Here is a 922,746-nt window from a genome sequence, read left to right on the forward strand (position 1 = left end):
TTTTCCCAATCTCCAGATACAAGAGGTGGAGTACCACTTTCGCTGCCATCTTCCTCATCATCACCTAAATCATTATAAAGGGAAGGTCTAAGTTTAATTTCTTGATCAACTACACGTTCCTTAGCAGAATCAATGGTCCCAGTTGAAATAATTTTGACTTTAAAGTCTGCACTTGTCGGTTGTAGCTCAATAGATGCTACCTTACCTGTAGAGATAGTAAAAGATGTGTCAGAAAAGTATCCCTTATCAATTGCTTTATCAAATTCTTCTTTTAGAACAACCTCAACATAATGCTTCCTCGCCATTTGCTTTGTTAACTTTGGTAAGTTATTAGCTTTACGGTAAATATTTTGATCAATAATCCATTTCGTAATCTCTTGGATTGCGTCATCTTCTATTTTTCTTAATTTTAATTTTACTTCTTCTTTAGCTAAATTAATTCCCGCCTCAGCAATATAAAACACCGCCTGGTCTTTTCGCTCATAGTCTACTTGTTTTAGACTGTTAGAAGAGACACTTATTAAAGATATACCAAGGATTGAGATGAACACAACTAAAAATAACGCAAGTGCAAGCGCTGAACCTCGTTGATTTTTAATTTGTTTACTCATTATTTTCCTCTCCTTTGAGTAATATCTGTTGTAGCTCTTTGACCATCTTCACTGATAATTTCAATAGCGCCTCCGCTGATTGTAAATTTGGAAATTTTATAGGCAAGGATTTCGTCACTACCGTTTGAATTTCGAATAATTTGATTATTTTCTAACCTATAAGTTGATACAATTTCATCCCCTAACAATAATGTGTGTAATTCTGTCGGAGGGTCTGTTGTATCATCAGAATCTGTTGTAAGGTTATCACTCTTCCGAAAATCCTTCGTGATTACTTTTAATGCAAAGGATAAATCCTTAATATCGCGATTATGTGCACTCTGCTCGATTTGTTGCTTTGTAGCAGATGTTACAATACTAATACTCAGCATTGATACGATGGCAAGAATAACAACGACTGCAAGCACTTCAAATAATGTAAGACCTTTGCTATTTCGTAGCCATTTCATATTTATTTTGCCCTCCCTAGTATATACACATTTTCCATTGTAGCTTTGCTATTTGTACTGTTTTCAACAACTTCCAGATGCACATAAACCGCATTTTTATAAGTGTTATCTGCAGGAAATGTTTCTAATGTTAAATAGTAAGTAAAACGATCCTCTTCATGTGGTAAATATTTATACACTTGGTTAGTTGGTAGAGAAGTCAAGGTCGAACTGGGATTCTCTTCATCCAATGTATAGCCACCTGCTAAATCTTCATAAGAAACTGCCCCACCAGACGCATTGTAAATCTCCTCCATCTTTACTTGTGCTGCATAAGTAGCATCCAAAATATCATTTGACTTGTGCGTTGTTTTATTTGACTGAATGAGCAAGCCAAAAAATGAAATTAACACAATTCCAATTATTAAAAGGGCGGCGACAACTTCAATCAAAGACATGCCTTGATTATTTTTAAGATATTTTATCAAATCAATTCCCTCCCTATTTAACTATTGATATATCAATAGTTTGCTCCATTTTGAGTGTTAGAAAAATATTTATTTACAACTATATATTAATTTATTTAACAATCTCTTTGAACGCTCCGCAGAAGGATAACCTATTTTCTGTAAACTCTAGACTCATAATTTGGTGTTTGTTTAACATAGATTTCTTTGAGCATAAGGTATGTAAAACTTCCTAAATGTCATAATTATTTTTTAATATTGAATTTATTCAAGCTGCCATAAATTGAACATTTCTACCTACACCGGTACGTAAATAGAGGTGATGACTTAAAAATTATTAATTAAAGGTATTATAACGAAATTCTGGAACTATATCTAATGGAATTTATTCTATTTTTAATTCTATAGAACTATTTTTTGAATATTTTTTGAATTTTTTCAGGAGTTTTAAAAATTAAATCGGAAAAAAGTTGCATTTTTAGGGGTGTCAAACTACTATAGTTGTAGTATCATTTTGTATATAAATAGAAATTCCATTAGTGAATGGAAGGATGAGATGGATGAAAACATACATAAAAATAATTAGCGTCATTTTAGCGATTGTTCTAATTGTAGGATTTTTTGTTCCATCACTTGTGCTAAATGGCACAGTCTTTGCGAAAGAAAGTCCTAAAGATTCAACAATTGGTGGTATTGCTGTTGAAGGGCTGAATAAAGAAGAAATCCTCCAAATTCTTCGTGATGCTGTGGAGAAATGGCAGGAAACACCTCTTATTATTAGTGGTGGTGGTACGGAGCAAGAACTGGATGCACATGATGTACAGTTTGATATAGAGCAGGTAGTGTCACAATTTGAGGAGCTGTCAAAAAAGCCATGGTTTGCCTTTTGGGAAAGTAAAAGAACTGTTCAGCTCCCGATCCCTGTAATAGCTGGTGTCAATACAAAGAAAGCTGTGAAAAATAAATCGCAATGGAAAACAGAGGAAACGATTGCGAGGATTCTGAATCAGGCTGGGAATTTAGGCAGCCATCAGATTAATGCAGAATTAGTCGATGTTAGCTCATTAGAGAATGAACGAATTGCTTTTCAAATTAGTGATATTCCGAAGAATGTTGACAATTTAGAGGGATTACTCGATACGCTGAATAATCAATTAATCGCACCGAACCAAAAGATGTCATTGCTACAATTGCTTGGAGAGCAGGCGAATACGGTGCATGCAGAAACCCTTAATTTTATAGCTTCGATGGTCTATAGCACGATACTACAAACAGATTATGTCATTGTAGAACGTCATGCTCAAGCCGTTCCACCTTCTTACCTACAGCAAGGATTGGAAGCGGAGGTGAATGTGGTGCTTGCCAAGGATTTGCAATTTGTGAATACCTCAGCTCAGCTTAGTAAGCTAAAAGCTACGATTGAAGGAAATCAGTTGAAAATTGAAATATGGTCTGCGGAAAAAGACAAGGAAGTGACCGTTCGTGTGACGAAGGATAAGATTGTCAGACCGAGGATTATAGCTCGCTATTCAGATGAACTCGCTGCTGGTCAGGAAAAAATTGAGCAGGAGGGGCAGGAGGGCGTTCGTATAGAAATTTATCGCTCCATCCGTGTCAATGACGGCTCTACGGAGGAACAGCTTGTTAGTCGAGACTATTATGCTCCTGTCAACCGTATTGTTGTACGATCATCTCGTAAGCTTGAAGCCTCAGAAAGTGTCGTAACAGATCAGCAAAAGACAGCAACAGATTCTGATTTACAGATGGATTTAGATGGTAATGGTTTACCTGATGCAAATACATCTGCAACAGAGCAGAAGCAGGATGGACCAGAGATTATCTATGGCTACTATGATAAGGGCGGAAATTTTGTACAAACGAGTCCTTAAAAGAGAGGTGTACTTTTCATGGCAGCAAAAGCTGGACGGAAACGACTGGGTGATTTACTCGTAGAATCAGGTGTTATTACACCACAGCAATTAGAGTATGCATTAACTGAAAAGTCAAAAGAAGAAAAGCTTGGGGACTTTTTAATTAAAAAGAATTACTTAACAGAACAACAGCTTATTGAAGTCCTCGAGTTTCAGCTTGGGATTCCTCATATTAATTTAAACCAATATACGATTAGCCCTGATCTACTTCAGTTGATACCTGCTGAATTAGCAAAACGCGCGAACATTATGCCTGTGCGCAAGGAAAGAAATAAGCTCTTTATTGCCATGGCAGACCCGATGGATTACTTTGCTATTGAGGAAGTGCGTATGGCTACAGGCTGTCAAATTGAAACAAGTATTGCGGCGAAGGACGATTTGTATCGAACAATTACCAAATATTATGACCTACAGGAATCAATGGATGCAGCCCTGTCCGATATGGCAACATCCACCATCGATATGCAAACAGATATTGAGCGTGAGGATTCACCAATTGTTCGTCTTGTTAATCAAATTATTGCAAATGGTGTAGCACAACGAGCTAGTGATATTCACTTTGACCCTCAGGAAACCGAGCTACGTGTACGATATCGTGTTGATGGTGTCCTCAGAACAGAGCGTTCATTGCCGAAAAATATGCAAAGTGTTGTCTTAGCCCGAATAAAAATTATGGGAAATCTTAATATTACAGAAAATCGAATTCCTCAAGATGGACGTATTAAATCAACGATTAATTTCCGACCGATTGATATTCGACTCTCCACCCTACCAACCGTTTATGGAGAAAAGGTCGTAATGCGTATTTTAGATTTAGCAAACGCTGTAAATGGTATTGAGCAGCTTGACTTTTCTAATCAAAATGAAGCTTTATTTCGCTCCATGATTGCACATCCCAATGGTATTGTCCTCATAACAGGACCAACTGGATCGGGGAAATCCTCAACACTGTATGCAGCATTAAATGAATTAAACGACGATGGTGTCAATATTATTACCGTTGAAGATCCTGTTGAGTATCAATTGTCAGGTGTCAATCAGATTCAGGTAAAGGAAGAGGTTGGGCTCACATTTGCAACAGGGCTGCGTTCTATTTTGCGTCAAGACCCAGATATTGTCATGATTGGGGAAATTAGAGATTTAGAAACAGCGCAAATTGCGACGCGAGCTTCATTAACAGGGCATTTAGTGTTAAGTACCCTGCATACAAATAGTGCGGTCGATTCTATATCACGTTTGCAGGATATGGGCATTGAACCATTTTTATTATCGTCTTCATTAGTCGGTATTATGGCACAGCGTCTTGTTAGACGAAATTGTAGAGATTGCTCTGAAATTTATACATTTACTGAATATGAGTTAGCTATTTTCAAAGATAATGGCATTCCCGATGTGACGCAGGGACGTAAGGGACGTGGCTGTGCGGCATGTAATTTTACTGGTTATCGAGGGAGGATGGCTATTCATGAAATCCTACCAGTTGATCGTCATGTGAAGGAATTAATTATCCATGAGGTAGGCGATCAGAAAATCAGAGAATATATGAAGCAGCAACACTTTAAAACATTGCTAATGGATGGTTTACAAAAGGTTGCAGCAGGACAGACAACAATATCTGAAATCTTACGTGTTGCAAGTAAAGAGTAGGAGGTGAGCCCAATGACAACATATTCAATTATTGAGTTATTACATCGTTCCTTTGAAGTGAAGGCATCTGATTTACATTTAACAAAAGGGGTGCCACCTGTTTATCGAATTCACGGTCAGCTTGAGCACTATGGCACGGAGCCATTAGAAAGTGCCGATTTATTAGAGATGGTGAAAACGATTTTACCCGTTCATAAGCAGCAGGAATTCGAGGAGAAGGGGGAGACCGATTTTAACTATTCTCTACCTAGTAAATGTCGTTTTCGTGTCAATGCTTATCATCAGCGCAATGAGGTGTCAGTGGCGGCTCGTTTAATCGAGGCAAAAATACCCTCCATTGAAACGCTAAATATGCCACAGGTGCTCTATCAGCTTGCCGAAAAGCCACAGGGATTACTTTTAGTAACTGGTCCAACTGGCTCTGGAAAATCCACAACTTTAGCTGCCATGATAGACTACATCAATGAAACGAGAGCGAAGCATATTATTACACTGGAGGACCCGATCGAATACTTACACGCTCATAAAAAATCCATTATTAATCAGCGTGAGGTCGGTGTCGATACAAAAAGCTTTGCCAATGGCTTACGGGCTTCGCTACGTCAGGACCCTGACATTATTTTAGTTGGTGAGATGCGTGATTATGAAACAATCTCTACAGCAATCACTGCCGCAGAGACGGGTCACTTAGTGATGGCGACACTACATACTAGTAGTGCACCAACGACAATTGATCGTATTATCGATGTTTTTCCACCTCATCAGCAGGCACAAATACGTGTACAGCTAGCCAATGTGCTACAGGGTATTATTTCACAAAGATTATTTGTTCGCAAGGATGTAAAGGGACGTATTGCAGCAACAGAAATTCTTGTGCAGGCACCGTCTATTTCGAATTTAATTCGCAATGAAAAGGTACATCAAATTCCGAGTGTAATGCAAACAAGTAAGGCACTAGGGATGCATACGCTTCAATCATCGATCCAGCAGTTAATTACAACAGGGAAAATCTCACTTGAGGATGCTAGACCGTATATGAATGCGGGGGAATATAGTTGACCGTATTTCGCTATAATGGGCGCACAAAAGCAGGCGTACAGAAAAAGGGCGTTATTGAAGCATTAAATAAACAGGCTGCGATTGATAAGCTACGAAAGCAAGGCATTAATGCGCGTGAGGTACAGGAATCGACTAGTATTTTACATAAGGAGCTTTCAATTGCAAGAAAGGTAAAGCATCAGGACTTTGTTGTCTATTGCCGCCAGTATGCCACATTAATACGTGCTGGTATTTCGGTTGTAGAGGCTACTCAAATTTTAGCCGCACAAACCAAAAATAAAACGTTAAAAAAGGCCTTGCTGGAGGTAGAGGAGGATATTCGGAGCGGTACAGCCTTTTCAGATGCCGCAGCCAAGCATCCAAAGGTATTTCCCATTTTATTTGTTAATATGATGCGTGCCGGTGAGGCTACAGGAAGCATTGACGATACATTGGATCGACTAGCCAATACGTTAGAAAAGCAGTATAGCATTAAAAGGAAAATAACATCGGCGCTTACATACCCTGCGATTTTATCTATTTTAACAATTGGTGTTGGATTGTTTTTAATGGTCTTTATTGTACCAACTTTTATGGCTACCTTTAAGGATATGGATTTGGAGATGCCATTGCTGACAGTAATTGTTGTTGGGATCAGTGATTGGCTTATCGCAAACTGGTATTTTGTGATTCTATCCTTGGTTATTATCGTTGTTGTCTTTAACCTTTTATATAAAAAAAATAAAGACTTTCATTATTCAATCAATATGACGATTTTGCGTATGCCAATATTTGGTCCATTAATGCAAAAAAGCGTTATTGCTCGCATGACGCGAACATTAGCTACGCTGTTTAGCAGCTCTGTGCCAATCCTAAATGCCTTAACCATCGTTGAAAAGGTAGCAGGAAATCCTGTTATTGCCAAGGTAGTTGTAGAGGCACGTGATAATTTAGAAAAGGGTGGAACCTTATCCGAGCCGCTTGAAAAAAGCTGGCTGTTCCCACCACTTGTCTCACAAATGGCTGCTATCGGTGAACGAACAGGCTCACTTGATTATATGCTAGAAAAGGTAGCGGACTTTTATGAGGAGGAAGTGGATCGGTCAGTCGATACTTTAAAATCACTTGTTGAGCCATTAATGATTTTAGTGCTTGCTGTGGTAGTAGGCATTATTATTGCTGCGATTTTTCTACCAATGTTCCAGTTATATGAGAATATGTAAACGCAAAATTATTAATTCTATTTGCTAAATTGTGGCCTTAACTAGAAAATTTTATTAAGTGTAGTAATTGAAATGCTTATCTAGGTAGGAAGTACGTGTCGACACACTTCATATAGAAAAAATTTTAAGGAGGAATTGAGTATGTTCAAAAAATTATTGAACAAAAAGCTTTTGAAAAATCAGAAGGGTTTAACGATTGTTGAGTTGCTAGCTGTTATCGTGATTTTAGCGATTATTGCAGCCATTGCTATCCCTGCAATTGGCAATATTATCGAAAACTCTCGTTATAATGCAGTAAAGGCGGATGCGATTAATGTTTTAAATGCAGCACAATTATATTATACGGATAATCCAAATGGAGAGTCTGATGTATCAGGGACAGATACAAAAGTCACAGTAGCACAAATGGTAACAGCAAAATACTTAGAGTCTGCTGGTAAAATTCCTCCGGAAGCTTCTGTATCTATTGATAATCCAAAAAAATTAAATACATCAGATATTAATTTTAGTGGAAGTAAAAGTGTATCATTTAAAAATGCAACAATTAAAATCATAAATGATGATAGTCAAAAAGGTAGTAAAATTGACTCAACACATACAGTGCAACCTGGAAAATAGTCCTCCCAACTCACCCAGAAATGCGCACTACCTGCATTTCTGGGTGGGAAATGGATGACTAATTAATTCACCTATGAAGTAGCTTGAAAGGGGGTCTTTGCACATGTTCAAGAGAAAGAAAAAATCGTATGTGTCCCTCGAATTGAAGGATTATGTTCTTCGTGCCATTGTGGCGGAAGGGCCTGATCCTTCACGTTGGCGGCATTATGAGCTGCCATTAGCACATGGGATTGTTGAAAATGGCATTATCCATGATGAGGTCGCTTTATTTGAATCGATGAATCAAGAGGTCACGAAATGGGTTGGCAAAAAACAATTGGCTCGAATGTTTGTGCCCGATATGTCTGTTCTTTTGAAAAGCTTTGATGTCCCTCATGACTTGAAGCCAGAGGAGCTTAGAGGCTATGCGGAAATGGAGATTGGGCACTCGATTCATCTCCCATTTCAGGAGCCCCTTATTGATGTTTATGATGCTGATCCACTGGATGGTAAGGCACAATTATATGCCGCGCCCTCAGAGGAAGTGAATAAAATTGTGGCAATGCTCCTCGATATTGCACTGGAGCCAGAGGCAGCGGATATCCGTGCTCTTTGTAATATTCGTTTATTGCACCATTTGCAGCTATTGGAGATGGATAAAACCTATTTAATTGCAGAATGGTCTATTAATGAACTATCTATTAGCATATTTTCACAGGGTAATGTGGAATTTTTACGCTATCAATCAATTGATACCAATATGGAGCAATGGGAAAGCAAGGCACAGGGCGAATATAGCTATAACTTTCAATTTAATGGAGAGCTTGAGGATTACCGGTTGATTGTTATGGATCAGGTGCTGGAAATTGATCGTATGATGAACTTCTTTCGCTTTTCTTTACATAAGGGTGAAAAATCTGTTGATGAGATTATTATTTTAGGGGACAACCCTTTATTACCTACCATTAGTGAGTTTCTACGTGCCAATTTAGGTGTTCCATTAACCGAGTTAAATGATCAGATGCTGCAGAAGAAGTTTCCACAGTTTTCAAGAGCGTTTTCCTCCTTGCTTGGACTAGCCTTGAAGGAGGTTCACGGATGATTCCAGAAATTAACCTCTTACCGAAATTAGAGAAGCGGAAAACCTCGCCATTGTTGATTTATATGATTCTAGCAATTATTCTTATTATTTTAGCGTTTATGACCTATCTATTTTTTGATGCTAGGACAGCATTAAAGGATTTATCAGCAGAAGAGAGACGATTAGTGGAAAGACAGGAGCAGCTACGAAATGATATTGCCACAAAGCAAAGTCAAAATACAGGCTCATTAAAGCAATCTGTTCAATATGTACAAAGTGTTGCTTATCCCGTAACGCCCTTAATTGATGAAACAAATGCATTGCTACCAAGTCCAAGCTATTTACGTAGCTATTCATTTGGCACAAACCAAGTAACAATTGAGGCAGATTTTGAAACAATGACAGCTATTTCTAAATATGTCGAGCGTTTATTAGCTAGTCCTTATTTTACAGATGCCCAAATTGGCTCTATCACTAATTTTGACATTGAGCTAGGAGAGCAGGACAAGGACTTACCTGCTGAGGAAAAATTTAAGCAGATGCCTCGTTACTCTGTGTCTATTACAGCTACAATTGACTTTATGTATCTGGTAGGGGGACGAAGCACATGATGAGATTACTAAATAGTAAGAAATCAGGCATACTATTGCTTGTCCTGTTGATAGCCTCTTTATTGTTTGCCCTCTATTATTATGTTATTTTGCCAAAGAAAGATGAGGTACAAGCGAAGGAAGCTAATATTCAAAGTCTGCAAACTGAGATTAAAAGCTTAGAGCAATCCCTTGCCTCCTTTGATGAGCAGCTCGAGGTTCCCATGCAGGAAACTTTAGAGATGCAAAAAAAAGTGCCTAGTGTAAGAGCGGTTGAGCAGGTATTGAGGGATATGGTGGAAATTGAAGAGGTGACAGGTACGCGCATGGAGTCGCTGATCTTTAATAATTATGATGAGCCTGTGGCAGATGCCAACGTGGGTCAAACGAATACAGTTGCTGAGGCAGAAGCAAAGGTTAATGAGGAAAATCAAGAGAATTCGGAAACTCCGCCTATTTCTACAATTGCTCAGGAAAACATTCCACCAGAGCTAAAGCTAGTAACCTTTACCTTTGATATTGGGGCCTTAACATTTGACTCAATGGTTACTTTTTTAAAGGAAGTGGAAATGCTTGAGCGAGTGATGAAAATTGATACGATTAAAATGTCTCTTCCTGGTGAGAAAGAAAAGCTGGACAAAGAGGCGGATACTATCATTAAGGCTACTGTACAGATTACGACGTTCTATTACGAGGGACAAGAATAAAGATAGGCGCGCATACTTTATATGTATGGGCGCCTCTTAGTTTAGGAGGACATAAAAATGGAAATGGCTTATACCGTGACAGTATTTATTTTTGGGCTTGTTTTTGGTTCTTTTTTTAATGTGGTGGGCTTACGTGTACCTATCAAGGAGTCCATTGTGCGACCACCCTCACATTGCACAAATTGTCAAAGGCAGCTAACAGCCCTTGATTTAGTACCTGTATTGTCCTATGTATGGCTAGGAGGAAAATGCCGTAGCTGTGGACAGATAATTTCTTGGATTTATCCTTTAATGGAGCTGATTACAGGGGTTTTATTTGCATTTGCCTATTGGAAACTAAGCTTTACCATAGAATTTTTTGTAGCTATATTGCTAATATCATTACTCGTCATTATCGTAGTATCAGATTTTGCCTATATGCTTATTCCTGATAAAGTCCTGCTCTTTTTCCTACCATTGCTCTTCATAGGACGTGTACTTTCACCGTTAACCCCATGGTGGGATAGTGCGCTGGGTGCAATTGTTGGCTTTGGCATATTATATAGTATAGCTGTCCTGTCAAAAGGTGGTATGGGTGGGGGAGATATTAAATTATTCTTTTTACTAGGGCTTGTATTGGGCACATTAAATACACTCTTAACGTTGTTTATAGCCGCTGTTATAGGAATGGTTGTTGGCATTATAGTGTTAAAGGCAAGACAGCAGGACAGAAAGACACCCATTCCATTTGGCCCATCCATTGCTATTGCGGCTATAGTTGTCTATTTTTATGGAGATGCCCTGATGAATTGGTATCTTGGGTTATGGTAGGGGATAACTTGAAATTATGGAGGGGATAAAGTGAAGCCAGTAATTGGCATAACGGCCTTTTTGGAGGATGATTTGTCAGCAAGATTAAATGCTGCCTACAGCAATAGTATTATCGAAGCTGGGGGCATTCCGCTCATTATTCCACCTGGTATAGAGGAGGATGTTGCACAAACTTTGTCTTTAACGGACGGATTATTGCTATCGGGAGGCTGTGATGTCCATCCATTTCTCTTTGATGCAGAGCCTACACCCAAATTAGGGAAGGTACACCCTGAAAGAGATTCTGTAGAGCTTGCTTTAATTGAGGCAGCATTTATTCGTAATATGCCGATTTTTGGTATATGTCGTGGCATTCAAATATTAAATGTTGCCCTTGGAGGCAATGTCTATCAGGATATGGAGAGCGAATATCATAGTAAAAAATTATTAAAGCATATGCAGCAGGCAGCTCGGGGTGTTGCTACCCACTATGTTACGGTTACACCTGATTCATTACTAAACAGAATCACCGAGAAAGAGAAAATAGCTGTAAATTCCTTTCATCATCAGGCTGTCAACGTATTAGCTGAGAAATTAAAGGTTGCTGCCAAATCCAGTGATGGAATTGTAGAAGCTGTCGTACATGAAGATCACCCGTTTTGTCTGGCGGTACAGTGGCACCCAGAAGAGCAGGCGATGGCAGGAGATGAAGTGTCAAAGAAAATATTTACTGCTTTTATAAAGGCAAGCCTAACATTCAAATTAGAGGCATAGAATCCATTGTGAAGTGGATTCTTTTTTTGATAAAGGAAGATGGTGAAAAATTTTGTTCGACATCTTCTTAGAGGTATTTAATACTGCCAATTACGGATAAATGCAGGGAGTAGGGGGTGATTTGGATTACAGCGCTTTGCTGACGTTAGCTCCAATATTTCATCCTCGTCATCATCAGTCACCGAAATAAAAACAAAAATGCTTTCGTTAATAATGCCCTCCTGTTTCAATTCATACATCGTATCACTCATTGCTTGATGAAGCATCTCTTTATGTTTAACAAATTCCTCGTCTTCGATATGCAATATTGTATCTAATAATTCACGACTAATCTTTTCGAGCATATCCGTCTCATCATAATGTAAATATTCATCCTTTAAAAAGCGATAGTTTTCGGGGTCGTCCTCATAGTTCTGACCAATTTCAATTAGTGATTTTTCTGTTCCGATTGTTAAATAAAGGCTACCACAATCACCATCTGTCACTAAAACAGCCGCATAAATTTGTTCATCGTTTAAGGAGCTATACATTGTCGTATAAGCCTCTTGTACAGCTTGCTTAATTTTTTGTTTCAAATAGATGCACTCCCTATGTAGATCGTATTTTGTTCTATGTCTCAAATTAAGAAAAAGAGGTATATGCTCATCGGGGAACATATCAGCCTCTTAAAATCATCCAAAAATTTTATATTTTTTAGTGCACACGACGATAAAGGCCTACAACTTGTCCTAAAATTGAAACTTGATCGACAATAATTGGCTCCATTGTGGAGTTTTCAGGCTGTAAACGGAAATGATTTTTTTCCTTAAAGAAACGCTTAACCGTTGCTTCATCCTCTTCTGTCATTGCCACGACAATATCCCCATTATCAGCCGTTGATTTTTGCTTTACGATAACTAAATCTCCATCAAGTATACCAGCTTCAATCATGGATTCACCCATAATCTCTAGCATAAATAATTGATCCTCACTTGTCCCATAAGTATCTGGCAGCGGGAAATACTCTTCGATATTTTCAATAGCTGTAATTGGAGAACCTGCTGTTACCTTACCCACAAGAGGGACATGAATAACACTTTGCTTTTGGATCGAATCTTCTGGCTCCAATATTTCAATGGCACGTGGCTTTGTTGGGTCACGGCGGATAAAGCCCTTTTGTTCTAAACGAGCTAAATGTCCATGAACTGTTGAGCTTGAAGCAAGTCCAACTGCTTCGCCAATTTCACGTACAGATGGTGGATACCCCTTTGCGCGTACTTCTTCTTTAATAAAGGCTAAAATGTCTTCTTGTCTTTTCGAAACTTTTTTCATGATTGCTCACCTCTTTTTTCTTTTATTTCTACTTATTAGATAGTATAGCAGAATGCGAACACTTATGCAAACATAGGTTCGAAAAGTGTTTGACAAAAACATTTGTTCGCACTATTATAAGAACATACATTCCGAACAAACATTCTAGAAAAGAGGTTATAATGATGAATTGGTTAAAGAAAAATCCGCATATCTCCATTTTATTAGGGGCTTGCTTACTGTTTACAGGATACCTTTACATAACAGATCCTGGTGAGGTGACTTACAAGGAAATACAGGTCGAGCATGGCGATAGCCTATGGTCGTTAGCAGAGCAATACCGTGGTAAAATGAGTAAGGAAGACTGGATTAAATTAGTAAAGACAGAAAATGAATTACCAGATGTTCAAATTATTGCAGGTAAATCATTAGTCATTCCAGTGGTGGGAAACCAAGCCAATCCCATAAACTCTATTGAAATTGCGAGAAATGAACCATGATAAATAAACAACAATCGGCTGTAATCTATTGCCGTGTGAGTACAGAAAAAGAGACACAAAGTTCCTCGCTCGAGCGTCAGCAGGAAGAATTAACGCGCTATGCCAAGGAGCAGGGCTACAATATAAAGGGCATTTTTTTAGATCAGCATAGTGGCTATGATGTGGAGCGAGATGGCTTACTCGAAATGCTTGATTTCATTAAAGAAGAGAAAATTCATGCATTATTTGTGCAGGATGAAACTCGCTTAGGACGTGGGAATGCCAGAATGGCTGTGCTGCATTTATTGCAAAAAACAGAAACAGATGTTTTCTCCATGCGGGATGCAGGACCTGTACAATTAAATGAAATGGATACGATGCTGCTAGAAATATTAGCGATCGTAGAGGAATATCAGCGTAGAATCCATAATGCTAAAATACGGCGTGGTATGCGTCGAGCTGTGGAAAAGGGTTATAGACCTGAAAATAATTTATCGAATCGTGGAAATCCGAATGGGCAGGAGCGAAAGGAAGTCCCGATAGAGGAAATTATTAAGCTTCGAAACAAAGGCTTTACATTCGAGGAAATTGCCATGACGCTTCGAGGCTTAGGCTTTGATGTCAGCAAGGCAACAGTACATCGAAGGTATCGGGAGCATCAGGAAAAGGTAATAGGTGAATAGTGGAAGGTCAGTGGGAGTTTTGTCATCCCACTGATGAAAGAGAAGAGCATGATTAATACAAGCTCTCAATTATCACATTATCGGGTGGTTTAAATGGATTTTCTTGAAATGCTTTGTATAGTTAATTATACAGACATTGATTGGAACCGCATAATGACACAAAAAAGCACCCATTCAACTAAATAGGTGCTTTTTTCATAAATGTTAAATTGGTATCATGTGATTTTATAGATGTTTCTTTACTTTCTAAAAAGTGGTGTACTCTACTTCCAAACTCGACATAGGAATTATTTACTTGTGAAACATTTTGGTTTTGAAATGTTTGGTTGCTGTTACCAGTTATAAATATTGGCACAATACATAATGTACAACTCCCATCATCTTCAATCATAGAGCCACATAGCGAGCAATACTTGTCTTCAAGCTCACCTGTTTGATTAACTTTGTCCTCCAAAAGCTGTAATTCCAATGAAGACTTCAAATCGTTAGGATTAGTTATTGCTAATGATTTTTTTTCCAAAAAATCATTAAATACTGTTGCAAATAAAGAGGTCTTTATTGGAACAGTAACTACATCATTATTCATTTTACTATTTGTAAAAATATTAAATGTATTGAAATTATTAATGTTTATAAAATCCACCTCATATTCCGCACCAATGAAGAAAATTTCATGTATTTTTATTCCATGGTATCATTTTTGGTAAAAAACTTGTTTTTCTGAAAACATCAATCCAATAACTTACATTCTCATCTACTCGTAATGAGAGTCTGTTAAGGACATATATAATCCTAGCTTCTTTTGTTTTTTAAGGAATTGTACAAAACCTTAGTTATATAATAATACATTGCGTTAGACAAATAAATGGTAAATTAGTTATTTATTTGTTAATTAATCATATGATTTCACTTTTATACATTTTTATAGGTAAATTTTTGCCCTCATATTGTTCAGTGAATAGCTCTAATAATTGACGATAATATTCTATAGAAGAAGATATGAATATCTCGAGAAATGAAACAATGAACGAATTAAACAAAAACTGGCTGGCATGAGTCCAGTAAAATACCGAACGTATGCCAGCCAATTAACTGCATAATAAAAACTCTAACTTTAAGGGGTCCCAAAAGACTTCTAGGCATTTAGTATATTAAATTTGTGTACAACTCCACTATTATCTTTATTGGCAAATTGTTAGAAGTCACTATAATATTCACTTTGCTTGATTGTAACAGCAATATTTGCTATACCCACTCCTCACCTAAAACAGCATAATAGTATTCATCCCACCATTCATCACCATTCGGGATACATTTTTTAAAATATCCTTCACGTCTCATGCCGATTTTCTCCATTACTCGATAGGAGGCAATATTCTCTGGCTGGCACGTTGCGATGATTCGATGAAGATTCATTTCCTTGAACCCGTAGTGTAGTACAGCTTTTGCTGCCTCAGAAGCATAGCCTTTGTTGTAGTATTTCGGATTAAAGACCCAGCCAATTTCATATGTATGGTCGCCAAAATATTGATGAAAAACAATATGACCAATGATCAAATTCTCTTCTATTAAAGTAACTGGAAAGTATTTTGCCTGCTCGCCACTATTGTCTGATACAAATTTCTTAGCCATGTCCTCGTTAAAAACACCTTCAGGAATATACTTCATCACATGGCTATCGGATGTATAGTCATAAACTGCCTGCCAATCGTCCTCCTTAAAATTTCGAATAAGTAATCTATTTGTTTCTATTTTCATGTATTTTCCTCCATGCAAGTAAATTTTTAAAGTCTCTACTATAGTTATACACATCTATTTCCTGAAAGTCATGTAATCTGTGGTATTTTTTACTAAAGTGAAAGGGTTGGTATAACTGCATTTTAAGGGAATACATGCTATACTTTGCATACCAAATACATTAAGATATGTACTGGAAAGGTGTGTAACTATGTTATCAAAGGAAAAAATTAAGCGAATCAATGAACTTTCTGCCAAAGCAAAGAATGGAAAATTATCGGAGGCAGAAGCGAAGGAGCAAACAGCACTTCGTAAAGAGTATTTAGATACATTTAGAGCAACTATGCGTGATACCATTGAAAATGTAAAAGTGGTAGATATAGAAGGAAATGATGTAACACCTGAAAAGGTAAAACAAGCGAAAAAAAATAAATTTCTAAATTAATGTGACACATTTCTTTAAAGTATGTTACAAATGCTAAATAGTATAACAAAAGCATTGTTTTCTTTGACAATGTTGACTAAACTGTAGAAGAACAATATATAGGACGAGAAAGGATGTCACAACAAAATGACTCAACATGCGGATCAACTAGCGATTAATGCTATCCGAACATTGTCAATCGATGCAATTGAAAAAGCAAATTCAGGTCACCCAGGTTTACCGATGGGGGCGGCGCCAATGGCTTATACGCTTTGGACAAAACAACTTCACCATAATCCAGCTAATCCGAAATGGTTTAATCGTGATCGTTTTGTACTTTCTGCAGGTCATGGCTCGATGCTACTGTACAGTTTACTTCATCTAGGTGGCTATGGCTTACCAATGGAGGAAATTCAAAACTTCCGTCAATGGGATTCATTAACTCCAGGACATCCTGAATATGGTCATACAGTTGGGGTAGAGGCTACAACAGGTCCTCTAGGTCAAGGTATTGCTATGACAGTAGGTATGGCAATGGCTGAGCGTCATTTAGCAGCTACTTACAATAAACCAGGTCATGACATTGTTGATCACTATACATTCGCACTTTGTGGTGATGGTGACTTAATGGAAGGTGTAGCAGCAGAAGCTATTTCTTTAGCAGGTCACTTAAAACTTGAAAAATTAATCGTACTTTACGATTCTAATGATATTTCTCTTGATGGTGATTTAGAAAAATCATTCTCAGAAAATGTTCAAAAACGTTTCGAATCATATGGCTGGAACTATTTAAAAGTAGCAGATGGCACAGATGTTGAAGCAATTAACATAGCTATCGAGGAAGCTAAAAAATCAACTGGCAAACCAACACTGATTGAAGTGAAAACGGTGATTGGTTTCGGTTCTCCAAATAAATCAGGTAAAGCAGATTCGCATGGTGCTCCACTTGGTACAGATGAAGTTGTATTAACGAAAGCAGCCTATGAATGGGCACATGAACCATTCCAAATTCCTGCTGAAGTATACGATACATTTAATGCTGCCGCTGAAGTGCAAGGCGCACAGTCTGAAGAAGCTTGGAATGCTAAATTTGCAGCCTATAAACAAGAATTCCCAGAGCTAGCTGCTCAATTTGAAAAAGCAATGAATGGCGAATTACCAGAGGACTTTGCTTCTGAGTTACCAGTTTATGAAGCAGGTAAATCTGTAGCAACACGTTCTTCTTCAGGTGATGCGATTAATGCCATTGCGAAGAAAACACCATCATTCTTTGGTGGTTCTGCTGACCTTGCAGGCTCCAATAAAACAACGATGAAGGGTGCAGGCGATTTCTCTGCAGATGATTATGCTGGCCGTAACATCTGGTTTGGTGTACGTGAATTTGCAATGGGTGCCGCTATGAACGGTATGGCTCTTCACGGTGGTTTAAATGTATTTGGTGGTACGTTCTTCGTATTCTCTGATTACGTTCGTCCAGCAGTTCGTCTTTCTGCATTAATGGGTCTTCCTGTAACGTATGTATTTACTCATGACTCGATTGCAGTAGGGGAAGATGGGCCAACACATGAACCAATCGAACACCTTGCTTCATTACGTGCAATGCCAAATCTATCTGTTATTCGCCCTGCAGATGCAAATGAATCAGCAGTTGCTTGGGAGCTTGCCGTAGCATCAGAAAAAACACCAACTGTTTTAGTGCTATCTCGTCAAAACTTGCCTGTACTGAATGCATCTATTGATACGGTACGTGAAGGAGTTGCGAAGGGTGCTTATACAGTATCTCCAGCTTCAAAAGACGTGGCAGATGCAATTTTAATTGCAACTGGCTCTGAGGTTTCACTTGCTGTGGAAGCACAAAAAGCATTAAAAGCAGAAGGTATGGATGTAGCAGTTGTATCAATGCCATCTATGGATCGCTTTGAAAAGCAAGATGCAGCTTACAAAGAATCTGTTCTACCAAAAGCTGTGACAAAACGTCTTGCCATTGAAATGGGTGCGTCATTCGGCTGGCATAAATATACTGGCTTTGAAGGTGACGTTCTTGCTATCGACAAGTTCGGCGCATCAGCACCAGGTGAATTAGTGATGGAGAAGTATGGATTTACAGTAGAGAATGTTGTAGAGAAGGTAAAAGCTCTCTAATATCTTGAGGTACCGCAATACTCAGTAGGGTTAAAAACCCTCTGAGTGCTGCGGTATTTTTTCATCTTTGGAAGATTTTATGAGGGAAATCCAAATAGCTGCGCCATGAATACATAGAGTGGCAATAAATATGAAGAAGCTCTTTGCACTCCCTCCGATATTGAGCTCATCGGCTATAATACCACTAAACCAAAGCAGTTGACCTGAAATGAGGATAGAAAGTCCTGCAAACAGAAGACAAAACCAGGTTGGTACATTTTTAATAAAGACAATCAATAGCAATATAATAGCGAACAGCAATATGACCTCAAAAATAGGATCGAGTAGAGAAAACGAATGATTTGTAACAAATTGTTTATAAGTAAAATGTGTTTCCATACAATTCCTCCTTATACTAAGTAATAACGATAATAGAATGAGAAGGTTCAATTTTCCTTAAAATTTATATTACCATTATTTCCTTATCTGTGTACAAGAAGTGGGGTAGAGATATGAAGAACTATAGAGTAATATTATTTGATTTAGACGGCACCTTGTCTGATCCTAAAATCGGTATAACAAAATCGGTTCAATATGCTTTAGAAAAGATGGAGATTATGGAGGAGGATTTGGATAGGCTTGAGGCATTTATCGGTCCACCGTTGCAAGTATCTCTTGCTGAACAATATGAGATGGATGAGGCACAAATCCATCAAGCAATTGCCTATTATCGTGAACGATTTTCGAAAAAAGGCATGTATGAAAATAAACTCTATCCACAAATAACCTCCTTATTAGCAAATTTAAAGGAACAAGGCTATCAATTAGCAGTGGCTACGTCTAAGCCAACCATTTTTGCGGAACAAATTTTAAGCTATTTTAACCTTGAGCAGTTCTTTGACCTTGTGGTGGGAAGTCATTTAGATGGCACACGATCTGCAAAAGGTGAGATCATCGCGTTTGTTCTAGAAAGCTTTAGCGAGGTTCCCCGTCAGCATTTTATTATGATAGGAGATCGAAAATACGATATTGCTGGCGCACAAGAAAATCAAATTGATGCTATTGGAGTAACATACAGCTTCGGATCATTGGAAGAACTACAGCATGCCCAAGCAACGTATATTGTGAGTAGTGTCCAAGAGCTTCAGGAGATTTTTAATAAATAAAAAACTGCATTTAAATGCAGTTTCATAGTGTTGAAAAACTAAATAGTCAAGGGACTCTATGTGAATATTTAGCCAAAATAAAGGTGATTTCCATTCCAGGCTACTCGCTTTCCAGTGGGCGAGCGACGAGCCGCTTCCTGCGCTGACGCTCCGTGCAGGGTCTCGTCTGTCTCGCTTCCCACGGGAGTCGAGTAGCCTTGCACTCCAATCTGCAATAGTGTAGAACTTTAAATATTTTCTTCCTTCAAAAGTAAAGTAAAAGCATATTACTCACCATCATTAAATGGATAGAATAGTAGTAAAATTCTATAGCTGTCAACCTACATTTTGTCCATAAAACTACTTTATAACTAAACATAGAGCCACTTATTACTGTCGCTCTGCTTTCGAATAGAAAAATGTAACAGCTTCTTTTTTGCGAAAAATAGTGATGGTTAAGACTTCAATTTATCACTATACATTTATGTGAAATGCCAATGAAAAAACTATGAGCAATGGTTGATTGGAGTGTAGAATGAGTGACTCCTTGGGGATCACAGCGTCACAGATGAGACCCTGGAGCGAGCAACGCGAGTGAAGCGGCTCATCGGACGCCCCCAGGAAAGCACTCAGTCGGAACGGAGATCAACCCCTCGTTTTGAAAAAGGGCTATACTTTTTGATTTGTCATCTTGATTTCCTTGACATAATAGTATTTCAACAACATGAAACTGCATTTAAATGCAGTTTCGTTTCTTTACAGTGAAAAGGGTTGATTGAACAGTGTTATTTTGCCAGCCCGTTTTGAAAGGCATAGACAACTGCCTGTGTGCGATCTTGGACATCAAGCTTTGCCAAAATATTGCTGACATGTGTTTTCACGGTTTTTAAGGCAATATATAAGTCATCCGCAATTTCTTGATTCGCCTTACCTTGAGCCATTAACAGCAGCACCTCCATCTCACGATCTGTTAATTGCTCATAAAGGGGTGTGCTGTTGCCATGACGCATACGGTGCATCATTTTAGATGTCACTTCAGGCTCTAACACCGTTTCGCCCCCCATTGTTTTACGAATAGCGTCTGCAATCTGCTTTGCATTGGATGTTTTTAAAATATAGCTGACTGCTCCTGCCTCTAGTGCAGGATAGACCTTGTCGTCATCTAAAAAGCTTGTGACCATCATTATTTTTGCCTCTGGCCATGCCGTTAAAATTTCAGCCGTTGCCTCTGCCCCTGTCATAATTGGCATAACGTTGTCCATTAAAATAATATCGGGGCGAAGGGCGAGGGCACGCTCGACCGCCACCTTGCCATTCTCAGCTTCACCAACAACCGTGATATCTGGCTGTGCTGACAAGTAGGCAGAGACACCGATTCGGACCATTTCGTGATCATCCACTATTAACACTTGAATCATTTACTTCGACCTCCTTCTGTAGTGGAATCTTTACCTCTACAATTGTACCTTCCCCAGGCACTGATACAATTTTATACATACAGCCAATCTCCACAGCTCGTTCGGCAATATTTTGCAAGCCATAGGAAGTAGATTTATCCGCTTCAACATCAAAGCCAAGACCATTGTCCTGAATGCGTAAAATGGCTAAATCATCTCGGGCAACAAGCATTAATTCGACCTCGCTCGCCTTTGCATGACGTAACGTATTGGATAATGCCTCCTGTGCAATACGGAATAAATGATCCTCTTCTGCTTTCGATAAAGACATTTCCTCCAGCTCATATTCAATATGAAAAAATACTTTTTGCTGAAGCTCGATAATGAGCTCCTCTAGACCTTGTGCAAGTGTTTTATTATGCAATGCAACAGGGCGTAAATGTAATAATAACGCTCGCATTTCTAGCTGTGCCTGTTGAACAATTTTTTCAACCTGCTTTAAGCTAGTGGCATTTTCATCGTTCTCCGTTAAAGCGGACAATAGCATGGAGGCTGCAAATAATTGCTGTGAAACAGAATCATGTAGTTCTCTGGCAAGGCGCTGACGTTCAGCAATAATGCGCTCTTGTATGATTTTATCATTGGCTTCTGCACGTTCATTCGATAATCGCTGCAAGCTTTTTCGTTGGGTATCGATTAATTCGCTTGTTTGCACGATCGCTTTTTTCAGCGGCTTTGGCAATGGCTGCTTTTTGGGTAAGACAAAATCTGGTTCAATTAATTGTTTGACAATGCGCGTTGCCTGCGCCTCTCTAGCACGAGCCGTCATACTAATCCAGCCCGCTATTAGTAGACTGATACCAAAGATGCTGAGAACAATAATTCCACCTAATGGCATATTGCCGTATTGTTGCTGCCAGAGAGGTTCCCAGGTTTTCTCCTTTGGTTCACCCCAAACAGCTACGAGGAGACCGAAAGCCGCACTTGTTATAATGAAAAATAGCGTAAAGATTCTTGAGATAAAGGCAATCATTTACGTAGCACCTCCAAGTCTCCAAGCCATGTTGCAACATGTATAACAAGTGTACGCTTTGCATCTTCAGGATTGCCATCTGAGAAGCATACACTTTCATTCAGTAGGCGTTGTGGCCCAATATTTAAGCAAGTTATATCGCCAAATAGTGTTGTGTAGTGTAAACGGAATGGAACTTCATAAGGTATATAAATTTGCACTTTACCAATGCCTTGACGAATCGTAATAAGACTTGTGCCTGCAGGTAAAATGGTTTGTGTTGTATCAATTGTAATATCACCAGCAAGTCTTTGAATTTGGACATCTTGCCATTTATAGGCATCTATAGGTGCAGGCAGCGTACCGAATATTTCATTTTTTGTAGCAGGAAGTTTATCAAATAGCTCTGAGCCGACCACCTTTGCTTCATTTTCTCTTTGTAAATATTGATAAAGCATGTAGAGCAGTATGATAACTATAAACAGGCGCAGGCTCCACATCGTAAAGAGGGCAATGGCAATAAAGAAAATTCCTGTCCATTTAAAGAAACGAATTTTTTTCGAGAAACTTAAATAAAGAAGTCCAGCTCCAATCAATAGACTAAAGGCGCCGCCATTATTAAAAATTGTAAGCTCTACAAAGACGAGTAAAAAGAAGCATAGTACCCAAAATGTAAGCTTATTGGTTGTGAAATTTTGCAAGAGGGTCACCCTTCTTTCTAGATATTGATGAGAGAAGCCGAACTTCCCTAAAAGATCAAAGTTTTATTTTTCAAGCATGTTTTTTATCGTGTCATTTATGATTGATGCATCGCGCTGATTTGGATAATGGGCAGAGTTCTCCAATGTGATAAATACCTTACCATTTGGTGCATCTAAAAACTCGTAATATTGTTTTGCCAATTCATAATTTGCTTGTTTATCATATTTACCATGAATAATGTAAACGGGAACATCTATACTTTTGACCGTGTCAAAAAAAGTTGTATGGATAATTTCTTCTTTTAATGTCTTGCTTTTAACAAGGCTAAACTGAGGCCCAGAGATAAATGCCTTATAAAGATCCTGTAAAGAGTAATCGGGTGAAGTAAAAGCCCCTTTTATTAAACCAAAAAGATTAACCTTTTCTATCGTCTCATCAAAATAATTCATTCCTTTATATCGATTAATTAGGTCACTAAATTGATCCTCATCCTCTGCTAGATAAGGCCCCTTTCCTAAATCCTCTAAAATGCGCAGTGTTTTCTCATCATCATTTGCTCGGGCCTCATTTTTTAACCAGCTATAACCGAGTTCCTGCCCTTTAATAATATCAGTTATTTGAGCTATACCTAAATAGGCGTGGAATTTCTCGGGATATTTAGCCACTAATTGAGTACCAATTATCGTACCAAAGGATTGACCAATGATAAAGATTTTTTCCTGCTGATAATGCTCTCTAATATAATCAACGATATGATTAGCGTCTTCTGTAAATTGAGATAGATTCATGGTAGTAACAGATAGTTCCTTATTATAGCTTTTACCTGAACCTCTTTGATCGTAATAGACGGCGACACAATTCTCAGTTATTTCTGGATACAATGTTCGAGCACTTACACCATAAGGAAACGGAGAACCTGGCCCGCCATGAAGGAATAAACAAAAGGGCTTCTCCTTATCTTGCCCTTCCACTAAGATAAACTGCTTATCTCCATTGACCGCTATTTCTTTGAGCTCACTAATACCGCCATTTTCGATAATTTCAGCACTTTTTTGATGAATACGCTGTTGGGCAATAAAACGATAACCGAATAATATAAGTGCAAATAATAGAAGTATAATAAAAGCAAAAAGACATATTTTAATCATATGACTAAACCACTTTCTGTTTTTTATCATGAAAATTCCTTTATTCAGTCATTAAGGGGTTATGAATCAACAACCTCTGACTGGAGTATATTTAGTTTTTCTTAGTAGTTTTTCTTCAAAGAAATGGGATGCTTCCTAATAGAGGCATCCCTTATTTCTTTATATTATAACATGTTATTTATTTTCGATTAGTAGTGGTGCGTTTTCTTCTGCTGCTTTTTTTTCTAACTGAGCAAGACGTGCCTCAAAAGTAGTGACTTCATGGTCTTTATCGATTTGGTAAGCAAGCTTATCGATATAGGCTTCTAAATCCTCAAAGTTCGTTTTATTGTTTTTAGCAAGCATACCATCCATTTGATGGTGGGCACGTGTTACGTTTTCCTTGCCCATCAGCTGTAATTGACGCACTTTCATATCTTTAATTTTGTGCTTCATCGTTTCAAATTTACGCTCAAGCTCGAAGTACTCACGTGTACTTGCTTCAATACTACCTTGTAATGTATTGTTTCGTGCCGTGTAAGCAGCAACCTCATCAGTAGCAAAGTCGATTAAATCCTGTTCACCGCTAGTAGTAGCCAATTTTAGTTGCGCTTCACGCTTAGTAAGTAGCTCAGCGTTTTGTTTCAGCTCCTGCTCCAATTTTTCCTTTAGCTGGCCTTGACGCGCTAATAATGTTCCAGTTTGCTCAGTTTGTTTTTCCGCCTCGCGAATATATTGATTTAGCATGGCAATTGGATTTTTTTGTTCCTTTTTATCAAATGCCTGATGTAAGTCAGCCTCTATTGTATATTTAAAGCGTTGAAATAAGTTCATGTCATTTCTCTCCTTTTATTTTGTTAAGTTTGACCATTCTTTTTCAAAGTTTGTAAACGGATCTTCTTCTTTTGCTTCAATTGTTGGAATTTTAACATCTTCGTTATTCCATTTTTTATAGATCACGTAGATGATAGCGATTGCCGCTAATCCAATCATTGCAGGGATATTAGATACGGCTGAAAGAACACCAATCAGACCCACTGTGAACCAAATGATTTTGCCAAATGTTGATTTGCTTGCAATGTAGAAGTGCATACCAAGTGCTACTAATAACCCCGAAAATAGTAACCCTGCTAGTGGTCCGATTAAGGCAAGTGCTACACATGCTGCAATGATGCCTCCTGTTAATAGAAGAAATTTTTTCATAAGTTTTAGCTCCTTTCGTTTGTACCTTTATAGTACCTTTCCTAAAGCTCTTCTAAAACGGACTGGAAATTGATTTTACTCTAGGTCTTGAGGCTGAGGACAATCTAAGCTCCTGCTATAAAGGCTTTTATAATCAATAATGGAGGAAAAATGAGCTAGTTTCACAGTTATATGGCAACTTATTCATGCTAAAAATGGCTTTACACTGTGTTCTGTCATAATGTCATTGATAGATCCGAAACTAGAAGGTTTTCGACAAAAATAGAAGATGAATACCTCCTTCGTTTGACAAATTAAGGAGGTTGCTTGAGCTATACTTATGAAAAAGAAACTTGAACGAAGGAGGATTTCTGGTGAGAACCTATTCCATATATAAAATAAAAGAAGAGCATTTAACATTTATTTTCGGTAGAGAACGAAAGTTATTAGAGATGATGCAGGGCTGCGAAGATGCTAACGAGAAATCCTTAAAAGAGCTTGCCTATATATGTGAATCTGTTCGCTTCGATGAAATTGCTGCGATGCTAGAGGTGCAACTAGATTCCAAATATGCACATTTAGAAAGAGCTCGTAATGCCTTATTTTTAGAACATCCTATAAAGGGGAAAATGGCTATCTATTTGGTGGAACGTAAAATTTGTGTCTACTGTGAAGGATCCAGAATGCTCGATTTAGATCTTTTCCAGATGCTTGCGAAGATGAGTGAGCGTTTTATTGCCTTCAATAAACAGGATAATGAGTGTGGATGGCTAAAGCCTATGAAGTATACAATGCACTAGCAAAATTCGCTACAATATATAGTAACCCGCTATCATTTGGTGTATAATGGAGCGTGGAGAGTTTTTTCTCGGTATATTGTAGTGGAGGAGGTTGGTTGTATGCCTACATGGGGCTGGATTATTATCGTAATTATCGCATTAGCAGCGGGAGCGGCACTTGGTTTCTATTTCGCTCGTCAAGCTATGATGAAATATTTAAAAGAAAACCCACCTATTAATGAGCAAATGATTCGTATGATGATGGCGCAGATGGGTCGTACGCCGTCTGAAAAGCAAGTACGTCAAATGATGGCACAAATGAATAAGTTCCAAAAATAAGTAGCATTTTATAAAGAGCAACTAGTCCAAGCCTGGCTAGTTGTTTTTTCATTTTTTAAGCGAGAGTTCTTATTGCCAAATATTTTATATAATTCGTAAAAATCATACAATTCTATCGGAAAACTAGTTATAATGGATTTAATCTATTTAAAGGAGTTGTGTGCATTGCAGAAAGAAAAAACAAATGTTGAGAGTTTTGATTTAGATCATACGAAGGTAAAAGCACCGTATGTTCGTTTAGCTGGTGTTAAATCAGGAAAAAATGGCGATGAAGTGTTTAAATACGATATTCGCTTTAAGCAGCCTAATAAAGAGCATATGGAAATGCCTGCATTACATTCCTTAGAGCATTTATCGGCTGACATTATTCGTAATTATTCAGATCAAATTGTTGATTTTAGCCCAATGGGTTGTCAAACAGGCTTTTATGTATCATTGATTAATCATAATGATTACGAGGATTTATTAGATATATTAGAAAAGACATTTACAGATGTAACAAAGGCAACTGCGGTTCCTGCATGTAATGAGGTGCAATGTGGCTGGGCAGCAAGCCATAGCTTGGAAGGAGCACAAGCATTAGCTAAAGAATTTTTAGCAAAACGTGATGAATGGCATATCGTTTTTGCTGAATAAAAAATAAACCTTGCGTGAAATTTATCACGCAAGGTTTCACAGTGTTGAAAAACTAAATGGTCAAGGGACTCTTTGCGAAGACTACTAAGTCAAAAGAAGGTGATTTCCGTTCCAGGCTACTCGCTTTCCAGTGGGCGAGCGACGAGCCGCTTCCTGCGCTGACGCTCCGTGCAGGGTCTCGTCTGTCTCGCTATCCCACGGGAGTCGAGTAGCCTTGCACTCCAATCAATAATAGTGTAGAACTTTTAATATTCACTTCCATCAAAAGTAAAGTAAAAGTATATTACCCACCATCATTAAATGGATATAATAGCACAATTCTATAGTTGTTGTCCTACACTTTATGTATAGAATCACTTTGTTGCTTTACATAAAGCCACTTTTTGCTGTCACTCTGTTTTTGCATAGAAAAATGTTATCAAAGCTCCACTATTGCGCAAAATAGTGATGGTTAAGACTTCAAATTATCACTACATATTTATGTGAAATGCCGATAGAAAATACTATGAGCAATGGTTGATTGGAGTGTAGACTGAGTGACTCCTCGGGGATTCAGCGTCACAGATGAGACCCTGGAGCGAGCAACGCGAGTGAAGCGGCTCATCGGACGCCCCCAGGAAATCACTCAGTCGGAACAGAGATCAACCCCTCGTTTTGAAAAAAGGCTATACTTTTTAATTTGTCACCTTGATGTCATTGACATAATAGTATTTCAACAACATGAAACCTTGCGTGAAATTTTTAAGCGCAAGGTTTTCCATTTTTAAAAGTGAAATGGAATAACATTTGAGGAGGAAGATTCACGATTCATTTTCTGATAAATGAAGCTTTCTAAAAAATCATGAATTAAATCCTCATATTCAGCCATATTTTCATTAAAGGATTGAGCATGGGCTCCTGTATCAAATAGCTTTAATTTCTTAGGACCAGTCTTTTTATTGTATAAGTCCAGTGACATAGAAGGAGGAATAAATGTATCAGGAATACTATGGATAAAGAGTATGGGCTTTTTAATATTTGTGACTGCTTCAGCTGGTGTCACACTTTTAAAGGAATAGCCGTCACGCAATCGAATAAAAAAATCTGCAAAACGAATGGGAATAATAGAGCCGTACTTAAATTCTGTTTTGGCAATTTGTCGAAGGAGCATGGAAAAATCAGAAAAGGCACAATCCGAAATATAGAAATCTGCACCATCCTCTATTGTTCCTGCATAAAGGAGCATTGTTGCAGCACCCATTGATTCCCCATGAATACCAAGAATCGCATTTTCTCCAATCATCGCCTTGACCGTTTTCACTACGGCATCCAAGTCATTTTTCTCATAATAGCCATAGCTAGTTGTTTTACCTCCAGACTCCCCATGGCGACGATGATCAAAAATGACAGAATTGTATCCGAGTCGTTCAAAAAGTCGAGCATATTTGACAGAGTTGATTTTATTTTCTGTTACGCCATGGCAAATAATGATGGTGTTATCGGTTTCTAATGGCTGAAACATAATACCTCGAATTGTATAGCCATTAGGTGAATCAATATTTAATTCACATTTTAAATTTTTATTGTACCAAGCTTCGTCAAAGCGTTTAGCTGTAGTTTCCCGTTCACGTACAAACTCGGGGTCCTTTTGTTGAATGTACATCAATTTATTTGAAAGCGCAAAGCCGAACAGTCCTGTTGCTGCAGCGGCAAGCGTCGTTGTAATACCTGACAATAATAGCATTTTCTTCTTCATGATTAGCACCTCCACGTCCTGTTTCTATTTGTAATGTTCCCAACTAAGATTGTTTAAAACACGTCAACATTTTACAATAACTTCGGCAAAACTGCGATTATTTCTATTATCGAAAATCGTCAAAACATTTGTTAAAATATACATATCTGCTAGTAGCATATGCAGCAGTATTGATTTTTGAACGGGGAAAAGGGGAGAATGGATATGGCAAACGAGGTAGTAATCGTAAGTGCTGTACGTACAGCAATTGGCTCTTTTCAAGGAGCATTAAAAGACGTACCAGCGACAACTTTAGGCAGTATTGTCATTAAAGAAGCATTGGCACGTGCTGGCGTAGCAGGCGAACAAGTTGACGAGGTCATAATGGGGAATGTTTTATCGGCAGGACTTGGGCAGAATCCAGCCCGTCAAGCAGCCATTGCAGCAGGCTTACCACATGAAGTATCAGCCTTAACGATTAATAAGGTGTGTGGCTCAGGCTTAAAAGCAGTGCATTTAGCGACACAGGCCATTTTAGCAGGAGACGCAGATATTATCGTGGCAGGTGGCTTTGAAAATATGAGTCAAGCACCATATGTCTTAAAAAATGCTCGTGAAGGCTTCCGTATGGGAGATCAGAAGGTTGTCGATACAATGATTCATGATGGTCTATGGTGTGCATTTAATGATTACCATATGGGCATTACCGCAGAAAATTTATGTGATGCCTATGAGATTTCTCGAGAAGAGCAAGATGCTTTTGCGGCACGTTCACAACAGCGTGCAGAAGCAGCTATTGAGGCAGGGAAATTTAATGATGAAATCGTCGCTGTGGAAATACCTCAGCGTAAGGGAGAGTCAATTGTTTTTGATAAAGATGAATTCCCTCGTAAAGGTGTGACAGCAGAGTCTCTATCTAAATTACGTCCTGCCTTTAAGAAGGATGGATCAGTAACAGCAGCCAATGCATCTGGCATTAATGATGGCGCAGCAGCAGTTGTTGTTATGTCAAAAGAAAAAGCAGAAGCGTTAGGAATTCAACCGATGGCATTAATTGCCGCAAATGCAAGTGCAGGTGTTGACCCAGCCATTATGGGAACTGGACCTGTCACAGCCGTAAAGAAAGCATTGGCAAATGCTGATGTTTCTTTAGAAGCAATTGATTTAATTGAAGCGAATGAAGCATTTGCAGCACAATCCATAGCTGTCGATCGCGAATTAGGCTTTAATCATGATAAACTAAATGTCAATGGGGGAGCAATTGCCCTTGGTCACCCAATTGGTGCAAGTGGTGCACGTATTTTAGTAACACTTTTACATGAGATGGAAAAGACTAATGCCAAAACAGGTCTTGCTACACTCTGTATCGGTGGGGGTCAAGGTGTAGCAACAATTGTTAAACGCCCTTGATGACAGTAAGAAGGTGAAAGTAATGGGTAAAAAACGAAAACAGCAACAGCAACGTATGGATAGTAGTTTGACAGCTACTTTACCAAAGCAGGAGGCCATGACCTTAGCGGATCAGCTCGGTGGAGATGTGCTTGCTAAGTTAAAGGCAGCTAAACAGGATTTAGCAGCGAAGGAGCAGGCGGCTGAAGAAGAGCGCCAAGCCAATCTAGCCTTTGAGCGCAAGCAGCGTGAAAAGAACAAATCGTTTGAAGAACTTCTAAACGAATACGGCGATAAAGGCTCAAAATTTTAAAAGAAAACAGTGAATCCACATGCGGGTTCACTGTTTTTTTTATAAAAGAGCTTTTGAGTTTTATAGCAACATTTGTTTCAATTGTTTAGATAAATTCAATAGTATTTAAAAATAGGTTTTCTAGAAGTTCTGTATCGGTAACAGATTGAATCATAGCTTTTAAATAAGTATCTTAATCTATATCTGTAAAATTCCAGTCAACACCTTTAGATAATGCTTGTAAAAAAATACGAATGGTACGCCCATTTCCCTCTCTGAAAGGATGTAGCATATTCAATTCGGATTTAAGCCAATCTATTTGCAGCTTGATTAATGGAACTCCAAGTTGGTTCATTATTTTTTTGTAGAAACAATTCACTTGCATAGGAGTTAATAAATTGATATTGGCAAAATCGGGTAGAACCTTTCATTAATTGAACATCTCTAAAGTGTCCAGCGAACGAATAAATATCTTGAAATAGATGTGCGTGTAAACGTTGGAAGTCACGAAGATAGAATGAGTTGATTTTGTTTGTTCCTTGTTCAATTTGTGTAGCTCTGAGTGAAAACACAAAAGCTTCTGCTAATACAAGATTTTTATAATCAGAAATACCTAGAAGGTTTGTTTATTAGAAGGAAACCATCATTAAATTTCTCATTATACTTTCCCATTTTTTAAAGCTTCCTTAATAATAGTTGGCGAAATTTGCTCACCAGAATTAACGATTTCAAGCACTTTTTTTTGTAGTGTGGGAGTTAGTGATAAATTTTCAAATTGTAAATTTTTCAGTACACGATTAAATTCAGGTGAGTTTAATTGTATTTTTTTCATTCAAATTGCTCCCTCTAATATAAAACCTTTTACAAACCATCATTTTTTCGTTACTTTTTTGGAATAGCAGAGTTACATTAAATAAAATGCTCTACTTTCTTAATTTCTTAACAAACACAACAATACCCACAAAAACAATGGCGCCAGCTGTATCGACAAGGACATCCTGCCCACTCATCATTCGTCCTGGTGTAAAGCTTTGACGAAACTCATCAAGTATGGCAATGATAGCTGTTCCTACAATTGCGACTAATGCCGGAAATCGACGTTTGCCCCATGCAAAGTAAATTCCAAGTGCAATGCAACCGAATCCCACAAAATGCGTTAGTTTTCGAATTAAAAACTCTACAAATTTAAAATAACCACGCTCTTCCACAGAAACGACCGTATCCCAATAGGGAATGTGTAATAAAGATAATTGTTTCTCAAAAGGTTTATTTACTAAGATATCCTCTAATTCTGGTAGTATGCTTTGCTGCTCATAGGTCATGCTAGATGAAATAATAAGCACCAACAAAAATACTACTAAGACAAGCCATTTCTTCATCGGTGTTCTAGATAGAGTTCCGCTTTTGTTAGCTCGTTGACTACTGTAAAGTTCGTTATGGAATCTATTTTTTCATAGGCAGCTAGAGTTTGCGCTAGCTGTTCCTGAGAGCTTGCACCAATCACAGTTGAGGCAATAGCAGATTCCTTTAGATTAAAGGCAATGGCTAGTGCATGTAAATCATTATGATGTGAGGCTAAGTTTGTTAGTGCTGTTGTTAATTCCTCAGCTGTGTATGTGTTAAAGCCGCTACCGTGCTGCAAACGCTCTTGCCAGCTATTCGTTAGTAAACCCTTTGCAACAGTGCCACGAGTTACAACAGAAGCACCTTCTTTAGCGATAAAATCGAGCCATTCCTCTGGACGACGATCCAAGGCACTATATTGCATCATCACACTTTTCGCTGAGCTTGCTGGTAAAAAACGTTTAAGTACATTTGGTCGAATAGATGAAATACCATATTCTCTGATTAGACCATCCGTTTTTAAATCTTCAAAAGTCTCTATGATTCCATCCCAATCATCCTCAAAGGTACCACCATGTAGCTGATAAACATCTATATAATCAGTACCAAGTCGTTTCAAGCTAGCGCACACAGCTTCCTTTATATAGGAAGGTGATGCATCCCAATGCCATCCTTCATAGCCTTCCGTCCATCGATTACCTACCTTCGTAGCTACGATAACATCCTGACGACGTTTCCCTAAAATTGTGCCAATCATTTCCTCATTTGCCCCAAAATCATATAAATCGGCTGTATCGATATAATTAATGCCGGCATCCAGTGCCATATCGATAATACCAGTAGCCTTTTTCTTATCTGTCGAAAGAGACATACCTCCTAAACTGATTTCAGAAATAAATAATTCACTAGAACCAAGCTGTCTTTTTTTCATGTGAATGACCTCCTTCGATTTCTCTATCTGTAATGGTACAATGAACATATCTGAAGAACAAGTGAGGTAATCGTCAATGAAAAAGTTTGAGGAAAAAACAATAAAGACTACAGCTATTTATGACGGAAAAATTGTGAAGCTACAAATTGATGATGTCACATTACCAAATGGACAGGTGGCGAAACGTGAAATTATTAAGCATCCAGGAGCCGTAGCGGTGATTGCTGTTACTGCTGAGGGTAAATTAGTGTTAGTAGAGCAGTATCGTAAAGCTCTTGAACGGTCAATTATTGAAATTCCAGCTGGGAAGCTTGAACCTGGTGAGGAGCCAATAGTGACAGCACGTCGAGAGTTAGAGGAGGAAACGGGCTATGGTGCTCAAAGCTTTACCTTTTTACAAGCATTCGCAACTTCTCCAGGCTTTGCAGATGAGGTGATTCATCTTTTTATCGCAAAAGATTTATATAAAATTGACAATAAAGCAGATTTAGATGAAGATGAGTTTGTCGAATTATTAGAAGTTTCGTTGGAAGAAGCCCAACAGATGATTGTAGATGGGCGTATATATGATGCTAAAACAGCGTTTGCAGTACTTTGGCTTGCGACACAATAAGAAAATAATCTTTAGCATAATAGAGACGGACGAGCATAAGCTGTACAAACCTTGATAGAAAAGGAGCATGTTTATGTCTCGTACGGTGTCTATATTTTATCACTCTTCCATTATAGCTGTGAGCTTTGTTTGTGGCGTTATCTTCTTTCATATTATCGGTGGACCGAATGCGGAGCCTTTTATATTATTTATAGAACCTCGTTTAGCAGATGGGGACAGGCATTCTATATTTCGATTAGTACTACCAGTTGCCGTTTCAGTAGCTCTTGTATTATTGCTGGCTACCCATAGTGTCTTAAAGGTGTTAGTGCGTGTAACAGTGGCGATACGTGCAACCTTTTTTGGCTTTAGTTCTGTTTTTTTATTACAAAAACTTGAAGCTTTTTGGGTTTATACGATTTGGTGGTTTCCATTTCAGCTCATCTATTGTATATTGTTGCTAATCCTATGCAATTTACTTGTACCTGCTTGGTCAAAGCGAAAAATCGGGAAAATGGTACCTGGTCGGACAATTTTGTTGAATTTTGTTGCGTTTTTCATCATAATAGTGGCTGAGTTTATTGTTATTTCATATGTATTAAAATAATAGGTTCACATTCACAAAGTTAGCATGATGTAAAAACTTGCAAAAGCATATTTGAAATCTATTCACTATCTTGTAATAGGATTTACTCCTTTGGTATAATGGAAAGAGTTTAGGGGGGCGTCACATGGAGAGCCGAATTGACCGAATAAAAAAACAGTTGCATAGTGCAAGTTATAAGCTGACGCCGCAGCGAGAAGCAACAGTTGCTGTACTGCTTGAGCACGAAGAAGACCACTTAAGTGCAGAAGATGTGTATCTTTTAGTAAAAGAAAAGGCACCTGAGATTGGTCTAGCCACTGTCTATAGAACGTTAGAGTTACTAACTGAGCTCAAAATTGTCGACAAAATCAACTTTGGCGATGGCGTATCACGCTATGATTTACGCCAAGAAGGTGCTGCGCATTTCCACCATCATCTGGTTTGTATCGAATGTGGTGCGGTAGATGAAATTCAAGAAGATTTACTTGAAGATGTGGAAGCTGTTGTTGAAAAACGTTGGAACTTTATCATTAAGGATCACCGACTAACTTTCCACGGCATTTGCTGGCGCTGTCATGATAAAAACGACGAATCGAATGAAGAAAAATAACGAGAAACTGTCTGTTTTAATCTTAAGTTCTAGATTGAATCGGGCAGTTTTTTGTTTTTTGCCTACATAGCCACTCCATGAGAGATGGATGAATGGTTCAGGTGGGCATTTAAGCACAATTTTTGGATGCGTGCTAAAATAGAGAATAATTGACAGTTAGAGGGGGCGTTGTGATGAATGAATTTCAATATGCAATAGAGGATTACATCCATTTTATCCAAGTTGAACGGCAGTTATCTGACAATACTTTAGCATCCTATCGCCGAGATTTAGAAACGTATGTGAGTTTTTTGCAGGAAGTAGAGGCAATGTCAGATTTCCGCAAGGTGGAGAGAACAATCATTTTACGTCATTTGGAGCAATTACGGATGCAGGGGAAGACAAGTCGTACCGTTGCCCGCCATATCTCCTCTATCCGTAGCTTCCACCAATTTTTACTGCGAGAAAAGCGTGCTGAAACAGACCCAACAGTGCATTTAGAAATGCCAACAATTGAGCAAAAGCTACCAAATATCCTTTCTATTGAAGAAATTGAAGCATTATTAATGGCACCTAATCGCAGCAAGCCTCAGGGTGTGCGTGATGTGGCTATGCTGGAATTGTTATATGGCTCAGGGATGCGAATTAGTGAGCTAATTGCATTGGACATATCAGATATTCATCTAACAATGGGCTTTGTCCGCGTTTTCGGTAAGGGAGGAAAGGAGCGTATTATCCCCCTTGGAAAAAGCGCTCTTTCTGCATTAAATCATTATTTAAATAGTGCTCGTGGTCAATTACAAGGAAAATACCCAAAAACCGATGCTTTTTTTATCAATCAACGAGGGAAACGTTTAACAAGACAGGGTTGTTGGAAATTAATGAAGGAGCATGCTTTAAAGGCAGGCATTCAACATGAATTAACACCACACACATTGCGTCATTCATTTGCAACGCATTTAGTAGAAAACGGTGCGGATTTACGAGCCGTGCAGGAGATGCTTGGTCATGCGGATATTTCCACAACACAAATCTATACACATATTAGTAAAACAAGACTATCAGAAGTTTATAAGCAGTTTCATCCACGAGCTTAAGAATGTAAATTGTATGTTAGTCGGATGTCTGACCTTTATTTTTCGCTTTTTTTTGGTAAAATAGAGTCATGAGATTAGGAGGCAACAATTATGAATAAACCATTTAATAAAATTCATGTAGTAGTTTTGGACTCAGTGGGAATTGGTGAAGCTCCAGACGCAGCAAACTTTGGCGATGTTGGTGCACATACACTTGGTCATATCGCTGAAAAAATGAATGGGCTTACAATGCCACATATGGAGGCTTTGGGCTTAGCGAATATTGAACCACTACAAGGTATGCAGGCAGCAGTAGAACCAAAAGCATACTATGGAAAAATGCAGGAAGCATCAGTTGGTAAAGATACAATGACTGGACATTGGGAAATCATGGGGCTAAATATTGATAAACCCTTTAAAGTGTATCCGGAAGGGTTCCCTGCAGAATTAATTGCGGAGCTCGAAAAACGCACAGGCCGTAAAGTACTGTGTAACAAACCTGCAAGTGGTACACAAGTCATCGAGGACTTTGGTAAGGAGCATATGGAGACAGGTGCCATTATTGTTTATACCTCAGCTGACCCAGTTCTGCAAATTGCTGCACATGAAGAAATTATTCCTGTGGAGGAGCTCTATAAAATTTGTGAAATTGCACGTGAGCTAACGCTTCAACCAGAATATTTAGTTGGTCGTGTTATAGCCCGTCCATTTATCGGTACGCCTGGGAACTTCACACGTACATCTAATCGTCATGACTACGCGTTAAAGCCTTTTGGTCGTACAACGATGAATGTATTAAAGGATGCAGGCTTTGATGTAATCGCTATCGGCAAAATCTCTGATATTTTCAACGGTGAAGGTGTCACAGATGCAGTTCGTACGAAAAATAATATGGATGGTATGGATAAATTTGCGGAGGTTGTGCGCCGTAATTTCCACGGGATTAGCTTCTTAAACTTAGTAGACTTTGATGCCAATTTCGGACATCGCCGTGATCCATTAGGCTATGGAAATGCATTACAGGAATTCGATGCTCGATTACCAGAAATTACTGAGGCTATGACAGAGGATGATTTGCTAATTATTACAGCCGACCACGGAAATGATCCAACATTCCATGGTACAGATCATACACGCGAATTTGTACCATTAATTATCTATTCACCACGTTTTAATGGTGGACATGAGCTTGCTCTGCGCGAAACGTTTGCAGATATTGCAGCAACAATTGCTGAAAATTTCAACGTTGAAGCACCAGCATTCGGTAAAAGTTTCTTAAATGAACTGAAATAGGGGGTTTTCGTATGAATATGGCACAGCTGTTTGAAAAGAAAAAACAAGGCAAGGAGCTATCACAGGCTGAAATTCAGTATTTTGTAGAAGGCTATACTACTGGTTCAATCCCTGACTATCAAGCAAGCTCTTTACTAATGGCAATTCGATTATTGGGTATGACAGATGATGAAACATTTTATTTAACAAAGGCAATGATAGAATCCGGTGATGTAATTGATTTAACATCTATTGAAGGCTTTAAAATAGACAAACACTCAACTGGTGGAGTAGGTGATAAAGTTACACTTATTGTCACACCAATAATTGCTGCATTAGGTATTCCGGTAGCAAAATTTAGTGGTAAGGGTCTGGGGATCACTGGGGGAACGATCGATAAATTAGAATCTATTCGAGGGCTTAAGACGGAGCTTTCCTCACAGGAATTTATCGACAATGTCAATAAACATAAAATTGCGGTGGCTGGTCAGACAGGTAATCTTGTCCCTGCTGACAAAAAGCTGTATGCGTTGCGAGATGTGACAGGTACTGTCGATTCCATTCCGCTAATTGCAGCATCAATTATGAGTAAGAAAATTGCAAGTGGTGCTGACGGCATTGTATTAGATGTTAAATGCGGTTCAGGAGCATTTATGAAGACGGAACAGGAAGCTCAAGTTTTAGCTGACACGATGACTGCAATTGGTGAAAAGCTAGGACGAAAAGTTGTTGCTCATATAAGCGATATGGATAATCCGTTAGGTAAAATGATTGGAAATAAGCTAGAAGTAGTTGAGGCTTATGCGTTACTTAAAGGTCATATGGATGAGACACATGAGGATCTTCTTGAGGAATGTACAATTATCTCCTCATTAATGTACCAGGTTGCAGCTGGTGTAAATGAACCAGAGGCAACAGCAGCCGTGAAGCGTGTGTTAGAGGACGGTTCAGCAGCAGCAAAATTTGAAGAATTTATTGTGGCACAGGGCGGCGATTTAGACGATATTGTGCAGAAAGATACAATGAATAAAGTAGCTGTCAAAGCGCCTGCTGAAGGCACTATAGCAACAGTTAATGCCCTGTTAATCGGTGAAGCTAGTGTTTCACTTGGTGCGGGTCGATTAACGAAGGAATCGGAGCTTGATTACGACGCTGGTATCCAATTGCTTGCCAAAAAAGGTGATCATGTAAGTAAGGGCGAGGCGATTGCTTATTTATATTCAAATCGCGAAATTGATGAGGAAGCAATGGATAAAGTACAGAAAGCTTTTACAATTGCATAAATAATTTGAAGCGAGAACTCTCTTTAGGGAAGGAGGGTTCTCGCTTTTTATCTTCATGCAGCAAAAGACAGGGCCAAAGTGGCGGATAGACTCAATGAATCAATAGATAGATTAAATAAACAGATGGATAGAAGAGCCAAAATGACGGATAGATTCACTTACTCAAGAATTAAACGTCTCTTGCGTTTAAAAATTGTTGATTTATCCCATACTGCACTTAACCTAAAAAGCTATCAGTATGTCGATTTGACACTATTTCGGAAGACTTTGCACTAGTTCTGTCAGCCGCAAGGAATCACCACATCAAATGTGGAATTGCACGAGGAGGAGGCGATGTTCATGCATTTTCAATTAGAAATGGTAACAAGAGAGACTGTGGTAATACGGTTATTTGGGGAGCTCGATCATCATGCGGTAGAGCAAATTCGAGCAAAAATTTCTACAGCCATTTTTCAAGGAGCTGTATCGACAATTATTTGGAACCTAGAGGGACTTTCCTTTATGGATAGCTCAGGTGTAGGTTTAGTACTTGGTCGGATGCGTGAGTTAGAGGCAGTGGCTGGTCGAACAATTTTATTAAATCCATCGCCGACAATGCGAAAAGTATTTCAATTTTCAGGTCTAGGGCCATGGATGATGGATGCAACAGAAGAAGAAGCGATTGAACGAGTTAGGGGGATTGTAAATGGATAATGAAATGACATTAACTTTTTTAGCAATTAGTGAAAATGAAGCTTTGGCACGTGTAGCTGTAACGGGCTTTATCGCACAATTAGATCCAACAATTGATGAGCTATCTGAATTTAAAACGGTTGTTTCAGAGGCTGTTTCCAATGCTATTATTCATGGCTATGAAGAGGATGGCAAAGGCGTTGTTACAGTTCATGCAAAGCGTGAGGATGATATTGTTACTGTGTCTGTTATGGATAAAGGTACTGGTATAGAAGATGTGAGCCGTGCAATGGAGCCGTTATTTACCACGAAAAGCGCATTAGAGCGTTCAGGCATGGGCTTCACAATTATGGATAGTTTTTCTGATCAATTAACAGTCATGTCTAAATGGCAAGAGGGCACAACGGTTACATTTACCAAGAAATTTTACTCGGTTCGCACACCGGTAATGTGAGGTAAGGATTGTGAAGCCGTTAGAACAGTCGTCCGATAAGCTATTGTCACAGGAAGAAATGCGTGATTTAATTGCGCGTGCGCAGCAGGGCGATCATGAGGCTCGTAAACGTATGATAGAAGGAAATACGAGACTTGTGTGGTCCATCGTACAACGCTTTACGACTAGAGGCGTGGAGCTTGAGGATTTATTCCAAATCGGCTGTATAGGTCTTATGAAATCCGTGGATAAATTCGATTTAACGTATGATGTGAAATTTTCGACTTATGCAGTACCGATGATTATCGGAGAAATTCAACGCTTTCTAAGGGATGATGGGATGGTGAAGGTGAGCCGCTCAATTCGGGAATTAAATTTTAAAATTCGTCACGCAACTGATGAGTTCATTAAAAATAATGAGCACCCACCTACCATTCATGAATTAGCACAGGTACTTGGTGTCACGGCTGAGGAGATTGTTACAGCGTCAGATGCTCTGAGAGATCCTGCTTCTTTACATGAACAATTGTATGAAAGTGAAGGAGATTCCATTACATTAATGGATCAAATGAAGGATGAAAAATCTGAACAGCCTTTTGATTATATTCCGCTTAAAGAGGTATTAACGAGGCTTGATCCACGAGAGCAATCGATCATCTATTTGCGCTATTTCTCGGATTGTACCCAAACAGAGATTGCCAATAGGTTGGGTATATCACAAGTACAGGTATCACGTTTAGAGAAAAAAATTCTTGCCCAATTAAAAACCTGGATGGCCACAAGTGCCACTATAGAAGAGGAAGAACTAAAAAAAGACAACTAAGAAAATGGTGACAGCATGACAGATAAAGATAAACTTTTTAACAGCTTAGAAGAAGCCGTAAATTTTCTTAATGAGCAATTTGGTGACGGCGAATCATTTGACGTTTCACTCAAGCATCTATTTGTCAAAGATTTGCCGGTTCTTTGTGCATATATAAGTGGACTCGTGGATGGGATAGTGTTAACGCAATTACTCTCTAATATGTTACCTGAAGAGGATGTTGACATTGAGGATGAAAAGGAATATTTTGAAGCCTATTTCAATTACCAAGGCCGTTCAGAGGAAACAAAACGTGAAGCTATTTTATTAGCCATATTAAGTGGACAAGTAGTCTTTATAACTAAAAGTGGTTACGGCTATGTTGCAGAGATTCGAAGCTATCCAGGACGTACACCTGAGGAGCCTGACAATGAAAAAGTTATTCGGGGTTCTAGGGATGGTTTTATTGAAGGTATTTCTCAAAATGCTGCTTTGATTCGTCGGCGAATTCGCAATAGCAATTTACGTTTCGAGCTACATAAAATATCCGAAATCGGTCAAACCGATGTCGCACTAGCGTTTATAAAGGGTATTGCAAATGATGAAACGCTCGATAAATTGCGACAGCGCATAGGACAAATTCATCATGATGGCTTGACTATGACTGATAAATCACTAGAAGAATGGTTGTTTAAACAAAAGTTTCATCCTGTTCCTTTTGTACGTTATACGGAACGACCAGATATTACTGCAGCGCATTTACTTGAGGGCCATATTGCCATTATTGTCGATACGTCTCCTTCTGTAATTATTGTGCCTGCAACAGTTTTTCATTTACTACAGCATGCAGAAGAGTATCGACAAGCTCCATTAGTAGGAACGTTTGTTCGTTTTATGAGATATTTTGGGGCAATAATGGGTTTACTATTATTACCTTTATGGTATGTATTTGCAACAAATCCATCTTTATTACCTGATGCATTATCCTTTTTAGGTGAAAAGGATAAATCCCATATTCCACTTTTACTGCAAGTATTTGTTGGAGATGTAGGGATAGAATTTTTGAGGATGGCCGCCATTCATACCCCATCACCATTATCCACTGCGATGGGGTTAGTTGCAGGTGTAATTATTGGTCAGATTGCAATTGATGTTGGGCTATTCTCGTCAGAAGTAGTGTTATATACAGCCGTTTCAGCTATTCTAACCTTTATTATTCCATCATATGAGCTAGGTATCTCCATTAAAATCTTTAGACTAATGTTGTTAATAATGACTGGAATCTGGGGTGTGAATGGGTTATTTATAGGTATTTTTCTATTATTTACGTATTTATGTTCAATACGTCCGATGCAAGCGCCATATCTATGGCCGCTTATTCCGTTCTTTCCAAAGGCAATGCTTCGTGTGCTTATCCGTTTTCCAATGACAGAAGATGCCTTAAGACCTTATGTAGTCGATTCCAAGCAGCGAAAAAGATCATAGGAGCCGTTGCACTCGTTTTTTTCATGTGATAAAGTTCACATATAGTATTTTGTGATTTTTGCAAAAATTATCTTCATACAACAAATGGTTTATCTTCATTCAGTAAATGTTTTTTGTATCGAAAGCAAAGCGGCAAATGTTTTATGCGCATAAGCGTAGCGGCAGAAATAGAAGACTCTCACCTCTACTGGTAGAGAGATGATGCAATTTGGGTCCTTTTCAATGGATGTCCAAACACCACTGAATGAAGATAAAGCCTCCGGCGGATGTCACGGATTTTCAAAGGAATGAATTGTACAGGTACAATTCAAAATCCAGACGCAATTACGCCAAGGCGAAATTGATTTATTCAATACGAATTTGTGAACGGAGATAAACATGAAGGATTGTTTGAAAGCTTTAAAAGTATTGAAGCATTCAAACAAACGAAATAAAATTATACTCAAGTATAATTTTAAAATATTCATGTGATGTATCACAGGATGGAACGATGTGAAAAGGGAGAGATGCACATGCATTTATATGGGACACAAGCAATTTCTGAAAAAGGTCATTTAACAATAGGACAGGTAGATACACTAGAGCTTGCAAAAGAATATGGCACACCTTTATTTGTGTACGATACTGCGCTTATTCGTAAGCGTGCACGCGGCTTTATTGATACATTTAAAAAACTAGGCGTTAAAGCAGAAGTAGCTTATGCTTCAAAGGCCTTTGCATGTGTAGCTGTCTATCAATTAGCGGCTGAGGAAAATTTATCGTTAGATGTAGTTTCAGGAGGGGAATTATTTACTGCGTTAAAAGCTGGATTCCCTGTTGAGCGTATTCATTTCCATGGAAATAATAAAAGCATGGCTGAGTTAGAGCTAGCCTTTGATGCCAAAATTGGTTGTATTGTCGTAGATAATTTCTATGAAATTCAGTTATTAAAAGAAATTTCAGAGCGCCGCCAACAAAAAATGCGTATTTTACTGCGTGTCACTCCAGGTGTCGAGGCACATACGCATGATTTTATTACGACTGGTCAAGCGGATTCTAAATTTGGCTTCGATTTAAATAATGGTCAAGCAGATGAAGCTTTCCAACAAACTTTTAACCATCAATATTTAGAACTTCTAGGTTTACACTGCCATATTGGCTCACAAATTTTTGACACAGCAGGCTTTGGCCTAGCAGGGGAAAAATTAATCGATAAAATTTCGGATTGGCACAAGGTTCACGATTTTACATGTACTGTGTTAAACTTAGGAGGAGGCTTCGGAATTCGTTATACAGAAGAAGATGCACCTCTTGAGCCACAAGTATATGTTGAAGATATGATTACAGTCGTCAAAAATAAAGCGACTGTACTTGGACTTAAAATGCCAGAAATTTGGATTGAACCAGGTCGCTCACTTGTAGGTGATGCAGGTACATCTCTTTATACAATTGGTTCACAAAAAACAGTGCCAGATGTTCGTAAATATATTGCTGTAGATGGAGGTATGAGTGATAATATCCGTCCAGCACTATATGAAGCGAAATATGAGGCTGTTATTGCAAGTAAAGCAAGTGAACCAAAAAGTGAAACTTATACAGTGGCTGGGAAGCTTTGCGAATCCGGTGATAAATTAATTATCGATGCAAAACTTCAGGAGGCAGCTTCTGAAGATGTATTAGCAATCTTCTGTACTGGCGCGTATGGATATTCTATGGCAAGTAACTACAATCGTGTTCCACGTCCAGCTGTAGTGTTCGTAGAAGATGGTAAACATCAATTAGCAATTCGACGTGAAAGTTATGAAGATATTGTACAAAACGATCTCCCGCTTACGTTAAAAAAGGGTGAGTAAATTTGAGGAAAAATAAATGGGTTTTACTAGCGTCCATTTCAATTTTTATCTTATTGTGGGGCGTGCTTTATTGGGTGTTGGCGTCTAAAGGAATACTTGGACCTGGTTCGTAAGACAGAAATTGGCTTGCGGTAAAAGTACAAATCGTGTAGGATAGTCAAAGATTATGTACAGCTAGAAAAAGAGGGAATAGACAAATATGTTAATTCGATATAAAAAAGCTTTCGAGAAAATAGCAATGGGGCTACTCTCGTTTATGCCTAACGAAAAAGACATAAAAAAGCTCACAGAGACAATCCACTCCTATGAAAATAATGATAACTGGGTATTATATTTATGGAAAAAGAACGATGAGTATGTTGGCATTGTCGGACTTGTAACAGACGATAATAATATTGCTACGATTCAACATGTATCCGTAGTCCCTTCTTACAGAGGAGAGGGCGTCGCGAAGGAAATGCTACAGGAAGTGGCTGAACTTGGTCAGTTCGAAAGTGTGCGCGCAACGGATGAAACACGTAAATTTGTTCGAAAATGTATAAATTGTATGGATGAAGAAGCAGACGAAAATTAACGTCTGCTTTTTCTATGTTTGCTTTCTTGTCTCTCTGCAAGAATATGTGAGCGATCTCGAAGCATATGTTTATGAAGAAGATAGTTAGCGTTACTAGTTGGTAAAAGTTGTATGCGAGCGGTTGTTAAATCTTCCAATGCAGGAGAAAGGGGCAACTGAATGGCATGGAAGGGTCTACCTGTGTGAATAGCAGAAAGTACCTCGGTAAGTTGTAACATGAGTTTATCGTAGTTAATTTCTGTTAAAAAGATATTGTTCCTATTAAATTGAAAATTATGGATTGCTTTCTCAAGGATACGTGCTGCACCAGCATAATTGTGACGTCGCCAATGATAGAGGCCTGTTGCAAGCTGTACGTATCCTACGAGCGGATGTTTTTTATCACCTGGAGCAATATCCTTCCAGTATTCCTCAAGAACTTCATGACATTCAAAAAAATCTTGATTGCCATTGAAATATGCGCAGTAGTCGATAAATAAAGTATGATGCTGTGGATGCATTTTGGACTCCTTTCCACTATACTAAAAGAACATAGAAACACAGGGTGGTAAAACAATGTCTTATGAAGTAAAATTAGATGCCTTTTCAGGGCCTCTTGATTTATTATTGCATTTAATTCACAGACTGGAAATTGATATCTATGATATCCCAATGGCTGAAATTACTCAACAATATATTGACCATATACATGCTATGCAAGTACTGGAGTTAAATGAGGCTAGTGAATATTTAGTGATGGCTGCAACATTACTGGCCATTAAAAGCCGTATGCTTTTACCAATTCATGAAGGTGAGCTGGAGGATGCAGAATTGGAAGTGGATGGACCAGACCCACGTGAGGAACTTGTACAACGTTTAATTGAGTACAAGAAATATAAGGAAGCAGCTAGTAATCTGCAAGAGCTTGAAACAGACCGAGCACAGGTATTTACACGACCACCAGCAGATTTATCAGGGCTGGCCTCAGATGAACAAATGGCGTTATTTGATATGAATATCAACATCTATGATATGCTTGGTGCCTTTCAAAAGCTGATGCGTCGGAAGAAATTAAAAAAACCATTAAAGACAACTGTTGCGAGACAGGAGCGTTCAGTGAGTGACCAAATGCGGTCAGTTGTTGATTCATTACGTTCCACAGGTGGACGTGCATCATTTTTCGAGCTTTTTCCCTATGAAGATAAGCCAACGCTTATTCTGACGTTTTTATCACTACTTGAGCTGATGAAACGTCAGGTCGTCATCGTAGAGCAAGACGGTAACTTTGAAGAATTAACGGTTACCTTACAGAAGGAGGATTGGGATGATGACGAAAACAATGATGCTACAGAGTAGAATTGAAGCTTTATTATTTGTTGTCGGAGATGATGGCTTAACCATTAAACAATTATCACAGCTACTAGGCGAGGCCGAAGAACTGGTTGTACAGGCTATGCAGGCATTACGTGCAAACTATGAAGAGGATTTAGCGAGGGGCATAACTGTCAAAGAGATGGCAGGCGTTTATCAGCTAATAACAAAATCCGAACTAGCAGAGTCTATTCAAAGATTAGTAGAAAACCCTACTGTTCAATCATTATCTCAAGCGTCACTTGAGGTACTTGCGATTGTGGCCTATAAGCAGCCGATTACACGTGTAGCCATAGAAGATTTACGCGGTGTGAAGTGTGAAAGACCTATACAAACGCTTGTTTCTAGAGGATTAATTAAAGAGGTTGGCCGTTCAGAAGGGACAGGTCGTGCAATTCTTTATGGTACCACAAAAGAATTTTTAAACTACTTTGGTTTAAATAGTATTGAAGAAATGCCACCTCTACCTGAAGAGGATAACGTGGAAACAGAGCAGGAAACAGACTTATTTATGACGAAATTTCAAGAAACTTTTAATGGAGTAAAGTAATATTTAAGGCATATCAAACATTACTTTCAACATAAATATGTATCTAACAAAACATCTAGTAAAATCCTTTTAAATGGAAGCTAAGATCGTTTTTTTAGAGGTTCCATTAGTTGAGCTATCAAATGGTTGGAAAAAACCTACCATTAGATCGGATTTCATATTATTTATATTTTCCTATTACTTTTAATAAGGAGTGGCTCGTTGCTTCGGTTAGTACGTGTACTATTGTTTATGTTAGTCGGGTTAATACTTATGCTTCCGCAAACCAGCCTAGCAAGAGGAGGGAGCGGATATGCTGTCCTAGATGGGGATACGGGCCGTGTTTTATTAGAATCAAATAGTGATGCACGGCTACCCATTGCAAGTCTAACAAAAATTTGGACAGCGCTTGTTGCTATTGAAAATAGCAATCTACAGGATGAAGTGGTTATTTCACCAAGGGCTGCAATGGCAGAAGGCTCATCAATTTACTTGCAAGCAGGTGAAAAGGTGACGGTTGAAACGTTATTATATGGTTTAATGCTACGCTCAGGAAATGATGCAGCCACGGCTTTAGCAGAGCATGCTGGAGGGTCAGTAGAGGGATTTGTCAAATTAATGAATGAGCGAGCTGTTATATCCGGTCTCACAAATACCGTTTTTATGAACCCTTCTGGCTTACACCATGATGAGCATCTATCATCAGCGAGGGATACTGCAGAAATGCTAAGAATTGCCCTTCAAAATAAAACATTCAAGAAAATCGCCTCAACTGTTTTATATCGAGCTAATACAGAAAATGGAATGCTTTGGGAAAATAAACATCGTTTATTGAGAGAGGGAGCAGGGACCGCTGCTGACTTAGATAGCAACAGCAAACTGCCAGTGAGTTCCTTAAAAACTGCAATGGGTTCAGCCTTTGCTGGAAAAACAGGTTTTACAAAGATCGCTGGTCGCACACTTGCTACCGCCTTTCAAAAAGATGGGCAAACCTGTATCGTTGTTACGCTGAATGAACCCGATGATTGGAATGTACATCGTGGGTTAGCTAATAAAGTGTGGGAAGAGTATCACCTTGAGACAGTGGTGAAAAAAGGGAAATATAATGTAAACAAGAAGGTAGCCATTCGTTTAGAGCAACCAATTCGTTTACAGCTAACTAAAGAGGAAAAAGATAATGTAAGGCAAGTGTTACATGTTTCAAGGAAACGTCAGGAGGCTGTTCTATCGATTTTTATTGGTGAGGAACGAATATATGCAAAGGCAGTAACTGTTGAATCAGCGGATCGTTAAAAGCGAGACGCTGATTTTTTTTGACATTCGAACATCCCTTTGAGAAAAAAATTTTAGAAACACAGTCGATTTGTCATTTAAAGAAACGAGCATACTAAACCTGAATAAAAAGGATCTAAAGTAAATTTTAGGTGTTAAAAATTATAGAAATTAGCTAATGAAAAATTATTTCAAATACTCTAATTACTCATTGATAATTAGTTTTTCTTTAATAATACACAAAAGTATGACATAATTTTCACAGATTAGCGGGAAAATTAACCTGATTCTATAAGGTTTATAAATTGGCATGAATGCCAGTGTGAATGAAAACTAGAGGTGAAAGTATGGAGAGATTACAAAAGGTCATTGCGTATGCAGGTGTTGCATCAAGGCGGAAGGCCGAGCAATTGATTTTAGAAGGTAAAGTAAAGGTAAACGGCGTTGTAGTGCGTGAGCTAGGTACAAAGGTGTCCAACTCAGATACGATTGAAGTTGAGGGCGTAAAACTTGAAAAAGAGGATAAGGTTTATTACCTATTATATAAACCTCGTGGAACCATTTCAGCTGTCACAGATGATAAAGGACGCAAAACTGTCACAGATTTATTTAAGCATATTCCGCAACGTATTTTTCCAGTTGGGCGTCTTGATTATGATACATCTGGCCTATTGTTGCTAACAAATGATGGGGAATTTTCCTATATGTTGACACACCCGAAATTTAAAATCGACAAAACTTATATTGCGCGTGTTAAAGGTGTTCCGACGATTGAAGGTTTAAAAAAGCTGCAACGAGGAATTAAGCTAGAGGATGGTAAAACGGCACCAGCGATAGTAAGTATGACCTCCTTTGACGAGAAAGCAGGTAAGGCAATTTGTGAAATTACCATTCACGAAGGGCGAAACCGTCAAGTGCGTCGAATGTTTGAGGCAATTGGTACACCTGTTGTCAAATTAAAACGTGAGCGCTTTGCCTTTTTAGATTTATATGGCCTGGCACCTGGAGAGTATCGTGAATTGACAAAGCATGAAGTAAAGCAATTAAGAGTGTTAGCAGAGACAGGGAAAATCGGTTAATTGAACATAAACCAGTAGAAAGTGAGCATACCACTATCCGTATGGTAATGTTTTCACTTTCTTAGTGGTGTAATCGTTCATAAATCATTCATAATTATTAGCTAAGCGTTTTTGAATCATTTTGCTATAATAGGTGAGAACAGTACACCTACATTAAGTTTAGAAGTATTCACTTCTGACTGGTAGCTTAGGCGTAGAAGCAATTGCATTGTATAGAATTCGACAAACATAAAAGCTTTTAATAAGGAATCTATACATATTTTATAAAAGCTTAGCGTCAAAAAATGTTACTCTAAGCCGTATAGGGGGTTTATTAACTTGGAGAAAAAGAAAAAACGTCTCGTCATCCGTACCATTATTTTAGCAGTTTTGGTCTTTGCAATTGGGTACACTGTATATGGAACAGCGACAAAGGAGAAGGTAGAGTTAGTAGCAATAGGCTCTGAAGCACCAGACTTCACGTTAGTAGATTTAAACGGTGAGAAACATAAACTGTCTGATTATAAAGGGCAGGGGGTATTTTTGAACTTCTGGGGAACTTGGTGTAAGCCATGTGAAAAGGAAATGCCTGCAATGGACCGTCAGTATAAAGGTTTTAAAGATCAAGGTGTACAAACATTGGCTGTCAATATTGCACAAACAGATTTTGAAGTACAGAATTTTGTCGATAGATACGACTTAACATTCCCAGTAGTTATTGACAAAACGAAAAGTGTTATGACTGCCTACAATGTTGGACAATTACCAGCAACGGTTCTTATTGATCCAGATGGTAAGGTAGCAAAAATTATTACGGGTGAAATGACGGAGGCAAATATCGCTTCGTACATGGAATTAGTGAAGCCGAATAAGGAGTAAATGACTATGGAAAATATCATTTGTGCTTGTGGTCATAGTAACCCATATGGCACGAAGCTCTGTGAAAAATGTGGTCGCCCTTTAACTGAGGAAGGTAAGCAAACAAAAGTTGTTGATATGCGTTATGATGGATCAGCAATTCGATCAAAAACATACAACAAAACATTTATCGATAAAATTTGGAATTTTTTCTCAAGTGTAAAAGTAGGAATCGCCCTTATTATTATCACTTTGGTCGCAGCATCCATCGGAACTATTCTACCGCAAGAGATATATGTAAATGCTCCGGATGCAGGGAAGGCCGAATATTATGAGAAAGTCTACGGCTGGTTTGGAAAACTTTATAATTATTTAGGATTATCTGATTTGTATAGCACTTGGTGGTTCCAAATCTTGGTTGGGATGCTAGCTATATCGATCATTGTTGCAAGCTTAGACCGTGGGATACCATTGCATAAGTCTTTGAAAAATCAACGTGTTAAACGGCATGAAAGTTTCTTGAAACGTCAACGCATTATAGCAGAAGGACAAGTTTCAAATCCTGAGGAAACACTCGAAAAAGTTCAGCAAAAAATGACTGACTTAAAATATAATGTTCGACGTGATGGAAGCGCACTTTTAGCAGAACGCGGCCGTTTTTCTAGGTATGGCCCATACATAAACCATGTCGGCCTTATTATTTTTTTAGCAGGTGTCATGATACGTTTAGTACCTGGCTTTTACGTAGATGAGTCGATTTGGATTCGTGAAGGTGAGACAAGAGCTATACCAGGGATGGAAGGCTATTTTATTAAAAATAATAAATTTATTTTAGAAACTCATAACAACAAGCCACAGGGTGAGCAAGTGGCACAAGGTGTCAATGTAGTAGCGAAAAACTTCCAAACTGATGTCACATTGTACAAACAACCTGAAGGCTCCCTTCCTGGTGACTTAGATAATCTTGAAAAGGTGAGAGATTACTCAGTTCGCGTGAACCATCCTTTAAAAGAAGAGGGTTTTGCTTTATATCAAATGAATTACCGACTGAATGAATTGAAGCAGATGAATTTTGATTTGGTGAATAAAGAAACTGGCGAATCACTTGGTAAGGCTGAAATTGATCTAACAAATCCTAAAAAGGAATATGACTTAGGAAATGGTTCCTCCGTACAGATTCTAGTTTATACACCAGATTTTTCTGGTTTTGAGAATGGGGAACCACAAACGAAAACTTCTATCCCTAATAATCCAGCATTTTTATTTAAAATGAAAACACCTGAAACACCAGAGGGAGAGGTAAGTTTTGTTGAAATTATGAAGCCGCCCCTTGAACCGCTTGGAGAAAATAAATATCGAATGAAATTTGCTAGTGCTGACACACGAAATACAGCAAACTTTACCATACGTAAAGATAGTACAATACCTATTTTATTTGTAGGGGGTATTATTTTCATGATTGGTGTAGCAATTGGTTCGTATTGGAATCACCGACGTTTATGGTTACAGGTAGACCCAGATGGAAAAGTGATCATGGCAGCTCATGTCAATAAAAATATGTTCAGCATGAAGAAAGATTTAGATGCTGTTTCATCCTTCGCTGATTTACCGCCGTATATAGATCAGCTTGAAAAATCAGAAGATGTCGAGAAGTCGACAAAACCAGCCATTACTAAAAAGGAAGGTGACAACACCTTATGAGTTTGATTGATATAAGCGGAAATCTATTGTATGTAGCATTTATAGCTTATCTTGTGGCAACATTATTCTTTGGTGGCTCGATTAAGCAAGCAAATGCTACAGGCAAAAATACAGATAAATGGGGCAAGCTTGCTATTGCTATAACTATCATTGGTTTCCTTTCGCAGCTCGGGTATTTTATTACTCGTTGGATTCATACAGGGCATGCACCTGTTAGTAACATGTTTGAATTTACAACAGCCTTTGGTATGTTCATCGTTGCTGCATTTATTTTGATTTACTTTATTTATCGCATGACAGCATTAGGATTAGTGGCATTACCTGTGGCACTTTTAATTATTGCCTATGCAGCGATGTTCCCGAACGAAGTAAGTCCATTAGTACCATCTTTGCAAAGTCATTGGCTAACAATTCATGTTATTACAGCGGCTTTGGGTCAATCTATTTTGGCAATAAGTGCAGTAGCTGGGCTTATTTATTTATTAAAAGTAGTAGATGTTACGAAGCCTACTAAAGAACGTTTTTGGTTAGAAACTGTGATGTTTTGCTTAGTAGTAGTAGTTGGCTTTGTCATTGCTACGTCTACATTTAATGCAATGGATTATGAATCTAAGTATTCTTATGTGGATAAAGAAGGTACGGAGCGTCAAATTACTTATAATATGCCACCAATATTTGGGATGAATGAATTTAAAGCGATTGAAGAACATGGTATGTCGCCAATTGTAGAAATGCCTTCACTTATTAATGCGAAGAAATTAACAACGGTTGTTTGGTCATTATTAGTAGGATCCATTTTATACTTATTAATTCGTTTAATTGCACGACGACGTATTAGCGCAATATTCCAACCATTTGTTAAACGTGTCAATTTACAATTAGTAGATGAAATCGGTTACCGTTCCGTATTAATTGGTTTCCCAGTATTTACATTAGGAGCTTTAATCTTTGCGATGATTTGGGCACAAATTGCCTGGAGCCGTTTCTGGGGATGGGATCCTAAAGAGGTATGGGCGCTTATCACATGGCTATTTTATGCAGCATTCTTACATTTACGCCTTTCAAAAGGCTGGGAAGGTAAAAAGTCTGCTTGGTTGGCATTAATTGGCTTCGGTATTATCTTATTTAACCTAATTGCTGTTAACTTAATTCTTGCAGGCTTACACTCATACGCGTCAAACTAAAGCGAAACCAGTACTTAGGGTAGAGGAATTTAAGCTTATACCTATATCTACTATGAAAACGCTTGTATAATAACGTCCTGTCTACATTAAGAGTTTGCAGGATGAGCTAGTATGGAAGCACATATGAGATTTTCAACGTCGCTAGTATTAGAAAGATAAGCCTTCTTGCTTGTGGCAAGAGGGCTTTCTTTTCTTTTCAATATGTGTCGAACCATGTACAATAGAATGTAGAGAAAGATTGGAAGAGAGGGATCGTGAAAGTGTCAGAAAATATTTCAGTGTTAGTAGTAGATGACGAGGATCGAATTCGACGCTTATTAAAAATGTATTTGGAGCGTGAAGGGTACCTTGTAGACGAAGCAGAAAATGGTGAACAAGCGATCGAAAAATCTTTAGAAAAAGAGTATCACTGTATTTTACTAGATATCATGATGCCTGAAAAAGACGGACTTGAAGTATGTGCAGAAATCCGTGAACGTGCAGCAACACCAATTATCTTATTAACTGCTAAGGGCGAAGAAGCAAACCGTGTACAGGGCTTTGAGCTTGGGGCAGATGATTATATTGTAAAACCATTTAGTCCACGTGAGGTAGTATTACGTGTGAAGGCTATTTTACGCCGTTCACAGGCATTCTCACCTTCGACAAATGCATCCTCCTCTAAAGATTTGGTTGTATTCCAGCATTTAATGATTGATCATGATGCCCATCGTGTAACAGCAGAGGGAATTGAGGTAAATTTAACACCGAAGGAGTATGAATTGCTTTATTTCCTAGCGAAATCACCAGATAAAGTATTTGACCGTGAACAATTACTTAAAGAAGTGTGGCATTATGATTTCTTTGGAGATTTACGTACCGTGGATACCCATGTTAAGCGCTTACGTGAAAAGCTTAATCGAGTATCTGAAAACGCTGCAAAGATGATTGTCACTGTTTGGGGCGTTGGCTACAAATTTGAGGTTGTCAATGAATAGAATATGGAATAGTGTTGTCGGGAAGCTATGGGTAACCATATTGCTTCTCGTTTCATTTGTATTATTTGTTTTCACGGTTTTGATGCTCGAATTTCTACAAAATTACCATATGCAGCAAGCAGAGATTTCGTTACGTCAAACTGCTGCAACAGTAGCAAGTATAGTAGATGATAATGAAACAGCAGAGTCAACGTCGGAATTATTAAAAGATATTTTACCCGAAAGCACGAATGCCCTTATTGCTACTGGTGATAACGAAGTATCGTTTGCTTTACAGGAGGGTGTTAATAAAAAAGAAATACAGGATACAATATTAGCGAATAAATCCTTCCATAAAATTTTCCAATCAGATGAACCAATTACGAAAGAAATGATGATGCCATCATCTACAGAAAAGGAAAAAATAGAATCGTATGTTGTCCTTGGCTTCCCATTAAATGTAGAGAATGCGGTGCATGGTGCTGTCTTTATATATCAAAGTCCGGATGCACTTCATAAAACATCGAAAGAAACAACTAAAATTGTCTTTTTATCTGCCTTTATAGCCTTTGTGCTGACGACATTCTTTGCCTTTTTCCTATCCTCACGTATTACCTCGCCATTGCGTAAAATGCGTGAATTAGCGTTTGAAATTTCAAAAGGGAATTTTGAAGCAAAAATGCCAACTACACAAAATGATGAAATTGGTCAGCTTGCCGTTGCCTTTAATCAAATGGGGCGACAATTAAAGCATAATCTAGAAGTAATCAATCAGGAAAATGAACAACTTTCGAATATTTTGACATCGATGACAGATGCAGTCATTACATTTAATCGGGATCGTACAATATTATTAAGTAACCCACCAGCAGAGCGTTTAATGCAAAAATGGTTTGTTAATAAAGGCTCTCAAAGTGCGAAGCCAATTCCACCAGAGCTATACCATATGCTGGATCATGTTCTGATGTTTGAGGATAAATTGGAAGAAGAAATTGAGATGGATGGAAATTATTATACGTTTACGATTAGTCCTCTTTATAGTGGGGAATTGATACGTGGAGCAGTTGCTGTTATTCGTGATATGACAGAGCAGCATCGCTTAGAAAAGCTGCGTTCAGATTTCATAGCTAATGTATCCCATGAGCTTAGAACGCCAATTTCAATGCTTCAGGGCTATTCTGAGGCCTTAATGGATGATGATTTTATTCAGGATCAGGAAGAACGTAACGAGATAACAAAAATTATCTATGATGAATCGAAGCGTATGGGACGTCTAGTAACAGATTTATTGGATCTAGCTCGTATGGAATCGGGGCATATGACACTTTATAAGGATGAGCTCCCAATTAATTCTACATTTGAACGGATAACACAAAAATTTGCTCAAGTCGCTAAAGAGAAGCATGTTCGTCTACTATTTGATAGTGAATTTAATGATGACGCTAGGATAAGTATTGACGAGGATCGGATTGAACAAGTATTAACCAATTTAGTTGACAACGCACTCCGTCATACCGATGAAGGGTCAGTTACTGTCAAAATTGAGCAGGAGCCAACATTTGCAAAAATATCTGTTCAGGATACAGGACATGGCATTCCACATGATGACTTACCTTATGTTTTTGAACGATTTTATAAAGCCGACAAAGCCCGAACGCGTTCTAAAGGCGGAACTGGCCTAGGTTTAGCTATTGCTAGAAATATTGTAAAGGCACATTCAGGAACTATTATGGTAGACAGTGTGCTGAAAGAGGGTACGACCTTTACGTTTTATTTACCTTTCGAGTAATTCATATTATTGCCTTTTAGTGGTATTAATTGGCTGTAACTTCTGTAAACATAAAGACGACAAATATTATAGAACGGGGGTGGAGTGCATTGAATGACTCCGTGTTCCATCGACTATACGATGCATACCATCAAGACGTGTTCCAGTTTCTTATTTATTTAGTAAAAAACCGTACACTTGCTGAAGATTTAGCGCACGAGGTTTATGTACGAGTGTTGCGCTCATACGATCAATTTGCAGGAAATAGCAGTGAAAAGACATGGCTATTTGCCATTGCTAAAAATGTTGCAATTGATCACTTTCGGAAGCAGGCAGTACGCCAGAAGCATTCACTTGATTTTTTTGACTGGGAAACGGAACAGCTCCATTCAAACACACCATCACCGGAAGATATGTTGGAAGCCAGTGATGAATTTATGCAGGTAGAGTCTGCACTTGAAAACTGTACAGGAGACCAAAAAATGGTTATCATTATGCGCTACTTTCAAGATTTATCGATTGCAGAAACAGCACAAATACTAGATTGGACAGAAGCGAAGGTAAAAACGACGCAGCATCGTGCCATCAAATTTTTGAGGCAACAGCTACAACAGGTTAGAGAACAGGAGGCGAAACGGCAATGACACATAACCAGTTTGATGATGACCAGCTAGAACATGTATTGAACAATGCCCCTAAGCTTTCTGACCGCCGTTCTAAAGAAGAAATATTAAATCGATTATTGGCAGATGCCCGCTTGCAGGATAATGTTCATCTACAAGAAGCCATCCAGCAGCCAATAGAAGAAATGTCAGCCCAAGAACAACAGCAAAGTACAGAAACAACAAAGCCCAAAAACCGTAAATGGCCAATCTTTATGAGTGTTGCCGCTGTTTTCGCATTAACAGTAGGTGTAGGCTCTATGTTTATGAATAATAATCATTCTAAGCTAGATCAGGCGACGGCACCTGACATTGCACCATATTCTACTATGGAAGATGCGCCAGCTGCCAAAAGTGCTGAAAATCATGATAATTTTTTGGATTCGAGCATTGTTGCAGAACATGCTAAAATTATGTCTTTACGTACCTCGGTGTATGAGGAAGACTTAACGGATGCCGTTGTCTTCCGCATTGGTTTAGCAAGCAGAGATGTAGAAAGTGTACCAATGACATATGTTATTCCCAATGAGCGAGTTGAAGAAGATTTTGGGAAAGAAAAACCTTCTACATTACAAATGTATAAAAAGTATGCACCACAAATTGAAGAGGAAGCAAAAGGCTTTACTAACTATCATCCATATCAAGGTGAATTGAAGGAAAAGGATGATAAGTTGATTCATGTTTTACCTGAGAAAAATGATTATGATGTAGCTTCTGCACCTGTGAATGAGTACAAGGGAACCTTGCAGGATACATTTTCAGACTCTGAATATACAGAGGTTGAGTTTGAAAACGCAGATGGTACGCCATACGAGTTCTCTCAAGAAGGAGAGCCGAGTAAGGCCATGTCGTTAACAGGTCCGAGTCATTTTAATTATTACTTATATAAGGACCATGATAATGGGGCTGAATATTTATCACCTGATTTTCGTCAAACTTTTTCCTCGGTAACAGAAGCGATTACGGTTATGCGCAATAAAAATGATGATGTTTATGTTCCTGTCGTTCCAGAAAATGTGACTTATACTGTGCAAGAGGTTGCTGAGGGTGTAATTGTAACCTTTAAAGATCCTCTTGATTTAACATCAATGGACCCAGTTCGAGCAACACAATTAATCGAAGCAATGATGCTAACGGCTGCAAGCTTTGATAAACAATTACGCCTAGATAATGTAGTTCAGGAAAGCTGGGAAGGCTTTGATTTTAAAAATTTCCTACCCAAGCCAGTTGGCCCAAACAAGCAATATATGGAGACACCATAGAACTTTATGGTGAAGTTTAAGGAGTATTCTCATACATCGACAGTGGGACGAGAATACTCCTTATTGATTTTGATAAATCATCTAACTGTCCATAAAACATACAAATCTAATAGGATTTTTTAAGCAGAACTATTTACTTTTTCTAAATAATTCATTATAGTAAAGCTGTAGAACAAAAATAATATATTGATTCATCTTCGGGGCAGGGTGAAAATCCCGACCGGCGGTAATAGAGTTGTAAATCGCTAATGTGAAAAACATTGGCTCGAATGATTTACCAAAGACTCTTCAGCCCGCGACCTGTGCAAAGTTTTTTGCATGGCTGACTTGGTGTAATTCCAAGGCCGACAGTTAGAGTCTGGATGGGAGAAGATGGAGGTACGATCGTCATTTGTTATTTTACATTGGCTATGAACGAGCGTTTTTTCAATATGGCTTTAAAGTCCGCTCAAAAATAGCTAATTAATGGCGTTTATTAATCATGCCTATTCTCCCTTATGCGAAAAATGCATAAGGGTTTTTTCGTGAATAACATATGATTAGGTCGTAGCCTTTCTTCTTGCGAGATTGAATCAGCAAAGAGGAGAGAGTTTTCAATGAAGAAAAATGTTAAACTTCAATCGTTTATTACGATTGGCATGCTGAGCAGTATTTCGTTTTTATTAATGCTATTTAATTTTCCAATTCCACCATTCCCAGCGTTTTTGGAAGTGGATTTCAGTGATATGCCTGCATTATTAGCAGCCATCACTATGGGACCTGTAGCGGGAATTCTAGTAGAGTTATTTAAAAATGTATTGGATTGGATTTTCTCAGGCACGCCAACGGGAGTACCAGTAGGACATATCGCTAACTTCACAACAGGTATTTTATTTATTTTACCAGTATCCTTTATTTTTAAGCGTTTTAAAAACATTGGGGGTCTTATTGGGGGCTTGGCAGCAGGAACAATCGTTATGGCGGTTGGTATGAGTGTTCTTAACTATGCTGTATTTTTACCGATGTACACGTACTTTTTAGGGATGGAGCCTGTTGTAGGGGATTCATTATATACAATGATTGTGGCTGGAATCTTGCCATTTAATATTGTCAAAGGTATTTTATTAACTGTTATCATGGCTTTATTATTTACAACTATGCGCAAATGGATTGATCGACAGCGTCATATGTATTTAACAAAATAAGATTATATATAACCTCGAGTGATTTCATAGGCTCGAGGTTTTTTTATGGATAGAAATGCGAAAGTGAGGGATAGAACGCTTGAAGTAATGGATAGAAATGCGAAAGTGAAGGATAGAATCTTTGAAATAATGGATAGATTCATCAAATGAACTTAATCTAGTCGAGCCCAGTAATTTCATGTAGAATTAAGAAAGAGTTTAGAAATGCTAGAGGAGTTTGAAGAGATGAGTGAGAAAAAGGGACAATGGTCTAGTAAACTAGGCTTTATTTTGGCATCAGCAGGTGCAGCAATCGGATTAGGGGCAATTTGGAAGCTTCCATATGTTACTGGTCAAAGTGGTGGGGGAGCATTTTTCCTAGTCTTTGTTCTATTTACGTTGTTAATTGGTTTACCGATGCTATTATCAGAATATGTGTTAGGTCGTGGCACCCAATCTGAGGCGGTCACTGCCTATAAAAAAGTGGCACCAACGAAGCCAGGCTGGGCATGGATTGGCCGCATGGGTGTACTGGGTTGTTTTTTATTATTAACTTTTTATAGTGTTGTGGGTGGTTGGATTTTTATTTATAGTGGTCTTGGTGTGGCTGGAACAGTTATTGATCCCGCTAATAACCCTAGTGAACTATTTGGAAAGATTATAGGTACGCCTTGGATTACATTACTTGGTTTAGGGTTATTTACGCTAGCTAATGTACTAGTGATATCTCTTGGTGTACAAAATGGTATAGAAAAGGCCAATAAGTTTATGATGCCACTATTGTTTATTATGTTTATTGTACTTGTTGTCCGAGCAGTAACATTAGACGGGGCAATGGAGGGTGTGAAATTTTTCTTATGGCCAGACTTCTCTAATATTACGGGAAAGGCTATTTTAGAAGCGTTAGGACAATCCTTCTTTGGCTTAGCAGTAGGATTTTCCTGTCTTGTGACCTACAGCTCCTATTTAAAGAAGGATGTAAGCTTACCTAACTCGGCGGGCTCAGTTGTTCTTTTAACGGTACTTGTATCGTTTTTAGCAGGATTAGCGATTTTCCCGGTGGTATTTGCCTTTGATTTAGAGCCAGCTTCTGGACCAGGCTTACTGTTTATGGTGCTACCGACAGCATTTAGCCAAATGCCATTTGGTGAAGTATTCTTAGCGTTGTTTTTATTACTATTTTTATTTGCAACGTTAACATCTTCCTTCAGTTTATATGAAATTATCGTGGCAGCATTTATAGAAAAGGGGCGAATGTCTCGCTCAGCATTAACACTATTATTAGGTATGGTAGTCTTTATTGCTGCAATTCCAGCAGCACTGTCATCTAGTACCTTAGCTGATGTATCATTCTTCGGGAAAACAATTTTTGATACGACAGATTTTCTAGTATCGAATTTAATGCTTCCATTAGGAAATTTATTAATAGCTTTCTTTATTGCACATATAGCCGATAAAGAATTTGTGAAGAAGGAATTACTGATGGGAAGTCAGATGGGGCAGGGGTACTATTCTACATATCGATTATTAATGTTAATTGTAGTACCGATAGTTATTCTTGTTGTTTTACTAAATATGCTTTTACAATATTAAAAAAGCAGGGGTGTATTCCATTCTCAGGAATACACCCTATTGTAATAATGGGGGCAACGATAGGGTTAATATTCGTTAAGTGATAATTCTCCTAACCAGTCTTCTTTAATCATCTTTCTTGCTTGCTCTTCGCTGTTTGTAATAGGAAAAACTTTATCAACCTGTGAAATAGCGAATAAGTTGCGGATGAAATCATCGACGACAATAATGGCGATTTTCTTTTCTTTTAAAGATACTTTTTTGGCAAAGTTGACAATCATTCCAAAGCCAGTACTATCAATATTAGTTACTTTTTGCATATCGATAATATAGCCATGCTTTGTTTCTAAATTAAGCGATTGAAGATCTTTTTTTATATCCTCAATCAGCCCGTATTCTAAATCGCCAGTAAATGCAATTAAGATATAATCAGCCTTTGTGCCAACATCCATCGCAATTTTCTTCTGATTCATACTATAGCGCCTCCACTTTCCTTTTCATGTTTATCGAATAATTTATATTTGGCATTGTGGGAGTCGTGAATGTCCGTATAAGCAAATTGTTTTAATAAACTCCCACTGATTCTAACACACATAGTATCATGTTAAGCCTTAATTAAAACTTAAATTTATTGACTTCGTTTTGTAATTTATCAGCAATTGTTGCTAATTCATCTGAGTTTTGTGTTATCTCAGCTACGGTTGCATATTGCTCCTCGGAGGTAGCGGCGATTTCCTCTGTTGCAGCCGCAGCGTCTTCAATGATGCGAGAAATGTCATGAATAGCTTGTTGAACACCTAAGGAGTTATCATTGACATGCGAAAATGCAGACTTCATTTGTTCAACACCTTTTTCCGTTTCTACAACCTTCTCCACTATCTCTTTTAAGGCAGTTCCTCCCTTGTTGATAATTGTTACTTGCTCCTCTACCGCAAGTAGATTACTTTCCATTGTACGAACTGTTACTGATGTTTCGGCTTGAATATCATTTATAAGATTTGTAATTTGTCCGGATGCCAGGCTTGATTGCTCGGCTAACTGACGTACCTCAGAGGCAACAACCGCAAAGCCTTTTCCTTGATCTCCTGCGCGTGCAGCTTCAATGGCTGCGTTAAGGGCAAGTAAATTTGTTTGCTCTGCAATACCTGTAATCACGGTGATAATACCACCAATTTCTTCAGAGCGTTTACCTAGTTTTTGAATAGAGTCTGTTGCATAAGAGACTGTTTGCGTTACAGCACTTAAATGCTTAATTGCTTCATTAATCGCTTCTTCTCCTTTACGTGCAATTTTCGATGATTCTATGGCACTAGTCAAGGTCATTTCAGCTTTTTGTAAACTACTCGATGCTTCTTCGATTGTTTTTTGCATCATTGTTACAATTTGCTCAGCTTGATCGGATTGTGTTGTTGTTCCAACTGCAATTTCATTCATCGTTAATGCAATTTGATTAGAAGCCTCGCTTGTTTGGTGTGATGATTCAGCCAATGAGTGGGAAGAGTTAGCGATCTGATTAGCGCTGCCAGCCACAATTGTTATCGTTTTTGTTAAACGGTCTTTCATATTACTAAATGCTTGTGCTAAATCTGCTATCTCATCTTTGCCTTTAGGATTTAATAATTTTACATTCAAATTTAAATCTGCAAGCTCTTGGGCATTGGAACTTAGGATATTAATTGGATTAATGATTTGTCGTTGTAAAAACCAACTAATACCAACAATTAATAGAATGGCAATCCCTAAGGAAACGGCTATATTTTCAAGGGCAGATTTTGTTGCAATGCTTATATAAGGAGCTGTTGGAACGGCTGTTGCCCATACGCCTATTACATCTCCTTTGCTATCTAAAATAGGGTCATAGGCTCCCTGGTGCATGCTTCCTAAAACACTGGCTGAACCAATAAAACGTTTTTTTTCTCCTAATACTACAGTGGCAACTTCGTCAGATACTTTCGTATTTAAGGCACGCTGTCCGTTTTCAACTATATTAGTACTAATTCGTGTATCTTTTTGGAAGATTGATACAGCATTACCGTTTGTTAGCTCTCCGACTTTATCAGCGATTTCAAAATTCTCAACCATATTGACATCGCCTTTATATAATTGATTATTTTTGATGGACCAATCTCCAGGGAATTTTGCATTTAAATATTCATAGCTTACCTGAATATCTGATAGTAGCTTAGTATTAGCGCTTTCTAAAAGATTTTTTTTCGCAACATAATAATTTATTCCTGCTAAAAGTGAGGTAAGTAGTAATATACAACTAAAGATTAGCAGGCTTATTTTTTTTCGGATTGACACTCTCATTAAAACTCCTCCCAATTATACGTTTATAGGGTGTGATGTTGAATCTTATTCCAGAGTTGAGTAATGTTTAAAGATTCATCAAAGCCCTTCATTTATATATATTTTTTTTGAGATACCAACTAAAAATTTTGTTTCCGAAATATGCTCAAACCAAATATCGTCAACCATATTTTTAACAAAAAATAAACCACGCCCACGATCTGAATAATCAAGTTCATTTAAATCGTATTGAAGAACCTTATCCCAATCATTTTCAGCTATCCCTTTTGCCTCATCTGTAACAGTTACTTTTATTTCTTCATTGGATTGGTATACATGTATTTGAATTTCCTTTTCTGAGCATGCATCAATTTTCCCCATTGCTTCAACAGCATTTATAACTAATTCATGTACAACAAAGCGTAATTCTTTTTTATAAGGTAGATTATAAACATTTGCATAATTGTCCATAACTTGGTCTACGAATGCTATAGCTTGTGTATCAGGATTTACATTGAGCGTGAATTTCATCACCAATCACCTACCCTGTAATGTAATTGTTATTGAAACTACTGTTATATCATCGCTGTGATCATTGTCGAATAAATTGTATTTTTGAGAAAATTTTTGTAAGGCATAGCTATTTTCTTGTGAGGCATAGGAATGGAAAAAATCCATATCGATATTGTGTTGTTTATTTAATGTCAATAATCCATCCGTATAAAGTATAATGCGATGCCAGCCAGATAAAGGAATTGTTTTTTTTATGATAGGAATTGTAGGAAATAGACCAAGAATGGGTGTGTTCGCTTGGAGAAATACTGTCTCTCCGTACTTTCCAAATAAAAAACCAGCTGGATGGGCTGCATTCACATAGTGTAATGTTCCATTTTTTGTATCAATTAGTATGTAGATAGCCGTCATTAAAAAACGGTCCATATCTTCATCAGAAAAAAGCTCGTAAATTTGACGATTCAGCTCCCGAATAACTGTTACAGGATCGATTAATTTTGTAATCATGCCTTTTAACAGAGATCGAACGGACATGGTAACAAGTGATGCGGCGATGCCATGCCCCATAGCATCATATAAAAGAATAGCCGTCAAATGTTCATTAATCTTGAACCAACAGTACATGTCACCTCCTAATGTATTGGATGTAACATAAAGCCCATCAATCTGGATGTACTCGAGATTTAATGGTGGTGATAAAGCGTTTTTTTGAAACTTTTTTGCGACGATTAAGTCTTTTTGAATCATGCTTTCTTGCTGCCTTCGAAGTTTTGCTTCATTTTGATATTTTGTGGCTACTTGAATTCGAGTTTTAAATTGTGTGAAATCAAATGGCTTTAAAATAAAATCAAATATTCCGGCCTCAAAAACTCTATCAATCGTAATTGTTTTTTCATAAGTAGTAGCAAGAAGGATTGGGACATCAATCCAGTTTATTAAACGATTAATTTGCTGACATATTTCTTCGCAATTTTTAAGTGTTAATTTTGCATCGAGAATAATTAATTCCAGCTCTTCTTTCAAAGAATCTATTAAATAATTCATTGCTGCATCAGGGGAGGTAAAGCAATGAATATCTTTGATGTCTATACGATGAAAATATTTTTGTAGACGCAATACATCATTATTTACGCCGCCAATAATTAGTACTGACATACTTCTTACATTCACCGCCTTATGTATCTTTTATAGAAGATTTTTAGGAATTTTAAGTTTCATTATAACTATATTATATACGCCTTATTTACTTGGCTGATGAACAATATAGAAATTCTAATTTGCTATAAATTTACCAATAAATATGGCATTATACAAGACTATTGTGATATAAAATACGGAAATATTATTTCTTATTTAAATTCTATAAAACAGATTATGAAAATCTTTGTTGTAAAGCTTTCGTTCATATGTAAAAGGAATCTTAAATGAGGGCTCTTTATATCTATAAAAAAGATAAATATCTTCGAAAAAAACAATGTAATAAAAGTTTACATGTGTATTGCTTTTTTTTCTTTTATAATGTAATTTAAAAGCAGTTATTAATAATGAATGTTAATTAAAATTACATTGGAGTGGTGGGAAATGAAACATTATACGAAAGAAGATATTATACGCCAAGTGGAAGTAGAAAATGTGAAATTTATTCGCCTACAATTTACAGATATATTAGGAACAATTAAAAATGTTGAAATTCCTGTAAGTCAATTAGAAAAAGCATTGGACAATAAAGTGATGTTCGATGGTTCATCCATTGAGGGCTTTGTACGTATCGAAGAATCAGATATGTATTTACGTCCAGATTTTAATACCTTTGTCATTTTTCCTTGGACAGCTGAAAAGGGCAGGGTAGCGCGCTTTATTTGTGATATCACAAGACCTGATGGTACACCGTTTGAAGGTGATCCACGTTCTAACCTAAAGAGAGTATTAAAAGAGATGGAGGAGCTTGGTTTTACTTCATTTAATTTAGGACCAGAGCCTGAGTTTTTCTTATTTAAGCTTGATGAAAAAGGGCATCCAACACTCGAATTAAATGATAGTGGCGGCTATTTTGACTTAGCACCAACAGATCTAGGTGAAAATTGTCGTCGTGATATTGTATTAGAGCTAGAAGGAATGGGCTTCGAGATTGAAGCATCACATCATGAGGTGGCGCCTGGACAGCATGAAATTGACTTTAAGTATGCTAATGCAATTGAAGCATGTGATAATATTCAAACATTTAAACTTGTTGTAAAAACTATTGCAGCACAGCATGGTTTACACGCAACCTTTATGCCAAAGCCATTATATGGTGTTAACGGCTCTGGAATGCATTTCAATCTATCTTTATTTGAGGGAAGTAAAAATGCCTTTTATGACGAAAATGCAGAACTGCAATTAAGCCAAACAGCACGTAGCTTTATGGCTGGCATTATTAAGCACGTCCATGGCTTTACTGCAGTCACAAATCCGCTAGTTAATTCCTACAAACGTTTAGTGCCTGGTTATGAGGCTCCTTGTTATATAGCATGGTCTGCTCAAAATCGTTCACCACTCATTCGCATTCCGGCTGCAAGAGGCCTCTCGACACGCATTGAGCTTCGTTCTGTTGATCCTGCAGCAAACCCATATTTAGCGATGGCCGTTATTTTAGCATCGGGGCTCGATGGGATTCGCAATAATTTAACACCTCCAGACGCTGTTGATCAAAATATTTATAAAATGTCTCGAAATGAACGTGAATTAAATGGTATTGATAGTTTACCATCATCATTGGAATTTGCTCTAATTGAATTAGAAATGGATCATATTGTACGTGAGGCACTTGGAGACCATATTTTAGAAAAATTCACAACTGCTAAAGAACTAGAATGGAATAAATATCGTACACGTGTCCATAACTGGGAACATGAAGAATATTTAAGAATGTACTAAAAGGAAGTGTTAGAGCTTTTTCGCTCTAGCACTTCCTTCCGTTTGATTAGTTTTATTATTTTTGTGACAAATCTTTCCTTTTAATTTAATATAAATAGAGGGGGAGGAAAATATATGGTGCAAGCGACTCAAGTAGTAACAATCCAAAATAATGATATTGTACGTTTTGAAAATGATATTAATAACGCACTTTTAGATTTAAGTGAATATCTGATAATCGATATTAAATATAATACTTTATACATTGGAGAGCAGACTGTTATACATTCAGCTCTAATTATTTATAAATAATACGTTTCTTAACTAATTGAAAGGAGAATGTCTTTTGTCAAAAATTTTTATGCTATCAGTTACTAAAAGAATAGATGAACTTGAAGAAGTACAAAGTGTAATGGAAAAAATATTTCCCAGGAAATCGGCCTTAAAGGAATTTTTAGAAAAGGAAGGCTATTGCAAAGCAGCGAAAAATCAATATATAAAAATCAAAAATGAATCGATATATGAAGCAGCCATTGAAAAAATAAAGCTTTGAAGCAATGCATAACTAGAAACGAATATTAATAATACCAAAAAACTATAAAGAAATATTAAGTCATGTTCATAAGAGCGTGACTTTTTGTTACGATTATTTTACATACTGATACTCATAATTTATTGTTTAGAAATGCTATTAGGAATCCCCAAATTAAGTGATAACTATTTGTTGATATAGTCTTAAGAATGATCATACCTTATCCTCCAATAACTGGATATCAATAAGAATTTATTTAGTAAACATTTCTTTAAAGAGTATGAATGAATCTGTCCAAAGAAAGCATAAAAAAACAGGATTAAATACTGTCGTTTCGTTAATCTATATACAAGGAGTGAGAGCAATGAGTTGGATTGAGTCGATTCAAAAAGCAATCAATTATATCGAAGTGCATTTATTAGAGGATATTACTATGGAGCAAATTGCACAAGAGGTTCATTCTTCAGTCTTTCATTTTCAACGGACTTTCTCAATTTTAACGGATATGTCCATTGCAGAGTATATAAGACGTAGAAGATTAACATTGGCTGCGCAAGAGTTACTGAATACTGATGAAAAAATAATCGATCTCGCCTACAAATATGGCTATGACTCTCCTGAAGCTTTCACAAAGGCATTTCGCAAGCAACATCATGTAACGCCTAGTGAAGCTAGAAAGAAGCAAGGTCCATTACAATCATACAATCGCCTGGTCATCCAGGTAAGCCTGAAAGGAGCAGAACCAATGAAGTATAGAATTGAAGAAAAAGAAGCATTTCAAGTAGTAGGGGTAAAAAGAACTTATAATTGTCAAAGTGGTGAAAATACGAGAGAGATTCCTCAATTTTGGAATGAAATGAACAGTAAAGACTTTGATAAGCAGTTAATTCAATTAAATAATGGAGAAATTAAGGGTGTACTTGGCGTTTGTGTTCCTGATTCAAACTATGCACAGAATAGCCTGATCGATTATTGGATTGCCGCTGATCATATAGGAGATGTACCAGATAATTTACTGGCAATGGACATACCAGCATCTAAATGGGTTGTCTTTGAAGTGCATGGTCCAATGCCAGATGCCATGCAGAATACTTGGAAACAAATATATTCTGAATGGTTCCCATCTAATCCTTACGAACCGATAGCATCTGCAGAACTTGAAGTGTATTCTGAACAGGATCCATTTAGTCCTGATTGTTATTCTGAAATTTGGATACCGATTAAGTAAGAAAAAAAGGCCAAGAATGGTGATTCTTGGCCTTACGAATTTATTGTATTAAAGCATAAAGACTAGTATCATCCGATGTTTCAGCTTCGGACGATGTTCCTACATAACTGAAATTTAACTTCTCTAATACTTTTATAGAATTCTTATTTGCAGACTCAACTTTTGCTTCAATTTTTTTTATGTTCAAAGTCGTAAAGGCATAATGAATTAAAGCTGTAATACTTTCCTGCGCAAAACCCTTTCCCCAATAAGCTTTCGCAAGCTCATAGCCAATTTCTGCGGTATTGTTCTCCTTATTAAATGAATTAAATCCACAAGAGCCTATAATCTTAAGGGATGTTTTTTCAATAATTGAAAAACGAATGGCTTTTTGTTCTTTCGCTAATTCATCAAGTAGGGTAATCATCTCTTGTGCCTGTTTAACATCCGTTAAATTAATAATATTCATATATTTTGTTACGTCTGGATCTGACCAAATTTGAAATAAATTATTGGCATCCTCTAATTTCATTTTTCTTAAAAACAGTCTTTTTGTGACAATTTGTTCTATCAATACTTTTACCTCCAAGTTTTTCATTTTGTTTGGATGAAAAATATTGCTATCTGCGCATAATTCAGTCCCTTCAAATGTTTTATACTAGACGCATTTTCAGTAGTAAACAACAGTTCTACTATTTACAATATACATTATAATAATAAGATTGGGGCAAAGGAAATGATAAAGGTAAAAGTAGATGATTTTTGGGTGATAAGAGAGACTATTAAAGTGGCACCGACATTCGTCTACAGTGTACTTGAACAGATAATAGAAGGTAACATTTATTCTGACAATGCAAACTATCATTCAATACTAATTCAGACATAATCGGGAAATGGCGATTCCTCTGATCAATTGTAAGTAAAATTGTACCGCTGCTACAAGAATCGCATGAACACAACAAACGCTTCACATTAATTTTGCTTTGATAAGAATGTTTATAATGTGAGGGAGAAACGTCATTCAATAGATTTTGAATGCTCTAAGATTAATCAGCAATATATTGATCATAGTATAGAATTTACTAATCAATACTATCAAGAAAATTAGGATATAACTTGTAATTTTCTTGAAAATGGTTTTGGCTTTTGTCTTCAGCATGAAGGTAAAATGATTAGTGAAGCGGTTTCCGTTTTTAAATCAATGCGATATGCAGAGGTGGATATATTGTAACTGACCCGAATTATCGAGGAGAAGGGTTAGCAAACTTGATTGAATATGAAGCCTTGCTGGAATGGTGATATTGATAACCATACCCGTATCATTTAGTCACTAAGCTGGCATTACAAATCCAAGAAAATACACAGTTTATACTAAATTATAACTGGTTGAAAAAGCTCACAGTGTAGAAATACAATGTGAGCTCATAGTGTTGAAAAACTAAATGGACAAGGGACTCTTTATGAATATTTAGCCAAAATGAAGGTGATTTCCGTTCCAGGCTACTCGCTTTGTTGCTGACGCTTCGCTTTCGCACAGAGCAAAGCTTCCTGTGGGCGAGCGACGAGCCGCTTCCTGCGCTGACGCTCCGTGCAGGGTCTCGTCTGTCTCGCTATCCCACGGGAGTCGAGTAGCCTTGCACTCCAATCAACAATAGTGGAGAACTTTAAATATTCTCTTCCTTCAAAAATCATTAAATGGATAGAATAGTGATAAATTCTATAGCTGTCAACCTACATTTTGTGCATAAAACTACTTTGTAACGATACATAAAGCCACTTATTGCTAACACTGCTTTTGTATAGGGAAATGTTACCTAAACTCCATTTTTAGCAATATAGTGATGGCTAAGATTTCAATTTATCACTTTACATTTGTGTAAAATACCAGAAGAAAATACGATCAACCCCCTCGTTTTGAAAAAGGGCTATTACTTTTTAATTTGTCACCTTGATTTCATTGACATAATAGTATTTCAACAACATGAGCTCACAGTGTAGAAATACAATGTGAGCTTTTTCATGTTAAAAGAAGCGATTACGTACCTCGAAAATATTGTAAAATAATTTAGCATCTCTAGCCATTTTATCATTTGTCTGCATATAAGGCCGTAAGCAGTTTTGAAACAATTCGTCACAATGTTTTGTACGACCGTATCGAGCATAGCATTCATCATGTTGCTTACAACATGCATCTACAGCATTCGTTGGTGCACCTGGTCCTGAACAACCTGGTCCACAATATTTATAGCCTGGGTAACAAAAATCGAGCTTGCGCTGTCTGTTCATCGTCAAACCCCTTTCTAAAAGAAATAGTTATTATAAAATATGAAATTTTGAATTGAAAAAGGGGATTTAAAACTAGTAAAGGTGAAAAAATGAAGGTAATACCGAAAAATAATTTGTAAGGTTACTGTAAGCTTTAAAAAAAATAGATGTAAGGATGGAAAGCTATGATAGCAATAGCACAATAAGATTAAGGGGTACAAGCAAATCCTGCTGTCGATTCAATTCGGCTCTAAAAAAGTTTGAAAGATAAGGAGTTTTACTGTATGAATTCATCTGTTACACAAAAAGAAAGAATAGTTTCCTTAGATATTATTCGAGGATTAGCACTGTTTGGTATTTTATTTATTAATGTGGCTGCCTATCAGTTAATTATAGAGGGAGGACCGATGCCTGACTATAGTGGAATAAATGGTCTAATCGATAGACTAATCGATATGTTTATTGAGAAGAAATTCTTTTCAATTTTTTCCTTCCTGTTTGGTGTAGGCTTTTATATTTTTGCTTCTCGTGCAGAAGCTCGAGGTGATAAACCAAAATGGCGTTTTGCAAGACGTTTATTAGCCTTGCTTTTAATAGGCATTATTCATATTTTTATTTTCTGGGGTTCGATTCTTGCCATTTATGCCGTAATAGGTTTCTTTTTATTACCTTTTTATAATGCAAAGGTTGCAACGATTGGTAAATGGCTCTTTGCGTTTATAACTATTCATGTGCTTGGTATTCTGGGACAAATTTTTATGCCGAATAACGGTGCTCTATCAACAGCATTTAGTCTAGTTGGAAATGATGCAGTGACTATTTTTATTATGTTTTTAACTGGTTTTTTAGTAGCAAAAGCAGGGTGGATTAATCATGTAAGTGACTATTCCAAACAAATAAAATGGGTACAATTTATAACATTCCCTTTCTTTATAGGAATCTCGATATGTATTTGGTTTGCATCTCAAGGGGATAATGAAAATCTATCATTACTAATAGGCTTAGGTGTCATTCCAACCACTTATTTTTATTTAGCTTGTTTGTTTACTATTTTAGAGAACAAAAAAATTGCTAAATTTCTTCAACCCATTGGCAGAGTTGGACAAATGGCGTTTACCAATTATTTAGCTCAAAGCTTTATTGGACTAGCGATTATATCTTTAATGGGATTAGAGGTTGTTTCACCCTCGGATATCGTGCTAATAGCGAGCCTAGTCTTTGTGATTCAAATAATCTTTAGCGTTATTTGGTTTAAATTCTTTAAAATGGGTCCGTTTGAAAAGTTATGGCGCTTTATGACATACGGAAGAAAGGGCACTACAAATAATAAATAAAGCATGTAAAAAATCCCTAACAGCTAGTTTTTGAGACTGTTAGGGATTTTAATAATTAAGAGTTTCTTCTATTATATATGCGTTATTCTCTGTAGTTAATTAAAGCATTTCTGAAGTTGTTTTCGCTTGCATATGAAGCTGTAGGTAGTCTGGGCCACCAGCTTTTGAGTCTGTACCTGACATGTTGAAGCCGCCGAATGGTTGGTAGCCAACGATGGCACCTGTACAGCCACGGTTGAAGTAAAGATTTCCGACATGGAATTCTTGACGAGCTTTTTCTAGGTTCATACGGTTTTTCGTGATGACTGCACCTGTTAAGCCGTATTCTGTATCGTTTGCGATGTCAATGGCTTGGTCGAAATCATTCGCTTTTGCAATCGCTACCACTGGTCCGAAGATTTCCTCTTTCATAATACGTGCAGATGGATCTACGTCTGCAAATACAGTTGGTTGTACGAAGTATCCAACTGAATCGTCTGCTGTACCACCCGCAACTAGACGGCCTTCGCCTTTACCAATTTCGATGTACTCTGTAATTTTATTGAAGGCTGCATGGTCAATCACAGTCGCCATAAAGTTGCTGAAGTCTGTTGGGTCACCAACTGTTAAAGCGTTTGTTAATTCAACAACGCGCTCTACTACTTGGTCATACACATCTTCTACGATCACCGCGCGTGAACATGCTGAACATTTTTGACCTGAGAAGCCAAATGCTGATTTCACAATCGATTGTGCAGCTAGCTCTAAATCAGCTTCTTTATCAACAACGATTGTATCCTTACCGCCCATTTCAGCGATGACACGTTTGATCCAAATTTGCCCTTCGTTTAACACAGATGCACGTTGGTTAATACGTAAGCCAACATCACGTGAACCAGTGAAGCTGATAAAGCGTGTTTTTGGATGGTCTACTAAGTAGTCACCTACTTCAGCACCAGAACCTGGTACGAAGTTCACTGCACCTGCTGGAAGACCTGCTTCTTCTAATACTTCGATAAATTTATACGCCACAACTGGTGTTGTTGAAGCTGGTTTTAATAACACTGTGTTACCTGTTACTAAAGCAGCCACTGTTGTACCCGCCATGATTGCGAATGGGAAGTTCCAAGGAGAAATAACAATACCGATCCCTAATGGAATATAGTCATAACGGTTGTATTCACCTGGACGGCTTTCTACTGGTTGGCCATCTTTTATGTGTAGCATTTGACGACCATAGTATTCCATGAAGTCAATTGCTTCTGCTGTGTCTGCATCTGCCTCTGCCCATGGTTTCCCAGCTTCTTTTGTTAAAAGTGCAGAGAATTCATGTTTACGACGACGAATAATCGCTGCTGCTTTGAAAAGTACATCTGCACGAATAGCTGGATCTACTTTTTTCCAAGTTTTAAATGTTTCATCTGCTGCTTGCATCGCTTTTTCAGCTAAGTCTTTGCTCGCTTTTGATACGCGACCAATCACTTCTGTTTTCTTAGCAGGGTTATACGAAACGATTTTATCTTCTGTAGTAATACGTTCGCCACCAATAATAAGTGGATAGTCTTGACCTAAATAACTTTCAACTTTATTTAAAGCCTCTACATAAGCGTTGTAGTTTGCCTCTTGTGAAAAATCTGTGAACGGTTCGTGTTTGTATGGAATCATGTTATTTTCCTCCCGTGGATATAAGGTGCCAAATGATTATGCACCTTATAAGATTGTGATAATTATATAATGCAATATTATTTGGCATTAATCAACTCAAATATTAAAACTTTTTTAATTATTGCATCTGTTTTTCGTATTGGTGTTAGAATAGGCTTAAGGGAATACAGGAGGGCAAGATGGATAATAATGTACTACAAAGTATTTATAAATACGTTATTGAAAAAGGTGATATGGGAATTTGCGTTGTCGATACGGAAGGCAAGCTACTCATATACAATAAAAAGATGAGAGAATTAGAGGGCGTGAACGAAGATGAGTTCGAGGAGAGGCGAGCCTTAGAGATTATTGATTTCGAAATCGAAAAAAGTGATATTTATAAGGTCTTAAATTCAGAAACGCCTGTGCTGAATGTGAAAAAAACGTATTGGAATAAAAAAAACCAAGAAGTGACCTACATAAGCAATATTTATCCGTTGCACTATGAGGGTATTTTAGTGGGAGCTGTGGAATTCGCCCGAGATATTACACAGCTTGAATACATGATGTACCAGCCATTAAGAAGGTATGGCGCACCATTAACATTTGATATTATTACGGCTGTATCGGCAGTCATGAAGGATGTCATAGAAAAAGCAAAGATTGTTGCACTAAGCAGAATGCCAGTTGTGTTGATCGGAGAATCAGGTACTGGTATCGATATGGTGGCTGAAGGAATTCATCATGATCTAAAGGTGCAAAATGATATGTTTATTGCTCTAATTTGCCGTCGAGATGAGAAAACAGTGTTAAAGCAATTTGAAAAATATATTGTTGAAAAGGAAAGAATTACCTTTTTTGCTGAGCGAATTGAATACCTATCACTAGAAGCTCAAGAAAAGATTGTTGAGCTTTTCAATAATCATCCAAATCATCAGCATGTTTTAATTGCTAGCGTTGGTAAAGATCCAATTGATTTAATTCAAAAGCAGGAGCTATCCAAAAAGCTTTACCGACTATTTTCGGGTATCACAATTTATGTGCCACCTTTACGAGATCGAAAAGAAGATATTATGCCATTTATTGATGATTATTTCAAAAGGCATCGTGACAGCTTTGGTTCATCTATCCAGGGACTTTCAGATGAGGTGCGAGAGACCTTTTTAAAATATGACTGGCCAGGTAATTTAAAGGAATTAGAAGTGCTATTGGATGAAATCACCTCACTCATTACGAATGAAACCATCGTTGAACCACATATGTTGCCTGTCCATTTTAAGTGGAAAATTCAAAGTGCATGTGAAGAAATCGAAAAAGAAGCTTCTACGAGTGATTTATTTGTTATCAAAAATCAGCAGGACATAAGACCACTAGACGTCTACATGAAAGAGGTAGAGGAATACTATATTTCGAAGGCATTAGACTTTCATCAAGGTAATATTTCCAAAACGGCTGCTGCGTTGGGGATACGTCGACAAAGCTTACAATACCGTGTGAAAAACTATAAGCTCAATAAGAAAAGCGAAAACATTGATTAACGATGTTTTCGCTTTTTTGATAGGTATAGAAGTATCAATCTGACTGGTGGGCTCCTCAAAGTGGGATAAAACTACCAGATTGATGGATAGCTTGCTTGAATTAGTGTTATTTTCGTTTTTTAGAAAGGCGTCCGAGTGCAAATGCTGCTGCTCCAATGCCGATAGCCAAGTTTGTATTTTTATTAAACACTTGTTTTGTAACAAGCGCTACATTCTGAGGGCGTTCTGCTAAACGGCGCATAAAGTATCCATACCAATCGTTACCAAATGGTAGATATGTACAGAAATTATAGCCTTCGCGTGCAAGGTCTAGTTGCATTTCTTTACGGAAGCCGTAGAGCATTTGGAATTCAAACTTGTCGTTTGGAATATTATGTTGTTTAACAAATTGTTTCACATGATTAATTACATTATGATCATGTGTAGCGATAGATGTAAACTTACCATGCAATAAATGATATTCAATTAGCTTTAGGTAGTTACGATCAATATCACCTTTTGATTGATAAGCTACATTTTCAGGTTCTTTGTAGGCACCTTTTACAATACGTAAACGGAAGTTTTTATATTTTTCAATATTTTCCTCTGACTCAAAGAAGTAAGCTTGAATAACTGTACCTACGTTATCAAATTCCTTATGTAACTCCTCAAGCAATTCAAATGAGCTGTGTAAACGCTCGTAGTTTTCCATATCGAAATTCACGAAAATATTATATTGATAGGCAAGTTCCACGATTTCTTTTAAGTTTTCGTAGCAAAATGCATAATCAATATCTAAACCTAATTGTGAAGGCTTGAGTGAAATATGTGCGTCCAGCTGTTCATCATGGATAGCCTGAACTACAGCTAAAATATTATTTTTTGCAGCCGTTGCCTCTGACTTTTCGTATACGAATTCGCCAAGATTATCAACTGTACAAGAAATATTAGCTTTATTTAATTCTTTGATAGATTGCACTACTTCAGAAAGGCTTGTGCCAGCAACAACGCTTTGGGCCCCCATTTTTAGTCCATATTTTTGCGCAGCGCTATTTAATAATTTGTTCTCTGATAAGTAAATAAAAAAGTCACGTAATACCATAAAGTAACCTCCAAAGTTGAAAAATTTTAAATTCTTGGCGATTATAACACTTTTTTTAAAAAGTAAAACTATTAGATTTTTTGTGAAAAATTATTTTATGGGTAGTGAGATGTTGTGCGTACTGACTTTTTTTAGATATGCAAAAGGAAAAAATATTTTTTTCAGAAAAAAAGGGCTTTTCAAAAGGAATTTTTTCTTTTATTTTGGATTATAACTATGCTTTTTTTAAGAGGCATTAGATGAGAAGGAGATTATAAATGTTTTGTATTATATTGAAATAATATTTGGTTGCAAAAAAAAACGATGAAACGACCTTAATGTTTCACCGATTAGTAAAATTATATTATTCATTCCAGCCTTTGCAAACATCTATCCATTCTTGATAAGGAGTGTAGGCTTCTAATTCAGAAATCGTAAGCTCAATGGCAGAATTACTACTACCACATGCAGGGAATACTGTTGTAAAACGTTTAAGAGATTCATCTAAATAAACAGCGACACCATCATTCACACCAAAAGGACAAACACCTCCTACTTCATGTCCAATTTTTTCAAGAACCTCATCTTTTGCTAGCATTTTTGCCTTTGTTCCAAAGATAGTTTTGAATTTAGCGTTGTCAATTTTTGCATCCCCAGCGGCAACGATTAATACCGCTCCATCGTTCACTAGAAACGATAAAGACTTGGCAATACGTTCAGGCTCACAACCAAGTGCCTGTGCCGCCAATTCCACAGTAGCAGAGCTTTCTTCTAGCTCCAGTATTTTGTGTTCCACATTCCATTGTGCTAAATGCTTTTTTACCTTTTCAATAGCCATATGTACTTACCTCCTTGATGTATTTAAGTTTTATTTTAACATAATTTTCAGAATAAATAGTTGTCTATCTATCGCAAATAACCTATTATAAATATATATAGTGTAAAATTACACTTTTGGAGGTGGGAAAATGCTTTTGAAATTACTGCAAACGTTTTTTGTGTTATTAGGATTATTATTTTTTACGGGGATAGTTGGACTATATGTATTGTTAATGGGCGGAATACATTTTAGAGGGTTACTAGTTGTCGTTCCACTAAGTTTATTTGTTCTTTTTATTTGTATAATTTTTAATTGGTTGTCAACAAAGAAGCGTAAGATTTGGCTAGCTGGAGTAATGGGAATTTTACTATGCCTTGCCTTAGTTGAGCCTCTTCAACATTACTATAAAATGGGTATCCCAACAGTTGATGCTGAAATCGATGTATCAGCCTATCAACCATTTACGGAATCTAATCAGGTTATGAAGCTAGACACAAAAGCTTCATTACAGCTCGTTGAACCTTTGCCACGCTTAGATGGGGCAACGGCAATGTATCCACTCTATGCTGCCTTTGTAGAAGCTACATATCCAAAGGGTGATTATCCTTATTACGATAGTAGAGTAATGGTAAGCCGTACACCTGAAGCGTATCAAAATTTAATCTCAGGAGATGTGGATCTAATTTTTGTAGCAGCACCGTCAGAATCCCAAAAAAGACAGGCTGAGATGCAAGGTCTTACTTTTCATATGATTCCCATTGGACGAGAGGCGTTTGTCTTTTTTGTTAATCATAAGAACACTGTTGAAAACTTAACACTGGGGCAAGTTCAGCAAATATATGCTGGAAAAATTACGAATTGGCAGGAAGTTGGTGGTAAAAATGATGCGATTCGTGCCTTTCAACGTCCAGCTGATAGCGGAAGTCAAACAGCATTAGAAAAACTTATGGGGGATACACCAATTATGGAAGCACCTGCTGAAAATGTTGCAACAGGCATGGGGGGCATTATCCATGAGGTATCTCAATATCGTAATTATAAAAATGCTATTGGCTACACGTTTCGATTTTATTCCACGGAAATGGTCAATAACAAGGATATTAAATTATTGTCCATTGATGGAATTGCGCCTACAAGGGAAAATATTCGTAACGGTACATATCCCCTTGTATCTGAATTTTATGCGGTTACAGCAGGAACAGATAATTCGAATGTAAAGAAATTTATCGACTGGATTGTTTCAGAGGAGGGACAAGCACTAGTCGAAAAAGTTGGCTATGTTTCAGTGGAAAGTAACTAAATAGTTTGATATACTAGTGGCATAATAATATATGATAGTTTTCTAGGGTTCCGTAGCTTAGCTAGTCTGGTCCGAGAGAAAACCACAAATTGTTTTGTGACACGGAAGGATAAAAGCCTGGGAGATACTGTTTACGACAGTGTTCCTCAGGCTTTTTTTGTTTGGCTTAAAATAAGGTTATGCTAGTAATGCTGGGAATTTGGATGTGTGCTAAATTGAGCGAATCTACTTAAGTATGAGAAGGATGCTCGGCTCATGGAGAAAAAGGCTCAGGTAGTGGGGAAAGGCGCTCGGGTGACCGAGAAAAGCGCTCGGCTCGAGAAGAAAAGCGCTCGGCTCGAGAAGAAAAGCGCTCGGCTCGAGAAGAAAAACGCTCGGCTCGAGGAGAAAAGCGCTCGGCTTGAGGAGAAAAGCGCTCGGCTCGAGAAGAAAAGCGCTCGGCTCCTAAATAAAAACGCTCCACCCAGAGAAAAAAACACCTTTATGTAAATTTCTTTTAACAAAAATAAAGCTAAAACCTTTGGGCTAGCCTTTGGTCCGTGTCTAGCAATAATATGGAGGAATTCATTATGAATAAACAATGGGCAAGTGTTATCATTGCTGCTTTTTTTGAGGTCGGTTGGGTCATAGGCCTAAAGCATGCGGGAAATAGTATTGAATGGATAGGTACAGCCATTGCTATTTTTGTGAGCTTTTATTTATTAATTAAAGCTGGGGAAAGTTTACCTGTCGGAACGGTTTATGCCGTATTTGTAGGCTTAGGTACGGCGGGAACAGTGTGTGCGGATAGCTTGCTATTTGGAGAGCCGTGGAAAATAGCTAAAATTGTATGTATTGTCGTATTACTTTCAGGGGTGGTGGGCTTAAAGCTTGTGACTGGAGAGCCAAAAGATAAAGAGGTGAGTGAATAATGGCATGGATGGCATTGGTGATTGCAGGGCTCTGTGAGATGATGGGTGTTTATATGATTAGCAAATATAACGATACTAAGAGCATTAAAAATTTAGCACTGCTGATTTTTGCATTTACCCTAAGTTTTGCGGGTCTTGCATATGCTATGGAAACTTTACCGATGGGCACAGCCTACGCTATTTGGACAGGAATCGGAGCGGCGGGAGGAGCATTGCTAGGTATGCTATTCTTTAATGAATCAAAGGATTGGAGACGTATTTTCTGTATTGCGTTGGTTCTAGGAGCAGCAATTTTTTTAAAATTATTATCATAAATAAAAGCACTTCCACTTTAAACGGAAGTGCTTTTTGAAAATATTATTTTTTTACATCCTTTGTCCATTCAGCTACTTTATCAGCGTTTTTCTCTATCCAGTCTTTAGCAGCGTCTTTTGGATCTTTGCCATCCATAACTTCAAGCATTACACTTTCTAAATCTTCTGATGTCCAATGGAAATTATCTAGGACAGAATAGACATCTGGTTGATCCTCTTTTAAGCCTTTGCGAACGAAGGTATTAATTGTTTCTTCCCCACCGAAAACACCCTTTGGATCCTCTAAATATTTTAGATCATATTTTGCGAATTTCCAGTGAGGAGACCAGCCTGTCACGATAATTTCGTCTTTATTTTTAATGGCCTTTGCCAGGGAAGTTGTCATGGCGCCAGATGAAGAGGTTACTAGATTCCAATCTGATAAGTTATCGTATTCTTCTAACGCCTTTTCTGTAGCAGCCGTGATCCCAGCGCCAGGCTCTATACCTGTTATAGTGTGGTCAGCTTCATTTGCTAAATCCTCGATTGAATTTATATTCATATAACTTGGTACTACTAAACCAATTTTTGCACCAGCCAGGTTTTCACCTAACTCATCTAAATCAGCCTTATATTTTTCGTATTGAGAGGCATGTGTATGAGGTAGCCAAGCAGCAACCATTCCATCTGCCTCACCTTTTGAAACAGCCTCCCACATAATAGCATTATCAAGTGGTGTTAATGTTACATTGTATCCTAAGTCCTCAAGCACCTGACCTACGACATTTGTGGAAGCAATTTCTGTATCCCATTCCACATAGGCAAGGTTGACATCCTTTGAGTCTCCACTGCTCTTGTTAGAATCATCGCCACTACATGCGGCAAGCATAAAGCCAAGACCTAAAGCCATTCCTAATTTAGATAAAGTTTTCAATTTCATCGAATCTTCCTTTCTTATTTATAAAATTAAAAAACGCATCATTGTTGCTATGGTTTTTCTAGGCTGCCTTCTTTTTATTAAAGCTTTGTGTTAAACGGTCAATAATAATCGCGAAGATTACTAGACTCAAACCTGCTACAAATCCATTACCAACTTGTGTACGTTGTAGTGCAGTCAATACTTCACGACCAAGTCCAGGTGCGCCAATCATTGAGGCAACGACCACCATTGATAGTGAAAGCATAACGGTTTGGTTAATACCTGCCATGATTGTTGATTTTGCGAGTGGAATCTCCACTTTAAATAATTTTTGGCTAGCTGTACTACCGTAGGAATCTGCAGCTTCCACTAACTCTTTTGGAACCTGGCGAATACCAAGATTTGTCATACGTACTGTTGGAGGTAATGCAAAAATAACAGATGCAAAGACACCAGGTACAATTCCGATGCCAAAGAAGGCAACTGCTGGAATTAAATATACGAAGCCGGGCATTGTTTGCATAAAATCAAGTATGGGCTTAATAATATTTTCTGCTACATTCGATTTGGACATAAGGATGCCAAGTGGAATACCAATAATAATTGAAATAATACTTGAGAAAAGTACAAGTGTAGTTGTTTCCATAAGATGTGACCATAAGCCTTGGTTATAAATAAATAGCAGGCCTATGAATGAAAAAGCAGCAAGTCCAAATTTCTTGCCCGTGATAAAAAAGGCAAAGATGACGACAAGTACTATAAGAATAATGGCAGGAATGTTTATTAATAAATCAGTGACCTGATTCATGAGTAGTTTTCCAGATTTTTGAATAGCGTTAAATAACACTGAAAAATTACTCGTCAACCAGTCCATAGCTGATTCTACCCATGGAGCAAGTGGGATTGTTGGAATATTGTCTAAAAAATTATTCATGTGTAACAGCCTCCTCATCGCTAGTTGATAATGCTTCGATGACAACACCACGAATGAGGACTCCAAGTAAGCGCTCATCTTTTACAACTGCAATAGGAGTAGGAGAATTATGAATCAAACCCAAAATGTCCTGTAATAGCATATCTGGTGGAACGGTTAATACCTCTGATTGAACAATGGCATGCACGGTTTGTTCATGCTTTTTTGCAGCTGCTAGGGCGTCATCAGCCGTAATATAGCCTTTTAAATGACGATTTTTGTCAACCGCCATTAGCAAACTAACAGCCTCTTGGCGCATTCTCTTAAGAGCTACAGCAGGACCATCTAAGTCAACATTGACATATACAGGCCGAACCATAACATTTTCAGCAGTTAATACTTTAGAACGATCTACATCTTCCACGAAGGTTTTGACATAATCATTTGCTGGATTAGTTAAAATTTCTTCCCCTGTGCCAATTTGAATAATGGAGCCATCCTTCATAATGGCAATACGATCTCCAATACGCAATGCCTCATTTAAATCATGGGTGATAAATAAAATGGTTTTCTTCAATGTTCGTTGTAAATCGAGTAATTCATCTTGCATTTCTTTCCGAATTAATGGATCAAGTGCTGAAAAGGCTTCATCCATTAGTAAGATTTCAGGATCATTGGCAAGTGCGCGTGCTAAACCAACACGTTGTTGCATACCACCTGATAATTGATTCGGATATTGGTCTTTATACGCGAGTAAGCCAGCATTTGCGAGTGCCTGTTCCGCTTTTGCTTGACGTTCTTCTTTTGAGATGCCTCTGATTTCAAGGCCATATTCGGTATTTTGAAGAAGTGTACGATGGGGGAATAAACCGAAGTTTTGAAAAACCATACTCATTTTGTTCCTTCTGACATTTCGTAAATTTTCTTTACCCATTGACGAAATATTTTCTCCATCGATATAAATGTTTCCACTGGTTGGTTCGATCAGTCGGTTTAAAAGCCGAATAAGTGTTGATTTCCCACTTCCTGATAATCCCATGATGACGAAAATTTCACCTTCATTTACTGTAAAGCTTGCATCATAGACACCAACAGTTGCACCTGTTTCTTTTAAGATATCAGTCTTGCTTTTTTGTTGTTTGACGAGTTCTAATACTTGAGGAATATGCTTCCCAAAAACTTTTGAAACATGCTCCACTTTTATTTTTTCCATAGAACCACTCCTTTCGATGAATAATTTAGCCTTGGCGTAAATGTGCTGTTACATAAATAAATATTTTGTCCGGTTTTGAATAGTGTCTGCATCATTCTTTTTTCTCAAATTCCGTGACATTTGCCAGAGACTATATCTTCATATCTGCATCTCATCACCTTTAGAGGTGGGAGTATTCTATAGCCGATATTTTACTTTCGCTACAAACATTTGCTGCATGAAGATAAATACTATTTGAGGATAATGATACCCAAAAATAAACAAGTAACAACTTAAGACTAACAAAGAGTTGTTACTTTTGTCAAATCGACAAACAAGAAAAAATCCGCTTGAACGCTGTGATATCAGCGCTTAGGCGGATTTTAATTTGGATATAAAAAGCTCTGAACACGAGCGAAACTTTCATCATTGCCAATAAAGTAAATAATATCACCTTCCTCAAACGAAACATATGGTCCAGGTGATAGTAATAATTCATTTCCTCGACGGATACCAACAATCGTACTAGATGTATTTTGCCAAAAATTCAAAGCTTGTACTGTTTGATGGATACAAGGACTTTCGGCAGTCATTTCTAATTGATAGGGGATAAACGGATTGACGGATCGGAAATGTTCTGTTCGACTAATCAGCTGTTTCGTTTTATCCTGTAGGTTCAATAATTCTTGATGCTGCTTTTGAATACTAATCATCAGCTCACTTTGTAGCTCATGGACAGATTGTACATCCTGAAATTGTCGGACAAAATGTGCTGCCTTTTCGTATGATTTAATAATGACACCACTGCCTTTAGAAGCCTCTACAATTTCTAAGTCTTGTAAAACTGCGATAGCTCTTCTGGCTGTTTCTGCAGATACATTGTATTGACTTGCAAGTGAGGATCTAGCATAAATTTTATCGCCAATACTATATTTTCTTTCTACAATTTTTGAAGCAAGATCGACCGCAATTTGCTGATATTTTGGCTGCTTCACCTGAACATTCTTTTCTAAGTTCATTCTAAACTTCCTTTCCATTACAATTACCTCAGCTTATTATAGACTAGCCTGCACAGAAAAAATAGCATCTCCATAAGCTATTAGTATATCATTAAAATGTCTTATAGCAGTTTTCGTTCCTATATATATTTAGCTATAGAATAGGATCAGTTATTTGACAGTTTTTAGTTATTATTATAAACTAAGTTACGTTATGTAAGTAATGTGAAAATACACGTGCTCAGTTAGTGAAATGAACTAGCTGTTAACAATAGAAGGTTGGAGAAAAAATGACAATTACAACAAAAGTTATGGATATAGTGAAAGATAAAATGATCATTGTACAACACTCTAAAACAGAAAATATTTGCTTAGTTGGACCAGTCAAGTTACCGGTGAAACAAGGTGATTTTTCAGCCATTTTCCAATGGTATAACTGGCTAAAATTGGATACAAGTTTATCGAAAGAAGAAATCATTGACGGTTTAGCTTCTGCTAATTTAGCTTTCTCACAACAATCATCGGTTCTTGTTTATGGTGATTTTACCCATACAGACGATGCTTTAATCCGGATGCATAGTATATGTCATACAGGTGACATCTTTGGCAGTCAGCGCTGTGACTGTGGCTATCAATTACATGAATCGATGAAAATGATTGTGGAGCATGGCTGTGGAGCTATTTTTTATTTAGCGGATCATGAGGGGCGTGGCATTGGTTTATTCTCCAAATCTCTTGCCTATTTATTACAAGAAGAGGGATTGGATACAGTTGAGGCTAATCATGCACTAGGCTTCTCAGACGATACTCGTTCCTATGAAGAAGCAATTACAGTATTAGGTGCCCTACGTTCAAAGCCAGTTACGCTTATTACGAATAATCCGAAAAAGCTTGCAGCATTACAGGCTCATGGCTTAGCAGCAGAAGGACATGTCCCATTATGGGGAGGTCTGACAGAAACAAACAGTTTTTATTTAAATACAAAAGTTGAAAAATCTGGACATATACGAGAAGAGAAGTGAGGTTGGCTGCGATGACGACAGATGAGAAATATATGCAATTAGCACTGGATTTAGCCGCTAATGCAAGAGGCAATACGAATCCTAATCCACTTGTTGGGGCAGTAATCGTAAAAGACGGCATAATAGTAGGCACAGGCTTACACAGAAAAGCGGGTGAACCACATGCGGAGGTTCATGCTTTTCGTATGGCTGGAGAACATGCGAAAGGTGCCACACTTTATGTAACACTTGAGCCATGTTCACATTATGGAAAAACACCTCCTTGCGCGAATTTAGTGAAGGAGTCTGAAGTTAAGCGCGTTGTTGTTGCCATGCAAGATCCCAATCCAGCTGTTGCTGGACGTGGAATTCAGCTGCTACGTAATGCAGGGATTGAGGTAGCTGTGGGCGTATTAGAGGAACAGGCTCAACGCTTAAATGAACGTTTTATTCATAATATGTTAACAAAACGACCATTTATCATTTCAAAGTACGCGATGACATTAGATGGAAAAATCGCGACTCATACAGGACATTCTAAGTGGGTAACAGGTGAGGCGGCTCGTCAGGATGTTCATCATATTCGACATCAAGTTGATGGGATTTTAGTTGGTGTTGGCACGGTGATAGCTGACAATCCTTCTTTGACAACAAGGTTACAAGAGGGATACGGGAAAAATCCGGTACGTATCATTATGGATAGCACACTCCGCATTCCAGCACATGCTCATGTCCTAGATGTGAAAGAAGCTGACACGATTATTGTTTGTGATGAGGATGCAAGTTTAGAGAGAATAACAGCCTTACAAGAACAAGGTATAACTGTTATGAAAGTGCGCCGTAATCAACAGGGCCTTATGATTGATGATATGCTTGAAAAGCTCTATCAATATGGTATTACTGATATTTTAGTGGAGGGTGGCAGCACTGTAAATGCCTCCTTTTTACAGCAGGGTGCCATTGATAAATATGTCATTTATATAGCACCAAAAGTTCTTGGAGGAAAATTATCCTTAACACCATTTGCTGGTCCAAATCCTTCAATTATGGATGCATCATGGGATGTTGAAGTTGCATCCTTTGATAAGATTGGGCAGGATTTACGTATTATTGCTTATCCGAAAAAGGGTGAGGGCAAGTGAATTATCAAGCCGATGTTTGTATCGTAGGCGCAGGGCCAGGTGGTGCATTACTGTCCTATTTATTAGCCAAGAAAGGTCTCTCTGTCATATTATTAGAGCAAAATGCAGCACTTGGTCAGGCATTTCGTGGCGAGCATTTAAATGAGGAGGGGGAGGCTGTTTTGAAAAGTCATCAGCTTTTTGAAGCAGTCGAAGCACTCGGCATATTACGTATGGAGAAGCTTGAATATTATGCAGAAGGGAAAGCTTTTAAAACAATCTTTCCTGATGAAGCTGTTGGACATTTAGGGATTCATGTACCTCAAGCAAATTTATTACAGGGAATTTTACAAAAGGCACGGCAATTTCCTCATTTTTCATGCTCCCTACATACTAAAGTAACGCAGCTTCTAAAGGATTCTTCAGGTAGGTATATAGGCGTCGTAGCAAGAAAAGATGGGGAGACTATTGAAATTGGTAGTCAATTGATTATTGGGGCTGACGGTCGTTATTCTACTATTCGTAAGCATGCACAAATTGATATTCAAAAGCGTAAGCATGGCTTTGATTTACTTTGGGCAAAAATTCTGGCCCCACATGGCTGGGAGCCGTCTATAAAAATGGCCTTAATTGGAGATAAGCAGCTATCACTGTTTACACAGGTTGGTGGCTTTATTCAGATAGGGTGGAATATTGAGCAGGGAAGTTTTGCACAATTAAAAAAACAGGACTTTACTCCGTTTATCCATCAGCTTCCAGAGGCATTTCCGGAATTAGCAGACTCAGTAAGAACACAGATCACCTCTTGGCATGACTTTGTCTTGCTTGATGTTTTCAGTAGCCTTTGTGAAAGCTGGGGAACAAAAGGTATTGCTTTGCTAGGGGATGCTGTTCACACGATGACACCAACAGGGGCATTTGGTCTTAACAGTGCGTTAAAGGATGCAGATTGTTTAGCGTCGCTGTTAAAGAAAGAATCACTTACTCAATTCGATGTGAAAAAATTCCAGGGACTGCGCACGCTAGCTATTGAGGAAGTTTTGGCAAAACAACTAGAGAAAGAGCAGACATTCGCGGCAAACTTTATCAACAAGGCGTCCTGAAAGGAAGAAAATAAACATGAAATTTGGCTTTGATATTGATGACACACTCATTAATTTACGTGCTCACGCCTTTTCACTCTATAATCAAAAATTAGGTAAAAATATTCCGCAAGAAGTTTTTCAAGCATTGCAAAGGGTGGAGATTCATGAACCGTTTGGGTTAACAGAAACAGAGGGGTCGACAATGTGGAATCACTCCATGGAGGAAATCTATTTTACAGACTGTCCTTCCTTTGAGGGAGCCCTTGAGACACTTCAATTGTTAGCACAGCAGGGACATGAAATTTATTACATTACATCTCGTCCAAAGCAGTACTGTGCACGCACAAGAGCATGGATGGTAGCACAGGGCTTCCCAATCAAAGATAATCACTTTTTCTGTGGTATGCAGGATACAGAAAAAGTAGAGATTATTCAGAAGCTTGCCTTAGATGTCTATGTGGATGATAAACCAGCAGTGTTAGAAACACTTGGCAATGTAGCAACAAAAGTAATCTTAAAAAATCAATCCTATAATCAGCAAGTAGATTTGCCAAGATTGAATCATTGGAATGATTTCCTTAAAATAATCCGTGTAAATAAATAAAAAAATCCCGAATGAGCCCATTCGGGATTTTTTTAAAATAATTGTTTTTCAATTTCTAAACCAACGCTTTGAATAGTGTGGATTAGGTAATCTTCATCATAGTCATTGTATCGCACTTCAGGTATGACCAATGACACAGAGGCAATAATTTGCTCGGAAGCATTTAAAATCGGAGCGGACAGCGAACATGCACCTCGTACACGTTCACTCCTGCTTTTTGCAAATCGTTGTTTACGAATTTGCAGTAATTCCTCCCAAAGCTGCTCTTTCGAAAGAATGGTTTCATCGGAAATTAGTTCAAGCTCAATACTCCCGATATAGTCCTCCGCATTTGACATAAAAGCGAGCAATGCTTTAGAAGAAGCTCCCGCATAAAGGGGAGAAGTGTCCCCAACGAACATCTTTGTTGAAAGCGGGTAGGTTGAATCATAGTTTAATATACAGCGTCTTTCCAATCCATCAATTATATTCATGGAAACACTCTCGCCAATTTCTTCATTTAATTTTTTTAAAATGGGCTCTGCAACAATAATTAGACTTGATTCTTCTTTAACTAAATTTCCTAAGTATAAAAGTGAATGCCCCAATTGATAGCGCTTTGTACGTTCATCTTTATGTAGAAAACCTTCATACACAAAGGTAGAAACGAAGCGCTGTAAACTAGAGATGCTTATCCCTGTTTTTTTACTTAACTCGGTAAGAGAAAGGCTAGGTTCATCTTTTGTGAAAGCTTTTAATACTTTAATAGCTTTGTGCAGCGATGACATTGTATAGTTTTTTTCGAAAATCTCTTGATCCATCTCAACACCTACTAAAATCATATTTACAGGATATCAGAAAATCTGCCCCTTTTGCTGAAGCTTTTATCTTAATAAGATAAAAATTACTTCTATTATAGCGTAAATTGATTAGAGGAGAGAGGATTTTTGGAATTCGTTTGTGTGTTCTCCAAGTAACGGTGGTGCTAATTTGTATTGAATATTTAAATTGGAAAATTTCAATGGGCTTTTTATAAACTTGATGGTCCCATATTGTTCGTGTTCTAGTTCACCAATCATATCACGTGCGATCAACTGAGGTTGTGCGAATGCCTCAGCAATCGTATTCACACGACCACCAGGAATTTTATACCGCTGCAATAATGTGATCCACTCATCCCGAGTTTTCGTAATTGTGACATTAGCTATCATTTGTACAAGCTCAGCCTCATGCTGCTTACGAAGAGTATTTGATAAAAAGCGCGGATCCTTTGCCCATTCCTCATGTTTCAGCATCGTGCAAAACTTTTGAAATTGTCCATCTGTCCCAACACAAATCATTAAGGGACCATCTGCACATTGAAATACTTGATATGGGGCAACATTATTATGGCGATTCCCAAGACGCTGTGAGGAAAAGCCTGTATTTAAATAAGCACTTGCCACATTTGCTAAGCTACTCATTTGGACATCTAGTAAAGCTAAGTCAATAAATTGACCTTGATCAGTTAGGTCTCGTTGTCGTAAGGCAGCTAAAATACTAATCACAACATAATTAGACGTTAAAATATCTGCAATAGGTACACCCACCTTTGTTCCTTCACCCTCAGGGGAGCCGGTGACATGCATTAATCCACTCATTGCCTGAATAACTGGGTCAAAGCCAGGTTCATGTGCAAGAGGACCAGTTTGCCCAAACCCTGTGACTGCACAATAAATAAGACGTGGGTTAACTTTTTTCAGCTCCTCATAGCTTAGACCCATTCGTGCCATATCCCCAGTTTTAAAATTTTCAAGTACGATATCTGCATCTTTGACAAGATCTTTAAATCTTTCTCTACCCTCTGTTGTTTTTAAGTCTAGTAGGATCGATTTTTTATTTCGGTTAGCACAGAGATAGTACGTACTTTGTTCTTGAACAAACGGTCCCCAATCTCGCATACTATCGGAGCCATTTGGATGTTCAATGCGAATTACTTCTGCTCCTAAATCTGCCAACATCATGGAGCCTGCAGGGGCAGCATAAACGCGTGATAAGTCCAGTACTCGAATATTTTCAAGAGGTTGCATCTTTTCTCCTCCTACACACATCATTTATAAACAGGCTTACGTTTTTCTACAACCGCGCTAACACCCTCTTTAAAATCATCCAACTCTGTGACAATTGCCATTTGTGATGAAATATAATCAAGAGCAGTACGTAAATCCATGCGTTGACTTTGATAAACAGCACGCTTAATGAATTGTAGTGTTGTAGTTGGACGTCTTGCTAAGTCCCTAGCATAATTCATTGTGTATTCGTCTAGCTCATGGTCATCCACAACAAATGTTACAACACCTTTGTCCTTTGCCTCATCTGCAGTTAGTACACGAGCAGTCCAGAACATATCTAATGCTTGATCAATACCAATTAATTTTGGTAAATAATAAGCTCCACCATCACCAGGCACGATAGCAACGTTAATATAGCTTTCTGAAATCTTTGTAGATTTAGCGGCAATCCGAATATCACACATTAAGGCCATATCAAGCCCAGCGCCCATTGCAAAGCCATGCAACTGTGCAATAACAGGTTTATCAATTTCTTCAAGGAGAAGGGGAATACGCTGAATTTTTTTCCAAAGTGAATTTTTTCGTGCTAAACCTGTAGAAGAGATATCTTCTTCGCTTTGGAAAAAGCCCTCACCAGCCTGCATTGCTTTAATATCGCCACCCGCACAAAAAGACTTTCCATTACCCTTCACAATGACAACTCGAATATCGTTAGAATCGCGAACAATTTCAAGCGCTTTTATCCACTCAGTAATCATTTCTTCACTGAAAGCATTGTACGCCTCTGGTCTATTTAAAGTAATGGTTGCAATATGATCTCGCACTTCAAAAAGTAAATCAGTCATTGAAAAACACTCCCTTTAGGTTATTGGTTTGAATGTACTTACTGCAAAATTCATCCTTCTACTTTGAGTAATGGGGAACTACTATTAGAAGTAGTCAAATACGCCCAAAGACTATCCTCGCTATTTTCCATTAGCTGTAATGCTACAATATTAGTCCAATAAGAGGAATTTACTCCTTCGTCGCGCCATGCCCAAAGTCTACGTGTAAATTGATGCAAACTATGCTCGTGGGTTGTACCGATGGCTGCATGGACTTGGTGGGAGATGGTTGTCACTGCTTGAATGATTTCTTCAAAACGAATGCGGGCGTATGCAACCTCACTATTTTCATTGTTTGTAAGAAGGGCTTCGGTTACATTATTAAATGCCGCTAAAGCAAGAGCCGTTTCACCTGCTAAGTGAACAATATGCTGCTGAACAAGCTGGAACCGATGAATCGGTCGACCGAATTGCTCACGCTCCTTCGTAAATTGAATTGTTAAGTCATTTATTTTATCAATAGCACCAGTCATCAGGGCTAATTGAAAGGCAGTACAGAGTGTTGTTAATTTGTGTATTTCGTCAGGAGATAACACAGAAGACGTTTGTGAAACTAGTGCATGTTGGAATGTCACAGTATCACGCGGTTCGCCTGCTAAATTTGTGCCTTGTTTAATGTCAGCCTGACTTAAATCTATTTCTACTAGATGTGTACCCTCTGAACTATAAGCAAGTGTTACTAGGTGCTTCACGTGACGTGCCCAAGGTATATGATGAGCCTCACCTGTTAATGTCCCGTTCTCTAACGTAAAGACTTGGTTCGTAGATAACCTATATGTTGCTAAACCTTCTAGTATCTGTAAGTTTAAATACTCCAGTAAATAGTTCGCAAAGGTTGTTTCAATAAATGGGATCGGAGCAGCGTATTTTCCAGTTAATCGAACAATATTCAATAAATCTTCAATATCGCCCCCTGCACCGCCATTTTCTTCGGTAACGGCTACAACCGTCATACCATTTTCCTCAAATAATTCCCATAAAGCAGGTGCCCAATCACCTTGTTCTACAGTATCGACTAAATCCTTATCGACATTTTCCTTTAACATACGCTCAACAACTTCCGTAATCATGTCTTTCATCTCACTCATTGTGCTACAACTCCTTTCGCTACAACGCCATACAATACCTCTGAAGTTCCACCTCTAATGGTAAAGCCGGGTGCATGTAAAATAGACTGGGCCATAAAGCGATCAATTTTACGATCGGCATCAAGTGAAGGATAAGTCTGTATGATTAGACGTGTGATTTCAGGAATACTTTGCTCAAATTTCGTCCCAAGTGCTTTCACAAGTGCTGCTGGAATAGAGACGTCTTCACTATTACCAGATTCTAAAAGCTGAGCCACACCAATTGATAGATTTCTTAGACTCCAAAGACGAGCAACAATTTTGGATGCTTGCGTTAATCCTTGTGAATTATTTTGGCGCTTTAGCTCTTGAATAAGCTCATCAATTAATGGGAATGTGCTCAATATTCGCTCTGGGCCACTACGCTCAAAGGCAAGTTCTGCTAATCCTTGAGCCCAGCCATTACCGATTTCCCCAACTACCATATTGTCTGGTACAAAAACATTATCAAAGAACACCTCATTGTAATGGTGCTCACCAGTTAAATATTTTATGGGAACAATGGTTACACCTTGTGCTTGTAAATCGATGATGAGCTGACTTAGGCCAGCATGCTTATTTTTCCCATCAAACGGACTTGTTCGTACTAAAGTGACCATATAATGACAAAGGTGAGCGTTACTCGTCCATATTTTTTGCCCATTTACAATCCAGCCACCTTCTACTTTTTCAGCACGTGTAGTGACTGAAGCTAGGTCAGAGCCACTATTAGGTTCACTTAACCCTATGCCAAAGTAGCATTCGCCTTTCACAATCTGTGGTAAGAAAAATTCACGCTGTTCTTCTGACCCATAACGTAAAAGAAGAGGACCTGTCTGGCGGTCGGCAAACCAATGTGCTGCAACAGGGGCGCCAACGGCTAAAAATTCTTCTGTTAAAATATACCGATCAATAGTACTTCGCTCTTGACCACCGTATTTTTTTGGCCAAGTTAAGCCAATCCAACCTTGTTGACCAATCAATCTAGAAAACTCAGGATCGTCCCCACTTAACCAAGAATCACATTTCGGTGTGAAGGTTCCTTTTGCTAATTCATCCTGTAGAAAAGCTCTAACCTCTACACGAAATTGTTCCTGTTCTTCTGTAAATTGCACCGTTGGTAAATGAAGCATTTCATCATTCCTCCTATTTTACCGCAATGTGGTAACTATTATTTTATATGTGTATTTTATGACTTCCTATGAATGGAGTCAATCTATTTTTTTGAATTATTAAAAATTTCTTCGCAGAGGAATAAGTAATGAAGAGAAAATAATATTTTTAATTAAAAAATGGTAAAATGCAGAATAAACGTGTTACTATGTAGAAAATTTTGTTAAGGAGGTAAGGGCGTGCAAATAGCTATAAAAACTTCACAAAAGGTTATGCAAGTTTTATCAGCGCAGCTTGTACAGCATTTAGAAATACTGCAATACTCTACAAATGAGTTAGAACAGTTTATTTATGACAAAGCCAATGAAAATCCTCTATTAGTTGTTACTGACGCAGCGGTAAAAAGACAATATGAGGAAATTTCCCAATTAGCAAGCTATTCCGTTAAGAGTTTTTCCTCGCGCTATTATGAGCCAAAACGTAATTCGTTTAATTTCGTTGAGATGGGGCTAGCTGCAAAAGAAAGCTATGAACGATTTTTATTGGAACAGGTGCCTTTGCATAAAAATCTTTCTTCAATGGATTTAAAAATCTTGACGTTTTTAATTCAATCCTTAGACGATCGTTTATTTTTAGATGTGGATGTTGAATTGGTCGCCGATAAATTTAAAACAAGTATTTTGCATGTAGAGGCATTATTGGACTTACTTCAAACATTTGAACCAGTAGGAGTAGGGGCACGGAATACAAAAGAATATTTACTTATTCAGGTAGATAGAGATGAACTTGCACCCAATTTGACCTACCAATTTATCCAAGATGATTTAGAGTTAGTAGCTGCACAGGCCATCAAACAATTAAGTAAAAAATACAAAACACCCATACACGAAGTAAAAAATACTGTGGACTATATAAAAAATTTACGACCAGTGCTATTAGGAGATAAATTGGAAGCGATTCCATATATCATTCCCGAAATTGAAGTTGAAAAATTCGATGAGGAATGGTTGATTAAATTGAATCGTGGATATGTACCAGCCATTACAATTGATCAACATTATGTAGAAATATTAAAGAATGATCCAAACTGTAAAACATATTTCCAAGACACAATGAAAGATGCTCTGTTATTAATACAAGGAATTGAGCAACGTGATAAAACACTTTACGAAATAACTAGATTACTAGTGAAATTACAAGAGGATTTTTTCCATCAAGGAATTGAGGCTATAAAGCCCTTGCGTTTAAAAGATGTTGCGGACATATTAGGGTTACATGTGTCAACGATTAGTCGTGCTGTTCGTGGAAAATATATAAAAACCACCCACGGCGTATATGCTTTACAAACGTTATTTACAAAGGGTGTGATGAATAGTTCTGGAAAAATGGATTCGATTATGTATATTAAAAAGCGACTTAAACAGTTGATTGAAGGTGAAGATAAACAAAAACCTTTAACGGATCAGCTAATTACCAAAATATTAAGTGGCGAAGGTATTCAAATTTCTAGACGAACAGTAGCGAAGTACAGAGAAGAAATGAACATTATGAGCTCATTCAATCGAGCATATGGATAGATGATGTAAATGAAGTACCAATGATGTACATTTGCATCAAAAATTCGAAATCGCATATATGAACCAACCATTTTAAATGACAACAATAAAAGATATGGGTAGATAATTATTTGAAATTTTTAACCTCTTTCAGCAAATGTTTTTTTGTATCGAAAGTATAGAGGCAGCGGCAAATACAGAAGTCTCCTGACTCTATAGGTGGGGGGAGATGAATGAGAATTTAAGCTACTATTCAGAGGGCGTCCAAACACCTGTTGAAATAGAGGAACTCAGTCTAAGAATGCCACGTCCTTTGGTAACGACTGAGTGACCAACATCATGTTGCTGCCGCTACGTTAACACTACGCTTTCGCACAAAAAACATCATGTTGCTGCCGCTACGTTAGCACTACGCTTTCGTACAAAAAACATTTGTTGGCCCAAAGCCTCTGGCGGATGTCACGGAATCGAAAAGGAGTTAATAAAGGATGTTAGCCAAAATCATCGCATTCATGCGATAACGGCTAACTGACCTGCATCGGTAAAAAACGCCACGTCCTGTGGCTTTACCGAAATGACCGACATCGTGTCGGCCCTCACGCAGGCCTAAGCACAAAGCCGATTCCGGACGCAATTATGCCGAGGCATAATTGATTAATTGAATAGAGTTGGCATCCAATTTGCTCATTAAACAGTAGACATTGAATTAGAGGAAAGGGGCTAGTAAATGTCTACATAAAACACTAAAGGGGTGCTTTAATGGGAGCTTTGCAAAAATCACTGAAAACACGGCATATTACAATGATTTCCATTGGAGGGGTAATTGGTACAGGGCTATTCGTTGGTACAGGGAAAAACATTTTAAGCACTGGTCCAGCGGCAGTCGTTTCATATGCAATTGCATGCTTACTGATCGTTTTAATCATGCAAATGGTTGGAGAAATGGCGGCAGGAGAAATTGTGCTTGGGGAAAAGGCTAATGGTTCTGCAGAGTTAGGTTCATTTGCTTCATATGCAGGGAAGTATATTGGTCCATGGGCAGGCTTTACTGTGGGCTGGCTATATTGGGCAAGTTGGGTATTTATTGTGGGGCTAGAAGCGGCACTTATTGGGGGAATGCTGCATAATTGGTTCCCGTTTATACCAATTTGGGTTGGAAGTATCGGCATCACATTGTTAATGACCATCATCAATATTTACTCTGTAAAATCATTTGGAGAATTCGAATATTGGCTTTCCTTCGTTAAAGTTTCAGCCATTCTCGTATTTTTAGTAGTTGGTCTAGCTATGATCCTAGGCATTTGGCCAAATTATGAGGCAAAGGGATTAGGAATCTTAACAGAATTCGGTGGATTCGCACCAAATGGTATTGTCCCAATTTTTACTGCCATTGTTTTTGTCATTTTCTCTATTTGCGGTGCAGAGGTAGCGGCTATTGCAGCAGCAGAGTCTGAAAATCCAGCGAAAAATATTGTTCGTGCCATTCGCAATGTTGTGTTTCGATTAGGGCTATTTTTCGTAGGCTCAGTAGCTATTATGGTTTTAATTTTACCTTGGAATGATACAAAAATGTTGGCAGCACCATATGCAAATATTTTAACGCTAGCAGGGCTTCCTATTGCTGCTCAAATTATACAAATCGTCATTTTTATTTCATTAATCTCAGTTTTAAATTCTGCACTGTATACAAGCTCACGTATGTTACTTGAAATGTCACGTCAGGGTGATGCGCCGAAAGTATTTTCGCAAATTAAAAATCGGCGAGGAGCACCGGTACCTGCCATTATCGGAAGCACAGTGGTGGCGTATATCTGTGCGATGCTATATTTCATTTCACCTGAAGTTATCTTCTATTTTTTAGGTAATTGTGTTGGTGGATTGATGATTGCGGTTTATATTTTTATTGCTATTTCCCAAATTCGTTTCCGACGTTATTATGACAAGGTTTCAAATGAGCCATTATCGATTAGAATGTGGTTATTCCCATATCTTTCTTATGTCACAATTGGAATTTTAACCGTTGTTTATTTATGTCAAGCGCTCATAGAATCATTACGCTCTCAGTTTTATTTAAGTACATTAGTTTTAATACTCTCAGTTGTACTGTTTATGATTATGCGAAAGCTGTCGACAAGACCAGAAGAAAAAATAGAGGAAAAGCTAGCCTCAGAGTAGAATAATATGGTGATGTTTCTAATCGTAGTGATTTAACTTCTTTCAGCAAATATCTTTAGTACCGAAAGCGTAGCGGCAGATGTTTTATGCGCGTAAGCGTAGCGGCAGCGGCAGGTACAGAAGTCTCCCACCTCTATAAATGGTGAGATGAATGCGAATTTAAGCTACTTTTCAGAGGGTATCCAAACTCCCGCTGAAATAGAGGAACTCAGTCTAAGAACCCCCACTTCCTGTGGCAATTTATCTGTGCGAAAGCGAAGCGACAGCAACACGGTTTTATCTGTGCGAAAGCGAAGCGACAGCAACAACAACAACAACAGCAACAACACACGTCTGAGTGACCGACATCATGTTGCTGCCGCTGCGTTAGCACTCGCTTTCGCACAGAAACATCATGTTGCTGCCGCTGCGTTAGCGCTCGCTTTCGCACAGAAACATCATGTTGCTGCCGCTGCGTTAGCACTCGCTTTCGCACAGAAACATCATGTTGCTGCCGCTGCGTTAGCACTTTGCTTTCGCACCGAAACATCATGTTGCTGCCGCTGCGTTAGCACTTCGCTTTCGCACAAAAAACATCTGTTGGCCCAAAGCCTCTGGTGGATGTCACGGAAAGGGGTTCTTTGTGTAATCACAAAGCCGTTTCCGGACGCAATTATGCCGAGGCATAATTGATATTAGCATATAAAAAATTCGCGACCATTCTGCGAGATAGCAAGCCAAGTAACAAAGCAAAGGTCATAAGCACCTTTAGGCTTGCAAATTACTCGTAGAAAGAGAGCGAATTTTTTGTATGAAGTTATTTTATCTTCACTCAGCAGAACCCCCACCTCTACAGATGGTGAGATGAATGTGGTTTTGGTTTTTTACAGTGGGTGTCCAAACACCTACTGAAATAGAGGAACTCCGGCTAAGATCTTCACATCCTGTGAAAACGCCTGAGTGACCAACATCGTGTCGGCCTAAAGCCTCTGGCGGATGTCACGAATTTTCAAAGAAATGAATTGTTTATCTGTAGCGAAAGCAAAGCGGCAGATATTTTTTGCGCGAAAGCGTAGCGGCAGCTACAATTACGCCAAGGCGAAATTGATTTTCTAGTTTGAGAGGAAGTGGTCTATATGTCGATAACAGAACTTCATAAAGATGAACATTTTTTTCTTGTCAAAAATGAGGAAGTAATTGTAAAAAGTGATATCCAAATAGAGCTGCTTGAAAAAATGATAAAAAAGTATAGTAAAGGGACAGAAACATATGAGGTAGAAGGCTATTTTATTCATGTATTAGAGACTTCACAGGGTAGCTTATTTAATATTAGACCATTAACGCAGTTTAGCCATTTTGATTTTATGAATCCTTTATCAAACAAAGTATTAAATTCCATATCAGATGGCATTACCATATGTGATAGCGATGGGAAAATATTATTTCAAAATGATATTGATATCGAAATTGTCGGTATTAATTTAATGGGAAGATATGCAAAAGACGCTATAGCTGAAGGATTAATGAGTGATTCTATATCCATGAAAGTCATCGAATCGAAAGAAAAAGTAACCATACTGCAAACGTTCATTAATGGAAAATGCTTTTTAGTGACGGGCAAGCCAATATTTGATGAAAAGGGTGAGTTGCAATACGTAGTAGCCATTACACGTGATATGACCCAGTTAAAATTACTAGAGACAGAAGTGAAAAAATTAGAGGTTCAAAACGAAAATTTTAAAAATAAGCTACAAGCATTACATAATAAAGAGGCGACAACAAGTAGTTTAATCGCTGTATCTCCTGCAATGATGGATGTTGTAAATCGCGTGATGAGGATTGCGGAGGTAGATTCTACTGTATTAATTGGTGGTGAATCGGGCGTTGGTAAAGAAGAAATTACAAAGCTAATTCATGCAAATAGTAGACGTAGCCATAAGCAAATATTAACGATTAACTGTAGTGCAATACCTGAAAATCTATTAGAAACCGAGCTTTTTGGCTATGAGGGAGGAGCATTTACAGGAGCGTCTAGAGGTGGGAAGGCTGGGTTATTTGAAATTGCGTCAGGTGGTACAGTATTTTTAGATGAAATTGGAGAGATGCCTTTGCTACTACAGGCAAAATTATTACGTGTGCTCCAAGAGTCAGAGGTTCAACGTATTGGTAGTGGGAGGCCTATTTCTATTGATGTCCGCATCATTGCAGCAACGAATCGCAATTTGGCAGAAATGGTGAGACAAGGTAGTTTCCGTGAGGATTTATATTATCGTTTAAATATTATCCCCATTGAAATTCCACCATTAAGACAACGTCGTCAGGATATTATTCCACTAGTCCATCATTTTTTAGCTGTCATTGGAGAGAAATACGGGATTCATCGAACAATTGAGTCATCGGCCATGAAAATATTAGTGTCCTATGATTGGCCAGGAAATATACGTCAGCTTAAAAATATGGTGGAACGAATTTGCTTATTAGCTACACAACCAGAAATAACAGTATATACAGTACAACAAGAATTAGATTGTAATACAACGAATATTCGTGATATCGAAAATGCGGAGCAACTACCTAAGTTACAGGAATCAGCTGTTACAACCATGTTTAGTGGCACATTAAAGGAGCAAGTAGCTGCTTTTGAAAAGCAAATTATTAAGCAGGCATTGTCTAAATATCCAAGTATTAGGCAGGCAGCCAAATCACTTGGCTGTGATCAGTCAACATTAGTACGTAAAATTCAAAAATTCCAATTAACAAGGCATATTTCTTATAAGGAGTAGTGATGTATTTTTACATCAAATTTTCTTTTTTGCATAGTAAATGGTGATAACGCAACGGTGTTTAGTAACGTAATGCAACAAAAATGATGAACCGCATCATTAAAGTTAATCATTAAATAAGAGATGAAAAGAGGCATTTTCGAATAAGAGAATGTCTTTTTTTATTTTTTGTGCTGAAAGCAAATTTTTATAAACAGTTGGCATGAGAGTTGCTATTAAAAAAGTGTATGAAATTTTAAACGAAAAGAGGTTGGTATTGATGGCAATTCAATTAAAGGAAGAGCTAAAAACATTAGATCAAAAGCATTTTTTACATCCAACATCGTCAATTGAGCAACAGCAAACACAAGGACCAGCAGTTATTTTTACAGAAGGAACTGGCATTTATTTAAAAGATATTGAAGGAAATGTCTATATTGATGGGATGTCTTCTTTATGGAATGTAAATATTGGGCATGGCCGTCAAGAAATTGCAGATGTCGCGAAAGAGCAAATGTCCACATTAGCATTTAGCTCCTGCTTTGCAACATTTAGCAATGAACCGGCTATTCGTTTAGCAGCGAAAATTGCTTCTTTAGCTCCGGGAGATTTAAACACAGTATTTTTCACTTCAGGCGGCTCAGAGGCGAATGATACAGCCATTAAACTAGCACGTCATTACTGGTTATTAAAAGGACAGCCAAAGCGCCAAAAAATTATTTCACGTACACACTCCTACCACGGTGTAGCAATGGGCGCTACAAATGCAACAGGCTTACAAGCATTTCGTGATTTTACAAATTCACATGCTCCAGATTTCCACTATGTCTATAGCGAATCGGTACGTAATTTACGTGAAACGATTGAAGCGTTAGGTCCTGAGAATGTGGCTGCATTTATTTCTGAGCCTGTGCAAGGAGCAGGTGGAGTAAATATTCCACAAAAGGACTACTTTAGAGAAGTGCGAAAAATTTGTGATGAGTACGGTATTTTATTGATTGCGGATGAAGTCATTACAGGATTTGGACGTACAGGTAAATTTTTTGGGATGGAGCATTATGGTGTAGTACCAGATATGATGAGCTTCGCAAAAGGCGTTTCGAGTGGCTATGCCCAACTTGGAGGCGTGGTGATATCAGAAAAACTTCATCAGGATTTTTGTGAGCTTTCCAAGGGTACATTAATGCATGGGTACACATACAGCGGTCATGCACTTGCTTGTCAAGTTGGCTTGAAAAATATTGAAATCGTTGAGCGTGAAAATCTCGTTGAAAATGCAGCGGTCCTGGGTGATGCAATGTTAAAGGGATTCCAAGCGCTGCAGGAAAAGTATAGCTTTATTGGACGTGTGCGCACACTTGGATTGCTTGGGGCAATTGAATTAGTCAAAAGCCGTGAGACAGGTGAATTGTTTGAGTCTCCTCTTAGCCCAATTTTTGTACAGGAAACGATGAAGCGAGGGTTAATTCTTCGAACGGTTACGTATGATCAAGATACAGTTGTTTTTGCTCCGCCTCTTATTCTATCAAAAGTAGAATTGGACGAAATGCTACGTATATTAGACGAAACGTTTGAATATATACGTAAAACTATCGTTGAAATATAAATTCAATAACTTTATAAAGGAGGAGTAATATGACAACAGTTGTTAGAGAGGTACGAGAACAATTTAATCCAGCGAGACCAACCCAATGTATTGGCACTGTAGAACTTTTAACACTAAATGAAACGAAAGCAGTTGTTACTGCTGCTCATAATGCATTTGAAGGCTGGAAAAATACATCGTCTATAGCACGTGGAGAGGTTTTACGACTAACAGCGGATCTGCTTGAAAAAAATATAGATCAAGTAGCTGAAATAGCTTCATGTGAAATGGGCAAAACGAAAAGTGAAATGCTCGGAGAAGTGAAACGAGGGGCTTCCATTTTGCGTTATTTTGCCCAAGAAGGGATGCGTGCTGTAGGTGAGGTGTTACCTTCTGCCAATGAATCAAAGATATTATACACAATGCGTGTGCCACTCGGTGTAGTTGCGGCGATCACTCCTTGGAATTTTCCTGTTGCCATTCCACTGTGGAAGATTGCTCCGGCATTAGTATATGGCAATACAGTTGTTTGGAAGCCATCTATTGAAGCAGCTTTAACCGGAAAATTAATAGGAGAATTATTTCAACGGGCAGGTTTACCAGAAAACGTGTTACATGTAGTCCAAGGTCGTGGCTCAAAGGTTGGGCAGGTTTTATTGGAGGCACCTGAAGTAAAGGCGATTACATTTACTGGTTCAAATAATGTCGGGCAAAGTATTTTAGATACTGCTGGATCAACGAATAAAAAAATTCAACTGGAGCTTGGAGGCAAAAATGCAGCCATCATTTTAGCGGATGCGAATATCAAACAAGCTGCAAAACTAACGATAGAAGGTGCTATGAAGCAAACAGGACAGCGTTGTACAGCGACTAGTCGAGTGTATATTGAGGAAGCGATTTATGAAGAAGTGCTCCAGCAGTTAATAGAAGAGGCTAAAAAAATAGAGGTTGGCGTAACAATGGGTCCTGTATCCTCAAAGGGGCAATATGAATCTATTTTAGCTGCTATTGAAAAAGCACAACTAGATGGAGCTGAGCTTATATTTGGTGGTGGTCCAACTCAAGGTATGAAAGAGGGGTATTACATCGATCCAACCATTTTTACAAATGTAACACATGATATGGCGATTGCCCGTGAAGAAATATTTGGCCCCGTACTAGCTGTTATAAAGGTTAAGGATTATGAAGAGGCGATTCGCTTATCGAATGATTCCGATTTTGGATTAAGTGCTTCGATCTATACTACTAATATTCCAAAAGCTTTTGATTTTATTAATCGCAGTGAAGTGGGACTTGTACAGGTGAACGATGAAACAGGAGGAGCCGAGCCCCAAGCGCCATTTGGAGGAATGAAAAACTCAAGTACCGGTGCCCGTGAGCAGGGGCAGGCGGCGAAGGAATTTTTTACAACCTTCAAAACAATTACAATTGGTACAAAAGTTGAATAAAAACCTAACTCATCTTGAAATTTAATAGCATGGCAGCCAAACAAAAACACATTCTATATGCCTCAGTGTAATGATCTAGGATTTTTCTCATAGTGATTGCTATTTTTTGAGGAAATCTAGCGGCATTCACTTGAGGCATTATCTTCATCAAAGAGGATTTATTATGAAGAATTTTTGTGTATTTCATCAAACCAAGTAAACGAAAGAAGGTATAACTATGGCACAAAGTCGTTTAGCAATTGATGTTGGTGGAACGTTTACGGATGTATTTGTTTTTAATGAAGAGACGGGAGACGTTTTTGTAACAAAAACATCTTCAACACCTTCAAATCCAGAGCAAGGAATTTTACATGGTGTTGAAAAAGCAGGGTTAGATGGGAAGAATATTAAAATTTTTTCTCATGGTACAACCGTTGGAACGAATGCCTTAATTGAACGAAAGCTTCCGAAAACAGCCCTGATAACGACAAAGGGTTTTAGGGATGTTATCGAAATACGCCGTGGGACGAAGGAAGATATTTGGGATACGTACAAGGACACTGCTAGGCCCTATATTCAGCGGAGAGATCGGTTTGAAGTAGGAGAACGCATAGATTATGAAGGGAACATTATTCAAGCTATTGATGAAGAGGAGGTTCGGATTTTAGCCAAGAAATTAAAGCGTAGAGGTACACAGTCTATTGCTGTTTGCTTCCTCAATGCCTACGTCAACGGAGAGAATGAGCTGAAAGTCAAAAAAATTTTAAAAGAGGAACTACCGGATGTCTATGTTTGTATTTCAAGCGAGGTACTTCCTGAAATTTTCGAGCATGAGCGGATGAGCACTACGATTATCAACGCAGTTCTCGGACCAATTATGAGTAAATACATCAGTAAGTTAAGCAATGAAATGCAGAAAAAGGGCTATGAGGAAGAAATTTTGGTGTTACATTCTGGTGGTGGTGTCATGACTTCAAGTACGGTTCCACGTTATGCGGCTAGGCTAGCAAGCTCAGGGATAGCAGCTGGTGCCATTGCCAGTAAGCATATCGCAAAGCTGTGTGGATTTGACAATGCAATCGGCTTAGATATGGGTGGTACAAGTACAGATATTTCACTTATGTATAAGGGTGATATTCGCATTACAAAGGAATGGTCAATAGAATATGGTTATCCAATTGGTTTTCCAAGTATTGAAATACTAACAATAGGAGCAGGGGGTGGTAGCCTTGCATGGAAGGATGAGGGGGGCTCTTTACGTAATGGACCTCAAAGTGCAGGTGCAGCTCCAGGTCCAGCCTGCTATGGACGAGGGGGAACAGAACCAACGAACTCAGATGCAAATTTAGTATTAGGGCGTCTTGGCGTGGATTTATTGGATGGTACGATGCAATTAAACAAAGAAGCGGCAAGAGAAGCTGTGAAAAAAATAGCAAGCGCTTTCAATCAAACGATAGAGGAAGCAGCAAGCGCAATTATAGAAGTTGCAAATGCCAATATGAGCGATGCTGTAAGATTAATATCTGTTCGTAGAGGCTATGATCCACGAGATTTTGCACTTGTTGCTTTTGGTGGTGCAGGGCCATTACATGGTGCCTATTTGGCAAAGGATTTAAACATTCCGAAAGTTATTATTCCTACTCATCCAGGTGTAGCTGCTGCAATGGGCTGCCTACTTGTAGATGTTCGACATGATATTTCTAAAACGTATGTGAAGAAACTTGAGGAGGTAACTGCAGAAGAGCTGACAAAGCAATTTGGTGCATTACGTAAAGAAGCAGCAACATTATTAGAAGAGGAAGGGATAGCAGAAAGTACCTCATCCTTGACGAATTATATAGATCTCCGTTATAAGGGGCAATGGCGATCTCTTGCTGTACTTGTAGCAGATGAAATAACTTCTCTAGATGTTATACTAGAAGCCTTTCATCAAGAGCATGAACGAGAATTTGCATTTTCCGATAAGGAGCAAGCTGTTGAAATTTTTGGTCTACGTGTTACGGCGATTGGAACAGTACCAAAGCCTGATTTTCCACAATATGTACCTGAGGGCTCCTTAGAAGATGCATTCAAGGAAACTCGCTCTGTTTTTTTTGAGGGTAAATATTTTGAAACAAACGTATACTATCGCGATAAAATACCAGTTTACACACAATTTGCTGGTCCAGCCATCATCGATCAACTCGACACAACGACTGTTATTCCACCTGGTTTTACAGCAGAGGTTGATGCATATAGAAATATCATTATTACGGTGAACTAATATTCGATAGGGAGGAATTGAGTGATGAGTACAACGAATTTAGAGACACCTCATAGGGTTCAAAATTTAGACCCAGTAACATTTGAAGTGTTAAAAAACGGTTTTGTAAACTTAGTTGATCAAATGGCTGAACAAATGCTGCGTACATGCTATTCGTTTGTTATCTATAATCGAGACTTCAGCTGTGCATTATGTGATGCACAGGGAAATACAGTAATGCAGGGAACCCAAGATATTTCAGTACATGTCGGGACATTACATTTAACCGCAAAAGCTGTCTTAGAGGATTTCGCTGATGATATTCATCCTGGCGATGTATTTCTAGTGAATGATCCTTATCGTGGTGGCACACATTTTAGCGATGTTCGTGTCATTTTACCAGTATTTCATGATGAAAAATTAATTGCCCTTATGCAAACGAATGGACACTGGGCAGATGTCGGTGGCTCTAATCCAGGTTCCTTTGATATTACTGCAAAGGAGCATTACGGAGAAGGATTGCGGATTCCACCTGTACGCATATATAGTAAAGGTCAATATTTATCAGATGTTGTGAAAATCATTGTCATGAATATGCGGATACCAGAAGAGCGGATAGGAGATTTACGTTCTCAGGTGGAAGCAGCAAAAGTTGGGGAGAAGCAGCTCAAGGAAATGATTGAAAAGTACGGCATAGATACAGTACTAGTGGCCTTTGAAGAGGTGCAAAATTATGTTGAACGATTAATGAAAGCGAAAATAAAAGCTTTACCCAAAGGCCAATGGGAAACAGTGGACTATATCGACATGGATCCACAAGTAGGAGATGGCCTTATCCCAATCCATGTAAAAATGACCATTACTGAGAGTGAAATAGCGTATGATTTAAGTAACTCTCATCCTTATATAAGCTGCTTTTTAAATGCGGGATTTGGCTCAGCCCTTTCTGGTACTTATGCAGGCACTAAAACATTCTTCCCGGATATCCCCCTAAATTCAGGATTCTATAGAGTTGTGAAAATTTATCTTCCTGAAAACTCTGTCGTTAACGCTCCTAGCCCAGTTGCCGTCTCTGGCTATTGTTCTGGAGCGTTTGAGAAAATTATGAATGCTTGCTTCGAATTATGGTCAAACATTATGCCTGAACGCGCTATCGCATGTTCATTTAATTTAGAGTATTTATTAATAGGTGGGTATGATCAGCGTCAGGATAGTAGTGAATATTTTATGTGGTATGACTGGATGGCTGGCGGGCATGGGGGGCGTATTGATCGTGATGGTGCTAATACAACCTCACCAGTGTTTGGAGTAGGGCTAAGTGTACAGCCATGTGAGGGACAAGAGCGATTGTCACCAGTTATTACAACAAAGCACAAAATTATAATAGATTCTGCAGGCCCAGGTAAGTACCGTGGTGGTTGTGGTGTCGAGAAGGGAGGCATTTTAACAAATGTTAACCAAACCGTGATGTCCTATTGCTGTGATCGCTCACGCTCTATTACATGGGGAATTATGGGCGGCTTACCCTCTATCGCACAGGGAGCTATTTTAAACCCAGGTAAAAAGGATGAAACATTTTTAGGTACAATTTTCTCCAATATCGAACTGAAAAAAGGAGACTCCTTTACTCGTCCTTCGGCTGGTGGAGGGGGCTTAGGGGACCCGTTAGCACGAGATATAAATGCTGTATTAGAGGATGTTATTGATGAATATGTTTCAATTGAGCGTGCGAAGCTTGATTATGGTGTTGTGATCCATGAAATTGATCGTGATATCGATGCGTTTGAAGTAGATATAGCTGCCACATTAAAAGAACGCGACTATATTCGCCAAAATCGTCATAGATGGCTAGAGACAAATCCTCTTCTAGTGGAGCAGATGTATAATAATGGAGAAATTAATCAAATGGATGTTATCCGAAGATATGGCGTTGTGATGGATTATCAAACAAATAAAGCATTACCAATTTCAACAGAGCAATACAGAGAGTCAATGAAGAAACGCTCTTTAGCCTTTTGGTAAACAACTATAGAGAGTAGTTTAGGCTACTCTCTAGTGCATTTCGTATGAATATATAAATAAGTTTATTTATTAAAACGATTTATCTTAAAAAGGGATAAATCCTGCTTGCTTTGTCCATTTAGTGTTAACTCTGTGAGTACTTCACCAACTGCACTGCTGAATTTAAAGCCATGCCCAGAAAAGCCCGCTGCTACGATAATGTTTTGATGCTCAGGTAAAAAGTCGATAATAAAGTCTTCATCTGGTGTCATAGAATACTTGCATGTTTTTCCATAATTTAACGCCCCGTGCTGTGGCATAAATTGCTGAATAAAGTTAAGTAAGTCAATGGAATCCTGTTCGTCAAACGGACGAAGCGGATCATTTGGATTGATTGCCTCGCCACCATCATGGCGACCAAGCTTTAGTCCAACACCATCAATACTTGGAAATCCATAGTATGTGGAATCTTCCAATTCAAAACAATAGGCTGGAAATACATTTTCACCATAGAGCTGTTCATCTGCTTCAAACCAAGCAAAGGTTTTTCTAGTAGGTGTAACAGGGATAGGAATGCCCATTGTTTGTAATAGCTCCGTGATCCAAGCACCAGCAGTGACAATCAACTGCTTCGACTCGTAAATATTATTTTCGGTTTGTACCTTTACAATGCTTCCCGCTTGAATAGACTGTACTTTTTCATTCGTATGTAATGCTGCTCCTGCCTCCATTGCTAATTTTTTATAGGCATGAATGCAGGCCTCTACACGAAGAACACCAGCAGTTGGCTCAAAGCAAGCAACAAAGTTTTCGGGGACAAATAATCCTGGCCATTTTTTCATAGCTGTATCGGCAGAATATTGTTCTAGTGCTAAGTCATAAAGCTCGGCACTAGCTTTTACATTTTTAATAAAAGAATGACTTGGCTCTCCTACATTCACAACCCCTGTTTGTAGAAATAGGGATTCATTTGATAAAGCTTCTAATTCCCTCCATAATTCACCTGCTCTTTTGACAAAAGGTACATAACTAGCCCCCTCACCATAGGCAAAGCGAATAATTCTTGTTTCTCCATGATGGCTGCCTTCTTCATGTGGAGGATTAAGGGCATCAATCATCAGAACATTTTTTCCTGCCTTTGCTAAATAATAGCCCGTTGCCATACCCATCGAGCCAGCCCCAATGATTATCACATCATATATCATATAATCCCTACTTTTTTGCTCTAGTATAACAAAATAATAGATAGGAAGACAGAAATTTTTGAAAATTTTATAGAAAAAAAGCACAACTCTTCAAGAAGAATTGTGCTTCGTTTATTATTTCACTGTAGGTAATAATTTATTTAATAAAATGGCTACGATAGCTGCTATTGCAATCGGTGAACCCAGTAGATATTGTACAGTTGTTGGTAAAGAATAAAGGAAATCATCTGGTAGTAACGTTAATGCTAATGTTAAAATGACAGGAACAGCAATTACATACATTTCCTTTTCACCAATTCTTTCATTTTTCATTACCTGTAAACCACTAATTGCGATAATACCACAGACGATTACAAAGATACCGCCAATTACTGCTGAAGGAATTGCAGAAATTAGAGCAGCTAATTTACCAGAGAAACCAAATAAGATAAACCAAGCACCAGCAGCAATAAATACTCGACGACTTGCTATACCTGTGATGGAAATAACACCTGCATTTGTTGAGTATCCAGTAACAGGAGTTGAACCAAGCAATGAAGCCACGAAACATCCAATTCCTTCCCCAATAACTCCTCGATTAATTTGTTTATCTGTCAATGGTTTATCGATAACATTACTCACGGCAAACCAAGTACCTGTTGTCTCTGCCATTAAGACGATATAAATAATCACCATTGTTATAATGGCTGAAAAATTAAACGTGAAGCCGAAATCTGCAAAAGGAATTTGTGGCATACTAAACCATTTAGCTTGTGATACGGCTGATAAATCTAAGACACCCATTACATTGGCTGCAATACAACCCACAATTAAAGCAATGATAACTGAGGCGATACGAAAGATTCGTCCTTTTTTATTGAAAATTGAGCCTAGCATTACACATATGATTAAGACTGTAGCTGAGATAAGCGCTAAATTGATATTTTGGTTAATCGACGCACCTGCACCATTAAAGATATTATCACTTAAACCAACAGGCATTAAAGAAAGACCAACAACAAAGATAATCGTTCCTCCAACAATTGGAGGGATAAAGGTTTTGACGATTTTATTGAAAATCCCAGTATAGCCTAAAATAATAACGAAAATGGCACCGATTAAGCTAGCTCCTAGGATAGTGTTCCAGCCAAGCTGTCCGCTGCCACTTGCTGCATAAATCCCAACGATGGCCCCAAGAGGAACGTAGGATGGACCTTGTGCAATAGGTAGCTTCATACAAAAATGAGTTTGGATAATTGTAGCAATCCCTGCTGCGATAAAGGTAGATTGAATTAATGCACTTGCTTGTCCTGACTGTAACCCAATTAACATCGCAATTAGAAAGGGAACTACATAGACATCCATAGCCATGACGTGCTGTAAACCTAGTAAGGCTGATTGACTGTATGACACTTTTTCATCAGGTAAAACAGTTAATTGTGTTTTTCTTTTTTCATTTAATTGATTATGTTGCGTTTCCACTAAGATGTCCACCTCTAAATATAAATTTATACTGTTAAATGACAGAGTCGCGAGTTATGCTCTTGTGTGAACTTTATTTCCTTGTACCCACACTTCACGGATATTTTCGGGACGTACAAGATACATGATTTTTTGGAAGATATCCTGTAAATCTTCGTTGTTTTCAAAAATAGGTAGCTTGGCAGATGGTACTTTTGTATCGATGATTTGTACATCCCATGTATAGTTCTCCTGTAGTCGACCGACTGGTAAGCTTAAGCTTTCGCCACCACCAGCAGTAGCTAAATAAAATGCTTCATTTATCGTAATACGTGAATTTGCTACGCCTCGTTTTTCGGCAGGAAGTGAAGTATCAACGCCGTCTTCTAGCATTCTAGATGACATAACAGCTTGTCTTGCATTATCAAACAAACTTGGAGAAAAACCGCCTGAAAGATCTGAACCTAACCCTATATCCACACCCATTGAATGGAAGCGAGCAATAGGAATAACACTATTTGCAAAATAAGCATTGGAGATAGGACAATGACCAATTGCAGTGCCAGTTTCAGCAAATAGCTGTGCGTCATCATTGCTTAAAAAATTACAATGTGCCATCACAGATTTATCGCCTAATAAACCAAAATCATGTAAGGCAAAGGCGTCATTTTTCTTAAATCGTTCCTTCACATAGCCATGCTCCCAATCACTTTCACTACAGTGTGATTGAATATGCGTATCATATTTAGCAGCTAATTCACCCAAGCCCTTTAAGGCATCGTCCGTACAGCTTGGAATAAAACGTGGTGTAACGACTGGATAAACACCCTGTTTTGTCGTTTTTGCTAGATCTTTCACAGCTAAAATAAACTCTTCTGTATCCTTTAATGCTGTTTTGGAATCAAAATCACGGTAGTAGTCTGGATTTTGCTCGGGATCATCCATAACAACTTTTCCAACTAAGCCTCGTTGCCCTTTTTCCGCACAAATTTTTGCTAATAGTAAGCTTGCTTCCTTATGGACAGTAGCAAAATAGAGAGAGGTAGTTGTACCATTTGCAAGTAACGTGCTAACTAAATCTTCATAGACCTCTTGTGCAAATGCTAAATCAGAAAATTTGGATTCGATAGGAAAGGTGTATGTGTTTAGCCAATCATAAAGTGGAATATCTAATGCAGTACCAGCCTGAGCCCATTGTGGGGCATGTACATGCAAATCGACAAAGCCAGGTAAGAAGTATTGACCTTCCTCTAAGGAATGGAAATTTTCTTTGCCTTGATATGTAGTAAGGAGATTTTGATAGTCGACATGATCGGGAGCGACAGTTTTTTCAATCATACCTTCTGCGTTTATAAAGAATAGATAATCTTTTAAAATGTGTACTTCACTAGAAGACTTACTTGAAAAAGCTGTCCCTTTGAAAATTTGCGTATAATTTGACATAAAAACCACCTTAATGTTCGTGTATTGATAATTACTTGGACTATTATAGGTCATTTAAACTGTTTAGTCTATAAAAAACGAATATTGAATATTATTACTATAATGACTACAGCTATTTTTTTACAGCTTTGATAGGCATTAGGGTAAAATTAGAGAACTAGTCATAATTCAATGGTATACAATCAAATGATGTAAGATTTGCTTTTAAATAGGAAAACAAGGCTTATGTGAATGTTTGTCGAATAATATTTATAGAAGAGACAGCTTAAGGAGGAGGATTTATATGTTGGTGAAAGGGCATAATTTTAAATTATCACTATTTTATTGGCTTTTGTTCATTCCGATTTTTTTAGGAATAAGTTATAAGGCATTATTTTTTGACTGGCAAATACAAAAGTATTATTTTAGTGAGCTTGAAGATTTTGCTCGTTATATCTTTGTGTTAGCAATTAGTTTTATAGAAGCATTTATCTATGTATTAATTATTCGATTCATTGTTTTTTTGTTTCAGAAACAACTTCATCTTAATAAATGAATCGTATTTGAGAATAAAATCTCAAATACGATTAATAGAGTCATTAATAATATCTATAAACGAATGAAAGGCCGCAGAGATATTTTGTTCGTTTTTTCGTGTACAAAGATAGATGGGTCTTTGAATATCAATATCTTTTATAAAGACTCTGGCTACTTGTTGCCTTTGAATAAAGCTTGAAGCAGCTATGGACGGTGCTAGCATTGTACCGTAACCAGCTGCAATGGCATGGATCGATTCATTAATGCCATCGAGTTGTAGACCTACTCTTGGTGGCGGAATTTTATGAACCTTACACAGTGCATTTAAAAATTCCTTTGTTGAGCTACCGTCTTCTCTAGAAACAAAGGGCTGCTGCATTAATTCTACTAATGTCACAGTTTGATCTGCCATTGGGTGTCCATAAGGCACGATAAACCAATAATCCAAATTAATCAAAAATTGATAATTAATATCTGGATGATGACCATCCTCTTTTACGATAAAGGCTAAATCCGCTTTATAATGAAGCAATTCTTCAATAACCTGCTGGGAGTTCGCGGTTTTTATATGGATATAAGAATTCGGAAAAGCTTGCTTATAGTTAGCTAACCATTTCGGTAATAAAAAATGGGATGGCACATGGGTAGAAGCAATTTGTAATTCCTCATTCCCCGTATTTTTTAATTGCTCTAACTTATTTTCAATATCCAATTCTAAATCAAATAACCGCTGTGCCTGTTTAAATAAAAATTCCCCATTTTGTGTTAACGTGATTCCCCTTCCCTTAGATTCCAACAAGGTTAATTCTAAATCTTTTTCTAAATTCCGAATTTGTATAGTAACAGCAGGCTGGCTAATCATTAGTGCTTGTGCTGCCTTCGATACACTTTTAAGCTCGGCTACTTTTGTGAAGAGTCTAAGAGCATGTAAATTCATGAAATTTCTCCTTATATAAAAATTATTTATCCTTTTATATAAATTATATATTAGATTTATTAATTTTCACTCTGTATCCTTTTAATTACTATAAAGTTTTAGGGGAGGGGACGAGATGAACCGACAGCACATCGGAATTTTATTTGGAGGGGTACTATTGCTCGTAGTGGCAATGGGCATTAGCCGATTTGCCTTTACACCAATTTTGCCATTTATGCGGCATGATGTCGGATTTTCTTTTGAAGTAGCAGGATTTCTGGCATCAAGTAATTATATTGGCTATTTCATTGGTGCATTATGGGCAGGATTTATCCATCGTAATAGGAAGAATTTTTTATTGTTAAGTGTTGTCTTAAATGTCCTTTCTGTTGTTCTAATGGGCATTATTGGATTATATAGTGTTTGGCTTGTGCTTCGATTGATTGCAGGCATTACAGGCGGACTTATTTTTGTTTTAACATCGAGCATTATTATGGATTACCTAGCAAAGCGCTCACTTTCTCGTTGGTCAGGCTATTTATTCAGTGGGATAGGCTTAGGGATTGCTATCTCAGGCTTATTCGTACCAGTTCTTGAGGGACATTTTGCATGGCAAGGTACATGGATAGGCTTAGGGATTTTATCAGCGCTGTTTTTAGGCATTACGTACATTCTTTGGAGAGGATTAGATGTACAAGATAGCAAGAAGGCTGCTAAATCCTCCGATACAAAAATGACAAAGGGCTTTATGCCGTGGTTAATCGTGTCATATGGCCTAGAGGGCTTAGGCTATATCATCACAGGGACATTTTTAGTCGATATTATTCATAATATTCCTTCACTCCAAGCGTATTCCTCCTATAGCTGGGTTATCGTTGGGGTAGCAGCCATACCCTCAGCACCAGTTTGGACTGTGTTGTTAGAAAAATTTTCTGCAATAAAAATCCTATTTGTGGCATACATATTACAAGTGTTAGGCATCCTGCTACCAGTATTTTCACAAACTGTATGGAGCGTTTTATTGTCTTCATTTTTATTTGGCTTAACATTTGTAGGGATTGTGACGTTGACAACTTCCTATGCACGTCAGCTTTTCCCAACTCAAAGCGGGCCAGTCGTGTCATTGTTAACAACGTTTTATGCATTTGGGCAAATTATTGGACCGATCATCGCGGGTCAGCTTGTAGAAGTTTATAGCAGCTATAAAGCAGCTCTTGTATTTGCTGGTGGTATAGTATTTCTTGCCTTACTTGTCATGCTGTGTGGACGGTGGTTAACGATGAAGCAGCAGGCCACATTAGAAAATGTATTGGCCATTAAAACACAATCGAATTCCTAAAAAAAGCCTGAAATTCCAAGTGGATTTCAGGCTTAAATTTTGACATTAGCATAAGAAGCGCCACGTTACGATTTTATATAGAAATGAGGAAAACGCATGGAAAGAACTATAATGACAGAGCAAGCAGTGGTTTTATAAAAATATTGACCCTTTAAAATTAAGTTCGATTATTTTTAAAAAAAGTTTGTTCATTCATAATAAGCTTAATTAAAATTCTATGTGTTGGTACGCAGGATTTTTCTTGTTCAACAATCGGGTAGGTTAATGTATAGCAAAGAATAAGAAAATTATTTAATTGAAATAAGACAGTATATTGACTAATTTTAAAAATATGCTACGCTTATTTTAGACAATATATTGTCTAAATGGAGGGCGATTATGGATATTTACAGAGAACTATTTTTAATGCAGCAAGCTTATGGTACCTTATTTTCTTTAGCAAATAAGATTCAAGTAAAAGGTGACAGATTCCTTGAACTTTTAACTTCTAGACAGTATATGGCAATGGTGGCAATTGCACATTTACCAGAAGATGAAACGACTTTGAATAATATAGCTAGAAAATTAGGTACCACAAAACAGAGCGTAAAACAGTTAATCACCATTATGGCAAACAAGGGATATGTTAACGTTGTTCCTAGTAGGAAAGATAAACGTGCGATTAACGTAAAAATAACAAAAACAGGAAAAGAAGTTTTGCTTGCCGTTGCAGAAAAAGGAATCTTTTTTTTGGAAGATCTTTTTAAAAAGTTATCAACTGATGAATTAGAAACAATGTGGGCCCTTTTAAAGAAACTTTATAGTTTTGACGGTGAAGAACACGATGGATTCGAAGAAGTGGGTAATTTACAAATGGATGAAGATAACATGGAATTACAAATGAGAATCTTGAAGGAGTTTGAGAAACGAAGAATGCAAGCAATTAATAAGGGTAATAAAATGTGAAAAATAATCGTAGAGGCTGATTTATTTTTGAAGAATATATCAATTTTTGATAAGGGAGGTTAATTATGTTTGAAATCAGTAATGAAACATTACGATTAATTAAAAGGGCCTACAGAGGAAAAGAGCATTTAAAATTAACTGTTGGCTATTTAAGAGACAATCATTCTGTAATTAAAATTTTTAATGAAAACGGAGAACTTCATTCACCAGAAAAATATCAATATGAAATTGGATCTATAACAAAGACTTTTACTGCATCTTTGCTATCAAAATATGTATTTGAAAAAAAGATGTCAATAAATGATTCAATACAAAAGTATATTGAAGGGGTTAAGGGAGAAGATTATTATCCTACACTGCTCCGCCTTGCTACTCACTCTTCTGGATATTCAGCAAGTCTGCCATTAAATAAACGGGAATATTCTGGCCTATTTTTAGATTTGATTATTGGTGGGGGTAATTTGAATAAGAATAATCCGTTACATATGGATTTTAACAATATGAAAATGCTAATTGAAAAAAATAAATTGAAAGAAATGGATTATTCATGGAAATATTCAAATTTCGGTATATCACTTATTGGGTATGGATTGGGGATTGTATCAGGCAGTGGATATTGGGACACTATGAATGATTTTCTTCATAATGAGCTTGGACTAAGCGATACTTATTTAGGCACATCAAATAATAATTTACATGGTTATGACAGAAAAAATAATGATTGCGGCAATTGGAAATGGAACAAAGAAAATCTTATATCACCGGCGGGTGCAATAAGTTCAACTGCTGATGATTTACTTAAATATGCAAAAATAAATATTTACGAAGATAAACCGTATTTGTCTCTTTGTCATAAAAAACATGGAAATGGAACAAAGAAGTATGATATGGGTCTTGGATGGTGGCTTTTAAAGAACAACAATAATGTTATTTTGCATGGCGGTGGAACAGGTTGCTTTAGCTCATTTTTAGGGATTGATAAAGAGAAGAAAGTTGCCTCCGTAGTGTTGGCCAATTATAGATTAGGTAGAAATGATGATGAAAAAATAGGAATCTCTTTATTAGAAAGTCTACAGAAATCAGTTATTTCTAAATAGCAAATGATTAAGCTTTTTTACAAAACAAGCTATATTTACTTTCAAAGTTACTAGTATTAAATTGACTAAACATTATTTTAAAGCAACACAAGTCATTAGATATTGGAATCGATGTGCAGCAAGATTTCAGAAAATAAGGTAAGTATATGAGAATATTTCATGTCAGTGACGAAAGTGAGATTCTTGTCTTTCATCCTCGATTACCTGAACGAACAGATTTAGATGCAACTACAGGGCTCGTATGGGCTATAAACGAAAAATGTCTCCCTAATTTTTTAACCCCTAGAAATTGTCCAAGAGTTTGCTATCGTATAGGTACAGAAACAACAGAACAGGATATACAGACTTATTTCACCTCAGGAACTGCTTCACATGTAATTGTGATTGAAAGCAAGTGGTTTGAAACAATGAAAAATACGACACTCTATCTATATGAATTTGATATCCATGGATTTACGCTACAGGATCAGGTAGCAGGCTATTATACGAGTGAAACAACTCAGCTACCTATTGCTAAATTTGAAGTCGAAAATTTATTTGAGGAATTATTTAAGCGTCATGTAGAATTACGGGTAGTCGATAACCTGTGGGATATTTATGATGATATTCAAAAAACAACATTAAATTGGTCGATGTGCAGAATGCGATTTACGCAGCCAAGAAAATAATTAGCCAAGTCTCGTAAACGCTACTATCACGTTTACGAGATCTTTTCGTATTTAGACAGTAAATGCTTGAACTAATGGAGTACTTGTCATATCAATTAATTTACTATCTTTATAGGTAAAAATATATTCGTAGTTGATTGATTCATCAAGCATCTTCGGTAAATAATATTTTAAATCTGCTATTCCTACATTTTGAGGGTGCAAAATCCAAGATAGGTCTTTCCAATCAAGAATACCTTCTGCCACCTTAATGGGTGTCACATACGGGTAGGATTCTGGTAGTTCTGCCATAAATGCATACATGCAACCAAAGTTAATGTTTCCATCAGTCCATGTTATTTTTCCTTTGTATGTAATGTCTTGCAAGGCAATGCCGGTTTCTTCCTTGATTTCACGTAATGCACTGACCAATGGCGTTTCACCTTGCTCAATTTTTCCACCGACACCATTCCAAGCGCCCATCCATTGTGGCTTATCTCTATTCAGTAATAATATTTTGTCTCCCTGCTTCAGAAAACAAATTGTATATTCAACCAAGTTCTTTCCTCCTTTAAATCAAAAAAATGCGCCATAGTGGTCTTAAGTCTACTATAGCAGTTGTATCAATTGGAAGTTATAATAAATGTGTCTTACTATCCGTATAGGGGATAAAAATATTGTAACAAAGAATCTTTTAACGTGACATTTAAAAGATGCCGTATAGATACTGAGGAAAAGAGGAAACGTTGTGATATTAATAAGTGCTTGCTTAGCAGGATTAAAGGTACGTTATAATGAGACAGATTGTTTAGATGAAAGAATACAACAGCTTGTATTAGAAAATAAGGCTATAACTGTGTGCCCTGAATTGATGGGTGGCTTTACTACTCCTCGTGAGCCTGCTGAAATAGTTGGCGGAGATGGGGAAGACGTTCTTGATGGAACAGCGATTGTAGTGGAAAAATCGGGCCGCGATGTAACGGAGCTGTATCTAAAGGGTGCCTATGCAACTTTACATAAAGCGCTTGAACTTGGTGCGACGAAGGTTATCTTAAAAGAGTATAGTCCATCCTGTGGCAGTGCAATGATTTATAATGGTCATTTCAATGCTACAAAGAGAATCGGTGTAGGTGTTACAACCGCATTACTAAGAAGAAATAATATAGTGGTTTTTTCAGAAGAAGAATTTTTTACAGAATAATAAAGTGAATTCCTTGCGTATAAAGGAATTCTTTTTTTTTTTGAGAGAAAATGCTTGATATGTTCGTTGTATAGGATGAAGAGGCCTATACAAGAAGTTGAGAGGAATTGGTGCCATGAAATCGAATGAGAAAAATTTCATCAAGCGATTGAAACGACAGAAAGAGGATGCTATTGAATATGTCGTGGATCAGTACTTATCGCTTGTGAAAGGTGTTATTTATAAGGTGCTTGCACCATTGCAACAGGATTATATAGTTGATGAATGTATCAATGATGTATTTTTAAGTATTTGGGATAATATCGAGCAATTTAAAGGAGGTACTGATGATTTTCGCAAGTGGCTTTGTGTCATCGCTAAGTTTAAAGCATTCGATTATTACCGAAGAGCAGTAAAGAAGAGAGAAATATCCTCTGAGCATCCAGACTTACTAATCGACCCTTCAGTAGAGGAAGTGGTCATTCAGCTAGAAAATCAAGAAGAATTAGTAAAATTAATCAACACACTCGATGCTATAGATCGAAAAATATTTATAATGAGATTTTTTATTGGTATGAATACAAAGGATATTGCAATGCAAGTTGGTTTGACAGGTGCAGCTGTTGATAATCGCATATATCGAGGCAAGAAGAAATTACAACAGCAAGCAATTGAATTAAAGCTTGGGGGTAATCCGACATGAAGGGAATTTATAAATTTTTCAATGACGTGCAGTTAGATAAGAAGGAATTTATCGAACTTGATGTTAGTGATTTTGAAAAAGCGCAGGTAAAAAAGCGATTAAAGCAAAGCCTAAAGAAAAAGAAAAAAAGAGTGAAACGATGGCGGCAAATAGCAGTGGCAGTGCTTTTTATGGGATTGTCAGGAGCGATAATAGGATATACCTTTCCAGCACATGCAGGAAGTATTCCCATTGTGAAAAACATCTTCCAATTTATAGATGGAGATAGATCTTTTCTTTATGAAAATTATAAAGAATTTTCAACAGCTATAGAATTATCTGAGATGAGCAAGGGTGTGGAGATTACCATTAATGATGCCCTTTACGATGGTGAAACAATTTTTATAACCTATTCGCTCAAGAGTAAAAAGAAATTAGGTGACCAACTAAGAATTCATGATACTTCTTCATCTTTAAAGGATGCAGATGGCATGGCATGGGGCTCGGAAATAAAAAGAGTAGACGATTACAACTATGTCGGTTTGTTAACAGTTGGGAATTTCGGAACAAATGTTGGGGATACAGCATACTTAGTATGGAATATTGATAAAATATTGATGGAAAAATCAAATACAATTATTAATGGTCACTGGCGTTTTGCCTTTTCTGTAGAGGCAACCTCAAAGTATACGCAAATAGTAAATAAATCTTCGTCTCTTGATGGTATCAACGTGACAATTAGACAAATCACCCATACACCGATGTCAACCATTGTATATGTAAGGCAACAATTAGATCAGCATATTTTAGATTATTGGGATAATATCGACCTAGACTTTACAATGACAGATGATATGGGGAATAACTATGATGGCTTGAATCATGGGGGTCGTGGTTATCCAAATGATATTCGTACAGGTAAGACGTTTGGAAAAGTTGACGAAAGGGCAACAACACTGAAGATTATGCCACATGTCCGGCTCATGAAGTCATCTGTAAATGATGATGAACCAATAGAGGAAAAGAATGCTTTTGGCGAAACTGTTGTGAGGAATAGAGCTGTAGAGGTAGAAGATTTTAAAGAAATAAATCTTGAACCAATCGTTATTGAATTGAAAGAATAGGTAAGATATGAAAGGATGAAACTGCCCTCGCTCTTTTATAGAGTAAGGGCAGTTTTTTAGTCAACGAGTAGAATTTGAGGTGATGTTTTGGCAATGATTTTTGTGGATACCCAGCAACCAAGACAGGCTGCCACAACACTTAAGAAGGATAATCCGATGGTTATTGGCCAATTTATCACAAGAGGTAATTCTAGTAAGCCATATTCTAAAACAATACTTTGTAAAGCTACGGGAATTACTTTTACACCGATAAAAATTCCAAACATAGCCCCTAGTGATGAAAGTAATAGAATTCCAGATGTAATCGACCATCGAATAGTATTTGAGGTCATACCAATAGATTTAAAAATTCCATAAGTTCCGCTTTCTTTTCTTACGTTTATTCTAGAAACACTAAAAATAATGATGAATGTTACAGCAATAAATAAAATTCCGATAACAGATAATGGGATGATTAAAACAGCAATCACTACTTTAAACACATCTTCTAATAATGTTTGTTGTGTGTCGACTTTGACAGAGCTTTTAAAGTTATTGTTTAAATCATCAACGATTTGAGCTGATAATGTCTCATCTACTAAATTGATCATACTAATTTCTGAAGCAGAATAGGCAGCATTATAAACTTTGATCACATCAGCGGTAATTCTCGCTGAATTAGACATATTGGCGATTGATTGATAAATACCAGCTACAATCAAATGATGCTGCTTGCCTTCGATATAGACTTCTACAATATCTCCTACATTTTTGTGTAAAGCCTTCGCGACATTAAGGCCAATGGCGATTTCATTTTTATTTACAGGATTACGGCCAGAAATTGTCTCGTATCCAGCAACATCAAAACTACCTTCAATAGTATTGACATTAATATTAAGCGGTTGATTTGGTTCATTAGGGAAAACCCCTGTAAATTGATCGAGCCAAGCGTGATTTTTAATGCGTTCATCTGAGCGTAAAAATTGTTCAAACTGTTGTTTTGAAAATGTTGCCTCATTAAAAACCGTTACTACAACATGTGATGAATCGTAGCCCAATGCTGGTGTGTTTTGTTTGATGCTGGAAATAAAGCTATTATGAATGACTGCACTAAACACTAAAATTGCAGAAGTAATGGCTGTAAGAACAATAATAAGAATGGAACTTTTCATATTTTTAGTGATGTTTTTAATGCTAATTTGAAGTAGAATCGGCAAATGAACTAAATTAGAAAGACGATTAGAGTTGTTTAAACGCCGATTCAATTTACTGTTTGCAAATTCTGACATACCGTACTTAATTGCTTGTACGGGTTCAACGTGACGTGCTTTGTTAGAGTATATGAACGCAGTAAGGATAACAATGACAAGGATTATGACAGCAAGTAGCATAGTGATTCTAAAATCTTGAATAATCGTTAAATGCTTTCCGGCCTTTAAATAAGATAAAGAGCTTTCTATGATCACTCTGGAAAGGACTGTACTGGCAATAAGACCTGGAATAATTGAAACCATGGATAATAAACCAAATTGTAAAACATAGGTCACACTAATTTTTCGAGAAGTAAGCCCGAGAGATTTAATGACACCAATCGTTTTATAGTTCGTTAAAATGGCATCTGAAATACTAAAACCAATAATATACAGCGAAATGAATAACATTGCTACACCAAAAGCGATCATGATAAAGCCGATAATTTTATTAATAATAAAATTAAACGAATAGAGATCCACGTATTCCATTTTTGATTCAAGGTAGGGGCCGTTTAAAAATTTTTCGAATTCTATCCAATAGTTTGCACTTTGCTGATAATCATCAAAGCGAAGAGCCATCATATATTCTTCAGACCCTATCATTGTATCAAATTGTTTATGATAGTCAGAGTCGTTCATCCAAATACGAGCATTCGTTGTAAAGGGTCCGCCGTATGGCAAATCTACAACAATACCCGAAACATTTAATGTAAAAGCTTTTTCGCCAGTGTTAAATTCAATAGTATCTCCAAGTGAAATACTCATGGTAGTAGCCATCGATGTGGGAATCCAAATTGTTCCTTCAGTAGGGTAGTCCTGATTTTCACCCTCTGAAAATAGTAATCGATCAACAACAAAGGGCGTTTTAGGTGTATTCATCATGAATAAGTAGAGATTTGTCGTTTCTACACCATTCGCTGTGAAGCCAGATAAATTTCTATAAGGAATGAGATTCGAGGCAGAAACCCCTTGTTGCTCTTGCCACCAATTGTTGACAGTGTTTGGATTATGAATATCCTTGCCCATCGTTAAAATTTGGTGCGCCCCATTTGAATCATGATGTGTTTTTTCAAAAATATTGCTTGTATTCATCAAAATCGTTACAGAGGTAGCTAATAAAAGGGTGGATAGCATAATTATAATTGCTAATAGTACATTTTGGATTTTCCTTTTCTTAATATGTGCAAAGCAAAGAGTAAGTATTGCGTGCATGTTTTACTCCTTTCCCGTGACATAAGAAAAGATAATATGTTCACGCTCTTGTATGCTAGCATCATCGTATTGATCGAAGTCTAAAATACCTCCAATTTTTCCATCCTGAATGATAATAAGACGATTTGCACGACAGGCCGCTTTTATATCATGCGTAATCATTACGACAGACTGACCTTTTTTGTTTAAATCCGTTAAAATATCTAAGATAGCTACACCATGATCGTAATTTAAACTACCAGTTGGTTCATCTGCAAATAGAATCTCTGGGTCATTGACTAATGCTCTAGCAATAGCAGCTCTTTGTTGCTGTCCACCAGAGGTTTGCGAAGGTAAACGATTCCATTGCTCCTCAAGTCCCATTTTATTTAATAGCATCTCCGCTTTTTTTATCACATCTTTTTTAGGGTATTTTGCAATATATCCTGGGAGGGTGATATTTTCTAGCAATGTCATATCCGGGACGAGATTACTACTTTGATAGACATATCCTATCTTTTTAGAGCGAAATGTAGCTATCTGCTGTTCGGTAAATGTATCCAGCCTTTCTCCATGAAAATAAACTTCACCAGTCGTAATAGAATCAAGACCACTTAAAAGATAAAGCAGTGTTGATTTACCCGAACCAGAGTTGCCCATAATGACTGTAAAATCTCCTTTATATATTTCGATATTAATATTTTTTATTGCATGAAATTGCTCACTCCCTGTGGAATATGTCTTACATAGATTTTGAGCACGAATAAGTACCTCTTTTTCCACGAGAATACCTCCTCCATTTGATTTTATTTCTTTTAGTGTAAGGGGGATTTATTATAAGGTCCTTATTAAAATATTAATAAATTATTACAAGAACTAGAAGATTTGAAAATCGTTCTTTGTGAAAGCACAAAGCCGATTCCGGACGCATTGTTTATCTGTGCGAAAGCGAAGCGACAGCAACAATTATGTAGAGGCATAATTGATTATAAAGACAAAAATAAGCTTTGGATAGAAGATGATGTCCAAAGCTCTTTCATAAAATTATAATGTTTTCACTTGCTCAATTTTTAATCCGAAAATTTGAGGCGGTTCAATGTTGTTCATTTGTAAATATGCTGAGATTTGTCCACGATGATGGATTTCATGTTCGGGAATCGACATAAGTATTCTCCAAGCACTTACCTCATGACCATGAAGGGTTAAAACCTTTTTTGACAACACATCGTTACCAATTTTCAATAGCCCCTCAGTTAATTTAGTTTGACTTGACTCTAAATAATTAGAAATTTCCTCTAGGGAAGCCCCATTACTAGTATCATGACCTGTGTACGTCCACGAGCCATGTTCAAATATTCCAAGAAACATTAATCGAGCTGATGCAATATGCCGCAATAAATCACCTATAGAAAATTTATCTTCAGAGGGCTTCCACTCTAAAAGTTCATCAGGTATTGCCTTCATATATTACATCGTTCGTTTATGACTACCATCTAAATATTTTACATATTCCTTTATGTCATGAATCATGTCTTCACTCTCCAATTTTTTTCTGACTTTCATTATTTATATTTTTAATTTTTCGAAATTACCCTCTTGGAAATTTAAATAATAGGCAGGGTTAATGTAAATGTTGTTCCTCTATTTTGTTTACTTTTAAATGAAATAGAACCATTATGCGCTTCCATAATATGCTTACAAATAGACAACCCGAGTCCAGCTCCTTCATTTTTCACAGCAGTTTCACCAGTTGCTTGAATACCTCTGAAGTAGCGTTCAAAAATAAAAGGCATATCCTCAGGTAGCATTCCATTACCATTATCTATGACATTTATGTATAGTAATTGATTTTCAATATCGATAGAAACGGCTATGGAATCGCCTTTAGAAGTATGCTTTAGTGCGTTCGTAATAAGGTTTGAAAGCACCTGCTCTAGTCGATGCTCATCTGCTCGAATAAGGACATTAGGAATATACTCTGGCTCGATAAAATGAATGCCGGTCGTTTGGACGTAATGATGAATGGGATGCAAAATATTCGTAAAAACATCTTTGCTATATTGCTCTGTTAAGTTAACTGGGATATGTCCAAGCTCCTTCAACGTGTGAATAAATAAATCATCAATGAGTCTAGACATTTTTTCAGTATTTGTTTGCATGATTTGAATATATGACATAAGTGAATCCATGTCAGGACAAATTCCCTCTGAAATAGCATCTAAATAAGCTTTTATGGTTGTTAGAGGTGTTCTTACTTCATGCGAAATACTAGATATAAGCTTTTTTTGGTTTTGCTCCTGTTCATCTCGTTGGAGTGTAAGATTTTTTATTTCTAAGCGCATTTGATCAAATACCGCATACAAATCTCCAATTTCATCTACTCTCGGATACACCGTTTTCTGTTCATAATTACCTTTGACAATTTCCTCTGTACTTTTCTTCAAATTATGTAAAGGCAGTAAGATTTCCTTATTAGCCTTCCGTATCATGTACAAGGCAAGCCCAATAATAAACAAGCATAGGAAACCACTTATAACGATTATCATAAAATGATTAGAGCGCTTTACAGGTAAGAGAACATTTTGATCAATGGTGAAAATAGCGTTACCAATTTGTTCTTGCTTGTCATTAATTATGGGAAAAGCAATTTTAACTTTTCCAGCCAGTTGTTGTGACGTAAATAAATCATAATGTAAATCGTCTTTTAAGCTGATAAACTGTGAAGGGTCTTCTTCTATGGAATTATAAATAATCCTCCCATCTAATTGAACGACTGTGATATCTATATCTTGGCTATTGCTCATTTCTTGAAGGGAATTGCGTAAATCTAAATTTTGTTCGAGACTTGTAAAATGGTCTTCTATGTACAATAAAACATTATTTACCTGTAGGCGAATTTGATTGATAACGTATTCATTTGAAGGTTCCTTATTTTGTTTAACAGTAGTAAGCAGTAATAGAAGGAAACAAGTAAATAATAGAAAAACACAAATTAGTATAGACCATAGCCATTTCTTCATCCAAATTTTTAAATACATTAGGTTCTCCTACGAATAATTTTGAGTACTAAATTTATAACCAACACCCCAAACAGTTTGAAGGTAGACTGGACAAGATGGATTGACTTCAATTTTTTCACGTAGACGTCTAATATAAACGGTTATTGTATTTTCATCACCGTATGTGTCATAGCCCCAAACTACATCAAGCAGCTGCGCTTTGGAGAATACCTGATTTCTATTTTTCATTAGAAAATAAAGCATTTCAAATTCTTTTGCCGATAGAGGAATATGCTTTTGATTAAGGGAAAAGGTATACTCGTTTTTATTGATAATCATATGATCGATTTGAATCAGATCCACCTTTTCAGTATTATCTAGCAGCCATCGATCTTGTTTCCGTAAATGCGCTTTTATTCTTGCTACAAGCTCACTTAACGAGAAGGGCTTCGTCATATAATCATCTGCACCGAATCCCAGACCTAAAACCTTATCAGTATCACTGCTACGAGCGCTTAAAATTAATAGAGCAACATTGCTATCCTCACGAATTTGACGACATAATTCGATGCCATCATAATCAGGAAGAGATAGGTCAAGAATAATAAAATCAGGAGGGCTATTTTTTATAGTTTGAATAGCCTCTTGCCCAGTTTGAACAATATAGGGCTCAAAGTGATTGACACTTAAATAGTCTCTAATGATAGTAGCAATATCATCTTCATCTTCTATAATTAGGACTTTTGCTTTTTTTAACATAGACATTTATCTCCTCAGTAGTTTTCGATTAGCTAGGAGGAAGAATAACATAATGACTAGGCACGCATAAATAAAGATCCAAGCAAACTGCCAATAAAAAATGCTTGGTATGGCTTTTATGGAATCTTCTGAATCCATCATTTCTAACGAAAGACGGACAGGTGGAAGCAGCCAAGAAAGACCTTTCACTTGCGAAATTGTGTCGTGTAACGTAGCACCTACAATAGAGATGAGTAAGATGCCTAGCACACCCCACCAAGTATTGTGCTTATTTTTTATAAGCTCTCTTGTAAAGATAGCTGAAAGTGCAATGGCTAGTATAGCTAAACTAAAGTGAGAGAGGAAGCCAAGTAAAAGATGTATTAATCTTGGTGTTTCTCCAAAGGCACCAATTAAAATAGGGTAAAGTACTGATATCAAGCTTAAGCCTAACGCAAGCAGTCCACAAATACTAAAAATGGCTAAATTGTATTGTGTTCGACCTTTAGCATGTAGCGTTGTGATTACTTTTTGCTCCTCATCCTCCGCATGAAACAGTGTGACCGTAAACCATCCCATTAGAAAAAAGAGCATAATAGCTGTGAATGAATAGCTATCTAATATAGGATTCGGAACAAAGGTATAATTGACGACAAGACATAACACAAAAATTGAAAAAGGTGGGACATATTGAAAAGTCCTTAAATAATTGATAAATTGATAGCGTAATAAACTGAGCATTCTAGTATCTATTCCTCCTCGTTAAAATTGGCGATAGAAATGTTCCTCCTGATAGTTGATTGGCATTAATTGTTTAATGGAGGCATGTTTGCGTAGAAGGTCCTCTAAAATTTGGTTGGTATCCTCTAATTTGATGACAGTAACAATCTCAAAATGGTTAGAATTTACCTGATTTTGCTGTTGAATATCAAGGAAAGGTAGAAGGTTTTCCAATAGTGCTGGATCGGCAATCTCAAAAATTAATCTATTGCGCTGTGTATGATTGGAAGAGAATGAATCTGTCTGGATAATTTTATTATTCTGAATAACAAAAACGGTGTCAACAAGATGCTGAAGCAATTTCGTTTCATGGCAGGTGAGAACGATGCTCAAACCGTTGTCTTTTAAAATAGAAAGGGTTTCTTCTAGATCACTCTGTGCCTTTGAATCAAGACCAGATAATGGCTCATCCAAAATTAGTAAATCTGTATGTTCAAGCATTGCCTGCATAATCATTACCTTTTGCTTCATACCTTTTGAAAAATGAATGATTCGACTATTCCTTGATTCCTGTAAATGAAACATTTCTAGTAAATCATCAATTTTTTGCTGTAATTGTTTTGGGGCCATTCCTCGAATACGGCCCATATGAAAAAGATATTCTTCTGGCGTAAATAAAATATGTGAAGGTGTCACCTCTGGCACATACCCAATCTTTAAAGATTGCCGGTGTTTAATAACTGCACCACTGTCTGCATCTATTAATCCAGCAATGATCTTTAAAAGAGTGCTCTTCCCAGAACCGTTCTTACCTACAAGAGCTATAATTTGGTGGGCATAAATTGATAAGCAAGCATTCTCTAAAATCTTTTTGCCTTTGTATTGTTTAGAGATGTCCTGTATTTCCATCATCATCTTCATTTTTATACCCCTTTATTTTTATTGATATTTAGGTAAAACACCTATGTATGATGGCACTAATTGTAAAACTAGTATAGATGAATATCTGCTCTTTTACTATGAAAATGATGGGGTATTTTTGGTTATTCTGTAAAAAAGAGCTCTACCGGGGATATGGTAGAACTCTTCTAAATGCATTATAAGGATCGATATTTTTTTAGGCTAATAATATTTAGAATAATGAATACAAGGGCGAAGCAAGCAAGTACCACTAAATCCACAACAATGTCACGAAAAGCATAGCCTTTATACATGACACCATTTAATGCATCAGCCGCGTAGTAAAGTGGCATAATACGCCCGATGTTTTGCAGCCATTCTACCATATTATCCAGTGGGAAAATGCCTGAAAAAAATATTTGAGGAACAATAACAAGCGGAATAAACTGCATCATTTGAAATTCAGACGTTGCAAAGCTTGATAGCAACGCCCCTAACGATAATGAAACAAGTGCTACAACAATATTGATTAGCAAAACAAGCCAAATGGAGCCAACATGAACAATATCTAATATATAAATGCCAAACACAACGATAATAATGGTTTGAAGGAAGGCAAAAAAACCATAGCCAATCATATAGCCTGCGACAATTTCTGAACGTTTAATCGGTGTTGCTAGCAAACGTTCCAGTGTCCCAGAAGTGCGTTCCTTTAATAACGCTATCCCTGTAATTAAAAAGACGAAAAAGAAAACAAAGAAGCCAGTAAGCATTGGACTAAAAATATCAAAGATAGCAGTATTTTCATCCCCATATACATACTCAGTCTTTAGATTAATCCTAGAAGCTTGTTCAGGCTGTAAGGCTTGTGAAAGCTTCATAATAACAGCTTTAGTACTAGAAGGGTCATCATTTAATAATGTGAGATTTATATTATTTTGCTTAATTGCTAACCATCCATCATATTGTTCTTTCTTTAAGAGAGCTGAGGAATAATCATTGTTTTCCACTACTTTAACATCCACAGCTTTAAGCTTTTCGATAAATGGTGCTGGGCCATTCGTTACAACAAGCGTCATCTTAGGCTCATTACTATTAAAAATAAAATACATTAAGGAAAGAATGATTAATGGTGCAATAAATAATAAAGCAAGTGTCCGTTTATCGCGTCTCATCTGCTGCATAATTCTTGTTACAATCGCACTAATCCTCATCGCACGTCACCTCCAGCCTTTATAAATACCTCATCAAAATCCTGTGCTTGATAACGGTCTTTCAATTCATGCGGAGTACCATAAGCAATAATCTGTCCATTTCTTAGCATCGCTAATAGATCACATTGTTCCGCCTCGTCCATGGCATGTGTTGTGACAAGAATTGTTTTCTGTTCCTCGTCTTTTAATCGAATAAGCTCCTGCCATATTTCCTTTTTTAAGACAGGGTCAATGCCGACTGTTGGTTCATCAAGAATTAAAAGCTGTGGATTTTGAAGTAGGGCAATGGCAAGAGATAATCTTCTTTTCATGCCCCCAGAGTAATTCATGACCTTATTATTTAAATCATCTGTCAAACGAACGAGATCCGCCGCATAGGCTACTCGTTCAGCACGTTCTTTTTTGGATAATCGAAAAAGCTTTGCAAAAAAATGAAGATTTTCTTTCCCTGTTAAATCCAAATAAAGTGCATCAGATTGAGCCATATAGCCGATATCCATCAGCAACTGCTTATTCGGAACATTAAAGTTCAATACTTGAATACTACCGTTATCAGGTTTTATCATGCCCATAATCAATTTGATTAACGTTGTTTTCCCACAGCCTGAGGGACCAAGTAATCCGATAAGCTGGCCCTTTGGAATTTCTAAGGAAAGGGGTGCAATCACTTGTTTTTGATGAAATCTTTTTTCAATGGAATTTAATAATATCGCATTATTTCCCATTTCTCCATCTCCTTTACTGAACACAGTGTTGATACCTGAAATTTTAAAATAGTGTATAGGGAATTACAATCAACAGATAAAGAAAATGTGTTTAGTGATTTTATGGGAAATGTACAAAAGATAAAAAGAGACTATATTGATACTAGGGGAATTTTTCGCTAGCATATATAGGATTGAAGAAAAGAATCAAGCAGCAGGAGGTTAACGATGTCTATACATGAAAAGATGAATTTTGAAACAAAGCAGGCAATCAAAAAGACTTTAATCCAACAAATCGAGGAAGTAGGCTTTGAACGAGTAACCGTAAAAAATCTAGCTTTAGCTGCAAACATCAATAGAGGCACTTTTTATTTACATTATACGGATAAGTTTGAAGTAATGGAGGATTTACAGCAGGAGCTATTAAATGAATTAGAGGGCTATGTTAAAAATGTTCAGCCTGTAGAAGCTTTCCACACCGTAAAAAAAGGACAGCTTTATCAACCATTTGTTGAGATATTTCAATGCATTAAAAGGCATGCAAGGGTTTTTCGCGTTTTTTTAGGGGAACAGGGGAGTCCAATTTTTATTAATAAAATGAAGAAGGTTTTTAGTAATCAACTTTTAAATAGCCTATCTCTTATTCAAGAGGAAACGTTAGATCCAGAATTTCGACAATATTTACAGGCTTTTTTAAGTTCTGCGATATTAGGAGTAATTCAGGAGTGGCTCGATAGTGGCAATGAGGATGTTGGCGTAGAGGAAATGGCCATCATCCATTTTCGCTTAATACGCTTTTTCGGGAACTTAGCTACATTACAAGTTAACATAAAAGATTTATAATACAGAATTTCCTATTTTTTATTGAATTGACAAATGTGTAAATGAACAATAGAATAATATTGACTGACTAGTCAATCAAAAGGAGTGGATAGGAATGCCAAGGAAATCAGAGCTGAATCAAGAATTAAGAGATGCGCGAAAAGAACAAATATTAAAAGCTGCCTTGATTGTTTTTGCAAGGAGGGGTATGGTCGCAACAAAAATAAGTGATATTGCTAAAGAGGCTGGATTAAGTCATGGTCTTGTCTATCATTATTTTAATTCGAAAGAAGAGATTTTTTCATTGCTTGTAAAAAAAGCAGCGAATAGTTCCTTAGAGATTATTCAACAGGCAAATGAATTTAAGGGTACACCACTGGAGAAATTAAGATGGATGACTGAGCAGATATTAAATAGCTTTGTAGATTCAGAGCATACATTGCTTTTTTTAGTCATGATACAGGCAAGTACCTCGGATGCTATTCCAGCTGAAGTCAAAGAGCTGCTAACAGATCAATCGTTATCACCAGTTATGTGTACATTGCCTATTATTACAGCAGGGCAAGAAAAGGGAGAAATTATTTCGGCAAATCCAGTAACTTTAGCTGTTACCTATTACGCCTTTATACAAGGCTTAGCTATTAATAAAATTCAATGGCCTGAATGCCCCATCCCTGACGCCAATTTATTGTTGAAAATTTTTATAAATGAAAAAGGAAGTAGTTATCATAATGAGTAGCCAAAAGAATATATCACTCTTACTATCACCATTCATAATTATTGGCATAGGATTTTTAACCGCAATTTTTTTTAGTCGGTTCATAGATGGCTGGGCTTGGATTCCCTTGGCAGTAGTTTATTGGAGTTCTATGGGTATCTGTATTGTCCTATTTAAAGGAGATAGACCAATTAAAAGCTGGCTGAGGAAGTCGAATACATCAAAATTATGGATTACTATTTCTTTAATAGTGGGGATGTTTCCGTTAAGTATTCTACTAATGAACTACCAATTATTTGATTCCGCTTTATTACTAATACTATGGTTAATATTTGCTTTTATTAATCCTTGGTTTGAGGAACTTTATTGGCGCGGAGTATTACTAGATGGGCTAAAAAAAGATTGGTCAAAATGGTTTAGTGTAGTATATTCCACGTTATTTTTTGTGTTAAGCCATCCATTCATGTGGGGTGTATTTTCAATTGCAAGTAAATCCTATCATCTATATATTTATCTAAGCCTAGCTGGTATTGTTTGGGCTATTACATATTTTAAAACAAAGAGCTTAAGGTGGGTTATTTTTTCACATTTTATAGTAGATATTGGTAATTTAACCGTGCTAACATTTCTCAATATTTATTTACCGCCAACCATGTAACATATATGAAGGAAGGCTTGGTTTAAACCTCAAACCAAGCTTTATAGATTGGCATGTATTTTATAAGTACAAATCACGTTTCACAAAAATGCGAACAGCTAGTGTATAGCATAGTAGCCCAATTAAAAATAATGTTCCAAGCATCCAGATAGACGAGCTATCCTGAGCCATTAATTTTTCTGGAGCAAATAATGAATAGATTGTAAAGTACTGAAGTTTTTCTAACGAGCCTCCCATATTGCTTAGCGCCTCTATTAAATAAAAAATAATTGGTAAGCCCGTACTATAAGCATAGGAGGTTTTTAAATCCTTACTGCTACAGGAAACAAGAAAACAGTAGCCACTGATGGCAAAGTGTAAGAAAAATAGACCTAGATTTAATGTAAGAAAAGCAGGGATGTCTAATTCGCTAGGAAATAGGAACTCTGAAAAGATTATGGCAACTAAAGTTGTCACAGCGAGCAGTATAAAGATGCTAGCAATTAAGAAAGATGCTTGTGTAAATACAATTTTTAAGCGTCTATTCGGCGTTGCAATGAGATAGGCCATTGAACCATTATCTATATAGCCCATTATAAGTTTATTCGCTAACATGATAATGAACACTAATGGGAGAATTAATAATAAAAATCCATAGAGATAGGTGGATAAAAATTCAATTAATGTATCACCAATAGAACCCATCCCAAATGCGGCCATCATTTCTGGCATAGTAGCCGTAAGCTGTTTTAGGGTGTTGCTCATTTCTGGATTATACATATAAACAATACTGATAATATAGAGCATTAATACTGCGAGTATAATACAAAATAATTTAACAGTGGCTAGCATCTCATGTTTTAGCAAAGGAAAGTTCATGATTCCTGTCCCCCTACATCGTAGTAATGCATAAAAATATCTTCGAGTGATTGTGAAATAACATCGAGATCCATCATTTGATAGTGTGCTAATGTTGAAAGTAATGTTTGGACATTCCCCTGAACCTTGATAATCACCTGTGTTGGACTGATTTGCTCAGTCTTAAATGGTTCCTCTAGGAAGCGGGAAAGCTCCTGCTCACTTTGAAATTCAATTAAGAATTTTTTTGATTTGCGTTTTTTTAGATCAGCAATGGCTTCTATGGCGACAATCTTACCAGCATTAATAATGGCTACTCGGTCACAGGTCTTCTCAATTTCCTCAATCATATGAGAGGACATGAAGATAGTCGTTCCTTTTTCCTTTTCTCCTATTATCAATTCAATAAATTTTGTTTGCATAAGAGGATCTAATCCACTTGTCGGCTCATCTAAAATGACTATTTCAGGGCTATGCATAAAAGCACAGACTAAACCAACTTTTTGCTTCATGCCCTTCGACATTTTCTTTATTAGACCTGTAGCATTTAATTCAAAGTATTGCATCAGCTCATGGGCTCTTGTTAGATCATGTAATCCTCGCATTTTGGCAATAAATTGAATAAATTGCTGTCCTGTCATTTTATCAATAAATGCTATTTCACCTGGTAAATACCCTACAAATTTTTGTATTTCAGCTGTAGCTTTTCGGCAATCTAACCCTTTTATTGTACAAATGCCTTTAGTTGGCTGTAAAAAGCCCATTAAATGTCTAATTGTTGTAGATTTACCAGCACCATTTGGACCTAAAAATCCAAATACCTCACCCTGTGCAATCTGTAAGTTCACATTTTGAATGCTATAAAAATCCCCAAACTTTTTAGTTAACTGATTAATCTCAATTAATGTCATCCTATTCACCCCTTTGTGTTTCGGTATAATAATTGTTTTAAAAATTCAAAATAATGAGTTGCCTCTTCCATGCATTGCTCTAGTAGTTGATGAAAGGCTTCACTGTTATCCAAGTTGCTTTTTAATTGCTTTTCATATCGATCACTGATTCCATTCGTAACCCATTTAATTGTATCTAATGCCTTAGTCCTATCTATATTTTCATGGAATAAATTATAATCAATTCCAGCGAACACACGAGTATAGGAAGAATCTTGCAGCTTACTATTATATTGATCAAGTTCATTTCTTACTTCTAAGCTTGTTTCAGCATATGTCTTTTTTAAGAAATCAAAAAGTGTATGGTATTGCTGAATTAATGCCAATTTCATCATCATGATTTGTTTATAGCGTTTAAATATATCTGGTTCTTCCAAATCTAAGCTGTTATTAATGGCATCAGTGAAAATTGTTGTTACATAGTCATATAAGTAAAGATATAAATTTTTTTTACTACCAAAATAGTGAAATAAAATTCCTTTTGATATTTTTGCATCCTTCACTATTTTATTAGTTGAAGCGGTTTCGTAGTTATGAATTGAGAATTCTCGTAGTGCAGCATTTATAATTTTATAACGTTTTTCATCATCTAAATTTTGAAATGCTTGAAACAATTTTTTTCTCCTTATTGTATATTTTAAGCCGATTATATACACATTGACCGGGTTGGTCAATAAAATTGATGGATAATTTTTCCAGAGATATAGATAGGGAAGAACAAAAGAGGATTGTTAAAAAATGAAGAACAAACTTGTGGAACTCCACAGGGTGGGGGACGAAGGCAGAAATTATTATTTCCATGTGGACAAAACCTTCGTGGGATTACCCTGAGGAGTTAAAACTTTTTTGCAAACGTCTAATCTACTTTCCATAATAATTATTCAATGTTGCTTCTAAGCGTTCTTCTAAATTCTTTGAAATATAGCTCAATGTGAATTGCTCTTTTTCTAGCTCAATTTGAGAGGAACGAAACATTTTTGCGAAAAAACCTACTTTTCTTTCCTGAGAGAATTGCTGTAGGGCTTCTGTGCGCAATTTGGAAACAATTTCATTCTCAATATGACGCTCCCGTATTTTTTGGACGATGGTCTTCACGTTTCCTTCCTGCAGCTCTTGAATTTGTTTTTGTAAATTTTCGTTTTCTTGTTTCAGTTCAGCTGTTTCTTTTTGTATGTCTTCAAAAGAACTTGACTCAGCGGATAGTAATTGAACTTTTTGTGTAAGAAATTCTTGATTAATGGCTACCTGTAAGGCTCCCTGCTCTTCATTTGGCTGCATGGTAAAGAGTCCTGTTTGGATTATCTGCTGTAGAACATTACCGAGAACATCAACTTTATTGGCTAAATCATCATTCGTCATCGTTGTTGCGGTTATTTGATGATTGGGAAGTTGACCATTATCATCCATCCCTAATAAAAGCTTTAGACCTTTGACACGGTGCTTGTCCTTTAATAATAAAATCATCCGAAGTCTTAAAATGGCAGAAAGATTTAAACGAATATTGGTGTTTGGGCTAATTGTAGCATCATTAAAAATGTACTGTTCAAATGGCTTAATATAGTACCGAAGCATCGCATCAGTGATGTCAAACCAACCAGCTACTTCTGAAATAGAATAATAACTTGATTCTTTAATATGTGCTAAATAAGCATCATTATAAAGAGTTTCTTCTAAATGCGTATCTTGTTGTAAGACAACAAATAATGGGTCATGTTGTACAATTCCGAGTACCATTTCTTTTGTATCATATAGTTTCAGCATCCTTTCACACCCCACTTTAATTTTCGTCAAAAATGACCTCTATAGGTTTCTATTCTGCTGGAAGCATTTGTATGCCTATTTTATGTAGGAAAAAATCAATAGCATCAATTATGTGAAAGCTTCCCCTTTTAACTCTTAAGAAAAATTTAAGAAATCTCCTCTTAAATCTTTAAGAAATGCTCGTTATAGTTAAGACATTCACATTTCATCAGATTGGGGAGAACATGAATGCAATTTATAAGGTTTTTTACTGAATTTATAAAACATCCAAAAAATATCGGTGCTGTTTCACCTAGTTCTAAAAAATTAGCTAAAAAAATAGTTGAAGCTATTTGCTTTAAAAAGGCACAATGTATTGTTGAGCTTGGTCCTGGCACAGGCTCCTTTACGAAAGAATTAATGAAAAGAAAAGCGCATACTACTAAGCTAATACTCATTGAAAATAATACCGTTTTTTATAATAAGCTACGTCAACAATATGAGCATGAGCCAAATGTTATCATAATCTACGGCTCTGCTGAGAATTTAGGGTTGTATATGAAGAATTTAAATATCGAAACAATCGACTATATTGTATCGGGTTTGCCTTTTACATCCTTAAATCCAGTCGTTGCTTCACGAATATTACAAAATGTGAAAGAGTGTTTAGAGGAAGGGGAATTTATTACATTCCAATATTCACTAGTTAAGAAATCATTTATCCATCAATTTTTTGATACTATTACGCATGAAAAAGTGTGGATTAATCTTCCACCAGCCTATGTACTAAACTGTAGACAGGGAACGAAGAGGGTTAGTTAGATGGGATTGAATGAGTTATTATCCTTTATAGAGCAATACGGTTATTGGGCATTGTTTTTCAGTCTCTGGCTAGGCATAGTGGGGATGCCGCTTCCAGATGAGATGATTGTAATGAGTGGTGGATTTTTAGGTTCCATGGAAAAAATGTCGGTCTTGAAAGCCTTTATCCTAACGTATCTAGGTGTAGTATCTGGATTGTCTTTAGGGTATTTCCTAGGGAAAGGATTTGGCCATAAAATAGTAGATAAATTGCTGAAAAAGAAAAAGGCTAAGTATTTAGTAAAGTCCAAGGAGCTAATAGATAAATACGGACATTTTGCTTTAGTTATCAGCTATTTTATACCAATAGTTAGACATATTATTCCTTACTTAGTTGGCATGAATAAGATGCCCTTTCTAAAATATGCGATGTATTCCTACACAACAGGTTTTATTTGGACATTGCTGTATTTTACACTTGGGTTATTCTTTGGCAAGCATATTGAGTATATATCTGATCTAGCAACACGTTATGGTATTTATTTTGGGATATTTGTTGCTATAGTAGGTTGTTTGTATTATTGGTATATACGAAAATTTAAAAGATAGTTAGAATTAGGAATCATAATGATTGAAATTGGTGGGATTGGATGACGAAAGAAACAATACTGATTGTAGATGATGAGAAGGAAATTAGAAATCTTATCGCTATTTATTTAAAAAATGAAGGCTACCATGTACTAGAGGCTGGTGATGGAGAACAAGGCTTAACTTTGTTAAGAAAGCATAAGGTACATCTCATAGTTTTAGATATTATGATGCCGAAGATAGATGGAATTGAGATGTGTATGAAAGTTAGAGAAATAGAAGAAATGCCCATTATCATGCTATCAGCGAAGTCACAGGATATGGATAAAATCGTTGGGTTAACGTTAGGGGCAGATGATTATGTAACAAAGCCCTTCAACCCCTTAGAGCTTATGGCACGCATTAAATCCCAGCTTCGCAGATACATAAAAATGAATCGACACGATACAATGAACGAAAATGAGATAGAGATTGGAGATATGCGCATAAATACTGCTACTCATGAGGTGATTGTCAATAATGAAAAAGTAAAGCTTACCCCAAGGGAGTTTTCCATTCTTGAATTACTTGCGAGAAATCAAGGTATGGTGATGAGCGCTGAGCAAATTTATGAAAAGGTTTGGAAGGAAGAGGCAATCCAATCTGAAAATACAGTAATGGTACATATCCGAAAAATACGAGAAAGGGTTGAGACCAATCCTAGAAATCCTCAATATATTAAAACTGTATGGGGAGTAGGTTATAAAATTGAAAAGGATCAGTAAGCTTGCTTTCTACTTATTCACAAAAATCAAAATGCTCATTATAAAAGCCATCACAAAGGTGCGTCAAAGCCTTAGAATTCAGTTATTAACCACCTTTATTTTCTGTGCCTTTCTAGGGCTAATTGTTGCAAGAGCTTCACTTCCTCTCTTTGGAAATATGAATGAGAGAACTACTATTGACTATAACCCAGGCATGCAGCAAATTCATTATCAGGTACAGCATGTAGTAGACAGAGCCATCAACGACAATAGTATTGAAGCCTTAAGACAATTGATTGAGGATGAAAATGTCATGCTTGAAATGAAGCAGAGTGCATTAAAAGTATTAGTGACAGATGAGAGCGGAAAGGTGCTGTATAAGACAAAGCAAGCTGAGGAGGAACAAATTAATTTACATAATAAGATAGGGCGTGTAATGGAATTTGCTATTATTCAGCCACTCAATGCACAGACGATTGAGCAATCACGACAAGAATATATTACCTTTTACCCAATAACGATTGAGGATAAAAATTTATATTTATTTGTTAGTGGTATTCCACAAGGGGTATTGTATACAAGTACAACGGAGGGGGGGCCGATTCCTTACTTTATTGCGATTGCTGTTTTTACTTTATCTTTCTTTTATTTAACAAAACGAAAAATGAAACAAATTGAGGCACTGGCAAAGGGGGTTATGGAAATCGCTAAAGGAAACCTTGGCTATCGAGTAAAGAAAAAAGGTATCGATGAAATCGCATTATTAACAGAGAACGTCAATCATATGGCTGAAGCAATCATGACCAATATCGAAATGGAACGAAGGATTGAACAACAAAAAAATGAATTAATTACAAATGTATCACACGACTTACGGACACCGCTAACCTCGATAATGGGCTACTTACGATTGTTAAGAGAGGGGAGATATGAAACAAAGGAGCAATATGATGAATATCTAAAAATCGCATTTTCAAAATCCGAGCAGTTGAAAAATTTGATTGATGATTTATTTGAATATACGAAGCTAACGAATGAAAATATCGTTATGGGGAAACAAGAGGTTTGCATCAATGAGCTACTCGATCAATTAATAGAGGAGCTGATTCCACAAGCAGAGGAAAACAATCGGTCATTCGCCAAACATTTTTCGGAGGAACGGATCTTTGCTTCTATTGATACGGAAAAAATGGTCAGAGTTTTTGATAATTTACTTATGAATGCCATTAAATATTGCTCAGGTAGCGGTCAAATTTTGGTTTCCCTTGCGCAAAAAGAAGGGCATGTAATAATTGCTATCGCGAATGAGAGTGATGAATTTACATCAGAAGAGCTGGTAAATTTATTTGAGCGATTTTATAAAAAAGACCAATCAAGAACAAATGTCGCAGAAGGCTCAGGACTTGGCCTTGCCATTGCTAAAAGTATTGTCGAACTACATGATGGCAACATTCATGCAAAGTATTCAGATAAGATGTTACATTTTATCATCACATTGCCTGCTAAAGCTGCTGAATAGTAATCGTGTGTTGGTGAGGTACATTATAAGTTAGCAATTCATTTATTTTTGTTAAGATATGTGCATCTTTGATCAAAATTTGAAGCTCTGTCTGTTTATATTGTCGCTGAAACTCAAAAATGTAGTCAATGATAATTTGTAAGTTAAGGCTGTTTTTAATTTCGATTTCCACAAAAAACGGTAGTGTCATTTGAGGATGTATAGAGCAACCGCCTCGACGAATCCAAATGGCTTTATCGACATAGTAACGAATCGGTAGCTGGCGATTACTTGCGATTAATATATCCATGTACTACTCCTTTATATGGCGTATTAATAAAAGCGTAATGGAAATGAGGTAAATCGTCAAAAGATAACGATTTGGATAGGAAAAAAGAAACCATATTCATGCGAGAGCTTAAATTTTGTCGAATACAATAGGAAATCTTAGTTTTGAGGGTGGTCTTGCCTAATTGAGGAGAAAATATGCATGGTTGACCAGTATTCATGCTGGATAGAAGGCTACTTGTACTTAATAGAAAATGGTTTAAAAGCAATCTGAGCTGTTCCCATGTCGAACAGCTCCTTTTTGAAATGAGATTTTACATCGATGGGTAGTCATATGCATCGATTGCTTCAAGGAAATCTTTTAGAACAGGTGATTGTACTTCATCATTGCGATAGATAAACCAAGTGGGCACTTGAGCTTGCTTTGTTGTTAGTATGTGCAGGGATAAAGATTGTGTTTTCATATATTTTTGAGCAATTGCCCTTGGTAATAAGGTTACACCTAGTCCCGCAGCAACACAGCCAATGATTCCATCAAGTGTGCCAAACTCCATACGATTTTGTGGACGCACTCCATCCTCATGCAACCAGTGCTCTAAAATGGCTCGATAGGAGCAACCATTGCGAAAAGTAATCAAGGTACTTTTTTCTAAATCTCGTAAGCTTTCAATCTGCCTATACTTGCTGGATGAAACGACTACTAGCTCCTCGCATACAAATTCCTTTGCAAGAATATTTTCCTTATAAATTGGCCCTGTTACAAAGGCTCCATCTAATTCATAGTTTTCTAATCGTTCTATATTTTGCTGCGTTGGATTTGTTAGTATTGTAATATCTACCTGTTCATGGGCTTTATGAAAAGAGGTTAAAAGTCCGGGTAAGTGAAGTGCTGCAGTTGTTTCCATAGAACCTATACGTAGTAGACCCCTTTGCTCATGTGGGTTTTGTAGGATTTCAAAGGATTTCTCATAGAGATGTAGCATTTTTAATACCATCTCATAAAATTGTTCTCCCTTGGGTGTTAAGCGGATACCTCGATGTCCACGATAAAAAAATATTGTCTGATACATGGTCTCAAGATTTTGTATTTTCATAGAGATATTGGATTGTGTGTAATTAAGTGCTTCAGCAGCTTTCGAAAAGCTACCAGTTTGCACGACTGTCCGAAAAATAGAGAGATCATTCATATTCATATATTCCACCAGCCATCAATTTATTTGATATCTATTATAATAAATTTATTCTATTTGTGATACCTTAATTTTCGTTATAGTGAGGATGAGGGGAGGGGAATTATGAATAAGCAAACATTTGAATATTTAATTGGAGGCATATTCGCATTAGTGATTGCTATGGGGATTGGACGATTCTCTTATACAGTGATATTGCCATATATGCAAGAAACCTTTGCCTTTAGTCGAGCAACAGCAGGTTTCTTAGCCACTAGTAATTATCTAGGTTACTTAGTAGGGGCATTGGTAGCTGGTCGTTTACAACTAGCAGATAAGCGTATTCCTTTTTTACAAATAGCACTTGTCATGAGTATTTTGACAACAGCTTTCATGGGCTTTACAGATACCATTATGGTCTGGTATGTACTCCGGTTTCTTTCAGGCGTAATGAGCGCGTTTATCTTTGTAGTTGCTGCTAGCCTAGTGCTTGATCAATTAGCAAGAAAGGGCAAAGCACATTTATCTGGTCTTTTTTATAGTGGTGTAGGGATAGGTATTGCCTTAAGTGCGATTATTGTATCTCCCATTCATGCTATTTTTAATTGGAATGGAACATGGATTGCCTTAGCACTATTTTGTATCATATTGTTTATTTTCATTATAATTTTTATAAAACCTGTTACACCCAGTGCTCAACAAAAGGGGAGTACAGCCAAAGCTTCACCGAAGGCACCTCCTGCAATATGGATGAAATGGCTGATTATTGCCTATAGCTTAGAGGGGCTAGGCTATATTGTTACAGGGACATTCATCGTATCCATTGCAGAAGAGTCTACAAGTTTTCATGGTGACGCTGCATTTGTATGGTTTGTTGTTGGAGTTGCAGCAATTCCATCGTGCATTGTTTGGTCAAAACTGGCACAGCGCTATGGTTATGTTAGAACATTATTGATTTCCATGCTATTTCAAGGGCTTGGCATTGTATTACCAGCCTTTGCAACAAATACAATAACACTTTATATAAGTGCCTTTATTTTTGGGGCAACCTTTATGGGCATTACCACAGTTGCAACAACATTAGCGAGACAAATATCACCAGTAAATAGCCATCAAATATTAGGATATTTAACTGCTGGGTATGCCCTGGGACAAATGATTGGTCCTTCACTAGCAGGAGCATTAGCCAATTATACAAACAGCTACCAATATGCATTGTTTGGCGCAACAGCCGTTATCGTAGTTGGGGCCTTATGCCTTATTAGCGGATTAAAATATGAAAAAATTAGTTCTCTGGAAACACTTTGAAATCTTGCTATTTCATTTACCTTTTTATAAAATACTCATCTTTTATAGTATGATAAAAAAATAAATGATTGGAGAATATGGATGCATCAACAAATAAGAGAACAACTTATAAATTTAGCTGACCAGGATTATCAAAAGTTTTCGTCCTCACTTATCCCAAATTGCCAAAATATTTTAGGTGTTCGGTTACCAGAGCTTCGAAAAATAGCTAAAAACATAGCCAAGGAAGATTGGCAGAACTATTTAACAGCCGCGAGTGATGAATTTTTTGAAGAAGTGATGCTACAAGGAATGGTCATTGGTTATGTAAAGACAAATAGTGAGGAGCGTCTTTCCTATGTGGCTTCATTTGTTCCGAAAATTGATAATTGGTCAGTATGTGATAGTTTTTGTACAGGCTTAAAATTTACAAAGGAAAATCAAGAGCAAGTATGGGTATTTTTACAGCCTTATTTTTCTTCCAATAAAGAATATGAGGTACGTTTTGGAGTAGTCATGCTATTAAATTATTTTATCGATCATCAATATATACAATGCGTTTTAAACATAATCAATGCTATAAAGCATGAAGGGTATTATGTTAAAATGGCTGTTGCATGGGCTATTTCAATTTGTTATGTTAAAAATCCTCTTGTAACAATGAACTATTTAAGAAACAATTCACTGGATGATTTTACTTATCACAAAGCATTACAAAAAATTACAGAATCTAACCGAGTGGAAAAAGAGGGTAAAAATTTAATCCGACAAATGAAGCGGAAAATATAGTCTATTTAAATTAAGTAAAGCCATTGTAGGGATAGCCTCTACAATGGCATTTTTGTTATGGCTCAAATCCAGATTGACTAATATAAATCTGATTTTTAGGAAAAACCTCTAAAAAGCGCGTATATACTTTTTGATAGGCTTGCGGTGTGTACCATTCTTCCAAGCCTAGCTCATTATACTTTTCCTTTATACCTATTTTTTCAGTTCTTTTCCCTGCATTACCATCACCCATAAAATAATCATCTATACAAATTCTATTGACAATATGCTGTAATTTATATGGAAAGCATTCGCTACTCGGTAATACAGGGGCAATTGCTACTTGAGTGGGTATTCCGGCAGCTACTAGCTTTTCTACTGCTTGTAATCGTGCTTGGATTGGTGGTGCCTGTGGAGTAAACTGTTTCCGAATAGTCTCTATATCAGTTTCAATTGTCATACTAACCCTGACGTGATTGTTTAACCGCTGTAATAAATCAATATCTCTACAAATAAGAGGGCTCCGCGTTTGGACAAGTAAAAAATCAGGAGGGTCTTCAACCATGACTTCTAATAATGATCTAGTTATTTTTTCTCTATACTCGATGGGTTGATAGGGATCTGTACTAGATGACATAAAAATTGTGACTTTTCCTTTTGTTTTTGCTTTATGAAGCTCTTTAGCAAGTAATGATGCAGCATTTTTCTTGATATCTACCCAATCACCCCATTCTTCATGGCGAAAAAGCGAGACGGGCATCTGGCGTACATAGCAATAAGAGCAGCCAAAGGAACAGCCTGTATATGGATTTAAGGAATGTGTATAGCCTGAAAGAAACCCTGTACCTTTATTAAGGAGGGTCTTTGAGTCTTTATAGCTTACATTTTGTTTCATTCGATTAACTCTCCTTTACGTAAAATCACCATTTACAATTGGGCATTCAATTTCTCCAGCTCCAACAGCTTTTTCTTCATTTCAAGCCCTCCACGATAGCCTGTTAATGTGCCATTTTTTCCTACTATGCGATGGCAAGGAACAGCTAGTAAAATTGGATTTGCACCAATAGCTGCACCAACGGCACGAACTGCTGCTGGCTTATTAATATAGTGGGCAATATCTGAATAGGTCTTTGTTTGTCCATAGGGAATTTCATTTAATGCTCTCCATACTAAAAGCTGAAACGGTGTACCCTTGTAATCAATAGGAAAAGTAAATGCTGTCCGTTTACCTTCAAGATATTCAATGATTTCATCACAATAAGAAGCGAGTAGGGCTGAATTTTCAACTAGCGTAGCTTTAGGATATTTTTTCTTACCCCAATCACTTACTGCTGTAAAAGGTTGGTTTTGTGATCCAACGTATAAAAGATGCTTGGGCGTTGCTGCGATATAGAAATGCCAATCCTTATGTTGAAGTAGAGACCAATAAATGCTGTTCATTTTTCATTTCTCCTTTTTCTCGCACAATTGATAGAGTTTTCGATATTGTACTGGTGTGAAACCAAATTTATTTTTAAATAGGGTAATAAAGTAAGTTGAATTAGGGATACCTACACATATCGAAATATCTGCAATAGATTTATTTGTTTGAATCAAGTAGTTTTTAGCAGCGTCTAATCGGACATGTAGGATATATGCAGCAGGAGTAACCCCTTTAATCTTTTTAAATGTTCGATGTAAATGAAAGGGGCTTCCATGAGCAATCAATCCTAATAACTCAAGATTTAACTTTTCGGCGAAATTTTTGTCAATGTATTCAGTTACCTGAGCAACCCATTCACAATCAGGCAAGTTTTCATTTGTAGGCTTACAGCGTTTACAAGGACGAAAGTTTTCATTGAGGGCTTGCTCTGCTGTTCGAAAAATTCGTACATTTTCTTTTTTAGGTACACGAGATTTACATGAAGGCTTACAAAAAATTTTTGTCGTTTCGACAGCATAGAAAAATTTTTGATTGTATGTTGCGTCATTATGAATAATTGCTTGCCATCTTTCGTCTGTCATCATTTCTACATGATGTTTATTGCTAGTTCTATCCTGTGGTACTTCCTTGCTTTTTTTATCCTTCATTGTGTTTTCACCCTTTTCTAATAAAAACAGTTCATATGCTTTCCTCCATGTTTTTGTACAACAAAGTATAACTGCATGTGAACGAAAACATAAGTCCTTTCTAACGTAATAGCAAGATATTGAAGTTTTTTAAGTCAATAAAAAACCCTCTTTCGCTATAATGCAAAAGGGGGTCTTGATTTAGTGGATATCCCGCTTTTTAAAGTTCCCGCCTCGGACCTCTGACACATCAGAAATAACTACGAAGGCACCTTCATCAATATCTTTGATAATCGACACAAGTTTATTTTCTTCCATGCGGTTAATAACACAGTTTAAAATATCCGTGGGTTCATTGGAAAATCCGCCGCGACCTTTAGTATATGTAACACCACGTCCTAAACGAGCTTGAATCGCATCCCCAATCTCTTCAGATTTGGCACTGACTACTCGAACATCTTTGGATTTTTCTAAACCAACTTGAATGATATCAATAACATTTTTGGCAATATAGTATGTTAAAGCGGAGTATAATGCGCTCTCTAAGCCAAAAATAAAGCTTGCCCCTAAGAAAATAAAGGCATTAATAAATAATATAATATCCCCGACTGAAAACGGAATCTTACGTGATAGTAACACGGCTAAAACCTCAGAGCCATCCAAAGCGCCACCGTTACGTAAGACAATCCCAATCCCAACACCTAGTAGCATACCACCAGATAAAACAATTAATAACGGATCATTTGGACCTAAAATGGTTTTAACATCATGCATAAGCACTGTTGAAATAGATAGAGCTGCAATCCCAGCGCTACTCATCAATGCAAAAGTTTTCCCTACTTGTTTGTAGCCTATCCAAATAAAAGGAATGTTTAATACAAAGAGCAGTACGCCTAATGGAATACCAAAGAGGTGTGCGCCCATAATACTAATACCAGTCACGCCACCATCAATGACATCGTTCGGAATTAATACCGCTTCAAGTCCATATGCTGCGATGATGGCGCCTATTATAATCATGATAAATTTTCGTGTGTTTTCAACTGACTTTCTTCTTTTCATAAATCTTCTCCATTTCTTTGCGTAAAAATCATACTTCAGGTTTTGGAATAATATTTATAGCAATTGTTTTTGTCTCAGTCTTAGTTTCTTTACTTGAGTCGGTCATATTATAGTATTTATTTATTAAATTGTTTAATTCATTTTCAAAGTTCTTGAATTGATCAGTCGTTAATGTTAAATCAATAAATGAAAACGTTGCTAAATCTTCAAGTCTTTCTTCTTCATCAAGTGAATGTAAATAGTTTTGATATTGAGATAGCAAAGCTAATTGATAGTAGGAAACGTAATTTAATTTTTGTTTGATTGTTAGTTGTGTCCAATCCTCCTTACTAAGTTTTGCTGCTCCTTCATTTACTGCATAGAATTTTTCTGTAACAGAACGTACTTTTCGCTCTTTCACAATTTTTATGATATTTTCATCCACTAAAATTTGGATGTGGCGATACAAAGTAGCTTGAGGTACATCCTTTATGATTGAAATCATCTCCAAAGTGCTTAAGCCTTCTTCTTTATCGTGCATGAGAGCTTGTAAAATTTTCATTCTCACAGGGTGCATTAAAACTTCTGCTTTATTCCGCATAAAACAATCCTCCTATCAGATGGAATCAAGGGAAGCAATCAAATGTTATCAATATGAGAACATTCTCAAAAAATATACTATAGTTTTTTTAAAAAGATGTACAGTAAAAAGGTAATGAAATTTTTTACATCTTATGTTATCATTATCGATAATGATAATGAATGGAGGTTTTAAGAATGAAATTACACTATGGTTTTGATGAGTTAAGCCAACTGGATTGGGCAAGCATACTTCCAATCATTTTGCCATTGATATTCGTAGGATTAGTTCTAATTATTGTTGCTTTATTCGATTTATATCGGCACCGAGATACGCGGGAAAACATACTGATGTGGACAATTATTATTTTGTTCTTTAACTCAATTGGTTCTGTTCTATACTTCATTATTGGTAGGAAGGATGTCAATAAACATGCGCTTAGAGATTAAAAATATTACGAAAAAGTTTAAACAAAAAACAGCCGTGAAAGATTTTTCAATGGTCATTGAAGCGAATGAGTGTGTTGGGTTAATTGGGCCAAATGGTGCGGGGAAATCTACGTTAATCCAAATCATTGCTGATATTTTATATGCAGAGGAAGGAGAAATTCTGCTGGATGGTCAAAAAATTGCATGGATGAAAAATAAAATCGGATATTTACCTCAGTATCCTAATTTTTTCTCATGGATGACAGCATTTGAAACATTGTCCTTTATGGGAACACTTTCGGGCCTATCAAAAAATGAATTACAGCAAGAGATACCATTACTTTTAGAAAAAGTGGGCTTAGGAAAAGAAGCACATACGCATGTGGGGACTTTTTCAGGTGGAATGAAGCAGCGTCTGGGCATTGCACAGGCTTTATTGCATAAGCCTGCCTTCATGATTATGGATGAACCAGTATCAGCGCTAGATCCAATAGGTAGAAGAGAAGTGTTAAATCTATTAAAAGAAATAAAAAAAGAAACAACGATTCTGCTATCTACGCATATTTTGAGCGATGCGGAGGAAATTTGTGAGCGCTTTGTTGTCATTAAAAATGGTCACAAAATAGAGGATGCGACAAAATTAGAGCTGCTTGAGTACCATCAAGAATCGGCTATCTTTGTGACGTTACGTGAACAAGATTGTAAGTGGTTAACAATGATTGAACATTTACCGTATGTGAAGAAAATCGAAAGCTATGGAAATGGCTTCAAAATCCATGTTGAAGATTTGGAAAAAGATGCTAATCGACTAATACAGCACGGACTGGATTCAAAAGTGATGTTTACTAAATTTGAAGTGGGTATTCAAGACAATCTAGAAGAAATATTTTTAGAATTGGTGGTGTAAGAGAATGAGTGCTTTTATTGCATTAAGCAAAAAAGAAGTACAGCAAATGGCAAGGGAGTTTAAAATATTGTGGCTCCCAATCGTATTTATTTTACTAGGGCTAACTCAGCCAATTATGATGTATTATTTACCTGTTATTTTACAATCAGCGGGTGGTATTGAAGGTATAATAATTGATCCTACGATGGCAAAGCCGGAGGGACAGGAGGTACTTGCCTCAACATTAAATTCACAGTTTGATCAACTAGGCATTATTATTCTGGTCGTTGCCACTATGAGTATTATCCAAGGAGAGAAAGCAAATGGCATGATGGCATTTATCCTAACAAGACCAGTATCGATATTTTCATATTTAAATAGTAAAATCATCATCCATTATATTTTAGCTGTTATATGTATAGCTCTTGGCTATGCAGTATCCTACGGCTATGCAACGTATTTATTTACTACTGTTCCTATGACACAAGCTTTGTGGGCTTTTGCATTTTATTGTGTTTGGCTGTTATTCATCATAACGTTTGTTGCGATGATAAGTACATTTTTTAATAGTCCTGCATTTATTGCATTAATAAGTATCGTTGTCCTATTAGTTTGCCGCTTTATCGCGGGATTACATCCTTTCATAGATGCTGTAAACCCTGCAAGTAATAGTTTGTCTGCGGCAAATATACTGATGACTGGTAATTTGGAAGCAAGGTACGGCATTCATATTATCGTAACATTATTATTGGTGCTATTAATGTTTACTACCATGCACAGTTTCATAGCGAAGAAGAAATTTTAAATAGGACGTGGTGAAGACATGTTATTAATAGAAGATTTACAGAAATCGTTTGGACAGCATGAAGTATTAAAGGGCGTAGCATTAAAGATAGAAAAGGGAGAGATATTGGGGTTTGTAGGTGGAAATGGAGCAGGTAAAACTACAACATTAAATTGTATTACTGGCTTAGTAGAGCAGGATTGTGGAAAAGTGATGATTAATAATGTGCCAAAATCGCAGTTACTTGCCTATAAAAAGCAATTTTATTTTATCCCTGATACTATTCATGTTTTTCCAAATATAGCCGCCTATGATTGGATACATTTTGTTTTGAGCCTATATGAAAAGACGGATGATGCAAAACTACAAAGCTTCATCCATATCTTTGGTATGGAAAAAAGTATAAATAAGCCAATGGGAACGTTTTCTTATGGAATGCTCCATAAGATGGCATTGATTACTGCCTTTACGATTAGTCCACCTATTCTTATTATGGATGAGCCGCTAAATGGATTGGATCCACTTGCTGTCGTTGCTTTTAAAAATTGTCTAAAGGAATATGTTGAGAATGGTGGAACCGTTCTATTTTCCACTCATTTGCTGGATGTTGCCGAGAAAATTTGCCGATCCATTTGTTTTTTAAAAGACGGCAAGATTGTTTTACATGAATCTTTAGAAAATTTGCTTGTCGATGGAAGCCTAGAGACTATTTTTATGGAGAAACAAGCTAATGAAGGATAATTTGCCATTATTTAAATTTTTCTTAACATCCGTTTATACAAAACCAAAGCAATCAATCGTGCAAGTGCTTTTAATACTAGCCTTTATTTATATAGCCTTACAGTATTGTGTATTTACCTTTATAATCTATTTCGTGGCTACCTCTGAGGTGTTTTTATTTTACAGCTTTATACTATCGAATAGTATCACGTATATATTGATTTCCTATTTTGCGATTTCAGTAGTGTTTAGTCAAAGTGATTTTTCTATCTTTGCTCATTTGCCGATTTCAGCGAAGCGGATTGTAATGGCGAAAATAGTAAGTAGTGTAGCTTTACCAATATCGGTCGTAGGAATACTCTCCATACCAACATTTTTTATTCTCTTAATCGAGTTTAATATAGGGTTTGCTATAAAATCTATTGTATTTTTACTGATGGTAAACATCTTTATCACTTTATCCCTACTATGTGTTTTATCTATTTTGAATCATTTTCGTACAATTTTTATGAATATAGCCATGTATTTAATGTTTAGAATGACGCTAATTTTAGGGATTGGCATTTGCCCAATAGTTTATTTTTGGATAAATAATGTCGAGACTATTAAGCTTGTTTTAGCGAAAATAGATACATCAACCATCGCATCCTTAAGTGCCTCCATATCAGATATTCTCGACATAGGTTATCGTTTCGCAATGCAGCAGCAATGGCTTGAGGGAATATTGCCACTGACGGCTGCTCAAAGTGTTCTTTATTTCTCGATAGTATTCTTACTGTGCTTTTTATTGTTTAACATAACTATAACAATCATAGCGTCTAAGTATTATGAATATGGCTCGGCTGTAAACAGGATTGAAAAAACAGCTAAAGTTTGGGGAAAAAATACCAGTTGGAGCAATTACTTACAACGAGAATACTGGATTATTCAATCAGAACCTTATTTTAAATTGCAAGCGATGCTAGGTGTCATTATGGCACCAATCGGCACAGTAATTTACCTAATGGTGATCCAAATGAATATGCTAAAGGCTGAATGGATTGTTGACAATAAAGCTTACCTTTTTGTCTATATGATTTTATTTATGAGCTGTATGAACAATATTAGTGGAACACCTTATTCTAGAGAGGGGAAATATTATGCTTCAAGCAAAACATTGCCCTTGGAGCCACACAAAATATTTATGGCAAAAGTAGTGATTTCTTCAAGCATCAGTGCACTATCAGTCATCATAAGCTATATCTTTTATATGCTATTTGAAAAAAATGACATGATAATGATGCTGTATTTATTGATAACATTATTATTAGTATTTTCTTATAATTTATTATCTCCGCTTTACGATAAAAGGCATCCATTACTTGACTGGACAAATCCATCAGAGGCGATTAAGTCCAACCCTACAGTATTAATAAGCTTACTTTATGGATTACCTTTATTAATAATTATTGCACTTCTCCATTTCGGCTTGCTTACGTTCCATGTTTCTCCAAGGATTACAGCAGTCATTATATTAATCATTGTAACTATAAGTACAATCACCATATTTTATAAAAATAGGAAGGGATACGTAAACAATTGAATGTAAAAATAGATATAACTAGTAATACCCCATTTTATCAGCAGCTAACGCAGCAGCTCCTTTTAGCAATAGCGACAGGAAATTTGCAATATGGTGACCAGTTGCCCTCAATTCGTGATCTAGCTGGGCAAACAAACCTCAATCTTCACACCGTTCATAAAAGCTATAAGGAGCTGCAAAAAAAGGGGGTTATCACAATAAAACCTCGTTCAAAAGCATTTCTTATTAATGAAAATGCTACTAAAACCCAGAATGCCAACCTTTTGCAAATTGCTATGAAATTGGAACAAATTATCATCGAGGCTTATGTTTTAGGGATTGGCGAACAGCAGCTCAAGCAGTTGTTTCAGGAGGGTTTAAGAAAATATTATACCGAGCGTTAGAAATCAGAGAAAGAAATGGTTTCTGTAAGAACCATCTCTTTTTTTTATTTGATGATTTGTCAAATTAAGTGCAACAATTGCTCATTAAAAGCCTCGTTTGCAGTTTTCCAACCAAGACATTTTCTTGGTCGGTTGTTGATATAGTTTAATGATTCTGTTAGTTCTTCTGGTGATACTTTTTCGAAATTTGTTTGCTTAGGGAAGAACTCGCGAAGTAATCCATTTCCATTTTCGTTACTTCCGCGTTGCCAAGAAGAATAGGCATCCGCAAAATAAACATCAATTTTCAAGTCTTTTTCTAATACTTTATAACAGCTAAATTCTTTACCTCGGTCTGTTGTGGCTGTTTTTATAGCGCCTTTTGGTAATTTAGAATGAAGTAGACGTACTGCTCCTTCCATTGATTGAGCTGAGCGATCCGGTATCAAAAAGCCAACATACCACCGTGTCATTCGTTCAATAAATGTTGCTACACAACCTTTTGCTTTCCCACGTCCAGATACAACTGTATCTAACTCCCAATGTCCAAAGGTTTCACGTTTACGTACTTCTTTTGGGCGTTTAGAAATTGGTGTACCAATGTTAAATCTTCCTCTTGTTTCCCGGGGCTTTTGGCGCTTTCCTTTTTGACGGAGAACGGTTATAGGCACTTCTAAAAAACCCTCGTAAATCCAGCGATAGATGGTTTTAAAACTTAGCTGTCCTTGATACAAGCGGCCGACAATTTGTTCAGGCGACCAAGTATCCCACAACTTTTCTTGAACAGCTTCTTTTACTTCGGGTGTACATTTTGACTTGGCACCACAGTTGGATTTATTTTGGTGGTAACGTACCTGCGCTTCGTCAGCCGTACTACCGGCGTGGCGTTTTATTTCTCTGGAAATCGTAGAAGGTTGACGATTTAAGAGTTTCGCTATTTTACGAATCGGATAATCAAGTTCTAGGTATGTTTCTATTTTTACACGTTCTGATATGGTAAGATGGGTATAGCTCATAACGATTCCTCCGTTTGAATGTTTGTGTGGTAACTACATTCTACACGAGGTCGTTATGGGCTTCCTTTATATTGACTTCTGGGTGTTGCACTTAATATTACAATCCGTCATTTATAATTAATGCTAAGGCATAATTAAATAGATTTCGTCATAGACAAATCATATTTCTTAATCGTTTTAATACCCTTAGAAACAGGCCTCATCTGCAACCTATATTGTTTTAATTTGTTCAAGTACTGTAATATTATTTCAGGTAAATTTTTTGAGGATTTAGATAATTGTACTACCGTTTATTAGCAAATATGAATTTATTTTAATAAGGTGGTATTATTATTTATAACTAGAATTCCTTAATATAACAAAAGGATGTGATATTTAATGATGTACAAAAATGAGAAACAACTTTTAGATAAAGCCCGTGAAGCAATAGGAAAAACATTTAATGAAATTGACCTTCATGACCGTTTAAGTAAAGGGCAGAAAGGAGGATTTGGTCATATTATAGAAGAAAGTCATTTTGGTTATGAAATTAATAGTAATGCTGAACCGGATTTTAAAGATTTAGGAATTGAGTTGAAAGTAACGCCATTTAAGAAAAATAAAAATGGTACATTATCAGCAAAAGAGCGCCTAGTATTAAACATTATTAATTATATGGAAGAGGTACATACAGAATTTGAAACATCGAGTTTTTGGAAGAAAAATCGTAAATTACTTTTAATGTTTTATGAGTGGAAATCAGAAATAGAGCGCAAAAATTTCAAAATCATTGAAACTACTTTATATGATTATCCAGAAGAAGATTTAATTATTATTAAAAAGGACTGGGAATATATTGTTAGTAAAATTCATGCAGGGGAGGCTCATTTATTATCTGAAGGTGATACTCAATATTTAGGTGCATGTACAAAAGGCGCGAATAAAAGCTCGGTTCGTCAGCAGCCATGTTCTGAAATTATGGCACCACAACGAGCATATTCCTTAAAACAATCATATATGACATCCATTGTTCGAGAAGTAATTACTGATGAAAAACTAACTTACTTTGCATCTGCAAATGAGCTTCGCGAAAAAACGATTAATGAGCTGTTACATGAACGCTTTGCACCATATTTAGGAATGACGCAAAGACAAATGGCAGAGCAACTTGATGTCCCATTTAATCCTGGTAATAAGGCATTTATTGCAAAATTGATTAGTTCTCTGTTAGGCGTAAAGGGAACAAGGTTAGACAATATTGCCGAATTTGCAAAGGCAAACATTCAATTTAAAACTATTCGATTAAAAGAAAACGGTATTCCAAAAGAGCACATGTCATTTGTGAATATCGATTTCAAAGAGATAGTTAAAGAGGATTGGGAAGAGAGCTATATCCGAAATTATTTTTTAGAAACACAGTTATTATTTGTTGTATTTCAATTTAAGGAAGAAGAGCTTATTTTTAAAGGGATTAAGCTTTGGCATATGCCAATGGACACAATTGAAACGAAATTATATGAGTATTGGAATGCTATCCGTAGTGTTGTTAATGAAGGTGTGCAATTTCAGAAAACAAAACGTGGTTTGAAAAATAACTTACCTGACTCAAAATTTAACGGAGTTCTCCATGTTCGTCCAAAAGGAAGAAATGCAGCAGATAGAACAGAGTTACCTGATGGGCAATGGATTACGAAACAATGTTATTGGTTAAATGATATTTATATAAGTCAGATTTTAAAAGAAATGGGGTAAGTGTTTGGCTGGTTATATTTTTACATTAGATAGTTTTGATTCTTTAAATGAAATAATAAAAAACGGTGTATATAGTACCAATATAAATGTCCCTAAAAAAAATAATTGGCTGACACCGCATGAAGGTACATTTACAGATTATTTATCAATGAAGGAAGGAGATAATGTATACTTTTTTATTGATAGAAAAATATATGGGATTGGAAAGTTAAAAAATGTTGTAGAGGATTGCAAACTTTTAAATTTCCCAAATGCTGATATCCCAATCGTAAACGATTATACCGAATTAAAAGAAGAAATGATTTTAAATAAAACATTATTTAACTTAAAAAACCGTTTTATTTGCACTTTTGAAAATAATCCATATTTTTTTACAACTGGTGTAGATATGGATGATGTGTTAGCTTCTAATCCAAGTGCCTTTAAAATGCTGAGAGTTTTATGGAAGCTTTCATTTATCAAAATTGATGATATTGAAAATAAAGCATTATTTGATTTTATTTTAAAAACAAACGAGTATGAATTAGCAAATCCTTATAATATCTTTTATACTGAGGATTTACTTCACAAGCGCATAAAATCATTATATAACAATAGTTTTAGAGTTACTTCAAAAAATATATTAGATTTAGCAGCAGATGAAGACTATATACGCCATGAAATGGCTATTGAAGCTGCAATTGTTGACAATATTAGTAATAATTCTAGTTCTAGTATATTCGGGGAATGGGATTATGTTTCACATCAAGTAGTTGCTTCTCCATTTAAACCTGTAGATTACATGGATAAGATGGATGTTTTTGGGTATAGATACATAGCTGGTTTTTCAACAATTTCTAAATACTTAACTATTGAAATTAAAAAAGATAGAGCGACTGAAGATGTTGTGCATCAAATTATGAAATACGTAGATTGGATTAACCAAGAATACAGTAATGATTATGGCATGATTGAGGCATTTGTTGTAGCTAAACATTTTCCAAAAGAAGTTATTAATTTGAAAAATAAAATAGGTCGAAGAGTTTATACAAAAGGAAGGAGACCTGCTATGACACTTGAATGGAGTAACTTAAGATTTATAAAATACCGTTATTGCCAAAGTTCTAAAAATATTATATTCGAAGAAGAAATGATTCAAACTTAAAAGTTGATCCCTTTGCAGAAATCATTTATAATAAGTTATAATTAATTTTTGCAGAAAGGATGTTTGCTAATGAAAGACACTCTAAATGTAGTAGAATTGTTTGCGGGTGTGGGTGGATTTCGATTAGGTTTAGAAAACGCAGATGCGAACCTTTTTAATACCATTTGGGCAAACCAATGGGAACCATCACGTAAGTCACAGGATGCATTCGATTGCTATAAAAGAAACTTTGGTGGAGAGCCCAGTAATCAAGATATTGCATTGGTACCTGATAAAGTATTTCAGGAATTAGATATAGATTTATTAGTAGGTGGTTTTCCTTGTCAAGACTATTCAGTAGCTCGTTCGTTATCAGGTGAGAAGGGACTCGAAGGGAAAAAAGGTGTATTGTTTTGGGAAATTAAGCGTGTTATTGAAAATTCCCACCCAAAATATGTACTTCTTGAAAACGTCGATAGGTTATTAAAATCGCCATCTAAACAGCGAGGACGCGATTTTGCAGTTATGCTAGCGACGTTCCGTGACTTGGGGTATATTGTGGAATGGCGAGTTGTAAATGCTGCAGAATATGGAGCTGCTCAAAAACGCCGTCGTATTTTTATATTTGCTTATAAAAATACTTTAAACTTTGCAACAAAACAGCGTAAATTCAGCCCATATGAAATTGTATTTAATGAAGGGTTCTTTGCAAATACATTTCCAGTTAAGCAAGAGCCTTATAAAAATCGAATTGCAACTTGTGAATTACCTGATGATATCATAGCAATTTCTGATGAGTTTGCATTCGGGTTTCATACAGCTGGAATTATGTTAGAGGGAGAAATTTTCACTGCACATACAGAAGTGGACTTTCCGAAATTTAGACCACTTAAACATATTTTAATTGACGAATCCATGGTGCCTGAATCGTTTTATTTAACAGATTTACAAGCTGAAAAATTTAATTATTTACGTGGTCCAAAGAAAATAGAACGTACATCAGCAGAGGGGCATAAATACATTTTTTCTGAAGGTGGTATGTCTCAAACGGATGAATTAGATGGGCCAGGTCGTACTATGTTGACAAGCGAGGGTTCTATTAACAGAAGTACACATATCGTAGAAGTAAATGGTAAAAAACGATTCCTAACACCTATAGAATGTGAACGATTAAATGGTTTTCCTGATAATTGGACAGCTGGTATGCCAAACCGTATGCGTTATTTTTGTATGGGCAATGCCCTTGTTGTGAATCTAATTACAAAAATGGGGAAAACTATTTTAGATATAGAAGTAAATGAACACAATAAATCAGAGCAAATAGAAATGTTTATATGATAGATATAATTAAAGTTTAACTTTAGCAGGTGAACAAATTTTTTTCTCTTCACCTGCTTTTTTACTTTTGGAATCGAATTCATTAGTTAAGAGATTTCTAATGAGATTAAAATCAAATGGTTAAATCAAAAACACCGCCACAATCGTCGTAATAACAAGACCAATCACTACAGGCAATAAATTACGCCTTGCGAGTTCAAATGGACTTACATTACATATAGCAGCCGCAGGAATTAACGCCCAAGGAATTAATGTACCTCCACCAATAAAAGACATATTATTTAGCTGCAACAATTATGATTTCTCTTGCTTGCTTACTGCTTATAAAATCATCCTTTGTATCAATTACAATTTGCTCAAATACGGTCGTCATTAATTGCTTACGTTCATAATCATCAGCATTTAACCAAAGAGTATCGATGTTGCGAATAATGGATCTGATTTCCTTATGATGCCGAGTGTCCTGCTGCTGAATATTCTTTAACTCACGTTTAATTTCTTTTTCTTTGCCCCGTAGCTTTTCGGTTTCGCGAATTAATTCATCAATATCAATAATATCATTTTCGAACATGGTTTTTTTCTTGAGTAAAAGCTTTTGTATAGAGGCTAGTTCCTGCTGCAATGAAGAGAACTGTGCTTTAGGAAAATTGGACTCGCCTTCATTACTTTTAAAATGACTACCCACTAAGTCATCCCACTGAGCAAATACCGTTTGTACTAAATTGCTTTCTAAAATCATATGACTAGTACAGGTTTTTCCTGCTTTCTTTCCTGAACACCGGTAGTTCTTTTTCTTTCCTACTTTATGCCCTGACATTGAGTGCCCACATCTGGCACATTTTAAAATCGAAGAGAAATAGTAATTACTTGTCTCACGTTTTCCGCCAAAGGTTCTGCGTTTATCCAACAAATCCTGTAGCTCCCAGAATTCATCACGATCTATAATGCGTTCGTGATTTCCCTCAAATAGCTCCCGTTTGCGAGGGGGCTTTTTGATGTCTTTAGGATTAGAGCTGAACATTAAATAACCAGCGTATGTAGGATTATTAGCAATATCTCGCACACTGTCTACATGCCATCCTCCGCCTCTTCTTGTAGGTATTCCTTTACTAGTTAGTTGACGAGCTAGTGTGTAAAAGCCTATGGATCTAGCTAGCTTAAATATTTCCTTTACAATTTGAGCCTCTTCTTCATCTTTCACTAATTCACCATCAATGACCTTATAGCCGAAGGGAGGGGTGCCACCTTTCCAGCGTCCCAATTTCACTTTCTTTTCTAATCCAAAGCGCACTCGTTCTGCCGTATTTTCTCGCTCCCATTGCGCAATAGCTGCCACTAGTGTGATAAACAAACGTCCTATAGCATTAGTAGTATCATAGACTTCTGTAGCAGACTTAAATTTACATTCATATTGATCCAATTTTGCTAAGATAGTATGCAGGTCAGGCACAGAACGAGTTAATCGATCCAGTTTATACACTAGTAAGACATCTATGCCCCCTTGCTTAATTCGATTGAGCATATTTTGGAAATGAGGTCTGTTTAAATCCTTAGCAGAATAACCATCATCGATATAGGGCTTCTCAACAATTTCCCATCCTTGTGAAACACAATAAGCTTCTAATTTCTCAATCTGGGCAGCTATTGAAAACCCATGCTTGGCCTGTTCATCTGTACTCACCCGAACATAGATGACGCATTTCATCAATATTCACTCCTAATAATAAGAAAAGAGCGATACAAAGGAGCTTACTCTTTTTAATTTATATATAGCACTAAAATTGCATATCATTCCTATAATTTTTGCTTTACTATTTCTTCCATTCGGAAGCCGATAATGTTCCTACCTTTTGCTCAGCCTCTAATTTTTGACGATAGCTGTCCAATTCAGCATCGATTTTATATTCGACTGTGGCCGTTATTTCGGAGCGGTTTTTAAATAATTATTCCTCATGGCTAAGCAATGTTTCTCGCACATCTCGATCAAGATCCATATAGCCCTTCATGATAGCAATCTCTAATACTCTGAGGTTGCTTTTTTTGCGTATTCATCCAGTGAAAAAGTTTCGGGTTGAACAAACATTTCACCCTCACCTGTACAAAGCCAGTACTCGCTAATTCGATGCGTTATCTGAAGGCGAGGCATGTTCAATTTGTTATGAAAAACCAGGTACTCTTTGGTGTGATGAAAGGACATATATATGGGAAGATTGCGCCCAAATAATGAACGATGTCGGAAATAAACAAGATTAATATTTCACGTATGAAAGTGACAAGCCCAATCGACATATTCTGATAAAAAAGGAGTGTGAGTGATGAGAGCAGTAAAAATGACAGAAGAAAAGGTTCGAAAACTGTTACCGATTGTAGAAAGTATTCTGTCAAGGGAATACGGAAGAAAGGTGACTTTAAAGGATCTAACGGTAGGGGGCATTACAGTTTATAAAAAAGATTGCGCCAAATAGCGCAGTCATGTCCCATTTTGTACAAGCATTCGTATCCATGTAAAGGAATGAACTTTGAACATCCTAGTAAAGCTTTGGTTCAACATGACGCCAAATGAACTCTAATAATATTTCCAATAAAGCAGTAATTCTTGCTGAAGACAAGCTTTATCAAAAGCGAAAAGATATTGTTAAAACGATTGAAGAAATCTATTCACAGTTAGACCATGATTTAAAAACTATTATGGACATGCGGTATTGGGATAACGAAAGAAATTGTTATTAATAGTAAAATATTATATATAAATTGTAATAAGGTGCTACGTAAATGCAATGCATTAATTGATGAAACAGCCAAGCGTTTAGCATGGGCTTAATGTATAAAGAATATATTAATGTAATGTAAAGGATAGAAAAGGGGCTGGGGGTTATTGGATTATTAGATATTATTATGAACGCTTTCGGGATTACCATGATAACATTGTTGATTTTTCTTTGGTCAATTGATGAAGACAAATGGAATTTAAGGGGTATATCTTCTTATGCAGTTCCTACAGCATTCGTTTATTTTGTTTTTTTTATGTTTGTGTAAAAGATAGATATTTCTCTTTTCATTATAGTGACCTTCCTAACACTAGCAAAGTTCATTAAAAAACATAGCAAATAGATATTATCCATTTTTACCAAAAGCGTACGGAACGTCTTACAATAATGAGCACTTTCGCTTGTACTTGTATATCTCAAATAAGAAATTAAAACTACTAAATTGGCAGTCTCTTTTTATAATGACAATACGCTCCATTTACCTTATGATGTTGGTAGATAGGGGTAAATTAAAATGGCAGAAGTAAAAACTAAAATTCTTGAATTCAATGATTTATATGATAAACAAGACAAAGTAAATACATACTTAGATTATTTACGAGAAGGAACATTCATCGAGTTTCTACAGCTATATATGGTAACAACACGAAAGCATAAACAGCACTTATTGTTTATAAAACTAATTAAGGTCACAACTAACAAGGTGTGGCTTTGTCAGTATATTACTAGCAGTGACATATCGTTCCATACGAATTATGATTGATATTGAAGGTGGTGAAATAAATGAATGTGAAAAACAAAGTAATATATTCAAATCTGGTTACAATAATATCTATGTTAGTATCAACTATCTTTTTTATAAAGATTGTCCTAAGTAAAGGAATAGAACAAGTACATTATTTAACATCAATATTATATGTAGTAGCTATCGTAGTGTCGATTATAAGCTTTGTAGTACATTGGAAGACTAAACAGGTCATTAAGAGAAATGAAGGTCATGCCTAACTAGGTGTGGCTTTTTATAATGCTTCCTATTTTTATTGATTACTTCAATCCCATTTGTCCCATGATATAGGTAGATGGGGGGTGTTGATTAATGGATTATGAATATAAAGTAAAGTTTTACTTTGACGAAAATCGCGAAGAAGAATATAAAATCAAGACTAATATTGGACAAGAAACATTCGCGGAAGAAATTTCTAATGGCTTCAATGAGAATTCATGGTATTCATTTATTGAAACAGAAAATTATAAAACGATATTAATAAATACTAAAGATGTTTATAAGGTATCGGTAGTACAAAATATTGTAGAATTTGATTAATCCAATATATTAAGTCACACTCTAAATGAGTTGTGGCTTTTATTATGCCTTGAGAGGTTCAGTGCAAAATTGAAAAAGAAAAAATATTAAAAGGGTCACTTGGGATAGAGTGACCCTCAGGTAACGAAATTCGGAGGTGTAAGACTAAATTAGCTTACACTACTATTAATATGACGTGATAGCAAAGTTTGTATAGTTCATAGCCTGAACAATAGATAAAAAAAAGCCGCAGCGTGGTCACATGCTACAGCAAACTAATGAATAATCTAAGGACTTAAGAAAGGAAATATGAAATGGGTCACGCGGAGGATAGTGACCCTTACTAAGATTTGAAGGTGTAAAGTATAAGTTTCAAATAGTTATGAGCTTAGAGGCGGTGGTATTGCATATTAATAACTGATGAAACTAACGCCGACAATAATTAGAAGAATGAATAGAACGACAATTAGAGCAAATGATGAACCATAACCACTACCACTACCACAATATTGAGACATAATTTTTCCCTCCTTTCTATGACTATAATATGCATAGTTGTAGAAAGGAATTGCGATATTTATCTTAGGATGGTCTTAGAAAAAAGATTAAAAGTAAAGATACACTATCAAGAGCGTAACGGTAGAGTGTTTGGCTTCCAGTGAATTTATTAAAGGCAGTTGGAGATAAGGGATTGATTAGGCATTATATTAAGCCCTCTTGTTGACATGCGGATACGATCTTTATCGATGTCTTGGTCTTAGCTGATTAAGCGATAAAAGACCACACCTCGATGGGTGGCAATAAATAGGCATTATTATTATTCTCACCGTTTTTTGTGGAACCAGGTTCGCCAGCCATGAAATTTGAAATAGAGAATTTTATTGTACAACGGCATTATTCCGGAAACGCATTTGGATTTGCAGAAAGGTACAATGACCACTGATCCGTTTAAATTGGGTTACATATTACGATTCAATAGCGAAGAAATAATAAAAAGTATTCAAAATCAGTATGGTACATTTGTTAAGAAGTTGTATAGGTTGAAGTGTTAATTTATAAATGTTGATTCTCTTAAAAAATCCCAGTTACTCAACTTTTTGAGCCTGGGATTTTTTATATTTAAATTATTAATGTATTTAATAATTCAATGTATAATGGTAAATATTAGGAGTTATGGAAGCGTGGTTAAACTTTGAATTGTCCCAACTGTGCTGCAGTATTTAACCTAAAACAAAATAATTGTGAATACTGTGGTAGTTACATCATTACGTTAGAAGCAAAACAGATTATATATGATTTAAAAGATTTCAAACCAACCTATAAAAAAATCTTTTTTCCATGAGAAATGAGTGTAAATGAATTACCAATACGTTCAGGTATGGCAGAATAAGGGAGCTATTTTTAATTATTCGTAATCTAAAATAATCAAATTTTATTTTACAGTAACAATAAAACAAAATTATTGACCGTTAGGTACAAAAAGGAGTATTCTATTAATGTTATCTATAAAATAAGAGGAGGATACGATTGAATAAACGCGGCAGACCCCGAGAGTTTGATTATTCCTCAATTGTAGATGTTGCAATGAAAACATTTTGGTTAAGAGGATATGAGGGGTGTTCTACACAAGATTTATGCAGTGATACAGGACTTGGAAAAGGAAGTTTATACAATACTTTCGGTAGTAAACATGAACTGTATAAACAAGTATTAGAACGCTACCATGAAATTGGGATTAGGGAACAAAAGAAATTGTTAGAGACTCCAATTCCAGTTAAAGAACGATTAAGTAATTTTTTTGAATGGGCATTGAAAGAAGACTTTGAGAATATTGATCAAAAAGGATGTTTATTGATTAATGCCAGTGTAGAACGTGCTAAAAACGATTTAATGGTACAAGAAATTTTCTCGAAGCATGTTGAACTTCTTAAACAAGCTATTGAAACAGTGATGGAGGAAGGATTGCAAACAGGTGAAATTTCAAAGAAGCAATCAGCTGAGGAATTAGCTAGTCTGCTTTTAAGCAGTTATTACGGATTCCGTGTTCTTAATGTATCGATGCAAAATCAGATGTTAGCTGAACAAGTTATCAAAGGAACAATGGAGTCTATTTTTGGCGCTTAGTGCGCTCTTTTTTCGCACTATTTTTGTACCGATTATTACAATAATGAATAAGGAGTTTTTTTATGCCATCGATTATTTATTTATTAGCTTTAGCAATCTTTTGTATGACTACATCAGAATTTATGGTTGCAGGTATGATGAATGAACTTGCTCTTGCATTCCAGGTTTCTGTATCATCTATTGGGTATTTAATTTCAGCTTATGCAGGAGCAATGGTAATAGGAGGCCCCATTTTAACTGCAATCCTCTTACGAATGCGCAGCAAACAAGCATTATTGTTTTTAATGTTCGTATTTTTAATTGGTCAATCGCTCGGAGCTATTGCTTGGAACTATGATATTATGATGATTTCACGTATTATAACTGGTATTGCTTCAGCTTCAGCTTTTGGAGTTGCGATTTCTTTTTCTGCGACATTGGTTCACTCTGATTCAAGAGGAAAAGCTGCATCAATTGTACTTGCAGGTTTAATGTTCGCAACTGTATTAGGTTTACCTATAACAACCGTTATTTCTCAATATTTTGGCTGGCGTATTAGTTTTGGGGCTGTTTCTGTTCTTGTGCTAGTATCAGGGATTATGATTCAACGGTTGTTACCATCATCTTCAAATAAAGAGCAATTAAATTGGAAAGACGAACTTCTGCGATTTAAGAATATTCATCTTTGGGCAGCGTACGTAACAAGTATGTTCATTATTGGTGGTACGTTTGCAGCATTTAGTTATTTCACTCCTATCTTTACAAATGTCACAGGCTTTTCAAGTGCAAGTATTCCATATTTACTTGTTCTCTATGGTAGTGCGACGGTAATTGGGAATATAATAATTGGCAAGTTCGCTGATAAATTTACAATGAAAATACTTATGGGTGGATTAATTATATTAATCATAGCGTTGTCTTTATTTGCTTTAAGTGCAGAGAATAAATACATTGCAGTTATTTCTACGATTTTTATTGGTTTAACTGGTGTAGCATTGAATCCAGCTATGGTTGCGAGGGTAATGAAAACAGCTAGTAATGGAATAATGATAAATACCGTTCATAGTTCTTTTATTACGCTAGGTATTGTTATTGGTTCGTCACTAGGTGGTCTTGGGATCAGTAAAGGATATGGTTTTGTATCTCCGCTATGGATTGGAGCTTGTTTAGCTATCCTTGGGGTAATTTCATTATTCCCATATTTACATAAAGGAAAGGCAGATTAAGATGTTTAAAATTTCTTTATATGGGGTCACCATATATGCCCATCAACTTAAAAAATTGGTAGTTCCCCAAAACGAAGAAATTTTCGTTCTGGGGTATTATACTATCTTAACTTGATGGGTATGGGGTAGCAACAGAAAAATGAGGATTTACAACGTTGAGTGAAAAGTCTTCCAAAATACGCTTTGGGGACATTTTTCCTTCATCTAATGGCGCAGGATTGTTGAAAGGGGTAACCATTTTAAGATAATTAAGAGGAGTGTAGGGAATGACAAATGAAATTATTAATGTTGTTTTACCAATGAAAACATATGATACAACTAAAATGGACTCGTGGACTAAAGAACAGTGGCAGGAATGGGGTGGAGAAGAAAAGGATCATGTTGGCATACAAATATTGCTGTTGAATGATAACGATTTTTATTTAAAAATAATGGGCATTTACTTTGACGAAGCAACAGAAGAAATGTTTTTTAGTTTTGATACACAGAATAAACTTAACCGAAATATAAATATTCAATTCGGGCAATGGAAAATTGATGATAATTTTTCCTTATTTGGTTTACTCTTCACTTAGCATAAAATCGTGAATAGACCAGAGCAATTTTCAATATAAGCACAGTGTCTTTTGTTTCGTGATGAACATTAAATAATTTTATCAAATTGCTATGGACCACAAATTGAAAAACAAGTATGTTCTTCGAAATTTTTTTGTACCCAATCATCTATTTTGTTAAAAAACCGGATGAAATCGATGTCCATTGAATTATTTAAAGTACACGCAATGAAAGCAATTTGATTCCATTGTTCAAGGTTAACTGAATTTGGGCCAAAGTAATTAAAATTCGGTAAAACTTCATATATATGTAGATGTAAAAAGGCAAATGCTTCTTCTGTTAAAAAAATTGAAGATTCATGCCAATGTTCATTTTTAAAATCACCCCGCATGAATTCAAAAACATCACGTTGTTGTAAGTTTTTTAATGTATGTATTTTAATCATTTAATCCTCCTAATAAGTCACGCATTTGTGTGACTAATGGTTAATTTAAACCTATTTGAGTTTTATTTATTAATTTACCGCCTTGAACATTAACGATGCATTGGCACCTAAAGCTGTGAACTTAAACCTATTTGAGTTTTATTGATTATTTTATTATCTTGAAATGTCATATTAGCAGTTGAGAAAGCTCCAGCTGTTTCAAATTCATATATAACGGTATGATTCGAATCACCATCTGTTCCAGTTTCAGAAATTACTTTTCCTTCTAATCCGACAATATTAAATACTTCTTCAAGCGTCATGCCTTCTTTAATTTGTTTAAACTTTTCTTCAGTTAATTTACCATCTTCTTTAGAAATTTATGCTGACGTTTCTTGTTTTGTGGCATCCTCTTTTGATATCTCAGTAACTGATTTTTTTCTTTTCTCCTGATTCTTCTTTTTGCTTTTTCTTCTCCACAACCTGCCTTCCACAATCAATAGTACATAGTGAACCATCTTTAGATAATTGCTTGGAGTGGGAGAGAAGTAAAATTATGTTATGGGAAAACACGCTACTTTTGTTGGATTTTTAACATTCGTTGGTAGAGTATTAGATTACTAGTATATAATATTAAAATGTTAGTTTTCTAAAATAAAACTGCGTAGGGGGAGAATAATGAAAAAATTATTTAGTGTGTTACTAGCAGCATTTTTATTTGCAGTAGTAAATCCAACAAAATCAGAAGCAAAAGTGATGTATGATGGAGCAGAAGTTGTAAAAGGTCAAACCGGAAAAATGACCTTTAAAAAAGACATTAAGGTATACAAGAAAAATCCAGATGGTACATTTGATTCGTTGATGGTTAAGCGAAATAACTTCTTTAAAACGTATGATATTGAGAAATATGATGGCAAAACATTTTATCAAATGGGGCAATATCGGGTATAAGCAACGGATTTGGTAGTTTTCAAAGAAGTACCAATAAAAATTCGCTCATCTTTCTACAACAATCCAACTTATATTGTTATCAATCGTGATGGTATTTATAATATGGGATATTACGGGAAATACTTCCAAGATGGTGGTATTGGTGGTATTTCTTTCTTGGATACAAATAATGGACAACTGCTGAAGTTTTCCGAGAGCTATGGGGGTGAAGGGTTATGGTATGATAAATATCCTGGTACAGATCTTAAAATCGCTGAGACAATATCGAGAGAAAGCAATGTACGTTTTGAATTAACAAAAGATGCAGGTGGGAAAAGCACTCCCTTAAATGAAGCGAAACCTTTAACAATGTATGCAAAGGGAAGCATTGTTATCTCACTAGATACTGAAATTAATGGTTATCTATATGTACGCAACGGCTTGGAAGGAAATGAAGAACAATTTATTTGGCTTCCAGTAGATTTATTAAAGCCAGTTGGAGATAAGTGATAGATTATGAATTATATATAGCTCTCTTATTTATAAGGGGGCTATTTTTTATGGTTTGTTGACATGCGGATAGGATGTTTATCGATGTCACGGGCTTTAAGCGGCATAAATTAAAAAGACCACTCCGTGATGGGGGGGCATAATTGATGTGTCTTATATAGGTGGAAGAGTCCCGCCTCCAACCCAAATTGCTGTAATTTGCCCAAGAGCTGTTAAGGTTGCTGTACTGCCCCCAATTGCATTGCCAAACAAACTGCCCACAGAGCCGGCTAAGGAAATGCCTGAGAAGCCAGAGCCATCTAACCCAGTAATGGCACCGACGACTGCTAAAGTGATGACTGCGATTTCCTTTGTTAACGGAACTACTGCAGCAAGACCAACACCGAGATCATTGACAATGCCATGTGAGGTAGCGGGTAAATGGTCTCCAATAATTTGTGTGAAGCCGGCATCTCCAAGATAGAAGAAAGCGGCAATTGGAATAACGGGCCCAAAAACCTTAAAGCCGAATTGGAATCCTTGAATCAAATAGCTTGTAGTCTTTTCTAGCCCTTCTTTTTTATGTGCAACAACACTAAGCAGAAGTAAGATGAAAACAGAGGTCCCACCGATTAAGGCTGTAGCATCCCCACCTTGTAGCTTGAAAACCGACATAGCGATAACATCTACTATAAAGGCGATTGGAATAAGCAAGGCAAAGAAACGTTTTTGCCCAACAGACAGTAAATTTTTCACCGTTGCTTGTTCCGTATTTTCAGCTGTGTCATTGGCAGTGTTTAGTAGCAAAGTCCCTCGTCTCATATCTCGTCTTAAAAAAATATAAGCAGTAATTGTCGTTACTACGCCCATGGTGATAACGAGAGGGATACTAGCTGAAACAACTTCACCGACTGGAATCCCCGCTGCATCAGCAGTAAGCTTTGGAGCCCCTTGTATAACAAAATCGCTTGATAGTGCAATTCCATGTCCAAATAAATTCATAGCCATCGCAACTCCTAGTGCTGGTAAGCCAGCTCGAATCGCAACAGGCAACAGAACCGCCCCTAACAGAGCTACTGCAGGTGATGGCCAGAAAAACCAGGAGATTAACATCATTAAAAGACCAATCGTCCAATAGGCTAGAGTAGGAGTTTTAATGAATTTTGTAAAAGGAGCAATCATGACCTCATTAATGCCAGCAGTCATCATCACCCGGCTCATGGCAACAATAATAGAAATAATGAGAATGGTTGATAACAGCTCTGTAATGGCATAAATAAAGCTATTAAAAACACCACTAATGGATAAAGTTAAATCGCCAGTAGCAACAATCGCAAGCATGAAGATGCCTAGTACACAAATGAGGGTGGTATCGTGACGTTTAACCATAAATCCAATGATAAGCACAATAAAAACAACGTAAATCCAATGGAGAGCTGTGAATTCAATCCCCATATGTTTCCCCCTCAATATTCGATCTGATTCTATAGAATATGAAGAGAAAAAAAGTTGGTGATGATTTTGAAAAATTTTGTTTAAGTAGAAAGGTAGTATAAATGGATAATTGAAAAAGTATCAATAATGTAAATGAAAGTTATTTCTGAAGGGTTTGGTGCAAAAAAACATAACCAAATGCTGACATTTGTATTTTTTACCTATTAGTACATTTGGAAGAAGTATGAATTTTTACTTTTACTCTTCTGTAGTCATTTGTTTATAGTAATTCTAAACCTATTATACGAAAAACCTATCATCAATTACCTTTCAGATAAAACAATAGCCGTGTCCAACGGGGATTGAATAAAGGAGAAGCTATGAAATGCACTAGCTCAAGGAGAATACCTATTTAATAGGAAAGAATCACACTTTTAGAATCTCTTCGACCACTACAAACAACTTAACAGTAAAAAGTCGATTATCCCTTAACGTACAGGAGATTGGCCTTTTATATGTAAAAAATCGCTTAGCGTATGAAATTCACATTTTGTTGAAGCTATCCCTATATAGAATTCAGATGGTTTTGAACTTTACTTAGTTATGCAAGTTCATCCTTTCTGGTTTGTCAGTTCGAGATTTTGCGTCCGACTTCCTTCAGATTTCATGTCACTATGGACACCCTTGTCTTTCGCTAACAGTTCCTACTGCGTAGTCTGTAGTGGATTTTCACCACCTAGTTGTTGCGCATGCCAAGGACACATTAAAAGGGCACGTTTTGAAATAATTTCAGAACATGCCCAATACTATTTTTTATGCGGCTACTATAGTAGGAAATCTAATCTTTCAATGGTAAATAACTATTCAGCTTTTACCAAAATTTTAATATGATTTCTTTCTTTTAATAGTCCTTCGAAACCTTCTTCTATTACTTGATCGAGTTTAATGCGTTTCGTCACTAATTTATCAGCAGCGAAGTATCCTTGTGCCATTAAATTAATAACAGCTGGGAAAACATCACGGTATCCAATAATACCAGTAAGATTACGCTCTCTTAGCACAAGATCTTGTGGATGAATTGGTGCTTCTTTTTCGAAGATACTAACAACCATAGTTTCACCGTTAAATTTTGTAGAGTGGATGGCCTGTTTTAATACTGGCGGAACACCAGTAACTTCAAATGCAACATCAACGCCACCATTTGTAAGTTTTTGAATTTGCTCTACCGCATCACCAGTAGCGGGATCAATTGCAATTGCACCAAATTCTGCCGCTTTTTCTCTACGTTGCTCAGATAATTCCACAGCATAGATTTCAGATGCACCAGCAGCTTTTAATGCTTCAATTACTAGTAGACCGATTGGACCTGTACCAAATACAGCTGCTTTATCGCCTACTTTTAATTTACTTTGTTTTACTGCGTGAAGTGCTACCGCAGATGGTTCAACAAGTGCCCCTTGTTCATATGAAACACCTTCTGGTAATTTGTGTAGCATGTGCTCTGGAACAGAAGTGAATTCAGAGAAACCACCGCCGCCTCCAGCAAGACCATAGAAGCCCATTTTTTCGCAAAGATTGTATAACCCTTGTTTACAAGGCTCACATTCACCGCAATTATAGATTGGCTCTACTGCAACACGATCACCAACTTGTACTGTCGTTACACCTTCGCCAACTTCTACAACTTGTCCTGAGAATTCATGTCCCATAACAATTGGTGCTTTATCGCCAGTTAAAGGATGTGGTTGATCTGCTGGTATAAAGATAGGACCTGCTGTATATTCGTGTAAATCACTACCACAAATACCGCACCATTCAACTTTAAGTTTTACTTCGCCTTTTTTTGCAGAAGGCTCTTCAATATTTTCTAATCGTAAATCTTTAGCGTTGTGCCATCTTAATGCTTTCATTATATTGCATCTCCTAACGATAAAATCTATTACAAATCTATTATAGTACTATAATACAAATAGGGGAACTATAATATCTTATTCGAAATTATTAGATTCTTTAATCATTCTGAATAGTGTTTTCTTTCTACTACTCAAAATAATTATTTATAAAACTTTACACGACCTTCCAGTGGTTGGAACTCTTTTTCACCTGGTTGTGCGATTGGATTACCAAACGGCATTTGCGCAATTAATTTCCAGTCTTCAGAAATATTCCATTCCTTTTTCACTTCATCATCAATTAACGGATTATAGTGTTGTACAGAGACTCCTAGTCCTTCTGCCTCTAAACCAGCCCATACTACTAACTGATGCATCCCTGATGCTTGGTTAGACCAGATTGGGAAGTTATCAGCATAAGAAGGGAATTGCCCTTGAAGAGATTTAATGATTGACTCATCTTCGAAGAATAATACTGTCCCGTATCCTGATTTAAATGAATCCATTCTTTGTTGAGTTCCTGTGAAATCTCCCTCTCCAACTACATTACGTAAAATGTCAGTTGTAATATTCCATAATTTATCATGAGCTTCACCTGTTAATACTACTAAACGAGCAGTTTGCGAGTTGAAAGCTGAAGGTGTATGCTGAACAGCAAATTCAACAATTTCCTTAATTCTCTCATCAGATACTTGTACATCTTTATTAATTCCATAGTAAGAGCGTCTTTCTTTTAATGCAGAATAAAATTCAATTGCCATAATGTTTGTTCCTCCTAGTAATTCCTAAAATGTTGAGGTTTCAATATATCTTAATATGATGCTACTAATTGTAATCAGTCATTCTGTCAAAATGATAGACAGTACAAGTGAACAGTCAATTAAATATCTCTATTCAATATATCTCGATCTCGAGGTAATTTTATTACAAATATATTTTCAAAGTCAAAGCCTATGCTCACTAATATTTCAAAAGCTCCAAACTATTTACAAGTACTTAAGATAATCTTGAAAAAACAATGTCAAAATCCCCATGAAAATGAAATAATAAAATCATAATAAGAAAACAATTTTATAATTTGTTTTTAGTATTTAAAAGCTTCTGTCAGATTTATATGCGAATAACAATTTGCTGTAGGTGTTGAACTAGATGAGTTGCTACAATAATAGAATCTTTCGTTTCCTGTGGTTAAGCACACCATGTCAAAAATTTTTATTGTAAACGCGCAAAAACTGAAGGAGCAATTTAAACCATAATTGCTCCCATCTATTGGAATAAAAAATATGCTCATAACCCTAAATGCAAACTTTTTAAACTAATCTCTCGTTAACTCAATATAGAAAAACTGCTCAAGAAACGAGCTTTAATTGATAACTTCTACCCATTTAGTTTTGACTTATTGCTAGGTGCAAACCATCCGATTAAGGCAATCCCTACTAAAACTCCATAGAAAATCATAGTCCAGAGGGTACTGTGAGGGAAGTGATGATCTAAAATGCCTATATCCTTGTGGGCAAGAGTTATAATAGCTAGTTTGACACCAACCCATGCAACTATTGCATATGCTGTTGTTTCTAATGCTGGACGTTTTTCAAGTAGTTGTACAAACCAAGTTGCTGCGAATTTGATTAGGACTAGTCCAGCAATTCCTCCAAGAACAACAACAATAAATTGCCCTCCATCCATGCCTCCAAAATCATCTAGGGGAGAATCGGGAAGACCAAGAGCTAGAGCAACTGCAGCAAGTATTGAATCGATTGCAAAAGCAAGGTCCGCTAAAGCAATCTTGCCAACAGTTGGACCGAAACCTTTACCAGCAACTTTTTTTTCATCGTCCTTATGAATATTCTTATTTCCTTTCCCAAACAGTGCCTTAATGACATGTTTTAATCCGAGATAAAGAAGATAGGCTGCTCCTATTGCTTGGATCTGCCATATATTCGCAATAAAGGAAATTGCAAAAAGTGCAGCAAATCGGAAAACGAAAGCCAAAATGATTCCGTAATTTATAGCTCTTTTTTTCTGTTCTTCGGGTAAATGCTTGGCAATAACTGCAAGTACTAGAGCATTGTCTGCCGATAATAATCCTTCTAATCCTATTAGAATTAATAATGCCCAGGCATACTCTAACCATATTGAATCCATCTAATAATAATCCCCAATCTTTTTTTAATATAATTACAGGTAAAATATTCCTAAAAATAAAAAAACCCCAATTAGCCAGTTGGGTATTATTGGAAATATTGCTAAAGAACCAAATGCTTTCATAGTTGAAGAGTATACTTTTATTATGACCATTTTTACGTTATCCTAAGCGTTCAATTTAATAGGACTACTTTATGTTCCTTTTATAATAAATGCAGAGCTTGTTCTGGAATTTCGTCCTTTATATGAATATGATTTCAATCTTCGAATTCACAATTTATTCGAATAACAAAATCTTCTAATTTAAATGTCTTTCATTGTCCCAATTCAAAAATACAATTAAATTAGTATAAAAACTTAGAATATGACATTAAGCACAATTTATGATATAAAAATCGTTTATTTATTCATAAATGTGAAAGGGGATAAACAAATTCTTTTGGGATTATGTATTTACTTTATCTTTGTAACAAAGATAAAGTAAAAAGCTAATGTCGGAGTCTGCTATGGTATATATGCAAATTAGAGGTAACTGCTATTGAATTAAGATGGAGTCTATTGTTTGAACATTGTGAGTATTATCTAATAAAATATTGGTTTGAAAATTTAGAGAAATAGAAATAACCAGGGTACTCAATCATGAAAGAGAACTCTGGTTATTTCTAAGGTAGAAAATGCACCAATTCCAAAAGAGAAGCATAGGGGCAAAACGCTTGAAGATATTCTTGAGGATTTGGATATGAGAGATTTATTAAACTAAAAATTAAAAAAGAGAAGTCTAACTTGGTAGTGACCCCTTAAAGTTAGAGTTTTATTTATGCAGCTAATTGGCTGGCATGAGTTCGGTATTTTACCGGGCTCATGCCGGCTAATTTTTGTTTAATTCGATCGTTATTATAGTAATCGATATACTTCTCTATTTTCTTCTTTAATGCTTCATAGGAGATTAATTCTTCTCCGTAATAAATTTCTTGTTTGAGTAAGCCAAAAAAGTTCTCCATGGTCGCATTGTCTGCACAGGTTGCTTTACGAGACATGCTTTGGAAAATCTTGTTTCGCTTTAATGTTATCACCCATAGATGATGTTGATAATGTCAGCCCTGATCTGAGTGAATCGTTGTACGGTATTGGGCATGTTCTTGAATAATTGGGAGTGCTTGTTTAGTCTATTACGAAATCAAGTGTAGGGCGTTTAGACATACTAAAGCCCAGTATTTCAACGTTATATAAATCCATAATCGGACTTAAATAGAGTTTTTCGTTGTTTGTACATTTGAATTCTGTTACGTCTGTCACGAGTTTTTGTAAGAAGTACGTTGTATGGAAACGGCGGTTTAATCGATTCCTCCAAGACCTCTTGATTCCTGAGATACAATAAATAACTCAATACTTCCTTGGGACTTCTTTTCCTTGCATCATGTCATTTTTTATCTTTAATTAATCCATGAATATTAAACGCCTCATTAATTAATTGCTTTATGTGTTCATAATCTTTTCTCTCAAGACTTCTATATTTTACTGTACACAAGATTTTCTTCTTTACTTTATAAGAAAAATATGTAAATATATAAATAAACCGTCGGTCGGTTTATTTATAGGAGGTATATGATGGCAAGAACAAAAAAGAACTTTGAACATAAAAAAAGCGATTTATTAATTCAAATATGGGAGGTTCTTATGCAATATGGTTATGAGAAAATGACACTACCCATTATTATCAAGGAATTGGGCATATCAAGAGGGGCTTTTTATCATTATTTTCAGTCAAAAGAAGAATGTGTAGACGAAGCTGTTAAATTGTTTGTTGAAAATGCGGTAGTGGAATTAAAGGCTAAGGATAACAAGACATTATCCGCAGATGTAAGGCTTAAAATGGCAGTTCAAAATAGTATTAATCTCTTTCATCAAAATCAAGAGCAAAATAGGACTATTAATCAACCAGAAAATGCTATATTCCATCAAAAACTAATGATAGGTCTAACTAAATATCTTTCCCCATATTTTGCAGAGATCATTGAACAGGGAGTGGAGGAAAAATTTTTTCACACGTACTATCCCTTAGAAATGGCCGAAATGTTCTTGACATTATCAAATTTTTATTTAGACAAAGATTTATTTCATTGGGATACAGAAACCATTCCACATAAAATAACAGCCTATGAAGAATTGTTAAATAAAGGATTAGGAACAACAAAATACATTGGCTTTTTTACTGAATAAAAAGGAGATGGATAAATGGAAACTGTTTTAAAAATACAAGGTGTAAGCAAAAATTTTAATGATTTTGATACAGTTTTACATGAAATTAACCTTTCATTTTTCGCCCAAACTTTTAATGTAATACTCGGACAAAGTGGTTGTGGAAAATCAACGCTCATCAATATCATGTCAGGACTAATGAAGCCAACAAGAGGAAATGTTTATTATAAGGATTTAGATATTTCCCATGCAGAACAGAAGGAGATAATTGAATTAAGACGCTATAAATTCAGTAATATTTTTCAAGATTATTTACTATTATCGGAATTAACTGTAAGGGAAAATATTGAATTAGGAAAAACAGGGAGAGCTCATGATTTAGAATACAGCGAACTTACTGAAAGGCTAGGAATAGAAACATTAGCAGAGCGATTTCCAAATGAGTTATCTGGTGGACAACAACAACGAGTCTCTATTGCACGAGCAATGATTAAAAATCCAGAAATCTTGTTTTGTGATGAAGCAACAGGAGCTTTGGACGAAACTAACAGCAAACTTGTTGTGGATTATTTAAAGGAATTAAATAAAACTTATGGTACTATTATTATTTTTTCTACACACAATCTTAAAATTTCCACAGTTGCTGACCGTATTATCACAATGAAGGATGGTCTTATTGAGGACGATTATCAAAATCCTTTTCCTCAGCCCACTTTTAGAAATGATATTAGGAGATTTCCATAATGAGTAGCGTATATAAACAAATATATAAGAGTTTACTTTATGAAAAAGCAACTGTATCTGTGTTATTTTTTTTGAGCTGTTTAGGCTCTTTTATGTACTTTTTTGTTCAAGTATCTATAGATGGAAATCTAACACATCTGACTTATAAAAAAGCAATGGCACTAACAATTAATAGTTCAGAAAAAGAGTTTTTGATTGCATTACATTCTAATCAAATTTTAGCAACTACTTTTTTAATAATTCTTTCATTGATTGCAGCATTTGCATTTTACATGTTTTATAAAAAATATTACCGAAATCATATAAAAGAAATTGGTTGTTATAAGGCATTCGGGTATTCAAATAAACAGATAATTGTAGTTGTATTTTTTATTACTAGTAGCCTTTCTTTTATTGCCTTAATAGTTGGTTTTGTATTGGGGTGGATTTTTTCTGATGTATTATTGCAGTTATATCGTTCATCTTTCGACATAGAATTACTTCATAAGGGGATTTTTCCTTCAAATATAGGAATAGGCTTCCTATTTATTGTAGTATTATCTGGGATAATGGCGATAGTGCCGTATTACAAATTTTTGAAATTGGAACCTTCTTCATTATTACGTAATTTTCCTGAAGAACATCAAAATAAATGGGAAGTCTTCATTAACCATAAACTATCACATGTAGCTCCAGTCAAATATCGGAGTTCCCTCCGTATGATTTTACGTAAGCCATTTACAGTTGCATTGATATTCCTGTCAGTTGGTTTTTTTACGGTTTTATGGATTATAAGTATTTCACTTAACTTCAGCAGTCAATATATTTTTGAAACCCAGACCCTTGGTAGGTCCTACAAATATGATATCCAATTGGATGACTATCAGCCATACCATCCTTTAAAAGGAGATAGTACTTTCTATTTAAGTAGTGAAGTTGGTATTTCGTGGAAAGAAAATGTGATTAATCAACAAGCAATTGGATTTCATAAAAAACCGAATTTGTTTCAATTGTATACATTAGATAACAAGGAGCTTTTCTTACCAAAAGATAAAGAAGTGTATATTAATGAGGCTTTATCTGAGCTCTATGGAATACGACAAAATGATTTTATCGATATACTGGTAAATAATAAAAACTATACAGTAAAAGTTGCTGCTATTGTGAAAAATGCAGAGATTAATACTATTTATCTTTCTGAAACCCAACTAGCAAGGATCTTATCCCTAAATGAGCCAATCTATAACGGTGTACTATCAAATACTATTCCAAAAGAATACCAGAATGAATTAATAATAACTGAAAAGGAACGTTTAGCTTTATTACAAAAGAATAATGTTTCTAATAGAATAAGTGCAGTTATCAATCAACTATTAGGTTGTGTTACTGGCTGTTTGCTTCTTTATCTTGTCATACTGCTAAATTTTCAAGAATGCACAAGAAATATTCTTATTTTAAATATGCTAGGGTATACTGCAAAATCTATTAACAAAATGCTAATCAGTATTTATAAACCTCTAATGAATGTTGCATTTGTAATCATGCTACCATTAAGTATTATTGTTTGTCAGTTCATACAAAAAAAACTTTCGATAGAAACAGGTGATTACATTCCGTTTCAAACTAATTTGATTATAATTGGAGGTATTTGGTTGTTGCTAAATCTACTTTATCATCTTATCCAACTTAGGTTTAACAACAAAGTTGCCAATATTCAAACTACAGAACAGACTAAAAAATATATCATGTAACACAGCAATCTTTCTGTAAGTAAAATGATGTGAAATTAGCAGGAAAGCGAAAGGAAGCAAAGAATGAAAAAAATAATGTAATATTACTTTGTAATCATCGCGTCCATTCAATAACTTCTAACTGACCTGCATCGTGCAGGCCTAAGGACAATTCAAAATCCGGACACATTGTTTATCTGTGCGAAAGCGAAGCGGCTGCTACAATTACAACCAAGGCGTAATTGATTATCACCAAGAATGATTTGTAAATATTTATTTATAGGAATGATGGTCTACACACCGAAGATAGGGGAATAAAATATGAAAGCAATAAAAGATCAAAGGAAATGGCATTGGTTGGACTATTTTTTATTTCTTATGCGTACGATATGGTTTACATTTAATGGCTATGCGATATTCATTAGTACGATTGGTTCAGAAAAGTGGATTTTACTTTTATGGGCTAGTTGTTCTTATATAATACCCCATCTATTTTACCGACCTGGGCTTATAAAGTTCCAATATTATATAATGACCGAGGTGTTGTTAACTGGTTCTTTGTTTATTTACTTATCAAGTCAGCATGAAATAGCAGTGACTTATAGTTTTCTACTCGTGCCTATCCTAACTGTTGCCTATGCTTGTCAAGTTAAGCCATTAATTTGGTTAGGTCCTTTTTTAGTAGTTGGTACCTGGGCCGGCAGTCTTTTCATTAATAAGGATTTCTTTGCACTTTTAATAGACACAATTATTTTTTATGGGATTGGGTTTTGCCTAGGAAGAATGACTATTGTCAATAACGCTAATAAAGAGTTAATTGCCTCTATTGAGGAAAAAAATAAGCATCTGGAATACTATTCAAAAAGGATTGAGGAACTGACGATTAGGGAGGAACGAAATCGAGTTTCACAAGATTTGCATGATACCGTCGGCCATATTTTTACATCAGTCATAACCAGTTTAGATGCCCTTCCTTTTCTATATCAGGCAGATAAAAAAGAAGCAGAAAAAAGTATAAAAGAGATTTCGGATTTAGCACGAAATGGATTGAATGATGTGAGAAAAACAATTCATCATATGTCGCCAATGAATCATCAAACACTTGTTGAATCGGTGCAAGAATTGATTGCTGATTTTATGAAACATACAGCAACAGATATTAAGCTGAATGTTGAAGGGAAAGCTATCAAAGTTAGTGAAAGAGTAAAGTTTGTAATTATTCGTTGTATACAAGAAGGGCTTACAAATGCGAAAAGACATGGTCAGTCAACTTTTATTAAGGTAAATATTTCGTTTAAACAAGAAGAATTAATTGTTCTTATTGAAGATAATGGGAATGGTTGTGATGAATTGAATTTAGGATTTGGATTACGCTCAATGAAAGATCGAATATCGGCATTAGCAGGAACAGTTAATTTTCATTCTAAATCCAATAATGGCATGAGAATAACGTGCAACATACCAATAGCAAAGGAAGTTTAATGATGGTGATTAAAGCGGCAATAGTTGAAGATCAAGAGATTTTAAGAAAAAGCTTAAAAATTGTGATTGAAAGTATGTCTGACATTGAGATTGTTGGTACTGCGGAAAATGGAGAAAAAGCAATTGATTTATGCGAAATGGAAAGCCTTGATATTCTATTAATGGATATTCAAATGCCAGTGATGGATGGTGTAAAGGCAACAGATGAAATAAAAAAACGTTGGCCGCATATAAAAGTGATAATACTGACTACTTTCCAGGACGTTACTCACGTTTTGGATGCTTTAAACGCCGGTGCAGATGGTTATATATTAAAGGCTGTTGATCCAGAATTTTTAATTCAGGGAATTAAAATGGTGTATCATGGAGGTTCCCTCATTCCTCAACAATTAGCAAAAGAGGTGTTTGGTCAGATACAAATAAAGAAAAACGAGCATCCAGAACAACTTGACGATAACCTTATAAATCATCCATATGATTTAAATAATCAAGAGTTAAGGGTTTTAAAATATTTAACCCAAGGACTATCCAATAAAGACATTTCAGAAATGATGTATCTTTCAATTGGAACTGTAAAAAATTATATTTCTATCATTTATTCGAAATTAAACGTTAGAAATAGATCTTCAGCTATTATTAAAGCAATGGAAGAGAGTCTTATAGCAGATAAGAAACATTGAAGTAAAAGAGTGTAGATAAAGTTCAACTGACTTTGTCTACGCTCTTTTTTATATTATCAGATTTAAATTCATGGCAAAAGCCACTTATTTTTAAAGAAGTAATATGTATTAGCCAAAGGTCAAAAAATGTCGTTTTTTTATTGACTTTTTATTGACTTGCTGGCACTACAGCATATTACCTTTCATTTGTAGAGTAATAAATAAGGAGGTAAAAATACACAAGCTTAAATCCATTTCAATTAATACTAATTTTATATCCCAAAAATAGGTTTAGTGCAATAAGGATTTCTAAAAAATAGCCTCACAATCATTTAAAAGCATGTATTGGATCATAAATTAAATTTACATTAGCAGAAAGGAATTAATAGAATTAGATGAAAAATATAAAGAGAATATTAAAATATATTGGAGTAATTATTATATTAATACTGTTATTAGTACTTTTTCGCCCTACATGGACTTCGAATATAAAAGGGGATAACAGTATTAGCGTTTTAGAACAAGTTAAGATTAATGGTACAAAACAGCAAATCATGATTAGGGGTCGTGATCAAAATAACCCGGTCATTATATATGTACACGGGGGACCGAGTGTGTCCGAAATTCCTTATGCCAAGTACGAAGACTTATTAGAAAAGGATTTCACTGTTGTTAATTACGATCAAAGAGGAAGCGGCAAATCGTATCATTTTAATGAGGATTATTCTAACTTAACGGCAGATGTACTTGTAGATGATTTATTAGAACTTACGGATTATATTTCAAAACGATTTGGTAAAGAGAAAGTGATCTTAATAGGTCATTCTTACGGCACATATTTAGGAACAATGGCTGCTTATAAGGCTCCAGAAAAATATGAAGCCTATATTGGAATTGGTCAGGTGAGTAATATGCAAGAAAGTGAAATAGATAATTTGAATTATACAATAAGTGAAGCGAAAAAAGTCGGAAATACAGAAGATGTGAAGTACTTAGAGGGAATCGCTGAAAAAATACATGCTGGAGAGTCAGTGGCTCCAAGAGGTTATGTAGGGAAGTACGGCGGCGCTACAAGACTTATTAATATGTCAGATGGCGATATACTATTAAGTCGTGAATATAATTTGTTGGATTTTATTCGCTATAACAATGGAGTAGCTAAGACACAAGCACAACTTGTTAAAGAGATTTTTGATAAGCCACTACCTATGATAGTTACCAAACTTGAGTTACCCTTTTATTTTGTAATGGGTAAATACGACGCTATGACTTCATATAATGCAGCAAAAAATTATTTTGATGTAATGGAAGCGGATAAAAAAGAATTTATTTCTTTTGAGCAATCAGCTCATTATCCACTGTTTGAAGAGAAGGAAAAATTTTATAGATGGATGTGTGACACATTTAAATAGGGCAGCTTAAATACATGCCTAAAATCTGGAATGAAAATACTTTTCCTAACAAATAGAATTTACTACAAATGGAAAAATGATAATTTAAAGAGTAAAGAGGCTAATAGTTTCTTTTGTAGTTCGAAAAATGGTAAAGTGAAGGAAGTCTATGATAGAGAACATAAAATGCTCCGGACGCCTGAATTTAATAAGGAACTATCTTTATTTATTGGCTAGAATAATATGTAAGGTTTTATTAACAATCAAAAGTTTAACAGTCTATTATTCTTCGGAATAAGGACTGTTTTTATGTAAAGAATTATTGTATTAGCTTGTGCCTATATTTTTGATGTTATATTCCAAAAAAGTATATACATAATTACTTCTTGCAAAGAAAGGCAGGAAAATGACTTTAACCTTTAACATTAGTTGATTAAGGAAATACATAGTGTTACTACTTTCATAAAAATAATTCTTTATCAGGAAATAGGGAGGCGTTCGTTTTATGGCGTTAATAACTATTTATCCTCTTGCTTAATATCATTTTGCGGAAAATATCGAATAATCTTACTATTAAGAAGTCTCTAATCTAGATTTACTTTTATTTTGAAGGATGGTACACTTAGTTCTATCGGAAAACAATATATTGTGTTTGTTTTATTAAGGTACTACTATATGTAGTTTAATAGGGAAGTTCGGTGCAATACCGACGCTGTCCCCGCAACTGTAAAGCTGACGATGATTTAAGCCACTGTGCTTTCGCATGGGAAGGAAATCAGAGAATGAAGCAAAGCCAGGAGACCTGCCTATATAAAACACAACAATCATTTCTTCGGGGATTAAGGAGTGGGGACGTAGCTATTTTTATGTGTTTTTAACGTTTCCATTTTAGGCTATCTCTCTTTGAAGAGATAGCTTTTTATTTTATGAAAAGAGGGATTTATATGAAACTTTATACAAAAACAATTTGTCCTAAATGTCTTTGGGTAAAATCTGAATTACATCGAGTAGGAATTGAAGCGGAAATTGTAAATATTGATCATGATGAAAAAGCAAAGCAAACTATTATAGATGCAGGCTTTTTAAGCGTGCCAGTACTTGAATATAATGAGACATTTATAGGAGATGCTAAGGAAATTGTTTCTCAAATCGAGCTGATTTCACTATGATTATTTATGCTAGTCGTACAGGTAATGTCCGAAATGTTGTCTCAAAATTAAAGGGGAAATCAATGGAGCTGTCTGAGGAATTACTGTTGAGTGAGCCCTACCTTTTAATAACATACACAGACGGATTAGGTGATATCCCTGCAAAGGTAGCTCGTTTTTTAGAACAAAACGGGAATTACTGTAAGGGAGTAGTTGTAAGCGGCAACAGTAATTTCGGACATACAGTATTTGGCGCTGCTGGCGAGAAAATTGCAGCAAAGTATCATGTGCCTCTAGTGCGTAAATTAGATTTACGAGGAAATCAAACTGATTATGATGCAATACAAACGTTTTATGAAATGAGGGTCATCGCGTGAAAACATATTTAAAGCTTAATAATGATGTACTGAATCGTTATAGTACAACAGGTCAATTAGAGTTAGAAAAGGATCGAGAAGCAACACGCCGCTACTTTTTAGAATATGTAAACGTGCGTCTACGTTACTTTATTGATATTGAAGAAAAAATCCGTTATTTAGTCGATGAGGGTTATTATGAAAAAGCATTTATCGATATGTATGAGATGGAATTTATTAAAAAGCTATACAAAAAGGCATATGATTATCATTTCCGTTTCCCATCCTTTATGAGTGCAAGTAAATTTTACGATAGTTATGCCATGAAGAGTCGTGATGGGGAAGAAATTTTAGAAAAATATGAGGACCGTATTGTTATTATTGCTTTGTACTTAGCACAAGGCGACACAATATTAGCAGAACGCTCTGTTGAAGCGATGATGGAAGCGTATCAGCCGGCAACTCCAACGGCATTAAATAGTGGAAAGAAAGCACGTGGAGAACTAGTAAGCTGCTTTAAATTATCAATGGATGACTCTATGAATAGTATTGCTGAAAATATAGGGTATTGTTTGGAGCTATCACGCCTTGGTGGTGGAGTTGGAGTAAACTTAACAGATTTACGTCCTTTAGGAGATCCAATTAAAGAAATTCTAAATCGTGCAAGTGGTGTAATCCCAGTAGCAAAACTATTAGAAAATTCTTTCAGTTATTCCAATCAGCTTGGACAACGAAATGGCTCGGGCGTAGTCTATCTAAATATTTTTCATGCTGATATAGAAAATTTTATTTCATCCAAAAAACCAAATGCTGATGATAAAATTCGTCTCGCAACTCTATCAACAGGCATTATAATACCAAGTATTTTCTTTGAACTTATGAAACGTGATAAAGATATTGTATTGTTTAGTCCTTATGATATTTTTAAAGAATATGGTAAACGTATGTCTGAAATTTCAATTACAGAAATGTATTACGAGTTGCTAGATAATCAGAAAATTCGTAAAATTAAGCGCTTGAATGCACGTAAGCTTTATACAGAGGTAAAAAAAGCGCAATTTGAATCGGGCTATCCATTTGAAATTTTTGATGATAATGTCAATAACGTGCATCCGCTTAAAAATATTGGTCGTGTGAAAATGTCAAATTTATGTACAGAAATCTTGCAAGTTCAAGAAACAAGTATTATTACTGACCAAGATGTGCCGAATGAATATGGGCTAGATGTATCCTGTAACTTAGGTTCAATTGATATCCATGCAGCAAGCAAAGTAAATAATTTTGAAACATTAATCGATACAGCTATGCATCTATTAACAAATGTGTCACAAATGACGAATATCAAGAATGTACCACCTGTTGCAAAAGCAAATAAATTAATGCATTCAGTAGGGCTTGGTTGTATGAATCTCCACGGTCATCTTGTTACTGAGGGAATCATGTATGGCTCTAAGGATTCCGTTGATTTTATGGACTATTTTATGGAGGCGATGAATTATTATTCACTCAAATCTTCAATGGTGATGGCAAAAGAAAGAGGCGAAACATTCTACCGATTTGAGGAAAGTGATTATGCTTCAGGTATTTACTTTAATCAATATATAAATAAAACAGAGGATGAGCTGTCACCTGCTGTCCTAAAAGCGCTTGGAAATATTCCGATCATAACAGCAAAAATGTGGGAGAATTTAAAGCAGGATGTTATGCAATATGGATTATTTCATTCATATCGTTTGGCCATTGCACCTACTGGAAGTATTTCTTACATCCGTAGCTGTACGGCTTCTATTGCTCCTTGTACAGAGCGCGTAGAGGTACGTGATTATGCGGATAGCCGAACAATTTATCCAATGCCACATTTAACAAATGAAAACAGTCATTTATATGTAGAAGCATACGATATTGATCCATATGACTTAATCGATTTATATGCAGCCTCTCAAAAACATGTTGACCAAGGCATTTCGATGACGCTTTATGTAACTGACAATTGGACTACAGAACAATTAGCGAAAGTATACATTTATGCATGGACAAAGGGAATTAAGTCCGTTTACTATGTTCGCCAACGTTTACAAAGCTTAGAGGAGTGTGTAGCATGTCAAATATAATATATGAGGCAGTCAATTGGAATAAGGCAACTAGTGAACTTGCACAAATATTTTGGGACCAGCAATGGAAGCAAATTTGGTTTCCTGAAGAAATTGCGGTCAGCAAAGATATTAAACAGTGGAAAAGCTTTGAGCATCAAGACACGTATAAAAAAGTGTTCGCAGGATTAACGTTACTGGATACCGTCCAAACAAATATAGGGATGAATCGTGTGGCCGCTTATACAGACGATTTACAGGAGAAGGCGGTCCTAACTGTTTTTGATGCATTTGAGGCCATCCATGCTAAATCCTATTCTTATATTTTCACAACGCTTTGTACAAACGAAGAAATAGATGAGCTATTTGAATGGGTTAAGAAAAATGAGTTTCTGCAATATAAGGCCAATAAAATTGCAGACATTTATAATAGTATTGAAGAAAACAATCCAGAAAGCTTATGGAAAGCGATGTTCTCTTCCGTTATGCTTGAATCTTTCCTTTTCTATTCTGGCTTTTTCTACCCGCTATACTTAGGAGGACAAGGCTTCCTACGAAACAGTGCTGAAATTATTTCGCTTATTTTACGCGACGAATCCATCCATGGTGTCGCAGTTGGATTTTTTGCTCAAAATCTATTCAAGAAATTTTCAAAAGAAAAACAAGAAGAGCTACATTTATGGGGCTATGAATTATTACTAGATTTATATCAAAATGAAATGAAATATACGGATGATATTTATGCGGAAACAGGATTATCTCCTGAAGTCAAAGCCTATGTACGCTATAATGCTAATAAAGCGTTAATGAATGTCGGCTTTGAATCAATGTTCCCAGAAGAAGAAGTCAATCCGATTGTTATGAATGGTATTCGTAATGAAGGCTCCACATATGACTTCTTTTCACAAAAGGGCTCGACTTATGCAAAGGCAAAAGTAGCACCGATTACAGACGACACATTTAATTTTAATCGTTAAGGATGAAAAATAATGAACTTAGACGTAAAAATCAAAAGAATACATGCTGATGCAATGCTTCCGATGCAGGCCAATCCAGGTGATGCTGGAATGGATCTTTATTCAATTGAGGCAGCAGAGATACCAGCAGGACAAGCTAAACTAATTAAAACAGGCTTACAAATTGAATTACCAAAAGGAACGGAAGCTCAAATTCGTCCAAGAAGCGGACTAGCATTAAAACATAGTATAACAGTTCTAAATAGTCCTGGTACAATTGATGAAGGCTACAGAGGCGAAATAGGCGTTATCTTAATCAATCATGGTAAAGAAGCATTTATAGTAGAAAAGTCAATGCGTATCGCGCAAATGGTCATTCAGCTTGTGCCAACAATTCAACTACTAGAAGTAAATGAATTATCGCCTACTGTTCGTGGAACGTCTGGGTTTGGGGCGAGTGGTGTAAAATAAGGTTATTTAAATTTTGAAAGAAATTCTATAACTGAAAAGGAATTAGGTTCGGTATAAATACTGAACTTAATTCTTTTTTCATTGACATCATAAACAATGCAACCATCTAGCATCGATAAAATATAAATAGCAGATGGTTACATCGTACTATAGGCTACTGAACGTCACATGTGATTTAGAAGAACAACATAAATTTTATAAGGATACCTGTTTTCATAGTTTGTTGAAATTATTAAAATAGCAGAAGTGAGTTTATCACCCGATAGTTAGATAAGAAATCTAACTATCGGGTTTTTTATGACGTATGTAAGTATTACCACCAATGAAGAAAAGAAAAGACGTTTTTCGCATATTTTAGTTCCAAGATGCAGCCTAATTAATTTGTTGATTATCAATAAAAATATATTGATTTTTGATAAAATATTTTATATTCTTCTAACAAGAGTTTGAAGTTAGTCTTATTGAGGTGAATGAATTTGAAGTGTTTTTTTAAAGATATAGCTTACTTTATTTATCATCAATCATTATCTTGTATTTTCCCTGTTGTTATATTTATGACACTTGCACTTTCAAACGCAATCCAAATACCTGGCGTATCAAGATACGACTTTATATTAATCATTTGTCTTTTTGCACAATATCTTATGTATAAATTTAAATTGGAATCAAAAGATGAATTGAAAGTTATTTTTCTATTACATATGATTGGGCTTGTACTAGAAATATATAAAGTGAATTTTAACTCTTGGTCATATCCAGAAGAAACGTGGACAAAAATTTGGGGTGTGCCTTTATATAGTGGTTTTATGTATGCCAGTGTGGCAAGCTATATTTGTCAAGCCTGGCGCAGGTTTGATTTAGCAATCGTTAACTGGCCAAAGAGTTATTTTGCAATCCCACTTGGAGCCATGATCTACTTAAATTTTTTTACCCATCATTTTATTTATGATTTTCGATGGCTTTTAATGGCTGCTCTTTTTATTGTATTCTACCGTACAATTGTCAAATTTACAGTGCGCAAAAAAATTTATAAAATGCCGATCGTTATATCATTCTTTTTAATTGGATTTTTCATTTGGGTAGCCGAAAATATTGCAACGTTCTTTGGGGCATGGTCTTATCCCAATCAAGAAATTTCATGGGAAATCGTCCATTTTGGTAAAATAAGCTCTTGGTTTTTACTTGTTGTGATAAGCATCATGATTGTTGCGCAGCTTAAATTATTCTATCGAAATAATTATCTATTGAAAATCTTATGCTTTTCATGTTGTCGAAAAATTATTAGGTCAATGACATGAAGAGATGGCTGTCAGCTTTCGCACAATTATCTTGCACCCTTAGAGAAGGCTGGTAATCATTGCATACCACATTTTATTAGAAGAGGCACTTATCTGTTCAACTTGCAAAGACAAAATCAAAATCCACTTCATTCAGCAAATATGCTAAGTACAGTGGATTATGATTGTTATGGAGACTTTAATAACGTTTGAATTAACCATTTACTCTTTTCTGAAATGGACAATCCTGTTTTTTCAAGTCCCTCTACCATAAGGTGAATAAAAGCTTTCGCAGCAAAATTAATAAATTTATCTTTTCTATAAAGAAGTACAATTTCTCTTGTTAATGGAGGATTGCATATAGGGCGCTCACAAATTGCAGTCGATGGATGTAAATTACAAAGTGTTTTGGAAATAATTGTTGCCCCAACATTTTGTTCTACTAATTTAAAAATAGCGTCTATACTTGCTGTCTCTATCTTAGGCTTGACATGAAGCTTTTCTTTATGAGCTGCACGATCAATTACTTTTCTACATTGGTGAATTGTTGGAAATAATATAAGTGGGAGCTCTAAAATATCCTGAAAAGGTATTGTATTAGAAGCTGCTAATGGATGATTGCTATGAGCAACAAACCGTAGTTCCTCTGTAAATAAGGGAATGATTTTAAGCTGCTCCTCCTCATAATCGAAATACTCTTGTTTATAGGAAATAGCAAAATCAATTTTATTGTCTTTAAATTGTTTTAGCACATCATCCGAGCTATTTATGCAGACTTGCACATCTGGATATTCCAGATGATAGTCTAACAAATAATCCGACACTAAATTTGTTAATTCACCAGGTAAAGTTCCAATAACTAATTTCCCTGCTTTTACCTCCTTAAGCTCAATAATTTGGTTTGTTGTATTGTCAATGGCTCGAAATATATGGGTACATTGCTCATACAAAATTTTACCAGCATCTGTAATAGCTATTTTTTTCCCTAGACGATCGAAAAGTGGGATGCCAAGTTCATTTTCTAATACTTTAATTTGATGGCTTAACGTAGGCTGAGAAATATTCAATTTTTCGGCAGCCTTTGTAAAATGAAGCTCCCTACACAGTATTAAAAAATACTCAAGCTGTCGTATTTCCATATACGTACCTTCTTTTATCTTTATTCAGCAGAATACTTCCACCTCTAAAGGTGGTGAGATGAATGTGGTTTTTTCCTATTCAGTGGCGTGCAAACGTCCTCTGAAATAGCAGAACTCAGTCTAAGAGCGCCACGTCCTGTGGCAACGACTGAGTGACCAACATCATGCTGGCCCAAAGCCCCTGGTGGATGTCACGGATTTTGAAGAGGAGCTTTTCGAGCTAGCTCAAAAAAATCCGGACGCAATTACGCTGGGACGTAATTGATTAAATAAATTTCTTCTATTATAGCACTATTCATTTAGAGAAATGTATTAAAGTATGGAGGAACTTACGTTATCTAATCATTAGGATCATTTGGTAATGTACTAGCGTAACTAAAAATGTGTTCGAAAGCTTTCTTAGTAACTGGCATAAAATAATTTAGTAATAGTCCTCCAAAACAAACGGTTAATAAAGTTCCAATGCCGATTGGTCCATGTAAAATCATTGCCATTATTAAGAATACAAGGTAAATAAATGTCCTTGCCAAAAATATATTGGTTCTAGTTAATTTTTGGATGATGAATGTTAATCGGTCTACGGGGATTGGAGCAAAATTTGTTTGCAAATAAGTTGCCGTTCCCAAACTGATAACTACTAAGCCGATACTAAAATAGACAATTTTGCTGTACCATAACTCGGGTGTTACAAAATTGTGCAATAAGAGCAGCCACATATCAATTCCTATACCCGTGATCAATGCTGTTAGCAACCCCAAAACTTCTGGCCTTTGTTTTTGTAAAAGTGAATTACAACCTACTATTATTAAAGCGATTATTACCTCCCAGCTACCCACCGTAAGTCCTACACTTTTGGACAGCCCTACTAATAGGGCATCAAAAGGTGAGGTCCCTAAATCTGATTGTATTGTCAAAGAAATACCCAAGGTTAATAGTAATATTCCTACTACATAAAAGATATATTTCATTGCTCTTTACCTCTTTATCCTTACTCTTTTTGTTGTAAATACAACAAAAATCGGTTATATTAAATATATCCCTTTTTTATTGTATTTACAACAAAAAATGTGAGGAGATAGTGATGAAAGAAATCCTACGAGAGATTGGAATGATTGCTAGGGCATTAGATTCTATAAGTAATATAGAATTTAAAGAATTAGACCTTACAAAAGGACAATATTTGTACCTTGTTCGAATATGTGAAAACCCGGGAATCATTCAAGAAAAGTTAGCTGAGATGATTAAAGTAGATCGAACAACCGCAGCCCGTGCAATAAAACAGCTGGAGGTTCATGGTTTTGTTGAAAAAAAAGATGATGAACACAACAAAAAAATAAAAAAACTCTTTCCAACAGATAAGGGAAAACAGGTATTTCCATTTATAAAAAGGGAAAATGATCATTCAAATCGTGTCGCATTAGCGGGACTTTCAGAAAGTGAAGGAGAAGTCCTTTTTCAACTTCTCCAAAAAGTTAGAAAAAATATAGAAATTGATTGGGAATTTGTAAAAAAGGGGAACAAGAGAAATTATTAATTTTATCTTCATTCAGCAAATGTTCTTTGTAGCGGAAACATAGTGGTAAAAACACACCTACTGAATTGAATAAAGATAAAGCCTATACCGCGGATATCACGGATTTTCAAAGGAATGAATTGTGTGCACAATTCAAAATCTGGACGCATTGTTTATCTGTAGCGAAAGCAAAGCGGCAGCTACAATTACGCCAAGGTAAAATTGAACTATAGGGGTTGATCGTAAATGACTATAAAAATAAATAAGTGCAATCAACAAAATCTACAATTACTTCAAGAAATAAGTATTGAAACGTTCAATGATACATTTAAAGATCAGAATTCAGCCGCAAATATGAAGGCTTATTTGGAAAGAGCCTTTAGCCTTAAACAATTGGAAAAAGAATTGTCTTCGATTTCTTCGAATTTCTTTTTCATCTATTATAATGAAGAGCCTGCTGGATATTTAAAGATAAATATAAATGATGCCCAATCCGAAAAAATGGGTGATGAGTCACTTGAAATTGAAAGGATTTATATTAGAAATAAATTTCAAGGTAAAGGGCTTGGAAAATATCTAATCAATAAAGCGATAGAACTGGCTATTGAACAAAACAAAAAGATGATTTGGCTAGGAGTTTGGGAAAGGAATGATAATGCCATTGGTTTTTATAAAAAGTTGGGTTTTGTCCAAACTGGCGCACATTCTTTTTATATGGGGGATGAGGAGCAGATTGATATTATCATGTCCAAAACACTGAAATAGCTTTAATACGTAAATTTTAATAAAATGGTTTGTTGTCCCGTTGCTTAATAGCTGGCGACAATTCAGAACTTCAAATAGAAGCATGCTTTCATTTAGGCATGCTTTTCTTTATTGTTTCATTAAGTGCAAGCTTATCAAACAATGAAGTCAAATAGGAGGTTTAGGTAATTAATAAATTTCGTAATGCTAGGGAGGCCATTTAATAAAAAGATGGTGTTTCCTCACTTATAACCTTCAACAATTATTTTTCTTAAATGGTGAAAATAATAATGAATTTTTAGAGATGTTAAATGCCTTTTTTAAGCTTATTATTTGATTGCTGTTTTTTTGAACTATTTTAAGTATTTGCAAAATAATAGGATTTTGTATGTTGACGACAATATAAATATGTAGTAATGTATATAATATAACAATTCAATACATATTATGGTAATTAATATATTTATTTGTAAAATAAGAATAATTTATGGTAATCCCACGATTTGTACGAAATAGAAATGAAGTTAATTTGAAGTAATTGGAGAATCAATCATCCTGTAAAATCGAATAATTGTTTTTTAGAAAATAGTGCAGAAAAATTCAGTTATAGGAAGCATTGAATAGAAATTTTTAGTAACTATTTCGAATAAAAATTTAGTTGAAGGACTTGTCTAGGTAAAAGAGCTTAAATAAAAGAAAAATTTTTGGAAGCTATATATTGGTCTAGTAGCTTATTAATAGGAAATAAAACGGAGGGTTCTCTCACCCTAACTGTTCCTAGTGAAGAGTAAGTAAATTTCATTATTGGTACACCTTTCACAAAAAGTTAAGTATTAATGGACAATCTGATTTTTAAAATTTGTGCTATTCATTTGTATCAATTAAATATTAATCATTGTATTAATATAAAAATAATAAAAAAGGAGAATCGTATTATGAAAAAATTAGCTTCATTTTTCTCAATTTTCGCATTGTTTTTAGTGTTGATTATGCCACAAAGTGCAGCCGCAGCTACTACTTATAACGCTGGCGCAAGTTCACCATCTACTATTTATGCTTATAGCCTCAATCAATGGTCTGAAGATGGTTTTTGGGATTTAAGAAATATAAACTCTATACCTGATACAGCCGTTGTGACAGCAGCTAAATTAAATTGGAGTATTTGCACAAGCTGTGGGATGAATTATAATACGACTTCTGTAGGTCTGTTTGTTCAAAATGGTTCTGGTGATTGGATGGACTCAGGTTTTTACAACTATAACTTTGGTGGTCAACCTGTAAAACAAATATGGTTTACTAGCTTTAAATCAACGAAATTTAATAGTTTTGGATATATTCAACCTAATTTAACTATATTATGGGAAGATTCTGCAAGTGCGAAATCTGGTTCATTTATGTTAAATGAATCACCTAATGGAATTCTTGCTGATAAAGATAACCTTGTTGAAAAACAAGAAGTAACGTTGGTTAATTTAGAGGAGGAATAACCGATGACAGTTATTGTGAATTCAATAGGGAATCTAGGATGGGTTGCTAATTTTCAAACCAATCAAAGCTTTCATCCTTTCCAAATAGATGAAGGTGAAATAGATCCTAAAAAAGCTGAGATTGAAAACTCACGTAAAGAATATGCAGAATTCCTACAATCTAGCAATGCTATTTATCAAGGGGCAATTCCAACTCAACTTGTCGACAAAGAAACAAATGCTATTAATATTGTAACGGGTGTTTACTATAATTTAGGAATAATAAATGCCAAACCTTTGAATGTTACGCCTTTAGCAAGTGGAGGGGTCAACTCGAATTTCAGCCCAAAAATATGGAAAATACCAGGTTCTTCTATTGTAACACCAGAGCAAGAAGCAGCGCTTAAAATGCGACAATCCTACTCACTACCTGAACGACAAGAAGCCAATGAACTTGTGGCTGTCTTTATGAGCCTCTCTCGGTTAGCGGAAGGAAAAAAATCTGTGGCTAGTATGAATGATGATGCTATGTTTATGCAACATTTCCCAAAATTTGCAAAAGGGATAGGGCTTGATTTAAGTAAACCGTTTACCATCAATGGTAAATCGTTTACTTATTCACATGGAACATTGCAAACGACAGCTACAGAAGAATTAATGGAGGAGTAATTTATGGAAATAAAATCCTTTATGCTCAAAAACCTGGGAACAATTTCTAGTTTTCAAGTAAACCAAAATCAAAAGCCTTCAAAAATAACAGAAGTCGATGAAACTGATTTTAAACAAGAAAAAATCAAAGCATCGCGTGAAAAATATGCAGAATTTGTACAATCTTGTAATGCCATTTATCAAGAAGCGACGCCTATGCAGCTTGTTGATAAACAAACAAATGCCATCAATATTACTAACGGTGTGTACTATCATTTAGGCTCAGTTAATGGAAAACCTCTTAATGGCACGGCTTTGACTGGTGGTGGCTTTAATTCTAATTTTAGTCCTATGTTTAAAGAGTCAGCGCCTGGGACAAGGCTAACACCTGAACAGGCAGCCTCACTTAAAAGGCATCGGTCTTATTCACAAGCTGAGCATCAAGGGGCAAATGAATTTGTGGCTGTCTTTATGAGCCTCTCTCGGTTAGCGGAAGGAAAAAAATCTGTCGATAGTATGAATGATGATGCTATGTTTGCGCAACATTTCCCAAAATTCGCAAAAGGGATAGGGCTTGATTTAAGTCAACCGTTTACCATCAATGGTAAATCGTTTACTTATTCACAAGGAACATTGCAAATGACAGCTACAGAAGATTAACCGATAAATCTGTTTTTACATGGTTATCAGGTGGTTTCAGGTTTTTACAATTCTAATTTTGCGGTATTATGGGAAGATTCTGCAAGCGCAACATCTGATACTCTAATGTTAAGTGATTCTGCTAATGCTGGTCTAATTGTGAAAGATAATGTTGCTGAAAACGAAGAAATTATATATGAACTAATGGAGGAGTAATTGATGAAAGTTACTTTTAATCCAATTAATAATTTAGGAACAGTTTCTACATTTCAAACAAAGCAAACAAACTTTTAAGATTGCAGTTGGTGAAACTGATTCTAAACAAGAAAAAATCAAAGCATCGCGTGAAAAATATGCAGAATTTATACAATCTTGTAATGCTATTTATCAAGAAGTGACGCCTAAGCAACTTGTTGATAAACAAACAAATTCCATCAATATTACTAACGGTGTGTACTATCATTTAGGTTCAGTAAATGGCAACCCTCTTAATGGCACAGCTTTAACTGGTGGTGGCTTTAATTCTAATTTTAGTCCAATGATACAATGGACAGGAGTTGGTACAAAGGTTACACCTGAACAAGAAGCAGCTTTTAGAATACATCAGTCCTATTCACAAGTTGAACGTCAAGGAGCCAATGAACTTGTGGCTGTCTTTATGAGCCTCTCACGGTTAGCCGAAGGAAAAAAATCTGTGGCTAGTATGAATGATGATGCTATGTTTATGCAACATTTCCCAAAATTCGCAAAAGGGATAGGGCTTGATTTAAGTCAACCGTTTACCATCAATGGTAAATCGTTTACTTATTCACAAGGAACATTGCAAACGATAGATACAGAAGATTAACAAAAATTATCGGTAGGTATTCCATTGAAATTAGTGGTAGATGTGTATTATATGGAAATACGGCAATAGGTTTCAGCTTTACGCTAGGATAATAATAGTTTACAAGAGCTTTGCTACGTTCGTGTAGCAGGGCTTTTTTCTTTTCACACGTAGAACAGTTACAGCTAATGCCGCTTATATTTATTGCATTCTATGAAAAGAATCTATAAGATGGTAATGATAATCATTTTCAATTAAAAAGGAGAGTTAATGATGACTAAAAGACATCTTGTAATTGGCATGCACCTAGCTGTACATGGTGAGCAAGGTAAGACAGGTACTTTAATTGATGAACATATAGCATTTGCCAAGCGAGCAGAGGCGGCAAAATTAGATTTTATTTTTAAGGCTGATTACTTAATAGCCCATCCAGAGTTAATTGCCAAAATGAAAGGGACTGTAGGGTTAGATCCTAGCTTTTTATTGGCAATGGTGGCAAGAGAAACGAAACAAATTGGTTTAGTAACAACCATATCAACATCTTTCATACCACCTTATTTGATTGCACGTCAATTACAATCCTTGAATTGGATAAGTGAGGGGCGTGTAGGGTGGAATCTTGTCACATCCATTGATGGGGCGTATAATTTCAGCAATGATTTGATGCCTTCCTCAGAGGAGCGATATGCAAAGGCAGCGGAATGTAAGGAAGTTGTAGAACAGCTGTGGCACAGTAATCCTTATGAAGCATTAGAAGCTGATGGTGATTTTGAGAAAATTAAGGAGCTTGTAAAGCCAATCGATTATGAGGGAGCGTTTTTCCAGATTAAAGGACCATTAAATATACCGATGCATCCAGCAGGAGATATTCCGTTATTCCAAGCTGGTGCATCTGAGTCAGGACGTCAATTTGCTGCATCAGTATCAAATGCAATATTTGCTGCTACGCCAGTAATGGAAGTGGGTATTGAACTGCGTAAAGATTTACGCAAGCGTGCTGTTGAGGTAGGACGTTCAGCAGATGACATTCGATTATTGCCAGGGCTCTATTTCTTTATTGGTGATACATATGAAGAGGCACTAGAAATGCACCGTCAAGCGCACGCTTATTTAACACTTGACCGTCGTCATAGTGCTTTAGAATCTGTTATTGGTATAAATATTCGTCATTTAACGTTACAGGATTATGTAACAGCAGAGATGCTACCGCCAGAGGATCAAAAGGTACGTAGTAAAACACATGCTCAGCTTGTACGCCGTTATATTATTGAAAATAAACCGACAGTAGCCGAATTATTAGCACGTCCAGAGGTAATTGGTTCAGCACATCTTGTAGCAATTGGTACACCGCAGGATATTGTAGAGCAAATTGTCACATTTTATGAGAAAGGAGCATTAGATGGTTTTATTGCTGTGCCAGGTGGTCCTGCAAAATCTTTAGATTTATTCTTTAGCGATGTTATACCAGCGCTGGTGAAGCAGGGGTTATTCCGAGCTGAGTATGAAGGAAATACTTTGCGCTCTCACTTAGGTTTAGATACTAGCTCCTAACAATCACCTTACAAGTCGATAAACATCAGGCCAGGCTGAACAACTTTACAATCCATAACTCAGGTTTCTTCAGAGCCGATTATAGGGCAGAATTAAATGACCTTAGCTTTTTATTGAAACAATTAATTACAGTTTAAGTTTTATAATTGCCATTATCAGCTTATTTCAAAAAAACGCTAGTTGAGCGATTAGGTGAAGCAGAAGAAGTTAACATATAGCTGTTCCCTCAAGTGTTGTCATGGATGGAACAGTTTTTTTAATGCTGGAGTGCTGAAAAATTCTAATATGTGCCATTTTTTCTAGTGCTAAAACGGGGATAGTGTGAAAGAGATTGTGATGTAATTTTATAAGTATTCACTATCAAATTAGAAATCCCGAATTTCATCTTCAAAGTGAATTCGGGATTTCTTGTTTGCTTAACCTTCTAAATCGCACCAAATAATTTTAAGACATTAATGGTAATAATCCTTACAATGTCGAAATCAGAATCACCAAAAGTTGTTCCTCCATAACTGATATCAGTCTATGTCAAAGTACGCTATATTTTTAACTGTTTGGCTAAATCGTAAATGGACGATTTGACAAATGAATCTATTTTGCTATCTAAGCGAGATTTAGGATGAATTAGTTGAATTTTCCGATTTAGTGTATCATCTTCTAAATCTCTCTTCATTAATAGACCTGATCTTAATTCATCCTCAATGAGTGCAACTGACAGAAACGCAATTGTTTTTCCGAAAGTAAGCATTTTCTTTATGGTGCTAACAGAATCCAACTCGATTGTATGAATGGATGGGTGGATTGGGTCCATCCATTTTTCGATAAAATGATTCGTTGAACTAGAGGAAGTGTGCAACAATATTTTATTTTTGAGGACATCCGATTTGGTGATGTCCTTTTTTGCTGCAAGTTCGTGACAAGGGCTTAATGCTAAAACAAGTGAATCTTCTCCAATTGTTTCATAAACAAGTGCCGCGTTTTCCTGCTTTGTTTCCATTATCAAACCAAAGTCTAACTCTTGAAGAGCTACCATTTTTTCAATGTCTGGGGCTGTTTTTACTTCAAGTGATATTCGAATTTCTGGATAAGCTGTCGAAATCTGATGAATAAGTTCTGGCATAAAAATATGGGCAGGTAGTCCGCTAGCACCAAGACGAATGGAGCCGATATGACCTGCCAAAAGATTATCGACAAAGCGATTCATATCCTTCTGAAGCTGAACAATTTGGCGGGCATAATGATAGAGTCCTTCGCCAGCTTCTGTTAAACGATATCCCCCTGCATTTGTGCGAAATAAATGAATCCCGTATTCCTCCTCAATCGAGCGGATATGAAAGGAAACTGTTGGCGCAGTAATGCCAAGCACTTGGGCAACGGGGGCTAATTTTTTTAATTCTACGAGTAGGCAAAATGCCTGTAATTTTAGATTATTCATTTTATCCTCCTAAAGTAAATTAGAAAAAATCTTGCATTTGCTTAAGTTTATTAGAATTTTTTTAACGAGTTATTAATAGAACATTAATATTTTCTAAATATCTAGGATTTATAGTTGTATTAGCGAGGAGGATATGATGAAAATCTCACTAACAAATATCGAGAAGAAATTTGGACATGCTCAGGTGCTATGGCCAATTAATCTGGAATTAGAAAGTAAATTTATTACGATTCTAGGACAATCAGGCTGCGGGAAGACTACATTATTAAAAATATTAGCCGGACTTGAACAACCAACAGGTGGAGAAATTCGATTTGATGAAACGATGATTTATTCATCTAATCTTCATCAAAATATCAAACCAAATAAACGTAATATTGCAATGGTTTTTCAAGATTTTGCGCTCTGGCCCCATATGACAATTTTTCAAAATATTGCGTTTGGCTTGAAGGGAATTGTTCCAAAGGAAGGTATTCCTCAACGAGTGCAGTATGTGATGAACTTAGTGAAAATGAAGGGGTATGAGAAACGTAAACCTGGGGAGCTTTCAGGAGGGCAGCAGCAACGGGTAGCACTTGCGAGAGCGCTTGCGACAAATCCCAAGCTTATTTTATTTGATGAGCCCTTATCAGCCCTTGATGCAGTACTTAGAGAACAGATGCAGGCTGAAATTATGCAAATTATTGATGAACTAGATTGTCAGGCAATTTTTGTCACTCATGACCAAACAGAGGCGATGACAATGTCTGATCAAATTATTGTGATGGAGGCAGGCAGAATCGCACAAATAGGAACACCTGAGGAAATATATCTTGCGCCAGCAACTCCATATGTGGCTGATTTTATTGGTAAAGTGAATTGGTTTGAAAAAGGTAACTATATTGTGCGACCTGAGGGGGTTTCCAGAATACAACGCCCAGGAACAATTGCAAAGTTTGCAACAATCATAAAAAGCACCTTTGTTGGGGATCGTTATTTAGTGCAGGCAGAGGTAGAAGGTAAGCAATGGAGCTTTTATGAGGCACAGCCCATAGAGCATGGTATAAAACTTGAAGTGTTTATTGACAAAAAACAAATATATCAATTGGAGGGTTCACATTGAAGAGAAGAGGTTTAAAGCTTTTTGCGACTGCTGGTATTCTATTGACATTGGCATTAGCTGGGTGTGGTAACAAAGAAGTAGAGAAAACAGAGAAAGTAAGTGCACAGCCAAAAGAAGAGCAAATATTAACAGTATATTCAGCAGGTCCAGATGGATTAGCAGCAAATATTCAACAAGCATTTGAAGAAAAAACAGGTATAAAAGTAGAGATGTTTCAAGGGACAACAGGTAAAATTTTGTCACGATTAGAGGCAGAAAAAAATAATCCTGTAGCTGATGTTGTTGTACTGGCATCTGTCGCATCTATGGATGGCTTAAAGGAAACGTCACAGCTACAAAGCTATCAAGATGCTAAACAGGCAGAAAAAATCAATTCTGACTGGTCAGATGCTGAGGGCTATTATTATGGATACAGTGCTTCTGCATTAGGTATAGCTTATAACACAAAAAATACGCAAGAAGTACCGACAGATTGGTCAGATTTAGCAAAGGAACAATGGCAAAATAAAATCAATATACCCGATCCAAGCTTGTCAGGCTCTGCTGTAGATTTTCTATATGGCTATGCGCTGGCGGAAAAAAATGCTTGGAAAACGATGGGGCTATGGAAGAACAATGGCTTACAAGTAAATGGTGCGAATAAGGAAGCTTTAGATGCCGTCATAACAGGTGATAAAAATGCTACAATTGCAGGCGTAGATTATATGGCTTATAAGGCAAAAGCAGACGGCGAGCCAGTGGAAATTATGTATCCGAAAAGTGGAACAGTTGTTAGCCCAAGAGCAGTTGGTATTTTAAAGGATGCAAAGCATATTGAGGCTGCAAAAGAATACGTAGATTTTTTACTATCTGATGAGGGACAAAAGCTTGTAACAGATGCTTACTTACTGCCTGGCAACAAAGAAATACCTGTAAAAAATCGTGCTGCATTAGATGAGGTTCCACAGTTAACTGTGAATTGGAAAGGTGCAGAAGCAGACCAGCTTGAGATATTAACGAAATTTAATGATATGTTTCGTTAAGAAATAGGAGGAGGTTTTGCGCCTCCTTCAAGTTTTTGCATGGAAGGATGGAAACATCAATGATTATGGAAGGCAGACTCACTTTTGGTTTTTTACTGACAATAGTTGTCACATTTGCTATTGCTCCATTAATAGCTATTTTAGGTTACACCTTTTTGAAGGATGGGCAATTTGACATCTCACAAATCAATCGAATGCTGGAAGCTGAAAGAGTGTGGAGGACGCTTGGGAACTCCATGCTATTAGGGGTACTTGTAATAGTTGGAACAACCATTATTGCATTTCCAATGGCACTTATCAGAACGAAAACAAGTTTATATCGTTATGATTGGCTTGATATTATTTTAACCATTCCATTTATGACTCCTCCGTATATTGGTTCAATGGGATGGATTTTGTTTATGCAGCATAATGGCTTTCTTCAACAGCTATTTCCAAGCTCAGCCTGGTTAACGAAAACCTTCTTTTCTTTATTCGGTATGGTGATGATTATGAGCTTACATCTCTTTCCTTTTTTGTGTTTAATGTTGAAAAATACGCTCCTTCGTATTAATGGTTCCTTTTTAGATGCAGCACTCATTTTTGGACGAAGCCCCTGGAGAAATTGGACGAAAATCGTTTTACCTTTAGTGGTATCAAGCTATGTCTTAGGAAGTCTGCTAATTTTTATAAAAACACTTGCGGAATTTGGAACACCTGCCACTTTTGGAAGTCGAATTGGATTTCAAGTATTTACAACAGAAATTCATACTTACTTATCAAGATGGCCAGTAGACATTAGCATGGCGACATCCCTGTCTTTATTTTTACTCTCGGTTTGTCTTGTCATCTGGTATATTCAAAATCTTATTGGACGCAAACATACATATGGCGTTCTATCTGGTAAAACACCAGCAATGCGTGAGGTTAGGGATAAATGGTATATCAAATTAGGCTCATGGATGTTTGTGGGAGTTGTTCTTTTATTGTCAATCGGTATTCCTTACTTTTCCATTGTCGTAACATCTTTGCAAAAAGTAAGAGGAAATGGTTTGCAAGCAGGAAATTTTAGCTTTGCATCCTATCAAGAGATGTTTACAGGGGGAAGCGCTGGATTATCGGCATTTTTAAATAGTGTGATGTTTTCTGTTATAACGGCTGTTGTGACGGCTATTATTGGATTGTGTATCGCACTATATATTAAAAAGGGTGAAACGAAAAAGCAGCAAGTATTAGATTTCTTTAGTTTAATGCCTACTATTGTACCTGGAATTGTCTTTGTAGTTGGGTTAATCATGTTTTGGAATGCGCCATGGTTACCGGCAACTATATATAACACAAAGACAATGGTTGTTGTCACGTATTGTATTCTTTTCTTACCGTATTCTGTGCAATACACAAAATCCTCATTATCCCAAATAGATTCGTCAATCTTTCAATCAGCAGCTATTTTTGGACGAAGTAAATGGGATGTTTATCGACAGATTATAATTCCTTTATTAATGCAAGGAATTCTCGCTGGTATGATGATGACATTTATTATTTCCATGCGTGAGCTTGTAGCTGGATTATTAATTTTGCCTCCATCAGTGGAGACTGGGGCAACATTTATTTACAGTCAGTTCGAGCAAGGAAATGTTGGGGTGGGAATGGCTGTTGCAGTTATTACTGTGGTCATGACCGTTATTTTCATGTTTCTACTCGGGTGGCTGCAAAAGCGGGGAGGGCATGAGAATGCTTAATATCGAGATTTTAGGTGGAGTCGGTGAATATGGCCGTAATTGTTTTTATATTGAAAAAGAGAGGCGGGCTATTTTACTGGATTGTGGCGTGATGAACAATCCTCAAAAAACCTTGCCAAACTTAACAGAGGCCCACGTAGCAAAGCTTGAGGCAGTATTCATTTCCCATTCCCATATTGATCATGTAGGTGCTATTCCGTTACTCGAAAAGTGGGGATATAATGGGCCAATTATAATGAGTGATATGACGGCACAGCAACTAAAAATGACCTTTTCAAATATTAGTATTTTTCATCCAGAATCAATTGGAGAATGGATATTTGTGAATAAGGATGTAGCCTATCAGTGGGGGTATAGTGGACATCTTATTGGAAGCGTTTGGTATAAGATTCGTTTTTGGGGGAAGATGCTCTTTTACTCTGGCGATTATGTCACGGATTCTTATTTATTGAAGGCTACGCTGCCAGTAGCGGATGGGACGATTTATGATGTTGCATTTATCGACAGCGGTCATGTTGAAAAACAAATCAATAATTTTCAAACATTGCAGCAAATAATGGAATATATAAGCGTTCATCCAGAACAACCATTTATTTTTCCATCTTCATTTTCAGGAAAAACTGTCGATATTGCAGCCTACCTCCATCAACATACACAGCGAACCCTGCATATCGATCAGGATTTAATATCGCTATTTGAACAGTATGAGAAGGCATCTGAAAATTTATTGCCTACTAAAGGCATTTTGCCATCTTTTAAACAACAATGTCAGACAAAGAGTGCTGATATTTATTTTGTGCCTGATCGTAATGCGTCAGAGCTATTGGAGCTACTACAAAAAATACCGAAAGCAATCGTTATTTTTACAGGCTATTGGCAAAAAGATAACTATAAAATGATGTTATCAAAAACGGAATACAAGGAATTTTTTTATAAAACACATCCTGATTATCATGATATTTTAACACTTTCTAAAACAATACATGCTCAAACGACCATTTATTTTCATAGTTCATTTACGAACAGAGAAACTACACTTTTGCAATTACTTAAAAACAAGAAGGCACTAACATGATGTCCTACATTATGAATATTAATGACATGTATGTAATACCATGCTTCCGATTTCCAGTTAACTTTCAAAACAATTGCTAAAATTCATTTGAAGACAGTGAACAGGCTTTGTACTTTTGATTTGTACAAGGCTTGTTGCTGTTTTTTTGCAATTACTTTGAATTTTGTATGGAATTAGCTAAAAGGCAAATAAAAACACTGAAAAATTTGTTCTAACTTTTTTAATTTCGCTTACACTTACTATAGGACGAACTCTTAGCTTTAACACAAGGGAGGAAATGACATAGCGAAAAAAATGGGAATTGTCGCGCTACTATTATTCGGTGTTTATTTGCTGTGTATGTATTGGTATATATTCCATAGCGGTGGTGGTACAGTACCAAGAGCATTCCAGGGAACCGTTGCAGATCCAGTTATGTTTATGTCTGAAAAAGAGCTGTTTCTAAGTGGTGAATATTCAAAAATAAGAAACTTCCTTTTCTTTGTTGCAACTCCATTGGAATGGTTAGTGTACGCTTTCATTTTGCTAACAGGCATTTCACGTTATTTCGAAAAAGTGGCGACAGCACAAACGAAGTGGAAGTTATTACGGAACGCAGGCTATTTATTCTTATTATCATTGCTACTGTATCTTGTGCTATTCCCTCTAGACTATTATCGTTACTATTTAAGCAAAAGCTACGGTATAAGCACACAAGCATTCTCGTCATGGATGCGAGATGGCATTATTGATTTTTGGGTTAATTTCGGCACGAGCCTCATCGTAGTATCAGTCATATATTGGCTTATTAAAAAGAGTGAAAAAAAATGGTGGCTATATACTTGGCTTTTAACGATTCCATTTACAATATTTGTGATGTTTATCCAGCCAGTTGTCATTGATCCCTTATATAATGATTTTTATCCATTAAAAAATAAGGAACTAGAAGCGAAAATTCTCTCTATCGCTGACCAGGCTCATATTCCAGCAGAGCATGTTTATGAAGTGAATATGGCAGAGAAAACAAATGCCTTAAATGCATATGTCACAGGCATAGGAAGTAATTCAAGGATTGTTTTATGGGATACAACCTTAAATCGTCTCACAGACAATGAAATATTATTTATCATGGCACATGAAATGGGACATTACGTTGAAAAACATATTTATTTTGGTATAGCTGGGTACCTAGTGTTAACTTTAGGAGGATTGTGGTTAACCTCCAGATGTATGCGATGGGTGATTAGAAGATATGGACAGGTATTAAAAATAAAAAAAATGGGTGATATAGCCTCTTATCCGTTATTTTTACTTATTACCTCCATATTGCTGTTTGCTTCTAACCCTTTGACAAATTATGTGTCAAGGTATCAGGAAACAAGAGCCGATCAATACGCTATTTCACTTACGGGTGATCGAGAGTCTGCCGTTACTGCATTCCAAAAGCTAACGATATCTGGTTTAAGTGAGGTAAATCCACAGCTTCTTGTAAAATGGTTTCGCTATACACACCCACCAATGCTGGATCGAATTGATAGGGTAGCGGAAAAAGAGGGGCAAAAAAAGGAGGCTCCTGTTAAAGAGGAGCAGAAAAAAGAACAACAAAAGCAATAAATAGGCAGGGTTTCTTGGACGTAAAAGTTGGGTATCCTAGTAGAAGGATTGAAAACTTGTTTGTTCTTATGATAGGGGAATCGTTATGCGTAATATTATCATCATTACACTTTCATCGATTTTAGTGGCCTTTGCTTATAATTTTTTGTTAATTCCCCATGAAATATTAAGTGGTGGATTGAGTGGAATAGCTATTATGCTTGGTATTGTAACACCCTTAAATACAGGGGTCTTAAATTTACTATTGAATTTACCGCTTCTTATTATAGGCGTTATGAAGCTTGGGAAGCGGTTTATTGGATATACGATACTATCAGTGGCTGTCTTGTCAATTAGCCTGTATATTATTCCTATTTATAAGGCTACTCAAGAACCCATCCTTGCCTCCTTATTTGGTGGTGTTATTGTCGGAATCGGCACGGGTATGATTTTTCGTGCGTCTGGCTCCTCTGGTGGCTTTGACATTATAGCCATGCTGTTAAGCCGAAAACGCGATTTCCCATTAGGTGCATTAATTTCTGGAATGAATGGAATAGTAGTAGCTATCTCAGGCTTCGTTTTTAGCTGGGATGCTGCCTTACTCACTCTTGTATCGATTTATGCTACGGGCAAGATTGTCGATACGATTCATACTAGCCATATAAAATTGACGCTGATGATTATTACAGGTGAGGGTGAGGAAGTAAAGCAGCAACTTTTATCAAAGCTTCATCGTGGTGTAACGATAATGGATGCGAAGGGTGCTTACTCTGGGGAAGGGCGTAAGGTTTTAATTACAGTAATTACACGTTATCAGCTTGCCGAAGTTAAAAATATGATTAAGGAAACAGATGCAAAGGCATTTGTTAATATTTTACAAACGACAGAGGTAATTGGTGTTTTTGATAGGGGCTCAAAGTAAATTAAAGTGAATATTTCTTGTACACACGTTATCGGTTATAATAAATATAATCGAACGTGTGTTTTTATTATGGGATAGATAGGGAGAGATTCAAAATGGACAAAGAATCAATTCATGCGTATTGTTTAAAGCTTCGAGGAACAACACATGATTATAAACAGGAGTGGGAGGCTGACCGCTACCAAGTTAGTGGAAAAATGTATGCAATGATAGGGGGGAATGCTACCGGAAAGCCAGTTCTTACGCTGAAATGCGAGCCCCAGCGTGCAGAAGAATTAAGGGAAGCTTACGAAAGTATCATACCTGGCTATTATATGAATAAAACTCATTGGAACTCCATTTACATGGATTCAGATGATGTACCCCTTGATTTGGTAGAAAAGCTTATCGAACATTCCTATGACCTAGTTTTCGGAAAGCTAACAAAAAAAGCACAGCAGGAAGTCCTTTTACTTGAAGAGACAATGTGACATTATAGTGTAAGATGGAAGGTTAAAAAACTACCCTTTTTCTAAGATATATTGAGAAAATGGGTAGTTTTTTTAGCCAAAGACATGCTCATGCCCGAGAGAAAAATGCTTGGGCAAGACAAAGCAACGCTCAAGTTTAAGAGAAAAGCGCTCGGGTGAGTCGAAGCAACGCTCAGACCCAAGAGAAAAGCGCTCGGGTAGGTCGAAGTAACGCTCAGGTCAGAGAAAAAAGCGCTCGGGTGAGATGAAGCAACGCTCAGGTCCAAGAGAAAAGTGCTCGGGTAGGTCGAAGTAACGCTCAGGTCAGAGAAAAAAGCGCTCGGGTGAGACGAAGCAACGCTCAGGTTCAAGAGAAAAGTTCTCGGTTAGGTCGAAGCAACGCTCAGATCCAAGAGGAAATTGCTCAGGTAGGTCGAAGCAACGCTCAGGCCCAAGAGAAAAGCGCTCGGGTAGGTCGAAGTAACGCTCAGGTCAGAGAAAAGCGCTCGGTAAGGTCGAAGTAACGCTCAGGTCAGAGAAAAAAGCGCTCAGGTATAAGTAGGAATCGCTAGGTACACCAACAAATGCTCAGGCAAAGAAAAAGTCGCTTATTGCAATCGAAGCAATGCCCTGGCTTGCTTAAAAAGTCTACAATCGGACAAAAAAACCCCAAGCCCATTGAAACGGCTCGGGTTCAACAAAAAACGTTCTTCAAATCACAGTAAAGAAGAAATCAATTTATGCATTATAGCCACGGTCACCAAAAGGCTGTAGTGTATCGAGCCATTTTTGCTCAAGTTTTTCTAGCTCTCTTTTGGCATCAAAATAGCCCTCTTCTTTTTTCTTTAAGTATTCAACGATTTCAAGGTCAAAAGCATCTTGACCAAAAGTGTTGAAATCTGCTTGTAGTTTTTTATTGGTATATGAATTAGTTTTAAGCGAAAATTGAAATCCGTTTAGGCGCTTTAAATTATTGAAGCTACCAACAAACACCTTTCCATTTTGTTTATTGGTCATTGTAAAAACGCCCGCTTCAATTTTCATTTCTTTATACATTTCCTTTAATTCTTTTTTATGGTCCATTGAAAACCCTTCTTTCTTATTTTTATCCTGCATTAACAAGCAGTCGTTTATAATAACTAATCCTCTCTGATTCAGCTTCACTTTATCCAATAGGCACTGCCATCATCTGTACGGTCCATAAAACCATATTCAATTAAATAACGGCGGATTTGTACATAATCCTCATACATTGGCTGGATTGCCTCATTTAATTCTTTTTCTGTGTACTGTTTGGTCTTATCGAAAAGCTTTGTGATTGCTCGTAGGATGATAATTTTATGCTTTTCTCGTTTTGGAAACCGGGTAAGCTCTTGACCAATTCCCTTTGGAAAATACTTTTCGAGTAACTCTTGTTCCTCAGATAGCGTAATATTATAGCGATCATCCACCATTGTTGCGGTTTTATGAATTGGAATAAAATGATCTTCCTTTTGATCCTTTTCTTTTAATAGTTCCATCATGGCAAGAAATGTTTTTGCTTGTCGCTCTTTTTCCTTGAGTGTAAAACGGTGATGACGAATCGTTGTTGCGCTACCTATATCAAGCCTCTCTTTTATTTCTTGATCCGTATGTCCCTCATAGAATAAACGCATGATATGACTTTGATGGTCTGTTAGCCCTGTCATTTTTTTATTTAATCCATTTAAATAATGAAAAACGGAATGATGTGCAGAAGTAATATGATGCTGCATAAATTTTTCTGCCTCATAAAGTACGCCTTCATAGGGATAGATAATACCTTTTTCAATTCGTTCGCCGCAAAGCAAGCAAGTAAAATATGCTGTTTCCTCTACGTAACCCTTTTTAATGTCCTCAATCGATGCTTGCCAAAACAGTTCATTAACATCCATTAAAAGTCCTCCCTGAAATAAACAAAATATTATTTCGTTTGCTTATCTATATTAAAAATAACAAATTGTTTGTTTTAAATCAATAAAAAACACATCGCTTGATCAACGATGTGTTAAAATCTATTTATTTTTCTTTTTGAAAAGGATAATAGATAGGATGGCTAGTATAAGAGTAGTAGCTAGAATAATAATGACACTTGTAGAGGTACTGAGAATATTTCCATGTAGATCATAGACAATACCATACATTTCTTTATATTCTTCCACGTTTGAAGCAGGTATACCCTCGAAAACTTTGGTGATGGAGCTTCCCATAAATGCATTGCGTAATAGTAAGGTTGTATGACTGATAGGGAAATACATAATCAAATTTTGTGCAAAGCTAGGTAATGCACCAATAGGGACATAGACGCCACATAAGAAGCCAAGTGCAGTTCCCACAATGGTACTTAATGTTGAAAAGGAGTTTTGAGTCGTCGCAAATAATACTAGAAAAAGATTAAAAACACTGGCAAGTAATACTGATAAAAATAATAGGCCTACTACATGAACGAAATCTCCAATGCTGAGAAGCTCACCGCCAGTGGATACAATAAAGATTTCACAGCCAAGGAGGGCAATAAAGGAAAAGATACAGCCAATAATAAAGGCATTGAACACATAGCTAAATTGAATAGTGGCTCTTGAAATAGGGGCGGTTAAAAAATCAGCCTGTGCTTTAGATTCCAAATCCTTTACGGCAATTCCGTAGGCTGCGAGTGTTGTAGTTACAGCGATCATGGATAATAGCCCCGCTACAAGCCATTCATTCACCATTGTAATTAGTTCAGGTGTAGCCTCTGTCATTTGCTCAATAGCATCCACCTGCATTTTTTGTAGAAATACGGCATATAGCACAATTACGATAATGACAGAAAGCAGTGAATAGAAAACTTGTGTTTTATCTCTACGGAAAACCTTATTATTTCGTTGTACTAGGCTAATAAATGCTTCCATTATGCAGCACCTTCCTCCGCCATAATATGAAGAAAGACATCATCCATTGTCCCTTTTATTACTTCAAAGGAGGCGATGAACGGCTCTGCCTTTTTTAATAAGTCCAAAGCATGAAGCGTTGAGTCAACTCGAATAGTGTAAATACCGAGCTTTTCTGTGTAAGAAATGGCATTGTCCTTGAGCCACTTACTGCCTTCAGCACTATTATGAAAAACAAGTGCCATCGAATCATAGGCATACTTAGTCTTCAAAGCATCCGGTGTTCCTTCAGCAACAATTTCTCCTTGCTTTAAAACAATGACATGATGTGCAACAGCCGCTTCCTCCATGTAATGTGTAGTTAAAAACACAGTCATATTTGTTTCAAGTTGCAGTTGTTTAATTGCCTGCCAAACAAATTGACGTGTTTGTGGATCTAATCCGGTTGTTGGCTCATCTAAAAATAAAATTTTCGGTCGATGAATAAGCGCTCGTGCTATATCAGCGCGTCTTTTTTGACCGCCGGATAATGTTCCATATTTACGTTTTTCTATATCCTCTAAATGTAAATAGGTAGAAACAAATTGATAGTTTTCAGCCAGCTGTGCTCTTGATAAGCCATATGTTTTGCCGCGATGCAGTATATTTTCACGAACGGTTAATCGCTCATCAAGTAGGCTTTGCTGAAAAACCACGCCAATTGATTTCCGTATTTCAGCATTGTCATTGCTTGCATCAAGGGTGTGACCGTTAATTTTCACAGTACCACTTGTTTTTTCTAATAAGGTACAAAGTATTTCAATGGTTGTTGATTTACCTGCACCATTTGCCCCCAAAAATGCAAAGAGGGTGCCTTCTTCTACAGTAAATGAAATCCCTTTAACAGCCCGATGCTCACCATATTGCTTACGCAGTTTGTCAACTTGTATAGCAAATTTCATAATAGATTATTCCTTTCTTTTTTGTATTTCATGATTGATTTCTTTAATATCGTTTAATTGAAGCACGTAGGTAATACCCCATACGATAACGTAAATAACGATTTCCGCTATCAGTATATACACAAGACTAGAATGATCAAACCAGTGGCCAAAATAACCTGCGATGATTACACATAAAGTTACGGCGATTATGTGTAAGGGCAGTTGTATTAAAAAAGGTAAACGCTCAATATCATAAATTAAGGACAATAAGCCTATGACAACACCTAGAATGGCAGCGATTATGACTTGCTCAAGTAATGCTGATCCTACTATCACTTCATTATTAGACAGCATACTTAAGGTCACAAGGACGTAGGAGGAACTCAGTGAAATAAGTAGACCAATAATCATCATGCGCAATATTTTCATATTATGAATCCCTCCCGATACCTAAATGGCGTTTTAACTCTTTTAAATATTTTCGGCTGACATGCACGGTAACATCATTTTCAAGCATTAGTTCAGTCGTTCCCAGTTTCCCCATTTGAATAGAGGCAATTTTATGAATGTTGACGAGTGTTGATTTACTCACTCGTGCAAAATCTTTTGCAAACTGCGCTTCTAGTTCATATAATTTGCGTTTTGATTCAAATTCCTGTTCTTCTGTCTGCAAAAATACCTTCGCATCCTCTGCATAAATCGAGAAAATTTCAGAAATCTTTAGCATATGAATTTCCTGCTGTATATAGCCATCTATCATCGTTGTTTGTGAAGCTTGGAGCTGCTTCATCAGTCGCTCAATTTGTTCGTTATATTCTTTTGCATGTATATGAATCTCATTTTCTTCTAGTGCGCTATTAATTGTTAAATGAATCTTCATTAGAGGCCTCCTTTACCTATCCCCATTACCGGGATAACACTGAATCAGGTAATAATAATGTAGCATAGAAAAAATTGGCTGGGACAATTTCTTCGATAAGAGGTCACAATTTAATGATGACAGGTTTATTATTCACAATATAGATCTTGTAAAAAGCGGCGAAGTAGAAAAAGAGGGGAGTTAGCGGCATAATGGACTTATTCAGTCATGAGGGGTTGCTTCTATTATGTTTGTTTTTGATCGACACATGTTTATTACATTATGTATTGGGCTAGCAGGTGCGTTTATCTTTCAGGCTGTCCATATTCCGATGCCCTGGTTACTAGGTGCCATAGCGGCAGTGCTGATTGTTCAGTTATCAACAAAAGTTCAACTGAAATGGCATCCGTATTTTCGAAATTTTGGTTTAATCGTAGCAGGATATTCCATTGGGTTTGCTTTTACACCAGAAGCTGTGCAGGATATTAAACAATTTTTAGGGAGCATGATTGTCCTTAATCTTCTATTTATTGCTCTGTTCTTTGCTGTAAGTTATATTGTGGCAAAGCGTACTGATTTAGATTTTGCGACCTCCTTAACTTGCTGTGTACCTGGAGGAATGTCACAGGTTGTGGCCTTTGCTGAGGAGCAAGGGGATATGGATATGGTCGTCATAACATTTTTTCAAATACTGAGGGTACTGCTAATCGTTGGCTTTGTACCTTTAATGGTAGCAGGTTCTAGTGGAGGTGGTAACACTATAGATGGGGCATATACATGGAGCCTTATAGGGGTCCTTGTTTTATGTAGCGCTGTGGGATGGCTTGCGCAAAAAATAAAAATCCCAACAGGCTATATGCTCGGTCCTGTATTTTTGTTAATGGGAATCAATATAGCAGGGGTAGAGGTCCCGCAAATGCCAATATCCTTACTTCATATTGCTCAGCTAATGCTTGGTATTTATATTGGGCTTTTACTAAAAAAAGAGGATTTACATTTATCCAAGAAGCATGTGTTTTATGCATTTGTATCAGCTGGTATTTTTATTGGGGGTGCCTATGGTTTAACATTTGTTATGCAGAGCTTGTACAATCTTGAATTTAGGACAGGCTTTTTAAGTATTGTACCAGGTGGACTTGATCAAATGGGTATAATCGCTGCTTCTGTTCATGCCAATGTCACGATTGTCACAGCCTTTCAGCTTTTCCGTGTATTGGTCGTATCGATCTTCCTTGTTCCGTTTGTCAAAATGTTTGTGAAAAAGGTGAGAGTATAGCAGGTAACGAGACGAGCAGGATGGCAACAGGTAAATGAACCGTGTTAAGCATACTCACAGATTGCGAATGTACCTGCCAGTAGCATTATCACAACAAATCAGCTCCAAGTATAAAAAAGATTGTCCATTGGCATTTACCCAATGAACAATCTTTACCGTCTTTAATATTTAAATTGATGAATTAAATCCTGTAGTGTCTCTGCATTTTTTGTAAGCTGTAAGGCTGCTTTATTAATATCCCCCATGGATTCAAGATTTGCTTCTGCAATTTGTGTTACGACCTTCGACTGCTCCCGTGCTTCAACGGCAATTTCAGCCATTATATGTGTAGATGCATTGGCCTGCTCTATTCGCGCGTAGAGCTCTTCAGCAATCCCTGAAACCTCTTGAATTTTATTGGTTACGAGAGAGACCTTAGCTGTTATCTCTTCAAATGCAACACTTGTTGTCTGCACAACTTTGGCACTTGAAGCAGCTTCTTGTTCACTCTCTTGCATATGCTCCCGTGCTTCCTTCGCTAGCTGTTGCATGGTATGAATCGTCTTGGTAATTTCTGCTGCAGATGTTTTTGATTGCTCCGCTAATTTACGAACCTCTTCGGCTACCACCGCAAAGCCCTTCCCGTGTTCTCCAGCCCGTGCCGCTTCAATAGAGGCATTTAACGCCAGTAAATTCGTTTGATCTGCAATGGCATGAATCACTTCAACAATTTCGTCAATCTTATTAGCATGTGTATCAAGTGCAGCGATTGAGTTGGCACTCTCTTGCACGGTTACTGCCATAGCCTGCATTTGCATTTGCATCTCCTGTGCTGTCTGTTCTCCATGCTTAGCTGTATCAAAGGCATCAGAAGCATAGGATGAAACCTCACTATTTGTTTCAGTGACTAGTTGAATACCTCCAGCAATATCCTGCATGGCCTCAGCATTTTCATTGGCACTATGCTTTTGCGTGCTCGCACCGCTTGCTAGTTCCTGCATATTGGCTGTTAAATTCTCCGTCGTGTCTGTCGTAGAGCCAGCAGTTGCAGAAAGCTCAGCAGATGATGCAGATACCTGATTAGCTGTTTCATCTACTCGTTGCATCATTTTACGTAATGTTGCAAGCATTGCGTTGAAGGAATTTGCCAGCTCACCAATTTCATCCTTAGACTTAACAATAAGCTGCTGTGTTAAATCGCCCTTTCCAGCAGAGATGGTTTCTAGTTGAGCATTTAAATGCTTTAAAGGTTTAACAATCCCTCGTACAAATAAAATACCTGCAATTACGGCGATTATCGCTGTAATAATTGCAAAAATACCCATTTTAAAGAGCATTTTTTGGGCTACTGCATTGATATCAGAGGAAGGCACGCCTGCAAAAATCATCCCTATTATTTCTCCATCCGCGTTACGTAGCGGTTCATACTTTGTAAAATAGGGTTCACCCACAACCTCTGCTGTGCCTGTATATATTTTTCCCTGTGATAGCACAGCTTTTGCTACTTTTGGATCTGCAGTTGTTCCAATTGCTCGCTGTCCATCGACCATAACATTTGTATTAATACGTGTATCATTGGCGAAAATTGTAATTGCCGCTTGTGATAATTCTCCTAATTTATCGATGATGACAGTCTCATCCGCTACCTTCGCATCACCCTTATAGAGCTCTCCATTTTTTAGCTGCCAATCTCCTGGCAAGGTTTGATGGAGATTATGTACACTTAAATCTAAAATCTGATTCAGACGTATATTGTATTCATCTTGTAAAGCTGTTTTCATTTCGCTTGTATTCACTAGACCAATCACAATTAGAACAAAGGCTATAATCGCAACAATCAACAAACTCATTTTGTTTTGTATACTTCGTTTTTTCATCAATGCCCCTCCATATTTTGCCACATAAAATAGACAGTAAGCTACTGCTGAGAAAGCTTACTGTCAAATTACTAAATATTGAAATAATTCAGGAAAACATTCCTATTTTTAATTAGTATATAGCTAGATAGAACATTTGTATATTTACAAAAAAGTGACAACTGAAATTTTTTCTTTTCTAAATTCTTGAATTATGGTATTATAAATTTAATTACTATGAACGGAGGTGAAAAGGAATGAAACAAAACGCTACGAAAACATGTGTAAAAGTGGATACAGCTATGTATTTTGCACGTGTTATTACTTTCGATTTTGCGAACAACGGGAGAGGTCTGTCCATTTTTAAGCAAAATCAAATAATAACAAACGTAGCGGATTAACCATTCTTTTTCACAAATAAATGAGGAAAAGACTGCTTGTTAATGGAGCAGTCTTTTTTTGTGTCTATAGATGTTTTCGCACGTTTCATTGGAGGAAAAAACGATGCAAATTAAAGCTGAACAAATACAAAAAATTATTGGTGGGAACGTATTATTTGAAGAACTTCAATTAGAAGTGAACACTGGAGAGCATGTTGCTATTGTTGGCGTGAACGGAAGCGGGAAAACGACTTTATTACAGCTATTATCTGGTTTAGATACACAAGATAAGGGACGGATTATAAAAAGTAAGGAAGCGACCATTGGCTATCTTCATCAAATTCCGCAATATCCTATGCTATCTGTAAAGCAAGTGCTAGAGGAGGCATTTACTGAAATTTATGCATTGAAGGCAAAGATGACAAAGCTAGAGCAGGAAATGCAGGAAGCTGTATCTGATAAGGTTCTTGAGCAATATGGTCATGTGCAGGAACTATTTATGCTGCAGGGAGGCTACGAGATTGATGCGCAATTGGCGATGATTGCTAATGGCCTTGGAATTACACCATTACTTGAGCAACCTTTTACTAGCCTAAGCGGTGGAGAGAAAACAAAGGTGATGCTAGGGCAAATCCTTTTAAGTAATCCTTCTATTTTGCTATTAGATGAACCAACCAACCATTTAGATATGCAGGCAATTGAATGGCTGGAAAATTATGTGCGAAACTTCGCAGGGATAGTGATTGTTGTGTCCCATGATCGCCATTTTATGAATCAAATGGCTCAAAAGATTATAGAAATTGAAGATGGTGAAGCATTTACTTATATTGGCAATTACGATGCATTTGTTAAACAAAAAGAAGCGAAGGTTGAACAGCAATTTGCTGAATTTGAGGAACAGCAAAAGAAAATAAAAAAAATGCAGGAAACCATCAAGCGTTTAAAGCAATGGGCAAATGAAGCGAATCCACCGAACGCCTCCATGCATCGACGTGCTAAAAGTATGGAAAAAGCATTAGCTCGAATCGATCGGGTCAAGAAGCCGTCAACGAAGAAGAAAATGAATTTAGCCCTGACAATGGCTGAGCGTAGTGGTAAAGAGGTTGTGCAAATGAAGGCAATTAGCCATGCATTTGATAAGCCGCTATTAAAGGAATGCGATTTGTCTGTCTACTTCGGAGAACGACTGGCGATTGTAGGTGGTAATGGCAGTGGTAAGTCAACATTATTAAAAATGATACTTGGTGAGGTCATACCAAACGAAGGCATTTGTCGTGTTGGTAGCAGTGTAAAAATTGGCTACCTTTCGCAGCAGTTTGAGCATGAGCATCCATCGATTCGTTTAATTGATGCCTTTCGAGAAAGTGTCTCAGTATCAGAGGCGGAGGCACGTCATTTACTGGCTCAATTTTTATTTTATGGCTATGACGTTTTTAAGAAGGTGAAGGATCTAAGTGGTGGCGAAAAGATGCGCTTACGTCTAGCTCAGTTAATGCATGAGGATATTAACTTATTGATACTGGATGAGCCGACCAACCATTTAGATATTGAGGCGAGAGAGGTATTGGAGGATACATTGGAATCCTTTGAGGGAACTATTATTGGCGTGTCTCATGACCGCTATTTCCTTCAAAAGATTTTTACAAAAGTCGCATGGATCAGACATGAAACCATTCAAGTGTTTGAGGGTGACTATGAGTGGGCAAGGAAAAAACATGCTGAACTAGTAGAAGTGCCTGTTATCAAAGAAATAACAGAAAAGACCATGAGTGCTAAGAAAGAGCTGCCTATTGAGCAACAAATTGAAAAGCTTGAACTAAAATTAAAGGAACCAACACTTGCTAAGGAGCAACGTCAAAAGCTTGAACAGCAGTTAGAGGTTTTATTTGAAAGATGGATTGAGGAAGGAGCAGAGCATGCATAGTTTAGAACATATTATAGAGCTAGATCTTCATTATCTTAAAGGTTTTAGCAAGATGGAGACATGTGAGGATGGCGTATTATTTTACAATGAGGATAACCCAACATATTACGATGCAAATCATGCACATATTTGGCATAAAATAAATAATCCGAATGTGCTATTGAGCAAAATAAAGAAATTCTATCAATCGAAATCACTTATCCCAAGATTATATCTATACAACCTAGAGGAAAATCAGCCTTGTATAAACGCTTTAGAAATGCATGGCTTTCAATATGAAAGCTTTACAGATGATATACAATGTTGGAATGGTGAGCCCTTATTACTACCACATAATCCAGCTATAGGCATCGAACGTGTAACAGATACAAATATTGAGGAAGCAATGGCAGTTGAAATGAGTATTTCAACATTTGGGGAACCTTCATTAATAAAGACGGCTTTTCTGCAAACATACCGCTCCCCATACTTTACGTATTATGTATTAAAACTAGACGGAAAGGCATGCTGTACTGCTAAGCTTTTTGTCTCAGGAAACCAAGGGAGGATTGAAAGTGTAGCAACACTCGAAAGCTATCGAGGGCAAGGGCTAATTGGTTATATCCTTCAGCATATTCAACAGCAGTCAATCCAGCTAGGTTTAGAAAATCTTTGGATTATGCCAATAAATGCGCAGGTGGCAAAGGTCTATGACAAGGCAAACTTTAAATCAGTAGGCAAAATAACATCCATTCATGCATTTACAGAAGGAAAAAGCATTCATCAAATACGACAAAATTCTTAATTTGAGAGTATTAAAATTCGCCATATTCCCAAAGAATATGGCGAATTTATTTTATAAAGGTTCGTTAAAATGTTACCCGCCAATTATGATTACATGTGGCTTGAATGATAGGATGCCTTAGAAGATAATCAGCAATCAGCTCTGTCATATCTATTTGTATCTCCTTCACAACAGGTCGATTTCTAAAAAATTCAAAATTACCTGCTCCTGTTGCACGATAGCTGCTCATCACCACTTCAAATTTTTCCTCCATTTTTATAGGCTCACCTTGAATGGTTAGCATAGTGACGCGCTCTCCAATAGGCTTTGAAATATCTAGGATATACTCAATACCCTCCCACATATCATAATTATAAGGTTGTGCCTTTGGATATAGAAATGATTTAGCGACTTTTAGCTCGTCTGCCTCAACTGTAAAATAGGTCCCTGATTGTTCAAGGGCCAGGAGGATGTCCAGCCCAGATAGGCGCAGCACCTTTAAGGTATTTGCGTAAATATAATTCGTGACTATATCTCGCATTGTTACCGCTTGCTTTAAACCACCATGCTCATCGTGAAAGAGTGCTGTAGAAGAAATTGCAGCTCCTGATGCTTCCATTTGAATACGGTTTATAAATTCTATATAGGGATGCTCTTGAATACGGGCAAGAAACGCATCCTCTACTAGCATATTTCCTTGGATAGTTCCAATTGTCTCATCCAGCCATGCATCAGTTTTTTGAAAAGTAGGGGAGATCATCTCATAAACAGTTGCTTCACATACTGTATCTTCCTTCACATACAGTAGGGATGGTGTATGAGCTATAGAATGAATCCTCTGCTCGTTATCCAGTGTAATAGCTAATTCAATAGTAGCTAAGCAATTGCCCTTAGTGCCAGGCTGAACAACTGATTTTCCGTTGATGTTTGAACATATTTCACGATGCTGGTGTCCAGAAATGATGATATCTACTTCTTCAATTTCTGTGCACATACGGTACCCTTGATTTTCTCCATTTTCATCTTCCAATAATTCTCCTGTCTCTAGGTCTCGCTCAAATCCGCCATGATAGCAAAGGATGAGAACATCTATTTGTTCATTCGCACGCATCCATTTTGCCCAATAGCTTGCACTTGAAAAGGCGTCTTCAAAATGAAGTCCAGAAATATGCTGTGGCTCCTCCCAGTGTGTCACAAAATGGGTTGTCACTCCTAACACTCCTATACGAATACCTTCTATTTCCTTAATGATATAAGGCTTTGTCAAAGGCCTGCCGTCTTCCGTTAAAATATTTGCACCTAGCCATGGAAAATCCGATTGGTTGATGATGGATTGTAACGTAGGTAGTCCGTAATTAAATTCATGATTACCAAATACCATGGCATCGTATTGAAGAACATTAGCCACCTGAATAAATGGGTTTGGTATGTCCGCTTGAAATCTTTGATGATAAAAGGTCATGGGACTTCCCTGTATAAAATCACCATTATCAAGTAAAAGAGTCGGTCCTGCAAGTCGTTTCTCTTGAATAATGGATGCTAGCTTGGCTAATCCTAGTGCCTCATTCTGCTCATTGCGAAAGGTAGTAGGCATGATATAACCATGAATATCACTAGTAGCCAATATTTGTATAGTTTTGACAGTCATAGAGAGCCCTCCATTAGTTAGTATAAGTACAGTATATAAGGTTTTTATTATTCATTTCATGTCTTTACGATATCAAAATATTGATTTACGAAATAGAAACATATATTTACGTCCTATTCATACTAGGGAAATATTTACTGTTTATACTGAGGAAGCATTTCAAACATGAGGAGGACAAGAATTTGAAGAAATTACTATTTTTCGGAATAACATTCATGCTTGCCATATTGCTGATGGCATGTGGAAATGAGATCTCTAAAACATCTGATGACAAAGAAACCGTAGATGTTTCTTCAGATGCAGGTGGGAATGAGTCCATAAAAAAATTAACAATTGGCTTTGTACCTTCACGAGATCCTGATGAAATTATTACAGCTACGGAACCTTTAAAGGGCTTACTAAAGGACGAGCTAGCAGGATTAGGCTTTGATGTAGGTGAAATAGATATTAGTGTAGGAACAAATTTTGAAGCGGTTGGTGAAGCATTGTCCGCAGGGACTACGGATATTGGTTTAATTCCAGGAGGGACATATGTACTTTATGATGATGGCGCTGAAGTAATTTTAACAGCGACACGTGCAGGCTTAAGCAATGATGCAGATAATCCTATTGATTGGAATAAAAATGAGCCTACTGCACCAACAACAGCACAAACGACATCTTATCGAGCAATTTTAGTTGCAGGTCCATCTGAGAAAGGAAAGGCTTTAGCAGCGAAAGTAAATAATGGTGAGGAATTAACATTTGAGGACTTAAATAATGTTACCTAGAATGTGATGTCAAGCTCATCCCCGGCAGGCTATATTTATCCAACATTATGGCTACATGAGAAATTTAATAAAACAATTCCTGATTTAGCACAGGTTGTACAGGCTGATTCCTATGGTAATGCTTTTGCACGGTTAGCTGCTGGCAAACAGATGTCCTTGTAACGTACGCTGATGCACGTCGCGATTATGAAGAAAGCTGGCAAGGAGAATTTAATCGCGACGCTTCTATTTGGGAGGAAACCGATTTAATTGGTGTTATGCCTGCAATCTATAATGACACAATTAGTGTGAGTAAAAACTCAAAAGTCATGAGCGATGAATTAAAGAAGGCTATTCAGCAAGCATTTATTAATATTGGGTATTCAGAGAAAGGGAAGGAAGTAATCGCTATTTACAGCCATGAGGGCTATCAGGCAGCAAAAGACAGTGACTATGACAATGAACGTAAGGCACAGGAGCTAGTTCAAAATCTTGGTTCCAAGTAAATAGCATGAAAAAGGACTAACCATCAAAAAAAATATACGAAATCTGCGAGGCTTGTAGCTTATCCGTAGAAAGCCTCGCAGATTCTTAATTTTTAATTCTGATGCAGTTCTTTATCAGGAATGGAGCGTTACTATGATTGAGTTTAAAGAGGTAGAAAAAAGATACCCTAATGGCTTTCTTGCATTGAATCACATTAACCTTAACATTGAGCAGGGGGAGTTCGTTGCGATTATCGGTTTATCCGGTGCAGGAAAATCAACCCTATTGCGCTGTATTAATAAAATGCATGATATTTCAGGGGGAACTTTGCGGGTAAATACTATAAATGTGGGTCAGTTAAAGGGTAGGGAGGTACGAAATCTTCGTCGAAATATTGGTATGATATTTCAATCCTTTAATTTGGTAACACGTGTATCCGTTTTGAAAAATGTCCTAGTTTCCATTGTTCCTAATATGCCCTTTTGGCGAAAAATCTTTGGTGTTTTTACAAGAAAAGAGAAGCTTCAGGCATTAATGGCACTGGATCAGGTAGGCATTTTAGAGAAGGCCTATGTACGAGTCGATCAGTTATCAGGTGGTCAGCAACAGCGTGTAGCCTTGGCACGTACACTTGCTCAAAACCCCCAAATTATACTAGCAGACGAGCCAGTCGCATCATTGGACCCTGTAACAGCTAAGCAAGTGATGGAAGATTTTAAACGCATTAATCAAGAATTAAACATGACAATTTTAATGAATATACATCACGTTGATTTGGCATTAGCTTATGCAACACGTGTTATTGGTGTAAGGAATGGGGAAATCGTTTTTGATGGAAAGGTGAATGAAATCAACGAGGAAACGCTTGCGTTTATTTATAATGATACAAAAGAGGGGAGAGGTGTCAACCATCATGCAATGCAAGCTACTATTGCCGAAAAAAATAGTATTGCCTAATGGGAAGGAAGTGCTGGAAAAACGCTCCGTCATGCCTCTACTATGGCTTATCCTCTTTGTTTTAACATTACTTTCTATTCGTATCACAGGCTTTAGTCTAGAAGTCTTGAGGGATCGAATTGATCAGTTTTTCGTAATTATCCAGCAGATGGTACCACCTAATTGGGGCTATGTAGCGAAGCTATGGCAGCCATTATTCGATACCATTAAGATGTCATTGCTTGGCTCTGTAGTAGGTGCTTTATGTGCCTTGCCTATCGCCATGTTTGCTGCAGCCAATATTACCAAAAATAAATGGATTGCGATGTTGAGTAAATTTATGCTGAGCTTACTTCGAACATTACCAACACTAATCATTGCGCTAATTGCAACATTTATATTTGGGCTTGGAACAATGGCAGGAACCATTGCCATCTTTTTATTCACCATTGCTTATGTGGGAAAGCTTTTATATGAACAAATTGAAAATGTCGATATGGGGGGATTTGAGGCTATGCAGGCAATGGGATTGCCAACCATTCAGGCATTTCGCTATGCCATTTTGCCGCAGATTCTCCCAAATTACATATCGACATCATTATTTTGCTTTGAAGGAAATGTTCGTTATGCATCCATTCTAGGGTATGTCGGTGCTGGTGGAATTGGTTTGCTTCTTAATGAAAGCATCGGGTGGAGAAGCTATGCTAATGTAGGTATGATTTTACTAATGCTTGCTTGTACTGTTTTTATCATTGAATCAACTAGTGAATATTTTCGTAAGAGATTAATGTAGGGGTGAAGCTATGAATGCCATCGAAAAGCAATTACAATTACAACCGAATCGACGTATGTCATACTTTCTAACCCTTTTAATTTTAGGTCTGCTATTTATATGGTCCCTATGGACGTTACATGTTGACTCAATATCTAACAATGGGACAAAAATAGCAAAAAATATAGTAGAAGGACTGCTGCAGCCAGATTGGACATTACTATTTAATGCTACTACAGGTGGGATTCCTTATTTATTAATTGAAACAATGGCCATTGCCTTTCTTGGTACGATTGTAGGAGCATTTCTAGCTATTCCACTAGCCTTCTTATCAGCCTCCAATATTGTACCGAAACCTATCGCATTTGTGGTACGTTTGCTATTAATCGTTATACGTACCATTCCTGCGATTGTTTATGGTCTTATGTTTATTCGAGTTACAGGTCAAGGGCCATTTGCTGGTGTGCTTACGATGTCGTTAACATCCATAGGCATGCTGTCCAAGCTATATGTTGATGTGATAGAGGATTTGGATAAGAGTATATTAGAATCGATGGAGGCTCTCGGCTGTACGCTGATGGAGAAGATTCGTTATGGTATATGGCCACAATTGACGGCGTTATTTTTATCGATTGTCATCTATCGTTTCGATATGAATTTGCGAGATGCAACCGTACTTGGTTTAGTAGGAGCCGGAGGAATAGGTGCACCCCTTATTTTTGCGATGAATGCATATAAATGGTCTGAGGTAGGTGCTATTTTAATAGGATTAATTTTCCTTATTTTAATTGTGGAATATGTGTCAAACCGTGTGAGAACAAAGCTTGTCAAAGGATAAACCAAGCAAGCTCTTAATATTTAAAATCCTGAATAGTATCAACTATTCGGGTTTTTTAGCATTGTTCAAAAGAAGATTTTCAAATATTAAAAGTTTTTTACTTGAAAAATTGCCGTATTCGATTTATTGTCTTTAGAGATACTTGTTAATTGGACTTGGAGGATATGGAATGCACGGAATTTATATACGCTATAATGTCTCAGAAGAAACCCCAGCAGCAAAATGGCCCAAAAAAATGGATGCATTTGCGTATGTTCAACGAGGAAAACCACAACAAGACAATGACAACTTGCTGTCGATGGAAGAGCTAAAGAGCCACGCCATCCGCTATATTAAAAGCTTAAAGGACAATGCAAGTGTACATTTAGTAGAGCAACGCAATGGCGAAATTGAGCACTTTGATCGACGCTATATGGAATCATTAAAGCTTAAGGAAAGCATCGATTCACAGCTAATCAATCTTGAAGAAATCCGTTTACTATTGCAATTGATGAATGTCCTTAATCTATCACATGGTTTCGGCGAAAATGCAGGGAAGCTACTACGTCAAATTACCCCATATGCAAAAGAGGTAGAGCACCCAACATTCCAAACCACTCGTGTCGAGCGACATTTTTACTCAGAATTAATTGAGCAAATTGAAGCGATCTATGCACGAATTATGCGTCAGCACAACCCATCCACGACTGAAATGCAGCAGTCTGAAAAGCTTTGGTCCGCTGTTTGTGAGCAAGCGATTGAAAAGGTGGAGGCACGAATTGAACGTCTTTCCTCTATCAAGCTTAAGCATGAAAAAAATTTGCTAGAGTTTAGTCAATTAAAGCAGCAAAACATCGAGGCAAAGGAACGCCTTGATCTGGCAGTCAATGAACTTGATGTTATTTTAAACGTACTAGAATCATAATGGCTTAAAGCGGTTTGAATGGGGTTTAGCGATGAGCTAGCCCCACTCTCTGTACACAAAAAAAGCATCGCTCCATGAGAGTAGATGCTTTTTTGTGTGGTTGTATGACCAAGACTGTATTCAAGGAAACTTTGATAGGTAGTATGAACATGCTACAATAAGTACGCAGCATCAAGCTGACTCCTTTTTCGAAAGGAGGTGCACTACATGCCTAAGTTATCACGACAAGAAAAGAGTAAGGCTAAAAGGGAGAAACAGCGTAAAGATAGACTAGCCATCTTTCGATACGCAACAGATCTATTTCGCGTGTTAGATACCATTTACCGTTTCTTTCGTATGATGCTGTAAAAAAAGGAAGCGTCATTCAGTATTTTTACTGGGTGACGTTTTCCTTTGGGGAAAATAAAAAACGCCCAAGAGCCACTTGGACGTTTGCACTACATGCGATTCTCACGACAAGAATCTTACTAACATTATAGTAACCCCAACAGGCAAAACCGTCAAGGCTTTAATAGTATACGTAATGTTGGAAGGTGTTATTCTTAAAAAAGCACTTATTCAATATTATGAACGGGTTCTATTACTTTTTGATTTTTCTACCATTTTTCTGAATTTTATATCTTACGCATGAGCGATTTTTTCATCATAATTTCTGTATAATGTGGTTCCATGTGGGGTTAGTAAATTGACTAGCTCTATTTTCAATAATAGACACTACAGCCCACCCTACTTCTAATATTAATTAGCATCTCGAGGGTTCGAAATCAAAATAGCCATCGCCATCTTAAAAAAATCAATCACAATAAAGAACTATTATAGCTAATCTAACATTCCGAAGAAGAAATCTTAAGGCTTTTCAAGATAGATTTTCTCTATAAATAGATTAGTTCAAAGGATGGACTTTTATTTCTTGGTAATCGCTAGTTTTGCAAAGACATGCTGGTTTATCATCAAAAGTAGTGGTTCAGTCTTTAAAAAAACCGCAAAAAAGATCAAAAATTATTTATAGTGATTCATTATGATGATGAATAGAGGAGGTGAAATGCTTTGAAATATGAATGGGTAATTCAAAAAACAATACATTGGATTGAATCTCATTTACATGAGCAAATTTCTGTCAATGATATTGATCATATTACAGGCTTTTCAAAATATCATTTTCATAGAATCTTTCAAAATTCAGTAGGAATGTCTGTCTCAGAATATATTCGAATGCGACGACTTGCAAACGCGGCAAGTACGCTTCTTTATACGAACGAGAGAATAATTGATATAGCTGTCTATTATCAATTTGAATCACAAGAATCTTTTACACGAGCATTCAAAAAACAATATAAATTACCACCAGGTCGATATAGAAGTGTTATGAAAAATATAAGTGAAAACAAGGAGGAGAAAATAATGGGGGAAAAAGTGAAGGGCTGGATTTTAAGTGGAAGTCATCCTTTTAATTATGAAATAGGAACAGATCGAAGAAATATACATCAAGGGAAAGCATCAGGTTATTTAAAGTCAAAAACTGTACAAGAACCAGGAGAATTTGCAACCATGATGCAGGAATTTAAGGCTGATAAATTCAGGGGGGAAAGGATTATGCTCTCAGGATTTATTCAAACTAAAAATGTCCAACAATTTACAGGTCTATGGATGCGAATAGATAGTGCCTCAGACGAGATTCTTCAATTTGATAATATGAATAATAGACCCATAATTGGTACTAATAATTGGAATCGCTATTCTATAGTTCTAGATGTACCAGAAAACAGCGCAATCATCTCGTTCGGAATTTTATTAACAGGGAAAGGAGAAGTTTGGTTAGATGGACTTAGTTTTGAGGTAGTCGATAAAAATACGCCGACAACAAATTTTAGTGTTGAAACCATTCTTTTGGATGAACCCACAAATCTATCCTTTGAAGAATAATGAAGTGGTTGTTTATTTGATTTAAAAAAAGCATGTCCACCGAATAAAGTAGATCGGTGACATGCTTAGTGATGGATAGAAACGCCAAAGTGAAGGATAGAAAGATTGAAACGATGGATAGAACAGTTCAATTGATGGATAGAATCATCAAAGTGATGGTTAACGCTTCAAATTCTGCTATTATTGCTTTTGTTCCAACTTAGATTGGCGATATATTCGAAGTAAATCCAGCCCTAGTAATAGTACGATGATATAAAATATAGGGCTGTCGAAGGATAGGCCAAATTGAGATTTGCCACCAAGCAATGTTAAAACAATCCATAGTCCTACGGTATACAGTGTTACGCTAACATATGCTTTTTTAGACAGCTTTTTATATTGCCCCTTATCCATTGTGATTTGTACAATGACCAAAATTACTAAAATAAGCAGGATTATTTTTTTGCTTAGTACTGCAGCTAATGTAGTATCAGGGAAAAAATCATTGACGAAAAGTAGGGTAAAAAATACAAGAATACAAAAGTTTAAAATAGTAGAAAGCCTCATGCAAAATCTCCTTAGTTGCCAGTATTCCTCTCATTGTATCATGGTTTTACTGGCGGAGAGAAATTATAAGTTGGACTCATGATAGCGTTTGAGCATTGTTGCAAATTGCTCACGAGTTACGAAATTTTGAGGGTTCGATCCGTCCGTAATACCTTGACATTGCAGCCAATCCCACGCAGCTTTATGCGTTTCAGTGGCTTTACGCGTTGGAATAATAGTTTGTTTTGTTTGCAAAGCGTTTTCCAGTTCTTTTATTTTGTTTAGCAATTCATTGTATTGTGACATTGTTAGCTCTCCTTTAGCTTCATTCGTTAATGTTATGTATTTCATAGGATCAACGGCATTTGGTTGTCCCGTTTGCCATAGACCATTATGTATTTCGAAGTGTAAATGAACACCAAATGCACGTCCTGTATTTCCCATAATTCCGATTTGCTGTCCCTGCTTCACCTTTTGTCCTACCTGAACGCAGGAAGAATCCAAATGAGCATAATTTGTTTCATATGTTTTGCCATGGATTGTATGCCTAATCATCACAACATTTCCATAGCTGCTTAATGCCTGTGCTCGCGTAACAATACCAGCCGCACTGGCGAAAATTGGAACCTTTCCTATTGATGCTAAATCGATGCCTTGATGCCATTCTTTCCCAAAGCCGATATTTCGCCAACCAAATTTACTAGTTAATCGAGCATTCTTCACAGGACTCATAAAATCAACCATTATCATTCATCTCGTTTCGGTTTATTATAGGTTAATGCTCTTGAAGAATCACTTAGGCTAGCTGTTGTCGGATCCAGAATGGCATTATATGTACTAACGGCTATCAAAGCTAACACATATGGATTAGAGACTGCATCCAAAATTAAAGTCCACACACTCTGCCAAGTAGTTAAATCCGCTCCGGTAATGCCATAATAGGCAAAGAGGGGAGTGATTACGGATAATCCTACCGTCATCCAAAATTGAGGATTGCGAATGCGAACTTTCCAATTAATTTTCATCGGGCATCATTCCTTTCTTATAAGCCAAATAATTTTAAAATAAAAGCACCAATTATAATTGTAGGAAGAAGTATCCACCAATGCAGATATTGTTTAATGATGTCACCAATAGAGATATAATCCTTCTCAGATTCCTCCTTTAGATCTTCCTCAATACTATCCACACGTTGACCAATACCTTTAACATCCTCCTGTAATTCAACCTGGGTCATATTTAATTTTGTAAGATTGATATTAATATTATTAAAGGTTTTATCCATTCGATGTAATTGGATTTGCTGATGCTTATTCATCTCCTGCTGCTGTTCGGATACTAATGTTAAACGATATAATAATTCATGATTACCTTCTAATTTTGAAATTCGGTTCTCTTGATTCTTAATTTCAACCTCAGCACTGGCTAATCGTTCACCTAGTTTTTCATTAATCAATTTTTAATCACCGACTTTATCAAAATAGTAAAAGAGTAGGGGAGGGATAGCTCGCACCTACTCTAGTAAAATGTTGAATATTAATATATATAACTGATTTAAACGATTTTATTAGGGTTTTATGTATTAATATTTTTAAATAATATGTACCTTTTTCGAATGTACTCGCTAGTGCCACTGAAATTGTCTCATCCGATTTTAATTCATCAATTAATTTATCAATACGCATGTAGAGTTATTTCATATAAGTAGCCCCATCTTCTACATTTTCATGGTATTGATTCTTAGAGAATGATTTTGTGAATGGTAATTCTTTAGGGAGATACTTGAATGAATCACCAATATTTAATAATACTTCTTCACGTTCAGTAGGAGTTGGTACTTCATTAAAAATTTAATGGTTCTGATTGGTTTCCTAACTCAACAAAAATCATATTATCTCCCTTTCTTATTCTGTTGTGAAATAATTTACATTTCTAACTTGATTTACACTATTTTATTGTTAAATAACACGGTTCTATAATTATGATTCTCTCCTTTTTATTTTATTTAAATGCCTCCCAATAATAACTTCCTAATAAATTAGGTGCAGTTGCAGTTGCTATAAATCCATTGGGTAGTAACTGTACATTTGTACCTCCGTAATTATGCCATCTATAGTTGTTTGTATCGAAAGCAAAAGTGTCTGCAATATGACTGACCATAGGATTGTATATTATTCTTGCTCCGCCATTGGATGAATAGATGTTTATAACTCTAGGCTCGAATGACAGTCCAGACACACTGAAAATTGTAGAAGAGTCAGACATATATGAAGTTCCATTCCCTTTTGCTCCTCCGATTGTTTGTATAGCATTAATATTATTAGCCATTGTTGCAAATGTAGCATCCGAAGCAGTTTGAACTCCTTTACCAGTAATGGCAGATGCTACTTGTGCTTTACCATTACTTACAGATGTGAAAAGTTGCTGTATAGACGGTGACCACTTAGACCACCCTTCATTAGGATGATAATGTCTAACTTTCATATCGGGGTTGTTTATATTGTTATAAGACCTAGCAAACTGTGAGCGCGCGTTAGTTACTTTATTGTCGCCATAGAATACTTGTTCTATATACCAAAAAGCATTAGGCTGACCTTCACTAATAGCATTGGCATGATTAGTTATAAACGTTGTATCCAAGAAAGTATTAGGGTCAGGATAACCGCCATCTGTTGACTTATCTACTGCTATTGAATCTGATTTTCTATCCCATCTATAAATAGCGTCATAAGTTGGTATTTGGCTTGCTTGCGGTGTCCAAGGGTATCCAGTCCAAGATGTACCTAAGTCCTCATAAACTATTGTTGCATTTTTTAACATATCAAAAGGTTCATATATACATAACAATTCAACCTTAACACTCAATATATTCAGTGCCTGTGGTTTACGCACAATAGGAATGGTAAAAACATGTTCATTTCGATTAAAGTCAGGGAAATAATATTGAGTAGCTATACCGCTATCTGCTTTATATATAGTTCTATTGTAAGTATGTACAGTATTATCTGTTTTAAGATAAGATGTTTCATACTCAAAAGCACCTGAACCATCCGATGACATGTAAGAACCTGTCACACTGACTTTAACTGTCCCACCAAAGGTAGTTGCCGGAATTACAATAGACACCATTTCAATATTACTAGCAGGAGCTTTCCAATCGTATATATGGAATACTCTAGATACACTTGTTTGTCCAATATTGGTAATATCTGTATCATTATAAACACCTTTTTGCCATGAGTTCTCAACTTTGGAAGTGAGAGTCTGCAATTGACTCTCTGCTCCTTCTGCTTTATCTATTTTTGTTTTTAGATTATCATTAAGATTCCCATAATCAATCTGATTACCTTTGTATGTCATCAGCATCTAACTCCCATCCATAAACTTCTACTAATTCTCGAATAATATAGGAACGATAAATCTCATTAGTAATGTCGTCCAAAATATATGTCCGTCCTGTTTTCGGATTAAGTCCTTTGTTCACAATACGTTCTACTGCAATACTCACTATAATATGATTGGCCATTATAATAGCTCTCCATTCACTAAATCGGCTTGCAATAGTAAAGCGTCTTCAAGTTCTCTGATATGTTTTGCTTGTGGTTCTTCAATATCTTTAAGAATTACCTCTTTAGATACAGGGTCGACACCAATAATCATTTGTTTACTGTAATCTATTGACCCATATTCTAAATCTATGAATTTAATAATATCGTCGGGGTTTCTTGGACTGTTGGCATCGTCAATTTCTCCAGCAGTACCTATTATTGTACCAACCCCTTCAACATAATACACTCGGTTTCCAACTTTCATAATATTACCTCCTTATTTACTAACAAACCAATCAAACATTGCTCCACTATTAACAGTAGGGTGCGCAACCCTAACCTCAAACCCTCCGTAAAATACAGAAAATACGTTACCATGACTTGCTCCGTTTGCTGTGACTTGGAATTCAGAAGTTGTAAAATCAGCGTTATATGTTCCCCAGAATCTATCTGTAGTTGCTCTTGTTCTAAACGTTATAACCCTCGGTGTAAAGTCTAACCCAGTAATCCTAAATACGGTCTGGTAACTTTCAAAATAATAAGTACCTACTCCCTTTTTGGCGGTACTAAGGAGTCTGATGTTATTGGCAGTAGTCGCAAAAGTTGCATCAGGCGCAGTATAAACACCCATGTCAGTAACCGCCTGATTTACTACTGCTTTACCATTACTGACAGATTGAAAAAGTTTTATTATGTCTACGTCTTTATTTTGAATACATACCCACGCTGACCATGTAGTCGCATCAATCTGATACCTTTTAAAAATAACGTCAGAAGTTTCAAACCTTTGCTTTAAGCCACCGCCACTTTCATCTGTCCAAGGCTTAATGGTAGTTAAGATACCGTACATATCCATTAAGTTGGTAAGACCTAAGCTTTGCGATTGAGCAAAGCACTTAAATGTCCCCATTCTATTTACCAAATAACTATCTAAAACATTTCTAAATTGCTCTGGTGTAAAATTAGCTACATTATGAGTACCGCCTGCAAATTTAAAAGTCCTGCCGTCAATAATATCATTCCACATAGTAGTATCCCACTTATTCCATACAGCAAGTGTAGGTATTCTACTAACTTGTGGCTTCCAAGGATACCCGCTATCGGTTGGACTACCTTTATCATAGACAAAGAAATCTGTTTCATCCATTACTTGAAATGCGCTTCTACCACTAAAGTTGTAACCCTGAATCTCAATTTTTACTATAAAAGGGTTAGTAGCAGAAGGTGCTTTTTGCACTATTAAAGTTGCAGTACCACCTTCATGTATATAAGGAAGGTGTATATAATAGTCTTTAGCAAATGCAGGTGTTATAGTTTCTAGTACATAATCATTTAATCTTTCACTAATATCTTGATTAATATAGTTGCCTATCCTATACAATACCGTAGCACCACCATGAGAATCAGAATTCCCCCAAGTGGATGTGTAGGTAACTTTTATCAAACCAGTAAAAGAACCACCAAATGGAATATTTATATCTAATTGCTCTACGTTTCCTGTGTCCTTCCAGTCTGACTGTTTTATATATAAAACTTTTTCTGCTGTAAAGTGACCTAGATTAGTAATATCTGTGTCATTGTAAACACCTTTTTGCCACTTTTTATCCAGTTCTTTTTTAATAACCACACCTTGAGAAGCCGCTAGAGCCTTAGTAGCATCATCTGTAGTTAGATTATCTACTAGTTCAATTTTACCTCCAGCATTATTAATAGCGTACTGCACGTCTTGACCTAACTTTGAAAATGCAATAGAACCGTCAATAATATTGTTACCGTCAAATTCTACTTTCATATTAGGCATATTACGGAATACTATTAGCACAACATTATTTTTAGCAATCTCAGTATGCGGATTATCAGGAATAGAAAGTCGATTATTTGTAATAGTATAAGATACAGATTCAAGGAAAACTGTATTATGGAATACCATTACTGAGTCAGTAACTTGATTATATGCACCTGTAGGTAAATCCCATATAGTTTGACTTTCAAGATCAGTAACTAATGGATAAGAATTAACACTTACATTTCCACCGCCACCAGTACCTGAGCCACCTCCGCCTTCAATCCATCCTGAATCATGGATTAATGAGCTTGTATTATCGTATGTGTAAGAACGCATATAGGAAATAGCAGTAGTGGGGTTAATTATGTTAAATATCTTAACAACATTTCCGTTATCAGGATTTTCATAAACTAGTAAAGTAGCTGCATGGTCTGTTTCTGTAGGCAAGAAATCAAGGGCATCATTTTTAACCCAAAACATACCGTTATAATCTGCATCTATATAATCTTGTTCTGAAATAACGATTACCTTATCACCGATACCTTTATCAGTGAAGTATTCTTTTATTGCTGTGTCTTTATCATCAATCTGTTGTTGTGTATAAGTTCCAATTTCATCTGCTGTTAGCTCTACATTACCTGTACCATCAGGACTTTTACTATTAACAGTTGAGACAGCACCAGTACCATCTACACCACGTAATGCTAATAGAATCCAATTTGTATTCGTTTCAGAAGGAATAGAATTAAGGTTGTTATCTCCCTTAGATTGCCATGTACTACCGTTATAAGTTACAACGTTATTTTTAGAATAAGTAGTAGTGCTATTCCATACAGTAGCCTGACCCCAACCTTTAATAGAATCTGCTGCTTGATTGGCTTTATCAGTAGCTTTCTTGGTATCTGTTATAGCTTCCTCAGCTTCATTAATTTTATTATCAAATTCATTCTGACGATTTTGTTCATTTTGAATTCTGGTAGCTTCATTGGATTCACGTATACTTTCAGCATTTTTTCTATCTAACTCATTTTGTTGACGAATACTTTCATTAGAATTTCTAGTATTTTCTGATGTGATACGATTTTGTTCATTTGTGTTTCTTATTTGTTCTGCATTATTTGCCTCATTGAGTACGTCGTTTAATTTGTCTTTTAAATTATTTGCTTCAGATAGGGTACTTTTCACTTCTTCATTAAGTAATTGAACCTCGGCGATCAAATCTTGAAGAATACCGATATAGCTTAGATCTTTATCTTTTAGGTGATCAAATATGAAAATAGAGAATGGTTGAATTGATACCATTGAAGTACCAGAATATATAGAAAGAATGGTTGTTAGCTTTCCGGCTTCATTCATCTCTACACCAACGAAATTATAAACAATCATTTGAGTGTTAACGTCTATGTATGGTTCACCGACAATTGTTTGACCTGAAGGCAACTTAAAGGTAATTTCAGCCCTTGTAAAAGCAGCTAAATCGAACTTTTTGCCATCATCAAATATTTTAAATTTTAATGTTGCAGAATCTCCTTGCTTAAAGGTAGGAACAACACTCGTCATTCTTCTTTTGATATCTACGTTTAATGTATATTCATTTTTAAATGACATCTATAAACTCCTTTCTCTAATTAATTTTTTCATTATTTAATTTATAGAAGTTGTAAACATGTTCAAATTGACTACAAACTATATCATAGGTTTCTGCTAATTCTCCTGATACAGTTATTAATTCCTCATCTAAAAATAAATGGGCAATCATAAGTAACATTTCTTTATTAGATTCATTCAAATCAATGTGTAAATATTCATCCAATAATATATCCATTTCATTTAAATACTCTGCAGTAACCCTAAAATTACCTTTTTCATCAATAATAATTTCGTTGTTTTCATCTTTAATGGCATATTGATTTTTTAACTCATTTTCTTCAGGCTGAATAATATTATTGTAATGTTCTTGTAATATGCGGTTAAATCTTGAACGTAATCTCGATGTTTTACCTTCAAGTTCTAAATCAAAAAGTATCTTGTATGTATTTGATACATGTTTATTTTTAATTTGCATTTACTGATTCTCCTTAAAACTAAATTTAAAAAAGGACTACTCACTTAAGGCTAGTCCACAGCATAATTTGTATTTAATTTTTGGAATTTCTATATAACCTTCATTATTTTTATTAGCAATGTTATATACAAATAAATAACGAATACCATCTTCGATTAATTTTCCGTTAGTTTTTTATATTTATTACGTTAAGTAAAAAATATTTACTCCTCAATTTAACAGATGGAAATTTAATCAATCTTATTCTTTTTCCAATTTAAGATAACCAATTTCACCATTCGAACCACGTACATACAGCCGACCTCCACCTGTACCACCTTGTGACCCATTCCATACTAGGCGCATATCATTGTAATTACTAACCACTGCTGATTCATTTCCAATCCATAATGAACCCTCAGGTATCTTAACACCTGACATGGCTGAAATGGTAATCATATCTCTAAAGTATGAAATTTGACTAGCTCCTGCAACACCACCAAATTTAATTCCTTTTGCATTTGGGTCATTAAATCTAGTACCTAAGTTCAACCAGTTTCCAATTGTAGCCTCTTCTGATATATTGATATCTGCTGAAGTAATTTTAGTTCCACTAATTGTAGTACCATTAATAGTTGACCCACTTATTGTGCCACCTGTAATTGTAGTACCTGTAATAGATCCTCCGTTAATTGTGTTACCAGTAATAGTATTTCCTGAAATAGTACCTCCAGTAATTGTACCACCATTAATAGCAGTTCCATTTACAGTACCACCATTAATTGTCGTTCCATAAATATTTGAAGCTGTGATAGTTCCACTAAAAGTTGCATTCCCATAAATATCAATTTCAAAGGTTTTTGTACCATTCGTATTGTATCCACGAATACCATAGTCATCCATTTTTACCCCACGATTTGGAGAAGTAGAAGTCTGAATAAGAAAGTTTTCCTGAGATGTCATTCTGCCTGAATTAGCGTTTAGCTCAAAAGTTATACCACCAGAAGCGTTATAACCTGTAATTCCTGAAGAAGTAATCACTACACCTCGATAAGAGGAAGGGGAGGACTTTATAGTTAAATCACCGATAATTTCAACTTGACCTGTTGTTGCATCGACATTAAAGGTACGTACACCGTTGTTATTAAAAGCTCTAAAGCCGCTTCCATCTAATTGAGTGCCTCGATAGGCATTGGAGGATGATCGAATATCAATTGCACCATCATATACTCGTAACCCATATTTATATTGGGAAGGGGAGTCTGGATGAGGGTATCTGCCGAGATGCACTTTAATTTTTCCATTTGTATCATAAACTGATTGAAGTCCGTTATAAATCGTGACTATGCCTAATTCATCTTCGATATGTAGTTTATTCCCCAACAGTAGTCGTCCTGCTAGAACCTCTGCGTGTACACCACGCTTAGAAATCGCCACAGCTATAGAGTTGCCACCGTCAGGAGTTATGGCCATTAAGGCGTTATTAATTACAAGGTAGGTTTTGTCATCTTGTAAATCCTTGGAGTATAGTCCTCGTTCATTGATTGTAGTAGAATTTGCATAACCTCCGAGGAGGATATTTTTAGCTGTATCAAATTCACTATTAAGAATTTGTGTGACACCATCCATTGCATCTTTGCCTTGATTCCATTTGTACTTATCCATATTGACTGTGGTAGATGTATTGGAGATGTCATAAATGACTTTCTTTAATTTCCCATTCTCATCCACAACATCTTTGCCATTAGCAATTGTTAAATTGACAGAGTCATTATTAAAATCAAATAGCATTTCTATAATTTTTAATGTTAGCCTGACACGAAGTTCATCATTTTGAACTCGGATAATGTCACCAATTGCAATTTGTTTCATTGACATGGTTTCATGAAGATTGCTTAAATAACCTTCTAATCCGACATTGACATGAATAGGTGGTTCGTTTAGCGTTTTAAATATTTCTTTAGCCTCTTCCAATAAATCCTTTTCATCCGTAATAGAATCGTTGTGGTGTTCTTTGACAATGATGTATTTATTTAATTCTGTGATTTCTTCAGGGGAAAAGTTATGTTCCATTTTTAATTGAAGGCCTAAATCCGACATCTGCTGCTCAATATTCATTAATTGTATGTTCAAAGTTGCGATCTGCGAATTTTTATTATTAATTTCATTTTGTTTAGCATTGATGCGGGAAATGACATTTGACCAATCAGCTCTACCAGGTGCTTGATCTTGATAGGTATAGTTGATAACATCCCGTTCATTTAAATAGGTTTTTAATTGAGTTTCTAAATTAGATAATTCTTGTTCTTCTTGCTGAATGTCATCTTGTTTTGTTTTCTTCTGTGCTACTAATGAATCGAATTGACCCTGGAATGATAGTAATTTTCTTTTGTATTTTGTCAGGGCTATACATAATTGATTGGACATATAATCCGATTGTTTAATTACGTTGTAGTTAGTGTCACATTCAAAAGGATACATAAAGTAACTAAAATCTTCTAAGTAGTTTGAACCAGTAGGGGAGAGCGTTCGAAATTCTAAGCCGTCCTGACCATAAGCTTTTAAGCGTGTAACCATATCTTCGGCCTTAGTTGCTACTGAAAGGGAATCAAGTAATATACCCTCTTTTAACCTAACACCGCGATTCATTCCTATATGATTAGGCTGATGAAGATTAACCTTACGATTCGTTGTATCCCAGACAATTAATGCATTAAACCTTTCCGCAATATCAAATAAGCATTGTAAAACAGTAGCAGAACTTACATCAAATGAGCGATATTTCAAATTAAATGCAGCATCCACATAGTCTAACTTCCATTCCGTTTCTGCTAAGAAAAAATTTACATATTCAGATAGAGTTTTAGAGGTTTCTTCATAGTCACGAATGTTTTTGTCTGCTAATTCAATACCACAACTATAGGCTGTATAAGAAATTGAATTTCCATCGTTGCCTACTTGCTTATTTTTATCTAAAAAAAGGAAGTATTCTACTTGATTGTTGTAGGTCATTTTTAAATAATAGCGATCTTTGATTAGATCAATTAAAGGATTGTCTATTAAAATATGCTGTCGTTCAATTTTTGTAGGAATTGTAAAACTGATTTCGTTAATAGCTCCTAGTCGAATAGTCAAACTTAATCCATATATTTCTTTTAAGGGTGAGATAACAGTACGGTCAGGTTTACAAAGTTTTAATAGTGGATACGTATGATCACTTACCGTATTTGTATAGCTTATAGCTCCCATGTTAATTCACCTCCTTCCTGTAGGTATTTGTATTCAACACTAAATTCAATTTTATAATTCCCTTGGAACTGTATCTCATAATTAGAATTACATTCTCTCGCTTCCTCCCCCTGAAAATCTAACCAATAGTCATTATGAAAATCATATAAATAACGAGAATTATATTCTTGAGAGGACACAATCATTTCATTTTCACAGTCAACTGTAACGATTTCATTAGCTAAAACGTTTGTAATGATAAATTCCTTATTGTCTGTGATGTTTCGAATAATAATCGGAATCTTATCTCCAATTTGTGTTATTTTTAAAAAAGGTCGAATGGTTGCATCGCCTTCATTGAAAAAATTCCAAGTTTCTTCACCAGCCACATGAAAATCATATGTTTTCTTAGGGGAGTAGCGGTAGGCATCTTTACATCTAAAGGTTAATTCAATAAAACCTTCCCTCAATCCGTTATGAATAAGCTTGGGTTCGCCTGTCAACATTGCATAATAGATTTTCTCAGGTTCATTATTAAACCAAAGGGGGCAATAGAAATCCGTCCATAACCATCTTGCAATAGCTCGAATATTATTTCTATCTCTCCAGTCTTTAATCCAAATAGCCATAGAAAAAGAGAGTGGCTCAATCTCCACTCCCTTAAAGTAACGCTTTTTTCCTTTAAAAACAGACGTTTCAATTATATTCCTTGAAGGAAGGAATGTCTCTTCGTAAAGTCCACTGCTTGGATTAATCATCATTACTCCCATATCCTCAGAGGATATCCCATTGAAAGTAAAGCTAGTGTTTTCGAGCATTATTTCACTCCTTTCTTAACTCTTAAATCATTCCAAATATCTTTTGCAAAATTATTAGCCGTTGTTTTATTGGCGATCATTTCACCAATATCAAAATTGAATTCATATGTATCACCCCCCATACTAGCTACATTACTAATTAAGCTTGTAGGATTACTAATGGTATGTATCATTGGTGTGAAGAAGTTTGCGGCTCGTTCCATTATATTTGCCATATCTAATAGGCGTTTTGTATCAATAGGGGAGTTGATTAATTCATTAGGATGAACAATTACTTCTTTGCCTCCTTTACCATCAATACCATTCCCACTCCATTTTGTCATCCCGCCATGTAAAGCAGAGGCTTTATTTCCTAATAGTAATTTTGCCCAATTTTTTAATTCATTTTGCATTTCTGTACTATCAAAAATAGTATAATTTTTCATAACAAAGTTACTTAAACGTACTAAATCTTCATTACTTAATTTACTTATCTCAGCATTGTAACTAGAATTTGTTTCAATAGAAGAGCCTTCTCTACGTCCTGCTTTTGCTATCGTATGAGCTTTTTCACGAATATTAGCAGCTCTGACAGGAGTTGCATTGCTAGCTAATACATCTGTCATATATTTCCCCATAATTACTTTAAAGTCAGCATCAGATAAATGTCTAATTTGTGAAGTTGAATTTGTATTTTGAGGAAGTTCATCTGGTGAATAATTCATCCCAGCTAAATAGTATTGTTTTGCTAAATCTTTAATCTTTTCTTGATATTCGGGTGTCATAACAACAGTAGCATTGCTTTCTAAAAATTTACTGAATGCTGTTAAATCGGACTTAGATAAGCTATTAATTATACTATCAAAGGAATCTGTAGCTTTAATTTCAGAACCATTTTCACGACCTTGTGAGGCTAGTATATGAGCTTTTTCACGAATATTAGCAGCTCTTATAGGATTATCAACTTGCAGTGCTAATTTATCAGTTAGATATTTCCCTAGTAAAACCTGCATATCTCCAAGAGTGAGTTTACTATTTTGACTAGAATTTTGATACGAAGAATCGTTGTCAGCAGAAGAACCATAAATACCTGTAGGAATAGAAGAATTCTGTACGAGCGTCATGAGGTTCATAGCTTCTTTTAGTGTATCAATAATGTTTTGGCGGATAGTTAGACCAACTGCTTTCATAGTTCCATCTAAAGTGTTTCCTAATTCAGGCATCGTCGTCTCTAGCCAGTCTATGAAACCACCGAATTCCAAACGGAGATTTTCGAAGTTACCACTAACAATATCTTCTCGTATTTGTGCAAACTTTCGTTCATCGTTTAATAAATCATTGTAATGTTGTTCCCAATAACTCTTTAGGTCATCTATACGTTTCAATTCTTGATTATGATAGTCATCCTCAGCTTTAGATTTACCATCAATCTCTTTGTCTTTCATTTCAAGAAGATCATTTAGACTTTGCTTCTGTAGTTCTATATCTCGATCATGACGTTTTTCTTGAATGTCCTCTTCAATGTTGAAGAGTTGCTCTTCAAGTTTTTTACGTTTAGACTTTGCCTCATGACTATCATCAAGAGAGAGGAGCGCAATTTGACGTTGAATATCATTTTTCTCTTTCTCTAATTTGTCAATATCCATGGAGTAATCCCGTTCAGCTTCTTGTCGATCAATTAATCGAAGTCGTTCTTCTATAGCTTCTCGAAATTTATTTCTCTCATCGTCGATATTTTTCATGATATTTTCATGTCGCTTATTTTCTGCTTCAGTTTCTAATTCATATTGGCGAATAACGGCATCTTTTTGTTCCTGAATGTAATCTTTATAGACCTTGATGAGTGTTTCTGCCAAGTCTTTTTTTTGTTTAATAATTTTAGATTCTATTTGTGTTTCTGTTTTAAGTATTTCCGATTTCTTATTTTTTAGTTCTAAATTATAATTTTGAAGATCTTCTTTTAAAGCTTTAATATCATCAGGATTCAACTCTACACTTCTTAATTGATTTTGAGTAATTATTATTTGGTTATTAATGTCTTCTCTTAATCCATTCAATAAAGAAACCTGGGAGTTTAGCTCCTTTAGTACATCACCAGAGCGCTCTAATTCTTTAACTTTTGCTTCGTTTTCAGTCATTGAATCGCTCACAGTTTCATACATGGACTGAATGATTTTGCTTTGTTGCAGTTTGAACTCTTTTTCCTTAATTTTTTCATCGAATCTTGTTTGAAGATTAATGATAATCTCATAATTCCTATGACGTAATTCAACTGATAAATCTTGAATTTGAACAGTTAATGCAGCATATTTGTCTTTTAATTGCTCTAAAATTTCTCCTGAATATTTACTAGATTTTATTTGAGCTTCTAAATACTTTAATTCATTTTTATTAATAGCCTGCTTCTTCTCCATATGAGAAGTAATCGATTGAAGAGTTTGAATGTAAGCATTGGAATTAGAATCTAGTTCTTTCAGCTTGGAGCTTTCAAGTTCGATTTTGGAGTCCTCGGTTTTGCGCTGAGCTTCGTATACATCTAAATAAGCCAGAGACATCTCACCTAATGCTGAATTAACAGAATGCATTTCAGTTTTGAGTTCTAGCATTCGATTTGAATATTCTTCTACAGTTTGACTATTTAAACCTTTTGTAGTAGTTATCTTTTCTAAAAATTCTAGCTCCTGCTGATTGACTGCTTGTTTTTGCTCCAAATACTTTGTTTGCAAATCCAATGTTTTAGTGTATCTGTCAGATGATTTATCTACTAATTTTATCTTTTCTTCTTCATGAGATAGATTAGCATCGATAACAGAACGTTTACGATCAAATTTGTCTAAACTTGTATCAAGATCTCTTTTTTCTAAATCTGTAATGGTTAATTTCTGTTGAAGAATATTATTTGATAGGGAATTTAATTCAGAAGTAGCTTGATCAATAGCCTGCTGTGATGTGTCAATAGCAGTATAATTTGTAGACCTTACAGTGCTTGATTTTGCATTATTTAAGTAATCCATAGGGTTGATGGCTTTGTCATTTTTTCTAACCTCATAATGCAAATGAGAACCGTCACCACCACCTTTTGTAAAAAAACCAGAATTCCCAATAGTTCCAATTTGTGTGCCAGCTGTAACATTGTCTCCAATTTTAACGAGCGTTTTTTCCATATGTGCAAATAGATGTTTTATACCCGAGTCATCCTTAATCATAACAATATTGCCATATGTAGAATCCTCTTTGTTATTGCCTGCGTAACCACTCTTTATTACTGTCCCACTAACAGGAGCATCTAATCGTTGTCCTTTAGTGCCATCAATATCTACACCTAAATGAAAATCCTTCTTTCCATTTAAAATACGGTTGCCAAAATTGCTGGTAATTTTACCACTCCAACCATTTAGTTTAGTAGAAGAAGTAGTAGTGGATGTATTACCTGAAACAGTGCCTGTCTTATTGATTTTTCCGGAAGAAATTTGAGATTTAAGAGATTTTTCTTGGTTTTCAAGTAAATTTAATTTATCCCTTTCAAGCTTAAGCTGAGCCTGCAGTGAATTTCGATATTCATCAGAATGCTTTGGGAAAGTAGATTGAATTTTTACTTGCTTTTCAATTTCGGAATTGAGGTTTTCTAAAGATTTTTTAAATGTGTCTGTTATATAGATCGAATCTTTCGTAGCTGTATTAGAAGATTTTGAGGCTTTTTTTGAAGACTCTATGGAAGTAGTAAAGCCATCAATCTCCGCAATATTAGAATCGAAATCCATAGTTAAACCATTTAATTCTTTTTTATAGTTTCTAATATTATTTTCTACCACTAATTGTTGTGCCACTAGACCTATTCCAAGTAGTCCATTCATTTGACCAATTATTTTTGATGTAATTTCATTAGCTTTAACATAATATTCTAACATCATAATTTGTCTTTTGATATTTTGAATTTTTAATTTAGTAACTTGGGTAGAGGATAGCAACATTTCTTGATCAGCAGTTAATTTTCCATCACGAGCTAATTTATATCCATTTAACAGTGTTTCATTTGCCTTGTTCTCAGCTTCAATTGCTTTTATCTTTTCCTCATTTAGCTTAATAGCTTTACCGTCATTATCAAGTAAAGTGGGATAATTTGAATTTAAGCTGTTTATTACTCCGTTCCTAGTGTGCATTACGTTTACAAGACGCTGCTCTTCAGCTGTTAAATTCCCTTTTCGACTAAGGTTTCGAATCTCTTCTTCTGAATAATCCTTCAATTGATTAGTTAACATCTGATATTGGAATAATAAATCCGAAGTGTCATTTACTTTTTTCTGAGATACACCTGCTAGTTGTTCATAAATTGTTGTAAATTTTTCTGCTTCTTTGTTGTAACCAAACATTTTTTCTTTTGCTTCAGCTAATGTTAAATTATTGGTTTTCATTTCCACAGACAGTTTCTTTTGAGTTGCAATCGTGTCGTCGTAATGTAAATTAAGTGATTTCATGATACTACTTACGACTTCTTCACTAAAGCCTAGTCCAGTTAATTCAGCTCTAACATTAGACAGCTTATCTTTAGCACTGCTAGCCATGGAGTCAAATGTTTCAGTAGTTGCATTCTCCATATTTTGAAAAGAACCTATAACATCATTTATTAATGTAGAGGCGTTCTCGTTTGAAAATAAGGCTGTTAAAGAATTTTGTAATGTATCTAAATCCTTTACATCTGTAACATCAATTAACTGTGCTGCAAAACCCTCAGCGGTGTTCTTTAAACTATCTGTTAATTTATCATTTTCATTAATAATATAAGCAAGATTGGAAATATAGTCAGATTTTTGAGCTGAAATTTTTTGATTTAGTTTAGCTTCATTATCAGCTATTTCCTCCATAAAGTGATTAACATCGTTGCTTAGTTGCTGATAGTAGTTAACTAAGTCATTATCGCCGCTTTTTTCAGCAATGGATTGTAGCTTTTTTATTTCGTTTAATTTTTTTTCAAAATCTGCTGCCGTTTTAAGTAATGGTTTACCATTATCATCCGAAAATTTTTCATTATTTAGGATGTTAGAAGCCATATTGGAGTCTAAGATTATAGCTGCATTTTGGGCTATAGTTTTTTGCTTGTCTTTAAGATCAGAAATAGCTCCTTTACGTGTATCAATATTTTCATCACGTTTTTCTTTTGCTTCTTGTTCAGCCATTTGTGCTTCTAAAGCCTGTTGCTCTTTCAAAAGTTCGATTTTTACTTTTAGAGCTTCAGAAGAACCAATTATTTTATTACCATATTCATCTTCATGGGCAACAATATTAGGTAAGAGTTCACCAAGTTGATTAGAAATATCCTGATATTCGGCAAGGACAGTAGGATCAGCATTTCCTAACGCCATAGATTTCTCTAATTGTGCATATTTATTTACTATGCCATCGATTTCTTTTGCGTTTGATGTATAGGCGTTCAATATTTCATGTTCTTCAGTCTTTAATTCCTCAAGCTTTTGTTTTGCTTTTTCTTTATGTTTCGAAAATTCACCTATTGCAAACTCACTAAAACCTAAGACAATTCCAGCTATATTAAATCCTCTAATTGCCTTTTTGGGTAATTCTATACCTGCAATATCCTCTGCAAATGTTTTAAAGGTGGATGCTTGACCCATCCAACTCGTTATAGTAGATATTGAAAAAGTAGCACTTTGAGCTGCAGCGGCTGTATTTTTTCCAAAGGCCTCGATACCTTGGTTAATCTTTTCTAGTTGTTGTGGGATGTCTGATAATCCTGCTATGTTTAAGCCTTCACCAAGCTGAATATTGGATAGCTGGGTGTTTAAATCTGTTATCTGGGAAGTTAGTTGCTCGAAATCGGCTGTATCTGCATAGGCCTTATTTAATTCATAAATCGTATATAAATTGGATTCTAAAGATTGTAGATTTGCAAGTGTTTCTTGAATGCCTCCGAATTGAATATGATTAAAGCTGATAGTTTCTACTTCAGTTTTTAGTTTAGATACAATATTTTCTAATGTTCGTAGGTCACCAGCCGGGGTTTTTGCTAGCTGCTTGTAAAATTTGCTGACATTGATGTTGGCATCACCAAATGCTTGAGATAGTGTGTTAATTGATTTCACAGAGTGGGTGATCTGCTTCTTCAATTCGTCGAAAAATGAGAGGGAAGGGGTTGAGCCACTTCCGATTTCTTGATATTTTTGGTTAACGCTCTGTAGTTGTTGCTCCAAGGCTTGTAATTGTTTTTCAAACTCTATTAATATTTGAGTGTTGGGTCCTTTGACATCTAAGCTCATTTTAATAGCAGGTATGTTTTTTAATCTTTTGATGTAGGTCTGTATATTTTTTCTTGAAATATCGTCATTGATACCTAGAGCAGCTAATAGCTCTATTGGTTTTGTTTGTCCACCACCAGTACTCAATCGATTTTCCCTCCTAATTTTAGATAATCGATCAATACAAGGCAGTGATCGATTCATCTTTCTTTATTGTTGTATAAAACAGTAAATATCCTAAAATATTCAAATACCCACCCAAAGAAGGTAGGGGAGTAGTTCAAAATTTTAACTATTTATGGGCAGAGGCTAAAAATCATCAGAAGTTCCTTCGGTGTCCTTAGCAGCAGTTGCTTGTAAAATATTGAAGTACTCTTTTTCCATTTCTAAAAATTTAATACTTAAGTGCAATCGTTTATTAATTTCCTCTAATGCATTGGAGATTTCCTGCATGGTGAACATTTTTGTTAAAAATATGTCGTACCAGCCAATATCCACGAGATAATTCATTGTGGCAAAATGCGTTTCAATGGGTTTATCCTTTAATTCACTTTGTAAATCTGTAAAATGCTTAATGATTAAAAAGAAGATATAATTATTTAACTCATAATCATTTTCAAAGTATTCCAGCTTGTGTTGCTGAGCATATTCCAGCGAATTCGCTAAATCATTGATCAATATCGTGATTTTACGTTTACTAAACTTTGGATAGTAATAGATGAACTTTCCTTGTTCTTTATCGATATAAAACTTTTGCTTCTTATTTATGGCATCAGCACTTTTTTGAATATCCGCTAACGTTAATTTTGTTTCACGTTTTGTCATTTTTAAGCTCCTTTTATGTTCAATAGAAAGGGTAGAGAATTTAATCTCTACCCGTTTTAAATTAATTTATTTAAATAACATCTACAGCAATAGTTTCAACGAAAGTTCCATCGGTTACTTCGATCATTGTTTGATCATTTGCTTTTGCGGAGGCACCTAACGTTACGACACCATCTGCATTAACACTTGCAATTGCTGGGGCTTTTGATGTCCACGTTAAATCACTATTTTGTAAAAGTACATTGCTATAGCCTGCACCACGAATACCTAATACTGAAATACGTTGAGAATCACCGACAACAGTAGAATCTAGAACTAGACGTGATGGATTTGCAGCTAGAGCAGTAAATTGTACTTTTTCCTCAGATAAATTTCGAAGCTTAATATATGCATAGTTTCCTTTTTTATCTGCTAGTGAGCTACCTGCTAGAGAAGAAGATGCTACACCCTCATGTGTCATTGAAATTTCAACGGCACCATTCGGCTTGAAGTTTGGCACTTCAATAATAACTTCACCTGTTTTACCATTATTCGAACGGATATCTACATTTAATTCCATACGTACAGCCTTAGGGAAGGAATCAGCAGAGATTTCAATTGTATCCATCATCTCCTGAACAGCATAGACCACCTGTACTTCCTTACCTGCTAGTGTAGGAACCGTAATCTCTTTGCCAGCAGGCGCATATTGTGTGAATGTGCCGTTAAGCTGCTCAACATGAACCTGACCAATAGGTGTTTCGGCAAGCGTTCCTTTACCATTGGCATCAAGTAAAATAATTTCGTCAGTGTAGTACTCAGCTAGTTGATGGTTGATTTCTGTACCGTTTTGTAAGGCGATATATGCTGTATCGAAAGCAGCATCTTCAATAGAGAATGTTAGTTCCTTTTGATAGTTCAGTTCATATACCTTTTTAGAGCCTTTTCCAGCATGGATGGCCTGAGTTTGAATAGCCTGTGTCATGGATGAATTTAGTAATGTTTTACCATTTAAAATTAATTCATCTGTTAAGCGATCGAATAAACGAACATTTGCTACTGAAGTTAAAAATTGATTTTGTTGTGTCATAAAAGATTACCGTCCTTTTTGTAATTGTTTTTTATTTTAACTAGAGGCAAGCCCCAGTTTTTTCATTTGTTGATCAAATGCTGATTTTGTGATAATAACATCCTCATTTTTCTTTGGCTCCTCGATATGACTTAGCCAATGAGGAAGCTCATGCTCATTTTTAAATTCAACCATGCCCGAGTATCGAGCGTTGAGAATGGCATCACTGCTTACCATATAGTCCATTCGAATTAATCCTTTATGGAACTGGTAAAGCGTTAATTGTTCAATTTCATGGTAGGGAAGTCCAGATTTACAATGGTAAGCTATTATTTGCTGCTCTAAGTCGGCCTGCTTTGTTTTTCTTTTTGCCATAAATGCCCGTGCTTCTTGAATGGCCTTTTTTGTATCTGGATCGATAAATTCATCCTCTAAATCAATTAGATTTTGTTCACTAATTAAAGTTTTAATCTTATCAAAATCACGTTCATGCAATGAAATGCCATTGACTGTTATCAAGACCATACCTTTTTCATTGATTGAAATTTGTATGTCCTCAGTTTTAAAGACTAGACGATATAAGGCAATTAATTTTTCAAGTAAGATATAGCCATCCTCGTTCTGCGCCATCGTAAGCAAAAACAATAAGTAAGACATTCTTACAATTTCTGGCTGCTGAAAGTCGTTTTTAGGTAAAAGTAAGCACTGTACAGCCTCATAAAATTCATCTGCATCCTTCATTTTTACAGGGTAGATGGATAACCCTTTATATGTAATTGGTTTGCCAAACGCCTTTTTTGTGACCATATTCATGATTTAAATCCCATAGGCTGTTGGCCAGAAGGCATGATGTAGGTCCAACGATAACCAACAAAACCATTTGGAACAGTTGTTATTGGGAGTCCGCTATGGAATCTTAAATCCCCAAATTCCTCAATGTCCTCCTGAAACAATACCTCATTTAGTACTTCACCAAGCCAATCTAGTCGAAAATCAATATTGTTGGCAGAAGCAGGGGTATAAATATCAAAGATATATTGCTGGGTGCTTGAATATGGATTATCCGTAAATTGATTGATGCTTTTCAGATAATTTTTTTGAGGTATACGTGAACCTGTGTAGAAACAAATTCTACAAGTATTGGTTTCCAACGCTAAATCATTTGTTTTATCACCGATAACTAGTACATTTTGAAGAATATGATCTTTCTCAGGTAACTGTGAGACATTCATTTTTAAAGGATCGAGAGGATCATCCTCTGTATCTTTGGGCATGTAGTATAGTAAACGGAGGAGCTTCTCATCATTTACTAATAAGTGATAAAATTCATTTATTGTTTTTACAATTTTCATTCTCCTTTATCCTCCTAAAGAAGAGTGCTATTTTCGAAGGTTTCAATATAGAAAATAACAATAGAATATGTTTTTTTTTACATTAATTTAAACATACAATCGGCATCACCTTCTTTCATGTATTAATAGAAGTTAGTCAAATGAGATCTACTTCTTATTGATCCTCTATATTATATGAAACCTTCATTATAGGGCTGTAAACTATACAGCCCGATTAGAAAATTTCATATTTTGTATTAATTCATTTATTAGATAAAATCCTCTTCCACATCTTCAATCCCAAAGCTAATTGCTTCAAAATAGGAGATACCTGAAAATGTGTTATGTCTGCTAGAGCCTTTTGCCATCTCTTTCAGCTTGTGATGAGAAAGCACGTAATTATCCTGTAAACGATGTGGCGTATTATGATTTCTTAATAGTTGCATAATTTGCCTGCTTCTTTTATGACGCTTTTTTGCTTCTTTTATATACGCTAAATTTTCTTGTTCTAGTAAAAGTTCATCCCTAGTAAAATATCCTTTTGTTATGTAATAGGCAAGCATGTCTAAAATAATAGTAGTATGATAGGTTTGAGCAGTTATGCTGAAATAGTCATCTAATGTGATCTCTTTGCCTCGGTAAACGACTTTTTCTTTTTCTAAAAGCGTTTGTATGTATTGAACTCTGTCTTCAATAGGAAGCTCCATGCGCAATTCAATGATTAAACTAGGTAATTGTAATTTCATATTATTTCTCCTTCTACCTATTAGGTTGGCTAGTGCAGGGTAAAATCCACCTTTTTCGCCCAGGTCTATTTTTTACATTTTTTGCATTGTGAATGGAGAAGATCTTTACTGCTGCTATTGACACTAAAAAATTCATCTGTCGCAGGGAGGATATCTTTACATTTACTACAGCTTTTTGTTTTTAAATGCAACTTGTTGATATAGGTAGCTTTGCGCCATTGTCGATCGTTTTCTTGTTTTATTCGTAAACAAATCGTGTTAAATTTACTTCCTACTGTTTTAACAGGTATTCCTAAAATTTTACCTATAGTATAGTAGGAATAGTCTTTAGCAATATAATGAAGTAATTTAATTTGTTCTTTATTTAAGCATTTTTTAATTAATTCATCTAAATCGGCAAATAGGCTAATAACTTCTGTGTTTAATTTCAATGAATTGGTCGCACATGCCCCTTGATTTAAGCTGGTATCATCAATAGAGCCTCTAAAAGTTAATAGTTCTTTAATAACGATTACATCTGATAACACAAGTTGTCTATACTTTGTATCCTTATAAGTTTGATACGTCATTACTACATCCCCCTTTATTTTTATACTTTAGCCTATTATAATTCAATTTAAAAATAAATCAATATTTTAAATTAATTTATCTATTAAATTTTGAGAATTAATTTAAATGAAATAATTTAAAAATTTACAAATTAAAATTGATTATGCTACTATTGACTATAGTCAAAAATAAGGGAGCGTGTAGAGGTGAGAGTTGGCAAAACGAAAGAATTATTAGTTGAACAAATAAAAGCTAGAATTCCTCTGTTAGTGCAGCATAATGGGATTTTAGATGAGATTGCCATACAGCTTAATAAATATAACATAAGCTTAGGCAATATTATTGAACTGATAAATGATCACAATAAACTAATAGAGGCACAGCTACAGGAATTATTATTGCTTGGTGAACAGCTTCATTTAAAGTTTGCAGATAGTGACCAAGACTGGATCAAAGAATGGCTCAATCCTTCAGAAATTAAAGAGCTGAGATTGTACATAAAAGAATCACCTTACGAAGAAATTATCACTTTACCTTATACTTTCGAGAACGTTATAAAAACAGGGCACAATGAATATGCAGCAATCGTCCCTAATTCAATCATCGGTAAGCTGTGGATGAGTGGGATTACCATGTATAATCCTAATATTCAGCGACAGGCAAAAAAGAAGAGAGTTAAAAACGAAATAATAGAGGTTATGAATTTAAATCCTAAATCTTTGCGCGAAATTGAAAAGCAAACCTTAGATGGTGATTTAATAACTTCTACACTACGCTATAATGCCAAAGTTGGTACCGGGGAAGATGGAGTTGAATTAATTTATGATGAAAGAGAAAAATCGCTCACATTATTAGAGGGCACACAAATAGATGTTTTAGATGGTGCGCATCGAACATTCTCTATCTATAATGCCTATATGAAGAAGGTTGATTTAGAAGGGAATATGATCGTAATTTTTTCGAATATGACGGAGGCACAATGTAAAAGAGTTCAGGTCGATATGGCAAAAGCCAATCCAATACCTAAACCGAGATTACGGGAGCTAGCAAAAGATAAACTAGCTGATGAGGTTGTGATTGAATTAAAAGCGGATGGTGAATTAAAGGGAAGAATTACCTCCAATTCAAATGTTAAATATTCATATGGAGAAGTTGTTACTTTCTCGGAATTGTCGGATGCCATCGATCATAGCTTCCAACTAGAGAATCGTCTAGAAGTCATCGAGGTTGCGAAGGTGATAAATGATTATATGATGTATCTTTTCGCCTATTATAAATCAAATTTATCAGATAAAAACTCTTTAATGTTTAAAAGTAGAATGTTTATAGGTCATATTGAATTAGCGGCAAGAATGTTTGAGCATACAATTCCGTTTGATAATTTACGTCAATACCTCAATAAAATCGACTTTTCAACAGATAATCCATTATGGGAGGAAATTGGAATTCTTAAATATGGCAGCATGAGTGCGCGTAGCAGAACTAAAATTCAAACAGTATTTCAACATTTACTAAAAGAATGAGGTGTAAAAAATGATCCTTAAAGATAATGTTTTTAATAAAGATATTAAAGAATGGTATTTAACTTCATTAGATATCCAAGAAAATAGTTTAACTACTTATTTATCATTATTTAATAAAGCAACCGTACTCGAAAATCAAAAAAATAAAGATATATTTGATATGAATAAGGTAGAACTTGAAGAGTTATTTTACAGCTTGAAATCGCCTAATCCACAATCTTTAAGTGCATCAATTGGTTTTATCATCAGATATATAGAATGGGCAATTGCCAATGGCTATACGAATAATCGTTCACAACGGCTTCCTACCAGCATTACTATGGAATATTGCAGTACATTTGTCTATAAAGCAGCCATTATTCGCTATACTAGAGAGCAATTGTTTAGCTATATGAACCTGTTTGATGACCAAAGACATGCTGTATTTCTTCTCTGTTTATTTGAGGGAATTAAGGGGGAAGGCTATAGCGAAATCTTAAATTTAAAAATGGCTGATTTAGAAAATAGCAATGGGGTATACTTGGCAAAGCTGACGAATAATAAGGGCTATAGAAGGGTTATTGAAATTTCCGATGAGCTCTATTGGAGGCTAGAAAAATTAGATAAGATTTCCTCTACAAGTAAGAAGCCAAAACAGGGACAAAAATATTTTTCCGATAGTACCTACATTTTTAAGAAGGCAAATGCAAAGAGTGAGGATATCCAATTAAGGGCATCCTTTGGCAATAGAGCATTGGATTTAGCGAAAGTAATTTTTGATAATCATAATTTAATTGCAAGTACAATTCAGGCATCAGGGATGATGTGGTATATTTGGGAATTGGTCCGCCAGAATGAGGTGAAAGTTGTCAATAAAGAAATATTAGAGAAGGTTGCAAGTAAATATGATACTGGGTATGTGGATAAAAATAACCAGTATGTTAGTTTTTCTATACTTCGGCAAAAAATAGACCTAGATTTTATAAATACAAATTATGGACAGATAATAATGGACGTTTAGAACTGGTTAATACCAGTTTTTTTTATTTTCATAGAATATCCATTCTAAATAATTGTAAATATTCTCTAAAAATAAACTTGAAAACGAACAGGTGTTCGTGATAGAATGAAAACAAGCTAATTTTGTATGGAGTCGGTCCGCACAATTTTAAAGGGGGATGTAAATGAATGTAAGAGAAACAACGGCAGTAATAGAATTAGTGCTTTACAATGATCGAGATATCTCCGAAGAGCTAATGAGAGATTTCTACGGCGGTATAACGAATGTGATTTTAAATGATGAAGGAGGACATGCTCTCGAATGCCAATGTATGGATAGTTCAGTAACTAGTTTAATACTTATGGATAAACAGACGGAGGAGGAGGATCAAATAATAAAGGAGATAGGGGATAGAAAATTTATTTATAAAAAGTCACCCAATTGGGAAATCCAGTTTGACAGCTTAGTACAATTAGATGCAGATCAGGAAAATATTTATTATGTTGTCGAATTTCAAAATATTATTTATTTATACAATGGAATACAACGAAAATCTATTATTGATAAAACGATCACATCTTTGAGAAGTCTTAAAGAATATTTAGATAATCACTACCCTGCCTATAAAATTCTCGAAAGGTTATAGAGTGAAACTTTGGGAGAAATCTAAAAAATGAGGTGTTACGCTTGGACAAGTATTTAATGAAAGAATTAGCATCTGAGATTGTCGAGCAATCGAGGGGAAGAATTAGCATGTTAGAGGCAGAAGCACTTGCAATTGTTTCCATCAGTAAGATGAAAAATTGTACATCGACAAACTATAAGGAAAAAGTCATTCAAAAAATAATTCATAACTACGCATAGAGCCTTTTGCTAAAACTATTTAGATAAATTAATTAAAAAATACAAAGGAGAGATAAATATGGAGAAAATAATTTTAACGGAGATGAAACAGGTAATGAAAGATTTTGGGGAAGTTTTTAGTATGATCAATCAAGGAAAAGTATTCGAAAATGAAACAAATGTAAAGGAATGTATCAATAAGTGTAAAAAGCTTCAATTGGAATTGATGGATTCTATTAGATTAATTGAATTAACATTTATGGAATTACAATCGAAGCGTGATCAAGTACTATTAGCTACTGAGTCAGATAGTGAATCAAAGCTAAGGCAGCTAGATGACCTTTTGTTAGCAATCAATAAAAAAACAACATAGTTTATCATACTATGCATCATTTAATGAAGGGAATGAGTTAAATGAGTACTGTAAAGAATGAACATACAAAGGGTTTCAAGGTTGATTGTCTTGCGATGGCATTAGCTTATAAGGAGATGGGGGATTTGAATTTAACGATTGCAAAGGAAATGGATTATCTGGAGTGGGAAGCGATAAGAATTATTGAGTCATTTTTAGAGAAAATGAATGCACTAGAGATTTGAGGAATTATACATACTTAGTAAATATGAAAAATACATATTCAATAATTAAAAATATAGTTGGAGTTAACTTATGAATGAATATAAAGTTGTTTTGATAGTATTCTTTAGCTTACTCCTATCATTTTTTTTGTTAGAACGAACGGGAGAAGATATCGTTTATCTTCATTCAGAAGAAGATTCCCACCTTGGTGGTGAGATGAATGCTGTTTTGGTTCCTTTTCAGTGGGTGTCCAAACGCCTACTGAATGAAGATAAAGCCTTCGGCGGATGTCACGGATTTTCAAAGGAAGGAATTGTGCAAGCACAATTCAAAATCCGGACGCAATTATGCCAAGGCGAAATTAATAAGAAATTAGATTTGGAAACGATTCTTCAAAATATACCAAAAAGCAATCATGGGCATGCATTTAAAATGATTCAAAGGGAAGCTGAAAGGATCAGACAGGAAAATCATCAAAGGCAACTAGAGCAAAATCGAATAATGCAGGAACAGGAATTTCGAAAAGAGCGGCTAAAGCCAAAAAATAGTAGTTTACAAGAGCATAAATGGTTAAAATTTCACGCTACTTATTATGGTAGAGATTGTAGGGGATGTAGCGGCATTACTGCTACAGGGATTAATGTACAGAGGACCATCTATTTTAAGGAGCTACGAATTGTCGCTGTGGACCCTACCATTATCCCATTAGGAACGATTGTTGAAATTAAAACACCTAATGAAAACTTTAAGGCCATTGCTGCTGATAAAGGTGGTGCAATCAAAGGGCATCGACTTGATATACTCGTGGAATCTGAAGAGATTTCTGTTCAATATGGCAGACATGACGTGCAATTACGCATAATAAACTAATAGAACATACATTTAATACATATCATGAGGAGCATAATATTTTTATGCTCCTTTTCTTTTATTAGAAAAATGAGAAAAATTATGAAACTTTTGAAAGCGTGCATCCGTATAGTAGGTAATACAATGAAAAGGGGTGAACAACTTGACGCTATTTGGCTATTCACTCGAGCAAATTTTTTTAGTGGTATTAATCTTCGCAGGCCTTGCAACGCTATTATTTATGTTTTTTGGTGATGCTGTTGAGGGCATCGGTGAGGGTCTACCCATTTTTAATCCAAGTGTCATTCTATCTTTCATTACGTTGATGTCAGCAGCAGGATTTATTTTAGAAAAGTTAGCCTTTTTCCCTAGCGTTTGGAATATTTTTGCGGCTGCTATCATCGGAGCTATTTTAAGTGCACTATTTTATTTATTCGTTCTAGTTCCGCTCAGATCAGCGGATGTTTCGTTAGCCTATACAGAAGAATCGCTTGGTGGTCAGCTTGGGAAGGTTATTGTCCCAATTCCAAGCGACGGCTTTGGTGAGGTTGTCATTGAAACAGCAAGTGGCATGATTTCTAAGCGAGCAACTGGCTATGACAATGAAGCAATTGACTATGATACAACGGTACTTGTTGTAGAGGTCAAGGAAGGCACACTTTTTGTGAGATCCTATGAGAAGAAATTTGTCTAAAGGAGAGATATTTTTATGTCCATGGAAATTTTAATTGTGATAGGTATTGTAGCTTTTATTTTAATTGCACTTGTGGCACTGTATGTGACAAAGTATCGAACAGCGGGTCCTGATGAAGCACTGATTGTAACAGGTAGCTATCTTGGCTCAAAAAATGTACATAAGGATGAGTCAGGAAATCGTATTAAAATAATTCGTGGTGGCGGTACATTTGTATTTCCGATTTTCCAGCAAGCACAGCCATTAAGCTTATTATCTAGTAAGCTAGATGTAACTACACCTGAAGTATATACGGAACAGGGAGTCCCCGTGATGGCTGATGGAACTGCCATTATTAAAATCGGTGGGTCCATTTCTGAAATTGCAACTGCAGCAGAGCAATTTTTAGGAAAGCAAAAAGATGAGCGTGAAAATGAAGCACGTGAGGTATTAGAAGGGCATTTACGCTCCATTTTAGGTTCAATGACCGTGGAGGAGATTTATAAAAATCGTGATAAATTTTCTCAGGAGGTACAACGTGTTGCATCCCAAGACTTAGCAAAGATGGGTCTGACAATCGTCTCCTTTACGATTAAGGATGTACGTGATAAAAATGGTTATTTGGAATCGCTTGGTAAGCCTCGTATTGCCCAGGTTAAGCGTGATGCAGATATTGCGACTGCAGATGCAGAAAAAGAGACACGTATTAAGCGTGCCGAGGCATCGAAAGAAGCACAAAAGGCAGAGCTTGAGCGTGCCACAGAAATTGCTGAAGCGGAAAAAGAAAATCAATTAAAAGTAGCTGAGTTCCGTCGTGAGCAGGATATCGCAAAAGCCCGCGCGGACCAAGCGTACGAGCTAGAGACGGCACGTGCAAAGCAGGAAGTAACAGAGCAGGAAATGCAAATTCGCATTATTGAACGACAAAAGCAAATTGAATTAGAGGAAAAAGAGATTTTACGTCGTGAAAAGCAATACGATTCAGAAGTGAAGAAAAAGGCTGATGCGGATCGTTATGCTGTTGAGCAAAACGCAGCTGCCGAAAAAATGCGTGAGCTTGCACAGGCTGATGCAGAGAAATACCGAATAGAATCATTAGCGCAAGCCGAGGCGGAGAAAATACGTCTGGACGGTCTTGCAAAAGCGGATGCAGAGCGTGCAAAAGGGGAAACGGATGCGGAAATTATTCGTCTGCGTGGTCTTGCAGAAGCTGAGGCAAAACGCAAAATTGCTGAGGCCTTTGAATACTATGGTCAAGCGGCAGTCTTAGATATGATTGTACGCATGATGCCAGAATATGCGAAGGAACTTGCAAGTCCTCTTGGCAATATTGATAAGATTACGGTTGTCGATACTGGTGGTGGAGAAGGCGGCGGTGGCGCTAACAAAGTAACTGCCTATGCAACAAACCTTATGTCCACATTACAAGAATCCTTAAAGGAAACATCAGGGATTGACGTTAAGGAGCTTATTGAAAGCTATGCAGGTAAGCATACATTACGTCCAGAGCTAGAGCAAATTGCAGCTGGCTTAGAGAAAAAACAGGCACCTATTATACCTGAGCAAGAAGAAGAGAAGGAAACCGTCGAGCAATAATGAGAAATTGAGACCTGATGACTATAGTCACCAGGTCTTTATTGTAAAGTGATAAAGTAGGTTTAAAAAAGTAAGTCATTTACGCAAGAAATCTGGGTTAAAAATTGTAACATATATGGTAAAATATACGAATTATATTTAGGAGCATTCCTGTTAGAAGGATTTTCAGGGGCTTGAAAAAGAAAAAGCCCTCTTGTATGATGCATGAGTGTCAACGGGAAATTGACTCATCATCACATAGGAGGACTCCAATTATGAATTCTAATACGAACCAAAAGATTAATCAAGTCTCTGAAAAAACACTCGTCATCGGTATCGATATTGCCAAGCGTACACATTATGCATGCGCGGTTGATGAAAGAGGACGCGTGCTCCAAAAATCGTTCCCTTTCTCGCAAACAAGAGAAGGTTTCGATACTTTTTATGAAAGAATAATGGCTTTACGTGCTACGCATGAAAAAAGCGATGTGTTAGTTGGTTTTGAACCTACCGGTCATTACTGGATGAATCTAGCTGCCTATCTTTGTGCCCATGGAATTCCGTTTATCATGGTGAATCCTCATCATGTCAATCGTTCCAAAGAGCTGGATGACAATCTTCAAACAAAGAATGACCAAAAGGATGCGCTCGTCATTGCACGTTTAATGCGAGATGGACGGTTTAGTTATCCACGTATTCTAGAAGGCGTGGAAGCTGAATTGCGTAATGGTACAACCTTGCGTGCCAAAATCCAAGAAGATGTAAATGCCCTTCAAAATCGAATGATTCGTTGGTTAGATCGCTTTTTTCCTGAGTTTACACAGGTATTTAAAAACTTCGGGAAAATGGCATATGCGGCGCTTGAAAAGACACCACTGCCGATGGACATTCAAGGGAAAACGCCAGAAGAATTATTATTTTTATACCGCCAAGTAGATGGAATGAAAAGTCCACAGCTACCAAAGGCAAAACAATTAGTCGAGGTGGCACAAAGCTCGATTGGACTGACAGAAGGCTTAGTGATGGCACGCATTGAAATCGCTACACTACTTTCCCAGTATCAATTGATGCAAGCTCAGCTTGATGAATTAACAGCCCAGCTGATAGAACTGGCAAAACAAATGACGGACTATGCGTATTTAGCATCAGTACCTGGTATCGGAGACGTAACGATTGTTGAGTTGCTTTCAGAAGTCGGTTCTCTCACACAATATGAGCATCCACGCCAATTAATGAAGCTAGCGGGACTCACATTACGTGAAAACTCTTCTGGACAGCATAAAGGACAAAAACGGATTTCTAAGCGTGGTAGAAGAAAACTTCGAGCTCTTTTATTCCGTGTCATGATACCGTTAATTCGTCATAATGAGGCCTTTAAGCAATTACATGATTATTACACTACACGCACCATCAATCCACTTCGAAAGAAACAATCGATTGTCGTGCTCTGTGGAAAGTTACTGAAGATTTTACACACCTTGTGCAAGAAGAAAGTACATTTTGATGTGAGCCAAATGATGAAGGACCTTTATTGTCTCGGAGAGGCAGCCTAAGCAATCGGAACTCGACCTCTAACAGAAGGATGACACAGAGAAGCCGGCATTATTTTCACCATAAGACTACGAGTCCCTTGAGGAGCATCGCCAGCCTCTGCCTTATGAATAGACCGAACGAAGGAATGTATGCGCTAGACGCCAAGAGACATGGGAGGGTAAGTCGTCATAAGCATCGCAGAGATCCATTAGTGCATCACATAGTGGAATTGAAAGTTAATTTTATCCAATTAGCTTTAGCGAAGCATACTCACCAAATTACAATGAATTGAAAAACTAGAAAAAACTATATGTACTATGTGGTGAAAAAATATTTTCACCACATTAAAAATGGGTCAAACCGTTGATATATCAACATTTATAGAGGGAGGGATTTATATGAAGTGGAATAAAGATAATTGGGTATATTTAGAGAGGGAAAGCGTATCAATAACCCTATAAACTACGTCTACCCTCATTAATGGAGGGTAAAATGTGAATACATCTCATTCACAGATAAATTTGCATCATAAACAAATTTTATTATGGCTCTGTGTTCTTTCTTTTTTCAGTGTTTTAAATGAAATGGTTTTGAATGTTTCATTACCGGATATTGCTAGAGATTTTCATAAGGAACCAGCAAGTATTAACTGGATAAATACAGCGTTTATATTGACTTTTTCCATAGGTACAGCGGTATATGGAAAACTATCGGATCAGCTTGGCCTTAAAAAGCTACTACTATTTGGGATTATAGTAAACTGTATTGGATCAGTTATCGGGTTTGTCGGACATTCTCTATTTCCGGTACTTATTTTGGCTAGGCTAATACAAGGAACCGGTGCTGCTGCATTTCCAGCACTTGTAATGGTTGTTGTTGCCCGCTATATTCCAAAGGGAAATAGGGGAAAGGCATTTGGTCTTATTGGGTCCATTGTAGCTATGGGAGAAGGTGTAGGGCCATTTATTGGTGGAGCAATTGCTGAATATATCCATTGGTCTTATATACTGCTTTTGCCAATTGTGACAATTATCTCTGCCCCATTCCTTGCACAATTATTAAAACAGGAAGAGGTAATAAAAGCCTCTTTGGATAATGTAGGCATACTATTTATGTCCTTGGGGATTGTATTTTTTATGATGTTTACGACATTTTATAAAATTTCCTTTTTAATCGTTAGCTTAATCTTTTTCCTACTATTTGTTCAAAATATTAGGAGAGTTTCTAATCCTTTTGTTGATCCTGCGCTAGGGAGAAATATCTCATTTATGATTGGAATTGTTTGTGGAGGACTTATATTTGGAACTGTAGCAGGGTTTATTTCAATGGTTCCTTATATGATGAAAGACGTGTATCATTTAAGTACTGTTGCAATTGGAAGTGGAATTATTTTTCCAGGGGCAATGAGTGTAATTGTTTTCGGTTATTTAGGGGGAGTGCTTGTAGATAAAAGTGGTTCTTTATTTGTGTTAACTACCGGAAGTGCATTTCTTGCTATCAGCTTTATAGTAGCTGCCCTTTATATAGAAACGACACCACTGCTTATAACAATCATAGTTATTTTTGTTTTTGGGGGGCTTTCTTTTACGAAAACAGTTATATCAACCATTGTTGCAAGCAGTTTGGAACAAAAGGAAGTTGGCGCTGGTATGAGTTTGCTTAATTTCACAAGCTTTTTATCAGAAGGAATAGGCATTGCAATTGTAGGTGGATTATTATCGGTACGATTGCTAAATCAGAAATTATTACCTATAAATGCTGAGCCACCTGCCTATTTGTATAGTAATATACTATTGCTGTTTGCAGGGATTATCGTTGTTAGCTATTTTGTTACTATGAATATGTATAAACGTTCCAGAATAAATATATAAAAGAGTCAAACTATAATTTTTAAATAACTGTATTTTTAACCCCGTCCTAAATGTAGAACGGGGTTATGCTTGTTTGAGTTTTTTAGATTAATTACCCTGGTAGAATAAGCTCAAGGATAGTGGCTACTTTTTCTCCTGCCATTCACTTGCGAGCATTCCATAAACAACATGGTTTACATAATGATCGTAAAGCCATTCTGCAGCACGAATCGTACCTTCCATAGTAAAGCCTAGTCGTTCAGGAATAGCGCGGCTTTTCGCATTGCCCTCAGCAGCACGAATTTCAACTTTATTGAGCTGTAAAACAACAAATGCATATTGTAGTAAAGCCTTAACGGTATTCGTCATAATTCCATGTCCTTGCGCCCCTTCACTGAGCCAATAGCCGATTGCCGCAATTTTATTACTAGGATTGATGGTATTAAAGCCTGCAATTCCAACAATTTCATCCTGAAAAACAATAACAAACGAAAGGCTGGTCTGTGCTTCCTGCCCCTTTATACATCCTTCAATATAGGCTGATGTATCAGCGACTTCTTTGGTGAAATCCAGCCATGGTAACCATTCACGTAAATAGGAGCGGGAATTGTCCGTTAATTCGAAAACGACATTTGCATCTTCTAGGGTAATAGTACGTAAGTATAAATCTGGTTTGATTTTGATAATCAATAACTTTCACCTCATTGTTATTTTAAGGCATCATGCATAAAGTTCTTCATTTCATGACTAAGAACAGATAGCTCTTCAATAATTTCACTGAAATCCTGAACAAGCTGGGCCTGCTCATTGGTAGCATCATTGATTTGCCCCATATTTTGTTTCAGATTTTCGAGATTCCGATTAATATTTCTTAACGATGCTTCTATGTTTTCAGTGGCGCTAGAGGTTTCGAAGGAAAGCTTTCTAACTTCCTGAGCCACAATGTTAAAGCCAGCGCCATGCTGACCAGCACGAGCAGCCTCAATGGATGCATTTAAGCCAAGTAAATTCGTTTGGCGTGAGATGCTCTTTATTAAATCAGTGACTTCATTTGTTTTTTCAGAATCCTCAAGGGCATGCTGTGCTTGTTTGTTAATTTCTTCGCTTGTAGCAGCTAACTCTTCAGAATGTGAGGCAATTGTATGTACTTTGTCCTGTAAACTGTTCACGATAGTATCCATTGTGCTCATATAATCTTCGAGTTTAAGTTCATTGTCGATTGGCAGTCCAAATGCAAGAGCACCTACGACTTTACCATTTTCACGAATTGGGAATGAAAAAGCATTGATGGCAACGCCGTACACATCCTCTGGTATCACAACATCCGCATTTTGCCCATTAAAAGCAATGAAAACATTTTGGTCGTTTGTATTTACTTTTTGACCATCTTTATAGCCTGAATCTACTCGCTTGCCTGCTAAATATTTCACAACTATTTGACTTTCTTTTTCAACAACAGCTACAATTGCTTCTTCTTTTAATGCAAGGTGGATATACGGTACTGAAAGGGATAGTGCTTCAATAATTTTCATAAAAATTCCTCCAAGTCTGTGCAACGAAAATAGTCTAGTCATCGGCTCACTTTGACAATGATTGCTAGATGATTACTTTCACTGTAGCACAATAATTGCCAACTCAAAATAGTAAATCTAAATTTTTTATTAAGAAAAATAGAGAAATTATTTATAGTGAAAATGTCAAATAAAATATAACAATAAAAATAAAATTAGAAATGATTTTGTCGATTTTTTGACAGTCTATCGTGTGTTTTAATGAAAATTGTATTAGAATAAATAGTATTATTGGTTTGTATGTTAAGGAGCGAGACACATGGACTTTATTCAAAAGGGGACAAGGGCGTTTCATAAAGCAAATTGGGCTTTATTTTTAGCAGGCTTTATTACCTTTGCCAACCTCTATATAACGCAGCCTTTACTGCCAACGTTTGCAGCGGAGTTTCATGTATCACCAGCCGTTGCGAGCTTATCGCTATCAGTGACTACCTTTGCACTATCTATCAGCATGATTATTGTTGGCTCATTGTCTGAGGCTTGGGGAAGAAAATCATTAATGACTATTTCGATTTTTGCTGCATCGATCCTTACCCTAGCGCTTGCCTTTTCACCAAATTTTGAAATGATTTTAGTGCTCCGAGTACTACAAGGAGTAGTTTTTGCGGGTTTGCCTGCTATTGCCATGGCATATTTAGGAGAGGAAATCGACCCATCTAGTTTAGGTGTGGCCATGGGCTTGTACATAAGTGGAAACTCAGTTGGGGGACTTAGTGGACGGGTTATTATCGGAACATTAACGGATCTTTATAATTGGCAGGTGGGCATGATTGTACTTGGTATAATTAGTCTACTCATTAGCCTGATATTTGTCTGGATGCTGCCGAATTCCAAGCATTTTACGGCTCGATCTTTGCAAATAAAAGCATTAACGACCTCACTTATACAACATTTAAAGGACCCATCAATGCTTTGTTTGTTCGGCATTAGCTTTGTTTTAATGGGAAGCTTTGTTACGCTGTATAACTATATAGGCTTTAAATTAATGGCATCGCCCTATAATTTAAGTGCTACAATTGTTGGGTGGATATTTATTATTTACTTGGTCGGTACATTCAGTTCTGCTTGGTTCGGCGGTTTAGCTGATCGATATGGACGTCAAAAAATGCTGCTATTGTCAATTGCTATTATGCTGATAGGGGCCATCCTTACATTACACGGCTTTCTGAGTTTGAAGATTATTGGCATTACCGTTTTTACATTTGGCTTCTTTGCGGCACACTCGATTGCTAGCGGATGGGTTAGTAAAAGAGCCACTCATGATAAAGCACAAGCCTCCTCACTTTATTTATTTTTCTATTATTTTGGCTCTAGTGTTGGAGGAACAGTGGGAGGCATATTTTGGATGCATTTCGGCTGGATAGGTGTTATTACGATGATTGCTGTATTTTTAGCCGTTGCCTGCTTCCTATCTTTTTTATTAAAGGGCTTTATTAAAAAACAACATATAGCAGTGGGTCACTAGGAATTATTGATTGTGAGGTGCTATTTTGTTCGAACTTATTATCTTTTTTTTAATTATCTTGTTTGCCTCGATTTTACAAACAAGCTCAGGTTTTGGCTTTTCTATCATCGCCACGCCATTATTATTGGTGCTATTTTCGCCACAGGAAGCCATACAAATCAATATCCTTTTATCTTTAGTTATTTCATTTACATTAATATGGAAGATCAGACAGGATGTTGATTTTAGTTTATTAAAGAAAATTGTAATGGGTAGTTTAATTGGTGCACCATTTGGTAGTGTGATATTTTCGTTTGTCAACATCATCACTTTTAAATTAATTATTGCTATCACATTAATAGGATTAACAATTCTACTTATTAAAAATTTGTCTTTTCAACCAACGACAAAAAGAGATTATGGAGTAGGCTTTTTATCAGGATTGTTAACTACAAGTATTGGGATGGCTGGACCCCCATTATTACTTTATTTTGCAGGTACAATGAAAAGTAAGGAAATGATTAGAGCTACAACTTTAGCCTACTATATTTTTATTTACCTAATTAGTTTACTCTTCCAATTAACAATGACAGGTACAAATAAAACAGTTTGGGTTAATAGTTTGTATGCATTGCCAATTTTACTAATAGGTTTAGTTGTAGGGCAAATTTTCTTTAATAGGCTCGACCAAAAGCTTTTTTCAAGGTTGATTAATATAATGCTATTTGCTGCAGGTGTTATTCTATTAATTCAAACTATATTTGCTATGTTTTAAGAGTTACTATTTGTTATAAGCGAACGAATCGGTATAATAAATAGACGAGCTAAAAAGAGGAGAGGAAATACTATGTTTACGCGTTATAAAGGAATTTATCTTGTCTTTGCGTTGCTTACAGTGACTTTTATTGTGACAGGTTGCGGAGCAGCTAAAGAACAAGGACAACCTGAGGGTAAGAAGGCACAGGAATCGGAAGAAAAAGTAGATTATTCTTCTGAAGTGAAGGAAAATCCAATTGTGACAATTACGATGGAAAATGGCGAAAAAATCGTCATCGAATTAGAGCCTTCTACAGCACCGAACACAGTAGCTAATTTTATTTCTTTAGTTAACAAAGGCTTTTATGATGGTCTTATTTTCCATCGCGTTATTCCTGGTTTTATGATTCAAGGGGGAGATCCTTCAGGTAATGGTACGGGTGGACCAGACTATTCGATAGAAGGTGAGTTTTCTTCTAATGGCTTTAAAAACGATTTGAAGCATGAACGTGGCGTTATTTCAATGGCACGTTCGGGGGACCCGAATTCCGCGGGATCACAATTTTTCATTATGGTAGATACAGCATCACATCTTGATGGTCAATATGCTGCTTTTGGGAAAGTGATTGAGGGCATGGAAACAGTGGATGCGATTGTTGCTGTTGAACGAGATGGTGAAAAGCCACTGGAAGATCAGCGAATGAAAAAGGTGGAAGTGGATACAAAGGGCTTTGATTACCCAGCTCCAAAGGTTTTAAAATAGAAGTCTGCCCAATTAGTTTTTGCACTAAATGATTGTGAACTTAATTGGTTTTTTAAGTTCTTTACATCGAAATAAGCCAAATAAAATCATCCTCAACAATCATTTGAATGTCTAGGCCGAGTCTAATCAATTGCTCGGCTTTTAATTGTTTTGTACTGAACCCTCGATGGTTCTTTCCAAGAATAACGAAATCTGTCTCCTTTGTAACAGCACCTTGTACTATCCCTCCACAAGCCCTCACTTTTTTCGCAGCTTCTGCACGTATCATCGTGGAAAGAGCCCCTGTAAAGACAATTTGTTTATTATAAAATGGATGCATGAAGCATTCAGATGGATCAGAAAGATAAATGATTTCAGTGTTGTTGTTATTTTTGTCCATGTTGATTCTCCTTATGTGAATGCTAAAGGTTTTCACTCTCGATCGTGCAAATTAAGAAAAGGAAGCATGAAAAATCAATGACGATTTTCCATGCTTCTTTGTATTTATCCCATAATATTATAGCCAGCGTCGATGTAAATTGTTTCGCCTGTAACGCCTCGAGATAGGTGAGAAAGCATCACAATTGTCATATCTGCTACTTCGTCTTGCTGAACATTACGCTTTAATGGAGCTGTTTCTTCGATTTTGTGTAAAATTGTGTTGAAGGAAGGAACGCCTTTTGCTGCAAGTGTACGAATCGCTCCAGCTGAAATTGCATTGACACGAATATTATCCTTCCCGATATCTGCAGCAAGGTAGCGCATAGAAGCCTCTAATGCTGCTTTCGCTACGCCCATTACATTGTAGCCGTCAAGCACACGCTCTGCGCCTAAATAGCTCATAGTTACTATTGAACCGCCTTCAGTCATATAAGGATGTGCCGCTTTTGCTGCTGAGATAAGGGAATACGCACTAGTATCTTGTGCAAATGCATAGCCATCGCGAGTTGTCTCTAAGAAACGGTTGTGTAAATCTTCTGCATTGGCAAACGCTACAGAGTGTACAATACCATGAATAATGCCTACTTTTGAACCGATTTCATCAAAGGCTGCCTTTGTGCTGTCATCGCTGTTCACGTCACATTGCACAATCAATGAATTAGATTGTCCAATATTTTCTAATTGCTTTTGTAATTTTTTTAATGAACGTTCTTGGCGATAGGTGAAAATAACATTTGCGCCGACATCAAATAAACGTTTTGCGATGCCCCAAGCAATACTACGATCATTTGCCACACCCATTACCACAATATTTTTATCTTTTAATTGTAATAAATTATCCATCATTTATAAGAACCCCTTTATGAAATAATATCTGTTATTAGTACCAACTACTAAAATCTTATCATACATAAAAAATGGTTGCAATAACAAGATGACAGGGGGACACAATTTTAAAAAAGCGGTACAAAAAAATCATCTCTAGTTTATGTAGAGACGAATCCAATTGCATGTATTATGAAGATTTTTATATAAATCTAAGGCATTTTAAAATAAGAAGGCACCCAGCTTTGGATGCCTTCAACGTTTGATCTATTCGAATTTTAATGCGTCACCTTCGAATGTTTCATCTGCAACTTTAATAGAGTCAGTTGGACACCCTTCGAAAGCATCTTGCATGTCTTCTAATAGATCTTCTGGAACTTCAGCAGTTCCCATGTTATCATCTAAAATAACGAAGGCAATACCTTCATCATCATAATCATAAATGTCTGGTGCTGCGGCTCCGCATGCGCCACAAGCGATGCATGTATCTTTATCAACGATTGTGAATTTAGCCATTATTATTCTCTCCTTTTACAATGTTCCTACAAAGCTTCATTCTCATTTTAAAGATGTTTATCTGACATTTCAACATAAATACTATGAAATTGGAGGAATTTGCGTCTATGTTTCATCAAATTCTATTGCAAATCTTTCAAAAGCTCAATAACGAGAGAACAATTTCTGCTGCTTACCATATATTAAGAGGAAAGCGTTCAGGTCAGACGATACAAGACATTGGGCTATTTCAGCTACATCCTTACTTTGGATTATTAACAAAGCTACCGAGACCAACATTTGATAATGCTGTAAAGTTATTTTCGCAATATAGTTGGTTAGATATACAGGAATCTGGTCACTATTCCCTGAAAAAGCTCGGTTTACAGCGAGCAGAGCAAACGCCTGCTTTTTTATTTGATGGATGGCATTATCGAGGAAATGAACATATTTTTTTTGCAAGATTGTCTTTGATTGTACAAAGCCTCTCTTATCAAAATGCTGGAGTACGTTCTTTTTCTCCAATCAGTAGAGATGTAACGATTCAGTCATGGGTTCGCTCATTTTTACTAAAGCATAATTATCAGGATCGGCATTTACAGGAACAATTATTAGTAGAATGCGAAAGAGCGCTTGCAGAATTGCCCCAAGCAGATACCAATAAACAGCTTGTCCTTTATCGATTAAGCGGTCAGAATTTACCAGGATGGACGTGGCAGCAGCTTGCTAGTGAGCGTAAGGAAGTCGTTTTAGATAGTCAATTGGCATTTATTGAACTTCTACATACATTATTAAATGAAGTACATCAAAAGGGGTATCCTTTGCTTAGTGAAATTGCAGAGGGATTAAGGGTAAAGGCATTAATCACCGATTCTGCACAACAAACAGCATATTTATATGAGCAGGGCTATTCAATTGAGCAAATTGTGCAAATAAGAAAGCTTAAACAAAGTACCATTGAGGATCATTTAGTAGAATTAGCCATGTATGAACCGAACTTTTCGATTGGTTCTTTCGTCTCTTATGAGGAAGCAGAAAAGGTTTGGCAAGCCTCGAAACAATATCAAACGAAGAAGTTAAAAACATTGCATGAAGTAGTTGAAGGCATGAGTTATTTCCAATTAAAACTTATCCTTGCGAAAGGAGAAGTGTAGATGGAGCTTGAACAAGCATTAGCGAAATATTTTGGGTATACAACATTCCGTCCCGGACAAAAGGAGGTCATTGAAGCGATTCTGCAAGAAAAAGATGTAATCGCTTTGTTGCCAACTGGAATGGGGAAGTCATTATGCTATCAATTATCGGGCTATATTTTGCAAAAACCAGTACTTATTGTTTCTCCCTTGCTTTCGTTAATGCAAGATCAGGTTGAGGAGCTAAAACGTTTTGGTGAAAAGAGAGTTGTTGCCCTAAACTCTTTTTTAACCATCACTGAAAAACGGTATGCCCTGCATTTTTTAGAGCAATATCGTTTTATTTTTACTTCACCAGAAATGCTGCTTCAGCCGCAAGTGCAGGAAAAGCTTTCGCAAATAAAGCTAGGTCTTATTGTTGTAGACGAAGCACATTGTATTTCGCAATGGGGATTTGATTTTCGACCGGATTATTTACGGATTGGTCAATGGTTTTCTCAGGTAAATCGTCCCCCAGTTTTAGCCCTGTCGGCAACTGCAACTGAAAAGGTCGTTAAGGATATATCTAAAACATTGTCGTTAATTAACCCGTTTGAATTTATGTACGATGTAGATCGCCCCAATATTCATTTAGGGCGTGTTACCTTTGAAGATAAAGCGGATAAAGCGCAGTGGATATTGCAGCATATTAAAAAAACAGCAGGACCAGGTATCTTATATCTGTCCTCAAGGAAGCGTGCAGAACAATACTGTGAGGTGCTGATTCAAGCAGGTATTCGCACAGCAGCTTATCATGCTGGCTACGGTGCAGAGGATCGTCAGTTTATCCAGCAACAATTTATTGATGGTGAACTTGATTGGATTGTGGCGACAAATGCCTTTGGGATGGGGATTAATAAACCAGATATTCGACAGATTATTCATGAAACGATGCCTGCGAATGTAGAGAATTATATGCAGGAAATAGGTCGTGCAGGCCGCGATGGTCAGCCAGCGATTGCCATTTTACTGTATAGTGAAGGTGACGAGGAGCTTGCGAAATTTGTTGTAACAGGAGATTTACCGACTTCTGGTCATGTCGAACGCTATCAAGAATTACTAAATCAACGTTTACAACCATCCCAAATGCTGAAAAATGGGGAGCTAAGTGAAACGGCCTTTCGTGTGCTAAATTTTTGGTTACAACAAGAAAGTGTGGAACAGGTAAAGGCACGATTAAATCAATTGGCAGTAGAAAAATACAGGGCTGTCGATGAAATGAAAAAAATTACTCAGACAAAAGACTGTATTCGCGCACAACTAGTCGGGTATTTTGGGCAAAAATTGCAGAAAAAACCGGAAAACTGTTGTGAAAATTGTGGAATCCATTATGATGAAATCAATAAAGTACGCTTGGAGGAAGAAAGAAAAATAGAAATGATTCCATGGGAAAGCCGTTTAAAGCAACTCTTAATGGGTAATTAGGCTACAATTGACGGTCATTTACTTTTTTCGCAAAATTCGTCATAATAGAATGATAGAAAGCGTAGTAAGGTTGGGGGAAAGTCGAATGAGTAAAGAAGATTACCGCGATAAAATTGAAGAGCATCGACAATCATTTGAAGATGAGCAAAAGGATCAGCAAAATTTATCAAGAGTTTCAAGAATGAATAAAAATGGAAGTCCTAATAAAAAGCCAAAAAAGACAAAACATAAAATGCCTTTAATGACGATTCTCTTTGTAATCTTTATCTTAATTCCATTTTCAATTTTAATCTATTTTTTAAAATTTTACGAACCAGGTAAATCGATTGAAGAGGCTGAAAAAAATACCTCTGAACAAGTTTTAGAAATTGATAAATCGGGAAATAAAACGGATGCCGCTGGGGCGACTGGCAATAAAAAAGAAGATGATAAAGCGAAAAAGGAAGCGGAGAATCAATCTAAAAAAGACGCTGAAAAATTAGCGGCTGAACAAAAGGCTACTCAAGAAGCTAAAAAGGCTGAGGAAGCTAGAAAGGCTGAAGAAACTAGAAAAGCCGAGGAAGCTAAAAAAGCTGAGCAAGCTAAACTAGCACAACAGCAAGCAGAGGCAGCAAGAAAAGCGGAGGAGGCAAAAAAGGCGGAACAAGCACGTAAGGCTGAAGAGGCAAAGAATGCTGCAAAAGCAAGTACCCATACAGTGAAGGAAAATGAAAATTTATATCGTATTGCCTTGAATCATTACGGTGATGGAAGTGAAGCTACGCTTGCAAAAATTCGTGCAGCAAATGGCATGTCTTCGAATACAGTAATGGTTGGGCAAGTAATTAAATTACCATAAGAAAAATGGGTGTCATTCTTTGGCAATGAAGTTTTTCTAGTATAAAATAATGGACAAACGTTAACAACAAAAAGGTTGATGCGTTCGTCTGATTTAGTAAAAAGGCGATTCCTCATATAAACGAATCGTCTTTTTGCTTTCGTAAGGAGATGTGAGAGAATGATTTATATTGGATTATTGATTTTAATAGTCATCGTGTTCCTGCTCTATATGTGGAAGGTAGCACATGAAAACAATGTCTTACATCATCAATTGCCATTAAAGGGTAAACAGGAAAAAATTCGACTATTTTTTATTTCAGATACACATTTACGCAAAATTAATCGCCGTATGATTGAACAATTAGATGACCAGTTTGATGCGGTTATAATTGGTGGAGATTTTGCTGATGGACGTACACCGATTAAACGTATTCATGATAATCTAAAATTACTAACCCCTTTAGGACCGACTTATTTTGTCTGGGGAAATAATGATAGAGAAGTAGGTGAGCAACGGCTACGTGATATATTACAGGAGCATGGTGTTCAAATTATTGCGAATGATGCTGTTCTTTTACCGAAAAAGAATCGTTTTTGGTTAAGTGCAATTGAAGACACATCTACAAAAAAATATAGCTTTGATAAAGCATTTGAGAAAGTTGATGAGAATGATTTAGTCGTATTTATTTCTCATAATCCTGGTGTTTTTGCGAGAGTACGAGCAAAATTTAGAGCGGATTTAATGATTGGGGGGCATTTACATGGTGGGCAAATTAGAATTGGCCCTTATGGTGCCCATCCAAATGGCTCTTATCGGGAGCGAGAAGGTGTCATGACGTTAGTGAGTAATGGCTATGGGACAACATTATTACCCTTAAGACTTGGTGCAAAACCGCAGTGTCATATTATTGACATTGAAATTTCGGGTAAATAAACAACCAAATTCTGATAGAAGGCGTATAATGAGAATGGATCTAATTTTTATGTAAAAGAGAGGATTAGCACCTTTCGCTAATCGAATTTGATAGGAGTGTCAAGAAATGCAGCAAGCAGATGCCATAATTGTTGGAGGCGGACCATGTGGTTTAGCAGCAGCAATAGCTTTGCAAAATATTGGACTACAGCCAATAGTGATTGAAAAGGGGAATATTGTAAATTCGATTTACAATTATCCTACACATCAAACCTTTTTTAGTACAAGTGAACGTCTAGCTATCGGAGATGTACCTTTTATTATTGAAGGACGCAAGCCAAAACGAAATCAAGCACTTGTGTATTATCGAGAAGTTGTGCGTTTGAAAAATATTCAGGTAAATCGCTTTGAAAAAGTAAATAGCGTGAAGAAAAAAGATGCTTTATTTACAGTAACAACAGATAAAGAAGTATATGAAACGCCCTATGTCGTGATAGCAACTGGCTATTATGACCATCCCAATTATTTAAAGATAAAGGGAGAACAATTACCGAAAGTCTTCCATTATTTTAAAGAAGGACATGAATTTTTTGATACAGATGTATTAGTGATAGGTGGAAAAAATTCAGCGGTGGATGCAGCGCTTGAGCTAAATAAAGCTGGTGCTCGGGTGACGGTAGTTTATCGTGGCAATGAGTATTCACCTAGCATCAAACCATGGGTATTACCAGAATTTGATGGAGTAGTAAGAAATGGAGAAGTGAAGATGCACTTCAATACAAATGTGCTAGAAATTCTTGAGCATGAGGTTGTTTTAGAGATAGATGGTCAAGAAGAAGTTTTACAAAATGATTTTGTATTTGCAATGACTGGCTATCATCCAGATCATTCGTTTATTCGTGCTATGGGTGTAACTATTGATGATGAAACGGGGCGTCCGTTTATTACACCAGAGACGATGGAGACGAATATAGAGGGATTGTTTATTGCTGGTGTGATTGCAGCAGGAAATAATGCCAATGAGATCTTTATCGAGAATGGCCGCTTCCATGGCGATTGTATTGCACAAACTATTGCTAAAAGAACAAAATAAATGAAAGCTGTATAGGCATGTGGCTTATACAGCTTTTTTTAAGTAAATGAAGGTGAAAGCAACGTGAAAAATGATTGGAGGGTGTGCATTTGAGTGGGGTGTACTGGCTCTTAAGTTATATAATAGGAAACTTTATGACGGCTTTTTTCGTTGGAAAAGCATATGGGATTAACCTTCAAGAAGAAAGAAGTAAAAACTTAGGAGCCCGTAATGCAGGGAGTGTAATTGGCAAAGCTGCATTCGTATGGACATTTTTTGGCGACTCGCTGAAGGGTGTAGCAGTCGTTCTTTTGGGACGTTTATGGCACCTTGAAGAGTGGGTAATAAATGTGGGAGCGACCTGTGTTATTTTTGGTCATTTATTCCCTGTTTGGTTGAAATTTAACGGTGGAAAAGGCGTAGCTACTTTTATTGGAGTTGGTCTTGCCCTTTCAACAGGTCTATTTTTTTGGATGATTTTAGGAAGCGCACTTGTGTTTGGTCTTACTAGAAGTCTTACTCTTGGTATGGTTGGGGGCTTTGTTTTATATAGTATGGCTATTGTCCAAACGGGAAATTTTCAACTATACATACCGATATTCATAGCGATGCTTTGTATGCTAATCAAGCATATGCCAAATATCAAGGAATCATTAGAAAAAGGGAAGTGACAAGATGTACTGGTGCAAAATAGCGCAAACTGAAAAAGAGTTTGAAGCGATTGCTCGTTTGAATTATGAAACCTTTGTGGAGGAAATTCCACAGCATGAGCCTAATCCTGCAAAAAAGAAGGTCGATCGCTTTCATCAGGAAAATACATATCTCGTTGTCTATAAAGGAATTGAATTAATTGGAATGATAGCCTTTCGAGATCAGCGACCATTTTCCATTGATGAAAAGATTGGAAAGGTGGAACAATATTTATCACAAGAACAATGTGCCAAGCTTTGCGAAATTCGTTTACTTGCTGTAAAGAAGGCTTATCGAACAGGGCGAGTTCTTTTAAGATTATCACAAGCATTGAATGCCTTTGCCTATGAAAAGGGGTATACGGCAGCTGTCATTTCTGGCACAACTCGTGAAGAGAAGCTTTATAAGCAAATAGGATTCAAGCAATTTGCACCTGCTATCGGTACGAAGGATGCTATGTTTTTGCCAATGTTATTAACTAGACAGCAATTTGAACAGTCCTTCCAGCATAGACTTGTAACAGGAGGTCATACATTTTATCCAGGTCCAGTAAAGCAGAAGGTGTCGATAGAATATACAGATTTATCCCATCGTACTGCTACATTTGGATCTCTTTATGGACGTGTGACTTCTAAGCTACTGCAACTATCGGAGGCTCACCATGTTGCCCTTGTTGTTGGGACTGGTACGTTAGCGAATGAAGTAATGCTTGGGCAAATAAAGGCACAGCAATTAGGACGAGGAATTATTTTAACGAATGGAGAATTTGGGGAACGTTTACGCAAGCAGGCAGAGCGTTGGGCATTGGATTTTGATGTTGTAGAGCAGAGATGGGGGCAAGCTTTTGATTTTGTGAGTATAGATACAATGCTACAAAAGGGAAGTTATCAGTGGTTACTTGCTGTGCATGGTGAAACCTCAACAGGCACTTGTAATAACTTAGAGCAGCTTGTGCAGCTCACAAAACGCTACAATATGAAGCTCTGCATTGATTGTATTAGCACTTTTGGCGCATTGCCATTCTCTTTAAAGGATTGTTATCTAGCAACAGCTGTGAGTGGTAAGGCAATAGGTGCATTAAGCGGTCTAGCATTTGTCTTTTCACAAAAGCTTGCGAAACCATCAACTTCAATACCAGCCTATATGGATTTAGCGAACTATCAGCAAGGAGCCATTCCATTCACATTACCTGCAAGCCTGGTTAGAAATGTTGAGGTGGCACTTCAGGCATATCCAGCACGCTATGAACTGCTACAGCAGCGCTTTGATACTCTACTGCAGCTACCGTTCATGCATTATAAACTATTAACAACCAATTATCCAATGCTCATTACGTTAAAATGTCCAAAGGCTCTGTCTCAATTACATACGGATTTAACATTAAATCAACTATTTGTCCATGGAGACAGCCGTTATTTACGTGAAAATAATTTCATTCAGCTATCAGTAATACAACCAGATTTTGAACAAGCTATTATTCGTCTCCAAGAGATTTTGTGCTATTATCAACAGGTTGTTGAAGCATAAGATGCTAGGAGAAGGGAATACATTGTTTTACATGAAAAAATCCTTTAAATGAAGTGGAGTGCCTGATTTATTGAGCCCTATTAATAATTTTAATCGTGCCTTTTGGCCATTAATACCAGTGGCAAATATTGCGCCTAGGTCTTCCAGCATTTTGCCGCCGCCTACATAGCCATAGACACCTTCTGCAATACCGTTAAAACAACGGGAAACGAGTACAACAGGAATACCACGTTCTATTAAACTCTCAATTCCTTTTACAACGGTTGGGGGTACATTGCCCTGTCCAAGTCCTTCTAATACTACGCCATCATATTTACATGCGAGGACAACATCAAGTAAATCGACTTCCATGCCTGCATAGACTTTCAGCATGGCCACTCGTTTTGATAATCCTTTTATGTCAACATATTGCCGGCGGATAGGAGCGTGATGAAATAATATTCTTGATTTTGTAATAAGTCCGATGGGTCCATACTGAGGAGATTGGAAGGTGTTGACTGAACTAGTGCTTGTCTTTGTTGTATTGACAGCAAGATGGACCTCGTCATTCATGACAACAAGCACTCCTTTTTCACGCGCTTCTTCATCTACCGCAACACGAACTGCCTCCATTAAATTATATATACCATCTGCTCCAAGTTCATTAGAGGAGCGCATTGCACCCGTTAAAACAATAGGAATTGATAAATCCGTTGTTAGCTCTAAAAAATAAGCTGTTTCCTCTAATGTATCTGTTCCATGTGTAATAACAACGCCATCAATTTTTTCCTCTGAAACTTTATCAATTATTAGATTGCGTAACATTAGCATTTCTTTTGGTGTGATATGTGGTGATGGAAGGTTAAAGGCTTCCATTTCAATAATAGATGCTAATGAGTCGAGCTTGCTACTTTCTTGCATAAGAGGATTTTCCTTATTTGGCATAACAGCACCTTCGTCACTCATAGCCATAGAAATTGTGCCACCTGTATGAATTAATAAAATTGTTTTTTTCATAAAAATAATAGCTCCTTTTAAAAAATTCTGTCATTACATGGTATAATAATAGCAGTTTAACTTTAGTTAAAAGCTATTTTTTTGTCGAAAATGAAAGGTTAATGTCGTAGGTATTTTTCATCTGAGATTTACAAATATATTTTCTCAATAAAAGGTATTTACAGACATATAAAGATTAACATCCTGTATCAGGGCTATGTGCTGTCCCAAAGCCTTAAAAGGATGTCATGCTTTATTAAATTATGCTAACATAATTTTAAAACTGAACACAATTATGTCAATGCGAAATTGATGTTGAAAGGAGCCGGCAACATGATCATTTTATTATCAGCTGCCATTGCTCCCGGTCTAGCGCTTTTTAGTTATTTCTATTTGCGCAATCAGATGGCAACGGAGCCAAGAAAAACCTTACTTCAAACGTTTTTGTATGGTGCATTTTTAACATTTCCTATCTTGTTTTTACAATATGTCTTAACAGAGGAAGGGGTTTTTCAATATCTTTATCTACAGGATGTTATATTTTCTAGTGTAGTTGAAGAATTTTTTAAATGGTTTGTGCTTTTAATTGCAATCTATAATCATGTTGAATTTGATGATCCCTATGATGGCATACTGTATGGTGCAAGTGTATCTCTTGGCTTTGCCACGGTTGAAAATATATTATATTTATTTTCATTCGGTTTAGATACAGCATTTATGCGAGCTTTATTACCTGTATCAAGTCATGCCTTGTTTGGTGTTGTAATGGGCTATTATTATGGACGTGCCAAGTTTTCGAAGCTTGCAAAGACGAATGAAATGATTGCTATGGCGCTTTGTGCACCGGTAGTATTACACATTTTATATAATACAATTTTATCATTTAAAGGCTACTGGGTATATTTAATGATACCGTTTATGCTATTTTTATGGTGGTTTGGACTAAGAAAAGTAAAACTCGCTCACTATCACCTTGTGCAACACTTGCATATGCATAAAAAAATATAAAGCGTAGAAATCAATAAAAGATTTCTGCGCTTTTCTATTTTTTAAATGTATAAATTGAGTCGTTTGTTTCAAGCTATGAAAAAAAGGAGTGATAATCATGCGTTTAATAAGCATAGTTTTTGCCTTGGTACTAGCGATCAGTATATTTACGATTCCGCAAAATGACGCGATAGCATTTACTGAGCAGCAGATTACCCGTGGTGCTTATGGAGATGACGTCATTGAGTTGCAAGCAAGGCTACAATACTTAGGATTTTATAAAAGTAAAATTGATGGAAAATTTGGTTATAACACATATTGGGCTTTGCGAAATTTTCAAGAAAAATATGGCTTACCAGTGGATGGAATAGCTGGCGCTAAAACGAAAAAAACATTGTCTGGATATTCTGATTACGACGAAGGATGGGTAAAAGCCCAATTAAATGCAGGAAATCAATTTACCTATTATGGCGGCATACCACTGGAACAGCAGGTTAAGAATACTACTGGCAGCAGTGGCGGTAAAAGCAGTGGTAGCAGTAATAATAATGGGACTAAAACACAAGTTCCTCCAAAGTATACAGAGAGAGATTTACAGCTAATTGCGAATGCCGTTTATGGTGAAGCAAGGGGAGAGCCTTATGAGGGACAGGTAGCAGTAGCGGCCGTTATTTTAAATCGTTTGGAGAGTCCTGATTTTCCAAATACAATTTCTGGTATTATATTCCAACCTTTAGCATTTACAGCAGTGGCGGATGGACAAATTTGGCTTGAGCCAAACCAGCGAGCAAAAGAGGCAGTCATTGATGCTATGAATGGCTGGGACCCTTCAGAAAATGCACTTTATTATTTTAACCCGAAAACAGCTACAAGTAAGTGGATTTGGTCACGACCTCAAATTAAACAAATTGGAGAACATATTTTCTGTTCATAGAAAGGAGGAAAATAAATGAGAACCATGCTTGCTATACTTACAGCAGCCGTTATTGGCTTAGGTGCTTACAGCATACATTTACATGGTGAAAAGGCAAGCTTACAACGTACCGTGCTTGCCCAGTATACAGATAAATTAACGGATGCTTCTGAGAAATTATCGCATTTACAACGAGCGGTTTCACAATCATTACTGTTTCAGAATGACCAAGCTATTCACAATGAATTAGATTCCGTTTGGCGATTAAGCTCCGATGTTCGATCGTCCATATCAAATATTCCAATCGGACAGGAACTTTCTAATCAATGGCTAAGTTACCTAGGGCGTCTAGGAGATGAAGCAAAGAAAACAGCTAAAACGGGAGATTACCAAGCGTGGCGTGAAAAAATGCCACAAATCTCTACAAATTTACAATCACTCTCGGATGAATGGTCAGCGGCAACAGTCGATTTTTATAAAAATAACGGTAAAATGGATGTCTGGCTGAGACAAGTAGATCAAAAAAATCCAAATACAACATTTGATAATGTTCAAAAGACTCTGAAGGACTACAGTGAAAAGGATTTCCCACTGACATTAAGTGAATCCGATTGGCAGAAAAAAATCGAGCTAAAAGCATTACAGGATTCGGTTATTACGGAAAAAGAGGCATTAGAAAAAGTGAAGAATATGTTCCCTATCATTAAGGATGCCACATTTACAGTGACGAGAAGCAGTGATACAGCACCATATCCGTTTTATCATATCCAATTCCACCAAGGTATTCGTCTAGGTTATGTGGATCTTACCGAAAAGGGTGGACATTTATTATCCTATTTAGTTGAGCGACCTGTAGATGAAGCAAGGCTTTCACAAGAAGAGATAATGAAAAAGGCTGAGGAACATTTAAAACGACTTGGTATAAATGATGTGGCATTTGTAGAATCTCGTGAAAACCATCAAGCATGGCATGTCACATTTGCACGTGTGCACCCTGGCGATAAAGCAATCATTTATGCAGATGGTATTCAGTTAAAGCTAGCGAAGGATACTGGAGAATTGCTTGGCGCAAATGCAATGGAATATATACAGGAAGAGACAATTAAACAACAAACTGCAAAACCAATTGACTGGAAAACTTTCTTTGACAAGGATGTTAAAGTGGAGGAAGTAAAAAATATTTATACAGATAACGGCCAATATGAACAGCGTCTTTGTTATGAAGTGATTGCGGTAAGAGATGGTCAATCACCTGAAACCTTTAGGATTGTCATTGATGCTGAAAATCACAATGTTTTAAAGGTGGAATATTTAACTTAATCCAAGAAAAAACTACCAGTTCATATAGCCAAAATGAGCATCTCATGCGATAATGAAATTATATTTTTGTTCGGGGAGATGCTCATGGAAATAAAAATTGGTACACTTTTACAACTTGAACCTACTTATACAGAGCGTGTTGAAAAATTCCGCTGTAAAGTTGTAGAACAAAAAGATAATATTCTTTATATTGATTATCCAATAAATATTGCAACAAAGAAAACAGCATTTTTAATAGATGGCTCTGAATTTAGAGCAACTTTTCGCACCGAAGACAAACAATCCTTTGCTTTTAATACAGAAGTGATTGGGCGTAAAGCTGGCAACATACCAATGATTATGTTGCATTGTCCAAAGGCAGAAGAATTTATCAAAATTCAACGTCGTGAGTATGTACGTGTGGAAACGTCTGTAGATGTGGCAATACAGTTTAAGGATTATAAATATCAGCTTGTAACAACAGACATTAGTGCTGGTGGTTTAGCAGTTATGTTAAAAGGTGAAGTGGCTTTCAAAGATGATGATGAGGTGAAGCTCACAATCGTATTACCATACGCCAATGGGGATGTAAAATACGTCATTACCGAAGCAACTATTGTGCGAATTTTTGAAAAAGATGACAAAACCATTGCAACAATTCGCTTAATTGATACAGATGATGTCGATCAGCAGCATATTGTACGTTTCTGTTTTGAACGTCAACTGGTCAATCGACGTAAAGAATTAAACCCCTTTGACCTTTGAAATGTTGAGTGACAAACGTTGTGAAATTTTAGTGGCATATTAATTGTCACGATTAAGAAAAGCCCTCTGCGAGTTAGAGGGTTTTTTTATCTTTATATGTTACAATATGGTGTGATAGAAAGTAGGGGAAATGATGAAAAACATTCAAATTGCGATTGATGGCCCTGCTGGTGCAGGAAAAAGTACAATCGCTAAAATAGTTGCAGAAACTCTTGGATTTACTTATATCGATACAGGTGCTATGTATCGTGCAGTTACGTATAAAGCCATGCAACAGAACATACATTTAGATGATGAAACAAAATTAGCAGAAATGCTGGCAGCAAGCACAATCGAATTAAAGCCATCTCCGCAAGGGCAGCTGGTCTTTTTGGATGGTAATAATGTTTCAGCGGAAATCCGATCAAATGAGGTAACTTCCTCTGTGTCACAAGTAGCCGCTCATGCAAAGGTTCGAGAACTGCTAGTAGCACAGCAGCAAAAGCTTGCGGCTAATGGTGGCGTTGTAATGGATGGGCGTGATATTGCGACACATGTGTTAAAAAATGCCGAATTAAAAATCTTTATGTCTGCTACAGTAGAGGAGCGAGCAAGACGCCGTTTAATTGACAATCAAAAACGAGGAATAGAGTCTTCCATTGAAAAGCTTCAGGAAGAAATTGCTCTGCGCGACAAAATGGATAGTGAACGGGAAGCATCTCCACTTATTCAAGCAGAGGATGCTATATTTTTAGATACGACTTCATTGTCCATTGATGATGCAGCACAAGCTATTTTAAGATTAGCGCAAGAAAAAATGGTATAAATCCTAAAATTTCAGACATTTTTTGAATTTAAAGGATTTATTTTTGTCTTTGTCTTCAATATCGAATAAAATAGTAAGGGAAGATGCGAAGGAGGGTTACATATGTCTGAAGAAATGAACTATGCAGAACAAACGTTTAACGAAGGTGATATCGTCAAAGGTATTGCTGAGCAGGTTGATGAAAAAGCGGTAACTGTTTCAATTCCAGGAGCACCGTTTGATGGTATCGTACCAATCAGTGAATTATCAAGCTTACACATTGAAAAAGCGTCTGATGTTATCTCTGCTGGAGATGAATTAGAGTTGATGATCACAAAGGTTGAAGAAGAGAACTATGTCTTATCAAAACGTAAAGTAGATGCTTTAAAAGCATGGGATACACTTGAGCAACAATTCGCCGCTGAAGAAGTATTCGAAGCGGAAGTTAAAGATATTGTTAAAGGTGGCCTTGTCGTAGATTTAGGTGTACGTGGCTTCGTACCAGCTTCACTTGTAGAAGACTACTTTGTCGACGATTTTGAAGGCTATAAAGGCAAGTTACTAAGCTTTAAAATTGTCGAGCTGGATAAGGAAAAAAATCGTTTAATTTTATCACACCGTGCTGTAGTGGAAGCAGAAAAAGCTTCGCAAAAGAAACAAGTCATTAACGAAATTCAAGCAGGCGATGTATTAAACGGAAAAGTTCAACGAATTGCATCATTTGGAGCATTCATTGACCTTGGAGGTATTGATGGCCTTGTGCATATTTCACAAGTATCGCATGAGCATGTAAGTGATGTGAGTGAGGTTTTATCAGAGGGACAAGAAGTAACGGTAAAGGTTCTTTCTGTTGATCCGGAAAATGAGCGTATTTCGCTATCCATTAAGGAAACGCTGCCTGGACCTTGGTCGAATATCGAGGAGCGTGCAGCTAAAGGAACAGTATTAGATGGTAAAGTAAAACGCCTAACATCATTTGGTGCGTTTGTGGAGGTTTTCCCAGGCGTAGAAGGGTTAGTGCATATTTCGCAAATCGCCCATAAGCATATTAATACACCACATGAAGCCTTAAAGGAAGGACAAGAGGTACAAGTAAAAGTGCTTGACGTCAATGGTGAGGAAGGTCGCCTAGCTCTAAGCATTAAAGATTTACTTGAAAATCCTGAGGCAGAAGAAGTAATCGACTATGAATTACCAGAAGAAAACACAGGCTTCTCATTTGGTGATGTCATTGGTGATAAATTAAAGAACTTTAAATAAACGAGTCGAGCGAGGATGCATGTTGTGTCCTCGCTTTTATTATGGGATGACCGATAGAAAAGTTTCTAAGCGGTGGATAGAACGCTGAAAGTAGCGGTTAGAAGCTTCAAAGTGAAGGATAGCATTCTAAAAGTAGTGGATAGAACCCTCGAAGCGAAGGATAGAACTCCTAAAGTGCAGGATAGAACCTTCGAAACGATGGATAGAATTCACAAAATATAGGATGGGATCTGCAAATTGACTAAGCTACCCCATGTAAAATAAATTGAACGAGACGTTATAGCGATACATAGCGCTCTATTTAATGGATATGATATGATATAATGGCATTTTTCGTGTATAATAGCGAAAGACAAGAAGTTTGGAAGGATGAAGTACAGATGACGAAACCAGTAGTAGCCATCGTAGGTCGTCCGAACGTAGGTAAGTCGACGATTTTTAATCGTATCGTTGGGGAACGTGTTTCGATTGTGGAGGATATCCCAGGGGTTACACGTGACCGTATTTATAGTTCGGCAGAGTGGTTAACACATGACTTTAATATTATTGATACAGGTGGTATCGAGATAGGAGACGAGCCGTTTTTAGAGCAAATTCGTCAACAGGCTGAAATTGCGATTGACGAAGCTGATGTTATTATTTTTATGACAAACGGTCGTGAGGGTGTAACAGCTGCAGACGAACAAGTGGCTAAAATTTTATACAAAACAAAGAAACCAGTCGTTTTAGCAGTGAATAAAATCGATAATCCGGATATGCGCGAGATGATCTATGATTTCTATGCACTCGGCTTTGGTGAGCCTTGGCCGATTTCAGGCTCTCATGGCTTAGGCTTAGGGGATTTATTAGATGAATGTGCCAAACATTTCCCAAAAGAGGATGAAGAGCAATATGGGGATGATGTTATTAAATTCTCGCTTATTGGTCGTCCCAATGTAGGGAAATCCTCGTTAGTGAATGCATTTTTAGGACAGGAACGTGTCATTGTTAGTAATATTGCTGGTACGACGCGCGATGCAATTGATACTCCATATGAGTACGATGGACAAGAATATGTCATTATTGATACAGCAGGTATGCGTAAAAAGGGGAAGGTCTATGAAACGACTGAGAAATATTCAGTGTTGCGTGCCTTACGTGCCATTGAACGCTCCGATGTTGTGCTAGTTGTGCTAAACGCTGAAGAGGGTATTCAAGAGCAGGACAAAAAAATTGCTGGCTATGCACATGAGGCAGGGAAAGCTGTTGTCATTGTTGTGAATAAATGGGATGCAGTTGAAAAAGATGAGAAAACAATGAACGTCTTTACACAACAAATTCGAGAGCACTTCTTATTCTTAGACTACGCTCCGATTATTTTTGTATCAGCAAATACCAAACAACGGGTACATCAAATTTTACCGATTATCCAGCGTGTAAGTGAAAATCATTCAATGCGCATTCAATCATCCATTTTAAACGAAGTAATTGAAGATGCTGTGGCACGTAATCCAGCGCCGACTGATAAAGGTCGTCGATTACGTATTTACTATGCAACACAGGTTGCGATACAGCCACCAACGTTTGTGATTTTTGTAAATGAACCTGAATTGATGCATTTCTCTTATGAACGGTTTTTAGAAAATCGTATTCGAGAAACATTTGATTTTGAAGGGACGCCAATACGTTTAATTACTCGTGCTCGTGCCTAGGAAAATGATACACAGACAGTACGCCTATCCGACGTTTTTTGTTGGATGGCGTCTTTTTACAAAAAAGGTCAAGCATCATTGAAAACCTATTACAGGCGCTATGAAAGGGAGGATTTTGAATGGAAAAAGTTTGTGTGTTAGGTGCAGGCTCATGGGGAACTGCATTAGCAATGGTACTTGCAGAGAATGGACATGATACACTTGTCTGGACTCATCGAGCTGATCAAGCTGAAGAAATAAACAGCCTGCATACGAATAAAAAGTATTTACCAGAAACAATATTACCAATAAATTTGCATGCTACAAGTGATATTGCTCAGGCAGTTGCTCATTCAGAAATAATTATTGTTGCTGTACCAACAAAGGCCATTCGAGAAGTGTGTGAAAAAATGGTAGGATCTCTCGATAAAAAAATCCTATTTGTTCATGTTTCAAAGGGAATAGAGCCAGATTCACTAAAAAGAATTTCAGAAATTCTAGCAGAGAGTCTTCCAGCCGAATTTATAGAGGAAATTGTTGTGCTTTCTGGTCCGAGCCATGCAGAGGAGGTTGTTTTACATCACCCCACTACTGTGACAGCGGCCTGCGCTAATATTGAGGCTGCTGAAAAAGTACAGGACCTATTTATGAATCAATTTTTCCGTGTTTACACAAATGAAGATGTTATCGGGGTAGAAATTGGTGGCGCACTAAAAAATGTTATTGCATTAGCTGCTGGAATTACAGATGGCTTAAATTATGGTGATAATGCTAAAGCAGCTTTGATTACTCGAGGATTAGCTGAAATTACACGTCTTGGTGTTAAAATGGGAGGGAATCCCTTTACATTCGCAGGACTAACAGGTATGGGTGATTTGATTGTAACATGTACAAGTGTACATTCTCGTAATTGGCGTGCAGGTCATCTGCTTGGAAAAGGGATGAAGCTACCAGAGGTCCTTGATCAAATGGGAATGGTGGTAGAAGGTGTGCGTACAACGAAGGCAGCCTTTCAATTAGCAGAAAAATATAATGTTGCTATGCCAATATCAACAGAGCTTTATAGTGTGCTCTTTAATGATGTAGAACCGAAAATAGCTGTTGATGCATTAATGATGCGTATGAAAAAGCGAGAAATTGATGAGATTTCATAGATTCGATCGTTGATTAGTTTTGTCATAATATGGACATAAATAAGGTGTTCTAGCGGTAATGCTGGGACACTTTTATTGTATACCTATCAAAAGGTTGTCCATTTGTTATGATAGTTACTGGACATCTATTTCTTTTTAGCGAAAGCACATAGTATAATAAACTTTGATTGTTTTGTGACATTGAAGAAAGGTGGTTGTCTTAAATGGGTCCGTTAGCACATATGCCTGCTCTAGACATAATGTGGGTATCGTTTTATTGTATCGGCTTTATGATTATCTCAGTCGGTTTAATTTATTTAGCGCGAAATAAGATTTCAAATGTTTTTTTACGTACAATCGTAAATTTATCAGCATACATATTGTTTGGGCTTGGTACCTTCTTAATGGTACTGATTGTTGCCACATGGCCAGCATAAAAATTAATGAGGTGGAAGTGACATGAAGAAATTAAGTGCTATTATAATGGTACTTGCAACCGCGATACTTCTAGTAGGTTGTGTAACTCCTGAAGATGAGAAGAGGGCTAAAGTAGTCCCTGATGTAGACCAATTAGCAGCGGTTCAGCGTGCGGTGGATGAATATCGTGAAGCCACTGGTGGACTAGTTCCCATTAAAAATAGTGAGCTAGATACTGATATTTATATAAAATATTTAATTGATTTTGAGAAGCTTATGCCGAAATATCTTGCCCAAATACCTGGGAATGCCTATGAAAAAGGTGGTATTTTCCAATATATTATTTGGGACCCTGAGAATAAGGCACAAGTAAAATTAGTTGATTTAAATGCAGCGGAGCGTATCCGTGAAATTAATATTCGTAAATTGTCAACCCAATATTTACCGATAAAAGGAAACACTGCAGATAATGTGTTCCAAATTGACTTTGAGAAATTAGGCTATAAAAAAGATGTTACTGTCAAAAGTCCTTATTCTGGTGCCGAATTACCATTATTTATGACAGGTGATGGTGAAATGCATGTCGACTACTCAATTGATTTAGGCCAACTATTAAAAGAAGACAATCCTGATGTGAAACCAGGAGAAGATATTCGTCAGCTACTTATTGATAAATATCCAGTAGTACCAGCATATTCTGTGCCATATACAGTCGATGAAAATGGCGAACCAACCTATTTTATGGAAGCCTATGATAGTGATGCAAAAAAAGCTAGAGAAAAAGCGATAGAAAAGGCTAAGAAAGAGGCCGAATCTCAAACGAATAAAAAATAGTGCTCATAAGCTCCTTACATTTGTAGGGGGCTTTTTCATATTTGTCTGAGGGCTTGCATATAGTGAAAAAGCGTAGATAAAGGAGGCAGAAACCTTGAGTGAAGCAGTATTTAAAGAAATTGCAGAGCGCACAAATGGCGATGTTTATATTGGTGTTGTCGGTCCAGTACGGGTAGGTAAATCTACATTTGTAAAAAAGGTTATGGAAGCAGTTGTGTTACCAAATATTGTGGATGAAACAGAACGAATGCGAGCACAAGATGAATTGCCGCAAAGCTCACCGGGGCCAGTCATTATGACTGCTGAGCCGAAGTTTGTGCCTGCCCAAGCAACACGTATTGCGGTCGGTGAAGATGAAATGACATTCCAAATTCGTTTAGCAGATTGCGTTGGCTATATTATTGATGGGACAAAGGGATATGAGGACGAAAATGGACCAAAATATGTGCATACACCTTGGCACACAGAGCCCATTCCTTTCCAAGAAGCGGCAAAAATAGGGACAGATAAAGTAATTCGAGACCATGCCAATATCGGAATTGTTGTGACAACGGATGGTACAGTGAATGGTATTAGCCGTCGTGCAGCAGAGAAGGCAGAAGAAGAGATTGTAGAACAGCTTACTGAAATTGGAAAACCCTTTGTTATTGTGTTAAATTGTCAAATGCCAGCAAGAGAGGAGACGGTTCAGCTCAGAAATGAATTATTTGAGCGTTACAATGTCCCTGTCATTGCAATTTCAATTGATCAAATGCGCGCAACGGATGTTCAATATATCCTACAAGAAGCGTTATTTGAATTCCCAATCCGTACAATTGAGGTGGAAAAGCCGGATTGGTTAGATGTTTTAGATGCATCACATCCATTGAATGTGGCACTTATTGATTCGATGGAAGAAGTATTATCTTCAGTTATGCGAATTCGGGATGTACAGCAGGCGTCAGATGCCTTTAAAGCCATCGATTATATTGACCAAAGTGAAGTGGTACATGTAGACTCTGGGGCTGGAACCGCAGTTATACGAGTATCATTACAAGGAGAGCTATATAAATCAGTGTGTAATGAATGGCTAGAAGAACCAATTGAAACAAAGAAAGATTGGCTACTCTTTATTAAAGAAGCAGCTGAGGCAAAGGAAGCACAAAAACGTTTTAAATCAGCTATTAACGATGCTGATTCTACTGGCTATGGTGTGACACTGCCGATGATGCAGGAATTTGAGCCAACAGCACCTGAGCTCATTAAACAAAATAATTTCTTTGGAGTCCGTATGAAAGCAAAGGCACCATCTTATCATATTATTCGAGTAGACATGGAATCTGAATTTGCTCCGTTAATTGGCTCTGAGTTCCATAGTCAACAGTTACTTAAGGATTTAAATCATGCTTATTTACATGATCGTGAGGCATTATGGAATACACAGCTTTTCGGAACACCATTGCATGAAGTGTTAAAAGAAGGAATTCGCTATAAAATGGATGCTGTTCCATCTACAGCCAAAAAACGTATGCGTCAAACAATTGAACGAATGGTAAACGAGGGTGACAGAGGATTAGTTACGTTTATTTTGTAGGAACAAAAAGAAAAATAAAGAGCAAAAAATTAGTACAGGGCTTTTCGTTTTTATGCGAAAAGTCCTGTTATTTTTGTTTTTTGGGTGAAAAACTGACTTTTTGGTTATAATCATGAATGAATACAGTTGCGTCGCGGTTTTCTATGTGTTACTCTTTTTACAGAATTGGTTCATGACCCTTTGAGAGGAGGTGAATGGTGTGAATAAAACAGAATTAGTAAACTCTGTTGCTGAAGCTGCAGGTCTTTCTAAAAAAGACGCTTCTAAAGCAGTTGAAGCTGTATTTGATACAATTCAAGATGCTCTTGCAAAGGGTGACAAAGTACAATTAATTGGTTTTGGTAACTTTGAAGTACGTGAACGTGCGGCTCGTAAAGGTCGTAACCCACAAACTGGTAAAGAAATCGAAATCGCTGCTAGCAAGGTACCTGCTTTCAAACCAGGTAAACAGCTCAAAGACGCTGTAAAATAATACACGTCTAGTAGTTACATAGAGCAGTCTTCATGTAATCGAACATGGAGGCTGCTCTTTTTAACTCTTATTGAGGGCTTACAATATTTATGCAAGATAATTATTATACATAGTGGAATTGAAAAGGGATGTTTTATTGTTAATGAAGCATTCTAATATAGTATATGCATAATTCGAAAATATGCTCTTTTTTGGAAATTCAGAATGGCTTCATTTGCTCGTAAAGCATTAAAATTTTTTCAATCAAGTAAGTCGTTTTGCGCTAACCTTTTGGATATGCTACGATGCATAGGGAAATGTGTAATGTTTTGATATGCAGGAGGTTTTTTACGAATGTCAAATGTTGATTTATTGAAAATAGAAGAAGCAGTAAAAATGATACTAGAAGCTGTAGGAGAAGATGTAAATCGTGAAGGTTTACTAGACACACCAAAACGAGTTGCTAAAATGTATGCTGAAATGTTTAGTGGCTTACATGAGGATGCAAGAGATTATTTTAAAACAGTTTTCCACGAAGATCATGAGGAATTAGTGCTTGTGAAGGATATTCCATTTTATTCAATGTGTGAGCATCACTTGGTTCCTTTTTACGGAAAAGCTCATGTGGCATACATACCTAACGATGGAATAGTTGCTGGCTTAAGTAAATTAGGGCGTGCAGTAGAAACAATTGCCCGTCGCCCACAATTACAGGAGCGTATTACCTCCTCTGTAGCTGATACGATTATGGAAATGCTTTCTCCTAAAGGAGTTTATGTAGTGATTGAAGCGGAACATATGTGTATGACGATGCGTGGATTAAAGAAGCCTGGCTCGAAAACGGTGACATCGGTTGCACGTGGCATTTATGAGGAAGATGAAGTAAAACGAAGAGAAGTATTATCATTTATTCAAATGTCTTAAATTGCATGTCTAATTATGTTATGATGGACTAAGAATTTGTCGGATTTAAGGAGTGTACAAATAATGTCACAAGATTATATTGTTATTCAAGCAGAGGAAGATGGCGTGCATGTAATCGGTTTAACACGTGGGACAGATACAAAATTCCACCATTCTGAAAAATTAGATGCGGGCGAAGTGATGATTGCTCAATTCACTGAACATACATCTGCTATGAAAATTCGTGGAAAAGCACAAATTCATACAGCTCATGGTGTAATTCATAGTGAGGCTAAAAAATAAAAGCTGTAATGTCCATTACAATGGTACATAAACTTGCTTAGATGTGTAAAACTTAGTATTGTTTTAATTCGATTTTAAAGGCAGTTGGATTTCAGCCATTTTGATGGTGAAAAATCTACTGCCTATCATGTTGATAGAAGCGAAATTTTTTTATGACAAATCGTCACGTATGCTATAATAATTCAGTAAGCAAACGTTAGGAGATAAAAGCAACTAACGTATTTGAAAGTGAAATGGAGTAAGGTCTATGAATGCAACATACATTCAAAATTCAATTGCACAGTTAAAAAAAGAGATTTTCATGGATGTTCGTCATAGAACTTTGCAAAAATACACAGGGACACCTGTGATTGATGAAAATCAATTGTTTTACTTGTTAGTTCCTTTTTTGAATGGTGAGGAGTGGCAACAAGAGCAAAGAGAAGCTGCAATTACAGTTGGTATTGTGTACGCAGCTCTTTCAGCGCACGATCATATAAAAGAATTAGACGCCACATCTAAAGAGCAACAGCTAACCGTTTTAGCTGGAGACTTTTATAGTGGGCGCTATTATGAGATTTTAGCGATGTCTGGAAATGTTGCTTTGATTCGAAAATTGTCACAAGGCATTGTGGCACGCTGTGAACACCAAATAAAGGTGTATGAGGCGACAAAAAGATCGATTGAGCAGTGGATTGCCTCAATGAGCACTATAGAATCAGGGTTAATCGCCAAATTTTTTGAGCTTTATTCATTCGAAAAGTATATTCCAATAGTGGAAAAAAGCTTAATTATTTTACGTTTAGAAAGAGAATGGGTGGCTTATCATCGTGGACAAGTGTCTTTAATGAGCAAGGCGCTTGAAGAGAGTGCAAGGTACGATGGCACAACCTATTACAGTGTCATCCAGGATAAAATTGTGCAATTAAAAAAAGAGCTATTACAGGAGATTACTGAGGCATCGTTTTTACAAGGTGATGTGAAACAAGCTCTACAAGCACGTGTAGAGGCATCTATTGCTTCTACTAATGGATAAGAGAGGTTTTTCAAAATGGCTAAAACGAAAGAAGAGCACGTTCACGAAGTATTTGAAAGTATTTCGGAAAACTACGACAAAATGAATGGCGTTATTAGTTTTCAGATGCATGTTGGTTGGCGTAATGATACGATGAAGCACATGGCTGTAAAACCTGGATCAAAGGCATTGGATGTTTGTTGTGGGACAGCAGATTGGACGATTGCCTTGGCACATGCAGTGGGTGAAAATGGAGAGGTAAAGGGGCTTGATTTTAGCCAAAACATGCTGAAGGTTGGGGAGCAGAAGGTAAAGCCGTATCCTCAAATTGAGCTTATTCATGGAAATGCCATGGAATTACCTTTTCCCGACAATACATTTGATTATGTAACGATTGGTTTTGGTCTTCGTAATGTTCCAGATTATTTACAAGTGCTAAAAGAAATGAATCGTGTTGTAAAACCAGGAGGAATGGTTGTTTGTTTAGAAACATCACAATCAGAAATTCCGGGCTATCGACAATTATTCCGTTTTTATTTTAAATATATAATGCCGATATTTGGTAAAATATTTGCGAAAAGCTATAAAGAATATTCTTGGCTTCAGGAATCTGCAAATGATTTCCCAGGTATGAAAAAGTTAGCGGCAATGTTTCAGCAAGCAGGTTTAGAAAAAGTAACGTACAAAGCATACAGTGGCGGTGCTGCGGCAATGCATATGGGCTTTAAAAAGATACGTTAATGGGGGAAGGTTTTCACGCGTGGAAAAGATGAAGTTAAAACTACTCTATTCCGATTTGAAATCAGATATCGATATCATTGAACAAGAACTAGAAAAAGCAGTAAACTCTTCTTCCTATTTGATCAATGATGCTTCTCTCCATTTATTACAAGCTGGTGGCAAACGGATACGGCCTATTTTTGTGTTATTAGGTGCAAAATTTGGCGAATATGATATTGAGAAGATGAAGGATGTAGCGGTGCCTTTAGAGCTTATTCATATGGCATCACTTGTGCATGATGATGTTATTGATGATTCCGATATGCGAAGAGGACGCCCGACTGTCAAATCCCAATGGAATAATAGAGTAGCAATGTACACGGGCGATTTTATTTTTGCGCGTGCGCTAGAATATATTACAAAGCTTGAAGACCCACTTGTTCATCAAATTTTAGCACGTACCATGGTAGAGATTGTTAACGGTGAGGTCATTCAAATCGAAGATAAATTTAGATTAGATCAGGGTTTAAAGGATTATTTTAGACGAATTAAACGCAAAACTGCATTGCTGATTTCTTCAAGTTGTGAGCTCGGTGCAGTGGCATCAGGTGTTGATACCAAAACAGTAAGACATTTGAAACGCTTCGGCTATTTTGTAGGCATGAGCTTCCAAATTATAGACGATGTTTTAGATATTATGGCAACGGATAAAGAATTAGGGAAGCCAGCAGGTAGTGACTTACTACAAGGCAATATTACATTACCGATTTTATTATTAAAAGATGATCCACAGATGCAGCCTTATCTAGTAAAAGTATTTGCGGGTACATTAACCGAGACAGAACGGCAAAATATGTTACAGTATGTGCGTAAATCTCATGCAATTGAGCAAGCTAATCGTATGAGTGATAAATATTTGAAAAAAGCCTTACAAGAAATTGATGCTTTACCAAAACATCCGGTTAAGAAAAAACTACGTGATGTTGCTTTATTTATGGGGAAGCGCAAATTCTAGCTTTTTGTTGTACAAAGCCTCATTTTTTGTTAATATTTATCGGTAGGTGTAAAACCTGTTAGACGAATTTAAGGAGTGTTTTAAACATGGCAATTGAACAAACTTTTTTAATGGTTAAGCCAGATGGCGTTGAGCGTCAAGTAGTTGGAGACATCGTTGATCGTTTCGAACGTCGCGGTTTTGTAATGAAAGGTGCTAAATTAATGGTAATTCCAAAAGAATTAGCTGAAAAGCACTATGCTGAACATGCTGAGCGTCCATTCTTTGGAGAACTAGTTGATTTCATCACTTCTGGTCCAGTATTCGCTATGGTATGGGAAGGCGAGAACGTAATCAAGCTTGCTCGTACAATGATGGGTGCAACAAAACCTGAAGAATCTAACCCAGGTACAATCCGTGGTGACTACGCAACAACTGTTTCTCACAACATCATCCACGGTTCTGACTCTCTTGCTTCTGCAGAGCGCGAAATCGGCTTATTCTTCGGTGAAGATTTAGTTTAATTTCGAATAGACCAAGCGTATCGAAAATAACTACGAATTGAACTCAATAAAAAATCATCTATTTTTCCGATGTGACTTTTACCTTCTAACAAAAAATGTTAGGGGGTTTTTTGTTTGTCAAGATTATTTAATAAAGTTAACGCAAACATTGATTTAAGCTTATTGACTATTAAAACCAAAATGGTGAACATGAAATTTACAAAATTTATCAATAATTTTCAAGCTTCGAAAATATGAAGAGCACTTCCCTATAATAGTTGTTTAAAAATAAAAGCGTTTAAGACAGGAGAAGAAGTGCCCCAACTTCAGAGATAAAACCTCTTTTACAATAGTAATTGAAGTTTATATACATATATGGTTATTAATGTAGTAAACTATTTCGTAGATTACATCATTCATTTGGGGGGAATCACAATTGCAAAAAAAACTATACAATAACTAATAAAATTATTATTGGAAAGGGGATAAATCGGATGAATATACTCAAAAAAATGTCTGTCGTAGTTTTTTTACTTGTCATGCTATTTAGCATTCAACAACAAGTAGCAGAGGCAACTAATTATCGAATAGTAAAGGTTGTAAATGACTCTAGTTTACTTGTGAGGGATTCGCCAAGTGATGTGGCTAAATCTATTGGTAATCTAACTAAAGGGGAATTTGTAACAGAGTTTTCTTCCTCGAAAGATTGGTCTCATATTCAGGTAGGTGATATAAAAGGATATGTCATTTCTTCTTCTTTAAGTATTCCACAATCAACGATTAAAATTGCAAATTCTAAAAGTGGTTTAGTTGTAAAATCAAAACCATCTACTTCAGCATCGACATTAGCTACATTAAAATTTAACATGATTGTTGAAGACTTTGGCTCAGTAGAAAATGGTTGGTCATTTGTGCAATATGGTAATGTGGTCGGTTATGTAAAATCAGATTTTATTGGAAATGCTAAAACAACAACAAAATACGTTAATACACGAAGTGGCGTCATCGTCCGAAATATTGCCAGTCCATCGGGAGTTTCGGTAGGTTCATTAAGTAATGGTACACAAGTAACGGTACATGCTACATTAGTAGGCTGGTCTTATGTTACTGCTAATAATGTAAGGGGTTATGTTGAAGCAGCTTATTTAGGGACTAAAAAACCAACTGAATCAACTTCCACTTCACAAAAATCAACTTATAACACATTTTCAGAAGAAGAGCTTGAATATGCTTTATTAGAACTTGAATATAAAAAGAGGATGTACCCTACGCATGCTAACGAGTATCGTGATGCACTTGAAGAGCAGCTCAAAATTGAGAAAGAGAAACTGAACCGACTCCTACAAAAGGAAAAAGAGTTACGAAAAAAAATCGGAATATAATATGTTTAACTAACTGAAATTAAAGATAGAGCGAACAGCTCTATCTTTTTTATAGAAAATAACTGAGGGATAGAAGTCACGAACTGACGGATAGAATCATAAAAGTGCAGGATAGGTATCCAAAACTAACGGATGGAACGATCAAAATATTGGATAGTATCCTCAATTTGAATAAGAATTGTTAAAAACTTCTTCCTCATGTACAATAAATGCTATAATATTCTGATAATTAAGGTTTTTAATAGTTTAGTAATCGAGAATATATTTCATAATTTCCAAATACACTTTAGGGTGATGGATAATGTAAAGGGGTTTTTCGTGATGAGAGAAGTGGTGATTGTAGCGGCTGTTCGTACAGCAGTTGGTAGAAGAAAAGGGGCATTAAGCAATGTACGAGCGGATGATTTAGCCGCAGATATTTTACAAGAGGTGGTACAACGTGCAGGCATCGAGAAGCATCAGGTTGAGGATGTTATTTTAGGCTGTGTGACACAAACAGCTGAGCAAGGGGCTAACATTGCTCGAACAGCCTTATTAATGGCAGGCTTTCCTGAGACTGTTCCAGGTGTAACGATTGATCGACAATGTGGTTCAAGTCAGCAGGCCGTGCATTTTGCAGCACAAGCTATTTTAGCGGGTGATATGGACATCGCTATTGCTGGTGGGGTTGAGAGTATGACAAGAGTGTCAATGGGTGCTAATATGCAAAATGCTCATGAGGGTAAACGCTTACAGGATAACTATGCCATTATTCACCAAGGTTTATCAGCAGAAAAAATGGCAGAAAAATGGAGCTTTTCAAAGGAGCAGCTAAATAACTATGCCTATAATAGTCATAGGCGAGCATTAGCCGCGGTGGAGGCTGGCTATTTTACAGATGAAATATTACCGATTCAAGTTACACAAGAGGATGGCTCTGTTTCATCTTTTTCCATTGATGAGGGTCCACGAGCTGAGACATCAGTTGATAAATTAAATGGTTTGAAAACAGTTTTTCAGGAGGATGGCGTAATTACGGCTGGTAATGCGAGTCAAATGAGTGACGGTGCATCGGCAGTGGTCATTATGTCCTTAGAGAAGGCACAGGAACTTGGATTACAGCCTCTTGCTAAAATTACCACACGAGTAGTTGTTGGCTCAGATCCGACCCTTATGTTAACTGGTCCTATAGAGGCAACCAGAAGAGCATTAGAACGTTCGGGTCTAAAGATTGAAGATATTGATACGTATGAAGTGAACGAAGCTTTTGCGCCTGTGCCACTTGCTTGGCTGCATGAAATTGGAGCAGATCCTGAGAAGCTCAATCCAGATGGCGGAGCAATTGCTTTAGGTCATCCATTAGGAGCAACGGGTACAAAGCTACTAACTACGATGCTCTACCGAATGAAGCGGGAAAATTTACGCTATGGATTACTTACTATCTGTGAAGGTATGGGCATGGCAAATGCCACTATTATTGAAAAAATGTAAAAGGGGTTGTAGTGGATGAAGTGTCATGAGGTAATAGCTATTGTAACAGGGGGCGCGTCTGGATTAGGAGAAGCCACGGTCCGAAAAATCGTTGAAGAGGGTGGTAGGGCAGTTATTTTTGATGTCAATGATGAGCGAGGATATGCTCTATCAGAAGAGTTAGGGGACAATGTTGGATATACACGAGTTGATGTTACAAAAGAAGCAGATGTAATCGCAGGGCTAGAGCAAGCATTAGCCATGTTCGGTTCCATTAACGTAACTGTTAACTGTGCGGGTATTGCTGATGCAAGTAAAGTAATTTCAAAGCGTGGTGTGCATGCGCTTGCTTTATTTGAAAAGGTCATTGCTGTCAATTTAATCGGTACCTTTAATGTTATTCGTCTTGCAGCTGAGAAAATGCAGCATAATGAGCCGGATAAGGATGGCCAACGTGGCGTTATTATCAATACTGCATCGGTAGCGGCATTTGATGGGCAAATAGGACAAGCAGCCTACAGTGCATCAAAGGGCGGTGTAGCAGCGATGACATTGCCAATTGCTCGAGAACTAGCAGAGATAGGTGTACGTGTGATGACTATTGCACCAGGGTTGATTGAGACACCTATGTTTGCATCATTGCCAGAGCCAGCACGGGAGGCACTAGCAAAAATGACGCCATTTCCTAAACGTCTTGGGAAACCATCTGAATATGCACTATTGGTGGAAAGTATTATCCAAAATGGTTTATTAAATGGTGAGGTAATACGCTTAGACGGCGCTATTCGTATGCAGCCGAAGTAAGGCATATCATGAAAAAGCTAGTATTGTGCTTGTAGCAGTTGCCTTGGATGTTTCAAAAATTTTGTGAACAAAGGGGAGAGTATGGTTATGCATATGATGGATACACCTTTAGTATTAACAAGTTTTTTGAATCGAGCAGAACGATTTTTCCATGCAAAAAAAATATATTCCCGGACAAGCCCTACTACTATTCATGAGTTTACCTATAAAGACTATGTAAAAAGAACTCGTCAATTAGCTGATGCCCTTACAAAACTTGGGATGGAACGTGGTACAAAGGTGGGGACCTTTGCTTGGAACCACCATCGACATTTAGAAGCCTATTTTGCAGTTCCATGTGCAGGAGCTGTGTTGCATATGATTAATATTCGTTTAGCCCCTGAACATCTTGTCTATGTTATCAATCATGCGGAAGATGAAATATTACTCATTGACGATAACTTGGTGCCGCTTATTGCACCAATTGTCTCACAGTTGAAAACCGTGAAGCATTTTATCGTAATGGGGGATGCAGGCATACTGGAAACCATCCCCTTACCAAATGCGCTTTCCTACGAAGCATTGCTGAAAGAAGCAAATGATTGTTTTACATTTCCTGAGGACTTAGATGAAAATACACCCGCCGGCATGTGCTACACAAGTGCAACTACAGGAATGCCAAAGGGTGTCGTTTATACGCATCGCAGTATAGTTCTTCATAGTATTGCTGCTGGACTCTCTGATAGTATTGCAATTGGTGAAGCAGATGTTGTATTACCTGTTGTTCCAATGTTTCATGCAAATGCATGGGGATTCCCATTCGCTAGCGTTTTATTTGGTGCCACGCAGGTGCTACCTGGACCTATGTTTACCCCGCAGTTACTTTTGGATTTATTTGAAACATATAAGGTTACGCTCACTGCTGGTGTACCAACAATTTGGCTTGGTGTATTACAGGAGCAACGAAAAAATTCACGTGATTTATCCTCATTACGTCTAATTGTTTGTGGAGGGTCTGCATCACCTCAAGGGCTCGTTCGGGGTTTTGAGCAGGAGCTTAAAATTCCTTACATTACGGGCTATGGCATGACAGAGACATCTCCGTTAGTTAGCTTATCAACATATTTAACACATATGCAGGACTATACGTTGGATGAAAAAATGGATGTACGAATTACTCAGGGCATAACAGTGCCACTTATTGAAACACGTGTTGTTAATGAAAATGGTGAAGTGCCTTGGGACAGCAAAACAATGGGAGAACTGACAATAAGAGGTCCATGGGTTGCTGGAGAGTACTACAATGATGAACGCACATCAGAAGCCTTTAAAGATGGGTGGCTTTATACAGGGGATATTGCGGTCATGACGACTGATGGTTATATAAAAATTACAGACCGAACTAAGGATTTAATTAAAAGTGGTGGGGAATGGATTTCGTCAGTGGAGCTTGAAAATGCCTTAATGTCACATCCTAAAGTATTTGAGGCAGCAGTAATCGCAATTCCTCATGAAAAATGGATTGAACGACCTTTAGCATGTGTTGTACCGAGGCCGGAATATAAAGACACTATTACGAAGGCAGAGCTACTAACTGATTTAGAAAATCAATTCCATAAAACATGGATTCCAGATGATGTTGTATTTTTAGATGAAGTACCGAAGACCTCTGTCGGTAAATTCTTAAAAGCAAAGTTACGAGAAGACTTGAAGGATTATCGAGTAGAGGTATAATAGACTAAGACTTTGAAGGTGGTGGTCAACTACCTTCATTTTTTATGGAAATTTTTCAGCCCGAAAAAATATTCATAAATTGATGGAAGAATGAACAGAAAAAATGAAACTATTTTTTCCATTTTGCCGTATAATCATTATTAATGAAAGGATGTGGACGTATTGTCAATTGCAATTGTTGCGATAATTGGAGGAGTCATAATTTCTTTAGCCGGCATTTTTACGGACGCCCGCACAAGACAGCAAAAAATTAAACTGAAGTCTATCGATAAGGAGCTGGAGTTAGAAAAGCTCAGATTAGAGACATATACGATGGAGACAGAAAAAATGCGTCTAGAACTAGAACAGTCGAAAGTGTTATTACTAGAGGAAAAACAAAATTCAAACAAGTAACTTGGATTACAGCTGAAAGACTATTTCAGGATTGGCACTTTTCCGCTATAATGGAAATACGACGCTAGAGGGGAAGATAACCGTATGTCTGATTATGAACAATTTATAGAAGGTATCAAGCGCAAAACAGGAATAGATTTAGCGTTATATAAAGAAGCGCAAATGAAAAGACGATTAACCTCTCTCTATGAGAAAAAAGGATATCGTAATTTTGTAGACTTTCTAAGGGCACTTGAACAAGATCGTGATTTAATGAATGAGTTTTTAGATCGCATGACGATCAATGTTTCTGAATTTTATAGAAATGGTAAACGCTGGGAAGTGTTGCAGAAGAAAATATTTCCAAAATTATTGCAATCTAATAAGCGTTTGAAAATTTGGAGTGCTGCTTGTTCAACAGGTGAAGAACCGTATTCACTTGTGATGGTATTATCCCAATTAGTACCCTTATCTCAAATCCAAATTATTGCCACAGATTTAGATGAGAATGTCATTCAAAAGGCAAAGTTAGGTGTATATCCAGAGCGTTCTTTAGCAGAGGTGCCAAACGATATTAAAGCCAAGTATTTTGAACAAGAAGGCTCCTTCTTTAGAGTCAAGGATGAAATTAAACGTTGTGTGACTTTTAAAAAGCATAACCTTCTGAATGATTCCTACGACTCAAATTATGATTTAATTGTGTGTCGCAATGTGATGATTTACTTTACAGAAGATGCTAAGGATCAGATTTATGGGAATTTTAGTAAAGCATTGCGGAAGGATGGAGTATTGTTTGTTGGTTCAACAGAGCAAATCTTTAATCCATCACGCTATGAATTTGATGTAGAGGATACATTCTTCTATAGACGAAAATAATTAATAATATGAGAAAAGCACTGGTACAATAGACAACATGAATGTCATGTACATATTTGAAGGCATAGATATAGATAAATCGTACGCTTTTCGCTTGTCATAAGCAAAGGGCGTATTTTTTATTTTAATAGATGAGCGAATGAAAAATCACAAGAATAGCTTCGAGAATAATTATTATATAGATGAAGTTTAATTGTGATGTATGTTAATCGTTCAGAATATTCGCATTTAAAATAGTATTTTTCGGTCTGGGTATAATTGATTTACATTCAAATGTTGATAGGATAATTTGAAATTTGTAAACAATGAACGAGAGACCGAAAGACATTTGCAAAAGGACTGTTTTTTTAGAGAATATATGTTATAGTGAAAAATACATACTTTAGCGAGTTGAAGGGAGAAAGCGTTTATGCGTTACTTAACAGCGGGAGAGTCACACGGCCCCCAATTAACAACAATTATTGAGGGATTACCATCACTCTTGCCCATTACAGCAGAAAAAATTAACCATGATTTAAAGCGTCGCCAAGGAGGACATGGTCGCGGTCGACGTATGCAAATTGAAACAGATACAGTGGAAATAGTTGCTGGTGTTCGTCACGGACAAACACTTGGTTCTCCCGTAGCACTCGTAGTCACAAATGATGACTGGAAGCATTGGACTAAAATTATGGGAGCAGAGCCATTAGCAGAAGATGTGAACCCGGAAGACATCAAACGTCAAATTTCACGCCCACGCCCAGGACATGCTGACTTAGTAGGAGGCATGAAATATGGACATCGTGATTTAAGGAATGTGCTAGAACGTTCCTCTGCACGTGAGACAACTGTTCGTGTAGCTGTAGGTTCAGTGGCTAAAGCTTTATTAAATGAATTAGGCATCTCTATTGTGTCTCATGTAACGGAAATTATTGGTATTAAGGCAGATACTTCATTAGTAGAGGGGAAATCTGCTGATGAAATTCGTGCAATTGTTGAAGCAGACCCATGCTACTGTGTAGATCCGAAGGCTTCTGCCAAAATGGTAGAGGCGATTGATGAAGCGAAAAAAGCTGGTGATTCAATTGGTGGTATTGTAGAGGTCATCGTTGAAGGAATGCCAGCAGGTGTTGGATCCTATGTGCATTATGATCGTAAGCTTGATGCCAAGTTAGCAGCCGCAATGCTGTCTATTAATGCATTTAAAGGCGTTGAATTTGGAATTGGCTTTGAAATGGCACGTCGCAAAGGTTCTGAAGTACATGATGAGATTATTTGGTCTGAAGAACAAGGCTATAGTCGTGCTACGAATCGCCTTGGTGGCTTAGAAGGCGGCATGTCTACTGGCATGCCAATTGTAGTACGTGGTGTTATGAAGCCAATTCCTACATTATATAAACCTTTGCAAAGCGTTGATATTGAAACAAAAGAGCCGTTTAAAGCAAGTGTAGAGCGCTCAGATAGCTGTGCAGTACCAGCAGCATCGGTTGTAGCAGAGCACGTTATTGCCTGGGAAATTGCCAATGCAATTTTGGAGCAATTCCATGGTGATCAATTACCACAACTAAAAGCTCAAATCGAAGAACAACGTCGTTATACAAAGGGGTTCTGATGTATGCGAGTACCAGTAGCAACGAAATCACATCAATATGAGGTTGTTCTTGGCCATAATTTTTTAGCGAATGCAGTAAAATCATTTGAGGATAAGCTTCAAAAAGCTGATAAACTCATTGTTTTTACAGATGTCAATGTATGGGCAGCTCAAGGAGATTATTTCAAGGCAAATTTTCCATATGAGTTTGAGGTATTTATCTTACCAAGTGGTGAGGCATGCAAAACCTTTGAACAATACAATGCAGCACAGACGTTTTTATTACAAAAAAAATGCTCTCGCAAATCCTTTGTTTTTGCATTTGGTGGAGGTGCAGTGGGAGATTTAACTGGCTTTGTTGCTGCTACATTTATGCGTGGAGTACCATTTATTCAAATTCCAACAACGATTTTGGCACATGACTCAGCAGTAGGTGGTAAAACAGCTATCAATCATCCTCTAGGAAAGAATATGATTGGTGCATTTTATCAACCTGAGGGAGTTATTTACGATACTGTATTTATTGAGAGTTTACCTGAACGTGAGGTACGTTCGGGGACTGCAGAAGTGATAAAGCATGCCATGATTTCGAATGCAGCATGGTTAGAGGAGTTAATGGCAGCAGATACCGTCATTCATTTTAGTACAGAAGAATTAGCAATACAGCTACGAAAGGGTATTGAAGTGAAGGCGCAAATTGTTGCAGAAGATGAAACAGAACAATCTGTACGAAAGTTTTTAAACTTAGGTCATACGTATGGACATGCCATTGAAGCAGCAGCGGGTTATGGGAAAGTTGCGCATGGTGAAGCAGTTATGATTGGGCTTGTCTATTGCTTATTATTAAGTGAGCGATATGGTGAGCTGGATCGTCAATTTACGAAATCATTTTTACATTTTGCAGTGAAGAATGGCTATCCATTTGAAGCTGTCAATAATTATACTTTTGAACAATTAACAGAGTATTTAATGAAAGATAAAAAAGCAGAGTATGGAATATTGCAATTTGTTTTATTGGATAAAATTGGTAAACCATTTATACAGCCGATTGATCTAGTAGAGTGCAAAGAGGTAGATGCAGAATTTCGACAGCTATTAGCGGAGGTGCTTGTATGATTCGTGGACTTAGAGGAGCAATTACAATTGAATCTGACAAGCCGGAGCTTGTATGGGATGAGACAGCAAGATTAGTGCGAGAGGTAGTAGCAGCAAATCATGTAGAGGTGGATGATATCGCTTCAATTCTTATTTCCACAACACCTGATATTACGTCTGCATTTCCAGCTCGTGCTGTACGATTAATGGATGGGTGGCAATATGTCCCTGTTATGTGCACACATGAAATGGATGTACCAAATGCATTACCATTATGTATTCGTGTATTAATTCATGCAGAGGTAGAAGTAGCACAAAAAGATGTGAAGCACCTGTATCTGAATGATGCAGTGAAATTAAGACCAGATTTAACCCAAGCTAAATAAGTAGAGGAGATGTTTGAGATGAAATGGAAACAACAATTGGACGGTATGCAAGCATATAAGCCAGGGAAACCAATTGAAGAAGTACAACGGGAATATGGCTTAAAGGAAGTCATTAAATTAGCATCGAATGAAAATCCGTTTGGATGCTCACCTAAGGTGACAGCTTATTTACAAAATAATGCAGTGAATCATGCACTCTATCCAGATGGCTATGCACAAAATTTACGTACGGCTGTTGCGAATTTTCTAGGTGTGAAAGAAACACAGCTTCTTTTTGGTAACGGCTCTGACGATATCATTGCTATTATTACACGTGCTTTGTTGTATCCAGGGGTAAATTCAGTTATGGCTGACCCATCCTTCTCTCAATACTGGCATAATGCTGAAATAGAAGGTGCAGAAGTACGAAAAATTCCATGTATGGAAGGTGCACATGATTTAGATGCAATGGCAGCGGCAATTGATGAGCAAACATCGATTGTTTGGGTGTGTAGTCCAAATAATCCAACAGGTGTTGTTATTCCGGATACAGACTTACGTGCTTTTCTTGCAAAGGTACCAAATGATGTCCTTGTCGTATTAGATGAAGCTTATATCGAATATGTGACACATCCTGGACACAAAGATACGCTACCATTAATTAATGAGTATCCAAATGTACTATTATTGCGCACATTCTCAAAAGCATATGGTCTAGCTTCATTTCGGGTTGGCTATGCGATTGGACAACCAGATGTCATTGCTAAGCTTGACCCGGTAAGAGCGCCATTTAACAATACTATTTTAAGCCAAGCGGTGGCGGCAATCGCTTTAAGTGATCAAGACTATATCCAGGCATGCCGTGATGCAAATGAAAAAGGTAAAAAACAATATATTGATTTCTGTGAAAAACATAATTTAAAATACTTCCCTACTGATACAAACTTTATTTTCTTTAATATCAATGCTGATAGTGATGTTGTATTCCAAGAGCTAATGAAACGAGGCTTTATTGTCCGAAGTGGAAAGGCTTTAGGCTTACCTGGATTTATCCGTGTAACAATTGGAACAGAGTCTCAAAATGAAGCGTTACTCAATCACCTTGAGAGTGTACTTAAAGAGCAAGGGGTTTTTGCATGACACGCAAAGTACTCGTTATTGGGCTTGGCCTAATTGGAGGCTCAATTGCTTTGGCATTACAGAAGGCACCGGAAACAAAAATTATTGGCTATGATATGGATGCTAAAACACGTGAGCATGCTCAAACGTTAAATATCGTTCATGATATTGTAGTAGATCCCAAATCAGTAGCTGCCGACATAGATGTCATTATTTTTGGCACACCCGTTAATGCAACGCTAGAGTGGATGGAACAATTAAAAACATGGCCATTAAAGAAAAAAGTTATTGTAACAGATACAGGAAGTACAAAAAAAATGATTATGCAAAAGGCTGGGGAATTACGGGAGCTAGGCATTACCTTTATTGGAGGTCATCCGATGGCAGGCTCTCATAAAAGTGGCGTATTAGCTGCGAAAGCTCATCTTTTTGAAAATGCTTATTATATGCTTACACCGCTAGCTGGTGAAGAAATTATCAATATGGCACAACTTGAAAGTTTATTAAAATTCACACATGCAAAAGTAGTCAGTGTTTCAGCGCGTGAGCATGATCATATGACAGCTGTTGTTAGTCACTTTCCACATGTAGTAGCTGCTTCTCTTGTGCATCAATTAGGCGGTGAAAATGGGGAATATCCGATGACACGTTCACTTGCAGCAGGGGGCTTCCGTGATGTAACACGTATTGCCTCATCCAATCCGATTTTATGGCGAGATATTACATTACAAAACCGTGATGAACTCATTGCACAGCTAGAGGGCTGGGAAAAGGAAATGGGGCGTGTGAAGGAGCTCCTCTTACACGGAAGTTCGAAGGATATTGAAAGCTATTTTGCAGTAGCGAAAGAGCTTAGAGACGAATTACCGATAAGTGCAGGCGCAATGTTTACATCATTTGACTTATATGTTGATGTTCCTGACTATCCAGGAGTCATTTCTGAAGTCACAGGCCTGCTTGCAGAGGAAGCGATTAGTATTACGAATTTACGTATCGTAGAGTCACGGGAGGATGTTTTCGGGATTCTTGTGATAAGTTTACAAAATGAAAGTGACCGGGAACGTGCTGCAGCATGCATCCAAAAACGTGCAAAATTTGAAACATATATTTCATAGGCGTTTCTTAGTAAGGGAAATGCATGTTTACAAGAAAGCGTCGAATTACGGCGCTTTCTATCTTCATATTGGAGGAAAAAACAATGAGTGAAAAAGTATTACAATATAATAAACCTACCTTGCAAGGAACTTTAACGATCCCTGGTGACAAATCTGTTTCTCACCGTTCTGTTATGTTTGGAGCAATTGCTACAGGTAAAACGACAGTAGATGGCTTTTTATTAGGAGAGGATTGTTTAAGTACAATTGATTGCTTCCGAAAACTCGGTGTAAAAATAGATGTGGAAGGCACTTCTGTCTCCATAGACAGTCCAGGAATCGATGGATGGCAAGAGCCTACAGAGATTTTATATACAGGTAACTCAGGGACAACGACACGCCTAATGTTAGGAATCCTAGCTGGTTCCAATGTCCATTCAGTGATGACAGGGGATGCGTCAATCGGCAAGAGACCAATGCGCCGTGTTATCGATCCTTTACGTCAAATGGGCGCACGCATTACAGGAAGAGCCAATGGTCAATACACCCCATTAGCTATCCAGGGGACATCATTACAGGCGATTGATTATCATATGCCTGTTGCTAGTGCACAAGTGAAATCTGCTGTTTTACTGGCAGGCTTACGTGCAGCAGGTACTACGATCGTACGAGAAACGGAAATTTCCCGAGATCATACTGAACGTATGCTCCGTCAATTTGGAGCAGAAATTGATGTAATGGATGGTGTCATATCATTTGAAGGAGATCAAACACTGACGGGAACACATGTGTCTGTACCCGGTGATATTTCGTCAGCAGCCTTTTTCTTAGTGGCTGGTGCTATCTGTCATAATAGTAAGATTACGCTTGAAAATGTTGGAATTAATCCGACACGCGACGGTATCATTGAAGTTCTTCAAAATATGGGTGCATCAATGACAGTGATTCCAAATGAAGATAGTCAGTCAGAGCCGACTGCAACCATTACAATAGAAACCTCATCATTAAAAGCCACTACAATTGAGGGGGAGATTATTCCTCGACTTATCGATGAAATTCCGATTCTTGCTTTATTAGCCACTCAGGCAGATGGCAAAACTGTCATTAAGGATGCTGAGGAGCTAAAAGTCAAGGAAACAGACCGAATAGCGGCTGTTGTAGATGAATTGAGAAAACTTGGTGCAAAAATTGAAGCTACAGAAGATGGTATGATAATTGAAGGACCAACACCATTACAAGGTGCTAGCCTTCAAACATATGGGGATCATCGTATCGGTATGATGGGCGCTATAGCAGCACTTATAACAAATGGAGCAGTTACATTAGACGACGCTGATTGTATCGCAGTGTCTTATCCAACATTTTTTGAACATATTGAGTCTGTAAAGTAAAAAATGATGAAAGACTTCCCAAGTAATTGGGGAGTTTTTTCTTGTTTCGAAAGAAAATGTTTTGTAGCATAAAGATATCAATGAAAGAATAGGTGAATGACTGTGAACAATGCGATGACTGAAATGATGCAAGCACTTGAACAAGGGGACTTAGCATTAATTGATCAGCTACTGGAATCTTTTTTAATGAAGGAGCTACCCGAGGAAATTTATGCACTAGCTGAGGTTTTTATGCAGTACGGGTATATGAAAGAAGCTGACCGTGTACTGGAGCATTTGCAATTTTTATTCCCAGATGAGGCACAGTTAAAAATCGATCGTGCAAATGTCTTAATGGAGCTTGGTGATGAGGATGATGCATTAGATTTATTATTAGAAATTGAGGAGACCTCACCAGAATATCCGCAAGCTTTAGTAGTTTTAGCGGATTATTACCAAATGCAAGGACTGTTTGAGGTGGCGGAAAAGCGTATCAATGAGGCGTTAGCTATTTTACCAGATGAGCCTTTATTGCATTTTGCTAAAGCAGAATTATTATTTGAAACAGGCCGTTTTTTAGAGGCTGCCAGACTATATGAAGAGTTAAATGAACAACAAGGCGAATTTGCAGGTGTAAATCTTCTTGAACGCCTTGCTGAGGTATATCGAGCTGGAGCTGCCTATGAAACAGCTTTAGATTATTATTTAGCAGCTCTTGAGGATGAAGTAAAGCCAGATATTTTATTTGGTGCAGCCTATTCTGCATTCCAATCACAAAAATATGAAATGGCGATTAAACAATTGGAAGAGTTAAAAGAATTAGATCCGGATTATTTCTCTGCCTATTTATTACTTGCCGAGAGCTATGCCATGACAGAGGATAATAAAAAAGCGTATAGCGCCATTCTTGAAGGTTTAAAGCGTGACGAATATGATAAAACTTTATATTTATTTGCAGGCAAAATGGCACTAAAAAATGGACTACCAGCTGAGGCAGAACAGTATTTACGTGAGGCAATTGCATTAGATCCTGAATACATGGAGGCAGTATTAGCCTTAATCTCTATTTTGGCACATCAAGAACGTTTCGAAGATGTCATCGAATTATTTGAAACATTGCAGCAAAATGATTTTGAATGGAGCGCTTTATATCCGTTTGCTGCAGAGGCATATGAAAATTTAGAATTGTACGACCGTGCATACGAATTTTACAGTTTGGCATATAATGATTTTAAGGAAGACGCAGCATTTTTAGAAAAATATGTTTATTTCTTATTAGAGGAAGGAAAGCGTTCAGAAGCGAAGGAAGTACTCGGTCAGTTAATAGCTATTCAACCAGGTGAAACAGAGTGGCAAGAGAAGTTAGAATCCTTAGAATTTGAGTAAAGGAGGGAGTGGGTATGACTGCTTCTGTATCAGTTGTCGATAAAAAAGCATTTGTTCGATGGTTTTTAAAAAATTATCAATTGAAACGTCGTGAGTGTGTATGGATTTTAAATTACCTTTTAAGTAATGATGAACTTTTAAAGCGAATCCGATTTGTTGAAGAAGCACATTATTGCCCAAGAGCAATGGTGATGTCGACTGTTGACTCAACGGGTGTGCCATTTCGTTTTTATAAAGGCAATGTAATGACAGCAGATGCTGAGAAATCCTTTCATGATTTACGCTTACATGAACATGAAGATATGTATATACAATTGAATTTTCCGAATACACCACCAAGTGCACAATACTTAGCAGTTCTTGAAGAAAACCCTTATATGCCAGAAACACTGATTGTTAGTGAAAAAGACCGTTTACTGGCAGAAGAGCTGCTTTCCAACAGCTTACTCGTATTCCAAGAAGAAAAATTACTCGCACAAATTGATGAAGCCCTCGATCAGGGAGATGAAGAGCGCTTTTATGAATTGTCAAATTTGTTACAAGCTTTAAAGGAAACGGCTAATTTACAATAGTAATAGTTAAAAATTGAATGTCCTTTATCCACCTTGATATGGTAACATAATTAGTGAATGATTGTTTTCACTTTTTATTGGCTATCCTATTTAAAGAGTGGAAAAGGGCATTTTTATCTTCATTCAGCAAATGTTTTTTGTATCGAAAGCATAGCGGCAGATGTTTTATGTGTGAAAGCGTAGCGGCAGCGGCAGATACAGAAGATTCCCGCCTCTATAGGTGGTGAGAGAATGCGGTTTTGGTTTCTTTTCAGTGGGTGTCCAACCACCTGCTGAATGAAGGTAAAGCCTCCGGCGGATGTCACGGATTTTCAAAGGAATGAATTATGCAGGCATAATTCAAAATCCGGACGCAATTACGCCAAGACGAAATTGATGTTGGTAAGATAAGGAGGTTTAAATGAATGTATTTTAATGCGAACGATGTGACATCGTTTATGGCGCAGAAGGAATTTATCGATACAGCAATTGTCCCACTCGTATCCATCGATTTAACTTCTGAAAAAATAAAACAGAGTGGAGCAGAAGCAGATTTTTTGTTATCGCTGACGTCTTTTGTTGAGCAACAATTTAAAGGTCGTTTATTATTGTTGCCACCATTTTCGTACAGTACAATTTTGAAAAACGAAGAAATGCCTCAGCAATTAGAATCACAATTACATAATGCTGGTTTTAAGCATGTGTTCTTCATTACTTGTGACCATTTTTGGACAAATATTGGAGATGTAGTAAATGTTATTTGGCTACCAGCGATTCCATTAGAAAGCATGGATAAAGGTGTGAAAAACTCTATTCTCGAGGATCAACTACGACAAGTGATTCCGACTCTTTCGACCAAATGGGCACAGATTTAACAATTTGTTTCAATAAATGTTCACATTCTCCAGCTTTCCACAGAATGCTATATTGACCAAGCTATGGACTTGATATATCATAGATATGTCCTAGTATTACTATTTGTAAAAGTATGTCCGTTGGACTGACCTTTAAGTTAGAGGGGGGAAAAAAATGAGTAATAATCGAGTTTCACGTCGTCAATTCCTAAGCTATACACTAACTGGTGTAGGTGGCTTTATGGCGGCGGGTATGCTGATGCCGATGGTTCGCTTTGCGATTGACCCAGTGCTACAAAATCATGGTGGTGGGAATTTCATAAAAACGGAGCATAAAATCGCTGATATTACTGAAGAACCTGTTAAAGTTGATTTGAAATTCGAACAAGTTGATGCATGGTACAAATCAGAAGTGACAAATATGGCATGGGTTTACAAAGAGGGCGACCAAATTATAGCCTTATCTCCTGTTTGTAAACATTTAGGATGTATGGTGAACTGGGCACAAGATTCAGCACACCCAGATCAATTCTTCTGTCCTTGTCATGCTGGACGTTACGAGAAAAATGGTAAAAACGTTCCAGGAACACCACCTACAGGTCCGTTGGATGAATATGAAGTATCAGAAAAAGATGGTTACTTAATGCTTGGTCCAACTAAAGCAAACACTCTAGTTAAGTAAGGGGGTACAAAACAGTGCTAAATAAAATTTATGATTGGGTCGATGAACGCTTAGATATTACACCGATTTGGCGTGATATTGCCGACCACGAAGTGCCTGAGCACGTAAACCCTGCACATCATTTTTCAGCATTCGTTTACTGTTTTGGTGGATTAACGTTCTTCATTACAGTTATACAAATTCTATCTGGTATGTTTTTAACAATGTACTATGTACCAGACGTAGTGAATGCATGGAAGTCAGTTTATTATTTACAAAACGAAGTAGCATTTGGTGAAATCGTACGCGGTATGCACCACTGGGGAGCTTCATTAGTAATCGTAATGATGTTCTTACATACGCTTCGTGTATTCTTTACAGGTTCTTATAAGAAACCTCGTGAATTAAACTGGATGGTTGGTGTAGGTATTTTTGGTGTAATGATGGGTCTTGGCTTTACAGGATACTTATTACCTTGGGATATGAAAGCATTATTCGCTACAAAAGTAGGTATCGAAATTGCTGCATCTGTACCGTTTATCGGGGGAATGATTAAAGTCTTATTAGCGGGTGACTCAACGATTCTTGGAGCTCAAACGTTAACACGATTCTTTGCGATTCATGTATTCTTCTTACCTGCAGTATTGTTTGGGTTACTTGCAGCACACTTTATCATGATTCGTCGTCAAGGAATTTCAGGGCCGTTGTAATAGTTCTTGACGGTTCGATGATTTTTTAAAGGAGGGGAAACAATGCATCGCGGAAAAGGAATGAAATTTGTTGGTGATTCTCGTATTAAAGCGAATCATAGAATGCCGAACGTTCCAAAGGATTATTCCGAATATCCAGGTAAGACGGAAGCCTTCTGGCCAAACTTCTTACTAAAAGAATGGATGGTTGGTGCTGTATTCTTAATTGCTTACTTATTATTAACAGTTGCTCATCCATCGCCACTTGAAGGGCCGGCTGATCCAACTAGAGCATATACACCACTACCAGACTGGTACTTCTTATCTATGTATCAACTTTTAAAATACTCATTTGCTTCTGGTCCATACCAAATCATTGGGACTCTTGTAATTCCAGGTCTTGCATTTGGAGCGCTATTATTAATGCCATTTTTAGATAAAGGCCCAGAACGTCGTCCATCTAAACGTCCGTTACCGACTGCGTTTATGTTATTAACTTTGGCTGCTATGTTCTACTTAACTTGGGAGTCAGTTGTGAACCACGACTGGGAAGCTCAAAAAGCTATGGGTGCCATTGTAGAAGAGGTTAAAGTTGATATTGATGAATCTCTACCAGGTTTTGCAATTTGGAATGGTGACACTGGTGAACAAGCTAAATCTTGTATTGGTTGTCATGCTGCTGACTTAAAAGGTGGTCCAGCTGCTCCAAAATTAGTTGGTAATACTCTAACGGCTGAAGAAATTGAAGATATTATTCACAATGGTCGTGGTGATATGCCACCTGGTGCATTTGCTGGTACAGATGAAGAAGCGAAGCAATTAGCTGAATTTATTGCAAGCTTAAAAGCTAAAGAATAAGCTTAGTTTAAAAGAGTCAGGAAACTGGCTCTTTTTTCTCGCTTTATATAAGACTGTTTCAGCTATAATAAAGTTCCTGTGAAATATATTTTATTACAATAATATTTTATCCATTTAGCTTTGTACTGAATCCCATGTTATAGCTCCCAAAATTTGTCTTCTGTATCAATGAATTTGGAAGCTTGACAGTGTGTGAGCTAGTTTGTACCGTTTTGTTAGAATTAATACGGTCTCCTCAATACAAAAGCGTGCGATTAAGACGATTGGATACATAATTACAGTTAAAAAAGGCATCTTAGTAAAGACGCAAGATAAAGGAGTGTGAAACATGCAAATTACACGTGCAAATATCTGGTATCTCCTTACACATAAATCATTTTTAGTTGTATTACTCATTATTAATCTACTTGGAACAATCTACGGCTATTATTGGTATGGCTGGCAGCTAGCAATAACAAAGCCCATTTTTTATATTTTTGTGCCAGATAGCCCAACTGCCAGCCTATTCTTTTGCTTTGTCCTGATAGTCTGGATTATGGGAAAAAGTTGGCCATTGATGGAAGTGCTTGCTCTAGTTACGTTAGTGAAATATGGGATATGGGCTGACGTTATGAATATTTGGACACTGATTGAAACAGGTTCGATTGGCTGGCAAGGATGGATGCTCGTAGGCTCCCATTTTGCAATGGCTGTTCAAGCAATTCTTTATATTGGGAAATATGTTTTTACATATTGGCATATCGCTGTAGCAGCGGTTTGGACATTGCATAATGATGTTATTGATTATGTTTTTGGACAGATGCCCATGTACCGTGACTTAGCAGATTATACTAGCTATATTGGCTATTTTACGTTTTGGTTATCAATTGCATGTATATTTTTAGCTATTTTCTCAATAAGGTGGCGCAAATATTTGCCGAATTAGGGTAATGATTATAGAATTATAGTATCGAGGTAGAAAGGGGTTAGTAAATTGTCAACAGGCATGTATATTGTTTATTTTGCGATTATATTGTTACTGCCGCTATATGCTCAAATGAAGGTCAAGGGCACGTACAATAAGTTTGCGAAAGAACGTACAATGAAGGGACAAACAGGTGCAGAGGTAGCGCGTGCGATTTTAGATGCGAACGGTTTATATGATGTACGAGTTGTTCCAACGCAAGGGGTTTTGTCGGACCATTATAATCCAGCAACAAAAACGGTTGCTTTATCAGAAAGTAACTTTTATGAAGCGAGTGTTGCAGGTGCTGCTGTTGCTGCCCATGAGGTAGGCCACGCCATCCAACATAAAGAAGCTTATTCCATGCTAACTTTACGTAGTAAGCTTGTTCCAGTAGCAAATATTTCATCCAATGCATCTTGGATATTTGTAATGATTGGTATTTTTGCTTCTAATCCGAAATTCTTGTTGTTAGGTATCGTCCTACTAGCTGCAGGCGTAGTTTTCCAATTAGTAACCTTACCCGTTGAATTTGATGCATCTAAGCGCGCGTTAGTGCAAATGAATTCATTAGGTATTATTACAAATGAGGAAGAGCGACCAGCACGAAAAGTGTTAAGTGCAGCGGCATTAACATATGTTGCAGCCGCAGCCGTAGCTGTCTTAGAATTATTACGTTTAGTGTTAATCTTTACAAATATGCGTAGTGATGATTAATGTAAAGGCTTGTTGTAGTGGTGAAATCGCCACTATGGCAAGTTTTTTATCTATCAAAGAAAAAAACTGCTCGCCAGATAGCTAGCAGTTTGAATTCTTTGAAGGGGGACTTTGTGTTAATGAAAAGTCCATGCTCGTTTAATGTAAGGGCTGTTTTTGATCATCAAGAGTAAAGCCCTCTCCTGCAACATCACGCACTTCTATTATTGATACAAAGGCATGTGGATCTACATCATGAATAATCGATTTCAACCGTACTACCTCATTTCGGCCAATCACACAATATATGACTTCCTTTTGCTGCTTTGTAAAATGACCATGACCCTCCAGAATCGTGATACCGCGTTCCATTCGTAGTGCAATCATTTCAGCAATCGTACTTGATTTCTCAGAGATAATAAGTGCTCCACGCGCAGCATAAGCTCCTTCTTGAACAAAATCAATGACACGAGCTCCAACAAACACCGCAACTAGCGTATACATCATAGAGCGTGCATCTAAAAAAGTTAGCCATGATAGAATAATAACGATGGCATCAAAGATGAACATTGTTTTACCCATGCTCCAGCCGAAGTATTTATGACCTAGTCGTGCTAAAATATCCACACCACCAGTCGTACCACCAAAACGAAAGACAATGCCAAGTCCTAGGCCGACAAATACACCTGCAAAAAGAGCAACAAGCAGCATATCGTCCTCTAAATGAATTGTGAATTGATATTTTTGGAAAATTTTAAGGAATACGGATACCGATAAAGTTCCCACAAGTGTATAAATAAATGACTTTTTTCCAAGTAAACGATAGCCTATGATAAACATAGGAATATTCAATAGTAAATTCATTAAGGCAGGGTCCCAGCCTAGTGTAAAATAAAGTATAAGAGTGATACCACTTAAACCACCTTCGCCAAGCTGATTTTGCATGTTAAAGTGGACGAAGCCGAAGCTAAAAATAGCAGCTCCGAGCATAATTGCGATGATATTGCGAATTTTAATCTGTTTTAGCATGTGTCCTCCTGTAGTTCCAACAAATGAAGTAGTGCTATCTATTATCTGACATTTTATTGTTTTTGACAACAATGGTGTAAATTTTATACGATGGTATGTAGGAGTGTGATTATAATGACTGAACAAGTGACAATGCAAGCTTTACAGCAGCGTGTTGATGATTATATAGGACAATTTAAGGAAGGTTATTTCCCACCCTTTGAATTATTGGCACGATTAACAGAGGAGCTTGGTGAATTATCACGAGAGGTACAAGATGTTTACGGACAAAAAAAGAAAAAGAGTACAGAGGGAACAAATAGCATTGAAGAAGAGTTAGGGGACTTTTTCTTTGTGTTAGTTTGCTTTGCCAATGCACAAGGCATTAAATTAGATGAAGCACTTTTACGCGTCATACATAAATTTGAAACGAGAGATAAGGATCGCTGGACTAGAAAGGATGAGGAATAATGTCGATTCGTGTAGCAATTGCAGGACCAAGGGGAAAAATGGGGGCTGAAGCTGTACATACAGTCATGAAACATGACAAAATGGAATTAGTAGCTGTACTAGATTATAAGGAAGTAGGAAAAACATTAGCTGATTTAGACATGTTTCCAGCGAGCTATACAGTACCTGTATTTACAGAAATGCATGATCTTGTAGAAGCAACAGCACCAGACGTGTTAGTGGATTTAACAAACCCTCATGCCGTCTATAAGCATACAAAAGAAGCATTACATTTAAATGTACGACCTGTCATAGGAACAACAGGTTTTACAGATAGACAGCTAGAAGAATTATCCGCAATTGCAAAAGAAAAAGAGCTAGGCTGTATTATTGCCCCGAACTTTGCAATCGGTGCTATTTTGATGATGAAATTCGCGAAGGAAGCGGCAAAATACTTACCGGATGTAGAAATTATGGAAATGCACCACGATCAAAAGCTAGATGCACCATCTGGGACGGCTGTTAAAACGGCACAATTGATTCAAGAGGTTCGAGCACCAAAAGGGCAAGGACATCCTGAAGAAAAAGAAACGATTGCTGGTGCTAGAGGGGGAGAGTTTGATGGGATGCGCATACATTCCGTCCGATTACCAGGGCTAGTAGCACACCAGCAAGTTTTATTTGGTGGGGATGGGCAGTTATTAACGATTCGCCATGATTCTTTAAATCGTAATTCTTTTATGTCAGGGATAGCCTTTTGCGTAGAAGAGGTCATGAAAATGGATCAACTTGTATATGGTTTAGAAAACATCATCTAAAGATGGGGATGGACGCTTTATGAAAATCGCACTAATCGCACATGATCGTAAAAAAGATAATTTAGTACAGTTTGCTATTGCTTACAAAGATATTTTAAATGAGCACCATTTGTATGCTACTGGTACAACAGGGCAGCGCGTAATTGAGGCTACAGGTTTAGAGGTTACCCGTTTTCGTTCAGGTCCACTTGGTGGAGACCAACAAATTGGCGCAATGATTGCCAATAATGATATGGATATGGTTATTTTTTTCCGCGATCCTTTAACAGCACAACCACATGAGCCAGATGTTTCTGCGCTTATCCGTCTCTGTGATGTTTACCAGGTACCACTGGCAACAAATATGGGAACTGCAGAAATATTACTTAAAGGCCTACAAGAGGGCTTTGTAGATTGGAGATTGATTCAAGAAAGAAGAAATTAAAAAAAGACGCGATTTAGAAAGGATGATCATCGAATGAGAAAGCTAAAAATAGGCATTACCTGTTATCCAACTGTTGGAGGCTCTGGTGTCATTGCGACAGAATTAGGAAAAATGCTTGCAGAGAGAGGACACGAAATTCATTTCATCACCTCAAGCGTACCATTTCGATTGAATAAAATTTATCCAACCGTCTTTTTCCATGAAGTAGAAGTGAATAACTATTCGGTATTTCAATATTCTCCATACGATATTGCTTTAGCAAGTAAGATGGCTGATGTCATTAAGGATGAAGAGCTGGACGTATTGCATGTGCATTATGCTATTCCACATGCAGTATGTGCGGTATTAGCACGTGAAATGAGCGGGCGGGACATTGGCATTGTCACAACCTTACATGGCACTGATATATCGGTGCTAGGGCAGGATTCCACCCTGTCACAGGCGATAAAGTATGGCATTGATAAATCTGATATTGTCACTACAGTATCCCAAGCTTTAAAGGAACAAACTTATGAACTAATAGATACGGTAAAGCCTATTGAAACGATTTACAACTTTGTAGATGAGCGTGAATACTTCCCTCGTAATTCAGGCAATTTAAAGGAACAATTCGGTATTCAAGATGATGAAAAAGTCATTATTCACGTCTCTAACTTCCGTAAAATTAAGAATCTTCCGCATATTGTGGATGCATTTATGAAAATACGTGCGAATATGAAGGCAAAATTATTATTAGTAGGGGATGGACCAGAAAAGCATCGTGTAATGGACCAAGTAAAGGAAAGTCCTTATGTAAAAGATGTTTTGTTTTTAGGGAAACAGGAAAACTTGGCTGAATTGTATGCCATTAGTGATCTAAAATTATTACTTTCACAGCAGGAATCTTTCGGTTTGGTATTATTGGAAGCAATGGCGTGTGGCGTGCCTTGTATTGGCTCAAATGTTGGTGGAATCCCTGAGGTAATCGAACATGATGTGGATGGTTATATAGTGGAATTAGGGGATACAGATGCTGTAGCAGAGTACGCTGTAAATTTATTACAGGATGAAGGTAAATTACAACGTTTCCGTGAAGCTGCTATCCGTGCTGTCGATGAAAAATTCCACTCAGCTAAAATTGTAGAGCAATATGAAAAATTGTACGAAAAGGTTGCGGAAAGAAATCATGCAAAACAATAAAGAATGGCAAGCAGCCTATTCAGTTATAGAACAATTAGAAAACGCAGGCTTTGAAGCAGTAATCGTTGGTGGCGCGGTGCGAGATACAATACTCGGTCGCCCTGCCCATGATGTAGATGTGGCGACAAATGCCATGCCAGAAGAAGTAAAGTCCGTCTTTAATCATACGGCGGATATAGGTATTCAGCATGGGACGGTGCTTGTTATCGTGCCTGCCGGTTCTGTAGAGGTAACGACATTTCGTACCGACGGACAATATACGGATCACCGTAGACCTGAGGAAGTGCAGTTTGTGCGTTCACTCCAGGATGATTTACAGCGTCGAGATTTTACGATGAATGCCATTGCGATGTGCCGCGATGGCTCTTTCGTTGATTTTTACGGCGGACGTCAGGATATTGAGGCTGGTATTATACGCGCTGTAGGTAATCCTCAGATTCGATTTACTGAGGATGCATTACGCATGCTTCGAGCGGTACGATTTTCAGCCCAGCTTGGTTTTGAAATTGAGTCTGCAACATTGAAGGCAATTCAGAATAAGGCCGCTGATATTTCCTGGATTGCAAATGAACGTATAAAGGCAGAGCTTGATAAGATATGGACAGGGAAAGATGTTTTTAAGGGTATTTTAATGCTTGAGCAAAGTAGTTTAGCCAATTATTTGCAAGGTTCTTTTGAGGCTAAACAGTGGTGTGATTTTAAGGCTCATCATAGGCTAATAGGCTGGGCATATTTTGCGGTGTTACAGGGTGAATGCTGGCAAGACGTATTGCGTAGCTATCGATTATCGAATAAGGAAATCGGTTTTGTCAAGGCCGTGATAGCCGCTTTAGATGCCTTAAAAAGAGGTTGGTCCAATATGGATTACTTGATGTTTACGCAGCAAGAACTTGAAACAGCTCGCTATGTTGCAGAGCTTAGAGAACTTAGCGTTCACATACCACAGCAAAGTATACCTGAATTACAGGCTCAGCTTCCTATAAAACATCAGAAGGAATTAGTAGTAAACGGTTCTGACTTATTAACATGGTCTGGAAAAAAGGGTGGGCCATGGGTAAAGGAAGCATTACAAAAGATGCTAGAAGCAGTCGTGAATGGCGAACTACAAAATGACCGACAACAGATAAAGGAATGGATAGAGCATGAGTATTTCCATGAAGGATGAAATTTTAAAAAGAATATTAGCAGCTGACGGTGAAGCGGTTTCTGGTCAGGAGCTGGCAGATTCTCTTGGTGTATCGCGTACAGCCATTTGGAAGCATATGCAGACACTGCAGGAGGAAGGCTACACATTTGAAACAATTAAGAAAAAAGGTTATGTGCTGACAGGAGTACCTAATAGTTTAAGTCCAACCCAAATTGAGCTTTTTTTAAATACAAAACAGTTTGGACGGGAAATTCATTATTTTGATGTAGTAGATTCAACACAAACAATTGCTCATAAGCTTGCACAGGAGGGAGCACCACAAGGCACAGTTATAATTGGGGAAGAGCAAACTGCTGGCCGTGGTCGTATGGCTCGTATGTGGGAGTCTGCAAATGGCACTGGCATTTGGATGACTATTATTGTGAGGCCAGATGTTACACCCCAGCAAGCTTCTTCCTATACGCTTGTCGTGGCAGTTGCCGTGACAATGGCAATTAAGACATTATATAAACAGATTGAACCGGCTATTAAATGGCCAAATGATCTTCTGATTAACGGGAAAAAATGTACTGGTATTTTAACGGAGATGCAGGCAGAGGCGGATATGGTACAAGCTCTACTTGTAGGTATCGGCATTAATGCAAATCAGGTGGCATCAGATTTTTCACCAGATATAGCTAATATTGCAACATCTCTACGCTTAGAAGCGGGTGAGGAGATCAACCGTGCTGCACTTGTTGCAACAATCTTACAGTACTTAGAGCAATTTACAGAGTTATATGTCAAAGAGGGCTTTATAAGTATAAAAGCGCTGTGGGAGCAAATGTCCTGCACAATTGGTCAACACATTGAGGTTACGACGATACGTGAACGTTTTGAAGGCATTGCTAGTGGAATTACAGAAGATGGAGTACTACAGCTTACCCAAGACGATGGAACTATCCGTACAATCTATGCAGGCGATATAAAAATCATATAAAAATAAGCTGCAAGTTCATTACTTGCAGCTTATTTTAATTTCATTTTTTTAAAGACACATCTAAGTCACCGTGCGACAAGGAAACATTCAACTGATGATCACCCTTGTTTAATTGAGTCACTGTTCCGCTTTGCTCTTCGTCATTGATGGATACATCACCAAAGCTTGTTTTTAATGCATAACCAATATCACTTTGTTTATTTTGTAAGTGAAGCGTTGCATCGCCAAAGCTAGAGGTAATAGTGGTTTGACCATTTAAAGTTCCATCAATATTTATATCTCCGTGCTTGCTTTCAATGTTGATGCCGTTACTAGAATATTGTTGGAGCGTTAAATCACCAAAGTCCTGGGCAATCTCTGTTTTCTCGCCTGTCGTATTCGTAAATGTAATATCACCGTAATCTTGAATAAGATTAAGCTGTTGATAATGTAGTCCTTGTAGTGCTGTATCTCCGAATTTACTGTCTATCACAATCATATCTAGTTTTTTATCTGCTGGGAGATAGAGTTTGATAGAAGGTGAAGAAAAGCTAGCAAAGCCAAATTGCATGCGATTCTTTTTCTTCGCTTTTGCTTCAATCGTTAAAGTTCCATTTTCAATATGATATGTTACATCTTGTTGCTCAAGTACATTTGCTTCTAGCTTATAGTTGCTATCATTTGCAATAATGCTAATATCGCCATAGTCATTCACTATATTTATACTCGTAAATGCATCCAAATCATGTGATTGACTAACTAATGTATTATTGCTTGGTACATGTAGGCCATCCTCATCTTTGATAAGTAACCATCGACCGCCTGAAAAATAGCCAACTACTGCTAATAAAATGCCAAAAGCAATCATTGTCATTGCTAAAAGAGTATTTTTGGAAGTCATTTTAAAAACCTCCTTTTTGTTTTCTCATTATTTTGTGGAATAATCTCCCCAATGTTTCAACTGAAATAAGGACGATTTTCTTGATAAAACGAGCGACGATCGGAAAGAGTAAAACGCCCAAACCTGTTACGATAAAGCCAACACCCATAAAGAGTAAAGCAGTGGGCCAATCCTCTGTTAAAATAAAGAAGCCTGAAATAAGTGCAGCAAATCCACCGAAAAAAATACTGATGATGCCAGCCCCAATTGCAAAGATAAAACTGATAATCACTGCACCAAATGAAAAAATCAGTGCAATAGCCGCTGCCAGTAATGGTAGAGAAAGTGGTGCAGACAATATAGCTAGAATAATGAGCCAAATAGCTGTCATATTCTTTTTAGCTGATTTTTCTGAAGAAGCCTCTAAATCTTTCAGTGCAAAATCAGCTAATATTTGAGAGGCAACTTGTGAAGGGGAGCCGAGTTCTACAATAACCTTTTGTTCATTCTCCTCTCCAGCCTCTTCAAAGTATTCTTCATAATAGGCAAGTGCAGCATCTAATTCATGCGCAGGAAGCCGACGTAATTTTCCTCGAAGCTTTTTTAAATAGCTTACTCTATCCATTTACATTACCTCCTAATAGTACACAATCAACCTTTTCCTTATAGAGTTTCCATTCTTTTAAAAGCTCTAGTAATCGTATTCGACCTTGTTCAGTAATTTGGTAATACCGTCTATTTCTACCTTGATACGGCTGATCGTAGGTTGTTAGGTAGTTTGCTTTTTGTAATCGACGTAGCACCGGATATAACGTTGATTCCGAAATATCCATCACAGACTGGACTTGCTGTGTCAATAAATAGCCATATGCATCCTCTTTATCGACAATAGCAAGCACACAAGCATCAAGCAAAGCTGAACCAAGCTGAAATGTCATTTTTTTTCACCTCTCAATGGGTTACTTATACAAGGGTTTATATTATATATCATATAGTATAGGGATATTATATGATGTATAGCATTAAATTGTCAAATTCTATAAAAAATTAATGACACTATTGTCATTAATTTCTTGACTTCGAATAGTTGCTAAAGTATTCTGAAAATGATACTAGTGTCATTTTTGAAAAAGGAGGACAATTAGGTGCCAAAAGTAAGCAAAGAATATGTACAGGAAAAGAAAAAGAAGATATTAGATTCTGCCTTAACTGTTTGTAAAATGAAACCACTCTACGATATTACGATGAGAGATATTATTAAAGCTTCAGGAGTAAGCCAAGGGGGGATCTACCGTTATTATTCAGATTTGGATGAAATACTTGTTGATGTCATTAACCAAGCTAATGCTAACGCAGATTATAAACATCTTATTGATGAAATAATGGATACCAGTGATTCCCCCACAACATCAATAATTCAATTATTTACTTTTCTCGGGCAGTATATAAAGGAAAACCTATTGACGGTGGGAAAATTCCAATTTGAACTCACTATTTTATTTGCCAACAATCCAAAAAGACAAGAGAAAATTTTATCAAACATTACTGAGAATGAAAGTGGCCAATATTTAATGCAGAATCTTATTATTGCCATACGTAAGGGAATATCTACAGGCTGCTTTCAACCAGCAATTTCGATTGAGGACCTATCTATTTTTATGGTTACCTCAATTGATGGTATTGTTAGAGATGTTTTATTGCAAAAATGTTATGGCGTTTTACCGATTGATCAAATGCAGTTTGATGAAATTAAATTGATGAATACACTGTGTAAATCTGTGTTATTACTACTAGGCTCTAAGGAAGGGGAGACAAAGAATTGAGCGTAGAGATAAGAAGATTTTTAGTCCTAACCTTTGCAACTTCATGGTTCATCTGGGGTGGCTTAGCCCTTTTAACACAGCTAAATCTTCTGAAATTTGGCAGTGCGGTTTCAATGATATTATTTATTCTGGGCGGTGTCACGCCAGCTTTTTGTGAGATTTGGTTGAAAAAGAAATATTCAACGAAAGAAGAGTTTCATTCTTTTGTCCATAATATAAAAAATGCTAAACACCCTTTATCATGGTACATATTTGTTATAGGCTTGGCATTTATCGCTTGCTTTTTACCAACTCTCTGGGGCGGAGCAGTAATGGAAGAACCACTATACCTAGCATTTATTGAACTTCCAATTATGATCATTGGAGGGGGTTTAGAGGAAATCGGCTGGCGTGGTTTTTTACAGCCAACTTTGCAAAAAAGATGGTCTCCATTACTCAGCACATTTATGGTAGGTGCTATTTGGACTATTTGGCATTTGCCATTATGGTTTGTCGTGGGCTCTAATCAAATGAATATGAACTTCCTTTGGTTTACTTTAACAGCCTTGGCATTGTCCTTTTTATTAACCGTTATTTATCTTTTCACTAATAGTATTTTTCTCTGTATTATTTTCCATGCTTTCATTAATTCACTTTGGGATGTTTTTATTCCAGTTACAAATGTGGCATCTGGCTTATGGACCTTTTTATTGGCATTCCTTCTATTTGCCATTTTTGAAGCCTATCGAAAGAATTTTCCCATAGTAAGCTCAAAGTAAATGTAATTATAAGAAAATAATAATTGAAGATTAGTAGGAAAATCTGTTATAGTATGTGCTGAAGGGCAGTATCCTTTGTGAACGGCACCTTCAAAAAGTAAGACCTATTTCTAATCAATATCTGCCTTGATCTTTTGGAGACAGGGACGGAAGAAAACGAACGTTCAAAAATGTAACCTGATTCAGAATACGGGCTATTAAATGTTCAATATGCCTATAAATCAATCAAGTTACGGCCTCTTATGGATATTGCAATCTAGGAGGTAATTTTGACTATGAACGAAACACTACCCTTCTGTCCATTTAGGAACGGAAGGGTTTTTTTCTGTTTTCTTCCCTTAAAAAAGGAGGACTACATGATGAAAACTACTTCAGATTTTTTAAAGATGAAGGGAGCAGGTGAAAAAATTGTTATGCTAACTGCATATGATTATCCTGCTGCAAGATTCGCGGAGGAAGCGGATGTTGATATGATTCTAGTGGGCGATTCACTAGGAATGGTGGTGCTGGGCTATAACTCCACAATGCCAGTCACTGTAGCAGATATGGTTCATCATGCAAAAGCAGTGCGCCGTGGTGCCAAGGATACGTTTGTCGTTGTGGATATGCCGTTTGGTTCCTATCATGGTGATGTAAACGAGACGTTGAAAACGGCTGTATTTATGATGCAGGAAACGGGTGCGGATGCACTAAAGTTAGAAGGGGCTGATGAGGTTATACCAGCAATACGTAAATTAACATCAGCTGGTATTCCAGTAGTAGCACATTTAGGGTTGCTGCCACAATCAGCAGGAGTACTTGGTGGCTATAAGGTTCAGGGTAAAACCGCAGAGCAGGCAACGAAGTTATTAGAAGATGCAAAAAAATGCCAAGAGGCTGGAGCTTGTGCAGTTGTTGTCGAATGTATTCCACATCAGCTTACAGAGTTGCTAGCTGCTAATCTAATCATCCCAACGATTGGTATTGGTGCAGGAGTAGAGGCTGATGGGCAAGTATTGGTTTATCATGATATGCTCGGCTACGGCTCCCATCATGTACCAAAATTTGTAGAGCGTTTTGGTGATATGGGGAACGAGGCAAGTCGTGGAATTGCAGATTATGTAACTGCAGTGAAGGCTGGAACATTCCCAGCGCCAAAGCATTTCTTCACGATGAAAGAGGAAGCACTGGATCAGCTATATGGGGGCGTAAAGTAATGAAAGTAGTCACAACGATTCAAGCACTAACTGCTGAAATCCAAGCAAGGAAACGAGATCAACAATCAATTGGCCTAGTTCCAACGATGGGTTACTTACATGAGGGACATTTAACTCTTGCAAAGACAGCTCGTGCTGAAAATGATGTAGTTGTAATGAGTATTTTTGTCAATCCAACGCAATTTGGACCAAACGAAGACTTTGAAAGCTATCCACGAGACCTGCCGCGAGATACGGAATTGGCAGCTTCAGCAGGCGTAGATATCGTTTTCGCACCAAGTGTTGAGGAGATGTATCCCTATGATGGTGGCATTCGTATTCATGCGGGTGAACAAGCAACCATTCTATGTGGCGCGAGTCGTCCTGGGCATTTTGATGGCGTTTTACAGATCGTATCAAAATTATTTCACCTAGTACAACCAACAAAAGCATATTTCGGTCAGAAGGATGCACAGCAAGTTGCTCTAATTGCTACAATGGTTCGTAATTTTAACTATCCGTTAGAAATGAGAGTCGTTCCAATTGTACGTGAGGAGGATGGCTTAGCAAAATCCTCTCGAAATGTCTATTTAAATGAAGCAGAGCGTTTGGAGGCACCTGCCATTTATGAAGCACTACAGCTAGCCCGTGATAGCTTCTTAACAAATGGAGACGCAGAGACCGCTCTTATGAAAGCGAAAGCACATATTGCTGCAAAGACTCATGGCAAGATAGATTACATGGAGCTGTTAGCGTATCCAGATTTAACACCAGTCACTGCTAACACTGAGCAAGTATTATTAGCTACGGCTGTCTATATTGGTAGCACTCGTTTAATTGATAATTGTATCTTTAATGTGAAAGAGGGATTATAAAATGTTAAGAATGATGATGAACAGTAAAATCCACCGTGCAACAGTGACACAAGCAGATTTAAACTATGTTGGATCTATTACAATTGATGAGGATATTTTAGATGCAGTAGGTATGCTTCCAAATGAAAAAGTGCATGTTGTGAATAATAACAATGGGGCACGCTTTGAAACTTATATTATTGCAGGAGAGCGTGGATCGGGCGTTATTTGTGTTAATGGAGCAGCAGCACGTCTAGTACAGCGTGGAGATATTGTCATTATTATTTCTTATGTGTATGTAGATAATAAAGAGGCCAAAGAGCATAAGCCAACAGTGGCAATTATGGGTGAGGGCAATTCGATTAAAGAAATGATTACCCATGAGCCAGAGGCAACCGTGATGTAGCATAAAAGGGAGCATGTACAAATTGTGCATGCTTCTTTTTTATGCCTATTCTTAAAAGGCAAAGGGATGCTGCTAAACTAAATATATGATAAAATTCATCTATCTAATGTGAACTGTGAGTTGAGATGTATGATGGAAAGTCAAAAATATGCAATTGTTGATTTGGAGACAACTGGTCATTCTCCAGCAAATGGGGATCGAATGATTCAAATCGCCATTGTAATTATGAAAGATTGGCAAATTGAGCGTACCTTTACAAAGTTTATTAATCCTGGTAAAGCCATTCCGCCTTTTATTCAGGATTTAACGCATATTACGGATAAGGATGTAAAGGATGCATTGCCGTTTGAGGCACATGCCGACTACATATATGAACTGCTTGCTGAGTGTGTATTTGTCGCGCATAATGCAGATTTTGACTTATCCTTTTTACAAGCAGAGTTTAAGCGTGCTGGCTTACCAAAATGGCAGGGGAAAAAGATGGATACGGTTGAGCTTGCCAAAATCTTGTTCCCAATGTCACTAAGCTTTAAGCTAGGTGATTTAGCAGCAGATCTAAATATACCATTAGCAAATGCACACCGTGCTGATGATGATGCCTTGGCAACGGCTGAACTTTTTATATGCTGCTGGAAGGAGCTACTCGCGCTTCCACAGCTAACGCTAGAGCAAATGCATAAACGATCATTTAGATTAAAATCAAATGTATCCCAACTGTTTTTTGAGGCTCTTCAAATTAAACGTCAGCATGTAACGGGGAATGAAAATGTTTCCTACTACCGGAATTTAGCAATATGTGATGGACGAAAACAGCATACTAGTCAGGCAGAAATTGTAACTTATCCACAGACAGCAGCTGAAAAAACAGTGTTAATGGCAAAGGCTATGCCAAATTTTGAAGAAAGACCTGCACAATTTGAAATGATGGATACGATTTGGCAAGCCTTGAATGCACAAACAGAATGTGTCATTGAAGCCTCCACAGGTATTGGTAAAACAGTGGGCTATTTATTACCTGCGATTTTATATGCTCAAGCTGTGAATAAAAAAATTGCCATAAGCACATATACGTCACACCTACAGGAGCAGCTTGTAGAGGAGGAGCTACCAAAGATTGAAAAAATTCTTGGTACAAAAGTCAATATTGCTGTTTTAAAGGGGATGCAACATTATATTGATATTGCACGCTTTGAGCAATGTATGGCCTACGCAGATGAATCCTATGATGATACTTTTACAATTTTACAGATTTTAGTTTGGCTTACAAAAACAGAAACTGGCGTCCTGAGTGAGCTCAATGTTTCTGGTGGAGGGCAATTATTTATCGAGAAAATCCGTAAAATGCCTGACGAGAAAACAAGGGGCTTTGATTTCTATGAGCAAGCATTAAAAAATAGTGAGACAGCTGATTGCATTGTGACCAATCATTCTATGGTGCTCAGTGATTTAGTACGGCAAACACCAATTTTTACTCAAATAGATGGCTGGATTATTGATGAGGCCCATCAATTTATACAAGCTACAATGCAGCAGGATGAAGTTGTCTTCTCTTATACACAATGGAAGTATATTTTTGGTCAAATAGGTATAATGGAAGAAACTGCTTTATTTCAGCAGTTTAGTCAAGCCGCTAAGAAAAGGCAGCGAGTCCCTATGCAAAGCTTGCAGCGATTAGATACGCAATTTATACGCCTGCAACGTACATTTGATGAAACTGTTCAGCGCGCTGTTCTACAAATGCAGCAACAAATCAAAAGTAAACAGGCAAGTAGCAAATACACCCTATTTTTAGAGGATGTGCCTTTAGCTAAAGAACCACTATTAAAGGTGAGTAAGCTTACACAGCAGTGGCTTGATTTAGCAGCAGAAGTAGGGCAGATATTTGAGAATAATATTGAGCAATTGGATAATAATGAGCTTTATCTATTATCGGAGTGGCATTATTGGATTCGTGAAATGAAGCTGAAAATTGCTGAATGGGAAGAAATTTTCTTGTCCCCTCAGACTGAAAATTCTGTTTGGCTAGAATTTGATGTGCGAAGTGTTCCAGGCAGTCTTCATGCCTTTAAAAAGCCAGCAAATGTTACGCCAATTATTGAAAAAGTGCTTGCACCATTGCGTAAGCAGGCAAGTATTATTTGGACTTCAGGAACGTTAACGGTGCCAGGTAATGAGCGATTTGTGACTCGGCAGCTTGGTATTGCTGATCGTGTTAAAATAACAAAGCTACAAGCACCCCCGGCTTATTATGCTGGCGCAAAAGCCTTTATTGTCACAGATATGCCAGATATTCAACATGTATCACAGGATGAATACATTGAAGCGGTCGCCCACGCGATTACCCGAACAGTGCGTATGACAGAGGGACGATGCTTTGTCCTTTTTACTGCACAAGAAATGCTTCGTAAAACAGTAGAGTTGATTCAGGATAGCGAACTTCTTGATGATTATATGCTCTTTGCACAAGGCGTATCTGGAGGCAGTCGCATGCGAATCCTAAAGTCATTCCAAAAGTTTAGCCATGCTGTCCTCTTTGGCACCAACAGCTTTTGGGAGGGCGTGGATGTGCCAGGAGACGCGCTTGCATCAGTTATTGTGGTACGTTTGCCATTCTCCTCTCCGGAAGAGCCTGTATTTAAGGCACGGGCAAAACATATTACCGCACAGGGTCACAATTCCTTCAATGAGTTATCATTACCTGAAGCCATCATGCGCTTTAAACAGGGCTTTGGCCGTCTAATTCGCTCGTCCCAAGATAAAGGAGCCTTTATTGTACTGGATCGTCGCATTACGACTAAATCGTACGGTAAGGAATTTATCAAAGCTTTACCACCAATTGATGTAAAGAAATTGCAGCTACCAGAGCTGTTAAAAGAGTTGAATCATTGGCAAAAATAAATAGTAAAATCCCTTTTAGTCCATTGCTAAAAGGGGTTTTTTTATGGAAGTTTTTGTTTAGAAAGTAGGGGAAGCTGATCAAAAACCTGGGAGAGCCGATCAAAAAGCGGGTATAGCCGTTGAAAAATCGAAGGAACTCTATACTCTCTGGGCATTAATAACAATATTCTTGCCCTCACAGACACCGATGAGGGCAAGAATATTGTATTGTTGTTGGTAGGGAGGGTTTTTGACCTTTACTGAGAGGAGACCTGGGGATCATCCATTAAAAATTCTACACAGTTTCGACCATGTTCCTTAGCTTGATATAATGCTTTATCACATCTTGATAATAAAGTGTGAAGGGAATCGCCCTTGACATAGCTTGTTACCCCAAAGCTACCAGTTTTTCGTTTTACGATAGAGAATTGATAATTTTCCAAGTGTTGACGAAGTTTTTCAGATAGTTGTACGGCCTGTTTAAGTGTTGTATTGGGGCAAATGACCAAAAATTCCTCGCCTCCCCATCTTCCAATGGTATCTTGTTCGCGAATGCTGGCTTGGAGAAGACCAGCAGCTTCTTTTAATACTATGTCTCCTACTTGATGGCCAAATTCATCATTTACTGCTTTAAAATAATCAATATCTAGGAGAATAATGGATAACGGTATGTCTTGCTGTTGCGCATGTTCAAATGCTTCTTCTAAAACACAATCTAACCGTACCCGATTTGGAATTTGTGTAAGTCGGTCTGTATTTGCCAAGTGTTCAAGCTCCAACTTTGCCTTTTCGAGTTCTTGCGTTCGTTCTTGCACCTTATGTTCCAGGGTTTCATTCAGTATCTGCTGCATTTCTTGATGCTCTTTTTTGATAATGTTGATTTTATCGCCTAAAGCTAATGATAAAAATATGGATTCAAACATGGCACCAATGGCGGGAATATCCTCAAAAATACGTGGATGAAATGGAATCATATTTAAAAAGGCTAATGCCTGAACAATGACGGAGCCGAGCAAAACAGTCCAGCCGATCATATAAAATCTAGCCATTTTTTGACCTTTTATCAATACAAACAATCCACATAACCAAAGAAATACAAAGACCACTACTGCAAAAGTAGTTGTAAAATTATTAGCAATCGAAACATCAGGAATGATAAACACAGCCATTAAGGAAAGACAAGTTATTCCTAAAAGGAGCTTTCCTACCATATGAAACTTTGGTAAATATTTTTTTAATTCAAGAAATTCTAAGCAAAATAGCAGCATAAACAAAAATAATAGATTACCGCTAATGACTAAGGATTTGAATAAAATCCAGGAAGGTACTAATTGCCCTACTAATTCAATATCTAAAGAATTCAATGTTGCTTGATAAAGAATAAAGCTAAACATATATAATACATAGTATAAATAGGCCCTTTCCTTTAAAGAAAAGTATAAAAAAAGATTATAGATTAGGAGTGCAGATAGAAAGCCATAAAAGATTCCTGTTAAATGTTTATAGCCAATTACACTATTAATAAAGCTATCCGTTGTATACAGATAAGAGATTACACTTATTGGCATAATCCCATCTAATTTTAGATAAATTTCTTTTACAGATGGATCATTAATATGAAATATAGTAGAGCGATACTGAATGTTTCGTTCATCAATATTCGATATTCCCCTCTTTTGTACATGATAGGAACCATCTTCTTTCACTAGATATAGCTCAATATTATCCAGCTTATCAGTTATCTCAATCCAGTAATCCTGCTTATTCGTTATTAACTCTTTGGTTGGTAATTTTAGCCAAATTGTATCCTTTGTATGCCAAAAAAATAAATAGTCTTGATGGCTCGCAACAAAGGATTTGTCATATGTACCACTTATTAAATCTTCTATGGTAGCTTTATTCGCAGTATCACGAAAAATATCATAATGCTGTCCTAAAATAATACGGTCTGTTTTCTCCGCTGCATGACCTGTCGAAATCGGCAAAAATAGTAGTGAGATTAAAAAATAAAATATCAAGCTATTTTTCATCATTCAGCTTTTCTCCTGTCATTTTGATAGCTAGAAGGTTTGCAAATAATTTAACTTCTTACAGCAGAAGTCTCCCACCTCTATGGAGGGTGAGATAATGCGAATTTAAGCTCATTTTCAGAGATGTCCAAACATCCGCAAAAAGAAGTTAAAGCCTCCAGACGTAATTATGCTAAGGCATAATTGATTACTATCAATCCAGTTTTTTATGTAAATATATTATATGTTAGTAACGACAATAAAAGAAAACATAAAGATGAACAGACCATAAGAGCAAGATTGAGGTCGAGTTGAATGTATATTTCCTGATAATATGATGGCTAATATAATATTAGGAGGCTACAAAATGTCAAAAATTCAGGAATTCCATCGACTACATACAGGCAGAGAGCTTTTATTACTAGGAAATGCTTGGGATTTATTATCTGCATTATTATTAGAAGAAGCTGGGTTCAAAGCAATTGGTACAACAAGTTGGGGCATTGCCAACTCATTAGGATATGCAGATGGTCAGTTAATTGATTTTGATCACCACTTGTCAATTATTAAAGCCATAACAGACAATGTAAAAATACCTGTATCCGCAGATATTGAGGCAGGTTATGGAAGTGATCAGAGAACCATTTTAGAAAATGTCTTAAGAACAGCAGATATCGGTGTTGCTGGTATCAATATCGAGGATTCATTAAAAAGGCAAAAAGGCTTACGAAGTGTAAAGGAGCACTGTCACCTACTAGAAGCAATGAGAATGATGTTAGATAATCGAGGTTATCATGATTTTTATATTAATGCTAGAATAGATACTTATTTTCAGATGCTGGAACCATTCAATGAAACAATCGAAAGAGCTAAGTTCTATGTAGAGAGCGGAGCGAGTGGTATATTTATTCCTGGATTGGTTGATATAGAGGAAATTAAGGGAATAATTTCCGATATAGATGCCCCTATTAATCTACTTTCTTTACCAGGACTAACGGATTGTCATAAACTAAATGAAATAGGGGTTAAACGATTTAGCTTCGGCAATGCATTATCAGATAAAATAATCGCCTATTTAAAAATGAATGCTTCCCAAATACTGAAGGAGCAAAATACAGCTTGCTTATTTGAAAAATAACATAAAGGGGGGAAGGATGTAGTGGGCACGAAAATTAACCTTTCATTTGATGAAAAGTGGGAAAAAATTATTGGGTGTGATCAAACGTATGACGGCCTCTTTTATACGGCTGTAAAAACCACTAAAATTTACTGTCGCCCCTCGTGTAAATCGAGAAAGCCCAAAAAAATAAATGTAGAATTTTATGATGATAGACAAAAGGTTGAAAACGCTGGTTTTCGAGCATGTAAAAGGTGCAAGCCTGAGATTGAGCATTCCCCCCCATGCACAGCTCATTAAAGATGTACTAGCCTACTTAATCAATGGGTATAAACAAAGACTAACCTTGCAGGATATTGCGAATCATATCGGGATCAGTCCATTTCATCTAGAACGCCTATTTAAGCAAGAAACTGGGGAAACACCTCGTAGTTATTTAGCAAAGATCCGAATAGATAAGGCTGCCTGCCTTTTAAAAAGCTCATGCTATTCTAATCTTGAAATTTGCTATGAGGCGGGCTTTCAAAGTCCCTCAAACTTTTATAAAGTGTTTCGAAATGTGAAGCAATGCTCTCCTAGTGAGTTTCGTGAAAAGGAGCGAAGAGGATGAATTGGATCAGCCAAAAAGAATTTATAGAGATTTATCCACCAAAAGAATTCAATACAGAAGAGTGTTTAATTTTCTTAAAAAGGTCTAATCAGGAAGTGCTGCATCGGATAAAGGATGGATATTTATTTAAATTGCTGAAAATAAATGGACTACCGATTTTATGTCAAATTAAATTACAATCAAACTCAATCAAAGTCGAGTTTCCTATGCATGTTCCATCTGAAGGAAGTCACGAAGAAATTGCTCGGTATATTTGGGCATGGTTTGATTTAGAAAAGGATTTGAGCAGTTTTTATGAAATGGCTAAAGAGGATAGTATATTGAAGCCTCTTGTACAAAACTATTATGGACTACGTATAATTGGCATGCCGGATTTATTTGAGGCACTCGTTTGGGCAATTAGTGGACAACAAATTAACTTAACATTTGCATACTCATTAAAGAGAAGATTTGTGGAGCAATTTGGGGAAAGTGTGATGTTTAAGGGAGAAACCTACTGGCTATTCCCATTGCCCGAAAGAATTTCGACAATCCAGGTGGATGATTTACGTCAATTACAGTTTACCCATAGAAAATCAGAGTATATTATCGATATCGCTAAGATGATGGCCATTGGACAATTATCGAAAGAAAAATTGCTTATAAAAGCAACCTATGATGAAATGAAAAAATGTTTAGTATCGATTAGGGGAGTCGGTGCCTGGACAGCTGACTATGTGCTCATGAAATGCTTACTGCAACCAGAGTCATTTCCCATAGCAGATGTGGGACTTCATAATGCTTTAAAAAGGCAATTAGCACTAAATCAGAAGCCAACAATTGAAGAAATCACTAGTTACGCCATGCATTGGACAGGCTGGCAGGCATATGCCACCTTCTATTTATGGAGGTCTTTATATGATGAAACGCTATAAATTAGATTATCAATCGCCTATTGGCATACTTGAAATAGAGGGAACAGCCACACATATAGTTTCTATTATGTTTTCAGAGCAGGGGCAGCTTATAAATGTCCCTCATAAAGATACACCGCAGATCTTGGTTGAATGCCATCATCAATTACATGAGTATTTTATGGGTGAGCGTCAAGAATTTAACTTTCCCTATGATTTTGAGGGAACCGTCTTTCAAAAAAATGTATGGAATGTCTTAACAAATATTGTTTATGGTGAAACAGCAAGCTATAAAGACATTGCTGTTTCAATTGGCAATGAAAAAGCGGTAAGAGCTGTGGGTAGTGCAAATGGCAAAAATAAATTGAGTATCGTTGTCCCTTGTCATCGCATAATAGGCTCAAATGGAACATTAACAGGCTATGAAGGTGGGCTGTGGAGAAAAGAGTGGCTACTTCAGCACGAAAACTCACATCTGAATCCAAAATAACTTCTAAATTCTAGGAAATTCTTTAAACGAAAAAACTTTATACCTATCTTTGTTGTAAGAACTAATGCCCTTTGTATAAAACAGCGGTTATTGCAAAAAATAAGACCGTCAAAATAAGCGATTTGATTACAATCAGTATTTGTAGTTTTATCTCTGTTATGACAGTTTTTCTGGACTTTTTTGTCTAGAAGCAATCCGGGCTTCTTATTACAAATGAAGGAGGTGTAGAGGTGAGCGTAGTTTATAGAATTGCCTTAGTGTTAGTCATTATTGGTGCCATCAACTGGGGACTCATAGGATTCTTTAGGTTCGATTTAGTAGCTTATTTGTTCGGTGGGCAAACGGCAGTATTATCAAGATGGATTTATGCATTAGTCGGGATAGCCGGAATCATAACCATACCGATTCTTATGAAGCGTTTTGAGGAGGATGAAGACTTTGATCCGCATACTCGTATAGACAGAAATCCAAGTTACGGTATGGAGGCTGGCGAAGAAGCGGATTTCACTGAAGTAGAAACAACTGAAGTGAAGAAAGTAGAAAAAAAAGAGCCTACCAATAAGTCTAAAAACAAAAAGTAATCGCGATTTAAAAACTGGTGACCAATTTGGTTCGTCAGTTTTTTGCGCTAGACAGGGCGTAAGCAGAAGAGCAGCTTACGCCTTGCTTTAATGATTATTTTGGAAAGGCGAAAGATGAAGCAGATTCATTGTCTTGTTCAAGCCATTTTTCGGAAAGCTTATTAGCCGTCTCCTCACCCACAGGCATCGCCATAAGCGTTGAGAGGCAACTCCATAGGTAGCACCTAAAAATGCATTTGCAGCCTGTTCTAAATCTGCGTCTGGCAAGACAACCATATTATTACCGCTGCCTAAAGCTGTAACCTTGTCGTATAAATGATATCAGCAACAGGTGTTGAACAAATAAGGGTCTTTCCGCTTTCTTTACATATCATGTTCATTAAGGCATCCATACGATCAGTTAGTAATTGTTGGAATTTGAGAATAATTTCAGCACGTTTTCCAGTATATAGGGTGAGCCATGCTGGGAAAGCCTTTTGAGCAGCGTACATTGCCTCTTTTACTACCCCCTTAGTGGCTAGCGGAACCTTTGCAATAACAATACCTGAACTGGGATTGTATACATCTGAAAAGCGACCACTTTTACCTACAACAACCTTACCATTAATAAAGTGACCTAATTCCTTTACTTCGGTATTTCTTACCATTCAAAACCTCCAGAAATTTGTTTAAGAAAGTAGCGTCTTTAAGGAAGCGGTATATTTCCCCCCGATAAAAAGCCTATCCCGTTAGAGCGTGCAACTAAATTCATCTTTTCCTTAAATTAGATGGTTTTTATAAACAACGCTACATACTGCTCATTCTTGACATAGCAATTTCGACTTGTTACATTGGGACGCTAACTTACTCCTTTCAAGCATGCATTTATAGGAGGCAACAACATACATAGTCCACCCATTTGTACTTTATATGAATACATAGAATGATTTAGAAGGGGTCTATTGATTGAAAATCCAATGTTATTGGTGTGCTAGTACATCCTCAATTAAAAATGCGATATAGAGATTTGTTTTTGTAAATGGATTGCTTAAATCCATATCTAATAGTGTTTCTATTTTTTTTATTTTGTACAGAACTGTATTTCTGTGGATAAATTGACGTTCACTAATCTTACTAGTACTACCATTCTCCTCAAGAAAAATACGTAAAAATTGTACATAATCCGTGTCATGCAAGTCGTCGTAGCGATAGAGCTGACCTAAGATGTCTTCGTTAAACGATTTAATTAACGTTTGATTTTGTACAGCCATGATAATTTGATAGGCACCAATTTCCTTATATTTGTATAAGAAACGATTGTTATGAAGTTTGGCTAATTGAGTCACCGTTAAGGCTTCTTCGTAACTTTTGTAGACATTATCAAGCTCTTTATAGTAGTTTCCTTTACCAATAAAAAGATCTAAGTAACCATTTTTTAGTGTGATTTTTTCGTAGATTTCTTCCACTATTTTTGAGAAGGGTGTATTTGATGTATGAATTTGTGCTTTATCGATAAGAAAGATGAGGTGATTTTTATGCTTTAGTTTTAGAAAGCGTTGATATTTATTTTGAAATGCAAATTGAAGGATGACCTCATAGCGATCAATACTAGCCTGTCCTCCAATGGTTGTACAAGAGATAATAGCTAGCTCTCTACCCTGTGGAAATCCTAACTGTAATAATTGATCCTTCAGCCTGTTGTCGTTGTCCTTGTAGTGAAAAAGTAAGTTGTAAAGGACCTTTTCTTCCATTGAAAGTTCTTGCTGTTGATTGGCAATAAATTGAAAGGTTGTTTTGAGTAAATCGGCAATCCGATAACTCCATGACATTTGAAAAATAGGGAAATCATGTTCATTGGCAAAAGTGATGACTGATTCTGGTATATTTGGAATGTAAGGACCAAGGTTTATGATAAAACCTGCTACTTTTTTAGAGAATGCTAGTTGAACAAGCTGTTCTAAGGATTCTCCCTGTAAAGATAAATTAATACCTGTAGTGACAACTAATTCATTAGGTCTGCAAAACATAATTAAATCGCTACTCTCTACGACGTTAATCCCAGTCACTCTTCGATACGTTCCGCTATGGCCAGCTACTAATGTGAGCATTGGGAATTGAACTCCCTCTACAATTTTGCGAATCGTCCCCATATTTTCCCCCCTTAATTATGAACATAACTTACCATATATCATGTGCAGATGCACAGATTTTTTTAGTTTTCTATCTATATCTCTCAATTTTTATCTATTTTAGAATGTTTATTAACTACTGTGAAAGAGAGGACTTGCATATGTATAAGTGTAATAGTAGAAGATTGCAAGAGTTAATTGAACAATTTAGTCAATTTGGAGCTACTGAAAATGGTGGCGTAACCCGTTTGTCTCTTTCAAATGAAGATGTTTTAGCACGAAACTATTTTTGTGAATGTTGTGAAGAATTAGGGATGGAAATAAAGATAGATGATATGGGAAATATTTATGGGGTTCTACCAGGAAAAAAGGATGTTCCACCAATTGTGTTGGGATCACATTTAGATTCAGTAGAAAAAGGGGGGAAATTTGATGGTGTGTTAGGGGTATTAACAGCTATTGAGGCCATTCGAACAATTAAGGAAAACGATATTGAGCTAGACATTCCACTTATGATTGTTAATTTTACAAATGAGGAAGGCGCTCGTTTCGATCCTGCGATGATGAGCTCTGGTGTCATTACATCAAAATTTGAGAAAGAAAAGATGCTACAATCCACTGATAAAAATGGAATTCGCTTTGAGGAAGCATTACGAGCAAGTGGCTATGAGGGAGAGCAAGAAAATCGTCTGAATGAAGCGCTTGTCTATTTAGAGTTGCATATAGAGCAAGGGCCTGTATTGGAGGCAATGAAGCATGAAATTGGTGTTGTTGAGGGAGTACTTGGAATGGTTTGCTATGAAATTACCGTTACCGGGCAATCCAACCATGCTGGTACTACCCCGATGTCCATGCGGCAAGATCCAATGCTTGTTGCATCCACAATTATAACAGAGTTACATGACCAGTTAGGAAAAATTGATGAACAACTCGTTTATACCTTTGGCCGCATGAATGTCTCACCAAATATTCATACAGTAATTCCAAATACAGTGACATTTACCATTGATTCACGCCATCAAAAGGCAGAGGTAATGCAGCGGGTTGAAGATATCCTTAAAACTCTTCCGACAACGGTAGAGGGCTGTAGCATTCGACCGGTTAAGCTTTGGGGTAGGGATACGGTATATTTTGATGCAGCAATTTGTAACGAGGTAGAAAGTGCCTGTCAGAGCTTTGGTTATTCTGCTCATCGTATGTTTAGTGGAGCAGGACATGATGCCCAGTATATGGCTAGTATGACCCCTTCCGCAATGATTTTTGTTCCAAGTATTCAAGGGAGAAGTCATTGTGAGGAGGAAAGAACGAGCTTTGAGGATTGTGCTAAGGGAGCTGATATTTTACTAGAAACAGTTCTAACGCTACAAACAAAATTTAGTATGGATGAAACCTATACATTGCATTAAAAAATCAAGCAATCTCCATTTTGTAAGAAGGGTGAGGAGCACTGTGAAAAAAATTATTAAAGGTGGGCGAGTGGTTACTGCCGCGGATGTATTTGAGGCTGATATTTTAATTGACAACGGAAAAATTATTCAAATTGGACAACATTTAGCCGATGATGGCGCTGAAATTATTGATGCCACTGGTAAAATCGTGTTACCTGGTGGCATTGATCCGCATACGCATTTAGATATGCCATTCAATAATACGGTGACAGATGATGATTGGAAATCAGGTACGATTGCGGCGGCCTTTGGTGGGACAACCACTATTTTAGATTTTTGTTTAACAGCAGGTGAGGAAAAATTATCAGCAGCCGTGGAAAAATGGCATGACAAGGCCAAAGGAAAGTCAGCGATTGACTATGGGTTCCATCTGATGATTGGTGATTTAACACCTGAAACCGAAGCCGAATTACCACAATTATTGGAGCAGGAGGGCATAACCTCTGTAAAAGTCTTTATGGCCTATGCAAAAGAATTTCAAGCGACAGATCGTACACTATTTAAAGCCTTTAAAATTGCCAAAGATCTTGGCGCAGTGGTCATGGTGCATTGTGAGAATGGCTCTGTCATTGATGAGCTTGTCGAGGAAGCAAGACGTGCGGGACATAAAGAACCGATTTATCATGCACTGACTCGACCAGCCGAATTAGAGGGTGAGGCGACAAAGCGTGCCATCGAATTAGCACATATAGCTGGAGCGAAGCTATATGTGGTACATGTAACATGCAAAGAAGCGGTAGATGAAATTATTGCTGCTCGTGAAAAAGGGTATGACGTCTATGGTGAAACATGTCCACCATATTTAACACTCGATCAATCAGCTTTAGCGCAGCCAGGCTTTGAGGGAGCAAAATATGTTTGGTCACCACCTCTTCGTCCGAAATACCATCAAGAACATTTATGGAATGCATTAAAGGCCAAGCAGCTACAGACAATTGGCTCTGACCAATGCTCTTTTAGCTTTAAGGGTAAAAAACAGCTAGGCTTAAATGATTTCTCAAAAATTCCAAACGGTGGGCCATTCATTGAGGATCGCTTTAGTATTTTATATTCGGAAGGTGTCGCAAAAGGTAGAATTACAATCCATGAATTTGTTGATATGATTTCTACAAGTGCAGCTAAAATATTTGGGTTATTCCCGCAAAAAGGAACGATTGCTATCGGTTCTGATGCGGATATTGTCATTTTTGACCCTGAGGCAAAACGCCAAATTTCTGCTAAAACACATCACATGAATGTGGACTATAACCCATATGAAGGCTGGGACGTTACAGGTGAGCCAGTTAGCGTACTAGTACGTGGGGAATATGTCATTAAAAATAAAGAATTTGTCGGGGTACTAGGTAGCGGCCAATATATTAAACGTCCATTAAAAACAGTAGCTGCGGAAGCACTTAACATGTAGCTTCCTTCAGTATAGGACCGATTGCTTTGGGTGGAGAGCAAAGCAATCGGTCTAGTAATTGGTGTACGGAAAAAATGCTCTCATGAGGGGGATGTGGAAATGGTTCCGAATCAAGAAAATGCAATGACCATGCAGCTTAGACGTAATTTTATGGAATTAAAAAGCAAAATGACAAAGAATGAGGCTATTGAGGAAGCCAACCGTTGTCTGTATTGCTACGATGCACCATGTATTAAAGCTTGTCCAACAAGCATTCAAATCCCAAATTTCATAAAAAAAATTGCATCTGGTAATATGAAGGGTTCTGCTACGACTATATTAGAAGCAAATCCTATTGGTGCAAGCTGTGCAAGGGTTTGTCCAACGGAGGAATTATGTGAAGGGGCGTGTGTCTTAAATTCTTCTACAAAGCCAATTAAAATTGGAGAGTTACAGCGTTATGCAACAGATTGGGCGATGGAAACCAATACACAGCTATTTAAGTCAGGGCAAAATAACGGACAGAAAGTAGCCATCATTGGGGCGGGTCCTGCTGGTTTATCGGCAGCACGTGAGCTTGGTCGCTTAGGCTACCAGGTAACAATCTATGAGGCAGAAGCAAAGGCTGGTGGTCTGGGAAGCTATGGTATTGTTGCATTCCGTTTGCCTAATGAAGTGGTGGATTGGGAAGTGGAGCAAATTGAACAGCTTGGTGTGAATATTCAAACGAATACAGCTGTTGGTGTGGATATTTCTGCAGATGAAATTTTGGCACAATATGACAGTGTCATTTTAGCTGTCGGTATGGGGGCTGTACCGAATCTGGGCATTGAAGGGGAAGATTTAGAAGGTGTGCATGATGCGATTGAGTTTGTTCGAAAAACAAAAATGGGACCGCTTACAAATGACATCGTTGGGAAAAAAGTAGCTGTTATTGGTGCTGGAAATACAGCGATTGATGGTGCTACAAGTGCGGTGCGATTAGGAGCAGAAAATGTACAAATTCTTTATCGCAGAACACAAAAAGAAATGACTGCCTACAAATTTGAATATGAATTTGCCAAGCAGGATGGTGTGGAATTTAAATGGTTGACGGCACCAAAGAAAATTATTGGCAATGAAGCAGGCCATGTGATAGGCATTGAATGTGTGAAAATGAAGCTTGGTGAGGCAGGGCCTGATGGTCGTCAAAGACCAGAGGAAGTGAAGAATTCTAATTTTATCATTGAAGTAGATGCTGTCATTAAAGCCATTGGGCAAACTCGTTTTGTTTCATTAATTGAAGCATTCGGTTTAGCGAATACAAATGGGGTCGTCGATATAGATGAGACGACAATGCAAACGTCCAATGACAAAGTATTTGCCTGTGGAGATGTTGTCTTTGGCAATGGACAGGGTGAAGCGATGGTGGTGACCGCTGTGCAGCAAGGGAAAGATGCAGCATACAAGATTCATGAACGTTTAAGAAAACCAAGTGAGATTGCATAAAGGGGGAACTTACATGGCAGACTTACAAATTAATTTAGCGGGCATCCAATCGCCGAATCCATTTTGGCTAGCATCCGCACCACCGACAAATTCGGGTTATCAAGTACAGCGTGCATTTGAAGCAGGCTGGGGCGGTGCTGTTTGGAAGACGTTAGGAGAACCGATTTTAAATGTGTCATCCCGTTTTGCCGCTGTCAGTTTTAATGGTCAACGTGTGGCAGGCTTTAATAATATCGAATTAATTACGGATCGACCATTAGAAGTAAATTTACAAGAAATCTATGACACGAAAAAGAAATTTCCTAATCACGCAATTATTGCCTCCTTAATGGTGGAGCCAAAGCAGGAGAAGTGGCATGAAATTGTGAAGCGTGTAGAAGATGTGGGGGTTGATGGTCTTGAGCTTAACTTTGGTTGTCCACATGGGATGGCAGAACGAGGCATGGGTTCTGCCTCTGGTCAAGTCCCTGAATTGGTGGAAAAGCAAACGTACTGGGTAAAGGAAGCGGCACGTACACCTGTGATTGTTAAGCTAACGCCAAACATTACGGATATTACTGTAACGGCGGAGGCGGCGACAAGAGGTGGAGCAGATGCAGTCAGTATGATTAATACGATTAACAGTTTAGCAGGTGTTGATTTAGATTCTTGGAATACAGTACCTCATGTAGCAGGTAAGGGTGCACATGGTGGTTATTGTGGACCTGCAGTTAAACCAATTGCACTTAATATGGTTGCAGAGTGTGCGCGCAATCCTTTAGTCAATGTTCCGATTTCAGGTATTGGTGGAATCTCTAATTGGCAGGATGCAGCTGAATTTATTTTAATGGGTGCGACAGGGGTACAGGTTTGTACAGCAGCAATGCACCATGGATTTAGTATTGTTGAGGATATGATTGATGGTCTAAATAATTATTTAGATGATAAAGGTCTAGCTTCAGTGATGGATTTAGTTGGTCGCTCCGTTCTAAGATATTCTAACTGGGGTGATTTAGACTTAAATTATAAAATTGTCGCCGAAATTAATAATGATGTGTGTATTAATTGCAATAAGTGTCATATTGCTTGTGAGGATACATCACATCAATGTATTGACCTCTATACAGAGGATGGTCGCCCAATGTTAAAAGTTCGAGAGGAGGATTGTGTAGGCTGTAATTTATGCTCTATTGTTTGCCCAGTAGAAAGTGCTATTACAATGGTGGAACGAAAATCAACCATTCCGCCAATGACATGGAATCAACGTCAAACGCTGATTAGTAGTCTTGCGAAATAATCCTAAAGGTTTTTAGTAAGGGCATTTACTACACATTTATGCGGGATAAACTAAATTCCACCTTCCTGCAACCCTATAGTTGAAGGAAGGATTAACCTCATGTAAGTTGTCACGGAAATTAGAGAAAAAAGGAGAGAAACAGAATGGAACGTGAAGGGAATTATTTAAAATCCCCAGATTTACTTCCAGTGACACATCAACAAAGAAATATTGGAACATTTGGTTTTGCGGTAATTTGGATCGGAATGGCCATTGTATTAGCGGCTTTTGCAATTGGTGGATCAGCAATTATTAACTTACCATTGCCAATGGTAATTTTAGCAACATTGATAGGCTCTTGTTTAATCGGTGTCTTTATGACGTTAATAGGTGATATTGGTATAGAACATGGGCTTTCCTTTCCTGTCTATATGCGCGCACCATTCGGTACATTTGGCACCCATGTACCTTCCCTCGTTCGTGGCGTTACAGCTGCCTGTTGGTTTGGACTTAATACGTATTTTGGGGCATTAGCAATTAACGGTATTTTAAATTTACTTTTTGGTTTTGATAATTGGTTTATCTGTTTCCTAGTGTTTGCAGCACTTCAGCTTTTTAATACATCTCTGGGCATTAAATCCATTGAGCGCTTTGCTGATTTAGCAGCCCCTGTCATTATTTTAATTTCCTGTTGGATGTATTACACATTGGCAGATAATGCAACATCTCAAGGGAAAAATATTTGGACGTGGGTAGAAGCCCCAACAACAGGCTTTGCCGCCTTTACTGCCTTTATGGTGGTTGTGATGGCAAATATGGGCTTTTGGGCAACACTGGCGGCTGATATGCCCTCATTATCAAGATACTTTAAAGCACCTAAAAATGAGCGTAACTGGTTCAAACGGAATAAAACACAGCTTGTTGGTTCACTAATTGTTATGCCGATTACAAACACATTTATTGTCACAATAGGAGCAGTATGCTATATGGCTGTTGCCTCGGCTGATCCCATCAATGCTTTACAGCAAAGTGCAAGTGGATTTATATTAGGCATCTTATTATTAATGATTGTGTTAGCACAATGGTCGACAAATACCTCTGCTAATGTAGTGCCTGCAGCCACTATTTTTTCCAATATTGGCGGACCAAAAGTACCGTTCTGGGTAGGGGTTGTTATCGCTGGAATCATCGGTATTCTCGCACAACCATGGAGCTTATTTGATGTGATGGTAAATGTCCTATTAATTATAGGTGGTATTTTAACTGCAATAGTTGGTATTTTATTTGCTGATTATTATTTAATCCGTAAACGTCGTGTGGATGTGAAGGCACTTTATGAGTTAGAGGGGCAGTTTAAATATTTCAATGGATTTAATATGGCTGGTTTGATTGCCTGGGTAATTGGTGGTGCAGTAGCAAATATCTTCTCAACCTATTCGTCATTAGTTGGTTTTTTTGTAGGTGCTTTCGTTTATTATGTGTTAGCAAAGTATTGGTGGTTTAAAAAATATCCTCAAGCAGAAATAGAGGATCCAAATGATGCAAAATATTTAGGGATAACAGTTGGGCGTAATTTGGATGAGCCTTTCACCCAGCCTCAAATGCCTACACCAACAGTTGAATCTAGTGAGGATGATATTGTGGAAACAACGGATCCGCTATTAGAAATAAAAGGTTCTGAATAAATAAGACAACAGAGAGGACGAGGTGATGGCATGTCAGAACATTTACAAAGCACTGATGAGATTGAAAAAATAGATGATTTTTTAGATAGCGGCTACAAAATTAAATATGTGTATGAAAATTTAAGTGGAATGTTTGTAGAGTTTGCACGTCAGGAGGAAGTTGTGTTGCTACAAATTCTAACAGCGGATGCCCGTAAATACTTTTCAGCCAAACTTCAAGAGCAAACATTGTTACAATAAATAAAAAAATGTTAGTGTATTAGTTGTTTCTATTATTTTTAGGAAATAATATAATTATATTATTTTTTGACCCAAATAGAAAATCTTTATAAAGTTTCCCCTTAATAGTTAAGCATGATTTCGGTATTGAATCGGATTCATGCTTTTTTAATTTTAGACTTATATATGTTTTTCCTAAAAATACAATTGTATTTTTAGGATGTATTTATTATTATAGAAAAAGTATTCAACTTAGAAAAACATCAAAGAAAGAGGCGTTATTCGAGTGGTAAACAAAGAATTAAAGAGAGGGTTAGAGGCACGCCATATCCAAATGATTGCGCTAGGCGGTACAATTGGCGTTGGTCTATTCATGGGTTCAGCTAGTGCTATTCAGTGGACAGGTCCCTCTGTGCTTCTTGCCTATGCTATAGCAGGTATCTTTATCTTTTTTATTATGCGGGCTATGGGAGAGATGCTTTATAAGGAGCCAAGCACAGGCTCTTTCGCAACATTTGGCTATAAATACATTCATCCGTTAGCAGGTTATTTAACAGCATGGAGTAACTGGTTTCAGTGGATTATTGTTGGTATGTCGGAAATCATTGCAGTAGGTACTTATATGCAATACTGGTATCCAAATTTGCCAGCATGGATTCCAGGATTTATTGCAATGATAATTTTAGGTGTCGCTAACTTTATTTCAGTAAAATCGTTTGGTGAGTTTGAATTTTGGTTTGCGATGATAAAAATTGTTACAATTATTTTAATGATTATCGCAGGAATCGGGCTAATTTTCTTTGGTCTAGGTAATGATGGCATTGCTATTGGGCTATCTAATCTATGGGATCATGGAGGTTTCTTTACAGGTGGCTGGACAGGCTTTTTCTTCGCCTTATCATTAGTGGTTGCTGCCTATCAAGGAGTCGAGTTAATTGGTATAACAGCTGGAGAGGCGAAAAATCCTCAAAAAACGATTACAAATGCGATTCAAAGTATTATTTGGCGTATTTTAATCTTCTATATTGGTGCCATTTTTGTTATTGTGACTGTCTATCCATGGAATGAGTTGGGGACAATTGGTAGCCCATTTGTGGCTACGTTTGCTAAGGTAGGTATCACAGCAGCGGCTGGAATTATTAATTTTGTCGTCATTACAGCAGCAATGTCGGGCTGTAATAGTGGGATATACAGTGCAGGTCGAATGTTGTATACATTGGCTATGAATGGACAAGCTCCGAAGTTTTTTGCCAAGCTTTCTCATAATGGGGTACCATTATTCGGGACGGCAGGTGTTTTAGTAGGTCTAGTGATTGGTGTAATCTTAAGCTATTTGGCGCCAGAAAATTTATTTGTCTATGTTTATAGCGCAAGTGTTTTACCAGGAATGGTACCTTGGTTTATTATTTTAATCAGTCAGATAGGATTCAGAAAAACACATGGTACAAAGCTATCTAAGCACCCGTTCAAAATGCCATTTGCTCCGATTACAAACTATTTAACAATTGCTTTTTTAGTAATGGTACTAATTGGAATGTGGTTTAATGATGATACACGTGTTTCATTAATCGTAGGAATTATGTTCTTAACTTTAGTGACGATAAGCTATTATGTATTTGGCATTGGCAAAAACCGTCATGAGCAGTGAGAAGAGGGTGTCTTATAGGAGCTCCCCTAGATATTATTTGAAAAATGATCTTATTATAAATAGAGTAGGGACAATCAATTGTGGATTGTCCCTTTTAATTATTGTTCTTTTCGCATAATAAAGCTTAAATGTCTGCCGGCTTGTTTGTCTTCGCGATAGGAAAAACCATTTGGGCTAAGATATGTGCAGGTTGCATCAATGTCAATCTGCTTAGAAGGAATACCCGCAAGCTCACATTGTTTTTTGACGGTTTGTTGATTATCAATATGATATTTATTGGTTTGAGCATTAAAATACATAAAATCTTCAGCGTATCCTAAATTATGGAATTTATCATAGACATCTGTATCAACTTCAAATTTTTGTTGACTCAGCGCCATACCGATTTGTACATAAAAATCTTGTGGCTGACAATGCTCCTGCTCGATTAAATGCTGGAAAAGCTTCAATGTCACTTCCTTGACGGTCCCTTGCCAGCCTGAATGCACGACACCAATCAGCCCATTGACTTCATTATAAAAAATAACTGGTACACAATCGGCAGTAAAGCTACATAAAAGTAGATTTGGCTCACGTGTGTAAAGTGCATCAGTATTCGCAATGGCGGTATCCAATTGTTCAGCTCCTAGTCCTTTATCGGAGGCTGTAACACAATAAAAATTAGCACTATGCGTTTGCTGCATGCAGACAAAATGATTGAGGTCACATTGCAACGAAGCTGCTAAATTTTTGCGATTTTCAAGCACATCCGCTATATTCACACAAGTATGCAATGCCGTATTATTTTGTTCTAGCTCGTGCCAATCTTTTAAGGTAATACCAGCAATAAAAGGGGCATTATCAACATAAATTTTTGTTTTCATATCATCACCTCGTCTTACTATATAGAATTGAGTTGTGAATGTATAGGCACTTAATACTCATACCCTTCTATTGTATTTTTAGACATAAAAAATAGATTTCTTCACATATAGTATCGAAGAATAAAATATAGAGGGAGTGTTAAATTAATGGCTCAAGAAAAGTTTTTATTAATTTGTCAATTAGGCATGGGTCTATTTTGGATTATTACATATATACTCATTATCAAACAGGGATTCCAGGATAAGAAGTATGGTATGCCAATGGCCGCCATTTGTGCCAATATTTCATGGGAATTTATCTTTGCCTTTATGTACCCACAAAATGATCTCCAAAGAATGATTACCTTCCTTTGGTTTTTATTAGACATCATTATAGTGATGCAATATTTAAAATATGGTCATAAAGAATATCAAAAATTAATTCCTGGTAAAATATTCTATGCATCATTTTTTATAACGCTCGGTGCATGTTTTTTCATTATTTTAGCAATGATGCATGAATTCAATGATATAGCGGGAAAATATGCTGCATTTTCACAAAATCTGATGATGTCAGGGCTGTTTATTGCCTTATTACTACAACGAGGAAATCTCAATGGTCAATCGATGGGCATAGCAGTTTGTAAAATGATTGGTACTATATTTGCAGCAGTAGGCTTTTATATGTACTTTCGAACTCCCTTGATTACCATTATTTCACTTGCGACTCTTTTTTATGATTGGCTTTATATTGTGTTAATTTATCGGCTCTATCAAAAAAGAGTTATGTAAAATACGAATAATCGTTTTTATTTAAATAAATATTAGTCATTTTGCTAATTACAATCATATAGCAACGATGTTACAAAGCAAAATAGTAAGCGATGTTGTGAAAGCATGGATGAATAGTGCTGGTCATAGAGCTAAATTCTCAATAAAAGTTACGCAAATAGGCGTAGGACATATGAAGGATGGCAACTACTGAACACAAATGTTTACCATTCTCTGCTATCTGAAGCAGGAGCGGTTCATTTATGAAAATAAATAAAAATGTACAAAAAGCAACACACTATCATTGTCAAACGAATAAGATGTTTCTGTACTATAACGTTAGAGGTAGGTGCTTGCTATTGAAAAAACAGTGGATGGTCGCACTGTTTATGTTATGCACAATTGGATTATTCGGCTGTCAAGGAAAATCGGAGAATGAGAAACAACAAGAGCAAGAAGTGCAAGATTTAGAGCAGGAACAAAAGGAAAACAAACAGGCTGTTACTTATGAGCAAAAGCAACAATTGGAGACTGTTGTGGAAATTGTTGATCCCTCCACAAATGCGGTTATACAAACAATTTCTCCAAATGAAATGGGTTATGAAAGCGATGTACCATCTTATACAAAGGAAATTGAACAATTGGCAAAAGTGCTGGCAAGAGGAAATGGAGATACAGTTGGCTATGATCAGCGCATGATACTTGATAGGATGGATGATAACGGAAAAATAATAAAGGGTAGTCCTTTGATAGTTTTAAAAGAAAAAGAATTGGTAGATAGAATATTAGAGGCTTCAGCATCTGGTGGTAAAGTCATGATGCCACTTTATATAACAGAAAGCGGTTATTATCTGGAAGATATTCCTTATTTGGCGGAAACCGTTGTTGCATCCTATACCACTTATTTTAATAATGCTGATGGAGGAAGAAATAAAAACATCGAATTATCTGCAAAAGCGATTCACAATGTCATTGTTGGAAGCGGGGATTATTTTTCATTTAACACCGTTGTTGGACCAAGGGATGAGGAGAATGGTTATCAGCCTGCACCAGAAATTATAAATAAGAAGCTGGTGATGGGCATTGGTGGTGGTGTTTGCCAAACCTCATCAACTTTATTTAATGCAGTAGATCAGTTACCAATAAAATTTGTGGAACGTCATCATCATTCATTAGATGTTGGCTATGTTCCAAAGGGAAGGGATGCTACGGTATCCTATGGAGGCTTAGATTTTAGGTTTCATAATACAAGTGATGTCCCGTTTTTAATCCAATCTATTTATGGAAAAAATTTTTTAACTGTTGAGATAAGGACAGCGGAAAAATATGTAGAATTATTGAAAAAAACATAATTAATGCTAAAGACACCTCTGCTCAGTGGTGTCTTTTTAAAGGTGTCATGCTATAGTTAAACTGAGGTATTTCAGTATAATAATGGTTCCATCCAGCACGATAAAGAGGGAGAATATTTTATTGATATGACTCTTTCAATTACCTTATATGATGGATGTACCTTAATCGTGTGAATGGGGAAGGGGAAAAGACAATGCATGCAAAGCTGCAGGCAATCATAGACTCAATCGATTTTTACCAGGTAACCTATCCAGAAGATGCTTGTATAATTGTAGCAGATACAGAGAAAGTCATTGCCTATAAGCCAGGAAAACAAGTGGATTTAAAGGTTTGTGTTGGTGATTCTGTAGATAAATATAGTGGAACAACAACTGAAAAGGCACTTAGCTCAGGGAGATTTATCCGAGAAGAGCGAAGTGCTGAGGATTTTGGCATGGCCTATATTGCATCTGCACAGCCTATTTTTGAAGGTGGACAAGTAATTGGTGTTATTAGTTCAATCCTTTCAAATGAAAAAATGGATCACATGCGATTACTAGCAACAGAGCTGTCGAGCTCAGTGGAGGAAATGACTGCGACGAATGAAGAATTAGCAAAGGCAAGTGTAGATGTTTCCGATCGATTAGAGGAACTATCTAGGTTCTCAGAGTCTATGACTGGTGATATTCAACAAATTAATACTATTGTAGATTTAGTCAAAGATTTAGCGATGAAATCGAAAATTCTTGGACTAAATGCATCCATTGAAGCAGCTCGTTCTGGTGAGCATGGACGTGGCTTTGCCGTAGTTGCCACTGAGATTCAAAAAATGTCTCAAAGCAGTACCGAAAGTGCGAATAGCATTACAAACCAATTAGAGAGTATTAAACAAGCCATCGACCAAGTAAATGAATCAGCAAACCAAATTGCCGCATTTACTCAACAGTTTTCGGCTAGCATGTATAAATTAACAGATGCCTATAAAGGTGTTAATAGCACAGCAGAAAAATTAATGCATATTAGTGAAGTGAAAAATTAAAAAGAAGGGTATAGCCAATCCATTTTATGGCCATACCCCCTCTTAGATTAAATAATATCTAAAATTTCCTTTGGAGCATTTACTTTATATTCAGGCTCTTCCTGTTGAATCACCTCAATAGAATCATATCCCCAAGAAACCCAAATAATTGGTACCCCGACTTTTTTACATGCTACAATATCTCTTTGTTCATCCCCTATATATAAAACGTCTGATGCCGTGCTGCTGGAATCCTTTAAAAATTTCTTCAACACTTTATCCTTCCCAAAAATACGATTTGAGCAAAGTACATTTGAAACACATTGAATACCATTCATTTTTAGAAATTCTAAAATATTTTCCTGGGAATTGGACGATATGATAAGGATTTTATAGCCTTTCTTATCAATTTCCGTGAGTACATCCTTGATCCCTTCATAAAGATGAACCTCGTTTAAGGACTGCCGATATAAACGATAAAATTGAGGTAAAATCATAGGTAATTTATACATTGGAAAATCAAATAATTTACTACGCTCTGCCATGGATAATTTTTTTAAGGATTCGATTTCCTTAAACTCTATTCCTTTAAATTTATATTTTTGTGCAAGTGTATTCCAAGCTGACGCAAATACAGCCGTAGAATCAGCCAATGTGCCATCAAAATCAAAGATGATATATTTCATTGAAAATGTTCTCCTTTATGTTCTACTTTTATAGACGCTTCTTCCTTGAAAATGTTACGTATCAAAGAAATCCGATTTAAAGTATTATGACATGATTCTATAGCATATGAAGCAGGTGGTGGTAAATGACTCTGGGTGAGTATTTTTTTCAATATGTTAAATACAAAATGGATATCGCTATGGTAAATATTGTATCGGAAAATGATGCCATTGAATATGAAAAGCATTGACGAATTACAAACAATATTAATGATATAGCAATGCAAGATAGTACAGTTTGTAGGTCTTTTTCTAGCGTTTGCAACATATATCTAATCATGTCGAATTATGTAGTTTGAATGTAATATTGGAAGGAGGTCACGATATGATTCCGAAATATCCTTATATTGGATATGAAACGAAGTGTAAGCAAGTTCCCATCACATTCCCTCCGCAGCATCAAGATATACAGCCAGGGCTAGAATATGTTATGCAACCAATTCCTATTTCTGACAATCCGGCATACAAAGGAAGTGGAAAATTACAGGGGAAAATCGCCATAATTACTGGGGGAGAAAGTGGAATTGGTCGTGCTGTTGCTATTGGGTTTGCAAAGGAAGGAGCTCATATGACTATTACCTATATGCCACATGAACGATCTGATGCAGAAGCAACGAAGCAAATGGTGGAGGCATGGGCAGTCCATTCTATTGATTGAAGGGGACTTACGTCATCCTGAGTTTTCTAAGGAAGTAGTAAGAAAAACGATGGACTGTTTTGGTAAGCTAGATATACTGATTTTAAATCAAGGTGTCCAATTTCCGCAGCAAAGCATTTTGGATATCTCAAATGAACAATTGTATGATACGTTTGAAACCAATATTTTTCCGCATTTTCATATGACAAAGGCAGGATTACCTTATATGAAGCAGGGTGGGGAAATTATTTCCACTGCTTCCGTGACAGCTTACGCTGGGGCTCCGTTACTTGTCGATTATTCCTCCACGAAAGGAGCGATTGTCTCTTTCACTAGGTCTTTATCCTTACAATTAGCGAGAAAGGGAATACGAGTGAATGCAGTTGCCCCTGGCCCAATTTGGACACCACTAATTGTCTCTAGCTATTCAGCAGAATATGTCAAAACATTTGGCTTAGAAACACCGATGAAGCGAGCAGGTCAGCCATTTGAGCTTGCACCTACTTATATTTATTTAGCTTCTGATGATTCTTCTTTTGTTACTGGTCAGGTTTTGCACGTCAATGGTGGCATCATGACGGAAACATAAGTATCTATTTGCTATTATAAATAGCAGATATATTGCTAAGGGAGAAATGATATGGAAAATACTCGACCTATTGATAAACTATTAGATTTTGCTAAAAAGGATGAACGCATTCGAGTAGTAGGAATGGAGGGTTCAAGAACAAATCACAATGTGCCAAGGGATGATTTTCAGGATTATGATATTTCCTTTGTTGTAACTGATATGGCAGCTTTTCTTGAAAATAATAAATGGATTGATTTCTTAGGCGAGCGATTAATAACACAAACCCCAGAGGATATGGAATTATTTCCACCAGAACTAGGCAATTGGTTTTCCTATTTAATGTTATTTATCGATCATTCAAAAATTGATTTGACTCTAGTCCCTATTGAAGAATTGGAGCTTTATCTTGAAAATGATGGACTTTTAGAAATCATTCTGGATAAAGACCAGCGCTGTTTAAATGTTCCTGAAGCAACAGATGTTACGTATCATGTACAAAAGCCAAGTGCACGTTCATTTGACGATTGTTGCAATGAATTTTGGATGGTTTCAACTTATGTAGTAAAAGGCATTTGTCGCAATGAGCTTCTTTTTGCCAATTACCATTTTGAACATATTTTACGGGAAGAATTACTTCGAATGCTATCTTGGCGAGTTGGCTTTGAAACAGAATTTAGCTTAAGTGTTGGCAAACGTTATAAGTATATATCTCAGTATTTACATGCAGAGGAAGTTTCACAATTGATGGGGACCTTTGAGTTATCCTCTAAAAAAGCTATATGGCAAGCATTATTACTAGCCTTTGATTTATTCGCAAAGGCATCACAGCAAGTGGCTACAAGGCTTGAAGTAGAATATCCTGTTTATGAAAAGAATATAAGAGTGTATGTGGATGAAGTTTATCAGAAATTTTTAGTAAACAATTTTGTGGATAATATTATAAAATAGTGTTATCGTATGATTAAGCTAAATAAAAATCCTTCGGGGTAGGGTGAAATTCCCAATCGGCGGTGATGAAGCAATTCAAAGTCCGTGAGCGAAAGCTGATTTGGTGCAAATCCAAAACCGACAGTGACAGTCTGGATGGGAGAAGGGTAAAAGTGCAATCTTTTTAAATTCGAATGAATTTATAAGGATTATTTGATTATGCTTTTATGTTAACTACTTCCCATCGTTTAGATTGGGAGGTTTTTTTATTTAGTGAAAAAATTAAATAGCTGCATGTTCTTCGGGGTAGGGTGAAATTCCCAATCGGCGGTGATGAAGCAGTTCAAAGTCCGTGAGCGAAAGCTGATTTGGTGCAAATCCAAAACCGACAGTGATAGTCTGGATGGGAGAAGAACGATGAGATGGCGGCCTATGAAAAATATGGGATTTCATAAGGTTTATTTGCTGACGTCTTATTTATATAAACTCCCAAACCCCTTTCAAGCGAAGGGGGTTTTTTCTTTGATGGGATAGAACGCTTAAAGTGATTGATAGCATTAGAAAAGCGAAGGATTGACCTCAAAAACTTGATGGATAGAATCCCAAAACCGATGGATAGAGCCTTTAACGCGTAGAAAGAAAGTAGGTGGAAAAATGTTTACAGGGATTATTGAGGATATTGGCACAGTGAAAACCTTGCAAACAGATCAGCAAAGTATGAAAATAACGATTCTTTCAGCAAAAATGATAGAGGATGTAAAGCTCGGAGACAGTATAGCTGTCAATGGCGTTTGTTTAACAGTGACAAATTTTACGGATCAAGAGCTAACGATGGATGTCATGCCAGAAACGGTGAAGGCAACAAATTTGCAGCAGCTTGCTGTAGGAGACCCAGTTAACTTAGAGCGTGCCATGCCTGCAAATGGAAGATTTGGTGGCCATTTTGTAGCAGGGCATGTGGATGGAGTAGGGAAAATAGTACGTAAACGACCATTAGCAAACGCAGTTTATATCGATATTGAGCTATCCGAGGATTTAACAAACTATTGTATTCCAAAAGGCTCCATTACGATTGATGGTACGAGCTTAACGCTTTTTCACGTTGAGCAAAAAAGTGTCACAGTATCACTGATACCACACACGTATAAAGAAACTATTTTAGGTATGAAGAAAATTGGCGCTCCAGTGAATATTGAAACGGATTTAGTTGGAAAATACATTTTGCACCAGCTAAAGCATAGTCAGGAAGCACCAACTATTACGAGAGACTTTTTAGCACAAAACGGATTTTAACAAAAAGTGAGGAGGTGCCAATATTGCTGCATACAATTGAAGAAGCAATAGAGGATTTAAAACAGGGCAAGATGATTATTGTAGTAGACGATGAGGATCGAGAAAATGAAGGAGATTTATTGGCTTTAGCAGAGTATATGACACCTGATACGATAAACTTTATGGCGACATATGGAAGAGGACTTATTTGCACACCAATTACACAGCAGCTCGCACAAAAATTAGCCTTACAACCGATGGTAAGTAATAATACAGACAATCATCAAACAGCATTTACCGTTAGTATCGACTATATGGATACAACGACAGGAATAAGCGCCTTTGAACGCGCAATGACAATTAAAAAAATGATTGAACCACAAGCGAAGGCAAATGATTTTCGTAGACCAGGCCATGTATTTCCGCTAATCGCAAAGGAGAATGGTGTGTTAGAGCGTAGGGGTCACACTGAAGCAACCATTGATTTAGCTAAGCTTTGCCACAGTATCCCCGCAGGCATTATTTGTGAAATTATGGGGGACGATGGAAAAATGCTACGCTTCAATGAACTAGTCAACTATGCAGCGCATCATCAGCTAAAAATAATTTCAATTGAAGAATTGGCGTTATATCGCCAGCAAAATCTCAAAATGACAATTTAAAAAAGGAGAATTTAGAAATGGGTAAAACATTTGAAGCACAATTAATTGGTACAGACTTAAAAATTGCTATCGTAGTAGGTCGATTCAATGAATTTATAACAAGTAAGTTATTAGACGGAGCCCTCGATGGTTTAAAGCGTCACGGTGTAGATGAGGACTTTATTGATGTAGCATGGGTTCCTGGTGCATTTGAGGTTCCATTTATTGCAAAACAGCTTGCAGAAACAAAGAAATACGATGCTATCATTGGTTTAGGAACAGTGATCCGTGGCTCGACAACACATTATGACTATGTATGCAATGAATCGGCAAAAGGAATCGCCAACGTATCATTAACAACAGATGTACCTGTCATTTTTGGCATTGTGACAACTGAAAATATTGAGCAAGCTATTGAGCGTGCAGGTACAAAATCAGGCAATAAAGGCTATGATTCCGCAATGTCTGCTATCGAAATGGCGAATTTAAAGAGAATGATTGGCTAAAACAAAGTTTGAATTTATCTAAAGTATCTTATCTGTAAAACCTGAATATTTTAAACAAGCATGGGGAAAATATTGTGTAAGTATATGGATGCATGTACGAATCTGGAGCTGACTCAGTAGGAGATGATGAGTATTCAAATGGAACAAATCATAAATTTGCAAACTTTGAAGGCACTATTTCAACGCTCTGCTGATGTGATTTTTCAAAGGTATATAATGCAGCAACATGCGGTACATGTTATTTATTGTGATGCGATGATTAATGAACAATTACTACAAACCGTTATTGTTCAAGAGCTCCAATCGATGCTAAAAAAAATTTCAGGTGATTTATTAGAGGAAGATATTTTAAATCATCTACACATTCCTCATTTAAAAAATATCTCTGAAAAAGAGGACATCATTACAAAAGTTTATAAAGGATATGTGCTGCTGTATTTTGAAGATGAACAATTAATATTTACAAGTTATATTCCTAAAAAGCCAAATCGAGAGCCTAGAGAAACAGCTCTCGAATTAGTTATAAAGGGTCCAAGAGACGATTTTATTGAGGATATCGATATTAATATTGCTTTATTACGAAAACGATTACCTACAAATTCGTTAAGTGTTGAAACATATGAAATCGGCAAACGTTCTAAAACAACTGTAGCAATTCTTTATATGGATGATATTGTTAATAAAAAAATGCTAGAGGACATCAAAGTACATCTTAAAAAAGTAGATACGGATATTGTATTTAGTGGAGATATTTTAATGGAGAGAATCGAGCAAAGTGCAAAAATTCTTCCGAGACATGATTATACAGGTCGTCCTGATTTTGCTTTACAGGCCTTAATTAACGGTAGAATTGTGATAATGGTGGATGGGGTCACTTATGCCATTATTACGCCAGCTAACGTGCTGCTAGTATTTAAATCAGGCGAGGATTATTATTTTCCGATTATTGTTAGTTCAATGGAAAGACTACTACGAATTGTTGGCATATTAATTAGTGTGCTTTTACCAGGCTTTTGGCTAGCACTTACGACTTATCATCAAAATCAATTACCGTTGATTCTTTTAGCAACAGTTGTACAATCAAGGACAGGGCTTCCATTTCCTACGATTCTAGAAATACTACTAATGGTATTTATGTTTGAAATGTTCCGTGAGGCCAATATGCGTCTTCCTAGTATCATTAGTGGATCCATGAGTGTCGTTGGAGGTCTAATCATTGGAGATGCAGCGATTAAAGCTGGTATTACAAGTCCTCCAATGATAGTTGTGATTGCTATTTCGAGTATCGCAGCCTATACACTTGTCAATCAATCCTTTGTCACGGCAATGAGTATATTTCGCATTATCATTATATTAGCATCAGCATTTTTCGGCTTGTATGGCTTCTTTATAGCAATTTTTTTCATTCTTCTATATACAGCAAATTTGCGAGTCCTTGGCATTCCATACTTAAATTTAGGAGCAGATTTAAATTGGCAGGATATGAAAAAATCTTTATTGAGATTATCTCCTAAAGGCTATGGTAAACGTCCAGCATTTTTAAATGTGCAGGATAAAACAAGAACATCCCATAAAAGAAAAAAATAGGACTAGGTATAAGCTGGCTGTACCTAGTTCTTTTCTTTGTTTCCATAAACCATTTCCTTGACCTTCTATTTACTTGAAGCTTTATAATTTTGAAAAATGAGTTGATAAGGGAGAGAAAATGAACATGACAGGTTATGAAGAGCTAGTCGTTAAAGTTGAAGATGTGAAAGGTAGCTACTACCAAATTGGTTTACAGCAAAGCAAAGGGCTATTATCTTTATTGCAAATGCAAAAAGATGCTTTATTGCACTTAACCAGGTCTACTAATACTCAAATAGCGAAACAACTTTTACAGAAACATTGTCCACAGCTTATCAATGAAATGGAGGGCTTGAGTGCTGGTACAGCTCTATCGTTAGACACTGTGCTCAGATTGTACAGTGGCTACACTATTACTTTTCCGGAGATGGGCTGTACAGCATTTATGCGTGATGGGATGTATGTCCGTAATTATGATTTCAGTCCAGCTTTGTATGATGCTAGGCTTGTTTTCTCTAATCCAGAGAATGGTTATGCAAGTATCGGGTTCAGTCAGCAAATTATTGGTAGACTGGATGGGATGAATGAATACGGGTTAGTAGTTGGGCTGCATTTTGTTAATCATGAGCACTCCGAAGAAGGCTTTATCGCCTCTACAATTATTCGTATACTATTAGAGCAATGTAAAACAATTGAAGAGGCGTGTATGCTAATAAAGGAAATTCCACATGGTTACTGCTATAATTATTCTATGACAGATTGTAGTGGGAGAGCCATTGTAGTCGAAGCCTCTCCACAGAAGCAAGTAATCAAGCGGGAAAATTCTTTCATTTGTACAAATCATTTTGAATCTAAACAATTAATTGAAAAAAATAAGAAAATGATAGAAGGCTCTATTCATAGAAAGCAATTTTTAACGAAACTACTGAAGGAAGAACTAACGACAACAGCCCTCTATCAACATTTTAACACTGAAAATTCACCATTATTTTATCATAATTATCAAGAATACTTTGGCACATTACATACGATTATTTATCAACCGAAAACATTAGAGATTCTTGTTGGGATAGGTGGAAATGCGCAACCAACAGCATTTTCATTTAAAGAATACTTGGAGGGAGCACTAATGCTTCCAAAAGAGATAAAGGGCATCATCTATACAAATTAAAAAAGTTGAGCTGTGTGTAAAAATCATACATGCTTTCGAAAAAGGAGGTAGCTTCCATGCTACTCTCTTTTTTTACTTTGCTCTGCACTAAAAATAAAAATTGCTTTTATGATTTTGATAAAGTAGGATAAACAAGACTATATTACTCTAAAGAAAAAAACAACAAACAATAAGAAGAAGTTTATTATAGTATAATGATTACGACTATTTACATATTTGTTTCTGTTGACATTAGCCACTATCAAAAAACTTGCTCCAGCTACATCATGTCATTATTCATTTCTAGAGATGAGGAAGTACCACTTAGTATGAAAAACCGAAAATTAAAACTAATCCTAATCCTATCAACTATTTTATTACTACTGTTTACAAGTTTAAATATCTTTACATCTTATATTAAGATGAAAAAAACGGTGGAAGAATCTATTGCGAACCAAAGCCTTGAAGCTGCTATTTCGATTGCATCCTCTATTGACGTGGATGCGTACCAACAATTTATAAATAATCCAGAAAAGAACGATTATTATTGGGAATTACGAAGCTATTTAAATGATGCGAGAATTAAACTTGGAGCATTATTTGTTTATACCTTAAAGGTAGATAATCCTAAGGTATCACATGCCATGATTATGGGGATGCCTAGCGAAATAACAGAAGGCTTTGATATTGGTGAAGTCTGTACGGTTCCTGAACGGCAAGTACAACGGGCTTATAAGGGAGAAACATTTGTAACAGAGGTAATACCAGATTCTGTACATGGTTCTTACCTTTCAGTTGGAGCACCAATTAGAGATAAAACTGGTACTATCATCGCCTATCTTGGCATTGATATAAGTGCAGATACACTGAATGGTATTAAAGGAAAAGTAATTGAGGACAATCTCTTTATCTTTATTTTTAATGGCGTATTAATTTTAATCGTCATTGGTTCATTTTTATTTTTACAAAGATGGTATCAAAAAGAGGTTGCCAAAGAGGTTGGAGCTACTGAGGATACCTATCAAGCTGAAATAAAGACCTTAATTACCTCTGTCTCCTCTCTAAGACACGATTTTACCAATCATATACAAGTATTGCATGGACTACTTCAGCTAGATAAACCTGAGCAGGCTAAACAATATTTATCCTCATTGTCGAAAGAGGTGCAGGCGATTAAGTCACTGAAGTTAAATATTAATCATCCTGGCTTATCAATTTTATTGCAAACGAAAAAATTAACAGCGCAAAATCATAATATTGATATGGATTTCACCATTTCACAGAATGATTTTCATAAAATAAAGACCACGGATTTAATTAAAATTTTATCAAACTTAATTGATAATGCCATTGATGCGGCAACCGAATTACCAGAGGGGCAACGGAGAATAACCATTTGTTGTAATGCAGATGATTTGTACTATGAATTTAAAGTTACCAATACCGGACCAAATATTTTAGATGCTTGTCAAATATTTAAGCAAGGATTTTCCACTAAAAAACAAGAAAATGGGAAAATAAGAGGGCAGGGCTTATTTATTGTTAATGAAATTGTCCATAAATATAATGGGCAAATTTCGATTGATTCATCCAAACATTTAGAGACAACCGCCATTGTAAATATTCCAATAAAATAAACACCTAAGCTTCCTATATAAATTGTAGGAAGCTTTTTTGGCTATGTAGTAATCGTTTCTGACAGCTAATTCATATATTACTATGAAGCTAAATGGTATTATTAGGAGGAAAGAAAATTGAATATATCAGATCTTGATTTATGGAGAAAGGGTGGATTCATTTTATATGCACGGCATGGAGAAGCAACGGTCGGTATAGATCAGCAAAATCTATGTTTTCAAGATTGTATGAGTCAGAGAAATTTATCTGAGGAAGGACGGAGGGAGGCCATATATTTTGGACAACTACTGAGGCATTGGCAAATCCCAGTTGCACCACCGATTATCGCAAGTCCTTTTTGCCGTACAATTGAGACGGCACAGCTTGCATTTCCAACAACATATATACAAATTGACCCTTTTTGGTTTGATATCTACTCTTTAGGTGGAAAAATCCCTCCAAATGAACAGACGAGAATACTGTCAAACTTACAGGCTGTATTAGAAAAGAAGCCTCCATTTCGAATGAATCAAGTGATTATTGCCCATAGCTTTCCAGAAGGTATAGGGTTAGGCCATATTTCAAATATGGGGATGGTTGTTGTGAAGCCACTTGGTGCTGGAAATGGCTATGAAATTGTCAAAAAACTGACTTTGAAGAATTTAGCTCAACTTAATTACCAGTAATTTTACTTTGAAATGAGGGAAAATATGAATATTAAAACACTTTCACAATGTACATTAGAACAAGGACTACATGCTTGGAATAAAGGCTTTGAAGGGTATTTTGTCGAGATTGATATGAGCGAAGAGATGTTTTTAACTCGACTTGTGGGAGAAGGACTATCGTCAAAGCTGTCGATTGTTGCATTTGCAAATGGTGAACCAGTTGGCATTGTGATGAATGGTTTTAGACAAATTGATGGCAAGAAAACTTCTTGGAATGGAGGAACAGGTGTTTCTCCGAATTATCGTGGAAAGGGTGTCTCTCGAACTTTAATGGAAGAAACTATAGCCATCTATGAAAGAGAGCAAGTTGAAATAGCAACACTTGAGGCTATTAAAGTGAATGAAGTAGCCATTGCTCTATATAAGAAATTTGGTTATGTCATTACAAATAACCTTCTCTTTTTAAGAGGAGATTTTGAGGCGAAAGTTGACAAGCAAAGGTCATTTCAGGCCAACACGATAAGACCAGAGCAGCTTGCGCATTTACCCGTTTATAAGGAAGATGTTCCATGGCAATGTAGCTGGCAAAGCAATAAACAAGGGGAAGCGAAAGTTTTTTATAATGACGACCAGGAAGCTATAGGTTATCTATTATATAGAACGGTATGGAATCAGGAGGGAGCAATTGACACAATTATTCTATACCAGTTAGAGCTATTAGAAAATGGTAAGGTGGAGGATATACCGTACTTCCTATCGACCATAACGGATGAAAAGGTAAAAATCACAGCAGTGAATTTTTTAGCAAGCAACCCAGCAACGGATTTTTTCATTAAAAATGGACTTGAAGTGACAACAGAGCAGGTACAGATGAAGAAGTATTGGAGTTAAGAATGCATTGCATAAAAACGTCTTAATTTAAAGGCGTTTTTTTGTTTTGAATTGCATATATATTAATGCATTTGTATTAATATTCAGTTTTAGTTATAATTATGCTAAAAGGAGAATAAGATTTATGAGGCTAATTCCTGAAGCTACTGATTTTAAAGAATATTTACAAGAATTGGATGTTGTGGATTATAATCATCCAATTATTTATCAAAAAATTGGTGAGATTTTTGAGAACCAATCTTCAGAAATAGAAAAGGTGAAGGCAGCTTTTTTATTTGTTAGAGATAAAATATCTCACTCGTGGGACATTCAAAGTACAAATATTACTTGTAAAGCTTCAGAGGTTCTAACATATGGTGAGGGAATCTGTTACGCAAAGGCTAATTTATTAGCTGGGCTATTAAGGGGGGCAGGAATTCCAACTGGTTTTTGTTATCAACGATTAATGCTCTTTCATACCCCAGAGGAAGGTTATTGTCTCCATGCTTTAAATGGGGTTTATCTCAGGTCTTTAAATCGTTGGATTCGTTTAGATGCTCGTGGCAATAAACCAGGCGTTCAGGCTGAATTCTCTGTAAATGAGGAAATACTAGCCTTTTCAATAAACGAGAAGCTAGGAGAAAAAGATTATCCTATTATCTACACAGCACCCAATAAAAACACAATAGCTACTTTAAATGCACATACAAATGCATTAGATATGTATATGCATCGATTACCTGATGTCTTATAAAGATATTTAGCAGCACGTTATTCTGTTGTCAAGATTTGAGAATTCCAGTATACTAGTTCGATAAAGAATGTTGAAAAAGGATGAATGGCATGACGTTTGAAGAAATATTACCACGCTTAAAAGCAGGAGAAAAAGTAATCCGTAAGGGCTGGGGCGGTGCAGAATTGTATGTAAAGCTAGTTGGCAAAGAAGAGCATGAAGGCGAGACTTTAAATCCTTATTTTTTAATTAATGTACGGGGTGAAGGCTATACAATGTTTACACCGACAGTTTGTGATTTATTAGCTGAAGATTGGATCATTGTTGATTAAATAAAGGAGTCCATCTCAACAGAGGTGGCTTCTTTTGTTTTGAGGAGAGATGTTATGAAATTTGAAGAGTATCAGGGAAAGACAGTTTTTATTACGGGTGCTGCTTCAGGAATTGGTCAGGCACAGGCCATTGCTTTTTTAGAAAATGGCGCAAATGTATTTGGGTTTGACTTGGACGAGGCTGGTTTAATCTATTTACAGCAGCAATTTCCTGGGCAATTTTCTTATTGTTTAGGCAGTGTAAGTAATAAAAAGGATGTTGAACAGTCGTTTTTTAATGTAATATCACTATTTAAGCAAATCGATATTTTATGTAATACGGCAGGTATTTTAGATGGCTTTGCCAAAACACTGGATACAGATGAAGCGCTTTGGGATGCTGTGATGGATACCAATCTAAAGGGAACTTATTTCGTGACGAATACAATTCTTCCCCATATGGTAGAAAGGAAGTCTGGTGTTATTATTAATATGGCCTCGATTGCTGGACTAGTTGCAGGTGGTGGAGGTGCAGCTTATACAGCTTCTAAGCATGCCATTGTTGGCTATACCAAGCAGTTAGACTTAGATTATTGCCGTGAAGGTATTCGTGCCAATGCTATAGCGCCAGGTGCCATTCAAACACCCATGACTAAGGCAGATTTTGAAGGGGATGGGGAAATGGCTAAATGGGTAGCCGATGAAACACCTGCTGGTCGCTGGGCACAACCATACGAAGTAGCAAATTTAACACTCTTCTTGGCAAGTTCTGCGGCTGATTATATTCATGGAACTATTATGCCAATTGATGGTGGTTGGCTGACAAAATAGCATTGTTCAATAAGATATTCTTCTGCTATAATACGCAGGTAAGCAAAAATGGCTTGCACTACGGCACTTCAGATAGGGCGAAAAGCTCTCTTCCTTTGGTCGTAGTTATTACTAAAATAGCAAAGATGCTATTTTACAAAGGAGAATAAAATTGAATACATCTATTGTAAAAGAGTCGAGCCACCGTATTTCAGTAAGTGAGCTTACAAAGACGGCCCTTGTTGCAGCTTTATATGTGGCTGTAACTGTTTTATTGTCAGTCATTAGCTTTGGCGCTGTCCAGCTACGTTTGTCAGAGATGTTTAATTATCTGGCATTGTACAATAAGCGCTATGTTGTAGCAGTGACGATAGGCGTAATACTTGCTAATTTCATGTCACCAACATGGATATTAGATGTACCGATTGGTGGAATTGCAACTTTTCTAGTGCTAATACTTTGTAGAAGCATCACAAAACATATGACAAATGACATTGTAAAAATGGTGGTAACCGCATTGATTTTTGCTTTATCAATGTTTACGGTTGCAGGACAATTATCAATCCTTTATGATCTTCCTTTTTGGGCTACATGGTTTACAGTGGGCGTAGGGGAATTATTGTCTATGACTGTAGGCGGTCTGACTATTTATTTACTTCATAAAAAAATTGATCTATCAAAATAACCTTTAAAAAGCGGGCGACAATAGATGCCCGTTTTTTGCGTTTTTCAGAAGCTAAAATTTTGAAAAGAATTTTTTTAGATAAACATAATTTTCATATATTTTCACCAAACTAATGGAAAGATGGAGGAAGGTGAAGAGATGCAGCAACAATTCAATGTCGGTGATATCGTTTACATTTTTTATCGTAATCCTCATATTCAGGATGTAGCGAATATACAGGAAGCTGCGGTGGTTTATCATCCAGAACAACCAGAGCAGCTAGCCCTTTTTTTATTTGAAACATATTATCCAATAACAAATGACCTATTGATTTTTTCAAGCGAGATGGCGGCTGAGCAAGCCTATCATCAATATTTTCATTGAGGGGGGACCACCATGATTAAGCCATTTATCCCTCAGCTTGTTTATTTTGAGCCAGATGCACTCCAGTATCCACTAGGTCAGGAGCTAAAAGAAAAGTTTGAGCAGATGGGTATCGAAATTCGTTATACAACCTCACACAATCAAGTGAGAAATCTTCCAGGTGACAACGACTTTCAAAAGTATCGAGTAGCGAAATCTACATTAGTTGTAGGGATTCGGAAAACGTTAAAATTTGATACATCAAAGCCATCAGCAGAATATGCGATTCCATTAGCAACAGGCTGTATGGGTCATTGTCATTATTGCTATTTACAAACAACTATGGGTAGTAAGCCTTATATTCGTACCTATGTGAATGTCGATGAAATTTTGAAACAGGCTGATCATTATATGACAGAACGAGCCCCTGACATCACAAGATTTGAAGCATCCTGCACATCCGATATTGTAGGAATTGATCATCTTACCCATTCATTGAAGCGAGCCATTGAGCATTTTGGTCAAAGTGAGTTAGGTCAATTACGATTTGTGACGAAATTCCATTACGTGGATCATCTATTGGACGCTAAGCATAATGGTAAAACGAGGTTCCGGTTTAGCGTAAATGCCGATTATGTCATTAAGCATTTTGAGCCAGGCACGTCTTCATTAGTGAAGCGGATTGAGGCAGCTGGTAAAGTGGCAAGGGCCGGATACCCGCTTGGCTTTATCGTTGCTCCCATTTATCTTCATGATGGATGGCAGGAGGGTTACTACCATATGTTTGAGCGATTGGATGCAGAATTGCCAAAAGATGTACGAGAGGATATAACGTGTGAGTTTATTCAGCATCGCTTTACAAAGCCAGCCAAACGCGTGATTGAAAAAAGTTATCCCATGACGAAGCTAGAATTAGACGAAACGGTAAGAAGGTATAAATGGGGTAAGTACGGTATAGGCAAATACATTTATCAAAAAGAAGAAGAGGAAGATATAAAGGAACATTTGTATGGTTATATGCAAAAATTTTTTCCTCAAGCCAAATTAGAGTATTTTACGTAGCATTAGCATAGAGAGAGAACTGGGTAGTTTTCTCTCTAAAGTATTTGTGATATATATGTCTCAATAAACTTCCGATTTGAAAATGTTAAGCTATCTGGTAAATCTATTAATGAGAAGTATTGCATTGTCTCTGATTCATGATAATTAATCACTAAATCACCTTTTACATTTCTTGTATAATAGACGGCTGTAACGGCGTAAAATTCATCCCCGTTAGACATTTTAACATAATAATCTTGACCAGAAAAAATACCTAGGAACTGTAGATTTGCATGGTCAACCCTGTTTCTTCAAACACTTCTCTTTTGGCCGTATCTTCTAAGCTTTCTCCTAATTCCATTAAACCACCTGGAAGTCCCCACCCGCCTTCGTATCTTTTTTGCAATAATACTTCATTTGCGTTATTTAGAATAATGACAGCTGAACCAGGTAAAATAATAGGCTGATGTCCTACATATTGTCTTAAAAATTTATCTTCATTCAGCAAATGTTTTTTGTATCGAAAGCATAGTGCAGAAACAAAAGACTCCCACCTCCACAGGTGGTGAGATGAATGCGGTTTTGGTTCCTTTTCAATGGTTGTCCAAACACCTACTGAATGAAGATAAAGCCTCCGGCGGGTGTCACGGATTTTCAAGGGAATAAATTGTGCGCGCACAATTTAAAATCCGGACGCAATTTCGCCAAGGCGAAATTGATAGTATTCCACGGTAACACTCATTTCTATAATTATTTAGATCTTTGTATTAATTATCTAAATAATATAGAAATCCTTCTTTTCGTTGTATTTGTATAATCTGAATCACGATGGTAACGCTAACAGAAATCGTTATGAAGAAGGGGAGAATAGGATGGACTCATTTCAGGTGAATTGTTGGTCGGAGCATGAGGAACTGAAGGTTGTTATGCTTTGTGAACCTTCTATTTTTGATGTAACAGATTTAAAAATAGCGGAGAACATAGGCTGGAGTGCAACTGTTAGCCATAAAAAAGCAACGGAGAATTTTATGGAACTGAAGGCAGCATTTGAGCATGTAGGTGTAAAGGTTATAGATTATGCCAAAGAACTTGGCAATGAACAACAATTGTTAAGTAAGCAGCTTATTAATCGTTATTTTGTGCGTGATCTGGCCTGTGTTATTGGTAATAAAATGTTACCGGGAAATGCAGGTAGCTCGTTAAGACGTCCAGAGTATCCACTTGCTCATTCACTTTTAGCAAAGTGGTTTCCAGAACATTTTATGAGCAAGCTGCAACCTGCCCAATCACTGGAATGTGGAGATGTGATGCTATTAAATAAGGATGCTGTGCTCATTAATCTTGGCATGAGAACAACATTAGAGGCTATCGAAAGCATGAAAACTTATATTTTTCAACAAGGATTTTCTGAAATTGCTGTAATTGATCTGCCAAAAGGAAATGATACGCTTCATTTAGATATGAATTGTAATGTTGCGAACGTTAACTTAGTGATTGCTAAAAGCTTTGTACGTTATTTTCCTGTACAGGTGTTCACAGCCCAAACCAGTCATTTTGATATGGTGGAACAATTTTTACAACGACATGGCTTTGAAGTATATTGGCTTGAAAAATATAAGACTATTCCAGATATTAACTTTGTGAATATTGATCCAGAAACATTATTAATTAGTAAGCAAGCAACGAAACAGCAATTGATGAAGCATCCACTACTACAAAAAAAGAAGTTGCTTGAAGTCGAAGTTTCAGAACTTGAAAAAGGCGGTGGAGGCATTCGTTGCATGACATTGCCATTAGTAAGAAAGTAAGCACAAAGGATGATTAAAATGACAGCTAAAACAAGTAAAGGAAGATTGTCTTGGTGGCAGCTTTCGCTTCTCGGGATAGGTTGTACACTAGGAACAGGTTTTTTTCTTGGGACTAGTATGGCCATTCATAAAAGTGGACCTGCTGTGTTAATTCCTTTTTTAGTAGCAGCAGTTTGTACTTACATTGTGTATGATGGACTTGTCAAAATGTCTGTGGCGAACCCTGATAAAGGCTCGTTTCGTACCTATGCTAAGCAAGCATTTGGTAGATGGGCAGGATTTAGTAATGGCTGGGTTTATTTGATATCTGAGATCCTTATAATGGGGAGCCAATTGATGGCACTGGGTATTTTTACGAAGTTTTGGTTCCCAGCATTGCCATTATGGGTGGCTGGGTCTCTTTATGCAGCACTAGGGTTAGTCGTTATCCTCACTGGTATGAAGGGCTTTGAAAACTTTCAAAATATCTTTGGGGTATTAAAGGCCGCAGCAATTATGATGTTTATTATCGTAGCTGTGATGATCATCCTAAAAGGTACACAATCAGCAACACTTGATTCTTTACAATCGAATTATGAAGAGTTTTTCTCGCAAGGTATAAAAGGAATTTGGCTTGGACTACTGTATGCCTTTTACGCCTATGGAGGTATTGAAGTAATGGGGTTAATGGTCATTGATTTAAAAAATCCTAAAGAGGCACCAAAAGCAGGTAGAGTTATGCTCATTGTCATTACAATCATTTTTATAATGGCCATCGCACTTGCGTTTGCCCTAGTCTCCTGGAAAGATTTCAATGTTGAGGAAAGCCCCTTTATTACAGCGCTTCATGACTATCATATCCCCTATGTGGCAGATATTTTTAATGGCGTTTTAATTATTGCAGGTTTTTCAACAATGGTAGCTTCACTCTATGCTGTTATTACGATTCTCGTTACACTTGCCGAAGATCATGATGCCCCAAAAATATTAGCAAAGAAAGGGAAAATGAAAGTACCATTTCCTGCATTTTTATTTTTAGCGGGTGGATTAATGATAACAAATGTAATTGGTTTTCTTATGCCAGAAAAGATCTTTGAATATTTGGTTACAGCAGCGGGTTTAATGTTGATCTATAACTGGCTCTTTATTTTAGTGACGTATATGAAGCTCATGAAGTTATCCAAATGGGAGCAGGTGAAAAATTCTTTAGGGATGCTGCTTATTGCTGTAACGGTATCTGGCACATTAGGGGAAAAAACAAGCAGACTCGGTTTTTTCGTGAGCCTGCTCTTTATAATCCTAATAGGTATTGCGACCTGGATTGTTGTGAAAAGGCAAAGAAAAGAAGCTTAATGTACATTATTCTGTTATTCGTGAAAAAGGACATTTAGATGGACTACGATTGTCATCACTTAAAAAATATTGCTTCCATTCATAACTATCCTCTTGCCCGTACCATTTTAAATCAGGATGTCCTGGAAGCGCATCATAATCAGCAATACGTTGGCGAATTAGTTTTTTTAATTTTTGACCAAATACAGTAGTATCATTAATTTCCTCGAATATCCAGCGAGGTTGAATCGCCATTAACAACGTAGAAAAATGTCGACTCCTACGCAATTTGTGGGCTGGTGTTGCGCACGAGATGAAATACGGGTCACCGTTAAAACAAAATTCCCATTCAGTGTGAGTTGGGTCAGTTGGAATTTCTTTTGGCCAATCGATATCATCAATTTTAGTTAAATTGTTTAAAATGGTCCAAAATAAATGTTGATAATCTGATACTTTAAAACTGTTAAGCATATCGTTTGGGGTTTGAAAGAAAACAGCGAGGGTTGTATATTTCCCATATGTTTGCGAGGATTTTGCGTAATCCTTTAAGCATTGAGCTAACGTCTTGATCGATTGTTCCTGACGTGGATCCTCAACAAAACTATAGCGTAGATGGTTCGATAAAAAACCCATCCTTGCTGGTACACATGGAAAGGTATTTGCTTCATCAGCAATCGTGGCTGCAAAATCCCTATAGGCGGATTGTTGCCAAAATGGAAGTGTCTCAAGATGTTCCTCCATCCACTTCCTGTCAAATACTACTACTTCCACTTGAGTCTCCTCCTTCTATACACCTTTATACTATTAAAGAAAAAGCGAATGGGTTACGAAACCATGATGAATATATCGATATTTTTTAAGCGGTTTTTTTTATACACACTATTCGTTTTCTACGTTATGAAGGGAAAAAAATTGCGGAAAATGGAAAAAAACACATGCTGCTAGATAGACAGGGGAAACCTGCTCTTCATATTGAAACTTATCTTTAACTTATACGCCTATCAATTGAAGTTTCTGGAAGGGAGTAAGATAGATTAATGAGTAATCGTTTTCCACCACTAATAGAACATTTAGAGTAAAACAATCACCACTGCTTCAAAGGCTCAGGAAAAAACTATTGAAGCAGCATATTGTTAATCTTTTTGTTGAAAAATCTTTTGTTCAAGGACGTTTAGGGCATGTTGAATATCTTTTAAATCGTTCTGTGTCGCATGTTGAATAAGCTGTAAAAAGCGTTCTTCGATACATGCGAAGGCTTCTCCCATCATTTTATCTCCTTCATCGGACAAGCGAATATACTGCTTTCTTCGGTCCTCTGTGTCGTTAAATTTTTCAATTAGGTTTTGTTCTTGTAATTTTCGTAATTCACGACTTGTGTTGGATAGGGACATATGCTGACATTCGCTTATTTCAGTCGGAGTGACAGGATGGCTTACTTTAATATATTCGAGAATTTTATATTGAAGCGGTGTAATATTGGCTACTGTCACATTTTGAGTGAGGTCGTGTGTCACTTGATGGACAGTGGCTGTAAACGTCACGAATTGATGAAATAAACTGCTTTTATCCAATTGGATCACCTCTTACTGTCAAGATAACAAATAACTTGTCTTAAAACAATTATCATTTGACAACAAAAATAAAATGGATTATTATTTTGTTATCAAATGATAAGTATTTGGAGGCGTAGGATGAAAACGTTAATTGTCTATACATACCCAAACCATAAAAGTTTAAATTATGCTTTTTTACAGGAGGTGATAAAAGGGTGTCGAGAGAACCCTGCGATAGAAGAATTACAGATAGTAGATTTATATGAAGAACAATTCGATCCGCGTTTAGTTTTTCATGAGCATAAACGACGGCGTGATATGTATCGTGATCCGCAATTGGAAAAGTACCGCCAACAGCTTACATGGGCAGATCAAATTGTTTTTGTCTATCCAATTTGGTGGGGGAGACCTCCAGCAATGCTACTAGGGTATATTGATCAATTATTTGCTTCTAATTTTGCTTATCGGGATACGAAGGGATTATTTCCTATAGGGCTCTTAAAAGGAAAGTCAGTTGTCTGTGTGTCCACGATGAAGGGGCCAACGAATTATCCATTCTTATGGTTGAATAATGCCCATAAAATTTTGATGAAAAGAGCATTATTTAAATTTGTAGGGATGAAGAAAGTGAAATTTTTTGAATTTGGTAATATGGAAAGTAAAAAGGGGAAGCAACAGCAAAAGCTTGACAAAGTGTATCGATATTTTAAAAAGGTTGCTTACTAATGAAATTATCTCGTGCAGACGTGCTTAATCGTTTGCACGAGTTTGTGTACTGTCGATAGGTAATGTTATGATAAAGGTTGTAAATTCAGCAGGCTTGCTCTTTACAGCAATGGTACCATGGTGCATTTCAATAATTTTTTTAACAATAGCCAACCCTAGGCCGCTGCCGCCATTTGTAGCTGTTCGCGATTGATCGGCCTTATAAAATCGCTCAAAAATATGGATTAGCTGTTCTTCGGATAAACCGATGCCTGTATCCTGAACAATAACTGTAATTGTATCCAACTGCTGTGTCATCGATAAAGTGATTGTACCGCAGTCAGGCGTAAATTTAATGCTATTCGTTAGCAAATTCATCCATACTTGATTTAACAAATCCTCGTCTGCCGTAATGCTTATGTTATCAAGTTGAAGATCAAAGTCGAGTTGTTTCATTATCCAATTAGGCTCAAGTGCCAATACAACATTGCGTAATTGTTTATCAAGTCGATAATTTTTCGCCTCAAATGGATGATGCTGTGATTCTAGAGAAGTAAGCTTAAGCAAATTATCACTTATTTTTGATAAGCGATTACTTTCTAATTCAATGATTTCTAGGTAGTGTCGACGCTTTTCTTCAGGCAGATTAATATTTTTAAGTGCCTTTGCAAAGCCATTAATAGATGTTAAAGGTGACTGTATTTCATGGGAAACGTTTGAAATGAACTCTTGACGCATTCTTTCAAGTTCGCCTAATTCCACAGCCATATGATTGATGCCATGAATTAATTGCCCAAATTGATCTTCTTCATCTGCTTTTAAATCTAATTGGACATCAAAATCACCTTTTGCCATGCGACTTAATGCATCCACAATTGTATCCCAATAGTTTCGTTTTCGATTTAATCCGATTAAAAAGATAATAGCGGCTGAACAGGCAAAGAGCACAAATACACCTATCACTGTTCCTAACTGGAGCCAAAATCCTTGAGGTTCTGCACCTAATCGACCATAAAGCCATGTGGTTGCATGATAGGCAAGAAAAGCAAATACAGTATTTGCAATGAGGAACAAGCAAAGGACCATGATCAACTTGAAAAGGAATCTGCGTTTTCTCATGTGGTTAGTTCCAAGCGATAGCCAAGACCACGAATGGTGCGAATGATAAAGCCACTCATTTCTTGTGGAAACCGTTCGCGTATTCTTTTAATATGGACATCGACTGTCCGTTCATCTCCCTCATAGTCATAGCCCCAAATTTCTTCAATTAATTGTTCGCGTGAAAAGGTTTTACCCGCATAGCTCGCTAGCGTAAATAATAGCTCGAACTCCTTTAATCGAAGTATTATAATTTCCCCGTTCAAATCGACTTCATGTGTCTGACGATTGAGTTTGACATTGCCAGCTTCTACAATCTGTGAGACCGAAATACGATATCTTTTTAATATCGACTTTACACGGACAATTAGCTCGGCAGGCTCAAAAGGCTTTACGAGATAATCATCTGTCCCCAAATGAAAGCCCTTGACCTTTTGAGACGTTTCTCCTTTAGCTGTGAGCATGAGGATAGGGAGATCTGTATCGAATGAACGTATTTCCTCACATAGTGTCCAGCCATCCATGTTTGGCATCATAATATCCATCACGACCATATCCACTTTTTCAGCGGCTAACTTGGACAGTGCATCAACACCGTCCGTAGCTTCTATAACCTCTAACCCTTCATTTTGTAAAAATACTTTTACTAATTCTCGAATATATGCATCATCATCCACCACTAATAGTTTTGTCATCAAAACATATCCCTTCGTCATTCCTCTTTAATTCGTAATTGCTGCTTCGCAAACTCACGATACATTGCATGTGTTTCAAAGAGCGTTTCATGTGTACCACAGCCTGTAATATATCCTTTTTCTATAAATAATATTTGATCGGCATCTACCACTGTTGATAGACGGTGAGCTATAACTAATGTTGTGCGACCTTGCATTAAATTGTCTAACGCCTTCTGTACATAAATCTCCGACTTGCTATCTAAACTCGAGGTTGCTTCATCTAGCATTAAAATTTGAGGGTTCCGTAACAGGGCTCTTGCAATGGAAATACGCTGACGTTGCCCACCTGAAAGCTTAATTCCTCGTTCTCCAACCTCTGTGTTAAACTTATCTGGCAGATCATTTATAAAGTGATCAGCATAGGCCATTTTAGCCACTTTTTCTAGCTCATCATCCCGCACCTCACGGTCAACACCGTAGCAAATATTGTCACGAATCGTTCCTGACAGTAGGGCACTTTCCTGCGCCACATAGCCAATTTGACTGCGCCAAGAGTGGAGTGAGAAAGTTTCAATTGGTGTATCTCCTAGTGTAATACTGCCACTAGTTGGCTGATAATATCGCTCTAAGAGAGAAAATGTTGTTGTTTTTCCGCCACCACTTGGTCCAACGATGGCCGTTACTTTGCCTGGCTCAATGGTAAAGTTAATATTGGACAAAATTGGTTCCTCATCATAAGAGAAGTCCACATTTTTGACATAAATCGGTTGATCTACTTTTTCTACTGTTAAGCCGTCCTCAATATGTTCTTCTTCATGTTCAAGTAACTCGCTAATTCGTTCCGTAGCTCCCATAGCCTTTTGAAGTTGCGTAAAGAACATAGTTAATTGGGTCATAGGCATAATGATTTGGATTAAATATAAAATAAATGCCACCATATCGCCAGCAGTTAGTTCCCCAGAGGATACACGAACACCACCGTATCCAATAATAGCGACAAGTACTGACATCAGAACAAATGAAATTAATGGCGAAATAAGTGCATGAATTTTTGCTTCTTTTAAGCCAAAGGTAAAGAGATTTGTAATGCCCTTTTTTCCACGCTCATATTCAATTTGCTCTGCATTCGATGCCTTAACTAAGCGTGTTTCAGGTAAAACTTGGTTCAGCACGGATGTAAACTTCGCTGTCTCATCTTGCATACCCTTTGAAATCACAAACATGCGTTTACCAAGCAACATTAAAATAACCATCGCCAGTGGAACAGCGATTAGCATTACCAGCGTCATTTTCCAATCTAAGAATAAGAGAATGATGATAGAGCCGATGATGGAAATAACACCAGATAAGCAGTTTGCTAGATGCTCCGTAATAAGCTCCTTCACGACCGCTGTGTCATTGGTAACACGGCTTAATGTTTCACCAGTATCATGTTCATCATAATAGGGGATTGGTAAATGAAGCAGCTTGCGCCAAAGTTGATCTCGTAATTTTGCCACAACATGCTGTCCAACTCGATTTAAATAATAGATGGATAATCCACTAGCAATAGCCTGTGCGATAAAGGCAATACCCAGTAAAATGATTTGCCAATAATTAAGCGCTTCTAATGAAAAGCCATCCACTAACTGTTTTGTAAATAAGGGGACGATAAAGCCTACACCCGTTGTAGCTAAACTCATAATTAAGGCAATAACTAGTAGCCAAACAGGTGGTTCAGCTCGTTTTACTAATTGTATAAAACGTCGCCAATCTTGTTTTTTAGTAGTACCTTTTGATGTTTCTTGCAAAGAAATAAGCCTCCTTCAGTGTTCTATGGCTTTTACTATAGCATCTGTTTATGAACTGAATATGAAATGAATTGTAATGAAGCTACAATAAGTGTACAAAATTACCACTTCTTAATTATTACAATAAAGAAAAAATAAATAAAGAGGTTCCTTTTTTTGGAGAGATACCATATAATATTCATAAACCGACAGTCGGTCTATAAAATTCACCGAAATTCGAAATATGATTGATGGCTGAATGATTTAACATCCATTAAGCACAGGAAAGGGGTTATTCAAATGGAATCTCAGATAACAAGAAAAGGCTTTTCAAAAGATTTTAACCTAATGGTGGTTGGGCAAATTATTTCAATTTTAGGATCTGCTCTTTTAAGGTTTGCTCTTTCACTTTATGTATTAGATATTACAGGTCGTGCAGATCTTTTTGCTGTACTATTTGCGATTTCAAGTATCCCGATTTTACTTGCACCACTTGGAGGAGCTATTGCTGACAGATTCAATCGACGTAATTTAATGGTACTATTTGATTTTGTCAGTAGTGTAATCGTGTTTATTTTTTTATTTTGGCTTATAAGTGATAATAGTTCTATCGTCTTTATCGGTATCGTCATGGTGTTACTTTCACTTGTTAGTGCCATGTACACCCCAGCAGTTATGGCTAGTATCCCTGTTCTTGTAGAAGAAGAGAAGCTTGAGCAAGCAAATGGCATTGTCAATGGGATTCAAGCATTGTCGGGTGTAGCGGCTCCTGTGTTAGGAGGAATATTATACGGCATGATTGGCTTAAAAGTGCTTGTCGTCATCAGTGGGGTGCTCTTTTTTCTATCAGCCTTATTAGAGATGTTTATTACCATTCCATTTAATCAACGAGAACAGGACGGACATATTATTCCAACACTTATCAATGATTTGAAAGAGGGCTTTAGCTATGTATTAAAGCAATCTTTTATATTCAAATGCATGATTTTAGCAGCATTATTAAATTTATTATTAACCCCATTGTTTGTTGTAGGTGTACCAATAATTCTCCGCGTCACAATGCAAAGTAGTGATACGTTATATGGAATAGCAATGGGATTGATCGATTTTGCTACTATTTTAGGGGCTTTATCGATGGGATACTTTGCAAAAAAAATGGGTATCAGTAATTTGTATATTTGGATTTTCGTCACAGCCTTATTGATTGTTCCAATGGCCATTTCAGTTATGCCTATTATGCTTACGATTGGCTATTATCCTTCTTATATTGTTTTTGTTATCAGCACCCTTTTGATAGCTATGATTATTACAGTTATTTCTATTTATGTTATTACAATTGTCCAAAAAGAAACACCAAATGAAAATTTAGGGAAGGTTATGGCGATTATTATTGCCGTTTCACAATGTATGGCACCAATTGGGCAAATATTGTATGGCTTACTATTTGAGGTATTTAGTAGTGAAATCTATGTTCCAATTTTAATAATTGGTGTATTCATGGTGATCCTGGCTTTAGCAACCAACAGAATATTACGATTTGAAGAGAGAAATAATTAACTTAGTACTTATGAGTCCCTTATATAGAAGGGACTTTTTTATTACTCCAACGACATGAAAAACAAATCTTGGAGAAAAGCTTGACCTTCAAGTTGGTTGAAGGTTTACCATTGGAAATGAGAGGTGTGATGTTATGAAAAAATATATGACCATTCAAGAGTTCTCTGAAAGAACAGGTATAGCCAAAAGCACTCTACGCTTTTATGAAACCAAAAATTTATTACTGCCAGAGGAAAGGAGCTTAAATGGCTATCGTGTGTATGCAGACAGCCAGATTGCAACTGTAAAATTAATATCCACTTTGCGTTTGGCGGATGTTCCTATTAATGAAATTCAACATTATTTACAGGAGCAGAATGAAGCGGTTCGTCAAGAGATGATGCAAAAATGGATTCAACATATTAAGAGAAAAAGAGATTTATTGGATATTAGCCTGCGTTATTTAGAAAGTGATTCTATTCGAGAGGATATTTATTTAATTGATAAAAATGATGAAAAGATTATTTGGTATACAGCCAAATCGACGACAGGGAAATTTGGAGAAAGCTTTGCACAAAGAGCAAATGAATTAAAACAATTAAATATCCGTATTAAAAGCTACTATTTAAATTATTTATCAGGGCAAGACGAAATTAAAGCTCAAATTGGCTTTGGAGTTCCAGTAGACACAAATTTAAATATGCATATAGATTGTGATTTTATTGAACACATGCCTGCTTGTATATGTTTGGCACTACCCTTTAAAGAGCATATGTCAACGATTAAGGATGGCTATATTAAATTACTACAATATGCTCTTCAACATAAATGGGTCCCTACCCGTTCCATTTTAGAGTGGTATCGAGGTGATGATTATACACAATTAGATTTATTGTTACCTGTTATTCAAATGGAGTAGTAAGACTTTACATAATTAGGAAGGTGTAATATGAAACGATTTATCCGTTTTACTATGAAAAATGCTTTAACAATGATATTAATCATACCTCTTTTTATTGCAGGAGGGATTTATTCATTAAAAACTTTACATATGGAGAAGTACCCAAACGTCGATATTCCATATTTGACAGTAATTATTCCTTTTCAGGGAGCCTCTCCAGAACAAGCTATGAATGATATTGGAAAGCAAATGGAAAGAGCGTTCCTCAAGCTTGAAGGAAGAAAAAATGTTTACACGAACGGTGTTACGAATGCTGTCTATTCAACGATCGAATTTGATATGACAATGGATATGAAGGAAGCAGAGCGGCTTGTAAGGAGAAGTGTGGATAGTTTACAACTGCCTAAATTAGCAGGTGAACCTCAATATGAATTAACGAGACCTGGTGGAAATCCAATGAGTTTCACAATGGGTATATATGGGCCAGAAAAAATCGACGAAGTTCAAAAGTTTGTAAAGGACACAATACTCCCACGATTGACTGTTATAGAGGGTATAAGTGACTTAGAATGGAGTGGAATAACAGAAAGGTCTGTATTTATACGACTTTTACCGCAAAAATTAATAACAAATGGTTTTACATTCAATGATGTACGAGAAGCAATTGTAGCAAGTAATCTTTCTGTGCCAACTGGAGATATTACTATTTCAAATGAAATTTTACCAGTAAGAATAAATAGTACACTTACATCTATTGAGGACATTAAAAATGTAAAGCTTTTTTCGAAAGAAGGAGAATATACTGCAAAGACTTTAGGTGAAGTAGCTGAAGTAACAGATGAAAGTAAATATACAAATAATATAACACGCATTAATGGCAAGGAGGGTGTTAGTTTCAGTATTATTCCTGAGGGTGGTGCCGATGTAGTAGGAATTATTGATCAAGTTAAGAAGGAAATGGATTCTTTAGCTATTCCAGAAGATTATAAAGTGGAGATTTTGCACGATCAATCTATTGAAATTAATCAATCCGTTCATTCAATGCTCCGTGAAGTCTTTTTAGGTGCATTCATGACGGTTCTCATCACATTATTATTTTTAAAAAATATTCGTTCGACTTTTATTGCCGTCATCTCAATCCCAGTTTCAATTTTTGCATCTTTTCTTTGGCTGAAAGCAATGGGATATACATTAAATATTATGACACTTGCTGGGATTGCTGTGGCAGTTGGACGAGTTGTAGATGATTCTATCGTCGTTATTGAAAATATATTTAGGAGAGTAAGGGCATCAAAGGAAAGAGACGAAGAATTAATAGAACAAGCAACAAGTGAAGTTGCAACTGCGATAACTTCCTCAACCATAACAACCATTGCTGTTTTTCTTCCACTTGCTTTTGTACCAGGAATTGTAGGTGGTTTTTTCAAGCCACTAGCATGGACCATTGTCATTTCATTGTTAATTTCTTTAATGGTTGCCGTCACTATTGTACCAATATTGTCAAAGGTCTTTTTATTAAAGACTACGCCTAAACTCTCACATGAGAATGTCCTTCAAAAGTGGTATCGTAAAAGTTTAACTTGGACTTTGCATCACCGTCTGATTACTTTATTTGCTGCACTTGTAATTTTAATAGGCACTACTGTTAGCATTGCACCCAAGCTAGGGACAACCTTTCTACCACAGGAGAAAGTGAACAATTTCAAGGTTGAATTGACCATGGAAAATGGAACTTCCTTAGAAAAAGCAACTGATGTGGCTAGTAAAGTAGAAAATATATTATTAAATCAAAAGGAAATCAATCTTATACATACAGTTATTAATCCGCAATCAAAAAATGCAACGATTTCTTTTGTAGTCAATGATTCTGTTAAGGAATTGTATGAATATGTTAGTAATTTGCAACTACAGTTAACAACAATAAGTGAACCTAAGGAAATGAAGGTATCAGGTATTGGAGGAATTATTGGAGGGGCAGAAAACAAATATACGTTAGTAGTAAATGGTACTAATTTAGAAGAAATAAAAAGAGCGAGTGAGCAGATAACAGCCGCTTTAAAGAAAGTGCAAGGTATGGAGAATGTGACAACATCTTTAGAGGCGGAAGTGCCTGAAATCATTGTTGATTTGGATGATACGAAACTTGCCGAGAAAAGAATGATGCCAGCAATGGTTGCACAAAATCTTCGAGCACTCATTAATGGCGATGTAGTCACAACTTTGCAAGCTGCTGATGAAATCAAAGAAGTGAATCTAGGATTAAAAATGGATGAGATGACTTCGCTTAAAGATTTAGGAAAGGTTCAAATCAGTAATGTAATGGGAATTCCCGTCAAGCTGAATGAAATAGGAGAACTAAAAAGAGTTCATAATATCACTTCAATTTCTCATTTAAATGGTGAAGAATATATTATGGTGTATGGAACCATTACTGATGAAAAAATAGGAGATGTAACTGCTCAGGCAGATAAGATGATTAATAAACTACAGCTTCCTGAGAATATTAGCTATTATAAAGAAGGTGTGTCAGCTTCAATGGATGATGGTTTCAGGGATTTATCAATTGCCATAGGAATTAGTATATTTTTAGTATATTTGGTACTGGTATTCACCTTTAAGGAAGGAAAAGCCCCATTTGTTATCTTGTTTGCTATTCCGTTCTCAGTTATAGGTGCAGTAATAGGTCTTTATATTGTAAAGGAACCGATTGGAATGCCTGCAATGATTGGTTTACTAATGTTAAATGGGATTGTTGTAACGAATGCAATCGTACTAATTGATAAGGTGAAGCAATTCGAAAGAAGTGGCATGACCAAACAATCAGCTTTAGTGGAAGCAGGCGTTATACGTATTCGTCCTATTTTAATGACAGCTATTGCTACAATGGGAGCATTAGTACCCATGGCAATTTCGAATGAAACTGGCATGGTATCAAAATCACTTTCTGTTGTAGTGATAGGTGGGCTATTTACTTCTACTTTTTTAACACTGTTTATTGTACCTATACTTTATAGCCTATTTCAAAAGAATAAAAAATCACTAAGCCATATTTAAAAATTTTACGACAGAAAAGCGCAAGAAATCAACGTTTCTAAAATGATTTCTTACGCTTTTTAGTTTTGACCAGTTTGATCCAGACCTTTTAAAAATAATGTTTTCGCTAGTACCATTTTCTCCTAGGCCTAGTTGACTTTCTTTCCTGGGGTTGAACCTCAGCAGATGGGAAAATCGGTTGAGGGATTTTACGTATATCTGTTTCCTGATGAACAATTGTCTGTTTATCTTCATCCTCCAGACGAACGCTACGTTCCTCATTTGCTTGACTAAGACCTGAATCATTACTTAAGAGAGGTGTTGTTTGCTGATTGCTGTTTTCAATAGTAGCAACAGTTTCATGATGCTCAGATGGAGAATGTTCTATTTCAGCTTCGGTATGAGGCTGCTGCACAGGATGAACATCCTTTATCACAAGGATTGGTCGCATCATATCATGGTCTTCGTGCTCAAGAAAATGACAATGCCACATATAATGACCGATATGATCTTTCCAGTGCATAATAATTTTCGTCACTTTTCCTGCATCTGCTTTGACGGTATCCTTCCAGCCTTGTTCGTAGTCACGAGGTTCTTCAGGAGGTCCTGTAAATTCCAGCCTTCCTTCATTTTGATATAGCTCCAAATCAAATGGACGTCTTTCCACTATTTTGAATTGTATTAAATGCAAATGAATAGGATGGATGAACGGTGTGGCATTAATAAAATTCCACATCTCTATGCTATCAAGTGCAGGTTTTTCTGTGGCAGGATCATGGTACATCCGATTATTTAATAAAAGCATCGGTCGACCAAATTCATCCGTTGTAGCGGTTAAAGGTAGTTGTCTCTCGATATGTGCATGGTGAGGGTGCAAATCCATTGAAACGGCAAGCATTTCTGGGATTTCACTAATATCTTCACATTTTAAAGGAAGAGTAACTTTGAATTGCATAATAACGTTTGTATGCTCATCGATGAAATCCTCATCAGAATTGACTAATAGTATTTCCTGCCCGTCACAATTAGAGAAATCAATAATGACATCTGTACGTTCAGCTGGTAGTAATTCCACAGATTGTATTTCTCGAGGTGCTGTTAAAAAACCGCCATCTGTCCCAATTTGAATCATTGGTTCTCCATTTGAAAGGCTGATGACATATCCTCTTCTATTGGAGCCATTTAGAAAACGAAATCTATATTTACGAGGTTCGACATTTAAAAAAGGCCATACCTTACCGTTTACAACGATTGTATTCCCCACAAATCCAGGCGTAATTGATGGATGGACGGGAACTGGAAATGGTGGCTCATCAGGATAGAATAGTGAACCATCTTCATTAAACGATTTATCTTGAATTAAAATTGGATATTCGTAGTCACCACAGGGCAAATTAGAACGCTCCTCAAGGGCATCCCGCAAGAGATAAAAGCCCGCTAACCCTGCATAAACATTTAAGCGTGTTAGTGCCATTGCATGGTCATGGTACCACATTGTTTTACCAGGTTGATGATTTGTATATTCATGTACTTCTTTATTGAATTTTGGTCCCGTATGCATATAGTCTCTTGTGTACCATGCTTCTGGGTGACCATCGCTTTCCCAATCTACATTTGCGCCATGTAAATGAGTGACTGTTCTTACCTCTTGGGAATCATTGGCAGCATGAAGCGTAAAATCAACTGGTAGAAAATGCTTTGTAGGTAATCGATTTTTATATCTGACGTAAATTGTTTTGTCTTTTTTAGCTTCAATCGTCGGACCAGGATAAAGCCCGTTATAGCCCCAAATGATGGATTTTGGGAAATCCTTATGAAAACAGTGCTCTGCCTGTATCATTTGTAACTCATAATAATCTTTTCGTTGTTGACCTCTATAATATTTTGGTTTAGCAGTGCTTGGTTTCGGTAGCTCATCAACAAATTTTGGAATAGTAGCTGGATCAGCAGGATTAATATTCATGGTCAAAACATCACATCCCTTTTTTTGAGTACTTTAGATAGCTAATTACTTCATCATATGGGTGAAAACAATAGGCAACTAGGACAATAATGGAGAAAATTTGTGCAAATATGAAAAAATTTTGATGCAAGATTGTAGGAATATTTTCTACTATTCTATAAATTATCAATCGGTAAAATTTGGTAAATGTTGAAAAGTACGGACGACAGGATACAGTTGTTTTATAATGGATATATTAGTTAATCTGGGGTTAGGAGAAGTGGTGATACGTTGGAATTAACATTAGAACAATTAAATAAAACAATAATGGAAATGCGAACAAAGGGTCTTTTAACGGAAGCATTAGCCCTTGCTGAACAAGGTCTATTAGTAGCAATAGAGAATCAAAATTTTCAACATGGACTGGATTTATATTCTCAAAAGATATTAATACACTTCGCGCTAGGAAATACATTAAGTATGGTGAGCCTTATTCCTGAATATGAAGCGTCTTGCCAAAAATATGGTACTGCAAAAGACTTCATGCATTATTACCTTGTAATGTCTTTATTATATGATGCAGTTGGTTTTAGAGAAAAAACAATCGAAATGACAAAAAGGTCGATTGACTATGCACAAGAACTTAACGATTTAATTATGCTTGTTCGAGGTCATAATAATTTATGTTACCTAGAGGTTGAGAAAGGCTGCAACGATGAAGCACTACAAGCTGGTTTACTGGCTAGAAAATACAATCAGCAAATATTGAGGAAGCTACCTGAATTAGCGAGGTTACATGATATTCGTATTAATAATAATTTAGCTGATGTTTATATTTTTGAGGGAGATTTTGACACAGCACAGACTTTATTAGACAATACGTTGAATTCACCGATTATTCAGCACCATAATCGTGAAAGGGTGGCTGCTTTGTTTGGATATGGGTTTTTATATGAAAAACAAGATAATTTAAAAGAGGCAGTGAACTATTACAAACAGTCAATAGCGCTGGCACAATCGTATGGGGATAATGCTATAACCAAGAAAGTAATGCGTTTGCTTTTAAATGTACTGTACCAGTTGAATTGGCGAGATGAAATTTTTGAAGTACAGCGTGCATATATTGAGCTTTCTGAAAAAATGAGCGCAGATAATTTGCTACAGCAGGTGATGAACTTAGAATTTAATCGTCATAAGGAAAAGCTTGAAAAAAAAGCACTCTATGATCCTTTAACGGGTGTCTTAAATCGGCATTTCCTTGATGTTGAGATTAATGAAAGGCTATATGAGGCAAAAATCAACAGGAAATTTGTTGGTCTGGCTGTTTTAGATCTTGATTATTTTAAATCGTATAACGATACGTATGGACACTTATTTGGTGATCGTGTGTTACAAATTCTTGCGACTGGCCTATGTAATTTTTTACAGAAAGAAGATGCGGAGATTATTCGTTTTGGTGGTGATGAATTTGTCATTTGTATTCGTCATAAGCAGAAAGAATATGTAAATAAACTGTTCAAAGCTATGCATACCTATTTACTTACATTAACACTGGATCAACATACTGAAAGTGAAACACTAAAGGTTAGCATGGGCGCATGTATTAATAATCAGAAAAATTATGACTTTAAAACTTTATTTGAGCATGCGGATCAATGTTTATACCGAGCTAAAAAAAATGGACGGACTACCTGTATTATTAAAGGATTGCAATAAATATTTTTAATTCCTATTTGATTAGTGAATAGGAATTTTTTACGTTGAAAAGGCTGTCACTTTTTATCAAAAATCGAAAAATAAAAATAACTATTCGAATCATTTGAAAACCTTATTCTAGCAACGTACAATATATGAAATTAAGAAACACGACATGACAAAATTGTTGTATAATGTTGTGGTATGAGGAAAGAAAGCAGGTTGACAAAATGGAGAGCAAAATGAAAGGTTACGTAGCTTTTAACATGCTAAATCAGGCAATCGAGTTAAAGCATAAGCTAGATGTGAAATATAAGGTGAATAAATGAAAAACTGGTTGATTTTCATTTCTGTCTTTATGGTTTCATTGTCACTTGTCATAGGTATTTTAGTATTATGGAAAGCCGAGGCTCCGTTCCGTTCAATTGAAGAGAAGGCTGAACAGTTGGCACTTGATGCCAAAGCCCTTGCAGTCGTTTCGGAGTCCTACACATATAATGGCAAACATTCGTATGTTACTGTATTTGGAGTAGACGAATATGGTGATAAAAAAGCTGTCTTTGTTCCTACGAATCTAGATGCTGATTCAATTCAGGAAGTATTTTTGAAAGATGGTATTAACGAAAAGCAAGCATTATCGGTTTTTAAAAAAGAAGGAAATGTACAGAAGGTACTCAATATGAAATTAGGCTATGAGGAGCCCGGTGCTGTTTGGGAAATTTCGTACCTAAACGATCACGATAAGCTCAACTATGTCTATATTATGTTTGAGGACGGCGATTGGTGGAAGCGCATTACGAATTTATAAGAGGAGTAGATTCCAAATGAAAAATTTATTAGCAAACCGTGTAAAAACTTTAACACCATCTTCAACTTTAGCCATTACTGCAAAAGCTAAAGCATTAAAAGAGCAAGGGATTGATGTCATTGGTCTAGGGGCTGGTGAACCAGACTTTAACACGCCGCAAAATATTTTAAATGCTGCCATTGACTCAATGGAGAAAGGTTTTACAAAATATACACCAGCTGGCGGACTTCCAGTACTTAAGCAGGCGATTATTGATAAATTACAACGCGACAACAACCTTACATATAAGGCTAATGAAATCATTGTTGGTGTTGGTGCAAAGCATATTCTCTACACATTATTCCAAGTTATTTTAAACGAGGGTGATGAAGTCATCATTCCAATCCCTTATTGGGTATCCTATCCTGAGCAAGTAAAGCTAGCTGGTGGAGTTCCTGTTTACGTTGAAGGTACAAGAGAGCAGGGCTATAAAATTACAGCGGATCAATTAAGAGCTGCTGTAACAGATAAAACAAAAGCAGTGATTATAAACTCTCCTAGCAATCCATCAGGTATGATTTATTCTCGTGAAGAGCTAGCAGAACTTGCTGCTGTTGCAGAAGAAAAAGATATTTTAATCGTGTCAGATGAAATTTATGAGAAGCTTGTATACAATGGTATAGAGCATTTTTCAATTGCACAACTTTCTGCTGCAGTGAAAGCACGTACAATCGTTGTAAACGGTGTAGCAAAATCTCACTCTATGACAGGCTGGCGTATCGGGTATGCGGCAGGTAATGCAGACATTATTAAACCAATGACTGATCTTGCATCACACTCTACATCAAACGCAACAACAACTGCACAATATGCAACAGTGGAGGCATATAATGGACCACAGGACACAGTAGAAGAAATGCGCCAAGCTTTCGAATCTCGTCTTGAAAAAATCTATCCACAGGTAAGTGCAATTCCTGGCTTCCATGTTTTAAAACCACAGGGTGCATTCTACTTATTACCAGACGTAGCAGAGGCTATGGCTCATACTGGGTACGATTCAGTGGATGCATTTGCTGCGGCTATTTTAACAGAAGCAAACGTAGCAGTGATTCCAGGCTCTGGCTTTGGTGCACCAACTACAATGCGATTATCTTATGCTACATCTTTAGAACTATTAGAAGAGGCAGTCCGCCGTATTGATGCATTTGTCAAATCAAAATGGCAAGACTAATCCTTCTAACCAACTTTGGAGGATTTCTATGAAAAAAATTATGATTCAAGATATGCCAAAACATATCGGTGAAACAGTCAAGCTAGGTGCTTGGTTATCAAACAAACGTTCAAGTGGGAAAATTGCCTTCTTACAATTACGTGATGGCTCTGGCTTTGTACAGGGCGTTGTTGTGAAAGAAGAAGTAGGCGAAGAAATTTTTGCTGTTGCAAAAGGTATGACACAAGAAACATCGATGTATATTACGGGAGAGGTTAAAGCAGATGAGCGTTCAAGCTTTGGCTGCGAGCTAGCTGTTACAGGTATTGAAGTGCTACATGCCGCAACAGATTTTCCAATTACACCAAAAGAACACGGACCCGAGTTCTTAATGGATAATCGTCATCTATGGCTGCGCTCTCGTAAGCAGCACGCAATTATGAAGATCCGTAACGAAATTATTCGTGCAACTTACGAGTTTTTCAACAACAACGGATTTACAAAAATGGATCCGCCAATTTTGACTGGATCAGCTCCTGAAGGTACTTCTGAGCTATTCCATACGAAATATTTTGATGAGGATGCGTATCTTTCTCAATCTGGTCAGCTCTATATGGAAGCGGCTGCGATGGCATTAGGAAAGGTCTTCTCATTCGGTCCTACGTTCCGTGCTGAAAAGTCAAAAACACGCCGTCATTTAATCGAATTTTGGATGATTGAGCCGGAAATGGCCTTTGTAGAATTTGAGGAAAATCTTGAAGTGCAAGAACAATATGTGGAACATATCGTGCAATCTGTACTAGCAAACTGCAAATTAGATCTAGAGCGTCTTGGTCGTGATACCTCAACTCTAGAAAACATAAAAGCACCATTCCCACGTATCTCTTATGACGATGCGATTAAATTGTTACATGAGCAAGGATTTAACGATATTGAGTGGGGCGATGATTTCGGTGCGCCACATGAAACAGCTATTGCCAATTCATTTGACAAACCTGTATTCATTACTTGTTATCCAGTAGGTATTAAGCCATTCTATATGCAACCACATCCTGATCGTGATGATGTTGTATTATGTGCAGATCTAATTGCACCAGAGGGATATGGGGAAATCATTGGTGGTTCTGAGCGTATTCATGATTATGATTTATTAAAATCACGACTTGAAGAACACAATTTATCATTGGATGCTTATGCTTGGTATTTAGAACTACGTAAACAGGGCTCCGTACCGCACTCTGGTTTCGGTCTAGGCTTAGAGAGAACAGTGGCATGGATTTCAGGAACTGAGCATATCCGTGAAACTATTCCATTCCCACGTTTATTAAACCGTTTATATCCATAAGCGGCAATTAATATGGTTTGTATTTGACGCTTTAGGTACAGATAATTACTGCCCGTTAAAGCGGGGCCAATTGAAAAGTCGCGTAGGGTAAATCTACGCGGCTTTTCTACTTACTATTGAAGAAGGAGTCAAATAAGGTATGAGCATAAATAATAGTCGACTCCGCATATGGACTGAACAGCGAATGATTCAAATTCCCCAGCTCTTTTTTCAGTTTTATAAGGAGTTAAATATGAAGGATGAAGAGGCGCTAATCGTTTTCCATTTACTAGCGTTCCATATTGAGGGCAATGACTTTCCAACACCTGATGATTTAATGAACCGCCTCACAATGCCCGACAATGATATTACCTCTGGTTTACAGCGGTTAATGCAAAAAGGCTTCCTTGAAATTACCCGTGATGTTGATGCAAACGGCAAGCTATATGAAAAATATTCGATTTTTCCACTTTGGGAGCGTATAATGCAGCTGATTGAAATGAAAGAACAGCAAAAAACTGCTACTGCACTCAGACATGAAGAGGGCGAGATATTTCGGTTATTTGAAGAGGAAATGGGGCGTCTTTTATCTCCTTTAGAGCTAGAAAAAATCGGTTCTTGGCTAGATGAGGATAAGCATAGTCCAGCCCTCATTAAAGAAGCGCTAAAGGAGGCAGTGTTTGCAGGGAAGCTAAGTATTCGTTATATTGATCGTATTTTGCTGGAGTGGAAAAAGAAAAATATTACGACACCTCAGGCTGCACAAAAACAAAGTGAGCAATTCCGTGAAAAACAAACAATTCACAGGCCATCAGTCCGCTCACCACAGCAAGGGATACAATCGACAAATAAAGTACCATTTTATAATTGGTTAGAAGAGAGAGAATAGGAGGACCAGTATGCTAACAAAAAAACAATGGGAGCATTGTCTAGCCGAAATGGATCGTATGTTTCCTGAGGCACATTGTGAGCTTGTGCATGAGAATCCGTTTGAGCTAACGATAGCCACATTGTTATCTGCACAATGTACTGATGTTCTTGTCAATAAGGTTACGAAAACGTTGTTCCAAAAATATAAGAAACCTGAAGATTATTTAGCAGTATCCTTAGAGGAATTACAGCAGGATATTCGTTCCATCGGCTTGTATCGAAATAAGGCAAAGAATATTCAAGCTTTATGTCAGCGTTTGTTAGATGAATATGAGGGTGAGATACCAGCCAGTCGAGAAGCTTTAGTGACATTGCCTGGTGTTGGTCGTAAAACGGCTAATGTCGTATTATCGGTAGCATTCGATATCCCTGCACTTGCAGTGGATACACATGTAGAGCGGGTGTCCAAGCGATTAGGGCTTTGCCGCTGGAAGGATTCGGTGCTTGAGGTGGAAGAAACGATTATGAAGAAAACACCAATGGACAAGTGGTCGAAAACACATCATCAGCTCATTTTCTTTGGCCGGTATCATTGTAAGGCTCAAAATCCAGGCTGTCAGTCTTGCCCGTTACTCGGAGAATGTCGAGAAGGACAAAAGCGTTTGAAAAAAGGACTGGTGAAAGATGCGTGAATATAGAGGCAATTACAAAGGAAAAAATTGATGCTTGGTTTACAGAGTGGCAAGAGCTAGAAGGCAAAATTCACATAGCCCATGATACAAGAAATGGTGAGGCTAAGGGCTTGATGGAAGCGGCAATTGTTTTGTTTGACCATCTAGTAGAAGAGGGTGGAGATGAGATTTTGCCGATAAATGGGGTTGAACGATTGGCCTTTATTAAAGCAAAGCCTGGTCAATATGCCTGTTATCGTCAGCTGGGTGAATTATTTAAGGAGACAAAAAAACGGACTGCTCGCTTACGACTCCAAGCTACCAAAAATAATTCAAATCGGTAAAGATAGTTGGTTAAATAAAGGAAAAGCAGAGGAGACATCAATAAAGATGCTCCTCTGCTTTTTTTATTCTGTGCTGTCGTTTTCTTCATTTGGAACGACAGGGTCAGTCGGTAGTGTAGGTGGTTGACCACCGTTATTTGTGCCATTATTGGTGTTGTTACCACCATTATTGCCACCACTGCCATTATTACCGTTAGGATTGCCATTGTTACTATTATTTCCACTACCATTATGGTTGCCATTATTTCCATTGTTGTTGTGATTGCCATTATTATCATTGCCATTTCCTTGATCCGGAGACGTTGGCTGTTCTAAATCAGGTTCATCTGGAGTATCCGGGTCTTGGTTTTCGTCTGGCATACTTGTCACTTGGAAGGAGGCTGTACCAGGTTCGCTTCGTGTACCATCCACAATAGCGACGACAGAGATTGTATAATTACCATCCTCTAAATTGTTTGCAACTGTTAGGCCTTTGCTTTCTGTTGTTCCAAGAGAAATTGTTTCTCCGCCTTCACGTGTAGCAGAGACCTCAAAGGTAGTTGGCAATGGTTCGTTAGTTTCAGGATCCAGAATAGCATCATGTTCCCAAGAAATGCTAATTGATTGAGCACCTAAATCTAAATTTGCCGAAACATTATAAGGTGTTGAAAGCTCAGGTGCCTCATATTCATTTGATACTTCCGTAGGCTCCGTGCCACGAACAAATAACTCAGTTTGACGTTTTTCACTTGGTGTGTAATCACTTGCTAATTTCAGTGGTTTTGAACCTACCTCGATTGTCATCTCTACAACAGAACTTGGTTTTTTGAAACGAGGTGTTTCAACATCCGCTGAAATGTCTTTCATAATTTGTTTAAATAGTTGTTGTGGTAAACGACGTTCATCCCAAGTTGTGATAGGATCAAAGTGTTTCTCATAACCACTCCATATTGCGATTGAATAGTTAGTTGTGTAACCTGCAAACCATGAGTCTGGCACACTTGTGCTAGGTAAGTTGTATTTATCAAAATCAGCTTTTGAATAGTTAGTTGTACCCGTTTTACCTGCAATATCTAAGCCAGAGACATTGGCAGCAGTACCTGATGCATCGGGCTTATTGCCAACAACATCACGTAGCATGTCTGTTACCATGTAAGCTGTGTAATCACTCATCGCAACATTAGGTTTTGGTGTGTAGTCCTTTGTTGTTTTACCATCACGATAAACAATTTTTGAAATTGCATGAGGATCATTGTAAACACCATCATTACCGAATGCTGCATAGGAAGCTGCCATTTGGATAGGAGATATGGCAATATCCCCCCCACCAATCGCATCAGATTCATACACATTTTTTGCCTTAATACCTAAACGACCAATGAATTCCTTTGCCTTGTCAGTTCCAACCTCTTTTAAAGCTTTTACAGCTGGAACGTTTCGGGAAGCATATAGTGCCTTACGTGCTGTCATGGCCCCCATGTATTTACCATCCCAGTTTGTAATAGTTTGCTGAGTTCCAGTGTATTTCATTGGTTCATCTACAAGCGTTTGACCTGTTGACCATTTTAAATATTCAATGGCTGGACCATAATCCAATAATGGCTTCATAGTAGAGCCTGGCTGATTTTGTGTTAAATCGTCTGCATAGTTCCAACCACGATTGCCATAATTGCGTCCACCACCAACTGCTTGAATTTGACCCGTTTTTGTATCAACAACAGCTACACCAGATTGAATTTTTTCTGTTGGGAAATTACTATCATCATTCATAACATTTTCAACAATTTGTTGAGCTTTTGGATCAAGTGTTGTGTAGACCTTAATGCCTTCTGCCATTGCAGAACCATCACCGTTTTTCTCAAGTTCGTTTAGAACGACATCAAGGAAAGCATCATATTTAGAGCCAGCAAATTTTTGACGTGTTGTATCATCAGCTAAACCTGCTTGAACGTCTACTTTTTTTGCTTCTTCCATTTCAGCTTTTGTAATTTTACCATGTTGATACATTAATCCTAAGACTGTATTACGACGCTTTTCCGCAAGCTCAGGATTTTTTAATGGGTCGTATGCATTTGGACGCTGTACTAAACCTGCAAGTAATGCTTCTTCATCTAACGTTAAATCTTTTAACTCCTTACCATAGAAATATTGAGCGGCTGTACCAAAGCCATATACACGACCTGACATAAGCATTTTGTTAAAGTACATTTCAAAGATTTCTTCTTTTGAGTATTTACGTTCTAATTGGAAAGCAAGCCAAGCCTCTTGTGCTTTACGTTTTAATTTTTTCTCATTTTGTAAAAAAGAGTTCTTCACAACTTGTTGTGTTAAAGTTGAAGCCCCCTGTGATCCAAAGCCATCGCGGAAGTTGGCAATAATTGCACCACCAAGACGATAAAAATCCATACCATGATGCTCAAAAAAGCGTACGTCTTCCGTAGCAAGGATAGCATTGATCATGTCCTCAGGTATATCTTCATATTTTATATATTTACGGTTTTCTGCACCAATTGTTGCAAATAAATCACCATTTTTATCAAAGAACTCAGAAGAAACAGGGTCTTTTAGTAATTCTTCCTTAAGCTCAGGCGCGCTACTAGCATAAAAAGCGAACATCCCAGCTCCTCCAATAAAACATGCAACTCCTATTGCCACCAGCGTTAAGAAAATGCGCTTAAACCATAGCTTTCCAGATGATTTGGGCACTTTCTTTTTATTTTTTTGAGCGAGAGCTTTTTGACGCTCACCGCGTGTTTGACGACGTTCAGTCATTCTACAATCTCCTCACTTTCAGAACCATGGCTTTTTGCTTCAATGAGCTGCTGGACAATCGGTAAATAGTCGATACGTGGATAATAGCTTGTAGGAATTTCGAAAGCTTCTCTTTCAATCGTTGAAAAAGGTATCGATTTACGCTCACCATTCTCCATTGCTTGCCAGGCCTTTTGTAAAACTTCGTATGGCACAATAAAATATCGTTCAAAAGCTGAAAAACGAACGATAATAAAAGCCACACCATTTTGTTCCGACACCTGCTGCATATGAGTCATTTGATGTAAGTGTATATTTTTTAAGGGAAAACTCGTTTTGGAAGCTGTCTCCTTTGCATCAAAATCAATATACTGCCCTTTCCAAACACCATTATAATCTGTTGTGGAAGGAGTTCGGAAGTAAGCTTCGCGAATTACTGCAGCACTTCGTGATGGGTACTCTACTTTGACGATTTGTACGGGAACAGGTTTCTTATGAATGATAGCAAGTCGTCTTTTTATATAATAGTCGTTTGCTTCATTTATTTCATCTTCTAGTGTTTTCCCTCGATTACTAAAAGAGATTTCTTTGTTATCATCCTTTTTTTCCACATTTTGTACAGTTGGATTTGGGGTATACAATTTCCCATTTGGATAACGAATTGTCATTTAGCTCATCCTCTATAATACTGCTATTATATACAATAGTTTACCATGATTCAGTAGCAGTTCTCCACTTCTGGCTCGCTCAAAACATAACAGAAATCATACGACAAGAATCAATCAATATAGTACACTTTCCGTCTTCTGAAGTCGAAAAGTTGTCAAAAAAAGGCTGTGCTTTCTACTCAAAATGCCAAAAAAACAGATAAAGTTTTCATCCAATTCAGTAGTCAATTTGTCCTCTCTATTTGCCCCAATCTAGCTAGAAGATTATTCGGACAACAGCGCCTTAAGTTTGTTTTAATAAAAAAATATCGAAATTCTTCTTCTTTCAGCTAACTTACGCTTATTTTGTCACGCATGAAGGTAATTTTATACATGCGAGGAATACATAAGTAAAGCAAAGGAGGCGTTGTATTGAATAAGTTGGAACAATTAGTTGCGCAGTTGGATCTGGTCAATCAATTACTTATAACAAGAGTGTCTTTGGAAAACAATGCACATAGCATGCATTTTTTTATGCAACTCAAAGCTGTTAGCCAGAAAGTAAGCTTAGCAGAAAAGAACTGGCAAGTAAAGAATGCGTGTTCGCCTATAAGTAGTGAAAAATGATAGACTTTGGTACACTTATCTCATATGCAAAATAACTCACTCAATATGTGTATTTTAAATACAATATTTACCATTATAAGAGGTGAGAGACATGCTATTATAAAAAAACTTCATATACAACTTGCTTGTCATGTATTGTGTTGAGATTTTCGCTAACAGTACTACTATACATGCTGAAGAAGTGATTTTAAGTTCGTATTTGTTGGAATGAATGAGATGAGGTGCGAAATTGTTATTAATACAGCAAACTTCCATATTAATAGATGAATGTGAAAAAAGTGTTGCACGCTTTTGGCAAATGCGTGAAGAGGATCGTACACCTGATTTTTTTAAAGAGGTTAAGCCACATGCCGATGCTATACATCATCACTTAAAGGAGTGGCAACAGGGGGCCAATTTGTGGATTCAAAACAATAATCCAAAGTATATGCATATCCAACAAATTGCTGCTGTGGTGGAATCCATGGAGCAATTTGTTGTGCAATCTTTTTTTAAAGAAACAAGTAAAAAACGCTTTTTAGATGCTATTCATTCTACCTCCTTTACATTGAAAAATTTTGAGCGAATCGTGAAGGAGGGAACAAAAGATGTTATCCAAAAAGAGAACCATCAATGAATTATTAAACGAGTGGAGATATGATGAGGAATTAAAAGAGCGAATTATACACTGGCAGACACTGGAAGGACGGGAAGCAAAATATGCTCCTTTCCCTAGAAATTTACATCCTTCTCTAGTAAAGGCACTACAGGCAAGAGGGATCGAGCAGCTTTATACACATCAGCGAGAAGCTTTCGATTTAGCGCAGAGTGGTACATCCTTTACTGCGGTTACGCCAACAGCATCAGGTAAATCATATTGCTATCATCTGCCAGTTCTTCAAACAATATTAGAGGATAAAAATGCCAGGGCTATTTATTTATTTCCGACAAAGGCTTTAGCACAGGATCAGAAAAATGATTTAAATGAATTAATTGAACAAAGTGGAGAAGAGATATTAAGCTACACATATGATGGAGATACCGCACCTGGAATTCGCCAAAAGGTACGTAAGGCAGGGCATATTGTCATGACAAACCCCGATATGCTCCATTCAGGAATATTACCACACCATACGAAATGGGTATCCCTTTTTGAAAATTTACAGTATATCGTTATTGATGAATTACATACATATAAAGGTGTATTTGGTTCACATGTTGCCCATGTTATACGCAGACTCAAGCGGATATGTGCATTTTATGGCAGTAAGCCGGTGTTTATTTGTACTTCGGCAACTATAAAAAATCCAAAGGAATTAGCAGAGATTCTAACAAATGAAACTCATGCATTAATTGCTGATTCGGGAGCACCAGTTGGTAAAAAAACATTTCTTTTTTACAATCCGCCTATTGTTCATAAAACGTTTGGTGTGCGTCGTAGTGCGGTTTTAGAGGTAAGTGACCTAGCTAAAAGATTATATATAGCAGGTATTCAAACCATTATCTTTGCTAAAAGCCGTGTAAGAGTAGAAATGATAGTGACTTATTTAAAGGAGCTGACAAGAAACAAGCTACTTGATGAATCGGTGCGAGGCTATCGTGGTGGCTATTTGCCTTCTGAGCGAAGAGTAATTGAACGTGGTCTTCGAGATGGTACTATTCAAACAGTTGTTAGTACAAATGCATTGGAATTAGGAGTCGATATTGGACAGCTTCAAGCATGCATTATGACAGGTTACCCAGGAAATATTGCAAGTGCCTGGCAGCAAGCTGGTCGCGCTGGTCGTCGACAGGACGAGGCATTAATTATTTATGTAGCCCAATCGTCTGCACTGGATCAGTATGTGGTCAATTATCCACTCTTTTTACTCGGTGGTGCTCCTGAGGAAGCACGTATTTACCCTGAAAATATGTTAATTTTAATGGACCACTTAAAATGTGCAGCATTCGAGTTACCTTTTTCCACAAATGATGCATATGGAGAATATGAAGTTCAGGAATTATTAGATTATCTAGCAGAGGAAGGCGTTGTTTTTAAAACAAGTGATAAGTGGCACTGGATGAGTGATCGTTTTCCTGCACATGATATTAGTCTGCGCTCTGCTTCTCAGGAAAACGTTGTAATCATTGATATGACAGTTCCTGCACAAACAAAGGTCATCGGTGAAATGGATCGTCACAGCGCAATGACATTATTACATGAAGAGGCAATCTATTTACATCAGGGCATTCAGTTTCAAGTAGAAAAGCTTGATTGGGAAGAAAAGAAAGCCTTTGTCCGTGAAGTAGATGTCGATTACTACACAGATGCTAATCTAGCAGTTGAAATGAAAGTACTAGAAGAGGATCGTAATCGGGATTATAAGGGGGGCACAATTAGCTTTGGTGATGTTGGGTTAGTTGCTCAGGCCACACTATTTAAAAAAATACGCTTTGGCACTCATGATAATATCGGATCAGGTCCAATCCATTTACCACCAGATGAGATGCATACAAGTGCCACCTGGCTATCACTTCATTTATCAGAGCAGTGGTCAGAGGCAGAATTGACCGAGGTAATGATTGGAATAGCCTACGCAATGAATGCCTTTATACCTTTGTTTATTCAATGTGATAGCAGTGATGTAGCAGTCGTGCCACAAGTTAAAGCATCCCATAATAAGCTGCCAACATTTTTTGTTTATGATAAGTATCCTGGAGGAATCGGATTAAGTGAAAAGGTCTATGATTTATGGGAGGACTTATTAACAAAAACGCAGCACCATGTTATAAACTGTCCTTGTGAAGCTGGCTGCCCATCTTGTATTGGTCCACAAGACACTACGATGAATGTAAAAAGTAAAGTCGTCAAGCTACTTCAACTATTAAATTATAAGTAGTTAAGTATAGAGAGGGAGAGGATTTAGTTTAAATCTTCAAACCCAAATTGATCTTGTTACTGTCTAGTTTGAAGGTCCTTATGGGCCAATCGCTGTTTATTAGTTACAAAATTTTAAAAATTATTTACTGTAGCTTGCACGGATCATAATAGCTACTCTAATTGAAGTTGCTGTCTGTTTTTTACAGGCAGCAGCTTTTTCAAATACTATTGCTCACAGAAATAATTAAAGTATGTCATAACGAGAAATTAGTGATCTTAATATATTCTGACGTTTTACAAGGAGTAATCTGAAAAAGGGTTACAAAACCAAAATAGCATAACATTGACAGTCACCCGACCGTATAGTATCATTTTCATTCTTACTTGTTGCGAGAAAGGTGGATTGACTTTGTTAATTGAAAGTGTAATAGACCACATATCGAGCCTTAAAGGGTATTCATCTATAAAAAAAGTGGAGAAAGGATACTCACCAGATGAAAAATACATAGTTACCGTCGGCCAGAATCAATACTTTATACGATTATTTGACATACAATATCACGGAAAACGAACCATCGAATTTTCATTGCTTCAAGCATTAGAAAAACAAGGTGTACAAACACATAAAGCCATAGAATGTAATTTATTGATTGAGGCTAATCTTTCTGTCATGGTATTAAGCTATATTGAAGGATACCCTGCAGATGAATTCATTTTGAATCTTTCTGATGTGGCGCAATTTAATATAGGTCTTGCTGCTGGGAAAGAATTAAGAAAAATTCATCAGCTACATGCCCATGCCCCGCAAACGATGCACTGGGAAGAAGCTCAAAGAAAGAAATTCAGTTTTTATTTAAATGAATATAAAAAAGGAAGCTATCAACTGCCAAAAGAGCATAAAATACTAAACTTTATTGAAAACAATTTCCACCTTCTTAAAGATCGACCTATCACATTACTCCATGATGATTTTCATCTTGGCCATATCATCGTTCAAAATAACTTGTATAATGCCGTAATTGATTTTAATGGCTATGATTTTGGTGACCCCTATCATGATTTTTATAATCTTTCTTTGTTTAGTAGAAGACATAGTATCCCATTTTGTATTGGACAAATAAATGGTTATTTTACAGAATCTCCAGACGATACGTTTTGGCGAATATATGCCCTTTATGCAGCGATGAATATCATCTCTACGATTGTGTGGACGAAAAAATATGATGACCAATCATTTGATGATGCATTGGAAAGAATCCATCTCATTTTAGAAGATCATGACTATTTTAATTTGGATCAACCATTATGGTATAAGTCCAAATCTGTTGATAATGTTACAGGTTTATAAACGGTGATATGTTTGCTATTGTGTATTTTTAAACTGAACTAATATTTATTAAATTTAGTTCAGTTTTTATTTATGAGCAAATCTATTTTTAAATTATTGACCTAACGGTGTAGGTTAGTAGATTAAGAAATTATTATACAAATTAGAGAAATATTATGTATTAGGATGATTAGGAGGTATTTATGACGACAAATATTTTAAATATACAAGAGGAAGCCAAAAAAATTGTAGAAAAAGTTGCTTATATTTATCAATATCATACAAGAGAGGATTTTATAGGTTTAATTGTTCATGGTTCCGTAGTAAAAGGTGGCATTATTCCAGGTTCAAGCGATATTGATTTTCATCTTTATTTGAAGGAAACGGCTTTTGAAAAACAAGGTATATTACCATTGGAGTTATATCTAAAAATTCATCGAGATTTAAGCAAAATTGATACGAAACCATTTAGCTATATTCAATGTGAAGCATTAACAGATAAATTACCAAAGGGATTTATTGGTCCAGTTCCTGGTGCTTATCAAATTGTGGCTGGAAGGTTGCCAGTAGAGGAAGCATCAAATGAACAATTGAAGGAAACGGCATTAAAATCATTAAATGATTTAACTGTTGTTCCCAAGTATTTTTCTACACTATTAGACCACGGAAAAGAGAGATTAACGAGAGTTGTACGTTTACTTAATACACAAGTTTCTCCAACAATATATCACGTCCTATCTTTAGTACATCAAGATGCCATTGAAATATGGCAGATGCCAAAAAATAAGGCAATACACTTATTACCCGAAGAAATGAAAAAATTTGCAATTCAATTTTATGAATGTGCTAAAAGGTATTACCCTGATGAAATTTCGGTTAATGATGCTTTAGGTATGATTGAAAATGGTGCAAAGTTCTTCGAAAGTGTAAATCTCTGGTTCAAATTGAGAAAAACTAACGGATGCGTTAATTATAGATCGTTGAGGTACATTGGCAACAACTAACGGTGCAATTTAGTTGAACAAGCGTAAATAATTCTACAGACCTTATTTAGATAGAAATAACATTAATTAGGAGGAAAGAATGAGTAATTTTAGAGGGATAATCTTAGAGGGCTACTCGAATGCTGGAAAAACATCAGTCTTAAAAGCGTTGAAACAACTTCAAGCAAGTGATGATGCCGAACGTAGTGTCATAGTTCTCAGTGAGCATTATTCGCAAGTATTACACAAAGTAAATGGTGAATTAAAGTCGTTAAGTCGAGATGAACACTTACAAGTCTTAAGAGAAAGAGTCACGATGCTGAAAATGTTAAATAATTGGTCAAGAGAAATTGGACAAACCCAACGTTCAAAAGGTTTATTCTTTATATTGGAAAGGTTTCATTTAAATCATCGAGTAGCATTTTCTCATTCAATATCAGATGAAATCAAGGAATTAGAAGCCCAGTTATTTGAAATGGGAGCAAGATGTACTTTGTTAACTGTATCACCAGAAAATTTAGAGCAAAGAATAAGTAGTAGAAACCCTAATGAAAGGGAAGGGAAAACCATGGAAGAAATGAAATTAGCGTGTGAATTATTATTAAAACAACAACAAGAGTATAGGAGCCAAGCTGAAAATTCTATCATTCCTACAATTGAAATAAATACTGATAATAAAGATTGGGATTCCTACGCAAAACAAATTTACTTATTAAACTCCCATGAAAGAACGTAACATCTTTCATTTTCTGTGGTGTAGCGCTGGTTTTTGCGCTACATGGATGGCTAACTGGGGCAATTGTTCAATAGAGCAGTCGCTTTTCAATAACGTTGAGGTCAGTTCAATATATATAAGTGAAAAAATAATTAATGGAGGGGGTAATGTGACACATTCTTATATCTACACCTTGGGATGGAGAAGGGACGCAATGGATGGAGCACTACCTTTATGTTTGTAACAAAAATAGTGAAGAACTTGTAAAGTATTTAGCATTCAGAGATTATTTGCGAAATAACCCACAAGTCGTAATTGAATATGAAATTGAGAGGAGATAAGCAATGAGGGCGCCTTATCAAGTTTTGGTATTTCCTTATATAATCACTGACAATTCTATTGAATATGCAATTTTTAAGAGAAGTGATTATGGGTATTGGCAGGGATTAGCAGGTGGTGGGGAAGAGGATGAGACTCCTATTGAATCAGCTAAACGAGAAGCATTTGAAGAGGCTGGTATTACAAAAGATTATCCATATATTGAATTAGATTCTATGTCTTCACTACCGGTAGAAGATGTAGTTGGGAACTTCCTTTGGGGAGAAGACATTTATGTATTAAAAGAATTTTCTTTTGGTGTTAAAGTTCCTACAAAAGATATAACTTTATCAAAAGAGCACCTCAACTACAAATGGTTATGTTTTGAAGAGGCAGTAACGCTTTTGAAATGGGATAGCAATAAAACGGCGTTATGGGAATTGAACAAAAGGTTATTAAATCGGACTAACACCAAGCAAAAGTTTGCGAAAGAAAATACTTAATCTATCGGTGCTAATTGAAGAAGATAGCAAAACCAGAAGCAACAATCTTTGAGAAAATAGCCTATTGAATTAGTGGAGCAGTTTCAAATCTAGTAGCCGGTCTATTTTTTCGTGAATTGTTTGTTCTTGTTTTGTTAGCCGTTTAATTTCTAACTGTAATTTTTGTAATTCATCTTCATCAAAATCTGAATCAATGTATTTATGTGCCATTTCTTTATTTGTTAAAATATCTTTGACTGCTTTAGTAATGTTTTGTCTAATTCTTTTATCATTTATATATGGTTTAACTGGACAATTATCATGTGTATTTTCAGCAGCATGTGTAATAACAAAGAGAGGGTAACATTGATCTTCATTTTTGCCATATGCCATTTGTTTTTTCACACTAAGAGCTTTGCTGCAATCATGTATCTGTACCATGTATGTCTTTAAAAAAACAGAGGAATAGAGAAATTGTCGGTAGCACCAGGAAAATGTTCAGGAGCTGCCTTAAAGGCACGAATGTTGTTACAGGGGCTATACAACATTCAGGCGCAATTGTGGAACAACAACAGATAGAAAACAATCAAACTATTATTGCATAGCTCTTCAAAAGAAAGAATCCGTTTTAATCAATCTTTTTTTAAAACGGATTCTTTTAATTTAACGTAAAATACGTGTTTGCAGGGTGTTTTTGATCAATCTTTATTCCAAAGCTATATCAAGTTAACGTTTTATATGTCCCCAAAAGTGAAAAAATCTGAGCTGTATTCAGCAAAGAAACTAAAATTTCTATTTTGGGGTATTTAGTATTCTTAGATTGATGATTATGGGGTCCTACCAGGGTTCCGCCAACATTTTAATGAAAATATACGCTAAGCCAATATTCAATACAATAAAGCCAATAATTCATTCTCTAAGGGGACTATCGGCTTATAGACGCTTGCTCACGTTTCGAATTTTATGGTGGATTATTCATTTCGGCTGCCGTCGCTGGCGTGCCCCACAGCTTCGCCAAGTGGAGAGAGATTTGTTTCGAAATATTGCGGTTTTATTCGAAGATGCATACACCCGAGTTCTGCGAGTGTATAATCTGAATCAGCAATGGAATTTTACAAGATGAAGGGAGATGCATTTTCCACATGATGAAGCATAATTCAATTCTTAATCTTAATACGGATGAACGCATGGACATTGGAACCTATCTTTTGGAGCAAATCAATGACTATATGACGCACATACGCGGGGTTCGTGTCTCACCTGAACTCAGCGTGGATGCGGTTGCAGAATACGCACGTAGATTATCTTTTGAGCATCCCGTCAGCGCACGCGAGGCGATTTATCATATCCTGGAGGGATTAAGGCAATACCAAGTACATACGCCACACCCGCGATATTTCGGCCTGTATAATCCGCGGCCCAACTTCATGGGAATAATGGCGGATATGATTACTGCAGCATTCAATCCGCAGCTTGCAGCCTGGAGCCATGCGCCTGTAGCGGTCGAAATGGAGAACTATGTATTGAAAGAGATAGCTTCAAAATTCGGTTATTCAGCAGAGGCAGCAGATGGGACATTTACAACTGGGGGAGCGGAAGCAAATTTGACAGCCGTACTGACCGCACTAGTGCATCGTTTTCCATCTTATGCTAAAGAGGGGCTGAGGTCGCTCCCCACGCAACCCGTCATGTACGCCTCTGCTGAGAGCCACCATTCTCTGGTAAAGGCAGCTCGTTCCTGCGGACTGGGTACAGATTCCCTTCGTATTATTACGACAGATTCTCAACTGCATATAGATGTTCATGCGCTTCATCATCAAATTCAAGTGGATCGCGCTGCTGGATACACTCCTTTTCTCATCATTGCGACGGGTGGAACGACCGGCGCCGGAGCGATTGATCCCATTAACGAAATGGCAAACTTGGCTGAACGTGAGCAACTGTGGCTGCATGTGGATGCTGCGTACGGAGGAGCCTCCGTGTTTGCACCAGAACTGCTTGATCTACTTCATGGTATTAACCGAGCTGACTCCATTACCTTCGATGCGCACAAGTGGATGTCTGTCCCAATGGGGGCGGGAATTTATATTACACGGCATAAGGACATCTTACATAGAACATTCAGCATCACGGCAGATTATATGCCGAAAGAAGGGGGTGATCTGGATGTTATTGAACCGTTCACCCATTCGATTCAATGGTCGCGAAGGTTTATCGGTTTGAAAGTGTACTTATCTCTTGTAACTGCTGGTTGGGAAGGCTATCGCAGCATGGTGCAGCACCAGACAGAGATGGGCAATCGGTTACGCCGGGACCTTGCATGCTCTAACTGGAAGGTTGTCAATGATACCGTATTGCCTGTAGTATGCTTTACTGATTCCAATATACAATCAAAGATCCAATCGAATTTCGCATCATTTATATGTCAAGAGATATTACGTTCAGGGCAGGCATGGATTTCAGTATACGAAATAAACAAGGCTCCAGTACTGCGAGCTTGCATTACGAACTACGATTCAACTGAGGAAGATATTATGGTATTGATGGAGTTGCTGAATAGAGCAAGAGCAAAATATTTGGAGAGACATCCGAACGGTTTGAGCTGAATTTAGCCAAGGAAGACATTATACCATCAATGGGCTGTTCCAATAGTCATGTCACGACATAGAATAGTCCGGGGTCCCACCACATCGCCATCAAGCTAAGGTTAATTTGTATCATCATAACGAAAAAAACGCTATTCTTTTTGTAGAAATATACAGGAAGGATTGCGTTTTCTATGAGTTTTTCTGTTTCAGCGAAATGAATCTCTTTGCTCAATAACTTCAAAAATACTTATCTCCATCTTCTCTACAACAATTAGCTAAAGAAGTTGGTTTTGTTCAACGTACAAGTAAATATCAAGCACAAGAATTAATTGCTTTATGTGTATGGCTTAGTCAACAGGTCGCGAGTACACCACTCACACAATTGTGTAGCCGTCTCGAAGTATCTACAGGTGTCCTCATGAGCCCCGAAGGGCTTAATCAACGATTCAATGGTTCAGCCGTACAGTTTCTTCAACAAGTTCTAGCTAATCTTCTAACTCAAAGAATTCATTCAACACAAGAAATACTTCATCCATACTCCACGACTTTTAAACGTATTCGATCCTAGATCCTACAACATTTCAACTTCCAGATAAGTTTACTTCACATTATCAAGATTCTGGCGGAATAGCCATACCGCGGGTGTTAAAATCCAACTTGAATATGACTTATTGAGTGGGAAGTTCCTCCACGTTTATGTAGGAGAAGGGAGAGAAAATGATAAAACCTTCGGTTCCACAAGTCTACTAACCATTCAACAGAAAGACTTATACATAAGGAATTTAGGGTATTTCGACTTACACGACTTACAGAAAATGAATGATGAAGGTGCTTACTATGTCTCACGTTTGAAGTTGAATACTCGCATATATCGTAAGAATGATGAACCGGAGTTTTTTCGGAATGGGACTGTGAAGAAAGGTATTCTCTTTATTCAGTTAGACACAGAAGAGCTTATGAATCAATTACAACCTGGTCAAACACTTGAAATTTCAGAAGCATACATTGGGCTGTATCAAAAACTACCCGCCCGAGTGATTATTCATCGACTAACTGAGGTACAAACAGAGAAAAGATTGAAAGAACAAGCAAAAAAAGAAAAGAAGAAGGGCATTACCTATAGAGACCGAAGCAAACGATTAAGTGGAATGAACGTATATATTACAAATCTTTCTTTAGAAGCCGTTCCAACGGAACATATTCATGAACTGTATTCGTTACTTGGCAGATTGAAATTCTATATAAAACATGGAAATCTTTTTTTTCAAACTGACAAGTGCAAAGAGATTAAGAGGGAACGCTAAGAGTGTCTTCGCTTGTTATACGAGATCGTAATGTCCCAACCAGCCTAATCATGCGTTAACAAGTAGAGGGCGAACAGTTTAGTTGTCGGGATCAAGTTCCACGGGTGCTTCCGTTCTACCCCAGCTACTATCAATCTATAAATTGAATAAAAAATAGTCAACCAGATTTCTCCGGTTGACCTTATAATACGAACGAAGCAGATTATTGAAAGAAGAAATTTGTTACAAACTACGAAAAGCCCAGAGAATAGGTGATCCTTTTCCCTTTCAACCGTTCAGAAATGGACGGTTATTTTTATACTTAAAATGATTACTAGGTATGATTTACTAACCTGTTTTCTGTTTAAAAAATTTTAAAAAAATAGTTGGTGAAAAGAATTTCTTATCGATTTAACCTTTGGGTAAGGAGATAATCATATTTACTAAGAAAAGACAATTGAGCTAAAAAGTCAATATATGATATGGAGAAAGTTATATGAATCAAGAAAAAGTGATAGAGTTAGAACAGAAAATAAACAATGATTATAGTAATATTGCAGGCATGGTTGTACTAAAAGATGGTAAAACACTTTATGAAAATTATTTCAATGAATGCACTTCTTCTAGCCGAATCCATGTTTATTCAGTATCAAAAAGTATTATTTCCATATTGTTTGGGATTGCCTTAGACAAGGGGTACATCAAGAGTATCAATCAGAAAGTATTGGATTTTTTTCCAGATTACAAGACAAAAAGAGGAGAGAAAACTATACAAAATATTACAATTAAGGATATGCTGACAATGACAGCTCCGTATAAATATAAAGTTGCACCATACACTTACATTAAGTATTTTATGAGTGATGACTGGGTAAAATTTACACTTAATTTATTGGGAGGTAAAGGGCAAATCGGGAAATTTAGGTATACTCCTCTCGTAGGTCCAGATATTTTGTCAGGCATTCTTGTAAAAGTAACGGGAAAATCTGTGTTTGATTTCGCAACAGAAAGTGTATTCTCGCCATTAGGAATTACTCTTGAGAGTAATGTGATTTTTCATAGTGTAAAGGAACAACGCGAATTCAATAAATCTAAAAGTATCAGTGGCTGGGTTGCTGATCCAAATGGAGTAAATACAGCAGGGTGGGGTCTTACTCTTTCTCCTAGGGATATGGCGAAAATAGGTCAATTATACTTAGACGGAGGAATCTGGAATGGAAAACAAATTGTGTCGTCTCAATGGATAGACGAGAGTACAAAGGAACATAGTCGATGGGAAAAACTCAATCTATCATATGGATATTTATGGTGGATTATTGACGATAAAGAACAAGCCTATGCAGCTATGGGTGATGGAGGTAATGTGATTTATATTAATAAAAAGAGAAATATGGTCGTTTCTATTACTTCTCATTTTAAGTCAAATGCCAAGGATAGAATAGAACTTATTAAGGAATATATAGAAAGAATATTTTGAAAATACAGAATAATTGATTAATAAATCGTTCTGGATTGATTGAAAAATTATTAATACAAAGTGGCTATTGTGTCCATTAGAAAACGATATATTGCTAAATGAATAAATTGTGAATAATTATACTTAAACAAACGGGTGCGTTAATTGAAGATTCGGATCCAGAAATAATCAATCTTTATTATAAAAACCAAACTAGATAAATAAAAGAAACCAACTGTTTTGATCAAACTTTGTTTCAAAACAGTTGGTTTCTTTCTGTATAAAATCAGCGTTTGCAACTTACCTTTAATCGAACTATATTCAAAAGCTACAGAAATCAAGTTTATAGTAAATTTTAAAAGTAAATATTGAAAATTTCACATCAGAAAAGCGTGAGAATCAACCTAAAATTGATTTTCTTGCGCTTTTGAGGTTTTAACCAGTTTTATGTCCAGACTCATTTTACTTTCAAATAAGTTGAGTTTTTTTGTTTTTCTTATAGTTAGTATCTTATGAAAAGTCTTTAATCTCGTTCCACATACTTTCCGTCATTTTGAAGGTAATTTTCATTATAGGATACATATGCTTGAATGACTTTATCATTTTCAATTTTATATACATAAAGTACTGTTGGTTCTTCAGCAAATTTAACTTTTATTTGGTATCCAAATGCTGTAGTTAATAATTCTTCTTTATCAAAACTAGTTTCCCAAGACGCATTAGGGTATTTCTTTTCTAAATGTTCTTCTACCATTTGAGTATATTTGTCATATTTAGCGTCCTGTATATTAGGACGAACAGTTAGGAATACTGCATAGCTTATAAGGATAATAATAATAAAGCTATACAAAATTTTTTTACCTTTTTTTCTTAAAAAAATGAAATCACAAAAAGAAAAAAATAGATTCCTATCACAAAAAATAATTCTATCGTTTTTATACCCATATAAACACCTCCTAATTAATTCTATTTTAATGAGATTCTTCTATTTTTATTATAGCTAATGTAGATCGATAACCTATATAACCATTAAGTATTGGTTCAAACATAAATTGTGAAAATATCGCTATTTTGAATATTTATTTAATTGCTCTTGGCTACCAACTCTTTTTCTCTTCACTTAACGGAGTCAGGGATAGCTGAATAGCCCCAGTGATTAATTAAGGGTCCGCATTAAAAACTGGCTTAACTTCTATTGTCCTGTATTAAACCTTTGTGTAAGCTTTTTTAAATTTTCAGCCTGTGCACATAAGTCTTGGGACACTACTGTGTTGACAGCTTGCATGGAGGCACTTTGTTCATTTACTGATTGTAAAACGACCTCTGTATAATTAGATAAACTATCCATTCCGTTGGCGATTGTCGATACTAATTTTGTTACTTCACTAGCGCTACCTGAAAGCTGTTCAGCAGTTGCGGAAATATCCTCTAGCTGATCCGTCATTTTGCTAACATGCTGAGAGATTGTACCGAATGACTTTGTAGCCTCGTCAATGACATAAACACCTTTTTGAACATTTTTCGAATCCTCTCCGACAGCACTAACTACTTGTTTCGTATCGCTTTCGATGTCCACTACCAACTCAACAATTTGAGCAGCCGAGTACTTAGATTGCTCTGCCAATTTTCGAACTTCCTCCGCAACTACTGCAAAGCCTTTACCATGCTCGCTAGCACGTGCTGCTTCAATCGCAGCATTTAAAGCCAACAAATTCGTTTGATCAGTAAAAGCCGTAATCATTTCTGTCATCGCTTTGATATCCGTCATTTTGCTAGATAATTGTTGCATCAATTCATTTGTTTTTTTAGTAGAAGTTGAAATAAATGCCATTTGGTTTTTAGCTACGTGTAAAATTTCCGCACCATTACCTGCAATGTCATTTGCTTCTTTCGCATGATCAAAAACACCTTGTGTTGCCGTGGTAATACGTTTTATGCCATTGGCAGTTTCCTTCATAGAAATAGCACTTTCATTAGCAGACTGTGCTGCTTGTTTAAGACCCTCAGTTGTTTTCTCCATTTGTTAGTCAACTTCGTCAACTGCAATCGTAATTTCATTTGTACTTGCAGATAGCTCCTCAATGCTCACTGATAAATCTGTAGAACTACTCACAATTTTTTGTGTCATAGTATGTAATTGTTCTTTCATTTCTATAAAAGCTTTAGCTAACTCTGAAATTTCATCATTGGAATTCACATTAATGGAAACAGTATGCAAATTTCCTTCAGTTATGGCTTTCGCAGATGCTGCTAATTGGTTAATTGGCTTAATAACTTTAGATTCTACATAGAAAATATAGGATATTGTCACAATAATTCCTACTATCGTTAAAAAAGTAGGTAGCCATTCAAATGATGTTATATTTGCTAGGTCTATGATTAAAATAGCAATCATGTGAGCATTTAAAATAGTAAAGCCAATGATATTTCTTTTCCGTAAAGTCATAATAAGTACCCTCCAAATATGGTAATTAAGGTAGTTTTGTTTATTTGCAAAAACCTTAATAGAGTATCCCAAGGAAAAAATTATGGTCTCTTTTCCTTGGGACTTTGTATATGGTGATGAATAATCTATGCTGATATAATATTGTATTTAGCAACAGCGTAAGAAGATTATTAATAAATAATGCTGGGGAGGCAATTATCAATTACGCCAAGACGAAATTGATAAACTTAAATCAACTTTTTCAAAACTGAGTATAAAAACTCCGCATCTTTTCCTACCCCACAAATAAGGGCCGACCCTCTTTGGTGTTGCCATGGTAGTCCAATATAATATAACCCTGGTATTGGACTTACCCCTCTTTTATGAAGAGGAAAACCTTTTGCATCTAAAACTCCCTCTATGTCTATCCATTTATAGTCAGGAACAAATCCTGTTGACCAAATAATATTTTGCACGTTTTTTTTACTATGATCATTAAAAATTATTTCTCTTCCTTGTGTTTTTATGACTCTTGGTTTTATATTAATTTTCTCTTCCCGAATCAGATGCTTTAATTCAAGGCCGAAAATAGGATCCCTTTGTTTTTGAAACCATGATCCGCGCCTTGTATTCGTTCCTGCATATTAGAGACCAATCTTTTCTAACCAGTAAAAAATGCTTTTCCCCAAAAGATTAACTGGTAAAAATTTAAATGGATGGCTATTAGCTATAGTTACTTCACGATTTTCTGCAAGTTCAGTAGCAATTTGTGTACCAGAATTCCCTCCTCCAATCACAACAACAGGACCACCTGGGATCATCTCAGGTGATAGATATTGGGAAGAATGAATTTGAAACACCTCTTTTGAAAGATTTTGGGATATTGAGGGAATGAACGGTTTCTGAAAAGCCCCAGATGCAATGATTACATGTTTAGAATGAAATATCCCCTTATCAGTAAAGACTTTAAATGTATTTTTTATTTTTTGGACTTTATGTACAGTTGTCTCCATTTTCACCGGTAATAAAAAACGTTTCGCATATGCTGCAAGATAATCCGCGATTTCATCCTTTGTAGGCAATGCGTTGTTATCTCCTTCGAATCTCATTCCAGGCAGTGAGCTATAGGATTTAGGTGTAAATAGGATCAAAGAATCATACCTATTTCTCCATGTATCTCCAATTCTTTTTTCTCCATCGAGTATGACAAAATTATAGCCTCCTTGTTGCAAATAATACCCCATACTAATCCAGCTTGACCAGCACCAATCACAATCATATCTAACATTTTTTTATCTCGCTTTCTATTATTAAATTAATATATGAGCATTTAATCATATATTCATATATAATCGTCATTATAACAATTCCTTCTAATACGTCAAGTAATTTTCCTCAATGATGATTAGAGATTAATCCGAAAAAGAAGCAAGATAGACTATAATGCTAAAACTTAATATTGCAAATTAAATTCCAACGAATTTAAAAATAGAGTTTTTCATAATTTTAGGGAATTATGAGTTTACCAGTCGTATTGAAACAATAAAGTGTTAAATCAGACTAAGAGGAAGCGTAACTTTTAGTTTGCGTAGTTATTTAGATCGAACAATAAGCCAAGTAAAGATTGAGAAGATCCAAGAATAAATTGAGAAGTTTGAAATTGAACGAGAATATCGGGAGAAAAAAGTATTGATTGGGGGATTATTACGGAAAAAGAATTACCAACGAAATTCGCTTAGAAGGATTTACAGATATAGTCTAATAATATATATTGATATTTTGGTTTTTTTGGAAATCCTGGGCTAAAATTATGTTGTTAGAGGATGTTTATTAGGAGGAATCAAATAATGACTAAATTTGATAAAATAAAGGAAAAAATTATTGTATTGATTAAGTGAGAGTAGGCAAGAGTATTTGGAATGCCTCTATCAAAAAATATAGGTTGTTTTTGAGGGTTCGTCATTATTGAAATAAAGCTTTCTATTGATTTGTCTAACATTAAATCACGATATTTTTTTACATTTTTCCAGCGATTTCACATAATAAAAGAATCGCCAGTTTTTCCTCTTAAAAGACGTTGCGCGGTGCCCCACGTGAACTAAACTATGGTGCGATGATTCAATCACTGATTATTCGCATTGTCGAACGCATTCCTACAATCAAGGATTTAATAAACGTTTGGTCCATGATCCTTTATTCCGCTTAGATTGTGGTTTTCTTGTTTCGGATGTTGTGCCTTCTGAAGCGTCTTATTCGCGTATGATTGATGTCATTAGTCAATCTGATGTACTTGATGTGATGCAAGATACATTAATACAAATAGCTTTTAGAGAAGGATTTCTTGATGATGAGCATCTCGCGATTGATGCCACACATTTCGAATCACGCGATGCGGTGAAACCTACTGAGAAAAAAGAGCCTGCACCACCCAAAAAACGTGGACGAAAATCAAAAGAAGAACGGGAGGATTGGCTTGCGAAACAAGTAGAAATCGAAGCCAATCAGTCGACTTATGAAAAAGAAATCAAGGACCAACTCGATACGCCAATGGTGACATTGTGGCAAGATGCACCCATCGAACCGAATTGGGGCATCAAAAAGAACAGTGACGGCAAAACTACATTTTGGTTTGGCTTTAAAGGGCATCTCGCTGTGACAACCAAGAGTCAATATATCATTGGACGCCTCATGACATCTGCCAATTTGTCAGATAGTAAAGCCGCAATTCCTCTTTTAAAAAAAGTAGAAGACCAATTTCCAAAGCATTTCACAACCGCTATATTGGATGCAGGGTATGATTTTGAGCCCATCTACTGTCAATTACACGCGTATCAAATGCGTGCAGTGATTCCCTATAATATCCGCAATGAAGGCGAGTATCTTGGATTTGATGAGCATTTTAGACCGACATGTGTACGTGAACACAGCTACTGTTACGACAGCTTTGATGAAAAATATCAAACACTAAAGTTTACAAGACCAAAGGAATGTGCAAGTTGTCCGTTACGTGATGATTCTCTCTGTCAGAGGTTTTCAAAATAAAATGCGACATGGATTTACGAAAATTCACCTATCCAGCACGTGGCTCTGAACGTTGGAAACAACTTTATAAGGAACGCACCGCTGTAGAGCGTGTAAATGCCTATTTAAAACAATATTTTCAGTTAAACAATGTCCGTCAAAGAACAGGAAGAAAAGCGAAACTTCATTTCAACCTAGTGACGTTTATTTATAATGCCTGCAAGTTGGCAGTAGATCGTAAATGCGTTATTACAGACACAAATTCAAGCAGCATAATTTTAAAAAACGTAAGTTTTCTTAATAGGAACAGTCTGAGCTCTTGGAAAATATGATTTATGAAATTGATTCAAGTATCAGAAATGAAATTAAATTTTCTATCTTCAACTGCTGGTGCTTTACTTCAAGAAAGATAAATATATCTGATATAAAACTAATAGAAAGAATTTAATAAGAACCTAACTTTTTTTATGGAATGAATCACTAATGAGCAGGAATATTGAGGAAGAAGAGGGGGAGTTTCTGATAGAATTAAAATTATATTAAAAGTTTTGAAATTTAGAGAGGGATGTTACTTGAAAAGAAGCGTATTATATATTGAAGATAATGAGAAAATAGGCAGTTGGGTAAAAGAAGAATTGGAACAGCGAGGGTTTTCAGTTCAATGGCTGCTTTCAGGTGAAGGAGCCGAAAGAGAAGTAAATCAGCATGAATTAGTTATTTTGGATATCATGCTACCCGGGTTAGACGGATTTACTGTGGGAAAACGATTAAAGAAGGCAGCTCCTGCCGTTCCTATATTGCTGTTATCTGCTCGAACATCGATAGAAGATAAAGTAGATGGTTTAAAATTTGCTGATGACTATTTAACGAAACCCTTCCATACTGATGAATTAGTTGCAAGATTAGAAGTATTAATCCGTCGAAGTGGTGGAACACATTCCGAGCGCATTTCATTAGGAAATGATATTGAAGTAGATCCAGAAGTTCAAATGGTATACGACAAACGCACAGGTGAAGAAATTATATTAACAGGGAAACAACATCAAATATTAATGTACTTCTTACGCCATCCTAATCAGGTTTTACCCAAAGAACAAATCTATGAAGCCATTTGGCAAGAAGCTTATATTACTGGGGATAAAACAATAATGGTGCATATCCATCGATTGCGTCAAAAGTTGGAACGTCATCCAGATTCCCCAGGAATTATTGAAACGTTGAAGGGAATAGGCTATCGGGTGAAACTATGAAACAGAATAGATCATTATTTAGTCGTTTTCTAAAAGTGCATTTTCTATTTATCTTTTTTCCTCTTCTTGTGCTTATTTTCTTCACTGCGTTCGTTCCTGATAGCAATGAAAAAGAAATGAATATGTTAAATCTGTTTTACTTTACCGTACTTTTGTTTGGTTTTATTATTGTCGCATTTGTTGTAATATCTTGGCTGTTCTTCATGAGACTTCGTAAACGTCTCACCGGCTTACAGGAAGTCATGTCATTTTCAGCTAATAATAATTCATTTCCTGAACCAATATCTGTTCAAACGGATCGTATGGATGAAATAGACCAGTTAGGAAGTTCTTTTAATTGGATGATTCAGCAGCTTGAAGGCAGTCGCAAGCGAGAATATGAAGAGGAATTATTACGCCATCGACTCATTGCGAATTTATCTCACGACTTACGAACGCCACTTACCATTTTGAGAGGACTTATCACCAGATTAAATAAAGAATCCATGAGTTTTGAAGGGCAAGACTCATTAGCAGAGATGAACCATACGATTACAAGAGTCGGAGATCTAATGGATGATTTACTTTCCTATACATTGCTTTCATCAGGGAAACATCCTTTTCATCCCACTTCAACAGATATTGTACGATTAGTAAGAGCATCTGTCGCTGAGTGGTATCCTGCATTTGAAGACAAAGAAATTCAGTTAGATGTTGATTTACCGACAGAGAATACTTTTTATTGGGAAGCAGATCCTAAATGGATGACACGGGTTCTGGATAATTTATTTCAGAATATTCTTCGCCATGCAGCAGAGGGAAAATATACAAACATTGTGGTTGATCTAGAAAAAGAACTGATCATTGTTGCAGACAGAGGTCCAGGTATGGATAACTCTTCCTATGAGGGTGGGGCGGGGATTGGTTTATCGGCTTCAAATTATATGTTGAAAAAAATGAAGCTGAAAGCTGACTTTACATCAAATGAAAATGGCACAAGAGTAGCTATTGGTAGAGCTTAACCTAAAGTTAACCCAGAAGTAAACAGCAAGATAACCGAGATTTAACTTTGCTTTTTTATAATTAGAACCATAACGGAAAGGGAGTGTTGTGGTTGCTTACGATTAATAACTTAGTCAAACATCGCGGAACTCAAGAAATCTTATCAGGTATCAGCTTTAAAGCTAGACCAGGTAGAGTAACCGGTTTTTTAGGTCCGAATGGGGCAGGTAAAAGTTCTACACTTCGCATCCTGCTTGGATTAGATCGTGCCACCTCAGGGAGTGCACTAATTAATGGAAAGCCATTCGCAGAATTACATAATCCTCTAGTAACAGTAGGTGCCGCACTTGATGGATTTGGAGCTCATCGTATGCGAACAGGACGAGCACATCTGCGTTGGATTGCTCGTGCCTCAGGATTATCTCGCTCACGTGTCGAGGAAGTTCTGGAAATAGTAGGTCTTACGAATGTAGCTGGTAAAAGAATTGGAAATTATTCCTTAGGTATGGGAAGAAGACTTGGAATGGCAGCTGCACTACTTGGTGATCCAAAAATATTGGTTTTAGATGAACCTGTAAACGGGCTCGACCCAGAAGGAATTCGTTGGATTCGGACATTTTTACGTGAACGCGCTGAGTCTGGAAACACGGTGTTACTATCCAGTCATCTAATGGGAGAGCTTGAAGAGACTGTTGATGATGTGGTGATTATTAATCATGGAAAAATCGTTGCAAATGGAACATTGAAAGAAGTAATAGGTAATCATTCCACGCTGGAGGAAGCTTTTTTTGCCCTGACATCTAAAAATGCAGGTGATGTTGTATGAGAGCATTTAACGCGGAACTATCTAAATTGTTCTCCCTGCCGGGTATTTGGCTTGCCTTTCTTATTGGAGCATTTGCCCCAGCGGTCATTGCTGCCTTGGACAGTACAGCACAAAAAGAGAAGATTATAGCTGGAGTTAGCACACGTCTATCGGAAGTTGGCTATATTGGTTTAGGTCTTGGTGTACAAGGTGTCATTATTCTTGGTGTGCTTGCTGTCAGCAGTGAGTATTTGACAGAGAGCAGTGAATCTGGTGGAGGGAATCAGATTACAACGAGTTTAACTGTTGTATCATCCCGTTTCCACTTTTTGCTGGCAAAAGCAAGTGCAGTGACAGTGATCAGCATACTGCTTTCCATTGTTGCTATTCTAACAACTGTGTCAGCGACAAATCTTATTCTTGGTGAATACGCCCCTGCATTTGAAGCATCTAGACTGATCGGCGCGGTTTGTTACTGGATATTTACTGCTCTTTTAGCATTTGGGATTACGGTTCTAACTAAGAATGGCATTATCCCGCTTTCTGTGCTCATGATAAACTCATCAGTTGTGACAGTCTCTTACCTCCTTGCTAAGGTTACAAAATTAGCGTTTTACTTACCAGATAAGGCTGGCGTTGATATGTTTATGTTTACGAGCGACAGTTTTCACACCCCATTCACAGGTGGTTTAATCATGTTTGCTTGGGTAGCTGTTCTTTTCATTGTCGCAGCCATTGTATTCCATAGGAGGGACGTTACATCATGAGTGTCTCTTCTAGTAGAAAGATAACACTTATCCTCGGTGCTGAACTGGAAAAATTAGTTACATTACCATTGGTATGGCTCACTCTTATGGGGACATTCATTCTAAATTTAGTTTTAGCAGCAGCTTTTACTTCTGCTGGTCTACAAGGGGCAGCAGGAACGCAAAGTATACTGAAAATAGGACTTGCTTCTATGGGATATCTGCAAGCAGGGTTCATTATTCTAGGTATCTTAGCTACTTGTTCAGAGTATACGGGTGGACAGATTCGAACTACTTTAACTACGATCCCTTGGCGAGGGTTTCAACTATCCACGAAGCTATTATCTTTGGCAATTGTAACCATTCCTATGGCGTTTTTTATTGCTGCATCAGGTGTACTTTATGCTTTTATTATGATGAGAGACACAGCATTAGTGATTGAAATAGACGCTATGATAAAAACTTTAGTAGGTGCAACCGGCTATCTAACATTAACCACCCTTCTCAGTGCAGCTATAGGCGTTCTACTCAGACGAACCACCCCTGCTTTAGTGGTACTGCTTGGTCATTATTTCATTGTCAGTCCATTATTGATAGATTTTTCACCCAGTATTAAAAATTATTTTCCGGATACGGCAGGATATTATATGTATATGCCGCCTTCCTCTGATGAAATAAATGTCCTTACACCAATGCAAGGGACAGGTGTTTCAATGTTATGGACACTGATCTTTATTACAGTAGCTATTGTATTTTACCGTAAGCGAGATGCCTAAGTTTAGGTTTCACCATTTATACAAAATAAGGAAATTGATTTATAGAGATGGAGAAAGAATCATTCCTTCATTACCTGTTGTTGAGTAATAATATAGTTCTTTAATTATAAATATAGTTGTTTAAAAACTTTAATTTACTTGTTCAATTAAAGTGTCTCTGTTCTTGGATCTAAGTCAAGATTACGGACACACAAAAGTTAAGTTTTTGTTTTGTGGCAACCACCATTTATGGAGTGTTCCACATCCCGTGTAGCCAGTCAAAGTGAAAAGAGCCTTTGACAGACTACACGGGATGTAGAGCGAGAAATCCATGGAGGTTGCGCCCAAAAATATGAAGGGAAAGATTGCTTGAACCCCAAAGTTTTACGCTACAGCTCGACACATATTTTCGCATTCATCAGGCGTTAAAAAGCCTATAGCACCGTGAATTCGTTTGCGATTGTACCAACCTTCAATGTATTGAAATAGTGCAATTCTAGCTGTTTCATAATTTTCATAGCGCGTTCGATAGACTTCTTCTTTTTTCAATGTTGCATGAAAAGATTCGATACAAGCGTTATCGTATGGGCAACCCTTACGGCTGAACGACGGAATCATTTCGTGCTTTTTTAGTTTTTCTTGGAATGTTTCACTCGTATATTGCGTACCTAAATCGGTATGGATGATCAATCCTGAGGCTGGATTTTGTGCTTGTACAGCGTGATCCAATGCCTCAACAACCAGATCTACGGTCATTTTTCGACCGAATTTATACCCTACAATTTTCTTCGAATGTAAATCAAGAACCGACGCCAAGTAGCACCATCCATCACGAATCGTATGGATATACGTAATATCAGCTACCCATTTTTCATTAATCGTCGTTGTTTGAAAATCTTGTTCGAGTACGTTTTCACGTTCTTCCACGGGCTTTTGTGTTGGCGTCGGACGGTACTTTTTTGTGATGTTCGAGCGAATGCCAGCTTTTTTCATGAGTCGTTGTACGCGTTTGATACTAACTTTCACGCCTTCTTTGAGTAATTGTGCATGTATTTTCGGCGCACCGTATCGACCATCACTATTTTTGTGAATGGCACAAATACGCTCCGTAATTTTTTTGTTTTCAACTTCATAGACACTAGGTTTCTTGTGGAAAGACTGATAATACGTACTTTTGGGTACCTTTAAAACGCGACACATTAATTGAATAGGATAATGTTCGCTTTCGTTTTCAATATGGTCAATGAGTTCTTGTTCTGTTACTTTTTCGCGAATATGGTCATAGCCTTTTTTAAAATTTCAATCTCCTGATTTAACCGAAGATTTTCTTTTTGAATCGAAGAAACTTCCGCTGCAGTTAATTCTTCTGCACCTTCGATAGGAGAATGTAACTTAATCCATTTATAAATAGTTACTTCAGAAACACCATATTCGCTAGACAGTTGACTGACCGATGTACCAGAGTGATAAAGATCTACTACAGTTTGTTTAAATTCTTGATTGTATCGTTTTTGACTCATAAAACAGACACGTCCTCTCTTGGTTATAATAATACTTACTTAACCAGGATGTGTCCATGACTCCATTCTACATTCATCTTATTAAGCTAATGGAGGCTTTAGTTCAATAAGAATTAAACAACTTTATTAACGCTATACATCAGAAAAATGTAGATTTACAACGTTAAGCACTTAATGTTACCAAACGAAGCTTTGGGAACTTTTTTAGAAATTATTTGACTGATATAGAAACAAAAAAGGAATAATGTTACAATCTGTAGGATTATATTAATATATGAGGTGTTTCTTATGAAATTATTACTTTACTTTTTTTACACTATTGCAGTTCTTGCTATTATCACTTTTACTTATGATTTAGTTAAGTTAGGCACTTTTGATTGGTCTTCTCTTGCAATAACATTTTGTATGATTGGGGTAGCAACGGGATTAAAAAAGAACACTAAAAACATTCAATCTAAAGTTGGATAAAATAAACAATCAATGCTTTAAAAGAAGAAGCACAACAGCGAGTAAAACCTACATCGAGTTCGATTGATACGTTTATTTAAGCTATACAATCACATAAAAATAACGTCCCAAACAAAAGTTTGGAAACACACCAAAAAGGCACGAGTGTTGTTAAATCAACGTTCGTGCCTTTTTACGAGGACTATTGTTTATACAGCTTTTTATGCAAAGCTATATAAACATAGCTACGATATAGGACTTTTCGAGATTTTTCAGAGTGTGTTATCTGAATAAAAACCTGAATATAGAGCAATTTATTAAGCTGTATAACTGCATTTTTTTACCGTTCCTATACTTCATTACAGGAGCTATAGTTGAAAAACAATCTTCCTTAATCGGGCGCTTTTCTTTCTTCATCTAAAGGACCATTTAGTTGTATAAGAGCATTTGACATATATTGTGAAGCCTGTGCATACTGACTTGGTTGAGATATTCGAGTCCCATTCCATCATGGTGCTATGATGGAATGGCTTTGGTAATTAATGTTTGATTTGATCGATAATGTCGAATAAAGCTTCGTTGAATAGCTCCTTCTGATCAAGCATCGTCACATGTCCAGCATTTGGTATGGAGTAAAATTGTTTCATTGGCGCCTTGAGTTGATCAAAGTATGTGCGAGCGAGAGAATAAGGAGTTTGCCAGTCATCCTCGCCATGGATATAGAATACTGGAACTTGATAGTCTGAAGTTACCATGTTCAGATCATAGGATTTAAACAAAAATTCCAAAATAGCACGCTGTTTTATTTCTAGTACATCGCTCATAAACATGTATTTAATATCTTTGAACGAATAAAATGGAGAAGATAGTACGCTAATAACTAGTTGAAGTGATGGTTGCATCGCAAGCTTATACTTACCTTGCAACTTACGAAGTTTCATAAGCTTCTTGACCATGGCATCACTAAAATGGTGCTCGGGATAAGGACTTAAAGCCTGTAAGGTGCTAATATCTTTCTGATTTTTTACTTGTCTGCTGCATTCCAATGCTTTCTCGTAGCCAATTCGTTCGTTTTCAAACATATTTACAACTTGTTCAACTCCAATATAGGCTTGAACCATCTGCGGATATTGCATGGTGAATAGACTACCTATGATAGAACCCCATGAATGACCAAGCAGAAGGATTCGCTCTTTGTTATATTTCTTTTGTAAATAGCTTACAACTTCATATGTATCCAGTAACGCTTGTTCAATCGTTGTTGTTGGCGTGACTTTCTGTGGATCATTCGCTAAGAAGGTTTTACCGCTGTTTCGTTGTTCCCAGTGGACAACGGTTACTTTATCTTCCCAAGGAAACTGAAAATCTTGGGCAAAAGGAAGCATCGGACTGCCAGGCCCCAATGCAGGAATAAGAGGACGGGGTGATCCTTATTTTCACCACGATGATATAAAAACTGCTGTATTCCACTGATCGTCACATACTCGCCCTTATCTATTCCGTTTGGTGTATGGATATGACAAGCTCTTGCACGCTTCTTTGTATAGAGAAACCAATAAATCGCCATACTGATGCTGGCAATAGCCGCTATGAAAATAATCAAAGAGTGATTCATATGAATGCCTCCTCTAGTTATTTTTGGTTGAATTTTGCTTGCACTTGTTTAGATATTCTGCAATTGCTTCTACAAGAATGCTTAATGCTTGTGTCCTTCCTTGTTCACCGTATTGGTTTTGATTTGAGGCGATAAAATGTAAGCCATCCATTAAATTCGCAAGTACGCTATAATCACATTGAGCATCCTCTATTCCCAAGCCATTCATTGTACTCTGAAAATTAGTTTTGGATTTATCCTGTTCCTTTTTGTTAAGAGGATCTGGAAGCTTGCGCAGCAAATATTCTAGGTCCGATGGCTGAACATAGAGTGCAAGACTATCTGGCGCCAAGTAAATTTCACGAAGTGCATGCGTAATCTTGTCCTTAAAATGTCCCGAGCTAGCTCCGATTTCAAGAACTCGGTCAAGTAAAGCTTGCTCATTTTGCTTTATAATGTGGTAGAGAAATTCTTCCTTGGAAGGATAATAGGTATAGAAGGAACCCTTGGCTATTTGCACAGCTGCTGTAATATCGTCAACCGTAACTCGCTTCATGCCTTTCTTACGAATGAGCTCTATCCCTTTGATATACATTGCATTTTTGATATGCTCCTTCTCCTGCTCACTTATGATCTTAGGCATACGTTCTTCTCCTTTGATGACTATTTATAATAAATTTAGTCAATATAAATGTAATAAGACTAGACGCTGGTAAGAGTCATGGTTATAGCATAAAAATAGTTGAATTAAAACTCGGAATATTTTATCCAAATTAGATACGCTGCACTATATGAGCACTTAAAGGAGATTAATTTCTTTGTTAAGGATGAGAAGGATAATGTGTAATAAAAGAGGGGGTTCTTCTTCAATTAACGGGCGCTTTAATGGAGCAACGAAAAAAGCCAAATTTCTCAATTTTAATACTGAGAAATTTGCTTTTTAATATTGGAATTTCCTTAACGTTGTAAATATACGGTTCCTGACACCAATGCTAGGAGCTGAAAAAAGCATTAACAAGAAAGGATAAATCCTTATCGTTAATGCCTTTTATTTTCACTTAGCTTAAATGAATCTTTTATAAGCATTCATTGTCGAAGTATATTGGAATACTTTAGGGTTGACTAGTCCCTCACGTAAATCCATCAGGTTTATTAGCTTCTACAATATTTGCAGCAACTTCACCAAGCGATTTTAAAGTAGCATTTGTGCCTTGTACTACAACTTTACCTTCTAGCACTTGAATGAATAACGTGTTTAGTGATTTACCTTTGTTACTCTCGATATTGATATATATTCGATGAATTTCAGTGTTTTTTTTCTATTCTTTGAACGTTACGACAACACGCTTCATTATCTGTGATGAAGTGCTGATTTTTGCGTTTCAAGGATGGCTAACAGGTAGTTAAGTTTTTAATATGAACATTCAAAAATTGGAACTTATAGGAACAATAATCGTATTAATTTGAAAGGAATAAATAAAAACTAGTGATTTAAGGGGTGGAGTAATGAACTACATACAAACAATTCGTAAGTTAATTGGAAATGAAATGCTAATGACTATTGGTTGTGGAATTATTATTGAACAAGAGAATCAAATTTTACTTCAACATCGAAAAGATCGGGATGTTTGGGGTATCCCAGGCGGTGTTATGGAGCCTGGAGAAACTTTTCTTGAAACTGCTGTGCGCGAAACATTTGAAGAGACAGGATTGATAGTTGAACAATTAAAGTTGTTTGGCCTTTATTCAGGAGAAGAAGGATTTGCAGAATATCCGAATGGAGATAAGGTTTTCAGCATCCAGATCATTTTCCATTCAAGTTGTTTTTCAGGAGAATTAATTCATGAAACAGAAGAAAGTCACGAACATAGATTCTTTACTCGCAATGACCTACCTCATTTGAACACACATCAAAAGCGATTCATTCAGGATTGGGTAAACCAAGTGACTTTGCCCATAATAAAGTAATCTGACGGAGTGAGAACATCAAAAAGGGTAGAGATAACAATCTTTTTCATAAACAACTAACAGGTCCTTTAATTGAGGAAAATGAGTTACATATGAAGCTCTTTTTTCTCAACTGTCTAGCGAATATGGCGTTTCTGAAGTAACTATTTATAAATGAATTAAGTTACATTCTCCAATCGAAGGTACAGAAGAATTAACTGCAGCGGAAGTTTCTTCGATCCAAAAAGAAAATCTTTGGTTAAAGCAGGAGATTGAAATCTTAAAAAAGGCTATGACCATATTCGCGAAAAAGTAACAGAACAAGAACTGATTGACCATATTGAAAATGAAAGCAATACGCTTCGGCACTCATGATAATATCGGATCATCAGGTCCAATCCATTTACCACCAGATGAGATGCATATAAGTGCCACCTGGCTATCACTTCATTTATCAGAGCAGTGGTCAGAGGCAGAATTGACCGAGGTAATGATTGGAATAGCCTACGCAATGAATGCCTATATACCTCTGTCTATTCAATGTGATAGCAGTGATGTAGCAGTCGTGCCACAAGTTAAAGCATCCCATAATAAGCTACCAACATTTTTTGTTTATGATAAGTATCCTGGAGGAATCGGATTAAGTGAAAAGGTCTATGAATTATAGGAGGACTTATTAACAAAAACGCAGCACCATGTTATAAACTGTCCTTGTGAAGCTGGTTGCCCGTCTTGTATTGCCCCAAAAGGCAGTAAAATCAATTAAAGTATAGCTTTTTTTGACAATTTTTTTATTAAACTAACAAAAATACTTGCAACATCTATTGTAGTACTGTATAGTACTAATCATGACAAAGGTAAAATTAATGAATCAAAAACGTGTGATTGAAGTAGCTGCAACATTATTTTTAGAAAAAGGGTTTGCTTATACAAGCATGGATGAATTAGTTCGTGTAAGCAAAGTTTCAAAGTCTAATGTGTATTATCACTTCTCTAATAAAGAAGAATTGTTGGAAGGGGTCGTTGATTATTGGATTGAAATGTATCAATCTGCAATAGATGACTTACTATCTCAAAATCAATTATTAGTTGAAGATCGTATCCAACTGTTTTTAAAGCAAATATCACAAGGAGTTCAGACGAGAGAATATAAGGGGAGCTGTCCATTTATTACGCTTTATATTCAAAGTCCTACAAATGCCACTAAAGTAAAAGAAAAAATAGGTCTTTTTTTTAAAGGCTTACAAACGAAAGTTTCTCTATTCCTTAAACAAGGGGTAGAGAATGGTGAATTTAGAAAGACAATAAATATTGACGAGGTTGCATCTCTTTTTATTACAAATCTTGAGGGAGCGCTATTTATTTCAGAAACACTGGAGGATGCAACTGTAATCATGAAAACAGCAGATCATTTGTTTAACTTGCTTCGATAAAAGAAGCATTTTTTTTACATCAAATTAGTACTGCATAGTACTACTAGGAGGATTTTTATGAGAACAGTATTTTTAACGGGTGGAACAGGTTTTATTGGAAAGCAATTAGTGAATGAATTAGCCAAAGAGGATGTGAACATTCTTCTTTTAGTGAGGTCGAAAAGTAAAGCAACACACATTTTTCAGGAAAGAGGCATCTTAAAAGAGGAAAATATGCACTTTATTGAAGGTGATTTAACGAAAATAGACTTAGGTCTAAGTGCTGAAGATAAGGAGTTGGTATTGAAAACGGATGTGATTATTCACGCAGGAGGCTCCATGGATATTCAAGCGACAAACAAAGAGGCAACTTCTGTATTTTTGAATGGCGCCAAACATATTAATGAATTCGCTAAAAGTATTCATCAATTGAAGGGCTTGCAGCAATTTATTCATGTTGTAGGCTATATGAGTCCCTTTGATGATAATAATAGCAAGGTTGCGATAGATGTATTTAAAGAAGGAAACAAATTTTTAAAAATAAAAAATCCATATGAGAAAACAAAATTTTTAGCAGATCTTTATATCCGTCAACAGGCATCAGCAGTAGGTTATCCGCTGTCTGTCATTAATCCGCCAACTGTGGTCGGTAGTAGTAAAACAGGGAGTACAGAGCAGATAGCAGGATTAGGTTTGCTTGTGACAAGTATGCGAAGAGGGCTCATGCCAGTGATTCCTGGAGGTAAGGGATATAGGTTGCCACTGATTTCAAACGATGAGTTTGCGAAGTTTATTGTGCAGGTTTTCAAATTGGAGCAGCCGGCTATTCAAACATATACACTTGTTGATGACAAAGAGAACGATCCGAACATTGCTGAATTATTAAGTGTTATGTCGGAAAGTATGAATATGAGGGCACCAAAAATCTCTGTTCCAATGCCGCTTATGAAAACAATAATGAAAAGTGGAGTAAGTAAAGTAACAAACATTCCTTCTGATGGACTGAATTTTATAACAAAACGAACATTTTCAAATGGTTCGGTGAAAAACATGAGGGGGGGAGATTGGTTTAAGAAGATGAGTGTCATGAACTTTTTCCCTGCCGTAGTAGCTGATCTGGATTATCGATTGATGTATCAAAATGGTGAGCATCATCATTTATTTGAGCGAACATTATGCGACAACAATACCCTTTACCAATTACAAGGAGAGGGGAAACCGTTTATTTTATTACATGGTTTATTGAGTGATGGAGAGGATTTATTTCCTTTAGCGCAAGAGCTTCATGAAAAAACGGGTCAACCTGTATGGATTTTGGATCTTCCAGGTTTGGGACGTTCTCCTTTTAAACGAGAGAAAAATCTTTTAAATATCTATTTGAATGTATTGAAAAAGTTATTGGAGAAAGCTACTAATGGAGCCCATCTAATTGGCCATTCATTTGGTGCGTATATTCTATTGGAAGCATTAGTACAGAGGTACATAGATAAGAAGTATACAATTACTTTACTTCAGCCACCTATTGCTAAAAAAAATGCTAAATCCATAAATGTTCCTCAATTTATGAACAAATGGACATTGAAATTGGCAACTACTAATCTGATAGAGCGATATTTATTAAGTAATGGTTTATTTGAAAGTATAGAGAGCATCCCTGAACATTATATTGAAAAAATAAGTAAAAGTTTTACTTCTCCTAGAATTTTAAATACTACCGTTCAGCTTAACAGTTTACTATCGAAAAACGTTCAAGGTGATTTCAATGAAGTAACAAAGTATAATCTTCACATTATTTGGGGGGATTATGACAGAGGCTATTCTGCTCCTTCGCATCTGGGTAAGGTTGATTTTGTTCCATATGGTCATCATTTTCCTCTTAACCATCCGAGTGAAACGGCTAATTTGGTAATAAAAAATAGTAGTACTAGCAGATGAGATTGTGGGATAAATAAAAACCGTGTAGTAAAAGTATCCTGAAATAGTAAAATGCGAATTGAACAAAGTATTGCTCTTTACGCATGGCATGTAATCACCTTGTGAAGAAAGATACTTAAACTCCCATGAACAGGATATGGGATATTATAGATAAATTTAGCTGTAATTGTTCTTCTTTTGAATTTCCGCTTAATGTTCGTACGTCCATTTTAAACTGTGTTGTGTAAGTTGTATAGGATTTTTCAAAAGCAGATAAGCCATGGTATTCAAATTGTTTAATCCAGTTAGAAACAACAGAACAATAGGTACCTATAGATTTTGCGATTTCTCCTATACTCTCAGAACTATTTTGATATCTCGTAATGGTCTCAAGTTTTTGGTCATTTGTAAATTTTGTCATGAAAAAATTGCACCCCAATTGTTAGATGTGTCTAACAATTGGGGTGCAGTTCATAAATCCTTTTTCCAAAAACGCTTTTTTATTTGGTTCCATATGATAGCAGTGATGTAGAGTCGTGTCACAAGTTAAAGCATCCCATAATAAGCTGCCAACGTTTTTTGTTTATGATAAGTATCCTGGAGGAATCGGATTAAGTGAAAAGGTCTATGATTTATGGGAGGATTTATTAACAAAAACGCAGCACCATGTTATAAACTGTCCTTATGAAGCTGGCTGCCCATCTTGTATTGGTCCACAAGACTCTACGATGAATGTAAAAGTAAAGTCGTCAAGTTACTTCAACTAATTAAATTATCATTATTAATTAAGTTAGAGGGTGAGAGGATATAGACTAAATCCTCATGAATGTATCATCTTATTATTGAAGAAATATCCTGAATGAACGTGATAGGCAAATTATTAATGGTACACTGGTAATAGAAATACATCAAATTTTTCAATGAAGTAGTTTGGATGTTAAATTTAACTGTACTTTCTTGAAAAAGTAAAAAACTTGTAAAATGATGCTAATGATTTGACATCAACCGGTTGAAACATTAGTACAAGAATATCGATATAAAGAACTTGGAGTGGTTATGTTTAGTTACCAAAGTAGTTTACATTAACGAACGCCTGAAGTAGAAATCCTAAACAGACCAGTACTACCAGAGTTAGATGGAGTAGAGGTAGATAAAATGAACATTAATCAAGTGACAAAAGAAAAGCTCGAAAAAACAATTGAACGCATGCAAAAGGCACTAGAATACAATGACCCAGAATATATGAGTGAATTGGTTCACGACCTTACCGAATTTGCGTATTTCTCAGGTTATAAAGAAGCGAAGAGTAGTCAACTCAACCAACCTACTAAGAAACCAGATTTAAATAAGTACACAGAAATTTCTCCTAAGATTATTGATGCAAAAATCTCAAATCTCGTTTTTAATATGGGTGTCCCTTCGCACATAAAAGGTCATAAATATCTAATTGATGCTGTTGCACTAACGTATGAGAATCCTACGCTTATTGCTAAAGAAAAGAAAGATTTGTATCCCTATATTGCTAAAAGGTACAATACCACCGCTAGTAGAGTCGAGCGAGCTATTCGTCATGCAATTGAAATTAGTTGGAGTAGAGGAAGCCTTGAATCAATTCTTGAATATCCGGAAACTAAGACAACAATTAAACCTACAAATAGCGAGTATATTAATTACCTAGCTAATATTATTCGTATCAATAACGAATAACCTACATCAAACAATTCAACTGAACACCTAGATGGAATTTTAGATAGTAACTAACAAGCAGTATTTGGGTTATTTTTAAGTGACTATTCTTAGTATGAATTTTATTAGGTAGGGAAAGTTTCTGGTATGATAAAAACAAACTCTTTAATAGCTGGAATAGGAGTGACCATTTTATTGGCAATATATGTTAAGGTGAAAAATTTTGATTTTGTTGGATCTTTTACATATTTATAAGACTAAGAATTTATGTTTTAAAAATGGGAATAAAGCAGAGGAGATACTAATGGAAAAAGAAAAATTACCAAAAGTCGGGGTTGGAGCAGTTATATTAGATGAGAATAACCAGATTTTACTTGTATTACGCAAGAAATCGCCTGAAGCTGGTCATTGGAGTTTACCTGGTGGCAAAGTTGATTATATGGAAACAATAGAAAACGCCGTAATACGTGAGATTAAGGAAGAGCTCGGGATTGACATCAAAATTGAACGATTACTATGTGTGACAAATCATATTGTTCAGTCGGAAGATGTTCATTATGTTGCTCCTACTTTCATTGCGCATATTATTAAAGGTAAAGTACAAAATAAAGAGCCTCATGCTTTAGAAAAAGTACAATGGTTCCCGATAAAGGATGTACCAGAAAACATTACGATTACAACAGACTATGCTCTTAAACAGTTGTAATGAAAAAGGAATTGCTAGGGAGGAATTATGGATACTATATTATTTGATTTAGACGGTACACTGCATGATAGCGAGAAATTGTATATTCAAGCATGCTGTAACTGTTTAGAGGCGATGAGAAAGAGCCAACTTACTGATGAAGAAAAAAATTATTTAATAGGAAAACCGATTACTAGAATTATAGATGAGTGGTTTAGTGGGCAAAAAATAGAGGTACTCGAATCATTCTTCAGACACTACGAAATGGTAAATAATCAAGTTCGAGAATATAATGGTATTTACGAGGTGTTAACTGAATTAAAAGGTAGAGGGACTACATTGGGAATCGTCTCATCAAAGTATAAAAAATATGTTGTCCAGGAACTACACAAAACAAAGCTCTATCCTTTTTTTAATGTTATTGTAGGACTAGATGATTGTAAAGAGCATAAACCACATCCTGAACCGTTGTTAAAAGCAGTTAGAGAGCTACAAGTTGACCTAAAGAATTGTATTTATATTGGAGATCAACCGACAGATATTTTGGCTGCAAAAGCAGCTGGTATTAAAGGTTTTGGAGCACTATGGGGGGAAGGAGAAAAAGAAAAGTTAGAAAGTGCTTTGCCAACTGGTTTATTACAAAAACCAAAAGATATATTAGTCATTAATCGTATTAACAGTGTTTGTTAAAAAATATGACTACAATACTCCTGAGTTATATTACTCAAACAAATAGTGGTAAAAATAAACGTCAGGCACTGATTAAATGTAAGTGCCTGTTTTTTTGTTTCTGTCACAAGTAGTAGATTTTCAGCACTTCAAATTTGAGGAGTGAAATTGACCTAGTTCGAAATTGCGTTCAATAGTTCATGGTGAACCCTCGTTAGAAATTTGCTTCAATCATATTAAAGGCACTTCTCAGTTTATAAGTTTTTATAAAGTGTGTATTACATTTGAGAAATATTCAATGTGTTTCACATTATTTAGAAACAAAAATAATCTCAAATTCCTTATTTTGGTTTTATAATATATACCATACGTAATTCTTGAGCATACGTTATAGCATTCAGCTTAAATTGAACATTTTTTATTATCCTCATGCAAAGAAATAAAACATTAAAATAGCATATCAGAGACAACTTGAATAATTAGTAATAGAAAAATAGCTGGAAGCAAAATTTGTACCCATCTTCCTTTGATATAAGGGACAATTTTTAATCCAATGTGTGAACCAATTATAGAGCCAACAGTAATCGGAATGGCAATACCCCAATTAACAATTCCATAAAAAAAATAAAATATAAACGCACTTATACAACTTGAAAATGTCACAAAGCGGGTCATTTCAGCAGCCTTTACATAATTAAATTGCCTCTTTAAAAAGTATGTGATGTTTAAAAGTGCTGATCCTGGCCCAAACCCACCATCGTATGTTCCTATAAAAAATGGGACGAATAAAGTAGTTAGCTTTTTATTGCCTTCTTGCATAGAAACTAGTTGCTCAGTGTCTGATTGTTCATTTACTAACCCAGTTTTTTTGCTTTTTAAAACAACAAAAAACATAGCAATTAACACAATGCAAGCAATTATATTCATCGTTTGTTCCAATAATCTTGTTGTGAAAAAAGCACCGAATATTCCGCCTAATCCAGCAAATAACATGAGTGGCAGCATTTCTTTGAGTTTAACTTTTCTTTTTAAAACAAGTACCAAAATTGTCGAAAATGAAGATATTCCTGTTGCAAATTTATTAATTGCAACTGTCGCGTGAATAGGTATCCCAACTAATAAAAGGGCAGGTAGTAATACAAATCCTGCTGCTCCAAACATGACACCGATAATAGCAGCAAGTATGCCAATTCCACATAATAAAAGATCATCTGTGGATAACCATTCCAATAATAAGTTTTCCAAACAAAACCCCCCTAACTTCTACATTTAAATTACTGCTATACTAGTAGTAAGACAAATACATTAAAATTGTTTATTCATAAAATAAGGTTATGAATGGGTGGAAATATGAATTTACATACATTACGTATTTTTACAAAAGTCGCAGAGCAAGGGAGCATTACAAATGCAGCAAGCTCACTACATATTAGTCAACCTGCTGTCACTGCTCAGATTCGTAAACTAGAACGGGAAATAGGAGCTAAATTAATTACAGGTAAGGGGAGAGGAATTCAGCTAACCTCTGAAGGGAAATTTCTTTATGAGCAAGGATTACGTTTGTTTCAATTGGAAAACCAAATTGATAATAAATTTAAAACATTTTTAGAGAAAAAGGAGAAAGTACAAATTGCTTCTTCCTATATTTCAACAAATTATATTTTACCGCCAATAATTGCTAGTTATAAACTCGAAAATCCAAATATTGATGTGTATGTATCATTAGGAAATGTACAATCTGTTGAGCAACGTGTGCTTAATTATGAAGTTGATTTTGGCTTTGTTGTTCAAAGTAACATCAATCATGAAGATTTAAGCTTTGAGAAAATTCTCGATATCCCATTCTGGTTCGTTGTTCATCCAATGCATCCTTTAGCAAATAAAGATGTATCGATATTTGAGTTAAGTGAACATGATTTTATTTACAGGGAAAGAGGTAGTTCAACTCTTGATTTGTTAGAGGCTATTTTTTATACCCATAATTGCCCATTACCAAAATTCGGTTTACAAATGCAAGGCTTACTTGAATCGATAAAGGTAGTTGAGGCGGGGTATGGAATGGCACTTGTACCAGCCTGTAGCGTAACGGAAACATTGGCATGTGGAAGGCTTGCTCGGGTCTTTGTGCAGCAAGGCGAAATTAATCAAAGTTTATATATTTGTACAAGAAGAATGGATGAGAGAGAACATCCATTCATTCACTATTTAAAAAATTTTTTAATGAAGTCAGATTCTTAACTTCTGGCTTAGTTTTTTTATTTCTGGAAATTATGCAACGAAGGGATTGAAGGGGGTTACAAGGGTATATAGTGTTTGCTGCCGTTTCTGAGTTTCTTAAGCACTTGCGATAATATTTTTTGAGCGTATGTATATAATTTAAGTGTTTATAATATATACCTAATATACATGTACTATTTATGAGAGAAAATGGTTATGCCTGTTTGAAAATTAATCTTATCTGACAGAGAGATCTTCAATAACGAAGCAGCAGTGACAGGAACACTTGTAACCTTTGTAGATAGACAAACTTCTTTACACAATTATATATTATAGTTTTTTTCTATCATTATCATAGAAATCATGTGATAGACGAATGAATGAGTTCTTTTTACAATGAAGACAAGAAACTCATGCAAAAACAATGAAAAGTGAGTTTTGATTAGTAATAGTGTCAAGAATTTTTCGACTCCAAAAATTTACAAAGTAAAAAAGTAACACAAAACAATGACGAGGTGATTATTTATGCAAAAAGATTTAAGTCAATTCATTAGAAGTACAGCATTTTTGGACAAGGTTGTTTCAGCAGAGGAGGCAGCTTCCTGGATTGAAGATGGAATGAACCTTGGAATGAGTGGATTTACATTATTCGGTGAGCCAAAGGAATTTCCACTTGCACTTTCAAAGCGGGGAAAGAATGAAAACTTCAAAGTCAACTTATATACTGGTGCTTCATTAGGGCCAACTGCTGACCAATCTATGGCAGAGGCAGAGATCATTAACTTACGTGTTCCCTACCAAGGAAACTCTGTCATGCGTGGGAAAATCAACAAAGGTGAGATATACTACATTGACCAGCATTTATCACATACTGCAGAGGAAGTAAGAAAAGGAACATTAGGAAAAATTGACTATGCCATTATCGAAGCAGCTGGAATTACTGAAGAAGGTTATATTATTCCAACTGGATCTGTAGGAAATTCACCAATTTTTATAGAAAAAGCTGAAAACGTTATTATTGAAATTAATACTACGGCACCTAAAGCATACGAAGGTCTTCATGATATCTTTGTACAGAAAGAGCAAGGTGAGCGTAGAGAAATTCCAATTTATAAAGTTTCAGATCGAATTGGAGAAATTGGCATCAAAGTCGATCCAGAAAAAGTAAAAGGTATCGTTTTATCAGAGCAGCCTGATGTTCCTTCACCATTATTTGAACCAAACGAAGAAACACAGCAAATTGCCAATCACTTATTAGACTTCTTAGCCGGTGAAGTAGCAGCAGGAAAATTACCAGAGTCATTAGCTCCGTTGCAATCAGGCGTAGGATCTGTTGCGAATGCTGTTTTAAATGGTATGAAAAATTCTCAATTTAAAGATCTTGAAGTGTTTTCTGAGGTACTACAGGATGGTGTCTTTGATTTAATTGATGCTGGTATCGTTAAATTTGCAGCTGGGACTGCATTTTCCCTTTCGAAAAAGCGTGTTGATTCATTAGCAGAAGATTTAGAGAAATATAAAGATAAAATTATGTTTAGGCCTCAAGAAATTTCGAATAATCCAGAAGTTATTCGTCGTTTAGGCGTGATTTCTTTTAACACGGCAATAGAAGTAGATATTTACGGAAACGTCAATTCAACTCACATTAACGGAACAAAAATTATGAATGGTATTGGTGGATCTGGGGACTTTGCTCGAAACGCTAGAATTACCATCTTTGTAACGTCTTCGCTAGCAAAAGATGGAGCGATTTCAACGATTGTGCCTTTCGTATCGCATATTGACCATACAGAGCATGATGTAGATATAATTGTGACAGAGCAAGGATATGCCGATCTTCGTGGACTTCCACCTGTAAAGAGAGCGGAAAAGCTTATCGAAATCGCACATCCTAAGTATAGACCACAATTACGTGCTTACTTTGAAGAAGCGAAAGAGAAGGTCGGCGGACAAACACCACATATTCTAAAAAAAGCTTTCTCTTTCCATACAAATCTAATAGAAAAAGGAACAATGTTAATGGAAGAGAAAGAAGTAACAAATTAATATTCGGGGTTACATCTATTATTATCAGTGAAATGAATATCCAAAAGAATAATGACTATCAAGTTAAATAGGGAGAAGGGGACTAAAAATGGATGTAAGATACCCAATTGGCAAGCTACAGGTTCCTGAAAAAGTAACATTGTTAAATATACAAGAATGGCTAAAGAAAATTGACACTTATACTACTCGACTTAGAGAAACAGTAGGGGCATTAAATGAAGAGGAATTAAGCAGAACTTATCGTGATGGTGGCTGGACAGTTCGTCAACTTGTTCATCACATTGCAGATTCACAGTTGAACATGTATCAACGTTTGAAGCTAGCTTTAACAGATGAGAATCCAATAGTACCAGCTTTTGATGAAGAAAAGTGGGCGATTCAACCAGATACAATGCTTCCTGTAGAAACCTCAATTAAAATGCTAGAAGGAATAAATGAGCGTATCGTATTTTTAGGAAATAATTTAACTGAAGTTCAATTAGATCGAATTTTTAACCACCAGACAAACGGTAAAATAACAGTTGCAACGAAGATGGCAAAGTTAGCTTGGCACGAAGAGCATCACCTAGCCCACATACAAATCGCATTAACACAGTAATCCAATTTGTATGGGAGTGGCTTAGGTTCAATAAGTAGTATTCGCCTATGTTATTGGTTATTTGATTTTATTGTTTGTGAAGTATCTACCTTTAAAAATTTTACAACCATATTGATAACCCCGTCCTAGATTTGGAGCGGGGTTATACTTTTTCTAATTTGGATATAATTGAGAACGCTTTTATTGTTAATACTGGGGTTTAATATTGTTTTAAATCTCCATCCTCATTTTGTGTTTGTATGGGGAATTCCATAATAACTTCTAAACCTCTTTGATTTTCTTCTTTTGATAGAATAAGCTGGCCATAATGCGCTTGTAAAATCCGTTCCACCATTGGAAGCCCAAGTCCACGACCTTGCTGAACATTCTTCTTTCTTCTTGATGAATAAGGCAATTCGGTTATCTCTTTCAATTGCTCTTGAGGAATTCCTCGTCCATTATCTCTGACAATAAAGTAATATTTAGAAGAATCTTCAGATAGAAAGGTTTCCAGAATGATTCTGCAGCCTTGAGGATTATGATGCACACTATTATTGACAAGATTACTGATTGCCCGAAGTAGTAATTTCTCATCTCCATTGACTTTAATAGCTTCATCAGCTAATTTTAGTTCAATGTCATATCGCACATCCAATCCGTTATTCAAAAAATCTGCTACAACTTGTCTTGCTAAAACTGATAATCTTATATCCTTCAAATGCAACGGTTGCATTTCATATTCTAGCATCGAGACCAAATTCAAGTCGCTTACAAGTGAGCGTAACTTTTCACCCTGCCGCCTAATAATACCAGATTGATGCCTTTGCTCCTTTGGCAAGTCTGAGTTATCCTCCATTTCACTTGCATAGCCCAAGATCATAGAAAGTGGTGTCCTAATATCATGAGAAATCCCGGATATCCAATTGGAGCGTGCTTCATCTCTTGCCTTCAAGGCAATCGTCTTTTTTTGAAGCTTATCTGATGCGGAATTGATGCTTTTTGCCAAATCACCAAATAAGCCTTTAGAATCCAATTGTACTTTTTCCTCTCTAGCAAGATTGTGGACACCCTCTACAAGAGGTTGTATTCTTCTAATCAGACGTGTGCCAATTACAACAGAAATCAATAGAGCAAGTGCCACATTAAAGAATAGCAATAGTACAAGTTTTAGTGGCAAAGAACTTACCCAGTTAGAAAGAAAATCAAATTGATACTTCCAATGGCTTTCCTTAGGATATCCCAGCACAACTAAGCCATCATCGTGCTCCCAAATATAGACAGGATATTTCATAAGATAATAGCGAGAAAACTTTGCTACATCAACAAGATTGTATTGTCGAGGCACATCATTAGGTAGATGATAATCCCATTTCACATGACCATCCTCACCAAGCAACATAACCCATGACTGATTATATTCCAGAAGTTTTACTGCATCCTCATTTAAACTATAGCTGTCGTTTTGCTTGTCCAATCCTAGTGCTACTTGCTTAAGCACACCTTCTGGAGAAGGTTGCTGGTTAATTTCTTTGAACACCAATGTCCCTAGCAGAATGAAATTAAAAATAAGCAAAAATATTGAAATAAAGATGGTTGCGGTGACGAATCGACGTAGTATACGAAATATCCCTTCCACCTAATTTGTCTCCTTCAGTAGTAATTTATATCCTAAGCCCCTAACTGTGAGAAGATGGGTTGGTTTAGAGGGATCTTGCTCAATTTTTTCACGAATCCGTCTCATATGAACCATTAATGTATTTTCGTAACCGTAGCTGTCGTCTCCCCAGACAGCCTGGCATAAGGCATCACTAGTGACAATTTTCCCGTTATTATTGTACAACTTTTGAAGGATTGCATGTTCCTTTGCTGTCAAAGGTATTTCTTCTTGATTTCTTTGTACAACAGCGCTATCTAAATCAATGATTAGATCCTCCAATCGAAAGACAGCTGAATCTTCTGTTACTGGAGAGGAATAGACTCTTTTTAGAATTGCTGTCAGTCGTAAAACCAATTCACGGGGCAGGAAGGGCTTTACAATATAATCATCTGCCCCTAAACCCAGTCCTAGTAATCGGTCTTCATCCTCACCTCGAGCAGAAAGAAAAAGCACTGGTATCTCAGAGAACTGCCTAATAGAGGTTAGAAGTGAGAATCCATCACCATCAGGTAGCATAACATCGAGAATCGCAATATCAGGCTTAACTGTTCGGCAAATCGACAAAGCTGAGGCAAAATCGGCAGCAGTATATATACGAAAAAAGCCCTCTTTTCGTAAAAATTTCTCAATCATTATTATCATTTCCAATTCATCATCTACAATTAATATCTTTTTTTCTTTTAAATTCTCCAATGTGCATCACCTAATTTTAATTATACATATTTAAGGAAATGATTAACTCTTTTTTAATTTCTATTTTAGATGGTATTTTTATATTGAAGTATAAAATTCTTTTATTTTGTATATAGCTGCTGTACCGTCTTAGGTAGTTCCTCGAAAGTAACCTCTTCCCAATGTGTAACGCCACGAAGCTTCGTATAATATAGTTGGAGATATGCTTCTTCTCTCAATTGTTTCCCCGCCGAAAACTCAAGCTTTTTTTCTTTTCCTTTCTTATTGTAGGCAGTTAGCTTATAATCGTAACGTTTATCTTCGTTTAGAACCCCGAAATCAATAACCTTTGTATAATAGACTGTTTTTCCAGCGGGGCTATCAGGTATTAGCTTATCTGGAGTCATGAGGAACATTAACAAGCATCCAGAAATTATAATCATGAGTCCCAGTACTAATAATATTTTTTTCATCACAAATTCCTCCTTGGCATTAGGATGATTTAATATCTTTATTTTTCAATTGATTAATTGACATAGACGCAAAAATTACAATAAAAGTCATATTCATCACCCAAAACAGAATGTTCTGTATACCCGTCATCTCCACTTGATTCAATACACTCATACCAAAAGTGAGTAACGAGTAAGGGAAAAATAAACCTAACTTTGCTATATACAAACCCAGTCCAATAAAGACTGCACATAGACTAATTCCAATTGGTATAGCAAAGCTACGGATTCGTAAAGACAATGCCAATTGCAAAGATATAATAGATAGAGAAGCAAACCATCCTCTTATCGTCATGGATATCGTCTCTACTGGGAAAGGCTCTGATATGGTGAACAAGATTCCGGCCAGCAAATAGAGGCCTATAAATAGCATTTGTACAAACAAGATTAGAATGCTCACAACCACCAATTTTGCGATAAACACACTAGAAACAGATACAGGAGAGGTCATTAGCATATTCCAATTTCGATTTAAATGCTCAAGTCTGCATACATAGGCACAACAAATAGCAATCAAGATAGGAAGGAAAAACTCACCGTAAAACAAGCTGACTTGAGTCCATAAGCTGTACCAGCCATTTGTTAGAGCACCCTGGTTAAAATAAAAATTTAAACATCCAATCAGCATACTTATGAGAGGAAGTACAACAAGTACAAAACCAATCCGGGAATGCCGTAATTTCAGAAATTCAGCATAAATACTTCTTTTCATTAGCTCTCCTCCTTAGATTTCTTGCCTGGAAACATGAATGCGTCCAGCAATGTAGAATAGGGTGGTCATAATAACTGCTATTCCGATAATCACGAAATCAACAGGCTGTTTCATATAGGTACTAGAAGACGCCGAGAATAGATAAGTAATCGGACTAAGATCCAAATAATAAGACCAGATAAAAATATGTCTGGCAGTAGCAGGGAACAGTCCAGCCGTCATTCCTATAAAGCCCCCAAGCATTCCCAAACACAATGCAAAAGCTTGGTTTTTGATAACTAAAGAAATCCATTGCTGAAGTGCTGTGACAGCGAGAGTTGTCAGTAAAGTACCCAAAATAAATCTAGTGAAAAAATCAATAGGTGGTGATCCAGGAAATTCCTTTATCAACCCAAACATAATCATGAGTAAGGTTTGTGCTAAGATGCCTAATAAGAGAAGACTGTTGGCGCATAAATATTTCGCTACATATAGATGACCACGGCTCACATTGGTAGCAACAAGCATTTTCCATGTCTCTCCTTTGTGCTCCATATCACAAATCCGAGAGACGACAATGGCTGAAATAATCGGCATAAAAAGCCCATTCATGGAGGATATATTAAATATCACAGATTCCCAGATTGCATGTTCGGGATTACTCGCAATAGAACGACTAATAGACATGAAAGCCCATAGGATTTCTACAGTTAGAAATAATAGAATCATCATCCCTATTTTTTTGCGACGAATTTTGAAATATTCTAGCTTCAATGTTGTTATCACAAACTTCGCTCCTTCCCTGTAATTTCTAAGAAAATATTCTCTAAACTTTTTTTATGCTCCTCAATTCGGGTGACAGGAATATTATGATCGACTAGAAATTTGTTCATTTCTGCCACCTTCGTATCTATAAGATTCTCAAACACCAGCCAGCTGTCACTCTCAACCGGACAAAAGCCTTGGGTAAGTAGCAAATGTTCAGCCTTGGTATTGTCCCCGGTTTTAAGAAAAATGGAGCTTTTACTTTTTTTTCTTAAGGTTTCCATTTTACCCTGGAATAGTAGATTCCCCTCACTAATAATACCAACTGAGGTAGCTATTTGATCAATCTCCGAAAGCAGATGACTTGAGAGCAATACAGTTATGCCATAACTCGTAGGTAGGGATTTAATAAGTTCTCGAATTTCACCTATTCCTGCAGGATCAAGACCATTCGTTGGCTCATCGAGGATTAGCAGTTTTGGGAAAGCGAGAAGGGCCATTGCAATCCCTAGTCGTTGCTTCATTCCGAGCGAATATTGTTCGGCCTTTTTATTTTTATGATTTTCAAGTCGTACGATTCGAAGCGCCTCATCTACATTCTTATCGGGCACGTTTCGCAGCCGTTGCATAACCTTCATATTCTCAAGCCCCGTAAGATGACCATAATAGGAAGGTGACTCAATAAGCGACCCAGTTCGATGTAGAATGGAAGGACGATTTTTATTTAGGCTCTCTCCGAAAATTTTAATGGTCCCTTCAGAAGGTTTAACGAGTCCAAGTAGCATTTTCAGCGTGGTTGTTTTTCCAGCCCCGTTTGGTCCAAGAAACCCGTATATTTCTCCTTCTTGAACTTGAAGATCAACCCTATTTACTGAATTAAAAGACCCATATTTTTTGGATAAATTTTGCGTTTGCACAATAGCCGATGCAGTCATGTAAAAACCAGCTCCATTCAAATTTTTATTTTTTTCAGTTTCAACTTTAATGAAATCACCTTTCCACAGTCTAAAGGCAATCTTACAGCAACCTTAAATAACTAATTCCCTTAAATTAGAGGGCAATCTTTAATTTAAAAAAGAGAAAAGCTGATGATCTTCACAGGAATCATCAGCTTTCATATATTTTTATGGCCATGAGGAGCACTCCAAATATTTTAACAAGATTTATTTAATAATAGCTTCACTTGCTTTTTTAGATATATTTGGTCTGAAGTAGAGTAGGTTTTAATAACCAAATAAAGTGATAACTTATTTTATGTTGCAAATACAACAAAATGAGTATATATTAAGCAAATACGAATAAGGGTTTTTTTGACCTCTTAGTTATAGATCTATTACGCCATATTAATTAAATTTAAATCGTTAAGGAGAATCAAAGAAGATAATGAATTGGCAGATAAAAGAATTTAATCAATTAACTACAAAAGAATTATATGAAATTTTAAAAGTAAGAGCAGAAGTATTTGTAGTCGAGCAGCAATGTATATTCCAAGATTTAGATTCAAAAGATGAAGTTTCCTATCATCTGTTCTTGGAAGATCATTCTGAAATAGTCGCTTATTTAAGAATCCTACCTCCAAATATTTCATATTCTGAAGTTGCAATTGGCAGAGTTCTCACTAAAGCAGAACATCGAAAGAAAGGCATTTCTAAGAAATTGGTTCAAAATGCTATAAATTTTGTGACAGATTTTTTGGGAGAACAGGCAATTAGGATTTCTGCACAGGCCTATTTGTTGAAGTTTTACAATGATTTAGGATTTGAGCCAGTGTCGGAAGTTTACTTGGAAGATGGTATAGAGCACATTGAAATGTTGTATAGGAAATAAATTTTAATCTAGATATTCACTGTATAAATTAAATTACTCGCTAAAAAATTGATAATTAAACCATCTATTCATTTATCGCATTTTCTAGTTTAAAAATAGTATGTTTAAAGATTTGCAATTATTAATCAGTTCATCAAGACGACATCCGTATGGGAAAGAAGGCTTGACTAAGGAACGACTATCATTATCACTTTTCCAATGATAACTACAAAGTATTTAAATTCATGCTATACATTTGAATTTTTAAACATTTTCGTATTCCCAATGTTACGGCTCATTTGCGCTTTCTTGCATATAACGACGTAACATTTTTTATTTGTTCATATTCCGTTCATATTGTCGTCATAGAGAATATATCTTCGTCCAATAAGCTATCCTTAATGCTCATATAGGATAGCTAAGAAAAGGAGAAGGTACGAGTGAAACTAAAAGAAGAGATAATGAAAAGGAGGATGGGTAAACCGCTCATTCTTATGCTTAAAGCAATCGGAGTTATAGTTATTGCAATAGCGCTTTTTCTGGTCATTGTTTTTATTGTTAATATTGTCTGTAATAAATTCGAGCAAGGAAAAATAGATATTTATGGTCAGCCTGTAGCTGTAGACGGGAAGGATATGAATGTCTTCATTCAAGGAGAAGGCAAAGAAACCATCGTGCTCTTACCTGGTTATGGAACAGCAGCACCAGCACTTGATTTTAAACCACTAATAGATGAACTATCTCCATTTTACAAAGTTGTTGTAATTGAGCCTTTTGGTTATGGATTAAGTGATTTAACCGAGAAGGAACGGAGTACAGAGAATATAGTCAGTGAAATACATGAAGCTCTACAGCAACTTCATATTGAGCGGTATATGCTAATGGGCCACTCCATTTCGGGTCTTTACGGACTAGATTATGTGAACAAATATCCAGATGAAGTGAGTGCATTTGTTGGGCTCGATAGCAGTGTTCCAACGATAAGCGAGAAAAAGATTGATTCTTCAATCATTAGAACTATTAAACTACTAAAAAATTCGGGTTTAGGTAGATTGCAAGTGAAGCTAAGTGATGATCCATATGCCGAACTACCATATGATGAAAAAACAAAAGAACAACTGAAAATTCTTAAGCACAAAAACATGTACAATCCTAGCCAGTTAAATGAAGCTGAAATGATGTATGAAAATTTTAAAGCAGCTAAAAATTTATCATTCCCAAAAAATCTTCCTGTTATTTTCTTTATACAAAAGAATCATCCAGTCACTGACAGATGGGTGCCAGAGCATCAAAAACAAATAAAGGATTCTGTACATGGGAAAGTGATGACATTTGAAGGGGATCATTATTTATATCGTACCAAAGCACAAGAAATTGTAGAACATTTCAGGGCGTATATGGATCAAATAAAATAAGCGTAGTAATCGTTTTGTTTCAATTAAATTGTCTAGCCAGTATTATCATGCAACGCTGTATTTGCAACTTTGTTAATAGAAGATAAACTAGGTTTAAACATATATTATAAGTAATACAAATAGAACGAGGAGGGAATGCAATGTCTAAAAATCAAAAGGTAATAATTGTTGGGGCAGGGATTGTTGGTGCATCTATTGCTTATAATCTATCAAAAGTAAATAAGGATATCACGTTAGTTGAGAGCCATTCAAAAGCTAGCTGTGGTGTAACATCAAATTCCTTTGCCTGGATTAATCCTTCAGGGCGTGTACCAGAAAACTTCCAACATTTGTATGGCGGATCATTAGCAGAATATCACGTATTGGAAAAAGAGATTCCAGAATTAAAGGTCGATTGGAACGGCTCCCTTTCATGGGGAATTCCTGTAAACATCAATAAATCTTATGTAGAAAAAATAACTGGCCAGCAAGTATCGGACTTAGAACCTCATTTAAAAGAATATCCAAAGGAAGCTCTATATGCTTTTAAAGAAGGTGCGGTAGATCCTAATATTCTAACGAATCTTTTACTCAAGAAAGCCCAAGAAAATGGGGTAAATATATTGTTCGACACAAAAGTAACACAAGTTAAAAAGGAGGATGCTAAAGTTGTTGGCATACATACTTCAAAAGGTTTTATAGAATCAGACGTAATCGTTTTGGCAAACGGCACAGCGTTACCTGAGCTTTGTAAGCCTCTTGGTATTGAGGTACCTGTTGAGTCATCACCTTCTATTATTATTCGAATGAAATCTTCAAAAAAGCTTATTCACACATTAATTTCTAATTCAAGATTTGAAGCAAGACAGCTATCTGATACTACGTTAATTGCTGCTGAAGATTATTTGGATGACTATGGAGAAAATGGACCAGAAGAGGTTGGAAAAAGAGCTTTAGAAATCCTACGCTACGATTTGGTAGATGGGGAACATTTAGAGTTAGAAAGTATCAAAGTAGGAATGAGGCCAATGCCAAAAGACGGTTACCCCATTGTCGGTTTTCACGATCAGGTAAAAGGACTTTATTTAGCAGTTATGCATTCTGCAATTACGTTATCTCCAGTTATTAGTCGATTGATTGCGAAGGAAATCGTAGATAATGTGCAGTTGGAAGAATTAGAAGGTTGTAGACTATCTCGATTTTACAAAGTAAATGAAATATGAGTAATTAAATAACAAGTTTTAATCATTCGAGAAAAGGCAAAAGCAATTCGACATAAGCATCTAAGTGTAGAATGTGTTACTACGATTGACAAACATGGACTATGCCCACTCATTAATCTTAAAAGCCAGTATTGAAACTAGAAAGGGAGAGGGGGAAGGGTAGTCAAGTGAAGATACTTAAAGAGCATGTTATGGTTGATTTTGATATTTATTTCATAATACGCTCTTTTCTATGTTCTATTAAAAACACTTATGTCTGTATATTATTTATTTTTCTAAAGCATACTTCAAATCAACTAGTTTGGATTTCAAAATTCTGAATGATTTAAGAGAGGGGGATGTTAGGTCGTTGGCATTGCATATAGTAAGTCATAACTATTAGCAGATTCCATTTCAATTTCTAAAATGATTAAGTGCTAGTAATGTTGCCGAATTATATTCAGTAGGCAAATCGTCCTCAAAATAAATTGCCTCTACTGGACAAACTAATTCGCATGCCCCACAATCAATACAAATATCAGGATTAATCACATATTGGGTATCCGTCAAAACAATACAATTTACAGGACAGACATCCAAACAGACAGCTGCTTTTTCATCCCTACATAATTCTGTAATTACAAAAGTCATTATAAATCCCCCTAAATAGATAGTTGTTGTCTTAATTCTTCAGGTGACTGTTTCCAGTACTCCTCATTAAATCCAGATAAAAACTGATAAAGTAATTTTTTTGAATTAATATCTACATGATTCAGGATAAATTGCCCTTTAAGTGCCTTATCCAAGTAATTTACTTGTTCTGGCAACGATTTATAGCCAAGTTTAATTCGGCGTTCTTCTTTTGATACGCGTACTTCACTTGCTGTACATCCCGCATAAAAAGGTCCGTTTTGAGCAATTTGAGTAGCTACCCAAACAATCCAATAACGATTATAATTGTCACTAGCATGAGCTAAATCTGGAGAAAATCGAACTTTTTTTTCAATTATACTTCGCCCATGTAAAGCTTCTAAGTCTATAAATACGTGTTCATTTTCACAATCTATTATAATAGGCGTTACATTATTTAAATCAAGGGTACCTACTCCGTAACCTCCATCTCCATCTGTTGAATCATTACTTAAAATAGTAAAATGCATTTTTTGTTTCATAGAAATCACCTTTATACGATTTTGAATTTCTAGATTAACTTCCGGATTTTGTTTATTTCGAATAACCCTAAACTCAGAATCTCCTAATAATTTTATAAATAAAATATACAACTTATTCTCATTTCTTGTCTTCAGGCTTACGTCTGAATTGTTTGAAATGGTAAAGTTGTAATCTGATCTTTTGTGTTGAAGTTCGCTAATATACAAAATTACATTTATATTATTCATAAATGGCACTTCTCATTGCTAAATAAATATAAGTTTAGTTCTTGTCTTTGATTTAGAATCAAAAAATTCTGCAATGGATTTTATTAAATTAAAAAATCTTTGTTCAGATTTTGTTCAGGGAGGTTATATTAAAGTATATTATGTCAAAAAGATAATAGTAAGCTAGGGTTACTTAGCATTTTTTCAGATTCAAAAAATAATGAGGATTTGAACAGACACTTTAATACTTAAAGTGTCATAGTGTTGAAAAACTAAATAGCCAAGGCACCCTTTGTGAATATTTAGTCAAAATGAAGGTGATTTCCGTTCCAGGCTACTCGCTTTCCTGTGGGCGAGCGACGAGCCGCTTCCTGCGCTGACGCTCCGTGCAGGGTCTCGTCTGTCTCGCTATCCCACGGGAGTCGAGTAGCCTTCCACTCCAATCAGCAATAGTGTAGAACTTTAAATATTTTCTTCCCTTAAAAGTAAAGTAAAAGCATATTACTTACTATCATTAAATAGATAGAATAGTGGTACAATTCTATAGTTGTCAACCTACATTTTATTTTTATGCATAAAACTAATTTCTAACTTTATATAAAGCCACTTATTGATGTCGCATAGAAAAATATTATCAAAGCTCCACTTTTGCACAAAATAGTGATGGTTAATACTTCAATTTATCACTACACATTTATGTGAAATGCAAATAGAAAATACTATGAGCAATAGTTGATTGGAGTGTAGACTGAGTGACTCCTCCGGGATTCACAGCGTCACAGATGAGACCCTGGAGCGAGCAGATTAGGGGAACGAAGGCTAAAATCGTCACGTCCTGTGACAACGCCTTCGTGACCAACCTCCTGTTGCCCCAAGCGGCTCATCGGACGCCCCCAGGAAAGCACTCAGTCGGAACGGAGATCAACCCCTCGTTTTGAAAAAGGGCTATACTTTTTAATTTGTCACCTTGATTTCATTGACATAATAGTATTTCAACAACATGACACTTTAATACTTAAAGTGTGTTAATTAAAAAAAGTGTAAGCAATATGCTGTAATTATACATATGAATTTACTGAACTATGGAGGCATGATAATGAAAAAGAATATCCTAATCATTGTGAGTATTATCATGCTGTTTGTTATTGTCTTTTCCCTTGGCAATTGGCATTATTTCTCCAATACCCATCCAAAAATTGTATACGAAGGATTGGTAAAGATAGATGCTGAGCAATTACAAAAGCCAGTAAAACTAGAAGGGGATTGGGCTTTTTATCCAAACCTCTTAATTCCTCCAAAGGACAGGCTTGAAAACTACAAAAATAAAAAGGAGACATTACATGTACCCTTTAATTGGGAGACGTATGTAGAGAGAAATAAAGAGGGACTTGCTGTTGGTACCTATCATGTCAAAATAGATGTGCCGACAGAAGGATTTTATGGCTTATATATTAGATCTATCCGACAAGCTAGTCGAGTTTTTATTAATGGTGTAGAGGTTGGGTCTAAAGGAAATGCAAGCACAGTCTTAAGTGAATATGAATCTGAAAATGATGATAAATATACAGTATTTGCGCACAGTAATAATAAGGTATTAGACATTGTCATCCATGTAGCGAACTACAATTATTCGCAGCCTGGTATCGTTTATCCTATTGAATTTGGCACGAAGAAGGTCATTCAACAGCATTACAATTGGAAAGTGTTTATAGATGCATTAGTAAGTATTGGGCATATAGTTATTGGGGTCGTTTATATTCTTACATATATACAAAATCGCAAACGCAAAGAAGAGCTGTTCTTTGGTTTTTTTACAATTTCTTTAGGGTTTTATATGGCATTTATTAATCAAAAAGTATTTTTTCTATTAGTTTCAGACATACTACCTGTCGATCAATTGCGTCTACAGCTCGGTATCATTCCAATAGCATTACTAGCTTTGACACTATTTATCTATTCGATGTATCCGCATCTACAAAAAAGAAAAATAATATATTGTCTTATCATTTTACTTGGTGTGGTATTTGTTTTTTACGGTATATACAATCCAATTACAAAAAATCAAAGAGCCTCTTCAGATTTTGAGGTGTTCTGGAGAAAAATAGCTTATATCAGTGTTACTGCACCGGTTGTATTTTATAATCTATGGATTCTAATTAGGGTTATGCTACATCGACTAGAAGGTGTTCGTTATGTTCTAATCGTGATTTCAGCTATTTGTTGTTATTCAATTTTACTCACTTTAAATTTCTTAATGGGCATTCCTATAGATTATACAGAATTTGTGTTATTTTTACTGATTTTGTTCGGGTTTGCATCATTATTAAATTTTCGTGCGAATCAAGCCTTTATGAAAATCCAAGCATTATCAGAAGAATTGCTGGCACATAACCAAATGAAGGATGAATTTCTACTGAAAACTTCACATGAATTACGTACACCACTTAACGGTATTTTGAATTTATCAAAATCCTTAATGGAAGGGGCTCAGGGACCTTTAAAACGAGCGCAACAGGAGCAAGTCATTTTAATTCATAATGTCACACAGCGTTTAGGACATTTAGTAGAGGATTTGTTGTTTTCTTCAAATCAAATGACGGGAGAAGTAAGGGTTACCCCACGTAGTATCCCACCATCCGTTATTAATGAAGTAGTAGTAGAAATTCGTAGTATGATGTCAAAGAATAGCCAAGTTAGTGTTAATGCTGAAGTGGATTTAGAATTACCTCATATATTCACGGATGAGTTACGCTTTAAGCAAGTTCTATATAATTTGTTGCAAAACGCTATGAAATATACAGAAGTTGGAGAAATCAAAGTGACAGCCTTTGTCCATCAACAGCAGATGGTCATCCAAGTAAGTGATACAGGCTGTGGTATTCCAGCACAAGATTTAGATCGTATCTTTAATGCCTTCTATCTAGGAAATAATCATCAAAATAGGGAAGGGCTCGGTTTGGGCTTAAGTATTACTAAAAATATTGTTGAAAAATTAAATGGCGATATTCATGTTTCAAGTATGATAGGGCAAGGTACTACATTTACATTTACAATGCCACTTGCCACTGGCGAACATCTGAGCATAGAGCAATCGGCTACAATTGCCTCTGATACTATTACTGAAATACAGTTACAATTACCACTTATCTATAAAGGGAATAGTAAAAAAATACTTGTAGTGGATGATAACCATGTCAATATAAAAGCTTTAGCTGATGCTTTACCACTTAAAGGATATACAGTTATTGCAGTCGATAATGGGTTTGATGCGATAGATTATATTAAAACTAATCATGTAGATTGTATGTTAATCGATCTAATGATGAATGGGATGTCAGGATATGAGCTATGTAAACGAGTACGTAAACAATTTGATATGCTGGAGCTACCTATTATTACCTTAACAGCGATTATGAAGCATTCTGATTTATTGGTAACCTTAAAAGTCGGTGCAAATGATTATTTACAGAAGCCTATTTCGATGGATGAACTTTTTATTCGCATCGAATCTTTATTAGCTGTTCGACAATCTTCAATAGATGCAATAGAGGTAGAAATGAATTATTTATATTCTCAGATTACTCCACATTTTGTTTATAATACGCTTAATACTATTATCGGTTTAAGCTATACAGATATGGACAACACTCGTGAAGCACTATATTGTTTAACAACCTATTTCCGTGCAAAGCTTAATGTCCATTATCGAAATAGCTTTGTCTCTGTTGAAGAAGAGATGGAGCTTGTAAAAGCATATTTATATATTGAAAAGATGCGTTTTGGTGATCGATTAAGTATCAAATATGATATTGATGAATCCATTCAATTAATGATTCCTGCTTTATCCATTCAGCCATTAGTGGAAAATGCTGTTTTCCATGGTATTTCTAAAAAACAAGAGGGAGGAACCATTGAGGTAAGTGTCCAAAGGGAGGGACAATTAGTCCGAATCAAAATCTATGATAACGGAGTAGGTATGCCTGAGGAAAAACTACAGCAGCTGATAAACGAAGAAAGCACACGGATTGGATTTATGAATCCTTTAAAAAAATTCAAATTAATAAAAAATGCTAGTTTACGTTTATACAGTGAGGAAGGAAAGGGGACAACGATTGTTGTTTTATTACCTGAGGGCGGTGGAGCATGAACAAACTAAGCAAATGATTAGATGACCGTCTCAATTTCAAATTACAAAAGGAAATGAAAAAGTACCACAATTTTCGGATTGTGGTACTTTTAAAGCTTTGTGGAATATTTCTGTAATATAGCATATATTAATTTTTTTCTTTTAATAATCCTTCTACTACAAATTCAATAATCTTATCTTTCACAATAGGGAAAATATCGTCACCTATTTCACTTTTGTGTAAACGTAATGTCATAACGGCCTGCATAATTCCTACAATCACTCTAGGGTCATTTTTTGGCAATGTCCCTTGCTCCATTAGGAAATTAACCGCCTCAATACCTCTCATTGCATTCATTTGATTAAACTCTGACATTTGGGCTGGTAATTTACGCAACAGTCGATCATGTTCATCATTTTGAAAAACTTGTTGTAGAAAAGGATTTTTTTCGACTGAATCAAAAGAAAAATGAAAGAATGAATGTAACAATTCTTTTGATGTAAGGTTTTTTCGAAACAGTTCATTAAGAACTTCCTCTCGAATTTCTACTTCATTTATTAATATTTCATAATAAAGCTCTTCTTTAGAATTGAAAAATTTATAAAAAGTTCCTTTGGCAATACCACATTCTCTAATGATTTCATCAATACTCGTCTTTGCGAGACCGTATTTAATAAAAATATTACGACCTTTTGTCAAAAGATCTTGTTTAATGTGCTCCTTTTCGTTATCAGTAAATTTTGGCATTGAGTATCTCCTTTAATTTTATATGACTTTTTGTGGATTTATAGTCACGTCTAATTTATACTATACCATATATAGTCAAAATAAAAATGATGTTATCTTTATTATTTTTATGACTATATAGACTTTTAAAGTCATAAAAATTTAGAATTGAAAAATTAAGGAGAAGAATATGATTGCTATTGGAGAAAATCTGGTTAAATTTGATGGACTTTATAATTTCCGAGACATTGGGGGTTTTATAACAAATGATGGAAGGGTAATGAAAAAGGGTATCCTTTTTCGTTCTGATGAGTTATCAAGGCTTTCTGTAAAAGATATAGATATATTTAATGATTTTAAAATTAAACTAATCTGTGATTTAAGAACAGACCAAGAAAGAAAATCAAAGCCTAGTAAAATCTTATCAGAACAAGCTATAAAGGTGATGAACATTTCTATTCAAGATAGAAGTCAAGAATTCACACGTTTTGAATTCTTCAAATTTCTAGTAAGTAAATCAAACTCAATAAATTTTGAAATAATGATGAAAGAAATGTACTACAATATGGCCTTTATTAACAATTCAAAAATTAATGAAGTGATTACATCGCTTTCTAATCAAAATCATTTGCCTGCCTTAATTCATTGTACTGGGGGGAAAGATCGAACTGGTTTCATTTCTGCGCTAATACAATTGCTGGTTGGAGTTCCATATCATAAAGTAATGGAAGAATATTTGTACTCTAATCATCTAATTGAACCTAAAATGAAAAAAGTGGAGAAAATGATTAAATGGATGAGCCTTTTCCAAGTATCTTCAGAGAAAATAAAACCAATGCTAGAAGTTCGAAAAGAATATTTAGAAGATGTTTATCGTGAAATCATTAAACAATATGGTGATATAGAAAATTATTTATATGAGGGTTGTGGTATAAAGAAAGAGTGTTTATCAAAATTAAAAAATATGCTACTTGAATAAATACACTGTTTAAAACAGTTTTTTATTTAATTTTTATATGACTAATAGAACGTTAAAAGTCATATGTTCTTCATAAAATATTTGAAATGAGTGAGAATATGTTTAAGAATTACTTCCAAACAAAGGATATTCGTTTATTTTATGTGAGAACTAAATTAGAGGGAAAACCGATATTACTACTCCATGGTGGCATTTCAAGTTGGGAAGCCTTTGTGACAATTATTCCTGAATTAGAGAAATACGGATGTATTTATGCCCTTGATTTAAGAGGACATGGTAACTCGGATAAGAATGTTGAAAAGTATAGCCTGAAAGATTATGTGACTGATGTTGTCCAATTTATTAAAGAAACAATTTCTGAGCCCCCGATTATTTTTGGTCATTCTCTTGGCGGTATGATTGGCATTCAAATAGCGGCATATTATCCTGAACTAGTGAAAGGGTTAATAATTGGAGAATCGCCTTTAAATTTAGAAGTATTAAGGGAAAGTTCTAAAAGCCTAGAAAAGTGGCAGGCATTTAAAGAAAATTTTAAAGAGCATAAAGGAGAATTGAGAGTAGGAAAAAATAAAATACAACAAGATAAAAAAGATTCTGCATTAATGGAATTTATGATAAAAAGTGTTTTGTTAACAGATTCCAACGTAATAATTGCTATGGTCGATGAATTTGAAGATACATTTAAGTCATATGATATTCATTATTTACTACCGATGATTAAATGTCCCGTATTAATATTACAAGGTAATCCAGAACTTAAAGCTATTATAAGGGATGAAGATGTAGAAACAGCTTTAAGACTTTTACCTCATGCGAAGCATATTAAACTATTGCATGCAGGGCATACATTGCATATAGAGGATAAAAATGCGGTATTACAAGCGATTCTTCCATTCATAGAGAAATTTAATGGCATATAAATCATAAGAAATTTGAAACAGCCAGATTTACATTTGGCTGTTTTACTGTAGAAAAATATTTAATATAGCATTGACAAAGTATAAATTTTTAGCTAAAGTACGTTTGTACTTAAGTTCAAAAAAAAATACCTGTGTTTATTTATGGTTGGAATCTCTTTTTTGATTGGGAAAAAGACATTAGTTAATAAATAAGGGGAGGTTATTTTGAGGATATTAGAAGCTATCACCATCAATGGCTTTTTAATAAAAAAATACAAATTTATATTATTATTTTTGCTTTTATTTTCGCAGTAATTGCACTGTGGTTTGTTCCAGAGAAAATACCGATTCACTTTAATGCTTTGCAACATGTAGATATTTCTATAACTAAATATATGGGTGTCTTTATTTTTCCTACTCTTATGATATTCTCATATTTAATAAGGCAATTGCATTGGCAAACATATTTTTTATTTTATTTCTTTTTTATTCTCCATCTACCGTTAATTGGGCTGGCAATATAAAGATTGTCAACAAAGTCTTTTATATGACTTTGTTGACAATTTAAGAAATTAATTTATTTATTGTTTTGTTTATGAATAATATTAAAAACTTTATTCAAAAGCTGTTCAGTTCCTGGAAGAGAGGGGGATAGTATTTTTAATTGTCGAATGGCTCCTTCGCAAACACCCCATCTTATATATGAGCTTTGAATTTCCTCCAAAATAAAATTAATTATTTCTTGAGCTTCCCGTGAAAATTCATAATCATTTGATGTTAATAATTTTTGTATATTACTAATGGCGGTTTCTTGATCTTCACATGCACTTGATGATTTAAACGGGAATAGAATTTGAGTGGTTTGCTTTGTTATTTCAATATTTTTTTCTAAACGTAAAATATTATAATCTAAAATATCTGAACTATTGAGCTTTAGCTTCATTTGATCAGAATATCTAAATTGATAGCCTAATCCTCCAATAAAGTGGGTAGATAAATCCATAGCACTATCTTCTATTTCATTACCATAAACCTCAATTAAACGATTCGCTAGCCAGTTCAGCTCCTTATAATGGCTATTGGCCATATATTTTTGTAGCTCCTCATCATTTTCCCCTAAAGAAATATTATATAACTCCGCAATTTTTTCAGTTCCATAAATCGAATGTTTTACTCGAAGCTGAGAATAAAAAATGTGCTTATCATTAGGTTGACCTTCAATCAACAACATGTTTTGTTGTTCTTCGACTTTCTCATCAACCTTTTGAATAATATAAAGAATTAATTGGGATTTTGTAGAGAAATAATTATAAAATGTCCCTTTTGATACTTTAGATTGCTCCAAGATATCTTGGATTGCAGTATCGTGATAGCCTTTTGTCCGAAATAGCTGTTTTGCTACTTCAATGATTTTTTCTTTTTTACTCATATTTTTAACTCCTCAAAAAATTATTGACATTATTATTATACCATATTATCATAAAAATGAACTCGAGTACAAAATAATATACAAAGGTTTATTTGTAGTGAGAGGAAGTAAACGATATGAAAAAAAATAACATGCAATCAATTGATATAAATGGAAATGAGTTCAAGCGAGCTGGATTTGTACTTGTTTTACTGGCAGGGACCTTTTTAACGATTATAAACCAAACCTTGTTGGTGACTGCTTTACCAAAGATAATGGGAGATCTAGATATCAATGCTATAGATGCACAATGGCTCATCACATCATTTATGCTAATCAGTGGCATAATGATTCCTACTTCTGCATTTTTGTTAAATACTATAACTAATAGAACTTTATTTTTTATAGCAATGGGTAGCTTTGCAATAGGAACGGTTATTTGTGGACTTAGTACAACATTTACTACCTTGCTTTTAGGGCGGATTGTGCAAGCTATTGGATCAGGTTTAATGATCCCTTTAATGCAGACGCTTATGTTTATGGTTTATCCAGCAGAACGGAGAGGAGAAGCAATGGGATTAGTAGGAATTGTTATAGCATTTTCTCCTGCAATCGCTCCAACAGTATCTGGTTGGATTGTTGATTATTATGAATGGCGCTACTTATTTTATATACTTCTTCCAATTGTAGGGGTTAACATTTTGCTAGCATTCTTTTTTATGAAAAATATTATTAAATTAACAAAACCTAAGCTTGATGTTTTCTCTTTATTACTTAGTAGTTTAGGTTTAGGCTCACTTTTGTATGGGATAAGTATTGCAGGAAATGTTGGATGGCAAAATAAGATTTCTTGGGTAGCTTGCATAATTGGAATTGTCATCATCATACTTTTCTCCCGTCGCCAATTTAAATTAGCACAACCGTTTTTAGAGTTAAACGTATTTAAAAGCAGAACTTTTACGCTGTCTACAATCATTGTTGCCATTATTTTCATGACAATGATTGGTTCAGAAATTCTATTACCTATTTATACACAATCGGTAAAAGAATTTTCAGCCCTTCAATCGGGTCTAATCTTACTTCCAGGTGCTCTTGTTTTAGGTGTCATTTCACCAATTGCTGGGAAACTGTTTGATAAGTACGGTATAAGAAAAATAGCGATGATAGGTATGTTTATTTTAACTATTGCATCACTTCCTTTTTTATTTCTTACTAAGGAGACAGCTACTTGGTGGATTGTTTGTCTATATTCATTAAGGATGCTAGGAATGGGATTAGTAGCTATGCCATTAGCTACAGCAGGGATAAATGCACTACCAAATAAATTAATAACCCACGGATCGGCCATTAATAATACTGTGCGCCAAGTGTTTGCTTCATTAGGTTCTGCCATAATGGTAGGGATTATGTCAGCTACAGTAAATAATTATGAGGGCATCTCTGCTTTGTTGAAAGGACTTAATAATGGCTTTATGTCTGCTTTCTTTCTAATAGTAGCAGCATTTATTTTATGCTTTTTTATAAAATCAAAAGAAACAACAGATGAAAATTAATTTTATGTAAAAATCAAAATATAGGAGTGATTTTAAATGACACAAATAATTCAACCGTTTTTAACAGTCGCCAACTATCATTTACTTGAACAGCAAATGAATAAAATTTTGCAAACACTTGCAACAACAAAGGATAAAAATGTCATACTTGCTGTACGTGGTATTGTTGATAGTGAAATTACAGCTAAATTAGTGCTATCTGTTGAGGAAGCTAAGCATATCGAACAACTTTTTAATGTTACAGATCGAGTGCAGGGTGAAGCGTATTTAGAACAATTAAAACCCTATGTCATACCATTTAAAGCAGTCACACCAAGTATATTGAAAAGCCTATTTAAAAAGGAAAAAAAGCTAAAGTTACCAAACCTTGAAGAAATCGATTTGCAGCAAATTTGTTATTTCACTTGGGATGATTACGGTACACATCGAAAATATGTCGTGATTGAGAAGGATAAACAGTTTAAAGCGATTAAAGGCACAATCTCTAATGAAACAATTAAAGGAATATGTTCTATTTGTAACCGTCATGCTGATGTTCACTTGTTTACTACTTCAGTTAAAGGACGAGAGATTGGAACATTTACAAACCACAGTAATTATATTTGCGTAGATAGTCAACAATGTAATCAGCATATAACTGATTTAGAAAAAACAAAAGCGTTTTTTGAACGTATTACTCAATAGGAACAGTCTAAAAATGGATTTGGAAAATCTTTAATTCCAAATCCATTTCATGTTGTTGAAATACTATTATATCAATGAAATCAAGGTGACAAATTAAAAAGTATAGCCCTTTTTCAAAACGAGTGGTTGATTTCCGTTCCGACTGAGTGCTTTGTAGCTGTCGCTTTGCTTTCGCTACAGAAAACATATTTGCCGCTGACGCTTCGCTTTCGCGCAGGCAGAGCTTCCTGGGGGCGTCTGATGAGCCACTTCACTCGCATGCTCGCTCCAAGGTCTCATCTGTGACGCTGAATCCCAGAGGAATCACTCAGTCTACACTTCAATCAACCATTTCTCATAGTATTTTCATGGGCATTTCACATAAATGTATAGTGATAAATTGAAGTCTTAACCATCACTATTTTTCGCAAAAATGAAGCTGATAACATTTTTCTATGCGAAAGCAGTATGTCAGCAATAAGTGACTTTATGTTTATTTATAAAGTAGTTTTATGCACAAAATGTAGGTTGACAGCTATAGAATTGTACCACTATTCTATCCATTTAATAATGGTGAGTAATATGCTTTACTTTACTTTTGAGGTAAGTAAATATTTAAAGTTCTACACTATTGCTGATTGGAGTGCAAGGCTACTCGACTCCCGTGGGATAGCGAGACAGACGAGACCCTGCACGGAGCGTCAGCGCAGGAAGCGGCTCGTTGCTCGCCCACAGGAAAGCGAGTAGCCTGGAACGGAAATCACCTTCATTTTGACTAAATATTCACAAAGAGTCGACCATTTAGTTTTTCAACACTATGAAGTGGATGTGGAACTTTAATTCCAAATCCATTTTTGAGTGATGTGGTAATCTACATGGATCGAATTAGGAATTTGTATGAAAATGATATTTTCTATGAGGAGCTTTTAATTGAAATAGCTATGTCCTAATTTTCATCTTTTATTTTCCAGTCGTTGTGTATGATGTCTTGAAGAACATTTTTTAATTGTATAAATTGCTGCTCTGAGATTTTTGATTGTTTCATTACTTGACGAGATACTTCAGGGAGCTTATGACGAACATTCCTTCCTTCCTTTGTTAAATATATTTGCATTTGCCTTTCGTCATTTTTGGAACGCTCACGACAAATGTAACCCTTTGCCTCTAATTTTTTTAGTAACGGTGTTAATGTACCTGAATCTAAAAATAAACGTTGACCTAATTCTTTCACGGTTATTTGTTCGTTTTCCTCCAAAGCTAATAGGGTGATGTAACCTGTATAAGTTAAATCATATGGCTTCAATAATAATGTGTAATGTCGAATAATTTCCTTTGATGTTGCATACAAAAGAAAGCACAGTTGATTATCTAAATGATTAGACATAAAAATCCCCTCTTAAAGTTCTTCTACTTACATTTATATTAAAAATAAAGTTTCTACTTGTCAAACACAATTAAATTGTGTACAATTCGATTTATAAAAATTAAATTGTGTACAATTTAAAATATAAAGAAGGAGTTTTTTTGTTATGAAAGAATTATATTCAACTACAATGATTAATAATGGTGGGCGTAGTGGCACATCATATGCAGAGGATCAATCACTATCTTTAAAAATTGCACCACCTGGCTCAAAATTAGCCAATGCTACAAACCCAGAGCAATTATTTGCTGCAGGTTACAGTGCCTGCTTTAATAGTGCATTGGATTTAATTAAACGCCAGAAAAAGCTTAAAAATTCATCAACGATAAAAGTAACAGTTAAGTTAATGGAGCAAGCTACTTTTGACTACGTACTTGCTGTTGACATCGAAGGACATATTGAAGGATTAGTACTGGAGGAAGCACAGGAATTATTAGAGTTAACTCATACTGTTTGTCCATATTCAAAAGCAACAATGGGAAATATCAATGTAATAATTAAAGCCGTTTAAATTTTTTTCGAAAAAGAGGGAGATTACATGTCATCAACTACACCAGTAAAACAGATTATGCAGGAGCGTAAATCGGTTCGTAAATACAATGCTAAAACTAAAATATCTCGTGAAACAATAGTGCAGCTACTGCAAGATGCTACTTCAGCTCCTTCTTCGAGTAATATGCAACCATGGCGATTTATTGTCATTGATGATAAGGAAATTCAAAAGAGCATTAATTTCTTTTCATTTAATCAAGAGCAAATAGAAACAGCCTCTGCCATTATCGCTGTCATTGGAGATATTGAAATGTATGTAAATGCTGAGGTGATCTATGCAAAAAATGCGGAGCTAGGCTATATGCCAGAAGAAATTGCCAAAAAACTTGGACAAGACGCATTAGCAATGTACGGTTCAGCTTCAACAAAAACATTAGAAAACATAGTACATTTTGATGCTGGCTTAGTATCTATGCAGATAATGTTATTGGCGAAGGAAATGGGTTATGATACAGTTCCCATGGGTGGGTTTGATAAAACGAAATTCGCTGAATATATGGAATTACCTGCAAACGAAATACCGATATTATTAATAGCAATTGGTGAAGCAGCAGCCCCAGCTTATGGTTCTTCTCGTCTTCCAATTGATCGCATTGTAAGATTCAATAAATGAATTTTTTAAGCAATGTCCCAAATATATTTTGCGGACATTGCTTTTTTAAAATTTAGTAGCAAAAAGTCCCCCTTTGCGATAAAAGTCTAAGGGGGCGTTTGAGGTAATAAGTTTTTAAAAAAGTTTTCCTGATGATATCTTCATTTATATAATATTATAGCCCTAACTATTTCATAAAAATAAACCTTCCAACTTCTAGGGTCCTTCTTCATTCTTCCCCTCCCTCCAAGCTGGGCTCTAAAGATAAAATTGCCCCAAAATACTGTTGAGCAGTAGTAAAAGTAATAAACGCACAAAGCTCACTTATTTCTGCTTCCGAAAAAAATTCCTGCAATATTTCAAAAGAAGAATTTGAGATATCTCCTTTTTGCTGTAAAAAAACCTCTGCAAAGCCTACAGCAACAGATATTTTTTCATTAAACATATTTGGCTCTGGTTTCCCTTTTGCTTTACAATACTCACAACCATTTTTTTGCGCTAATGTTCTTCTAACCTGTTCTTTTAACTGTGATGCTAAAAGTCCATCTCTTTCTAATATCTTTCCTAAATGTGACCATGCTACCATAACCTCTTTATTGTGTCCTAATAGCTTCTGAAAAGGCGTATTCCCAAAAGCTGATTCATTAATTCTTGCCATTAATAACCCCTCCTTGTTATATTAAATATAAAATATTAAAAGATTAATTTGCATTAAATAAAAAATTAATTTTTATAAAATAAATTAAATATTTAATGAAAAATAGGAGAATTCGTTAAAAATGAAAATTGATGAAATTGATAATAAAATTATAGAGGAGTTAAGCAAGAATAGTCGTCTATCAATGAGTGAGCTTGGGAGAAGAATCAACCTTTCTTCCCCCTCAGTGACCGAAAGGGTAAGACAGATGGAGTCATTTGGTATAATAAAAAAATATACGTTGGAAATTGATTATGAAAAATTAGGATTTCCCATTCAATGTATAATTGAAGCAACTGTTAAAAACGGAGATTATAAATCATTTAAGAATTTTATAGAGGGACTTCCAAATGTAGAGTTTTGTTACCGTATAGCTGGTAATGCTTGCTATATGCTTAAATTGCAATTCGAAACTATTGCAAAAGCAGAAAAGTTTATAGATGCTGTGAATCCGTATGCATCCACCGTAACACATTTCATTTTTTCTCAAATTCAAACAACATTAAGGATTGATTAAAATTGTTTGTGTGTAGAAATAGATAACGAAACTCTTTTTTATACAACTAATCCAGATTGAGGGTACTACTCTAAGTTGCCTTTTACTATATTTATATCAATAAAGTCCCTAAACAAGCAGTTTAGGGACTTTACATAGTGTTGAAAAACTAAATGGTCAAGGGACTCTTTATGAATATTTAGCCAAAATGAAGGTGATTTCCGTTCCAGGCTACTCGCTTTCCTGTGGGCGAGCGACGAGCCGCTTCCTGCGCTGACGCTCCGTGCAGGGTCTCGTCTGTCTCGCTATGAACTGCACCCAAAATATTGGACTAAAAAAATCTAATATAAGGGGGTGCAGTTAGTGATTTCTGATGAACAAAAATTAGCCGCTGTTATTGCTTACTTTGAAGAAAATGAAAGTACGTATCAGATTGCAAAAAGATTACAGATTGACCGACATTACATTCGATTATGGATTGAATTATATCGATATCATGGCATCGAAGGAATTATTCGTCCTCAGGGGTACACGAATTATGAAGATTCTTTTAAAATAAAAGTAATTCAACACCTGATAGAGACGGGCGATTCGCTCTTACAGACCGCTGCGAAGTTTAATATTCCTTCTCGTGAAACCGTTCGAAGATGGAAAAAACAATGGATGTCAAAGGCTGGAGAGGTGCTCTATCAAGTAGAAAAGGAGTGCCAATCGATGCCAAAAAAACATACCCCTGCGACCGATTTAAATGAGAAAACGATGGATGAGTTAAAAGAAGAAATTGAATATTTACGTATGGAAAATGCCTATTTAAAAAAGTTGAAAGCCTTAGCTCAAGAAAAGGATGCATTCAAACCAAAGAAAAAGTAAGAGCTGTATATGAGCTAAGGCTGGATTTTCCTCTTCAAGCTCTATTAAAGGTGGCAAAACTAAAGAAAAGTACGTATTATTATCACCTTCAAAAATGGACAAAACCAGATAAATACCAAGAGATCAAAGAACGAATCCAGACGCTTTTTCATCATCATAAGGGGCGTTATGGTTATCGTCGTATTTGTTTAGCCCTCCGTAATGAAGGATTTTTCATCAATCATAAAACGGTTCAACGATTGATGCAGGAATTGGGCTTAAAAGGGACGGTACGCCCTAAAAAATACCGCTCGTATAAAGGGACAGTGGGCTATGTCGCAGAGAATCTAATTCAGCGCAATTTTGAAGCCACTGAACCAAATCAGAAATGGGTAACCGATGTAACTGAATTTAAAATGAATGGCCAAAAAATCTATATTTCAGCAGTATTAGATTTATTCAGTCGAGAAATTGTTGGATATGAGGTATCGAAATCACCTAATTTTGAGTTAGTTCAACAGTCTTTTAAAAAGGCGTTTACGTATACAAAATTACTGGAAAAGAATGACTTAATCATTCATTCTGATCAAGGATGGTTATATCAAATACCGCGTTTTCAAGAGTTATTAGCAACTTATGAAATCAAGCAAAGTATGTCACGGAAAGGAAATTGTTTAGATAATGCCGTGATAGAAAGCTTTTTTGGCATAATGAAATCAGAATTTCTGTATACCACTACGTTTAAAAACTATGAAGAATTCAAAAAAGAGTTAGCAGACTATATCTATTATTACAATCATGAACGGATAAAAATAAAACTCGATGGAAAAAGTCCAGTTGAGTTTCGAAAGGTTTCTTAAAAAGTTCAAATTTTTGGGGTCAGATCACTATCCCACGGGAGTCGAGTAGCCTTGCACTCCAATCAACAATAGTGTAGAACTTTAAATATTCTCTTCCTTCAAAAATCATTAAATTGATAGAATAGTGATAAATTCTATAGCTGTCAACCTACATTTTGTACATAAAACTACTTTGTAACGATACATAAAGCCACTTATTGCTAACACTGCTTTTGTATAGGGAAATGTTACCTAAACTCCATTTTTAGCAATATAGTGATGGCTAAGATTTCAATTTATCACTTTACATTTGTGTAAAATACCAGAAGAAAATACGATCAACCCCCTCGTTTTAAAAAAGGTCTATTACTTTTTAATTTGTCACCTTGATTTCATTGACATAATAGTATTTCAACAACATGTAAAGTCCCTAAACGAGCAGTTTAGGGACTTTATCATATCGAAAAATAGAATATTTCCTTACGTATACTTTTATAAGAGCACTTTACATATACTCTATTTTATGTTAAATTACTCGATAATAAATTTGACTAGAGGAGGTGTAAGCAATGTTAACTGTTTTTAGAATTCTTTTTGGTAAAAATGTAAAACTTGGAAATGGTTTAGCGGACAAAGGGAGTAGTCTGTCCTTTTTTATGCTATACAACCAAATAAAAACAGTTATCGGAGCTTTGCCTCTATGCCAAGTAAAATACAAAGTAATGACTTAGTGTCCCTATTTATTTGAGCATATTTTTATATTAAGTTTGGCACCGATAATTTTATTGGTGCCTTTTTTGTGTTTATTTTTAATAAAAGGGATAGACATCTCCTTTCTATTTACTCCTATAAAACTAGAGAGTCATATGGAAGGATGAGAAAGATGCAATTAAAACAAAGCAATAAGTATATAAGAATAAACAATTTCTTAATGGAACATAATTATCCTAATTTTAGAATGAAGCAAATATTGAATGCCATTTTTAAAGAAAGAATAGATAAGTTCAATGAAATGAATGTACTTCCTAAATCGTTGAGAGAGGATTTAGTTAAAGAATTTGGAGAGTCTATTTTAGATGTTACTCCTTTAAAGGAACAACATTCTGAGCAGGTTTCAAAAGTTTTATTTGGAATTTCAGGAAACGAAAAAATAGAAACGGTAAATATGAAATATAAAGCTGGTTGGGAGTCATTTTGTATATCCTCTCAGTGCGGATGTAATTTTGGTTGTAAATTTTGTGCAACTGGAGATATAGGTTTAAAACGCAACTTAACGTCAGATGAAATTACTGACCAAGTTTTGTATTTTCACTTAAAAGGACATTCAATTGATAGTATTTCTTTTATGGGAATGGGAGAAGCATTAGCGAATGTGCAAGTTTTTGATGCTTTAAATGTACTGACAAATCCAGAGTTGTTTGCCTTAAGTCCTCGTAGGTTATCTATTTCTACTATAGGCATTATTCCAGGCATTAAAAAAATGACTCAAAGCTATCCACAGGTCAATCTGACGTTTTCATTACATTCTCCTTTTAATGAGCAGCGAAGCAAGTTAATGCCAATTAATGAACGTTACCCATTATTGGATGTCATGGATACATTAGATGAGCATATACGAATGACCTCAAGAAAAGTTTATATTGCTTATATTATGTTGCCAGGAGTTAATGATTCTATTAACCATGCAAAAGAAGTAGTAAACCTTTTAAGAGGTAGATATAAAAGAGGGAGTTTGTTCCATGTAAACATCATTAGATATAACCCAACTGTTAGTTCACCTATGAGCTTTGAAGAAGTAAATGAGAATCAAGTTGTAAACTTCTATAAAGAATTAAAGTCAGCAGGAATTAACGTTACGATTAGAAGTCAATTTGGTATTGATATAGATGCTGCTTGCGGGCAGTTGTATGGAAACTATCAAAAAAATAATAAGTAAAGGTGAGAATAATGTTTAGAACGTGGGAAGTACCCTAAGAGATTTTTGCTAGCTATCTATCTATTAAAATTATTAGGAGGATATTTATGATAAAAGGAATCTTAGGAAGAAAAATAGGCATGTCTCAAGTGTTTAGTGATAGTGGTGATCCCATAGTTGTGACAGTTGTTGAAGTTGAAGAAAATGTGGTGTTACAGAAGAAAACGTTGGAAAGTGATGGATACAATGCCATCCAAATTGGTTTTTCTGATAAGAAGAATCCAAATAAGTCGGAAATCGGTAGAAGTCAAAAAGCAAATACTAATCCTAAAAGATATGTTAAAGAAATTCGTGGAGCATCATTAGAAGTTGGCAAACGAATAAGTGCAGATATATTCCAAGAAGGCGACATTGTAGATGTTACTGGTATATCTAAAGGAAAAGGATTTCAAGGTGTCATTAAAAGACATGGATTAAGTGGAGGTCCTGCATCTCACGGTTCAAGATTCCACCGGGCTCCTGGTTCGATTGGTGTAATCGCTAAAAATGATGGCATGAAAGTGTTCAAAGGAAAAAAAATGCCCGGACGTATGGGTGGAAAACAGACTACTATTCAAAATCTCACAATTATAAAGGTTGATAGTGAACGTAATTTGTTATTAATTAAAGGGAATATTCCCGGAGGAAAAAAGTCGTTTGTAATAATAGAAACTGCAATTAAAAAATTGAATGAAAAATGGTGATGATTAGTGATAAACAGAAAGAATAATAGCAAAAATATTTGTAGAGATCCTGTAGTCATTTCAGATTTTTTGATGTTGACTGACAATGATAAAATTCAACTACCGTCCATTGTGGCAAAAGTTAACGGTTATGAAATAAGTTTAAACTATTTAAATATTGAGCTGATTAACGACATGAAATTGGGTATCATACCTTCTGAAATGTCTTCATCAGACCTTCTTGAGAGTTATTATTATGCTCTGGAATCAGTCATTGAACATGAGCTTATTGTACAAAAAATGAATGAGGATAGTAGCATTTCTGGATGGGAACCTGATAAAGAACAAATTTCTGAATGTATGCAAGAATTATTTGACGAGTTTGGAATTGATGTATCAGAAGAATACTCTAAACAGGAGATGGAAGAATTGGTATTGCAGGAATTGCGTATCCAACGATTTATTGATAATCAGTTAGGAGACAATAGTGTATCCAAGGAAGAGATTGAACACGAATACCAAAACTCACCTGAAAAAGGAGAAATGCAAAAGGAATACATTCGGGTTATCCTTGAATATGAAAAGCGAGAAGAGCAATATAAAAACTTTATTCTTGAATTGAAAAAAGCAGCGTCAATTGAAACCTATCTATAATTTCATATGAAATTAGATCGATCCTTCCAAATTTTTGGAGGGATCTTTTATTGTATCCTTTTGAAACCTCCTTGCTATGCGAAGCTTCTAGCTATGGCAAGAAAAAAACCCCAGTCGTATTGAATTCAGGTCTGGTAAACCGACTTTGTACGAAAGGGGATCAAAATGGATAATAAAAGTTTAGCACACACAACATGGAATTGTAAGTATCATATTGTCTTTGCGCAAAAAAGCACGCAATTTGGTTAAAGTTCAGTATTTGGAAAGAGTGGAGAGTATTATATAAAATGGATTTTGTTATATAATACTTTGTGAGCATCGAATAAATTATTATTACCATCGATGCTATAGCGTTTTCAAATAGACTATTCATTTTATAAGGAGTGATGTGTTATGCATATAAAAACATATATTAGTCGGGACATAATAAACTATACTAGGAGGAATCTAAAATTTGATTTGTTTAAGATTAATTGATCAAAATAATTGGGAAGAGTGCATTAAACTAAAGTTAAAGCAGGAACAACAAGGTTTTATAGCTTCAAATTTGTATTCAATTGCAGAGAGTAAAATATTCCCGCATTTAAAGATAAAATCAATTTATTTCAGTGAAGAGCTAGTTGGTTTTGCAATGTATGGAATAGATTCAGATGATGGAAATTACTGGATTTACAGATTTATGATTGATGAACGCTTTCAGGGACGTGGATTTGGAAAAAGCGCAATGAAATTAATTATTCAGGATATAGCAAATAGTAATGATTGCACTGACGTTATATGGCTTGGGTATCAGCCGGAAAATGAACAGGGAAGAAGACTATATGCAAGTGTAGGTTTTGAAGAAGTAGGAATAGCTCCATGGGGTGAAATGTTAGCCAAATTTAGCTTTCCTAGTGGAAACTGAAGCTTAATGTATTCGAAGCTTCAGTTGTAGTGAATGTAAACATATTTTAATATATGAAGATTTAACCCGTGAAAAACCCGAGCTATTTACAAAACTCTAATTTAGTATTTTGTAATAGGTTCGGGTTTTCGATTTATAATTGCTTTGACTATATAGAAATGTCCCAGCTTCGTATAGATATGACTCTGTTTTTCAACAAATAAATTGAATCATCTAATATTTACTTGGAGCATTTATTTATATTCAATATAATTATGGAGAGTGACTAGTATTCACCATGGTAGAAATTTTGCGAACATGGTGTTAATGCTGACTCTTTGCGTGAACACGCAAAAAATAATGCGTGTGTGAACTAAATTTTGACGGAAAATACGGATTCTGTTGACAGTGAAGTCCGCTATGATCAAGAAGTGAGTTACAGAATTAACGCTCATTTTGAGAGTAAATGGAGGGATTATGTCATGTCTGCGATTTACCGTAAATTTGTTGATTTTTTCAATTTGTCCGATCAAAAATATGTTTGTTTCGTTCGTAAGTTTGAAGCCAAGACAAAAAAAGAAATCGCCTTTTACTTGTTTCTTGGCCTGCTACCTGGTCTGATTGCATATATATTCATCTATCCGCTTCGAGAGTTGATGATGGAATGGACCGGATTATCTGCTCACTATGTGCAGCTATATGTGCTCGTCCTAATGAGCGCTGGCTGGCATATGTGTGTTCCTTTCCTGATGCTGCGGTACAAGGATGGACTTTCATTAAAAGAATCGCTCGTATACTTAGGTTTTGCCAGACTTGATTTGAAAGGGCTGCTACTCGTCTTCCCAATTTTAACAATTCTATTTACGTTTTTAGCGTTGCCTTATGTAAAATATGTCTATCCACCGTTGTTTGAATGGCTGAATGGATTCCAAGCCTTCCATATGGGAGAATGGCATGTTTTTTATCAAGGGTATTACGACCCGAATTTTCCTTTGCCGCTATTTTTACTTGGTCTAATTGGTAACTTTATTGGGGAGGAAATTTACTTTCGAGGTTATTTACTACGTAAAGTTGGGCGCCTTAAACTTGACTGGCTATGGATTGCAATCATTTTTCAGTTCTATCACATGTGGCAAATACCAATCAACTGGGCATATGTTCCGTTAGCCGTAATTATCCCAGAAGAAATATTAGTTAAGTTGCGAAAAAATATTTATGGGGCTATCTTACTGCATCTGTTCGTGAATTTTTTGTGGGGGATGATTAATATGTATTTTGTTGGCGTACGATAAGCTCTAGTGTGTCCTGTGCGAGATTTTATGCTCCAATAATTACTGATTTTGTAGAGTATTCATTTGTAGTGAGGTGATGCAAGTTGCCAGAAATTGCGCGCAAATACAATTTGGTTGTATATTGCTCAGCCTTGTTATTGCTGATTGTTGCAATTTATATTCATACCATTACATTAAAAAACCCATATACTGGTTTGATGTTCCGCGAAGATGAAGGAACTTGGGTCGTAGCATCTATTGATCCTGCCGGCAAGGTGAGCGAATGGGACGTCCACCTCGGTGACAGACTCCTAACTGTTGATGGCAAAAAGCCAGAAGTAATGAAGCTTGGTGACCGTGCTTATCTGAAGCGATTGGGAGCGCTTCAGTTTGAACGTGAGGGCTTGGGACGCTTTGAATTGAGCAGTAATCCGGGGAAGCACGAAATGTATAAGACTTTATTTGCAGCATGCGCGGAACTGGCTCTGCTCGTTATTGGACTAGTTGCTTATCGGAACAAGCCCGAATCCTATATGGTGCGCCGCTTTTATGCGTTGAACGTATTTTTGGCAGCTACACTACTATCGGTCTATTCCACAGAGACGGTACTTACTGGATTGATGTTGCCTGTCGTTGCAAGTTGGTTGCCATACCTGTTGTTTGCCTTCTTCGTTGCCTTCGTGTTCCGCACTGTTCCAGGATGGATTGCTTTTGCGATGGCTACCTACCGGGGACTGGCTGCCTTATTTGCCGTGTATGCTTTACTCGTCTTCTCACTGGGAGCCATACCTGGGTGGACCCGGAGCGCTCTTCATACCATTCTGATCGGGACATTACTCGCCATATTCGTCATTGCTATCGTGTATTGGCGCGGGATGGACCGAGCTGAAAAAAACCGGTTGCTGACATTTGTTACTGCGTTGACATTTGGCCTGATGCCTTACCTGTTTCTGTATGCGCTCCCCGATCTGTTATGGGGGGAATACATAGCGTTGCCTGATATGACATTGGCAGGTCTCATTATCCTTCCTGCTTCCATACTATGGCTGTGGGCTAGACAAAGGCTGCTTGATATCCGCTTTTATCTTCCTAGTTTAGTTATTCATGGTTTGTATGTTGGGCTTGCGACAATCCTGATTGCGGCACTTATCCGTTCAAATGCATCTATAGTAACACTTTCATTGTGTGGCGCGTTCATTGTCCTGACATTGTTGCATCGACTCGGCCTTGATAACTTCAAACGGCAGCGGGAGAAACGGGAAAATCGTTTGGATCGACTGCGGTTGGAGATGTCGATAAGATTTGCCGAGCATCGCAATAGCCGTGATCTATTGCGAATGCCTGCAGAGCTTATCCATAGCGTGACAGAAATCGAGGGACTCTGCTTCGTTTGGAAACGGGGAAGTGAAACCATTATGTATGGAACTGGGCCATTTATCGAGATGCGGGAGTTAAACCAATTCCAGCAACCCGAACTGAGTGTTTTTGCACAAGTGATGGATCTTGTGCAGCCCAATGGAATGGTCATTGGCTATTTAGGACTTGGTTCAAAAAAAAATAATACGTCCTTTACATCAGAAGAGCTCGGCTTAATCGACAAAGTAAGGATGGAAACGGTCCGTTTACTAATGGGTGCTGCCCTACTTGACGAACTACGGGAAGCGAAAAGTGGGCTACCAAAGGAAACCACGGAATATAAACTGCTAGAGGCACAGCAGGCAGAGCGGGTGCGAATGTCATATTACTTGCACGATCATGTTTTGCAGAATTTAATCTTTCTTGCACGCGATTTAGAAGAATTACACGATACTGAACAAAGTGATAAGCAGTTGACTGCTATATGGTTGAAATGTTTGTACGATACGCAACGCGATATTCGAATGTTGTGTGATGATTTATACCCTCACATCATTGATCAGGCAGGGCTAGATGCAGCGCTGCTCTGGCTCGCGCGAACAGTTAAGGAGAATGGAGGGCCAACTATTAAGTTAGAGAACAAGCTACCAGTTACGTTGCCTTCACTATACAAAATGACGCTATTCCGCATTGTGCGTGAACTTGCTAATAATACGGTCAAGCATGCGAGGGCACAGAAGCTAGAGATTCAATTATGGGAAATGGACGATGCGTTCTACGGACAAATTAGCGATGACGGTATTGGATTCGATCCAACGAATGTGAGTGGTATTCGGTCCGATTCCCAAGGATTCGGACTTGTCACGATCAACAGTCAAATTGTCCAATTTGGAGGCGATATCAAGATTGACTCAGGAGCTGAACGTGGAACGATTGTCCGCATTAGGCTTCCAAAACAGGGAGGTGAAGTAAACTATGAAACAGCCAATCAAGGTGCTGCTACTCGATGATCATCCGCTTGTCATGGAGGGTTTAAAGAATCGACTTGAGCGTGAGCAGGATATGTTGGTTGTAGGAACGTTTAATGAACCTCACGAGGTGCTTAAACGTATCGGTGCACTAAAGCCGGATGTTGCCGTTATTGATATTTCAATGCCGGGTATGACGGGATTCGACTTGGCGATAGAAATAAAGAGAACATACGATACGGCAATCAAGTTGATTGTGTTGTCAGGTTACGTCTACGATGAATATGTGCATAAGGCTTATGAGATAGGAATTCACGCTTATTTATCTAAACAGGCAACCTACCCACAAATTATAAACGCCATTCGGCAGAGTATGCTTGGGCTGCGGATCGTACCAGAGAAAATGACTACAATACCAAGAGCTGACCAATTGACACCAACAGAGAAGGATGTACTAAAGCAAATCGCACTAGAGAAGACAAATAAGGAAATTGCTAGGGAATTAGCGATGAGCCAGCGAACAGTAGAATACCATATGGCAGCTATTAACCAAAAGCTCGATGTAAAGACGAGGGTTGGGGCGGTAGCAAAGGGCTATGAGATGGGATTGCTAGAACGTCTATATGACTGAGGCTAGCATTAAGGGAAAGCCCCTCTATTAGACTGCCAGTTTTGTAGGTATAGAGAATTGATGATGAAACTATTTATATCATTCCACATCTATATTTTTTCGGTATTTAAGTATGAACAAACGACCGCCAGTTGCACTAAACGTGATGCTAGCGTGTTTTTTTATAACCTAATCCAAAGATGGATGAAGATACAAATTCATTAAAAACCACTTTCAGTTACAGTTACTGAAAGTGGTTCTTTCATGAAACAAAGCTAATGTATCTTTGGCACCTGCTATAGCTTCTAGTAATGATTTACCTAATTGGTCCGTTACTGACACGATATCTTCTTCATCTGTTGGTGTATTTAAAATCGCGACAATATTAGGGCTTGGTTGTTGGATTTGTTTGAGTAAACGTAAAATGGCATTAATTGAGTAATGGGCATTTCTTAAACTACGAATGACTCGTAGCTGCTCAAGTTCCCTTTCACCATATGCTCTGTTACCATTGTCTAGTCTCGGAACTGCAATGAGTCCGTTGCGTTCCCAATTCCTAATAACTTCAGATGTAATATCTAGCAGCTGTGCCGTCTCCTTTCGAGAATATGTGCGTGTATTGACAGTAGGACATTCTTTCAACCATTTCTCCACAATTTTTGTAGCAGACAAGGCATGAACATATTCTCGTTCTAAATTGGTTAGATAGTCTATTGTTAGTTTTTCAGCCTGCGCAAAATTTTCTTTTCCGCAAGCATATACAATTGAACGAGCTCTTTTCCGAATATCCCCTTGTACAATTTCACACTGAAAGAGCGTCCGTGCGACCATTAACTGAAATAAATGGGTGTCTGAATAAATACGATAACCATTTGCTTGCCTTGGTACAGGGGAGATAAAACACCATTTTTCATAAATGCTCACAGTGTTTGGGTGTACCCCAACAAGTGTGGCGATTTCTTTTGTTTTGTACATCAGACACACCTACTTCCATTTAAAGAATTTAATCGCTCCACATAAACCGATTATAATGCATAGAGCTAAAATCACGATATGGAATAGACCATCAGTTAGTGGCTCCCCTGTACTTGCCTGTTTCAATAAGTGAATACCATGAGAAAGTGGCAAAATATCCATCACCCATTGGAAGAATCGAGGCATAACCTCATATGGTATCGTTGCTCCTGAAAACAGTAACATCGTGAAGTAAGCAACAGAGCTCCAAACATTTGCTGACTTTTGGTCAGGTACTAAGCTTCCAATGAAAATTCCGATACTATACATCGCTATAATGACAAAAGCGTATGTCAGAAGGAATATACCCCAGGAGCCTTTTAGTTCATAATCAAATAACAAATGATAAACAATTGTGACACCAATAAATGAAACAAGTGCTGAAGAAAGCTGAATTAGTCCTTGGGCAAATAGAATTTGGAGAGGTGACACAGGTGTCACTTGAAATCGCTTTAAAATCCCTCGGTGACGGTAATCTGCAATGGTCAGTGGTACACCCATAACCCCTGTTGCTAGTACACCAATCGTAATTACAGCTGCGTACGATAATTCAAAGTTAGAAGCACCAGCTAAACCGTCCTTATTCAGTAAATAACCAAATAGGGTAGCTAAAATAATAGGAAAGCAGATTCCAAAAATGAGAATATCAATGCCCTTCCAAACGAGCTTACCCTCAATTTTTAAAAAGGTTAGAAATGTACTCATACCCAATCCTCCTCGCCAGCATAATATAGGTACGCATTTTCTAGTGTGGCTTTCTTACTTACATGGATTACTTCTTGGATTGTGCCATGAAAGACCGTTTTGCCTTCTTTTAAAATTAAAATTTTATCACATAACGCCTCAACCTCGTCCATGTAGTGCGATGTTAGGACAATTGCCAGACCTTTTTCTTTCATTGCTAAAAGCTGTTTCCAAAGCAAACGCCTAGCCTTTGTATCTAATCCTGTTGTGAGCTCATCTAGGAAAACAAGTTTAGGATTTGAAATTAATGCCAGTAACACCGCTAAGCGTTGACGTTCACCTCCTGATAGAGTTTTCACAAGTTGAGTTTCCTTTCCAACTAGACCAAATGTCTGTAAGAGTAGAGGTACATCAGCAGTGTGTTTATAAAGTGACTCCCATTGCTCGCATGCCTCACGCACCGTTAATCCTTCTTGGAAATTTGTTTCTTGAAACTGTACACCTACCCCTTGAAAGACTTCCTTGCGATGGAGAATTGGTGACTTACCGAGCATTGTAAGCTCTTCGTAATTACTTTTTTCAATACCGAGCACTGCTGCAATAGTAGAGGATTTCCCTGCACCGTTTGCCCCAAGTATGCCAATTACCTCCCCAGGCTTGATGGTCATGTACATGGTTGTATCTATCCATATTTACAACACTGGAACCTCCTTTTATTAGATAATATTTTACTGAAATTTCTTTTTTAAACATGCCATTACTTGTCATGTTTTATGGTTACTATAGTATTGTTCCTTAATACTTAGGAAAGTATATAAAAGATAAAAAGGAGAGATTATAAAATGTCACGTGAAATAGTTTTATACATTGCTACAAGCTTAGATGGATTTATTGCAAAGGAAGATAATGACTTACAATGGTTAATTGAGACAGAAGGAGAGGGTGATGCAGGATACGAAGATATGTATCAATCAATAGATACAACAATTATGGGGAAAAAGACATATGATTATGTAATGAAAAACTCAGAATCATTTCCGTATCCTGAAAAAAAATGCTATGTCTTCAGCAATTCTGAAAAAGGTTCAAATGAATATGTGGAATTTGTCAATGAAAATGTAATAGAGTTTACAAGAAAATTAAAGAAACAACAGGGTTCTAAAATATGGATGATTGGAGGAGCGGGTATACTGGATGCTTTTATAAAGGAAAATTTAATTGACGAATATATTATTACTGTTACACCTCATATACTTGGCTCTGGTATTCCATTGTTTAAAGTAAAAAATCCTCAAATCGATTTAATTTTAATTGATACAAAGCGGTATGGTCAGTTTGTACAGATGCATTATAAAGTGAAGCAGTACAAGAAATAGTATTTCGCTGTGCAGTAGATTCCATAAACAAAGCTTTTCATATTGCAACACAAATTAGGACAACTTTGCCTTTAAGTGAAGTTGTCCTTTTATAGTTAAAAGTACTGCGGATGAAATCAAAATCCCCGCCCAAATACAAACCACATTCCTTTACAGAAAAATGCGAATTTATTATGACCTTTCCCCAAGTTCTTAATATAAAGGTTGAAACTATACACTAGTGTCGGTATAATCTGAAATATAAACGACAATAGTGTATAGTTTGTTGTGTGCATTCTGTCATTCATTAAGGGAGGTGGCTTATGGCACCAAAGGTTAGTGAAGAATATAAAAAAGAAAGAGAGAGAGAGCTGATAGAGGCAGCTAAGAAGGTGTTTATCGAGAAAGGTTTTGTCCACGCATCTATGCAGGATATAATGGACAAAGCTGGAATATCCAGAGGAGCATTGTATAGTTATTTCAATAATATTAATCACGTATTTATTGAAGTTTTAAAATATGATGACGAAAAAGATATTCAATATTTTGTGCCATCGGAGGAAGGCCCACTGTGGCCCCAGTTAAAAAAATGGATTGAAGAACAGCAAATTTATATTGAGGCAATTGATCAAACATTGGTCTATGCAAAGGCAGAATTCTTTTTATCGTATAAATACACACATAATAAAGATAATTTCCCTTACATTTCTGAACGCTACCATCGTATTAATGAAGTAATAGAAGAAGTATTAAATGAAGGCATGCGTAAAGGGGAATTTAGCCCTCAACAATCTACCCATTCTATTGCAAGGTATATCCTCTCATTTATAAACGGTTTAATGTTGGACACGTTCCAGCTAGGATATGAACATACAAAAGTAAAGGATCAGTTATCCGTCTTACTTTTCTCTTTAGAAAAATTAATTAATCCAAAATCCACTTTCAATAAGGAGCATTCCTGTTAGAAGGATTTTCAGGGGCTTGAAATCAGAAAAGCCCTCTTGTATGATGCATGAGTGTCAACAGCCATTGACCCACTATCACACAGGAGGACTCCTTTTATGAATTCTAATAGGAACCAAAAGATTAATCAAGTCTCTGAAAAAACACTCGTCATCGGTATCGATATTGCCAAGCGTACACATTATGCATGCGCGGTTGATGAAAGAGGACGCGTGCTCCATAAATCGTTCCCTTTCTCGCAAACAAGAGAAGGTTTCGATGCTTTTTATGAAAGATTACTGGCTTTACGTGCTACCCATGAAAAAAGTGAAATTCTTGTCGGTTTCGAGCCCACAGGTCACTACTGGATGAATCTCGCTGCCTATCTTCAAGCACACGGAATTCCATTTATCATGGTGAATCCTCATCATGTCAATCGTTCCAAAGAGCTAGATGACAATCTTCAAACAAAGAATGACCAAAAGGATGCGCTCGTCATTGCACGTTTAATGCGAGATGGACGGTTTAGTTATCCACGTATTCTAGAAGGCGTGGAAGCTGAATTGCGTAATGGTACAACCTTGCGTGCCAAAATCCAAGAAGATGTAAATGCCCTTCAAAATCGAATGATTCGTTGGTTAGATCGCTTTTTTCCTGAGTTTACACAGGTATTTAAAAACTTCGGGAAAATGGCGTATGCGGCGCTTGAAAAGACACCACTGCCGATGGACATTCAAGGGAAAACGCCAGAAGAATTATTATTTTTATACCGCCAAGTAGATGGGATGAAAAGTCCACAGCTACCAAAGGCAAAACAATTAGTCGAGGTGGCACAAAGCTCGATTGGACTGACAGAAGGCTTAGTGATGGCACGCATTGAAATCGCTACACTACTTTCCCAGTATCAATTGATGCAAGCTCAGCTTGATGAATTAACAGCCCAGCTTATAGAACTGGCAAAACAAATGACGGATTATGCGTATTTAGCATCAGTACCTGGAATCGGAGACGTAACAATTGTCGAGCTGCTTTCCGAAGTTGGTTCTCTTACACAATATGAGCATCCACGCCAATTAATCAAACTAGCGGGACTCACATTACGTGAAAACTCATCTGGACAGCATAAAGGACAAAAACGGATTTCTAAGCGTGGTAGAAGAAAACTTCGAGCTCTTTTATTCCGTGTGATGATCCCGTTAATTCGCCTTTAAGCAATTACATGACTATTACACTACACGCACCGTCAATCCCCTTCGTAAGAAGCAATCGATTGTCGTGCTCTGTGGAAAGTTACTGAAGATTTTACACACCTTGTGCAAGAAGAAAATACATTTTGATTTGAGGCAAATGATGAAAGACCTTTATTGTCTCGGAGAGGCAGCCTAAGCCAACGGAACTCGACCACTAACAGAAGGATGACACGGAGAAGCCGGCATTATTTTCACCATAAGACTACGAGTCCCTTAAGGAGCATCGCCAGCCTCTGCCTTATGAATAGACCGAACGAAGGAATGTATGCGCTAGACGCCAAGAGACATGGGAGGGTACGTCGTCATAAGCATCGCAGAGATCCAATAATGCATCACATAATGGATTAGTGAGTTAATTTTATCCAATTAACTTTAGCGAAGCGTACCTATCAAATGACAATGTATTGAAAAACTAGAAAAGACTAAATGTACTATGCGGTGAAAAAATATTTTCACCACATTAAAAATGGGTCAAACCGTTGATATATCAACATTTATAGAGGGAGTGAACTTTATGTTGTTTGAATCATCAAGAGTGAGACTAAGAAAAATGACAAAGGAAGATACAGAACTATATCATCAATGGAGAAATGATGTGGAAGTTATGCATTCCACTAACCCATCTTTAGATGTTTATCCAATAGATGAGACGAAAGAATTTGTAGATCATGTGATATTAGGATCTCATACAGCCAAAAGCTATATTATACTTACAAAAGGAAATGAAATACCAATTGGCATTGTGTCATTAATCAACATTGATTATAAAAATAGAAATGCTGAATGTATAATTGACATCGGAGAAAAGAAGTATTGGGGAAAAGGATTTGGTTCAGAGAGCTTGGGATTACTGTTGCATTATGCTTTTTATGAAATGAATCTTCATCGAGTTTACCTAAAAGTATTTTCATTTAATGATAGAGCTATACATTTGTACAATAAGATTGGTTTTCAACAGGAAGGAAACAGTAGACAAAGTCTATTTAGAGATGGGGAATGGCATGACATCATTCATATGGGAATTCTGCAAAATGAATACTTTGAGAAACAAGTAAAGAAAATATAAAAATTGTATAGTGGAAAAACAAAATCAAACTAGTAAAATGGTGTACACAAATTAACATTACGTTAATCGGCACTGACTGTCGTTTTTGGGGCAGCTATACCCTTGTTTTTATCCAATCGATTTCACATTTCTAGTAAAGGAGGTTGATCCTTATGAATTTTAAAGAATTAAAAAAGATTGCAACTGCAGTTACTTCACCTACAGAATTAAATGATTTTATTCAATACGGAAGTGTTGGTGCAGCCATTGAAACCATAAATGGGAATATCTATACAGGGATTAGCATAGATACAGCTTGTTCCATGGGTTTTTGTGCAGAGCATGCAGCAGTTGCTGACATGTTGAAAAATGGTGAATATCAAATAAAAGCTTTTGTAGCAGTAGACTCGGAAGGAAATGCTGTTCCGCCATGTGGACGGTGTCGTGAGCTAATCAGTCAGCTTTCAAAAGAAAACTTAGAAGCCACTGTAGAGGTTGAAAATAACACTGTTGTTTTATTGAAAGAAATTTTGCCGTATGACTGGAAAACCGACCGAGGCAGAGAGTGGTAATTGATTCTAATAATGGAGGGGATTCCTAGAAAGAACCAAGGAACCATCATTCATTGTCCACTAGGAACTGAAATATCTGATGAAAATTTGCTATTAAAATAAGGCAAGATCAAATAGAGAGTGAGCTTATTTACAGCTCACTCTAATTTATTATATCCCGAGCAGTGGTAGATGCTTTCGAGTATGATAAGTGAGTGCTAATACAATGCATTGTTTTAATTCATTTATTGGAATTTCATCATTCACAGCAAATACAATTGCTCGATTACCTTCATAATGGAATAAATCTTTATAAACCTCTTTAAACGTATCAACTAGCTTTGTATTACAGTTAAAATACATGGCGTATTGATCTGGGCTTGACTGTTTCCAGCCAATTCTAATTGTACTGCCTTTTTTTGTGATATAACTAGGCTCTCCCCATTTAAGGGTTTCATCCATATGATCAAGGTCTTCAATCTCTTTTGCAGTATCCATAATTAACTGACGAAGAATCAAAAGTTTTGATTGAATGTGTTTAGGATACTGTTCGAATACTACCTCTACCTTAGTGTTTTCAATTACACTCATATTTATCATTCCTTTTTTAAAATAAAAACTAGTCAACAGACAGGTACTCCATCTAACAGATTCAGAGTGATTAATAAATTTCTAAAAGTGATTCAGGTTGGCTGATGTACAAGCTATTTTATAGAAATATAAATTTCTGCTTGACCATCCTCTGGATTAATATCCTTGCTATAATATTCAAAATCACCTGTAAATGCTCGATTATTGTCTGGCTGTTGTGACCATTGCCAAATATCATCCCAAGCACGCTGCACCATTTCTATAATTGGTCCTTTTTCTGTGACGAATACAGCATATTTTGCAGCAGGAACAGTAAATGTATTTATTGTATCTAAACTTTGAAGCTGTGAAGTTTCTTGAACTTTAACGCTGACCATTATTTCATAAAGTCCTGCATCTCCCTGTTCATAGTTGAAGTAACAGCTATAATGACCATCCTCTTGTATATTTACACCTAGCTTCTTACCAATATTTTGAGAATGGAACTGTTCGAATAATTTACCAATTTTGCCATCTTTGCTTCGTTCGGTTTCATTTGTTGTAATGGCACTAATTCCAGCTAATGTGAAGGAGGTTAATTCCTCAATTCGGGTAGGTTCAATTTGTTTTAAAGTAATTTTGTCTTCAGACGATTCATGTTTCCATTCTGTCAAATTCTTTTCTTTGTTTTGTTTCATCCTTAATCATTCTCCTTCTTATAGAATGAAACCAGTATAAAACAATAAACCTGACAACTGCCTGTCAAGTTGCTTTGTCATTTTTATAAACTTTTGCTATTTTTTCCGCACGACTAGTAATGATTTTCCGTAAATGTTGAGGCTCAAGCACCTCTACATGATGTCCTAGGCTAAGAATGAAACTATAGAGCCATTCATTTTCTGGATATGCCTTTTTTACTAGCCAACTTCCATCCTCAACTGGCAAAAGTTCTTCAATGCCAAACCATTCTTCAGCTAAATGACGAGCCTTATCTTGGAAACGAAAGACAACTTCTGGTGTTGATGGCTTTAATTTATTCTTACCTTCGTTATGCTCCTGATTAGAGGGATTTCGACGAATGAAGGTTTTTTCATGATCTATTCTAAGCCCTTTCATTCTTTTTAGTTTAAAAAGGCGGAACTCTTCTTTTTCTAAACAATAAGCTTGCAGATACCATTGCCTTCCTTTGAGAATGAGCATATGAGGCTCTACATTTCGCTGGGAAACTTCACCTTCTGCATTGGAATAGGTGAAGTTAACTAATACACAGCTATCTAATGCTTCGTCTAACAAAATTAATTTCGCACGGAGATGTTTATTACCACCCCAAGGAGAGTAATCTATAAGTACACGATTTGTCTTATGTTGAAATTCTTCTTCATGTTCTGGTAGTACGACACTATTTATTTTTTCTACTAGTCGTTGGTGTTGCTCTTTGCTATATGAAGTGGAGATACTGCGTAGGGCAGTAACGATAGTAGCAAGCTCGTCATTTGTTAGTATATTTCGATCTAAACGATAACCTTCTGACAAACCAATACCACCGTTTGTTCCTTGATAGGTGACGATTGGGATGCCAGCCGCATTAATTGCGTCAATATCTCGATATATCGTTCGTACAGATACCTCAAATCGCTCTGCCAACTCCTTAGCCTGTACCATACGTCGGTTTAGCAGTAGAATAATGATGGATAATAGTCTTTCAAGTTTCACAATATGTAACCTCCATTTTAATAAGCAAGAATCTATTTCATTAAGATATTGATAAGAGTCTTAATATTAGAATTTTTTAGAATAATACAGTAATACATTACTAGATGAAGTGCAAACCTAACTGTTTAATACGTTAAAATACTATACACTTTTTAAGGATACTATTTATTGTAAGTTAACTTGGATTATAAATCTATTTCAATTGCTTTTAATATTACGACAGGAAAAAATTAATTGGAGTGGAGGATCATCATGATAACTTTGATAGAGTAAATTTTTGAGGATTTGGAATTTAGGATTTTGACAATAATCTTAGTTGGATGTTATTATTTACCTATCGTTAAGTAAGAAAGGTGAAATAATGAACAATAATCATACAATATTAAATTTTTCTAAAACAGATAAAGTTATCCTGTGGCTTGGTTTTCCTATCATCGGTTTAGTGCTAGGTTGGTTTCTTCCAAGTATTTCAAAATGGGCAAGCACTTTGCCGTGGGTGCCTTTCTTTCAGGGACCATTAAACTTAATTGCCTCCTTTAATGGAGCTTGGGTTGGTTTTATCACGATGGCCCTTGGTTTGATTGTGGGAATTGCATTGACTTTATTATCTTTTCATGAGAGCTTAGAAATAATTATAGATGATGAGAAAGTAATTTTAAAACTTAGAGATGATGAAACTCTATTAAATAAGGAAGATATTTCACTTGTATTGTTGGATGGAAAACAGTTAGTTTTGCTTGGCAACGATAAGAAAGAAATTTTCCGATATAAACAAGAGCTAAATAGAAATGCCATTAGTGCTACATTTATAAAACATAATTATTTTTGGAGTGATATCGATCCATTTAAAGAAGATTTTAAAAAATGGGTTGTAGATTGTCCAGATTTATCACCAGCAGCAAATGCTCTATTAAAAGCAAGGAAAATAGCAATTGAAAAAGGTGAGGATGAGGAAGTTTTTCAACTGGCTAAAGAACTTTGGAAGCTAAGAATATCAGTTAAAGAAAAAGATAAAAGTCAATATTATCGATGAGCAACAAAGATAAATGAAGACTATTAAGAATTATTATAAAAGGTTAATATGTTATTTACTAATGTAGCAATATTTTATAAAAGACTGTCTAGAAAAATTAAGACTGAATCCAATTATTAGGTTCAGTCTTTGTTTTGCATAAAAAGATAAGCAAAAGCACTTTTTGTTGAAATTAATGAATTTCTTTTTTTAGTCGATTAATTAGGAAACAAAGTTAATTTCAATTTTGTACTTTCTTATTAAGCATTTAATAGAAGAAGTCGAGCATAGTGAAGAGTTTGTAAAATGCAAAAATGCTTAATTTTACCTTTTTAGTTACGTTATACATATCAATTATTAGCTGTTGTTCACTAGTGAAAGATGGAAACGTATTTTAAAGAAAGCAAATAACAATAATAAACGGAGGTTTTTCGTATGTCTCAACTGCCTGAATATGCTATGAATTCAACTGAAAACGAAAAAACATCAACTGTTGATGCTACTGTATGTAAAGAAGTGCAGCAATTCGACAAACAACTGACATCACTTTTTGATTCGCTTAAAGTTCCAGGCGTAGCTGTACTTGTAATTACCAAGGATAAAGTATTGTATAAGAAAGAAATCGGATATGCCAATATTGAAAAGAAAATTCCTTACACATTGGACACAGTTACTAATATTGCTTCTATAAGTAAAACCTTTATTGGGGGATCATTGGCAAAAGCTCAGGAAGATGGCTTACTTAGCCTGGATGAGGATATCAATGACATACTTCCTTTCAAAGTAGTAAACCCATATTTCCCAAATGAGAAAATTACGTTAAAAAATCTTGCTTCACATACATCCGGAATTGAGGACGACGAAACTAAATATATCCATTCTTACAGTGCTTATGGCGCTAAGATTATGACTTTGAAAGATTTCTTATATAGCTATCTGAATCCTGAGGGTAAATGGTATTCAAGGGACAATTTCTCAAACAATAAACCTGGAGCAAGCTTTTCTTACAGTAATATCGGATCTGCACTTGCTGGATACTGCATCGAAGCAAGAAGCAAGATGACATATGCCGATTATGTGAGAAAAAATATATTTGAAAAGCTATCTATGAACAACAGCGGTTGGAACAGGAGCGAATTCAAACTAGCAAACATAGCATTAAATTATTCTAAACTGAGGATTGATTTTACTAACCATACAGAATACATGGCTGCCACCCTTGAACCAATGCCTGCTTATGAGTTAATTACGTATCCTGACGGCGGGGTTATGACAACGGTTAATGATCTATCAAAATACTTGCAAGCTATTATGAAAAGAAAAGATACATTTATTACTGCGAAAAGCATTGATTTAATGCTGCAAAAACAATTTAACGACACAAATGTTCCTCCAGAATGCAAAGAAACTGATGAAAATATAGGATTATTCTGGAGTTATAGTAGCGAAAAGGTCTGGGGACATACTGGCAGTGATCCTGGAGTAGATACATCTATGTATGTAAATTCAAACAACGTAGGTTTAATAGCTTTTATAAACACTGATGACTCTAGTTTGGAAGGAGAGAAATACGAAGAATTAGTAAACTTGCTGATGAATTGCCCAATTAAGTAGGAGTATGTTTAAGAAAATTGAATTGAATCCCAATAAACCAGCATAAACGTATATTATGTCAGCTTAATTTAGAGGGGAGATTTTGTAGTTGGTGAGTGATTTGAGTAATAAAGAAATACCAAAGCAAGCCATACAAGCACTAAAAATCGTAGAGAAATTACTTGGAAAATCTATAGTAGGAGTATTTTTATCTTAATTCAGCAGAAGACCCCACCTCTAGAAGTGGTGAGATGAATGGGATTTTGGTTCCTTTTCAGCGGGTGTCCAAACACCTACTGAATGAAGATAAAGCCTCCGGCGGATGTCACGGATTTTCAAAGGAATGAATTGTGCGGGCACAATTCAAAATCCGGACGCAATTACGCCAAGGCGAAATTGATTTGGTTCTACAGTAAATGGTGGTTTACGCATTAACAGTGATGTAGATGTCCTAGTGGTCGTGAATCATTGTTTATCTGAAGGGACTCGAAAAAAACTAACGGACAAATTAATGCTGATATCTGGAAAAATAGGAAACACAGACTCTATGAGACCACTTGAAGTCACGGTGGTAAATCATAGCGATCTTGTACCTTGGCGATACCCACCCAAAAATGAATTTATTTATGGGGAGTGGCTCAGAAGTGAGTTTGAAAAAGGACAAATCCAGGAACCAACCTATGATCCTGATTTGGCAATCGTTTTAGCACAAGTGAGGATGAATAGTATTTCTCTATTTGGTCCTAATGCTTCAGATATACTTGATCCCGTTCCGATGATAGATATTCGAACAGCGATTAAGGAATCTTTACCAGGGTTGGTAGAGGGTATCATAGGTGATGAGCGTAATGTAATTTTAACCCTAGCTCGAATGTGGCAGACGGTGTCTATCGGTGAAATTTCTTCAAAAGATATGGCTGCAAAATGGGCTTTACCTCGGTTACCCAAAGAATATTCGACTTTACTCGATTTAGCTAGAAAAGTTTATCGTGGAGAAATTGTTGATAAGTGGGAAGAAAGGGATTCCGAGGTGACAGCACTCGTTAATTATATGAAAAATTCTATAGAAACTTGTCTTAGAGAAATCGATTGAACTTTTTTATAATTGAACAATACTCAACAAAGGACGAATCCATTTTGATCAAATTTTTCAAAATGGATTTTTTTGCTATCGGCATAAAATATAGGCTTAAGGGTGCTTTTTATTAGAAAATAAATAAGATGAAGGGTAAAATAACAAATCAGAGTTTGATAATAATTACTTTTATTTCCTACAAGTAAAGTTTGTGGTTACTAATTTAATAGGGTGTGAGAAGAGTCAGAACTGAAAGCATTGTTTAATAGAGGGCTGTACAGAAAGTTGGTAGTGACAAGCAGATCAAAAATAGTTAAATTGAGTAAGAGGATGAAAATAGTAAGAGTGGTAAGAATTATTCATTATAAATACTGACACTAAAAGAGCTAAGGCTTAAAGAGAAGTAATTATCATGAAATTTACTGGAAGGTAAAAAGAGGTAAATAATTTTGATAAATAAATTTACGAAATCAAAAAAATTACTGATAATTATTAGTTTTATTTTTATCTTACTATCAATGCGCTTTGGATGGTTTCTTTATTTTAATGCACCGACAAATCAAACTGCAGAAAGGGGAATTGTTGATTTACGTCATATAACGTTAAAGGAAGATAAGGTTATTTTTTTAAATGGAGAATGGCTATTTTATCCTTCAAAGTTTATAATTGGCGATTCTAGCGCAAATATTGAACCACAGTACATACAAGTTCCTGGTAATTGGAAAGAACAAATGGAGCCGCTTGAGGGGTCCTCTATAGGTAATGCCTCCTACAGGCTTAAAATTTTGCTTCCTGATCAGGATGAAACTATATATGGAATTAAATTAGAAGGATTTGAGTCGTATGCAAGTATTTATGTGAACGGGAAATTGGTGAATAGTGAAAACCTTGCTAATAAATATCCATTAGAGAAAATAAAAAAACAGGGACCCATGACGGTCATATTTTCCTCTGAGGCAAAAGAAATTGACTTAATTATTCAAATTTCCAATTATGATAGTTTTAATTCGGGAGGTTTGAAAGACTCGGTCTATTTTGGGCTTCATTCTGCAATTACAAAGGGAGCCACCTTCTCCGAATCATTGCAATTACTAGTTAGTGTGATTTTTTTTCTACACGGTTTCTATGCGTTATCGATTTTCTTCCTTGGGAGAGGGCAATATGAAAAGGAATTACTCTATTTTAGTTTTTTACTCATTCTTAATGGATTTATTATTTTAATAGACGATAATGTTCTGTTAAATCTCCCAATAAAGAATGCACTCTACATTAAATTACTGATAGTGTTACTGATCGGATTACTACTCTTAACATTAACATTTATTAATGAACTCTATAAAATTAAGTCTACACTATCAAATGTATTATACGTACTATTCATCCCCATAGCTCTGACAATATTGATAACATCAGCTTTGCACTATACACCTATGAAATTGATTGTAATTTTTTACGGAATTTTTATTGCCACCCAGCTTATTGTGCCTACTATTTCAGCTATTGTAAAAGGAAATATTGATGGAATTTTTATACTTTTTTATTTAATTTGCTTTATATCAAATAGTATATGGGGAACTGCCATTAAAACTCTTGTAGTTAATATACCTTATTATCCATTCGATTATTTCATTTCAATAATTGTTATTGCCCTACTACTGATAAGGCGACATATTAATGTTATTCGATTAAATAATGAGCAATATGAAAAACTAGTTAAGTTGGATGTTCAGAAAGATATATTTCTAGCGAATACATCTCACGAACTACGTAATCCATTGCACGGTATACTAAACATTACACAATCGCTTCTTGAAAGGGAGTCATCGCAATTAACAAAGAAAAGTAAAGAAAATCTTGAATTGCTATTACAAATTGGCAATCGAATGGCATTTACTTTGAATGATTTATTAGATATAAATCAACTAGAAGAAGGACAAATTCAGCTGAATCAAAAAACACTCAACTTATATAGTGTTACATCTGCGGTTATTGATATGATTCAATTTATAAAAAATACAAAAAAATTGGATATCATTTCAGAAGTTTCAGCATTTTTTCCACCAGTTTATGCGGATGAGAGCAGACTTGTCCAAATTCTTTTTAATTTACTTCATAATGCTGTCAAATTTACGCATGAAGGAAGTATTACAATCAATGCCATTCATGATGATAAGGTAGCAACTATATTGATTAGTGATACTGGCATAGGAATGAGTGAGGACGAAATTAAACGCATTTTCCTTCGTTATGAGCGTTTTGAAAAGACTACTGTAATGGGTATCGGACTTGGTCTAAATATAGCCAAACAGTTAATCGAACTTCATGGGGGGACAATTGCAGTACAATCAGAAGAAGACAAAGGGACAACCTTGTCTTTCACGATTCCATTAGCAATCGATTCAAATATATCTATTGAACAGGAGGTTTCAGCAACTAATATCTATCCACTAACTAAAAATTCTTCTGATATCACATCAAAACTATTAATTGATGATGAACAAAGGGCAGTGCTAAGTAGCAATATACTTATTGTTGATGATGATCCGATTAACTTAAAAGTTATTAGTAGTGTACTGGGAGAGCTATATCATATCTATACTGTCACGAGTGGAGCAGAGGCACTGAAAATGATTGACGCTGGAAATTGGGATATGATTATTTCCGATGTTATGATGCCAAAAATGTCAGGCTATGAATTGTGTAAGGAAATCCGCAAGCGCTTTACAATTGTAGAGCTTCCTGTCTTGCTGCTGACTGCAAGAACCCAACCAATAGATGTTTACACGGGATTTCTTGCAGGTGCAAATGATTATGTTTCAAAGCCAACAAATGCCCTTGAACTAAAAGCACGTGTTCAATCGCTGCTTGCACAAAATCAAGCAATTAAAGAGCAATTACGTCTAGAAGCTGCATATTTGCAAGCGCAAATAAAGCCACATTTTCTTTTTAACACGTTAAATACAATCTCTTCTTTAGGTGAAATAAATCCTTCTCGAATGACTGATTTATTGATTGAATTCGGAAATTATTTACAAAAGAGTTTTAGTTCAGACAACATAAAAAACTTAATCCCCATAGAAGAAGAATTCGATCTTGTTCGTTCCTATTTATTTATAGAAAGTGAAAGATTTGGCGACCGACTCGAAGTTTCTTGGGATTTAGATGAACTAAAGGGGATACTTATACCACCTCTTTCTGTTCAAACCATTGTAGAAAATGCTCTAAATCATGGCATTCTCAAAAAAACAGAAGGTGGAATCGTTGTGATTTCCGTAAAAAATCACGAGAATTATCATGTTGTTTCTGTAGAGGATAATGGGGTTGGTATGACAGCTAGTCAGATTGAGGAAATTCTTTTAAGGACTAATAAACATCAGCATGGTATTGGCATAGCCAATACAAACCATCGTCTTAAACGAATTTTCGGAAGAGGAATTCAGATTGAAAGCCAATTAAATCATGGCACAATCGTTTCATTTTACATTCCTAAACGGTTACCAAATATTTGTGAGTAATCAATGATTGATAAGTTTTGTTTGATTAATTTGCGCCCAAGAAGTTAAAAATAAAACTCTCTACTTAGCCAGACAACTAACCAAGAAAAGAGTGCTGATAGGTGGGAAGACAGGATTTTAAAATTAAAGAATAGGATGGATTATGAAAGAAACTACCCTTCAAATATTTGAACATGCAGGTTTTTTTGCAATATTGATTAGCTTATCTGTCAATATTGTTATTAGTATTATTGGTGTATTCCCGAGTGTTTTTATTACAGCAGCTAACCTTGCGTTTTTTGGGTTTTATCACGGGTTAATCGTTTCAATTATAGGTGAGGGATTAGGTGCAGTCATTAGCTTTGTTTTATATAGAAAGGGTCTGAAAATATGGAGATTAAAGGATTTCCAACACCCAGTAATGTTAAAACTAAAGCATCTTGAAGGAAGTAAGGCTTTTTGGATTATTTTATGTTTGAGAATTCTTCCTTTTATTCCTTCTGGTGCTATAACATTAGGCAGTGCTTTTTCCAAAGTCTCGATTGGTTTATTTGCAATCGCTAGTACTCTAGGAAAAATACCTTCACTTATTATGGAAGCTGGTGCAGTCTTTGGTTTTATGCAAGTAGATCTACAATGGAAAATTGTCATTATAGTAGTCTTCGTTATTATCTCAATTTGGACTGGGGGAGTAAGAGGAAAAAAGACAACAGATAGATGATTTATTTTTATTATCCATAGATTCTCCATATTTTTTTGTTACAGTTCCATTGTAATGAAATTAAAGGAGGAAACATAATGAATTCTAAAATTTTGATTACTTCATTACTACTTGGAACTGTTATTATTGGAGGATGCAGTGCAGGTAATTCAGGAGCTGATGAAGGCAAGACTATGGATCATTCCAGTATGGGTCAGAAAGAAATGTCGAACATGGAGGGGATGGATCATTCCAGCATGACTCAGGAGGAAATGGCAGATATGGAGAACGGCCATGCAAGTCATACAATTCCATTATTATTAAATAATTCTACTGGAGAAAATGAAGTAGCGCTGCCTCCATTCGTTGAACCTAAGGATGGAATCGTTCATATTACTGCACAGCAAGGAACCACAGAAATCTTTAATGGTATCGAAACTGAAACATACGGATATAATGGCGCTTTCTTAGGACCTATTATCCGTTTGAAAGAAGGAGAAACTGTAACATTTAGAACTAAAAATGATTTATCTAAACAAACAACATTCCACTGGCATGGCGTAGAAATTCCAGGTGAAGGCGATGGAGGTCCACATCAAATACTGGAACCAGGCGCATTAAAAGATGTGAAATTTACAGTAAGTCAGGAAGCATCAACATTATGGTTCCATCCACATCCAGAGGGTGCTACAGCTGAACAGGTGTACAAGGGTTTAGCTGGTTTAATCTATATTGAAGATGAGAAGTCAAAAAAACTTGGACTACCAAATGAATACGGAGAAAATGATTTTCCTTTAATATTTCAAGATAGACAGTTTACTAAGGAAAAGCAATTTGACTACCGATCAGTTCTTAATGAGGATGGTACTATTGGAGACACATTATTAATTAATGGTACATTAAATCCAAAACTTACAGTTGGAAAAGAAAAAGTGAGACTTCGTTTATTGAACGGATCGAATGCAAGAAATTATACATTTAAATTAAATACAGGAAATAAGTTTCAACAAATAGCTACTGATGGTGGTTTTTTAAATAAACCAATTTCTATGAGTGAAATTACATTATCACCAGGTGAGAGAGCAGAAATTATTCTGGACTTTTCAAAATTTGATGCTAAAAGTGAAATGGCTTTAGTAAATGAAGAAGATATAATTTTATTACCATTCACAGTTGATGAACAAAAGAAGAATGCACGGGAAATCCCAAAAAATTTAAATGATTATACCGTTACAGATACTGAGAGAAACTTACCAGTAACAAAAAAACTTGAACTTTTCGGAATGGGAAAAATGGTAACAATAAATGATAAAAAATTTGATATGAACCGTATTGATTTCACTCAAAAACAAGGTGATACTGAAGTATGGGAAATATACAATAAACCAGATATGATGGGTGGCATGACGCATCCTTTCCACATCCATGGTACGCAATTTAAAATAGTTTCAATGAATGGAAAAGAACCTCCTGCAAACCTACAGGGCTGGAAGGATACAGTTTCAATCGAAGCTGGTCAAACAGTTAAACTAGCAGTAAAGTTTAATGATAAAGGAATTTACATGTTCCACTGTCATATCCTTGAACATGAAGAAAATGGGATGATGGGTCAAGTTGAAGTAAATTAACTTTAGAATTGTTTTATTTAGTTGCTATTTTAGTAGAGAATTCTATAAATAATGATGTTCTACCGTCATTCTTGATTCCTCAACTCTATACACAAAGCCCAGGTACTCATTTATTTTAAGTCTGGGCTTGCTTTTGTTGTCGCGAAAGCGCTGCATTCATATTCATTTCAAACCATATTCTATTAAGTACAAGTAGCCTTCTATTAAGCACAAATACTAGTCAATCATGCACATTTTCTCGTCAATTCAGCAATCCTCCCCTCAAAACAAAGATTTCATTATGTATTCGACAAAAACCCCCAACATAACGCCAAGGATTTGAAAATTCTATTACTTTGGAACGGAAATGAGATAGATATTTACTCAGATAATCTTAAGTTTGGAACCTAATGTTAGCAACAGATGAAGTACAGGAGTATTAGTTTCAAAATTTACGGCGGCAATAGATATGTATTCCAAGATAAATATAATGTGATATTTGTAATATCCTATGCGGGGAATTATGACAAACAAAGTAAAAATGGCCAATGAATGATCCTATATCTTAACAGATGATACAGAGTTATGTCTTAAGTTGATTTAGTGTATTATAGCGAAAATGCTAATTTTTTATTAATTCTGTTACATCGAAGGGGATTTCTGGTGATTTTGATATGGCTGTTAATGAACAAGTACATAGCAATTTTAAAGTTTTTTGAAATTTTTAACTTAATTTTAACTTTGGACATGTAATGTTAAAGAAACTGGATTTATATAGGGGTAATGATGAAAAAATTAGTTAGTGCATGGTCAATAGGCGGTTTGTTAAACAGATTAAATAATAGAGCTTGTCCCAGTATAAACAACTCAGTTAGCAATTAAACTACAGTAATATTCTGTATATAAGACGACTAACCCTAAATGAATATATTGTAGAGAAGTTTTTTATAGGAATAGCGTGGTTCTAAGTCACTTGATTACAGATATGGGAGGATTAAAGTAGGGATATGAATCAGTGGAGTAATATGGAGACCGCATTGTACACTTCTATTTTTACTGTTTTTCTTGGTATAATATTTTATTTTAAATTGTGGTGGGATGGGCCAGGTGTGAGCTGGTCATTTACCAAGAAGTTTTTTTGTGTTTTGATCATTGTAGTGTGTATTGTCGGTGTTTGTGCTTATTTTATGAGCTAAATGTAAGGATAGGTTGAGTTGGCAAATGACAGAAAAATAACCCGATATTTGAAATTAATACAATTTTTTCGTTTAAATTCTATGTAATATATAGAACCGTATTAAAAGGAGTAATAAAAATTGAGATTATGGCATGTGGATTTATTAAAGTATCTACCAAAAGGACAACTACTTTCACAATGGAGAGAATTAAATAGTATATTTGCCAAAGAAGATAAACATATATTAATTAATTATATATACGAATATTCTAAAAATGATTTGTATGTATATACAGAAAAAGTAATTGAAGAAATGAAAAAACGTGGTTATCAAATTAGATCATATGAAAAAATGAATAAATACTTTGAAAATTTAGAGTCAGTTAAGCATGTTAAACCTTTTAAAAATCATCATGACAATGAATATCTTCAAATTTGCTATTACAATCTAAAGGAAAAATTTATACGGGGTCAAAAAGATTTTGAAGAGGAAATGTATAATAATTTATGTTGGTATGTAAATGACATACTTAAGAACAGTATCGATGGTTTTAAATAGATTTCTCTTCAAAAGTTAGTGTCTTTTTCACATGTTATTGCGATTGTTGTTAAGATTTTTAGTATAACATATACTGGGATATGCGCCAAAGAATTCCGTTATAAGATTATTTAATACTTGTAGAAAAGATAATCTTAATTCTGGCTAAAACCTTAAAAAGCAAATTAGAATATTTGTATTTTTATAACCCTAATTTACTAAGAAATATAGTTGGAGTTTTTATAAAAAATACTTAAAAACTTCCGATATTCACATTATATTATAAATAGTTAAAGCGATAGCACGTATGTGGAGGTGTTGAAAAATGGGGATGATCGGCTATTACATTGCTTTGCCAGAAGAAGAAATCCAGCAGCTTGCGGCCAGAACCAAAATGCTAGAGGACATGGACCCCTATAACAGAGAAAATCTTGATATTGATAAATCATGGCAGGCGCTTTATTACTTACTCTGCGAAGATATTTGCGATGGCGGGCCACCTCTTGGTTATGTCGTTCCAATGGATCAGGCTAACTACTTGGAATTTGGAGATATTGGTGCCTTTTATTTAACTCACCGACAAATTTGTGAAGCCTATCAAGCCATTGAGGCGATGACACGAGATGAGCTTCTAGCTAAATACAACTATAATAAGATGCTTGAGGAGGATATCTATCCTCTCTACAGCGACGGTGAAGAGAAAGATGGAGAAGCAGAACAGTTTTTTGACTATCTATACAGTTATTTTAAAGATATTCGCAAGTTCTTTGCTGAAACCATATCCGAAGGCAAAGGACTAGTATTCTGTATTTCATAATACCTATGCATACTACAAAGTCTGGCACCGAATAACGTAGTACCTGCCAGACTTATGCCTAATAGAGAGTAACCTTAGTTTTCGTTTACTTATTTAATCTGAATTTCTCGAAACGTAATATACTTCTTTATATAAATGTTACTTTGTCATTATCCCATGCTATAAATCCTTCATTCATGCTTTTTACCTCGAAAGTTGACGTTTGTTATCTATTCCAATACTTTTCTTCACGTAAAATCAATTCTGTTACTCAATCAACCATCCCTTCCTTAAAACATTTTCTTTTTGTAATCCTTATCGTTTTGCATTTGAAAATCCATATTCTTTAGATAAACAACTGATGACGATTCAGCGCGCTTTACTTATATAAATGGAACGAGGAAGGTCACCTAGAATTTTGATTAAGTAAAGGGCAATATCATACAAGAATTTGATTTCAGCATTTGCTATACTGGGCAGCAGGAACCAGGAACGGAGGCATCACTTATGAAGCAGGAAATGAGAATAGTAAAATATGATGCACAATTAAAGATTGAGGCCTATCATTTTAAGGGAATTATGCAAAAATTCCCTAATCATTTTCATGAATATTATGTGATTGGGTTTATAGAAAGTGGTAGACGACTTTTATCCTGCAAATCTAAGGAATATATCATTGAACCGGGAGATTTGTTGTTATTTAATCCCCGTGACAATCATGCTTGCGAGCAAATTGATGGTAAAACATTGGATTATCGCTGTATAAATATCCAACCTGAAGTGATGAGAAGGGCTGTCTTTGCTATTACAGGAGAAGAGCTACTACCATATTTTACTCCCTCAGTACTTTTTCATAATGAATTGGTAGTTGTACTTCAGGATCTACATCAGATGCTTATGCAGGAAGAAGGGTGCTTTAGAAAAGAGGAAGTTTTTTATTTTCTTTTGGAACAGCTAATTGAAGAATATACGAAGCAGGGAATATCAACAAGTATTTCAGAGCAAAACACTAAAATAACAGCAATCTGTGAATTTTTAGAAGAAAGTTACATGAAAAATATTACACTAGAGGACCTATGTAATCTAACAGGATTGAGTAAATACTATTTGCTTCGATCTTTTACCAAGCAAATGGGTATCTCTCCATACAGTTATTTGGAAACTATAAGAATAGATAAGGCTAAAAAGATGCTAGAGCATGGAGTACTACCAATAGACGTGGCATTTAAGACAGGGTTTACTGATCAAAGTCATTTTTCTAACTTTTTCAAGAAGTTTATAGGGCTTACGCCAAAACAGTATATGAATATTTTTAAGGATGTACGGAACTAATCATTGAAAGGATTTATATGGATACAAAAACAAAGATTAACGGACATTTTTTAGCAGTAATCACAATTTTTATTTGGGGTACAACCTTCATATCAACTAAGATCTTATTAGATGCAATTTCACCTATTGAAATCTTATTTTTGAGATTTATCATTGGTTTCCTTGTTCTGCTCCTTGTTTATCCTCACTGGTTTAGTGTGAAAGAAAAAAAACAGGAACTATATTTTGCAGGAGCAGGGTTATGTGGTGTTACATTATATTATTTACTCGAAAATATAGCACTAACTTATACCTTTGCATCCAATGTAGGTGTCATTATTTCAATAGCACCTTTTTTTACTGCTTTCCTTGCACATTTATTTTTGAATGGTGAGAAATTAAGATTACAGTTTTTGATTGGTTTTGTAGTTGCACTAGTTGGTATTTTCTTTATTAGCTACAATGGAAGTAGCAACTTAAAACTAAATCCGTTGGGAGATATACTAGCTGTTTTAGCTGCGGCAGTATGGGCTATCTATTCTATACTGACCAAGAAAATTAGTGAGTTTCAGTATAATACGATTCAAACAACACGAAGAATTTTTTTCTATGGGTTAATTTTTATGATACCTGCATTATTTATTGTTGGGTTTAAACCAAATATAAATCAATTGATGCAACCAACTAATCTATTAAATATCCTATTTTTAGGGGTAGGAGCATCCGCACTTTGTTTTGTAACATGGAATTCTGCAGTAAAAATATTGGGTGCAATTAAAACTAGTGTTTATATCTATATGGTTCCCGTAATAACCGTTATTACTTCAGTACTTGTACTGAATGAAAGAATTACAGGATTCGCTATGACTGGAATCATACTTACTCTAATAGGATTATTTATTTCTGAGAGTAAGGCTATGCAAAACAAACGTAGTGATTAGATCCTTAACTGGTGGCGGATTTTATGAAGGTAGGGGAAAGTGAAGTTTCATAATAGTACACCCTCTTTTAGGCAACCCCGAAGTTGCATATTCTTGACAAGCAACTGTGAGGTTGCCTAAAATTGAAATATGGATTGGGACAAAGATATTATATTCAAAGCGCTTGGTGATTCGACTCGACGGATTATATTAGATGAACTTTCCGACCGCAATGAGTTGACGCTATATGAACTTACTGCACGTCTCGTTATGAAACATAACCTTGCCATTTCACGACAGGCGATTGCTAAACATCTTAATACATTGGAAGATGCAGGGCTTGTAATTTCGAAACGAAAGGGAAAATATAGAGTACTCACGTTTAACAAAGAACCACTAAGAAATTTGTTGAAAGGATGGTTAAATTAACATTATCACTAATGATGATGTATGAGTTTTGCATTTTGCAGCCAGATTGTTAGAAGTGAACCATATAGATAAATAGTAAGGAGGACAAAACATGTTGAAAATTATTATTACTAGTATATTCGTCCAAGATCAAGACAAGGCACTAGAATTTTATACAAAAACATTAGGCTTTGTAAAAAAGCATGACGTTCCCAGTGGAGCATACAGATGGATAACGCTTGTTTCTCCTGATGAGGAAGGAAGTATCGAGCTTTTACTTGAACCTAATGAGCACCCTGCTGCGAAAGAGTATCAAGAGAAGCTATTTGCAGATGGTATTCCAGTAACAATGTTTGGTGTTACAGATATCGACAAAGAGTACGAACGATTAGTCGAAAAAGGCGTAAAGTTTACTATGAAACCGACAAAAATGGGGGAAATCACAATAGCTGTCTTTGATGATACATGTGGCAACCTTATTCAGATCATACAGCAGTAACTTTCTGTTAATCCTAACCAATTTTTACGATGAGGTTGTACAGGTCTAAATTTTAACATTTTACAATCGGGATTATTAATTGAAATAAAAGCGTGTTTGATCAATTCAAAACACGCTTTTTCTATTCATTCATTCATCAAGGGGATGTAATCAAATTTTATTTCAAGGCTACGGTTAATAATAATGTTAATAATTATTTTGATGTAGTAATAGAGGGAGAGAATTAAAGAATGCGTTCAAATTTATATAAATTATGGAGGTGCGAGAAATGCTTGGATTACCAAATGGAGAGGTGTTTTTAGTTTCTTGGACAACTGAATGGGAAACGAAAATTAATTTAGATTTGGAAGTACAGCCGTACAAAATTCAAGTGCAAAGCCAATTAAAATTTAAGTAAACAAGTTTACATTAGAATTTTTATCAATATGTATGGGAGGTAAAGCTGATATGGCATTTGAAAATGTGGTTTATCCAGCGTTTATAAGACAAGAGGAAGAAAGTTTCGGAGTTCATTTCCCAACATTACTTCCGGATTATGGGTGGGAGGTTTGCTTAAGCTCAGGCTCAACGAAAGAGGAAGCTATTCAAAATGCAAAGAAGGCTTTAGCATATTTGTTAGCGGGTGCTCTATATGATAATGAAGATTTACCAAGTCAGGCGCCCATTCCTGCTAATCTTGTAAAAGAAGAGATGGAACTGGTTTTTATAAAAACATCTTATAGTGATTATGCGAAGGAAATTGAGGATCATTTACCTGGACGTCATTGGCATATCTATTTTAAAAGAGATGAGCAAAGTGAATTTCGAGCCGTTGCATATAAGAATAAACTAGGATTTTGGGATGTAAAGGTTGATGGTGATTTACCTATTAAAATCAAAAAAGAGAAGTTGTTACGACTTTGTCCTACATACCCTGAAATTTGTAAAGCACAACGTCGTGTTGAGGCGGAAGAAGCATTTGATAGTTTTGTAATTAAAGTAAAAGAAATTTAGAACGGTTAAATGAACTCAATATAAAGATAGAAAATACCTATTTAGTATATTGATGAGTAAGAAGCGATTGTCAAATATGCAATCGTTTTTTTTGTTGTTTGTTTTTTGATAAAAATAGTTAATTATTCATTCTCATCTCCTGCCATGTTTCGTTGTTTTCTTAAATTTTTGCTCCTTCTATAAAAGAAGAATCTCCCGCTACAGGTAGAGAAAAAGAAAGACATCATTGATAATTAATTTTGTTGATAATAATTATCAATTAAAATTCCGATTAAGCTATATGTCGGAATAAGAAATGGACAGAGGAGTGATTTTACAGACGGCGGTTAGAAGCTTTATATCATATAGATAGATTTCTATAAATTAAATTGGAAATTGATCGTCAAGCAAGTAATGAAGGAGGAGGTACTATGGCGACAACAGGCGAAAAGTTGGAGCAGCAGATTGATCCGCGACGCTGGTATGCGCTGGCGGTCATTCTTCTTCCGATACTGCTAAATTCTTTGAATACCTATATGATTCAGGTCGCGTTGCCATTAATACAAAGTAGTTTAAACGCAAGTTTTACAGATGCTCAACTAATTATGACCTGTTTTTCGCTCAGTTTAGCCGTCACGCTGGTTATAAGTGGAAAACTCGGTGACATTTATGGCAGGAGGCGGCTTCTGCTTATTGGGGTGAGCGGATTCACGCTCATGTCTATGTTGGGGGGTTTTACATCCAGTTCGACAATCCTAATTGTCATTCGGATTGTGCAAGGAATTGCAGCAGCATTAATACAACCCCAAGTGCTTTCCATGATGCAGATAAATTTTCTATCGCGTGAAAAAGGTCTTGTCTTTAGTATTTACGGTGCCTTACTAGGGTTCGGATTTGCATTTGGACTTACATTGGGAGGCGTTCTGGTTAATTGGAATGTATTTTCCTTAGGGTGGAGAACTGTATTTTTTTTCAATGTTCCCTTCGGTATTCTTGTTCTGCTATGTTTACCTCTGCTCCAGGAATCGCATGGCAACCGCACACAGAAAATTGATTGGACTGGTACAGTCTTCCTGATTAGCGGATTGTTTCTGTTAGTTTATCCTTTATCAGAGGGACAGAAACAGGGATGGTCACATTGGATATGGGGATGCTTAATTTTATCGTTAGTGCTCCTGCTTGCATTTATTGTAGTGGAAATTCATAAGCAAAAACAAGATGATGGACCACTTGTCGATTTGATGATTTTTAAACAACGTTTATTTGGAGTGGGATTGCTTTCAGTTGTTTTTATTTATCTTAGCATGTTCTCCCTCTTTTTCATCTTGACATATTATTTGCAGTTTGGCTTACATTTTGATGCCCAAGCGACCAGTTTTGCTTTTCTGCCTCTTGGTGTCGGTTTTTTCCTAACTTCCCTAATTTCATCTCGAGTGGTGGACAGATGGGGAATGGTTGTGTTGAAAATTGGCGCGTTAATTACGGCAGGTTGCTGTTTTTTACTTATTTTGTTATTGCATATTGATGCGAGACATCTGTTGCATTTGCCCTATATCTTGACTCTGCTAGTGTACGGGCTGGGACTTGGATTGGTTACAACGCCACTTACTCGAGTTGTGTTGAGCACCATTCCAGCGGAAGAAGCAGGAACAGCTTCAGGCTTATTTAATACAGTAATGTATTTGGCCAATTCATTAGGAGTAGCATTGAGTAGTATTGTATTCACTATAGTATTAGGACATACCTTGACAAATGCGACTATGTCCAACTATGTAAGTGCATTTTCCGCCTCTTTAATGCTCTGTGGAGGACTCTCTCTGTCTGCTTATGTTTGTCTTGTTTTTTTATTTAACCGACAAAACAAATAGAAATTAAATTATATAGAACTGGGAGGAAGAATATATGTTTTTGAAAAAATACTTCTCGATGTTTATGATTGTCATGCTTTGCTTGTTAATGTTATCTGCGTGCTCGCAAAGGACAGTTGAATACAAAGAACCAAGTCAGAGTCTTACCGAAGCAACTCAAAGTAACTCGATTGGAAAAAGCCATTACCCGTTGACTTTAACGGTTTATGACGATGCAGGGAAGGAAGTACAACAAACGATTGAAAAAGAACCGAAACGCATTGTGGTCATTGGGCAAGGTTTTGCAGAGTGGATGCTTGCTTTCGGAGAAGAAAAACGTATCGTTGGACTAGCTTATTTGGACAAATCCTTTTCAGAATATGAAGAACAAATTAAAAAACTTCCTATTATTACGGATATGTGGCCTTCAAAAGAGGCTATTTTGGAGTTGCAGCCGGATTTGATTATCTCGATGTCCTCTGCCTTCCAAAAAGAACGGATTGGGGATATTTCTTTTTGGAACAAGAGGGGCATACCAGTACTTACTGGAATCAACTATACTACTGGTCGCACCATCGACAGCTTTTTTGAAGATATTACGAATCTAGGAAATGTACTGAACATCCAAGATAAGACAGAGGCTTTTGTAGACAAGCAAAAAGAACAGATCAACGATATTCAGACGAAAGCTGTGCTTGCAAAGGACAAGCCTAAAGTTCTGTTGCTAGGAACTAGTGGAGAAACGACTTATTATTATGGTCCAACACTTTGTCTCATTGATGAAATGATTGAAGGTGCAGGAGGAGAGTATATTCAAGTGTCTAAGGAAACATATGTAGAGATGTCTGAGGAATCGATTCTATCTGTAAATCCCGATAAAATTATCATTACTGGATTTCAAAAATCAGATAGTGAAGCGTTGATTAAGCAATACTTGAACAATCCAAAGCTGAAAAATGCGACGGCAATTAAAAATGGAAATGTAAAGGTTGTCGAATATACGACAGCTGTTCGTGGAAGTCTTGGGCTTACAGATTTGTATAAGGATGTTGCCCAATATATTCATCCTGAACTGTTTAAAGGAGAATAGACATGATAACCTCACAAAGAAGTATGGAAAGATGGATAGATAAACGTTACCTGTCCTCAACATTTATAGTGATACTACTCATTGTACTTGCTATATCCGTCGTTGTTTCGGTTTCTATTGGACAAGTATCCATTCCCTATAATCAATCTTTTTGGATTTTAGTGGAGCATATCACAGGATTACATACTAGCCACGTTATCGAAGATGCAGATGGCATGTTTCTAGATGTGATATGGCAAATTCGCTTTCCACGAGTGTTATTGGCTATGGTAACGGGCGCAGGTTTAGCGCTATGTGGAACTATCATGCAGGCATCAGTTCAAAATCCATTGGCTGACCCATTTATACTAGGAATATCTTCTGGCGCTTCATTGGGTGCAACGTTCTCCATTATGCTTGGGTTTGGAGTAGGAGGCATCTTAGGAGAGCTTAGCGTTGCGACATGGGCATTTATCGGAGCTTTATGCGCAGCACTTCTTGTTTTGAGCTTAGCTAGCATCGGCGGTAAAACCTCCTCAGTGAAACTAATTTTAGCTGGAACTGTCATTAATGCGTTATGTAGTGCATTTTCAAACTTTATTATTTACTTTGCTAAAAACGCAGAGGGTATTCGTTCAATTTCCTTCTGGACAATGGGGAGCCTGGCTTCTGCTGAATGGGAAACACTTCCATTTGTAACAGCGGTGGTTCTTGCGGCAGGGTTATTTTTTCTGTTCCAATTTCGAGTTCTTAATACCATGCTGATGGGGGAGGAAACAGCAGTTACGTTAGGAATTAATCTAAATTATTATAGACGATTGTATATGATAATCTCATCAATTATCACCGGCATTCTTGTCTCAACTTGTGGAATTATAGGGTTTGTGGGTCTTATTGTTCCCCATATAGTGCGTAGTATTGTCGGGTCCAATCATAAGCGACTTGTTCCTGTTGCTCTTCTGTTTGGTTCATTATTCATGATATGGGCGGATGTATTTGCACGAACAATAATTCTTAATGGAGAATTACCACTTGGAATTGTTACGTCGCTTTTGGGTGCACCAGTCTTTATGTACATGTTAATCAAAAAAAGTTATGGATTCGGGGGAAACTAAATTGAATCTATCGGCAGAACATATATCAGTAACGCTATCGGGAGTAGACATTGTAAAAGATATCAGTCTTCATGTGGAAAATGGTCAGTTTGTTGGACTTATTGGACCTAACGGATGTGGGAAATCAACGTTATTGAAAAGTATTTATAAAGTCATTAAACCTCAAAAGGGTTTTGTATTTTTAGGACATAAGGATGTTCTTAACTCATCCACGCGTATGATTTCAAAGGAGATGGGGGTAGTAGGGCAATTTAATGAATTAAGTTTTGATTTCACCGTTCATGAGATGGTAATGATGGGAAGAACGCCACATAAACATCTGATGGAATCCGATAACAGAAAGGATTATCAGATTGTCGCGGATGCGCTAAATAAAGTTAACTTGTCTGAGTATGCAGACAGAAGCTATTTGACATTATCAGGTGGAGAGAAGCAACGTGTGATACTTGCAAGAGCGATAGCACAGCAGCCTCAATTTTTAATTCTTGATGAGCCAACAAATCATCTAGATATTAAATATCAACTTCAGATTTTAAAGGTTGTCAAATCGCTAAACATAGGTGTTCTTGCGGCTTTGCATGATCTTACAATGGCAACCACGTATTGCGATATTCTTTATGTAATTAAACAAGGTCAAATTATGGCATCAGGAAAGCCTGAGGAGATATTGACCAAGGAGCTTATTGAAATGGTCTATGAAATAGATTGTGAGGTTTATTCAAATCCAATTACGGGGGATATGGCAATTACTTATATAACATAAAGTACAAAAAGAGTGTTCCTTGAATTTGATAATTTACACTGTATATAACACTGGCTTGACATGTAATTGTCAAGCCGTTTTACCGTTCATATTTAATTTTATGGTGTGAAGCGGTTTTTAGCTTGTTATTCTCTACATCTAATTGATTAATCCGTTTAATAAGATCACTTGGATTACAACCATAATGCTTGCGAAAAGCAGTTGTGAAATTGCTGGCATTGCTATAGCCAACAGACGCTGCGGCTTCGCCTACATTTAAACGCTTTACTTCTAAATACCAAAGTGCTTTCTCCATTCTTTTTTGCCGCACAAGCTCAAAGATCGTCATGCCAAACAATTCACGAAATCCTTTTTTTAGCTTAAATTCATTCATTTCAATACGCTTGGACAATGTACGAATAGATAGAGGTTGTTCAAAATGCTCCTGCACTAATTCATGAGCAAGTTCTAGTTTGGAAATATCACTGCGACGCAGCATCATATTTCCTCCAACATGACCATATCCATCTGACTCTCCAAATAGTGCTAAAAATTCTAGAGCCTTACTTTCTAAATACAAACGTTTCATGGTTCCAAAATGTTTACAATGAATCATTTCAGAAACACATCTTTGGATGGCAGGCGTATTTGGATATTGATCAATATTTCCACGGTGATGATTCAGCCATTTCTCCATTTTGCGTTTCTCCGTCACATCCTCAGCGTAGCGTAGCAGTTCAGCAGGAGTAAACCTGATTTCAAGAAGCTGATTTCGAATGTCTGCTTTTTTTTCCTCATAAACTCGAACGTCTTCCAAAAAAAGAACATTCCCTGTTTGGGTAATTGTTAGGCTATTTTTTCCATTCCAATCACAATGAATTTCTCCGTTAACACAGTAACTCAATTCAAATAATTGGCAAGATTCCTGAATATGAAGTTTCATATCCTGCTTGAATGTGACGTCTGTCAACATAATCTCCATACCGGGACGAATCTTAGTTCTAATCAGATTTCCCTTGCCTATATGAGAAGGAATGGTGAGTTGTTGTTCCCAGTTTCTTTGCTGGACGTGTCCTTCGACCATTTCCGTAAATTGATCAAATAAATCATGAATCTTAGTAACGTTTAAAGTCAATTTATCTATCAACTCCATTTCTATATTTTTTATATTTCATAACTATTTATTCTTGATAGCTACTTGTAAAAGAAATCTATGATTACCAAAAATGATAATTGTCGAATAAACTATTTAGTCAGATAAGAGGGAAATATGACAGTAGTGTTTGAATCATGCTGCTGGCTTATCAGTATATTTTTTCATTCAGTTTTTAAGCAAATAATTTGAATGAAAATGATTATTATTATCATTTAATAGTATACTTGAAACTTCTTACTAGTTCAATCTGATGAAAGTTAATTTCAGACAATAGATTGAGGTTAAAAAGTTAATTAATTAATATAATAACAATTGAGAGAGTAACTGGTATCAGATGTTTTCTGTTTAAGGTAATTTTATACTAGTAATTTATAAATTTAGAAAGGTTGATAGCATGAGTAAGAACTTTATTATTTTTGGAGCAAGTCAAGGACTAGGGGATGCGTTTGTAAAGGGTTTACCTATAGAGGGTGATACGGTATGGATGGTGTCACGTACACGACCAAATAGTTTAGATCTAAATGATGGAGTAAATCGTAAGTGGCTCTCAATTGATTTATCTAGTCAACAACAAATTACTATTTTAAAAGAAACGTTACAAGGGATTGCAATCGATGTATTAATTTATAATGTTGGGGTTTGGGAAAAGCATGGTTTTGAGGATGACTATACATTTGATAAGGATGAAGTAGCAGATATTTCAAACCTAATCAACATTAATCTAACTTCCACAATTACCTATATACAAGCACTTTTACCTAATTTAAGACAGGCAATAAATGGGAAAATAATTCTCGTTGGCTCAACGGCAGGTTTAGATCATACGAATAATGCACAAGTTTCGTTTGTCACCTCTAAATTCGGCTTACGTGGCATTACCAATGCGCTACGTGAACATGTGAGAAAAGATAAAATCTCCGTAACATGCATTAATCCCGGAGAGCTTGCTGCAGAAGTACCATATGAAGAAGGTATAGAAAAGGCCATTCTTTTATATGAAGGAACCCGTATTCCTGTACAGGATATTGTATCCATTGTCCAATGTGTGATAAATTTATCACCCGTTTCATGTGTAAAGGAAATTAATATCCCTGCTATAACAGATTTAAATGCTTAATTGTTTTATGTTGGTTAGCAAGCAGTGAATGGGTTCTCTTTCCGTCTGCTTGTATACAATACATAATTCCTCAAGTGAACCGAATATCATTAGAGCTTCAAATCAAGGAAGTTGTAAAAATGCTGACTGATAAACAGTGAATTATGGGCTCTTATAAAACAACGTAGTTAATGGGTGAAGTTTTAGGGCTCTTGACAAAACTATGGTTGAGGTTTGAGTTAATCACAATTTGCTATGGAAGAAAAACGAAAACTCCTTATCGTAATTGTTGTTCAGACAAACCACGAGAGGAGTTTTCGAATTGCTCCAGATTATCAAAAAGCTATAATCTCTACCTTCTTTTTTGAAGTTTCTTCTCCAAATGATGAAATTCCTCTGGATAACTTTTCGTCGTAAAAACATTCTTTTAAATTCTTCTCAAACACTTCCATTTAAGCTAGATTAAATTAGGATTATTTTGCGCTTTTTAATTTTTCGAAAAATATCATCTTACTTAAGCATTCTTTTTCCTTATAACATATATGTATATCATTGGGAATAATTATGAGATTTTAACGAAAATAGTATGATATATTCACTGTAGGGAATTTAAGTAAAAGGAGAATAGTCAAATGAATAAAATAGTTTTACCAATATTAATAGTTATTATTTTGACTGGATGCAATGTACTACCAACTGGTATTCATAAACAACCAGAAGGTCAAATTATTTTTGATGGTGAGCATTATAATATGTTACCAAGTAAATATGAGTGGAGAGAGGACGATGTCGAAGTAACATTAAAAGGTTCTCCTAATATTAGCGAAATAGCAGATAACTTCGAAACTTTAGAAGTCCAAAAAGGGGACGTATTAAAATTTAAAATTGATAAGGATCCGAACTTGATTTCTGCAACTAAAATGAATGAAGATGGCACAATTGAAAATGTTGAAATTAAAGATGAAAAAATAACTATGCCATCTAAAGAAGGGTATTATATATATGAACTTAATGCTATATGGAATAAAGGAAAAGAATCTTTTGTTTTTGATGTTAATGTAAAATAATTAAAGATCCTCCAAATTCTCAATTAAGCAAGCATAAGAAAAATAGAACTTTACAAAAAAACTGATACTAAGATCATTGTGCCTCAAAATTCGTCACGAAGATATTTGTGCGTTTGCTTAAGGTTTACTTAATCTAATTTTTTTAACGGCGGTGATCGAGGAGGTCGACTAGTCAATTAATGACTAGTCTCCTACTCAATTTGAGCTTGTGAAAAAATAGAGTATTCAAAAGACAATCTTGTTCATTTTGTCCAAACTCAAAGCAGCCCCAATTTTAGTTCTCATTCATTTCTAGTTTTAACTTCAATATTTACATAGTTTTCCAGTTTATGAAACTGATAATCCGTTCATAAAACAATAAACAATTTCTTCCTCTAACTGACTTAATGGACGATTAAGTTGAGTTGACAGCTCATTAACCAAATTCAAGTGGTTGCTTTGATGCTTCTCTGCTAAATCGCATATTAACTTTAATGCATTTATATAACCAATAAACTGCTCTTTCGTTAATGGGAGTTCATGCGAAAGCACATAGATATCAGCATCAAACATTTCAATACTTTCTATGAGATGTCTAACATGATCAATTTTATATAGTGGTTGCTGTGTGTAAATACTCGGATACAGGCAGTCCCCTAAGAAAAGTACTTTTTCTTCCTCTACAAAAATGATTGAGGAGTCATCAGAATGATCCCCACCTACATGTTGGACGACACATCGAACTCCACCTAAATCAATTTCCATTTTTTCTTTAAAAGTAATATTAGGTAAAGTGATGGTAATATTTCTATCCACGCCAAATTCCTTTTTTATCATTTCAAAACAAAACTCGATCTCTAAGCCTTTTTCCACACGATTATCTAAAGCTTCATCAGACCAATCATAATCTATTATGTTTTCAAGATACCTTTTTGTGTTTTCATGTGCTATTGTTAATAAATTCATTTTATTTGTTCCAAAGCTATGATCCCAATGCCAATGTGTTAATACGACAGAATGATAATTAGTTGTTTGATATTGATCTAGTGCATCAAGAAATAACTGAGCATGTTTGTCAGAATTTCCTGCATCTATAATTAAAGTTTGGTGTATCCCACATATGGCAGACAGTATTGGTCGATCTGTTTCAGGATCTGGTGGTAAATAGTGTATGCGATTAGTGAGTTGCTTTAAATTTTTTTCCATGAGCTTAACTCCCTTTGTTGTTATTTGTTCCGACAATCTTATCTAATGTATCAAGAACATTTTTTAACTCCGCTAAACTTACCTTCGAATAATATTTTTCTACGAGAATATCGTCAATTTTTTTTAGAAGCTCTTGAAACTCTTGACCTCTATTCCCAAGAGATATTAAAGTCTCTCTACGGTTTATTGAATTCTCCTGACGAACTATCATTTTCATTTCTTCCAGTTTTGAAATAACTTGGCTAACTGCACTTTTAGAAATGTCAAAATGATTGGCAATATCATTCGCAATTACCGGCTCATTACGAATGATGTAAAACATGATAACTTCTTGCTGAGGGGTTAAATGAAAGCTCTCCAATTCCTCTACCTCTTTGGTTTCTTTTAAAACTATCAATTTGAATTGCTCAAATTTTTGATTGATTTTGTCGATAAGTATTAAATAATCATGCATAGTTGTATGTCCTTCATTTTATTTATTAAGTTAAGTTTACTTAACCGTTTGATACTTGTCAATCATTAGAGGTATTTGAGATATATTGAAAATATTGATTGACATTTATTATTCTTTTCAGCAGACGTTATGTGGATTTGGTAGAAGATAAATACCAAATCCACATTTTCTAGTGGGATAAGCGTTAGAGTCTATTCCAAATAAACATAAATTGTGCTGCATCGGATTCGAGGGCAATTTGATGATATTCTGTCGATTCATCATCTGTAATCAAACGCCCTTTTTGAACATTTAAAATAGCGTGTTTTATAGATTTAGGATGTTCAATTGAATAGTGAGAATCTTTTAGGAGGGTTAGGGCAGATCGGCATTTATGTTTATCGATGCGTTCATTTTTTCCTTTGAAATACAGCTTAATTAGATAGGGGATATCATCGATGATTAAACCGAGTTCAGGGTTTGAACGTACGGTTAATTCATCACAATACCAATTGGACTTACCAGGCTCAAACCACTGTACTTTTTTATTTTTTAAAAACTTTAAATAGGCTTTTACAGCTTCTTGGTAATTTTTCTGACGTGCAGGGATGGCATCGTCTATGATGGCAAGTAAATAGGAATCATTATATCGATTTTCATGGTATTTTTTTAAGCCTTCGCGTAATGCTCTCCAATAATCTTTAATCGGATGATAGTCTTCCTGGTACTTAATGTCCTTCACAAACTTTGTCTTGGCAGCACTTCCCTTCATCGTGAAATCAGTGAATTGTGTTAAACCAATGGATGGCTTTGTGATAATCGTCACCTTACATCACCCTTCTTTTATCAAAATTCAATTGTTATAGATTAGTATTATATTGGTAAGGGCAAATTTATATGAGAAATCCAAAGGAATGGGGTTGCTATTCATACAACCGGTTGTCGATTTTGTACCAGCAACTGGTTGTTTTAATTTCTTGGATTTGGATGTGGGTACGATATTTGGATATTTTTTATCGTTGCAGTTAATTTTCTATTAAAAATATTATAAAAATAGAATAGTATTTATTTTTTTGTTTTGAAATTTCTGACAAAAAAACGTTTAAAATTGGGAAATAGTGTATCGTTATGCATTGAAATAATGTTTATGCATTTTTTTATACAAGAAAGAATCTATGTTTTTAATAATCCAAACTGTATAAAAATTTAAAAAAATGTTGGGTTGAGTCAATTTTTCATTTTCTTTATACTGTGAAAGTAATTATTCGAGAGGAGAAAACATCATGAACAAAGAAGTTACAATTATTGGGGTGCCTATGGATTTTGGTCAAACTAGAAGAGGGGTTGATATGGGGCCAAGTGCTATTAGATATGCTGGGTTAACAGATCGACTTGAAGGCCTTGGCTATTCGATTGATGACGAAGGGGATTTAAATATTAAAATAGTAAATGAAAGCAAAGAAACTGAAATAACGACTAACTTAAAAAATTTAAAAACTGTAGCAGAGGCTAATGACAAGCTTGGTCAAAAAGTAGATCAAGTCATTTCCTCAAATCGCTTTCCGTTAGTTTTGGGAGGAGATCATAGTATCGCCATTGGAACATTAGCAGGGGTCTCAAAGCATTATGAGAATTTAGGTGTCATTTGGTATGATGCCCATGGTGATCTAAACACAGGTGAAACCTCTCCCTCAGGCAATATACATGGAATGTCCTTGGCTGTAAGCTTAGGTCTTGGTCATCCTGCACTCACTAATATTGGAGGCTATGGTCCAAAAGTAAAGCCTGAAAATGTCGTGATTATTGGTGCCCGTGACTTAGATCCAGGAGAAAAGCAGCTTATTAAAGAACAAGGTATAAAAGTATATACCATGCATGAAATCGATCGATTAGGTATGACAACAGTTATGTCAGAAACGATTAATTATTTGAAGGAACGTACAGATGGCGTCCATTTATCCCTAGATTTAGATGGTCTTGATCCAAATGATGCACCAGGTGTAGGAACTCCAGTTGCAGGTGGCATCAGCTATCGTGAAAGCCATTTAGCTATGGAAATGCTATCAGAGGCGAATATCATTACCTCAGCAGAGTTTGTAGAGACAAACCCAGTATTAGATAAATATAATAAAACAGCTATCGCTGCAGTCGCTTTAATGAGCTCTTTATTCGGCGATACATTACTTTAAATTATGGATAAGGGCAATAAATTATCCCATAAAGGAAGAACTTTTCTTAGAATAGTAGGTCGCCACAACCAAATGTAAGAAAATAGCTCTCCCTAAATTAAGTTTACAATAGAAAGGGCGACAGCTCTAGGTAATCACTAGCATTAATTTTGTCAGAATATTGACAGTTCTTTAAATGTATTAAATTAATAACCTAATTATTATTAAAATTTCTAATAGTTATCTTCATGCACTTAAAAAAGAAAGTGCTTACAAGATAATTTGCGTAAGGAGTTTTTATATGGCAGCAGAACAATATGAATTAAAAAGAAGCATGAAAGCAAGACACTTATTTATGATCTCACTTGGAGGATGTATAGGAACTGGTTTCTTTCTTGGGTCAGGCTACACTATTCATCAAGCTGGACCAACTGGTGCCATTCTCTCGTATTTAGTTGGCGGATTAGTCATGTATTTAACAATGCTATGTTTAGGTGAATTGTCTGTTGCTATGCCAGTATCAGGTTCATTCCAAACATACACAACGAAATTTATAGGCCCTGCTACTGGTTTTGCTGTCGGCTGGCTGTACTGGCTAGGCTGGGCAGTAACTGTTGCACTCGAATTTTTAGGGGCTGGACAACTTATGCAAAGATGGTTCCCTGAATCACCCGTATGGATGTGGTGCCTACTATTTGCTGCACTGCTCTTTGTATTGAATGGTTTATCAGCAAAAGCGTTCGGTGAAGCAGAATTTGTTTTCTCAAGCATTAAAATATTGGCCATTATTATGTTCCTTGCAGTTGGTGGTGCGGCCATGTTTGGTTTAATTGATATAAAAGATGGAACAGAAGCACCATTTCTTTCTCATTTTTATGAGGGAGGGCTATTTCCAAATGGCGTATCAGCCTTGCTTATTACCATGATTACTGTGAATTTTTCATTCCAGGGTACTGAATTAATTGGTATTGCGGCAGGGGAGAGTGAAAATCCTGAAAAGACAATCCCTAAATCAATTAAACAAACAGTTTGGCGTACGCTTTTCTTCTTTGTGTTATCTGTCGTTGTACTAGCAGGTATGATACCTATGGAAAAAGCAGGAGTTGTTGAAAGTCCATTTGTTGTTGTGCTAGATAGTATAGGAATTCCGTATGCTGCAGATATCATGAATTTTGTTATTCTGACAGCGCTATTATCTGTCGCTAACTCTGGACTTTATGCAGCAACACGTATGCTATTCTCTCTTTCTGTTGAAAAGATGGCAAGCCCCGTTTTAGGGAAGGTGAATAAAAGAGGAATTCCTATGAATGCATTACTAATTACACTTGCTGTGGCTGGTTTGTCATTGCTATCAAGTGTATTCGCTGCAAAAACAGTGTTTGTTTGGCTTTTATCTCTAGCAGGCTTAGGCGCACAAATTGGTTGGATTGCAATTACGGCTTCCCAAATTGCGTTTAGAAGATCCTATATACGTCAAGGTGGAAAAGTAGAGGATTTAAAATTCAAAGCCCCACTCTACCCATTGGTTCCAATTTTAGGTTTAGTAGCAAACTGTATTGTCATGGGAAGCTTGGCATTTGATCCATCTCAACGACTAGCTCTATACTGTGGAGGAGCGTTCTTTATTGGCTGTTATATCGTTTATTATGTAAAGGTAAAGAAAGTTACAAATTTAAATATTAATCAACAAGAAGTACAGTTAAAATTAGAGCAAAAAATGTATCTATAAGCTAGATGGAGATACTGAATGCCTCAAGATAACACAGTCACCCGACAAGTAAAAAAGACATCATAAGCTCGTTTTCCTGCTTATGATGTCTTTTCTTTTATTGTATTGTATCTAAAACTTTTTTTGAAACATAAAATTCCGTACCGTTATAAACATTGATTGTATCAAATGTATATGTTTTAGACGTATTCATTGATGCGTCCTTATATACCATAGTATTTTTGTTTACTGGAATAATAATGGAAACATCCGCTTTTTGGGCTATAAAAGTAGGATTTTCTTTATCTGCTACATCTACTTTTGTTGTGAAGCCTTTTTCTGTAAATGCTTTTGTTGCAGGTATATATAATTCGTCCGTTAACTTATCTAATTCAAAGCCCATAAACTTTGCCATTGCATGTGCTAAATCAGTATTTTCAACAAGACCAGTTATTTTAGACGGACCGAATGAATATAAGAATACATCCTCGCCAGTATGGCCACCAGTTGTATAGCCAATATTGGCACGATTTGCAAGCATTTTAACCATTTCACTGCCAAGGTCTTTAGCAGATTTTAATGTAGTAAGCTCTTCCTCTGTTAAATTATCTAGACCATAAAGTGCAGCAACTTCTACTAAGTTTGATTGATCTTCTTTTAATTGCCCTAGCGCACCTTCAATCGTCATTGTAGCCTTCTTTAAAGGATCGATGTAAGCTGATACAGGAATGCTTGAATAAGTATTTGTTGTGTTAATATTTCCCATTGTAATACCACTATTGCCGTGGTCTGTTACGGCAACCACCAATGTATTTCCGTCTTCTTTCGCAAAATCAATGGCTTCCTTCACCGCATCATCAAACGATAAAATATCACTAATAATCCCAATAGTATCGTTAGCGTGTGCTGCCCAGTCTACCTTACTTCCTTCAACAAATAAGAAGAAGCCATCCTCATCCTTTTTCAGCGTATTAATCGCTTTTTCTGTCATTTCGGCAAGCGTTGGCTCGGATGCTCTTGTTTTGGCACGATCAAAATCGTAAGCGAGGGCACTTGGCGCAAAGCTACCCCAAATTTTTGATGCTTGACTGTTTAGTAGTTCATCCCGTGTTTTGACAAGAGCATAATTTTTTTCCTTAAGGACGTTCAATAAATCCTCGCCATCTTTACGCGCATTTTTTGTTGTTCCCGGTGATAAAGATTCTAAGCCACCTCCTAACACAACATCGATATTTTGATAGACTTGCTGTTCAGCGATATCACCATATTGGCTTCTATTATTAACGTGAGCTGAAAAGCCTGCTGGTGTAGCATGCTGAATTTCAGAGGTAGAAATTAATCCTGTGGCCTTGCCCTGCTGTTTAGCGCCTTCCAAAACATTTGCTACTGGTCTAAATGCGTCCTCTTTAGCAACTTGCTCTAATCCAGGTGAATTAACAACAGATGGCAATACACCAATAAATTTATCATTCGACTTATGTCCAGTTGCTAAAGCTGTAGCTGCAGGAGCGGAATCTGTAATGGCAGACTCAGCAGAGTACGTACGCATGGCACCTGTTAAAATTTCATCCATTGCCAGGCTTTCTCCCTTATACCAACGCGAAAGTGTAATGGCATTATTACTGCTACCATCCATCACAAGCATAATAACATTTGTTGGTTTTTTTACTTCCTCTGCTTGTACCTGTGGGGTAGCGATACTAACTGTTGATAAAGTAAGAGCACTTGCTAAAAACAATGAAGTCCATTTTTTTGAATATTTCATGATTTTCCTCCTTTAGATAAGTTCAATGGTAAGTTTAAAGGAAGGTTGTAAAGTCTTAATTAAATAGATGTAAATAAATTATGGTAATATTGTTAACGGATAACCTTGAAAGGATGGATTTTAAATTCAAGAAAATAGCTGATTACCAGTTATAAAATAACAGTCATCTATTTTAATTAGAGAAGATCAGATGCCTTGAACTAAAAAATCTAAATACTATGGTTTTATATCAAGTCAATCAAATTAATATGAAGAATACAGATTATCCGACACTCGTTTTTGAATTTTTTATAAAGTAAGAAGCTTATAAGAAGATTCTTACTTTATAAAAAGGATGAATTTAAAACATTTGTAGGTATTTTTTTCTTTAATTTTGTTAAAAAAAACAGATTCTATATTAACATAAAATAACATGAAGAGGCCTATCCAAAATTAGACTTTACTAACCTTACATTTTTCTTACATTACACACATCCTAGGGAGATTAAGTTACTAAATAGAATACACTATAGTTAGAAGAAGGGAAGGGGGATTTACTATGTCCAAAACAATATTAATAGTGGATGATGATCTCGATATTGTGAACTTGCTGAAATTATACTTGCATGTAGAAGGATATCGTACAGTGGAAGCATTTGATGGAAAATCGGCTTTTAATCAATTAAAAAACCACATTATTGACCTTGTTATTTTAGATATTATGATACCAATTATTGATGGCTATCAGTTGTTACAAATGATACGTCAAGAATACAAAATTCCAGTTATTTTACTGTCTGCTAAAAACCAGGACTATGATAAAATTACCGGACTAAAGTTAGGTGCGGATGATTATATCTCTAAACCATTTAGCCCTTTGGAGGTAATTGCTAGAATTCAAGCCCATTTGCGGAGATCGTATGAATTTAATAATGTAGTATCCTCTCAGTTGAACGCTCAAATAAGGGTAGGGGATTTATTTTTGTCCCAGCAGGAATGTGTGCTTTATATCAAAGAGAAAGCAATCTCTCTCAGTGCACGCGAATATCAATTATTAAAGCTCTTGATGAGTGAGCCTGGACGAGTTTTTACAAAAAAACAAATTTTCGAACGTGCCTGGAATGAGCATTATATTGCTGATGACAATGCAATAATGGTTCAAATTAGTAGACTTCGAGAAAAAATTGAGAAATGTCCACGGAATCCTATATTTATTAAAACGATTCGTGGGCTTGGATATCGATTTGCCAAGAAAGATGAGTTGATTCCATGAAATCACAGAATCGGCTACAGCGCGTATTGATTACTACATATATATACTTTTTCATAATTGTTGCACTAATTGCAGCCTTTTCATTGTTTGTATTAAACGAACAAATTGTAAATTATTTTTTGGAGGCAGGTCAATCTTCCAAGAGTACTATTGAAGGACAAGAAAAAAATGAACAAATCTTTTATAAAATACTCATGCAAACGCTACTTCTTTTTCTCTCTTTATTAATAATAGCAGTTTATATTTTTGGGAAGTGGACAGCGTCTAGACTTACCACTCCACTTCATTTAATCGCTGACGGCATACAAGATATAGCGCGGGGACAATACAATAAACGACTTAACTTTAACGCAAGTTACGAGCTTGCTCAAATTCAAAATGATTTTAACAAAATGGCTGAGCAACTGGAGAAAGTAGAAAAAGAAAACCAACGCTTAGAAGAAAACAAGCAACGAATGTTAGTGGACCTCTCTCATGATTTAAAGACTCCAATTACCACAGTTAGAGGCTATGTTGAAGCACTGGAATTAGGATTGATTAATGAAGAAGAGCGAAAACGGAGAATCTTAAGGTTAATCTCCAATAAAGTTGAACTGGTATCAGAACTTATCGACAATATTTTTGAATTATCCAAGTTAAATAGTTCTAATTATCCTGTTATGGTACAAAAAAATGATATAGCAGAATTTATGAGAGAAATTGCAATAGAATATTATGAACAATTTTCAGAAAAAAACATTATGTTTCAATGCACTATTCCTCAAGATGAAATTGATTATCCTTTTAACGCTACATTGTTATATCGAGCGATATCTAATATTCTCTCAAATGCATTAAAATATAATCCCGCAGGTACAACTGTACAATTGGAGCTATTATCAAAGGAAAATGGCATAGAAATTGTTATTCAGGATAATGGGATAGGTATTCCTCCAGCAATAGAAGAAAAAATATTTGAAGCTTTTGTCCGTGGTGATCAAACACGTAAAAGTGATGGAGGTACTGGATTAGGACTTGCGATTGCTAAACAAGTGATTGAAAAGCATGGGGGAGAGATTACGCTGACAACAAATGGTTGGACAAGCTTCAAACTTTTTTTGCCCCAAAAATGACCACAAAAAGAACAGGTTTATCTCCATTCAGCAGAAGACTCCTACCTCACAGGTGGTGAGATGAATGTAGTTTTGGTTCCTTCTCAGTCACGGATTTTCAAAGGAATGAATGGTGCCGGCACAATTCAAAATCCGGACGTAATTTCACCTTGGCGAAATTGATTGTAAGATAATTGAAAGAAAGGAGAAAGTCTCAAGAAAGAATCATCCTGTAATCTAAAATGGAATAGATTGTATGCAGGAGGAATCAAAAATTGAAGGTATTAAAAAAAGTGTGGGCTTATTTTGTCCAAAAATTTTTCAGAAAAATAAAGAATTACGAACCAATGTCATTAGGATGGAAGGGGGCTTCCATCGTTTTAGGTAGTGTCTCTTTTTTAATGATTTTGATTCAAGGAAAGTTCTTATTAGACCAGCGTAGTGTTTTTGATTTCGTGATTGGAATTTTGGTATTTATTTTTTCTGTGATCATTATCAGTGGGGTCCTTACCCTTTTGTTTCAGTTGCTAAAAAAGATACCTGGTCGTTATATTTGGGTACTTGTCACCTCGTTTGTTTTTCTTTTATTCAGCGTGATTATTCCTTTAGAAGTTGCTATTCCTTTAATTTTATGTATAGTAGCTTTTGTCTCTTTGTGGGGAGCATTACTATTTAAATGGATAAAGGGTAGCTATAGACATGCTAAAACTTCTAAAAAAGTAGGCGCTTCTTTGTTGCTAAGTATAATGACGATTGGTATGGTGGTTGGGGGCTATTGGCTGCTTCAATCAGGTGAAGTAAATTCCCCTGATTTCACTTTATCACAGCTTAAAGCTTCGAAGCATTATGATAATACTATGCTGAATAATCCGTCAAATCCAGGTAGCTATCGAGTAAATAAACTTACTTACGGTAGTCCACATACTTATCGGAAAGAATTTAATCAAAAGAACTCTTTGCAGACTGAAACTGTGGATGGCACGAATTATTTAGAAAATTGGTCCTCTGTTCGTACAAAAACACTAGGTTTTGGGCCGGATAAATTGCCATTAAATGGTCAGGTGTGGTATCCAGACGGACAGGGTGTTTTTCCACTAGTATTAATCGTGCACGGTAACCATCTAATGACGGATTATTCCGATCCAGGTTATGAGTATTTAGGAAAGCTTCTTGCGAGTAGAGGGTATATAGCTGTATCAGTAGATGAAAATTTTCTGAATTTCTCTCCATATGATGATTTATTTTTAATCAGTCCTCTTAAGAATGAAAATTCAGCGAGAGGTCTTATACTGCTGGAGCATTTACAGTTGTGGGAAGAATGGAATAAAAATAACAATAATCCATTTTATCAAAAGGTGGATATGGAGCAAATAGCGCTCATTGGTCATTCCAGAGGTGGAGAAGCTATTGCAATTGCAGCTGCCTTTAATGAAATGAATCACCCACCAAATAACGGTAATATTAAGTTTGATTATCATTTTTCTATCCGCTCCCTAGTTTCTATTGCAGGAACAGATGGACAATATTTACCTTCAGGAAAATCACTTCCATTAAAAAATATAAACTATTTGGCGCTTCAAGGAGCCCATGATATGGATGTCAATAGCTTTACTAGCTCCAATCAATATAACCGTATTTCTTATTCAGATAAAGAAGATTATATGAATGCTTCAGTCTACATTTATGGAGCTAATCATGGACAGTTTAATGAAAAATGGGGACGTGGAGATGGTGCGGGTACAGCGAATCAATTCTTTAATTTACAACAAATTATGCCACGTGAACAGCAGGAAACAGTTGCTAAAGTATTAATCTCCGCATTTTTGGATAGTACGTTAAAGGAAAAGAAAAACTATCAAAAGATATTTCAAGATTTAGGATATGCAAAAAAGTGGCTTCCTGACACACAGTACATTTCTAATTATTATGATTCGCAGACCTCTTATATTGCTACGTTTAATGAGGATATTGATCTTAATACAACCACTGTTCCAGGAGGAAAGTTGAATGGTGAAAATTTAAAGGAATGGAAAGAGGAAAAAGTCAAACTGAAGTTTACCGAGGCACAGTATAGTGCTGTGCAATTAGGGTGGGAATCTAATGATTTAACTTTCCCAGCCTCGTATACTTTAACACTACCTGATAGAGGGCTGGTGCTAGAGCAAAATAACTCCCTTGTATTTTCACTTGCTGCCATTGGGAAGGAAGGCAAGGAAAAAGAAGAAGAAGCACTGATTGATTTTACCATTACTGTAGAAGATAGTGAGGGGGAAAAAGCAAGTCTTCCTCTTAGCCATGTTGCCAAATTGCCACCTACTATAAAGGGGAATTTGCTGAAGAAACCTTTTTCGGATATAGGCCCAATTACTGAACCAGTATTTCAGTATTATAAATTCTTTTTAAATGATTTCCAAGAAATAAACTCTCAGTTTAATTCATCTAGGCTAGAAAAAATACATTTTCAGTTTAATTTAACAAAGCAGGGAAAGATTTTATTAAATAATATAGGTATAAGACATGAAACAAAATAATATCTATTTTTGCGTTTTCTATCTTACTTAGTTAAAACTCTGAACTTCTCTAATTTTAGAGAAGGAAACGATTAGCATGAAAAGAATACTAGCTATTCAATAAGGGGATTAATCCAATTTGTATGGATTGATACCCTTTTTAATTTTGTAACAATAACGATAACTTAATTATTTTAGAATAAAGGTGCTTTTTATTTAAACGTAAAAGAGTTTAAAAATTTAATCATATGGATAAACTATTAAAAATTTAATTTGGGGTGGAAAGTTTGGCTATATCTAATATGTACGAAGAAAAAAAACATAAACATGAAAACCGTTATCAATATGGACAACAAAATCTGTGGACAGGCTTATTATTTGGTTTGGGTGTAGTAGCATTTATAGATGAGGTAATCTTTCATCAATTATTGCATTGGCACCATTTCTATGATAAATCTACAGCTAATATTGGATTAGTTTCTGATGGTTTATTCCATGCCTTTAGCTTTTTTGCAACAATAGGATCTGCTTTTTTACTCGCGGATCTTCATCGAAATCATGGTTTTTGGGTGAAAAGATGGCTTGGAGGTATTTTTCTGGGTGCAGGGGTGTTTCAACTATATGATGGCATTATTCAACACAAGTTCATGAGACTGCATCAAATCCGTTATAATGTTGAAATTCTACCCTATGATTTAGTTTGGAATGTACTAGCAGCAATTCTAATCATTATTGGCATAGTTTTACTCATACAAACTAACCACCAAAAGTACTAGGAGGTTTATAATTTGCATTCTCATGAATCTCATATCCAAAATTTCTCGATTCTCATGCAACTGATATTAGTTTTACCATTTCTCATTTCTCTTATCTCCTACATTGTTGCTGTTTATTATTCTAATCAGCATAAAAAAAGTTGGTCTCATTTACGCACAGTGAGTTGGATACTTGGGCATTTATGTGCCATCATCACATTAATCGGTCCATTTGCAGAGCTAACACACATAAATTTTTCAGCACATATGGTTGGTCACTTATTGCTTGGGATGCTAGCTCCACTATTAATTGCTCTAGCGGCTCCAGTGACTTTACTTTTAAGAACAATTCCAGTAAAAAAGGCTCGTATCATTTCCCATATATTGCGAAATTCTTACTTTAGCTTTGTCCGAAATCCAATCATAGCATCTATTTTAAATATAGGTGGTCTATGGTTACTCTATACTACACCGCTCTTTAACATGATGCATGAAAGCTCACTTTTATTTATTTTAATCCATGTTCATATTTTTCTAGCTGGCTATTTATTTACCATTGCTTTTATCTATATCGATCCAACTCCTCATCAGCAATCTTATATCTTTCGTTCAATCGTTTTATTAGTAGCATTAACAGCTCATTCAATATTATCCAAATATATTTATGCTCATCCCCCTAGTCATGTACCTACCGAACAGGCAGAACTTGGGGCAATGATAATGTATTATGGTGGAGATGCGATTGAAATTGGTCTCGTTTATTTACTATTTTACCAATGGTTTAAAAAAACAAGAGGTTCTTTATCAGCAAAGTACCTACCATCTAGCTTAAATTAGATAATAAAAAGATCCCTAGTGAGATTGTTAGGTTCTTATAAAAGATAACTCTCGCTTGGAATTGTTTGTTTCATAACATCTGTAATCATTCTTTGTTTATGATAAGTTTCTAGGCATTTATATCTAACTGAACATTGAAGTATCATTTTTAAGATTGTTTAGTTGTACCCATTAGTTTTCATAAGACTGTCCCTTTTTATAAAAATAGCCCTATTGTAGACTGTTTTTAACCGATTAGACACTTTAAAGGAGATAAAATACTAATGGAACCAGCAGCAATTCGAATGTCAAAAAGAGCCTGTACAGATGAAAGACAAATCAATGATTTTTTAGAAAATGCTCATACTGCTTTTCTTGGACTAGTTGATGATAACATGCCATATGTTATACCATTAAATTTTGTATATAAGGATGGAATTTTTTATTTTCATGGGGCAAATAAAGGAAAGAAAATAGACATCATGAATAGTAATGTGAATGCATGTATGACAATTAGTGATAATTATGGCACAATGGTAGATCCAACTCCTGCCAAAACGGATACAGCTTACATGAGTGTCATTGCAAATGGTAAAGTAGAAATTGTCACTGATTTAGATGAAGCAACTGTTGCCATGCAAAGTATGCTGGATAAATATGTACCAAACTATTATAAAGCCCCTTTATCGAAAACTCATATTGATAAATACCAATCATCCTTAGGAAGTAAAACGGTTATTTTTAAAATAAAGCCACTAAATTTGACCGCAAAGGAACACCGATTAAATGAACAACTAAAATTTTATCCGGGAAGATTCGTTACACAGGATTTGAGGTAATTATTTAAAGTCTATAACAAATTGTTTAGATAATGCCCTGATAGAAAGCTTATTTGGCATAATGAAATCAGAATTTCTGTATACCACTACGTTTAAAAACTATGAAGAATTCAAAAAAGCGTTAGCAGACTATATCTACTATTACAATCATGAACGGATAAAAATAAAACTCAACGGAAAAAGTCCAGTTGAGTTTCGAAAGGTTTCTTAAAAAGTTCAAACTTTTGGGGTCAGATTATAGAGAGACAGACGAGAAACTGAGACCAACACGAGGGTGGTCACGAAGGCGTTGTCACAGGACGTGACGCACTTAGCCTTCGTTCCTCCAGCGAAGGAAGCGGCTCGTCGCTCGCCCACTGAAGCTTTGCTCTGTGCGAAAGCGAAGCGACAGCAACAAATGTTTTAACTGTGCGAAAGCGAAGCGACAGCAACAAATGTTTTAACTGTACGAAAGCGAAGCGACAGCAACAAATGTTTTAACTGTGCGAAAGCGAAGCGACAGCAACAAATGTTTTAACTGTGCGAAAGCGAAGCGACAGCAACAAATGTTTTAACTGTGCGAAAGCGAAGCGACAGCAACAAATGTTTTAACTGTGCGAAAGCGAAGCGACAACAACAAATGTTTTAACTGTGCGAAAGCGAAGCGACAGCAACAAATGTTTTAACTGTGCGAAAGCGAAGCGACAGCAACAAATGTTTTAACTGTGCGAAAGCGAAGCGACAGCAACAAAGCGAGTAGCCTGGAACGGAAATCAGCTTTATTTTGACTAAATATTCACAATGAGTCCCTTGACCATTTAGTTTTTCAACACTATGGCACATCCTATCTTTTTAATAAAGAAAAGGATGTGCTTTTCTATTCTTACATAGTAAGCCCGTATTCAAATAACGCATATAAATAACCAGGCACCTCCGGTACGATAGACGTATCAATTAAAGGGGGTGCTTCTTTATGTCAACTACTAAACTAACAATCGTCCCTGTGACACTGGATCCCATCACGGACAAGTATTCTTTTATCAATTCAACGCAAGTTTCCTCTGAACCAAGCTGTATCATTAAAACAATTGATATTGAAATCTCCTTCTTCAATGGCGTAGATGAGCGCATCATCCAAATGATCATGAAGGAGCTGAATAAACAATGAAGCATGATTTTACGAGTGTGCAAAACATCTATATCATCTGTGGCAAGACGGATATGCGAAAAGGCATTGATGGTCTCGCTACACTTATTCAGGATTCTTTTGAACTGGACCCCTATAGCGATTCCATTTTCTTATTTTCTGGAACGAGCAAAGACCGTTATAAATGTTTGTACTTTGATGGAGATGGCTTCGCTATGCTTTATAAACGATTAGATAATGGGAAACTGCAATGGCCAAAAGATGAAAAGGAAGTGCGTAACCTTTCTCAACAGGAGCTTCGCTGGCTCTTAGAAGGATTATCGCTTCAGCAGCCAAAGGCAATTTCGAAATCTGCAACAGGTGTCTTTTAAATCGATTCACCTAAGTGGTATAATCATCCATAACTTATACTAAACGAAATGTGGTGAATGATTTGACTAATGCTTCTCCTAAGCAAGAAAACCAAAATGAACGATTAATTCGAATGCTTGAGCAACAATTAGCTCAGTCAAATCGACAAATCGAAGCATTGACTGAACAAGTTCGCCAATTAACCAAGGCTTTATATGGTTCAAAATCGGAAAAATCAAAGTATCAAGCACCAGACGGACAAGGCTCTTTATTCGATGACGATCCGTCTTTTAGCGAATCTGAGCAGACAGAAGAACAAAGCACGCCAACTGTTACGTATATCGTTGAGCGTAAACTACATAAGAAAAAACGGAATGATTCTTTTCATGATGGGATTGAAATAGAAAAAATTCACCATCATCCCACCAATACACAATGCGACTGTTGCCTTGGCCAAATGACTGAAGCCGGTACAACTATAGCGCGTGAAGAAGCAAAATTCATTCCAGCAATAATGATGCGCATCCAGCATATTGAACATGCCTACGAGTGCAAGCACTGTAAAATGGATGCCACACAAAAAGCACAAATGAAACGTGGAAAAGCCCCACAAGCTGCCATTCAGCGAAGCATTGCGGGACCTACCGTTCTAGCAAAACTCATCTATGATAAGTTCATCCAATACTTGCCTCTTTACCGTCAGGTAAAGGAGTGGGAACGATACGGCCTGCTTACGAATGATAAGAACTTATCAAACTGGGTGATCCGTTCAGCTGAAGATTGGCTTCTACCGGTTTATGAACAGATGAAGCAGACATTAACAGCAAAATCTGTTCTACATGTGGATGAAACCTATGCGCAAATAATCAAACGTTCAGACGGAAAATCCGGTCAATCGAATGCCTACAATTGGGTGTTCCGCAGCGTGCCAAGCCAAGGACCGATTATCGTTCTTTTTCATAGTGCATTATCGAGAAGTCGTTCTATACTAATAGAATTTACAAAAGGCTTTAAAGGAACGGTGATTTGTGATGGCTACTCGGCATACGGCAATCTTCCTGATGTCACGTTCGCTAACTGTTGGGCGCATGTGCGACGATATTGGCTAAAAGCCGATAGCAAAAACGGGCAAATTGGCGTGGATTTCTGTGACCAACTGTATCGCCTAGAACGTCAATTTAAGCATCTTCCACCAGGTAAACGCCGAAAATCACGGCAAAAATATTCAAAGCCGATTGTAGAGAAATTCTTAAAATGGTGGATGAATCGCCTTTCTTCGGAAAAAATGCCTTAGCTAAAGCTGCCGAATACACATTAAATCGAATACATGGATTAAAAGCTTTTCTGTTCGATGGCCGAATTGAGATGGATAATAATCCAGCTGAAAATGCGATTCGCCCAAATGTGATTGGTCGCAAGAACTGGCTATTTTCTGTTAGTGAAGCTGGTGCTAAAGCAAATGCCATCTGTTTGAGTTTAGCAGAAACAGCCAAAACAAACGGCATTGATTTTTATCAGTACCTTGTGAAGCTATTAACGGAGCTACCAAATTTACCGATTCAACAACAGCCAGAGATCTTACAAGATTACATGCCTTGGTCAAAAAATATCCAAGCCACATGTTCAAAATAGCCAGCTATCTGAAAAAAACTCAGATAGCTGGCCATTCGTCGTGCGTACCGAGAAGGTGCGCTTATTTTTGTATTTCGGGCTTACCTTACATATCTCAATATATTACTTTCCAATTAAGATCTCCTTCTCAAACCTGTGATGCTAAAACAGTCGCGGTTTAGCAATATTAAATCTGCAATATCAGAAACCTCCTCGCCTTACTTTCTGGCAAGATTCTCTTAGTAAAATCTGATTTATGGATTGCATCATTGCTGTATTTTTGGACATTTATCTTCAATCCAAAGGCTGATAGACTTACAGAATACTTGATTAGGAGTGATAACAATGATGGATGTACGCTACAAAATTAGAGAAGTATTAGATATGAACAAGATCGATGCATTTTTAAAGCATGCTCGTATTGGGCATCTTGGAATGGTTGATGGCCAGCAACCGTATGTAGTTCCGCTGAATTTTGTTTGGTCGAATGGAAATATTTATTTTCATGGTGCTGGTGGTGGGCGAAGAAATAAAGTGATTCATGAGAATTCGGAAGTTTGTTTTACTGTATGTGAGGAATATGGAACAATCACTAATCCTGTACCTGCCAAAACAGATACGGCATATATGAGTGTCATGATTTTTGGCGAGGCAAAGCCTGTTGTCAATTTAGATGAAGCTACATATATGCTGCAAGAGATGATTGATAAATATGTACCTGGGTACTATAAACGCCCATTGTCCAAACAACATGTAGAGAAATACCAATCTGCAGTATTTGGTGGTTCTGTACAAGTCTACAGAATTGATCCAAAACATATAAGCGCAAAAGAAAATCCGATTGAGGAAGGGAAAATGTTCCAAACTGAATAAATAAGAATGGAAAATTAAAAGTTCAAAAAGAAAGGAATTTGCAAATGAGATATTTAGAGCAGCAAGACAGGGCGATAAGTAATGCCATCCAGCAAGAGCTTTCACGACAACGGGATAACATCGAGTTAATTGCCTCAGAGAATTTTGTCAGTCAGGCGGTTATGGAGGCATCTGGGACAATACTTACCAATAAGTACGCAGAGGGGTATCCAGGGCGTAGATTTTACGCAGGCTGTGAGCATGTAGATATTGTTGAAGAGCTTGCCATTCAGCGTGTGAAAGAGCTGTTTGGTGCTGAACATGCGAATGTACAGCCACATTCTGGGGCACAGGCCAATATGGCGGTTTATTATGCTTCTGTCAAATCAGGAGATACAATCTTGGGCATGGATTTATCGCATGGGGGACATCTCACACATGGTAGTCCCGTGAATTTTTCAGGAAAATTCTATAATTTTGTTCCTTATGGTGTAGATAAAGAAACAGGGCGAATTGATTTTGATCATGTCCGAAAGCTAGCTCATCAGCATAGACCGCGTATGATTGTTGCTGGTGCCAGTGCCTATCCAAGAATGATTGATTTTGAGTTATTCGCTCAAATTGCGAACGAGGTTGGTGCCCTTTTCTTTGTGGATATGGCACATATTGCAGGGATTGTCGCTGCTGGGCTACATCCTAATCCTTTACCACATGCTCATTTTGTAACCACGACTACCCATAAAACGTTACGTGGACCAAGAGGGGGTATTGTTATGTGCCGTAAATCTTGGGCACAAGCAATTGATAAAGCTATTTTCCCGGGATTACAGGGGGGGCCTCTTATGCATATCGTCGCCGCAAAAGCCATTGCGTTTGGAGAGGCACTAAATCCAGATTTTAAGAGATATATCAAGAACGTACTGGAAAATGCCAAAGTATTAGCGGATACATTTATAAGTGAAGGATTAACCGTTGTCTCAGGAGGAACAGATAATCATATTATCTTACTTGATTTGCGTACGGTTGGGCTTACTGGTAAAGAAGCTGAAGCAATACTCGATGAAGTGGGCATTACAGCAAATAAAAATACTATCCCTCATGATACAGCCAATCCATTAGTTACTAGTGGGATTCGATTTGGTACGCCTGCAATTACAACTAGGGGATTGGGGCCAAAGGAAATGAAGGAAATTGCTCAATTTATTGCACTGGCCCTAAAAAATCCTAAGAATACAACGGTTAAAAATCAAATATTGGATAGTGTGAGAGAAATCACATCTCAATTTCCTTTATATGAAGGACTTAATTAAAAAATAGGCTGAGGAATAATATATGAATATTTCAAATATGCAAAGATATGTTAGACAATTTAGTGAGGAAAAAGGATTTACTGTCAATACAATTCAAACTAGAATGCTATATTTAGTTACTGAGATTGGAGAGTTAGCTCAAGAAATTTTAAGTATTTCCTTTCAACCAACAGAGGAGAAGGTCCGACTAACAAAAGAAAATATTGGCTTGGAGATGTATGACGTAATTTTTAATGTAGTAGATCTAGCCAATCAATTAGATATTGATCTAGAGGAAGCATTTCAAAAAAAGATGGAGATCAATAAGTACAGAACTTGGTTTGAATAAAGCTATATAATCTAAAAGCCACTACCCCTAATCGCACTAGAGGTGGTGGCTATTTTGTTTAGGAGTCGTTTATAAAGGATTTATGGATTGTCAAAAAATATATTTATGGATGTTTTTGTGCAATCCATAATAAGGTATGCTTAGTGCATTCATTACAAAATAAAAGCAAAGGGAGGAAACAATATGGTTCATTTAGTTGAGGACAATCTTACAACTGTGAGGAAGCAGATGGCATTAGCTTGCCAAGCCGTGGGTCGTAAGAATGAAGAGGTCAAATTGTTACTGGCAACAAAAACGGTTCCCCTTGAAAAATTAAAGATTGCTATGGAGGCAGGTGAAATGTTGTTTGGTGAAAATAAAGCACAAGAACTTCGAGACAAATTTCCACTTATGGAACAACATAACCAAGTAGAATGGCACTTTATCGGGCATTTGCAAACGAATAAAGTTAAATATGTTGTGAAGTATGTAACCTTGATTCATTCTGTTGATCGTTTGAAATTAGGACAGGCATTACATAATCAGCTTGTGAAAGAGAATAAAACGATGGATATTTTGGTACAGGTGAATACATCTCGTGAAACAAGTAAATTTGGTGTTTCACCAGAATTAGCATTGGAGCTAGTGGAACAATTATCCCAATTTGAAACATTGAATATAAAGGGGCTAATGACGATTGGAAAATTGAATGCCACAAATAATGAAACTAGGCATTGCTTCCAATTACTAAAGCAACTTCAAACCCAAATACGTGCAAAAGAAATTCCTCGTGTTGAGATGGATATTTTATCAATGGGCATGTCTGGTGATTTCACTGTTGCCATTGAGGAGGGTGCTACGATCATAAGAGTAGGGACCAAAGTGTTTGGGCAACGCTATTTGCCAGATGAATACTATTGGAATGAAAATAAGTTACATGATGATTAAAAGAGGGGGAAAAGTCTTGAACGAAACACAAAATTCATGGCGTGTTCATGATTTACTATCACCTACCATAGCTGCTTTTATATCTGTCATTGTCAACTACGGGGGTACTTTTATTCTTGTCTTTCAGGCTGCTAAGGTTGCTGGTCTTAGTCCAGAAATGACTGCATCTTGGATATGGTCAATTTCTATCGGGGTTGGAATAACTGGCATATGGTTAAGTTACCGCTACCGCGAACCAATTATTACAGCTTGGTCAACACCTGGTGTAGCATTTCTTGTTTCAGCATTGGCAGTTACCCCCTATGCGGAAGCGATAGGGGCTTATATGATTTCTGCTATGGGATTTATTATTTTAGGATTAACAGGAATGTTCGAGCGTTTTGTCCGGCTTATTCCACCAGGCATTGCTTCTGGACTTCTTGCCGGTATATTATTACAGTTTGGTATTTCAGCATTTGGCGGAGCAAAAGTTGATCCTTTGCTTGTCATTATTCTATTTATTACGTATGTCATTTTAAGAAGATTTACATCTAGATATGCAATCGTAGGCATTTTGCTTACAGGATTAATTTATTTGATAAGTATGGGTCAGGCAGACTTTGGCAATATCAAATTAGCCCTTGCATCACCAGTATTTGTTGCACCAGAGTTTTCGCTTCATGCCTTATTAGGGGTTGCGCTGCCACTTTTTATTATTACTTTGACTGGTCAATATATGCCAGGGATGTTAGTACTGCGAAATGACGGATTTAAAACGAGCGCAAATCCAATTTTGATCATTACAGGATTAGGCTCACTCCTAACAGCTCCATTTGGCTCTCACGCCTTTAATATAGCAGCTATTACCGCCGCAATTTGTACTGGAAAAGACGCTCACGAAGATTCAAGGAAACGTTATATTGCTGGTATCATCTGTGGTATTTTTTATATAATTGTTGGTATTTTTGGCGTCACTTTGGCTGCTTTGTTTTTAATTCTCCCTGCAACATTTATTGCTACACTAGCGGGCTTAGCATTGCTCGGTACAATAGGGAGTAGCCTTGCAAATGCCTTGATAAATCCCGAAGGACGTGAAACAGCACTAATTACATTTTTGGCTACAGCCGCAAATGTTACATTACTTGGAGTAGGAGGTGCGTTCTGGGGACTTGTAGCAGGGTTAGGCGCTCATTTATTGACAAATGGTCAGTTGCTAAAGAAACAACAAAATACGAATAGTGTGCAACAAACTAAATAATAAGAGACTTAATATAGGCCACCATCTAAAATAAAGTAAGATGGTGGCCTTCAATTATAATAAGATCTTTGCCAATCGACTAATCCCTTCTTCAATCGCTGCCTCGTCTATTTTAGCAAATCCTAGTACCCATCCTTTACGATTGCTTTCCAAACAATATTTGCTAAGTGGATAAACACGGACTCCTTGTGTCAACGCTAGATTTGTCAGTTCCTCTTCTTCAAATGATTCTTTGGCTTCGAGAAGCATATGAAGACCGGTTTCAATACCGCTTAATTTAAAATGTTTACCGAGACCTGTTGCCATAATGGCCTTTGTCATAGCCTCATGTCTTCTGCGATAGACATTTCTAGCTCTCCTCATATGACGCATAAAATGACCATGTTCAATAAAATGGGAAAGCGTTAGTTGCTCCATAATTGGAAGATGGCGATAGGTTAAAGCTTGTACCTGTGCAAGCTGGCGAATAGCGTTTTTGGGGCCAACAACTGCAGAAATTCGTATACCAGGAGCCACCATTTTTGAAAAACTCATCATATACAATGTATGTTGGGGCTGCTGACTAAATAAAGTAGGAAGTGGGCCACCGCGATACCTAAATTCACCATCATAATCATCTTCTACAATCCAAAATTGCTTTTGGGCAGCCAGTTGTAGCAATTGCTGTCTGCGAGGTTCTGACAAAATAACGCCGACTGCACACTGATGGGAAGGTGTAACAAAAGTAAGTTTTGATTGTGGATGAATGTGCTCAACTTGTAAGCCGTACTCGTCAACAGGAACAGGGACAACGTTCATACGCCGATATTTCATTGTCATCCATGCAGCGGGAAATCCAGGGTCTTCAACAGAAACTGTTTCGCCTTCATGTAAAAGCGCCTGAGCAATTAAATCGATACTATGCTGTGCTCCTGAAGTTAAGATAATTTGATCAATATCAACATGAACTCCTCTTTCAAATGTCAAATATCGTTGAATCTGTTCACGTAGTGGTGTATAGCCATACGGATTGCCATATCCCCATGTATCTAATTCTGCAACCGCTGATGCCTGTAAAAAAGACTGCCTCCAAATTTTCCGAAAATGCTCGTCCAAGTATGGCTCATGGGGACAAAAATCAATTTCAATATGTTGCTGTTCTGAACCTCTAAACCAATTGTTCAATTGATTAACAGCTGTGCTTATGTAAGGTATTTCTGGTGTGGATGGTCCTTGATGCATAGATTCTTCCTGTGTGCCAGCTTGATAGCCCCATTCACTTACCCTTGTTCCACCACGCCAATTTGTAACCGTGTATCCGCGGCTGAATAACTCCTCATATACAATTTGGATGGTTGAGCGTGAAACACCAACTAATAAGGCAAGCTCTCTAGTTGGGGGTAGTAGCTCTCCAGGCGGCCATTTTCCTGTTGTAATATTATGAATGGCTTGGTCAAGCAATTGCTGCCATATAGGACTCTTATCCTCTCGATTAACTTTTAACATTTCATCCACTTCCAATCTATAAATCAATTTTGCCTTGGCGTAATTGTTGCTGTCGCTTTGCTTTCGCTACAGAAAACATTTGTAGTTGCCGCTTTGCTTTCGCTACAGTAAAGAATTGTTGCTGTCGCTGCGCTTTCGCACAATAAAGATCTGCTGAATGAAGATAAATATTATTAATATGGACTGTTGAATTGTATGATAAAGTTATATAAAATACATGCCATAATTTGAATGCTATCATAAAAAGCTGTTTTTTTGCAATGAACCAAAAATAAACTTTTTCCTATTTATATGTTTTATTATTAGATAAACAAATCTTGGGCCTAATCATACATCCATAACTAGAGTCCTTTGAAATTGTGTGTTACTATAAAATACAACAATTTAATCATTATTTTAGGAATATATGGTAATCTAATCACGATAATTGCTGATCAAAGGCTAAAAAATAAAATGTTGCTTAGATTGATATTACAATTTACAGGCAGAAAATGAGTGAAATATATGTCATACGAAAACAAAATCCTACAAATGAAAAAAATGCTTGGTAAAAAAACTACGACACCAGTCAAACAAGAGAAGCCTGCCACATATCAAAAGCCTGAGACCCCTAGCTATACAGAGCGATGGAAAAGGGCTGGGTTGACAGTTGTAGAAAATGATTTTGGTATTGTTTTTAAACGGCAGGTGTATTATCCGTTTCATTATCAACATGGGAATTATAAGTTGCAGTCATTTTTCGAGGCACTAGCCAAATGGCAAGAGGCAAAATTTGAACATCCCTATGCACTTGATAGCAATGAACAGGTATTATTTTTCGATACGGAAACGACAGGCTTAAAGGGAGTAGGTACACAAATTTTTCTTCTCGGTTTTTTAGAGGTGTCAGATGAAAGCTTTATTTTAACGCAATACCTACTTGCAGATCCAGCACACGAAGCAGCATTACTTTTTGAATCAAAACTTTGGAAAAAAACAGCAACGGTCATTACCTACAATGGTAAAAGCTTTGACTGGCCACAGCTTGAAACGCGTTGGACGCTCCACCAAAAAGAACTACCTAAATTACGTTCACAACGACAAATCGATTTGTTGCATAGTTCGAAGCGTTTATGGAAAAATGATATGGAACGGATGAAGTTAAAATCGGTGGAAGAGGAGAAGCTTGGCTTTTCACGGATTGCGGATATTCCAGGCTATCTCGCACCTATTATTTATTTAGATGCTATTAAAAGTGGTATGCCTGATGCACTGATGAAAGTACTGCTTCATAATGAGTGGGATTTACTTTCACTAATTACACTCTATTCTCACTCCACAAACTTGTTGTTTGAGGAGTCGAATGATGAATCTGCCAATACCTTCACCAATATTGGGAAATGGTATGCAGATTTAAAGGAGAGCACTCAAAGTGTGAGGATACTGGAAAAGGTAACTTCGCAATTTGATGCACTTGAAGCAGGACATGCTCAATATTATTTGGCCTTACAACACAAAAGAAATAAAAAGTTTAATGAAGCTATTGATGCCTTTGTTGCTTCTCTTCATTTCATTGATTCACGAAAAAAGTTGCATGCCTTAGAACAGCTAGCCATAATCTATGAGCATCAGATAAAAGATTACGCACAGGCCCTTTATTATACGCAGGAAGGTATACAATTAATAAAAAGGGATGAGAAATGGAGAGTAGAACAAAAACAGAAATGGGAAATTTCTTGGGAAAAGAGATTATATCGATTAGGAAATAAGAAATAATTTCCCGGGTAAGCGCAAGAAACGACAAGTTTAGCCTTACAATTGGTGTTTTCAGGCGATATAATGTGGTGAAGTATGCTATAATGATTTCGTGTATGTAGTGTGAGGAAGGGCGATGTGAATGGACATTAAATTAACGTCAAAAATGATCCTTGAAAAGGAATTTAAGAAAAATTTTAAAGGCTACAATGTAGAAGAAGTCGATTCATTTCTTGATGAAATTATTCAAGATTATGAAACTTTTGAAAAAGTGGTGGCCCAACTACGTGAAGAGAACAGACAGCTTAGAGAAGAAATTGATAGTACTCCTAAAAGACAACCAGTTGCATCGACAGCTGGTACGACAAACTTTGATATTTTAAAACGTCTTTCGAATTTGGAAAAACATGTATTTGGCAGTAAGTTATACGAATAATTTTTGTCATTTACATTGTATTTATTATAAAACTCTAGTATAATGTTTCGTATCATCATGAAATTCGAGTAATCGCTGCGGCGCTAGACGTCGTAGAGGAAAGTCCATGCTCACACGGCTCTGAGACGACCGTAGTGTTCGTGCTTACTGAAAAAATAAGGTAAGGCAGCTGTTATAGGCTGACGGCGGAAGGAAAACCTAAGTCTTCTGATATGGTTGAAACTTCCTGAAAGTGCCACAGTGACGAAGCTTGCTTGGAAACTTGCAAGGTGGAACGAGGTAAACCCCACGAGTGAGAAACCCAAATTATGGTAGGGGCACTCTCTAGAAGGAATTGAACGGATAGAGGGACAGAGTTATCTCTGTAGATAGATGATTACTACCCGGTCGTACGAGGTGCAAACTGTTTGAGTACTCGGGAACAAAACATGGCTTATGGAATTTATGATGCTTAACTACGAAATAACAAGCGCTCTCCAATTTGGTGGAGAGCTTTTCTTTTGAGTTTATCTTGATTCAGCAGATCTTTATTGTGCGAAAGCGCAGCGACAGCAACAATTCTTTACTGTGCGAAAGCAAAGCGGCAGCAACACGGTTTTATCTGTGCTAAAGCGCAGCGACAGCAACAGATTTTTCCTGTGCGAAAGCGCAGCGACAGCAACACGGGTTTATCTGTGCGAAAGCGCAGCGTCAGCAGCAACAACAACAACACACGACGGAGTGACCAACATCACGTTGGCCCAAAGTCCCTGACGGATGTCACGGATTTTGAAGAGGAGCTTTTGAGGGAGCTTGAAAAAATCCAGACGCAATTAGGCTGGGGCGTAATGGATTAAGAACATGGTACTTGTTAATCATGGCTAGACATGCGCGATAAACGTTTAAGAATAAGGCAACATACTGTTTGTTATGCCTCTGTCTCTACGCATCTAAGCAAAACATCTGAAACTGTTATCGCAACGATGTACATATTTGTCTACAAACTAGTAGGCTGCGCATAGGCGCTATTCTATAAATGAGGGTAGTTTAGAGAGAGAGAATGGAGCGGAAACATGAACGGAGCGAACGATTGGAATAGTCAGGGGAAACTTAATTCGATTTCCAAATACCCCACTGCCTTAATTACAAAAATCTTCGAAAATGTCTCTGAAGGCATAATGATTACGGATAAAGATAAAAAAATTGAAATGGTGAATCCTGCATTTGAATTTGTAACAGGCTATAAGCGTGAAGAAGTTATTGGAAAAACGCCTGCTGTGCTACAGTCAGGTGTACACGAATTAAATTTTTATCTAGAGATGTGGCAAAAAATACGACAAGATGGCATTTGGCAGGGAGAAATATGGAATCGTCGGAAAACGGGAGACGTTTATCCAGAATGGTTAACAATTATTGGTGTAACCAATGATAAGGGTGAAGTTACAAATTACTGTGGTATTTTCACGGATTTATCTGAAAGAAAAATAGTTGAGAATGAGCTAGAGAAACGTTTGTTAACGGACTCATTAACTGAAGTATCCAATCGATTTGCTTATATTGAAAGAATGGATGGTCTTCTAGAATCTACTTCTACTATCTCCCATTCAGTTCAACATGCTGTCTATTTTTTAGACTTAGACAGATTTAAGCAAATAAATGATACATTAGGCCATGCGGTTGGCGATACGATTTTAGTAGAAGTGGCAAAGCGTATCAAAACATTGTTGAAAAATAAAGATATCATTGCAAGGTACGGTGGCGATGAGTTTATTATTACGTTAACCAATGTAAAAAATGTTAAAGAAGCAGCAAAATTTGCTGAGCAAATTATTGGTATAATTGAAAAGCCTTTGGATATAAATGGGCAGAATGTTTTTATCTCTACAAGTGTCGGTGTAAGTATGTATCCAGTAGATGGCGAAACTACAGAGCAATTAATTCATTGTGCAGATAAAGCAATGACCTATTCAAAAAAGAATGGTCTTAACGGCTATTCGTTTTATTTTAAAGAATTACAAACTGATTCACAGCGCGTGTTATTATTGGATTCAGAACTACGAAAAGCTATTAAAAATCGTGAATTTGACCTTCATTTTCAACCGAAAATATCTGTTAAAAATGAACAGATTCAGGGCATAGAGGCTCTAGTAAGATGGAATAATGAACAGCTAGGGTTTGTATCGCCAGCAGAATTTATTCCATATGCCGAGGAAACGGGATTAATCATTCCATTAAGCGAAGTCATTATAGAAAAAGCTTGTGAGGCAGTAATTGAGATGCAACAGCATGGACGCAAGTTACCTATTGCCATCAATATATCAAGCATTCACTTTAAACAACAAAACTTTTTGGAGTCGATTCAAGCGATATTAGAGCGTTACAATATGTCTGCAAACAATTTTGAGATAGAAGTAACAGAACGCACGGTTATGAATAGTGCGAACGAAACAATTAGCAAGCTAGTGCGACTTAAAAAAATGGGCTTTAAAATTTCAATTGACGATTTTGGAACGGGCTATTCATCTCTGAGCTATTTAGTGCGATTCCCGCTTGATTGTTTAAAAATTGATCGCAGCTTTATTCAACATATTGCCTCGCTCGATGAAAAACAGGCTGTAGTGGATGCGATTATCCAAATGTCCCACCGCCTAAAAATGAAAGTGGTTGCTGAGGGTGTAGAACAGGCACAACAAGTGGATATACTACGTAAAATGAACTGTGATATTATTCAAGGCTATTATTACAGCAAACCATTACCATTAAATGAGCTAATTGAATTTATGGAGTATTGGGAAATTGAGCATCAAGGAAGGAATTAGCATATGGCAAATTATAAATTAGTAGCAACAGCTGCGATGGGCTTAGAGGCGATTGTTGCACAAGAGGTCAAGGCACTTGGCTATGAAACAACAGTAGATAATGGAAAAGTCTATTTTGAAGGTGATGAAACAGCCATTGCACGAACAAACTTATGGCTACGTGTGGCAGATCGTGTAAAAATTGTTGTGGGTCAATTTCCTGCAACATCTTTTGAGCAATTGTTTGAAAGTGTCAAGGCTTTACCGTGGGAAAAATACCTGCCAGTAGATGCAGCTTTTCCAGTATCGGGCAAGTCTGTCAAATCAAAATTATTCAGTGTACCGGATTGCCAGGCAATTACAAAAAAAGCAATTGTAGAGCGTATGAAGCAGCACTATAAGCGTTTAGGGTTTTTGGACGAATCCGGTGCTACCTATAAAATTGAAGTTTCAATCTTAAAAGATATGGCTACACTTACTATTGACACATCCGGTGCTGGGCTACATAAGCGTGGCTATCGTCAAGCACAAGGTGAGGCGCCATTAAAAGAAACATTAGCGGCTGCTCTTGTGCAAATTTCAAAATGGAATCCGAATCGACCGTTCGTAGACCCATTTTGTGGTTCGGGCACGATTGCTCTTGAGGCTGCTATGCTTGGGCAAAATATTGCACCCGGCTATAACCGTGAATTTATTTCAGAGGCTTGGCCATGGATGAAGGCGAAAATCTGGGACGAAGTACGGGACGAGGCAGACAGCTTAGCGAATTATGAGCAACCTTTGGAAATTTTTGGGTCCGATATTGACCATCGTATGGTGAGTATTGCGCAAGAAAATGCACTTGAGGCTGGCTTTGGTGAAATAATTACGTTTAAGCAAATGCAAGCACGTGATTTTACGACACAGCTTACAGACGGCGTTATGATTGGCAATCCGCCATATGGTGAACGTATTGGTGATGTTGAAGTTGTAGAGCAGGTGATTCGTGACTTGGGAACAATCATGAAGAGCTATCCAACCTGGTCTGTGTATATGTTGTCCTCCATGAAAAACTTTGAGGAATTGTATGGTCGTCAAGCGACGAAGAAACGTAAATTATTCAATGGTTTCATTGAAACGAATTATTATCAATTCTGGGGACAAAAGTCTAAAAGAGATTAAACAATGATAACGGAAGATAAGATTTTTTTCTTATCTTCCGTTTCGTCGCGTATAATAGGACCAGATAGTTAGAGGGGGAACGTCAATTGCGTAAATCTTTACCTTTTGCATTAACAAAGGATCGTTCGTTTTTTGAGTCATTAGGTGACTGGATGGGCGACGTCCTTTATGATGAATTACCTGAAAAAGGCTTTGAATGCCGTGATGAGCAAATTTTTATGGCCTATCAAATAGAGCAGGCTTTAAAAGAAAAAAATGTGCTTTTTGCTGAGGCGGGTGTAGGAACTGGGAAAACGATTGCTTATCTTCTACCAGCTGTATCCTATGCACGTTATACTGGTAAACCAGCCCTTATTGCCTGTGCGGATGAAACTTTAATCGACCAGCTAGTAAAAGAGGGCGGAGATATTTATAAATTACAGAAAACGTTAGGGCTTGACATTGATGTGCGCTTAGCAAAATCAAGAGATCAATATTTATGCCTAAAGCGCTTTGAAGAGGCAGAAAAAGTAGAGACTGATGAATGGATTGATGATATTGCATTTTCTATACCTGATGGTGTATATGCTCAAGGATCGATGATTGCCATTCAGCCCTATGGAGAGCGTAGTGATTATCCAACAGTCAGTGATGAGGATTGGCAAAAGGTGAACTATAATGCCATTATGCAGTGCTCTGTATGTGATCAACGAAATCGATGTGGTCAAACACTACATCGTGCACATTATCGTAAATCCACGGATCTTATTATATGTTCACAAGATTTCTTGATGGAGCATTTGGCTACAAAGGAATCCCGTGAGCGTGAAGGGCAATTGGCGCTATTACCAGAAGTATCTATGATTGTGCTAGACGAGGGGCATCTATTAGAATATGCTGCTCAAAAAGCAATGACGTATAAAGTGCAGGCGACAACAATAGTTAAACTTCTAGAACGTTTAATGGTAGATGGTGTGCGAGAGCGGACACTGTATGCGATGGAAAAACTACAAGATGATCATGAGTTATTTTTCGATCAGCTTCGTGATGATTTAGTTGCTTCTAAAGAGGAGCGTAAACGTATCAATAAATCGCCAACACTATTAAAGTATGGAAAACAATTAGTTGACGATGTAGAAACATTACTCGAAGAATTTGTTTTTGAATCAGAGATGTATATGATTCCAGAATACGAATTGAATATGGCTGAGGAATATTTAGAACAATACCAAGCATCCTTACGTATTTTTATTGCGCAGGGTGATGCTGTTGATTGGTTAGAGGAAACAGACGGGGAAGAAACACTCGTTATCATGCCACGACTTATTACAGAAGTTTTAGCAGAAAAATTATTCTCTAAAAAACTTCCAATTGTCTTTTCATCAGCGACATTGTCTGTTAATAAGGATTTTTCATATATTTCCTATAGCTTAGGAATTCGGGACTATCAATCATTTTCTGTTCCATCGCCTTTTGACTATGAAGAAGTCATGCGAATTTATTTACATGAGCTTTCTCAAAAGGAGAAGACATCGCGTGTTCAACAGCTTTTACGTGATGGAGAAAAAACGTTAATATTATTTAAATCCAAACAAGCTATGGTAGATTTTAAAGCTGAATTACCACTTATGGAACGGATGTATATGGCTTTTGAAGGAGATCGTGAGCTTTCCGCCATTGTTCGTGATTTCCAGGATGGTACCGTCAAAATATTATGCTCCTATCATTTATGGGAGGGTCTTGACTTACCAGAGGAGGCATTAACACGTGTCATTATTTATGACTTGCCTTTCCCACCACATGATCCATTATTTGACGCAAAACGTACGTTTGCAGAAAATCCGTATGAAGAGGTAGAATTACCATTTATGCAATTGCGTTTACAGCAAGGAATGGGGCGCTTAATTCGTACTTCAAACGATCATGGGGATATTCATATTTTATTAAATGAACAAGAGGTTTCACAGCGTAAAACGTTTGAAAATATTTTAGCTGTTACACCAGAAATAAAGTAAGAAAAAAGCAGGTTTGCTTAAGTTTGCAAGCCTGCTTTTTGTTATATTAAAATAGTAAAAATGACATGGTATGTAGATGGAAATGAAAAAAGTGTTGAATATTTCTCTTTTAAGCTATATAGTTCTTTGTAATGCAACGAAAATTATTAAAATAAATTATTTTTTTTGTTGAAAATAATTTTGCAAAAGGTTTATAATGATGACAAGAAATTTTATGAATAGTCATTTTCAAGTTTGATTATTCTATGATAGGGGTGTTGAACCTGTCGAACATTCGAACATTGTGTAGTCAATATACAAACTTATCTTCAACAGATATAGACAAGCTATTAGAAATAGAAACTACACTATCCTATTATGCAGAATTGACAGATTGCTATATGTTTATAGATTGTATGTTGGAAAACCTACCACATGCAATTGTCGTGGCAGAAGCATTCCCCAAAAAAGAAAGACATTTATACGAAAAGTCTGTTATTGGAAAATTTGTTTTTGAGAGTTTTGAGCCAGCAGTATTTGCTGCTTTTAAAAATAAAGAAAAATCATCCATTTCTAGAGCCATCACACAAGAAGGTATAACTGTTGAACAAAATGTTGTCCCTCTCTTTAATAACGAGCAACAGGTTATTGCCGTGTTAATTCAGGAAAAAAAGGTGGAAATGAAAACAACACCGAAAGATGATTTTCAAAATATGCCCTTTGCTTTAATTGAGCATATTGTAGAACCAAATACTCAACCAATACCAGTCGTTTCTGATTTGTTAGTAGAATCTATTATTCTTACTAATCATGAGAACAAAGTAATTTATAGTAATCCTGCAGGCTATCGATTTATTTCAGAGCTTTCGGGGTTGGAACGTTTTGACAATGTTGCATTGAATAAGATTTTGCCATTTTTACAAGAGGTTTATGATAAAGGCGATGATGTTTTTTTCTTAGAAATTACGATTGATCGTAAATCCTTCATTGTGAAAAAAATTCCTATTCGCAGTCAAAATGATAAAGTAACACTTCTCATTATTCATGATCTAACAGAGCTAAAGCTGAAAGAAAATGAACTGATGATGAAAACATTTGCTATCCGAGAAATTCATCATCGTGTAAAGAATAATTTACAAACAGTTACAAGCCTATTGCGTTTGCAAATGCGAAATGACTTGTCAGCTTCCAATGCAAGTGCTTTTCAAGAGGCATTAAATCGAATATATAGTATTTCATCGGTCTATGAACTAATTTTAGAGAATGAGGATAATGCGGAAGAGAAAGTAGACGTTATCGCGTTATCTAAGAAAATTGGACATAAGATGGTGGGAACATCCAATACACCATCCATTCAATTAGTCTTTCATCACGAAGACATTCAGTTATTCTGTCATTCGAAGAAGGCTGTATCTCTCGCGTTAATCATTTGTGAGCTACTACAAAATGCATTGAAATATGCTTTTGTTGGTCGTGAGGAAGGTACAATCGACATTCAATTTTTACAGGATGCTTCCGTCATTTCACTTCATATTTCTGACAACGGCGTTGGGATGCAAGAGGTGAAGGCATCGTTTGGTATGGAGATAATAACAAGACTTGTTGAATATGATTTAGCTGGCACATTTACAATTATCCCTAGTGAAGAAGGTACACATACTCAAATTCAGTTTCCTGTAAGTGAGGAGGTATTTATCCTAAATGACTAGGAAAGTAATGATTGTTGAAGATGAGTCACTAATTGCTATTGATTTAAAATTTATGCTTGAAGATAATGGCTACGAGGTAGTGGCACAAGCAAACAATGGAGAATCGGCAATTGAGCTGGCTTTTGCACATAAGCCTCAGTTAATCCTAATGGATATTAAAATGCCCAAGCTAGACGGATTAAAGGCTAGCAAAATTATTGAACAGCAATTGGGAATTCCAGTGCTATTTATATCAGCGTATAGTGAAAAAGAATTGCTTCTATACATGAAGCAAGATAATATTTTAGGATATGTTATGAAACCGTTTTCTGAGAAAAATGTCCTTCCAGCGTTGGAAGTAGCATTTCATCAAATTGATAAATTCAACCGTTTAAACGGAGAATTACTGCATAAACAAACAGAATTAGAAAAACGCAAAATTATCGAACGTGCAAAAGGTTTACTGATGCAGTCAGAAAATCTTAGCGAGGACGAGGCGTATAAAAAAATTCGAAATGAAAGCATGCAGACTCAACAGGAAATGGTGACGATCGCGAAACGAATTATTAATACCTTACAAGTAAATAGTTGAAGCAAAGACGCTTTAAAGAGATTTCTTCTTTAATGCGTCTTTTTTTATATAGATTTATCAAAAACAAAGGGGTGATGAGTAGGATGGCAATGATAGGAACGATCATCGTTTATATTATTATGATTTGTGCTGTTTTAGGGGCAATCGGAGCGATTCGAGATGCTGAGTATGGGATTGGTAAGGAATTTATGAATGGTATCCATACAGTTGGTCATATTTTCGTCCCAGCAGCAGGGATCATGGCTGCTATACCTTACTTAACATGGTTTATTAGTCATTTTATTAGTCCAATTTTTGAGTTAATTGGTGCAGATCCTGCCATTGCAGCGACAACTATTTTAGCTTCGGACATGGGAGGCTATCAATTAGCAAATGCTTTAAAAGAGTCATATGAGGGATGGGTAATGGCTCTAGTTGTTGGGTTTATGTCAGGGGCAACCATTGTATTCTCAATTCCGATGGGTCTTGCGATGTTAGATAAACGTGATCATAAATATATGGCATTAGGTATTATGGCCGGCGTTTTAACAATTCCAATTGGAGCATTTATTTCATCTATCATGATTGTGCTATTCAATACAGAGGTTCGTGAAGTAATTAGTACAACTGAGGCACCAACATATGTATTTGCTATTTCTGTGTTACAAATTTTAATCAACTTATTGCCTTTATTTATTTTCGTTATCTTAATTGCGTTAGGACTAAAGTTAATTCCAAATGGCATGATTAAGGGCTTCATGATTTTTGGGCGCGTTATGGATGCTGGTATCAAGCTTGTACTGGTGTTCTCTATTGTAGAAATTTTCACAGGAATCTTTACGAAGGTTTTTGGAGCATGGGGCTTTGATCCGATTATGGCAGATGAGATCGATCAATTCCGAGCGTTAGAAACAGCTGGGTACATCGGTATTATGCTAGCGGGTGCATTCCCGATGGTGTACTTAATAAGAAAATATGCCTCTAAACCTTTAGAAGCAGCAGGGAAAAAATTAGGCTTATCATCAGTAGGAAGTGCCGGTATTTTGGCAACAATTGCTAATATCTTAGCAATGTTTACACTGATTCGTCATATGCCACCAAAAGATAAAGTCATTAATATTGCCTTTGGGGTGTGTTCGGCATTTTTACTTGGAGATCATTTATCGTTTACGGCTAACTTTCAGCCAACCATTATTTTACCTGTTATCGCTGGGAAGTTTTTAGCTGGTGTGATTGCGATTATTCTAGCCTATAAATTGTCTGTACCAACAGCTTTAAGATTGGAACAGGAAGATCGCAAGGCAGGCATTATCAAAGAAGGAGAATACCTAACAGACAATAAGTCTTAATAATTTGAAGAAAGAGGTGATGACGTGTGAGTGAAGAAAAAAAGCGGTTTATACAGGAGTTTGTGCCCGGTAAGCAACTAACATTAAGTCATCTAATCGCAAATCCAGATCCTGATATGTTTCAAAAGCTTGGTATTCAAGAAGCAGGTGCGCTTGGCATTATGACATGTACACCTAGTGAAACAGTGATTATTGCTGGTGATTTAGCCACAAAGTCAGCCAATGTAAAACTAGGATTTTTAGATCGCTTTACAGGCAGTCTAGTGATTGTTGGTAGTGTCTCTGAGGTGGAAATGGCGATGTTAGAAATTAACCGTTTTTTATCAGAAAAGCTAGGCTATACACCATCAAAAATAACGAAGTCATAGGATGTGCTCCGTATGAAAAATCGAGTAATGATAATAGGCGGTGTGCAAGCAGGTAAGTCAACGCTAATGAATGCATTATTAGGGAAAGATAGACAAGCCGAAAAAACGCAAGCTCTCGTTTTTAATGACTGGATTGTAGATACGCCCGGAGAATATATTGAAAATCCAATGTATTACAGAAATATTATGGCGACATCACTTGAAGTAACACATGTGATTTATTTGCAGGATGCCACGTCATCGAGAAGTGTTTTTCCCCCACAATTTAGTTTAGGCATTCCAAAGATTCAAATTGGCGTGATTACAAAAATCGATGCGCCTCTTGCAGATGTTGATAGAGCAACAGCATTATTACAAAATGTCATGACACATGGTCCTATTGTCAAAACTTCTTCATGGCAAAATCTTGGTATTGAGTTGATTGCACCATTAATTCAGCTCAATACTAACGAAGAAATTCGCCAATTTGTCAAGGATCGTGATAGTCCTTATCTCATATATAGCTCTTAGCGGCGAGAGGGAGGAGTAAGTTGAAGACAGAAAAAATTTATAGTGCAGGTATTGATATTGGAACTAGTACAACAAAAATGGTTGTTAGTAGTTTTCTGTTGAAAAATGTTGCAGGGATAACGCATGTGCCACGGATCGAAATAATTGAAAAAAAGGTGTTACATCAAAGTCCTATTATTAAAACGCCATTTATCAATCACGAAATTATTGATATGGCAAAGATCGAACAATTTATATTTCAGCAATATCAACTTGCTCAAATCTCACCAGCAGAAATCTCTACAGGAGCCATTATTATTACAGGTGAATCTGCTACGAAGGAAAATGCCAGTGAGGTTATTCACGCAATTTCGGACTCAGCTGGTCATTTTTTAGTGGCAACTGCCGGTCCTGATTTGGAAGGAATTATTGCTGCTAAAGGTGCAGGTACAGTGCAACAATCAAAAAATACTGCGAAAGTTATTGCGAATATTGATATCGGTGGCGGTACCGCGAATATTGCAGTTATGCAGTTTGGTGAGGTTATTGGTACATGCACACTTCATGTTGGTGGTAGACTCATAGAATTTCATAATGGGAGAATTCAATCGATTTCACCACCGATTAAGAAGCTAATGGGAAAGTGGTCACACCCTTTACAGCTTGGTGATTCAGCTAGCGATGCTCGTGTGGCACAGCTTATTCAAGAATTGGTAAGCACATTAGTAAAAACGCTAAATGGTCAATTAACAGATGAGCACCATCCATTACTGTTAGGCCATTTACCTAACTGGGTTAAGCCAGTTGACGCTATTGTCTTTTCTGGTGGTGTAGCTTCCTGTATCTATGAAAATGATTGTACACAGCGTCAGTATGATGATATCGGCGAAAGTTTAGCGAAAATGTTAGTACAGCACGAGCAGCTACAATCATTTTTATGGCTACAGCCTGAAGAAACTGCTCGAGCTACGGTAACGGGTGCAGGTATGCAAACAACAGAAATAAGCGGGGCAACCATTCAGGTGGATGAAGATGTACTACCACTGAAAAATGTGCCAGTGTTCAATTGCCATATGAATACAGCTACAAAAGCATTTGATGAGACGGTGAAGATGGCAGTGGAGAGAGCAGATGCCTTATTTTCCACACAGGGCAATCGTTCACCATTTGCCCTCTATTTTAGCGAATTACCGTATTTAAGCTTTCATGATGTACATGCATTAGGCGAGGCCATTTTACAGCACTTGGCAACAAGATGCTCCAAGGAAATACCAATTATCATAGTCATTCAATCAGATTATGCAAAGATTATTGGACAAACCATTCAGGCAATTAATTCAACGGTTCCAATTATTTGCATCGATCAAATCAAAGTGGAGACAGGTGATTACATCGACATAGGAGAGGTTCTGCCATCTGGCGTTGTTCCTGTTGTTGTGAAAACTCTTGCCTTCCACTCAAAGTAAGGAGGATGAATGTGAATCTATCAGTGATATTTGGTGGAGAAAAATATAATTTTAAATCATTAAAAGATGTCATGGCTAAGGCCAATGAAGAAAAATCAGGCGATCAGCTGGCTGGTATTGCAGCTGAAACCGTTCAACAACGTATCGCAGCAAAGGCGGTGCTAAGTGAGCTTTTAGTAAAGGATATCCGAGAAAATCCATTAGTGCCGCAAGAAAATGATGAGGTTTCACGCATTATTGAGGGCGACATAAATGAGCAAATATACGGAGAAATCAAAAACTGGAGTATCGAGCAGCTTCGCGAATATATTTTATCGAATGATACAGGTGATCGTGAATTAAAGCGTTTAAGCAAAGGCATGAATTCTGAAATTATTGCTGCTGTTACTAAGCTTATGTCCAATCTAGACCTGGTCCATGCAGCCAATAAAGTAGAAATACTGTCAACTTGTAATATTACCATCGGACAAAAGGGCACCCTTTCATCTCGATTACAGCCCAACCATCCAACAGACAATATAGACGGTATTATTGCCTCCCTAAAAGAAGGTTTGTCCTATGGTATTGGGGATGCTGTTATTGGCATAAATCCAGTGGATGATTCTGTTGAAAGTGTCAAAAAAGTATTAACTGCTACAAAAGAATTTATCAATGATTGGTCGATTCCTACGCAAAACTGTGTGTTGGCACATATCACAACACAAATGAAGGCCATTAAGCAGGGCGCTCCAGCAGATATGATTTTCCAAAGTATTGCTGGAACAGAAATAGCTAACCGTTCCTTCGGTATTTCTGCTGACTTAATTAGGGAAGCAGAGGAGCTTGTGAAGAAGCAGGGCACTGGTACTGGTCCGAATTTATTTTACTTTGAAACAGGACAAGGATCTGAGCTTTCAGCAGAGGCACATATGGGAATTGACCAAGTAACCCTTGAATCACGTAACTATGGATTTGCAAGACATTTTAATCCTTATATCGTTAATACGGTTGTAGGCTTTATTGGACCTGAGTATTTATACAATAACAAACAGGTTATACGTGCTGGTTTAGAAGACCACTTTATGGGTAAGATGCATGGCATTCCAATGGGTGTTGACATTTGTTACACAAACCATATTAAGGCAGATCAAAATGATATTGAGGATTTAAGTGTTTTACTCACAGCGGCTGGTGTCAACTTCATTATTGCTGCACCTATGGGCGATGATGTCATGCTGAACTATCAGTCAATGAGCTTCCATGATGTTGCTACATTACTTCAAACATTTGGTAAAAAACCAGCGCCTGAATTTTTAGCATGGCTTGAGAAAATGGGCATTTATGAAAATGGTCGTCTTTCAGCAAGAGCTGGCGATTTATCTTTATTTGAAAGGTAGGTGAGTCCATTGAATGAACAATTAGTATCAATGATTACACAGCTTGTGGTAGAGAAGCTGGGGAATAATGTGTCAGATAAATCTACAAATCAAACAACTGTAGATGCTGAGGAACCAAAGGATACACTTATAAAATTTTATGATACGGCAACAAACCTACAAGAGGAAGTTCCAAGTCTAATCCAAACAAATGAACCATTAATTAAGCTTTATCATCATGAATCGTTCCAGTCAGGGGGTTCGCACGTCCAGGCAAATTACTTTGATCCTCCTTATAACGGAGCAGCTATTCAACCCTTTAGCTTTGAAGCTGATGAAGTGTCTGAAAGTGTACAAGCAGCTAAACAGCATACCCCTGCAAGAATTGGTGTTGGCAGAGCTGGAACAAGACCTAAAACAAAAACTTGGTTAAAATTCCGACTCGATCATGCAGCAGCAGTTGATGCAGTATATGGTGAGGTAACAGAAGGGCTGTTACAAAACCTGAATGTCTTTCAAGTGACAACGAAGGTAACAGATAAGGAAGAGTACATTACAAGGCCAGATTTAGGTCGCCGTTTATCAGATGAAGGAAAAGCATTGATTCAATCCAAATGCAAACAAAATCCAAAGGTTCAAATTATTATTTCAAATGGGTTAAGTGCTAGTGCGATTGAAGAAAATGTGCAAGATGTTTATTTAGCGCTACAGCAAAGTCTTAGCAATTTAAATATTGAAATTGGTACGACATTCTATATTGATAAAGGGCGCGTAGCACTAATGGATGAGATTGGTGAGATTTTACAGCCAGAGGTCATTGTTTATTTAATTGGTGAGCGTCCAGGACTTGTATCAGCTGAATCGATGAGTGCTTACTTATGCTATAAGCCGAGAATTGGCACAGTGGAGGCTGAGCGAATGGTGATTTCAAACATTCACAAAGGTGGTATTCCACCATTAGAGGCTGGAGCGTATCTAGGTACAGTCGTACAAAAAATCCTGCAATACCAGGCAAGCGGCGTAGATCTTGTCGCTAAAGAAGGTTAGGGGGCCAAAAGATGATACCTCAAAAAATAATGGCACAAATTTTGGCGATGCAAACCATTCCAAGAGTGAATAGTGAATTAGCAGAACAGCTAGATTTAAAGCCTTATCACCATAGCATTGGGCTTGTCACATTGACAATTGATGATGTTGGGTATGTTGCCATTGATGAAGCAACGAAAAAGGCAGATGTTGATGTTGTCTATGCGAAAAGTTTCTATGCGGGAGCAGCTCATGCATCTGGCCCATTGTCAGGTGAAATGATTGGCATCATTGCTGGAAGCTCTCCGGATGAGATTCGTAGCGGTCTTGATGCTATTCAACAAAAAATTGAGTTTGATACGTACTTCGAGGCGATTAATAACAATGAAAATCATGCCCTATTTGCCCATACAGTGGCAAGCTGTGGGACATATCTTGCCGAGTTGGCGGATGTAAATGTTGGCACACCACTTGCCTATTTAATCGCACCGCCACTAGAGGCAGTAATTGGATTAGATGCAGCATTAAAGGCGGCAGATGTAGAGTTAAAGGTTTTCTTTGGCCCTCCGTCTGAAACCAATTTTGGTGGCGGCCTATTAAGTGGTAGTCAATCATCTTGCGAGGCTGCGGCAAATGCTTTCAGAGAAGCTATTGAAAATATAGCTAGAAATCCAGTGATTTAGAAAGGAGGCGGCTTTATGGCCACGTTAGACAAAGATTTATTAGCAATTCAAGAAATGCGAGATGCCGTTAAACATGCTAATACTGCACAGGCTGCCTACATGCAATTTTCACAGCAGCAAGTAGACAACATTGTGAAGGCTGTTGCAGATGCTGCCTTTAAGGAAGCAGACCGTTTAGCAAAAATGGCTGTGCAGGAAACAGGGATGGGTATCCCTAATCATAAAAAAATGAAAAATGAAGTAGCTTCACGAGATGTCTATGAAGATATTAAAGAATTAAAAACGGTTGGTATTGTAGGCTATGATCGGATAAAAAAAGTGGCAGAGATTGCGAGTCCTTTTGGGGTCATCGCAGGTATTGTGCCAACGACGAATCCAACATCTACAGCCATCTTTAAAACGCTAATCTCATTGAAAACAAGAAATGGTTTAGTGCTTAGTCCACATCCATATGCCGTGAAATGTACAAAAGAGGCGTTAGATGTTTGTCGAGTAGCTGCTGAGAAGGCAGGTGCACCAGAAGGATTATTGCAATGCTTAACAATGTCTTCAATGGAGGCTACGCAGCAACTAATGAAGCATCCAGATATTCACTTAATTCTAGCGACTGGTGGCGGAGCATTAGTGAAAGCTGCCTATAGTTCAGGAAAACCAGCCTATGGCGTAGGACCAGGAAATGTTCCAGCGTATATCGAAAAATCCGCAAACATTCAAAAATCCGTGCGTCAACTTGTGCAAAGTAAATCATTTGATAATGGCACGATTTGTGCAACAGAGCAGGCCCTTATTGTGGATAGGGTGATTGCTGAACAAGTACAGTCGGAATTAAAGAAAAACGGTGCCTATCTATTAAATGCTGAAGAAAAAGCTAAAATGGAAAAATTGATTTCCCCTGTTCCTGGAAAGGTAAATCCACAAATCGTCGGTAAATCAGCTACTTGCTTAGCAGATTCAGTTGGCATCACTGTACCAGAAGATACAAAAGTACTTGTTGGGTTGGAAACGATGATTGGTAAAAATATTCCGTTTTCGCTTGAAAAACTATCACCAATCTTTGCTCTCTATATTGTAGAAAACAGTACAGAAGCGAAGCAAGTCATGATTGACCTATTAAATATTGGTGGACGTGGACATTCATGCTCGATTCACACTGAAAATGCAGCATTAGCTGAACAATTCTCTGTTGAATTACCTGTCTCACGTATTGTAGTCAATACATTATCATCTATCGGTGCAGTAGGTGGCACAACAGGGTTAGCACCATCATTTACATTAGGCTGTGGTACATTTGGCGGAAATATCACGTCGGATAACATTACAGCAAGACATCTTTTAAATATCAAACGCATGGCCTATGGCATTAAAGATGTAGAAGTGCCAAAACCAGAGTTTGAAGTACAGTCCGTTGTCGAGTCGGTTGTATCACAAGAGCCTGCTCTCGATACAACAATGGTTCAACAAATCGTTGATCAGGTATTAAAACAAATCACATTACAAAATAAATAATTTGGAGGAATGACAAATGAGTACAGCATTAGGAATGGTAGAAACAAAAGGTTTAGTAGGAGCAATTGAAGCAGCAGACGCAATGGTAAAGGCGGCAAGCGTTAACTTAGTAGGAAAAGTACATGTTGGTGGCGGTATCGTAACAGTTCTAGTACGAGGAGATGTAGGTGCGGTAAAAGCAGCAACAGATGCAGGTGCAGCAGCAGCACAACGTGTAGGAGAGCTATTATCAGTACATGTAATCCCACGTCCACATCACGAATTAGAAATGATTTTACCAAAAGCTGAAGCTTAATTTTATCTTCATCAGCAATTTTTTACTGTGCGAAAGCGAAGCGACAGCAACAAATATTTTTTGTAACGAAAGCATAGAGGCAGCTACAATTACGCCAAGGCGAAATTGATCAGGATGAGAGCTGATCTAAACAAAGGACAGCTCTCGTCCTGTAATGTTACGAAACAATAACTAGATATAGAGGTGGCTAATGTGACAACAGCGACAAAAACATTTCCAGTGGCCGTTTCGGCTCGTCATATCCATCTAAGTGAAGCGGATTTACAAGTGCTTTTTGGTCCAAATGCAACACTGACAAAGGAATTTGACCTATCACAGCCAGGGCAATTTGCTGCGAAAGAGCGTGTCTCGATTGAGGGACCTAAAGGCATTATTCATAATGTCCGTGTACTGGGTCCAGTAAGACCAGCAACACAATTGGAAGTAAGCCGAACAGATGCAATGAAGCTAGGTGTAACACCTCCTTTAAGACAATCAGGTAATATTGACAACTCTGCAGGCATTAAAATAATTCACCAAGATAAAGAGTTAGTTATTCAACAAGGTGTTATCATTGCTCAAGCACATATTCATATGACCGAAGAAGATGCTAAAGCATTGGAAGTACAAAATAATGAATTAGTTTCTGTGGAAGTAGTCAGTGATCGACCTGTTACATTCCGTGGTGTTGTCGTACGCGTTTCAAATGATTTTAGTCTTGAAATGCATATTGATACAGACGAAGCAAATGCTGGTTTTATTGAACAGCAGGCACAGGGAAAATTAGTAAAAGTATTATCGTAAGGAGGAGGCAGGATGCAAGATAATTTAGTGCAAAAAATTGTGGAAGAAGTTCTGCAACAAGTTTTAAAAAATCAATCTTCCCCTCCACATGACGGTAAAATTCCGATTGGTGTATCCGCACGTCATGTTCATCTTGCGCAAGCAGAGGTGGAACAGCTATTTGGTGAAAATTATCAGCTAACACCTAAATTTGAACTCTCACAGCCAGGGCAATTCGCTGCGGAGGAAACAGTCGTGGTTGCAGGTCCAAAAGGATCGATTGAGCGTGTACGTATTCTCGGTCCTGCTCGTTCATTATCTCAAGTGGAAGTGAGCTGGACAGATGCCATGAAATTAGGGCTCAAACCTCCATTAAGAATTTCAGGAGATACACAAGGCTCTAGTCCTGTTACATTGATTGGTCCAAAGGGAAGTGTTGTGTTACATGAAGGTCTTATTATTGCACAGGCACATATCCATATGTCCCCTGCGGATAGTGCGAGATTCAATGTAATAGATGGACAGTCTGTACAAATTAAGGTAGAAGGTATTCGCCCAATTATTTTATCGAATGTGGTCATCCGTGTGTCAGAGCGTTATCGATTAGAGATGCATATTGATACAGATGAAGCCAATGCAGGTTTAATTCAACAAGGAACACATGCTGAAATCGTTCATCATCAAGTAAATGAGCAGCCAAAACCTATGAAAGAGCAGTCTTCAGCCGTACAGAAAGTAGAGCAACCATCTGTCTATCATTATGACAAAAAGCTACTTTCACAAATAGAAGTGTTAGAAATAGATGCGCAAGAAATTGTCGTACCAAAGAAAACCATTGTGACTGCATTGGCTTATGATAAGTTGCGAGAATTAAATAAAACATTAACAATCCGTTCAGAGTAAGAAGACAATCTGTGTAGCATAAAGAGGGTGAAGTTCATGCAAATGGGAAGAGTGATAGGCAGTGTATGGGCAACGCGTAAGGAGGAGGGGCTGAATGGTTTAAAACTTCTAATCATTCAACCGATAGACTCCAATCAACAGCCGATTCGCACAGAAATTGTTGCAGCTGATCGAATAGGAGCGGGTATCGGTGATGATGTGCTCATTACAAGTGGCGGATCATCACGCTATATTATGAAAGAAAATCCGTTACCAATCGATGCAGTTGTCATAGGTATTATTGATTCTACTGAAGTGATGCGAGGTGAGGAAAATGAGTAGCGCAATTGGAATGATCGAAACTAAAGGATTAGTTGGATCTTATGAAGCAGCCGATGCGATGATAAAGGCTTCTGATGTCACTATTGTTAAGCAAGAATTTGTTGATGGTGGGATTGTTACAGTTGTCGTGAAGGGCGATGTTGGCTCTGTACAGGCAGCAGTTGAGGCTGGAAAAGAGGCAGCAAGACGTGTTGGAGAATTATTAGGTGCTCATGTTATTCCGAGACCTGATGAAGATGTTTTTCAGATGATTAAAGGACCAGAGGCACCGAAGAAAAAGCTAGCTTCTACACCTACAACACGTGCTAAAAAAACAACCGAAGCAATTCAGGCGACAGATAATCGGGGTGAAGCATAATGGCATTTCGTAAAAGTAAAATAGCTGTTATCGGAGCTGGTCATACTGGCGCAACATTAAGTCTATTTTTAGCACAAAAAGAGCTAGGTGATGTTGTCCTGCTAGATATTCCAGATGCAGAAAATCCAACAAAGGGAAAGGCGTTGGATTTATTACAAACAGGTCCCATTGAAAAATTTAATGTGTCCATTAAAGGGACAAGCAATTACGAGGATATTGCCGGTGCTGATATTGTCATAATTACAGCAGGTATCCCTCGTAAACCAGGCATGAGTCGAGATGATTTAGTTACAACGAATGCAAAAATTATTCAACAAGTATCAAGACAAATTAAGCACTTTGCACCTAACAGTATCGTCCTTGTATTGAGTAACCCCGTTGATGCAATGACATATGTCTGTTATAAAGAAACAGGCTTCCCCAAAAATAGAATCATTGGTCAGTCAGGTGTATTAGATACAGCGCGTTTTAACACTTTTATCGCGCAAGAGCTTCAAATTGCCCCAGAGGATGTTTCAGGCTTCGTATTAGGTGGGCATGGAGATGAAATGGTGCCATTAATTCGCTATTCCTATGCTGGTGGTATTCCATTAGAAAAGCTAATTCCACAAGCCAGACTCCAGCAAATCGTGGAACGCACACGAAAAGGCGGCGGAGAAATCGTTGGGTTGCTAGGGAATGGTAGTGCTTATTACGCACCAGCTGCTGCATGTGCACAGATGGTCGAAATTATTATGAAGGATCAACGAAAAATCATTCCGTCAATTGCTCTATTAGAAGGAGAGTACGGGTACCACGATTTATTTTTAGGGGTACCGACAATATTAGGTGGCAATGGCATTGAATCTGTCATTGAATTACACCTGACAAATGAAGAAAAAATGGCACTCCATCAATCAGCAGAGGCCGTACAACAGGTATTAACCATCTGTCAAAACATTTAATAAGGGAGGTCAGAGACCCTTTTAAATGCTACCTTATGGATATATAGATCCCCAATATATATCGATATAAATTTTTATCTTGATTCAGCAGAATACTCTCACCTCTATAGGTGACAAGATGGATGCAATTTTTTTCCTATTCAATGGGCGCGTACAAACGCCCATTGAATCAAGATAATGCCCCTGGCGGATGTCACGGATTTTGAAGAGGAGCTTTTCAAGCGAGCTCGAAAAATCCGGACGCAATTACGCTGGGGCGTAATTGATGCTAAAATGTTTGATTGGAAACCGAACATTGCACTTGAAAGCTAGTAAAAATTCCCCGAATTTATATAGAATAGGAAGCTCTCTTTTGAATGAGGAGAGCTTCTTTTGTTTTGGATAGAATAGTTAAAGTGGTGGATAGAAAAAGAAAACTGACGGATAGAATCATAAAAGTGGTGGATAGAAAAAGAAAACTGACGGATAGAATCATAAAATGGATAGAACGATTGCTATACACATAAATCCTGATTGACTTTGCCCTAAGGGGAAGGTGTATAAATGAATGGAGTGAGGTGATTTTGTGTTATCAATTGGGGAATTTTCGAAAATATGTGGTGTTTCTACAAAAACTCTTCGATATTACGATGAGATTGGGTTGATTAAACCTGATGGGATCAACGCTGAAAATGGGTATCGATATTATTCGATTAAGCAATTAAAAAGAATGCTTTTTATCAACCGATTAAAATCCTATCATTTTTCGCTAGAAGAAATTAAAACAATTTTGGAGTTAGAGGAGGATCAGTCCGAAGAAAAGCTTTGTATTATTCTTCATCACAAAAGGAATGAAATACAGGAAAAACTAAAGTCGTTTGAGTATCTTTTACAACAACTAAATCATGATATTTCAGACTTAGAAAAGGGTATACCGATCATGTCATATCTTGATGATATTAAAGTACAGCTTGTAGAAACAAAGCCGATGAATATTTTATTTAAGCGACTAATGATGAGAAGTGATGATTATGTAGTTGGATATGGCAGGTATTTTAATGAGCTATATGAAAAGATTGCAACGGAGAAGCTTACATTACTTGGTAAGCCAATGACGATTTATCATAGTCCTGACTATAATCCTGCTGGCAATGATACAGAGTTTGCTATTCCAATTAAAGAGGTTGTAAATGGGTCGAGAGATTTACCGGGTAGACTTTGTGCTAAATCAATTATAAAGGGAGCTTACCCAGAATTAACTTCTGTATATGCTAATTTGATGAAGTGGATCGATTATGAAGGCTATGAATTGATATTGCCACCATATGAAGTATATATAACAGATCCAAACCAAACAAAGAATCCTGAGAATTATGTAACAGAGGTTTATTTTCCTATAAAGAAAAAAATACCAGGAGGTTCCTATGCAAACAACTATTAATTGGCAAGAAATTGAGCCAGAAATCAGAATGAACAGGAAAAAGCTTTCGAAGCTTGAATCAACAATAAAAAGTGACTATAGCAATATAAATGGTCTTGTCATTGTTAGAGAAGGTCATTTAGCTTATGAAAAGTATTTTAATGATAAAGGTTCAGATGATGTCCAGCATGTTGCATCTGTTACAAAAAGCGTTATATCTGGACTTATCGGTATTGCGATTGATGCAGGATATATTCAAAGCGTTGAACAGAAGGTGCTAGATTTTTTCCCTGAATATATTACTACAGATCAATACAAACAGCAGATTACAATCCACCATCTTCTTACGATGACAGTACCCTATCCGTTTGAGGATTGGCATGAACCACTTGATGTTCTATGTCAACAACAGGATTGGGTAACGTATATCCTTGATTGTATGGGGAATGAGGGAGATTTAGGTACTTTTAAATACTCTACTGCTGGAGCCCATTTACTTTCTGCTATTATAACGCGAAGCACAGGCAAAAGTGCTCGAGCTTTTGCAAATGAGCATTTGTTTAAACCACTTGGTATGAAAGAAATACCTGATTTTCAAATGGGGGCCTATGAGTTTGATGATTTATTCGGAAAAAACGTGCAAGGTTGGGTGCATGATCCAAACGGTATTTCTACAGGAGGGTGGGGGTTAACCCTTACAACACGTGATATGGCACGTTTCGGTTATCTTTATATAAACAATGGCAAATGGGGGAATAACAGGATTCTTTCGAAGAATTGGATAACAGAATCAATGAAGAGGAACCCAAACAATTATGGATTTTTATGGTGGCTAAGAGAAGATGCTGACCTCTTTACTTATTCTGCGATAGGGGATGGAGGTAATATAATTTGTTGTATACCTAAGCTGAATATGGTGGTTGCTATTGCATCAGAATTTATGTTGCAGCCAAAGGATAGATGGAACTTTATTAAAGAACATATACTTTCTATGATGCATGACTAAATGGTTCACATTCCATTAAGGTCCTTTCCGAAAAACGGATTGGGCTTTGTTTCTTATACTTCCACAAAGTCCACAATATACAAAATTTTCGAAAATATGATAAACTAATAGCGTGAAAAAGGAGGATGATAGCATGACTGTACAACAATTTACAGACTATGTGAAGAAAATGAAGCATTATGAGGAAGCACTGAATGTGATTTATTGGGATATGCGTACAGGAGCGCCAAAAAAGGGATTAGCACAACGCTCAGAGGTAGTTGGAACATTATCAGCCTCCTTATTTGATATGGAAACTAGTGAAGAATTAGGAGACTTATTGAATACACTAGAGTCAAAAAAGGCTGATCTTGATTACGTAACCCTTCGTTTAGTAGAGGAAGTGCGTAAAAATTACGATCAAAATAAGAAAATACCACCAAATGAATATAAAGAATACGTTATTCTTCAATCTAAAGCAGAAACAGCTTGGGAGGAAGCAAAGGCAACTGATAATTTCGCATTATTTCTACCTTATTTAGAACAAATCATAAGCTGGCAGAAGAAATTTATTGGCTATTGGGGTATAAAAAATGGCTCTCCATATAATACTCTGCTAGATTTATATGAACCAGATATGACGACAGATGTGTTAGATCATGTCTTTGGTGAATTACGTAAAACAATTGTGTCACTTGTACAAAAAATCGCAGCTTCACCCAATAAACCAGAGACAAGCGTATTGTTTAAGCACTTTCCTCGTGAGTCACAACGTGCACTATCACTAGAAATGCTAGCACAGCTTGGCTATGATTTTGATGCAGGACGTTTAGATGAAAGTGTACATCCATTTATGATTGGCTTAAATCATGGTGATAATCGAATTACCACAAAATATGATGAAAACGATTTCCGCTCAGCGATTTTTGGTACGATTCATGAGTGTGGTCATGCGATGTATGAGCAAAATATTGATGAAAAGCTGGATGGTTTGCCGTTAGCAACCGGTACATCAATGGGAATTCATGAATCCCAATCATTATTTTATGAAAACTTTGTCGGTAGAAATGAAAAGTTCTGGGAGCATAACTACGAGCGATTACAGCACTTTTCAGCAGCACAGTTTGGGGATGTAGCATTGGCTGATTTCCTACGTGCCATTAATATGGTGGAGCCATCCTTTATTCGTATTGAAGCGGATGAACTGACATATCCATTACATATTATGATTCGCTATGAAATCGAACGTGATTTATTTAATGGCAATTTGCAGGCAAAGGATCTCCCGCAAGTATGGAATGATAAGTACGAGGAGTATTTAGGTATCCGACCTGAGACAGATGCACAAGGGGTATTACAAGATATGCATTGGTCTGGAGGCATGTTTGGCTATTTCCCTTCCTATGCCTTAGGAATGATTTATGCTGCACAATGGAAGCATGCCATGGATAAAGATATTCCAAACTTTGATGAGCTGCTGGAAAAGGGGGAGCTCCTTCCAATTCGAGAATGGCTAACAGATAAGGTCCATCAATATGGTGCTTTGAAAAAGCCGTTTGAATTACTGCAAGAGGCGACAGGGGAGGCCTTAAATGCGAACTATTTAGCAAACTATCTACAAGACAAATACACAAAATTATATAAACTATAAAGAAAAAGCGATTTCTCGAATACAGAGAAATCGCTTGTTTCTTACCATAATTGATAGCCTTTTGAGCCTGGTGGTGAATTTGAAATAATATCGATAATTGGAACTGTGTAAGCAAATAAAATTAATGCGACTAAAATAACAACCCATACTTTAAAATTTTCTAAAATAGCTGGTGTTGGGCCACTATGTTCATGTACGTCACCGACTGGGAATTCTTCCTCACCCTTAGGTGCAAACCAAGCTAATTTAACAACGATATAAATAATCACTAGTATCGCGATAAAGAGAATAGTTCCACCTACAGCTTGCGCAATTTGATATGGAATCCAATCATAAGCTTGCTGAGCACCACCATATTCTGAGTAATCTGAGCGACGGGGTGCCCCAATTAAACCTGCAATATGCATTGCTCCAGACATAATTGTCATACCAACAGCCCATAAAATTCCTGCAAAATTACTGAGGTTATTTAATGATTTTGTGAGTGTACGACCTGTTAAATGCGGTATTAACCAAAAGGCAGCACTAAAATAAGTTAAAACAACGGCTGTTGCAATCGTTAAATGGAAATGTCCTGTCACCCAAATTGTATTATGAATTAATTGGTTCATTTGGTAGGAAGCATTTACTATACCACCTGCGCCACCAGGAATAAATGACACCATACCGATAAATGGTACAAAGAAGCGAGCATCCTTCCATGGTAATTTTTTAAACCAACCAAAAAGCCCTTTACCACCTAATTCACGGCCACGTAATTCGAACATGGCAAACATAGAGAAGGCTGTCATTAAGGATGGTACGATTACCGCAAATGTTAAAACAACCTGAATAAACTTCCATGTTCCATCAATCCCTGGTTCTGTTAATTGGTGATGAATCCCAACTGGAACAGAGAAGATTAAAAATAACATAAATGAAAGTCGTGCTAATGAATCTGAGAAAATTTTCCCACCAATAACTTTTGGGAGGATGACATACCAAATCATATAAGCTGGTAATAACCAGAAGTATACAAGTGCATGACCAAAGTACCAGAATAATGTACGTGATAATGCTACATCAACACGTTCGATAAAACCTAAGGACCATGGAAGTAGCTGGAATAGAACAGAAACAGCAACGCCTAATGTTGCCACGAACCACATTAAATTATTTACAACAACCATAAATGATAATAATGGGCTACGTTGTCCGCTTCCTTTGTTCTCTTTCCGCCATTGTACATATCGTAAAATTTGACCTGCGCCGCCAACCCAAGAACCAACCACGACTAATGTCAGGCCTAAATAGAAAATCCAATGAGCTTTTAGTGGAGCATAAAATGTATATAAAACAGTTGCTTTGTTCAGTAAAACCATTGCAGCGGCAGCGGCTGTGCCAATGGTCATTAACCAGAATCCAATCCAGCCTAGGCGTCGTTGACTAGCTGAAAATGTCCCTGAAGTACGGCTAACACTAGCAATCTGGAAACCATAAATAAAGAATGTTGTTAAAATAAGACCGAGTAATACTCCATGTACAGTTAAAATTTGATAATAGCCTATGCCCGCTGGCAATGTAAATTGACCAGAGCGTACGAAAACCTGTAATAATCCTGCAAGACCACCTAATAATAATGCGATAAAAGCCACGTAAATATGTGCCATTGCTAGCTTCGCATCACGACGATCCACTTTTGTCAAATTACTGTTGAGACTCGTTTGGGTATGGAGATCAAGTTGTTTATCGCTTAACTGCCGATCCATTGTCAAATTACTGTTGAGACTCATTTGGATCCACCACCTTTAGCATAGAGTGCATCATTGTATGTCCAGTCCCACAATACTCATTACATACAATTAAAAACTCGCCTACTTCATTTACTTTTGTTACATATTCAGAAATATAACCAGGCTCAAGCATCATATTAATATTTGTACCTGCAACCTCAAAGCCATGCATTACATCTTCACTTGTTGCAATAAATTTAACTTTTGCTCCAAGTGGAACTTCAATGACAGGAGGATTGTAATAAAATGCAGAAGCTAAAACAACAACCTCATAATCCCAATCTTTACCTTCCACTTTATGAACACCTGGATTATCAAAAGGCGCAAATTCCTTAACCTTCTCATAATCTAGTGTTTTTTTACCATTGTTCGGATGTGAGCCTTGATGGAATGCGCCGATGCCGAGAATAATTAGGAATGCTACTAAAGTAGTGACTCCGAACACAAGCCAATACTTCTCATACTTATGTATGTGCATATGTCTCTGTCCTTTCCTAGTAGATTAAAAACGTCCGATGAACAAATCGAAGCAGTACACCCAAAGCAAGATAATAATGATGCCTACTCCAAATACTGCATAGAGTGAACCTTTCAAATTCTCGTCGGATTTCTTTTTATTTGCCATTTCTGCTCCTCCTCCGCTTTATAGTGATCTTTCTTATTGCCATCATATAAAAATAAATCTTTTTTAGATGTGAAAAAAATCACACAATGGAGGGGATTGTGTGAAAAAAGTGTGAAATATAAGCTTAAATAAAAAAGAAGCTATCTCAAAAGTCATTGAGATAGCTTCTAGTGTATAGAGTTTGGCGTTATTTTTATCAAAACTACTTATTTTTCAAGAAACTTTACTAATTAAAATTTTGTGTAAGCCTTTAGATGCAACGAATGCAAATCGCAGAACGTATTCATAAATGCTCGACACAGTAGCATAGGATATATCATTTGGACCAGTTGAAGATTCTTGAATTCTATGCTTCTTCCTCAATTGTTAATAGAACTGTTAATGCACCAATGCTAGGAATTGTAACAGGGAGTACAAACGCTTTTTCAAACCCGTACAATTTTGTATTGCCAACCATCACAGTTGGAGGTGTAATATCAATTTCTAAGCTTTCTTTTCCTACAGTAGTACATAAATTACCTGCAATCATATTACCAAATTCTCCTGTGAAGGATTCTAACATTTCTCCCTCAAGCGGCATTCCAAACATCGTATTACCGATGCCACTAAATATTTCAGGAGAGGAATCAATGATGACACGGCCCTTTAAATCTCCAATTAAGCCAATTAATACACCCATTTGCTGCTGTTGGAAAGGTTCTGAAATAATACTTGGCGTTTTCACTTCAATATCCATGGGTAGAATCGATTTTAAAGCATGAATTGTCCCGTTTAAAATAGTTTGAAAGTACTTCGAATTACTCATCTTTACCGCATCCTTTTTCCGACTTTTCTACATCTTACCATGTTAAAAGGGTAAGATGAAAGTATGTCTTGACGAATTAAAGGGAAATTTATATTATATTAATGAGAATGATTTTCAAATTCAATCAATTAGTGCTTTTTTCATTTCAAAACGTTGTTTTTAATTCAAAATTTTTATTTAAAAGGAGCGGTCAGCAATGACTTTCGTATTTATTGGAGCGGCAGTGGTAATCTATGTTGGAGTAGGAAAATACGTCATGAAACAGGCGACTGCACATTTAAAATAATAAAAACGCTATATGTTTAGCTCATTTTTAAAAGGAGTATGATCTCAATGTAGTTTGTTGAGTCATACTCTTTTTTTTATGCAAAAAAATTATAAATACGCTCTTTTAAACAGTTATTAATTTATCTGTACCAAAAATAAAAATCAGTTAAAATATGCCCGCCTCAACATTCAACTAAAAAAGAAATTAGGTAGAAAATGAACTAATCATTAGCCGGAAAGAAACCTAACCCCCTGATTAAGCTTTTCACAAAAAAATTACAAATGAGAGAAGATTATTTTGTTTTGATAGAATAATTTAACTAGAACAAATATTTATTTTTTTCTGAAATCTATTGAAATTGTGAAAATTTTTCTGTAACATTTTAAAAAATGAAATCGCTTTTCATATTTTGGAACGGGGGTCGAAAATGGGCGTGAATATTTTGGAAGTAAAAGATTTGAAAATTGGTTTTAAACAAGATAAAAAGGAAATTACCATTGTTAACGGCATATCATTACAACTTGAAAAAGGTAAAACTTTAGGAATTGTTGGTGAATCAGGATGTGGCAAAAGCATGACATCACTATCACTAATGGGATTGTTACCTCCTGGTGTCGATTGGCAAAATGGAGATATATACATAGATCAAGCTCAAATAAATAAAAAATCAAAAAAAGATTGGCGAAAAATACGTGGAAAAAAAATTTCAATGATTTTTCAGGAGCCGATGAGTTCATTGAATCCAGTTTACAAAGTTGGTTCACAAATAGTTGAAATGATTCTCAGTCATGAAAATATTTCTAAAAAAGAAGCACATGAACGTGCCGTTGACATGCTTCGACTTGTTGGAATTCCTCGTCCAGAGAGAGTAGTTAATGAATATCCTCATCAATTGTCAGGAGGGATGCGTCAGCGAGTTATGATTGCCATGGCATTGGCTTGTGGACCAGAAATATTAATTGCTGATGAACCTACTACCGCATTGGATGTGACTATACAGGCTCAGATTCTGGAGTTGATGAAAGATCTTCAAGAGAAACTCCAAATGTCTATTATTTTAATTACCCATGATCTTGGGGTCGTAGCTGAGGTTTGCGAACGAGTGATTGTTATGTATGCTGGAGAAGTTGTTGAAGAGGCAACTGTTCTGAATTTGTTTAATCATCCACTTCATCCTTACACGAAGGGTCTCTTAAACTCATTACCAGATATTGAGGTAGAACAAGAATACCTACCATCAATCGATGGAGTAGTACCAGCACCAGCGGATATGCCCTCGGGTTGTAGATTTTTCGATCGATGCGAGTTTGCAACGGATAAATGCAGAAATAAACCGAGTTTATTTACAACTAATATCGGCACAAAAGTACAATGCTGGTTATATGAGAAAGAGAATGTTGATTTAGAAGGGGGAATGTAAATGGCCAGTCCATTATTAGAAGTAAAGCACCTAAAGAAATATTTCCCATTAAAAGGATCTAAGGTGGATTATTTAAAAGCGGTAGATGATGTTTCATTCACTGTAAATGAAGGTGAGGTTCTTGGGATAGTTGGTGAATCAGGTTGCGGTAAGTCCACTATGGGAAAAACACTCATTCAGCTATTAACACCAACAGACGGTGAAATCTTGCTGAATGGAGAAAATATTGCAACCCTTAGTCACAAAAAGGTGCGCCAAAAGCGACGTGATATGCAAATTATTTTCCAAGACCCATTTGCTTCACTTAATCCTCGAATGAAAGTTTTTAAAATTATTGAAGAGCCTTTGGTTAATTTTAAGATTGGTACAAAGGAAGAAAGAAAACAACGTGTTTATGAAGTAGCTGCGCAAGTGGGTTTGACACAAAAGCAACTAGAGCGTTATCCTCATGAGTTTTCAGGTGGTCAAAGACAGCGTATTGGGATTGCGAGGGCACTAGTGACAAATCCTAAACTCATTGTAGCAGATGAGCCTGTTTCTGCTCTTGATGTGTCTATTCAATCACAGGTATTGAACATTATGAAAGATTTGAAAAAGGAAATGAATCTTACATATATTTTCATTTCACATGATTTAAGTGTAGTCCATCACTTTTGTGATCGCATTGGGGTGATGTATCTAGGAAAGATAGTGGAAGTAGCGGACAAGCATGAATTATTTAATAATCCAAAACATCCTTATACAAAAGCATTACTATCGGCATTACCAAAATCTCATCCTTCAAAAGAAAAAGAACGAATCGTGCTTAGAGGAGATGTTCCGAATCCAGCAAATCCACCTTCTGGTTGTACCTTCCATACAAGGTGCCCAAATTGCATGGAGATATGTAAAGTGACGCCTCCTACTTTAAAAAGTATTAGTGAAAAGCATGACCATGACGTATCCTGTTTACTTTATGAAGAGAAAATGGAGCGAAAATTATGAGTAAAACACTAGAAAAAGGAATTAATATTTTGACATTATTTACTGAAGAAAAACCTTCATGGCGTTTAGATGAACTGGCCAATGTAACAGATATTCCTAAACCTACTTTACATAGATTTCTGAAGACATTTACAGATTTAGGTGTGTTAAAGCGTCCTTATGTTCAAAGTGGTAGTCAATTAGTACTGAGTGATCATTATTTGCTGGGAAATAAATTAATAGAATTGGGAGCCATTGCATCCAACTCTATTGAAATTCGATCGCTTGCTATGCCGTATATGAAAATGTTACAGCAAAAATTTGATTTGGCAGTTCAACTAATAATGATAGATGAAACTGATGGTCTTTACATTGAAAAAATTGAAAGCTTAAAACCCGTTCTTTTATATACACGAGTGGGAAGAAGAGCGCCACTATATGCAGGTGCTTGTTCACGTATCATTTTATCTTTCCAATCAGAGGAAAAAATAAATAATGTGCTACAGAAACCTCGTAAAAAATATGCAAGTGGAACACCAGTAACAGACAAGGATATCTATGAACATATTGAATTTGGGAAAACTAATGGGTATGCCTACAGTGTTTCAGAATTAGAGGAAGGGACAGTATCAATAGCAGTACCGATTTTTGGTAGTAATCGAGAAGTAGAATATTCTATCAGTATCGCAGGCATAGAATCACTATTACCTAAAGAGAAAATAGATATTTTTTTAGAGGGATTATGGAGTACAGCGGCTTCAATCTCAGCTGAATTAGGTTATTCAATGCCATATCCTTATGGCTTATAAAAATAACAATACAACAAAGGGGATGTACAGAATGAAGAAACACAAATGGATAACAATGCTACTTGTATGTCTGATGCTATTATTATCAGCATGTAGTGGCGGAACATCGACAGAAGGTGATAATAAAAAAAGTGGAAAGGCTTCTGGAGAAAATTCAGCAACGGCACGTGGCAATGAATTAGTCGTACGTGTCCCAGGCGACCCACAAAACTGGGATCCAATCGATACATATTTAATTGCTTGGAGTACGGTTGCAACATCAGTATTTGAAGGTTTAGTAAGCCGTTCACTCGATTTAGAAATTCAACCAGGGTTAGCAGAATCTTGGGAATATGTAGATGATAAAACAATTAAATTTAAATTACGTCAAGGTGTTACTTTCCATGATGGGGAACCTTTTAATGCAGAAGCGGTTAAATTTACATTTGATCGTTTACTAGGTGAAGAGGGACAAAAAGGACCACAATATTCAAACTATACATCGATTGATCGTGTTGAAATAGATGGTGAATATGAAATAACAATGTATCTTAACACAATTGACCCAGTATTATTAACAAAATTATCTGGCTATGGTGCCGTAATTGTTCCACCAAAATATATTGAAGAGCATGGAGCTGAGAATTTTGATATGAATCCTGTAGGTACAGGCCCATTCAAAATGACAGATTATCAGCGTGATAAACAAGTTGTTGTTGAACGTTATGAGGATTACTGGAATAAAGACGAAATTAAACTGGATAAAGTAACATTCAAGGTTATCCCAGAAACAGCGACAGCCTTAGCAGAATTACAAACAGGAAATATTGATATTATGACACGCTTAGAAGTTTCTCAAGCTGCGACAGCAGAAAGCACAGATTTCGTTACTTTAATGGATGTATCAACGCCTACCGCATACTCTATTCGCTTTGATACAGCTAAAGCACCTGTAGACGATGTTCGTGTTCGTCAAGCAATCAACTATGCCATTGATAAGGAAACAATTGTGAAAGAAATTTTAAGTGGTTATGGTAACTTAATTAGCTCATTCCAAAGTGAACTTTCTTTTGGCTATAACAAAGATTTACAACCATATCCATATGATCCTGAAAAGGCGAAAAAACTTCTTGCTGAAGCCAATATTGCAGAGGGAACAACTTTAGATTTTTATATCCCCGGTACAGACGGAACATTTAAAGAGATTGCGCAAGCTGTAGCCTTCTATTTAGAAGAAGTAGGCTTAAAAGTATCCATTAATAGTGTGGAGAATACAACTTTCCAATCTGAATTAATACCAAAAGGTGAAGCAGGACAGATGTATAAAAATGGCTGGGGTGGCTGGACTTTAGATTTCGATAATACAGCCTATTTAATGTATCACGAGGGAGAATTCTGGAACCCGTCTTATAAAAACGACAAAGTTGAGAAATTATTATCTGCAGAAAGAGCTACTAATGATAGCACAGAACGTTTAAAAATCTTTAAAGAGTTAACAGAAGTATTACATGAAGATGCAACTGAAGTGAACTTATATTCAGATGTGGAAATTTACGGAGTAAATAAGAGAGTGAAAAATTTCCAACCTCCGCATGATGGTCGTTTTAGATTTGAAGGCGTTACTGTCGAGTAAGTATTAACTATGAGATAGTATGCTTGCATACTATCTCTTTTATCTTCATTTAGCCAATGTTTTTTGTATCCAAAGCATAGCGGCAGCTACAATTACGCCAAGGCGAAATTGATTTTAAGTAAGGAGGATGGAATTATGCTTTCCTATATATTGAGACGTTTATCGCATACAGTATTGGTGATAATTGCTGTTTCATTAATAATATTTTTCTCGATTCGTTTAACAGGTGATCCCGTAAGTATCATGTTCGGTGCAGGTGAACCATCACAGCAGGCAATTGATGAGTTAACGGCTAAATTAGGCTTGGATAAACCAATTTGGGAGCAATATTTTATTTTTTTGAAAGACTTAATAACGCTTAATTTCGGTACATCTTATCGTTCAAATAGCCCAGTCCTAGATTTGCTGCTGGAACGGGCTTGGCCAACGATTGTACTTGCTTTCGGTGGTATGGCTGTTGCCTTGCTAATTGCTGTTCCAATTGGAATTCTATCGGCTGTATATAAAGGCAAACCCGTTGATATTTTTGGCCGTATTTTTTCATTGCTAGGTATTTCATTCCCCAACTTCTGGTTAGCGTTTATGTTGATTTTAATTTTTGCTGTACAGCTAAAATGGCTTCCTGTATCAGGATTTGATGGGTTTAGTTCGTTAATTTTACCATCTATTGCATTAGGTCTTATTTTATCCGGTATATTAGTACGTTTAATTCGTACATCAATGCTGGAGGTACTTAAAATGCAATATGTGACAACTGCAAGAGCTAAGGGAATTAGAGAATGGCTAGTAATCGTAAGACATGCATTTAGAAATGCCTTATTACCTACAGTGACATTTGTTGGTTTGCAGTTTGGAGGTCTATTGGGAGGTGCAGTTATTGTAGAGCAAGTATTTTCATGGCCAGGCATTGGCCGTTTAATTGTTGATTCCATTAATCAGCGGGACTATCCGGTTGTACAAGGTGGAGTTATTGTTTTAGCGCTATTAATGATCTTGGTCAATTTAATTGTTGATTTATGTTATTCGTTAATTAATCCAAAAATAAGAACGGGAAGAGGTGACTAATTAAATGACACAGGCTATCGATACAGTGGCAGTGACTACAAAAAAGAAAAGCAAAATAATAAAGGTTTTGAACTTTATCAAAAAAAACCCAACAGGAATAATTGGATTATTACTAGTACTAGCTTCTGTACTATGTGCCATTTTTGCACCGTATATTGCTCCATATGATCCTGGTGCAGCAAGTTTAGGGCATCGTCTAGATATGCCTAAGTGGTTAGATGACACAGGTAAATCGCAATATCTACTTGGGGGAGATCAAGTAGGTCGAGATTTATTAAGTAGAATTATTTATGGTGCACGCATTTCACTTTTAGTCGGTATTTGTGGGGTTGCAATCTCTTTGGTTCTTGGCACGTTTTTAGGAATTATATCGGGTTATTTCGGCAAATGGATGGATGATTTAATTATGAGATTAGCTGAAGTTCAAATGGGATTACCATTTATCCTATTAGCTATCGTGATTATGAGTGTTTTTGGTACAGGTATTGAGAAAATTATCATTATTCTTGGACTTACATATTGGGTTAGCTTTGCAAGATTAATTCGTGGAGAAATTTTAGCATTAAAAGAGCAAGAATACATTCAAGCTGCCAAAGCTATTGGAGGGACTCATTTTAAAATAATTCTTAAGCATATTTTACCGAATGTTGCATCTTCTATTTTAGTATTAGCGACAATGTGTATCGCAGAGTTCATTTTATTAGAGGCATCTTTAACATTTTTAGGTTTAGGTGTTGAACCTACTGTGCCTTCCTGGGGTGGAATGTTAGCGGATAGTCGAAATTATATGACATCTGCGTGGTGGATTTCGGTATTTCCTGGTATTGCGATTATGTTAACAGTATTAGGGTTTAACTTATTAGGAGATTGGCTACGAGACCGCTTAGATCCGAATATGAAAGTTTAGGTGATCATGTGAATACTACTATATATTCTAGTTTATTTAATAAGGACCAACTCTTAAAAAAACCATCTTTATATATAGATTTACCTACACATCTTGCACCATTAGGGTTAATTGATTTTTGTGTACGATTAGGCTTAGAATCCAATGAAATTGATTTTGATTTATTTGAATCAGCCAATCAAAACTATTCAATGATATTTTATCCGCATCATACAACATACATGATGAAAAAGAATGCTACTTTCATTGTTTATTATGAAACAGAGGAAACATTATCAGACTTGCTAAGGGATTTAGCCAGTGAAGGTATTACGAATAGTAATGAAACAGCATCATCTACCTATTATAACAGCTTATGTCACCTTTGGTCAGCCTATGGTACAGGTGAAAAGGATGAGGCACACCCCTTACAGCATTTAAGTGTACAAATTAATGTACAGCAAGACATTAAGAGCCATGCTATGTTAAAAGAAATTTGTTATCTTGGACTTCGCTTAGGTTTGTATGCAACATCGGTTTCATTTCCTGTAGTGACTCAGGATGAACGTCATTTAGCGATTGCCATTAAGCCTGGAACGAAAAATAGGATGGAGCTTGTTGATCGAAATACAATTCATATTTCGGGAACGAAAGAAAGTCTACCAACTACTCTTCATTCGATTGCTAAAGAAAAACATTTTTCTGAAGGTGGTTTACTTGGTATTTGGGAATTCAATGAAAAACAAGTTAATGAAGCACAACTTTTATATGAAGAATCATGGCAAGACCAATCCGAAGCATCGTATATAATTAGTGCACTTCAAGAAGAGAAAGAACTAATAGTAGATGCAGAAATTTATATGACTGCATCAAAGGACAATCGAGATCGATATGGTTTAGGTTTGTCTAAAAAATTTCCTAAATTAAAGTCGATTAAAGTGCGCTCTGCCTTTAAAACAGGATTATATTGGGTTTTAGAGGAAGTTCTCCCTTCTGTTCATAGTCCCTTTACACAGGTGAAAATTATTTGCCAGGATGGCAGTAAGAAAAAAGGATTAGAGCAACGGAATAGATGGATCATGGAACTGTATCCAATTGATGAATTAATCGAATTACAGTATGGAGTACCAAAAGAAAATGTGCAATTTGAAATTTCATGTACACAACAGCATGTTTATAGCGTTTATGTAGATGATTTATTAGTGGCTGTACTAAATCCCCTTATTAGCAAATTAGATTACGTCGATAACAATAAAAAAACATACCCAACAACAGCGGGCTATCGATTATTTAAAGATGCGGATATTATTCAAGAAAAAGCCGTGTTGTCTGATCGGGAGCGTTTTTATAAATATTATATGAATGATTATTTACCACGTATGGAGAAAAAATTGTCAATTGATAAAAGTAATGTCAACCAAGGACAACTCTTTCCATTATTTGATAGAATTGAAATTGACTTTACTTCTTCTGGAATTGAAGAAGAGCTACCTGTTAAACAAGAAGCTAACTCATCATTCGAGGCATTGTATGAAGATTTATATTTTAATACCCTAGATTACTTTGTTACATTAGGTAATCAAATGGTTAATCGACCATTTAAAGCACCTGGAGGAGTTATTCCATATATTCATAGGCAGGAAGATATTTATGAACCTATTTATAGTTTTGTAAAGGTGTATCAATGGCATGAAAAAGAGTGCACAGACTGCATAACTAAGCAAATAGTCTTTGATGAAAATGGTCAATTTGATAGTGCAGATATTTATGTAGGAACTACGCACAAAGTAGTCACTGTGAAGCAGCAATTAAAAAATAAAATAATAGATGCTTATCAATTAACGAGCAAATACAAAAATTTTCCTGAAGTTAAGATAAATTATGCCGATTTATCCTATAAGGGGAATTTGATTCCTTTTTTTGAAGTTACAGAACCTATTACAAGTGAATATTTCTCTGGATTAAAGAAATCGAATGAAAAGCATACTATTATTTTTGAAGCTGGACATCATCCTAATGAGGTATCTAGTACACCGGCTATATTAGAGTTAATGGAGGATATTATACTTCAGCAACCTGAGCTATTAAAGAAAATTAATTTTATCGTCATTCCTCTAGCAAACCCAGATGGCTATGAGATTATGAAAATGTTGACAAAAGAGCATCCAAAATGGAAGCATCATGCTGCGAGATATAATGCAGTAGGGTTAGAATTTGCTCATGTGAAATTTCAAAAAAGTGTATTTGGAGAGGCGAATATTTTACCAATTGTATTAAAGAAATGGGCACCGGATGTTGTGATTGACGATCATGGAATTCCTGCACGAGAATGGGTACAGCCTTTTGCAGGATATGCTTGCCCACCGATATTTCCTGTCTCCTACACGTTACCAAGCGCAAAGATATATGGAATTGGTCGCTTTGCAGATAGTGAGACAAAGGAGATTCAGGCTAAAAATTTAGAGCAGATAGCAGAAAAAGTGAATGCTATTTTTGAAGGGACAACCTTCGCTCAAGATAATGCCTACTGGCGCGATCGATATTATAAATATGGTACGAAATGGGAACCTCAAAAGTATCCGATTGAAGAAATGGCTAATATAAATTTTTACAGAAGCATGGAAGTGACACCAACATATTCATCTGTTAGTATTTTGCGTTACCCCCAATGGGTGGCACTAGATATAATTTCTGAAGTGGCAGATGAAATTGTATATGATGAGGAATTAAATTCATGTATTCAGGCTCATAAGCTTTTCAATCAAGCTATTATTCAAGCTACAGTATCTGCACCAGTGAATAAAAAAAATAAAAATGGATGGCCGATAAAGCAACGTCCTATAGAAATCTAGGTGAATAACATGACAAAAATACTATTAACAGGATTTGTACCATTTCTTGATTATAAAATTAATCCAACTATGCAAATTGTAGAAGCACTAAGTAACAAAGAGATGCATGGTTACGAAATAGTTGGACGTATATTGTCGGTAGATTTTCAGCAATCTGCTGATCAATTGAAACAGTATATTGATGAAGTAAAACCACAGATGATCATTTCGTTAGGATTAGCTGGTGGACGTTATAAAATTACACCTGAACGAATTGCCATTAATGTAAAAGATGGTGAACCAGATAATAACGGATATACACCAGTTGATGAAAGTATCTATGAGAATGGCGCAGATGCTTATCTAACAAATTTACCTATCCGCAATATGGTGAATCGTTTACAAAAAGAGGGCTTTCCAGCAGAAATCTCAAATACAGCAGGTACCTATCTGTGCAATAATATTATGTATGAGGGACTGGCTTATGCAAAACAGAATGAAGGGGTTAAAGCGGGATTCATCCATATTCCTGCATCTTTTGAATTGGCAATCCAGCATGGTAAAATACCAGGTTGGAATATCCAGGATTTAATAACATGCATTAAACTCTGTATTGAGGAGACAATTCGTGCAGCGAAAAATTGATTTTCCTCATACTATGTGGATTAGCCAACACACAATTCGTTTTGCTTTTAGGGAGGAAATATCACAAGAAAATTTTCAGGCAGTCCAACAATTCAATCGTTTTTTGAAAAAACATCTACAACAAAATCTTATTGAAAGTGTCGCTAGCTATCATACGGTTACAGCCTATCTTAAGCAAACGAAAGATTCGATAGATATTAATTTTTTACAAAAGCAATGGCTTATCATGCAAGTTGCTACTAAAGATAATGAAGTGATAAGTCGCAAGTTGCAAATCCCGATTTGCTATGATGAGGAATTTGCTTTGGATATGGATCGTGTGATGAATTATACAGGTTTATCGTTTGAGAACATAAAAAAAATACACATGTCTAAATCATATAGTGTCTATTTAATTGGATTTTTACCCGGATTTCCTTATTTGGGCGATTTAGACAAAGAATTGTTTGTGCCACGTTTAAGAAAGCCACGTAGCTCTGTATCCGCAAGCTCTGTTGGAATAGGCGGTTTTCAGACGGGGATTTATCCACTTGATTCTCCAGGGGGATGGAATATTATAGGTAAGACACCTCTCAATTTATTTGATGTACATGGGAAAGAAATTTTTATTTTTTCTCTAGGAGATCAAGTCCAATTTTATGAAATAACAAAGCAGGAGTTTTATGAAATAAAAAGTAAAGGAGTGTAGCAATTGAAGCCACTTCTTATAGTAAAAAAGCAAGGTGTATATGGTAGTCTGCAAGACCAGGGAAGATACGGCTATCGTGAGTATGGTATTCCTCTTTCTGGACCTATGGATAAAGTGTCCTTCCAAGCAGCGCATTATATTTTAAATAACGAAAAAAACCAAACCACATTTGAAATGTTTATTGGCGGTTTTGAATTTGAAGCGATCGATGATGGGATCTATGTCTTGACTGGGGCCAAATGTAGGTGTTTATTAAATGGTGTCCCAATCGAAATGTGGAAAACCTTTCACTTAACTAAGGGAGATGTCTTGTCCATAAAAAGTGTAAGTCACGGTTCTGTTGTCTACCTTACACCTAAAGGGGGATTTCAAACAGAGTCAATACTTGGCAGTAGTTCATGCTTTCCACTTGTAGGTGAAGCTATTAATGAAGGTAGTATTCTATATGGAAAGAACACAGGAACCTTACATTATACTAGGGGACTATATGCTCCTTTCCGTCCCATTTTTAAATCCGACATTACTGTAAGAATCTTTAAAGGTCCTCATTTTGAGCTATTTACGGAAGAGAGTCAACAACAATTCTTGCAGGTTGCCTTTCAGTTTTCGGGTGGGAATCGAATGGGCTATTATTTAAAAGGTTCGATACTTAAGCTAAAAAAAATGAAAGATATCTTTTCAGAAGCCACACAGTTTGGAACAATTCAGGTGCCACAAAATGGTGAGCCTATTATTTTAATGGCAGATGCCCAGACAGTAGGTGGGTATCCAATTATTGCCACAATCCATGAGGAGGATTTACATAAAGTTGCCCAGATGCGCATGTTTAATACGATAAAATTTGTACTAATGGAGGAAGATGTATGTCCATAGATATAAATTGTGATATGGGAGAAAGTAATGATGTTTTAAAAGATCAAGCAATTTTAGACTATGTTACGTCCATTAATATCGCTTGCGGCTACCATGCTGGTAATCATACAATCATGCATCAGACAGTACGAAACGCGATCCGTAAAAATGTTCACATTGGTGCACATCCTGGATATCCTGATCTCAAGGGCTTTGGTCGACGAGATATGGATTTTAGTGCAGAGGAAATCTACAATATGGTTGTCTATCAAGTAGGAGCTTTACAAGCATTTGTTTCAGTTGAAAAGGGTTCACTCCATCATGTGAAGCCACATGGAGCGCTCTATAATCAGAGTGCAAATAATATCGAAAAGGCGACCGCAATTGTTAATGCTATCTATGATGTAAATCCAACCTCTATTTTATATTGCTTATCTGGAAGTAAAATGGTAGGAATTGCGAGGAATAAGGGCTTACAAGTTTATGAGGAAGTTTTTTCTGACCGTAATTACAATGATGATGGTACATTAGTAAGTAGACAAGATTCGAATGCATTGATTCAAACAGAAGCTGAAATGCTTGAACATGTCAAAGGAATTTTGATGTCGAATGAAGTGATATCAGTACAGCAAAAGAAAATCAACATTTCTGCACAAACTTTATGTATACACGGAGACGGCCCACATGCTCTGGATTATGCGAAAAAAATCTATGAGTTAAAATGTCAGATCAAATAACTATAAAAGGTGGATGCCCTAAAAACCAATATTTTTAGAGCATCCATTTTTAGTTAGAGGAATTAAATAATCGTTACTAATTCAACAGCTTCGATAATAATTGGCGTACCAGCAGAAATAGCGCCTGTAACAGTATTAAACGTTAATTCTGTTGCAGAAACTGTATAAGAATCACCTTCCTGAAGTACACCATTAATATATAAATTATAGTATCCATTTGTTACGATTGGAAAAGTAGTTGCCGCACTACCGCTATCATTTAAAAATGAAGTAGCAGCAATAGTTGTTCCATCTGTAATTGCTAATGGTGTAGCTAAAATATTAAAAAATCGTGTTGAAGTGCCTGAAACATTCACATTGATATTAATAATGGAAAGCGCCACGTCTATTCACCTCCTTTCAAATGATATTAGGTCGTTTGGTTTATAAAACCGAGCGATTCAATGATAATAGGCGTTCCTCTATAGATGATTGCATTATCAGCATCTAGGACTAAGGAGGCTGGGGTTACAGTATAAATCCCGCCCTCTTGCATGACTCCATTAATAAAAAGATTGACGTATCCATTTGGTTGAAAAATTGTAAATGCAGCTACTTGGTTTCCATTATCGTCCCAAAATAGATTAGCGTTTAATGTAGCTCCATTTGTCAGATGAATATCAGCTGTAACAATATAAAAATATCTATTCACTATTGGAATAATCGTTCCACTAGGAATAATGACTGGAGGTGTAATGGAAGACGCTGTACTAGCTTTTATTCGGGGCCATACAAATCGATCTTCGCAGCCACATTCACATGTTTGTTCAATTCTTTGGTAATTCCCATTATTGACCATATTCTAATCCCTCCATTTAGTTATTAATGCCCCTATATCTACTATTCTGGTTTAGTTCATACAGAAAAAATAGAAGTGCTTGAAATCATTGCATTCCCTTTAAAATATGAAATAAATTCTAAGTGTTTCAGTTAAGCATCCTAATATCGTGTTGGTTAAACATGCCTGTGTTGACGAATATTACGTCTGAAACCTTGATATATATGCTTTTTAAAGTAAATTAGTGTTATACTTTGCTTGTCGAATAAGGTAGAATACTAAATATGAATAATTTATCTTTATGACGAACACCATTGAATGAAGATAAAGCCTCTGGCGGATGTCGTAGACTTTAAAAGAAGTGTTTTGTGCTCTACAATTCAAATCCAGACGGCATTGTTGAAAGCGCCAAGGCGAAATTGATTAAAAATAAAGGGGATATTGGTTTTATGAATGATTTTGATCAGCAATTGGAGGGGCTGTTAAAACAAGCAGCGTTACAATACATAATATATCAGCATAATGGCGATACAGAGCGTATGGATAAAACCTCACTTTTTGCACGGAAATTACAGCAAAAAGAGTATGTTATTGGATTTGCAGGCCATTTCTCAGCAGGAAAGTCGAGTATGATTAATGCACTTTCTGGTGAAAATTTACTTGCATCTAGCCCAATTCCAACGAGCGCTAATATAGTAAAGGTCCATAAATCAGAGGAAGATTTTGCGATTGTCTATATGCACAATGAAAAGCCTGTCAAGTTTGAAGCAGGCTATGATTTTAAAACTGTGAAAGAACTAAGTAAAAATGGAGATCTAGTATCTCAAATTGAAATCGGGCACAGTACATCGACATTACCATTCGGTGTCACAGTGATGGATACACCAGGGGTGGACTCCACAGATGATGCACACCGTATGTCTACAGAGTCAGCTCTTCATATTGCTGATATCGTATTTTATACAATGGACTACAATCACGTGCAATCTGAATTAAATTTCCAATTTACAAAGCAGTTGATGAAGTACAATCCAAATGTTTATTTAATCGTTAATATGATTGATAAGCATAAGGAAAATGAATTAAGCTTTGAGGAATTTAAAGCTACTGTCCATCAATCATTTGCCGCTTGGGGAGTTATTCCTAAAGGTGTGTTTTTCACTTCTTTAAGAGAGCCTGAGCACCCTCATAATGATTTTGAGGCTGTGAAGAAAATTGTGATGGATAGTATGAATGATTGGCAGGATCAGCTTGTACTAACTGCAACAAATACACTGCGTTTATTACAAAGCGAGCATGACACTTATTTAATGGAAGAAAGACAGGATCGTTTAGAAATAGATGAAGATGTATTAAGTGCGGATGACTGGGCAAACCATAAGGACATTTTAGAGCAATATAATAAGCTTAACCGTCAAGTGGAGTTGTTTTCCGTAGAGGCATGGAACGAGACATTTGAAGAGGAGCGTAAGGAGTTACTTGCAAATGCTGCCATTATGCCTGCCGATTTACGAGATAAATTACGTTTGTATTTAGAGAGTCAGCAGGAAGGTTTTAAGGTAGGTGGCTTATTTACGGCTAAGAAAAAAACGGAAGAAGAACGAAATCGCCGTAAAGAAGATGCCTATAATGCCTATCAAAATGTAGCACATGCACAAATTACAGGCCATTTAAGGGGCTTAATGAAAAAGGTTTTAAAGGATGTTGGTGCACTAAATGAAGAGCGAGCTTCAGCAATTGATGCCTATCCATTTGCTCTACCATTTTCACTGATTGAACAGCAGGTGCAAGTAGGTGCTTTATTAACAGGAGATGCCGTATTAAACTTTGCTAATCGTGTAGCGGAGGCAACAAAGCGCTACTTTATTCAAGAATCAGATCAATGGAAGGATGCACAAGCAACATTATTAGAGTCCGTAGCAACAGAAACAGCGGCACCATCTAAATTAAAAATGGCAGGAATGCAGGCAAAGGTAAATGCTATTCAGGCTGTGCTTGAAATTGAAGGCTACCAGCAATATAGTGCAAGTGTTATGCACCAGGCGAGCAATGAAATTCGTAAACAAGCGAATCAGCAACTGACAAACTGGGACAACGCATTCAAGCAGGATTTAGCAGAAATTCGATTATTCGATGAAACGATGCTGAAGCCAAAAGAGCAAGCTGTTCAACAAGAAGAGGTGCAGCAAGCTGTGAGTGCAACAAGTCTTCCTATTGAAGGTGTTATTAAACGAGCTTTGCATACAGCGAAAGCCGTTAAAGAGGTTCAAGGCTTTGCCGAAGTAGCAAGTTACTTAGAGAATAAGGTAGAGCGATTGCAAAAGAAAGATTTTACCATCGCATTGTTTGGTGCATTTAGTGCAGGGAAATCTTCATTCTCGAATGCCCTAATGGGTGCTAAGGTTTTACCAGTTTCACCAAACCCTACAACAGCGGCCATTAATAAAATACGTCCTGTAACTCCAGACCATCCACATGAAACAGCTGATGTACAGCTAAAAAATGCTGAGCAAATGCTAGAGGATATAAAAGGCTCCTATGCAGCAATCGGACTTTCTGTTTCCTCATTGGAAGAAGCATTTAACCGTGCGGATGAAGGACTTGCTGTGCAGCTTTCTGATGAGCGTTTAAATGTCCATAAATCATTTATTCGTGCATATAAAGAAGGGTTCCCAACATTTAAATCTGAACTTGGCAAAGTGTTACGTGTTAACCGAGAAGAGTTTGAAAAATTTGTTGCGCAAGAAAACAAATCATGTTTTGTTGATAATATTGATTTTTATTATGATAGTCCACTAACACGCATGGGGGTTACACTAGTTGATACGCCTGGAGCTGACTCTATTAATGCACGTCATACAGGTGTTGCATTTGAGTATATCCGAAATGCTGATGCAATCTTGTTTATTACTTATTACAATCATGCCTTTGCAAAAGCAGACCGTGAATTTTTAATTCAGCTTGGTCGTGTAAAAGATGCGTTCGAGCTAGATAAGATGTTCTTTATTGTTAATGCCATTGATTTGGCAACTACAGAGGAAGAACAAGAGGATGTAAAGGGCTATGTACGTTCAGAATTGCAGCGCTTTGGCATACGCTTCCCTCGACTTTACGGTGTTTCCAGTTTGTTGGCGTTAAAGGAAAAAGTTGAAGAAGCTGAATTATCTTCTGGTATGCCACCATTTGAGGACGCTTTCTATACCTTTTTAAATGATGAGTTAAGTGCATTAGCGGTGCAGGCACTTGCAGAGGAAGTTGATAAAACGGAGCAACGTTTGGGCGATTTAATTGCGCAAACAGAGGAAAACTTAAAGCGCAAGGATGAACGTTTAGAGGAATTAACAAACCTTGAACAGCATATCAAATCCAAGTTCAATACACTTAATACAAGTATGGTAGAAAGTGAAACGAAGCAAGAGCTGGATGAATTATTATACTATGTTCTACAACGCGTATACTATCGTTATCCAGAGTTCTTTAAAGAAGGCTATAATCCTTCAACATTTGCAGCAATGCCAGCACAGCAAGCATTGGAGCATGCTTTAAAGGAAGTTTTACAAAGCTTACGATTTGATTTCACACAAGAAATGCGTGTTACGAACTTCCGTTTATCACAATTTATCAGTAAGAAGATGCAATTGCGCTTTAAGGACGAAGTACGTGAGTTAAAAGAATTAAACCGTAGCTTCTCGTTTTTAGGCTTTGAAGCAGCTGAGCCAGATTTACTTGATTTTGAGGGGCCGTTCACTGATAATGCAAAATATTCAAGCGTAAAAACGCACTTCCGTAATGCTAAAGCATTCTTTGAGAAAAATGAAAAGGTGAAATTAAGTGAGGCGTTAGAGGCCTTAACAAAGCCAGATGCACAAAATTATCTGGATGCCCAGAAAGTATTGTTAATGAAATGGGCCATTTCCTACATTGCTGAGGAAGCGGAGAGATTGCGTCTGCATATTTACCATCAGGCACTTGAGCAAATTGCTACAGAAAGACTTGTACTGCAAGAAGAAAGTCGATTGGCTTCTTGGAAAACGATTTACGCGCAATTACAATACGCATGAGGTGATTCGTATGGGGAAAGTATTTAAATCAGTAGAGGAAATTCAATTTGAGGGTGTTCGTTTTGTAGATGCTCGCTTTGATTTACAAGACAATGAAGCAGGAAGAAAAGCATTCGATGAAGGGCATGCGCCAGGTGCTATTTATATTCACCTTGAGCAGGATTTATCGGATATGGAGTCTGACAATGGCCGTCATCCAATGCCAAACAAAGAAAAGCTATCAGCCGTTTTTCAAGGATTAGGATTAAGCTATGATGATCAGATTATCGTATATGATCAAGGGGCCGCACCATTTGCAGCAAGAGCATGGTGGATGCTAACATACGCTGGTTTTCCAAATGTAGTCATTGCCAATGGAGGTGCACCAGCCCTTGAGAAAAAGATAGCCTTCACCAAGGATATTATTAAATACCCGCCAACTACAATTGAATTTGACTGGCAGGAAGAACGCTATGCGCCACGTGAAGCGGTAAAAGCGATTGTAGATGGAGAGGTAGAGGCAACATTATTGGATGCTCGGGCAGCAGCTCGTTATCGGGGAGAGGTGGAGCCGTTAGATAAAGTAGCAGGACATATACCAACGGCCAAAAACTTTGACTGGGAGCAATTGAAATCAGAAGGTCAATTGCAGGCTAATGATACCCTGCGAAGTAAAGTATCACCTGACGAGCATGTTGTGATCTATTGTGGAAGTGGTGTGACGGCATCGCCTTTATATGCTATCCTAGCTGATGAAGGCTACGAAAATATTCAATTATATGTTGGAAGCTATAGTGATTGGATTACCCAATATGATATCGAGAAGGGTACAAATGAATAAATGATGGAAAAAGCGCTCACGATGGTGGGCGTTTTTTTATATAATTTGTTTATGCCTATAATTGATAGACACGTTGTTTCAAATAAATTTCTTTACATTAAGCACAAGCGAATTATTAAGAATTTGGTGCATCTGAAAAGATATTTATAGAATATTAAGGCTCCAAAATAAGATGGGCTTCCAGCAAATAAAACGACTTATTTAGGTAGGTGTTTTGTTATTTATCAGATCAATGTAGGTGTATTCAAATTGGAAAATTATAATGCGCATTATTAGACATATTTTATAATTTTCCCTATAATCAGTAAAATTGGTTTTATAGATTATTAATTTAATATACGGGGTGATAGAGTTTATTAATAAGGGGAAAAAGGGCAGTATTCCTAAAATAATATATGGAAAATGTCCAAAGTGTGATTCCGAGAATAGCTCTTGGAAAGAATGAGGAAATATAAGTGTTGATTCTTACTTGTTTACGAAGGTTGCCAATTTATAATTCAAAAATACTGTGTTGGATCAACATCTCAACTCAACAAAAATCTTTGGACTGATAGTATGTCTTTTTGATTCCATTATTGGATGTAAAACAAAGGAAGGAGGAAAGAATCTTAAATGGGAAACCGGACATTCCTTAGCGTTACAAATGCCGATACAGATTTGGTCGACTATGAGAATACAGCTTTCGAGACGAATAATTTTCTTGCTCCAGTATGGTTTTGTCTGGTCAGCCAAGAGCAGTTCCAGCGCTATAGCGGGCAGCTTATGCAAGCATGGAGCAAGATTCAACCCTATTTGGAGCAACCGGATATAGAGGATCTGCCTGAGTGGGAGTGCTTTTCCGAGGCATTCCAATGGCAGATTCCATGGGTGGATGCTGCAGAGCAGTTGCGCCTGAGCTTACCCGGCACGCTAGCCCATTTCCCATCGCTTGCCGCTCCTGTGTATGAGTGGCTAGAAACCTTATCGACCCATATCCAGCGGTATTCTGCGGCAGTTATTCATCTGGAGCTTTCGCAATATTTCTCGTTCACGGGCGATCCCGTCCTCTATCTGAAAGACATTGAAGAATACGTTAATCTCTGGCAGTCGCCGCATCCCTCACAGGAGAAAGTTTGGCAGGGAGCGGCAGATAACTTCTATATGCTAAATGGGGAGCATTTTCCATGGAGAGAACGTGTGGTAGCTCAACCAGAGCAAGCACCAGAAATTCAGCCAGTACAGTCAATTCCTCCAGCATCTGAGAAGCGCCAGCCCAAATGGCAGCAGGAGCTCTATATATGGCTGCTTGCGATTCTGTCTGCCGCTCTCTTTCTTATTGTCTATGTTAATACCTCGAGTGGTTGGTTGGCGGTGCTCGGTTTCCTCATACCGTCTATGTTTATTGTTTTATGGAATATGATTATCGGTCCTAAAAAAACCGCCCGCCATTTGCTGGAGACGGCCACGACTGTGAGGAGGAGCAGTACCCCCTCTTATGCTGTCCTCAGGATTGAGTATTTCGGTGGGCATTCACATATTGGGGTGGGTGGCATGGATACGGGGGCTTTGGAGGATAAATCATTACCGAATCTTATCCCGTGGCTGCAAATCATGCAAGCGAAGGTGCTTTCTTCTCACGAGGTTGAGCTCATGATTTCAGCTAAAAATCTACCAGTCTCTACATTACAACTTCATTTAGATGAACAGCTAGTAGCCACGGACATAGTATCAGCAGTTAATGCCATTGTGTTAGCTCATAAAATGTCCGTTTAACTGCAATGAGTTTGCCCTCAACTAGAAAGCCGTTCTTACGGTAATTGCAGTGGCGATTATTGACAGCATTATTTAAGAATCGCATTTGAGGGGTTTGCAAAATGGTACAATGACCACTGAACGATTAATTTGCCTGTACATTACAATTCAACAAAGGCGAGGTAAATAATATTAGTGCCCAGGTACTCAATTAATTAATTTTGAGCCTGGGCTTTTTGTGTTTCTATTAAATTTTGGCTTAAATCGATCTTTTATAAGCATTCATTGTCGAAGTATATTGGAATATTTTGGGGTTGAATAGTCCCTCACGTAAATCCATCATCCCTAATTGTCCCATTCTACTCAGTAAAGGAATCAACCAACTACCACTTGGAGCACCTTGTAACACTTTAATTTGATCAGATGATAACTTTGAAACTTTACTAGCATCAATCGGTTCTTTTGCATTTTCTATTGTTTCTTGAAAAGCTTTCAAATCAGTTTTATACATATTCTCACCAACTTGTTCAGTAAAACCTTTATATCCGTATGCTCCTTGAAGGATAGTTAACCTTATACTCATATCTTCCATAGAAACCATTTTTAAATGCACCTCCCTTCAAAGGAATTTTACGGGTAATTTTTTGAAGTAGATCTAAACTTAAATAATGCAGAAGTTCCACTTGAGATTTTTTTGATAAAACTCATCTAATTCTGTCATTATTAAAATCTAAGGAAGTAACATTAATTTTATAGTCACTATTTTAATAAGCAATACGCTCATCATCCAACCATTGATTGTTACTTCAATAATTAACGTCCATCCTTTTTCTTTATATGAACATCTCCTTTTTGTTTTTTGTGTAACAAGGATATTATCGAATTAAATGTAAAAAAGTTAATATATCCCTCAATTTCCTTTTTAGTTAATAATTTAACATTGTGATAATAGGAAATATAGAATTGGACTATGAGCCGCAAGCAGATTAAAACTTTGGTTATTTTTATTGTCTTTTTAAGAAGGAAATCATTCCCTTTTGTCGAATTAAAATCGATGGAAAAAGGAGAGGTTTTATGCAAAGAGAACAGCTTAAACAAAGAATATTTAGTGAATCACCTAAATTTATTTCATATTTGAAAGAACTAATTAGCGAGAATAGATTTGACGATGGTGAAGCGTTAGAAATATCATTGCTTGTCATAAAAAATGGACCTGAAAGTTTATCGGATAAACAATGGTGTGTCTTTTTAGAGAGTGGTATTTTACGTGATAAGTATGTAGATAAATGTGAAAGATGTTCTGAACATATTCCTTGGTCAAATATGTATAGTGCTATTTTTATAAATAAAGATTATCTTTGTGCTAATTGTAATTATTTTGAAAATAAAGTTACCTTCCACAATTAACTATGAGAAGGGTTATCTAATGTTGTCAAGAAATGCACTGCGTCAAACAGTGCTATTTTTTATGCTATTACGTTATTCTTATAATTGTCGAGTAAAAATTGAAGTATTTAGCCTAAATTTTTCGTATTCATGCATTTCTATACAGACGTTCACCGTATTCTACAGCCCCAATCTTGCCTCACTTAGCCCCAAAACCATACTTTTATATGCTTGTATTTACGTAGTTGAAATTTATTATGATAATAACAGATTTATTGATATCAATGTTTTCATGCATTTTTTTGCATATTAAATATATTAGAAAAAACATAGTGTTAGAAAAATATTATTTTTGAAAGCTAAATTTAATCTCTGCAGGTCTAATAGATAGAGGGGGTGAGCAAGTGCAGGAAATTCTCATACAACGAGCGAAAAAGGGCGATGCTGAGGCGTTCGCACAGCTATTTTCACAGTTTGAAATTGATTTATATAAAATGGCCTATGTATACGTGGGCAATGAGGTAGATGCACTGGATGTCGTGCAGGAGGTAGCTTACCGAAGTTTTAAATACATACATTCTTTGCAAAGTTCGTTTCATATAAAAACTTGGTTGATAAGGATTGCTATTAATTGTGCAACAGATTTACTAAAAAAACGGGGACAATTCCTGCCATATGAAATGGAGGAACTAGAGCAAGGTGAAGAGCCGCATGAGGAGCTTCTTCAAAAATGGGTGATGGAGGATATCATAACAAGGCTTTCAAAAGAGGAAAAAGACGTGATATTACTTCGATTTTACAATGATTATACATTACTTCAAGTGTCGCAGGCTTTGCAGCTAAAATTAGGAACTACAAAAACAATCTTGTATCGTGCATTAAAAAAACTAAAACAAGCGCTGGAACAGGAGGGGCAAGAATGAGCGATTTTAAAAAGCAGATGGATCAAATTGATATTCCCAAATCGTTGCATAAGCGTAGTCTACAAGGAATCGAACAGGCAAGGAAAGAGCAGCAAAAGTCTCAGCGTTGGCTACCAAAAATAATAACGATTGCAGTGACACTTGCCGCAGGGGGCTTTATTGCATTGAGCATAGAGCAGGGAGGGACAAACAATCATCAGGCAAGTACAACTTTGGTTCAAGAGCAATTTTCTTCCTATATATATTGGGGAATTGCTATTTTATGTATATCGATAATATTGTTAATAACTAAAAGAAAAATAGGATCAGGATCTGATAAAGTAAAAACGCTTGGCGTTGCAGCAGTATTGATTTTATTACTCGGAAACAGTGCATTATTTTTACAACAACAGTTAGTTAACCCTTTAGTTATTCCAACATCAATAGAGGTAAATAAAGATGAACAAAATGGTTTTGAGATACGTTATATAACTAATCATAATGACCATCGCTATGTAAAATTTCTACAGGCTGATGATGTAATCCTACCAATAGCTTATTTTACATCAAAGCAAGACAATCTTATTAATGGATTTTATTATCCATATGATGCCTATCAAACGTTACGTTATCAGCATATTCGGGATGCATATTTTCAAGCCGATTTATCAGTGATTGAAAAAATTATTGCAAGTAAGGATGTATATCTTATTCTAAGTGATGATGTAAAAATAAAGGCGCCTCTCTCTATAAATATTTATCAAAATGACAATCAGGTACCTCATCAAAGCTTTAGTGCTTCTAGAGGTCAAGATGAGCATGTGATTTCCTTTATACTTGATCAGGATGCTGTATTTGATGATTTTTATGTTCCGTCCTTATTAGAAAACCAAGTCATCTTAAAAGAATTTAAAGTTAATAATCAACCGTTTACTTCGAAAGATTTTCCAATTTCATTGAAAAAAGGTCAGCGTATTGAACTGTTTATTCAGTTTAAGGACTCTCCTTTTGATATGAATGCTTCAGTAGGTTTAAGTGGTCCAGATGGTTACTTAATAAAAAAGGTATTTTCCCAAGTCTACTTTACAGAAAGTATGGTGAAAAAGGTGCGTGAAATGAATGAATGAGACGAAGGATCATGTAAAACTTTTACAATGGTTTGCTATAGCTTTATTTTTACAATTGCTTTATTTCAATATTTTTAAGTATGTCAATATTCTTCAAGATATATTGGTTTATGGAGCCTATTTAAAGAGTCTTTCATATAGTAAAAAGGTTACACCAGTAAAAAAATACATTGGTATAGCTATAGTTTTGGCATTAGTAAGTAATATTTTTTCTCAGCAGCTATTGTTCTACTGGAGTACTGTTTTCATTGCAGGAATGGATTTACTAATTATTATGGAGTTTGGCAAAATATTAGTTTCATTAGAACAGCGCTATAATGCTCATGGTCCTACTGCCCGTGTGCTAAAAAAATATGTCATAATTGTATTTGCTGTTATTGTAAGTTGGACAATTTTAAGCAATTTACCAAGAGATTGGCAGATAGGGTTGTTGGTGCTGGGGGCATTTCTTTTATTTGTGGTGAATATCCGTTTATTCTTCCATGTTTTATCTCTACGAAAGCATGTAAAGAAAAAATCCTTTGTTGTTACATATTTGTAAAAATGACTGACCATTCATTTTGTGTTACACTCTTTTTACAGAAAGCAAAGGGGGAAAATGGATGTTTAAACGAGAGAAAAGTATAGAAATTCAACAGAATCAGGATGTTCAATGTGCGCAAGGAAAAGTTGCAGTACAGGGCATTGGTATGAGTGTTTATAGTTTTTTCGTGGATGGTTTACTTATTGATGCAGGCTCGTACTCACTATCACAGGAGTTTCAATCCTTCTTTTCAGAGATACCGATTGAGCAATTAGCATTAACACATTCCCATGAGGATCATGCTGGAAATGCAGCATGGATTCAGCAGTATAAGAAGGCCCCTATTTTTGTTCATCGTGATTCCGTACAAATTTGTGCCGAAGATGGAGAGTATCCACTTTATCGTCATGCACTATGGGGAGAACGACCTGCGTTTGTTGCTCAACCACTAGGTGACTCCTTACAATCAAGATCAGCAATATGGGATGTCATTGAAACTCCTGGGCATACAACCGATCATGTTTCGTTTTACAATCGAGAAACCGGCGCCATGTTCACAGGTGATTTATTTATACAGACAAAAACCAAGGTTGTTCTGGATGAAGAAAACATTGTACATACCTTGGCATCTTTAAAGAAGCTATTAAACTATGATTTCGAGGCAATATATTGCTGCCATGCAGGCTATATTGCGGATGGTCGATCGAAAATTCTAAATAAAATCGCTTATTTAGAGGACATGGAAGGGCGAGTTAAGCAACTATTTAATCAAGGTTATACAGTGGAAGAAATCACTAAATCTATCTTCCCTCGCGAATATCCAATTACAAAAGTATCAGGGGAGCAGTGGTCTTCCAAGCATATCATTACCGCTTTTATTCAGCAGTTTAAGCAAGAGTCCTTTACATAGGGCTCTTTTTTGTTTGATGGAGAAAAGCGCTGAACCCTGAAAAGCGCTCGGGTCCAAGAGAAAGTCGCTCAGGTACCACCGAAAAGCGCTCGGGTTCAAGAGAAAATCGCTCAAGTGCCACTGAAAAGCGCTCGGGTCCAAGAGAAAGTCGCTCAGGTGCCACGGAAAAGTGCTCGGGTTCAAGAGAGAACCGCCATTATTCCCATAAAAGCCACTCAAATCCATGCCACTCTCCTGTATTTAAAACAGAATACTTAAAAAAGAATAATAAAAAAGTTTGTGAAAAAATGTGGAGAAAATGTGACAACGCTAGATTTTGCAATGGATGCGCTTACATAAGTTTGTGAAAAATTTCTCATTTACATAAGAAAAATACTATGTGAATAGTTGAACAGGTTTAATCGCGGTATAAATACATTTATTAAAAAGGTACCTCACGCATTAATTATATAAAAATAATTAATTGTGAAATTAGTAACAAGACTAAATAGTGTGATAAATGATAGAAAATATTGTTCTTTCAAAGAAATTTTGGAATTGACAGAAAATTTCGTTGACTATATTTTCACAAAGTATTATGATTCTGAAATATAATAAAAATTCACAGGGAAAAGGTTGGGATAGAATGGATGTTATGAAAAAGGCGTTAGAAATGCATGCACACTATAATGGAAAATTAGAGGTTATTTCAAAGGTGCCGGTACAGGATTCCTATGATCTAAGTTTGGCGTATTCTCCAGGAGTTGCTGCACCATGTGTAGAGATTGAGAGAAATCCTTCACTTGTTTACGACTATACAATGAAGGGGAATATGGTAGCAATTGTGTCAGATGGGACGGCGGTTTTAGGGTTAGGAGACATTGGTCCAAAGGCGGCATTACCAGTAATGGAAGGGAAGGCGATTTTATTAAAGCGTTTTGCCAATGTTGATGCTTTTCCTATATGTTTAGATACGAAAAATACGGATGAAATCGTCAGCATTGTGAAGGCGCTTGCTCCAACCTTTGGTGCCATTAACTTAGAAGATATTTCGGCACCAAGATGTTTTGAGATTGAGGATCGTCTACGTCAAGAATGTGAAATTCCTGTGTTCCACGATGATCAGCATGGAACGGCCATTGTTGTAGGAGCGGGGATGATTAATGCCAACCGAATTGTAAAGAAAGATGTGGCCACAATGAAGGTTGTTATTAACGGTGCAGGGGCAGCGGGCATTGCTATTTTGCGTATTCTTGTGCAAATGGGCTATAAAAATATTTATATGTGTGATACAAAAGGAATTATTTATGAAGGACGCGTTGAAGGCATGAATCCAATTAAGGAAACGGTTGCTCATTTAACGAATCCTCAAAAAATACATGGTACTTTGGATGATGCGCTGGTTGATGCAGATGTCTTTATAGGTGTATCTGTTGCTAACTTGTTAACAGAAGCCCATATTAATTCAATGAATGATGATCCAGTGGTATTTGCACTAGCGAATCCAAATCCAGAAATTACGTATGAGAATGCGAAGGCTTGGGGTGTACGTGTTATGGGAACAGGACGCTCTGATTATCCAAATCAAATTAACAATGTACTTGCTTTCCCTGGGATTTTCAGAGGAGCCTTAGATGTACGTGCAACAGATATTAATGAGGCAATGAAGCTAGCTGCAGTAGAGGCAATTGCATCTCTTGTAAGTGATGAGGACTTACATGAAGAATATATCGTCCCAAAATCCTTAGACGATCGTGTTGTTGAAACTGTATCACGTGCAGTAAGTGGTGCTGCTGTAGAATCTGGCGTATCTGAGCTATTCCAACAAAATACAGTGCTTACCGTGTAACAACTTTAAAGCAGATGTAGGAAAACAATATGTTTTTCACATCTGTTTTTTTGCATTTGTGGAATATGCGTAGAATTTGCTCGAAAAATGTTGTTATTTGTCTTTTGATGTAATAAAATATGAGTATATTGTAATGATTTTCAGTTATGCTTTGAAAGTATAAAATATTTATTTGTTTTAAAATTTAACAAAAAATAGGTCTTTAGTCTTTTGATAAGGAGAGTGGTTTATTAATATGAAATTAAAATCTATTAAAACAAAACTAATTGCTTTTTCTTTACTTCTTTTAATGATCCCTTTAGTTGTTTTAGGGTTTTTCAGCTATCAACAAAGTAAGACCAATCTGGAAATGGTTGGGAAAGAAAACTTGAAAAATAGTGTGGAAATGACAATAGTGATGATTGAGCAATTAAATAAAGAGGTGCAGGCAGGGAAAATACCGTTAACAGAAGCTCAAGAAAAAGTGAAAGTAGCAATTTTGGGTGAGAAAGATACCGAAGGAAAGCGGCCAATAAATAAAAATATCAAATTAGGTGAAAACGGTTATATTTTTATTGTTGACCAAGAGGGAAAATCAATTGCCCATCCCAGTATAGAAGGCTCAAATGTGTGGGAAGAGCAGGATAGTAATGGCGTAAAATATATTCAAGATGCAATTAAAGTTGGGAATAATGGTGGAGGCTTTGTTACATATGACTGGAAAATGCCCAATTCAGAGAAACTAGAGCAGAAAGAAATATATGCCGAAACAGAACCGAATTGGGGTTGGACGATTAGTGCTAGTACATATTTAATCGAATTTAATAAACCAGCAGATAGTATTTTAACAATAACATTAGTGGTTATCGGTATTGCAATTGTTGTTGGTATTTTCGTAATTTGGATGTACGCAAGTAGCATGACTAGGCCTATTAATCGAGTAGCTGAAGCGATGGAACTTTTTGCAGAAGGAGATTTATCTCAAGAGCTGATGACAATTAAATCCAAAGATGAGATTGGAAAATTAGCGAGTGCCATGAATCAAATGCAACTAAAGCTAAAGGATATGATTCATCATATTTATCAAGCTTCAGATATGATTAACCATTCCAGTCAAGAATTAACGCAATCTGCAACAGAAGTAAAGGTGGGAACCGAGCAGGTAGCAATAACGATGCATGAATTGGCATCTGGTGCAGAGGGACAAGCTCACCATGCCAATGAACTAACATCATTGATGGAACGTTTCACCTCAGATTTATTGGAAACGAATCGACATGGTGGACATATACACCAATCTTCTGTTGATGTGTTGGCACTAACCGAAGAGGGAAATCATTTGATGGCGACTTCTAATAATCAGATGGTTAAAATAGATAGCATTGTGCAAAACGCTGTGGTGAGAGTAAAAAAACTTGATGCTCAAGCGCAAGAAATTTCAAAATTAGTCGTTGTCATTAAAGATATTGCGGATCAAACTAATTTATTAGCATTGAATGCTGCAATTGAAGCAGCAAGAGCTGGTGAGCATGGAAAAGGATTTGCAGTGGTTGCAGATGAGGTTAGAAAATTAGCAGAGCAAGTGGCGTTTTCCGTGAACGATATTACAGGTATTGTCACAAATATTCAGCAAGATTTTGATGTTGTAACATCTTCTTTAGAGGGTGGCTACCAAGAGGTGCAAGCTGGAACAAATCAAATAAAAGCTACAAGTGAAACGTTTAACACAATCAGTGAATCCATCAATGAAGTAGTAGAAAGTGTTAAATTAATCTCAATAAATTTATCAGCTGTGTCTGAAGATGGTCAAAAAATGAATAGCGCTATACAGGAAATTGCTGCAGTAGCAGAGGAATCAGCGGCTGGTGTTGAGCAAACAACTGCGACAACGGAGCAGACAAGTAGTTCGATGGAAGAAATGACAGGAAAATCTGAGCAATTATCAGAATTAGCCTTAAAATTGAAGGGCTTAGTTTCACAATTTAAACTTTAAAGCAAAAATCCCCACCTCTCAATAGAGAGATGGGATTTTTTTACATCATGCCAATACCAATGATGCCAATCAGGATGATAAAGAAAAGTACAAAGAAAATGACAAATAAAATAATTGATGGAATTAAGATTGTAAAGAAGGCCATCCAATTTGAGATTTGATGTGCCTCTGCCACAGCGCCTACACTAATCACGAATGACCAAATGAAAACCACAAACGACACTAACGTTGTTGGCCAGAAAATCCAAGGAAGGGTGCCTATGAAATTTGGATCCATTAAGGACTCAGGTGAAGTGAATAGCCAAACAATATAAAATGGAATAAGAACAATAAAAGGTATGGCTGTTAGGCTCAAGCTTCTGAATAAATCTGAGAATGTACCAGTTCCTTTGAAAAGCTTACCAAATAACCATGTTAAAAGGGCAGAGAACCCTGTTCCAATAATACCTGCAATGGGCGCGAAAATCACACATAATAACAACAGTATCCAAGGAGAAAAATCTGGAATGAATTCTTGATCGATCAGCCCTGATAGTAACGAACCAATATAACCAATGGAAAGAATCAGAATGGCATAGCCAGTTGTTTTTTCGTCAATCATATAACGGGCTGTTTGCTTTGGATGGAGCCAAACAGATAGAAATGGATTAAGTTTCGGCCTTTCCTGTTGTGTGTCATTATAATGTTCCATTAAACTACCTCCAAATAAAATAATAATATACTTCATACAAATGAGAGCGATAAAACTTGAAATATATGATTCTATACAATATACGGATGGATTGGTGAAAAGTTTCGTCTAATAAAAAAATTGTTCAGAAGTACGGAAATACTTACTGAACAAATTAAAATGCGATATGAACATCCCTTCCAATTTGAAGGAAATAAATGATTAGTCAGCTAGCATAATTTTTTCAAGCTCTAACGGCTCGATGTATTGTTCGCCTTTGTAAGCGCGCATATTGCCACCAGAAATTTCATCAATTAATAAAATTTCATTGGTTTTTGCATCACGGCCAAATTCTAATTTAATATCATAAAGTGTTAATTCCTTTTTTGCAAGCTCAGCAGCAACAAATTTAGCAATTTCAATTGTACGTTGCTTTAAAATAGCATATTCTTCGTGTGTTAACAGGTTTAACATAGCTAAAGCATCTTCAGAAATAGGAGGATCAAGTCGATCGTCATCTTTTATTGTTACTTCTACAAAGGAATCTAAATCTTGTCCTTCCTGTGCGTAAGCGCCATAGCGACGTAAGAAAGAACCAACAGCTTTAAAGCGGCAAATAACCTCTAAGCCTTTCCCAAAAACCGTTGCAGGCTTTACAGTCATTGTGGCATCGTCAAAATTTGCATCTACGTAGTGAGTTGGAACACCTTGTTCATTTAGCTTTGAGTAGAAATAGGAAGTTAGGCGAAGACCAGCAAGACCAGCACCATCAATTGTTAATCCTACAGTATTGGCACCTGGATCAAATACGCCATTTTCTCCAGTTACATCATCTTTGAATTTCAATAAGTAATGACCATTTTCTAATTTGAACACATTTTTCGTTTTACCTGTATACAATAATTCCACAAAAAACCCTCCAATATTTCATAGTACTCCATTAGTATAACACGAATATTTTAATAAATTAACATTAAAATCGTTCGTTTAAGTACTTTATTTTTGTAATTATTTCACTTTTATCTACTAAAAAATAAGATGATAACGAATGTTCGTCATCATCTTGAATAAAATAAGAAAATTCCAAATTTAAAGCATGGTTAACTCTTCTATTATCAGAGCTATTTTAATTTAGTTAAAAAAATATTATTAATAAACGCCTTCAGAAAGCATACCATTTGCTACTTTGATAAAGCCAGCAATGTTTGCCCCAATTACAAGGTTTCCTGGATAGCCGTATTTTTCAGCTGCTGCTTTACTATCTGCATAAATATCTTTCATAATTTGATGTAATTTCGCATCTACTTTTTCAAATGACCAGAATACACGACTTGAATCCTGTGCCATTTCAAGAGCAGATACAGCAACACCACCTGCATTTGCAGCCTTTGCAGGTCCGAATAAAACACCAGCATTTAAGAATTCGTTAATTGCTTCAAGATCAGATGGCATGTTTGCGCCTTCACCAATTGCTTTGACACCATTAGAAATTAATGTACGCGCTGAATCACCGTTAATTTCGTTTTGAGTAGCACATGGAAGCGCAATATCACATGGAATTGACCAAATACCTGTGCAACCTTCAGTAAATGTAGCATTTGGACGGTAGTTTACGTAAGTTGAAATACGGTCACCTTTTACTTCTTTAATTTCCTTAATCGCATCAAGATCTAAACCTTCTGGATCATACACATAGCCTGAAGAATCTGAGCAAGCAACCACTTTCGCACCATATTGTTGGGCTTTTTCAATCGCATAAGTTGATACATTTCCTGAACCAGAAACAATGACTGTTTTACCCTCAAAAGAATCATTTGCATCTTTTAGCATTTCCTTAACAAAGTACACAGTGCCGTATCCAGTTGCCTCTTTACGAGCTAGAGAACCACCGTAGCCTGGCGTTTTACCAGTTAACACACCAGATTCATTTGCTTTTGTTAAACGCTTATATTGACCCCATAAATACCCAACTTCACGAGCACCTACACCGATATCACCAGCAGGAACATCGACATCTGGACCAATATGACGGTATAATTCAGTCATGAATGCTTGACAGAAACGCATGATTTCTGAATCTGATTTACCTTTTGGATCGAAGTTTGAGCCACCTTTACCACCGCCGATTGGCTGGCCTGTTAAAGCATTTTTAAAGATTTGTTCAAAACCTAAAAACTTAATGATTGATTCGTTAACAGAAGGATGAAAACGAAGTCCGCCTTTGTATGGTCCCATTACGTTGCTGTATTGAACACGATAACCACGATTTACTTGTACTTGATTATTATCATCTTGCCAAGCAACACGGAAGGAAATGATACGATCTGGCTCAACGATACGTGATAAAATATTGGCTTTTATATATTCAGGGTGTTGTGCAAATACAGGCACTAATGAAATGAAAATTTCTTCAGCTGCTTGTAAGAACTCCGCTTGATGACTATTTTGCTGTTTTAGTTGCTCGAATACACCATCTACGTATTCTTTTGCTAATTGTTCGTTGCTAACAGTTGTAGTTGTCATAATGAAAACCTCCAATTATTTGATAGGTGTATCGTATATCTATTTTTCGCACTATTCAATAAAATACTTTTTCCAACAGTCTAAAGTTTGTGAAAAATTGAGCAAGAGGGGTCGTGAAATTGTTATATTGAAATAATTATAGGGTGAGTGATTCATCTAATTAAGAGAAGGGATTGATGCCTTATTGTGAAGGTTCTAATTGACGCTGATGCCTGTCCAGTAGTGGATTTAGCGTTATCTATATCATCTGAGTTTGAGATTGAAACTATCTTATTTTGCGATACATCCCATCGTATTGAACGTGATAATGTAATAACAATAATTGTTCCTAAAGGTCCAGATTCGGTTGATTTCACGCTAGTGAATGCGCTTTCAAAACACGATATTGTCATTACACAGGATTATGGTTTAGCAGCAATGGTTTTGGCAAGAGGAGGGTATCCAATTGATCAAAATGGACGAGAAATGTCCAATGAAAATATCGAACGTTTGCTCGAAATGAGACATGTTGGACAGAAAATTAGACGTGCAGGTGGACGCACAAAGGGACCTAAAAAAAGAACACAAGAAAACAATATTTCGTTCAAAATGAAATTTCGACAAATTTGTGAACGAGCAATTTCAGCGAAAAAAATGGAGGAATCTGAAGGTGAAAAATGAACTTAAACACGAACTATTTCATCAATTTCCAATACTAAAAGAGTTAACAAATAAGCATACTGTGCTTTGGGAAAATACAAATTGGCAAAAAGAGGCGACAACCAATCTTTTTTCGATGCAGGAAGTAGATGAAGCGGAAGAAACACTTACACGCTTTTCTTCTTATTTAAAAGTAGCATTTCCAGAGCTTTTGGAAAGTCAAGGATTTATTGAATCGACTATTCAGGATATACCATTGATAAAGAAAGCTCTCGAAAGGAAATTTGATGTTTCAATACCTGGTCAATTTATCTTAAAATGCGATCATGCCTTGCCAATCTCAGGTTCAATTAAGGCTCGTGGAGGTATTTTTGAAGTATTAAGGCATGCAGAGCGCCTAGCTATTGCCGGTGGAAAGCTAAAAAAAGAGGATAACTATGAGGTGTTGGGAACGAAGGACTTCCAAGCATTTTTCCAGCAGTACACAATTGCAGTTGGCTCTACTGGTAATCTAGGATTAAGCATCGGCATTATGGGCAAGAAACTCGGCTTTAATGTCGTAGTACATATGTCGAGTGACGCAAAGGAATGGAAGAAAGCATTGCTGCGTGAAAAGGGTGCAACTGTCATCGAATATGAGGCTGACTACAGTGTGGCTGTGGAGCAAGGTCGTCGAGAGGCTGAGCAAGACCCATTCTGTCATTTTATTGATGATGAAAATTCAAAGGATCTTTTTGCTGGCTATGCGGTGGCAGCGAAAAGACTAAAGCACCAATTTGAAAAGACGAACATTAAAGTGGATGAAACACATCCATTGTTCGTGTATTTACCGTGTGGGGTTGGTGGTGGACCCGGTGGCGTTGCATATGGACTTCGAGAGCTTTTTGGAGAGCATGTGCATATTTTCTTTGCAGAGCCAGTTGCGTCTCCTTGCATGACAATCGGTTTAATGACAGGACTACATGATGCAATCAGTGTAGAGGATATTGGACTTGACAATAAAACAGAAGCAGATGGTTTAGCTGTTGGTCGTGCGTCAAAGTTTGTGGGCAAGGTGATGGAAACGTATATCAGTGGTTGTTACACGGTGACAGATGAACAGTTGTTTACATCATTAGGTTTGACAATGGACAGCGAAGGGATATTTTTGGAGCCATCTGCACATGCAGGGATGTTTGGACCGATACAGTTAATGAAATACGGGCAAAATTATTTGGAAAAGCATCATTTAACAAACAAAATGGAGCAAGCTACGCATATTGTTTGGGCGACAGGTGGGAGTATGGTGCCAAAAGAGATGCGTGAAGAGTATTTAAAAAAGGGTTGAAAGTTATTTTAATTGCTTCATTTATAATAAACCACCAGAAAAAATATGGCGTGTTAAGCCATTATATTAGGAAGATTGTTATTAGTAGGAACAGTGTTAATTTACAAAATGAGTAGACATCTGAAGCTTTGGTAAAAGGTTGTTTGATTATAATAAAGTTTGATAAAAATCACCTCTTTTTCCTGGAGGTGATTTTTTGTTGGATATTTATCTTCATTCATAGATACAGAAGACTCCCGTCTCTACAAGGGTGAGATAAAAATGCGGTTTTGGTTCCTTTTCAGTGGGGTTCAACAAGGGGATGTTTAAATTAGTTGAAAGTGACCTTACGTCATCTTTTATACTGATAAAGAGCAGCATTTACTTTAACACTAATTTAAAAGGGGAATCCTAAGATGAAGAAAGACGATATTATTATTTATGCTTTTGTTATTATTGGAGCTGGAGTAGGTTTATTTTTTGATAATGCTTTTCCAGGGGTGCTAATTGGTTTGGGGATTGGTTATGTGTTTAAAATGATTATTTTTAATAATACAAATGAATAAGAAAGTAGGGTATTAGCTTGTTTCATATCAATGAATTTAAAAAGCTGAGCAGTGTATCAGTTAGAACCTTGAGATATTACGATAAAATTGGACTTTTGAAACCTGTATCAAAAACTGAAGGGGGTCATCGATTATATTCAAATACTGAGTTGAAGAAACTTCAGCAAATACAATTCCTAAAAACTATAGGATTTCAATTAAGCGAGATCAAAATAATGTTAGAGTCCGAAGAATGGGACTGGTCTAATAGTCTAATGACACAACTATCTTATGTGATAAAAGAAAAGGACCGTCTTTCAAAGATAGAAATTAGTTTAAGGGAGCTAATAAACGGTATAGCGATTGATGGAGAAGAATTTAAAATTAAAAAAATCATTGATTTATATAATAATAAGGATGCTAAAGAAGCATTAAATTATAATCTAGTTGAATTAAATATTAAAAACACGGAAGTATTAGAAAAACTTCCTAACATGGCTAGTAGTGATCCAGACTCTTTAGAGTGGATTGCTTTAGTGGGGCAATTAAAAAAATATATGCACCTTGGTTATAGTCATTCACGAATACAAAATATTATTGAAAGAATGGATGTAAAAAAAGGTGAAGACTTTACTGACGAAGATGTTTTTTTAGATAAACTATGGGACATTAGGATGTCGCCTGAGGAATCAAAAAAGTTTAGCCTATATCCAATTGATCAAGAGGTCCTTACTTTCTTGGAGAAGGCATATAGTCATTATCTCGATAATAAATCATAGTTATTTGAACTCAAATGGAGGGAAAGATGGGAACTGATATATTAATTTATTTGGGCGGCTTAGCTCTTTTAGATATGTTAAGCCCTACAATTATTGGTGTTACTTTATTTCTGGTTTTAACAGATAATAAAAATTTAACATCAAGATTATTGACATATCTATTTACGGTTGTGCTATTGTATTTTTCATTAGGTATCATTATGATGTTAGGTCTAAATTTTATTATAGAAGCATTCTCAACTATTTTTCAAAATAAAATACTTAGCTGGGTAATTTTCATCATAGGGGTGATATTATTTACTGCTAGCTTTTTTATCCCCACAAATAAAAAAAGTAATATTCCAAAGCCTAAAACACAAAGCTTATTCTCAATTATTATTATTGGTGTGACGACGTTTATCATTGAGGCAGGCATGGCCTTACCATATTTTGCTGCTATTGGTTTATTAACTACAATAGATATACCTTTTTATCAAAGGATTTCAACTATAGCAGTATACAATATTATAATGGTTCTACCAGCTCTTCTTATATTTTTAGGATATAAAGTGTTTGGAAAATTGATAAACCCTACCTTAGTTAAACTTCGGAATAAAATAGCAAGCAGTTCAAGTTCTGCTTTATCCTGGATTATTTGTATAGTTGGCGTGATATTAATATTTTACACTATTGATTATCTATAATTTGTGAATGAAGTATTGTTGTTGAGTATTGAATAACACGTTTAACAGAATACAATTTTGAACTTTATGTAGGATAAATATCCAAATAAAAAGCCTGGAAATAGAATTCCAGGCTTGATTCTCACTTACTTTAAATGCTCCATGACACACTGCCTCGCTTCCGCAAATGGGTCTTAAAATTTTTAAGACTGTGCTTTAGCTATATTCAGTTCTGAATGGTCCTTCTGAGTTTTCAATCCATCCCACTCATCGGGTTAACCCTCCTAGTCATTGGATTTGAAGTGAAATCTTAAATAGTTTGGGTTAATTATTATTTTCTATACACATTATTTTAAAATTAATTTTTTATAATTTATCGTTGAAGCTGTTTTTGCTGAGCTGCTAAAAAAACTTCGTGAGCAGCGCGTACTCCGGCACCTGGCTCAAAGTCATAGGAGAAGTCTTGTAGTGCCGCCTCCATTAATGAAACAGCTTGTAAAATATCGCTTGGGAAACAATAGCCCATATGACCAAATCTGAAAATCTTCCCTTGCAAGTGGCCAAGTCCACCAGCGAAATCTAAATGATAGTGTTGTTTTAAATGTGTTAGGAATTCACCAAGGTCTATTCCTTTTGGTGCCAAGATTGCTGTAATTGTTGGTGAGGCATATTCATCTTCGGTTAACAGTTCAATATTTAGTGCCTTCATCGCATTTCGCACCATATTTTTCATTAATTCATGACGTGCTACGGTTTTATGAAAGCCGCCTTCTTGCTCTATCAGTTTGCATACCTCATGAAGTCCATAGATAAGTGTGATGGTAGGCGTGTTTGGTGTCATCCCTTTTTCTGCCCAGCCACGATAGCTCAATAAATTTAAGTAATAGGATGGTGCTTTATTTTCCGCAATAACTTTCCATGCTCTGTCACTGACGCTGACAAGTGAAAGGCCTGGCGGTAGCATCATAGCCTTTTGAGAGCCTGTAACAAGAATATCGACACCCCACGCATCCATTTCAGCAGGTGCTCCACCAACGCAGCTTACTCCATCTACAATGACTAAAGCATCTGTTTCTTCTCGAACAACTTGTGCCAGTTCAGCGACAGGGTTCAAGATACCTGTAGAAGTTTCATTAAAGGTTACAAAAACAGCTTTAATCGCTTGCAAGGGCTGTAAAAATGCTCGTAGCTCATCCGCAGTACAAGCTTGTCCCCATTCTTTTTCAAGCTTATGTACGTTAAAGCCATATTTTTCACAAATTGAAACAAAATAATCACCAAATGCTCCAACTGTCACAACAACAACGTCTTCACCAGCTGAAACAGTATTCACTGCAGCTGCTTCCAAAGCGGCTGTACCACCTGAAGGAAGTAATAAAATATCTTGTTTTGTACCAAATACTGGCTTTACTAATTCAGTCGTTTCACGGTAAAGCTCCACAAATTCTGTGCTTCGATGGCTAAAAATATCCTTATTCATTGCAAGCTGAACCTTTTTTGGAATAGGTGTAGGTCCAGGATGTCTTAAAATATTTTCATACACATTCATCAATCCCCTTTTTTGTAAAATAAGAAATTCGAAATTTTCTAACTATAATATAGCATATTATTCTGCTAGCTAACTCCTTTTTCGAAAAAATAATGGTAGAGAATAGAAAAAGAAATTATTTAAGGAAATATGGTAATATTTAAATAAAAAGGGGATGAGCTTATGAAGGTAAAAGTTCACTTTCCATCTGTATATTTTTTAATTGAACCCAATATAGTTGCTGTTTATAAAATCAAATCACTTGAATATGTCAATTTAACAGATGTAATCAATATAGGTGAATGGGAGGCTTATGAACTACAGCATTCTCATCAATTTGAAGTGTTTAATCATGATAAGAGTAGACCCTCAGAGAATCCTTGGAGTTTCTATCTTGAGCAGGAGGAACTTTATACTATCGTAGAAATTATAAACGGTGCCATTCAACAGCAACGTTCTGGATCACATTATGAATCCATAACGCCTTCTTCTCAGATGGTTCATATTGCTTGCTCAGAATCAGCAGCAGGGTCACTAAGGGTGGCACTTGCTCCCCAAAGACATATTATTGCATTTCCTGATGACCTCTCTATCGGTCCAGTGTGCCAGTTAGAAGCCAAGTTAGGGCAAGTTTTCCGTAAAGAATGGCTATTTGAAAATATTAATAATGAGCAGGATGATCATGTGGAATTTAATAAGTTTGTAAATACTTTGCGTGAAATAGACGATATTCCTATTCATATTCCTATTTACATTTGGGTTGGAAACAATGCGAATGAACAGTGTCTTTTACGATTCTTTCTTTATTTATTAAACGATAAAGCAAACGAAATCTATCTAATGCAAACCTCTGAGCACAATAAATATGGATATACAGGGCATCTTTCATCGCTGCAATTAAGCCAGCTCTTTATGAATAGTGAAAACAAGCCTTTAACTGTTCAGGAGAGACTATCTCTTCAAAAAGAATGGAAACATTTATCACAAACGAGGAATGTATTGCGACGATGGGTGAATGGGGAAATAATAAGTGTATCAGAAGATTATTTTGATGCATTGATTATAAATACGATCACGAAACTACATAAGGAACAAACAATGAAGGATTTTATTAAGACAGGAATTGTAATTGCAGAATTGATATCTCAGATGGACGAGTGTCCGAATCTCTTCTATTTAGAGTATAGAATTCGATTTTTAGTTTATAATGGAGTCCTTGCATTAAAAGGCATTCCCAAATCTATGAGACATTATAGTGTGAAACTGCGTGATTAATAAAAACCTCTTTTGTCAGGTGACAAAAAGAGGTTTCTCTTGTGCTAGGCAACGAAAGGTCTGTTCATACGCATTAAACCATAAATCATAAAGAATATTCCACCTGTTAAAAGTGTGAGAATAATGTATAGGACAGCCTTCCCAGCTTCGCCAGTCCATCTATAGAATAGACGGTAACTGAAGTATAAAATGAAGCCAGCAGCACCTAGTGATGCAATGATGCCGAGAAATGGAATAAACGAAACGATAATTAAACCCGCATAAATAAGCGTGTTTTTTAAAGCTGCAGCACGGACAGTCTCATTATCAACACCATCTGCAGTTAACAGGAAAAGGCTATAAACATTGATAAGTGGAATCCAAGCAATGTAAGCCATATCACCGAAGCCGTTTGTTTTAGAAGCCATAAAATAAATTAGTGCACTAATAACATATGCAATTAAACCTAATACAAGAGAGGCAATAATAATCAACAAAAGAAATCCGCCAAACGCCGCCGCATCATAATCATTGTAATAATAAGAATCATAGCTCATCGATAAAACCTCCCTTCAAAAAAATACTCCCTAATCATAACAATCCTAAAATGTTAAATCCATAATAATTTATAAGAAATATTTATGGAAATCGTATATTTGTACTAGAATAATTCCTTTTAGAAAGGCTATTATGATGATTTTTTGAGCGGAAACTGAATAAATTGCAAAAAAAATCCTTGGAAATATTGGTATACTAGTTTTGAAGATTCATTTTTTAAAATTGCAAGGTTAAGGAGGGATTTGCCTGTTACTAGTTGTTATTCTATGTGTATTGCTGTGCATTTATTTCATAGAAAAAAATTATCGTAAGAGTACCTATTATCAGCTGACTAAACATCATAGGTTATTAGTCAATGCGTATATTCCGAAAAGAAATTTGGATGAGTTAACAGAAATTGACCTACTTTATATTGATCGAACAGGCTTATACGTGTTGGAATCAAAAAATTATAGTGGTTGGATTTTTGGAAATGAAGCACGCCAGCAATGGACGCAAACAATGCCGAATAGGAAAAAAAATATCAATTTCGCCTTGGCGTAATTGCGTCCAGATTTTGAATTGTCCCCGCACAATTCGTTCCTTTAAAAATCCGTGACATCCCCGCCGGAGGCATTATCTTCATTTGCTGAATGAAGATAAATTTTTTAATCCAATCCGCCAAAATGCTATACATACCCGAGCTATTCAAGACTTTTTAAAGCTACCAAACAAAGCCATTCATTCGGTTATTGTTTTTGGTGAAAGCTGTACATTGAAAAAGGTGGAGATGACTTCCTCTAATGTACATGTTATAAAACGAGAAGAGTTAAAACGCTTTATCCAAGATCAACAAAAATCTGCTAGTCTAATTTTTTCTCAAGTAGATATTCAAGCCATTTACAATCAGTTATTACCACAAATGCAAATTTCCAAGGCAATGAAGAAAAAACATATTCGCACGATTCAGCAAAGATATGGAAAGCATTAGACGAAAAGGATTTCAAAAAGGAGCGATTATATGCCAATGTATAATAAATTAGTCCGTGATTTAATACCAGAAATAATAGAAGCGAGTGGCAAAAAATGTGTAACAAGAATAGTAGAGCAGGAAGAATATTGGGAAGAAATCAAAAAGAAAATGCAAGAGGAGGCTCTAGAATTTAAGGAGTCCGCTTCAGAAAAAGAGGCTATAGAAGAGCTATCAGATATATTAGAGCTAGTTTACGCGGCCATACATAAGCTTGGTGTTTCCTATGAACAATTGGAGCAAATTCGTGCTCAGAAGAAAGAACAACGCGGAGGGTTTTTTAAAGGGATTTATTTGATGGAAGTAGAGGAGTAGGTGAAAGTAACGTGTCACATGATTTAAGGGTCGGTGAAATACAGGAGAAATATATTACGGAGCATGAAATTTGGCAACATCTTAACAATTTCTATTATCGTTCATCGGTCGCAACTTCCTATAAATATGTATTTTTTAAAGCATTACTTGAAAACTTATATAATGTAGAGGATGAATTAACACTTAGCTATGATCAAATTTTTTACTCCTTCACCAATATTTATTGGAATTTAATCATTCATCATCAATTAGCGCAGTCACCTAATAAAAATAAACCAGCTCGTGCTCAAACCATTTTGCAAAAGTATGTAAATGACTATAGCGTTCCTTCAGAATGGCAATTTGATCAACTTGAAGATTCGTTACAGTTGAAAATTGTCCATGATGTCAAACGTGACTGCAAGCAAAATGTGATTGGTGCATTTTACGGCGATACAGCAGGTGTATTCTATGCATTTGATATTAAACGGGCACAATTTCGTTTTAATCGTCCTGTTTATGAGTTTATGAAAAAATATCAGCGTGTCCTTATGAAATTAACAAACTATCATTTGGTAAAATATTTAGAGAAAGTGAATGAGGCAACAAGCACAATGGCTTTGCTTTCCAAGATTGAGGTGATTTCAAAGCGTAGTTCATTAGAAACCTTTTACAAGGTACTTACACAATTTGAACAAAATCGTTGTTTCTACTGTCATTGTGATTTATCATCCAGTCGCCGAAAAACACATGTGGACCATTTTATCCCATGGAGCTTCGTTCAAAATGATAATCTATGGAATCTAGTGTTAGCCTGCAATGATTGTAATTTACAGAAGAGTGATAAAATTGCCACTCGCTTCTATTTTAGAAACAGTGCTTATAAGAAATGATTATTTATCCTCAAACATAAACGAGCCTTTTTACTTTCGTACATATCAAAATACGAAACTGATCGATTTATATGATTACTCCATCATGAATGGATACACAACTTTATGGGAACCAAAGGAGGTTATAAAGAAAAAGGTATAGAATACATGTATCTAGCTCAAGCAAAGGGAATTCATATTTTAAATGTTTGCTGCTCCACATTTTGAGATATAATTTTAATGACAAATTAATAAATGGAGGGATGTATATGGCAGATATTAAATATGAAATCATTGAAACACTCGCTGTTTTATCAGAGGGGAATAAGGGCTGGAAGAAGGAGTTAAATCTAATTAGTTGGAATAGTAGAGAAGCCAAATTTGATATTCGAGATTGGTCAGAGGATCATACAAAAATGGGGAAGGGTGTTACACTTTCACCCGCTGAAATGAAGATCTTAGCAGAGACACTAACGAAATTAGACATATAAGCGAAGGAGCCGTGCCATGCGGCTACTTCGTTATTTTTTTTTGACGAATGTTATGGAGTACATTTTAGATGAATGTGGCAATGTCTTTTAATGCAAGACAAGAGGAGCCATAAGCGGGTGCAGCTGCTAATAGCGATTAACAAATCATTTGCGTATTATTTATCTAAAGAAATCATAGGAGAATTTGATTACTTACCCATCATGTAAAAAGTTACAAAAAAAACATATTTATCGTAGTGTACTACCTTTATACTAGAGATAACTATAGAACTAAAATGATATGAATGGGTGAAGGTAAATGAAAAAACTACTGGGTAATCTAAGACTTTTTGCGAAAATTGGTATACTTATTCCCATCATCACTATATTTCTAGGTGGCATGTCCTTCATAAGTTATTTAAAAGCCTCCAATGAACTTGGAAACTCGATTGAACATGAGATGTCATTATTAGCTGATGATGTGTCTAATTCTGTTGAAAATAAATTACATGCACATAATCAACTTATCTATAGTGCTAAATCTGCGATAGAAACTGCAGATAATAGCATGTCAAGAGAACAATTTACTCGTTTTGCTGAGCAATTATTGCCATTAAATAAAGAAACCTATGGAATGGGTCTTTGGCTAGAAAAGGATGCTGCTAATGGAGAATTGTTTGGACCATATGCCTATAAAGATGGAGGAAATATTGTCTATACAGATGTTTATCAAGATCCAGCCTATGCTTTCCATCAGCAGGAATGGTATAAAAATAGCTTGCAATCCAATGATATTATACATACAGAGCCTTTTTATGATGAAGCATTAGGAGAAATGTTTATTACTTTTGGGATTCAAGTTAAAAATGGTTCAACTCCAATTGGTGTTATCACTGGTGATTATGTACTTGAGTCTATCCAATCCATTGTTTCGGAGGTGAAAATACGAGAAAGTGGTTATGCATTTGTTATCGATGATAAGGGAACATTTTTAACACATCCAGATGTGAAAAAGGTAAATCAAGAAACGGTTCAGGACTATTTAAAAATTCCTTTCGAACAATTTGCTGGAGATAAAAAATTGATTCAAACAATGGTTGATGGTAAAGAATACACATTGCAATATAAACAAGTACAAGGAATGCCTTGGAAGCTTATTTTAATTGTTCCGACAACTGAGCTATATAGTGAAGTACAAGCAATGCTATATCAACAAATTATTATTAGTATTATTCTTATCTGTGTAATATCCGTAATTATTTATTTAATTGCACGCTATATTCGTCAGGAAGTGCGTACAATAAATGGCCATTTAGGCAATCTTGCTACAGGTGATTTAACCCAAAGAATGTCGATTAGTACAAGAGATGAATTTGGTGAGATGGCACAGTATTATAATGATTCAGTAGATGCATTAGGAACAATGATGAAGCAAATCGTAGCTGAAACAGATACAGTTGCTTCCACCGCTGAAGAACTGACAGCTAGTGTCCAAGAGGTTAATAAATCCGTCACAGAGGTAGCCGTCTCTATGCAGCATGTAGCAGAGAATACGAGTAAGCAACAGACAGTTAGCGACCAACTAACTTCAGTCACATCGGTTTTAGGTGAGGATATGCATTTTGCTGTCAAAGCTTTAGATAGTGCCGTTCAGCAATCTGCAACAACCTCTCAGATGGCAAGTGGAGGCTCCAAGCAAATTCGTGCCTTCGTAAATGAAATCGCTGAGTTGCATACACAGGTGGAAAATAGTGCAAATCTGATAAGTAGCTTAAAAAATCAATCCATCCAAATCGAAAAGATGAGCGAACTGATTTCAACCATAACAGATCAAACAAATTTATTGTCCTTAAATGCAGCGATTGAAGCAGCACGTGCAGGAGAAGCGGGGAAAGGCTTTGCAGTGGTTGCAGGGGAAGTAAAGGCATTGGCAACTCAAACAAGCCTTGCATCACAAGACATTGCCACTGTTGTTCGGACAATTCAAGAGCAAATCAATGAGGCTGTTTCGATGATGGAACAAAGTCGTAAAATTGCTCACCATGGCATTGATTCTGTACAACAGGCTGGAAGCACCTTTGATACAATCAGCAGTGCGATTGAAGGCTTAAAACAAACGATTGAAATGACGAGTACCAATACATCAAATGCCTATGAAAAGCTTCATGACATGACTTCGAAGGTTCAAGAGATTTGTCAGCAAGCAATGGCGACAAATGATCATACATTAAATGTGTCAGCAATTACAGAGGAGCAAGCTTCTACGATGAATGAAATGGCCATAGCTTCTGAGCAATTAGCACATCTGGCACAGGATCTTCAAGAGGAAACAGGTAAATTTACTATATAGTAATTGAAAAGGCCATCGTCCAGTTATTAGGACGATAGCCTTTTCGCCTATAGAATTAGTTTTTTATTTGGAATTATAGTGATTTCCTTTTCAAGTAATAGGAGAAGACAATTCTAATAAACAAAGAACTTACTATAGATCGTGTTCTAGGCCTAGTAACAACCGTGTTGGATCACAGTGGCTTGTATAAATAAAGGCATGTTAAATGGTATTATAATGATAGATAGGTAAATTTGTAAAAAAGCTAAATATGAAATTGAGAAGGGATGTATTATAATTGGAAATTAGAAAGCCGAACAACTTAGAATTAGAAGAAATTATAGCTCTTTCACCACAAGCTTTATTTGATGGTACACTGGGTGGAGTAAGAGCAAATAAAGAAAAAGTTTTAAACCTTATAGAACCTCTTCTAAAAAAAAGGGTGCTATTATTTGATAGCAACAGACAATAATGAGTTAATGGGATGGATTTTGATTGGGGAAAATAAAGACCAATTTACGGAACAATTAAACGGGTTTATTTATGAGCTATTTGTAAAAGAAACATTTAGAGGAAGAGGTATTTCCAAAGAATTAATGAATGTTGCCATTGAACAATTGAGACAAGAAGGATATTCTGAAGCCAGACTTAGTGCTTACGTAGGGAATAATGCAATCAAGCTATATGAAAAAATGGGATTTAGTTTAAGAACAGTAAGTATGAAATTACAGTTATAGAAGACCTTATTTAAACAAAAAATGACAAATGACCAGGACTCACCCCTGTCAAGTAGACAGTTTTAAAAAAGACTAGGTAGCCATCTGGTGTCGATATTCTATTGGTGCCAGACGGTTGAGCGGTTTTTTGAAGTGTGAGAAAAACGATTCAATGCAGGTATTATCATCGCAGTTTCCTTTGCGGGAATGGCTACCGCCGATACCGAACTAATTCTCGCAATTCACATTAGGTGCGATCTGGAATGAAGCTAGCTTTGAGTAATCCGTGATGAAGTAACTTGGCGCTCCATTCCGCATCTTTAACATCCGTCTTACGACAAGGAGCCGCTTTGATTGCCTTCCAGTGTTTATAATGCATGCAGGAATCGAATCTTTATGAGTATCTATATTATTTTGGGCAAAAGAAAAACAGCTCTCACAGTTCATAGTGAGTAGCTGTTTTTTGCTATGTTTAATCTTTATTATGCTTTATCCTGCGCAATGCTTTATAATTTAAATGTCAACTAAGCCTTGATATATAAGGCTATATAGCTTGTTTTGTATATCTCTTTGTACCCTTAAATTAATGAGTATTATCTAAATTTAAATGCTTCAAAGTCTATTGTGATATCGTTATTATGGGATTTCAATTGCTTAGTAAAATGCTTGACCATTTTTTCAGGACCACATAGATAAACTTTGGTATTTGCTGGTACATGATAATTTTCAAATGACAGCCTGTCCATTTGGGTAGTATCAATAAAATATACTTTAAAATGCTGGTTAGTCCATGCATACCCTTGTAAAAAGTCTTTATAGATAGCATTGTCCTCACCCCGGTATGTGTAAAATAATTCGATAGGACGATTAATGGGCTGTGCTTGCAAATAAGATAAAAAAGGAGTAATACCGATGCCGCCTGCAATCCAAATTTGTGATTGTGGCCCTTTTTCAAAATTTAATTGCCCGTACGGCCCATTAAGTGCAACAGCCGTATTTATTTTTATTGAGTGATAAACTTGGTGTGTAAAATCTCCAAGTACCTTTATGGTAACGAAAATTTTTTCACCATTTCCGCTAGAAATTGAAAAAGGATGTGGTGCCTTTTCTAGCCCATCTTGAAAAAATTTTATAAAAACAAATTGACCGTATTGATAGGGAATTTTTTTATCAAGCGTTATCTCGAGCTCAATTGCATTCTTGCCCATTTGTTGAATGCTTGTAATTTTACCTTTGTATTTAAAAAACATATCCTGATACATCGTTAGCATATATAATGCCGACATAAATCCTATAGTTGTCGTAATGGCAGTGAAAATGCCTAAAGGTGTAGGTTGTAGTAAGTCATATTTGCTAGAAAAATATGCATGATATATTCCGAAAGTATAGGGAATAAGCATGAATCGATGAATAACGCGCCAGTGTTCATATTTTAGAAATTTTGCAAGCAAGGCTATTAAAATAAGGGCGATAAAGCCATATTGTCCAAGCTCCCCAAGCTCTTTTGAAAATTCACTAAGAGAAGTTTCAAACCCTTTATCCATTTCTGGAACCCTTTCCTGCAGCTGTCCATGTAAAATCACCAATGCCAGTGAAATAATAGCCATATATTTATGGTAGCGATAGACATTTTCTAGACCATGAAACCACCGATCTAACATTTTCATTCTAGTTGATAATAAAAAAACAACAAAGAAACCTGTAATTGCCAAGCCACCAATCATGTGACTAAGTTTATCCAAGGAATGGAGTGGCTCTACTGGTATCGCAAAAAACCAAAGTAAAGAGCTGGTTCCCATAATAAGTATAATAAATATAATCCCTCTAATTGATTTCATAAATAACCTCCAGTCCTTATTTTTATCGAAAATCATCCTATATATACAATAAATTCCTAAAATGGTTGTGAAAATGAAGTTCTACACAATTTGGAGCCAGTCCTTATGTTTTTACTTTTCTTTCTAACTGGAAAAAGGGAGTGTATGTTCGGAATATATGTTCCTTTTTGAGGGAAGGTATGTTAAATTAAGAAGGATCAATCATAAAAGACATGAGAGGGGAAGTTCTTATGCAAGGGAATACTCATATTGTTGGGGGCATTACTGCTAGCCTAGCCTTTGCGCAAATTTCGAATGATAATCCGCTACTTTTGGTAGGAGCAGGTATTATTGGTGCGTTACTTCCAGATATATGCCATAGCGGCAGCAAAATCGGAAGAAAGTTTCCCATCATTTCAAAAATGGTTAATAAGTTGTTTGGACATCGTTCCTTTACACATAGTTTACTTTTTTTAATTTTAATGGTGATGGTGCTACATACTTTAGTTCCTTTTAAAGCGATTTCAATAGGAATTTTATTAGGAATGGCAAGTCATATTTTTCTGGATATGTGGACAAAAAAGGGTGTTAAATTGTTTTTTCCAGTATCTATTTCTGTCCGTTTCCCACTAACAACCAGAACAGGCAGTAAAGTTGAAAAAGTAGTATTTATGTTGTTAACTTTGCTTTCTGTGTATTTTAGTTATGAATTAATAGTTAATCTACTGGGTACCTTATAAGCAATAAAACCCGTGTAAGAGAATATTCTCATACTCGGGTTCTTTGAATCAGCTACATTATTCAGCCTGTACCTCTTCTACCGTTTTTTCGACTTCTGCTCGTGTCATTTTTTCGCGGCCATCCTTCATCGCCTTCAAAGTTTTATGAGCAAGTGCTAGTGGTAAACGGCAGAATAAAAGTACTGTCCGTTTATTGATATCCTTCATATAAAGATCAGCTTTCGCAAGGTTTTCCTCTGCGTATGCAAATAAATCCTCTCGTGTCCAGTCATCTGGAACAAAGCTTACGCCACGCTCATCCATATCCTCGTGCTGATTACGTAAAATATTCACAGCCTGGAGACCTCGTCCGTAGCCAATAGCTAAATCGCGATCTGTTTGAATATCTGCACCCCACGCCCAAAGCTCAGACAACATTGTACCAACAAGCCCTGCCACATAGTATGTATAATCATCTAAATCCTCACGAGTGTGTACTTGCCAGTTTGCTTTTGCCCATTTGGCCATCCCAAAAGACATCTCGCTCGTAGATGCTTGGACAATTTTTCGTGAGCCTTCAGGGCAGAAAGTTAGCCAGTCTGCTAAGCGAAGAGATACTTCAGGTAGCTGATCAGCATATGGTGCTAATAATGTTTCATATGCTTCAGCATCAAATGATTCCTTTAATAATTCACTTGTTGCAGTTAGTAAATCAAATTTTACATCATTTGAAAGCCTTTCATGGTCTTCAATTTCATCAATAGCACGCATAGCTAAATAGGCAGCAGCCACTGACATTTTCAAATCGTTTTTTAAAAAAGTAATCGGTATATAAAAAGTGCGGCTAGTTTCCTTTAAAACCTGCATCGCTTCTTTATAAAGTGTTTTTTGATCTTTCACTACTATTCCTCCGTTCACATGGTCACACATCTATAGTATATCGTATCGCAAATGTGAGGAAAGATAAAACACATTGTTTAATTTTCTAGTCATATTCTTTGAAAACGCTTAAAAAAGATGATAAGGTTTAATAGTAAACTATTTAGCCCTATACATTATTTTATCAAAATAATGGCTGGACTTATGCGATACAAAATATGACATAGAGGGAGTTTTATTTATGGGACGTTTAGATAACAAAATTGCAATTATTACAGGTGGCGCATCAGGTATGGGTGCTGCAATGGCAAAATTGTTTGCTGAAGAAGGAGCTACAGTTATTGCTGCTGATATTAACGAAGAAAACCTAGCAAAAATTTCTGAGCTAGAGCATGTAGAGGGAATGAAATTAGACGTTTCGTCAGATGAAAACTGGGCAGAGGTAACGAAAGCAGTCATCGATAAATACGGACGTATTGATATTTTAATTAATAATGCTGGTATTTCATCTGAAAAGGGTCCTGACCAAATTTCGCAAGCAGACTGGACAATTATGCATAATATCAATGCTTTTGGTCCATTCTTAGGCATTAAACATGCTTCAAACTATATGAAAATAGCAGAAAAAGGTTCTATTGTTAATACATCTTCCTACACAGCAATTATTGGTGCAGGCATGAATGCTTATACAGCATCTAAAGGATCACTCCGCGCAATTGCTCGTGCAGCAGCTGCTGAATTAGGAGCTTTTAACATCCGCGTAAACACTGTTTTCCCAGGTGTAATCGAAACGCCAATGACAGCTAAATTATCTGAAGCAAAAGAAGCGATGGATATGCTTGTACAAGCTACACCAATGGGTAGACTTGGGCAACCGGAAGAAGTTGCTAACGCTATTTTATTCCTTGCATCAGATGAGGCATCTTATATTACTGGTGCTGAACTAGTGATTGATGGTGGGTATTCAGCTCGTTAATAATATTTGAAAAAAAGAAAGTGGAAATGTGTGTGTTTATTCATACATTTTCACTTTTTTTGTTCTTTTAATAGAAAAATGATAAAGTAATAAAAATGCTTTCGCAATAAAGATGAAAAATAGAAGTATTTTGATATTTTTCGTGTTTTTTTCATGAAAGTTTGCTAAGTTATTGCACAATCATTTCAACAGCGTTAAAGTTTAGAAAGGGCAAATAAACAATTACGTGGAACAAAAATGGTAACTGTATTTTTGCTGGTGATATTAATAGAAGATACGTCAGGATTTTGACACTATAACTCCTTGCAAAATCCAATGACAACGTGGGGGCATGAACTTTATTCAGCAGGCATTTAAACGCATCCTGAATAAAAGCAAAATCTAGTATATATCTCACCGTTTAAATAGAGATTGTACTGAATAAAGTTAAAGGAGAATGGTATGCCAAAGGCTATAGGTATTGATGCAGGCGGCACATTGACAAAAGTTGCATATTTAGATAAGCACAATGAGCTTGTTTTAACAACTTTTCCGTCAAATGATTTGTTGGCTGTAAAGGATTGGATTATTAAACATCCAGATATTGAGGATATTGGTGTTACGGGAGGGCGTACGGAGCAATTACTGGAAGTCATAAAGGCAATGAAATCGATTCATTATATAGTAGAATTTGAAGCTACATTGAAAGGTGTTCGATTTTTGCTACATAAAGAAGGCTATTTTTTCGAGCGTAGTATGATCACGAATATTGGTACTGGGACTTCAATTCATTATATGGAAGGCAATACGCATATTCGTGTTGGTGGAACAGGTATTGGCGGCGGAACTTTAATTGGATTGTCAGCGCTTACAACGGGTATTACAGATTACAATGAAATAAGAGAAATGAGTTCACATGGTAATCGGGAGTCTATTGATTTACTAGTTAAAGACATCTATCAAGGGATGGATACACCAATTGATGGACATTTAACAGCTAGTAATTTTGGGAAGGTCGGTATTACTGAGTTTGTCAATCATCCAGCAGAAGATATTATTGCTACTGTACAAGGCCTTGTAGGAGAGGTGATTACAACACTTAGTATACAATATGCTGAAGAGAAAAATGCACAACATATTGTTTATATTGGCTCTACCTTAAGCAATAACGATCATCTGGCTCGCGTAATTGCCAATTATACACGTACAAAAAAACATATACCCGTTTTTATAAATGACCACGGTTTTTCTGGGGCAGTTGGAGCCTTACTAAATATATCTGAATATACAATTGTCTAAAGGGCAAAAAGAATGTACATTACTAAAGAAGATTGGTAATGTACATTTTTTTATACATAAATCCTCTACCATTGAAGTTTTCACCAAAGCATAAATCCTTTATTCCTGAGCACATTACAGGTAGGAGGTGAATATCTGTGGGCAATAGAAATAATAAAAACAGTAAAAAGACGATGAATGTTAGAACACATAATCCTTTCGGTACCTACAAAAGCAAAGACCTCGATAGAAGTAATAGTAATAACAATAATCCGAACGACAACCTGAATGAAGAATTTTCGGCTGAGTTTGATGCAAAGGCTAAAAATAAAGATAATAAAACAAACCACGATAAAAATCAGCAATCCAATAAAAAGAAATAACTAAACTTGGAGGGGTTAAAAATGGCAAAGAAAAATAAAACAAGCTTTAAAAAGAAAAAGAAAGAAGATGTCCATAAAAAAAATGATCGGGAAGAATATTCAGCAGAGTTTAATCAGGTAATTCATAATAACCCGCAGCAACCAAAACAATAATCAAAAAATGCTCCTAAAGTATGCTTTGCTTTTGGAGCACTTATTTTTTGCTTTGTACAACAGTTTATACATCAAAAGGGGATATTAAATTGAAAAAATTTGGTTTAACAGTGGGTACTATTCTTGTATTACTTACTTCACCATTACATATTCCAACGGCTGTTTTTGCCCAACAGGAGGCTCCGGCCTATGCCAAGTGGAGTATAGTGGCGATTAAAGAGGTAAGGATTAAATATCCGCAAGCTAAGATAGTTGATTATTCACATGAAGGAAGCGAAATAAAAGAGGACTCAACAATAGAAAAATTTAAGCTATGGCTCAAACAAAATGACAAGGAATTTGGGGTCAATGTAAAAATCCAATATGTCACAAAGACGAATAGGATAGAAAACATTGAATTACAGGAAACAACCTCATAATGCTTAAAGTTAAAGGGTGCCTGGCAAAAGGCATCCTTTTTATGTGCGCTAACATGCCTATGAACTATAGGGTGTAAGTTACGAACTCTGAAGACAGAAGTAGAGGTAGCCAAGAGCAAGGGTGTCCGTGGCTACGCGGAGTCTAAAGGAAGCTGGCGGCAAAAACTGTTGGAGGAACACGAATCGCATAGAAGACTAGGTATGATTGGATGTGTGTGCTTAAAATACCAAGTACGCTTTCTGTCTAAATGAGGAGGATAGTGGGAGAAATGATGAATCCAACAGGAATCACTAAAGAAGGCTGAGAATACAAATGGCAAGAAGAGACAGAAAAAGTAGTTCAACCAATGAGTTATTGTTAGAAAATAATGAATTGACAAATATATTACTTTGGTTTAAAGTTACCAATAAATTGATAGGAGGAGATTATATGTCGATTTTAAATCGTCTAATATCAGCAACAAAACATCATCATATTCATTAGTCTTGCTATCTTTATTAATTTTTTAATATTGAATAGGAAGACTATTTCTCATGAAATCGTATTATAACTAAGCCGAAGTTGGAGCTTATGTATGTACGGTTTTTTTATTTTCTTAAAAACAAAGGAGTGTAGATGATGAAGAAAATGGATTATAAAAATGTTAGAGGAACACAAGATTATTTACCAGAGCAAGAGTGTATACGTCGTAATATACGTCGCACGTTAGAAGACACATTTATTGCATACGGGTGTAAACCACTCGAAACACCAATTTTAAACTATACAAGTTTAATGGCCTCTAAATACGCAGGAGGTGCTGAAATCTTACAAGAGATGTATCTGTTATCAGATAGAGGAGAACGTGACCTGTCGCTACGTTATGATTTAACAATTCCTTTTGCAAAGGTAATTGCAATGAACCCTACATTATCAATGCCGTTTAAACGTTATGAAATTGGCAAAGTGTTTCGAGATGGTCCGATTAAAGCTGGAAGATTTCGTGAGTTTACACAATGCGATGTAGATATCGTAGGGGTTGATTCACAAGCAGCAGAAGCAGAATTGATGATGATGGCATTAGATGCATTTGAAAAGTTAGAGCAAGATGTTGTTATTCAATATAACAATCGTAAGTTATTAGTTGGCTTACTTGGAATTTTCGAAGTGGATGCTGATTTCCAAAGTCGAGTTATTCTGATACTTGATAAAATTGCAAAGGTGGGGAATAACGCTGTTTTAGCGGAATTAGAAGAAATAGGTCTGGAAAAATCAGCAATAAAAAGTATCGAACATTTTTTACAAGACAATAGAAAAAATACACTTGCTTATTTCGTACAATATGAGGAGCCTTTAATTCAAGAGGGATTAGCTGAAGTGTTAGAACTAGAACGTTACTTAGATATGCTTGGCATTACGGAAAGTTGTCAATTTAATCCATTACTTGCACGTGGGCTAGAAATTTATACAGGCACCATTTACGAAATTTTCGTACGTGATGGTCGAATAAAATCAAGTATTGGTAGTGGAGGGCGCTATGACAATGCAATTGGTGGTTTATTAGGGGGAACAGAAAGGTTTGCGACAGTAGGTATTTCATTTGGATTAGATGTTATATTTACAGCCATGATGTTAGGCAAACAAAAGAATCCGCAAGCCCCAATTGATATTTATATTATTCCCATAAATACAATAGCTGAGTCTCTTGTATTAGCGAAGGCTTTGCGTAAGGAGCATCGTGTAGAAGTCGAGCTTAGTGGGAAAAAAATAAGAAAAGCGATGGATAAAGCTAATCGTGAGAATATCCCATTTGTCATTGTTTTAGGAGAAGAAGAAGTTACGCAAGGTCAATATATTTTAAAGAATATGCACACAGGAGATTCTTCTATTAAAAAATTTGTTTTTTGATTCCTTATTTTAAATTACTTCAATAACGAACGTAAGTATCATTTAAGTAATTAATCCTTATTAGAAAATTCACTATATGGGTATTATAAATAGCTCTTCTTTTGATAAATCTTTGTTCAAAATGGGGGGAAGATGTCCTAAATATTAAGCACATTTTAATCCCCATATTTTAAATCAATAGAGCAATTCCTGTTGTATTGCTCTTTAGAAAAAACAAGTTATTTGATTCAAAAAACTATATATAATCCAGCAATAGTAAACCCCAAAATAGTGCAAAGGATAAAACTTTGTATATTACATGAATTAAAGGAGCTGGTTGTATGTCAGTTAATGACACACTAAAAGTATTGGAAGCAGCACGTAAACAATTGGAGAAGGAGGCTGCAACAAGACATATTATGTTAGGAAATTTGCCTCCAATGAAATTTAATTTGGGTGAAAAAGTTCGATTCACATTCAATGGCCATGATTTGGTTGGAATAGTTAAAATAGCGGACTTTGGCGGTTCGATTGAGCACGACTATCATTCGTATGATATTTTCGCTGAAGATGGTTGTTTTTATAAGTATATTCCTGAAGCAGCTTGTAGAATTGCTGAATAGGCTGAACATCAGCACACCATTGAAGTATTTCGCAACAGGTTTGGCAAACAAGGGGGAATAGACCGCAGCGAGCGATCTTATGTAACTAAAAGGAATGTAGGATATTATGTACATTTAATACAGAGAAACAATGATGTATGTAGCAACGAGATTGTGGCCTATAAGCTATATGATCATCAACAAACGCCACCTGTTATGGGATATATTAAAGGTGGCATAAAAGCGAGAAAAATCATTAGTATTTATCGTTGTAAATGGAAACCTTTAGTATACAGAAACAAGGAGGAGGTAACAAAATATGAAGTATTACGATGATAGATTTTTAATTTACGATTCAGAAACAAAATTTAAGGCTAGTGAATTAACACTAGAATCTCTAGAGTTAATAGGCGGTACTGAGGAGGTAAGGTTAAGATATCATGAGGCAACAGGTTTAGTTTTACCTTATGTATTAACTAAATCTAGAACAGACACGAAGAATAGCCACAACCTTCTTAGGTGGTTTGAAAATATGATTAACAACTCAGATAAAAAGGATCTTGCGAGTAAAGGTTTAGCTGAGCGTTTAACTAAATTAAATATTTCATTTACTCAGGAAGACATTGATATCCTTGTTAATGTGCCTTTAGAATTAGTCGGGCAAAGAACTTCACCAGTGTCTGAAGGGTTGTTAGCTTACGTATATGGAGATTGGCAGGCAGCGGTCACTTTAAGACGACGTATAATGGTGGATGATGTTTCTTACAAACATCCGAATAAAACTTTGAATCAGAATACGAATACTGATGAATTAGGTGTTAGGTTGCCAGATGCAGAAATAATTGTTTCCCATATTATAGGAGAACCTTATGCTGATACTCCGTTCCAAGGTACATACAGTCCATACCCAAATCGCTTATATCGCATGAAACAAATTGTAGCTATCTTAACTTCAAGCACGTCAGCTATTCGTTTGGATCATATTAATCGAACAATTTCCATGTTGACGGATACATACAACATAAAGATACCACCTATTGAACTCCGTCAACTACGTAGTGCTTTTAAAATATTACATTTAGACCATGTTATCGGTAATCCAGATAATGATACTGTTGAGATTTATGTTAATGAGCGTGCTTATTATGAAAACCTTGTTGACTTTATTAAATATCATATAACTAAGTTTAATAAAGAAATTATGGTTAATTCGTCAGCAGCAGAGATCGCTGTTAAGTCTGAGCAGGATTATAATACTGGTGTGCTACCTCTTCGATTGAGCGAATATCTTGAACAGTTGTTATATGATGTACTATATAGTAACTTCTATCACACAGGAAACTTTAACTACATTGTTAAATATCCTGAAGTTAGCCCCTATAAAGATAGTATGGGATTAATTATAGATAAAGATGATATTCATCAATCCGATTTGCATATCATAGCTTCAAATTATTTAGGGCTAAGTGCGAAAACATTTAGTGCTAGCGTATGGGCAGAAGGTATTATTAAACTGATGCGTTGGGGTGATCGTAAAGTTAAAAACCTAAATGTTGGTTTAAATAATACACAATACTTAGATTTACAAACTATGAATCTAATTACACAACAGCTAAAAACTGTAGAAGACCAAGAGGAGAGAAAAGAATTTATATATCCAATTTATGAAGGCCCAGAATTAACATTTAATAAAATCACACGACGTCCAAATGATGATACGATTATTGGAGGTTACGCTGATTCGGTATGTACGGTGGTGTGAGAGGTCGGGAGTTAATCACTCCCTCCTACTCGATTGCCCTTATTGTTCTAATTTTTGAATAAACTCACGCATTAATCCAGGTAGATCTGGCCATGCATGACCACTAACTAAATTGCCATCAGTATGAAGATTCGCATCAATGTAAGTGCCCCCTGCTACTTGAACTTCTGGCTTGCAGGCAATGTAAGCTGTGAGCTCACGACCTTTTAGCACCTCTGGAATAGTTGCAAATATTTGCGCTGCGTGACAGACAGCAGCAATTGGTTTATTCTCTTCAAAGAAATGGCTCACTAGTGCTGGAACGTACTCATTTAAACGAATGTATTCTGGTGCTCGACCACCAGGAATAATGAGTCCGTCAAATTGTGCTGGGTCAATATCAGCGAACGATGAATGTGCCTCTAAGCCATATGCTGTACGCTCGATATATGTATCGACCCCATCCACAAAATCGTGCAATACAGTTTGTAATTTTTTTGCTGATGGTGCTGCAATCGTTACATTATAGCCAGCCTCTAAGCAGCGGTAATAAGGATAAAAAATTTCCAACGCTTCTACAGCGTCCCCGGCGATTATTAATACTTTTTTCCCCATGATTCCATCTCCTTTATTGTGATTTACTAGCTAAATTCGACACTTTCAAAAAATTCCCTGCTGATATGTTAGAAATACTGAAAGAAGTAGACGTACATAATGGCAAATCGCTAATGAAGTTCAAACAACCTACTTTACAATGAAAAAAATGAAGCGTATAGTATTTATTTAGCTAGGTAAATAAATTGGAATTGAAGCATGATTATCAGTCTTCATCAATCGGACATTCACCTAACTTCATTGCGAGGAAACTTGTATAAATACAAATTTATTGCCCGATAATGCGGGATAACCTAGGAGGTAAAAATTGATTCCGTTATTCCATGCCTTATTCCAAAAAAGTCGCTATTTAACGAATTCTTTAAATGAAGTTCTAAAACAGCATAATTTGTATAGCTCACAATGGACCATTTTATACTGCTTACATACGCACGGTCCAATGACATTAACTCAAATTTGGAAGTATTTAAATGTTGAAGCACCAAGTGTTACTAGAGCAATTACTAGACTCGAAACGTTAGGGTGGGTACAAAGAATAGATGGTGCAGATAAACGAGAAAAGATTGTTACTCTATCACCCGAAGCCGAAAAACGATTACCTGCTATTACAAAAACAATTTTAGTATTTGAGGAAGAAATGGTAGGGTCACTTACTGTTGAAGAACAACAGCAATTTATAAGTCTACTGGAAAAAATGAAAGGTTGATTGATATGCAGCATGAGGAAAATTCAAAAATATGGACGAAGCGGTTTGTTAGTCTGTTTTTAACAAATATTTCAGTGTTTTTTGTTTTTTATGGGCTCGTAACGACCTTACCGCTTTATGCGATTGGTGAGCTTCACCAAACTGATAAGGAGGCAGGTTTATTACTATCAGGCTTTTTATTATCAGCTATTATTGTACGTCCCTTTTCAGGTAAATTATTAGATGTTTTTGGAAAAAAGATGCTTTTAGTTATATCAATTGCCGGCTATTTTTTATGTACAGTTTTATATATATTTATTCATCCATTCGGACTTTTACTTGGACTACGCTTTATTCAAGGAATCTTCTTTAGTATTATCACAACTGCAGCAGGTTCTTTAGCTGCGGATATTGTACCAACGAAGCGTAAAGGCGCAGGTCTTGGCTATTTCACTATGTCCACTAATTTGGCTGTCGTGATTGGACCATTCGTCGGCTTACTACTTATTCAATATAGTAGCTTCAATGTATTATTTATTGTGATGAGTATTTGTATAGTAGCTGGTGGCATTTTAGCTGCTACTGTGAATACAGATGATTTACCTAAACCTGTACATCAGGGGAAATTAACCTTTAAATTGAATGATTTATTTGAACGCAAAGCACTTCCTATAGCGGCTATAGCTAGCTTAGTTGCTTTTTCCTATGCGAGTGTTTTATCCTTTTTATCCGTGTACGCTCAGCAAAAAGGACTTATGGCCATCGCCAGTTTATTTTATGCAGTTTTTGCAGCAGCCATGCTAATTACAAGACCTTATACTGGTAAGCTTTATGATACAAGAGGACCGCAGTTTGTCATTATTCCTGGTATTATATCTTTTGCTATAGGGCTAGTTATGCTTGCCTTTGTGGCAGGACCAGTATTATTTTTAAGCTCAGCTATTTTTATTGGATTTGGCTATGGGGCAGTAACAACAAGCTTGCAAGCATTGGCCGTGCAATCAACGGCACTTCAACGTAGTGGTTATGCAACCGCAACATACTTTACAATGTTTGACCTTGGAATTGCTATAGGTTCTTATATTTTAGGTATAATAGCGGTACAAGCGGGCTATGGTGCTGTTTATCTAACCGGTGCAGGTTTACTAGTCGTTGTTTTTATTATCTATTTAGTGCGTTTAGCTAAAATAAAAACAAAACATGTAGCAGGGGATATACGATTTTAAAGAAAATTGAAAGCTGAACCACTAGCAATAGTAGTTCAGCTCATAGTGTTGAAAAACTAAATGGTCAAGGGACTCTTTATGAATATTTAGCCAAAATGAAGGTGATTTCCGTTCCAGGCTACTCGCTTTGTTGCTGACGCTTCGCTTTCGCACAGAGCAAAGCTTCCTGTGGGCGAGCGACGAGCCGCTTCCTGCGCTGGAGGAACGAAGGCTAAGTGCGTCACGTCCTGTGACAACGCCTTCGTGACCAACCTCGTGTTGGCCTCAGTTTCTCATCTGTCTCGCTATCCCACGGGAGTCGAGTAGCCTTGCACTCCAATCAACAATAGTGTAGAACTTTAAATATTCTCTTCCCTCAAAAGTAAAATAAAAACATGTTACTCACCATCATTAAATAGATAGAATAGTGGTACAATTCTATAGCTTTTAACCTACTTTCTATGATAAAACTACTTTTTCATTTTTGTCGCTCTGCATACACATAGAAAAATGTTATCAAAGCTCCATTTTTGCACAATATAGTGATGGCTAAGACTTCAAATTTATCACTATTAATTTGTGTGAAATGGCAGAAGAAAATACTATGAGCAGTGGTTGATTGGAGTGTAGACTGAGTGACCATATGCGTCAAGTTAAGGATAATAAGATTACATGACTTCGTTTGGTGGTAAAGAAAAGTACAACCACTAACATGAGGAGGAATGTAGGATGAAACCGACACATGCACCCTATTCTTTAAAGCAGCTGTTCTCGGTATTGTCGCCCAAAAGAACTTCATCAGATTGCTAAAACAACTAACTTTATACAAAGAACAAGAAAATTAACTCTTTCTGCCTTCATGAAGCTTCTCTTTGAACAAACAAAAGGCTTATCACAACCTTCTCTCACGACCCTTTGCACGCATTTGACTAAGCAACAGGTCTACATGACGAAAGAAGGGCTAAATCAACGATTCAATGAAAAGACTGTGTACTTTCTTCGAACCATTTTTCAATGCTTGTTTGCTCAACAATCGACGCTGTCATTGGCCAAGATGCCAATTAAGACCCACTATCCTTTGACACGGATACGCATTCTTGATGGCACGTCGATTAAATTACCAGCTACTTGTATCTCTACCTATCCTAGTACAGTTGGAGCAGGCATAAAATTTCAAATGGAGTTTGATTACCTCACAGGAAGTTTCACATATATCGAACTACAAGCTGGTAAGGCAGGCGATTGCCCCTCTGGTATGAAGCGTTTAGAGACCGTTGAGAAAGGCGATTTACTGTTACAAGATCTTGGTTACTTTCAATATAAACTGTTTCAAAAAATCGATGAAAAAGAAGCATTTTATATTTCGCGTGCACGTGTGGATACTACTTATTTTGTAGATCATCCCCATCCTCCTCGACATCCCGATGGACGTATTCGAAAGATGTATGCTTATGAACGGCTAGATTTAGAAAATGAGTGGCCAACATTGAAACGGGGGAAATGCGCGAATTTCCACGTGTATATTTGGGGAAAGAGGAAAAATTACCAACGCGCTTGATTCTCTATCGCTTCACTAAAAAAGAACAACAACGACAAGAATATCGAATTAAACGACGTGCTCAAACTAAGCCTGGTCAAATTAAGCAAAAATCCAAAGCATTATCAGGCATTTCTACCTTAATTACGAATCTACCTCAAGAAATTACGGCTAAAGAAGTTGTACAACTGTATCGGTATCGTTGGCAAATTGAATTATTATTCAAAACATGGAAAAGTGATTTCAAGGCGTCCTACTTTCGAAAAATGAAACAGGCAAGATGGGAATGCCACCTCTATGCAGAACTAATTATTCTCTTAATTAGTACTTTATTTTCCTATCAATTTCGTTTTTACTTTTGGCAGGAGAAACAAATTATTCTGAGTGAACGACTAACCATGCGAGCAATCCAACCAAAAATAGGGATACTTTGGCGTGCTCGTGATCAACCGAGCTGGCAAAGTACCCTACAAGAAATTGAACGCATCCTGTTTGCGATTGGACGAAAGCGCACCACCCACAAACCCTAAGCGGTTGGAAAGATGAGATTTCAACAAATACGCATTTTTCCGAAAGGGGAAATGTGTATTTCGTGATGCTCTTTCGTTCAGGATACTTTTTATTTTCCCTGTTTCTCAAAAATGAAACCCTTTTAAGAAAAGAGGTACCACTAATGGCGGTTGATAGATGGAGAGTAGAAAAGTAATCTTGCTTAACTTGACGCATATGGACTGAGTGACTCCTTGGGGATCACAGCGTCACAGATGAGACCCTGGAGCGCGAGTGAAGCGGCTCATCGGACGCCCCCAGGAAAGCACTCAGTCGGAACGGAGATCAACCCCTCGTTTTGAAAAAGGACTATACTTTTAATTTGTCACCTTGATTTCATTGTCAGAATAGTATTTCAACAACATGAGCTGAGCCACTAGCAATGGTAGTTCAGCTTTTTTGTGAAAAAAGCGACAAAAAATAATTCTAGATAGTAGTTTGATCTTTAAATTTGAAAATTTCATCAACTGCACGATGATAGCCACCTGAATTTTGAAATGTTTTACTGCTATTTGCAGCAGCCTCTTGGAAGGAGGACTCCTTTATAACATGCTCTGCTGCTTTGAATAGCTGTTGTGCAGTTAATGTTTGCATCTGTAGTGGAATACCAGCACCTATTTTGGCAACCTGCTCTGCAATAATGGGCTGGTCTGCGCCTTGAGGAATTACAATTAGTGGAACACCATAGTAGAGACTTTCATTCGTGCTGTTCATTCCACCATGCGTAATAAATAGTTTAGCGTTTTTTAATACTTCAGTTTGTGGAACATAATCCTGGACAATAAAGTTTAGAGGAATCTCTCCTAATTCATCTAGTTGGGTTCTTTGTCCAATAGACATAACGATAGTGTATGGAGTGTTTGCGAAAGCTTTCAAACAAAGCTTGTAAAATTCTAGGGCTTGATTAATGACGGTACCCCTTGAAATGTAAATAAGGTTTTTGTTCCTGATAGCAGTAAAATCAAAATTCCTTTGTGCATTTCGAGGATAAATGGATGGGCCTACAAATTTATAGGTTTGGTCAAAATTATCTCCAAAGGGCTGAAATTCTCTAGTTGTATAAACGATTGTAAGTGGGGCAGGGTTACAAAATACTTCATAGGGAGAATAAATATCAATATTATAAGAAGCTTTGATTTTAGCTATCAGCGCTTGATAATTTTCATTTATTTTTTCTAGTATTGCATTTGGAATATGCTGTGACAATTGCTCTATTGTGTGATCAAATGATAATTTAGTTTCAGCAAAAGTTGTGCATGAATTGATTGCTGGAAGCTGAAGAATTTGTGCAAGGAGACGTCCGCATCCAATCATGAATGATATAATCAAATTTCTCACCTTTAATCTGTTCAAGTACGGCAGGGATAACAATATCTGCTGTCAGTAAAAGTCCATTGACTCTTTCAAGCAAATAGGTTCTTCCTCCTGAGATAAATGCTTTTATAAATTTTTGACCATCAAATGTGCGAACAGTGGCACCTGTTTTCTCCACATGCTCTCTAAAATCTCCTATTGTAAAGTACACAACCTCTTCTCCGCGTGATATAAGCTCTTGTACGACGCCAATAGTTGGATTGATATGGCCCTCAGATCCGCCATTTATAAATAAAACTCGCGACAATTCTATCACTCCTTAGGTTAAAAATTTCTAGATACACAAGGGAAACTTGCCCATATTATTGTTTACTATGGTAAAGCACCGCATATTCTTTTAGCAAGTGCAAGCAGGTTTTTGAAATGGATTTCATTTCAAAAAAAACCGAACTAATGGTTATATTAGTTCAGCTAGTTTCTATAAACGGCCATATCCTACAAAGTACTTCTTCCAATAAGAACTATTAATATTAGCAATCGTCACACCACTATTGCTTGCATTGATCATTTGATTATTACCAACATAAATACCTACATGTGAAATGCCTGCTTTATATGTATTTGCGAAAAATACTAAATCACCTACTTTAGGTGTACTTACTTTTTCGGCCGTATTGTAAAAGCCAGCAGCCGTTTTACGTGGCGTTGAAATACCCGCATTATTATAAACATAGGTGATGTATCCTGAGCAATCGAAACCTGTGCTTGGTTTCGTTCCTCCAAATGTATATTTAACACCAAGTTGTTGTTTGGCAATTTGTACTAGATTGGCAGGTGATTTAGGTACAGTAGAGTGCGTCGTATTAAGGTTTAACTTTTGGCCAATATAAATCGTGGAAGAAGATAAATGATTCCAGCTCATTAATGTTTGTAAAGAAACTCCCTGTTGACTAGCAATTTTCCATAAAGAATCACCAGATTTTACTGTGTACGTTGCAGCAGATGCTGTCTCAAGCGATGAAAAAAGTACAGATGAACTTAATGCTAGTGCCGCTAATTTTATTCCCCATCCCCATCTATACTTTTTATTCTTTTTCATATTATGTATCCTCCTATAACTTGAAAGCGTGTTTCTTAATATATAAATGATATTAACATTAGAACATTACAAATGTATGTCAATAAAATAACATTAAGGATACAATTAAACATAATAAAACGGAGAATAGCATAAAGCTACTCTCCGTCTTTCTATTTTAAATTCTTCTTTAAAAAAGCCTTTGTTCGTTCATGCTGAGGATTGTTGAAAAACTCTTCAGGATGATTAGCTTCTATAATTTGGCCACCATCCATAAATAACACCTTGTTCGCTACTTCACGTGCAAAGCCCATCTCATGCGTGACCACAATCATTGTCATATGCTCCTCAGCTAAATCCTTCATAACTGTTAATACTTCACCTGTAAGTTCTGGATCAAGAGCAGAGGTTGGTTCATCGAATAATAAAATTTGTGGGTTCATCATAAGGGCACGAGCAATGGCTACACGTTGTTTTTGACCACCAGAAAGATTGGCCGGAAAAGCCTTCGCTTTATCAGCAAGTCCAATTTTTTTTAATAAATCTTGACAGCGACGAGCAATGTCATCTGCAGATTCATTTTTTACTAAGCTTGGTGCCATTTCAAGGTTTTGTTGAACCGTTAAATGTGGGAATAGGTTAAAGTGCTGAAAAACCATTCCCATTTTTGCTGTAATTGCTTTAATTTCCTGCTGCTTTGGATATTGACCATCTTGCACCAAGTAATCACCGTCTACACAAATACTACCGCCATTTATTTCTTCTAAATGAATCAAGCTTCGGAGCATAGTGCTTTTACCTGATCCAGAAGGGCCGATTACAGCAATTACATCATTTTTATCTATAGAAAAAGTTATTCGCTTGAGCACCTCAAGCTCGTCAAAGGATTTTTTTAAGTTGGTTACTTCAATCAGCGCCATACTGTCACCTCTATTCAAATTTAAAGCGTTTTTCTAACCATTTAAACAGCACAGTTAAAACGAGTGTCATTGCTAAATAAATAGCACCAGCAATAAAGAACGGCACAATTGTAAAGTCACGATTAACAGCTGTTTGTGCAAAGTGCAGTAGCTCTGGTACAGCGACTGCATATAAGAGAGCTGTATCTTTTATTAATGTAACCGATTCATTTGATAAGGCTGGTAAAGCTACTCGAAACATTTGAGGCAATATAACGCGTGTCGTAGTTTGCCATTTTGATAAACCTAGTACTTGAGCTGCTTCATATTGTCCTTTATCAATGGCCAGTAATCCACCTCGGAAAATCTCAGCAAAATAAGCAGCATAATTTAGAATAAAGCCAAGACATGCTGCGACAAATCGATCAAGTACTAAGTACTCGCCGATGACTGGCAGCATAGGTAAACCGAAGCAAATCAATAAAAGCTGTAGTAATAGTGGTGTACCACGCATGACATAAATATACGTATGTGCAAGCCAAGAGAGGGGTTTAAAACGGCTCTTTGCTGCTAATGTTAATATGAAACCAAGTGGAATCGATACAAGAATGGCGATGAAAAACAGTAATACTGTCATTTTAGCCCCTTCAAGCATCGGCAAAACCATTGTTTGCCAGTAATCCGCCATTTCTTCTTCCCTCCAAATAGATTAAGAGCTTCGCAAGGAAACTCTTAACGATTTATAGCATTCAATTATTTTAAAACCTTATCTTCCCCAAACCATTTTGTAGAGATTTCAGCGGAAGTGCCATCCTCATTCATTTTATCTAATGCAGCTTGAAGTTTTTCTAATAATGCTTCATTGCCAGGCTTGACACCAACCCCATACTGCTCAGGTGCTAATGACTCATCTAACAATTTGAATGTGTCAGGCTCTTTCGTCATATAATATTCAGCTACAACTGAATCGATAATAACTGCATCTACTCGACCTGTTTTTAAATCTGTTAATGCTAAAACATTATCTCCGAATTCAGTAACTGTTTTAATTTCTTTGTGAATTGGATTTGCATTTAGTGCATTTGCTGCAGAAGACTGTGATTGAAGACCAATTTCTTTTCCAGCTAAATCCTTTAATTCTTTTATAGAAGATTCTTTAAGTGTCATTACAGCCTGTGCGTTTTCTAAGTAGGGTTTGGTAAATAATACCTGTTTTTTGCGAGTATCGTTTATCGTATAGCCATTCCAAATTAAATCGATACGACCACTAATTAATTCTACTTCTTTTGTTTTCCAATCAATTGGTTGGAACTCTGCTTCTACGCCCATATGTTCTGCTGCTGCACGAGCTAAGTCGATATCGAAGCCAACGATTTCATTTTTATCGTCTCGGAAGCCCATTGGTGCAAATTTATCGTCAATACCAATAATTAATTTTTCTTTATCAGTGGATTTGTTGTCAGCAGTTGTTTTATCTGTTCCTGTTCCGCTTGTTTTCTCCTCTGATGAACTACATGCTGCTAATGCAAACATCACGGCTGTCAGCATGAAAAGTAATACGAATATTCGCTTCATTTTTGCATTCTCCTAACATTCTAAATAGATTTCTATCATTCACTTTCGTTAACTAAATCACTAATGTGATAAAGAATATCATCGTACTTTAAAATTGTCAATATCCGTATTGAATTATTAGAAAATGCCTACATTTAGAGCAACATTTGATGACTAAGAAAGCTAATAAAAATAAAAAATGAGGGGATATTAAATGGGAAGATAGAAAAAAGGAACTGCACGCTAAGGCAAAAACAGTTCCTAGTCCTTGGATTAGTTTTTTTCTTTTTGAATGGCCTTACGGGCTAAAGCATCGGCCGCTTTATTTTGAGTATCAGGGACCCATTTGATAAAAAATAAATCGAAGGTATCTGCAAGTGCTAATGCCTTCTCGAGAAATGGTTTAAATTCCTCATTTTTCACATATTCTTTTTCCATAGAGGCTACAACAATTTTTGAATCAGAACGAATTGAGACAAGGCTTGAACCAAGTTTTTGAGCCTCCTCTAAGCCACGAACTAAAGCTGTAAACTCAGCAATATGGTTATTGGCAGAACCTATAAACTCGCTAATTTGAATATGATGGCCCTCACCTTTAATAAATATACCTATGCCACTGGGACCAGGATTTCCTGCACTAGCAGCATCTATATATACCTCTAACATAAAATCCCTACTTCTTTGTTTTATTTTAATTGTACAACAAAGGTATTATTCGTTCATGCCATTTTTTTATCGTATAGACGGGCAGTAAGTCTCCATTGAAGAAGGAAGTAAAGCAGCCTGATTGTAGTTACACTTTATTCAGGTATTAATAAACAAAATAGTTGCTTGTTCAAAATGTTCACTTCATAATAGGAAGAAGCAAATTTTGGACAGGGGAGGAGCGAGAGTTCAACATGGATAAAGTGACAGTTATGAAAGATATTGATGAACTGCATGATACGTATTGCGCGGATTGCTTAGTGATTAAGCAGCTGCGTAAAGATCGCGGAAAGCCAGGGGCTCATCGTTTCTGCATCGAGGCATGCACAGTGGGGGAGCGACTACAGTTTCTAGGAGACGAGCTTTTAAAAGTATATAGTAAAAAGCTGTAAGTAATCGAAATTTTACTTTTTAATAAAACTTAATCATATTTACTAAAACTAATGCATAAATAACAATATGATCGGAAATACTACTATTGGTTGGTTACCATAGAAAAAGTTACCTTGTTGTTGGCTCTGCTGATAACAAAGTAGCTTTTTTCTATTTTATCTTCATTCAGCAAATGTTTTTTCTGTAGCGAAAGTGAAGCGGCAGCAACAATTGTTTTTTCTATAGCGACAGCTACAATTACACCTAGGAAAAATTGAATACATAAATGCGCCGTACGCTTGAGGAGTATTCTCCAGCGTACGGCGCATTTTTAAGTAAATTTTGCAAATAAAATCTAAAAGTTGAATTTTTGAAACGATTTTAGTGGCCTTCCACTATGCCTTTAGAATAGTGCAAGCGAAGTTACTCTCTATTTAGTAGCCGCATAATTACTTAAATCTTGATAATACTTTGTAAGAGAGGAAGCAGAAATATCGAACGTCGCGGCGATTTCTTTTACTGTCAAGGATAGGGACTCGAATAACGCCTTTTCTTGTCCATAGCGAATCGCACCCGCAGCAATCGCAGCTTCTTTACGTGCAGATGGTTGTCCTTCAATTAAATAATCCTCTAAAAGCTCTAACATCGGAGATGTCTCGCGATCATTTTGCTCAAGGAAATCCTTTACTTGGGTTAAGACATTGCTCTCAAAGTTTGTGAATTCCTCTCCTTTATAGCCATTAGACACAAGTAATTCCCAGAAGGATAGATGCTTTTCTTTTAGGAATGTGCCAACCTTTTTCTCTGAGCCCTCAAAGGATTCCTTAAATTTCTCAAATACTTTTGCATGATCTTGAGGGAAGAAAATCAGTGTTGAAACAGCTAAATAATGCTCTGATTTTTTTGTTCCATCTGGTAAGAGGAAGGCAAAAACATGCATGCCTTCAGGAATTGGCTTGTCGTTTTCTCGACGAATATAAATTTCTTCATTTGTGAGCACATGGATAGCCTTGAAATATTTCTCTTCTACAGTGGAGACAGATCCAATAAATAAATGAGGCTGTGACCAGTTTTCTAAAACCTTTAAAGTAGAAGGTCTGACCGTTTTTTTCTTTGTTTTCTTTAAATAGCCTTTCCAAATAGATGGCTCTTGATGGAAGAAGAAGTCATCTAACGCAACTGCCTCAATCAGTTCTCTTTGTAACACGCTCTCTAATTTAGGCTGCCATGTTCCTACATGCTCTATATAGGCACGAACATCTTTACGCTCTGGATATTCCATGTAAAATGTTTGCAGCACACGCTCTAATTCTTCAATTGCTACAGTTTCAACTGTTACCTGCTGTTTACCTTCGCAACATTTTTTGTATTTTTTGCCGCTACCACATGGGCATGGATCATTACGTTTTACCATAATTGGATACACTTCCTTTGAAAATTGTTAGTCGGTTTTTGCTAAATAAATTGCATACATTTAATAATAACGGTACTTTTGTATGAAGAAAAATGATTGTCTATTTAGAAATATCAAAAAACATAGAGGGACGCCCTAGTTCTAGTATATGTACGAATTTTTCTGAATAGAACCAAAAAAGAAAACCATCTACGCTTATAGTATAGATGGTCCTTAAATAGTTATGTTTAGCCTTTTATTGCTTCCATTTCCACTGTTAATCGTTCCAGCTCATCAATAAGATGGCCAATATAAGCAATGGTTTCACGCAGTGGTTGATCTGTTGTAACATCAACGCCTGCCATTTGAGCAAGTTCTACGGGTGACTTTGTACCGCCAGCCTGAAGAACAGCCAACCATTCTTCAACAGCCTTATCGCCTTCTTTTAATATACGCTGAGATACTTGAGTAGAAATCGTTAAACCAGCACTATATGTGTATGGATATAAGCCCATATAATAATGAGGCTGACGCATCCAAGTAAGCTCTGCACCCTCGATAATATCGACCGTATCACCCCAGAAATCTTCCAGAACAGTGCGTTTTAATTGATTTAAAATTGTAGCATTAACAGCTTCACCAGCATCAATTAATTCATATACCTTTCGTTGATAGGCTGCTTCCAGTAAATGTGTGACAAAGTTATGATAATAGGTTTTAGACACGATATTAGAAATAACCCATCGTTTAAAGCGAAGATCCTCATTATGCGTTAATAAATAATTAGCTAGTAGCATTTCATTCATTGTTGATGGTGCTTCGATAAAGTATAGGGATGGACGACTATTAAAATAAGATTGATGGGCATGCGTATTGGCAAAGTGACCAGCGTGTCCAAGCTCATGAATAAGTGTGAAGACCTCATTCATACGCTCATTCCACGACATTAAAATATATGGATGACTTCCATATGGACTTGAACAGAAGGCACCAGTGGATTTTCCTTTGTTTGGCGCAAAATCAATCCAACGTTCATTAAACGCTTTTTCAATCATATTTGTATAATCCTGACCGAGTACCGCTAACGCATTTTCAACATAATTTTTCGCTTCAGCCATCGTTAGCCTTGGATCATAATCTGGATCAAGGGCAATTTTTAAATCAGCAAATGTCATATTATCGATACCATTTGCTTTTTGAATTAGCTTAGCATAGCGACGCATATGTGGGGCAAGCTCTTTTGTAATAAGGTCTATTTGACGATTGTAGAGTGAGCGATCGACATCCTGATCAAATAATAGGTAATCAATAACTGAGTCAAAGCCTCGTAAATCAGCCATTGTTTTTTCCTGTTGAATGTGTGTGTTATAAATTTTGGCAGTAGTATGCTGATATTCTCGAAGTTTATTCGAGAATGCTTTAAATGCTGAACGGCGCACATTTGTATTTGCCTCGAATTCCCAGCCGTTTTCATATAAAACGAAGCTTAAAGGATGTTTTTCACCATTTGCCTCAAATTCTCCAAAATGCATATCCACTAATTTTGCTGTATTGTATGTTTCGTAAGGTGCCTCAAAAGTAGCGTTTAATGCAGCTAATACTTTTTCCACCTCTGGTTGTAGCTGATGGGGCTTTCTTTTTAACAAATCCTCTAAATAGATCTTGTAAACAGGGCTAAGAAGACTTGCTTCCTTTAAAATTTCCTCGTCTAATGATAGTAATTCACTACGGACAAAAGATAGTGAGCTAGTTATTTTTCCGACTGCTGTACTAAACTTTGCAGCACGCATTTGGGCTACATCATCTGTATGATCTGCTTGTATTGTTAAGCTAGCGTAAGTACCAATTGGAACAATGCTTTTTTCTAATGCCTCAAAAGCTGTGAGAACCTCAATGACCTTTTGAGCATCTGTAATTGTACCTTGATAGTTGCGCTCAAAATACAATGCATCCTCAACAAGCTGCGCTAAAACAGGTTCAAAATCTGCATCATTTTCAAGTAAAACCTTCAAATCCCACGTTTGCTCTACTGGCACATCTTTTCGTAATGGTAAAACCTCCATCAAAAACACCCCTTTAAAAGTAAGTGATTTAATTATAACGAAACTATTTCGGAAAGTGAAATAATTTTATAGAATAGTTTAAATATTCATAATGTAGAAAGAATAAAACCCTTATCTGAAAATAGCTGTGTTTGAAAATGTGTCAATTGGGAAAAATGTGTGTATAGCCAATCATGAATGTAACGCATACTAATGGCTAGAACAATTGACACGATGGAGGAGAAATTATGACACAGAATTTAAACAAACAATTGAATAAGCTTGTAGCAACATGGTCTGTACTTTATACGAAATTGCATAATTATCATTGGTATGTGACAGGGAACGCCTTCTTTACACTGCATGCAAAATTTGAAGAATTATATAATGAAACAACCTTAAATCTCGATGACACTGCGGAGCGCATTCTTTCCAAAGAGGGTAAACCTGTTGCGACGTTAAAAGAGCATCTTGAGCTATCATATGTAGAAGAGGCAACAGGAAATGAAACATCCGAAGAAATGGTGGCAACAACGATTTCGGATTTCCAAAAATTGATGAAAGCATTAAACTCAACAATGGAGCTAGCTGCGGAGGAAGGGGACGACCGTACAGAGGATATGCTAAATGCCATGTACCAATCTCTAGAAAAGCATACGTGGATGTTAAAAGCCTTCCTTGGTAAATAAAAATAGAGACAAGCAATTGGATTTTAAAAATAGGCAATTGGAGCAGTATTAGCTTCAATTAGCCTATTTTTTATTTTGATACGAAAATGACAAAAATTAAACAGATATCAAATCTGTATAACAATTATGACAGTTTGATAAAGGATTTATGAAAAAGGTTTTTACAGTGGAGAGTAGGGTAATATCCTAGTAAGCCATACAAAATAGGAGGAATTGAACATGATGAATGAACAAAACCCAAGAATTGAAGTGGCACATACAAAGGAAGAAATGTTTCATATTTTAGAAAGTATGCGATTAGAAGGCTATCGCACAGAGGACATTCTTATTATTGCAAAGGATGCCAATCAATTCGAGGATGTTAAATGGGATGCTGATGTGAAAACTCATGAGGCAGGTAATTGGCTGGATCAATTTAAATCGTGGTTCACAGGTGATACAGCAGTAACAGAAGGCTTAAAGCGTTTCGATCTGACCGAAGGACAAACAGCATATTATGCGCAGCTAGTGGAGCAAGGAGCCATTGTTTTATTTGCAGAGCATGAAGATTTAGTTGATCCCAAGACAACTACAGACTATTCAGAAGAAAATCGTTACCGACATGATCCGCTAGATCCACGTTTAACAGCACCTGAATCATTAGCTGGTGAAACAGCTTCACAACGAGAAGAACGATTAAAGGCTGAAGAGCGAATGAATGAGGCAGAGCAATTAAGAAGATATTTATAGAATTAAAAGACAGAGTGTAGAACGCTCTGTCTTTTCATAGTGTTGAAAAACTAAATGGTCAAGGGACTCTTTATGAATATTTAGCCAAAATGAAGGTGATTTCCGTTCCAGGCTACTCGCTTTGTTGCTGACGCTTCGCTTTCGCACAGAGCAAAGCTTCCTGTGGGCGAGCGACGAGCCGCTTCCTGCGCTGGAGGAACGAAGGCTAAGTGCGTCACGTCCTGTGACAACGCCTTCGTGACCAACCTCGTGTTGGCCTCAGTTTCTCGTCTGTCTCGCTATCCCACGGGAGTCGAGTAGCCTTGCACTCCAATCAACAATAGTGTAGAACTTTAAATATTCTCTTCCCTCAAAAGTAAAATAAAAACATGTTACTCACCATCATTAAATGGATAGAATAGTGGTACAATTCTATAGCTGTCAACCTACATTCTATGCATAAAACTACTTTTTCACTTTACATAAAAAGCCACTTATTACTGTCGCTCTGCATTCACATAGAAAAATGTTATCAAAGCTCCATTTTTGCACAATATAGTGATGGCTAAGACTTCAAATTTATCACTATTAATTTGTGTGAAATGCCAGAAGAAAATACTATGAGCAGTGGTTGATTGGAGTGTAGACTGAGTGACCATATGCGTCAAGTTAAGCATGGTTGCTTGTCTACTATCCCATCTATCGGTTATTTTTGGTGCCGCTATTTCTTGAAATAGGTTTTATTTTTTGATAAACAGGGAAAATAAAAAGTATCCTGAACGAAAGAGCATCACGAAATACACATTTCCCCTTTCGGAAAAATGCGTATTTGTTGAAATCTCATCTTTCCAACCGCTTAGGGTTTGTGGGTGGTGCGCTTTCGTCCAATCACAAACAGGATGCGTTCTATTTCTTGTAGGGTACTTTGCCAGCTCGGTTGATCACGAGCGCGCCAAAGTATCCCTATTTTTGGTTGGATTGCTCGCATGGTTAGTCGTTCACTCAGAATAATTTGTTTCTCCTGCCAAAAGTAAAAACGAAATTGATAGGAAAATAAAGTACTAATTAAGAGAATAATTAGTTCTGCATAGAGGTGGCATTCCCATCTTGCCTGTTTCATTTTTCGAAAGTAGGACGCCTTGAAATCACTTTTCCATGTTTTGAATAATAATTCAATTTGCCAACGATACCGATACAGTTGTACAACTTCTTTAGCCGTAATTTCTTGAGGTAGATTCGTAATTAAGGTAGAAATGCCTGATAATGCTTTGGATTTTTGCTTAATTTGACCAGGCTTAGTTTGCGCACGTCGTTTAATTCGATATTCTTGTCGTTGTTGTTCTTTTTTAGTGAAGCGATAGAGAATCAAGCGCGTTGGTAATTTTTCCTCTTTCCCCAAATATACACGTGGAAATTCGCGCATTTCCCCACGTTTCAATGTTGGCCACTCATTTTCTAAATCTAGCCGTTCATAAGCATACATCTTTCGAATACGTCCATCGGGATGTCGAGGAGGATGGGGATTATCTACAAAATAAGTAGTATCCACACGTGCACGCGAAATATAAAATGCTTCTTTTTCATCGATTTTTTGAAACAGTTTATATTGAAAGTAACCAAGATCTTGTAACAGTAAATCGCCTTTCTCAACGGTCTCTAAACGCTTCATACCAGAGGGGCAATCGCCTGCCTTACCAGCTTGTAGTTCGATATATGTGAAACTTCCTGTGAGGTAATCAAACTCCATTTGAAATTTTATGCCTGCTCCAACTGTACTAGGATAGGTAGAGATACAAGTAGCTGGTAATTTAATCGACGTGCCATCAAGAATGCGTATCCGTGTCAAAGGATAGTGGGTCTTAATTGGCATCTTGGCCAATGACAGCGTCGATTGTTGAGCAAACAAGCATTGAAAAATGGTTCGAAGAAAGTACACAGTCTTTTCATTGAATCGTTGATTTAGCCCTTCTTTCGTCATGTAGACCTGTTGCTTAGTCAAATGCGTGCAAAGGGTCGTGAGAGAAGGTTGTGATAAGCCTTTTGTTTGTTCAAAGAGAAGCTTCATGAAGGCAGAAAGAGTTAATTTTCTTGTTCTTTGTATAAAGTTAGTTGTTTTAGCAATCTGATGAAGTTCTTTTGGGCGACAATACCGAGAACAGCTGCTTTAAAGAATAGGGTGCATGTGTCGGTTTCATCCTACATTCCTCCTCATATTAGTGGTTGTGCTTTTCTTTACCACCAAACGAAGGCATGTAATCTGATTATCCTTAACTTGACGCATATGGACTGAGTGACTCCTCGGGGATTCAGCGTCACAGATGAGACCCTGGAGCGAGCAGTGAAGCGGCTCATCGGACGCCCCCAGGAAAGCACTCAGTCGGAACGGAGATCAACCCCTCGTTTTGAAAAAGGACTATCTTTTAATTTGTCACCTTGATTTCATTGACATAATAGTATTTCAACGACATGAAAAGACAGAGTGTAGAACGCTCTGTCTTTTCATAGTGTTGAAATAAGATTATGTCAATGAAAATGCCACAAATTTTTTATGGCATTTTTATGATTCTATTTGTTTTTTTAAACAGATTCTTCTATAATTTCATGTGTTAGGTGTAGACCAATTTGCTTGAGTGAGCGGAGTTTGGTCCACTTTTTCAAGTTTTGTATGATGGCTGTCATCAAAACTTGTCTTTTTACTTTTTGGACTCCACGGTAACGCGCATAGCGTAAACCGTGGAGTTCTTTACTATGTGCGAAGCTAAGTTCGACAGTGGCTGGACGTACAGAACGAAGGATTTTCCCCCGATACGACAAGCGTTGCCCTCGTAATTGATTATAAATTTCTTGGTGAATCGAAATTCGTAACACACGGTCTTCGTTTTCCCTTTTTACAAAAGGGCAGAATTGACAACTTCCTTTTGGTGGTTTGAATTCGTGATAGCCCTGTCGATTCGTTGTTTTATAATAAAATGGTACACCACATGGACAGGCATAGAGATCCTCATTCACCTGTTTAAACTGATAACGGCGACAATTCGGGTGGTCCTTCGTTGCGAATCGTCGATAAGACATATAAACGAAGAATTTCCTTTCAAACAATCTTCGGGCAAGAGGGGCATTGTAGTAACCTGAGTCGAGCGCTATTTCCTTCGCGTATTGCCCAAATAATTGCTTTAATTGATCCACTTGTCCTACTAATTTACGATGCCCTGGTACATTCGCAGCTGTGACATCTGTCGCAATGATAAAGTTATGTAACGAATCCACAATACGGTGCTCAAAATACGCAAAGCGCCCACGTTCATCATGTTTAACAGACAAACGTGCTTCCGGATCCACAGGGCTACTATTTGTTCGCTTTTCTTCTACCTTTGGCTCTTTTGTCATAAGAAGTTTCTTCCCATGACGCGCACGGTGTTCATTAATAAGCGTTAAATCATCCTCTTTTTCTTCTATGATTTTCTCTTCAATCTGTACGTTACGCACCCGTTTATTGGCATTCGCTTTTAATTCCGTTTCATCTGCCACCCATGTTTCGTTCGCAATAAATCCTTCATCGTGAATGGAAAGAAGACAATGTTGAAAAAGTTCCTCCCAAAACGCCACACCCTGCAGACGTTGCGAAAGAAACTTAGAGATGGTTGAGTGATCTGGAATTTTTTCTGTAGGAGAAATGCCTAAAAACCAGCGATACGTTGCGTGTTGCTTCACTTGCTTACACGTAAAACGAACTGAACGAAAGCCTTCTAAATACTGAATCAATAAGATTTTCACCAACATGATCGGATCTTTTGTTGGGCGACCAATACTGTATGGATAAAAAACTTCCAATTGTTTCGATACAAAATTCCAGTCCATCACTTGATCCATCTTCACTAACTGATGCGAGGGGTCGTACATCATCTCGTAGAACTTTCGATTCTCTTCAATCTCTCTTCTGGAGTATGTAACGTACATAAAAAATCCCCTCACTTCACTTATTTCATTAATGAGAGGATTTTATTGGAATGTTCACATTTTGTCTATAGACGATTTTGTTTTTCAACAGAATGAAAAGACAGAGTGTAGAACGCTCTGTCTTTTTAAATAGAAATCTCTTATCCAGGTGGGATTTTGTTGAATACATAAGGAAATCTTTGTTTTGAGGGTGGGATTGCTGAATTGATCTGAATATATGCATGATTGAAGGGTATTTACGCTTGATAGAAGGCAACTAGTGCTTAATTGAATGACCATCATTACTAGCTTTTCTGTGGGCGAGTAACGGACCACCTTCAGTGCAGAAAAATAGGTTCATTTTTACTGCAAAGCAATACTTTGACATGAAAAAGACAGCGTGTAGAGCACACTGTCTTTTATTCGTGTATCGCTTTTTCATGTTGATGCTTTCTAAGAAAACGTAGCACATGAAGATGCTCTAACTGTGCAAAAAGGTTTCCAATTAGAATAAAGCTACCACCGATTATTAATTTTAACGTCAAACCTTCCCCGATAAACATCATTGCGAACATCGCTGCAAAAATCGGTTCTAAGGAAAATATTAGACCTGTATGTGTAGCAGATGTATACTGTTGTGCAACAGTTTGCCCTACAAAGCAAAATGCACTACAGATGACGCCAAGTCCTATAATAGCAATCCATGAGCTTGACGTATTTGGAAGCGTAGGTGTTTCAAATAAGAAGGTTAAAACAAGTGCATATAATCCAGCAAAACCAAGTTGGTAAATTCCATAAGAAATGGATTCAACATTTCTTGTAAAAGAGCTATTTAACAGTAGATAAATTGAATAGCATAGTGCAGCGATAGCCACTAGAATATCACCTTTTTGAAAAGTAAAGGAGCCATGTGCGGTTAAAACAGTAATACCAATCATTGTACATACAATAGCAAAACTTACAGCTCTAGAAGGTAATTTCTTCTCGATAAAACTACTAAAGATAGGCACTAAGACAACCGTTAAACTTAAAATAAAGCCAGCATTTGAGGCAGAAGTTGATTCAAGACCGAATAAGCTAAGAGCGAACACAATGAATAATAGTAACCCTTGAATAGCTGCATATTTAAATGTTTTTACATCGACCTTTATCATACGTTTATAAAAGATGATGCCTGCTACGACAAAAGCAATGATACAACGTAATGCCACTACATTATAAACAGCCAATGTCTCTAGACCCATCACCATAAAGGTATAGGACAATCCCCAAAACATTGTCACAATTACCATTAATAAATTTGCTTTTCCTTGGATACTCATTATGTTCACCTGCAATCTGTGTACTAAAACAGTTTTTATACTAAAAATTACTATATATCTTGTATTGTGATTAGTAAAACGAATGTTTATAATGATTAGGATTAAAATAATTCATGTATAAAGAGGTTTGCGATGAGTTTAGTTAAATATGAGATTTTAACAAAGGTTGCAGAGGTGGCAAGCTTTACAAAAGCTGCAGATGCATTAGGATTAACGCAATCCGCAGTAAGTCACGCCGTCTCTAGTTTAGAAAAAGAATTCGGTTTTGCACTCATTCATAGAAGTCGTGCTGGTGTTACATTAACAAGTGAAGGAGATACTATGCTAAGGGCTATGAGACATGTTCTCGATGCACAAGAGTTGCTACAGCAGGAAGCGGCACATATACTTGGCGTTACTCGTGGTAAAGTACGAATAGGTGTTATTTCAAGTATCTCCTCCAATTGGATGCCAGAAATTATTCGAATTATGGACAATCAATTTCCGGGGATACAAGTTGAATTGCGTGAGGGAGACTATTATGAAATTGAACAATGGCTGCTAAGTGGAGAGGTGGAGGTAGGATTTTTAAATGGGCAAAAATCAGAGCAATTTCTATTTACAGAACTTCAGCAGGATCCACTGTTATGTATTGTCTCTGATAAAAGCCCATTATTCAATAAGTCAGTAATTGATATTATTGAACTAGAGGATATGCCCTTTATCATGACTTCTTACAAAGGAACAAATGATGTGAAAGTCATTTTGGAGCAATATCATGTGAAGCCAAATATTCGCTTTGAGCTATCAGAGGAAGTAGGAATTATTTCGATGATTTCCCACCATCTCGGTATTAGTATTTTACCAAAGCTAGTGATAAATACATTACCGCCTACTTTAAAGGCAATTCCTTTAAAGCAAGGCGGATATCGTACGATTGGTATCGCGATGAAGCACCACGCATCTCCTGTTACAAAGAAATTTGCAGAAATTTTAAGTACTTGGCTTCAAGAGCAAAATAATTATGCATAATTGTTGAGTAGGAGAACAAGAAAAACAGCATTGAAGCATCTCCTAGCATTACGTTAAAATAGTATTTGTAGATTTTTAAGAAAATGGGTGAGTGTATGGGGACATTACAAGGGAAAACCGTACTCATTACAAGTGGGGGAACACTTGAAAAATGGGATCATGTACGGGGGCATACAAATTTATCTAGAGGAACAATGGGCTGTTATTTAGCAGAGGCAGCACTAGCTGCTGGCGCACGGGTTCTATATATGCATGGTTATTTTGCACAGCTCCCAGCAAATAAAGATAAAATGCGTACAATCAGATTTGAGGGCATTGAGGATTTAGGCGAGAAGATTCGTCATGCAGTACAAGAAGAACAGATAGATATTGTAATTATGGCTGCAGCTGGTTCCGACTGGGTCATTGACAAGGTGTATGATCAATCAGGTAATTTAATGAAGGAAGCAGGTAAAATGCCATCTGATGAGCCACCTATTATTCACTTTAAAAAAGCGCCAAAGATACTAGGTCAAATAAAAGGTTGGCAGCCCAATGTGACTTTAGTGGGCTTTAAGCTTGAAGCAACAGATGATGAGGAGTTTTTATTATCACGGGCCCGACTACGAATGCAAACAGCCAATGCTCAATTTATGGTAGCAAATAGCTCTCAATCATTATATGGTGGACAAGAACCGCATTGGATTGTTCCAGCAGAAGGTCAACCAATCAAGGTGATAGGTAAGGCGGAAGCGGCCAAGGCATTAATGGAATGCTTACAACAAGACTAATCGTTAAGCTGTGTAGATATTCAAAACTCTACATAGCTTTTTCTTGTTTTACAAAGTGATATAATTTATTATTCACTTAACGGTCGGTAAAAACGGAGGGATATCATGGGGAATCGAGAACAAACCTTTAATAAAATTCTAGAAGTTGCATATGTTATGTTTGCGGAAAAGGGATTTGAAAAATCAAGCTTAGCAATGATTGCAGCAGAAGTCGGAATATCAAAACCAGCAATTTACTATTATTTTCAATCCAAAGATCAATTAATAACTTATTTATTTGAGGAAATCTGTAAAGAAATTAAACTTGAAATTACCTTTGACTTCAATGATATTTCAAAAAGTAATCTAAAGGCAAAGCTCTTGGAAATTGGATATAGTTCAATTGAAGAACAAAAGAAGGATCCATATTTTAATAAAATATTTAATCAATATATGCTGTTAGCTTCTCGTGATGAAAGCTATATGAAAAGATTATATGATTTACAGACTACCTTTTTAGCGAGTTTTTATGAATTATTGAAATATGCTGTACAAATTAAAGCTATCCATGATGTAAATATTGAAGCAAAAGCACATGTACTCGCAATGGTTTACGATAATATTGGAAATTTCATGCTTACTGGTAGCACATTAAATTACAAAGACGTTTGGAAGGAAGCAATTGAAAATGTCATTGGGGAGATTAATGATGACGAATGAGCCGAATTAAAGGCTTAGATTTCGCAAGAGCATTCCCGAAATATATTTTGATTATGCCCTTAATTATTGTGTGCTCCATCTTCAAACTAAACGATATATAAATTAGCGTCAAATACACTGTTGGATAGAGAAATAATGCAGATAGATGACCAATAGAATATATATTGTGGTAAAAAGAAATAACAGAAAATCCATGAATAGAAGCCCACTTTTTACAAAAGATACACCCTTTTTCTTAATAACAAAGTATTCTTCTAGGTTTTGTAATATTTATATTGACATTAGGTTTTCAGAATTATAGAATTATTTCCAAGAAACGTAATACTTTTAACTAGAGAGATAGAGGGACTTGGCCCCATGAAGCCTTGATTGCCAATATTGTAGGTGCCAAATCCAATAGAAGGAAATAAGGGGGCTTTCAATCAATTTGATGCGTTGGCTTCTTTTGTACAAAAGAATGAAAAGAAGGGGTGTATCGTATGGCTCAGCAAGCAAAGGTAGATGACAAAAAAATAGAAGCAATTGCCAAAGCAATTCAAAATTTAGAATTTGGTGAAGTGCAAATTACGATTCAGGACGGTGTCATCGTTCAAATTAACAGACTTGAAAAGCAAAGATTTCCACAGAAAAAATAACGTATTATGGGGAGATTATAAATCGGAATGCTTTTCATCAAAACGCCCTGATTAACTCGAACTTGTGTAGATGGTTAATCGATCCCTACATCTGGCGTCAATAAGTGTTGAGCTTATGTAGGAGTTGCCTTAATGAATTGTTGAGGAAAAGGTGGACTTAAAAGTGATACAAAAAAACAGGATGATGTTGAATCATCCTGTTTTTTTGCATTATTTCAAAATCATCTATTCATAAAAGCTTTTTGGAATTTGACCGATATGTCTTCGATGATAGAGTAGAGGCTCTATTTGAGTAGCATCAATTTCAAGGACTTGCCCAATAAATACGGTATGATCACCTGCGTCAATTTGCTGAAATGTTTTACATTGTAATATGGCCGCTGTATCATGTAAAATCGGTAGATCGTGAATGGAAGTTGACCACTTCACCTGTGCGAAACGATCTGGAATTTTACTTGAAAATAGTGTACATAAATGTTCCTGATTACTTGCAAGAATATTGACCGCAAATTTTTGGGTAGCTGTAAAATATGGATGGAGCTGCGATTTTTTATCAAGTGACCATAAAATTAGGAGTGGATCTATAGAAACAGATGCAAAGGAATTTACAGTTAGACCAATTGGTTCATTTTTATCATTACAAGCAGTGACAACTGTAACACCTGTAGGATAATTCCCTAATGCTAGTTTAAAATCGGCTATTTTGTCTGACATTTTAATCACCTCTTGATATTTTATCTCTTTTAAGAATTAACGCCTCATTATTAAGTGAATATACCATTAATTATTAGAAATGAAAAACCTTTTCGATGCGCATTAAAAAATAGTAATCATAAAATAGAATGAATTCGTAACTATTTGAATTTTTTTAATATTAATTTAAACCAACAAAACTAACAGGTAAAGTATATAATGAAAGAGAAAAAGGGGGTTTAGATATGACTTTGTATTTTGATCATTTGGTTCATCAAGTTCAATCACCAGAGAATTCAAGGGTTTTTTTAAACAAACGTAATATCCATACAGTAAACGGGGGCCAACACACAATGTGGGGGACATATAATACGTTAAGCTATTTTGGATTAAACTATATTGAGCAAATTGCTATCTATGATCGTGATTTATTTGAACAGGCAGCAAAATTGCCATATTCCTTACATTATACGTTTAAGAATGACAAAGAGCGCTATGGTTTTTCAAGAATTGCATTACGAACTAACAATATTGAAGAACAAGGGGCAAGGTTACATGCAATGGGGCTAGAAGTTTACGGACCTGATGCCTGTAGCAGAACGCGTCCAGACGGCTCTGTTGTAGAATGGAAGCTATTACACTTTGGGAAACCAGGGCTGCCGATTGATTTTCCATTTTTGATAGAGTGGGCTGAAGAGGATGAAAAGCGATATTTGCAGCTAAAGGAAAGTGGAGCGATTGATACGAATCATACTATAACGATGGAGTCTGTTCAATTTTTTGTGAAGGATGTACAGACTACGGTTGCATTATGGCAGGAAGTGTTAGAATTACCCGAGCCTCAGCAACATGCGCAATTTACATCCTTACAATTGCCCAATATTCGTTTGGATTTTTATGAGAAAGCCGCTGCAAGTACAATGACACTAGGTCATTTAAAAGAGGGTCCATTTGGGGTAACACTTAAAGATCCAAATAGAACAAAGGAAACGCTTATTTTTCCAGCTGCATTTTATTGGGTAAATCGTTGACTTGGAATATAAAAAGGAGCTGTTCAATGGAAGAACAGCTCCTTATGCTTATAATTTCACAACATTTGATGCCTGTGGTCCTCGATTGCCTTCTACTACATCAAATGAAACTTTTTGACCTTCTTCAAGTGTACGGAAGCCTTCCTCTTGGATCCCCGTAAAATGTACAAATACATCTTCTCCATCATCACATTCAATAAAGCCATAACCCTTTTCATTATTGAACCACTTTACGATTCCCTGTTGCATAAGCATTCGCCTCCAATGCGCTTGAATGTAAAACTCATCAATTAAGTCTGACACGAGAAAATGTGAAAAAATGCATTTTCATTAAGAACATACATGAATTGAACAAAGTTGTCAATTGATTGTCGAATTGCTAGCATAACTAATTATGTTTTCTTTCACAATAAAGTCTATAATGAAATTGAACAACATAGAAAGTAGGATGCCAAATGACAACGAAAAATCAACCATTAACAGATTTAGAAATCGCGAGTCAAGCGGTTATGAAGCCTATTACGGATATTGCAAAAACAGCAGGTATTCCAGAGGATGCCCTTGAGCAGTATGGACGCTACAAGGCAAAAATTGATCCATTAAAAATTACAGCACACGGTGAGGATGCAAAGGTAGTTTTAGTAACAGCGATTAGTCCTACCCCAGCAGGTGAAGGAAAGTCAACTGTAACCGTTGGACTAGCGGATGCCCTCCATCAGTTAAATAAAAATGTAGTCGTGGCTTTACGTGAGCCATCCCTAGGTCCAGTAATGGGGGTAAAGGGTGGCGCAACTGGTGGTGGATATGCACAGGTTGTACCGATGGAAGATATTAATTTACATTTTACTGGTGACCTTCATGCGATTACAACTGCCAACAATGCATTATCAGCCTTTATAGATAATCATATCCATCAAGGCAATGTGTTAAACATTGATCCACGTCGTATCATTTGGAAGCGTGTGATGGATTTAAATGATCGAACACTGCGAAAAGTAGTCGTTGGTCTAGGTGGTCCTGTTCAAGGGATGCCGCGTGAGGATGGCTTTGACATTACAGTTGCTTCAGAAATTATGGCTGTCTTTTGTTTAGCGACAAGCATAGAAGATTTACGTGAGCGTTTAGCAAGTATTGTGATTGGCTACACATTTGAGCGTGAGCCTGTATTTGTACGTGATTTGCAAGTAGAGGGTGCCTTAACACTATTATTAAAAGATGCCTTTAAACCAAACTTAGTACAAACGCTTGAGGGCACACCTGCAATTATACATGGTGGACCATTTGCTAATATTGCACACGGCTGTAACTCGATTGTGGCGACACAAACTGCTCGTAAGTTAGCGGATATAGTGATTACAGAAGCTGGATTCGGCTCTGATTTAGGTGCTGAGAAATTCATGAACATTAAAGCTCGTAAAGCTGGTTTTAAACCAAGTGCTGTTGTTATTGTAGCAACGATTCGAGCTTTAAAAATGCATGGCGGTGTTGCGAAAACAGCGCTTGTAGGGGAAAATGTTGCTGCCCTACTACAAGGAATCGAAAATTTAGCGAAACATGTTGAGACAATTCGTACATTTGGCGTTGAACCGATTATTGCATTAAATCGATTTATAACAGACACAGAAGCGGAGTTAGAGGCAGTACTAAATTGGTGTGAAATGAATCATGTGCGCATTGCTCGTACAAATGTCTGGGAAGAGGGCGGAAAAGGCGGTCTTGCCCTAGCTGAACAAGTACTAGCTGTTTTAGATGAAGAAAACAACTTCTCCCCTTTATACGATGTAACAGAATCCATCGAAGAAAAAGTTCGTACCATTGTACAAAAGGTATATGGTGGGAAAGATGTACAATTTACCGACCAAGCGAAAAAACAAATCGCCCAGATTGAAAAATTTGGCTGGGATGTGCTCCCGATTTGTATGGCAAAAACGCAATATTCTTTATCCGATCAACCGAATTTACTAGGCCGTCCAGAAGGCTTCACGGTAACAATTCGTGAGGTTATTCCAAAGCTAGGTGCAGGCTTTTTAGTTTGCTTAACGGGTGACATTATGACAATGCCAGGCTTACCAAAAGCACCAGCTGCATTGCGTATGGATGTGGATAATGAGGGCCATGCAATAGGGTTGTTCTAAATAATATAAAATGTTAAAGCTGCTCCTTTTAAAGGGCAGCTTTTACTATTTCTCAAAAGTTCAAAGGTAAATAGGTACCATATCGAATAAGTAAGAAACTAGTTAGCCATAAAAAAATGGCTATTCGAATGAGCATATACATTGTAAATTCAAAGACAGAAAGCTTTCTTTCTCGCTTTAATTTTTTAAAAAGTCTTACAGAAAACAGGGAACATAGAAGAAGTACGGCCATAGATAATTCATAAACGTTCTCTAACAAGCTTATATTTTCTAAAAGGCTTTTCATATATAATCATCCTCTCCTAAAAAGGATATGAGCAGTTTAAACTTATTATGAAGTTAAGGACTTTGGTGTATGACCAGGGTCTTTTTTCTTTTATTACCGATTAAGGCAATTTTATGTAATGTAATATTTGGTGCTTTTTATAAATAACTACCCAACATTGGTAAGAAAAAGTGGAATTTTACTATAAATTTAATTGTCAGATGAATTTTTATTTAAAAAATACATTGAATTTTCTTTCTCTTTTACATATAATTTATTTAATTCTTAATTGGAACATCGTTCCGATAATAGGAACACGGAGGGATGAAGACTTGAAAATCGCAACAGATATTGGTGGTACTTTTACCGACCTAGTTTATACAGATGAGAAGGGAAATCTTCATTTTGACAAGGGACATACAACTCCAGGTCATTTTGAGGATGGTATTTTAAATGTATTAGGGCGACATGTGACGGAAGATTCACTGATTGAGTCATTTATTCATGGTTCAACAGTCATTATTAATACATTAACGGAAAGAAAAGGGGGCGTAGTTGGGTTAATTACAACGAAAGGCTTCCGTGATGTATTGGAGATTGCTCGTGGTAATCGTCCAGACTTATATAATTTTAAGTATAAAAAACCTGAACCTTTTGTAGAGCGGTACTTGCGACAAGAAATTGATGAGCGTATCGATTTTAAAGGAAATGTTATGAAAGCGCTTAATACCAAGGAAGTTAGTGATATTGTTCGCAAATTTAAGGAATTGGGTGTAGAGGCTATTGCCATTTCATTGATTCATGGCTATAAAAACCCAATTCATGAATTACAGTTAAAGGAAGAAATTGAAAAGCTTTGGCCAGAGGTGTATATCACACTTTCAAGCGAAACGATTAAAGAATATCGGGAATACGAAAGAACAAATACAACTGTTTTAAATTCATATGTAAAGCCAATTGCGCATGCTTATTTAAAAAACTTAAAAGAAAAATTAAGCACAATGGGTATAACAGATCATTTGAAAATTATGCAATCAAATGGAGGCACGACAAGCTTTGATAAAGCGATGGAATTGCCAATTAATCTCGTTGAATCTGGTCCAGTAGCGGGTATGTTTGGTGCTGCCAAGCTAGGAGAGCTTTTAAATGAGTCAAATATTATTGCCTTTGATGTTGGCGGGACAACAGCGAAATGTTCACTCATTACAGAAGGAAAGGTAAATGTTACAACAGATTACTATATTGAAAGAAATGAAAAATTTGCTGGTTATCCGATTAAAACACCTGTTGTTGATATTGTTGAAATTGGTAATGGTGGTGGTTCTATCGCACGTGTCGATCAATTTGGTTCCTTAAAGGTTGGTCCAGATTCTGCGGGTGCAAATCCAGGACCAGTTGCGTATGGCTTAGGTAATACGCAGCCAACGATTACAGATGCAAATGTCTATTTAGGCAGATTATCATTAGAAAACTTCGATAATCCACTGTCTATAGAAAAAGTAGAGGAGGCACTAACTGAAGCAATCGCAAAACCGTTTAATGTGACAGCAGAAGAAGCAGCGCAAGGGATTTTAGATATTGCCAACTCTAATATGCTAAATGCGCTCAAGCTAATTTCTATTCGTAAAGGCTATGATCCTGAAGATTTTACAATGGTTGCCTTTGGTGGCGGAGGTCCACTACATGCGATTAATTTAGCGCAGGAATTGGGCATGAAGAAAGTCATTATACCATATGGCTCATCGGTCTTTTCAGCACTAGGGATGATGATGACAGAATACCGACAAGATTATATTCAAACATGTTTAATGAATTTTGATCATCATCATCTAGCTGCTATTCAAAAAAATATTGATGAAGCTATTGAAAATGCTTATGCGGAAGCACCTTTATCAAAGGAACACTATTATTTCGAGATAAATTACGATTTACGCTATAAGGGTCAGGAGCATGCGGTTAAATTGAATGCATCAAGTATTGCGCTTCATGAAGTAGAGCTAGCACAATTAGCAGAAGCATTCCATGTCAAACATAAACAGGAGTTTTCTTTTGATTTACCAGAGACGCCAATAGAGCTAGTGAATTTACATCTCACAATTTATGGGAAAGATGAAGCGGTCCAGTTTAAGGAGTTAGATTTCTCACATATCGACACTTCTACTTGTATAAAAGCAACAAGAAAGTTATACGTCAAGGAAGCAGGCTGGGTAGAGGTAAATGTCTACAATCAACAAAAATTAGTACCTGGTTATGTGATTGCTGGTCCTGCTATTGTAGAAAGTCCTACATCTACAGTTGTGATAAATGAAAAACAATCTATTGAAATAGATAAATACGGCAATCTAGTTGTAGAGATGGAGGAGAAATAAAACATGAAAAAAGATGTTTTTGCTATAGAAATTATTCAGGATTCATTGCTGGCTATTGGCGATGAGATGTTTGTTGCATTAGCTCGCTCTTCCATGAGTCCCGTTATCTATGAAGTGTTAGATTATGCCTGTGGTCTAACGGATGCCAAGGGTAATTTGATTAGCCAAGGCAATGGGGTGACAAGTTTTATTGGGATGCTAAGTCCAATGGTTCAACGTGTCATTGATAAATATGATAATGGAAAGAAATTAAACGAAGGAGATGTCATCATTATTAATGATCCTTATGTTGGTGGAGGGTCGCATTTATCGGATGTAGGATTGGTTTTACCGATTTTCTACAATGGAGAAATTATTGCTTATTCTGCAAATAAAGCACATTGGACTGAAGTAGGGGGGATGGACCCTGGCTCATTTACAAGTAATTCGAACGAAATCTATCAGGAAGGTCTCCAATTACCAGGGGTGAAGCTTTATCAAAAGGGCGAGCTCAATGAAGGCATATATGAAATTATTTCTACGAATGTTCGTCTACCAGAGCTATCCATTGGAGATATGTTTGCACAGGTAGCAGCCTTAAAAACAGGTGAAAAACGAATTGCAGAGCTTTGTCAGAAATTTGGTGCTGAATCTGTGAAGCTGTCCATTCAGAAATTATTGGACAAGGGTGAAAAAATTGTAGAGCTTGAGCTTCAACATTTACCAAAGGGTGAATTTTATGCGGAGGATTTTATTGAAGGTGATCCATTAAAAGGTGGACCTTATCCAATAAAAGTGAAAGTAACGATTAGTGATGAAGAATTTATTTGTGACTTTAGAGGCTCACATCCTGCTGTGAATGTGCCAGTAAACTGCTCACAATTTGGCTTAATGGCTAGTGTTCGTGTCATGTTCTTAGCATTACTCGGCGATATTGATGTGATTAACGAGGGAGTCTTCAAACGTTTAACTATTTTAACGGATGAAAATTCCATTGTCTCGGCTAAACGCCCACATCCAGTATCCATGAACTTTGAGGCACGTATTGGAGCGGCAGATTTAATTTGGAAGGCTCTTGCGCCATATTTACCAGAGAGATTATCAGCAGGACATTTACAGTCGGTTTGTACATTTATCTTAACAGGTAAAAATCCTGAAAATAATGAGTCCTTCTTAATCGTTGAACCTTCAGTAGGTGGTTGGGGAGCGTCAAATGATGAGGATGGTCAAAGCGGGCAATATTGTATGGGAGATGGAGAAACGTATAATCTTCCTGTTGAAATTGCGGAGACAAAATATGGTATTCAAATTGATGAATATAGCTTAAATTGCGATGGTGCTGGTGCTGGGAAATTTAGAGGCGGCTTAGGTGTACGCCGAGTTTATAGCGTTAATCATGATGGTCAAAAGGTTTCTGTCAACTTAGGTAGACATCAATTTGCACCATTTGGCTTAAATGATGGCGAGGAAGGCTCACATAACTATCTCATTATTCATAAAAAAGATGGTACAAAGGTGGGGCCAGTAGGAGTACTCGCCAATTATGAATTACAGAAAGGAGATCGTATTGAGCTTGTCACAGCAACAGGGGGTGGCTATGGCAATCCAAAAGAGAGAAGTACGAAAGCGATTGAAAAAGATTTGGTAAATGGATATATTTCTTTAGAGGTAGCTAAAAAACGTTACGGTTACCAAAACGCATAAAAGGAGAAATATATAAATGACTGTCAAGACATTAAAAAACTCATTGGATATACTAGAATGCTTCGCAACTACAGAAAGCTCATTAGGTGTACGTGAAATTTCACGCATGACAAAATTGCATACTAGTGTTGTGCAAAGAACAATCAATACATTTACAGAAGCAGGGTATTTATTACAGGATGAAGCAACGAAAAAATATAAATTAGGTTATAAAATGTTTATATTTCATAATGCGCTCTCCAATACAAGTGATCCGCATTTTACAATTTATGAATTGATGCAAAGTCTTGCGAGTGAAATCAATGAATCCGTATTTCTAACTTATATGGATAATGAGTATGGTGTTACAACAAAAATTGCTGAAAGTAATAAAAATATAAAGTATGCGGTGTCATTAGGTACAAAAACACCACTTTATATTGGTGCTTCCTGTAAAGTTATGTTTGCCTATTTAGACAAAGAAAGACAGCTTGAATTGTTAGCCTATTTTCATGAAAAGCAGTCTGATGAGGAACATAAAAAACTTCTTGCTAATTTACAAGAGGAACTGCAAACCATACGTCAAAACAATTGGTGTGTTACTGTAGGGGAGTATAATGAACATGCTTTTGGTATAAGTGTACCATTGTTCAATCATAAGAAAGAAATCATAGCATCTTTGACGATTTCTGGATTAGTATATGACATTGACGAACAAAGGGAGAAATACATGCTTGAACAGTTAGTGAAAATTGCTCATCAAATTCAATCTCACATATCTAAATTATAACAACAATAGGGGAGCTGACACTATGAATAATAAAGTATTACATCCGCGGGCTTTAGAGCCTGTAACTCTACTAATGATCGTCTTAACATCTGTAGTAGGGGCAATTATTGGGATACAGCTGATTACGACTTTAGGGATTTCTGCTAATACATCCATCATTGGGGCTATATTTGCGATGATTCTAGGAAGAATTCCAATTGGTAAGCTAATTGCTTTCAAATCCGTGCATAGACAAAATATTATACAAACGGCGATATCATCGGCTACTTTTAGTGCAGCGAGTAGCCTAATGTTACCAATCGGTATTCCGTATGTTTTAGGCTATGAAAATTTAGTATTGCCTTTGTTTATTGGTGTTATTTTAGCGATGTTTGTGGATGCTTTATTATTATATAAATTTTTTGATACAAAGATTTTCCCAGCAACAGGTACTTGGCCACCAGGGATTGCAACAGCTGAAGCCATTAAAGCTGGCGATAAAGGCGGTAAAAATGCAAAGGTATTAATTGGTGGGGTGTTGATCGGTATTGTGGGGTCTGTTCTTAAAATTCCAATGTCAGCTTTTGGGGTAGCGTTTATCGGAAATATTTGGGCGCTTACAATGTTTGGAATTGGTCTTTTATTAAGAGGATATTCTGTCCAATTATTTAATGTCGATTTAAATGAATATTATATTCCACATGGCATTATGATTGGAGCGGGCATTGTAGCCCTTTTCCAGGTTGCTTTTACTTTACTAAGTAAAAGATCGACCGAAAAGTCAGAAGAATTAATCTATTCGAAAGATCAAAAAGAAATTCGACAAGGTTTTGGTGTAGGCTTTATTGCTTATTTAGCGATTTCGTTATTAATCGCTTTATTTGGTGGTATTATTTCACATATGTCCTTTGGGATGTTAATAGTCTTTATTATTTTTGCAACAATTGCAGCATTTGTACACGAGCTTATCGTTGGGATTGCTGCGATGCATGCAGGCTGGTTCCCCGCATTCGCAGTAGCGTTTATTACGCTAATTGTCGGCATATTAATAGGTTTCCCGGCACCCGCTCTTGCTTTGTTAGCTGGCTATAGTGCAGCAACAGGGGTAGCTTTTGCTGATATGGGCTATGACTTGAAAACAGGTTTTATTTTACGCGGAAACGGTAGTGATCCTGCATTAGAAAAAGAAGGGCGTAAACAGCAAATGATTGCAGGTATGCTAGCCTTTTCAATTTCTGCAGTTGTTGTTTTACTATCGTATCAATCTTATTTTGCGCAGGATTTAGTAGCACCTGTCAATCATGTATATGCAGCTACTATCCAATCAGGAGTGACCGGAGACGTAGCGAAGCAGCTATTGCTATGGGCGATTCCCGGGGCATTGATTCAATTAATTGGTGGCTCAAAGAGACAAATGGGTATTCTGTTTGCAACTGGTTTATTACTTATTAATCCTATAGCTGGTTGGGCTGTATTAGTCGGTATTTTACTTCGTGTTATTTTCACTTCTGTAACGAAAGGTAAGAGAGAGTCTGAAATGACCGTCTTTGCAGCAGGTGTTATAGCTGGAGACGCTTTATATAGCTTCTTCTCTTCAATTCTTAAGATAGGAAAATAGAAAGGAGTCAGAGCAAATGGTAAAGGTGTTAACGTATGAAGATGGCTTAGCCGCTGTTTATGGAGGTGCAATCCTCGGAGGCGGCGGTGGTGGCCTTCTGGACGAAGGGTTAAAGTTAGTGGAGGAAATTTTCGCTGCTGGAAAACCTCAGCTTATCGATATAACGGCATTAAATCATGAAGATTTAGTAGCCTGCGTAGCAATGGTTGGAGCACCTTCAGCGGAAGAACAATATGTATCCAATAAACAGCTATGCTGGAGTTATCAACAAATGAATGCGTATATGGATCATCGATTAAAAGGAATTATTACGAATGAAAATGGTGCCATAACGACAATTAATGGCTGGCTACAATCGGTATTACTAAACGTACCAGTCGTTGATGCTCCCTGTAATGGACGAGCCCACCCGACTGGGATTATGGGTTCCTTAAGTCTACATGAGCAGCTAGATTATCAATCGGTTCAATTTTATGCCGGTGGGAAAAAGAATTACGCTATTCAAGGATTTGCTGAAGGAAACTTACAAAACACAGCAAAAACAGTTCGTCATGCTTCTATTTTAGCAGGAGGATTGGTAGCGGTGACTCGTAATCCAGTAACAATAGGCTATTTGAAGGAGCACGGTGCACCAAAAGCAATATCTGCTGCTATTGAGCTGGGATATAGCTTCCTAAAAGGGCGAACAATAGAGGAAAAGTTAAAAAATATTATTCATTTATTAAAAGGCAAGCATATCGTATCTGGAAAAGTGAAGGATTTTTCTCTCTTAAAGGAAAATGGCTTTGACGTTGGTAGTTTAACTGTTGAGGATGTTAAATTAACTTTCTGGAATGAATATATGACATTATCAAAGGCAGGAATGATTCAATCGAGATTTCCAGATTTAATGATGACATTTGATATTGAAAGGATGGTGCCAGTACCAAGTGCTAGCATTAAAGAAGGCATGCATATAGCTGTTATTCAAGTTGATCAAAGCCATTTATATTTAAGCTCAACAATGAAAAATGCCGAGCTGCTACAGGAAATTGACATGATTATTAGTAAGGTTCTATAAAAATGTAGGAAATATCGAACGAAAACCTAATAAATAAAAGCTGCCATCATCTACATGTAAGTGAGATGGGCAGCTTTTATTGTCCCTTCAGCGGGTGGGTATAACTGTACATAAAAATTGTTCCTACTTCCTTCATAGCATAATACTTCTTCTATGGCTTAAATGAAACTCGAAAAAATTTGCCTACATAAATTATCTATTATTGTTCACACAACTCTAATAAGCCAGCTATTTACATAATGTCAGCAAACGATTGTACACCTTTTTCATTAAAGAGAGAAGCTACGTTCATACTTATTCTGTTATTGAATAAAAGAAGGAAACATCAATTAATGACAAAAATAATGTACACTTGCAACATATGAATTAAGCTTCATGGTTGTGGAAACAAGCCTAACGGATTGCTCACCTATTTCAATTTGTACAAACACTATGCGGGTTAAAACAAAGAATTTCTAAGGGAAAGTGTTCACTTTTATTTTTTCTTAGATGATTGGTTAATGTTTACATACATCATCTTGTAACACATTATTCAATTGTAAGCCCGCTGAAGTTGTCATTAATCTGTGAAGAACATAGTTACCGTACATTGAAATAGTGAGATACAGAACAAGAAAGTTGTTCTGTAAATGTATCATATAATATTCTGAAAAATTAGTCAATTGAAATGATTTGTTTATCTAAATTTTATTGCTGCAGAATATCACTTATCAGTATAATAGCAAAAGAAGGGACTGAATGAAGAACATGAACGATTTAATGGATAAAGTACGAAGCATTTATGAGCAGTTTGATGCCAGCCATGATTTTCAGCATATTGAACGCGTTTACCAAAATGCAATGGACATTTTACATAGTGAGCCAGCAGCAGATGCGGAAGTCGTAAAAATTGCAGTGCTGCTGCATGATGTAAGTGATAAAAAGTATACCAATAATAAAGAGCAAGAAAATCAGCTAATTGCTGAGTTAGCATTAAGTGAAGATAAAAAGCGGCATATTCAAGATTGTATTGCTCAAGTATCATTTAATGGAGGGAATGAGCTTGAAGCAACATCTATTGAGGCAAAAATAGTACGAGATGCTGATCGCTTAGATGCCATTGGAGCTATTGGAATTGCACGTACATTTGCTTATGGTGGTGCAAAGGGGCGAAAATTGTATGATACAGCAGAGCAAGCGCGAACAAATATGACGGAGGAGGAATATCGCACTAAAAATACATCCTCAGTCACGCATTTCTACGAGAAGCTTTTATTCTTAAAGGATTTAATGACAACTGAAAAAGGCAAGCAAATGGCTAATGAACGCCATCAGTTTATGGAAGGCTTTTTACAGCAGTTACAAAAGGAGATTGGCCAATAAGGTGAAGAGCATTTAATCAGCAATTCTATTGCTTGAAACTAATCTGGACATTACGGGAAATGGAACGCCCATATTCTTTTTGCTTCGCCTCCCAAAGTTCAAACAGGATTAGAATGGTGGATCATGATAAAAGGCATAGGTGTCGCATTAAAATTGCACACCTATGCCTTATTTTTTATATAGTTTTGATTAAGTTGTATATCAAAATTTTGTATAGTCTCATGATGATAGAAGATGATTCGAAAAGAATTCCGCCACCAGTGTCCCGAAATTTTATAAAGAAAAATAGACAACGATCAATCAGCACACTCATGATAGACCTACACTCTTCAGTTTGTTGTTCTTTGTTTACCAGTCGTTTGGTGTTATGATTAATAATGGATATCAATAAAACGTCTACATATTAAGCGTGAAAGAGATGGAATAGTGGAATGAGTCATTTAATTATACAAAATTTAACAAAAACAGTGGGCGATAAAACGCTCTTTCAAAATATTGAATTTACAATTTATGAGGGAGAGCGAGCTGGCTTAATTGGTATTAATGGAACGGGAAAATCCACTTTATTGTCCATAATAGCTGGGCAGATTGAGGCAGATTCAATGAATATTGATAGACCTAATAAATATCGGGTTGCTTATTTGCCACAAGACCCTACATTTGCTAGTGGAGAAACGGTTTTGCAGGCTGTGTTTGCAGGAGATTCCCCCATTTTAAAGTTAAATCGTGAATATGAGGAAACAGTAGCGGCTCTTGCTTCAAACCCTACCTCAGAAAATCTACAAAAAACGTTGTTTAGCTTGCAGCAGCGTATGGATGAGGAGCAAGCATGGGATGTCAATGCACTAGCAAAAACAGCACTAACGAAGCTTGGCATTGAGACATTCGATAAAGAAGTATTAACACTGTCAGGTGGTCAGCAAAAGCGGGTTGCTTTAGCGAAGGTGTTAATTGAGCCTGCAGATCTGTATTTATTGGATGAGCCTACTAACCATTTAGATGTACAATCGACGGAATGGTTGCAAGAAATGGTATTACGATTAAAAGGGGCCGTTATTTTTATTACCCATGATCGTTATTTTTTAGATGAATTATCTACGCATATTTACGAGCTAGCTGATCAAACGTTGTATCGTCATATAGGGAATTATGGGGACTATTTAGAGGCCCGTGCTATTCGTGAAGAAATGAGAGAAGCCTCTGCCCAAAAAGACCGCAATCGCTATCGCTCAGAATTGAAATGGATTCGTCGCGGCGCTAAAGCACGTTCAACAAAACAAAAGGCACGAATTCAACGATTTGAACAACTTGAAGAAAACCTAGAGCATAAAACTGAGGATGTTTCGTTAGAGATGGGGCTAGCTACTACACGACTTGGTCGAAAAGTATTAGAGGCTGAAAACATTTCAAAGGCATTTGGACAGCAAAAAATTCTTGAAAATTTTTCATTTATACTCCAACAAGGTGATCGTATCGGTATTATTGGTGCCAATGGGGTAGGAAAATCAACATTATTGAACATGCTAGCAGGTGAGCTGATACCGGATATAGGTGAGATTCTTGTTGGCTCAACAGTAAAGCTAGCACATTTCAAACAGACGTTACCGAAAATGAATGAAAATGAGCGCATGATTGAATATATTCGTGAAGCCTCCAATGATATTACAGATGCAGAGGGGGTGCGTTACTCTGCAGCTCAAATGCTGGAGCGATTCTTATTCCCGCTCCATGCACATGGGACGCCAATCGGTAAATTATCTGGTGGGGAACGTAAACGCCTTCATTTATTACATTTATTAATGGAGCAGCCGAATGTTCTATTACTAGACGAGCCTACCAATGATTTGGATATAGAAACATTGGGCGTGCTGGAAGACTTTATTGAGCATTTCCCTGGTGTTGTAATCACTATATCTCATGACCGTTTCTTCCTTGACCGAATTGCTAAAAAGCTTTGGATTTTAGATGGACAGGGTCAGGTAGAGGAGACACTGGATCTTTATAGTGAGTATTTGGCAAAACGTGAGCAGGAGGCTGCTGTAAAAGTAGAGTTGCCGAAGACAGAGAAACCTAAAACGGAAAAGCCAAAATCGGACAAGAAAAAGCTATCCTTTAAAGAGCAAAAAGAGTGGGAAACGATTGCAGACGATATTGAAAAAACAGAGGCTGCCATTATGGAAACTGAAGAAGGAATTGCGAATGCTGGCTCTGATTTCACGAAGCTACAGGAATTAACGGCAAAGCTAGATGAGCTTAATGCTCAGTATGAAAATTTGATTGAAAGATGGTCTTATTTAGAAGAAATTGTGAATGGATAAGGAGCGATTAGACATGAAGATTATAACAATTGAACCGACACCAAGCCCTAATTCAATGAAGATTGTCGTGGATACAGAATTACCATTTGGAAAAAGCTATAATTTTACAAAAGATAATAAAAATGAAGCAACTGGTGAAGCTGCAGCAATTTTGGCAATCGAAGGGGTCAAGGGCGTTTACCATGTGGCTGATTTTTTTGCAGTTGAACGAAATGCGAAATATGCATGGGAAGGTATTTTAGCAAGTATTCGTCAAGTTTTAGGGGAAGATAATGTACAAGAAGAAAACGAAATACATGCTACAAATGAATTTTATGGGGAAGTTTATGTCCATGTACAATTTTATAAGCAGGTGCCACTACAAGTAAAGGTATTTGATAATCAACGAGAGTATCGTGTAAGCTGTGGTGAACGCTTTGTGGAAGCTTTCAATAAAATTATTGAAACAGCAGACGATGAGAATTATATCTTCCAACGCAAGTGGATTGACTATGGTGTGCGTTATGGTGAGCTTGAGGAAATTGCAGAAGCGGTCAAACAGGAGATCGATGTCACTTATTCTTCAGAACGTATAGCAGAAATAGTTGTAGCCGTTAATGATGATGAAAAAACAGCTATAAAAACAGATAAGCGAAAAGTAACAGTTGAGCAGTTTATGCAACCAGAATGGGAGAAGCGTTTCCAGTTGCTCGACCAAATGGCTGACCCTGAGTTGGATGACTTACCTCTGCTTGATTTAGCTTTAGAGGATGAGCAGATGTCGATTCGACGATTGGCTACTGTATATTTAGGTATGGTTGAGGATGTAGCAGTTGTGCCGTATTTGGAAAAGGCATTACAGGATAAAAGTGCAGCCGTACGCCGAACAGCTGGGGATTGTATGAGTGACCTTGGATTTGTGGAGTTTGAAAACGCTATGCAGCATGCTTTACAAGATAAAAACAAGCTTGTTCGCTGGCGAGCAGCCATGTATTTATATGAGGTAGGTACTGAGCAATCATTACCTGCATTAAAGGCTGCAGAAGACGATAAAGAGTTTGAGGTAAAGCTACAAGTGAAAATGGCGCTTGCTCGAATCGAACAGGGCGAGGAAGCAAAAGGCTCTGTGTGGAAGCAAATGACTGAATCACGTCAACAATAACTATATGAACCAGCATCTATTTGAACAATTATTTGTTTAAATATGGTGTTGGTTTTTACTTTTGAAAATTAGAAGAGAGAGGAACGGTCGAAAAGAAGGTGAAAACCAGTGAAAAAAGAGAGGAATTTGGTTAATAATTGCTTGTAAGATCATGTGCTACAAATCGAAGCAATGTTTTTCCGGAGCACTGATTATATCTTCAGCAAAGTTGTATGATATCATTGAATGAACTGGAAATATGAAAAGGATTTCATGTATTAATAGCAAATTTGTGGAAATTAATATATAAAATAATTAGAAAATTTAGTATTTTTGAAGTTGAGGTGACTATACATGTTTGGAAATATTACAGATGTACCCGGTGTAAAGGTCGGACATGTGGAAAATAAGGAAGGAATAACAGGCTGTACAGCTATTTTAGTAGAGAATGGTGCAGTTTGTGGTGTCGATGTAAGAGGCTCTGCACCTGGCACCCGTGATACAGATGCATTAGATCCAATCAATGTAATTGACCGTGTGCACGCTATTAGCTTATCTGGTGGTAGTGCATTTGGGCTGGATGCAGCAACGGGAATCATGCAATTTTTAGAGGAGCAGGATATTGGAGTGGATACAGGAGTTGCAAAAATACCTATTGTTCCAAGTGCGGTGCTATTTGATTTGTTTATTGGTAATCCGAAAACAAGACCGACTGCTGCAATGGGCTATGAAGCCGCTAAAAATGCTCGGATTGGCTTTTTTTTAAATGGCAATACAGGTGCTGGGTATGGTGCTACTGTTGGGAAATTAGCAGGGTCTCAATTTTGCATGAAGGGAGGACTAGGTAGTGCTTCAATAGCTGGCAAAAATAATCTAGTTGTCGGTGCCATTGTTGCGGTAAATGCTGTTGGAGATGTAAAAGATCCTTCTACAAGAAAAACGCTAGCTGGCGCATGGAATAAGGAAACGGCGGAGTGGATTGATTGTTGTGCATATTTAGAGGAGCATGTTCAATCAGAAGCATTGTCTGGTACAAATACGACTATTGGTGTAGTTGCGGTAAATGCCAGGCTTACGAAAGGAGAGGCAAAGAAAATCGCACAGCTCACTCAAAATGCTCTTGCCCGGACAATATACCCTGTTCATACCATGCTGGATGGTGATACGATTTTTGTACTAGGTACAGGAAATACAATCTATCCAGTTGACTATATAGGCTACTTAGCAACAAAAGTGATGGAAGATGCAATACTTACTGCTGTTAAGTCCGCTGAAAAATTGGCAGACGTCGAAAGCTATTCGAGCATACACACATTAGGAACTAAAAAATGACAGGAAGAAGGATTTGGTGAATCTTGTTGATAATAATAGATGGTTGCTGCAAATCAAATAGTGTTGTAAATTAAAAGGAAGTACGAGTAAGATCAAACAACATCTATATTTTACGGTCAGGAAGCCTTTATACCTATATTTATAAGGGGTGATGGTGATAAAAAAATGGTTAATGCTTAGTTTCCTCTTAATCTATTTAACAGGATGTCAACCTTTTATAGGCGGTCAATCAGTAATTGACTGGGTAGATTTTATCCAATGGAACGATCATAATTATACTGGTGTTCTGAATAGTGAATTAGCCGATGCATCATTCATAGATAAAGAAATAGGGGAAGTTCGCTTTAAAGTGGCTGATAATGTTACAAATTCATCCTATCAATTAAAAGATGGAGATGCTGCGTTTCATGAAAAGGGGACAAAGCTTTATTCCATTAAAGGGGAAGACAATATCATCGCTGTCAAGGATAAAGCCGCTATAAATGGGTATCGTATATATTTTGCAATTGATAATTCAGAATACAAATGGCATTTTGAGGATGTATCTTTAGACCAAGTAAAAAAGATAGAGATATATAAATCAGCCCCACCAACAGGAAATCAGCAGATAGCTACAATTTCGGATAAAGCTAAAATGGAGAATCTTCTGGAAATCCTATCGAATAGTAAAGACGCTCCGGCATTTCAACCGAATACAAGCGCTGGAGATCCAATAAGCTATCAGATCATTTTATATACGGATGAACCCACAGCCTATAAATACGGTGTTCACTATGACGGTAATACATATTTTTGGCATCCGTCAGAAACGGCCATTTTATCAGGTGACATTCAACATTTTATAAGTGAAAAGTAGATGTTAGTCAAAACCTCAAAAAGCGCGAGAAATCAAAGTTTCTAAATTGATTTCTTGCGCTTTTATATCCAATAAATTGTATTAATGTAAGGGGTTGAATAATCTTGAAACCACACTATTTACATTTAATAGCTTGAGCATCCCCTTACAAACTAAAAGAAGGTATTATAGTCAAATGCTAGTTCATGCTTTGTTAGATAAGAAGCGATAGCACCATGTTTTTCAGTGGAGGCTCCAGCATAATGATTAGCGAATTTCAAGAGAGGCACTGCGTATTGCTCACAAAAATCGATTAGCTTTCCAACTGTTATCTGCTGATTAAGGAAAATGCTTATTACAGCGCCAATGAAGGCATCACCCGCTCCGGTTGTGTCAATTGTATGGACCATGTCAGCTGGTACTTTGACATGTAGCTTTCTAGCATAAAGACTTGCACCCTCTGCTCCACGAGTAATTATCAGGATTTGTACCTTTCCTTGAAATAATGTTTGGACTGCTTGTTCTTCATCTTCGATTGCTGTTAAAAACAAAAGCTCCTCCTCAGACAGCTTTACAATATGGGCTTTTGGGATAAATTCTAAAATGGTTTGACGGCATGCCTTATCATCTTGCCATAATGGCAAACGGACATTAGGATCAAATGACACAAGACTTTCTGCTTGATGTGCCTGCTCGATCAAGGCTATGTGTGCCTCTTTCATTGGGCTTTCCACTAGATTTACAGAACAAAAATGAAGAATATCCTTCGCTGTTAATAGATTAGCAGGAAGCTGCTCTTTGCTGTAAAGTAAATCCGCTGCATGACGTCGATAAAATAAAAATTCGCGGTTTCCATCTTTCATCAGTGACACAAAGGCTAGACTTGTTTCGCCCTCATTAGTTTGCATAATATAGTTTGTATCGACACCAGCCTGTTTTACTGTGTTCACAAGAAAATCTCCAAAGGCATCTTGACCTACTTGTGTAAGGAGGGCTGCCTCTTGCCCAAGTTTTGCACAAGCTGCTGCAACATTGGCAGGAGCCCCACCTGCATTTTTAGCAAAAAGCTCTACTTCAGTAGGGAGACTATCGTGTTCTGTAGGTGTAAAATCAATTAACAATTCACCAATGGTATAAAGCTTCCCCATAAGAAACCTCCTCTAGGTTTAAGTTGACGTATGGGACACACGTTTTTTCTTTGGAACATAGATGGTATAAAAAATCCCCCCGAAAATTAATAATATGCCCATTGTTTGCATAAGGCTTGGCATAAAATTGAGCAATAACATATCGAGCAAGATGGCCACTACTGGGTCTACAAAAACTAATACAGAAACTAGAATTGTAGAAAGACTACGAATGCTATCAAAGAATAAATAGTAAACAAAGCCCGTGTGAATAAAGCCAGTCCCTAAAATATATAGCCAATTTGTTGTCGTTAAGCCATCGAACAGTGAAAAATCTATAAATGGTAGGAGGATAATAATTCCAACTGCTGTTTGAATATAGGTTAATGCATAGGAACTAAGCTTTGTAATCGTTTTACTTGTTAGCATTGTAAACGCATAAAATATGGCAGACAGTAATGCCCAAATAAAGCCTGATTTCATAAATTCAGATAGTGATAGAAAATTATTTAAGCCGATAATGAACATACTTCCTATAAAACAAGTAATTGTTGCAAGAAGTGCCTGGATGGTCATTTTTTCTTTTAAAAATAACGCACCAAAAATTAAGACAAAAATCGGTGCTAAATTATAGATAGAAATCGCAATAGAAATCGACATTTCTTCAAAAGCCTTAAACAAAAATACCCAATTTAAGACGATAAAGACGCCACAAATCAGTGTTCGTACTATTTCCTTTTTATCCCATATCTCTGTTTTATGTCCACCAGTGATGAGCCATAGTCCTCCTAGAAAGAGGGTAGCGCAAATACATCTGATAAATACTAGCTCGGTCGCAGGCACGCCAGTATGAACAGTAAAAAATCCGATAGAGCCAAAAAGTGCCATTGAAACAGTTAATTTTATAATCGCAGAAATGTTCATACAAAACCTTCTTTCTAAATTTTTTTATAATGATGTTTTAACTTTTGATGAAGGTGGGCAAGGTTAGTTTCTCTTCATTTTAAAGTTCAGTCTGAGCGAATCATTTGGTCAAGGGAAGAACCTGCTCAGGAAACAGTGAATACTGCTCGACCAAGGGAAGAAATTGCTCAGGTATAAGAATGAATCGCTCGGCCAAGAGAAGCCCCCGCTCAGGTAAGCATAAGAATCGCTCGACCAAGAGAAGCCCCGCTCAGGTAAGCGTGAGAATCGCTCGGCCAAGGAAAGCCCCTGCTCAGGTAATCGTAAAAGTCGCTCGGCCAAGAAAAGCCTCCGCTCAGGTACCAGCTAAAGTCGCTCGGCCAAGAGAAGACTTCGCTCAGGTAGGCGAGAAAGTCGCTCGGCCAAGAAAAGCCTCCGCTCAGGTAATCGTAAAAGTCGCTCGGCCAAGGAAAGCCTCCGCTCAGGTAGGCGAGAAAGTCGCTCGGCCAAGAGAAGCCTCCGCTCAGGTAAGCGAGAAAGTCGCTCGGCCAAGGGAAGAACTCGCTCAGGTAAGCGTGAGAATCGCTCGGCCAAGAGAAGCCTCCGCTCAGGTAAGCATAAGAATCGCTCGACCAAGAGAAGCCCCGCTCAGGTAAGCGTGAGAGTCGCTCGGCCAAGGAAAGCCTCTGCTCAGGTAAGCGTAAAGTCGCTCGACCAAGAGGAAAGGTTCTACAAAATTAGCGGTACCAATCGTGAAAAGTAAAGAAAACCAACAGCGTATATCAACTGCTGGCTTACTTTTTATCTCTACAGTTACTCGCGGATTTGCCCATTGCCGTGAATGAAATATTTTGTAGAGGTAAGGGCTGGTAAACCCATAGGGCCTCGTGCGTGTAATTTTTGCGTACTAATGCCGATTTCAGCGCCGTAGCCGAACTCAAAACCGTCTGTGAAACGAGTAGAAGCATTATGATAGACTGCTGCCGCGTCTACGCTGTTTAAGAACGTTTCTGCCACTAGTTGATCCTCTGTAATGATTGCTTCAGAGTGATTCGTACCATATTTATTAATGTGCTCAATTGCCTCATACACATTTTCTACCAGTTTTATGCTTACCTTTAAATCTAAATATTCAGTTGCATAATCCTCTTCCGTAGCTAGAAGCGCGAAATCGAGCGCTTGACAAACGAATTCATCGCCAATAATTGTGACACCTGCCTGGTGCAAAGCGCTGAGAAGCTGTGGTCCATACCCCTTAAACCAATCTGGATGAATAAGTAAGCTTTCTGCTGCATTACACACAGAAGGTCGCTGTGTTTTTGCATTTAAACAAATTTTTTCTGCTTTTATGTAATCGGCTGTTTGATCCACATAAATATGACAATTACCAGCACCTGTTTCAAGGACAGGTACAGTGGCTTCTCTTACTACTAAATCAATAAGTGCCTTTCCACCGCGAGGAATCAAAACATCTAAGTATTCTTTTAGATGGAACAATTCTTTTGCTGTTTCTCGATTTGTATCCTCAATTAATTGTACTGCATCAACAGGAATTGAGGTTTTTTCAAGTGCACGATGAATACTTGCCACTATTGCTACATTGGAAAATTTAGCTGAAGAGCTTCCACGTAAAATCACTGCATTGCCAGTTTTCAGAGATAATGTTGCCGCATCAACAGTTACATTAGGACGGGCTTCGTAAATCATTCCGATAACGCCAATTGGCACCAACCGTTTTTCGATTAGTAGCCCATTATCTTTTTGTATTTTTTCTAGTAAATTACCTACTGGATCCTCTAATTTTACAAGTAGATGGATGGCGTTTGCCATTGCTTCTATACGTTCCTTGTTAAGCATAATACGATCCAGTGTGGAAACAGGCATTCCTTGCTCCTCACCATAAGCTAAGTCCTTCGCATTTTCAGCGATAATAGTATCTTGATCCACAATTAATTGATCCGCAATTTTTGTAAGAGCATCGTTTTTTTCACAAGTAGTTTTAATATTTAACACATAGCTCGCGGCTTTTGCCAGTTTTCCTTTTAGTTGAACTTCGCTTGTCATCTAAATTCCTCCTTGATTTGTTTGAATTTTTAGCCATTTATCTCGATGAATAACCTCAATTGGGTAATTTGCCAACTCAGCTGTGCGTTTTCCCATCGCATGTGCTAACTCAAGGGAAGAGTATAAAACCTCACCACGACCAAGCAATCCCTTTTCACTATAAACCTCTACAACATCGCCTTTCTCGAAATCACCTTCTATATAAAAGACACCAGCAGGCAGTAAGCTTTTACCATTTGCTAATAACGCATGCTCTGCACCACTATCAATAAAAATTTTACCAGATACCTCTGTGAGTGCAATCCACTGTTTATTATTTGTTAGAACTGCGAGTGCATCATGCTCAACATATGTACCATCTCCACGACCTTCCATAATGTCGACAAGTTTATTCGCGCCGTGCCCAGTTCCTATAAATACTTTGACACCAGCATTTAAGGCTGCTCTAGCTGCAAGCAATTTGGATTCCATGCCACCTGTACCAACCTTAGAGCTTGATCCGTCTGCAAAGCCTAACATTTCATCAGACACCTCTGTTAAGCGATCAATGCGTTTGGCTTGAGGGTTTTTAATGGGATTTGCATTATATAGCCCATTGATATCTGTTAATATGATGAGTTGATCAGCATGAACCAGACCACTAACAAGTGCCGATAGCATGTCGTTATCACCAAAGGTTAATTCACTGACAGAGACTGTATCATTTTCATTAATAATAGGCAGTATTGAGCGCTCAAGTAATTCCTCAAAAGTGGCACAAGCATTTTTATAACGTTCTTTTTTTGAAAAATCAGTACGTGTCAATAAAATTTGAGCAGGTACAATATCATAAATCCCAAATAAAGCATTGTAGGTTTGAATGAGTAAACTTTGCCCAACTGCTGCAGCGGCCTGCTTTCCTTTTACTGTTACTGGACGTGAAGGGTAGCCAAGCTGTTTAAAGCCTGCTGCGACTGCTCCTGAAGATACTAGTAATACCTCATGACCGTATTTTTTTAGCTCAGCAATTGCTTGAACATGATCCATTAAACGTATTTTATCAATTTCACCTTTTGCGTTGGTTAAGGAGCTACTTCCAATTTTAACGACAATCCTTTTTCTTTCCACGGCTTTTTCCTCCTTCTTCATTTCTCTAAATTATTCTTTTACTAGTTTCTGTCACCTCAGCGAATGTTCACACCTTCACAATAAAAAAGCCTTCCATCCTAGAAACTAGGACGAAAAGGCTTGCTTTCCGTGGTACCACCTACATTGAACATCATTGACATTCCACTTTACTCATAACGCTTGAGACTGCGCCTAGTTTTGCTAGGACGATTCACGAAGGAGGTTCATTAGTCTTCTTGTACATGCCTTACAGCCTATGGACATTGCTCTCTTATCAAGTAGTTGCTAAGTACTGGTCTTCGTGCGTTAGTATATTAATATGTTTGATAAAGAAGTTCAGTTTTTTGGTAATTGACTAAAGAATGCACTACTTCCGTGTTGCTGTCAAGCTGAATAGGAAAATTAATAGAAAATTTTGAATAAACGAGAGAGGAATAGTGTGTAAACGAGGATTTAACATAGCTATATTACTTGAACCACCAAACGGCGATTAGTAGCGGAAGCATAGCTATAACAATTACAAAGAAGCTCCATAATATCTGTTTCCCCGAAGACATATTTCTGGGTTTGATACTCATTTGTTCATAAAGTTGGTTGATGGCACGCTGCTCCTTCGTGTAGAGTAATGCTTGAAATTCCTCATAATCTTGTATATAGCTTGAGGGGGCTCGAGGACTGAAGCGTAAATTGCGAATATCGTCCGTAATTTCTTTAGCACCCATCCAATAGGTAATTACAGGTGCTAAGCCTGTAGTTTGTGTAGCACGCACTTCAATGTCATGTGTTTTCATTTTATAATAGATATTTCCATGCTCATCTTCATATTGCTCCACAATATCACTTACTGCCATCGACAAACACCTCTTCCTTTAAAACAATACACCTTGTTTCAATATATTTATGTTCATTATAAGATATTGAAGGAGAAAAGTATTGCAATAACGAGCATTATTAAGTATATAATTTTTTTCTTCCAAAATTCATGATAAAGTCATAAACTAACATCAGGTGACAGTAATGTCCTGTAGTATAATGACAATAAAACCATTTTGGGAATGGTTGAAAAGTGATGGAGAGAAGGGGAAGTTTTATTGGAGCTATCAATAGTATTAGCTTTTTTAGGAGCATCAATTATATTAACCTTAATGCCTGGACCAGATAATTTATTTGTTTTAGCACAAAGCATTACACAAGACAAAAAGGCAGGCATTGCTACTTCGTTTGGTTTATGTACAGGTTTGCTTGTGCATATTGGCGCTGCTGTACTTGGTATATCAGCCATTATTTATCAATCGACTGTTATTTTCTCTATTGTGAAATTTGCAGGTGCGGCATATTTACTATATTTAGCGTGGCAATCTTTTCGAGCGAAAGGCGATCCATTCACATTGGACCAACAAAATGCCCAGGCCTACGTAGCGTTATATAGAAAAGGAATTTTAATGAATATTTTGAATCCAAAGGTTTCCTTATTTTTCTTAGCACTATTGCCACAGTTTGTAAATCCATCTAATGGTCATGTGGCTTTACAGATGCTTATTTTGGGTATTATCTTTTTAATTCAAGCTCTTTTCCTATTTTCATTGTTTAGTATTTTTGCTGGTAATGTAAGAAAAGTGATAATTGGGAAGCCTGCAATTGCGAAAAGATTAAATATGGTGCAAGGTGTTATCTTTACCTTTATTGGCATAAAAATTGCACTGAGTAAACAGTAGAAGGGGGAATTGTTCATGGCAATTTTACATATCACCTTTAGCTTATCTACACAAGGTTCAATAAAACATGCAATCCGACAAAACCATTTACAACGAGAAGAGTCGGTTATTTGTATTAATGATGTGTTCTCGATTGGTCCTCTGAATAATCTAGAAGAACGAAAAAATTGGCTTAAAGACTTTGTTTTTAGGGATCATGAAGAGTTTGAATTGTATGAGGATTTTCATCAAGATTGGATGAAAAAAATTGATAGATTACCATGCGATGTGGATGTCTGGGTTTGGTATAGTCAAAATACACACGAAGAGATTGGGTTACGCTATGTTATGAGTGAGTTTATCAACAAATGTAGTATGGTCTATGGAATTGACGCCACAGAAGGCTTGAAACGTATCCAGCCCAACATGATGATACGACATACAGGAGAGCTTTCAGCAGAAATGTTAATGAAGCTTCGTCCAGAGGCAAAACGTTTTTCTATAAATGAATGTCAGCGGCTTGCAAAGGAATGGGAGAACCTGAAACACCATCCAAGTACACTACGTATATGGAAAGATGGTATTGTGCATGTAGAGGAAGATGCATTAGATGCGATTATAATCGAGTGCGCAAAAAGAGTACATGTTCACCAGAATGAAGAATGGTTGCTGCCAGTCCGCATCATTGGTGAGACATATGGTGCAATAGATGATTATTTAAATGAAGAATTTATCGAAAATCGCTTGAAAGCTCTAGCAAAGCAAGGTCTTTTTGAGGTTGACGGTGATTTTTCAGATATTTATTCATATCGAGTAAAATATATAGGAAAGTAATAAAAAGCGGTGGGTTGACTTAGCAACCTGCCGCTTATTTTTATCTTTTCTTATAAAAATCAAAGACAAACTGTTGGAATTGTCTTGCTGAAGGAGGGAGATAACGATTTTCAATCCATGCCATCCCGATGATACGTTCACAGACCATATCTTCCACACGAATTTTAGCTAATTTTTTTGGATTTAAATCTTCGTCATCTGGTAGTAGTGAGACACCAAGTCCGGCACCCACAAAACCAGCAATTGTTGATACTTCATCGCCTTCGTACGTAATTTTAGGTTTAATCCCAGCAGCATTTAGCAAGCGATCTGCTGTTCTACGTAATGCATATCCCTTTTTCATAAGAACAAAATTTTCCTGTTCCAGTTCTTTCATTTTGATGCTTGTACGTTGAGCAAACGGATGATCAATGGGCACCATGATAAAAAGCTCGTCACGCCATAACTCCCTCCAGCAAACAGGAGGTTCTGTGTCAATTGCTGCAAGTAAGCATAGGTCTAGTTCACCAGCCAGTAATTGCTTAAGTTGTGAATGTGAGTAATTTTGAGTAAAGTGAAAGCGGATTTGGGGGTGCAGTTGACGAAAAGCACGAATTAAATCTGGTACAATGCTAGTTCCAAGAGTATGTAGAAAACCGAGTGAGACATCACCAAGCTCAGGGTTATTAAGCTCCTGTAATTCTAAAACTGCTTTTTCATATTCCTTTCGCATTCGTTGAACACGATATAAAAACAATTCCCCATATCGGTTGAGCATAATGGAACGTCCTTGACGGTCAAATAAAGGAACACCCAATTCTTCTTCAAGCTTTGAAATTGAACGACTTAATGCTGGTTGGGAAATCGCTAATGCTTCCGCAGCACGTGTCATATGCTCAAGCTTTGCAACTGTTACAAAATATTCTAATTGTTGCCACTCCATTTACTCAACACCTCTATTCCCGTATTTTTTGAGCTAACTGCATTATAACGAGAAAAGGGTAGGAAGTATAGGTAACATAAAAATTTTTAAAAAGAATTCGTACTGAAAATAAACGAATCCAAATTTTGCACTTTCAAAGTATGAAGAAAAGGCTATTTAATACGTTTTAACCTCACATCGTTAATGCGTAAAATGCATTGATATGATAAAAACTATAAATTGTACATTATGAATAAAGGGTGTTAAGATAGACACATAAAATACACAATTACAAATTTCCGTGAAGGGGATATTATAAAATGAAGTTTATAAAGCCACAACCTCTAACAATTGAGGGAGGCAAAAAAGCCGTACTATTACTGCATGGATTTACAGGTAGCACAAAAGATGTAAAAAAGCTAGGAGAATTTTTATCCAAACGTGGATATACCGTTCATGCACCAATATATAGTGGGCATGGTGTAGAGCCAGAAGCATTATTAGAAACAAAACCAGAGGACTGGTGGAACGATGTTGTGGAAGGTTATAACTTCCTACAAAATAAAGGCTATGAAGAAATTGCAGTAGTAGGAATTTCACTTGGCGGCGTATTCTCGTTAAAAGTAGCCGAGAAGTTTCCTGTAAAAGCATGTGTTGCCATGTGTGCACCAATTACACGCGATAACTCAAAAGGCTTATTTACTCGTTTATACCATTATGCTCGTTTATATAAACACTTTGAAAATAAATCAAAGGATCAAATTATTTCAGAATTACATGAACTGCGTATTACACCTAAAGATTCATTAGATGGTGTGACACGTTTAACTACTGAAACGCGAGAAGAATTATCGACAATTCAGGCACCAACATTAGTCATGCAAGGTTCTTTAGATGATGATTTGTATCAAGAGAGTGCACCTTTTATTCTAAATACAGTAAAAACAGATGATAAAGAGATTATCTGGTATGAAAATTCCGGTCATATTATTACGTTAGATAAAGAGCGTGATAAAGTGTATGAGGATGTTTATAAATTTTTAGATCATGTAGAGTGGTCTGTAGCAAACTAAGAGCTGTCTGATGACAGCTCTTTTCTTTTGGACTAAGAAACAAGGAGCTTTTCGAATGTAATTTTCACTATGGTTCTTTTTCCTTGGCGTAAGCCCTTTATGCCCATTTATGTGGGATAATAAGGATAAACGAAAAAACTATTGTTTTTATAATAAATGCCTGATACTATGATTGAATTGTAGTGAAAAATCATTTGATTAAAATAATTTGCTATCGTCAATTACATCGAAGGAGTACATCAAAAATGCAACAGAAAATACCTTTCTCAACCTATGCAGTCATCGGTACAATGCTTTTCGGACTGTATTTTGGAGCGGGGAATCTTATTTTTCCAATCCAGCTTGGGCAATTAGCGGGCACTAACTTTTGGTTTGGATTAATAGGCTTTTTAGTAACAGCAATTGGTTTACCGTTTTTAGGTATACTAGCGATTGGTTTATCAGGTAGCAACGGATTACGTGATTTAGCGAGTCGTGTTCATCCTTTATTTGGGGTGACTTTTTCATTAGCGCTGTATTTAACAATTGGTCCATTTTTTGCAATACCACGAACAGCCACAGTACCGTTTGTCGTTGGCTTTGAACCATATATTCAAGCACAGCATACAACACTGCTACTTGTATTATTTAGCTTTGTATTTTTTGCCATCGTGTATTACTTCTCATTAAATCCAGCGAAAATTATGGATTATATCGGTAAATATTTAACACCAGCTTTTTTAATAGTGTTATTTATTTTAATTATTACAAGTATTGTAAGGCCGATGGGGCATTTTCAGCAGCCAATGGGTGACTATATAGATGCTGCATTTATGACAGGCTTTAAAGAAGGCTACAACACAATGGATGCCTTAGCATCATTAGCCTTTGGGATTGTTGTTATTAATGCCATTAAAAGTGCAGGAATTACGGATCGAAAGGAGATTGCGAAGGCCACATGGACATCAGGAATCTTTGCAATGGCATTAATGATGCTCATATACGGACTAATCACGTATATGGGGGCATCTAGTATGGAAGCGGTTGGTCCATACGAGAATGGCGGTTTAATTTTTGCAGCAGTTGCCGATCACTATTTCGGCTCATTTGGGGCTATTTTATTGGCAATCATTATTGTCCTTGCTTGCTTAAAGACAAGTATTGGCTTAATTACATCCTGTAGTGAGTTTTTCCACGAAGTATTCCCTAAAATCAGTTATAAATGGTTTGTGTTCATACTGTGTCTAGTATCATTTACAATCGCTAATTTTGGTTTAACGAATATTATTCAATATGCAGTCCCAGTGCTTATGTTCTTATATCCACTTGCAATTGTGCTAATTTTACTAGCACTAGGCTCTTCATTATTTAAAAATAAACAGGCTGTATACTTAACAGCTATATTCTTCACTTTTTTCATAAGTCTAATCGATGGCTATCGAGCATTAGCTACAAGTATACCAGCAGTAAAATTTGGTCTATTTGAAGCAGTTGAACAGCTATATTCAGATTTTCTACCTTTTTATGATATTGGCTTAGGATGGATATTGCCTGCTCTACTAGGTGCCTTCATGGGCTCTATATTCCCTTCAAGAAAGGTTAAAAGTATGTATTAACTAATATGGAGTAAGCCACATGCAGGATTTTTGATCCTAGCGTGTGGCTTTTTCTTATATTACAAATGTTCATTCAAATCTTCTATAGTTGAGTGCTTCTTTAAAAATTGAGTATCCTTTTAGCTGAATAGTTTCAAATAAAAGACTAGCTACTATTTCTCAATAATTAAAAGGTTGTTGTCGATAGGTTGATCACAGCCTTCAAGTGAGTATTTTTCATCAATGTTCGTTTGAACTTTTTTAAGTGAGTCACAATTTGTTTGAATATAACTTTTTTGCTCATTAATATCGCTTCGAGTATCAATTGTTAAATAAATTATTTCTTTCTGTTATTCAAGGTAATAAAACACCAGATTACCTTCATGTGTATATCAAACTATTCTTATACGATCTGTTTTATTTTGCTGAACATTATTATAAAACTTTTCAAATCGCTCTTTATTCTCTATTTCACCTTGCTTGTCATTTATATCTTCTAGCAACTGAGGGTAAGGAAATATATCGGGGTCCATATTGATATCCTGTGATTGATTAGGAACATCACATCCATAAATTATTATAATAAAGAATAAAACAACATATAATTTTTTCATGACCATACTCCTTTTTTCATTTAGTCGATTTTGTAATAAGTAATGTTACAGGTCAGTAGTATTAAATATTGTTTTTACTTTAAGTTTAATGTCACATATAATGCAGTCAGTTATACTACAAGAGCATTTGACTGTAAAAATTCGTAGCTTTAAGACAGACGGATGAACACAATCTTCTCTTCCTCATACAAAAAAGACACAACTCAACCTAATTCAGATCGAGTTGTGTCTTATATTTTTTAATAAGCAGTCCAGCCACCGTCAACAGCAATAACTTGTCCGTTAACAAAGCTTGCTTCATCTGAACCAAGGAAAATAGCAAGCTGTGCAATCTCCTCAGGTTGTCCAGCACGGGGATTAATGGCCAAACCAAGCCCTTGACGTGCTGCACCTGTTTGGCTCACGTTTGTCATGGTAGAAGCAATGTTTGTTATAACTGCACCTGGTGCGATACCATTACAGCGAATATTTTTATCTGCATACATAAAGGCTGTGTTTTTTGTCAGCCCAACAACAGCATGCTTAGAAGCAGTGTAAGCAGCCCCAGCACGAGCGCCGTAGAGACCACCAGCAGAAATATTATTCACAAATACACCATGTCCTTGAGCAAGGAAAATCTCTGTTGCCATACGCATTGAACGCATCACAGCAGTTGTATTTACCGCGAATACTTTGTCCCAACGCTCATCAGAAACTTCACCAACTGGCTCCATTCCATCCATAATACCAGCATTATTTACTAAAATATCTAATTGTCCATAAGCTTTTTTTGTTTCATCAAACAAGCGTTGTAAATCTTCTGTTGAAGCGACATTTGTTTGAACAGCAATCGCTGAGCCACCAGCTGCCTCTATACCTTCAACAACAGCTTTTGCACCTTCTAAATTTAAGTCAGAAACTACGACCTGTGCTCCTTCTTTTGCATAACCTTCTGCAATTGCTTTTCCCATACCTGATGCTGCACCTGTTACGATAGCTACTTTACCTTCCAATCTCATCTTAAGGACCTCCTATATATGGTGTTTTTTATCCCTGTATATATGAACAATTCTCCAATATATGAAGTTGGATATTGAACATGTGTTCATTAAAATAATATAATATTTTTGTAAGCGATTTCAATAAGCAATATATAAAGAACTGTTTAGTAATGAACACATATAAAAAATCTGTTGAATATGAGGGAGAAAATTTGAAAGCAAATGATTTAAGAGTTGTCAAAACAAAGCAAGCGTTGCACAATGCATTAATGACTTTATTAAGTCAAAAGCCACTCGAAACCATTTCAATTGCTGAAATTTGCCGAGTTGCAAACATAAATAGAGGAACCTTCTATTTGCACTATGAGCAGAAGGAAGGGTTATTTGAGGAGTACTTTCAGGAAATTATGGAGGATTTATATAATTCCTATGAGGAGCCATACCGTGCAGTAACGACATTAGATAAGAATCAATTAGACCCAAATACCATACGAATTTTTCATCATATTGAGCGCTTTAAAATGTTTTACCGCATCGTTTTTTCAAAAAATGTTCCGCTAACCTATTATTACATGCTGTTTGATGGAATTTATTCACTTCTCAAAAGAGACATTACAGCTCAGCATAAGTTACATGATGAAATAGCTATTGATTATTACAGTGCATACCAGGCGAATGCAATTATTGGTCTAATTATTCAATGGTATCGTAACGATTTTGCAGATAGTGTAAGCACATTAAATAAACAATTAGCAGCAATTTTACGATTTGGCCATTAACTGTTGTTCTCGTTAGATGAGAGGCGAGATATTACCCTTCTATAATACGGCCATTTATTATAGAAGGGAGTAGAAATTTATAAGCTGTGAATGAATGTTAAACCATCTATTTTTAAAGATGCCTCATTCCAATATTGATTGAGAGCAAAATCAAAGATATGGCCCTCTATGAAATTTAAGAAGCAGCACTGGAAGAGATTATTGACAACTAATTAGAATTGACATAATGGTAAAAATCCAAGAAGGCTTTAAAGCAGATTTACTAATTTTTTATTGAACAGTAGTAGGTGTTATTTCTTTATTTTTTGTTTTCTGTAGAGCAACGGCTATAGAGGAAATAATCAATGTGACAGCAATAATGATTCCTAATGCACTACTGTTCTGCTGAAGGTTTTCAGCACTTCCGCCAAAAATAATCGTGTAATAGCCATCTGCTCCATAAGTGGCTGGAAGAATGGAAGCCAGCTTGTTATAAAAATCAGAAAGCATGGTTTTTGGTACAAGTACACCTGATGTTACAAGCTGTAGGGAAAGGGCACAAATATTAAAAACCATACCTAAATTGCCGAAAATCATGACAAAAACTTGTGCGAGACATAGGAATGCCCAGAACATAAATGCTTGAAAGAGATAGATAGTTAGGAAGCTTACCTCACTTGAAATATTAAAGAGGTGCATTAACGCAATCGTTAATAGAGGTAAGACAAAAGCTACTCCAATATTTATAATTTGCCTTGCTAGGAACAATTGCCATTTTGAAACGAAAGTTTGCACTAGTTGTGCTGCCTGTTGATGCTGCATAATCATTACCATCGCACCAACAAATGATGAGATGATGACCATTAGTGGTACAAAGTTTGCCGCAAATCCTTCTGCATTATTTGTTTTAATAATTGTGGAATCAATTGAACGATCTTTTATCTGCAAAATTGTAGCTTCAACCGAATCTGTAATTTGTAGTGCCATATTTTGTTCTAATGGAAGCTGGGCGAACTTTTGGGAAAACATTTCAATCGACTTTTCTTGCTTTAGTGGAAAAATATTGTGATTGATTTCCTCTGTTAGTTGTTTGGCGGTACTCTCCATCATACTTTTAACCATACTTGCACTAGCTTGATTAATAGTATAAGTAATTTTTCCTTCATTTCCCGCTTGGATTTGTGCAGTAAAGTTTTTTGGTATATGCAACAACATTTGAATATGACGTTTATTCAACTCTTCTTCAGCCCGCTTTATTGAAGTGAATTCTTCGATGACAAATGGTAATGATGTTCTCAGTCCATTTGCTACCTCTTGGCCCATCTCACGATCCTCACTAATAACGCCAATTTTTAAATTTTCAGCTCTCTCATTTACACCGTCATAGGCAGTCATCCAAACTGAAAAAAAGATAAGTTGAAAAGCGATGGTAGCAACTATACCAATATATGTTTCTTTTATACGAAATAAAGCTTGTAAACCCTTCATCTATAGGCCTCCTTTATAAGTAAGTACTTACTTGCATTAGTAGGAAAAATTTTTTCTAGGAAACGAGTCCCCTAGAAAAAATCGCAATACTTGTCTGAAGTAATTCCTCCGTTGGCATCTCTGAAACAATAGTCCCCAAGCGTGCACGTGACATAAAGTGTCCAAAATTCATAGCGATTAGAGATAATGCAGCTGCCTCATAGTTAATTTCTTTTATTTTCCCTCTTTGATACATCTCCTTCAAATAATGAACAAGTTCATTTTTAATAAGAAGCGGGATACTTGCAATTTCTTCGTTAATTTCTGGAAATTGTAGACCCTCTTTAAACCCAATCATGACAAAGTCTTTGATGGACATTAAAAAATTAAAGTGCTTTAGGGAGAAATTCAATAAATCACTTTCCAAATCCCATGTCACATTTGTATTGAGCTCCTGCTGCATTAGAGGATAGTAAGAAAACTTTTCAATAATGGCTTTTAAAATGCCCTGCTTGCTACCAAAATGGCGAAAAATGGTTACTTCATTAACCCCAGCTAATTCAGCTATAGCCTTCGTTGTTGCTGCGGTATAACCTTTTTCACTGACAAGATGTAATGCAGCTTCAATAATTCGATCAGCGGTCCCTTTCGTTGACAAAAAATTACTTCCTTTCATGCAAGTGATTACTTACATGATAGCATAGAGTGCTTTCGTATGCAATAAAATTAGAATTAAAAAGTGCTCGGGTGCCGAAGCGAATCGCTCGGGTAGCGAAGAGAACTGCTCAGGTAGGACAAGAAAGTTCTCGGGCGATCAGAAAAACCGCTCGGGTGGCAGTAATGCTCAGGTAGAATCGAAATCTACTCAAGCAAGAAGAATTCCTTTTATAAACATAAAAATAACCTTGAAATTATTATGAAGATGAACCTAGTCGGCGCGCTGACCCAAGTCATTAATTTGTAAATCAATGAATAACATTGACAACTATATCGTCTGCTGATATATTCTTTATTATATCGTATGTCGATATATTGTTGTGCGATATAGAGGGGGATTTGTATGACACAAGAGCATCCGCCGTTAACGGAAGGCGTTTATTATATTTTATTAGCTTTATTTGATGCGAGGCATGGTTATGGGATTATGCAATTGGTAGAGGAAATGAGTAATGGTCGTGTTCGGCTTGGGGCTGGAACAATTTATGGTGCGATAAAAACCTTGCTGGAACGGGGCTGGATAGAAGCGCTAGAAGATGATGGGCGAAAAAAGGAATATGTAATCACTGAGAGTGGAAAAGAAGTTGTGCACTATGAAATTTTAAGATTAAGGGAACTTTTTGATAATGGTATCCGTATAACGAAAGAGGATGGGAACTTTGCATAAATATTGGTTAGTGATGAATCCGTATGATATTGAGAAAAGAGTTAATGAGATGGCTAGTCAAGGCTGGCATTTAAAAAAATTTACTTGGATTCGTTTTACATTTGAGCAAGATGAACCAGGTAGCTATATTTATCGCCATGATGAATTGGAGCGATTTGGTTCTACCTATGAGGATGAGTACCTAGATTTTCTCAAATCCTCTGGGATAGAACAAGTAGACCGTTCTGGAAACTTTGTTTTCTTTAGAAAGCCTGCTCATGAAGGGCCCTTTGAACTTTACTCTGATAAAAAAACTAAAATCAGTAATTTGTCCAAAAAAATTACGTTGCTATCATTAATTCTCCTACTGAATTTGTTTTTTGGAATAATAGGACTTATTAGTATTTCCGGAGGGCAGCATACAGATATGCTGAAGTTGCTATTGAATAGTACTAATATTCTTATCGTTATGTTATTAGTCGGACCAATCCTTAAGCTTATGCGAGTGCGTAAAATTTTGAAGAAGGAACTGGATGTATTTTCAGATTAGGAAGGGGGTAACTTTATGAAAAAGTTTAAATTTCGTTTTTTTATTGATTATGAACGAGAAGAACAATGGATTAATAATATGGCAGAACAAGGCTGGCATTTAAAAAAGTTTTGGCCATTCGTTTTTCTATTTGAAAATGGCATATCTGACCAATATATTTATCGCAATGAAATGGTATTAAAACGAAAAAAAGATTATTTCGATTTTTTAGATACGATGAATATTGAACATGTAAATTCATTTGGGGTATGGGCGTACTTCAGAAAAAGGAAAGAGGAGGGGCCTTTCGAAATATTTTCCGGGAAATCAGAAAAAATAAAATATTTATCCCGTATTAATACATTGTTTATCTTGGCTTGTCTGATAAATGCATTTGCAGTGTTATTGAACATTGCACCAATTATGCTTACACATCAAGTTAACCAAGCATTCCCATGGATTTGTTTATTGAATGTCTTCTTAATTTCCTTATTAACGATCGAGATTTATAGAAATCATAAACATAAAAAGAAATTAAAATTGCTTACTCATATTTATGAGGATTAGAGGTAGACAGATTGCTTATAAGTATTACATAGACTAATAGGGAGGAAAAAGAATGACATTACAATTACAGCATGTCACAAAGAAGTATAAGGATTTTACAGCAGTAGATAATCTTAATTTCAACATAGAAAAAGGGGAGATTTTTGGGTTAATTGGGCAAAATGGTGCTGGTAAAACAACGACCTTCCGTATGATTTTGGATTTGCAAGAAACAACAGAGGGGACGATTACATGGGATGGTAAACCAGTGAATGCTATTAACCGTGATGTTCTCGGTTATTTACCTGAGGAACGGGGTATATTCCCAACGATGAAGGTTGAGGATCAATTATACTTTTTTGGTGAGCTTCGTGGAATGAAAAAGGCGGAGTTAAAGAGAGATATTGATTTTTGGATAAGCCGATTTGAGCTTGAGGAAAAGCGGAAAGATAAAGCAGAAACACTATCGAAGGGGAATCAGCAAAAAGTACAGCTAATTGCGAGCTTTATTCATAAGCCACAGTTCTTAATATTAGATGAACCATTCAGTGGACTTGACCCTGTCAATAAAGATTTACTGAAGGATGCCATATTACTTTTAAAAGAACAGGGCACAACGATTTTGTTCTCTAGTCACCAAATGGATAATGTTGAGGAGTTGTGTGATCACCTTTGTTTATTGAAACGTGGTGTCTCTCTGTTTTCAGGTAGTTTGCTGGATTTGAAGAAACAATACGGGAAAACCAAATTGGCTGTACGTACAGATTGGTCAACCACTCAATTGCTGACACTTGAGGGTGTGAAAGATGTACGCGTTGAGAAAGAGCAAACAGTGCTAACTTTGAAGGACGAGAGCTTTGCACAGAGCATTTTCCAACAGCTTTCCAATGGCGAATATATTGAGAAATTTAGTTTAGATTACTTATCGTTAGATGAGATCTTTAAGGATAAGGTTGGTGGCAACATTGTCGAAGTTTAATTTATTAATGAAACAGTTATATAGATCAAAATTAAAATCAAAGTCTTTTGTATTAATGACATGTCTTTATATACTCGCGATGTCCGTTGCAATTTTTTGGTCGGATATAAAGGAATTATTTACAGGTAATGATCAGGCAAAGCAAATAGCCATTGTAAATGAAACAACTGCCGACTTAAGTGGGCTGTTTGTTTCCAATGATGATATGGAATTTTTACAGAATGAAAACAATTTATCGAAGCTAGAGAAAAAGGTCAAGGACGAGAAGCTTGATGCAATCGTTAAAATAACAGATCAGAATGGTCAATTACATGCTGAAATAGCTACGTACACACCGTTAAAACTAAATGATCAAACTACTATCTCTTCGTTATTGCAATATGCGGGTCAGCATTATGCTGTTCAAAAATTATCATTAACATCTGAGCAAGCAGCGCAAATTATGAGTGCTAAAACAATTATCTCCAATAAAAATTTAAATGAAGAATCTTCTGGGGGTAAAAGCGAAGAGGAAAAGCAATCAGGACTATGGGTGTCCTATGCAGTTGGTATATTAATCTACTTCTTTATTTCCACATTCTTATCTATGATCACAACAGAGATTGCCTCCGAAAAAGGCTCACGTGCAATGGAAATGCTTTTAGTGAGTGTCAAACCAGCTACCCATTTTAAGGCGAAAATTGCTGGTGTATTGTTATTAGCTTTAACACAAATGGGAATTATTGCAGTGGTTTTCCTTGTGTATGCTAAATTTGTGAAGAGTGGAGTTATTTGGGATGCTGCTACAAGCATTGTAAAGGAATTGTCGCTGGGATACGTTATTTATGCAATACTTTTCCTACTCTTGACAATCGTCCTCTATTTAATTGTAGGGGCTCTATTCGGTTCATTAGTTTCCAAAGTTGAGGAAGCGGGCCAGGTATTAATGCCTGCAATGATGATTACATTAATCGGCTTCTATGTAATGCTATCTGGTATCGGCAATCCAGATACGCTTATTATTAAGATATTCTCCTATATTCCATTTACATCTGGCATGGTTATGCCGATGCGCATTGGGGCTACTGATATAGGGGTGATGGTACCACTTTTATCATTAGGTATTTTAGTAGCAACGATTATTGTCGCTTATTTATTTAGCCTATCCTTCTATAAGCGTAGTGTTTTAACTTATAGCACAGGCGGCGTGATCCAAAAAATTAAAACGGTCTTAAAAGTGACAACATAAATGATAGAAGCAGCTATTAAAAGTCAAGTGTTCAACAAATTGAAATAGTTAAGTTGCGATAAGATGCTAAACATTTTATTGTAATTCAAAAGGGGCTGTCCGAAAAGTCGATGTTAATCGATTTTTCGGTACAGCCTTATTTATTTTCTTATTGAACGAACCTGCTGTAAAATGACAATAAAGTTTTTTAATTTTAAAAGCTCAAACAAGCATAACCTCGCTCTAAATTTAGGACGAGGTTAAAAATATAGTTGTTTAATTTTAGATGTAAGATTCTTCACTACACTAAAAAATATAACTAAAAAGTCGTTTGATTATCTAAGTTTTCCTCAAAAATAGCGCCCGATTGTAGAATAAGTCTATAAACTAAGCTGTGCCGTTAGTTCAATAACTTTAACAAAAAACCTTCTATCTTTTTAAACAACTAGAAAAAACGAATTCTAAAATCAAAATCCGTTCTTCGTAAATTCTTATACTAACTCTAACACAATGTTTGAAGTATATGTGGCAACACATTGGCGCTGATGTGTAGTTCCTATTTAGGTGAAGCAGAAGGTGTTATGACGTAATCAAAAGCGTTCCATCGTTAGATCAGTATTAACTGAAACCGCAGCTTTATTACCTTTAGCAGCTGAAATCATTAAAGAGGATGGTTTAGATCTTTCTGTTTCCCCAGCAATATATACGTTTTTTTGGGTTGTTCTACCGACACCATCTGTTATAACTTTTCCATTTTCATGAATTTCACAGCCAAGCTTCTCAGCAAATTGATTTGGGCGATAATAAGATGGGGCAACAAATCCACCCGATCTTGTAATGGTTGCTCCTGTTTCAAACTCTATTTTTTGTAAGTAACCGTCATTACCTATGAAGTCTTTTATCTTTTCCGAAATAATTTTGATATTGTGTTTTTGTAACTCTATTTTACCTTCTTTAGATAATTGAACTCCATTCGTTAAGACAACCAAATCCTGCGACCAATTATAAATTAACTTAGTCAAATGCAGTACATGCTCTTCTTTTTCTGCAATAACCACCAATGGCTTATCTTTTTGCTCCCAGCCATCACAATACGGACAACTAAATAAACTTTTCCCATAAAACTTGCTTATACTTGGTATAGTAAATATTTCTTGAATACCTGTGGCGAGTATTATTTTTTCTGAAACAAATTCCTGACTAGTAGATGTTTTGACAGTAAATCGCTCATTACCTATATCCTTTATGATTTCAGTAACTGTTGCAGTAAAATATGATACGGATGGGTAATTCTCCAACTCTTTTAACGCTATTTCTTTAAACGATTGTGGTTTTATCCCATCTCGAGTAATAAATCCATGTGACGCTTGTGTCACTCTATTCCTATTCGTTCCATCGTCAAATATTGCAATGTTTCTCCTAGCCCTTCCTAATGTTAAGCTAGCACTTAACCCAGAAGGACCTCCACCTATAATGATACAATCAAGGACATTCATTTTTTTACCTCCGTATTGATTTGGTTTTATTTTGACTTGTTATTTGCAAAAGAGAACTACAGTATTTCCTACATCATGAATTTCCATTCTTTACACACTAATATTAAATATAAAAAGAAGTGACGGTGTGTATAGCGACAACAGGAGACATTGCTTTTATTTTTATTCCTAAATCTGAATATCAATAGTATAGTGAGACTACAAAGAATAATTAGTTGTCAAATCAAAAAGGATCAATTTATCGTTATTGATAAAATGACCCTATTTCATATCGAATTATTCAGTTTAATTCCAACTAAGCAACCTCTTCACAATGTGCGGAGTGTATATGGCAACACATAAATTAGTCATGTGCATTTTATATTAAATGTGAAACATTATAAAACAAATACGATCTTATAAGACCTAATGTACAATTACTTGTAGTTAATCTTACAGAGTATAGCTGCTTTTTTAGTGTGTGCATGTCAAACATAGAAAACAATGTCAAATAATTAGTGGATTCTGTCGAATTTCCTCGTAAAACAAGCTATAATTTATAAAAGGGGTTGAAACTATGTTATCGCAAGCACAAATTGATGCTATTTTAAAACAAAAATCAAATTATCGTCCAGCATCAAAGGAAGAGAAGGAACTGTTTTTTGACAAGCTTAAGCAACAGGTACCTAAGAGTGATGAATTAGTCTCAATCTTGAATAATCGTGAGCAATTGCAGGTTTTTGTCGATAGTTCTAATCCAACAAGTTTTAGACTTCAACTTGAGCATTTGGAGGGTTCCTATAGATTGACAAACTCATTTTTTGCAATGCTTGAATAAATGAAACTTTTTTGTACTGGAATCGTAAATAGTAGAAGATAAATCGCAGGGGGTAAATCAATATGTCTGAATTCAACAATGACCTATTAAAATCGAAAGATCCATTCGCATCAGAAAATCCATTATTACAGCCTAATCCATTGGCAAAAGTGGAGCAAGAGCAAAAACCAGTACTTGTTTCTGAGCAAGAGCTATCTCAAATTGCTCAAAATCAGTTGGCATTAAAGCAAGATCCTGAGGTTCATGCATTAGCACAAAAAATTGATGTAAAAGATCAAATTGCAATGCTAGAGCTTGGAAAAGAAACAGCGAATGGCATTTCTACTTTTTCAGATAAAATGCTTGCATCAATGAAAACGAGTAAGCTTGAGGAATCAAGTGTATTATTAAATAACTTAAATCGGATTATGGATAAATTCGATCCTCAAGATTTTGCGGAGGACAAAAAGGGAGGCTTCCTATCAAGGCTATTTACAAAAGGAAAGGAACAATTAGAAAAGTTTCTATCCAAATATGACAGCATGAATAAGGAAGTTGATGTGATCTATCGTGAGATTCAAAAATATGAAGTTGAGATGAAAAGGAATACGGTTGATCTTGAAAATCTTTATGATCAAAATTTAGACTACTTCCAAACGTTGAGTAAGTTTGTTGCCGCGATTGAAGTAAGAACTGACGAAGTACGTGCGTCATTACCAGCGCTTGAACAAAAAGCTCAAACTGGTGATCAATTAGCAGCAATGGAATATGAAACATTGCTCCGTGCTGTGGAGTTACTTGAGCAACGTCGTTATGATCTAGAAATGGCACAGCAAGTTTCATTCCAGTCTGCTCCACAAATTCGATTGATGCAGCAAGGGAATAACCATTTAATTGCTAAAATTAACTCTGCGTTCGTTACAACAATACCGATCTTTAAGCAAGGACTTATTCATGCTGTAACGTTAAAACGCCAAAAGCTTATTTCAGATTCAATGAGTGAACTGGACCGTCGTACAAATGAAATGCTTGTGAGAAATGCAGAGAATATTAGTAAAAATAGTGTTAATATCGCACGTTCTGCAGGTAGCCCAAGCATAAAAATTGAAACTATTGAAACAACATGGCAAACAATTATGGCTGGTATTCAAGAAACAAAACAAATTCAAGCGGAGACAGCGAGAAATCGTGAGGAAGGCCGAAAACGTATTGAACGCCTACAGCTTGAATATGAAAAACTGAAAAAAATGTAACCTTAAAGCTTCTTGCATACTGCAAGAAGCTTTTTCTTGCGCAAGATATTTAACTTTTTTCAGCAAATGTTTTTTTGTATCGAAAGCATAGCGGTAGATGTTTTATGCGCGTAAGCGTAGCGGCAGCAGATACAGAAGTCTCCCATCTCAATAGGTGGTGAGCTGAATACGAATTTAAGCTACTTTTCAGATTTCTCCTGGATTTGTCTTTGACAAAAAAGAAAATAGTGATTATGATTAAATGAATGAGAATGATTATCAATAGAGAAAGTGTGTGGATAGATGGTTATTACAGCAATACCATTACACGAAGATTTTAGTAGTGGAGTGAAGAAACGATAATGGGCAAAGTAAATGCAATTGGATTGTCTTGTGAAACATTAAAAGATGGGGCACTTGCCATTAATATGACGGAAACGCTTATACTCGTATCACAAAATCGCTATCAGGGATTAATGCATTTAGAAGAGCTGTATAATGCCATGCATGTTGATATAGATGAGAAACATCATATTTTAGAGCAGGAGCGAAAACTATTAAAAAAACAAAATTTACAGCTGGCGGAAGATGTGCAAAAATTAAAGCAGCAAAATGTGGTATTACAAAAGAAGTTGACTGAATATAATTGTGCAGTTGATGAGCTGAAGGAGCTTCGCAGACAAAATACTGAGCTACTTTTTGAGTTAAGTAAATACACTGCATTGTCGAGAGAGTCACTTTCAGGTCCTCTCAAATCAATGATTCGTGATATGCGGGAGCAGGGTGTAGGTATTAAGGAAATCCATATTCGTATTAAACGGCAAATTAATCCAGATATTAGCTATAGAATGGTGCGTAACTATATTTCTGAGCTTGAATCTGAGAATGATGCATAGCATCCATATAGAAAGGCTGTAAATTAAGCATTTACAGTTCCAGAGCTAAGTCCTATAATTAGTCTATTCTTTAAAAATTGCGCAAAGTCGTAATCAATTTCAACAAGAGTAGGAGAATTAGAGGCAATGTCAAATGAAAAAAAAGGGGTTTTGGCAGCGTTCTTGGCTTATGTTTTCTGGGGTGCCTTTCCTCTATATTGGAAATTACTCGAGCATGTACCGAGTATGGAAATATTATTATCTCGAGTCATCTGGTCCTTTGTCTTTACGGTATTAGCAGTAGTCCTATTTGGCATGCGTAAGGATCTTCTAGCAGATATAAAGTATTTATGGTCACACCAAAAGCATTTCTGGCAGTTGGCAGGAGCATCCTTTGTCATTTCTATGAACTGGTATTTATATATTTGGGCAGTTACACATAACCATTTAATTGAGACCAGCTTAGGCTATTATATTAATCCTCTTCTTTCAGTTATTTTTGGGGTTATCTTCTTTAAAGAGACGCTTAATCGTGCACAATGGGTAGCTACAGGAATTGCCTTTATTGCAGTCATTATTTTAACGATTAACTATGGTTCCGTTCCATGGGTAGCACTGCTTATTGCATTATCCTTCGCCATTTACGGTGTATTGAAAAAGAAAATTTCACTTGATGCCACGAGAGGACTAGCTATAGAAACATTATTTATTTTACCAATTGCATTAGGCTATTACGTCTATCTGTTCACAACGCAGCAAGCTTCATTCTTACATGTCGGTGTAAAAACAGACATCCTGATGATTGTTAGTGGCTTGGTGACAGCTATACCTTTAATTTTATTTGCAAAAGGTGCACAAAATATTCCGCTTTATTTACTAGGCTTTATACAATATGTCTCACCGACTATTGTATTAATTTTAGGAATTGTGTTATATAAAGAGCCGTTTAGTCAGGTAGAGTTAATTGCATTTAGTATTATTTGGGGAGCTTTACTACTGTTTTCTGGCTCGAAAATCATTGAAACGAGAAAGGCTCATCATAAATCTGCTTTTAAGAACTTGTAGAAATTTTCTACAGGTTTTTTCTTTGTTACATTTATGTCAGTTAGCCAAGAGCATAACTCAGTCTTATAAGAAGATGAAAGCACCTTTACTTTTTTTATTGCATATAGTAAGATAATGACAAATTAGATAACAATGAAAAATATTGAGAGGTGCTTTTTGTGAGTGTAGTAGGTTCTAAATAGGAATAATTACATCGAAATAAAATGATTGACGACAGGGGATTTATGGAAAAGTAACCCCCTATTTGGTCATGCGTTTATTTCAATACCTATGAAGATACCTACAATACTTTATAAAGCGTGTAATGCACTGACTAACTTCATGTTGATGAGGTTTTTTCAGGATGCTTATTACATACCCTTTGTAATGTGAAAGCTGTGGTATCCCCGCAGCTTTTTTTTTTAATAAAATCATTGCTATCTAATAATAGGTATCTTCATGAATGATTCTAAAAAATCATAGTGAGGAGCAATTAACAATGAATTATACTACTCTTGAGAAGTTACAATATAATGAATTGAAGGAAAATGTAAAATGCTACTGTGTGAGTGGATTAGGTAAACAGTTATTGGATAAATTAGAGCCAAGTTCTAGCATATCTGTTGTGAGAAATCGATTGAACGAAACGACAGAGGCACGGGCCATTTTAGATGCAGAGGGGCATATTCCTTTTTTAGGCGTAACAAATATTGACAGTACCATCAAAAAGCTTGAAAAAGGGGTTATTTTAGATCCAAGTGAGTTAATAAGCATTTCAGATTTTTTACGTGGATGTCGCAAAATAAAAAAATTTATGTTGGAGAAGGAGTTTTTTGCGCCAGTTCTTGCTTCCTATGCTCTTTCAATGGCTGAATTTAAAAGTGTAGAAGAGGAAATAAATTTTGCGATTAAAGCTAATCGCGTAGATTCAGCAGCTAGTCGAGAACTAAAGCGCATTCGAAACCATATTGATACGACAGAGGAGAAAATTAAAGAACGCTTAACAAAATTTTTAAACAGTAGTGCAAATAAAACCTATATACAGGAATTTTTTATTAGTAAAAAGGATGATCGTTACACAATTCCTATTAAGGCGTCCTATAAAAATCATGTGCAGGGAACAGTGGTGGAAATTTCAGCGAAGGGTGCTACAGTTTTTATAGAACCTAGTGCAGTCGCAAAATTAAATGTAGAGTTGGCGACCCTGAAAGCGGAGGAAGCTATCGAGGAATATCAGATTTTAGCTTCATTATCAGGACTTCTGATGGAAAATATTCGCGAAATCACGATTAATATGGAGTTGATTAGTCAGTATGATATGGTTTTTGCTAAAGCTAAGTATAGCAAGCAAGTAGGAGGCATTGAGCCAAGCTTGAACGAATATGGCACTATCAAATTAATCAATGGGAAGCACCCTTTATTACCAGGAAATGCGGTGCCATTAACGTTTGAAATCGGTCAAGATTACCGAAGCTTGATTATAACAGGGCCTAATGCTGGTGGAAAAACGGTAGTCCTCAAGACGATCGGCCTTTTAACATTGGCAACCATGTCAGGCTTTCATATCGTAGCCGAAAAAGGAACCGAAATAGCTGTATTTGATAATATCTTCGTAGATATTGGTGATAATCAAAGTATTGAAAATGCCCTTAGTACATTTTCATCTCATATGAAAAATCTTTCGGATATTATGATGGCATCGAATAATCATACATTATTACTTTTTGATGAAATTGGCAGTGGGACGGAACCAAACGAAGGAGCGGCATTAGCTATATCTATTTTAGAGGAATTCTATCATATGGGCTGTATAACAGTTGCTACAACCCATTACGGTGAAATAAAACGTTTTTCTGAAATGCATAGTGATTTTATGAATGCGGCTATGCGTTTTAATAGCGAAACATTGGAGCCATTGTATCAATTAATGATTGGTGCCTCTGGCGAAAGTAATGCGCTTTGGATTTCACAGAAAATGAATATTCGCAAAACAGTATTACAGCGTGCGAAGGACTATTTGGACAATAAGGATTACCAGCTAGAAAGGGTTCATGACAGTAAAATTAGAAGGCCCAAGATAGGAAAAGAGGGCACAAAGATGAACCATGAATTTTCCAAAGGGGATCGAGTGAAATTATTAGATTATGATGATGTTGGGCTTGTCTACAAAGAAGTAGATAATTACTGTAATGTTGTCGTGTATTATAAGGAACAGTTTATGGAGGTAAATATTAAGCGTTTGGTATTAGAGCTTTCTGCAACTGAACTATATCCTGAAGATTATGATGTGGAAACATTATTTGTAGACTATAAAGAACGCAAGCTTCAGCATGATATCGATCGTGGCTCAAAAAAAGCTCTACGCAGGATTCAGAAGGAAATGAGAAGGGATAAAAGGTAAGGGGTAGATGGGGTAGAGGAAAATTTCTTTTTTCTCTACCCTTTTTTTAGTAATAAAGTTTCGAATTTATTAAATTTAAATGAGCACTATATAATTCACAATAGGTCATTTTTATTACACAGTGTCAATCTGTCCCTTAATGGAATAATAGGTTTCTTCAATTTTTTGCTTATACGGAAGATCGATTAAATCCTGTGAATCCATATAGGCCATTTTTGCAATTTCATAGGCTGTTGTTAACTCACCAAAATGTGCATAACAGAGTGCCTTATAGGAGAAGCATTCATTAAAGCCTAAAATGTCAAATGGATGTAGGAAGAATGATGGGATGTTTGTAAAATGTGCAAAAGCTTCCTTAGCTTCTTCGTATCGACCTAGCAAATATAAGGATTTACCTTTTTCACAATAATATAGGTTTTTATCAAATTTGATGGCTCCCATATCCATAAGTGGACGAAAACGCTCTATTTCCTCTAGTGCCTTTTCATAATCATGGGTGTAATTGTTATAATAGTGAGCTCGTAATGTGAAAATAAAGGCATCCACATCCGCTTGTTCCACAAAAACACGATATTGCTCTAGCTTTGTTATCAAATGCTCTGTTTGTTCGAAATCATTGTCAACCATGGCACAAAACGCTGCTATACGATACATATCATCAATATAATAATAAAATTGGTTTTTATGTGCATTGGCAATTGACTCTTTAACAAGTTGCTTACCTGCTTCATATTCTCCGATAGCTAATTGAAAAATGCTAATATAATAAGCCATTTTCCCAGCATCTCGTGAATCAAGTTGATAATTTTCCTGCTCAGCCTCTTCCTTAGCCTGTAAGATACAGGAATAAGCCATATTATAGTTTCGACCTTCCATGAATACAGCTGATTGTATAACGTAGGTTTCAAACCAATGACTCAGTAAATTAATTTCTTTAAATATAAAGCGTGCACGATTGAGTGGCGATTCCCATGTCGTTATGCCTGCTTGATATTGTGCTACCGCGTAAATATACAGTAAACGACCTGCTTCATAGCTAAGTGGGAGCTCTTCTACATAAGGCTTAATCATCTCTATAGTTTGTTCCAGATTTTTTGTATCACCAAGCTGTATTTGTGCATAAAAAATTTCCACCCGCTCTAAAAGATGTCGTATTGTAGATGGTGCTATTTCTTCAAGTAATTCACTTGCTTTTACCCCTAAACGCTCCGCGATATAGTCAAGGCTTTCCATCGAGGGCTTAGCCTTATCATTTTCAATTTGACTTAGCATTCCTTTTGTAAGACGATCGCCAGCAAGAGCCTCTAATGTAAATTTTCGTTCCTTTCTTAAATTGCGAATTCGTGTACCTAAAGAGTTCACTGCCTCGCCTCCTTTATTTATAACATAACCTTTGTTTAATTATATTAAACTTTCTCTTGCGTGAAAAGTAGAAGTTATGCTATATTTTGTTTAATAAAATTAAACTTTTAATTTTTATTAAAAATTTGGAGGGTTTTAGAATGGATGAAGCAGCAAAATATAAAAAAGCAACCTATCATTTATGGACATTTACAGCCAGCAAATTGATAGCGATGCTAGGGACAAATGTGCTATCCTTTGGGATTAGTTTGTATATCTTAGCCATGACGGGGTCTGCAACAAGCTTTGCGACCAACATGATATGTTCAGTATTACCGCGAGCACTTGTTGCACCTATAGCTGGCCATGTTGCTGATAATTACCCGAAAAAACGTACAATTCTACTTGCACAAGCAGGAACGATTTTAACAGTAGGGGGCTTACTGCTCTACACAGAAACAGTAGGGATGTCGGTTTATGCTATTTATGTAGCAACAGTTGTTAATACGATTTGCTCCGCTTTTTCAGGTGTAACATTTTCATCAGCTATCGCAACATTGGTCAATCCAGAGCGATTACAGCGTGCCATATCATTTAACCAATTATCAGTGTCAGTTGCTGCAATAGGGGGGCCTATAATCGGGGGAATGATGTATGGTTTTTTCTCAATGAAAGTATTTTTAATAATCAATATGATTGCCTATTCAATTGCTTTTCTCTTGGAGGCAACGATGAACTTCACCCTTTATAGTACAAGAGATGGAGATGTGAAAAAGGAAAAGATTTGGGAAGGGCTTACTAGTGGCTTTCGTTACATTAAGCAGCAAAAGGTTATTAAAACCGTAATGTGGATGTCATTATGGATTAATTTATTCTTCTCTGCCATTGTTGTTGGTGGGACTTATATTATTATTGAATTACTAAAAGTAAAATCTACACATTTTGGCTTTATCGAGGCTTCTGGTGCTTTTGGTATGCTCATTGCCTCCGTTTATTTTGCGACAAGGGCAGAGGTTAAAGTACCGTTACGTTTTTCTAAAATCAGTTTATTGCTGCTAGCAAGTAGTTTGAGCTTAGCCGTATTACCATTATTGATGAAATTATCGTATTTAACGATTGTGATTTTTTATATTGTGATTTACTTTATTTTTGCAATCTTTGAAATGGGTATTAATATGCCTATTGGTGTTTATATGCAAAAGCTAATATCAGAGGAATATCGAGGACGTGTATTTGGGTTAATGGAAACGATGGCTATGTCGATGATGCCAATTGGTATGTTGGTGTATGGCATCCTGTACGATACATTACCAGCAACGGCGATTTTACTCTCTACTAGTGCGATTATTGTGACGATTACATTGGTTTTGCTCCGAACTTCTGTCTTAAAAGAAGCACACCCAGAATTTTATAATAAAGAAATTGTAACGGAGAGTGTAACAAATTAATTCGCCTTTTTATTAAGTAATACAAAAAATAACCAGACATTCTGAAATTAATAGAATGTCTGGTTTATCTTTTCAACTAATCTAAATGATAGTACCAACTTCTAAGTATCTGCATCCTGAATAAAAATTAGTAGCGATAGTGCCAAAAATTACTGATCTTCAATGACGATGTATGTAGCTTTAATAGGTCCGTGTACACCTACAATCAGAATCATTTCGATATCAGCAGAGTTACTTGGTCCTGTAATAAAGTTGATACAGGAGGCGATTTGCTCTCCATCTCTTATTTTTTCACGAATGAAGCGGGCGGCTTGTGTCATACGTGGAACAATTGTACTTTTAGGAATTAAAATAATGGATTTCTCCGGTAAGAAGCTAACAGATCTACCTTTATTCTTGCTACTAAAAAGTACAGCAGTTCCTGATTCAGCTAATGTTATTTCACTTATGGTAATGCCGATATTTGCTTTTTCAGCCTGCCGAATATTTTCCTCATGCTGTGCCGAGTTCCATTCATAAAGTTGAATGCCCATTTGTGACCAGTGCTCTGTCATAAATAATGTTAGGCCATAACGTTCAAAACGCTCATCTCTCCATGTAACTACTGAACGACGTCCATAATTATCTACGACTTTTTGTAAATCCTTCGAAAGATTAGCTGTATTTGTTAAAATAATGTCTGTATGAATATTTTTACATTGCTCCACCAAAACCTCTACTAATTCATCTTTTGTTGCATCCTTTAGCACTCTCCCTTGTGGCTGATATTGCCATATAGGTTGTGTAAGCTCAGTTTTGGGTGCACGTCCAAGCTGCTGAGCGATTTTTGATAAAAAGGCATCTCTATTTTCTATGGTACCTATCATCACTGCTCTCCTCCTTTAGAACGTTGCTTCAGCCAGTTTCTAAATTTATTTTTATTTGGTGCTGGAAAATCTCTTGTCTCGGTCCATGCTTTTAATGGACCAGGGCCATTTGAGATTTTATTGTCTTTAGTAAATGGCGACATTGTAGGTGAGGCCATTTTTGCTGCCATTTTATAAAGGGTAGGGGAGGAGGCACCTAGACCAAAAGCCTTCATGAGTAATTTTTCAGAAACAGGTGCTCTTCCTTCGTTTTCCACAATTACTTGACGATGCCGATGAATAAGCTGATGTAATGGAATTTTCACAGGACAAGCCTCTGTACATGCCCCACACAGTGTGGAGGCATATGGTAACTCCTTAAAATCATCGTAGCCACCTAATAATGGAGAAAGTACAACACCCACAGGTCCTGAATAGATGGAGCCGTACGTATGACCACCAACATGACGATAAACAGGACATGCATTGACACATGCTGCACAGCGAATACATTGTAGAATTGACTGGAATTCGCCTCCTAAAATATCGGAGCGCCCATTATCAACAATAACTAAATGGAATTCCTCAGGACCATCTGTATCTCCTTCTTCTTTTATCCCCGTTAAAGTTGTAATATAGCTAGTAAGCTTTTGTCCAACAGCGCTTCTTGTTAATAAACTGACAAGTACCTCCATCTCTTCAAAAGTGGGAACAATTCGTTCCATGCCCATAACTGTAATTTGAGTTTTTGGCAGGGCAGTCACTAAATCTGCGTTACCTTCATTTGTAACAAGTGTGATAGAGCCGCTCTCTGCAATGGCAAAATTACAGCCTGTGATGCCAATATCAGCAGTCAAATACTCTTTACGAAGTTTTTCACGGACATAGAGGGCAAGCTCCTCTGGTTTTTCAGTTTTATCATAGCCTTGCTTTTCTTTAAAGACGTCTCTAATCTGCTCCTTATTTTTATGCAAGGCTGGAACAACGATGTGGGATGGCGGCTCATGATCATCCACCTGCAAAATGTATTCACCTAAATCTGTCTCAATAACTTCACAACTAAGCTCTTCTAACACAGTATTTAAGTTGATTTCTTCTGTAACCATTGATTTAGATTTTACGATTTTCTTAGCATTTTTCTTTTTTGCAATGCCTCGAATATAGTCTGTAGCTTCTTTTGCAGTTTGCGCAAAGTAAACATGACCACCTCTTTGTGCAACATTTTCACTCAACTGATACAAGTAAAAATCTAAGTTTGCTAGTACATGCTTGCGAATTTCTTCACCATGAGAGCGCCATTCCTCCCAATGACCAAGCTCTTCAGCCTGTGTAAGTCGACGTGTTTGAAAGCGTTCCTGTGCACTTGACACAGCTCCACGCATAAATGTATTGTCTAACTCCTTTGTTACTCGATCATTAAATAGATCGTCACTAGTTTTCATGGCCATTGCTATTACCCCCTTTGATCTATTGGCAATTTAATACTTCTGCAATATGCATCACTTTAATTGGCTTTCCCTGTCGATTAATTCGACCGCCAATATTGATTAAACAACCAGCATCAGCGCCAATTAGGATATCTGCTTCTGTCTGTTCCACATCGTGTACTTTTTCAGTAACCATTTCTCCTGAGATGTTGCCCATTTTTACTGAAAAGGTCCCACCAAATCCGCAACAGCGATCTTTTCCTGGCAATTCCACATACTGTAAACCTTTCACTTGACGTAATAATTTAAGTGGTGCTTCTTTTACTCCAAGTAGACGGGTCATATGGCAGGAGGTATGATAAGTAGCTGTGCTTTCTAAATGGGCTCCTACATTCTCAATCTTTAATACATTGACAATAAATTCAGTAAATTCATAGGTTTTATCTGCTAATGCTTGTGCTTTTTGTTCCCAAATAGGGTCCCCCTGAAAAACTTCTGGATATTCCTTAAACATATACGCACAGGATCCTGAAGGGGAGACCACATATTCAGCATGTTCAAAGGCTGAAATCATTTTTTTCATGGCATTTTTAGATTCCTTTACGTAGCCGCTATTATAGGCTGGCTGTCCGCAGCAAATTTGATTTTCTGGAAAGTCAATATCACAGCCAAGTCTTTCAAGTACTTCAACAACAGCTTTTCCTACATCCCCTTGAAACATATCAACTAAACAAGTGGCAAATAGTGAAACTTTCATGTTTATCGCTCCTTTTAATGTATCTCCAAGATATAAACATTTACTAAGTGAGAGAATCACTATCGATCTAATGACGATTGAGCTCTTCTCTAAATGAAACAATTCCCTTTAATCATAATTCAACTGGTCATCTGATGATTTTAATGAGGGAAATAGATTGTTTTTATAATACTACAACTTTTTACATGAGTAAAAGTGTTTATCAAAAATTTCCAAAAAAATTTTAAAGCTGCCTATAATTAGGCAGCTACTGTTATTTCATTGATTCAGTTGTTTCAAAATATTGCATTAAAATCTTTTCCACATTTCTTAAATGGGAAGCCATAGCATGCTTTGCTAGCTCTTCATTTTGCTGTTTAATGGCAAGGAAGATTTGCATATGCTCATCGTATAGCTGTTCACTTGTTGTTTTTTTAGAATATAGCCAAATCCGACGTGTCTCTTTCATCGTTTCAATCATTAATCCTGAGACTTGATCTAATATAGTTGCAAGTAGGGGATTTTGAGAAGCTTTTGAAATGGCCGCGTGAAATTGGAAATCCACTTTTTCACCTAGCTCGCCATCTCCTTGTACACGTTTCATTTCATCCAATATTTGAATCATTGCTTGAATGTCTTCGTCCGTTCGATGGATAGCTGCACTTGCAGCAGCACCTACTTCAATGATTTTACGTACTTCTAGCAAATGGGAGACATCTTGTTTATTTGTTAAAATCGCTGTCGATAGTGGAAAATCGAGTTGGCTAGGCTGAATGCTTTTAACAAATGTTCCTGAGCCCTGTTTAATTTCAATTAATCCCATAGCCTTTAAAGCAGAAAGTGCCTCTCTTATAGCAGATCTACTTACCTGTAATTGCTCTGCAAGCTGTTCAACAGAGTCAAGACGATCACCAGGTTTCAGTGCCCCTGCTCTGATTTTTTCGTAAAGGATTTCAGATACTTCCTCATATATTTTTTTCGGTTTAATTTTTCTTAATTCCAAGGAGCTACACCTCATTTATGCTCAATCATACCTTTATTATACATGAAGAAAAGTAATTTACTTACCCTTTAACGTGAATACTTTGTGTAATAGCAATATGGCGAATTTTAAGATTTTGGGAAAATATTGAATTAAGAAAATACAGATAATATCATTCGGTCATCGGATGACCTAATTTTCTGTTGTTTAACAAAAGGTGGGATAATTTGAAGGTTTATTACAATAATATGTGAGCGTTAGTGTATTTCTTATGCAAGAAGCTATTTCTACAATAATGGAACGAAATCGACAGAAAAATCAATAGTAGAAAACAGCTTGCAATGTAAAGCCTTTTGGGTATCCTGACCTGAGAGGGGGAAAAATACTCGATTAATAGCGTGCGTAAAAGTGAATTTGGGATTTAACATTTACACAAAATTCACAGCTGTTGGAGATAGTCATGGGGGATCAGCATCTGTAGCGGTAAAAAATGAAGAGGTGTATGGCGGGTTAACGACGCTATTTGTGTCTTAACTGTTGCTGTTTTTGCCTTAAAGTATCTTTATCAACAGCTAATATGGCTATTTTTCAAGGAGCGATTTTATGGGCTAGTACCAATTGGTTAGATTATTTTATCCCCTGTTTTCATATAGGGGGGCTACAAATGTGAAGGCATGGCCCCCGTTTATTATACTAACGCTATTTATTTTGTTTCCGTGGATTCTAACGATTAAAAGTGCACTTACAGGACATTAAGAAGGCGTAAATATGATACTCAAAGATGTAAATGTCTTTGGACAAGCTCTAATATTTATGTCTGAAGACCTTCCTTACATAATCAAGTATTGAATGGTACAATTTACAATAGCTACTACGGTTTTAAAAAATGGAAAATTCTGTTTGTAGAAATAACGCGAATTTTGTTGACAGATAATGCAAGTGAAGGGCATAATGCATAGGTACACGAGCAATTATCTTTATAATTACTGAGGCTGATTGTGAAATTGTGCATAAGATTATAAGGATAATTCACTTTTTTAACACTTTATTGCCATGAAACGTTCACAATCAGGAAGGGCGCATTTTACAGTGTTTTTTGGTACGATGGATGCAGTAACTGTAAGGAGCGATTAAAAAATATGGGAACAGATATTAACGTATTTTTAGCTTTTGGTGCAGGGTTTTTGAGTTTTATTTCTCCATGTACCCTTCCATTGTATCCAGCATTTTTATCATACATAACGGGTATGACTTTAGATGAGCTAAAATCTGAACGAGGTATGATGCAAAAGCGTGCAGTTTTTCACACCTTGTTCTTTTTACTAGGATTTTCAATTATCTTTATTATGATAGGACTAGGAGCATCATTAGCAGCAGAGTTCTTCCTTAATTATCAAACCTTATTACGTCAGGTTGGGGCTATTTTAATCGTCGTATTTGGTTTAATGATTGTAGGTTTACTACAAATTGACTTTTTAATGAGGGATCGTAAATTCCAATTTAAAAATAGACCATCAGGTTATTTGGGGTCCGTTCTAATCGGAATAGCCTTTGCAGCTGGTTGGACACCATGTACAGGTCCAATTTTAGCGTCGATTATAATGTTAGCTAGTACAAACCCTGGTGCAGGCTTTAGCTATATGCTTGCTTATTATTTAGGCTTTGCGATTCCATTCTTCGTGTTATCATTCTTTATTTCACGTATGACTTGGATTCGAACACACAGCCAAAAAATAGTGAAAATCGGTGGTTATATAATGATTGCCGTTGGGATATTGTTATTCTTTGATGGGTTAACATATATTACACGCTTGTTACAGCCTATTTTCGGTGGATTTACGGGCTTCTAATCTGCTAAACTAAAGAGGCATACCGTACTTTAACGTGGAGGGAGATGAACAGATGCCTACAGTTTTGGTAGTGGATGATACGCTATTTATGCGTGTTGCCATAAGTAATATGTTTACGGAATGGGGTTATGAGGTAGTCGGCAAGGCTGCCAATGGGAAGGAAGCTGTGGCGATGTATCGAGAGTTACAACCAGATCTTGTCACGATGGATGTAACGATGCCCGTTATGACAGGTATTGCGGCAGTAAAAACAATCATCCCTGAATTCCCAAATGCAAAAATAATTATGATTACAGCTTTAGGCCAACAAAAATTAATTGTGGAAGCAATTGAAAGTGGTGCGAAAGATTTTATCACAAAACCATTTGAGCCAGAAAGATTGAAATCTGTAGTTGATCAATTGCTTGGACAAAATTGTTAATTTGACATTAGAGGAGGATTTTTTTATGTTAAGCAATATCCCTTCTCACTATTATGTTATAGGTTCGACCATAATGGCCATTTTAATGGGTAGCTTTGTCATGGTAATACGGATGAGAGCATCCAAAAAACCAACAAATGAGAAGAAAATTATCATTCCACCTATCGCAATGTCTTCAGGTGCGTTAATGTTTTTATTTGAACAATTCCGTGTACCGCCTATGCAAATTTTAGAGGCGTCAGCAGTCGGAATGGTGTTCTCAACAATACTAATTGCTACTTCAAAATTTGAAGTAAAGGGACAAGATATTTATTTAAAACGTTCAAAAGCCTTCGTTTTTATTTTAATTGGGCTATTAGTGTTCCGAGTTGTGGCGAAAATGATATTAAGTAGCTCCATTGATGTTGGTGAGTTAGCAGGAATGTTTTGGATTTTAGCCTTTGCCATGTTAGTTCCTTGGCGAATTGCCATGCTTGTTCAATTTATCAAAGTCAAAAAAACCATTCCGCTTAAAAATTTGTAAAGAAAAGCCTACACTAGTGTTTAGTGCAGGCTTTTTATCGTTTTGGGGGACAGATAGACATCATTGGACTGATATCACTAACGAAACGACGGATAGAACTTCAAAAGTGACGGTTTGCTAGCACTAAAATTACTTTTAATGGATGGCAGGGAATTTAAGTTTTAAAGTAAATATCTCATCTTTATAGGTGAAGTCTAAGAAACCTTTATATTTTTGGACCACATCTTTTATAATTGTTGTTCCAAGTCCATCATGCCCCTGTTTTGTTGTGATCTCAGAGCGGCCAAATAAAGAATCTACAATATCTCTAGGAAGTGGGACTGTATTGTTCTTACAGGTGATAATATATAAGCCGCTTCGTTTATATAGCTGAAGACTAATATTTCCCTGTGCATTATTAAGCTTTTGCCATTCCTGACAGGCTTCAATACTATTGCTAAGTATGTTACCTAATAATGCAACGAGCGATATACTCTTCCATAAATTTGATAGTAGCGGATTTTTAGTTTGCCATAGTTTCAAGTGCCAATTTCAGTGATACTTGCTCAGAATCAAATGTTTGCATCGTCCAGCCTAAATTTTCTATATATGCAAGATGTACTTTGTCGATATTTTGAGAAGGTTCAGAAGTTCCACCTCTAATTTCTTGGCTTATACTGCATTTTTATTGATTAAAAATTAGATTATTGCGCTAAGAAATGTTGTGATGCATACGGTATTTATAATTCAGTAACTAAAACTGTATGTAATGTTATTGCTCCATAATTTATCCAAAAATATAACAAAGAGCTATTATGACATCTTTAATTGTCAAATAGCTTTTTTATGAATTATTAAGCTCTATGTATAGCATAGCATACCTTGAAAATCCATAATGTAAAACATGTTTGACTAAAAAGTGTAAAACCTGTTATACTCTAAATGTAAAACATGTTTTACTTATAAGGAGTTGCATTTTGAGTGGATTGGCTGTTATTCGTCTTTTTGGGTGTAATAGTAATTACAGTTGTTTTAATTTTCCTAACACTTGGTTCATTAGTGTCATTAGGAGATGAAAGAAAAAAGTTTATTAAAATGCGTGCACAATCTTATGCTTTTAGTGTGGTCATCGCCTTGCTGTTGATTGAAATCGGTCAGAATTTATATCTTTCATTTTTTTCGAGCGGCTACTCTGGAGGAATAAATCCTTATATTTTCTTAGTAGTGGTGTCTATCGTTTATTTAATTACATTATTAGTGTATAAAAAGAAATATGGTGATTAGATGCAAAATAAAATACAAGAAATTAGGAAGGCTTTAAAATTGTCGCAGGAAGAATTAGCGAAATTATGTGATGTATCAAGGCAAACTATCAATGCAGTTGAAAATAATAAATACGACCCTTCGCTTTCACTAGCTTTTGATTTAGCGAAAAATTTGAAAACTACTGTTGACGAACTATTTGATTCAGAAAAAACATGAATTAAAAGTAGGGTAACATTCAATAAAGCTAAACAAAAGTAATTAGTCGAAGCAAATCCTCTTAATGTGACCATAGGGGTACAAATGCAACTAAAAAAAGCTCCTTATAACATCGCAAGTAAATATGAAAGTATTGAATGCAGATGCTCACTAACCAACCTACATTCAAGGAAATCAAAGATTAATATAAAGGAGCTAATTGAAAAAAGCTAATCCAAATAGAAGATTCCACTCAATTCGGAAATTTAGTAGGTCATTCTAAAAAGGTTAAACCGTATTTTTTTCATTTGAAAGTGCACATAAAGAGTAGTAAATGGGTAATCATTCATAGTATATTTTGAAGATAATGCCTTTGCTACTCTATTTTTATAAAATCCAAAGTTCAATCTATTAAAGAGAAGCGTTGTCCCTTTTCAATAAATTTTACAATAGCTATTTAAGGAAAGTTTAAAACAAGTGGAATTTGTACCATTTTAACAAGAGCTACGTCAAATTTTATAATTGATTTAGAAATAACATAAATACAGCATTTTATGAAAAGAATTTCATTTGCAATTTTATTTCTTTCTTTTTTCCCTATTTCTAATCAGTTATAGTGAAGGGGAACAGGCAAAAGATAACAATATATCATATCTCTCCATTTTCTGTCGTAAAGCAGTGATTCCACTTTTAAAAAAGCAGAAGACCAATTTCCAAGGCATATCGTTATATTGGATGTAGGTTATAATTTGCTCAAAGTGCTTTGCCTGCTTCTACAGGTAAAATGACCTCAATATCATTCTCCTTGTTAAATATCTGGGTCAAATTATAGCAGCGGGGTAAAGTGGTCATGCATCCATTGTTCTGCAAGGGTTTATTTTTCTATAGATAAAAACGCCACACAACGAATTTGTGCAGCGTAGCCATCAATCAAATAGATGTTCATAGGGGGTAATGTCAATTTTCATTTCCGCTAATTTTTTACGTAAAAATTTATGATCTCGCTTCGGGGTAGCTTGAATATAACCACGAATAATTAAGTCATGGTTAATGGCAGCCGCTTTTTCTTCTAATGCAAGCTCGCCAATTTTGCCAGCTATTTTTTCCTTTGCTACTTGTCTAAACAGCTCAGGGACGGGACTAACAAGTTCATATAAAAGCTCCTTCTCAGGTTGTCCCCATAAATGAATGGTTTTATCTAAATAAAACTCTTGCCAATCTAAATCCGATTTACCATCCTGCTTAGGTAGTGCCTTTAAAAACTTGCGGAACATAAAAAATCCACCTATCCCCATAAAGGTAATCAATACGACTACCCAAAACAAGATAAACCATAAAAACCAGCCTGTTAACAAATCGTTCACCTCTTTGCCTTCTCTCACTCTATTATAAAAGCTAATATAAAAAAATTCATCCTTAATGTCCCTCTTTTAGCAATAAGTCCGTATATATTGTGTAAGAAAGGGGGTGACACCTATGACAAGCGTAAATTTTGTCAATGCAACACTTCGTTTAAAGTATGTTACTGGCTACAATGAACAAAACGAGCCAAAGTTCACAACAAAGACATACCGAAATGTGAATGGTTCGCATTCAACAGTGGATTTAGTAGCCGTGGCGAATGCCATTGCAAGTCTATCTTCACATACGTTAGACAGCATTTCCAAAGTAGAAACAACAGATTTATCCTAAGGGGGGCAAGAAGATGACACAAGTTTTAGAGCTGCAATTTGAAACAGCCATAGGAAAAACAACTGTGCTTACGATTGATGCACCGAAGCCAACAATTACAACTGCAGAAATCCAACAGGTTATGCAGACGATTATGGCTAAAAATGTTTTTGAAGGACAAGCAGGTACTCTAGTTGCCATAAAAGGGGCACGGATCATTGATCGCCAAGTGACGGAACTTGAATTAGCGATAGCATAATGAAGAAAAGGTCTTTGTGGGATGATACTACAAAGACCTTTTTTAACAGGAGAATACTCAATTTTAATTTGTGAAGGAGGAATTTAAAGATGGAGCAGTGGTTAAACATGATTTCAGAAATTGGCTTTCCGATTCTAGTGTCGTTTTATTTATTGAACCGAGTAGAGGTAAAGCTGGATGCGATTCATGATGCACTTATTTCCTTAAAGTGAAATCTATTTCACAAAGATGTCCGAAAGCTGTCACTTGGGAGTCCTTGTCAACGTTATGATCATACGATAGGATGAGGGTAATGTAGGTAGGGAGCGTGTTAAGATGAAAAATAAAATAATTGGATTCATTCTACTTTTGATGCTGACAACTGTACTTAGCGCATGTGGAAATGCAAAATTTAAGGCAGATTATGACTTAGCACTGCCAGATTTTGAGCATATTAATCAACGTGAAGAAGCTGTTTCTTTGAAGAGTTTAAAAGGGAAACCATGGATTGGAATGTATATTTTCACGAATTGTACTTCTATTTGTCCGCCAATGTCCTTTAATATGGCGCAGGTTCAAGAAAAGCTGAAGAAAAAAGGTGTGGAAGATTATCAGATTGTTGCGTTTTCAGTGGATCCTGATGTTGATAAGCCAGAGGTACTTGCGGATTATCTAAGCAAATATAATGTACCTGATGAATCAAAATGGAATCTCCTTACTGGTTATTCACAAAAATATATTGAACAATTCGCAGTAAAATCAACTAAAATTATGGTAAAGGATGATCCTAATACTGACCAAGTGATTCATGGAAATCAATTTTTCTTAGTGGATAAAGACGGGGTTTTAGTAAAAATGTATACTGGATATGCCAAAAATATTGAGGATATACCCATTGATACAATGGCGTCTGATATCGAAACATATATTGATGAAAATTTATAAAAACAAGAAGAAAACCGTCTCGACATAAAGAGACGGTTTTTTATGGTAGAAAATAATCTTTTATAGATTGAGCTTCGTTATAGTATAGAAGGAGGAGAAAATAATAGTCCACTATTCCATCAAATTGTTCCAACTGAAGGGGGTGCATTGACGTATCGCTATTATCATTTTGATGTAAAAAATAATAAAGTTAGTCTTGCTTCGACAACAGCCAATGAGTTTTACACTTATCATAATGGTTATGTTTTTCATATCGCCTATCTAGTCAATTCAAATGAAGAGGCTATGCAAAAGAAAATGATGGGGTTGATAAAGGAATTTATACTCAGTCATAATGATAACTCTACTTTCCCTGTGTTAAATAATATAAAATAAAAATAACATCAATTAATAGGGAGCTTCCTTGATTGCTGGATGCCTCACAAAATTTGACTTTTCATTTGAAGAAGGGGGAATATTTATGAACTTCCAACAAATCTATTTAGATGTAATTAGTAAAAGATTTAAAAATCTCAAAGAGCAAGGTGACAAAACATTATCACAGTTAAATCATGAACAATTCCATTGGACTATTAATGAAGAGTCCAATAGCATTGCCGTTATAGTCAAGCATATTAGCGGCAACATGATATCCCGATGGACGGATTTTTTAACAACGGATGGTGAGAAATTAACGAGAAATCGGGATGATGAGTTTATAGACAGTTTTACTACTACAGAAGAAATTTTAACAACTTGGGAAAAGGGATGGCAAGTTTTTTTGGATGCCATCGAGCAATTAACAGAAGCTGACTTAAAGAAAGTTATTACAATCAGGGGAGAACAGCATTCGGTGATTGATGCGATTGAAAGACAAATGTCACATTACGCCCAGCATGTCGGACAAATTATTTACATTGCGAAACAAGTAACTGGCTCACAATGGCAAACATTAAGTATTCCAAGAGGGCAATCTCAGAATTTTACAGATGCGATGGTAAAAAAACATCAATAAAGAAAATCGTAGCTGTTTTTCGCTACGATTTTTTGATTTTTATGAAAAATATAGCTGATACATGGAGGTTTCTGTATCTATAGCTTTGGCGATTTCATATGCCTCCTGCTGTGTTTTTCCATGCGCTATAATTTCATACATAAAACTAATTAAAAACATTAAATTTGCATTGCCATCTATGTAATCATCTGGTCCTAAATAGGAGTGGCAGCCGCTTTCTAAAAAGGCAGAAGCTAATTGCTTTTCACCTAGTGAACAGCCAGAGGCAATCACCTTTACATCATGAAGTTGACAATATTGTAGTACCTCTTGTGAACTAAAAAATGCCCCTCTTGGTTCATTTAATTCATAAACTTCCTCCCCTAGCTCTGGCATATGAAAGCGCCCCTCATCACCATGAAAATTAAGAATTAAATAATCCAGCTTTTGATCAAGATCCTGACCTGATAGTACATCTATCAAATCATTGGGTCTTCCAATCAAATGAAACGTCACTCTTGCACCAAATGACTCCAGGACAGATCTTAAAGCAATGGATTCGATATCACAATTTGGACCAACTACTATGCTAACATATAATTCTGGTTTACTCATATTAATGATCTCCTTTATTTTACATAAATGGGGCAGTAACTGTACTATAAAGCGAAGTTCAGGTACAAGACCCCCACTTCAAGTGGAAGATCCCCACTGATTGTAGTTTTATCTTATCTAGTTACCGATAGTATAAAACATTTTAACCAGTAAAGGGAAATAAAAACATAATAGGGGAGAATTGAATGGAAAAAGGCAATATCTATTTAACATTTTTACTAGGAATTATTTGTGCATTCATACATAATTTTATAAGCAGAACAGTTGATTGAAACATAGAAAAGTCAAGAAATTTTAAAATGTGTTTATTTATTGTAAAAAATTAGTTTTATATGAAGATTTTCGTTTTACTTCATCTAGGATAATAGTTATAGATAGGCTATACTCAAGAGAGTTTATGACAATTGTAGAATAGAGGGAGCTTTATGAAGATAACAGTAGAAAGAAAATTGCAGTTTGCTTTTGGGCTAGTGTTGATTTTTTTATTATTAATTACGGGTATTTCCATGTACTATTTAAATGATAACCGACACACTCTTAAAGAGATTCAAGAAAAAACAGAACTTATCGATTTATATCAGGATATTTCCTTTCAAACTGTTCGAGCAAATGCAGCCATAAGAGGTTATATGCTGTATGGAAAGGAAGAAATGCTTAACAATCATCTTGAAATTCGAGATACTTTACATAAGTCCATTCGTCGTATTGAAGAACTTGGCTATAAAAATGCAGATTTTGATCAGTTTTTAACGCAATTAGATGAGTGGGAAAAGCCAATTGATGAAAAAATAGTGCCACTGTTTCAAAATGGTGAGTCTCAACAAGCACAGCAGCTTGCATTACCAATATTAGGAGAGGGCTCGTTAAAATTAGTTGTCTTTGGTAAAACAATGGCAACAGCACAGCAAAAGGAAATGCAATCCCTTATCGAGGTAACCAGGCAAAGTGGAGATAGAAGTGGTAAAGAAATTGCAGTATTGGCAATCATCTCACTGCTTATCAGTATTATTATTGCCACTGTATTTGGCAGAAGAGTTGCAAAAAATATTCAACAAACTGTTGTGGAAATGGATAAGTTTTCAAATGGTGATTTACAAACGCACCTTCAATTTAAAACAAAGGATGAGTTTGCTCAACTGGCGAATTCCTTTAATATGATGTCTGAAAAGCTAAGATATACGATGAAACAAGTTGGACAATCCTCTGAACAAGTAGCAGCAACCTCTGAGCAGTTGACAGCAAGCAGTATGGAGGTAACGCAGGCAACTGAAGTGGTGACAGAATCGATTCAAGATATTGCACAAGGGATTGAACAGCAGGACACTCTTACGGGTGATGTTCGAAATTTATCCTCACATATCTTGAAAAAAATGAACGAGATTTCGACAAGTATCGATAATATGAATAATGCCACAGTGGAAACGAAAAACATGGCAAGTTCAGGGCGTTCCTCAGTTCGGGATGTTAGTGAACAAATGAATGAGATTTCAGATAATACGGCAGAACTAAGCACTCGTGTTAATGATTTAGATGAAAATACAGCAGCGATTGTTTCAGCAGTGAATGTTATCAAAAATATTGCCACGCAAACGAATTTATTAGCAATCAATGCCTCGATAGAAGCCGCGCGAAGCGGTGAGCATGGTAAGGGCTTTGCAGTAGTTGCCGAAGAGGTTCGAAAATTAGCAGATGAATCGAATTTAGCTGCTATAGATATTGAAAAGGTTGTTGCACAAATTACGGAAAGCACTCGAATTATTGAGGAAGACATGGTCAATAGTAATGAGTCTGTAACAGTTGGTCGGGACAAAGTGAATGTGGCAAGAGATAATTTCCTAGCAATTGATGAGGCTATAAATGATGTACAGGCACAAACACAGGCTGTTACGGCAGCTATACGAGCGATTTATCTAGATATTGAAAAACTAGTGAAAGAAATCGACTATATTAGCGAGGTATCCATAAAATCAAGTGGCAATGTGCAAAGTGTGGCTGCTTCATCTGAGGAGCAAAACGCAGCGATGGAAGAAGTTGCAGCCGCCTCCTCCCATTTGGCTAAAATGGCGATTGACCTACAAGAATCCATTCAGGCATTTAAATATTAATATTTCATTATTGACGTAAGCGTATTCGATTGCTATATCGAATACGCTTAAATTTGTTATATCGAGAAGAATTCTAAATTTATCGATTAATTTTGAGCATTTATCGAAAGTTTTATATGATTTATCGAGAAGCCTTAAATGTTAGAAATATTTAAAAAAAGAAAATGAGGTTAGAAAATAGTTATTTCGTCCGATAAAAGCTTGGGGTGAATTGAAAAGGAAGGGAAGGTTGAACAGGGGAGGGAAGCGGCATTCTTTTTGTGTCTAAAGTGCCAATAAGCATATAGCGTCAAACACATCTCTAGAACAAACTTTTATAGCTAACGAAGACAAAAGGAGAACTGTTGCATGAAACAATTTTTTGGAAGCTTTAAGGGCAAGCTTTATACTTTATTTGCTCTTATATTACTTATCCCAGTCATTTCTGTTGGGAGTCTGTCCTACCTTTCGGCTAAAAATTCTATAGAACAAGAAATTTTGTTTAGTGCAAATGAAAGCGTAGAAATTTTAAATAAACTTATTGATAAAACGATTAGTGAAAAAATAAATGATGTAAGTATATTCAGTAAAGAAATAGATGCCACGCAGTATGAGGAGTCAAAAAAGACCGTACTCACAAAATTTCAACAATATACAAAGCTTCATCCAGATGTTTTAAGTATTTATGTTGGAACAGATAAAGGTGAATTTTTACAAGAGCCTAGATTAAATGCGGATGATTATAACCCATTGGAAAGAGATTGGTACAAGAAAGCAAAATCACTAAAGAGCGACACATTAATTACAAATCCTTATATTGATGCAGGAACTGGTGATATGGTTGTAACAATTGCCAGACAGGTAGAGGACCAGTCTGCAGTAGTCGCAGTTGATATAAAATTAACGGACCTTCAAAAAATCTCAGACTCCATTAGCATCGGTAAAAATGGCTATCCATCTATTTTCGGTGACAATAATATGGTAATTGCTCATCCTACCTTGGAAGCGGGCGGAGAATTAAAAGAGAGCTTTCTTGATAAATTATACGACAGCACATCTGGGACATATGAATATGTCTTTAATGGCGATGATCGTATTATGTTTTTTACAACAAATGGGCTGACGAATTGGAAAATTACTGGAACAATTTTTGCGAAGGAAATAGATGACTCTGCATCAACGATTTTATCACATACACTTCTAGTATTAGGTGTAGCTATTGTAATCAGCTCAATCGTTTTCTACTTTGTTATGAAGGCTGTGATTAAACCGATTAGAGCATTAAAGGATAGTGCTGTAACGATTAGCAAGGGGGATTTAACAGAAAAAGTTGTGATAACCTCAAAGGATGAAATTGGGCAGCTAGGTCAAGCCTTTAATGATATGCAGGGTAGTTTACGTGCACTTATCCAAAAAATTGAGCAAAATGCTGAGGAAGTGGCATCTTCAGCCGAAGAGCTAACTGCCAATGCGAATCAAACAAGTATCGCAACGGAAAAGGTTGCCATATCCATTCAGGATGTTGCATCAAGTGCTGATACACAAACAACGAGTGCCAATAAGAACGCACAATCGCTTCATGAGCTTTCAAAGGCAATACTTCATATTGCAGAAATCTCTTCTAGTGTGACAGATCTCTCTCAGCACGCTACTCATCAAGCAGATGAGGGGGGGAAGGCCGTTCAAAATACAAAGGATCAAATGCAATCAATCCATGTATCGGTGACAGAATCCAACCAAAAAATCCAAACTTTACATGAACGCTCACAGCAAATAACATCTATTTTAGATGTCATTACAGGCATTGCGGATCAAACTAACTTATTGGCTTTAAATGCTGCCATTGAAGCAGCAAGAGCAGGGGAGCATGGGAAAGGGTTTGCCGTTGTTGCTGATGAAGTAAGGAAGCTAGCTGAGCAGTCTCAGACATCAGCCAAGCAAATTTTTGAGCTTATTCATAGTATCCAGCTAGAGACTGAACAATCTGTTAATATTATGGCGAAAGTTTCAGAGGATGTTCAAAATGGTCTAAAGGTATCTGATGATGCTATTACTAAATTCCAAGTGATCCTCACAAGCATGAATGATATTATGCCAAAAATGAATGAGGTTTCTTCTGCCTCAGAGCAAATGTCAGCAAGTGTGCAAGAAGTAGCAGCTATTACAGAGGACTTGGCCTTCTCTGCACAGAGTAATGCAAGTGCATCTGAGGATGTAGCTGCCTCTACTGAGGAGCAATTGGCTTCAATGGAGGAGATCAATGCCTCTGCACAGGCTTTAGCACATATGGCAGATGAATTAAAACAGTTAATTAGTCAATTTAACTATTAACTTCAAAAACGCCATTTCGTTATAGTAGGACACTGAAAAAGTCGATTTGCCACAAAAAATGTGCTGCAAATCGACTTTTTTAGTTTTTATGTCTATCAATGCCCTCCATTTAAGGAGTGGCGTTTTGAGGTATTAACGATCTTCGTCCCAACAATCTGTATTTTTCAATGCTGGAATTGATTTTGCATAAAATACTGGATTTTTGCCTGTATTACGTTGATTTGTAAAATCGTCTAAAACAAGAAAGGCAATTTTTCCAAGAATCATAATAATCGTTATATTAATGAATGCCATTAATCCCATAAATAAATCTGCTAAATTCCAGACTAGCTGAACTTGTGCAACGGAGCCAAACATGACCATCGCCAGTACTAACGTACGGTAGCCAAACATCCATCCCTTATGGGCATTCATAAATTCAATATTGGATTCTCCATAATAGTAGTTACCAACAATCGAGCTAAAGGCAAAGAAGATAATGGCAATAGCGATAAAGTAAGGTGCCCACTCACCTACATGGACAGCAAGTGAGTTTTGCGTAAGGATAATGCCATTGCTTTCTCCTTTATCATATAAGCCCGCTAAAATAATGATAAATGCGGTTGCTGTACAAATCATAATCGTATCAAAAAAGACACCTAAGCTCTGAACAAGCCCTTGTTTAGCTGGATGTGAGGTATTAGCGGTAGCCGCTGCGTTAGGTACACTCCCCATTCCAGCTTCATTAGAAAACAATCCACGACGTACTCCTTGCATAATAGCGATGCCAATTGCTCCTCCAGCAGCTTCCTGAAGACCAAAAGCTTGCGTGAAAATTAGCTTGAACACTGAAGGAATTTCAGATAAGTTTGTGACAACCACATATAGTGCGACAAATAAATAGAAGATAGCCATGACGGGTACCAGGACCTGTGTCACTTTTACAATTCTTTGAACCCCACCAAAAATTATCAAGGCTGTTAATACGACTAATATAACTCCAATAATCCAAGGTCTTATACCAAACGCTTCACCTACAGAGGTTGCAATTGTATTAGACTGTACAGCATTAAAAATAAAGCCAAAGCTTAATGTTAGCAGAATACTAAAAATAATCCCAAGCTTCCGTTGTCCTAGCGCCTTCTCCATATAATAAGCTGGCCCACCACGAAATGTTTCGCCATCCTTCACCTTGTATACCTGAGCTAAAGTACTTTCAATAAAGGCAGTTGCCATCCCTAATATAGCAATGATCCACATCCAAAATACTGCACCTGGTCCACCTACACCAATTGCTAAAGCAACACCAGTAATATTACCTGTCCCTACACGCGAGGCTGCGCTTATCGTAAAGGCTTGGAATGGGGAAACTCCTGATTCCCCTTCTCTTTTTTCAACAATTAAGCGGAACATTTCTGGGAAAAGTCTAATTTGTACAAATTTTGTGCCGAATGAAAAATATAATCCTGCTACTAATAATAGTATGATAAGAATATATGTCCATAATATTGAGTTCGTGTTATTGACAATAGTAGATATCCATTCCATCAGCTTTCCTCCTTTCACAATACGTTTTAGTCTACACTTATTTTTTATTAAAAATCAACTTTTTGAAAATAATGAATTATGGTAATATTATGGTGTTAAAATCGATATTTATAGCCTAACTTAACAGATAAGGATTGTGGAAGCGTTTACTTTCTGAAGTCAAAATAACATCAAAATATTTCGGGAATGTCGATACAAGAGTAAAGAAAAAGATATTATGTTAAAAGGAGGAGAGAGGATGGCATTCTATTTTCAACTTTATTGGCATTTTTTACTGATGATTATGGTTATGATTATTTTGGCAGGATTAATCACTTTTCTCATTCCACGAATTCCATCTGTATATGTTCTAGCTTTTAGCGGCCTAATTGGTTTGATTTACTCACGTTTAATTGAAATGGAACAGACTTATTTATTTTTTATTAGTATCAATCTATTGACCACAATTCTTCCAATTTTATTGATTAGGTATTTGCAATATTTGAAAAGAACGGCTGAAGAAATGGAGAAACGCAATAGACGAAGCGAATCCTCATAAGTGGAAAATACCTTTTTGTGATTAAATTAATATATAATGGTAGAAAAGGAGAGAAGTAAATGAAGACAATTGGACTGATTGGTGGCATGAGCTGGGAATCTTCTTCGGAGTATTATCGACTACTTAATGAAGAGGTAAAAAGGCTGTTAGGAGGTTTACATTCGGCAAAGTGTATATTGTATAGTGTAGATTTTCAGGAAATTGAACATTTTCAAGCAAGGGGGGAATGGGACAAGGCTGGTGAGGTGCTTGCTGAAGCTGCCTATTCTTTGGAGAATGCAGGCGCAAGTTTTATTGTTATATGCACCAATACTATGCATAAGGTGATTGATAACATTCAGCAGAGGATTAAGATTCCCATTTTACATATAGCTGATGCAACAGCCCATAAAATAGTAGAGACGGGTTTACAAAAAATAGCTCTTCTCGGGACAAAGTATACGATGGAGCAGGATTTCTATAAGAATAGAGTGGAAACCTTCGGAATTACTGTACTTGTTCCACAGGCGGAGGAGAGAGTAGAGGTCAATCGAATCATTTATGATGAATTGTGTTTAGGGGAAATTAAGCCCTCTTCTAAACATTATTATTTACAAGTAATTGATAGCCTTGTAAAGTCTGGTGCGCAAGGAGTTATTCTTGGTTGTACAGAGATAGGGTTGCTAATCAAGCAGGATGATATAAATATTCCTGTTTTTGATACAACGATGATACATGCTCAAGCTGCTGTAATGAAAGCTATTTAAAAGGGGGAATAAAATTGCCAGGTAAGATTCGGGATAGAGGCATTTCAATTGGGACGCTGCCCGTTGGCGAAAAAAATTGCATTACAGATGTAGCAGACGTATGTGTGGGGCATATGACAATTGATGAAGCATTAACGCAAGATGGCGCATATGCATGTACAGGTGTAACCGCCATTTTACCGCATAAGGGTAATTTATTTCAGCAAAAGGTTACAGGAGCAAGCTATGTCTTAAATGGTTTTGGAAAAACAACGGGACTAATACAGGTAAATGAGCTGGGGGTTATTGAAGCACCTATTATGCTCACCAATACTTTCGGTGTTCCGGCTGTTACACAGGGAGCATTGCAATATATGCTTGATATGAATCATGATATTGGGCAAACAACAGGAACGATTAATATTATCGTGGGTGAATGTAATGATAGTTATTTAAATTCAATACGCGCCTGTTCAGTAACACCGGAGCATGCTATAGAAGCGATTCGCATTGCAACAAATGATGCTGCACAGGAAGGAGCAATTGGGGCAGGTAAAGGAATGATGTGTTTTGGCTATAAAGGAGGAATTGGCTCCTCTTCTCGCATTGTCAACTATGAGACAATCACCTATACCATAGGCTGTATGGTGCTTAGTAATTTTGGGCAAAGCACAGAATTTTTAGCGCAACGATATGTTGAGACAGTTGTATCTTCTCAATCGACTATACCTCCAACAGATGGCTCCATTATCATTGTACTGGCAACGGATGCCCCACTTAGCAGTCGTCAATTAACACGTGTTATTAAACGCTGTGGTATTGGACTTGGTCGAACAGGAAGCCATTTTTCCCATGGAAGTGGTGATATTGTTATTGGCTTTACCACTGCACATTGTATTCCTCATATATCAAATCAACTTGTGGAGACACGCACACAGCTTCGCGAGGATCATCCTATTATGAATCAGCTATTTACGGCAGCGGCAGAGGCAACAGAGGAAGCCATTTTGAATTCCTTATCACAGGCAATAACTACAGTAGGCAGAGATGGGCATAAAGTAGAAGCCTACCCATTTTTCGAAAAGTGGTAGCTCATAAAAGTTATTGAGTCATGAAAATGGTTCAATAGCTTTTTTGTTTCAACAATTTTATTTTTTCAGTTATTATCAACCCTCACTACGAATAAACTCCATAAAAAAGTGAAAAAGAATAAATTTCGACTATTAGCAGTCATTTATGTCGTCCATTGTTTTATGATAAGAAAATAGCCATTATTATGTATTTGTTCACTATTTATCTAGTCAACGGCATATAGGTAAATAAACTGAATTATCTGAAATAAATATTGTTTTTTTGCATGATTGGAGTGATGCATATTAAGAAAAGCGTTTTTCATCCGATTACAGCTAATAACGCTTCATTTCTTTCATCGAAAATTGCTGTGGGTGAAAGCTTTGAGCCGCTAATTAAAATCGAAGGACAGCATCCTAGAATTTTTGCCAAGCCCATTTACCATCAACAAAAGATACCTAATAGCTTACAGGTGATCTATGTACGTGAAGGTGTCTATGAGCGATTACAAGAAGCGCTTTCGGTATTGCCAAAAATATATAGTTTAGTGTTATATGATGGCTATCGTCCCTTTCAAGTACAGCAGTATTTGTTTACACATTTTACACAGGAGGTTGCACAACGATTTCCGCATTTGTCTGAACAAGAAATTGACAGTGAAACGCGAAGATATGTTGCATTTCCAAGCCTTGATTGCGCTCATCTTGTTCCCCATTTAACAGGAGGTGCAGTCGATATCACATTGGGGGATATAAATGGTCATGCATTGAATCTTGGCACAGCTTTTGATGAAATCAGTGCAAAATCCACGACACGTTATTTTGAACAATTTCCAAATGAGAATCACAAGGCCTGCACCTATAGAAGGCTTCTCTATAATTGCATGACTATGGCGGGCTTTACCAACTACTCTGAGGAATGGTGGTATTATGATTACAACAATATTGCTTGGGCTAGGAGAGTTCAAGCACAGTCAGCGAGTTACGGAGCAGTACAGGCAGTTATTCATAATCATTATGTAAAGGAGTTTAATTTTATATGAAGGTTTATATAAGCGCAGATATTGAAGGAATTACGGGGACTACAGTATGGAGTGAAACGGAGCTAAATGCCCCAGATTATCAGTTTTTCCAAAAACAGATGACACTGGAGGCAGAAGCTGCGATTGAAGGGGCAATTGCTGGCGGAGCTACTGAAATATTATTAAAGGATGCACATGATTCAGCTCGAAATTTAGACATTTCAAATCTACCCATTAATTGCAAGATTATTCGTGGATGGACCTATGACCCAATGTGTATGGTCGCAGGATTAGATAAAACGTTTGATCGAGCCATTTTTATTGGCTATCACAGTAAAGGGGGAAGCGAGCGCAATCCTTTGGCCCATACACTCTGTGTGTTTGCAGATGTCAAAATTAACGGGGAGTATGCCAGCGAATTTCTCATTAATACGTATGCAGCAGCATTACATGGGGTTCCAGTTTCGTTTGTTAGTGGGGATGTTGGGCTAACAGAAGAAATTCAGACCATAAATGAAAACATTGTCACTTTTGCCACGAAAGAAGGAATCGGCAATGCAACGATTAGTGTCAGTCCTAAATTGGCCATTCAGGAAACAAAAAGACTAGTGGAGGAGGCTATGAAAGTTCCACGAAATTCCTTACAAGTTTCCGTACCTGAACACTTTAAAATAGAAATTATTTATCGTGACCATACACGCGCATATCGCAATTCCTTTTACCCTAATGCTACATTTAAACCACATAATACAGTGGAATTTATCACAGATGATTTTTATGAAGTGCTTCGAATTTTACAGTTCCTAACATAAGCAAATTAATAGAGAGGAGAATAATTTCTGACAATTTGTCGAGCAATTGGACACGCTCTTCTTGTCAATTAGGCACGCAACCGTTTTAAAATAGGGGCAAATATCAAATTATCCAAGATTAACAACAATAAAATAATGTGATTAGGATGTAAATTCAGGTGCTATTATGAGCAGTTTTATCGCTCCATTTTAACGGCTTGCCTATAACGTGAAGGTGGAGTGAATCTAACTGCTTATTTATGCGAGACGAAAAAGAAACTAAGGGGGATGCCTATGATGAAAAGGTATTGGTGGCTTTTGGTATGTCTTGTCGCATTGCTTTGTGCAGCCTGTAGTGATGATTCTTCAAGTGAAAAAAAATCAGAGTATCGCGTTGTCTATTCAGGGGAAATAAAAACGTTAAATTACTTAAAAACCTCTGAAACCAATGAGTTTGCTGTGGCAGCGAACTTAGTCGATGGATTAATTGAGTATGATAAATATGGTGTCGTACAGCCTGGCCTAGCGAAGGAATGGTCTTCCAATGATGATGCCACGGTATGGACATTTAAGCTTCGTGAAGATGCAAAGTGGATTACCCATGATGGGAAGGAATATTCGAATGTTGTTGCCCAAGATTTTGTAGATGGCTTACATTATGTACTGGACGCAAAGAATGAATCATCAACAGCGTGGATTGCTACGGTTGTTAAAAATGGGGAAGCCTTCTATAACGGTGAGTTAACGGATTTTAAGCAGGTTGGCATAAAGGCAACAGATGAACATACAGTAGAATATACTTTAGAAACACCTACTCCTTATTTTCTTTCTATGTTGAATTATGTTTGTTTCTTCCCAGTAAACGGAAAGTTTATTGAGGAAAAAGGGGATAGCTTTGGAACAACACGTGAAAATTTACTGTATAACGGATCCTATATTTTAGACAAATTTGAACCGCAAAATGAGCGTGTACTTGTAAAAAATGAATTGTATTGGGATAAGGACAATGTGCTTATTGATCGTATACGCTATAAATACAATAAAGAAGCGGCTACGGTTGCACCTGAATTATTCTTACGAGGGGAAATCGACTCAGCAAGTATTCCAACATCCATTATTGATGAATGGTTCAAAGATGATAAGAAAAAATCACAAGTTCGTCAAACGCAAAATAACTTCTATACGTACTTCTATGCACTAAACTTCAATCCTCAATTTGATGCAGAGTATGAGCCTAACAACTGGAAGGTCGCAGTCAACAACAAGGATTTCCGTAAGTCCTTATTCCATGCTCTTGATCGGGTTTCTGCCATGTTAACTTTAGAACCATATAATCCAAAAGATTTGCTTAGCAATACAATTACACCTAAAAATTTTGTTGATGTAGATGGCCTTGATTATACACAACTAGCACCGTTAGCGGATATTGCCAATCAGGATTCCTTTAAAAAAGATCAGGCATTGGCATACAAGGAAAAAGCAATGACTGCACTTGAAGGAAAGGCAACATTCCCTGTAAAAGTGTTAATGCCATATAATGCTGGTAGTCCAGATTGGGCTAACCGTTCTCAAGTGGTGGAACAGCAAATTGAGAAATTATTAGGAACAGACTATATCGATATTATTGTAGAGGCAGGACCATCCACAGGCTTTTTATCGGAAGTTCGTCGCCCTGGTAAATTTGCATTGCTAGAAGCCAACTGGGGACCTGACTATGCTGATCCATCAACGTATACGGACCCATTTACTGTAGATGGAACTTACAATAAACCAGAACTAGCGGAAGGCTATATAGAAGCTAATGGCAAATCAAAATATCAAAACTTAGTGGACGAAGCAAAATCGGCAATCGATACAGCAAAACGATATGAATTGTTTGCGAAGGCTGAGGCTTTCCTAATTGATGAAGCATTTGTCATTCCTTATTCAGTAGGAGGAAGCGGCTATGTTGCCTCTAAATTAAATCCTTTCGAGGCTCAATATTCCCCATTTGGAGTGACAGCAGAGAAATTTAAGGGACAACAGCTTTTAGATAAACCAATGAGCAATGATGAATTTAAAGAAGCGCTAGCAAAGTGGGAGCAGGAACGTGCGAATGCCTTAGCAAAAGCAGCACAGTAGGATCAACGTTGGGTAGTAATGTTAACAAGGAGATTCCGAATAAAAAATATCGGCATCTCCTTTCATCTTTCTGAAAAAGGAGGATAATTCCATGCTGTGGTATATAGGGAAGCGACTCTTACAATCTGTGGTTACTCTTTTTATCATCTTAACAATTGTTTTTTCATTATTACGATTAATGCCAGAGGAAGGCTATTTAGGAGCAGCAGCTGATAAAATGTCGCCTGCGCAACAAGAAATCTATTTAACAAATTTAGGATTACGTGATCCTTTATTGGTGCAACTAGGTAACTTTTACAGCAAATTGTTCCAAGGAGATTTGGGGAAATCTGTTACCTACAGGACAGATGTACCAGTCGTTACAATTATTGCAGATAAAATTATGTATTCCTTGGCTTTCGGTTTAGGGGCTGTTGTGTTATCTCTAATGCTTGGTGTTCCACTTGGTATTTTAATGGCTCAAATGAAAGGGCGTTGGCTGGATCGATTGGGGACTGGCTATATAGTAATTGTCGTCGCAGTGCCAGCTGCTGTTTACTATTTAGTTATTCAAATGTATATCACGGAAATTTTTCATTTGCCAATGCTTTTTGATATGTATAAGCCCATTACCTGGATATTACCACTAGCTTCCATGGCATTAGCACCAACTGCCTCCTATGCCATGTGGATGCGACGTTATATGGTGGATGAATTAAACAAGGATTATATTAAGCTAGCACGAGCAAAAGGCATGAAAGAGCGGACATTAATGTTTAAACATGTTTTACGAAATGCCTTTATACCTATGGCACAATATTTACCTGCAACGATTCTTTTTACAATTACCGGCTCCATTTATATTGAATCTCTGTACTCTATTCCTGGAATGGGTGGCTTACTCGTTGATGCGATACAGCGCCAAGATAACACCATTGTACAGGGCTTAGTCCTTGTTTTTTCTTCACTTGGGATTATTGGATTGATTTTAGGGGATATTGCCATGGCACTTGTTGATCCACGGATTAAATTGGGGAAAGGGGAGAGTGTACGCTAATGGGTATGTATTCAGAAGAAATTAATAATATTTCTCATAGATCACGTGAAGCATTATTTGAATTTGCAGTAACGGATGAGCGTCAGGCAGAAGAAACAGCCTACTCAAACTATTCCTATTGGCGTTCAACCTGGAAATCCTTTTTAAAAAATCGAATTGCCATCTTTTTGTTAGTCGCCGTGCTAATGATCGTAACCTTCACAATTCTTCAACCGTATCTACCAGCGCAAAAGTCTCCTACTGAAATTTATTTAGATGAACAAACAGGTCTACAGGCACGGAATATTGCTCCAAATACTGAATTTTGGTTTGGGACAAACTCCATTGGACAGGATTTATGGTCTCGTATTTGGGCAGGGACAAGGACCTCTTTATTGATTGGCTGCGCTGTAGCTATAGTAGAAGCTATTATAGGAATAACAATTGGTACACTTTGGGGCTTTTCGCGTAAATTGGAGATGCCAATTACACAACTATACAACATCGTTGATAATATTCCGACAACCATTGTATTGATTTTAATGTCATATATTTTACGACCTAGTGTTTCCACCATTATTATTGCGATGTGTATTACGGGCTGGGTTGAAATGGCAAGGTTTATTCGCAATCAAATTGTCATTTTGCGTGATCGTGAATATAACTTAGCATCAAAATGTTTAGGGACACCAGATTATCGCATTATTTTAAAAAACCTATTACCTTATCTGATTTCAGTCATAATGCTACGCATGAGTCTGGCAATTCCATTTGCTATTGGTGCTGAGGTTTTTTTAACCTACATTGGATTAGGCCTACCAATTAGTGAGCCGTCTTTAGGGAATTTAATTAATGAAGGACGGGTGCTAATGATGTCTCCAGAATTACGATATCAGCTTATATTTCCGAGTATCGTTTTAAGTGTGATTACAATTGCATTTTATATTATAGGAAATTCATTTGCAGATGCAGCAGACCCAAAAAATCACGTATAAAGGATGAGGATATTGACACAAGCACTATCTCATATTTTAACTATTCAAAACCTAGTGATTAAATTTTCGCTTCGTGGCAGGGTGCTAACAGCCATTCGTAATATCTCCCTTGATTTGTATAAGGGTGAAAGTATGGCAATAGTGGGTGAATCGGGCTCGGGAAAATCGGTGCTAATGAAATCAATCATGGGCTTACTTGATAAAAATGGTTACATTGATCGGGGTCAGATTATGTACAACAACTGGGATTTGACACAATTTAACACTGAGCGGGATTGGCTAGCTATTCGAGGAAAAGAAGTGGCGATGGTGACTCAGGACCCAATGACATCATTAAATCCGCTGAAAACGATTGGCAAGCAAATCGAGGAATGTGTTATTTTACATCAATCCCTAAGGGGGAAAGCGGCATATGTAGAAACCTTGAAATTATTAAAGGATGTTGGCATTCACGATGTGGAAAAACGTTTCAGGCAATATCCACATGAATTTTCAGGTGGAATGCGTCAACGTATAGTCATCGCTATTGCATTAGCTTGTAAACCCAAAATATTAATTTGCGATGAACCGACAACAGCCCTAGACGTTACAATACAAGCGCAAATTTTACAGCTTTTAAAGCATCTCCAACAAAAATATGAGCTAACAACCGTCTACATCACACATGATTTAGGTGTTGTTGCTAAGGTAGCCGATCGTATTGCCGTTATGTATGCAGGAGATATTATCGAAATTGGTGAGACACATGAAATTTTCTTTAATGCTAAGCATCCCTATACATGGGCACTCATTTCCTCGTTACCACAGCTAGGCTCAAAGGGCGAGCAGCTTTATTCCATTAAGGGCACACCGCCAAATCTGTTCCAGGACATTAAAGGAGATGCCTTTGCGCCTCGCAATCCATACGCGTTAAAGATTGATTTTGTGGAACGTCCTCCATTTTTTCAAGTAAGTGATACACATTATGCCCGTACATGGCTGTTAGATCCTCTTGCTCCTAAAGTACAACCTCCTGAAGCACTGCAATCATTTTTTGAAGAAGGGAGACGATACGCACATGAGTCATAAGGAGATTCTAGTTGAGGTTAAAAATTTAAAGATAGCTTTTGGTAAGGGTAAACATAAATTTATGGCAATTAATGATGTTAGCTTTACTATTTTTAAAGGTGAAATATTTGGCTTAGTGGGAGAATCAGGCTCAGGGAAAACTACCATAGGTCGAGCCATTATGCGTATCAATGATGTGACTGAGGGTCAGATCATTTATCGTGGTCGGAACATTCATGGGAAAATTGCAAAAAGCTGGGATCGGGAAATTACCCAGAAAATCCAAATGATTTTTCAAGACCCTATGGCATCTCTTAATGAACGGGCTAAGGTTGATTATATTATCTCTGAGGGATTACTCAATACAAAAAACTATAACAATGATGCGGATCGCCAGCAAAAGGTGCGGACTGCACTTTTAAATGTAGGATTATTACCAGAGTTTTCAAGTCGCTTTCCACATGAATTTTCAGGAGGTCAACGTCAGCGTATAGGCATTGCACGAGCTTTAGTAATGGAGCCGGAATTTATTATTGCAGATGAACCCATTTCGGCCTTAGATGTCTCTATTCGTGCACAAGTTTTAAATTTATTAGCAAACCTACAGCAGCAAAAAAATTTAACCTACTTATTTATTGCACATGATTTGTCAGTAGTCCGCTTTATTACGGATAGAACAGCAGTTATTTATAAGGGAAGAATCGTTGAGCTAGCAGAAACTGAGCGGCTGTTTTCTAATCCTATTCATCCCTATACGCGAGCATTGTTATCAGCCGTACCAGAGCCTAATCCCTATAAGGAGCGTAATAAAATCGTAGAAATCTATGATCCAGCACAGCATTGTTATGATAGAAATCCTCCGTCGTTTAAGGAGGTAGAAGAAGGGCATTTTGTCTTGGCAAATGAGCAGGAAATGGCAAAATACCAAGCATCTCTACAAATGGAGGTATACAAATGATCTTTCCAAAAGCTTTAAAAATAGGGGATACAGTAGGTCTTATTAGTGCTTCAGGGGCCACTCCACCTGACAAATTAAAGCCAGCTATAGAAAGTGTTGAAAAGCTTGGATTAAAGGTAGTTGTTGGAGAAACATGTCAGGCGAGGCACGGTTATTTAGCGGGAACTGATCAACTTCGTGCGTCTGACATCAATCAAATGTTTAATGATTCAACGATTGATGGTATCTTCTGTATTCGTGGAGGTTATGGGGCTACAAAAATTCTACCACTTTTAGATTTCGATGTAATAAGAGCCAATCCAAAAGTCTTTGCTGGTTATAGCGATGTTACAGCTTTACACATCGCCATTAATCAGAAATGTGGCTTTGTGACCTATCATACGCCGATGCCATCAACGGAATTTATTCAGCAGGATATGGATGAATATACATGGGACTCTTTTAAACAACTGGTGATGGCAACAACTTGTCATGATTACCTGCTTAAAAATCCACTTGGTCGCAGTATGACAACGCTTGCTGCTGGTCAAGCAACAGGACAGCTAATTGGAGGAAATCTAACACTAGTAACAGCCTCACTTGGCACCCCCTATGAAATAGATACTAAGAATAAAATATTATTTTTAGAGGATATTGATGAAACTGAACATCGGGTAGATCGAATGCTCACACAGCTTAAATTAGCGGGCAAGCTTGATGAGGCTGCGGGCATTTTATTAGGAGCTTGGACTAATTGCGGGCCAGATAACCCGAAGCATCCAGAGCATAGTTTAACGTTACAGACTATTTTTCAAGAGATTTTAGTGCCACTAAAAAAGCCCATTCTAATGGATTTAACGTGTGGTCACTGTTTACCAACAATGTCTTTACCTCTTGGTAGCACCATCTCTTTGAATACAGAAAACCAACAAATAAGAGTTATTGAGTAGGTATATTATATGGAATGTGCTATTCAAAGAATGCTTGAAGAAGCTCCATATAACGTACATTTATTTATCAAAGACCCAAATACAAATCACTATTTCATACAGGAAAAGCTACATGCGGTTTTTTCCAGCGCCAGTTTAATTAAAGTGCCTATTTTACTTGGTGTGTTGAGATATTTAGAACGCTACCATCAAGATGTCCATCAAGAGATTAGAATAGCACCAGAAGAATGGGTTGACTATAGTGTTATCAGTGAACAGCGTATTGAAAGAAGTACTATCTATGAGCTACTGGTGTGGATGATTATTACAAGTGATAATGCAGCTACCAATGTCCTGATTGACTTTATCGGAAAGGAATTCCTCAACCATTATTTTCGACAAATTGGTCTTAGGCAAACAAAATTGCAAAGGAAGATGATGGACTTCGAAAAGCTGGAAAGAGGAATTGACAATCTCACTTCAGCAAATGATATGGCTCATCTTTTTTCACGAATCTATCAACAAGATCTGCTACCTAAACAATTTAGTAAGTTGACAATCGATATCTTAAGTCGCCAACGTGTCCATGAATCACTAAAACGTTATTTAGTAGATGATGTGAAAATGGCTCATAAAACAGGTGGTCTTGAAACAGTCGAGCATGATGTTGGCATTGTTTACAATGGCTCAAATGATTATCTGATAGGCGTTTTTATAACTGAGGTAACCAACAATGAGTATGCAAAACAGCTTATCGGTCGGATATCAAAAAGTGCTTATGAGCATTTGGTGAAGCGAAAGGGGTGACCAAATGAATGCTATTGTGACGGCAATGATTGCAAATTTACATGCCATACCACAGGAAGAATCCGAACTGGTCGACGAGGTACTTAATGGCATGCCTGTAAAGATCATTGCTAACATAGATGCAAATTGGGTACGTGTACAGACAACCTATCGATATGAAGGATTTTGCCAAAAAAAATATTTAATTATGGATGAGGAAAAAACAAACACTTGGCTACAAGAAGCCAATCATTTCATTATTCAAAGCTTTGCAGATATTTTACAATATCCGCAAATTCAAAGTAGCAAAATAATGACGCTAGTAAAAGGCTCAATTGTACGATTTTTAGCAAGTAAAGGGGACGATTCGGAGTGGGTGTCTGTACAAATAGCTTCTGGTGAAATAGGATATGCACGAAGAAAATGGCTTCAACCAAAAGTTGCTAAAAATAGATTACCAGATTCGCAATTCCAAGAAAATGTTGTGCAAACAGCACTAAGCTATTTAAATGCTCCCTACCGTTGGGGAGGTAAATCTCCTTTAGGCATTGATTGTTCTGGGCTTTGTTCAATGGTCTATATGCTACATGGCGTACTGATTTACCGAGATGCTAAAATTGTTGATGGTTTTCCGATTAAACAAATACCCTTCGAGCAGCTGCAAAAGGGTGATCTATTATATTTCCCAGGACATATTGCCTTATATATGGGTGATAGCCTTTATATTCATTCTTCACTTGGAGGGGGTGAGGTAAGTATAAATAGTTTGGATAGCAAACATCCACTTTATCGCAAAGACCTAGCTGTTTCTACACTTACGGCTGTGGGAAGCATATTTATTTAATTTATTTTAATGAATGTGAAGAAGTGAATTGGTGCAATTGTTTATTTCCAATCATTTCGAGAATACCTTTGTTGAGGAAGATGCTTCTGTATAAAAACAGAGTGCATCTTTTTTGTTTTCATCAAACTATGGGGGTAAAATATGCAATCGTCATAGATGAAAAGGGGATGAAAGATCATGAAATTTCTTACGGGTAAATAGCAGATAAAATCGATGTATATCCTCAATGATTTGTTAATAATAGATAGTTAGAATGGGATTATTTTATGCTATAATAAATCAAAAGTAAAAGGAAAGGAGGGGATGTATTGGACACTGATTTAAAAGAATTATTGCGTTCTGTTTTAAGGGAAGAGTTAGCACCGATTAATCAACGATTAGATGGCATGGATATACGATTTGACGGTATTGAGCAGCGCTTAGATAAAATTGAAAGTGATGTACAGGAACTAAAAGCTGGACAAGCTGAGCTTCAGAAAAACATTGTTGAAAATTTAGGGAATTTCACTGAAAAAATTGCTCATCAAGTAGAGGATAGGACGGGTGCATTAAATAAACGTGTTTTTGAAGTTGAAACAGTGATTCAAAGATTGACGCATCAGTAATTAAATGAATGTTAGTAGTTTAGCTTATTGCTATAGATGTTTGTATAAGAAGAGTTTAAAAAATCTCCATGCCACAAAGGGGTGTCCCAAAGTAGCATGGAGATTTTAATATTGATAGATATTTAATTCTTGGCCAGCTTCGATTTTATCAGATCGGAGCTGATTCCATTGTTTAAGGGATGTTACTTTCACCTTATGTGCCTCCGCAATATGCGTAAGAGAATCACCGTCAGCCACGGTAATTGTTTTTTTATTTTTTACAGGACTATCGTATTGCCCTAGGTCATATTTTGCAATGACTGTATTGAGTTTTTCATTGTATTTGGAATCTGTTGCATAAGAACCTGTTAAGAATTTAGTGGCATCTGTATAGGATTTCGTGTTGCTTTTAAATACTCCTGCATAGAAATCTTTATTCCAGGAAACACCGTTACGCAGTAATCTTACATAGTCTTTCATGGATTCTTCATAGGAAGGATATTTACGAAATTCAGCCATCACAGTTGTCATGTTACCTGAACCATCGTCCTCAGATGTTTCAAGTGTTACTGAGTTATTTTGGTAACGACCTTTCATTCCAAATAAATTATTATTTGGTGCAGCGCTAAGTCCACTTTGACCATGCTCACTTTCTAAAATGGCTTGTGCAATCATAACGGATGCGTATAAATCATTTTCAGCTCCAAGTTTTCGTGCAGTTTCCGCAATGGAGCCAATAAATTCTTCCACGCTTGGACGATCATCCACAACTTCAGGAATTGTGGTTTCACGCGTATTAAACAGCTGCGTTACCATAAAAAATGAAATACAGATAACAATAGTAGCAATTATTAGACCTTTGAAGAAATTTATGATGTATTTCATAGTTTCATTGATGTTGGTAGATTACAACATCTCCCTCCTTTCTATCAAAGTTTAGCTATCTCTAATTATTGCAAAGAGTGCAAAAGAAATAAAGAGATGTTTAGTTAAATAGATTCCGTCATTAATAGAACGTCACTAACTTCAATTAGTTCCTAGCTATATCTACCGTTGAATTTCCATCAATAAAAAATTCAAGCTGGAAAAGAAATATCCTTTATTATCTAGCTTTTAATAATTAATTAACGATAAACATTAAATAATTATTGTAAAAGATAAAGTGGAATGTATAATAAAAGATAAGAAGGGGGATGCTTGTTATGGAGCAGACAATCCAAAGTAAGGAATTTCGATTATTAACTAAAGGATTACGCACAATTTTCACCATTTTAATGGTTCTGATGATTTTTGCGCTAACAATGATAGGTGTTCTTTTGGTAGCCGTATTTATAGTGACGGAAAAGGAAGTCCATAATATACTTGTTCATGGGCAGATCGCCGCCTCTATTCACTTTGGAGGCTTGAAAATCGAATTAGCCAATCAAGTAGCCAATGATTTTCATTTCTCTAAATGGAATGTCATGAAATTATTATTTACTGCTACAATATACATAGCACTATTATTATTTATCGTTGTGCAAGTTAGAAATGTGTTAAGTAACTTAAGCAAAGGAATTATTTTTTCAGGAACGAATAGTAGAAAAATGGAATGGATTGCTTATGCTATCGTTTTTTTAAGCTTAACAGTTGGAGCATTCCGTACGTATGTAACCTACACCATTTTTGAACAATTTAAATTAGCAGAATTGCTGGTCGATACAGGATTAATCAAAGGGGTAGCCTACCAATTTACTGGGGTTAATTGGACTCTTTTACTATGTGGATTAGTCATTTGGACGATTGCCCGTGTATTCCGATATGGAGCGTTTTTACAAGATGAATATGATGCAACAGCTTAGGAAGTGAAAAAATGACAATAATTATTCGATTAGATCGAATGCTTGCTGATCGAAAAATGCAGCTAAGTGAGCTAGCAGAAAAAGTAGATGTGTCAATTGTCAATCTATCCAATTTAAAAACAGGAAAGGTTCGTGCCGTGCGTTTCTCTACATTAAATGCAATCTGTAAGGCATTGGGGTGTCAGCCAGGAGATATTCTAGAATATGTAGAGGATGAAGAATCATAGAGACCCTAAGAGTAGAATGCTCCCAGGGTCTCTTTATTTATGAATAAATAAGATATAATGGAGGCTATCTTTGAAACAGTGGGTTAGGAGGGACAATCAAACATGAAGGCTTTTGCTTTTCTATTTATTTCAATCATCTCAGAGGTTTTTGCCAGCTCAATGTTAAAACAAACAGATGGCTTTAAACGTATACTACCGTCTATAGGTGTCGTAGTTGGATATGGTACAGCTTTTTATTTTCTTTCCCTAACATTGCAATCCTTAGCCATTGGTACTGCATATGCGATATGGGCTGGAGTGGGAACGGCATTAACAGCCATTATTGGTGTGATTTTTTATAAGGAATTAATGAATCGAAAAAAACTTTATGGGATTTTATTTATTATTATTGGTGTAATTGTTCTTAACCTAGCAGGTGGTGGACATTAAGGAGGAATAACAATTGAGAGGTTATCTGTTTTTAACGTTATCGATTATTAGTGAGGTATTTGCGACAACAATGCTTAAGCTTTCAGAGGCATTTACCATTTTAGGTCCATCAATAGCAGTTGCATTCGGATATGGGCTTTCGTTTTTCTCATTATCCTTGTGCTTGAAAACATTACCACTGAGTCTGGCATATGCGATATGGTCTGGAGTAGGAACTGCACTTACCGTAATTGTGGGTATCGTTATATGGGGAGATTTATTTAATCTATACTCAGCTATTGGAATTGTCTTGATTATTGGCGGTGTCATTCTACTAAATCATGGAGATCAACAACATACAACATCATAGTGTCTCAACAAGAAAACGCCCACATGAATGGACGTTTTTTTTATTTGGAAGTATCTTTAAACTTATATAAATTAATAGCAAATATAACTGTTAATAATAAGATGACATAGCTAGTTGGAATAACACTATAAAATCTGTGAATATTTTCAATAGATTGATCAAATATCACCTGACTACAATAGAAGATGGGCGCGAATAATACAATTGAAAAAACGGTATGGTAAAGGCATATTGTTTTACGAGAGTTAGGAAGCACAGCATGTACAATAAGCAGTGCTAATAGATGCATGATTACAAAGACAGCAGCCATTTGTATGAATCGAATTGGTAGCTGATGCTGAATAATAAAATAGGGAGAGACTATTGAAACGAAAAGTATAAATAGATAACTAAACATTCTCATTACCTGTACCTCCTTAGTATGGTAGAATTACGCCTACACTTATATGGTGTACAACATTGTTTTCTAAATAGGGCAGGATGCTTTCAATTGTTCCTGTTAAGACAGCACCACTAACCTTTAAGGAATGTTCATCTGCGTCACCAATAGTATTTTTTATAATCTCTGCTTGGTATAATTTTTCATGGTATGGAAAACTTAATCCTGTTGCATCTTCACCTCTCTCCTCTATTCTCTCTTTTAAAATAGCAAGTGCTTCTTGTTCATCATTACCATATGTAGCTACTTCATCTAAAAAATTTTGCGCGGACTGAAACGGTTGATCTTTTAAGATGTGAAAGCCATACGCTGAATCACCATCTACTAAACCATAATTTCGGGGTATAAAAGTAGGCATTTCTTTTTTCATTTCCTCTGCATGCTCTTTTTCTTCCTCTATAGATTCAAGCAGCCCATTTTGAATAATCCATGCCCATTGTGCAGTAGGAAATTGTTTAATCATCTCTTCAAACGTTACTTCTTGTGTGAAGGAAACAGCAACCTCTACATTGTAGAAGGGTGGTAAAGTTTTTAAATAAGACAGATCGTTTTCAATTTTTGGTTCTGTGTAGGGATAAAATTGGAATACTCGATAACTATTATTGTATCCATTTAGATTACTATTATTTTCAACATATGCTTTTGTTCCTAAGATTGTATAAAAATGCTCAATGGTACCCCATTTAATTTGATGTCCATTAATATCCTTAAATTGATTGGATTTTGTCGTACCTGCTAAGAAAAAATAATCGTAGTTAGTATTAATTGTTTGAATATTAGCGCCTGTAAATAGGCTATCTGTATAATTCTGCAAAGTTTGCTTATCCATTTCCTTATACATAAAATATTGTCCCATGGCAATTAGTCCCGATAATAAGAGTACAATACTTATAAAAACACTTATTGAAACGATAATGATTCTTTTTACGGACTTTTGTTTAGCACTTTTCACTAAATGTTGAAATGATTCATCGTTATTAATAATTGATATTTTTTCCATAATCACCAGTCCTTTCGAAAACCTCACTAAATTTTTTTCGTGCTCGGGCAAGCTGAGTTTTAATGCTTTTGTCTGTGGTTTGAAAAAGAATAGCGATTTCATTTAATGTTAATTCAGCGCTATATTTTAATATTAATAACTCCATTTCTTTAGGCTGAAGCATGCTTAATGTTTGTTGAATGGTAGTCTGAGCTTCTTTTTGTAGTACGTATGATTCAGGTGTTTGTTCATCTAATAAATCCTGCAAGTTAAACGTGAGTACATAGTTGTTCGCATGCTTTTTCTTTCGTAAGGCATCGTAAAATTTGTTAATTGCTACACGGTATAGCCAAGCTTCCGCATAATTTGCATCAATCCCGTCTATGTATTTGATGAATTGATAAGCTGTCTCCTGCAATATATCCTCAGCATCCTGCTTATTAGCGCCCATTTTGAGCAGCGTAAAGTATACTGCTTTTAATTTTTCTTGTAATTGAGTACCAAATTCCTCATTCATATCAACCCTCCTAATTAAATAACGATTCACCTGGAAAAAGGTAAACAACAATGTAAAAAATTATTTATACATTGAACAATAAGAAGATAGATGAAAAGCCATAACAACAGTGTAGTTGCTATGGCACGATATTATTTGTTTAGTTTTCTATTTTTTATTAGAGCATTTTTTAAAATATTCTAAAATAGGAAGTTCGAGTTTTACATGACGAAAAAAGTCGTCATATTCCTTCATTCTACATATGATATCGTGAGGGGTTGAATCTTTTGTTATAGCTTCAACAGATGGCACAAAAAGTCGTGGGAGGGGCTGGAGAAAATTGAATCATGAAAAAAGAAGAAATCATTTTCTATGTGAAGCACTAAACGATATTAAGGTTCTACAGGATATCATGAAGGATTTTCATTCTAAATATTTTGGTCAGTTGCTTGTGAAAATTGTTGGAAGTGATACGATTCCCTTCTTTCTCATAACACATAATGGCTCACATTTACGATTAATGGATACTGTTAATCAGTTTGAAACAGAGTATTTCCGTATAGAGGGTGTTGACATCGAGCGTTGTCGGGGGACGGTTTCACTGCTACGAGCCTATGATTATGAAGGAAAAGATACAAATTTAATAGCTGATGTTGTGAGGTTAGAAAGAACATCCACTGAAAAATCCATTGAATTAAGTGGTATATCTGCAATCCAATTATTAAAACCTGACATGCTAAAAGGGAAATTCATCATTGAACCAAAATGGTAATAAAAACTACTAAATCATTTGCATTGGCAGAATTGATTAGAGAGAGAATCATATGAAAGGGAGAGATAAATGACAATTATCGGAATGTTGCATCATCGACTTGACCCAACAACCGTTATTAAGTCATATGCATATGCAGCCGTTGCAAAAGCGGAAGGGGCTCAATTTTTTTATTTTACACCAAAAAGCGTAGATTTTAACAAACGGTCCATAAGAGGAAAGGTATATGAAAATGGTGAATGGCTCGAAAAAATAATGCCTTTCCCAGATGTAGTTTATAATGCAGGTAGTCCAGAAAAATTATCAGTTTCAAAGGAAATTATTGATAAATTAAAAGATGAAATCCCATTTACAACGCATTCTATAGGGAATAAATGGAACGTAATGAAGCGTCTAAAGGAAGCAAAGGAATTTGATAAATATTTAATTCCGACAGAAATTGTAAAAAATGCTGAGTTATTTCATAAATTTTTTACTTACTATAAAAAAGTCGTATTTAAGCCGATAGACGGTCGCAAGGGAAAAGGCATTTATTTTATAACGAAAGCAGGTAGTACGAATTTTGAGGTAAGAAAGGATAGTGAAAAACGAGTATATTCCAAGCACCAGCTAGATGAATTAATTAAAGGGCAACTTGCTACAGGAACCTTTATCATGCAGCCGTATATCCAATCTAAAACGAAGGCAGGTCAGGTTTATGATTTCCGTCTTCACGTGCAAAAAAATGGCGAGGGTAAATGGGTTATCACTACTATTTATCCGAGAATTGCCCCTGCTGGTTCGATTATTCCGAATATCAATAATGGAGGATTTACGAATTATTTAGATCCTTTCTTGGAGCAGGAATTCAAGGAAGAGGCCTTTGATATTCGACGTATGCTAGAGCATTTCTCCTTAACATTAGCTCAACACCTAGATGAAATTCAGATGGTGCAATTTGGAGAGGTGATTGATGAAATTGGGATTGATGTGGGCTTAGATGAGCAACAAAAAATTTGGATGTATGAAGTAAACTGGCGACCAGGTTGTCCTCCTGCTTTTTATTTAGAACTAGATGTTGTGATTAATTCTATTCGCTATGCAATGTATCTTGCGAAAAATCAAAAACAAGTGAAAAAAGGAATTAGTCAACAAAAACAAAAACCACAACCAAAAGAGCAGCAGAAACCGATTATTGCTATTACGGGAAGTGCTGGGAAAACAACATCTAAAGCTTTTCTAGGCTCAATATTATCGAGAAAATGGAAAATTTTTGAGTCAAAAGATTATTGGAATACGACTGAGCATACAAAAAAACATGCTGAGGAAATTAACGCTTCTCATGAGGCGGTAGTGCTTGAGTATGGAATGGCTTACCCAGGTATCATTACTAATCACTGTAGTATTATTCAACCGAATATTAGTATTATTACAAATATTGGTTTAGCGCATGTTGGTAATTTTGATGGAGATATTAAGGGTGTGGCAAAGGCAAAATCTGAATTAATTCATGGAATGGATCAAAGTGGTTTATTAATATTGAATAAAGATGATGATAACTCTAAGTTTTTAGAAACACAGCAATTTAAAGGGAAAATTATAACGGTTGGTATTCATCGTCCCGCAGATTATAAAGCCTATGATATTCAATATAAGGATGTTGGTATGACCTTTAAAATAAAGCTTCAGGGACAGGAAATAACAATGTATATTCCTATTTTAGGAGAACATCACGTTTATAATGCCCTGAATGCCATCGCAGTTGCGGATACCTTAGGGTTTAGTCCAGTAGATATTCAAGCAGGGCTGAATTTCAAAAAACCGCCTAGACGGCTTACGATTTATAATTGTCGTGATAATATTACTGTTATTGATGATACAGTTCATTCTCATCCTCAGGGTGTGCGTGCGGCGATTGACGTACTGACAAATATAGCGAAGAAACGTAAAATTGCCATCATTGGTCAAATGCGGGAATTAGGGGATTTGCGAGAAGAAGAGTATCGTAAGTTGGGTGAATATGTTTATGAGCAGGACATAGATCTTTTTATCACATATGGCTTTAGAACGGAGGAAATGGGCGCAGCTGCAAAGGCAATAGGGATGGACCCAGCGAAAGTTTATCATTTTCTAAATAAAGATGAGCTCCATGCACTGTTAGAGAAAATAATCGAACCACATGACACCATTTTAGTTAAGGGTGCTAGTAAAACGAATATGTTTGAGACAGTTAAATTTTTAGATGACACTTATAAGGTGTAAAAAAACCCGAGTAATTGTCTAAATATAAAAGGACAATTACTCGGGATATTTTTAAAGCAGTGGGGGATACATGTACCCCCACCTTTTTTACGCGACCTTTAAGATGAATTTTATTTCCTTGGCTGCATTGACAGCGTTTTGTTTAGCCTCTGACAATGTGGTACCCTCTGCAATGACATATGCGTAGCGATGGCCCATGGATAGAGGAGGGGTTAGCAATGTTCCTCTTCTAGGTTTCACATAGACATCTACCACACCTGGTGATTTAGATGCCCTGGTTCTACCAATAACTCTCTCTAAAATGCCTTTACTTTCGACAATGACATATTTTGTGTAGACAAATTTTTTATGTCTTGGCTGAATATTTGGAGGCTCCCCTAATAATAGCTTTAATGTTTCTTCCACTAAATTAAAGCCAAATGCTGCAAAAATCATATTATTCATAGCGCCACCGGAAATTCTCGGATTAATCTCAATAAGCTTCCAGCCGTTTTTTGTTAAACGAAGCTCTAAATGCAGCGCACCATTTTCAATGTTAAATATTGTAACAATGGATTGAAGTACTTCTTCAAGACCAGCTTGTATATCTGATGGAGCTTTTACAAGAACCCCATAGCCTGTAATGATAAAACGTTTACCTTGTGTAATTTCTTGCTCTACAATACCGATTACATGAGGCTGTCGCTTATAGACAATTGCCTCTACTAAATATTGAGGGCCATCAATATATTCTTCAATCATAATAGTTTCTCCTAAATTCTTATTTCGAAGATAACGGAGATGATTGTTTAGTTGACTTGAATCCTTGGCTAATAAAACATCCTTTGAGCCAGTTGACTTTGGAGATTTGACAATCAGTGGGAATTCTAGGTTTGTCGGAACGGATTCATGTGGTTTGATAAGAAAAAACTTTGGCGAATAGGATTGATTTTTTAAATAATTTCTAGTTTTTTCTTTATCCTCCATCATTTCAATGGCAGTTGATGATGTATAGTTATCACAAAATTCATCACATAAGATGGAAGCAATATGGACATAGGGATCTACAAAGCTAACAATCGTTTTTATTTCTAATCCTGATTTTGTTAATTTATAAATTTCATCCTTCATGTCTTCTATTTTTGACGTATCAATAAGAATCATTTTATGGATATCTGGATAGGCTCTTCTCTGCTGTAATTGCTTTTCATTGTTTGTAAAAAGTACTGTAAAAAAGCCCATTTTTTCTGCTGCTCTCGTTGCTTCACGACTGGACCCAGATTTGTTTGTACCGATAAATATAATCGTTTTCAGGTATATCACTCCTTTTAGTGGTACTTAGATACTTAATCACAATTATATATATGCGAAGAAATAGTTTTCCTCTAGTTATGTATCTTGTCTACATCCAAGCAACTTTTATGACCAGACATATACTAGTTAGGAAGGGAGGGAAATTGATATGAAGCCTCTTACGGTGAAGAACTTAACAGTGATAACTGCAGGCAATTTAGTGCAAGGATCCGAGGAAACATTGATTCAGCACGGGGCTTATCGACTAAAGCAAGTGAAAAAAACAAATACGGCTCTTTTTACGAGTAAACGTATTGTTAATTGGAAAAGTCTTGAACCACTTTATCCGCTAGTGTTAGTTACAGATTGGTCATACAGTCATAATGAAATTCCTAGGCAAATCATTACTATAAAAGTAACAAATGCAGATGAAGCTTACTGGAAATTTGTAAACTTTTATCGAGATCAATTTAATATTCCGGTAGTAGCCATTACAGGTACTTCTGGTAAAACCACAACAAAAGAGATGATTAAACATATACTTTCAGCAGAAAAAAAAGTATCTGCTACTACTCTAAGCAGTAATTCTAGGACAGCATCTTTACAATATTTACTAAGCATTGATGAGGAAACAGAGGCGGCTGTTTTTGAGACTGCTGTTGGCTCACCTGGAGATGTAACAAAGGCAGGAAAATATTTCAAACCGACAATCGGCATTATTACGAATATTGGGGCACACCATTTAAATTATTGTAAAACATTGGAGGGCTATATCCAGGCAAAGGGAGAAATGCTAGATATTATTCATCCAAAGGGCACATTAATTATTAATGCTGAGGATAAGAACACCAAAAAAATAGATTTTTCAAGATTTCACGGCAACATTATTAAAATAGGAAAGCATGAATCTTGTGATTTTAGAGCTGTCAATATTCGCTATCATAGTCATGGAATGCTATTTACAATTATCTATAATAACGAGAGCTTTGAGGTATTTGTACCAGGGTTTGGTGAACATCAAGTATATAATGCATTAGAAGCTATTGCAGCTGTTTATGAAATAGGTATAACCATTCCAATGGCAGCAAAACAACTACAATCCTTTCGGCATCTGAATAAGCAGCTTCAGTTATTTGAAGGTATTAATCATTCCGTGCTTATAGATGATACCTGGAGTATAACAACTACTTCGTTGGAGGCAGCTTTAAAAGTTTTACAGGCGCTTGGAAAGGACAAGAAGAAAATTGCAGTCATTGGAACAATTACCGATTTAGGCTCATGGGGATATATCATTCATGAGCAGGCAGGAGAATTGATTCATCAAATTGGTGTAGATGTTCTAGTTACTATCGGAGAGCATGCACGAATTATGGCAGATCATGCTGTTGACTTAGGGCTTAGTTCACCAGTTTATACATTTAAAAATAGTTTGCTCGCCTATAAACTATTACAAGATATAGTGGACGAAAATACGATTCTTCTTGTTAAAGGAGATATGTATAGTAAGCAGGTTTCTAATTTAGCAACAGATCTAAAAAGAAAGAAAGGATTACCACCTGAATAGTTTGGTTATCAATTCATTACAATATTTTAATAAAATTTGTTTTCACTTCTCGCTAGCTTAGCGATGTATTTCAAAGAAAGGGGGAAGAGTAAATTTGCAACAAATAAATGTAAAAGACCTAAGGAAGGTATTGCAAGGGGATTTATTGTGCGGTTCTGAACAATGGTCTGTCAAGCAGGCAATTTATTATAACCGGCATGATTTGACTCAAAGTCATACGCTCATGTTTGTAAGTAGGGGAGATACTATCAATTGGCAGGAGATAGATCGCAAAGGTCCAGCGCTAGTTATTTCAGATAAATCGTCAGCAGAATTAAAAAATGCATTAGCCAATACAACTGTTATCCAAGTGAAAAGCATTGGGCAGGCATATTGGACATTTATTGACTATTATCGAAATCTATTTCAAATACCAGTGGTTGCTTTGACAGGGACCTGTGGAAAAACAACAACAAAAGAAATGATTAAGCATATTGCTAGTCGAGAATGGAATGTTCAAGCATCTGTTAGCAGTAAAAATGAACCTCGCCAATCCTTACCGTATTTAACGGGAATCGATAAGTCAACAGAAGCAGCCATATTTGAATTAGGTTTAGGAAATACAGGAAATATTAAACATCAGTGTATGATCTATCAGCCTACCATTGGTATTATTACAAATATTGGTGTGCATCATCTTGATGGATGTGGAAATCTTGAAGGCTATATAAAAGCAAAGGCGGAAATTTTAGAAGGTATTTCAGAAGGTGGCACATTAATTATTAATGCAGATGATGAAAATACCAAAAAAATACCCTTGCATACTTTCAAAGGGAAAATTATTACCGTTGGTGTACATGAACAGGCAAACTATAAAGCCACTACCATACAATTTATGAAAAATGGCATGAAGTTTGTACTGCAGGTGTCAGGTGCAAAGTATAATGTATTTGTCCCTGGCTATGGAGAACACCAAGTATACAATGCCTTATCAGCTATCGCTGCGGCAAAGGAAATGGGATTATCGTTCAATACAGCCATCGCTGGTTTGAGAACATTTAAACCAATGGCCAGACATCTAGAATTTTCAACGGGCATGGGAGAAAGTACAATAGTAGATGATACATGGACCAATAATCCAACTTCTGTTGAAGCAGCCTTAAAAGTATTAGATACAATAGGGAAAGGAAAGAAAGTCATTCTTATTTTAGGAGATATTAAACGATTAGGTAGGTTTGAGGAAAAGTATCATCGAGAAATTGGCTCGTTGGTTGCCAAAAGAGATATTCATACGCTTATTACCATTGGCAATCGAGCAGAGCATATCGCAAAGCAAGCGATAAAGGAAGGCTCGAAGGCAGAAATTCATATATTTAAGGATGTCGCAGGTGTTTTGGATCTACTAAAATCCCAGCTTGATTCTGAAACGATTGTATTAATAAAAGGACCAATGTCGAGTCGATCCATGATACAGTTTGCCAATCAATTGAAAGAAAAATAACAAGCTAGATGAAATTTTGTATCAAAATGAAGCCTAAGCAATAAATAGGATTGTAGCCTCAAATATCTTCTGTGCGAAAGAAAATCGACAGTGAGGCCGACTCGTTGTTGCTGTTGCTATCTTTCGCACAGATAACTTGCCATTGGACGTGAAATTTGTCTCTTCGTTCCACTGGCGTTGGAAGCGGGTCATACCTCGCTCAAATAAATTATTCATAGACAAAAACTTTGCCATTAAATATTACCTCTGTCATGTTTTTTAACGCTTAAAAAAAGAAGTACCCTCGTGGAGGAATACTTCTTTATATAGTTATTCTATAGTATCAACTAAAGAAGATTATAACCTTTTGTCATAGTCTTTCACTCAAATTGAATTGTTGTTAATTTGAAAAAACACGTTTAGCAGTAATATAATGCTTATCATAATAATCGACGAACATTACTCTAGTAATAATTCCATTTGAATTAGGAATCATAATACGATAATCTCCTGCATATATGCCTACCATTGAAGGTGTTTGAGATCCTGGGGTACTATTAAAGAATACTAAATCGCCTTTCTTTAAATTTGAACGTGAAACCGTAGTTCCTAATTTCATTTGCTCTTTTAAATTGGTTGTACCAAGTTGTACACCACTTTTACGGTAAACATACTCGACAAATCCAGGGCCTGTAAAACGGAGATTTTTTTCATTAATCGTTGAACTCATCGTCACTTTATCTTTATAGCTATAAGCGTTTTCGACAACTTTATCACCCTTTGTTGCAGGGTTAGCAGAAAGTAGGGTAGGTAAGACTCTGCGGGCTGTTACATAATTTTCTGTATAATAGGGTTTGCTGTTTAAATCAGAAATTACAATGTTCTGTTTAGAATCAGCCATGTGAATGATTTTATTATTCCCAATATACATGCCTACATGATCAGGATCAGTACCAGTTTTTTTACTTTTAAAGAATAATAAATCACCCTTTTGTAGTTGATTTTTAGCTACATATGTTCCTTGTTTCATCATATAATCTTCATTGTACGTTGCAAGATCGACACCATTTTTCTCAAAAATGTACATCAAAAATGAAGCACATGAAAATTTATATGGATATGTAGGCTTGTATACCGTATTGCTGTATGTTGCCTTTCCAATTAAACTTTTACCAGTTTGAATTAGTTGCTCTGCCTTTGCAGCAACAGCCTGTTGATTGTTGAGATTATTAATAGTAGCAGCTTCGACCTCTATTGGCTGAACAGCTGGCTGTACCATTCCTAATGTAGTAAAACCTATTGATAATGCTAGTGTAGTGCTTAAAAATCGTTTATTCATGTTGTTAGTTACCTCCTAAAGCTAATGCTAGGATTAATCCTATTTTGGCTCGCCATTGGAATTAATCGTAGCATGAAAAAGCAAGGCTTCTTCGAGGTAAATGTTACCACGCATTGCTGGTAATTGCCCTAATAGCTTGATATAAAAGGCTTCATCGCTGGAATTTACAGTTTCATTACAAATGTTTCAATAGGATGTATTGATCTTCATTCAGCCATTGTTTTTTGTATCGAAAGCATAGCGGCAGCTACATTTACGCCAAGGCGAAATTGATTTTAATTTAGCATCAATTGAAATGTAGCATATAGAAAGCAGCCAATTGTAAACTGGCTGCTCGAAAGGTTATAATTGTTGAATCATTTCCACACGATTTCCGAAGGGATCTCTAAATTCAAAGCGCTCAAAATTTGGGATTGGAATGGATTCAATTATTTCTATGGAGTGCGCTGCTAATCTAGCTTTCCAGAATGTTATATCTTCAACTTGGTAGGCAATATGAGATTTAGTTGTGAAGCGATTAAAGCCTTCCTCTGTTCCAACATGCACCTCCATATTTCCTACTTGCAGCCAAAATCCACCTCTTCCTTTTAAGGAATTAGGTTTTTCAATCTCTTTCAATTCTAAAACCTGACAATAAAAATCCCTGCCCTGTGCTTCAGCCCCTTGTGGTATGGTAATCTGAACATGATGCAAGCCAATAATCATTTTTTTCCCACCTTCACATATATAATTTTATCTTCATTCAGCAGAAGACTCCCACCTCTACAGGTGATGAGATGGTTTCAGTGGGTGTCGAAACACCAACTGAAATAGCGGAACTCAGTCTATGAATGCCACGTCCTGTGGCAACAACTGAGTGCCAACATCGTGTTGCTGCCGCTACGTTAGCACTACGCTTTCGCACAAAAAACATCATGTTGCTGCCGCTACGTTAGCACTACGCTTTCGCACAAAAAACATCATGTTGCTGCCGCTGCGTTAGCACTACGCTTTCGCACAAAAAACATCATGTTGCTGCCGCTGCGTTAGCACTACGCTTTCGCACAAAAAACATCATGTTGCTGCCGCTGCGTTAGCACTACGCTTTCGCACAAAAAACATCATGTTGCTGCCGCTACGTTAGCCTACGCTTTCGCACAAAAAACATCGTGTTGCTGCCGCTGCGTTAGCACTACGCTTTCGCACAAAAAACATCATGTTGCTGCCGCTGCGTTAGCACTACGCTTTCGCACAAAAAACATCGTGTTGCTGCCGCTACGTTAGCACTACGCTTTCGCACAAAAAACATCATGTTGCTGCCGCTGCGTTAGCACTACGCTTTCGCACAAAAAAACATCTGTTGGCCCAAAGCCCCCGGCGGATGTCACGAATTTTCAAAGGAATGAATTGTGCAGGCACAATTTAAAATCCGGACGCATTGGTTATCTGTGCGAAAGCGAAGCGACAGCAACAAATGTTTTCTGTAGCGAAAGCAAAGCGACAGCAACAATTACGCCAAGGCGAAATTGATCTATAATGACTAATTCTAGAATGATTTAATAAACCCTTTTAAATTGTAGTCGAAAGGGATTTTTTGCACATCCAGTAAGTATAATCAAAGCGTATGCCCATAACAGCCACGAGGCAAAAAAGCGATCCATGTCTGCTGATAAATTGGTGAAGATTTTATCAAAATATAGTAGGACAATAGCATCTATTAGCATACCAGGCAGTGCAATATAAATGGCTGCTTGTAAACGTCTTATGCCTGTGCAATTTTTTATTGAATAAATAGGGATTGTCACCATCCAAATTACCGGAACGACAAAAAGATATGTACACATAATAATTAAAGGGTGCTCAAGCGTAAAAAAGAATGGACCAGCGAGTCTAAAAAACGCGCTTGCTGCTAGCCAAATAAAAAATCCCCAGAGCAAAAAGAATGGCATTGTTTTACCTCCTAAAAAATTATTTTCCTAGCTGATAAAGTGTAATGACTATTTTTTCGAGTTCTTCATAAAACTGATCGATTGGAAAGTCCTCTAGCACCATGACCTGCAAAGCCAAACCATCCATTAGCGCATTAAAGAAAATGCTCCAACTCTCCAACGAGACACCTTTTATTGGTGACTTTTCCCATAGCTTTGTAAGAGCTTTGAATAGACTTTCATTTTCAGATTTTAAGATATCAGCAATTTGCTGTTTAATGGAGGGATTATTAAAGCCGATAACAATCAAGGTGAAAAATAGTTTATGATAAAAGACATTATTTTCGTAACGGCTCTTTGCTGATTGAAGTGCAATTTGAATAAATTCTTTGCTTGCTACTGAAAGCTCGCTCCAGGAATCTTGACAAATGCTTTGGATAATTTCAAGTAAAATTTGCTCTTTCGTTTTAAAATGATAATAAATGGTGCCTTGTGTCACGCCAGCTTGCTCTGCAACAGCCTTCAATGTGAATTTCTCAATACCATTGTGGACTAAACATTGCTTGGCTGCTGTTAATAGCTCTGCTTTTGCTATACCTGTTGGTTTTGCCATTAAAATTCCTCCTAGTTTAATTAGTTAGTTGAATAACTAACTTTAAAATATCAAAAAACTTATTGATTGACAAGTGGAAAGAACATTAAAAGTGACGGATAGACTAGCCAAAAAGATGGATAGAACTACAATATTGAAGGATAGTAGTATTGCAGCGGCAAAAACCCTTCACTAGCAGGTACAACAATCTGCATTGTAATTAAAAACATGACTTCCTTGAGAGGTCATGTTTTTCCTATCACTTAGTCATTTATTTGCCTTCATTAAGCGTAACTGCATGAATGCCCTCAATAAAGGTATTTAATAAGATTGAAAAGCTTTTATTGAAATCAAGGGGCATACCGAATCCTCCCATCTGTTCAATAGAAGTGAATCCATGTAGAATACTTCGTAATCCTCTGACCATATGAATCGCCATTTCTTCTTGCAAATTATAGGCATCTAGCACTTGAAGGACTAGTTGTACAACAGATCTTTGGGCCTGCTGTAATTCTTGATCGTTAGAATCAGGAAAGCGAGTGCTAGCATCATATAATCCGGGATGCTCTCGAACAAATTGAATATATGCTTTACTAATTGCACGAATGGCATCATCACCTGAACGTCCAACTGCAGCTTGAAGCATATATTCATTAAGTTTTTTTACACCTTGAATGGCTAACTTCTGCCTCAATTCATGTAATCCATCAAGATGGTTATACAAAGAAGGCGGTCGCACGTCCAATTTTTCTGCTAATAGTCCGATTGAAAGTTGGTCCAATCCTTGTTTATCAATTATATCCGTTGCTTTTTTTAAAATAATAGATAATTCTAATTTCATACGACGGGACATTATTTTCATCTCCTATTTTATTTGTAAAAAATTTTTTCTGCTTCGGCTATCGCTATTTTTAAAAGCTCCTGTGGTTGCATCAACATCTTTCCGTGTCCCACAGCAAGTAAACTTGGGTTTAATTCGCTTAATTTTTTTGCGCTTTCAAGAGCCGTATTTTTATCCCATGTAGCTAGGGCAGGAAATGGGAATAACGGATTCATCATACCTGATACAACTAGCTTTCCTCTTGTTATGAGAGCATCTCCAGCAATTAAACTTTGATTACGTGTATCGAAAAGAGTGATGGAACCAGGGGTATGACCTGGTGTTGAAATCACTTCTAATGAACCAACACGATCACCTTCTTCCAGTAATAAATCCGGTTTGGTTTTAATATTTTTGGGAAGGCCTCCTCGGATGGGTGTGTTTTTTTCATTTGGTAGTAAGGTACTAATCCCTTCCAACAATAAAGCATCTCTTGAAGAAATGCATACCTGACTAGCGGGTAATAATTCTTTTAACATATCTAGTGCTCCTATATGATCACTATGTGCATGGGTAATGATAATTCTTGTAATCGGTTTTCCGATTTTTTTTGCTGCATTGATTATACTTTTTGTACTATAAGGCAGTGCTGTATCTATAAGGGTAAGCTCGCTTTCTTCTTCTACAAAATAACAATTAACAGGAAATATTCTTGGCATAAATGACAATTGAAACACCGTACCAATATTCGTAACTTTCATTTTAGACAATACCTCCTTCGAAAACTAATTACATTTCAATTTTAACTAATAGTATTAGTTTTTGCAATATTTCACCTTTAAAGAAGAGAAAACGAATCAACCTTTACTTTTATTTGCAATTAAAAAATGGAACTTTCGGATTTAAATATGTAATTTAAATTTCCATATTAAAATTAAAAGGAATAGTGTGCAAGTAACGCCACTATTAGACACTATTAGTAGAATATTAAAATCTTTTGGAGGTGTTTTTTGTTTTTTTGTGGGAAATGAGATCCTATTAGAAGTTTTTAATATGGGGCGCTATTTTTGCTTGCTGAGTGAGATAGTAGTATGACTGCATATTATGACATATTTTTAATCCACATAAAGGTAGCTGGAGAATAACCATTCGTTTTCTCCAGCTACTTTTTTTGTTAGGCTGCTTTCTTACTGCTTTTCTTTTTATCTTTTTTGTTAGCAGCTTTCTTTGCAATTTTTTTCTCAGCTTTTTTCTTCGCTAACTTTTTCTCAAGTTTCTTTTTGTCAGCTTTTTTCTTTGTTTTTTTCTCAGCTACAGCTTCTTCATTTTTGTTTTTCTTAATTTTTTTTGTCATGTTTAATGCACTCCTCTGATTTGTATTGACGCCTTGTAAAAAGATGTCTATATACATAGGGTATATTAAACATAAATGGAATGCAAATATATTTAATGTAAAATATTTACAATCAACTGTTTTTATGTATAGTTTATGAGATTTTTAATGGAAAACGTCCAAAATAATAAAATTTCGGACGCACTTTTCTTGTATGCAATTACATGCAAGCTAGTCAGCAAGACGTGATTGATAAAAGTATAAATTTGAAATAGATGACGAGTAAGGTAATGAATTTGCCCTATACATTAGGTAACACGAGGCTTCTTTGATTAATTTATAAAAAATTGTTCATTCTTCATTTCCAAAAATATTCAAATTATACTTTTCTGAAAGAGATTTAATAAGATCCCATGATTTATCTAGTTCACGTAAGGAATTTTCATACTCTTCTTTAGCATTTTGTATAGGAACTTGATTAATTGTATCGACTAAATTGGTAGTTGAAGAGTAATGATAGAGTTTTTTGGTTTTAAAATCGTCTATCGCATCATAGACTTCTTTTTCCTCTGGCGAGCTTGTTTTAGGATTGAAATCAATTTTAATATCTGAATAATTTGTTGCATCTTCATAGAATACTAGCTGTTGTGCAAGAGTTTCTTTTATTTCATCACTAGAATTTAGAAATGAGTGAGTTTGTGATTCATGTAAATTAATCAAACTAATAATATTATTCTCTTCTATGTTTTTATATTCCCATTCTACTTGAATATAGTCTTTTAAATCAGCAATAAATTGATCATCGAAACCTGTATCATTTTCTTTACTACAAGCAGATAAAACTAAGATAATGAGTAAACATATTAATAGTAGTATTCTGATTTTATTACATTTCATATGTATTCCTCCCGAAACATATATTTCCTCATATGGTAACATAGTCTTGAAATCAAAAAAAGTTTGTTTTTAACTTCTTTCAGTGAAGTCTCACACCTCAATAGGCATTTGTAAATTACCTTATTGAGCTAAAGGGTAGCTTTAGTTTTTAATTTGGAATAATAATAGAAATGGGAACAGGGAAATATAAATAAGATTCCGAGATTATGAGATTATATTACTTTTGTTGGATTTTTAACATTCGTTGGTAGAACATGAGATTACTAGTATATAATACTAAGATTATGTTTTTTTAAAATACGAGGGGGAGAATAATGAGAAAATTTTTTATTGTGTTACTAGCAGCATTTGTATTTGCAGTAGTAAATCCAACAAAATCAGAAGCAAAAGTAATGTATGATGGAGCAGAGGTTGTAAAAGACCAAACAGGAAAAATGACCTTTAAAAAAGACATCAAGGTATACAAAAAAAATTCGGATGGTACGTTTGATTCGTTAGTGGTAAAGCGAAATAACTTCTTTAAAACGTATGATATTGAAAAATATGATGGCAAAACATTCTACCAGATGGGGCAATATCGGGTACAAGCAACAGATTTGGTAGTTTTCAAAGAAGTACCAATAAAAATTCGTTCATCTTTCTATAACAATCCAACTTATATCATTATTAATCGTGATGGTATTTATGGTGCCGGATCTTATGGAACGTGGTTCAAAGGAAGCGATGGGAATATTTCTATTACAAATAATGGACAACTACTTTCATATTGCTCTGGCGGTAAGTGTTATCAGTATCCTGGTACAGACATTAAAATCGCTGAGACAATGTCGAGAAAAAGAGATGTACTTTTTGAGCTATCAAAAGATGCAGGTGGGAAAAGTACTCCATTAAATGGAGCTAAATCTGAAACAATGCATAAAAAGGGGAGTATTGTAATTTCATGGGGTGAGGAAATTAATGGCTATCTATTTGTAGGTGTGGATGTAAATAACGCTCACGGTGCGAATGTTTGGATTCCGGTGAATTCATTAAAGCCAGTTGGAGATAAATGATAGATTATGAATTATATACAGCTCTCTTATTGATTTGATAAGGGGGCTATTTTTTATGGTTGGTTAACATGAATAGGATGTTTGTCGATGTGTAGGGCTTGAGGTAGAGAGTAGAATAACTGCTAGGAGTAATGTGAGATACCAGTTTAGTCAATAAGCAATTTTTAGCATTTAAGTCTACACATAAAGTATGTGGTACCAAAATTATTTTATGCATAAGGAGTAAATATTTTGAATACATGAAGCAACAATTTTTAATGTGGGGATGATGTTGCCTTTAGAGTATCAACAATAATAACCCAAAAAATGTGCAGTATAGTATTAGCCTGATTCCCAATACTAAACCTGATTCAAAATATTTAGCATAAGGAGGCTTTTTTAATGAGATTTCTTACATGGGGTGTAATTGGAGCTGTTATTTTGGGTGTGGCTAGAGGATTTCAAAATGGTAATCTTCAACAGTTCACAAATAATATTTCGAATAAATTAAATCTGCAGAATGCTCAACAAATGACTCAGCCATTACAAGCTGTAGCTAATAATTTAACTGGTAATTCATCAAAACAATAAGTTAAAATAAACAATTGCTATGAATGAGGGGACTGATATTATTCATCAGAATGTATTCATAGGAATTGACTTTACATATTTTAGTATTTACTCGTTAGGAATAATTTAGACAATAAATTATTTTAACTTCGGTTCAAGGAATCGAACCATGATTTAATTGTAGACCGTATGCTTCCATAAAAAATATGTAATTGTTATTTATTATCTATGAAGGACATATGATGTTACAATACTAAATCGAGTAGGGGTTTGCAGGCAAGCTGGTATTACTTTGGGTGGCGATTGGTTAGGTAACATTGACCGTCCACACTTTGAAGTTAAACTATCATGGAAGATGCTAACAGGTTATAAAGCAATTGTTGCACTTAATTTAACAAATCATCATACTATTAAATTAGAAAGAAGGAGATTTACTTATGGCAGTATTAAAAGACTACTCTAGTAAACCAAATTGCGAAGTTGAAATAAATTTAAAATTAGTCAATGATTCAAGTGTGAAATTCTGTATTTATTTCAGAGCGGGTCGAGATTTTCCCGAGGTACATAAGGAAATTGCCTGTTTAAAGGAAGATTTTTTCAAATTGTTAGAAGATTTGAAACTTCTTGATAGTATTCATTTGAGTATTTTAGAGCCTAAAGATCCAGGATTGAGTATTTACCATATCCCTCATTATGGAAATTATTTTTATCCCCAGCACGGTTTTCTTCAAATTCCTGAACATGAAAGAATTGAATCGGAGACTCGTTATAAATTAATTTTTGTATTAGATGCAAATGAAAAGTATCATTTTGGCCCAAGAGAATGTGGTCCGGCATTTTGTCTAATAGTAAAAATGGAACAAATAATTGAATTTGTAGAAAGTTTAAAGTCAGAGGTAAATAATATTTATAGTGCTTAAGCAAGAAAATTTATTTAGTTACATACAAAAGACCAGCAAATCTTATTTAGGCGAGCTGGCCTTTTTTAGTTGTAATGAAAAAAGCCACTAATTTTGAGTGACCTAGATTCCTAACAATTGCTTTTTCTTCGCGTCAAATTCGTCTTGTGTTAAAATTCCTGCATCTAATAAATCCTTTAATTCGCGGATTTCGTCAGCAACATCGTACATATCCTTTTCTTTTGGAGCTACAGCTGGTGCAGAGGAAGTTTCCTTTTGTATTGCCTTAAAATTTTCAATAGCTTTCTTAATTTCAACAGCAACATGCATTGGTACATTATCGATTACAGCTTTGTTTCCAGTAGATATGATATCTATAGATATTAGTAATCTATCTGGATTGTGTCAGTGCACACAAACCTTTATGGTATAATAATAAAAACGGAATAATAAGATAGAGGTACAAATTGGATTTTTCGATTTGTTTAAAAGGGAAGTTCGGTGGGAATCCGACGCTGTCCCGCAACTGTAAATGGGAGCACGTTTCAATGGACCACTGTTACGTATTGTAATGGGAAGGTGAAAGGTGTGATGAACATAAGCCAGGAGACCTGCCTTTATCTAGTACAACCAAAAAACCTACGAGGATAGGGGGTGTTGAGTGTGACTAGAGAAATTCTCCTGCATGCTCATAGTACGATGATTGCAAAACAGGTAGCTTCTATGTTTAATAGAAAGCTTTTTTCACCATGGCAATCACTGTATTATGTCGTGTATTTGTCATAGTAGACATCTTTCTGATGAGGGAAAGATGTTTTTTTATGTAAAAAATTAAAGGAGTGGTCCACATGAATCCACAAGTCGTTGAATACTATGAAAGCTTATTAAAATTTGAAATTATGCAAGAGCCTTATGCTGCAAAACCACTAAAGGAGCTTGTTGAACAATATCTTGGACATGATGGCGCACATGAGCAGTCTATTTTAGCTGCATATGCCAATGTTATGAAAGAATTAGTAGGATAGAATATTTTTTGGGCTACCTTGCAGCTGTTTGAGGTAGCTTTTTTAATGGTGTAAATAATAATAATACCAATTGGAATACATTTGTTTGTCATAAAACCGCCTTTAGTACTTCATTCATATTTCACTTTTTATTTATATAATTAATCTGCTATAAATAGAGAAATAGGAGATTAATTATGAAAAATTTACTTTATAAAAGATTTTGGCGACTGCATTTTTTCGCAGCACTTTTTATTACGCCATTGCTTCTATCACTAACATTGAGTGGAATTGGTTATCTTTTTTTCACAGATATTGAGAATCAGTTATATGATGATTACTTCTTTGGCAAAAGTCATAAAGAAGAGGTCTTAACAATTGATGAAGCCGTAGAAAAAGCAGAAGCTGCATTTGCAGGATATTCTACTACTAAAGTGATTATGTTAGAAGAACCATATAATACTCGTTTAACATTATCAAATGGGAAAGAAGAGAAATACGTATTTTTAGATGACAATAATCAAATGGTAGGCAGTCAGGATGCCAATTACACATTTTCTAATATTATGAGAAATACGCATAGCTCCCTATTTATTGGTGGTACATTTGTCAATTATTTAGTAGAACTAGCGGCATGCTGGACGATCTTTTTATTACTGTCAGGACTTTATATGACCTTTAAAGGGAATTTATTGAAAAAGCCCAAGTCTGAAAATAAACGACAAAAAAGTAAAAGATACCATGCGCTTGTTGGGACGATCATTACGATTCCAATGGTGATGTTCATTTCTACAGGGCTTTTATGGTCTGCCTTTCAAGGTTCGATACTTGCTGATATAGCGTCAGAAAGCCCAACTTTCGGTTACCCATTATTACAGCAAAAGCCACCAACTTCTGATGTGTCTGAAATTCCATGGGCAACCCGTCAATTAGAAGCACCAACATCTGAGGGTGAACATGCTCAGCATCATGGTGGAGGCGCTGTCCGTTATACAAACGACAACCAAATTTCGATCGCTAATCTTGAAAAAGAAATTACTGCCATGAATATCGCCAAGCCTTATTCGATTATTTATCCTTCAAATGCTGAGGGCATCTATACAGTAGCAAAGGCTAGTAACTCTGGTGTAACAGGTCTCGATGTCAAGCCCACAGAAGAAGCAACTATGTATTTTGATCAATATAGCGGCAAGTTTATTGATCAAGTTAACTACGAGGATTATGGTATGTTGGCTAAGTTCTTTACATGGGGAATTCCTTTACATGAAGGTCACTTGTTCGGATGGCCAAATAAGTTATTAAACCTTGTTGTCTGTCTAGCCTTTTTAGCAGTGATTGCATGGGGAATTCGCACATGGATTTTACGGAAGAAAAAAGGGGAGCTATCTGCGCCACCACAAATTTCTCATAAAATTTCAATACCTTTCGTTAGTTTCCTCATACTTTTAGGAATTTTAATGCCATTGTTTGGTGCCTCATTGATTGCTGTGGTGTTGATTGAATTCATAATCTTAGGCTGGCAAACAAAGAAGAAATTAAGAGCAGAAGAGGTTAAATAAAAATAATATTTGATACGGCATTGCAGAGAATGTGCCGTATCTTTTTTTCGTTAGAGAGCGGAATACTATATTATTGATGAATTGTTTATAGATTTTTCAGCATGATTTTATAAAGTTTTAAGATTTGTATGATACATTGCTAATAGTTTCAGTATATTGGGGGAATGCCTATGTCCATTAAAACAAGGTTTTTGCTATCTTATGTAGGGGTAATTATTATTGCTATCACGCTTTTATTAGCATCAGTTTTTCTTTTTTCCTTTGCGATAACAGGTGATGTCAAAGCAATTGAGCATTTTTACAAAAAATCCTATGTACAAAAGCCTTTAACAACAGTAGAAGAAAATGCTTTTCTCGATTTAAAATTACTGGCAAAAAATAATCCCCTGCAGCTATTAGACATCGAACAGCTACAGAAAATAAATGCACCATCCATTGAAACCGTTGTGCGAAAAGATCATCAAATTGTTTATGCATCACAGAAAGATCATGAAAAATTATTGCTAAAAAGTTTACCAGGTTTTGAAGCAACCAATATTAATTCACGCGACACAATTATGATTAATCAAGCATTTTATACGTATGTTAAGTTCGATTTTTATTTTCCTGACAAATCAGAGGGGAGTATTTTTGTTTTGAGAGAGGTTAGTTCCCATGCGGAATTAACACGAGAGCTTTTACCTATTCTTCTAGGTATTTTATTTCTATTATTTATGATGATTATTGGCTTATTAAATTATCTAGTATCTAGAAGTATCATTAATCCAATTACAGCTTTAAGGGAGGGTGCTGAGCGAATTAAATCAGGAGACTTAGATTTTGAAATTACTTCTGGCTCGAATGATGAAATTGGTCAGCTCAATCGATCATTTGAGGAAATGAGAGTAAAGCTAAAGGAATCCGTCAAACTTCAGCTTCAATATGAAGAAAATCGCAAAGAATTATTATCAAACATCTCGCATGATTTAAAAACGCCCATGACCTCAATTATTGGTTATGTAGAAGGGATTAAAGATGGCGTGGCAAATACAGAGGAGAAAATGGATAAATATTTAACAACCATCTATACGAAGGCAAAGGATATGGATTTATTAATCGATGAGCTCTTCTTATTTTCTAAATTAGACTTAAAGAAGATTCCTTTTCAAATGGAAAGTGTGAATCTTCATCAATATATGCACGATTATGTGGAGGATGCTAGCTTTGACTTTATTGCAAGAGACATTCATATACAATATATATCAGCGGGTTCAGCTCTTTTTGCCATGGCTGATCGTGATAAATTAAGACGAGTACTGTCAAATTTATTAAGCAATAGTGAAAAATATATGGATAAACCATACAAGCAAGTTATTATTTCTCTGCATGAGCAAGTAGAAGATGCAATTATACAAGTAACAGACAATGGTATGGGCATAGACCCGACAGCTTTACCGTATATTTTTGATCGTTTTTATCGTGCGGAGCCCTCTCGAAATTCACAAACAGGAGGCAGTGGTTTAGGGTTGGCTATTGCAAAACAAATCGTGCTTGAAATGGGTGGCGATATTTGGGCGAAGAGCGAATTAACAAAGGGGACTAGCATATTCATTTCATTGAAAAAGGCTGAGGAGAGGTGAGAGAAAATGAAAAAAATACTGCTAATTGAAGATGAAGTGAGCATTGCGGAGCTCCAACGTGATTATTTAGAGATCAATGATTTTACTGTAGACATACAGCATAATGGAGATGATGGTCTGAAACATGCATTACAGGGTGATTATGATTTAATTATTTTGGATATTATGCTTCCTGGGATGAATGGCTTTGAAATTTGTAAACAGATTCGTGCAGTGAACAACATCCCAATATTATTTGTTTCAGCCAAAAAAGAGGATATTGATAAAATTCGTGGTCTTGGTCTAGGGGCAGATGATTATATTACAAAGCCATTTAGTCCAAGTGAACTTGTCGCTAGGGTCAAGGCACATTTATCAAGATATGAGCGTCTAGCCACAAACCAGCAAACGAACCATATGATGTCCATACATGGCATTACAATCGATACATCTGCCAGAAAGGTCTTCGTGAATGGCGAAGAAATTGCCTTTACCACAAAGGAATTTGATTTACTCGTGTTTTTTGTCAAACATCCAAATCAAGTATTAAGTAAAGAGCAGCTATATGAAAGGAACTGGGGCTATGAATCGGCTGCGGATGTTTCCACAGTTACGGTGCATATCCGAAAGCTTCGTGAAAAAATTGAACATGATCCAGCTCAGCCAAAGTTTTTGGAAACTGTGTGGGGGGCAGGATACCGCTTAAATGTTTAAAAGAGATTATCTGGTCGTAATAGAAGGGGTTTTTATCCTCTCATTATGACATGGGATTTTTTTTGATGAATTTTTAGACTTATTTAAGAAAGGGTTAATGGATTATTTAACATTACCACTTACGCTAAAGAAAGTATGGCGACATCCTAACAGGGTGGTGTATGACAATTGAAGAAAATGCAGACAGTCGTCATAGCTTTAACATTTGTACTTCAAGGATGTGCCTCAAATGATACTGAGGCTATAAAGCTTGATAAAGGAGGATACGAGGAGATGGCTACAGATTTGACAAGTCAATTGTTTCAAGCAGTAGAAAAAGGGGAGTTGGACACGCTCCAAAATGCTTTGGATCAAAAGGTGGATATCAATGCCCAGGATTCAAAAAAACGAACAGCATTAATGATTGCCACGTACAATCAGGATGTTGAAGCAGTAAAATTATTAATTGATGCAGGTGCCAATGTCAATATTCAGGATGATTTACTAAACACGCCTTTTCTATATGCAGGTGCAGAAGGCTATCTGGATATATTAAAACTCACGATTCAAGCAGGCGCAGATCCTACCATTGTAAATCGCTATGGAGGAACGGCATTAATTCCAGCAGCAGAGCATGGTCATGTCGAGGTCATAGAGGAATTATTGAACAATACGACTATTGACGTCAACCATGTGAATCGTTTGGGATGGACTGCATTGATGGAGGCGATTATTCTAAATAATGGAAACCTGATACAGCAAACGGTAGTTCAATTATTAATTGACCATGGTGCCGATGTGAATATACCAGATAATGATAATGTGACACCATTACAGCATGCGAAAAAGCAAGGATTCAAAGAGATTGAAAATATCCTTTTCACAGCAGGTGCTGAATAAGTCCGTTGCTTAAAGGGGATATAGGCTTCTTTGATATTGCCGGTGACAAAGGCAAATGTATCAATGCGGTCTTGCAAGGAAAGTAATCACAAATAGGTAAAATCTCGTCTCAACGTGACGAGATTTTTTGTTATAGCCAGCCTTTCTCACTAGCAACTTGAGCAGCTTGCTGTCTAGATTCAACTTGAAGCTTTTGAATAGAGGTCGATAAGTAATTGCGAATAGTACCTTTTGTTAAGAATAATTGTTTACTGATTTCATGAGTGGTCAAGCCTTCCTTCACCAGCTGTAAAACGGCAATTTCTCGCTCATTCAAAGGATTTTGCTCCTTCATAAATAAGGTAGCTGCTAAATCCTTACTAACAACCTTTTCACCCTGCATAATTTTTCGAATAGTAGCAATTAAATAATCTATCGGCTCATCCTTCAGTAGATAGCCATGCACCTCACAATCCATTGCTTTTTGTAAATAGCCAGGACGTGCAAACGTTGTGACAATCATCACTTTACAGGGTAAATGAGCCTCTTTAATTTTTTCAGCAAGCTCTAATCCTGATAGATTAGGCATTTCAATATCTACTAAGCAAACATCAGGTAGCTCCTGTTGGATGTAGTCCCATGCTTTTTGCCCATCTGAAACTTCAGCTATTACCTCAATATCTGGTTCAAATGACAAAAGGGATGTTAAGGCACCACGTAACATTTGTTGGTCCTCTGCTAGCAAAACACGTATCATGTTGGAGGCTCCTTTCCATCTTGAATTGGTATGCTGAATAACACCCTCGTACCTGTCGGTGTATTCCCATCAAACATGGCATCACCTTGAAGAGCATACATTCTTTCTTTCATCGAGTTGATGCCATTACCAAGTCCTTTTTGTTGTATTCCAATCCCGTCGTCTTTGATAGTAAGCCTATATTGGCTATTTTGACATTGTATCGTAATGTGGCAGTTTTTTGCCTTGCTATGCTTGAGCATATTGGTGGTAGCTTCTCGTACACATAAAGCTAGCATCGTTTCCTCTACACTTGAAAGAACGATTTTAGGGCATTGATTGTTTATGGTTGTAGTAATATTAGCACTTTGTAGAAGCTGCTGGCAGTGAAGTAGCTCCGTATGTAACGAAACAAAATTCATATCAGATACTAGTTCACGTACTTGTTTTAAGGCTGTACGTGTTGTAGCTAATATATCATTTAGTTCTTGTTTAACGCTTGTAGAATCTCGATCAATAAGTTTTGTTGTAAGTTCTGTTTTAACTTTAATCATCGTTAAGGTATGACCAATCGTGTCGTGAAGATCCCTAGCAATACGCTGTCTTTCCTCTTGTTGAACGAGCTTGGTATTGACATCAGCTAATTCGGATTGTAGATTCTTCGACTTTTCTACATAATAAATGAGAACAGGGAATACCAATTGAATGATCATCATGGGTGCTAGTACCTGCGATTCAATGGGGAATAGGGAATCTTTGGTCATCCTTATGACGATTAAAAACATGACTGCAATGCCAAGCATACCACTAGCGATATGCCATTTAGATTTGGCTCTTCCTAATAAATCTGCAAAGGTAAATCCGAAGATAAGCATGAAGATGTCCTCGTAAATACCCAAGATGCTAATAACAACGAATCCTACAAGTGAAGCAAGAAGCAGCTTCCAATCCTGGTGCCATAAAGCGAAATAGAAAGCACCTAAGTACAAGCCTAAGACAGCTATTTTAGCCAGGAAGGGGAGCTCTGAATTTGACCATAACACCATTGTTATCAGGACAATCAAGGATACGGTATCGATGATTAAATAATGCTTTACTTGCTCTCTGGGATAAATTTTTATTGCTTACACCATCCTTTGTTGCTTAATGCTTTGTCATGGCTTGAATAGTTTTTTTCCGAATCCATTCCAATGGGCCTATATGAAACTGCTGCTGCCAAAATGATGCTAGAACTAGTTGAAGGCAAGATAAAGCTAGCCAAATGCTAATAATAAGAATGCTATTTAATTGTCCACCAAGCCCAAGCCCCCAGCCATAAAAAATAATAGACGCAAGCACGTTTTGTAGGACATAACAGCTCAAAGACATTTTGCCGACATCTGCAAAGCGGTGCCAAAGCCAATCTAGCCTTTTATATTCTACCAGTTTACCTAAAATTCCAATATAGCCAATCGATAAAATCGGCGCACATAAATAACGAACAGGAAAATCAAAAAGTCCCCCAGGAATAAAAATAAGTAGATTTAAAGGGATACCAATGAATACACCGATTTTGAAAAGCTTGTGTCGAGCCTGACGTCCTTTGTCTGTCGATGAAAAAACCTCGTTACGCATAAACTTTACACCTAGTATAAATAAAAAGACATTCATAGGGATAATAAAAATAGCTTCCGTGCGATAAAACAAAAAGTTTGTCAGGCGATGCTGTACTTGAGCTAGCCATGTGCCATTTTCATACAATGCAGCAACTGACTCCATGCCATTGAAGGAAACCATTGCCCCTTGTAATGAGCTAATAAAAATAAGCATAATCAGGAGGATGTGAAAGCTACCAAAAAGATAGAAAGACCATGTCATTGCTTTGTCGCCTAATCTTATAATAAAGGCAACGATGAAAGCTGTTATAGCATAGCTCATTAGAATATCATATTCCATGACAAGTGTGTAATGAAGTAGCCCTTCCAAACCTAAAAAAATAATTGTCCAAAGGTACATGCCAGGCCAAGCATTTCCTTTTCGTAACGCTTGCTGATATTTTAATTGTAAGCCTACGCCAAACATAATTGTTAACAGCCCAAGCAGTTTACCATTGACTAAAAATAATACTAACATTCGTAAAAAATCATTCAAGGACCACCAACCACTATAGTTACTCGTTGTGATATACGATAGATCGCCAAGATAGGCAAAAATCCAGATGTTTGTGCCAAGAGTCCCTAAAACGGCGAAGCCTCTTAACATATCAATAAAGGGGAGTCTTTGTTGTGTTTGCATATGTTCTATCACTCTTTCTTTATTTTCTTACATTAATGATAAGAAAGGGCAAAGAGAAAACCTATTCACAGCAGTCAAAGGATTTTTATGACACCTGTCATAAAGTGATGAAACAATAAAACCAGCAACGCTTTGGGTGCTGGCGAAATGCAATTATTTTGTACAGGAGTAAATACGATAGTCCAAAATTTTTTCGTATTTAACGCTCATAGCGATATGTTGATCCATTTTATCATATAGCTCTGATTCAATATCTTTGGAGAAATTAAATTCAGGCTTTGATGAGATAGATTTATTTTTTTGTATGCGAATATTATGAAAACCAGCCTGCTGCAATAAGACTACCCAATCCTTCTTCATCAGGAGAGCATTAAATCCATAAAATTGTTGGATGTCTTCTACTAGTTGAGAGGGCAGTAATTCTGGCATGGTGAATTCAATGGCAATGAAGCGTCCACCTCGCTTCAATAAACGATAAATTTCCTGTAATGCACGTTGTTGATCTACAAAAGCAAGAACTGATTCAGCGAGTATCATGTCATATGACTCATTTGGTAATGAAGTTTGCACAATAGAGCCTTGAATGATGTTAACAGGCAAACGTGTTTTTTTCATTCTGTGACGAGCTTTCTCTATCATGATGGGATTGATTTCTATTCCCGTTACATTGGCTTGAAAGTGAGTAGCCAAATAGGCAGCCGTTTGCCCTGTACCACACCCGACATCTAAAATATGTGAAGTTTGTTGAATGCTCTCTGCTTTAAATAGTTCCTTCGATAGATTAATGCCACCAGGGTGTGCGCCCCCAACACCAAATTTAGCTAAAAATTCGAGATAAGTAGAACCTTGAATAAAAACCACCTTCTTTTTTCATATAGTATGAGAAAGAAACTAGTATGGTTCCTTCAAAATATCATGATGTAGGGCCAAACACTAGAGTTCCATATTTTTTGGTTTAGACAAAAATATATTATTATTAGCTACTTCTTCAAAAGTCTAATTTAGAAATGGCTTAAGCGCATATACTAGTTAGAAGCTTTCTGATAGGGGGTGAATCAATGCCATATTTTCAGCCGAATTTTAGAAGAGGACCATATCAGCCAAGCAATAGACAATATTTTGAACCTCCTTTTCGAGGTAGAATGATGCAATCTTCCTACTATCCAAACCAACAATATCAACCTTCTAGATTAGGAAATTTGCCAAATCATTTAAATACGATTATGGGGCATGCTGGCACGATTACAAATGGAGTATATATGTTAAGGCAGATGGGAGCATTTTTAAGTTTATTTAGATAAAAGGAAGAAACCCTCTTAAGAAAGTTTCCTACTTGAGAGGGTTTCTATTATGGATGAAAGGACTGGGATAAGTTGTTTTTCGATAATGGAGCGGTTTTTTATGAGAGACACTAAACCATGGCGATAGGCAGTCCGCTCTAAATATGTTTTAATCGAATTAACCGCATTGGCTGATTTTCCTTCAAACGATAAAATATCACCTGCTACAAAAATACCAGGCTGTACTGTTTCGCCCGTTGCTTTGCCTTTTGTTAGGAATGGGGATCGCTTCATCAAAAGTGAGGGATGCTACGCAGTTACGGCCTCCTTATCTAACTATCACCTCATCTAGCTCAACAGGCAACTCAATGGCTGATTTGGCCCCACCTCAATAATGTCCTTATTATTGGACAGTATAATGTAAATTCGACATTTCATATTTTTCGGCTCTTTCAATTGTTAACTTTTGAGGGCTAATGATGCCGCCTCCTAAAAGCACTGTTTTAGAATAATATCAGTTACCGTATGTATGATAAAAATATCTTCCTGACGTGTAATAAAATCTACTATCTCTGTCAAAATGGTGGGGTTAAATGTCTTGCTCGATACAGGGGGTTCCCACTAGCTTTTCGAGATAAAATAATTCACCGAGCTGTGATTGACTTTCAATTACTATCCACGTATTCCACTATAAAATACAAGCCAGCAGGACCTCCACCTATAATCGTTACATCATCTATATGTTGCATTTTTATTGCCACCTCCTTAATCAATAGTAAAAAAGTAATTGACAAAATCTTATCAGAAAACTAGACTAATTCTAGTGATAATGATTATCATTTTTAACTGTGCCTATCATAGCATGGAATGAAGTAAAAAGAAAGAGAGGGTCCAAATTGCGCTTAGAAATTGAATCGATTCGTGTTGGCTATGAAAATAAAACGATTGTACATGGCTTATCGCTACAAATTCCAGATGGCAAAATCACAACGATCATTGGCTCCAATGGTTGTGGGAAATCCACCTTATTAAAGGCCATTACACGTATTTTAAAGCATGAGAGTGGACAGGTCATACTTGATGGTCAAAATATTTCCAAGATGAAAACGAAAGAATTGGCAAAAGAACTGGCCATCTTACCACAAAGTCCAGAAAGTGCACATGGTTTAACAGTGGAAGAGCTTGTATCCTACGGTCGATTTCCCTATCAAAAGGGCTTTGGCAATTTATCACAAAAGGATAAAGATGTTATTGACTGGGCTTTACAGGTGACAAAAACCGAAGACTTCCGCGTGCAATCTGTAGATGCTTTATCAGGTGGACAGCGTCAACGGGTATGGATTGCGATGGCATTAGCTCAAGAAACTGACATCATCTTTTTAGATGAGCCAACAACATATTTAGATATGGCACATCAATTAGAGGTTTTAGAGCTGCTTTACAGGCTGAATGAAGAACAAGGGCGCACGATTGTCATGGTACTCCATGACCTAAATCAAGCGGCACGTTTCTCTGATTATATTGTGGCACTGTCACAAGGGGAGCTTGTAAAGTTTGGAACAGCCGAGGAAGTTATGGTACCAGAAGTATTAAAAAAAGTGTTTAATATTGATCCAGTTATTGGCCAAGATCCACGAACAAACAAACCAATGTGCATTACATATAACTTATTACAAACCGTATAAAAGGAGAATGACAATGAAAAAGTGGTTTTTACCAATGTTTATGATGCTCGTACTAGTCCTTGCGGCGTGCGGCAATAAAGAAGAGAAAACTGAAAAAGATGATGAAGGCTCAAAAGAAGCAACTTCAGCAGAAACAATCACATATCAATCTGAGGCAGGTCCTATTGAAGTCCCAGCAAACCCAAAACGTGTAGTCGTATTATCTTCTTTTGTTGGGGATTTGTTACAGCTTGACGTGAATGTTGTCGGTGTTGATGCATGGGCAGCCAAAAATCCAAACTTCGAAGATGCCATTAAAGATGCAGTCGTTGTTGAAAACACAGATATTGAAAAAATTCTTGAGTTAGAGCCAGATTTAATCATTGGCTTAAATGGTATTGAAAATGCTGATAAATTAGCAGAAATTGCACCGACTGTATTATTTACGTATGGAAAAGTGGATTATTTACAGCAATTTATTGAAATCGGAAAAGTAGTGAACAAAGAAAAAGAAGCAACAGCATGGGTAGAAGATTTTAAAGCGCGTGCAGCAGAAGCTGGTAAAAAAATCAAAGAAAAAATTGGTGAAGATGCGACTGTAACAGTGGCAGAAAACTTTAATAAACAATTTTATATTTATGGCGATAACTGGGGTCGTGGAACAGAGATTTTATATCAAGAAATGGGCTTGAAAATGCCTGAGAAAGTAAAAGAAACAGCTTTAGAGCCGGGCTACTATGCCATTTCTCAAGAAGTTTTAGGGGACTATGCAGGTGACTATGTGATTTTCAGTATGTTCCAAGACCAGGATAATTCTTTTACAGATGCAGCATGGTTTAAAGATTTAAAAGCGGTGAAAAATGGTCATTTATTTGAAGTAAATGCGAATGCCTTTTACTTCAATGATCCGATTACACTAGAACATCAACTGAAGTTCTTTGAAGAGAAATTTTTACAATAATTAGTAGAGAGTAGCGAAGGCAAATGACAAAGTTTCGACAGTTTCCATTTTGGCTTCAGGTATTGCTTGCATTAATCATATTAATCGGCACGGCTGCTATCTCGCTGTGCTTAGGTGCAGCAAATACGAGCATTCAGGATGTTTATCAAGCAATTGTCGGACAAAGTGGTGGCAAGCATTACACGATTTTACGTGACATTCGGTTTCCTCGTATCCTTGCTGCTATTTTTGTTGGCAGTGCACTGGCTGTGGCGGGGGCGATTATGCAAGGGGTCACACGAAATCCATTAGCTGATCCAGGGCTACTTGGTTTAACGGCAGGGGCAAATGCTGCCCTTGCGCTAACGATGGCATTTATCCCGAAATTCTCCTATTATACATTAATTGTAGCCTGCTTTATTGGAGCTGGAATTGGCATGATGATCGTTTATGGGATTGGGGCCTCTACCAAGAAAGGCTTCTCTCCATTGAGGCTTGTTTTAGCAGGTGCGGCAGTGACTGCTTTATTACAAGCGATCGCTGAAGGCACAGGCATCTTATTTCAAATTTCCAAGGATGTATCAATGTGGACAAGTGGTGGCTTTATTGGCACAACATGGCAGGCTTTATTGATAGTCCCTGTGATTGTCCTCGGGCTACTACTGTCATTTGCTTTTAGTCGTCAATTAACGATTTTAAGCTTAAATGAAGAAGTAGCGGTTGGTGTTGGGCAAAATACAACATTGATTAAAGGAATCATGATGTTTGTTGTGGTCATCCTGGCAGGCTCTGCTGTGGCACTCGTTGGAAATCTAGCATTTGTTGGCTTAATGGTGCCGCACATTGTTCGTGTGTTTGTAGGGACAGACTACCGTTTTGTATTACCGATGAGCGCCATTGTTGGCGGTTGGTTTATGGTGACCGCTGATTTTGCAGGGCGCATGATTAATGCACCATTTGAGACGCCAGTTGTAGCGATTATCTCAATTCTTGGTCTTCCATTCTTCCTATTATTAGTGCAGAAGGGAGGACGACAATTTGTTTAAAGAAGGTCGCAAAAAACAACGAAAATGGTTTTTAACTTGGTTTGTAGTAACGCTATTGATTTTTGCTATGGGAATTTCATTAGGACCAGCATCTATTTCTATAGATCGCATTATCCCAACCTTGCTGGGGGATGGTAGTTTTAAAGAGTCCTTTGTATTATTATCCGTTCGATTACCAAGAATGTTTGTACTGACAGCGGCAGGAATGGCATTAGCATTAGCGGGAGCCGTCTTGCAGGGGGTTACACGCAATGATTTAGCAGACCCCGGCATGATTGGGATCAGTTCAGGAGCAGGTGTTGGGATTACTGTCTTTTATCTATTAGTAAACGGTGATCTTCCTCACTTTGCTTACGTTTTACCAGTTGTGGGCTTTTGTAGTGCTTTATTGACAGCGCTTTGCATATATTTCTTCTCTTATCAACGTAATAAAGGTGTGCATCCTATTCAATTTATTTTAATAGGGGTAGGTGTAGCCTCTGCCCTATCTGGGGTTATGATGGTATTAATTTCCTCAGCAGAGCGGAGTGATGTGCAATTTATTGCGCAATGGCTAGCAGGCAATGTTTGGGGAACTGATTGGCCATTTTTCTGGGCTTTAGTGCCTTGGCTTGTGCTTGGTATTCCTTATATTTTCTATAAATCCAATGTCTTAAATGTCTTAGCAATGACAGAGCAAACAGCTGTTGGTCTAGGTATGAATATTGGCCGCGAACGATTACGCTTATTAATTGTAGCCGTGGCACTAGCAGCAGCCGCAGTTTCTGTAACAGGTGGTATAGCTTTTATTGGTTTAATGGCCCCGCATATTGCAAAGCAACTAGTCGGTCCACGCTATCAGTTCTTTTTACCATTGACATTGTTTATTGGAGCGAGCTTGCTGATGCTAGCTGATACAATTGGACGTGTTGCGATTGCGACAGCAAGTGTTCCTGCTGGAATTGTTGTTGCTTTTATCGGCGCACCATACTTTTTGTATTTATTAAGGAAGAATGTATGACCCGGTAGATAGAGAGCAGAAAGGTAATAGCAAACAATATTCTATGCGTAAATGACTGTACTTTTTATCTAGAAAAAATAGTGAAATATTTATTTTCTGATCTTTGTATTTCAAATTTTTAGGAACCTCATTTGTGGAGGTTCTTTTTTTGTATAATCATGGTAGGAGGTGGAAAAATGATTTTATTAGCACGTCAAACTTCGGAGTTACAGAAAATACTAGAGGTAATTGTAAGGAGACTGCCTAGAACCTACAATGAGTACTTCAATTATAATGAGCATTTACGACGCATCAAGGCAGGCTTCGCTGGCGAACAGCGCGTTGATGCAGAATGGCAGGAATTAGATTTACCATCCCCTCATTATATTCTCCATGATTTTCAAGTGATAAATCACGCCGGTTCTACTCACCAAATGGACACCATTTTTCTCTGTCCACACTTTTTACTCATCCTAGAGATTAAAAATATCACAGGAATCCTCTCCTATGATGCATCTTTCGCTCAATTTATAAGGACAACAGCAGATGGCACTGTGGAAGCAATGTCTGACCCATTTCAGCAACTAGAGCGGCATGTGGCATGGATGAAAAGGCTGATCCAACAAGAACGCCTTAGCTTACCCATTCTACATGCCGTAGTGTTGGCAACGAAGAATGGTATCTTGACAGAAGATTTTAAGCGTCAACCTATATTTCATGTGACGGGATTACGCTCCCGAATGCAAAAATGGTTAGAGCTGCATCAACCCAGCGTAAAGAAAGGAGAAGATCTGTTTCGTTTTGCCAACCTTCTCTTGACTATGCACACAAGGGTTAAAAGAGAGATAAATGTACCTCTCAGGGATATTGTGAAAGGAGTGTTATGTACAAATTGTGTGGATGGTCAGCCATTAAGATATCACTACAAAAAATGGCTTTGCCCAAGGTGTGGATTAGTGGATCGTGATGCTTTGATTAGGACGCTTGAGGACTATCGATTATTAATTGGCACAAAGCTAACAAATAAAAGCTTTTGCGAGTTCTTTGCCATCGATTCTCCAAACCTGGCATACAAGTTGTTGCAGCAACTACCTCTGAAAGCGGAGGGGATAAAAAGGCATAGAAAGTATTGGATTTTGGATTAGGTGTTTGCAGTTTAGGAGGATAGAGATGGATAGCGTGTGAGAAGTGGGGGATAGAATTTAAAAAGTAGCGGATAGAGCACGCAAAGTGAAGGATAGAAGTTTAAAAGTGGGGGAAACGCATAAGTAGTTGGATAGCGCGTGAGAAGTGAAGGATAGAATTTAAAAAGTAGTGGATAGAGCGCGCAAAGTGAAGGATAGAACGTTAAAAGTGATGGAAACGCACAAGTAGTTGCTTATTTACCTGATACTCCATCAGGCGCTACTAGACAAATAAATATTTTAGGTATATAGTTAGCTAGGCTAACTAATATAAAGGAAGTGATTTTATGACGGTGGAACAGGAATTCTTCAATCAATACCGTTTAATGTATAGGCCGTTTATCAATCAGTTGAATGTTCAACTTGAAACATATCAATTATATAGCTCGCAATGGGCTGTACTTCGTTTCTTAAAGGATAAAGGCCCTCATTCATTTGTAGATATTGCTAATTTCATGTCTATAGAGAAGCCGAGTGTAACGAAGCTTGTCCATAAGCTTGTGGAGCTGGGCTATGTGGAAACGGTAGTGGGTAAGGATAAGCGTGAAAAGCTTGTTCACTTATCGACGTATGGAGAAGAGCTTGTGCAGGAGATAAAGTCGCAGCTGAGCCCTTTCTTTGAGCAGGCACTTGCAGGTGTACCCCAGCAAGATATTGAAATTGCGACACAGGTTTTAGCAAGAATTTGTATGAATATTAATCAATAGGAGAGAGCAATGTGGAAGCAACAAGACAGAAACTTTGGACAAAGGACTTTTTAATCGTCTCCCTTATCAATTTTACGATTACCTTAATTTTCTATTTATTAATTGTGACGATTGCAGCCTATGCGGTGGAGCAATTCCAAGCCTCAACAAGTACAGCAGGGCTAGTATCAAGTATTTTTATTATCGGGACATTATTTGGGCGCCTCGGTACAGGTCGTATAATTGGTGACTGGGGTAGTAAAAAAACATTGTTTTGCGGATTATTATTATTTATGCTGTCAACAATATCCTATTTTATAGCAGGAAATCTTCCTTTACTAATGCTGAATCGTTTAGTACAAGGAATTGCACTTGGTGTAGCAAGTACAGCAACTGGAACAATTATTGCACAAATATTACCGACTGAACGACGTGGAGAAGGAATTGGCTATTACAGTTTAAGTGCTATTTTAGCCACTGCCATTGGTCCATTTATTGGGATTCTTTTAACACAGTTGTTTGAGGATTATCGTATGATTTTTGCTGTTGACTCAGTTTTAGCGATTATTTGTTTTTTTATGTATTTCATGGTAACAGTGCCATTCATACCTAAGAAAGCAACAGAAGCAACAGTGAAAGCTGGCTTTAAGGTTTCAAACTTTATTGAGATGCGCGCATTACCAATTGCGTTTGTTGCGCTTGTTATTGGTTTTGCCTACTCTGGTGTAATGTCCTTTATGACGTTTTACGCAAAAGAGCTTGATTTGGTGACAGCAGGAAGCTATTTCTTTATTATCTATGCCGTTGTGATTTTGGCAACTCGTCCATTTACAGGTAAATTATTAGATGCTAGAGGAGCAAATATTATTATTTATCCCTGTCTAGTGATTTTTGCGATAGGAATGTATACCTTTAGCTCAGCCACAACTACAATAGCCTTTTTAATCGCTGCTGCTTGTATTGGTGTTGGCTATGGGAACTTCAATTCTGTAGCACAAGCAATAGCCATTAAGGTGACACCCAATGAACGTTTAGGACTTGCGACATCTACATACTTTATTTTGTATGATTTAGGCTTAGGTGTTGGTCCATATTTCTTAGGGTTCTTTGTTCCTTCAAAGGGCTACAGTACCATTTTCTTCTCAATGATATTTGTTATATTATTGTCAATTGTGCTTTATTATTTCTTATATGGAAAATATGAAAACTTGAAACAAGCAAGAATTTCATAGATTAGAATCATTATATTGTAGAAAAAACGTCTTTTTTCTAGTTGTGTATAAAATCCAACTACAAAATGACGTTTTTTTCTTTAAATAAAAATACTTCTTGCAATCAAATATGATAATCATTATCATTCTCAATATAAACTAATTCGGAAGTGGGTATTTTTGCATGAAGAAAACATCGTTATTGTCAGTATTAGTTGCAGGCGGTATTATTATGACCGGCTGTGGCAGTACAGATGAAGCAAAAAAAGATGAAAAGCCAAAAACAGAACAAGCAGAGACGGCAAAAGAAGAAGTGGATTTATCTGCAGAACTATCAGCCTATCAAAAGTTTGCTTTAGAGCAGATGGATCAATTCCTACTGGAAACTGAAAAATTTGTGAATTTATTTAAAGCGGGCGACATTGAAGGGGCGAAAGCAGCTTATGCACCAGCACGTATGTATTTCGAGCGTTCTGAGCCAATCGCAGAAAGCTTTGGTGACCTTGACCCACGAATCGACGGTCGTTTAGCCGATATTCAAGAAGAAGGTAAAGGTGAAGAAGAATGGACGGGCTATCATAAGCTTGAACATGCACTATGGGTAGAAAATAAAACAGCAGGCTTTGAAGCAATTGCAGATCAATTATTAGCAGATGCAAAGGAATTACATGCATTAGTTCAAACAGTTGAAGTGACACCAGATTTAATGATCACTGGTGCTGTTGATTTATTAAATGAGGTTTCAACATCAAAAATCTCTGGTGAAGAAGAAATCTACTCTCATACTGACCTTTATGACTTTAAGGCTAATATCGAAGGCGCAGAAAAAATCTTTGAAATCCTACGTCCTAAATTAGAGGCGAAAGACAAAGAGCTAGTAGCAACATTAGATGAAAAATTCAAAGCGGTGGATGACTTATTAGCACAGCATGCAACAGCTGATGGTAGCTTTGTTTCCTATGAGGAGTTAACGGAGGAAAATACAAAGGCACTTGCGGCAGCTGTTAATCAACTTGGTGAACCATTAAGTCAAATGGGCATTATTTTGGAGTGATATATAATGACAGCGTCAAACGATGAAAAATGGATCGATAAAAAAATATCTAGACGTGAAATGTTAAAACTTACAGGTATTGGTGTTGCAGGTGCGGCAATCGGTGCCTCTGGCTTAGGTGGTGTTATGAAAGTAATGGGCTATGATGTCTTTGAGCCTGTTGCAGACAGCACTACTGTTAGCAATAAAGTTAAATTCTACGGAAAGCATCAATCGGGTATCACTACGCCTGTTCAAACTAATATTTATTTTGCTTCTTTGGATGTTTTATTTACATCTAAGAAAGACCTTCAAGAGTTGTTCAAACTATGGACACCTCTTGTTGTACGTTTAATGAATGGTGAATTAATGGTTGATTTAACAACGAATACTAGAGTTCCAACAGGCGATACTGGGGAAGCGGATGGCTTAGATGCTTCCAATTTATCCATTACAATCGGTGCAGGGCCGTCTTTGTTTGAGAAGCTTGGTATCCAGCATCTGAAGCCCGCGGAGTTAAAGGATTTACCACATTTCCCGAAAGATCAGCTACAAAAAGAATTTACGGGTGGTGATCTTTGTATTCAAGCCTGTGCAGATGATCCGCAGGTAGCATTCCATGCAGTGCGTAATTTAGTACGTGCAGCCTCTGGTAAAGTAGAGATTAAATGGTCGCAGGCAGGCTTTAACTCGTTTCCTGCTGGTGGAGGAACACCACGAAATCTCTTTGCATTTAAGGATGGCACTGTGAATCCGGCGATTACAGATGAGAAAGATTTAAATGAGGTTGTTTGGGTTGATAAAGGCTGGCTACAAGGTGGCTCTTATTTAATTGCACGTAAAGTACAAATGCACCTTGAAACATGGGATCGTACATCTTTAAAGGATCAGGAAGCAACATTTGGGCGCTATCGTGATAGTGGTGCTCCGTTTGGAAAAACGAAGGAATTTGATGATTTCGATGTCGAGGCAAAGGATAGTAAGGGTGAATATATTATGCCAGATACATCGCATGTACATTTGGCACGGAAATCTGGTGCCCGTATTTTACGTCGCTCTTATTCTTATGCATCAGGTGTTATGTCAAATACTGGTGCACATGATGCAGGGCTAATATTCATTTCTTTTCAAAAAGACCCAGCACAATTTACAGCCATTCAAAATAGTTTAGGACGAATGGATAAAATGAATGAATACATTACCCATCGAGGCAGTGCTGTGTTTGCATGCTTCCCTGGTGTACAAAAGGGGAGTTATTTAGGTGAAGCACTTTTTAACGCGCTGTAGTTTGATTATTTGTATAATCCTGTCTTTAGCTGTACCTGTGCAAGCTGCGCAATCCTATAGTCATTTATATATTGCGATTAGTGATGCACTGATGAATACGAAGCAGGATAATGAAGCTGAGGCAAAGCAGGCACTTGAACAATTTGCCACAGACTGGGCTAAGGTCACTTCAGAGCAAAAAGAGGCAAAGGCAAAGGTTGATGAGATTCTTTTGCAAGCAACGGAAGCAACTTCAAAAAATGAACGTTTGGAGGCACTTTCTGCACTGTCCAATGCACTACGAAACTTAGAAAAACTTGAAAATCCTGTAGACGAAGCGGCACAGCGTGTAGAGTTTGGACAAAAGATGAAGCCAATCATAGCAGACTTTGAAAAAGCTTTAGCCAGTGGGGACATTCAGGCTATAGATGAAGCCTACAAGGATTTTAATATAAAATGGAATAAAAGTGAGCGACCAGTACGTGAGCAAAGTATTGCGATGTATGGGCAAATTGAAACACAAATGGCATTTCTGCGTATCTCTATTTCTGCTGAAGAGCCTGATATTAATCTAATGCAATCTCAATTTGCAGATTTAAAGCAAACGATTAATGATTTTGTGGCAGGCAAAGAAACAGCGGAAGTAGTAGAAGGAGAATTTTCTTTGGCTACATTAATTGCTTATATTGATGAAGCTAATGATTTCATTGAAGCCGGGGATTTTAAGGCAGCTTCTGAGAAAATTCGTGAATTTATTACAGTATGGCCAAGTATTGAAATAGAAATCTCAACAAGAAATGGTAGTCTTTATACGAAAATTGAAAGTGATATGCCCATTATTGCGAGTGATTTATTAAAATCCTCTGTTGATAAAGAAGCCATTACAAAAAAGTTAGAAAATTTCCGTACCGAAATCGAGCTTATTCAAGGTGATTCGGATTATACAATATGGGATGCAGCACTAATATTGCTTCGCGAAGGACTTGAGGCGCTACTGATTATCTTGGCCTTGGTATCATTCCTAGATAAATCAGGACAAAAGAAGATGCGCAAATGGATTTATGTTGGAACATTTGTTGGTATCCTGCTGTCTGCTGTTGCGGCAATCCTAATGTCAACTATCCTGAACTCAGCAACTATTGATACAAATCGGGAATTAATGGAAGGCTATGTAGGCTTACTTGCTGCGGCTATGATGATTGGTGTCGGAATCTGGTTGCATAGTAAATCAAGTGTTGCAAGCTGGAATCGCTATATTTCTAAACAAATAGGTAGTGCTATTTCCAGTGGCTCTGTCTTTGCCATGGCAACCATTAGCTTCTTATCCGTTTTCCGTGAAGGCGCAGAAACTCTTGTATTTTATGCAGGGATTGCTCCAAAAATGGAAACCTCACAATTTGTGCTAGGAATTGTGGTCGCTCTTCTTATTTTGGCAATCTTTGCTCTTGTATTATTTAAAGCAAGTGGAAAAATTCCGATTCATAAATTCTTCGCCGTGGCAACTGTGTTAATTTATGTATTGGCCTTTAAAATTATTGGTGTCAGTCTGCATACGCTCCAATTAAGAGATACTGTATCAACTACAATTGTAGATGGCTTGCCTGTGGTCAGCATCATAGGATTCTATCCTACGATTGAAACCATGCTTGGACAAGCAATTTTACTGTTACTAGTTGTAGCAACAATTATTTATAAAAAGAAACAAAAATAAATAGTAGGGTAGATGAAGGAATACTCGTTCATCTACCTTTTTCTTATTAATTAAGCCAATGAGTAGGATGTTTTAAGTGAGAAGGCAATTTTGTCTGCTTATCTCCCTTGGCAGAATTAATCTGCATTTGAGTTAAAAACATAGCTGTAGAAAGGTCAGCTCCTCGTAAATTAGCATCACGTAAATCAGCACCGATAAAATCGACTACTCGTAGATCAGCCTGCTGAAGATTAGCTGCAATTAGGTAAGCTCCTCTTAGATCCATAGCACGTAAATCCTTGCCCTTTAAATTTTTGCCCATCCAATCAACCCCTTGATAGCTATACTTTCGAGACGTTTTTCCACCGACTGTTTTAATAAAGCGTTGACGAATTTCCGTGCTTGTTTCTAGTAATAACATATTAACAGGCATTCTAAAATTAGGAATATCAATTGTTAATAAGGTTGCTGCATCTAATTCCGTAGCTAATTGAAGTTTTTCTAATTGTTCAAGTAACCTATTATATAACTGAGGGTCAACCGTATAGGATAGTGACTCTGCAGTATAAGCAATCAATTCAAATAATTGCTCCATAATTGGAAACACTTGAAACATTGTGTCAGCATGTGTAGGATACTGGCGCCAATCCTGTCCATGAAAGGTTGTTTGCGAAACCTTTTGCCCTGCCCCTAAGCAATCAAAAACGGTACATCCCTTAAACCCCTTGTCCCTAAGATTACCATGAATTTGGCAGCTAAAGTCAGTTTTTAAGTTTTGACAGGGGATACCAGCAGGTTTATTCATCGCAAAATCGCTGGAAGCAACAATATTTAAAGCTGTGCAGCATAGTGCAAAACAATTTTGACAATCGGCCTGAAGATTTTCACGTATCTTTTTTCCAAATGAGTCATCTATTTTTTTTACCTTGGACATCGTTATTTTCCTCACTTATTCATAAACTTATAGATTATTCTACCACTATCTTTCTGTCAGCTCTATCAACCATACCCACTTAAACACAGTTTTTTGAAACACATTAGAGATTGTGGTTTTAGGAAGAATGTCTGTTTTGTTTTACAAGAGAATTTATAGAAAAGATAGTGGTGACTTAAATTGGGTTAACGGAAAAGGATGTCTTGCAATTGCCTTCATTTAGAGGAGCTTGTGATTAGCTCTTTTTATTCTGTTCGGGATGGTGTTGATAAACAATGTGAAATGATTCAGTACTTACATGATCTTGGGGAATTAGGTCTAATTTTATATTATGTTGGGATTGTTTTACCTGAAATCCCAGAGTGCTGCAATTAGCAGATGCCCAGGATTTTATCATTATTTGCATGCCAAAAAATGATTATTCTCTTCGTTATAACGAGGTAATCTATGAAGTCATGGAAGCGATCGTTCATAATCAGAAAGTGAATGATCATTTTGTAAAGGAAACATTAGAAAAGGTTCCTTACTACCAGAGCATTTACAGAGTGTAGAAATTACCCTCAAAAATGTTATCCTATATGTTTTGTTTCACCGCACAGTGTTGCAGCGTTTACTTCCATGAGCGCTTTCAATGCTGCTTTTTCTATTTTAAAGCCGCTTTTTTTCTTCTCCCAACGCTTTCCGGTAGAATCATAATACTTATGCCGAAACATCCATAACTTTTCTTTAATTAGTTGCCCCCGTACGTTCTACTTCATCGTAATACATCTCTTGAGGAAGGCATCCAGATTCGCCTCGAAAGCATAACTTTTTTAAGTACGCAATCTCTAATCGGAGCAGCTCATTTTCACGTTCTAGCTGTTCTTCACGAGACATTGTATTTAGTTGTTTAACAGATTTATTTTTAGTCATAGGTGGCCATTTCTTTGCTTTTTCTTGCAGGCCTTCTATCCCTTCCTACAAAAATTTACTGTTCCAATTCGCTATTAACGCTATATTATTCATGTTAAATTCAATCGCTGTATCTTGATAAGAAGCACCTGTTTGTTTCATAAAGTGTAATACATTAAGCTTGAAATAAATAGAGTATGTCTGTTTTGTTACTTTTCTACGTAATCCAACTTCTCCAATTTCTTTATAGGCACGTACCCAACGCTTTATTTCCGAATGATTTGGTATGTCATGTTTTTTCGCTAACCTAAAGGACCTTTCATATGTTCACACCACATTTATTTTGAATTCTTCACTGTATTGCGCCATATAAAAAACACCCCTAAAGTTAGATTTTTGACTTAGGGGTGCAGGACCGGATGTTTTTTTTTTAGTTTTCTTCTTTATTTTTTAAATTTTAAATGAACGTTTTCATATGGTAAATGGGTCTAATTAGTGTAAAACAAATACTTTTCGATAGGAGAATTGAGTTAACAATGAAAAAAACTATTAAAAAAACTTGGATGATTGCTTCAGCACTTACTATAGGAATGGCTGTTCTAACGCCACTTCAAGCAGGAGCTGCATCAGCAGAAAAAACAATTGAAGCATCAGTTCAAAAGGAACAACAAATTAAAGGGACTATTAAAGATATCTTTCCCTATTATGGAATGAACCTTAAAGGACAAGATGGTAAAAATTATTTTATTAGTTTCAGTAATTTTTCTACTGAACAACTAGAAAAAATGAGATTGGTAGAGGGACAAGAAATCTCTGTAGAAGGCAATGTTGTAGAAAATCATAATGACTTCAATACATTTGAAGCTTATAAAAAAGACCTACCTAAAGAGGTAACAAAAGAAGATTTAACAACATTAGAAAAGTTGTTTAATGAAATGAAGAAGATAGAAAAAGAAACAAATGAAGGTGATTATTCAGTTGAAGAGATAGAAAAGAAACTCGAGAAATGGGATAAAATTTATGACGAAATGTATAAAATTAAAAAGCCATATATATTGGCTAATTGGCAGCCAAAATCATTTGATGAATTTATAGAAGAAGAATATGGATTTAATGAAAGTAACATAGTAATTAAAGAAAACGATAAAAAACAGCTTAAAGCTATTTATGAAGAATGGGTAAAGCTTGAAAAAAGCGGTAATGAAGAAAAAGCTAAAGAAAAATATGAAGAGTTTGATAAAATCCTTAAACCATATTTGGATGAGCTCTATCCACCACAAACTTTTGAAGAAACTTTAGATGGCCTAGAATCAGAAATTCCTGCTGAAACTTTAGCAAAACTAAAAACAATCTTTGAGAATGCTCGAGAAGCAGATAAAGATGGAAATAAAGAATTGTCTGATAAGCTATGGAATGAATTCGATGAAATCCTTGGTCAATTCTATAATCCCCCAACATTTGAAGAATATATGGCTGACTTTAATTTCGAGGTTAGTGAAACAGATAGCAAGCAATTAAAACAGCTTTATGAAGAAGCCAGAGCACTTAATAAAAAAGAGGAGCTTGATAAAGAAGAAGGCAAATGGGAAGAATTTCACAAAATTTTAGAACCATATTTTACAGCAAATAAAAAAATTCTAATCTCAGCTTCTAAAGTAACGATAAACGGCCAAGAATATCTACCTCAATAGGTAATGGAATTTGGGGTTGTTCCAAAAGTCATTGAAAATGATTTAGAGATATTCCTTTCTTATCTCCGCACAATATACCCTCTTTTACTTGGCCATTTGTACTTCTTTTTAACAACAGTTTTATTAACATCTGGGAAGGTTTATCTTAGATAAACCTTCCCTTTAAGGAAAATCAGCTATAACTAATTCCAATTGTATGGTTAATATATACAGGGATCCATAATTTTGTTCTTGTTAAACGTATGTCGTGTTTTAGCTTGATTGTAGGGGCTGGACGACTATTTCGGGTGCAGTTCAAAGCGTTAAAGATGAGACCCCTGAAGCGCTAGCGAACTCCCTTAGGTAAGTGCCTCGGAATTAACCATAAATTGTGGTGAGGAGTCTTAAATTTTGAATATAAAGGAATGGCTATTAGGGAAGTGGTGCAATGCTTTTTAATTCCTTTGAATTTATTTTCTTGTTTTTACCTATAACATTTATTGTCTATTTTTTATTAAACCGTTGCAGGAACCAGCAAATTGCAATTTATTGGTTAGTACTGAGCTCTTTGCTTTTTTACGGCTATTTTAAGTTAACTTATTTAATAATCATCACGATCTCAATAGTTGTAAACTTTGCTTTAAGTCGGGTGATTAATAATACCAATAGTCGTTCGAGAAAAACGTATATGATTATTGGCGTCATCTTCAATATTTTAATTCTTTGTTACTATAAATATACCGATTTCTTTATTGGTAATATAAATAGTTTATTTGGTACAAATTTTGCACTGCTGCACTTATTGCTACCGTTAGGACTTAGTTTTATTACATTCCAACAGATTGCTTTTATTGTTGATAGTTATCGTGATGGAACAGCTCATTATAAATTTAGTCATTATGCCCTGTTCATTTTGTTTTTCCCGCAGTTAATTGCAGGGCCAATTGTTCAACATGATGAAATGCTTCCACAGTATGATACTAAGGGAAATCGTAAAATTATTCATGAACATGTTGCACGAGGTTTATTTATTTTTGCAATTGGTTTAGTCAAGAAGGTTGTTATTGCTGATACGGTTGGCGTATGGGCGAATGAAGGCTTTGCCAATTATAGTAACTTAAGTTTTATAGAAGCTTGGATTACCTCATTATCATATACAGTGCAACTTTATTATGATTTTAGTGGGTATTCTGATATGGCGATCGGTTTAGCATTATTATTTAATATTAAACTGCCAGTAAATTTCTACTCTCCTTATAAAGCACGTAATATTCAGGAGTTTTGGAAAAAGTGGCATATGACGTTGAACCGGTTTTTAACTACATATGTATATTTTCCATTAGGTGGTAGTCATAAAGGGGCTTTTAGAACCTATATAAATATATTAATTATTTTCTTCATCAGTGGATTTTGGCATGGTGCAGGATGGAATTTTATTTTATGGGGACTTCTTCATGGCTTTGCGTCTGTTGTTGTGAGACTTTTTAGTAGAACAGGTATTAAGCTTCCGTATTTACTTTCGTGGTTTATGACTTTCCAATTTGTTAATATCACTTGGGTATATTTCCGTGCAACAAGTATTGAGCAAGCGAATACTATTATAGCCAAAATGTTAACGCCAAACATGGTAGCTATATCTAATTTCTTTACGGAGCCGCACACTAATTTTGTTCAAATGGAAGCCTTTAATATTTTGGGACTATCATTCAGTAATCCAATAGTGATTGTTGTAGGACTCTTAATTACACTTGTTATTGCATTTACGGCATTAAATTCTATTCAATTAATGGATAAGATGAAATTTAATTGGGGAGCAATCATTTATACGCAATTTATGATTGCACTAGTACTAGTATCGATTTACTATATGCAAAAAAATAGTATATTTTTATATTTTAATTTCTAAATATAGGTGTGAATGAACTTGGATCCTAAAAAATGGTTAATAAAATTATTTGCCGCATCTTTCATAGTAACAGGATTACCTGTTTACGGAATTATGGGTTTTAATTATTATATTGACCCTCTTTGGAATTACACACATGCGAATGACTTTAACGACTATCAGCTTGGCTTTGATGAAAGACAATTAAAAACTAATTATATGAATAGCCATGATTTTAACTATGATAGTTTGTTAATTGGAACGAGCAGGATTACGTATCTTGATGAGAGGGCTTTTACAAAAGAAAAAGTTTATAATTATTCAATGAGCGGTCTGCATATTAAAGAATATTTACCTTACATGAAATATGCTGAAAAGAAAAATAGAAAGCCGTTTAAGAGAATTTTTATTGAGTTATATTTTGATTCAGCGAATGCTGGAAAACCTAATAAATCGAATCCGCCGCAAACTTATATCGAGACGTCGGAGGCACCTTTTTATGCAATAAAGTCCTTATTTTCAGCAAGCACGATGCATTATGCTCTTTTTAATTATGATATTTCAAAAGCAAATCATTACAATGGTGCTCGCAGTTACACACGTAATAATATTGCACAAACTACGTATTCAAATGATGATATGGAGCAGGGGTGGCAAAAATTCCAGAAGAATTTTAAAGCAGAGACAGCCAAGCCTTTTATGTACGATATCGACTATCGAAAAAGGCTTCAAGCTATAAAAGATGCATTCCCAAATACAGAACTAGTGGTCTTTACAGAAGTAATGCCTGCGAAACGGCTTCAGACAATTTTGCATAATGAAAATCGTTACGAGGCTTATAGTAGATGGATGAATGATATGGTAGATGTGTTTGGTACCGTGTACAGCTTCCATGGTGTGAATGAAGTAACGACGAATGTGAACAACTTTTTCGACTGGTTGCATTACTATTCAAACGTTGGGGATTTAATCATTAAAGCTTTAGAGAACAGGGAAGAACGTTCAACTATTATGCAGATTGTAGATAAAGGGAATCTTGATGAGTACCTTAAAAATGTCGTGGTAGATATAAAATGAAACTTAAATCAGTGGAGATTTTCTTCATCCCCACTGATTATTAGCTTTCACCAATCGGACGTTTACGGGCAGTAAATCTCCCAACTAAGAGGGAAGTAACTAACTGGAAAAAGGGCTTTTAAAAAAGCCTAGTAAGAAAATGCTCATTATAAAATAATAATGGTTTACATAACAACTGAAAAAGGCAGTAACAACAAAGGGCTAAAGGTCAAGCTCTAGTAGATTTTTCTGTTGCTAGTAAGTTATCTGCCGGATCAAAATTATTAATTCCACTTTTTTACTTAAGAAAAATAGGAGTTTAACAAAATGCGTAGTTGGGGCGAAGGCAATAAAACTATTATGTATGGAATTGCGGTTATTAGTATTGTTAGCTTAATAAATATAAAATCAACAGAAAAGAATAAAAAATAAAGATTTCAAACATACAGATTTTAGTAAAAATAATAGAAATATCTACTATTCTTGAGCAGGCTATCGATTAAATGAAAACTTCATCTCAAGGTGCAACTTGTCTTAGTTGGAGGAGACAGTGTCATTGTGCCGAATACTATTCGTGGAGTTTCCAATATTGTTCAATCAGAGTATAGTGGGGTAGCCAATGCAATTGGTGCATTCATCGCTCAAATCAGTGGTCAATATGAACAGATTTATATTTATTCAAGAGAGCCTTGTGAGGATTCATTAAAGGATCCACAAGATAAGGCAATGAAACAGGCGATTTTAGCAGGTGCACTTTCAGAAACAATTCAATTAGTGGAAGTGGAAGAAACAGCACTTGCCTATCATCCTGAAAATGCGACTAGATTAAAGGTTGAGGTAGTGGGAAAAATGAAATAAAGCAAAGGGAAGGGTCTTTGATAAACAGATTCTTCCCTTTGCTTTTTGGTGCTTGCAATTCAAAAAGTCATAGTGTAATATTTGACTAGTACACTATGACGCGAGGTGTTTACGTTGAAAAGTTTCATTGGGCAATTCAAAAAAGAATGGGTGCTCTTTCGGGCATGGTTATATGTGGGAATCTTTTTAGGAATCTTAATATCCATAGTTATTCCTTATTTAATAGAACGATACGGTAATGGATTTACAGAGGAAAATCAACTTCAATTTGCTTTTACATTTTTAGTCCTTGCTTTAGGAGGTTTTTATTCTGTATTGCAATTTGTGGCTAGCTTACGATTGGATTTAAGAAGTAAAGAAATATGGCTACACTCAACAAGCTCCATTCGGCAGCTTATAGGTGTAAAAATTGTTTTTTCTTTAACAGGATATACAATTTTTAATATTCTTTTTACAGGTATTGCAATCTATTCATTAAGAGCTGCCTTTATAGCCAGCTTTGGACAGGTATTGCTATTGCTAGTATTCGTGGTAGCCATTATTGCATTGTTTCAATTAATGATATTTGTAAGTATTCTTTTATTTTTAGCATTTTATCTGCAAATGAAGTACTTCATCGGTCGTTTTGCTATCGTCCTTATGATGGGAGCCTATTTTGGATGCATCTATCTATGGTTTAGATTTACTGAAAGTATAATATACGTTAAAATTTTCCAACATATAGGTATCTCGTTAAGCTGGCTTGAACAGTATTTGCCAAAATCCAAACTGCCTTCAATGGATATTAGACTTGGCACATTGTATGTAGTGGAGGAACTAGCCCTTACCATTTTGTTCGCATTGCTATTTATCATTGCTACAAAGTGGCTGGAAAAGGTGGTTTTACGATGACACTTGATTTTTCACGTGATAAACCAATCTATAGCCAGCTTGTTGATCGCATTTGTGGAGATGTTTTAAAAGGGAAGTTAGCGCTTGGGGACCGACTTCCTTCTGTTCGAGAGTATGCAGTAGAGACTGGGGTTAATGTCAATACAGTGCAACGTGTATATAAGGAGTTAGAGGCAATGAATATAACGGAAACTAAAAGAGGGCAGGGTACATTTATCACAACGAATGAAGAGCGAATTGTTCTGTTGAGAGAAGCTATGAAAAATCAATTAGCAGATAATTTTTTATTCTCTATTGAAGCACTTGGGTTTTCAAAGGAAGAGATGCTAATTGTTTTGCAAAATAAATCGTGAGGTGAGATAAATGCTACAACTTTCAAATGTTTCTTTTCGTTATATGAAAAAAACAATACTGCAAGACTTGTCTTATTCTTTACCAATTGGACAGATTATTGGCCTAGTTGGAGAAAATGGTAGTGGAAAGTCAACACTTTTAAAGGTATTAGCTGGCTTGTTACTTCCATCAAGCGGTGAGGTTTTACTGAATGGTAACCCAGTTACACGTAGAAGTGCCAATCAGATTGCCTACTTACCAGATACGGATTTATTTTACGATTTTTATACTGGAGAGCAACTATTTCAGTACTATGCCTCTCAATTCGAGGATTTCTCATATGATAAGGCCTGTATCGTTGCAGAGTTTTTGCAGGTCGATAAAAAAATGAGATTAAGGCAGCTATCAAAAGGAAACCGTGGTCGTATGAAGATGGCTGCAACACTTGGGCGAGAGGTCCCGTTTTATTTAATGGATGAGCCGTTCGCTGGGCTTGATCCAATTGTTCGTGAGCAACTCATTAAAGGGCTCATTCAATTTACCGATATGGAACATCAAACAATTCTTTTATCCACCCATGAGCTATATGAGGTAGAGCCGATTTTAGATCAAATCATTTTATTACAAAATGGCTCGATTATTGCACATGAGGAACTTGAAAGGATTCGAGATCTGACGAATACGGATGCTGTGCAATGGATGAAGACCTACTATAAGAAAGGATGAAATCAATGACAACACAACCAATTGTTCAATTGCAAAATTTATCAAAAATCATTCGTGGTAAACAATTAATTTCGCAATTGAATATCGATTTATATCCAGGACAAATTACTGGATTTTTAGGACCAAATGGTGCAGGAAAAACGACGACTATACGTATGATGACAGGGCTTATGCATCCGTCGGAGGGGAAAGTTATCATTGATGGTCTTTCGCTTCAGGAGAATTATGAGGAGGCAATTAGTAAGGTTGGCGTAATTGTAGAGAACCCTGAAATGTATAAATTTATGACAGGCTATAAAAACTTATTGCATTTTGCAAGAATGCATAAAAATGTAACAAAGGATCGTATTCAAGAGGTAGTGAACCAAGTGGGTCTTGAGAAACGTATTCATGAGAAAGTTTCTACATATTCCCTTGGGATGCGTCAACGTTTAGGATTAGCACAGGCATTGCTTCATCGGCCTAAGTTTTTAATTTTAGATGAGCCAACAAATGGTCTTGATCCAGCAGGTATTCGTGAATTTCGTATGTATCTACGGAAAATAGCGACTGAGGATGGTGTCTCTGTTTTTGTTTCTAGTCACCTATTATCTGAAATTGAATTAATGTGTGATCGGGTGGCTGTCATTCAAAATGGTAAATTAATTGATATTCGTGATATTCATAGTAATAATTCTTCATTTTATTATATTGAGGCTACTCCTAACGAACAAGCTGAATCGCTTCTTCAAAAGCTTGATATAAATTTTGTTTCAGAAAATAGCGGCTACGTGGTTGAAATACAAAAAGAAGATATTCCATCCTTCATTACAAATTTTGTTAATCAAGGAATCCAATTATTCGCTGTTCAACCACATCAAAAAACGTTAGAGGACCAATTCTTAGAAATGACAGGAGGTGGCCAAATTGCTGAAGCTAATTCAAAATGAATGGATGAAATTGTGGTATAAAAAAGGAACTTGGGCAATGGTCGCATTAGTAATCCTCTTTATTATTGGACCTGGTATTATGTTGAAATACTATGATACAAAAAATTCAGAGGATATTTCATGGAAAGAAACTGAACAACAAGCCATTAACAACTATAAAGAAATGTTGGCAGGAGATGATCTTACTCCGGCAGATAAAACATATTTCGAAGAGCAAATTGCGATATCTGAGTATCGTTTAGCGCATGATGTACCATCTCAAAATGAGGGAAGTCTTGCGAGCTTTATGTCATTTACAAGTAATATGCTCAAGTTAGTAACATTATTTACAGTAATTACAGCAGCGAGTATTGTTTCGAGTGAATTCTCAACAGGTACTATTAAAATGCTGTTAACACGCCCAATGTCGCGGGCAAAAATATTAACCTCCAAATTAATTACAACTTTTATATTTGGTTTGTTTTTATTTGTGGTTAATGTCGTAGTAAGTGTCATAGTAGGATTCCTACTATTCGGCAATGGTACAGGAGTCGAGTTAGAGATGGTCAATGGCCAAATAGCCGAAAAAGCGGTATGGAGTGACTTGGGGTATCATTACTTATTATCTGGCGGTGACTTTGTGATGTCAACGTTATTTGCCTTTTTAGTAGGTTCAGTTTTCCGCTCAAGTTCTTTAGCTATTGGTTTAACGATGTTCTTGTCGTTTACAGGTGGAATGATTGTAATGTTCTTAAGTCGGTATGAAATTGTCAAATATATTTGGCTGACTCATTCTAATTTAACGCAATATGAATCAGGAAATCCAGTGACAGAAGGTATCACAATGCCATTCTCACTTACTGTTCTGGCGATTTATGCTGTTATTTTCCTTGTAATTAGCTATACGTCCTTTATGAAACGTGATGTGACAGCATAAATAAAACACGGTATGATGTTCATTTTCATACCGTGTTTTTCTATTTTATCCTTTTAAGTGCTTGACAATAATTTGCTGTAGTTTCGTTTCAATCATTGGTAAATCATGCTTGGTAATTGTGGTTCTGACATAGCTTTCGTCCATATCAAGAGCTTCTGCGAAAAAGCTGCCAATGCCTCTAACTTTACGGTCTATTTGCAACAATATTTCCGCCGAATGATTAGATTGTGATAGAAAAACAATTTCTAGCTCATCTAAATGATTTCTATATTGTCCTGTCGGCACAAATTCAAATTCCTGAATAAATGGATAGTAGCCACGGAATCGAGCTGGTGCCTGTTCACATTCTGCTTCACGCAAACGAAAACCAAGTGCACTTATAGCGTCTAGGATATGTGTAGCAAGCTCTGTTGGTTGGACACGAATATAATCCTTGTCACTTGGATCCACTGCGTTTTTAATATCAAGGCCTGTTTGTATCCATACTTGGGTTTTGCCTGCTGTTATTGGTGTTTCGAATGGTAATGTAAGTGAAATAGGGAAGGTCTTCCTTTCGCCTGCTGCAATAATAAATGGCTCTAATACTTTAATTTTTTGTAGAGTGGCTACTTCCGTATATTTATTGTCATTTGCTTCTCGAATATAGGTCGTATTGATCGATAAATAAATTGTATCGACTTGCTGTTCAACCTGCCCACCACGGACTATAATCTCGCCACGCATTATTTCACCAGCTCTGTATGTAGTTTTCTCTAATCGTGTATCAACCGTTGCAGAGCCTACCCCAATACTTGCAAGTACATTGTTAAAAAACGACATCTGTATTCCTCCAATTGACATTAATAATTATACATACGCACATTTTTTGAAAAGGTTTCAACATATAAAAAGTTTTCGTTATAATGTATGAAAAACAAATGGAGTGTCAGGATGGAAACAGAATGGATAAGAACATTTCTAATTGCTGCAAGAACAGAAAATTTCCGAGAAACAGCTGAACTACGATTTATTACACAATCTACAGTATCAAAGCATATACAGCATCTTGAAAAGGAATTGCAAACAACGTTATTTGATAGACAGGGAAAGCAAGTGAGACTAAATCGTTTTGGGGCTTACTTTTTTCAACAGGCAGAAAAAATGATCATGACTGTTGATGAAGGAATACACAATATGGAATCCTTTTTGCATGGTTATACATCCCATTTAACGATCGGGGTTGCACCTCAAATTGCGAATTCTACTTTACCAGCCATCATCCAAACATTTCAACAGCAGAAACCTTCCATCCAAATTTCGATTGAGCTATTAAAGTCAAATGAAATAGGAGAGGCGGTTTATACAGGGGAGGTAGATATTGGTTTATCAAAACTAACATCAACTCGAGAACTTCATACTGTCCTCCTCGCACAAGAATCACTTCAATTAATTGCTCCAATAGCAAAAAAAGAGGCAGATGCACTTACACTTTTGCAGCAGGAAATGATTTTAACACATGAATATGCACCTTATTGGCAAGACATCCAGCAAGTATTGCAACAATTTAAACGCTATAAAAGCATGCATATAAATCAAACCGAAGTTATTAAAAATTTTGTAAAGCATGGACTTGGCATTGCCTTTTTGCCAAGAAGTATTATTGAGGCTGATTATCAACAGAATTTATTACATAGCTATTCCATACAAGAATTTTCTCATATTATGTCCAATAGCTACTTTCTAGCAAAATATTTATCAGCAGATATTGAGAGCTTTTTAGCAGTTTGTCATCTAATTTACGCTGATTTAGTTTGTGACTAGAAGTACAAGTTATGAAACTTTGGATAAAAGTATCTCTGTTAAAAACGGGAATCTGCATCAATTATTCATATTTACTCTATATACTGGTGGTATGTAATCCGCATAAAACAGATAGGAAGACAATCACTTTCATAGCCGTATAAGTTCAGGAAGGGTCCAATCAGGTATCATCAAGCTTTGTACAGTTCCTGGAGATAGGTGATCCTAAAAAGTGCATGGGCCCAGGGGAGAACCGCAGTCAGGTATAGTGGAAAAACTTCAGGTCCAAGGTAGAATCGCTCGGATACAGCGGAAAATCGCTCGACCCCAAGAGAGAATCGCTCAGGTGTTCCCGAAAATCGCTCGGCCCCAAGAAAGAGCCGCTCAGGTAAAGCCGAAAAACGCTCAGGTCCAACGGAAAATCGCTCGGTCCCAAGAAAGAACCGCTCAGGTAAAGCCGAAAAATGCTCAGGTCCAAAGTATATTTGGGCAAATGAATATTCTTATCAATAAAATAGTAGGTGTTTTATAAATGTATAATTTGATGTCAAAAATAAGCCAAATCATGAGCAATCCTATAACCGAATTTTTAAATGCCTTTGAACATGCCCCATTAATGATTGCGATTTTACTTGGCTTAATAGGTGCTTTAGCTCCTTGTCAATTAACTGGTAATATGAGCGCTATCACCTTTTATGGGAATCGTACTATTCAAATGAAAAGTAATTGGCAGGAAATTGTGTTTTTTATAATGGGAAAGGTTGTTGTCTTTAGTTTTTTTGGCCTTTTTGCTTGGATCTTTGGTCAATCCTTTGAAACGAAAATGACTGTGTATTTTCCAATTTTTCGCCGGGCAATTGGTCCGATTATGCTAATAACGGGCCTTGTGCTTATCGGCATTTTTAAATTAAAATTTCTGAATCGAATTTCTTTACTTCTTCCAACAGTGGTGAAAGAAGGGAAAATTGGCTCGCTGCTGATGGGCGCTAGTATTTCCTTAGCCTTTTGCCCAACAATGTTCGTACTTTTCTTTGTATGGCTAATGCCAACGGTTGCCTCAACTTCGTATGGCTTAGTGCTACCAGCTATTTTTGGTGTCGCAACTTCTGTGCCGCTTTTGATCATGATGGCACTGATTCATTTCTTTTTTGAAAAACGCGTCATTATGCAATATAGCATGAAAATGGGGAAAGTAATTCAAAATGTGGCGGGTGTTATTTTAATCATAATAGGCGCAACAGATACCATTACATACTGGGCGCTATACTGAAGAAAGGATGCTGCCAAACTGTTATTTTATTAGCATTTGATGCAGGATTTTTTGAATTTTATCTTGTACCTTAATTTCCTATTTTGTTATTTTCAGATTAATTATCGGTTTTTTGTCACCGAAGTATCTGAAGTAAGAGAAGAGACTAAGTATTAAAAATCGACCAACAGACTATTTCGACTCATCACAATTTGGTCTTGCATTTGCTGCTGGATGGACACCGTGTTCTGGCCCTACTACTGGTGCGGTTTATACTGTTTTTACCCTTATTTTTTTGAAGTGATCAAACGTAGCACATTAATTTCTATATCAAAGGTAGATTCTTCATTAATGTATTTTAAATAGATAAAAGAACGTATTGGATTATATACGTTCTTTTATAATTTTTTATTAATTTTTGGTCGCAACAAAGCGTAGTCGACAATAATCAGCAACCCATTGTTGGTTCTGATAATAGTTAGGTTTTAATAGCTGCTCACATTTTACATAGATTTGCTCTTTCTCTTTTTCCGTTAAATGCTGAAGGATGTTATGACTAAACATCACTAACCAATTACGAAGCCCGTCCTCTCCCTGTAGAGGTGTTGGTCGCTCATATAATGTAATCATGGCAACAGTAAAGCCGGCTTTCTCTAATTTAGATTGATATTCTTCTAAAGTCGGGAAATACCATGGGAAATATTCTTCCTTATATGGTAGTTGCATTTCCTCCATACTTTTTTTGAGTGCCCATACTATAGAGGCTATATTACCATCTCCACCCATTTCAGCAACAAAGCGGCCTCCTAGCTTTAGGGAATGATAAATATTTTCAATAACTAAATCTGCCTGCTTCATCCAATGAAGGGCTGCGTTTGAGAAGACAGCATCAAATTGATTCTTAATGGAGAATGTTGTAGCATCCACAGCTTGAAACTGGATGTTAGGATATTTTTGCTGTGCTGCAATTATCATTTCTTGAGAGGCATCAATTCCTTGAACGATGGCACCATGAGTTGCAATTTCGTGTGCTAAATCTCCTGTCCCACAACCAATATCTACTATCATTTCATTTTTCTGTGGTCTAAGCAGGTCCACTAAGCTTTCTCCAAATTTTGAAACAAAGTCATGCTTTTGATCGTATAAATTGGCATTCCATTTTGTTGTCATTTCACTTCATCTCCTTTATTTGAGCATAACAAAGAGCTTAATTGAATAGAAATTCTAGAAAATAACAATTTTGATTCCACAATGGAATAAAGAGGAGACATGGGGAATACAAAAAAATTGTAAAAATTATGGCTTTTACATCAATTGATTGACTGAATCAAAGTTTGGCTAGTGACCAGTATATCTAAATTGAACCCCCCTTTTGGAGCATTATTTATCTTAATTCAGCAGAAGATTCCCACCTCTATAAGTGTTGAAATGAATGCGATTTTGATTTCTTTTCAGTTGATGACCAACCATCTACTGAAATAGCGGAACTCAGTCTAATAACGCCTCGTCCTAAGGCAATTTATCTATACGAAAGCGAAGCGATAGCAACAAATGTTTTCTGTAGCGAAAGCAAAGCGGCAGCAACAAATGTTTTCTGTAGCGAAAGCAAAGCGGCAGCTACAATTACAGCAAGGCGAAATTGATTATTCCATTGAATGAATGTTGATTTTTTGTCAACATTTAAGCAACATTTGTCAACGTGAATAATATGATATAAAAAAATAAGGGATGTGGTTTAGTGAACTGGTTAATCATTTTGGCTTTTACTTTTTCATCCAGTATCGATAATTTAGGTGTGGGCCTTTCCTATGGGTTTCGAAAAATAAATGTTGCATTTGGTAAAAATTTATTAATTGCGATTATTTGTTTTCTTATGAGTATGGGAGGCATTACGTTTGGCGTTTGGCTCTCAACCATTCTTCCAGGTATGCTTCCTGTTATCATAGGAGCGTTGCTTTTATTTATTATTGGAATTCGAATTATTCTTTTGGCAAAACCACAGAATGAAATGGATAGTAACAATGAAATGCAGCCAAAAAATGTTCAAGATATTTTAAGAAACCCTGAGGAAGCCCATTTCAAAAAGTCTGGTGAGATTGGATGGGGAGAATCTGTACTGCTCGGTGTTGCCTTATCGGCGAATGCATTAACAAATGGTGTAGGTGCCGGTTTACTGGGTCTTTCTCCTCTTATCATTTCGATAACCGCTGCTATTGGAAGTTTTATTACGGTTTGGATGGGGGTCAAATTAGGAAGTAAAGTAGCTGATGTTCGAGTCGGTACATTTACTGTAGGGCAATTTGGAACAATAATTAGCGGTGTCATTTTATTAATAATTGCATTTCTAGCTTTCTTTTAACTAATGTGTTGACAAAATGTCAACGTAATAATACACTTCTTGAGAATGGTATATTGTAAAATCACAGTAGAAAAGGCAAGGAGGTAAATTGGAAATGACTGAGAAGAGAAACAATAATAATCTTGGCTTATTGCTTAAAGAATTCTTGAAAGAACGTTCATTATCTATGCGAAAGTTTAGTGAGCTCACTGGAATCGATACTGCTACAATTTCACGGATAATAAATAATAAGAGAAACGCAACCCCACAGCATTTAGAAAAATTTGCTGACTGCCTTGGAGTTCCTTTAATTAATCTTTTTGAAGCTGCTGGATACCCCATTGAACAAAGACAGGAGAAATCTGAATCGGATATTCATACATCTGTTGACGCAATACAGGCTCTTCTTAAGTCTTCTAATGTTTATGATGATGAATTTTCGGTGGCACAGGTTGAACAGAAACTAGAGAGCTATGGACTTTTTGCGCAAACAGAGGAAGGGAAAAATACGATTGTTAAAGATTTTGATGAGAAAATTAAGAATGTTGGAAGCGTAGGTCCTTTTATAAGCAAATTAAAAGAATTATATGAAAGGTTCTTATCAGGGAAAGGTACACTTTTTGAACTTACCATAATTGGAAGTACATTATTATATTTTATTATTCCTGTAGATGTTTTACCAGATTATCTATTTCCTATTGGTTATTTAGATGATGCAATAGCTGTTCAACTAACTACAAAGACATTACTAAAAAATAATTAGAGATAAATGATAGGTGGATTTGTTATGAGAAGAAGTAAAAAGAGACGTAAATGGCCAAGAAATTTATTCTTAGCATTCACATTAGTAATCGCAGCAGGGATTGTATATTGGGTTTACCAATACAATAGTGGATTAGCAATGGCAGACAATGGTCCTTATAAATATGACGGAAAGACATTTGACCCATTCGAAGGTGCAGATGTGCAAGTTGGTCAGATAAATGTGCTACTAATTGGAAGCGATGCAAGAGATGAGGATGGTAGATCGGATACATTAATGATTGCACACTATGATCAAACAACCAATAATGTTAAGCTTATTTCTATTATGCGGGATACGTATGTCGAAATTCCAGATTACGGAATGAATAAAATAAATGCTGCCTTTGCTTTTGGAGGTCCTGAACTTGTAAGAAAAACAATTAAGCAAAATTTTGATCTTGATGTTAATTACTACGCTGTAGTGGATTTTAAGGGGTTCCCTAAGATTATTGATCTTTTAGCACCTGATGGGATTGAGGTTGATATTCCCTATGAAATGTCTCATGGAATTGGCATGACATTAAAGCCTGGAGAACAAATTTTACATGGTAATGAGCTTTTAGGCTATGTACGATTCCGCCACGATCGTCTAAGTGATTTTGGACGGGTGGAACGTCAGCAAGAAGTCTTGACTAAGGTAAAAGAACAAATCGGTGTTTCAAGCTTAATGAATTTACCAAAAATACTTGGCGTTGTAGATTCCTACATCGATACAAATGTTGATAATAAAACAATTCTTACAATTGGAAAAGGGATCGTAAATGGAGAATCTAAAGGTTTGGACACTTTACGCATTCCTATTGCAGGCTCTTTTGAAGATAAGCGTGTAAATGTAGGTGAAGTTTTAGATATTGATGTAGATAAAAACAAAGGTGCATTAAAAGAATTTTTATCATCAGCGGACAATGATACGACTTATGTGGTTTCATCTTAAGAGAATCGCTTGAACACAGAATTTCAACTTTTAAACTGTTTATAGAACAATACCTATAAACAGATTCTAGATGATTCAAATTAACATTATAACAAGGAATGAATTTAAAGGTAGCTGATATTTGCATCAGCTACCTATCTTATTTTTCAAGCTTTGTTAATGTTTTTCCACTCCAACCAAATATGATGGTTAAAATAGGACCTAGTAAACAGAAGAAGGTGAAGGGGAGATAAGTTACTGTAGATATATCAAGGACACTAGCAATAAATATACCACAAACACTCCAAGGGACGAGTGGATTGACAACTGTACCTGCATCCTCCATTACACGGGAAAGGTTTTTGGGTGCTAGCCCGACCTTTGCAAACTGTGCTTTAAATGCCTCACCTGTCAATAAGATGGAAAGGTACTGTTCACCGATTAGTGTATTGATACCTACTCCTGTAATGGCAGCACCTGTGATCACGGAACCAGCGCTTCTAAAGATGCTCTCAACCTTTGCTAGAATACTTTGAATAATACCTAACGTGAATAATAGCCCGCCCATTGTTAATGCTAGTAACACTAAGGCAATAGTTGATAGCATACTGCTCATACCACCTCGTGTCAGCAATGCGTCTACTTCTTTATTACCAGTTTGAGAGACATAGCCTTCAAATAGCATTTTGAATATAGTAGAAAGAGCAATTGGTTCTTGTATGTAGGAAAGACCTACACCAAGAATCGAAACGACTGCAAGCGTAATTAGTGCAGGCGCCTTATAAAAAGTCATTATTATAAGTACAGCAATTGGCAATAATGTATACCAATGAATAAGTCCTGTTCCAAGTAATCCTTGCTTAAATTGCTCTACTGTATCAAATGATGCATCTGTACCTGATGGGGATAAAATAGCATATAAAATTATGGATATAATGAAAGCAGGAATCGTTGTCCAGCCCATATTTTTAATATGCTCGAAAAGGTCCACGCCAACTGTACCAGAGGCAAGATTAGTTGTATCTGATAGGGGAGACATTTTATCACCAAAGAAAGCCCCTGAAACAATTGCACCAGCTGTTATGGCTAAGGAGATGTCCATTGCACCAGCAATACCCATAAAAGCAACGCCGACTGTGGCAACGGTTGTTAATGAGCTTCCGACAGATATGCCGACAATGCTACAAATTAAAAAGACTATAGCAAAGAAAAAGCTAGGTGAAACGGTTAAAAAGCCATAATAGATAAGTGTAGGAATAGTGCCGCCCATCATCCAGCTTGAAATTAAAATACCGATAAAGAAGAAGATAAAAACAGCTCCTAGCCCTGCACTTGCACCCGCAATCATCCCACCTTCAAGCTCGCGAAAAGGAACTTTTTTAAGTAATCCATAGGCAATTAAAAGTGAAATAACCAAAAATATAGGGATATGAGGAGTTGCTTTTAAATACCCAATACTAAATGCCATCATAGCGATAATGAAAAGTATGATGAAGCCTGCCTCAATAAATCGAGGGTTACTCTTCGCTTCAATTCGAAACATGCTAATCCTCCTAGTAATTACTTCTTCGCTTCAATGCGGTGAAGCCCAAAAGAATTATAGCACGCTAATTATTTTTGTCAATTGACGGAAAATTGCTATATAAAATAGAATGATAATTTTTACCTCTAATACAACTTTAATGGTATCACTTTATTGAATAAAATAATCCCAAGCATTTTTAAGAATTAATGTACATGTCATGATAATGAAAATGATACGCATCATTTTTGTCCCGCGTTTCAGTGCAAATTTTGAACCTAAGATGGCCCCAAAAATCATGACAAACCCAACAGGTAGTCCGTATAAAAAATTAACTTCTCCTAACAGTAAAAACATAATAAGTGCTGCTAAATTTGACGTGAAATTAAACGCTTTTGCATTGCCCGCAGCCTGTAAGAAATCATTTCCCATCATTAATAAAATAAAAATAAAAAACGAACCAGTTCCAGGTCCAAAGAAACCATCATAAAAGCCAATGACAGCAAAAGCACCGATGAAAGTGATTTTTTTAGTGGCTGTTAATATTCTTTCCTCAGGCTGCTGTCCCCAATCTTTTTTGAAAACTGTATAAGTGGTCACAAGGACGAGCATAACAATCATTAAGGGCTTTAAAATGGTAGGAGATACAAGATGGACCGTATAGGCTCCAATTAAAGAGCCGATGAAGATGAAAGGGATGATCTGTCCGATTTTTTTGAAGTCTACCTTGCCAGCTCGTAGAAAAGTTAACATGCTTGTGCCATTGCTGATTGTATTGGCAAGTTTGTTTGTGGCGATAGCAGTACTGGGTGGCAGTCCAACAGCCATAAACGCAGGCAAGGAAATTAATCCTCCCCCACCAACAATCGCATTTAAAAAGGATGCGATAAAGCCAAGAACTAATAATATGGCAAGTGACAGTAAATCGATGTCCATATGTATGATTCACATCCTTTTTATATTGTATTTATAAGAGTACTGTGAATTATTTGAAATAACAATGAAATTTCAAAATTCTATGTAAATAATGTTTACAATTCCTTAACAATTGACTGCTCAGAAAAATAGAAAGAAAAAAAGTTTTTTCAAGTATTTTTCTAAAAATAAAAGAAAAAACGGTAATATTTAAAGAAAAAACGGGTATTTTTATTATTCAATTTCCAACGTTTTCAACTTGGAAAAGAGCTTGAAATGAATTGTGGCAATTTTAATATTACATTTTTGTAAATTCAACTCGTTTATGTTTAAAAATCTGTAGAATTGTGTAAAAGTTTTGTTATGATGATTGCAGAAATCGACAATTTATTCAACAGGAGGAACATCATGTTCAACTCAAACAAGCAAGATCCATTTTTTAAGGCATTATTGAATATCTCGAAAAATGTCAATGAAGGTATTTACTTTGCACATAATGCACGTATTCAAGATATAGATGCACTAAAAGAAATAGCAGATACAATGAAGCGATATGAAACAAGTGGCGATAAATTAATTCACGAGCTAATTGTGATGCTAAATAAATCATTTATGACACCCATTGAACGTGAAGACATTTTAGCACTGGCTAATAAATTAGATGATGTAATAGATGGCATGGAAGGCTGTATTGCTCATTTTAATATGTATAATTTAACAGAAGTGACAGAGCCGATGCGTCAATTCCTCACTTATATTGCAAAAAGTACAGATGAAATGGTACAAGCGATGGAGCTATTAAATAGTAAGAAGCTTGTTGAAATGCGTAAACATGCTATTCAAATTAAGGACTATGAGCGTGAATGTGATGAAATCTTCCGTTCTTCCATGAAGCAATTATTTATTCAAGAAAAAGACCCAATGCGTATAATCGTGTTTAAAGATATTTATGAGCAATTTGAAGATATAGCAGATAGCTGTCAAACAGTAGCAAACACAATTGAGACAATAATTATGCGTAACGCGTAAGATGGAGTGTACGAAATGGATACGATATTACTAATAACAATATTAGTCGTTATATTCGCACTTGTGTTCGATTTTATTAACGGCTTCCATGATACAGCCAACGCGATTGCAACTTCTGTATCAACAAGGGCTTTAAAGCCGCGGACAGCAGTATATATGGCTGCGGTGATGAACTTCGTTGGAGCAATTACTTTTGTTGGGGTTGCCAAAGCACTCACAAAAGATATTGTGGACCCGTTTAGCTTAAATGCCTATGATGGTGATATTACTGGCTCTGTTGTGATTTTAGCAGCCTTATTATCTGCCATTACATGGAATTTGCTAACATGGTATTTTGGCATTCCATCGAGTTCGTCTCATACATTAATTGGATCTGTTGCAGGAGCAGCGATTGCCGCAGCGGGATTTGATGTTTTGAACTATGCAGGCTTTATTAAAATTATTCAAGCACTTATTTTTTCACCATTGCTAGCGTTTGCAGCAGGTTTCCTGATGATGTCATTGTTAAAAGTACTCTTTAAGGATATGAATCTATATCGTACGAATAAAGGTTTTCGAACAATGCAAATTGGTACTGCCGCTCTACAATCTTTTACACATGGTACAAATGATGCACAAAAGGCGATGGGTATTATTACGCTCGCTTTAATAGCTGGTGGCTTGCATCAGGGCGATGATATTCCTTTTTGGGTACGTTTCGCGGCGGCATGTGCAATGGGTCTTGGTACTTCTGTAGGTGGTTATAAAATCATCAAAACAGTTGGTGGAAAGATTATGAAAATTCGTCCAGTGAATGGTGTAGCAGCAGATTTAGCTTCTGCATCGATTATCTTTGGGGCGACATTAATTCATTTACCAGTATCAACAACACATGTGATTTCTTCATCTATCATGGGAGTTGGAACAGCACATCGTGTAAAGGGTGTAAAATGGGGCATGGCACGTAAAATCGTGACAACATGGGTCATCACAATGCCAATTTCTGCGGTGATGGCTGGAGCTATTTACTTTATCTTAAGTTTATTTTTCTAATAAGGATGAGAGAATGCACAATTTGGGTGCATTCTTTTTTTGTTTGGATTGGATGGATAGAACCATTAAAGTGACGGATAGAATCTTCAAACTGATGGATAGAGAGATGAAACTGACGGATTGAAAGCTAAAGTATTGTACCCTTGTGGAAACCTGATAATCGATTTATGGTAATTATAAAGAAAGTATAAAGTTTAAAAAGTTAAGCCATTTACATAGTAAGGTTATTACAGGAGGAAAACAGATGAGAGAAAAGCTATTACTAATTGAGGATGATACGGCGATTGGTCGTATTGTAAAGGATACGCTTGAGCAGGAGGGCTATCAAATTACTTGGGCAACTACAGGGCTTGAGGGAATTGCTGATTTTCAAAGTGATTCATTCGATTTAGTGCTCGTTGACTGGATGTTACCTGAAATGGATGGGCTTACGGTGTGCCAAAATATTCGCTGGGAAAGCGAAGTACCTATTTTAATGATGAGTGCGCGTAACGAAGAGGCAGATAAGGTGGAAGGCTTGCAGGGAGCTGATGATTATATTGCAAAGCCCTTTAGCTTAGAAGAATTAAAAGCACGGGTTGCCTCACATCTACGTCGCTGGAAACGTTATAACAAACAAGAAGCGATGGGGGATATAAATACCTTTTCCCATGGTTTAAAAATTGATTGGCAAACAGAAACAGCGTGTCTCCATAATGAGGAACTGACATTGACACAAAAGGAGTTTGCCCTGCTCAAACTGCTTGCCAAAAATCCAGGTCAAACCTTTTCAAAGGAGGAACTTTATCAGCATATTTGGCAACAAGCGAGTGTGGATGAGACGCATACTGTGACGGTCCATGTTAAGGCATTGCGTGAAAAGCTTAAAGATTCAGTAAAAACGCCTCATTATATTCAAACAGTATGGGGTAAGGGGTATCGCTTTATTGGTGAACCATTATGAAAATTAAAACTTGGCTACTCATTACTTTCTTCCTCGTAATGATTTTACCAGTAACAGGTGCATATAGCCTTTATGTGTGGATTAACGGCTATTATCATGATAAAAACTTTACTGAGTATATTGAAAAGTGGACAGAGTTGAATCATATTAAATCTGTGCTCAATAACACGAAGTACTATAAAAAAGATGCTGATATGAAAGATGTAGAAGCATTAACAAATGATCAGCTTGCGATAACACTTTACTCAAAAACAGGCATTGTTTTGTATTCCTCAAATCCAATAACTTCGGGATTTGCTGCAAAAGAACAAATATTTAAAAATTTATACGAATTAAACCAAAAGTATAACGCCTTTACGTATAAAGAACCTGTTTATCAAAAAGGAGAACTGCTCGGTATTTATGAAATTCATTTAGTAAGAACGGACTGGGTACAAGGCGTACAGAATCGCTCTTGGTTTGTCCTAGCTGGCTCAATTCTACTGTTTCTTCTAATATATGTGGTAGCTATGTTGCTACTGCATCAAAAATTAAATCGCCCGCTAAAAGAACTAATGAGACAAATGCGTGCCTTTGCTAAGGGAGAGCAGGTGACATCAGACCTAGGAATTAGAAAAGATGAAATCGGTGAACTTGCGCTAGCCTTTCTTGCGATGCAGAACGAAATTGAACGGGCACGCACGCACTTAAAAACTGAACAACAACAGAAGGAGCTTATGATAGCTAGCATTTCACATGATTTAAAAACACCACTTACCTCCATTCAGGCATATGCAGAGTCTTTGCAAAATAAAACCCTATCAGAAAAGCAGCAGTTTGAATATCGAGAGGTTATTTTAACAAAGGCTGACATGATGAAGCATATGTTGGAGGATTTGATGATGTACACATTACTTCAATCTTCAAGCTATGATTTAGAACTAGTGACGGTTGATGGTGCAGAGTTTTTTGAGATGGTCTTGTCAGATTACGAACCACTTTGTGAGGATCAAGGCTTTACGCTTGATGTTCATTGTCAAGTAGATGGTCAATATGCTGTGCATCCTAAGCAGCTTCAGCGGGTAATCGATAATTTAATGAGTAATGCGTGGCGCTATGGGAAAGTAGGTACCACAATAGGTTTAGCAGCCGTAAATGCTGGGAAATGCCCTACATGGTGTTTTGATTTTGTAAAAACTGCCCTAACAAAGCTGGAAGGGTGCTATGTGATAGTACAAAATAGCGGACAAGGGATTAATAAAGAGGAGATTGAGAAATTATTCGAGCCAATGTACCAGGCAGATACAGCACGAACAAAGGCAGGAGAACGTGGTACAGGGCTTGGCTTAAATATTGCGAAACAAATCATAGAAAAGCACGGTGGAACAATTAAGCTTGTATCGAAAGAAGGCTTTGGAACAGCTGTACTGTGCTGGATTCCACCATTTAAAGGAGAGAATTGATGATGAATTGGAAAAAAACTTTACGTGCAGCAGGTTTAGTTGCCGCACTAACATTTAGCTTAGTAGGTTGTAATACGGAGGCATCGTATTCACCACAGGAAATTATTGATCAAGCGTTACAGGAAACGAAAGAACCACTTACTTATTACGGCGAATTCACAATGGACATGGGCGAAGCTGGTGGAACAGCTCATGTCAAGGAATGGTCTAAGGATGGTAAACGACGTATTGATATGACAACTGAAAATGGAGAACATGTCATTTCTGTCAATAACGGTTCTGAAATTATGATGTATGATGTTGTTGAAAAAACAGCACAGAAGATGAAATATAAAGAGGGTGACTTGGATGGTCTACAATCACCGAGAGATCAGGCGGAATTGTTATTTAATATGGTGAAGGATACACATGATGTGAAGATTGACGGCGAAGAGAAAATTGCAGGTAGAGATACGTACAAAGTGGTAGCAAAAGTAAAAAAGGAAGATACACTTACTGGTGACATGGAAGTATGGATTGATAAAAAAACATGGCTAACATTAAAAACCGTAACGAATAGTGCAGGAAGTAAATTGACTGTGGAGTATACCAAAATTGATGTTAATGCGAAAATCGATGACACGCAATTTACAGTGGATGTTCCAGACGATGTTGAAATAGAAGAAATAACGACACAGGAACCTGAGGCAGTAACACTAGATGTGGTGAAAGAGCAGCTTGGTGAATTTCTAATGATCCCAGAAGAAAATGGTATTGCATTAACGACAATTCAGGATATGAAGGTGGAGGAACGTCCAGAGTTTTCATTTGATTATCAGAAAGATGAACAGCCTGCTTTCTCAGTTTCAGTGTTTAAAATGACCGAAAGTTATACGGAGTTTGGTGGCCCTCAAGATGAAAAACCGATTGAGGTGCGTGAGCAGCAAGGTACCTACATGGAGTTAGGCGAATTTTTAACGATTAGCTGGCAGGAAAATGGCTACCAATACAATATCATTAGAGAAAATCCAGAGCTGTCAAAAGAAGACTTAGTCGCATATGCCAATCAAATGACCATCAATAAATGAGGTGAAAGGTATGAAGCGGAATGAGTGTATAAAATGTCTCGCATTGTTTTTATTTAGCACAGTTTTTTTATATGGTGTAGGTGAAACATATGATGTGGCATGGCTGCAATTTCATTTCTTTGGTGACTTCAATGAGGAGGGGTTTTATTTCAGCTTTAGCTCTCTCCTGCCTGTATTGGGCGGCATATTAATTGTAGCCTTATATGAAACGCTGTTTAAGCGATTTATTTAATAGATTTTGAAAATCCATTCTGTTATAGAGTGGATTTTTATTTTAATGTAATAGGTAAAAATCGCTTGGGAGGATTGTGAATGACGCTGGAAATCGACTATTTATCGATCTACAATCCTGTCAACTTTTTATCAATTTTAATGCAAGTGCAACATATGGTTATCCATACAATAGTATCACTAAAGGAATTTTATCATGCTAATCTTAAAAAGGTTTACATGTACTATCAAAAAGACAAAAAATCCACGTTTTTAAAAGTGGATTTTTTATTATGCTCGTTGATTAAAAAAAGTTAATAAAATCTGATTAATGATAATTAGTATAGCAAAAATCGAAGCTAATTGCTTTCGTCCCGCTGCATACAAAGCAATTACAGCTAAAGAGAACATTACAAATTCCAGCATAAAATGGAAGGTCCCATTTAAAGGCATCGTTGCTTTTGGTGAGCCGAAAAGTGCCCAGATAAAAGCGAATATCATAGGTACACCGATGCCAAGGCATATTTTTAAAAACCAGCCTTTACCTGTTTGCATACCCCAATACCCAAGCGCGATTAACAGACAAATTTCTAATAAAAAGCGAAGAGCTAAATTTAACAGCAGCATGTGCGGACCTCCACGGGTTTATTTTAAGCTATTTGCTGTAAATGTGTTTTCTTAAAGGGCTTCATCATATTTTAAGCCGTAGCCAAGCGCACGATCTAAAAAGATATGGGCTAGCCAAATAATCGATGCCATTAGAGGGAGTGTAGACATCGTGCCAAAGCCAATCATCATTAGAATAGCTGGCAATATTAAGCTATGACCTATATTGTAAAATAAAGCCCCAACTTTAGTGTTGACAGTATAGCCGAGCATACTAAGATCAGGCAGCAATAAAAATAAGAAAAAATAGAATAATGAAAAGTCAAACTGCCAATAGAAAAATAGACTGATTAAAAATGCTAGTAAATATTCAAGAGAAATGATTTTACGTAGTTTCATAATGACCATGACCTTCCTGTAATTTTTTATACATATCTTCGATGAGCGAGGCGATTACTACTTGATTTTCTGCATACTTCCCATCAGCCATCAAGGTCTTCGTTAGCTGTAAGGATTGGAGTGCCTGCTGATAAAACAATAATTGCTGTTCAATATGAGCGATTTTTGTAGAGAATAACTGTACGGTTTCTTGATTGCAGGATTCAGAAACAGGCTTTTGATCAAGCATGAGTAATTGCTTGATTTCTTGTAATGTAAAGCCAAGCTGTCTTAATACTAAGATTAATTTAATCGTATTTTCACAAGTGTCATCATACACACGATAGCCATTGTCTAGTTTATGTGGATACAGTAGCCCTTCCTTCTCGTAGTAGCGCACTGTATCGGTTGTTAATTGATATTTCTCAGCAAATTGTTTAATTTTCATCTAACTACCTCCTGAATTTATCCTAACATTGGAGTGCACTCCAAGGTCAAGAAAAATATTGATAAGAAAGTGAAACGGTCATTTATTGGCAGTCGTTTATAGTGTAAGGGGGAGGTGAACGGCATACTTGAAAAAATAATCGATGAACATGCAGAGCATTTACTTCGTCTCGCCTATTTCTACGTGAAAAATAGGCACGTTGCAGAGGACATTGTACAGGAGACCTTTATCAAATTTTCACAGCACGACTATGAGGAGCGTGGGCAGCTTAGAGCATATTTATCCACATTAACCATCAATAAAAGTAAGGATTATTTAAAAAGCTGGCATTATAAAAAACTAATTTTTCAAGAAAAGATTCTTCCAGTGCAGGCAAAAAAACAGCGCGATGAGCTGATTGAAGCGGAGGAAAGATCACATATAGGGGCAGCTATCTTAAAACTACCGTTATCCTATAGAGAGCCCATCATCCTGTACTATTATGAAGAAATGAAAATTGCTGAAATAGCACAGGTTCTAGGGATTGTAGAAAATACTGTGAAAACAAGGCTGAAAAGGGCAAGGGAAGCCCTGAAGCCTCATTTAAAGCAGGAAGAATGGGAGGTGCTTGGACATGAATGAATGGCAAAAGGAATTAGTAAAGGTAGCCGGTGAAATGTCAACGAGTAAGGAGCGTATCAAAAAACGTATCCTGCGACAGCAGCCTACCAAACAAAAAAAGCCCATTCGTTTCGCACTATTAACTATAGTTGTGACTTTATGCTTAGCAGGATTTGTGTCGGTGCAGTTATTAAATAAGGATACGAAGCAAGCAACTCAGATGTTTAACGAGAAGCAGTTTGAGCACTTTGAACATGTTGTGTATTTGATGTGGCCAGAACAAGGTGAGGAATTTTCTAAGAGGGAGGCCTATCAAAAATATGAGCAGCTAGTTGCCTATTATTATTTTGCGAAATCATTAGGCATAACATCTACTAAAGAAGAGTTAGAGACAGAAAAAAAGGCACGCTATGACGAGCTTGTCATGCTACAAGACTCACCTCAATATATGGAGCTTTTTCAGGGGCTGGGGCTAAAACAATATTTTAGGACTTATATCGAGCCCATGATACCGTTTTATGCAGCGAGAAAAGAGCTGAACGCATTTTATGAAAAAAAATATCCAACCTTAGCTAGAACAGCAGATCAAATCGCTGCAAGGGACGCCCTTCGTTATTTTCAAACCCATTTTGCTGAACAATCAATAGCGTTTCAGAAAAAAATGGGCATCGTCAATCGTACACACTCACAAGGCTCCATTTACGTAGGAACAGTCATTAAAATAGAGGATAATGCTTTTTTATTTGTGGAGGGTGCCATTCCTGAGGATCTGACAAAGCTGTCTGAGGAACAAATTATGAAAAAATATAATAATGCAACATGGTATCCAAACTTGGATGATTCCCCTGTCAAGGTAGGAGATTACATTTCATTAGAATCATCAGGAAGTATGTCATATGAAGAAAATGGTGTAGAGGTTACAAATGGCTTTTTAAACAGTATTGAATGGATTGAGCCTACTGTAACGAAGAAGCTTACTATTCAAAATGAACAGGAAATTATTCAATTTTTCCAGCAAACAGATTGGCAGACACCAGATAATTATAAAAAGATGAACCAACCTCCAGCGTATTCTTTTATGCTAGAGGGAGTAAGAGTTGATGTTTGGTTCAGCTATGGCCAAACACTTTATCTCCAAAAAGTGGAATCTGGTACTATCCATCTTAATCAAAAAAGATCGGAGCAATTAAAGGCAATTTTAGGCTTACAGGAATCGTAGCAAGTCTCTAAAAAAAGAGGCTTGTTTTTTCATTGGCAGAAAATTAAAGTTTTGTGTACGGATATCATTATTAGGCTCAAAGGATTTTATTTAGGTTAAAAAATTTTTAGGAGGATATATTCAGTTTGATTTTTATTTGGGTTAAATTACTCATTAATTTGAAAATAAATGAGTCCAAAGAATTGTAATATTTTATTTGTCGGGGTAGTATTAAAGGTATAAGGGGTTTAAATGAGGAGGGGCGGTATGAATACACAGGAGTTTGAAGAACTATGGATTACGCTAAATGAATTATATAATGCGAATCGCTTTTTAGAATATATCGAATTAAGTAGTGCCGCAATCGAAAGTGCTATTATGCTAGAGATGTATGATAAAGCAATCCTTTTATTACGGTATCGCTGTGCCAGTTATTTTCAAACAGGTGATTTGCAGGTTTCCATCAGTGTGCTTGAGCAATATCGTGAATTAACCTTTCAATACGGCAATGACATTGATGTAATTCACTATTATATTTTAGCGGCCATCTATTGGGGGACATTTGGTCATTTAAAAAAATCTGAGGAGCTTATGCTAAAGGGACTTAAAATTGCTGAACGCATTCAACATGTAGAAAGTATGGGAAAAATTTATAATAATCTAAGTGATTTAGAAATTGCATTAGGAAGCTATCAAACAGCAAAAGAATTCGCATTAAAGAGCTTATATTATGCAAATGCTTTTGAGACAAAGCATGACAATCCGTATACAGGAATTATCCACCCTAAAATAAACTTAGCCGTCGCGCAAATTTGGCTAGAAGAATTTGAAAAAGCACATGAAGTCTTACAAGAGCTACTCACGACTATTCAGAAACCTCCATATTCCAAAGTACAGTTGGAGATTATGAATGCCAATGCTTTACTTTATGAAAGACAGGGTCGTATTGGAGAGGCCATCGATTTATATCAAAAATCAAAGCACTATGCCCTCCAAAATAATGATCTTGCTTTACTACAAACCATTTACGATTCTTTAGTGAAGCTAATTGAGGAACAGGGGAATAAAGTAGTATTGTGTGCGATTCAGAAGGAATATATTAATATTTTGCTAGAAATCCAACGGGAAAATTATACACATGTGTTATTTGAAATGGAGTATAATGACGAGAAAAAGCAACTAGAAAAATCCTCTTATATTGACCCATTAACGAATATCTATAATCGACGTTATTTTGATGAGAACGCAGAAAAGATGGTGCAGAAAGCTGCAGCTAAAAAACAGCAGTTAGCATTAATGATGGTTGATTTAGATCATTTTAAAGCCATTAATGATAGGAATGGTCATTTGTTTGGTGATGATGCATTAACCATTACAGCTACAACATTAAAGGAATTTTTCCAACCCTTTGAATCAATCGTTGCGCGTTTTGGAGGAGATGAATTTATTGTTCTTAGTCAAATAAAGGTGGGGGAATCTGCCCAAACATTGGCAGAAAATCTCTATAAAAAATTAGCATCTTTATCTTTAGTCATAAAAGATAAAGCGATTCATTTAGCGTTTAGTATTGGCGTGAGCACCAATAACAAGGGGCAGGTAACAAAAGTCGATGAGCTTATTCATCAGGCTGATACCGCCCTCTATGCCTCAAAACGCAATGGTCGCAATCAAATTACTGTTTTTAAACAACATATTGATATTGGAAATGATTGATAAAAATAAGGTATTTTTTTGAAATGTAAGCGCTATCTATAAATTTAAAATCTGTTTGTTTTCACGGGATACACGCTGAGGGCTTACAGATTTTTTTTGTTGTCTGCTGCAATGGAAAGCCTCTTTAAAAATTGTTTTTAATTTTTCTGTAGAAGATATTGCCAATGAAATCAGTTGTATGCTACTATGAAATTAAATAGACAGACAGTCGGTCTATTGAAAGGGGTTATTTCATGAGAACGATAAAAAAAGCACAAGAACGTAGAAATGAAATTCTTGATGCAGCAGAGGAGCTATTTAACCAGAAGGGCTTTGATGGTACTAGTACAAACGATATTCTTGAGAAGGTCGGAATTGCACGAGGAACACTGTATTATCACTTTAAGTCAAAAGAGGATATTATGGACGCATTAATTGATCGAATGACAGACACGATTTTAGAGGCGGCAAAAGAAATTGGCGCAAATAAAAGTATTCCAGTTAATGAGCGAATGATTCGAGTTGTAATGGCTTTGAATATTAGCGGGGGAAACGGCAAGGAAATCATGGAGCATATTCACAAACCTCAGAATGCGTTGATGCACCAAAAAATTCAAAAAATCATTTTCAACAATGTGCCATCTATTCTGGCGGATATCATTCGTGAAGGCATTGAGCAGGGATTATTTAACACACTATATCCGTACGAATGCATGGAAATGATAGTGGCCTATACGAATACCGTTTTTGATGATGATATGGTTCATTTAACAGATGAAGAACGCACTTCACGAATAGTGGCGTTAGTATTCAATGTAGAGAGACTGCTAGGTGTAGAAAATGGAAGTCTTATGTATATGATGAAGATGTTTGCCAATGGAAATGAGAACAGTGAATAATAATTCTTTTGCGCAGGGCATTCTTCTGTAAATCAAATAAAAGAGGTGACATATGTATTACAGAATTATCCGTAATGATATGGCAAAAAGCAAGTTAATATCATTGACTACAATCATATTTGTGACTGCTGCGGCATTGCTTGTTTCCCTTTCGGCCATATTAATGGTGAATCTTTCAGGTGCGATAGATACGCTTATGAAGCAATCGAAAACACCGCATTTCCTGCAGATGCATTCAGGCGAAATTAATTGGGATAGATTGGAGAACTTCGCAAACAATAATAGCAATGTCGAAGAATTTCAGGTGCTTGAATTTCTCAATGTGGATGGAGCACATATCGTTATTGATGGGACATCGCTTGCAGGTAATGTTCAGGACAATGGCTTCTCGACCCAAAGTGAAAAATTTGATTATCTCCTGGATCTTGAAGGACAGGTGATAGAAGTTGCAGATGGAGAGATATATGTACCAGTAGGCTATATGAAGGATGGAACGGCAAACATTGGGGATACGATTGTTCTAGACAATAAGAAGAAATTCATCGTTGCAGGTTTTCTTCGTGATTCACAGATGAATTCGTTACTGGCCTCATCAAAGAGGTTTTTGGTGAGTGAGCATGATTATGCAGCAATAAAGAGTTTCGGAAGTACAGAATATTTAATTGAGTTTAGATTAAAGGATATGTCTGAGATAAGCACATTCGAAACGGCATACACTTCCGCAGGACTTGAAGCAAATGGTCCGACAATTACATATCCACTTTTCAAAATGTTGAATGCCATTTCCGATGGGTTAATGATAGCAGTCATACTTCTAATAAGTGTTCTTGTCGTAACAATCACATTTATGTGTATACGATTTACGCTGCTTGCAAAAATTGAGGATGATTACCGAGAAATAGGTGTTATGAAAGCCATAGGGCTACGTGCTTCAGATATTAAAAAGATTTATCTCGCAAAATACGCAGTGATTGCAGCAGTTGGTTGTTTACTAGGCTTTGCTCTGACCTTTATTTTCAAGGGTATGCTTCTTGAAAATATAAGGCTTTATATGGGAGTGAATGAAAATAGATTTTTGGCTTTATTAGTTGGAGTAATTGGCGTGTTTCTTGTGTTTTTTGTAATGATAGCCTATGTGAGTTATGTACTGAGACGTTTTCGAAAAATCTCTGCAGTGGAGGCTCTACGTTTTGGTTTTTCACACGGAAAATCCTCTGGCGCAAAGGGCTTTTATCTGAGCAAAAATAGACTACTAAATACGAATCTATTTTTAGGGATAAAGGATGTTCTTTCAAGAAAAAGTCTTTACATGACCATGCTTATGGTACTTGTAATGTCAACATTTATCATCATCGTTCCACAAAATCTATACAACACGATTTCCTCTAAAAGCTTCATCACCTATATGGGAGTAGGGAGCAGTGATTTGCGTATAGATATTCAGCAGACAGACAATATTCCAAAAAAAGCTGCTGAAATTGTAACAGCATTGGCCAGGGACAGCGCAATTTCTAAATATGCTGTGCTTTCGACCAAGTCTTTCAATGTGAAGACAACCAATGGCTCTGAGGAAAGTATAAAAATTGAGCTTGGTGACCACTCGATTTTCCCGCTTAGGTATGCAGAAGGGAAGGCACCTGTTTCACAAGATGAAATTGCGCTGTCAGTCATGAACGCTGAGGAATTAGGAAAAAAAGTCGGGGATCACATGACACTGTTAGTCGATGGGAAGGAGAGAAACCTCATCGTATCTGGAACCTATTCTGATATTACGAACGGTGGTAAAACCGCAAAGGCGGCTTTCACTAACAGACAGGCAGATACAATGTGGAGTGTAATTTATATTGAGCTTAATGATAAAACATTGATTGATGCGAAAATTTCTGAGTATACAGAAAGCTTTCAATTTGCAAAGATTTCGGGCATTGACGATTATATTAAACAGACGTTTGGTTCAACAATAGGCTCTATTGGAAAGGCGTCCTCTTTGTCAGTTATCATAGCCTTAATTTTATCGATCTTAGTGACATTATTATTTATGAAAATGCTGATTGCAAAAGACAGATACTCAATCGCTATTATGAAGTCTTTGGGCTTTACAAATAAGGATATAACCATCCAATATATGGCTCGCTCATTATTTGTCCTCATTGTAGGTATTGTTCTAGGAACACTTTTAGCTAATACGCTTGGCGAGCTACTTGCAAGTGCAGTCATTGCTTCATTTGGAGCATCATCATTTACATTCGTTGTCAATCCACTTTCTGCCTATTTATTATGTCCATTGGTGATGGGGTGTACTGTCCTAGTAGCAACGGTTATCAGTACAGTTAGTGCAGGTCAGATAAAAATAACTGATAATATAAAGGAGTAGATTATGCAGAAGATTATTATTGCTGAAAAGATCATGAAATCTTTTAGCGTAGGGAATGAAAGACATCCTGTTCTTAAGGATGTGTCTGTTGACATAAATGAGGGTGAATTCGTTTCAATTATGGGTCCATCAGGGTCAGGAAAATCAACATTGTTGTACGCACTAAGCGGTATGGATCATATTGATAGCGGGAAGGTTACTTTTAATGGCAGTGATTTGTCAGTCTTTAATGATAAGGAGCTTGCTGACATACGTAGAACAAAAATGGGTTTTATTTTTCAACAGCCAACTTTGCTCAAAAATTTAAATATTCTAGATAATATTATTCTACCTGCCATGCGAGATAATCGAAAAAACAATGAGAATATTATCAAACAGGCTAAAGCTATAATGACAAGAGTTGGGATTGCAGAATTGGAAAAACGTGATATTACACAGGTTTCAGGCGGGCAGCTTCAAAGAGCAGGCATATGCCGTGCGCTAATGAGTAATCCAACCATCATCTTCGGTGATGAACCAACAGGAGCTCTTAACTCCAAATCTGCACAGGAAATCATGAACATTATTTCTGAAATAAATGCAGAAGGAACTGCTGTTATGCTTGTGACGCATGACCCAAAGGTTGCTGCTAGAACAGAGCGAATCCTGTTTATGTGTGATGGAATGATTGTGAGTGAGATGCATCTAGAAAAGTTCACTAACACAAATATGGATGATAGAACGAATAAAGTGACAGCAAAAATGCGAGAAATAGGAATCTAATTATTTTATTAGACCCTCAAATGTAACTAACCCGTAATGAATCATTACGGGTTGTTTTTATGGAGAAAAAAATTTTAAAAATATGAATCGGAATTGAATTGACATCCGTCAGTAGTTTAGAAAGAAGGTGAGGGCAACAATGGATATAGAAAAGATTATCGAGGTGCACGGTGACTATTTACTAAAGGTTGCTTATCTATATGTGAAAAATACAGCAACAGCTGAGGACATTGTGCAGGATGTATTGATTGCCTTTTATCAAAAGCAGGAGCAGTTTCGCCAGGAATCATCATTACGTACATATTTAGTGAAAATGACGGTCAATCGGAGCCACGATTATTTAAGAAGCTGGAAAAGTAAACGATTAACACTGCTAGAAAAAATAACTGGACGAACAACAGCAGTCACACCTGAAAAGGAATTTCTTGCTAAGTCAACAAAGCGAGAGCTAGTGGAAGCGTTGTTTACCTTATCAGTTGCCTATAGAGAGGTTCTGATTCTTTATTATTTTGAAGAAATGACGACTGTGGAAATTGCACAGCTCGTATGTTGTCCTGAGGCAACAATCCGAACACGCTTGCAACGTGCTAGAAAACAGCTAGCAGCAGCAATGGGAGATTATGATTGGGAGGTGTTACGCCATGAATCGATTTAAAGAAGATATGCTAAAAGAACTTCAAGAGGTAAAGCTTACAGCTGAAAAAAAACAGGCGATTGCCCAAAAAGCACGTCATAAAAGTATACGAAGAAGCAGTCCTTGGCAATATCGTGTTGTACTTACAACGTTTACGGTTTTTGTGATTTCCTTTGTGTTTTTATTATCAAATAAAAAGGATCAACAACTAGGAAGTCAACAAGCCACAAATATACAGCAGGAAACATGGAGTATTTTGGGTTTGCTAGATAATGACTTTGTAAAAGGTATCTTGATATTTAGTATTTTTCAATTATTAGCTCTTTTTTTAAGGAGATATTTAAAAAAGAAAAAATATGGTTTACCGGTGTGTATTCAATGTGGTGAATCATGGTCAAAAAAACAAGCTCACATGCTTTTTTGGAAAAATAATGCTAAACCAATTACATGTAAACATTGTGGAAAAAAACAGTATCGTACCAACAAATCGATGCAATTAAATGGATTAGTACAGCTACCATTAATTCAGCTTTTATTTTTAGTAAATTTTAATTTTAACAATATTTTAGTTGGCATAGCCTTTTATGTATTAAGCATCCCTGTATATCACTTTATACTATCCCCATATATATTTGCTTTACAAGAAAATGATCCGATGAAAGAGCCTCAAAAACCACTTTGGTAAAAAATTTTTAAAAAGAATTTATGAAAGGGGAATTGATATGGAAACGGTTATACAGATAGAAAATTTAAAAAAATCTTTTGGTGCCTTTGAAGCTATTCAAGATTTAACATTTAGCATTCGAAAAGGAGAGATTTTTGGCATAATTGGTCCAAATGGGGCTGGAAAAACGACAACAATTGAAATTATAGAGGGTTTGCAGGAATGTTCATCTGGCAAAGTAACAGTTCTTGGCTATGATCCTTGGAAAGATGCGAAAAAATTGAAGGAAAACATTGGTGTAATGTTTCAACATACAAATTTACAGTCAAAAATTAAAGTAGGTGAGGCTATTGAACTATTTGCCTCATTTTATCCTCGTCAGATTGATACAACACTTGCACTGGAAAATTTAAATTTGGAACCTTTTCGTCATACGTATTTTAAAAATTTATCTGGAGGATGGAAACAAAAATTACTTTTAACTTTAGCAACTTTGCATTCACCATCAATAGTTTTTCTAGATGAACCAAGTACAGGGCTAGATCCAAAATCCAGAAGAGAACTATGGAAAATGATTGTTTCACTAAGAGATGCTGGAACAACAATTGTCTTGACGACACATTATATGGAAGAGGCGGAACAGCTTTGTGATCGGATAGCAATAATGAATCATGGCTCTGTAGTTGGGTTAGATACCCCTCAAAAACTTATTCAAAGCCTGAACAAAGATAAATCAATATTGATAGCATGTAAACAATTGGATATAGCATTGGTTCAAAAGATAGCAGGTGTCTCAAGAGTCGTATCAAAAAATAATCTACTTCAAATTTTCACAGATAATATAGAATGGACGACATTTGAGCTTTTCAAATTAATTAGTACTGAAGGCTTGATAGTAGATGATTTTCGATTTAGTACGGGTTCATTAGATGATTTATTTGTCAAATTACCTCAGCTGCAAGAGGAGATGATGTCGTGAAGGCAATTCACATATTAACTTTAATTGAATTGAAATTATTTTTTAGAGATTTACAATCGTTAATTTGGACTTTTATTTTTCCCTTTGTCATGATTTATTTTTTAGGACTTTTATTTGGTAATTCTGCTGTGGGTGAAATAGACTATAAAACTTTATTAATTCCAAATATGATAGCACTATGTCTGTTAAGTACAGCTTTATTTACATTAGGTACTCGAATTGTTAGCTATAAAGAATCTCAGTTACTGAAGACTTATCAAATAACACCATTACATTCTATTCGAATCATTCTTTCTTTTTGTTTATTAGGAGTAATTATTTCCCTTTTTAGCGTTATTATTGCTTGTGTTAGTGGTCATTTCATTTACAATTTACAACCACCCATTTATCTAATAGCAGTAATTTTTTCTTTAATGTTAAGTATGGTAACGTTATTCTCGTTTGGAATTTTAGTAACAGGCATTAGCTCCACAATGCAAGGAGCGGCTGGCATAAGTGTTTTAGCTTTAAACTTACAAACTTTTTTATCTGGTGGAGTAATACCTTATCAAATTTTGCCTCTACCTCTAAAAATTGTGGCAAAAGCTTTACCATTACACTATGTAAATGACATATTAATATTTGCTTGGACAGGTCAATCAGTCAATTCTATATGGTTAAATATAATAATTCTAATAGGAATGGCTTTCGTATTTTTTATTCTATCAATACGTTGTTTTAGATGGACTTAAAAAATTTTATAAGGGTGAGTGTTTATGAATTCTAAAAAAATAAGTAAAAAGAAAATGTGGATAATTATAGGTTTTGTACAAGGAACTATTCTCTTGATGCTATTACTATATTTAAGTGGGTATTTATAAATTTATTGTAAAGAAATTGCTAGCTCAACATTGTAATCTCATTTTTTATAGCTATTTTTCAAAATGGATTGACAACGGTTTTCATTTGCTTTAATCTTTGTGTTAACTTATTTTATGTTGTAGTTAACGCACAAGGGGAGGCAATTTAGTGTGAAAAAGAGTAGTACATATCAATACGTATTAACAGCATTTGGAGCTGCTATTGTTTCAGTTTTGGCACAAATCAGTATTCCAATCCCATTATCACCTGTACCTATTACTGGGCAGACACTTGCTATTGGCTTAGTTGTAACAATCCTCGGGACAAGACTGGGCACATTATCAGTGCTATTATATATTTTAATTGGAGCGACAGGTTTACCGGTTTATAGTAATTTTTCTGGCGGCCCTAGCATTCTCTTTGGTCCTACTGGTGGCTATATTGTCGGCTTTTTACCAACAGCTATCATCATGGGGCTTTATTTAAAGAAATTTGGTCTTACAATTCCACATGCGATTGCGTCAAATGTAATAGGGATGGTTATAACTTTAGCATTTGGTACGGTATGGTTGAAATTCGCAATGAATCTTTCTTGGATGGGAGCATTTATGTCAGGTGCAGCGCCATTTATTATTCTAGGTCTAGCAAAAGCAGTACTTGCTGCATGGGTTGGCGTTATTGTTCGACGCCGCTTAGAATCTGCTCGTTTAATTGAAGCAACCGCATAGGAGGCGAATTGTTTTGGCAACGTTATGGACAGGCGGGAAAATTTACACGATGGCGAAAGTTGGCGAAACAGTTGAAGCTGTCCTTGTCAAGGATGGAAAAATAGTGGCGACAGGCTCAGTCGATAGTCTGTCGCCACATGCTACTTCTATTCAGGATTTACAAGGAAATGTCATGTATCCAGGGTTTATGGACAGTCATTTACATATAATTGGATATGGGGAAAAATTAAAGCATATTGATGTATCGAACGTCACCAATAAGGATGAGCTACTTTCTATTATTGGTGAGAGAATGAAAAGTGCCTCAAGGGATGAATGGGTTATTGCCATCGGGTTGAATGAAACTCAGTTTGATAAACCTATTTTTCCAACCCTGATGGAAATCGATGCACTAGGTGAAGCACATCTTATTATAAAGCGTAGCTGTCATCATTTAATTTTAGCCAATTCTAAGGCACTTGCTTTTGCGGGTATTACCAATGAAACGCCTTCACCCAAGGGCGGCATTATAGAGAAAGTAGAAGGACAGCTAACTGGTGTATTAAAGGATACAGCTTTATATATGATTGTAAACAACATGCCTCATATCACACCCAGCTATATTGAGGATGCACTGAAAAAGGCTGTAGCATCACTACTATCATTCGGTTTAGTAGGCGGTCATTCAGAGGATTTAAGCTATTATGGACCACCAATGCAACCCATTCAAGCGTTTCGAAAGGTTGTAGACGCTCAACAATCGTTTAAGGTGCATTTATTGCAGCATCATACAGTATTTGAGGAAGTCGCTAAAATGCGAGAGACATCATCACCTTATATGGAATTTGGTGCTATGAAAATTTTTATTGATGGTGCCTTTGGTGGACGCACAGCTGCACTTCGCAAGCCTTACTGTGATGAACCCAATAATAGTGGTATGCTTGTTCATTCCATGGAGCAGTTAAAGTACTATGTTCAACTTGCACGTCAGCATGGACAAACTGTGGCCGTTCATGCGATTGGAGATTTAGCCATTGAAACGATTTTAGCGGTATTCAAGGACTATCCGCCACCACAAGGGCAGGTAGACCGTGTTATTCATTGTAGCTTAGTAGATGACGATATTTTAGTAAAACTAGCCTCCTTACCTGTTGCAGTGGATATGCAGCCGCAATTTGTGCAGGGAGAGTTTCAAGCAGAGCTAGCTAGACTGGGTGAACAGCGAGTACTAGGATTGCATCCGTTAAAATCGCTTTTAGAGCGGGGATTAATTGTCGCAGGGGGCAGTGATGCTCCGATTGAAGTGCCAAATCCATTGCATGGTATTTATGCAGCGGTGACAAGACGAAATTTCGGTGAGACACATAACGGCTATAATGCTCATGAGAAGATTACACGCCATGAGGCAGTGCACCTTTACACTATTGGAGCTGCGCAAATAATAGGCCAGGACCATTTTCGTGGTAAGATTGAAGAAGGCTATACTGCAGATTTTACCATTTTTGAGGAGGATTTATTGAGTATTGACATTGAAAAATTACCGCATGTAAAAGTGGTCTACACGGTTGTTGATGGCCGTATTGTTTACGCAAATCGCTGTGAGGGTTAATCCTGACAGCGATTTTTTATTGTTTTAGAAATGATTTTCGTTATAGTTTTCTGTAATTTATTGGGCGATGATATCTCACCTCTTTTTCTAGCTTCAAGAGGTGGGCGCCTTATTGCCTGTTTGTGCGGGATAGCTTGTCAAGTTGTTGTTCGAGGTTTTGTACACGCTTTGTTAGTGCTTCTACTTGTTGCTGTAATGTCTGCTGTGGGGGCAGAGGGGTAGTAGCTTTCATTTTCTTAATCATATGAATCATGACAAAAAATATAGCTAGGAACATAACAAGAACTATACTCGTACTAACAATATCCCCAAGATTAAAACTCTTCTGTGTCATTATTACCAAACCCCCTTAGATTCTTCTCCATTATAGTATTTACTGGATGACCTATCTAAAAGTTTCAAGAAAATTGCCCAATACTATAAATACACAAATCTTAAGCATCTTTCTGGCATATGATATGAGACAAATTCAAATTCATTTCTATTGATTAACGTAATTTTGCAAATTGAGCATATTATATAGGAACATGTGTAGTAAGCAAAAATGGGGAATACGGTAGTATGGACTGGGGTGATTTAAATGCAAAGAGCTGGACAAGTAATGCGACATGCTATCTACAATATATATCATTATCGCTTTGATTATATACAGGTTTTCGCGCTTATTCGGTTATGTCAGTTTTTATTCTTTTTACCTGTGTCAACGATTGTCTTCAAACTAATGCTGCGGGTAACAGGTTATACGCATATTACTGAGCAAAATATTCAAAGCTTTATTTCACATCCCTTTGTTATTTTGATGTTATGTTTGGTAATAATGGTATTTTTGCTTTTTATTTATTATGAAATGGGCTTTCTTTTTTTAATGGCCTTTTACCAACAAAGAGGCATTCGATACCGATTTCTAACCATGTGGCAGCGATTAAATCGAAAGGTTTTTTCTTTTTTTAGTGTGCAAATACTTTTTTTTATTGTTTATCTTGTTCTGTTATTACCATTGGCTTCGTTTATGTTACCTTTAACATTAACTCAAGCAATTACTATACCACGTTTTTTGATGGAAGAGATTATGAGTACTCATGAGGGCAGACTAATCTATGCAGCCGTTGCTAGTTTTTTAGTTATCGTAGGCATCCGTAGTATATTAACATTACCGATTTTTACAATCCAACCCAAAATTTCTATTTTCCAATCATTGATCCAGAGCTGGCGTTTCTCAAAACGCGGTCTGTTTGAAATCCTCGTTTTATTAGCTATGCTTTTAACTGGTCATTTACTAGCCCTAGTAGGAATTACGATTATCGGTACGTTGCCATTGTATATTTTGGAGCGTTTTATGCCGAGTATGGCGCTTATTACAGCAGGGATGACATTGGCATTTTTAGAAATGGTTTTTGTCGTGTTATTCACTTTACTGCAAGCAACCTATTCACAGGTAATGGTGGCTATTACCTTTAATACATCTGTTTTAGGCAAGTTTTCGCATGTGCCGAAGTTTAAGAAAAGGCGTTTAAAACCACTGTCATTTATTGTATTTTCTGTTTTTATTGCTTTAAGTGTGATGAACACCATCTCTTTAGAGAAAAGCGTCTATGCACCCGATACTAAAATCATTGCTCATCGAGGCTACACAGCAGGCAATGTGGAAAATACAATCAGTGGTCTTGTTAGTGCAGCTAGTGCTGGAGCAGACTTAATCGAAATTGATATTCAACAAACTGTTGATGGGGAGTTTGTGGTCTTTCATGATCGAACTTTAAGAAGATTAGCAGGGAAAAATGGTGTGATTGCCAATATGACACTCGGCGAATTAAAAACGCTGAAGATTCATGCAAATGGTTTTAGCGATAAAATTTCCTCTCTGGATGATTTTATTGAGATTGCAAAGGCTTTAAACGTTTCATTGTTAATTGAGTTCAAGATACATGGAAAGGAAACAGAAGATGCTCTGCCCAAATTAGTAGAAAAGCTTCGGGCTTATAAGGTACTTGATTCATATTATGTGCAATCCTCTGATCCACAAATGATGACTCAATTAAAAAAATTGGCCCCAAATTTACGTGTAGGTATAGTCTATGCTTTAAATATTGGACCAATGGTTGAAACAGTAGACTTTATAGCTCTTGAGGAATCTTGGGTGACAGCTGAGCTAATTGCTGATTTGAAGCAACAGAAAATTGATTTATTTGTATGGACGTTAAACAAGGATCGTTCTTTGCATGAATTTATTGAGAAAAATGTCAACGGTGTGATTACTGATCATCCCGATGTCGCCTTGGATATCCGAACAAAGCAGAGCGAGCATCAATACTTTTTACAGCGTGTTCTAAATAGACTTCAATTTATATTTTAAATAGCATCCTAAATGAATATGGAGGAAGCATTTTAGGATAACTGTCAAATAAAATATAGAGCTGTAACCTTTTTCATTTGAATACGACTACTTTTATGAATTCGAAATGATGAAGGAGATGCTTTTTATGAAAATGAAGAAAGTCGTACCATTTGCGATGACAGCTTTATTAATCGGGAGCGCATTCGGTGTTCCATCCGCATTCGCAAACGAAGAAGAAGCAGCTGTGACAAAAGCAGCTAATAATAAGGAGCAAAATCCACAAGTTCAGCCTATTTTTATTAAAGTAGCTGGCACTGTAGAAAATGTTGAAACTCATAATAAAGCGACATATTATACGGTGAAAGATGGCGAAAATATAAATGTTTTTGTGGTCACAGACGATACATTAGTATTTGATAATACGGGTAAAGAGGTAAAGCTTCAAAAGGGTGATAAAGTAACGGCTTATACGTATGCCAATAAGCCGATGATTATGATTTATCCGCCTCAATATAACCCAGAGGCAATCATTGTGGAAACAAAAGAAATGGGAAGTGTTGAGCTTGATTTTTTCAATAAAGATTTAGTCAATACAAATAACACATTAAAGCTTAATATTGGTGAACAGACAAAATTACTTAGCCTATCTGGTAAAGAAGTAGAAGTAGCTGATTTAGCTGAGCAACATTTACTAGTGTTTTATACCATCGCAACAATGAGCATTCCAGCTCAAACACCACCTTCAAAAGTGGTTGTAATAGATACAATTACTGAAAAGCCAGGTGAGGTTGATCCTGAAGAAGGGAAGCCATCTGAATCTGCTGTACAAGAAATTATTAATAAAGATTTTTATGAAGTAGATGGTACAAAAATGGTACCATTACGCTTAATTGCTGAAGAGTTAGGCTTTATTGTAGAATCAACAGGAAAAGGCGCAATTGTTTCTAAAGGTGCACGATCTTATACAATTACGCGAGGTCAAAAAGAATATGGTTATAATAAGGCAATTCGTCACTTTGAAGCGGCACCAGCTTTATTAGAGCCAACAAAAACCTATGTTCCACTTGAATTTGTGGAAGAATTAATGAAATAACAACTATGTTCCCTCCATAGCAGCTAGCTATGGAGGGTTTTTATCTTCTCTTAAAATTAATTTTCAATAAATTATTTTGGACAATAAACAAAAGAAATAGCATGTTTTTGGTTATATTCAAAATAGTAATAATAATCTGATAATTTATTGACTTTTTACTGACCTAAAAATAATATGTACAATAACCGGTTTAACAAATAAATGCTTTAAAGCAGCAATTAAATGTTTGAATAATGATATAAAGACACAAGGGGTGATTGATTTGAAATCAGTTGTAACAAGAAATATCATTTTCTCTGCTTGCTTTATCGGGTTAATTTTACTAGCAAGTTTTCCAGGCTTATTTGATTTTAGTAATAAAATTGAGCCAAGAATTTTCAGTTTATCCTTTGCTTATTTTTGGCAAATTTCTATGAATATCTTGATTTTTGCGCTATTAATAATTTGGTATTTTGTAGATTCCAAGTATGGGGATTTAGATATTGATATAGAGCCTTTAACGAAAGCCGAATTGCTAGAAAGAGAGGTGACTCGTTAATGCTATCTATTACCTTTATTGTCATCTTCTTTGTCATCGTTTTTGCAATCAATGCTAAAAATTTTGGTGTTAAGTCATTCGAGGAATATGCAACTGCACGAGGAAGCTTTGGGGTTGTGGCGATTTCATTAGCCGTATTTTCAACCTGGTATGTTGGTGCCACATTTACTGCTTTTGCAGGCTATTCAGTAGGCTATGGATTTATTGGTCTTTACGTACTGACATATGCAACCTTAACAATGCTTTCCATGTATTTGGTTGCCGAAAAAACATATATTTGGGGTAAAAAATATCATATTGGTACGCAGGCTGAGTTAATGGATTTACGCTACAAAAGCAGCATGGTGCGGTTAGTAGTCGGTATTGCAGGAATTGTCTTTACTGCCCCATGGCTATTAATGGAATGGATTACCCAGGGCGTTATTTTCAACTATGCCACGAACGGTTTAATTAGCCCTGTTGTTGGGATGATTATTGGCATTATTGTTGTGCTTGCTTATGTTTCATTAGGTGGAATGAAATCAGTCATTACAGCGAATATTTTCCAAGGTGCTTTTATGTTTTTCGTTGGAACTGGTGTAATGATTTATATGATTTTTAAATTTGCTGGAGGAATATCTTCAGGTATGGATTCTTTAGTGGCTAATTATCCTGAAACATTAACATTCCCTGGACCTGGTTGGGAATTACCTACTCCGTTTTGGACGTCGATTATTATAACTAGTGGATTAGGAGGATTCATGTGGCCGTGGGTATATAATAAATTATTTGCCTCAGATAGTATTCGCTCCATCAAACAATCTGCATTAATTGCGCCTATTATCGGAGGGATCTTCTATGTAGCGTTCCAGCTACTCGGAAATGTACTGTATATGAATGATACAGCAAGAAGTAATCCTGAAGAAGCGTATATGTGGGCAGCTGGACAAATTGGGCCATTCGTACTTGCTCTCATGTCTACAGTTATTATGGCGACAAGTATTGCAACAGTAAGTGGAATTATTCAAGCTATGTCAACATCGATTTCTCGTGATGTTGCGACCGTTATTAAAAAAGATATTTCTGAAAAAACGGCAATGAAAATAGCAAGAATATCAGTATTTATAATAGGAGCCATTTGTGCAGTATTAGCAACGGTAGATGTAGGGGCATTAATTAATGTAGCATTATTGTCCTATCAAGGGATTATTATGATTTTCCCTGTGGTGATTCTTGGTCTATATTGGAAGCGTGCGAATAAAGAGGGTGCAATTGCAGGAATGCTTGTTGGCACAATTGTATCCATGACACTAACTGTAACAGAGCCAGCATTTATTGCAGATTTAGGATGGTCTGCTGGTGTATACGGTCTGATAATAACAACTATTATTATGATTATTGCTGGGTATATGAAACCAATAGAGGGACATGTTGAGGAACTGTGGCAAGATGTAGAAATGGCAAGACAACATAAAAAGGCAGTTTCGCTGAATGCAACAGAAACGGAACCAGTCGTGGCGAATATCGGCTTGAAAAATGAGTAAAACAGGAGGAATAATATGAAAAATACATTATCAGTTGAAAACATTCAGCGAGACGTGTTAGCTACCATAGATGAGATGCGTGAAGAAATCATTCAATTAGCAAGTAATATGGTGAAAATTCCAAGTGTAAACCCAAATTACGATGGGGTCAACAAGGCTGAAGTGATTGGTGGAGAAAAGAATGTACAGCTATTTTTGAAGCCAATCTTTGAAGGAATTTGCGATGAAGTAGATATGTGGGAGGTTGAGGAGCATCGGCCAAATTTAGTAGGAAGAATGAAAGGTTCAGGTAATGGTGGTAAATCTCTTATTTTTAATGGACATATTGATGTAGTGCCTCCTGGTCCAAACTCAGACTGGAAATTTAATGATCCATTTTCGGGTAGAGTGGAAGATGGCAGATTGTATGGACGTGGCGCATGTGATATGAAAGGTGGAATTGCTGCTCAAATTATGGCAGCAAAAGCCTTGAAGAAATTAGGTGTGCAGTTGAAAGGGGATCTATTGCTAGAAACGGTTGTTGGTGAAGAAACGATGGATCATGAACTGGGGGTTACTGCTACTGTGGAAAGAGGCTATACGGCTGATGCGGCAATTGTATCAGAACCCTCTGGGCCACCACAAAGTTTAGCTGTAGTGCCAGTTAGTCCAGGTGTCATTAGAATGCATATAACAGTTAAAGGGAAAACAACACATGCTTCTGTCCGTAGAGAGTTTATTCGGGCAGGTGGGAAGCATGGTGAGGTTGGCATCAATGCCGTCGAAAAAGGGATGTATATTGTACAAGCACTACAACAATTAGAAGACGAATGGGGATTTACCAAAAAACATGAGCTGTTTGAACCAGGACATTTTTCAATTCATCCCGGCATCATACATGGAAAATCCTATGATGTAGATTTACCGTTTGTCGTTTCGGATTATTGTACGATTCAATATGCAGTATGGCACCATCCTAAGGAAACCTTTGAGGAAGTAAAGGCAGAAATTTTAGGACATGTAGAAAGAGCTGTGCAGAATGATTTATGGTTACGAATTAATCCTCCAGAAGTTGAATTTTTATTGCATTGGCCTGCATTTGATGTAGCGGTAGATCATCCGATTGTGCAAGCAACAAGTCGTGCACACAAAGAAGCAACCGGTGAAGAAGCGACTATTCATGGCTTTGTAGCCGTGGCGGATGCAGCATTTTTAAATGCCAAGGGAATTCCTTCTATTATATATGGTCCAGGAAGTATTTTAGTAGCCCACGCTGCAAATGAGTACGTACTAGTTGAGGATTTAATAAAAGCTGCTAAAACATATGCCTTAACAGCCATAGATTGGTGCGGTATTGAGGGTTTATAAAAGGAGGTGTAGATGATGGGGAAATTAGCTGGGAAAACTGCCTTTATTACAGGTGGTGCTCGAGGAATGGGCAGGGAGTATGCTCTACGGTTTGCAGAGGAAGGCGCAGCAATCGTGATTACTGATATTGCGAAGGATGTCCCGACTGTTGCCTATGAAATGGCAAAACAATCGGAATTAGCACAGACCGTGGATGAAATAAAAAAGCACGGTGTAGATGCCTTAGGTTTAGTAGCGGATGTTCGTAATGCACAGGAGCTTGAATTAGCTGTACAAAAGACCATTGAACATTTTGGAAAAATCGATATTCTAGTAACAAATGCGGGCATATTATCGTATAACAAGCTATGGGAGATGTCAGAACAGCAATGGGATGAAATGCTCGATATTTGCTTAAAGGGTACCTGGTTAACCTGTAAATATGTACTTCCACATATGATTGATCGTCAAGCAGGGAAAATTTTATGTGTATCATCAGTGAATGGACTTCGAGGCGGTCAAAATGTAGGACATTATGTGGCTGCAAAACATGGAGTATTAGGATTAGTCAAAACTTTAGCAATGGAGGTAGGGCCCTATAATATTCATGTCAACGCTATTTGTCCAACCGCTGTTGATACAACAATGGCTAATAATCAAGCTACCTATGATCGTTTGGCTAACAAAAAAGGAGCTACAAGAGAAGAAGCGACACCTGCATTTGGCAATCATCATGTATTCCCACATCAAGATTTTATCGCGCCGAAGGATGTTATTAATGCAGCACTTTTCTTAGTGTCAGATGATTCCAACAATATTTCAGGATCACATATTGCAGTGGATGCTGGCTATTTGACAATGTAGGAGGGAACTATATGGTAGGTAGATTACAGGATAAAGTTGTAGTGATTACAGGTGCTGCACAGGGAATCGGCTTTGCAACAGCGAGGAAATGTGGCCAAGAGGGAGCGAAAGTCGTTATTTCGGATTTTAATGTAGAAAAATTACAGGAGGCTTCTAGACAATTACAGCTAGATGGCTTTGATGTTCATGCAGTAGTATGTAATATCACAGATGAAGAGCATATTGCTAAGCTTTATGAGGAAGCAATAAAAAAATATGGCTATATTACAACAATTGTTAATAATGCAGGCATTTTTGTCAATAATACAGCCGAAACCTTTGATGTGATCACCTTTGAAAAAATTGCTAATATCAATATTAAAGGTGTGATGCTCAGCACTAAACATGCCATTCCATATTTAAAGGGACAAGAGGGTAGTTCTATCATCAATTTGGCATCTATTTCAGGTATGATCGGTACCAAAAACCATAATTTGTATATTATGACAAAGCATGCAGTGGTAGGTATTACACGAAGTACTGCTGTAGAGCTTGGGCAGTATGGGATTCGTGTTAATGCAGTATGCCCAGGATTAACAGACACGAATATGGCAGAGCAGCTAATCGAGGGAGATGGGGGCGGTCAATCTATACGGCAGGCTTATGAAAATGCCTATTTATTAGGAAGATTAGGTAGACCAGAAGAAATCGCCAATACAATTTCATTCTTAGCTTCAAATGAAGCATCCTTTATCACGGGGGCCTTAATACCTGTGGATGGTGGCTATACGGCAACTTAAATTATCTAAAAACAGTCTATTTTTATCGATTACATAAAAATAGACTGTTTTTGGTACAGCAATTATTGATAAGTAGGGAGTTGAAGCTCTTCTAGTAAGAAGCCAATATAAAATAAAATTTGATCCTGTAGTTTTTCAGGATTGAGCTTTGTGATTTCTTTAATTAAGCTAAGACGATAACGGACTGTATTTTTATGAACGAAAAGCTGCTCAGCGGTTTTATTAAAATCGGCGTTATTAAATAAAAATACTTTCAACGTATTATAGAGCTCCGCTGTCTTTTTTTCATCGAATTCTTTCAATGGCATTAAGTATTCCTGCTGAAGATATGAAGCCTCTTTAATAGGTTGACTGGAAAAAAGGATTCGTTCAAAGTTTAATTGTTCAAAATTTACGACCTTCGATAATTGATTTTTTTTCGCTTGTGCAAAATGTAATGACACTAATGCTTCGTTGTAGCTTTTTACAATAGATTGTAAATCATATAATCTCCCAATACCGCCAAAATAAGCATTGTTGACATTATATTTGGCTAATAGATAATCGATTTTTTCACAAATAAATGCAACATCAATTTCTGCTGTCGCATCTAACAGCATAACTAAATAATTATTGGAATCAAACCCTATCTTGGTTAAAGTATACTTTTCCAATAAGAAGATAAAATTTGATGTTAAGATAAGTGTATCTTGTTTGTTATAATCCGGGAATTTTAATTCAATTAAAAGTAATTGATACGGGTGATCCTTCAAATCCCAATTGACCTCTCTTGATACTCGAATTATCTCCTCAGTACTACTAAATTTTCCATGTAATAAATCCACTAGAAAGCCGCTTCTATTTTGCTGAGATAATGAAATAATACTTTTTATCTTTTGTAGCTCAGTTAATAGAATAGCAGTCGCTTGTGAAATGGCAACCTTTTCCCATGGAGCGTGAATATCTTGACAATCCCAAAGAATAATACATCCTTCAAGATATCGGTTTTCATAAATCGGCTTCACATATACTTGGATGGGCAGCTCCTGAAAACTTTCTTTCGTTAGGTTTTTTGTTTTAATAATATGGATTATCTCTGATGTCATTTCTTCATAAACGGATGTCAATTCAAATGAGCTATACAACTTATCAATGGAATGTAAATAAATAGTAGTCTTTTGGGAAGTCAATTTTTCAATTAATAGTGGTAATTGTTGGAAATCGGTTTTAGATAATAAGAAATATTGAAATTCTTCATAGATATTCTTTACTTTTTCTAATTCAAGTCTTTGTTCATTATTAATATGATTGACAATTGGAATAATCATATCTGCCCAAGCAATTTGGTTGTCCAGCTCAACTATAACAATCTCATATCGTTCTGCAAAATTCTGTACGTCTATGGAAATAGATGGAACATGCCGACCGATTTTAATGCCTAAGCCACTAACGCCTTTTTCAGAGAGTGTCAGAATTAATTTTTTTAATGTTTCATCTAAGCTACTTTCATTTTTTAAGAATGGAAAACCCGTTGTAAGAATGAAATTACCTCGTTCAATCCAAGCAAATCCATCTGGTGCGTCCACGATTGTAGCTCCTGTTACTTCCTTTTCCAATAAATCTTTTCCAGCGATAATCTTGGCATGTGTAAATTCTTGTAAAAGCATAACATCTTTTATCCGCAAGTTAATCACCTCATAATGTATGAATGAAAAGATGATTTTGTATGCTTTGAGCAACGTAATAGTAATTTTATTTTATAAAAAAATGGAAGCATTCTTTTGGCACTTAGCCAAAAAATACAATGCTATAGTAAGTGAAAGGTGAGATTACTAGTATAATACACTAAATTTTTGTAATTTTCACTCATTTTTTATTTGTAGCTTGAGGGTCCTTGACAATTTTGACTAGGAACATTCGCTACATGTCTATTGTGATACCAGTCTAGGAAGGGAGGTGTTTTTTTGATTAATAAGGAAAGAGCAACGCAATTTTTACAAACTTTAGTTCAAATCAATAGCGTTAATCCACCTGCTAATGAGCTGGTAGTTGCTCATAAAATAGCTGAGCATTGTACGAGCTACGGCTTAGAAGTAGATATTCAAATGATAGATGATGCTAGAGCAAACATCATTGTAAGACTATTAAGTAATGCAAAAGAAAAGAATGCTTCTTTGGTGTTCAGTGGTCACCTGGATACAGTTCCTGTTGGAGATATACCTTGGGATTACGAGCCTTTTTCGGCAGAAATCATTGATGGCAAAATGTATGGCAGAGGAACGACAGATATGAAAGGGGGAGTAGCTGCCTTACTAGAGGCAATGATTATTTTAAAGGAAAAAAAGATTCCTTTAAAAGGAGATTTATTGTTTTTAGGGACAGCAGGTGAAGAGGTGGATTGCATAGGCGCAAAACATGCCATTGAAACAGATATTGTAAAAAATGCTGGTGCCATTATTATTGCGGAACCGAGCAACGGGGAGATTTTTTGCGCGCATAAGGGTGTTTTATGGTTAGAGATTGAAACTTTCGGTAAAACAGCACATGGTTCAATGCCTCAAAATGGCATAAATGCTATTACGCATATGCACAAAGTTATAAGCGCCTTGCAAACTTATTCGTTTAGAGCAGTGGAAGAGCATCCCTTATTAGGTCGACCAACACTTGTCATCAGCACGATAAAAGGAGGGGTTACTACAAATGTAATACCAGATTATTGTGCAATACGTATAGATATTAGATACACACCGTTGCTATCTCATCAAGAAATAATAGAGGATATAAAGGGAATTATTGGAGAAATTCAAAAGACAGAACATGACTTCAATGCAAAGATCCATGTGCTACATGATTTAAATTCAATTGATTATTCAGGTAGCCAAGCATTATTAGCACAATTGAAAGCGGTGAAAAATGAATTATCCAATGTGACATTACTAGAAAAGGGTGTTAATTACTATACTGATGGCTCTGTTTTTTCAGTTGCTACAAATGCACCTATAATCATCTATGGTCCCGGCAATGAAAATTTAGCACACCAGCCAAATGAACATATTGAAATGAATGCCTTTTTTGATGCGATTGAATTTTATAGTGTTTTTGCAGAGAGATATTTAACTTGATAGGGAGGATTAAAAATGAATGCATATTCGGAAACTGTTTTTAATGCCAAAACGAAGATTTATACAGGCGTATCTTCTATAAAAAATTTGGGGCCTGTTCTACAAGAAATTGGTGCTCATCGTATTTTAATGGTCACAGATCAAGGAATTAAGCACTCGGGTATTTTAAAGAATGTGCTTGGTGAAATCCCTGAAAATATGGAGGTTTTGATTTATGACGAGGTAAAACCTAATCCAGATGTTGCAAGTATTGATGAAACTGCCAATAACTATAGGAAAAAAGAGATTTCAGCTTTAGTAGCTGTAGGAGGAGGTAGTGTAATTGATAGTGCCAAGGCTTTAGCAATTGTACTAACAAATGAGAGCTCTATTTCAGCCTATTATGGCTTCGATCAATATACTGAAAAGGCACTTCCGCTAATTGCTATTCCAACAACGGTTGGAACAGGGAGTGAAAGTGGAAATGCAGCAGTTATTACGGACGAGACAGATGGATTGAAAACGAAAAAATTAGTTTTTGGAGAAGATTTATTCCCTAGAGTAGCAATATTAGATGCAAGCTTATTACGTGCTATGCCAAGTGGTCTAATAGCCTCAACAGGGATGGATGCTTTAACACATGCTATTGAGGGATACGTATCTATTTGGAGCTCACATTTTACCGATGCACTTAATCTACATGCAGTACGAGTAATTGGAAAATCATTATTACCTGCCATTGCCCATAGTGAAAATACAGAGGCAATGCATGGCATGTTATTGGCTAGTTCTATTACAGGCTTAGGAATGGCTAATTCAGGGTTAGGAATGGTACATGGGATATCACACGCTATTGGTGCGCAATATGATGCTCCACATGGTATTGTCAATGCTATTCTATTGCCTTATTTACTAGAATACAATTGGATTGCAAATCCTGAGAAATTTAAAGATATTGCTGAAGCCTTACGTGTCAATATTGAAGGACTTTCGGTAGAGGAGGCAGCCAAAGCAGCTGTAGCCTATGTGAAGAATTTAACGAAAGAAGCTGGTATCCCTGAGAAGTTGAGTGCTATTGGTGTAAGCAAAGAGCATATCGATGTTTTAGTTGATATTGCCTTCCATGATGCTCAGTACATGGTGCCGAATCCACGCAAAATGTCTAGGCAGGACATCTATAATATTTTAGATCAATCAATTTAATAAGGAGGTCTATAGATGCTAGAGATGAAATTACCACAAGCAATTGAATTATTACCTAAGGTGCAAGCTTTTTTAGAGGAAACAAAGGGCTTATATATTAATGGAGAATTCATTCAATCAAAAGCCGGGAAAACCTTCGACACAATAAATCCTTCTACCGGAGATAAAATAACGGATGTATATGAAGCACAAGCGGAGGATATAGATGTAGCAGTGGAAGCAGCCAGAGATGCTTTTGATCATGGACCATGGTCAAAGATGGATGCTGCTCAAAGAGCCTTATTGATGCTAAAACTAGCGGATTTAATGGAAGAGCATAAAATGGAAATCGCTCAGATTGATGCCTTGGATAATGGTAAGCCGATTAATGAGGTTTTGGGAAATGATATTCCAAATGCTGTTGAGCAATTTAGATACTTTGCGGGCTGGGCAACCAAAAATATGGGACAAGTTCTGCCTGTAGCGGGTAATTTCCTAAATTATACAAGGCATGAGCCAGTAGGTGTAGTAGGGCAGATTATCCCTTGGAATTTTCCGTTTATGATGGTTTCTTGGAAAGTTGCCCCAGCATTAGCAACTGGATGTACTGTTGTCCTTAAGCCTGCGGAACAAACACCACTGTCTGCACTTTATTTTGCTCAATTAGTGTCTGAGGCAGGCTTTCCGCCAGGTGTTATTAATATCGTACCTGGCTTTGGTCCAATTGCTGGAGAGGCGCTAGTGATACATGAGAAAGTCGATAAAGTTGCATTTACTGGCTCTACAGATGTAGGAAAGGGCATAATGAAAAAAGCAGCTGACACAATGAAACGCGTGACATTAGAGCTTGGAGGAAAGTCTCCTAATATTATTTTGCAGGATGCTGATTTAAGTACTGCAATTCCAGGTGTTCTTTCGGGTATAATGGCCAATCAAGGTGAAGTTTGTAGTGCGGGTTCAAGAGTATTTGTTCATCGTAGCCAGTCCGAGGAGATCATTAAACAAATGGTGAGCTATGCTTCAAAAATTCAACAGGGTCATGCTTTAAATTTTGCTACACAAATGGGAGCACTTGTTTCGGAAAAACAGCTAAATCGTGTTAAAAACTATATTGAAATAGGTGTCGAAGAGGGAGCAACATTAGCATGTGGTGGTAAATCAACTGATAATGGCTATTTTATGGAGCCTACTATTTTTACAAATGTTTCTGATACGATGACAATTGCACAAGAAGAAATCTTTGGACCTGTTGTTGTTGTGCTAGAATATGATAGTTTGGATGAATTAGTAGAAAGAGCAAATAAGTCGAATTTTGGGCTAGCAGCAGGCATTTGGACACAGAATTTAAAAAACGCACATTCATTAGCTGCAAAATTAAATGCGGGTTCAGTATGGGTGAATTGCTATAATATGACAGACCCTGCTTCTCCATTTGGAGGATATAAGCAATCAGGCATCGGCAGGGAAATGGGCTCGTATGCTTTACAAAATTACACGGAAGTGAAGAGTGTTTGGATTAATTTGGATTGATGTTGTATTTTAATGAAACTAAACAAGTTCCCTAGTTATCATAAAAACTACTAGGGAACTATATTTTTGTAGAAAAATATAGTATTAGGGAGAAAAATTACACGAAATTTAGATAATTTTAATATTTATAGTATTGACAATTATCTAACTATTCTATAAAATTCAAAACAAATCCACATAAATACAGAATATGAATGTCGGTTTTGTGGATTTCGTTGGATTCTACTATGTGTTTGGAGTGATTGTGTATGTCCCTTTCGTTTGAGGAACGCAAAAAAGTAATTTTAGATATATTAGATTTAGAAGGCAAAGTGAAGGTAAGTGATGCCGAACAACTATTAAACGTATCAGGTGAGACTATACGTAGAGATATGGACCGATTGGAGAAGGAAGGGCTCCTGCACAAAGTTTATGGAGGTGCCGTGAAAGCTAAAGAAAAGTATGAACGGACATTTGAACAGAAAACTTCACTCAACAACTTAGAGAAAAGAATGATATGTAAGGCTGCAGCGAGTATTGTGGAGGATGGAGACGTTATTTTTATTGGTCATGGTACAACAGCCTATGAAATCGTTCGTTATTTAAGTGATAAACCAAATGTAATAGTGGTAACAAACTCTCTCCCGGTTCTTTCATTAGCAGCAGAATGCTTTCAAGGCAAAGTGCTTTTTGCAGGAGGTGAGTATGAGCATCGACAAAAATTTATGGGTGGTCCATTAGCTGATTTGTTTTTTAATCAATTAAAGGCAAATAAAGCCTTCGTAGCTGCAGGCGGAATTTCTTTAAATGAGGGCATTACAGATTATGATATTACTGGAGCTGCTATTTCAAAGAAATTAATAGAACGAGCTGAAAATACGATTATTTTAGCGGATCACACGAAATTTGGAGTCTCCACATTCGCACATATTTGTCATTTGGAAGATGTTGCTATGGTGATTACAGATCAAAAAAGCTCTACGCAATGGCAAGAACGCTTGGCCCAAAAAAAGGTTGAACTATTAATAGCAGGTGAAATTTTGGAGGATGTCAACGTATAGGAAGGTGGAAAACATGGATTATTTTGCGAATAAACAAGCAACCTTACAAAAATCAATTGACTGGTGGAATCCAGGGAAAACAAAACAATGGCAAGTAGATGGCGTTGATGTTGTCATCGGAAAAAGAGAAGGCTATTACTTTTATGATGTAGATGGTAAAAAATTAATGAATGCCCATTTAAATGGCGGAACCTATAATTTAGGCCATCGTAATCCAGAAGTTATCGCAGCATTAATTGAAGGAACAAATTATTTTGATATTGGTAATCATCATTTTCCTTCAACAGCTCGTGCCCAATTAGCTGAAAAATTAGCTGCCTGCACACCAGATGGTTTAAAATATACGATTTTCTCAAGTGGTGGAAGTGAAGCGATTGATGTTGCCTTAAAATGCGCTCGCTATGCCACAAAACGTAAAAAAACCATTTCGATTAAAAATGGCTATCATGGACATAGTGGTTTAGCCGTGTCATTAGGGAATGAACGTTATTCAAAGCCATTTTTAAGTGAAGGCGATCCAAGTGAATTTGTACATGTGCCGTTTAATGATTTACCAGCGATGGAACGAGAGCTGTCCAAAGGGGATGTAGCGAGTGTTATTATCGAAACAATTCCGGCAACATATGGCTTCCCTTTACCGAATGCCAATTATTTATCAGGGGTGAAGGCATTGTGTGAGCGCTACGGAGCACTATATATTGCAGACGAAGTGCAAACTGGGTTAATGAGAACTGGGAAGCTATGGGGTATTGATCATTATGGTGTGAAGCCGGATATACTAGTGACTGCCAAAGGTTTAAGTGGAGGTATTTACCCAATTGCGGCTACCGTTGTGAATGAACGAGCTGGTGGTTGGATGGAGGAAGATGGACTAGCTCATATTTCTACTTTCGGTGGTGCTGAGCTTGGATGTGTTGTTGCCATGAAGGTATTAGAAATTTCCCAACGACCAGAAGTAGTTAAAAATGTGGAATATGTCGCACGTTATCTACGTTCAGGCTTAGAGCGTATCCAACAGCAATACCCGGATTTCTTTGTTGGAATTCGTCAATTAGGAGTTGTCATGGGGCTAGAGTTTAACCATCCTGAAGGGGCAAAGCATGTAATGAGCTCCCTGTACAAGCATGGGGTGTGGGCAATTTATTCAATGCTCGATACACGAGTTCTTCAATTTAAACCGGGCTTATTATGTGATAAAGCTTACTGTGATGAGTTACTTGAAAAATGTGAAGCAGGTATTAAAGAGGCTGCACAGCTTGTAAAATTTGCACGTTATTGAAGGTGTAGAAAGATTGGCGATTTGTAAACAAGGGGGTTTTCAAATGGGACAAATGGATTTCTTAGATTTAGAAGCTGTACTATCTAATTTTCATCAAGCAGCGCATGATGCCTTGAAGGAATTCAGCTGTTTAGCAGGCGCATCTTGTAAAATGATTGACTATTCCGAAAACTCTACGTATTTAGTAGAGGATGGACAAGGTAAAAAGTATATTTTGAGAATTAGTCGACCAAATTACCATAAAAAAGAAGAGATAGAAGCGGAGATTGCTTGGCTAAACTCATTACACGAGCAATCTCCCATCGATGTATCATTACCAATTCGAGCAGATGACGGTGACTACGTACATGCTCATAAATTAAATGACATCATCTATTATAGCACGTTATTTACATTTTTGGAGGGAAATGCACCGGATGAAAATAACGAAGAAGATCTAATTCAACAATTTGAAACATTAGGAACAATTACTGCGATGTTCCATAAACATACAATTGAGCAGCATGATTATTATAAAGACTTTAAACGAATGACGTGGGATTATGACACGATTGTAGGAAACTCACCGAAATGGGCTAGGTGGCAGGATGGCCTTGGTATGACACCGTCACGTTTAGCTTTATATGAAGAAGCATCTCTTATTATTAAAAAGAAGTTAGAAGCGTTTGGTAAAAGTAAGACAAGATTTGGACTAATACACTCAGATCTACGTCTAGCCAATTTATTAACTTGTGGAGATGAAATAAAGGTTATCGATTTTGATGATTGTGGCTTTGGTTGGTTTTTATATGATTTAGCCACGTCAGTAAGCTTTATAGAGCATATGCCCTACCTAGATGATTTAATTGCTTCTTGGTTAAAAGGCTATAGCAAAATAAGGATCTTAACGGATGAAGAAATTGAAATGATTCCAACTTTTATTTTAATGAGAAGACTACAGCTTATTTCTTGGATAGGTAGCCGCGATAATGAAACAACAAGATTACTAGGTGAAAACTATACAGTACAGAGTGATGCTTTAGTGAATGCATATTTGGAAAAAAGTAGAGTGCTGTAACATCTAAATATGAGTAAAGGTGGCGAATGATATGTCTTCTAAAAAGGGTGAAATAATTGTATTAAAGAAAGCCCTTACACCAATTCATTTATGGACAATTGGTGTTGGGATTGTTATTTCAGGAAATTATTTTGGTTGGAATTTTGGATTAAGTCAATCTGGCTACTTAGGGATGCTAATCGCTACACTCTTCATGGCTATTATGTATTTAACGATGACCTTAGGAATTTCAGAATTATCGACGATGTTACCGTATGCAGGTGGGCCTTACTCTTTTGCTAGACGTGCAATGGGAAGATATATTGGCTTTATTACAGGGATTGGAGTTGTTCTTCAATATGTGATTGCTGCACCGATTATTGCCATTGGTATAGGTGGCTATATAAGCTTTTTATTCCCATCCGTTCCGACAGTAGTAGCAGCAGCTTTCATGTATGCCCTCTTTATGGGTGTCCATATTATCGGTATAAAGGAATATGCAACAATTGAAATGGTGCTTGTCTTTATAGCACTTGGATTATTAGTATTAATGTATTTTGTTGGATTACCACAAATTAATGTGGCTCATTTATTCCCTGAAAATGGTGATTTAATACCTGGTGGATTTAAAGGGGTTTGGTCTGCCTTGCCATATGCTATGTGGTTATTTTTAGCCATTGAAATGCTACCAATGCTATCTGAGGAGACGAGAGATGTACAAAAGGACATGCCAAAGGGCTTAATCTCCGGAATGATTACGTTATTAGTATTGTCCGTTTTAACGACAACTGTGGCAATAGGTCTTGCTGGTATTGATGTTATGACTGTTGCGGAAGATCCGCTTCCAGCAGCAATTGCAGCAGCGTTTGGTAATACGTACTGGCTAGCTCAAATTTTAGCTTCTGTAGGATTAGTAGGATTAATTGCTAGTTTCTCAGGTGTTATCTTAGCTTATTCACGTCAAGTTTACGCATTATCTCGAGCAGGTTATTTACCAAGCATTTTAGCAAAGATGCATAAAAAGCGTCAGACACCTTATATGGCAATTATTTTACCAGGCTTTATCGGCTTAGCGCTTGTTATCTTATTCAATCCTGATGACCTCATTTTAATTTCTACATTCGGGGCATTAGTGTCTTATATTACGATGAATTTATCAGTGTTGATTTTACGGAAAAAAGAGCCAAATCTTGTTAGAACATTTAAAACACCATTATATCCATTTACACCAATTGTTTCTCTTGTGCTAGCAGTTATTGCTATCTTTGCAAGTTTCTTTGCCAATTTTACATTTTTCATCGTGTCGTTAGCTGTTTTTGCTGTTGCAAGTATTTATTATTGGATTTGGGCTCGTCATCAAATTAATGAGGATGCTCCAGAAGAACGCTTTGCTAAAGAAGCGACTACTTCGCATGAAAGTCAGATTACTACAGCACCCATTGAAGCGATTAGAGAATAGAGCAAAAGGATGTGTCCTCCAATGAATCAAGTAGAATGGATTATTTTTGATAAGGATGGAACCATTATTGAAATGGATTCCTTATGGATAGCATGGGCCACAAATTTTTACCTCAATTTAACTGAAAATTCGGATTTCGAAGTCGGTTTTACATTACAGGAGTTTTTAAAAAATATAGGTGTAAAAGACAATGGTCGCTCCATTGATCCAACAAGTCCATTAGCCATTGGAAGTATACAAGAAGCAGAAACGATTGTTGCCTATTTACTTTATCAAGAAGGAATAGCATGGAGTAAGGGTGTGACAATAGCGAGATCTGCAGCAAGTTTAGCTACTACTCAGCAAGAGCATGTAACTGTAAAAGAACTACCAGGTATTCGACGGCTATTAATGGCTTTAAATAATAGTGGGATAAAATTAGGCGTTATCACGGCTGATTTAACTGCTCGAGCGGAGAACCATCTTAAACAGCTAGGTATTCTAGAGCAATTTGAATTTGTTTTAGGAAGTGATCAAGCAGTTTATAGTAAGCCATTTCCAGATTTAGCTTATGTAGCAAGGGAACGCTATCATGTGCCACTTGAACGGACAGTGATGATTGGTGATTCAAATGCTGACATGCTTTTTGCTAAAAATGCTGGTATGCAATTTTCCATCGGCATTATCCCAAAAGAAGTTTACCCAAAAGACTATTTACCAGATGCTACAAAAATCATTGAATCCTATGATGAATCATTAGTAGCTATGTTTGTAAAAAAGGAGTGATTATATGGACCATCAATTGATTGCAAAAATTACTGAGTTAGTATTGGAGAAAATTTCACAAACGTCTCAATCGGATGGTGGCTATCAAGGTCTAACACAAGGCGAGCTGCAGGAATGGCAGTCATTTCATCCGATGAATCCAAGCATGAGCATGTCTCAACAGCCTGTCGTTGCTGCCGGTGTTTACGAGGCTTTAACTGCGCAGGAGTTGCAAAATTGGGATAGCTTACATCAGCAGCAAGCATTTGTTGTCTCTAAATCAGCACCATCCCAGACAGACGACTTAATCGCCATTAAAAAGTTTTCATGATGGGAGGATGGTCGAATGATAAAGGATCAAGATTTACTATCGATTCAAGAAGCAAGAGATGCTGTTATAACAGCATCTAGTGCCCAAAAAAAGTTTTCTAGCTTTTCGCAAGAACAGGTGAATCGAATTATAGAAGCAATCGCTCTGGCAGCCTTTGAGCAAGCAGAGAATTTGGCAATATTAGCTGTTACAGAAACGCAGATGGGTGTCATTGAGCATAAGAAAATAAAAAATGAGCTCGCTTCAAAAGGAGTTTATGAATCGATACGCAATGAAAAAACAATCGGTATTATACAGGAGGATTCAGTAGCAAAGCAGGTAGAAATTGCTTACCCATATGGGGTTATTGCAGCGGTATCGCCTGTTACAAATCCAACTGCTACGGCGATTTATAAAACACTAATTGCCCTGAAGGCTCAAAATGCAATTGTCTTTAGTCCCCATCCAACAGCTGTCAACTGTACGATTGAGGCATTAAAAATTTGTCAACAGGCAGCTGTTCGTGCAGGTGCTCCGGAGGGCTTGATACAATGGATTGCCCATCCCACATTAAAGGGAACAGAGGCATTAATGCAACATAAAGACGTACAGTTAATTTTGGCGACTGGAGGATCAGGGCTAGTGAAGGCTGCCTATAGCTCAGGCAAACCTGCATATGGTGTTGGACCTGGAAATGTCCCTGCGTATATAGATCGTACGGCAAATATAGCTCGCGCTGTTCAGCAAATTATGGATAGTAAGTCATTTGATAATTCTACCATCTGCGCAACGGAGCAGGCGATTGTGGTCCATCAGGATGTAAAGGATCAAGTAATGATAGCCTTAGCCAACAATGGAGCTGTGCTACTAAAAGGAGCAGATAAGGAAAAATTAGCAAAGGTTATTTCTCCTATCCCGCGTACACTTAATAGCAAAATTGTTGGTAAACCAGCTACAGTCATCGCCAAAATGGCAAATATTAATGTCCCTTCATCTACAAGAGTATTAGTGGCTGAGGAGCATCTAATTGGCAAGGAGTATCCATTTTCCATGGAAAAGCTATCACCGATATTAGGAATTTATACTGCCAATTCTCATGAGGATGCAGTATCCATTTGTCAACAATTATTAGATGTTGGTGGTAGGGGGCATAGTTTAGCTATTCATGCTCAAGACGAGCGCTTTGTTAAAGAGTTTGCTGCACAAATGCCAGTGTCTAGAATTTTAGTCAACACATTGGCATCTGTTGGTGCTGCTGGTGGCACTACAAGCTTAATGCCATCCTTTACATTAGGCTGTGGGGCATACGGTGGAAATATTACAAGTGATAATATTTCAGCCCGTCATTTAATCAATAAAAAACGAGTTGCTTATGGCATCAAGGAACTCTCGATTCCGAAGCCACAACACCCAAAAAATATACAAGATACATCTCCTTCATTTCAGGTAAATGAAGAAGCACAATTGAATGCAGCTATGATTCAAAAAATAGTTGAAGAAATCGTCACGAAATTAAGTGTCTAGAGGAGGAACTTTAAATGAGTGTGGAAATTAATGGAGCATTAGGAATGATTGAAACTAGAGGGTTAATTGGATCTATTGAAGCAGCAGATGCCATGGTGAAAGCTGCTAATGTTAATATTGTTGGTAAAGTGCATGTGGGTGGAGGCATTGTAACGGTTTTAGTAACGGGAGATGTAGGAGCTGTTAAAGCTGCTACAGATGCAGGTTCTGAGGCTGCACGTCGTGTGGGCGAATTATTATCCGTGCATGTGATTCCACGTCCTCATTCAGAGCTATTAGCCATTTTACCGAAATAAGAATTGGAGGTGTTTGAATGACAAACCATCAAACGCTTGTGTCTAATTCTATAGCTGGAGCAATCCCCATTGCAGTATCAGCTCGTCATTGCCATGTCAGTGAAGAGGATTTCTTTCATTTATTTGGTGCAAATGCTCAACTAAAGGTGTGGAAGGAGCTTTCCCAGCCAGGTCAATTTGCTGCAGAGCAAGTTATTTCTATTAAAGGTCCTAGAGGCCAAATTGACAAGGTTCGGGTATTAGGACCGTTCCGTCAGGATACACAGATCGAAATCAGCCAAACAGATGCAATTAAGCTAGGTGTTTCCCCACCTATTCGAATGTCAGGTGATTTAGAAAATTCTTCACCAATTACATTGATAGGGACACATGGAATATTGCATAAAGAGAACGGGCTAATTATTGCACAGGCTCACATTCATATGTCCGAAACAGAGGCAGCTTCATTTAATGTAGCGGATCAAGACATTGTGAAGGTAGAAATTACGAATGAGGTTCGCCAAATCCAAATTATGAATGTAGTTGTACGTGTGTCACCAAATTTCAGGCTAGAGATGCATATTGATACAGATGAGGCCAATGCAGCATCTATCACTACTAATCAAACCGGAAAGCTCATGAAAATGGGGTGATACAAATGGATATGCAAGCGTTACAACGACTTATTCAAGAAGTAGTCTCCATTGTGAACACAAATAAAAGAGTATTGATTGTTCATCCCCAGACAACAATCTCAAATAGGCAGGTTGAAACATTAAAAAGCTATTTTCAAGTAGAGGAGTGGCAAGCGGATACCCCATCCCAAATGTTTCATGACGCAACAGTTTTTCTTGAAGTTGATCAGTCTTTCATTGTCAGCAGTGCACAAGGATTGCCCCATTCCCCGGCATCCTTGTTCCTGACTGAATTACTCCTGAAAGATGAGCCAGCTATTTTAGTCCCCAATGAAAAAATGTCTGTCGTTTTTACTACGAAAGAACCAAATGCTTACATGAAAATGCTTCTACAGCATATGAAAAGCTTACAGGAATTCGGCTGTGAGTTTCAATTATTCTCACAGCTAATTCCTTCTATCAAGGATAAGGAAAATCTCAATCATTACGATATCCAAGCAGATTTTATTACAGAGGAAATGATTAGGTCGTACAAAGGGCAGCAGCTGAAACTTCCATTTCATACAAAGATCACACCACTTGCCCTTGATCTGATTCATGAGAAAGGCATTCGTATTCTAAGAAACTAGCAGGAGTGTTGTTACATGACAAAATCGATTGGTATTGTGGAAACGAGAGGTCTTGCCATTTCTATTCAAATCGCAGACGCCATGTTAAAAGGAGCAGCTATTAGATTGCTTCGACAAGAAACAATTGATTTAGCACTTGTAACAATTGCTATTGAAGGTGATACGGAGGCAATTCGGGAAGCAATTGAAATTGGTACGAAAATGGCCAAAGCTGCTAACCAGTGGATTGCCTCTACTACTATTTTACGCCCTGAAGATGCTGTTAACGGTTTAGTGATGGAAATTGCTAAAAAACCAACGTAATCACACAATCATTTGAAAAGGTGGGAGATGGAATTTGAAAGTAGATTTATCTGGTAAGGTTGTTATTGTTACTGGCGGAAGTAAAGGAATTGGTAAAGGCATTGCGACCGTATTTGCTAAGCAGGGTGCTCATGTCGTTATCGCTGCAAGAGGCTTAGAGCATACAACAAAATTAGCAACTGAGTTACAAATGCAGGGCTACTCTGCTTCTGGGGCAGCGGTTGATGTAGAAAGCTATGAATCTGTGAAAAACATGGCACAAGAGGTTGCTAGTAAATATGGGGCCATCGATATTTTATGCTCAAATGCTGGTATTTTTCCATCTGTCAAGCTAGAGGATATGAGCACAGACCAATGGGACCATGTGTTGAATGTTAACGCGAGAGGAACAATGTTTGCTGTGAAAGCATGTGTTCCTTATTTAAAGAATGCGGATTATGGAAGAGTCATTATTACTTCCTCCATTACAGGACCAGTGACAGGATATGCAGGGTGGACACACTATGCAGCAAGTAAAGCAGCACAGCTTGGTTTTATGCGGACTGCAGCACTTGAATTAGCACACTATAATATTACCGTTAATGCAGTTCTTCCAGGCAATATTGCAACAGAAGGATTAGATGGTCTTGGAGAGGAATATTTGCAGAAGATGGCAAAGGCAATTCCATTCGGTGGATTGGGCAGTGTTGAGGATATTGCCTATGCAGCACTATTCCTCAGCAGCAAGGAAGCAGGTTTTATTACAGGACAATCCATTATTATTGATGGTGGACAAACATTACCAGAAGATGCTGAAGCATTTTAAAAACGTAGGGGGAATTGAAGGATGAATAATTTTGGTGCATTAGGAATGATTGAAACAAAAGGGCTAGTCGGCTCCATTGAGGCGGCCGATGCAATGGTAAAGGCTGCAAATGTCAATATCATTGGTAAGGTACATGTGGGTGGGGGAATTGTCACAGTCCTTGTACGTGGAGATGTAGGAGCAGTAAAAGCAGCAACTGATGCAGGAGCAGCAGCTGCACAGCGAGTAGGAGAACTGCTGTCTGTTCATGTGATTCCACGCCCACATGCAGAGTTAGAAGCGATTTTACCGTTGACTTAGAAATGAGGTGGAATGATGAATCAACAAGCAATAGAGCAAATTGTGAATGAGGTCATTGCTGAATTACTGCATACAAAGCAGGAAGCGCCTATTACACAATACGACATTCCCATCGGTATTTCAGCGAGACATATTCATTTGAAACAGGAGCATGTAGAGCATCTCTTTGGTAAGGGAGAGCAATTAACAGCAAAAAAGATGCTGTCCCAACCAGGGCAGTTCGCAGCTAATGAAACATTAATGGTTGTTGGTCCAAAGGGCAGTATTTCAAATGTCCGTGTTTTAGGCCCTGCTCGTTCCTTAACACAGGTTGAAGTTAGCCATACAGATGCTATTGCATTAGGCATTCAGCCACCAATAAGAGAATCTGGCAATATTGCAGGATCAGCAAGCTGCACGTTAGTTGGCCCGAAAGGTAGTTTATATTTACATGAGGGAGTTATTATTGCCCAGGCACACATCCATATGTCACCAGAGGAAGCAAGTGGGTTAAACGTTTTCGATGGAGAGTATGTGTCAATAAAAACGCAAGGTATCCGACCTGTGACATTTCATCATGTGAAAGTACGAGTTTCAGAGCGCTATCGTTTAGAGATGCATATTGATACTGATGAAGCAAATGCTGGCTTCCTAAAATCTGGAGCAACAGGCACTTTAGTAAAAGAAAATAAGGAAGAGCTTACGTATAATTCCTCCCAAAAAACTACTATTGTGCAGGCAAATGAAATTAATGAAAGAATAATAACTGAAAAGGATTTATTAGCCTTTCAGGGACAAACAATTATCGTTCCTCGATTTACTAGATTCACTGCACTCGCAATGGATGCGGTGGTAACTTTAGGGATTACTATAGAGTATAAAGATGAAGGATGATGATACATGCGTATAGGTACAGTCGTAGGAAATATTTGGGCAACACGTAAAGAAGAAGGGCTTCAGGGATTGAAATTGCTCATTATTCAACCTAAAAAAACAGATGGACAACTTGGTGATGAGCAAATCGTTGCGGCAGATCGAATTGGCGCGGGTGTTGGTGATGATGTGATTTTAACGATGGGCAGTGCTGCTGTTCGAAGCTTTTCAAAAGAAACAATTTGTCCAATTGATGCCATTATTGTAGGCATAATTGATGCAACAGAGGGATCGTGAGGTGAAAGCAATGAAAGAAGCGATTGGTATGATTGAAACATATGGTATGGTCGGCTCTATTGAGGCAGCAGACGCTATGCTAAAGGCCTCGAATGTCCAATTAGTCAAACATGAATTAATAGATGGTGGGATTGTAACTGTTATTGTTGAGGGGGATGTTGGAGCTGTGCAGGCAGCTGTTGAAGCAGGAAAAGCAGCGGTTCCTCGCGTTGGCACATTGTTAAGTGCACATGTAATTCCAAGGGCAGCAGACGATGTTTTTACAACAATCATTAATCATCCCCAAGCAAAACCAAAAGTAGAAAAAAACGTGGAAAGAGTACCGAAAACATCCTCCCGTAGTAAAGCTCAAGTAAAAGAAACTGCCCAAAATTCTTCTACAGATGCTCAAAGTGAATAATCAATTTCGCCTTGGCGTAATTGTAGTTGCCGCTTCGCTTTCACTACAGAGAACATTTGTAGCTGCCGCTTCGCTTTCACTACAGAGAACATTTGTAGCTGCCGCTTCGCTTTCACTACAGAGAACATTTGTAGCTGCCGCTTCGCTTTCACTACAGAGAACATTTGTAGCTGCCGCTTCGCTTTCGCACAGTAAAGAATTGCTGAATGAAGATAAAATGATCTCTGTATCTATATGACAATGTATCACTATGAGGAGTGAAGATAATGGGATTTAAAAGGCCAAAGATCGCCATTATTGGTGCTGGTCATACAGGTGCCACTGTAGCTTTAATGGTTGCTCAAAAAGAAATCGGAGATATCGTTCTAGTCGATATTCCAGATTTAGAAAAACCAGCTAAGGGGAAGGCGCTAGATATTTTACAAACAGGCCCAATAGAAAAATTTAATGTGCATATTGCAGGTACAGCACAATATGAGGAAATTGCCCATGCAGATATTGTTGTCATAACAGCAGGTATTGCTAGAAAACCTGGAATGACTCGAGAGGATTTGATTACAACAAATGCCTCGATTATTCGTTCTGTTAGCGAAAATGTAAAGCGCTTTGCCCCAAACAGCTATGTCATTGTGCTGAGTAACCCTGTCGATGCTATGACCTATGTTTGTCTAGAAACTACAGGCTTCTCCAAAAATCGTGTTATGGGGCAATCAGGCATTTTAGATACAGCTCGCTTTAATACATTTATTGCAGAGGCACTGCAGCTAGCAGTAGAGGACGTGTCGAGCTTTGTTTTGGGAGGGCATGGAGATGAGATGGTGCCACTTGTGCGCTATACGTATGTCGGTGGAATCCCGCTCGAGAAAATGCTTCCAAAAGCACAAATCCAACAATTAGTGGAACGGACACGGAAAGGTGGCGGCGAAATTGTGGAGCTTCTTGGCAATGGTAGTGCCTATTACGCGCCAGCAGCATCAATTGTCCAAATGATAGAAGCCATCATCAAGGATAAACGAAAAGTTATGCCCGTTATCGCTTATTTACAGGGTGAATACCATGTAACCGATGCTTGTATTGGTGTACCAGTTATTCTTGGTGGGAATGGAATAGAAAGTGTTATTGAATTACACTTGAACGAAGAAGAACATCAGGCATTTAGCAAGTCTGTTCAGGCTGTCAATTGTACGTTAAACTATATTAAATAAATCATTACACCATCTAATAAGGAAGGCGTATTAGATGGTTTATTACATACTTAGCGAAAGCAACTTAACATTAACACAATGTTAGGTTGCTTTCGTTTTTCTTAATATTCTTTCAATAAATGAAAGATTTCTGTACAAATAGAACGTTAAAGTCGTAAGCTTAATAGAAGAACATATGAAGCAGACATTTATCATTGTTGATAGTCAAAACTCTTATTTGAGTCAAAAAAATACTTGAGCACACTCAAACCAAGTGAAGGTTAATTATCCAGTTTACCGTTTGGAGGATTGTGCATTTGGCAAGCTAGGTTGGGAGCTTTACCAAAGGGTTCTACGGCAATCGGAGGATAAGGTAATTCAATAAAAACATGGGATTCATTTATCGAACAGAATTAGCGCAATTTTTCTGTAAAATAAACTAAGATATAAAATTAAAAAAGGGGAACTTCATATGAATAAAAGACAGTGGAGAGTAGGAATTTTTTTATTTGATGATGTAGAGGTTTTAGATTTTGCTGGGCCATTTGAAGTCTTTTCTGTCACTGAAATAGAAAATGGTCAGCAGCCATTTGTCGTAGAAACAGTATCAGAGAAAGGGAACTTAGTAATTGCTACTAATGGGTTAAAGGTACAGCCTGATTACAGTTTTGATAATGTCCCTAGATTTGATATTTTAATTATACCTGGAGGTCTAGGTGCAAGAGAACGAGAAATGTATAATGATAATGTAATAAACTGGATTACAAATCAAATGAAAACGGTGCAACTCATGACATCTGTATGTACGGGTGCTTTACTATTAGCAAAGGCTGGTTTACTTAATGGTAAAATGGCGACGACTCATTGGGCAAGTCTTGAAAGGTTAAAAATAGAATTTCCACAAGTCGAAGTACAACGGGAAGTTAAATTTGTAGATGAAGGCAATGTAATTACATCTGGTGGAATTTCAGCAGGTATCAATATGTCATTTCATATTGTGAAAAGATTACTAGGTTCTGAAGTTGCTCAGAATACTGCTAAAATTATGGAATACGAAATTATTATTTAAATGATAAATGCCTAGCAAATTATAAGGCATCACGAATCGATTTGGCAACAATGGTTTGTCACTACCCAGCTATGAACTTCTTTAAAAACTGATAAAAGAGAGGATCCAATGATGCTTATCAAACAACAGGAATTTTATATAAATGGTCTTCGTTACACGATTAGATCCGCTACTATCCCAGATGCACAAGCATTATCAGACCTAAGATTACAATTAGATGGAGAAACGGAAAATTTTGATCGCGAGCATGGAGAAGCATTTATCGATACAGCTGGGTTTGAACAGATTATTCGTATAGATACAGAAAGCCCAAGCAATATATGTTTAGTAGCTGTCGTCGATAACCAGATTATCGGATTTTCAAGATGCGAGGGATCAGCATTAAAACGATTAGCGCATAAAGTGGAATTTGGTGTAGGTGTAATGAAGGAATTTTGGGGCTATGGCATCGGTAAAAACCTCTTACAAGTATCGATCGATTGGGCAGATGCCAACAATATAAAAAAAATAGTCTTACAAGTTTTAGAGACAAATGACAAAGCAAGTAGACTCTATAAAAAACTTGGCTTTACTGTAGAAGGTATTTTAAAAAATGATAAACGCCTTTCTGATGGCAAATACTATCATACCATTATTATGGGTAGATGGAAGGCATAAAACCAGCAATATAAGTGGTTCGAAACCACGCCTCCTACGCAAAAGAGATACTTGGAAATAGAAAAAAATCCTTAATATAAATAATATGAGCTATTATGAAAATAAAAAAGAAGGAAGTGTGCTAATTTGAAAAGAGAGGGAATTGTAGAATGGTATAAAGAAGAGGAGGGCTATGGACGGATCCTTCTTGAAGGTGAAGAAGTACATGTTTTCGTTCATTTTAGCTCAATTCTTTTGGATAAAGATCGATTTCCTGATCATTTTAGATACCTTCGTCAGAAGCAAAAAGTCACCTTCGATTTAATTGAAACATCCACGACAGGTGAACAGAAGTATGTAGCTGAAAATGTGATGATAATTTCTGACTAAAGCATACTCATCCTATGCAGAGGCACTAAAAAAGTCGATTTGCCACAAAAATGTGATACAAATTGACTATTTTAAGTTTTCAAATCTAATAAAAAGACTGATTTCTAATATAAAAAAAGAATTTTTTTAGTTTTCAGTGCCCTCTCTTGTGCAATGGCGGTTTTTTATGTAATGTCAGCATATTAGCAAAATCCTTTTGAATATGAACTAAACCATCATACATAACATAGTATAAATAAAATGTTATAAAAGGATGATGCTTAACATGTCAGCTAGGATTTCCAAAGCACAAAATGGTTCCCTTTCTAGGGGAGGAGGTACATCTGAAGGTTGGGATGATATTGATCGTTGGGAAAATGACGGGGGCAGGAGTCTTGATACATGGTGAATATTTTTTAATCGAATGAGACTGGGATAAAAACAAAAAAATGTTAGACCAATTGTATCTTGGTCTAACATTTTTTTTGATTCATGAAGAAACTCTCAACTTAATGAAGTAAAAATTTATTATCCATTTTCGATATTTTTCATAAAAATCGAAGTTATGTCCAGCCGCTTAAAAATGTAATGAGGATTACTTAAATTGAATTGTATCCATATAAGTCGCTGTTCCTTGTTCGAACTGAACTTTTACATGCATATAATACGTGCCTATTGGATATGTACCATCTTCATTTATAATCTTTTCAACCTTGTTCATTTGCTCATCCAAAAACACCATTTCACTGTGAAGTATATCCAAGTCATTAGTCATCAGTTTGACTTTTTCTGGTTTCTGAAGGGGAATAGCTTCATTAAAGGATGCTTGTATATTCGACAGCGGTGTTTCGTGTTCTTTTTGCTTTTTTTCTCCTGTTTTAATGTCAGTGTATGTCCAACTATATTGTTGGAGGTATAAGGAGAGTTGTTCTTCTTCGTTTATTGCAAATGCTAGTTGAGGTGGTTGTTCATAGATGGGTTGTCCAAGCGAGATAGGCTTTTGATCCTGAATAACCATACCGACAAGTGTATCATTACCTGCAATATCTATTTTATAATGCAGGGTCCATATGTCCTTTTTAGCATCAAACTTTATATTGGTGATGATTGGGTTGTACTCAAGATTTTCTGCTACTTTAGAGAGGACCTCATTTGTAGATAGTGTACTATTTAATTTTGATGGTACAATTTCAATTTTATCTGTACTTGTTTGACCTGGATAAGATTCATTAATTGCCCCAGCCCATACTTTCACATAGTCACCCACAGCTAATTTCATGGTTGTGGAAACCCATAATGCATTCACAAACTGTGGATTCGAATTATTTAAATAGACCGGATCATTACTGACAACTAAGTATCTACCATCTTCTGCTGCTGTTATATATCCTTCCATAGTAGCAGAGCTTCGTTTGTTTTTGGTACCATTTGCTGTGCCGCAACTAGCTAGAATAAGGATTATCATACATGCTAATATTATTTTTTTAAAGTGATACCTCCTATTTACGAATTAGACGCTTTCATTTCTGATAGGTTACTCTAGTTATCATCAGGTTAGCATTCAAGGCAAATTCTTTGGCACCAAGTAAAAAGATGTGTAGAAAGGATGTAGAAAAGTATACAAATGAACAAATAAGAGAACATATACATCTCATCAAACAATGAACGAACAGCATGATAGGATTTTTCACCAAAAAATTCAGTTCTCTATAAAGTACGACATTGTAAGTTTTATTTAATAATTTCCATAATTTTGGTTGACATAAAATGTGTATTAAGCCTATAATACATTCGAAGTGTATTATAGGCTTAATACGTTTTTTGAGATGGTGTATTAGGTGATTAATACAGATAGTTCGGTGCTAAAGCTATATGATTTAGTGCATAGTTGAACCAATGCATTGCCTATCATTTTGCGTATTGTGTATTAAGTGATTAATACACGGAATATTATTGCAAGGAGTTGAATTAATTGACTGTAAAGTTTAATAATCGAGATCCGGTTTATGTACAGGTTATCCGGCATTTTAAAGAGCAAATTGCCAAGGGATTCTTTGAACCTGGTCAGGAAGTTCCTTCAAGAAGGGAACTAGCCAATCAGCTGAAGATTAACCCAAATACTGCACAAAGGGCTTATAAGGAAATGGAGGAACAAGGATTGATTTTTACTGAGGGAAATATGCCAAGCTGTATTACGAAAGATGAAGCGGTCCTTAAAAGTGTCCGTGAAGAATTAATTATCGAAGCCGTTGACTTATTTTTAGGTTCTATAAAAGCCATCAATGTGCCGTTATCTGAAGTGTTGAAACTAGTTGAGAAAAAGTATGAGGCTGAAAGTGGGGAAACGGAGGAATCAATATGATCGAAGTGAAAAATGTCCATAAAAAATACGGCAGGAAACAAGTGTTAAAAGATCTTTCCTTTACTGCTAAAAAGGGTGAAATTACTTGCTTAATTGGGATAAATGGAGTAGGAAAGACGACAATCATGAAGGCTATTATGGCACTCACACCGATTAATAGCGGTGAAATTTTAATAGATGGGGAAAAAATTCGGAGGGATAGTTTTGAAAAAATAACTTTTATTCCGGATACAATCGCGACGCTGCCACAAATGAGAATTGCTGAGGCTTTTACGTTCATGGCGGATTTTTATAAAAGTTGGAACCCACAAAGGGCAGAGGAGCTGTTGCAATTTTTTAAGCTAGACCCAACTGAAAAAATTGCTAATTTATCAAAGGGGAGTACGGCTAAAGTCAATATGCTGTTAGGCTTAGCGCTAGATGTGGATTACTTACTGATGGATGAACCATTCTCTGGTATTGATATGTTCTCACGGGAACAGATTGCCGAAGTGTTTACAAGCCATTTAATTGAAGAACGTGGTGTAATTCTCACAACCCATGAAATCAGTGATATTGAACACTTAATTGATAAAGCCGTACTTATTGATAATGGTGAAGTAATAAAGGAATTTAGCGTGGAGGAAGTGCGTGAGAATGAAGGAAAATCAGTTGTTGATGTAATGCGGGAGGTGTATCGAGGATGAAAAATTATTTAAAGCTTGTAAACTTTGAAATAAGCCGATTTTTCAAATTGTATTTAATTCTAATAGGGTTGACAATAGTCTGTCAGTTAATTGGAGTAATTAGAGTCTCAAAAGGATATATGGATCTAGCTGAAAAGGTGATGGATAAAAATCAACTATCAGTGAGCCAATTTATTGAGCAATATGGAACTTTTTCTTTCCAACGTTTTGTTTATTCTGAATGGTTTTTGATGTCAATTTATATTTGTATCGCTATGTTAATAATTTATGTTTTTTTAATTTGGTATCGAGATTGGCTCGGAAAAAATTCTTTCATTTACAGATTATTGATGTTGCCGACTGAAAGAATTACTATTTATTTCGCTAAACTGACGGCAATTATGCTTTTGCTTCTTGGTCTAATTACCTTACAACTATTATTAGTACTAATCGAAATACAAATTGTAAATAGTATTGTACCAGCAGATTTCCGAACATATAGTTATGGGATTAGTAATATAGATATATTTGTCTTAATGTATCCTAACACATTTACTGAATTTGTCCTGATTTATGGAATTGGGCTAATCTTCGTAGCAGTACTATTCACGGCTATATTATTTGAGCGGAGTTACCGTTTAAAGGGTATTTTCTTTGCAATCGTTTATGGAGTGCTTTCATTAGGTGTCTTTTTTGCACCGTTATTATTAAATGGTTTTTACCCACGCTATTTTTATCCACTTGAAATCATACTAATGGGGATGGTAACAAGCTTCATTGTTTTAGGTAGCACCATTTGGATCGCGAATCACTTGCTTAAACATAAAATAATGGTCTAATGGGAGGGAATGACAATGAAAAAATATTGGAGAACGATAGTAATTAGCTTAGTAATCGTGGCAACAATTAGTACTTACTATATCCAAGGAGCAATGTCTTCTAAAAACGATGTAACCTTTAAATTTAAAACGACTAGTGGAAATAAGGAAGAAATTGAAAATCTTGTGCTTCAGGCAAGCTATAAGCATGGTGATATTTATCATCCGTTATACATATCAAAGGATGGTTCAACTAATCCGAGAAGCCGGTTTATTATTGAAGATTTAATAGCTGATCCTGTACCTTTGGAGTTTGAAAAATATATTCAAGATTACCGCAAGTTTATGCGCGGAAAAGTATTTGACCCGAGTAACTACTTTGAAGATGAGGCTCGTTTGATTTACACAGATTTTTCGGTTAAAAATAGACAAGTGTTAACACTTCAAATCGATATTCTTGACAAGCAGACAAATGATAGTACATCATTTGAAGTTACTACCTCAGGCCAAGCAAATAATAGCTGGATGCAGGTGAATGATGTCTATGTGAAAAATGGGGAAATAAAGATACTAGGAACGAGCTATCTCTATAATGATGAAGAGGAATTACACGTATATACGGTAAATGAAAACAAAAAGGAATTAGAAGATGATTCAATTATTGCAAAATCAGAGCCAGACATGTCCAGCATCCGCATATATAATGATTCCAGTAAAATTAAAAATGAAAACTATTACTTATACAAGGTAGATAAATATAAAAATAAAAGTGAAGATGCTGAGTCTGTCATTATTTCTAGCCAAGCGTACCTTCATAACAACCTCAATAATGAAGTTGAAGAAATAGATATTGCTAACAAATTAAAATCGGAGATGAACTCGATGATTCTTCATGGAGGAGAGGTATTCATTCCTGTTCATTCAGCCAACGGTTTAGAGTTGAATCGTTATAATATTAAAAAGAAACAATGGGGAGAGCCTTTACACTTTAACTTTCCAACTAAGGCTAATAATGAAGAAGAACTTTTTTTACAGCTTACAGGTGGTAAACTTTATTCAGTGAATCGTGTTTCTGACGGTTATTCGCTATTTATCGGAGATTTACATACAGGGAAATCATTGTATGAAGGTAAAATCATCGATGAAAACAGAGAAAATCTTAATAAAGATTTCTCGCTTACTATCGATCAAATATATAGCATCTATTAAAGCTATTCGAGGTTGTTCAATTAAGTGAATCACGTAGGTAGCTAATTGGCTGAAATGAATTCAATATAGGTTCATTCCAGCCAATTTTTAGTTCTTTGGTTATTGAGTTAATAGCTGCGAAGTGTGAATTTAAGTGAAACCTTATCTAACACAGCAGCGATTAGTATCCCTACTGTATATCGAATTAAATCCTCTGTAAGAAAACCTTTACCAAGTATTAAAGCCCCAAGCGTTGTTGCACGAATCTGATTGATCCAATTTTCCTGATATAACTGACTAAATTCAATGCTGAAACTAAACAAAAAACTGAGCAAAATAGCTGTGAGGGTGCTCTTCCGTACTAGCAAAAATCGAAATCCAAAATAGACCATTATAGCCCATAGTACGTCCCCAGCGTTTTGAGCCACAAAGGGTGAAAGGGAAAGACTCCATTTTCTTGAGGCAAGTCCTAAAAAAATAGTGATTATAATCGTTATTAAATAAACTATTCGCATGTTTTGGCATTGTGAGTTTATAGGTTTCAATAGGATCACTCTTTCAGCATCTCGATCGTATTCTTTTGCTTTCATTATCTCATACATGGTGGCAATAAAACTATTACATTTAGTTTCATAGCAGGGCATCAAGGACCATTTCTTTTAACGGGGGCTCATATGCATATTTATTTCTCATCTGCTTTTTCAAAATAAACGATTTCACACAATCTGATGTGATGAAATTTTCCATTAACTACAAGAGCTACATGATCAATGAAAACATTATCTAGAGTACCTATCAATTTGCCGACAGTTGTTGTGATGACAATCATTAGCCCTTTATGTTGAATCAAGTTCCCGATAAATTTGGGCTCAATTGTATAATTTACATTTTTTGGCAATACAGTAGCTTCCCAGTGCTGTACATCTTCATTCCGATGATGTGTAGGGGTTGGGAATGAAAAGTGGGAGGGCGGGTAGGTTTTGCCAACTGATGACGAACTGCTATTGATGAGTTGAAAGCATTGACTGATAAAATGCTACCGTTTTTGCTTTGTAGATGAAAATCAACTTTGTAAAAAAGAACAATTTTGGTTTAAATACCACATAATGGTAAAATGGCGTGGAGGCTATGAGGATTAGTCGAAAGAAATTTCGAAGCGAAGGAGGGAAAAAACGAACACCGTGAGATATTCGTTTAGGAGTTATTATTTTTCAGTTACTGTATTCCCCATTGCAATAGAAATTCTATTCCAATTGTTGATCTGATTAATGATTAGAACAAGGTCAACATACTGTTTCTCGTCATAGTATTCACATACACGCTTATATAGTTCATCTGGAACTCTTTTAGTAGGAATTAAAGTTATATGCTCAGATAATTCTAGAGCAACTTTCTCTTCAGGTGTATAAAAAATACATTCATTCCAAGCATTTAAACAATAAATACGTTGTTCTGTTTCACCCATCTTACGAGCATCGGATGTATGCAAGTCTATGCAGAACGCGCATCCATTAATTTGGGAGACCCTTATTTTGATAAGTTCCCTAGTTACTCGATTAATTGTAGACTTCTTTGTGTATTTTTCCATATCCATCATAATTTTCATACCATCAGGTGCAACATCATAGTAAGCAACTCTTTGGCTCATACGGCAAGACTCCTTTTGTGTATAAGATAAGTTTATTATAACACTACTCGCGAACGTTTGTACTGATTTTTAGCTTTGTGAAATTCGATTTAAATGGAATTTAAGAAAGAACGGATGAGTTTATTTGGAAAAAGGTCAAACGGTCTATTTTATAGAGCGTATTTTTTACAGAAATAAAGGTCTAATTTATCTTCATTCAGCAGAAGACTCCCACCTCTACAGATGGTGAGATGAATGCGGTTTTGGTTTCTTTTCAGTGGGTGTCCAAACTGAATGAAGATAAAGCCTTCAGACGCAATTACGCCAAGGCGAAATTAATTCTATCTAATTTAATTTGAAGTTTCATCTATTTTTGATTGTAGATCAATCATTAAAAATAGTTACTTTGCATATTGCATCTCACCTTAATTAATATTTGATAAAGCTTCATTAATGATATTTAGGCCATGTGTAATTATTTCTTATATGTTAGTTAAGGTGTTACTAATACTAGAGATATTTATGTACATTAGTTGATAATTTTTTTACTTGTTTTAATTCGTAAATAAGATAATTGATTTTTTTTGCATATTATCTTTCTTCAATGATTGTTCCATATCATTTTGAGAATTTGAGGTATTGGATTTTTTTAACGGTTCTAATGCTAGATCAGCAGCTATTGTTTGAATTCCATTTCTTAGTGTAGTAATAACTATGCCAACATAGGCCAACTTGGCAGCATAAATCTCAAGAGAATCATTTGGTTGACTTGAATTACTTTTACTGTTATTTATTTTCCATCCCTCCTTTTGTACAAGTCCATTATTACATATGCTTCACATTAAAAAAATGAAATGAAAAAACTTATTAAAACGGGGCAAGAGGTGATCTCCTTAAACTACTGAAGTATAAATTAATTAAAGCTATAACAACATTTAGGTATATTGGGAATTTTTTGTTAAAATGATGAGTATTCCATTTTAGTGTTTGTAAAAGAAAATCTATAACTAACGTATTAGTCGGAATACTGAACAATATGTGGATCATGTTAGAACAAAATTGTTCAGTAAACAAATCCTTAGTCAATTTGTAAATTCAGATAGCTTTTTGAATTCTTCTGGAGTAATGTTTTGGGCCACATATGAAATCACTTTATTCTTATTTTTAAAGTCTCCAGCAGGGATACGAAAAGTAATGCGTATTTGTGTATAAGGTGGGTTTAAGGGACCTTCGTAACCAAGTACTCTTAATGTTACATCAAAATAGTCTTCCTGAATATTTCTATTAATTTTTTCGATTCGTTCAGATGTGAATAATTGCTTGTTTCCGTGTGTAGTCATTGCCTCAAGGATAGATGGACCTAATTCACGTAAAAATGCTAACTCTAATACACTTGGGGGTTGATCTTGAGGTAAATATTCTATAACTGTTTTTGCAAAAGCAGAATTTATAAACAAGAGACTCATTAAAAGTAATGAAACGATTATTATTTTTTTCATACATTTAATCCTTTCTGCATTTGTTCTTGTTATTTGCAGATACAAGAAATTTTATGTATATGAATTTGAATAAATATCAAATTAACCTTACTGCACAATATGAGGAAAAAAGCTGTAGTGTTTGACGACACTACAGCTCTAAATTGGTTCCTGCCCTTTTTTAAGTTCAGTCAGATAATTGATTATATCATAGGGGGCAAAACTATGACACAACAAACAACAGTATTAACTACAGAGCAAATTGAGGTTATTGCATAGGCAGCTGCAATTGTAGCAATTGAGCAGTAGAAGCAAGAATCTCAAACACAAGAAAAACAAAGGCATGACCGCCGATTACGTTATATGAGGACAAGAAACTAAAAGGGAGGGTCACTCGTCTAGAAGTGACCCTAAGCACCCAAAAAAAAAATAGAAAAAAACTTTGAAACTATTAAATTAATCATTAAGTTTGTGTAACTAATTCTACAGCTTCCACTACTAAAGGAGTTCCAGCTGTGATTGTACCAGTAACTCCGTTAAATGTTAACTCTGTTGCAGAAATTGTATAAGAATCACCTTCCTGCAATACTCCATTAACATAGAAATTATAGTAGCCGTTCGCTACTATTGGGAAAGCAGTAGCGGCATTTCCACTATCGTCTAGAAAGGCAGTTGCAGCAATAGTAGTACCGTCTGTGACAGCTAAATTCGCTGCTAAAACATCAAAGAATCTAGTCGAAGTGCCTGTAACATTTACATGAATATTGATAATTGAAAGTGCCATTTTTTTCACCTCCTTTTTAGGAAAAAAGGTTTAGTACAAAGGAATTTTATTATTACATTTGTTGGAAGCCTAAAGATTCTATAATTATTGGAGTTCCGGCAAAAATAGTTGCATTAAATGGGTTAAGAGTTAATGAATCTGGGGTTACTTTGTATGCACCGCCCTCTTGCATTACGGCATTGATATAAAGATTAACGTAGCCGTTAGGCTTAAAAAGCGTAAATTCAGTTACTGGATTGCCATTATCATCTGTAAATAAATTAGCTGGAATGGTTGCTCCGTTTGTTAAATCAATATCTTCTGTAACGATATAGAAATATCTATTTATTATTGGAATAATAGCTCCTTCAGGGATAATGACTGGAGGAGGTTGAATAAAACCTATGTCAATAGCTTTTATACGGGGCCAAAAAACTCGATTATTTTCACAACAACTGTCACAAATCAATTTTTGTGGGTCCATTTTTTTGTCACCTCCATTCCGTAATATGTTAGTAACCCCGTAAGTTATAGGCGTTTGTTACTTATTAATTATGAAAACTGTTCATTCACTAATAATCTATGAATTAATATTGGAAAGTGATTGGTAATATGTCTATTAAAGAGAAATAAATAATATTTTTAATGAAAAGTTGGGATTTTTAAATACTTAAATCAAAGGAAAGCTGTGAAAATAGAGTCTGAAGAGGTCAAGGGAGATAGTAATGAACACTATGAGGATAATGTTTGAAACTAAAAGAATTAAAGGGTGGTGTAGTGAGCAAAATAGATAAACAAAACAGATTGAGAGCGAAGAACCGTTTGATTATGAAATAACAAAAAAAGAGACTGTTGTCATACATTACAAGGGAAACGAATTAAAATTGTAAAGGATAGGGAGGCCGAGCGTCTTATCACAAGGATCAAAGAAGTTGAAGATAATATAACAGCAGTACAGTTATTATTAGCTAAAATTACGGGTAATTTTAAACGTGGTAACGAGAAATTTAGAAAAAATAAAAGAAAGTAAATCAAAGGCTTTACTCCCAAAATTTCTGAAGGCGGATAAGCGAATATTTGAAAGAAAATGTGCAGTTTAAAATGCAAAAACAACCGTTTTTTTATACGGTTGTTAAGAGTTACTATTTACTTACTTTAACAATAGTACCTTGATTGATTTTTAATAAATCTTGAACATTTATTTTAACTAATGAGTTTTCGGAACCACCACCAGTATATATGTAATCCATATTTGTCACTTTTGGATCAACTAAAAAATTTGCTTGAAAACCAAAAGAAGGAACTCCACCTGGTGGGAAACCTGTACGTTCAATAATTTCATTTTCATTAGCAAGTCTAGGCTTTTCTATATTTAATGATTTTGCAACACGGGTTGTACTAGCTCTATTGTTTCCTTTTACAATAGCCACTATTAATTCATTATTTGAGTCAATCATACAAATGTTTTTTACAAAATCGTCTTCCGAGCCATTAACTGCTTCAGCGGCTTCTTTTACGGAGTGGCAAGATTGATTAAATATGAAGTGTTCAGCTTTTACATTATTAGAGTTTAAAAATTCCTTTACTTTAGTTTCATGCGAATTCATAAAGGTCGCCTCCTAATATTTTTATTTATGTAAATATTAGCACAATAAAGTAAATATTAAAAACACTACTGAACAATATGAAGATCAGAATTATTAATAGGGTCATTTGGGTGGAAATAACCATAAGTAACAAAGGAGGTACTAAGTTAAACTTGTTTGCTTAACACTACTATCTATATATACTTAGTTAACTTGGGGTGTATAGTTCATTGCCATTAAAATAAAAAAGCTGCGACAGTCAACCAACGTCACAGCCTATATAAAGTGCCTGCGATACACTAAAAATTATTGAGTGTCTCTATACATTGAAAAACCCCAGCTTTAAACTGGGGAGACGGTTTGTCGGGTAAATTATTTTTACTTTTCTGGATAATCTACATGTAATGGTGGTGGAACTAACCAACCTTTATTTTTATTAAGACGTAGTAGTTTACCACCCAATAGAGCTTTTGCTGTATGGAATTGACCATACATTAATGCGATATCTTCACGAGTGGAAATACCCATTGCTTGACTACATGCAACTAATCCAGCGGCAACGTCAGCAGTAATTGCAGCGCTGATTTCTGGGTCATTAAACTTCGCTCCTGGAGGGATATCTTCCAATCTTGCTACAGGTCTTTCAGGTGAAGCAGGTGGTAAAGCAATACCATTCGTTTTTAGAATTTTTTCTAATTGTTTTACTTCTTCTCTGCAAGTTTCGATGATATCTTCAATAATTTTTTTAAGATCTTCATCACCAGCATGATTGTAAAATGTTTGATAGCCAGAAATCATTCCATAGTCTGCAATTAAACTTGACCAAACACTAAATACTTCACCGTAATGCAATGGTTCGTCTTTTGGATTTCCACCTAGAATACCCATACTTACACTTCCTTTTCTTGTTTTTCGCTATGAAAGCAAGGTTAGTATGGATTAAAAAAAAAATAACATTCACTTTAATACATTTTTTATACTAAAAAATTAAAAAATGACCACTCCAAATTTAGACACTAAGCATTATATTTTGGTTGTTTATAGTCGATTTATACTTCTCATGTAACATGTATAGATCTCTACAATAAGGACACTTTAATCCATATTGGAGGTGAGTGTTTTGACAAAAGAAAAACAAAAGTATGAATTTGAGCAAGAGGAAATAGCAATGGAATTTAATCTAGAAGAATTAGAAGAAGTAAAAGAAGAAAAAGAGCAGAAGAAAGAACAACAATTCAATAAAAAAGAAAAGAAGTAAATGAAATAACCACAATCATTGGGATTGTGGTACATAAAAAAAGCCATAACGCGTCCGTTACAGTTTTTTAAAATTGCGAGTATTTACAACAATATTTATTATGTACCAAATATAAATTTTATAAATATAAAAAAGCGGCTAACTACTGCACATTATGAGGAAAATGTTCAGCAAGGAAGGAGAAATCTTGCTAAACATTATTTTAAATATGATGATAATAATTTTACTGAAGGTTGGATTTTTTATTAATTAATGAAATCTTGAGGAACACATTCACGAACACCAGAATTTCTCAATGAGTTAAATAAAGCTGCACTGATTCTTAAAATAACAAAGTTATCAGTGCCATTTTCTAATTCATAGATAACAAAGTATGAATTATCGACTGTAAAAATACATTTTCGTTCTAATTCAAATCCAGGTGGTACAGGAGGAAGATTAAAACGAGGTACAACTACAGGTGTATCTCCTTCATCTCTGATAAAATTGAAAGTTTGTTGGTCAATTTCATAGATATTCACTGGATCAATCTCCACACCTTTTTCTGGAATTGTAATTTCATCTTCAACTAATAGGAAAAAGCGTTCGTTTCGAAAATTGAAAAGACCTCTCGCCCCAATTTCAAATGATGCCATTTTATATTCACCTCCTATTCTATTTAATATTTTATTCATATCGAACACAGATGTTTGGTCAATTAGGAAGGTGGAGTGAAGATATATAAATATTATTTTTTCAATACTTAGCCATGTTGTTTCTAGACCGAAGTCAATCCTATAGGGTACTTTTGAGTGAAGAAACTAAAAAAGGGTCACTTGGGATAGAAGTGACCCTAATCACCAAAATAGAAGAAAGACAATTAGTCATTAAGTTTGTGTAACTAATTCTACAGCTTCCACTACCAATGGAGTTCCAACTGTGATTGTACCAGTAACGCCATTAAATGTTAACTCTGTTGCAGAAATTGTATATGAATCACCTTCTTGTAATACACCATTAATATAGAAATTATAGTAGCCATTAGTTACCACAGGGAAAGCAGTAGCAGCATTTCCACTATCGTCTAGAAAGGCAGTTGCAGCAATAGTAGTACCGTCTGTGACAGCTAAATTTGCTGCTAAAACATTAAAGAATCTAGTCGAAGTGCCAGTAACATTTACATGAATATTGATAATTGAAAGTGCCATTTTTTCACCCCCTTTCAAGGGATAAAGGAATTTTGTATTACATTTTTTGGAAACCTAATGATTCTATAATTATTGGAGTTCCAGCAAAAATAGTTGCATTAAATGGGTTAAGGGTTAATGAATCTGGAGTTACCTTATATGCGCCTCCTTCTTGCATTACAGCATTAATGTAAAGATTGACGTAGCCATTAGGATTAAAAAGCGTAAATTCGGTTACTGGATCGCCATTATCATCTGTAAATAAATTAGCTGGAAGGGTTACTCCATTTGTTAAATCAATATCTTCTGTAACAATATAAAAATATCTATTTATAGTTGGAATAATGGTCCCTACAGGGGTAACCTCTGAAGGAGAATGAATAGAACCTATGTCAACAGCTTTTATACGGGGCCAAAAAACTCGGTTATTTTCACAGCAAGTGTCACACATCAATTTTTGTAGGTCCATTTTTTTGTCACCTCCATTCCGTAATATGTTAGTAACCCCGTAAGTTATAGGTGTTTGTTACTTATTAATTCCAGAAAACTGTTCATTCTCAAATATTCTATGAATTAATGTTGGAAGGTGACTGGTAATGTGTCTATTAAAAAGAAATAAATAATATTTTTAATAAAAACTTGGGATTTTTTTAATACCTAAAATCAGAGGAAAGCTGTGAAATAGAATCTTGAAGTAGTACAGGGGGAGATAGTACTGAACAATTTGAGGATATTGTTCAGTTGAAGAAGCAATACAAACTTGTATTGATGTTGCCGATGAAAACATTACAAAAGAGAATGGGTTTTGGAACGTTTTAGTACTAAGTTTAATAGTGCAAAGAAAGGGATAATCGAAGAATTTTTTGATAGGCGATTCAATATTTAACTCAACATAACGTCAAAGATACTGAACAATACGAGAATTTTATTAGAAAGAGAATGTTGAGTAAACAAGGAGGAAATTTAATGAACTTTACAACAGCAAACACTTACGATATTGCGCCTGAAATTTTAAAGGAAAACGGCTATAAACCATATTCAATTTGCTTATAGAACCGTAAAATCCCATGCCCAATCTAAGAAAGCAAAAATAATAACGGCTCTCAAAGAAAAGAAGAAGTTACTAAACAAATCCCAATTACCATATTTGAAATAATCCCGAATCAATAAAATTAAAAACAGAGATAAAAAGTGGAAGATATAGATATATTTTCTGACAAAATCCATTGTTTCACCCCATTATGTATTTTTAATATTGAAAGCGTTTCAAACGCTTCAACAAACTAATGAACAAAACGAAAATAGAGCGATTATAATATCGCTCCAAAAAACTCATAAAATCCCATGTCCATCGGAATAGCCCAAATATAAAATCCAAGTAGGGCAATCGGGCCAAGTAATAATTTATAAAGCTTAGTTGGTAAAACCTTTCTAAGTGAGACTCTATAAATTTCCAGACAAACCACTATTACAAAAGGTAGTAATAATATAGGTGGAATGAAACAAAGTAGCCTTCCAATAAGGTATAAACCCGGAAATATGTCCAAAAACATATTCGTTGAATCACCTCTTTATGTATTTTTTAAATGATAACATAAAAAAAGCTGCAGCGTCGTCACACGTTACAGCTCGAATTGGTTTAAGCTCCTTTGAGGTTCTCAAAAGTATTATATCACACTGTAGGAATGGCAAACCTATGACAAACTATCAATCTATAGCAGGCCAGGCAACTAACTGAACATAATGATATGTTCTACATCATCATTCAAACGATAAAAGACTTCAAATGGATGCATAACGAGTTCTCAAAAGGGCACAGCTTACCTATCCAAAATAGAGTATAGCACAATATGGAGTAGAGACAGAATTGCAAAAGGATTCCAAGGACAAAAGTATATAACGGTTACTGAACCTACACTATAAGAGAAAATCCCAAATAGCTTAGTAAGTTTTCTTGATCGCCAGTAAAACTTTCTTCTTGTTAATCTGCAATGAAAATTTTGTAAAGAAAAAGGTGTCTCATATAAATGAAGACACCCAATGATAAATTAATCCCAAATGTTAGGGAGTGTAACTTTTGCAGTTCGTAAATAATCGAGTAATTGACCTGTATGAACTGATTCATGATAGGCAATTCTCAGCAACATATCACCTAGGTCTCTTATATACCCAACATCTGAACGGTCAATTTTAATAGTTTTTAGATCTTCATCTGAAAATGATTTTATAGTTTCTATAAATTGATCTCTAAACGGTCCTGCAAAAATTAATTCATCCTCAACAGTGTTGAATGGTAGTTTTTCAAATGGAGATTCAAATACAGGAATACTGCCTTTATTTTTAATAGCCTGATGATAATAATATTCACTTTCTAGAACATGTCTAACCATTTCAATACAAGACATAGCTTTATCATCTGGTCGCCAATTTAATTTATCTTGTGGGATTGACATCCAAAGCTTAATACTACGTCTTCGCACTTCGTTGAAATTTAAATGGATTAAATCGATTGCGTTCATTATTTGCCCTCCACTAGTTAGTATATTTAAAATTATATACGAATGTATGTTTGTTAGAAAGTCGTTTTTTTATAATCTACTAAATAATATGTGGAGGATTACAGCGATAGCGGGTGCGATAAGTAATGCTATTCCGAAGTAAGTAATGTATTTCCAATTAAAATCATTACTAAAAGGGCCTAATCAGAGTAATCAAATGTAGTGATAAAAAAATTTCTTCTTTTTTGGGGATTGTATTTTTATATGGCATTACACTTTAAATCAGTTGAATAGGCGTTTGACATTTATAACTGCGATAAAAAGCTGCAATGATCGCCAACACCACACTTTTTAAGTAAATAAAATTGGAGAGATATCAAGTCTTTGTTTAGTAACTAGAGAGACCCACTTCCTTAATGGTTTAATTGAAAATTTGAACCGAAATCAGATAAATTTAGATGTCCAGTTATGCAATCTTCTTTAAAGCTTCTATTGTAAAACTTATTTTGCATTAAGGATAGCCTTAGAAAATTTTATTAATAGATATTAAAAAAGCCGTGGCGGTCAACTAACGCCACAGCCTATATAAAGTGCGTGCGATACACTTAATAATAATGTGTGCAAATTAAGGTTACTTATACATTAAATAAAGTCTTCAAGTTATAGCTAAGATTAGAATGTGTGGGTAGCTTAATTTAAAAAACAATTTCGGGGGATAAATTCAAATTGAAAAATAGTATTGAAAAATCTCTAGTTAAGACTTGGGAAACGGTTTGCCAATTAAATATGAATTATTTTTCTGGATATTCTACATGTAATGATGCTGGTACAAGCCGACTTTTACTTTTTTTAGATTACGGTTTCAAGTTTGAATTCAAGCTTTCAATAATAAAATGTGAATGAAAACATTGGGGAAGTAACTAAGTACAAGTTAGAGGTAGGTAATGCCTAACTAAGGATGGGTTTTTAATATGTAAAGCTAGGATAGCATAGTAGCAATTATTTAGAGGATGTATACGTCCGCTATCCCAAAATCATTATATTGCAAGTAAAACAGGTATCCTTTGAAATAAATCGTTTGTATAAAAGGTTAATTTTTTATAAGCAGATTGTTCCGGTTTTTATACCAGTAGGACCGTTAAATCCAGGAATTGTATCGATAACTGTATTTGTAGCTATATCTATAACAGACCCAGTATTATCTGCCTAATTTGTGACATATGCAAGTGTTCCATCCTGTAAAATGGTTACTTGGTCAGGGGATGAGCCTACAGGGATTGTAGTATTCACCGTATTAGTAGCTGTATTAATGACAGATACAGTATTACGGAATTATTCAGGAATCGCACTTGGAGGATTTTCAGAATGGTACAATGACCACTGACCGTTTAATGGGCTTGTATATTACGATTCAACAAAGACGTGGTAAATAAAATGGTAACAGTAGTCTCTTTGTTTGCATAAAATAGGAGCATGTATGCAGAACAAGGAGGATATGTTTATGGTAATGCCTTCATATAATCAAAGAATTTCTCCGCAACAAGCAATGCAGATTGCCGTGCAAAGAGTACCTGGACAAATCATACATTATGGAATGGATATGGAAAACGGTACTTTAGTATATGAAATATTTATTCTGACATCTCAAAATAAGATTTACGAAGTAGAAGTAAACGCAAAGACAGGTGTAATTCGTAAAATTGAAGAGGAGAATGATTCCGATTAAAATATCTTTATTAACAAAAATCCCAGGTACTCAAAATTTTTGAGCCTGGGATTTTTTTACTCTACAATTGTTTCTTCAAATGTTTTTCTACCAGGATTTATTTTATTTACGTAAACATTTATTTTGCTTATTGACTCTTTAGTTAAGGGTATTTTCCCGTCGTTCTCTATTTTCTTCCATACTTTTACTTTGTCTCTATACAGGTATTCGGATAAACGGTAAATATCAACGTTTAATTTCAATCCCTCTTCATATGTTGTCTTTATTTCTTCTTTAACTTTCTTAATAATACCTTTTCTTATCTCATCTGAAGTTACTTTAGTTTTAAAACCATTGAGTGTAGCGTTGAATTTAATATCTATTTCAAATGTCACCTGATTGTTTTTAACAATTGGTTTAACATCAAGATCTATTTTTTCTAAATCTAACGTTAAGTAATCTCTTTCGCTATCGTCCACTTGAATGGTTATGTCCCCTCTATTCTTTTTGGTCAGCATCCATTGGGTTCCTCTTGCAGTGTTACCTTTCATCGTTCCTTTAAATCCATCTTTTGAAAGGATGCAGTTACCATTTACGGAAGTTTCCTTTGCGGGCTTCTCATTTTTCGACTCCCAACTTTCGTTGATTGAGACTAATGACAAAGCCACTTCATGACTGGGTTCATTTAATCCAATAATTAAACTTCTTAAATCGACAGGCTCAATAAATGTTTCTAAAGCTTTTGTATTTAATGGACTACTTAGTTTTGAACTTGTAAGTGGCTTATTTACTAACGGTGTTATCAGAAGAATCTCTTCTAATGAATCCTTTGTACAATGGGCAAAAATCTGATATCTTGTTTCTCTAAAACGCAAAAAACTATCTATAACAGAGATAGCATGTTCACTTTTTAAAACTTCTTCAGTGAATATAGCATAGGTCATATGCCCCCAAAATATTTCTTGGTCAACTGAGCGATATATATTATAAATAGCTTCTTCCATGGTATCCCCTTTAGCATGTCCAATCTCTGATGGTGTTGTTTCAGGACTGGGCGTTTCAGATTTTGCAACATCGGCAAAGTTAATCAGTTGTATATAAACTTCATACTTATTATCTTTAAAATCTACACCGACTCCATGGACATAATACATTCTTTGGGGTTCAGAGACATCCCAACATCCAGAGAGAAACAGTATCATGGTAAAGCATATGGTTAAGATAATTTTTCTTTTCAATTTGTCATCCCTACTTTTAGAAGTTTGTATTTTGGAAGTTGGTACTTTCAGTTTAGACAAAAATATAGACAGTTATAATTTTAAAAAGAAGGGTTTTCTAAAAGTATTCTAATTTATACAGGAAAGAAGTGATTTTATACATGAAAAAAGCCACTCATTTGAGTGACTATTTAGTGACTAAGATTATTGGTTTTGGATTATCAAAATTAGGACCTATTGTAGCTCCAAATTTTAAAACAGCAGCATTACTAATAAAAGAGTTAGCATCTAAACATCGAGGGAATTTAAGAATTGACGTGCCCTCCGGTAATAATGAGTTAATGTCATTCTTGGAGAAGTGGGATTTGCAAAAACTAGTGAACCACCAATAATGATAAAGAATTCAATGAATATGCCATTTAGGAACCATGAATTATTTGCGATTGCTGCCCAAGTTTTTGGATAAAGAGTAATAATCCAACACTCGGTTAAAAACAGATTTCTTTGATTTTAGGAGTAGCCCATTGGAAAGCCAGTGGGAATGGACTACAACACACACTTTTGGATGAGTCAAAACATAATTACACTTGTGGTTTGAAAGCTTGATGTTTTTGAATTAGTTGATGATTTAAGTAAGTCTTTAAATCTAAAAGAGGTATACAGTCAATATATAGAATTTGAAAGTCTTTCTTCTACAGCAGAAGAAGCAATTGAAAAATATTCTTTAGACAATGAAACACCCATAAGGAGTATGCATGAATCATCCAAACCTGAAACTTAGACATTAAAGGGAAACAGCTCTCGAATGAGTAGCTGTTTTTGTTATTTCACAATTAATTCCAAAATCCCATAGTTGGTTAGCATCATTGTCTCCCACTACCATCGAGAATTGGTTGGAATTATAGTGGGGGAATTTATCATTTGTGTATATTATTTGAACAATCATTGAGAAATAATAAAAGAGATAAAATTTCTGAAACTATATGTAAACTTAAAACGTAAAAATAATGGTTTATATAACCAATTATAATTACTATTTTTTGATGCATTGGAGGATTAGGAAAATGACAGTTAGTTATTGGACAGGACAAAATCTTACATTACGAGCGATACAACCAGAAGATATCATTATATTTGAATTTTTAGATGATGAAATTCTTAGAAATATGGATTCGATTCATTTTCCTCGCTCAGCTAATAAAATGTCAGAATGGGTAGAAGAACAATCTGAAGAAGATGATGAATTCCGTTTTGTTGCAGTAGATAGAGATAATAATATTGTTGGGTTGATTGAAACATTTGATTGTGATTTGAAAAACGGTATCTTTGATTATTATTTAGCTGTATTCGAACCTTACAGGGGTAAAGGATATGCAAAAGAAATGATTCTCATGGTTCTTCGATTCTTCTTTTCAGAGCGTGCTTATCAAAAAGTAAATACAACAGTGTACTCCTTTAATGAATCATCCATACGCCTTCATGAAAAATTAGGTTTTATGAAAGAGGGTCAACTAAGAAAAATTATTTTCACTAAAGGTGCTTATTATGATGGTATTTGCTACGGAATGACAAGAGAAGAATTTGAACAAAATCATGGATCTCTATAAAAAATAATTATAGTACAGAGAGAAGTAAAATAGTGATCCAAACAAATAAAAATGGGGGGATTTTATGAAAAAAGAAAAGAAACCACTAGTTATTGCTATTGCTGCGGTTTCTGGCGGTGGGAAAACGACTATATCGACTCACCTAAACAAAAGATTAAAAAATTCTAAAATACTTTTATTTGATGAATATGATTTTGATGGTCCTGATGACATTATAGATTGGATTGACAACGGCGCTAATTATGATGAGTGGAACTTGGCTCCTCTAATTAGAGATATAGAAGCGTTACTAACTGAACCTTTAGATTACATAGTGCTGGACTTTCCGTTTGCCTATAAACACTTTGAAACGAGTAAATTCATAGATTTTGCTGTGTTTATTGATACTCCTTTGGATATTGCAATGGCACGTCGAGTATCTAGAGATTTTAAGAATAATTCGGTAGAAAATATTTTAAGGGATATGGAGATTTATATTTCACAAGGAAGGCGCGGCTATTTAGAGATGTTAGAAACAGTAAAACCGAATTCTGACATCATTGTTGATGGGACTTTACCCGTATCCGAAATTGTAAATATTCTTTCTCAATACTTAGACCAGATTTCTTAACAGTTCTATTTTCTCCATAATTCCTAAATTAAGGTGTCTCAGTAAATAATCCGTAAAATGACCTCCGTGAGGGATGGTAAAATTAAAATACTTTTTAATGTCCGATCATTTACTCTTTTAATCTTTTAAAACAAGCCCTTTTAATAATGCAGCTGCAGAGATGTGGTTGCTTTTTATGGTGGCCAAAAGAATTCAATTAGAGCAACTGCTTCTTGTGCTAACGGAGCAGGTTACTTTAAGGTGGAAAAAGTAATAAAGTATTGAATTTATATAATAGTTTTTTAGTTGTGTAAGGAGGGAAAACAATGCTTAAACAAATAATTCAAAGTTGGGATCAGTATTGTAGAGATGAAAATTTTGTTGGCATAGGTTCTACAAGAAAAGTATATAGAGTTTTAGATTATGTAATAAAAGTGCATTTACATCCAATCGGTTATAAACAATCAAAAAATGAATTAGAAATTTACACTTCAATGGTTGATAAAGGTCTCGCCCAGTTATTCGCTCAGACATACTATGTTGATGATTTCATATCTGTACAAAAATATTACAAACCTTTAGAACTAAAGAATAATCAAACGTATGAGGTAAAGGATGAAGAAAACCAATGTTTAATCCCTAATTTGTTTGATGAGGTTTTAGAAATATTAGATAAAAACTTCGATTGCTTTGATTTAGAAGACAGTAGTAATTACGGTTTAAATAATGATGGTAAACTTGTTTTTACCGATTATGGTATGACAAAGAGTTTATATGAAAAAGAGTGGGTTCCGTTAGCCGAAGAGGGCATACTTCCGCAAATACATTTTGACTTTTGCAGTGTTTGTGGATTAGAAAAGGAACTTCGTATGTACGGAGACAATGACAGAGACAAACGTTGTTATAATTGTGGTAAGGAATAAGGAGAATCAGTATGTCGTAAAGTTTGTGAATACTTAAAGTAACGGGGACGATTGTTCAATAGAGCAGTCGCTTTTTTACTAAGGAACATTTAATTAAATCGACATCAACCTAATGTAAGAGAACTTTTATCTTTCGCAACCTCTGAAAAGAATGTCGTGAAAGAATATGAATTATATTATAAATGCATTCTCCAGTAAGAGAATTATATGGATATGACCTTGAAGATGAGATTGTTAGCTGTATTGGAATAGAATTTTTAAGTTCAAACCGGTGTGAAATAAAACATATTGGAGTATCTCAAAATCATAGGGGGAGTTAGTAATGCTTGTAAGCTTCGAAGAAGTGGACAAAAGAAAGGTTTAAAATATAAAATAGACTATGCTATACAGATATAGAGAGATATTATAATTAGTTTGTGGTAAGTTATGAACAGTTTGGAAGAATATAAAATGTATGTGATTTTTTCCAATCCCATACGTCTTACTCTATGGAGGAAATATGCTTAAAGACAATTTTAAAATTAGTAATATTCCCGCAGTTTTATGGGGAGCAAAGAGTGAAAAAATTTTTATTGCAGTACATGGAAATATGTCAAATAAAGAAGATGCAGTGATTCAAATATTAGCTGAAGAAGCCAATCAAAAAGGTTATCAAGTATTAAGCTTTGATTTACCTGAGCATGGAGAAAGAAAAAATGATAATACTCCTTGCAAAGTACAGTTTTGTGTTAGTGAATTATCTATAATTATGGATTACGCAAAAGAACATTGGAAAGAAGTAAGCGTGTTTGCATGTAGTATGGGAGCTTATTTTAGCCTTTTAGCCTATCAAAATGTTGTGTTAGAAAAGGCATTATTTTTATCACCAGTAGTTAATATGGAACGAATTATCGAAAATATGATGAAATGGTTTAATGTAACACCAGAGCTTTTGCAAAAAGAAATGACTATAGAGACACCTATTGGTCAAAAGTTGTATTGGGATTATTTATGCTATGTAAAAGAACATCCTATTAATACATGGAATACAGATACATATATTATGTATGGAGCCAAAGATGAACTGTGCGAATTTGAAACTATTAACTATTTTACAAAAAAACATCGTTGTGAATTAGAAGTCATAGAAACAGGTGAACATTACTTTCATACTGAAGAACAGTTAAAGATATTTGAACAGTGGTTACACAAACATATCAATTAACAAATTACAATCTATCTAAGAACCTGTTAGAACATATAAACTGATATTATAGAGGAATTATTCACATAAACAAACGAGGTGTTTTACCTAAATAAACCACAGAAAGACCACTCCGTGATGGTGGCAATAACAATATGCAATAAATGTTCTACCGTTGAAATGCTGAAAATCATTGTGGGAGTAGGCATGGACCTATAAAATTCGAATCTTAATCATTAATTTTTTAATCTTTCAAAACATGCTCTTATATAATCAAGCAGCTGCAGATATGTGGGTGCTTTTTAGTTTGGTTGTTCATATTATATTGAATGCATTATTAATATAGTTTTATGGTAATATTATTGAGCATACATATGGGAGGTAATCTATTGTTTGAAAATGTTTCAAAACTCCAATTAACACTATCTTTTGTAATGGTTTTTATCGGTTTTTCACAAGCGTTTAGCAACTGGGGAGAAAAGAGAACGTTATCTTTATTCTTTTTGACATCTAGTATTTTAGTTTTAATTCTTGCGATTATTGCTTTAATTGACTATAGAAAACGACAAATATCTAAAGACTGAAAAGCCTCAAAATGTTCTTTACAATGTATTTAACGAAAAAAAAGATTGAAGCAAATTAGCCTCAATCTTTCTTACTCACACATTCCTTCACACGCTCGACGTATTTTATTAGCCCCAATTTAGCCCCAAGACCTAAAGATCTTATGCATTATCTTGCATTAAACAAAATGATTCGAGATGCTAAAAATAATTGGTATATCAATGGTGTGGCGACTTCAAGGAATCACCTTGCACTTACATCATTTTACGTTTGGATAAATCATTGTTGCAGGATCTACATATTCATCAAACTGTTCTTCTGTTAGTAATCCCGTGGCAATCGCTGCCTCTTTTAAAGTTGTCCCTTCTTTATGGGCTTTCTTCGCAATTTTTGCTGCATTTTCATAGCCGATATAAGGATTTAATGCTGTTACAAGCATTAATGAATTTTGTAAGTTATGATCAAGTACTTCTTTATTTGGCTCAATGCCTATTGCGCAGTGGTCGTTAAATGATTTCATTGTATCTGCTAATAGACGAGTGGATTGTAAGAAATTATAAATAATGACTGGTTTAAAGACGTTTAGTTCGAAATTACCTTGTGAAGCGGCAAAGGCAATTGTTGCATCGTTTCCAACAACCTGTGTTACTACCATTGTCATGGCTTCACTTTGAGTCGGATTGACCTTACCTGGCATAATTGAGGAGCCTGGTTCATTTTCGGGAATGGTAATTTCACCAATTCCTGAGCGAGGACCACTTGCTAACCAGCGTACATCATTGGCAATTTTCATTAAGTCTGCTGCAAGTGCTTTTAAGGCACCATGAGCAACGACAGCCTCATCATGACTTGTAAGAGCATGGAATTTATTTGCTGCAGAAGTAAAATGCTTATTTGTCAGTGCACTAATTTCGGATGCTACTCGTTCGCCAAATTCAGGGTGTGCGTTAATGCCCGTGCCAACTGCTGTACCACCAATCGCAAGTTCCTTCATGTATTCTATATTTTGGATAATCATTTGCTCGGATTTTGATAGCATTGCTGCCCAGCCACTGATCTCTTGGCCTAATGTAAGGGGAGTAGCATCCTGTAAATGTGTACGGCCAATTTTAATAATGTCTTTAAATTGCTCAGCTTTTTCTTCTAAAGTTGCTTTTAATAAACGAAGACGTGGTAATAAATAATCCTCAACCTTTAACACGGCTGCAATATGCAAAGCAGTGGGGAACGTATCATTTGAGCTTTGGGATTTATTAACATCATCATTAGGATGTATACGGTCAGCCTCTTCAGCATCTTGTAAAATCTGGTTCGCTCGATGTGCAATAACCTCATTAACGTTCATATTCGACTGTGTACCACTACCTGTTTGCCATACAACAAGTGGGAATTGATCGTCCCATTGACCATTTAAAATTTCATCAGCTGCTTGGACGATAGCGTTTGTTTTAACGGCTGAAAGTTTTCCAAGTTTATGGTTCGCGGTAGCAGCACTTTTCTTTAAAATAGCCATCGCTTGTACGAGCTCGATTGGCATATGCTCTGTACCGATTTGGAAGTTTTCCTTACTACGCTGTGTTTGAGCACCCCAAATTTTATCAGAAGGTACTTTAATTTCACCCATAGTGTCTTTTTCAATACGATAATCCATGTAATACAGCTCCTTTGTTTATGTAAATATTCCGTAAATACAGTTAAAAAACGGATATTCTTAGTCTGATGTAAGAATATCCGTTTGATACATGCTTATTTCAAAAAAGAGGGGGATTCTGAATTAAGCAATTTGGAGAAAAGAAATAATCTATTGATAATGATAATTGTTATCAATTAAAATGTCAACTATTATGTTTTCTTGAAGAGTTTTAAAATTGAGAACAGTTTGCAACCTATATTTCAATACCCATTAAAAAAATTTTAAAACGCTATCATTGCATTTATCAACGATAGCGTTATTCCTTAAACTATAAAAGGCTATCTTTTTTTCTTCCCAAGTTCTTTAATAGGCTGTTTCTTAGGTATAATTTCAAAAACGATACGTACTTGGTAATTATTGTTGTTGATTTGATTAACTTCAATAATTTTTGCTTTTCGTCCTTTAATTTTAATATTTTCTTCAACAGCAGGTAGATTGACGAGTAGCTGACTTAATACAGATGTCTTGCCTTCATAAAAATGAGTCACAAACATATCACTTTTCTCCCTTGTTCTTTTTTCAGGTAAAATAAGTTCAAAAGGTTTTACTCAATGTATGACAATCATTTGGAAAGTAGAACATTTTCTATAAGTCACAATATTGCAATATTACAAAAAGGATATACATCAGGGAGTCTTGACGAAAAGGGTGGAATGAATTATGATGTATCGAAAATGATATAACAATGATTGGAAGTAGTAGTGAATGTAGTTTGCTTTTAGAGAGATGATGGTTGGTGAAAATCATCGCAAATCATTTATGAACTCATCCAGGAGTTTTTTATGCTGAAGATAGTAGGTATAAACGGCTGCTACCGTTATAGTCAAGTGAGCTTTCTAGCTAATCAGAGTGGTACCACGGATAACTTCGTCTCTATATTTATTGGAGACGAAGTTTTTTATTTGGGAAATGAGGAGAGGAACTGGCACTTAAATGATCCAGGGGGGGAAATATGGTGGAGATAATAAAAAAGCATACAACAACAGTAGGTTTAACTGCACTTGTTCTGTCAGCACTTCTAACATCGATGAGCCAAGTGTTCTATGCCAAGCAAGTACAGGAGGTACCCACCTTTTTATTTACGGGTATTAGTTTTTTCATTACAGCGATTTATTTCTCATTCTTTGCCCGAAAACGAAAGCAATTGAATGTGTGGAAGGGAAATATAAAGAATGTAGTGAAGTTGAACGCTGCTACAGTGATAACATTTATGGGCTTTTATTTTGCCTTAAAATATGTTGAGTCCGCGATTGTAAGTGCACTTGAAATGGGCATTGGACCGCTTTTTGTTTTAATAATAGCTGTTTTTGCTAAGGAGTCCATTCCTCGGGTTCAATGGGCAATTGCTTTAGGAACATTTATTGCTTGTACTATACTAATAGTAGCTGTTATTAGTGGGAAATCAGCTGTTCAAATGGACCTAACCTTGCCTGTAATTGTGGCATTAATAGCGAGTGTTGGCTGTGGGATTGGTGCAGTTCTCTGTACAATCTACTCAAAGCGATTAAGTGAGGCTGGTTGGACTACTTCTATGATTTTAGCTAACCGCTATTATGGCATAATTTTATTATCTTTTTCTGCAACTTTCGACATATTTTTTAATTATTTCTCGGGAAATATTTCATGGATACTTGCAGTCACAGTAATAGGTGTCATGCTACCGATGTATTTATTACAGATAGGCATTCAGTATTGTTCATCATTGATTGTAATGATGAGTTTATGCTTTGTTCCAATATTCACATTTTTCTTTCAGCTGTTTGATCCAAGGCTCTCATGGTCACCTATTTCCTTTATAGGCATTAGTTTATTATTTATTTTAGGTGTTTGTAGCTTGTATTTGGAAAAAAAGTCGGTTTCAGAGTAGCATGGGCGCGTTATAATAATAGTAAGGGAGGAAGCGAAATGTATTTAAAATCATGTAAGGTGTTACAGAACAACATCGAAGATAAGCATGTGTATCCCTTTAACATACCAAGCTTGCAGGATTTACAGGAGCTAGAGTTTCCTACAAATGTCACTTTCTTTGTTGGTGAAAATGGCTCTGGTAAATCCACATTGCTGGAGGCAATTGCTGATTGCTGTGATTTTAATACAGCAGGTGGTGGGCGACAAAATTTATATGAGGTACATAAAGCGGAATCTGCACTTGGGGAATATATTCGATTATCTTGGTGGCCGAAAGTTTCAAATGGCTTTTTCCTACGTTCTGAAACGTTTTATCAATTTGCGAGTCATATTGATTTGTTAGAGCATCCATACAAATATGCAGCTTACGGTGGCAAGTCATTACATCATCAATCACATGGAGAATCATTTTTATCATTGTTTATACATCGCTTTAAAGGAAAAGCCATTTATTTATTGGATGAGCCTGAAGCAGCACTATCGCCAACAAGGCAACTCAGTCTCCTTAAGATTATGAAGGATTTAGAGCATGAGGCACAGTTTATTATTGCTACACATTCACCAATTTTACTTGGCTATCCAAATGCAACAATTTACAGTTTTGATGGTGAGGAAATAAAGTCTATTCGTTATGAGGAGACCATTCATTACATTGTTACAAAGCGCTTTTTAAATGCACCAGAAACCATTTTTTCAGAGTTATTTGATGAGGAGAGGGAAACATGAATCAACGAAAAGGCTTAATCATGCGAGAAATTAGATTAGATGAAATGGCACAATCCATAGATTTACTCAATTATGTGTTTCAAATGTCCATGTCCATTCATAAGGATCGTCGCTTTGTCAATGCAAAGAGTAAGCAATTCGATGAAGGACATGCAATTGGGTGGTTTGATGGAACACAGCTTGTCTCACAAATTTTAAGCCTACCTTTTGAGGTAAACGTACATGGTCGGATTTACGAAATGGGCGGTATAACGGCTGTCGGAACATATCCTGAATATTCAAGACATGGATTAATGGAAAGTCTAATTATGGAATGTCTACAGCGGATGCGAAATGAAGGGCAATATATATCCTATTTATTTCCATATTCAATTCCGTACTACCGAAAAAAGGGCTGGGAAATCATGAGTGATATTGTGGAATTTCAGGTCAAGGATACACAGCTACCACACTATGCAGGATTAAATGGAAAGATACGTCGAGTTGATCCAAAGCATGAGGATGTTGTTACGATTTATGCGAGTTATGCCCAAAAAACGCATGGTGTGATGGTACGCAATAGCATTGCCTGGAATGAAAAGTTTCAGGAAGACTTTTGGGAAGAAAAGTTTATTGATAGCGATGTTAACCTTCAGGCAGCTGTTTATTATGATGAGGATGATGTGCCACAGGGCTATATGTTTTATCGTATTATGGAGGAAAATTATTACATTGATGAAATCGTCTATTTACAGGAAGAGGCACGTAAAGGCTTATGGAATTTTGTCTCTGCTCATAGCTCAATGATTTATAATGCTTATGGCAAAACGACTGGCAATGAAGCAGTTGCCTTTTTACTGGAGGATAGTGAGATTATACAAAAGGTTTCCCCTTATTTTATGGCGCGTATCGTGGATGTCAAAGAATTTTTATTACGTTATCCATTTGTGGGAAATGATTTTCAGTTACGACTGGCTGTTAGTGACCGTATTGTGGCATGGAATAACGGCACATTTGTGATTACGGTGCAGGAAGGAAAGGTTAGTGTTGATAAGATCAGTGAAACACTATCTGAAAATGCTATTCATCTAACAGTACAAACGTTAGCCACAATGCTATTAGGCTATAAACGACCAAGCTATTTGGAAAAAATCGAACGCTTACAGGGCAATACCATTGAAATTGCACTACTTGAGACAGTGCTCCCTGTCGGTATTCCAACATTTATCGATTATTTTTAACCTTCTTAGGGAATTTGTACAGGGTTTAACTTGTGCAAATTCCTATTTATATGTTTCTAGAATGGTAATTATGGCATAATTAGTGAATGGAGGGGATAGATAATATGCCAAAATGTATTGCATGTAAGGAAAAATGGTCATGGAAGCAGTCTATGCGGTCAATTGTATCGTTTTCTCGCTTTATTGACTGTCCACACTGTGGGAAAAAACAAATGCTAACTTCAATGACACGTATTTCCATTTTATTACTAGTCTTTGTACCATATGTAACAATGCCTTATGTGATTGACGAAGAGGTAAAAAGCTCTGCAGTAGCGATTGGTATCGCGATTTACTTATTTGCCTTAGTCCTAATGATGCCATTTTTAATGGACGTACGTGAAATCCCAAAGCATCTGCAAAAGTATGTCCAAAAATAATACATAGTAAGAGAATGACCTTCACCTTTTTTGAGTGTGAAGGTTTTTTTAGAAAAGTACTAGGCTTTAAGCCATAATTGCTCGGTTTGAGAAGAAAAGCGCTCGGTTCAACTGCAAAATCGCTCGGGTTGAAAAGGAAAGTGCTCGGTTTAACCCCAAAGTAGCTCGGTTTGAAAAGAAAAGCGCTCGGTTCAACAGCAAAATCGCTCGGGTTGAAAAGGAAAGTGCTCGGATTAACCCCAAAGTCGCTCGGGTTGAAAAGGAAAGTGCTCGGTTCAACCCCGAAGTCGCTTGGTTTGAAAAGAAAAGAGCTCGGTTCAACCCCGAAGTCGCTCGGGTTGAAAAGAAAAGAGCTCGGTTCAACAGCAAAATCGCTCGGGTTGAAAAGGAAAGTGCTCGGTTTAACCGCAAAGTAGCTCGGTTTGAAAAAGAAAGTGCTCGGTTCAACCTCAAAGTAGCTCGGGTTGAAAAGAAAAGTGCTCTGTTCAACCCCGAAGTAGCTCGGGTTGAAAAGGAAAGTGCTCGGTTTAACCCCAAAGTAGCTCGGGTTGAAAAGAAAAGCGCTCTGTTCAACCCCGAAGTAGCTGGGGTTGAAAAGGAAAGTGCTCGGTTCAACCTCAAAGTAGCTCGGGTTGAAAAGAAAAGCGCTCCGGTCAACTTCAAAAATGCTCGGTTTTATTAGTAAATCGCTCCGGCCTAAAAAACACCATACTTTTTTTGAATAAACGCCACCTCCTTTGGATAATTAATCAAAACAAGGAAACAAACCCACCTTTATTTTCGTTATTGTATTTTAAAATGGGGGGATATTGTTGGATACGACAGAGAGGGTAGGACGGAAAAAAGTTTACAGAAAAGTGCTTATTGTACTTGGTGTCTGGTTTTTATTTATTGCAAGCATTATAGGATATGGGGTTTATTGGTTATTTTTTGATTGGAGTAGGTTTAAACAGGAATTGATTGCTGAATCCACTTCCCCTGATGGCACCTATACAGTGAATGCTTATGTTTCAGATGGAGGGGCCACTACATCTTATACGGTTTTGGGTGAATTAATGTTTAATAAAGAAAATAAGAAATCAAAGAAGATTTATTGGCAATATCGGGAGAATGCAGCCGATATTTCATGGGTTGATGATGATACTGTCAAAATAAACGGCGTGATATTGGATGTACCTAATGAAACCTATGATTATCGAGATCATGAGGAAAATACAAATAAGCCATAACATGGTTGCTATGGCTTATCTATTAAGTTAACCAAGCTTTTTTTAATAGTTGTACTCCTAAAACAATTTCATCTAGTTGCAATTTGCTAAAGCCTAGTTGAATGATAGGCTCAGTGCTTGTTTGCCTAAGGAAAAAGGGGCTGGTTGGATATACCTTAACGCCATACTGTGCGGCATTTTCTATGAGTTGCTGTTCAGAAAGCTGCATATGTACTTTCACTAAAATATAGAGACCTGATTGTGCTCCTAATACTGTAATCTTGTCTCCAAATTGTTGTTGTAGCTCCTGTACTAGACGATTGATCTTTAGTTTATAGGTAATCCGCATTCGTTTAATATGCCTTGTCCATTCACCCTTTTCCATAAATGCTGCCATTGTTAATTGATGGAGAGAGGAAGCATTATGCTCAAAATATTGAAAGCGTTCTTTATATTTAGAGACAAATGTTTTGGGCAGTACTATATAGCTTAAGCGAACTGCTGGTAAAAAGGATTTAGAAAATGTGCCAATATAGATAACACGTGATTTATCAATAGAGGCAAGGGCAGGGAATGGCTGCTGTGTATAGCGAAATTCGCTATCATAGTCATCCTCTAGAATATAGCCATCCACTTGTTTAGCCCACTGAATCAAGGCTTGTCGCTGCTGGATGCTCATTGAAACGCCATAGGGAAAATGATGGGAAGGCGTAATATAAATTAGACGTGCATGTAAATGTGTTAAGTGCTGAAGCTGTGCGCCGTTTTCCAAAACAGGTAATGACTGTATCTTGAAGTTATGTAATTTAAAGGCTTCACGCGCTCCATTATAACCGGGATCCTCCAAAATAATATTGTCAAAATCCTCTTTTAATAAAAAGCCTAAATAAATTAACAGTTGCTGTGTGCTGCTACCAATAAAAATGTCCTCTGCATCAACATGAACACCCCGAGCTTGTAATAAATAACCCACAAGCTGTTCCTTTAAACGAGGTTCACCAAATGGGTCCCCATATGTATAGCATTCTTCCCCATGTAATATTTGATTGGCCATTTGTCGCCAAATCTTTAACGGAAAATACTGTTGATCGACAGCACCTGCTCGAAAATCAATGGTGATATTTCCTGTGATTTTCTTTTTATCGGGAATGCTTGGTCCTGGCTCCTCATGTAAAAATACCTGCTCAAATTCATTGACAAAATATCCTTTTCGTCCTTCTCCACGTATATATCCCTCTGCGACAAGCTGCTCATAGGCAGTTAAGGTCGTATTGCGGCTCACCTGTAGTGTATCTGCTAGCCTACGAATAGAGGGAAGCGTATCATTTGTTTTTAAGCTACCTTGCTCAATTAAAGTTTTGATTTGCTGATAGATTTGCTTATATTTTGCCTCTTTATCTGTAAAGAAAAAAATAAAATCATTCATAAGACTCCTTCCTGACATGTTGAAATATTTATTTTTGTCACTTTTTATATGTCAGAATGTTTTTTATTATCATACAAGAAAGACCGAAAAAAAGAAATGGAGAGATTTGCAATGGAAATGAAAACAGTAACACTTGCAACAGTAAAAGAGGTAGTCCCATTATTTAATGCCTATCGAGAATTTTATAATCAACCTTCAGATTTAGAGCAAGCTGAGCAATTTTTAAAGGAGCGTTTGCAGAAGGAGGAATCAATTATTTTCCTTGCGTATTTAGATGCTCAGCCAGTAGGTTTTGTCCAGCTTTTCCCTATTTTTTCATCAGTTGCGATGAAAAAAGCCTTTCTATTAAATGATCTATTTGTGGCAGAACATGCGAGAAAGCAAGGAGTGGCAATGCGTTTAATTGAAGAATGTTATGCATACTGTAAAAATGAGGATGCACGATATATAACCTTAGAAACAGCGACTGATAATAAACAAGCTCAAAAGCTATATGAAAAGCTTGGAATGAAAATAGATCATGAGGTTTTTCATTATATTAAATATTGGTAGTAGTCAGCTTAAAAATCTTAATAAGGAATATGATTGTTAACACCTCACACACTAAATTGTGAAGGAGGTCTAGCATGAAAATAGTAGTAAAAAATTTAATGCTAATCAGCATACTTTTAATGAGCTTTGCACCAGTCGGCTATGCTAATAATGTCATTCAACAACATGCGAATGGAGAGGAAGGTCAGGTCATTTATCATGTAAAGTACGATTATAATGCTATTTGTAAGGTGCTCGGTATTTCGCAAGAGGTATATGATCAATACTGGAAAGAGGGTCTATCCATCGTTGATATGGCTGATAAAGTGGGTTTAGAGCGTCGTGAGATCATCAGCTATTTTGTGACTTTTCATTATCAAGAAATGCAAAAATGGCGAGAGAAGGGTGCCATGAACGAGCATCAATATTTTACATTGGTTTATGATCTAAAGGATGAAATTACTGATTTTATTGAACGAAATCCGAATAAGCAATGACAGCGACTAGTAGTTTCTAGTCGCTTTTTTTATGATTAACATTTATTATTTAACTATTAAAATTAATTATTTAATGATTATCATTAAATTTATATTGATTTCCTCTCAATTGTTTTATATGCTTAACATGAAGAAATGACCAAGAAAACGAAGCAGGGGGAAAAATTATGATTATCAACATTGCTATCAGTGCCATTATTCAAGTTATTTTATTTTCAGCAATACCATTTTGTTGGTGGTTTTTCACAGCAAGAAAGAAACAATCATTTTTATCATGGCTCGGTATTAAAAAGCCTGTCATCAAAAATAAAGGAAATTATACTGTATGGTTTTTACTCACGATTTTTTTATTATTCGTACCGTCTAACCTAATTGTCTTTTTTTATATAGACAGCTCACTTTTAGCATCAAATCGTTTTGCAGGACTTGGCTTTGCGGCGATTATCCCCGTGCTTCTTTACGCAATTATCCAAACGGGCTTGTCAGAGGAACTGTTTTTTAGGGGCTTTTTATTAAAAAGATTTGCACATACATTTGGCTTTCAGATAGGAAATATTCTGCAAAGCTTACTTTTTGGTAGTATTCATGGATTGATGCTATTTTCTGCCATTCCTTTTGGAGTTGTAGTGTTAGTTGTGATTGTAACGGGATTAGCAGGTTATTTAATGGGGTGGATGAACGAAAAAAAATCCAATGGCTCCATAATCACGAGCTGGTGTATACACAGCTTTTGCAATCTGATTGTTTCCTTCTTCGCTATGTTTAATGTGTTTTAATGCAACAATGAATAATAGTGTAGAACGTCATCTTGCAACTAGTTCATACAAGATAGGTTTAAAAACATTCTAGTAAGAAATCCAGAAAGGTTATGAAGCAAAGATGTCGAACTAGAATTAATGAAGGGGCAATCGAAAAGTTTTGAAAACGATTTTAGGGTGGAAAAGTGTAACGTTTATTCTATGTTTAGCAAATTTAAAAAAATACATACAGGTGTAGAAAAATAGGGAGGGATATGTTTGTTTTTAAAATCTGACATTTTATCATTAAGAAAAACTGAATTAAGAGATTTAGGTTTTGTTTGTAGCTTAGAATCAAATGAAGAAAATGCAAAATTTATTATCCCGTGGTCTAAAGAAAAGCATGAAAAGGCAATTGAAAACACTGATATATTGCATTTGATTGTAGAAGATAGCCAATGGAATCATCCAGTAGGATATATAATTATTGCTGGATTAGAGAATCCCAATTTAAGCCTTGAGTTGGTAAGGATTACAATTGGTGAAAAAGGAAAGGGCTATGGGAAGGAATCATTTAGGCTTATCAAAAATTGGGTATTTACGAACCATAATGCTAATCGTCTATGGTTAGATGTAAAAGTAAATAACATGCGTGCTTTTCATCTTTATAAAAAACAGGGATTTGTGGTTGAGGGAACATTAAGGGAATGCCTAAAAAATGAAAAAGGCTTCGAATCTTTACATATTATGTCTATATTAAAGAGTGAATTTGAAAATCAAGATCATTAAATACAATCAAACTTTTTTATAGATATATTCAATGTAGTTACAAGGTCCGAAAATGGCTGCATAGCAATAGCGCCCCCTAAAACATGGGTAGGCGCTTTTAACTTTTTAAATTACATTTTAGGAAATGAAAAATCGCCTTTCTGTTCTTTGGAAATTTGGATATGATAGGAAAATAAAACATATACTCCTTTCATCTTTTTTAGCATTTACTGATAGTTACATCTCAATTGATTGATCTACTTTATAAAGCAAGCAAGACTAATTTGCATTTCATTCTTTTCAATTGCATAATAGCTTAGAGGTGTTAGGAATGAAATTTATCGAACAAATAGTAAAGGCTTGCTTAATTATTGGTTTAGTTTTAATGGGAGGACGTATTCTTACGGTAATACTCCATTACTTTCAAATAGCGTTTACTTCTTTTTTTGTTGATTATCATGTTGCATCCATCGTTATACTGTTGATAGGCATTATAGGTACAGAGATATTTAACAGTCGAAAAAGGAAGGGGCGAGCATAAATGACAGAATGGCCTAAGGGTGTAGCCAAGCCTGCTATACGAGCATTAAATGCAGCAGGATATACTCAATTAGAGCAATTGCAAAAGGTGGATTTATCAACGTTAAAGCATTTACATGGTATGGGACCGAAAGCACTTTTGGCTATAGAAGCGGCATTGAAAGAGAGTAGGATGCAAGATGAATAAGTTGACTTTATTTTTGCTGGCGATGGTCGTTTATTATATTTTGGTGGTTTTTATCATTAGCAAATTATTTATCATTCCGATCATGAAGTTTATGGCACTTGTATTCTTTATTGGAGCGGGCTATATCTTTTCTCGAAAAATGCGAAGGAAACTACAGTAGGAGGAATATATGAGGCTTGTAAAACTTACCCTTTTTTATTTGGTTATTATTATACTAGCAATGACGCTATCACTAGCAGGCGTTCGTCTATCAATCTCACTTGCTATATTTGCGCTTATTGTACTAGCAATAATATATAGACATATACATATTTTATTTCGAACAAATAATATACAGTCGGTAGATAAGCTTGTGAAAGATCGCAAAAAAGAGCCATTTTTTGCTTATCTTTATGCGGTAGCTTATGAAACAAAGGAAGATCAGTTACAGTCATTAGATGTGGTTATTAAGAAGTATAAGCAGCCAGCAGTGAAGTACAATTATATATTTATAAAGGCTATCATGGAAGAGAATTTAGAGGAAGCAAAGGATGCAGCAGATAAAATAAATAAAGAGCCATTAGCAAGCTATGCAAAATGTTATATCGCTGCTCTTGAAGGACGAACAGCAGATATGCGAAGTGCTAAGCTTACGCAGCCATGGATGCAGCCAGTGATTGAAGCGATTTATGCTTATACCATAAAAAATGAAGACGCATTTCAGCAGTATCAGAAAGAAAGCATTAATCTGGCACGCGGTGTACAAAAATATGTATTAACCCATTCATTTAAAGAGATGCAAAAGAAGATGTAAAAAAGAATCTAAGCTACTTGACGCTAATTGGCATCAGGTAGCTTATTTTTCTTGCAATAAAAAAATAAAGGTAATATACAAATTATGCTGTCTGCTTCGTCTATTATAGTGAAGCTTAAAAAATGTAGTAGAAATCGCCAGTTGAACGGTGTAAGAGAGGTGAAAAGATGGAATTTGATGAATTATATGAACGATATTTTCAACGCATTTATCAATTTATTTATTATATGGTTTCAGATCCTAGTTTAGCAGAAGATTTAACACAGGAAACATTTCTAAGGGTTTATAAAGGACAATTTCGAAATGATGCAGCTTTAGGTACTTATATCAGAAAAATCGCACGAAATATTGTCTATGATTCGTATAGAAAAAAAGCGTTAATTAAATGGCTGCCATTTCAAAAAAGTCATGAGGATCGAGAGACACATTATGTGCCACATGAATGGATTATCCAGTCTGAGGATCGTCGACTGCTCTATGAAGCCATCCAATTATTAAAGCCAGCGTATCGTGAAGTAGTGATATACAGAAAAATTGAAGAACTGACATTAGCTGAAACCTGTGAAATTTTAGGGTGGTCTACAGTAAAAGTAGCAAATACACAGCGAAATGCACTAAAAGCATTAGAGAAAATATTGGGAGGTGACGAATTTGGATTTGCACAATCGACTAAAGAAACTCAATAATTTACCAGAGGATCAGGCTGTAAAGTCGCGTGTTTATGAACGTATTCAGCACAAGAAGAAAAAGGGGTTAACGATCTGGAAGGAAGGTGTTTTACTATTAACAATGGCTGTGATTGCTCTATTTTTAATCCTATTACCACAAAATTCTTCATTACCACAGAGCGCCAATCAATCTATTCAAACGATTTATAAGTATTTTGGAGGAGAAGAAGGGAAATTCTTTGCACGAGGTTCAGACTTGTATACATCTGTTGAAAGGGTTAACGATAGAAAAATCTATAACTTTTTTCAAGACTTTACACATTATGTTGAAGAGGGAGATGGTAGGCTAGGTGATTATATTACAGATGTAGTCGTTGTAAGGGATCATCGGGAGGAGCACTACCAGATTTCTGATACAGGCATGCTAAATATTGATAGTGGGCAGTTTTTTGTGGGAACATCAGATATGTATGACGAAGTATTTCAATTATTATATAGTGTAAATACAAAACCCTGGTTTTTAATCCTGCCTCTTGTCGTCATCATAGTCAATTTATTCTCAGCCTCCTACTATAAATGGCGTAAATTAGATAATTATAAACCACCTAAACCAAAATGGTGGCTGCTACTATTATTCCTCTCAGTAACTTTCGGTATTTTTGCTTGGGCAACTTGGGTGGGGCCTTTATACAAGCCGTTGATGCTTATGCTCGCCGTTTTATATGGTGTCATCATTTGGTATAATCTCAAACGAGACATCCAGCATTATGCTATCTATAAAGTAGAAACCATAAAAATCAGTATTGTTACTGTTGCACTTGTTTTTGTGATTATGAACTATTAATCCTAGTAATATCAAAAACACCTTTTGTTGAAATATATCAACAGTAAAGGTGTTTTTTCAATGGAAGGCTGTTAAATTTTTTTTCCTAGTAAAACACCACGTATGATGCCTACGATGAAAATCACGCTTAATACAACTAGAAAAAGATAGGCATGCCATTGCTGTAAAATACGATTATGGCCTAATGCAACTGTTAAGTCGTTGAAAAGTGAGTACGTAAAGTATAGTAAGATACTATTTTTAATGAGACAAAACGTTAAAATTCCATTTTGTCTTTGACCATGGGAAAGAGTCGGTTTATTTTTACGTAAAACTGGGTAGGCAGCCCTGACCTCTAAGTAATGTAGTAGCAAAAACAGCATAAGTGCAACAAAAGGTAAATAAAAAATAGCGATTTTTGGACCAAACTGTGCATGTTCACTTGTAAAACTTTGTAAAACGGGTATTGAATCTGGCAGCTTATGATATTGAATAAGCGTTGCAGTAACACCCGCAAGAAATATAGTGCCGACAATCCATGTTAGTTGCATACAAAAACGTGGCGTAGGTGTTTTTTGTTGCCCGTGCATTGATTCACCTCGCTTTTCGTCATTCAAAATAGCATTCTGTTATACTGTATCATAGAATGACAACATGTGTGGTACAGAAAGAAGGATTACATGGAATACTTATTATTTTTAAGCATTGGAATTGCTGGTAACGTTATTGGCACATTGGTCGGAGGTGGAGGATTGATAACCCTACCAACCATGATGCTAATGGGAGTGCCCGTCCATTCAGCGATTGGCGCTAATAAGGTATCGAATATGGTAAGTGCTTTTTCCAGCTTTTATACAATTTATAGAAGAAAAGAATTGGCTTGGTCAGAAATGCGATCCGTTTTACTGGTGTCGCTGATTGGAGGGACACTTGGTGGCTTATTTGCATCATTAATGGACAGTCAGACATTGACGCTTATCGCCATTATTTTATTAGGTTTTGCATTGATTATGTCATTTATCGGCGGGGCTGACTTTGGCGAAAGGGAGCAGTTTATTATGAATCGTAAAAATGGCCCTATTCTACTGGGTGTTGGTTTTTATGATGGAATGTTTGGTCCAGGGAGTAGTACACTGGCACTTTATACATATGCACATGAGAAATTATCTTATATAAAAGCGGTAGGGCTATCACGTGTTGGCGTTTTTGCCATGTGCTCCGGCGCAGCGATTACGTATATTGCCACAGGAAAAATCGAATGGCCACTAACACTTATTTTAATGATCGGTTCAACGATTGGCGCCCAGATTGGTATTGTCCTTGCTCGGAAGGTCAATGCCAAACAAGTAAAGCTTTTGCTGCGTATTGTAACCATTGTATTAATATTACAGCTTGTCTATGATTTTATGAAACAGCTCTAAGGAGGCGATTCATATGTTTGACATCACACCGTACCCAACCTTTTCGTGGTCACTTTCTCGTCATAAAACGTTAACTAGCTGTGCACGAAAATATGGCTATGAATATTATTTTTCACATAATGGCTGGCTAAGCTACAATGTGGAGCCTTTTCACCAACATGTTTATCGCTTAAAAAAGCTACAATCTATGCCGATTTTATTTGGACAAATTGTCCACCGATTTATCGAGCAGGCGATTAATGATTATTTACAAACTGGAAAGCCGCCAAGTCTAGAAGAACTGATACATTGGGCACGGGGCCAGCTTAATACTGCTTTTGTAGACTCTACACGCCATTTTGAATTATGGAGACAAAAGCCCACAAAGTATTATATGATGCAGGAAATCTACTATAATGGGATGCTTAATCCTGAACTTATTCAGGACTATAAAGAACGTTTACGGCTTGTCTTTAACCATTTTCTGATGAGTGAAACATTCCGGCAAATTACGGCACAAAAAGGCTCTCTACGTATTGGTGAGCCTGAACAATTTCGCTCCATGAAAATAGACGATATCCAAGTATTTGTCGTAATGGATTTCCATTACTACGATGAGCTTACGGATAAGTGGGTGATTGTCGATTGGAAGACGGGGAGTGAGTCTGACGATGACCGTCAGCAATTAGCGCTCTATGCCTATTATGTACAGCAAAAATACCGTGTATCACTTGAGCAAATCGAGGTATATAACGAATATTTATTAACAGGAAATCGCAAGAAATATGTATTTACTGACATCGATATGGATAATATTTTGTATACATTTCAGCGTAGTGTCTTGGAAATGAAAAAGTACCAAGCTGATATTTTTTTAAATGAGCCTCTAGACATTGAAGACTTTGAACAAACGCTTGAAAAATGGCATTGTCGTGGGTGTAATTTTAGGGAATTATGTGAGCAGATATATGATGAAAAATTGAGCAAGTGACCAATTAATTTAAATCATCGAAATGGTCGCTTTCATCATTTTTATCCTTTTGGTTAAATGACTATATGGTTGATTGTATTTTTATATCAGAGTGACCTAGTTGCTCCTGGATGATCTTAAAATTTACATTCCGACTGACCATAAATTTGTAAAGATAAAATTTAAGGGAGTTCCATCATCATCTTTTATCGGATTTCAAGGTCAAGCTGATAGTAAAGCTGTAAGGCGTACTAAATTGAAGCCTAGTAAAACATCACATTATAGAAGAAACACCATATAAAAACGTCAGTATCTTTCTATAACCGGTTAAAAGAAGGCATACACAATCAACAGTGTATGGTGAATCATCGTAACATAATTGGCTGAATGGTTAATGAAATTTAATAAAGGTTAGCCATTAAAAAATAGAGAGAAATTTTTATATTTAAATAGCATATTTTTGTAAATCTACTCTATATTAGGGTTAACACATAAAAATATCTAAAAGCTACTATTTCATTCATAATGGTACATATTGTTATAATAGATAATTAAAAGGAGGAGTTTAGACATGAAAAATCATTTAAGATTATCTGGAACAAATTCTCACACTCATGCAAAGCTAATTATTAGAAGAGCGATACTTTGCATGGGGTTAAATATTTAGTTTTATCGCCATACAAACTAAACTGAACTAATATTTTGGCTTTGCACCTTATTTATTCTAATTTAAAATAGGGAGCGAGCAAGATTGAAATATGTAAATGCCTCAAAAGTTTTACCTGAGAAGTTATTACTAGAAATACAACAGTATGTCCAAGGAGAAAATCTGTACATACCTAAACAAGAAACAAACTATCAAAAATGGGGAACTGTAAGTGGTGGAAAGCAGCTCATTGACCACCGAAACAGTAATATCAAAGCGTCTTTTAACAATGGAATAAGTATTCAACAATTAGCTGTTGAATATTGTCTCTCAATTGAAACCATAAAAAAAATTGTTTACTCAAAAAAGATTGATCGAGGAAATGATGAAAATCTTGATTAAACTTACCCATCAAAATAAAAAATAATTCTTAATGGTCGTCAAGAATTGTCTTCCCTTCTGGAGCATTGTTACATCAATGTTCTAGTTTTTTTTTCAGTTCAAGTTAAATGGCAACTAAATAGCGAATTTTTTTTAGTAGGTATAAAACATTTATTAATTGTTTTAGGCATATCGAAGCATTACAAGATTAATGTAATATGGAAGTAGGAATCAATACTAAATAATAATTTGAGGAGAATTTAATATGAACTTAGAAAGTAAAAGAATTTATTTGCGCACCCTTCAAGAATTAGATGCACCTGTTATACTTGGAATTACTACAGAAGAAGAAATTCGATATATGACAGGAACGAAACCTAACTTTACATTAGATCAGATTAAAGCCCATATTAAAAAGATAAATAATGATTCATCACGTTATGATTTTGCAATCTGTTTAAAAGAAAATGACCAGATGATTGGTGAACTATCTATTTTAGATATTGAAGAAGACAATAAAAAAGCAGGATTTAGAATTTCTATGAGCTCGATTGAGCTAACTGGCAAAGGATATGGATCAGAGGCTATTAAGATTGTATTACAATTTGTTTTTGAGGAACTACATTTAAATCGTCTTCAGTTAGAAGTATTTGACCATAATTTGCGAGGAATAAGAGCCTATGAGAAGGTTGGCTTTGTAAAAGAAGGCGTCTTGCGTGAATCGTTATATTACAATGGCAATTATTCGGATGAAATTATTATGGCAATACTTAAAACTAACTATAAAAATACATTATTGCAATAATATTGTTCTTTGAAATTCTGTGAAATGATTTCTAATAAAGATTGAACATTAAATAAACCCAACTAATAATTCCAGTGTACACTAATCGTGTACACCTTTGTTAATAACTCTTCAAACGTTGCTTAAATAATGTGTACTAATAAACTAAACCAGCTAATAGTTTGTCAATAATTTTCTGTTAAAAGTTTAATAGGAGAGTGCTATACTAAAAAGTGCATGACAAATAACCGTCCTAAAGTTTGTATTTGGAAGGTTTTGTTTGATTTAGTTGTACCTACTTATCAAGCTAAATCTTGGTACGTAGTTCTGTTTTTTAACAAGGCAAAAATCCAATGTATAAGTTTATTAACACAAGCTATAATCGCTACTTTAAAAGGTTTTCCTTCGTCACGTTTTTTATCATAGAATTCACGTAATTTCTTGTTTCGAGGAATGATTGTATCGTCTGTTTTAGTTTTTCTGCAATCTCGTATTGCACAACGAACAGCCATAAACAAGGCATGACGAAGTCTACTTGAACCTCGTTTTGTAATTCGATTCTTGGTCGCTGAAAATTTACCTGATTCGAAAACACTTGGGTCAACTCCAGCGAAAGCCACAAGCTTTTTAGGGTTGTTAAATCGATCTATTTCACCAATCTCAGAAATAATCGTTGCAGCGATTTTTTCACCGATGCCTGGGATAGATTTGATAATACTATATTCTTCAATTTCTTTAGCGAGGGCATCTATTTCTGACTCTAACTTTGATAGGTGCTCTTTGTACTGAAGAAGGATCTTTATATACATATCCAGACTTAAAATATGACTTTGATAAACTGTTTTTTCAAAAGGATTACGAGCTGCAGCGGCTTTAAGCTGTAAAGCTTTTTCATTTGCCCATCTAATGGACCTACTCTTACATAGTTCATATATTTTGTCTGTAATGGATTCCTCACTTGCTTTCAAAATATCTTCTGAAGAAGGGAACTCGGAAAGAGTTAATAGTGAAACCATAGAATATAAGTCTCCGAAAACCCCTTTATATTCAGGAAATATCTGTTCAAGGACTGCCTGAAATTGCAACTTAGTTTGAATCATTACGCCAGTTATATTTTCATGTTGTCTAGTAAGATTACGAAGGTTTAATAATTGCACACCACGTTTTTTATATGGCTCCAGTTCCTCTTTATAGAACAATTCACAAAGAAGATAGGCATCAATGGCATCCGTTTTTACTTTTCTCAAACTGGAACCTCTTGCCTTATATGAAATTAACGGATTAATGATAATCAATAAATATCCTCGTTCTTCTAAATAATGTATGACAGGGGCACCATAATGTCCTGTAGCTTCTAAAATGATCGTAGGCTTCATACCAGCCTCGTTTTTTACATCCTCTAAAAATATAACTAAGTCATTCAGACCTTCTAAAGTATGCGTTACCTTAAAACTTTTACGATATGGTTTGCCTTTATCTAAAAATGCTTGTACCTGGCTTTCTCCTTTTGAAATATCCAGACCAACGACTGGATTCATTATTAATCTCCTCCTAGAATCATAATTTGCCAGTTACCCCTAATCCTCCATGCAGTGTCATAGCTTCGCTTGTTATACGAGATCTAAGTCCCAACCAGCTTCAATCATGTTTCTGCAAGTAGGGGGCGAACGGTTTAGTTGACGGGGTCAAGCCCCACGTGCAGATACGTTCTACCCTGGCTACTGCTATAATAAAACTATATAAAAAATGGTCAACCAGAAATATCTGGCTGACCTTATAATACGAAGTTGCAGTTTATTTGAGCAAAAAGCCTAAAAATGGAGGAATTAATTAAATGTATATTGTGCCTATCGGTTTTTTTATAATTTTCCTTATTTCAACGACCACGGGACTACTTTTCATGTTTAAGCTGAGAAAGAAAAATAAATATAACGTTGCTAATGGAACTATTGCTTTAGGGACTGGAATCTTTTCTTTAATAGCCTGCATATTCTTCTTGTTTTTTAGCGAAATCTGATTTCCTTCTTTAACTAGTTCAATAATAATTTAGAAGGGAAAAAATGAAACTTCATCGAATTATCTTTTAAAAAAACAAACATTAAGGGTGAAAAGGATGATGAAAAACAAAAAACGTTTCAAAAAGACAAATAATAGAGTAGTACACGGTAAGACACCAGAAGAACGTTTTAAGGAAATACGAGGAATGACAATTGAGGAATGGAACGAACAACAATTCAAAGCTAAAACTGGAATGACACCCGATGAATGGTATATTAATGAGGCGAAATCAACAACACCTTTTGATTTTATAAAAGAACGTTACGGTACTGTTACCGAGGACGATATAAAGCTTGTTAAGGATTTGCAACTATTGGGATTAAAAGATGACGTTATATATGTGTTACTTGATCATGTAGCAATTGTAAGTAGGATCGGAATGGTTCACCTGTTGGTAAAAGAAATAGGGGAAAATTGGTTTAATGAAAAAATATTTACAATTGAAAAAGCAATTTCTTACGTTAGGGAACAACAGAAGAAATATATGTGATTACAATTAAAATGGAAAGTTTGTGAAACATTGTTCATAAACACACGGGTGCTTAGTTCAATAATCCATAAAAAACCACTCCATGATGGGTGATCTGTCGCTATAAAATAAGTGACTGAAAAGGGACCAACAAGTGACCTAAAATGATTTTTAGTAACAGTTAGTGATTAATAATGAAAATACTATGATTGAAAATCGTTATAGAGCTTTTGATTTACACTGAAACTTTCTGAAAGTTATAGTTAAGTACAAAGCTGATATTTTTTCAAATGAGCCTCTAGACATCGAGGATTTTGAACAAACGCTTGAAAAATGGCATTGTCGAGGGTGTAATTTTAGGGAATTATGTGAGCAGATATGAAAAATAAAAAGCACTTTTATTTGAGTTTTCTAACCTTACAGAAAATAATTAGTGATGATTAATGGTAGAAGTTTTCTCAAAAAGAGGTTTTATTTACGGTGCATTGAATCTTCAAAATACAAATAAAGGTAAAGGAAGGATTTTTGTTGAATGATAAAAAATTTGGGATAGTGTTCACCCTTATATTCGGTAGTTTAACCCTTTTAATTGTGTTTATATTATTGTTTTTTTCGTTTTTTGGTGAAGAAATACTAGAATTCTTTAAAGATGGTTTTTCAGAGGATTATTAGACTATATTTTAATTTTAGAATGCAAAAAGAATAGCTTATAAGACCGCTTAATCATAAGTGGTTTTTTTGTTTAGTCCATTAATCTGTAGTGAATACCATAAATAAACCGATTCTAGCTAACTGTTTATTGGATTGAACTATAATGGTTAAAAAATTTTGATTTCAATTTTAAAAAAATAGGTTGATAGATGGGGTTTATGTTATATTTTAATAGAATTGGAGGGTGATATTATGAATATTAGAGAAGCAAGTGAATTAGATTATCCTGATTTAAGGCGCATTTATCTGGAATCACGCCGCAAAAACTTCCATTGGGAAAATGCAGAGGAATTGACATTAGAAGATTTTGATAATGATACAATTGAAGATTATATAATTTTAGTTGAGGAAGACGGGAAAATTCTGGGGTTTGCGGCACTATACTTAGCAGATAACTTTATACATTGTCTTTTTGTTGACCCTACTTGCTCTGGGAAAGGTGTTGGTGGTTTATTATTGAATGCCTCCATCAATAAAATGAATATACCATTAAGTTTGAAGTGTGTGTCTGAAAATCTTAAGGCACTCAAATTCTATGAAAACAAGGGTTGGAAGAAAGTTGTTGAAGAAGGAGAACCTGGAGAGAAGTATTGGGTTTTGGAATACAAATAATTAATGAATACTTGATTTATTAATAGATTCAAAGCTAATAGATACTATTGTTTTAGCTTAGTGAGGTACAAGATGAAGAAAAATTATATTAAAAGTGAAATACTCTTTACATCGCTATATTTCCATTAAAATCAGTAGTATATTCAGAAATTAATTTTTCTAAAATTAAATTGAGTAGGAGGAGAATAATGAAAAAATCATTTATTGTGTTACTAGCAGCATTTTTATTTGCAGTAGTAAGTCCAACAAATTCAGAAGCAAAAGTGATGTATGATGGAGCAGAAGTTGTAAAAGGGCAGACTGGAAAAATGACCTTTAAAAAAGACATCAAGGTATACAAGAAAAATTCAGATGGTACGTTTGATTCGCTGATGGTTAAGCGTAATAATTTCTTTAAAACGTATGATATTGAGAAATATGATGGAAAAACATTCTATCAAATGGGGCAATTTCGGGTACAAGCAACGGATTTGATTGTTTTCAAAGAAGTACCAATCGATATTCGTACATCTTTCTATAACTATCCGGCATTTGTCATGATTAATCATCTTGGTGTTGAAAATCCTGGATATCCATATTCCTTCATCAAATATGGTGAGAATTTAAAAGTTGGAAAACGTGAAGAGGTTTGCAATCCATCATCATTATTAGTTTCTATTGAGAAGGGAAAATTATATCGCCATTATTGTGCAGGAGATATTGAAGGAGGACCTGTAATTAATACCGGTATTCTTGATAGCACTGATATTCGAATTTTTGAAAAGATAACAAGAAATGAAGGTTCCTATATATTAACAGAAGATACAGAGCTATACAATGGTCCGATGATTACAAGATACTCTAGAAAAGAGTTGAAGGGAACTGTCTTTTATTCACCAGGAATTGAGATCAATGGTTATTTGATGGTGGGAGATAAGAATTTTGATTTTATTCCAGCAAATCTATTAAAGCCAGTTGTAGATAAGTGATAGATTATGAAATATATATAGCTCTCTTATTATTTGATAAGGGAGCTATTTTTATGTTTGGTTGACATAAAGATAGGATAAATGCTTATTGGAGTACCCTGGTTAAATAAATCGTAATAATGGCTCTTCTTCTTGATTTAACTTGAAACAATGTGAAAGTATTTTTTAGTATTAATTCATTCCCATGAGTCAACAAACTTGGAGTACTTTAAAATCTCGAGAAATGACATGTAGAGGCAATAAATAGAAAGAAGAATTTGCTTTTTTCATCAATTTGTATTAAATTATACTAAGCTATTAATTGATAATGAGAGAGGAGGCAAAAAGCCATGGAAACTGTTTTCAGAAGAATTGCAACAGAAGTAAAAACATATTTACAACTAGGTGATTTACTTTCCAAGGGACCAGTCTGTACTTTTTTAAGTAAACTTCACATAGAAAATAGCCGGAAGCTTTTTGCCTTTGTAGTATAAAAATTAGAACTTTTATTGTTTGTGCATGATACAAAGCAATTATTAGACGCCGGATTTAATGGCGTCTTTTTGTGTTTTACAGAAAAAATTGGAATGGATGCAATGATGAGTCGCTTGTCAAAATAGACAAAGATTATTGTAATCCCTCAATATACGATTTAGAAAGGGTGAGACTTGTTGTTTAAAAAACTTAGACAATTTAGGAATGTTTCAGTGTGCTATTCGCTTCTAATTTAAAAAATAATTAGAAGCGAGGATATAAACTATGAAAATGCAAAAAATTTTTACACCATCATTTCTTATTTTATTTATAAGTAATTTTTTAATCTTTATAGGCTTTGAAATGTTATTACCAATTTTACCAGCCTATTTATTAAGCATAAATGCCTCTTCTATTCAAGTAGGCTTAGTAACAACTATATTTACGATAGGTGCAATTATAATAAGACCTTTCGTAGGCTACTATTTGATTGATAATAAAGGAAAAAGTCTTGCAATCGGAGCAGGTATGACTTTATTAATTATTACGATGCTGTATCCTTTTCTTAACATTATTTGGCTTTTCCTATTGTTACGGTTTTTCCATGGAGCGGCATGGGGGGTATCAACCACAGCCAATAGTACAATGGCTGTCGATTTAATTCCTAAAGCTAGATTAGGAGAAGGAATGGGGTATTTCTCTATTTCAACAACAGTTGGCGCTATTATTGCACCGAGTATAGGTATTCTTATCTACAATACCTTTTCCTTCCAAATATTAATATATTCATCAGTAATACTTAGTCTGTTAGCGATAGTAGCACTTCAATTTGTCTCTTCATCAACTCCTGTTAAATATGAGAAGCAGTCATTTCGATTTGTAGAAGCGATTTTTGAAAAGGATGTAAGGTTCCAAGCTTTATTGACCGTTATTACGACACTTGGCTTTGGAGCAATTATAACCTTCTTAGTACTTTATGGGGAACAAAAGGATATAAAACATATTTTCTTGTTCTTTCTTATCAATGCGACTGTTTCCACTTTATTAAGACCATTTACAGGAAAATGGTTTGATAAAAATGGACCATGGTCTATTATCATTGTGTCAGCCACATTAGGATTTTTATCACTTGTCGTGTTATCCTATACCACAAATAATTTAATGCTGATCATTGCAGCGATTTTATTCGGAGCAGGTTACGGAACAATGATGCCATGCCTACAAACATGGACTGTTCAAAAAGTAGATGAAGCAAAAAGTGGGGCAGCCAATGCAACTTTCCTTTCTAGTTTTGATGTAGGTGTTGGCATTAGCGCATTTGTATTGGGAATTTTAGCACAATGGATGAGCTTAGAAGTGATTTTCCGTCTTGTTAGCCTAAGCTTTATAATAGTTAGTATTCTAGTTTACACAGATTTTATAAGTAATAAGAAAAACAAACTTGAATAAGTTTATAGTAACTAATCCAATCAAAAGGACCAGGTACTCCATTAGATGGAGTCTGGTCCTTTAACCGTTTTATAGAAAAAAAGAGTAATTAGCTTTTAACATTAACTTTGTTGAGTTGCTTTATATCCTGTGCACGTTCCCATTCAAAGGTAATTAATGTAGAGCTATCTAAATTCTCATCCATTAAGGAAACAGAAGAGATTCTACTATTATCATAGAGCTTAAAATAATAGTTTTTACTTTGTGAGCACATTGCTGACGTATAAATTGTATAATCCGTATTTCCTTCCTTTGTGAGCACAACACCCTTTGGAATATTAACAGAAGAAAGGATATGGAATAGGTTTGTTACGCCCTCCACTTCATTTTTAGCTTCTTCCGTATACTTCTTCCAGTAAGCAACACGTAGGAAACGAGCTGATGGAGTGAAATCGCCTGGAAGACCCAATGCCCCTGCACCTTGTCCAAATGGTGTTAGCTCTAAATCACTCATCGTAATATCATTTGGTGGATAAGGATTAACACCAATATAAGCCCGCAGATTCGTCTGATGCCATTCATAGCCAGGGCTATTCGTCATTACACCAATTGTCTTACGGTGGACGGTAATTCCTGTTTTATCTGGCTCAATTACAATTGTTTCACCTGAAGCATCTGTGAAAGTAAAGTGCAGAGGAGGAGCGAATCCAAGAATGGCATTGGCTTCATTAATAAGTGTAAATGCCTCTAATCTTGTCAGCACATCATCAATGGTTACACAGTTACCTAAAATTTGTGATACTACATAAACCGGATTTATGCCTCTTTTACCTTCCTCAAGCTCCTCTGCATACGTCGCAAATGTTGCATAGTATAGCATTGCTCCCATTAAGCCCTTTTCATTAACACCATCGTATAGAACAGGGGATGAAATATCAGTGCTACCCATCCCAATGAATGCATATTGATTATTTATAACAACATCTTCCTTTTCAAGCAGTCGTATTCCATAATTACGTGGCACAATGATAACTTTACTATCTGGTTCCATTGTGAAATCCATTGTTCGAGCAAATAGATTTTTCTGATCTGTTGTGTGAATCGCTAAACTACTACAACCTAACATGAAAACCACTCCTTTGAAATTATCCCTCAAGGCTTCCATTAACGAAAATCCTTTTATAGGAATTTTTGTAGGTTTTACCCTATTTATAGAGTAGCATAATTTATTGGTAATTAAAACATAAATGTTAAAAGTTAACAATATTTACAAACTCGTTAATAGAATATTTGCTAGAAAATAAGGGGAGGGCCAATATTAGATTTTAAAAAAGTAGTACAACCATTTTTTCATAGTCTGACTACTTTTGTTTTTGGGTATTTTTTCAAGTGGTAAGATTCCAGTTTTCTGCTTCCTGTCGAATATCAATAAAGCGACGATATACACCTTTTTCTTTCATTAATGAGTGATGTGTTCCCTGTTGAATGATTTGACCATCCTCTAAAACAATAATTTGATTGGCATTCTGTATTGTTGCTAATCGATGGGCAATGATGATGGTTGTTTTTCCTTGAATTAATTTTTCTAATGCAGCTTGAATAAGTGTTTCGTTTTCTGGGTCGAGACTTGCAGTTGCTTCATCTAATATAATAATGGGTGCATTTTTCAAAATAGCACGCGCAATCGAGATACGCTGCTTTTCCCCGCCAGATAAAGAGGAACCACCATCACTAAGAACCGTATCATAGCCATATTCCAGCGACATAATAAAGTCATGGCATTGTGCCTTTTTCGCTGCTTCAATAACATCATCTCTAGAAGCGTTCGGATTCCCAAAAAGAATATTATTATAAATGGTTTCATTAAATAAATAGACTTTTTGAAATACCATACTAATCGATGATAATAAGTTGTTTAACTGCATAGAGCGAATGTTAGTGCCACCAATAGAGATTGCTCCAGAATCAACATCATAGAATCGGGCAATCAAATTGCAAAGAGTTGTTTTTCCAGAGCCAGATGGTCCAACAATCGCTGTAGTTGTACCTTCCTTAACTGTAAAGGATACATTCTGAATGATAGGTCTTTTATCATAGGCAAAGGAAACCTGGTCAAAGTGGATCGCATATTGCGTAAGCTTGGTATCTTGACCCTCTTCGTCAATAAATGTTGTATTTTCAATGGCTTCAAGTTTATTGAGCGTATGATTAATCGTTTCCAACACATGTGTTGCATCGCTAATGGGCTCAATACTATCAAACATGACAAATGAAAATAACGTAATAAGGAACATATCCGCAAGTGTCATTTCTCCATTCATCACTAAATAGCAGGCAACACATACAAGTAATATAGAAGCCAACTTTAAGGCTAATCGATGTCCGACATTGAAAACACCGAATCCTTTCTGAATAGTTATATTAACTTGCTTGCTATTGCGAAAGGCATCCTGTATATTACGGGAAGCAATACCTTCCTGATTAAAGTTTTTAATAACAGACATGCCACGTAAATACTCTAAAGTAGCACTAACAAGCTCATGCTGACTTTGCTGATGGAAGGTAGCATTTCTACGACTATGTCTTTGTAATAGTCGTAGGAACATAGACGACACAACAATACCACTAATTGCTACGAGAGCCATAATTGGCTGATAGAATGATAAAAATAGAATCATTGTAAATGTTAGAATATAGCCATTGACAACGACATCAATCATTTTTATCCCCATCATTTCAAAGAAGGACAAATCTGTGGTAACAGTACTATTAATATCTCCTATCCGATGCTGCTGAAAAAATCCAAGTGAGACCCTTTTCAAGGTATGTCCCATTTTGATCCGATGATCTGCTGTTATTTCATAGCCAATGCTCTCCTGATAACGTGCCTTTAAATAGGCAAAGATAAATCGGCCGAAAATAGTGAGCATTAATAACAGTAACAGCAACCAGATTGCATCTATCTCTAATGCGTTATTTCCATAATAGTCATCAAGCATCATTTGCAAACCATGTGCAGCTATAACAATCGGAAGGGCAATACAAATAGATTGCAAAAACGACAGTATAAATCCAAGGTATAAACGTTTTTTGTATGGGCCAATCCACTGGATAATTCTCGTCATTATTTTAATCATTTAAAGATACCTCCTGAGATGGATTCGTATCAGAGAGGAGTCCATGTTCTTTTGAACCAATATGAGCCTTCCATAATGTTTGATAAAGTTCATTCGTTGCGAGCAATTCATTATGGGTGCCCATTTTATGGATACTGCCATCCTTTAACACGACAATTTGATCAGCATGTTTAATCGTGGATAATCTATGAGCAATGACAATAAGCGTTTTATCTTTCGCTAGCTCGTTAAAAGCTTTTTGTATTTCTGCTTCATTCTCTGGATCAGTAAAGGCCGTTGCTTCATCCAGTATTATGATTGGAGCGTTTTTTAAGATAGCACGTGCTATGGCGATACGTTGCTTTTCCCCACCAGATAGCTTGTTGCCTGCTTCACCAGAATCAGTATCATAGCCGTTCTCTAGTCGTGCAATAAACGTATCACATCTTGCTAAACTTGCGGCATGATAGACTTCCTCATCACTAGCCTGTGGATTTCCCATTCGAATGTTTTCAAAAAGACTAGTTTTAAATAAAAAATTATCCTGTGCAACATAGCTAATCTTTTTTGCCAGCTCATTAGGGTGAATATCTTGAATATTGGTATGTCCAATCGTAATGGAACCTTCAGTAACATCCCAAAAACGTGCTAAAAGCTTGGCAATTGTTGATTTTCCACTTCCAGAAGGGCCTACAAGTGCTGTATAGCTTTTTTCAGGAATGGTTAAAGAAAGTTGGTGAAGCACATTCTGCTCATCACTGTAGCTAAACGAAATATCATTCAAGTCAATATCATAATGCTCCAAAGCTATTATTTCTTCTGTAATAGGAAGTGACTCTAAATTTAAGTATGCTTTTGTATCAGCAATAGCATATTCAATCGCCTTGAAATCATTGACAAAAACAGTGAATTTCATAAGTGGATAAATAAGCCCCATGGATAAAATAAGGCAAATGATTAATTGTGCAGGATTAATAGCGCCCTGATAATATAGCCATAAACCGATGGGCAAAGTACCTACAAGGGTAGATGGTAAAATAGCATTGCCTAATGTCATCCACGGCCATGTGCCACGAAACCATTGCATTGTATAATTTTTAAAATCTGTAATAGCATTCGTGAATTTTTCATAGGAAGCATTTGTTTGATTAAAGGTTTTAATGACCTCAATACCCTCCACATATTCTACGATAACACTATTTACATGATTACTTGCCTCCATATAGTGTTGATACTGGGTGTTGAAATTTCTCATCATAAAGGCATACACAATCAGTGCAAATGGAACTGTAATAAGAGAGGCAAGAGCTAGTCGATAGTCAATCGTCAGCATATAGATAAAAACACCTATAGGCAGAAAGAGATTTGAGATACCTTCTGGAATAATATGTGCTAATGGCAATTCTAAAGTTTCCACACGATCAATCAGGACATTTTTAATCTTACCAACTGGTTGATTTATAATATGACCTAGAGGTGCTCTTATTAATCGTTCAGCTAGTTGCAGACGAATTTCCTCCAAAATATGATAGGCAGCACGGTGAGAGAAATAACTAGAAATTGCATGAAATACTGTTAAAGCGATGTACCCAGCAGCTGCAATAGCAATCCAAAAAAGAAGACGCTGTATTGTTTGGGTTCCTTCAATTAAAAGCAGTAGTATTTGATAAACAGCCACATATGGAACTAGCCCGCCTATGACACTCATAATGGCCAAGATAACGGATAAAGCAAGTGGTACTTTAGAGCTCCCTGTATATTGGAGAATAGACTTTATCCAATGTTCTTTTTTTTCAATCTGTTCCACCATTTCACACCCTTTGCTTGTTAAATAATGTAATGTCCTTAATCATTCCCTGCGATAATTCGATGGTTCCGTCACAGCAAAGTGCAATCATCTCAGGATCATGTGTGATGATGAAAACAAGCTTATTTTGGTTACGCAAAATATTCATGCAATTTGCAAATTGTCTCATATGATGATAATCAAGTCCGCTCGTTGGTTCATCCATAATCATCACTTGTTTATCTGCGGCAATTGCAGAAAGAATGGCTACACGCTGTTTCTCCCCACCTGATAATGTTAGTGGATGAGCGTCTTTTAATTCGGAGGCACCCAGTAAAGCCAGTAGATCTAATGCTAGCTCTTCATTTGGCTCTGGCATAGAGAGTAAGATTTCTGCTAGCACGCTTTCTGTAAAAAGCTGGTGATGTACGTCCTGCATAACCATGCTGCTAGCCCGAAGGCATTGCTTTTTTCTAAATTTCACATTATTGATGTGAAAGGTAGGGGAGGCTTTTCGGTTGAGACCTGTCAGGGATTTAGCGAATGTCGATTTCCCAGCACCATTGTGACCAGTAATAGCCATGATAGCAGGGAATGGAAGGTCAAACCCTTCGATTTTTAGCTGAAAATCATGATTGAAATAAGAGAGTGTCTCCAATTTAAAACGTGATCCTTGATCCAACAAACGATCTTGCTGAGGCATCAATTCCTCAAGATGAATCGCTCGAAGCCCTAATTGATAAAGTGCTTCATTTGACATAGTGAGCATCTCCTTTTGGGCAAAAATATGCTTGATTTGCCCGTCCTCCAAATAAACAAATCGATCAGCAAGATTCTGTAAGTAATGAAGTCGATGTTCAGAAATAACGATTGTTTTCCCCTGACTTTTCCAAAAAGCAATCATTTCCCCAAGCTGAGCTGTTGCATCATCATCTAAATTTGCGGATGGTTCATCTAGGATAATGATGGGAGGATTATGTATGGCAACAGATGCACAGGCTATTCGTTGTTTTTCTCCACCTGAAAGATGGAATACATTTCTTTGTAAAAGTGTCTGTAGTTCAAACTGTTCTACCATCATAGCTTTTCTATTTAGTATTTCCTCAGAGGGCAAGCCAAAGTTTTCAACTGTAAAAACTAGCTCGCTGTCAGTATCGATATTGTAAAATTGGGTTTTAGGATTTTGAAAAACCGAGCCTGTAAGCTTTGAAATTTCGTGAATTTCCATTGCTTGAATATCTTGATTAGCTAACCGAATAGTCCCTTGTAATTCGCCATTAATGTAATAGGGGATAAGGCCATTTAATAATCGAGTAATCGTAGTTTTTCCACAGCCCGACTTTCCACAGAGCACAATAACCTCTCCAGTTGAAATCTCTAGATCAATAGCGTTTAGCGCTTTTTTCGATTGATATTGATACTGAAAGGAAACATTTTGAAGCTGAATCATAAAAACACCTCCGAAATAAAAATAAGCCAAACGACAATACAAGTGGTGATTAATAGAAAATCTTGCAGATAAAACTGAAGCTGACTGACATTTGTTCTTTTGTTAGGAGCAGATAAACCTCGAGTTAAGGATGCCATTGTTAATTCATTACCAATCTTTGAGGCTGATACCATAAGTGGAATAAGACGATACTCCATTGCTTTTACTGGGTGCAGCAGCATTGAAAATCCTGTTAAGCCTCTGAATGCCATAGCTTGTTGTATATAAATATATTCATATCTTAGTGTTGGGAAAAAACGGAACATAACAGAGAGTGAAATAATGAATCCCCTTGGCATATGTAGTTTTTCCAAAGCTGCAACAAGTTCACTGATAGATGTTGTAGATAGAAGAAAATAGCCCATCATAATACCTGGAAGCAGTCTTAGGGAAATGGAGATAATCCCTAATGATAGAAAGAACAATACACCGTGTATATAAGGGGCTACCGTGTACTGAAAAGTTGTAACGGATAATAGTAAAATCAAATAATAGGAGGCTATTTTGTATTTCTGATACAGCAATAGCAAAATAGCCGGAATTCCCCATAGAATCGGTAATATGTATAGAAACCAGCCACTTTGTGGAGCACTTACAGTAATGATATTAATTGTAACTGTCAACAGCAGCTTAGTACGTGGATCTATTTGTATCCGTTGTTTCATTAAACAATCCCCGATTTCTTGAAGTGCTTTGTTAATAATTTAGTACCAATCAAGCCTCCTATTAGACTTGTAGCAAATGTCATGACAATAAATAGCAATAGTGTCCAATCAGGAATATAGCTGTTTAATTTATTTGCGTACTCAGCACCATATTGAACAGTAATATTAGAAAAGTAAGTAGTTCGATGAAGATAAATAGGGAGATATAGACCAATTGTCCATAAACTAAACACAGCAAAGGATAATGTCATGGAAAATGTACTTGATTTTAGCTTTATAAAAAGTATGTCTGCAATGAAGCCGCAAATTAGACCTGTTAGAAGGGGATAGAAGCCATTACCGCCCATTAACATCATGATTAATCCACAAATAGTACCACTCATCGTAATCATGCCGAATTTCTCAGTTTTTGCTAAAAATAAAATAAAGGGAACACCTCCAAAAATACCAATTAGAGCTGGTAAGATAGCATTGAAAATGGGGATATACCCTAATAGCGAGATGGTAAATAATAAGGCAAAATAAATGCTTGTATAAATGCCTACTGTCATAAAGTCTTCCGTCCGTAATGCGAGATTTTTTATCATGTGAATAGCTCCTTTCGAAATGAAGAAATAATCATCACAGGTTATTTCCTTTTTTTTTGGAATATTTAGGGTTATACTCATGTCGAGTATATTTGAAAATGAGAATCATTGTCAATTATTATTTTAGGTAAAATATTTTTTCAAAAATAACCAATAAAGACTATTGTATTTATTTTTACAATATTTTAGAATCTATGTTAGTGGTCGATAATGATAATCATTATCAATTAAATAGACTAAACTTTCATGAATTTGAAATAACTTATAAGGTGTTGAATTTATGTGTTAAAAATTAGTCATATTCAGTGCAGGGTACATGATATTAAAAAGGCAGTCCATGATTATAAAAAAGCCGGATTTCAGGTTGAATGGGGAAGAGACCCTAAAAATTCGCTAAATGCATTTATCTGGTTCAATCAGGGTCCATTTATTGAACTATTTGAAATGAAGCGGTTTATGTCTCCAATACAATTCCCATTAGGGATTCTCTATGGTAGATCGATGAGAGAGCGCTGGGTGAAGTGGATGATTCAGCGTGAAGGGCTTATAGATTTTGCGTTAGAAGGCTATGAAGAGGATATTGCAAAGCAAGAGAATTTACATTTAGTGAGAAATGAAATCAAGAATTTAGGTATTTGTACATCAAAGGTGTTAAATGGACGACGAAAGAAACCGACAGGGGAAATTGTTACCTATGGCTTCTTTTCGCTGTCCCCTTGCGATTTACCCTTTGTTGTATCAGCCTATAATACACCCCAGAGGCCAAAGCAGATTGAGCATTCAAATGGCTCTCAATACATTCATTCCCTGACGATTAGCTGTCCAGATGAAACGGCAGAAATATTAAATACTCTGCTCATCGATAAGGCAATGCTAACAATCAAGGAATCTAATAAATTTAACATAGATGGTATTACCATTGAAGGACTGACAAACAAAATAGATACTAAATTACTACATGGAGCAAATTTAATACACAGAGAGTACATAGTTAGCGAAAAAGGTGAGGAGTGAAAATAGGATGCAAGTAAAAAAAGAAATAATCCAGTTAAAGGCACAGGGAATTGAGTTATGGACGAATCAGGGGAAGCTTCATTTTAAAGCAGGAAAGGAACAATTGACTGAAGAAGTGATGGCATTTCTAAAAACGAATAAAGAGGCGTTAATTACTGTTTTGGAGCAAGAAGCGCAAGCTAACACATTCCCATTAACCCCTATTCAATCTGCTTATCTACTAGGCAGCATGAACAGCTTTGAATATGGTGGTGTTTCCAGCCATATTTACATGGAGCTTGAATATGACCATCTAGATTGTGAGAGGGTTAAACAAGTATGGACGACGTTAATAGAGCGGCATGAAATGCTACGAACGACGATTCATCGGAATGGTTATCAAAGTGTCATGGATGACATCCCTAACATTGAAATTGCATTTGAAGATTTAATGAGGAATGGTGCCGAGGATAAGGAGCGACTACAGGAAATTAGGCAACATTTGGGGCATAAAATCTATACACCTGAAAGCTGGCCGCTTTTTGATATTTCATTGAGTCAACGATTACATGGCACGACTATGCATATTTCCTTTGATTTTTTAATTGTGGATTGGGCAAGTATTTGGATTTTATTAAAAGAATTTGAAGAGCTTTATTTTCATAAGGATGTTACATTACCAGCAAATGATTTCACCTTTAAAGAGTATGTAAAGATAGAGGAGGAGATGAGGTACCAGAAGAACTATCAAGAGGATAAAGACTATTGGTATAACCGAATTCAAACGCTTCCGCCCTCACCGACATTACCTAAATTGTCATTAGTACAGGATGAAAAATCCTTTGAACGCTTTTTTATTCAATTAGATAAAGCAATTTGGGATAAATTTAAATCTTCCATTTCCAATAAAGGTAAAACGGTTACTAGTGTTTTGCTCGCCTTATATAGCCAATGTCTGGCGAAATGGAGCATAAACAAGCATTTTACCATTAATTTAATTCTTTTAAATAGATTACCTGTCCACCCAAATGTTCACCGAATTGTTGGTGATTTCACATCTATTAATTTAACAGAGGTCGATTGTAGAAGAGCTGAAACGCCATTTATAGATCATGTCAGTCAGATTCAACAGCAAATGTTTCGTGATTTAGACCATAGCAGCTTCTCGGGCGTAGAGGTACTGAGAGAAATGACAAGGCAAAAAGGACAAGCATATGCTTTAATGCCTTTTGTCTTCACAAGTGCTATTAATCTCATCGATTCCAATGGATTAATCGGAAAAATGAATGAGTATGGTATTAGTCAAACACCACAAGTATTTATTGATTGTCAGGTCATGGATGATGACAATGGCTTGCGTGTGAATTGGGACGTGAGAAAGGGTGTATTTCCAGCCAATGTAATAGCTGATATGTTTTCTGCATTCGAAATTGCCTTATTAAAATTAGTCCATGAAGATCAAGCCTGGGAATCAGCAGCTTTGGTAAACTTGCCAAATGAACAAACAAGACAAAGAGCAAGTGTCAATAATACCTATTTGAACCAAGCAAAACATTTGTTACACCAAGGCTTTTTCGAACAAGCAAGTCAGCAGCCTACACAAATCGCGGTCATCGAAGGGGAGCAGGAATACTCTTATGCTGAACTAAGAGATAAGGTGTTTACTGTAGGAAATCTACTTCAAAAACATCAGCTACAACAAGGGGATAAGGTGGCCATCATTTCTGATAAAACCATTTATCAAGTGACAAGTGTGCTGGCTATTCTATCGCTAGGAGCAGTCTATGTGCCGATTGATAAGGCCCAGCCGATTAGTCGAATCAAGAAAATAATCGATCAAAGTCAAGTAAAGGCTATCCTTGTGGATGAACATCAGCCAATCTATGAAAGCTTAGAGGCACAATGCATTGCAGCTAATTTACTAGAACAAAGAGAAAGTATTTCCTATGATGTTTATAAGGGGGATCCCGATGAATTAGCTTACATTATTTTTACATCTGGTTCAACAGGAGAGCCAAAGGGTGTTGCCATGTCTCATGCTGCAGCCATGAATACGATTACAGATATTAATAGGCGATTTAGTATTACTAGCCATGATCGTGTTCTTGCCCTATCTAAGCTTAACTTTGACCTATCAGTTTATGATATCTTTGGTTTGCTAACTGCTGGTGGTACGATTGTCTATCCTGAACAAGGTCATTTGTATGATGCAAACTATTGGTTATCGTGTCTGCAAACTAAAAAGATAACATTATGGAATACAGTGCCAGCTTTAATGAAAATGCTACTAGCTGTTGATGAAACGGAGCAATTCTCAGTAGATTCCATGAAAACGATACTGTTATCAGGAGATTGGGTACCACCAAAAATGGTTAAGCAATGTGCAACTGCATTTCCAAAGAGTACCATAATTGCCCTAGGCGGTGCTACAGAAGCGGGTATTTGGTCCAATTATCATATTTGCAGTGAAGAAGACTTTGAGAGAGAGACTATACCTTATGGCTACCCGTTAGCGAATCAATGCTTTTATATTTTAGATGAACATAATGAGGATTGCCCGAATTGGGTTCGTGGAGAGCTATATATTGCGGGAGATAGTCTTGCACAAGGCTACTATCAGAATACTGAAATGACAAATGAAAGATTTATTACAACGATTAAACAGCAGCGGCTCTATAGAACTGGTGACTATGGAAGATATATGGACAATGGAGAAATTGAATTTATCGGACGTCTTGATAATCAAGTGAAGTTATGTGGAAATCTTATTAACCTAGGGGAAATTGAATCATTATTAAATAAACATGAGCAAGTAGACGCTTCCTGTGCAGTCGTACTAGATAATAAGCATCTTTATGCTGTCGTTCAACTAGCAGAGTATGCTCCAAACAATGTACTATGTAATGATTTCATTGATTATCTTGAACAGCTATTACCGTCCTATATGGTTCCTGTCAAATTATTTATTTTATCGAAGCTTACACTAAATGCAAATGATAAATTAGATCGGCAAGAGATCAAGAAACAGGTGCAGCTGCTAGTACAGGAGGTTCAGGCTGAAGGGAACCTACAACAGGCAGAAGTAATTACTCAATTAGAGGGAACACTACTACATTTTGCACAAGATGTTCTTCAGGTAGAACTTATTCAGGCGGATAAAAATTTATATGACTATGGAGCAGATTCCTTATCCTTATCACAATTAGCAGGGAAGATAAAAAAATCAATTGAGAATGAAAATCAATATCATAAAATTACTTTTGACTTTATTCTTCGTCAATTGTTAAATGAGCCAGTTATTAAATTACTCGCACAAAAAATAATGCAACATACAGTGACAGAGACGCAGGAAAATCAACATATAAATAAACGAAATCATGCCCAGGCAATTGGTTTATTAAAGAAGGAATCCTCCTCTCATGGTGAACCATACCGAATTGTCGTTCATGCAGGATTAGGCACAATGAACGCCTTTAAATATTTAAACAAGCATTTAGCACAACAAGATTTAGGAACAGTTATCAGTATTTCTATTCAAGATATAGACCAGTATTTAGCCATAGATAGTGCCATGTTAATTGATCATTTAGCAGATGATTATGTACAACAAATTATGGTAAAACAAGTGAAGCAAGTTCAATTAATTGGCTATTGCATGGGTGGGCTGATTGCTCTTGAAATGGCTAGAAGGCTGGTGGAAAGAGGTGTGGAAATAATTGATTTTACGTTAATTGATAGTGCACCGGTTTTATATGATATCGAGGATTCTATAGCGCTAGAATTAATCTTTATTACGAATTTCTATATTACTGTTGAGGATGTTTATAAAGGAGCATCCAATCAACAACTAATGGAAGCTATTATGCATATTTTCTATCAACATAATGAGAGTTTAAGCGCATCAAGTCTTGAAGAGCTTAAACATGTAGAAGAGTTTAAAGAAATTTACCGCTTTATCAAGAATTTATCACAACGAAGCAGAAAACAGCGCTTTCAGGATTATCGAGCTGCCATAGAGAAAAAAACTGGTGAAATCATTCCAGATGAGATGCTAGAAGGATACTATAACATCTATTTACACAGCTTTAAAGGGTCAAACGTGCGACCAATGGCATACTTCGGCGATATTCGCTATTTAGTGGCAGAAGAGGATATGGACTTTATTTTTACCGATAGACAGGACACGTTAAAGTTTTGGAAAGACCTGTGCATTGGGCATTTTGAGGAAATAGAAATTGCTGGGAATCACATTACATGTATTGAAGAAGATGACAATGCATATCGTGTGGCTGACATCCTGCTAGCACCAATTCAAGTGGGGAGTATCAGTCAATATGAATAAAAAATACGTAGGAATCATTGGCGCAACAGGTCAGGTTGGTGTGGGAGCTGTTAAAACTTTATTGAACAATTATTCAGCTTCATTATTACTAGGAGGTCGGAAGATAGCAAAGCTTATTGAACAGTTTGGGGAAGAGTCCGAGACCATGAAATACCAAGCAGTAGATGTCTTTAATGAAGCTAGTATTCAAGCCTTCTGTGAGAATTGCTACTTGGTTATAAATACGGCTGGACCCTCTTCCCACATACTTGCACGAGTTGCTGAAGCTTGTCTAGTAACGAATACTACCTATATTGATGTATCTGGTGATAAAACAATGAAATTGGCAATAGAGGATGCTCTTGCAAAACACAATAATCCTATAACATGTGCCATATCTGCCGGTGTCTATCCTGGCTTGACAGAAATGTTTGTAGCATTTTTATTACGAAACCAAAAATGGGTCGAGCGTATTAGCTGCTATTTTGCTGGTAAAGGTAGCTTTTCTGAAACAGGGGCTTATGATATTATCTCCAGCTTAGAAAAAGATGAGGGCTATGGAATGTCCTATTACAGTAATGGTGACATAAAGAAATTAACTTCAGGAATAGGGAGCCAAAAGGTTTTACCTGCTCCATTTCATCAAGTATACACACTCCCCTTGATGAACGAGGAGTTTATAGCCAGTGTAAAAGAATATAGAGCTGTCAATGCCTATTTTTATAATACCTTCGCTACATCTAAAATACTGAGTGATTTTATTATGATAAAGGCTATGCAGCTATATAAAACTGAGGAGGAAAAGCGCGCCTCTGCTCATCGTTTAATTGAGACCTACCATACTCAAGATGAACATGAGGGTTTTATTATATATGTAGAAACAGAAGAAAATGGTAAAACACAAACAAGTTACTTACAAAGTAATATGAATTGGAACTATGGCTCTGGAGTTGTAGCTGCTTGTGTGGCGATGCAAATGCAAGAAAGGAATGGTACAAATAAAAAAGGGTGTTACTTTGCGCAATCAATAGTTGATGTGGAAGAGTTGATGCAACAACTCATAAAAACGGAATGTATTTCAATTATAGGGGAGAAGTAATGTGGATGTAGAAAAAATGAAAATCATTAATATGATACAGGGCTATTCTCACTCATATATCGTATATAGCGCGGTTGAGCTAGGCATTTTTAATGCATTGTTTTCCAAAAGCATGAGAAATCAACAAGTGGCCACAGAGCTTCATCTTTCTCCTTTATTATTAGAGCGATTTATGAAGGTTCTGATAGCAATGGATTTCGTCTATCAAGAAAATGATCAATACTCGTTAACATCTCTAGGTGAAAAATTATCAAATGATAGTGAAGATTCTATGGCTGCAATGATTTTATTTAATGGACGTATATGCATGAAAGCATGGGGCTATTTTTATGAAGGATTAAAAAATAATATTTCTCCTATTGAATTGATGGAGGGAGAGGCGTTTTTTGAAATCAATGAAATGAGCCAAAATCGCTTAGATACATTTAATGACATGATGCGTCAATCAAGTTCACAGTCAAATTTAGAGCTATTATTTCAGACAAGAAAAGTGGCTGATATTAAGAGAATTGTTGATATAGGAGGTGGTGCTGGTGATGTAATAACACAGCTTTTACAGGGATTTCCATTAGCGGAGGGGATCATCCTTGATAAAGACTATATCAAAGCAGAAGCAGAGGAAACGATTCGTATATCCTGCTTACAGAAGAGATGTCAATTCATCGAAGGAGATTTCTTTTTACCTCTTGAGCATAAGGCAGATATGTATGTCTTATCAAGAATTCTCCATGATTGGGACGATCGTCAGGCTACAGCCATACTCAGCAATATTGCAGCGGTAATGGCTGACGATAATGTATTGTTGATTATTGAAAAATTACTTCCTGAAAAAGTGTCAAGACAAGCACTTCCAGCTTTTTTAGGGGATATGCATATTTGGTCATTGTGTAATGGCCAGGAAAGAACTGAAAGTGAATTCGAGCAACTGCTCCAACAGGTCAACTTATATATTGCTAGGAAACATTTTACGGATTCAGATATTGTCATACTGGAGGTTAAAAAGGATGAACAGCATACAGATAGAGGAAAAGATTACGAAATTTTTGGAGCATTATGAGAAAGAGGGCTATTTGGAACCATTGTCACTTGCAGATGCCTTAAAAAATTGGGCAACTATGTACAAGAATAAGGTAGCCCTTGTTGATCAAACAGGATCATTAACTTATGAGGAGCTGTATCGATCAGCTAACTTCTTAGGACAGGGATTAATAGCGAAAGGTATTAAGAGGGGAGACAATGTACTTCTACAATTACCAAATAATATATTCTTTGTAAAGGCTTGTTTTGCACTATTTATAATAGGTGCAAGACCTATATTATTATTGCCAACACATCGAGAAAAAGATATTACAAATATCGCTAAACTAACAGAGCCTGTGGCAATCATTATACCATCCACATTCCATGGCTATGACTATCAATCTATGGCTAAAAAGGTCGTAATGAAACAACCAAGTATTTCCTTAATCATTACAGATGAACCGAATGATACATGTATTTCATTGGGAGATTTAGAAAACCAATTCTGTCCAAAGAAGGATGATCTCATGGAGCATCAATCCTCTTATCAAGATATTGCTTTATTTTTACTATCAGGAGGCACTACAGGAATCCCAAAGGTCATTCCCAAATTACATACTGCTTACTTATGTAATGCAAAAGCAGCAGCAGACCGTTGTCAGGTGACAGAAAATAGTACTTATCTTGCGGTACTATCCATTGCACATGATTATCCGCTTTGTTCACCGGGTGTTCTAGGGACTTTAAGTAAAGGCGGTAAGGTTATATTAAGCTCAACGAGTACATTTGATGAAGCACTAGAATGGATTGAAAAAGAGCGAGTTACCTTTACCTCTATCGTACCTGTTATAGCAAATTTATGGGTAGAGTCTCTCGCTTTGGAGGAGCATGCAGATGTATCTTCCCTTGACTATATTTTATTAGGAGCAGCTAAGCTAGAGAAGCAATTGGCTCTCCAATTGATGACACAATTTCAATGTCAGCTAATTCAGGGCTATGGTCTTGGAGAAGGCATTACTTGCTTCACTTCACCTCATGATGATATTGACACAATTATTTCATGCCAAGGTACGCCAATTTCTACAGGTGATGAAATTAAAATTGTTGATGAGAACGGTGATGAGGTTGCGCTGGGAGAAGCAGGTGAGCTGATTCAAAAAGGCCCCTACACCTTCCTAGGTTACTATAAATCACCAGAAATGAATCAGCTTAGCTTTACAACAGATGGCTTTTTTAAAACAGGAGATAAGGCACGCATAACCGAGGAAGGCAATATTCAAATTCTTGGAAGAGTAAAGGAACAGATTAATCGAGCAGGCGAAAACGTAACCCCGAGTGAAATTGAAAGCTATCTTCTTGAGCATGATGAGATTGTGGATGCTTCCGTTGTAGGTGTTGCTGATCAGGAATTAGGGGAACGAATCTGTGCATTTGTTGTAAAAAAAGATAGGGAGCTTTCGTTAACGGAGCTTTGTCAATTTATGATAGAGAACGGTGTAGCAAATACTAAACTTCCTGATCAATTAGTGTATGTAGAATCTATTCCCTATATTAATGTAGGGAAATCCGACAAGAAAAAATTAGTCGCACAATATCTAGCTTAGGAGGAACTTCAATGGAGACAGAGGTTTTATTAAAATGGCAAGCATTTAGAGATGAAGTATGCAATATGTTGAATCCTGGTGGGCAAATAGCGGACGATGCAAACCTACTACATATGGGCCTTTCATCTATTGAAATGATGAAGCTTATTAACGTAAGTAAAAAACTTGGTTATCGATTGACTTTTGAGCAGTTGGTAAAAAAACCTTATTTAAAGGACTGGCGACAATTATTGTTAGAGGAGTCTATTTCTGAGGAACAGTTCCCTCATATGCAGAACCAAAAGTATGTGGATATGTATGAGCCCTTCCCTTTAACCGAAGTTCAACATGCCTATTGGGTTGGTAGATACGATGGACAGTATCTAGGCAATGTAGGCTGTCATGGCTATTTAGAAATTAATGTGGAACAGATTGATACAGACAGATTAGCAGCTTCATGGAAGAGGCTACAGGAGCATCATCCAATGCTGAGATCCTGTTTTACAGCAGATGGGCAACAATTTATTTTAAAACAATCACAGGTGAAGCCCTTAATCGTTCATGATTATCGAATGGCGGATGAGCAGCAAATCAAACACCATTTAGAGGAAATACGAACGCAAACTTCTCATAGACTACTAAAGATTGACGAGGGTCAAGTGGCAGAATTACAAATCACTTTATTACCAGAAAATAAAGGTCGTATGTTTTTCGATATAGACCTATTAGTAGCAGATGTCCAAAGCTATCAAATACTATTAAGGGATTTAGCTGCATTGTATAATCGCAAAGCGGAGCCCCAAGCGCCTCTCGAATGGAATTTTGCTACATATTTGGCGGAAAAAAACGAAGAAAATCAACAGGAGAGACAAGAGGCAATGGCCTATTGGACAAACAGGCTAGAAACACTACCCACAAAGCCTCAATTACCAGTCTCGAATAAGTCTGAAATAAATGCAACATTTTCTCGACGCTCTTATTTTTTACGAGCGGAGCTATGGGAAAAATTAAAATATACATCAGCAAGATCAGGCGTCACTCCTGCTATGACGCTACTAACCATCTATAGTCTAATTCTTAATAAATGGAGCGAAAATAATCACTTTCTTATCAATCTCCCATTATTTAATCGGCAATCAACAACAAAGCATACGATTGAAGAAGTGGTGGCTGATTTTACAACAATCCTTTTAGTCGAGGTTGATTTACAGGAACAACGAACATTTTTACAGGATGTACAAACCATTCAAAACCAATTTCATACAGATATGAAATATACAGCCTACTCTGGTGTGGATGTGCAAAGGGATTATGTGCGTCTGCATAACAGTGAACAACAAATTGCCCCGGTTGTTTTTTCCTGTAATATCGGATCGCCTTTGTTGAATGAAGAGTTTAAATCAGTATTTGGCGATATCCATTATATGATTTCCCAAACACCACAGGTTTGGCTGGATTTCCAAGTGTTTGAGCAGGATGGTGGCTTGCTATTAATTTGGGATAGTATTGATGATGTATTTAAGCCACAGGTTCTTGATGAGATGTTTACAAGCTTTAAACAAACAGTGGCTAGTGTCGCTAATAGGGATGATTGGTCGATGCCACTCCATATTCCAATAACAGAGCAATTAGCGATTAGAAAAAATGTTCAGTCGGAAATGACAGTAGAGCCAACTTGCTTACATGCGCCATTTTTTACACAAGCTCAACAAATCCCTAATGAACAAGCATTGATATTTCCTGCGCTACAGACGTCAATCACTTATGGTGCTTTACAGGAAAAGGCACGACGCATTGCTCAATATTTGCACCTAAACGGTATCCGAAAGGGGGAGGCAGTTGGACTATTAATGGAACGAGGCATTTCTCAGATTGCTACAATTCTAGGGATTTTAGCCGCAGGAGGAGTGTATGTACCAATTGGTCTAAAGCAGCCATTGTCTCGAAGAAGTAAAATCTATGAAGCAGCGGATATCCAGTTTATTGTAACAGACCAACCTCAGCTAGATGATGACAGTGGCGTTTCGTACTTATCTGTTGAAGATGCAGAACGATGCGAGCAATGTTCTGAAATCATCTATGATGCAGCCTCTCCTGCTTACATTATTTTCACCTCTGGCTCAACGGGTGTGCCAAAGGGTGTAGAGATGACGCATGAAGCTGCATGGAATACCATTTATGCCGTCAATCAGCTTAATCAAATCAATATTGAAGATTGTGTATTAGCTGTATCTGCCACAGAATTTGATTTATCAGTTTATGATATGTTTGGCTTGTTGGCTGTTGGTGGCAAACTGCTATTACTGAGTGAAGAGGAAGTGAGACGTGCAGATAAATGGGTACACTACATTAAAGAATTTGGTGTTACATTATGGAATTCTGTACCTATTTTATTTGAGATGTTATGTGCGGAGCTAGAGCATGAGGAGAAAAGCCTTCCATCAATTAGGCATATTTATTTATCTGGAGATTGGATTAAACAAGATTTAGTACAGCAGATACCATTAAAAACGCCTCATGGTACCTTGATTGCCATGGGTGGAGCTACTGAAGGTGGGATATGGTCTAATTATTTTAAAGTAACGGATGATACTGTTCATAAATATCCAAGTATTCCATATGGGTTCCCGTTACCAAATCAGCAGTATCGTGTCGTCAATGAAAGAGGCGAGGATTGTCCAAACCAAGTTGCAGGTGAACTATGGATTGGCGGTAACAGTATTGCTAAGGGCTATAAGGGAAATAGCCAGCAAACGAATAACCAGTTTATCTCTATTGATGGACAAAGATGGTATCGAACAGGGGATTATGGCAAGTATGTAGATGATGGCGTTTTATTATTTTTAGGTCGAAAAGATGAACAGGTCAAGGTTAACGGACATCGGATTGAATTAGGTGAGATTGAAAGAAGCCTGAAAAATAAATCGTGTATTAAAGATGCGGTAGTTCTCGCCACTAAACAAAAAAGCGGAAATCAGCTTCATGCTTTTATCACAGCTGAGGATTTTGGTGATCTTTTTGATTTTCAGACGACATCTTCCAACATTCCTAAACTTGTTAGAAGCGTGATAGAATCAGTTTCTCAAAATTCAGACGCTAGTGACTTCGATTATTCAGAAGCAATGCAGGAATTTATCCAAGAAACCGATCAATTAACTTGCTATGGAATAACATCGATTTTACAGCAAATGGACTTTCCTATGAATAAAGGAGAAAGCTACAATATTAAACAACTAATAGAAGAAAAGCAGATAGATACGAGGTATTATGAGCTTATTTTCCAATGGTTTAGTTTACTACATCAGCTACATGTAGTAGCGACTATAGATCATATCACCTATACAAATAAGATGGATTTATCAGCTTGTCAGCTACCTCCTCTCGCACATTACCCGAATATTTTGAAATTCAGTACTTCCTTTATTGAGAATGGGCAAGCACTTCTGACAGGAAAAATATCACCAGCTTCTTTATTATTTTCTAAAAATGCATTATCACCGATGGAGGTGATATGTGAAGAACCAGGGGCTATAGAAAGTCATCGTCTAGTAGCAACCATTATTAATAGGATTAGCACAGCTAAGAAAAAGCCAATACACATTTTAGAGCTTGGAGCGAGAAGTAGCTCATTTACAGAAGCTATCATTCAGCAATTGGCAGGTGTTGATTTTCATTATACAATCACGGATGCTTCTATGTATTTTAAAGGTAAATTCGATTCCATTCTTTCAGACCAGATAGAATTTGCTATATTAGATATGGAAATTGACCCTATTTTACAAGGCTATACATGCCATAAATATGACCTAATAATTGCCAATAATGCGCTACACAGAATAAAAAATTTACTAGAAACGATGCCTTTTATTGAGCAGCTTTTAGATGTGGATGGCTTGATGATCACTACTGAAAACACGATGAATAGTAGTCTGCAGCTCATTACAACAGGCTTTGAAGAACAAGGGTTTACGCAATTAGAAGATGAAAGAAAAGAAATTTGCCAGCCATTATTAGCGGATACTCAATGGCTAGAGGTCTTTAAAAAAGCTGGTTTTTCAAATGTGAATGTGGTGAATCATCCACACCTATATGCACACCATATTTTTATTGCTCAGTCATCTCCTGTGAAAAAACAAATTAATCAGAGAAAGCTAGAGGACTATGCTAGAGAGCAATTGCCAGATTATATGATTCCTAGACATATAACCTTACTTCGCAAAATGCCTTTAACGAATAATGGGAAACTAAATCGTAAGCTATTACATGCCAGCATTGATATAGAGGCTCAGGAGCAGACAGAACCAACACGTTCAATGACGACTATGGAGCAAAAAATTGCAAATGTTTGGAAATATGTATTAGAGAAATCGCATATTTCACTAGATGACAATTTCTATCAACTTGGTGGGGATTCGTTAATTGCCACGCAACTTAATAGTCAATTACAGAAAAAATTGAATGTACCCACTTCCTTAGAGGCAATTTTCAAATATCCAAAGTTTAGTGATTTTACTCATTATATAGCTGAGCAAACAATGGCTGAAACAGAGGAAAAAATACCTACATCTTTTGCAAATATAGAAAGTGATACAACCCATCTATATGAGCCATTCCCATTAACGGATATTCAACAATCCTATTGGCTCGGAAGAAATAGTGTATATGACTTAAGTGATGTGTCAGCTCATTGTTATTTTGAGCTTGAATGTGGCGAACTGGATATGGAGGCAGTAAATGCGGCTTGGAATCAATTAATTCAGCGTCATGATGTCATGCGAGTGGTTGTATTGAATAATGGATTGTCACAGCAAATTTTGAAGGATGTACCAGCTTATCAAATTCCCATTAATGATTACAGGAATGAGGATCATTTAGCCTTTACTAATGGAGTTCAAGCAACTAGAAATCAAATGTCCCAGCGTAGGTTTGATGTTAGCAAATGGCCATTATTTGATATTGAGGCAAGCTTAAGTCCAAATCAGACAACACGATTACATGTTAGCTTTGACAATACCGTATTTGATGGCTATAGCATTTTTCTGCTATTTGATGAGTGGTATAAATTATCTTATATACCGACTCAAAATTTACCTACCATCAATATCAGCTTTAGAGATTATGCTATTGCACTGGCGGATTTAAAAAATTCCACTCAGTATAAAAATGATATGAATTACTGGGAAGACCGTGTTCAAAAGCTACCGTCTGCCCCAGAGCTACCACTAGCGAAGCAGCCAAATGAAATCAAAGAACAAAGATTTACACGCTATCAGGCAGTTTTAACGAAGGATAAATGGGGTGCTATGAAACAAATGGCTCACCAACTTCATTTGACGCCTTCTACAATTATTATGGCAGCCTATGCAGAAGTTTTAGGCAGATATAGCCGTCATCAGCATTTTACATTAAATTTAACGCATTTTAACCGTCTACCTTTACATGAAGATGTTAATAAGTTAGTAGGAGATTTTACTTCTTTAGTATTGATTGAAATAGATCATCGTCACAATAGTAATTTCATTATGCGCTGTCAGGATGTGCAAAAGCAATTATTGCGGGATCTTGAACATACGCTCGTGAGTGGTGTGGAAGTCGAGCGAATGCTGCGAAAAGACAGGAACCATTTTAACGAAATTGTGATGCCGATCGTCTTTACTAGTGGCATTGGCGTGAATAAAGATCATTTGGAGGATATTTCTTATTTAGGGAAAATCATTTATGGAGCATCGCAAACACCTCAAGTTTGGTTGGATCATCAAGTATTCGAGCAAGATGGTGAGCTCATCCTATCCTGGGACGGTGTAGAGGAATTATTCCCTTCAGGTTTATTGGCTGAAATGTTTGATGTGTATCTGCAGCTTTTAGATCAACTAAGTCAGGGTATGACAGCGTGGCAACAGATATCTACTGTTATTAGCCTACCAGATGCAAAACAACGGGAGATCATTCATGAGGCTGCCATAATACCAACATCAGAAGAAACGCTTGTCAGTCTAATAGAAAAACAATGGCTTACATTTGCTGCAAATCCAGCAATTATTGATGCAACAAAGACAGTTACCTATAAAGAATTAGGTGAAATGTCAAAAAATATAGCATCAGCTATTAGTACAGAGCTACCTCAGACTATCATCATATTAATGGAAAAGGGATGGCAGCAAATTGTTACAGCACTTGGGATTATGAGAGCTGGTGCAGCATATTTGCCCGTAGATGTGGATACACCGTTAGAACGACTACAGCAGATTATACAGCAAGCACATATCCAAACAATTATTACTACACAGTCTTTATATAGTCGATTCAGCCATTTAAGTTTAAACATATATACAGTTGAGTCACTTATAGAAGATCGGTCAGAGAAAATGACAACACTTCGCACAGTATTACCTGATGATTTAGCTTATATTATTTTCACATCAGGCTCTACAGGCAAGCCAAAGGGGGTTGAAATTACTCATCGTAGTGTGGTGAATACCATTATAGATATAAACAAACGTTTTGAAGTAACATCTTCTGACCGTAGTATAGCTTTATCGAATTTTACTTTTGATTTATCTGTGTACGATGCATTTGGCTTACTCGTTGCAGGTGGGGCAGTGGTCATACCTGAAGTGCAAAGGCTGAAGGACCCTGAGCATTGGTTAGAGGTATTATATAAACATCACATTACAATCTGGAACACAGTACCGACCTTTATGGAAATGTTTGTGAGCTACCACAAAACAGCTACTACAATTGCAGAGCAGGGTCGTTCTTTAAGATGGGTGCTATTAAGTGGAGATTGGATACCATTAACCCTTCCAGAAAAAATAAAAAGTATTTTCAAAGATACGCAAGTTGTCAGTCTAGGCGGAGCAACAGAATGCTCTATTTGGTCCAACTATTTTATGGTAGAAATGATAGAAGATTCATGGAAGAGCATTCCATATGGGAAATCGCTTTCACATCAGCAATTGTATGTATTGAATGCCAATTATGAGGATAGTCCTGTTTGGGTAAAAGGTGATTTGTATATTGGTGGTATCGGTTTATCGACAGGATATTGTAATGATCAGGAGAGAACGAATGCCCACTTTATATACCATCCAATAACAGGAGCTAGGATTTACAAAACGGGAGATCTAGCCAGATATCTTCCTGATGGTAATATTGAATTTTTAGGTCGTGAAGATCAGCAAATTAAAATGAATGGTCATAGAGTAGAATTAGGGGATATTGAAGCCAATTTATGCAAGCTTCCGATTGTACAGCAGGCTGCTGTCATCATGCAGGATAATAAGTTAATAGGCCATTTAAAGCTTCATAAGGACATTCAGCATGATCTAGTTGAAACAATGACAACAGATACGAAACTTTCTATCAGTCTTGAAACAATAAAAAATGAATTAGAGCACATGAAGCCAACCCTTCCTATGGCTGAACTTTCCGATTATACAGCAGCAATTGAGTGGCTTAGTGTCGGTATGATGTTTTTAGATTTATCTGTATTGAACATTTTTAAAAATCAGGGTCAAGTATTGATGAAAGCAGAAATAATAGGAGCTGTTGCGAATACGTATGAATCTTTAATCGGGCATTGGCTAGATTATCTAGTCAAATATGGTTTTATAGAGAGGAAACAGGCTAGTTATATCGTTAATTTCAGTAAAGAAGACGCTTTACAATATATGAATAATAAATTAAATGATTTTCATCTTGGTGAAACACAACCGATATTCCAGCAATTAAAGGAGCAGCTAATCGCTTCTCAAGAGGCCAGACTTGCCATTCTAAAAGGCGAGCAGCTAGCAAAGATTTATTTAGTAGATTCTCAGGGATTCTTAACACCTGAACAATTAGGTCACTATAATTTATGGAGTCAATATACACAGGATTTAGTGAACAATATGATAAGCATATTATCAAAATCCAATGAAGAGCAAGGACTAAATGTCTTGGAGCTGGGCACCAGAACAGGTCAGGGGAGTCATCAATTTGCTCAGCATTTTAGTAGCTCTGGCCAATATACCTATGCTGATGAATCATCTGATTTTCTACATCGTAAAAAGGCGGCGGTAACTCACGAGCATGTTAAATTTAAGCAATATGATGTTAATCTCCCACCTGATAATCAGGATACTGATCTTCATACCTATGATTTAATCATTGCTGAAAATACACTGCATAGAAGTCGTCATTTAAATAATACGTTGACCTATTTAAAGCGACTCTTAAAGCCAGATGGTCTTATTATACTAACTGAGAATGTAAAGAATAATGCACTATTACTAATTACCGTGGCATTTTATGAAGAAGGCTATCAACAACTAGCTGATGCTAGAAAGGTAGAGAAATTACCGTTACTTGATTGCGAGACTTGGCAACAATTATGGAAAGATGAAGGCTTTAACTATTTATTGGAGTGGCCGCGAGATGACGTTAAATGGTTTGGTGAACACATCATGATGGTAGAAGGACCTTCAAAGATTCAAAGATTAAACCTTGTTCAATTTAAAGAAGAGGTAAAGCATACTCTTCCTAAATATATGTGTCCAGATGATTATTTCGTTCATGAATCCTTCCCAATAACAGCAAACGGAAAAATTAACCGCAAGCAGCTAGCACACTATAAAATTTCTGACCAACCTGAGCTTGTAGAACAGGGGAGACAAGCAGTAACTTCAGAAGAGCAAACTATTGTTCAAGCTTGGAAAGAAATTTTGGAAACGGCATGTAGCAGTGTGAATGATAACTTCTTTGAGCATGGTGGTGACTCGCTTAAAGCAATTAGATTTATTAATCGACTTAGTGAACTGGGGTATTCCTTAACGTTAGAGAAATTATTTTTACATCCTACCATTGAAGGAATGGCTGCAAATCTCGTTGCACAGAAGAATGATCAGAATAAGGAAGAAGCACATGTTATAGGTACATTGTAAAACGTTGCATAGAAAAGAAGGTATTTTTTATTTGAATATTTACTAGCTCTAAACAAAATGTGCAGTGGTGCCATTTTTGCAGTGGCACCACCGTGTCATCTATTCGATTAATAAAAACTAGATAAATGAGAGAGTGATATAGTAGTGACCCAAAAGTTACGTGTACTTGTATGCGGCACAAGATTTGGCCAATTTTATTTAGAGGCTATCCAACATTCGGCGCTTTTTGAACTAGCAGGCATTCTTGCACAAGGCAGTCAAAGGTCAAAGCAGTGTGCCAGTGTATATAAGACAAATTTATATACGGATATAGAGGACATACCTCATGACATAGATATTGCTTGCATTGTTGTTCCTACAAGCGTCATGGGAGGTTCGGGCACAGAGCTTGCAATAGCATTCTTAAAAAGAGGCATACATGTCTTATTAGAACAGCCTGTACATTATCAAAATTTAATAGACTGTTACCGGATGGCCAAACAACAGCGTGTTAAGTTCATGGTTGGAGATTTATATGGTCATTTACCCTTCGTCAACAAATTTGTAGAAGTGGCTCAAACGATAATACAGCAAGAAAAGCCTTTATATTTGAATATCGATATGGCAACCCAGGTTTCATTTCCACTAGCTCATATTTTAACAAAATTGCTTGGTAATATTCAGCCCTGGGAGGTAAAGGATACGATTACTGGCAATATGCCGTTTCAATTGCTTTCCGCCATGCTAAAAGATATTCCAACAACGATACGAGCACAAAATCAAGTAGATGTTGCTGTCTCAGATAGTTATATGCACTTAATGCACCATATTACATTAGGGTTCGATAGTGGAAAATTGACTCTTTTTGATACGAATGGACCAGTAATATGGACACCTAGAATGCAAATCCCTGCTATTTCGCTAGTTCCAAGAGGTTTGAAAAAGGATGCTTCTCTTCCGCTCACTAGCCCTGTGATAGAGGATTTTGCGTCAAACAATAACGCTACCTATCAAGACATTCTGACAAAAACTTGGCCTTCCGCTATTTTACAGGATATTGAAAGATTAGCTAATTGGATTACCCATGATATACATTCGATCGAGATGGCAAAAGAGGGGCAGCAGATGATTCAAGCTGCACAGCTATGGAGCGGACTAACGAGTGCCTTAGGTTATCCAAATGATTGTGAGCGAATCCCTCAGCCATTTTTAAATATTGAAGACATAAAATTACAGCTTCGGAAAGAAGAATCAATGGAAGCACGCTATAAGCTGCTAACAATGGATGGTGTTCAACAGGCTGTAACAAAATTTAATGAGGTTTGTTTAAAAACGATTCTACTTGAGCTTCAAAAAAACAATATCTTCACTTCAAAGGACAAGATATATCATGTTGAAGAAATTTCTCAGGCTCTCCAAATCGATGATAGATTTCAATTTATAGTTAAAAGATGGTTAACGGCACTTACTACTCATGGTTATATTATTTGTCTAAATACAGGCTTTGTATTAAATTATCCAGTGTTGACTTCAGAAGAGCTAGAGATGGCGTGGCAAGAGCTTATATCAGTATGGGCAGATCAATTGATGCCTGCCAAAGTCATGAATTACTTTTATAAACACGCTGAACTACTAGGAGATTTAATAAAGGGTAAACAATCTGCTGTCCAGCTGCTTTTTCAAGAGGGTGAGATGGATGTAGCTACATCCTTATATAAGGATACAATGATTGCTTATTTTCTGAATAAAGAAGTCGCCAGCATTGTCACAGCACAGATTGCAATAAAAGATAAGGTAAATATCTTAGAAATTGGGGCAGGAACTGGTGCAACCACGACAGTGGTCATTGATAGCATTGTTAAAAATCAGCTACAAAATAACATGAACTGCTATTTATTTAGTGATATTTCAAATTATTTTATTCATGAAGCAAAGAAATCATTGCAGCATATTCATTGGCTAGATTTTATGAAAATAGATATTGAAGATAGGGAGGAACTATCTTTTATTGAGAATGATTCTCAGGATGTAATTCTAGCAGCTGGTGTGTTAAACAATGTGAAAAATACAAAGGAAATATTATTGATGCTTCAATCGCTATTAAAAAAAGATGGTTTAGTCATTTTAACAGAAGCAGATGGTGAGTCTTTACAAATGTTAATTTCACAAGTATTTATGATGGAGCCTGCGAATGATAAAAGAATGGAAACATCCTCTACCTTTTTAACGACCGCACAATGGCTGGAAATATTTAATGAGGTGGGCTTCAGGTGTATTTCGATACAACCTGATAAGGGACATAAACTATACCCGCTAGGACAGCGATTATTTGTTTTAGAAAATACGGAAGGAGAAAGCTGAAATGGATTCGAAAATATGGTTTCCATTCTCATGTGATAATCATAGTGATATCAATGTTTTTTGTTTTCATCATGCGGGTGGTTCAGCCTCAAATTATAAAGAGTGGGTAAGGAAATGTACGCAAGTAAATATGTATAGTGTAGAACTGCCGGGGAAGGCAACAAGAAGAAGTGAAGAGCCGATTTTAAACATAGAAGAGGTAAGTGTCAAAATAGCCCAAGAAATTTCACAGATTTCAAAAAATAAAAAGGTAGTATTATTTGGTCATAGTATGGGCGCTGCCATTGCATTTGAAGTGGCGTACTATCTTGAAACAAATACTCATATACAACTACAACTTTTAGTCGCTGCGAGTCGTCAAGCACCTCACTGTCAGGGCAAAGATAAATATCATTCTTCCATGCCTGATCAGAATTTAATAGAGGAATTATATCGACTTGGTGGTACACCACCGTTGCTTTTAGAAAATCAGGAGTTTCTAAATTTTGTCATACCCGCCATTAAAAATGACTATACCTTGCATGAATCTCATTGCTACAAGGGACAAATATTGACTACGCCTATTATTGCTCATTTTGGAGAAGAGGATCCAGACCTTTCTACCGCAGACTTAGGAAGATGGCAAGAGGTGACGCATCATGACTTTATCCTTCAAAAATTTCAGGGAGGGCACTTTTTCCTTTATGAAATAGAGGATTCTTATTTGCAAAGCTTAGAGGATACTATTATACAAGGCAGTGGAAGCGTAAAATGACCAAGTGCAATCAAATAAATATTTATTTATATAGAGCAAAACATGTTCATAAACATAATTCTGACCTTTTTAAACGCTTTCTTCTATTAAAAGAAGCAGGATTAACTGACGTCCAATTTCAATTTGGTCCATATGGCAAGCCATTTGTCCATGTGCCAGATGTTCATTTTAATATATCTCACTCTGGACAATATCTAGCTGGGGCCGTATCAACTTGTAGCTTTATTGGCATCGATATTGAACGGATCAAACAAATAGATTTTGATTGTATTGATTTTTTTATGAGTGAAAAAGAAATTGCTCATTTTAAGGAAATTCAATTACTGGAAGAAAAGCTAGATTATTTTTATAAAATATGGACCCTAAAGGAAGCGTATTCCAAAATGTTGGGTATGGGATTACATATGAAATTAACAGATATCAGTCTGGATAATCAACAAATAAAGTCAACATTCAAGGATGTATTTTGTCATTCCAAAATGATTGATAGCCTTTATCGGCTATCCCTTATTTGTAGTCAAGAGAATATAAATATTGTACGCATCACAGAAGATATAATCATACAGGAATTAAAGCATAATCAAATTATCTAAGTAAGGTGAAGACTATGGAAAATATTAAGCTATCTGACATCCTTAATCATTTTAGCAACAAGGATACCTTTTTGAAGACGCCTGAAAAATTATTGGTATTCAATGGGGAGCAAAAAAGGTTTCAATTGGCTATTAATGCTTCAATAACGCTTACAGAAGAAATTAGGGCACTTCAAAAGGAATATAAAGCACCGATGATTATTGGAGCAATCCCATTTGATCAACGTAGTAAAGCAACGATTATTATTCCAGATACCTTTGTAAATTATCATCACGCCAATTTGATCGATGATTTACAAACTGCAAACCAGCCCTTGTCAATAGAGAACCGCATTGATTTACCTAGCAGACTTCAATTTAACGAAATGGTTCAAGAAGCAATACATTCCATTCGTAATCAACAATTTAGCAAAGTGGTGCTTGCAAAATCATTAAAATTTCATTTACAAGAGGAGCCACCCATCACAGCATGGTTAACGAATTTACTACACAAAAATAAACAAGGCTATATTTTTTCTATTGCCTTGGATAACGCTCAAAATCTGATTGGTGCTAGCCCAGAGCTACTTGTGAAAAAGGAAGGAAATATTGTAACGATTAATCCTTTGGCTGGTTCACGTAAAAAAACCTATGATTTGGTAAAAGATAAGGCTATAGAGAACGAGCTACTACATGCAGAAAAAGATTTACATGAGCATAAAATTGTTGTGGATTATATTTGTGAGAAATTGGAACCCTATTTAGAAGAAATAGAGTACAATGAAAAACCAGCTATTCTTTATACAGATACAATGATGCATTTATCGACTGTCATAAAGGGAAAAATAAAAAATGATACGACGACTGTATTGGATGTAGCACAGCTATTACATCCTACACCGGCCATCTGTGGGGCACCACAAAAGCCTTCATTAGAGTTTATACAGAAAACGGAGCCCTTTAATAGAGGCTATTATACTGGAATTGTTGGCTATATGGATCAGAATGGCGATGGGGAATGGGTAATTACGATTCGTTGTGCTGAAATTGATCATAGGGATATTACATTATTTGCAGGGGCAGGCATTGTCAGTAGCTCTCAGCAGGATAGTGAATATAATGAAATCTCTGCGAAATTTACAACGATGCTACAGGCTATGGGACTAGCACAGGAATAGTCTGCTTTTAATAAAAAGAGGCTGGGACAAACGTGTTTCAGCAAACAAAAATACCGAACTATCCAATGAAACGCTCATGAAGTGTTTCGGACTAGTTCGGTTTCTCGATTTATCGTGTTTTGTTGATTTAGAGATTATTCGTCTTTATGAAGGAACCATTTAGTTATGTCCCCGCCACTTCATTTATTGCGGAAGATATGTTTGACCTTTAAAAGTAAGCTTAGAAGCGGAGATTAAAATTTCTTTATTTTCTAGGAAGTAGGGATCTACTATTTTGTATAAAGCATCCCATTTAGCTTCAGACTGCTCCTGTTTTCCATCTTTATCAAGAGTTATAGCCTCTTCATATAATAATTGTAGTTGTTTTTTATCTGCTGCACGAATTTCAAAATCAAAGTCAGCGATAAACACCTCAAACGGAATTGGTTTAAAATACGGGTTGATTACTTCATAGAATTCTCCCCATAGCTGATCGGAAAGCTCAATACTGTTGTCTTTATCTGCCTTTTGAGCTTTTTCATAAATTGTTTTTAGTTTTACGACAACTTCAGCAGGAATGTCTAATTCCATACTCGCCATGTACTCATCAAAGGGAGTAGGTGGATATAGCTCATCTAAATATGGTTGCAAGATTTTATAAAATTCATCAAACTTTTCTTGAGCTTTGACTTCTTTACCTGCTTTCTCAAACTTTACCCACTCTTCATAGATGCTTTTTAGTTGCTTTTTCTCACTATCCTTAATCACAATATTTTTCTCACCGAATCCATATTCATCTATATATTGCTCAAAGGATATTGGCTGCCAACTGGCTAATACATAAGGCTTTGTGATTTTATCCATTGCAGCATACATCTTTTCTACTTCATCATACTTCTCTTCTTTTTCTAATTTTTTGATTTCAGTAAACATGCTTTCCAATTTCTTTAGATCTTCAGTTGGTATCTCTTTAGGTAATTCTTTTTTATACACTTCAAATGTGTAGAATTCAGCATAATCCTTTAATACACTTCCTTCTACAGTAATTTCCTGTCCCTCAACTAAGTTCATTTTTTCAATTTGCTCATCAGAAAATTTGTGAAAACCAATAAAGTAGTTTTTACCGTCTTTGCCTTTTACATCGATCCCGTCTCCTACAATATTTTTAATAGTTCCCTTAATTTGTTGTTCGATTTGGATCGTCACATCTTTTGTTGTTTCCTGTGAGGTTGCTCCAGCTTGAAGCGGTGTAAAAACAGCCATTCCTAATGTTAGTGCAGAAGCAATCATCCAAGTTTTTCTAAGTGGTTTTCTCATCAACATGTCTCCTTTTATTCAACTTGTTACCAATTATTAGACGTATTTCCATTACAAAAAGTTTTATCTTGTGAAAAAAATTAGGAAATACTTTCTCGAAAGCTTTTTAATTGAAATGAATCAAACTGGAGTGAAGAAAATTGAAAGAGGAAAAGAAAAAATCCCTAGCTATTTATGAAAACAAATAGCTAGGGATTTTTTTAAATACCTGTATTTTAAATATAATGAGTTGGTTTTTTATTTCCTCTTTCATAATTATCTCTTAGCATTTCTGTAAAGTCCTGAGCTAATTTGGCCAATGATTTAGCATCGACTGAAGGGAAGGAGGGGAGTATTTCAAACAATTCAGGATCAAAGGATATTTTTTTTCCTTTATAAGACCCCATTATAATTATTTTTATTAACCCTATTTCGCCTAATCTTTTATAATGCTTACTCGTTACGATTATATCATTTTCAGCATGTAAGTTTAGCCATCTTCTTACTCGAAATTTATTAATGCAACTCACTCCCTTTCCCACAGGAACATAACACTACCTGGTTAAGAAAAACCCACAATTAGTAAAGAAACATTAAGGTGATTTTCAATTATTGAGAAATGTAAACCTGACCGTTAAGTGTTAGCTTAGAAGCAGAAATTAGAATTTCTTTGTTTGCTTTAAAATACGGATCTAAAATAGTATAAAAAGCGTCCCATTTTGCATCAATTTTTTCTTGCTCTACTTTTTTATCAAAAGCTAAGATTTCTTCATAAAGCGCTTTTAATTGCTTTTTATCAGCCTCACTCACTTCGAAAGCAAAGTCAGCCATGTACTCTTCAAATGTTTGTGGTGTATAGAATTCATCCATAATATGATAAAATTCAGTCCATAGCTTTTCAGAAAGTTCATCATTTTTATCTTTTTCTGCCCTTTGAGCATCGTCATAGATTGTTTTTAGCTTGGCTAACGTTTCGGCAGGAATAGCTAATTCCGTGTCTGCCATATATTCTTCAAATGTTTGTGGAGGATAAAGTTTATCTAAATAAGGTTGAAGAATTGTATAAAAAGCTTCAAATTTTTCATCTGCCTTGTCTTCTTCAATACCAGCTTTTGCAAGTTTCACCCATTCATCATAAATTACCTTAAGCTGTTTTTTGTCCTCGGCATCAATGACGATATTATTTTCACTAAATCCAAAATCTTGTAAATACTCATCAAAGGATTGAGGCTCCCAGCTAGCTAAGATGTAAGGCTTTGTGATTTTATACATATCCTCATAGATTTTAGCAATCTCATCGTATTTCTTTTCTGCCGCTTCTGAAGAAGTATCTTCAAGCACACTAGCTTCTTTTTCAAGTCTTTTAATCTCATTAAACAACTTTTCTAATTTTGCTAGTTCCTCTGCTGTTATTTCTTTTGGCAGATCACTTTTATAAACTTCAAATGTGTAGAAATCAGAATAACTGTCAACAATGGAACCTTCTACTGTGATTTCTTGTCCCTCTGCTAAATTTATTTTTTCTAATTGTTCCTTAGAAAATTTATAGAAGCTAATAAAGTAATTTTTTCCATCTTTTCCTTTAAGATTGATCCCATCTCCGTAATTATCTGTAATTGTCCCAGTAATTTGCTGTTCCATTTGAACTGTAGCATTGTTGGGTGTTTGCACAGAAGTAGCTCCTGCCTGAAGTGGTGTCAAAACAGCTAATCCTAATGTTAATGCTGAAGCCATCATCCAAGTTTTTTTAACCGGTTTTTTCATCTTTGGTTGTCTCCTTTATGACTGAAATTGTGTTTCCAATATCTATACGATTTACCAGCAGAAAGGTTCCGTGTTTTTCAAAAAGTTAACATAGTAAGGTATGTTTTAATCGTTGTATTATAGTAATACTAATGGTAGCTTTCTTTTGTAGAGAAAAATTTAAAGTCGATTGGTGGGGACGTTGTGGGAATTGCAGAAGTCTTAACAGTTGTTTTTATAGTATTAAAGCTTACAGATGTTATTTCTTGGTCTTGGTGGCTAGTATTATTGCCAGCCATTATATCGTTTAGCATTTACATAATTATATTGGTGGTGAAGCTAATCATGGTTATTATTGCAGTAGTAGCTGTGAAAAATCGTAAAGAAGTATAGGATAAAGGATTATGTAGTAAATGAGTGATACGGGGAAATACTTATGCTGACTTTTTAATGGGTGAACTGCATGGTAAAAAATAATACCATGCAGTAATAGTTTTATTTTGAAAGCTGGTATGTTTTAACTGCAGGTGGCACATAGGTAGCGCATTTATCTAAGAGTGCCGCAATATTGTCGTCAACTAGCAATGTATCACGATTATGTGCTTGTAAAAATTGCTCATTCTGCATATGGTCAAAGAATGAAATTAGTAAATCATAATAATGATTGATATTCAAAATGCCACATGGCTTTTGATGAAGACCAATTTGATTCCATGTAAATACTTCGAATAACTCTTCCAATGTACCAGGGCCACCAGGTAATGCGATAAAGCCATCAGCTAGCTCCATCATTTTACTTTTTCGTTCATGCATCGTATTGACCACAATCAGCTCTGTTAAATGCTGATGTGAGATTTCTCGTTCCTCCAGTAATGTAGGAATAACGCCAATGACCTTACCACCTTCCTGCAGAACTGTATCTGCAACTGTACCCATGATTCCAACACTAGCTCCTCCATAAATTAAGGTAATTTGTCGCTTGGCTAATTCCTTGCCAAGTTGAATAGCCCCTTCACGATAGGCCTCTGAAGCTCCAATGCTTGATCCACAAAATACTGCAATACTATTCATATATAGCTCCTCCAAATCAAATTGATTGTTTCCTCCGATTAACAGGGAATATCTTTAAAATCTACCTGTATCTCTCGATTTCACACACCAATCAGTGATAAAAATGTCCACTGATAGAAGTTTCGTATTATAGTATAATTTAATTTTGAGAGGAATGAAATGGAGGACTGAAAAATGGAAATAAATGAATTCCAGCAATGGATAAAGGAATACTATGATACGCGTGGATGGTCTGAATTGAATATTTTTACTCGCATTGGTTTTCTTGCTGAAGAAACCGGAGAAGTGGCAAGAGCTATTCGAGCTTTAGAAATTGGCAGAGACAGACCAGACGAAAAGGTTCAATCGTATGAAGAAAATAAGCAAGAGTTAATAGAGGAGCTTGGAGATGTTTTAGGAAATATTATTGTAATCGCTAATAAGTATGATATTTCCTTAGAAGAAATTTTCAACGCTCATCAAGATAAGCTAATGAAGCGTTACCAGGACTGAAAGGAGAAATTAGATGGACTATCAGGTTGAAATTTTACAAGAGAAGCACAATGATTTCACTAATTTTTTAAATGCTAAAATTCGTGACTATAATGATGAACATTCACTATACCATCAGGAAAGCAGACAAAAGGGTTCGATACGTCCCTTAAATCTCATCGTCACTGATAATGAGCAACAATGGATTGGTGGCATCACGGCGGAGGTTTATTGGGGATGGGTTGAAATTAATAAGTTTTGGTTTAGTAAAGATTACCGTGGAAAAGGCATCGGTGGACAGTTATTAGACACAGCAGAAAAAACAGCCAAGGAAATGGGTGCAACAAGGGCATTGTTAACTACATATGAGTTTCAAGCACGTACATTTTATGAGCAGAGAGGCTATCAGGTCGTTGGAGAAATTAAAGATTATCCGCCTGGTAGTAGTTATTATACAATGGTGAAATTACTTGATTAACACAAATTGTAACTGATTCATAAGGTATATTGACAGAAAGCAATTCTGATTCAGCAACTTTTCTGGACTAAGTGCTTCTACCAAATTCTATGTTAAGTTCCCAGTTGCTACAAAACTTATTCATTTGATGGATCTATTTCTTAAAATTTTAAAAAAAGAACATTATTCAATGTTCTTTTTTTAACTTGATGGAGGTCTTTAAGAGTGTTGTTTAATAAAACTATTTGGAAAAGTATATTTGTTATATACATATTATTGTTGCTTAATTTTGTGGTGATTAAGTTCGATGGAAATATTAACCATCTTATCGATACAATACGGACTAATTATACCCGCGGACCAGGTATAAATGTTGTTCCTTTTAGAACAATTGAAACTTATATAAGTGATATGGATTATAGCGTAGCTTTTATAAATATCCTTGGAAATATCATTCCTTTTATACCTTTGGGATTTTTAATACCCATAGTCTTTCCTTCTCAAAGTAATATAATTAAAACCATGACTAACTGTTTATTAATGATATGTAGTATAGAGATTCTCCAATTAATTTTCTTTTTAGGTAGTTGTGATATAGACGACGTAATACTAAACCAAATAAGTTGTGTTATAGGCTTTATACTATTTATAATTTACAGAAATGTCTTTAAAGAAGTCTAATCCACTCTACTTTTGAATTTCTCCCTTTTTTCTAATACGCTCTAATACATAAGAGCTATAAAAATATATAGCTGAAAGATGACTAAAAAACTCTCCCAAATGTCAAACTTATAAAAAAGGGGAGATTTCGTGTGTATTCGATGTCGAATTTTAAATTACTTGTTGAAAAGCAAGCAGAGATTGATACTATTTATCAGAATTGTGATGATTTAATACAATCAACGGTAACGCCTAAAATGGACGAGGAAGTTAATAAATTGTTAGATGCTATGGATAAAAAATTAACAGAACAAGGCTTTACCATTACTAAGACATCCACAGGATTTATTGCCAATTATCAAGAGGCTGTTATCAATATTGATAAGCATTCGAAGAATTTGGAGGAGTGCTTTTTCATTAATTTAAATAATTATGCAGAAGATCAAGTTTCCATAGTTTTAGATATGACAGATTCGATGATACCGAAGATATCCAATAATCTTGATGGCTACTCAGAAATTATCGAGCAGATGACGGATAAATTAAAGAAAGCCAAAAGTCTTGAAAAAGCCTGTATGTCACCGAAATTTATTTATAAGACACAGAGCAATATTGTTTTTCATTCTGCTGAGGAGGTTGTTGATCACTATTTTCAATAACAGGAAAGCCACCCCGAAAAAAATAGGGTGGCTTATAGTGGAAGTTCTAATGCTTAAATATGCCCGCTACTATATTTAAACTATAAATTTTCTTCCGAAGATTAACATAATCATTGTTAAAATCATGAAATATAGAGGCATTGTGAGTAAGGAGCCATTATGCAAGAGGCTCATGCCAGAAGTTATAAGACTCACCAGCAGGTAATAGCCTAAGCTGAAAATAGCACCTGCTGTACCAATCACATCTTGAAAGCTGACAAGAGCTAAGCTTAAGCAATTGGGCAAAGCAATACCTGCCCCTAATAACATAATAAATATAGTACCTATTATGCTACAAAATAGTACATGGCTAGATAATGGTAATATACTAACGATTAATTGTAAAAAAGCGCCAGCAATCATCACATAGCAGCCCAAATGGATTACTTTTTCAGGCTTAAAATTGATGACGAGTCTTTTAGAAATCATTGCTCCAATAATAGAGGCAAGTGCCACAAAGATGCCAAGAAATCCATAGAGACCTGGAGATATATGAAAGTGCTCAATAAAAATAAAAGGTGCCTCAGCATAGTAACTGAATAACAAACCATTTATGCCACCAATCAACAAGCCAAAAACAAGAACTTTAGGAGATGAAAGAATGCGCTTTACAACTGGAAAAATAGCGATTCTTTTTCTCGTTGAAATATCTGTTGTTTCAGGTAGCCTCAAATAGGTGTAGATAAAAAGCAACATACTCATTGCGATGAGAACAAAGAATACGGCTCTAAAGCCAAGTGCTTGATCGACCCAGCCACCAATGAGTGGTCCCACTGCAGGGGTAAAGGCAATGACGGCAGAAATTTGTGCAAACATTGCATGTCTTCTACTACCAGAAACACTTTCCCGTAAAATTGTTTGCGTAATAATGGAGCCTGTTGCTGCTCCAAAAGCTTGAATAAATCGACTAACCAATAGAAAAGATATCGTTTCAGCATAAAAACACATGAAACAGCCAATTCCATAAAAAATTAAACCGCCTAACATTGCCGGTCTACGTCCAATAAAATCAGAAAGCCATCCCCAACAAAATACACCTATGGCAAACCCTATAAAATAAATACTTAAAGTGAGCTGTACGGCACTATTTGAAGTATTCAATGCGTGCGAAATATCAGGAAGAGATGGAGAATAGATTGTCTCACTAATTTGTGGAAATGCCACAAGTACAATCATTAATAGTAAAGATGGTGCTACATGTTTTTTCAACTTATTGCCCTCCTACAAGCAAAATCTACTTTTTAATGAAAGAGTAGATTAGAGTAGCTAGGGAAAAGGCGGGACCATTATTAGTATACGTTCATAGGATGTCATGTTATCACCTTAATATGCTTGAAGTAGGAGTGCATAGTCTTATATAGTATAATTTAACTTTAGATATATAGCAATAATTACTATGAATAGAATAGATTGAAGGAGGAGTTATATGTTTCCCATTTTAGAGACAGAAAGACTTATTTTACGTGAGCTGACACTGGAGGATACAAGAAGCATTTTTCATTGTTTTTCTCATAAGGAAGTGACACGATATTATGGGCAAGAACCATTTACAGAATTTAAGCAAGCAGAAAAATTAATAACGCTTTTTTCAAAAAACTTCACTGAAAAAAGGGGGATACGTTGGGGCATCGAACGAAAAGGAACAAAGGGAATTATCGGTACTGTTGGTTTCAATGTTTGGTCTTCAACACATAAACGAGCCGAAATTGGCTATGAAATTCATCCAGATTATTGGCGAAAGGGCTATACATTGGAAGCGGTAACTAAAGTAATTTCTTATGGCTTTAATGACATGGGGCTAACGCGAATAGGAGCTGTTGTATTTAAAGAAAATGAGGCTTCTAATCAATTGCTTATGAAAATAGGGTTTCAACAGGAAGGAATTCTCAGAGACTATATGTACCAAAACGGTGAGGCATACGATACATTTATTTATTCCATTTTAAAGGATGAAGCTCATCATCTTATTTAACGCCATTTATTGGTTATTAAATAGTGGTATTGTAGTAGTTTTGTAGATTCATTTTTCGGTTATAGTGCTAATAAGAAGCTAGGTGTTAGGAAAGAAAAAATAGGAATAGGTAAGGGGCTTTATACCGATGGAATTACAATACAGTACAGCTTATTTTCAAAAGTTAGATTTGCTAGAAGAATTATACTTAGGTCAGGCGTCATTAAGGGAAATGATGCAGACCAAAAATGGAAGCGCTCGTTATGGGGAACGCTTTGAACAAATAGAAGAGGCTATTGTTAAACTAAATAAAGAAATTAGAATATTAGAACGTCACATCATTCAGTCTGTAGATTCGGTTATAGTTTGATCATTATAAAAACAACTCATGCTAATATTTGAATAGCATGAGTTGTTTATTGTGCTTTTGATAAGTTTAACTTATTGAAAATGATAATTAACATTAATTTTTTTAATGTTCAGAAGGGGTTTATAATAAGAATACAAGATTATCCATATAAATTTCGAAAAGAGTGATGAAGATGGGCATTGATTTTCGCAATATGAACAATCAATCAACGTATACAACTCGGTATGCTGATTTCTCATGGATGGAAACGATTAAAAAGCTTGTTCCGCTAGTAAATATTTCTAGAGCTGCTGATATTGGATGTGGTGGAGGAATTTACTCTAAGGCATTAGTAGAATTGGGCGTAGCTTCTGTCATCGGTGTAGATTTTTCTAAGGCTATGTTGGTGGGAGCGAGGGAAAATTGTAAGGATTATCATCATATTACATTTAAGCAGGGAAATGCATTGGATACAGGCTTAGACAACAGTAGCTTTCAGGTAATTCTCGAACGAGCATTAATTCATCATATTCAAGATTTAAAGGCATGTTTTCAAGAGGCGTATCGAATATTGGAGGATGATGGAATCTATATTATCCAGGACCGTACACCAGAAGACTGTCTTTTAAAAGGCGATGCCAGTCATATACGAGGATATTTCTTCGAGTATTTCCCTAAATTAAAGGAGCATGAAATAACGCGTAGACATAGTAGTGAAAAAGTAATGGAAACACTAAAGGAAATTGGATTTAAGGAGATACAGGAAGTCAAGCTGTGGGAAACAAGAAAAGTCTATGAGGAAAAAGCACAATTACTCCAAGATATTAGGAATAGAACAGGTAGAAGTATTTTACATGAATTAGAAGAGGAAGAGCTGCATCAATTAGTAAAGTATATAGATGATTCACTGGACGTAGCCAGTGCGATAGTTGAAAAGGATAGATGGACGATTTGGAAAGCAGTGAAATAAAGATAGTTTTTACGTTTTTTTATCATCGAGGGATGATCCAATCCGCATTTACGATTGATTAATCCTATCATTTTAAATTAGCTCTCGTTTTGCTTTTAAACGAGAGCTTTCACCATTAGTCACCAGCTAGAGTGAGGAGGTAATTGTCTCGAACCTCTTCATCCTGCATTTTATTATCAACTAGCATAGCACCGTACCATACCTTTGTTCTATCATTATCTACTAAAAATTGAATATTCACTTTCTTTTCTTTATGACTGATTGGACAATCTCCTTTAAACTCTACAACCTTTTGCCCTTTTTGCGTTTCAAAATATACCCAGTATGGATTTTTACAAGCACTTGCCAATCCAGATTCTAACGATTTTTGATTGTTTTCAATGGAATAATTTTTAACGTATGTAATATATTCATTATCTGTAATGTCCTTTTGTGGACCGTAAAAGTACCAAAATACCCCTAGGATCCCAATTGGCACAATCCATAATATATTCCTCTTGCTTAATTTCCCCATGTTTGCATCCCCCTTTATTAAGCTATTTTATCACCTTTATACCGATTTTTGCTAGCTTACAATAATATTTTCTATTTTTTTGTTTTATTGTCATAGCTAAGTGGATTGAGTCTAAGGGATGATGTGTTTCAGTTATATAATACGAGGGTGATTGTTCTGCTTTAAGAAGGTATTTATGTAATCATTATAATTGCATTGTTTTCATTCCGCTGTCGCTTGTTTAGAAATTGTTCAGAACGATATGTTATTTTATTAATGTAACATGACAAATGTTATTCATTGCGCAAAAAGATTGGACTCAAATGATGTGAGATTTGAGTCTAATTTTTTTGTTTTTTGGAATTTTAACAAGTGCTTTCCATTCAATTTTGAGCAAAATTTATAAAGCTGTTTGGGGTAATTTAGCTATTTACCAACGTAATTCCAAGCATTCAATTGAGACTAAGCTGGTGGAGGGAAATAAAATGGCTATAATCTATCAATTTTCAAAAAGAATATTTCGGGATATAACAAATGAAGGAGTCGTTGACGTAGATAAAGTTACAGCTGATTTTATTGGAAGCGTTATAAAAGTCTACGAACGCAAAGGGACAATAATTGTACATATTAAAGATAAAAGGGTGAATCATGCGAGCATTTCTAATACTAATGGCCAGGTTAAGGAATGGGAAATTAAATATGCAATAGAACAGGTTTTAGAAAGTGAAATTAAAGATGTGCTTGTACATGTCAGTAGAACTGGAGTAATTCATGTATGTACAAAAGAGGACAATACTTTTATCAAATAGGTGCACTAATTTTGCCGTAAACAAATCTATACATACATATTTGGCTATTGTCTCGATGTTTTTTGGAGATAGTCTAAAACAATATAGAAGTTCTTTTTTTTCTTAATATTTTTTTGCTAACAGTAAATAATACATAAGAAATCTGATTATGAAGGGAATATTCTAGATGTTAAAAAAACCGAAGTCCATTACATCACCTAAAAAATTCATAGTGGGTCAAAATTTATTAGAAGCATTACCTAATTACACAAAGATTTATGGTGACCATGCTTATGTAATATGTGATGAGTTTATACTTGAACGAGCAAAGGAAGAAGCTGGTAGGTCTTTTGGAAATGAGGGATTTAAAAGTGAATTTGTGAAATTCAATTATGAAATTACACAAGAAGAAATTGATAAACACCGAGAGGCAGTAAGACAATCAGGGGCAAATATCATTGTGGGTATTGGAGGTGGAAAAACATTAGATACAGCTAAAGCTACTGCTTATTATGAGCAATTACCTGTTGTGATTTTTCCAACTATAGCCTCAACTGATGCACCATGTACAGCACTAGCTGTTATTTATCATTCTGATGGTTCATTTGATCGTTATTTGTTCTTACCCTCAAACCCTGATATTGTGTTAGCAGATACAAAGATCTTAGCAGCTGCACCAACACGTTTTTTTGTAGCTGGTATTGGTGATGCTCTTGCTACTTATTTTGAAGCACGAGCATGCTACCGTAAAAATGGTGATAATTTGGTGAATTTAAAGCCTACACTATCGGGACTTGGAATTGCTAAAATGTGTTATGACACTATTTTAGAATATGGTCTACAAGCTAAAATTGCCGTGAATCAAGGAATTACTACGCTTGCAGTTGAAAATACAATTGAAGCGACCATTTATTTAAGTGGTGTTGGTGCTGAAGCTGGTGGCTTAGCTGCTGCACATGCAATTCACAATGGAATGACTGCCGTTCCATCACTTCATCGTGCACAACATGGTGAAAAAGTAGTATTTGGTTTATTAACACAGCTTGTTTTAGAAAGTGCACCGAAAGAGGAAATTGCAACTGTTATTCAATTTATTAAAGAAATTGGTTTACCATTAACTTTAAATGATCTTGGTATGGATGAATTCCGAGAAGAAGAATGGAGAAAAGTAGCAGAAGCTGCATGTGCTGAAGAGGATACCATGAAGAATATGCCACATCCAGTTACTCCCGATGATGTGTATCAAGCAATTATTGCTGCAAATGCTTTAGCAGAACATTATAAAAACGAAGTGAACCCCAAAGGGATATAGGATTTACCTTGTTAAAGGGAAAAATACAAAAATAAACAAAAAGCATATTTTAGGATTTCTAAAATATGCTTTTTTTTGCTCTAAAATTGATTAAAAATAAAATTCAAAGGAAAAAGTCCCGTTGAGTATGTAGAGATTTTGAAAAATTCCAACGACATAGTAAATATATGCTTATACTTATCGATGAATACAAGAGAAGCTTTTTTGGAAAAGCAGACAATCTAAAAGGGAAAAAAGGAGGCGCTTACTTTGCTTGAATGGACTAGCGATACATGGGGGAAGCTGATGGGACCTTATGGATCTGGAGAGAACGTACCAATGCTGCTACAGCAGTTGATGCAGGAGTATAACCAAGAAACGGCTGATGAACTCTTTCAGGAATACTTGTTTCATCAGAACACGATTTATACGGTCACCTATGCGGCTGTTCCTTATTTAGCAAAGATGGCTCGTTTGACGAAAGATCCTGAAGTGCAGCGCGATCTTTTTATTACATGCGGCATCATTGAAGCAAGCCGTGACAAGAGCGACTCAACACCGTATCCTACAGCTTGGGCGGAACTCGCTGAGGATGTAGGAGCATCAATCTGTGAGGACATCTACAGTGGATATATGGAGGCCATACGTGATGTAGCTTCATTAAGTGAAGAGGTGGTTACCCACACTGCTCTTGCTCCAATTGATGATGTGGAGAAGCGTTATATTCTTATCGCCGATTCAGCCTTTCGGGGATCGTACAAGGTGGCGAATATGCTGTTAACATTTACGGCAGGAGATGAGTACATTGCAGTGTGTCAAGAGTGCAACCAGGAAGTATATCTGTGGCCGAATGAAGAGAATGGGCACATACAGGCATTTGCGCAAGACCCTGTGTTTGAAGAAGAACAACAGGCTCAAATAGTTATACCTGCATCTCAGTATTTGGATGAAGATCAAGCAATGTTGGCGGATCAAGTGATGGCGATTGGCGAACACGGTCTCGCTCGCCATTTGCCATATCTGGCTGGTGAGACAAACTGTCCTTCATGTGGAGTGGACATACCAATTTGGCAAGCATTGCTCTCGATATTTGACTAATTAGTTAGTTTGCTAGTGTAATGGAATACTTAAACCTATCCAGCGCTGAATTTCTTGACTAAGTAGCCGAGGTGATAACCATAGGTAATCCAAGGAAATTTGTAATTTACCGTTTATAAAGCGTTACTGAAGCGGTAACTTTAGTGGTAGTATCATAGTTTCTAAACCTCAAATTTAAAAAGAGAAAGATGGAATAAATAGTTAATCTTTCTCTTTTAAAAACTCTAGTAGAATAAACCCACTATGTGAATTATTTTGATTCATCTTTTTCAACAGGATCTATATACTTTGTCTGTTCCTGTAAATCTTTATCACTGTTTGTATTGTTAGTTCCTCTAGTTAAATCGTCAAATGGTGTATACATATTGATGATTTTCTTTTTCTTTATAACAATATTGAATACCCCGAAAATGATTAATCCCATGGACATAACTCCAATTACAACAACAATAGCAGTAATTATTTTCAAAACCTCCTTTGTTTTGAATTTATTATAACAACATATAAAAAATACGGGCGTTTTATTTTTTGAAATGACAAGAAATGTCTATCTGAATTTAAAATTGAAAACGACAGTAAAAAAAGGGTTGAGCTTTATTGAGAAGAAAAGGCTATTTCATAGACAAATACAAAAATCAGATTTATAACGATCAAGCATTAGTTTCAAGTAAACTTTACCCTGATACTCCTACGTTACAGCAACTTGAAGAAATGATTTTTAATAGCATAGTGGAACAGGTATTTATCTGTAACTATCAAACAGGACAGAAAGGCAAGTTAGAGAAATTATTAATAAATGATGTTAGGTCTGAATGGTATTCGAAGTTTAAAAATAATATCTGCCTTGATGATGAAGCGTATTTAGATAATTTCCCTAATGGATACTGCTTTTTTGTTGAGCTTTGGGAAAGCGAAAAAGGTGCTCCCATTTTGGTGTTATTCAAATGTCATTAGGAGTCCAAAAAAGATGAATGAAATAGGTAGTTAGTATTTGAAAAGATTTCAGTATGATTTTGAAATTAATATTCAAATCATTTAATTCCTTATAAGGGCAAAAAAATTAGAATTTGAGCTAGTTTATATCGACACCTAAAATTAAATTGTCAAAAAATGAAGGAGATAAAGCTTGTTTTTAGCAAAATCAACTCCTAATATATTAAATTTTAGCATTTTTTAGAAAATATCGTTGAAAAATTGGATAATAAAAGTATAATATAGGTGTAGTTACATTTATGGATTATTAATCCATAATATTAGAAAATGTAACTATAAAAACTAATGAAATGAGGAGATTTTATGATTAACATGATTCAGTATTTGGAAAAAAACCCGTCACTACTTACATTGTTAAAAGAAAATAAGGCTTCTCTAGTTGGTGTTACAGAGCTTGAGCAGAAGGCAATCATAACATCCTTTGATGAGGATGAGACATGTTTAGAAACGGGCTTCTGGCATTAAACTATTTGAAAAATAATTGGCTTTGGCTTGCTATAAGTACTTATCTTATATTAGGAAGCTATTTGCTTTCTGTTACTTATAGCACGCCTTATTTAGGAATTAAACTGAAAGAAGAGAATGGACAATGGTTAATTATTGAACCATATTATAAGGAATGGGCAAATAAGCAAAAGATTTCAGCAGGGGATATTATTTTAGAAATTGATGGTAACAATATTAATGAATTAAATATTATTAAATACGATCCTGTAATTAGAGTAGCTAAAGAGTTAAAGTTTCTGAACCATGAAGATGGACAGTTAATTCATTTACAAATAGCACCATTAGATATTCCTGAACAATTTTTGTATATATTTTTTTTACCAGCATGTTATTTTTTATTAAGTTTAATTGTTTCTCTCTACTTATATAAGAAACAAAAGAATTCGAGTTTAATAAATTTACTTACTCTGTTTATTCTTACAGTATCGTTGGCATATGTTAGTATTGGTGCATCAGGAATGTTAGATAGTGTTGGAACAGTTGTGAATCGAAGTAGTATGATACTTTGTCTTGTTCTTTTGATTCACTTTTTAAGAAATTATTTTTTATTTTTGAATTTAAAATGGTTATTTATCAACAACATTAAAATAATATATATACTCCCTTTATCAATAGTTTCTTCTTTTAGTATTTTTAGCATCATCCACCCATTTACAAATACTTTATTCTCTATTTTTACCTTGTGGTTATTTTTTATTTTGTTATTAATAATTTTTGGTATTTTAGGGATAGGCTATTCAAAATATAAAACCCCTCAATTGAAAATTTTTTTATTAAGTATTATTAGCCCTTTCTTACCATTCCTTTTTTTGTTTGCCATACCGCAAATTATTTTTCATAAATATATACTTTCTGCTGATATATGCTCCTTATTTTTGTTGCTTATACCATACAGTTTCATATTTACACAGCTCACTGAACGGATATTTGATATGGAGTACTATATAACTCGTTTTCGTCATTATTTTAATTTTTCATTTGCTTTTACAGTTTGGCTATTAATAGGTCTCTACTGGATAACTGATCTAGCTATTTCAAGAATGACGGAAATTTTCTTTTTTTCCTTCCTCTCTTTAATAGCCCTGTTCTATTTTAAAGAAAAAATAGATTATCATAAGCGAAAAATCCTTTTTTCAACAAAAGGAGATTATATCCATAGAATGTATACGACCATTGATAGTATAGGTAGAGTGGTGAAAATTGAAGATTTACTAGAAAGATTTGTTCAGGAAGTCTCCCTGCACCTTGAGATTCATCATGTTTATGTCCTCACCTATGATTTTCACACACATGCCGTTACTTCAACGAGCAAATCAAAAGAATATACACAAAATCAAATGGATGAAGTATTACTAGAAAAACTACGCTTGGGGGATATCAAGAAAACAGAGCATTTTTATATTGCTTTTATACACCAAGATGTAAATTATAAAAGAATATTAGTCGTAGATCATAATAAATCTATTTATCTAAAGGATGAGGAATTATTATGGCTTGAATTATTGCTTCTATATTTAAATAATTTTATAGAAAATACGAAAATGGTTGAAGATCTTTTAGAACAATTAAAGCATATGAAGGAAGCCGATAATAATCAGTTACCGTGGCTTAATAAGCTACTTTGGCTACGATTTGAAGAAGAAAAGTATCAATTGGCACAAGAGTTACACGATACGATTTTACAAGAACAGCTACATATTGCAAGGGAAATGGATGTAGTTATTCATGCAAAGAAAAAAACAAATATACAAATGAAACTTTCAAAAGTTCATGATCATATGATTGCATCGTTAAATGATTTAAGAGGATATTGTGAAAATTTAAAACCGCCACTATTAGATACATTAGGTTTAAATGCAGCGCTCGAGAAACTTATTCAAAAAGTTCATAAACGTGCTGAATTTGTTTTAATTTACACCATTGATCGTCTTTATTTAGAGGATGAACGTTTAAACTTAATGATTTATCGTCTTTTCCAAGAGCTATTGAATAATGCCTTGAAACATTCGCATGCTAACATTGTTGAAATTCATCTCTTAGAAGCCAAAGAAGGTTTTGAAGTCAATTATTTTGACGATGGTATAGGATGTAAAATGGATGAAATCATTCTTGCCGATTCAATGGGGATTAGGGGGATGCAAGAGAGGGTACGGGCCTTTAATGGCAAGTTTTCTATCAAGACCAATATAGGAGATGGGATGTCCATTCGAATTAAAGTAAATGAAAGAGAACAAACCAATTCCGATGGTTACAATACTTATCATAGATGGCCAACCCCTAGCAAACAACTCAATTGAGAGCGCGTTTATTGAAGTTCTACAGAAGAAAATTGTCAAACTTAATAATACTCCACAAAGAAAGAATCGAATTTGATTAATTATTTCAAACAGATTCTTTTTTTGTTGTCAAAAATGAGCTTGGAAGATCCTTTAAATAAAAACTATTAATCTGTTCATCATGGAGCAGACTATTTAATTTTTTTTCATTTAACATCATCCTTTTACAGTTTTATTAAAACCCACCTGCTATTAAAACTCCTTCTAACGACCTGAAAAGTACAATATTTTTTAAAATGTTCTTTTCCACTTTCTGTTTTCACTATAATTTCTGATAGCCTACTTTATTGGTTGATTATAAACCAATATATCCATCCTTTATTTCTACCCACTCGTTTATAGACAGCATTCCCAGTGCTCCCAATTACGGTTTATTTAATTAAAATCAACGAATCTCTTATGGTATTGTCGCTATAAAGTAAAGGTATTTTGAAAAAATATTATATTATGAATATAGAGAATATTTTAAATATTAATTTACATTTTAAAAAATTATGATAAGATTGTAATAAATTACGGTTATACAGTAATTATTCTTCTTTTAAGAGAAAGGAGTTAAGTTATGGAAGAAATTTTTCAAAAAATAAAGCAATTAAGATTTGAACAAGGTATGACTTTAAAGGAATTGAGTGAAAAGACGGAATTATCAGTTAGTTTCTTATCCCAGATTGAGAGAGGAACATCATCATTAGCTATCACCTCTTTAAAAAAAATTGCTGATGCATTTGGCGTGAAGATGATTCATTTCTTCGAGGAGACGGAAGATCTAAATTACGCAGTGAAAAAGCAAAATCAAAAACCTTTTAAAATAGAAAGCTCTGATTCTACTTATGTTAGATTAAGTAATAACTTTCCAGATAGAAAAATAGAGCCATTTCTCGTCACAATAAAGCCTTTCCAAAAAGAAAATGAACCATTTAAGCATCCAGGTGAAGAATTTTATTACGTTCTAAAGGGGGCTGTATTATTCACTGTTGATCAGACGGAATATTATTTGCGTGAAGGAGAAGCCATCCATTTTCCTTCAAATCTAACTCATATATGGGAAAATCCTTTAAACCAAGAAACTGTATTACTTTCCGTAATCACGCCAGTAATTTTTAATTAAACGAGTAAGGTTTCCCTGAACAAAAAAGGGAATTTTAGAACGGATTTATTTTTTAGATTTTAAGTACCTTTTCGACAAGACTGCGGGCAATAGTTAATGGAATGTTCCTTAAGCAAACTCCTGTTTAATTTTCTGAATTATCAGTCTTCTAATTCGTAGTTATTTTAAACAATATATTTTTGAAAGAGGTGAAATTGATGACATTACTAAAAGTGGAGGATTTGACGATTAAATTTAAGTCACGCCAAGGTGTTGTCAAAGCAGTAGATAATTTAAACTTTGAATTAGCCCAAGGGAGTTCATTAGGAATCGTTGGTGAAAGTGGTAGTGGCAAAAGTGTTACATCCCTTACGATAATGGGACTTTTACAAAATGCTAATACTGAAATCACAGGAAGTATTGATTTTGATGGTTTAGATTTGTTAAAACTCTCACCTCGTGAAATGAGGAAGATTAGAGGAAATTCTATATCAATGATATTTCAAGAGCCGATGACCTCACTTAATCCTTTACATACTTGTGGTAAGCAAATTATGGAGCCAATCTTGATTCACCAAAAAGATGTAAGTAAACAAGAGGCAAAAAAACAAGCAATTGAATTACTAAGAATGGTAGGAATCCCTTCTCCTGAGCAGCGATTTCATGAATATCCACATCAAATGTCTGGTGGTATGCGACAAAGAATTATGATAGCTATCGCTTTAGCCTGTAATACCAAACTATTAATTGCTGATGAGCCTACTACTGCATTAGATGTTACTATACAAGCGCAAATTCTAGATTTAATGAGCAGTCTGAAGAAAAAGAGGAATATGAGTATTATTATGATCACTCATGATTTGGGTGTTGTGAAAGAAATGTGTGAGAAAGTAGTTGTTATGTACACTGGACAAATTGTTGAAAAAAGTCCAACTGAGTTAGTATTTGCTGATCCTCTTCATCCGTATACAAAAGGATTACTTAATGCCATACCTAGAATTTCCAGTAAAGTGGAAAGACTTGAGGCGATTGAGGGTAGTGTCCCTGATGCACTGAATATGCCAAGAGGTTGCAGTTTTCATCCTCGCTGTAAGTTTGCAACAGAGAAATGCAAATTGGAATCCCCACCATTATTTCAACTAGAGGATGGTCGTGAAGTAAAATGCTTCATTTATGACGGATCTGAAAGGGGCGGTGATGTGAATGGTACAAAATAATTCCAATAATATAGCAGCGGTATCGAACAGCAATGGGACAGAAAACATTTTAGAGGTTTCACACTTGAAAAAGACCTTTCATATCAAAAGCCCAGATGGAAAAAAAGGCCTACTTAGAGCAGTAGACGATGTTTCTTTTACGATAAAAAAGGGTGAAACTTTTAGTCTTGTCGGTGAAAGTGGATGCGGTAAAAGTACACTGGGCAGAACATTGCTAGGTCTATATACACCTGACCAGGGATCTGAAATTTTATTTAATGGCGAAGATATTACAAAGTTTTCAAAATCAAAACGGAAAAATTTTGCTAAAAAGGCACAGCTGATTTTTCAAGATCCATCTGCTTGCTTAAATCCACGTAGAACCATTAAGCAAATTTTATTAGAACCATTCAAAATTCATAAAATACCAAATGGTGAAGCAAAAATTAAAGAGCTAATGGAAATGGTTGGTCTAGCAAATCGTTTCTTTGATAGATTTCCTCATGAAATGTCTGGAGGGCAGAAACAAAGGGTGGGAATTGCTCGAGCATTGGCACTAGATCCAGAACTTATAGTGTGTGACGAGCCTGTCTCAGCTTTAGATGTGTCGATTCAAGCTCAGGTCATTAACTTGCTAGAGGATTTACAGAAACAATTGAACCTTACTTATCTATTTATCTCGCATGATCTAAGTGTTGTTCACCATATTAGTGACCGAGTCGCTGTAATGTATTTAGGTAAAATAGTTGAATTGTCTACTCGCGATCAACTATATGAAAAAACGCAACATCCTTACACAAAATCGCTCCTGTCCTCAGTTCCAGATATCACGGATGAACATCGAGAAAAGATTATTCTTACAGGGGATGTTCCAAGTCCATCTAATCCGCCTGCCGGATGTCGGTTTCATACAAGATGTCCTGTAGCAATGGATATTTGCAAAACACAGGAGCCTATCTTTATCCAAACAGATAGTAAGCACTTTGCAGCATGTCATTTGCAGACAAAGTAAAACTATAAATTTTTTATAAAAGGAGAACTTAGATGATGAAAAAAATTTCTTTACTTTCAATCCTATTGGTAGTAGTTCTATCACTTTTCGCCTGTAGTAAAGATGAAGAAAAAACAAATGAATCTGGAGGCACATCTAACACGGATACAATTGTTATTGGGGTTGCTTCCGACTGGAAAACATTAGATCCAGCTCGTGCTTATGAAGTGTTTGGGAATTTCTATTTCTATGCAACATATGAGAATTTATACACGTTGGAAGGGTCAGACCTTACACCAAAGCCAGCACTTGCTAAAGAATATACAGTAGATGAATCTGGACTTGTGTATACATTTAAGCTAGATGAGGGTCGTAAATTTTCCAGCGGGAATGCTGTAACTTCAGAGGATGTTGTATTTAGTTTTAATCGTACAATAAATTTAAAAGACAATGCTTCTGCTCTTGCAGAGGGAGTTGCCAGCGTGGAAGCGCCAGATGACAAGACTGTAGTTGTTAATCTTAAGGAAAAGGATGCATCCTTCCTTTCAAAACTTACAAGTAATGCCTTTGCAGTTGTAGATAGCAAAGTTGTAAAGGAACAAGGTGGTTCAGATGCTGCAGATGCAAGTACAACGGATGCAGCAACTGCTTACCTTGATGGGGCATCAGCAGGCAGTGGTCCTTATGTATTGAAGAAGTGGACTCCGAATACAGAGATGGTTCTTGAAAAGAATCCGAATTATACGGGTACTGTGAATGCGAGTAAGGTTATCATCAAAGAAATTCCAGATCCAAATACACAAATTAAAGCACTTGAAAAAGGTGAAATTGACGTAGCATTAAGTGTTGGACCTGACCAAGTGAAAAACATTAAAGAGGGTGGAAATGCGAAGGTTGTATCTTCACCAACTTCAACAATTTCATTCTTATTAATGAATAATAGTACTGAAATAGGAAAAGAAATGGCGGATCCACTTGTTCAGCAAGCTGTTCGTTACGCACTTGACTATAAAGGCTTCCAGCTATTAGCGGGTGATGGCGCACTATTACCAATGTCATTTGTGCAAGATGGTTTTATTGGTGCAAAATCTAGACCAGATAATTATCAAGACCTAGAGAAAGCAAAGGATTTGATGAAGCAGGCTGGGTATGAAAAGGGCTTTACTGTCCCTTTAACAGCTGCTAATTACGATTCAGAAGGACTTTCATGGGTAACGATTGCTGAAAAAGTAAAAGAAGATCTTGCAAAAATTAATATTAATGTGGAAATTCAAACTGGAGATGTTGGGGTAGTTATTGAAGACTATCGAAATGGAAAAACGCCATTCCTAGTAATGCATTGGTCACCTGACTACTATGATTTAAGCAACCAATTAGCATTTATTCCAGGAGATATTGTAGGAAAACGTGCGAACTGGGAAGCTTCAGCTAATGCTGAATTAGTAAGCTTAGCTGAACCAGCGAAGGTGGAAATTGATGTGACAAAACGTGCAGAAATTTCTGAGAAAATGCAGGAAATAATTGCTGAAAATAGTCCATATGCATTCCTAGTACAGCACCCTAAATCATTTGCTGTAGGTGCCAACCTTGAGGGCGTTACTTATAATGACCTTTATAAATTACGATTAAATGAATTAAAGCTTTCAAAATAATTTTTTACAATTAAGCAGCTACTCGTAGGTAGGAAACTATATACGGTAGCTACTTACCTGAGATTACCTTCATTCAGCGGAAGACTCCCACCTCTATAGGTGGTGAGATGAATGTGATTTTGATTACTTTTTCAGAGGGTGTCCAAAAACCTACTGAAATAGCGGAACTCAGTCTAAGAACGCCACGTCCTGTGGCAACGACTGAGTGACCAATATCATGTTGGCCCAAAGCCTCCGGCGGATGTCACGGATTTTCAAAGGAATGAATTGTGCGGGCACAATTCAAAATCCGGACGCATTGTTTATCTGTAGCGAAAGCAAAGCGGCAGCTACAATTACGCCGAGGCGAAATTGATTAGGAAGTTGTATTCTAGTTGGGAGTGTGATCCGAATTGCTTAGATTTATTGCTAGGCGTCTATTGTTTCTGCTTTTCTTATTATTTGGTGTGGCACTTTTCGTTTTTATTCTTTCGCATTTAGTGCCAAGTGATCCGGTAGCTGCGAATTTGAGCCAAAGTGCATTGAATAATCCTGAAATTGTTGCTGCTTTTAAAGAGAAGTGGGGACTAGATCAGTCACTTTTTAGTCAATTACTTCTGTACTTCCAACACTTATTGACTGGTGATTTGGGTACATCAATACGTACAGGTAGACCTGTATTTGAAGATTTAATGCAGTTCTTCCCAGCAACATTGGAATTATCGATAGTGGCGATGGTGATTGCCTTAGTATTAGGTATTTTATTTGGCACAATTTCTGCCATTTTCAGAAATAAGGCTATTGACCATATCATTCGTACTGTTTCTATTAGTGGGGTATCTGTCCCAAGCTTTTGGTTTGCTTTAATTATGCTCAATATTTTTTCTTCCGTTTTAGGCATTACGCCTGGACCTGGTCGAATTGATGCACGGGCAACAACTCCTGAGGGGGGAACAGGATTACTTCTATTAGATTCGATGATGAGTGGGAATTTTCAATTATTCGGTGATGTGGCTATGCATTTGATTTTGCCAGGGACGGTGTTAGGATTCTTTACTATGGGATTAATTGCTCGTCAAACAAGATCTAATTTACTTGAAGTGTTGTCAATGGATTACATACGTACAGCTCGTTCTAAGGGTCTGAAGGAATCTGGGATTATCGTTAAACATGCGATTTCCAATGCAATGATACCGGTCATTACAGTAGCTGGAATAGGATTTTGTAATTTACTAGGTGGAATGGTGCTTGTTGAGAATATTTTTGCATGGCCAGGAATTGGACAATATGCCTACCTATCTGCCGTTTCACTCGATTTCCCAGCTATATGCGGTGTTTCATTATTAATTGCTTTTATTTATGTTGTTATTAATCTACTAATTGATATCCTTTATGGGATTATTGATCCGAGGGTGAGGTATAAATAATGAGAAAATTTAGCTCTTTTATCACTCAAAAAGGATTTCTTTTTAAACTGGGATTATTCATTTGTGCATTTTGGATAATCGTTGTCATTTGTGCGCCATTAATCGCTACACATAGTACAACTGTACAAGATTTAACCATTCGATACCAGCCACCAAGCTTTTCACATTTCTTTGGTACTGATGAGCTAGGGCGTGATGTATTCTCACGTGTTATGTACGGTTCTAGAATTTCTTTATCAGCTGGTGTTATTACCGTGATCATTGCCTTTTCTTTTGGTATTTTCTATGGGGGAATTGCAGGATATAAAGGCGGGAAAGTGGACGAGGTGATGATGCGTTTCTCAGAGCTAATTATGGCATTTCCACCACTAATTTTAGCGATGGTCATTGCAGCAGCACTTGGTCCAAGTATCATAAACTCTGTAATTGCAATGGCCATTATATGGTGGCCAAATTATGCAAGATTAATGCGTTCAATGGTTATCTCCTTAAAAGAAAGCGAGTATGTTACCGCTTCTCGTGTGATGGGTGCCTCACATGTTCGAGTTCTATTTTTAGAAATTTTACCGAATAGCTTTGGTCCATTACTGGTTATGGCAACACTTGATCTAGGGAATGCAATCTTGATGTTTTCAGGATTAAGCTTCCTCGGACTAGGAACACAGCCGCCTACACCTGAGTGGGGGTCAATGGTATCAGATGGGGCAAAGGTTATTCAAAATTGGTGGGTATCAACCTTCCCAGGGTTAGCTATATTCTCAATTTCGATTGGTGCTAACTTCGTAGGGGATGGTCTACGAGACTTTCTAGATCCAAAACTTCAAAAAGAATAGGTGGTAAATGAAATGGAAAAAATTAATATTAATCAAGTTGAGCCCATTGGCATGCCAATGTATGAAATGAAAAAATTTTTTACAAAGCAGGGGAATTTTCAAGAAGTGAGCATGAGTGTTATTTCTCTGCTACCAGGCGAACGTGTTCCTACTGTGGGCATGAGCCGTCATGATGAAGATGAATATTCTTATATTTTCAGTGGAGAAATAGAAACATACAGTAATGGTGAATACAGTGTGGAAAAGGCAGGAGATGCAACACTAATCCCTGCTGGCGAGGAGCATTGGTGCGTTAATAATAGCAATGAACCATGTATGCTTGTGTGCTTTATGGTGAAAAAAGCTGAATAATATTGGCACTTACTTATAGTGGTCCAAAAAGATTTGTAGCAAGTTTAATAAAATTAAAACGCTACTAAAATGGAATGTTTTACAGTGAAAATGATAACTTTATTTCTGAAATAATTATTGGAGTAATTTTAAGTTCGAATACTCGTGTTTAAAAACTAAAAAATATGTGTTAGAACTCATTTTGAATAATTTTTTCAAAATGAGTTCTTTTTGAGATTAATATTAAAAGAAATACAGATAATTGTTTATAAAAAAATTCAAACAATGTAGTTACTAAGGAAATTTAAAATTAATCTTATGCATTTTTATATCCCAAGTTAGGTGAGCATTAAAAGTCTTTTCACCTTTTTTAAACCCTTTTATTAAGTCCGTTTCACCAGTAGCCAATAACTTTTTCAAGTTAGCTTGTGAAATGGTTTTACTGAGTATTTTTTTCGAAATCGAGAATTTACAGTTTACAGTTTTATAATTTGAGCAACCGTAAAAGGTACCATGATCTATTATTGACCCACCACAGAGCATACATTTTCCAACAACTTTTTTTACTTTTTTATATTTTTTATTATAAGGATTATTTTCAGTAATTTTATCCACTTCATTTTGATCGAATGCCCATTCCTTTTCACGTTCATTGGCATCTGTAATCAATTTGTATGCTAGCTTTTTTACTTGTTCCATAAATACTTTAGGGGAAGCATTACCTTCACCTATTTCAGAAAGACGTTGCTCCCATTTGGCTGTCATTAAAGGAGAAGTTAGTATGCTTTCACCTAATGCCTCTATTAATAACATACCTTTAGTTGTTACAAAGACTTGGTTTTTCTTAATTTCGATATAGTTTCGATCCTTAAGGGTACCAATTATTCCTGCGCGTGTGGCCTCAGTACCTAAACCTTCAGTTTTAGATAAAATCTTTTCTAATTCGTTATCTTCTAAATGTTTGCCAGCCGTTTTCATCAATGTAATTAAATTACCCTCTGAATATCTAGTAGGTGGCTGTGTTTCACCTTTTTTTACTTTAGTTTTAGCAACTATACCAAGTTCATTTTCTGAAAGAAGGGGAAGCAATTCATCTTCGTCTGTAGATGAGTTGTCTTTAGAATGATAAATGACTTTACGCCAACCTTCTTCAATTTGCACTTTACCCTTAGAAATAAACTCCGCTCGCTTATCTACAAGTGAATGAATCGTTGTATAAGAGAAAACTGCATTGTTATAATGAGCTGCAATGACTTGTCTAACAACTAAATCATAAATTTTTTCTTCTTCGGCTTTAAGTTTAGAAAAATTAGGGTACTGCTCTGTAATAATAATCGCATGGTGATCAGTAACTTTTTTTTCATTCACGTATCTTTTATTATTCATAATTGAATTTGTTGGGGGTGGAAGAAGGTTTTTATATTTATCAATTTTACTCAAGTTTTCTAATATATTTGGTAGTGTTTTTGCTTCTTCATTCGTCAAATATTGTGAATCAGATCTTGGGTATGAAACTAAGCCCTTTAAATACAGTTTTTGCAGAATATCAAGTGTGTATTGTGGTGAAAATTTGTAGGCCTTATTTGCTGTTGCTTGTAATGCAGATAGGTTGAACAATAAAGGTGGAGCATATTCCTTTGTTTCTTTTTTTATACTTGAAATTTCTACACTTTTATTGATACAGAAATTAGCAATTGCAATAGCCTGTTTTTCCTCTTGAACTCTTGAAATATTATTTTTATGCCATTTTGCCTTTAAAATTTTGCCTTCAAAATTAAAGTCTGCCTCAACTTCCAAAAAAGGTTCAGGTTTAAAATTTGCAATTTCCTGTTCTCTTTTAACGATTAGAGCAAGTGTAGGTGTTTGCACTCGACCTATTGAAAAAACATCTTTTATACCATTTTTTTTGAGTAAGACGGTATATAATCTCGATGTATTTATTCCAATTAACCAATCGGCACATGAACGGCTTAATGCTTCGAAATAAATATCTCTAGTTTTCTCTTCGGGTAGAAGGTTTGAAAAGCCTTTTTTTACAGCATTTTCAGTTAAGGACGATATCCATAAGCGTTTCATCGGCTTTTTTACACCACATACTCTTAAAATTGTCCGAATAATTAATTCACCTTCACGACCCGCATCCCCACCAATAATGATTTCTTGTATATCAGGTCTTTTTACTAGATTTTTTATTACATTGAATTGCTTATATTTTGATTTTGTAACTTTATATTCGAATCGATCTGGAATAATTGGTAATGTTTCTAATGTCCATTTTTTCCATGTTGAATTATATTCTTCAGGGGCTTTCAATTCACATAAATGTCCTATTGCCCAAGTTATTAATGCACCGTTTGGAAAGTAAACGTTTGGCTTAACTTCAAGATAACCTGATTTTTTAGTATAAGAAAATGGAGCAGCTAATTTTACTGCTTGGTCAGGTTTTTCTGCAATTACTATCTTCATATATCATTCTCCTATTACAACTACATATAAAATAATTATAAATTAATATTGAGTATAACTGCTAGAACAATAATTTTATGTCTAACTTTGGATATATGAATGGAAAATAAAGTAAATAATATAGCGGCAGATTAAAAGATAAGCAAGATCACTTTCAACTAACTTAAAATTTTTACAGCATAAAGTTTGAAAGTGACCTTACGTCATTTTATATAATTGGCGTAAGGAGGTTTATTTGTAAATTTGTTGTTAGTATTTAATCGTTCTTGCAGGGTGTTTATCAGGAGAAAGGGAGGTAAGCGTTAATAAAGAGTCAATAAAAGATGTTGAGGAAATTGTCTAAATTTTGCCGATGTTAATGTTCTGCCAAGCAGGAAAAGTGAATTAGAAACCTATAACAGCTAATGATAACGGACCAGGTTAATATTAGATGGGTGTAATGGTACTAGACGCTTATTCAATTTTAGATAACCTTTGAAGAAGAGTAATCCTTTTTATTGCGAAATCCAAAAATTAACTATATAGGGATAATAAAACTATTAGAAATGAATATTTTTATTATTTGAGCTTGAAGGAGAGATACAATTATGATTTCAATAAATCAATTATTTAAATCTTTTGAACAAGGTAATTTAAAGATAGAGGTGCTAAAAGGCATTGATCTTACTATAAAGGAAGGTGAGTTTATAGCAATCATGGGACCTAGTGGTTCCGGTAAAAGTACTCTATTACAACTATTAGGTGGTTTAGATACACCATCATCTGGACAGGTAAAAATACAAGGAAAAGATTTTTCTGGATTAACTGAAAAGCAAAGAACTATCGTAAGGAGAAAAAGTATCGGATTCATTTTTCAAAATTATCAATTATTACCTACATTAACTGTAGAAGAAAATATCGGTTTTCCACTTTATGCAGATGGCAGAAAAGACAAAAACATGAAAGAGAAAATAAGGAACATGATAAAAGAAGTTGGTTTAGAAGGTTTTGAAAAGAAAGCCCCTAATCTTTTAAGCGGAGGACAGCAGCAAAGGGTATCTATAGCAAGAGCTTTGATCCACGAGCCGAAAATACTATTAGCTGATGAACCAACGGGAAACCTAGATAGGCAACGAGCCAAAGAAATACTGGATTTATTAGCTAAATTCAACAAACAAAGAAAACAGTCTATTATTATGGTAACTCATGATATCTTCGCAGCTAGTTATGCGGATAAAATTATTTTGTTCAAAGATGGATTAATTGAAACGGAAGTAACTAGGGAGGATCATGGCTATGCTGAATATTTGGCTAGTTTCTTGGCGTAACTTAACAAAAAATAAAAAAAGGTTTTTCTTTACACTCATTGCAGTAATACTTGGTATCCTCTTAACAACTAGTATGTTGGTTGCTAATAACACGATTAAAGATACATTTAGGTATTATCAAGAAATCTATGCAGGGGATGCTGATTATTGGATATTAAGCAAAAATTATTCTTTCTCAGAAGATGAGGTAAAAGCAATAAAGCAGCAGGATATTGTATCAGATAGCTTAAGTGTCCTAGATAAACAAGTATTGGTGGAAATAGATCAACCGAAAGCTCCGGCTGAAACTTCAGTTAGAATAACTGGTGTCAGTGATTTAGAAAGTAACCTTTTAAAGCTTCCATTAATAAAAGGGAGCTTGAACGGAAATGGTATTATTATACCTGAGAATGCAGCTAAGCTATGGGGTA

The 922,746-nt window shown here is 36.3% G+C and carries 901 protein-coding genes, 1 other RNA gene, 21 pseudogenes, 6 riboswitches and 1 other annotated feature (2 of these 930 cut by a window edge); of the genes and pseudogenes, 643 read left to right on the forward strand and 280 right to left on the reverse strand.

Annotation, left to right across the window (positions count from 1 at the left end):
- The 3 genes in view from QNH24_RS06490 to QNH24_RS06500 are tightly spaced (at most 2 nt apart) and all read right to left on the reverse strand, a layout consistent with a single transcriptional unit that may run on beyond the window.
- Nucleotides 1–611, reverse strand: partial view of a pilus assembly PilX N-terminal domain-containing protein gene (locus QNH24_RS06490; RefSeq protein WP_283871273.1) — the 5' portion only. 1,036 nt of this gene lie to the left of the window's left edge; only the first 611 of its 1,647 coding nucleotides appear in the window; its start codon is at nt 609–611; its stop codon lies beyond the left edge, outside the window.
- Nucleotides 611–1,060 (reverse strand): PulJ/GspJ family protein, encoded by a 450-nt coding sequence (locus tag QNH24_RS06495; RefSeq protein ID WP_283871274.1) that lies wholly within the window; start codon nt 1,058–1,060, stop codon nt 611–613. The genes QNH24_RS06490 and QNH24_RS06495 overlap by 1 nt, the downstream gene beginning before the upstream one ends.
- 2 nt (nt 1,061–1,062) lie before the next feature.
- On the reverse strand, nt 1,063–1,527 hold the full coding sequence (locus QNH24_RS06500) for a prepilin-type N-terminal cleavage/methylation domain-containing protein (protein ID WP_283871275.1): 465 nt from the start codon (nt 1,525–1,527) through the stop codon (nt 1,063–1,065).
- A gap of 539 nt (nt 1,528–2,066) precedes the next feature.
- On the opposite strand from QNH24_RS06500, the gene QNH24_RS06505 reads away from it, so the two are divergent.
- From QNH24_RS06505 to QNH24_RS06550, 10 genes are all read left to right on the forward strand, one after another.
- Nucleotides 2,067–3,395, forward strand: a complete 1,329-nt coding sequence (locus QNH24_RS06505; RefSeq protein ID WP_283871276.1) for a VanW family protein — start codon at nt 2,067–2,069, stop codon at nt 3,393–3,395.
- Between the two features lie 18 nt (nt 3,396–3,413).
- Complete coding sequence (locus QNH24_RS06510; RefSeq protein WP_283871277.1) at nt 3,414–5,084, forward strand: GspE/PulE family protein; 1,671 nt, start codon at nt 3,414–3,416, stop codon at nt 5,082–5,084.
- Between the two features lie 12 nt (nt 5,085–5,096).
- The gene (locus QNH24_RS06515) at nt 5,097–6,143 is read left to right on the forward strand and encodes a type IV pilus twitching motility protein PilT (RefSeq protein ID WP_283871278.1); all 1,047 of its coding nucleotides are present in this window, start codon (nt 5,097–5,099) and stop codon (nt 6,141–6,143) included.
- Complete coding sequence (locus QNH24_RS06520; RefSeq protein ID WP_283871279.1) at nt 6,140–7,345, forward strand: type II secretion system F family protein; 1,206 nt, start codon at nt 6,140–6,142, stop codon at nt 7,343–7,345. Before QNH24_RS06515 ends, QNH24_RS06520 begins: the two co-directional genes overlap by 4 nt.
- 141 nt (nt 7,346–7,486) lie before the next feature.
- Nucleotides 7,487–7,963: a prepilin-type N-terminal cleavage/methylation domain-containing protein gene (locus QNH24_RS06525; protein WP_283871280.1), complete on the forward strand. Its 477-nt coding sequence runs from the start codon at nt 7,487–7,489 to the stop codon at nt 7,961–7,963.
- Between the two features lie 103 nt (nt 7,964–8,066).
- On the forward strand, nt 8,067–9,044 hold the full coding sequence (gene pilM, locus QNH24_RS06530; protein ID WP_283871281.1) for a type IV pilus biogenesis protein PilM: 978 nt from the start codon (nt 8,067–8,069) through the stop codon (nt 9,042–9,044).
- A complete protein-coding gene (locus QNH24_RS06535; RefSeq protein WP_283871282.1) occupies nt 9,041–9,634 on the forward strand; it encodes a PilN domain-containing protein in 594 nt (197 codons plus the stop codon). The genes pilM and QNH24_RS06535 overlap by 4 nt, the downstream gene beginning before the upstream one ends.
- A complete protein-coding gene (locus tag QNH24_RS06540) occupies nt 9,631–10,320 on the forward strand; it encodes a hypothetical protein (RefSeq protein WP_283871283.1) in 690 nt (229 codons plus the stop codon). Before QNH24_RS06535 ends, QNH24_RS06540 begins: the two co-directional genes overlap by 4 nt.
- A 57-nt stretch (nt 10,321–10,377) precedes the next feature.
- The gene (locus QNH24_RS06545; RefSeq protein ID WP_283871284.1) at nt 10,378–11,130 is read left to right on the forward strand and encodes a prepilin peptidase; all 753 of its coding nucleotides are present in this window, start codon (nt 10,378–10,380) and stop codon (nt 11,128–11,130) included.
- Nucleotides 11,131–11,160: 30 nt separating this feature from the next.
- Entirely contained in the window at nt 11,161–11,883 is a 723-nt protein-coding gene (locus QNH24_RS06550) for a gamma-glutamyl-gamma-aminobutyrate hydrolase family protein (RefSeq protein ID WP_283871285.1), read from the forward strand.
- 77 nt (nt 11,884–11,960) lie between these two features.
- Here the strand turns inward: QNH24_RS06550 and QNH24_RS06555 are convergent, their stop codons facing one another.
- Both QNH24_RS06555 and lexA read right to left on the reverse strand, forming a co-directional pair.
- Nucleotides 11,961–12,458 (reverse strand): DUF4303 domain-containing protein, encoded by a 498-nt coding sequence (locus tag QNH24_RS06555; RefSeq protein WP_283871286.1) that lies wholly within the window; start codon nt 12,456–12,458, stop codon nt 11,961–11,963.
- 118 nt (nt 12,459–12,576) lie between these two features.
- Nucleotides 12,577–13,194, reverse strand: coding sequence for a transcriptional repressor LexA (gene lexA, locus QNH24_RS06560; protein ID WP_283871287.1), 618 nt, complete (start codon nt 13,192–13,194; stop codon nt 12,577–12,579).
- Between the two features lie 161 nt (nt 13,195–13,355).
- Here lexA and yneA point away from each other — a divergent pair, with 161 nt between their 5' ends.
- Both yneA and QNH24_RS06570 read left to right on the forward strand, forming a co-directional pair.
- Complete coding sequence (gene yneA, locus QNH24_RS06565) at nt 13,356–13,673, forward strand: cell division suppressor protein YneA (RefSeq protein WP_283871288.1); 318 nt, start codon at nt 13,356–13,358, stop codon at nt 13,671–13,673.
- Complete coding sequence (locus tag QNH24_RS06570; RefSeq protein WP_283871289.1) at nt 13,670–14,335, forward strand: YneB family resolvase-like protein; 666 nt, start codon at nt 13,670–13,672, stop codon at nt 14,333–14,335. Before yneA ends, QNH24_RS06570 begins: the two co-directional genes overlap by 4 nt.
- Before the next feature lie 178 nt (nt 14,336–14,513).
- Here the strand turns inward: QNH24_RS06570 and QNH24_RS06575 are convergent, their stop codons facing one another.
- On the reverse strand, nt 14,514–14,978 hold the full coding sequence (locus QNH24_RS06575) for a hypothetical protein (RefSeq protein ID WP_283871290.1): 465 nt from the start codon (nt 14,976–14,978) through the stop codon (nt 14,514–14,516).
- A 602-nt stretch (nt 14,979–15,580) separates the two neighbouring features.
- Nucleotides 15,581–16,093: a GNAT family N-acetyltransferase gene (locus QNH24_RS06580; RefSeq protein WP_283871291.1), complete on the reverse strand. Its 513-nt coding sequence runs from the start codon at nt 16,091–16,093 to the stop codon at nt 15,581–15,583.
- A gap of 190 nt (nt 16,094–16,283) precedes the next feature.
- Here QNH24_RS06580 and QNH24_RS06585 point away from each other — a divergent pair, with 190 nt between their 5' ends.
- Both QNH24_RS06585 and tkt read left to right on the forward strand, forming a co-directional pair.
- Nucleotides 16,284–16,517: a DUF896 domain-containing protein gene (locus QNH24_RS06585; RefSeq protein WP_283871292.1), complete on the forward strand. Its 234-nt coding sequence runs from the start codon at nt 16,284–16,286 to the stop codon at nt 16,515–16,517.
- 126 nt (nt 16,518–16,643) lie between these two features.
- Complete coding sequence (gene tkt, locus QNH24_RS06590; protein WP_283871293.1) at nt 16,644–18,638, forward strand: transketolase; 1,995 nt, start codon at nt 16,644–16,646, stop codon at nt 18,636–18,638.
- Between the two features lie 30 nt (nt 18,639–18,668).
- On the opposite strand, the gene QNH24_RS06595 is transcribed toward tkt, so the two are convergent.
- Nucleotides 18,669–19,016, reverse strand: a complete 348-nt coding sequence (locus QNH24_RS06595) for a hypothetical protein (protein WP_054772319.1) — start codon at nt 19,014–19,016, stop codon at nt 18,669–18,671.
- A gap of 113 nt (nt 19,017–19,129) precedes the next feature.
- Here QNH24_RS06595 and QNH24_RS06600 point away from each other — a divergent pair, with 113 nt between their 5' ends.
- Complete coding sequence (locus QNH24_RS06600) at nt 19,130–19,783, forward strand: HAD family hydrolase (RefSeq protein WP_283871294.1); 654 nt, start codon at nt 19,130–19,132, stop codon at nt 19,781–19,783.
- A gap of 764 nt (nt 19,784–20,547) precedes the next feature.
- On the opposite strand, the gene QNH24_RS06605 is transcribed toward QNH24_RS06600, so the two are convergent.
- The 6 genes from QNH24_RS06605 to QNH24_RS06630 all read right to left on the reverse strand — a co-directional run bounded on the left by QNH24_RS06605 (nt 20,548) and on the right by QNH24_RS06630 (nt 25,203).
- A complete protein-coding gene (locus QNH24_RS06605) occupies nt 20,548–21,180 on the reverse strand; it encodes a response regulator transcription factor (RefSeq protein WP_054772235.1) in 633 nt (210 codons plus the stop codon).
- Entirely contained in the window at nt 21,155–22,192 is a 1,038-nt protein-coding gene (locus QNH24_RS06610; protein WP_283871295.1) for a sensor histidine kinase, read from the reverse strand. The genes QNH24_RS06605 and QNH24_RS06610 overlap by 26 nt, the downstream gene beginning before the upstream one ends.
- A complete protein-coding gene (gene liaF, locus QNH24_RS06615) occupies nt 22,189–22,872 on the reverse strand; it encodes a cell wall-active antibiotics response protein LiaF (RefSeq protein WP_283871296.1) in 684 nt (227 codons plus the stop codon). Before liaF ends, QNH24_RS06610 begins: the two co-directional genes overlap by 4 nt.
- Nucleotides 22,873–22,935: 63 nt before the next feature.
- Complete coding sequence (locus QNH24_RS06620) at nt 22,936–24,021, reverse strand: alpha/beta fold hydrolase (RefSeq protein ID WP_283871297.1); 1,086 nt, start codon at nt 24,019–24,021, stop codon at nt 22,936–22,938.
- A 174-nt stretch (nt 24,022–24,195) separates the two neighbouring features.
- Nucleotides 24,196–24,834, reverse strand: a complete 639-nt coding sequence (locus tag QNH24_RS06625; protein WP_283871298.1) for a PspA/IM30 family protein — start codon at nt 24,832–24,834, stop codon at nt 24,196–24,198.
- A 15-nt stretch (nt 24,835–24,849) separates the two neighbouring features.
- Nucleotides 24,850–25,203 (reverse strand): lmo0954 family membrane protein, encoded by a 354-nt coding sequence (locus QNH24_RS06630; protein WP_283871299.1) that lies wholly within the window; start codon nt 25,201–25,203, stop codon nt 24,850–24,852.
- A 353-nt stretch (nt 25,204–25,556) separates the two neighbouring features.
- Here QNH24_RS06630 and sirA point away from each other — a divergent pair, with 353 nt between their 5' ends.
- From sirA to QNH24_RS06645, 3 genes are all read left to right on the forward strand, one after another.
- Nucleotides 25,557–25,982: a sporulation inhibitor of replication protein SirA gene (gene sirA / locus QNH24_RS06635; RefSeq protein ID WP_054772231.1), complete on the forward strand. Its 426-nt coding sequence runs from the start codon at nt 25,557–25,559 to the stop codon at nt 25,980–25,982.
- A gap of 99 nt (nt 25,983–26,081) precedes the next feature.
- A complete protein-coding gene (locus tag QNH24_RS06640) occupies nt 26,082–26,300 on the forward strand; it encodes a YneF family protein (RefSeq protein WP_004232154.1) in 219 nt (72 codons plus the stop codon).
- A gap of 132 nt (nt 26,301–26,432) precedes the next feature.
- Nucleotides 26,433–26,936, forward strand: coding sequence for an S-ribosylhomocysteine lyase (locus QNH24_RS06645; RefSeq protein WP_283871300.1), 504 nt, complete (start codon nt 26,433–26,435; stop codon nt 26,934–26,936).
- A 763-nt stretch (nt 26,937–27,699) separates the two neighbouring features.
- On the opposite strand, the gene QNH24_RS06650 is transcribed toward QNH24_RS06645, so the two are convergent.
- The gene (locus tag QNH24_RS06650) at nt 27,700–28,671 is read right to left on the reverse strand and encodes an alpha/beta hydrolase (RefSeq protein WP_283871301.1); all 972 of its coding nucleotides are present in this window, start codon (nt 28,669–28,671) and stop codon (nt 27,700–27,702) included.
- A gap of 204 nt (nt 28,672–28,875) precedes the next feature.
- On the opposite strand from QNH24_RS06650, the gene QNH24_RS06655 reads away from it, so the two are divergent.
- Nucleotides 28,876–30,060, forward strand: coding sequence for an acetyl-CoA C-acetyltransferase (locus QNH24_RS06655; RefSeq protein ID WP_283871302.1), 1,185 nt, complete (start codon nt 28,876–28,878; stop codon nt 30,058–30,060).
- A 22-nt stretch (nt 30,061–30,082) separates the two neighbouring features.
- Nucleotides 30,083–30,352, forward strand: a complete 270-nt coding sequence (locus QNH24_RS06660) for a YqkE family protein (RefSeq protein WP_283871303.1) — start codon at nt 30,083–30,085, stop codon at nt 30,350–30,352.
- A gap of 172 nt (nt 30,353–30,524) precedes the next feature.
- Here QNH24_RS06660 and QNH24_RS26250 read toward each other — a convergent pair whose 3' ends face one another.
- The 5 genes from QNH24_RS26250 to QNH24_RS06680 all read right to left on the reverse strand — a co-directional run bounded on the left by QNH24_RS26250 (nt 30,525) and on the right by QNH24_RS06680 (nt 32,606).
- Nucleotides 30,525–30,716 carry a Fic family protein gene (locus tag QNH24_RS26250; RefSeq protein WP_353051142.1) on the reverse strand — a complete coding sequence of 64 codons (192 nt, stop codon included), beginning with the start codon at nt 30,714–30,716 and terminating at the stop codon, nt 30,525–30,527.
- Nucleotides 30,637–30,903, reverse strand: coding sequence for a Fic family protein (locus tag QNH24_RS06665; protein WP_283871304.1), 267 nt, complete (start codon nt 30,901–30,903; stop codon nt 30,637–30,639). The genes QNH24_RS26250 and QNH24_RS06665 overlap by 80 nt, the downstream gene beginning before the upstream one ends.
- 86 nt (nt 30,904–30,989) lie before the next feature.
- Entirely contained in the window at nt 30,990–31,163 is a 174-nt protein-coding gene (locus QNH24_RS06670) for a Zn-dependent hydrolase (RefSeq protein WP_283871305.1), read from the reverse strand.
- A 91-nt stretch (nt 31,164–31,254) separates the two neighbouring features.
- Nucleotides 31,255–31,710, reverse strand: a complete 456-nt coding sequence (locus QNH24_RS06675) for a VanZ family protein (RefSeq protein ID WP_283871306.1) — start codon at nt 31,708–31,710, stop codon at nt 31,255–31,257.
- Nucleotides 31,707–32,606: an aldo/keto reductase gene (locus tag QNH24_RS06680; RefSeq protein WP_283871307.1), complete on the reverse strand. Its 900-nt coding sequence runs from the start codon at nt 32,604–32,606 to the stop codon at nt 31,707–31,709. Before QNH24_RS06680 ends, QNH24_RS06675 begins: the two co-directional genes overlap by 4 nt.
- Before the next feature lie 76 nt (nt 32,607–32,682).
- Here QNH24_RS06680 and QNH24_RS06685 point away from each other — a divergent pair, with 76 nt between their 5' ends.
- The 12 genes from QNH24_RS06685 (at nt 32,683) to QNH24_RS06740 (ending at nt 43,802) form a co-directional block, all read left to right on the forward strand.
- Complete coding sequence (locus tag QNH24_RS06685; RefSeq protein WP_283871308.1) at nt 32,683–33,219, forward strand: NUDIX domain-containing protein; 537 nt, start codon at nt 32,683–32,685, stop codon at nt 33,217–33,219.
- Nucleotides 33,220–33,292: 73 nt separating this feature from the next.
- On the forward strand, nt 33,293–33,805 hold the full coding sequence (locus QNH24_RS06690) for a hypothetical protein (protein WP_283871309.1): 513 nt from the start codon (nt 33,293–33,295) through the stop codon (nt 33,803–33,805).
- Between the two features lie 124 nt (nt 33,806–33,929).
- Nucleotides 33,930–34,394: a ferric iron uptake transcriptional regulator gene (fur, locus tag QNH24_RS06695; protein WP_004232171.1), complete on the forward strand. Its 465-nt coding sequence runs from the start codon at nt 33,930–33,932 to the stop codon at nt 34,392–34,394.
- Between the two features lie 173 nt (nt 34,395–34,567).
- Nucleotides 34,568–35,470, forward strand: coding sequence for a site-specific tyrosine recombinase XerD (xerD, locus tag QNH24_RS06700; RefSeq protein ID WP_283871310.1), 903 nt, complete (start codon nt 34,568–34,570; stop codon nt 35,468–35,470).
- A 90-nt stretch (nt 35,471–35,560) separates the two neighbouring features.
- Nucleotides 35,561–36,742, forward strand: a complete 1,182-nt coding sequence (gene deoB, locus QNH24_RS06705; RefSeq protein WP_283871311.1) for a phosphopentomutase — start codon at nt 35,561–35,563, stop codon at nt 36,740–36,742.
- An 11-nt stretch (nt 36,743–36,753) separates the two neighbouring features.
- The gene (locus tag QNH24_RS06710; protein ID WP_283871312.1) at nt 36,754–38,004 is read left to right on the forward strand and encodes a thymidine phosphorylase; all 1,251 of its coding nucleotides are present in this window, start codon (nt 36,754–36,756) and stop codon (nt 38,002–38,004) included.
- 339 nt (nt 38,005–38,343) lie between these two features.
- A complete protein-coding gene (spoIIAA, locus tag QNH24_RS06715) occupies nt 38,344–38,697 on the forward strand; it encodes an anti-sigma F factor antagonist (RefSeq protein ID WP_054772226.1) in 354 nt (117 codons plus the stop codon).
- Entirely contained in the window at nt 38,690–39,130 is a 441-nt protein-coding gene (spoIIAB, locus tag QNH24_RS06720) for an anti-sigma F factor (protein WP_054772225.1), read from the forward strand. The genes spoIIAA and spoIIAB overlap by 8 nt, the downstream gene beginning before the upstream one ends.
- A 58-nt stretch (nt 39,131–39,188) precedes the next feature.
- Nucleotides 39,189–39,932: an RNA polymerase sporulation sigma factor SigF gene (gene sigF, locus QNH24_RS06725; protein ID WP_430675486.1), complete on the forward strand. Its 744-nt coding sequence runs from the start codon at nt 39,189–39,191 to the stop codon at nt 39,930–39,932.
- 15 nt (nt 39,933–39,947) lie between these two features.
- On the forward strand, nt 39,948–41,396 hold the full coding sequence (locus tag QNH24_RS06730; RefSeq protein WP_054772223.1) for a spore germination protein: 1,449 nt from the start codon (nt 39,948–39,950) through the stop codon (nt 41,394–41,396).
- Nucleotides 41,397–41,908: 512 nt separating this feature from the next.
- Nucleotides 41,909–43,228 (forward strand): diaminopimelate decarboxylase, encoded by a 1,320-nt coding sequence (gene lysA / locus QNH24_RS06735; protein WP_283871314.1) that lies wholly within the window; start codon nt 41,909–41,911, stop codon nt 43,226–43,228.
- A 199-nt stretch (nt 43,229–43,427) separates the two neighbouring features.
- Nucleotides 43,428–43,802: a GNAT family N-acetyltransferase gene (locus QNH24_RS06740; RefSeq protein ID WP_283871315.1), complete on the forward strand. Its 375-nt coding sequence runs from the start codon at nt 43,428–43,430 to the stop codon at nt 43,800–43,802.
- Here QNH24_RS06740 and QNH24_RS06745 read toward each other — a convergent pair.
- Nucleotides 43,799–44,302 carry a DUF309 domain-containing protein gene (locus tag QNH24_RS06745; RefSeq protein ID WP_283871316.1) on the reverse strand — a complete coding sequence of 168 codons (504 nt, stop codon included), beginning with the start codon at nt 44,300–44,302 and terminating at the stop codon, nt 43,799–43,801. The two genes, QNH24_RS06740 and QNH24_RS06745, sit on opposite strands and share 4 nt — an antisense overlap.
- Before the next feature lie 55 nt (nt 44,303–44,357).
- Between QNH24_RS06745 and QNH24_RS06750 the strand changes: the two genes are divergently transcribed.
- From QNH24_RS06750 to QNH24_RS06810, 13 genes are all read left to right on the forward strand, one after another.
- Nucleotides 44,358–45,137: a segregation/condensation protein A gene (locus tag QNH24_RS06750; RefSeq protein ID WP_283871317.1), complete on the forward strand. Its 780-nt coding sequence runs from the start codon at nt 44,358–44,360 to the stop codon at nt 45,135–45,137.
- Complete coding sequence (gene scpB / locus QNH24_RS06755) at nt 45,109–45,702, forward strand: SMC-Scp complex subunit ScpB (RefSeq protein WP_283872760.1); 594 nt, start codon at nt 45,109–45,111, stop codon at nt 45,700–45,702. Before QNH24_RS06750 ends, scpB begins: the two co-directional genes overlap by 29 nt.
- A 201-nt stretch (nt 45,703–45,903) precedes the next feature.
- Nucleotides 45,904–46,974 (forward strand): D-alanyl-D-alanine carboxypeptidase family protein, encoded by a 1,071-nt coding sequence (locus tag QNH24_RS06760; RefSeq protein ID WP_283871318.1) that lies wholly within the window; start codon nt 45,904–45,906, stop codon nt 46,972–46,974.
- 326 nt (nt 46,975–47,300) lie between these two features.
- Nucleotides 47,301–48,032: a pseudouridine synthase gene (locus tag QNH24_RS06765; RefSeq protein WP_283871319.1), complete on the forward strand. Its 732-nt coding sequence runs from the start codon at nt 47,301–47,303 to the stop codon at nt 48,030–48,032.
- A gap of 318 nt (nt 48,033–48,350) precedes the next feature.
- Nucleotides 48,351–48,890: a thiol-disulfide oxidoreductase ResA gene (resA, locus tag QNH24_RS06770; RefSeq protein WP_283871320.1), complete on the forward strand. Its 540-nt coding sequence runs from the start codon at nt 48,351–48,353 to the stop codon at nt 48,888–48,890.
- A gap of 6 nt (nt 48,891–48,896) precedes the next feature.
- A complete protein-coding gene (gene resB, locus QNH24_RS06775) occupies nt 48,897–50,570 on the forward strand; it encodes a cytochrome c biogenesis protein ResB (protein WP_283871321.1) in 1,674 nt (557 codons plus the stop codon).
- Nucleotides 50,567–51,754, forward strand: a complete 1,188-nt coding sequence (ccsB, locus tag QNH24_RS06780; RefSeq protein ID WP_283871322.1) for a c-type cytochrome biogenesis protein CcsB — start codon at nt 50,567–50,569, stop codon at nt 51,752–51,754. Before resB ends, ccsB begins: the two co-directional genes overlap by 4 nt.
- A gap of 260 nt (nt 51,755–52,014) precedes the next feature.
- Nucleotides 52,015–52,731 carry a response regulator transcription factor gene (locus tag QNH24_RS06785; RefSeq protein WP_049668637.1) on the forward strand — a complete coding sequence of 239 codons (717 nt, stop codon included), beginning with the start codon at nt 52,015–52,017 and terminating at the stop codon, nt 52,729–52,731.
- Entirely contained in the window at nt 52,724–54,499 is a 1,776-nt protein-coding gene (locus QNH24_RS06790) for an ATP-binding protein (protein ID WP_283871323.1), read from the forward strand. The genes QNH24_RS06785 and QNH24_RS06790 overlap by 8 nt, the downstream gene beginning before the upstream one ends.
- Before the next feature lie 89 nt (nt 54,500–54,588).
- Nucleotides 54,589–55,122: an RNA polymerase sigma factor SigX gene (gene sigX, locus QNH24_RS06795; protein ID WP_376781218.1), complete on the forward strand. Its 534-nt coding sequence runs from the start codon at nt 54,589–54,591 to the stop codon at nt 55,120–55,122.
- Nucleotides 55,119–56,402 (forward strand): RNA polymerase subunit sigma, encoded by a 1,284-nt coding sequence (locus tag QNH24_RS06800; RefSeq protein ID WP_283871324.1) that lies wholly within the window; start codon nt 55,119–55,121, stop codon nt 56,400–56,402. Before sigX ends, QNH24_RS06800 begins: the two co-directional genes overlap by 4 nt.
- Before the next feature lie 189 nt (nt 56,403–56,591).
- Nucleotides 56,592–56,780, forward strand: a riboswitch (FMN riboswitch).
- A 218-nt stretch (nt 56,781–56,998) separates the two neighbouring features.
- Nucleotides 56,999–57,586 (forward strand): ECF transporter S component, encoded by a 588-nt coding sequence (locus QNH24_RS06805; RefSeq protein WP_054772220.1) that lies wholly within the window; start codon nt 56,999–57,001, stop codon nt 57,584–57,586.
- A gap of 225 nt (nt 57,587–57,811) precedes the next feature.
- Entirely contained in the window at nt 57,812–59,158 is a 1,347-nt protein-coding gene (locus QNH24_RS06810) for a sodium-dependent transporter (RefSeq protein WP_283871325.1), read from the forward strand.
- 65 nt (nt 59,159–59,223) lie between these two features.
- Here the strand turns inward: QNH24_RS06810 and QNH24_RS06815 are convergent, their stop codons facing one another.
- From QNH24_RS06815 to QNH24_RS06830, 4 genes are all read right to left on the reverse strand, one after another.
- Nucleotides 59,224–59,610: an STAS domain-containing protein gene (locus tag QNH24_RS06815; RefSeq protein WP_283871326.1), complete on the reverse strand. Its 387-nt coding sequence runs from the start codon at nt 59,608–59,610 to the stop codon at nt 59,224–59,226.
- A 142-nt stretch (nt 59,611–59,752) separates the two neighbouring features.
- A complete protein-coding gene (locus QNH24_RS06820) occupies nt 59,753–61,447 on the reverse strand; it encodes a methyl-accepting chemotaxis protein (RefSeq protein ID WP_283871327.1) in 1,695 nt (564 codons plus the stop codon).
- A gap of 78 nt (nt 61,448–61,525) precedes the next feature.
- The gene (locus QNH24_RS06825; RefSeq protein WP_283872764.1) at nt 61,526–61,957 is read right to left on the reverse strand and encodes an ATP-binding protein; all 432 of its coding nucleotides are present in this window, start codon (nt 61,955–61,957) and stop codon (nt 61,526–61,528) included.
- A gap of 6 nt (nt 61,958–61,963) precedes the next feature.
- Nucleotides 61,964–63,094, reverse strand: coding sequence for a SpoIIE family protein phosphatase (locus QNH24_RS06830; protein WP_283871328.1), 1,131 nt, complete (start codon nt 63,092–63,094; stop codon nt 61,964–61,966).
- Between the two features lie 426 nt (nt 63,095–63,520).
- On the opposite strand from QNH24_RS06830, the gene glnA reads away from it, so the two are divergent.
- From glnA to QNH24_RS06850, 4 genes are all read left to right on the forward strand, one after another.
- Nucleotides 63,521–64,855 carry a type I glutamate--ammonia ligase gene (gene glnA, locus QNH24_RS06835; RefSeq protein ID WP_283871329.1) on the forward strand — a complete coding sequence of 445 codons (1,335 nt, stop codon included), beginning with the start codon at nt 63,521–63,523 and terminating at the stop codon, nt 64,853–64,855.
- A gap of 114 nt (nt 64,856–64,969) precedes the next feature.
- Nucleotides 64,970–65,146 (forward strand): sporulation protein Cse60, encoded by a 177-nt coding sequence (locus tag QNH24_RS06840; protein WP_283871330.1) that lies wholly within the window; start codon nt 64,970–64,972, stop codon nt 65,144–65,146.
- 34 nt (nt 65,147–65,180) lie between these two features.
- Nucleotides 65,181–65,387: a hypothetical protein gene (locus QNH24_RS06845; RefSeq protein ID WP_283871331.1), complete on the forward strand. Its 207-nt coding sequence runs from the start codon at nt 65,181–65,183 to the stop codon at nt 65,385–65,387.
- Nucleotides 65,388–65,730: 343 nt separating this feature from the next.
- Entirely contained in the window at nt 65,731–66,594 is an 864-nt protein-coding gene (locus tag QNH24_RS06850; protein ID WP_283871332.1) for an AraC family transcriptional regulator, read from the forward strand.
- A 40-nt stretch (nt 66,595–66,634) separates the two neighbouring features.
- Here the strand turns inward: QNH24_RS06850 and QNH24_RS06855 are convergent, their stop codons facing one another.
- Nucleotides 66,635–67,147, reverse strand: coding sequence for a GNAT family N-acetyltransferase (locus QNH24_RS06855; RefSeq protein ID WP_283871333.1), 513 nt, complete (start codon nt 67,145–67,147; stop codon nt 66,635–66,637).
- A 594-nt stretch (nt 67,148–67,741) separates the two neighbouring features.
- Here QNH24_RS06855 and QNH24_RS26255 point away from each other — a divergent pair.
- On the forward strand, nt 67,742–67,804 hold the full coding sequence (locus tag QNH24_RS26255; RefSeq protein WP_430675488.1) for a hypothetical protein: 63 nt from the start codon (nt 67,742–67,744) through the stop codon (nt 67,802–67,804).
- A gap of 791 nt (nt 67,805–68,595) precedes the next feature.
- Here QNH24_RS26255 and QNH24_RS06860 read toward each other — a convergent pair.
- Nucleotides 68,596–68,859 (reverse strand): Parvovirus coat protein VP1-like protein, encoded by a 264-nt coding sequence (locus QNH24_RS06860; RefSeq protein WP_283871334.1) that lies wholly within the window; start codon nt 68,857–68,859, stop codon nt 68,596–68,598.
- Nucleotides 68,860–69,122: 263 nt separating this feature from the next.
- Between QNH24_RS06860 and QNH24_RS06865 the strand changes: the two genes are divergently transcribed.
- Entirely contained in the window at nt 69,123–70,172 is a 1,050-nt protein-coding gene (locus QNH24_RS06865) for a DUF418 domain-containing protein (RefSeq protein WP_283871335.1), read from the forward strand.
- A 99-nt stretch (nt 70,173–70,271) separates the two neighbouring features.
- On the opposite strand, the gene pruA is transcribed toward QNH24_RS06865, so the two are convergent.
- On the reverse strand, nt 70,272–71,816 hold the full coding sequence (pruA, locus tag QNH24_RS06870; RefSeq protein ID WP_283871336.1) for an L-glutamate gamma-semialdehyde dehydrogenase: 1,545 nt from the start codon (nt 71,814–71,816) through the stop codon (nt 70,272–70,274).
- A gap of 179 nt (nt 71,817–71,995) precedes the next feature.
- Between pruA and QNH24_RS06875 the strand changes: the two genes are divergently transcribed.
- Nucleotides 71,996–73,333 carry an AAA-type ATPase lid domain-containing protein gene (locus QNH24_RS06875; protein ID WP_283871337.1) on the forward strand — a complete coding sequence of 446 codons (1,338 nt, stop codon included), beginning with the start codon at nt 71,996–71,998 and terminating at the stop codon, nt 73,331–73,333.
- 106 nt (nt 73,334–73,439) lie between these two features.
- On the opposite strand, the gene QNH24_RS06880 is transcribed toward QNH24_RS06875, so the two are convergent.
- Together QNH24_RS06880 and QNH24_RS06885 are read right to left on the reverse strand one after the other, a co-directional pair.
- Nucleotides 73,440–74,414, reverse strand: coding sequence for a proline dehydrogenase family protein (locus tag QNH24_RS06880; protein WP_283871338.1), 975 nt, complete (start codon nt 74,412–74,414; stop codon nt 73,440–73,442).
- A 343-nt stretch (nt 74,415–74,757) separates the two neighbouring features.
- On the reverse strand, nt 74,758–75,231 hold the full coding sequence (locus QNH24_RS06885) for a YbaK/EbsC family protein (RefSeq protein WP_283871339.1): 474 nt from the start codon (nt 75,229–75,231) through the stop codon (nt 74,758–74,760).
- Between the two features lie 130 nt (nt 75,232–75,361).
- Between QNH24_RS06885 and QNH24_RS06890 the strand changes: the two genes are divergently transcribed.
- The 4 genes from QNH24_RS06890 (at nt 75,362) to QNH24_RS06905 (ending at nt 77,738) form a co-directional block, all read left to right on the forward strand.
- Nucleotides 75,362–76,513 carry a PstS family phosphate ABC transporter substrate-binding protein gene (locus QNH24_RS06890; RefSeq protein ID WP_283871340.1) on the forward strand — a complete coding sequence of 384 codons (1,152 nt, stop codon included), beginning with the start codon at nt 75,362–75,364 and terminating at the stop codon, nt 76,511–76,513.
- A gap of 31 nt (nt 76,514–76,544) precedes the next feature.
- Nucleotides 76,545–76,639: riboswitch (guanidine-I (ykkC/yxkD leader) on the forward strand.
- A gap of 129 nt (nt 76,640–76,768) precedes the next feature.
- Nucleotides 76,769–77,002, forward strand: a complete 234-nt coding sequence (locus QNH24_RS06895) for a hypothetical protein (protein ID WP_283871341.1) — start codon at nt 76,769–76,771, stop codon at nt 77,000–77,002.
- Nucleotides 77,003–77,082: 80 nt separating this feature from the next.
- Complete coding sequence (locus tag QNH24_RS06900) at nt 77,083–77,424, forward strand: DMT family transporter (RefSeq protein WP_283871342.1); 342 nt, start codon at nt 77,083–77,085, stop codon at nt 77,422–77,424.
- A complete protein-coding gene (locus QNH24_RS06905; protein WP_283871343.1) occupies nt 77,424–77,738 on the forward strand; it encodes a DMT family transporter in 315 nt (104 codons plus the stop codon). Before QNH24_RS06900 ends, QNH24_RS06905 begins: the two co-directional genes overlap by 1 nt.
- 43 nt (nt 77,739–77,781) lie before the next feature.
- Here QNH24_RS06905 and QNH24_RS06910 read toward each other — a convergent pair whose 3' ends face one another.
- The 4 genes from QNH24_RS06910 to QNH24_RS06925 form a co-directional block, all read right to left on the reverse strand.
- On the reverse strand, nt 77,782–78,657 hold the full coding sequence (locus QNH24_RS06910) for a glycine betaine ABC transporter substrate-binding protein (RefSeq protein ID WP_283871344.1): 876 nt from the start codon (nt 78,655–78,657) through the stop codon (nt 77,782–77,784).
- A 58-nt stretch (nt 78,658–78,715) separates the two neighbouring features.
- Entirely contained in the window at nt 78,716–79,570 is an 855-nt protein-coding gene (locus tag QNH24_RS06915; RefSeq protein ID WP_283871345.1) for an ABC transporter permease, read from the reverse strand.
- On the reverse strand, nt 79,563–80,762 hold the full coding sequence (locus QNH24_RS06920; RefSeq protein WP_283871346.1) for a quaternary amine ABC transporter ATP-binding protein: 1,200 nt from the start codon (nt 80,760–80,762) through the stop codon (nt 79,563–79,565). The genes QNH24_RS06915 and QNH24_RS06920 overlap by 8 nt, the downstream gene beginning before the upstream one ends.
- A 362-nt stretch (nt 80,763–81,124) precedes the next feature.
- The gene (locus tag QNH24_RS06925) at nt 81,125–81,760 is read right to left on the reverse strand and encodes a GntR family transcriptional regulator (protein WP_054772273.1); all 636 of its coding nucleotides are present in this window, start codon (nt 81,758–81,760) and stop codon (nt 81,125–81,127) included.
- 269 nt (nt 81,761–82,029) lie between these two features.
- Here QNH24_RS06925 and QNH24_RS06930 point away from each other — a divergent pair, with 269 nt between their 5' ends.
- Genes QNH24_RS06930 through QNH24_RS06945 form a run of 4 tightly spaced genes read left to right on the forward strand, consistent with a single transcriptional unit; the run spans nt 82,030 to nt 85,550 of the window.
- Nucleotides 82,030–82,761, forward strand: coding sequence for a GTP cyclohydrolase II (locus QNH24_RS06930; RefSeq protein WP_283871347.1), 732 nt, complete (start codon nt 82,030–82,032; stop codon nt 82,759–82,761).
- A gap of 11 nt (nt 82,762–82,772) precedes the next feature.
- The gene (gene ribD, locus QNH24_RS06935; protein WP_283871348.1) at nt 82,773–83,882 is read left to right on the forward strand and encodes a bifunctional diaminohydroxyphosphoribosylaminopyrimidine deaminase/5-amino-6-(5-phosphoribosylamino)uracil reductase RibD; all 1,110 of its coding nucleotides are present in this window, start codon (nt 82,773–82,775) and stop codon (nt 83,880–83,882) included.
- Nucleotides 83,879–84,964: an FAD-dependent monooxygenase gene (locus QNH24_RS06940; protein WP_283871349.1), complete on the forward strand. Its 1,086-nt coding sequence runs from the start codon at nt 83,879–83,881 to the stop codon at nt 84,962–84,964. The genes ribD and QNH24_RS06940 overlap by 4 nt, the downstream gene beginning before the upstream one ends.
- Nucleotides 84,965–84,980: 16 nt before the next feature.
- Nucleotides 84,981–85,550, forward strand: a complete 570-nt coding sequence (locus tag QNH24_RS06945) for a 5' nucleotidase, NT5C type (RefSeq protein WP_283871350.1) — start codon at nt 84,981–84,983, stop codon at nt 85,548–85,550.
- 32 nt (nt 85,551–85,582) lie between these two features.
- On the opposite strand, the gene QNH24_RS06950 is transcribed toward QNH24_RS06945, so the two are convergent.
- The 5 genes from QNH24_RS06950 to QNH24_RS06970 all read right to left on the reverse strand — a co-directional run bounded on the left by QNH24_RS06950 (nt 85,583) and on the right by QNH24_RS06970 (nt 90,703).
- A complete protein-coding gene (locus QNH24_RS06950) occupies nt 85,583–86,350 on the reverse strand; it encodes an IclR family transcriptional regulator (RefSeq protein ID WP_283871351.1) in 768 nt (255 codons plus the stop codon).
- A gap of 108 nt (nt 86,351–86,458) precedes the next feature.
- Entirely contained in the window at nt 86,459–87,598 is a 1,140-nt protein-coding gene (locus QNH24_RS06955) for a CaiB/BaiF CoA transferase family protein (protein WP_283871352.1), read from the reverse strand.
- 20 nt (nt 87,599–87,618) lie between these two features.
- Complete coding sequence (locus QNH24_RS06960) at nt 87,619–88,425, reverse strand: enoyl-CoA hydratase/isomerase family protein (RefSeq protein WP_283871353.1); 807 nt, start codon at nt 88,423–88,425, stop codon at nt 87,619–87,621.
- A gap of 50 nt (nt 88,426–88,475) precedes the next feature.
- Nucleotides 88,476–89,552: an acyl-CoA dehydrogenase family protein gene (locus QNH24_RS06965; RefSeq protein WP_283871354.1), complete on the reverse strand. Its 1,077-nt coding sequence runs from the start codon at nt 89,550–89,552 to the stop codon at nt 88,476–88,478.
- Nucleotides 89,549–90,703: an acyl-CoA dehydrogenase family protein gene (locus tag QNH24_RS06970; protein ID WP_283871355.1), complete on the reverse strand. Its 1,155-nt coding sequence runs from the start codon at nt 90,701–90,703 to the stop codon at nt 89,549–89,551. Before QNH24_RS06970 ends, QNH24_RS06965 begins: the two co-directional genes overlap by 4 nt.
- A gap of 219 nt (nt 90,704–90,922) precedes the next feature.
- Between QNH24_RS06970 and rpoN the strand changes: the two genes are divergently transcribed.
- The 7 genes from rpoN (at nt 90,923) to QNH24_RS07005 (ending at nt 104,431) form a co-directional block, all read left to right on the forward strand.
- The gene (gene rpoN / locus QNH24_RS06975; protein ID WP_283871356.1) at nt 90,923–92,260 is read left to right on the forward strand and encodes an RNA polymerase factor sigma-54; all 1,338 of its coding nucleotides are present in this window, start codon (nt 90,923–90,925) and stop codon (nt 92,258–92,260) included.
- 738 nt (nt 92,261–92,998) lie between these two features.
- Nucleotides 92,999–94,414 carry an amino acid permease gene (locus QNH24_RS06980; RefSeq protein ID WP_283871357.1) on the forward strand — a complete coding sequence of 472 codons (1,416 nt, stop codon included), beginning with the start codon at nt 92,999–93,001 and terminating at the stop codon, nt 94,412–94,414.
- 1,115 nt (nt 94,415–95,529) lie between these two features.
- Nucleotides 95,530–97,176 (forward strand): sigma-54 interaction domain-containing protein, encoded by a 1,647-nt coding sequence (locus QNH24_RS06985; RefSeq protein WP_283871358.1) that lies wholly within the window; start codon nt 95,530–95,532, stop codon nt 97,174–97,176.
- A 259-nt stretch (nt 97,177–97,435) separates the two neighbouring features.
- Nucleotides 97,436–98,761: an aminotransferase family protein gene (locus QNH24_RS06990; protein WP_283871359.1), complete on the forward strand. Its 1,326-nt coding sequence runs from the start codon at nt 97,436–97,438 to the stop codon at nt 98,759–98,761.
- A 29-nt stretch (nt 98,762–98,790) separates the two neighbouring features.
- Nucleotides 98,791–100,188 (forward strand): aldehyde dehydrogenase family protein, encoded by a 1,398-nt coding sequence (locus QNH24_RS06995; protein ID WP_283871360.1) that lies wholly within the window; start codon nt 98,791–98,793, stop codon nt 100,186–100,188.
- Nucleotides 100,189–100,405: 217 nt separating this feature from the next.
- Nucleotides 100,406–102,430 carry a hydantoinase/oxoprolinase family protein gene (locus tag QNH24_RS07000; RefSeq protein ID WP_283871361.1) on the forward strand — a complete coding sequence of 675 codons (2,025 nt, stop codon included), beginning with the start codon at nt 100,406–100,408 and terminating at the stop codon, nt 102,428–102,430.
- A gap of 24 nt (nt 102,431–102,454) precedes the next feature.
- A complete protein-coding gene (locus tag QNH24_RS07005; protein ID WP_283871362.1) occupies nt 102,455–104,431 on the forward strand; it encodes a hydantoinase B/oxoprolinase family protein in 1,977 nt (658 codons plus the stop codon).
- Between the two features lie 62 nt (nt 104,432–104,493).
- Here QNH24_RS07005 and solA read toward each other — a convergent pair whose 3' ends face one another.
- The 3 genes from solA to guaD all read right to left on the reverse strand — a co-directional run bounded on the left by solA (nt 104,494) and on the right by guaD (nt 108,498).
- Nucleotides 104,494–105,615, reverse strand: coding sequence for an N-methyl-L-tryptophan oxidase (solA, locus tag QNH24_RS07010; RefSeq protein ID WP_283871363.1), 1,122 nt, complete (start codon nt 105,613–105,615; stop codon nt 104,494–104,496).
- A gap of 114 nt (nt 105,616–105,729) precedes the next feature.
- Nucleotides 105,730–107,076, reverse strand: a complete 1,347-nt coding sequence (locus tag QNH24_RS07015) for a uracil-xanthine permease family protein (RefSeq protein WP_283871364.1) — start codon at nt 107,074–107,076, stop codon at nt 105,730–105,732.
- Nucleotides 107,077–107,130: 54 nt separating this feature from the next.
- Entirely contained in the window at nt 107,131–108,498 is a 1,368-nt protein-coding gene (gene guaD, locus QNH24_RS07020) for a guanine deaminase (RefSeq protein WP_283871365.1), read from the reverse strand.
- Nucleotides 108,499–108,781: 283 nt separating this feature from the next.
- Between guaD and QNH24_RS07025 the strand changes: the two genes are divergently transcribed.
- Nucleotides 108,782–109,033, forward strand: a complete 252-nt coding sequence (locus QNH24_RS07025; RefSeq protein WP_283871366.1) for a hypothetical protein — start codon at nt 108,782–108,784, stop codon at nt 109,031–109,033.
- Nucleotides 109,034–109,054: 21 nt separating this feature from the next.
- Here the strand turns inward: QNH24_RS07025 and QNH24_RS07030 are convergent, their stop codons facing one another.
- Complete coding sequence (locus tag QNH24_RS07030; protein ID WP_283871367.1) at nt 109,055–109,951, reverse strand: LysR family transcriptional regulator; 897 nt, start codon at nt 109,949–109,951, stop codon at nt 109,055–109,057.
- A gap of 115 nt (nt 109,952–110,066) precedes the next feature.
- Here QNH24_RS07030 and QNH24_RS07035 point away from each other — a divergent pair, with 115 nt between their 5' ends.
- The 4 genes from QNH24_RS07035 (at nt 110,067) to QNH24_RS07050 (ending at nt 113,979) form a co-directional block, all read left to right on the forward strand.
- Nucleotides 110,067–111,269 (forward strand): YbfB/YjiJ family MFS transporter, encoded by a 1,203-nt coding sequence (locus tag QNH24_RS07035; protein WP_283871369.1) that lies wholly within the window; start codon nt 110,067–110,069, stop codon nt 111,267–111,269.
- 378 nt (nt 111,270–111,647) lie between these two features.
- Nucleotides 111,648–112,214 (forward strand): MarR family winged helix-turn-helix transcriptional regulator, encoded by a 567-nt coding sequence (locus tag QNH24_RS07040; protein ID WP_283871370.1) that lies wholly within the window; start codon nt 111,648–111,650, stop codon nt 112,212–112,214.
- A 65-nt stretch (nt 112,215–112,279) separates the two neighbouring features.
- Nucleotides 112,280–113,311: a serine hydrolase domain-containing protein gene (locus QNH24_RS07045; RefSeq protein WP_283871371.1), complete on the forward strand. Its 1,032-nt coding sequence runs from the start codon at nt 112,280–112,282 to the stop codon at nt 113,309–113,311.
- Between the two features lie 146 nt (nt 113,312–113,457).
- Entirely contained in the window at nt 113,458–113,979 is a 522-nt protein-coding gene (locus QNH24_RS07050) for a DUF6886 family protein (protein WP_283871372.1), read from the forward strand.
- A 51-nt stretch (nt 113,980–114,030) separates the two neighbouring features.
- On the opposite strand, the gene QNH24_RS07055 is transcribed toward QNH24_RS07050, so the two are convergent.
- Nucleotides 114,031–114,516: an NUDIX hydrolase gene (locus QNH24_RS07055; RefSeq protein WP_283871373.1), complete on the reverse strand. Its 486-nt coding sequence runs from the start codon at nt 114,514–114,516 to the stop codon at nt 114,031–114,033.
- 190 nt (nt 114,517–114,706) lie between these two features.
- On the opposite strand from QNH24_RS07055, the gene QNH24_RS07060 reads away from it, so the two are divergent.
- From QNH24_RS07060 to QNH24_RS07070, 3 genes are all read left to right on the forward strand, one after another.
- A complete protein-coding gene (locus tag QNH24_RS07060; RefSeq protein WP_283871374.1) occupies nt 114,707–115,159 on the forward strand; it encodes a 2-thiouracil desulfurase family protein in 453 nt (150 codons plus the stop codon).
- 115 nt (nt 115,160–115,274) lie between these two features.
- A complete protein-coding gene (locus QNH24_RS07065; protein ID WP_283871375.1) occupies nt 115,275–115,841 on the forward strand; it encodes a sigma-70 family RNA polymerase sigma factor in 567 nt (188 codons plus the stop codon).
- A complete protein-coding gene (locus QNH24_RS07070) occupies nt 115,838–116,944 on the forward strand; it encodes a DUF4179 domain-containing protein (RefSeq protein WP_283871376.1) in 1,107 nt (368 codons plus the stop codon). The genes QNH24_RS07065 and QNH24_RS07070 overlap by 4 nt, the downstream gene beginning before the upstream one ends.
- A 56-nt stretch (nt 116,945–117,000) precedes the next feature.
- On the opposite strand, the gene QNH24_RS07075 is transcribed toward QNH24_RS07070, so the two are convergent.
- From QNH24_RS07075 to QNH24_RS07115, 9 genes are all read right to left on the reverse strand, one after another.
- Nucleotides 117,001–119,388, reverse strand: a complete 2,388-nt coding sequence (locus QNH24_RS07075; protein WP_283871377.1) for an FtsX-like permease family protein — start codon at nt 119,386–119,388, stop codon at nt 117,001–117,003.
- 3 nt (nt 119,389–119,391) lie between these two features.
- Entirely contained in the window at nt 119,392–120,150 is a 759-nt protein-coding gene (locus tag QNH24_RS07080) for an ABC transporter ATP-binding protein (protein WP_283871378.1), read from the reverse strand.
- A 261-nt stretch (nt 120,151–120,411) separates the two neighbouring features.
- On the reverse strand, nt 120,412–120,831 hold the full coding sequence (locus QNH24_RS07085; RefSeq protein ID WP_283871379.1) for a DinB family protein: 420 nt from the start codon (nt 120,829–120,831) through the stop codon (nt 120,412–120,414).
- A gap of 140 nt (nt 120,832–120,971) precedes the next feature.
- Nucleotides 120,972–122,405, reverse strand: coding sequence for a sensor histidine kinase (locus QNH24_RS07090; RefSeq protein ID WP_283871380.1), 1,434 nt, complete (start codon nt 122,403–122,405; stop codon nt 120,972–120,974).
- A gap of 9 nt (nt 122,406–122,414) precedes the next feature.
- The gene (locus QNH24_RS07095) at nt 122,415–123,125 is read right to left on the reverse strand and encodes a response regulator transcription factor (RefSeq protein WP_283871381.1); all 711 of its coding nucleotides are present in this window, start codon (nt 123,123–123,125) and stop codon (nt 122,415–122,417) included.
- Between the two features lie 6 nt (nt 123,126–123,131).
- Nucleotides 123,132–123,845 carry an ABC transporter permease gene (locus tag QNH24_RS07100; protein ID WP_283871382.1) on the reverse strand — a complete coding sequence of 238 codons (714 nt, stop codon included), beginning with the start codon at nt 123,843–123,845 and terminating at the stop codon, nt 123,132–123,134.
- A 21-nt stretch (nt 123,846–123,866) separates the two neighbouring features.
- A complete protein-coding gene (locus tag QNH24_RS07105; protein ID WP_283871383.1) occupies nt 123,867–124,745 on the reverse strand; it encodes an ABC transporter ATP-binding protein in 879 nt (292 codons plus the stop codon).
- 176 nt (nt 124,746–124,921) lie between these two features.
- The gene (locus QNH24_RS07110) at nt 124,922–125,938 is read right to left on the reverse strand and encodes an ABC transporter permease (protein WP_283871384.1); all 1,017 of its coding nucleotides are present in this window, start codon (nt 125,936–125,938) and stop codon (nt 124,922–124,924) included.
- The gene (locus QNH24_RS07115) at nt 125,935–126,663 is read right to left on the reverse strand and encodes an ABC transporter ATP-binding protein (RefSeq protein ID WP_283871385.1); all 729 of its coding nucleotides are present in this window, start codon (nt 126,661–126,663) and stop codon (nt 125,935–125,937) included. Before QNH24_RS07115 ends, QNH24_RS07110 begins: the two co-directional genes overlap by 4 nt.
- A gap of 207 nt (nt 126,664–126,870) precedes the next feature.
- Between QNH24_RS07115 and QNH24_RS07120 the strand changes: the two genes are divergently transcribed.
- The 3 genes from QNH24_RS07120 (at nt 126,871) to QNH24_RS07130 (ending at nt 128,840) form a co-directional block, all read left to right on the forward strand.
- Nucleotides 126,871–127,485, forward strand: coding sequence for a TetR/AcrR family transcriptional regulator (locus QNH24_RS07120; protein ID WP_283871386.1), 615 nt, complete (start codon nt 126,871–126,873; stop codon nt 127,483–127,485).
- Nucleotides 127,486–127,579: 94 nt separating this feature from the next.
- The gene (locus tag QNH24_RS07125; RefSeq protein ID WP_283871387.1) at nt 127,580–128,203 is read left to right on the forward strand and encodes a TetR/AcrR family transcriptional regulator; all 624 of its coding nucleotides are present in this window, start codon (nt 127,580–127,582) and stop codon (nt 128,201–128,203) included.
- On the forward strand, nt 128,196–128,840 hold the full coding sequence (locus QNH24_RS07130) for a CPBP family intramembrane glutamic endopeptidase (RefSeq protein ID WP_283871388.1): 645 nt from the start codon (nt 128,196–128,198) through the stop codon (nt 128,838–128,840). Before QNH24_RS07125 ends, QNH24_RS07130 begins: the two co-directional genes overlap by 8 nt.
- A gap of 60 nt (nt 128,841–128,900) precedes the next feature.
- On the opposite strand, the gene QNH24_RS07135 is transcribed toward QNH24_RS07130, so the two are convergent.
- The 4 genes from QNH24_RS07135 to QNH24_RS07150 form a co-directional block, all read right to left on the reverse strand.
- Nucleotides 128,901–129,698 carry an ABC transporter permease subunit gene (locus tag QNH24_RS07135; protein WP_283871389.1) on the reverse strand — a complete coding sequence of 266 codons (798 nt, stop codon included), beginning with the start codon at nt 129,696–129,698 and terminating at the stop codon, nt 128,901–128,903.
- Nucleotides 129,695–130,588: an ABC transporter ATP-binding protein gene (locus QNH24_RS07140; protein ID WP_283871390.1), complete on the reverse strand. Its 894-nt coding sequence runs from the start codon at nt 130,586–130,588 to the stop codon at nt 129,695–129,697. Before QNH24_RS07140 ends, QNH24_RS07135 begins: the two co-directional genes overlap by 4 nt.
- Before the next feature lie 5 nt (nt 130,589–130,593).
- Nucleotides 130,594–131,241 (reverse strand): TetR/AcrR family transcriptional regulator, encoded by a 648-nt coding sequence (locus tag QNH24_RS07145; RefSeq protein WP_283871391.1) that lies wholly within the window; start codon nt 131,239–131,241, stop codon nt 130,594–130,596.
- Between the two features lie 247 nt (nt 131,242–131,488).
- Entirely contained in the window at nt 131,489–132,388 is a 900-nt protein-coding gene (locus QNH24_RS07150; RefSeq protein ID WP_283871392.1) for a hypothetical protein, read from the reverse strand.
- A gap of 228 nt (nt 132,389–132,616) precedes the next feature.
- On the opposite strand from QNH24_RS07150, the gene QNH24_RS07155 reads away from it, so the two are divergent.
- The 4 genes from QNH24_RS07155 to QNH24_RS07170 are packed head-to-tail and all read left to right on the forward strand — an operon-like array spanning nt 132,617 to nt 136,018.
- Nucleotides 132,617–133,189, forward strand: coding sequence for a class I SAM-dependent methyltransferase (locus QNH24_RS07155; protein WP_283871393.1), 573 nt, complete (start codon nt 132,617–132,619; stop codon nt 133,187–133,189).
- Nucleotides 133,190–133,777, forward strand: coding sequence for a DedA family protein (locus tag QNH24_RS07160; protein ID WP_283871394.1), 588 nt, complete (start codon nt 133,190–133,192; stop codon nt 133,775–133,777). It begins immediately after the preceding gene.
- 41 nt (nt 133,778–133,818) lie between these two features.
- Complete coding sequence (locus tag QNH24_RS07165; protein ID WP_283871395.1) at nt 133,819–134,520, forward strand: response regulator transcription factor; 702 nt, start codon at nt 133,819–133,821, stop codon at nt 134,518–134,520.
- A 31-nt stretch (nt 134,521–134,551) separates the two neighbouring features.
- A complete protein-coding gene (locus QNH24_RS07170) occupies nt 134,552–136,018 on the forward strand; it encodes a sensor histidine kinase (RefSeq protein ID WP_283872766.1) in 1,467 nt (488 codons plus the stop codon).
- Here the strand turns inward: QNH24_RS07170 and QNH24_RS07175 are convergent.
- Together QNH24_RS07175 and QNH24_RS07180 are read right to left on the reverse strand one after the other, a co-directional pair.
- Nucleotides 136,002–136,307 (reverse strand): hypothetical protein, encoded by a 306-nt coding sequence (locus QNH24_RS07175; protein WP_283871396.1) that lies wholly within the window; start codon nt 136,305–136,307, stop codon nt 136,002–136,004. The two genes, QNH24_RS07170 and QNH24_RS07175, sit on opposite strands and share 17 nt — an antisense overlap.
- Nucleotides 136,308–136,599: 292 nt before the next feature.
- Entirely contained in the window at nt 136,600–137,478 is an 879-nt protein-coding gene (locus QNH24_RS07180) for a LysR family transcriptional regulator (protein ID WP_283871397.1), read from the reverse strand.
- A gap of 102 nt (nt 137,479–137,580) precedes the next feature.
- Between QNH24_RS07180 and QNH24_RS07185 the strand changes: the two genes are divergently transcribed.
- Both QNH24_RS07185 and QNH24_RS07190 read left to right on the forward strand, forming a co-directional pair.
- A complete protein-coding gene (locus QNH24_RS07185; RefSeq protein ID WP_283871398.1) occupies nt 137,581–138,762 on the forward strand; it encodes a YbfB/YjiJ family MFS transporter in 1,182 nt (393 codons plus the stop codon).
- Between the two features lie 81 nt (nt 138,763–138,843).
- Nucleotides 138,844–139,530: a DNA alkylation repair protein gene (locus QNH24_RS07190; RefSeq protein WP_283871399.1), complete on the forward strand. Its 687-nt coding sequence runs from the start codon at nt 138,844–138,846 to the stop codon at nt 139,528–139,530.
- Between the two features lie 55 nt (nt 139,531–139,585).
- Here QNH24_RS07190 and QNH24_RS07195 read toward each other — a convergent pair whose 3' ends face one another.
- The 5 genes from QNH24_RS07195 to QNH24_RS07215 all read right to left on the reverse strand — a co-directional run bounded on the left by QNH24_RS07195 (nt 139,586) and on the right by QNH24_RS07215 (nt 143,200).
- Entirely contained in the window at nt 139,586–140,404 is an 819-nt protein-coding gene (locus QNH24_RS07195; protein WP_283871400.1) for an SPL family radical SAM protein, read from the reverse strand.
- 32 nt (nt 140,405–140,436) lie between these two features.
- On the reverse strand, nt 140,437–140,949 hold the full coding sequence (locus QNH24_RS07200; protein ID WP_283871401.1) for a methylated-DNA--[protein]-cysteine S-methyltransferase: 513 nt from the start codon (nt 140,947–140,949) through the stop codon (nt 140,437–140,439).
- 3 nt (nt 140,950–140,952) lie between these two features.
- Nucleotides 140,953–141,579 carry a bifunctional transcriptional activator/DNA repair enzyme AdaA gene (locus QNH24_RS07205; protein ID WP_283871402.1) on the reverse strand — a complete coding sequence of 209 codons (627 nt, stop codon included), beginning with the start codon at nt 141,577–141,579 and terminating at the stop codon, nt 140,953–140,955.
- A 180-nt stretch (nt 141,580–141,759) separates the two neighbouring features.
- Nucleotides 141,760–142,620 carry a YitT family protein gene (locus tag QNH24_RS07210; RefSeq protein ID WP_054771156.1) on the reverse strand — a complete coding sequence of 287 codons (861 nt, stop codon included), beginning with the start codon at nt 142,618–142,620 and terminating at the stop codon, nt 141,760–141,762.
- Nucleotides 142,621–142,648: 28 nt separating this feature from the next.
- A complete protein-coding gene (locus tag QNH24_RS07215) occupies nt 142,649–143,200 on the reverse strand; it encodes a transcriptional regulator (protein WP_283871403.1) in 552 nt (183 codons plus the stop codon).
- A gap of 176 nt (nt 143,201–143,376) precedes the next feature.
- On the opposite strand from QNH24_RS07215, the gene QNH24_RS07220 reads away from it, so the two are divergent.
- From QNH24_RS07220 to QNH24_RS07245, 6 genes are read left to right on the forward strand one after another with little or no spacing between them, the layout of a single operon-like run.
- On the forward strand, nt 143,377–143,628 hold the full coding sequence (locus QNH24_RS07220) for a PLD nuclease N-terminal domain-containing protein (protein WP_283871404.1): 252 nt from the start codon (nt 143,377–143,379) through the stop codon (nt 143,626–143,628).
- The gene (locus tag QNH24_RS07225) at nt 143,612–144,514 is read left to right on the forward strand and encodes an ABC transporter ATP-binding protein (RefSeq protein ID WP_283871405.1); all 903 of its coding nucleotides are present in this window, start codon (nt 143,612–143,614) and stop codon (nt 144,512–144,514) included. The genes QNH24_RS07220 and QNH24_RS07225 overlap by 17 nt, the downstream gene beginning before the upstream one ends.
- Before the next feature lie 4 nt (nt 144,515–144,518).
- Nucleotides 144,519–145,298: an ABC transporter permease gene (locus QNH24_RS07230; RefSeq protein ID WP_283871406.1), complete on the forward strand. Its 780-nt coding sequence runs from the start codon at nt 144,519–144,521 to the stop codon at nt 145,296–145,298.
- Nucleotides 145,299–145,316: 18 nt separating this feature from the next.
- Nucleotides 145,317–146,018, forward strand: coding sequence for an ABC transporter ATP-binding protein (locus QNH24_RS07235; protein WP_283871407.1), 702 nt, complete (start codon nt 145,317–145,319; stop codon nt 146,016–146,018).
- Entirely contained in the window at nt 146,008–147,579 is a 1,572-nt protein-coding gene (locus QNH24_RS07240) for a hypothetical protein (RefSeq protein WP_283871408.1), read from the forward strand. Before QNH24_RS07235 ends, QNH24_RS07240 begins: the two co-directional genes overlap by 11 nt.
- Nucleotides 147,576–147,962: a GntR family transcriptional regulator gene (locus QNH24_RS07245; protein ID WP_283871409.1), complete on the forward strand. Its 387-nt coding sequence runs from the start codon at nt 147,576–147,578 to the stop codon at nt 147,960–147,962. Before QNH24_RS07240 ends, QNH24_RS07245 begins: the two co-directional genes overlap by 4 nt.
- Before the next feature lie 59 nt (nt 147,963–148,021).
- Here the strand turns inward: QNH24_RS07245 and QNH24_RS07250 are convergent, their stop codons facing one another.
- Entirely contained in the window at nt 148,022–148,957 is a 936-nt protein-coding gene (locus tag QNH24_RS07250; protein WP_283869548.1) for an IS30 family transposase, read from the reverse strand.
- A gap of 378 nt (nt 148,958–149,335) precedes the next feature.
- Here QNH24_RS07250 and QNH24_RS07255 point away from each other — a divergent pair, with 378 nt between their 5' ends.
- The 3 genes from QNH24_RS07255 (at nt 149,336) to dcm (ending at nt 153,149) form a co-directional block, all read left to right on the forward strand.
- The gene (locus tag QNH24_RS07255; protein WP_283871410.1) at nt 149,336–150,688 is read left to right on the forward strand and encodes a Sau3AI family type II restriction endonuclease; all 1,353 of its coding nucleotides are present in this window, start codon (nt 149,336–149,338) and stop codon (nt 150,686–150,688) included.
- A gap of 4 nt (nt 150,689–150,692) precedes the next feature.
- The gene (locus QNH24_RS07260; RefSeq protein WP_283871411.1) at nt 150,693–151,832 is read left to right on the forward strand and encodes a hypothetical protein; all 1,140 of its coding nucleotides are present in this window, start codon (nt 150,693–150,695) and stop codon (nt 151,830–151,832) included.
- Between the two features lie 69 nt (nt 151,833–151,901).
- The gene (dcm, locus tag QNH24_RS07265; protein ID WP_283871412.1) at nt 151,902–153,149 is read left to right on the forward strand and encodes a DNA (cytosine-5-)-methyltransferase; all 1,248 of its coding nucleotides are present in this window, start codon (nt 151,902–151,904) and stop codon (nt 153,147–153,149) included.
- A gap of 120 nt (nt 153,150–153,269) precedes the next feature.
- On the opposite strand, the gene QNH24_RS07270 is transcribed toward dcm, so the two are convergent.
- On the reverse strand, nt 153,270–153,443 hold the full coding sequence (locus QNH24_RS07270; protein ID WP_283872963.1) for a hypothetical protein: 174 nt from the start codon (nt 153,441–153,443) through the stop codon (nt 153,270–153,272).
- A complete protein-coding gene (locus QNH24_RS07275) occupies nt 153,427–154,854 on the reverse strand; it encodes a recombinase family protein (RefSeq protein WP_283871413.1) in 1,428 nt (475 codons plus the stop codon). The genes QNH24_RS07270 and QNH24_RS07275 overlap by 17 nt, the downstream gene beginning before the upstream one ends.
- A gap of 610 nt (nt 154,855–155,464) precedes the next feature.
- Between QNH24_RS07275 and QNH24_RS07280 the strand changes: the two genes are divergently transcribed.
- The 4 genes from QNH24_RS07280 (at nt 155,465) to QNH24_RS07295 (ending at nt 157,241) form a co-directional block, all read left to right on the forward strand.
- Complete coding sequence (locus QNH24_RS07280) at nt 155,465–155,614, forward strand: hypothetical protein (RefSeq protein WP_283871414.1); 150 nt, start codon at nt 155,465–155,467, stop codon at nt 155,612–155,614.
- Between the two features lie 94 nt (nt 155,615–155,708).
- On the forward strand, nt 155,709–155,879 hold the full coding sequence (locus QNH24_RS07285; RefSeq protein WP_283871415.1) for a hypothetical protein: 171 nt from the start codon (nt 155,709–155,711) through the stop codon (nt 155,877–155,879).
- A 552-nt stretch (nt 155,880–156,431) separates the two neighbouring features.
- Nucleotides 156,432–156,680: a hypothetical protein gene (locus QNH24_RS07290; RefSeq protein ID WP_283871416.1), complete on the forward strand. Its 249-nt coding sequence runs from the start codon at nt 156,432–156,434 to the stop codon at nt 156,678–156,680.
- A 333-nt stretch (nt 156,681–157,013) separates the two neighbouring features.
- Entirely contained in the window at nt 157,014–157,241 is a 228-nt protein-coding gene (locus tag QNH24_RS07295; protein ID WP_054771165.1) for a hypothetical protein, read from the forward strand.
- 389 nt (nt 157,242–157,630) lie between these two features.
- Here the strand turns inward: QNH24_RS07295 and QNH24_RS07300 are convergent, their stop codons facing one another.
- Nucleotides 157,631–157,738: a YjcZ family sporulation protein gene (locus tag QNH24_RS07300; protein ID WP_283871417.1), complete on the reverse strand. Its 108-nt coding sequence runs from the start codon at nt 157,736–157,738 to the stop codon at nt 157,631–157,633.
- A gap of 1,009 nt (nt 157,739–158,747) precedes the next feature.
- Between QNH24_RS07300 and QNH24_RS07305 the strand changes: the two genes are divergently transcribed.
- The 3 genes from QNH24_RS07305 (at nt 158,748) to QNH24_RS07315 (ending at nt 161,124) form a co-directional block, all read left to right on the forward strand.
- Nucleotides 158,748–159,344, forward strand: a complete 597-nt coding sequence (locus tag QNH24_RS07305; RefSeq protein WP_283871418.1) for a TetR/AcrR family transcriptional regulator — start codon at nt 158,748–158,750, stop codon at nt 159,342–159,344.
- 62 nt (nt 159,345–159,406) lie between these two features.
- Complete coding sequence (locus QNH24_RS07310) at nt 159,407–160,549, forward strand: MFS transporter (protein ID WP_283871419.1); 1,143 nt, start codon at nt 159,407–159,409, stop codon at nt 160,547–160,549.
- Nucleotides 160,550–160,815: 266 nt separating this feature from the next.
- Complete coding sequence (locus QNH24_RS07315) at nt 160,816–161,124, forward strand: hypothetical protein (RefSeq protein ID WP_283871420.1); 309 nt, start codon at nt 160,816–160,818, stop codon at nt 161,122–161,124.
- Between the two features lie 89 nt (nt 161,125–161,213).
- Here QNH24_RS07315 and QNH24_RS07320 read toward each other — a convergent pair whose 3' ends face one another.
- Both QNH24_RS07320 and QNH24_RS07325 read right to left on the reverse strand, forming a co-directional pair.
- Nucleotides 161,214–161,549 (reverse strand): hypothetical protein, encoded by a 336-nt coding sequence (locus QNH24_RS07320; RefSeq protein WP_283871421.1) that lies wholly within the window; start codon nt 161,547–161,549, stop codon nt 161,214–161,216.
- A gap of 107 nt (nt 161,550–161,656) precedes the next feature.
- Complete coding sequence (locus QNH24_RS07325) at nt 161,657–161,908, reverse strand: DUF3862 domain-containing protein (RefSeq protein WP_283872767.1); 252 nt, start codon at nt 161,906–161,908, stop codon at nt 161,657–161,659.
- Between the two features lie 298 nt (nt 161,909–162,206).
- Between QNH24_RS07325 and QNH24_RS07330 the strand changes: the two genes are divergently transcribed.
- Nucleotides 162,207–162,479, forward strand: a complete 273-nt coding sequence (locus QNH24_RS07330; RefSeq protein ID WP_283871422.1) for a hypothetical protein — start codon at nt 162,207–162,209, stop codon at nt 162,477–162,479.
- 9 nt (nt 162,480–162,488) lie between these two features.
- The gene (locus tag QNH24_RS07335) at nt 162,489–162,968 is read left to right on the forward strand and encodes a hypothetical protein (RefSeq protein ID WP_283871423.1); all 480 of its coding nucleotides are present in this window, start codon (nt 162,489–162,491) and stop codon (nt 162,966–162,968) included.
- A 153-nt stretch (nt 162,969–163,121) separates the two neighbouring features.
- On the opposite strand, the gene QNH24_RS07340 is transcribed toward QNH24_RS07335, so the two are convergent.
- The 5 genes and pseudogenes from QNH24_RS07340 to QNH24_RS07360 form a co-directional block, all read right to left on the reverse strand.
- The gene (locus tag QNH24_RS07340) at nt 163,122–164,402 is read right to left on the reverse strand and encodes a hypothetical protein (RefSeq protein ID WP_283871424.1); all 1,281 of its coding nucleotides are present in this window, start codon (nt 164,400–164,402) and stop codon (nt 163,122–163,124) included.
- Nucleotides 164,403–165,241: 839 nt separating this feature from the next.
- Nucleotides 165,242–166,291 (reverse strand): 2,3-butanediol dehydrogenase, encoded by a 1,050-nt coding sequence (locus QNH24_RS07345; protein WP_283871425.1) that lies wholly within the window; start codon nt 166,289–166,291, stop codon nt 165,242–165,244.
- 143 nt (nt 166,292–166,434) lie between these two features.
- Complete coding sequence (locus tag QNH24_RS07350) at nt 166,435–167,034, reverse strand: nitroreductase family protein (protein ID WP_283871426.1); 600 nt, start codon at nt 167,032–167,034, stop codon at nt 166,435–166,437.
- Between the two features lie 616 nt (nt 167,035–167,650).
- Complete coding sequence (locus tag QNH24_RS07355) at nt 167,651–168,418, reverse strand: TerC family protein (RefSeq protein WP_283871427.1); 768 nt, start codon at nt 168,416–168,418, stop codon at nt 167,651–167,653.
- Between the two features lie 815 nt (nt 168,419–169,233).
- Nucleotides 169,234–169,533: pseudogene (locus QNH24_RS07360) on the reverse strand (transposase); the annotation flags it as partial.
- 493 nt (nt 169,534–170,026) lie between these two features.
- On the opposite strand from QNH24_RS07360, the gene QNH24_RS07365 reads away from it, so the two are divergent.
- From QNH24_RS07365 to QNH24_RS07420, 12 genes are all read left to right on the forward strand, one after another.
- Nucleotides 170,027–170,638 carry a TetR/AcrR family transcriptional regulator gene (locus tag QNH24_RS07365; RefSeq protein ID WP_283871429.1) on the forward strand — a complete coding sequence of 204 codons (612 nt, stop codon included), beginning with the start codon at nt 170,027–170,029 and terminating at the stop codon, nt 170,636–170,638.
- A 15-nt stretch (nt 170,639–170,653) separates the two neighbouring features.
- Complete coding sequence (locus QNH24_RS07370; protein WP_283871430.1) at nt 170,654–171,361, forward strand: ABC transporter ATP-binding protein; 708 nt, start codon at nt 170,654–170,656, stop codon at nt 171,359–171,361.
- Nucleotides 171,361–173,091: an FtsX-like permease family protein gene (locus QNH24_RS07375; protein WP_283871431.1), complete on the forward strand. Its 1,731-nt coding sequence runs from the start codon at nt 171,361–171,363 to the stop codon at nt 173,089–173,091. The genes QNH24_RS07370 and QNH24_RS07375 overlap by 1 nt, the downstream gene beginning before the upstream one ends.
- Nucleotides 173,092–173,391: 300 nt before the next feature.
- Nucleotides 173,392–174,552: a sensor histidine kinase gene (locus tag QNH24_RS07380; protein ID WP_283871432.1), complete on the forward strand. Its 1,161-nt coding sequence runs from the start codon at nt 173,392–173,394 to the stop codon at nt 174,550–174,552.
- 2 nt (nt 174,553–174,554) lie between these two features.
- Nucleotides 174,555–175,232 carry a response regulator transcription factor gene (locus QNH24_RS07385; protein WP_283871433.1) on the forward strand — a complete coding sequence of 226 codons (678 nt, stop codon included), beginning with the start codon at nt 174,555–174,557 and terminating at the stop codon, nt 175,230–175,232.
- Between the two features lie 374 nt (nt 175,233–175,606).
- Nucleotides 175,607–176,623 carry an alpha/beta hydrolase gene (locus tag QNH24_RS07390; protein ID WP_283871434.1) on the forward strand — a complete coding sequence of 339 codons (1,017 nt, stop codon included), beginning with the start codon at nt 175,607–175,609 and terminating at the stop codon, nt 176,621–176,623.
- Between the two features lie 625 nt (nt 176,624–177,248).
- A riboswitch (cobalamin riboswitch) is annotated at nt 177,249–177,426 on the forward strand.
- A gap of 120 nt (nt 177,427–177,546) precedes the next feature.
- A complete protein-coding gene (locus QNH24_RS07395; protein WP_283871435.1) occupies nt 177,547–177,771 on the forward strand; it encodes a glutaredoxin family protein in 225 nt (74 codons plus the stop codon).
- On the forward strand, nt 177,768–178,127 hold the full coding sequence (gene nrdI / locus QNH24_RS07400) for a class Ib ribonucleoside-diphosphate reductase assembly flavoprotein NrdI (RefSeq protein ID WP_283871436.1): 360 nt from the start codon (nt 177,768–177,770) through the stop codon (nt 178,125–178,127). The genes QNH24_RS07395 and nrdI overlap by 4 nt, the downstream gene beginning before the upstream one ends.
- Complete coding sequence (nrdE, locus tag QNH24_RS07405) at nt 178,124–180,217, forward strand: class 1b ribonucleoside-diphosphate reductase subunit alpha (protein WP_283871437.1); 2,094 nt, start codon at nt 178,124–178,126, stop codon at nt 180,215–180,217. The genes nrdI and nrdE overlap by 4 nt, the downstream gene beginning before the upstream one ends.
- Nucleotides 180,205–181,173 (forward strand): class 1b ribonucleoside-diphosphate reductase subunit beta, encoded by a 969-nt coding sequence (gene nrdF / locus QNH24_RS07410; RefSeq protein ID WP_283871438.1) that lies wholly within the window; start codon nt 180,205–180,207, stop codon nt 181,171–181,173. Before nrdE ends, nrdF begins: the two co-directional genes overlap by 13 nt.
- A gap of 12 nt (nt 181,174–181,185) precedes the next feature.
- The gene (dut, locus tag QNH24_RS07415) at nt 181,186–181,623 is read left to right on the forward strand and encodes a dUTP diphosphatase (RefSeq protein WP_054771183.1); all 438 of its coding nucleotides are present in this window, start codon (nt 181,186–181,188) and stop codon (nt 181,621–181,623) included.
- Nucleotides 181,624–182,099: 476 nt separating this feature from the next.
- Entirely contained in the window at nt 182,100–182,921 is an 822-nt protein-coding gene (locus QNH24_RS07420) for a DUF817 domain-containing protein (protein WP_283871439.1), read from the forward strand.
- Nucleotides 182,922–183,088: 167 nt separating this feature from the next.
- Here QNH24_RS07420 and QNH24_RS07425 read toward each other — a convergent pair whose 3' ends face one another.
- Both QNH24_RS07425 and QNH24_RS07430 read right to left on the reverse strand, forming a co-directional pair.
- Nucleotides 183,089–184,039, reverse strand: coding sequence for a LysR family transcriptional regulator (locus tag QNH24_RS07425; protein ID WP_283871440.1), 951 nt, complete (start codon nt 184,037–184,039; stop codon nt 183,089–183,091).
- 338 nt (nt 184,040–184,377) lie between these two features.
- The gene (locus QNH24_RS07430) at nt 184,378–185,007 is read right to left on the reverse strand and encodes a YczE/YyaS/YitT family protein (RefSeq protein ID WP_283871441.1); all 630 of its coding nucleotides are present in this window, start codon (nt 185,005–185,007) and stop codon (nt 184,378–184,380) included.
- Between the two features lie 113 nt (nt 185,008–185,120).
- Between QNH24_RS07430 and QNH24_RS07435 the strand changes: the two genes are divergently transcribed.
- The 7 genes from QNH24_RS07435 (at nt 185,121) to QNH24_RS07465 (ending at nt 191,426) form a co-directional block, all read left to right on the forward strand.
- Nucleotides 185,121–185,573, forward strand: a complete 453-nt coding sequence (locus QNH24_RS07435) for a MarR family winged helix-turn-helix transcriptional regulator (RefSeq protein ID WP_283871442.1) — start codon at nt 185,121–185,123, stop codon at nt 185,571–185,573.
- Nucleotides 185,574–185,798: 225 nt separating this feature from the next.
- Nucleotides 185,799–186,317, forward strand: a complete 519-nt coding sequence (gene paiA / locus QNH24_RS07440; protein ID WP_283871443.1) for a spermidine/spermine N(1)-acetyltransferase — start codon at nt 185,799–185,801, stop codon at nt 186,315–186,317.
- A 914-nt stretch (nt 186,318–187,231) separates the two neighbouring features.
- Complete coding sequence (locus QNH24_RS07445) at nt 187,232–187,783, forward strand: hypothetical protein (protein ID WP_283871444.1); 552 nt, start codon at nt 187,232–187,234, stop codon at nt 187,781–187,783.
- Between the two features lie 3 nt (nt 187,784–187,786).
- Entirely contained in the window at nt 187,787–188,431 is a 645-nt protein-coding gene (locus QNH24_RS07450; RefSeq protein WP_283871445.1) for a hypothetical protein, read from the forward strand.
- Nucleotides 188,432–188,434: 3 nt separating this feature from the next.
- Complete coding sequence (locus QNH24_RS07455; protein ID WP_283871446.1) at nt 188,435–189,070, forward strand: hypothetical protein; 636 nt, start codon at nt 188,435–188,437, stop codon at nt 189,068–189,070.
- Between the two features lie 373 nt (nt 189,071–189,443).
- Nucleotides 189,444–189,896 (forward strand): hypothetical protein, encoded by a 453-nt coding sequence (locus QNH24_RS07460; protein ID WP_283871447.1) that lies wholly within the window; start codon nt 189,444–189,446, stop codon nt 189,894–189,896.
- 249 nt (nt 189,897–190,145) lie between these two features.
- Entirely contained in the window at nt 190,146–191,426 is a 1,281-nt protein-coding gene (locus tag QNH24_RS07465; RefSeq protein WP_283871448.1) for an NtaA/DmoA family FMN-dependent monooxygenase, read from the forward strand.
- A 538-nt stretch (nt 191,427–191,964) separates the two neighbouring features.
- Here QNH24_RS07465 and QNH24_RS07470 read toward each other — a convergent pair.
- Nucleotides 191,965–192,861, reverse strand: coding sequence for a LysR family transcriptional regulator (locus tag QNH24_RS07470; RefSeq protein ID WP_283871449.1), 897 nt, complete (start codon nt 192,859–192,861; stop codon nt 191,965–191,967).
- A 136-nt stretch (nt 192,862–192,997) separates the two neighbouring features.
- Here QNH24_RS07470 and QNH24_RS07475 point away from each other — a divergent pair, with 136 nt between their 5' ends.
- From QNH24_RS07475 to QNH24_RS07505, 7 genes are all read left to right on the forward strand, one after another.
- A complete protein-coding gene (locus QNH24_RS07475) occupies nt 192,998–193,963 on the forward strand; it encodes an ABC transporter ATP-binding protein (RefSeq protein WP_283934527.1) in 966 nt (321 codons plus the stop codon).
- Complete coding sequence (locus QNH24_RS07480) at nt 193,960–194,985, forward strand: ABC transporter substrate-binding protein (RefSeq protein ID WP_283871451.1); 1,026 nt, start codon at nt 193,960–193,962, stop codon at nt 194,983–194,985. The genes QNH24_RS07475 and QNH24_RS07480 overlap by 4 nt, the downstream gene beginning before the upstream one ends.
- Nucleotides 194,986–195,044: 59 nt before the next feature.
- Complete coding sequence (locus tag QNH24_RS07485; protein ID WP_283871452.1) at nt 195,045–196,706, forward strand: ABC transporter permease; 1,662 nt, start codon at nt 195,045–195,047, stop codon at nt 196,704–196,706.
- On the forward strand, nt 196,699–197,781 hold the full coding sequence (locus QNH24_RS07490; RefSeq protein WP_283871453.1) for an MBL fold metallo-hydrolase: 1,083 nt from the start codon (nt 196,699–196,701) through the stop codon (nt 197,779–197,781). Before QNH24_RS07485 ends, QNH24_RS07490 begins: the two co-directional genes overlap by 8 nt.
- Before the next feature lie 282 nt (nt 197,782–198,063).
- A complete protein-coding gene (locus tag QNH24_RS07495; protein ID WP_283872768.1) occupies nt 198,064–199,374 on the forward strand; it encodes a M48 family metallopeptidase in 1,311 nt (436 codons plus the stop codon).
- An 85-nt stretch (nt 199,375–199,459) separates the two neighbouring features.
- Entirely contained in the window at nt 199,460–200,275 is an 816-nt protein-coding gene (locus QNH24_RS07500) for a YitT family protein (protein ID WP_283871454.1), read from the forward strand.
- A 95-nt stretch (nt 200,276–200,370) separates the two neighbouring features.
- Nucleotides 200,371–200,745, forward strand: a complete 375-nt coding sequence (locus QNH24_RS07505) for an MmcQ/YjbR family DNA-binding protein (protein WP_283871455.1) — start codon at nt 200,371–200,373, stop codon at nt 200,743–200,745.
- Between the two features lie 717 nt (nt 200,746–201,462).
- Here the strand turns inward: QNH24_RS07505 and QNH24_RS07510 are convergent.
- From QNH24_RS07510 to QNH24_RS07535, 6 genes are all read right to left on the reverse strand, one after another.
- A complete protein-coding gene (locus tag QNH24_RS07510) occupies nt 201,463–201,807 on the reverse strand; it encodes a GIY-YIG nuclease family protein (protein ID WP_283871456.1) in 345 nt (114 codons plus the stop codon).
- Between the two features lie 77 nt (nt 201,808–201,884).
- Nucleotides 201,885–202,637, reverse strand: a complete 753-nt coding sequence (locus QNH24_RS07515) for a DUF2087 domain-containing protein (protein WP_283871457.1) — start codon at nt 202,635–202,637, stop codon at nt 201,885–201,887.
- A gap of 120 nt (nt 202,638–202,757) precedes the next feature.
- Nucleotides 202,758–203,633: an ABC transporter permease gene (locus QNH24_RS07520; protein ID WP_283871458.1), complete on the reverse strand. Its 876-nt coding sequence runs from the start codon at nt 203,631–203,633 to the stop codon at nt 202,758–202,760.
- A complete protein-coding gene (locus QNH24_RS07525; protein ID WP_283871459.1) occupies nt 203,633–204,553 on the reverse strand; it encodes an ABC transporter ATP-binding protein in 921 nt (306 codons plus the stop codon). Before QNH24_RS07525 ends, QNH24_RS07520 begins: the two co-directional genes overlap by 1 nt.
- 6 nt (nt 204,554–204,559) lie before the next feature.
- Nucleotides 204,560–204,964 (reverse strand): DUF3021 domain-containing protein, encoded by a 405-nt coding sequence (locus QNH24_RS07530; RefSeq protein ID WP_283871460.1) that lies wholly within the window; start codon nt 204,962–204,964, stop codon nt 204,560–204,562.
- A gap of 1 nt (nt 204,965) precedes the next feature.
- On the reverse strand, nt 204,966–205,415 hold the full coding sequence (locus tag QNH24_RS07535; protein WP_283871461.1) for a LytTR family DNA-binding domain-containing protein: 450 nt from the start codon (nt 205,413–205,415) through the stop codon (nt 204,966–204,968).
- 226 nt (nt 205,416–205,641) lie between these two features.
- Here QNH24_RS07535 and QNH24_RS07540 point away from each other — a divergent pair, with 226 nt between their 5' ends.
- A complete protein-coding gene (locus QNH24_RS07540; RefSeq protein WP_283871462.1) occupies nt 205,642–206,670 on the forward strand; it encodes an AbrB family transcriptional regulator in 1,029 nt (342 codons plus the stop codon).
- Nucleotides 206,671–206,831: 161 nt separating this feature from the next.
- On the opposite strand, the gene QNH24_RS07545 is transcribed toward QNH24_RS07540, so the two are convergent.
- On the reverse strand, nt 206,832–208,526 hold the full coding sequence (locus tag QNH24_RS07545; RefSeq protein ID WP_283871463.1) for a methyl-accepting chemotaxis protein: 1,695 nt from the start codon (nt 208,524–208,526) through the stop codon (nt 206,832–206,834).
- A gap of 236 nt (nt 208,527–208,762) precedes the next feature.
- Between QNH24_RS07545 and QNH24_RS07550 the strand changes: the two genes are divergently transcribed.
- The 3 genes from QNH24_RS07550 to QNH24_RS07560 all read left to right on the forward strand — a co-directional run bounded on the left by QNH24_RS07550 (nt 208,763) and on the right by QNH24_RS07560 (nt 211,593).
- Nucleotides 208,763–208,906 (forward strand): RAxF-45 family protein, encoded by a 144-nt coding sequence (locus QNH24_RS07550; RefSeq protein WP_283871464.1) that lies wholly within the window; start codon nt 208,763–208,765, stop codon nt 208,904–208,906.
- A 103-nt stretch (nt 208,907–209,009) separates the two neighbouring features.
- Complete coding sequence (gene abc-f, locus QNH24_RS07555) at nt 209,010–210,809, forward strand: ribosomal protection-like ABC-F family protein (RefSeq protein ID WP_283871465.1); 1,800 nt, start codon at nt 209,010–209,012, stop codon at nt 210,807–210,809.
- Nucleotides 210,802–211,593 carry a GNAT family N-acetyltransferase gene (locus QNH24_RS07560; protein WP_283871466.1) on the forward strand — a complete coding sequence of 264 codons (792 nt, stop codon included), beginning with the start codon at nt 210,802–210,804 and terminating at the stop codon, nt 211,591–211,593. The genes abc-f and QNH24_RS07560 overlap by 8 nt, the downstream gene beginning before the upstream one ends.
- A gap of 64 nt (nt 211,594–211,657) precedes the next feature.
- Here the strand turns inward: QNH24_RS07560 and QNH24_RS07565 are convergent, their stop codons facing one another.
- Entirely contained in the window at nt 211,658–213,220 is a 1,563-nt protein-coding gene (locus QNH24_RS07565) for a bifunctional metallophosphatase/5'-nucleotidase (RefSeq protein WP_283871467.1), read from the reverse strand.
- A 182-nt stretch (nt 213,221–213,402) separates the two neighbouring features.
- Here QNH24_RS07565 and QNH24_RS26260 point away from each other — a divergent pair, with 182 nt between their 5' ends.
- The 9 genes and pseudogenes from QNH24_RS26260 (at nt 213,403) to QNH24_RS07600 (ending at nt 219,828) form a co-directional block, all read left to right on the forward strand.
- Nucleotides 213,403–213,990, forward strand: a complete 588-nt coding sequence (locus QNH24_RS26260) for a PhnD/SsuA/transferrin family substrate-binding protein (RefSeq protein WP_430675103.1) — start codon at nt 213,403–213,405, stop codon at nt 213,988–213,990.
- Between the two features lie 6 nt (nt 213,991–213,996).
- Nucleotides 213,997–214,152 carry a hypothetical protein gene (locus QNH24_RS26265; RefSeq protein ID WP_430675105.1) on the forward strand — a complete coding sequence of 52 codons (156 nt, stop codon included), beginning with the start codon at nt 213,997–213,999 and terminating at the stop codon, nt 214,150–214,152.
- A 41-nt stretch (nt 214,153–214,193) separates the two neighbouring features.
- Nucleotides 214,194–214,475: pseudogene (locus tag QNH24_RS26270) on the forward strand (PhnD/SsuA/transferrin family substrate-binding protein); the annotation flags it as partial.
- 133 nt (nt 214,476–214,608) lie between these two features.
- Nucleotides 214,609–215,412 (forward strand): phosphonate ABC transporter ATP-binding protein, encoded by an 804-nt coding sequence (gene phnC / locus QNH24_RS07575; protein ID WP_283871468.1) that lies wholly within the window; start codon nt 214,609–214,611, stop codon nt 215,410–215,412.
- Nucleotides 215,369–216,184 (forward strand): phosphonate ABC transporter, permease protein PhnE, encoded by an 816-nt coding sequence (gene phnE / locus QNH24_RS07580; RefSeq protein ID WP_283872769.1) that lies wholly within the window; start codon nt 215,369–215,371, stop codon nt 216,182–216,184. Before phnC ends, phnE (QNH24_RS07580) begins: the two co-directional genes overlap by 44 nt.
- 10 nt (nt 216,185–216,194) lie before the next feature.
- The gene (gene phnE / locus QNH24_RS07585) at nt 216,195–217,001 is read left to right on the forward strand and encodes a phosphonate ABC transporter, permease protein PhnE (RefSeq protein WP_283871469.1); all 807 of its coding nucleotides are present in this window, start codon (nt 216,195–216,197) and stop codon (nt 216,999–217,001) included.
- A gap of 169 nt (nt 217,002–217,170) precedes the next feature.
- Nucleotides 217,171–217,905 carry a hypothetical protein gene (locus QNH24_RS07590; RefSeq protein ID WP_283871470.1) on the forward strand — a complete coding sequence of 245 codons (735 nt, stop codon included), beginning with the start codon at nt 217,171–217,173 and terminating at the stop codon, nt 217,903–217,905.
- Nucleotides 217,906–218,112: 207 nt separating this feature from the next.
- Nucleotides 218,113–218,253, forward strand: coding sequence for a hypothetical protein (locus QNH24_RS07595; RefSeq protein ID WP_283871471.1), 141 nt, complete (start codon nt 218,113–218,115; stop codon nt 218,251–218,253).
- Between the two features lie 699 nt (nt 218,254–218,952).
- The gene (locus tag QNH24_RS07600) at nt 218,953–219,828 is read left to right on the forward strand and encodes a helix-turn-helix domain-containing protein (protein ID WP_283871472.1); all 876 of its coding nucleotides are present in this window, start codon (nt 218,953–218,955) and stop codon (nt 219,826–219,828) included.
- Nucleotides 219,829–220,008: 180 nt separating this feature from the next.
- Here QNH24_RS07600 and QNH24_RS07605 read toward each other — a convergent pair whose 3' ends face one another.
- The 18 genes from QNH24_RS07605 to QNH24_RS07690 form a co-directional block, all read right to left on the reverse strand.
- Complete coding sequence (locus QNH24_RS07605) at nt 220,009–220,374, reverse strand: hypothetical protein (RefSeq protein WP_283871473.1); 366 nt, start codon at nt 220,372–220,374, stop codon at nt 220,009–220,011.
- A 63-nt stretch (nt 220,375–220,437) separates the two neighbouring features.
- Nucleotides 220,438–221,097 carry a M23 family metallopeptidase gene (locus tag QNH24_RS07610; protein WP_283871474.1) on the reverse strand — a complete coding sequence of 220 codons (660 nt, stop codon included), beginning with the start codon at nt 221,095–221,097 and terminating at the stop codon, nt 220,438–220,440.
- 2 nt (nt 221,098–221,099) lie between these two features.
- The gene (locus QNH24_RS07615; protein WP_283871475.1) at nt 221,100–221,378 is read right to left on the reverse strand and encodes a phage holin; all 279 of its coding nucleotides are present in this window, start codon (nt 221,376–221,378) and stop codon (nt 221,100–221,102) included.
- Nucleotides 221,379–221,395: 17 nt separating this feature from the next.
- Nucleotides 221,396–221,809 (reverse strand): hypothetical protein, encoded by a 414-nt coding sequence (locus QNH24_RS07620; RefSeq protein WP_283871476.1) that lies wholly within the window; start codon nt 221,807–221,809, stop codon nt 221,396–221,398.
- Between the two features lie 545 nt (nt 221,810–222,354).
- On the reverse strand, nt 222,355–223,713 hold the full coding sequence (locus tag QNH24_RS07625; RefSeq protein WP_283871477.1) for a hypothetical protein: 1,359 nt from the start codon (nt 223,711–223,713) through the stop codon (nt 222,355–222,357).
- On the reverse strand, nt 223,697–223,879 hold the full coding sequence (locus tag QNH24_RS07630) for a hypothetical protein (protein WP_283871478.1): 183 nt from the start codon (nt 223,877–223,879) through the stop codon (nt 223,697–223,699). Before QNH24_RS07630 ends, QNH24_RS07625 begins: the two co-directional genes overlap by 17 nt.
- The gene (locus tag QNH24_RS07635) at nt 223,879–224,166 is read right to left on the reverse strand and encodes a hypothetical protein (protein ID WP_283871479.1); all 288 of its coding nucleotides are present in this window, start codon (nt 224,164–224,166) and stop codon (nt 223,879–223,881) included. Before QNH24_RS07635 ends, QNH24_RS07630 begins: the two co-directional genes overlap by 1 nt.
- 12 nt (nt 224,167–224,178) lie before the next feature.
- A complete protein-coding gene (locus QNH24_RS07640) occupies nt 224,179–227,295 on the reverse strand; it encodes a hypothetical protein (RefSeq protein WP_283871480.1) in 3,117 nt (1,038 codons plus the stop codon).
- A 16-nt stretch (nt 227,296–227,311) separates the two neighbouring features.
- Nucleotides 227,312–227,752: a hypothetical protein gene (locus QNH24_RS07645; RefSeq protein ID WP_283871481.1), complete on the reverse strand. Its 441-nt coding sequence runs from the start codon at nt 227,750–227,752 to the stop codon at nt 227,312–227,314.
- A 240-nt stretch (nt 227,753–227,992) separates the two neighbouring features.
- Nucleotides 227,993–230,980: a phage tail protein gene (locus tag QNH24_RS07650; protein WP_283871482.1), complete on the reverse strand. Its 2,988-nt coding sequence runs from the start codon at nt 230,978–230,980 to the stop codon at nt 227,993–227,995.
- Nucleotides 230,968–231,777: a distal tail protein Dit gene (locus tag QNH24_RS07655; protein ID WP_283871483.1), complete on the reverse strand. Its 810-nt coding sequence runs from the start codon at nt 231,775–231,777 to the stop codon at nt 230,968–230,970. Before QNH24_RS07655 ends, QNH24_RS07650 begins: the two co-directional genes overlap by 13 nt.
- Nucleotides 231,777–238,151, reverse strand: a complete 6,375-nt coding sequence (locus tag QNH24_RS07660; RefSeq protein ID WP_283871484.1) for a peptidoglycan DD-metalloendopeptidase family protein — start codon at nt 238,149–238,151, stop codon at nt 231,777–231,779. Before QNH24_RS07660 ends, QNH24_RS07655 begins: the two co-directional genes overlap by 1 nt.
- A gap of 162 nt (nt 238,152–238,313) precedes the next feature.
- Nucleotides 238,314–238,829 (reverse strand): hypothetical protein, encoded by a 516-nt coding sequence (locus QNH24_RS07665; RefSeq protein WP_283871485.1) that lies wholly within the window; start codon nt 238,827–238,829, stop codon nt 238,314–238,316.
- Between the two features lie 70 nt (nt 238,830–238,899).
- The gene (locus QNH24_RS07670; RefSeq protein WP_283871486.1) at nt 238,900–239,898 is read right to left on the reverse strand and encodes a hypothetical protein; all 999 of its coding nucleotides are present in this window, start codon (nt 239,896–239,898) and stop codon (nt 238,900–238,902) included.
- A 36-nt stretch (nt 239,899–239,934) separates the two neighbouring features.
- On the reverse strand, nt 239,935–240,690 hold the full coding sequence (locus tag QNH24_RS07675) for a hypothetical protein (RefSeq protein WP_283871487.1): 756 nt from the start codon (nt 240,688–240,690) through the stop codon (nt 239,935–239,937).
- Nucleotides 240,687–241,229, reverse strand: a complete 543-nt coding sequence (locus QNH24_RS07680; RefSeq protein WP_283871488.1) for a hypothetical protein — start codon at nt 241,227–241,229, stop codon at nt 240,687–240,689. Before QNH24_RS07680 ends, QNH24_RS07675 begins: the two co-directional genes overlap by 4 nt.
- 248 nt (nt 241,230–241,477) lie before the next feature.
- Nucleotides 241,478–241,954 carry a hypothetical protein gene (locus QNH24_RS07685; RefSeq protein WP_283871489.1) on the reverse strand — a complete coding sequence of 159 codons (477 nt, stop codon included), beginning with the start codon at nt 241,952–241,954 and terminating at the stop codon, nt 241,478–241,480.
- A 65-nt stretch (nt 241,955–242,019) separates the two neighbouring features.
- Nucleotides 242,020–242,523 carry a hypothetical protein gene (locus QNH24_RS07690; protein ID WP_283871490.1) on the reverse strand — a complete coding sequence of 168 codons (504 nt, stop codon included), beginning with the start codon at nt 242,521–242,523 and terminating at the stop codon, nt 242,020–242,022.
- Nucleotides 242,524–242,709: 186 nt separating this feature from the next.
- Between QNH24_RS07690 and QNH24_RS07695 the strand changes: the two genes are divergently transcribed.
- The 11 genes from QNH24_RS07695 to tet all read left to right on the forward strand — a co-directional run bounded on the left by QNH24_RS07695 (nt 242,710) and on the right by tet (nt 252,926).
- Nucleotides 242,710–244,026 (forward strand): ParB N-terminal domain-containing protein, encoded by a 1,317-nt coding sequence (locus tag QNH24_RS07695; RefSeq protein WP_283871491.1) that lies wholly within the window; start codon nt 242,710–242,712, stop codon nt 244,024–244,026.
- A 10-nt stretch (nt 244,027–244,036) separates the two neighbouring features.
- Complete coding sequence (locus tag QNH24_RS07700) at nt 244,037–245,026, forward strand: phage lytic cycle repressor MrpR family protein (protein WP_283871492.1); 990 nt, start codon at nt 244,037–244,039, stop codon at nt 245,024–245,026.
- 163 nt (nt 245,027–245,189) lie between these two features.
- Nucleotides 245,190–245,651 (forward strand): hypothetical protein, encoded by a 462-nt coding sequence (locus tag QNH24_RS07705; protein WP_283871493.1) that lies wholly within the window; start codon nt 245,190–245,192, stop codon nt 245,649–245,651.
- A gap of 41 nt (nt 245,652–245,692) precedes the next feature.
- On the forward strand, nt 245,693–245,869 hold the full coding sequence (locus QNH24_RS07710; protein ID WP_283871494.1) for a hypothetical protein: 177 nt from the start codon (nt 245,693–245,695) through the stop codon (nt 245,867–245,869).
- Nucleotides 245,870–245,927: 58 nt separating this feature from the next.
- Complete coding sequence (locus QNH24_RS07715) at nt 245,928–246,221, forward strand: restriction endonuclease subunit S domain-containing protein (RefSeq protein ID WP_283871495.1); 294 nt, start codon at nt 245,928–245,930, stop codon at nt 246,219–246,221.
- 41 nt (nt 246,222–246,262) lie between these two features.
- The gene (locus QNH24_RS07720) at nt 246,263–246,445 is read left to right on the forward strand and encodes a hypothetical protein (RefSeq protein ID WP_054771232.1); all 183 of its coding nucleotides are present in this window, start codon (nt 246,263–246,265) and stop codon (nt 246,443–246,445) included.
- Nucleotides 246,446–246,515: 70 nt separating this feature from the next.
- On the forward strand, nt 246,516–247,295 hold the full coding sequence (locus QNH24_RS07725) for a 3D domain-containing protein (protein ID WP_283871496.1): 780 nt from the start codon (nt 246,516–246,518) through the stop codon (nt 247,293–247,295).
- Between the two features lie 142 nt (nt 247,296–247,437).
- On the forward strand, nt 247,438–247,968 hold the full coding sequence (locus QNH24_RS07730) for an NfeD family membrane protein (RefSeq protein WP_283871497.1): 531 nt from the start codon (nt 247,438–247,440) through the stop codon (nt 247,966–247,968).
- A 15-nt stretch (nt 247,969–247,983) separates the two neighbouring features.
- Nucleotides 247,984–249,543, forward strand: coding sequence for a flotillin lipid rafts scaffold protein FloT (gene floT / locus QNH24_RS07735; protein ID WP_283871498.1), 1,560 nt, complete (start codon nt 247,984–247,986; stop codon nt 249,541–249,543).
- Between the two features lie 254 nt (nt 249,544–249,797).
- On the forward strand, nt 249,798–251,075 hold the full coding sequence (locus QNH24_RS07740) for an IS110 family RNA-guided transposase (protein WP_283868200.1): 1,278 nt from the start codon (nt 249,798–249,800) through the stop codon (nt 251,073–251,075).
- A 474-nt stretch (nt 251,076–251,549) separates the two neighbouring features.
- Nucleotides 251,550–252,926 (forward strand): Tet(L)/Tet(K)/Tet(45) family tetracycline efflux MFS transporter, encoded by a 1,377-nt coding sequence (tet, locus tag QNH24_RS07745; protein ID WP_283871499.1) that lies wholly within the window; start codon nt 251,550–251,552, stop codon nt 252,924–252,926.
- A 123-nt stretch (nt 252,927–253,049) separates the two neighbouring features.
- Here tet and QNH24_RS07750 read toward each other — a convergent pair whose 3' ends face one another.
- Both QNH24_RS07750 and QNH24_RS07755 read right to left on the reverse strand, forming a co-directional pair.
- Nucleotides 253,050–253,595: a GNAT family N-acetyltransferase gene (locus tag QNH24_RS07750; RefSeq protein WP_283871500.1), complete on the reverse strand. Its 546-nt coding sequence runs from the start codon at nt 253,593–253,595 to the stop codon at nt 253,050–253,052.
- 17 nt (nt 253,596–253,612) lie between these two features.
- Nucleotides 253,613–254,437, reverse strand: coding sequence for a methyl-accepting chemotaxis protein (locus QNH24_RS07755; RefSeq protein ID WP_283871501.1), 825 nt, complete (start codon nt 254,435–254,437; stop codon nt 253,613–253,615).
- Between the two features lie 298 nt (nt 254,438–254,735).
- Between QNH24_RS07755 and QNH24_RS07760 the strand changes: the two genes are divergently transcribed.
- The 3 genes from QNH24_RS07760 to QNH24_RS07770 all read left to right on the forward strand — a co-directional run bounded on the left by QNH24_RS07760 (nt 254,736) and on the right by QNH24_RS07770 (nt 257,439).
- Nucleotides 254,736–255,941: an MFS transporter gene (locus tag QNH24_RS07760; RefSeq protein ID WP_283871502.1), complete on the forward strand. Its 1,206-nt coding sequence runs from the start codon at nt 254,736–254,738 to the stop codon at nt 255,939–255,941.
- Between the two features lie 25 nt (nt 255,942–255,966).
- Nucleotides 255,967–256,695, forward strand: a complete 729-nt coding sequence (locus QNH24_RS07765) for a sulfite exporter TauE/SafE family protein (protein WP_283871503.1) — start codon at nt 255,967–255,969, stop codon at nt 256,693–256,695.
- Nucleotides 256,696–256,767: 72 nt separating this feature from the next.
- A complete protein-coding gene (locus tag QNH24_RS07770) occupies nt 256,768–257,439 on the forward strand; it encodes a peptidylprolyl isomerase (protein WP_283871504.1) in 672 nt (223 codons plus the stop codon).
- A gap of 61 nt (nt 257,440–257,500) precedes the next feature.
- On the opposite strand, the gene QNH24_RS07775 is transcribed toward QNH24_RS07770, so the two are convergent.
- The 3 genes from QNH24_RS07775 to QNH24_RS07785 form a co-directional block, all read right to left on the reverse strand.
- Nucleotides 257,501–257,818 (reverse strand): BRCT domain-containing protein, encoded by a 318-nt coding sequence (locus tag QNH24_RS07775; protein ID WP_283871505.1) that lies wholly within the window; start codon nt 257,816–257,818, stop codon nt 257,501–257,503.
- Nucleotides 257,819–257,922: 104 nt separating this feature from the next.
- A complete protein-coding gene (gene fabI / locus QNH24_RS07780) occupies nt 257,923–258,705 on the reverse strand; it encodes an enoyl-ACP reductase FabI (RefSeq protein WP_283871506.1) in 783 nt (260 codons plus the stop codon).
- A 246-nt stretch (nt 258,706–258,951) separates the two neighbouring features.
- Complete coding sequence (locus QNH24_RS07785) at nt 258,952–259,200, reverse strand: ferredoxin (RefSeq protein WP_054771236.1); 249 nt, start codon at nt 259,198–259,200, stop codon at nt 258,952–258,954.
- Between the two features lie 107 nt (nt 259,201–259,307).
- On the opposite strand from QNH24_RS07785, the gene QNH24_RS07790 reads away from it, so the two are divergent.
- The 7 genes from QNH24_RS07790 to QNH24_RS07820 all read left to right on the forward strand — a co-directional run bounded on the left by QNH24_RS07790 (nt 259,308) and on the right by QNH24_RS07820 (nt 266,797).
- Nucleotides 259,308–260,333, forward strand: coding sequence for a YpbB family protein (locus QNH24_RS07790; protein ID WP_283871507.1), 1,026 nt, complete (start codon nt 259,308–259,310; stop codon nt 260,331–260,333).
- The gene (locus QNH24_RS07795; RefSeq protein WP_283871508.1) at nt 260,334–261,776 is read left to right on the forward strand and encodes a RecQ family ATP-dependent DNA helicase; all 1,443 of its coding nucleotides are present in this window, start codon (nt 260,334–260,336) and stop codon (nt 261,774–261,776) included.
- 85 nt (nt 261,777–261,861) lie between these two features.
- Nucleotides 261,862–262,614, forward strand: coding sequence for a LysM peptidoglycan-binding domain-containing protein (locus QNH24_RS07800; protein WP_283871509.1), 753 nt, complete (start codon nt 261,862–261,864; stop codon nt 262,612–262,614).
- A 159-nt stretch (nt 262,615–262,773) separates the two neighbouring features.
- Nucleotides 262,774–263,529, forward strand: a complete 756-nt coding sequence (locus QNH24_RS07805; RefSeq protein ID WP_283871510.1) for a metallophosphoesterase — start codon at nt 262,774–262,776, stop codon at nt 263,527–263,529.
- A gap of 106 nt (nt 263,530–263,635) precedes the next feature.
- Entirely contained in the window at nt 263,636–264,601 is a 966-nt protein-coding gene (locus QNH24_RS07810) for a YpdA family putative bacillithiol disulfide reductase (RefSeq protein ID WP_283871511.1), read from the forward strand.
- An 83-nt stretch (nt 264,602–264,684) separates the two neighbouring features.
- On the forward strand, nt 264,685–265,251 hold the full coding sequence (locus tag QNH24_RS07815; RefSeq protein ID WP_283871512.1) for a glycerol-3-phosphate acyltransferase: 567 nt from the start codon (nt 264,685–264,687) through the stop codon (nt 265,249–265,251).
- A gap of 4 nt (nt 265,252–265,255) precedes the next feature.
- A complete protein-coding gene (locus QNH24_RS07820; protein WP_283871513.1) occupies nt 265,256–266,797 on the forward strand; it encodes an aminotransferase class V-fold PLP-dependent enzyme in 1,542 nt (513 codons plus the stop codon).
- 27 nt (nt 266,798–266,824) lie between these two features.
- Here QNH24_RS07820 and QNH24_RS07825 read toward each other — a convergent pair whose 3' ends face one another.
- Complete coding sequence (locus QNH24_RS07825; protein ID WP_283871514.1) at nt 266,825–267,793, reverse strand: asparaginase; 969 nt, start codon at nt 267,791–267,793, stop codon at nt 266,825–266,827.
- A 312-nt stretch (nt 267,794–268,105) separates the two neighbouring features.
- On the opposite strand from QNH24_RS07825, the gene prsW reads away from it, so the two are divergent.
- The 38 genes from prsW (at nt 268,106) to QNH24_RS08015 (ending at nt 304,143) form a co-directional block, all read left to right on the forward strand.
- Nucleotides 268,106–268,780: a glutamic-type intramembrane protease PrsW gene (gene prsW / locus QNH24_RS07830; RefSeq protein WP_283871515.1), complete on the forward strand. Its 675-nt coding sequence runs from the start codon at nt 268,106–268,108 to the stop codon at nt 268,778–268,780.
- A gap of 97 nt (nt 268,781–268,877) precedes the next feature.
- Nucleotides 268,878–269,693, forward strand: coding sequence for a spore cortex-lytic enzyme (sleB, locus tag QNH24_RS07835; protein ID WP_283871516.1), 816 nt, complete (start codon nt 268,878–268,880; stop codon nt 269,691–269,693).
- A 15-nt stretch (nt 269,694–269,708) separates the two neighbouring features.
- Entirely contained in the window at nt 269,709–270,992 is a 1,284-nt protein-coding gene (locus QNH24_RS07840) for a PepSY1/2 domain-containing protein (protein WP_283871517.1), read from the forward strand.
- Nucleotides 270,993–271,076: 84 nt separating this feature from the next.
- Entirely contained in the window at nt 271,077–271,736 is a 660-nt protein-coding gene (locus QNH24_RS07845) for a flagellar brake protein (RefSeq protein WP_283871518.1), read from the forward strand.
- A 130-nt stretch (nt 271,737–271,866) separates the two neighbouring features.
- Nucleotides 271,867–272,541, forward strand: a complete 675-nt coding sequence (cmk, locus tag QNH24_RS07850; RefSeq protein ID WP_283871519.1) for a (d)CMP kinase — start codon at nt 271,867–271,869, stop codon at nt 272,539–272,541.
- 102 nt (nt 272,542–272,643) lie between these two features.
- Entirely contained in the window at nt 272,644–273,780 is a 1,137-nt protein-coding gene (gene rpsA / locus QNH24_RS07855) for a 30S ribosomal protein S1 (protein WP_054771239.1), read from the forward strand.
- A gap of 380 nt (nt 273,781–274,160) precedes the next feature.
- Entirely contained in the window at nt 274,161–275,471 is a 1,311-nt protein-coding gene (der, locus tag QNH24_RS07860) for a ribosome biogenesis GTPase Der (RefSeq protein WP_283871520.1), read from the forward strand.
- A 119-nt stretch (nt 275,472–275,590) separates the two neighbouring features.
- A complete protein-coding gene (locus QNH24_RS07865) occupies nt 275,591–276,604 on the forward strand; it encodes an NAD(P)H-dependent glycerol-3-phosphate dehydrogenase (RefSeq protein WP_283871521.1) in 1,014 nt (337 codons plus the stop codon).
- A gap of 203 nt (nt 276,605–276,807) precedes the next feature.
- Nucleotides 276,808–277,020: a DUF2768 domain-containing protein gene (locus tag QNH24_RS07870; RefSeq protein WP_283871522.1), complete on the forward strand. Its 213-nt coding sequence runs from the start codon at nt 276,808–276,810 to the stop codon at nt 277,018–277,020.
- A 22-nt stretch (nt 277,021–277,042) separates the two neighbouring features.
- The gene (locus QNH24_RS07875) at nt 277,043–277,834 is read left to right on the forward strand and encodes a YphF family lipoprotein (RefSeq protein ID WP_283871523.1); all 792 of its coding nucleotides are present in this window, start codon (nt 277,043–277,045) and stop codon (nt 277,832–277,834) included.
- 94 nt (nt 277,835–277,928) lie between these two features.
- The gene (gene spoIVA / locus QNH24_RS07880; RefSeq protein ID WP_283871524.1) at nt 277,929–279,407 is read left to right on the forward strand and encodes a stage IV sporulation protein A; all 1,479 of its coding nucleotides are present in this window, start codon (nt 277,929–277,931) and stop codon (nt 279,405–279,407) included.
- Nucleotides 279,408–279,606: 199 nt separating this feature from the next.
- Nucleotides 279,607–279,879 carry an HU family DNA-binding protein gene (locus QNH24_RS07885; RefSeq protein ID WP_054770292.1) on the forward strand — a complete coding sequence of 91 codons (273 nt, stop codon included), beginning with the start codon at nt 279,607–279,609 and terminating at the stop codon, nt 279,877–279,879.
- 333 nt (nt 279,880–280,212) lie between these two features.
- Entirely contained in the window at nt 280,213–280,782 is a 570-nt protein-coding gene (gene folE / locus QNH24_RS07890) for a GTP cyclohydrolase I FolE (RefSeq protein ID WP_054770293.1), read from the forward strand.
- A gap of 63 nt (nt 280,783–280,845) precedes the next feature.
- A complete protein-coding gene (gene mtrB, locus QNH24_RS07895; RefSeq protein ID WP_008180408.1) occupies nt 280,846–281,064 on the forward strand; it encodes a trp RNA-binding attenuation protein MtrB in 219 nt (72 codons plus the stop codon).
- A 247-nt stretch (nt 281,065–281,311) separates the two neighbouring features.
- Nucleotides 281,312–282,079 (forward strand): heptaprenyl diphosphate synthase component 1, encoded by a 768-nt coding sequence (locus QNH24_RS07900; RefSeq protein WP_283871525.1) that lies wholly within the window; start codon nt 281,312–281,314, stop codon nt 282,077–282,079.
- A gap of 15 nt (nt 282,080–282,094) precedes the next feature.
- Entirely contained in the window at nt 282,095–282,799 is a 705-nt protein-coding gene (locus QNH24_RS07905) for a demethylmenaquinone methyltransferase (protein ID WP_054770295.1), read from the forward strand.
- Between the two features lie 19 nt (nt 282,800–282,818).
- Entirely contained in the window at nt 282,819–283,793 is a 975-nt protein-coding gene (gene hepT / locus QNH24_RS07910; RefSeq protein WP_283871526.1) for a heptaprenyl diphosphate synthase component II, read from the forward strand.
- An 86-nt stretch (nt 283,794–283,879) separates the two neighbouring features.
- Complete coding sequence (gene ndk / locus QNH24_RS07915; RefSeq protein ID WP_016994415.1) at nt 283,880–284,296, forward strand: nucleoside-diphosphate kinase; 417 nt, start codon at nt 283,880–283,882, stop codon at nt 284,294–284,296.
- A gap of 473 nt (nt 284,297–284,769) precedes the next feature.
- On the forward strand, nt 284,770–285,657 hold the full coding sequence (locus tag QNH24_RS07920) for an SH3 domain-containing protein (protein WP_283871527.1): 888 nt from the start codon (nt 284,770–284,772) through the stop codon (nt 285,655–285,657).
- Between the two features lie 321 nt (nt 285,658–285,978).
- Nucleotides 285,979–287,127 (forward strand): thiolase family protein, encoded by a 1,149-nt coding sequence (locus QNH24_RS07925; protein ID WP_283871528.1) that lies wholly within the window; start codon nt 285,979–285,981, stop codon nt 287,125–287,127.
- A gap of 15 nt (nt 287,128–287,142) precedes the next feature.
- Nucleotides 287,143–287,910, forward strand: a complete 768-nt coding sequence (locus tag QNH24_RS07930) for a 3-hydroxyacyl-CoA dehydrogenase (RefSeq protein ID WP_283871529.1) — start codon at nt 287,143–287,145, stop codon at nt 287,908–287,910.
- Between the two features lie 87 nt (nt 287,911–287,997).
- On the forward strand, nt 287,998–289,623 hold the full coding sequence (locus QNH24_RS07935) for a long-chain fatty acid--CoA ligase (protein ID WP_283871530.1): 1,626 nt from the start codon (nt 287,998–288,000) through the stop codon (nt 289,621–289,623).
- 162 nt (nt 289,624–289,785) lie between these two features.
- Nucleotides 289,786–290,016, forward strand: coding sequence for a hypothetical protein (locus tag QNH24_RS07940; protein WP_283871531.1), 231 nt, complete (start codon nt 289,786–289,788; stop codon nt 290,014–290,016).
- Nucleotides 290,017–290,100: 84 nt separating this feature from the next.
- Nucleotides 290,101–290,871 (forward strand): CheR family methyltransferase, encoded by a 771-nt coding sequence (locus QNH24_RS07945; RefSeq protein WP_283871532.1) that lies wholly within the window; start codon nt 290,101–290,103, stop codon nt 290,869–290,871.
- A gap of 409 nt (nt 290,872–291,280) precedes the next feature.
- Nucleotides 291,281–292,462, forward strand: a complete 1,182-nt coding sequence (gene aroC / locus QNH24_RS07950) for a chorismate synthase (protein ID WP_283871533.1) — start codon at nt 291,281–291,283, stop codon at nt 292,460–292,462.
- A 3-nt stretch (nt 292,463–292,465) separates the two neighbouring features.
- On the forward strand, nt 292,466–293,557 hold the full coding sequence (gene aroB / locus QNH24_RS07955) for a 3-dehydroquinate synthase (protein WP_283871534.1): 1,092 nt from the start codon (nt 292,466–292,468) through the stop codon (nt 293,555–293,557).
- Nucleotides 293,554–293,922, forward strand: a complete 369-nt coding sequence (gene aroH, locus QNH24_RS07960) for a chorismate mutase (RefSeq protein WP_283871535.1) — start codon at nt 293,554–293,556, stop codon at nt 293,920–293,922. Before aroB ends, aroH begins: the two co-directional genes overlap by 4 nt.
- Nucleotides 293,923–293,940: 18 nt before the next feature.
- Nucleotides 293,941–295,041 (forward strand): histidinol-phosphate transaminase, encoded by a 1,101-nt coding sequence (gene hisC / locus QNH24_RS07965; RefSeq protein ID WP_283871536.1) that lies wholly within the window; start codon nt 293,941–293,943, stop codon nt 295,039–295,041.
- Nucleotides 295,038–296,135: a prephenate dehydrogenase gene (locus tag QNH24_RS07970; protein WP_283871537.1), complete on the forward strand. Its 1,098-nt coding sequence runs from the start codon at nt 295,038–295,040 to the stop codon at nt 296,133–296,135. Before hisC ends, QNH24_RS07970 begins: the two co-directional genes overlap by 4 nt.
- 83 nt (nt 296,136–296,218) lie before the next feature.
- A complete protein-coding gene (gene aroA, locus QNH24_RS07975) occupies nt 296,219–297,505 on the forward strand; it encodes a 3-phosphoshikimate 1-carboxyvinyltransferase (protein ID WP_283871538.1) in 1,287 nt (428 codons plus the stop codon).
- Nucleotides 297,506–297,601: 96 nt separating this feature from the next.
- Entirely contained in the window at nt 297,602–298,870 is a 1,269-nt protein-coding gene (locus QNH24_RS07980) for a tetratricopeptide repeat protein (protein ID WP_283871539.1), read from the forward strand.
- A gap of 14 nt (nt 298,871–298,884) precedes the next feature.
- Nucleotides 298,885–299,442, forward strand: a complete 558-nt coding sequence (locus tag QNH24_RS07985; protein WP_283871540.1) for a ReoY family proteolytic degradation factor — start codon at nt 298,885–298,887, stop codon at nt 299,440–299,442.
- 404 nt (nt 299,443–299,846) lie between these two features.
- The gene (locus QNH24_RS07990) at nt 299,847–300,296 is read left to right on the forward strand and encodes a DUF2487 family protein (protein ID WP_283871541.1); all 450 of its coding nucleotides are present in this window, start codon (nt 299,847–299,849) and stop codon (nt 300,294–300,296) included.
- 154 nt (nt 300,297–300,450) lie between these two features.
- Nucleotides 300,451–300,957: a Rieske (2Fe-2S) protein gene (locus QNH24_RS07995; RefSeq protein ID WP_283871542.1), complete on the forward strand. Its 507-nt coding sequence runs from the start codon at nt 300,451–300,453 to the stop codon at nt 300,955–300,957.
- A gap of 14 nt (nt 300,958–300,971) precedes the next feature.
- Nucleotides 300,972–301,646 carry a menaquinol-cytochrome c reductase cytochrome b subunit gene (gene qcrB / locus QNH24_RS08000; RefSeq protein ID WP_054770303.1) on the forward strand — a complete coding sequence of 225 codons (675 nt, stop codon included), beginning with the start codon at nt 300,972–300,974 and terminating at the stop codon, nt 301,644–301,646.
- A gap of 42 nt (nt 301,647–301,688) precedes the next feature.
- The gene (locus tag QNH24_RS08005; protein ID WP_283871543.1) at nt 301,689–302,483 is read left to right on the forward strand and encodes a menaquinol-cytochrome c reductase cytochrome b/c subunit; all 795 of its coding nucleotides are present in this window, start codon (nt 301,689–301,691) and stop codon (nt 302,481–302,483) included.
- 328 nt (nt 302,484–302,811) lie between these two features.
- A complete protein-coding gene (lhaT, locus tag QNH24_RS08010) occupies nt 302,812–303,408 on the forward strand; it encodes a lipoprotein heptaprenylglyceryl N-acetyltransferase LhaT (protein WP_283871544.1) in 597 nt (198 codons plus the stop codon).
- Nucleotides 303,409–303,468: 60 nt separating this feature from the next.
- Complete coding sequence (locus QNH24_RS08015) at nt 303,469–304,143, forward strand: zinc metallopeptidase (RefSeq protein ID WP_054770435.1); 675 nt, start codon at nt 303,469–303,471, stop codon at nt 304,141–304,143.
- A 138-nt stretch (nt 304,144–304,281) separates the two neighbouring features.
- Here the strand turns inward: QNH24_RS08015 and QNH24_RS08020 are convergent, their stop codons facing one another.
- Complete coding sequence (locus tag QNH24_RS08020) at nt 304,282–305,151, reverse strand: YitT family protein (protein WP_283871545.1); 870 nt, start codon at nt 305,149–305,151, stop codon at nt 304,282–304,284.
- Between the two features lie 114 nt (nt 305,152–305,265).
- Here QNH24_RS08020 and QNH24_RS08025 point away from each other — a divergent pair, with 114 nt between their 5' ends.
- From QNH24_RS08025 to QNH24_RS08050, 6 genes are read left to right on the forward strand one after another with little or no spacing between them, the layout of a single operon-like run.
- Nucleotides 305,266–305,601: a nucleotide pyrophosphohydrolase gene (locus tag QNH24_RS08025; RefSeq protein ID WP_283871546.1), complete on the forward strand. Its 336-nt coding sequence runs from the start codon at nt 305,266–305,268 to the stop codon at nt 305,599–305,601.
- Complete coding sequence (dapB, locus tag QNH24_RS08030) at nt 305,601–306,398, forward strand: 4-hydroxy-tetrahydrodipicolinate reductase (protein ID WP_283871547.1); 798 nt, start codon at nt 305,601–305,603, stop codon at nt 306,396–306,398. The genes QNH24_RS08025 and dapB overlap by 1 nt, the downstream gene beginning before the upstream one ends.
- Before the next feature lie 19 nt (nt 306,399–306,417).
- Nucleotides 306,418–306,822 (forward strand): methylglyoxal synthase, encoded by a 405-nt coding sequence (mgsA, locus tag QNH24_RS08035; protein ID WP_283871548.1) that lies wholly within the window; start codon nt 306,418–306,420, stop codon nt 306,820–306,822.
- A gap of 33 nt (nt 306,823–306,855) precedes the next feature.
- Complete coding sequence (gene bshA, locus QNH24_RS08040; protein WP_054770305.1) at nt 306,856–308,001, forward strand: N-acetyl-alpha-D-glucosaminyl L-malate synthase BshA; 1,146 nt, start codon at nt 306,856–306,858, stop codon at nt 307,999–308,001.
- Entirely contained in the window at nt 307,988–309,166 is a 1,179-nt protein-coding gene (locus tag QNH24_RS08045) for a CCA tRNA nucleotidyltransferase (RefSeq protein ID WP_283871549.1), read from the forward strand. The genes bshA and QNH24_RS08045 overlap by 14 nt, the downstream gene beginning before the upstream one ends.
- Nucleotides 309,144–310,127: a biotin--[acetyl-CoA-carboxylase] ligase gene (locus QNH24_RS08050; protein ID WP_283871550.1), complete on the forward strand. Its 984-nt coding sequence runs from the start codon at nt 309,144–309,146 to the stop codon at nt 310,125–310,127. The genes QNH24_RS08045 and QNH24_RS08050 overlap by 23 nt, the downstream gene beginning before the upstream one ends.
- 40 nt (nt 310,128–310,167) lie before the next feature.
- Here the strand turns inward: QNH24_RS08050 and QNH24_RS08055 are convergent, their stop codons facing one another.
- The 3 genes from QNH24_RS08055 to QNH24_RS08065 are packed head-to-tail and all read right to left on the reverse strand — an operon-like array spanning nt 310,168 to nt 311,924.
- Nucleotides 310,168–311,007: a DUF4097 family beta strand repeat-containing protein gene (locus QNH24_RS08055; protein ID WP_283871551.1), complete on the reverse strand. Its 840-nt coding sequence runs from the start codon at nt 311,005–311,007 to the stop codon at nt 310,168–310,170.
- Between the two features lies 1 nt (nt 311,008).
- Nucleotides 311,009–311,611 carry a DUF1700 domain-containing protein gene (locus tag QNH24_RS08060; RefSeq protein WP_283871552.1) on the reverse strand — a complete coding sequence of 201 codons (603 nt, stop codon included), beginning with the start codon at nt 311,609–311,611 and terminating at the stop codon, nt 311,009–311,011.
- Nucleotides 311,604–311,924 carry a PadR family transcriptional regulator gene (locus tag QNH24_RS08065; protein WP_054770306.1) on the reverse strand — a complete coding sequence of 107 codons (321 nt, stop codon included), beginning with the start codon at nt 311,922–311,924 and terminating at the stop codon, nt 311,604–311,606. Before QNH24_RS08065 ends, QNH24_RS08060 begins: the two co-directional genes overlap by 8 nt.
- A 207-nt stretch (nt 311,925–312,131) precedes the next feature.
- On the opposite strand from QNH24_RS08065, the gene QNH24_RS08070 reads away from it, so the two are divergent.
- From QNH24_RS08070 to dinG, 6 genes are all read left to right on the forward strand, one after another.
- Complete coding sequence (locus QNH24_RS08070) at nt 312,132–312,809, forward strand: TetR/AcrR family transcriptional regulator (RefSeq protein WP_283871553.1); 678 nt, start codon at nt 312,132–312,134, stop codon at nt 312,807–312,809.
- Nucleotides 312,806–313,567, forward strand: coding sequence for a CPBP family intramembrane glutamic endopeptidase (locus QNH24_RS08075; protein ID WP_283871554.1), 762 nt, complete (start codon nt 312,806–312,808; stop codon nt 313,565–313,567). The genes QNH24_RS08070 and QNH24_RS08075 overlap by 4 nt, the downstream gene beginning before the upstream one ends.
- Nucleotides 313,568–313,926: 359 nt before the next feature.
- A complete protein-coding gene (gene panB, locus QNH24_RS08080; RefSeq protein WP_283872770.1) occupies nt 313,927–314,763 on the forward strand; it encodes a 3-methyl-2-oxobutanoate hydroxymethyltransferase in 837 nt (278 codons plus the stop codon).
- Nucleotides 314,763–315,617 carry a pantoate--beta-alanine ligase gene (panC, locus tag QNH24_RS08085; RefSeq protein WP_283871555.1) on the forward strand — a complete coding sequence of 285 codons (855 nt, stop codon included), beginning with the start codon at nt 314,763–314,765 and terminating at the stop codon, nt 315,615–315,617. The genes panB and panC overlap by 1 nt, the downstream gene beginning before the upstream one ends.
- Nucleotide 315,618: 1 nt before the next feature.
- Nucleotides 315,619–316,002, forward strand: a complete 384-nt coding sequence (panD, locus tag QNH24_RS08090; protein WP_054770312.1) for an aspartate 1-decarboxylase — start codon at nt 315,619–315,621, stop codon at nt 316,000–316,002.
- 129 nt (nt 316,003–316,131) lie between these two features.
- Nucleotides 316,132–318,900 (forward strand): ATP-dependent DNA helicase DinG, encoded by a 2,769-nt coding sequence (dinG, locus tag QNH24_RS08095; RefSeq protein WP_283871556.1) that lies wholly within the window; start codon nt 316,132–316,134, stop codon nt 318,898–318,900.
- A 236-nt stretch (nt 318,901–319,136) separates the two neighbouring features.
- Here dinG and QNH24_RS08100 read toward each other — a convergent pair whose 3' ends face one another.
- On the reverse strand, nt 319,137–320,912 hold the full coding sequence (locus QNH24_RS08100; protein ID WP_283871557.1) for a sensor domain-containing diguanylate cyclase: 1,776 nt from the start codon (nt 320,910–320,912) through the stop codon (nt 319,137–319,139).
- 343 nt (nt 320,913–321,255) lie between these two features.
- Between QNH24_RS08100 and QNH24_RS08105 the strand changes: the two genes are divergently transcribed.
- From QNH24_RS08105 to QNH24_RS08125, 5 genes and pseudogenes are all read left to right on the forward strand, one after another.
- Nucleotides 321,256–322,026 (forward strand): isocitrate lyase/PEP mutase family protein, encoded by a 771-nt coding sequence (locus QNH24_RS08105; protein ID WP_283871558.1) that lies wholly within the window; start codon nt 321,256–321,258, stop codon nt 322,024–322,026.
- A gap of 21 nt (nt 322,027–322,047) precedes the next feature.
- Nucleotides 322,048–322,615 (forward strand): annotated as a pseudogene (locus tag QNH24_RS08110) (bifunctional transcriptional activator/DNA repair enzyme AdaA).
- Nucleotides 322,612–323,529: a DNA-3-methyladenine glycosylase family protein gene (locus QNH24_RS08115; protein ID WP_283934528.1), complete on the forward strand. Its 918-nt coding sequence runs from the start codon at nt 322,612–322,614 to the stop codon at nt 323,527–323,529. Before QNH24_RS08110 ends, QNH24_RS08115 begins: the two are co-directional and overlap by 4 nt.
- Nucleotides 323,513–323,998 (forward strand): methylated-DNA--[protein]-cysteine S-methyltransferase, encoded by a 486-nt coding sequence (locus QNH24_RS08120; RefSeq protein ID WP_283871560.1) that lies wholly within the window; start codon nt 323,513–323,515, stop codon nt 323,996–323,998. The genes QNH24_RS08115 and QNH24_RS08120 overlap by 17 nt, the downstream gene beginning before the upstream one ends.
- Before the next feature lie 230 nt (nt 323,999–324,228).
- Nucleotides 324,229–324,579, forward strand: a complete 351-nt coding sequence (locus QNH24_RS08125) for a DUF378 domain-containing protein (RefSeq protein WP_283871561.1) — start codon at nt 324,229–324,231, stop codon at nt 324,577–324,579.
- A gap of 154 nt (nt 324,580–324,733) precedes the next feature.
- Here QNH24_RS08125 and QNH24_RS08130 read toward each other — a convergent pair.
- Nucleotides 324,734–325,226 (reverse strand): annotated as a pseudogene (locus QNH24_RS08130) (aldehyde dehydrogenase family protein); the annotation flags it as partial.
- A 312-nt stretch (nt 325,227–325,538) separates the two neighbouring features.
- Nucleotides 325,539–326,708: a PucR family transcriptional regulator gene (locus tag QNH24_RS08135; protein ID WP_283871563.1), complete on the reverse strand. Its 1,170-nt coding sequence runs from the start codon at nt 326,706–326,708 to the stop codon at nt 325,539–325,541.
- 140 nt (nt 326,709–326,848) lie between these two features.
- Here QNH24_RS08135 and QNH24_RS08140 point away from each other — a divergent pair, with 140 nt between their 5' ends.
- The 7 genes from QNH24_RS08140 to QNH24_RS08170 all read left to right on the forward strand — a co-directional run bounded on the left by QNH24_RS08140 (nt 326,849) and on the right by QNH24_RS08170 (nt 335,814).
- Nucleotides 326,849–328,093: a Zn-dependent hydrolase gene (locus QNH24_RS08140; RefSeq protein ID WP_283871564.1), complete on the forward strand. Its 1,245-nt coding sequence runs from the start codon at nt 326,849–326,851 to the stop codon at nt 328,091–328,093.
- A 43-nt stretch (nt 328,094–328,136) separates the two neighbouring features.
- Nucleotides 328,137–329,540, forward strand: a complete 1,404-nt coding sequence (gene hydA, locus QNH24_RS08145) for a dihydropyrimidinase (RefSeq protein ID WP_283871565.1) — start codon at nt 328,137–328,139, stop codon at nt 329,538–329,540.
- A 99-nt stretch (nt 329,541–329,639) separates the two neighbouring features.
- The gene (locus QNH24_RS08150) at nt 329,640–331,007 is read left to right on the forward strand and encodes an NAD(P)-dependent oxidoreductase (protein WP_283871566.1); all 1,368 of its coding nucleotides are present in this window, start codon (nt 329,640–329,642) and stop codon (nt 331,005–331,007) included.
- 13 nt (nt 331,008–331,020) lie between these two features.
- Nucleotides 331,021–332,283, forward strand: coding sequence for an NAD-dependent dihydropyrimidine dehydrogenase subunit PreA (preA, locus tag QNH24_RS08155; protein ID WP_283871567.1), 1,263 nt, complete (start codon nt 331,021–331,023; stop codon nt 332,281–332,283).
- Between the two features lie 143 nt (nt 332,284–332,426).
- Nucleotides 332,427–333,947, forward strand: coding sequence for an NCS1 family transporter (locus QNH24_RS08160; protein WP_283871568.1), 1,521 nt, complete (start codon nt 332,427–332,429; stop codon nt 333,945–333,947).
- 30 nt (nt 333,948–333,977) lie between these two features.
- Complete coding sequence (locus tag QNH24_RS08165) at nt 333,978–334,187, forward strand: hypothetical protein (RefSeq protein ID WP_283871569.1); 210 nt, start codon at nt 333,978–333,980, stop codon at nt 334,185–334,187.
- 265 nt (nt 334,188–334,452) lie between these two features.
- Nucleotides 334,453–335,814, forward strand: a complete 1,362-nt coding sequence (locus tag QNH24_RS08170; protein WP_283871570.1) for an amino acid permease — start codon at nt 334,453–334,455, stop codon at nt 335,812–335,814.
- Between the two features lie 98 nt (nt 335,815–335,912).
- Here the strand turns inward: QNH24_RS08170 and pgeF are convergent, their stop codons facing one another.
- Entirely contained in the window at nt 335,913–336,677 is a 765-nt protein-coding gene (gene pgeF / locus QNH24_RS08175; protein ID WP_283871571.1) for a peptidoglycan editing factor PgeF, read from the reverse strand.
- 147 nt (nt 336,678–336,824) lie between these two features.
- Here pgeF and QNH24_RS08180 point away from each other — a divergent pair, with 147 nt between their 5' ends.
- The 3 genes from QNH24_RS08180 to QNH24_RS08195 all read left to right on the forward strand — a co-directional run bounded on the left by QNH24_RS08180 (nt 336,825) and on the right by QNH24_RS08195 (nt 339,798).
- Nucleotides 336,825–337,448, forward strand: coding sequence for a transmembrane-type terpene cyclase (locus QNH24_RS08180; protein WP_283871572.1), 624 nt, complete (start codon nt 336,825–336,827; stop codon nt 337,446–337,448).
- A 338-nt stretch (nt 337,449–337,786) separates the two neighbouring features.
- On the forward strand, nt 337,787–338,779 hold the full coding sequence (locus tag QNH24_RS08190) for a VanW family protein (RefSeq protein ID WP_283871573.1): 993 nt from the start codon (nt 337,787–337,789) through the stop codon (nt 338,777–338,779).
- 194 nt (nt 338,780–338,973) lie between these two features.
- On the forward strand, nt 338,974–339,798 hold the full coding sequence (locus QNH24_RS08195) for a methyl-accepting chemotaxis protein (RefSeq protein ID WP_283871574.1): 825 nt from the start codon (nt 338,974–338,976) through the stop codon (nt 339,796–339,798).
- A gap of 47 nt (nt 339,799–339,845) precedes the next feature.
- Here the strand turns inward: QNH24_RS08195 and QNH24_RS08200 are convergent, their stop codons facing one another.
- Nucleotides 339,846–340,463, reverse strand: coding sequence for an HAD hydrolase-like protein (locus QNH24_RS08200; RefSeq protein WP_283871575.1), 618 nt, complete (start codon nt 340,461–340,463; stop codon nt 339,846–339,848).
- A 364-nt stretch (nt 340,464–340,827) separates the two neighbouring features.
- On the opposite strand from QNH24_RS08200, the pseudogene QNH24_RS08205 reads away from it, so the two are divergent.
- From QNH24_RS08205 to splB, 16 genes and pseudogenes are all read left to right on the forward strand, one after another.
- Nucleotides 340,828–341,728, forward strand: a pseudogene (locus QNH24_RS08205) (SDR family oxidoreductase).
- A gap of 51 nt (nt 341,729–341,779) precedes the next feature.
- Nucleotides 341,780–342,658 (forward strand): aminoglycoside 6-adenylyltransferase, encoded by an 879-nt coding sequence (locus QNH24_RS08210; protein ID WP_283871576.1) that lies wholly within the window; start codon nt 341,780–341,782, stop codon nt 342,656–342,658.
- Between the two features lie 25 nt (nt 342,659–342,683).
- A riboswitch (FMN riboswitch) is annotated at nt 342,684–342,809 on the forward strand.
- Nucleotides 342,810–342,930: 121 nt separating this feature from the next.
- Nucleotides 342,931–343,056, forward strand: a riboswitch (FMN riboswitch).
- Nucleotides 343,057–343,291: 235 nt separating this feature from the next.
- Nucleotides 343,292–343,930 carry a riboflavin synthase gene (gene ribE, locus QNH24_RS08215; RefSeq protein WP_283871577.1) on the forward strand — a complete coding sequence of 213 codons (639 nt, stop codon included), beginning with the start codon at nt 343,292–343,294 and terminating at the stop codon, nt 343,928–343,930.
- 23 nt (nt 343,931–343,953) lie between these two features.
- A pseudogene (gene ribB, locus QNH24_RS08220) lies at nt 343,954–344,553 on the forward strand (3,4-dihydroxy-2-butanone-4-phosphate synthase); the annotation flags it as partial.
- Nucleotides 344,554–344,588: 35 nt separating this feature from the next.
- The gene (gene ribH / locus QNH24_RS08225) at nt 344,589–345,056 is read left to right on the forward strand and encodes a 6,7-dimethyl-8-ribityllumazine synthase (protein ID WP_054770326.1); all 468 of its coding nucleotides are present in this window, start codon (nt 344,589–344,591) and stop codon (nt 345,054–345,056) included.
- Nucleotides 345,057–345,182: 126 nt separating this feature from the next.
- The gene (locus QNH24_RS08230) at nt 345,183–346,643 is read left to right on the forward strand and encodes a spore germination protein (protein ID WP_283934529.1); all 1,461 of its coding nucleotides are present in this window, start codon (nt 345,183–345,185) and stop codon (nt 346,641–346,643) included.
- Between the two features lie 124 nt (nt 346,644–346,767).
- Complete coding sequence (locus QNH24_RS08235; protein WP_283871579.1) at nt 346,768–347,793, forward strand: C45 family autoproteolytic acyltransferase/hydrolase; 1,026 nt, start codon at nt 346,768–346,770, stop codon at nt 347,791–347,793.
- 308 nt (nt 347,794–348,101) lie between these two features.
- Entirely contained in the window at nt 348,102–349,409 is a 1,308-nt protein-coding gene (locus QNH24_RS08240; protein ID WP_283871580.1) for a Spo0B domain-containing protein, read from the forward strand.
- Nucleotides 349,410–349,526: 117 nt separating this feature from the next.
- A complete protein-coding gene (locus tag QNH24_RS08245; protein ID WP_283871581.1) occupies nt 349,527–350,075 on the forward strand; it encodes a histidine phosphatase family protein in 549 nt (182 codons plus the stop codon).
- Between the two features lie 24 nt (nt 350,076–350,099).
- The gene (locus tag QNH24_RS08250; RefSeq protein ID WP_283871582.1) at nt 350,100–350,948 is read left to right on the forward strand and encodes a GNAT family N-acetyltransferase; all 849 of its coding nucleotides are present in this window, start codon (nt 350,100–350,102) and stop codon (nt 350,946–350,948) included.
- Between the two features lie 124 nt (nt 350,949–351,072).
- A complete protein-coding gene (locus tag QNH24_RS08255) occupies nt 351,073–351,681 on the forward strand; it encodes a transglutaminase-like domain-containing protein (RefSeq protein ID WP_283871583.1) in 609 nt (202 codons plus the stop codon).
- A gap of 89 nt (nt 351,682–351,770) precedes the next feature.
- A complete protein-coding gene (locus QNH24_RS08260) occupies nt 351,771–351,992 on the forward strand; it encodes a DUF2829 domain-containing protein (protein WP_283871584.1) in 222 nt (73 codons plus the stop codon).
- Nucleotides 351,993–352,046: 54 nt separating this feature from the next.
- Nucleotides 352,047–352,802 carry a 3-oxoacyl-ACP reductase gene (locus QNH24_RS08265; protein WP_283871585.1) on the forward strand — a complete coding sequence of 252 codons (756 nt, stop codon included), beginning with the start codon at nt 352,047–352,049 and terminating at the stop codon, nt 352,800–352,802.
- 151 nt (nt 352,803–352,953) lie between these two features.
- On the forward strand, nt 352,954–353,466 hold the full coding sequence (locus tag QNH24_RS08270; protein ID WP_283871586.1) for a QueT transporter family protein: 513 nt from the start codon (nt 352,954–352,956) through the stop codon (nt 353,464–353,466).
- Between the two features lie 138 nt (nt 353,467–353,604).
- Complete coding sequence (locus tag QNH24_RS08275; RefSeq protein WP_283871587.1) at nt 353,605–353,829, forward strand: transcriptional regulator SplA domain-containing protein; 225 nt, start codon at nt 353,605–353,607, stop codon at nt 353,827–353,829.
- Between the two features lie 12 nt (nt 353,830–353,841).
- A complete protein-coding gene (gene splB, locus QNH24_RS08280; RefSeq protein ID WP_283871588.1) occupies nt 353,842–354,870 on the forward strand; it encodes a spore photoproduct lyase in 1,029 nt (342 codons plus the stop codon).
- Between the two features lie 253 nt (nt 354,871–355,123).
- Here splB and QNH24_RS26185 read toward each other — a convergent pair whose 3' ends face one another.
- A complete protein-coding gene (locus QNH24_RS26185; RefSeq protein ID WP_347342956.1) occupies nt 355,124–355,528 on the reverse strand; it encodes an NUDIX domain-containing protein in 405 nt (134 codons plus the stop codon).
- 193 nt (nt 355,529–355,721) lie between these two features.
- On the opposite strand from QNH24_RS26185, the gene QNH24_RS08290 reads away from it, so the two are divergent.
- On the forward strand, nt 355,722–356,657 hold the full coding sequence (locus QNH24_RS08290) for an arginine deiminase family protein (protein ID WP_283871589.1): 936 nt from the start codon (nt 355,722–355,724) through the stop codon (nt 356,655–356,657).
- A gap of 18 nt (nt 356,658–356,675) precedes the next feature.
- Nucleotides 356,676–357,989 (forward strand): amino acid permease, encoded by a 1,314-nt coding sequence (locus QNH24_RS08295; RefSeq protein WP_283871590.1) that lies wholly within the window; start codon nt 356,676–356,678, stop codon nt 357,987–357,989.
- 6 nt (nt 357,990–357,995) lie between these two features.
- Here the strand turns inward: QNH24_RS08295 and QNH24_RS08300 are convergent, their stop codons facing one another.
- Together QNH24_RS08300 and QNH24_RS08305 are read right to left on the reverse strand one after the other, a co-directional pair.
- Entirely contained in the window at nt 357,996–358,739 is a 744-nt protein-coding gene (locus QNH24_RS08300) for a YqcI/YcgG family protein (RefSeq protein ID WP_283871591.1), read from the reverse strand.
- Between the two features lie 362 nt (nt 358,740–359,101).
- Nucleotides 359,102–359,539 (reverse strand): MarR family winged helix-turn-helix transcriptional regulator, encoded by a 438-nt coding sequence (locus QNH24_RS08305; protein ID WP_283871592.1) that lies wholly within the window; start codon nt 359,537–359,539, stop codon nt 359,102–359,104.
- Between the two features lie 120 nt (nt 359,540–359,659).
- On the opposite strand from QNH24_RS08305, the gene QNH24_RS08310 reads away from it, so the two are divergent.
- Complete coding sequence (locus QNH24_RS08310) at nt 359,660–360,247, forward strand: NAD(P)H-dependent oxidoreductase (RefSeq protein ID WP_054770328.1); 588 nt, start codon at nt 359,660–359,662, stop codon at nt 360,245–360,247.
- Nucleotides 360,248–360,271: 24 nt separating this feature from the next.
- Here QNH24_RS08310 and QNH24_RS08315 read toward each other — a convergent pair whose 3' ends face one another.
- Genes QNH24_RS08315 through QNH24_RS08325 form a run of 3 tightly spaced genes read right to left on the reverse strand, consistent with a single transcriptional unit; the run spans nt 360,272 to nt 363,791 of the window.
- Entirely contained in the window at nt 360,272–361,345 is a 1,074-nt protein-coding gene (locus QNH24_RS08315; protein ID WP_283871593.1) for a sensor histidine kinase, read from the reverse strand.
- Nucleotides 361,342–362,019: a response regulator transcription factor gene (locus QNH24_RS08320; protein WP_283871594.1), complete on the reverse strand. Its 678-nt coding sequence runs from the start codon at nt 362,017–362,019 to the stop codon at nt 361,342–361,344. The genes QNH24_RS08315 and QNH24_RS08320 overlap by 4 nt, the downstream gene beginning before the upstream one ends.
- Before the next feature lie 17 nt (nt 362,020–362,036).
- On the reverse strand, nt 362,037–363,791 hold the full coding sequence (locus QNH24_RS08325; protein ID WP_283871595.1) for an ABC transporter ATP-binding protein: 1,755 nt from the start codon (nt 363,789–363,791) through the stop codon (nt 362,037–362,039).
- Between the two features lie 279 nt (nt 363,792–364,070).
- Here QNH24_RS08325 and QNH24_RS08330 point away from each other — a divergent pair, with 279 nt between their 5' ends.
- From QNH24_RS08330 to QNH24_RS08340, 3 genes are all read left to right on the forward strand, one after another.
- Nucleotides 364,071–365,327 carry an MFS transporter gene (locus QNH24_RS08330; RefSeq protein ID WP_283871596.1) on the forward strand — a complete coding sequence of 419 codons (1,257 nt, stop codon included), beginning with the start codon at nt 364,071–364,073 and terminating at the stop codon, nt 365,325–365,327.
- 133 nt (nt 365,328–365,460) lie between these two features.
- Entirely contained in the window at nt 365,461–366,225 is a 765-nt protein-coding gene (locus tag QNH24_RS08335) for a helix-turn-helix domain-containing protein (RefSeq protein ID WP_054770329.1), read from the forward strand.
- A 30-nt stretch (nt 366,226–366,255) separates the two neighbouring features.
- The gene (locus QNH24_RS08340) at nt 366,256–369,261 is read left to right on the forward strand and encodes an efflux RND transporter permease subunit (protein ID WP_283871597.1); all 3,006 of its coding nucleotides are present in this window, start codon (nt 366,256–366,258) and stop codon (nt 369,259–369,261) included.
- A 106-nt stretch (nt 369,262–369,367) separates the two neighbouring features.
- Here QNH24_RS08340 and QNH24_RS08345 read toward each other — a convergent pair whose 3' ends face one another.
- A complete protein-coding gene (locus QNH24_RS08345; RefSeq protein ID WP_283872771.1) occupies nt 369,368–371,203 on the reverse strand; it encodes a multicopper oxidase family protein in 1,836 nt (611 codons plus the stop codon).
- 270 nt (nt 371,204–371,473) lie between these two features.
- On the opposite strand from QNH24_RS08345, the gene QNH24_RS08350 reads away from it, so the two are divergent.
- The 7 genes from QNH24_RS08350 (at nt 371,474) to QNH24_RS08380 (ending at nt 378,083) form a co-directional block, all read left to right on the forward strand.
- A complete protein-coding gene (locus tag QNH24_RS08350; protein WP_283871598.1) occupies nt 371,474–372,898 on the forward strand; it encodes a tetratricopeptide repeat-containing diguanylate cyclase in 1,425 nt (474 codons plus the stop codon).
- Between the two features lie 304 nt (nt 372,899–373,202).
- Complete coding sequence (locus QNH24_RS08355) at nt 373,203–373,685, forward strand: cell wall elongation regulator TseB-like domain-containing protein (protein ID WP_283871599.1); 483 nt, start codon at nt 373,203–373,205, stop codon at nt 373,683–373,685.
- A 16-nt stretch (nt 373,686–373,701) separates the two neighbouring features.
- A complete protein-coding gene (locus tag QNH24_RS08360; protein ID WP_283871600.1) occupies nt 373,702–374,895 on the forward strand; it encodes a pyridoxal phosphate-dependent aminotransferase in 1,194 nt (397 codons plus the stop codon).
- A 28-nt stretch (nt 374,896–374,923) separates the two neighbouring features.
- On the forward strand, nt 374,924–376,219 hold the full coding sequence (gene asnS, locus QNH24_RS08365) for an asparagine--tRNA ligase (protein WP_054770336.1): 1,296 nt from the start codon (nt 374,924–374,926) through the stop codon (nt 376,217–376,219).
- Between the two features lie 139 nt (nt 376,220–376,358).
- Entirely contained in the window at nt 376,359–377,087 is a 729-nt protein-coding gene (locus tag QNH24_RS08370) for a DnaD domain-containing protein (protein WP_283871601.1), read from the forward strand.
- 10 nt (nt 377,088–377,097) lie between these two features.
- Nucleotides 377,098–377,760, forward strand: a complete 663-nt coding sequence (gene nth / locus QNH24_RS08375; RefSeq protein ID WP_283871602.1) for an endonuclease III — start codon at nt 377,098–377,100, stop codon at nt 377,758–377,760.
- Nucleotides 377,757–378,083, forward strand: a complete 327-nt coding sequence (locus QNH24_RS08380; protein WP_283871603.1) for a YpoC family protein — start codon at nt 377,757–377,759, stop codon at nt 378,081–378,083. The genes nth and QNH24_RS08380 overlap by 4 nt, the downstream gene beginning before the upstream one ends.
- A gap of 63 nt (nt 378,084–378,146) precedes the next feature.
- On the opposite strand, the gene QNH24_RS08385 is transcribed toward QNH24_RS08380, so the two are convergent.
- Together QNH24_RS08385 and recU are read right to left on the reverse strand one after the other, a co-directional pair.
- The gene (locus tag QNH24_RS08385) at nt 378,147–380,834 is read right to left on the reverse strand and encodes a penicillin-binding protein 1A (protein ID WP_283934530.1); all 2,688 of its coding nucleotides are present in this window, start codon (nt 380,832–380,834) and stop codon (nt 378,147–378,149) included.
- Nucleotides 380,831–381,481, reverse strand: coding sequence for a Holliday junction resolvase RecU (gene recU, locus QNH24_RS08390; RefSeq protein ID WP_283871605.1), 651 nt, complete (start codon nt 381,479–381,481; stop codon nt 380,831–380,833). Before recU ends, QNH24_RS08385 begins: the two co-directional genes overlap by 4 nt.
- 411 nt (nt 381,482–381,892) lie before the next feature.
- On the opposite strand from recU, the gene QNH24_RS08395 reads away from it, so the two are divergent.
- The 8 genes and pseudogenes from QNH24_RS08395 to QNH24_RS08430 all read left to right on the forward strand — a co-directional run bounded on the left by QNH24_RS08395 (nt 381,893) and on the right by QNH24_RS08430 (nt 388,772).
- Nucleotides 381,893–382,087, forward strand: coding sequence for a hypothetical protein (locus QNH24_RS08395; protein WP_054770339.1), 195 nt, complete (start codon nt 381,893–381,895; stop codon nt 382,085–382,087).
- Nucleotides 382,088–382,316: 229 nt separating this feature from the next.
- Nucleotides 382,317–382,703, forward strand: a complete 387-nt coding sequence (locus QNH24_RS08400; RefSeq protein WP_283871606.1) for a YppE family protein — start codon at nt 382,317–382,319, stop codon at nt 382,701–382,703.
- Nucleotides 382,675–384,945, forward strand: a complete 2,271-nt coding sequence (locus QNH24_RS08405) for a DEAD/DEAH box helicase (RefSeq protein ID WP_283871607.1) — start codon at nt 382,675–382,677, stop codon at nt 384,943–384,945. The genes QNH24_RS08400 and QNH24_RS08405 overlap by 29 nt, the downstream gene beginning before the upstream one ends.
- 390 nt (nt 384,946–385,335) lie before the next feature.
- Nucleotides 385,336–386,274: an aminoglycoside phosphotransferase family protein gene (locus QNH24_RS08410; RefSeq protein WP_283871608.1), complete on the forward strand. Its 939-nt coding sequence runs from the start codon at nt 385,336–385,338 to the stop codon at nt 386,272–386,274.
- Nucleotides 386,275–386,456: 182 nt separating this feature from the next.
- Nucleotides 386,457–387,257, forward strand: a complete 801-nt coding sequence (locus QNH24_RS08415; RefSeq protein ID WP_283871609.1) for a hypothetical protein — start codon at nt 386,457–386,459, stop codon at nt 387,255–387,257.
- 79 nt (nt 387,258–387,336) lie between these two features.
- Nucleotides 387,337–387,972 carry an AAA family ATPase gene (locus QNH24_RS08420; protein WP_283871610.1) on the forward strand — a complete coding sequence of 212 codons (636 nt, stop codon included), beginning with the start codon at nt 387,337–387,339 and terminating at the stop codon, nt 387,970–387,972.
- A 170-nt stretch (nt 387,973–388,142) separates the two neighbouring features.
- A pseudogene (locus QNH24_RS08425) lies at nt 388,143–388,274 on the forward strand (GrpB family protein); the annotation flags it as partial.
- A gap of 21 nt (nt 388,275–388,295) precedes the next feature.
- The gene (locus tag QNH24_RS08430; RefSeq protein ID WP_283871611.1) at nt 388,296–388,772 is read left to right on the forward strand and encodes an NUDIX hydrolase; all 477 of its coding nucleotides are present in this window, start codon (nt 388,296–388,298) and stop codon (nt 388,770–388,772) included.
- A gap of 69 nt (nt 388,773–388,841) precedes the next feature.
- On the opposite strand, the gene QNH24_RS08435 is transcribed toward QNH24_RS08430, so the two are convergent.
- Nucleotides 388,842–389,156: a hypothetical protein gene (locus tag QNH24_RS08435; protein WP_283871612.1), complete on the reverse strand. Its 315-nt coding sequence runs from the start codon at nt 389,154–389,156 to the stop codon at nt 388,842–388,844.
- Nucleotides 389,157–389,893: 737 nt separating this feature from the next.
- Between QNH24_RS08435 and QNH24_RS08440 the strand changes: the two genes are divergently transcribed.
- The 3 genes and pseudogenes from QNH24_RS08440 to QNH24_RS08450 all read left to right on the forward strand — a co-directional run bounded on the left by QNH24_RS08440 (nt 389,894) and on the right by QNH24_RS08450 (nt 394,099).
- Nucleotides 389,894–391,357 carry a pyridoxal phosphate-dependent decarboxylase family protein gene (locus tag QNH24_RS08440; protein WP_283871613.1) on the forward strand — a complete coding sequence of 488 codons (1,464 nt, stop codon included), beginning with the start codon at nt 389,894–389,896 and terminating at the stop codon, nt 391,355–391,357.
- A 173-nt stretch (nt 391,358–391,530) separates the two neighbouring features.
- Nucleotides 391,531–392,640, forward strand: a pseudogene (locus QNH24_RS08445) (IS4 family transposase); the annotation flags it as partial.
- 478 nt (nt 392,641–393,118) lie between these two features.
- Nucleotides 393,119–394,099, forward strand: a complete 981-nt coding sequence (locus QNH24_RS08450) for a serine hydrolase domain-containing protein (protein WP_283871614.1) — start codon at nt 393,119–393,121, stop codon at nt 394,097–394,099.
- Between the two features lie 502 nt (nt 394,100–394,601).
- Here QNH24_RS08450 and QNH24_RS08455 read toward each other — a convergent pair.
- The 4 genes and pseudogenes from QNH24_RS08455 to QNH24_RS08470 form a co-directional block, all read right to left on the reverse strand.
- Nucleotides 394,602–394,928, reverse strand: a complete 327-nt coding sequence (locus QNH24_RS08455; RefSeq protein ID WP_283871615.1) for a hypothetical protein — start codon at nt 394,926–394,928, stop codon at nt 394,602–394,604.
- A 342-nt stretch (nt 394,929–395,270) separates the two neighbouring features.
- On the reverse strand, nt 395,271–396,098 hold the full coding sequence (locus tag QNH24_RS08460; protein WP_283871616.1) for a methyl-accepting chemotaxis protein: 828 nt from the start codon (nt 396,096–396,098) through the stop codon (nt 395,271–395,273).
- 3 nt (nt 396,099–396,101) lie between these two features.
- On the reverse strand, nt 396,102–396,524 hold the full coding sequence (locus QNH24_RS08465; RefSeq protein WP_283871617.1) for a HAMP domain-containing protein: 423 nt from the start codon (nt 396,522–396,524) through the stop codon (nt 396,102–396,104).
- A 227-nt stretch (nt 396,525–396,751) separates the two neighbouring features.
- Nucleotides 396,752–397,791 (reverse strand): annotated as a pseudogene (locus QNH24_RS08470) (flavin-containing monooxygenase).
- A gap of 783 nt (nt 397,792–398,574) precedes the next feature.
- Between QNH24_RS08470 and QNH24_RS08475 the strand changes: the two are divergent.
- The 6 genes and pseudogenes from QNH24_RS08475 to QNH24_RS08505 form a co-directional block, all read left to right on the forward strand.
- Nucleotides 398,575–399,800: pseudogene (locus tag QNH24_RS08475) on the forward strand (transposase); the annotation flags it as partial.
- 296 nt (nt 399,801–400,096) lie between these two features.
- Nucleotides 400,097–400,774: a response regulator transcription factor gene (locus QNH24_RS08485; protein WP_283871620.1), complete on the forward strand. Its 678-nt coding sequence runs from the start codon at nt 400,097–400,099 to the stop codon at nt 400,772–400,774.
- Entirely contained in the window at nt 400,771–401,775 is a 1,005-nt protein-coding gene (locus QNH24_RS08490; protein ID WP_283871621.1) for a sensor histidine kinase, read from the forward strand. The genes QNH24_RS08485 and QNH24_RS08490 overlap by 4 nt, the downstream gene beginning before the upstream one ends.
- Before the next feature lie 83 nt (nt 401,776–401,858).
- Nucleotides 401,859–402,581, forward strand: coding sequence for an ABC transporter ATP-binding protein (locus tag QNH24_RS08495; RefSeq protein WP_430675157.1), 723 nt, complete (start codon nt 401,859–401,861; stop codon nt 402,579–402,581).
- Nucleotides 402,578–403,327, forward strand: a complete 750-nt coding sequence (locus QNH24_RS08500; protein ID WP_283871623.1) for an ABC transporter permease — start codon at nt 402,578–402,580, stop codon at nt 403,325–403,327. The genes QNH24_RS08495 and QNH24_RS08500 overlap by 4 nt, the downstream gene beginning before the upstream one ends.
- Nucleotides 403,324–404,082, forward strand: a complete 759-nt coding sequence (locus QNH24_RS08505) for an ABC transporter permease (protein WP_283871624.1) — start codon at nt 403,324–403,326, stop codon at nt 404,080–404,082. The genes QNH24_RS08500 and QNH24_RS08505 overlap by 4 nt, the downstream gene beginning before the upstream one ends.
- A 363-nt stretch (nt 404,083–404,445) precedes the next feature.
- Here QNH24_RS08505 and QNH24_RS08510 read toward each other — a convergent pair.
- Nucleotides 404,446–405,581 (reverse strand): IS3 family transposase gene (locus QNH24_RS08510; protein ID WP_283871625.1). Its coding sequence is split into 2 segments (ribosomal slippage): nt 404,446–405,356 and nt 405,356–405,581, totalling 1,137 coding nucleotides; the frame shifts between segments, so codons are not numbered across the junction.
- A gap of 288 nt (nt 405,582–405,869) precedes the next feature.
- On the opposite strand from QNH24_RS08510, the gene QNH24_RS08515 reads away from it, so the two are divergent.
- Nucleotides 405,870–406,049, forward strand: coding sequence for a hypothetical protein (locus tag QNH24_RS08515; RefSeq protein ID WP_283871626.1), 180 nt, complete (start codon nt 405,870–405,872; stop codon nt 406,047–406,049).
- 518 nt (nt 406,050–406,567) lie between these two features.
- On the opposite strand, the gene QNH24_RS08520 is transcribed toward QNH24_RS08515, so the two are convergent.
- The 3 genes from QNH24_RS08520 to QNH24_RS08530 are packed head-to-tail and all read right to left on the reverse strand — an operon-like array spanning nt 406,568 to nt 408,265.
- Nucleotides 406,568–407,413 carry an alpha/beta fold hydrolase gene (locus QNH24_RS08520; protein ID WP_283871627.1) on the reverse strand — a complete coding sequence of 282 codons (846 nt, stop codon included), beginning with the start codon at nt 407,411–407,413 and terminating at the stop codon, nt 406,568–406,570.
- Nucleotides 407,365–407,643 carry a hypothetical protein gene (locus QNH24_RS08525; RefSeq protein ID WP_283871628.1) on the reverse strand — a complete coding sequence of 93 codons (279 nt, stop codon included), beginning with the start codon at nt 407,641–407,643 and terminating at the stop codon, nt 407,365–407,367. The genes QNH24_RS08520 and QNH24_RS08525 overlap by 49 nt, the downstream gene beginning before the upstream one ends.
- Before the next feature lie 13 nt (nt 407,644–407,656).
- Nucleotides 407,657–408,265 carry a TetR/AcrR family transcriptional regulator gene (locus QNH24_RS08530; protein ID WP_283871629.1) on the reverse strand — a complete coding sequence of 203 codons (609 nt, stop codon included), beginning with the start codon at nt 408,263–408,265 and terminating at the stop codon, nt 407,657–407,659.
- Between the two features lie 863 nt (nt 408,266–409,128).
- Here QNH24_RS08530 and QNH24_RS08535 point away from each other — a divergent pair.
- The 4 genes from QNH24_RS08535 (at nt 409,129) to QNH24_RS08550 (ending at nt 412,916) form a co-directional block, all read left to right on the forward strand.
- On the forward strand, nt 409,129–409,590 hold the full coding sequence (locus QNH24_RS08535; RefSeq protein WP_283871630.1) for an NUDIX hydrolase: 462 nt from the start codon (nt 409,129–409,131) through the stop codon (nt 409,588–409,590).
- Between the two features lie 310 nt (nt 409,591–409,900).
- Nucleotides 409,901–410,236, forward strand: a complete 336-nt coding sequence (locus QNH24_RS08540) for a Zn-binding domain-containing protein (protein WP_430675161.1) — start codon at nt 409,901–409,903, stop codon at nt 410,234–410,236.
- Nucleotides 410,237–410,435: 199 nt separating this feature from the next.
- Nucleotides 410,436–411,002, forward strand: coding sequence for a TetR/AcrR family transcriptional regulator (locus QNH24_RS08545; protein ID WP_283872772.1), 567 nt, complete (start codon nt 410,436–410,438; stop codon nt 411,000–411,002).
- 57 nt (nt 411,003–411,059) lie between these two features.
- Entirely contained in the window at nt 411,060–412,916 is a 1,857-nt protein-coding gene (locus tag QNH24_RS08550) for an alpha/beta fold hydrolase (RefSeq protein ID WP_283871631.1), read from the forward strand.
- Between the two features lie 115 nt (nt 412,917–413,031).
- Here the strand turns inward: QNH24_RS08550 and QNH24_RS08555 are convergent, their stop codons facing one another.
- Nucleotides 413,032–413,316: a transposase gene (locus QNH24_RS08555; protein ID WP_283871632.1), complete on the reverse strand. Its 285-nt coding sequence runs from the start codon at nt 413,314–413,316 to the stop codon at nt 413,032–413,034.
- Nucleotides 413,317–413,431: 115 nt separating this feature from the next.
- Between QNH24_RS08555 and QNH24_RS08560 the strand changes: the two genes are divergently transcribed.
- The 4 genes from QNH24_RS08560 to QNH24_RS08575 all read left to right on the forward strand — a co-directional run bounded on the left by QNH24_RS08560 (nt 413,432) and on the right by QNH24_RS08575 (nt 415,956).
- Nucleotides 413,432–413,662, forward strand: coding sequence for a Zn-binding domain-containing protein (locus QNH24_RS08560; protein ID WP_283871633.1), 231 nt, complete (start codon nt 413,432–413,434; stop codon nt 413,660–413,662).
- 388 nt (nt 413,663–414,050) lie between these two features.
- Complete coding sequence (locus QNH24_RS08565) at nt 414,051–414,602, forward strand: sporulation initiation factor Spo0A C-terminal domain-containing protein (protein WP_283871634.1); 552 nt, start codon at nt 414,051–414,053, stop codon at nt 414,600–414,602.
- Nucleotides 414,603–414,885: 283 nt separating this feature from the next.
- Nucleotides 414,886–415,287: an NUDIX domain-containing protein gene (locus QNH24_RS08570; RefSeq protein ID WP_054770348.1), complete on the forward strand. Its 402-nt coding sequence runs from the start codon at nt 414,886–414,888 to the stop codon at nt 415,285–415,287.
- A 27-nt stretch (nt 415,288–415,314) separates the two neighbouring features.
- Complete coding sequence (locus QNH24_RS08575; RefSeq protein WP_283871635.1) at nt 415,315–415,956, forward strand: HAD family hydrolase; 642 nt, start codon at nt 415,315–415,317, stop codon at nt 415,954–415,956.
- A 426-nt stretch (nt 415,957–416,382) separates the two neighbouring features.
- Here QNH24_RS08575 and QNH24_RS08580 read toward each other — a convergent pair whose 3' ends face one another.
- A complete protein-coding gene (locus QNH24_RS08580; protein ID WP_283871636.1) occupies nt 416,383–417,180 on the reverse strand; it encodes a sulfite exporter TauE/SafE family protein in 798 nt (265 codons plus the stop codon).
- Between the two features lie 105 nt (nt 417,181–417,285).
- Here QNH24_RS08580 and QNH24_RS08585 point away from each other — a divergent pair, with 105 nt between their 5' ends.
- The 3 genes from QNH24_RS08585 to QNH24_RS08595 all read left to right on the forward strand — a co-directional run bounded on the left by QNH24_RS08585 (nt 417,286) and on the right by QNH24_RS08595 (nt 420,796).
- The gene (locus tag QNH24_RS08585) at nt 417,286–418,173 is read left to right on the forward strand and encodes a LysR family transcriptional regulator (RefSeq protein WP_283871637.1); all 888 of its coding nucleotides are present in this window, start codon (nt 417,286–417,288) and stop codon (nt 418,171–418,173) included.
- A gap of 504 nt (nt 418,174–418,677) precedes the next feature.
- A complete protein-coding gene (gene scpC, locus QNH24_RS08590; protein WP_283871638.1) occupies nt 418,678–420,198 on the forward strand; it encodes a succinyl-CoA:acetate CoA-transferase ScpC in 1,521 nt (506 codons plus the stop codon).
- An 88-nt stretch (nt 420,199–420,286) separates the two neighbouring features.
- The gene (locus QNH24_RS08595; protein ID WP_283871639.1) at nt 420,287–420,796 is read left to right on the forward strand and encodes a YfiT family bacillithiol transferase; all 510 of its coding nucleotides are present in this window, start codon (nt 420,287–420,289) and stop codon (nt 420,794–420,796) included.
- Nucleotides 420,797–420,995: 199 nt separating this feature from the next.
- Here the strand turns inward: QNH24_RS08595 and QNH24_RS08600 are convergent, their stop codons facing one another.
- The 6 genes from QNH24_RS08600 to QNH24_RS08625 all read right to left on the reverse strand — a co-directional run bounded on the left by QNH24_RS08600 (nt 420,996) and on the right by QNH24_RS08625 (nt 426,007).
- A complete protein-coding gene (locus QNH24_RS08600) occupies nt 420,996–422,411 on the reverse strand; it encodes a sensor histidine kinase (protein WP_283871640.1) in 1,416 nt (471 codons plus the stop codon).
- Nucleotides 422,412–423,125, reverse strand: coding sequence for a response regulator transcription factor (locus tag QNH24_RS08605; protein ID WP_283871641.1), 714 nt, complete (start codon nt 423,123–423,125; stop codon nt 422,412–422,414).
- A 101-nt stretch (nt 423,126–423,226) separates the two neighbouring features.
- Nucleotides 423,227–423,577 (reverse strand): YxeA family protein, encoded by a 351-nt coding sequence (locus QNH24_RS08610; protein WP_283871642.1) that lies wholly within the window; start codon nt 423,575–423,577, stop codon nt 423,227–423,229.
- 19 nt (nt 423,578–423,596) lie between these two features.
- Entirely contained in the window at nt 423,597–424,328 is a 732-nt protein-coding gene (locus QNH24_RS08615) for an ABC transporter permease (protein WP_283871643.1), read from the reverse strand.
- 12 nt (nt 424,329–424,340) lie between these two features.
- A complete protein-coding gene (locus QNH24_RS08620; protein ID WP_283871644.1) occupies nt 424,341–425,093 on the reverse strand; it encodes an ABC transporter permease in 753 nt (250 codons plus the stop codon).
- Nucleotides 425,090–426,007 (reverse strand): ABC transporter ATP-binding protein, encoded by a 918-nt coding sequence (locus QNH24_RS08625; protein ID WP_283871645.1) that lies wholly within the window; start codon nt 426,005–426,007, stop codon nt 425,090–425,092. The genes QNH24_RS08620 and QNH24_RS08625 overlap by 4 nt, the downstream gene beginning before the upstream one ends.
- Before the next feature lie 448 nt (nt 426,008–426,455).
- Between QNH24_RS08625 and QNH24_RS08630 the strand changes: the two genes are divergently transcribed.
- From QNH24_RS08630 to QNH24_RS08640, 3 genes are all read left to right on the forward strand, one after another.
- Nucleotides 426,456–426,899 carry a GNAT family N-acetyltransferase gene (locus tag QNH24_RS08630; RefSeq protein WP_283871646.1) on the forward strand — a complete coding sequence of 148 codons (444 nt, stop codon included), beginning with the start codon at nt 426,456–426,458 and terminating at the stop codon, nt 426,897–426,899.
- 440 nt (nt 426,900–427,339) lie between these two features.
- Nucleotides 427,340–428,293: an alpha/beta fold hydrolase gene (locus QNH24_RS08635; RefSeq protein ID WP_283872774.1), complete on the forward strand. Its 954-nt coding sequence runs from the start codon at nt 427,340–427,342 to the stop codon at nt 428,291–428,293.
- Nucleotides 428,294–428,433: 140 nt separating this feature from the next.
- Entirely contained in the window at nt 428,434–429,495 is a 1,062-nt protein-coding gene (locus QNH24_RS08640) for an NAD(P)/FAD-dependent oxidoreductase (RefSeq protein WP_283871647.1), read from the forward strand.
- 393 nt (nt 429,496–429,888) lie between these two features.
- Here the strand turns inward: QNH24_RS08640 and QNH24_RS08645 are convergent, their stop codons facing one another.
- Both QNH24_RS08645 and QNH24_RS08650 read right to left on the reverse strand, forming a co-directional pair.
- The gene (locus tag QNH24_RS08645; protein WP_283871648.1) at nt 429,889–430,125 is read right to left on the reverse strand and encodes a DUF362 domain-containing protein; all 237 of its coding nucleotides are present in this window, start codon (nt 430,123–430,125) and stop codon (nt 429,889–429,891) included.
- Between the two features lie 11 nt (nt 430,126–430,136).
- Nucleotides 430,137–430,646: a YwhD family protein gene (locus QNH24_RS08650; RefSeq protein ID WP_283872775.1), complete on the reverse strand. Its 510-nt coding sequence runs from the start codon at nt 430,644–430,646 to the stop codon at nt 430,137–430,139.
- Nucleotides 430,647–431,949: 1,303 nt separating this feature from the next.
- Here QNH24_RS08650 and QNH24_RS08655 point away from each other — a divergent pair.
- A complete protein-coding gene (locus QNH24_RS08655) occupies nt 431,950–435,000 on the forward strand; it encodes a sensor histidine kinase (RefSeq protein WP_283871649.1) in 3,051 nt (1,016 codons plus the stop codon).
- Nucleotides 435,001–435,127: 127 nt separating this feature from the next.
- Here the strand turns inward: QNH24_RS08655 and QNH24_RS08660 are convergent, their stop codons facing one another.
- Nucleotides 435,128–435,727, reverse strand: a complete 600-nt coding sequence (locus tag QNH24_RS08660) for a TetR/AcrR family transcriptional regulator (protein ID WP_283871650.1) — start codon at nt 435,725–435,727, stop codon at nt 435,128–435,130.
- A gap of 169 nt (nt 435,728–435,896) precedes the next feature.
- Between QNH24_RS08660 and QNH24_RS08665 the strand changes: the two genes are divergently transcribed.
- From QNH24_RS08665 to QNH24_RS26275, 3 genes are all read left to right on the forward strand, one after another.
- Nucleotides 435,897–436,685 (forward strand): tyrosine-protein phosphatase, encoded by a 789-nt coding sequence (locus QNH24_RS08665; protein WP_283871651.1) that lies wholly within the window; start codon nt 435,897–435,899, stop codon nt 436,683–436,685.
- Nucleotides 436,686–436,783: 98 nt separating this feature from the next.
- Entirely contained in the window at nt 436,784–437,605 is an 822-nt protein-coding gene (locus tag QNH24_RS08670; RefSeq protein ID WP_283871652.1) for an alpha/beta fold hydrolase, read from the forward strand.
- A 269-nt stretch (nt 437,606–437,874) separates the two neighbouring features.
- Nucleotides 437,875–438,108: a DUF1648 domain-containing protein gene (locus QNH24_RS26275; RefSeq protein WP_353051153.1), complete on the forward strand. Its 234-nt coding sequence runs from the start codon at nt 437,875–437,877 to the stop codon at nt 438,106–438,108.
- 53 nt (nt 438,109–438,161) lie between these two features.
- Here the strand turns inward: QNH24_RS26275 and QNH24_RS08675 are convergent, their stop codons facing one another.
- The gene (locus QNH24_RS08675; RefSeq protein WP_283871653.1) at nt 438,162–439,013 is read right to left on the reverse strand and encodes a TetR/AcrR family transcriptional regulator; all 852 of its coding nucleotides are present in this window, start codon (nt 439,011–439,013) and stop codon (nt 438,162–438,164) included.
- Nucleotides 439,014–439,129: 116 nt separating this feature from the next.
- Here QNH24_RS08675 and QNH24_RS08680 point away from each other — a divergent pair, with 116 nt between their 5' ends.
- Together QNH24_RS08680 and QNH24_RS08685 are read left to right on the forward strand one after the other, a co-directional pair.
- Nucleotides 439,130–440,545, forward strand: a complete 1,416-nt coding sequence (locus QNH24_RS08680) for an MDR family MFS transporter (protein WP_283871654.1) — start codon at nt 439,130–439,132, stop codon at nt 440,543–440,545.
- A 36-nt stretch (nt 440,546–440,581) separates the two neighbouring features.
- Nucleotides 440,582–441,229 (forward strand): FusB/FusC family EF-G-binding protein, encoded by a 648-nt coding sequence (locus QNH24_RS08685; RefSeq protein ID WP_283871655.1) that lies wholly within the window; start codon nt 440,582–440,584, stop codon nt 441,227–441,229.
- Between the two features lie 925 nt (nt 441,230–442,154).
- On the opposite strand, the gene QNH24_RS08690 is transcribed toward QNH24_RS08685, so the two are convergent.
- Entirely contained in the window at nt 442,155–442,592 is a 438-nt protein-coding gene (locus QNH24_RS08690) for a MarR family winged helix-turn-helix transcriptional regulator (RefSeq protein ID WP_283871656.1), read from the reverse strand.
- A gap of 145 nt (nt 442,593–442,737) precedes the next feature.
- Here QNH24_RS08690 and QNH24_RS08695 point away from each other — a divergent pair, with 145 nt between their 5' ends.
- Nucleotides 442,738–443,142, forward strand: a complete 405-nt coding sequence (locus QNH24_RS08695; RefSeq protein WP_283871657.1) for an Ohr family peroxiredoxin — start codon at nt 442,738–442,740, stop codon at nt 443,140–443,142.
- Between the two features lie 27 nt (nt 443,143–443,169).
- Nucleotides 443,170–443,796, forward strand: coding sequence for a nitroreductase family protein (locus QNH24_RS08700; RefSeq protein ID WP_283871658.1), 627 nt, complete (start codon nt 443,170–443,172; stop codon nt 443,794–443,796).
- A gap of 208 nt (nt 443,797–444,004) precedes the next feature.
- On the opposite strand, the gene QNH24_RS08705 is transcribed toward QNH24_RS08700, so the two are convergent.
- Nucleotides 444,005–444,433: a carboxymuconolactone decarboxylase family protein gene (locus QNH24_RS08705; RefSeq protein ID WP_283871659.1), complete on the reverse strand. Its 429-nt coding sequence runs from the start codon at nt 444,431–444,433 to the stop codon at nt 444,005–444,007.
- Nucleotides 444,434–444,554: 121 nt separating this feature from the next.
- On the opposite strand from QNH24_RS08705, the gene QNH24_RS08710 reads away from it, so the two are divergent.
- From QNH24_RS08710 to QNH24_RS08765, 11 genes are all read left to right on the forward strand, one after another.
- Nucleotides 444,555–444,989, forward strand: a complete 435-nt coding sequence (locus tag QNH24_RS08710) for an Lrp/AsnC family transcriptional regulator (RefSeq protein WP_054770362.1) — start codon at nt 444,555–444,557, stop codon at nt 444,987–444,989.
- Between the two features lie 342 nt (nt 444,990–445,331).
- Nucleotides 445,332–445,838 carry a helix-turn-helix domain-containing protein gene (locus tag QNH24_RS08715; protein ID WP_283868913.1) on the forward strand — a complete coding sequence of 169 codons (507 nt, stop codon included), beginning with the start codon at nt 445,332–445,334 and terminating at the stop codon, nt 445,836–445,838.
- The gene (locus QNH24_RS08720) at nt 445,817–446,677 is read left to right on the forward strand and encodes an IS3 family transposase (protein WP_283872776.1); all 861 of its coding nucleotides are present in this window, start codon (nt 445,817–445,819) and stop codon (nt 446,675–446,677) included. The genes QNH24_RS08715 and QNH24_RS08720 overlap by 22 nt, the downstream gene beginning before the upstream one ends.
- 548 nt (nt 446,678–447,225) lie before the next feature.
- Nucleotides 447,226–447,387 (forward strand): hypothetical protein, encoded by a 162-nt coding sequence (locus QNH24_RS08725; protein ID WP_283871660.1) that lies wholly within the window; start codon nt 447,226–447,228, stop codon nt 447,385–447,387.
- Between the two features lie 152 nt (nt 447,388–447,539).
- Complete coding sequence (locus tag QNH24_RS08730) at nt 447,540–448,592, forward strand: Cfr family 23S rRNA (adenine(2503)-C(8))-methyltransferase (protein WP_283871661.1); 1,053 nt, start codon at nt 447,540–447,542, stop codon at nt 448,590–448,592.
- Nucleotides 448,593–448,678: 86 nt separating this feature from the next.
- Nucleotides 448,679–449,314, forward strand: coding sequence for a 50S ribosomal protein L3 (gene rplC / locus QNH24_RS08735; RefSeq protein WP_283871662.1), 636 nt, complete (start codon nt 448,679–448,681; stop codon nt 449,312–449,314).
- Nucleotides 449,315–449,320: 6 nt separating this feature from the next.
- Nucleotides 449,321–449,947, forward strand: coding sequence for a hypothetical protein (locus QNH24_RS08740; RefSeq protein WP_283871663.1), 627 nt, complete (start codon nt 449,321–449,323; stop codon nt 449,945–449,947).
- 454 nt (nt 449,948–450,401) lie between these two features.
- Complete coding sequence (locus tag QNH24_RS08750; RefSeq protein ID WP_054770365.1) at nt 450,402–450,851, forward strand: GNAT family N-acetyltransferase; 450 nt, start codon at nt 450,402–450,404, stop codon at nt 450,849–450,851.
- A gap of 461 nt (nt 450,852–451,312) precedes the next feature.
- Entirely contained in the window at nt 451,313–452,122 is an 810-nt protein-coding gene (locus QNH24_RS08755) for a CPBP family intramembrane glutamic endopeptidase (protein WP_283871664.1), read from the forward strand.
- Between the two features lie 83 nt (nt 452,123–452,205).
- Nucleotides 452,206–454,467 (forward strand): sensor histidine kinase, encoded by a 2,262-nt coding sequence (locus tag QNH24_RS08760; protein WP_283871665.1) that lies wholly within the window; start codon nt 452,206–452,208, stop codon nt 454,465–454,467.
- On the forward strand, nt 454,433–455,056 hold the full coding sequence (locus QNH24_RS08765) for a response regulator transcription factor (RefSeq protein ID WP_283871666.1): 624 nt from the start codon (nt 454,433–454,435) through the stop codon (nt 455,054–455,056). Before QNH24_RS08760 ends, QNH24_RS08765 begins: the two co-directional genes overlap by 35 nt.
- Before the next feature lie 213 nt (nt 455,057–455,269).
- Here QNH24_RS08765 and QNH24_RS08770 read toward each other — a convergent pair whose 3' ends face one another.
- The 3 genes from QNH24_RS08770 to QNH24_RS08780 are packed head-to-tail and all read right to left on the reverse strand — an operon-like array spanning nt 455,270 to nt 457,407.
- Nucleotides 455,270–456,010: a MerR family transcriptional regulator gene (locus tag QNH24_RS08770; RefSeq protein ID WP_283871667.1), complete on the reverse strand. Its 741-nt coding sequence runs from the start codon at nt 456,008–456,010 to the stop codon at nt 455,270–455,272.
- A 9-nt stretch (nt 456,011–456,019) separates the two neighbouring features.
- The gene (locus QNH24_RS08775; RefSeq protein WP_054770372.1) at nt 456,020–456,754 is read right to left on the reverse strand and encodes an ABC transporter permease; all 735 of its coding nucleotides are present in this window, start codon (nt 456,752–456,754) and stop codon (nt 456,020–456,022) included.
- Nucleotides 456,751–457,407 carry an ABC transporter ATP-binding protein gene (locus tag QNH24_RS08780; protein WP_283871668.1) on the reverse strand — a complete coding sequence of 219 codons (657 nt, stop codon included), beginning with the start codon at nt 457,405–457,407 and terminating at the stop codon, nt 456,751–456,753. Before QNH24_RS08780 ends, QNH24_RS08775 begins: the two co-directional genes overlap by 4 nt.
- Before the next feature lie 168 nt (nt 457,408–457,575).
- On the opposite strand from QNH24_RS08780, the gene QNH24_RS08785 reads away from it, so the two are divergent.
- The 5 genes and pseudogenes from QNH24_RS08785 (at nt 457,576) to QNH24_RS08805 (ending at nt 461,897) form a co-directional block, all read left to right on the forward strand.
- Nucleotides 457,576–458,109 carry a dihydrofolate reductase family protein gene (locus QNH24_RS08785; protein WP_283871669.1) on the forward strand — a complete coding sequence of 178 codons (534 nt, stop codon included), beginning with the start codon at nt 457,576–457,578 and terminating at the stop codon, nt 458,107–458,109.
- A 302-nt stretch (nt 458,110–458,411) separates the two neighbouring features.
- The gene (locus tag QNH24_RS08790) at nt 458,412–459,053 is read left to right on the forward strand and encodes a TetR/AcrR family transcriptional regulator (protein WP_283871670.1); all 642 of its coding nucleotides are present in this window, start codon (nt 458,412–458,414) and stop codon (nt 459,051–459,053) included.
- A 96-nt stretch (nt 459,054–459,149) separates the two neighbouring features.
- Nucleotides 459,150–460,416, forward strand: a pseudogene (locus tag QNH24_RS08795) (IS110 family RNA-guided transposase).
- Between the two features lie 378 nt (nt 460,417–460,794).
- On the forward strand, nt 460,795–461,346 hold the full coding sequence (locus QNH24_RS08800) for a GNAT family N-acetyltransferase (protein ID WP_283871671.1): 552 nt from the start codon (nt 460,795–460,797) through the stop codon (nt 461,344–461,346).
- Between the two features lie 152 nt (nt 461,347–461,498).
- Nucleotides 461,499–461,897 carry a cytidine deaminase family protein gene (locus tag QNH24_RS08805; RefSeq protein WP_283871672.1) on the forward strand — a complete coding sequence of 133 codons (399 nt, stop codon included), beginning with the start codon at nt 461,499–461,501 and terminating at the stop codon, nt 461,895–461,897.
- Nucleotides 461,898–462,047: 150 nt separating this feature from the next.
- Here QNH24_RS08805 and QNH24_RS08810 read toward each other — a convergent pair whose 3' ends face one another.
- From QNH24_RS08810 to QNH24_RS08820, 3 genes are all read right to left on the reverse strand, one after another.
- The gene (locus QNH24_RS08810) at nt 462,048–462,467 is read right to left on the reverse strand and encodes a DUF1801 domain-containing protein (protein ID WP_283871673.1); all 420 of its coding nucleotides are present in this window, start codon (nt 462,465–462,467) and stop codon (nt 462,048–462,050) included.
- 113 nt (nt 462,468–462,580) lie between these two features.
- Nucleotides 462,581–463,144, reverse strand: coding sequence for a GyrI-like domain-containing protein (locus QNH24_RS08815; RefSeq protein ID WP_283871674.1), 564 nt, complete (start codon nt 463,142–463,144; stop codon nt 462,581–462,583).
- A 64-nt stretch (nt 463,145–463,208) separates the two neighbouring features.
- Nucleotides 463,209–464,159, reverse strand: a complete 951-nt coding sequence (locus QNH24_RS08820; protein ID WP_283871675.1) for a helix-turn-helix transcriptional regulator — start codon at nt 464,157–464,159, stop codon at nt 463,209–463,211.
- 361 nt (nt 464,160–464,520) lie between these two features.
- Here QNH24_RS08820 and QNH24_RS08825 point away from each other — a divergent pair, with 361 nt between their 5' ends.
- From QNH24_RS08825 to QNH24_RS08915, 18 genes and pseudogenes are all read left to right on the forward strand, one after another.
- The gene (locus QNH24_RS08825; protein ID WP_283871676.1) at nt 464,521–465,192 is read left to right on the forward strand and encodes a YqeB family protein; all 672 of its coding nucleotides are present in this window, start codon (nt 464,521–464,523) and stop codon (nt 465,190–465,192) included.
- 414 nt (nt 465,193–465,606) lie between these two features.
- Nucleotides 465,607–466,785 carry a serine hydrolase domain-containing protein gene (locus QNH24_RS08830; RefSeq protein ID WP_283871677.1) on the forward strand — a complete coding sequence of 393 codons (1,179 nt, stop codon included), beginning with the start codon at nt 465,607–465,609 and terminating at the stop codon, nt 466,783–466,785.
- A gap of 379 nt (nt 466,786–467,164) precedes the next feature.
- Nucleotides 467,165–467,857, forward strand: a pseudogene (locus tag QNH24_RS08840) (aminoglycoside adenylyltransferase family protein); the annotation flags it as partial.
- A 431-nt stretch (nt 467,858–468,288) separates the two neighbouring features.
- Entirely contained in the window at nt 468,289–471,354 is a 3,066-nt protein-coding gene (locus tag QNH24_RS08845) for a hybrid sensor histidine kinase/response regulator (protein ID WP_283871678.1), read from the forward strand.
- A 142-nt stretch (nt 471,355–471,496) separates the two neighbouring features.
- Nucleotides 471,497–472,054 carry a TVP38/TMEM64 family protein gene (locus tag QNH24_RS08850; protein ID WP_283871679.1) on the forward strand — a complete coding sequence of 186 codons (558 nt, stop codon included), beginning with the start codon at nt 471,497–471,499 and terminating at the stop codon, nt 472,052–472,054.
- A gap of 77 nt (nt 472,055–472,131) precedes the next feature.
- Complete coding sequence (locus QNH24_RS08855; protein WP_283871680.1) at nt 472,132–473,661, forward strand: multicopper oxidase family protein; 1,530 nt, start codon at nt 472,132–472,134, stop codon at nt 473,659–473,661.
- Nucleotides 473,662–474,956: 1,295 nt separating this feature from the next.
- A complete protein-coding gene (locus QNH24_RS08860; protein WP_283871681.1) occupies nt 474,957–475,376 on the forward strand; it encodes a pyrimidine dimer DNA glycosylase/endonuclease V in 420 nt (139 codons plus the stop codon).
- A 304-nt stretch (nt 475,377–475,680) separates the two neighbouring features.
- Nucleotides 475,681–476,172: a YfbM family protein gene (locus tag QNH24_RS08865; RefSeq protein WP_283871682.1), complete on the forward strand. Its 492-nt coding sequence runs from the start codon at nt 475,681–475,683 to the stop codon at nt 476,170–476,172.
- Between the two features lie 486 nt (nt 476,173–476,658).
- Nucleotides 476,659–477,483, forward strand: a complete 825-nt coding sequence (locus QNH24_RS08870; protein ID WP_283871683.1) for an AraC family transcriptional regulator — start codon at nt 476,659–476,661, stop codon at nt 477,481–477,483.
- 17 nt (nt 477,484–477,500) lie between these two features.
- A complete protein-coding gene (locus QNH24_RS08875) occupies nt 477,501–478,403 on the forward strand; it encodes a DMT family transporter (protein ID WP_283871684.1) in 903 nt (300 codons plus the stop codon).
- Nucleotides 478,404–478,532: 129 nt separating this feature from the next.
- A complete protein-coding gene (locus tag QNH24_RS08880) occupies nt 478,533–478,811 on the forward strand; it encodes an ArsR/SmtB family transcription factor (protein ID WP_054770388.1) in 279 nt (92 codons plus the stop codon).
- A gap of 94 nt (nt 478,812–478,905) precedes the next feature.
- Nucleotides 478,906–479,289, forward strand: a complete 384-nt coding sequence (locus tag QNH24_RS08885; protein WP_283872777.1) for a VOC family protein — start codon at nt 478,906–478,908, stop codon at nt 479,287–479,289.
- Between the two features lie 268 nt (nt 479,290–479,557).
- On the forward strand, nt 479,558–479,686 hold the full coding sequence (locus QNH24_RS08890) for a hypothetical protein (RefSeq protein WP_283871685.1): 129 nt from the start codon (nt 479,558–479,560) through the stop codon (nt 479,684–479,686).
- Between the two features lie 50 nt (nt 479,687–479,736).
- Nucleotides 479,737–480,282: a type II toxin-antitoxin system HicB family antitoxin gene (locus QNH24_RS08895; RefSeq protein ID WP_283871686.1), complete on the forward strand. Its 546-nt coding sequence runs from the start codon at nt 479,737–479,739 to the stop codon at nt 480,280–480,282.
- Nucleotides 480,283–480,692: 410 nt separating this feature from the next.
- Complete coding sequence (locus QNH24_RS08900) at nt 480,693–482,129, forward strand: MFS transporter (RefSeq protein WP_283871687.1); 1,437 nt, start codon at nt 480,693–480,695, stop codon at nt 482,127–482,129.
- A 34-nt stretch (nt 482,130–482,163) separates the two neighbouring features.
- Entirely contained in the window at nt 482,164–483,198 is a 1,035-nt protein-coding gene (locus QNH24_RS08905; protein WP_283871688.1) for an ABC transporter substrate-binding protein, read from the forward strand.
- Nucleotides 483,199–483,200: 2 nt separating this feature from the next.
- A complete protein-coding gene (locus tag QNH24_RS08910) occupies nt 483,201–484,292 on the forward strand; it encodes a FecCD family ABC transporter permease (RefSeq protein WP_283871689.1) in 1,092 nt (363 codons plus the stop codon).
- A gap of 1 nt (nt 484,293) precedes the next feature.
- Nucleotides 484,294–485,055, forward strand: coding sequence for an ABC transporter ATP-binding protein (locus tag QNH24_RS08915; protein ID WP_283871690.1), 762 nt, complete (start codon nt 484,294–484,296; stop codon nt 485,053–485,055).
- Between the two features lie 79 nt (nt 485,056–485,134).
- Here QNH24_RS08915 and QNH24_RS08920 read toward each other — a convergent pair whose 3' ends face one another.
- Complete coding sequence (locus tag QNH24_RS08920) at nt 485,135–486,169, reverse strand: helix-turn-helix domain-containing protein (protein WP_283871691.1); 1,035 nt, start codon at nt 486,167–486,169, stop codon at nt 485,135–485,137.
- A 415-nt stretch (nt 486,170–486,584) separates the two neighbouring features.
- Here QNH24_RS08920 and QNH24_RS08925 point away from each other — a divergent pair, with 415 nt between their 5' ends.
- Entirely contained in the window at nt 486,585–487,307 is a 723-nt protein-coding gene (locus QNH24_RS08925) for an SDR family NAD(P)-dependent oxidoreductase (RefSeq protein WP_283871692.1), read from the forward strand.
- Nucleotides 487,308–487,918: 611 nt separating this feature from the next.
- Entirely contained in the window at nt 487,919–488,353 is a 435-nt protein-coding gene (locus tag QNH24_RS08930) for a lipoprotein (protein ID WP_283871693.1), read from the forward strand.
- Between the two features lie 327 nt (nt 488,354–488,680).
- On the opposite strand, the gene QNH24_RS08935 is transcribed toward QNH24_RS08930, so the two are convergent.
- The 3 genes from QNH24_RS08935 to QNH24_RS08945 all read right to left on the reverse strand — a co-directional run bounded on the left by QNH24_RS08935 (nt 488,681) and on the right by QNH24_RS08945 (nt 490,743).
- Complete coding sequence (locus QNH24_RS08935) at nt 488,681–489,538, reverse strand: MBL fold metallo-hydrolase (RefSeq protein WP_283871694.1); 858 nt, start codon at nt 489,536–489,538, stop codon at nt 488,681–488,683.
- A 4-nt stretch (nt 489,539–489,542) separates the two neighbouring features.
- Nucleotides 489,543–489,992, reverse strand: a complete 450-nt coding sequence (locus QNH24_RS08940) for a MarR family winged helix-turn-helix transcriptional regulator (RefSeq protein ID WP_283871695.1) — start codon at nt 489,990–489,992, stop codon at nt 489,543–489,545.
- 184 nt (nt 489,993–490,176) lie between these two features.
- A complete protein-coding gene (locus QNH24_RS08945) occupies nt 490,177–490,743 on the reverse strand; it encodes a hypothetical protein (protein WP_430675494.1) in 567 nt (188 codons plus the stop codon).
- Nucleotides 490,744–491,254: 511 nt separating this feature from the next.
- Between QNH24_RS08945 and rocF the strand changes: the two genes are divergently transcribed.
- Both rocF and QNH24_RS08955 read left to right on the forward strand, forming a co-directional pair.
- Entirely contained in the window at nt 491,255–492,160 is a 906-nt protein-coding gene (rocF, locus tag QNH24_RS08950; protein WP_283871697.1) for an arginase, read from the forward strand.
- Between the two features lie 280 nt (nt 492,161–492,440).
- On the forward strand, nt 492,441–493,868 hold the full coding sequence (locus tag QNH24_RS08955; protein ID WP_283871698.1) for an amino acid permease: 1,428 nt from the start codon (nt 492,441–492,443) through the stop codon (nt 493,866–493,868).
- A 97-nt stretch (nt 493,869–493,965) separates the two neighbouring features.
- Here the strand turns inward: QNH24_RS08955 and QNH24_RS08960 are convergent, their stop codons facing one another.
- Nucleotides 493,966–495,612 carry an alkaline phosphatase gene (locus QNH24_RS08960; RefSeq protein WP_283871699.1) on the reverse strand — a complete coding sequence of 549 codons (1,647 nt, stop codon included), beginning with the start codon at nt 495,610–495,612 and terminating at the stop codon, nt 493,966–493,968.
- Between the two features lie 538 nt (nt 495,613–496,150).
- Here QNH24_RS08960 and QNH24_RS08965 point away from each other — a divergent pair.
- From QNH24_RS08965 to QNH24_RS09040, 15 genes and pseudogenes are all read left to right on the forward strand, one after another.
- A complete protein-coding gene (locus QNH24_RS08965) occupies nt 496,151–496,864 on the forward strand; it encodes a response regulator transcription factor (RefSeq protein WP_283871700.1) in 714 nt (237 codons plus the stop codon).
- Nucleotides 496,861–497,976 (forward strand): sensor histidine kinase, encoded by a 1,116-nt coding sequence (locus QNH24_RS08970; RefSeq protein WP_283871701.1) that lies wholly within the window; start codon nt 496,861–496,863, stop codon nt 497,974–497,976. The genes QNH24_RS08965 and QNH24_RS08970 overlap by 4 nt, the downstream gene beginning before the upstream one ends.
- Before the next feature lie 254 nt (nt 497,977–498,230).
- A complete protein-coding gene (locus QNH24_RS08975) occupies nt 498,231–500,486 on the forward strand; it encodes a poly(ethylene terephthalate) hydrolase family protein (RefSeq protein ID WP_283871702.1) in 2,256 nt (751 codons plus the stop codon).
- A 281-nt stretch (nt 500,487–500,767) separates the two neighbouring features.
- On the forward strand, nt 500,768–501,241 hold the full coding sequence (locus tag QNH24_RS08980; RefSeq protein ID WP_283872779.1) for a DUF2243 domain-containing protein: 474 nt from the start codon (nt 500,768–500,770) through the stop codon (nt 501,239–501,241).
- 12 nt (nt 501,242–501,253) lie between these two features.
- Nucleotides 501,254–502,057: a cytochrome c oxidase assembly protein gene (locus QNH24_RS08985; RefSeq protein ID WP_283871703.1), complete on the forward strand. Its 804-nt coding sequence runs from the start codon at nt 501,254–501,256 to the stop codon at nt 502,055–502,057.
- Between the two features lie 263 nt (nt 502,058–502,320).
- A complete protein-coding gene (locus QNH24_RS08990; RefSeq protein ID WP_283871704.1) occupies nt 502,321–502,875 on the forward strand; it encodes a pyridoxamine 5'-phosphate oxidase family protein in 555 nt (184 codons plus the stop codon).
- 19 nt (nt 502,876–502,894) lie between these two features.
- Nucleotides 502,895–503,086 (forward strand): annotated as a pseudogene (locus QNH24_RS08995) (IS3 family transposase); the annotation flags it as partial.
- A 741-nt stretch (nt 503,087–503,827) separates the two neighbouring features.
- Entirely contained in the window at nt 503,828–504,022 is a 195-nt protein-coding gene (locus QNH24_RS09000) for a hypothetical protein (protein ID WP_283870409.1), read from the forward strand.
- Nucleotides 504,019–504,372 carry an IS66 family insertion sequence element accessory protein TnpB gene (gene tnpB / locus QNH24_RS09005; RefSeq protein WP_283870410.1) on the forward strand — a complete coding sequence of 118 codons (354 nt, stop codon included), beginning with the start codon at nt 504,019–504,021 and terminating at the stop codon, nt 504,370–504,372. Before QNH24_RS09000 ends, tnpB begins: the two co-directional genes overlap by 4 nt.
- 113 nt (nt 504,373–504,485) lie before the next feature.
- A pseudogene (gene tnpC, locus QNH24_RS09010) lies at nt 504,486–505,984 on the forward strand (IS66 family transposase).
- A 324-nt stretch (nt 505,985–506,308) separates the two neighbouring features.
- Nucleotides 506,309–506,836: a pyridoxamine 5'-phosphate oxidase family protein gene (locus tag QNH24_RS09020; RefSeq protein WP_283871705.1), complete on the forward strand. Its 528-nt coding sequence runs from the start codon at nt 506,309–506,311 to the stop codon at nt 506,834–506,836.
- Between the two features lie 44 nt (nt 506,837–506,880).
- Nucleotides 506,881–508,125: a serine hydroxymethyltransferase gene (locus QNH24_RS09025; protein WP_283871706.1), complete on the forward strand. Its 1,245-nt coding sequence runs from the start codon at nt 506,881–506,883 to the stop codon at nt 508,123–508,125.
- Nucleotides 508,126–508,147: 22 nt separating this feature from the next.
- Nucleotides 508,148–508,453 carry a MazG nucleotide pyrophosphohydrolase domain-containing protein gene (locus tag QNH24_RS09030; RefSeq protein ID WP_283871707.1) on the forward strand — a complete coding sequence of 102 codons (306 nt, stop codon included), beginning with the start codon at nt 508,148–508,150 and terminating at the stop codon, nt 508,451–508,453.
- Between the two features lie 183 nt (nt 508,454–508,636).
- Nucleotides 508,637–509,380: a YggS family pyridoxal phosphate-dependent enzyme gene (locus QNH24_RS09035; RefSeq protein WP_283871708.1), complete on the forward strand. Its 744-nt coding sequence runs from the start codon at nt 508,637–508,639 to the stop codon at nt 509,378–509,380.
- A 16-nt stretch (nt 509,381–509,396) separates the two neighbouring features.
- Nucleotides 509,397–510,617 carry a benzoate/H(+) symporter BenE family transporter gene (locus tag QNH24_RS09040; protein WP_283871709.1) on the forward strand — a complete coding sequence of 407 codons (1,221 nt, stop codon included), beginning with the start codon at nt 509,397–509,399 and terminating at the stop codon, nt 510,615–510,617.
- Between the two features lie 54 nt (nt 510,618–510,671).
- Here the strand turns inward: QNH24_RS09040 and pdxR (QNH24_RS09045) are convergent, their stop codons facing one another.
- Nucleotides 510,672–512,102, reverse strand: a complete 1,431-nt coding sequence (pdxR, locus tag QNH24_RS09045) for a MocR-like pyridoxine biosynthesis transcription factor PdxR (RefSeq protein WP_283871710.1) — start codon at nt 512,100–512,102, stop codon at nt 510,672–510,674.
- Between the two features lie 16 nt (nt 512,103–512,118).
- Nucleotides 512,119–512,343: a hypothetical protein gene (locus QNH24_RS09050; RefSeq protein ID WP_283871711.1), complete on the reverse strand. Its 225-nt coding sequence runs from the start codon at nt 512,341–512,343 to the stop codon at nt 512,119–512,121.
- Nucleotides 512,344–512,606: 263 nt separating this feature from the next.
- Between QNH24_RS09050 and QNH24_RS09055 the strand changes: the two genes are divergently transcribed.
- From QNH24_RS09055 to QNH24_RS09175, 25 genes are all read left to right on the forward strand, one after another.
- Nucleotides 512,607–513,857, forward strand: coding sequence for a ribonuclease H-like domain-containing protein (locus tag QNH24_RS09055; RefSeq protein WP_283871712.1), 1,251 nt, complete (start codon nt 512,607–512,609; stop codon nt 513,855–513,857).
- Between the two features lie 121 nt (nt 513,858–513,978).
- Nucleotides 513,979–514,272: a cell division regulator GpsB gene (gene gpsB / locus QNH24_RS09060; RefSeq protein WP_054770397.1), complete on the forward strand. Its 294-nt coding sequence runs from the start codon at nt 513,979–513,981 to the stop codon at nt 514,270–514,272.
- Nucleotides 514,273–514,332: 60 nt separating this feature from the next.
- An RNA gene (gene rnpB, locus QNH24_RS09065) (RNase P RNA component class B) lies at nt 514,333–514,713 on the forward strand.
- Nucleotides 514,714–515,324: 611 nt separating this feature from the next.
- Nucleotides 515,325–517,070 carry a sensor domain-containing protein gene (locus QNH24_RS09070; RefSeq protein WP_283871713.1) on the forward strand — a complete coding sequence of 582 codons (1,746 nt, stop codon included), beginning with the start codon at nt 515,325–515,327 and terminating at the stop codon, nt 517,068–517,070.
- 3 nt (nt 517,071–517,073) lie between these two features.
- On the forward strand, nt 517,074–518,210 hold the full coding sequence (locus QNH24_RS09075; protein WP_283871714.1) for a THUMP domain-containing class I SAM-dependent RNA methyltransferase: 1,137 nt from the start codon (nt 517,074–517,076) through the stop codon (nt 518,208–518,210).
- An 86-nt stretch (nt 518,211–518,296) separates the two neighbouring features.
- Nucleotides 518,297–520,204 (forward strand): ATP-dependent DNA helicase, encoded by a 1,908-nt coding sequence (locus QNH24_RS09080; RefSeq protein WP_283871715.1) that lies wholly within the window; start codon nt 518,297–518,299, stop codon nt 520,202–520,204.
- Nucleotides 520,205–520,449: 245 nt separating this feature from the next.
- On the forward strand, nt 520,450–521,892 hold the full coding sequence (locus QNH24_RS09085) for a sensor histidine kinase (protein ID WP_283871716.1): 1,443 nt from the start codon (nt 520,450–520,452) through the stop codon (nt 521,890–521,892).
- Entirely contained in the window at nt 521,885–522,463 is a 579-nt protein-coding gene (locus QNH24_RS09090) for an ANTAR domain-containing response regulator (protein ID WP_283871717.1), read from the forward strand. The genes QNH24_RS09085 and QNH24_RS09090 overlap by 8 nt, the downstream gene beginning before the upstream one ends.
- Before the next feature lie 83 nt (nt 522,464–522,546).
- Entirely contained in the window at nt 522,547–523,791 is a 1,245-nt protein-coding gene (gene eutH, locus QNH24_RS09095) for an ethanolamine utilization protein EutH (RefSeq protein WP_283871718.1), read from the forward strand.
- A 26-nt stretch (nt 523,792–523,817) separates the two neighbouring features.
- Nucleotides 523,818–524,159, forward strand: a complete 342-nt coding sequence (eutS, locus tag QNH24_RS09100; protein WP_283871719.1) for an ethanolamine utilization microcompartment protein EutS — start codon at nt 523,818–523,820, stop codon at nt 524,157–524,159.
- Nucleotides 524,160–524,171: 12 nt separating this feature from the next.
- Nucleotides 524,172–524,669, forward strand: coding sequence for a EutP/PduV family microcompartment system protein (locus tag QNH24_RS09105; RefSeq protein WP_283871720.1), 498 nt, complete (start codon nt 524,172–524,174; stop codon nt 524,667–524,669).
- A 20-nt stretch (nt 524,670–524,689) separates the two neighbouring features.
- Nucleotides 524,690–526,114, forward strand: coding sequence for an ethanolamine ammonia-lyase reactivating factor EutA (locus QNH24_RS09110; RefSeq protein WP_283871721.1), 1,425 nt, complete (start codon nt 524,690–524,692; stop codon nt 526,112–526,114).
- A gap of 5 nt (nt 526,115–526,119) precedes the next feature.
- A complete protein-coding gene (locus QNH24_RS09115; protein WP_283871722.1) occupies nt 526,120–527,490 on the forward strand; it encodes an ethanolamine ammonia-lyase subunit EutB in 1,371 nt (456 codons plus the stop codon).
- Between the two features lie 9 nt (nt 527,491–527,499).
- Complete coding sequence (gene eutC, locus QNH24_RS09120) at nt 527,500–528,516, forward strand: ethanolamine ammonia-lyase subunit EutC (RefSeq protein WP_283871723.1); 1,017 nt, start codon at nt 527,500–527,502, stop codon at nt 528,514–528,516.
- A gap of 11 nt (nt 528,517–528,527) precedes the next feature.
- Nucleotides 528,528–529,178 carry an ethanolamine utilization microcompartment protein EutL gene (gene eutL, locus QNH24_RS09125; protein WP_283871724.1) on the forward strand — a complete coding sequence of 217 codons (651 nt, stop codon included), beginning with the start codon at nt 528,528–528,530 and terminating at the stop codon, nt 529,176–529,178.
- Between the two features lie 15 nt (nt 529,179–529,193).
- Nucleotides 529,194–530,684: an aldehyde dehydrogenase family protein gene (locus QNH24_RS09130; RefSeq protein WP_283871725.1), complete on the forward strand. Its 1,491-nt coding sequence runs from the start codon at nt 529,194–529,196 to the stop codon at nt 530,682–530,684.
- A gap of 16 nt (nt 530,685–530,700) precedes the next feature.
- Complete coding sequence (locus QNH24_RS09135; RefSeq protein WP_004269321.1) at nt 530,701–530,979, forward strand: BMC domain-containing protein; 279 nt, start codon at nt 530,701–530,703, stop codon at nt 530,977–530,979.
- 192 nt (nt 530,980–531,171) lie between these two features.
- Complete coding sequence (locus QNH24_RS09140) at nt 531,172–531,762, forward strand: phosphate propanoyltransferase (protein ID WP_283871726.1); 591 nt, start codon at nt 531,172–531,174, stop codon at nt 531,760–531,762.
- A gap of 12 nt (nt 531,763–531,774) precedes the next feature.
- A complete protein-coding gene (locus QNH24_RS09145; protein WP_283871727.1) occupies nt 531,775–532,644 on the forward strand; it encodes a phosphate propanoyltransferase in 870 nt (289 codons plus the stop codon).
- Nucleotides 532,645–532,680: 36 nt separating this feature from the next.
- Nucleotides 532,681–532,965, forward strand: coding sequence for a EutN/CcmL family microcompartment protein (locus QNH24_RS09150; protein WP_053593749.1), 285 nt, complete (start codon nt 532,681–532,683; stop codon nt 532,963–532,965).
- On the forward strand, nt 532,958–533,323 hold the full coding sequence (locus QNH24_RS09155) for a BMC domain-containing protein (protein ID WP_283871728.1): 366 nt from the start codon (nt 532,958–532,960) through the stop codon (nt 533,321–533,323). Before QNH24_RS09150 ends, QNH24_RS09155 begins: the two co-directional genes overlap by 8 nt.
- A complete protein-coding gene (gene mdh / locus QNH24_RS09160; RefSeq protein WP_283871729.1) occupies nt 533,323–534,267 on the forward strand; it encodes a malate dehydrogenase in 945 nt (314 codons plus the stop codon). Before QNH24_RS09155 ends, mdh (QNH24_RS09160) begins: the two co-directional genes overlap by 1 nt.
- Nucleotides 534,268–534,832: 565 nt before the next feature.
- Entirely contained in the window at nt 534,833–535,687 is an 855-nt protein-coding gene (locus QNH24_RS09165; RefSeq protein ID WP_283871730.1) for a MerR family transcriptional regulator, read from the forward strand.
- On the forward strand, nt 535,671–536,672 hold the full coding sequence (locus QNH24_RS09170) for a serine hydrolase domain-containing protein (RefSeq protein WP_283871731.1): 1,002 nt from the start codon (nt 535,671–535,673) through the stop codon (nt 536,670–536,672). The genes QNH24_RS09165 and QNH24_RS09170 overlap by 17 nt, the downstream gene beginning before the upstream one ends.
- Before the next feature lie 133 nt (nt 536,673–536,805).
- Nucleotides 536,806–538,302, forward strand: a complete 1,497-nt coding sequence (locus QNH24_RS09175) for a carboxypeptidase M32 (protein ID WP_283871732.1) — start codon at nt 536,806–536,808, stop codon at nt 538,300–538,302.
- A gap of 41 nt (nt 538,303–538,343) precedes the next feature.
- Here QNH24_RS09175 and QNH24_RS09180 read toward each other — a convergent pair whose 3' ends face one another.
- The 4 genes from QNH24_RS09180 to QNH24_RS09195 all read right to left on the reverse strand — a co-directional run bounded on the left by QNH24_RS09180 (nt 538,344) and on the right by QNH24_RS09195 (nt 541,504).
- Nucleotides 538,344–539,951, reverse strand: a complete 1,608-nt coding sequence (locus QNH24_RS09180; protein ID WP_283872783.1) for a b(o/a)3-type cytochrome-c oxidase subunit 1 — start codon at nt 539,949–539,951, stop codon at nt 538,344–538,346.
- Between the two features lie 106 nt (nt 539,952–540,057).
- A complete protein-coding gene (locus QNH24_RS09185; RefSeq protein WP_283871733.1) occupies nt 540,058–540,552 on the reverse strand; it encodes a cupredoxin domain-containing protein in 495 nt (164 codons plus the stop codon).
- A gap of 24 nt (nt 540,553–540,576) precedes the next feature.
- Entirely contained in the window at nt 540,577–540,699 is a 123-nt protein-coding gene (locus QNH24_RS09190) for a hypothetical protein (protein WP_009370491.1), read from the reverse strand.
- 346 nt (nt 540,700–541,045) lie between these two features.
- Nucleotides 541,046–541,504: a chemotaxis protein CheX gene (locus tag QNH24_RS09195; RefSeq protein WP_054770406.1), complete on the reverse strand. Its 459-nt coding sequence runs from the start codon at nt 541,502–541,504 to the stop codon at nt 541,046–541,048.
- Nucleotides 541,505–542,199: 695 nt separating this feature from the next.
- On the opposite strand from QNH24_RS09195, the pseudogene QNH24_RS09200 reads away from it, so the two are divergent.
- The 11 genes and pseudogenes from QNH24_RS09200 (at nt 542,200) to QNH24_RS09250 (ending at nt 554,280) form a co-directional block, all read left to right on the forward strand.
- Nucleotides 542,200–543,254: pseudogene (locus tag QNH24_RS09200) on the forward strand (ABC transporter ATP-binding protein).
- On the forward strand, nt 543,193–544,176 hold the full coding sequence (locus QNH24_RS09205) for an ABC transporter ATP-binding protein (RefSeq protein WP_283871734.1): 984 nt from the start codon (nt 543,193–543,195) through the stop codon (nt 544,174–544,176). Before QNH24_RS09200 ends, QNH24_RS09205 begins: the two are co-directional and overlap by 62 nt.
- Complete coding sequence (locus QNH24_RS09210) at nt 544,173–544,964, forward strand: IclR family transcriptional regulator (RefSeq protein WP_283871735.1); 792 nt, start codon at nt 544,173–544,175, stop codon at nt 544,962–544,964. Before QNH24_RS09205 ends, QNH24_RS09210 begins: the two co-directional genes overlap by 4 nt.
- Nucleotides 544,965–544,995: 31 nt before the next feature.
- On the forward strand, nt 544,996–546,576 hold the full coding sequence (locus QNH24_RS09215; RefSeq protein ID WP_283871736.1) for an ABC transporter substrate-binding protein: 1,581 nt from the start codon (nt 544,996–544,998) through the stop codon (nt 546,574–546,576).
- A gap of 135 nt (nt 546,577–546,711) precedes the next feature.
- Nucleotides 546,712–547,641, forward strand: a complete 930-nt coding sequence (nikB, locus tag QNH24_RS09220; RefSeq protein WP_283871737.1) for a nickel ABC transporter permease — start codon at nt 546,712–546,714, stop codon at nt 547,639–547,641.
- A gap of 4 nt (nt 547,642–547,645) precedes the next feature.
- On the forward strand, nt 547,646–548,548 hold the full coding sequence (locus QNH24_RS09225) for an ABC transporter permease (RefSeq protein ID WP_283871738.1): 903 nt from the start codon (nt 547,646–547,648) through the stop codon (nt 548,546–548,548).
- A gap of 8 nt (nt 548,549–548,556) precedes the next feature.
- The gene (locus QNH24_RS09230) at nt 548,557–551,379 is read left to right on the forward strand and encodes a M14 family metallopeptidase (protein ID WP_283871739.1); all 2,823 of its coding nucleotides are present in this window, start codon (nt 548,557–548,559) and stop codon (nt 551,377–551,379) included.
- Between the two features lie 9 nt (nt 551,380–551,388).
- Nucleotides 551,389–552,003, forward strand: coding sequence for a pyroglutamyl-peptidase I (locus QNH24_RS09235; protein ID WP_283871740.1), 615 nt, complete (start codon nt 551,389–551,391; stop codon nt 552,001–552,003).
- Nucleotides 551,987–552,691 carry a 5-oxoprolinase subunit PxpB gene (pxpB, locus tag QNH24_RS09240; RefSeq protein WP_283871741.1) on the forward strand — a complete coding sequence of 235 codons (705 nt, stop codon included), beginning with the start codon at nt 551,987–551,989 and terminating at the stop codon, nt 552,689–552,691. The genes QNH24_RS09235 and pxpB overlap by 17 nt, the downstream gene beginning before the upstream one ends.
- 3 nt (nt 552,692–552,694) lie before the next feature.
- Entirely contained in the window at nt 552,695–553,564 is an 870-nt protein-coding gene (locus QNH24_RS09245; protein ID WP_283871742.1) for a 5-oxoprolinase subunit C family protein, read from the forward strand.
- Entirely contained in the window at nt 553,555–554,280 is a 726-nt protein-coding gene (locus QNH24_RS09250) for a 5-oxoprolinase subunit PxpA (RefSeq protein ID WP_283871743.1), read from the forward strand. The genes QNH24_RS09245 and QNH24_RS09250 overlap by 10 nt, the downstream gene beginning before the upstream one ends.
- A gap of 62 nt (nt 554,281–554,342) precedes the next feature.
- On the opposite strand, the gene QNH24_RS09255 is transcribed toward QNH24_RS09250, so the two are convergent.
- Nucleotides 554,343–554,663: a DUF4183 domain-containing protein gene (locus QNH24_RS09255; RefSeq protein WP_283871744.1), complete on the reverse strand. Its 321-nt coding sequence runs from the start codon at nt 554,661–554,663 to the stop codon at nt 554,343–554,345.
- A gap of 26 nt (nt 554,664–554,689) precedes the next feature.
- A complete protein-coding gene (locus tag QNH24_RS09260) occupies nt 554,690–555,118 on the reverse strand; it encodes a DUF4183 domain-containing protein (protein ID WP_283871745.1) in 429 nt (142 codons plus the stop codon).
- A 428-nt stretch (nt 555,119–555,546) separates the two neighbouring features.
- On the opposite strand from QNH24_RS09260, the gene QNH24_RS09265 reads away from it, so the two are divergent.
- The 3 genes from QNH24_RS09265 (at nt 555,547) to QNH24_RS09275 (ending at nt 561,730) form a co-directional block, all read left to right on the forward strand.
- Nucleotides 555,547–559,158 carry a dynamin family protein gene (locus QNH24_RS09265; RefSeq protein WP_283872785.1) on the forward strand — a complete coding sequence of 1,204 codons (3,612 nt, stop codon included), beginning with the start codon at nt 555,547–555,549 and terminating at the stop codon, nt 559,156–559,158.
- A gap of 10 nt (nt 559,159–559,168) precedes the next feature.
- A complete protein-coding gene (locus QNH24_RS09270; RefSeq protein WP_283871746.1) occupies nt 559,169–559,978 on the forward strand; it encodes a sulfurtransferase in 810 nt (269 codons plus the stop codon).
- Nucleotides 559,979–560,590: 612 nt separating this feature from the next.
- Complete coding sequence (locus QNH24_RS09275; RefSeq protein ID WP_283871747.1) at nt 560,591–561,730, forward strand: hypothetical protein; 1,140 nt, start codon at nt 560,591–560,593, stop codon at nt 561,728–561,730.
- Nucleotides 561,731–561,968: 238 nt separating this feature from the next.
- Here the strand turns inward: QNH24_RS09275 and QNH24_RS09280 are convergent, their stop codons facing one another.
- Nucleotides 561,969–562,310, reverse strand: coding sequence for a hypothetical protein (locus tag QNH24_RS09280; RefSeq protein WP_283871748.1), 342 nt, complete (start codon nt 562,308–562,310; stop codon nt 561,969–561,971).
- 473 nt (nt 562,311–562,783) lie between these two features.
- Here QNH24_RS09280 and QNH24_RS09285 point away from each other — a divergent pair, with 473 nt between their 5' ends.
- The 7 genes from QNH24_RS09285 to QNH24_RS09315 all read left to right on the forward strand — a co-directional run bounded on the left by QNH24_RS09285 (nt 562,784) and on the right by QNH24_RS09315 (nt 570,357).
- Entirely contained in the window at nt 562,784–563,116 is a 333-nt protein-coding gene (locus QNH24_RS09285; RefSeq protein ID WP_283871749.1) for a hypothetical protein, read from the forward strand.
- Nucleotides 563,117–563,499: 383 nt separating this feature from the next.
- Nucleotides 563,500–564,018, forward strand: coding sequence for a sigma-70 family RNA polymerase sigma factor (locus QNH24_RS09290; RefSeq protein ID WP_283871750.1), 519 nt, complete (start codon nt 563,500–563,502; stop codon nt 564,016–564,018).
- Entirely contained in the window at nt 564,015–565,124 is a 1,110-nt protein-coding gene (locus QNH24_RS09295; RefSeq protein ID WP_283871751.1) for a hypothetical protein, read from the forward strand. Before QNH24_RS09290 ends, QNH24_RS09295 begins: the two co-directional genes overlap by 4 nt.
- The gene (locus QNH24_RS09300) at nt 565,117–565,665 is read left to right on the forward strand and encodes a hypothetical protein (RefSeq protein WP_283871752.1); all 549 of its coding nucleotides are present in this window, start codon (nt 565,117–565,119) and stop codon (nt 565,663–565,665) included. Before QNH24_RS09295 ends, QNH24_RS09300 begins: the two co-directional genes overlap by 8 nt.
- A gap of 61 nt (nt 565,666–565,726) precedes the next feature.
- On the forward strand, nt 565,727–566,557 hold the full coding sequence (locus QNH24_RS09305) for an MBL fold metallo-hydrolase (protein WP_283871753.1): 831 nt from the start codon (nt 565,727–565,729) through the stop codon (nt 566,555–566,557).
- A gap of 625 nt (nt 566,558–567,182) precedes the next feature.
- The gene (locus tag QNH24_RS09310) at nt 567,183–568,385 is read left to right on the forward strand and encodes an NAD(P)-dependent malic enzyme (protein WP_054770416.1); all 1,203 of its coding nucleotides are present in this window, start codon (nt 567,183–567,185) and stop codon (nt 568,383–568,385) included.
- A 235-nt stretch (nt 568,386–568,620) separates the two neighbouring features.
- A complete protein-coding gene (locus QNH24_RS09315; RefSeq protein WP_283871754.1) occupies nt 568,621–570,357 on the forward strand; it encodes a methyl-accepting chemotaxis protein in 1,737 nt (578 codons plus the stop codon).
- A gap of 40 nt (nt 570,358–570,397) precedes the next feature.
- On the opposite strand, the gene QNH24_RS09320 is transcribed toward QNH24_RS09315, so the two are convergent.
- From QNH24_RS09320 to gdhA, 3 genes are all read right to left on the reverse strand, one after another.
- Nucleotides 570,398–571,048, reverse strand: coding sequence for a Yip1 family protein (locus tag QNH24_RS09320; RefSeq protein WP_283871755.1), 651 nt, complete (start codon nt 571,046–571,048; stop codon nt 570,398–570,400).
- Nucleotides 571,049–571,249: 201 nt separating this feature from the next.
- Nucleotides 571,250–571,936, reverse strand: coding sequence for a phosphoribosylaminoimidazolesuccinocarboxamide synthase (locus QNH24_RS09325; RefSeq protein WP_283871756.1), 687 nt, complete (start codon nt 571,934–571,936; stop codon nt 571,250–571,252).
- Nucleotides 571,937–572,176: 240 nt separating this feature from the next.
- Entirely contained in the window at nt 572,177–573,550 is a 1,374-nt protein-coding gene (gene gdhA / locus QNH24_RS09330) for an NADP-specific glutamate dehydrogenase (RefSeq protein WP_054770417.1), read from the reverse strand.
- 186 nt (nt 573,551–573,736) lie between these two features.
- Here gdhA and QNH24_RS09335 point away from each other — a divergent pair, with 186 nt between their 5' ends.
- From QNH24_RS09335 to QNH24_RS09355, 5 genes are all read left to right on the forward strand, one after another.
- Nucleotides 573,737–574,210 carry a YaiI/YqxD family protein gene (locus QNH24_RS09335; RefSeq protein ID WP_283871757.1) on the forward strand — a complete coding sequence of 158 codons (474 nt, stop codon included), beginning with the start codon at nt 573,737–573,739 and terminating at the stop codon, nt 574,208–574,210.
- Nucleotides 574,200–575,516, forward strand: coding sequence for a D-serine ammonia-lyase (gene dsdA, locus QNH24_RS09340; protein ID WP_283871758.1), 1,317 nt, complete (start codon nt 574,200–574,202; stop codon nt 575,514–575,516). Before QNH24_RS09335 ends, dsdA begins: the two co-directional genes overlap by 11 nt.
- Before the next feature lie 395 nt (nt 575,517–575,911).
- Nucleotides 575,912–576,061 (forward strand): hypothetical protein, encoded by a 150-nt coding sequence (locus QNH24_RS09345; RefSeq protein ID WP_054770418.1) that lies wholly within the window; start codon nt 575,912–575,914, stop codon nt 576,059–576,061.
- A gap of 17 nt (nt 576,062–576,078) precedes the next feature.
- The gene (locus QNH24_RS09350) at nt 576,079–576,819 is read left to right on the forward strand and encodes a MerR family transcriptional regulator (protein WP_283871759.1); all 741 of its coding nucleotides are present in this window, start codon (nt 576,079–576,081) and stop codon (nt 576,817–576,819) included.
- Nucleotides 576,820–576,845: 26 nt separating this feature from the next.
- Nucleotides 576,846–577,502, forward strand: coding sequence for a GAP family protein (locus tag QNH24_RS09355; RefSeq protein ID WP_283871760.1), 657 nt, complete (start codon nt 576,846–576,848; stop codon nt 577,500–577,502).
- Between the two features lie 352 nt (nt 577,503–577,854).
- Here the strand turns inward: QNH24_RS09355 and QNH24_RS09360 are convergent, their stop codons facing one another.
- The gene (locus tag QNH24_RS09360; protein ID WP_283871761.1) at nt 577,855–579,024 is read right to left on the reverse strand and encodes a pyridoxal-phosphate-dependent aminotransferase family protein; all 1,170 of its coding nucleotides are present in this window, start codon (nt 579,022–579,024) and stop codon (nt 577,855–577,857) included.
- Nucleotides 579,025–579,192: 168 nt separating this feature from the next.
- On the opposite strand from QNH24_RS09360, the gene QNH24_RS09365 reads away from it, so the two are divergent.
- On the forward strand, nt 579,193–580,284 hold the full coding sequence (locus QNH24_RS09365; protein WP_283871762.1) for a DUF1835 domain-containing protein: 1,092 nt from the start codon (nt 579,193–579,195) through the stop codon (nt 580,282–580,284).
- Nucleotides 580,285–580,328: 44 nt separating this feature from the next.
- Here the strand turns inward: QNH24_RS09365 and QNH24_RS09370 are convergent, their stop codons facing one another.
- Nucleotides 580,329–580,820, reverse strand: coding sequence for a hypothetical protein (locus QNH24_RS09370; RefSeq protein WP_283871763.1), 492 nt, complete (start codon nt 580,818–580,820; stop codon nt 580,329–580,331).
- Between the two features lie 274 nt (nt 580,821–581,094).
- Between QNH24_RS09370 and QNH24_RS09375 the strand changes: the two genes are divergently transcribed.
- The 7 genes and pseudogenes from QNH24_RS09375 to QNH24_RS09405 all read left to right on the forward strand — a co-directional run bounded on the left by QNH24_RS09375 (nt 581,095) and on the right by QNH24_RS09405 (nt 586,532).
- Nucleotides 581,095–581,364: a nuclease-related domain-containing protein gene (locus QNH24_RS09375; RefSeq protein ID WP_283871764.1), complete on the forward strand. Its 270-nt coding sequence runs from the start codon at nt 581,095–581,097 to the stop codon at nt 581,362–581,364.
- Nucleotides 581,365–581,446: 82 nt separating this feature from the next.
- Entirely contained in the window at nt 581,447–581,791 is a 345-nt protein-coding gene (locus QNH24_RS09380; protein ID WP_283871765.1) for a nuclease-related domain-containing protein, read from the forward strand.
- Nucleotides 581,792–581,821: 30 nt separating this feature from the next.
- Nucleotides 581,822–582,145, forward strand: a complete 324-nt coding sequence (locus QNH24_RS09385; protein ID WP_283871766.1) for a nucleoside triphosphate pyrophosphohydrolase — start codon at nt 581,822–581,824, stop codon at nt 582,143–582,145.
- Between the two features lie 11 nt (nt 582,146–582,156).
- Nucleotides 582,157–583,017: an HNH endonuclease signature motif containing protein gene (locus QNH24_RS09390; RefSeq protein ID WP_283871767.1), complete on the forward strand. Its 861-nt coding sequence runs from the start codon at nt 582,157–582,159 to the stop codon at nt 583,015–583,017.
- 248 nt (nt 583,018–583,265) lie between these two features.
- Nucleotides 583,266–583,487 carry a YdbC family protein gene (locus QNH24_RS09395; RefSeq protein WP_283871768.1) on the forward strand — a complete coding sequence of 74 codons (222 nt, stop codon included), beginning with the start codon at nt 583,266–583,268 and terminating at the stop codon, nt 583,485–583,487.
- Nucleotides 583,488–583,785: 298 nt separating this feature from the next.
- The gene (locus QNH24_RS09400; protein WP_283871769.1) at nt 583,786–585,816 is read left to right on the forward strand and encodes a methyl-accepting chemotaxis protein; all 2,031 of its coding nucleotides are present in this window, start codon (nt 583,786–583,788) and stop codon (nt 585,814–585,816) included.
- Between the two features lie 277 nt (nt 585,817–586,093).
- Nucleotides 586,094–586,532: pseudogene (locus QNH24_RS09405) on the forward strand (GNAT family N-acetyltransferase).
- Nucleotides 586,533–587,104: 572 nt separating this feature from the next.
- Here the strand turns inward: QNH24_RS09405 and QNH24_RS09410 are convergent.
- Nucleotides 587,105–588,349: a ferredoxin reductase family protein gene (locus tag QNH24_RS09410; protein ID WP_283871770.1), complete on the reverse strand. Its 1,245-nt coding sequence runs from the start codon at nt 588,347–588,349 to the stop codon at nt 587,105–587,107.
- A 230-nt stretch (nt 588,350–588,579) separates the two neighbouring features.
- On the opposite strand from QNH24_RS09410, the gene QNH24_RS09415 reads away from it, so the two are divergent.
- Nucleotides 588,580–589,068, forward strand: coding sequence for a metal-dependent hydrolase (locus QNH24_RS09415; RefSeq protein ID WP_283871771.1), 489 nt, complete (start codon nt 588,580–588,582; stop codon nt 589,066–589,068).
- 57 nt (nt 589,069–589,125) lie between these two features.
- On the opposite strand, the gene QNH24_RS09420 is transcribed toward QNH24_RS09415, so the two are convergent.
- Nucleotides 589,126–589,947, reverse strand: a complete 822-nt coding sequence (locus QNH24_RS09420) for a squalene/phytoene synthase family protein (protein WP_283871772.1) — start codon at nt 589,945–589,947, stop codon at nt 589,126–589,128.
- Nucleotides 589,948–590,167: 220 nt separating this feature from the next.
- Here QNH24_RS09420 and QNH24_RS09425 point away from each other — a divergent pair, with 220 nt between their 5' ends.
- The 8 genes from QNH24_RS09425 (at nt 590,168) to QNH24_RS09460 (ending at nt 597,345) form a co-directional block, all read left to right on the forward strand.
- A complete protein-coding gene (locus tag QNH24_RS09425) occupies nt 590,168–590,902 on the forward strand; it encodes an SDR family NAD(P)-dependent oxidoreductase (RefSeq protein WP_283871773.1) in 735 nt (244 codons plus the stop codon).
- Nucleotides 590,903–591,343: 441 nt separating this feature from the next.
- Nucleotides 591,344–592,180: a type II pantothenate kinase gene (gene coaW / locus QNH24_RS09430; RefSeq protein ID WP_054770428.1), complete on the forward strand. Its 837-nt coding sequence runs from the start codon at nt 591,344–591,346 to the stop codon at nt 592,178–592,180.
- Nucleotides 592,181–592,317: 137 nt separating this feature from the next.
- Nucleotides 592,318–592,542: a hypothetical protein gene (locus tag QNH24_RS09435; protein WP_283871774.1), complete on the forward strand. Its 225-nt coding sequence runs from the start codon at nt 592,318–592,320 to the stop codon at nt 592,540–592,542.
- 21 nt (nt 592,543–592,563) lie between these two features.
- Nucleotides 592,564–592,695 carry a hypothetical protein gene (locus QNH24_RS09440; protein WP_283871775.1) on the forward strand — a complete coding sequence of 44 codons (132 nt, stop codon included), beginning with the start codon at nt 592,564–592,566 and terminating at the stop codon, nt 592,693–592,695.
- Nucleotides 592,696–592,784: 89 nt separating this feature from the next.
- Nucleotides 592,785–593,114 (forward strand): DUF3889 domain-containing protein, encoded by a 330-nt coding sequence (locus QNH24_RS09445; RefSeq protein WP_283871776.1) that lies wholly within the window; start codon nt 592,785–592,787, stop codon nt 593,112–593,114.
- Between the two features lie 628 nt (nt 593,115–593,742).
- Nucleotides 593,743–595,002, forward strand: a complete 1,260-nt coding sequence (locus QNH24_RS09450) for a histidine--tRNA ligase (protein ID WP_347342972.1) — start codon at nt 593,743–593,745, stop codon at nt 595,000–595,002.
- Nucleotides 595,003–595,400: 398 nt separating this feature from the next.
- A complete protein-coding gene (locus tag QNH24_RS09455; RefSeq protein ID WP_283872787.1) occupies nt 595,401–595,604 on the forward strand; it encodes a hypothetical protein in 204 nt (67 codons plus the stop codon).
- 298 nt (nt 595,605–595,902) lie between these two features.
- Nucleotides 595,903–597,345 (forward strand): hypothetical protein, encoded by a 1,443-nt coding sequence (locus tag QNH24_RS09460; RefSeq protein ID WP_283871778.1) that lies wholly within the window; start codon nt 595,903–595,905, stop codon nt 597,343–597,345.
- Nucleotides 597,346–597,384: 39 nt separating this feature from the next.
- On the opposite strand, the gene QNH24_RS09465 is transcribed toward QNH24_RS09460, so the two are convergent.
- Entirely contained in the window at nt 597,385–597,939 is a 555-nt protein-coding gene (locus tag QNH24_RS09465) for a DJ-1/PfpI family protein (protein WP_283871779.1), read from the reverse strand.
- A gap of 307 nt (nt 597,940–598,246) precedes the next feature.
- Here QNH24_RS09465 and QNH24_RS09470 point away from each other — a divergent pair, with 307 nt between their 5' ends.
- From QNH24_RS09470 to QNH24_RS09485, 4 genes and pseudogenes are all read left to right on the forward strand, one after another.
- A complete protein-coding gene (locus QNH24_RS09470) occupies nt 598,247–598,645 on the forward strand; it encodes a MarR family winged helix-turn-helix transcriptional regulator (RefSeq protein WP_283871780.1) in 399 nt (132 codons plus the stop codon).
- A 5-nt stretch (nt 598,646–598,650) separates the two neighbouring features.
- Nucleotides 598,651–599,850, forward strand: coding sequence for an MFS transporter (locus QNH24_RS09475; RefSeq protein WP_283871781.1), 1,200 nt, complete (start codon nt 598,651–598,653; stop codon nt 599,848–599,850).
- Between the two features lie 763 nt (nt 599,851–600,613).
- A pseudogene (locus QNH24_RS09480) lies at nt 600,614–601,387 on the forward strand (IS4 family transposase); the annotation flags it as partial.
- Nucleotides 601,330–601,896, forward strand: a complete 567-nt coding sequence (locus tag QNH24_RS09485) for a transposase (RefSeq protein WP_283871782.1) — start codon at nt 601,330–601,332, stop codon at nt 601,894–601,896. The pseudogene QNH24_RS09480 and the gene QNH24_RS09485, both read left to right, overlap by 58 nt.
- Before the next feature lie 445 nt (nt 601,897–602,341).
- On the opposite strand, the pseudogene QNH24_RS09490 reads toward QNH24_RS09485, so the two are convergent.
- From QNH24_RS09490 to QNH24_RS09515, 6 genes and pseudogenes are all read right to left on the reverse strand, one after another.
- Nucleotides 602,342–603,536, reverse strand: a pseudogene (locus QNH24_RS09490) (macrolide family glycosyltransferase).
- Between the two features lie 171 nt (nt 603,537–603,707).
- Nucleotides 603,708–604,328, reverse strand: coding sequence for a C40 family peptidase (locus QNH24_RS09495; protein ID WP_283871783.1), 621 nt, complete (start codon nt 604,326–604,328; stop codon nt 603,708–603,710).
- A gap of 152 nt (nt 604,329–604,480) precedes the next feature.
- On the reverse strand, nt 604,481–605,227 hold the full coding sequence (locus tag QNH24_RS09500; protein WP_283871784.1) for an amino acid ABC transporter ATP-binding protein: 747 nt from the start codon (nt 605,225–605,227) through the stop codon (nt 604,481–604,483).
- Nucleotides 605,228–605,237: 10 nt separating this feature from the next.
- Nucleotides 605,238–605,894 (reverse strand): amino acid ABC transporter permease, encoded by a 657-nt coding sequence (locus tag QNH24_RS09505; RefSeq protein ID WP_054770430.1) that lies wholly within the window; start codon nt 605,892–605,894, stop codon nt 605,238–605,240.
- Nucleotides 605,895–605,959: 65 nt separating this feature from the next.
- Nucleotides 605,960–606,781, reverse strand: a complete 822-nt coding sequence (locus QNH24_RS09510) for an amino acid ABC transporter substrate-binding protein (RefSeq protein WP_283871785.1) — start codon at nt 606,779–606,781, stop codon at nt 605,960–605,962.
- 252 nt (nt 606,782–607,033) lie between these two features.
- The gene (locus QNH24_RS09515; protein WP_283871786.1) at nt 607,034–607,426 is read right to left on the reverse strand and encodes a ribonuclease HI family protein; all 393 of its coding nucleotides are present in this window, start codon (nt 607,424–607,426) and stop codon (nt 607,034–607,036) included.
- 233 nt (nt 607,427–607,659) lie between these two features.
- On the opposite strand from QNH24_RS09515, the gene QNH24_RS09520 reads away from it, so the two are divergent.
- Nucleotides 607,660–607,857: a zinc-finger domain-containing protein gene (locus QNH24_RS09520; RefSeq protein WP_283871787.1), complete on the forward strand. Its 198-nt coding sequence runs from the start codon at nt 607,660–607,662 to the stop codon at nt 607,855–607,857.
- Between the two features lie 410 nt (nt 607,858–608,267).
- Here the strand turns inward: QNH24_RS09520 and QNH24_RS09525 are convergent, their stop codons facing one another.
- Together QNH24_RS09525 and pepF are read right to left on the reverse strand one after the other, a co-directional pair.
- Nucleotides 608,268–609,251 carry an SEC-C domain-containing protein gene (locus QNH24_RS09525; RefSeq protein ID WP_054770432.1) on the reverse strand — a complete coding sequence of 328 codons (984 nt, stop codon included), beginning with the start codon at nt 609,249–609,251 and terminating at the stop codon, nt 608,268–608,270.
- 227 nt (nt 609,252–609,478) lie between these two features.
- The gene (pepF, locus tag QNH24_RS09530) at nt 609,479–611,293 is read right to left on the reverse strand and encodes an oligoendopeptidase F (RefSeq protein WP_283871788.1); all 1,815 of its coding nucleotides are present in this window, start codon (nt 611,291–611,293) and stop codon (nt 609,479–609,481) included.
- 227 nt (nt 611,294–611,520) lie between these two features.
- Between pepF and QNH24_RS09535 the strand changes: the two genes are divergently transcribed.
- Together QNH24_RS09535 and QNH24_RS09540 are read left to right on the forward strand one after the other, a co-directional pair.
- Nucleotides 611,521–611,961: a Dps family protein gene (locus QNH24_RS09535; RefSeq protein WP_283871789.1), complete on the forward strand. Its 441-nt coding sequence runs from the start codon at nt 611,521–611,523 to the stop codon at nt 611,959–611,961.
- 219 nt (nt 611,962–612,180) lie between these two features.
- Nucleotides 612,181–612,690, forward strand: coding sequence for a general stress protein (locus QNH24_RS09540; RefSeq protein WP_054770434.1), 510 nt, complete (start codon nt 612,181–612,183; stop codon nt 612,688–612,690).
- 835 nt (nt 612,691–613,525) lie between these two features.
- Here the strand turns inward: QNH24_RS09540 and QNH24_RS09545 are convergent.
- The 3 genes and pseudogenes from QNH24_RS09545 to QNH24_RS09555 form a co-directional block, all read right to left on the reverse strand.
- A pseudogene (locus tag QNH24_RS09545) lies at nt 613,526–614,809 on the reverse strand (IS4 family transposase); the annotation flags it as partial.
- 437 nt (nt 614,810–615,246) lie between these two features.
- On the reverse strand, nt 615,247–616,626 hold the full coding sequence (locus QNH24_RS09550; protein ID WP_283869780.1) for an IS1182 family transposase: 1,380 nt from the start codon (nt 616,624–616,626) through the stop codon (nt 615,247–615,249).
- Between the two features lie 398 nt (nt 616,627–617,024).
- Nucleotides 617,025–617,927: a DMT family transporter gene (locus QNH24_RS09555; protein ID WP_054772205.1), complete on the reverse strand. Its 903-nt coding sequence runs from the start codon at nt 617,925–617,927 to the stop codon at nt 617,025–617,027.
- Between the two features lie 117 nt (nt 617,928–618,044).
- Between QNH24_RS09555 and QNH24_RS09560 the strand changes: the two genes are divergently transcribed.
- The 4 genes from QNH24_RS09560 to QNH24_RS09575 all read left to right on the forward strand — a co-directional run bounded on the left by QNH24_RS09560 (nt 618,045) and on the right by QNH24_RS09575 (nt 621,042).
- The gene (locus QNH24_RS09560) at nt 618,045–618,938 is read left to right on the forward strand and encodes a LysR family transcriptional regulator (RefSeq protein WP_488259943.1); all 894 of its coding nucleotides are present in this window, start codon (nt 618,045–618,047) and stop codon (nt 618,936–618,938) included.
- A gap of 95 nt (nt 618,939–619,033) precedes the next feature.
- Nucleotides 619,034–619,708, forward strand: a complete 675-nt coding sequence (locus tag QNH24_RS09565) for a phosphopantothenoylcysteine decarboxylase domain-containing protein (protein WP_283871792.1) — start codon at nt 619,034–619,036, stop codon at nt 619,706–619,708.
- Nucleotides 619,709–619,813: 105 nt separating this feature from the next.
- Nucleotides 619,814–620,407 (forward strand): TetR/AcrR family transcriptional regulator, encoded by a 594-nt coding sequence (locus QNH24_RS09570; protein ID WP_283871793.1) that lies wholly within the window; start codon nt 619,814–619,816, stop codon nt 620,405–620,407.
- 479 nt (nt 620,408–620,886) lie between these two features.
- Complete coding sequence (locus QNH24_RS09575; RefSeq protein ID WP_283871794.1) at nt 620,887–621,042, forward strand: YezD family protein; 156 nt, start codon at nt 620,887–620,889, stop codon at nt 621,040–621,042.
- Nucleotides 621,043–621,267: 225 nt separating this feature from the next.
- Here QNH24_RS09575 and QNH24_RS09580 read toward each other — a convergent pair whose 3' ends face one another.
- On the reverse strand, nt 621,268–621,756 hold the full coding sequence (locus tag QNH24_RS09580; protein ID WP_283871795.1) for a flavin reductase family protein: 489 nt from the start codon (nt 621,754–621,756) through the stop codon (nt 621,268–621,270).
- 224 nt (nt 621,757–621,980) lie between these two features.
- On the opposite strand from QNH24_RS09580, the gene QNH24_RS09585 reads away from it, so the two are divergent.
- Nucleotides 621,981–622,766 carry a VOC family protein gene (locus QNH24_RS09585; protein WP_283871796.1) on the forward strand — a complete coding sequence of 262 codons (786 nt, stop codon included), beginning with the start codon at nt 621,981–621,983 and terminating at the stop codon, nt 622,764–622,766.
- A 48-nt stretch (nt 622,767–622,814) separates the two neighbouring features.
- Here QNH24_RS09585 and QNH24_RS09590 read toward each other — a convergent pair whose 3' ends face one another.
- Complete coding sequence (locus QNH24_RS09590) at nt 622,815–623,015, reverse strand: cold-shock protein (protein ID WP_004269397.1); 201 nt, start codon at nt 623,013–623,015, stop codon at nt 622,815–622,817.
- A 206-nt stretch (nt 623,016–623,221) separates the two neighbouring features.
- Between QNH24_RS09590 and QNH24_RS09595 the strand changes: the two genes are divergently transcribed.
- Nucleotides 623,222–624,901, forward strand: a complete 1,680-nt coding sequence (locus QNH24_RS09595; protein WP_283871797.1) for a formate--tetrahydrofolate ligase — start codon at nt 623,222–623,224, stop codon at nt 624,899–624,901.
- Between the two features lie 52 nt (nt 624,902–624,953).
- Here QNH24_RS09595 and QNH24_RS09600 read toward each other — a convergent pair whose 3' ends face one another.
- A complete protein-coding gene (locus QNH24_RS09600; RefSeq protein WP_283871798.1) occupies nt 624,954–625,187 on the reverse strand; it encodes a hypothetical protein in 234 nt (77 codons plus the stop codon).
- 311 nt (nt 625,188–625,498) lie between these two features.
- Here QNH24_RS09600 and QNH24_RS09605 point away from each other — a divergent pair, with 311 nt between their 5' ends.
- The 10 genes from QNH24_RS09605 (at nt 625,499) to QNH24_RS09650 (ending at nt 639,632) form a co-directional block, all read left to right on the forward strand.
- Complete coding sequence (locus tag QNH24_RS09605; RefSeq protein ID WP_283871799.1) at nt 625,499–627,535, forward strand: hydantoinase/oxoprolinase family protein; 2,037 nt, start codon at nt 625,499–625,501, stop codon at nt 627,533–627,535.
- 3 nt (nt 627,536–627,538) lie between these two features.
- Nucleotides 627,539–629,218, forward strand: a complete 1,680-nt coding sequence (locus QNH24_RS09610; RefSeq protein ID WP_283871800.1) for a hydantoinase B/oxoprolinase family protein — start codon at nt 627,539–627,541, stop codon at nt 629,216–629,218.
- Between the two features lie 16 nt (nt 629,219–629,234).
- Nucleotides 629,235–629,987 (forward strand): IclR family transcriptional regulator, encoded by a 753-nt coding sequence (locus QNH24_RS09615; protein ID WP_283871802.1) that lies wholly within the window; start codon nt 629,235–629,237, stop codon nt 629,985–629,987.
- A gap of 22 nt (nt 629,988–630,009) precedes the next feature.
- Nucleotides 630,010–631,584 carry an OPT/YSL family transporter gene (locus tag QNH24_RS09620; RefSeq protein ID WP_283871804.1) on the forward strand — a complete coding sequence of 525 codons (1,575 nt, stop codon included), beginning with the start codon at nt 630,010–630,012 and terminating at the stop codon, nt 631,582–631,584.
- A 16-nt stretch (nt 631,585–631,600) separates the two neighbouring features.
- Complete coding sequence (locus tag QNH24_RS09625; protein WP_283871806.1) at nt 631,601–632,644, forward strand: S-methyl thiohydantoin desulfurase domain-containing protein; 1,044 nt, start codon at nt 631,601–631,603, stop codon at nt 632,642–632,644.
- Nucleotides 632,645–633,391: 747 nt separating this feature from the next.
- Entirely contained in the window at nt 633,392–634,006 is a 615-nt protein-coding gene (locus QNH24_RS09630) for an HD domain-containing protein (protein WP_283872789.1), read from the forward strand.
- 431 nt (nt 634,007–634,437) lie between these two features.
- Nucleotides 634,438–636,324, forward strand: a complete 1,887-nt coding sequence (locus tag QNH24_RS09635) for an ABC-F family ATP-binding cassette domain-containing protein (RefSeq protein WP_283871808.1) — start codon at nt 634,438–634,440, stop codon at nt 636,322–636,324.
- A gap of 13 nt (nt 636,325–636,337) precedes the next feature.
- The gene (locus QNH24_RS09640; RefSeq protein ID WP_283871809.1) at nt 636,338–637,465 is read left to right on the forward strand and encodes a conserved virulence factor C family protein; all 1,128 of its coding nucleotides are present in this window, start codon (nt 636,338–636,340) and stop codon (nt 637,463–637,465) included.
- 333 nt (nt 637,466–637,798) lie between these two features.
- Nucleotides 637,799–638,776 (forward strand): P1 family peptidase, encoded by a 978-nt coding sequence (locus QNH24_RS09645; protein ID WP_283871810.1) that lies wholly within the window; start codon nt 637,799–637,801, stop codon nt 638,774–638,776.
- A gap of 154 nt (nt 638,777–638,930) precedes the next feature.
- A complete protein-coding gene (locus QNH24_RS09650; protein WP_283934531.1) occupies nt 638,931–639,632 on the forward strand; it encodes a hypothetical protein in 702 nt (233 codons plus the stop codon).
- A 152-nt stretch (nt 639,633–639,784) separates the two neighbouring features.
- On the opposite strand, the gene QNH24_RS09655 is transcribed toward QNH24_RS09650, so the two are convergent.
- The 5 genes from QNH24_RS09655 to QNH24_RS09675 form a co-directional block, all read right to left on the reverse strand.
- Nucleotides 639,785–640,759, reverse strand: coding sequence for a carbohydrate kinase family protein (locus QNH24_RS09655; protein ID WP_283871812.1), 975 nt, complete (start codon nt 640,757–640,759; stop codon nt 639,785–639,787).
- 18 nt (nt 640,760–640,777) lie between these two features.
- Entirely contained in the window at nt 640,778–641,662 is an 885-nt protein-coding gene (locus tag QNH24_RS09660; RefSeq protein WP_283871813.1) for a DMT family transporter, read from the reverse strand.
- 792 nt (nt 641,663–642,454) lie between these two features.
- Nucleotides 642,455–643,705 carry a glutamate-5-semialdehyde dehydrogenase gene (locus QNH24_RS09665; protein ID WP_283871814.1) on the reverse strand — a complete coding sequence of 417 codons (1,251 nt, stop codon included), beginning with the start codon at nt 643,703–643,705 and terminating at the stop codon, nt 642,455–642,457.
- Nucleotides 643,706–644,812, reverse strand: coding sequence for a glutamate 5-kinase (gene proB / locus QNH24_RS09670; RefSeq protein WP_283871815.1), 1,107 nt, complete (start codon nt 644,810–644,812; stop codon nt 643,706–643,708).
- 467 nt (nt 644,813–645,279) lie between these two features.
- Complete coding sequence (locus QNH24_RS09675) at nt 645,280–645,663, reverse strand: sodium:proton antiporter (protein ID WP_283871816.1); 384 nt, start codon at nt 645,661–645,663, stop codon at nt 645,280–645,282.
- A gap of 240 nt (nt 645,664–645,903) precedes the next feature.
- Between QNH24_RS09675 and QNH24_RS09680 the strand changes: the two genes are divergently transcribed.
- Entirely contained in the window at nt 645,904–646,527 is a 624-nt protein-coding gene (locus QNH24_RS09680) for a LysE family translocator (protein ID WP_283871817.1), read from the forward strand.
- A 15-nt stretch (nt 646,528–646,542) separates the two neighbouring features.
- A complete protein-coding gene (locus QNH24_RS09685; RefSeq protein ID WP_283871818.1) occupies nt 646,543–647,340 on the forward strand; it encodes a DUF1835 domain-containing protein in 798 nt (265 codons plus the stop codon).
- A 40-nt stretch (nt 647,341–647,380) separates the two neighbouring features.
- Here the strand turns inward: QNH24_RS09685 and QNH24_RS09690 are convergent, their stop codons facing one another.
- Nucleotides 647,381–648,262 carry a LysR family transcriptional regulator gene (locus QNH24_RS09690; RefSeq protein ID WP_283871820.1) on the reverse strand — a complete coding sequence of 294 codons (882 nt, stop codon included), beginning with the start codon at nt 648,260–648,262 and terminating at the stop codon, nt 647,381–647,383.
- Between the two features lie 299 nt (nt 648,263–648,561).
- Between QNH24_RS09690 and QNH24_RS09695 the strand changes: the two genes are divergently transcribed.
- Together QNH24_RS09695 and brnQ are read left to right on the forward strand one after the other, a co-directional pair.
- Nucleotides 648,562–649,314 (forward strand): alpha/beta hydrolase, encoded by a 753-nt coding sequence (locus tag QNH24_RS09695; protein WP_283871822.1) that lies wholly within the window; start codon nt 648,562–648,564, stop codon nt 649,312–649,314.
- A gap of 245 nt (nt 649,315–649,559) precedes the next feature.
- Entirely contained in the window at nt 649,560–650,909 is a 1,350-nt protein-coding gene (gene brnQ / locus QNH24_RS09700; protein WP_283871824.1) for a branched-chain amino acid transport system II carrier protein, read from the forward strand.
- Between the two features lie 371 nt (nt 650,910–651,280).
- Here the strand turns inward: brnQ and QNH24_RS09705 are convergent, their stop codons facing one another.
- Together QNH24_RS09705 and QNH24_RS09710 are read right to left on the reverse strand one after the other, a co-directional pair.
- Nucleotides 651,281–651,502: a DUF4362 domain-containing protein gene (locus tag QNH24_RS09705; RefSeq protein WP_283871826.1), complete on the reverse strand. Its 222-nt coding sequence runs from the start codon at nt 651,500–651,502 to the stop codon at nt 651,281–651,283.
- 239 nt (nt 651,503–651,741) lie between these two features.
- Nucleotides 651,742–652,500, reverse strand: a complete 759-nt coding sequence (locus QNH24_RS09710; protein ID WP_283871827.1) for an SDR family oxidoreductase — start codon at nt 652,498–652,500, stop codon at nt 651,742–651,744.
- A 194-nt stretch (nt 652,501–652,694) separates the two neighbouring features.
- Here QNH24_RS09710 and QNH24_RS09715 point away from each other — a divergent pair, with 194 nt between their 5' ends.
- On the forward strand, nt 652,695–653,261 hold the full coding sequence (locus QNH24_RS09715; RefSeq protein WP_283871829.1) for a TetR/AcrR family transcriptional regulator: 567 nt from the start codon (nt 652,695–652,697) through the stop codon (nt 653,259–653,261).
- Nucleotides 653,262–653,531: 270 nt separating this feature from the next.
- Here QNH24_RS09715 and QNH24_RS09720 read toward each other — a convergent pair whose 3' ends face one another.
- On the reverse strand, nt 653,532–654,728 hold the full coding sequence (locus tag QNH24_RS09720) for a YhgE/Pip domain-containing protein (protein WP_283871831.1): 1,197 nt from the start codon (nt 654,726–654,728) through the stop codon (nt 653,532–653,534).
- A gap of 55 nt (nt 654,729–654,783) precedes the next feature.
- Nucleotides 654,784–655,365, reverse strand: coding sequence for a TetR/AcrR family transcriptional regulator (locus QNH24_RS09725; RefSeq protein ID WP_283871833.1), 582 nt, complete (start codon nt 655,363–655,365; stop codon nt 654,784–654,786).
- Nucleotides 655,366–655,767: 402 nt separating this feature from the next.
- Between QNH24_RS09725 and QNH24_RS09730 the strand changes: the two genes are divergently transcribed.
- Genes QNH24_RS09730 through QNH24_RS09750 form a run of 5 tightly spaced genes read left to right on the forward strand, consistent with a single transcriptional unit; the run spans nt 655,768 to nt 659,352 of the window.
- Nucleotides 655,768–656,091 (forward strand): PadR family transcriptional regulator, encoded by a 324-nt coding sequence (locus tag QNH24_RS09730; RefSeq protein ID WP_283871835.1) that lies wholly within the window; start codon nt 655,768–655,770, stop codon nt 656,089–656,091.
- A complete protein-coding gene (locus tag QNH24_RS09735) occupies nt 656,075–656,620 on the forward strand; it encodes a DUF2812 domain-containing protein (protein ID WP_283871837.1) in 546 nt (181 codons plus the stop codon). The genes QNH24_RS09730 and QNH24_RS09735 overlap by 17 nt, the downstream gene beginning before the upstream one ends.
- A gap of 15 nt (nt 656,621–656,635) precedes the next feature.
- Nucleotides 656,636–657,166, forward strand: a complete 531-nt coding sequence (locus tag QNH24_RS09740) for a DUF2812 domain-containing protein (protein ID WP_283871839.1) — start codon at nt 656,636–656,638, stop codon at nt 657,164–657,166.
- Between the two features lie 52 nt (nt 657,167–657,218).
- Complete coding sequence (locus QNH24_RS09745) at nt 657,219–658,124, forward strand: ABC transporter ATP-binding protein (RefSeq protein WP_054772213.1); 906 nt, start codon at nt 657,219–657,221, stop codon at nt 658,122–658,124.
- Nucleotides 658,102–659,352 carry an ABC transporter permease gene (locus QNH24_RS09750; RefSeq protein WP_283871841.1) on the forward strand — a complete coding sequence of 417 codons (1,251 nt, stop codon included), beginning with the start codon at nt 658,102–658,104 and terminating at the stop codon, nt 659,350–659,352. The genes QNH24_RS09745 and QNH24_RS09750 overlap by 23 nt, the downstream gene beginning before the upstream one ends.
- 569 nt (nt 659,353–659,921) lie before the next feature.
- Here the strand turns inward: QNH24_RS09750 and QNH24_RS09755 are convergent.
- The gene (locus QNH24_RS09755; RefSeq protein ID WP_283871843.1) at nt 659,922–660,827 is read right to left on the reverse strand and encodes an NAD(P)/FAD-dependent oxidoreductase; all 906 of its coding nucleotides are present in this window, start codon (nt 660,825–660,827) and stop codon (nt 659,922–659,924) included.
- A gap of 556 nt (nt 660,828–661,383) precedes the next feature.
- On the opposite strand from QNH24_RS09755, the gene QNH24_RS09760 reads away from it, so the two are divergent.
- From QNH24_RS09760 to QNH24_RS09780, 5 genes are all read left to right on the forward strand, one after another.
- Nucleotides 661,384–661,644, forward strand: a complete 261-nt coding sequence (locus tag QNH24_RS09760; protein ID WP_283871844.1) for a hypothetical protein — start codon at nt 661,384–661,386, stop codon at nt 661,642–661,644.
- A gap of 62 nt (nt 661,645–661,706) precedes the next feature.
- On the forward strand, nt 661,707–662,876 hold the full coding sequence (locus QNH24_RS09765) for a toxic anion resistance protein (protein WP_283871845.1): 1,170 nt from the start codon (nt 661,707–661,709) through the stop codon (nt 662,874–662,876).
- A gap of 341 nt (nt 662,877–663,217) precedes the next feature.
- A complete protein-coding gene (locus tag QNH24_RS09770) occupies nt 663,218–663,751 on the forward strand; it encodes a hypothetical protein (protein WP_283871846.1) in 534 nt (177 codons plus the stop codon).
- Nucleotides 663,752–663,877: 126 nt separating this feature from the next.
- Nucleotides 663,878–664,795, forward strand: a complete 918-nt coding sequence (gene rarD, locus QNH24_RS09775) for an EamA family transporter RarD (protein ID WP_283871848.1) — start codon at nt 663,878–663,880, stop codon at nt 664,793–664,795.
- A gap of 478 nt (nt 664,796–665,273) precedes the next feature.
- Entirely contained in the window at nt 665,274–667,175 is a 1,902-nt protein-coding gene (locus tag QNH24_RS09780) for an endonuclease MutS2 (RefSeq protein ID WP_283871849.1), read from the forward strand.
- A gap of 114 nt (nt 667,176–667,289) precedes the next feature.
- Here QNH24_RS09780 and QNH24_RS09785 read toward each other — a convergent pair whose 3' ends face one another.
- Nucleotides 667,290–668,537: a helix-turn-helix domain-containing protein gene (locus tag QNH24_RS09785; RefSeq protein ID WP_283871850.1), complete on the reverse strand. Its 1,248-nt coding sequence runs from the start codon at nt 668,535–668,537 to the stop codon at nt 667,290–667,292.
- A 140-nt stretch (nt 668,538–668,677) separates the two neighbouring features.
- Here QNH24_RS09785 and QNH24_RS09790 point away from each other — a divergent pair, with 140 nt between their 5' ends.
- Nucleotides 668,678–669,964 (forward strand): MFS transporter, encoded by a 1,287-nt coding sequence (locus QNH24_RS09790; RefSeq protein WP_283871851.1) that lies wholly within the window; start codon nt 668,678–668,680, stop codon nt 669,962–669,964.
- Between the two features lie 149 nt (nt 669,965–670,113).
- Here QNH24_RS09790 and QNH24_RS09795 read toward each other — a convergent pair whose 3' ends face one another.
- From QNH24_RS09795 to QNH24_RS09810, 4 genes are all read right to left on the reverse strand, one after another.
- On the reverse strand, nt 670,114–670,830 hold the full coding sequence (locus QNH24_RS09795; protein ID WP_283871853.1) for a LutC/YkgG family protein: 717 nt from the start codon (nt 670,828–670,830) through the stop codon (nt 670,114–670,116).
- A complete protein-coding gene (locus tag QNH24_RS09800) occupies nt 670,830–672,257 on the reverse strand; it encodes a LutB/LldF family L-lactate oxidation iron-sulfur protein (protein WP_283871854.1) in 1,428 nt (475 codons plus the stop codon). The genes QNH24_RS09795 and QNH24_RS09800 overlap by 1 nt, the downstream gene beginning before the upstream one ends.
- A gap of 19 nt (nt 672,258–672,276) precedes the next feature.
- A complete protein-coding gene (locus QNH24_RS09805; protein WP_283871855.1) occupies nt 672,277–672,993 on the reverse strand; it encodes a (Fe-S)-binding protein in 717 nt (238 codons plus the stop codon).
- A 253-nt stretch (nt 672,994–673,246) separates the two neighbouring features.
- The gene (locus QNH24_RS09810) at nt 673,247–673,975 is read right to left on the reverse strand and encodes a FadR/GntR family transcriptional regulator (protein WP_283871856.1); all 729 of its coding nucleotides are present in this window, start codon (nt 673,973–673,975) and stop codon (nt 673,247–673,249) included.
- Nucleotides 673,976–675,093: 1,118 nt separating this feature from the next.
- Between QNH24_RS09810 and QNH24_RS09815 the strand changes: the two genes are divergently transcribed.
- Genes QNH24_RS09815 through QNH24_RS09825 form a run of 3 tightly spaced genes read left to right on the forward strand, consistent with a single transcriptional unit; the run spans nt 675,094 to nt 676,748 of the window.
- The gene (locus QNH24_RS09815) at nt 675,094–675,804 is read left to right on the forward strand and encodes a cytochrome c biogenesis CcdA family protein (protein ID WP_283871857.1); all 711 of its coding nucleotides are present in this window, start codon (nt 675,094–675,096) and stop codon (nt 675,802–675,804) included.
- Nucleotides 675,805–675,856: 52 nt separating this feature from the next.
- A complete protein-coding gene (locus QNH24_RS09820) occupies nt 675,857–676,225 on the forward strand; it encodes a response regulator (RefSeq protein WP_283871858.1) in 369 nt (122 codons plus the stop codon).
- A 25-nt stretch (nt 676,226–676,250) separates the two neighbouring features.
- Nucleotides 676,251–676,748: a CcdC family protein gene (locus QNH24_RS09825; RefSeq protein ID WP_283871859.1), complete on the forward strand. Its 498-nt coding sequence runs from the start codon at nt 676,251–676,253 to the stop codon at nt 676,746–676,748.
- Between the two features lie 135 nt (nt 676,749–676,883).
- Here QNH24_RS09825 and QNH24_RS09830 read toward each other — a convergent pair whose 3' ends face one another.
- Complete coding sequence (locus QNH24_RS09830; protein WP_283871860.1) at nt 676,884–677,270, reverse strand: GHKL domain-containing protein; 387 nt, start codon at nt 677,268–677,270, stop codon at nt 676,884–676,886.
- 438 nt (nt 677,271–677,708) lie between these two features.
- Here QNH24_RS09830 and QNH24_RS09835 point away from each other — a divergent pair, with 438 nt between their 5' ends.
- Together QNH24_RS09835 and QNH24_RS09840 are read left to right on the forward strand one after the other, a co-directional pair.
- On the forward strand, nt 677,709–678,011 hold the full coding sequence (locus QNH24_RS09835) for a hypothetical protein (RefSeq protein WP_283871861.1): 303 nt from the start codon (nt 677,709–677,711) through the stop codon (nt 678,009–678,011).
- A complete protein-coding gene (locus QNH24_RS09840) occupies nt 678,012–678,209 on the forward strand; it encodes a helix-turn-helix transcriptional regulator (protein WP_283871863.1) in 198 nt (65 codons plus the stop codon).
- Nucleotides 678,210–679,114: 905 nt separating this feature from the next.
- On the opposite strand, the gene QNH24_RS09845 is transcribed toward QNH24_RS09840, so the two are convergent.
- Nucleotides 679,115–679,543 carry a DUF2621 domain-containing protein gene (locus tag QNH24_RS09845; protein WP_283872791.1) on the reverse strand — a complete coding sequence of 143 codons (429 nt, stop codon included), beginning with the start codon at nt 679,541–679,543 and terminating at the stop codon, nt 679,115–679,117.
- 121 nt (nt 679,544–679,664) lie between these two features.
- Here QNH24_RS09845 and QNH24_RS09850 point away from each other — a divergent pair, with 121 nt between their 5' ends.
- The 6 genes from QNH24_RS09850 to QNH24_RS09875 all read left to right on the forward strand — a co-directional run bounded on the left by QNH24_RS09850 (nt 679,665) and on the right by QNH24_RS09875 (nt 682,036).
- On the forward strand, nt 679,665–679,880 hold the full coding sequence (locus tag QNH24_RS09850; protein ID WP_283871865.1) for a DUF1659 domain-containing protein: 216 nt from the start codon (nt 679,665–679,667) through the stop codon (nt 679,878–679,880).
- 13 nt (nt 679,881–679,893) lie between these two features.
- Nucleotides 679,894–680,118, forward strand: coding sequence for a DUF2922 domain-containing protein (locus QNH24_RS09855; protein WP_283871866.1), 225 nt, complete (start codon nt 679,894–679,896; stop codon nt 680,116–680,118).
- An 89-nt stretch (nt 680,119–680,207) separates the two neighbouring features.
- Nucleotides 680,208–680,330 (forward strand): YvrJ family protein, encoded by a 123-nt coding sequence (locus QNH24_RS09860; protein ID WP_283871867.1) that lies wholly within the window; start codon nt 680,208–680,210, stop codon nt 680,328–680,330.
- A 103-nt stretch (nt 680,331–680,433) separates the two neighbouring features.
- Complete coding sequence (locus QNH24_RS09865; protein ID WP_283871868.1) at nt 680,434–681,042, forward strand: SCO family protein; 609 nt, start codon at nt 680,434–680,436, stop codon at nt 681,040–681,042.
- A gap of 147 nt (nt 681,043–681,189) precedes the next feature.
- Complete coding sequence (locus QNH24_RS09870; RefSeq protein WP_283871869.1) at nt 681,190–681,417, forward strand: hypothetical protein; 228 nt, start codon at nt 681,190–681,192, stop codon at nt 681,415–681,417.
- Between the two features lie 85 nt (nt 681,418–681,502).
- Entirely contained in the window at nt 681,503–682,036 is a 534-nt protein-coding gene (locus QNH24_RS09875; RefSeq protein ID WP_283871870.1) for a DUF1572 family protein, read from the forward strand.
- 39 nt (nt 682,037–682,075) lie between these two features.
- Here the strand turns inward: QNH24_RS09875 and QNH24_RS09880 are convergent, their stop codons facing one another.
- Nucleotides 682,076–682,630, reverse strand: coding sequence for a delta-aminolevulinic acid dehydratase (locus QNH24_RS09880; RefSeq protein WP_283871871.1), 555 nt, complete (start codon nt 682,628–682,630; stop codon nt 682,076–682,078).
- A gap of 425 nt (nt 682,631–683,055) precedes the next feature.
- On the opposite strand from QNH24_RS09880, the gene QNH24_RS09885 reads away from it, so the two are divergent.
- Nucleotides 683,056–684,735 carry a methyl-accepting chemotaxis protein gene (locus tag QNH24_RS09885; protein WP_283871873.1) on the forward strand — a complete coding sequence of 560 codons (1,680 nt, stop codon included), beginning with the start codon at nt 683,056–683,058 and terminating at the stop codon, nt 684,733–684,735.
- A gap of 348 nt (nt 684,736–685,083) precedes the next feature.
- A complete protein-coding gene (locus QNH24_RS09890; RefSeq protein WP_283871875.1) occupies nt 685,084–687,045 on the forward strand; it encodes a methyl-accepting chemotaxis protein in 1,962 nt (653 codons plus the stop codon).
- A gap of 132 nt (nt 687,046–687,177) precedes the next feature.
- Here QNH24_RS09890 and QNH24_RS09895 read toward each other — a convergent pair whose 3' ends face one another.
- The gene (locus QNH24_RS09895) at nt 687,178–688,572 is read right to left on the reverse strand and encodes an alanine/glycine:cation symporter family protein (protein ID WP_283871877.1); all 1,395 of its coding nucleotides are present in this window, start codon (nt 688,570–688,572) and stop codon (nt 687,178–687,180) included.
- 238 nt (nt 688,573–688,810) lie between these two features.
- Here QNH24_RS09895 and QNH24_RS09900 point away from each other — a divergent pair, with 238 nt between their 5' ends.
- From QNH24_RS09900 to QNH24_RS09965, 14 genes are all read left to right on the forward strand, one after another.
- Nucleotides 688,811–689,110: a hypothetical protein gene (locus QNH24_RS09900; RefSeq protein ID WP_283871879.1), complete on the forward strand. Its 300-nt coding sequence runs from the start codon at nt 688,811–688,813 to the stop codon at nt 689,108–689,110.
- Nucleotides 689,111–689,169: 59 nt separating this feature from the next.
- The gene (locus QNH24_RS09905) at nt 689,170–689,856 is read left to right on the forward strand and encodes an aspartate/glutamate racemase family protein (protein ID WP_283871881.1); all 687 of its coding nucleotides are present in this window, start codon (nt 689,170–689,172) and stop codon (nt 689,854–689,856) included.
- Between the two features lie 14 nt (nt 689,857–689,870).
- Entirely contained in the window at nt 689,871–690,926 is a 1,056-nt protein-coding gene (locus QNH24_RS09910; RefSeq protein WP_283871883.1) for a P1 family peptidase, read from the forward strand.
- 278 nt (nt 690,927–691,204) lie between these two features.
- Nucleotides 691,205–691,948, forward strand: coding sequence for a M15 family metallopeptidase (locus QNH24_RS09915; RefSeq protein WP_283871885.1), 744 nt, complete (start codon nt 691,205–691,207; stop codon nt 691,946–691,948).
- On the forward strand, nt 691,945–692,739 hold the full coding sequence (locus QNH24_RS09920) for a M55 family metallopeptidase (RefSeq protein WP_283871887.1): 795 nt from the start codon (nt 691,945–691,947) through the stop codon (nt 692,737–692,739). Before QNH24_RS09915 ends, QNH24_RS09920 begins: the two co-directional genes overlap by 4 nt.
- Before the next feature lie 276 nt (nt 692,740–693,015).
- Entirely contained in the window at nt 693,016–694,839 is a 1,824-nt protein-coding gene (locus QNH24_RS09925; RefSeq protein ID WP_347342973.1) for a peptide ABC transporter substrate-binding protein, read from the forward strand.
- Between the two features lie 91 nt (nt 694,840–694,930).
- Nucleotides 694,931–695,875, forward strand: a complete 945-nt coding sequence (locus QNH24_RS09930; protein ID WP_283871891.1) for an ABC transporter permease — start codon at nt 694,931–694,933, stop codon at nt 695,873–695,875.
- On the forward strand, nt 695,875–696,849 hold the full coding sequence (locus QNH24_RS09935) for an ABC transporter permease (RefSeq protein WP_283871893.1): 975 nt from the start codon (nt 695,875–695,877) through the stop codon (nt 696,847–696,849). The genes QNH24_RS09930 and QNH24_RS09935 overlap by 1 nt, the downstream gene beginning before the upstream one ends.
- Before the next feature lie 12 nt (nt 696,850–696,861).
- Entirely contained in the window at nt 696,862–697,917 is a 1,056-nt protein-coding gene (locus QNH24_RS09940) for an ABC transporter ATP-binding protein (protein WP_430675256.1), read from the forward strand.
- Complete coding sequence (locus QNH24_RS09945) at nt 697,907–698,854, forward strand: ATP-binding cassette domain-containing protein (protein WP_283871896.1); 948 nt, start codon at nt 697,907–697,909, stop codon at nt 698,852–698,854. The genes QNH24_RS09940 and QNH24_RS09945 overlap by 11 nt, the downstream gene beginning before the upstream one ends.
- Complete coding sequence (locus QNH24_RS09950; RefSeq protein ID WP_283871898.1) at nt 698,851–699,783, forward strand: S66 peptidase family protein; 933 nt, start codon at nt 698,851–698,853, stop codon at nt 699,781–699,783. Before QNH24_RS09945 ends, QNH24_RS09950 begins: the two co-directional genes overlap by 4 nt.
- A 9-nt stretch (nt 699,784–699,792) precedes the next feature.
- Complete coding sequence (locus tag QNH24_RS09955; protein WP_283871900.1) at nt 699,793–700,569, forward strand: serine hydrolase; 777 nt, start codon at nt 699,793–699,795, stop codon at nt 700,567–700,569.
- Nucleotides 700,570–700,573: 4 nt separating this feature from the next.
- A complete protein-coding gene (locus QNH24_RS09960) occupies nt 700,574–701,392 on the forward strand; it encodes a C40 family peptidase (protein ID WP_283871902.1) in 819 nt (272 codons plus the stop codon).
- 308 nt (nt 701,393–701,700) lie between these two features.
- On the forward strand, nt 701,701–701,997 hold the full coding sequence (locus QNH24_RS09965) for a hypothetical protein (RefSeq protein WP_283871903.1): 297 nt from the start codon (nt 701,701–701,703) through the stop codon (nt 701,995–701,997).
- A 105-nt stretch (nt 701,998–702,102) separates the two neighbouring features.
- On the opposite strand, the gene QNH24_RS09970 is transcribed toward QNH24_RS09965, so the two are convergent.
- Nucleotides 702,103–702,792 carry a glucosaminidase domain-containing protein gene (locus tag QNH24_RS09970; protein ID WP_054771821.1) on the reverse strand — a complete coding sequence of 230 codons (690 nt, stop codon included), beginning with the start codon at nt 702,790–702,792 and terminating at the stop codon, nt 702,103–702,105.
- Between the two features lie 386 nt (nt 702,793–703,178).
- Here QNH24_RS09970 and QNH24_RS09975 point away from each other — a divergent pair, with 386 nt between their 5' ends.
- The 4 genes from QNH24_RS09975 to QNH24_RS09990 all read left to right on the forward strand — a co-directional run bounded on the left by QNH24_RS09975 (nt 703,179) and on the right by QNH24_RS09990 (nt 704,822).
- A complete protein-coding gene (locus QNH24_RS09975) occupies nt 703,179–703,817 on the forward strand; it encodes a DUF2975 domain-containing protein (protein WP_283871905.1) in 639 nt (212 codons plus the stop codon).
- Between the two features lie 11 nt (nt 703,818–703,828).
- Entirely contained in the window at nt 703,829–704,044 is a 216-nt protein-coding gene (locus QNH24_RS09980; protein WP_283871906.1) for a helix-turn-helix domain-containing protein, read from the forward strand.
- Nucleotides 704,045–704,146: 102 nt separating this feature from the next.
- Nucleotides 704,147–704,473, forward strand: coding sequence for a DMT family transporter (locus QNH24_RS09985; RefSeq protein WP_283871907.1), 327 nt, complete (start codon nt 704,147–704,149; stop codon nt 704,471–704,473).
- A gap of 13 nt (nt 704,474–704,486) precedes the next feature.
- Entirely contained in the window at nt 704,487–704,822 is a 336-nt protein-coding gene (locus QNH24_RS09990) for a DMT family transporter (protein ID WP_054771801.1), read from the forward strand.
- 40 nt (nt 704,823–704,862) lie between these two features.
- Here the strand turns inward: QNH24_RS09990 and QNH24_RS09995 are convergent, their stop codons facing one another.
- The 3 genes from QNH24_RS09995 to QNH24_RS10005 are packed head-to-tail and all read right to left on the reverse strand — an operon-like array spanning nt 704,863 to nt 706,757.
- Nucleotides 704,863–705,225, reverse strand: coding sequence for a hypothetical protein (locus QNH24_RS09995; RefSeq protein ID WP_283871908.1), 363 nt, complete (start codon nt 705,223–705,225; stop codon nt 704,863–704,865).
- A 13-nt stretch (nt 705,226–705,238) separates the two neighbouring features.
- Nucleotides 705,239–706,261 carry an anti sigma factor C-terminal domain-containing protein gene (locus QNH24_RS10000; RefSeq protein ID WP_283871909.1) on the reverse strand — a complete coding sequence of 341 codons (1,023 nt, stop codon included), beginning with the start codon at nt 706,259–706,261 and terminating at the stop codon, nt 705,239–705,241.
- Complete coding sequence (locus QNH24_RS10005; RefSeq protein WP_283871911.1) at nt 706,239–706,757, reverse strand: RNA polymerase sigma factor; 519 nt, start codon at nt 706,755–706,757, stop codon at nt 706,239–706,241. Before QNH24_RS10005 ends, QNH24_RS10000 begins: the two co-directional genes overlap by 23 nt.
- A gap of 319 nt (nt 706,758–707,076) precedes the next feature.
- Between QNH24_RS10005 and QNH24_RS10010 the strand changes: the two genes are divergently transcribed.
- Nucleotides 707,077–707,508: a hypothetical protein gene (locus QNH24_RS10010; RefSeq protein WP_054771822.1), complete on the forward strand. Its 432-nt coding sequence runs from the start codon at nt 707,077–707,079 to the stop codon at nt 707,506–707,508.
- A gap of 69 nt (nt 707,509–707,577) precedes the next feature.
- Nucleotides 707,578–709,749 (forward strand): YheC/YheD family protein, encoded by a 2,172-nt coding sequence (locus tag QNH24_RS10015; RefSeq protein WP_283871913.1) that lies wholly within the window; start codon nt 707,578–707,580, stop codon nt 709,747–709,749.
- 87 nt (nt 709,750–709,836) lie between these two features.
- On the opposite strand, the gene QNH24_RS10020 is transcribed toward QNH24_RS10015, so the two are convergent.
- Entirely contained in the window at nt 709,837–711,042 is a 1,206-nt protein-coding gene (locus QNH24_RS10020) for an ATP-grasp domain-containing protein (RefSeq protein ID WP_283872793.1), read from the reverse strand.
- Between the two features lie 148 nt (nt 711,043–711,190).
- Between QNH24_RS10020 and QNH24_RS10025 the strand changes: the two genes are divergently transcribed.
- On the forward strand, nt 711,191–712,585 hold the full coding sequence (locus tag QNH24_RS10025; protein ID WP_283871915.1) for a Mur ligase family protein: 1,395 nt from the start codon (nt 711,191–711,193) through the stop codon (nt 712,583–712,585).
- A gap of 94 nt (nt 712,586–712,679) precedes the next feature.
- Nucleotides 712,680–714,065: a UDP-N-acetylmuramoyl-tripeptide--D-alanyl-D-alanine ligase gene (locus QNH24_RS10030; RefSeq protein ID WP_283871916.1), complete on the forward strand. Its 1,386-nt coding sequence runs from the start codon at nt 712,680–712,682 to the stop codon at nt 714,063–714,065.
- Between the two features lie 379 nt (nt 714,066–714,444).
- Here QNH24_RS10030 and QNH24_RS10035 read toward each other — a convergent pair whose 3' ends face one another.
- The 8 genes from QNH24_RS10035 to QNH24_RS10070 form a co-directional block, all read right to left on the reverse strand.
- Nucleotides 714,445–715,383: an NlpC/P60 family protein gene (locus QNH24_RS10035; RefSeq protein ID WP_283871918.1), complete on the reverse strand. Its 939-nt coding sequence runs from the start codon at nt 715,381–715,383 to the stop codon at nt 714,445–714,447.
- Between the two features lie 342 nt (nt 715,384–715,725).
- Nucleotides 715,726–716,088 (reverse strand): VOC family protein, encoded by a 363-nt coding sequence (locus QNH24_RS10040; protein ID WP_283871919.1) that lies wholly within the window; start codon nt 716,086–716,088, stop codon nt 715,726–715,728.
- A gap of 830 nt (nt 716,089–716,918) precedes the next feature.
- Complete coding sequence (locus QNH24_RS10045; protein WP_283871920.1) at nt 716,919–717,311, reverse strand: DUF5367 domain-containing protein; 393 nt, start codon at nt 717,309–717,311, stop codon at nt 716,919–716,921.
- A 19-nt stretch (nt 717,312–717,330) separates the two neighbouring features.
- Nucleotides 717,331–717,903: a TetR/AcrR family transcriptional regulator gene (locus tag QNH24_RS10050; RefSeq protein WP_283871922.1), complete on the reverse strand. Its 573-nt coding sequence runs from the start codon at nt 717,901–717,903 to the stop codon at nt 717,331–717,333.
- 250 nt (nt 717,904–718,153) lie between these two features.
- Nucleotides 718,154–718,735 carry a TetR/AcrR family transcriptional regulator gene (locus QNH24_RS10055; protein ID WP_283871923.1) on the reverse strand — a complete coding sequence of 194 codons (582 nt, stop codon included), beginning with the start codon at nt 718,733–718,735 and terminating at the stop codon, nt 718,154–718,156.
- 17 nt (nt 718,736–718,752) lie between these two features.
- Nucleotides 718,753–719,463, reverse strand: coding sequence for an MBL fold metallo-hydrolase (locus tag QNH24_RS10060; protein WP_283872796.1), 711 nt, complete (start codon nt 719,461–719,463; stop codon nt 718,753–718,755).
- A 413-nt stretch (nt 719,464–719,876) separates the two neighbouring features.
- Complete coding sequence (locus QNH24_RS10065; RefSeq protein ID WP_283871924.1) at nt 719,877–720,056, reverse strand: hypothetical protein; 180 nt, start codon at nt 720,054–720,056, stop codon at nt 719,877–719,879.
- 330 nt (nt 720,057–720,386) lie between these two features.
- Nucleotides 720,387–720,932, reverse strand: coding sequence for a hypothetical protein (locus QNH24_RS10070; protein WP_283871925.1), 546 nt, complete (start codon nt 720,930–720,932; stop codon nt 720,387–720,389).
- A 314-nt stretch (nt 720,933–721,246) separates the two neighbouring features.
- On the opposite strand from QNH24_RS10070, the gene QNH24_RS10075 reads away from it, so the two are divergent.
- The 3 genes from QNH24_RS10075 to QNH24_RS10085 all read left to right on the forward strand — a co-directional run bounded on the left by QNH24_RS10075 (nt 721,247) and on the right by QNH24_RS10085 (nt 723,453).
- Nucleotides 721,247–721,984 (forward strand): hypothetical protein, encoded by a 738-nt coding sequence (locus QNH24_RS10075; protein ID WP_283871926.1) that lies wholly within the window; start codon nt 721,247–721,249, stop codon nt 721,982–721,984.
- A 381-nt stretch (nt 721,985–722,365) separates the two neighbouring features.
- The gene (locus QNH24_RS10080) at nt 722,366–722,554 is read left to right on the forward strand and encodes a hypothetical protein (protein WP_283871927.1); all 189 of its coding nucleotides are present in this window, start codon (nt 722,366–722,368) and stop codon (nt 722,552–722,554) included.
- Nucleotides 722,555–722,970: 416 nt separating this feature from the next.
- On the forward strand, nt 722,971–723,453 hold the full coding sequence (locus tag QNH24_RS10085; protein WP_283871928.1) for a hypothetical protein: 483 nt from the start codon (nt 722,971–722,973) through the stop codon (nt 723,451–723,453).
- Between the two features lie 102 nt (nt 723,454–723,555).
- Here QNH24_RS10085 and QNH24_RS10090 read toward each other — a convergent pair whose 3' ends face one another.
- Nucleotides 723,556–723,762: an SHOCT domain-containing protein gene (locus tag QNH24_RS10090; protein WP_283871929.1), complete on the reverse strand. Its 207-nt coding sequence runs from the start codon at nt 723,760–723,762 to the stop codon at nt 723,556–723,558.
- A gap of 111 nt (nt 723,763–723,873) precedes the next feature.
- Nucleotides 723,874–724,065: riboswitch (cobalamin riboswitch) on the forward strand.
- Between the two features lie 30 nt (nt 724,066–724,095).
- On the opposite strand from QNH24_RS10090, the gene QNH24_RS10095 reads away from it, so the two are divergent.
- The 6 genes from QNH24_RS10095 to QNH24_RS10120 all read left to right on the forward strand — a co-directional run bounded on the left by QNH24_RS10095 (nt 724,096) and on the right by QNH24_RS10120 (nt 729,186).
- On the forward strand, nt 724,096–724,218 hold the full coding sequence (locus QNH24_RS10095; protein ID WP_283871931.1) for a hypothetical protein: 123 nt from the start codon (nt 724,096–724,098) through the stop codon (nt 724,216–724,218).
- Between the two features lie 62 nt (nt 724,219–724,280).
- Complete coding sequence (locus QNH24_RS10100; protein WP_283871933.1) at nt 724,281–724,457, forward strand: hypothetical protein; 177 nt, start codon at nt 724,281–724,283, stop codon at nt 724,455–724,457.
- Between the two features lie 176 nt (nt 724,458–724,633).
- Entirely contained in the window at nt 724,634–725,995 is a 1,362-nt protein-coding gene (locus QNH24_RS10105) for a PepSY-associated TM helix domain-containing protein (protein WP_283871935.1), read from the forward strand.
- A gap of 170 nt (nt 725,996–726,165) precedes the next feature.
- On the forward strand, nt 726,166–727,614 hold the full coding sequence (locus tag QNH24_RS10110) for a sensor histidine kinase (protein WP_283871937.1): 1,449 nt from the start codon (nt 726,166–726,168) through the stop codon (nt 727,612–727,614).
- A 6-nt stretch (nt 727,615–727,620) separates the two neighbouring features.
- On the forward strand, nt 727,621–728,307 hold the full coding sequence (locus tag QNH24_RS10115) for a response regulator transcription factor (RefSeq protein WP_283871938.1): 687 nt from the start codon (nt 727,621–727,623) through the stop codon (nt 728,305–728,307).
- A gap of 177 nt (nt 728,308–728,484) precedes the next feature.
- Nucleotides 728,485–729,186 carry an ankyrin repeat domain-containing protein gene (locus tag QNH24_RS10120; RefSeq protein WP_283872798.1) on the forward strand — a complete coding sequence of 234 codons (702 nt, stop codon included), beginning with the start codon at nt 728,485–728,487 and terminating at the stop codon, nt 729,184–729,186.
- 130 nt (nt 729,187–729,316) lie between these two features.
- On the opposite strand, the gene QNH24_RS10125 is transcribed toward QNH24_RS10120, so the two are convergent.
- The 4 genes from QNH24_RS10125 to QNH24_RS10140 all read right to left on the reverse strand — a co-directional run bounded on the left by QNH24_RS10125 (nt 729,317) and on the right by QNH24_RS10140 (nt 733,036).
- Nucleotides 729,317–729,922, reverse strand: coding sequence for a response regulator transcription factor (locus QNH24_RS10125; RefSeq protein ID WP_283871940.1), 606 nt, complete (start codon nt 729,920–729,922; stop codon nt 729,317–729,319).
- A complete protein-coding gene (locus QNH24_RS10130) occupies nt 729,919–730,584 on the reverse strand; it encodes a sensor histidine kinase (protein ID WP_430675500.1) in 666 nt (221 codons plus the stop codon). Before QNH24_RS10130 ends, QNH24_RS10125 begins: the two co-directional genes overlap by 4 nt.
- A 460-nt stretch (nt 730,585–731,044) precedes the next feature.
- Nucleotides 731,045–732,175 carry a DUF418 domain-containing protein gene (locus QNH24_RS10135; protein WP_283871944.1) on the reverse strand — a complete coding sequence of 377 codons (1,131 nt, stop codon included), beginning with the start codon at nt 732,173–732,175 and terminating at the stop codon, nt 731,045–731,047.
- A 153-nt stretch (nt 732,176–732,328) separates the two neighbouring features.
- A complete protein-coding gene (locus QNH24_RS10140) occupies nt 732,329–733,036 on the reverse strand; it encodes a class I SAM-dependent methyltransferase (RefSeq protein WP_283871946.1) in 708 nt (235 codons plus the stop codon).
- 197 nt (nt 733,037–733,233) lie between these two features.
- Between QNH24_RS10140 and QNH24_RS10145 the strand changes: the two genes are divergently transcribed.
- Entirely contained in the window at nt 733,234–733,476 is a 243-nt protein-coding gene (locus tag QNH24_RS10145; protein ID WP_283871948.1) for a hypothetical protein, read from the forward strand.
- Between the two features lie 15 nt (nt 733,477–733,491).
- On the opposite strand, the gene QNH24_RS10150 is transcribed toward QNH24_RS10145, so the two are convergent.
- Entirely contained in the window at nt 733,492–733,752 is a 261-nt protein-coding gene (locus QNH24_RS10150; RefSeq protein ID WP_283871950.1) for a hypothetical protein, read from the reverse strand.
- Between the two features lie 599 nt (nt 733,753–734,351).
- Between QNH24_RS10150 and QNH24_RS10155 the strand changes: the two genes are divergently transcribed.
- From QNH24_RS10155 to QNH24_RS10200, 10 genes are all read left to right on the forward strand, one after another.
- A complete protein-coding gene (locus QNH24_RS10155; protein ID WP_283871952.1) occupies nt 734,352–735,140 on the forward strand; it encodes an ABC transporter ATP-binding protein in 789 nt (262 codons plus the stop codon).
- 13 nt (nt 735,141–735,153) lie between these two features.
- A complete protein-coding gene (locus tag QNH24_RS10160; protein ID WP_283871953.1) occupies nt 735,154–736,080 on the forward strand; it encodes an iron-hydroxamate ABC transporter substrate-binding protein in 927 nt (308 codons plus the stop codon).
- A gap of 23 nt (nt 736,081–736,103) precedes the next feature.
- Nucleotides 736,104–737,105, forward strand: a complete 1,002-nt coding sequence (locus tag QNH24_RS10165; RefSeq protein ID WP_283871954.1) for a FecCD family ABC transporter permease — start codon at nt 736,104–736,106, stop codon at nt 737,103–737,105.
- On the forward strand, nt 737,098–738,105 hold the full coding sequence (locus tag QNH24_RS10170; protein WP_283871955.1) for a FecCD family ABC transporter permease: 1,008 nt from the start codon (nt 737,098–737,100) through the stop codon (nt 738,103–738,105). The genes QNH24_RS10165 and QNH24_RS10170 overlap by 8 nt, the downstream gene beginning before the upstream one ends.
- Nucleotides 738,106–738,281: 176 nt before the next feature.
- The gene (locus tag QNH24_RS10175; protein ID WP_283871956.1) at nt 738,282–739,229 is read left to right on the forward strand and encodes a nuclease-related domain-containing protein; all 948 of its coding nucleotides are present in this window, start codon (nt 738,282–738,284) and stop codon (nt 739,227–739,229) included.
- Nucleotides 739,230–739,555: 326 nt separating this feature from the next.
- The gene (locus tag QNH24_RS10180; RefSeq protein ID WP_283871958.1) at nt 739,556–739,975 is read left to right on the forward strand and encodes a MarR family winged helix-turn-helix transcriptional regulator; all 420 of its coding nucleotides are present in this window, start codon (nt 739,556–739,558) and stop codon (nt 739,973–739,975) included.
- 11 nt (nt 739,976–739,986) lie between these two features.
- Entirely contained in the window at nt 739,987–741,186 is a 1,200-nt protein-coding gene (locus QNH24_RS10185; RefSeq protein WP_283871960.1) for an MFS transporter, read from the forward strand.
- 163 nt (nt 741,187–741,349) lie between these two features.
- Entirely contained in the window at nt 741,350–742,219 is an 870-nt protein-coding gene (gene efeO, locus QNH24_RS10190) for an iron uptake system protein EfeO (RefSeq protein WP_283871962.1), read from the forward strand.
- A 6-nt stretch (nt 742,220–742,225) separates the two neighbouring features.
- Complete coding sequence (gene efeB, locus QNH24_RS10195) at nt 742,226–743,485, forward strand: iron uptake transporter deferrochelatase/peroxidase subunit (RefSeq protein ID WP_283871964.1); 1,260 nt, start codon at nt 742,226–742,228, stop codon at nt 743,483–743,485.
- Nucleotides 743,460–745,175 (forward strand): FTR1 family iron permease, encoded by a 1,716-nt coding sequence (locus QNH24_RS10200; RefSeq protein WP_283871966.1) that lies wholly within the window; start codon nt 743,460–743,462, stop codon nt 745,173–745,175. The genes efeB and QNH24_RS10200 overlap by 26 nt, the downstream gene beginning before the upstream one ends.
- Before the next feature lie 46 nt (nt 745,176–745,221).
- On the opposite strand, the gene QNH24_RS10205 is transcribed toward QNH24_RS10200, so the two are convergent.
- From QNH24_RS10205 to QNH24_RS10215, 3 genes and pseudogenes are all read right to left on the reverse strand, one after another.
- On the reverse strand, nt 745,222–746,088 hold the full coding sequence (locus tag QNH24_RS10205) for a pentapeptide repeat-containing protein (protein WP_283871967.1): 867 nt from the start codon (nt 746,086–746,088) through the stop codon (nt 745,222–745,224).
- Between the two features lie 575 nt (nt 746,089–746,663).
- A pseudogene (locus QNH24_RS10210) lies at nt 746,664–746,819 on the reverse strand (Arm DNA-binding domain-containing protein); the annotation flags it as partial.
- The gene (locus QNH24_RS10215; RefSeq protein WP_283871968.1) at nt 746,815–747,000 is read right to left on the reverse strand and encodes a hypothetical protein; all 186 of its coding nucleotides are present in this window, start codon (nt 746,998–747,000) and stop codon (nt 746,815–746,817) included. The gene QNH24_RS10215 and the pseudogene QNH24_RS10210, both read right to left, overlap by 5 nt.
- Before the next feature lie 515 nt (nt 747,001–747,515).
- On the opposite strand from QNH24_RS10215, the gene QNH24_RS10220 reads away from it, so the two are divergent.
- The 9 genes from QNH24_RS10220 to QNH24_RS10260 all read left to right on the forward strand — a co-directional run bounded on the left by QNH24_RS10220 (nt 747,516) and on the right by QNH24_RS10260 (nt 756,243).
- On the forward strand, nt 747,516–748,670 hold the full coding sequence (locus tag QNH24_RS10220; protein ID WP_283871970.1) for a hypothetical protein: 1,155 nt from the start codon (nt 747,516–747,518) through the stop codon (nt 748,668–748,670).
- 427 nt (nt 748,671–749,097) lie between these two features.
- Nucleotides 749,098–750,555 (forward strand): MBOAT family O-acyltransferase, encoded by a 1,458-nt coding sequence (locus QNH24_RS10225; protein ID WP_283871972.1) that lies wholly within the window; start codon nt 749,098–749,100, stop codon nt 750,553–750,555.
- Nucleotides 750,556–750,573: 18 nt separating this feature from the next.
- Nucleotides 750,574–751,611 carry a hypothetical protein gene (locus QNH24_RS10230; RefSeq protein WP_283871974.1) on the forward strand — a complete coding sequence of 346 codons (1,038 nt, stop codon included), beginning with the start codon at nt 750,574–750,576 and terminating at the stop codon, nt 751,609–751,611.
- Nucleotides 751,612–752,148: 537 nt separating this feature from the next.
- Nucleotides 752,149–752,448, forward strand: coding sequence for a hypothetical protein (locus QNH24_RS10235; protein ID WP_283871976.1), 300 nt, complete (start codon nt 752,149–752,151; stop codon nt 752,446–752,448).
- A 105-nt stretch (nt 752,449–752,553) separates the two neighbouring features.
- Entirely contained in the window at nt 752,554–753,339 is a 786-nt protein-coding gene (locus tag QNH24_RS10240) for a hypothetical protein (RefSeq protein ID WP_283871978.1), read from the forward strand.
- Complete coding sequence (locus QNH24_RS10245) at nt 753,336–753,692, forward strand: GntR family transcriptional regulator (protein WP_054772443.1); 357 nt, start codon at nt 753,336–753,338, stop codon at nt 753,690–753,692. Before QNH24_RS10240 ends, QNH24_RS10245 begins: the two co-directional genes overlap by 4 nt.
- Nucleotides 753,693–753,702: 10 nt before the next feature.
- Nucleotides 753,703–754,398, forward strand: a complete 696-nt coding sequence (locus tag QNH24_RS10250; RefSeq protein WP_283871980.1) for an ATP-binding cassette domain-containing protein — start codon at nt 753,703–753,705, stop codon at nt 754,396–754,398.
- 5 nt (nt 754,399–754,403) lie between these two features.
- On the forward strand, nt 754,404–755,327 hold the full coding sequence (locus tag QNH24_RS10255; RefSeq protein WP_283871982.1) for an ABC transporter ATP-binding protein: 924 nt from the start codon (nt 754,404–754,406) through the stop codon (nt 755,325–755,327).
- The gene (locus QNH24_RS10260; protein WP_283871984.1) at nt 755,296–756,243 is read left to right on the forward strand and encodes an ABC transporter permease; all 948 of its coding nucleotides are present in this window, start codon (nt 755,296–755,298) and stop codon (nt 756,241–756,243) included. Before QNH24_RS10255 ends, QNH24_RS10260 begins: the two co-directional genes overlap by 32 nt.
- 45 nt (nt 756,244–756,288) lie before the next feature.
- Here QNH24_RS10260 and QNH24_RS10265 read toward each other — a convergent pair whose 3' ends face one another.
- A complete protein-coding gene (locus QNH24_RS10265; protein ID WP_283871985.1) occupies nt 756,289–757,062 on the reverse strand; it encodes a sporulation protein in 774 nt (257 codons plus the stop codon).
- A 111-nt stretch (nt 757,063–757,173) separates the two neighbouring features.
- Here QNH24_RS10265 and QNH24_RS10270 point away from each other — a divergent pair, with 111 nt between their 5' ends.
- Entirely contained in the window at nt 757,174–758,043 is an 870-nt protein-coding gene (locus QNH24_RS10270; RefSeq protein WP_283871987.1) for a LysR family transcriptional regulator, read from the forward strand.
- Between the two features lie 511 nt (nt 758,044–758,554).
- Nucleotides 758,555–759,292 (forward strand): urease accessory protein UreH domain-containing protein, encoded by a 738-nt coding sequence (locus QNH24_RS10275; protein WP_283871989.1) that lies wholly within the window; start codon nt 758,555–758,557, stop codon nt 759,290–759,292.
- A gap of 390 nt (nt 759,293–759,682) precedes the next feature.
- Here QNH24_RS10275 and QNH24_RS10280 read toward each other — a convergent pair whose 3' ends face one another.
- Nucleotides 759,683–760,441, reverse strand: a complete 759-nt coding sequence (locus QNH24_RS10280) for a class I SAM-dependent methyltransferase (protein WP_283871991.1) — start codon at nt 760,439–760,441, stop codon at nt 759,683–759,685.
- Nucleotides 760,442–761,009: 568 nt separating this feature from the next.
- On the opposite strand from QNH24_RS10280, the gene ytaF reads away from it, so the two are divergent.
- The 3 genes from ytaF (at nt 761,010) to QNH24_RS10295 (ending at nt 763,347) form a co-directional block, all read left to right on the forward strand.
- Nucleotides 761,010–761,630: a sporulation membrane protein YtaF gene (ytaF, locus tag QNH24_RS10285; protein ID WP_283871993.1), complete on the forward strand. Its 621-nt coding sequence runs from the start codon at nt 761,010–761,012 to the stop codon at nt 761,628–761,630.
- Between the two features lie 94 nt (nt 761,631–761,724).
- Nucleotides 761,725–762,372, forward strand: coding sequence for a helix-turn-helix domain-containing protein (locus QNH24_RS10290; protein WP_283871995.1), 648 nt, complete (start codon nt 761,725–761,727; stop codon nt 762,370–762,372).
- Between the two features lie 24 nt (nt 762,373–762,396).
- Nucleotides 762,397–763,347, forward strand: a complete 951-nt coding sequence (locus QNH24_RS10295; protein WP_283871997.1) for an LCP family protein — start codon at nt 762,397–762,399, stop codon at nt 763,345–763,347.
- Between the two features lie 139 nt (nt 763,348–763,486).
- Here the strand turns inward: QNH24_RS10295 and nhaC are convergent, their stop codons facing one another.
- Complete coding sequence (gene nhaC, locus QNH24_RS10300; protein ID WP_283871998.1) at nt 763,487–764,869, reverse strand: Na+/H+ antiporter NhaC; 1,383 nt, start codon at nt 764,867–764,869, stop codon at nt 763,487–763,489.
- Nucleotides 764,870–765,019: 150 nt separating this feature from the next.
- Nucleotides 765,020–765,784, reverse strand: a complete 765-nt coding sequence (locus QNH24_RS10305) for a sulfite exporter TauE/SafE family protein (protein ID WP_283871999.1) — start codon at nt 765,782–765,784, stop codon at nt 765,020–765,022.
- A 387-nt stretch (nt 765,785–766,171) separates the two neighbouring features.
- Between QNH24_RS10305 and QNH24_RS10310 the strand changes: the two genes are divergently transcribed.
- The 7 genes from QNH24_RS10310 to QNH24_RS10340 all read left to right on the forward strand — a co-directional run bounded on the left by QNH24_RS10310 (nt 766,172) and on the right by QNH24_RS10340 (nt 771,804).
- Nucleotides 766,172–766,792 carry a DUF47 domain-containing protein gene (locus tag QNH24_RS10310; RefSeq protein ID WP_283872000.1) on the forward strand — a complete coding sequence of 207 codons (621 nt, stop codon included), beginning with the start codon at nt 766,172–766,174 and terminating at the stop codon, nt 766,790–766,792.
- 15 nt (nt 766,793–766,807) lie between these two features.
- Nucleotides 766,808–767,824: an inorganic phosphate transporter gene (locus QNH24_RS10315; RefSeq protein WP_283872001.1), complete on the forward strand. Its 1,017-nt coding sequence runs from the start codon at nt 766,808–766,810 to the stop codon at nt 767,822–767,824.
- Between the two features lie 244 nt (nt 767,825–768,068).
- Nucleotides 768,069–768,767 carry a response regulator transcription factor gene (locus QNH24_RS10320; RefSeq protein ID WP_283872002.1) on the forward strand — a complete coding sequence of 233 codons (699 nt, stop codon included), beginning with the start codon at nt 768,069–768,071 and terminating at the stop codon, nt 768,765–768,767.
- Nucleotides 768,764–770,209: a HAMP domain-containing sensor histidine kinase gene (locus QNH24_RS10325; protein ID WP_283872004.1), complete on the forward strand. Its 1,446-nt coding sequence runs from the start codon at nt 768,764–768,766 to the stop codon at nt 770,207–770,209. Before QNH24_RS10320 ends, QNH24_RS10325 begins: the two co-directional genes overlap by 4 nt.
- 2 nt (nt 770,210–770,211) lie before the next feature.
- Entirely contained in the window at nt 770,212–771,276 is a 1,065-nt protein-coding gene (locus tag QNH24_RS10330) for a LolA family protein (protein WP_283934532.1), read from the forward strand.
- A 10-nt stretch (nt 771,277–771,286) separates the two neighbouring features.
- Nucleotides 771,287–771,508 carry a hypothetical protein gene (locus QNH24_RS10335; protein ID WP_283872008.1) on the forward strand — a complete coding sequence of 74 codons (222 nt, stop codon included), beginning with the start codon at nt 771,287–771,289 and terminating at the stop codon, nt 771,506–771,508.
- 80 nt (nt 771,509–771,588) lie between these two features.
- Nucleotides 771,589–771,804 (forward strand): hypothetical protein, encoded by a 216-nt coding sequence (locus QNH24_RS10340; protein ID WP_283872010.1) that lies wholly within the window; start codon nt 771,589–771,591, stop codon nt 771,802–771,804.
- On the opposite strand, the gene QNH24_RS10345 is transcribed toward QNH24_RS10340, so the two are convergent.
- Genes QNH24_RS10345 through QNH24_RS10355 form a run of 3 tightly spaced genes read right to left on the reverse strand, consistent with a single transcriptional unit; the run spans nt 771,778 to nt 772,918 of the window.
- Complete coding sequence (locus QNH24_RS10345; RefSeq protein ID WP_283872012.1) at nt 771,778–772,113, reverse strand: YrdB family protein; 336 nt, start codon at nt 772,111–772,113, stop codon at nt 771,778–771,780. The two genes, QNH24_RS10340 and QNH24_RS10345, sit on opposite strands and share 27 nt — an antisense overlap.
- Nucleotides 772,114–772,164: 51 nt before the next feature.
- Complete coding sequence (locus tag QNH24_RS10350) at nt 772,165–772,491, reverse strand: DUF4260 family protein (RefSeq protein ID WP_283872014.1); 327 nt, start codon at nt 772,489–772,491, stop codon at nt 772,165–772,167.
- Nucleotides 772,478–772,918 (reverse strand): MerR family transcriptional regulator, encoded by a 441-nt coding sequence (locus QNH24_RS10355; RefSeq protein ID WP_283872016.1) that lies wholly within the window; start codon nt 772,916–772,918, stop codon nt 772,478–772,480. The genes QNH24_RS10350 and QNH24_RS10355 overlap by 14 nt, the downstream gene beginning before the upstream one ends.
- 114 nt (nt 772,919–773,032) lie before the next feature.
- Between QNH24_RS10355 and QNH24_RS10360 the strand changes: the two genes are divergently transcribed.
- The 12 genes from QNH24_RS10360 to QNH24_RS10415 all read left to right on the forward strand — a co-directional run bounded on the left by QNH24_RS10360 (nt 773,033) and on the right by QNH24_RS10415 (nt 785,876).
- Nucleotides 773,033–773,539 (forward strand): sigma-70 family RNA polymerase sigma factor, encoded by a 507-nt coding sequence (locus QNH24_RS10360; RefSeq protein ID WP_283872017.1) that lies wholly within the window; start codon nt 773,033–773,035, stop codon nt 773,537–773,539.
- Complete coding sequence (locus QNH24_RS10365) at nt 773,532–774,737, forward strand: DUF3221 domain-containing protein (protein WP_283872018.1); 1,206 nt, start codon at nt 773,532–773,534, stop codon at nt 774,735–774,737. Before QNH24_RS10360 ends, QNH24_RS10365 begins: the two co-directional genes overlap by 8 nt.
- Before the next feature lie 246 nt (nt 774,738–774,983).
- Entirely contained in the window at nt 774,984–776,429 is a 1,446-nt protein-coding gene (locus tag QNH24_RS10370) for a tetratricopeptide repeat-containing diguanylate cyclase (protein ID WP_283872019.1), read from the forward strand.
- Between the two features lie 233 nt (nt 776,430–776,662).
- Nucleotides 776,663–777,307, forward strand: a complete 645-nt coding sequence (locus QNH24_RS10375; RefSeq protein ID WP_283872020.1) for a TetR/AcrR family transcriptional regulator — start codon at nt 776,663–776,665, stop codon at nt 777,305–777,307.
- Between the two features lie 52 nt (nt 777,308–777,359).
- Complete coding sequence (locus tag QNH24_RS10380; RefSeq protein ID WP_283872021.1) at nt 777,360–779,681, forward strand: ABC transporter permease; 2,322 nt, start codon at nt 777,360–777,362, stop codon at nt 779,679–779,681.
- Nucleotides 779,682–779,684: 3 nt separating this feature from the next.
- Entirely contained in the window at nt 779,685–780,443 is a 759-nt protein-coding gene (locus QNH24_RS10385; RefSeq protein ID WP_283872022.1) for an ABC transporter ATP-binding protein, read from the forward strand.
- Between the two features lie 139 nt (nt 780,444–780,582).
- On the forward strand, nt 780,583–781,098 hold the full coding sequence (locus QNH24_RS10390; RefSeq protein ID WP_283872023.1) for a sigma-70 family RNA polymerase sigma factor: 516 nt from the start codon (nt 780,583–780,585) through the stop codon (nt 781,096–781,098).
- Complete coding sequence (locus tag QNH24_RS10395) at nt 781,085–781,762, forward strand: TIGR04104 family putative zinc finger protein (RefSeq protein WP_283872025.1); 678 nt, start codon at nt 781,085–781,087, stop codon at nt 781,760–781,762. The genes QNH24_RS10390 and QNH24_RS10395 overlap by 14 nt, the downstream gene beginning before the upstream one ends.
- Nucleotides 781,763–781,799: 37 nt before the next feature.
- Nucleotides 781,800–782,720: an ABC transporter ATP-binding protein gene (locus tag QNH24_RS10400; RefSeq protein ID WP_283872027.1), complete on the forward strand. Its 921-nt coding sequence runs from the start codon at nt 781,800–781,802 to the stop codon at nt 782,718–782,720.
- Nucleotides 782,717–783,451, forward strand: coding sequence for an ABC transporter permease (locus QNH24_RS10405; protein WP_283872028.1), 735 nt, complete (start codon nt 782,717–782,719; stop codon nt 783,449–783,451). The genes QNH24_RS10400 and QNH24_RS10405 overlap by 4 nt, the downstream gene beginning before the upstream one ends.
- Nucleotides 783,452–783,730: 279 nt before the next feature.
- Nucleotides 783,731–784,288: a biotin transporter BioY gene (locus QNH24_RS10410; RefSeq protein ID WP_283872029.1), complete on the forward strand. Its 558-nt coding sequence runs from the start codon at nt 783,731–783,733 to the stop codon at nt 784,286–784,288.
- Between the two features lie 13 nt (nt 784,289–784,301).
- A complete protein-coding gene (locus QNH24_RS10415) occupies nt 784,302–785,876 on the forward strand; it encodes an amidohydrolase (protein ID WP_283872031.1) in 1,575 nt (524 codons plus the stop codon).
- A gap of 109 nt (nt 785,877–785,985) precedes the next feature.
- Here QNH24_RS10415 and QNH24_RS10420 read toward each other — a convergent pair whose 3' ends face one another.
- Nucleotides 785,986–786,210, reverse strand: a complete 225-nt coding sequence (locus tag QNH24_RS10420; RefSeq protein ID WP_283872033.1) for a hypothetical protein — start codon at nt 786,208–786,210, stop codon at nt 785,986–785,988.
- A 246-nt stretch (nt 786,211–786,456) separates the two neighbouring features.
- Here QNH24_RS10420 and QNH24_RS10425 point away from each other — a divergent pair, with 246 nt between their 5' ends.
- From QNH24_RS10425 to QNH24_RS10455, 7 genes are all read left to right on the forward strand, one after another.
- Nucleotides 786,457–788,229 (forward strand): glycerophosphodiester phosphodiesterase, encoded by a 1,773-nt coding sequence (locus QNH24_RS10425; RefSeq protein ID WP_283872035.1) that lies wholly within the window; start codon nt 786,457–786,459, stop codon nt 788,227–788,229.
- 127 nt (nt 788,230–788,356) lie between these two features.
- A complete protein-coding gene (locus QNH24_RS10430; protein WP_283872036.1) occupies nt 788,357–789,304 on the forward strand; it encodes a stalk domain-containing protein in 948 nt (315 codons plus the stop codon).
- 262 nt (nt 789,305–789,566) lie between these two features.
- The gene (locus QNH24_RS10435) at nt 789,567–789,842 is read left to right on the forward strand and encodes a hypothetical protein (protein WP_283872038.1); all 276 of its coding nucleotides are present in this window, start codon (nt 789,567–789,569) and stop codon (nt 789,840–789,842) included.
- On the forward strand, nt 789,842–791,365 hold the full coding sequence (locus QNH24_RS10440) for a sodium:solute symporter family protein (RefSeq protein WP_283872040.1): 1,524 nt from the start codon (nt 789,842–789,844) through the stop codon (nt 791,363–791,365). The genes QNH24_RS10435 and QNH24_RS10440 overlap by 1 nt, the downstream gene beginning before the upstream one ends.
- A gap of 15 nt (nt 791,366–791,380) precedes the next feature.
- The gene (locus QNH24_RS10445) at nt 791,381–792,712 is read left to right on the forward strand and encodes an ArgE/DapE family deacylase (protein ID WP_283872042.1); all 1,332 of its coding nucleotides are present in this window, start codon (nt 791,381–791,383) and stop codon (nt 792,710–792,712) included.
- A 15-nt stretch (nt 792,713–792,727) separates the two neighbouring features.
- Nucleotides 792,728–793,555 carry a mycofactocin-coupled SDR family oxidoreductase gene (locus tag QNH24_RS10450; protein WP_283934533.1) on the forward strand — a complete coding sequence of 276 codons (828 nt, stop codon included), beginning with the start codon at nt 792,728–792,730 and terminating at the stop codon, nt 793,553–793,555.
- Nucleotides 793,556–793,566: 11 nt separating this feature from the next.
- Nucleotides 793,567–794,334: an SDR family NAD(P)-dependent oxidoreductase gene (locus QNH24_RS10455; RefSeq protein ID WP_283872046.1), complete on the forward strand. Its 768-nt coding sequence runs from the start codon at nt 793,567–793,569 to the stop codon at nt 794,332–794,334.
- 62 nt (nt 794,335–794,396) lie between these two features.
- On the opposite strand, the gene QNH24_RS10460 is transcribed toward QNH24_RS10455, so the two are convergent.
- On the reverse strand, nt 794,397–795,998 hold the full coding sequence (locus QNH24_RS10460) for a PucR family transcriptional regulator (RefSeq protein WP_283872048.1): 1,602 nt from the start codon (nt 795,996–795,998) through the stop codon (nt 794,397–794,399).
- 279 nt (nt 795,999–796,277) lie between these two features.
- Between QNH24_RS10460 and QNH24_RS10465 the strand changes: the two genes are divergently transcribed.
- The 19 genes from QNH24_RS10465 to QNH24_RS10555 all read left to right on the forward strand — a co-directional run bounded on the left by QNH24_RS10465 (nt 796,278) and on the right by QNH24_RS10555 (nt 812,014).
- Nucleotides 796,278–797,435, forward strand: a complete 1,158-nt coding sequence (locus QNH24_RS10465) for a M20 family metallopeptidase (RefSeq protein WP_283872050.1) — start codon at nt 796,278–796,280, stop codon at nt 797,433–797,435.
- Nucleotides 797,436–797,450: 15 nt separating this feature from the next.
- Entirely contained in the window at nt 797,451–798,617 is a 1,167-nt protein-coding gene (locus QNH24_RS10470; RefSeq protein WP_283872051.1) for an iron-containing alcohol dehydrogenase, read from the forward strand.
- A gap of 24 nt (nt 798,618–798,641) precedes the next feature.
- Nucleotides 798,642–800,126 carry an aldehyde dehydrogenase family protein gene (locus QNH24_RS10475; protein WP_283872800.1) on the forward strand — a complete coding sequence of 495 codons (1,485 nt, stop codon included), beginning with the start codon at nt 798,642–798,644 and terminating at the stop codon, nt 800,124–800,126.
- A gap of 248 nt (nt 800,127–800,374) precedes the next feature.
- Nucleotides 800,375–801,166 carry a DeoR/GlpR family DNA-binding transcription regulator gene (locus QNH24_RS10480; RefSeq protein WP_283872052.1) on the forward strand — a complete coding sequence of 264 codons (792 nt, stop codon included), beginning with the start codon at nt 800,375–800,377 and terminating at the stop codon, nt 801,164–801,166.
- A 13-nt stretch (nt 801,167–801,179) separates the two neighbouring features.
- Nucleotides 801,180–802,445 (forward strand): class-III pyridoxal-phosphate-dependent aminotransferase, encoded by a 1,266-nt coding sequence (locus QNH24_RS10485; RefSeq protein WP_283872053.1) that lies wholly within the window; start codon nt 801,180–801,182, stop codon nt 802,443–802,445.
- Nucleotides 802,446–802,488: 43 nt separating this feature from the next.
- Nucleotides 802,489–803,502 (forward strand): phosphotransferase enzyme family protein, encoded by a 1,014-nt coding sequence (locus QNH24_RS10490; protein ID WP_283872054.1) that lies wholly within the window; start codon nt 802,489–802,491, stop codon nt 803,500–803,502.
- A 31-nt stretch (nt 803,503–803,533) separates the two neighbouring features.
- Nucleotides 803,534–804,940 carry an ethanolamine permease gene (eat, locus tag QNH24_RS10495; RefSeq protein WP_283872055.1) on the forward strand — a complete coding sequence of 469 codons (1,407 nt, stop codon included), beginning with the start codon at nt 803,534–803,536 and terminating at the stop codon, nt 804,938–804,940.
- A gap of 21 nt (nt 804,941–804,961) precedes the next feature.
- Complete coding sequence (locus QNH24_RS10500; protein ID WP_283872056.1) at nt 804,962–805,705, forward strand: HAD family hydrolase; 744 nt, start codon at nt 804,962–804,964, stop codon at nt 805,703–805,705.
- A gap of 4 nt (nt 805,706–805,709) precedes the next feature.
- Nucleotides 805,710–806,015 carry a hypothetical protein gene (locus tag QNH24_RS10505; RefSeq protein WP_283872057.1) on the forward strand — a complete coding sequence of 102 codons (306 nt, stop codon included), beginning with the start codon at nt 805,710–805,712 and terminating at the stop codon, nt 806,013–806,015.
- Between the two features lie 15 nt (nt 806,016–806,030).
- On the forward strand, nt 806,031–807,518 hold the full coding sequence (locus QNH24_RS10510) for an aldehyde dehydrogenase family protein (RefSeq protein WP_283872058.1): 1,488 nt from the start codon (nt 806,031–806,033) through the stop codon (nt 807,516–807,518).
- 14 nt (nt 807,519–807,532) lie between these two features.
- A complete protein-coding gene (locus QNH24_RS10515; protein ID WP_053995836.1) occupies nt 807,533–807,814 on the forward strand; it encodes a BMC domain-containing protein in 282 nt (93 codons plus the stop codon).
- 17 nt (nt 807,815–807,831) lie between these two features.
- The gene (gene pduL / locus QNH24_RS10520; protein ID WP_283872059.1) at nt 807,832–808,446 is read left to right on the forward strand and encodes a phosphate propanoyltransferase; all 615 of its coding nucleotides are present in this window, start codon (nt 807,832–807,834) and stop codon (nt 808,444–808,446) included.
- A gap of 5 nt (nt 808,447–808,451) precedes the next feature.
- Nucleotides 808,452–809,057 carry a hypothetical protein gene (locus QNH24_RS10525; RefSeq protein WP_283872060.1) on the forward strand — a complete coding sequence of 202 codons (606 nt, stop codon included), beginning with the start codon at nt 808,452–808,454 and terminating at the stop codon, nt 809,055–809,057.
- A 15-nt stretch (nt 809,058–809,072) separates the two neighbouring features.
- Nucleotides 809,073–809,360: a BMC domain-containing protein gene (locus QNH24_RS10530; protein WP_283872062.1), complete on the forward strand. Its 288-nt coding sequence runs from the start codon at nt 809,073–809,075 to the stop codon at nt 809,358–809,360.
- Nucleotides 809,361–809,394: 34 nt separating this feature from the next.
- Nucleotides 809,395–810,165 carry a 3-oxoacyl-ACP reductase FabG gene (gene fabG / locus QNH24_RS10535; RefSeq protein ID WP_283872063.1) on the forward strand — a complete coding sequence of 257 codons (771 nt, stop codon included), beginning with the start codon at nt 809,395–809,397 and terminating at the stop codon, nt 810,163–810,165.
- A 21-nt stretch (nt 810,166–810,186) separates the two neighbouring features.
- The gene (locus QNH24_RS10540; RefSeq protein ID WP_054771699.1) at nt 810,187–810,465 is read left to right on the forward strand and encodes a BMC domain-containing protein; all 279 of its coding nucleotides are present in this window, start codon (nt 810,187–810,189) and stop codon (nt 810,463–810,465) included.
- A gap of 15 nt (nt 810,466–810,480) precedes the next feature.
- Nucleotides 810,481–811,338 carry a phosphate propanoyltransferase gene (locus QNH24_RS10545; RefSeq protein ID WP_283872802.1) on the forward strand — a complete coding sequence of 286 codons (858 nt, stop codon included), beginning with the start codon at nt 810,481–810,483 and terminating at the stop codon, nt 811,336–811,338.
- 6 nt (nt 811,339–811,344) lie between these two features.
- Complete coding sequence (locus tag QNH24_RS10550) at nt 811,345–811,614, forward strand: EutN/CcmL family microcompartment protein (protein ID WP_054771700.1); 270 nt, start codon at nt 811,345–811,347, stop codon at nt 811,612–811,614.
- Between the two features lie 10 nt (nt 811,615–811,624).
- On the forward strand, nt 811,625–812,014 hold the full coding sequence (locus QNH24_RS10555; protein WP_283872805.1) for a BMC domain-containing protein: 390 nt from the start codon (nt 811,625–811,627) through the stop codon (nt 812,012–812,014).
- Here the strand turns inward: QNH24_RS10555 and QNH24_RS10560 are convergent.
- Nucleotides 812,002–812,178, reverse strand: coding sequence for a hypothetical protein (locus QNH24_RS10560; RefSeq protein WP_283872064.1), 177 nt, complete (start codon nt 812,176–812,178; stop codon nt 812,002–812,004). The genes QNH24_RS10555 and QNH24_RS10560 overlap by 13 nt on opposite strands.
- A gap of 102 nt (nt 812,179–812,280) precedes the next feature.
- Between QNH24_RS10560 and mdh (QNH24_RS10565) the strand changes: the two genes are divergently transcribed.
- From mdh (QNH24_RS10565) to QNH24_RS10585, 5 genes are all read left to right on the forward strand, one after another.
- The gene (mdh, locus tag QNH24_RS10565) at nt 812,281–813,219 is read left to right on the forward strand and encodes a malate dehydrogenase (RefSeq protein ID WP_283872066.1); all 939 of its coding nucleotides are present in this window, start codon (nt 812,281–812,283) and stop codon (nt 813,217–813,219) included.
- Nucleotides 813,220–813,670: 451 nt separating this feature from the next.
- Nucleotides 813,671–814,267, forward strand: coding sequence for a DJ-1/PfpI family protein (locus tag QNH24_RS10570; protein ID WP_283872068.1), 597 nt, complete (start codon nt 813,671–813,673; stop codon nt 814,265–814,267).
- Between the two features lie 111 nt (nt 814,268–814,378).
- The gene (locus QNH24_RS10575) at nt 814,379–814,924 is read left to right on the forward strand and encodes a GNAT family N-acetyltransferase (protein WP_283872807.1); all 546 of its coding nucleotides are present in this window, start codon (nt 814,379–814,381) and stop codon (nt 814,922–814,924) included.
- Nucleotides 814,925–815,050: 126 nt separating this feature from the next.
- Nucleotides 815,051–815,293 carry a cold-shock protein gene (locus QNH24_RS10580; protein ID WP_283872069.1) on the forward strand — a complete coding sequence of 81 codons (243 nt, stop codon included), beginning with the start codon at nt 815,051–815,053 and terminating at the stop codon, nt 815,291–815,293.
- A gap of 265 nt (nt 815,294–815,558) precedes the next feature.
- Entirely contained in the window at nt 815,559–815,681 is a 123-nt protein-coding gene (locus QNH24_RS10585; protein ID WP_283872071.1) for a hypothetical protein, read from the forward strand.
- A gap of 186 nt (nt 815,682–815,867) precedes the next feature.
- Here the strand turns inward: QNH24_RS10585 and QNH24_RS10590 are convergent, their stop codons facing one another.
- On the reverse strand, nt 815,868–816,668 hold the full coding sequence (locus QNH24_RS10590; protein WP_283872073.1) for a DUF3221 domain-containing protein: 801 nt from the start codon (nt 816,666–816,668) through the stop codon (nt 815,868–815,870).
- A 576-nt stretch (nt 816,669–817,244) separates the two neighbouring features.
- Between QNH24_RS10590 and QNH24_RS10595 the strand changes: the two genes are divergently transcribed.
- The 4 genes from QNH24_RS10595 to QNH24_RS10610 are packed head-to-tail and all read left to right on the forward strand — an operon-like array spanning nt 817,245 to nt 820,326.
- Nucleotides 817,245–817,634 carry a GntR family transcriptional regulator gene (locus QNH24_RS10595; protein WP_283872075.1) on the forward strand — a complete coding sequence of 130 codons (390 nt, stop codon included), beginning with the start codon at nt 817,245–817,247 and terminating at the stop codon, nt 817,632–817,634.
- A complete protein-coding gene (locus QNH24_RS10600) occupies nt 817,631–818,320 on the forward strand; it encodes an ABC transporter ATP-binding protein (RefSeq protein WP_283872077.1) in 690 nt (229 codons plus the stop codon). Before QNH24_RS10595 ends, QNH24_RS10600 begins: the two co-directional genes overlap by 4 nt.
- The gene (locus QNH24_RS10605) at nt 818,317–819,138 is read left to right on the forward strand and encodes a hypothetical protein (protein WP_283872078.1); all 822 of its coding nucleotides are present in this window, start codon (nt 818,317–818,319) and stop codon (nt 819,136–819,138) included. The genes QNH24_RS10600 and QNH24_RS10605 overlap by 4 nt, the downstream gene beginning before the upstream one ends.
- Before the next feature lie 15 nt (nt 819,139–819,153).
- Nucleotides 819,154–820,326, forward strand: a complete 1,173-nt coding sequence (locus QNH24_RS10610) for a hypothetical protein (protein WP_283872080.1) — start codon at nt 819,154–819,156, stop codon at nt 820,324–820,326.
- A 107-nt stretch (nt 820,327–820,433) separates the two neighbouring features.
- On the opposite strand, the gene QNH24_RS10615 is transcribed toward QNH24_RS10610, so the two are convergent.
- The 8 genes from QNH24_RS10615 to QNH24_RS10650 form a co-directional block, all read right to left on the reverse strand.
- Complete coding sequence (locus QNH24_RS10615; protein WP_283872082.1) at nt 820,434–820,895, reverse strand: ribosomal maturation YjgA family protein; 462 nt, start codon at nt 820,893–820,895, stop codon at nt 820,434–820,436.
- Between the two features lie 92 nt (nt 820,896–820,987).
- Nucleotides 820,988–821,203 carry a DUF2642 domain-containing protein gene (locus QNH24_RS10620; protein WP_283872084.1) on the reverse strand — a complete coding sequence of 72 codons (216 nt, stop codon included), beginning with the start codon at nt 821,201–821,203 and terminating at the stop codon, nt 820,988–820,990.
- Between the two features lie 306 nt (nt 821,204–821,509).
- A complete protein-coding gene (locus QNH24_RS10625) occupies nt 821,510–821,953 on the reverse strand; it encodes a carboxymuconolactone decarboxylase family protein (RefSeq protein ID WP_283872086.1) in 444 nt (147 codons plus the stop codon).
- Nucleotides 821,954–823,014: 1,061 nt separating this feature from the next.
- Complete coding sequence (locus tag QNH24_RS10630; protein ID WP_283872088.1) at nt 823,015–823,431, reverse strand: DUF3888 domain-containing protein; 417 nt, start codon at nt 823,429–823,431, stop codon at nt 823,015–823,017.
- A 442-nt stretch (nt 823,432–823,873) separates the two neighbouring features.
- Entirely contained in the window at nt 823,874–824,194 is a 321-nt protein-coding gene (locus QNH24_RS10635; RefSeq protein ID WP_283872090.1) for a DUF4183 domain-containing protein, read from the reverse strand.
- Between the two features lie 52 nt (nt 824,195–824,246).
- Nucleotides 824,247–824,657, reverse strand: coding sequence for a DUF4183 domain-containing protein (locus tag QNH24_RS10640; RefSeq protein WP_283872092.1), 411 nt, complete (start codon nt 824,655–824,657; stop codon nt 824,247–824,249).
- A 658-nt stretch (nt 824,658–825,315) separates the two neighbouring features.
- Nucleotides 825,316–825,780 (reverse strand): aminoacyl-tRNA deacylase, encoded by a 465-nt coding sequence (locus tag QNH24_RS10645; RefSeq protein WP_283872094.1) that lies wholly within the window; start codon nt 825,778–825,780, stop codon nt 825,316–825,318.
- 357 nt (nt 825,781–826,137) lie between these two features.
- Nucleotides 826,138–826,647, reverse strand: a complete 510-nt coding sequence (locus QNH24_RS10650; protein WP_283872096.1) for a DUF3231 family protein — start codon at nt 826,645–826,647, stop codon at nt 826,138–826,140.
- A gap of 232 nt (nt 826,648–826,879) precedes the next feature.
- Here QNH24_RS10650 and QNH24_RS10655 point away from each other — a divergent pair, with 232 nt between their 5' ends.
- A complete protein-coding gene (locus QNH24_RS10655; RefSeq protein ID WP_283872098.1) occupies nt 826,880–827,017 on the forward strand; it encodes a hypothetical protein in 138 nt (45 codons plus the stop codon).
- Between the two features lie 245 nt (nt 827,018–827,262).
- Here the strand turns inward: QNH24_RS10655 and QNH24_RS10660 are convergent, their stop codons facing one another.
- From QNH24_RS10660 to QNH24_RS10685, 6 genes and pseudogenes are all read right to left on the reverse strand, one after another.
- Entirely contained in the window at nt 827,263–827,652 is a 390-nt protein-coding gene (locus QNH24_RS10660; RefSeq protein WP_283872099.1) for a spore coat protein, read from the reverse strand.
- A 231-nt stretch (nt 827,653–827,883) separates the two neighbouring features.
- Nucleotides 827,884–828,204 carry a DUF4183 domain-containing protein gene (locus tag QNH24_RS10665; RefSeq protein ID WP_283872100.1) on the reverse strand — a complete coding sequence of 107 codons (321 nt, stop codon included), beginning with the start codon at nt 828,202–828,204 and terminating at the stop codon, nt 827,884–827,886.
- A gap of 37 nt (nt 828,205–828,241) precedes the next feature.
- Nucleotides 828,242–828,652 carry a DUF4183 domain-containing protein gene (locus QNH24_RS10670; RefSeq protein WP_283872101.1) on the reverse strand — a complete coding sequence of 137 codons (411 nt, stop codon included), beginning with the start codon at nt 828,650–828,652 and terminating at the stop codon, nt 828,242–828,244.
- A gap of 578 nt (nt 828,653–829,230) precedes the next feature.
- The gene (locus QNH24_RS10675; RefSeq protein ID WP_283872103.1) at nt 829,231–829,410 is read right to left on the reverse strand and encodes a hypothetical protein; all 180 of its coding nucleotides are present in this window, start codon (nt 829,408–829,410) and stop codon (nt 829,231–829,233) included.
- A gap of 821 nt (nt 829,411–830,231) precedes the next feature.
- Nucleotides 830,232–830,702 (reverse strand): DinB family protein, encoded by a 471-nt coding sequence (locus tag QNH24_RS10680; protein WP_283872105.1) that lies wholly within the window; start codon nt 830,700–830,702, stop codon nt 830,232–830,234.
- 1,077 nt (nt 830,703–831,779) lie between these two features.
- Nucleotides 831,780–832,007, reverse strand: a pseudogene (locus QNH24_RS10685) (YncE family protein); the annotation flags it as partial.
- Between the two features lie 151 nt (nt 832,008–832,158).
- On the opposite strand from QNH24_RS10685, the gene QNH24_RS10690 reads away from it, so the two are divergent.
- Nucleotides 832,159–832,407 (forward strand): PepSY domain-containing protein, encoded by a 249-nt coding sequence (locus tag QNH24_RS10690; protein ID WP_283872107.1) that lies wholly within the window; start codon nt 832,159–832,161, stop codon nt 832,405–832,407.
- 56 nt (nt 832,408–832,463) lie between these two features.
- On the opposite strand, the gene QNH24_RS10695 is transcribed toward QNH24_RS10690, so the two are convergent.
- On the reverse strand, nt 832,464–833,624 hold the full coding sequence (locus tag QNH24_RS10695) for a Ger(x)C family spore germination protein (protein WP_283872109.1): 1,161 nt from the start codon (nt 833,622–833,624) through the stop codon (nt 832,464–832,466).
- 140 nt (nt 833,625–833,764) lie between these two features.
- On the opposite strand from QNH24_RS10695, the gene QNH24_RS10700 reads away from it, so the two are divergent.
- The 6 genes from QNH24_RS10700 to QNH24_RS10725 all read left to right on the forward strand — a co-directional run bounded on the left by QNH24_RS10700 (nt 833,765) and on the right by QNH24_RS10725 (nt 838,489).
- Complete coding sequence (locus tag QNH24_RS10700; protein ID WP_283872111.1) at nt 833,765–833,995, forward strand: GNAT family N-acetyltransferase; 231 nt, start codon at nt 833,765–833,767, stop codon at nt 833,993–833,995.
- Between the two features lie 672 nt (nt 833,996–834,667).
- Nucleotides 834,668–835,210, forward strand: coding sequence for a GNAT family N-acetyltransferase (locus QNH24_RS10705; RefSeq protein ID WP_283872112.1), 543 nt, complete (start codon nt 834,668–834,670; stop codon nt 835,208–835,210).
- Between the two features lie 64 nt (nt 835,211–835,274).
- Nucleotides 835,275–835,820, forward strand: coding sequence for a nucleoside/nucleotide kinase family protein (locus QNH24_RS10710; RefSeq protein ID WP_283872113.1), 546 nt, complete (start codon nt 835,275–835,277; stop codon nt 835,818–835,820).
- A gap of 305 nt (nt 835,821–836,125) precedes the next feature.
- Nucleotides 836,126–836,722 carry a protein kinase gene (locus QNH24_RS10715; RefSeq protein ID WP_283872114.1) on the forward strand — a complete coding sequence of 199 codons (597 nt, stop codon included), beginning with the start codon at nt 836,126–836,128 and terminating at the stop codon, nt 836,720–836,722.
- Between the two features lie 499 nt (nt 836,723–837,221).
- On the forward strand, nt 837,222–837,926 hold the full coding sequence (locus QNH24_RS10720; RefSeq protein ID WP_283872115.1) for an alpha/beta hydrolase: 705 nt from the start codon (nt 837,222–837,224) through the stop codon (nt 837,924–837,926).
- Between the two features lie 368 nt (nt 837,927–838,294).
- On the forward strand, nt 838,295–838,489 hold the full coding sequence (locus QNH24_RS10725) for a hypothetical protein (RefSeq protein ID WP_283872116.1): 195 nt from the start codon (nt 838,295–838,297) through the stop codon (nt 838,487–838,489).
- A gap of 239 nt (nt 838,490–838,728) precedes the next feature.
- Here the strand turns inward: QNH24_RS10725 and fumC are convergent, their stop codons facing one another.
- Nucleotides 838,729–840,120 carry a class II fumarate hydratase gene (gene fumC / locus QNH24_RS10730; protein WP_283872117.1) on the reverse strand — a complete coding sequence of 464 codons (1,392 nt, stop codon included), beginning with the start codon at nt 840,118–840,120 and terminating at the stop codon, nt 838,729–838,731.
- A 320-nt stretch (nt 840,121–840,440) separates the two neighbouring features.
- Nucleotides 840,441–840,656, reverse strand: a complete 216-nt coding sequence (locus QNH24_RS10735) for a hypothetical protein (RefSeq protein ID WP_283872118.1) — start codon at nt 840,654–840,656, stop codon at nt 840,441–840,443.
- 182 nt (nt 840,657–840,838) lie between these two features.
- Nucleotides 840,839–841,040 (forward strand) — a binding site (T-box leader).
- A gap of 74 nt (nt 841,041–841,114) precedes the next feature.
- Here QNH24_RS10735 and QNH24_RS10740 point away from each other — a divergent pair.
- The 5 genes from QNH24_RS10740 to QNH24_RS10760 all read left to right on the forward strand — a co-directional run bounded on the left by QNH24_RS10740 (nt 841,115) and on the right by QNH24_RS10760 (nt 845,664).
- Nucleotides 841,115–842,029: a DMT family transporter gene (locus QNH24_RS10740; protein ID WP_283872119.1), complete on the forward strand. Its 915-nt coding sequence runs from the start codon at nt 841,115–841,117 to the stop codon at nt 842,027–842,029.
- 38 nt (nt 842,030–842,067) lie between these two features.
- Nucleotides 842,068–842,796: an AAA family ATPase gene (locus QNH24_RS10745; RefSeq protein ID WP_283872121.1), complete on the forward strand. Its 729-nt coding sequence runs from the start codon at nt 842,068–842,070 to the stop codon at nt 842,794–842,796.
- Nucleotides 842,793–844,016 (forward strand): GNAT family N-acetyltransferase, encoded by a 1,224-nt coding sequence (locus QNH24_RS10750; RefSeq protein WP_283872122.1) that lies wholly within the window; start codon nt 842,793–842,795, stop codon nt 844,014–844,016. The genes QNH24_RS10745 and QNH24_RS10750 overlap by 4 nt, the downstream gene beginning before the upstream one ends.
- Nucleotides 844,017–844,120: 104 nt before the next feature.
- On the forward strand, nt 844,121–844,435 hold the full coding sequence (locus tag QNH24_RS10755) for a TIGR04104 family putative zinc finger protein (protein ID WP_283872124.1): 315 nt from the start codon (nt 844,121–844,123) through the stop codon (nt 844,433–844,435).
- Nucleotides 844,436–845,247: 812 nt separating this feature from the next.
- Nucleotides 845,248–845,664: a DUF5412 domain-containing protein gene (locus QNH24_RS10760; protein ID WP_283872126.1), complete on the forward strand. Its 417-nt coding sequence runs from the start codon at nt 845,248–845,250 to the stop codon at nt 845,662–845,664.
- A 22-nt stretch (nt 845,665–845,686) separates the two neighbouring features.
- Here the strand turns inward: QNH24_RS10760 and pdxR (QNH24_RS10765) are convergent, their stop codons facing one another.
- Entirely contained in the window at nt 845,687–847,069 is a 1,383-nt protein-coding gene (gene pdxR / locus QNH24_RS10765) for a MocR-like pyridoxine biosynthesis transcription factor PdxR (protein WP_283872127.1), read from the reverse strand.
- Between the two features lie 111 nt (nt 847,070–847,180).
- Between pdxR (QNH24_RS10765) and QNH24_RS10770 the strand changes: the two genes are divergently transcribed.
- The 9 genes from QNH24_RS10770 (at nt 847,181) to QNH24_RS10810 (ending at nt 852,634) form a co-directional block, all read left to right on the forward strand.
- Nucleotides 847,181–847,621, forward strand: a complete 441-nt coding sequence (locus QNH24_RS10770) for a GNAT family N-acetyltransferase (protein WP_283872129.1) — start codon at nt 847,181–847,183, stop codon at nt 847,619–847,621.
- Nucleotides 847,622–847,695: 74 nt separating this feature from the next.
- Nucleotides 847,696–848,097: a hypothetical protein gene (locus QNH24_RS10775; protein ID WP_054772067.1), complete on the forward strand. Its 402-nt coding sequence runs from the start codon at nt 847,696–847,698 to the stop codon at nt 848,095–848,097.
- 167 nt (nt 848,098–848,264) lie between these two features.
- Nucleotides 848,265–848,873: a CPBP family intramembrane glutamic endopeptidase gene (locus QNH24_RS10780; protein ID WP_283872130.1), complete on the forward strand. Its 609-nt coding sequence runs from the start codon at nt 848,265–848,267 to the stop codon at nt 848,871–848,873.
- A 240-nt stretch (nt 848,874–849,113) separates the two neighbouring features.
- Entirely contained in the window at nt 849,114–849,623 is a 510-nt protein-coding gene (locus QNH24_RS10785) for a GNAT family N-acetyltransferase (protein WP_283872131.1), read from the forward strand.
- A 310-nt stretch (nt 849,624–849,933) separates the two neighbouring features.
- The gene (locus tag QNH24_RS10790; RefSeq protein WP_054772066.1) at nt 849,934–850,143 is read left to right on the forward strand and encodes a hypothetical protein; all 210 of its coding nucleotides are present in this window, start codon (nt 849,934–849,936) and stop codon (nt 850,141–850,143) included.
- Nucleotides 850,144–850,329, forward strand: coding sequence for a helix-hairpin-helix domain-containing protein (locus tag QNH24_RS10795; protein ID WP_283872132.1), 186 nt, complete (start codon nt 850,144–850,146; stop codon nt 850,327–850,329). It begins immediately after the preceding gene.
- 169 nt (nt 850,330–850,498) lie between these two features.
- Entirely contained in the window at nt 850,499–851,122 is a 624-nt protein-coding gene (locus tag QNH24_RS10800; protein WP_283872133.1) for a hypothetical protein, read from the forward strand.
- Nucleotides 851,123–851,289: 167 nt separating this feature from the next.
- Nucleotides 851,290–851,808, forward strand: a complete 519-nt coding sequence (locus tag QNH24_RS10805) for an RNA polymerase sigma factor (RefSeq protein ID WP_283872134.1) — start codon at nt 851,290–851,292, stop codon at nt 851,806–851,808.
- Nucleotides 851,774–852,634: a hypothetical protein gene (locus QNH24_RS10810; protein WP_283872135.1), complete on the forward strand. Its 861-nt coding sequence runs from the start codon at nt 851,774–851,776 to the stop codon at nt 852,632–852,634. The genes QNH24_RS10805 and QNH24_RS10810 overlap by 35 nt, the downstream gene beginning before the upstream one ends.
- A 71-nt stretch (nt 852,635–852,705) precedes the next feature.
- On the opposite strand, the gene QNH24_RS10815 is transcribed toward QNH24_RS10810, so the two are convergent.
- Nucleotides 852,706–853,203, reverse strand: coding sequence for a DUF1648 domain-containing protein (locus QNH24_RS10815; RefSeq protein ID WP_283872136.1), 498 nt, complete (start codon nt 853,201–853,203; stop codon nt 852,706–852,708).
- 90 nt (nt 853,204–853,293) lie between these two features.
- Between QNH24_RS10815 and QNH24_RS10820 the strand changes: the two genes are divergently transcribed.
- From QNH24_RS10820 to QNH24_RS10835, 4 genes are all read left to right on the forward strand, one after another.
- Nucleotides 853,294–854,034 carry a sulfite exporter TauE/SafE family protein gene (locus QNH24_RS10820; protein ID WP_283872138.1) on the forward strand — a complete coding sequence of 247 codons (741 nt, stop codon included), beginning with the start codon at nt 853,294–853,296 and terminating at the stop codon, nt 854,032–854,034.
- Between the two features lie 13 nt (nt 854,035–854,047).
- Nucleotides 854,048–855,004 (forward strand): PD-(D/E)XK nuclease family protein, encoded by a 957-nt coding sequence (locus tag QNH24_RS10825; RefSeq protein ID WP_283872139.1) that lies wholly within the window; start codon nt 854,048–854,050, stop codon nt 855,002–855,004.
- Between the two features lie 730 nt (nt 855,005–855,734).
- Entirely contained in the window at nt 855,735–856,031 is a 297-nt protein-coding gene (locus QNH24_RS10830) for a CD3324 family protein (protein ID WP_283872140.1), read from the forward strand.
- Between the two features lie 244 nt (nt 856,032–856,275).
- Entirely contained in the window at nt 856,276–856,815 is a 540-nt protein-coding gene (locus QNH24_RS10835; protein ID WP_283872141.1) for a GNAT family N-acetyltransferase, read from the forward strand.
- Between the two features lie 281 nt (nt 856,816–857,096).
- On the opposite strand, the gene QNH24_RS10840 is transcribed toward QNH24_RS10835, so the two are convergent.
- Complete coding sequence (locus QNH24_RS10840; protein ID WP_283872142.1) at nt 857,097–858,332, reverse strand: IS110 family RNA-guided transposase; 1,236 nt, start codon at nt 858,330–858,332, stop codon at nt 857,097–857,099.
- 575 nt (nt 858,333–858,907) lie between these two features.
- Between QNH24_RS10840 and QNH24_RS10845 the strand changes: the two genes are divergently transcribed.
- The 5 genes from QNH24_RS10845 to QNH24_RS10865 all read left to right on the forward strand — a co-directional run bounded on the left by QNH24_RS10845 (nt 858,908) and on the right by QNH24_RS10865 (nt 863,514).
- The gene (locus QNH24_RS10845) at nt 858,908–859,342 is read left to right on the forward strand and encodes a DnaD domain protein (protein WP_283872144.1); all 435 of its coding nucleotides are present in this window, start codon (nt 858,908–858,910) and stop codon (nt 859,340–859,342) included.
- 882 nt (nt 859,343–860,224) lie between these two features.
- Entirely contained in the window at nt 860,225–860,644 is a 420-nt protein-coding gene (locus tag QNH24_RS10850; RefSeq protein ID WP_283872145.1) for a GNAT family N-acetyltransferase, read from the forward strand.
- Nucleotides 860,645–860,832: 188 nt separating this feature from the next.
- Nucleotides 860,833–861,612, forward strand: a complete 780-nt coding sequence (locus tag QNH24_RS10855; RefSeq protein WP_283872146.1) for a hypothetical protein — start codon at nt 860,833–860,835, stop codon at nt 861,610–861,612.
- A gap of 329 nt (nt 861,613–861,941) precedes the next feature.
- On the forward strand, nt 861,942–862,085 hold the full coding sequence (locus QNH24_RS10860; RefSeq protein WP_283872147.1) for a hypothetical protein: 144 nt from the start codon (nt 861,942–861,944) through the stop codon (nt 862,083–862,085).
- 265 nt (nt 862,086–862,350) lie between these two features.
- Nucleotides 862,351–863,514 carry an MFS transporter gene (locus tag QNH24_RS10865; protein ID WP_283872148.1) on the forward strand — a complete coding sequence of 388 codons (1,164 nt, stop codon included), beginning with the start codon at nt 862,351–862,353 and terminating at the stop codon, nt 863,512–863,514.
- Nucleotides 863,515–863,602: 88 nt separating this feature from the next.
- Here QNH24_RS10865 and QNH24_RS10870 read toward each other — a convergent pair whose 3' ends face one another.
- The 6 genes from QNH24_RS10870 to QNH24_RS10895 all read right to left on the reverse strand — a co-directional run bounded on the left by QNH24_RS10870 (nt 863,603) and on the right by QNH24_RS10895 (nt 871,136).
- Nucleotides 863,603–864,619 (reverse strand): linear amide C-N hydrolase, encoded by a 1,017-nt coding sequence (locus tag QNH24_RS10870; RefSeq protein WP_283872150.1) that lies wholly within the window; start codon nt 864,617–864,619, stop codon nt 863,603–863,605.
- A gap of 259 nt (nt 864,620–864,878) precedes the next feature.
- On the reverse strand, nt 864,879–866,630 hold the full coding sequence (locus QNH24_RS10875) for an ABC transporter ATP-binding protein (protein ID WP_283872152.1): 1,752 nt from the start codon (nt 866,628–866,630) through the stop codon (nt 864,879–864,881).
- Nucleotides 866,623–868,416, reverse strand: coding sequence for an ABC transporter ATP-binding protein (locus QNH24_RS10880; RefSeq protein ID WP_283872153.1), 1,794 nt, complete (start codon nt 868,414–868,416; stop codon nt 866,623–866,625). The genes QNH24_RS10875 and QNH24_RS10880 overlap by 8 nt, the downstream gene beginning before the upstream one ends.
- A gap of 4 nt (nt 868,417–868,420) precedes the next feature.
- Nucleotides 868,421–869,845, reverse strand: a complete 1,425-nt coding sequence (locus QNH24_RS10885) for an ABC transporter ATP-binding protein (RefSeq protein ID WP_283872154.1) — start codon at nt 869,843–869,845, stop codon at nt 868,421–868,423.
- The gene (locus tag QNH24_RS10890; protein ID WP_283872155.1) at nt 869,842–870,549 is read right to left on the reverse strand and encodes an energy-coupling factor transporter transmembrane component T; all 708 of its coding nucleotides are present in this window, start codon (nt 870,547–870,549) and stop codon (nt 869,842–869,844) included. Before QNH24_RS10890 ends, QNH24_RS10885 begins: the two co-directional genes overlap by 4 nt.
- Nucleotides 870,549–871,136 carry an MptD family putative ECF transporter S component gene (locus tag QNH24_RS10895; RefSeq protein WP_283872156.1) on the reverse strand — a complete coding sequence of 196 codons (588 nt, stop codon included), beginning with the start codon at nt 871,134–871,136 and terminating at the stop codon, nt 870,549–870,551. Before QNH24_RS10895 ends, QNH24_RS10890 begins: the two co-directional genes overlap by 1 nt.
- Nucleotides 871,137–871,418: 282 nt before the next feature.
- Here QNH24_RS10895 and QNH24_RS10900 point away from each other — a divergent pair, with 282 nt between their 5' ends.
- The 10 genes from QNH24_RS10900 (at nt 871,419) to QNH24_RS10945 (ending at nt 893,917) form a co-directional block, all read left to right on the forward strand.
- Nucleotides 871,419–872,150: a VOC family protein gene (locus QNH24_RS10900; protein ID WP_283872157.1), complete on the forward strand. Its 732-nt coding sequence runs from the start codon at nt 871,419–871,421 to the stop codon at nt 872,148–872,150.
- 7 nt (nt 872,151–872,157) lie between these two features.
- The gene (locus QNH24_RS10905) at nt 872,158–876,471 is read left to right on the forward strand and encodes an amino acid adenylation domain-containing protein (protein WP_283872158.1); all 4,314 of its coding nucleotides are present in this window, start codon (nt 872,158–872,160) and stop codon (nt 876,469–876,471) included.
- Nucleotides 876,464–877,549 carry a saccharopine dehydrogenase NADP-binding domain-containing protein gene (locus QNH24_RS10910; RefSeq protein WP_283872159.1) on the forward strand — a complete coding sequence of 362 codons (1,086 nt, stop codon included), beginning with the start codon at nt 876,464–876,466 and terminating at the stop codon, nt 877,547–877,549. Before QNH24_RS10905 ends, QNH24_RS10910 begins: the two co-directional genes overlap by 8 nt.
- A 1-nt stretch (nt 877,550) precedes the next feature.
- Nucleotides 877,551–878,606: a methyltransferase gene (locus QNH24_RS10915; protein WP_283872160.1), complete on the forward strand. Its 1,056-nt coding sequence runs from the start codon at nt 877,551–877,553 to the stop codon at nt 878,604–878,606.
- Nucleotides 878,554–880,173 carry a (2,3-dihydroxybenzoyl)adenylate synthase gene (locus QNH24_RS10920; RefSeq protein ID WP_283872161.1) on the forward strand — a complete coding sequence of 540 codons (1,620 nt, stop codon included), beginning with the start codon at nt 878,554–878,556 and terminating at the stop codon, nt 880,171–880,173. The genes QNH24_RS10915 and QNH24_RS10920 overlap by 53 nt, the downstream gene beginning before the upstream one ends.
- Before the next feature lie 11 nt (nt 880,174–880,184).
- A complete protein-coding gene (locus tag QNH24_RS10925) occupies nt 880,185–889,073 on the forward strand; it encodes a non-ribosomal peptide synthetase (protein WP_283872162.1) in 8,889 nt (2,962 codons plus the stop codon).
- Between the two features lie 144 nt (nt 889,074–889,217).
- The gene (locus QNH24_RS10930; protein WP_283872164.1) at nt 889,218–891,413 is read left to right on the forward strand and encodes a bifunctional Gfo/Idh/MocA family oxidoreductase/class I SAM-dependent methyltransferase; all 2,196 of its coding nucleotides are present in this window, start codon (nt 889,218–889,220) and stop codon (nt 891,411–891,413) included.
- Nucleotide 891,414: 1 nt separating this feature from the next.
- Nucleotides 891,415–892,167, forward strand: a complete 753-nt coding sequence (locus QNH24_RS10935; RefSeq protein WP_283872166.1) for a thioesterase II family protein — start codon at nt 891,415–891,417, stop codon at nt 892,165–892,167.
- On the forward strand, nt 892,164–892,760 hold the full coding sequence (locus tag QNH24_RS10940) for a 4'-phosphopantetheinyl transferase family protein (RefSeq protein WP_283872167.1): 597 nt from the start codon (nt 892,164–892,166) through the stop codon (nt 892,758–892,760). The genes QNH24_RS10935 and QNH24_RS10940 overlap by 4 nt, the downstream gene beginning before the upstream one ends.
- A gap of 14 nt (nt 892,761–892,774) precedes the next feature.
- Nucleotides 892,775–893,917 (forward strand): isochorismate synthase, encoded by a 1,143-nt coding sequence (locus QNH24_RS10945; protein ID WP_283872169.1) that lies wholly within the window; start codon nt 892,775–892,777, stop codon nt 893,915–893,917.
- 183 nt (nt 893,918–894,100) lie between these two features.
- Here the strand turns inward: QNH24_RS10945 and QNH24_RS10950 are convergent, their stop codons facing one another.
- The 3 genes from QNH24_RS10950 to QNH24_RS10960 all read right to left on the reverse strand — a co-directional run bounded on the left by QNH24_RS10950 (nt 894,101) and on the right by QNH24_RS10960 (nt 896,956).
- A complete protein-coding gene (locus tag QNH24_RS10950; protein WP_283872170.1) occupies nt 894,101–895,213 on the reverse strand; it encodes a hypothetical protein in 1,113 nt (370 codons plus the stop codon).
- A 215-nt stretch (nt 895,214–895,428) separates the two neighbouring features.
- Nucleotides 895,429–895,722 (reverse strand): hypothetical protein, encoded by a 294-nt coding sequence (locus tag QNH24_RS10955; RefSeq protein ID WP_283872171.1) that lies wholly within the window; start codon nt 895,720–895,722, stop codon nt 895,429–895,431.
- A gap of 79 nt (nt 895,723–895,801) precedes the next feature.
- A complete protein-coding gene (locus QNH24_RS10960; protein ID WP_283872172.1) occupies nt 895,802–896,956 on the reverse strand; it encodes a hypothetical protein in 1,155 nt (384 codons plus the stop codon).
- A 183-nt stretch (nt 896,957–897,139) separates the two neighbouring features.
- Here QNH24_RS10960 and QNH24_RS10965 point away from each other — a divergent pair, with 183 nt between their 5' ends.
- Nucleotides 897,140–897,328 (forward strand): transmembrane Fragile-X-F protein, encoded by a 189-nt coding sequence (locus QNH24_RS10965; protein WP_054772020.1) that lies wholly within the window; start codon nt 897,140–897,142, stop codon nt 897,326–897,328.
- A gap of 102 nt (nt 897,329–897,430) precedes the next feature.
- Here the strand turns inward: QNH24_RS10965 and QNH24_RS10970 are convergent, their stop codons facing one another.
- Nucleotides 897,431–898,006, reverse strand: a complete 576-nt coding sequence (locus QNH24_RS10970) for an LOG family protein (RefSeq protein WP_283872173.1) — start codon at nt 898,004–898,006, stop codon at nt 897,431–897,433.
- Nucleotides 898,007–898,180: 174 nt separating this feature from the next.
- Here QNH24_RS10970 and QNH24_RS10975 point away from each other — a divergent pair, with 174 nt between their 5' ends.
- The 4 genes from QNH24_RS10975 (at nt 898,181) to QNH24_RS10985 (ending at nt 900,253) form a co-directional block, all read left to right on the forward strand.
- Nucleotides 898,181–898,498 (forward strand): MazG nucleotide pyrophosphohydrolase domain-containing protein, encoded by a 318-nt coding sequence (locus QNH24_RS10975; RefSeq protein WP_054772018.1) that lies wholly within the window; start codon nt 898,181–898,183, stop codon nt 898,496–898,498.
- A 13-nt stretch (nt 898,499–898,511) separates the two neighbouring features.
- Nucleotides 898,512–898,955 (forward strand): GNAT family N-acetyltransferase, encoded by a 444-nt coding sequence (locus QNH24_RS10980; protein WP_283872176.1) that lies wholly within the window; start codon nt 898,512–898,514, stop codon nt 898,953–898,955.
- Nucleotides 898,956–899,159: 204 nt separating this feature from the next.
- Nucleotides 899,160–899,615, forward strand: a complete 456-nt coding sequence (locus tag QNH24_RS26280; RefSeq protein ID WP_353051144.1) for a VanZ family protein — start codon at nt 899,160–899,162, stop codon at nt 899,613–899,615.
- Nucleotides 899,616–899,755: 140 nt separating this feature from the next.
- Nucleotides 899,756–900,253, forward strand: a complete 498-nt coding sequence (locus tag QNH24_RS10985) for a hypothetical protein (RefSeq protein ID WP_283872810.1) — start codon at nt 899,756–899,758, stop codon at nt 900,251–900,253.
- A gap of 75 nt (nt 900,254–900,328) precedes the next feature.
- On the opposite strand, the gene QNH24_RS10990 is transcribed toward QNH24_RS10985, so the two are convergent.
- The gene (locus QNH24_RS10990; protein ID WP_283872177.1) at nt 900,329–901,501 is read right to left on the reverse strand and encodes a multidrug effflux MFS transporter; all 1,173 of its coding nucleotides are present in this window, start codon (nt 901,499–901,501) and stop codon (nt 900,329–900,331) included.
- Between the two features lie 217 nt (nt 901,502–901,718).
- On the opposite strand from QNH24_RS10990, the gene QNH24_RS10995 reads away from it, so the two are divergent.
- The 3 genes from QNH24_RS10995 to QNH24_RS11005 all read left to right on the forward strand — a co-directional run bounded on the left by QNH24_RS10995 (nt 901,719) and on the right by QNH24_RS11005 (nt 903,562).
- Nucleotides 901,719–902,264 carry a GNAT family N-acetyltransferase gene (locus QNH24_RS10995; protein WP_283872178.1) on the forward strand — a complete coding sequence of 182 codons (546 nt, stop codon included), beginning with the start codon at nt 901,719–901,721 and terminating at the stop codon, nt 902,262–902,264.
- A 127-nt stretch (nt 902,265–902,391) separates the two neighbouring features.
- Complete coding sequence (locus QNH24_RS11000; protein WP_283872179.1) at nt 902,392–902,613, forward strand: hypothetical protein; 222 nt, start codon at nt 902,392–902,394, stop codon at nt 902,611–902,613.
- A 172-nt stretch (nt 902,614–902,785) separates the two neighbouring features.
- Nucleotides 902,786–903,562 carry a class I SAM-dependent methyltransferase gene (locus tag QNH24_RS11005; protein ID WP_283872180.1) on the forward strand — a complete coding sequence of 259 codons (777 nt, stop codon included), beginning with the start codon at nt 902,786–902,788 and terminating at the stop codon, nt 903,560–903,562.
- Between the two features lie 115 nt (nt 903,563–903,677).
- On the opposite strand, the gene QNH24_RS11010 is transcribed toward QNH24_RS11005, so the two are convergent.
- Nucleotides 903,678–904,076 (reverse strand): glucosamine 6-phosphate synthetase, encoded by a 399-nt coding sequence (locus QNH24_RS11010; protein ID WP_283872181.1) that lies wholly within the window; start codon nt 904,074–904,076, stop codon nt 903,678–903,680.
- 464 nt (nt 904,077–904,540) lie between these two features.
- Between QNH24_RS11010 and QNH24_RS11015 the strand changes: the two genes are divergently transcribed.
- From QNH24_RS11015 to QNH24_RS11025, 3 genes are all read left to right on the forward strand, one after another.
- Nucleotides 904,541–904,864, forward strand: coding sequence for a hypothetical protein (locus tag QNH24_RS11015; RefSeq protein WP_283872183.1), 324 nt, complete (start codon nt 904,541–904,543; stop codon nt 904,862–904,864).
- A 166-nt stretch (nt 904,865–905,030) separates the two neighbouring features.
- On the forward strand, nt 905,031–906,155 hold the full coding sequence (locus tag QNH24_RS11020; RefSeq protein ID WP_283872184.1) for a glycerol dehydrogenase: 1,125 nt from the start codon (nt 905,031–905,033) through the stop codon (nt 906,153–906,155).
- Between the two features lie 249 nt (nt 906,156–906,404).
- The gene (locus QNH24_RS11025; protein WP_283872185.1) at nt 906,405–907,232 is read left to right on the forward strand and encodes a hypothetical protein; all 828 of its coding nucleotides are present in this window, start codon (nt 906,405–906,407) and stop codon (nt 907,230–907,232) included.
- 250 nt (nt 907,233–907,482) lie between these two features.
- Here the strand turns inward: QNH24_RS11025 and QNH24_RS11030 are convergent, their stop codons facing one another.
- Nucleotides 907,483–907,701 carry a DUF3951 domain-containing protein gene (locus QNH24_RS11030; protein WP_488259941.1) on the reverse strand — a complete coding sequence of 73 codons (219 nt, stop codon included), beginning with the start codon at nt 907,699–907,701 and terminating at the stop codon, nt 907,483–907,485.
- Between the two features lie 128 nt (nt 907,702–907,829).
- On the opposite strand from QNH24_RS11030, the gene QNH24_RS11035 reads away from it, so the two are divergent.
- From QNH24_RS11035 to QNH24_RS11080, 10 genes are all read left to right on the forward strand, one after another.
- Complete coding sequence (locus QNH24_RS11035) at nt 907,830–908,186, forward strand: hypothetical protein (protein ID WP_283872187.1); 357 nt, start codon at nt 907,830–907,832, stop codon at nt 908,184–908,186.
- A 342-nt stretch (nt 908,187–908,528) separates the two neighbouring features.
- The gene (comX, locus tag QNH24_RS11040; protein ID WP_283872189.1) at nt 908,529–908,690 is read left to right on the forward strand and encodes a competence pheromone ComX; all 162 of its coding nucleotides are present in this window, start codon (nt 908,529–908,531) and stop codon (nt 908,688–908,690) included.
- Nucleotides 908,663–911,029 (forward strand): ATP-binding protein, encoded by a 2,367-nt coding sequence (locus tag QNH24_RS11045; RefSeq protein WP_283934534.1) that lies wholly within the window; start codon nt 908,663–908,665, stop codon nt 911,027–911,029. Before comX ends, QNH24_RS11045 begins: the two co-directional genes overlap by 28 nt.
- Nucleotides 911,030–911,630: 601 nt before the next feature.
- Complete coding sequence (locus tag QNH24_RS11050; RefSeq protein ID WP_283872191.1) at nt 911,631–912,176, forward strand: helix-turn-helix domain-containing protein; 546 nt, start codon at nt 911,631–911,633, stop codon at nt 912,174–912,176.
- 197 nt (nt 912,177–912,373) lie between these two features.
- The gene (locus tag QNH24_RS11055) at nt 912,374–913,372 is read left to right on the forward strand and encodes an ABC transporter ATP-binding protein (protein ID WP_283872192.1); all 999 of its coding nucleotides are present in this window, start codon (nt 912,374–912,376) and stop codon (nt 913,370–913,372) included.
- Nucleotides 913,359–914,363: an ABC transporter ATP-binding protein gene (locus QNH24_RS11060; protein WP_283872193.1), complete on the forward strand. Its 1,005-nt coding sequence runs from the start codon at nt 913,359–913,361 to the stop codon at nt 914,361–914,363. Before QNH24_RS11055 ends, QNH24_RS11060 begins: the two co-directional genes overlap by 14 nt.
- Before the next feature lie 32 nt (nt 914,364–914,395).
- The gene (locus QNH24_RS11065) at nt 914,396–915,994 is read left to right on the forward strand and encodes an ABC transporter substrate-binding protein (RefSeq protein WP_283872194.1); all 1,599 of its coding nucleotides are present in this window, start codon (nt 914,396–914,398) and stop codon (nt 915,992–915,994) included.
- A gap of 392 nt (nt 915,995–916,386) precedes the next feature.
- The gene (locus QNH24_RS11070; protein ID WP_283872196.1) at nt 916,387–917,400 is read left to right on the forward strand and encodes an ABC transporter permease; all 1,014 of its coding nucleotides are present in this window, start codon (nt 916,387–916,389) and stop codon (nt 917,398–917,400) included.
- Nucleotides 917,400–918,233 carry an ABC transporter permease gene (locus QNH24_RS11075; RefSeq protein WP_054771727.1) on the forward strand — a complete coding sequence of 278 codons (834 nt, stop codon included), beginning with the start codon at nt 917,400–917,402 and terminating at the stop codon, nt 918,231–918,233. Before QNH24_RS11070 ends, QNH24_RS11075 begins: the two co-directional genes overlap by 1 nt.
- A 12-nt stretch (nt 918,234–918,245) precedes the next feature.
- Nucleotides 918,246–918,584 carry a cupin domain-containing protein gene (locus QNH24_RS11080; RefSeq protein WP_283872198.1) on the forward strand — a complete coding sequence of 113 codons (339 nt, stop codon included), beginning with the start codon at nt 918,246–918,248 and terminating at the stop codon, nt 918,582–918,584.
- 273 nt (nt 918,585–918,857) lie between these two features.
- On the opposite strand, the gene QNH24_RS11085 is transcribed toward QNH24_RS11080, so the two are convergent.
- Complete coding sequence (locus QNH24_RS11085; protein ID WP_283872199.1) at nt 918,858–921,029, reverse strand: DNA topoisomerase III; 2,172 nt, start codon at nt 921,027–921,029, stop codon at nt 918,858–918,860.
- A gap of 587 nt (nt 921,030–921,616) precedes the next feature.
- On the opposite strand from QNH24_RS11085, the gene QNH24_RS11090 reads away from it, so the two are divergent.
- Together QNH24_RS11090 and QNH24_RS11095 are read left to right on the forward strand one after the other, a co-directional pair.
- Nucleotides 921,617–922,336, forward strand: coding sequence for an ABC transporter ATP-binding protein (locus QNH24_RS11090; RefSeq protein ID WP_054771729.1), 720 nt, complete (start codon nt 921,617–921,619; stop codon nt 922,334–922,336).
- On the forward strand, nt 922,305–922,746 hold the 5' portion of the coding sequence (locus tag QNH24_RS11095) for an ABC transporter permease (RefSeq protein WP_283872200.1). The gene runs 2,015 nt beyond the window's last position; only the first 442 of its 2,457 coding nucleotides appear in the window; its start codon is at nt 922,305–922,307; the stop codon falls past the right edge of the window. The genes QNH24_RS11090 and QNH24_RS11095 overlap by 32 nt, the downstream gene beginning before the upstream one ends.

This window comes from Lysinibacillus pakistanensis (assembly GCF_030123245.1).
In the GTDB taxonomy this organism is placed as follows: domain Bacteria; phylum Bacillota; class Bacilli; order Bacillales_A; family Planococcaceae; genus Lysinibacillus; species Lysinibacillus pakistanensis.

What these genes read in the sequence shown, in the direction of transcription:
- QNH24_RS06495 (WP_283871274.1), bottom strand. Translation starts at nt 1,060, where the DNA reads ATGAAATGGCTACGAAATAGCAAAGGTCTTACATTATTTGAAGTGCTT.
- QNH24_RS06505 (WP_283871276.1), top strand. Translation starts at nt 2,067, where the DNA reads ATGAAAACATACATAAAAATAATTAGCGTCATTTTAGCGATTGTTCTA.
- QNH24_RS06510 (WP_283871277.1), top strand. Translation starts at nt 3,414, where the DNA reads ATGGCAGCAAAAGCTGGACGGAAACGACTGGGTGATTTACTCGTAGAA.
- QNH24_RS06515 (WP_283871278.1), top strand. Translation starts at nt 5,097, where the DNA reads ATGACAACATATTCAATTATTGAGTTATTACATCGTTCCTTTGAAGTG.
- QNH24_RS06525 (WP_283871280.1), top strand. Translation starts at nt 7,487, where the DNA reads ATGTTCAAAAAATTATTGAACAAAAAGCTTTTGAAAAATCAGAAGGGT.
- pilM (WP_283871281.1), top strand. Translation starts at nt 8,067, where the DNA reads ATGTTCAAGAGAAAGAAAAAATCGTATGTGTCCCTCGAATTGAAGGAT.
- QNH24_RS06535 (WP_283871282.1), top strand. Translation starts at nt 9,041, where the DNA reads ATGATTCCAGAAATTAACCTCTTACCGAAATTAGAGAAGCGGAAAACC.
- QNH24_RS06540 (WP_283871283.1), top strand. Translation starts at nt 9,631, where the DNA reads ATGATGAGATTACTAAATAGTAAGAAATCAGGCATACTATTGCTTGTC.
- QNH24_RS06545 (WP_283871284.1), top strand. Translation starts at nt 10,378, where the DNA reads ATGGAAATGGCTTATACCGTGACAGTATTTATTTTTGGGCTTGTTTTT.
- lexA (WP_283871287.1), bottom strand. Translation starts at nt 13,194, where the DNA reads ATGAAAAAAGTTTCGAAAAGACAAGAAGACATTTTAGCCTTTATTAAA.
- yneA (WP_283871288.1), top strand. Translation starts at nt 13,356, where the DNA reads ATGATGAATTGGTTAAAGAAAAATCCGCATATCTCCATTTTATTAGGG.
- QNH24_RS06570 (WP_283871289.1), top strand. Translation starts at nt 13,670, where the DNA reads ATGATAAATAAACAACAATCGGCTGTAATCTATTGCCGTGTGAGTACA.
- QNH24_RS06580 (WP_283871291.1), bottom strand. Translation starts at nt 16,093, where the DNA reads ATGAAAATAGAAACAAATAGATTACTTATTCGAAATTTTAAGGAGGAC.
- QNH24_RS06585 (WP_283871292.1), top strand. Translation starts at nt 16,284, where the DNA reads ATGTTATCAAAGGAAAAAATTAAGCGAATCAATGAACTTTCTGCCAAA.
- tkt (WP_283871293.1), top strand. Translation starts at nt 16,644, where the DNA reads ATGACTCAACATGCGGATCAACTAGCGATTAATGCTATCCGAACATTG.
- QNH24_RS06595 (WP_054772319.1), bottom strand. Translation starts at nt 19,016, where the DNA reads ATGGAAACACATTTTACTTATAAACAATTTGTTACAAATCATTCGTTT.
- QNH24_RS06600 (WP_283871294.1), top strand. Translation starts at nt 19,130, where the DNA reads ATGAAGAACTATAGAGTAATATTATTTGATTTAGACGGCACCTTGTCT.
- QNH24_RS06605 (WP_054772235.1), bottom strand. Translation starts at nt 21,180, where the DNA reads ATGATTCAAGTGTTAATAGTGGATGATCACGAAATGGTCCGAATCGGT.
- QNH24_RS06610 (WP_283871295.1), bottom strand. Translation starts at nt 22,192, where the DNA reads ATGATTGCCTTTATCTCAAGAATCTTTACGCTATTTTTCATTATAACA.
- QNH24_RS06620 (WP_283871297.1), bottom strand. Translation starts at nt 24,021, where the DNA reads ATGATTAAAATATGTCTTTTTGCTTTTATTATACTTCTATTATTTGCA.
- QNH24_RS06625 (WP_283871298.1), bottom strand. Translation starts at nt 24,834, where the DNA reads ATGAACTTATTTCAACGCTTTAAATATACAATAGAGGCTGACTTACAT.
- QNH24_RS06630 (WP_283871299.1), bottom strand. Translation starts at nt 25,203, where the DNA reads ATGAAAAAATTTCTTCTATTAACAGGAGGCATCATTGCAGCATGTGTA.
- QNH24_RS06640 (WP_004232154.1), top strand. Translation starts at nt 26,082, where the DNA reads ATGCCTACATGGGGCTGGATTATTATCGTAATTATCGCATTAGCAGCG.
- QNH24_RS06645 (WP_283871300.1), top strand. Translation starts at nt 26,433, where the DNA reads ATGGATTTAATCTATTTAAAGGAGTTGTGTGCATTGCAGAAAGAAAAA.
- QNH24_RS06650 (WP_283871301.1), bottom strand. Translation starts at nt 28,671, where the DNA reads ATGAAGAAGAAAATGCTATTATTGTCAGGTATTACAACGACGCTTGCC.
- QNH24_RS06655 (WP_283871302.1), top strand. Translation starts at nt 28,876, where the DNA reads ATGGCAAACGAGGTAGTAATCGTAAGTGCTGTACGTACAGCAATTGGC.
- QNH24_RS06660 (WP_283871303.1), top strand. Translation starts at nt 30,083, where the DNA reads ATGGGTAAAAAACGAAAACAGCAACAGCAACGTATGGATAGTAGTTTG.
- QNH24_RS26250 (WP_353051142.1), bottom strand. Translation starts at nt 30,716, where the DNA reads ATGCAAGTGAATTGTTTCTACAAAAAAATAATGAACCAACTTGGAGTT.
- QNH24_RS06670 (WP_283871305.1), bottom strand. Translation starts at nt 31,163, where the DNA reads ATGAAAAAAATACAATTAAACTCACCTGAATTTAATCGTGTACTGAAA.
- QNH24_RS06675 (WP_283871306.1), bottom strand. Translation starts at nt 31,710, where the DNA reads ATGAAGAAATGGCTTGTCTTAGTAGTATTTTTGTTGGTGCTTATTATT.
- QNH24_RS06680 (WP_283871307.1), bottom strand. Translation starts at nt 32,606, where the DNA reads ATGAAAAAAAGACAGCTTGGTTCTAGTGAATTATTTATTTCTGAAATC.
- QNH24_RS06685 (WP_283871308.1), top strand. Translation starts at nt 32,683, where the DNA reads ATGAAAAAGTTTGAGGAAAAAACAATAAAGACTACAGCTATTTATGAC.
- QNH24_RS06690 (WP_283871309.1), top strand. Translation starts at nt 33,293, where the DNA reads ATGTCTCGTACGGTGTCTATATTTTATCACTCTTCCATTATAGCTGTG.
- fur (WP_004232171.1), top strand. Translation starts at nt 33,930, where the DNA reads ATGGAGAGCCGAATTGACCGAATAAAAAAACAGTTGCATAGTGCAAGT.
- xerD (WP_283871310.1), top strand. Translation starts at nt 34,568, where the DNA reads ATGAATGAATTTCAATATGCAATAGAGGATTACATCCATTTTATCCAA.
- deoB (WP_283871311.1), top strand. Translation starts at nt 35,561, where the DNA reads ATGAATAAACCATTTAATAAAATTCATGTAGTAGTTTTGGACTCAGTG.
- QNH24_RS06710 (WP_283871312.1), top strand. Translation starts at nt 36,754, where the DNA reads ATGAATATGGCACAGCTGTTTGAAAAGAAAAAACAAGGCAAGGAGCTA.
- spoIIAA (WP_054772226.1), top strand. Translation starts at nt 38,344, where the DNA reads ATGCATTTTCAATTAGAAATGGTAACAAGAGAGACTGTGGTAATACGG.
- spoIIAB (WP_054772225.1), top strand. Translation starts at nt 38,690, where the DNA reads ATGGATAATGAAATGACATTAACTTTTTTAGCAATTAGTGAAAATGAA.
- sigF (WP_430675486.1), top strand. Translation starts at nt 39,189, where the DNA reads ATGCGTGATTTAATTGCGCGTGCGCAGCAGGGCGATCATGAGGCTCGT.
- QNH24_RS06730 (WP_054772223.1), top strand. Translation starts at nt 39,948, where the DNA reads ATGACAGATAAAGATAAACTTTTTAACAGCTTAGAAGAAGCCGTAAAT.
- lysA (WP_283871314.1), top strand. Translation starts at nt 41,909, where the DNA reads ATGCATTTATATGGGACACAAGCAATTTCTGAAAAAGGTCATTTAACA.
- QNH24_RS06740 (WP_283871315.1), top strand. Translation starts at nt 43,428, where the DNA reads ATGTTAATTCGATATAAAAAAGCTTTCGAGAAAATAGCAATGGGGCTA.
- QNH24_RS06745 (WP_283871316.1), bottom strand. Translation starts at nt 44,302, where the DNA reads ATGCATCCACAGCATCATACTTTATTTATCGACTACTGCGCATATTTC.
- QNH24_RS06750 (WP_283871317.1), top strand. Translation starts at nt 44,358, where the DNA reads ATGTCTTATGAAGTAAAATTAGATGCCTTTTCAGGGCCTCTTGATTTA.
- scpB (WP_283872760.1), top strand. Translation starts at nt 45,109, where the DNA reads ATGACGAAAACAATGATGCTACAGAGTAGAATTGAAGCTTTATTATTT.
- QNH24_RS06765 (WP_283871319.1), top strand. Translation starts at nt 47,301, where the DNA reads ATGGAGAGATTACAAAAGGTCATTGCGTATGCAGGTGTTGCATCAAGG.
- resB (WP_283871321.1), top strand. Translation starts at nt 48,897, where the DNA reads ATGGAAAATATCATTTGTGCTTGTGGTCATAGTAACCCATATGGCACG.
- ccsB (WP_283871322.1), top strand. Translation starts at nt 50,567, where the DNA reads ATGAGTTTGATTGATATAAGCGGAAATCTATTGTATGTAGCATTTATA.
- QNH24_RS06790 (WP_283871323.1), top strand. Translation starts at nt 52,724, where the DNA reads ATGAATAGAATATGGAATAGTGTTGTCGGGAAGCTATGGGTAACCATA.
- QNH24_RS06800 (WP_283871324.1), top strand. Translation starts at nt 55,119, where the DNA reads ATGACACATAACCAGTTTGATGATGACCAGCTAGAACATGTATTGAAC.
- QNH24_RS06805 (WP_054772220.1), top strand. Translation starts at nt 56,999, where the DNA reads ATGAAGAAAAATGTTAAACTTCAATCGTTTATTACGATTGGCATGCTG.
- QNH24_RS06810 (WP_283871325.1), top strand. Translation starts at nt 57,812, where the DNA reads ATGAGTGAGAAAAAGGGACAATGGTCTAGTAAACTAGGCTTTATTTTG.
- QNH24_RS06815 (WP_283871326.1), bottom strand. Translation starts at nt 59,610, where the DNA reads ATGAATCAGAAGAAAATTGCGATGGATGTTGGCACAAAGGCTGATTAT.
- QNH24_RS06820 (WP_283871327.1), bottom strand. Translation starts at nt 61,447, where the DNA reads ATGAGAGTGTCAATCCGAAAAAAAATAAGCCTGCTAATCTTTAGTTGT.
- QNH24_RS06825 (WP_283872764.1), bottom strand. Translation starts at nt 61,957, where the DNA reads ATGAAATTCACGCTCAATGTAAATCCTGATACACAAGCTATAGCATTC.
- QNH24_RS06830 (WP_283871328.1), bottom strand. Translation starts at nt 63,094, where the DNA reads ATGTCAGTACTAATTATTGGCGGCGTAAATAATGATGTATTGCGTCTA.
- glnA (WP_283871329.1), top strand. Translation starts at nt 63,521, where the DNA reads ATGAAACATTATACGAAAGAAGATATTATACGCCAAGTGGAAGTAGAA.
- QNH24_RS06840 (WP_283871330.1), top strand. Translation starts at nt 64,970, where the DNA reads ATGGTGCAAGCGACTCAAGTAGTAACAATCCAAAATAATGATATTGTA.
- QNH24_RS06850 (WP_283871332.1), top strand. Translation starts at nt 65,731, where the DNA reads ATGAGTTGGATTGAGTCGATTCAAAAAGCAATCAATTATATCGAAGTG.
- QNH24_RS06860 (WP_283871334.1), bottom strand. Translation starts at nt 68,859, where the DNA reads ATGAACAGACAGCGCAAGCTCGATTTTTGTTACCCAGGCTATAAATAT.
- QNH24_RS06865 (WP_283871335.1), top strand. Translation starts at nt 69,123, where the DNA reads ATGAATTCATCTGTTACACAAAAAGAAAGAATAGTTTCCTTAGATATT.
- pruA (WP_283871336.1), bottom strand. Translation starts at nt 71,816, where the DNA reads ATGATTCCATACAAACACGAACCGTTCACAGATTTTTCACAAGAGGCA.
- QNH24_RS06875 (WP_283871337.1), top strand. Translation starts at nt 71,996, where the DNA reads ATGGATAATAATGTACTACAAAGTATTTATAAATACGTTATTGAAAAA.
- QNH24_RS06880 (WP_283871338.1), bottom strand. Translation starts at nt 74,414, where the DNA reads ATGGTATTACGTGACTTTTTTATTTACTTATCAGAGAACAAATTATTA.
- QNH24_RS06885 (WP_283871339.1), bottom strand. Translation starts at nt 75,231, where the DNA reads ATGGCTATTGAAAAGGTAAAAAAGCATTTAGCACAATGGAATGTGGAA.
- QNH24_RS06890 (WP_283871340.1), top strand. Translation starts at nt 75,362, where the DNA reads ATGCTTTTGAAATTACTGCAAACGTTTTTTGTGTTATTAGGATTATTA.
- QNH24_RS06895 (WP_283871341.1), top strand. Translation starts at nt 76,769, where the DNA reads ATGGAGAAAAAGGCTCAGGTAGTGGGGAAAGGCGCTCGGGTGACCGAG.
- QNH24_RS06900 (WP_283871342.1), top strand. Translation starts at nt 77,083, where the DNA reads ATGAATAAACAATGGGCAAGTGTTATCATTGCTGCTTTTTTTGAGGTC.
- QNH24_RS06905 (WP_283871343.1), top strand. Translation starts at nt 77,424, where the DNA reads ATGGCATGGATGGCATTGGTGATTGCAGGGCTCTGTGAGATGATGGGT.
- QNH24_RS06910 (WP_283871344.1), bottom strand. Translation starts at nt 78,657, where the DNA reads ATGAAATTGAAAACTTTATCTAAATTAGGAATGGCTTTAGGTCTTGGC.
- QNH24_RS06915 (WP_283871345.1), bottom strand. Translation starts at nt 79,570, where the DNA reads ATGAATAATTTTTTAGACAATATTCCAACAATCCCACTTGCTCCATGG.
- QNH24_RS06920 (WP_283871346.1), bottom strand. Translation starts at nt 80,762, where the DNA reads ATGGAAAAAATAAAAGTGGAGCATGTTTCAAAAGTTTTTGGGAAGCAT.
- QNH24_RS06925 (WP_054772273.1), bottom strand. Translation starts at nt 81,760, where the DNA reads ATGAACTTAGAAAAGAATGTTCAGGTGAAGCAGCCAAAATATCAGCAA.
- QNH24_RS06930 (WP_283871347.1), top strand. Translation starts at nt 82,030, where the DNA reads ATGACAATTACAACAAAAGTTATGGATATAGTGAAAGATAAAATGATC.
- ribD (WP_283871348.1), top strand. Translation starts at nt 82,773, where the DNA reads ATGACGACAGATGAGAAATATATGCAATTAGCACTGGATTTAGCCGCT.
- QNH24_RS06945 (WP_283871350.1), top strand. Translation starts at nt 84,981, where the DNA reads ATGAAATTTGGCTTTGATATTGATGACACACTCATTAATTTACGTGCT.
- QNH24_RS06950 (WP_283871351.1), bottom strand. Translation starts at nt 86,350, where the DNA reads ATGGATCAAGAGATTTTCGAAAAAAACTATACAATGTCATCGCTGCAC.
- QNH24_RS06955 (WP_283871352.1), bottom strand. Translation starts at nt 87,598, where the DNA reads ATGCAACCTCTTGAAAATATTCGAGTACTGGACTTATCACGCGTTTAT.
- QNH24_RS06960 (WP_283871353.1), bottom strand. Translation starts at nt 88,425, where the DNA reads ATGACTGATTTACTTTTTGAAGTGCGAGATCATATTGCAACCATTACT.
- QNH24_RS06965 (WP_283871354.1), bottom strand. Translation starts at nt 89,552, where the DNA reads ATGAGTGAGATGAAAGACATGATTACGGAAGTTGTTGAGCGTATGTTA.
- QNH24_RS06970 (WP_283871355.1), bottom strand. Translation starts at nt 90,703, where the DNA reads ATGCTTCATTTACCAACGGTGCAATTTACAGAAGAACAGGAACAATTT.
- QNH24_RS06980 (WP_283871357.1), top strand. Translation starts at nt 92,999, where the DNA reads ATGGGAGCTTTGCAAAAATCACTGAAAACACGGCATATTACAATGATT.
- QNH24_RS06985 (WP_283871358.1), top strand. Translation starts at nt 95,530, where the DNA reads ATGTCGATAACAGAACTTCATAAAGATGAACATTTTTTTCTTGTCAAA.
- QNH24_RS06990 (WP_283871359.1), top strand. Translation starts at nt 97,436, where the DNA reads ATGGCAATTCAATTAAAGGAAGAGCTAAAAACATTAGATCAAAAGCAT.
- QNH24_RS06995 (WP_283871360.1), top strand. Translation starts at nt 98,791, where the DNA reads ATGACAACAGTTGTTAGAGAGGTACGAGAACAATTTAATCCAGCGAGA.
- QNH24_RS07000 (WP_283871361.1), top strand. Translation starts at nt 100,406, where the DNA reads ATGGCACAAAGTCGTTTAGCAATTGATGTTGGTGGAACGTTTACGGAT.
- QNH24_RS07005 (WP_283871362.1), top strand. Translation starts at nt 102,455, where the DNA reads ATGAGTACAACGAATTTAGAGACACCTCATAGGGTTCAAAATTTAGAC.
- solA (WP_283871363.1), bottom strand. Translation starts at nt 105,615, where the DNA reads ATGATATATGATGTGATAATCATTGGGGCTGGCTCGATGGGTATGGCA.
- guaD (WP_283871365.1), bottom strand. Translation starts at nt 108,498, where the DNA reads ATGTCAAATTATACGCAAATTTTCAAAGGGACAGCTTTTTCAAGTAAG.
- QNH24_RS07025 (WP_283871366.1), top strand. Translation starts at nt 108,782, where the DNA reads ATGTTGGTGAAAGGGCATAATTTTAAATTATCACTATTTTATTGGCTT.
- QNH24_RS07030 (WP_283871367.1), bottom strand. Translation starts at nt 109,951, where the DNA reads ATGAATTTACATGCTCTTAGACTCTTCACAAAAGTAGCCGAGCTTAAA.
- QNH24_RS07035 (WP_283871369.1), top strand. Translation starts at nt 110,067, where the DNA reads ATGAACCGACAGCACATCGGAATTTTATTTGGAGGGGTACTATTGCTC.
- QNH24_RS07040 (WP_283871370.1), top strand. Translation starts at nt 111,648, where the DNA reads ATGGATATTTACAGAGAACTATTTTTAATGCAGCAAGCTTATGGTACC.
- QNH24_RS07045 (WP_283871371.1), top strand. Translation starts at nt 112,280, where the DNA reads ATGTTTGAAATCAGTAATGAAACATTACGATTAATTAAAAGGGCCTAC.
- QNH24_RS07050 (WP_283871372.1), top strand. Translation starts at nt 113,458, where the DNA reads ATGAGAATATTTCATGTCAGTGACGAAAGTGAGATTCTTGTCTTTCAT.
- QNH24_RS07065 (WP_283871375.1), top strand. Translation starts at nt 115,275, where the DNA reads ATGAAATCGAATGAGAAAAATTTCATCAAGCGATTGAAACGACAGAAA.
- QNH24_RS07070 (WP_283871376.1), top strand. Translation starts at nt 115,838, where the DNA reads ATGAAGGGAATTTATAAATTTTTCAATGACGTGCAGTTAGATAAGAAG.
- QNH24_RS07075 (WP_283871377.1), bottom strand. Translation starts at nt 119,388, where the DNA reads ATGCACGCAATACTTACTCTTTGCTTTGCACATATTAAGAAAAGGAAA.
- QNH24_RS07085 (WP_283871379.1), bottom strand. Translation starts at nt 120,831, where the DNA reads ATGAAGGCAATACCTGATGAACTTTTAGAGTGGAAGCCCTCTGAAGAT.
- QNH24_RS07090 (WP_283871380.1), bottom strand. Translation starts at nt 122,405, where the DNA reads ATGTATTTAAAAATTTGGATGAAGAAATGGCTATGGTCTATACTAATT.
- QNH24_RS07095 (WP_283871381.1), bottom strand. Translation starts at nt 123,125, where the DNA reads ATGTTAAAAAAAGCAAAAGTCCTAATTATAGAAGATGAAGATGATATT.
- QNH24_RS07100 (WP_283871382.1), bottom strand. Translation starts at nt 123,845, where the DNA reads ATGCTCAGTTTATTACGCTATCAATTTATCAATTATTTAAGGACTTTT.
- QNH24_RS07105 (WP_283871383.1), bottom strand. Translation starts at nt 124,745, where the DNA reads ATGAAGATGATGATGGAAATACAGGACATCTCTAAACAATACAAAGGC.
- QNH24_RS07110 (WP_283871384.1), bottom strand. Translation starts at nt 125,938, where the DNA reads ATGAGGATTAGTGCGATTGTAACAAGAATTATGCAGCAGATGAGACGC.
- QNH24_RS07115 (WP_283871385.1), bottom strand. Translation starts at nt 126,663, where the DNA reads ATGGGAAATAATGCGATATTATTAAATTCCATTGAAAAAAGATTTCAT.
- QNH24_RS07120 (WP_283871386.1), top strand. Translation starts at nt 126,871, where the DNA reads ATGTCTATACATGAAAAGATGAATTTTGAAACAAAGCAGGCAATCAAA.
- QNH24_RS07125 (WP_283871387.1), top strand. Translation starts at nt 127,580, where the DNA reads ATGCCAAGGAAATCAGAGCTGAATCAAGAATTAAGAGATGCGCGAAAA.
- QNH24_RS07130 (WP_283871388.1), top strand. Translation starts at nt 128,196, where the DNA reads ATGAGTAGCCAAAAGAATATATCACTCTTACTATCACCATTCATAATT.
- QNH24_RS07135 (WP_283871389.1), bottom strand. Translation starts at nt 129,698, where the DNA reads ATGAACTTTCCTTTGCTAAAACATGAGATGCTAGCCACTGTTAAATTA.
- QNH24_RS07140 (WP_283871390.1), bottom strand. Translation starts at nt 130,588, where the DNA reads ATGACATTAATTGAGATTAATCAGTTAACTAAAAAGTTTGGGGATTTT.
- QNH24_RS07150 (WP_283871392.1), bottom strand. Translation starts at nt 132,388, where the DNA reads ATGCTGAAACTATATGATACAAAAGAAATGGTACTCGGAATTGTACAA.
- QNH24_RS07155 (WP_283871393.1), top strand. Translation starts at nt 132,617, where the DNA reads ATGCAATTTATAAGGTTTTTTACTGAATTTATAAAACATCCAAAAAAT.
- QNH24_RS07160 (WP_283871394.1), top strand. Translation starts at nt 133,190, where the DNA reads ATGGGATTGAATGAGTTATTATCCTTTATAGAGCAATACGGTTATTGG.
- QNH24_RS07165 (WP_283871395.1), top strand. Translation starts at nt 133,819, where the DNA reads ATGACGAAAGAAACAATACTGATTGTAGATGATGAGAAGGAAATTAGA.
- QNH24_RS07170 (WP_283872766.1), top strand. Translation starts at nt 134,552, where the DNA reads ATGCTCATTATAAAAGCCATCACAAAGGTGCGTCAAAGCCTTAGAATT.
- QNH24_RS07175 (WP_283871396.1), bottom strand. Translation starts at nt 136,307, where the DNA reads ATGGATATATTAATCGCAAGTAATCGCCAGCTACCGATTCGTTACTAT.
- QNH24_RS07180 (WP_283871397.1), bottom strand. Translation starts at nt 137,478, where the DNA reads ATGAATATGAATGATCTCTCTATTTTTCGGACAGTCGTGCAAACTGGT.
- QNH24_RS07185 (WP_283871398.1), top strand. Translation starts at nt 137,581, where the DNA reads ATGAATAAGCAAACATTTGAATATTTAATTGGAGGCATATTCGCATTA.
- QNH24_RS07190 (WP_283871399.1), top strand. Translation starts at nt 138,844, where the DNA reads ATGCATCAACAAATAAGAGAACAACTTATAAATTTAGCTGACCAGGAT.
- QNH24_RS07195 (WP_283871400.1), bottom strand. Translation starts at nt 140,404, where the DNA reads ATGAAACAAAATGTAAGCTATAAAGACTCAAAGACCCTCCTTAATAAA.
- QNH24_RS07200 (WP_283871401.1), bottom strand. Translation starts at nt 140,949, where the DNA reads ATGAACAGCATTTATTGGTCTCTACTTCAACATAAGGATTGGCATTTC.
- QNH24_RS07205 (WP_283871402.1), bottom strand. Translation starts at nt 141,579, where the DNA reads ATGAAGGATAAAAAAAGCAAGGAAGTACCACAGGATAGAACTAGCAAT.
- QNH24_RS07210 (WP_054771156.1), bottom strand. Translation starts at nt 142,620, where the DNA reads ATGAAAAGAAGAAAGTCAGTTGAAAACACACGAAAATTTATCATGATT.
- QNH24_RS07215 (WP_283871403.1), bottom strand. Translation starts at nt 143,200, where the DNA reads ATGCGGAATAAAGCAGAAGTTTTAATGCACCCTGTGAGAATGAAAATT.
- QNH24_RS07220 (WP_283871404.1), top strand. Translation starts at nt 143,377, where the DNA reads ATGAAATTACACTATGGTTTTGATGAGTTAAGCCAACTGGATTGGGCA.
- QNH24_RS07225 (WP_283871405.1), top strand. Translation starts at nt 143,612, where the DNA reads ATGCGCTTAGAGATTAAAAATATTACGAAAAAGTTTAAACAAAAAACA.
- QNH24_RS07230 (WP_283871406.1), top strand. Translation starts at nt 144,519, where the DNA reads ATGAGTGCTTTTATTGCATTAAGCAAAAAAGAAGTACAGCAAATGGCA.
- QNH24_RS07235 (WP_283871407.1), top strand. Translation starts at nt 145,317, where the DNA reads ATGTTATTAATAGAAGATTTACAGAAATCGTTTGGACAGCATGAAGTA.
- QNH24_RS07240 (WP_283871408.1), top strand. Translation starts at nt 146,008, where the DNA reads ATGAAGGATAATTTGCCATTATTTAAATTTTTCTTAACATCCGTTTAT.
- QNH24_RS07250 (WP_283869548.1), bottom strand. Translation starts at nt 148,957, where the DNA reads ATGAGCTATACCCATCTTACCATATCAGAACGTGTAAAAATAGAAACA.
- QNH24_RS07255 (WP_283871410.1), top strand. Translation starts at nt 149,336, where the DNA reads ATGATGTACAAAAATGAGAAACAACTTTTAGATAAAGCCCGTGAAGCA.
- dcm (WP_283871412.1), top strand. Translation starts at nt 151,902, where the DNA reads ATGAAAGACACTCTAAATGTAGTAGAATTGTTTGCGGGTGTGGGTGGA.
- QNH24_RS07275 (WP_283871413.1), bottom strand. Translation starts at nt 154,854, where the DNA reads ATGAAATGCGTCATCTATGTTCGGGTGAGTACAGATGAACAGGCCAAG.
- QNH24_RS07280 (WP_283871414.1), top strand. Translation starts at nt 155,465, where the DNA reads ATGAGAGCAGTAAAAATGACAGAAGAAAAGGTTCGAAAACTGTTACCG.
- QNH24_RS07285 (WP_283871415.1), top strand. Translation starts at nt 155,709, where the DNA reads ATGAACTCTAATAATATTTCCAATAAAGCAGTAATTCTTGCTGAAGAC.
- QNH24_RS07290 (WP_283871416.1), top strand. Translation starts at nt 156,432, where the DNA reads ATGGCAGAAGTAAAAACTAAAATTCTTGAATTCAATGATTTATATGAT.
- QNH24_RS07295 (WP_054771165.1), top strand. Translation starts at nt 157,014, where the DNA reads ATGGATTATGAATATAAAGTAAAGTTTTACTTTGACGAAAATCGCGAA.
- QNH24_RS07300 (WP_283871417.1), bottom strand. Translation starts at nt 157,738, where the DNA reads ATGTCTCAATATTGTGGTAGTGGTAGTGGTTATGGTTCATCATTTGCT.
- QNH24_RS07310 (WP_283871419.1), top strand. Translation starts at nt 159,407, where the DNA reads ATGCCATCGATTATTTATTTATTAGCTTTAGCAATCTTTTGTATGACT.
- QNH24_RS07315 (WP_283871420.1), top strand. Translation starts at nt 160,816, where the DNA reads ATGACAAATGAAATTATTAATGTTGTTTTACCAATGAAAACATATGAT.
- QNH24_RS07320 (WP_283871421.1), bottom strand. Translation starts at nt 161,549, where the DNA reads ATGATTAAAATACATACATTAAAAAACTTACAACAACGTGATGTTTTT.
- QNH24_RS07330 (WP_283871422.1), top strand. Translation starts at nt 162,207, where the DNA reads ATGAAAAAATTATTTAGTGTGTTACTAGCAGCATTTTTATTTGCAGTA.
- QNH24_RS07340 (WP_283871424.1), bottom strand. Translation starts at nt 164,402, where the DNA reads ATGGGGATTGAATTCACAGCTCTCCATTGGATTTACGTTGTTTTTATT.
- QNH24_RS07345 (WP_283871425.1), bottom strand. Translation starts at nt 166,291, where the DNA reads ATGAAAGCATTAAGATGGCACAACGCTAAAGATTTACGATTAGAAAAT.
- QNH24_RS07350 (WP_283871426.1), bottom strand. Translation starts at nt 167,034, where the DNA reads ATGGCAATTGAATTTTATTCTGCATTAAAAGAAAGACGCTCTTACTAT.
- QNH24_RS07355 (WP_283871427.1), bottom strand. Translation starts at nt 168,418, where the DNA reads ATGGATTCAATATGGTTAGAGTATGCCTGGGCATTATTAATTCTAATA.
- QNH24_RS07365 (WP_283871429.1), top strand. Translation starts at nt 170,027, where the DNA reads ATGGCAAGAACAAAAAAGAACTTTGAACATAAAAAAAGCGATTTATTA.
- QNH24_RS07370 (WP_283871430.1), top strand. Translation starts at nt 170,654, where the DNA reads ATGGAAACTGTTTTAAAAATACAAGGTGTAAGCAAAAATTTTAATGAT.
- QNH24_RS07375 (WP_283871431.1), top strand. Translation starts at nt 171,361, where the DNA reads ATGAGTAGCGTATATAAACAAATATATAAGAGTTTACTTTATGAAAAA.
- QNH24_RS07380 (WP_283871432.1), top strand. Translation starts at nt 173,392, where the DNA reads ATGAAAGCAATAAAAGATCAAAGGAAATGGCATTGGTTGGACTATTTT.
- QNH24_RS07385 (WP_283871433.1), top strand. Translation starts at nt 174,555, where the DNA reads ATGGTGATTAAAGCGGCAATAGTTGAAGATCAAGAGATTTTAAGAAAA.
- QNH24_RS07390 (WP_283871434.1), top strand. Translation starts at nt 175,607, where the DNA reads ATGAAAAATATAAAGAGAATATTAAAATATATTGGAGTAATTATTATA.
- QNH24_RS07395 (WP_283871435.1), top strand. Translation starts at nt 177,547, where the DNA reads ATGAAACTTTATACAAAAACAATTTGTCCTAAATGTCTTTGGGTAAAA.
- nrdI (WP_283871436.1), top strand. Translation starts at nt 177,768, where the DNA reads ATGATTATTTATGCTAGTCGTACAGGTAATGTCCGAAATGTTGTCTCA.
- nrdF (WP_283871438.1), top strand. Translation starts at nt 180,205, where the DNA reads ATGTCAAATATAATATATGAGGCAGTCAATTGGAATAAGGCAACTAGT.
- dut (WP_054771183.1), top strand. Translation starts at nt 181,186, where the DNA reads ATGAACTTAGACGTAAAAATCAAAAGAATACATGCTGATGCAATGCTT.
- QNH24_RS07425 (WP_283871440.1), bottom strand. Translation starts at nt 184,039, where the DNA reads ATGGAAATACGACAGCTTGAGTATTTTTTAATACTGTGTAGGGAGCTT.
- QNH24_RS07430 (WP_283871441.1), bottom strand. Translation starts at nt 185,007, where the DNA reads ATGAAATATATCTTTTATGTAGTAGGAATATTACTATTAACCTTGGGT.
- QNH24_RS07435 (WP_283871442.1), top strand. Translation starts at nt 185,121, where the DNA reads ATGAAAGAAATCCTACGAGAGATTGGAATGATTGCTAGGGCATTAGAT.
- paiA (WP_283871443.1), top strand. Translation starts at nt 185,799, where the DNA reads ATGACTATAAAAATAAATAAGTGCAATCAACAAAATCTACAATTACTT.
- QNH24_RS07445 (WP_283871444.1), top strand. Translation starts at nt 187,232, where the DNA reads ATGAAAAAATTAGCTTCATTTTTCTCAATTTTCGCATTGTTTTTAGTG.
- QNH24_RS07450 (WP_283871445.1), top strand. Translation starts at nt 187,787, where the DNA reads ATGACAGTTATTGTGAATTCAATAGGGAATCTAGGATGGGTTGCTAAT.
- QNH24_RS07455 (WP_283871446.1), top strand. Translation starts at nt 188,435, where the DNA reads ATGGAAATAAAATCCTTTATGCTCAAAAACCTGGGAACAATTTCTAGT.
- QNH24_RS07465 (WP_283871448.1), top strand. Translation starts at nt 190,146, where the DNA reads ATGATGACTAAAAGACATCTTGTAATTGGCATGCACCTAGCTGTACAT.
- QNH24_RS07470 (WP_283871449.1), bottom strand. Translation starts at nt 192,861, where the DNA reads ATGAATAATCTAAAATTACAGGCATTTTGCCTACTCGTAGAATTAAAA.
- QNH24_RS07475 (WP_283934527.1), top strand. Translation starts at nt 192,998, where the DNA reads ATGAAAATCTCACTAACAAATATCGAGAAGAAATTTGGACATGCTCAG.
- QNH24_RS07485 (WP_283871452.1), top strand. Translation starts at nt 195,045, where the DNA reads ATGATTATGGAAGGCAGACTCACTTTTGGTTTTTTACTGACAATAGTT.
- QNH24_RS07490 (WP_283871453.1), top strand. Translation starts at nt 196,699, where the DNA reads ATGCTTAATATCGAGATTTTAGGTGGAGTCGGTGAATATGGCCGTAAT.
- QNH24_RS07500 (WP_283871454.1), top strand. Translation starts at nt 199,460, where the DNA reads ATGCGTAATATTATCATCATTACACTTTCATCGATTTTAGTGGCCTTT.
- QNH24_RS07505 (WP_283871455.1), top strand. Translation starts at nt 200,371, where the DNA reads ATGGACAAAGAATCAATTCATGCGTATTGTTTAAAGCTTCGAGGAACA.
- QNH24_RS07510 (WP_283871456.1), bottom strand. Translation starts at nt 201,807, where the DNA reads ATGGACCATAAAAAAGAATTAAAGGAAATGTATAAAGAAATGAAAATT.
- QNH24_RS07515 (WP_283871457.1), bottom strand. Translation starts at nt 202,637, where the DNA reads ATGGATGTTAATGAACTGTTTTGGCAAGCATCGATTGAGGACATTAAA.
- QNH24_RS07520 (WP_283871458.1), bottom strand. Translation starts at nt 203,633, where the DNA reads ATGGAAGCATTTATTAGCCTAGTACAACGAAATAATAAGGTTTTCCGT.
- QNH24_RS07525 (WP_283871459.1), bottom strand. Translation starts at nt 204,553, where the DNA reads ATGAAATTTGCTATACAAGTTGACAAACTGCGTAAGCAATATGGTGAG.
- QNH24_RS07530 (WP_283871460.1), bottom strand. Translation starts at nt 204,964, where the DNA reads ATGAAAATATTGCGCATGATGATTATTGGTCTACTTATTTCACTGAGT.
- QNH24_RS07535 (WP_283871461.1), bottom strand. Translation starts at nt 205,415, where the DNA reads ATGAAGATTCATTTAACAATTAATAGCGCACTAGAAGAAAATGAGATT.
- QNH24_RS07540 (WP_283871462.1), top strand. Translation starts at nt 205,642, where the DNA reads ATGTTTGTTTTTGATCGACACATGTTTATTACATTATGTATTGGGCTA.
- QNH24_RS07545 (WP_283871463.1), bottom strand. Translation starts at nt 208,526, where the DNA reads ATGAAAAAACGAAGTATACAAAACAAAATGAGTTTGTTGATTGTTGCG.
- QNH24_RS07550 (WP_283871464.1), top strand. Translation starts at nt 208,763, where the DNA reads ATGAAACAAAACGCTACGAAAACATGTGTAAAAGTGGATACAGCTATG.
- abc-f (WP_283871465.1), top strand. Translation starts at nt 209,010, where the DNA reads ATGCAAATTAAAGCTGAACAAATACAAAAAATTATTGGTGGGAACGTA.
- QNH24_RS07560 (WP_283871466.1), top strand. Translation starts at nt 210,802, where the DNA reads ATGCATAGTTTAGAACATATTATAGAGCTAGATCTTCATTATCTTAAA.
- QNH24_RS07565 (WP_283871467.1), bottom strand. Translation starts at nt 213,220, where the DNA reads ATGACTGTCAAAACTATACAAATATTGGCTACTAGTGATATTCATGGT.
- QNH24_RS26265 (WP_430675105.1), top strand. Translation starts at nt 213,997, where the DNA reads ATGTCAAGCTCATCCCCGGCAGGCTATATTTATCCAACATTATGGCTA.
- phnC (WP_283871468.1), top strand. Translation starts at nt 214,609, where the DNA reads ATGATTGAGTTTAAAGAGGTAGAAAAAAGATACCCTAATGGCTTTCTT.
- phnE (WP_283872769.1), top strand. Translation starts at nt 215,369, where the DNA reads ATGCAATGCAAGCTACTATTGCCGAAAAAAATAGTATTGCCTAATGGG.
- phnE (WP_283871469.1), top strand. Translation starts at nt 216,195, where the DNA reads ATGAATGCCATCGAAAAGCAATTACAATTACAACCGAATCGACGTATG.
- QNH24_RS07590 (WP_283871470.1), top strand. Translation starts at nt 217,171, where the DNA reads ATGCACGGAATTTATATACGCTATAATGTCTCAGAAGAAACCCCAGCA.
- QNH24_RS07595 (WP_283871471.1), top strand. Translation starts at nt 218,113, where the DNA reads ATGCCTAAGTTATCACGACAAGAAAAGAGTAAGGCTAAAAGGGAGAAA.
- QNH24_RS07605 (WP_283871473.1), bottom strand. Translation starts at nt 220,374, where the DNA reads ATGAGGCTTTCTACTATTTTAAACTTTTGTATTCTTGTATTTTTTACC.
- QNH24_RS07610 (WP_283871474.1), bottom strand. Translation starts at nt 221,097, where the DNA reads ATGGTTGATTTTATGAGTCCTGTGAAGAATGCTCGATTAACTAGTAAA.
- QNH24_RS07615 (WP_283871475.1), bottom strand. Translation starts at nt 221,378, where the DNA reads ATGAAAATTAATTGGAAAGTTCGCATTCGCAATCCTCAATTTTGGATG.
- QNH24_RS07625 (WP_283871477.1), bottom strand. Translation starts at nt 223,713, where the DNA reads ATGACATACAAAGGTAATCAGATTGATTATGGGAATCTTAATGATAAT.
- QNH24_RS07630 (WP_283871478.1), bottom strand. Translation starts at nt 223,879, where the DNA reads ATGGCCAATCATATTATAGTGAGTATTGCAGTAGAACGTATTGTGAAC.
- QNH24_RS07635 (WP_283871479.1), bottom strand. Translation starts at nt 224,166, where the DNA reads ATGAAAGTTGGAAACCGAGTGTATTATGTTGAAGGGGTTGGTACAATA.
- QNH24_RS07640 (WP_283871480.1), bottom strand. Translation starts at nt 227,295, where the DNA reads ATGTCATTTAAAAATGAATATACATTAAACGTAGATATCAAAAGAAGA.
- QNH24_RS07645 (WP_283871481.1), bottom strand. Translation starts at nt 227,752, where the DNA reads ATGCAAATTAAAAATAAACATGTATCAAATACATACAAGATACTTTTT.
- QNH24_RS07650 (WP_283871482.1), bottom strand. Translation starts at nt 230,980, where the DNA reads ATGGGAGCTATAAGCTATACAAATACGGTAAGTGATCATACGTATCCA.
- QNH24_RS07655 (WP_283871483.1), bottom strand. Translation starts at nt 231,777, where the DNA reads ATGCTCGAAAACACTAGCTTTACTTTCAATGGGATATCCTCTGAGGAT.
- QNH24_RS07665 (WP_283871485.1), bottom strand. Translation starts at nt 238,829, where the DNA reads ATGACAAAACGTGAAACAAAATTAACGTTAGCGGATATTCAAAAAAGT.
- QNH24_RS07670 (WP_283871486.1), bottom strand. Translation starts at nt 239,898, where the DNA reads ATGACACAACAAAATCAATTTTTAACTTCAGTAGCAAATGTTCGTTTA.
- QNH24_RS07675 (WP_283871487.1), bottom strand. Translation starts at nt 240,690, where the DNA reads ATGAATATGGTCACAAAAAAGGCGTTTGGCAAACCAATTACATATAAA.
- QNH24_RS07680 (WP_283871488.1), bottom strand. Translation starts at nt 241,229, where the DNA reads ATGAAAATTGTAAAAACAATAAATGAATTTTATCACTTATTAGTAAAT.
- QNH24_RS07685 (WP_283871489.1), bottom strand. Translation starts at nt 241,954, where the DNA reads ATGAAATTACAATTACCTAGTTTAATCATTGAATTGCGCATGGAGCTT.
- QNH24_RS07690 (WP_283871490.1), bottom strand. Translation starts at nt 242,523, where the DNA reads ATGACGTATCAAACTTATAAGGATACAAAGTATAGACAACTTGTGTTA.
- QNH24_RS07700 (WP_283871492.1), top strand. Translation starts at nt 244,037, where the DNA reads ATGATCCTTAAAGATAATGTTTTTAATAAAGATATTAAAGAATGGTAT.
- QNH24_RS07705 (WP_283871493.1), top strand. Translation starts at nt 245,190, where the DNA reads ATGAATGTAAGAGAAACAACGGCAGTAATAGAATTAGTGCTTTACAAT.
- QNH24_RS07715 (WP_283871495.1), top strand. Translation starts at nt 245,928, where the DNA reads ATGGAGAAAATAATTTTAACGGAGATGAAACAGGTAATGAAAGATTTT.
- QNH24_RS07720 (WP_054771232.1), top strand. Translation starts at nt 246,263, where the DNA reads ATGAGTACTGTAAAGAATGAACATACAAAGGGTTTCAAGGTTGATTGT.
- QNH24_RS07725 (WP_283871496.1), top strand. Translation starts at nt 246,516, where the DNA reads ATGAATGAATATAAAGTTGTTTTGATAGTATTCTTTAGCTTACTCCTA.
- floT (WP_283871498.1), top strand. Translation starts at nt 247,984, where the DNA reads ATGTCCATGGAAATTTTAATTGTGATAGGTATTGTAGCTTTTATTTTA.
- QNH24_RS07740 (WP_283868200.1), top strand. Translation starts at nt 249,798, where the DNA reads ATGAATTCTAATACGAACCAAAAGATTAATCAAGTCTCTGAAAAAACA.
- QNH24_RS07755 (WP_283871501.1), bottom strand. Translation starts at nt 254,437, where the DNA reads ATGAAAATTATTGAAGCACTATCCCTTTCAGTACCGTATATCCACCTT.
- QNH24_RS07760 (WP_283871502.1), top strand. Translation starts at nt 254,736, where the DNA reads ATGGACTTTATTCAAAAGGGGACAAGGGCGTTTCATAAAGCAAATTGG.
- QNH24_RS07770 (WP_283871504.1), top strand. Translation starts at nt 256,768, where the DNA reads ATGTTTACGCGTTATAAAGGAATTTATCTTGTCTTTGCGTTGCTTACA.
- QNH24_RS07775 (WP_283871505.1), bottom strand. Translation starts at nt 257,818, where the DNA reads ATGGACAAAAATAACAACAACACTGAAATCATTTATCTTTCTGATCCA.
- fabI (WP_283871506.1), bottom strand. Translation starts at nt 258,705, where the DNA reads ATGATGGATAATTTATTACAATTAAAAGATAAAAATATTGTGGTAATG.
- QNH24_RS07785 (WP_054771236.1), bottom strand. Translation starts at nt 259,200, where the DNA reads ATGGCTAAATTCACAATCGTTGATAAAGATACATGCATCGCTTGTGGC.
- QNH24_RS07790 (WP_283871507.1), top strand. Translation starts at nt 259,308, where the DNA reads ATGTTTCATCAAATTCTATTGCAAATCTTTCAAAAGCTCAATAACGAG.
- QNH24_RS07795 (WP_283871508.1), top strand. Translation starts at nt 260,334, where the DNA reads ATGGAGCTTGAACAAGCATTAGCGAAATATTTTGGGTATACAACATTC.
- QNH24_RS07800 (WP_283871509.1), top strand. Translation starts at nt 261,862, where the DNA reads ATGAGTAAAGAAGATTACCGCGATAAAATTGAAGAGCATCGACAATCA.
- QNH24_RS07805 (WP_283871510.1), top strand. Translation starts at nt 262,774, where the DNA reads ATGATTTATATTGGATTATTGATTTTAATAGTCATCGTGTTCCTGCTC.
- QNH24_RS07810 (WP_283871511.1), top strand. Translation starts at nt 263,636, where the DNA reads ATGCAGCAAGCAGATGCCATAATTGTTGGAGGCGGACCATGTGGTTTA.
- QNH24_RS07820 (WP_283871513.1), top strand. Translation starts at nt 265,256, where the DNA reads ATGTACTGGTGCAAAATAGCGCAAACTGAAAAAGAGTTTGAAGCGATT.
- QNH24_RS07825 (WP_283871514.1), bottom strand. Translation starts at nt 267,793, where the DNA reads ATGAAAAAAACAATTTTATTAATTCATACAGGTGGCACAATTTCTATG.
- prsW (WP_283871515.1), top strand. Translation starts at nt 268,106, where the DNA reads ATGATCATTTTATTATCAGCTGCCATTGCTCCCGGTCTAGCGCTTTTT.
- sleB (WP_283871516.1), top strand. Translation starts at nt 268,878, where the DNA reads ATGCGTTTAATAAGCATAGTTTTTGCCTTGGTACTAGCGATCAGTATA.
- QNH24_RS07840 (WP_283871517.1), top strand. Translation starts at nt 269,709, where the DNA reads ATGAGAACCATGCTTGCTATACTTACAGCAGCCGTTATTGGCTTAGGT.
- QNH24_RS07845 (WP_283871518.1), top strand. Translation starts at nt 271,077, where the DNA reads ATGGAAATAAAAATTGGTACACTTTTACAACTTGAACCTACTTATACA.
- cmk (WP_283871519.1), top strand. Translation starts at nt 271,867, where the DNA reads ATGATGAAAAACATTCAAATTGCGATTGATGGCCCTGCTGGTGCAGGA.
- rpsA (WP_054771239.1), top strand. Translation starts at nt 272,644, where the DNA reads ATGTCTGAAGAAATGAACTATGCAGAACAAACGTTTAACGAAGGTGAT.
- der (WP_283871520.1), top strand. Translation starts at nt 274,161, where the DNA reads ATGACGAAACCAGTAGTAGCCATCGTAGGTCGTCCGAACGTAGGTAAG.
- QNH24_RS07865 (WP_283871521.1), top strand. Translation starts at nt 275,591, where the DNA reads ATGGAAAAAGTTTGTGTGTTAGGTGCAGGCTCATGGGGAACTGCATTA.
- QNH24_RS07870 (WP_283871522.1), top strand. Translation starts at nt 276,808, where the DNA reads ATGGGTCCGTTAGCACATATGCCTGCTCTAGACATAATGTGGGTATCG.
- QNH24_RS07875 (WP_283871523.1), top strand. Translation starts at nt 277,043, where the DNA reads ATGAAGAAATTAAGTGCTATTATAATGGTACTTGCAACCGCGATACTT.
- folE (WP_054770293.1), top strand. Translation starts at nt 280,213, where the DNA reads ATGTCAAATGTTGATTTATTGAAAATAGAAGAAGCAGTAAAAATGATA.
- mtrB (WP_008180408.1), top strand. Translation starts at nt 280,846, where the DNA reads ATGTCACAAGATTATATTGTTATTCAAGCAGAGGAAGATGGCGTGCAT.
- QNH24_RS07900 (WP_283871525.1), top strand. Translation starts at nt 281,312, where the DNA reads ATGAATGCAACATACATTCAAAATTCAATTGCACAGTTAAAAAAAGAG.
- QNH24_RS07905 (WP_054770295.1), top strand. Translation starts at nt 282,095, where the DNA reads ATGGCTAAAACGAAAGAAGAGCACGTTCACGAAGTATTTGAAAGTATT.
- ndk (WP_016994415.1), top strand. Translation starts at nt 283,880, where the DNA reads ATGGCAATTGAACAAACTTTTTTAATGGTTAAGCCAGATGGCGTTGAG.
- QNH24_RS07920 (WP_283871527.1), top strand. Translation starts at nt 284,770, where the DNA reads ATGAATATACTCAAAAAAATGTCTGTCGTAGTTTTTTTACTTGTCATG.
- QNH24_RS07925 (WP_283871528.1), top strand. Translation starts at nt 285,979, where the DNA reads ATGAGAGAAGTGGTGATTGTAGCGGCTGTTCGTACAGCAGTTGGTAGA.
- QNH24_RS07930 (WP_283871529.1), top strand. Translation starts at nt 287,143, where the DNA reads ATGAAGTGTCATGAGGTAATAGCTATTGTAACAGGGGGCGCGTCTGGA.
- QNH24_RS07935 (WP_283871530.1), top strand. Translation starts at nt 287,998, where the DNA reads ATGCATATGATGGATACACCTTTAGTATTAACAAGTTTTTTGAATCGA.
- QNH24_RS07945 (WP_283871532.1), top strand. Translation starts at nt 290,101, where the DNA reads ATGTCTGATTATGAACAATTTATAGAAGGTATCAAGCGCAAAACAGGA.
- aroC (WP_283871533.1), top strand. Translation starts at nt 291,281, where the DNA reads ATGCGTTACTTAACAGCGGGAGAGTCACACGGCCCCCAATTAACAACA.
- aroB (WP_283871534.1), top strand. Translation starts at nt 292,466, where the DNA reads ATGCGAGTACCAGTAGCAACGAAATCACATCAATATGAGGTTGTTCTT.
- aroH (WP_283871535.1), top strand. Translation starts at nt 293,554, where the DNA reads ATGATTCGTGGACTTAGAGGAGCAATTACAATTGAATCTGACAAGCCG.
- hisC (WP_283871536.1), top strand. Translation starts at nt 293,941, where the DNA reads ATGAAATGGAAACAACAATTGGACGGTATGCAAGCATATAAGCCAGGG.
- QNH24_RS07970 (WP_283871537.1), top strand. Translation starts at nt 295,038, where the DNA reads ATGACACGCAAAGTACTCGTTATTGGGCTTGGCCTAATTGGAGGCTCA.
- aroA (WP_283871538.1), top strand. Translation starts at nt 296,219, where the DNA reads ATGAGTGAAAAAGTATTACAATATAATAAACCTACCTTGCAAGGAACT.
- QNH24_RS07980 (WP_283871539.1), top strand. Translation starts at nt 297,602, where the DNA reads ATGACTGTGAACAATGCGATGACTGAAATGATGCAAGCACTTGAACAA.
- QNH24_RS07985 (WP_283871540.1), top strand. Translation starts at nt 298,885, where the DNA reads ATGACTGCTTCTGTATCAGTTGTCGATAAAAAAGCATTTGTTCGATGG.
- QNH24_RS07990 (WP_283871541.1), top strand. Translation starts at nt 299,847, where the DNA reads ATGTATTTTAATGCGAACGATGTGACATCGTTTATGGCGCAGAAGGAA.
- QNH24_RS07995 (WP_283871542.1), top strand. Translation starts at nt 300,451, where the DNA reads ATGAGTAATAATCGAGTTTCACGTCGTCAATTCCTAAGCTATACACTA.
- QNH24_RS08005 (WP_283871543.1), top strand. Translation starts at nt 301,689, where the DNA reads ATGCATCGCGGAAAAGGAATGAAATTTGTTGGTGATTCTCGTATTAAA.
- lhaT (WP_283871544.1), top strand. Translation starts at nt 302,812, where the DNA reads ATGCAAATTACACGTGCAAATATCTGGTATCTCCTTACACATAAATCA.
- QNH24_RS08015 (WP_054770435.1), top strand. Translation starts at nt 303,469, where the DNA reads ATGTATATTGTTTATTTTGCGATTATATTGTTACTGCCGCTATATGCT.
- QNH24_RS08020 (WP_283871545.1), bottom strand. Translation starts at nt 305,151, where the DNA reads ATGCTAAAACAGATTAAAATTCGCAATATCATCGCAATTATGCTCGGA.
- QNH24_RS08025 (WP_283871546.1), top strand. Translation starts at nt 305,266, where the DNA reads ATGACTGAACAAGTGACAATGCAAGCTTTACAGCAGCGTGTTGATGAT.
- dapB (WP_283871547.1), top strand. Translation starts at nt 305,601, where the DNA reads ATGTCGATTCGTGTAGCAATTGCAGGACCAAGGGGAAAAATGGGGGCT.
- mgsA (WP_283871548.1), top strand. Translation starts at nt 306,418, where the DNA reads ATGAAAATCGCACTAATCGCACATGATCGTAAAAAAGATAATTTAGTA.
- bshA (WP_054770305.1), top strand. Translation starts at nt 306,856, where the DNA reads ATGAGAAAGCTAAAAATAGGCATTACCTGTTATCCAACTGTTGGAGGC.
- QNH24_RS08045 (WP_283871549.1), top strand. Translation starts at nt 307,988, where the DNA reads ATGCAAAACAATAAAGAATGGCAAGCAGCCTATTCAGTTATAGAACAA.
- QNH24_RS08050 (WP_283871550.1), top strand. Translation starts at nt 309,144, where the DNA reads ATGAGTATTTCCATGAAGGATGAAATTTTAAAAAGAATATTAGCAGCT.
- QNH24_RS08055 (WP_283871551.1), bottom strand. Translation starts at nt 311,007, where the DNA reads ATGACTTCCAAAAATACTCTTTTAGCAATGACAATGATTGCTTTTGGC.
- QNH24_RS08060 (WP_283871552.1), bottom strand. Translation starts at nt 311,611, where the DNA reads ATGGATAGAGTAAGCTATTTAAAAAAGCTTCGAGGAAAATTACGTCGG.
- QNH24_RS08065 (WP_054770306.1), bottom strand. Translation starts at nt 311,924, where the DNA reads ATGACATTTCAGCTTGGTTCAGCTTTGCTTGATGCTTGTGTGCTTGCT.
- panB (WP_283872770.1), top strand. Translation starts at nt 313,927, where the DNA reads ATGAAAACTACTTCAGATTTTTTAAAGATGAAGGGAGCAGGTGAAAAA.
- panC (WP_283871555.1), top strand. Translation starts at nt 314,763, where the DNA reads ATGAAAGTAGTCACAACGATTCAAGCACTAACTGCTGAAATCCAAGCA.
- panD (WP_054770312.1), top strand. Translation starts at nt 315,619, where the DNA reads ATGTTAAGAATGATGATGAACAGTAAAATCCACCGTGCAACAGTGACA.
- dinG (WP_283871556.1), top strand. Translation starts at nt 316,132, where the DNA reads ATGATGGAAAGTCAAAAATATGCAATTGTTGATTTGGAGACAACTGGT.
- QNH24_RS08100 (WP_283871557.1), bottom strand. Translation starts at nt 320,912, where the DNA reads ATGATGAAAAATAGCTTGATATTTTATTTTTTAATCTCACTACTATTT.
- QNH24_RS08105 (WP_283871558.1), top strand. Translation starts at nt 321,256, where the DNA reads ATGTCAAAAATTCAGGAATTCCATCGACTACATACAGGCAGAGAGCTT.
- QNH24_RS08115 (WP_283934528.1), top strand. Translation starts at nt 322,612, where the DNA reads ATGAATTGGATCAGCCAAAAAGAATTTATAGAGATTTATCCACCAAAA.
- QNH24_RS08120 (WP_283871560.1), top strand. Translation starts at nt 323,513, where the DNA reads ATGATGAAACGCTATAAATTAGATTATCAATCGCCTATTGGCATACTT.
- QNH24_RS08135 (WP_283871563.1), bottom strand. Translation starts at nt 326,708, where the DNA reads ATGGGGACGATTCGCAAAATTGTAGAGGGAGTTCAATTCCCAATGCTC.
- QNH24_RS08140 (WP_283871564.1), top strand. Translation starts at nt 326,849, where the DNA reads ATGTATAAGTGTAATAGTAGAAGATTGCAAGAGTTAATTGAACAATTT.
- QNH24_RS08150 (WP_283871566.1), top strand. Translation starts at nt 329,640, where the DNA reads ATGGTTCCGAATCAAGAAAATGCAATGACCATGCAGCTTAGACGTAAT.
- preA (WP_283871567.1), top strand. Translation starts at nt 331,021, where the DNA reads ATGGCAGACTTACAAATTAATTTAGCGGGCATCCAATCGCCGAATCCA.
- QNH24_RS08160 (WP_283871568.1), top strand. Translation starts at nt 332,427, where the DNA reads ATGGAACGTGAAGGGAATTATTTAAAATCCCCAGATTTACTTCCAGTG.
- QNH24_RS08165 (WP_283871569.1), top strand. Translation starts at nt 333,978, where the DNA reads ATGTCAGAACATTTACAAAGCACTGATGAGATTGAAAAAATAGATGAT.
- pgeF (WP_283871571.1), bottom strand. Translation starts at nt 336,677, where the DNA reads ATGAAAACAAAAATTTATGTTGATAATGCCCCTTTTATTGCTGGTATT.
- QNH24_RS08180 (WP_283871572.1), top strand. Translation starts at nt 336,825, where the DNA reads ATGGCTCAAGAAAAGTTTTTATTAATTTGTCAATTAGGCATGGGTCTA.
- QNH24_RS08195 (WP_283871574.1), top strand. Translation starts at nt 338,974, where the DNA reads ATGCATGCAAAGCTGCAGGCAATCATAGACTCAATCGATTTTTACCAG.
- QNH24_RS08200 (WP_283871575.1), bottom strand. Translation starts at nt 340,463, where the DNA reads ATGAAATATATCATCTTTGATTTTGATGGCACATTGGCTGATTCTACG.
- QNH24_RS08210 (WP_283871576.1), top strand. Translation starts at nt 341,780, where the DNA reads ATGGAAAATACTCGACCTATTGATAAACTATTAGATTTTGCTAAAAAG.
- ribE (WP_283871577.1), top strand. Translation starts at nt 343,292, where the DNA reads ATGTTTACAGGGATTATTGAGGATATTGGCACAGTGAAAACCTTGCAA.
- ribH (WP_054770326.1), top strand. Translation starts at nt 344,589, where the DNA reads ATGGGTAAAACATTTGAAGCACAATTAATTGGTACAGACTTAAAAATT.
- QNH24_RS08230 (WP_283934529.1), top strand. Translation starts at nt 345,183, where the DNA reads ATGAGTATTCAAATGGAACAAATCATAAATTTGCAAACTTTGAAGGCA.
- QNH24_RS08235 (WP_283871579.1), top strand. Translation starts at nt 346,768, where the DNA reads ATGACAGGTTATGAAGAGCTAGTCGTTAAAGTTGAAGATGTGAAAGGT.
- QNH24_RS08240 (WP_283871580.1), top strand. Translation starts at nt 348,102, where the DNA reads ATGAAAAACCGAAAATTAAAACTAATCCTAATCCTATCAACTATTTTA.
- QNH24_RS08250 (WP_283871582.1), top strand. Translation starts at nt 350,100, where the DNA reads ATGAATATTAAAACACTTTCACAATGTACATTAGAACAAGGACTACAT.
- QNH24_RS08255 (WP_283871583.1), top strand. Translation starts at nt 351,073, where the DNA reads ATGAGGCTAATTCCTGAAGCTACTGATTTTAAAGAATATTTACAAGAA.
- QNH24_RS08260 (WP_283871584.1), top strand. Translation starts at nt 351,771, where the DNA reads ATGACGTTTGAAGAAATATTACCACGCTTAAAAGCAGGAGAAAAAGTA.
- QNH24_RS08265 (WP_283871585.1), top strand. Translation starts at nt 352,047, where the DNA reads ATGAAATTTGAAGAGTATCAGGGAAAGACAGTTTTTATTACGGGTGCT.
- QNH24_RS08275 (WP_283871587.1), top strand. Translation starts at nt 353,605, where the DNA reads ATGCAGCAACAATTCAATGTCGGTGATATCGTTTACATTTTTTATCGT.
- splB (WP_283871588.1), top strand. Translation starts at nt 353,842, where the DNA reads ATGATTAAGCCATTTATCCCTCAGCTTGTTTATTTTGAGCCAGATGCA.
- QNH24_RS08290 (WP_283871589.1), top strand. Translation starts at nt 355,722, where the DNA reads ATGGACTCATTTCAGGTGAATTGTTGGTCGGAGCATGAGGAACTGAAG.
- QNH24_RS08295 (WP_283871590.1), top strand. Translation starts at nt 356,676, where the DNA reads ATGACAGCTAAAACAAGTAAAGGAAGATTGTCTTGGTGGCAGCTTTCG.
- QNH24_RS08310 (WP_054770328.1), top strand. Translation starts at nt 359,660, where the DNA reads ATGAAAACGTTAATTGTCTATACATACCCAAACCATAAAAGTTTAAAT.
- QNH24_RS08315 (WP_283871593.1), bottom strand. Translation starts at nt 361,345, where the DNA reads ATGAGAAAACGCAGATTCCTTTTCAAGTTGATCATGGTCCTTTGCTTG.
- QNH24_RS08320 (WP_283871594.1), bottom strand. Translation starts at nt 362,019, where the DNA reads ATGACAAAACTATTAGTGGTGGATGATGATGCATATATTCGAGAATTA.
- QNH24_RS08330 (WP_283871596.1), top strand. Translation starts at nt 364,071, where the DNA reads ATGGAATCTCAGATAACAAGAAAAGGCTTTTCAAAAGATTTTAACCTA.
- QNH24_RS08335 (WP_054770329.1), top strand. Translation starts at nt 365,461, where the DNA reads ATGAAAAAATATATGACCATTCAAGAGTTCTCTGAAAGAACAGGTATA.
- QNH24_RS08340 (WP_283871597.1), top strand. Translation starts at nt 366,256, where the DNA reads ATGAAACGATTTATCCGTTTTACTATGAAAAATGCTTTAACAATGATA.
- QNH24_RS08345 (WP_283872771.1), bottom strand. Translation starts at nt 371,203, where the DNA reads ATGAATATTAATCCTGCTGATCCAGCTACTATTCCAAAATTTGTTGAT.
- QNH24_RS08355 (WP_283871599.1), top strand. Translation starts at nt 373,203, where the DNA reads ATGAAAAACTGGTTGATTTTCATTTCTGTCTTTATGGTTTCATTGTCA.
- QNH24_RS08360 (WP_283871600.1), top strand. Translation starts at nt 373,702, where the DNA reads ATGAAAAATTTATTAGCAAACCGTGTAAAAACTTTAACACCATCTTCA.
- asnS (WP_054770336.1), top strand. Translation starts at nt 374,924, where the DNA reads ATGAAAAAAATTATGATTCAAGATATGCCAAAACATATCGGTGAAACA.
- QNH24_RS08370 (WP_283871601.1), top strand. Translation starts at nt 376,359, where the DNA reads ATGAGCATAAATAATAGTCGACTCCGCATATGGACTGAACAGCGAATG.
- nth (WP_283871602.1), top strand. Translation starts at nt 377,098, where the DNA reads ATGCTAACAAAAAAACAATGGGAGCATTGTCTAGCCGAAATGGATCGT.
- QNH24_RS08385 (WP_283934530.1), bottom strand. Translation starts at nt 380,834, where the DNA reads ATGACTGAACGTCGTCAAACACGCGGTGAGCGTCAAAAAGCTCTCGCT.
- recU (WP_283871605.1), bottom strand. Translation starts at nt 381,481, where the DNA reads ATGACAATTCGTTATCCAAATGGGAAATTGTATACCCCAAATCCAACT.
- QNH24_RS08405 (WP_283871607.1), top strand. Translation starts at nt 382,675, where the DNA reads ATGTTATCCAAAAAGAGAACCATCAATGAATTATTAAACGAGTGGAGA.
- QNH24_RS08415 (WP_283871609.1), top strand. Translation starts at nt 386,457, where the DNA reads ATGACGACAAATATTTTAAATATACAAGAGGAAGCCAAAAAAATTGTA.
- QNH24_RS08420 (WP_283871610.1), top strand. Translation starts at nt 387,337, where the DNA reads ATGAGTAATTTTAGAGGGATAATCTTAGAGGGCTACTCGAATGCTGGA.
- QNH24_RS08430 (WP_283871611.1), top strand. Translation starts at nt 388,296, where the DNA reads ATGAGGGCGCCTTATCAAGTTTTGGTATTTCCTTATATAATCACTGAC.
- QNH24_RS08440 (WP_283871613.1), top strand. Translation starts at nt 389,894, where the DNA reads ATGATGAAGCATAATTCAATTCTTAATCTTAATACGGATGAACGCATG.
- QNH24_RS08450 (WP_283871614.1), top strand. Translation starts at nt 393,119, where the DNA reads ATGAATCAAGAAAAAGTGATAGAGTTAGAACAGAAAATAAACAATGAT.
- QNH24_RS08460 (WP_283871616.1), bottom strand. Translation starts at nt 396,098, where the DNA reads ATGGAGAAAACAACTGAGGGTCTTAAACAAGCAGCACAGTCTGCTAAT.
- QNH24_RS08465 (WP_283871617.1), bottom strand. Translation starts at nt 396,524, where the DNA reads ATGACTTTACGGAAAAGAAATATCATTGGCTTTACTATTTTAAATGCT.
- QNH24_RS08490 (WP_283871621.1), top strand. Translation starts at nt 400,771, where the DNA reads ATGAAACAGAATAGATCATTATTTAGTCGTTTTCTAAAAGTGCATTTT.
- QNH24_RS08500 (WP_283871623.1), top strand. Translation starts at nt 402,578, where the DNA reads ATGAGAGCATTTAACGCGGAACTATCTAAATTGTTCTCCCTGCCGGGT.
- QNH24_RS08505 (WP_283871624.1), top strand. Translation starts at nt 403,324, where the DNA reads ATGAGTGTCTCTTCTAGTAGAAAGATAACACTTATCCTCGGTGCTGAA.
- QNH24_RS08515 (WP_283871626.1), top strand. Translation starts at nt 405,870, where the DNA reads ATGAAATTATTACTTTACTTTTTTTACACTATTGCAGTTCTTGCTATT.
- QNH24_RS08520 (WP_283871627.1), bottom strand. Translation starts at nt 407,413, where the DNA reads ATGCTTCCTTTTGCCCAAGATTTTCAGTTTCCTTGGGAAGATAAAGTA.
- QNH24_RS08525 (WP_283871628.1), bottom strand. Translation starts at nt 407,643, where the DNA reads ATGAATCACTCTTTGATTATTTTCATAGCGGCTATTGCCAGCATCAGT.
- QNH24_RS08530 (WP_283871629.1), bottom strand. Translation starts at nt 408,265, where the DNA reads ATGCCTAAGATCATAAGTGAGCAGGAGAAGGAGCATATCAAAAATGCA.
- QNH24_RS08535 (WP_283871630.1), top strand. Translation starts at nt 409,129, where the DNA reads ATGAACTACATACAAACAATTCGTAAGTTAATTGGAAATGAAATGCTA.
- QNH24_RS08545 (WP_283872772.1), top strand. Translation starts at nt 410,436, where the DNA reads ATGAATCAAAAACGTGTGATTGAAGTAGCTGCAACATTATTTTTAGAA.
- QNH24_RS08550 (WP_283871631.1), top strand. Translation starts at nt 411,060, where the DNA reads ATGAGAACAGTATTTTTAACGGGTGGAACAGGTTTTATTGGAAAGCAA.
- QNH24_RS08555 (WP_283871632.1), bottom strand. Translation starts at nt 413,316, where the DNA reads ATGACAAAATTTACAAATGACCAAAAACTTGAGACCATTACGAGATAT.
- QNH24_RS08565 (WP_283871634.1), top strand. Translation starts at nt 414,051, where the DNA reads ATGAACATTAATCAAGTGACAAAAGAAAAGCTCGAAAAAACAATTGAA.
- QNH24_RS08570 (WP_054770348.1), top strand. Translation starts at nt 414,886, where the DNA reads ATGGAAAAAGAAAAATTACCAAAAGTCGGGGTTGGAGCAGTTATATTA.
- QNH24_RS08575 (WP_283871635.1), top strand. Translation starts at nt 415,315, where the DNA reads ATGGATACTATATTATTTGATTTAGACGGTACACTGCATGATAGCGAG.
- QNH24_RS08585 (WP_283871637.1), top strand. Translation starts at nt 417,286, where the DNA reads ATGAATTTACATACATTACGTATTTTTACAAAAGTCGCAGAGCAAGGG.
- scpC (WP_283871638.1), top strand. Translation starts at nt 418,678, where the DNA reads ATGCAAAAAGATTTAAGTCAATTCATTAGAAGTACAGCATTTTTGGAC.
- QNH24_RS08595 (WP_283871639.1), top strand. Translation starts at nt 420,287, where the DNA reads ATGGATGTAAGATACCCAATTGGCAAGCTACAGGTTCCTGAAAAAGTA.
- QNH24_RS08610 (WP_283871642.1), bottom strand. Translation starts at nt 423,577, where the DNA reads ATGAAAAAAATATTATTAGTACTGGGACTCATGATTATAATTTCTGGA.
- QNH24_RS08615 (WP_283871643.1), bottom strand. Translation starts at nt 424,328, where the DNA reads ATGAAAAGAAGTATTTATGCTGAATTTCTGAAATTACGGCATTCCCGG.
- QNH24_RS08625 (WP_283871645.1), bottom strand. Translation starts at nt 426,007, where the DNA reads ATGACTGCATCGGCTATTGTGCAAACGCAAAATTTATCCAAAAAATAT.
- QNH24_RS08630 (WP_283871646.1), top strand. Translation starts at nt 426,456, where the DNA reads ATGAATTGGCAGATAAAAGAATTTAATCAATTAACTACAAAAGAATTA.
- QNH24_RS08635 (WP_283872774.1), top strand. Translation starts at nt 427,340, where the DNA reads ATGAAAAGGAGGATGGGTAAACCGCTCATTCTTATGCTTAAAGCAATC.
- QNH24_RS08640 (WP_283871647.1), top strand. Translation starts at nt 428,434, where the DNA reads ATGTCTAAAAATCAAAAGGTAATAATTGTTGGGGCAGGGATTGTTGGT.
- QNH24_RS08645 (WP_283871648.1), bottom strand. Translation starts at nt 430,125, where the DNA reads ATGACTTTTGTAATTACAGAATTATGTAGGGATGAAAAAGCAGCTGTC.
- QNH24_RS08650 (WP_283872775.1), bottom strand. Translation starts at nt 430,646, where the DNA reads ATGAAACAAAAAATGCATTTTACTATTTTAAGTAATGATTCAACAGAT.
- QNH24_RS08655 (WP_283871649.1), top strand. Translation starts at nt 431,950, where the DNA reads ATGAAAAAGAATATCCTAATCATTGTGAGTATTATCATGCTGTTTGTT.
- QNH24_RS08660 (WP_283871650.1), bottom strand. Translation starts at nt 435,727, where the DNA reads ATGCCAAAATTTACTGATAACGAAAAGGAGCACATTAAACAAGATCTT.
- QNH24_RS08665 (WP_283871651.1), top strand. Translation starts at nt 435,897, where the DNA reads ATGATTGCTATTGGAGAAAATCTGGTTAAATTTGATGGACTTTATAAT.
- QNH24_RS08670 (WP_283871652.1), top strand. Translation starts at nt 436,784, where the DNA reads ATGTTTAAGAATTACTTCCAAACAAAGGATATTCGTTTATTTTATGTG.
- QNH24_RS08675 (WP_283871653.1), bottom strand. Translation starts at nt 439,013, where the DNA reads ATGAGTAAAAAAGAAAAAATCATTGAAGTAGCAAAACAGCTATTTCGG.
- QNH24_RS08680 (WP_283871654.1), top strand. Translation starts at nt 439,130, where the DNA reads ATGAAAAAAAATAACATGCAATCAATTGATATAAATGGAAATGAGTTC.
- QNH24_RS08685 (WP_283871655.1), top strand. Translation starts at nt 440,582, where the DNA reads ATGACACAAATAATTCAACCGTTTTTAACAGTCGCCAACTATCATTTA.
- QNH24_RS08690 (WP_283871656.1), bottom strand. Translation starts at nt 442,592, where the DNA reads ATGTCTAATCATTTAGATAATCAACTGTGCTTTCTTTTGTATGCAACA.
- QNH24_RS08695 (WP_283871657.1), top strand. Translation starts at nt 442,738, where the DNA reads ATGAAAGAATTATATTCAACTACAATGATTAATAATGGTGGGCGTAGT.
- QNH24_RS08700 (WP_283871658.1), top strand. Translation starts at nt 443,170, where the DNA reads ATGTCATCAACTACACCAGTAAAACAGATTATGCAGGAGCGTAAATCG.
- QNH24_RS08705 (WP_283871659.1), bottom strand. Translation starts at nt 444,433, where the DNA reads ATGGCAAGAATTAATGAATCAGCTTTTGGGAATACGCCTTTTCAGAAG.
- QNH24_RS08710 (WP_054770362.1), top strand. Translation starts at nt 444,555, where the DNA reads ATGAAAATTGATGAAATTGATAATAAAATTATAGAGGAGTTAAGCAAG.
- QNH24_RS08725 (WP_283871660.1), top strand. Translation starts at nt 447,226, where the DNA reads ATGTTAACTGTTTTTAGAATTCTTTTTGGTAAAAATGTAAAACTTGGA.
- QNH24_RS08730 (WP_283871661.1), top strand. Translation starts at nt 447,540, where the DNA reads ATGCAATTAAAACAAAGCAATAAGTATATAAGAATAAACAATTTCTTA.
- rplC (WP_283871662.1), top strand. Translation starts at nt 448,679, where the DNA reads ATGATAAAAGGAATCTTAGGAAGAAAAATAGGCATGTCTCAAGTGTTT.
- QNH24_RS08755 (WP_283871664.1), top strand. Translation starts at nt 451,313, where the DNA reads ATGTCTGCGATTTACCGTAAATTTGTTGATTTTTTCAATTTGTCCGAT.
- QNH24_RS08765 (WP_283871666.1), top strand. Translation starts at nt 454,433, where the DNA reads ATGAAACAGCCAATCAAGGTGCTGCTACTCGATGATCATCCGCTTGTC.
- QNH24_RS08770 (WP_283871667.1), bottom strand. Translation starts at nt 456,010, where the DNA reads ATGTACAAAACAAAAGAAATCGCCACACTTGTTGGGGTACACCCAAAC.
- QNH24_RS08775 (WP_054770372.1), bottom strand. Translation starts at nt 456,754, where the DNA reads ATGAGTACATTTCTAACCTTTTTAAAAATTGAGGGTAAGCTCGTTTGG.
- QNH24_RS08780 (WP_283871668.1), bottom strand. Translation starts at nt 457,407, where the DNA reads ATGTACATGACCATCAAGCCTGGGGAGGTAATTGGCATACTTGGGGCA.
- QNH24_RS08785 (WP_283871669.1), top strand. Translation starts at nt 457,576, where the DNA reads ATGTCACGTGAAATAGTTTTATACATTGCTACAAGCTTAGATGGATTT.
- QNH24_RS08790 (WP_283871670.1), top strand. Translation starts at nt 458,412, where the DNA reads ATGGCACCAAAGGTTAGTGAAGAATATAAAAAAGAAAGAGAGAGAGAG.
- QNH24_RS08800 (WP_283871671.1), top strand. Translation starts at nt 460,795, where the DNA reads ATGTTGTTTGAATCATCAAGAGTGAGACTAAGAAAAATGACAAAGGAA.
- QNH24_RS08805 (WP_283871672.1), top strand. Translation starts at nt 461,499, where the DNA reads ATGAATTTTAAAGAATTAAAAAAGATTGCAACTGCAGTTACTTCACCT.
- QNH24_RS08810 (WP_283871673.1), bottom strand. Translation starts at nt 462,467, where the DNA reads ATGAGTGTAATTGAAAACACTAAGGTAGAGGTAGTATTCGAACAGTAT.
- QNH24_RS08815 (WP_283871674.1), bottom strand. Translation starts at nt 463,144, where the DNA reads ATGAAACAAAACAAAGAAAAGAATTTGACAGAATGGAAACATGAATCG.
- QNH24_RS08825 (WP_283871676.1), top strand. Translation starts at nt 464,521, where the DNA reads ATGAACAATAATCATACAATATTAAATTTTTCTAAAACAGATAAAGTT.
- QNH24_RS08830 (WP_283871677.1), top strand. Translation starts at nt 465,607, where the DNA reads ATGTCTCAACTGCCTGAATATGCTATGAATTCAACTGAAAACGAAAAA.
- QNH24_RS08850 (WP_283871679.1), top strand. Translation starts at nt 471,497, where the DNA reads ATGAAAGAAACTACCCTTCAAATATTTGAACATGCAGGTTTTTTTGCA.
- QNH24_RS08855 (WP_283871680.1), top strand. Translation starts at nt 472,132, where the DNA reads ATGAATTCTAAAATTTTGATTACTTCATTACTACTTGGAACTGTTATT.
- QNH24_RS08865 (WP_283871682.1), top strand. Translation starts at nt 475,681, where the DNA reads ATGGGGATGATCGGCTATTACATTGCTTTGCCAGAAGAAGAAATCCAG.
- QNH24_RS08870 (WP_283871683.1), top strand. Translation starts at nt 476,659, where the DNA reads ATGAAGCAGGAAATGAGAATAGTAAAATATGATGCACAATTAAAGATT.
- QNH24_RS08875 (WP_283871684.1), top strand. Translation starts at nt 477,501, where the DNA reads ATGGATACAAAAACAAAGATTAACGGACATTTTTTAGCAGTAATCACA.
- QNH24_RS08880 (WP_054770388.1), top strand. Translation starts at nt 478,533, where the DNA reads ATGGATTGGGACAAAGATATTATATTCAAAGCGCTTGGTGATTCGACT.
- QNH24_RS08890 (WP_283871685.1), top strand. Translation starts at nt 479,558, where the DNA reads ATGCTTGGATTACCAAATGGAGAGGTGTTTTTAGTTTCTTGGACAACT.
- QNH24_RS08895 (WP_283871686.1), top strand. Translation starts at nt 479,737, where the DNA reads ATGGCATTTGAAAATGTGGTTTATCCAGCGTTTATAAGACAAGAGGAA.
- QNH24_RS08900 (WP_283871687.1), top strand. Translation starts at nt 480,693, where the DNA reads ATGGCGACAACAGGCGAAAAGTTGGAGCAGCAGATTGATCCGCGACGC.
- QNH24_RS08905 (WP_283871688.1), top strand. Translation starts at nt 482,164, where the DNA reads ATGTTTTTGAAAAAATACTTCTCGATGTTTATGATTGTCATGCTTTGC.
- QNH24_RS08910 (WP_283871689.1), top strand. Translation starts at nt 483,201, where the DNA reads ATGATAACCTCACAAAGAAGTATGGAAAGATGGATAGATAAACGTTAC.
- QNH24_RS08925 (WP_283871692.1), top strand. Translation starts at nt 486,585, where the DNA reads ATGAGTAAGAACTTTATTATTTTTGGAGCAAGTCAAGGACTAGGGGAT.
- QNH24_RS08930 (WP_283871693.1), top strand. Translation starts at nt 487,919, where the DNA reads ATGAATAAAATAGTTTTACCAATATTAATAGTTATTATTTTGACTGGA.
- QNH24_RS08935 (WP_283871694.1), bottom strand. Translation starts at nt 489,538, where the DNA reads ATGGAAAAAAATTTAAAGCAACTCACTAATCGCATACACTATTTACCA.
- QNH24_RS08940 (WP_283871695.1), bottom strand. Translation starts at nt 489,992, where the DNA reads ATGCATGATTATTTAATACTTATCGACAAAATCAATCAAAAATTTGAG.
- QNH24_RS08945 (WP_430675494.1), bottom strand. Translation starts at nt 490,743, where the DNA reads ATGAAGGGAAGTGCTGCCAAGACAAAGTTTGTGAAGGACATTAAGTAC.
- rocF (WP_283871697.1), top strand. Translation starts at nt 491,255, where the DNA reads ATGAACAAAGAAGTTACAATTATTGGGGTGCCTATGGATTTTGGTCAA.
- QNH24_RS08955 (WP_283871698.1), top strand. Translation starts at nt 492,441, where the DNA reads ATGGCAGCAGAACAATATGAATTAAAAAGAAGCATGAAAGCAAGACAC.
- QNH24_RS08960 (WP_283871699.1), bottom strand. Translation starts at nt 495,612, where the DNA reads ATGAAATATTCAAAAAAATGGACTTCATTGTTTTTAGCAAGTGCTCTT.
- QNH24_RS08965 (WP_283871700.1), top strand. Translation starts at nt 496,151, where the DNA reads ATGTCCAAAACAATATTAATAGTGGATGATGATCTCGATATTGTGAAC.
- QNH24_RS08970 (WP_283871701.1), top strand. Translation starts at nt 496,861, where the DNA reads ATGAAATCACAGAATCGGCTACAGCGCGTATTGATTACTACATATATA.
- QNH24_RS08980 (WP_283872779.1), top strand. Translation starts at nt 500,768, where the DNA reads ATGTACGAAGAAAAAAAACATAAACATGAAAACCGTTATCAATATGGA.
- QNH24_RS08990 (WP_283871704.1), top strand. Translation starts at nt 502,321, where the DNA reads ATGGAACCAGCAGCAATTCGAATGTCAAAAAGAGCCTGTACAGATGAA.
- QNH24_RS09000 (WP_283870409.1), top strand. Translation starts at nt 503,828, where the DNA reads ATGTCAACTACTAAACTAACAATCGTCCCTGTGACACTGGATCCCATC.
- tnpB (WP_283870410.1), top strand. Translation starts at nt 504,019, where the DNA reads ATGAAGCATGATTTTACGAGTGTGCAAAACATCTATATCATCTGTGGC.
- QNH24_RS09020 (WP_283871705.1), top strand. Translation starts at nt 506,309, where the DNA reads ATGATGGATGTACGCTACAAAATTAGAGAAGTATTAGATATGAACAAG.
- QNH24_RS09025 (WP_283871706.1), top strand. Translation starts at nt 506,881, where the DNA reads ATGAGATATTTAGAGCAGCAAGACAGGGCGATAAGTAATGCCATCCAG.
- QNH24_RS09030 (WP_283871707.1), top strand. Translation starts at nt 508,148, where the DNA reads ATGAATATTTCAAATATGCAAAGATATGTTAGACAATTTAGTGAGGAA.
- QNH24_RS09035 (WP_283871708.1), top strand. Translation starts at nt 508,637, where the DNA reads ATGGTTCATTTAGTTGAGGACAATCTTACAACTGTGAGGAAGCAGATG.
- pdxR (WP_283871710.1), bottom strand. Translation starts at nt 512,102, where the DNA reads ATGTTAAAAGTTAATCGAGAGGATAAGAGTCCTATATGGCAGCAATTG.
- QNH24_RS09050 (WP_283871711.1), bottom strand. Translation starts at nt 512,343, where the DNA reads ATGATAGCATTCAAATTATGGCATGTATTTTATATAACTTTATCATAC.
- QNH24_RS09055 (WP_283871712.1), top strand. Translation starts at nt 512,607, where the DNA reads ATGTCATACGAAAACAAAATCCTACAAATGAAAAAAATGCTTGGTAAA.
- gpsB (WP_054770397.1), top strand. Translation starts at nt 513,979, where the DNA reads ATGGACATTAAATTAACGTCAAAAATGATCCTTGAAAAGGAATTTAAG.
- QNH24_RS09070 (WP_283871713.1), top strand. Translation starts at nt 515,325, where the DNA reads ATGAACGGAGCGAACGATTGGAATAGTCAGGGGAAACTTAATTCGATT.
- QNH24_RS09075 (WP_283871714.1), top strand. Translation starts at nt 517,074, where the DNA reads ATGGCAAATTATAAATTAGTAGCAACAGCTGCGATGGGCTTAGAGGCG.
- QNH24_RS09085 (WP_283871716.1), top strand. Translation starts at nt 520,450, where the DNA reads ATGATAGGGGTGTTGAACCTGTCGAACATTCGAACATTGTGTAGTCAA.
- QNH24_RS09090 (WP_283871717.1), top strand. Translation starts at nt 521,885, where the DNA reads ATGACTAGGAAAGTAATGATTGTTGAAGATGAGTCACTAATTGCTATT.
- eutH (WP_283871718.1), top strand. Translation starts at nt 522,547, where the DNA reads ATGGCAATGATAGGAACGATCATCGTTTATATTATTATGATTTGTGCT.
- QNH24_RS09105 (WP_283871720.1), top strand. Translation starts at nt 524,172, where the DNA reads ATGAAAAATCGAGTAATGATAATAGGCGGTGTGCAAGCAGGTAAGTCA.
- QNH24_RS09115 (WP_283871722.1), top strand. Translation starts at nt 526,120, where the DNA reads ATGAATGTGAATCTATCAGTGATATTTGGTGGAGAAAAATATAATTTT.
- eutL (WP_283871724.1), top strand. Translation starts at nt 528,528, where the DNA reads ATGATACCTCAAAAAATAATGGCACAAATTTTGGCGATGCAAACCATT.
- QNH24_RS09130 (WP_283871725.1), top strand. Translation starts at nt 529,194, where the DNA reads ATGGCCACGTTAGACAAAGATTTATTAGCAATTCAAGAAATGCGAGAT.
- QNH24_RS09135 (WP_004269321.1), top strand. Translation starts at nt 530,701, where the DNA reads ATGAGTACAGCATTAGGAATGGTAGAAACAAAAGGTTTAGTAGGAGCA.
- QNH24_RS09145 (WP_283871727.1), top strand. Translation starts at nt 531,775, where the DNA reads ATGCAAGATAATTTAGTGCAAAAAATTGTGGAAGAAGTTCTGCAACAA.
- QNH24_RS09150 (WP_053593749.1), top strand. Translation starts at nt 532,681, where the DNA reads ATGCAAATGGGAAGAGTGATAGGCAGTGTATGGGCAACGCGTAAGGAG.
- QNH24_RS09155 (WP_283871728.1), top strand. Translation starts at nt 532,958, where the DNA reads ATGAGTAGCGCAATTGGAATGATCGAAACTAAAGGATTAGTTGGATCT.
- mdh (WP_283871729.1), top strand. Translation starts at nt 533,323, where the DNA reads ATGGCATTTCGTAAAAGTAAAATAGCTGTTATCGGAGCTGGTCATACT.
- QNH24_RS09170 (WP_283871731.1), top strand. Translation starts at nt 535,671, where the DNA reads ATGCAAACAACTATTAATTGGCAAGAAATTGAGCCAGAAATCAGAATG.
- QNH24_RS09175 (WP_283871732.1), top strand. Translation starts at nt 536,806, where the DNA reads ATGACTGTACAACAATTTACAGACTATGTGAAGAAAATGAAGCATTAT.
- QNH24_RS09180 (WP_283872783.1), bottom strand. Translation starts at nt 539,951, where the DNA reads ATGGCACATATTTACGTGGCTTTTATCGCATTATTATTAGGTGGTCTT.
- QNH24_RS09185 (WP_283871733.1), bottom strand. Translation starts at nt 540,552, where the DNA reads ATGCACATACATAAGTATGAGAAGTATTGGCTTGTGTTCGGAGTCACT.
- QNH24_RS09190 (WP_009370491.1), bottom strand. Translation starts at nt 540,699, where the DNA reads ATGGCAAATAAAAAGAAATCCGACGAGAATTTGAAAGGTTCACTCTAT.
- QNH24_RS09195 (WP_054770406.1), bottom strand. Translation starts at nt 541,504, where the DNA reads ATGAGTAATTCGAAGTACTTTCAAACTATTTTAAACGGGACAATTCAT.
- QNH24_RS09205 (WP_283871734.1), top strand. Translation starts at nt 543,193, where the DNA reads ATGGCCAGTCCATTATTAGAAGTAAAGCACCTAAAGAAATATTTCCCA.
- QNH24_RS09210 (WP_283871735.1), top strand. Translation starts at nt 544,173, where the DNA reads ATGAGTAAAACACTAGAAAAAGGAATTAATATTTTGACATTATTTACT.
- QNH24_RS09215 (WP_283871736.1), top strand. Translation starts at nt 544,996, where the DNA reads ATGAAGAAACACAAATGGATAACAATGCTACTTGTATGTCTGATGCTA.
- nikB (WP_283871737.1), top strand. Translation starts at nt 546,712, where the DNA reads ATGCTTTCCTATATATTGAGACGTTTATCGCATACAGTATTGGTGATA.
- QNH24_RS09225 (WP_283871738.1), top strand. Translation starts at nt 547,646, where the DNA reads ATGACACAGGCTATCGATACAGTGGCAGTGACTACAAAAAAGAAAAGC.
- QNH24_RS09235 (WP_283871740.1), top strand. Translation starts at nt 551,389, where the DNA reads ATGACAAAAATACTATTAACAGGATTTGTACCATTTCTTGATTATAAA.
- QNH24_RS09250 (WP_283871743.1), top strand. Translation starts at nt 553,555, where the DNA reads ATGTCCATAGATATAAATTGTGATATGGGAGAAAGTAATGATGTTTTA.
- QNH24_RS09260 (WP_283871745.1), bottom strand. Translation starts at nt 555,118, where the DNA reads ATGGTCAATAATGGGAATTACCAAAGAATTGAACAAACATGTGAATGT.
- QNH24_RS09265 (WP_283872785.1), top strand. Translation starts at nt 555,547, where the DNA reads ATGAATGATTTTGATCAGCAATTGGAGGGGCTGTTAAAACAAGCAGCG.
- QNH24_RS09270 (WP_283871746.1), top strand. Translation starts at nt 559,169, where the DNA reads ATGGGGAAAGTATTTAAATCAGTAGAGGAAATTCAATTTGAGGGTGTT.
- QNH24_RS09275 (WP_283871747.1), top strand. Translation starts at nt 560,591, where the DNA reads ATGGGAAACCGGACATTCCTTAGCGTTACAAATGCCGATACAGATTTG.
- QNH24_RS09280 (WP_283871748.1), bottom strand. Translation starts at nt 562,310, where the DNA reads ATGGTTTCTATGGAAGATATGAGTATAAGGTTAACTATCCTTCAAGGA.
- QNH24_RS09285 (WP_283871749.1), top strand. Translation starts at nt 562,784, where the DNA reads ATGCAAAGAGAACAGCTTAAACAAAGAATATTTAGTGAATCACCTAAA.
- QNH24_RS09295 (WP_283871751.1), top strand. Translation starts at nt 564,015, where the DNA reads ATGAGCGATTTTAAAAAGCAGATGGATCAAATTGATATTCCCAAATCG.
- QNH24_RS09300 (WP_283871752.1), top strand. Translation starts at nt 565,117, where the DNA reads ATGAATGAGACGAAGGATCATGTAAAACTTTTACAATGGTTTGCTATA.
- QNH24_RS09305 (WP_283871753.1), top strand. Translation starts at nt 565,727, where the DNA reads ATGTTTAAACGAGAGAAAAGTATAGAAATTCAACAGAATCAGGATGTT.
- QNH24_RS09310 (WP_054770416.1), top strand. Translation starts at nt 567,183, where the DNA reads ATGGATGTTATGAAAAAGGCGTTAGAAATGCATGCACACTATAATGGA.
- QNH24_RS09315 (WP_283871754.1), top strand. Translation starts at nt 568,621, where the DNA reads ATGAAATTAAAATCTATTAAAACAAAACTAATTGCTTTTTCTTTACTT.
- QNH24_RS09320 (WP_283871755.1), bottom strand. Translation starts at nt 571,048, where the DNA reads ATGGAACATTATAATGACACACAACAGGAAAGGCCGAAACTTAATCCA.
- gdhA (WP_054770417.1), bottom strand. Translation starts at nt 573,550, where the DNA reads ATGACAACTACAACTGTTAGCAACGAACAATTAGCAAAAGAATACGTA.
- QNH24_RS09345 (WP_054770418.1), top strand. Translation starts at nt 575,912, where the DNA reads ATGAAGAAAGACGATATTATTATTTATGCTTTTGTTATTATTGGAGCT.
- QNH24_RS09355 (WP_283871760.1), top strand. Translation starts at nt 576,846, where the DNA reads ATGGGAACTGATATATTAATTTATTTGGGCGGCTTAGCTCTTTTAGAT.
- QNH24_RS09365 (WP_283871762.1), top strand. Translation starts at nt 579,193, where the DNA reads ATGAAGGTAAAAGTTCACTTTCCATCTGTATATTTTTTAATTGAACCC.
- QNH24_RS09370 (WP_283871763.1), bottom strand. Translation starts at nt 580,820, where the DNA reads ATGAGCTATGATTCTTATTATTACAATGATTATGATGCGGCGGCGTTT.
- QNH24_RS09385 (WP_283871766.1), top strand. Translation starts at nt 581,822, where the DNA reads ATGCCAATGTATAATAAATTAGTCCGTGATTTAATACCAGAAATAATA.
- QNH24_RS09395 (WP_283871768.1), top strand. Translation starts at nt 583,266, where the DNA reads ATGGCAGATATTAAATATGAAATCATTGAAACACTCGCTGTTTTATCA.
- QNH24_RS09400 (WP_283871769.1), top strand. Translation starts at nt 583,786, where the DNA reads ATGAAAAAACTACTGGGTAATCTAAGACTTTTTGCGAAAATTGGTATA.
- QNH24_RS09410 (WP_283871770.1), bottom strand. Translation starts at nt 588,349, where the DNA reads ATGAAATCAATTAGAGGGATTATATTTATTATACTTATTATGGGAACC.
- QNH24_RS09415 (WP_283871771.1), top strand. Translation starts at nt 588,580, where the DNA reads ATGCAAGGGAATACTCATATTGTTGGGGGCATTACTGCTAGCCTAGCC.
- QNH24_RS09425 (WP_283871773.1), top strand. Translation starts at nt 590,168, where the DNA reads ATGGGACGTTTAGATAACAAAATTGCAATTATTACAGGTGGCGCATCA.
- coaW (WP_054770428.1), top strand. Translation starts at nt 591,344, where the DNA reads ATGCCAAAGGCTATAGGTATTGATGCAGGCGGCACATTGACAAAAGTT.
- QNH24_RS09440 (WP_283871775.1), top strand. Translation starts at nt 592,564, where the DNA reads ATGGCAAAGAAAAATAAAACAAGCTTTAAAAAGAAAAAGAAAGAAGAT.
- QNH24_RS09450 (WP_347342972.1), top strand. Translation starts at nt 593,743, where the DNA reads ATGGATTATAAAAATGTTAGAGGAACACAAGATTATTTACCAGAGCAA.
- QNH24_RS09455 (WP_283872787.1), top strand. Translation starts at nt 595,401, where the DNA reads ATGTTAGGAAATTTGCCTCCAATGAAATTTAATTTGGGTGAAAAAGTT.
- QNH24_RS09460 (WP_283871778.1), top strand. Translation starts at nt 595,903, where the DNA reads ATGAAGTATTACGATGATAGATTTTTAATTTACGATTCAGAAACAAAA.
- QNH24_RS09465 (WP_283871779.1), bottom strand. Translation starts at nt 597,939, where the DNA reads ATGGGGAAAAAAGTATTAATAATCGCCGGGGACGCTGTAGAAGCGTTG.
- QNH24_RS09475 (WP_283871781.1), top strand. Translation starts at nt 598,651, where the DNA reads ATGCAGCATGAGGAAAATTCAAAAATATGGACGAAGCGGTTTGTTAGT.
- QNH24_RS09485 (WP_283871782.1), top strand. Translation starts at nt 601,330, where the DNA reads ATGCGCGAATTTCCACGTGTATATTTGGGGAAAGAGGAAAAATTACCA.
- QNH24_RS09495 (WP_283871783.1), bottom strand. Translation starts at nt 604,328, where the DNA reads ATGAAAAAGAATAAAAAGTATAGATGGGGATGGGGAATAAAATTAGCG.
- QNH24_RS09500 (WP_283871784.1), bottom strand. Translation starts at nt 605,227, where the DNA reads ATGGCGCTGATTGAAGTAACCAACTTAAAAAAATCCTTTGACGAGCTT.
- QNH24_RS09505 (WP_054770430.1), bottom strand. Translation starts at nt 605,894, where the DNA reads ATGGCGGATTACTGGCAAACAATGGTTTTGCCGATGCTTGAAGGGGCT.
- QNH24_RS09510 (WP_283871785.1), bottom strand. Translation starts at nt 606,781, where the DNA reads ATGAAGCGAATATTCGTATTACTTTTCATGCTGACAGCCGTGATGTTT.
- QNH24_RS09515 (WP_283871786.1), bottom strand. Translation starts at nt 607,426, where the DNA reads ATGTTAGAGGTATATATAGATGCTGCTAGTGCAGGAAATCCTGGTCCC.
- QNH24_RS09520 (WP_283871787.1), top strand. Translation starts at nt 607,660, where the DNA reads ATGGATAAAGTGACAGTTATGAAAGATATTGATGAACTGCATGATACG.
- QNH24_RS09525 (WP_054770432.1), bottom strand. Translation starts at nt 609,251, where the DNA reads ATGGTAAAACGTAATGATCCATGCCCATGTGGTAGCGGCAAAAAATAC.
- pepF (WP_283871788.1), bottom strand. Translation starts at nt 611,293, where the DNA reads ATGGAGGTTTTACCATTACGAAAAGATGTGCCAGTAGAGCAAACGTGG.
- QNH24_RS09535 (WP_283871789.1), top strand. Translation starts at nt 611,521, where the DNA reads ATGACACAGAATTTAAACAAACAATTGAATAAGCTTGTAGCAACATGG.
- QNH24_RS09540 (WP_054770434.1), top strand. Translation starts at nt 612,181, where the DNA reads ATGATGAATGAACAAAACCCAAGAATTGAAGTGGCACATACAAAGGAA.
- QNH24_RS09550 (WP_283869780.1), bottom strand. Translation starts at nt 616,626, where the DNA reads ATGTACGTTACATACTCCAGAAGAGAGATTGAAGAGAATCGAAAGTTC.
- QNH24_RS09555 (WP_054772205.1), bottom strand. Translation starts at nt 617,927, where the DNA reads ATGAGTATCCAAGGAAAAGCAAATTTATTAATGGTAATTGTGACAATG.
- QNH24_RS09565 (WP_283871792.1), top strand. Translation starts at nt 619,034, where the DNA reads ATGGGGACATTACAAGGGAAAACCGTACTCATTACAAGTGGGGGAACA.
- QNH24_RS09570 (WP_283871793.1), top strand. Translation starts at nt 619,814, where the DNA reads ATGGGGAATCGAGAACAAACCTTTAATAAAATTCTAGAAGTTGCATAT.
- QNH24_RS09575 (WP_283871794.1), top strand. Translation starts at nt 620,887, where the DNA reads ATGGCTCAGCAAGCAAAGGTAGATGACAAAAAAATAGAAGCAATTGCC.
- QNH24_RS09580 (WP_283871795.1), bottom strand. Translation starts at nt 621,756, where the DNA reads ATGTCAGACAAAATAGCCGATTTTAAACTAGCATTAGGGAATTATCCT.
- QNH24_RS09585 (WP_283871796.1), top strand. Translation starts at nt 621,981, where the DNA reads ATGACTTTGTATTTTGATCATTTGGTTCATCAAGTTCAATCACCAGAG.
- QNH24_RS09590 (WP_004269397.1), bottom strand. Translation starts at nt 623,015, where the DNA reads ATGCAACAGGGAATCGTAAAGTGGTTCAATAATGAAAAGGGTTATGGC.
- QNH24_RS09595 (WP_283871797.1), top strand. Translation starts at nt 623,222, where the DNA reads ATGACAACGAAAAATCAACCATTAACAGATTTAGAAATCGCGAGTCAA.
- QNH24_RS09600 (WP_283871798.1), bottom strand. Translation starts at nt 625,187, where the DNA reads ATGAAAAGCCTTTTAGAAAATATAAGCTTGTTAGAGAACGTTTATGAA.
- QNH24_RS09610 (WP_283871800.1), top strand. Translation starts at nt 627,539, where the DNA reads ATGAAAAAAGATGTTTTTGCTATAGAAATTATTCAGGATTCATTGCTG.
- QNH24_RS09615 (WP_283871802.1), top strand. Translation starts at nt 629,235, where the DNA reads ATGACTGTCAAGACATTAAAAAACTCATTGGATATACTAGAATGCTTC.
- QNH24_RS09620 (WP_283871804.1), top strand. Translation starts at nt 630,010, where the DNA reads ATGAATAATAAAGTATTACATCCGCGGGCTTTAGAGCCTGTAACTCTA.
- QNH24_RS09625 (WP_283871806.1), top strand. Translation starts at nt 631,601, where the DNA reads ATGGTAAAGGTGTTAACGTATGAAGATGGCTTAGCCGCTGTTTATGGA.
- QNH24_RS09630 (WP_283872789.1), top strand. Translation starts at nt 633,392, where the DNA reads ATGAACGATTTAATGGATAAAGTACGAAGCATTTATGAGCAGTTTGAT.
- QNH24_RS09635 (WP_283871808.1), top strand. Translation starts at nt 634,438, where the DNA reads ATGAGTCATTTAATTATACAAAATTTAACAAAAACAGTGGGCGATAAA.
- QNH24_RS09640 (WP_283871809.1), top strand. Translation starts at nt 636,338, where the DNA reads ATGAAGATTATAACAATTGAACCGACACCAAGCCCTAATTCAATGAAG.
- QNH24_RS09645 (WP_283871810.1), top strand. Translation starts at nt 637,799, where the DNA reads ATGTTTGGAAATATTACAGATGTACCCGGTGTAAAGGTCGGACATGTG.
- QNH24_RS09655 (WP_283871812.1), bottom strand. Translation starts at nt 640,759, where the DNA reads ATGGGGAAGCTTTATACCATTGGTGAATTGTTAATTGATTTTACACCT.
- QNH24_RS09660 (WP_283871813.1), bottom strand. Translation starts at nt 641,662, where the DNA reads ATGAACATTTCTGCGATTATAAAATTAACTGTTTCAATGGCACTTTTT.
- QNH24_RS09665 (WP_283871814.1), bottom strand. Translation starts at nt 643,705, where the DNA reads ATGACAAGCGAAGTTCAACTAAAAGGAAAACTGGCAAAAGCCGCGAGC.
- QNH24_RS09675 (WP_283871816.1), bottom strand. Translation starts at nt 645,663, where the DNA reads ATGGCAGTAAGTGATATTGTGGAGCAATATGAAGATGAGCATGGAAAT.
- QNH24_RS09685 (WP_283871818.1), top strand. Translation starts at nt 646,543, where the DNA reads ATGGCAATTTTACATATCACCTTTAGCTTATCTACACAAGGTTCAATA.
- QNH24_RS09690 (WP_283871820.1), bottom strand. Translation starts at nt 648,262, where the DNA reads ATGGAGTGGCAACAATTAGAATATTTTGTAACAGTTGCAAAGCTTGAG.
- QNH24_RS09695 (WP_283871822.1), top strand. Translation starts at nt 648,562, where the DNA reads ATGAAGTTTATAAAGCCACAACCTCTAACAATTGAGGGAGGCAAAAAA.
- brnQ (WP_283871824.1), top strand. Translation starts at nt 649,560, where the DNA reads ATGCAACAGAAAATACCTTTCTCAACCTATGCAGTCATCGGTACAATG.
- QNH24_RS09705 (WP_283871826.1), bottom strand. Translation starts at nt 651,502, where the DNA reads ATGAAAAAATTATATGTTGTTTTATTCTTTATTATAATAATTTATGGA.
- QNH24_RS09710 (WP_283871827.1), bottom strand. Translation starts at nt 652,500, where the DNA reads ATGAGATTGGAAGGTAAAGTAGCTATCGTAACAGGTGCAGCATCAGGT.
- QNH24_RS09720 (WP_283871831.1), bottom strand. Translation starts at nt 654,728, where the DNA reads ATGAAGGGTTTACAAGCTTTATTTCGTATAAAAGAAACATATATTGGT.
- QNH24_RS09730 (WP_283871835.1), top strand. Translation starts at nt 655,768, where the DNA reads ATGACACAAGAGCATCCGCCGTTAACGGAAGGCGTTTATTATATTTTA.
- QNH24_RS09735 (WP_283871837.1), top strand. Translation starts at nt 656,075, where the DNA reads ATGGGAACTTTGCATAAATATTGGTTAGTGATGAATCCGTATGATATT.
- QNH24_RS09740 (WP_283871839.1), top strand. Translation starts at nt 656,636, where the DNA reads ATGAAAAAGTTTAAATTTCGTTTTTTTATTGATTATGAACGAGAAGAA.
- QNH24_RS09745 (WP_054772213.1), top strand. Translation starts at nt 657,219, where the DNA reads ATGACATTACAATTACAGCATGTCACAAAGAAGTATAAGGATTTTACA.
- QNH24_RS09755 (WP_283871843.1), bottom strand. Translation starts at nt 660,827, where the DNA reads ATGAATGTCCTTGATTGTATCATTATAGGTGGAGGTCCTTCTGGGTTA.
- QNH24_RS09760 (WP_283871844.1), top strand. Translation starts at nt 661,384, where the DNA reads ATGTTATCGCAAGCACAAATTGATGCTATTTTAAAACAAAAATCAAAT.
- QNH24_RS09765 (WP_283871845.1), top strand. Translation starts at nt 661,707, where the DNA reads ATGTCTGAATTCAACAATGACCTATTAAAATCGAAAGATCCATTCGCA.
- QNH24_RS09770 (WP_283871846.1), top strand. Translation starts at nt 663,218, where the DNA reads ATGGGCAAAGTAAATGCAATTGGATTGTCTTGTGAAACATTAAAAGAT.
- rarD (WP_283871848.1), top strand. Translation starts at nt 663,878, where the DNA reads ATGTCAAATGAAAAAAAAGGGGTTTTGGCAGCGTTCTTGGCTTATGTT.
- QNH24_RS09780 (WP_283871849.1), top strand. Translation starts at nt 665,274, where the DNA reads ATGAATTATACTACTCTTGAGAAGTTACAATATAATGAATTGAAGGAA.
- QNH24_RS09790 (WP_283871851.1), top strand. Translation starts at nt 668,678, where the DNA reads ATGGATGAAGCAGCAAAATATAAAAAAGCAACCTATCATTTATGGACA.
- QNH24_RS09795 (WP_283871853.1), bottom strand. Translation starts at nt 670,830, where the DNA reads ATGATAGGTACCATAGAAAATAGAGATGCCTTTTTATCAAAAATCGCT.
- QNH24_RS09800 (WP_283871854.1), bottom strand. Translation starts at nt 672,257, where the DNA reads ATGGCCATGAAAACTAGTGACGATCTATTTAATGATCGAGTAACAAAG.
- QNH24_RS09805 (WP_283871855.1), bottom strand. Translation starts at nt 672,993, where the DNA reads ATGAAAGTTTCACTATTTGCCACTTGTTTAGTTGATATGTTTCAAGGG.
- QNH24_RS09815 (WP_283871857.1), top strand. Translation starts at nt 675,094, where the DNA reads ATGGGAACAGATATTAACGTATTTTTAGCTTTTGGTGCAGGGTTTTTG.
- QNH24_RS09820 (WP_283871858.1), top strand. Translation starts at nt 675,857, where the DNA reads ATGCCTACAGTTTTGGTAGTGGATGATACGCTATTTATGCGTGTTGCC.
- QNH24_RS09825 (WP_283871859.1), top strand. Translation starts at nt 676,251, where the DNA reads ATGTTAAGCAATATCCCTTCTCACTATTATGTTATAGGTTCGACCATA.
- QNH24_RS09840 (WP_283871863.1), top strand. Translation starts at nt 678,012, where the DNA reads ATGCAAAATAAAATACAAGAAATTAGGAAGGCTTTAAAATTGTCGCAG.
- QNH24_RS09850 (WP_283871865.1), top strand. Translation starts at nt 679,665, where the DNA reads ATGACAAGCGTAAATTTTGTCAATGCAACACTTCGTTTAAAGTATGTT.
- QNH24_RS09855 (WP_283871866.1), top strand. Translation starts at nt 679,894, where the DNA reads ATGACACAAGTTTTAGAGCTGCAATTTGAAACAGCCATAGGAAAAACA.
- QNH24_RS09860 (WP_283871867.1), top strand. Translation starts at nt 680,208, where the DNA reads ATGGAGCAGTGGTTAAACATGATTTCAGAAATTGGCTTTCCGATTCTA.
- QNH24_RS09865 (WP_283871868.1), top strand. Translation starts at nt 680,434, where the DNA reads ATGAAAAATAAAATAATTGGATTCATTCTACTTTTGATGCTGACAACT.
- QNH24_RS09875 (WP_283871870.1), top strand. Translation starts at nt 681,503, where the DNA reads ATGAACTTCCAACAAATCTATTTAGATGTAATTAGTAAAAGATTTAAA.
- QNH24_RS09880 (WP_283871871.1), bottom strand. Translation starts at nt 682,630, where the DNA reads ATGAGTAAACCAGAATTATATGTTAGCATAGTAGTTGGTCCAAATTGT.
- QNH24_RS09885 (WP_283871873.1), top strand. Translation starts at nt 683,056, where the DNA reads ATGAAGATAACAGTAGAAAGAAAATTGCAGTTTGCTTTTGGGCTAGTG.
- QNH24_RS09890 (WP_283871875.1), top strand. Translation starts at nt 685,084, where the DNA reads ATGAAACAATTTTTTGGAAGCTTTAAGGGCAAGCTTTATACTTTATTT.
- QNH24_RS09895 (WP_283871877.1), bottom strand. Translation starts at nt 688,572, where the DNA reads ATGGAATGGATATCTACTATTGTCAATAACACGAACTCAATATTATGG.
- QNH24_RS09900 (WP_283871879.1), top strand. Translation starts at nt 688,811, where the DNA reads ATGGCATTCTATTTTCAACTTTATTGGCATTTTTTACTGATGATTATG.
- QNH24_RS09905 (WP_283871881.1), top strand. Translation starts at nt 689,170, where the DNA reads ATGAAGACAATTGGACTGATTGGTGGCATGAGCTGGGAATCTTCTTCG.
- QNH24_RS09915 (WP_283871885.1), top strand. Translation starts at nt 691,205, where the DNA reads ATGCATATTAAGAAAAGCGTTTTTCATCCGATTACAGCTAATAACGCT.
- QNH24_RS09920 (WP_283871887.1), top strand. Translation starts at nt 691,945, where the DNA reads ATGAAGGTTTATATAAGCGCAGATATTGAAGGAATTACGGGGACTACA.
- QNH24_RS09925 (WP_347342973.1), top strand. Translation starts at nt 693,016, where the DNA reads ATGAAAAGGTATTGGTGGCTTTTGGTATGTCTTGTCGCATTGCTTTGT.
- QNH24_RS09930 (WP_283871891.1), top strand. Translation starts at nt 694,931, where the DNA reads ATGCTGTGGTATATAGGGAAGCGACTCTTACAATCTGTGGTTACTCTT.
- QNH24_RS09935 (WP_283871893.1), top strand. Translation starts at nt 695,875, where the DNA reads ATGGGTATGTATTCAGAAGAAATTAATAATATTTCTCATAGATCACGT.
- QNH24_RS09945 (WP_283871896.1), top strand. Translation starts at nt 697,907, where the DNA reads ATGAGTCATAAGGAGATTCTAGTTGAGGTTAAAAATTTAAAGATAGCT.
- QNH24_RS09950 (WP_283871898.1), top strand. Translation starts at nt 698,851, where the DNA reads ATGATCTTTCCAAAAGCTTTAAAAATAGGGGATACAGTAGGTCTTATT.
- QNH24_RS09955 (WP_283871900.1), top strand. Translation starts at nt 699,793, where the DNA reads ATGGAATGTGCTATTCAAAGAATGCTTGAAGAAGCTCCATATAACGTA.
- QNH24_RS09960 (WP_283871902.1), top strand. Translation starts at nt 700,574, where the DNA reads ATGAATGCTATTGTGACGGCAATGATTGCAAATTTACATGCCATACCA.
- QNH24_RS09970 (WP_054771821.1), bottom strand. Translation starts at nt 702,792, where the DNA reads ATGGTAACGCAGCTGTTTAATACGCGTGAAACCACAATTCCTGAAGTT.
- QNH24_RS09975 (WP_283871905.1), top strand. Translation starts at nt 703,179, where the DNA reads ATGGAGCAGACAATCCAAAGTAAGGAATTTCGATTATTAACTAAAGGA.
- QNH24_RS09980 (WP_283871906.1), top strand. Translation starts at nt 703,829, where the DNA reads ATGACAATAATTATTCGATTAGATCGAATGCTTGCTGATCGAAAAATG.
- QNH24_RS09985 (WP_283871907.1), top strand. Translation starts at nt 704,147, where the DNA reads ATGAAGGCTTTTGCTTTTCTATTTATTTCAATCATCTCAGAGGTTTTT.
- QNH24_RS09995 (WP_283871908.1), bottom strand. Translation starts at nt 705,225, where the DNA reads ATGAGAATGTTTAGTTATCTATTTATACTTTTCGTTTCAATAGTCTCT.
- QNH24_RS10000 (WP_283871909.1), bottom strand. Translation starts at nt 706,261, where the DNA reads ATGGAAAAAATATCAATTATTAATAACGATGAATCATTTCAACATTTA.
- QNH24_RS10005 (WP_283871911.1), bottom strand. Translation starts at nt 706,757, where the DNA reads ATGAATGAGGAATTTGGTACTCAATTACAAGAAAAATTAAAAGCAGTA.
- QNH24_RS10015 (WP_283871913.1), top strand. Translation starts at nt 707,578, where the DNA reads ATGACAATTATCGGAATGTTGCATCATCGACTTGACCCAACAACCGTT.
- QNH24_RS10025 (WP_283871915.1), top strand. Translation starts at nt 711,191, where the DNA reads ATGAAGCCTCTTACGGTGAAGAACTTAACAGTGATAACTGCAGGCAAT.
- QNH24_RS10035 (WP_283871918.1), bottom strand. Translation starts at nt 715,383, where the DNA reads ATGAATAAACGATTTTTAAGCACTACACTAGCATTATCAATAGGTTTT.
- QNH24_RS10040 (WP_283871919.1), bottom strand. Translation starts at nt 716,088, where the DNA reads ATGATTATTGGCTTGCATCATGTTCAGATTACCATACCACAAGGGGCT.
- QNH24_RS10045 (WP_283871920.1), bottom strand. Translation starts at nt 717,311, where the DNA reads ATGCCATTCTTTTTGCTCTGGGGATTTTTTATTTGGCTAGCAGCAAGC.
- QNH24_RS10050 (WP_283871922.1), bottom strand. Translation starts at nt 717,903, where the DNA reads ATGGCAAAACCAACAGGTATAGCAAAAGCAGAGCTATTAACAGCAGCC.
- QNH24_RS10055 (WP_283871923.1), bottom strand. Translation starts at nt 718,735, where the DNA reads ATGTCCCGTCGTATGAAATTAGAATTATCTATTATTTTAAAAAAAGCA.
- QNH24_RS10060 (WP_283872796.1), bottom strand. Translation starts at nt 719,463, where the DNA reads ATGAAAGTTACGAATATTGGTACGGTGTTTCAATTGTCATTTATGCCA.
- QNH24_RS10065 (WP_283871924.1), bottom strand. Translation starts at nt 720,056, where the DNA reads ATGACAAAAAAAATTAAGAAAAACAAAAATGAAGAAGCTGTAGCTGAG.
- QNH24_RS10070 (WP_283871925.1), bottom strand. Translation starts at nt 720,932, where the DNA reads ATGAAATGTAATAAAATCAGAATACTACTATTAATATGTTTACTCATT.
- QNH24_RS10075 (WP_283871926.1), top strand. Translation starts at nt 721,247, where the DNA reads ATGAGAAAATTTTTTATTGTGTTACTAGCAGCATTTGTATTTGCAGTA.
- QNH24_RS10080 (WP_283871927.1), top strand. Translation starts at nt 722,366, where the DNA reads ATGAGATTTCTTACATGGGGTGTAATTGGAGCTGTTATTTTGGGTGTG.
- QNH24_RS10085 (WP_283871928.1), top strand. Translation starts at nt 722,971, where the DNA reads ATGGCAGTATTAAAAGACTACTCTAGTAAACCAAATTGCGAAGTTGAA.
- QNH24_RS10090 (WP_283871929.1), bottom strand. Translation starts at nt 723,762, where the DNA reads ATGCATGTTGCTGTTGAAATTAAGAAAGCTATTGAAAATTTTAAGGCA.
- QNH24_RS10100 (WP_283871933.1), top strand. Translation starts at nt 724,281, where the DNA reads ATGAATCCACAAGTCGTTGAATACTATGAAAGCTTATTAAAATTTGAA.
- QNH24_RS10105 (WP_283871935.1), top strand. Translation starts at nt 724,634, where the DNA reads ATGAAAAATTTACTTTATAAAAGATTTTGGCGACTGCATTTTTTCGCA.
- QNH24_RS10110 (WP_283871937.1), top strand. Translation starts at nt 726,166, where the DNA reads ATGTCCATTAAAACAAGGTTTTTGCTATCTTATGTAGGGGTAATTATT.
- QNH24_RS10115 (WP_283871938.1), top strand. Translation starts at nt 727,621, where the DNA reads ATGAAAAAAATACTGCTAATTGAAGATGAAGTGAGCATTGCGGAGCTC.
- QNH24_RS10120 (WP_283872798.1), top strand. Translation starts at nt 728,485, where the DNA reads ATGCAGACAGTCGTCATAGCTTTAACATTTGTACTTCAAGGATGTGCC.
- QNH24_RS10125 (WP_283871940.1), bottom strand. Translation starts at nt 729,922, where the DNA reads ATGATACGTGTTTTGCTAGCAGAGGACCAACAAATGTTACGTGGTGCC.
- QNH24_RS10135 (WP_283871944.1), bottom strand. Translation starts at nt 732,175, where the DNA reads ATGCAAACACAACAAAGACTCCCCTTTATTGATATGTTAAGAGGCTTC.
- QNH24_RS10145 (WP_283871948.1), top strand. Translation starts at nt 733,234, where the DNA reads ATGCCATATTTTCAGCCGAATTTTAGAAGAGGACCATATCAGCCAAGC.
- QNH24_RS10160 (WP_283871953.1), top strand. Translation starts at nt 735,154, where the DNA reads ATGAAAAAGTGGTTTTTACCAATGTTTATGATGCTCGTACTAGTCCTT.
- QNH24_RS10165 (WP_283871954.1), top strand. Translation starts at nt 736,104, where the DNA reads ATGACAAAGTTTCGACAGTTTCCATTTTGGCTTCAGGTATTGCTTGCA.
- QNH24_RS10175 (WP_283871956.1), top strand. Translation starts at nt 738,282, where the DNA reads ATGATTTTATTAGCACGTCAAACTTCGGAGTTACAGAAAATACTAGAG.
- QNH24_RS10180 (WP_283871958.1), top strand. Translation starts at nt 739,556, where the DNA reads ATGACGGTGGAACAGGAATTCTTCAATCAATACCGTTTAATGTATAGG.
- efeO (WP_283871962.1), top strand. Translation starts at nt 741,350, where the DNA reads ATGAAGAAAACATCGTTATTGTCAGTATTAGTTGCAGGCGGTATTATT.
- efeB (WP_283871964.1), top strand. Translation starts at nt 742,226, where the DNA reads ATGACAGCGTCAAACGATGAAAAATGGATCGATAAAAAAATATCTAGA.
- QNH24_RS10205 (WP_283871967.1), bottom strand. Translation starts at nt 746,088, where the DNA reads ATGTCCAAGGTAAAAAAAATAGATGACTCATTTGGAAAAAAGATACGT.
- QNH24_RS10215 (WP_283871968.1), bottom strand. Translation starts at nt 747,000, where the DNA reads ATGACTAAAAATAAATCTGTTAAACAACTAAATACAATGTCTCGTGAA.
- QNH24_RS10220 (WP_283871970.1), top strand. Translation starts at nt 747,516, where the DNA reads ATGAAAAAAACTATTAAAAAAACTTGGATGATTGCTTCAGCACTTACT.
- QNH24_RS10225 (WP_283871972.1), top strand. Translation starts at nt 749,098, where the DNA reads ATGCTTTTTAATTCCTTTGAATTTATTTTCTTGTTTTTACCTATAACA.
- QNH24_RS10245 (WP_054772443.1), top strand. Translation starts at nt 753,336, where the DNA reads ATGACACTTGATTTTTCACGTGATAAACCAATCTATAGCCAGCTTGTT.
- QNH24_RS10250 (WP_283871980.1), top strand. Translation starts at nt 753,703, where the DNA reads ATGCTACAACTTTCAAATGTTTCTTTTCGTTATATGAAAAAAACAATA.
- QNH24_RS10255 (WP_283871982.1), top strand. Translation starts at nt 754,404, where the DNA reads ATGACAACACAACCAATTGTTCAATTGCAAAATTTATCAAAAATCATT.
- QNH24_RS10265 (WP_283871985.1), bottom strand. Translation starts at nt 757,062, where the DNA reads ATGTCGTTTTTTAACAATGTACTTGCAAGTATTGGGGTAGGCTCTGCA.
- QNH24_RS10270 (WP_283871987.1), top strand. Translation starts at nt 757,174, where the DNA reads ATGGAAACAGAATGGATAAGAACATTTCTAATTGCTGCAAGAACAGAA.
- QNH24_RS10275 (WP_283871989.1), top strand. Translation starts at nt 758,555, where the DNA reads ATGTATAATTTGATGTCAAAAATAAGCCAAATCATGAGCAATCCTATA.
- QNH24_RS10280 (WP_283871991.1), bottom strand. Translation starts at nt 760,441, where the DNA reads ATGACAACAAAATGGAATGCCAATTTATACGATCAAAAGCATGACTTT.
- QNH24_RS10290 (WP_283871995.1), top strand. Translation starts at nt 761,725, where the DNA reads ATGACTGAGAAGAGAAACAATAATAATCTTGGCTTATTGCTTAAAGAA.
- QNH24_RS10295 (WP_283871997.1), top strand. Translation starts at nt 762,397, where the DNA reads ATGAGAAGAAGTAAAAAGAGACGTAAATGGCCAAGAAATTTATTCTTA.
- nhaC (WP_283871998.1), bottom strand. Translation starts at nt 764,869, where the DNA reads ATGTTTCGAATTGAAGCGAAGAGTAACCCTCGATTTATTGAGGCAGGC.
- QNH24_RS10305 (WP_283871999.1), bottom strand. Translation starts at nt 765,784, where the DNA reads ATGGACATCGATTTACTGTCACTTGCCATATTATTAGTTCTTGGCTTT.
- QNH24_RS10310 (WP_283872000.1), top strand. Translation starts at nt 766,172, where the DNA reads ATGTTCAACTCAAACAAGCAAGATCCATTTTTTAAGGCATTATTGAAT.
- QNH24_RS10315 (WP_283872001.1), top strand. Translation starts at nt 766,808, where the DNA reads ATGGATACGATATTACTAATAACAATATTAGTCGTTATATTCGCACTT.
- QNH24_RS10320 (WP_283872002.1), top strand. Translation starts at nt 768,069, where the DNA reads ATGAGAGAAAAGCTATTACTAATTGAGGATGATACGGCGATTGGTCGT.
- QNH24_RS10325 (WP_283872004.1), top strand. Translation starts at nt 768,764, where the DNA reads ATGAAAATTAAAACTTGGCTACTCATTACTTTCTTCCTCGTAATGATT.
- QNH24_RS10330 (WP_283934532.1), top strand. Translation starts at nt 770,212, where the DNA reads ATGAATTGGAAAAAAACTTTACGTGCAGCAGGTTTAGTTGCCGCACTA.
- QNH24_RS10335 (WP_283872008.1), top strand. Translation starts at nt 771,287, where the DNA reads ATGAAGCGGAATGAGTGTATAAAATGTCTCGCATTGTTTTTATTTAGC.
- QNH24_RS10340 (WP_283872010.1), top strand. Translation starts at nt 771,589, where the DNA reads ATGACGCTGGAAATCGACTATTTATCGATCTACAATCCTGTCAACTTT.
- QNH24_RS10345 (WP_283872012.1), bottom strand. Translation starts at nt 772,113, where the DNA reads ATGCTGCTGTTAAATTTAGCTCTTCGCTTTTTATTAGAAATTTGTCTG.
- QNH24_RS10350 (WP_283872014.1), bottom strand. Translation starts at nt 772,491, where the DNA reads ATGAAACTACGTAAAATCATTTCTCTTGAATATTTACTAGCATTTTTA.
- QNH24_RS10355 (WP_283872016.1), bottom strand. Translation starts at nt 772,918, where the DNA reads ATGAAAATTAAACAATTTGCTGAGAAATATCAATTAACAACCGATACA.
- QNH24_RS10365 (WP_283872018.1), top strand. Translation starts at nt 773,532, where the DNA reads ATGAATGAATGGCAAAAGGAATTAGTAAAGGTAGCCGGTGAAATGTCA.
- QNH24_RS10370 (WP_283872019.1), top strand. Translation starts at nt 774,984, where the DNA reads ATGAATACACAGGAGTTTGAAGAACTATGGATTACGCTAAATGAATTA.
- QNH24_RS10375 (WP_283872020.1), top strand. Translation starts at nt 776,663, where the DNA reads ATGAGAACGATAAAAAAAGCACAAGAACGTAGAAATGAAATTCTTGAT.
- QNH24_RS10380 (WP_283872021.1), top strand. Translation starts at nt 777,360, where the DNA reads ATGTATTACAGAATTATCCGTAATGATATGGCAAAAAGCAAGTTAATA.
- QNH24_RS10385 (WP_283872022.1), top strand. Translation starts at nt 779,685, where the DNA reads ATGCAGAAGATTATTATTGCTGAAAAGATCATGAAATCTTTTAGCGTA.
- QNH24_RS10390 (WP_283872023.1), top strand. Translation starts at nt 780,583, where the DNA reads ATGGATATAGAAAAGATTATCGAGGTGCACGGTGACTATTTACTAAAG.
- QNH24_RS10395 (WP_283872025.1), top strand. Translation starts at nt 781,085, where the DNA reads ATGAATCGATTTAAAGAAGATATGCTAAAAGAACTTCAAGAGGTAAAG.
- QNH24_RS10400 (WP_283872027.1), top strand. Translation starts at nt 781,800, where the DNA reads ATGGAAACGGTTATACAGATAGAAAATTTAAAAAAATCTTTTGGTGCC.
- QNH24_RS10420 (WP_283872033.1), bottom strand. Translation starts at nt 786,210, where the DNA reads ATGACACAGAAGAGTTTTAATCTTGGGGATATTGTTAGTACGAGTATA.
- QNH24_RS10425 (WP_283872035.1), top strand. Translation starts at nt 786,457, where the DNA reads ATGCAAAGAGCTGGACAAGTAATGCGACATGCTATCTACAATATATAT.
- QNH24_RS10430 (WP_283872036.1), top strand. Translation starts at nt 788,357, where the DNA reads ATGAAAATGAAGAAAGTCGTACCATTTGCGATGACAGCTTTATTAATC.
- QNH24_RS10440 (WP_283872040.1), top strand. Translation starts at nt 789,842, where the DNA reads ATGCTATCTATTACCTTTATTGTCATCTTCTTTGTCATCGTTTTTGCA.
- QNH24_RS10445 (WP_283872042.1), top strand. Translation starts at nt 791,381, where the DNA reads ATGAAAAATACATTATCAGTTGAAAACATTCAGCGAGACGTGTTAGCT.
- QNH24_RS10450 (WP_283934533.1), top strand. Translation starts at nt 792,728, where the DNA reads ATGGGGAAATTAGCTGGGAAAACTGCCTTTATTACAGGTGGTGCTCGA.
- QNH24_RS10455 (WP_283872046.1), top strand. Translation starts at nt 793,567, where the DNA reads ATGGTAGGTAGATTACAGGATAAAGTTGTAGTGATTACAGGTGCTGCA.
- QNH24_RS10470 (WP_283872051.1), top strand. Translation starts at nt 797,451, where the DNA reads ATGAATGCATATTCGGAAACTGTTTTTAATGCCAAAACGAAGATTTAT.
- QNH24_RS10475 (WP_283872800.1), top strand. Translation starts at nt 798,642, where the DNA reads ATGAAATTACCACAAGCAATTGAATTATTACCTAAGGTGCAAGCTTTT.
- QNH24_RS10480 (WP_283872052.1), top strand. Translation starts at nt 800,375, where the DNA reads ATGTCCCTTTCGTTTGAGGAACGCAAAAAAGTAATTTTAGATATATTA.
- QNH24_RS10485 (WP_283872053.1), top strand. Translation starts at nt 801,180, where the DNA reads ATGGATTATTTTGCGAATAAACAAGCAACCTTACAAAAATCAATTGAC.
- QNH24_RS10490 (WP_283872054.1), top strand. Translation starts at nt 802,489, where the DNA reads ATGGGACAAATGGATTTCTTAGATTTAGAAGCTGTACTATCTAATTTT.
- eat (WP_283872055.1), top strand. Translation starts at nt 803,534, where the DNA reads ATGTCTTCTAAAAAGGGTGAAATAATTGTATTAAAGAAAGCCCTTACA.
- QNH24_RS10500 (WP_283872056.1), top strand. Translation starts at nt 804,962, where the DNA reads ATGAATCAAGTAGAATGGATTATTTTTGATAAGGATGGAACCATTATT.
- QNH24_RS10505 (WP_283872057.1), top strand. Translation starts at nt 805,710, where the DNA reads ATGGACCATCAATTGATTGCAAAAATTACTGAGTTAGTATTGGAGAAA.
- QNH24_RS10510 (WP_283872058.1), top strand. Translation starts at nt 806,031, where the DNA reads ATGATAAAGGATCAAGATTTACTATCGATTCAAGAAGCAAGAGATGCT.
- QNH24_RS10515 (WP_053995836.1), top strand. Translation starts at nt 807,533, where the DNA reads ATGAGTGTGGAAATTAATGGAGCATTAGGAATGATTGAAACTAGAGGG.
- pduL (WP_283872059.1), top strand. Translation starts at nt 807,832, where the DNA reads ATGACAAACCATCAAACGCTTGTGTCTAATTCTATAGCTGGAGCAATC.
- QNH24_RS10525 (WP_283872060.1), top strand. Translation starts at nt 808,452, where the DNA reads ATGGATATGCAAGCGTTACAACGACTTATTCAAGAAGTAGTCTCCATT.
- QNH24_RS10530 (WP_283872062.1), top strand. Translation starts at nt 809,073, where the DNA reads ATGACAAAATCGATTGGTATTGTGGAAACGAGAGGTCTTGCCATTTCT.
- QNH24_RS10540 (WP_054771699.1), top strand. Translation starts at nt 810,187, where the DNA reads ATGAATAATTTTGGTGCATTAGGAATGATTGAAACAAAAGGGCTAGTC.
- QNH24_RS10545 (WP_283872802.1), top strand. Translation starts at nt 810,481, where the DNA reads ATGAATCAACAAGCAATAGAGCAAATTGTGAATGAGGTCATTGCTGAA.
- QNH24_RS10550 (WP_054771700.1), top strand. Translation starts at nt 811,345, where the DNA reads ATGCGTATAGGTACAGTCGTAGGAAATATTTGGGCAACACGTAAAGAA.
- QNH24_RS10555 (WP_283872805.1), top strand. Translation starts at nt 811,625, where the DNA reads ATGAAAGAAGCGATTGGTATGATTGAAACATATGGTATGGTCGGCTCT.
- QNH24_RS10560 (WP_283872064.1), bottom strand. Translation starts at nt 812,178, where the DNA reads ATGTTCTCTGTAGTGAAAGCGAAGCGGCAGCTACAAATGTTCTCTGTA.
- mdh (WP_283872066.1), top strand. Translation starts at nt 812,281, where the DNA reads ATGGGATTTAAAAGGCCAAAGATCGCCATTATTGGTGCTGGTCATACA.
- QNH24_RS10570 (WP_283872068.1), top strand. Translation starts at nt 813,671, where the DNA reads ATGAATAAAAGACAGTGGAGAGTAGGAATTTTTTTATTTGATGATGTA.
- QNH24_RS10575 (WP_283872807.1), top strand. Translation starts at nt 814,379, where the DNA reads ATGCTTATCAAACAACAGGAATTTTATATAAATGGTCTTCGTTACACG.
- QNH24_RS10585 (WP_283872071.1), top strand. Translation starts at nt 815,559, where the DNA reads ATGTCAGCTAGGATTTCCAAAGCACAAAATGGTTCCCTTTCTAGGGGA.
- QNH24_RS10590 (WP_283872073.1), bottom strand. Translation starts at nt 816,668, where the DNA reads ATGGAAGGATATATAACAGCAGCAGAAGATGGTAGATACTTAGTTGTC.
- QNH24_RS10600 (WP_283872077.1), top strand. Translation starts at nt 817,631, where the DNA reads ATGATCGAAGTGAAAAATGTCCATAAAAAATACGGCAGGAAACAAGTG.
- QNH24_RS10605 (WP_283872078.1), top strand. Translation starts at nt 818,317, where the DNA reads ATGAAAAATTATTTAAAGCTTGTAAACTTTGAAATAAGCCGATTTTTC.
- QNH24_RS10610 (WP_283872080.1), top strand. Translation starts at nt 819,154, where the DNA reads ATGAAAAAATATTGGAGAACGATAGTAATTAGCTTAGTAATCGTGGCA.
- QNH24_RS10615 (WP_283872082.1), bottom strand. Translation starts at nt 820,895, where the DNA reads ATGAAAGCAAAAGAATACGATCGAGATGCTGAAAGAGTGATCCTATTG.
- QNH24_RS10625 (WP_283872086.1), bottom strand. Translation starts at nt 821,953, where the DNA reads ATGAGCCAAAGAGTTGCTTACTATGATGTTGCACCTGATGGTATGAAA.
- QNH24_RS10630 (WP_283872088.1), bottom strand. Translation starts at nt 823,431, where the DNA reads ATGAAAAAAATAATAATCGTTTCATTACTTTTAATGAGTCTCTTGTTT.
- QNH24_RS10635 (WP_283872090.1), bottom strand. Translation starts at nt 824,194, where the DNA reads ATGGCACTTTCAATTATCAATATTCATGTAAATGTTACAGGCACTTCG.
- QNH24_RS10640 (WP_283872092.1), bottom strand. Translation starts at nt 824,657, where the DNA reads ATGGACCCACAAAAATTGATTTGTGACAGTTGTTGTGAAAATAATCGA.
- QNH24_RS10645 (WP_283872094.1), bottom strand. Translation starts at nt 825,780, where the DNA reads ATGAATTCGCATGAAACTAAAGTAAAGGAATTTTTAAACTCTAATAAT.
- QNH24_RS10650 (WP_283872096.1), bottom strand. Translation starts at nt 826,647, where the DNA reads ATGGGTATTCTAGGTGGAAATCCAAAAGACGAACCATTGCATTACGGT.
- QNH24_RS10660 (WP_283872099.1), bottom strand. Translation starts at nt 827,652, where the DNA reads ATGGCATCATTTGAAATTGGGGCGAGAGGTCTTTTCAATTTTCGAAAC.
- QNH24_RS10665 (WP_283872100.1), bottom strand. Translation starts at nt 828,204, where the DNA reads ATGGCACTTTCAATTATCAATATTCATGTAAATGTTACTGGCACTTCG.
- QNH24_RS10670 (WP_283872101.1), bottom strand. Translation starts at nt 828,652, where the DNA reads ATGGACCTACAAAAATTGATGTGTGACACTTGCTGTGAAAATAACCGA.
- QNH24_RS10675 (WP_283872103.1), bottom strand. Translation starts at nt 829,410, where the DNA reads ATGGATTTTGTCAGAAAATATATCTATATCTTCCACTTTTTATCTCTG.
- QNH24_RS10680 (WP_283872105.1), bottom strand. Translation starts at nt 830,702, where the DNA reads ATGAACGCAATCGATTTAATCCATTTAAATTTCAACGAAGTGCGAAGA.
- QNH24_RS10690 (WP_283872107.1), top strand. Translation starts at nt 832,159, where the DNA reads ATGCAGAACAAGGAGGATATGTTTATGGTAATGCCTTCATATAATCAA.
- QNH24_RS10700 (WP_283872111.1), top strand. Translation starts at nt 833,765, where the DNA reads ATGAAAAAAGCCACTCATTTGAGTGACTATTTAGTGACTAAGATTATT.
- QNH24_RS10705 (WP_283872112.1), top strand. Translation starts at nt 834,668, where the DNA reads ATGACAGTTAGTTATTGGACAGGACAAAATCTTACATTACGAGCGATA.
- QNH24_RS10710 (WP_283872113.1), top strand. Translation starts at nt 835,275, where the DNA reads ATGAAAAAAGAAAAGAAACCACTAGTTATTGCTATTGCTGCGGTTTCT.
- QNH24_RS10715 (WP_283872114.1), top strand. Translation starts at nt 836,126, where the DNA reads ATGCTTAAACAAATAATTCAAAGTTGGGATCAGTATTGTAGAGATGAA.
- QNH24_RS10720 (WP_283872115.1), top strand. Translation starts at nt 837,222, where the DNA reads ATGCTTAAAGACAATTTTAAAATTAGTAATATTCCCGCAGTTTTATGG.
- fumC (WP_283872117.1), bottom strand. Translation starts at nt 840,120, where the DNA reads ATGGATTATCGTATTGAAAAAGACACTATGGGTGAAATTAAAGTACCT.
- QNH24_RS10735 (WP_283872118.1), bottom strand. Translation starts at nt 840,656, where the DNA reads ATGTTTGTGACTCATTTTTATGAAGGCAAGACATCTGTATTAAGTCAG.
- QNH24_RS10740 (WP_283872119.1), top strand. Translation starts at nt 841,115, where the DNA reads ATGGTGGAGATAATAAAAAAGCATACAACAACAGTAGGTTTAACTGCA.
- QNH24_RS10745 (WP_283872121.1), top strand. Translation starts at nt 842,068, where the DNA reads ATGTATTTAAAATCATGTAAGGTGTTACAGAACAACATCGAAGATAAG.
- QNH24_RS10750 (WP_283872122.1), top strand. Translation starts at nt 842,793, where the DNA reads ATGAATCAACGAAAAGGCTTAATCATGCGAGAAATTAGATTAGATGAA.
- QNH24_RS10755 (WP_283872124.1), top strand. Translation starts at nt 844,121, where the DNA reads ATGCCAAAATGTATTGCATGTAAGGAAAAATGGTCATGGAAGCAGTCT.
- pdxR (WP_283872127.1), bottom strand. Translation starts at nt 847,069, where the DNA reads ATGAATGATTTTATTTTTTTCTTTACAGATAAAGAGGCAAAATATAAG.
- QNH24_RS10770 (WP_283872129.1), top strand. Translation starts at nt 847,181, where the DNA reads ATGGAAATGAAAACAGTAACACTTGCAACAGTAAAAGAGGTAGTCCCA.
- QNH24_RS10775 (WP_054772067.1), top strand. Translation starts at nt 847,696, where the DNA reads ATGAAAATAGTAGTAAAAAATTTAATGCTAATCAGCATACTTTTAATG.
- QNH24_RS10780 (WP_283872130.1), top strand. Translation starts at nt 848,265, where the DNA reads ATGATTATCAACATTGCTATCAGTGCCATTATTCAAGTTATTTTATTT.
- QNH24_RS10790 (WP_054772066.1), top strand. Translation starts at nt 849,934, where the DNA reads ATGAAATTTATCGAACAAATAGTAAAGGCTTGCTTAATTATTGGTTTA.
- QNH24_RS10795 (WP_283872132.1), top strand. Translation starts at nt 850,144, where the DNA reads ATGACAGAATGGCCTAAGGGTGTAGCCAAGCCTGCTATACGAGCATTA.
- QNH24_RS10800 (WP_283872133.1), top strand. Translation starts at nt 850,499, where the DNA reads ATGAGGCTTGTAAAACTTACCCTTTTTTATTTGGTTATTATTATACTA.
- QNH24_RS10805 (WP_283872134.1), top strand. Translation starts at nt 851,290, where the DNA reads ATGGAATTTGATGAATTATATGAACGATATTTTCAACGCATTTATCAA.
- QNH24_RS10815 (WP_283872136.1), bottom strand. Translation starts at nt 853,203, where the DNA reads ATGCACGGGCAACAAAAAACACCTACGCCACGTTTTTGTATGCAACTA.
- QNH24_RS10820 (WP_283872138.1), top strand. Translation starts at nt 853,294, where the DNA reads ATGGAATACTTATTATTTTTAAGCATTGGAATTGCTGGTAACGTTATT.
- QNH24_RS10825 (WP_283872139.1), top strand. Translation starts at nt 854,048, where the DNA reads ATGTTTGACATCACACCGTACCCAACCTTTTCGTGGTCACTTTCTCGT.
- QNH24_RS10835 (WP_283872141.1), top strand. Translation starts at nt 856,276, where the DNA reads ATGAACTTAGAAAGTAAAAGAATTTATTTGCGCACCCTTCAAGAATTA.
- QNH24_RS10840 (WP_283872142.1), bottom strand. Translation starts at nt 858,332, where the DNA reads ATGAATCCAGTCGTTGGTCTGGATATTTCAAAAGGAGAAAGCCAGGTA.
- QNH24_RS10845 (WP_283872144.1), top strand. Translation starts at nt 858,908, where the DNA reads ATGATGAAAAACAAAAAACGTTTCAAAAAGACAAATAATAGAGTAGTA.
- QNH24_RS10850 (WP_283872145.1), top strand. Translation starts at nt 860,225, where the DNA reads ATGAATATTAGAGAAGCAAGTGAATTAGATTATCCTGATTTAAGGCGC.
- QNH24_RS10855 (WP_283872146.1), top strand. Translation starts at nt 860,833, where the DNA reads ATGAAAAAATCATTTATTGTGTTACTAGCAGCATTTTTATTTGCAGTA.
- QNH24_RS10860 (WP_283872147.1), top strand. Translation starts at nt 861,942, where the DNA reads ATGGAAACTGTTTTCAGAAGAATTGCAACAGAAGTAAAAACATATTTA.
- QNH24_RS10865 (WP_283872148.1), top strand. Translation starts at nt 862,351, where the DNA reads ATGAAAATGCAAAAAATTTTTACACCATCATTTCTTATTTTATTTATA.
- QNH24_RS10870 (WP_283872150.1), bottom strand. Translation starts at nt 864,619, where the DNA reads ATGTTAGGTTGTAGTAGTTTAGCGATTCACACAACAGATCAGAAAAAT.
- QNH24_RS10875 (WP_283872152.1), bottom strand. Translation starts at nt 866,630, where the DNA reads ATGATTAAAATAATGACGAGAATTATCCAGTGGATTGGCCCATACAAA.
- QNH24_RS10885 (WP_283872154.1), bottom strand. Translation starts at nt 869,845, where the DNA reads ATGATTCAGCTTCAAAATGTTTCCTTTCAGTATCAATATCAATCGAAA.
- QNH24_RS10890 (WP_283872155.1), bottom strand. Translation starts at nt 870,549, where the DNA reads ATGAAACAACGGATACAAATAGATCCACGTACTAAGCTGCTGTTGACA.
- QNH24_RS10895 (WP_283872156.1), bottom strand. Translation starts at nt 871,136, where the DNA reads ATGATAAAAAATCTCGCATTACGGACGGAAGACTTTATGACAGTAGGC.
- QNH24_RS10905 (WP_283872158.1), top strand. Translation starts at nt 872,158, where the DNA reads ATGCAAGTAAAAAAAGAAATAATCCAGTTAAAGGCACAGGGAATTGAG.
- QNH24_RS10910 (WP_283872159.1), top strand. Translation starts at nt 876,464, where the DNA reads ATGAATAAAAAATACGTAGGAATCATTGGCGCAACAGGTCAGGTTGGT.
- QNH24_RS10920 (WP_283872161.1), top strand. Translation starts at nt 878,554, where the DNA reads ATGAACAGCATACAGATAGAGGAAAAGATTACGAAATTTTTGGAGCAT.
- QNH24_RS10925 (WP_283872162.1), top strand. Translation starts at nt 880,185, where the DNA reads ATGGAGACAGAGGTTTTATTAAAATGGCAAGCATTTAGAGATGAAGTA.
- QNH24_RS10935 (WP_283872166.1), top strand. Translation starts at nt 891,415, where the DNA reads ATGGATTCGAAAATATGGTTTCCATTCTCATGTGATAATCATAGTGAT.
- QNH24_RS10940 (WP_283872167.1), top strand. Translation starts at nt 892,164, where the DNA reads ATGACCAAGTGCAATCAAATAAATATTTATTTATATAGAGCAAAACAT.
- QNH24_RS10945 (WP_283872169.1), top strand. Translation starts at nt 892,775, where the DNA reads ATGGAAAATATTAAGCTATCTGACATCCTTAATCATTTTAGCAACAAG.
- QNH24_RS10950 (WP_283872170.1), bottom strand. Translation starts at nt 895,213, where the DNA reads ATGAGAAAACCACTTAGAAAAACTTGGATGATTGCTTCTGCACTAACA.
- QNH24_RS10960 (WP_283872172.1), bottom strand. Translation starts at nt 896,956, where the DNA reads ATGAAAAAACCGGTTAAAAAAACTTGGATGATGGCTTCAGCATTAACA.
- QNH24_RS10970 (WP_283872173.1), bottom strand. Translation starts at nt 898,006, where the DNA reads ATGAATAGTATTGCAGTATTTTGTGGATCAAGCATTGGAGCTTCAGAG.
- QNH24_RS10975 (WP_054772018.1), top strand. Translation starts at nt 898,181, where the DNA reads ATGGAAATAAATGAATTCCAGCAATGGATAAAGGAATACTATGATACG.
- QNH24_RS10980 (WP_283872176.1), top strand. Translation starts at nt 898,512, where the DNA reads ATGGACTATCAGGTTGAAATTTTACAAGAGAAGCACAATGATTTCACT.
- QNH24_RS10985 (WP_283872810.1), top strand. Translation starts at nt 899,756, where the DNA reads ATGTCGAATTTTAAATTACTTGTTGAAAAGCAAGCAGAGATTGATACT.
- QNH24_RS10995 (WP_283872178.1), top strand. Translation starts at nt 901,719, where the DNA reads ATGTTTCCCATTTTAGAGACAGAAAGACTTATTTTACGTGAGCTGACA.
- QNH24_RS11000 (WP_283872179.1), top strand. Translation starts at nt 902,392, where the DNA reads ATGGAATTACAATACAGTACAGCTTATTTTCAAAAGTTAGATTTGCTA.
- QNH24_RS11005 (WP_283872180.1), top strand. Translation starts at nt 902,786, where the DNA reads ATGGGCATTGATTTTCGCAATATGAACAATCAATCAACGTATACAACT.
- QNH24_RS11010 (WP_283872181.1), bottom strand. Translation starts at nt 904,076, where the DNA reads ATGGGGAAATTAAGCAAGAGGAATATATTATGGATTGTGCCAATTGGG.
- QNH24_RS11015 (WP_283872183.1), top strand. Translation starts at nt 904,541, where the DNA reads ATGGCTATAATCTATCAATTTTCAAAAAGAATATTTCGGGATATAACA.
- QNH24_RS11020 (WP_283872184.1), top strand. Translation starts at nt 905,031, where the DNA reads ATGTTAAAAAAACCGAAGTCCATTACATCACCTAAAAAATTCATAGTG.
- comX (WP_283872189.1), top strand. Translation starts at nt 908,529, where the DNA reads ATGATTAACATGATTCAGTATTTGGAAAAAAACCCGTCACTACTTACA.
- QNH24_RS11045 (WP_283934534.1), top strand. Translation starts at nt 908,663, where the DNA reads ATGTTTAGAAACGGGCTTCTGGCATTAAACTATTTGAAAAATAATTGG.
- QNH24_RS11050 (WP_283872191.1), top strand. Translation starts at nt 911,631, where the DNA reads ATGGAAGAAATTTTTCAAAAAATAAAGCAATTAAGATTTGAACAAGGT.
- QNH24_RS11055 (WP_283872192.1), top strand. Translation starts at nt 912,374, where the DNA reads ATGACATTACTAAAAGTGGAGGATTTGACGATTAAATTTAAGTCACGC.
- QNH24_RS11060 (WP_283872193.1), top strand. Translation starts at nt 913,359, where the DNA reads ATGGTACAAAATAATTCCAATAATATAGCAGCGGTATCGAACAGCAAT.
- QNH24_RS11065 (WP_283872194.1), top strand. Translation starts at nt 914,396, where the DNA reads ATGATGAAAAAAATTTCTTTACTTTCAATCCTATTGGTAGTAGTTCTA.
- QNH24_RS11075 (WP_054771727.1), top strand. Translation starts at nt 917,400, where the DNA reads ATGAGAAAATTTAGCTCTTTTATCACTCAAAAAGGATTTCTTTTTAAA.
- QNH24_RS11080 (WP_283872198.1), top strand. Translation starts at nt 918,246, where the DNA reads ATGGAAAAAATTAATATTAATCAAGTTGAGCCCATTGGCATGCCAATG.
- QNH24_RS11085 (WP_283872199.1), bottom strand. Translation starts at nt 921,029, where the DNA reads ATGAAGATAGTAATTGCAGAAAAACCTGACCAAGCAGTAAAATTAGCT.
- QNH24_RS11090 (WP_054771729.1), top strand. Translation starts at nt 921,617, where the DNA reads ATGATTTCAATAAATCAATTATTTAAATCTTTTGAACAAGGTAATTTA.